The sequence below is a fragment of the Ferrovibrio sp. genome, from assembly GCF_041906005.1.
Classification (GTDB): Bacteria; Pseudomonadota; Alphaproteobacteria; order Ferrovibrionales; family Ferrovibrionaceae; genus Ferrovibrio.
Genome location: NZ_JAYRJY010000001.1, coordinates 2,342,842 through 3,232,226 on the forward strand (window position 1 = coordinate 2,342,842; position 889,385 = coordinate 3,232,226).

Consider the following 889,385-nt stretch of genomic DNA (forward strand, 5'->3'; position numbering starts at 1 on the left):
TGCGACGCCGGGCGCCGGGGAACAAACCCGGCGCCCGTTTCGTTTGGGGCAGACAAGGAAGAATCCGCCGCGACAGCGGGGAAAGGAGCTGCTCATGCCAGCCCAGTATGGCCCTAAGGAACGCGCCGAAAGCGAAAGCAAGGAACGGGTGCTGCCGACCAACCGCGCCCGCGCCGGCATCGAACTGCACCGCATGCGCTATGTGCTCGGCTTCGGCATCGCCGGGGTGGTGATCGTCTTCCTGCTCGCCTGGTATTTCCTGATCCGGGTCTAGGCAGGCAGGCGGAATTGCCAAAACGTATCGTATTTCTGTCGCCAGCGTCTCAAATGGTCGGGACGCAGCCCCCCCCGGCATGACAACCGGCTTATAAGCTGTCATCGTCGCCGTGTCATTTTAGAGCCGGGGGGCTTGAATGCGTGAGGCGGGTATTCGTGGGACTGTTGTCGGCTTGATCGTTGCGCTGGCGGGCGGAACGGTGGCGGGTGGAATGGGCGCCGCTGCCCTGGCTCAGCCGGCGCCCGCCGTCGACTGGTCGGGGTTCTATGTCAGCGGCTTCGCGGGCGCGACGAATGGCCATTCCAACGCCACGATGACCACCGGGGTCCTCCAGTATCTCGACGCGACCGATGCCAGGCAGATCGGCCGGCTCGGCAACAACGACATGGAGCAATGGCGGCCTTCGGGCGCGCTGGCGGGCGGCTATGCCAGGCAGTTTGGCAATATCCTCGTCGGGCTTGAGGCGAGCGCCAATACCCTTCTCCTGGATGAAGTCCATTCGGTGAACGATCGTGTCGAGTCGGTCAACAACGGCTCGCGGATGACCATTGAGCAATCGGTGAAGGCCAACTGGATGGCGACATTGCGGCCCCGGCTGGGCTGGGCGCAGGACAACTGGCTCGGCTATCTCACCGGCGGCGTCGCGGCCACGCGGCTGCAGCTGGATGCCTCGTATATCGACAACGCCTTCAACGGGTTATCCAAGACCTCGAAGGAGCATTTCGTGACCGGCTGGAGCCTCGGGTTCGGCGGCGAATATGCACTGAGCCGGGATTGGGCCTTCAGGGGCGAATATCTCTACACGCGGTTCGGAGAGGTCAAGTCAGTGTCTCCGGTCACGTCGACCAACAACTCGGGCGGCACGATGAACCACGTGGCCGATCTCGATGTCCAGAGCCTGTTCATCGGCTTCACCTATCGCTTCAACTAGGTCGGGCACATGCAAATCCGCAGCTTCACTGCCCTCGCCGTTGCAGTGTTGTTATCGGTGCTGGCGCTTGTGCCGGCCCACGCGCAATCGGAGAAGGTGAAATTCCAGGGTTGGATGTGGAACCAGAGCGGCGGCGTCCTCACCGTGCAAAGGGTGGCAACGCAATGCTGGGACCCGCAGCAGCTTGCCTATCAGCAGATCCAGCCTAACGCCCTGTGGAGCTTTGCCACCGAGAGCGACCGTTTCTTCAACTGCTACACCGCCTTCATTTCCGCGAATGTCTTCGACCAGAACAACACTCTACTGTTCTGGTTCCAGATCTTCGACGACTTCGTGTCGCAGACCTGCTACATCTACCTCTTCTCTCCCGGCGGAACGAACATATTTAACATGCTGCCGCCGACGGGGTGTGCGAATCACGACACGATCTCCTATACGATGTATGTTGGGGGCGGCAATCCGCCGGCCGCGATTGTCGCGGGCTTGAAACCTTTGCCCTGACGAGGTGATGCGGACAGCGTTGCCGGCCTTTGCGCGGAAGCTTTTCGCGCGGCAACCAGTTCACGCCTCTGACGCCGCACGCCCGCACGGGTCGTGCGGGATCGGCCAGTAATCCCCGGAGAAGTTCAGGGCAGGAATTCGGCCTTGTGGACGGCTGCGGCCGCTTCTACTGTCTGCCTGTTGGCGATGCGGCTTTAAGACTCCAGCGCCCCGGGGTAGGGTCAATGAGCGAAGACACGACAAGTCCGCCGATCCCGCGCGCCTCGCTCGCTCCCGGCCTCGTTCCCGAAGACCAGCTTGCCCTGTTGTGGCGCAACAGCATTGCGCCCTATTTCGATGCCCGGCCAGTGCCGGATGCCGAGCATTCGCCGCAGCTGCCGGAAATCCACCTGTATAATCTGGGCGAGATGCTGTGGGCCGAATCCAGATTTTCCGCCCAGATCTATGATCGCAACCCGCAATGGATGCGCCAGCACGACGATTCCGATCACCTGTTGCTGCAGCTTTTCGTGACGGGCGAGAACCGTGCCATCAACGGTACCGACGAATTCGTGCAGCAGCCGGGAAATGTCTGCGCCATCAACCTCGCCCGTGAAGCCCTGTCGGTATCCACCGATGCCCATGCGCTGACGTTGGTGCTGCCGCGCGACCTGCTGCGCGCCGAGCTGCCCCATTTGCTCGATGCCAAGGGTGTCATCTTGGCCCCAGGATCGGCCTCGGCGCGTATCTTTGCCGATCACTTCATGTCGCTGCAGGCCAATCTGGCCCACGCCACCGTGGCCGAAGCGCCGATATTGACGAGGGCAACTCTCGCGCTGCTCGAGGCGCTGACATTGCGGCACGACATCGCGTCTGCGGCGTCAGGGCAGGCCGCGTTCAAATCGGCCTGCCGCTATATCGACAGGCATCTCGGCAATCCGGATCTGGGCGTGGACGATATCTGCCGGCACCTGCGGTTTTCCCGCGCGACGCTGTATCGCCTGTTCAGCGCCCATGGCGGCGTGCATGAGCATATCCGGCGCCGCCGGTTGGTGGCCTGTTTCAATGCCGTCAGTTCGCCGGAATACCGGCACCGCGGCATTTTCGATATCGCGCTCGACTTCGGCTTCACGTCGCCCAGCCATTTCAGCAGCCTGTTCCGCAGGCATTTCGGCATGGCGCCGCGCGAGGTGCGCGATGCCGCGCTGGCCGGCGGCGGCCGTCTCGCGCCGCTGCCGTCGCCGGGCAGCGATGGCGAAGATGCGGTCAGGCAGATGTGGAACTGGGCGGCGACGCTGACCGGTCAGGCACGCCGGTGAGCAGGCGCGCCGCTGAACGAACGGCCGGCCGGCCGTCCGGGGGAAATTCAGTCCAGGGCTTATAGCCAAAGGCGGCGGCATCCAATCCGGCAGCGGTGGTTGGCGAATAGACCACGCGCTTCGGCTTCGGCATCGCCGGTGCGGTGATTACCTTCCTGCTCGCCTGGTATTTCCTGATCCGGGTCTAGCCTTTGCCTTTGCGGCGTGGCGCCATTTCCGGCAGGCCCGCCCGCTGTTCGGCGATCAACGCGCTCACAGTCTCCGCCTGCTGCAATCGCTGGACCAGCGCGGCTGCGGCCGGCCAGTTCGTATCGGTGGCCAGATTCGGTGCCGGCTTGGCGCTATCCGGCGCGGCGCCGCCAAGATTCTGCAGGATCACGTATTGCCGGTGCGCCACAATTTGCTGCAGCGCCTCCGGCGCGATATCGCGTCCGCGCATCCGCAGCAGCACGTGCAGGGCGGCCAGTTGCGTCATCATGCGATAGCTGGTGGCGAGGAAGGCGCGCAGGCGCGGCATCTCGCCGCTCTGCAGGCCCGGTTCGGCTCGCATGCGCTTCACCGCGCCGGCGAAATCGGCGATGGCGTCGAACAGCTCCTTGCGCGCCAGCCGGTAATTCTGTTCGGCCGGTGCCGGCCGGATGGCCTGCCGGGTGTATTTGCGCAAACCGCGCAACAGGGCCGTGGTCAGATCCGGCACATCCTGCCGTTCCCAGTAAGGCAGCACGAAACTGAACAGCCAGGCGATGCCGGCGCCCAGCAATGTGTCGAACAGGCGTTCGACCAGCAGGTTCTCCGCCGTCGGGCTGAGGAAATGCATCATCAGCAGGGCCATCACGCTGGCCGAGGTGGAGGTGATACGATAGCGCACCGGAGCATAGGCATGTGACAGGCCGATGGTGACGAAGGTGATCGCCAGCAGCGCGGCATCGGGCAGGACATGCAGCAGGCCCGCCGCCAGCACGCAGCCGATCAGGCTGCCGATCAGGCGGTCTTTCTGTCGCTGGCGCGTGGCGCTGTAGCTGGCGCGCATGATCACGGCCACGGTCAGCAGGATCCAGCTGCCGTGGGCGAAATAGCGCGACAGGATTTCCGACAGGATGAAGGCGCACAGCATCGCCAGGGACAACCGCAGGGCATACCGGAAAACCGGCGATCGATACCGCAAATGCCGTAGCAGCAGGCGCAAACGATAGGGCCGCGGCGGCAGGAAGTCGGCCAGATTCACGGTGACCAGCACGGCTTCGGCGGCCACGATCTGCCGCGTCACGGTTTGCAGCCGCGCGATGGCATCGATGGCCATGCCGATGCGCTCCAGCGTGGCGCGCAGTTCCAGTGCCGCCCGGCCGTGATCCGTCTCGTCCTGGCCATGCAGCGGCGCAATACTGTCGGCGCGTGCCGCAATGGCATGAAACTGCCGGCGCAGGGCTTCTGCATCCGGGTCGTCATGTCCATCCAGGCCGCTCCCGTCCAGGCCAGCGGCGATCTGTGTCACCATGGCGGCCAGTTGCCGCACGCCGTCGCGGATCTCGCGCAGCAGGGCGGGGCCTTCCGCGGTGGCGCCGAAATGCCGGCGCAGCAACCAGTAATCGGTCTGGCTGGAGAGGATCGTCTCAAAGGCATCCAGCATCGCCACCAGGGCTGCCGCATATTGCCGTTCGGAGGCGCGCTCCAGGTCGCGGAACAGCAGGTTGCGTGCGGCATCCACGCGCTCCATCAGCGTCACCTGCCGCTCGATCAGGGTGCCGTAGGCGGTCTCGATCTCCAGCGCCGTGTCATACAGGCCGGCCTTGCCTCGCACATAATCGGCAAAGGCATTCAATGCCTCGCGCAGCACGATCTGCTTGTGCCGTGCCGCCAGGATCTGCGCTGCCAGCGCGCCGAACACCGCATAGCCCGCGGCGCCGGCGGCAAACAGGGCGGCATGCTGCCAGGCCGGCGCGCCCGCGACGTCATGCAGGGTGGTCCCCAGCGCCAGCACCATCGCCAGGATCATCGACATGCACAGGGCCAGCGCGATGCGGCCATAGACCGTCACCATCGCCGCCACGAAGCTGGTGGCGATCACGATCAGGGCCAGCAGCACGGGCTGGTCGCGGCACAGGTCGACACCCAGCGTGATGAGGCTGTCGAACACGAAGGCGATCGCGAAACTGCGCCGCTTGAAATCGGGTGGCGTCGGGGTATCGACGATGCTGATGCAGGTGGCGCCCACGGCCGCGGCCGCGGCGGCGTGGAAGCCGCCGATGGCGGCGGCGGCCAGCGCCACGACCAGCACGCCGATGGCGGCCGTCAGTCCGCTCAGCAGATGCTGGGCGGGCAGCGAGAAATGGCTCAGGCTGGGCAGTTTCGGCATGGGCGGCCAAGTCTAGCCCAGGCCGGCATGGCTGCGCGACGGATTCGGGCCGGCGCCGCATTGCGGGAGCCAAGTGCAGAATGCGATAGGCTTGCCTAGGTGTCTCTTTTTTGTATCGCCAGTGTCTCAAGTGACCCGGCGCGCCGCATTTGAGAATGACAAGTCCTGAGACCTGCTATTATGTATACGGATAATCTTCAAGACCGGGGCGAGCATGCGTGGGTTGGGTATTCGTGGGGCTATTGTCGGTTATGTCGTCGCGCTGGCGGGTGGAATGGTGGCTGGCGGAATGGGCGGTGCCGCTCTGGCGCAACCGGCAGCCACGACGGACTGGTCCGGGTTCGAAGTGGGCGGCAGCATCGGGGCAACCGGGGGCTGGTCCCATGTCCAGAGCGAGGCCACGCGCAAGGCGAGCGGCAACTATTTCAGCGGCACGGACTTTGCCCAATTCCGGCGGGTGACCGACGACGATATCATGCAGTGGCGGCCGTCGGGCGGGCTGGAGTTCGGCTATACCCAGCAGTACGGCCATGTCCTGCTCGGCGTCGCGGCCAGTGCCAACACGCTTTTCCTTGATCAGAGCAGCCAGACCAGCGAGATTTTTCAGTCGGCCCCGGGGACGATACGTTTCTTCGTCGACCAGCGCGTCAAGACCGACTGGCAGGCGACCCTGGGTCCGAAGCTGGGCTGGGCGCAGGACAAATGGCAGGTCTTCGCCACCGGTGGCCTGGCGGTGACTCGCGCCACCCTGGACACGACCTTCCGCGACAACGCCAACTTCAACGGCTTTAACGGGAACGGGCATGGCTCGAACACCGAGACCATGCTCGGATGGGCCTTGGGTGTCGGCGGCGGCTATGCGCTCGACGCCAACTGGGCACTCAGCCTCAAATACCTGTATGCGGATTACGGCAGCCTGAGCACGTCGTATACGATCAGGAATGCCGATCAGCCCGGCAACTCAACCCCGGTGACCAGCACAGGCGATCTGAAGACCAACACCGTTCTGCTCGGTGTCACCTACCGCTTCAAGGGGTTGTGAGCCGCCACCCCAACGACGCCGTAACGGTCGCTGTCACACTGTCCTCGTCGCCGCGGCGTCCCCGGCCGGGCGGTGAGCAACTGGCTCGGTTATCTCACTGGCGGCCTTGCCGTGACCTGCCTGAAGCTGGACGCCACCTTCACCGATACGGCCCTCACCGCGCGTAGCCGCAGTTCGGGTTCCAAAACGATGGCCGGCTGGAGCCTCGGGGTGGGCGGCGAATATGCGCTGAACAGGGACGGGCCGCTCGGGGGGCGAGTATCTCTATACCCGATTTGACAAGATCACGTCGTCGTCCGGCGTGTCGTTGACCAGCGGTACCGATACCCTGAAACATTCGGCCGATCTCGATACCCATGGCCTGTTCAAACCGGCGCCAGTCCCTATCTTTCTTGTGCCTATGTTCTAAGGGGCATCGGATACCGGGACGGAGCCATCATGCGCAGCATCATTTTTGCCAGCATTCTCGGCGTCACGCTCGGGGCGGGTTTCGCCATGGCCCAGCCGGCTGCTGACCAGGATCGGCCGCCGGTCTTCCGCACTGAAGACGCGACGGTGAAGGTCGTCACCGTCGCGCGCGGGCTGGAGCATCCCTGGGCCATGGCCTTCCTGCCCGATGGCCGCCTGCTGGTGACCGAACGGCCGGGCCGCATGCGCGTGGTGGGGAAGGATGGCCGCGTCGCGCCGCCGCTGGAAAATCTGCCGCCGGTTTTCGCCAGCGGGCAGGGCGGCCTGCTGGATGTGACGCTCGATCCCGATTTCGCCGCCAACCGCATGCTCTATTTTACGTATGCGGAACCCGGGGACGGGCCAGAGCGAGGGGGCGCCGGCACGGCCTTGGCCAGCGCACGCTTCGCCGGCACCCGGTTGGAAGACGTGAAAGTGCTGTTCCGCCAGCAGCCCAAACTCTCCGGCGGCCTGCATTTCGGCAGCCGCGTGGTGGTCGGGCCGGACGACAAATTGTGGCTCGGCCTCGGTGAACGCTATCGCCGTGACGAGGCGCAGAATCTCAATGTCCATCTGGGCAAGGTGATCCGGCTCAACAAGGACGGCAGCGTGCCGGCCGACAACCCGTTTGTGGGCCGCAACGACGCGCGGCCGGAAATCTGGTCCTATGGCCACCGCAACATCCAGGGCATGGCGCGCCATCCGCAGACCGGCCCGCAATCTGGCAGGGTGTGGCTGCATGAACATGGCGCGCGTGGCGGCGACGAGATCAACATCCCTGAACGTGGCCGCAATTACGGCTGGCCGGTCATCACCCATGGGGTGGATTATTCGGGGGCGAAAATCGGCATCGGCTCGGAAGCGCCGGGCATGGAGCAGCCGCTGCTGCATTGGACGCCCTCGATCGCGCCCTCAGGCATGGCGTTTTACGGCGGCAGTCGCATTCCGGCCTGGCGCGGCAATCTTTTCGTGGGGTCGCTGAATTCGTTTCTGTTGATGCGCGTGGTGCTGGATGGTACGCGCGTGGTGAAGCAGGAGCGTCTGCTGGCCGGGCTGGACGAGCGTATCCGCGATGTGCGCGATGGGCCGGATGGCTATCTCTATATCGCCACCGACAATGCCGATGGCCGCATTCTGCGCATCGAGCCGGTGAATTGAGGGCGCCAGTTAATTAAAGCGCCTCAGCCCATCTCGCCGGTATGGGCGTTGTAGTTGTTGATGATCCGGTGCAGCACATCCAGCATGTTGCGCTGGATCGGATCCTGGCCGTTGAGGATCAGGGTCAGGGCCACCCGCGTGATGCCCAGTTTGCTCGCCACCTGGTCCAGCGTGATGCCGCGGGCGCGGCAGGCCATGGTCATCTGGTCGAAGGAACCGCGGTCGAGGAAGACGCGGCCCCACTCGTCGCGGCCGGTGAGCCGGATCGGCTTGATCTCGGCCCTGGCCGGCTGGGCTGCGCGCCGGGGTGCCGGGGCGCCGGCGGATGAGGGCTTGACCACCGGCGGCGGCGCCGTGCGCTGCGGCGGGCGCCAGTCGGGCTCGCGCTCGAAGACTTCCAGTTGCGGTGCCTGGTCGATCAGGTGTCGCAACATGCGGCGCATGTGATCCAGCAGGGTGTTGGCGGTGCCGTCGGCTTCCGGCCCGTCGATCAGCAGCGTGCTGAGCTCTTCCAGCCGCTTGAGACGCGAGTCGAAGAATTCCCGCGCGCCATAGGGCAGGGCGCTGCGCGCCTCGATCAGGTTTTCCAGGTAGCTCTGCTTGACATCGATCTCCATCTTCAGGATCTTCGCCCGCATCTGCGCCACATAGCGGCGCAACTCGTCGCGTCGCCCGGTGCGCAGCACCGAAAGCCGGCCCTCGGCCACTTCGGCCGCCTGGTGGAATTCATCGACCAGGGTGGAGAATTTGCGGAAGCCCGAGACGGTATTCCGCTTCTCGCCCGGATCCTCAGTGAACTTGAAGATCTGGATGGCGCGTTGCTCGATGCGGGAAACCAGCTCGTTGGCTTCCTGATTATGCGCGTGGTTGTCGGCGATCATCGGTCAATACTGTCCGGCCCGGGTTACGGTAACTTTAATTTTTTATCATAATCCGGCCGGCAGGCGAACCGAATGCTACCCCTTCAAAAGGATAGTACGGTTCAAATTATGCCGCGCTGCGCAAACCCTGCTGGGCCACCCAGGCTTCGGTGCGGGCCAGTGCCCGCTCGAAACGATCGAACAGGGCATCGATCTCGCTTTCGGTGATGATCATCGGCGGGCAGAAGCCGATCACGTCGCCGGCCATGGCGCGGATGATCAGGCCTTCCTCCTGGGCGAAGTTCATGCAGGCCGCGCCCACGCCGGCGGCCGGCGCAAAGCTGCGTTTCGTTGCCTTGTCGGCCACCAGCTCGGCGGCGCCGATCAGGCCGGTGCCGCGCGCCTCGCCCACCAGCGGATGATCGGCCAGCCGTTTGAGACGCGCAAGAAAGCGCGGCGAGATGCGGTTGACATGGCCGTAGACATCGCGCTCCTCGTAGATCTGCAGCGCGCGCAACGCCACCGCCGCCGCCACCGGATGGCCGCCATAGGTGAAGCCATGGCCAAACGTGCCGATCTTGCCGGAATTGTCGCGGATGGCGCTGTAGACATGTTCTGGCACCAGCACGGCCGAGATCGGCAGGTAGGCGCTCGACATCTGCTTGGCACAGGTGACGAAATCGGGCTTGTAGTTGAAACGCTCGGCGCCCCACAGCTTGCCTGTGCGGCCGAAGCCGCAGATCACCTCGTCGGCGGCGCTCAGGATATCATATTTCTTCAGCACGGCCTGGATGGCGGGGAAGTATCCTTCCGGCGGCAGCACCACGCCGCCGGCGCCCATGATCGGTTCGGCGATGAAGGCCGCCACCGTGTCGGGGCCTTCGCTCTGGATGAAGCTTTCCAGGTTGCGGGCCAGGCGGGCGACGAAATCGGCCTCGCTCTCGCCCGGTTCGGCGAAGCGGTAGTAATGCGGGCAGTCCACATGCTTGATGCCGGCAATCGGCAGGTCGAAATCGCGGTGATTGGCCGGCAGGCCGGTCAGGCTGGCCGTGGCGACCGTGACGCCGTGATAGCCCTTCACGCGGGAGAGGATGGTTTTCTTCTGCGGCCGGCCCAGCGCGTTATTGTAATACCAGACCAGCTTGATGAATGTGTCGTTGGCGCCCGAGCCGCCTTCGGCGAAGAACACCTTGCCCACCGGCACCGGACTCAGGCTTTTCAGCTTCTCGGCCAGCTCGACCACCGGCGCCGTCGTCTTGTGGCCGAAGCCGTGATAATAGGGCAGCTTGCGCATCTGCTCGATGGCGGCGTCCACCAGGGCCGCCTCGCTGAAGCCCAGCCCGGCGCACCACAGGCCGGCCATGCCCTCGATATATTCCTTGCCCTGGTCATCATAGACATAGATGCCCTTGCCGCGTTCGATCACCAGCGGGCCGGCCACTTCATGCTTCACCAGGTTGGTGTAGGGATGCATGACATGGGCGATGTCGCGGGCGGCCATCGAATTGGGCAGGTTCGGCGTATGGGCGGTCATGGGCGATGTCCTGATGGTGGACGGTCAGTAGACGGCGAAAAGCCGCGGCTGTCAAAACGCCACTGCTGTCAAAATGTTCGTAGCCAGTTAAAGTTGGGCCATGACAACACCGAATCTGACTCTGACTTCCCCCGCCGACGGCCTGGTGCTGCAAGGATACGAATGGCTGCCCGGCGATCCGGGGCACTGCCGGGCCGTGGTAGTGATCGCCCATGGCATGGCCGAACATGCCGCCCGATATGGCCGCTTTGCCGCCGCGCTGAACGCCGCCGGTTTTGCTGTCTACGCCTTCGACCATCGCGGCCACGGCCATTCCGCCCGTTCGGTAGGCGAACTGGGGCATATGGCCGATCGCGATGGCTGGAACCGCGCCGTAGCCGATCTGGCCGCGATCTGCGCCCTGGCACAGCAGCGCCATCCCGGCCGACCGCTGCTGCTGTTTGGCCATTCCATGGGATCCTTCATGGCGCAGCAGATGCTGTACGAGCATGGCAGGATGCTGGCCGGCTGCGTGCTGTGCGCCTCGAACGGCAAACCGCCGCCGATCGCGGCCCTGGGCCGGCTGGTGGCGCGGATCGAACGGCTGCGCCGTGGCGGGCGTGGCATCAGCCCGCTGATCCAGAGCCTGTCCTTCGATGCCTTCAACAAACGCTTCCAGCCGGCACGCACCGAATTCGACTGGCTGTCGCGCGATGCCGTGGAAGTAGACAAGTATGTCAACGATCCGTTTTGCGGCTTTCCGATCACGGTGCAGGCCTGGATCGATTTTCTCGACGGCCTGGGCGTCATGGCGCGGCCGGAAAACCAGAGCCGGATCCCCAAAAGTCTGCCGGTGTTCGTCATCGCCGGAAGCCACGACCCGGTCTCGGGCGGCGGCAAGGGATTGCGGCAGTTGCTGGATGCCTATGCTGCAGCGGGCCTGACGCGGGTGGACAGCAAATTCTATCCGCAGGCGCGGCACGAGCTGTTGAACGAGATCAATCGCGACGACGTAACCGCCGATGTCATCGGCTTTTTCAACCGCTGCCTGGAGGGTGGCGCGGGCTAGACCGGTTCAGCGCCGCCGCCGGCTTTCAGCGGGGACATTGCCGGTTTCTGCCGCTTGGTCCTGCGGCAAGGCCGTCAGATTGTCATACACTTTGTGCAGCAGGGCCTTGAGCTGATCGGCCTCGTTCGTGCTCAGGCCTGCCAGGGCTGCCTGTTCCAGGCTTTCGGCGGCCGGCGTCAGCGCTTCGGTCAATGCCGCGCCGGTGGAGGACAGACGGATGGCGATGGCGCGGGCATCCCCGGCATCGCGTCCGCGCGACACCAATCCCTGCGCCTCCAGGCTGCCGACTAGGCGCGACAGGGTGGAGACCTCGATGCTGGTATGCTCGGCCAGTTCGGTCAGGCGCTGCCCGTCGCGTTCGCGCAGGGCAGCCAGTACCCGCCAGTCCGGCAGGCTGATGCCGGCGCGGCGCAGCACACCGCCGAAGCGCATGGCCAGCGAAACACCGGCCCGATTGATCAGATAGGGAAGATAGCGATCAAGCTTCAGCGGCGCGGGATCTTGCGTGCCGGAAGCCGGTTTTGCGGGCGCGGCCATCGGTGGCGCGCGGCGCGTCAGGAGCCCAGCTTGCCCAGCACGGCCTCGATCTTCTGCTTCATCGTGGCGGCGTTGAACGGTTTGACCATGTAATTGTTGACGCCAGCCTGAATGGCGGTCTTGACCAGCTCGGTGTCGCGCTGGCCGGTCGCCATGATGAAAGGCATCCGCTTGGTCAGGGGATTGCTGCGAATGGTCTTGAGCAGGGTCAGACCATCCATGCCATCCATGTTCCAGTCCGAAATGATCAGGTCGAACTTGTTGGAATTCATCGCCACCAGAGCTTCAGTGCCGCTCTTGGCCTCGACAACATTCTTGATGCCGATCTCCTGGAGACAATAGCGGGCAATGCCGCGCATGCTCATCTGATCGTCAACGATCAAAACCCGAAGATTGCTCGCCGAAGGCATAGGGTCCCTCGCTTTTCCTCAACTCACAGGGCCGGCCCTTCCTGGACCGGCTGCACCCGCACTGTGGATAACATCATGGTATCTAGCGTAAAAAACAAGGTTTCTCAACGCTGTTTGCACCGGTTCAGAATCTCTTGGGCAATGTGGCCGATGCCGGCCTCAACCTGCACCGCACCGACCAGCTTGGCCGCCTTGGGCATGCCGTAGACCAGGCTGGTCGATTCGTCCTGGCCGATGGTCTGGGCGCCGGCTTCCAGCATTTTCTTGAGGCCGGTGGCGCCGTCCTTGCCCATGCCGGTCAGGATCACGCCGATGGCGTTATGGCCGGCATGTTCAGCGACCGAATTGAATAATACGTCAACCGACGGACGATGCCCGGAGACCGGCGGTTCATGGTTAAGCTTGGTGTAGTAGTGGCCGCCGGAGCGGTGCAACGTCAGGTGATAGTCGCCCGGGGCGATATAAACGTGACCGGGGAAGACGCGGACGTTGTCCTTGGCCTCGGTGACCGTGACCGCCGACAGGGAATCAAGGCGGGCGGCAAAACTGCCGGTGAAGCGCGGCGGCATGTGCTGGGTAATCAGGATCGGCGGGCTGTCGGGAGGCATCACGGTGATGACCTCCTTCAGGGCCTCCACGCCGCCGGTCGAAGAGCCGATGGCGACGATGATGTCGGTGGAGTTGAAGCCCGGACCCGGGGTCAGGCGCTTGGGCGCACCGCCTTCGACCGGCCGGTTGCGCGCCACCACCCGGGCGGTGGAGGCCATCTTCACCTTGGCGATCAGGTCGGTCTTGATCTCTTCCAGGGCGTGCTTGATGTCCAGCGTCGGCTTGGGCACGAAATCGACGGCACCCATTTCCAGCGCCTGCATGGTGATCGTGGCGCCCTTCTGGGTCAGGGTCGATACCATCACCACCGGCATCGGCCGCAGCCGCATGATCTTTTCCAGGAAGGAGATGCCGTCCATGTTGGGCATCTCGACATCCAGGGTCAGGACATCGGGGTTGAGTTCCTTGATCATCGTGCGGGCGATCAGCGGATCGGGTGCCGCGCCGACGACATCGATTTCGGGATCGCTCGACAGGGCGGCGGTCAGCAACTGACGGATCAGCGCGCTGTCGTCGACAATGAGAACCTTGATCCTTTTACCCGCCACGATATTGCTCCCCGCGCCTGCCGGCCTTAGGCGATCTTGCGATGGATGTTGCGGCCCAGCAGCTTGAAGCGCTCGGTGATGCCGAACAGGTTTTCCGAATGGCCGATATAGAGGAATCCGCCCGGCGCCAGCAGATTGGCGTAACGGTCGAACAGCACGCGCTGCGTGTCCTTGTCGAAATATATCACGACATTGCGGCAGAAGATGACGTCGAACGGGCCCTTCATCGGCCAGTTTCCGATCAGGTTCAGGTGCTTGAAGCTGATCAGGTTGCGCGCTTCTGCCACCACGCGCACCTTGTCGTCGCCGTAGGGCTCGAAATACTTGTTGGCGATATCGGGCGCCATGCCTTCCAGGGACGAAGCCGGATAGATGCCTTCCGAACCGCGTCGCACCATCTCGGTGTCGATATCGGTGGCGAGGATCTTGGCATCCCACTGCTTGATGTCGGGCATCGCGCGCAGCAGGGTGATCGCCGCCGAGTAGGGTTCCTCGCCCGACGAGCATCCGGCCGACCAGATGCGCAGGCGCCGGCCCTGGCTGACTGCGCGGGCGCGGATCTCCTGCAGGGCGGTGGTGGCGAGATGCTCGAAATGATGGTTCTCGCGGAAGAACTTGGTGAGGTTGGTGGTCAGCGCATTCAGCGTCGTGCCCAATTCGGCGGTGCCCTCGGGCGAACCGATGAATTCGATATACTGGCGGAATGACTTCATGCCCAGTTTGCGCAGGCGCTTGGCCAGGCGGGCATAGACCATGTTGTGTTTGGTGGGGCCGAGCTCGATGCCGGTCTTTTCCTTCAGCATCGAACGCAGGAAGTCGTAATCCCCTTTCGAGAAACTGAATTCCCGGTCTTCCGCGGTCGGGGCGTCGGCCGTCTTGCTGTCAACCGCCATGGGTGTCCCGCCGGCTCAGGCCGCGGCTCCCGTGCTTTCGGACGGGCCGGGCAACATCTTGCCGCCGGCGCTGTCGGCTGCTTCCAGCATGCGGCCGGAGAACATGCGCTCCAGCCCGATCAGGCCGACCATGCGTTCGCCCACCGTGATCAGCCCTTCCATGAAGCCCAGGCCGCTGACCTGTTCCATGTTCGGCATCGGCCGGATTTCATCCTCGTTGATGGTGATGATGTCCGACACCGCGTCGACCAGGATGCCGACGATGCGCGAGGCCACGGAAACGATGATCACCACGTTGTATTTGGTCGGTTCGGTGCGCGGCATGCCGAAACGGGCGCGCAGGTCGAAGATCGGCACGATGGCGCCGCGCATGTTGATCACGCCACGCACGACTTCCGGCGTGTTGGGCAGCGGCGTGGTTTCCGACCAGGCGCGGATTTCGCGCACGGCCATGATGTCGACGCCGTATTCCTCGTTGCCAACGGTGAACGAGACGAGTTGCACCGTGCGCAGCGAGCGACCGGCGTGGTCAGTGGAGCCAGTGCCGGAGCCGGTGGGGCGTTCTGCCGAAGCCATCTGCGTGCCTCCTGGTGTTTACGCGCTAGCCTGCAGGGCCGGCGCGGCGAGGCGGGCCTGCGGGGAGGGGCGCTGCTGGGTTTCGTTTTCGGCGATATGCTTGATGCCGGCGACGTCGAGAATGAGCGAGACGCGGCCGTTGCCCAGGATCGTGGCGGCACCGACGCCGCGGATCGGGTCGAAATTCTCTTCCAGGCTTTTGATAACCACCTGCTGCTGGCCGATGATTTCGTCCACAACCAGACCCATCTTCGAGCTGTCTTCCAGCTCGACGATGATGACCAGCGCCTTGGTCGGATCGTCGATGCCGCCCGGCACCTTGAAGATGCGGTGCAGATAGACCAGCGGCACGTATTCGCCGCGGATGCGCAGCAATTCGCTCTGGTTGGCCACCACGTTGATCTGGTCCGGCTCGGGACGCAGGCTTTCCACGATGTTGGCCAGCGGCAGGATGTAGGACTGGATACCGACCTTCAGCACCATGCCGTCCAGCACGGCCAGCGTGAGTGGCAGGGTCAGGATAAAGGACGAGCCCTGGCCCGGTCGCGACTGGATATGCACGCGGCCGCCGAGCGACTGGATGTTCTGGCGCACCACGTCCATGCCGACGCCGCGGCCGGAAATGTTGGATACGGTATCCGCCGTCGAGAAGCCTGGCAGGAAGATCAGGTTGTCGATTTCCTCGTTGCTCAGCACGGCATCGGGGGCGATCAGCTTCTTCTCGATCGCCTTCTTCATCACCTTGTCGCGGTTGATGCCGCGGCCATCGTCGGTGATTTCGATGACGATGCGGCCGCCGCGCTGGTCGGCCGAGACGTGGATCACGCCCTCCGGCGACTTGCCGACGGCGACGCGGTCATCGGGGCTCTCGATGCCATGATCGCAGGAATTGCGGATCATATGAGTGAGCGGATCGCCGAGCTGCTCGATCACCGTCTTGTCGATCTCGGTGTTCTCGCCGCTCATGTCGAGGCGGATCTTCTTGTTGGTCATCATCGCCAGCTCGCGCACCAGGCGCGGCAAGCGGGCAAACACGCTTTTCACCGGCTGGGCGCGCATCGCCATCACACTTTCCTGCAGGTCGCGGATGTGATGCGAAAGCTCGGCCAGGCCGTTGGCGAGTTCGGGATGCTGATCGGCATGCAGATGCTCGGTCTGCTGCGCGATCATGGCGTGGGTGATCACCAACTCGCCGACCATGTTGACCAGCTTGTCGACGCGGTCGAGATCGACGCGGATCGAGCGTACCGTCTTGGCCTCGCTGCCGGCGCCTTCCGGTTTGGCAGCGGCAGCGGCCGCCGGCTTGGCTGTGGCAGCCCCGTCGCCGGCAGGTTTCGCCTCGGCCTTGGCGGCGGGCGCGGCCGGCTTCGGCGGCGCGGCGGCAGCCGGCGTCTCGGCTTTGGTTTCGGCCGGTGCGGCCTCGGCCGCAGCAGGAGCCGCAGCCGGCGGATTCAGGCAGGCAACCTCAAGCTGGCAATCGTCGATCACGAATTCAAAGACGTCGCGGATCGCCTGCTCGCCCTTGTCGGTCTCGATCTCGAATTCCCACTTGATATAGGCCCCTTCCGGCTGGATCTGGTCCAGCGCCGGCACGGCCTCGGCATCGGCCTTGGCCAGGAAGCCGCCCAGTTCCTTCAGCTCGCGGATCAGGATCAGCGGCTCGTTGGCGCGCTGATACAGCGCGTCGCGCGGGGTGAATTTCACCAGGTATTTCAGCAGCGGCGCCTTCGCGGGCTCGGCCGCGGCAGTGGGGGCAGGCGCGGCAGGCTCCGACGCGGCAGCCGGTGCGGCCGCAGGTTCGGGTGCGGCCTCTGCCAGCGCATCCGGGCCGCCCGCCGCCAGTTGGGCATCCAGGGCAGCCAGTTCATCATCGGCGGCATGCGGATCGGCATTCACGCCCACGGTGGCGGCCAGGTCGATCAGCGATTTGCGGCCTTCGTTTTCATGTTCGGCCGGCAGTTCGGTGCCGTTTTGCGCGGCTTTCACCAGATCAGATAGGATATCGGCGCAGTGCAGCACCAGCAGCACGGAGTCCGGCGTCGGCTCCAGCCGGCCGTCGCGCATCAGATCCAGCACGGTCTCGAAAATATGGGCGAAATTCACCAGGCGGTCGAAGCCGAAGGCGCCGGCGCCGCCCTTGATCGAGTGGATGGCCCGGAACACGGCGTTCAGCGTATTGTTGTCGCCTTCGCCGGACTGGAGCGCCATCAGATGGCCTTCCAGATCGCCAAGCAGTTCCTCGCATTCGGCGAAGAAGGTCTGTTTGAATTGGGCTAAATCATCCATGGCGCGTCCCGCTTCTGCTCCGCGTCGCCGCAGGCCCCCTTACGGGCTGACCTTGCGGATCACTTCCAGCAGCTTGCCGGGATCGAAGGGCTTGACGATCCAGCCGGTGGCACCGGCGCTGCGGCCTTCTTCCTTTTTGGACTGGCTGCTTTCAGTGGTGAGAATAAGAACTGGGGTAGCCTTGTTCTTCGGCTTTTTGCGCAGTTCCTTGATGAAGGTGATGCCGTCCATCACCGGCATGTTGATGTCGGTGATGATCACGTCGACGTCGTTGGCTTCCAGCAGATCCAAGCCTTCCTGGCCGTTCTCGCCCTGAATGACCTCGAAGCCGCCCTGCTTCAGGGCGAACTGCAGCATCTGCAGCATGGTCTTCGAATCGTCGACGGTGAGTACTCTCTTGGTCATGTCTGTACCGGCCATTTCATGAGAAACGAGAACAGGCCCAAATCGTCGAAGGCGGAAACGAAAGCATCGCTCGGGGACTTCACGACGAAGGGGATGCTGTGCTGCTCCATATGCTGGGCGGCAGACAGCAGGATCTGGACGCAGGGTGTGGAGAGGCGCTCAACGGCCGAGGCATCGATTACAACCTTGCCCCCGGCCGCCATAATCTCGTGGAAACTGTGCAGCAGCGGTTCGGCGGTGCGCAGATCCATGCTGGCCACCAGGCCGAGCTGGGTTGCATCATCCGACTTCGTGATCGCGAACGGTTCCATCCACCATCCCCCTGGCTCCCGCGGCGCGGGAGCCCGCCGCAGCATACCAAACGCCAGCGGGCCTTGTATGGGCAAGCCTAACCGAGGGCTTGCGGCGACGGAAGGGGGATTGCCGGATAGGTTACCAAAAAACCATAATTTCGCCCGAGGGTTCGGACACGATAGGTTTTATTGGGTGCGGCTTGGATCAATCGTCATGTGCTGACGCGAACGCATCGCGAGGATGATCTCGTGATACCGCTGGCGCAACTCCTGACGGGTCCCGCCGGCCAGCTGGAACATCAGCATGATGGCGCTTTCCAGGTCGTCGGCGCAGCGGCCTACACTGTCCAGATCGCCATCGGCCATCTCGGTTTCGCCAAGTTGACGTAAATAATCGACGATCCAGAGCGAATGAACCGCAAGTTGTGCCAGCGACAGGCCGTGGAAGCGGGTTTCGGTATTGAAGCGGTCCGCCATCCGGGGCAGGGCCCGGCCGGGACGATCAGCCTCGATGTCGTCGATATCCTCGACATCGACGTCGATGATCGGGTCATCGTGGATCGAGGAATGGCTGAAACCGGCATCCTCGACACCGGAATCCGTTTCATTGAACAACCCTTGATCGAGATCCACGGGTGTTCCTGTCCAAATGGTTGCGTCGAAAGGCGTCGAATCGACCTTGGCCGATTCGGTTAAAATCTACCTGTGCCGATTCGGGGGGTCAAGAAAGAACCGCTAAATCGCGGGGTTATCTTGCAAATAACCACAATTTGTAGTGTCGGATCGCGGTTTTCCGCGTTTGCCGGACGGACGGCCGGGAATTGAGCGTCAGCTGCCGATCCGGGCGCCGGTCTTCAGCACGACCTTTTCCAGGCCGGCGACCAGTTCACGCCCGATCGCGCCGCCATCGCCGCTGATCTTCTGGCTCAGCACTACATACAGCGCGTCGATATGGGGCGAGACCACGGCACTGCTGACCCGCGCCTCGGGGTCGTTCAGGCAATGCTCAAGATAGTTGCTCAGGAAATGGGTGATGGTGGTGACCAGCGGATAGCCGAAGGTGCCGCCCAGGCCCTTCATGTCCCAGCAGATGCGCAGCATGCGCTTCACACCATCGGGATCATCCAGATTGGTTTGTTTCATTTCCTCAAATGAGGCGCGCATGCGGCCGAGATCGTCATCGGCCCATTTCGCATACATCTTGTGGCCGAGCACCTGGATGGCGATTTCGGCTTCCTTCAGGGCTTCCTTGTCGATGCCGCCGCTGCCCACCTTCATCTTGAGATAATTGGGCGGGGTAACGAACTGAGCCTCGCTTGCCGGTTTGGAGCCGGAAGTTTCCGCCGGTTTGTCCGGGGGCGGATTGGCGCTGTCCTGGTCAGCCATGCTTGCTATCGGCCATGCTTGCTATCGGCGCTCCTGATGCGGCGACATAACAGCCGCCACGGTAACGGCCGCAGGGTAAACATCCTGTTCCGCGGCCGCAACCAAATCGTTTGTAATCCGCATCGAAATTAGAAAAGCTCCACTTCGCTTTTCTTCTGCACCGCCGCATTGCGCGGCGCCTCGTCGTTGCCGCTGCCCAGCAGGTAATGCTGGAAATGGGCGCGCACCTGTTCCAGCGTCTGGCTGGCGATCAGGCCTTCGCCCCATCCGGCGGCGCGGTTGGTCAGTCGTGGTGCCCAGTTCCGGCCGGCCTGGTCGCGGATGATGTCCTCGACATAGCGGATGGCATTGATGACATGCTGCTGGCGCTGGCTGCGCAGGTCGTCGCTTTGCATCAGGCTGACGACTTCGCCCATCACCGGAGATCCCGGTAATTGCCGGCCGAGTTCCACAAGCTTGTCGGCAAAGCTCTGCGCGTTGGCGCTCTGGACCTTCTGCAGATCCTCGACCTCTTCCTTCAGGGCCAGCAGGACCAGCGCGATGAAATCGAGCAATTCGCGCGACGAGGCCGGCGGCACGGCACCATCCCCCGAATGCGAACCCTGCTTGTCTTGCGGCAATGCCGGAGCCTTCCCCATCAGATAATTCTTTCACAAGCGCCGTTAATTTGCATTAGTCGGCCGGCATTCCGTAAACATATCACTTGTCCGGCCCCTCATCCGTACGACTTCCAGTTGCCCAGAGGGCATTTTTTTTCGATAACCATCCAAAATTCTAGGGAGATTTGCCAGCCCCGCTGGCGTATGAGGGGGATGGCAATACGGGCCAAGCGTGGTAACAACCCGTCAGGGCAGGCGGCGGTACGGCTGGTTAATGGACCCCATCGATATCAAAGAGATATTGCATCACCATCACCTCTGGCTGAAGGGGATGCCCACCGGCAAGCCGGCCGACTTTTCCGGCCGCGATCTGGCCGGTGCCGATCTGTCCGGTGCCGATCTGCGGCGCGCCAGTTTCCGCGACGCCAATCTGCGCGGAGCCCACATGGCCAAGGCCCAATTGGTACAGTCGGATCTGTTCAAGGCCGATCTGAGCGGGGCCGATCTGCAAAATGCCGATCTGACGCGTGCCGACCTGCGCGGCGCGGTGCTCGAAAACGTCAACCTGGCCGGCGCCAATCTGACCGGGGCGAATTTTCGGCGTGGCCTGGAAATCGGGCAGAACCCGGCCGAGGCCGTGGGCCTGCTGCGCCAGAACGTCACCGGCAGCAATTTTTCCGGCGCCACGATGATCGGCGTCGATGCACTGGGCGCGGATTTCACCGGCAGCAACCTGGCCGGCGCCAATCTGCAGGATGCCGCCCTCACCGACTGCCAGCTGGTCAGCGCCGATCTCTCGGGCGCCGATCTGGGCGGGGCAACCCTGGCCGGGGCCAATCTGGTGGGCGCGGAACTGAGCGGGGCCAACCTGGCCGGCGCGACCCTGCAGGGTGCCAATCTCACCGACGCCCACCTGCATGGCGTTGACCTCAGCGATGTCGAAACCTTCGGCGCCAATGTGGTGATGGCCAACATGGCGGCCGAACCGGCGGCCACCGCGCCAAAACCGCTGACGGAAGCCGAGATCAAGGCCGCCCTGGCCGAGCACAAGCGCTGGGTCGAGGGGGGCGATGGCCGGCCGGCCAATCTGCGCGGCCAGGACCTGAGCGGGTTCGATCTGCGCGGGCTCGACCTGTCGGGCGTCAAGCTACGCGGCGCCGCCCTGCGCGACGCCCGGCTGGACCAGGCGGTGTTCAAGTTTGCCGACCTGTCGGGCTGCGACATGCGGGGCGCCGGCGCCATGGGGACCACCTTTGCCGGCTGTAACCTGACCGGTGCCGATCTGCGCAATGCCCGTCTCTCTGGCAGCCGGTTCGGCAGTGCCGAAATCCTCAGCGCCAAGGGCGAAAAGACCGGCCGGCGGATTTACACCGACCTGTCGAATGCCCGGCTGACCGGGGCGGTTTACGAAGGGGTGGACTGGGGCGATGCCATCCTGCACGACGCCAGCGGCCTTGAACCCTGACCGGCCCCCAGCCATGATGATCCGGCCATGAACACCACCTCGGGTATTCTGCGACGGCCGCCCAACGCTGATTCCGGCGCCGCCGGCTCTGCGGGGGAACGGCGCCGCTATTACGACCCGATCCTGAAGGTGAATGTCGTTCAGGTGTTCCAGGGTGACTTTTTCGTGTCAACGCGCGATGGCGAGATGCTGGCTACCGTGCTGGGCTCCTGCGTGGCGGCCTGTATCCGCGATCCGGTGGCCGCCGTGGGCGGGATGAATCACTTTCTGCTGCCCGACAAGGGCGGCGACAACAATCCGGATTTGCCGTTCTCTGCATCCCTGCGCTACGGTAGTTATTCCATGGAGCAGTTGATCAACGGAATCCTGGCGGCCGGCGGTCGCCGCGAGCGGCTGGAAGTGAAAATCTTCGGTGGCGCCAATGTGCTGGCCGGCCTGCGCGGCATCGGCCACCAGAATGCCGATTTCATCGAACGCTACCTGAAGGCCGAAGGCTTCAAAGTCACGGCGGCCGACCTGCGTGGCAACCTGCCGCGCAAGGTGCAGTATTTTCCGTCCAGCGGCGTGGCCCGCGTCAAGCAGATCGAGGATGCCAGCGCCAAGACGGTGTTCCAGCGCGAAACAGCCAAGAAGATTACTGCCGTGCAGACGCAGGCCGGCAGTATCGAGCTGTTCGACTGAGGTCGGCTGAAGGGCTTCCCGCGCAATGGCATATAAACTCAATAACGTCGCAGTGCTTGTGGTCGACAGCAACCACAACCACATGCAGCTTATTAAGGAAGTTTTGCGACCGCTCGGTGTTAACCGCATCGCGGAGTGCACCAACGCGAAGGATGCGATCACGTATCTCGAGACCAACGTCGTCGATATCATCTTCACCGAGTGGCACATGGACGGCGAGATGGACGGTCTTGGCTTCGTCGAATGGGTGCGCAAGAACCCGGCATCGAAAAACGTCTTCGTGCCGATCGTCATGGTGACGGCGCAGTCGGAGGAATGGAAGGTGATGAAGGCGCGCGATGTCGGCGTCACCGAATTCCTGGTCAAGCCGTTCTCGGCCAAGACCATGGCGCGGCGCATTACGGTGGTGGTCGAGTATCCGCGCCAGTTCGTGCGCACCGATGATTTCTTCGGCCCCGATCGGCGCCGGCATAAGATATCGAACTACACCGGCGAAGAACGGCGCAAGGACATGCTGGACAAGGGCGACCAGCAGATGGACGAAGATGCCGTGCAGAGCCTGTTGAGCGAGCTGTAGATCTGCGGTTTTCCCGGCCGTTCGCGGCCAGGCCCGTAATCACGACTTGACGGCCCGGTGGGGCGGGCTCAAGATTCAAGCGTTGGATTTGCGATCTGGGAGGTGGCCGTTCCGGCATGAGCGAGGTGATCACCTTGCAGCGATTTCGGCGTCCGGAGGCGGGGGAGGTCTTCTCCGCCGGTTCGGTCGCGAATGTCCCTGCCGATACCGTCATGGTCGTGCGGTCCACCGATCCCCGACCGTCCGATGCCCGCGCCGCCGAGAGCGCGGTTTTTTTTGATCGCCGCGAATTCAACCTCATTCTCAATCTCTATGCCCGCATGGTCGGACAGGGCGAATGGCGCGACTATGCCATCGGCCATGACCGCGAGAGCTGCAGCTTCGCGGTGTTCCGCCGCACCGCCGATGGCGCGCTGTATCGTATCGTCAAGACGCCGAAGCTGGCGCGCAAGCAGGGCGCGTTCAGCATCGTCGCCCAGGGCGGGCGTATCGTGCGGCGCGGCCGCGATCTTGCCGTGATGCTGCGCTTTTTTGAACCCAAGCGCGAAGCCACGCTGTAACGGGCAGGCAAAGAAAAAGCCTCCATCCCGCAGGATGGAGGCTCATCCGGAAATCCGTGGCAGTAGAGATCAGGCCTTCTTGGTCTTCTTGGCGGGCTTGGCCGCCGTCTTCTTCGCAGGAGCCTTCTTCTTCTCAGCCGTCTGCTTCTTGGCGGTCTGCTTCTTGGCCGTCTGTTTCTTTGTGGACTGCGAAGTCTGGGCTTCAGCAGCCGGGGCAAAAGCAGGGGCAACAGCGCCGGCCAGGAAGCCAGCCATCACGAAAGCGGCAGCGATCGTCTTCACGCGGGTCAACATCGGGGTCCATCCCATGGTCTGTGCTGCATGCGGGTGGCCCGGTCGAAAACCGAATCGGGCGGCCCGCTGCATCGTCTGCATTCTCACTCCGCTCGAATCCCGCCGCAACGAGTGAATTTTTCCTGCGACACTTTTGTCGTTTACGAGATTTTTATATCTGCGCGAGCTGTGCCAGTTCGCGGCGGTGTTTGGCGACGCCGGGCCGGTCGGCCATGCGCTGTTCAAGATGGGGTCTCACCGTCGCGATCTCGCCGGCATGGGCGCCGGCGCGCAGCCAGAGCTGCCAGAACAGGTCGCGCTGGGCGTGACTGCCGCCGATCTGCTGCAGGCCATCCAGCGCCGGTTTCAGGCGATTGAAGGCCGTGCGCCAGTCCCCTTTGCCATAGGCCGCCACGCCTTCGGCCAGCGGCAGGCCGACCGTGTGCCAGATCCGGCCCATCAGGCGGCGGTCATCCTGGTGCGCCACATGATCGCGCAGGCTGGCCAGCAGGGTCGCGGCGGCGGCTTCGCGGCCGGCACAGGTCAGGCCCAGCAGGTAATGCGCGTCGAGGAACGGCTCGACATGCTCGGGGCCGCGCGCCGCGATGTAATCGGCCACATCCTGCCAGCGGTTGCCGACATCCAGCCCGGCGAATTCCAGCCGCGCCAGCAGGGCCACGGCATTCACCTGGTCCTGGCTGTACTCCTTCCACACGCCCCAGACATGATCGTCGTAGAGTTTCAGCGCCACTTCGGGCCGGTCGCTGTCGATGGCAAACAACGCCATATGCCACCAATTGTGGCTCAGCATGAAGGAATTGCGGTCGGCCCAGGTGTCGACCAGTCCGGCCATGAAGTCGAAACCTTCGGCGCAGCGGCCCTGGGTCTCCATCACATGGGCGATGGCGTGATGCGCCCAGGGTTCGGCGCGTTTCATCTCGACGGCGCGCCGGCCGGCCGCTTCGGCCTCGCCCAGGCAGTTCATTTCTTCCAGCCCGAAGGCCAGCATGCCGTGCATTTCCGCGATATGCCGATGCACAGGCAGTGCGGCCTCGGCGATGTCCAGCATGCCGGCCAGGTCGCCGACATGGAACATGTGGAACTGCGTCATCTTCACGGCCGCCAGGTCCTGCGGCCAGCGCTGGGCGATGTCGCGGCATATGGCGATGGCGGTTTCGGCATCGCCGTCGACCCAGGCGGAAACCTGGGCATGCCACAACCGCTCGCGTTCGGTGGCCTTGCCCAGATGTGGCTCGGCCTGACGCAGCCAGGGCCTTGCCTTGGTGATCGACGTCCCCGTCTGCAGGAACATTTCCAGCGCCGCCGCCTTGGCCTGTGCCATCACGCAGGCCGGGTCGGCCTTTGCCGCGTCCCACACCGCGGCCGCCGTGGTGCCGTAGGTGATGAAACTGGTGTCGAATGTATCGAGGCCGGCGACGACCGCCGGATCGTCAGTGGCAACCTGAAGGGTCCAGCGGTCGGTGAGCATTATTTCGCCCCACTCATTTCGCGGCGTCCTGCCAGTCGTTGATCTTGTCCAGCGGATAGATCGGCCGCCGCACATTCTTGTAGGGGATGATGCGGTTGTCGGAGGTGGTGACGCCTTCGCCATCCAACGTGAAGGTGGCCTTGGCCAGGGGTGCGAAGCCCGCGCGGTAATGGATGCGCGACTTCAGCAGCAGGTAGCGCTTGTGCTCGGGTTCGATGCCGACCGAGCGGAACACGCCGGTATCCCAGGGTTCGTGGTGCCGTGAGACAACGACGATCTGCATCCGGCCATTCACCTCCAGCACCGCCGTTGGTCCCATCATCACCTTGTAGCCGTTATACATCGGCCCGCGCACGATCCATTCGCCGTCGGTGATGGTGCGCACGCGGCCGGTCAGCTTCAGCGGCTTGCCTTTCAGCTTCAGGGACGGCATCTCGCTCTTGCCGCCCAGCTCCAGCGTGACGGTGGCGCCGACGCCGGCCGCCTGCATGATCTGCACGGCCTCGGGGTCCCAGACGGCGCCGACGGCCACGTCTTCCAGGCCCTGCTTCAGCACTTCCTCGATCACCATCATCACGTCCTGCGTGCCGCCCGAGCCGCAATTGTCGGCATGATCGAGCAGGATCACCGGGCCCTGGGTGATCTTCTTGGCCTTCGCCACCGTCTCGGCCAGGTCGCGATGCTGATAGATATGCAGGTCGCGCTTGTCCCATACCTTGGCGGCAATGGCATCGGCGGCAGCATCGGCCTGCCGCTGGTCATTGCCGATGGTGATCACCGTGGTGCCGGCATCGCGGATATCGGCCATGGCAAAGCCGCCGAACACGCTGGCGGCCGGCAGGCCTTTCGCCTCCTCGTCGCGGCAGGCCTGGATCGCCGATTTCATCGGCTCGTCGTCGGTGCCCTGGCACAGGGTCTGCGACAGCAGCGGCAACTGGCGCAGGGCCATCGCCGGTTTCGGCCGCTTGCCGGTGATGAACTCCATCACTGTCCGGCCGACCTGTTCGGCCACCACGTCCATGTCGACATGCGGATAGGTCTTGTAGCCGATCAGGCCGGTGCAGTTTTGCACCATCTTGGCCGTCAGGTTGCAATGCAGGTCCAGCGTCACGGCGATGGGCAGGTCGGGCGCGATCTGGCGGATGCGTTCCAGCAGGGTGCCTTCGCCATCCTCGGTGCCCTCGGCCACCATGGCGCCATGCAGGTCGAGCAGGCAGCCGTCGCAACCGGCCTTCACGGCCTCCAGGATCGGATCGCACAGGCGTTTGTAGGCGTCGGCGGTGACCAGGCCGCCCGGCATGGCCTCGGCGGCCATCGGCAGCACCACCTCGGCGCCATATTCCCGCGCCAGCTTGAGATAGACCCCCAGCGGCATGTTGGTCTTGGCATAGGCGTCGATGGCGGCCTGCCCGGTATACATGCCCCAGGCCTCGAACCGCGCCCAGTCGGTGACGATCGGCGAGAAGGTGTTGGTCTCGTGCTTCATCATCGCGAGGACGAGCTTCATGGGGCGGGGGATCCTTTTTCTGGGTAATTCGTAGGCAGACGAATGAAAGCTTAAAACCGCGCCACCGGCTTTGTCACGGGCTTTGTCAGGGGAAAAGCCGGGCCGGACGGCCGCCTCCCAAAGCAAAAGGCCCCGGCGGTTTCCCGCCGGGGCCTTTCGACTGCTTCTCGGGTGTTGAGCCGATCAGTTGTTCCGCTGGCCGAACAGCTGCAGCAGGGCCATGAAGATGTTGAGGAAGTTCACGTAAAGCGAGGTGGCGCCGAAAATCGCCTGTTTGGTCTGGATATCGGCCGGGTCGCTCTCATAGAACTCCGACTTGATCCGCTGGGTGTCGTAAGCGGTCAGGCCGGTGAAGACCAGCACCGTGATCGCCGAGATGGCGAATTGCAGCATGCTGGAGCCGAGGAACATGTTCACCACGCTGGCGATGAGCAGGCCGATCACGCCCATGAACAGGAACGTGCCAAAGCCGGTCAGGTCGCGCTTGGTGGTGTAGCCATACAGGCTCATGGCACCAAACATCGCGGCGGTGATGAAGAAGATGCGCAGGATCGAGGTGCCGGTATAGACCATGAAGATGGTCGACAGCGACAGGCCCATCGTGGCGGTGAAAGCCCAGTACAGGCCCTGCACGGCGCCGGCCGACAGCTTGTTGGCGCCAAAGCTCATGACCAGCAGCAGGCCGAGCGGCGCGAGCATCACCACGAAAGCCAGACCGCTGCCGAACAGGGTCTGCATCAGGGCCGGCGACTGCGAAACCAGCAGGGCGACGATGGCGCTGAGCGCCAGGCCGGAGCCCATGTAGTTGTAAACCCGCAGCATATAGGCGCGCAGCGCCTCGTCGATCGCCGGACGGTCGATCGTGGTGGCGCCGTAGCCATAGCGCGGCTGGTTGAACGGCGTCGACATGTGTAGGCCTCCTCAAGGGTTATGGTTGTGAACGTTAATATCGTTGGCGCGCGGTGGGAATTCAAGGGCAAACGATCCGATTGGCTCACGATTAAGTCATTCATCTGTCATGCTTTTGGGTATCTCCGTACCACAGGGCGGAAAAGGCCCGGCAATGGCCGGATTTGTGATTTTGCGCACTCGTCAGCGCACCGATTATCCCGTAGAACCGCTGGGCCTCTTCCGGCGGAAAACCGCCTCAAACCATCATCCAGAGTCCCTGATGACCATTCCCGGCCAGGCGCATTCGTTGTGGCGTCTCACGCTCATTCTCGGTGCGCTCAGCGCCTTCACGCCGCTGGCGGTCGACATGTACCTGCCCGGCCTGCCGGCGCTGGAACGTGCCCTGGCCACCGATGCCGGCAAGGTGCAGCAGACGCTGTCGCTGTTTTTCCTGGGCCTTGCCATCGGGCAGCTTTTCTACGGCCCCCTGAGTGACCGTTTCGGCCGCCGCATGCCGCTGCTGGTCGGCAACCTGCTCTATGTTGCGGCCTCCACCGCCTGCGCGCTGGCGCCGAATATCGACAGCCTGATCGCCGCCCGTTTCCTGCAGGCCTTCGGGTCATGCGCCGGCCTGGTGATCTCGCGCGCCATGGTGCGCGACCTGTTTGAACCGCGCGAGGGCGCGCGGGTGATGTCGCTGCTGATGCTGGTGATGGGCGTGGCGCCAATCCTGGCGCCGCTCTTGGGCGGCTACGTGCTGGTCTGGTTCGGCTGGCCGGCGATTTTCTGGTTTCTCGCCGTCTTTGCGCTGCTGGCGCTGGTGGCGGCGCGACTGTGGCTGCCGGAAACCCGTAGCGCGACGCCGGAGCGCCGGCTCACGCTGGGCACGGCCCTGCGCGATTACGGCGCCCTGCTGATGCAGCGGCGTTTCATGGGCTACACGCTCAGCTCCAGCCTGGCGATGGCGGGCATGTTCGCCTACATCGCCGGTTCGCCCTTCGTGTTCATCGATCTCTATCATGTGCCGGCCGACACCTATGGCTGGATCTTCGGCATCAACGCTGTCGGCATCATCGGCTTCTCGCAGGTCAATCGCGCATTGCTGCGCCGCTTCACGCTGGACGAGGTGCTGATCGTCGGCATCGCCGCCACCGCGCTGGCCGGCCTGCTGCTGCTCGCCACGGCGGCATTGTCTTTCGGCGGGCTGATTGGCCTGTGGCTGCCGTTATTTGCCTATATCGCCAGTCTGGGCGCGGTGCTGCCCAATGCCGCGGCCAGCGCCATGGCGGGCGAGGCGCAGCGCGCCGGCACGGCCGCCGCCCTGATGGGCACGCTGCAATTCCTGTCGGGTGCGATCACCAGCGCGCTGGTCGGCCTGCTGCATGACGGCACGGCGCTGCCGATGGCGATCGTCGTGGCGGTCTGCGGCCTGGGTGGTTTTGCCGCGCGCTGGCTGTTGGTGCGTTAGCTCACACCGTGCGCAGCAGCGGCGCGGGTTTGGCCGCCAGAGCCTGCCACGCGCCGGCCAGGCCCAGCAACAGAGTCGCAGCCACGCCGCCCAGCACGGTGAGGGCGGCCACGCCCGGCGCGAAATAGAAGCTGGCATTCATCATCTGCGTCACCATCGCCCAGGCGGCCAGCCAGCCCAACCCGAAAGCCAGCGCCGCGCCGACCAGGCCAACGCTGCCATATTCGATCAGATGCGCGATGATGATGTCGCGCCGGGTGGCGCCCAGCGCCTTCAGGATGGCGCTTTCCTTCAGGCGGCGGCGATGTTCGGCTGCCAGCGCGCCGGCCAGCACGATCAGGCCGGCGATCAGCGTCACGCCGGCGGCACCGCGGATCGCGCCGCCCAGCTTGGCCACCATGTCGTTCAGCTCGGTCAGCACGTCCTTCATCCGCACCACCGAGATGTTGGGATATTGCTGCGTCACCGCGCGGAACAGCGTGGTCTCGGCATCCGGTGTCGCCTTCACTGTCGCCAGCATGGTGTGCGGTGCGCGCTCCAGCAGACCGGGTGAGAAGACCAGCACGAAGTTGATGCCAAACGACGTCCAGTCCAGCCGGCGAATGCTGGCAACCCGCGCCTCGATGTCGCGGCCCAGGATATTCACCGTCAGTTTGTCGCCCAGCCAGACGCCCAGCCCCTTGGCCGCGCGTTCCTCGATCGAGATCAGCGGCGGGCCGTCATAGTCGCGCGGCCACCATTCGCCGGCAATCAGCGAGGAGCCTTCCGGCAGGTCGCGGGCATAGGTCAGGCCGCGATCGCCCTGCAGCACCCAGCGCTGGTCCGGCGAGGCCTCGATCTGCTCGCTGGGCACGCCCTTGATGCTGGAGATGCGGCCCCGCAGGTTGGGCACGGTTTCCAGGTCGCGCGCACCGGGCACGGCGGCGACGGTGTCGCGGAACTGCTCAAGCTGCGCGGGCTGGATGTCGACGAAAAAGAAGGCCGGCGCTTCGTCGGGCAGGCGTTCCTCCACCTGGGCATGCAGGTTGCTTTCCACCAGCGCGATGGCGACCAGCAGGGTGAGCGACACCCCGAGCGACAGCAGCAAGGCGCTGGTGGCGGCGCCCGGCCGGTGCAGGCTGGCCATGGCCAGTTTCAGCCGCACGCCACGTGGTGGCCGAATGTGGCGTGTCAGCGTCGCGATGCCATAGGCGATCAGGCGGAACAGCAGGAAGGCGATCACCGCGGCGACCACGAAGGCCAGCGCGAAGCGGCGTTCCTCGGCACCGAACACGGCCAGCACGGCCAGCAATACGAACAAGGCCAGCGTGGCGATCACATAGACCGGGCGCGGCAGGCGGCGATTGGGCGCCACCAGGTCGCGATAGAGCGCGGCGGGGCGGATATCGGCGGCGCGCGCCAGCGGCCAGATGGTGAAGGCCAGGGCGACCAGCAGGCCATAGCAGGCGGCCAGCGCCAGGGGCTGCCAATACAGGCCCGGTACCAGCGGCAGCGGCAAAATGGTGGCCAGCGCGCCGGCGGCGAGATTGGGAATGGCGCTGCCGATGACCAGTCCAAGCAGGATGCCGAACCCGGCCAGCAGCAGGGTCTGCCACAGATAGACGCGGAAGATCAGCCCCGTGGTGGCGCCGAGCGATTTCAGTGTGGCGATGGTGGGTGTCTTGCCATCCAGATGGGCATGTACCGCATTGGCGACACCGACGCCGCCGATCAGCAAAGCGGTCAGGCCGACCAGCACGAGGAACAGGGCGGCGCGGTCGAGGAAACGGCGCACGCCGGGGCTGCCTTCCTTCCAGTCGCGGATGCGCCAGCCGGCATCGGCATGGGCCGCCTTGGCCGTCGCCTCCACGCCGGCGGCTTCCAGTCCGGGATTGAGGCGGATGCGGTAATGCCAATGCGCCAGCGTGCCGGGCTGCACCAGTTTCGTCGCCGCGAGGTCCTTCTCGGCGATCATCACGCGTGGGCCCAGCGTCAGGCCATCGGTGGCGCGGTCGGGCTCGCGCGCGATCACGCCGCGGATCACGAATTCGGTTTCGCCGATGCCGATGCGGTCGCCGATGGCGGCATCCAGCCGGATCAGGGTCTGCGGATCGACGACGGCGCCGGCCAGGCCGTCCTGCCCGGCGAAGGCGGCGGCAAGATCGCCGCCGTTTTCCAATGCCACGCTGCCATAAAGCGGATAGGCGTTGTCCACCGCCTTGAGTTCCACCAGCGCGCGCTGGTCGCTGCGCAGCGCGTGGGCCATGGCGCGCATCTGCACGCTTTCGGAAACCTCGCCCTGGCGCTGCAGGAGATCGCGCTCCTCGGGCGTGGCGCCGCGATGGGTGAGGCGGAATTCGATATCGCCGCCCAGCAGGCTGCGGCCATCGCGCTCCAGGCCGGTGACGATGGCGCTCGACAGCGTGCCGATACCGGCGATCACGGCAACGCCCAAAGCCAGGCAGGCGACGAACAGGCGGAAACCGCGCAGGCCGCCGCGCAACTCACGCAGGGAAAACCGCAGCGACAACATCAGACGGCCGCCGCGCGACGTTGCGGTTCGATGGTCTTGATGCGGCCATCCTCGATGCGCACCACGTGATCGCACAGCGCAGCCAGCGTTTCGTCATGGGTGATCAGGATCAGCGTCGAGTTCAACCGCGCGGCCTCGCCGAACATCAAATCGATGATGGCATGCCCGGTGGTGCCGTCCAGGTTGCCGGTCGGCTCGTCGGCCAGCAGCAGGGCGGGCTTCGGCGCCACGGCGCGGGCCAGCGCCACGCGCTGCTGCTCGCCGCCCGACAGTTGCATCGGATAATGGTCCTCGCGATGGGCCAGTCCCACGTCCGCCAGCGCGGCGCGCGCCTGTTCGATGGCATCGGTCGCACCGGCCAGTTCCAGCGGCACGGCCACATTCTCCAGCGCCGTCATGGTGGGGATCAGGTGAAAGCTCTGGAACACGATGCCGACGCGGTTGCGCCGCCATAGCGCCAGCTTGTCCTCGCTCATGTCGTTGAGATCGGCACCGGCCACATGCACGCGGCCGCCGCTCACACGCTCCAGCCCGGCCAGCACCGCCAGCAGGGTCGATTTGCCGGAACCCGACGGCCCGACGATGCCGATCCGCTCGCCGGGCTGCACGGTCAGGTCGATGCCGCGCAGGATATTGACCGGTCCGGCCGTGCTGGCGAGAGTGAGCCGGACATCCTGCAATTCGACAACCGGCGAATTTGCCTTAACTATGGCCATGAATGCTGTCGCCTTTTCGGGGAAATGATGCGGACCATGCTGTTGAACGCACAATATGGGGCTTTCCTGCGGTTGAGCAACGTCATGCTGGTGCTGGCGGTGATGCTGGTCACGGCCCTGTCATTCGTGCTGCCCGCGCAGGCCGCGCAGCCGATCCGCCTGCTGGCTTTCGGCGACAGCCTGACCGCGGGCTACAATCTGCCGCCCGACGCGGCTTTCCCGGTGCAACTGGAAAAGGCGCTGCGGGCGAAGGGGCTGAATGTCACGGTGATCAATGCCGGCGTATCGGGCGACACCACGGCGGCGGCCTTGTCGCGGCTGGACTGGGCATTGGCCGACAAACCCACCCATGCCTTGGTGGAACTGGGCGCCAACGACATGCTGCGCGGCCTGTCTCCCGAACAGGCGCGCGGCAATCTGGATGCCATCCTGGCAAGACTGAAACAGGCCGGGATCCCGGTACTGCTGACGGGCATGCAGGCCGCCCCCAACCTGGGCGCCGATTACGGCCGCCGGTTCAACACGATCTATCCCGATCTGGCCGCCAAGCACGGCCTGCCGCTCTATCCCTTTTTCCTCGATGGGGTGGCGGCCGATGCCAAGCTCAATCTGGGCGATGGCATGCATCCCAACCGTGAAGGGGTGGCGGTGATCGTTCAGCGCATCCTGCCCCAGATTTTGCGTTTCCTGGGCGCCTGACCCCAATTCGTTGTTGTAAAAGCCGAGTCGGGCCGACAATATGGATTCGCCGCCGGAACTGGCGGCCGCGTGTGTTTGCCGGGTCGAGTCGGGAGTTTTGTCATGGAGTTCCGTCGTTTAGGCCGTACCGACCTGCAGGTCAGCCTGATCTGTCTTGGCACCATGACCTGGGGCGAACAGAACACCGAGCCCGAGGCCCATGCCCAGCTCGATTATGCCCTGGAGCGCGGCATCAATTTCATCGATACCGCCGAGATGTATCCCGTGCCGCCAAGGGGTGAGACCCAGGGCAGCACGGAGCGTTACATCGGCACCTGGCTGAAGGCGCGCAAAAACCGCGACAAGGTCGTCATCGCCACCAAGGTCGCCGGCCGTGGCGGTGGACCGCGCGGCGATTTCGCCTGGCTGCGCGACGACAAGCAGCCGCCGGATTTGAGCCGCCGGCAGATTTTCGAGGCGGTCGACAAAAGCCTGAAGCGGCTGCAGACCGACTATATCGATCTGTATCAGACCCATTGGACCGACCGTCTGACCACCAATTTCGGCCGGGCGGAATACCCCTGGAACGACGAGGCTTCGGTCGCGATTGCCGAAACGCTGGATGCGATGGGCGAGCTGGTCAAGGCCGGCAAGATCCGGCATTTCGGCGTCTCCAACGAAACCGCCTGGGGCGTGATGCGCCACGTGGCCGATGCCGCGGCCGTTTCGTCGCGGCCGCGCATCGTCTCAATCCAGAATCCGTACAGCCTGCTGAACCGCTGGTACGAATCCTCGCTGTCGGAAGTGACCAAGCAGGAGGATGTCGGCCTGCTGGCCTATTCGCCGCTGGCCATGGGCGTGCTGGCCGGCAAGTATCTGGGTGGCGCCAAGCCGGCCGGCGCGCGGCTCACGCTGTTCACCCGCTTCACGCGCTATTCCAACCCGCAGGTCGAACGCGCCACCCAGCGGTATGTGGCGCTGGCGCAGCAACATGGCCTCGACCCGGCGCAGATGGCGCTGGCCTTTGTCAACAGCCGGCCCTTCGTGACCAGCAATATCATCGGCGCCACCACGATGGCGCAGCTCAAGACCGATATCGACAGCATCAACGTGAAACTGACGCAGGAGGTACTGGACGGCATCGAGGCGATCCATCGCGATCAACCGAACCCGAGCGCCTGAACAGGTTGCTCGTTCCGGGCCATAGCGCCCCTATTGCGGAGGGCCACAGCCATGATCCGCTTGTTCGTTGCCTTGAGTTTCCCTGACGAAGTGCGTCGTTCACTGGCCGCTTTGTGTGCCGGCGTGCCCGGCGCGCGCTGGGCCAATCTCGAGCAGTTCCATCTCACCCTGCGCTTCATCGGCGAAGTCGACGGCCGAATTGCCCACGCGATCAGCGAGGAGCTGTCCAGCATCACCATGCCGGATTTCGAACTGAACCTGTTCGGCGTCGGCACCTTCGGCGACAAGCGCAAGGCCAATACGCTGTGGGCCGGCGTGCGGCCCAATCCTGCGCTCAACCGTTTGCAGGAAAAGGTCGACAATGCCGTTTTGCGCGTCGGGTTGCCGCCGGACCGGCGCAAATTCGCCCCGCATGTGACGCTCGCTCGGCTCAACAACGCGCCGTTCGACCGGCTTGGCGCTTATCTCAGCCATCATGCGCTCTATAACGCGCCGCCCTTCACCTGCGACCGCTTCACGCTTTATTCCAGTTTCCTGTCCTCTTCGGGCGCGATCTATACGCCGGAGCATGTCTATCGCCTGGATGGCAGCGCCGTCGGCGACGAGGGCGACTGGATGGCCGACGAGGCCGAGGAGTGGGAACGAAGCGAGGCGGCCGCCTACGGCTACTGATCCCGATCCTGATTCTGGCGACGACTAGTTCTGGCGATTATTGACGATGGCGTTTGAGCGTTCGTTTCGGTCCATTGTGATCCTGACCGGTGCCGGCATTTCGGCGGAATCCGGCCTTGGCACTTTCCGTGACAAGGATGGATTGTGGACCAGATACGACCTCAGCGAAGTGGCGACGCCAGAAGGCTTCGCGCGCAATCCGGTGCTGGTGCACGACTTCTACAATGCGCGGCGGCGCAACCTGCTGGCGGCGCAGCCCAATGCCGCCCATGCCGCGCTGGCCGAGCTGGAGCGGCAGTGGGGCGGCGATTTCCTGCTGGTGACGCAGAATGTCGATAACCTTCATGAACGCGCCGGTTCGCAGCGCCTGCTCCACATGCATGGCGAACTGCTGAAGATCCGCTGCGGGCATTGCGGTTATGTGACCGAGTGGGAGCATGACCTGGACCTGGCCACCGCCTGTCCGGCCTGCGGCCAGTCCGGCAGCCTGCGGCCGCATGTGGTATGGTTTGGCGAAATGCCGCTCTATATGGAAGAAATCCAGGGCGCGTTGCAGGCCTGCGACCTGTTCGTGTCGATCGGTACGTCAGGTCAGGTTTATCCGGCGGCCGGATTTGTCGCGGAAGTCCGCCGCGCCGGCCGTGCGCATACGGTGGAACTCAATCTCGATCCGTCCGACGGCCATTCCCTGTTCGCCGAGCGGCTGTATGGGCCGGCCACCGAAATCGTGCCTGAGTTTGTCGCGCGGCTTTTCGCCAGCGCCTGACCGCTTGACGCAAATCAAGGCTATTCCGCGCCTGCGATGCTGTAATTGGAACGTTTCCTTTCAGGGAAGCGGGTGATGGCATTGGAGGCTGATATGGATTTCAAATCCCTGTTGCCCTTCGGGCAAAACAAGCTGTCGGCGGGCGGCAATGGCGATCCGTTCACCGCGTTGCAGCGCGAAATCAACCGCATGTTCGATGATGTCTGGCGTGGCCATTCCCTGCCGGCAACCTTCGGCGGCGAAAGCTATCTGGCGCTGCGCATTGATGTGAAAGAGACCGACCAGGGTCTGGAGGTCAGTGCCGAGCTGCCGGGCGTGGACGAGAAGGACATCGCCGTCGAACTGCATGACGATGTGCTGACGATCAAGGGCGAGAAGAAGCTGGAAAAGGACGAGAAGCAGAAGGATTTCCACGTCATGGAACGCGCCTACGGGATGTTCCAGCGCGTCGTTCCGCTGCCCTTTGCGCCGAACCCGGATCAGGTGAAGGCGCAATTCACAAAAGGCGTGCTGAAGGTTGCCCTGATCCGGCCGCCCGAGGCCGCCGTCAAAACGAAAAAGATCGCCGTCGAGTCCGCGTGATTCGCGGCCGGGCCGGTTCACGCTGGCGTTATCGTTACGATTCGCCGCCGGATTCGCGGGTGTTCCGGCGGCGGTTTTCCCACAATTCTGTTGCGGGAATCGGGCGGTCTGCCTAGCTTGGGCGACACGATTCCATGACAGCCGCTTCCTATCCTCTCGCCCGCTTTCCGCTTCGCTGGTACGACGCCACCTTCGCCGATCCGGCGCTGGAGCGGGAATTCCAGGCCGACGAGGCACGCAGCACCCTGCGCTACACGCGCGGCGCGATCCTGCTGGCGATCGTGCTGTTCCAGCTTTTCATGCTGCCGGATTATTTGTTCCTGCCGACGCAGGCTTTCCTGCATCTGCTGGCCCTGCGCTTGGCGGTCAACGGTTTGCAGGTTCTGCTGATCCTGGCCACCTTCCATCCGCATCTGCAAGGCCACCGCCTGCTGATCATGCAGTCGGCGGCTCTGCTGGTTGGGCTGGGAGCGCTGGTTGCGCTTGCCATCCTGCCGACGCCGCAGCGCGAGATCATGATCGAAGCCATGGTGCTGATCGTGGTCGGCATCTATGTCGTGCTGCGGCTCACGGTGATGCGGGCCACCCTGGTCGTCACGCTGCTGCTGGCGGCGTTCGATGCGATCTTCCTGCTGCAGGCTATCGGCAGCATGGCGCAATTCGTCGTCTCGCAGGTGATCATGGTCTGTGCCATTGCCATCGGCCTGTTCAGCAGCTATGCGATCGAGCGCCAGCGCCGGGTCGCCTATGTCGGCCGGCGCCAGGCAGAACTGCAGGCGCGCGCCTTGGAACAGACCGCGCATCGTGCCGCCGAGGCGCAGTTGCGCGCCGAGCAGGCGGCGCGGGTGAAAACCGACTTCGTCGCCCATGTCAGCCACGAGTTGCGCACGCCGCTGAATGCGGTGATCGGCTTTGGCGAGTTGCTGGAGCGGCAGATCTTCGGTCCGCTCGGCAATCCGAAATACATCGAATACGCCCATGACATCCGCGAAAGCGGCCAGCATCTGCTGTCATTGATCAACGACGTGCTCGATCTGTCCAAGATCGAGGCCGGCCGCATGGAACTGAACTGGGAAAGCCTGGTGCCGCAGGAAGTGGTGCGCGCCAGTCTGGTGCTGGTCTCGGCCCAGGCGAATGCGCGCCGCACGCCGATCCGCGTCGAGGTCAGCGACGATCTGCCGCTGCTGCGCGGCGATGCCCGCGCCATCAAGCAGATCCTGGTCAACCTGCTCTCCAACGCCCTGAAATTCACGCCCTCGGGCGGCGATGTGCGCGTTGCCGCCGAGGTCGAGGACGATGGCGTGCTGTTCACGGTCAGCGACGACGGGCCGGGCATGACGCCAGCCGAGATCGAGATCGCGCTGACGCCGTTCGGTCAGGTCAGCGGCATGGTGGCGCAGAGCGAACGCGGCACCGGCCTGGGACTGGCGCTGGCCAACCGCCTGGCCGAACTGCACGGCCATCCGCTGGAAATCCGCAGCGTGCCGGGCCGCGGGACGCGGGTTTCCTTCCGCATTCCGCGCAGCGAAGGGGCCCAGCCCCGCCTGCTCTAGTCGAACGGCCGCCCTAGTCGGTGGCGGCCTCGATCCGGTCCATGTCGTCGTCCGACAGACCCAGATGATGCCCGATCTCGTGGATCAGAACATGGCGCACCACGCGGCGCAGGTTCTCGCCGGTCTCGCACCAGTAATCCAGCAGCGGCCGGCGATAGAGGAAGATCATCGCCGGCAGGGTGCCGGTGTCGCCGCGCTGCTCGGCCAGGAAGCTGCCGCCACGATACAGGCCCAGCAGGTCGAACGGGCTTTCGCAGCCCATCTCGGCCAGCGTCTCGTCATCGGCGAATTCCGCCACCTGCACCGGCACGCCATCGATATAGGGCCCCAGGGCGGGACGCAGGCGCTGCAATTCCGCTTCGCCCAGGGCGGCGATCTCGTCCAGGCTGGGCGGCAGGCTGTCGGATGGCGTGGAAGTGATGCGGCTGGTCATGCGGCGGATCGTCCCAAGCAGGGTTCACGGGTTGAAGCGGCGGGGGCTGCGCGCTAGCTTCCCCGCCATGCAATCGCCGCGTCATGACGTGGCGCGAGGAGGATGGCATGGCAATCGTCAAACTGGAAGGCGCCGCCCGCGCGGCTGCCCTGCAGGCCCTGCCGGGCTGGCAGGCGGCGTCTGGCCGTGATGCCATCGTCAAGACCTTTGTCTTCGCCGATTTCAATGCCGCTTTCGGCTTCATGACCCGGGTGGCCCTGCAGGCCGAGAAGGCCGATCACCATCCGGAATGGTTCAATGTGTATAATCGCGTCGAGATCGTGCTGACCACGCACGATGCCGGCGGCGTGAGCGAGCGCGATGTCGCGCTGGCGACGTTTATTGAATCGGCTGCCGCGTCGTCCGGCGGCAAGGCGAAAACGGAGTAACGGATCATGAGCGCAGCGAAACGTGGCCTGCAGCGCGGCCTGCTGATCGTTGCCGCACTGGCGGCTCTGGGTGTTGCCGGTCTGGTGGCGATGCAGTGGCTGATGCCCCATGGCGGCGAACAGCCGGGCAGCGGCCAGGTCTCGATCGGCGGGCCGTTTACGCTGACCGACCAGGATGGCCGCACGGTCAGCGACAAAGATTTCGCCGGCAAGCTGATGCTGGTCTATTTCGGGTTCACCAACTGCCCCGACATCTGCCCCACCGGCCTGCAGACCATCGCCATCGCCATGGATAGCCTTGGGGGCGATGCCGCCAGGGTGCAGCCGATCCTGATCAGCGTCGATCCGGAGCGTGATACCCCGGCGGTGATGAAGGACTACGTGCAGGCTTTCCACGAACGGCTGATCGGCCTCACCGGCACGCCGGAGCAGATCGCCAAGGTGGCCCGCGAATACCGGGTCTATTACCAGAAGGTGCCGCTGAAGGAATCCAGCCTGGGCTATTCGGTGGACCATTCCGGCTTCATCTACCTGATGGACGGCCAGGGGCGATATCTGACGCATTTTCGTCATGACGTGGCGCCGGACGAGATGGCGAAACGCATCCGCGCCCGATTCTGATATTTATTTCAGTTGGTTATGGAAATGCACGCATATGTTGCAGTGCAAAATAAATCGTGCGGACACTGAGGAATCCCACTAGACTGTCCTGATATCCGCCGGACTGAAGCGATTCGCTAACGCCTTTGCTCTAGACTGTCCGGCCTGTCCCCTGGCAGAAGGGTGGGACCTGATGCTCTACCAGCTTTATGAATGGCAGCATGCCGCGCTCCAGCCGGTGCGCGCGATGGCCGAGGCGCAGACGCAGGCGCTGAAACTGCCCTATCTGCCGCTGAACTACAGCCCGGCCGCGCGCACGCTCGCCGCCGGCCTGGAAGTCTTCACCAACATCACCCGCCGCTACCCCAAGCCGGCCTTCGGTCTGGCGACGACGAAAGTGGATGGCGTCGAGCGCAAGGTCACCGAGCGCACCGTCGTCTCGATGCCCTTCTGCAACATCCTGCATTTCGAGCGCGAAGGCTGCGCCGAGCGCAAGGACCCCAAGCTGCTGATCGTGGCGCCGCTGTCGGGCCATTACGCCACGCTGCTGCGCGGCACCGTCGAGGCGATGCTGCCGAACCACGAGGTCTACATCACCGACTGGATCGATGCCCGCGACGTGCCGCTGCGCGAGGGCGCCTTCGAACTGGACGACTATATCGACTACGTGCGCGAATTCTTCATGGTGCTGGGGCCGAACTGCCACGTCATGGGCGTGTGCCAGCCCTCCGTGCCGGTGCTGGCCGCCGTGGCCCTGATGTCGGAGGCGAAAGACCCCAACACGCCGCGGTCCATGACCCTGATGGGCGGCCCGATCGACACCCGCATCAGCCCCACCGTGCCGAACAACCTGGCCAAGGAACGCTCCATCGAGTGGTTCGAGCACAGCGTGATCAACCGCGTGCCGCTGCCGCATGCCGGTTTCATGCGGCCGGTCTATCCGGGTTTCATCCAGCTCACCGGCTTCATGACCATGAACCTGGATCGCCATGTCGGTGCCCATGTCCGGCTGTTCCACCACCTGGTCAAGGGCGACGGCGACAGCGCCCGGGCGCACAAGGATTTCTACGATGAATACCTGGCGGTGATGGACCTGCCGGCGGAATACTATCTGCAGACCGTGCGCCGCGTGTTCCAGGAACACGAACTGCCGCGCGGCATCATGCAATGCCGCGGCGACAAGGTGGATACCGCCGCGATCACCAGAACCGCCCTGCTTACCGTGGAAGGCGAGAAGGACGATATCTCGGGCATCGGCCAGACGGCGGCGGCCCACGATATCTGCCCCAATATCCCCAATCGCATGCGCCAGCATCATTTGCAGGCCGGGGTGGGGCATTATGGCGTGTTCAACGGCCGGCGCTGGCGCGAGGAGATCGCGCCCAAGGTCACGGCCTTCATCCGCCAGCACCACAAGGCGTAAATCGGCTTTCCCGGCGGCTGGCGCTTTCGCCGCCGCCGCCTTATTTTTTCCGCCATGCCCCGCAAGCTTCCTTTCTGGCGCCGCAAGCGCCTGGACCAGATGACGCCGTCCGAATGGGAGTCGTTGTGCGACGGCTGCGGCAAATGCTGCCTGTATCGCCTGGAAGACGACGATACCGGCGCGCTGGAGCAGACCAACGTGGCCTGCAAGCTACTCAACTGCGCCACCGGGCAATGCAGCAACTATCCCAAACGCAAGAAGCTGGTGCCCGATTGCATCCAGCTCACGCCGGGCAAGGTGCAGAAGATGAACTGGCTGCCGGCCACCTGCGCCTATCGCCTGGTGGCGGCCGGCAAGGATCTGTACTGGTGGCATCATCTGAAAAGCGGCAGCCGCGACACCGTGCATCAGGCCGGGATTTCGGTGGCCGGCCGCTGCATCTCCGAGAAGGAGGCCGGCGAACTGGACGAGCACGTGGTCTACTGGCTCGACGATCCCGGTCCGCCCAAACCTAAAAAACGGGCATAATCTCGCCGCAATGGCAGGGCAGGGTTGAATCATGATCCGCTTCGCCCTTTGCATACTGCTGATCTCCGTCGCCCTGATCTCCGTCGCCCTGCCGGCCGCTGCGCAGCAACCGAGCGAATGGGATCGCTCCAATGCGGAAATCCGCCGCATGGAGCAGGAACGCGAAATGCGCCAGCTCGATTTCCAGCGCCGGCAGGATGACGAGGCCCGCCGCCAGGATGCCGAACGGCGCCGCGCCAATGAGGAAGAGCGCCAACGTGCCCGCGACATGGAGCAGCGGCGGCTGGACGATCAGCGTCGCCGCTGAACGGGCGGCCGCCAAACCGTGCAATTGACGTGGCGTCACGACTGGCGCGCGTCTTTGCACCCCGGTAATCTGCCGCCTCCCTGATCGGGCCCATGATCGGGGATGGCCTGCTGGGCCGGGGAGATTACCGCATGCTGGATGCCGATCTGATTGCCAGGTTCAAGGCGGTGAAGCTGCTGTCGCTGGATCTCGACGGCACGCTCACCGATGGCGGCCTGTATTACGCCGAGGACGGTTCCGAGCTGCGCAAATATTTCGTGCAGGACGGTTTCGGCATGCTGCTGGTGCGCGAAGCCGGCATCGAACTCTGTCTGATCACCATGAGCGACACGCCCTCGATCCAGAAGCGCATCGACCGGCTGAAGATCCGCCACGGCCATATGGGCGTGCGGCACAAGCTGCCCCGGCTGCAGCAGATCTGCGCCGAACTCGGCATCGGCCTGGATGCCGTCTGCCATGTCGCCGACGACCTCAACGACCTCGACGTGATGCAGGCGGTTGGCCTGCCGATCGCCGTGGCCAATGCGCGGCCGCAGGTGAAGGACGCCGCCGCCTATGTCACCAGCGCCAGCGGCGGCCATGGCGCCGTGCGCGAGGTCTGCGACCTGCTGCTCGAATACAAAGTCTGATCGAAAAAACGGAGGAATTGCCATGGCCATCGATTTCAAGGGCCGCGTTGCCATTGTCACCGGCGCGGGCGCCGGCCTGGGGCGCAGCCATGCGCTGCTGCTGGCCGAGCGCGGCGCGAAGGTTGTGGTGAACGATCTGGGCGGCGCGGTGGACGGCACCGGCGGTTCGTCCAAGGCGGCCGATGCCGTGGTGGCCGAGATCAAGGCCAGGGGCGGCGAGGCCGTGCCGAATTACGACAGCGTCTCCGATCCGGCCGCTGCCGCCAGTATCGTGAAGACCGCCACCGATGCCTGGGGCCGCGTCGATATCCTGGTCAACAACGCGGGCATCCTGCGCGACAAGACCTTCGCCAAGATGGAGATCGCCGATTTCGACACCGTGGTCGACGTGCATTTCCTCGGCTCGGCCTATGTCACCAAGGCGGCCTGGCCGGTGATGCAGCAGCAGCAATACGGCCGCATCGTCATGACCTCGTCGAATTCCGGCCTGTACGGCAATTTCGGCCAGTCGAATTATGCCGGCGCCAAGATGGCCGTCGTCGGCCTGATGAACTCGCTGAAGCAGGAAGGCGCCAAATACGGCATCCTGGTCAACACCATCGCGCCGGTGGCCGCCACACGCATGACCGAGGCTTTGCTGCCGCCGCAGCTTCTGCCGCATCTCAAGCCCGAATATGTGTCCCAGGCGGTGGCCTATCTGTGCTCGGAAACCTGCACGGCCACCGGCGATATCATCTCGGCCGGCGCCGGTTTCTACGCCAAGCTGCAGATCATGGAATCGCAGGGCATGTTCTTCGGCATCGACGCCAAGGTGACGGTGGAGGATTTCGCCGCCAGCTACGCCAAGATCACCGACATGTCGAAGCCGCAGCATTTCGGCTCGTCGATGGAAGAGGTGGGCCACATCGCCAAGCCTTTCGTGGCGAAGGCTTAAGGCGCGATCAATCCGGCAGTTGCTGCAGGACCGCGTCTCCCAGTATGTCGAGGATGCGGTTCTGCCCGCCGGCATAGGTGCGGGCCGCCGCCGCGATCCCGGCGGTTTTCGCCGGGTCGGCCAGCAGGATGCCCAGGGCTGCCGTGAGTTCGGCGGCATCCTGCACCTGCTGCGCCCCGCCGGCTTCCAGCAGGCCGGCCACGGCTTCGCTGAAATTGAACATCGACGGACCGAACAGCACGGCGCAGTCCAGCCGCGCCGGTTCCAGCGGATTCTGCCCGCCATGGGGGATCAGCGAACCACCCATCATCACCACCGGGCAGAGGCGATACCACAGGCCCAGTTCGCCCAACGTGTCGGCGACATAGATATCGGTTGCTTCCGTCACGGCTTCGCTGCGTGAACGCAGGGCAATGGCGCAGTCGGGCGTTGCCAGAGCGGCGGCGATTTCGGGGCCGCGCTGCGGGTGACGCGGCGCGATGATGGTCAGCAGGCCGGGGAAGCGGGATTTCAGCGCGCGGTGCACGCCGGCGATCTGCTGCTCCTCACCCGGATGCGTGCTGGCGGCCAGCCAGCGCGGCCGGTCGCCCAGCGTCATCTGCCATTGCATCACCGTCTCGGCATGGGCGGGCAACGGGGGCGCGGCCTGTTTCAGATTGCCGGCCTCGATGACGTTGGCGGCGCCCAGGCGGCGCAGACGTTCGGCATCCTGTGCTGTCTGCGCATAGATGGTCCGGAAGCTGCGCAACAGCCAGTGCGCGGTCTGTGGCGCCAGACTCCAGCGCCGGCAGGACCGCTCCGACATGCGCGCGTTGACCAGCAGGGAAGGGATGTCGCGATGCTGAATCTCGGCCAGGATGCCGGGCCAGAAGTCCGACTCGCTCCACAGAACCAGATCGGGCCGCCAATGGTCCAGGAAACGGTCGACCGCATTGGGCAGATCGACCGGCACAAATTGATGGATCACACCCTTCAGTGTTCCCTGAGCGGCACGCTGGCGCACCAGTTCGGCCGAGGTGACCGTGCCGGTGGTGAGCAGCAGCGTCAGGTCGGGACGCGCCGCATGCAGATGCTGCAACAGCGGCAGCAATGCCTGGGCCTCGCCCACGCTGGCGCCATGGCACCAGACCAGCCGGCCGGCCGGCCGCGCCATGGTCGCGTGGCCGAAACGCTCGGCCAGACGCGCGGCATCTTCTTTGCCGGCATCGGCGCGGCGCCGCAGCCACAGCATGACCGCCGGCGCAAGCAGATGCCCGGTGCCGCGCCACAGGAGTCGCCGCCAATCCATGCTCATGCCGGCGACATTGCCGCAACGCAAAGCCGGACGGAAGGGCTTGCCGGATGCCGCCGTGGCTGTCAGCCTGATTGGAGTCTTTATAGGGGAGGAACAGGATGGATAGCGTTCGCGTCGAAAAGCAGGGTGCCGTTACCACCGTGATCCTGGACCGCCCGCAAGCCCGCAACGCCGTCGACCGGCCCACCGCCGATGCCCTGCGCCAGGCCTTCAAGGATTTCGACGCCGATGAGACTGCCCGCGTCGCCGTGCTGTGGGGCGCCAATGGCACCTTCTGCGCCGGCGCCGATCTGAAGGCCGTGGCCGATGGAGCCAATCGCAACGATGTCTCGCCGGAAGGCGAAGGCCCGATGGGGCCGACAAGGCTGCTGCTGTCCAAGCCGGTGATCGCCGCCGTCTCAGGCTATGCCGTGGCCGGCGGTCTGGAGCTGGCTTTGTGGTGCGACCTGCGCGTGGCCGAAGAGGATGCGGTGTTCGGCGTGTTCTGTCGGCGCTGGGGCGTGCCGCTGATCGATGGCGGCACCGTGCGCCTGCCGCGCCTGATCGGCCATAGCCGCGCGCTCGACATGATTCTCACCGGCCGGCCGGTGCAGGCCAATGAGGCCTTGCAGATGGGGCTGGCCAACCGCGTGGTGGCGAAAGGCGGAGCGCGTGAAGCTGCCGAGGCGCTGGCTGCCGAGATCGCGCGTTTCCCGCAGGCCTGCATGAAGGCGGATCGCGCCTCCAGCTACCGACAATGGGATCTGTCGCTCGATGCCGCCTTGCATGACGAGGCGGAAAGCGGCCTGCCGATCATCGAGCGGGAGGCGATCGCCGGCGCGGCGCGCTTCAAGAGCGGGCTTGGCCGCGGCGGGGATTTTTCCTCGATCTGACGCTGCCACCTTCCGGCAGCAAACCAAGCATCTTTTTCATCACCGTGGGCAGGGCCGCGTCGCGCGGCTGCTGCCATTGCCCGTCGATTTTTGCAGCGATACGCGTGGCGACACGGCCATGCAGCGCAGTGATCTTCAGCGCGAAATGGGTGAAGACATGCTCGGCCGCGCCATCCACCGGCTGCCAGTCCAGTGGCAGCGGCGCATGCGCGACGGCCTCGCCGTTGTGCCACGGCGTATCGCGCCATGGCGCGCTGGGCACTTCCAGCATACCGCCCAGCAAGCCCTGCGGCGGCCGGCGGCGCAGCAGCACGGCGCCATCCTCGCGCTGCAGCAGGAAGGCGATGGTGTGGCGCACCGGCCGCGCCGCTTTTGCCACCTTGCGCGGCAGGTCTGCCGCGATGCCGCGCTCCTGTGCGGCGCAGAGCGTCTGCAACGGACAGCGCGGGCAGTCCGGGTTTTTGGGTGTGCAGACCGTGGCGCCCAGATCCATCATGCCCTGCGCGAAATCACCGGGACATTTCCGCGGCGTCACGTTTTCCGCCAGCGCGCGCAATGCCGGTTTGGCCTGCGGCAGCGGCGTCTCGACGGCGAAGACACGGGCCAGCACACGTTCGATATTGCCGTCCATCACGGCAGCCGGCTTGTCAAAGGCGATGGCGGCAATGGCCGCCGCCGTATAGGCGCCGATGCCGGGCAGCTCCAGCAGGCCCTCGACAGTATCGGGGAAGATGCCACCGAGTTTTTCGCTCACGGCCCTGGCGCATTTGTGCAGGTTGCGGGCGCGCGCGTAATAGCCCAGTCCCGCCCAGGCCTCCATCACATCCTCCACCGGCGCGGCGGCCAGGTCATGCACGCTGGGCCAGCGTGCAAGGAACTTGCCGAAATAGGGGATCACCGCCGGCACGGTGGTCTGCTGCAGCATGATCTCGCTGAGCCAGACGCGATACGGTTCCATCGGCGCGGCGCCGGGCGGGCTGCGCCAGGGCAGGCTGCGATGATGCCGGTCGTACCATTTCAGCAATGGTGCGGCGATGTTGGCGCGGCGCGGGGCGGACATGGCGGCGACCTTAGGCAGCGCGTGCCCCTGCGGCAAGCGTTCTCGCTTGCCATGAGAATGCTGCGGCAAGCGTTTCTCTGCTTGCCAGGCGACAGGCGCGGCGGCATCTTGCGCCACCCCAGCCAGACCGGATTTCCAGCCATGCGCCGATCCATAGCCATAGCCTTTGCGGCGATGCTTGCCTTTGCTTTCGATGGCCGCGCCGCCGCGCCGGGCGAAATCCGCCTCGGAACCATCACCGATCTCTCCGGCCCCGCCGCGCCTTACGGGCATGCGGTGGTGAACGCATTGCGGCTGCGCTTCGATGCGGTGAACGCGGCGGGCGGCATCCGTGGGCGCAAGATCCGCCTGATCGTCGAAGACCACCAGTTCCAGGTGCCGCGCGCCGTGCAGGCCGCTAGCAAGCTGATCCGGCGCGACCATGTGCAGGCGATGGTCGGCGCGCTCGGCACCGCCCAGGTGCAGGCGGTGCTGCCGCAATTGCGCGCGGCCGGCATCCCCAACCTGTTTCCCATGGCGGCCAGCCGCGAGCTGGTTCACGCGCCGGATGCCATCACCTGGATTTCCGGCTCGCTGTATTACGACCAGATTCGCGCCGGCGTGAAATGGATGGTCGAGCAGCGGGGCAAGCGGGCCGTCTGCGCGCTGGCGCAGAACACCGAATATGGCGAAGAAGTGCAGCAGGCCCTGCGCGACCAGCTCGGCATGCATGGCCAGAATCTTGTCGCCGTGGCGACCCATCGTCCGGCCGATACCGATTTCACGGCCGCCATCGCGCGGCTGCGGGCGGCCAATTGCGATCTCGTCGTGCTGGCGACACTGCTGCGCGATACGCTGCTGCCGATGGCGGCCGCCAGGGCCGCTGGCTGGAGCGTCGATTTCCTCGGGCCGTCGACCACGCATGATTATCTGCTGGCCGCCGCGCCCGGCGGGGCGACGCAGGGGCTCTACAGCGTGTCGTCGGTGGCATTGCCCGACCAGGCCGCGGCCGCGCCGGAGGTATTGGCCTGGATCGCGGCCTATACGGCGCGCTTCGGCACCGCCCCCAATGCCGGCGCGATCTATGGCGCCACCATCGCCGATCTCGCCGTGCTGGCGCTTGACCATGCCGGCGAGGGTGATGATCCGGCGCGTTTCGCACGGGCCATCCGCAGCATCAGCGGCTGGCGCGACCTGTTTGGCGGCACCGTGCAGGATTTCTCCGCGGGCAGCCGCCAGGGCACCAGGCAGGCCTATATCTGGCAGCTCGGCGGCATGCGTTATGAACGGCTGACCGAAGCGCTCGGCTATTAGTCGGCGCCCCGGCGGCGTAGACTACGCCGATGGCCAACGAGTCGAAATCTGGCGAGGCGAAGCCGAAAAACGCCAGGCCGGGGCATGACCCCGCGAAACGCACCAATGCGCCCAAGGCGCTGGGCGTGGCGCTCGGCCGCCTGACCAGGCCGGTCTTCAAGCAGCGCGGTGTGGCGCTGGCCGAGATCATCAACCGCTGGGCCGAAATCGCCGGGCCGCTGCTGTATGCCGAAACCCAGCCGGAAAAACTGATCTATGCCGCCGGGGCCGGCCATGCCGCCGCGCTGGAGATTTCCGTCAGCCCGGCCTTCGCGCTGGAACTGCAGCATCTCAGTCCGCTGATCATCGAAAAGATCAATGGCTATTTCGGTTACCGGGCGGTGGAGCGGCTGCGACTCCGGCAGATGCCGATCACGCGCTCCGTCGGTGGTTCCGAGTCGCAACCGGCCCGCCGGCCATCGAGCCGGCCGTTAACCAGCGAGCAGCAGGCCCGACTGGCCGCGTTGCTGGAGGGAGTCGAGGACAAGACCCTTCGACAAGCTCTTGAAAAGCTTGGCCGATCACTTTTCGGTGCGAGTCGCTGAGTCGCCTTGAGCGCGCCAGATTCTTGTGGATAACGGCAGAGTCCGGTTGCAGGCCGGACGGGCAACCATACAATGCCCCCTAGATGTAGGGGGTCGGAGCATCTCTATGAAATATATACAGCGTTTTATCCTGACCCTGGCGGTGATCCTGTTGGCCGGCCTGGGCGCCGAGGCCCGCGCTCAAGCTGCGTCCGCGGGGGCGGATCCCCGCCTGCAGGACATGGTGATCGGCAAGGCCGACGCGAAGATCACCATCATCGAATATGCCTCGCTGACCTGCCCGCATTGCGCCGCCTTCCATGCCGATATCCTGCCGGCCGTGAAGGCCGATTACATCGATACCGGCAAGGCGAAGCTGGTCTTCCGCGACTTCCCGCTCGACAACCTCGCCTTTGCCGGCGCCATCCTGGCCCGCTGCGGCGGGCCGGATCGTTATTTCACCTTCCTCAACGTGCTGTTCGCGCAGCAGCGCCAGTGGGCCACCGCTTCCGATCCGAAGGCGGCGTTGACCCAGATCGCGCGCCTGGGCGGCGTCTCGGCCGAGCAGTTCGACGCCTGCCTCGCCGACAAGGCGCTGGGCGACTACATCCTGAACTCGCGCCTGGAAGGCAATCAGAAATTCAACGTCAACTCGACGCCGACGCTTATCATCAACGGCAAGACCGAGGCCGGCGTGCCCTCGCTCGACGAGTTGCGCAAGAAGCTTGACGCGCTGGCGAAGTAATCGCCCGCGCAGTTTACGAAAGGGAGTCCCCGTGCAGTTCACCAAGTTGCGCCTGTCCGGTTTCAAGTCGTTCGTCGAGCCGACGGATTTCATCATCCATCCGGGGCTCACCGGCATCGTTGGCCCGAATGGCTGCGGCAAGTCGAATCTGGTGGAAGCCCTGCGCTGGGTGATGGGCGAAAACTCGGCCAAGCGCATGCGCGGTTCGGGCATGGACGACATGATCTTTGCGGGCACGGCCACCCGGCCGGCCCGCAATATCTGCGAGGTGACGCTCACTCTCGATAATGCCACGCGCACGGCGCCGTCGGCCTTCAACGAGCAGGAAGTGCTGGAGATCACCCGTCGTATCGAACGCGAGAAGGGTTCGGATTACAGCATCAACGGCAACGACGTGCGCATGCGCGACGTGCAGCTGCTGTTCGCCGACCTGGCCTCGGGCGCCAATTCGCCGGCCATGGTCAGCCAGGGGCGCGTCGGCGCCATCATCAACGCCAAACCGACCGACCGCCGCATGCTGCTGGAAGAGGCGGCCGGCATTTCCGGCCTGCATTCTCGCCGGCACGAGGCCGAGTTGCGCCTGAAGGCCGCCGAGCAGAATCTGGAACGCGTGGTCGACGTGATCGGCCAGCTCGACAACCAGCTGCAGAGCCTCAAGCGCCAGGCCCGCCAGGCCAGCCGCTACCGCAACATCGCCGGCCAGATCCGCAAGACCGAGGCGATCCTGTTCCATCTCAAGCACCAGGCGCTGAAGAATGCTCTGGCCGAGGCCGAACAGGCCATGCAGGCCGCCGAGCGCGAAGTGGCCGACCGCACCCTGCAGGTGTCGGAAGCCCATGAAGCCGAGCGCATCGCAGCCGAAGCGCTGCCGCCGTTGCGCCAGCACGAAGCCGAGGCCGGCGCCAAGCTGCACCGCCTGACGGTGGCGCGCGAAGGTCTGGATGCCGAGGCCGCCCGCGCCCAGGACGCCGCCGAGCAGGTGCGCGCACGACTGGTGCAGATCGCCTCCGATGCCGAGCGCGAAAGCGCCCTGTCGCTGGATGCCGAGGAAACCCTGACCCGCCTGAATGGCGAGACCGAACAGCTGGAAGCCCAGCGCGCCGGCGAGGGCGAGGCTCAGGCCGGTGCCGAAAGCGCCGTGGCCGAGGCCCAGGGCCGCGTCGATGAGCGGCAGGCCGAACTCGACCGGCTGACCGACCGCGCCGCCGAGGAGCAGGCCCAGCGCGCCCGCCTGCGTCAGGCCATCGAGGATGCCGAACGCCGGCTGGCCCGCCTGCGCAACCGCATCGAGGAAATCGCCGGCGAAGAAGCACGGCTGAACGAACAGACCGAGGCGCTGGCCGAAGCCGAAAGCGCCAATGCCGAGGTGGAAGCCAAGCAGGCCGCGGTGGAAGCCGCCCGCGCCGCCCTGGAAACGGTCGAGGCCGATCATGCCGGCAAGCTGGAAGCCGCGCGCCAGGCCTATGAAACCGTGGAGGCCGAACAGGCCCGCCTGATCGAGGCCGCCCGCGCCGCCCTCGAGGCCGTCGAGGCCGAACACGCGCAGAAGATCGAGGCCGCCCGCGCCGCCCTGGCCCAGGCCGGCAACGAGCATGAGCAGAAGATCGAGGCCGCCCGCGCCGCGCTGAACGCCGTGGAAGGCGAACACGCGCAGAAGATCGAAGCCGCGCGCGCCGGCCTGAACGCCGTCGAGGCCGAGCAGGCGCAGAAGATCGAGGCTGCCCGCGCCGGGCTCAATGCGGTCGAAGCCGAACATGCCGAGAAGATCGCCGCTGCGCGTCGCGGCGTCGAACAGGCCGAGGCCGAGCGGGCCGCCGTGGCCCAGGCCGAGCAGGCCGCGCGCGAGGCCTGGCAGGGCGTGCAGGGCGAACTCACCCGCCTGAAGGCGGAAGAGGCCGGCCTCACCAAGCTGCTCAAGCTGGACGAAAGCAATCTCTTCCCGCCGCTGATCGATCAGGTGACGGTGGAACCCGGTTTCGAGAAGGCGCTGGGTGCAGCCCTGGCCGACGAACTGAATGCCGCCACCGATCCCAATGCACCGATGCACTGGGATGCGCTGCCGCCCATGAGCGACGCGCCCGGCCTGCCCTTCGGTGCCGAACCCTTGTCGAAATACGTCACCGGCGCGGCTGCCCTGCAGCGTCGCCTCAGCCAGATCGGCGTGGTGGCCGACGATGCCGATGGTGCCCGCCTGCGCGCCGACCTGAAGCTGGGCCAGCGCCTGGTGACGAAGTCGGGCGCGTTGTGGCGCTGGGACGGCTTCACGGTGAAGGCCGGTGCGCCGACCTCGGCCTCGGTGAAACTGGAACAGCGCAACCGCCTGGCCGACCTGCGCGAGGAACTGCGCGGCCTGGAAGGCAAGCTCGGCGATGCCCAGCGCGCCTATGAAGCCGCGCGCCAGGCCACCGAGGCGGCGGCAACGGCCGAACGCGCCGCGCGTCAGGCCGTGCAGGCCGCGGAAGAAACCCGCAATGTCGCGCGCCAGCAGGCCGCCGGCGTGGTGCAGGCCGCCGAGCAGACCCGCAACGAAGCGCGCCAGCAGGCAACCTCTGTGGTGCAGGCGGCCGAACAGGCGCGCAACGAGGCCCGCGATCAGGCGGCGGCTCAGGTGCAGGTGGCCGAACGGGCCGCCGCCGAAGCGCGCGACCGCGCGGCCCAGGCCGTGGCGGCGGCCGAGCGCGAGCGCCAGGGCGCGCGCGACCATGCCAACCAGGGTATTGCCGCCGCCGAACGCGACCGCCAGAGCGCGCGCGAACAGGCGGCCCAGGCGATCACCATGGCCGAGCGCGAGCGTCAGGCTGCGCGCGACCGCGCCAACCAGGACATCGCCCGCGCCGACCGCGATCTCGATGCCGCCCGCGAATTGCAGGCAGAAGTCGTGCGCAAGGAGGCCGAACGCCAGTCGCGCCTCGCCGCGCTGGCCGAGCAGAAGCAGCAGACCGAGGCCGAGATCGCCGAGACCGAAGCGGCCCGCGCGGCTGAGGAAACCGCGCTGGCCGCCATGCCGCCGGAAGACGAGGTCCGCCAGCTGATCGCCATGGTGCGCGACGAGGTGAACGCGCTGCGCCAGGCGCTGGCCGAACGCCGCGCCGCGCTGGAGCAGCTGCGCCGCGATTCAGAGGCCCGGGCCCGCCGGCTGGAAGCCATCGTCATCGAGCGCCGTGCCGCCATGGCGCGCAACGAAAGCGCCGCGCAGCAGCTCGAACAGCTCGGCGCCCGCCAGGCCGAGGCGACGGCGGAACTGGAAAAGCTGGAACAGATTCCGCGCGAGCTGGAAAGCCGCCGCAACGCCCTGCTGGAACAGATTTCGCTGGCCGAGACCGAGCGCAACCAGGCCGCCGACCATCTGGCCAATGCCGAGGCCGCGCAGCAGCTCGCCGCGAAAACCGCGCGCGAAATCGAGCAGCTGCTGGGCAGCGGCCGCGAGGCGCGCGTGAAGGCGGAAGCCGATCTGGAGCACCAGCGCGTCAGCTTGGACGAGCTGGCGATCCGCGTGCGCGAGGTGCTCGACTGCACGCTCGAGCAGGTGCTGAAGGCCGGCGAGGTGGAAGACGACGAGGAATTCCCCGAGCTGCCGCAGGTGGAAAACCGGCTCGAGCGCCTGCGCAAGGAACGCGATAACATGGGCCCGGTGAACCTGCGTGCCGAGCTGGAAGCCAACGAGGTGGAGGAGAAGCTCACCGCGCTTTCCACCGAGCAGACCGATCTGGTCGCCGCCATCGACAAGCTGCGCCAGGGCATCTCGTCGCTGAACAAGGAGGGCCGCGAGCGCCTGCTGGAAGCCTTCGAGAAGGTGAACGGCCATTTCCAGAAGCTGTTTGTCGAAGTGTTCGGCGGCGGCAAGGCACACCTTCAGTTGGTAGAGAGTGATGACCCTCTGCAAGCTGGCCTGGAAATCTATGCCTCGCCGCCGGGCAAGCGGCTGCAGATCATGTCGCTGCTCTCGGGCGGCGAGCAGGCGCTCACGGCTTTGTCGCTGCTGTTCGCGGTGTTCCTCACCAACCCGGCGCCGATCTGCGTGCTGGACGAAGTGGACGCCCCGCTGGACGACGCCAACGTCGAGCGCCTGTGCAACCTGATGGAGGCGATGGCGCGCCAGACCGAGAATATCGGCGAGGGCACGCGCTTCGTGGTGGTGACCCACCATCCGATCACCATGGCGCGCATGGACCGCCTGTTCGGCGTCACCATGGCCGAACGCGGCGTCTCCACGCTGGTCTCGGTCGATCTCGCCGGCGCCGAGGCGATGCGCGCCACGGCGTAAGGCGGCTCAGTCACTCCAATGTGTCATGCCCGGACTTGATCCGGGCATCCACGTTTTTCGTTTTTTATGTGTGCAAAGACGTGGATGGCCGGGGCAGGCCCGGCCATGACGATCTTCATTGGATGAAACCTAAAGACTGCCCGCCGGATGGAAGCCGAAGGCACCGTCCAGCATGGCGCCGCGGAAATCGGCCTTGTCGATTTTCGCCCGGCCCAGATTGGCGCCCCGCAGATCGGTGCAGATCAGCTTCGCGCCGCTCAAATCCGCGCCGGCGAGGTTGGCTTCGGCCATATCCGCGCCGCTCAGGTCCGCATGGGCGAGATTGGCGCCCGAGAGGTTGAGGCCGCGCAGGCGGGCGCGACTGCCGCGATTGCCGTCGCTGGCGATCCAGGCGGCATGATCGGCCACCAGACCATCCAGCAGTTCGGCGGTGATCGGCCGCGCCACGGCGCCGCCGGCCGCCTCGATCGCGTCGGCCATGCCGGCGCCCAGGTCGCTCAAGGCAAAACTGGCGCCGCGCAGGTCGGCGCCGCGGAAACTCACATTCTCCAGCCGGGCGAAGGCAAAGCTGGTGTCCTGCAGGTTGGCCTTCTCGAAGCTGGCATCCTGCAGCGTGGCGCCGGCGAAGCTGGCCCCGGTGATGCGGGCCTGATGCAGCCGCGTGATCTGGCCCAGATCGGAATGGCCGTCGTGATAGGGGCCGAGCCGGGCGCCGTCGAAACGGGTGCCCGACAGCACGGCGCGGCTCAGGTCAGCGCCGCGCAGATCGGCCCTGGCGAAATCGGCCTCGGTGAGATCGGCGGCCGTGAGGTCGCAGCCATGCAGTTCGGCTTCAAGGAAACTGCTTTCGCGCAGGTCGGAGCAGGACAGCCGGCAGAAGGGCAGATAGGCCTGGCGCAGGTTGCGTTTGGTCAGCTTGACGGCATCGAAATCGACCCGTTCCAGATGCAGCCGGCGGCCGATCCGCACCGATCCGCTCAGCGACTGCACATACCGCCCATGGGATTCCAGCCGCTCGCCGAGATCGGCGGGGCAGGGGCTGTAGGGCGGGGGCACGACGTTCATGCGGCTCCGGGGTTGCGGCCCAGAGTATGACGCAGGTGCCCTCCCAAAGAGAATAGGGCTGATGCTAAATTTCTGGAGACGTACAGTCCGCCGCAGCGCGGTTTTGCCGCAGGCCCGGCGGGGCATCCGGCCCTAGAGCAGACCGGCAATCACCCGGTCGGGCGGGGCATGACCGTCGGCGAAGGTCTTGATGTTGATGATGACCTTCTCGCCCATGTCGATGCGGCCTTCCAGCGTGGCCGAACCCATATGCGGGATGAGCAGCACGTTGTTCAGTTCCAGCAGCTTCGGGTTCACGGCGGGTTCATGTTCGAACACGTCCAGGCCGGCGCCGGCGATCTCGCCCTTGCGCAGCTTGCGCACCAGCGCGTTCTCGTCGATCACCTCGCCGCGCGCGGTGTTGACGATATAGGAATGCGGCGGCAGGAGATCGAGCCGGCGCGCCGACAGCAGGTGGAAGGTGGCCGGCGTGTGCGGGCAGTTCACCGAGATGATGTCCATGCGGGCCAGCATCTGGTCAAGGCTTTCCCAGTAGGTCGCCTCCAGCTCCTGCTCGATGCTTTCATGCACGCGCTTGCGGTTATGGTAATGGATCGACAGGCCGAAGGCCTTGGCGCGGCGGGCGACGGCCTGGCCGATGCGGCCCATGCCGATGATGCCCAGCCGCTTGCCCCAGATGCGCTGACCCAGCATCCAGGTGGGCGACCAGCCCTCGAACTTGCCCTCGCGCAGGGCCTGCGCGCCTTCCACCAGGCGGCGCGGCACGGCCAGGATCAGTGCCATGGTCATGTCGGCGGTGTCTTCGGTCAGCACGCCGGGGGTGTTGGTGACGGTGATGCCGCGCCCGCGTGCGGCTGCCAGGTCGATATGGTCGACGCCGGTGCCGAAATTGGCGATCAGGCGGAAATTCGGGCCGGCATGGGCCAGGATGGCGCCATCGATGCGGTCGGTGATGGTCGGCACCAGCACGTCGGCGGTTTTCACCGCCTCGATCAGCTCGGCTTGTCCCATCGGCTTGTCGGCGATGTTCAGCCGGGTGTCGAACAGCTCCATCATCCGGGTTTCAATCGGATCCGGCAGCTTCCGGGTCACGATCACCAGGGGGCGCTTTTTCGGCGTTGGCATGACAGGCGTTTCCGGCTCCGCGGGAGGGGAGATTATGAGCCCTCTCTAGCAGATCGACCCGACCGAGACAAACCTCGGCCGGGTCGAAATCGGCTGCCGCAAGGGTAGCCCAAGCGTAGACCTTGGTCCGGGGGGCGAAATGCTCCGTTCGTATGCGAATGGAGCCCGGATCAAGGGCTTACTGCCCCAAATTACCGCACATACAGCGGCATATACTGGCGGATGTTGCGTTCCAGCTCGCGGTTCACGTCCATCATGGTCTCGCGCACCAGGCCGTGGATGATCAGGTCGCGGTCGTTCAGGGTCGCCTTCTCGCTCATCGAGCCGGAGCGGCGGGCCGCCGCCGAGGCTTCGCCGACCCGGAAGCCGCGGGAATCGCGGATCTCGACGGCCATTTCCACCTCGGTATCGAAACGGGCGATCTGGTCCTCGGTGAAGCTGCCGCGCAGGCCCGGGGTCTTCTTCAGGTCCACCTCGGTCACGGCGGCCTTCTTGATGATCACGGTGACGCGGTTCTGCTGGCTGTTGTCCAGCGCGACGCGGTCGCGGGTCCAGCGGGCCGCCACCACGGAGGGCGGCTGCGGGATGCTCAGCTCGATATGCGGCGGCTGGGCCGACGGCTGGTATTCCTGGATGGTCTCGACCGAGCTGGCGGCGAAGGTCAGCTTCGGCTGGTTCTCGAAGGTGATCTCGGGCAGCAGCAGTTTTTGTGGCGGTTCGCTGGCGCAGGCGGCGACGGCCAGGCCTAGGCCAAAAACGGCCAGCAGGCGGCGAAGGGAAGCGAGGCGCATGGAATCTCTCCCGTGTCGTGGGGGTGGCGTTTCAAATAGGCCGGCAAATGGGGCGAATTCAAGGCCCGGCAATGGCGGGATTCGGCCAAAACTCCGGAATTCCGTCAGGCCTTCACGGTATCGGCGGGGAAATCGTAGGCCGCGCTGCAGAACTGGCAGGTCACGGTGATCACGCCGTCGGCATCGGCCATGTCGGCCAGTTCCTCCGGGCTGAAGGTGGAGAGGATGCCGCGCACCTTGTCCGACGAGCAGGTGCAGGCATCGACCAGGGCGGATGGTTCGAAGACCCGCACGCCATCTTCATGGAACAGCCGGAACAGCAGATCGTTCTGGCTCAGGCCCGGATCGCACAGCTCGTCCATGCGCGTGGTCGAGAGCAGGGCGGTTGTCTTTTCCCAGGCCAGGTCGCGATCTTCGTCGTTCAGGCCGCCGGCCTGCGCCGGCAGCTGCTGCAGCAGGATGCCGCCGCCGCGCCAGTAGCGGCGGCCGTCCGCGCCCCTGCGATGGGCGGCGCCGAGCACAACCCGGGCATTGAGCTGTTCGGATTGCGCGAAATAGGCATGCGCCGCCTCGGCCAGCGTGCTGCCCGAGAGATCGACAATGCCCTGGTAACGCTCCATGTCCGGCCCCTGCGGGTCGATGGTGAAGGCCAGATAGCCCTTGCCCAGCAGCAGGGGCACCAGCGCGCGTTCGGCCCCCGGCCCAAGCTCCAGCCCTTCCAGCCGTTCGGCGTCGAAATTGGCGTAGCCGCGCAGATGGCCCGGCGTGCGGCAATCGGCCACCAGCGTCGAGACCGGGCCGTCGCCCTTGGCCTGCAGCGAGAAGATGCCGTCGAATTTCAACGCGGTCGCCATGGTGGCGGCCAGGATCATCGCCTCGGCCAGCAGTTGCGCCACCGGCTCGGGATAGGCGTGGCGGCTCAGGATGCGGTCGAGCGCCGGGCCCAGCCGCACCAGGCGGCCGCGCACGTCGCATTGCTCGATCTGGAACGGCAGCGAAAGATCGTCGTGAAGCGGAGGCATACGCACGCAACCAATATAAGGCGTTTCAGGCGCCGAAACACCAGGCCAGGATAGCCTTCTGGGCATGCAGGCGGTTTTCCGCCTCGTCGAACACCACCGATTGCGGGCCGTCGATCACATCCGGCGTCACTTCCTCGCCGCGATGGGCCGGCAGGCAATGCATGAAGATGGCATCCTTCGCCGCCTTCTGCATCAGCGCGGCATTCACCTGATAGGGCGCCAGAATCCTGTGGCGCCGTTCGGCATCCTTCATGCCCATCGACACCCAGGTATCGGTGATCAGGCAATCGGCGTCGGATGCGGCCTGGGCCGGATCGCTGGTCACGTTCACCTGGCCCTGGCGCTCGGCCGCCCATTTCAGCACGCGGGCATCGGGCTGCAATTCGGCCGGGCAGGCCAGATCGAGGCGGAAGCCGAACAGCACGGCGGCATGGATCAGCGACGTGGCCATGTTGTTGCCGTCGCCAACCCAGGCCAGCTTGCGGCCGCGGATCGGGCCGCGCTTTTCCTCGAACGTCATCACGTCGGCCATCACCTGGCAGGGATGGCTGTCGTCGGTCAGGCCGTTGATCACCGGCACGCTGGCATTGGCGGCCAGATCGGCCAGGTTCTGCGCCTTGCCGGTGCGCATCATGATGGCATCCACATTGGCCGACAGGATCTTGGCCGTGTCGGCGATGCTTTCGCCGCGATTGATCTGCAATTCGTCGGCACGCACCACGATGGTCTCGCCGCCCAGTTGGCGCATGGCGCTGTCGAAACTCAGGCGCGTGCGCGTCGAGGGCTTCTCGAAGATCATCGCGAGAATCCGGTCGGCCGCCGGCCGGTCGGGTTCGATCCAGCCTTTCGGCCGGCCCGTGCGGCCGGCCTTCATCCTGGCCGCGTGGCTCAAAATGCCGCGCAGCGTCTCGGCCGGAATCCGGTCGAGATCCAGGAAATGCCGAATGCCGTTCATGCAGCTTCCTTGGTCTTAGCCTGCAGTTTCTGGCACGCCGCCTCGATACGCTCGATGCCTTCCGCCAGATCCTTTTCTGGGATGGTCAGCGGCGGCAGCAGGCGCACGGTGTTGTCGCTGGCCGTCACGCCCAGCACATGCTCATCGCGCAGGGCGGCCTGGAAGTCGGTGTTCACGCATTTGCTCTTCACCGCGAGCAGGAAGCCCTGGCCGCGCACTTCCTCGATCACCTCGGGGTAGCGGTCGGCCAGCATGGCGAGCTGCTGGCGGAAATACGAGCTGCGCTTCTGCACGCCATCGAAGAAGCCGGGTTCCAGCATCACGTCCAGCACGGCGTTGCCCGCCGTCATGGCCATGACATTGCCGCCAAACGTGGTGCCATGGGTGCCGGGCTTGATGCCCGAGCAGGCTTCGTCGGTGGTCAGGATCGCGCCGACCGGAAAGCCGCCGCCCAAGCCCTTGGCCAGGGTCATGATATCCGGCGTGATGCCCGCCCATTCATAGGCGAACAGCTTGCCGGTGCGGCCCATGCCGGTCTGCACCTCGTCCAGGATCAGCAGCAGCTTGTGCTCGTCGCAGATCTGGCGGATGGCGCGCAGGGTCTCGGTCGGCACGGCGCGGATGCCGCCTTCGCCCTGGATCGGTTCCAGCAGGATCGCCGCCGTCTCCGGCGTGATCGCGGCCTTCAGCGCCTTCAGGTCGTTCAGCGGCACATGGTCGAAGCCCTCGACCACCGGGCCGAAGCCCTCCAGGTATTTCTTGTTGTTGGTCGCCGCCAGCATGGCGAGCGTGCGGCCGTGGAAGGCGCCGTCGAAGGTGATGACGCGGTATTTCTCCGGCTGGCCCTTCGACGACCAGTATTTGCGCGCGATCTTCACCGCGCCCTCGTTCGCCTCGGCGCCCGAGTTGCAGAAAAACGCCTTGTCGGCGAAAGAATTGGCGACCAGCCGCTGGGCCAGTTTTTCCTGCTCCGGGATCTGGAACAGGTTGGAGACATGCCAAAGCTTGGCGGCCTGTTCCTGGATGGCCTTCACCAGATGTGGGTGGCTGTGGCCCAGCGCGGTGACGGCGATGCCCGAGCCGAAGTCGAGATAACGTCGACCGTCGGCGGTGTAGAGGTAAGGACCCTCGCCCCGCTCGAACGCGAGGTTCGCCCTCGCGTAGGTCGACATCAATGCTTCGCTCACGACACGCTCCTGTGGTTGCGGCCCGTCCTGATGGCCAGGCCCTGAAACGATGACGCCAGCCCCGGCTTTTTGACGCAGCCGGGCTGGCGGGAAGGGCAGGACTCTAAGGGCCGGCAAGGGCTTAGTCAATTCAGCGAATGTAGCGGGACAATGCGGGGTTCCCGGCGCTTTTGGGGTCCATTCTGTTGTCGCGGGGGAAGGCTGGCCGATCCCGGCAAGCGGGTGCTAGTGTTTGGAAAACATGGCGAATTGCGGGAGGTCGGGATGAGCAGCCTGAGTTTCGAGACCACGCGGCGGGTCTATTGCGAGCCGGGCGCCTCGGCGAGGCTGGGCAGCCTGGCGGGCGAACTGGGCATCACCCGCGTCATGCTGGTCACCGATCCGGGCGTGATGAAGTTGGGCCTGCCCCAGGCCGGGCTGGACAGCCTGAAGGCCGCCGGCATCGCGGTGTCGATCTACGACAGGACGGAAGCAGACCCGCCGGAAAAACTGGTGCACGAGGCCGTCGCGGCCGCCAAAGACTTTAAGGCAGACGGCGTGATCGGCTTCGGCGGTGGTTCGTCGATGGACATCGCCAAGCTGGTCGCCTTCCTGCCCCGCACCAGCCAGCAATTGTCCGAGGTCTATGGCGTCGGCAATGCGAAGGGCAGCCGTATGCCGCTGATCCAGGTGCCCACCACCGCCGGCACCGGCTCGGAAGTCACCGGCATTGCCATCATCACCACGGGCGAAGCCGAGAAGAAGGGCGTGGTCTCGCCGCTCCTGCTGCCCGATATCGCCTTGCTGGATGCCGATCTCACGCTGGGCCTGCCAAGGGCGGTGACGGCCGCCACCGGCGTGGATGCCATGGTGCATGCCATCGAGGCCTATACGACCAAACACAAGAAGAATCCGATGTCGGATGCGCTGGCGCGTGAGGCCTTGCGCCTGCTTTCGGGCAATATCCGCCATGTCTGTTCTGAGGCTGGCGCGAAGGACCGCAAGGCGCGGTCCGACATGCTGCTGGGCGCCATGCTGGCCGGCATGGCCTTTGCCAATGCACCGGTGGCGGCGGTGCATGCCCTGGCCTATCCGGTGGGCGGGCATTTCCATGTTCCGCATGGTTTGTCGAATGCATTGATGCTGCCCCATGTGCTGCGCTTCAACCTCGCGGTCGACACGGCGGCGGCGCAATATGCCGAGCTGGCGCCGGTTCTGCTGCCGGGTAAAAGTTTCAACTCCGCCGCAGCCGGTGCCGGCGCCCTGCTCGCCGAGCTGGAATCGATCATCGACGACGTGAAACTGGAAAAACAGCTCCGTCAGGTCGGCATCAGCCACAATCACCTGCCGATGCTGGCGAAAGACGCGATGAACCAGCAGCGACTGCTGGTCAACAACCCGCGCGAGGTTGGTTACGACGACGCGCTGAAAATCTACGAGCAGGCGCTCTGAGGATGGCGGACGCTCTCGACCCCAAGCTGGAAGTGCGGGCGAATTACCGCCACAGCCTGCTGATCCCCACCCGGCTGTCGGATATCGACGTCTACCAGCATGTCAACAACGTGCAGTACTACGCCTATTTCGATACGCTGGTGAACGACTACATGATCCGCTTCGGCGGGCTCGACATGGTCAACGATCCGATCATCGGCCTGCTGGTAGAAAGCGGCTGCCGCTTCCACAAGTCGCTGAACTATCCCGAGACGATCGAGGGCTGCCTGCGCACGGTGAAGCTCGGCAATTCATCGGCGCGCCACGAGATCGCGCTGTTCCGCGACGGCGACCCGCATCCCGCCGCCACCGGCCATTTCGTGCATGTCTTCGTGGAGCGCGGCGTGCAGCGTCCGGTGCCGATTCCGGCGAAGATCCGTGCGGCGCTGGAAAAGATTCTGGTCTAGCGTTGGCGAGGCCTGAGCGGGACGGGCTCGGGTGGATGGCAGTCCGACGTCCACCGGTGCAGGCGCGGCAGGTGTCCGGTCGGCAACTGGATATAGGGCCCTTCCGTCACGATCTGCAGGCAGTCTTTCCCGCGGCTGTAGTAAAACAGGCAGTAGACCAGATTGCCGATGCAGTACTCGACCTCGATGAATCCGGCGCGATACATATTGCCGGTCTCGCCGATTTGATTGATCGGCGTACCATCCTTGTCCTGCTCCCGGGTGATCACCGGTTTCCAGCCGGCCTTCAGCAATTCGGGCCGCAGCTTGATGAATTCCATGCCCGGTTCCATCGCGGGCTCTTCCGGACTGGCAAACGCTGGCTGTGCCAGCAGGCTCAACAACGCAAACATTGCGACGGCAATGCAGCGCCGGAACATCGATGCATGTCTCATCATGCTAGTGGCGGAAGCATTCATTGGACCACTTGTCGAGCAGAGGATATTGTCGCCCGTTGAATTTTCCATATTCACCCTTGGTGAATAGCTGCAGGCACTCTTTACCCCGACGATAATTCAGAATGCAGTAGACGCTGCCTTGGCTGCATTCTTGGACTTCGACATACCCGGCCCGATACAGCAGACTGGCTGGAGGGAAGCGATTCCACGGCTCACCGTCTTCCATCAAATAGTCCGAGACGACAGGCTTCCAGCCCGCAGCGATCAGTTGTGGCCGGACTTTGACGAATTCCGCTCCCTTGACGAGAGCGACCTCACCTGGTTCTGCATCCGCCTGCTGCGACAGCAGGCCTGTCAGGGATGCCAGGAGCGCGATGACAGCAAAGTTAATCCACGACATGTGTGTTTTTTTGTTGTTTGGATGAGTCACCGCAGATCTCTCAGGCGCCTGTTGTACTGATCGATGATCGGCTGCAACGGGCGGAGGTGCCCAGTGCCACTTTTCTCGCTGGCATCCTGCGGGAAAGCATCCCACTGACTGCCGGCGGCGAATATAGCACCCTCAATGTCACCACGCTGCAACCGGGCGATGGCATTTGCATCTTTAACGCCACCCGGGTTGATCATTCTCAGCAGGTGCAAAGCCGCCATATCTTGTGAGTCAGGGGAGAAATCCCGCAGGTCGAGCTCTTTGGCCATTCTGGCCCAGCTATCGGGGATAAACTGGTATGCGCCCGCGGCCTTGCTGTCTTTGCCCTTGATGTTCGGGTGCCGCATATAGTCGTCGAACCGCTGGCCGCCGTTGATAACATTATACCGGCCGCTGCTTTCCCGGCCGGCGAGCGTGTCGAGGAAAGCTCGCACGCGAGGATCGTCCAACAGATCGGCTACCACAGCGCGGTTCTCGGCGGCCTTGGCTGAAATCTGTGGCTTCGCATCAACTATGGGTTTTGCGCCAACCGGGGCACCGGTGCGGGCCTGGTCGGCCAGCGTGACGATGGCATCCGGGCCTGCGGGAGATTCGTTGGCGCCCCGTCGGCTCTGCTGCGCGAAGTAGTGATCCACATCCTCGGGGGTTGCCGCGGCATAGCCATCGAATCTTGGTCCGATGGTGTCCTTCAGGCGCTGCAGCGTCTCGCCTTCGCCGTTTGGCCCTATGCCGTTGCGTGGCAGCGGCAGCAGGATGCCGTCGGCCTCCAGACCATTGTCCTTTTGCAGGCGGGTGATGCCGGAGAAAAGATCAGCGCTTGGCCAGCCGGTTGGCACACCTGGTGCAGGCAGATTCAGATAGCCGGTATTGGCCAGAAGGGTCTGGGCTTTGATCACATCGGATCGGTCATTGGCGCCGGTTAAACCGACCGAACCGCTCAGGAAGAAGGGGCCGGCATCATTTAGGCCAGAGGCATCCATTTGATTAACCTTAATAATTTTAGAAATATATATTATATGTACACTATTTGTTCTAGTATGTCAAGTTATTGTTGCTTAGGCGGCTGGAGGACTGGCCGGATATCGTTAGATAACTTCAGGGCCTTAGGCGGTAACCGCGCTTCAGCAGCCGGTGGCAGAGCACCCACAGGGCCAGCGCCACCCCGCCCAGCGCCACGGCGCCGACCAGCACGTCGCCATCGGTATGGCCGGTCAGGCCATAGCGGAAGCCGTCGATCATGAAGAAGAACGGGTTGGCATGGGCGGCGGCATACCAGAAGGGCGGCAGCTGCTGCACCGAGTAGAAGGTGCCCGACAGGAAGGCCAGCGGGGTCACCACGAAATTGGTCACGGCGGCCATGTGGTCGAATTTCTGGCTCCACAGGCCGGCGATGATGCCGATCAGGCTGAGGATCAGCGAGCCGGCGAAAACGAAATAGAGGGCCGCCAGCCAGTGATGCACGCGGATCTCGGCGAACGGCAGCATGGAAAGCCCGACCGCCAGCGCCACCATAAACCCGCGCGTCACGCCGGCCATGGCATAGGCCACCAGCAATTCCCCCGCGCTGATCGGCGGCATCAGCACGTCGACGATGTTGCCCTGCACCTTCGAGATCATGATCGACGACGAGGTGTTGGCGAAGGCGTTCTGCGTGGTGGCCATCATGATCAGGCCGGGCGCCAGGAATTCGATGAAGGGCATGCCGCCCACCTGCCGCACGGCGCCGCCCAGCGCCAGCGCGAAGACGGCGAAGAACAGCAAAGTGGTGACCACCGGCGCCAGCACGGTCTGGGTGATCACCTTGATGAAGCGCTGCACTTCCTTGAGATACAGCGTCCACAGGCCGATCCAGTTGACCAGACCATAGTCGCGGGGTTGGCGGATGGCGGAGGGCTGCATGGGCGAAACCGGGTGAGAAGGCGAGGGCGGATTATTGTCTGGCCGCCTACATAGCGCGTATGGTGCCCCTATGCAAAAACAAGCTGGGCAAAAAGCCGCTGCCGACCCAATTCCGCCGGACTGGCTGCCCGGACTGCTGGCTGGCGAGCGGGCGGCTCTGGCGCGGGCGATCACGGCGGTGGAAAACGAGACCGACGAGGCCGCCGCCGTGCTGCAGGGCATTCGCAGCCGGCTGGGCCATGCTCTGGTGGTCGGCTTCACCGGCGCGCCGGGTGCGGGCAAGTCCACTTTGGTCTCCGCCTATGTGGCCGAGCTGCGCCGGCGGGATCTGAGTGTCGGCGTGGTGGCGGTCGATCCCTCCAGCCCGCTCACTGGCGGCGCCATCCTGGGCGACCGCATCCGCATGGGCCAGCATGCTGGCGATCCCGGCGTGTTCATCCGCAGCCTCGCCAGCCGCGGCCATCTCGGCGGCCTGTCGCGCACGGCGGCGCGGGTGATCGATGTGTTCGATGCCTCGGGCCGTGACGTGGTGGTGGTGGAAACCGTCGGCACCGGCCAGTCGGAGGTCGAGATCGCCGAGATCGCCGATGTGCGCGTAGTGGTGAATGCGCCGGGCCTGGGCGACGACGTGCAGGCGATCAAGGCCGGCATCCTGGAAATCGCCGATATCCTGGTGGTGAACAAGTCGGACCTGCCCTTTGCCGAACGCTCGGCGCGCCAGCTTGCCGCCATGAGCGCGCAACGGGGGCACGGTCCGGTGCCTGTGCTGCAGACCAGTGCCACGGCCGGCAAGGGTGTGCCGGAACTGGCCGATGCCATCGCCGCCGTGGGCAAGCGCAAGCGGCCCGATCCGCGCGCCCGCACGCGCCGCCTGCTGCAGAACCTTGTGCTCGACCGCCTGCGCCGCGGCCTGAGCGAATTGCCCGAAACCGATATCGACGCGCTGGCCGATGCCGTGCTGGCCGGCCGCAGCGATATCGACACGGCCTTGCTCAAACTCACCGAACTGCTCGTTTCCCGCCTCCCGCAACAGAAGTGATCATGTCAGACGCCCGTATCTGCGAGTCCATTCTCGATCTGCACGGTTCCCGTATTCGTGTCGTCACCCGCGCCTCGGCCGACATCCCTGACATGATCAAGCTGTGGTTCGGCGAGGGCGATGAGGCCACTCCGGAATTCGTGCGCAGGGCCGCCGCCGCAGCCCTGGAGAAAGGCGAAACCTTCTACGCGCCCAATCGCGGCATCGCGCCGCTGCTGCAGGCGATCAGCGATTACCTGAAGCGCGCCTATGGCGCCGAGATCGGGTCTGATCGCATCGTGGTCACGGCTTCGGGCATGAACGCCATCATGATCACCATCCAGTGCCTGATCGAACCGGGTGACAGCGCCGTGGTGGTCGGTCCGATCTGGCCGAATGGTCGCGCCGCCATCAAGGCGATGGGCGGCGAGCCGCGCGACGTGTTCCTGCAGCCGCAGGATGACGGCCGCTGGAAACTCAACCTGCAGCAGCTGTTCGATGCCTGCGACGAAACCACCAGACTGATCATGATCAACAGCCCGGGGAATCCCACCGGCTGGGTGGCCTCCGAGGCCGAGCTGAAGGCGATCCTCGATTTCTGCCGCGAACGAGGCATCTGGATTCTCTCCGACGAGGTCTATGGCCGCATCATCTATGGCGCTGCGAAACACGCACCCAGCTATTACACGCTGGCACAGCCGGAAGATCCGGTGGTGATCGTCAATTCGTTTTCCAAGAGCTGGTCGATGACCGGCTGGCGCCTGGGCTGGATTGTGGCGCCGCCCCGGCTTTGTGCTGCCGTGGAAAAGATGACGGAATTCAACATCTCGCATCCCACCACCTTCGTGCAATGGGGCGGCGTGACGGCGCTGAACGAGGGTGACGCCTATATTGAGGGCCTGGTCGAACGCTATGGCCGCGCCGCCGACATGGTCTACCAGGCGCTGGCGCCGTTGCCGCGCGTGAAGCTGGCCAAACCCGAAGGCGCCTTCTATGCCTTCTTCGCGCTGGACGGCATGACCGACAGCCTGAATACCTGTATCGATCTGGCCCGCAAGGCCCGCGTCGGGCTGGCGCCCGGCATCGCTTTCGGGCCGGCGGGCGAAGGGCGCATCCGGCTTTGTTACGCGGCCTCGCTGCCCAAACTGTCCGAAGCGCTCGAACGGCTGGTGCCGCACCTCAAATAAAAAAGAAAAGGCGGGAGGAAACGAATGAGGCTGATCTACGAGACGGACGAGCATCTGCAACTGCGCGAGCAGGTGACGCGTTTCGTCGAACAGGAAGTTCGCCCGCATGGCGCCGCCTGGGAAGAGGCCGGCATGGTGCCGCGCGCCGTGCTGCGCCAGATGGGTCAACTCGGTTTCTTCGGCATCCGCTATCCGGAAGTCTATGGCGGTAGCGAGCAGGGCGCAGTGGCGTCGGCGATCCTGGCCGAGGAATGCGGCCGTTCCGGCTTCGGCGGTTTCTCCGCCACCGTGCTGGTGCATACCGACATGGCCTCGCCGCATCTGGCCCATGCCGGCAGCAGGCAGCAGCTTGACCGCTGGTTTGCCAAGGTCATCGCCGGCGACCTGATCACGGCGGTGGCGGTCACCGAACCCGATGCCGGCTCGGATGTGGCCGCCATCCGCACGCGGGCGAAACGCGATGGCGATGCCTATGTGCTGAACGGCAGCAAAATGTTCATCACCAACGGTGTGCATGCTGACCTGTATTTCGTGGCGGCCAAGACCGATCCGGAGGCGAAAGGCTCGCGCGCCATCTCGATCTTCGCCGTGGAAAAAGGCACGTCGGGTTTCAGCGTCGGGCGCAGTCTCAGGAAGCACGGCTGGCTCTGCTCGGATACCGCCGAACTGGTCTTCGACAATTGCCGTGTGCCGGTCGAGAACCGTCTGGGCGAGGAAAACCGCGGCTTCTATGCCATCATGAAGAATTTCCAGAACGAGCGCCTGGTGCTGGGCGCCATGGCCGTGGGCGAATGCCGCCGGGCCCTGGAGATCACCCGGCAGTATGTGACGACCCGCAAGGCTTTCGGCGGGGTGCTGGCCGACAAGCAGGCGATCCGCCAGCGTCTGGCCATGCTGGAGGCGCGCACCGAGGCGGCGCGGCAGTTGGTCTATCATGCCGCCTGGTCGGTGGATCAGGGCCGGGATGCCGTGCGCGAGGTGTCGATGGTCAAGGCGGTCTGTGGCGAGTTGGTGAATGCCGTGACCTATGACTGCCTGCAATTCCATGGTGGCGCCGGTTATCTGCGCGACAGCGAAATCGAGCGCATGGCCCGCGATGCCCGCATTCATCCCATCGGCGGCGGCGCCACCGAGGTCATGCTGGAAGAGATCGCCAAACGCTGGCCGGCTTGACGCGCACGTAAAGCTGCCGCTGCGGAATGTTTGCGCCGCAAAAAGATTGGCGCTAGCGTCTGCGCCATACCGGTATAACGGAGGAAACCAAAATGCGTGAAGCTGTCATCGTCTCCACCGCCCGCACGCCCATCGGCAAGGCCTATCGCGGCGCCTTCAACAACACCGACGCCGCCAGCCTGGGTGCCCATGCCATCCGCGAGGCGGTGAAGCGTGCCGGCATCGATCCGGGCGAAGTGGACGATGTGGTGATGGGCGCCGCCCTGCAGCAGGGTTCGACCGGCGGCAATATCGCCCGTCAGTGCGCCGTCGCCGCCGGGCTGCCGGTTTCCGTCGCCGGCATGAGCGTCGACCGCCAATGCGCCTCGGGCCTGATGGCGATCGCCACGGCCGCCAAGCAGGTGATCCACGACAATGTGCCGATCGCGGTGGGCGGCGGCCTTGAGTCGATCTCGCTGGTGCAGAACGAGCACATGAATACCTTCCGCGCCCGCGATGAATGGCTGATGAAAAACAAGCCTGACATCTATATGGCGATGATCGATACCGCGGAAGTGGTGGCTAAGCGTTACGGCGTCAGCCGCGAGGCGCAGGACGCCTATGCGCTGGAAAGCCAGAAGCGCACGGCGGCGGCCCAGGCGGCCGGCAAGTTCGACGCCGAGATCGTGCCGATGCCGACCAAGATGGCCGTGGTGAACAAGGAGACCAAGGAAGTCTCCTACAAGGAGGTCACGCTGACCAAGGATGAAGGCAACCGGCCCGAAACGACCCTGGAGAACCTGGCCGCCCTGCAACCGGTGCGCGGACCGGACAAGTTCATCACCGCCGGCAATGCCAGCCAGCTTTCCGATGGCGCCTCGGCCTGTGTGGTGATGGAGGCGAAGCTCGCCGAGAAGCGCGGCCTGCAGCCGCTGGGCATCTATCGCGGCATGGCGGTGGCCGGCTGCGAACCCGACGAAATGGGTATCGGCCCGATCTACGCGATCCCCAAGCTGCTGCAGCGTTTCGGCCTGAAGATGGACGATATCGGCCTGTGGGAGCTGAACGAGGCTTTCGCCGTGCAGGTGCTGTATTGCCGCGACAAGCTCGGCATCCCGAACGAGCGCCTGAACGTGAATGGAGGCGCGATTTCCATCGGCCATCCCTACGGCATGTCGGGCGCGCGCATGACCGGCCATGCCCTGATCGAGGGTAAGCGCCGCGGCGCAAAATACGTGGTGGTCACCATGTGCATCGGTGGCGGCCAGGGCGGCGCCGGCCTGTTCGAGGTAGCCTGACCTAACGCAGCGCGTGGCGGCTGAGGACCAGCTCCGCCGCCCCGCCATATCGATATTGCACGATGCCGAATTGGCCATAGCGCTCTGCCAGTGCTATGGCCTTTTCCGTTTCAAGATCCAGCACGGCGAAGCCTGGTTCCGGCCGCCAGCCATGGCGATCCGGCACGCCCAGATGCGGTAACGTGATCAGTCCGCGTGATGCCAGGTCGTGGCGCAGGCGCTGATGCGCGGCCATGTTGCGCGTCACTGGCAGATGCCGGCTGCGTGGATTCCAGGCATTCAGACAGGTGATGCTGTTTGCATTCATCCGGCGCAGAAACGCATCGGCCTGCGGGCTGGGTTCATCCAGCCGCAGGCCGAGCAGAGCCTGATCGGGCAGGGTTACCGCATAGGTGGTGGCGCGATAGCCCCGCAATGTCGCGGCATTGATCACCGGCTCTCGATCAGCGCCCCTCGGCCATGCTCAAGGCCTGGCGCAATGCGCTGGTGCCGGGATTGCTGACCGCCTGGTCGTAGAGGATGTTGCGCGGATGCGCCTGGCGGCCGTAATACGCGGTATTGCGGCTGTGGCGCGCGGTGATCACCGCGCCTTCCACGGCCACGCCGGCGGCCAGGCCCTTGCTGCGCGAATAGGACAGGATGTCGGCGCCCAGATGCGTGGTGGTGGCGGCTTCCACGCCCATGCCGATCGGGCCGGCCGCCACGGTGGCGTCGGCGCCCAGCTTGAACTCGTTGCGCAGGATGGCGTCCACCGCCTTGTCGTTCATCAGCAGCAGCATGACCTCCGATGCCTCGCCGCCGATCTGCAGACCGATGGAGCCGGCGCCCATGGTGTAGATGGCCGGTTCGCTCCAGCCGGTGCCGGTGCGGGCCAGCAGCAGGCCCGAGCCGCCTTCGCCGCCGATGATGAAACTGGCCTTCAGCAACTGCGGCACGACGAACACGCCCTTGGCCTTGGCGAGCTGGCGGCGCATGTCGGCGAATTGCCCGTCGGCGGCGAAGCGGTCGACGGTGATGCGGGCGGCGTCGATGAGGTTCTGGTCTTCCGAGGCCTGGGCCCGCGCTTGGGCCCGGGCCGGGCTCGACCAGGGCGAAACCAGCATCAGGCCGGCGCTGAAGCCGACGGTCGTCAACAAATGGCGGCGGGTCAACATGGGATGTCCCTTTCCGGGTTGGCAAAGCGATAATCGCAATATATTGCTTCGGCCACGGCATTGCACCTCCACTGCTGGGGCATGCCGTGGGTTGTTGGGAGCCTACCCCACCCCTAGACTGTGGCGGCATTGTGAAACGGAGGCGGCATGTCGAAGGCGAAGGACGCGGCGGAAAACGCCCCCGAGGCCATTCCCGCCGATATCGCGGCTTTGAGCTTCGAGGCGGCCCTGAAAGCCCTGGACGAGATCGTGACCAGGCTGGAAAGTGGCCGGGTCGACCTTGAGGAATCGATTGCCCTCTATGGTCGCGGCGCGCTGCTCAAGCGCCATTGCGAGGCCAAGCTGAAGGCCGCGGAAGAAAAGATCGAGAAGATCGTGGTCGGCGCCGACGGCCAGCCCGGCGCCCAGCCCTTCAAGGCCGACTGACATGAACGAGTCGCCGCCGGCGGCCCTCGCGGCGGCCATGCGGGATGTAGCGGCGGCCGTCGAGGCCGAACTCGATCGCCTGCTTCCCGCACCCCAAGGACCGACGACGCGGCTGGACCAAGCCATGCGCTACGCCACGCTGGGTGGCGGCAAGCGGCTGCGCGCCCTGCTGGCGGTGGCGGGCGGCGACCTGTTCGGGGCGCCGCGCCAGGGCAGCCTGCGCGTGGCGGCCGCCATCGAGATGCTGCATGCCTATTCGCTGATCCATGACGACCTGCCCTGCATGGACGACGACGATCTGCGCCGCGGCAAACCGACCGTGCACAAGGCTTTCGATGAGGCCGCCGCCGTGCTGGCGGGCGACGGGCTGCAGGCCCTGGCGTTTGAAATGCTAGCCGATCCCGCCACCCATGCCGAGGCTGCGGTGCGCGCGGAACTGACGCTCGGGCTGGCCCGGGCGGCCGGCCCGCGTGGCATGGTCGGCGGTCAGGCCATCGACCTGGCGGCCGAAACCCGTACGGCGGCCGGCCGGCCGCTGGATTACGCCGAGATCGCCCATCTGCAGGCGCTGAAGACCGGCGCCCTGATCGCGTTCGCCGCCGAATCCGGGGCGATCCTGGGGCGAGCGTCATTGGAAGATCGGGCGGTTCTGCGCGATTATGCCGTGGATCTGGGGCTCGCCTTCCAGATCGCGGACGATATCTTGGATCATGAAGGCTCGGCCGCCGAACTGGGCAAGGCGGTGGGCAAGGATGCCGGGGCCGGGAAGGCGACCTTTGTCGGCCTGCTGGGCCTGGAAGGAGCCAAAGCCAAGGCTCGCGCGTTAACCAGTTCGGCCCAGGGCCGCCTAGGCCGTTTCGGCCCGGCCGCCAAGGTTTTACAGGAGCTGGCGGAGTTTGTTATAACCCGCCGCTCGTGACACGATTGGATCAGTAATGATCAGCAACCGCACACCCCTGCTGGATACGGTGCGGACGCCGGCCGATATCCGGCAGTTCGACATCGACCAGCTCAAGCAGCTCGCCGACGAGGTGCGCCGCGAGATGATCGACGCCGTCTCGGTGACGGGCGGTCATCTCGGCGCGGGCCTTGGCGTGGTCGAACTGACCGTGGCTGTGCATCACGTGTTTGCCACGCCGGACGACAAGCTGATCTGGGATGTCGGCCATCAGGCCTATCCTCACAAGATTCTCACCGGCCGGCGCGACCGCATCCGCACGCTGAGGCAGGGCGGTGGCCTGTCGGGTTTCACCCGCCGTTCGGAAAGCGAATACGATCCCTTTGGCGCCGCGCATTCCTCCACCTCGATCTCCGCCGGCCTCGGCATGGCAGTGGGCCGTGATCTGAAGCATGGCAGCAACAACGTCATTGCCGTGATCGGCGATGGCGCGATGTCGGCCGGCATGGCCTATGAGGCCATGAACAACGCCGGTTCGATGGATTCACGCCTGATCGTGATCCTGAACGACAACGACATGTCGATCGCGCCGCCGGTCGGCGCGATGAGCGCCTATCTGTCGCGGCTGCTGTCCTCGCGCTCCTATATGGGCCTGCGCCAGCTCGCCAAGCAGCTCGGTCACAAGATCCTGCCCAAGGGGCTGGCGACGGCGGCCGAGAAGGCCGAGGAATATGCGCGCGGCATGGTCACCGGCGGCACGCTGTTCGAGGAACTGGGCTTCTATTACGTCGGTCCGGTCGACGGCCATAATCTCGAGCACCTCGTGCCGGTGCTGAAGAATATCCGCGACAATGACAAGACCGGCCCGGTCCTGATCCATGCCGTGACGCAGAAGGGCAAGGGCTACGGTCCGGCCGAAGCGGCAGACGACAAGTATCACGGCGTCTCGAAATTCGATGTCGTCACCGGCGCCCAGGCCAAGCCCAAGGCCGGGCCGCCCAGCTATACCAAGGTGTTCGCCCAGAGCCTGATCGCCGAGGCCGAGCGCGACGACAAGATCGTGGCGGTTACGGCCGCGATGCCGTCGGGCACCGGGCTCGATCTCTTCGCCCAGCGTTTCCCTGATCGCTGCTTCGATGTCGGCATCGCCGAGCAGCACGCCGTCACCTTTGCCGCCGGCATGGCCTGCGAGGGCTTCAAGCCCTTCTGCGCGATCTATTCCACCTTCCTGCAGCGCGCCTATGACCAGGTGGTGCACGACGTGGCGATCCAGAAGCTGCCGGTGCGCTTCGCCATCGACCGCGCCGGACTGGTCGGCGCCGATGGCGCGACCCATGCCGGCAGCTTCGATATCGCCTATCTGGGCTGCCTGCCCGACATGGTGCTGATGGCAGCATCTGACGAAGCCGAGCTGATGCACATGGTGGCCACGGCGGCCGCGCTGGATGATCGTCCCTCCGCGTTCCGCTATCCGCGCGGCGAGGGGCTGGGTCTCACGCTGCCCGGTCGCGGCTCGATCTTGCCGCTGGGCAAGGGCCGCGTGCTGCGCGAGGGCAGCTCGATCGCCATCCTCTCCTTCGGTGCGCGTCTGGCCGAGGCGATGAAAGCCGCCGATGATCTGGCCGCACGCGGCCTGACCGCCACGGTGGCCGATGCGCGGTTCTGCAAGCCGCTGGATACCGATCTGGTGCGCCAGCTCGCCCGCCATCACGAGGTGCTGATCACCATCGAGGAAGGCTCGGTCGGCGGTTTCGGCAGCCATGTGCTGCAGTTCCTGAGCCATGACGGCCTGCTCGATCACGGCCTGAAGATCCGGCCGATGGTGCTGCCGGATATCTTCATCGACCACGACACGCCGGCGAAGCAATACGATATCGCGGGGCTGAACGCGCCGCAGATCGTCGCCATGGCGCTTTCGGCTCTTGGCCGCTCCGACCTCTCCGTCCGCGCATAAAGCAGGTTGGTCATGATTTTAAGGGAAGCGCGGGCCACGCTCGGGCTGGCGCTGCCGATTGCCGGCACCCAGCTCGCCCAGATGGCGATCCACACTACCGATGTCTGGCTGCTGTCGCATTACAGCGAACAGGCGCTGGGCGCGGCCGCTTTGGGCGTGGCGATCTTCAGTTTCCTGTGGATCATCGGCCTGGGCATGGCGACCGCCACGCCGGCACTGGCGGCGCAGGCGCGCGGTTACGATCCGAACGATCGCGACGGCGTGCGCCATGCCGTGCATGACGGCCTGATCTCGACCGGCCTCTATGGCCTGCTCTGCACGCTGCTGATGATCGTGAGTGAGCCTTTCCTGGTGCTGATCGGCCAGCCGCCGGAGCTGGTCGCGCTGGCCGTGCCGTTCATGCAGGCCCTGAGCGGCATGTTCGTCACGTCGTTATGGTTCATGGTGCTGCGCGGCTTCGTCTCGGTCCTGGAACGGCCGCGCGTGGCTCTGGTGTTGACCGTCATCGCCCTGCTGCTGAACGCGGCGGTGAATTATGTGCTGATCTTCGGCTTCTGGATCGTGCCATCGCTGGGCGTGGTCGGCGCCGGCCTGGGCTCCAGCCTGGTCAACCTGGCCATCCTGCTCGGCATTCTCTGGTACATCGCGCGCGATCCGCAATTCGCGTCCTATCGGCTTTCAAGCGGCTGGTGGCGTACCACGTCCCGTCGCATGATCGCCTTCCTGCATGTGGCCTTGCCGATCTCGCTGGCGCTGGGTGCCGAGATCGGCCTGTTCTCGGCCGCTGCCCTGCTGATGGGCCGGCTGGGTGCGGCAGAGGTGGCCGCGCACCAGATCGCGCTGCAATGGGCGGCGATCGCCTTCATGGTGCCAATGGGGCTGGGGCAGGCTGCCACCGTGCGTGTCGGCCTGGCCGCCGGCGCGCGCGATGCCGCCGGCGTTGCCCATGCCGGCTGGATCGCGATTGTCATGGGCATGTCCTTCATGCTGTGCACCGCGCTGATCTTCGGTTTCGCCGCCGCGCCGCTAATCGGCGTCTTCGTGGCCGACCGCAATTCCGAGGTCTTCCTGCTCGCCACCACCTATCTGGGCATGGCGGCCCTGTTCCAGCTGGTCGATGGCGCCCAGGGCGTCGCGAACGGCGCGCTGCGCGGCCTAAAGGATACCGCCACGCCCATGGTGATGACATTGGTGGGCTACTGGCTGATCGGGTTTCCCATCGCCATCTGGTTCGGCTTCTACACGCCGCTGCGCGGCATCGGTGTCTGGATCGGCCTGGTGGTGGGGCTGGCCGTGGTGGCTGCCATGCTGCTCTGGCGTTTTGCCCGGCAGAGCCATAGGCTGCGCCACATGCAGGAGCGCGCGGCATGAAGGCCCCGAAGCTGCGCCTGGATCAGGCGCTGGTCGAGCGTGGCCTGGCGGAAAGCCGGACCAAGGCGCAGGCCGCCATCATGGCGGGCCTGGTGTTCTCGGGCGAGAAGCGGCTGGACAAGCCGGGCCTGTCGGTTGCCGCCGATGCGCCGCTGGAACTGCGCGGCAAGCCGCATCCCTGGGTCAGCCGCGGCGGCGTGAAGCTGGCGCATGCCATCCAGCATTTTGGACTCGATCCACGCGATCGCATCTGCATCGATGTCGGCGCGTCCACGGGCGGCTTCACCGATGTTCTGCTGCATCATGGTGCGGCGAAGGTCTATGCCGTGGATGTGGGCGAGGGCCAGCTGGACTGGAAGCTGCGCAACGATCCGCGCGTCGTGGTGCTGGAGAAAACCAACGCACGTCATCTGGATGCCGCGCTGATCCCCGATCCCATCGCCTGCGTGGTCTGCGACGCCAGCTTTATCGGGCTGCAGATCGTGCTGCCGGCGGCGTTAACGCTGGCGCGGCCGGGGGGCTGGGCGGTGGCGCTGATCAAGCCGCAATTCGAGGTCGGGCGCGAGCGCGTGGGCAAGGGCGGCGTGGTGCGAGATCCCGCGTTGCATGAGGAAGTCTGCGCCCGCATTCGCGACTGGTGGGATGCGCTGCCGGGCTGGCGCGTGATCGGCATCGAGCCGAGCCCCATCCTCGGCCCGGAAGGCAACCGCGAGTTCCTTATTGCAGCAGAGAAGCATGATGCGTGACGTGGATGGCGTGATCGAGCGGATGGGCGGGCAGGGCCATGGCGTGCTGACCCATGACGGCGTGCGCTATTACGTGCCTTTCACCGTGCCGGGCGACCGAGTGGCGGCGAAAGTCGGCGAAGAACGCGGCGACGGCTATGCCGCCCATGTCAGCGTGCTGGAGGCAGAAGGGCCGGATCGCGTCGAGCCGCCCTGCCGGCATTTCCAGGCCTGCGGTGGCTGCGCCCTGCAGCACTGGGCCGAGGCGCCCTATAACGCGTGGAAACGCGACAAGCTGGCCGCCGCGCTGGTGCGTCGCGACTTCGTCGATCCGCCTGTGGCCGATCTGGTCGCCGTGCCGGCGCAGTCGCGCCGCCGCGCCGAATTCATCGTGCGCCGCGTGAAAGACCGCGTGCTGCTGGGATTCCACGAGGCGGCCAGCCGCAAGATCGTCGATCTGGAAGACTGCACCGTGCTGCGGCCGGCTTTGCTGGTGCCGCTGCCGGCCTTGCGCGCGGCGCTGATCGAGGTGCTGGGTGATGGCTGGGCCATCGATCTGAAACTCACCGATACCGAAACCGGCCTGGATGCGCTGATCACCGGCAAGCTGAAAATGCGGGTGCAGGAGCGCATCGCCTTGAGCAAGGCGGCCAAGGCCATCGGCCTGGCGCGCCTGAGCTGGCGGTTCGACATGCGCGGCGATGCTGAACTGCTGTATCAGGGCGGCGCCGCGCCGCTGGTGCGTTTCGGCGCCCATGGCGTGATCCTGCCGCCGGGCGGTTTTCTGCAAGCGACAGTCGAGGCCGAACAGGCGATGGCGGATTTCGCGCTGGAGGCGCTGAAGGACACCAAGCGCGTCGCCGATCTTTTCTCGGGCTGCGGCGCCTTTGCCCTGCGCCTGGCCGCAGTCGGCAAGACGGTGCTGGCCGCCGATGCCGATCGCCCCGCCATCGCCGCCCTGCAGGCCGCGGTGAAGACGGCGGGCCTGGCCGGACGGCTGAACGCGCAGGCGCGCGACCTGGAGCGCCAGCCGCTGGCGCCGGCCGAGCTTAAGAAACTCGATGCCGTGCTGCTCGATCCGCCCCGCGCCGGCGCCAAGGCCCAGGTGCAGCAGCTTGCCCTGGCGGCGGCGGCCGGCGCGGCGCCCGGGATCGTGGTGATGGCGGCCTGCGATCCTTCCAGTTTCGCCCGTGACGCCCGCACACTCGCCGATGCCGGCTGGCGGCTGGAGCAGGCGGTGCCGATCGACCAGTTCCGCTGGTCGCCGCACCTGGAAATCGTCAGCCTTTTCAGGCGCTAAGCCCGCCCGAGGGCAGGGGTTGCAAAGCACCGGCGGACCGGCTATATCCCGCACCCGATCCCTGCTGGGGGATCGTCTAACGGTAGGACCCCAGACTCTGACTCTGGTTGTCTAGGTTCGAATCCTAGTCCCCCAGCCAATCTTCTCCCCGAAGAATCCATTCCAGATATTGCCGTGCCTCCTCGGCCTTTTTGAGGAAGCCGGGCATGCGGCCTCAACCTCTTTCCGATTGGTCGGTTCAATCCGCGAGTCGGGACTGAGAGTTCATCCGCGCTTCATGCATACGTAACCGCAGCGTCATTTGCGCCGCCTAGCGTCCCCTCCATCGCGCTGTCCACTGCATCGGAGGGGAATCATGCAGCTCCATCGTCGTAACTTCCTGATCGGCTCCGGCATTGCCGCCGGCAGCCTGGCGCTGCCGCGCTTCGCCATCGCGCAGGCGGACAATCGCCCCAGCATCACCATCGCGGTGCAGCAGATTTCCAACAGCGCCTCGCTCGAGCCGCTGCGCGAGCAGTCCAATGTCGGCGAGCGCACCTTCTCCTTCATCTATGAAGGCCTGATCATGCGCGACATGCTGAAGGGCATGGAGCCGATCCCGGGCCTGGCCGAAAGCTGGAGCCGCATCAACGAGCGCACCGTCGAACTGAAGCTGCGCCAGGGCGTGAAGTTCCACAACGGCGACGAGGTCACCGCCGACGACGTGGTCTTCACCTTCAGCCGCGAACGCATGTTCGGCCCCGATTACGACATCGGCAGCAGCAAGACCCTGTTCGCCAACGTGCTGATCCGCGACAGCGTCGAGGGCAAGGCCCTGCCGCCGGAGGTGATGGCGGTGGCCAAGCGCGCCTGGCCGGCGCTGGAGAAAGTGGAGGCGGTGGACAAATACACCGTGCGCTTCGTCAACCGCACGCCGGACGTCACCATGGAGGGCCGCATCGCCCGCTATGGCAGCGAGATCATCTCGCGCCGCGCCTTCGAGGAAGCCAAGACCTGGCTGGACTGGGCGCGCAAGCCGGTTTCCACCGGCCCCTACAAGGTGCGCGACTTCAAGCCTGACCAGGAACTGGTGCTGGATGCCCATGACGAATACTGGGGCGGCCGCCCGCCGCTGAAGACCGTGCGCCTGGTGGTGGTGCCGGAAGTCGCCACCCGCATCAACGGCCTGTTCTCGGGTCAGTTCGACTATATCTGCGACATGCCGCCCGACCAGATTCCCGGCATCGAGAAGAATGCCAAGTTCGAGGTGCAGGGCGGCCTGATCGCCAATCACCGCCTGATCGTGTTCGACAAGCATTACCCGGCCCTGAAGGACCCGCGCGTGCGTCAGGCGATGACCCATGCCATCGACCGCCAGGCCATCGTCGACAGCCTCTGGGCGGGCCGCACCCGCATCCCGGCCGGCCTGCAGTGGGAATTCTACGGTCCGATGTTCGTCGAGGGCTGGAGCGTGCCGGAATTCAATCCGCAGAAGGCCAAGGACCTGATCAAGGCCGCCGGCTACAAGGGCGAGGTGATCCCCTTCCGCGCGCTGAACAATTACTACACCAACCAGAATTCCACGGCCCAGGTCCTGCTGGAAATGTGGCGCCAGGTCGGTCTGAACGTGCAGATCGAGATGAAGGAAAACTGGCAGCAGATTTTCGAGAACAACGGCAAGCGCGCCGTGCGCGACTGGTCGAACAGCGCGCCGTTCACCGATCCGATCTCGTCCATCGTGAACCAGCATGGCCCGCAGGGCCAGCAGCAGCAGGCCCAGGAATGGGAAAACGACGAGATGAACCGCCTGTCCATCGCCATGGAAACCGAAAGCGACATGGTCAAGCGCAAGGCGATGTTCAAGCGCATGCTGGAAATCTGTGAACGCGAAGATCCGGCCTATACGGTGCTGCACCAGAACGCCACCTTCACGGCCAAGCGCAAGGACATCCAGTGGAAGTCGGCGCCGGCCTTTGCGATGGATTTCCGCAGTTATAACTTCAAGCTCTGATGCCCAGGCGGCGGGATCATTCCCGCCGCCTTTCATTTTTCCAGCACGGCAGAAGGCATCCGGCGATGGACAAGTTCGTGGAAATCCGCGGCCTGACGGTCGATTTTGCCCAGGGCGGCCGCAGCATCCGCGCCCTGCACGGCATCGATCTCGATGTCGGTGCCGGCGAGGCGGTTGGCCTGGTCGGCGAATCCGGTTCGGGCAAAAGCGTCACCTGGCTGGCGGCCCTGGGCCTGCTGCCCGGCACGGCCAGCATCAAGGGCAGCGTCATGCTGGACGGCCGCCAGATGGTGGGCGCCTCGCGTTCCATGCTGGAAACCCTGCGCGGCCGGCGTGTCGCCATGATCTTCCAGGACCCGTCCTCCAGTCTCAATCCGGTTCTGCGTATTGGCCGCCAGATCGGCGAGGCGCTGCGCCTGCATCGCGGCCTGAGAGGCGCGGCGGCCGAGGCCGAGGCCAAACGCCTGCTCGATCGCGTGGGCATCGCCAATGCGGCGCGGCGCTTGCGCGATTATCCGCATGAATTGTCCGGCGGCATGAACCAGCGCGTGATGATCGCCATGGCGCTGGCCGGCGAACCCGATCTGCTTATTGCCGATGAGCCGACCACGGCACTGGATGCAACTGTTCAGGCACAAATCCTTACTCTGCTCCAGGAAATCCGCCGCGACAGCGGCATGGCCATGGTGCTGATCAGCCACGATCTGGGCGTGGTGGCCGAGAATGTCGACCGCGTCTGCGTCATGTATGCCGGCCGTCTGGTCGAGGAAGCGGCCTCCGACACGCTGTTCGACCGACCGCGCCATCCCTATACGCGCGGCCTGCTCGCCGCCCTGCCGGCGCTGGACGGACCGCGGGTGCGGCTGGCCTCCATCCCGGGTAGCGTGCCCGAGCCGTGGAATCTTCCCAAAGGCTGCGCCTTCGCACCGCGCTGCGGCGAGGCGGACGAGGCCTGCCACGGCAGCCAGCCGCCGCTGGTGCCGGTGAATGCGGCCGAACGCGTGCTGTGTTTTCGCACCCGCTATTTCCCCGATGCGCCTGCCTCCCGGCCACAAGCGACCCCCGCGCGACAGGATGCCGCCATCCGCGAGGTCGTGCTGTGACAGCGCTCTCTGCATCCGAGCCCCTGCTCGAAGCCCGCGGGCTGACCCGGCATTTCACTGTGCGGCAGGGTTCCTGGCCGGCCAGCCACACGGCGCTGCTGCGTGCCGTCGACGGCATCAGCCTGAGCGTCGACAAGGGCAGGACGTTGGGCCTGGTCGGCGAGTCAGGCTGCGGCAAGTCCACCACCGGCCGGCTGCTGCTTGGCCTGCTCGATCCCACGGCGGGACAGGTGCTGTTCGAGGGCCAGCCACTGGCCAGGGCCGGCAGCGCGGACTGGCGCCGCCAGCGCCAGATGATGCAGATGGTCTATCAGGACCCGCTCGGCGCGCTCGATCGCCGGCTGAAGGTGGCCGACCAGATCGGCGAGGCGCTGGAAATCCATCATCCGGATTTCTCACGCGGTATCAGACAGGACCGCATCGCCGCCGCGATGGAAGCGGTTGGCCTGCAGGCGCATCACGGCGAACGGTATCCGCATGAACTGTCCGGCGGCCAGCGTCAGCGCGTGGTGCTGGCGCGTGCCCTGATCCTGCAGCCCAGGCTGCTGGTCTGCGACGAGCCGATCTCGGCGCTGGATGTCTCGATCCAGGCCCAGGTGGTGAACCTGCTGCTGGATCTGCAGCACAGTCTTGGCCTGACCTACGTCTTCATCAGCCACGATTTGAAAGTGGTGCGCCAGATCAGCCACGACGTGGCGGTGATGTATCTCGGCCGCATCGTCGAATACGGCGAGGCCGAAAGCCTGTTCCACGCGCCGCAGCATCCCTACACCCAGGCCCTGCTGGCCGCGATCCCCAGCGTGCAGCAGCGCGGCCTCGCGCGGCCAGTGCCGCTGCAGGGCGATCCGCCCGATCCGGCCGCGCCGCCCTCGGGTTGCGCCTTCCGCACCCGCTGTCCGCGCGCGGCGCAGATATGCGCCGAAGCCATGCCGGCTCTGCGCGAAACGGGTGGTGGTCGCAAGGTTGCCTGCCATTTCGTCGAGCCGGATGCGGCCGCCGGTTTGGCGGCCTGACGTGATGGGGGTTTGAGATGCTTGGCTTTGTTGCTTCCCGTGTCGCCCGGGCCGCGCTCACCATCTGTTTTGTCGTCACCTTCGCCTTCGTGGTGCTGCGGCTCTCGGGCGACCCGGCGATGCTGATCATGTCGATCGATGCACCGCCCGAGGCCATCGAGGCTTTCCGCAAGGCCTGGGGCCTCGATCGCCCGATCTGGGAGCAATACATCGCCTACGCGACAAAAGCCCTGAGTGGCGATTTCGGCAATTCCATGCGCGATGGCCGGCCGGCCATCGACCTGGTGCTGGAACGCGTGCCGATGACACTGGCCATCACCCTGCCGGCTTTCCTGATCAAGATCGGCCTGGGCATTCCGGCCGGCATCTTCGCCGCCCTGCATCGCAACTCTACGCTCGACCGCCTGACCATGACCGCCTCGGTGGCCGGCTTCACCGTGCCCAGCTTCGTGCTGGCTTTGCTGCTGGTGCTGGTCTTCTCGGTGCAGCTTGGCTGGCTGCCCTCCAGCGGCAGCGAAAGCTGGCGCCATGCCATCCTGCCCATCGTCACTCTGGGCGTGGCGGGTGCCGCCGTGCTGGCGCGCTTTACCCGTTCCGCCATGCTGGAAGTGCTGGGTCAGCCCTATATCCGCACCGCCTCGGCCAAGGGCGTGCCCTGGCGCCGCGTGGTGTCGGGCCATGCCCTGCCCAATGCGGCGATCCCCACCGTTACCATCGTCGGCTTCATGATCGGCAGCCTGATCGCCGGCGCCGTGGTGGTGGAAAGCGTGTTCGCCTGGCCCGGCGTCGGCCGCCTGCTGGTCGCCTCGGTTGCCAACCGCGACCTCGCCGTGGTGCAGGCCATCCTGCTGGCCATCGCTCTCTCGATGGTGGCGGCCAACCTGGCGGTCGACATCGCCTATGGCTGGCTCGATCCGCGCCTGCGGCGCGGCCGCGCCCATGCTTGAGGAGCGCGTCGCAGCATGACCGATCTTGCCACCGATCTTCCTGCCGCCGCCAAGCCGGCCCCGGCGCGGCCGGCGAAATTGCGGCGTTTCCTGGCCGCCTGGCCGCCGGCCATGCTGCTGGCCCTGGGCTGGGTTGTGCTGATGCTGGTGGTGGCGCTAGGCGCCGACCTGCTGGCGCCCTACAGCTTCACGGCGTTCGATCTCAAGGCACGATTGCAGACGCCGGTCGGCATGGGCGGGTCCTGGGCGCATGCGCTGGGCACCGACGAACTCGGCCGTGATGTGCTGTCGCGCCTGATCATGTCGATCCGCATGAGCCTGCTGATCGCCTTTTTCGGCACGCTGATCGCCGCCGGCATGGGCACCACTTTGGGCATTCTTGCCGCCCATCTGCGCGGCCGCTTCGAGGCGCTGGTGCTGGTGCTGATCGACTTCCAGGCCAGCATGCCCTTCATGATCATCGCGCTGGCCGTGCTGGCCTTCTTCGGCAACGACATCACGCTGTTCGTCGTGCTGATGGGTTTCCATAGCTGGGAGCGCTATGCCCGCATCGCCCGCGGCCTGACGCTGTCGGCCAACGAGCAGGGCTATGCCGCTGCCGTGCGCAATCTCGGCGCCGGCAGCTGGCGCATCTATGGCCGCCATGTGCTGCCCAACATCGCCTCGACGCTGATCGTGTCGATGACGCTGACCTTCCCCGAGATCATCCTGCTGGAAAGCGGGCTGTCCTTCCTGGGGCTGGGGGTGCAGCCGCCGCTCACCTCGCTGGGCAACATGGTGGGCTATGGCCGCGAATATATCACCCGCGCGCCCTGGATCATGCTGGCGCCCAGCGCCGTGATCGTGCTCACCACCCTGTCGATCAGCATGTTGGGCGACTGGCTGCGCGACCGCCTCGATCCAACCCTCCGTTAGTCAAGCAAGAGAAGATCAAGACATGTCCGACAAGGCCCGCAAGAACATCCTGCTTATCGTCGTCGACCAGTGGCGCGGCGACATGTTTTCCTACCTTGGCACGCCCGGTCTGAAGACGCCGAATATCGACATGCTATGCCGCGAGGGCGTCACCTTCCGCAACCATTTCACCACGGCGGTTCCCTGTGGTCCGGCGCGCGCCTCGCTACTGACCGGCCTGTACCAGATGACCCATCGCGCGGTGCAGAACACCATTCCGCTCGACTCGCGCTTCACCAATCTGGGGCATGAGCTGCGCAAGAACGGCTATGACCCGGCCCTGATCGGCTATACGACGACGACGCCGGATCCGCGCACCACGGGCCCGAACGATCCGCGTTTTTTCGTGCTGGGCGATATCATGGACGGGTTCCGTCCCGTCGGCGCCTTCGAGCCCTACAAGGAAGCCTATTTCGCCTGGATGGCCTCGAAGGGCTACAAGCTGCCGGAGAATCCCGAGGATGTCTGGCGTCCGCGGGCCGGCGAGCCGGGCGCGACGCGCGAACCGGGCCAGCTGCCGAAGGAATTGTCCGATACGGCCTGGTTCACCGAGCGCGCGCTCACCTACCTGAACGGCGCCAGCAACCGCAACTGGTTCCTGCATCTGGGCTATTACCGGCCGCATCCGCCCTATATCGCGCCCGAGCCTTACAACACCATGTACGATCCCGCCGACATGCCGGCGCCGGTGCGGCATGCATCGGTGGAAGAAGCGGCGGCGATGCATCCGCTGCACAAATTCTATATCGACACCGTGAACCAGCGTGGCTTCTTCCAGGGCGCCAATGACCTGGGCTCGGCGATGAGCGAGGAAGAGGTGCGCGTCATGCGCGCCACCTATTTCGGCCTGATGACCGAAATCGACGACCATCTCGGCCGCGTCTTCCAGTTCCTGAAAGACAGCGGCCAGTGGGATGACACGCTGATCATCTTCACCTGCGACCATGGCGAGCAGCTAGGCGACCATTACCTGCTCGGCAAACTGGCCTATTTCGACGGCAGCTTCCGCATCCCGATGGTGATCCGCAATCCCGACCGCGCCGCTGAATCCACGCGTGGCCAGATCGTCGACCGCTACACCGAAACGGTGGACACCATGCCCACCATCCTGGAATGGATCGGTGCCGAGATCCCGCGCCAGTGCGATGGCCGTTCGCTGCTGGATTTCACCTATGGTGCCGTGCCGGCCAACTGGCGTACGGAGGTGCATTACGAATTCGACTTCCGCGACATCTTCTACTCCAAGCCGGAAGGCATCCTGGGCACGGCGATGGACCAGAGTTCGCTCGCCGTGGTGCAGGATGACGACTACAAATACGTTCATTGTGCCGCCCTGCCGCCGCTGTTCTTCGATCTGAAGAAGGATCCGGGGCAGTTGAGAAATGTGGCGAATGATCCGGCCTATATGCCGAAGATGCTGGAATATGCGCAGAAGATGCTGAACTGGCGGCTGGCCCATGCCGACAAGACGCTGACCGGCTATCGCGCCAGCCCGCATGGGCTGGAAATCCGGCGCTGACGCAACTGGCGGGTTGGTCCGTAACCGGATTAGCGCTATAGGATTGGGCGTTTCGCCCAATCCTCCGCCGGCCCCGGGGCCGATGCGGTCTGTTGTCCGGTGTTCGCCCTGTCCGAGTCCAGCCCCCGTCGCCTGCCATCCATCGTGATCCTGGTCGCCATGTCGGCGATCGGCCCGATGGCGCTCAATATCTTCATGCCTTCGATGCCGGGCCTGGCCCGGCATTTCCAGGTCGATTACGGCCTGGTGCAGCTCACGCTCACCTTCTACCTGATCGGCCTCGGCCTGGCGCAGCTTGTCTATGGCCCCTTGAGCGACCGGTATGGTCGCCGCCCGGTGCTGCTCTGCGGATTGGCGATCTTCTGTGTCGGCAGCCTGCTCTGCGCACTGGCGCCCTCGATCGAGATGTTGATGATCGGCCGTGCCTTCCAGGCGATCGGCGGCTGTTCGGGCCTGGTGCTGGGCCGTGCCATCATCCGCGACCTCTATGACCGCGACCGTTCGGCGGCGATGATCGGTTACGTCACCATGGCGATGTCGCTGGCGCCGATGTTTTCGCCGGCGCTCGGCGGTTATCTGGACACGCTGTTCGGCTGGCGCGCCAGCTTCGCCTTCTGTGCCGTGGCCGGCATCATCGTGCTGGCCTGCGTGACCGTCACCCTGCGGGAAACCCTGGCCGAGCCCGGGTTGGGCGAGGGGATCGGCGCCATGCTGCGGGGGTATGGCTCTCTGCTGCGTTCGCCCACCTTCTGCGGTTATGCCCTGCAGACGGCCTTCACCTCGGGCATGTTTTTCGCCTTCATCGCCGGGGCCCCTTTCGTGGTGGTCACCGTCATGGGCCAGCCGCCATCCAGCTATGGCCTGTGGTTCATGGTTGTCTCGGTCGGTTATTTCGCCGGCAATTTCTGCACCGGACGCTTTGCGGTCAGGCTGGGGGTGGATCGCATGATCGGCATCGGGGCGATCATCGGCCTGTTCGGCATCCTGGCCCTGGCGGCCATCGGCTGGCTTGGCCTGCTCACCCTGCCGGGGCTGTTCCTGCCCATGGCGGTGGTGGCGTTGTCCAACGGCCTGACGCTGCCGAATGGCACCGCCGGGGCGGTTTCGGTGAATCCCCGGGCGGCGGGCGCCGCCGCCGGCCTGTCGGGCGCCCTGCAGATGCTGGTCGGCGCCGGCGCGGCCGTGCTGGTCGGCTACGGCCAGGACCTCGACCCCAGCCAGTATCCGATGATCTGGACCATGCTGGGCAGCGGCCTGCTGGCGGTGCTGGCCTTCGCCGTCGCCGCGAAAATCCGCACGGGACGCACCTGAAACCGCCCTGCGGTCCGGGTCGGGTGCGATAAACCCGCATGTTTTGCGGCTCCGATTCGACCCGGCTGCCAAAAAACCGCATGTCTAGCGGATTTTTGCGCTTTCCCCGATGGGCAAGAGGCCGGCGCGGTGCTATGGAGGATTCGGGAACCAACTCCCGATTCGTTCATAACAACATCTGACGCATCTTTTCTGAGGAGAGAGACCATGGCTAAAGCGGCCGCCACCAAGACGGTTACTGTGACCGCGAAGCAGATCGCCACCGCGCTGGCCGAGAAGCATGAGCTTCAGAAGAAGGCCACTGCCGGTCTGTTCGAGGAATTCTTCGCTGCCGTGACCAAGTCGCTGAAGAAGGGCGAGCGCGTTCGCCTGGGCGACCTCGGCATCCTGCAGGTCCGCAAGCGTGCTGCCCGCATGGGCCGCAACCCGCAGACCGGTGAGCCGATCAAGATCAAGGCTTCCAAGAAGGTTGCCTTCCGCGCCTCCAAGGTGCTGAAGGAAGCGATCTGATCCGTCCCGCAAGGACGTTGTCCGATCCAGGGCCTGCCTCGCGGCAGGCCCTTTTTCTTTGCCGCGTTTCCACCATTCGCCGCTGTCATCGTTCCGTCATCCGGGTCATGGAAAATTCACGGGACAACGGGCAGGCCCGGATTCATCTTCCCGGCCAAGAATTTGTCGCTGCGGTGATTCGCATCGCGTGCCGGCAACAGCAGGTGACCGATGAACGTGGCTTTCCGTCCCGCCCGCTACCGCACCATATGGATATCCGACATCCATCTGGGCACACGCGGCTGCAAAGCCGACCTGCTGCTGGAATTCCTCAAATATACCGAAGCCGACACGATTTATCTGGTTGGCGATATCGTCGATGGCTGGCGGCTGAAACGCTCCTGGTACTGGAACCAGAGCCAAAACGACGTGGTGCAGAAACTGCTGCGCAAGGCGCGCAAGGGCACCAATGTGATCTACGTGCCGGGCAACCATGATGAAGCCCTGCGCGACTTCATCGAGGACAACGGCCTGCAATTCGGCGGCATCACCGTGCAGATGGAAGCGGTGCACGAAACGGCCGACGGCCGCAAGTTCCTGGTCACCCATGGTGACCATTTCGATGGCATTGTCACCTGCGCCAAGTGGCTGGCCCTGCTGGGCGATGCCGCCTATGGCTTCGCGCTGAGCCTGAATACCGGCTTCAATCATCTGCGCCGCCGGATGGGCCTGCCCTATTGGTCGCTGTCGGCCTATCTGAAGCACAAGGTGAAGAACGCGGTCGAGTTCATCTCCGATTACGAGCGCGCCATTGCCGAAGAGGCGCGGCGGCGCCATGTCGATGGCGTCGTCTGCGGCCATATCCATCATGCCGAGATCCGCGAGATCGACGGCATCCTGTATTGCAACGACGGCGACTGGGTGGAGAGCTGCACGGCGCTGGTCGAGCATGCCGATGGCCGGCTGGAAATCCTGCGCTGGGCCGAACTGCGCGAAAATCTCGGCTCCTTCCTGCTGGCTGGCGAGGCCATGGCCGGGGATGAGGTGGCCGGCGAGTCGGCAGAGGATGGTCGCCCCCCCCTCCCGCAGCCCTTGCCCGAACCGGTGGGCTGAGGCCGGCTTCTGCCCGCCGCGCACCCGTTGGCCGGGTGACTAGCCCGATTCGGGTGCCGATTCGCCCGCCGGTCGGCCCTGGGGGCTGTTCGACAACTCTGGGCAGCGGCGCCTTTGCTTGGTATTCTCTGCCCATGGGAGTGTTGTCTTCGATACTCGGTGCCATCGGCATCGGCGGCAAACAGGAAGCTGTCAACCTGCGCCAGACCCCGTCTGGCATGCGGGCCGGCGATATCGTGGTCGGCACCGGCGACAAGGCCGAACCGGGCAAGATGGTCACGGTGCATTACGCCGGCTGGATCTGGGAAAACAACAAGCCGACCCGGATGTTCGACTCCTCCTACAAACGCGGCCAGCCATTCGAGTTCCTGCTCGGCCAGGGCAAGGTGATCAAGGGCTGGGACGAGGGCGTGGCCTACATGAAAGTGGGCGGCAAGCGGGCCCTGCTGATCCCGCCCTATCTGGGCTATGGCGCGCGCGGCAACGGCCGCATCATCCCGCCCAACGCCACCCTGTTTTTCGAAATCGAACTGGTCTCGGTTCGCTGAACCGGCCTGTCCCGGCCTTGCTGTCGCCGCATTCCGGCGGCAGGCTTCGCCGCGTCGTTCCATTCATTCGGAGTCTTTGCAATGCTGTTGTCCCGTCGCGCTCTTGCCGTTGCCTTGATCGCGGGCCTTTTGTTTTCCGCCCTGCCATTCGCCGCCCGAGCCCAGGAGCAGGTCACGGCGTCGGGCCTGCGCTATACCGAGGTCAAGCCCGGCAACGGCGAAACCGCCCGGCGCGGCCAGACCGCCGTGGTGCATTACACCGGCTGGCTGATGGAAGGCGGTCAGAAGGGCCGCAAATTCGATTCCTCGCGCGACCGCGGCCAGCCTTTCGCCTTTCCGCTTGGCGCCGGCCGGGTCATCAAGGGCTGGGACGAGGGCGTCGCCGGCATGAAGACCGGCGGCCAGCGTACGCTCGTCATCCCGCCGCAACTCGGCTATGGCGCGGCCGGTGCCGGTGGCGGCGTGATCCCGCCCAACGCCACGCTGATCTTCGATGTCGAACTGATCGAGCTCAGGTAAGCCCTTTCACCACCACTTTCGGCCAGCGTGACGGCCAGGACTTGGCCGTCACGCGCGCGCGATATTCCTCGATCTTGCGCCAGCCGCTGGGCGTCGGGTGAACCCGGCCGGCCAGCAGATCGGCCACGCCATGCGGCGCCAGCAGGCGCAACGTGCCGTCATCGTCCATGGTGACGGCCACGGCCGTCGGCGTTTCCAGCCAATGTCCGATGGCGTGGGCGGTGTCGCGGTAAGGGGCGTCGCGGTTTTTCAGATGCATGCGCGCCATGTTGCGCACCGACCAGGATTGGGTGATGCGGGCGGCCGCCAGTTCCGTCTCGGCCGCGCGCTCGATGGTGCGGCTGATATCGGCCGGGTCGGAATAGACGATATCGATATCGTTGAGCGGCGTGCGCTGGGCAAAGCCGCAGAGCCGGTCCCAGACCAGGCTGCGCACGAACCCGGCGCCGATGGCCCAGTCCGGCAGACTGAGGCTGCGGGCCAGCCACAGGATATCCATGGCCCAAGGATCGGCGGCGATGATGTCGATGACGGCTTTGTGATCGGACGACATGCAGCGATCCTAAAACAGAAACGGCCGGGTTGCCCCGGCCGTTTTCATGTCTGCGATCTGCAGTATTGCGCTTACGCGGCCTTGGCCAGGTTGCGCAGCACGTAATGCAGGATGCCGCCATTCTTGTAGTAGTCGATCTCGTCCAGCGTATCGATGCGGCACAGCACCTCCACGGTCTGGGTCGAGCCGTCGGCGCGGGTGATGGTCACCGGCGTCTTCATGCGCGGCTTCAGGCCGGTGGCGATGCCCGAGATGTCGAACTTCTCCGAGCCGTCCAGCTTCAGGTCGAAGCGGGTCATGCCGTTCAGGAACTGCAGCGGCAGGATACCCATGCCGACCAGGTTCGAACGATGGATACGCTCGTAGCTTTCGGCGATCACGGCCTTCACACCCAGCAGGATGGTGCCCTTGGCCGCCCAGTCACGCGACGAACCGTTGCCGTATTCCTTGCCGGCCACGATCACCAGCGGGGTGCTGCTGGCCTTGTACTTCATCGCGGCGTCATAGATCGACATCACCTCGCCATCGGGCATGTGCTTGGTGATGCCACCCTCGGTGCCCGGCACCATCTCGTTCTTGAGGCGGATATTGGCGAAAGTGCCGCGCATCATCACCTCGTGGTTGCCGCGACGGGCACCATAGGAGTTGAAATCGGCATAGCTGACGCCGTGGTCGGTCAGGTACTTGCCGGCCGGGCCGTCCTTCTTGATCGAGCCGGCGGGCGAGATGTGGTCGGTGGTGATCTTGTCGCCCAGGATCGCCAGCACGCGGGCGCCCTTCACATCGGTAATCGGCGCCGGCGTCGTGCTCATGCCCTCGAAATACGGGGGATGCTGCACGTAGGTCGACTTCTTGTCCCAGCCATAGGTCTGGCCGGTGCCGACCTTGATCTTGCGCCATAGCGGATCGCCCTTGAACACGTCGGCATAGCGCTTCTTGAACATCGCCGGCGTCACATACTTGCGCACCGTGGCCGCGATCTCCTTGTTGGAGGGCCAGATGTCCTTCAGGTAGACCGGCTTGCCCTTGGCGTCATGGCCCAGCGGCTGGGTCGCGACGTCGATGCCCAGGTTGCCGGCCAGCGCATAGGCCACCACCAGCATCGGCGAGGCGAGGTAATTCGCCTTGGTCAGCGGATGGACGCGGCCCTCGAAGTTGCGGTTGCCCGACAGCACCGCACCGACGACGAAGTCGTTGTCGGTGATCGCCTTCGAGATGTTGTCGGGCAGCGGGCCCGAGTTGCCGATGCAGGTGGTGCAGCCATAACCCACCACCTGGAAGCCCAGGGCATCCAGCGACTTCTGCAGGCCCGACTTGGCCAGATAGTCGCTCACCACCTGGCTGCCCGGCGCCAGCGAGGTCTTTACCCACGGCTTGGTCTTCAGGCCCTTCTTCAGGGCGTTGCGGGCCAGCAGGCCGGCGCCCAGCAGCACGCTCGGGTTCGAGGTGTTGGTGCACGAGGTGATCGCCGCGATCACCACGTCGCCATGGCCCAGATCGAAGCTTGACTTCTCCACCTTGGCGCGGAAGTCCAGCGCGGTCTTCTTGCCGTAGAAGTTGCCCATCGCATCCTTGAATTCGGTCGCGGCGCGGCTCAGCGGCACGCGGCCTTCCGGACGGGTCGGACCGGCCAGCGAGGGCTCGACGGTCGACAGGTCGAGTTCCAGCGTGTCGGTGAAGACCGGCTCCGGCGCCTTCGGCGTGCGCCACAGCCCCTGCGCCTTGGCATAGGCCTCCACCAGCTTGATGCGCTGCGGGTCGCGGCCGGAAGCCTTCAGATAGGCAATCGTCTCGGCGTCGACCGGGAAGAAGCCGCAGGTGGCGCCGTATTCGGGGGCCATGTTGGCGATGGTGCAGCGATCGGCCAGCGACAGCTCGTCCAGGCCGGGGCCATAGAATTCGACGAACTTGTTCACCACGCCCTTCTTGCGCAGCATCTGCGTCACTGTCAGCACCAGGTCGGTGGCGGTGGTGCCTTCCTTCGGCTTGCCCGACAGGCGGAAGCCGACCACCTCAGGCAGCAGCATGGAAATCGGCTGGCCCAGCATGGCGGCCTCGGCCTCGATGCCGCCCACGCCCCAGCCCAGAACGGCCAGGCCGTTGACCATGGTGGTGTGGCTGTCGGTGCCGACCAGGGTATCCGGGTAGGCCACCTCGGTCTTGCCGTCCATGCCGGTCCACACGGTCTGCGCCAGGTATTCGGTGTTCACCTGGTGGCAGATGCCGGTGCCCGGCGGCACGACGCGGAAATTGTCGAATGCGGTCTGGCCCCAGCGCAGGAAGGCATAGCGCTCGCCATTGCGCTCGTATTCCAGGTCGACGTTCTTCTGGAAGGCCGACTTGTTGGCCGAGTAGTCCACCATGACCGAGTGATCGATCACCAGATCGACCGGCGAGAGCGGATTGATCTTCTTGGTGTCGCCACCCAGCTTGGTCATGGCATCGCGCATCGCGGCCAGGTCGACCACGGCGGGCACGCCGGTGAAGTCCTGCATCAGAACGCGGGCCGGACGATAGGCGATCTCGCGGTCCGAACGCTTGTCCTTCAGCCACTGGGCCACGGCCTTCAGGTCGTCGACGGTGACGCTGCGGCCGTCTTCGTAACGCAGCAGGTTCTCCAGCAGCACCTTCAGCGAATAGGGCAGACGGGTCAGGTCGCCCAGGCCGGCCTTCTCGGCGGCCTTGATGCTGTAATAGGCATAGGTCTTGTTGCCGACCTTCAGGCTGCGGCGGGTCTTCAGGGTATCCTGGCCCACCACGATGGGAACCGCACGGGCGGCACCAGCGGCCTTGGCGACGGTCTTTTTGACGGCCGGTGCCGTCTTCTTCACCTTGGCGGCGGGCTTGCGGGCGGCAACCGCCTTCTTGCCAACCTTCTTCTTCACGGCCTTTTTCGCGGCCTTGCGGCCAACGGCCTTCTTGGCGGTCTTCGCGGCCCGACGTGCGGATTTCGCGGCTTTCACGGCCTTTTTGACAGCCTTTTTAGCCTTGGCTTTCGCGGGGCTCTTGCGCGCCTTGGCGGCCTTGCGCTGGGTCTTCTTCGCGGCTTTCACGGGGCGATCCTTTCGTGACGGAACGTAAAGATGGGAAAGGCTGGTCAGGCGGGCGGGAAAACCCGCGTCAGATTGCCGCAAATAGGTGCCGCAAAACCATGGGTTTGCCAAGCGCTTTCGGCTGGAGGAAAGTTCAACCGGGGTCGAAATTTAGGCAATGAGAAGCATGCTCAGGGGCGCATTGCGCCACCCCTTGACGGCCTACTGTCCGTACGCTTATCAACGAGACAATAACGACGGTATGGCCACAGGCCATGCTGCGTATCAGGAGGCGACATATGTCCGAGACGTCGGCAATGCCTGACGGGCGTGACCCGTTGGGACGCGATACTATCCCGAAATTCATCGCCTACAACGCGCAGCACCGTCGTGACCGCCCGGCCATGCGTGAAAAGGACCTGGGCATCTGGCAGAGCTGGACCTGGGGCGAGGTGGCCGACAAGGTGCGCCTGCTGGCCTGCGGCCTGGCCGCCATGGGTTTCAAGCGCGGCGACAAGCTGGCCATCATCGGCGACAACCGGCCGGAGCTGTACTGGACGCTGGCCGCCACCCAAGCGCTGGGCGCGATCCCGGTGCCGATCTACCAGGACAGCGTGGCGGACGAGGTGCAGTACGTCATCGACCACGCCGAGGCCCGTTTCGCCCTGGCCGAGAACCAGGAGCAGGTCGATAAACTGATCTCGATCAAGGATCGCCTGCCCAAACTGGAGATGATCATCTTCAGCGATCCGCGTGGCATGCGGCATTACGACCAGCCCTACCTGGGTGACCTGGAAAAGCTGATGGCCAACGGCGAGGCCTATAGCCGGGCCCACCCGAATTTCTTCGACGAGGAAATGGCCAAGGGCAAAGGCAGCGATATTTCGCTGATCTGCTACACCTCCGGCACCACCGGCCGGCCCAAGGGCGTCATGCTCAGCCACGACAACGTGGTGCGCTCGGCCCGGCTGGCGATCGATTTCGACAAGATCAACGAAACCGACGAGATCCTGGCCTATCTGCCGATCGCCTGGGTGGGCGACAATTTCATTTCCTATGCCGAGGCAGCCATCGCCGGCTTCTGCGTGAACTGCCCGGAATCGGCCGATACCGTGCTGCAGGACCTGCGCGAGGTGGGACCGACCTATTTCTTCGCGCCGCCGCGTATTTTCGAGAACCTGCTCACCACCGTGATGATCCGGATGGAGGATGCCAGCAGCCTCAAGCGCGGCATGTTCCATTACTTCATCGGCGTGGCGAAACGGGTGGGGCGCCGCATCCTGGAGCGCAAGCCCGTCTCGCTGACCGACCGGCTGCTTTATGCCCTAGGCGACCTGCTGGTCTATGGCCCGCTCAAGAACGTGCTGGGCATGTCGCGCCTGCGGCTGGCCTATACCGCCGGCGAGGCGATCGGACCGGATATCTTCGATTTCTTCCGTGCGCTCGGCATCAATCTGAAGCAGCTCTACGGCCAGACGGAATGCACGGTGTATCTGTGCATGCATACCGATACCGACGTGAATCCCGACACCGTTGGGCCGCCGGCGCCGGGCGTGGAACTGAAGATCGATCCCACCAGCGGCGAGGTGCTGTACCGCAGTCCGGGCGTATTCGTCGGCTATTACAAGAACGATGAAGCCACGGCCGAAACCAAGACGCCGGAAGGCTGGGTGCATACCGGCGATGCCGGCGTGTTCACCGATGCCGGCCATCTGCGCATCATCGACCGCGCCAAGGATGTCGGCCGGTTGACCGACGGTTCGCTGTTCGCGCCAAAATATGTCGAGAACAAGCTGAAATTCTTCCCGCATATCAAAGAGGCGGTGGCCTTCGGCGACAAGCGCGACTATGCCGCCGCCTTCATCAATATCGACCTGGCCGCGGTCGGTTCCTGGGCCGAGCGTAACGGCATCGCCTATACCTCGTATTCCGACCTGGCCGGCCGGCCCGAGGTCTACGATCTGGTCAAGGGCTGCATCGAGAAGGTGAACCGCGACCTGTCGTCCGACAGCAGCATGGCTGCCAGTCAGATCAAGCGCTTCCTGATCCTGCACAAGGAACTGGATGCCGATGACGGCGAGCTGACGCGCACCCGCAAGGTGCGCCGCCGCATCATCGCCGAGCGTTACGGAGAACTGATCGAGGCGCTGTATTCCGACCGCGATTCCATCGCGGTGGAGGCCAAGATCACCTTCGAGGACGGCCGCACCGGCACCTTCAAGGCCAACCTGAAGGTTGCCACTGCCGAAACCTACGCCACCATGCGCAAGGCGGGCTGAGACCATATGACTGTAGAGAAGAAAATCGGCCCGACCCTTCTGAAGGTCGACAATATCAGTCTGTCGTTTGGCGGCGTGAAGGCGCTGACCAATATCAGCTTCGAGATCCGCGAACACGAAATCCTGGCCATCATCGGCCCGAACGGCGCGGGCAAATCCTCGATGCTCAACTGCATCAACGGCTTTTACCATCCGCAGGAAGGCACCATCACGTTCCGTGGCCAGGCCCGCAAGCAGATGCGCCCGCACGAGGCGGCCAGCCAGGGCATCGCCCGCACCTTCCAGAACATCGCGCTGTTCAAGGGCATGTCGACGCTGGACAACATCATGACCGGTCGCCTGCTGAAGATGAAGGCCGGTCTGCTGTCATCGGCGATCTACAAGGGTCCGGCCGAACGCGAGCAGATCGAACATCGCGAATATTGCGAGCGCATCATCGACTTCCTCGAAATCCAGGCGATCCGCAAGGTGCCGGTCGGGCGGCTGCCCTACGGCCTGCAGAAGCGCGTCGAACTGGCGCGCGCGCTGGCGGCCGAGCCCACTCTGCTGCTGCTGGATGAGCCGATGGCCGGCATGAACCTGGAAGAAAAGCAGGACATGTGCCGCTTCATCCTGGACGTGAACGACGAGTTCGGCACCACGATCTGCCTGATCGAACACGACATGGGCGTGGTGATGGATATTTCCGACCGCGTGGTGGTGCTGGATTACGGCCGCAAGATCGGCGACGGCGCACCCGACGAGGTTAAGAACAATCAGGCGGTGATCGACGCCTATCTCGGCGTACAGCATTAAGGGGGCGGCGGGATGGCGTTTTTCTTCGAGGTTCTGATCGGCGGCCTGATGGCCGGCGTGATGTATTCCCTGGTCGCCCTGGGCTTCGTGCTGATCTTTAAGGCGTCCGGCGTGTTCAACTTCGCCCAGGGCGCCATGGTGCTGTTTGCCGGGCTGTTCTTTGTCGGCTTCATGGAACTGGGCGTGCCCATGCTGCTGGCGCTGCTGCTCACCATCGCCGTGATGGTGCTGCTGGCCGGCGTGATCGAGCGGCTGGTGCTGCGGCATCTGGTGAACCAGGAAGGGATCATCCTGTTCATGGCCACCATCGGCGTGTCGTTCTTCCTGGATGGCTTTGGTCAGACCATCTGGGGCAGCAACGTGCGCCAGCTCGATATCGGCATCCCGACCGATCCGATCTTCCTGATGGATGGCGACATCCTGATCCAGTCCTTCGATCTCTGGGCTGCCCTGGTGGCTGGCACGCTGCTGGCGACCCTCGTGGTATTCCAGAAAACCCGCATTGGCCGCGCGCTGCGTGCCGTGGCCGACGATCATCAGGCCGCCCAGTCGGTGGGCATTCCGCTGAACGTGATCTGGATCATCGTCTGGGCCATTGCCGGCCTAGTCGCGCTGGTGGCCGGCGTGATGTGGGGCTCCAAGCTGGGTGTGCAGCCGGCCATCGTGTCGCTGGCGCTGAAGGCGCTGCCGGTGCTGATCCTGGGCGGCTTCACGTCCATCCCGGGTGCCATCATCGGCGGCCTGATCATCGGCGCCGGCGAAAAGCTGGCCGAGGTCTATATCGGGCCGCTGTTCGGCGGCGGCATCGAGAACTGGTTCGCCTATGTGCTCGCCCTGGGCTTCCTACTGATCCGGCCGCAGGGCCTGTTCGGCGAAAAGATCATCGAGCGCGTGTAGCGGTTAGGGGAAACAGGTCATGTTCTATCGCGAATCCGGCCAGTACAAGACCAGCTACCGCGCCGACCAGGCCATCTTCACCATCCCGCAGGACCGGGTGTTTTTCGGCCTGCTGATGCTGGCGGCCTTTATCGGCATTCCGCTGGTTTCCACCAATTATATCTACACCGCGCTGCTGATCCCCTTCCTCTGCCTGTCTCTGGCGGCGCTCGGGCTCAACATCCTGACCGGCTATTGCGGCCAGCTTTCGCTCGGCACCAGCGCCTTCATGGGCGTCGGCGCCGTGGCCGCCTGGAATGTCGCCACCCGTATCCCGGACCTCAACATCCTGCTGGTCTTCGCGCTGGCCGGCCTGGTCACGGCGGTGGTCGGCATGTTTTTCGGCCTGCCCAGCCTGCGCATCAAGGGCTTCTATCTGGCCGTCGCCACGCTGGCGGCGCAGTTTTTCCTGCCCTGGCTGTTCGTCAAGATCGGCTGGTTCACCAACCACGCCGCCTCGGGCGTGATCACCGCGCCGCAGATCACGATCTTCGGCTGGTCGGTCGACACGCCGATGGAGAAATACCTGTTCGCGCTTGGTGTCGTCACGCTGCTGGCACTGGCGGCGAAGAATCTGGTGCGCAGCAATCCCGGCCGACAGTGGATGGCGATCCGCGACATGGATATCGCGGCCGAGATCATCGGCATCCGCCCGGTGGTGGCCAAGCTCACCGCCTTCGCCGTGTCGTCCTTCTATATCGGCGTCGCCGGCGCGCTGTATTTGTTCGTCTATCTCGGCTCGGCCGAGCCCGACGGCTTCACCATCACCATGTCGTTCCAGGTCCTGTTTATGATCATCATTGGTGGTTTGGGCTCGATACTGGGTAGCTTCCTGGGGGCCTTCTTCATCCTGCTGGTGCCGATCTTCCTGACGCGGGTGCCGCCGATGCTGGGCTTCGATCTCTCCACCGCGATGATCTCGCATATGGAATTCATGGTGTTCGGCGCCCTGATCGTGATCTTCCTGATCGTCGAGCCGCATGGCCTGGCCCGGCTGTGGCAGATCGCCAAGGAAAAGCTGCGAATCTGGCCGTTCCCCTACTGACCCATCCAATGGGGCAGGCATAAAAACCGAGTTTGTCCTGTGTTTTTGGCGTGCTAGGCTAACTGCAATTCCCGCCACATAAGGCGGGTGTAACCGGGAGGATAAAATGAAAGCATCCAAATGGATTGCGTCCCTTGTTCTGGGCGCGTCCCTGGCCGGCGGCGCCACGGTCGCCCTGGCGCAGGAACAGGTGATTCCGTCGATGGTCTATCGTACCGGCCCATACGCGCCGAGCGGTATTCCGGTCGCTGATGGTTTCGCCGACTACGTCAATCTGGTGAATGAGCGCGATGGCGGCCTCAACGGCGTCAAACTGCGCAACGAGGAATGCGAGACGCAGTACAACACCGAACGCGGCGTTGAATGCTACGAGCGCCTCAAGGCATTGGGCGGTACCATCTTCAGCCCGTATTCCACCGGCATCACCTATGCCCTGATCGATCGCGCGCCAACCGACAAGTCGGTGATCTTCTCGATGGGCTATGGCCGCGCCTCGGCCACCGTCGGCAACATCTTCCCGTGGGTGTTCACCGCGCCCGCCACCTATTGGGGTGGCGCCTCGGCCGGCATCCAGTACATTTCCAAGGAACTGGGCGGCAAGGATAAGATGAAGGGCAAGAAGATTGCCTACGTCTATATCGACATCGCCTACGGCAAGGAGCCGATCCCGGTCTTCCAGAACTACGCCCAGGAGCTCGGTTTCCAGCTCGAACTGGTGCCAGTGCCGGCGCCGGGCCTGGAGCAGAAGTCGATCTGGCTGCAGATCCGCCAGATGCGGCCCGATTATGTCTATCTGCAGGGCTGGGGTGCGATGAACGCCGTGTCGCTGAAGGAGGCCGCCGCAGTGGGCTTCCCGCGCGAGAAGATGGTCGGCATCTGGTGGTCGAGCCAGGATAGCGACGTGCAGGCGGCCGGTCCGGCGGCCAAGGGCTACAAGGGCCTGACCTTCCACGGCGCCTCCAAGGACCTGCAGGTCCTCAAGGACATCAAGAAGTTCCTGGTCGACAAGGGCAAGGCTTCCAACGGCGGCAAGCATTTTGGTGAAATCGGCTATCTGCGCGGCGCCATGAACGCCATGCTGACGGTCGAGGCCCTGCGCGCCGCCCAGGAAAAGCACGGCAAGGGCAAGGTGATGAACGGCGAGCAGTCGCGTGACGGCTTCGAGGCCATCAACCTGACCGATGCCGGCATCGAGAAGCTCGGCCTCAAGGGCTTCCTGCAGCCGCTGAAGCTGGCCTGCGACAACCACCTGGGCGACGGCAAGATCCTTGTCGTGCAGTGGCAGGGTGACCAGTGGAAGCCGGTCAGCGACTGGATTCTGCCGGAGAACCAGAAGCTGTGGCCGCTGTATCTGAAGGACGCAGAAACCTACGCCCGCGAGAAAAACGTCGCGTCGCGCGCCTGCGCCAAGTCGTAATCACGACGATATCCCCTGCCGGGTAACCGGCAGGGGATTTTCTTTACCGCTTCCGTTGAACGGATCTTTCCATGACCGCCCAGACCAATGTCCAGCCGCATGCCGACGCCCAGCCCCTGCTGTCCGTCAACAATATCGAGGTGATCTACAATCACGTCATCCTTGTGCTCAAGGGCGTGTCGCTGCAATTGCCCAAGGGTGGCATCGTGGCGCTGCTGGGTGCGAACGGCGCCGGCAAGACCACCACACTGAAGGCGATTTCCAATCTGCTGCGCGCGGAGCGCGGCGATATCACCAAGGGCCATATCGATTATCACGGTGAACGGGTCGATCAGCTCAATCCCTCCGCGCTGGTCAAGAAGGGCCTGATCCAGGTGATGGAGGGGCGGCACTGCTTCGCCCATCTCACCGTCGAGGAAAACCTGATGACCGGTGCCTTCACCCGCTCCGATGGCGGCAAGGCGATCGCCCAGGACCTTGAGAAGGTCTACACGTATTTTCCGCGTCTCAAGGTGCGCCGCAAATCGGTTGCGGGCTACACCTCAGGCGGCGAGCAGCAGATGACGGCGATCGGCCGCGCGCTGATGAGCCAGCCCGACACCATTCTGCTGGACGAACCCTCGATGGGTCTGGCGCCGCAGCTGGTCGAGGAAATCTTCGAGATCGTGCACAAGCTGAACAAGGAAACCGGCGTCAGCTTCCTGGTGGCCGAGCAGAACACCAACATGGCGCTGCGCTATGCCGATTATGGCTATATCCTGGAAAACGGCCGCATCGTGATGGACGGCGAGGCGCAGAAGCTGCGCGAGAATGCCGATGTGAAGGAATTCTACCTCGGCCTCGGCGCCGGCGGCCGGCGCAGCTTCCGCGATGTGAAGCATTATCGCCGGCGCAAACGCTGGCTGGCCTGATCGTATCGAAATCGCAGGAGAGTATTGTGGCGCGCGCGAGCAAACCGAAATCGGCAAAGCCGAAGACTGCTAAGGCACTGAAAACCAAGACAATGAAGGTGCGCGCCGATGAGTATTTCGACAAGCGCGAGACGCGCTCGCCGGCGTCGCGCCTGAAGAGCCAGATCGCGGCCCTGCAGGCGCTGATCGCCCATGCCAAGAAGGCCAGTCCCTATTACCGCGAGATCCTGAAAGACGTGAAGCCGGCGAAGATCACCTCGCTGGCGGCACTGGCCAAACTGCCGGTCACCCGCAAATCCGATCTGGCGCCGCGGCAGAAGGCAATGCCGCCGCTGGGCGGCCTGCTGGCCGGCAAGCCATCCGAGATCGCCAATGTCTTCCAGTCGCCCGGTCCGCTGTATGAAGCCTATGGCCGGGCCACGCCGAAGGTGAAGGATCCTTGGCGTTTTGCCCGCGCCATGTGGGCTGCCGGCTGCCGCCCGGGCGATCTGGTGCACAACACCTTCTCCTATCACCTCACGCCGGCCGGCCGCATGACGGAAGGCTCGGCTCATGCCATCGGCTGTCCGGTCTTTCCGGCCGGTATTGGCAACACCGAGCTGCAACTGGAGGCCATCGCGCAGCTGCAGCCGCGGGTTTACTGCGGCACGCCGTCTTTCCTGAAAATCCTGCTCGAGAAAGCGAAAGAAGCGGGCAAGCCGGCCACGTCGCTGAAAAAGGGTCTGGTCGGCGGCGAGGCCCTGCCGCCCAGCTTGCGTGCCGAATTGAAAAGCCTGGGTGCCGAGGTGCTGCAATCCTATGGCACGGCGGAACTCGGCCTGATCGCTTACGAGTCGAAGGCGATGGACGGCATGATCCTAGACGAGGACGTGATCGTCGAGATCGTGCGCCCGGGCACCGGCGATCCGGTGGCGCCGGGTGAGGTGGGCGAGGTGGTGGTCACCGTGCTGGCCAATCCGGTCTATCCCATGATCCGCTTCGCCACCGGCGATCTCTCGGCGATCCTGCCGGGCATCAGCCCCTGTGGCCGCACCAATACCCGCATCAAGGGCTGGATGGGTCGTGCCGACCAGACCACCAAGGTGAAGGGCATGTTCGTCACCCCGGGCCAGATCGGCCAGGTGGCGGCCCGTCACCCGGAAATCGCTCGCGCCCGGCTGGAAGTCAGCTCGGAAAACAACCTCGACGTCATGGTGCTCAAGATCGAGGTGAGGGGCCATGTCTCGACGGTCGACGCCGCTGCGCTGGCCAAGGCGGTGACTGAAAGCGTCCACGCCGTGTGCAAGCTGCGTGGCCATGTCGAGGTGGTGGCAGCCGGCAGCCTGCCCAATGACGGCAAGGTGATCGCCGACCTCCGCACCTATCAGTGAGACTCTGGTCAGTAAGCGCCTGAAAAGGCTAAACTCCGCCGCGTCATGGCGTTGGCGGTCGAAGGGCTCGTCTGCATTCGCGGCGAGCGTCAGCTCTTTTCCGATGTGAATTTCCGTCTCGCGACTGGCGAGGCGCTGCTGCTGCGCGGCCCGAATGGCAGCGGCAAATCTAGCCTGCTGCGTCTGCTGGCCGGTTTCCTGCCGGCAGCCAGCGGCCATGTGCTGCGGGACGAAGAGGCCCGGCTTTTCTATGTCGGCCATCAGGATGCCGTGAAGCCGCAACTCAGCACCGAAGACAATCTGGTCTTCTGGGCCCGTCTGCTCGGTCTCGATGATGCCGAAGCGCGCGGGCAGTCCATCGCCGCGCTGGAGGCCGCCGGCCTGTCGCGCCAGCGCCGCCTGCCGGGCCGTTATCTCTCGGCTGGGCAGAAGCGCCGCCTGGCGTTGTCGCGCCTGCTGATCGCGCCGGCCGATCTGTGGCTGCTGGATGAACCGACCAACGCGCTGGATACCGCTGCCGTCGCCTGGCTGGGCGGCGTGCTGGCCGCGCATCGCGCCCGCGGCGGCGTGGTGATCCTGGCCAGCCATGTGGATGTGCCGCTGCCCGATGCGCACCGGCTCGATCTGCCGGAAGGCCGGCTGTCATGATGAAGGCCTTTCTCGCCATTGTCGGCCGCGACCTGCGACTGGGCTTCGGTGCCCAGGGCGCCATGCTCACCACGCTGCTGTTCTTCGTGCTGGCGGTCAGCCTGTTTCCGCTTGGGGTCGGGCCGGAGCCGGAAATCCTGGCCCGCATCGCCGCCGGTGTGATCTGGGTGGCCGCCTTGCTGGCGGCCATGCTGTCGCTCGACCGGCTGTTCCAGACCGATCAGGAAGACGGCACCCTCGATCTGCTGGCCCAGGCGCCGCTACCGCTCGGGCTGGTGGCGCTGGCAAAAACCCTGGCGCATTGGCTCACCACCGGCCTGCCGCTCACCGTGATCGCGCCGCTGCTGGCGGTGATGATGCAGATGGATCTGGCGGCCATGCCGGTGCTGCTGCTCGCCCTGCTGCTCGGCACGCCGTCTTTGAGCCTGATCGGTGCGATCGGCGCGGCGCTGACGCTTGGCGCCCGGCGCGGCGCTGTGCTGGTGCCGCTGATCACATTGCCGTTAGTCATTCCCGTCCTGATCTTCGGTGTCGGGGCGGTGGAGGCTGCGACCTATGGCCTCACGCCCGCGCCGCACCTGCTGTTGCTGGGGGCTTTCCTCGCCGGCAGCTTGGCGCTTAGCCCCTTTGCCATCGCCGGCGCCATCAAGCTGGCCTTGGAATGAACCCGGCCCTATAAAGCGCCCATGCTCCATGCCCTCGCCAATCCCGCCCGTTTCCTGCGCCTGATGGGCGCCATCCGCCCTTATGCGGCGGCGGTGGCGGTGTTCGGCCTGGGTCTGGGTCTGGGCTGGGGCCTGTTCTGGTCGCCGCCGGATTACCAGCAGGGCGAGACCGTGCGGATCATGTATATCCACGTGCCGGCGGCCTGGATGGCGATGTTCATTTATGCCGCCATGGCGGTGGCTTCGGCGACGGCGCTGATCTGGCGCCATCCGGTGGCCGAACTGGCGGCCAAGGCCTCGGCGCCGGTGGGGGCGGCCTTCACCCTGATCTGCCTGATCACCGGCTCGCTCTGGGGCAAGCCGATGTGGGGCACCTGGTGGGTGTGGGATGCCCGGCTTACCTCGATGCTGATCCTGTTTTTCCTCTATCTCGGCTATATCGCGCTGTGGGAGGCGTTCGACGATCCCGGCCGCGCCGGCCGCGCCGCCGCCATCCTGGCCCTGGTCGGTGCCGTCAACCTGCCGATCATCAAGTTCTCGGTCGACTGGTGGAACACCCTGCACCAGCCGGCCAGCGTGCTGACCCTGGAAGGGCCGAAAATCCACCCTGATATTCTTTGGCCCCTGCTGATCACCGCCATCGGGGCCAAGGGCTATTACGTCTGGGTGCTCAGTTTGCGGGTCAGGGCCGAAATCCTGCACCGTCAGGCCCGGATCCTGCGCTTTTCCGCCGCGACCGATCGCCGCGCGGGCTAGCCTGGGCTAGCCGTTCGGCGGCGAAGACTATATTTTCACCCGACAATTGGCCGCAGGGGCCAAGGGAACCAAAGGGTTAACTGGTGTACTGGTCATCGCTCGGCGATCTCCTGGCCATGGGCGGCCATGCGGCCTTCATCTGGCCGTCTTTCGCCATTGCCATTGTTTTGCTGCTTGGGCTTGGCCTGCAAAGCCGGCTGGCCCTGAAGGCGGCCGAACGCGAGCATGCCGAAGCCAGGCAGGAAGCCGGCCGTGACGATGAAGGTCGGCGTGATGCGTAAGGGCATGTCGCGTAAGCGCAAGCGGTTGCTGGCCGTGCTGGGCCTGATGGCCGGCCTGGCCGTCGCCGTGACGCTGGTGCTGTCGGCCTTCAACGAGAATCTGGTCTTCTTTCACAGCCCGTCCGATGTGGTGGAAAAGCAGTTGCCGCCCGACCGGCGCTTCCGCATCGGCGGCCTGGTGGTGCAGGGCAGCGTGAAGAAAGACGGGCTCAACACCGAATTCACCATCACCGACATGCGTCACGAAGTGCGCGTCAGCTATACCGGCATGCTGCCGGATCTGTTCCGCGAGGGACAGGGCGTGGTGGCCAACGGCAAACTGGACCGCGAGGGCCGTTTTATCGCTGCCGAGGTGCTGGCCAAACATGACGAGAATTACATGCCGCCCGAGGTCGCCGACGCGCTCAAGAAATCCGGCCAGTGGCATGAGAATAATGGCGACCATCTCAAACTGGTGAAGCCGGGCTCATGATCGCCGAATACGGCCATATCGCACTCATTCTCGCGCTCTGTCTGGCGCTGGTGCAGGGTATCCTGCCGCTGATCGGCGCCGCCCGTGGCATCGATAGCTGGATCGCGCTGGCACCGCAGGCCGCCCTCGGCCAGGCCGTGCTGGTGGCCTTTGCCTTCGGCTGCCTCACCTATGCCTATGTGACCTCGGATTTCTCGGTGCTGAACGTGGCCGAGAATTCGCACACCCTGAAGCCCATGCTCTACAAGATCAGCGGCGTATGGGGAAACCACGAAGGCTCGCTGCTGCTGTGGATTCTGATCCTGGTGATCTTCGGCGCCGCCGTGGCCGTGTTTGGCGGCAACCTGCCGGCCACGCTGAAGGCGCGCGTGCTGGCCATCCAGGGCCTGATCGGCGTCGGCTTCCTTGCCTTCATCCTGTTCACGTCGAATCCCTTCGGCCGCCTGCTGCCGCCGCCGCTGGAAGGCCGGGGCCTCAATCCGCTGCTGCAGGATCCGGGGCTGGCCTTCCACCCGCCGTTTCTCTATCTGGGGTATGTCGGTTTCTCGGTGGCGTTTTCCTTCGCCGTCGCCGCCCTGATCGAGGGGCGCGTCGATCCGGCCTGGGCGCGCTGGGTGCGGCCCTGGACACTGGCGGCCTGGTGTTTCCTCACGCTTGGCATCGCATTGGGTTCCTGGTGGGCCTATTACGAACTGGGCTGGGGCGGCTGGTGGTTCTGGGATCCGGTCGAGAACGCCTCCTTCATGCCCTGGCTGGCGGGCACCGCGCTGCTGCATTCGGCCATCGTGGTGGAAAAACGCGACACGCTGAAAAGCTGGACCATTCTGCTGGCCATCCTCACCTTCTCGCTCAGCCTGCTCGGCACCTTCCTGGTACGCTCCGGTGTGATCAACTCGGTGCATGCCTTCGCCACCGATCCCACCCGCGGCGTATTCATTCTGGCCTTCCTCGGCGTCGTGGTCGGCGGCAGCCTGGCGCTCTATGCCCTGCGAGCACCGGCCTTGCAGGCGGTCGGCGTTTTCGCGCCGATCAGCCGCGAGGGTGCGCTGGTGCTCAACAACCTGCTGCTGGCGGTGGCCTCGGCTGCCGTTCTGCTCGGCACGCTGTATCCGGTGGCGCTGGACGCGATCAGCGGCGCCAAGGTTTCGGTCGGTCCGCAATATTTCAACGCCGTGTTCATGCCGCTGATGGCGCCACTGGTGGCGGCCATCGCCGTCGGGCCGATGCTGGCCTGGAAGCGTGGCGATCTGGCGACGGCGTTGCAGCGTCTTGTGCCGGCCGCCGTTGCCATGCTCATCGCGCTCGGCCTCGGTTTGTGGCTGATGGATGCCAAAAACTTCTACAGCCTGCTCGGCCTTGGCCTGGGTGCCTGGCTCGGCATTGGCGCGCTATGTGAGGTGGCTTTACGCGTGAAGCTGTTTGCCGCGCCGCTGTCCGAGACGCTGAACCGCGCCCGTTTCCTGCCGCGCGCCGCCTGGGGCATGACGGTGGCCCATCTGGGCGTCGCCATGCTGGTGCTGGGCATCACCGTTTCCGAGACCTGGCAGATCGAGGTACAGCAGGTGATGAAGCCGGGCGAGGTGGCCAAGGTCGGCCCGGTGGAATACCGCTTCCTCGGCGTGCAGCCGATCAAGGGCCCGAACTACACCGCGCAGCAGGGCCGTTTCGAGGTGCTGGAGAATGGCCGCGTGGTGCGCGAGATGCGCCCGGCCCAGCGGCGCTATCAGCAGCCGCCGATGGAAACCACCGAGGCCGCGATCCGGCCATCGCCGGTGGCCGATCTTTATGCCGTGGTAGGCGAAGGCAATGCCGAAACCGGCTGGGCCGTCCGGCTGTACTGGAAGCCCCTGGTCTCCTGGATCTGGCTCGGCGCGCTGGTGATGGCCTTTGGCGGCGTGCTGTCGCTGTCCGATCGTCGCCATCGCGTCGGCGCGCCGGTACGCCGGCGCCAGGCCGCGCCATCCGCGGCCGAATAGGAATCCAGTATGCGCCTCGCCTATCTGGTTCCGCTCGCCGTCTTCGTTCTGATCGGGCTTGGTCTCGCCATTGGCCTCACCCTCAATCCACGCGAAATCCCGTCCGCCCTGATCGGCAAGCCGGTGCCGGAGTTTTCGTTGCCCCCGGTGCAGGGGCGCACGCTAGGACTGGCGACGGCCGATCTGAAAACCGGCGAGCCCAGCGTGGTCAACGTATTCGCCTCCTGGTGTGTACCCTGCCGGGTTGAGCATCCGCTGCTGCTGGCGCTCAAGCGCGACAACCTCGCGCCGATCCACGGCCTGAACTACAAAGACGATCCGGCCGACGTGGCGAAGTGGCTGGACCAGCTCGGCGATCCCTTCACCCGCACAGGCGCCGACCGCAATGGCCGAGTCGGGATAGACTGGGGCGTCTACGGCGTGCCGGAGACCTTCGTCGTCGACGGCAAGGGCAATATCGTGTGCAAGCATGTCGGCCCGCTCACCGACTGGGACATGGACAACAAGATTCGCCCCCTCTTGCGCGACCTGAAAGCCGGTCAGCCGAGCAAGGTGAAATGCTGAAACGCTGCGTTCTCCTGCTTGTCCTGCTGCTTGCCGCCCCTGTCGCGGCCCAGCATCTGGACGATCGCCTGGCCGATCCCGCGCAGGAGTTGCGGGCGCGTGAATTGTCGCGCGAGCTGCGCTGCCTGGTTTGCCAGAACCAGTCGATCGAGGATTCCAACGCGCCGCTGGCACGCGATCTGCGCCGCATCGTGCGTGAACGGGTGGTGGCGGGCGACAGCGACCAGGCCATTCTCGATTATCTGGTGGCGCGGTATGGCGAATGGGTTCTGCTGAAGCCGCGTTTCAATCTGCAGAACCTGCTGCTGTGGCTTGGGCCGGCGCTGTTCCTCATGATCGGAGGTATGGTGGTGTTTTTCCTCTATCGCCGCCAGCGGATCGCCCCGGCCCCCGCCGCCGCACCGCTGGATGCCGAGGAACAGAAGCGACTGGCCGCGCTTCTTGACGACGGGGAGCGGCGCTGATGCTGTGGCTTGGTTTTGCCCTGCTGGCACTGGTGGCGCTTGCCTTCCTGCTCTGGCCTTTGCTGCGTCACCGTCAGGCCGAGGCTGGACGCAAGGCCCATGACCTGGCGGTTTACCGCGCCCAGCTTGATGAAGTGGCGCAGGACTTGGCGCGTGGCGCCCTGACCGAGGCCGAGGCTGCCGCCGCGAAGCTGGAAATCCAGCGCCGCCTGCTGCGCGCCGATGCCGCTGCCGATCCGGCCGCGCCCAGGCATGCTGGTCGCGGCATCCGGATTACCACCATGATCGCGCTGGCGCTGGTGCCGCTGCTGGGCGGCGGACTTTACCTGACGTTGGGCCGTCCCGATGCCGTCGAGTTCAATCTGGTTCAGGCGCGCGCCCGTGCCGAACGCGAGGCGCAACTGCGCCAGGATACCGAACGCATGATCGTGCAGTTGCGCGAGCGCCTGGCGGCGGCGCCCGACCGCGCCGATGGCTGGCTGCTGCTGGGACGTTCGCTGCTGCTGACCGAGCGTCCGGCCGAAGCCGTCGATGCTTTTGATCGCGCCATCGCGCTGCAGCCGGCCGAGGCCGAAGCCTATGCCCTGCGTGCCGAGGCATTGACGCTGGCCGCCGATGGTTCGGTGACCGAAGCCGCCCAGCGCGATTTCCGGGCCGTGCTGGAACGCGATCCCCAGCATCCCGGCGCACGCTATTATCTCGGCCTGGCCCGGTTGCAGCAGGGTGACACGCGCGGGGCGTATGACGATTGGTATGCATTGGCAGCCGACAGTCCGGCCGATGCGCCCTGGCTGGAAACCGTGCATGGCCGCCTGCGCGAACTGGCGCCGCGCTTAGGCGTCGCGCTTGCCCAAGCCATACCCCAGCCCAAACCGGCCGAGGCGCCGGGACCGGACCGTTCGCAGGTGGATGCCGCGCAACAGATGTCGGAATCCGACCGCGCCGAGATGATCCGCGGCATGGTCGATCGCCTGGCCGAACGGCTGAAGGAAAATCCGGATGACGCCGATGGCTGGCTGCGTCTGGCCCGGGCCCGCGAGGTGCTGGGCGAGACGGATGCCGCCCGTGAGGCCCTGCGCCGGGCCGTGGCGCTGCAGCCCGACCGGGTGGATAGCCGCGTGGCGCTCGCCTTCAATCTGGCCGGGGCCGCTGTCAAAAGCCGCGATCCGCTGCCGGCGGAAGCGGTGGCCGAATTCCGCGCCGTGCTGCAGCGGGCCCCCAGCCATGCCCAGGCACTCTGGTTCGTCGGTCGCGGCGCCTACGAGGCCGGGGACAAGGCCGGGGCAGCCGAGTATTGGAAGCGCCTGCTGGCCCTGCTGCCACCCGACTCGCCCGAGGCCCGGGAACTCTCTGAGCGGCTCAGCAGCCTGACCCGCTGAATCCCGCTTCCGCCCGACCCTGTTAACCTTCGTTTAAGGGAGTCCTGCGCGTAATCGGGCCGGGTTGAGGGGCCATTCCGGCCTCCGGGCTGGGTGAGTATGGCTATCGGACCAAGCAACAATCTTCTTTCCGCGCTGTCGCAGCTGCAGGGCTCGGCCCGTCCGGCTGCCGCTTCGCAGCCGCGTGCCCCCCAGCAGGCCCAGAACAGCTTTGCGGCCCAGCTCGGCGGCGTGAATGCCATCCGCGCCACCGCACCGGCCACGCAGGATGTCTCGCAGGTCGCAAGCCAGCCGCAGGCTGCGCAATCGCCGGCCCAGCAATCGCGGCCGATCCCGTCCCGTGGCGGCTATCTCGGCCAGCACGTCAATATCCTCGTTTGACCATCCGGCCCGGCGGTTCCGGGCCGTTTGATTGACGCCGCCGGACCCGGCGGCTAGCTTGGCGCCATTGTCGCAATACGAACGACTTGGGGAAACGCCATGCTTTCGCGCCGTCTGCTGCTCAGCCTGTGTGCCGCCCTTCTGCTGTCGCCCGCCGTGGCGGCTGCGCAGCCGAAGGACAAGGTCGCCATTTCGGCCCTGCCGTTCATTTCCACCGCGCCGATCTTCATCGCCAAGGAGCGCGGCTATTTCGACGCCGAGGGCATCGATCTCGACATCAAGATTTTCAATGCCGCCCAAGCCGTGGCTGTGGCGGTGGCCTCCAACGACACCCAGTTCGGCATCACGGCCTTCACCGGCGGCTTCTTCAACCTGGCGGGCAAGGGTGTACTGAAGGTGATCGCGGCCCAGAGCCGCGAGGAGTCAGGTTACAATTTCAATGCGTATGTGGCTTCCAAGAAAGCCTATGACGCCGGTTTCCGCTCGCCCAAGGATTTCGCTGGCAAGAGCGTGGCGATCACCACGGTCGGCTCCAGCTTCCATTACAACCTCGGCCTGCTGGCCGACAAATACGGCTTCAAGCTCGATAGCGTGCAGATGAAGCCGGTGCAGTCGATTCCCAACATGATGGCGGCGCTGTCGGGTGGGCAGGTCGACGCCACCATCATTCCGGCCAACAATGCGTTGAAGCTGGAGGCCGATGGCGTTGGCAAGATCATCGGCTGGGTGCATGAGCATACGCCCTGGCAGCTTGGCGCGCTGTTCGCCTCCAGCAAGATCGTGAAGGAGCAGCGCCCGCTGGTCGAACGTTTCGTCCGCGCCTACCAGAAGGGCCTGGCCGACTATGCCGCCGCCTTCCTGGCCAAGGATTCCCAGGGTAACCGCATGATCGGCGAGAAGGCGCTGGCCGTGATGCCGATCCTGGAGAAATGGGTTGAGCCGAAGCCGACCATCGATACCGTGAAGGTGGCCGCCAATTACATGGACCCGCAGGGCCGCCTGCTGGTGAAGAACATCTACGATCAGGTCGCTTGGTATCAGGCCCAGGGCCTGGTCGATAAATCGGTCAAGGCCGAGGACTTCCTCGATCTCAGCTTCGTCAAAGGTCATCTCGATCTGCCGAAGAAGTAAAACAGCCAGCGAGTAAAGTGCATGCAGGTGGTGCTGGATGGAGTCGGCTATGCCTATGGCGATCTGCCGGTCCTGCAGGATATCGGTTTTTCCGTGGCCGAAGGCGAGACGGCGGCCCTGATCGGGCCATCGGGATGCGGTAAGTCCACCCTGCTCAACCTCGTCGGCGGTCTGCTGCAACAGCAATCGGGCCGCATCACCACGCCGGGCGCGCCGCCGCCGGGCTGCCTCAATCCGCTGACCTTCGTGTTCCAGGATTTCGCCCTGCTGCCCTGGCGCAGCGTGGCCGGCAATGTCGCGCTGGCACTGGAGCATCACGGGCTGAGCCGCAAGCAGCGTGAGGCCCGTATTCATGAAGTCCTGATGCTCTGTGGCCTGGCCGATTTCGCCGATGCACTGCCCAAGCAGCTTTCCGGCGGCATGCGCCAGCGCGTGGGCATTGCCCGTGCCATTGCGGTGAAGCCTGCCGTGCTGCTGATGGACGAGCCGCTTTCGGCCCTGGACGCCCAGACGCGCGAATTGCTGATGGAGGATCTGGTGGCGATCTGGGCGCGCGAACGCACCACCACGCTCTATGTGACGCATAACCTGTCCGAAGCCGTGCGTCTGGCCGACAAGGTGGTGGTGCTTTCCCGCCGGCCGGGGCGCATCAAGCGCATCGTTGCCGTGTCGGTGCCGGTGGCGGAACGCCACAAGCCCGAACATGCGATGGCCTTGCAGGCCCTGCAGGACGAGCTGTGGAGCCTGATCAAAACCGAGGCGCAGGTGGCAGATCGCGAGGTGCAGGATGTCTGAACCCCACCCGACCGTGCTGTTCCGTGGGCGCGGCTTCGTGCCCGCCACCAGGCGCTGGGCCCCCTGGCTCGCGTTTGTCGTCATCATCGCCGCCTGGGAGGCGGCTTCCGATACCGGCTTGCTGCCGGCCCTGTTCATGCCGGCGCCGCACGAGGTGGTGTTGGCCCTGCATAGCCTGCTGGTCGATGGCAAGCTGTTCGTGCATATCGGCGCCTCGCTGCAGCGCATCGTTGGCGGCTGGCTGTTGGGCAGCTTCGCCGGTCTGTGTTTCGGTTTCGCCATGGGCATTTTCGTGCTGGCCCGCTCGGTCGGTCTGCCGGTGGTGGCGGCATTGTTCCCGATCCCGAAGATCGCCCTGCTGCCGCTGTTCATCCTGTGGTTCGGCATCGGCGAACCATCCAAGATCGCCACCATCGCGCTTGGTGTGTTCTTTCCTACCGTGGTCAGCACCTATTCGGCGGTCGACAATGTGCCGCGCAACCTGATCCGCATGGCGCAGAGCTTTGGCCTTTCGACGCCGGCCATCGTGTGGAAGGTGATCCTGCCCGGCGCCATGCCCGGCATCCTCTCCGGTTTCCGCATCTCGTCGTCGATTGCGCTGATCCTCGTGGTGGCGGCCGAAATGATCGGCACCCAGGTCGGCATTGGTGCTTTCGTGCTAGCGGCCGGCAACCTGATGCAGACCGACCAGCTGGTGGCCGGCGTGGTGCTGCTCTCGCTGCTCGGCCTCACCATCAGCTGGCTGCTCGGCATTGCCGAGAAAACCCTGCTGCGCTGGCGTTGAGCCAAAAGAGTTCGCGATGACCGATCATCCCATTCCCGCTACCCGTGTCGTGCGGCAGGATTCCCACGCTGCGCCGCGCATTCTGGAGGCCGATATCGTCGTGCTGGGCGCCGGCATTAGCGGCATCTCGGCGGCGCTGGAGGCGGCGCAACTCGGTCGTCGCGTTGCACTGGTCGATGCCGGCCAACAGCTAGGCGGGCAATCGACCGGCAGCCTGCTGGGCACTTTCTGTGGCTTCTATTCCAACGGTCCCGATCCCTATCGCGTGGTCTATGGCATTGTCGACCGGATGTTTGCGCATCTGAAGAAGACCGATGCCTTCCATCTGCGCCGCGGCCGCAACAGCTATATCCCGCTCTATCAGGAACAGGCGCTGGTGCGCTGGATCGAGCAGACGGTGCATGGCGCCGGGATCGACGTGCTGCTGGGCGCCATATTGCTGGATGTGAAACGCGACGGCGGGCGCATCGAGGCATTGTCGCTGGCCACCCGCTTTGGCCCGGTCGAATTGCGCGGCCAGGGCTTTGTCGATGCCTCGGGCGATGCGGCTTTGAGTTACGCCGCCGGCTTTGCCTGCCGCGAACCGGTCAGCCCGATCATGGGCACGCTCATGTTCACCCTGGAAGGTTTCGACGAGGCAGCGGCCCTGACGCTGGATCGCTGGGCCGTGCAGAAGCATCTGGCGGAGCAGGGCGGTCGCTATGGCCTGGTGCGGCGCGATGGCTTTGTGTTTGCCTTTCCCGGCAAGGGGCAGGCGACGGTGAACATGACCCATGTGGAAACGCCGCTGGAGCCGCTGGGGCTGGCCGCCGCGCAGGCCGAGGGCCGCGCCCAGGCTGACCGCGTGGTGGCTTTCCTGCGCGGCGAATATCCGCAGGTCTTCGGCTCCGCCCGGGTACGGCAATACGGCATGCTGGGCATCCGCCAGACGCGCTGGATCGTCGGCGGCCACAGCATCACGGTGGACGAGGTGCGGCGCGGCGTGAAGCCGGCCGATGCCATCCTGCGCTGCTCCTGGCCGGTGGAATTGCATGACCGCGCCGAGGACGTGCACTGGGAGGAATTCGGCGACGACCACCTGCATTACGTGCCGCTGCGCGCCATGCTGCCGGTCGGTGCCGACAACGTGGTGGCCGCCGGCCGCTGTATCGATGGCGATCCGGCCGCGCTCAGTTCGGTCCGTGTGATGGGCCCCTGCGTCGCCATGGGGGCCGCCGCCGCTCATGCGCTGGATCTGGCGGGTGCCGGCTCGGTGCAGCAGATCGACATCGCCGCCCTGCAGGGGCGGCTGGCCGACAATCTGACCCGTTGCGACCGCGACTGATCCGGTCAGATCAGCCGCGCTGCTCCAGATTTTCCACCAGTTGGCGCAGCAGGGCGATGAATTCCGCCCGTTTCGGCGCCGGCAAGGGGTCGAGGATGCGGTCCTGTGCCCGCATCACGCCGGGCTGGGCCGCACGCAACTGCTTTTCGCCTTCCGGCGTCACCGCCAGCGCATTGGTGCGCCGGTCGGTTTCTGTACGCTGGCGCACCAGCAGGCCGCGTTTGATCAGCCGCGCCACCATTTCTGCCACGGTGGAGCGGTCGATGCCGGTCTGGCGCACCAGGTCGACCTGGCTGATGCCGCTATTCTGGTATATGGCCAGCAGCAGCGCGAACTGACGTGGCGTCAGGCCGTTGCTGCCCACTTCCGCAGTATACAGATCTACGGCAAGCTGCTGGCAGCGCCGCAGCAGATGCCCCGGCGCATCCTGCAGGTTAAAGCCGCCAAGCACATCGCCGGCAGCCGGATGGGTGGTCTTGTCCCCCGACATGGGACCTCCCTATTTTATGGTTTTAGTTGTTACGCCTTCCTGTCACTGGGCGGTCTTTTAGTACCGCTTCTCAGTCCACTGATAAAACGCCATTCAGTGGCTGCTCGTCCAGTGGGAAGCGCAATAATTTCAGGATTGAGAACGACACGCGCTTACAGCGATACTTGATACTTCAAACATCGAAACGGCTATGCAGAATCCGAAGAATTATCGATTTTCCCAGCGCATGCCTGAGGGCGACAACCGCGACCGGATGGTCTGCGACGATTGCGGCTGGGTTCACTACGTCAACCCCAAGGTGGTGGTGGGCGCGGTGATCGGCCATGACGGCAAGATCCTGCTGTGCCGCCGCGCCATCGAGCCGCGCAAGGGCTTCTGGACCATCCCGGCCGGCTATATGGAAGAGCGCGAAACCTCCGAGGACGGCGCGGCGCGCGAAGCCAGGGAAGAAGCCTGCGCCGAGATCGCCATCGATGCCCTGCTGGCGGTCTACAACATCCCGCGCATCAGCCAGGTGCAACTGATCTACCGCGCCACGCTGGCCTCGCCCGATTTCTCCGCCGGACCGGAATCGCTGGAGGTGCAGTTGTTCGGCTGGGATGAAATCCCCTGGAACGACCTTGCCTTTCCCTCGGTGCGCTGGGCGCTGCACCATTACCGTGCCGTGCAGGACCGCGAGAGTTTTCCCACCCATACCAACCCGCCGGGCGAATTGGGCAATTACTGATTCCCCCGACTGCTGATCGACAGGTCTAGAGCGACTCCCGTCGTCGTCTAGCGATTCCATCATTCCGTCATCGAAGTGCCGTGAACCGGTCACGGTGCATTCATCGGTATGCAAAACGGCGCGCCTATGGCTTCCCCACGCAACGGGGAAGGGGCCCATGGCCGGAGTCGTTATCGAGAATATCCGCAAATCCTTTGGCGCCACGCAGGTTCTGAAAGGCGTCTCGCTCGATATTGCCGACCGGGAATTCATGACGCTGGTCGGCCCTTCGGGGTGTGGCAAAAGCACCCTGTTGCGCATCATCGCCGGCCTGGAACAACAGGACGACGGCGATATCCGCATCGGCGGTGCCAGTGCCGGCCGCAAGCGCGCTGCCGACCGCGACCTTGCCATGGTGTTCCAATCCTATGCGCTTTATCCGCATCTCACGGCCCGGGACAACATCGCATTGCCGCTGACCATGCGTCGCCTCACCGCCTGGCAGCGCCTGCCGTTGATCGGCCGCCTGCTGCCCGGTGCGTCTGCTGCCCGCAGTGTGATCGCAGACGAGGTGCGCCGTGTCGCCGAGATTCTGCGTATCGGTCATCTGCTGGAGCGCAAGCCGGCCCAGCTTTCAGGCGGTCAGCGCCAGCGCGTGGCGCTCGGCCGCGCCATGGTGCGCCATCCGGCCGCTTTCCTGATGGACGAACCGCTCAGCAACCTGGATGCCAAGCTGCGCGAGCATATGCGCACCGAGATCGCCCAGCTTCATCAGCAGCTTTCCACCACCTTCATCTACGTCACACACGACCAGGCCGAGGCGATGACCATGTCGGATCGCATCGCGGTGATGATGGACGGCGAAATCCTGCAGGTCGCCGCGCCTGATGTGATTTATGCCGATCCGGCCGATCTTCGGGTTGCCGAATTCATCGGCAGCCCGAAGATCAATGTCGTGCCGGCCGAAATCGACGGGGACGGCATCCTGCGGGTCGGTGCGGCGCGATTCGATATTGCCGCGGCCCTGCCGCCCGGCAGCCAGCTGAAACTGGCCTTCCGGCCGGAAGCAGCCGAGCTGGATGCCAGTTCACCCGCCACGCTGGGCGGAGTGGTGATCATCCGTGAAAACCTGGGCTCCGACCTGCTGGTGCATGTGCAACTGGATGCCGCTCCTGATCCGGTGATCGTGCGCCTGCCGGCCCGCCAGGCGGGCGTGCGCGAGAATGACCGTATCGGCCTGCATGTGCCGGCCGACCAGATCCTGCTGTTCGCCGCTGATGGCCGCCGATTGCGGGTGGTGCCGCGGCAGATCCAGGCGCGGGAGCTGGCCTATGGCTGAGGTCATTTTGCATCGGGCCGCACCGCGGCGCTGGCAGATCGGCGTTGCCGCGATGCCCTATCTGCTGGCCGGGCCGGCTTTTGCGCTCATGCTCCTGCTGCTGATCGGGCCGGTGCTGACCGTGCTGCTGCTGTCCTTCACCGATTACCAGCTCGGCGCGCCCGGGTTTGGATTCATCGGCCTGGAGAATTACACCGAGCTGGCCGGCGAGAAGGTGTTCTGGAAATCGCTGGGCAACACGCTGGCCTATGTCGGGGTGGTGGTGCCGGCTGCTGTCGGGCTGGGGCTGGGCGTGGCGATGCTGATCGAAAGTGGCCGTTCCTGGCGCGCTTTCTACCGCGCCGCCTTCTTTGTGCCGGTGATGGCCACGCTGATCGCCATGGCGATCACCTGGGAATTCATGCTGCATCCCCAATTCGGGTTGATCAACCTGATGCTGAAGCCGCTCGGCCTGGCGCCGCAGAACTGGCTGAACGATCCCAAGCTGGCGCTCTGGGTGCTGGCCGGGATCGGCATCTGGCAATCCTTCGGCTTCAACATGGTGCTGTTCCTTGCCGGCATCGTCTCGATCCCGAAGCATCTCTACGAGGCAGCCGAGATGGACGGTGCCCGCAGCGGCTGGGACCGTTTCCGCCTGGTCACCTGGCCGATGCTGGGGCCGGTGACGATGTTCGTGGTGGTGATTACCGCGATCCGCTCCTTCCAGGTCTTCGACACCGTACATGCGCTAACCAAGGGCGGCCCGGTCAAGGCGACGGAAGTGCTGCTCTACACCATGTATGCCGAGGGCTTTGAATTCCTGCGCTCCGGCTATGCCGCCGCCATCGCCGTCGTCTTCCTGGTCTTCGTGCTGATCCTGACCGTGATCAAGGCGCGGCTGCTCGATCGCAAGGTGCATTACGGATGAACACGCATTCCTCCTTTCTTCGCGCGACTCTGCGGCATGGCGTGCTGCTGGCGGGCGTCGCTGTCGTGCTGCTGCCTTTTGCCTGGATGATCGCCACCTCTCTGAAGCCGGACGCCGAAATCTTCATCAGCGAAATTCGCTGGTGGCCGCAGACCTTGCACGTCGTGGAAAACTACAGCCAGGCCTTCACCCGGGCGCCGCTGGCACGCTTCCTGCTGAACGGCGTGATCGTCACCGTTTCGATCTTCGCGCTGCAGGTGTTGGTCGCTCTGCCGGCGGCCTATGCGCTCGCCAAGTTGCGCTTCCGTGGACGCGAGGCGCTGTTTGCCTTGGTGCTGCTCTGCCTGCTGATCCCGCCGCATGCCATCGCGGTGCCACTGTTCCTGCTGTTCCATCACCTGGGCATCCTCGACAGCTACGCCGCATTGATCGTGCCCTGGGTCATATCGGTCTTCGGCATCTTCCTGATGCGCCAGTTCTTCATGACCGTGCCCGACGACCTGATCGATGCGGCCCGCATGGACGGCATGTCGGAATTCGCCATCGTCTGGCGCGTCATGCTGCCCACCGCCATTCCCGCGATCACCGCCTTTGGCATCTTCTCGGTGATCGCGCACTGGAACGACTATTTCTGGCCGCTGATCGCGCTGAACAGCGAGCAGTATTACACCCCGCCGCTCGGCGTCATCAGCTTCCGCAACCAGGAGGCCGGCACGTCCTATGGACCGCTGATGGCGGCGGCCACCGTGATCATCGCCCCCCTCGTGGTCGCCTTCCTGGTGGCCCAGCGCCGCTTCATCGAAGGCATTGCATTCACCGGCCTCAAATAGGCTGCAACAGAAGAGGAGAGACCCTATGCGTAAAATCTTCATGGCGGCGGCCGCTGCCCTGATGGCGGTATCCACCGCCCAGGCCACCGAGATCGTGATCCAGTATCCTTATGGCGAGCTGTTCAACGGCACGCATCAGCAGATCGCCGCTGAATTCGCCAAGAAGCACCCCGAGATCAAGGTCAGCTTCCGGGCGCCGTACGATTCCTATGAGGAAGCGACGCAGAAAATCCTGCGCGAGTCGATCACCAAGCAGATGCCCGATATCACCTTCCAGGGTCTGAACCGCATCCGCATCATGGTGGATCGCAACATCGCCGTGCCGCTGGATGATTTCATCAAGGCCGAGAAGAACTTCGAGACCGAAGGCTTTCACCAGGCGATGTTCGATATCGGCACGCAGCAGGGCAAGGTTTATGCACTGCCCTTCGCCATCTCCCTGCCCATCGCCTATTACAATCTCGATCTCGTGAAACAGGCTGGCGGCGACCCGAACAACCTGCCTAGGACCTGGGACGAGGTCTTTGCACTGGCGAAGAAGATCAAGGCGCTGGGCGGTGACGTCAACGGCGCCACCATCGCCTGGGACATCACCGGCAACTGGCTGTGGCAGGCTCCGGTCTTCAGCCAGGGCGGCGAGATGCTGAACAAGGATGAAAGCAAGGTGGCCTTCGACGGCCCCGAAGGCCAGTTCGCCATCAATGTCTTTTCGCGCTTCGTCAAGGAGGCCCAGATGCCGAACCTGACGCAGCCGGAAATGCGTGCCGCCTTCGCCGCCGGCAAGACCGGTATCCACATCACCTCCACCTCGGATCTGGCCAAGGTGACCGAGATGGTCGCCGGCAAGTTCCAGCTCAAGACCCACGCCTTCCCGGATGTGAAGCCGGGTGTCGGCCGCCTGCCTGCCGGCGGCAATCTGGGCGTGATCACCGCCACCGATCCGGCCAAGCGCAAGGCCGCCTGGGAGGTGATGAAGTTCTGGCACGGTGCCGAAGGCGCGGCGATCATGGCCAAGACCACGGGCTACATGCCGCCGAACAAGAAGGCCAACGACGTCTATCTCAAGGACTTCTACGAGAAGAACCCGAACAACTACACCGCGGTCAGCCAGCTTGGCCTGCTCACCAAGTGGTATGCCTTTCCGGGCGAGAACGGCCTGAAGATCACCGACGTGATCAAGGATCACCTGCAGTCGATCGTGAACGGCCAGCGCGCCGGTGAACCGCAGGCGGTGCTGAAGGACATGAGCCGCGACGTGCAAAAACTGCTGCCGAAGACGCGTTCGTGACCTGACCATATGGGCGGGGCGGCCGTAAAGCCGCTCCGCCCTTCTGCTTTGCGAAAGGCTGCTGTATGACCAAGCTGATCCATATCACCGACACCCATCTTGTCGAACCCGGCCGCCTGCTTTACGGCCTCGATCCGCAGGCGCGCCTGGCGGCGGCGGTGGACGATATCAACCGCAACCATGCCGATGCCGCCCTGGTGGTGATCACCGGCGACCTGACCCATTGGGGCGAAGGCATCGCCTACGAGGCTTTGCGCGATGTGTTGGACGACCTGATCCCGCCCTGCATCCCGCTGCTGGGCAATCACGACGACCGCCCGACTTTCCGCAAGGTGTTTCCCAACGCGCCGGTGGACGAGAATGGGTTCATCCAGGGTCGTCATGACCTGGCCGAGGGGCGCTTGCTGTTCCTCGATACCAACCAGCCGGGCACCCATGCCGGCTGGTATTGCGAGCAGCGGCAGGATTGGTTGCGCCGTCAGCTTGCCGCCGCTGGCGACAGGCCGCTCTTCGTGTTCATGCACCATCCGCCTTTCGAGGTCGGCATCGGCCCGATGGACAGCATCGGCCTGATCCAGCGCGAGCAGGTGGCGGCCCTGATGCGGCCGCATCGCCAGAATCTGCGGCATGTGTTCTTCGGCCATGTGCATCGGCCGATTGTCGGTAGCTGGATGGGGGTGCCGTTTTCCACCATGCGGGCCACCAACCATCAGGTCTGGCTGGATTTCCGGGCCGAACAGCTTGCCGCCGTTCCCGGCAGCCACGAACCGCCGGCCTATGCCGTGGTGTTCCTGCGCGACGAGGACGTGGTGATCCATTTCCACGATTATCTGGACGACAGCCGCAAGTTCCCGCTGGGCGGTCAGACCCAGAACGAGCGCGACTACGCTTACACTTTCGAACCGGCGGAATGATCCGTCCAGCTACTGGCCGGGCTGTTCCAGTCCGGCCAGTGCGCGGGCAAAACCCGTGGCCGAGAAGGGTTGCAGATCGGCGGCTTGTTCGCCGACGCCGATGTAATGCACCGGCAGGCCGAATTTATCGGCAATCGCCACCAGCACGCCGCCGCGCGCCGTGCCGTCCAGCTTGGTCACCACCAGGCCGGTTACCGCGCAGATTTCCTTGAAGGTTGCCACCTGGCTGATGGCGTTCTGCCCTGTGGTGGCATCCAGCACCAGCAGCACATGATGTGGTGCCTCGGGCACCTGCTTCTTCAGCACGCGCACGATCTTGGCCAGTTCGCCCATCAGGTCGGCCTTGTTCTGCAGGCGGCCGGCGGTGTCGATCAGCAGCACGTCGGTCTTCTGTTCGCGTGCCTGGGCCAGGGCATCGAACGCCAGGCCGGCGGCGTCGCTGCCGGTCTCGCGCGCCAGCACCGGCGCGCCAACGCGGTCACCCCACACCTTGAGCTGCTCGATGGCGGCGGCGCGGAAGGTATCGCCGGCGGCCAGCATCACGCTTTTGCCATCCTCGCGCAGGCGGGCGGCGATTTTGCCGATGGTCGTGGTCTTGCCCACGCCATTCACACCCACCACCAGCACCACCTGCGGCGTATCGCCCTCCAGGGCCAGGGGTCGTTCCACCGGCTGCAGCAGGCCGGCGACGGATTCGGCCAGCGCGGCGCGAACTTCCTCAGGCGAGATGTCTTTCTCGAAGCGGTCCTTGGCGATCTCCTTCACGATCCGGGCGGCCGTGGTCACGCCCAGATCGGCCTTGATCAGCGTTTCCTCCAGATCGTCCAGCGCCTCCTGGTCCAGCTTGCGCTTGGTGAAGAGCGCGCCAATCTGCTCACCCAGTTGGCCGGCCGACCGTGACAGGCCGGCTTTCAGGCGGCTGAACCAGCCCGGTTTTTTCTCGGTCGTATTGTTCCCGGCCTCGCTCATGCGGCCTCCAGCCATAACTTGCCGTCATGCGCCGCCGCGATGCGCGCGGTGACGATGCTGCCTTTTTCCATGCTGTTCGGCAGGATCACCGGCGCATAGGTTTCATCGCGGCCCAGGCCCTGTTGTTCCACCAGGATGCTGGCCGCGCTGCCGATGCGGCTGTTGAGAAAACGGTTCAGCGCATGGTCTGCGCGGTGGCGCAGGTCTGCGGCGCGCGCCCGGCGCAGTTCGACGGGCAGCTGCGGCATGCGCGCGGCCGGCGTGCCGGGGCGTGGCGAATAGGGGAAGACGTGCACGAAGGCAAGTCCGGCTTCGTCGATCAGCTCCGCGCTGCGTTGGAATGCGCCGTCGCTTTCGGTCGGAAAGCCGGCGATCAGGTCGGCGCCCAGCGCGATGCCGGGGCGCAGGGCCTGCAGCCTTGCCGCGGCGTCCAGTGCCTGCTGGCGGCTATGCCGCCGCTTCATGCGTTTCAGGATCAGGTCGTCGCCAGCCTGCAGACTCATATGCGCATGCGGCATCACGCGCGGTTCGTCGGCATAAAGCCGGAACAAATCCTCGTCGATCTCGGCCGGGTCGAGCGAGGAGAAACGCAGCCGTTCGATCTGCGGCACCAGATCCAGCAGCCGCCGCGTCGCCTGGCCCAGTGTCGGCCGGCCGGGCAGGTCATGGCCGTAGGAGGTAATGTCCACGCCGGTCAGCACGAATTCGCGATAGCCGCGCGCGGCCATGGCACGCGCCTGATCCACCACGGCGCCCAGCGGCAGCGAGCGGCTCGGGCCGCGACCATAGGGGATGATGCAGAAGGTGCAGCGATGGTCGCAGCCCTGCTGGATTTCCAGATAGGCGCGCGGCCGGCCGGGAAAATGGCTGACGGCGGGCAGGGCGGGCGGCGTATCGGTCTGGATGTCGCCAACGCTGATACGCGGCGCGGCGACGCCGATGTCGCGCCAGGCATCGACGCCCAGCTTCTCGCGGTTGCCGATCACATGATCCACTTCGCTCATGGCGGCGAAGCCGGCGGCATTCACCTGGGCGGCGCAGCCGGTGACGACGATGCGGGCATCGGGCCGTTCGCGGCGCAGGCGGCGGATCGCCTGGCGCGCCTGTTTCTCGGCTTCCGCCGTCACCGCGCAGGTATTGACGACCACCACGTCGTCGCGGCCCAGCTTGTCGAGCAGACTGCGGATCGCCTCGCCTTCATAGGCATTCAGGCGACAGCCGAAATTCAGTACGGAGGTTTTATCCGCCATGCCTCAGGCGGCGTCCACTGCGGTCCAGAAGCTGGGCGGGATTTCGCCGCGAAAGGCCTCGGCGGCCGGACCGGTCATGTAGATGTGGTTGTCGGCCGCCCATTCGATGGTCAGCGTGCCGCCATCGAGGATGATCGCGGCCTTGCGTTCGGCCAGATCGCGGCGTGCGGCGGCAACCAGCGTGGCGCAGGCGCCGGTGCCGCAGGCGCGCGTGATGCCGGCGCCGCGTTCCCAGACCCGCATGCGAATCTGCGTGCGGTCGATCATCTGGGCGAATTCCACGTTGATGCGTTGCGGGAATAAAGGATCGTGCTCGATCTTGGGTCCGATCTCGGCCAACGGCACGGTTTCGGCATCAGGCACGAAAAACACCACATGCGGATTGCCCACATTCACGGCGCCGGGATGGCTGAAGCCGCCAAAGCTGTAATCCATGCGCAGGGTGTTCATCTCGCGTGCCAGCGGGATGGCCTGCCAGTCGAAACGCGGCTCGCCCATATCCACCGTGATCTGTCCCTGGGCGCCGCCGCGTGCCTGCAGCCAGCCGCCCAGCGTATCGATGCTCACGGCTTCGCGGCCATTTTCCTGCATCAGCAGGCTGGCGACACAGCGCGCCGCATTGCCGCAGGATTCCACCTCGCCGCCATCGGCATTGTGGATGCGCATGAAGGCATCCGCCTTGTCTGACCGTTCGATGGTGATCATCTGGTCGAAACCCACGCCGCGCCGGCGGTCGCCCAGCAGCCGCACCGCCGCCAGATCCAGCGGCAGCGGATGGGCACGGGCGTCCAGCACGACGAAATCGTTGCCGAGGCCGTGCATCTTGACGAAAGGAAGGGCGGTGGTCGGGTGCATGGCGGGGTTATAGGGCGGGGGAACCGGGGTGTCCAGAACGGCCCGCCCCGGGACGGGGATCGGGGCCGGAAAAACGGGGTCAGCCCGCCCTGACGCCCGGCTTGGCCTTGTCGACGGCAGCTTTCAGAGAGGCGCGCAACTGGGCCTCGAGGGCGCCGCCCGAACCCTTGATGCGGTGGGAGATCACCACATAGAGGGTATCGACATGGATGCTGACGATTTCCTGCTGCAACTCGTCCAGGTCGTCCAGCTCTTTCAGGAAATCATGCAATGACTTCGCGAATTCGGTCAGCAGCGGATAGCCGAAAACGCCACCCATGCCCTTGATCTGGAATGCCTCCTCGCGGATATGCTCCAGCACCTCGCGCCGCGCCGAGGGGTCGGCGGCGGCACGGCCAAGGGCCTCGCGCAGGCCTTTCAGAGTCTCGACGGTCTCGTCCAGAAATTGGGTGCTGGTATTCTCGACCAGCGCCTCCATTTTCTTGATCATCTCGTCGTCGAGCCGGAGATCCATGCCGGTCTTGTAATTGACCGCCTTGCGCTTCAGCTCACCACGATTGGGGATGATTTTCCGACGCATGGGGCGTGGCTTATTCGGGTTTTGTCTGGCGCCGGTCAACGCCTTCGAAAGGCAGTTGCTGGCGGCGCCGGTCGGGCCCGAAATAGCCCGGCACGCTGACGAAATCGCGCGGACGCGCAATCACCGAGACCAGGCGACGATACATGCCATCTGCCGTGAAGGGTTTGGCGAGGAATTCGGTCACGCCCTTGTCGCGCGACTCCATCACGTATTCCATTTCCGAATTTGCGGTCAGCATGATCACGGGCATCATGCGATCAGGCGAGGTGCCATCGGTGCGCAGCCAGTCGAGCAGTTCAAGGCCCGAGCGCGGCTTCAGGTTCCATTCGGTGATCATCACGTCATAGCCGCCCGAGCGCAGTGCGGCGATGGCCTTTTCGCTGTCGCGCACGGTCGATACCTGATGGCAGCCCAGCATCATCAGGATGTCCTTCACGAGCTGGCACATCAGCTTGTTGGAATCCACGATGAGGAAGCGGACGTGGCTGAAGTCGATCTTTTCCGACATCCCTGAGCGAAAGCCCCCTTGCGGCCCTTGTATCCCCGGTTCCGGCACCGCCCCTCCACCCGGGCGATAGGTGCTAGAATCATAGAAATACTTTTGCGATCATATATATACTGATGGCCGGACGAAGCCAACCAACCCGCAACACTTTAAAGCGGGTAGTAGGTCTTCTCATTCTACCTTTGGCTCTGGCTGCCTCTCAAGCATGTCGAAACCGCCGCCCCCCGCGGGTCTCCTGCTTCTGCTTACTGTCCTGTTTGCCAATGGGATTCTGGCGGCAACCATGTATTTGCCGTCCCTGCCGGCGATCAGCGAGGCATTGGGGGAGCCGGTCGATGTGCTGCCGTTCACGCTGACCGTGTATTTCGCCACTTTTGCAGGGGCGCAGCTGGTTTACGGCCCGCTGAGCGACCGTTACGGCCGCCGCCCCCTGCTGCTGGGCGGGCTGGTCATCATGGTCGCTGGCTCGGTCGCCTGTGCCCTGGCGGAAAGCCTGTCGGCCCTGTTGTGGGCCCGGGCGGTCCAGGGCCTGGGGGCGGCCAGCGCCATGGCCACCGGTCGCGCTATTGTGAACGACGTCTACGAACGTCAACAGGCAGCCCGGGCGACCTCGGTGATTTCCGCCTCCCTCGCGCTGGCTCCGATCGTCGCCCCGCTGCTGGGCGGCCTGATCGAGCATTACCTCGGCTGGCGGCTCAATTTCTGGATCAACGGCGGCATCACCCTGGCGGTCGTGCTGGTCCTGGTCTGGCGCCTGCCGGAAACCCATATGCCGGCGCCCGCGAATGGACCGCTGCTGCGCGGCATTCTGTCCGCCTATGGCTTCCTGCTCACCAACCGTGCCTTCCTCACCTTCGGTCTGCTGAATCTGGGTGTCTTCGCCGGCCTGCACGGGTTCAGCGCCGGTGCGCCGGCCGTGCTGATCGGCGCTATGGGCCTGAGCGCGGTGGATTACGGCATCCTGATTGCCCTGGGCAGTGGCGGGTTTCTAATCGGCGCGCTGTTGTCGTCATGGCTTGGCGGGCGTTTCGGCCTGCTGCGCATGATCGATGCGGGCGTGCTGTTCACGCTGGTCGGCGGGGCAGGCATGGCGCTGTATGTCGGCTGGATCGAGCCTAGCGTCACCGCCATCGTCGTGCTGCGGCTGGTCTGGGCCATCGGCATGGGGCTGGCCATGCCCAATTCGGTGGTGGGCGCGGTAGGCGTCAATCCCGCCACATTGGGCGCGGGTGCGGCATTGTCGGGTTTTCTGCAGACGGCGGGCGGCGGGCTGGGCTCGGCGGTCAATGCCCTGGTGCCGGCCGGCGATCCGTTCAGTCTGAGCATGGCCTTCGCTGGCACGGCCGTGTTCGGCGCCCTGATCTGGGTGATCAGCCGCGACGCCGCCCGCGCGGTGCTGGCGCGTTAATCCAACTGCGCCGTTTCAGCGCTCGGGCTTCAGCACCGCCATCAATTCGCGCCATTCCCGCGCACTCAGGCCGGAGCTTGCCTGGTCGACGGTTTCGCCGGCCAGCATGCGGCGTACCGCCTTCAGCGCCGTGGCCGAAAGGCTGGCGCCGCCGACGCGGTATTCCATGAAAGCGTCGTAGCAGGCCGGCACCCAGCGCTTCACGGTTTCCAGCATGGCCTCGGCATAGACCCGGATTTCGTACTGCGCATGGCTGTCGGCGCGCAGGCTCAGGAAATGCAGCAGGTTCAGCAGGTCGGTCTTCCAGTACCACTGGGTGTAGAAGTTCAGCGTCAGGTTCATGCGCGCCAGCTCGCGCGCCAGACCCTCGCGGCTTTCGTCACGCTTGCTGCCGTCAGGCCGCTCGTTCAGCATTTCCTCATACGAGGCATAGGACTGCATCGCGTCGCGCTTCAGCAGGTCGAGGACCCGCGCGGCTTCCGCGCCGGTTAGCAGATCGCCGCGGCCCTGGCGGTTTGAGCTCGACTGCGCGGCAAGCTGGTCGGGGGCGGGGATATAGAATTCGTTGTCCAGGATCGAGTAGCGCGCGGAATACTCGTTCACGTTCGCCGTGCGGTGGCGGATCCACTGCCGCGCCACGAAGATCGGCAGCTTGACGTGATACTTGATCTCGCACATCTCGAACGGCGTGGTGTGCCGGTGACGCATCAGGTAGTTGATCAGGCCGCGATCCTCGCTGACCTTCTTGGTGCCGCGGCCGTAAGAGACGCGGGCAGCCTGAACCACGGCGGAATCGTCACCCATGTAGTCGATGACGCGGACAAAACCGTGGTCCAGCACGGTCATCGGTTCGTAGAGGATTTCCTCCAGGGCCGGCACGGTGGCGCGGCGGGTCGGCTGGGACTGGCTGCGCAGGGCGGCGATCTCGGCGGCCTGTTCCGGCGTCATGGTCATTGCGGGTCTCTCCGGCGGGCAAATTCCGGCGACTCGGGCCGCCGGACGAAAGGCAGGTGGTTATAGACCGGCCGGCCGAGTCCCAAAAAGCCCCGGGTCCCAAAAAGCCCGCCCTGACCGGCCCCCCGAAAATGCCCCGGCCGGGGACCCTTCAAAAACTCCTTCCGACCCCCTACATTGATCCTGTCGGGAAACCGACTATGGCGATAAACGCTGTGCAGAATAGGCGTAACGGACCCGGGGGCAGTACCCGGCGCCTCCACCATGAACCCGGTCTTAACCTTTGCGGTTAACCCATTGGCCGGGCTGATGCTGGGGGCGAATCAGGCTCGACGTGCGCAATAAAGGCCCAGTTTTTGCCCGGCATGATACCGCCGTTATCGGGTCACCTCAAAAGTGCCAACGACAATAGCGTTGCACTCGCTGCCTAATCGGTAAGCGCGGCTCGGGGGGCGCCGGGCAACAGAAGCCCCCCACTAATAAATCTTCCGATTTCGACCTTAATCCTGTGGAAGACCCGCCTTCCGCAGCCGGCTTGGAATTGAACCCCCGGATGGGGAAGGGTAAAATGCACGCATTGCGTCCCCGAGAAGATTAGTCATGGCCGGCAAGCTGCTCGACTACAACCAGTTGGTGGAAACTGCCCTGCGCGGCGCGGTGCGCGAGGCGCTCAAACGCGTCGCCGAATTCGGCCTGCCGGGCAACCACCATTTCTACATCACCTTCCGCACTGACCAGCCTGGCGTCGAATTGCCGGATTACCTGCATGAGCGGTATCCGGAAGAGATGACCATTGTGCTGCAGCACCAGTATTGGGGACTGGAGCCGGGCGAGGATGCCTTCCAGATCACCCTCAGCTTCAACAAGGTGCCCGAGCGGCTGGTGGTTCCCTATGCGGCGATCACCGCCTTTGCCGATCCCAGCGTGCAATTCGGCCTGCAGTTCCGCGTCGCACCCAATACCGATGCGCGGCCGGCGATCAGCAGCCCGGCCCCGGTGGGCGAGGCCGATACCACGACGCCCGCGGCGGCGGCCGAGGACCCGGCCGAACGCAAGACCGGCGACGTCGTCGCGCTGGATGCCTTCCGCAAGAAAAAGACCTGACCTGCGGCGCCCGCAGCGCCGGTCCAAAGCAGCCCAAGATCAGCAGCCCCGGAGAATAGAATGCCCGAGTTCCGCTACGAGGACCTGTTTCCGCTTGGTCCCGACACGACGCCCTACCGCAAGCTGTCTTCCGACGGCGTCGAGGTGATCAAGGCCGGCGGGCGCGAAGTGCTGCAGGTTTCTGACAAGGCGCTCAGCGATCTCACTTTCGCCGCCATGCGCGACATCGCGCATCTCTTCCGCCCGGGCCATCTGGCCCAGCTGCGTGCCATCCTCGACGACAAGGATGCCTCGCCGAACGACCATTTCGTGGCGCTGGAGCTGCTCAAGAACGCCAATATCTCGGCCGGCATGGTGCTGCCCTCCTGCCAGGATACCGGCACGGCCATCGTGATCGGCAAGAAGGGCCAGTATGTCTGGACCTCTGGTAAGGACGAAGAGGCGATCAGCCACGGCGTCTATCGCACCTATACCGAGACCAACCTGCGCTATTCCCAGCTCGCGCCGCTTTCCATGTTCGAGGAGAAGAACACCGGCACCAACCTGCCGGCGCAGATCGAGCTCTATGCCACCGATGGCGATGCCTACAAGTTCCTGTTCATGGCCAAGGGCGGCGGCTCGGCCAACAAGACCTATCTTTACCAGCAGACGCCGGCGGTGCTGCGCGGCGATACGCTGCTGAAATTCCTCGATGCCCAGATCAAGACGCTGGGCACGGCCGCGTGCCCGCCCTACCACCTGGCGATCGTGATCGGCGGCCTGTCGGCCGAGCTGAACCTCAAGACCGCCAAGCTGGCCTCGGCACGATATCTCGATCATCTGCCGACAAAGGGCAGCGAAACCGGTCATGCCTTCCGCGACGTGGAATTCGAGCAGAAAATCCTTGAGCTCACCCGTATCAACGGCATCGGCGCGCAGTTCGGCGGCAAGTATTTCTGCCACGACGTGCGCGTGATCCGCCTGCCGCGCCACGGCGCCAGCGTGCCGGTCGGCATCGCGGTATCCTGCTCGGCCGACCGCCAGGCTCTGGGCAAGATCACCCGCGACGGCATCTATCTCGAACAGCTCGAGACCAATCCGGCGCAGTATCTGCCCGAACACGAAGACAAGCTGTCGGCGGAAGTGGTCAAGATCGACCTCAACCAGCCGATGAGCGAAATCCGCAAAAAGCTCTCGCAGTATCCGGTCAAGACCCGCCTGTCGCTGACCGGCACGCTGATCGTCGCCCGCGACCTGGCGCATGCCAAATTCGCCGAGCGGATCGAGAAGGGTCAGGGCCTGCCCGATTACGTGAAGAACCACATGATCTATTACGCCGGCCCGGCCAAGACGCCGGACGGCATGGCTTCGGGTTCCTTCGGCCCCACCACGGCAGGCCGCATGGACTCTTACGTCGGCCTGCTGATGGAAAACGGCGGTGGCTTCATCAGCCTCGCCAAGGGCAACCGCTCCAAGCAGGTGACCGATGCCTGCAAGAAATATGGCGGCTTCTATCTCGGCTCGATCGGCGGCCCGGCCGCGATCCTGGCCAAGAACTGCATCAAGAAGGTCGAGCAGCACGAATACCCGGAACTCGGCATGGAAGCGGTGTGGAAGATCGAGGTCGAGGATTTCCCCGCCTTCATCATCGTCGACGACAAGGGCAACGACTTCTTCGCCAACCTGGCGTAAGCGGCGCTTTCGCGAAAATGGAAAAAGGCCACCGCAAGGTGGCCTTTTTCTTGTCGTCTGCCTGGTGGATCACAGCCCCATATAGGCTTGCCGCACGCGGTCGTCGTGCAGCAGGGCCTCGCCGGTACCTTCCATCACGATGCGGCCGTTTTCCAGCACATAGGCCTGGTTGGCCAGTTTCAGCGAGACGGCAACGTTCTGCTCCACCAGGATCACCGTCATGCCGCGCTGGTGCAGCAGCTTGATGATGCGGAACACCTCCTGCACCACGGCTGGCGCCAGGCCCAGCGAGGGCTCGTCGAACATGATCAGTTCCGGCTGCCCCATCAGGCAGCGGCCGATGGCCAGCATCTGCTGCTCGCCGCCCGACATGGTGCCCGACAGCTGGTTGCGCCGCTCGGCCAGACGCGGAAACAGGCCGAACACCTCGTCCAGCGTGGCTTTTTCCTTGGCCCGGGCACGCGACAGCATCGCGCCCATCTGCAAATTCTCCAGCACGGTCAGGCTGGGAAACACCTGCCGGCCCTCGGCCACCTGGCCGATTCCTAAATTGCATACCTTGTGGCTCGGCAGGCCGGCGATCTCGGTTTCGCCAAAGCGTATGCTGCCTTTGCGTGGCCGTTCGATGCCGGCGATGGTGCGGATCAGGGTGGATTTGCCGGCGCCGTTGGCGCCGATGATGGCGACGATGCTGCTCCGGGGCACGCGCAGCGAGACGCCGTCCAGTGCCTGCGCATCGCCGTAAAAAACGTCCAGATTTTCGATGGCGAGGCTCATGCCTCCACCTCCTCGCCCAGATAGCATTCCAGCACGGCCGGGTCGCGCACCACATCTTCCGGCGCGCCGCTGGCGATCACCTGGCCGTAATGCAGCACCACCACCTGCTGCGACAAAGCCATCACCGCCCGCATCACGTGCTCGATCAGCAGGATGGTCATGCCATGTTTTCTGTTGAGGTCGCGGAACACCGCCACCATCTGGTCGGTTTCGGTGGGGCGCAGCCCGGCCATAACCTCGTCCAGCAGCAGAAGCTTCGGCTCGGTGGCCAGGGCGCGCGCAACTTCCAGCCGTTTGCGCTCGGGCAGGGTAAGCTGTGCGGCCGGCTGGCTGCGCTTGTCGGCCATGCCCAGCTGGTCCAGCACGGCCTCGGCTTTTCTGCGCGCCTGCCGCACATCCTTCTCGGCCCGCAGGGCGCCGACGATCACGTTTTCCAGCGCGGTGAGTTCCTTGAACGGCTTCACGATCTGGAAGGTGCGGCCGATGCCGGCATGGCAGATCCGGTCCGGCCGCATGCCGTCGATGCGGTTCCCATTGAAGGTGATGCGGCCTTCATCGGGCCTGAACACGCCGGCGATCATGTTGAAACAGGTGGTCTTGCCGGCGCCGTTGGGGCCGATCAGGCTGACGATGCCGCCCTGTGGCACGCTCAGGCTTGCCTGGCTCACGGCGCGCAGGCCGCGGAAGCTTTTCGAAATGCCGTCTACGGTCAGAAGATCGGTCATGACCGGTCCTCCAGGCCGAGCCGCTTGCGCAGTGGCGGCCAGATGCCGTGCGGCAGATAGATGATCACCACCAGCAGGCAGATGCCGTAGAACACCTGCTTGATGCCGGGGATTTCATAACCCAGCGCATGCATGATCTCGGTCACAGCCTCAGCCAGCGCGGTCAGCACGACGGCGCCGAGGATTGGACCGAACAGCGAGCCGACGCCGCCGATGATCGGGCCCAGGATCAGTTCGATCGAGCGCGCCATGCTGAAAATCTGCTCGGGAAACAGGTTGTTGTAGTAGAAGGCGAAGAACACGCCGCTCAGGGCGGTCATGCCGGACGAGATCGCTACCGCGATCATTTTGTAGCGGAACACATTGATGCCCAGCGTCTGGGCGGCTTCCGGCTCTTCGCGGATCGCCAGCCAGTAATAGCCGATGCGCCCGGTCAGCAGCCAGCGGCAGAACAGGAATGCCAGCACGGTGATGGCCAGCAGGATATAATAGAACATCGTGGGTGAGCCGCGCAGGTTGAGCGGATCATTGGCGGCCTGCTGCGTCACCGGCAGGAAAAAGCCGCCAGAGCCGTTTACCCAGGCGAAATGGTCGAAGCCGACACGGGTGAATTCGGCGAAGGCGATGGTCAGCAGGGCGAAATACACGCCGCTGATGCCGAAGCGGAAGGCCAGGAAACCGATCACCAGGCCGGCGCCCATCGAGAGGGCAATGGCCGGCAGTACGCCGGCCCACGGCCCGATGCCGAAATGCACATACAGCGCGGCGGCGGTATAGGCGGCAATGCCGACATAGAGCGAATGGCCCAGGCTGAGCTGGCCGGCAAAGCCCATCATCACGTTCCAGGCCTGGCCGGTATAGGCGAAATACAGCACCAGGATCAGGATCGAGAGGATATAGGCATCCACCACCAGCGGCGCGATCAGCAGACCGGCCAGCATCAGGACAAGCAGAACCAGGGCGCGCCGCGGCACGCCGTCGATCATACGGGAAATCATGCTTTACGCCCCAGCAGGCCCTGCGGCCGGAACAGAAGAACCAGGATCAGGATGGCGACGCCGAACATCGTCTTGGCCGAGGGCGCGAAGAAAAGGCCCGACATCGCTTCCGACAGGCCGATCAGTACCCCGCCCAGCAGCGCGCCGGGCATCGAGCCAAGGCCGCCGATGATCACGATCACGAAAGCCTGCAGGGTGAAGACAGGCCCGATATTGGGCGTTGTGTCGATTAGCAGCGTCATCATAGCGCCAGCGGCACCGACACAGGCCGAGCCGATGCCGAAGGTCAGCGCATAAAGCTGCTTGACGTTCAGGCCCACCACCAGGGCGCCCAGATGGTTGTCGGCGCAGGCGCGGATCGCCTTGCCGGTATGGCTCAGTTTGAAGAAGGCAAAGAGGACAGCGGTGATGGCCAGCGCCATGGCGGCGGTGATCACGCGCACCTTGTCGACCAGCAGGGAGCCGATTTCGATGGAATCGAGCGAATAATCCACCAGCACGTTGCGGGCATCGGGCCCGAAGATCATCAGCAGGCCGTTCACCATGATGATTGCCACGGCGGCCAGCAGGATGAACTGGCTGTGCTCCGGCCGGTTGATGAAGGGATTGATCAGCAATGCCTGCATGGCATAGCCGATGGCGAACAGGATCACCGCGATCGGCACCATGGCCACCAGCGGATCGATGTGCCATGCGGCGAAGGCGACGATCGCCCCGTAAGAGGCGATCGTCATCATCTCGCCATGAGCGAAATTGACCACACGCACCACGCCGAAAATCACCGACAGGCCGAGCGCCATCAGGCCATAGACCAGGCCGGTCAGGATGCCCTGCAGCGCGACGGTTAATACAAGTTCTGTTGGCATGATGTCTTTGCGATGCGTGTGGTCGGGACTGGCTTAGCGCTTGCTCCAGCTCGGCAGCGGCAGAAGCAGGTTGTCTTCGGCGATGTCGAGCGGCAACACCACCTTCGGCCGCTGGTCCAGGTTCTGCAGCGTCACGGATTTGATGTTGACGTTCTGGCCCTTGGCGTCGAACTGCAGGCTGCCGCCGGCCATCACGTGGTTGTCGATCTTGGTCTGGCGGATCGCGTCGGCCAGTGCCTTGCCGTCCGTGCTCTTGGCGCGGTTGTAGGCATCGACCGCCACCATGACGGCCTCGAACGAGAAGCCGACATTCAGCTCGAACAGTTCGCCCTTGTAGGACTTGGTGAACTCGTCCAGCAGCTTCTGGGTGATCGACGAACGCGGGTTGTACCACGGAACGTTGGTGATCATGTAATTCGAGAACTTGCCCAGGGTCTTGTAGAACTGGCCCTCGTAGAAGCCCGGCGCGCCGGGGCTCATCACGATCTTCGGTTCCCAGCGCTGCTTGACCATCTCACGCACCATCAGGATGGCGTCGTTCAGGCGCGTCACCGGCATCAGCATCTCGGCGCCGGTGGCCTTGGCCTTGGCGATTTCCACCGACAGGTCCTTGGCCTGCGGGTCGTAGGCGATGGTCTCGACGATCTGGAACGGCAGGTTGAAGCGCGGCGCCATCGCCTTGATCGCCCCGGCCATCGACTGGCCGAAGGTGTCGTTCACATGCATGAACACGGCGGTCTTGGGTGTGATGCCGCTCTTCTCGAACACGCCCTTCATCAGGTTCAGGCCGTCGCCGACCAGCATGGGGGCAGTCGGGAAGTTGCGGAACACGAACTTGTAGCCCTGTTCGGTGATCTGCGGCGCTGCGGCCACGTTGATGATGTAGGGCACGCCCTTCTGTTCGGCGACCTGGGCGATGGCGGCGGACTGGCCGCTGTCGAAGGCACCGATCAACACGTTGGCGCCGTCGTTGATCAGCTTTTCCGCGCGGGCGCGGGCGACGTCGACATTCGACTCGGTGTCGGCGTTCATGATCTCGACCTCGGCGGCGATGCCGAGCTGCTTCAGCACGCGCGGTGCGATGTCGATGCCGCGCTGGCAGGCGATGCCGAGCTGGGCCTGGAAGCCCGAGCGCGGATGGATCGAGCCGATCTTCAGCGTCTTGGGTTGGGCGCGGATGATGTTGAAAGGCGCGGTGCCGGCCACGATGGCGGCGCCGGCTGCTGCCGAAGCGGCGAATTGGCGACGGGTAATCTTGCTGCTCATGGTCTGTCCTCCCTGGATGTGTTCTGCCGCCGCCCGGTTTGGCCGGCGCGCTTGGTACGCGACGCTACCGGATCGTTGTCCGGTGCGGAATGGGCCTCGCCGGTCAGTGCCGGCGCGGCGATGAATTTGCGCAGCAGGCGCATCAATGTCTCATGCTCCTGCTGGCTCAGAACCTGATTGATCAGCTTGTCGTGGCTTTTCACCCGCATGATCAGTTCCGCCATCTGGCGTTCGCCGCCAGCGGTGAGGAAAAGACCGTAGGCACGGCGGTCATGAGGGTCGGCGCGGCGTTCTACCAGGCCCAGCCGTTCCAGCCGGTCCACCATGGTCATGGCGCCCGAGCGGGCCACGCCCAGGGCCTCACCCAGGCGGCTTTGTTGCAGGCCGGGATTGTGCTCGATCAGCATCAGCGCCGAGAACAGCGCGGGGCTTACTCCCGTCGGGCCGAGGCGGGCGTAGAAATCCTCCCATACCCGCAACTGGGCCAGGCGCAGCAGATAACCGACATGGTTGGGCAGGGTACCGTAATTCACCGGCGCGGCGCGGCGGTCGGCCCGCGGCTCGGTCCGCACTTCGGCTTTGCGCGCGGCATCCTTGCGCAAATCGGCTTTGCGCATATCAGTCGCGGTTCCGTTGCGGACGGATGCCGGCACGGCTGCTGTTCCTCTCCCTGGCCATCGGCCTCTTGGGCCGGGCTTGTTATGACGCCGGATTGTAGCGAGGAACAATAGTAATGCAAGCATACAAAATGCCTGCGGCAGGGATCGGTGCCGATATTGCCTGTCGGCACCGTGCGGCGCCAGCCGCTTGCTGTCATCCGAAAGTCATGCGGCGCCGCTAGAGTTGCCGCATCTCGGCGCCGACTCGCGCCCGGGCCGGCCTCGGTGTCCCCGCTCCGACCGGCCTTCTTTTTTTCAGCCTACGCCTCAGGCCGGATTGGCCTTGCTGCGGCGGTCCTTGCCGGTGCGTCGGCCACCGCCCTTGCGGCGATCGCTATTGCCGGGAATATCCTCGGGCTCCAGTTCGATGAAACGGCGGTCACCGCGGCGGCGCTCGATCAGCCTGCGGCGGTCGGGGCCGATGAATCCCTTCACACGCACGAAGGGGCGCGGTTCCTTCAGCACCGACATCAGCCTGCGCACCAGGGCCTCGACGGCGGGTGGCTTGATCACGATCTCGTTCACGCCTGCATCGCGCGCGGCGATGACCAGCGCAGCCTCGGGCGCCTCGATCATCAGGATGATGGGGATGCGGCCGAGCTCGCCGGAATCGCGGCGCAGCCGCCGGACCAGCATCAGGCCGTCGCCACCGGGCAATTTGTGATCCAGCAGCAGCACGCTTGGCGGGTCCAGCATCAGCTGGCGCATCGTCTCGCCCGAATTGCCGGTCAGCATGATGCTGGGGAAGCCCATGCCCAGCAGCACGTTGCGCAGGGCCTGGCGCGTGGCGCGGTTGCTTTCCGCCACCAGGATTGTGGCGCTGCGGAAGGTCTTGGGATCGATGCGGCGGTCTTGGCTCATGACGGCACTCGGATTGACTCCGGCGAGTTTTTGCCGCTCTCCGTTAATGAAGCGTGAGGGCTGCTTCAGTCGCGCAGCAGCTCGTTGATGGAGGTTTTCGAGCGCGTCTGGGCATCCACGCGCTTGACGATCACCGCGCAGTACAGCGACGGGCCAGGCTGACCGTTGGGCAGCGGCTTGCCCGGCAGGCTGCCCGACACCACCACGGAATAGGCCGGTACGCGACCCTGGAATACCTCGCCGGTGGCGCGGTCGATGATCTTGGTCGAGGCACCGAGATACACGCCCATCGACAGCACCGAGCCTTCCTCGACGATCACGCCCTCGGCCACTTCGGCACGGGCGCCGATGAAGCAATTGTCCTCGATGATCACCGGGTTGGCCTGCAAGGGCTCCAGAACGCCGCCGATGCCGGCGCCGCCGGAAAGATGCACGTTCTTGCCGATCTGGGCGCAGGAACCCACGGTGGCCCAGGTGTCGACCATGGTGCCGCTGTCGACATAGGCGCCCAGATTCACGAAGCTGGGCATCAGCACCACGCCCGGCGCGATGTAGGCGGCGCGGCGCACCACGGCGCCCGGCACGGCGCGGAAGCCGGCGCCGCGGAAACGCTGCTCGCTCCAGCCGGCGAATTTCGATGGCACCTTGTCGAACCAGTGCGCGCCGCCCGGTGCATCCGAGATCAGCATGTTGTCGGTCAGGCGGAAGCTGAGCAGCACCGCCTTCTTGGCCCACTGGTTCACTTCCCACTTGCCGCCAGCCTTCTCGGCCACGCGCAGCTTGCCGTCATCCAGCGCGTTCAGCGTGGCTTCCACCGCATCGCGCACCTCGCCCTTGGTGCTGAAATTGACCTGGTCGCGGGTTTCCCAGGCGGCATCGATCACGGGCTGAAGCTGGGCCTTGAGCGTGGCGTCGGTCATGGGGAAATCCTCGTCATTTAAGGCGGAAAAGCGGAAAAGCCGCGAGACAATAGCCGGCATGCCTCTTGAGTCAACGCCCCTGCCGGCCGGGCCGGCTAATCCAGGGGGAGGGCGGCCAGGAAGGCCGCCAGATCGGGTGCCACATGGTGGATATGGTCGTCGCCCGGATCCGGCTGGGCCCAGGCCGAGGCGGTGGGCACCCATATGGTGGTCATGCCCAGGCCGGCGGCCGGCTTCAGGTTCCGGGCCATGTCCTCCACCATCACGCTACGCTGCGGCGCGATGCCGAAGCGTTCGACCAGCTGGCGGTAGGGCGGTTCCTGCGGCTTGGGCAGATAGGCCGAGGCCACGATGTCGAACACGCCCTCGAAGCGGTCGGCGATCCCTAAGCGCGCCAGCACCCGGTCGGCATGGGCCACGGTGCCGTTGGTGTAGATCAACTTGCGGCCGGGCAGGCGGTCCAGCGCCTCGGTCAGTTGCGGCAGCGGCGCCACCACCGACACGTCGATGTCATGCACGAAATCCAGGAAGGCCTGCGGATCGACTCCATGCTCCACCATCAGGCCGCGCAGCGTGGTGCCATGGGTCTGGAAAAACCCTTTCTGGCGCTGCTTGGCTTCCACGGCGTCCACGCCGAACAGCTCGGCAATGAAATGGCCCATGCGCTGGTCGATCTGGGCGAACAGGTTGCATTGGGCCGGATACAGCGTGTTGTCGAGGTCGAAAATCCAGGTCTCGGCGCGCGCCAGCGCGGCCTCGCGCAGGGGCGGGGCGGGGGTAGGGCCGGCATCGGCAAGCGGCTGGGAAGATGGGCTGATCACGGTTTCGCACCATAGGGGCTTCTGGCTAGAATGGCGAATATCCGGGGTCTTGGAAGCCCCATCGGTCCATGCCGGCAGGGAGGGGCGATTTGCCCGAAAGCGCGACAGCAACGCAAGGCGGCGGCCTGGCCGGCCCGGCGCCGGAAGCCCTGATCCCGTCCTTTCCGGGGCCCGCCGTGTTGTTCGACGGCGAGGGCGGCGTATTGCTGGCCAATGCGGCCGCCGACACCCTGCTGGCCGAGCTGGCTGCCGGACGGCTGCCGGCGCTGGCATCCTCCATCGATGCCGCCCTGCAGGATGGCAGGACGCGGCAGGACCGCGCCGATCTGCCCGGCCCGCGCGGCGGTGTGGCCTTGCAGATCACCCTGATCGTCTATGGCGGTGATGACGGCGCGCGGCGCCTGCTGTTGCTCGCTCGCGATGGCACGCTGGAACGCAACCTGACCCAGGCGCTGATGCAGTCGCGCCAGCTGTTCAAGGATCTGGTCACCTGCTCCACCGACTTCGCCTGGGAAACCAAGGCCGATGGCAGTTTCGGCTTTGTTTCGCCGCGCGGCGCCCTGGGCTTCAGCGCCCGCGAACTGGAAGGGACGCCGGCGCGCAACCTGCTGGCCGAGGATACGCCCGATACCCCGCGGCCAGCCGCATTGCCTTTCGAAGCGGAAACGCCGATGGAAGCGGCCGAGGTTTTCCTGCGCCGCAAGGATGGTTCGGTGGGCTGCTTTGAAGTGTCCTGCCTGCCGGTGCGCGATGCAAAGGGCCTCTGGCTCGGCGTGCGCGGCGTGGCGCGCGACGTGACCGAGGCGCGCGAACGTGTCGATGCCCTGCGTCGCGCCCACAAGCAGCTCAATCGCCTGGCCAATACCGACGGCCTGACCGGCCTGCTCAACCGCCGCGCCTTCCTGGCCGAGCTGGACAAGCGCCTGCCGCGCCATCTACGCAACAAGCTGCGCGGCACGCTGATTTATTTCGATCTCGACAATTTCAAGAAGGTGAACGACGTGCGCGGCCACCAGGCCGGCGACGAGGTGCTGAAGGCCGTGGCCGAGGCGGCAAAACGCATGCTGCGTGCGGTCGACCTGGCCTCGCGCATCGGCGGCGACGAATTCCTGCTCTGGCTGGAGGAAAGCGATCGCGATGCGGCGGAATCGATTGCCGCCCGCCTGCATGAGGCGGCACGCGAGATCAACAAGCAGTATGGCGTCGAGGGTTTTCCGCTCGGCTACTCGATCGGTATCGTGTTTTCCCGTCTCGATGAGCTGGAAGGCACCGAGTCGCTGATTGCGCGGGCCGACGAAGCCATGTACGCCGCCAAGAAGGGTGGCAAGGGGCGCAGCCATATCGCCGTGCCGCCCGATGGGGAAGGCGAGGTCGCGGCGTGACGGCTAAGGGCATGGATTACGAAAAAGCCAAGGCGCTGGCGGCATCGGAAGATCCAGCCGTGCGCCTGCAATTGGCGAAACGCGCCGATACCCAGCCGGAAATCCTCTATTACCTGGCGGTCGACGAGGCCGAGGAGGTGCGCCGCGCGATCGCCGAGAACGAGGCAACCCCGGCCCATGCCTATCTGCTGCTGGCCAACGACGCATCGGAGGAAGTGCGCCGCCGCTTGGCCGAGAAGGTGGCGCGCCTTTTGCCCGACATGCCGGCGGATGAAGCCAGCAAGGCGCGCGAAATGGCGATCCAGACGCTGGAGCTGCTGGCGCAGGATGAATTGACCCGCATCCGCGCGGCCTTGTCGGAAGCGCTGAAATCCGCCAGCAACGTGCCGCATCACCTGGTCAAGCAGCTGGCGCTGGACGTCGAGCTGATCGTGTCGGCTCCGGTGCTGCAATTCTCGCCGCTGCTGACCGATGATGACCTGCGCGAGATCGTCGCCAGTTCGGCCCAGTCGGGCGCGCTCACCGCGATTGCCCGCCGTATCGGCCTGTCGGCCGGCGTGTCGGATGCCATCGCCGCCACGCGCGATGTTTCGGCGGTGGCCTCCCTGCTGGCCAATGATTCAGCCCAGATCCGAGAGGAAACGCTCGACCTGATCCTCGATGCCGCGCCGAGCCATGAATCCTGGCACGAGCCGCTGGTGCATCGACCCAACCTGCCCGGCAAGGCGGCCAAGCGCATTGCCGGCTTCGTCGCCGCGTCGCTGCTGAAACTTTTGTCGGAGCGCAAGGACCTGCCGGCAGATGCGCTGGCCGAGGTGCGCCAGGTGATGGAACGCCGCCTTGATGTGAAGCTCGAGGCCGAAGAAGAGGCGGTGGAAAAGGACGAGCAGGAATCGCACACGCCGATGGCCGAAGCCGAGGCGAAGGTGAAAAAACTGATCAAGGATCGCAAACTCGACAACGATGCGGTGCAGGAAGCCGTCGAGCGCAATGATCGCAATTTCGTGCTGCAGGCCCTGGTGCAGAATGGGCGCATCCCGCTGTCGGTGATCCAGAAGGCGATGGAGGCGCGCAACGGCCGCCTGATCACCGCCCTGGTCTGGCGGGCGAAATTCTCCATGCGCACGGCGGTGATGATCCAGCGTGATATTGCCCGCGTGCCGCCGCGCATGATGCTGAACGCCCGCAACGGCACCGACTATCCGATGTCGAATCCCGAGCTGGAGGAGCAGCTCAAGATACTCGGGCTTTAAGCTCCAGTTTCTTTGGATCTGGCTCCTGATTTATCGTCATGGCCGGGCTTGTTCCAGCCATCCCTGTCCTGATGTTCTTTTTTGCGTGGATGCCGGGGCTGAACCCGGGCATGACGGAGGCTGTCTATTCGGCCGCGCTTTCGTCCACCACGCGCAAGGTCTGCTTCTGCGCCTCGCGCAGTTCCAGCAGCTGCGCCGCCGTGGCGATGGCGATCTCGCCCGGATGCTTGCCGGAAATGCCATCGATGCCGATCGGGCAGGTCAGGCGGGCGAGTTGCGCGTCGTCCAGGCCCAGCTCACGGAAGCGCTTCACGAAACGCGCCCGTTTGGTTTCCGAACCGATCAGGCCGACGAAGCTGAAACGGTTTTCCTGCAGCGCCTTGGCCGCGATCCCCAGGTCCAGTGCGTGGCTGTGGCTCATGATCAGCAGCCAGGCATTGTCGGGCAGGCCCGCCACGTCGCGTTCCGGTGCGTTGGTGATCTCGATCTCCACGCCGGGCGGCACATGATCGGGGAAAGCATCGGGTCGCGGATCGAACCAGCGGATTTTGCAGGGCAGGGCCGAGAGTACCTGCACCATGGCCTTGCCCACATGGCCGGCGCCGAACAGCGCGATGGTGAACAGGTCTGGCCGCTGCGGTTCGAACAGCAGGGTCACGGTGCCGCCGCAGCATTGCCCCATCGAGGGGCCAAGCGGGAATTTGCGTAAGCTCGGCCCCTGCTTGCCGGCCAGCATCTGACGCGCGATGTCGATGGCGCGGAATTCCAGTGTGCCGCCGCCGATGGTGCCGATGGCATCATCGGGCGTCACCACCATCTTGGTGCCGGCCTCGCGCGGCGCCGAGCCTTCGGTGGCCGCCACGGTGACCAGCACGGCGGGAACGCCGCGCGCTTCCAGGTCGGTCAGGGCATTCAGCCAATGCGAGGTCATTTCGCCGCCATTGCCATTGGGGCTTTCATCGGCCGTTTCGCGGCTTCAATCGCCAGCAGCACGCGTTCCGGCGTGGCTGGCGCATCTAGTCGTACCCGTTGCGTCCCGGCTGCGGCTACCACCGCATCCTTCAGCGCCAGCCAGCCCGAGATCGCCAGCATGAAGGGCGGCTCGCCCACGGCTTTCGAGCGATAGACCGTCTGGGCGGGATTGGCGCGGCCATGCACCAGCCTGACGCGGAAATCGGCCGGCAGGTCACGCGCCGTCGGAATCTTGTAGGTGCTGGGGGCATGGGTGCGCAGGCGGCCTGCATCGTCCCACCACAGTTCTTCCATGGTCAGCCAGCCCAGGCCCTGCACATAGCCGCCTTCCACCTGGCCCAGGTCGATGGCGGGATTGAGCGAGTTGCCGCAATCATGCAGCAGGTCGGCGCGGGTGAAACGGTATTCGCCGGTGAAGCAATCCACGACGGCTTCGGTCGCCGCCACGCCGTAGGCGAAATAATAGAAGGGATTCCCGCGGCCGCTGGCGCGGTCGAAATGGATGTCGGGCGTGGCATAGAAGCCCGATGCCGCCAGCGACACGCGCGCCAGCCAGGCCTTGTGCGCCACCTCGGCGAAGGCCAGCGATTTGCCGCCGCCGCTCACCATGTCGTTCCCGAAAACGATCTGCTCCGCCGGCACGCCCAGCAAAGGTGCTGCCACCTGCGCCAGCCGGCCGCGCAGCTCCAGCGCGGCGTTTTCTGCCGCCTTGCCGTTCAGATCGGCGCCTGACGAGGCGGCCGTGGCCGAGGTGTTTGGCACCTTGTCGGTGCGGGTTGCCGTGATGCGGATCTTGTCCAGCGACACGCCCAGCGTCTCGGCCACCACCTGGGCCACCTTCACATACAGGCCCTGGCCCATCTCGGTGCCGCCGTGGTTGATCTGGACCGAACCGTCTTCGTAGATCAGCACCAGCGCGCCGGCCTGGTTGAGGAACGTCGTGGTGAAGGAAATGCCGAATTTCACCGGCGTGATCGCCAGGCCCTTCTTGAGATGCGGGTTCTGCGCGTTGAAGGCATCGATCTCCTGCCGGCGGTTTTTGTAGTCGCTGCTGGCCAGGATTTCATCGAACAGTTCGGGCAGGATATTGTCGCGGATGGTCTGGAAATATGGCGTGACGTTGCGGTCGTCGCGGCCATACAGGTTGGCCAGCCGCACCTCCAGCGGATCACGGCTCAGGTGCCGCGCGATCTCGTCGACCACGTATTCCGTCGCCGCCATGCCCTGTGGTCCGCCAAAGCCGCGGAAGGCGGTGTTCGATACCGTATTGGTCTTGCAGCCATAGCCGGTGATGGTCACATCCGGCAGGTAGTAACTGGAATCGGCATGGAACACCGCGCGGTCGACAATGGCGCCGGTCAGGTCCGCCGCCCAGCCGCCGCGTGCCGCAAGCATCAGGTCGTAACCCAGGATGCGGCCCTGGTCGTCGAAACCCACGCTGTAGCGGGCCAGGAAATCATGCCGCTTGCCGGTGGCGATCATGTCCTCGTCGCGATCGAGCCGCAGCTTCACCGGCCGGCCGGTCCTGTGTGTCAGCAATGCGGCGACGCAGGCGAACTGTGCCGCCTGGGTCTCCTTGCCGCCGAAGCCGCCACCCATGCGCCGGCATTCCACCGTCACGGCATGCAGCGGCCGGCCTAGCACGCGAGCGACCAGCTTCTGCACTTCGGAGGGATGCTGGGTCGAGCAGCGCAGCATGATGTCGCCGTCTTCACGTGGTTCGGCGATGCTGACCTGGCCTTCCAGATAGAAATGATCCTGCCCGCCCAAGTGCAATTCGCCCGAGAGTTTATGCGGTGCCTTGGCGATGGCTGTGGTAGCATCGCCGCGTTGCAGGCCCAGAGGCGGCATCAGCAGGCTTTGTTGCTCCAGCGCTTCTTCGATGCCCAGGATCGTCGGCAGATCCTCATAGGTCACGCGCACCAGCCGCGCCGCACGGCGCGCGGTCGTCAGATCGGTGGCGGCGATGGCGGCCACGGGCTGGCCATGGAATTCCACAACACCTTTCGCCATCACCGGCTCGCCGGGAAAGACTGGCGCGATATCGGGGTCGCCGGGCACGTCGTGTACGGTGATCGCCGTGATCACGCCGGGCAATGCCAGCGCGGCGGAAAGATCAATGGTCAGGATTTTTGCGTGCGCCCGGTCGCCCAGAGCCAGCGCGGCGTGCAGCAGGCCCTCTGGTTCGGGCAGATCGTCGATATAGCGTGCCGTGCCGGCCACATGTCTGGTCGCGCTGTCGTGCCTGATTGGCTTGTGGACGGTCGACGTCATTCCGCCGCCTCCACGCCGATAGGTTTTCCGGTATTCACCTCGACGCAGAATTTGCGCAGCAGGTTCTGCGCCGCCAGCAGGCGGTAGGCGGCCGAGGCGCGCATGTCGCTCATCGGCGTGAAATCGGCCGCCATGGCTGCCGCGGCGGGTTCGATTGCCTCCGGTGTAAAAGCCTTGCCGACCAGTGCTGCCTCGGCCTGCCGCGCGCGGGCGGGGATTCCGGCCATGCCGCCATAGGCCAGGCGCGCCTCTTTCACCACATTGCCATCCAGCATCACATGGAAGGCGGCCAGCACGGCGGAAATATCCTGATCGAACCGTTTCGAGAGTTTGTAGATGCCCACTCGGCTTTGCGGGCCGGGCTTTTTCACCGTCACGCTGGCGACGAATTCGCCGGGTTTTAAAGCCGTTTTGCGATAACTGAGGAAAAAATCCTCCAGCGGCATCGTGCGCATGCCGGCCTTGCTTTGCAGTTTCAGCGTGGCACCCAGTGCGATCAGGGCCGGCATGCTGTCGCCAATCGGGCTGCCATTGGCGATATTGCCGCCCAGCGTGCCGGAATTGCGGATTTGCGTGGAGCCCAGCCGCCGCACCATGCGCGCAAAGGCTGGGTGCAGCCGCGCGATGGCATCAAAGGCATCCGTATAGGTGACGGTGGCGCCGATCTCGGTCTCGTCCGCGCGCTCCTCGATCCATTTCATATCCGGGATGCCCCCCAGATAGACGATGCTGCGTGGCACGCGGCCCTGTTTGGTTACCCACAGACCCACATCGGTGCCGCCGGCCAGCAGCCAGCTTTCGCCGGCGGGCAGGGTGCTGAGCGTCTCCGCCAGTTCGGCGCTGCTGCGCGGGGCGATGAAATTGCCCTCGGGCGTGGAATGCCACAGCATGCGATGGCGGCCATCGGCCAGGGCTTTCAGTTGAATTGCCAGAGCCGCTTCTTCACGGGCGAAGCGGTCATCGCGGCCGCTGTCGAACATGCGGTGGCCTGCTTCCAGGATGGGACGATAGCCGGTGCAGCGGCACAGGTTGCCGGCCAGGGCATCTTTCAGGCTTTCATCGTCGGCTTTGTCGTGACCGAGGAAATAGGCGAGCAGCGACATCACGAAGCCCGGCGTGCAGAAACCGCATTGCGAGGCATGGGCGTCCACCATGGCCTGCTGCACGGGATGCAGGCCGCCATCGGGTTCCGCAAGATCGTCCACCGTGAACAGCGCCTTGCCGTCCAGCTGATGCACGAACAGGATACAGGCATTCACCGCGCGGTAGCGCAGCCGTCCATCGCGGTCGAGTTCGCCGATCACCACGGTACAGGCGCCGCAATCGCCCTCGGCACAGCCTTCCTTGGAACCGGTGCGGCGCAGCCTGAGCCGCAGATACTCCAGCACCGTCATGGTGTGGGGCGCATCCGGCCCCACCACCATCACCTGGCCGCGCGAGACGAACCGGGTCGGTTCGGACATGCTGCCTCCCCAGGACTGGCGCCGGGCGAGCGGTCAGCTCATCAGGTCGCTGCCGCGGAACGCCCAGCCGGTCATGCGCCGCTCAAACCACACCGCCACGGCATACATCAGCACGCCCATCACGGCGACGACGATCAGCCCGGCGAAGACCAGCGGCACATTATAGCTCGAAGAGGCCGACAGCATCAGGTATCCGATGCCCTCGTTCGACGCCACCGTCTCGGCGATCACCGAGCCGACGAAGGCCAGCGTGATGGCGATCTTCAGCGAGGCGAAAAGATAGGGCATGGCGCGCGGAAGTCCAATCTTGGTCAGGATTTCCGTTTTTGTGGCGCCCAGAGAGCGCAGCACGTCACGCAGTTCCGGCTCGATGGTCGCCAGGCCGGTCGCCACGTTCACCACGATGGGGAAAAACGAGATGACGAAGGCGGTGATGATCGCCGGGATGGTGCCGATGCCGAACCAGATCACCAGCACCGGCACCAGAGCTACCTTCGGGATCGAGTTGAAGCCAACCAGCACCGGATACAGGCCCACATAGACCAGCCGCGAGGCGCCGATGAAAATGCCCAGCAGCGCGCCACCCACCACGCCCAAGGCAAAGCCGGCAGTGGTGGTGAACAGGGTTTGCAGCGAATGATGCAGGATCTGCGGCCCGAACTGCACCATGGAGGCGAAGACCACGGTGGGGCGGGGCAGGATGAAGGGCTCAACGCCGGTGATCACGCACAGTGCTTCCCAGATCACGAACAGGCCGATCGTGACCAGCCAGGGCATCGCGCGGATGAGGGCTTTCTCGTTCATCATGACACCCTCACTTCGTGGATGTGTTCGCGCAGCTCATGCACGATCTCGCCGAAATGCGGCTCGAAAGTGGTCTCCAGCGTGCGCGGCCGCGGAATATCCACCTCTTTGCTCATGATCACCTTGCCCGGCCGCTTGCTCATCACGAAGACGCGGTCGGCCAGATAAACCGCTTCGCGCAGGTCATGGGTGATCAGGATCGCCGTGAAGCGTTTTTCCATCCACAGGGCCTGCATCACACCCCACAGCTCTTCGCGGGTGAAGGCATCCAGCGCACCGAAAGGCTCGTCCAGCATCAACAGGCGCGGCTGGTGGATGATCGAGCGACAGACATTGGCGCGCTGCTGCATGCCGCCGGAAAGCTGCCAGGGGAACTTGTCGGCGAAATCCGCCAGGCCCACGGTCTTGAGCAGGGCCATGGCCTGCTCGACATAGGCTTTCTTTTCCTTGCGCAGGCGGCGCTTGTGCGGCTCCACGATCTCCAGCGGCAGCATCACGTTGTCCAGCGTGCTGCGCCAGGGCAGCAGGGTGGAATTCTGGAATGCCATGCCCACGCCCTGCACCGGGCCGTTCACCGGCTTGCCGCCGATGGTGATGCTGCCAGCCGTGGTGTCGAGCAGGCCGGTCACCAGCTTCATCAAGGTGGATTTGCCGCAGCCCGAAGGCCCGACCACAGCGACGAACTCGCCTTCCTGGATGTCGATGTTGAGGTCCTGGACTGCCAGGGTTTCCTCTTCGGCCTGCCGGTAGGTCAGGCTGACGCCGTCGATCTTGACGAATGCGGGGCCCTGCATCAGACGCTCGTCTCCCCGCTGCGCCGCTTAAACTTGCGGCCGCATCCCGTTACCATCGCCACCATGCGATCCAGTCCCCCTGCCGAGCCCGGCCCGGCCGGACAATATTGGATGATTCCCCCGGCGCCGCTTGCGCGCCGCATATAGAGAGATTGTAAACACTGTTGCCTTTAAATTGTAAACAATTTTCCCCTGCCTGTTTCCTGGGCATCCGGAGTTTTCCATGAGCGACGAGCGTCGCACCATCGCCTGGCGAGTCAGCCTCTATTTTGCCGCTCTTTTTCTCGTTCCCGGCGTGCATCTGCCCTTCTGGTCGGTCTGGCTGCAATCGCGTGGGCTGAGTGCGCCGGAGATTTCCGCCGTGCTGTCCAGCGCGATCCTGATCCGACTCGTGGCCGGCCCCACGGCGGCCCATCTGGTCGACCGCAGCGGCGCCCGGCGCCAGGCCATCATGATTTTGAGCTGGGCCAGTTTCGCCGTATTCGCGGCCTTCTGGTGGACCCATGGCTTCTGGCCGATCTTCCTGCTCGGCATCCTGCATGCCGCGATCTGGTCGCCGATCACGCCGTTCAGCGAAAATGTCGCCCTGCTGGCGGCCTCCCGCTACGGCCTGCAATACGGCCGCCTGCGCCTGTGGGGCAGTCTCAGCTTCCTGGTCGCCGCCTATCTGGCCGGCTGGTGGCTGAAGGGGCGTGACGACGACTGGATATTCGCCCTGCTGATGGCCGGCCTGCTGGTGCTGGCGCTGGCCAGCCACCTGCTGCCCGACCTGCGCCTGCCGCTGGACCGGCCGAAGCTGGGGGGTACGCCGGCGTTGCGGCTGCTGCGCAATCGGCTGTTCCTGGCTTTCATGGGTGCCAATGCCTGCCTGCAGGCCAGCCATGCCATGCTCTATACCTTCGGCACGCTGCAGTGGCGCGAGGCCGGCCTGAGCGACGCGCAGATCGGTTTCCTCTGGGCCGAAGGCGTGCTGGCGGAAGTGATCCTCTTTGCCGTCGGCCAGCGCGTGGTGCTGCGCACCGGGGGTGTCGGCCTGATGGCGCTGGCGGCCCTTGGCGGCCTGGTCCGCTGGAGCCTGACCGGGCCGGTCGGCAGCTTCGAGTGGCTGGTGCTGCTGAACCTGCTGCATGCGGCCACTTTCGGCTGCGCCCATCTGGGCGCCATGCGGTTGCTGGCCGAAGGCGTCGATCCCGATGCCTCGGCCACCGCGCAGACGCTGTATACCGGTGCCAACGCCACCGTGCTGGCCAGCGCGACGATGGCGATCGGTCCGCTGTTTCCGCTGGCCGGCGGGTTAACGTACCTGGCCATGCTGCCGCTGTCGCTCGCTGGCGGCCTTTGCGTGCTGCTGCTGTGGCGGCGGCGGCACGATCTGCGTTTCACCGCATAAAAAAAGCCGGCGGCATCGCTGCCGCCGGCCTGATTTCAACACTAATGCCTTACGCCGACTTCACCGCCTCGGGCAGGGGCAGGGCGCGGAACACCTGTTTCGTGCCGGCCATCAGCGCGTTGGCCACCGCTGGCGCCACCGGCGGCGTGCCGGGCTCGCCGATGCCGGTCGGCTTCTCCTTCGAGGGCACGATATGCACCTCGACCTTCGGCATCTCGTGGATGCGCAGCACCTCGTAATCATGGAAATTCGACTGCTCGATGCGGCCGTCCTTCATGCTGAGGCCCGGCTTGATCGTGGCCGACAAGCCGAAGCCGATGCCGCTTTCCACCTGGGCGCGGATGATGTTGGGGTTGATCGGCGTGCCGCAATCCACTGCCGCCACCACGCGGTCTACCTTCCAGCCACCATCGGGCTGCAGCACCACTTCGGCGACCTCCGCCACGAAGGAGTTGAAGGATTCATGCACCGCCACGCCGCGCAGGCGACCTTTCGCCAGCGGCTTGCCCCAGCCGGCCTTCTCGGCCGCCAGGTTCAGCACGCCAAGATGGCGCGGATGCCGGGTCAGCAGCTTGCGGCGCAGGGCCACAGGGTCCTGCTTCGTCTCGGCGGCGATCTCGTCGAGGAAGACCTCGGTGGCAAAGGCGGTATGCGTGCTGCCCACCGAACGCCACCACAGCACGGGCACGCCGGTTTTGGTGGTGTGCAGTTCCACGCTCATGTTGGGGATGGCATAGGGCAGGTTGGCGGCGCCCTCCACCGAGGTATGGTCGATGCCATCCTTCACCATCACCGGCTCGAACGGTGTGCCGGCGATGATCGACTGGCCGACGATGCGGTGCTGCCAGGCGACGATGTTGCCCTGCGCATCGATGCCGGCCTTCAGCGCGTGGTGATACATCGGGCGATAGCGGCCGCCCTGGATATCGTCCTCGCGCGTCCAGATCAGTTTGACCGGCGCGCGACCCTCGATCGCCTTGGCGATCTCGGCGCCTTCCACGATGTAGTCCGACACCGTGTTGGCACGGCGGCCGAAACTGCCGCCGGCGAACAGGGTGTTGATCTTCACCTGCTCGGGTTTCAGCCCCAGCACGCGGGCCGCGTTCATCTGGTCGATGGTCTGGAACTGGTCGCCGGCCCAGATCTCGGCGCCGTTCGCGTCATATGTCACCACGCAGTCCAGCGGCTCCATCGGCGCATGGGCCAGATACGGGAAGTCGTAGGTCGCCTCGATCACCTTGGCGGCCTTGGCAAAGGCTTCCTCGATATTGCCCTCCTTGCGCGCCGGCAGGCCGGGCTTTTTCGCCAGTTCCTTATACTCGGCCAGGATCTGCTCGGTGCCGCGTTTCTCGGCGTTGGTCTCATCCCATTCGATCGCCAACGCTTCGCGGCCAAGCTTCGCGGCCCAGAAGTTTTTCGCCAGCACGGCCACGCCGTTGGAGATCTGCACCACATCCACCACGCCGGGAACGGCTTTTGCCTTCGTCGCGTCAAAGCTTTTCACCGTGGCGCCGAACAAAGGCGCGCGCTGCAGCAGCGCGGTCAGCATGCCGGGCAGTTTCACGTCGATGGTGAACTGCGCCGTGCCGGTGCTTTTGGCGCGGCTGTCCAACCGGGCCACCGACTTGCCGATATACTGGAACTTGGCCGGGTCTTTCAGTTGCACCTCGGCCGGGGGCGTCATGGTCGCGGCATTGGCCGCCAACTGGCCGAAGCTGGCCTTCTTGCCGGACTTGTGGCTCACCACGCCCTTGTTCACCGTGATCTCGGCGGCCGGCACTTTCCATTGCTCGGCCGCGGCTGCCACCAGCAGGGCGCGCGCCGTGGCGCCGGCCTTGCGCAGCTGGTCCCAGGAATTGGCGATCGCCGTGCTGCCGCCGGTGCCCTGCACCGGGCCGAACGCCAGGTTGTTGTAGAGTTTCGCATCGGCCGGTGCGCCCTCGGCGCGGATCTGCGCCCAGTCGGCATCCAGTTCCTCGGCCACGATGGTCGCAAGTCCGGTATAGACGCCCTGGCCCATCTCCAGATGCTTGGACAGCACGGTGACGGTATTGTCGGGCGCAATGCGGATGAAAGCGTTCATCATCGTGGGCGCGGCGGCGGCCTGCGCCATCGCATTGCGTGGCGCCCAGTGGAAACCGACGACGAGGCCCAGCGAGGTGGCGCCAGCCCCCTGCAGGAAACGGCGACGCGAAGTTGCGGGAAGAGCGATCTTTGTCTGGTCGGTCATGATCAGGCCCTCACAGTCTTGGCGGCATCGTGGATGGCGGCACGGATGCGCACATAAGTGGCGCAGCGGCAGATGTTGCCCTGCATGGCGGCGTCGATATCGGCATCGCTCGGCTTTTGGTTCTCAGTCAGCAGGGCGACGGCCGACATCACCTGACCCGACTGGCAATAGCCGCATTGCGCGACCTCATGTTTCACCCAGGCATCCTGCACGGCCTTGGCGACCTTGCCCGCCAGGCCCTCGATGGTGGTGACCTTCTGGCCGGCGATGGCCGACAGCGGGGTGGAGCAGGCTCGTACCGGCTGGCCCTCCACATGCATGGTGCAGGCGCCGCATTGCGCCATGCCGCAACCGAACTTGCTGCCAGTCAGGCCGATCTCGTCGCGCACGGCCCAGAGCAGCGGCATGTCGGGATCGACATCCAGCGTGACCGGGCGTCCGTTCAGGGTAAATGAAATAGCCATGGTGATCCTCCACTGGGGCGGTGTGGAAAGCGATGCATAAGCCGGCCTTTCAACGGATTGTGCCGGCGGCGAATTTTCAATGCTGTGAATATGGGCCGAACATGCGGCCCCCCTGCTGGTGAAACGAACTATAGCCTATCGGGCTGAAGGCAAGACCTCGTGATTTGGCCGATCCTGTGACGGCGGACAAAATATCGCTGGTCGCATCCGCGTTATGGAACGCGTATCCTGTCCGCATCAGCAAACCTATATCGGGCCCCGCAGACCATGAGCAATAAGGCACTTTTGACGACCGATAGGCACCTGCCGGAAACCATACCGCCAGCCCTGCGTCCCGATGCGCCGGCGGCCTGTAGCGAAGGCGCCTGCATCATTCCGCCGGAAGCCGAGGAACTGGTGCGCGAGCTGATGGTGCGCTTCGGCGACAAATGGAGCCTGCGCGCCATGGACGAACTCTATGAACGCGGTGCCATGCGTTTCTCGCGGCTGCGTGAAAGGCTGGAGGGCATCAGCCAGAAAATGCTGACCCAGACCCTGCGCCAACTCGAGCGCGACGGCGTGGTCGTGCGACAGGTGTATGCAGAAGTGCCGCCGCGCGTGGATTACGCGCTGACGCCCCTGGGCGTGGAACTGACCGAGGCTTTATGTGGCGTATGGGAGTGGGCGATCCGCCATGGCGCCGCGGTGACGGCGGCACGCAAGGCTTTCGACGCCAAATCCTGAACCGCCGCATTCCATGGCCAACAAAAAACCCGCCGGAGTGTTCCGGCGGGTTTTTTTGTCTCTGACCTGAAGCTGTCGATCAGTCCTTGGCGCGTTCCAGGTAGACGCCGCCTTCGGCGATGTTGATCACGATGCGCACGCCGGCGGAAACATGCGGCGGCACCATCACACGCTGGCCGTTTTCCACGATGGCCGGCTTGTAGGACGACGACGCGGTCTGGCCCTTCACGGTCGGCTCGGTCTCGGTGATCTCCATGATCACGGTCTGCGGCAGGCTCACCGACACCGGCTTGCCTTCATACAGCGCGATTTCCACCTTCATGCCTTCCTGCAGCCACACGGCCTGTTCGCCCACCACGTCGGCCGGCACGGAGATCTGTTCGTAATTCTCCGAGTCCATGAAGGTGTACATGTCGCCTTCGGCATACAGGTAGCTGAACTCGCGGGTGTCGATGAACACGCGCTCGACCGACTCGGTGGTGCGGTAGCGTTCGGTGGTCTTGATGCCGGTCGACAGGTCGCGCAGGTCGAGCTGGGTCACCGGTGTACCCTTGCCGGGCTGGATGTTCTGCGCGGTGATCACGGCAAGCAGCTTGCCGTTGATCTCGACCACGTTGCCCTTGCGGAGCTGGTTGGCGTTCACCTTGGCCATAAAAGGATATCTCCGGAAACGAATGAGCGGGCCCGCTGCGGACCCGCTTGCTAAAAAACCGCGCGGAAACTATCAGGTCAGAACCCCCCGCTCAACCCGAGTCGCGGCGAAAATGCAGTTTTCCGGCCCTTCCGGTGCCACCCCCTGGTGGCACCCCGAACTCTACGCCCGGCGGCGGCCCAACCTGCTGCTGCGTCAGGGGGTGCTGCAGGCGATTCGGGCCAGTTTCAGCCGTCAGGGCTTCGTCGAGGTGGAAACCCCGGCCCTGCAGGTCTCGCCCGGGCTGGAACCGCATCTCAAGGCTTTTGAAACCCGCCTGGAACACCCTGATGGTTCCACCCGGCCGCTTTACCTGCACACCTCGCCCGAATTCGCCATGAAGAAGCTGCTGGTGGCCGGCGAGGAACGCCTGTTCCAGCTCGCCCCGGTCTTCCGCAACGGCGAACGGGCAGCCACCCATCACCCGGCCTTCCTGATGCTGGAATGGTACCGGGCGGGCGTGGATTACCGCGCCATCATGGCCGATTGCGAAACTCTGCTGCGCGCCATCGCCGCCGCTTGCGGCAGGACGACCCTGCGCTGGCAGGGACAGCAGGCCGACATCGCCACGCCCTGGCAGTATCTCACGGTGCAGCAGGCGTTCGAGATGCATGCCGGCCTCGATCTCGATGCCTGCATCGGCACCGATCCGCTTTATCCCGATCTGGCGGTGATGCGCGCCGCCTGCGCCGGCATCGGCATCCGCGTGGATGACGGCGACAGCTGGGATGATCTTTATTTCCGTGTCGCACTGGATCGCATTGAACCGAAACTCGGTCTCGGCGCTCCCACGGTTCTTTACGATTATCCGATCCATATGGCCGCGCTCAGCCGGCCCAGGCCGGATAATGCGAGGCTGGCCGAGCGTTTCGAGCTGTATGCCTGCGGCATGGAACTGGCGAATGCCTTTTCCGAGCTCACCGATGCGGCCGAACAACTGCGCCGTTTCGAGGCCGATATGGCACTGAAGAAACGCCTTTACGGCTACGATTATCCCATCGACGCCGATTTCATCGCCGCATTGCGCCATGGCCTGCCCGACTGCGCCGGCATCGCGCTGGGCGTGGACCGGCTGGTGATGCTGCTGGCCGGTGCCAGCCGGATCGAGGAGGTGCTGTGGCTGCCCGTCTCGGAATAGTCGCCGCGCTCGGCCTTGTGCTGCTGGCTGCCGCCTGCGCGCCGCGCCAGCAGCAGCCGGTGCCGCAGGCGCCCCCGCCTGCCCATGGCGGAGCATTGATGATGTGGCCCAACCGCGATGCCATCCAGTCGGCCTGCCTTAACGACCTGCAGGCCACCGGCGCGCAGTTCGAGCTGATCGCCCAGGCCGAACCGGGCAAGGATGGCTGCACGTTGCAGAATGGCGTGAAGTTGCTCCGCAGCAATCTCAATCTCAACCGCCCGGTCGAGCTGACCTGCCCGATGGCTTTGCGTCTGGTGCAGTTCGAGCGCGAGGTGTTGCTGCCCGAGGCGCAGAAGCTGTTCGGCCAGTCGCTGGCCCAGCTCAACCATGCCGGCGGCTTCACCTGCAAGGCCATGACCGGCAACGGCAGCCGCATCAGCGAGCATGGCCATGGCCGCGCCATCGACATCTGGGGCTTTACGCTCGGCGATGGCGGCCGCATCTCGGTGGCCGAGCAGTTCCGGGCGCGCGGCCGGGAAGGGCAGTATCTGCGCGAAATGAACCGCGCTGCCTGCCGCTATTTCTCGGTGGTGCTGGGGCCGAATTCCGATGCGGCCCACGGCAAGCATTTCCACTGGGATATCGGCCAGTGGAAACGCTGCGGCGCCTAGCCGCCGCAGCAGGAAGGCAGGCGCCATTCGGCACCGGGGAAACGCTGCGGCTTGTAGCGCCGTAGCGGATAATGTTCCCATTTCGTTTCCATTGGTGATCCGCTAAAATCCGCGTCATGACCACGCTCGCCACCCCCGAATCCACAGCCGTCCGGCATGCGGCCCAGCGCGCGGCGTGGGAAGCCTCCACGCTCAACTGGCTCTATCTCGACCTCAACAGCTATTTCGCCTCGGTCGAGCAGCAGGAGAATCCGCGCCTGCGCGGCCGGCCGGTGATCGTCGTGCCGGTGATGAGCGAGACCACCTCGGCGATCGCGGCGTCTTATGAAGCGAAAGCCTTCGGCATCAAGACCGGCACGCCGGTCTGGGAGGCGAAGCGCCTCTGCCCCGGCATCGCCCTGGTCGATGCCCGTCACGATGTCTATGTGAAATACCATCACCGCATCCTCGAAGAGGTCGACCGCCATATCCCGGTCTACAAGTCGTGGTCGATCGACGAGGCCTCCTGCGAGTTGATGGGGCCGCAGAAACTGGAGCCCGAGGCGCGCGCGCTGGCCAATCGCATCAAGGCCGGCCTGCGGCAGAACCTGGGCGAATGCATCCGCTGTTCCATCGGCATCGCGCCCAACCAGTTCCTCGCCAAGCTGGCCAGCGACATGCAGAAGCCCGACGGCCTGACGGTGATCCACCGCCACGAACTGCCCGAGCGCATCCTGCCGCTGCCCCTGCGCGATTTGCCCGGCATCGGCCCGAACATGGAGCGCCGGCTGAACGAAGCCGGCATTCACAGCATCGAACAGCTCTGGGCGCTCGATCCGCGCGGCGCGCGCGCCATCTGGGGCAGCAAGGAAGGCCCGGCCTTCTGCGCGCGGCTGCGCGGTTATGGCGATTATCACCAGTCGTCGGAACATCGCAGCGTTAGCCACGAGCATGTGCTGCCGCCGCAATTCCGCGATGCCGAATCCGCTTTCCTGGTCGTGCGCCGTCTTTGCACCAAGGCGGGCAGCCGCCTGCGGCGCATGGGCTATCTCGCCTCGGGTTTTTACCTGAAGGCGCGGTTCGAGAATGGCGAGCGCTGGGCCGCAGATTTCCGTATCACCCAGACGCAGGACAATTTCATCCTGCTCGATGCGGCCGAGCGATTGTGGCAGGCGATGCTGAAGGAAACCGGCCCGCGCCGTGGCCGGTTCCGCAAGGTCGGCATCGCACTGCATGGCCTGGTGCCGGAACAGCAGGTCACGCTCGATCTTTTCTCGGGCGGTTCGGGGCACGAGCGCAGCCCGGAACAGGCTGCGGCGCGCGCGAAGCTTTCTGCAGTGATGGACAGGCTGAACGGCAAGTTCGGCAAGGACACCGTGCATATCGGCGCCCTGCCGGGCCATCGCGCCGATTTCATGGGCGCCAAGATCGCCTTCAACCGCATCCCCGATGCGAAGGAATTCATCGAATAGCCGGCCTCAGGCCGGCCGTTCCAGCACCAACAGATCCCAATGCACATCGCCGCGGTCGAACATGTCGCTGCGATGGCTCCGATGCAGCAGGGCAAGGCCGTAGTGGGCTGCGGTCGCGACCACCTCGTCGGCCGGCACGTCGAACATGCGGCGGCCCTCCGGCACCGGACCGTGGCGCAGCGACAGCGCCAGTCTTCCGCCTTTCGCCACCAAAGGTGCCACGGCGGCCATGGCGCGGGTGCGTTCGGCAGCGTCCAGATGCATCCACACCGCCGTCAGCATCACGAGGTTGAAGGTTTCGCCAGTCGCCGTCAGGCGCGGCAGATCGGGCAGGGCATCATCCAGCCAGCGGATATCCAGGCCGGCATGCAGCCGTTGCCCGTGATCGCGCAATTCGGCCGTGGGCTCGGCAGCGGTGACGGCAAAGCCGCGCCGCGCCAGGGCGGCGGCATCGCGGCCGGTGCCGGCGCCGATATCCAGCGCGGAACCGGGCCTGCCGTCTCTGTGCGGCTCGGGGATCAGGTGCAGGATGCCGTCATGCACATCCTCGAAACGGATGCTTTCATAGGTTCTGACGAGAGTATCAGCGGCCTCGGCATAGCCGGCCGTGCTGGCTGGGTTGCTCATGCGGGGATCAGGCGATGATGTCGGGAATCAGCAGATTCTCGATCTTGGTGATCTGGTCTTTCAGCGCCAGCTTGCGTTTTTTCATGCGCTGGATCTGGATCAGGTTCAGATGCGGCTGCTCGGCCAGAGCGGCGATGGCGTCGTCCAGGTCACGATGCTCGGCGCGCAGGTCGGCCAGCTTGCGCTGCAATTCCTCGGTATTGATCGGCCCCGGAAAATTCATGCCGCCACTCAGGTTGCGCCACTCGGACTTGCGATCGCCGGGCTTTCGCCGGGACCGGAAAGCCCGTTACCATAGCACGGATGAGCGCCGCCGACACAGATGCAAAGCCCGGCTTCTGGGCATTTTCCCTCACGCTGTATGACCGCCCGGGGGTGGCAGAAGCCTGCCTGGCCCTGCAGGACGGCTTTGGCGCCGACGTGAACCTTTTGTTGCTGGGGTTCTGGCGGGCGCGTCAGGGCTATGCCGGCTGGGCGCCGGGCGAGATCGATCGCGTGCTGGCCGCGGCCGCCCCGGTGACTGCGGCGCTGCTGCCCCTGCGCGCGGCGCGCCGGGCGCTGAAAGTCCTGCAGGCCGACGAGCCGGCAGCCGCGGCGCTGTATGCCGAGGCCAAGGCGCTGGAACTGAAGCTGGAGCAGGTGGCCCAGGTCTGGCTGGCGGGCGCCAGTCGGATCAGTCCGGCCTTGCGGCAGAAACCGCCGGTGCCGCGCGAGGTCGAGATGCTGGCCGCCGCCGAACATCTGGCGGCCTATCTGGAGCATCTGGCCCCGGGCAGGCCGGATATCCTGCCGCCGGGCGCGGCGCTGCTGGACGCGGCTTTTACTTAAACGTCCCTGTTCTTGTCTAAACGTCCTTGCGCGGCTTGCCGTTCCAGCGTTTCACCAGCCCGCTGTCGATGCCGAAAAGATCCAGCACGCGGCCGACGGTGTGGTTGATCAGGTCGTCCAGCGTCTGCGGCTGGGCATAAAAGCCCGGCATCGGCGGCGCCACGATGGCGCCCATCTCGGTCACGCTCGCCATGTTGCGGATATGACCCAGGTGCAACGGCGTTTCGCGCGGCACCAGCACCAGGCGACGGCGTTCCTTCAGGGTGACGTCGGCGGCGCGCGACAGCAGGTTGCCGGTGACGCCGGTGGCGATCTCGGCCAGCGTTTTCATCGAGCAGGGCATCACGGCCATGCCCAGGGTGTGGAACGAGCCCGACGCAATCGCCGCGCCGATATCGGTAATCGGGTATGTCTTGTCCGCCAGGGCCTTCACCTGCTGCGGCGCATACGATGTTTCATAGGCGATCGTCATCTCGGCGGCGCGCGTCATCACCAGATGCGACTCGATACCGCTGCCTTTGAGCGATTCCAGAAGACGGATGCCGTAGATCACGCCCGAAGCGCCGGTGATGCCGACCACGAGGCGTCGTTGCGCGGGTGCACGGACCACCGGCTTGGCCGGTGCCGGCACCGCTTTGGCGAGCAATGCCGCGGATTTCCGCCGCGCCGTGGTCAGGCCCGGTTTGGGTCCGGGCTTGGCGGTTGCCACCATCGGTGGGTTTTTCTTCTGTGTGGCTTTGGTTTTTGTGCGGCGCGCCATGCGCTGATCTCACGAGTTGAGGAAATTTTGCAAAGGGGGCTGACAATCAGGGAATGCGATGCTTAACTCCTGTTGTGCGCGTATCGAGATGGACGCGCCGCCCAAGCGACGGCATCGTCCGCTCGACTGACGCGCTCCGAACCGGAAGGAGGAGCCCGCGATGAACACTTCGGCGCATCTCGACACTCTCATCGAAAAACATCACAGCCTGCAAGCGGCGATCGATGACGAGATCCACCGCCCCCTGCCTGATCAGGTTCGCCTCACCCAGCTCAAGCGCGAAAAGCTGAAGCTGAAAGAGGAAATCTCCCGCCACGCCCAATAAAAACCGCCAGTCCTGACGTCATAGCCGGCGTCATGGGTGCGGGTCGCGCGCTCAGGCCAGTTTCTTGGCCTGTTCGCGCAGCTCGAACTTCTGGATTTTGCCGGTCGAGGTCTTCGGCAGCGCGCTGAACACCACGGTCCTCGGCACCTTGAACTTTGCCAGCCGCTCGCGGCAGAAGGCGATGATCTCGTCCGCGCCCTTGCTGTTGGCCGGGGTCTTGGCGCCATCCTTCAGCGTGACGAAGGCGCAGGGCGTCTCGCCCCAATGCGGATCGGGCCGCGCCACCACGGCGGCTTCCAGGATGTCGGGATGCATGTACAGCACGCCCTCGACTTCCAGTGTCGAAATATTCTCGCCGCCCGAGATGATGATGTCCTTCGAGCGGTCCTTGATCTGCATGTAGCCGCCGGGATGCAGCACGCCCAGATCGCCGGAATGGAACCAGCCGCCGACGAAGGCCTCCTGCGTGGCTTTCGGATTCTTCAGATAACCCTTCATCACCACGTTGCCGCGGAACATGATCTCGCCCATGGTCTCGCCGTCTTCCGGCACGCGCTGCATGGTCTGCGGGTCGAGCACGGTGACGTCTTCTTCCACGTGATAACGTACGCCCTGGCGCGCCTTCATCGCCGCCTTGTCGGGCAGCGGCAGCCTATTCCATTCCTCATGCCAGTCGCAGACCACGGCGGGGCCATACACTTCCGTCAGGCCGTAAACATGGGTGACGTCGAAGCCCATGTCCTCCATCGCCGCCAGCACGGCGGCCGGCGGCGCGGCGCCGGCGGTCATGCATTTCACGTCAGGCTTGAGTTTGGCCTTCACATCAGCGGGTGCGTTGATCAGCATGTTCAGCACAGTGGGCGCGCCACAGAAATGCGTCACGCCCTGATTCACGAAGCTGTCGAAAATCAGCGCCGGATCCACCTTGCGCAGGCAGACATGCACGCCGGCCAGCATGGTGATGGTCCAGGGGAAGCACCAGCCGTCGCAATGGAACATCGGCAGGGTCCACAGATAGACCGGATGCTTGGGCAGGCTCCAGGTCACGGCATTGCCCATGGAATTCAGGTAGGCGCCACGGTGATGCGTCACCACGCCCTTCGGATTGCCCGTCGTGCCCGAGGTGTAGCCCAGCGCGATGGCATCCCATTCGTCCAGCGGGCCCTGCCAGGGATATTCGAAATCGCCCAGCTTGATGAAATCCTCGTATTCGATCGAACCGATGCGCTCGCCTGTGGTGATCGCCGGATCGTCGATGTCGATCACATAGGGCTTGGTCTTGCACAGCTTCAGGGCCTGCTCGGTGACGGCCGAGAATTCGCGGTCGACGAACAGGATCTTCGCCTCGCCATGCTCAAGGATGAAGGCGATGGCGGCGGGGTCCAGTCGCGTGTTGATCGGGTTCAGTACGGCGCCCGTGGCCGGCACGCCGAAATGTGCCTCCAGATGGGCCGGGATGTTGGCGGCGATGATTGCCACCGTATCGCCGCGCCGGATGCCGCGCCGCGCCAGCGCCGAAGCCAGCCGGCGGCAGCGTACGAACAGCGTGGCGTAATCGTAATGCCGGCTGCCATGCACAACGGCGGCGTGGTGGGGAAACACCTCGGCGGTGCGGCGCAGGAAGCTCAACGGCGACAGCGGCTCGTAGTTGGCCGGAGTCTTGTCGAGATCGCGGTCATAGATCGTGGTCATGCGCTTCCCCCCCTGCGAAACCTGCAGTCCTGCGGACGCGGCCAAGCTAGACCAGATTATACGCCGCCGGCAACGTCTCGGGTCCAATATCCATTTGCATTACGGGGATTTAACGCAGATGGGATACAGGCACCGGTCAGGCGCTGCGCGGCCCGAACAGGATGATCGCGGCGCCGCCCAGACAAACCGCCGTGCCGGTCAGGTCCCAGCGGTCCGGCATCTGCTTTTCCACCGCCCACAGCCAGAGCAGCGACGCGGCGATGTAGACACCGCCATAGGCGGCATAGGCGCGGCCGGCGAAATCGGCCTCGATGCGAGTGAGCAGCCAGGCGAAGGCGGCAAGACTGCACAGGCCGGGCAGCAGCCAGAGCGGCGAGCGGTCTAGTTTGAGCCAGGCCCAAAAGGCGAAGCAGCCGGCGATCTCGGCCACGGCGGCGGCATAGAGGGCGAAAGTGGCCATGGCCTCACCATAGCTGCAGGCCGAAACCATCGGCCAGCAGCTTCAGGCCGCACAGGAAGATGATGGCGTTGACCGACTGGTAGAAAAAGCGGTCGCTCAGCTTGTGATGCAGCCACATGCCCAGATAGACCCCGGCGATGGCGATCGGGATCAGCAGCAGCGAGGTGCCCAGATTGTCGGGCGTGAACTGGCCCAGCCACCAATAGGGCAGCAGCTTCACGTAGTTGATCACGGCGAAGAAGATGACCGTGGTGCCCATGAAGATGGTTTTGTCCAGCCGCAGCGGCACCATGTAGATCATCAGCGGCGGATTGCCGGCATGGGCGATGAAGCTGGTGAAACCCGAGCAGGCACTCCAGAACAGGCCTTTGGGCAGGCTGTGCGGCGCCGGCGTGTCGTTGATGCGGCCGAACCAGCGCTGCAGCGGGAACAGCACGGCCACCGCACCCACGATCAGCTGGATCGCCTGGTTGTCCACCCAGCGCGCCGTCAGCGTGCCGATGCCCACACCCAGCAGGCCGCCGGCCAGGATGGTGGGCAGGCAGCGCCGGTCCCATTTGCCACGAAATCCCCATAATCCTGCGAGATCCATGGCGCACAGCACGGGCAGCATCACGGCCGCCGCCTGCAGCGGCGGCAGCAGCAGACTGATCAGCGGCAGGGCAATCAGCGCCGAGCCGGGCCCGAATCCGCCCTTGCTCAGGCCCACGATCAGCACGGCCGGCAGGGCGGCGGCATAGAACCAGGGATCGGTGATCATCGGCAAGGAAGACAACATGGGGCGGCCGGAACAAAGAGGGGCTGAAACCGTTGGTTATCCGGGCACTTTCCCGGGGGTTTTTCCCGGCGCTTTCCCAGAAGCATTCCTTGGCGGTTCGGTTGACGCTGCAACAGCACGAAGTTTATCTTCCATATCAAGTTTGTCGTACAACACCAATCAGCAGAAAGACCCGATGCATACTGGCGTCTCCGCAGCGGTTGCCGCGATGGAGCAGGCGGTGCGGCGTCTCGATGCCGCCCTGGCGCAGCGCGCCAGCGCCTTCCGTGCCCTCGCCGAGCAACATGGACTGGCCGCCGCAGAGCTGAAAACCCTGCGCGAGGAGCTGCAGGCCGCCCGCGCCGAGGCCGAAAGCTTCCGTGAACGGGCCGCCCTGGTCGATGCCCTGCGCGAGGAGCTGGCGCAGATCCAGCGCGAGGAAGAGACCGTGTCCCTCGCGGCACCCACTGCCGACGCCGGAATTCTGGCGTCGCGCGATGCCGAAATTGCGGCGCTGAAGGCCGAACGCGATGGTTTGCTGGCCCGACTGGCGGCTGTGCAGGCCGTGCCTGCACCCGGGCCTGCACCCGGGCCTGCACCGTCGCCCGTGCAGGTTGGCGGCGATGCCGACCTCACCGCGCTGAAAGCCGAACTGGCCGCGGCGCGCGCGGCGCAGGATGAGATGCAGGCCTTCCAGTCGGGCATCGCCGCCCGGCTGGAAGCGACGATGGCGCGGCTGCGCCAGGCGCTCGACAGCCAGGCCCCAGGCCGAGAGTTGGGCTGAGAACGGAGGCTGCAATGGCTATGGTGAAGGTCACGGTCAACAGCCGCCTTTATGAAATCGGCTGTGACGATGGCGAAGAGGATCAGGTCCGCCGCCTGTCGCAGGTTCTGGACGCCCGCGTGCGTGAACTGGCGGCCCTGGTCGGCCAGGTCGGCGAACCGCGGCTGATGCTGATGACCGCGCTCACCCTCGCTGACGACCTGGAGCAGGCCCAGCGCGACGTGGCGGCCATGCGGCAGGAGATCGCAGCCTTCCGGGCGGAGCAGAAAACCGCCACGGAAGGGGCCGATGCCCTGGTTGGCCTGGCAAAACGGCTGGAAGACATTGCCGCCAAGCTGGAGAGCACCTAAGTTAAGGGCAGGACGGTGTGCTGCCCGGTGCGTCAGGCTTACATAACCCTGGGGCCAATGCTCATCTCTGAGGGAGCTGTCCCTGCCGAAACCGTGGTTTCGATCATACGGCGCCCACCTGGTACGCCAGGCCACAGAGGTTAGTTCACGCCAACGGCCAGGGTGGGCCCGTCCGCATTTTTTCCCGCCAACCGGATGCCCCCGATCTCCGATCCCGACCTTGACCGCCGCAAGGCCAACCTGCGCGCAAAGCTGCAGCAGCGCCGGCACGAGGCCAGGGCGGCCAATGGCGATGCCATCGCGGCCTTGGCGGCGCAGCGTTTTCTTGCCGCCATTCCGGTGCGGGCCGGGCGGGCGGTGGCCGGCTACTGGCCGATGGATGACGAACTTGATCCGCGTCCGCTGATGCAGGCGCTACAACAGCGCGGCGCCATCCTCCTGCTGCCCGGCGTGGCGGCGCGGAAGGCGCAGCCGCTGGTCTTCCGCCGATGGGATGCCATATCCACCGCGCCGCCGGCCGGCCGTTTCGGCATTCCCGCGCCGCCCGAGGATGCGCCGGTGCTGATACCCGATATCCTGATCGTGCCGCTGGTCGGCTTCGATGCGGCCGGCCACCGGCTGGGCATGGGCGGCGGCTTCTACGATGCCACCCTGGCTGCCCTGCGCTCCGCCGGATCCATTCTGGCGGTCGGCTATGCCTTCGCCGTGCAGCAGGTGGCGGAATTGCCATCCGGGCCGCTGGATGAAAGACTGGACTGGGCGGTGACCGAGCGCGGTGCGCTGGCCTTTGAACGATGAGGGTTTTGCAGTGAAGCTTCTTTATTGCGGCGATGTGGTGGGGCGGTCGGGCCGCGATGCGGTGCTGGCGCGGATTCCCGAACTGCGCCAGTCGCTTGGCCTGGATTTCGTGCTGGTCAATGGCGAGAACGCGGCCGCCGGTTTCGGCATCACGGGCAAGATCTGCGAGGAATTCTATGCCGCTGGCGTCGACGCCATCGTGCTGGGCAACCATGCCTGGGACCAGCGCGAGACGCTGGCCTATATCAACGGCGACCCAAAGCTGTTGCGGCCGCTGAATTATCCCAAGGGCACGCCGGGCAAGGGCGCCACGGTCTTCACGCTGCAGAACGGCCGCAAGGTGCTGGTGGTGCAGGTGATGGGCCGGGTGTTCATGGACCCGCTGGACGATCCCTTCGCCGCCGTGGATGCCGAATTGCAGAAATACCGCATGGGGGCGGGCATCGATGCCGCGATCGTCGACATCCATGGCGAGGCGACCTCGGAGAAAATGGCGATGGGCCATTTCTGCGACGGCCGTGTCTCGCTGGTCTGCGGCACACACAGCCATGTGCCCACGGCCGATGCGCAGATCCTGCCCAAGGGCACGGCCTATCAGACCGATGCCGGCATGTGTGGCGATTACAATTCGGTGATCGGCATGGACAAGGCCGAGCCGCTGAACCGCTTCACCCGCAAGGTGCCGGGCGGCCGGTTTGAACCCGCCAACGGCGATGCCACGCTCTGCGCCGTCTATGTCGAGACCGACGACCGCACCGGACTTGCCACGCGCATCGCGCCGCTGCGTCTCGGTGGCCGGCTGTTGCAGGCCACGTTGTAGAAGGCCACCGCATGGCGTCTCGTCGCTTTGATGCCATGCTGGACGAGGTGCGCGCTTGCCGCCATTGCGCCGCACATCTGCCGCTCGGGCCGCGCCCCGTGGTGCGCATGAAGCCCGGCGCGCGTCTGCTGATCATCGGTCAGGCACCGGGGACCAAGGTGCATGAAACGGGTCTGCCGTGGAACGACCGCAGCGGCGACGTGCTGCGCGGCTGGCTCGGCATGGATCGCGACACGTTTTACGATGCCACGTGCATCGCCATCATGCCGATGGGTTTCTGCTATCCCGGCCGCGACCCGAAAGGTGGCGACAACCCGCCGCGTCCGGAATGCGCGCCGCTATGGCATCACCGGCTGCGCGCCCTGCTGCCCGATATCCGCCTCACCCTGCTGGTTGGGCAATATGCCCAGATGCATTACCTGAATGGTCTGCGGCAGAAGACCATGACCGAGACGGTGCGGCATTTCCGCAACTATCTGCCGGGCGGCTTCTTTCCGCTGCCGCATCCAAGCTGGCGCAACATCGCCTGGCAGAAACGGAACCCCTGGTTCACGACCGACGTGCTGCCCGCCCTGCGCAGCGCGGTGCGGGGCGCGCTTCACGACTGACGCGGCACGAACTCGATCAGGCAGAACAGCATGTCGATGGTCTGACCGTCGATGCCCAGCGGCATCACCATGTCGACCACCGACAGGTAATCCTTGTGCGGGCCGATATAAGGCACGCGATTGACGGTCGGTTGGCCGCTTTCGCTCACCCTTTGCAGGCTGGACCAGATTTTCGCCGGCGGTCGTTGATGCGGCAGGCTGCTCATGCGCAGGCCGGTATAGCGGCCATTCATCATCGCATCCACCTGTGTCCCGATCAGGCGGTAGCGGAAATCCAGCGGCCAGTCGGGATCGGCGTCGTGCAGCACGTCCATCAGCACCACATGCGGCAGCAATGGCTTGATCGCAGCCGGTTCGATATCGGCGCGCGCCGGCATCGCGCGACCATTGCGCAATGCGTCCCAGTAGTCGAAGCCGCGCAGCAGCATGGGTGTCGCCCCATCGCGCTCAATCCTGTCGCGTAACGGGGTCACGGCAATTGCGGCTCCTCGGCTGGCGGCGGGCCGAACCCCTGGCGCGAAATGAAATCGACGAAATTGAGCAGCATGTCGACGTTCTTGCCATCGTGCGACAGCGGCGTGATCAGGTCCTGGGCGGCGAGGAAATCCTTGTGCGGGCCGATATAGGGAACCTGGGTGATCAGCGGCTTGCCGCTCTGCACCACCATGCTGAAATTCTCCCACATGCGGCTCGGCGGCTTCTGGTGCGGAATCTGGCTCATGCGCAGGCCGCCATACCGCATGGTCAGATGCGCCTCCACCGCGCTGCCCATCAGGCGATAGCGGAAATCCAGCGGCCAGTCGGGCTCGACGTCGCGCAGCACCTCCAGCAGCACCACATGCGGCAGCAGGGCAGGCATCTCGATCGGATCGATATCGGCTCGGCTCGGCATGCGCTTGCCGGCCCGTTTCGCATCCCAGTAGCGGTAGCCTTGTTGCAGCAGGAAGGTGGCGCGGTTGAGGTCGAGCATGCCGGAGGATGCTAGGCCGGCCTTACCGGGCTGTCGCGGTCTTTCGGGTTGAATACCGCGTGATCGGGTGTCAGCCCAGTTGCGTGAAGGGCGGCGTGCCGTCCTGCAGGCGGATCGGCGGCGCGAGGTCGACGCAGACCAGCACGCGGTCCACCGTCACGCCGTCATCGGAAAGCGGCAGCACGATGTGGAAGATGCCGCCGACATCGCGGCTGCGGCCCACATAGGGCACCACGCCCTTGATCGGCGCACGCGCATCCACGGCAGCCGCGAGATGGTCCCAGACCAGGCTGGGCGGACGCTGGTGCGGCACCTGGCTCAGCGTCATGCCGGTATAGTCAGTGTTGAGAATCGCCTGGATGCGACTGCCGATCAGCTCGTAGCGGAAATCCAGCGGTTCCTGCTGCACGCTCAGCAGCAGGGTCTGGGGATGCAGCAGGTCCGGGTGGCGTTCGGTCACGTCGGGCCAGGCCGGCATTTCCCGTGTGCCGCATGCCGTCAGCCACAAGGCATAGGCCTGGTTCAGCAGCGCCGATTGCGGATAGCCCGGCAACCCGGAACCGGGCAGGGCCGTGGTGTCGCGCAGGGCGGCCAGATGCAGAAGATCGGACATGCTGGATTTGTGTATACGATTGATAACGCAGCGTAAATTTGAATCTGCCGGGATCGGCTGCCCGACCGGGCGATTCTTTGGATAGTATGAATTTCGTCTTCTGCTCGCAATGGTTTATCGGCTTTGGCCGGTCCGCCGCTTGCATTTGCGTGGGCGCGGCTTTATCCGGGCCGCCGGGCCGGCTGCCGGTGGCGGCCGAAATATGGTAAACATGCCCGATTCGTTTGCTTTTTCACGATCATCCACAGGTTCAGGTCATGGCCGGCCATTCCCAGTTCAAGAATATTATGCACCGCAAGGGCGCCCAGGATGCCAAGCGCGCCAAGGTGTTCACCAAGCTGATCCGCGAACTCACCACGGCGGCCCGCATGGGCCAGCCCGACCCCAACACCAACCCGCGCCTGCGCGCCGCCATCCAGGCCGCCCGGGCCGCCAACATGCCGAAAGACACGGTCGACCGTGCCATCAAACGCGGTTCGGGGGCCGATGGTGCCGACAATTACGAAGAGGTGCGCTACGAGGGCTATGGTCCCGGCGGCGTCGCCGTGATCGTCGAGGCGCTGACCGACAACCGCAACCGCACCGCCGGCGAGGTGCGCGCCGCTTTCTCCAAGAATGGCGGCGCCCTGGGCGAGACCAATTCGGTCGCTTTCATGTTCGACCGGGTGGGCGAGATCGTCTTCCCGGCCGCCGCTGCCTCGGCCGAGGCGTTGTTCGAAGGCGCGCTGGAAGCCGGCGCCGACGACGTGCAGTCGGATGAGGACGGCCACACCGTCACCTGCAGCCAGGACGATTTCGCCGCCGTGCGCGAGGCGCTGGAAAAGGCCTTCGGCGAGCCGAAATCGGCCAAGCTGGTCTGGCGGCCCAAGACGACCACGCCGATCGATGGCGAGAAGGCCGAGACGCTGCTGAAGATGATCGAGGTTTTGGAAGATTCCGACGACGTGCAGACCGTCTACGCCAATTTCGAAATTTCCGAAGACGAACTGCGCAAGCTGGCAAGCTGACGCGGCATCAGCACAAGGAGCGGATTGGGCCATTACATGCGCATCATCGGACTCGATCCGGGCCTGCGTGCCACCGGCTGGGGCGTGATCCTCGCCGAGGGCAACCGGTTGAGCCATGTGGCGCACGGCACCATCCGCACCAACCCCGACGACGAACTGGCCGCCCGCCTGCGCACCGTGCACGACGCGCTGACCGAGATCATCGCCGAATGGCGGCCGCAGGCGGCGGCCGTGGAAGAAACCTTCGTCAACAAGAACCCGTCCTCCACGCTGAAGCTCGGCCAGGTGCGTGGCGTCGTGCTGCTGGCGCCGGCCCAGGCCGGATTGCCGGTGGCGGAATACGCGCCGACCGTGGTGAAAAAGGCGGTGGTGGGCACAGGGGCGGCCGACAAGGACCAGGTGCATGCCATGGTCAAACGCCTGCTGCCCGGCGTGAGCGTCACCGGCGCCGATGCCTCGGATGCCCTGGCGGTGGCGATCTGCCATGCCCATCATGCCGCCACCAGCCGCCGCGTCATGGCGGCGGATCTCAGGATCGGCCGATGATCGCCAAGCTCAGCGGCCTGCTCGATTCCGTGGGTGACACGGCCTGCATCCTCGATGTCGGCGGCGTCGGCTACCAGGTCTTCTGTTCGGCCCGCACCTTGCGCGCCCTGCCCAGGCCGGGCGAGGCGACGCGGCTGTATATCGAGACCCATGTGCGGGAAGACCACATCCATCTCTACGGCTTCCTCTCCGAGGCCGAGCGCGGCTGGTTCAACCTGCTGCAGACCGTGCAGGGCGTCGGCGCCAAGGTGGCGCTGGGCATCCTGTCGGCGCTGTCGCCCGACGAATTGTTCCGCGCCATCGCCAGCGCCGACAAGACCACGCTCAACCGCTGCGACGGCGTGGGACCGAAGCTGGCCGTGCGGCTGATCACCGAACTGAAGGACAAGGTGGGCGGCATCGCGCTCGGGCCGGTGGCCCAGGCCGGGGCAGGCGAGGCGGCGGCCGCGCCGGGTTCCGAAAGCGGCCCGGTGGCCGATGCGCTCTCGGCCCTGGTCAATCTGGGTTACAAGCGCGCCGATGCCTTCGGCGCCGTCACCGCCGCCGCGCGCAATCTCGGCGACAAGACCCCCAATAAAGAATTGAACGTGCAGGATCTGATCCGCGCGGGCCTGAAGGAGCTGGCCCAATGAGTCGGGAGGCTGTGAGCGAGGCGCGTCTGGTGTCCGGCGGCAAGGCCGAGGGCGACGAGTTCGAGCGCCACCTGCGACCCCAGCAGCTGGGCGATTTTATCGGCCAGGCCAGGGCGCGGGAAAATCTCGATATCTTCATCCAGGCCGCCAAAAGCCGCGGCGAGGCGCTGGATCACGTTCTGCTGCACGGTCCGCCGGGCCTGGGCAAAACCACGCTGGCGCAGATCGTCTCGCGCGAACTGGGCGTCAACTTCAAGGCCACCTCGGGGCCGGTGATCGCCAAGGCCGGCGATCTCGCCGCGCTGCTGACCAACCTCGAAGCGCGCGACGTGCTGTTCATCGACGAGATCCATCGCCTCAATCCGGCGGTGGAGGAAATCCTCTATCCGGCCATGGAGGATTTCCAGCTCGACCTGATCATCGGCGAAGGGCCGTCGGCGCGCAGCGTGCGTATCGACCTGCCGCCGTTTACCCTGGTGGGCGCCACCACGCGATCTGGGCTTCTCACCACGCCGTTGCGCGAACGCTTCGGCATTCCGCTGCGGCTGAATTTCTATGAGGTCGAGGAACTCGAACTCATCGTGCGACGCGGCGCCCGCATCCTCAACCTGGAACTCGATGCTTCCGGCGCCCGCGAAATCGCCCGCCGCGCCCGCGGCACGCCGCGCGTGGCCGGCCGGCTGCTGCGCCGGGTGCGCGATTTCGCCGCCCATGCCGGGGCGAAGGTGGTGGATGCCAAGACGGCCGATGCGGCACTTTTGCGCCTGGAAGTCGATGTCCGCGGCCTGGACGCCATGGACCGGCGGTATCTGAATGTGATCGCCCGCGATTTCTCGGGCGGCCCGGTGGGCGTGGAAACCATCGCCGCCGCCCTGTCCGAACCGCGCGACGCGCTGGAAGACATCATCGAACCCTATCTGATCCAGCAGGGTTTCCTGCAGCGCACGCCGCGCGGCCGCCTGCTCACCCCGGCGGCCTTCGGCCATATCGGCCTCAATCCGCCGGCCGGGCTCGGCGCCAGCCAGCTCGATCTTCTGGGAGACGATGATGCCTGAAACGCTTCATCGCTATCCCCTGCGGGTGCAATGGGAAGACACCGATGCCGCCGGCATCGTCTATTACGCCAATTACCTGCGGTTCATCGAGCGCGGCCGGTCCGACCTGCTGCTGCAGAACGGCATCGACCAGCACAGCCTGATGAACGAGCCGGGCGGTGTGGCCTTTGCCGTGCGGTCCTGCAATGTGGATTACCTGAAGCCTGCCCGCCTGCACGAGGAACTGGTGGTCGCCACCGCCATCACCGAATTGCGTGGCGCCAGCCTGACCGCCCGCCAGGATGTCTGGCGTGGCGAGGATCTGCTGGTCCGGGCCCAGGTCAAACTGGCCTGTATCGACCGGGACGGACGGGCCAGACGGGTGCCGCCACGCATTGCCACGGTTTTCGCCACACTTTCACCAAATTTATCGCATTGATCTGCTAACACCTCATGGAAGGACTCGAATCGTATGGACAGGACCGTTAGCGCCATGCCGCTCGGTGGCTCGGCCGCCGCCTCCGACCTCTCGCTCTGGGCGCTCTTTTTGCAGGCCGACTGGATCGTCAAGGCCGTCATGCTCATGCTGGTCCTGGCCTCGTTCTGGTCATGGGCCATCATCTTCGACAAGCTGATCAAGATCCGGAAGGTGATCGCCGATACCGACAAGTTCGAGAACGACTTCTGGTCGGGTGGCTCGCTGGATGCCCTTTACGACCGGCTCTCGATCGCCGGCCCGCAGCATCCGATGGCGGTGCTGTTCGTGGCCGCCATGCGCGAATGGCGCCGCTCCACCGAGCGCGGCCTGGTGCGCGGCAAGCACGGGCTGGGCTCGCTGCAGGTCCGTATTGGCCAGGTGATGCGCGTCTCCATCGACCGCGAGATGGAGCGCCTGGAGCGCTATCTCGGCTTCCTCGCCTCGGTCGGTTCGGTGTCGCCCTTCGTCGGCCTGTTCGGCACGGTCTGGGGCATCATGAACTCGTTCCACGCCATCGCCTCGTCCAAGAACACATCCCTGGCCGTGGTGGCGCCGGGCATCGCCGAGGCGCTGTTTGCCACGGCGCTTGGCCTGCTGGCCGCCATTCCGGCGGTGATGGCCTACAACAAGTTCTCCAACGATCTCGGCCGGCTGAATGTGCGGCTGGAAGGGTTTGCCGGCGAGTTCTCGGCGCTGATGTCGCGCCAGCTCGACGAAGAAGAGGCAGCCTGACATGGGCATGCAGATGGGCGGCGGGTCCACCCGCGGCGGCCGGATGAAACGCCGGCCGATGTCCGACATCAACGTGACGCCGCTGGTCGACGTCATGCTGGTGCTGCTGATCGTGTTCATGGTGGCCGCGCCGTTGCTCACCGTCGGCGTGCAGGTCGATCTGCCCAAGACCCAGGCGGCGGCGATCCAGGGCCAGGACGAGCCCTTGAGCGTCACCATCGATTCCAAGGGCGTCATTTACCTTCAGGAAACGGCTGTCGAGCTAGACCAGCTTGTGCCGCGCCTGCAGGCCGTGGCCGGCAATGCGCCCGACCGACGTATCTTTGTGCGCGGCGACCAGGCGATCAATTACGGCAAGGTGCTGGAAGTGATGGGCCTGATCAATTCCGGCGGTTTCACCAAGGTGGCGCTGGTCGGCAATCCGCCCGCCGCTGCGGCGCCGCGGCGTTAACAGATGACTGGCAGGCGGCGGCAAGGGCCGCTGACGTTTTCAAAGGTGTGAGTTAGACGCGTGCAACGCTCCTCGTACATATTCTCGGCCAGCCTGCATGCCGGCATCGTCGCGATTGCCGTGTTCGGCCTGCCGTACTGGGAGCCCAAGCGCGACGCCGAGCCGCCGGTGATCCTGGCCGAATTTGCGCCGATCGCCGACAAGACCAACGTGCCCAAGCCGCAGCCCAAGGTGGTCGAAAGCAAGGCCGAGCCGAAGGAAGAGCCGGCCCCCGAGCAGAAGCCGACGCCCGAGCCGCCCAAGCCGCAGCCGCAGGCCGTGGCGCCGCCTCCGCCGCCTCCGCCCCCCACGCCCGAACCGCCCAAGCAGGCCGAGGCACCCAAGCCCGCGCCGATGCCCGAACCGGTGCCGTCGCCCAAGCCGCTGCCCAAGCCCAAGGAAGTGGTCGAGACACCCGAGCCGCCGAAGGTGGCCGAGAAGCCGAAGCCTGAAGCCAAGCCGGTGCCGCCGAAAACCACCCAGCGGCCGGAAGAAAAGAGCAAGACGCCCAGCTTCACGGATGTCGCCGCCCTGGTGAACAAGATGAAGGCGCCGCCGGCCGCCCAGCCGCAGCAGGCGCCGCAGACCGCCTCGCGCACGCCGCCGGCCGCCGCGCCGCGCGCCGAGGGGCCGTCGAATCCCAATCTGCCGATCTCGATGAGCGAGAAGGATTTCATCCGCAAGCAGGTGGAAGACCGCTGGCAGTTCGATATCGGCGCCAAGGATGCCTCGAACCTGATCGTGCGCATCCGCTTCAGCCTCAACCCCGACGGTTCGCTGCGCACGCAGCCGGAAATCGTCGATCAGGCACGCATGTATCTGCCGGGCCAGGAAAGCTATCGCTCGGCCGCTGAATCGGCGCGCCGCGCCGTGCTCAAGGCGGTGCCCTTTCAACTGCCGCCGGGCGACAAGGAAAAGTGGAGTCAGGACATCATCCTGAATTTCGATCCACGACAGATGCTGGGTGGCTAACACATGACGGGAGCAGTGATGACCGGGACGACGATGAAGGAGAAGACGATGCGGCCCCAAGTCCATCTCTTGGCCGGGCTGGCGGCGCTGGTCTCCACGCTGTTCCTCGCCGTGGCGGCACAGGCCGCCGTCGAGATCGATATCACGCGCGGCAACTTCAAGCCGGTGCCGATCGCGATTTCCGATTTCGACGCCGACAATCCTCAGGGAACCAAGATCGGTGCCGATGTCGCCCGCGTGATCCGCGCCGATCTCGAACGCTCCGGTCTGTTCAAGCCCGCCGATCCGCGCGCCCATCTGCAAAGCCCGGCGGCCATGCGCGTGCTGCCGCGGTTTCAGGATTGGCGTGTGATCAATGTCGATGCGTTGGTCACGGGCCGCATCGAAATCCAGCCCGACGGCCAGTTGCGCAGCGAATTCCGCCTTTGGGATGTTGCCGCCGAGCAGCAGATGACCGGTCTGGCGCAGTGGACCACGCCCGACAACTGGCGTCGCCTGGCGCACCGCATCGCCGATGCGATCTACAAGCGCGTCACCGGCGAGGATGGCTATTTCGATACCCGCGTCGTCTATGTGGCCGAAAGCGGCCCGGCCGACCGCCGCGTGAAACGCCTCGCGATCATGGATCAGGATGGCGAGAATCATCGCTTCCTTACCGATGGCCGCTTCCTGGTGCTGACGCCGCGCTTCAGTCCCAGTCAGCAGGAAATCACCTACCTGTCGTATTTCAACGACAAGCCGCGCGTGTATCTGTTCAACATCGACACCGGGCAGCAGGAACTGGTCGGCGATTTCCCGGGCATGACCTTCGCGCCGCGTTTCTCGCCCGATGGCAACCGCGTGATCATGTCGCTGGCCGTCGACGGCAATTCCGATGTCTACATGATGAACCTGCGCACGCGTCAGCGCACGCGGCTCACCGCCGATCCGGCCATCGACACCTCGCCGTCGTTTTCGCCTGATGGTCGTCGTATCACCTTCAACTCCGACCGCGGCGGCACCAAGCAGATCTACACGATGAATGCCGACGGCACCGACCAGCGCCGCATCAGCTTCAACCAGGGCCGCTATTCCACGCCGGTCTGGTCGCCGCGCGGCGACCTGATCGCCTTCACCAAGGAATACCAGGGCCAGTTCTCGATCGGCGTGATGCGCCCCGATGGCTCTGGCGAACGCATCCTTTCGTCGTCCGGCCTGGTGCAGGAAGCGCCGACCTGGGCACCCAATGGCCGCGTGCTGATGTTCTATCGTGAGAATCCGCCGGATGCGCGTGGCCGCGGCCAGCGGGTCCGTTTGGTCTCCATCGACCTGACGGGCTACAACGAACGCGAAATCCCCACCCCGATCGATGCTTCCGACCCGGCCTGGTCGCCGTTGTCGCCCTGATCCGGGGACGGACCTTTCATCATTTGGTCCCCAGATCCTTGGCAGCCTGGGGATAAATCCTGCTTTTCCGGCCTCTGTTGCAGAAATGCCTCAGGGGCCGGATTAGTCTTTACAAGCCTTTACGCCTATTGATTCAGGAAAAATCGGCCGATATAGTCGATTGTGACGCAATGGCTTGAACCATTGGTTCCGGCAACGTTTGCGCTGACAGGCTCTCTAGGATTGCGTACCAGAGATTGTCTGCGGCGCCGGCGTACCGGGGAGAAGCCAGTGGTTTGTCAGACGCTTCGTTTCGGGTGTTGAACTCGACAACCGGGATGAAACGCAAGTTTTCTGTGCTCGTTCAGGTATCTGATCTCACTCTCGAAACCCTTGGAGGGATAAAAAAAATGCGCCTCAACACCTTCGGCTCCAAGTTTGTGGCCGTCGCCGCTGTGGGCCTGCTCCTCGCCGCCTGCGAATCGGCTCCGCAACAGGCTGCTTCGACCGGCGGTACTGGCGCCAGCGCCGCTACCGGCCAGACCAGCATCGCGCCGGGCACCGTGCAGGACTTCCAGGTCAACGTCGGCGACCGCGTGTTCTTCGACTATGACAAGTTCGAAGTGAAGCCGGCCGGCAAGGCCACTCTGGACAAGCAGGCCGCCTGGCTGAAGCGCTATGGCCAGTGGAAGATCGTGGTCGAGGGTCACTGCGACGAACGCGGCACCCGCGAGTACAACCTTGCTCTGGGTGAGCGCCGCGCCAACGCCGTCAAGACCTACCTGATCAACCAGGGCATCCCGGCGAACCGCGTCACCACGATCTCCTACGGTAAGGAGCGTCCGGTGGCTCTGGGTTCGAACGAGGCCGCCTGGGCTCAGAACCGTCGCGGCGTGACGGTCCTGTCGAACTAATTGAAGCCGGGCGGTTCGCCGCCTGACGGAAATTCCGGAACGCCCGTCTGTCTTTCGGCAGGCGGGCGTTCTGCGTTTTCAAAGATGGTTTTTGGCAGTCCGCGCGACTGCCGTTTTTCTGCCGCAAAAGATTCGCTGTTTCGCCGCATTATGCGCGTTTAACTGCGACGGGCGGGCAGACCGCGTGAACTGAAGGGGAGTGCACCAAGATGGTGTTGCGTGATGGGGTGATGCGGATGGCGCTGGTCGCTGCCGTGATTGGGGGGCTGGCTGCTTGCGAAAGTGCGCCGCAGCCGGCGCCAGGTACGAGCTATGGCTCGGGCAGCGGTGGCCAGATGGGCGCCGGCGGGCGCGGCGTCGGCACCGAAAACCTGGGCGGCATGGCCGGCAGCGCCACTGAGGCGCAGCGCCAGTTCGCCGTCGAGGTGGGCGACCGGGTGCTGTTTGAAACCGATTCCCACTCGCTCACGGCGGCGGCGACCGCCACGCTGGACAAGCAATCCGCGTGGCTGAAGCGTTATCCGCAATGGCGCATCACCATCGAAGGTCATGCCGATGCACGCGGCACCCGCGAATATAACCTTGCACTGGGCGACCGGCGCGCGACCGCGGTGCGCAATTATCTGGTGAACCAGGGCATCCCGGCGCAGCGCATCACCACCCTGTCCTACGGCAAGGAACGCCCGGTGGCGCTTGGCTCCAACGAGGCGGCCTGGGCGGAGAATCGCCGCGCCGTCACCGTCTTGGGGGATGCCCGCGCCGGCAGCTGACCGCGCGGGCGTGACCGGGCCGCTGCCTCGGCGTTGCGAGACGCCATGCTTTTGACGTAAACCCCGGTAAACTCGGCGTCTCGCCCGATTCGGCTCCATGGGGTCTGCCATGCCTGCGCTACCTGCCGCCCGCACCCTTGTTCCCGGGATTTTGATTCTGGGCACGCTCCTGTTGTCGCTGCCGGCGGCTGCCCAGGATGCCCAGACGCTCGACCGGCTGAACCGGCTGGAAAACGACCTGCGTACATTGCAGCGCCAGGTCTATCGTGGCGGCCCGGCGCCTTCGGGTTCGGGCGCGGTCAGTTCCGCGCCGCTCTCCGATGGCGGCGACAGTTCCTCCATCGCCAACCGGCTGAACAGCCGCATCGACGAGCTGGAAAACCAGATCCGCGAGCTGACCGGCCGTTTCGAACAGGTCGAGTTCAACTCCAGCCAGGCCAACCGCCGCATCGACAAGCTGGTGGAAGATGTCGATTTCCGCCTCACGCAGATCGAGCGCGGTGGCGCCGGGCAGCCGGGTGCTGCCGCCGGCAGCATCGAACAGGTCAGGCCGCCGGCCGCCACGCCGGCCGCCGGCCCGCAGCCCGGCCAGCAGCCGCCCGGTCAGCAGCCAGTCGCGCGCGGTTCCACTTCGGCCACGCCGGGCCAGGCGCCGACCAAGGAAGGCGTGCTCGGCTCCATGCCGGTGGACGCCCAGGGCCGGCCGCTGCAAGGCGCCGCCGCCGCGCCGCAGCAGACCGCCCGTGCCCCGGCGGCGCCTGCCGGGCCCTCGGCCCGCGGCAAGCTGCCCGCCGGCACGCCGCAGGAGCGCTACAATTACGCCTACAAGCTGCTGGTGCAGAGCGACTATGTCGATGCCGAAGCTGCTTTCCGCGAATTCCTCGGCGCCCATCCGCAGGATCCGCTGGCCGGCAATGCGCAATACTGGCTGGGCGAGACCTATTACGTGCGCCAGCAATATGAACAGGCCGCCCAGGCTTTCCTGCAGGGCTATCAGGGCTACGGCAAAAGCACCAAGGCGCCCGACAGCCTGCTGAAACTCGGCATGTCGCTGGCGGCGATGAAGAAGAACCCGGAAGCCTGCGCGGCGCTCGGCCAGCTTACCAAGGATTTTCCGCAGGCGCCGCAGCATGTGAAGGACGCGGCCACGCGCGAACGCGGCAAGATCAACTGCCGCTGATCCGGCCCTTACTGTCATGCCGGGGCTGACGCCTGCCGCCTTCGGGCGCCTGCTCAGGCCCCTGCTGCCGCGTGGCGTGGATGCCATCGCGGTTGCCGTCTCGGGCGGGGCCGACAGCATGGCGCTGGCCCTGCTGTGCCGCGGCTGGGCGGCGAAACACAAGATCCGCCTGCAAGCCTACACCGTCGATCACGGCCTGCGGCCCGAATCCGCCGCCGAAGCCAGACAGGTGGCGCGCTGGCTGAAAAAGGCCGGCATGGATTGCCGCATTCTCACCTGGCGCGGCGCGAAGCCATCAGCCAACCGGCAGGAAGCCGCCCGCGAGGCGCGCTACGGTCTGCTGCGTGACGCCTGCGCGAAGGCCGGCATCGTCCATCTGCTGCTGGCGCATCACCGCGAGGACCAGGCCGAGACGCTGCTGCTGCGCGCCCTGCGCGGTTCGGGCGTCGATGGCCTCTCGGCGATGCAGCCCGCGCGCATGCTGGAGCGGGATTTCATCCTGCTGCGGCCGCTGCTGGATGTGCCCAAGGCCGATCTCGTCGCCACCTTGCGCAAACGCGGCCAGGCCTGGATCGAGGATCCGAGCAACGCCAATCCCGCCTTCGCCCGCGTGCGGGTGCGCCGCGCGCTGGACGATCTGGCCGGCGGGGATGCCGTGGCGCGCGCCGAGCTGGTGGCGCATCTGGCGCTCACCGCGCGCAACCTTGCCCGCGCCCGCGCCGCCCTGGATGCCGCCGCCCGCGCGCTGCTGCGGACCATGGCGCGGGTCGAGCCGGGCGGCATCGCCTGGCTGGATATTGCGCCGCTGCAATCCGCCGATGACGAGATCGCCCTGCGTGCGCTCGGGCTGCTGCTGAAAACCGTTGGCGGCGATCCGCTGCCGCCGCGACTGGAGCGGCTGGAGCGGCTGCTGCACGGCCTGCGCGGCAAGACGCCAACGCCGGCGACGCTGCACCGCTGCATGTTGCGACCGGAAAAGAACGGAACACAAATTCTGGTCTGCCGCGAGGCCCGCCACCTGCCCGAGCCGATCAGGCTCGTCCCCGGCAGCCGCCTGCCCTGGGATGGCCGCTTCGAGATCGCCGTGCCGAAAACCGCGCGCGGCCTGACGCTGGCGCCGCTGGGCCGCCACCGTCCCGAGGACGTTTCATCGGCCATTCCCGCCGCCGCCTGGCCGACCCTGCCGGCGATCTGGCGCGGCCCGGCGGGAGAAGGCGCGAAATTGCTGGCCGTGCCCGCTCTGGGCTGGGGCGACCTGCCGCCAGGCCTGTCTGTAACATTCGGAAAGCATTGGTGAGGCGGAATCGCCCCCGGTAACCGCTTGTTTAGCGGCGCGGGGGTCATATCTATGGTTTGGTAACGGGGAAATCGGTTAAAGTTTTTCCCGAGGGGTTTTCAGGGTCCGGCAGCAACAGCTTGCGCCGGCCCGGACAGGTAAAAGGATCAGGCAACCGTGAACATGTTCGGTCGTAATCTGGCGTTGTGGGTGATCATCGGCCTTCTGGTCGTGGCGCTCTTCAACCTGTTCCAGGGTCCCAGCGTTCGCACCGGCAGCCAGTCGATCGCCTATTCCGATTTCCTCAACGACGTGAATAACGGCCAGATCACCGACGTCTCGATCCAGACCGGCAGCAACACCGTGACGGGTCATTTCCGCGACGGCCGTTCCTTCACCACCTATATCCCGAACGATCCCACGATGGTCACCAAGCTGACCGAGCGTGGCGTGCGCGTCACCGCCACGCCGCCCGAGGAAGGCAACCCGCTGTTCAGCATCTTCATCTCCTGGTTCCCCATGCTGCTGCTGATCGGCGTGTGGATCTTCTTCATGCGCCAGATGCAGGGCGGCGGCGGCAAGGCGATGGGCTTCGGCAAGTCCAAGGCCCGGCTGCTGACCGAGAAGCATGGCCGCGTCACCTTCGAGGACGTCGCCGGCATCGAGGAAGCCAAGACCGAACTGGAAGAGATCGTCGAATTCCTGCGCGACCCGCAGAAGTTCCAGCGCCTCGGCGGCAAGATCCCCAAGGGCTGCCTGCTCGTCGGCCCGCCCGGCACCGGCAAGACGCTGCTCGCCCGCGCCATCGCCGGCGAGGCCAACGTGCCCTTCTTCACCATCTCGGGCTCTGATTTCGTGGAAATGTTCGTCGGCGTCGGCGCCAGCCGCGTGCGCGACATGTTCGAACAGGCCAAGAAGAACGCGCCCTGCATCATCTTCATCGACGAGATCGACGCGGTCGGCCGCCATCGCGGCGCCGGCCTGGGCGGCGGCAACGACGAGCGCGAGCAGACGCTGAACCAGCTGCTGGTCGAGATGGACGGCTTCGAGGCCACCGAGGGCGTGATCCTGATCGCCGCCACCAACCGCCCCGACGTGCTCGATCCGGCCCTGCTGCGCCCCGGCCGTTTCGACCGCCAGATCGTGGTGCCCAATCCCGACATCATCGGCCGCGAGCAGATCCTGCGCGTGCACATGCGCAAGGTGCCGCTGGCGCCCGACGTGGACCCCAAGATCATCGCCCGCGGCACGCCCGGCTTCTCGGGTGCCGATCTGGCGAACCTCGTCAACGAGGCTGCCCTGCTGGCCGCGCGCCGTAACCGCCGCGTCGTCACCATGGCCGATTTCGAATCCGCCAAGGACAAGGTGATGATGGGCGCCGAGCGCCGCTCGATGGTGATGGGCGAAGAGGAAAAGCGCCTCACTGCCTATCACGAGGCGGGCCATGCCCTGGTCGGCCTGTTCATGCCCAAGCATGACCCGCTGCACAAGGTCACCATCATCCCGCGCGGCCGCGCCCTGGGCGTCACCATGTCGCTGCCCGAGAAGGACCGGCTGTCCATGTCGACGCTGGAGCTGGAATCGCGCCTGGCGATGATGTTCGGCGGCCGCATGGCGGAAGAACTGGTGTTCGGCAAGGAAAACATCACCACCGGCGCCTCCAACGACATCCAGCAGGCCACCGGCCTCGCGCGTCGCATGGTCACGGAATGGGGCATGTCCGACAAGCTCGGCCGCCTGCGCTATTCCGATAACGAGGAAGAGGTGTTCCTCGGCCACAGCGTCACCCAGCGCAAGAACGTCTCGGATGCCACGGCCAAGCTGATCGACGAGGAAATCCGCCGCATCATCGACGAGGCGGAAACCGCCGCCCGCCGGATCCTCACCGAACACCGCGACGACCTCGACAAGGTGGCGCAGGCGCTGCTGGAATACGAGACGCTCTCGGGCGACGAGGTGAAGGCGCTGCTGCGCGGCGAGGCGATCATCCGCCCCGACGACAAGCCGACCTCGTCCTCGGGCGATACCGGCCCGCGCTCGGCCGTGCCGACCAGCTCGCGCGGCAAGCCCGGCCCCTCGGGTCTGGAGCCCGTGCCCGGCGCGTAAGCGCCAAAAAGAGGGGCCCGGCGCGTAAACATAGATCGTCACCCCGGCCTTGAGCCGGGGTCCCGTTCAAAAGCCCGGCCTCGTGCCGGGCTTTTCTGTTGCGGCAGTCGGCCCATCTCAAGAACGTCATGCCCGGCCTTGTGCCGGGCATCCACGACTTTTTATCAGGCCGAAAAAGGTAACATGTGGATGGCCGGGCCAAGCCCGGCCATGACGGTTTGAGTGATACCTGTTTCCCGGTGCAGCCCGTCACCCCGGGCTTTTTTCATGCTACCCTCCCGCGCCATACACGCAGGGAGGCCACATGCTCACCGTTCATCATCTCGGCAGGTCGCAGTCCGAACGCATCGTCTGGCTCTGCGAGGAGCTTGGCATCCCCTACGAGTTGAAGCGTTACGACCGCGCGCCCGTGATGGCGCCGCCCGAATACAAGGCGCTGCATCCCATCGGTTCCGCGCCGGTCATCACCGATGACGGCATGGTGCTGGCGGAATCCGGCGCGGTGATGGACTACATCATCGCCAAATATGGTACCAAGGAAAACGGAGGGGCCCGTCTGGCGCTGACGAAAGACCACCCGAGTTTCGCCCAGTATCTCTACTGGTTCCATTTCGCCAACGGCACGCTGCAGCCCGCCCTGATGCGCGTGCTGATCTCGGGCCGGCTCAATCGGCCGGCCGATCACCCGGCGGTACTCACCGGGCAGCAGCGCATGGAACTCTGCCTCGCGTTGCTCGAAACCCGCCTGGGCGAGGTGCCGTGGCTGGCCGGGCAGGATTTCACGGCGGCCGACATCATGAATGTCTTCTGCCTCACCACCATGCGCCGCTACCTGCCTTACGACCTCTCGCCCTATCCGCATATCCGCGCGTATCTGGCGCGCATCGGCGCCCGCCCGGCCTATCGCCGCGCGATGGCAAAAGGCGACCCGGACATGGAACCGCTGCTCGACTGAAGGAAGGCGGCGCCCACGCCCCATCGTCATGGCCGGGCTTGGCCCGGCCATCCACGATTTATTTTTTGGACAGACAGAAAAGACGTGGATCCCCGGGCCAAGCCCGGGGATGACGATTTGATTGAATGAGCGCGTGGCTTTACCGCCCCGCCAGAAACTCGGCGATCCAGCGCATGCCGCTATCATCCGTCTCGGCCTGCGGCGGCAGGCCCGGCTCGGCATCGTGTTTCGATAGGCAGTCGATCAGGTCAGAGAGATAGGCCCGGCTGAATTCCGGATGGAACTGCACGGATAAAATCGGCGCATCGCTATAGCGCAGGGCCGCGTAAGGACAGGTATCGCTCTGCGCAACAATCTCGCTGCCCGGCGGCTGCACAATCACCTGGTCCTGATGAAAGGCCGGCATCGCCACGCTGTGCGCCGCACCATCGAGGCGGGTTTCATACGTCTCCAGGCCCACGCGCCAGCCGATCTCGGCCTTCTGCACGCGGCCGCCCATCGCCTCGGCGATGATCTGGTGGCCGAAACACACGCCCACCATGGGGCGCTTCGCCCCGGCGGCCGCGCGGATGAAATCCTTCAAGGGCGCGATCCAGGGCAGGTCGTCATAGACGCCATGGCGCGACCCGGTCAGCAGCCAGGCATCGCGCGCCTCCGGCCCGGGCAAGGCCGCACCATTCACCACCGAAACGGTTTCGAACGTGGCAGAGGGCAGCAGGGGCTTAAGCTGCGCGCTGAACATCGCGGGATAGCTGATATAGGTGTTCCGCAATGCCTCGGGCACCGGACCACATTCAATAATGCCGATTTTCATAGTTTTTCTATTGAATCTAATTCACGGTTCAGTACGCAAGCGTAAAGTATTTTTCTTTGCAATATCTGTATTTGGTCATGGCATAAATATCTATGAATAGAAGTTGGAATATATATGAGTGTAAATAGGAGGGGGGAGTGGGGGTTTTTACATACAAATCTTCTATTGATTCCTGCTGGTTATGTCACTCTTCGATGAAGCCAAGCAGAGAGCACAAATTTAAGGCGACTGATATTCGCCGGCATTTTGGTTCTGATTCAATGTATGTTGCTACGTTTAGCGGCGACAAACGTGCAAGGCTTGCCCAAGGGCCAAATTCTAAAAATCTCAAGTATCGAAGCGTTATCTGTGAAAATTGCAATTCATCGGTAACCCAAGAGTCTGATTTTGCTTATGACAGTTTTATCAGAGCTATCGAAAAAAATGATGCAACAGGATTTGGTGCGCATCTCGTTTGGCAACAAGAAGAATTTAAGGAAGGTGGCTCTCTTTATATTCCTTTATTCCGTTATTTTGCCAAGTTATTGGGCTGCCACCTTGCAGATATTGAAGCGCCAATTCCGCGCCATTTAATAAGATTTGTAAAAAAAGAAACTGAAAGGAACTGTATTTTTCTGGATATCCGGAGTGATCCAACATATGCAACGCTTGACGCGCGGTTGCAGAATGAGCGCTTAAAATTTGCCGCTCATGGCGGGTTAGTTGTGATAACTGGGGGTCCGAAGGCCTTGCCTAGGAGGCTGCATTCGACTCTCTCTATCGGAAAATTTCAATTTATCTATGAATACAATTATACAAAATTTGAGATATGGGAAATGCAGGTCATTCAGCGTGAATTCATAAAATTATGCGTCACTGCATCGCAAAAGGCGGTCAGCAATCCTTTAGCGGAGGCCGACTTAGACCGTCTCGGACTCTGAGTGATTTCACCGCTCCGCCACCGCCAGCTTCGCACCGAGCGCCACGAAGGCCGCAGCAAAACTGCGGCGCAGCCACATCAGCACGCGCGGCCGGCTCAGCACATGGTCGCGGACGTAAGCCGCGAACAGGCCGTAGAGCGCGAACACGCCGAGCGTCATCGCCATGAATACGCCGCTCATGGCCAGCATCTGCGCCAGCGCGTCGGGCGCGTCGGCGGCCACGAATTGCGGCAGGAAGGCGAAGAAGAAGATCGAGAGTTTCGGGTTCAGCAGGTTGATGATGATCGCTTCAGTCGTTACCTGAAGGGCGGTACCCCGGTGCGGGCCCTTGCCGGTGAGCGACAGGCTGCCGCGATCCTGCCAGGTGGCCCAGGCCATCCACAGCAGATAGGCCACGCCGGCATATTTCACCGCGTCGAACAGCAGCGCGGAGGTGTGCAGCAGGGCGGCCAGCCCGGTGATCGCCGCGATCATGTGCGGCACGATCCCGAGCGTGCAGCCAAAGGCGGCGACGAGGCTGGCCTTCGCCCCGCGCGTCAGGCCGGCCGCCACGGTGTAGATCATGCCGGTACCCGGCGTGGCCACCACGATCAGGGCGATGATCAGGAAATCGAGGGTCATGACAGAGGCCATTGGGGCGGGCTCCTTGCGGATGATCTTTCGGCGCAGACTATTCGGCGGCTTCGGTTCCGGCCCCGGCGAAATTGGAGATTTCGACGCGGCCTTCGGGGAATTCTGCCACGATATGCAGGCGTCCGCCCATGGCCTCGATCACCCGCCGCAGGGTGCTGACATACATATCCGTGCGTTTTTCCAGCTTGGCGATGGCGGGCTGTTCCACCTGCAGCATCTCGCCCAGTTGCGCCTGGGATAGCCGCAGGGCCGCGCGCAGTTCCTGCAGCGGCATCTCGGCGCGCAGCTCGGCGGCCCGGGCCTCGGCACGGGCACGCGAGGCCGGGGTCATGCCGGCGCGCAGTTTATCGAAACTCTTGCGTCCGCTCATGGGATCAGTCCTTCGCGTTTCAGCTCCAGCAGATGCTCGTCATACAGCCGGTCGGCAACCGGCACATACATCTCGTAGAAGCGGTCGTTGCCGGTCTTGTCGCCGCCGATCAGCAGGATCGCCGCCCGCCGGGGATCGAAGGCGTAGAAGATGCGGATCGGCCGCCCGCCTGACTGCACCCGCAATTCCCGCATATGGCCATGCCGCGATCCGACCACCCCCGACGAGTACGGGAAGGGCAGGTGTGGCCCACGTTCCTCCAGCAGGGTCACCATCGCGGCGACATCCTCCTGCTGGGCTTCGCTCAGGCTCGCCCATACTTCTCCGAACTCGTCGGTATATTCGACAATATATGCCATGGAAGGAATATTCCATAGATGGAATTACATCAAGCGCCCTTGCTTTTTTGATGAGAACATGATAGGAACACATTATCAAGCAAAAATCGGAAATATATACTCAAGGTAGAAAAATTGGTTAACAGGAACACAAACGAAGCGTAACGAAGCAAAACGAAGCGTAACGAACCCGAACGATGCCCCAACGAATTGAAACGAAGCAAAACGAAGCGTAACGAACCCGAACGACGCGAAACGACGCCCGAGGCGACTTTAGCCGTGACCGCCGCTTTTCCGCAGTTTTCCCCGCCCGCGCCGTTGCCCGGTTTCGACTGGTCGCGGCCGCTCGTCATGGGCATCGTGAATGTCACCGACGACAGTTTCTCGGGCGATGGCCTGAAAGGCGATATTCCGGCGGCCATCGCGCGGGCCCGGGCCATGGCGACACAGGGCGCCGATATCATCGACCTGGGCGCCGAATCCACCCGGCCCGGCGCCGCGCCGGTCAGCCCTGAGCAGGAAATCGCCCGCCTGCTGCCGGTGATCGAGGGCCTGCGCGATCTGCGCATTCCGATCTCGGTGGATACGCGCCATGCCGCCACCATGCGGGCCTGCAGCAAAGCCGGCGCCGCGCTGATCAACGACATTTCCGCGCTGGACGGCGCGGGCAGCCTGCAGGCTGCCGCCGAAAGCGGCCTGCCCGTGGTGCTGATGCACATGCAGGGCGAACCGGGCAGCATGCAGCAGGCGCCGCATTACGCCGATGTGGTGGCCGAGGTGTATGATTACCTGCGGCACCGGATCGAAGCCTGCGAGGCCGCCGGCATTCCACGCGCGAAAATCATCCTCGATCCCGGCATCGGCTTCGGCAAGACGGCGGCGCATAACCTGTCGCTGCTGCGCGCCACGGCGAAATTCCGCGATCTCGGCTGCGCCCTGCTGGTCGGCGTGTCGCGCAAGAGCTTCATCGGCGCGGTCAGCAACGAGGCCGATCCCGCCCGCCGCCTGCCGGGTTCGCTGGCCGCCGGGCTGTGGGCCCTGTCGCAGGGGGCGAATATCCTGCGCGTGCATGATGTTCCCGAGACGGTGCAGGCGGTCAGAATCTGGCGCGGCATCGGGGAAGCGCCTGTTACGGATCGTAACGTCTGGTGATGGGCAAAACCCGCATCCGGACTGACTTTTTCGCATGTCCTGTGGCATAGTCCGCCGCCAGTACACGTATCCGGGACCCGATTCGCATGACCCGCAAATTCTTCGGCACCGACGGCATCCGCGGCCTCGCCAATACCGAACCGATGACGCCCGCCACGGCGTTGCGCGTCGGCATGGCGGCCGGGGCCTATTTCACCAACGGCGACCATCGCCATCGCGTGGTGATCGGCAAGGATACGCGGCTGTCGGGCTACATGCTCGAACCGGCGCTGGTGGCGGGCTTCACCGCCGTGGGCATGGATGTGTTCCTGGTCGGCCCGATGCCCACGCCGGCGGTGGCGATGCTGACCCGCGCCCTGCGCTGCGATCTGGGCGTGATGATCTCGGCCTCGCATAATCCCTTCCACGATAACGGCATCAAGCTGTTCGGCCCCGATGGCTACAAGCTGTCGGATGCCGCCGAGCGCGAGATCGAGGCGATGATCCTGGGCGAGGCCGAGCCGAAACTGGCCGAGGCGACGAAGCTCGGCCGCGCCAAGCGCCTCGACGATGCCGATGGCCGCTATATCGAATTCGCCAAGTCCACCCTGCCCAAGGGGCAGAAGCTCTCCGGCCTCAAGGTCGTGGTCGATTGCGCCAATGGCGCGGGCTACAAGGTGGCGCCCGCCGTGCTGTGGGAACTGGAGGCCGAGGTGATCTCCATCGGCGTCAAACCCGATGGCTTCAACATCAACAAGGATTGCGGCTCGACGCATCCCAAGGCCCTGCAGGACGCCGTGCTGGCCCATGGCGCCGATGTGGGCATCGCGCTGGATGGCGATGCCGATCGCCTGGTGATGGTGGATGAACGCGGCAGCGTGATCGATGGCGACCAGCTCATGGCGGTGATCGCCGAAAGCTGGCTGGCCCAGGGCCGGCTGAGCGGCAAGGCGCTGGTCGCCACCGTGATGTCGAATCTGGGGCTGGAACGCTTCGTCAGCGGCCTGGGGATCGAGTTGCTGCGCACCAAGGTGGGCGACCGCTACGTGCTGGAAGCCATGCGCGAGAAAGGCATCAACCTGGGCGGCGAACAATCGGGCCATATCATCCTCTCCGATTTCGCCACCACGGGCGATGGCCTGGTGGCCGGGTTGCAGGTGCTCGCCGCGTTGCGCGAGTCGGGCAGGAAGGCCAGCGATTTCTGCCGGCGCTTCACGCCCTATCCGCAATTGCTGCGCAACGTGCGCCACAGTGGCGGCAAGCCGCTGGAACTGCCGGCGGTGCAGCAGGCCATCGATGCGGCGGAAAAACGCCTGGGCAAGGCGGGCCGCGTGGTGATCCGGCCCAGCGGCACCGAACCGCTGATCCGCGTGATGGCGGAAGGCGAGGATCAGACGCTCGTGGAAACCGTGGTGGCCGATATCGTCACGGCACTGGAGCGGGCGGCGGCATGAGTTCCGGCGTCAAGCGTGGCCGCGTTCTGATTGTTGCGGGTTCGGATTCCGGCGGCGGCGCCGGCATCCAGGCCGATATCAAGGCGGTCACGGCATTGGGCGGTTATGCCGCCACCGCGATCACCGCGCTCACCGCGCAGGATACCGTCACGGTGCATGCGATCTTTGATGTGCCGGCCTCGTTTATTGCGCAACAGATGCGCGTGGTGCTGCAGGATATCGGCGCCGATGCGGTCAAGACCGGCATGCTGCATCGCGCCGACATCATCGAGGCCGTCGCCGATGCGCTGCAGCGTTACGCGCCCGATGTGCCGCTGGTGGTCGATCCGGTGATGGTCGCCAAGGGCGGCGCGCGGCTGCTGCAGCCACAGGCCGAGGCGGCCCTGCGCGAGATCCTGATCCCGCGCGCCACGCTGATCACGCCGAATTTGCCCGAGGCCGAAGCGCTGTGCGGCCTGCCGATTCCCGATGCCGCCGCCATGCCGGCAGCGGCGCAGGCCATGCTGAAACTCGGGCCGCGCGCGGTGCTGCTGAAAGGCGGCCATCTGCCGGGCGAGCAGCTTGTCGATCTGCTCTGCGATGCGCAGGGCAGCGAAAGCTTCACGTCATCCAGGCTGCATACCAGATCGACGCACGGCACCGGCTGCACGCTGGCCTCCGCGATCGCCACCGGGCTGGCCTTCGGCCTGCCGCTGCATGAGGTGGTGGTGCAGGCGCGTGCCTATGTGCGCAAGGCGATCGAGACCGCGCCGGGCTTCGGCCACGGCCACGGTCCGCTCAACCACGCGCATACTGTGCGGCGGAGTTAGACGACGGCACTCTAAACGACAGCGCGCCGCGCTTCCGGCCCGCGTTCCAGCAGCACGCGCAGGCGGCGCAAACCTTCCGCCACTTCGGCCCGGTCGGGCGAAGGCGCCAGCGACACGCGCACCCAGGGCGGCGGGTTGGGCCGGTTGTCGGGCACGAAGGACGTGCAGCTCGCGATGCGCACACCCTGGCCCAGGGCCTGGTTGGTGAATTCGTTCGGCCGCCAGGGGCTCGGCAGCTCCAGATAGCAATGCAGGCTGGCCGGATGCGATTTCAGCGTCAGGCCCTCGAATGTTTCGGTGGCAATCGCGTTGCGGATCGCCGATTCCTCACGCAGCCGCTCGACCAGGCTGGCCGCCGTGCCATCCTCGATCCATTGCCGCACGATCTCCTGGTTCAGCCTCGGATTGTTCACCGCCATGGCATGCAGCGCGTCGGCGAAGCGCTCGATCAGCGCCAGCGGCGCGGCGATCCAGCCCACGCGCAGACCCGGCGCCATGCATTTCGACGCGCTGGTGATGTTGATGGTGCGCTCCGGCGCCAGCACGGCCAGCGGCGTGGGCCGCTCGCGCACCAGGAAGCCGTAGACATCGTCCTCGATGATGGTGAGGTCATGCTTGCGCGCCACCGCCACGATCTCGGCGCGGCGCTCCTCGCTCATCATCACCGTGGTGGGGTTGTGAATCGTGGGCTGGATCAGCACCAGCCGGCTGCCGGTGCGGCGGGCGGCTTCGGCCAGGGCATCGGGCCGCATGCCTTCGTCGTCCATCGCCACGGCTTCCAGCCTCACCGGTCGCTGCTGTGCATTCTCGTGCACGCCGCCATAGGTGAGCGATTCCACCAGCATGGTTTCATTCGGCATGGTCATTGCGGTGATCACCACGGCCAGTGCCTGCTGCGCGCCGGCGGTGGCGATGATCTGCTCGGGCGCCACCTCCAGGCCGGTGCGCGCGATCCATTGTGCCGCCGCCGCGCGATGGGCCGGATCGCCCAAAGTCTGGCTGTAGCCGAGCAGGTTCTGCAATCCGCGCCGCTGCGACAGCTTCTGCAGCGAGCGGCGCAGGATATCGTCGTAATCGGGCAGGGTGGGTTCGTTGCGCGACAATTCGATCACGCCCGGCGTCGCCAGCCGCGGAATCTCGGCCTCATCGAGGCTGATCGCGTGGCTGCTGTCGTTCGAGAAGCTGCCATTCGCGCCCGTCTTCACAAAGGTGCCGCGGCCGACTTCGCCCGACAGCAACCCCTTCTGCTCGGCCAGCATGTAGCCGCGACTGACCGTGCCGACGGTGACGCCAAGCTTCCAGGCGAGATTGCGCTGCGGCGGCAATTTCGCGCCAGGCGGCAATTCGCCGGCCTGCACGGCGGCTTCGATGGCGGCGGCCAGCGCCTGGTAGCGCGGGCCGGGGAAAAGGTCGAGTTTGGGGATCCACATTGTCATGGTGACAATATTGGCATTGACGCGATCAAAGAGTCAATATTGTATCTGAATTGCCCGAATTGATCGGGTTCAATCTACACAAACCGCCCGGAAATGGAGGGGCAAGATGACAAATTGTATCGATACAATCGACCGGCCCTACGGTAGCGGCCCGGTCGAACGCGCGGGCAGCACGATCGGCCGGGTAATCGACCGTGCGGTCGCTGTCAGCGCCCAGGGCGCGATGGCCGCCGTGCTGATGCTGCTCGACTGGCAGCGCCGGGCCCGGGAACGGGCGCATCTGGCCGCTTTGCCCGACGATATTCTCAAAGATGTTGGCCTCAGCCGCGCCGATGTCGAAGCGGTCACCCACAAGTCAAGCTGGCTGCGCTAGGACCGAACCGTTAAGCCCCCCGGCTGCCGGCGTCGCGCGATGCGTTTCGCATCCGCCAGCGACGCCGGCCAAGTCGGCGAGATGCCAGATGACCCCGGATGACCACTGATCCCAACCGCGCTTTCCGTTTCATCGCCGCCGAGATGCGGGCCCGCCTGCCAGCCAGCGGCGGCCGGCGTTTCGCCATCGCGCTGGAACGTGGCGAGTTGCTGGTCGAATTCTATGCCCCCCAGCAGATCGATCATCAAAAGCCGCATGACCGGGACGAATGCTATGTCGTGGTGCGGGGCGAGGGGCGTTTTGTAATGGGCGACGAAACCGTGCCGTTCCAGCCCGGCGATTTCCTGTTCGTGCCGGCCGGCATGCCGCATCGCTTCGAGGATTTCGGCGACGACATGGCGGCGTGGGTGATGTTCTACGGGCCGAAAGACGGCTTGGCTGGTAACCGGCTCTAAACGGAGAAGTACAGATGCGACTGCCGATCTATCAGGTCGATGCCTTTGCCGAGCAGGTGTTCAAGGGTAATCCCGCCGCCATCGTGCCGCTGGAAAAATGGCTGCCGGAAGCAACGATGCAGGCCATCGCGTCGGAAAATAACCTGGCTGAAACGGCTTTCTTCGTGCCGGAAGGCGACGGCTTCGGCCTGCGCTGGTTTACGCCTGAGGTGGAGGTGGATCTGTGCGGCCATGCCACGCTGGCCAGCGCCTGGGTCATTTTCAACAAGCTGGATGGTGGCCGCAAGCGCATCGACTTCTCGACCAAGAGCGGCATCCTGACCGTGACACCGGATGGCGAAAGCGGCCGGCTCGCGCTGGATTTTCCCAGTCGCATGCCGCAAGCGGCGCAACCCTGCGCGGGCCTGATCGAGGCGATCGGGACGCCGCCGCGCGAAGTGATGGCCGGCCGCGATTATTTTCTTGTCTATGACGATGCCGCCATCGTGCGGAACCTGAAGCCCGACATGAACGGCCTGATGCAGATCGACAAATTCGCCGTGATCGTCACCGCGCCAGGCGACAAGCCGGGCATCGACTGCGTCTCGCGCTTCTTTGCGCCGGCCAAGGGCATTCCGGAGGATCCGGTCACTGGCTCGGCGCATTGTTCGATCGTGCCCTACTGGTCGAAGCGCCTGGGCAAGGCGGAAATTACCGCCTACCAGGCCTCGGCGCGCGGTGGCGTGCTGTATTGCCGCGACCAGGGCGAGCGCGTGCGCATGGCCGGTAGCTGCGTGCCGTATCTGGAGGGCAGCATCACGGTGTGATGCGCAGGGATTCAAATCTTGGCAGCCGCCCCGATGGCTGCCAGTGGCCGGTGCCCAAACCCGGCCGGGCGCGGTGCCTTCCCCTGTTAGGCATCGCGCCCTTTTCTTTTTCGGGGTAGAGGCCGCATGATGCATGTCATGACCGACTCGAAACCGACCATCACCATCGAACCCGTCAGCACGTCTGACGATCTTGCCGCCGCCAAGGCGCTGTTCCTGGCCTATGCCCAGTCGCTGGATTTCAGCCTGTGCTTCCAGGGCTTCGACGAAGAGCTGGCCGGCATGCCGGGCAAATACGATCCGACGCAGAACGGCGCGCTGCTGCTGGGCAAGGTGGATGGGGTGGCGCGCGGGGTGGTTGGCCTGCGCGATCTGGGGGACGGCGTCGCCGAGATGAAGCGGCTCTATGTCGATCCGGAAGGGCGGGGCCACAATCTGGGGCGCCTGCTGGCCGATGCGGTGATCGCCGAGGCCCGCCGGCTGGGCTACCGGCTCATGCGGCTGGATACCCTGCGTCGCATGGTGGCCGCCAACCGGATTTATGATGCCCTGGAATTCCGCGATATTCCGCCCTATTACGACAACCCCATGGATGACGTTCGGTATCGCGAGCTGAAATTATGAACATTGTTCATTTTTATGAACGGTGATACGGTTTTCTCATAAACGGAGGAAACCATGACCGCAGAGCCCATTGTTTTGTACGAGCGGGACGGCCGCATTGCCCGCATCACCCTGAACCGGCCGGAGCATCTGAACGCCATCCACGAAGACACGCCCGACCTGCTGCGGGCCGCCGTGGAGCGCGCCAACCGTGATGACGATGTGCATGTGATCGCGCTGACCGGCGCGGGGCGGGCTTTCTGCTCGGGCTACGACCTCAAGGCCTATGCCGAGACGCCGCGCCCGGTGAAGGGCAGCCAGGACATGCCCTGGGACCCGCTGGTGGACTATCAGTGGATGCGGCATGCCACCGACTGCTATTTCAGCCTCTGGCGCTCGCTGAAACCTGTCGTCGCCAAGGTGCGTGGCTTCGCCGTGGCCGGCGGCAGCGACATCGCCCTGTGCTGCGACCTGGTTGTGATGGCGGAAGACGCGAAGATCGGCTATCCGCCGGCACGCATCTGGGGGTGCCCCACCACGGCGATGTGGGTCTATCGATTGGGTGCCGAGAAGGCCAAGCGCATGCTGCTGACCGGCGACCTGATCGACGGCAAGACGGCCAAGGACTACGGTCTGGTGATCGACGCCGTGCCGGAAGATCAGCTCGACGAGCATGTCGAGGCCCTGCTGGCGCGTATTGCCTCTGTGCCGAAAAACCAGCTGATGATGCAGAAAATGATGGTCAACCAGGCCTATGACAATATGGGCCTGAACTCGACGCAGACACTGGCTACCCTGTTCGATGGCATCACGCGGCATTCTCCCGAGGGCGTGGCCTTCAAGCAGCGTTGCGAACAGATCGGTTTCAAGGCCGCTGTGAAGGAGCGCGACGGCGGCGATCCGCTGGCCTGGAAGAATGCCCGCTGAGACCACAGCAAATACCGGTACCGCCGCCGCGAAGCAGAAGCGCCGCGGCGCGGTGAAGGCATTCAAGCGCGAGGCCATCCTGCAGGCCGCGCGCGCCATCTTCGCCCGCGACGGCCTGGATGGTGCCACCTTGCGCGCCATCGCCGCCGAGGCCGGTGTGGCGGTGGGCACGGTGTATCTGCATTATCCGGGCAAGGAAGCCCTGTATGCCGACATGCTGGCCGGCTCGCTGGCCGACCTGCTGAAACACCTGCGTGAAGCGGTGGCGAAGACTTCGGCCGAGGATCACCTGCTGGCCGCCGCGCTGGCGTTTTATGGCTTCTACCGCGACCGGCCGGACGACCTCTATCTCGGCCTTTATCTTGGTCAGGGTCTCAAGCCGGTGAGCCTCAATCCCGAACTGGACCGCTTGCTGAACGGCCGCCTGATCCAGTGCTACACCGTGATGGGCGACGGTATCCGCCGGCTGGCGCCGCTGGAACCCGAGGCGCTGAAGGTCGAAACTGTGTCCCTGGCCGCCACCATCACCGGCGCGCTTATGCTGGAGGTAACCGGGCGCCTGAAAGTGCTGGGGGATGGCGGCGAGGCTGTGGTACGCCGGGCCGTACAGGGCCTTGTGGAACGCCTGACCAAGTAGTTGCGCTGCCCTTCCTGTCGGGCGAACATGGGCAGAATTAGAAAACAAGCCCGACCCGAGAGAGTTTCCGTGAGCAATTTCATCGAAAGCTACCGCGGCTCAGTCGCCGCCTGGGAATGCGACCAGTATGGCCACATGAACGTGCAGTTCTATACCGCGCGCTTCAGCGATGCCGCGGCCAGCGTGCTGCTGGCGGCCGGCTTCGGCCGCAAGGCTTTCGTCGAGCAGCGGCTTGGTATCGCCGCCGTGCAGTCGGACCTGAAATACCTGGCCGAGTTGCATGCCGGCGACCTGATCCGTATGGAAAGCGGCGTCACGATGGCCGAAGGCAGGAAGCTGCGCTTCCATCACCGGCTCTACAACACCGAAAGCGGGCAGCTCTGCATGACCGCCGATGTGTTCGGGCTCTGCCTCGATCTGGAGTCGCGCAAATCCGTCACCCTCCCGGCCGATATCGAGGCCGGCTTCCAGCGCGTGCTGGTGCGGGCCGACGAACCGCCCGTTGCCATGGCGCTGCCGCCGGTTGAACACGGCTTCCTGCCCAGCGGCCGTACCTTGGTCGCATCCTGGGAATGCGATCGCATGGGGCACATGAATGTGCAGTTTTATCTCGCGCGCTTTGCCGAGGCCGAGAAGCAGGTGCTGCTGGCGCTGGGCTATGGTCCGACGCGCCGCCGCGCCGACAGGGTGGCCGTGCGGCCGTTGCGGCATCGCATCCAGTTCAAGCGCGAGAATCACGAGGGCGCCGTGCTGCGCCTGCGCAGCGGCATCCGTGCCGTGGAAGCCGACCGCTTGCATCTCTATCACGAACTCTATGAGGACGAGACCGGCGTGCTGTCGGCCACCTGCGAGGGCACGGTGATCCTCGATGCGCTGGATGGCAGCGGCGCGCTGCCCCTGCCAGCCGACATGCGGCAGGCGGCGGAGACACTCGCCGCACAGCTCGTGGCGCCATCGCCGCCCGGCCCGGCCGGCAGCCTGCCCGTTCCATCGACGCCGGTGGATGGCATGTTCGAAACCTGCCGCGGCGCGGTCGACCGCTGGGAGGCGGAAGAAACCGGTCGGATGGCCACGCGTTTCTATATGGCGCGGTTCTCGGAAGCGGCCGGCAATATGCTGGCCGGCGGCGATCTGACCGCCGACCAGATGCGGCAGCAGGGCCTGGGGTCGGCGGCGCTGGATTATGCGATCGACTATATGCGGCCGCTGAATGTGGGCGATGCTTATTACACCCGAACCGGTATCCTGGAACTGCGTGAGAAGACCTGGCGCTTTTGCCATTTCCTGCTCGACAGCAACACCCATAAGCCGCTGGCCCGGGCCGAGATCATCGCCGTGCTGTTTGATCTGAAGGCGCGCAAGTCCATCGTGATGCCCGATCATGTACGGCGATCGTTTTCCAAGCGGCTGGTGATGCCGCAGCCGGCGGAATAGGGCGACGAGGGGAAGCGGCAGCATGGAAACCCTGCTCAATGTCTCGCTGCCATTCTTCGGCCTGATCTTCACCGGCTATGCCGCCGGCTACACGCGACTGATCACCGCCCAGGCCTATCTGGGCCTGAATGCCTTTGTGATCTGGTTCGCCCTGCCGGCCATGCTGTTCCTCAAGATGTCGGAAGCGCCGGTCTTCGAGGCATTCGATCCGAAATTCGTTGCCGCCTATACCGGCGGCGGGCTGCTGGCTTATGGCCTGGTGGTGGGTCTCAGCCGCCTGCTGTTTCCGATGAAATGGGGCGAACGCGCCGTGCAGGGCATGGGCGCCAGCTTCGGCAATGTCGGCTTCATGGGGCTGCCGATCCTGGTGACGCTGTTCGGCGATGCCGCCGTGCTGCCGGCCGTGCTGGTAATCGTGTTCGACCATATCCTGCTGATCCCGCTCACCACCGCGATCATCGAGGGCAGCGGCGGCGGCCATGCCTCGCTGGGGGCGATCTTCCGCAAGGTCGCCATCGGCATGAGCCGTAATCCGCTGATCCTCTCCACCTTCGCGGGCCTGATCTGGGGCCTGACCGGCTGGCACTTGCCGGTGCCACTGCATGCCCTGTTCAAGCTGCTGTCGGATGCCTCGGCGCCCTGCGCGCTGTTCGCGCTGGGGCTGACGCTGGTGGGCCGGCCGATCTCGGAAGGGCTGGAACAGGTGACGCTCACCGCCATCGGCAAGCTAGCGATCCATCCGCTGCTGGTCTGGATTCTGGCGGCCTATGTGCTGAAGCTGGATGCGTTCCTCACGGCGGTTGCGGTGATCCAGGCTTCGATGCCTACGGCGGCGAATGTCTATATCCTTGCCACCGCCACCAATACCTATGTGCAGCGCACTTCCAGCACCATCCTGGTGACGACGATGATCGCCACCGTCACCGTCTCGGCCTTCATGGTACTGTTCACGGCTTATTAGACGGTTTCGCGGATTTTCTCGCGGTCGCCGTTGCGCTTCAGACCCGGCAGGATCTTCGGCGCCGCCAGCATCAGCAGCACCAGCGCGCCGGTGGCGAATTTCAGGTCGGTGGGCGCCAGTCCCAGCGCCAGGCAGACCGAGATGATCTGGAAATAGACCACCGCGCCAATGATGGGTGCCAGCAACTGCCGCCACACGCTGTCGCGGCCCGTGATCAGTTCGCCGATGATCACGGCGGCCAGGCCGTTGATCAGCACGCCGAAGCCGATATTCACATCGGAAAAGCCCTGCGACTGCACGATCAGTGCGCCGGCAAAGGCGCAGAGCGCGCCGGCCGCGCCGAAACCCAGCACGATATGCCACCAGCTGTGGATGCCCTGGGCCTCGGCCATGTCGAGATTGGCGCCCACGGCGCGGAAGGCGATGCCTTTTTCCGTGCGCAGGAAGGCATAGGCCAGGCCCAGCAGCAAGGAGACGCCAATGCCGAGGAAGACGATCTTCTGCCACAGCGTGTTGTTCATGCCGGGCCAGATCATGTCGAACAGGTTGTCGAACTGAAACAGCGCGATGTTGGAGCGCCCCATGATGCGCAGGTTGATGCTGTAGATCATGGTGACGATGATGATCCCGGCCAGCAGCGATGAGATGCGGAATTTCAGCGACACCATCGCGGTGGCCGAGCCGGCCAGGAAGCCGCCAAAAGTGCCGGCCAGGATGGCCAGCGGCGGGCTGAAGCCGGCCGCGATCATGGCGCCGGCCACGCAGCCGCCAATGGGAAAGCTGCCTTCGCTGGTGAGGTCGGGAAAACTGAGCAGCCGGAAAGGCAGCATCACCCCGAAAGCGACGAAGGCATAGATCAGGCTTTGCGCCAGTGTCACCGGCACCAGCTCGTAGAACCGCAGCAGGATATCCATGATGCCTTAGCCAGCCAGAAGGATGCGGTCTTCCTTGTGGCGGAAGCGCGCAATCAGATCGTTGATGCCGAGGCCGGCCTTTTCCTCGCCCTTCGCCAGCAATAGAACCCTGCCGGCATCCAGCATCAGCAGCGTATCGCCGCAATCGATGGCGTGTTGCATGTTATGCGTCACCATCAGCGTGGTGAGCTTGCGTTCCTGCACCACACGCATGGTGGCCGCCAGAACGCGCTCGGCGGTCACCGGATCAAGCGCTGCCGTGTGCTCATCCAGCAGCAGCAGCTTGGGTTCGCCCAGCACCGCCATGATCAGCGACACGGCCTGGCGCTGGCCGCCCGACAGCGCGTCGATGTTGTCGCCCAGGCGGTTCTCCAGTCCCAGCCCCAGCAGGCTGAGTTCAGTGCGGTAGCGGGCACGGCGTTCCGCCGTCAGGCCCCAGCGCAAGCGGTGGGGTTCGGAGCGCAATTCGGCCAACAGCAGGTTTTCCTCCACCGTCATGCCGGCGGCAGTACCGATCATCGGGTCCTGGAATACCCGTGCGACGAGGCGGGCGCGTTTCCAGGCCGGTTCTCGGGTTACATCCTCGCCATCGATGGCGATGCTGCCGCCGTCCAGGGGAAACTTGCCGGCGATGGCATTCAGCAGCGTGCTTTTGCCGGCGCCGTTTGAGCCGATCACCACGCAGAAGGCGCCTTTGGCCAGGTCGAACCCGATGCCGTCCAGCGCAATCCGTTCGTTCGGCGTGCCGGGAAAAAAGCGTTTGCGCAGGTCAGTGACGGCCAACATCGTGTCGGATCACTCGGTCACGCATTTGCAGTCGGCCAGCTCGGCCGGCAGCTTGAGGTTCAGCTTTGCCAGCTGCTTGCCGCTGATTGCCGCCTCATGGTCGGCGGCCGAGGCGCGCACCGGCGGCAGGTCCTTCATCTTCGCGCCCTGTTTCAGGATTTTGTAGGCGACATTGGCGGCATTGGCGCCGACCTTGCCGTAATCAACGGCATAGCCGGCCAGCACGATGCCCTGCTTGGCGGCCTCGATACCGGCATTCAGCACGGGGATGCCGATCTGGCCGGCCGAGGCGGCGATCGCGGGCAGGCCGGGCTGGATCAGGCCGCCGGTGGGCGTATAGACCAGATCGGCCTGGCCTTTCAGGGCGGCGATGCGGATCGGGATATCGGCGGGATTGTCGATACCGGCGCCCACAACGCTGAAGCCGTATTTGCCGGCCGTGGCCTTCACCTGCTCAAAGACGGCGAGGTTGTTGTCCTCACCCGGATTATAGGCCACGGCGATGCGCTTGGCATTGGGCAGCAGCTTGCGTGCGAAGGCCTGCACGGCATCCATATCCTGCTGATCGGAAGCGCCGGCCATGTCCTCGGCGCCTTCGGTCCAGCTTGGCACCAGGCTGGCCTTCACCGGATTGTTCACGGCGGCGTAGACAATGGGGATGCCGCTGCCTTTCAGGGCCTGCTTGGCCGCCTGGGTCACCGGGGTGGCGATGGTGTAGATCATCGCCGGCTTGGTTGCCTTCAGCTTGTTGAGCAGCTGCGGCAGGAGAGCCACGTCGAAATTCGCCTGATCGATCTCGTAGACGACATCCTTGCCTTCGACGAGGCCAAGACGGGTCAGCTCGGCCTTGAAGGAGGAAACGGCTTTCTCAAGTTGCGGATGCGGGCCCCATTGCGCGATGCCGATCTTGATCGGCTGGGCCTGCGCCGAGGCGACGGAGACGCCGAGAAGAAGGGCCATGCCGGAAAGCATGCGGGCGAGATGCGAGAAAGCGTTCATGGAGGGGCCTCGCGGTTTTATGATGTGGTGCTGGATGTTTTAGGCATGAAAGAAATCGCTGTCCATGCGGATTTTCTCGTGCCACAGACATGCCGCGTCGTCCAGCGTCGCGGGGCTGTTTCGTTAGGCAGATTGCCGCTTTCCTGACATGCGGCGGCGCAAAGCGCGGGCAGGCTGCTAGAGTTTCGTGCGCACCGACCACAGCTCGGGGAAAAAGCTGCGCTCCAATGCCTGGCGCAGATAGGCCACGCCGGCGCTGCCGCCGGTGCCCTGCCGCATGCCGATGATGCGTTCCACCGTCTTCATGTGGCGGAAGCGCCATTGCTGGAAGCTGTCTTCCACGTCCACCAGTTCCTCTGCCATCTCGTAGAGGTCGAAATGGGTCTCCGACTCGCGGTAGACGATCTGCCACAGGGCTTCGATGCGCGGATCGGCCTCATGCGGCTTGGTCACGTCGCGGTTCAGCACATCCTCGGGCACGGCCAGGCCACGGCGGGCCATCAGGCGCAGGGCTTCGTCATAGATGCTGGGTGACTCAAAAGCGGCCTGCAGGCGGGCGAAGATGTCGGCGCGATGCCGGTGAGGCTTCAGCATCAGCGCGTTCTTGGCGCCCAGCTTGAATTCGATCAGGCGGTATTGCCAGGACTGGAAACCGGAAGACGAACCCAGCACCGGGCGGAAGCGCAGGTAATCCGCCGGTGTCATGGTGGACAGCACATCCCATGCCTGTATCAGCTGCATCTGCACGCGCGAGACGCGCGAGAGGCATTTGAAGGACGGACCCAGTTCGTCGGCGCGGATATGCCGCATCGCCGTGTCGAGTTCGCGGTTCAGCAGCGTCATCCACAATTCCTGCACCTGATGGATGACAATGAACAGCAACTCGTCATGTTCGGCGGAAAGCGGTTGCTGGGCCGACAGCAGGGTATCGAGCTTCAGGTAGTCGCCATAGCTCATCCGGTCGGAGAAATCGGTCTGGATGCCGTCGGTGGTCATGGGCTTGCTCCGTAAATAATTTTAAGCTTAAAATATCACGCCCGGCACGGAAAGGGCGAAAAGCGGGATACCTGCCTTGCTCGACCTGAAATCCCATTTCAGCCGCTTCTTAAGCAGCGACCCGCTGCGGCTGCATTTCGCCGCCCACAGCCATCATCCCTGGCCCGATGTCAGCCGCGACGCCCACCAGCAGGCCTGGGATGATGCGGCCCGCCTGATCGATGGTAAATGGGAGCTGATCCTGGGCGAAGTGCTGCCCGTGGCGCAGCGGCATATCGGGCGGCGACTGGGCTTAAGCGACCCGACAAGTATCGTATTCGCGCCGAACACCCACGAGTTGCTGATGCGGCTGCTCTCCTGCTGCCCGGCGGACCGGCCGCTGCGGGTGCTGACCAGCGACAGCGAATTCCATTCCTTCAGCCGCCAGATCGCGCGGCTGGAGGAAGATGGTCTGGTGCAGGTGCAGCGCGTGGCGACCGAGCCGTTCGACAGCTTCGCAACGCGGTTCGCCGCCGTAGCCGGTTCCGGCTTCGACCTGATCTATCTCAGCCAGGTGTTCTTCAATTCCGGTTTCGCGGTCCTGGATCTGGACCGCATTGTTGCGGCAGCGGGCGATGCATTGCTGGCCGTGGACGGTTATCACGCCTTCATGGCGCGACCGGTGGACTGGTCGGCCTATCAGGGCCGCGCCTTCTATCTGGCTGGTGGCTACAAATACGCCATGGCGGGCGAGGGGGTCTGCTTCATGCATTGCCCGCCGGGCTGGGGCGCACGGCCGCGCGATACCGGCTGGTATGCTGCCTTTGGCGCATTAAGCAGCGCTGGCGATACGCGCGTGGCCTATGCGGAAAACGGCTGGCGCTTCATGGGCGCCACCTTCGATGCTTCCGGGCTGTATCGCTTCAATGCCGTGCAAGGCTGGCTGCAGGCGCAGGGCATCACGGTGGCCATGATCCATGATCATGCCTTGGCCTTGCAGCGGCATTTCATCGCCGGTCTGCCCAGGTTTCTGCCGCCCGAACGGCTGGTGGTGCCGCCAGCCAACCCGGCGCGCGGCAACTTCCTCACCTTCGATCTCGACGATGCCGAAGCGATGCATCGCCGGCTGACCGATGCCCATATCGTCACCGACCTGCGTGGCCGGCGCCTGCGCTTTGGCTTCGGCCTGCACCAGACCCTGGCCGACGTGGACGAACTGCTGCGGCGGCTTCAGAGTTTGTAGCCGGGATCCTTCGCATCCAGCATCCGCAGCAGGCCGGCCCAGGCCAGCCCGCTGACATCGATCTTCATGCCGCGCACCTGCGCTTTCACCACTTCCTGCACCGTTCCCGGTGGCAGATGCAGCGGCCGCCCGCCGGCCAGGGCACGCACCTGCGCCTGGCAGGCACGTTCCAGCAGATGGATGTTGAGAAAAGCCTGTGCCACGGTTTTGCCGCAGGCCAGCGTGCCATGGTTGCGCAGGATCATCAGGTTGTTCATGCCCAGATCCGCCACCAGCCGTTCGCGCTCGTCGAGATTCAGCGCGATGCCCTCGAAATCGTGGTAGCTGAGGTTGCTTAGCGCCACCATGGCGGTCTGGCTCAGAGGCAGCAGGCCCTCGGCCATGGCCGACACGGCGATGCCGTCGCCGGTATGCAGGTGCAGCACGCAGCCCACATCATGGCGCGCCGCATGCACGGCGGAATGAATGGTGAAGCCGGCCGGATTGATGATGCTGTCGGTGGGCGAGACGATGTTGCCGTCCAGATCCACCTTCACCAGCGAGGATGCCGTGATCTCATGGAACATCCAGCCATAGGGATTGATCAGGAAATGCTCCTCCGGGCCCGGCACGCGGGCTGAAATATGCGTGAAGATCAGATCGTCCCATCCGTAATGCGCCACCAGCCGGTAGGCGGCGGCCAGATCGACGCGGACCTGCCACTCCTCCTGACTCACTTGTGTACGAATAGTCTCGACGGATTTCAGGTTAGCGGCGGCTGGCGGCGTCATGTGGTCCTCCCGAAATTGTTATTTTGAATTTTAGTCTGGGGCAGGCGCGGTTTGGCGTCAAACACCTGTTTGTGCAGTGCGAACGAGGCGGCTGTGCGAAAAACATGCTTGCCGGCCGCCGTGTATACAGCCAATGATGCGGGTCCCAACGAAGTGATCCATATCATAAAAAGGCCGGTCCCGGCCGAAACACACCTTGGGAGGAAACGATGAACGAGCAGAACGATACCCGAATTGCGTCCAAGGCCGGCAAGATCGATTCCGGCAAGACTGGGCGCCGACAGTTCCTGCGCGGCGCCGGCCTGGCGGCTGGTGCGGCAGCGGCGACCGTGGCGATGCCGAATGTGTCGCGCGCCCAGACCGTGACGATGAAATACCAGTCCACCTGGCCGACGAAGGATATCTTCCACGAGATGGCCGCCGACTATGCCACCCGGGTCAACGAGATGTCGGGGGGCCGCCTGAAGCTGGAAGTTCTGGCTGCCGGTTCGGTGGTTCCGGCCTTCGGCATGCAGGATGCCGTGCATAGCGGCGTGCTGGATGCCGGCCACGGCGTCACCGCCTACTGGTATGGCAAGCACAAGGCCTTTTCGCTATTCGGCACCGTGCCGCCCTTCGGCTGGGATGCCAATGGCGTTCTGGCCTGGATGAACTACGGCGGCGGTTATCAGCTCTATAACGAACTGGTCCGCGACATCCTCAAGCTGAACATCGTGGGTTTCGTCTCCGGCCCGATGCCCTGCCAGCCGCTCGGCTGGTTCAAGCAGCAGGTCAAGACGGCGGACGACCTCAAGAACCTGAAATACCGCACGGTCGGCCTCTCGGCGGACGTGTTCAAGGAAATGGGTGCAGCGGTCACCATCGTTGCCGGCGGCGAAATCGTGCCGGCGATGGATCGTGGCCTGCTGGATGCGGCCGAATTCAACAATCCGTCATCCGACCGGGTGCTGGGCTTCCCGGATGTCTCCAAGGTCTACATGCTGCAGAGCTGGCACCAGTCGGCCGAGGCTTTCGAGATCATCTTCAACAAGGCGAAGTTCGACGCCCTGGCTGCCGAGCAGAAGGCAATCCTGAAATATGCCGCCGAGGCCGCCTCGTCGGACATGTCGTGGAAGGCGCTGGATCGCTATTCGAAGGATCTCGCCGAACTGCAGACCAAGGACAAGGTGAAGGTGTTCACCACGCCGCGTGCGGTGATGGACGCCCAGCTCAAAGCCTGGGATACGGTGTTGAAGGCGCAGAATCAGGAAGCTTTCTTCGCCAAGGTGATCAAGTCGCAGCTCGACTGGGTGCGTCGCACCGTGCGCTACGAACTGCTCAACACCCCGAACCGCCAGCTGGCCTATAACCACTTCTTCGGCCAGAAGAAGGGCTGATCGGGGGCAAGGCGTATAGCGGGAACCGTCGGGCAGCCGGCGGTTCCCGTTGTTTAAAAGGGTGGCGCAAAAAATCCGCATAAACATCGCGGCGGGGGCATATGGACAATCGATTGGTTTTCTGGATCGAGACGATCAATACCTGGGTCGGCAAGCTATTCGGCTGGTGCATCGTGCTGCTGACAATCGCCACCAGTTACGAAGTATTCGCCCGTTATGTTTTGAAGGCGCCGACGGAATGGGCTTTTGATGCGGCCTATATCCTGTACGGCACACTGTTCATGATGGCTGGTGCCTATACGCTGGCGCGCAACGGTCATGTGCGCGGCGACTGGATTTATCGCAACTGGCAGCCGCGCAGTCAGGCGAAGTCAGACTTGATCCTGTATTTCGTGTTCTTCTTCCCCGGAATCATCACGCTGCTATACACCGGCTGGGAATACGCGGCTTATTCATGGTCGGTGAAGGAACGCAGCCTGTTCACGCCGGCCGGCCCGATCATCTATCCCTTCAAGACGGTGATCCCGATTGCCGGTGCGCTGCTGATCCTTCAGGGTATTGCCGAGGTGATGCGCTGTATCTACTGCATAAAACACGGCAAATGGCCGCCCCGTCTGGGCGATGTGGAGGAGCTTGAGCAGGTTCTGCAGAAGCAGTACGGCACCGAAGCCGGGGAAGGCGGCAAATGACCGATCCCCAGGTTGGCATTCTGATGCTGGTGGTGTTTCTGTTCGCCATCGGCCTCGGCTTCCCCATCGCGTTCACCCTCATGGCCATCGGCGTCGGCTTCGGCTATTACGCCATGGGCAACCACATCTTTGAACTGTTCGTGCAGCGTACCTTCAGTGTCATGGCCAATGACGTGCTGATCTCGGTGCCGCTGTTCCTGTTCATGGGCTATATCGTCGAGCGCGCCAATATCCTCGACCGATTATTCCTGAGTATAGAACTGGCGGCGAAAAACCTGCCCGGCTCGCTGGCGGTCGCCACTCTGATCACCTGCGCCTTGTTTGCCACCGCCACCGGCATCGTCGGTGCGGTGGTGACGCTGATGAGCCTGCTGGCCCTGCCGGCCATGCTGCGCGCGGGTTACGATCCCAAGCTGGCGGCCGGCGTGGTCTGCGCCGGCGGCTGCCTGGGCATCCTCATTCCGCCCAGCGTGCTGCTGATCCTCTATGGCGCCACGGCCGGCGTGTCGGTGGTCAAGCTCTATGCCGGCGCTTTCCTGCCCGGCCTGCTGCTGGCCGGGCTGTACCTGGCCTATGTGGTCGGCCGCGCCGTCATTAACCCCTCGGTGGCGCCCAAACCGCCGAAGGAAATCCTGGATGTGCCATTCTCCAAGGTCATCTGGGCACTGGCCACCTCGTTCCTGCCATTGGCGGCCCTGATCGTCACCGTGCTGGGCGCCATCCTGTTCGGCCTGGCCACGCCGACCGAGGCGGCGGCCGTGGGTGCGGCGGGTTCGGTGGTGCTGGCAATCGCCTATCGCAGCTTCAGTCTCGCCAAGCTGACCGAGTCCGTCTACCTGACGGCGCGCTCCTCGGCGATGGTCTGCTGGCTGTTCGTCGGCTCGGCCACCTTTTCGGCAGTGTTTGCCTATCTGAATGGTCATGAAGTGGTGAAGGACCTGATCGACTATCTCGATCTGTCCGGAACGCAGTTCATGATCCTCGCCCAGTTCATTATCTTCCTGCTGGGCTGGCCGCTGGAATGGACCGAGATCATCGTGATCTTCGTGCCGATCTTCCTGCCGCTGCTGCAGCATTACGGCGTGGATCCGCTGTTCTTCGGCATCCTGGTGGCGCTGAACCTGCAGACCTCGTTCCTGACCCCACCGGTGGCGATGGCGGCCTTCTATTGCAAGGGCGTGGCGCCGAAGAGCCTGTCGATCGAGCAGATCTTCAAGGGCATCTATCCCTTCGTGGGCATGGTGCTGATCGCCATGGTGCTGCTCTACATGTTCCCTGATATCGCCCTGTGGCTGCCGGACGCATTGTATGGCGGCGGCGCGGAAAGTGGTGCTGGCGCCATTCCGGCCGATGGGTTGCCGCCCCTCGACGAGGGTGGCAGTGCCTCCACCCTGTTTGATGCGCCGGGCGAAGGTGCTGAATCCGATGCCGTGCCCGAGCCAGCCGAGGATGAGGAAGAAGTACCGCTGCCCGACGAAGACTGAGCCGGCAGGCAACAAAAAAGGGCCGGGAATTCCCGGCCCTTTTATTTTGAAGTGACGTACAGATCAGGCGGCGTAGAAAGCCTTGCCCTGGTCGGCCATGTCGCGCAGCAGCTTCGGCGGCGTGAAGCGGGCGCCGTATTTCTGCGCCAGCGTATCGCATTCGGCAACGAAAGGCTTCACGCCCACGCTGTCGATATTGCTGACCGTGCCGCCGCGAGACGGCGGGAAGCCCCAGCCCATGATCGAGCCCACATCGGCGTCACGCACGTCGATCACGACCTTCTCTTCCAGGCAGCGGGCGGTCTCGACCGACTGGATGTAGACCAGCCGCTTGATCACGTCCTGCACGTCGGGCTGTTCGGCCTTGACCGGAAAATGCTTGGCCAAGTCGGCCCACAGCCGCTTCTTGCCGTCGGCCGGATAATCGTAGAAGCCCTTGCCGGCCTTCTTGCCGATACGGCCGAGCTTCTCGACCATGGTCTGCAACACCGGTTCCGAACCGTCCGACTTGTAGGCGTCGCCCAGGTCTTTCTTGGTCTGGGCGCGAACCCGGTGCATCAGCTCCAGCGAGACCTCGTCGGCCAGCGCCAGCGGACCGACCGGCATGCCGGCCATCTTGCCGGCATTCTCGATGATCGCCGGTGCCACACCCTCGGCCAGCATGGTCAGGCCCTCGGTGACATAGGTGGCGAAGACGCGGCTGGTGTAGAAGCCGCGGCTGTCGTTCACCACGATCGGCGTTTTGCGGATCTTCTTCACGAAGTCCATGGCCCGCGCCAGCGTTTCGTCCGAGGTCTGCTTGCCGCGGATGATCTCCACCAGCGGCATCTTGTCGACGGGCGAGAAGAAATGCAGACCGATGAAATTAGCCGGGCGGGCGCTGGCCTCGGCCAGACCGGTGATCGGCAGGGTCGAAGTGTTGGAGGCAAAGATCGCCGTCGGTTCCAACTGGGCCTCGGCCTTCTTGGTCACGTCGGCCTTGATCGTGCGATCCTCGAACACGGCTTCGATCACCAGCTCGCAGCCCTTGAGGTCGTCGTAGGACGTCGTGGCCTTGATCAGGCCAAGCTGCTTCTCCTTATCGGCTTCGCTGGCTTTCTTTGCTTTCACGCGCTTGTCGAGCAGGCCGGCGGAATAGGCTTTGCCCTTCTCGGCGGCTTCCTGGGTGCTGTCCAGCAGCACCACCTGCAGGCCGGCCGAAGAGGCGGCCCAGGCGATACCCGCGCCCATCATGCCGGCGCCCAGGATGCCCACCTTGGTATAGGTCTGGGTGGGCACGCCCTTGGGCCGGTTGGCCAGCTTGTTGGCCTCGCCGATCGAGAAGAACAGCGAGCGGATCATGTTGCGCGCTTCCTTCGACTGGGTGCAGGCGACGAAATAGCGGCTTTCGATCTTCAGACCGGTGTCGATATCCACCAGCATGCCCTCGTAGACGCAGGACATGATGTACTGCGCGTTGGGGTAATTCCCCATGGTCTTGGCGCGCAGCATGGCATTGCCGGCGGTGAAGACCTGGGCACCCTTCGGCGTATTGGCGGCTTCCGGCACGCGGAAGCCCTTCTGGTCCCAGGGCTTCACATGGCCGGTCTGGCCCTCGCCCAGAATCCAGGCCTTGGCGCGGATCAGCAGCTCGCCCGGCGCCACCACCTCGTCGACCATGCCCAGGGCCAGCGCGGCCTTGGGATCGACCTTTTTGCTCTCCAGGATCATCGGCAGGGCCTTGGACACGCCGATCATGCGCGGCAGGCGCTGGGTGCCGCCGGCGCCGGGCAGCAGCCCGATGCTGGCTTCCGGCAGGCCGATCAGGGCCTTGGGATTGTCGGCGGCGATGCGGCGGTGGCAGGCGAGGCAGATTTCATAACCGCCGCCCAGAGCCGTGCCATTGATGGCGGCCACGAAGGGTTTGCCGGCCTTCTCGATGTCGCGGAACAGCTTCTGCAGGGCGAAGCTGTTCTGCAGTGCCTTGGCGGCGTCCTTCGACTCCTTAAGCAGGTTCACCAGGTCGGCGCCGGCGACGAAGTCGTTCTTCGCCGAGGTGACGATCACGCCTTTCACGGCCTTGTCCTGGATGGCCTTGTAGACGGCCTCGCGGAAGGCGCCGAGGCTTTCGTTGTTCATCACGTTCATCGGCCGGTCGGCGATGTTCCAGACGATAGCGGCAACGCCATCGCCGTCGATGCTGTAGTCGATCATTGTTTCGTCCCTGAATTAACGTGTTGGCGCTCAGACGCGCTCGATGATGGTGGCGATGCCCATGCCGGCGCCGACGCAGAGCGTGACCAGGGCGGTATTCTTGTCGCTGCGTTCCAGCTCGTCGACCATGGTGCCCAGGATCATCGCGCCGGTGGCGCCGAGCGGGTGGCCCAGCGCGATGGCGCCGCCATTCACGTTGATCTTGTCATGCGGAATGTTCAGTACCTGCATGAAGCGCAGCACCACCGAGGCGAAAGCCTCGTTCAGTTCCCACAGGTCGATATCCGACGGCTTCATGCCGGCGATCTTCAGCGCCTTCTCGGCGGCAAAGGACGGACCAGTCAGCATGATGGTGGGTTCGGAGCCGACCGAGGTGAAGGCGCGGATGCGGGCGCGCGGCTTCAGGCCGGCCTTGCGGCCGCCTTCGGCATTGCCGATCAGCACGGCGGCGGCGCCGTCCACGATACCCGAGGAATTGCCGGCATGGTGCACATGCTCGATGCGCTCCACGTCGGGGTAACGCTGCATCGCCACCGAGTCGAAGCCAAACTGCTCGCCCATCATCGTGAACGAGGGCTCCAGCGAAGCCAGCGACTGCATGGTGGTTTCCGGACGCAGGTGTTCGTCGCGGTCCAGCACGGTCAGGCCATTGATGTCCTTCACCGGGATGATCGATTTCTTGAAGCGGCCTTCATCCCAGGAACGCTTGGCCCGCTTCTGGCTTTCCACCGCATAGGAATCCACGTCGGCGCGGCTCATGCCGTATTTCGTGGCGATCAGGTCGGCCGAGATGCCCTGGGGCACGAAATAGGTCGGCATCGCTACCGCCGGGTCTGTGGCCCAGGCGCCGCCGTCGGAGCCCATCGGAATGCGGCTCATGCTCTCCACGCCGCCGCCGATCGCCATGTCGGCCTGGCCCGACAGAACCTTGGCCGCGGCCATGTTGCAGGCTTCCAGGCCCGAGGCGCAGAAGCGGTTGATCTGCACGCCGGCGACGGTCTCGGCATAATTCGCCTGGATCACGGCGACGCGGGCGATATCGGCGCCCTGTTCGCCCACCGGCGCCACGCAGCCCAGCACCACGTCGTCGACCAGGCTGGTATCCAGTTCATTGCGGTCGCGCACCGATTCCAGCACCGTGGTCGCCAGGCGCATCGGAGTGACTTCATGCAGGGCGCCGCTGGCGCGGCCCTTGCCGCGCGGCGTGCGCACGGCGTCATAAACGAAGGCTTCGGTCATTTTTCTCTCCCTAGTGATTATGCGGTTGCGCCGGGTTCCCGGATTTCAGAGCGTGCGGCTGATCAGTTCCTTCATGATTTCGTTGGTGCCGCCATAGATGCGCTGCACGCGGGCATCGGCATAGGCGCGGGTGATCGGGTATTCCCACATGAAGCCATAGCCGCCGAACAGCTGCAGGCAGCGGTCGAGGATCTTGCACTGCAGGTCGCTGCACCAGTATTTCGCCATCGCGGCGGTGGCGACGTCGAGCTTGTGCTCGGCCACCATCTCGATGCATTTGTCGACGAAGACACGGGCGATCTGCGTCTCGGTCTTCATCTCGGCCAGCTCGAACTTGGTGTTCTGGAAATCCAGCACCGACTTGCCGAAAGCCTTGCGCTCGCGGGTGTAATCCACCGTCCATTTCAGCGCGGCCTCGCAGCCGGCCACGGCCATGATCGCAATCTGCAGGCGTTCCCAGGCCAGTTCCTGCATCAGGTAGAAGAAACCCTGGCCCTCACCGCCCAGCATGTTCTCCGGCGGCACACGCACATCGGCGAAGAACAGCTCGGAAGTGTCCTGCGCCTTCATGCCCAGCTTGTCGAGGTTGCGGCCCTTGGTGAAGCCCTCGCGGCCGGCTTCCACCAGGAACAGCGTGGTGCCCTTGGCGCCCTGCTTGGGATCGGTCTTGGTCACCACGATCACCAGGTCGGCATTCTGGCCGTTGGTGATGAAGGTTTTCTGGCCGTTGATGACGTATTCGTTGCCGTCCTTGATCGCCGTGGTTTTCACCGCCTGCAGGTCAGAGCCGCCGCTCGGCTCGGTCATGGCGATGGCGCCGATCACCTCGCCCGAGGCCATCTTGGGCAGCCACTTCTTCTTCTGCTCTTCCGAGCCATAGGCGAGGATGTAGGGCGCGACGATGTCGGAATGCAGCGAGAAGCCCGGGCCGGTGCAGCCGGTATAGGCCTGCTCTTCCATCAGGATGGCCGAATACAGGCGGTCGACGCCCGAGCCGCCATATTGTTCCGGCATGGTGGCGCAAAGGAAACCATTCTCGCCGGCCTTGCGCCACACGTCCTTCGGCACCACGCCGTCTTCTTCCCATTTGGCGTGATGCGGGACGACTTCGCGCTCGAAGAACTTGCGCGCTGCCTCGCGGAACATCTGGTGGTCTTCAGTGTAGATGCTGCGCGGGATGCCGTATTCGGTCATTCTCTTTGTTTCCTCTCTAGACGTGCCATGCCCTGCATGGCCTTGATGATCAGAAATTGGCGGCTTTCAGCATCATGGTGCTTTCCGCGCCGGCCTGGATCTTGGCGAGCTGGGCCGCTGTGTCGGGCAGCATGCGCTCCATGAAGAAGCGTGCCGTGACCAGCTTGGTCTCGTAGAAGTCCTTGTCCGCGGCGCCTTCGGCCAGCTTCTGCTTGGCGACCTCGGCCATTTTCGCCCACATGAAGCCCAGCGCGACCAGGGCGAACATGTTGAGGTAATCCCACGAGGCGGCGCCGGCTTCGTCCGGGTTCTTCAGGCCGCGTTCGCTGATGACGGCGGTGGCGGTCTGCAGACGGGCGAAGGCTTTCGCCAGCGGCATCACGTAATCCTTGCCGATCGCCGGGCTCATCATCTTTTCCTCGATGAAGGCCGAGACCGGGTGGAAGAAGCGGCGCGCCAGCCGGCCGATGCCGGTCGGCAGCTTGCGGCCGACCAGGTCCAGTGCCTGGATGCCGTTGGCGCCCTCGTAGATCATGGCGATACGGGCATCACGCACGAACTGCTCCATGCCCCATTCGGCGATATAGCCATGGCCGCCATAGACCTGCTGGGCCATGGTGCAGCACTGGTAGCCGAAGTCGGTCATGTAGGCCTTCACCATCGGCGTGAGGAAGGCGACCAGATCGTCAGCTTCCTGGCGGCGTTCGGCGTCGGGATGCTTGGCGGCGACGTCCAGTTCAAGACCGGTCCACAGTGCCAGCGCGCGGCTGCCCTCGACGAAAGCCTTGATGGTCAGCAGCATGCGCCGGATATCGGGATGCACGATGATCGGATCGGCCGGCTTTTCAGGCGCCTTGGTGCCGGTGATCGAGCGGCCCTGCAGGCGGTCATTGGCATAGGTGAGCGCGTTCTGGTAGGCGACTTCGGCCTGCGACAGACCCTGCACACCGACGCCCAGGCGGGCGGCGTTCATCATCACGAACATCGCCTGCATGCCCTTGTGCTTCTGGCCGACCAGCCAGCCCCTGGCATTGTCGTAGTTCAGCACGCAGGTCGAATTGCCGTGGATGCCCATCTTGTGCTCGATCGAGCCGCAGGACACGCCATTGCGCGCGCCCAGCGAGCCATCCGGATTGACCAGGAATTTCGGCACCAGGAACAGGCTGACGCCCTTGATGCCCTCCGGACCGCCGGGAATCTTGGCCAGCACCAGATGGATGATGTTCTCGGCCATGTCATGCTCGCCGGCCGAGATGAATATCTTGGTGCCGGTGATCAGGTAGCTGCCGTCATCCTGCGGTTCGGCCTTGGTGCGCATCAGGCCGAGATCCGTGCCGCAATGCGGCTCGGTCAGGTTCATGGTGCCGGTCCATTTGCCCGACGCCATGTTCGGCAGATACGTGTTCTTCTGTTCTTCCGAACCGTGCCGCAGCAGAGCCTCGTAGGCGCCATGGGTCAGGCCGGGATACATAGCGAATGCCATGTTGGCCGAGGACTGGATTTCCGCCATGGCGATGCCCAGCACATGGGGCAGGCCCTGGCCGCCATACTTCTCCTCGGCGGTCAGCGCGCCCCAGCCGGCCTCGCAATACTGCTGGTAGGCTTCCTTGAAGCCGGTCGGCGTGGTGACCACGCCGTTATCCCACTTGCAGCCTTCTAGGTCGCCGACGCGGTTCAGCGGCGCGGTGACCTCGCTCATGAACTTGCCGCCTTCTTCCAGCACGGCGTCGACGACGTCGCGGCTGGCATCGGTGAAGCCCAGCAGGTTGCTCATCTTTTCCATCTGCAGCACATCGTGCAGCACGAACTGGAAGTCCTTGATCGGGGCGGTATAGCTCGGCATGGCCTGTCTCCCTCAATTCTCTGCTTTGGGGCGCTGCTTAATTGCGCAGCGGCTTGCCCTTGGTGAGCATGTGTTCGATGCGGTCCAGCGTGGCACTGGTCTTGATCAGTGTCATGAAGTTCTCGCGTTCAAGCTCGAGCAGTTTTTTCTCGGTGATCACCTCGGTGATGTCGGTCTTGCCGCCAGAGACCACGTTGGCCAGAGCACCCGACACGACCACGTCGTGCTTGGTGGCCTTGCCCTGCTGGAAGAAACCTTCCACGGCCAGGCTCATCGCCGCCTTGGCGCTGGGGCCCGGCAGGCTGATTTCCACCGGCACCGGCGGCTTGTAGTCCTTGGCCAGTTCCAGTGCCTTCGCCTTGGCATCGGCCAGCAGGCGGCGGCGGTTCATGGTGATGCCGTCGCTGTCGCGCAGGATCAGCATGTCGCGCGCTTCCATGGCCGAGGTCGCCACCTTGGCGGTTGAGATCGCCTCAAACACCTGGGCCAGCGCCGGCATCGGGCCGCCGGGGCGCCGCTTGTTGGTGATCGCGCGGGTGACCAGCTCTTTGCAGCCGCCCCAGCCCGGAATCACGCCGACGCCCACTTCCACCAGACCCATGTAGCTTTCGGCATGGGCCTGGATGGCCGAGGAATGCATCGCCAGCTCGCAGCCGCCGCCCAGCGCCATGCCGCCCACGGCGGCGACGATGGGGAAGGGCGCGTATTTCAGCTTCATATAGGCATCCTGGCCTTCCTGGATGCCCTGCTCGATGGCCGGCCACATCGCGATATTGGCCTGGAACAGCGCGATGCCCACATTGGCACCGACCGAGAAGTTGTCGGAATCGCTGCCGATGATCAGGGCCTTGAAGCCTTTCTTGTCGATCTTGCCGGCTTCCTTGACCATCGCGATGATGTCGGCATCCACCGAATTCATCTTGGTGTGCAGTTCCAGGCAGGCGACGCCATCGCCCACGTCCCAGATGCTGGCGCCCTTGTTCGACAGGATCGGTTGCTTGCCGCGCTTCATGTCGGCCAGCGTCCAGGCATCAGGCGCCACCACGATCTCGGCGTAATCGCCCTTCGGCGTCAGGCGATAGGCCTTGCCGTTCTCTTCCTTGTAGAAGGGGCGGCCGGCGGCGACCTCCACCATCTTCGGCACCGGCATGCCGGATGCCTTCAGCTTCTCGGCGAACCATTGCGTGCCAAGCTGGTCGATCTGCTGGTAGGGGCCGTATTTCCAGGCATAGCCGGTCTTCATCGCGGTATCGACCGCGGCGATGTCGTCGACGATCTCGGGCACCAGATCGGCGGCATAGCTCAGCACGCGGCTGAGCACGCCCCAGGCATACTGGCCGCCCTTGTCGTCATGCTCGACCAGGGCGCGCAGGCCCTTCTTCGCACCTTTGGCGGAAGCGAGATTGGCGCGTTGCAGCGGGCGGTATTCGCCGGTCTTCAGATCCAGCACTTCCTTGCCGCGGGCACGGTAGAAACCGCCCTTGCCCTTGCGACCGGTATAGCCGTCCTTGATCATCTTCTGCATCAGCGCGTTCAGCGGGTGATCCGCCTTGTAGAACTGGTGCAGGGCATCGGTCTTGGGCAGGGTCTTGAGCATCGAGCCGACCACATAGGGGCCAAGATCGATGCCGGTCAGGTCGGCCAGGCCGAAGATGCCGGTCTTGGGCACGCCCATCGGCCTGCCGACGATGCTGTCGGCCTCTTCCACGGTCAGGCCCAGGTCATAGGCCAGCGCGGTGGCCACGGTGGACCAGTAGATGCCGATGCGGTTGGCGATGAAGCCCGGACGGTCCTTGCAGTCCACCACTTCCTTGCCCAGCTTCACGTCGCCGAAGCGGCGCAGCGCCTCGATGGCGTCGGGCCGGGTCTTGGGGCCCTTCACCAGCTCGAACAGGCGCATGTAGCGCGGCGGGTTGAAGAAGTGGGTGACGGCGAAATCCTGGGCAAAGCTCTCGGGCAGGCCCTCGGTCAGCAGATCGAGCGGGATCGTCGAGGTATTCGAGGTGACGATCGAGCCTTTCTTGCGCTTCTGCTCCAGCGTGGCATAGAGCTTCCGCTTCAGCTCGACATTCTCGATGATCGCCTCGCAGATCCAGTCCACGTCGGCTAGCTTGTCGAGGTCGTCTTCCAGGTTGCCCGGCGTGACCAGCTTGGCGACACGCGGATGCATGAACGGCGCCGGTTTGGTCTTCAGCATCTTCTCAATGGCGCCCTTGGCCAGCGCGCTGCGGTCATTGGCGCCAGCCGGCACGATATCCAGCAGCACCACGGGGATGCCGGCATTGGCGACATGGGCTGCGATGCCGGAACCCATCACGCCGGCGCCGATCACGGCGACTTTCTTGATCTCGCTCATGGTCAGGTGACTCCGGCGCTTACACGGCTTCCAGAACGGTGGCGATGCCCTGGCCGCCGCCGATGCACTGGGTGGCCAGTGCGAACTGCTTGCCTTCGCGCTTCAGCAGCGATGCAGCCTTGCCGGTGATGCGGGCGCCGGTGGCGCCCATCGGATGGCCCAGGGCAATGGCGCCGCCATCCAGGTTCACCTTGCTCATGTCGTAATTGGCCTGTTTCACGCAGGCCAGCGCCTGAGCGGCGAAAGCCTCGTTCAGTTCAACGATATCGATGTCCTTCAGCGACAGGCCGGCGCGCTTCAGCGCCTTCTCGGTCGCCGGCACCGGGCCGATGCCCATCAGTTCCGGCGCGCAGCCGGCCACGGCGATCGACTTGATGCGGGCCAGCGGCTTCAGGCCATGGGCCTTGGCGAAATCTTCCGAGCAGACCAGCGTAGCCGAGGCGCCGTCGGTCAGCGGCGATGACGTGCCGGCGGTGACGGTGCCAGCGGCGTCGAAGGCCGGGTTCAGGCCGGCAAGGCCTTCGGCCGAGGTATCCGGGCGGATGCAGCCATCCAGCTCGACGCGGTTGTTGCCGTCCACGATGGCGACGATCTCATCCTTCAGCTTGCCGGCCTTCTGGGCCGCGGCGGCCTTGGCATGGCTTTCAACGGCCATCTGTTCCTGCGCCCTGCGATCAATGCCGTATTTCTTGGCCAGGTTCTCGGCGGTGACGCCCATCGAGACATAGGCCTGCGGATAATCCTGCAGCAGCTTGGGATTCGGCAGCGTGTTGAAGCCGCCCATCGGCACGCGGGTCATGCTTTCCACGCCAGCGCAGATAAATGCCTCGCCGGCATTCATCTGGATGGCGCCGGCGGCCTGGTGGATACCCTGCATGGACGAGCCGCAGAAGCGGTTCACTGTGGTGGCGGCGGCATCCTGCGGAATGCCGGCCAGGAAGCTGATCAGGCGGGCGACGTTCAGGCCCTGCTCGCCTTCGGGGAAGGCGCAGCCGACGATCACGTCCTCGATGGCCTTCGGATCGATGCCGGTGCGCTCGACCAGCGCCTTGACCACCTGGGCGGTCAGATCGTCAGGGCGAACCTTGGTGAGGGCACCCTTGCGGGCCAGCGTGAAGGGCGAGCGGGCGTAGCCGGCAATCACCACGTTGCGCATGACGATGTCTCCTTGAAGTGCGGACGGACTTTATCTGGTTGTCGAAAGATCCCGGGGAGTCTTCTGGGAAGGCCTCCGGGGAAACGGTATTACGATGGTTATTCCGCGACGCTGGCCAGTTCGCCGTGGGTCTGCACGAATTCCTTCAGCGTCACCGGCTGGCGGTCGCGCTCGCGGGCCTTGAGGAATTCTTCCATGGTGCGGATGTCGTGCTTGAGTTCCAGCACCGCGGCCTCGATGTCGCGACGCTGCTGCTCCAGGGCGCCCAGGCGGTCGCGCGAACGCTTGAGCGTCAGGCGGAGCTGTTCCAGCTGGCCGTCGCCCAGGTCGTAGAGGTCGATCATTTCTCGGATTTCGGCCAGGCTGAAGCCCAGTCGCTTGCCGCGCAGGATCAGCTGCAGGCGGGCGCGGTCGCGCTTGGTATAGACCCGCATCATGCCCTGGCGGGACGGATGCAGCAGGCCCTTGTCCTCATAAAAACGAATCGCGCGGGCCGTCACTTTGAATTCGTGGGCCAGATCGGTGATCGTGAAGGTCTTCTCCGACACGGAATGCCTCCCATTGGGCTTGTTTTTGTGAGTCGGCAGGGAGTCTTAGTTTACGTTTACGTAAACGTCAAATGGAATCGTGCATCCCAGCCGGGTTGATGAAATTTTACTGGTAAACCGGTATTTTTAGTATATTCTAACGGCAACCCAACCGGGAGGAAACAGCAATGTCCGACAATCGGATTCAGCCGGGTGAACGACTCCGGACTTACGCGGAATTCTGGCCCTTTTACCTGCGCGAGCATGCCAAGCCGGTCACCCGGGCCTGGCATTATCTGGGCACCAGCATCGGCCTGGCCTGCCTGATCACGGCGATTGTCACCGGCAACCTGTACTGGCTGCTGGCCGGCCTGGTCTCGGGCTATGGTCCGGCCTGGATCGGCCATTTCTTCTTTGAGAAGAACAAGCCGGCCAGCTTCCGCTACCCGCTCTGGTCCTTCATCTCCGATTTCCGCATGTATTTCGCCTTCCTCGGCGGCTCGCTGGGGCGCGAACTGGCCAAGGCTGGGGTTGTGGCGCCTCCCGCGGCTGCCGCGCCAGCTCAACAGTAGCGGGGCAGGGCCAGACGGCTCCGGGCGGAAACGCACTGGTCACGAAATCGCAACGGTTGACGTGCCAATTTAACAATCGATGATGGCCGCATGGCCTGCCTGCCGTGGTGGGGTGCCCCGGCAGAACAGTCGCGTTTCGGGATTCACCAGCAATTATGCAGATCTATCTCCCCATTGCCGAGCTGTCCGTCAGCGTATGGCTGCTGCTCGGATTGGGTGGGGCGGTGGGCTATCTCTCGGGCCTGTTCGGCGTCGGCGGCGGATTCCTGCTTACACCTCTGCTGATCTTCATCGGCGTGCCGCCGCCGGTGGCGGTGGCCACCTCGGCCAACCAGGTGGTGGCGGCCAGCGTCTCGGCCGTCTATGCCCATTGGCGCAAGAACAATGTCGATTTCAAGATGGGCACGGTGCTGCTGGTCGGCGGCCTGATCGGTTCCAGCTTCGGCGCCTACCTGTTCAGCCTGCTCAAGCGCATCGGCCAGCTCGACGCGGTGATCGCCCTGTCCTACGTGCTGATCCTCGGCCTGATCGGCAGCCTGATGCTGACCGAAAGCATCCGTGCCCTGCGCAACAAACCCGCCAATGGTCAGCCTTTGCGCCGTCGCAAGCGGCTGCATGACCATCCGGTGATCCGCGCGCTGCCGTTCAAGATGCGGTTCCGCAAGTCGCAGCTTTACATTAGCGCGCTGATGCCGCTCAGCCTTGGCGTGCTGGTCGGCATCCTGGCTGCGATCATGGGTGTGGGTGCGGGCTTTCTGCTAGTGCCGGCGATGATCTATCTGCTGGGCATGCCGACGGCTGTGGTGGTTGGCACGTCGCTGTTCCAGATCATCTTCGTCACCGCCAATGTCACCATGCTGCATGCCATCACCACCCAGACAGTGGATGTGACGCTGGCGCTGCTGTTGCTGGTCGGCTCGGTGATCGGCGCGCAATACGGCGTGCGTCATGGCGCGCATCTGCGCGGCGAGCAGGTGCGTGGCCTGCTGGCGGCATTGGTGCTGATCGTGGCGATTGCGCTGGCTTTCGAACTGGTGCTGACGCCCGACGATCTCTATTTCCTGGAAAGCGGCCCGCGATGATGCGTCTGGCCGCGATATGTCTGCTGTTTCCGGCCCTGCTTGCGGTTTTCGGCGGCGAAGCCCAGGCTCAGGCTGCCCGCAACGCGCCGCGCGGACCGGTGCCTGCCGATGCGCCGCTGATCACCGACCTGTCCTCGCATCTGATCGCCATCACCTCCAGCTTCACCGGCACGGAACTGCTGCTGTTCGGCGCCATCGACGAGCCGGGCGAGGTGATCGTGGTGGTGCGTGGCCCGACCTCGACCTCGGTGGTGCGGCGCAAACGCCAGACGCTCGGCCTGTGGCTGACGCGCCGGTCGGAAAGCTTCGATGGCGTGCCGGCTTATTACGCCGTCGCCAGCACCCGGCCGCTGGCCGAAATCGCGCCGCCCAGCCTGCTGCAACGCCTGCAGATCGGCGCGAATGCCCTGCGGTTCCGCTATATCGGCAAACGCAATCCCGACGATGTGAATGAGTTCCGCGCCGCCATCGTGCGGCAGAAAACCCGCGAGGGGTTGTATCAGGACAATACCGGTGCCGTGGATTTCCTGGGCCCCAAGCTGTTCCGCACCGCGATCAGTTTTCCCGCCACCGTGCCGGTCGGCACGTACCAGACCGAAATCTATCTGGTGCGCGACGACCGCATCGTCGCGGCGCAATCCACGCCTCTGTTCATCGACAAGCAGGGCATCGAACAGGAAGTCTATGATTTCTCGCGCCATGAGCCAGCGGTCTATGGTCTGGTTGCCGTGCTGCTGGCGGTGTTTGCCGGCTGGTTGGCCGCCGTCGCCTTCCGACGCGGCTAGGGAATATCTGAGCCGCTTCCGACCTGCCGCGACTTGTGTCAATCTGTAGGCAGACCATTTTGGAAGAGTGACGCGTCATGGACAAGGATACGCTTGAGCAGACCCGGCTCACGCTGCGCCGCTTCGTTCGCGAACGGCTGGTTCCCCTGGAAAAACAGGTTGCCGACGATGACAAGGTACCCGACGAGATCCGTCGCGGCTTTGCAGAGATGGGCCTGTTCGGCATCTCGATCCCCGAGGAATACGGCGGTCTCGGCCTCGATCTGGCCGAGGAAGTCGAACTCATCTTCGAGATGGGCTGGACCTCGCCTGCCTTCCGCAGCATGTTCGGCAGCAATGTCGGCATCGGCAGCCAGGGCATCCTGATCGACGGCACGCCCGAGCAGAAGGAAACATGGCTGCCCAGGCTCGCCAGCGGTGAGGTGATCGCCTCATTCGCGCTCACCGAACCCGATGCCGGTTCGGATGCTGCCAGCCTGCGCACCCGTGCCGAACGCCAGGGCGATCATTACGTGATCAACGGCGTCAAGCGCTATATCACCAACGCGCCCCATGCCGGCATCTTCACCCTGATGGCGCGCACCGATCCGAATAACAAAGGCGCCGGCGGCATCACGGCCTTCATCGTCGAGGCCAATTCGCCGGGCCTGAGTATCGGCAAGCCCGACAAGAAGATGGGCCAGCGCGGCGCCCATACCGCCGATGTGGTTTTTGACAATGTGAAAGTGCCGGTCGCCAACGTGATCGGCGGCAAGGAAGGGCAGGGCTTCAAGACCGCGATGAAGGTGCTGGATCGCGGCCGCCTGCACATCGCGGCCCTTTGCGTTGGTGCCGCCGAACGCCTGATCCATGAATCCGTGGCCTATGCGCGTGAACGCAAGCAGTTCGGCCAGCCGATCGCCGAATTCCAGCTTGTGCAGGCGATGCTGGCCGACAGCCGGACCGAGGCGTATGCGGCCCGTTGCATGATCCGCGAGGCCGCCGGCCGTTATGCCGCAGGCGAGAATGTCTCAATGGAGGCGTCCTGCTGCAAATATTACGCGTCCGAGATGGTGGGGCGCGTGGCCGACCGCGCGGTGCAGATCCATGGCGGTGCCGGCTATATGCAGGAATACGCGGTCGAACGCTTTTATCGCGATGTGCGACTGTTCCGCCTCTATGAAGGCACCAGCCAGATCCAGCAGATCGTCATCGCCCGGCAGATGCTGCGCCAGGCCGAAGCCGGGATCGAGGGCTGAGCCGTGCCGGAAGACGGACCCAGTCGCAGCGCGACCAAGACTGCGATCATCCTGGTTGGCATCTGCTTTTTCCTCAATGCGCTGTCGCGCGGCGCGGGCGAGACCTTCACCACTTTCCTGCTGGCGCTGACCGAGGAATTCCAGGCCAACCGCGCCGATGTGGCGGCGATCTATTCGCTGCAGATGCTGCTGGCTGGCTGCAGTGCGCCGTTGGCCGGTTACTGTTTCGACCGTTTCGGGCCGTTGCGGCTGTACATCGCCGGCCTTGCCATGCTGGTGCTGGGTCTTGTGCTGGCCTCCTTCGCCAGCCAGCTCTGGCAGCTCTATCTCTTCATCGGCATGGGCGTCGGCGGCGCGGCGGCCTCGTTGGGCAACGCACCGCATTCGGCCCTGCTGGCGCGCTGGTTCGAAGGCGTCAAGCTGTCGCGTGCCATGAGCGTGGTCTATGCCGCCCTTGGCATAGGCTCGCTGATGCTGGTGCCGCTGGCGCAGTTTGTGATCGAAACCTGGGGCTGGCGCGTTGCCTATCTCACGCTGGCGGCCATCGCCCTGCTGACCCTGCCGGTTTTGCTGCTGCTGCATTGGCCGACGGTGCAGGCCGGGCGGATCCGGTTGCCCGTGCCGTCCGCCGGCGCGGCGCCCGCGGATGACAGGATCCCCACGGAATGGACCCTGCTGAAGGCCCTGCGCACCACCGCCTTCTGGGGCCTGGCCTCGGTGTTCTTCTTCACCTCTGCGGGCATGTTCTCGGTGATGGTGCAGGCGGTGGCCTATCTGGTCGAACTGGGCTACGCGCCGCTGCAGGCAGCCTCGATCTACGGCCTGGTCGGCGTGCTCACGCCCATCGGCATCGTTGGTTTCGCCTGGCTCGATGGCCGCATCGGCCGCCATGCCTCGGCGGCGCTTTCCTATGCCTTCAGCCTGGCCGGCCTGGCCGCACTCTGGGCGCTGGAGGGCTGGCGCTCGCAGGTATTGCTGTGGCTGTTCGTTCTGCTCGTTGGCCTGTCGTTCGGGGCCCGCGGCCCGATGGTGGGGGCAACCGCGGCGCGCATCTTCCAGGGCCGGCGGTTTGGCATGATCTTCGGCACCATCATGGTCGGTTCCGGCATGGGTGTTTCCAGCGGCACCCTGATCGGCGCGAAACTGCACGACCTGACCGGCGGCTATACCGCGGTTTTCCTGTTTGCCGCCGTCTGCGTCATTGCCGGTGCCCTGCCATTCTGGACCTATCGGTCGCTACGCCGCTACGGGCCCTGATCGGGGGTCTGCCGGGTATTGCATCCCGGCAATGATGCGTAACCGGACGGGTTGAAAGGCGGTCGGGAATCCCTATCATTTCGCCCAAAGTTTCCCGGCCTTACCCTTTACTTTTTACTTTCCGCCCCGAAAGGACGTTCCGATGAGCAAGTTCGGCCAGAGCCAGCCGGTTCGCCGCGTCGAAGACCAGCGTTTCATTACTGGCAAGGGGCGTTACACCGACGATATCAACCTGCCCGGCCAGGTTTATGGCGTGATGCTGCGTTCGCCGCATGCCCATGCCAAGATTCTCAAGATCGATACCGCCGCAGCCCAGGCTGCGCCTGGCGTGCTGGCCGTCTACACCCATGCCGACCTGAAGGCCGCCAATGTCGGTGACCTGCCCTGTACCATCCCGCTGAAGAACCGCGACGGCTCCATGCGTGCCGATCCGCCGCGCCCGGCGCTGGCCGACGGCATAGTGCGCCATGTCGGCGATCCGGTCGCCTTCGTGGTGGCGGAAACCGCCGCCCAGGCCCGCGACGCGGCCGAGATGATCGAGGTGGATTACGATGCCCTGCCGGCCGCCGCCGACATGGCCACCGCGATGGAGCCGGGCCAGCCGCAGATCTGGCCGCAGGCGCCGAACAATCGCGCCTTCGACTGGGAGATCGGCGACAAGGCCAAGATCGACGCGCTGTTCGCCTCGGCCGCCAAGACGGTGAAGCTGACGCTGGAAAACAATCGCATCGTTGTTGCCTCGATGGAGGCGCGTGTGGCGCTGGCCGCCTTCGACAAGGAGAGCGGCCGTTTCACCCTGTACACGCCCACCCAGGGCGTGTGGGTGCAGAAGAAGCTGCTGGCCAAGATCCTCGGCCTGCCGGAAGAGAAATTCCACGTCGTCACCGGCGATGTCGGCGGCGGCTTCGGCATGAAGATTTTCATCTATCCCGAGCAGGTGATGACGCTGTTCGCGTCGCGCGCGCTCGGCCGGCCGGTGAAATGGACCTCGGATCGTGGCGAGGCTTTCCTCACCGACACTCATGGCCGCGCCAACCTGACCCATGCCGAGATGGCGCTGGACAAGGATCACAACTTCCTGGCCCTGCGCATCCACAACATCGCCGACATGGGCGCGTATCTGTCCACCTACGCGCCGATGATCCCCACCATGGCCGGCACCAAGGTGCTGTCCTCGGTCTATCGCTTCCAGGGCGTGTATTCGCGCGTCGAGGGCGTGTTCACCAACACCGTGCCGGTGGATGCCTATCGCGGCGCCGGCCGTCCGGAATCGAACTACATCATGGAACGCCTGATCGACGTGGCAGCCCGCGAGTTGGGCATCGACCGCGCCGAGTTGCGCCGCAAGAACTACATCCCGCCCACCGCCTTCCCGTGGACCAGCGCCATGGGTCTGACCTATGACTCAGGCGAATTCGAAAACACCTCGAATACCGCCCTGAAGGCGATTGACTGGGCCGGTTTTGAGACCCGCCGCGCGGAAGCGAAAAAACGCGGCAAGCGCCGGGGCATTGGCATGGCCTATTATCTGGAGGCCACCGGCGGCGCGCCGACCGAACGTGCCGAGATCCGTTTCGCCGAGGATGGTTTCGTCGAGGTCTATGTCGGCACGCAGTCGACCGGCCAGGGCCATGAGACCGCCTATACCCAGATCGTGGCGGAACAGCTCGGCGTCGATTTCGACAGGATCCGCATCCTGCAGGGCGATTCCGATGCCATCCCCACTGGCGGCGGCACCGGTGGCGCGCGTTCGCTCTATTCCGAGGGTGGCGCCATTCTCAAGGCCAAGGATGGTGTGATCGAAAAGGGCAAGGTGGTGGCCGCCGACATGCTGGAAACGGCGGCCAGCGACATCGAATTCGCCGCCGGCCGTTTCCGCGTCGCCGGCACTGACCGCGATGTCGGCATCATCGAGGTGGCACAGGAAGCCCGCAAGCGCAGCAATGCCAAGGCCGGCGAGGCGGCCGGTATCGATACCGCCGCTGACTGGCAGGTGCAGGCGATCACCTTCCCCAACGGCTGCCATGCCTGCGAGGTCGAGATCGATGAGGCCACCGGCGTCGCCGAGGTGGTGCGTTACGTGGTGGCCGATGACATGGGCAAGGTGATCAATCCCACCATCGTCAAGGGCCAGATCCATGGCGGCGTGGTGCAGGGCGTGGGACAGGCGCTGTATGAAAACGTCGTCTACGATGCCGATGGCCAGCTGCTCACCGGCAGCTTCACCGATTACTGCCTGCCGCGCGCCGACAACTTCCCGGAGATCGAGGTGATCCTCTGCGAAGTGCCGTGCAAGACCAATCCGCTGGGCGTCAAAGGCGCCGGTGAGGCGGGCGCGGTCGGTTCGGCGCCAGCCACGATCAATGCCATCGTCGATGCGCTGGCCGATCTGGGCGTCAAGCATGTCGACATGCCGGCCACACCGCAGAAACTGTGGCGCATCCTCGGCGGCGATCTGGCTCAGGCCGCCGAATAGGCGACCGGCAGGCGGTTCAGGCCACGCACCACGATTGAATCGCTCCAGTCCGGCGGGGCGGCCAGGGCGATGTCGCCCAGCCGCTCCAGCAGGATCGGGAAGGCGACCTGGCCTTCCAGCCGGGCCAGCGGTGCCCCGATGCAGAAGTGGATCCCGAAACCGAAGGTGACATGCCGGCTGCTGTCGGCGCGTGCGATGTCGAAACAGTCGGGCTCGGCGAAAATTTCGGGATCGCGGTTGGCGGCGGCCAGCATCTGGAAGACGCGGTCACCCTTGCGCATCACCTTGCCGCGCAATTCGTAATCGTCGGCCACCACGCGCACCTGCGCCAGCGACGGTCCGTCCCAGCGCAGCATCTCCTCCACCGCATTGGCCACCAGTGCCGGATTGCCGCGGCCATCGCGCAGCTTGCGCATCTGGTCGGGATGCCGCAGCAGAGCCAGCAGGCCGTTGCCCAGCAGATGCGTGGTGGTCTCGTGGCCGGCAAACAGCAGCAGCACGCAGGCCGCCACCAGTTCGTCGCGGTTCAGGAAGTCGCCGCGTTCGGCGGCCATCACCAGTCCGGTGGTAACGTCTTCGCGCGGTTGTTTGCGGCGCTCCTCCACCAGGGCGCCGAAATACTCATTCATTTCCACGACCGCGTCATTGGCGCGGGCGTATTTGTCTGGCGAGAGCCGCGAGGTCAGCACGAAACTGCCCAGGTCGTCCGACCAGTGTTTCAGCAGATCCACATCCGCCTGCGGTACACCCAGCAGCGCGGCGATCACCGTGGCCGGCAGGGGATAGGCGAAGCTGCGGATGAAATCCACTTCGCGTTTCTGCAGCAGCTCATCCACCAGGCCATGCACGATCGTCTCGATCCGCGGGCGCAGCGCGGCAACGGCAGACGAGGTGAAGGCCCGGTTCATCAGGCCGCGCAGCCGGGTATGGACGGGTGGATCATTGAATACGGCCCACAACGCCATATGGGCTTCGAGGTCGGTCAGGCCGGCGCGGGTATCCCCAGGCAGATGGGCGAAGAACGGCCGCATGCGATCCGACGACAGGCGGGGATCGCGCAGGGACGTACGAATGTCGTCATGCCGGGTCAGCATCCAGCCGCCCAGGCGCTTGCTCCAGTGCACCGGGTCGTCCTGCCGCAGGCGGGCCAGCGCCGGATAGGGATCGGCGATCACGGCGGCATTATGTGCGTCGAACTGAACCGTCACGGCGTATCCTCCGGTGTTTTTTGTTATCCTGCCGCGGCATTCGGCTCCCGCCGGCCAGTATGAAGAGGAAAAGATGGTCCGTGAATACCCTTCGCAACCGCTGGTCGGTCTGGGCGCCATCGTGTGGAAGGATGGCAAGGTGCTGATGGTGCAACGCGGCAAGCCGCCGCGCGCTGGTATCTGGAGCCTGCCCGGTGGCGCGCAGCATCTGGGCGAAACCGTGGCCCAGGGCATCCGGCGGGAAATCGCCGAGGAAACCGGTGTGGAGATCGAATTGCTGGGGCTCGTCGATGTGATCGATTCCGTCCAGACCGCGCCGGATGGCCGTATTTTGTATCATTACACGATCATCGATTATGCGGCCCGCTGGGTTGCTGGCGAGGTGGTGGCCGGTGATGATGCCGCCGCTGCGGCCTGGTTCGACCCGGCCGAGCTGCACAAGCTTGATCTGTGGGAAGAAACCCACCGCGTGATCGAAAAATCGCGCCTTTGGCTGGACTAGGCCGGTCTGGTTCTTTGCGCCTGCTCCGCCTTGTGGTTAAGTAGCTCCGGGGTTTCCGCTATTCTACCGTCGGGCGTGGGGGATGAATTTTCCAAAAGGCGCTGGCTCGCAATTCCAGCCCACGAAATTCGAGGAACGCGGTACCGCCGTGGCCTTCACCACGCCGGCGCTCAGCCAGGCGCGCGTGCGCATGGACAGCCGCGACAACCTCGAACTGACCGTTTCCGCCTTTTCCGGCGTGAAGGGCAATTACATCATCCGCTGGAAGGATGTGCCCGAGATCTTTTCGCTCACCATGCATGACCGCGCGCTGCAGGAGGCGATCCTGGCGCGTAATTCCTGCCTGCCGCATGATATCCGGACCGCCACGCTGGAAACCGCCAAGACCGGCCTGGCCGGGCCGGAGGCGCAGCGAGCGGCGGAAGAAAGCCTCGTCGAGGAAGAGAACGAGGTTCTGCTGACCCGTTATTACCTGTTCAAATCGGCGCTGGAGAAGCTGTCCGGCGGCGAGATGAAGCTGAACGTCTCGGATTTCACCACGGCGTCTGGCCGCGAAGGAATCAAGAGCGGCCTGGCCGGTATCGCCAAGGGCCTGGGGATGACCGCCAATGAGCTGTATGAACGGCTGGAACGCTGGGGAGGCTATCTGGCCCCGCTGGGTATGCCGGGCATGCAGAAGCAATGCCGGGTACGCCGCCTGATCGGCGGCATCGCCGATCTGGCCGATAACCTGAACCAGTGGGCCGACAGCGACAAGTCGGAAGCCGCCTATCTCGCCCGCGGTGTCGCCCGGGTGGCTCAGTTCACTGACGACTTCGCCCGCGATCTGGCTTCGGCGGCGGTGCGTCCGGTGGAATACGCCGATCGCGTGTTGGCCAACTGGGACAAGGCGATTGCCAATTTCCAGCGCGACATCGAACGTTTGTGGTGGACGGTCGATGGCTGGGAATTCATTATTCTTCTGTGGAAGGATGTTGAAGACCGCGACCGCGACAGCCAGCGCGCAGCGGTAACGGAAATTTATCGAGTTCTGCCGATTATTCCTGAGAAAGAAGCCATGGACCGACCCAACATGAAAGCGATGCAGGAAAGCACGCGCATGCAGGTTCGGGCGCTTGAGGGGTGGAATTCCGGAGTGCTCGATATCGAAATGATACGCCGTGTTGAATCCACGAAACGGAGGCGGGTATGACCGATCTTGCTTCCGAGCTGCGCGATATCGAACGCAAGCTGTTCGAGATTCCGGATGAAAAGGTTGCCCAGCTCACCCTGCTCATCGAACGCTCGCGGGCCATTGTGCTATCGGCCGCCTTGGCCGATGCGGCGCTGGGTACCCTGCGTCCGCGTCTGGCCAAGACCCGTCCGCCGCGCCACCTGACACTGCAGCGCATTTTTTGCCATCCCTTCGAAGACCTGTTGATCCTGCCCGAGGATGGCGACAAGCAATTCGGCCGCATTTCGCGGGCGTCCTTGGCGCCCTGCTGGGATTTCATGCTGCAATGCCTGGATCAGGCGGCAGTGAAGGAACTGGAGGCCAGCCTGCGCGCCTCGCCGGCACCGGCAATCGGCGCCACCGCGGATCCGCGCATCGCCAAGCTGGGCGCCACGATGTGGGGCATCGCCGCCCGTCGCCTGCGCGAGGAAGTCAGCCGCGCCGAGAGCGAGCCGGTCTACCGCGCCGAACTGGTGACCAGGCTGGGCGGCGAGACGGCTTTCCTCGATCTGGTCGACATGATGGGCATGCTCGAGATCGCGCAGCCGCTGGAGGAATTGCGCGAGGAATTGTCGCCCAAACCGGTCGGCAAGCTGCTGGATGAGCAGGTCGAGGCGATCAAGGACCATTACAACACCCTGGCGGCCAGCGGCGCCGGCCTGCCGGGTTACATGATTGCTTTCGTGCTGGCGCGTATGAGCAATCCGTTCCAGGCCTTGCCGATCTTCGATGGCATGGGCGAAGCGCCCACCGGCATCGAGGGATTGAAGCCCGGGAAATATGCCCGCCGCATGATTGCCGGCGACAGCAAGCGTTTTTTCAAGTCCATCGGCCGCGCCGATGCCGGGAAGCTGGAAGCCGGCAACATCGCGGGCATGGTCGACGATTTTGTCAGCATGATCGGCCGCCTCAAGGCCGATGGCATGGCCGATGGTCCGCAGCCCGAGATGGAAGCCGCCGGCGCGAAATTGCGTGACATGGTGAAAGTTGGCGTTCTGGATGGCGCCGATGGTGCGATTCTTTCCGCGCTGGAGGCGCCGGGTGCGATTGAGCCCGGCCAGGAAACCGCCATCAAGCAGGCGATCTTCGATGCCAAGGTGGCGGCCGAGAACCGTGTCTATGCGATCCAGAAGGTCGCGCGTGTCGCGGGTGAAATCGGCGCCGACAAGGATGTCGGCAATACCCTCAAAACGCTAGGCGGGCAAATCGAGCAGGGTGGCAGCGCCCTGATCGCCGATATCAAGGCTGGCAAGTTGAATGGGCTGGGCAAGGAGGCGGCGCGCCAGCAATTGTTCGGTGCCGTGCGCATGCTCGAACTGGTCAGTGGCGCGGCGGCCGCATCCAAACTGATGAAAGACGGCCTCGCCGCCATCGACAAAATGTCGGGTTAGGCTTTCGTCCTGGCCGTGGCTTTTGCCTCATAGGGCATGGCCTCGGCCGCGAAGCCGCCCAGTTGATCCGCCGTCAATCCCAGCAGCAGGCTGTCGCTGCCGTCGCGCTCTATGGCGGCGCGGATATTGAAGGCGTGATGCAGATAGCCGTGCTTGTCACCGATGCGATACAGCAGGCTGCCATTCTGGCGTGGCCCAGACGGCCCGGTCGGCGCGGCGCGCATGGCCAGCAGCGGCAGACGGCCGACCTCGATGTCATTGAGTTTCTCGGCCATCGCCGAGGCGCGGGCCAGGAAGGCCGGCGTGTCCAGCGCGCTTTCCCTGGCATTGGCGGGTAGTTCGCGGCTGAAGGAACCGGCCAGCACCTGGCCGGGCAGGGCCTTGGCGATGATACGCGCCAGCGTGATCGTGACGTCGCCGACGATATATTCGAAGCCGCGCGGCTGGGTGCCTTCCACCTGGTGATACGAGAAATGGCTGCCGATGGAGAAGGCGGCCCGCAGCGTCGGCACCAGCCGGGCATCGCCTTTCTGCCGTGCCAGGGCGTTGTCGGCCAGGATCAGCAGCAGCGCCAGCCAACAGCGCAGATCGGCCTCAATGCCTTTGGCGCGGTTCCATACATAAAAGCCGTCACCCACGGTGGACCGCGCCAGCTCGGTGCGCAAGCCGGCGGTATTCATGCGCTTCACCGCGCTGTTGATCGAATATTCCAGCGAGGAAAGCTGCGCCACTTGTTCCAGCGGCGTGTGCTTCGAGAAACCGACGATGTCAAACAGCACCACGGCGCGGCTGGCGGTTTCCATCACCGCATAGCGCTTGACCAGATTCTCGATCAGCAGCGGGTTGATCTCGCCCTTGGCGCTGCCGATGGAAAACGGCAGGTCCATCTGCACCGCGCGGGCGCGCAGGGCCTTGCAGGTTTCGGCGAAGGTGCGCGGGCCCATCATCCGCTTGCCGCGGATCAGACGTGGCAGGTCAGCCGCGCGGCCCAGCACATTATAGGGTTCTGAAAAGCAAAAACTGATCCGGCTGCCCTGATAGGCCCAGCCGGCCACGATGGTTTTCCCCAGGCGCCATGACGAATGCAGGACGAAGTCGATTTCCCGCAAGCCCTGGCGCACGGCATCGGACTCGCTCATGCCGGCCGCTCCGCGTTTCCCGAAGCGGCACTCCCCACCGGCGCCGCGTTCGGCGCGACGATCTTACGGGGCCGGCAGGCCGCGCGCCAGACCAATCAATGCGCTGGTCGCAGCGTCATGGGGATGCTGGGCGGTGTCGATGAGTTCCTCCAGGATCGGCTTGGCCAGTTGCTTGCCAAGTTCGACGCCCCACTGGTCGAAGGAATTCACAGCCCAGAGGATACCCTGAACGAAGATTTTGTGCTCGTAGAGGGCGATCAGCATGCCGAAATGATAGGGATCCAGTTTCGGCAATACGATGGTGGTGCTCGGCCGGTTGCCAGGGAACACTTTATGCGGCGCCAGTTTGGCCACCTGTTCCGGCGTCATGCCGGCTGCCTGAAGCTCGGCCTCGGCCTCGGCGCGGGTGCGGCCGCGCATCAGTGCCTGGGCCTGGGCGAAGGCGTTCGCCAGCAGGATCTCGTGGTGGCGGCCCAACGGATAACGCGACTTCAGCGGCACGATGAAATCGGCCGCCACCGGCAGCGGTCCCTGATGCAGCAATTGATAGAAAGCATGCTGGCCATTGGTGCCCGGTTCGCCGAACACGATGGGGCCCGTGGCATAGCCGAGCGACCGGCCCCAGCGGTCGACGCTCTTGCCGTTGCTCTCCATGTCGGCCTGCTGCAGGTAGGGGGCGAGTTTGCACAGGCTCTGGTCGTAAGGCAGCACGGCCAGCGAGGTGAGGCCGAGGAAGTTGATGTTCCACACGCCGGCCAGCGCCATCAGCACCGGCAGATTCTCACGCAGGGGCGCGCTGGCGAAATGTGTGTCCATGGCATGGGCGCCGGCCAGCATGGCGCGGAAATTATGCATGCCGATTCCCAGGGCGATGGGAAAGCCGATCGCCGACCACAGGGAATAACGGCCGCCGACCCAGTCCCAGAATTGCAGCACCTGGTTCGGCGGAATGCCGAATTTGCCGGGCACGGCGGTGTTCGCCGAAATGCCCATGAAATGCCGCGGCCAGTCGATGATGCCGGGGCCAAGTTTCTCCTGCAGCCAGGCTCGCGCCGTCTCGGCATTGGCCATGGTTTCCTGCGTCGTGAAGGTTTTTGAAGCCACCACGAATAAAGTGGTCTCGGCTTCGCATTTCTCCAGCGTGCGGACAATATCGGTGCTGTCCACATTGCTGACGCAGTGGATCGCGATATCGCTGTCGCGGTCGGCGTTCAGGGCTTCCAGCGCCATGCGTGGACCAAGATCCGAGCCGCCAATGCCGAGGCAGACTACATGGCGGAAGGGCTTTTCCGTGATGCCGCGCCAGGTGCCGTTGCGGATCGCATCGATGATTTCGGCCATGCGGTCCAGTTCGCGCTGCACCAGGGCGACGATGTCGGTGCCATCCACCGTGAGGGACGCATCGGCCGGCAGGCGCAGGGCGGTATGCAGCACCGCGCGATCCTCGGTGATGTTGATATGCTCGCCGCGCAGCATGCGGTCGCGCCAGACCTCCACCTGCGCCTCGCGGGCGAGGTCCAGCAGCAGCTCCAGCGTTTCGGTCTCAATGCGCTGGCGCGACAGATCGAGCAGCAGGTCGCCGCAACGGAACGAGAATTTGGCAAACCGTTCCGGATCTGCGGCGAATGCATCACGCAGATGGCGGTTGCGGGTCGCCGTGGCATGCGCCGCAAGGGCGCGCCAGGCGGCGGTCTGGTCGATCGGCGGCGGCAGTGTCATGGCTCCTCCGTCGTCTCGCGGAACTAGGTTATCACATCCGGACCGCTGCGACCGCTGGCCTTGCGCAGGCCGGTGATCCGTTCGGCAAAGTCCACCAGCGGCGCGATCCGCGCCTGCACGTCGTCATGCTGGCGCGCCGGGTCGGATTCGAACACTTCGAAATACACCCGCACCGTGGCGCCTTCGGTGCCGGTGCCCGACAGGCGGGCGATCACGCGGGCCTGCTCGCCGCAAACCACGCGCAGACCCTGGCCCTTGCTGACGGAATTGTCGATGGGATCGGTATAGGCGAAATCATCGGCGGTGGTAACGACGTGCTCGCCGATCCGGTTCCCCGGCAGGCTGGGCAGCGCATCACGCAGGCGCTGCAGGGCTGCCGTTGCGATGCCGTTGTCGACCGCCTCGTAATCGTGGCGGCTGTAATAATGCCGGCCGAAGCGGCGCCAATGCGCCGATAGCAGCGAAGCGACGGTCTCGCCGGGTTTTGCCGCCAGCAGGTTGAGCCAGAACAGTACGGCCCACAGGCCGTCCTTCTCGCGCACATGGGCCGATGACGTGCCGTAACTTTCCTCGCCGCACAGCGTGATGCGGCCGGCATCCAGCAGGTTGCCGAAGAATTTCCAGCCGGTCGGCGTCTCGAAACAGGCCAGCCCCAGATCGGCGGCCACCGCATCGGCCGCGCGGCTGGTCGGCATCGAGCGCGCCACGCCGGCGATGCCCTTGGCATAACCGGGCACCAGGGTCGCATTGGCGGCCAGCACGGCCAGGCTGTCGCTGGGCGAGACGGCGATGCCCTTCCCCAGGATCATGTTGCGGTCGCCATCGCCATCGGAGGCCGCGGCGAAATCCAGCCGGCCTTCCAGTACCGTCTCGCGATACAACTCTTCCGCATGGGCCGGGTTGGGGTCGGGATGGCCGCCGCCGAAATCCTCCTTCGGCTCGGCATTGATCACGGCATCGGCCGGCGCGCCCAGCATCTCGACCAGCAGGCGTTTCGCATACGGCCCGGTCACGGCATGCATGGCATCGAAGCAGAAGCGGAAATCCGGTCGCCGGATCAGCGCGCGGATGGCGTCGAAATCGAACAGGGTTTCCAGCAGGGCGGCATAATCGTCCACCGGGTCGATCACCTCGACGGCCATGTCGTTGATATGCTGCAGGCTGACGTGATCGAGATCGATGTCGTGGTGGTCGAACACGCGATAGCGGTCGATCTGCGTGGTGCGCCGGTAGATCGCCTCGGTCACGCTCTCGGGTGCCGGGCCGCCATTGCCGATATTGAACTTGATGCCGAAATCGCCGTCCGGTCCGCCCGGATTGTGGCTGGCCGACAGGATCAGGCCACCCTGGGCGCCATGGCGGCGGATCACGGCGCTGGCCGCCGGTGTGGAGAGGATGCCGGCGCGGCCGACCAGCATGCGGGCGATGCCGTTGGCCGCCGCCATGCGCAGGATCACCTGGATGGCCTGGCGATTGAAAAAACGCCCGTCGCCGCCCAGGACCAGCGTGCCGCCGCGCAGGTCGGCCTGGCTGTCGAACACGGATTGCACGAAGGCTTCCAGGTAACCTGGCTGGCGAAAGACATTCACCTTCTTGCGCAGGCCCGACGTGCCGGGCTTCTGCCCGTCGAACGGCGTGATGGCAACCTCGCGCGCACTCATCGGCAATGACTCGCTTTTCTTACCGCGGCAGGCGGCTGACCAGATCGTAACGCGCGCCCGTCTTGGCCATCAGGATCACGGTATGCAGGCGGGCAAAGCCCTTCTCGATGGTCACGCCACGGCACAGCGGTCCGGAATTGATGCCTGAAGCCACGAAGATCGCATCGTCGCTTTTCACCAGTTCGTCACCGCTCAGCCACTTGCCGCTGTCGAGGCCGAATGCCTTCACCTTGGCGGCTTCTTCCTCGCCCTGCGGGTCGACGCGGCCGAAGAACTCTCCGCCCAGCGCCTTGGTGAAGATCGCTGTGATCACGCCCTCGGGCGAGCCGCCGGTGCCGAACAGGGCGTCCACGTTATGGCCTTTCTGCAGCGCCATGAAGGCGCCGGCCACGTCGCCGTTTTCCTGCAGCATGGTACGGGCGCCGGCATCGTGGATTTCCTTGATCATCGCGTGGTGCCGCTTGCGGTTCAGCACGAAGATGCGCAGTTCGGAAATCGGCTTGCCCAGCGCGGCCGACAGGGCTTCCAGCTTCTTCTTCACCGGCCAGGTCGGATCCACCTTGCCCTTGGCGGCGGCCGGCAGAACCAGTTTGTCCATGTAGAAGCTGGGGCCGAGGTCGAACATCGCGCCGCGCGGCGCGAGCGCGAACACCGCCATCGAATTGTCGACGCCGTTGGCCATGTTGGTCGTGCCCTCGATCGGATCGACGGCGATCTCGATTTCGGGTTCACCCGAGCCGATGCGTTCGCCGCGATACAGCAGCGGGGCGTGATCCTTTTCGCCCTCGCCGATCATCACCACGGCATTGATGTTGATCTGACCCAGCGCCTTGCGCATGGCATCCACGGCGGCGCCATCGCCTTCTTCCTTCTTGCTGCGGCCGACCCAGTCATAGGAGGCCAGCGCGGCAGCCTCTGTCACCAGGCGCAGGGCGAACGGGAAATCGGCGCGGTCGAAGGGACCGGGGCGGGTGGTCATGGGCGGAAACTCCGAGGCAGAGATAGGCGGCAGACAGGGCCGGTTGGTCCAGCCAGTTTATTCCTTGGAAATACGGCAAAAACCGGGCGAGGCCAAGGCGGAGCCGGGCTTTTTCGCGCTATTGTTCGGCCAGCTATTGGTCAAACCGCCGGCGCCAGAAATCCTGGCTCTGCCGTTCGCCGACATCGCAGCCCTTGGGATAGCGGTATCCCGACTGTGCCTTTTGCAGCAGAACCGGGGGCGTTTTGGCTTTCGGGCTGGGACGCTGGGCGATTTCCAGGATCAGTTTGCGCCGCACGGCTTCGCCGAAGGTATCGAATCCTTCCGCCACCACCACGAAGGCGCCCGGGCCGCCGATCACGCAGCCTTCGTAATACCGGTCCAGGTCCTCCAGCATGGGGAAGCCCCAGGTATTCTGTTTGCCGTTCATGATCGGCAGGCCGTTGATCACGATGCCGGCGGCCAGTGCCTTGTCGCGGGCCAGGTCGACCGGGCCGCCATCGTTGTTCGGCCCGTCGCCCGAGATATCCAGCACCTGGCGCACACCCTTGTAGGGCCCGCTGCCAAAGCGGGGAATGGCATAAAGAATGGCGCCGGCAATGCTGGTGCGTCGGGCAGTGCGGATCGGATGGTCCATCAGCCGCCGCGCCACGGCCTCGGCGCCGGCCTGATCGGAAATCAGGGTCCAGTCCAGCACGTCGCCCTGGGTGTAGCTGTCGGCCCATTCGAAATAGGCCAGCGCGATCTTGCCGTGGATGCCGCCGCGGATCGCCTTCACCACGGCGGGATGCATGAGCGCCTTGGCATAACCGTCGCGTTGCAGCCGGGCTTCGTCAGGGTCAATGCTGCCGGAAATGTCGACGGCCAGCAGCAATTCCAGATCGACCGGGATTTTGTCCGCCGCCCGCGCATCCCCTGCCGGAAGGACCGGACCCAAACCCGCAAGCCACGCCAGCACCAGAAGGACCGGTAGCCTGAGCTGCATGGCTTGAGGCTAGTACGGCTGCGACATTGCGTCCATCGCAGACTTGAATCCGGCCGCCGGCCGGCACTGGACAAGCCGGCCCGGCCTGCCGATGTTACAGCCATGAGCAGCGCATCCCGTCTTTACGATGTGGCCGTGATCGGTGGTGGCCTGGCGGGCCTGACCCAGGCTATCGCCTTGGCCCGGCATGGTCTTTCGGTGGCCGTGATCGACCGGGAAGATCCGGCCCGGGCGCTTGCCGCCGGTTTTGACGGCCGGGTTTCCGCCATTGCGCTGGCGTCCCAGCGCATGCTGGCCGGCATTGGCCTCTGGGCGCATGTTTCCGAAGCCCAGCCGATGTGGGACATCCGCGTCTCGGACGGCGACACGCTGCTGTTCGTGCATTACGATCATCGCGATCTGGGCGATCAGCCATTCGGCTACATGGTCGAGAACCGGGTGATGCGGCAGGCCCAGCAGGGTGCCATCGCGGAGCTACCCGGCCTCGACCTGATGGCGCCGATGACGGCGGCGCGAATTGATTATGGTGCGGCCGGCTCCGGCGCGCCGGCGCGGCTTGTTCTGGCCGATGGCCGGCAGATCGAGGCAAGGCTGGTGATCGGCGCCGATGGCCGGCAATCCGCGATCCGGCAGCAGGCCGGGATCCGCACGCTGAACTGGTCCTACAACCAGACCGGCATCGTCTGCACTGTGGGGCACGAACTGCCGCATGACGGCGTGGCGCAGGAGCGTTTCCTGCCGGCCGGGCCGTTTGCCATCTTGCCGATGACCGACGCCGTAGATGGCACGCATCGGTCCTCGCTGGTCTGGACCGAGCCGACGCAGCGCGCCGCCGCCATCATGGCGCTGAACGACGCCGATTTTGCCGCCGAGATGCGTCAGCGTTTCGGCGATGGTTATGGCGAAACGCGCATCCTCGGCCCGCGCTGGTCCTATCCGCTCACCTTCCTGCTGGCCCAGCGGTATACCGATCACCGGCTGGCGCTGATCGGCGACGCCGCCCATGGCATTCACCCCATTGCCGGTCAGGGCCTCAATCTCGGTCTGCGCGATATCGCCGCCCTGACCGAAGCCCTGGTCGATGCGAAACGGCTCGGCCTCGATATCGGCCGTGTCGATGTTCTGGAGCGCTACGAGCGCTGGCGCCGGTTCGACAATGTGGCGCTTTCCGCCGTGACCGATGGTCTGACCCGGCTGTTTTCCAACGATATCGCGCCGATCCGCATCGCCCGTGACCTGGGTCTGGGGGTGGTGGAACGCATCCCGCCCCTGAAAAAACTGTTCATGCGCCACGCGATGGGCGATGTGGGGCAGCTACCGCGCCTGCTGCGCGGCGAAAAACTCGGCTGAAGGCAAAAAAAGCGCAAATTCCAGTATGGTTTCCGGCCCCTGAAACGTCCTTAAAGGGGGGAAGTCATGTCTGTTGCCATTCGGAGCCGCCCATGAGCGTGAAAACCTTCAAGATCTGGTATCTGACCCATAAATGGACCAGCCTGATCTGCACGGCTTTCATGCTGCTGCTCTGCATCACCGGCCTGCCGCTGATCTTCCATCACGAGATCGAGCATCTGCTGGGCGATGCCATCGAGGCACCCGTCCTGCCGGCCGGTACGCCGTTTGCGTCACTGGATGCCGTCATCGCGACGGCGCAGCAGACCCAACCCGACGAGAAGCCGCTCTTCATTTCGTGGGATCCGGATGAAGCGGAGCTGGTTTTCGTCACTACCGCCAAGACGCCGACCGAAACCTCGGATCTTCATTTCCTCGCCCTGGATGCGCGCACCGCCCAGATCCTGAAGGCCAATTCCTCCGATCAGCTCGATTTCATGCGGGTGATGTTCCGCCTGCATGTCGACCTGTTCGCCGGCCTGCCGGGCATGCTGTTTCTCGGCTTCATGGGGCTGCTGTTCGTGGTCGCCATCGTCACCGGCGTTGCCGTCTACGGCCCGCTGATGCGCAAACTGGATTTCGGCACCGTACGCAAGCAGCGCTCCACCCGCATCAAATGGCTCGACCTGCACAACATGCTGGGCATTGTCACGCTGGTCTGGGCCCTCGTGGTGGGCGGTACCGGCGTGATCAACACCTGGGCCGACCTGATCTTCAAATACTGGCAGCATGACCAGCTCGCCATCATGGTGGCGCCCTATGCCGGCCAGCCGGTGCCGCAAAGCCTGGGGTCGCTGCAGGCCGCGGTCGAGACCGCGCATCGCGCCGTGCCGGGCTCCACGCCCCGTTTCGTCGCTTTCCCCGGCACAAATTTCTCCAGTCCGCATCATTATGCGGTGTTCATGCGTGGCGATACGCCGCTGACCAGCCGGCTTTTGCAGCCTGTGCTGGTCGATGCTGTCACCGCTGAACTCACCGACACGCGCAAGCTGCCCTGGTATGCCACCACGCTGCTGGTGTCGCAGCCGTTGCATTTCGGCGATTACGGCGGTTTCCCGCTGCAGGTAATCTGGGCCTTGCTTGATGTCGTCACCATTATCGTGCTGGGCAGCGGGCTGTATCTGTGGCTGGCGCGCCGGCGCAGCAATCCGGTCGAGCGGCGCATTGCCGAGCTGGAGCGCGAGGCGGCAGGTGTGCCGGTGCTGGGGAGCGCGGAATGAAAAGCGCTTTTCTGCGTCTGTGGGGCATGCCGATACTGCTCGGCATCCTCAGTGGCATTGGCCTGATATCGGCGCTGGTCGCCGATGGCGTTGGCGACGTGCTGTCGTGGCTGATCCTGGGGCTGCTGGTGGTGCTGATGGCCTGGTACTGGATCAGGCCGGTGCGGCGTTAAGAACGCCGTGGTTCGCGGCTCAGGCCCCGGTCTTCCAGCCGTTTCAAATAATCGGCCCACAGCGCGTCCTGGTCATGGCCGCGGTCGTAGAACCATTCCCAGCTGTACAGACCGGTATCGTGCAGGTCGTCGAATTTCAGACGCACGGCATAGGTGCCCACCGGCTCGATGCCGATGATTCCAACGTGGCGGCGCCCAGGCACCAGGGTTTTCTGGCCGGCGCCATGGCCCTGCACTTCGGCCGAGGGGCTTTCAATGCGCAGGAATTCCGCCGTGAAGGAGAATGTCTTGCCGTCGGCAAAAGCCACCTCCAGCCGCTTCTCTGCCGAGATGTAGCGCAGGTCGGTGCAGGCCGGTCTGCCTGCCTGCTGGTAAAGCGAGGTGGGGTTCATTACCGGACGTGCGCCGTTATTGGGCGTGGCTGGGGCGGTCGTCGATCTGGCGTGCCTCGTCCACCAGCATGATCGGGATGCCGTCGCGGATCGGGAAGGCGAGCCCGGCCTTTTCGCTCACCAGTTCGTTGCGGGCGCGATCATAGGTCAGTGGCCCCTTGGTGACGGGGCAGACCAGCAGTTCGAGCAGCTTGGGATCGACCGGCGCGGCAGACTGGGCGTCGCTCATCGTCATCTCCTTCAGTTCAGGACCGGGCTCAATTCAGGACTGGCTCAATTCAGGACTGGGCCGCGGCGTGGCCCGACGGGGTCGAGCAGGGCCATTTCCAGCAGGGTGGTCAGCATGGTGGCGCGGGCGGGGAAGTCGGGGGCCTCCAGCAGGGCCTGTTTCTCGCCCGGCGTGAACGGGCAGACCATGGCCAGCGAATGTACCAGCAGATCATCGGGCGCGGCGTCGATTGAATCCCAGTCGGCCGGCAGGTTATGGCGTTCGCAATAACCGCGCAGTGCGTTCAGCAGCCGCACGCGATCATATTGTCCGGGCGTCACGGCGGCCAGATCGGCGGCGAAAGCATCGTAATCGGCCTGCACCTGGCGATACAGCGTGCCGGCATCCTCCAGTTCGCGCGCGATGCCGAAACGACACAGGCCGCGCAGGGTGATCAGAATGCGGCCGTCGTCGGTCTCTGCCGCCGAGACGATCTGCCCGACGCAGCCGATGCGATAGACATCCTGGCGTTTGTGGCACGCCTCGGGCTCGGTCGGCTGGATCATGCCGATCAGTTTCGCGCCCTTGATCGCATCGCGCGTCATCGCCAGATAGCGCGGCTCGAAGATGTTGAGCGGCAGCAGGCCGCGCGGCAGCAACAGCACGCCGGTCAGCGGAAAGATCGGAATGACGCCGCTCAGCTCCGCGACGGAGCCAGGTGCGGATTCGCCGCCGTCGCTCATGCGAACAGGATGGAAGACAGCCGCCGGCGCGCATCCACGGTGATCGGGTCCATCGGCCCCAGCGCCTCGAACACTTTCACCAATTGCTTGCGCGCTGCCTCGTCGTTCCATTTGCGGTCGCGCTTGACGATGTCGAGCAACTGGTCGACGGCTTCCTGCGCGCGGTTGGCGCCATGCAGTGCCAGCGCGTAGTCGAAGCGCGCCTGGTGGTCGTTCGGATTGGCGGCGACGGCGGCTTCCAGCGGCTTGAGCTGGTGCGCGGCATGCGAGCCTTCCTCATGCAGTTGCAGGGCTGAACGCGCGGCCTGCACCTCGGCATGCTGCTGCTGCGCCTCGGGCACCTGGGCCAGAACTTCCTTGGCTTCCTCGATCTCGCCCATGCCGATCAGGGCGCGGGCCAGGCCGCCGAAGGCAGCCGGGTTCTCGGGCTCCACGCCCAGAGCCGTCGAGAAGGCCTGTGCGGCCTCAGGGTAATCCTGCGCCGCCAGTGCGGCCTTGCCGGCCTCGATCGCCTGGGTCGCGGTGTCGTCTTCCAGGGCGCCGCCGGCCAGGCCCTCGACGAATTTCTTCAGCTGGCTTTCCGGCAGCGCGCCGACGAAGCCGTCCACCGGCTGGCCTTTCGAGAAGGCATAGACGGCCGGGATCGACTGGATGCGCAGCTGCTGGGCCAGCGGCTGGTTCTTCGGATCGTCGACATTCACCTTCACCAGGCGCAGCTTGCCATTCGCGGCCTTGACGATCTTTTCCAGCATCGGCCCCAGCGTCTTGCAGGGGCCGCACCAGGGCGCCCAGAAATCCACCAGCACGGGCACGCTCATCGAGGCCTGCACCACATCCTGCATGAAGGTGGTGATATCGGCATCCTTGATCACGTCGGCGGCGGCAGAAGCGGCGGAACCGGGGGCGGGGTTGGGCGAGAGGTCCATGGCGGCGGTCATCGCAGTCTAAAAAAGGGCTAGATGGCTCAGAGATAATGGCGCGGCGGTCAAAAGCCAACAGCCCGGCCGCCGCAAATGCCGACAGGCATGCCGAAAATATAGGCAGGGATGCTGGGGCTTCAAGCGCGGGAATCGGCGATTCGCCATGGTATGGCTCTTGCTTTGATTTTACCGCGCATGACCCCGGACCGGATCGACATCGCCTGGATGCTGGTCGCGACTTGTATGATTTTCGTCATGCAGGCCGGCTTTTGCTGCCTCGAAAGCGGCTATGTCAGGGCTAAAAACAGTATCAACGTAGCGTTGAAGAACCTGGCGGATTTCTGCATCGCTGCCTTGCTGTTCTGGGCTTTCGGCTTTGCGCTCGCCTTCGGCAATGGCGAGTCCGGACTGCTCGGCCTGACGCACTGGTTCTTCGATGGCCGCGGCGAAAATCCCGCGGACCTGTTCTCGGGCAGCTTCTTCCTTTTCCAGCTCATGTTCTGCGGCACGGCCGCCACCATCGTCTCGGGCGCCATTGCCGAGCGCGTTGGTTTCGGCAGCTATATCGGCATCACCATCGTTATCTCCGGCCTGATCTATCCCGTCTATGCCCACTGGGCCTGGAATACCGGCCAGTATGGCGGCGCGCCGGGCTGGCTGGCGGCGCTCGGCTTCATCGATTTCGCCGGCTCCAGCGTGGTGCATTCCATCGGCGGCTGGGTCTCGCTGGCCGCCGTGCTGATCGTCGGGCCGCGCGCCGGCCGCTTCATCCCCGGTTTGCCCAGCATCCGCGGCCACGACCTGGTGATGTCCACGCTCGGCACCATGCTGCTGTGGTTCGGCTGGTTCGGCTTCAATGGCGGCAGCACGCTGGCCCTGAACGGCAGCGTACCCGGCATCCTGATCAACACCACATTGGGCGGCTGCGCCGGCGGCGTGGCCGGCCTGCTGGCCTCGCAGGTGGTCTACAACCGCATCCGCGTGGAGGATTTTCTCAACGGCACATTGGCCGGTCTGGTCGCCATCACCGCCAATTGCCACAACGTCTCGGGCCTGAGTGCGGTGCTGATCGGCGCCATCGGCGGCCTGGTGGCGATGGCGGCGGCTGAAGTCATGGAGCGGCTGAAGCTCGACGATGCCGTCGGCGCCGTGCCGGTGCATCTGGCCGCCGGCATCTGGGGCACGCTGGCCGTCGCCCTGTTCGGCGACCCGACCGGCTGGCCTCTCCAGCACGACCGCATGACCCAGCTCGGTATCCAGGCGCTGGGCTGCCTGGCCGCCGGTGTCTACGGCTTCGGCGTCACCTTCATCCTGCTGCGCGCCATCAACCGCGTCTTCCCGCTGCGCGTTTCAGCCGAAGCGGAAATGGTCGGCCTCAACCAGGCCGAACACGGCGCCGGCTCGGCCATGCTCGATCTGGTCAACGACATGGAACGCCATCGCGGCGAAGGCCGTTTCGATCAGCCGGTGCGGGTCGCCATCGGATCCGAGGTCGAACCCATCGCGCTGCAATACAACCGCGTGATCGCCCGCGTCACCCGCGACGCCGAAGCTTTGCGTCGCGCGGTGGAAGACCTCAAGCGCGCCAAGGCGGCGGCCGAGGCCGCCAGCAACGCCAAGACCGCCTTCCTCGGCAACATGAGTCACGAGCTGCGCACGCCGCTGAATGCCGTGATCGGTTTTTCCGAAATCCTCACCGGCGAATTGTTTGGCCCGCTGGGCGACCAGCGTTATCGCGATTATGCCAACGACATCCTGGCCAGCGGCCGCCACCTGCTCAGTCTGGTCAACGACCTGCTCGACCACACCCGCATCGAGGCCGGCCAGGTGATCCTCAACGAGGCCGAGGTGGATGTGACGGCGCAATGCGAGGCGGCCCTGCGCATGATGCGCGAACGCGCCGCAGCTGGCGATATCCGCCTGTTCTCCGATTATGCCGACGATCTGCCCGATCTGCTGGCCGACGAGCGCGCCCTGCGCCAGATTCTGCTCAACCTGCTGGGCAATGCCGTGAAGTTCACGCCGCCGGGTGGCATTGTCACGCTCAGCGTGCGGCTGGAGGAGGATGGCCGGCTGGCGCTGGCGGTTTCCGATACCGGCATCGGCATGAAACGCGAGGACGTGCCGCGCGCGCTCGAGCCCTTCGTGCAACTGCACGATCACCTGAACAAATCCTATGGCGGCACCGGGCTGGGCCTGCCGATGGTGCAGGCGCTGATCCGTCTGCATGGCGGCACCATCACCATCGACAGCCGCGAGGGCGATGGCACGATTGTCACGGTGCGTTTCCCGCGCCGTCGCGTGGTCAGGATCGGCGCCGCCGCCGACTAGAGAAGCCGACTGACGGCGTTCAGGCGGCGCGCTTTTTCGGCCGGTCCAGGCCGCGGCCCACGGCCAGCATGTGACGACGCAGCCAGGCCGAGCCCGGATCATTCTGGTTCCGCGTCGGCCAGAACAGGTATTCTTCGTCGCCGTCGGGCTGGATCGGCGGACTTACGGCAGCCAGCCCCAGTTGCGCGCTGAGGCTGCCGATCAGCCGGCCGGGCACGAAGGCCACCAGATCGCTGCGCGCCACCGCATGCAGGGCCTGCAGATAGCTGGGTACACTCAGGGCAATGGCACGGTGTATGCCGCGCGCCAGCAGCCAGGTGTCGATCGGGTCTTCAGTCAGGCCCCGGCCGATCACCGCCACATGCCGCGCCTTGAGGAACACGTCCATGCGTTTCAGCCGCGCCGCCTGCGGATGGCCGCGCCGCACCGCCAGGCCATCGCTGTCGCCGAACAGGCGCTGGCGATGAAAGCCGGGAAAGGCATCCGGATGGCAGTTGATCACCAGGTCGACATGGCGGGCAAACTCGGGCGTGATCACCGGCAGCCCGCGCCAGGGCGTGACGTCCAGCCGCACGCCCGGCGCTTCGGCCGCGATCCGCGCCAGCAGGGGCGCCAGCACCAGGTTCACCACATGGTCGGGGATCATCAGCGCGAACCGGCGCTGGCTGGTGGCGGGATCGAAGCCATCGGCCACAAACAGGCCGCGCACCTGTTCCAGCGTGTCCTTGAGCGGCGCGCGCAGGGCCTGGGCGCGCGGCGTCAGCTCCATGCGCGGACCCACCCGCACCAGCAGCGGATCGTCCAGGATCTCGCGCAGGCGGCGCAGGGCATGGCTCATCGCCGGCTGCGACAGGCCCACGCGGCCGGCGGCGCGGCTGACGCTGGCATCGTTCAGCAGGGCGTCCAGCGCCACCAGCAGGTTGAGGTCGAGCGCGGCCAAATTCATGGCATGAATATACATCATACAAAGCATCGATTGGAAGAATGATCCCGCCGGCGCCACGATGCGGTGCAAGGAGGACGCTTTCCATGACCATATCAGCCAATGAATCCACACCTGATCCGTCGCGCATCCCGCCGGTGCAGCCACCCTATGCGGCCGAGGCGCAGGCGGCGCTGGCGCGGCTGCCGGCGGACTGGACGCCGCCATTCCGCCTCTTCACGGTGCTGGCGCGCGATCCCGATCTGCTGCTGCGGTTCCTGCGCGGCGCGCCGGCCTATCGGCCGCAGGCGAAGCTCAGCCTGCGCCAGCGCGAGGTGCTGCTGCATCGCGTCACCGCCAACTGCCGCTGCCGCTATGAATGGGGCATGCGGGCGCATTTCTTCAGCCGCCAGGCCGGCCTGAGCGACGATCAGCTCTTTTCCACCGTCTATGGCAATGCCGAGGATTCCTGCTGGCAGGCCGAGGATGAGCGATTGCTGATCCGCCTGGCCGACGAACTGCATGCGCGCTGCGACATCGCCGACGGATTGTGGCGCGCGCTGCAGACGACCTTCGCCGAAGAGGCCATCCTCGAGGCCCTGATGCTGGCCGGCTATTACCGCACGGTGGCCTATCTGGCCAACGGCCTGCGCCTGCCGCTCGAGCCCGATATCTGCCGTCCTTTTCCCATGACCAAAAACGACACGGGAGCCGCAGCATGAGCGCCGCATCCGACAATACCCGCATCCTGCGCGACGCCTTTGCCCGCACGGCCGCCGGCGAGGGGCGTGCCTTCGTCGATATCCTGGCCGAGGATGCCGTCTGGATCACGCTGGGCAGCACGGCCTGGTCGAAACGCTTCGAGGGCAAGGCGGCGATCCTGCGCGACCTGCTCGGGCCACTGCGCGCGCAGTTCAGCCAGCCCAACCACGTGCGCGCCGAACGCTTCATCGCCGAGGGCGACATGGTGGCGGTGGAAGCACAGGGCGATGCCGTCACCAGGGACGGCCGACCCTATCGCAACCGCTATTGCCTGATCTGCCGCCTGCGCGACGGCCTGATCGTCGAACTCACCGAATATGCCGATACGGCGCTGATCGACCGCGTGCTGGGCCCGCCCGTGCCGGCCGTAAAGGCATAGCGACCAGGCTTGGTCCGGTCAGGCCAGCGCTTTCTGCCGTTCCAGATTGCTGGCCGTCAGGCGCCGCACGGCCTCGCGGTCGATCTGCGTGGCATGGCCCTGTGCATCGAAGGGCGTCTTCCAGTCGAAGGCCCACGCGGAGGCGCCGTGGTCATGCAGGTGTTCATGGCGCGTAACGGCCTCGCGCCAGTCGGGCACATGATCGCCGGCCACCCACCACAGCACATAGGGCGGCCAGGCCGGCTTCTCGGGCGGCAGTTTGGGCTTCAGAAACCAGTCGCGGCCATGCGACAGCGCCTCGGCGTGGATGCCCGCATACGTGAAGGCCAGCGGCGATTCCAGATCGGCCCAGAGCGACAGCGTCGAGGGCGAATGCGCATCCGTGCCGGTATAAAAGCGCGGATAAACGGCCTCGCCCCAGCTCGCCGGGCCCGGATCGCCATCATAGCCTGAGCGCGCGATGAACCCGGCGCTGATCTCCACGGCGGCGAGGTTGATGGCGTTGCGGGCATGGAAAGCGTCATTCACCGGATCGGCCGAGGGCCGCCGGAAAACGCCGAAGGTATACAGGGCAACGCGCAAGCGTCAGGCGCTGTGCGGCAGCGGCCGGCGCAGCACCGCCGCGATCCCCACCAGCAGGAAGAAAGCCAGCGCGATGCCCTGCGCGATGGCGAAGGGCGGCTCGGACAGGCTGGGCGCCAGTTCGTTCAGCAGGCCCACCTTCAGGAAGGCCTGCGCGATCAGCACGAAGACCAGAAAATACAAAACCGCCACGGCGTTGATCGCATAGACGCGGCGCCAGATGCCGGCCAGGCGGAAGCGATAGCGCGCCGCGCCCGCCGCCGCCACGGCGATCAGCGACAGCACGCCCACCACATGCGCGGGCGTGATCTGGGCTGCGGGGAAGCCGAAACCGGTGGCGCTGGTCACCAGCGCGCTGGCGAGGAACAGCGCGGTCCACACCGGCTGCCGCTCGCGCCCGAACAGGCCCGCCACCACCACGATGCCGGCCACAATGGCGATCAGGCTCAGGGCGGTGTGGAAGGCGGTGTAGGCGGGCAGGTCAAGGATCATGCGCCCTGTGTAGCCCGGCGCAGTGGAATCGTCATCAACTTCCGACGCCTAACCGATCCACATGGTCATGGCGTGCCGCAGGGCCTGCGCATCGGGCGGCACATCCTCGACCGGCGGCAGGCCAAGATCGGCATGCAGGCTGGCCGGCGCGGCCGTGTCGCCGGCATCGGCACCCGGCTCGCACTCCGGCCGGGGCGGGACGGTCGGTACGAACAGGCGGGCCAGAAAGGCGAAGGCCGGAAAAGAGAAAGCCAGAAAAGAGAAGGGGCGTGTCAGGTCCATGGAATGATCCGGAAAAGCTGCCCGCAGACTGCACCTCGTCGATTTACGTGAAAATATGCCACTGATTTGATATATTATCCCATATATCGGGAGAATATATGCCAGAGGACCATGTCTGAGATCGAGGATTACCGGGCCTTTGTGGCCATCGTCGAGCGTGGCAGCCTCACCGCCGCCGCCGCCCAGCTTGGCCGCTCGCTGCAGGCGGTCAGCCGTTCGCTGCAGATGCTGGAGGAACAGCTCGGCGTGGAACTGGTGGCGCGCACCACGCGGCGCTGCCGCCCCACCCAGGCGGGCGAGGATTTCCATCGCCGCCTGAAAGGCATCCTCGCCGATCTCGATTCCGCCCGCGCAGCCGTAGCCGAGGAAGGCGCGTTGATCTCGGGCCGCATCCGCGTGGCGGCCTCCTCGCGTTTCGGCGTGGCCTATGTGCTGCCCATCATGGCCGCCTTCATGGAGCGCCATCCGGGCGTCGAGATCGATCTCTCGCTTGACGATCGCTACGTCGACCTGCTGGCCGAGAATTTCGATCTCTCGGTGCAGTTCGGGCAGCTCAGCGATTCATCGCTGAAGGCGAAACGGCTGGGCCTGATCCGCCGCGTGGTATTCGCATCGCCGCGCTATCTCGCCGCCCATGGCCGTCCTTCCACGCCGGCCGATCTTAAATCGCACGACTGCGTGGCGCGGCTGACGCATCACAGCACCGATACCTGGCGGTTTGGCGAGGGCGCGGCCGAGGTCGAGATTCCGGTGAAGGGCCGCTTCCGCTCGGATTCCGCGCCGGCGCGCATCGCCGCCGTGGTGGAAGGGCTCGGCATCGGCCTCGCGCCGCTCTACCAGATCCGCCCTTTGCTCGATGCCGGCCAGGTGGAACTACTGCTGCCGGGCTTTGAGCCGACATTGACGCCCGTGCATCTGGTCTGGCTGCCCGGCACGATGCCTTTGCGCCTGCGCCGCCTGATCGACTTCATCGCGACGCGCCTGTCGCTGGCGGGGGTGTGAAATGATAACAACATGAAGCAGTTACAAACCAATAAGGGTACAACAACTAGTAGAGAGCGCTAGCTAAGCTGCTAAATATTGATTCTTGATCAATTATGTTCTACATATGTATCAAGGATGGATGCATGGCTCACAGAAAACCAAATAGCGCATTTGCGCTTCCGAGATGTCGCCATTGCGGAAGACGATGGAGGCCAATGGAAAACGTCAGCGCTTCCCATGGGTATTGTTCAAAGTGCACTAAAGAGCGTTTGGAAATTGCTCAAAAGCGGTTGGGCTTAAGACAGCTAACGCCGCATGACCTGGATGGAAAATATCTGCGTCGGTATTGGAGCTGAAGAAGTGTTCATTTTTTAAAGAACGCTTCCAACTGCTTCATCGCTTCATTGCGGCCAATGATACCCTTCGATTCTCCAAGGGTGTGCTTCTTGCCGGCTCCGAGGGGCTGGCTCCATGCCTTCCACTCATGCTTTCGCGCACTGTGGATTTTCCAAATAACATTAATGCTCCGATTCGGAGTCTTTCGTGTCCATGTTATTTCTGAAGACTTTACAGTGCAGGTCCAATTCTTCTCTGTTGGCAGAGAGGCGATAGCCTTTAGCACTTGTTGGCCTGTCTGGTAACGTTCGGTGGGATTATCTTTGAGCATTTTCCGAATAGTGGTGCGCCACTTCTTCGGAATGTGGGGTAGCCAATCCAATGTGTCGGCATAGCCCCCGTTGGCAACTATATTTCTGGGCCGGGTTTGTGAGGAATACCAAGCTTCTCCATGAAGCAGCCGATAAAGTGTTATTCCTAACGCCCATATGTCAGTCTTAACGCTGGTGCCTTTGCCAGCCCAGATTTCAGGCGCGAGATGATCGACATATCCCTGTGCTGAAGCATATCCCATAATAAGATTGTCAGTAACTAGGCCGAAGTCTCCTAATTTTATAGTGCCGTTGCCGGTAACTAAAATATTGCTCGGTTTAATATCCCTATGAATCATCTTTTTTGCGTGCAGGGAGGTTAACCCCATTGTTACGCCAGTAGCGATCTTCCGTGTATTTTCTAGCGTCAACGGACCATTTTTATAACTCTTGAGTAAGCAGCCTTTTTCGCAATACTGCATCACATAAAGAACGGCATCGTCAGTTTCCGCGCGAACAAGATGGTAAACCTCAACAACATTAACATGCCGCGCGCGCTTTAGATTTTGCGCTTCTTTTAAAAGGGCTGCTTTACGAGCATCCCATTCTGTCTGGAGTTCGTTACCCTTGCGTCGCAACACCTTAATTGCGACTTTTCCATGAACATCATCTGTCCCCAAAAAAACTTCACCAAAATAACCTCTACCAATTCGCCTACCTTTTTTTATATTCGAGACAAGGTTTTTCATGACTCATCCTTTGCTGCGAGCAAAAGCATTGCAGCTTCACGGCTGCCGTTTCGTAGCGCACCGTTGATTTTTGAGCTCCAGAATGAATCGTCTTTTAAATACTCATCAACTTTGCGATTCCCAAACGTACGGCTAATGAGGGCCTTAGCTAACGTAATCACCGTACAATGGGAGGCGGCTGCAGCAATAACCACTCCTCGCAATTCCGCTGCATGTAAATGGGCTAATTTTGTTGAGCCTCCAGTTACCAGTGCGCTCGCTTTGACAATGACTTTTTTAATTCCGTTGTTTTGCACATAGTCCATAACTTGCTGATGCATAACTGCGTATGCCGCATTGCGGTCGCCGCTCTGTAGTTTCCAAGATTGATCAGATTGAATAATAACTGAGCCAGAAGAATTAATTTTGGCATCTACTGCGATAACTTTGTCTCCAGACACAGAAATGCCTAGCCAGCGTTTCGTGCTCATTTTGCTTCCCCCTATGCAATAGCTATGTTTAATGGCTTTGGTAAAAAGTATTCATTGCTAATTCATATTGTCAATTAAGGTCAATCGCAGCAGTGATGCTTAGTAAATCGATTGCTTCACAGCTGGTCAGTTAACAATGATCGCAATCTTCCCGAACGCCGCGCCCTTGCCCATATGGCGATAGGCGTCGCGCACGCCGGTTTCCGAAAACTCGAAATGGCTGTCGATCACCGGTTTGGTTTTCGCCACGGCCATGGCGCGCAGCATGGCGTCCAGCCCCTCCTTGCTGCCCACGGTCACGCCCTGCAATCTGATCTGCTGCATCACCACCAGCGGGATATGCAGGTCGTTGCTGGGGCCCGACAGCACCCCGATCATGCTGATCACGCCGCCCGGCCGGATGGCGCGGATCGATTGCATCAGCGTGCCGGCGCCGCCCAGTTCCACGATATGGTCCAGGCCGGCGCCACCGGTCATGGCGCGCGCCGCCTTGCCCCAGTCCGGATTGGCCTTGTAGTTAATGCCGTGATCGGCGCCGAGCGTCTTCGCCCGCGCCAGCTTGGCGTCGCTGGACGACGTGACGATCACTTCCGCGCCACAGAGTTTGGCGAATTGCAGCGCGAACAAAGCCACGCCGCCGGTGCCCTGGATCAGCACGCGTTCGCCCGGCTGCACGCGGCCCAAAGTGACGATGGCGCTCCAGGCCGTGAGCGCGGCGCAGGGCAGCGCGGCCGCCTCGGCATAGCTCAGATGATCGGGGATTTTCGCCAGCGCGCTGGCGGGGAAGATGCGCTGCTCGCACAGCCAGCCATCCAGCGGCCCGCCCATCGAGATGCCGAATTTCTCCACGCTGGGTTCACCCGCCAGCCAGGCGGGGAAGAAATGCCCCAGCACGCGGTCGCCGGGTTTGAATTGTGTGACGCCGGGGCCGACCGCCACCACCTCGCCGGCGCCGTCGGACACCGGGATCAGCGGCAGCTTCTGGCGCGGATTATAGGTGCCCTGCGCCATCAGCCAGTCGCGGAAATTCAGCGAACAGGCTTTCACCGCCACCAGCACGTCGCCCGGATTCAGATCCGTGCCCGGCTCCGGCCAGGGGCGTTCCGTCAGGGCAAGCTGGTCGACGCTGAACCCGCGCAGTTCGATGACGCGCATGCAATCCTCCCGCTGTCTGTTGAGATGATTGTGCGGCAGGCATTCCGCTCCGTCCAGTCCGTGTTAGGATCGGCCCCGGATCGATACTCTGGCCGCTACAGGGAGGCCACGCCCCATGCCGACGCTTTCGGTCAATGGTCTTAGTCTGGACGTGCAGGCGGAAGACGACATGCCGCTGCTCTGGGTTCTGCGTGACGTGCTGAACCTCACCGGCACCAAATACGGCTGCGGCATTGCCGCCTGCGGCGCCTGCACTGTGCTGATCGACGGCCAGCCGGTGCGCTCGTGTTCCCATCCGCTCTCGGCGGTGGGCGAAGGGAAGATCGTCACCATCGAGGGCCTGTCGCCCGACACCACACATGTCGTGCAGCGCGCCTGGGCCGAACTCGATGTGCCGCAATGCGGCTATTGCCAGTCGGGGCAGATCCTGGCGGCCGTGGCCCTGCTGGCCGAGACGCCCGAGCCGACGGATGCCGATATCGATGCGGCGATGACCAATATCTGCCGCTGCGGCACATACCCGGCCATCCGCGCCGCCATCCATCGCGCCGCTGAACTGGCGAAGGGCTGAAAACGGGATGCGCGGATCACGTCCGCGCATGACGGTTCCAAAAAACATCCGTCATGCCCGGGCTCGACCCGGGCATCCACGTCTTTGTGGTCTGATGGCGATAAAGCGGGCGGGTGTAGGCTGCCTTAAACCCCGAAGCTCACCTCGCAGCGGCCGAGCCCCTCGGCCACGATCTCCACATGGTCGCCGGGTTTGGCCGGCAGCATGGCGAAGAAGGTGCCGGTCATGATCACGTCGCCGGCTTCCAGCGGCATTTCCTCGGCTGCCAGCCTGCCCGCCAGCCAGGCCAGGGCATGCAGCGGGTTGCCATAGACCATGTCGCCCTTGCCCTGCGTCACCGGCGCGCCGTTCACGCTCATGCTCATGTTTAAGCGCCGCAGGTCGAGGCCGTCGAGTCTGCGCGCCGGGCTGCCCAGCACGAAGGCGCCGCCGCCGGCATTGTCGGCCAGCAGGTCGAAGGGTTTGGTATCCAGGTTGCTGATCCGGCAGCCCACCACCTCGATGGCCGGCACGGCATAACCCACGGCGCGCAGCACATCCACCAGCGTCGGCTTTTCCATGGTCAGGTCATGCTCCAGCACGATCGCCACTTCGCCTTCCAGCCGCGGCTGCATGATTTTGCCAGCGGCGATCTCGTCGCCGTCGCCCAGCAGCATGTCGGCATAGAGCGTGCCCCAGGCGGGTTCGGTCAGGCCCATGGCCTTCTGGGCGGCGCGCGCGCTCAGCGCCACCTTGCGGCCGACGATGCGGCGGCCGGCCTTTACCCAGAAGTCGCGGTTGCAGGCCTGGATGGCATAGGCGGTGGCGAGATCAGGATTGGCAAACAGCTCGCGCACGGGGGCGCAGGGCTTGGAAGTTTCCTCGGCCACGCGCAGGCGGATGGCGGCGGCTTCGATCTCAGGCATGCTGCTGCTCATTTCAGGCGGCTCCGGCAACGCTGCTGGTTTCCGCGGCGCTGACACCGACGGATTCGCCGGCCGCCACGATCTCGCCCCAGGTGGTGGCATCCACCGGAATGCCCTCGGCCAGGCGCTTGGCGCGGGCGCGGCGCTCCGGCTCGCCGGCCACCAGCACACCGTCAGAGTTCGGGGCTTTCGGCGAAGCCTTGACGAAATCGACGAAGGCCGCCACCTCGCGGCGCCAGCTTTCCGCGCCGCCGAGTTTCGCCGGGTCGATGATCACCGAGAACATGTTGTTGGTGATGGTGCCGCTGGCCCAGCTGCCCTCATGCATGGTCACGCCGCCGGTCATCGCGCCGGCCAGCAATTCGGCGATCACCGCCAGGCCATAGCCCTTGTGCTCGCCGAAGGCGAGGATGGCGCCGATCGGCGGATCGAACATGGTGCGCGGATCGTTGGTCGGCGCGCCTTTCGCGTCGATCAGCGTGCCGGGCGCCACCTGCTCGCCCTTGTTCATCGCCACGCGCACCTTGCCCATGGCGATTTTGCTGGTCGCCATGTCCAGCACGATGGGCTCGCCGCCCGGCTCGGTGGCCGGAATGGCACAGCAATAGGGATTGGTGGCAAAGCGCGCATCGGCGCCGCCATAGGGCGCCACCAGCGGCGGCCGGCCGACCACATTCACGTAATGCGTCGAGACCAGGCCGGCGGCGGCGCATTGTTCGCCCCAATGGCCGATGCGGCCGATATGGTGGCTGTTGCGCAAGCTCACGATGCAGGCGCCGAGGTCTTTCGCGCGGCGGATGCCCAGCTCCATCGCCTCGTGCCCGATCACCTGGCCGTAGCCCATGTTGCCGTCGAGATTGAGGATGGCGCCGGCATCGGCGAGGATGCGCACGGATGCATTCACCTTCAGCCGCTTCTCCACCACGGCGAGGATGTATTGCGGCAGCATCCCGACGCCGTGGCTGTCATGGCCGCTCAGATTGGCCAGCACCAGATTCTCGGCCACCAGGCTCGCCTCGCGCTCGTTGCTGCCGCCGGCCAGGCAGATATGGCGCACGGCGGCGCGCAGCTTGTCGGCGGCAATGGTGACGGTGGCGGCCATGATGGTCCTCGGATGTGGTCTCGGGAGGCTTCCGGTTTATCGGAAAGCTTGCGGGCGAACAACGGGGCGGGCAAACTGCGACCCATGATGCACCGCACCCTTTTCCTGATGCCCCTCATGCTGCTGGCGGCTTGTGCCTCGCCACTGGAAGACACCGCCGAGCGTGCCCGCACCGCCCTGGTCGGGCTCGACGAGGCCGGGCTGAAACGCTGCCTGGGCGAGCCGGTGGCGATGCACAGGGAAGGCGGCAACGATCTGTGGCTTTATTTCCGCGAGACCAGCCGCTCGGCCACGGCGATCTCCGATACCGGCTATACGCCCACCAATCGCGGCAGCAGCACCTATGACTACTACCGCTATTGCGAAGCCGCCTTCACCCTGCAGGGCGGCCGGGTGCGCGCGGTGGATTTCACCGGCCGCACCTCGACCGGCCGCCAGACGCTGGAACCCTGCGGCGCGCTGGTCGAACGCTGCATGAAACCCTGAATGTCATGCCCGGATTTGGTCCGGGCATCCACGCGTTATTTGCACGAAAAATAAGACGTGGATCCTCGGGGCGTGAAGTACGTCGCCGGGCTGACCTTCGGTCAGGCCCGGCGGCCCGAGGATGACGGTTTACGGGGTGGCGATGGCCGTGCGCCTAGTGCGCCGCGTCCCAGTTGGCGCCGCGGCCGGCTTCCACCACCAGCGGCACATCCAGGCTGGCGGCTGCCTGCATCACGTCCTTGGCCACGCGGATCGCGTCGTCGACTTCCTTCTCGGGCGCCTCGAACACCAGTTCGTCATGCACCTGCAGCAGCATGCGGGTCTGCAGTCCGGCGCGCGCCAGCGTCGCCGGCAGCTTCACCATGGCATGCTTGATGATGTCGGCGGCCGAGCCCTGGATCGGCGCATTGATCGAGGCGCGTTCCAGGAAGGCGCGTTCGGCCGGGTTCTTGGTGTTGATATTGGGGAAATGCACGCGCCGGCCAAACAGGGTTGAAACGTAACCCTGTTCCTTCACCTGCTTCCGGGTGCGGTCCATGTAGTCGCGGATGCCGGGATAGCGCTTGAAATAGGCCTCGATGTAGCTCTGCGCCTCGCGCTGCGGGATGCCGAGCTGGGCGGCCAGGCCAAAGGCGCTCATGCCGTAGATGATGCCGAAATTGATCGCCTTGGCGGCGCGGCGCACCATCGGGTCCATGCCTTCCACCGGCGTGTTGAACACCTGGCTGGCGGTCAGCGCGTGGATGTCGACGCCATCGCGGAAGGCCTGCTTCAGCGCGCCGATATCGGCGATATGGGCCAGGATGCGCAGCTCAATCTGCGAATAGTCGGCCGAGATCAGCACATGGCCGGCTTCGGCCACGAAGGCGCGGCGGATCTTGCGGCCTTCCTCGCTGCGGATCGGGATGTTCTGCAAATTTGGATCGTTGGAGGCGAAGCGCCCGGTATTGGTGGACGAGATCGAGTAGGAGGTATGCACCCGCCCGGTGCGCGGATTGATCGAGGCCACCAGCGCGTCGGTATAGGTGCTCTTCAGCTTCTGCAACTGTCGCCAGTCCAGCACCACGCGTGGCAGCTCGTGGCCCTGCGCGGCCAGATCCTCCAGCACGTCGGCGCCGGTCGAGTAGGCCCCGGTCTTGCCCTTCTTGCCGCCGGGCAGCGCCATCTTGTCGAACAGGATTTCGCCCAGCTGCTTGGGCGAGCCGATATTGAAGCTTTCCTCGGCCAGCTCATGCGCCTTTTTCTCGAAGGCATCCATGCGCTGGGCGAAATCGGCCGACAGGCGATTGAGTTCGGCGGGATCGACCCTGATGCCGGCGCATTCCATCGCCGCCACCACGGCGGGCAGGCCGCGCTCCACGGTTTCGTACAGCGTCACCTGTTTCTCGGCCAGCAGGCGCGGCTTGAGCAGGTTGTACAGCCGCAGGGTGATGTCGGCATCCTCGGCGGCATAGTCGCGCGCCTTGTCGAGCGCCACTTCGGCGAAGGATATGCGGCTGCGCCCGGTGCCGGTCACCTCGTCGTAGGAGATCGGCTTGTGGCCCAGATGCCGCTCGGAAAGCTCGTCCATGCCATGGCCGTGCCTGCCGGCATCCAGCACATAGGAGATCAGCATCGTGTCGTCGTAGGACACGATCTCCAGGCCGTAGCGATGCAGCACCGCCATGTCGTATTTGATGTTCTGGCCGACTTTCAGCACGGCAGGATCGGCCAGCAGGGGTTTCAGCGCGGCCAGCGCCTCATCCAGCGCTATCTGCTTCGGCGCGCCTTCGCCGCTCAGGTCCAGCCCGCCGCCGCCGGACAGCGTGCCCGCCCGTACATGTCCCACCGGCACATAGCAGGCCTCGAACGGCTCGATGCTGAGGCTGAAGCCCACCAGTTCGGCATGGGTGGGCGAGAGATTGGTGGTTTCGGTATCAAACGCGACGATGCCGGCATCAGTGGCGCGGTCGATCCATTGCCGCAGCGTGGCGATATCCTGCACCAGCGTATAGGTCGCCGGCTTGTCCGTCCCAGAGGATGTTTCCGGTGGCGTTTCCGGCCCGCCTTCGCCTTCGAAAGCGATATCCGGCGCGGCTGGCGCGGGCGCCTTGCGCGCGCCATTGCCGTCCATGTCTGCCGTGCCGCGCAGTTTCAGCCGGCTTTCGATGCGGCTGGTCAGGCTGCGGAATTCCATCTCGTCTAGGAAGGCTTTCAGCTTCGGCCATTCCACGGGGCCGAGCGTGAGGGCATCGAGACCCAGATCCAGCGGCACGTCGTCTTTCAGCCGCACCAGCTCGCGCGAGATGCGCGCCTTGTCGGCATTGGTCAGCAGGGTTTCGCGCCGCTTGGGCTGCTTGATCTCGGCGGCGCGCGCCAGCAGCGTGTCGAGGTCGCCGAAGGTGTTGATCAGCTCGGCCGCCGTCTTGATGCCGATACCGGGCACGCCGGGCACGTTGTCGGTGCTGTCGCCGGCCAAAGACTGCACGTCCACCACCTTGTCGGGCGTGACGCCGAATTTCTCCATCACCTCGTTGGGGCCGATGCTGCGGTCCTTCATCGGATCGAGCATGCCGACGCCGTCGCGCACCAGCTGCATCAGGTCCTTGTCGGAGGAAACCACGCAGACCTCCATGCCGGCCTCGCGCGCCAGTTTGGCATAGGTGGCGATCAGGTCGTCGGCCTCGAAGCCGTCCTTCTCGATGGCGGCCAGGCCAAAGGCGCGGGTGGCGCGGCGGATCGGCTCGAATTGCGGAATCAGGTCTTCCGGCGTCTCGGCGCGGTTGGCCTTGTACTCGGGATAGATCTCGTTGCGGAAATTGGCCCGCGCTGCATCAAAGATCACCGCCATGTGGCTGACGGCCTCGTCATGCTCGGCCTTGTCGCGCAGGCTTGAGAGCATGTTGCAGAAACCCGACACGGCGCCCACCGGCATGCCGTCGGACTTGCGCGTCAGCGGCGGCAACGCGTGATAGGCCCGGAAGATGTAGCCCGAACCGTCGACCAGATAGAGGCGGTGTTTGCCGGCCATGCCCTGAAACGCGGGCCCGGTCAGTGGCCGTGGGCGTGCGCGCCCTCTTTCAGCAGATAGAGCCGGCCGCAATAGGGGCAGTCGATCTCGTGCTTCTCGCCCATGTTCAGGTAGACGCGCGGATGGCCGAGCGCACCACCACCGCCGTCGCAGGCCACCACGGGGCTATCCACTTCGATGGTTTCAACAGGGGCACGTGCCGGGGATTGCATCGTTACACTCCGCAGAAAAGGGGTGAAATCCGGTCTGCAGGGCAGGGGGCGGTTTGACCCGCTCCTTGCCCGATGATACCTACCGCGATACCTACCGCAGCAGGCCCCGTTCCGCCAGTCTTTCAGGACCCATAAGGCTCCCGACCATGTCCGAATCCGCCGCCACAACCCCGGCCATTTCCGTCCGCGACCTGGTGAAGGTTTACGGGGAAGGTCCGCGCGCCAAGCGCGCACTGAACGGCATCGCGCTGGATATCCCGCGCGGCAGCTTCTTCGGCCTGCTCGGGCCGAACGGCGCCGGCAAGTCCACGCTGATCAACATCCTGGCCGGCCTGGTGCGCAAGACCTCAGGGTCCGCCGCGATCTGGGGCTGTGATATCGACAGCGATCCGCGCCGGGCCCGCGCCGCCATCGGCGTGGTGCCGCAGGAACTCAACCTCGATCCCTTCTTCACGCCGCGCGAGGCGATGGAATTCCAGGCCGGCCTCTATGGCGTGCCGAAATCCGAACGCCGCACCGACGAGATCCTCGCCGCCGTGGGCCTCTCCGACAAGGCCAATGCCTATGCCCGCACGCTGTCGGGCGGCATGCGCCGCCGCCTGCTGGTGGCCAAGGCGCTGGTGCATAATCCGCCCGTGCTGGTGCTGGATGAACCCACCGCCGGCGTGGATATCGAACTGCGCCAGCAGCTCTGGGCCTATGTGCGCGAACTCAACCGCGCCGGCACCACGGTGGTGCTCACCACCCATTACCTGGAAGAGGCCGAGGCGCTGTGCGACCATATCGCCATCATCAACCACGGCAGCGTGGTGGCCCATGACGCGACGCCGAAGCTGCTCGCGCGGCTCGACCGCAAGGATGTGATCGTCACGCTGGATGCCGATCTGGCCGCCGTGCCGCCTTCACTCGCGGAGCTGAACGCCGAACTGCTCGGCCCGCGCCGCCTGCGCCTGCATTACCGTCCCAGCCAGCAGCCGTTTTCCACGGTGCTGGCCCGCATCCAGCAGGCCGGCCTTGCCATCCACGACCTCTCCACCCAGGAAGCCGACCTGGAAGACCTGTTCCTGGAGCTGACGCGCAGCCGGGCCGCGTAAAGCGCGCCATCCCGGCCGCCATCCGGCGTCCATTTTCCTGTGTCTTGAGCGGATCGGCACAATAATCGAGCGGCGCGGCACAACGGCCTGGCCGGAAGTGTCTATCTGTGGACGGGCTTCTTCAATGGAAAGGCCCGCCCCATGCTCACCGTCCATCACCTCGGCATCTCGCAATCCGACCGCATTGTCTGGCTCTGCGAGGAACTGGGCATTCCCTATCAGCTCAAACGCTACGACCGCGACCCGCAGACCCGGCTGGCGCCAGCGGACTACCGCGCGCTGACACCGTTCGGCACCGCGCCGGTGATCGACGATGGCGATCTCGTGCTGGGCGAATCCGGCGCCATTGTCGAATACATCGCGCAGACCTACGGCAACGGCCGCCTCATCCTGCGGCATGGCGCACCCGGCTATGCCGATTTCCTGTTCTGGTTCCACTTCGCCAACGGCTCGTTCATGCCGGCCGCGCTGATCGACTCGATGCTCAGCCGCATGGATGCCAGCAACAATGGCAGCGCAGACGGCGTGACGACAGCTCTGCGCGCGCGCTTTGATCGCGCCTGGGATCTGATCGAGGACCGGCTCGGCCACGTGCCCTATCTGGCTGGCGATGACTTCACTGCCGCCGACATCATGATCCTGTTTCCGCTCACCACCATGCGATTGTTCTCGCGCCGCGATATCGGCCCCTATCCCCATATCCGCGCCTATCTCCAGCGCATCGGGGCGCGTCCCGCTTTGCAGCGCGCCATGCAGAAGGCCGAACCGGGCCTGGATCTGCAGCGCGTGCTGGCCTGACGGTCTTGAACGCTTACCGGGCATGAATACTTCCCGGGGCCTGCGTCTGGAGTATGCTCGTGGCATGACGGAGACACGCGATACCTCGAGCGTACGGCCGGATGACCATGATCAACACGGGCAGGGCATTCTGGCCCGACCCGGCGTTGGCGTTACCGCGCGCGTCGTGCAGCGCAGCGACCTGCGCTTCAGCCGCATCGTCAACGACCGTCCGGCGCTGATCCTGCTGCGTCACGGCAGCAAGATGCTGCAGTCTGCCGGCGGGTTATGGTCGATCCGGGGCGGGGCGGCCATCGCCATTGCCGGCGGCCAGACCTTTGATGTCACCAACCGCCTGTCCGACCGCGGCCTTTACGAGGCGCGCTGGCTGATCTGGGATCCGGCGGTGATAGAAGGTTTTGAACGGGGTGCAGCGGCGTTGACCCCGCCACTGGCCGGCGCGGCCGTCCTCGACAGGCTCGATGCGGATTTCATCTCTGCCTTCGACCGGGCCATCGCGGCCATAACCGATGCACGGCATATCCCCGCCGATGTGGCCGCGCATCGGATGGCCGAGATGCTGCTCTGGCTCGCCCATCGCGGCATCCGTTTTTCAGCCGGCGAGGATCTTACCCTGGCGATGAAGCTGCGCCGGCTGTTCGAAACCGATCTTGCCGCGTCCTGGACGGCCGCCATCGTGGCAAAACGCCTGGCGATGAGCGAGGCGACGTTGCGCCGCCGTCTGGCCGCCGAAGGCACCACGCTGGGCGACCTGCTCACCGATGCGCGCATGTCATCGGCCATGGTGCTGCTGCAATCGACGGATTATGCCGTCAACCGCATCGCGCTTGAGGTAGGTTATGAATCGGCCTCGCGCTTCGCCATCCGCTTCCGCGAGCGCTTCGGTTTTCCGCCCACGGCAATCCGCGGGCATGCACGGCATGAGGCTGCTCCGGTGCAAGGCCAGCACGGATTGCCGGTGGATTCCACCACCCGCTCTTAACCTCCTCTTAACCCCAACCGATTCTGATCGGCGTGATGTTCCACCGGTCGCCGCGATTCGCGGCGGCGCAACGAGGAGGACAGCGTCATGGATGGCACTGTTGTTCAATCGCTTCCCAGCCGCCAGTCGGGCCAATACTGGGATGCCGCGGCCACCAACTGGGAAGAGGAAATCTTCTCCTCCTTCCATAACGACCGCAAAGGCGTGATCCTGTCCGCGCTGAAGGCCGCCGCCGACCCGAACGCGGCCATGGCCGATTTCGGCTGCGGCGTGGGCATCTACCTGCCCGTGCTGGGCCGGCTGTTCGGCGCGGTGCATGGCTTCGAGCAATCGGCCGCCTGTGTCGACGTCGCCCGCCAGAAGACGCGCGGGCAGAACAATATCAGCGTGCATGTGGCCAGTACCGCGCTGAAAAGCTGGCGCGGCCGTTTCGATGCCGTGCTCTGCGCCAATGCCGCCATCCATCCGCGTCGCGCCATCTGGCAGGGCGTGCTGGATTCCGCCCGCGCGCTGCTGCGTGAGAATGGCGGCAAGCTGATTCTCGTGGTGCCGGCTCTGGGCTCGGCGAAACTGCTGGCCAGGGCCGAGCGCAACGCCGCCGAGCCGCGCATCATCGTCAAACCCGATCAGCCGAATGGCGACAGCGGCGTGAGCATCGACGGCGTTTCGACCAAACATTTCACCGGCGCCGAACTCAAACGCGAACTGGCCGCGCGCGGCTTCTGCGCCATCCGGGTTCAGAAAGTGGAATATTCCTGGGCCTGCCACAGCATCCGGCCACCGAAAGATCTCAGCGCCGCCAAACCCTGGGCCAAACCTTGGGACTGGCTGGTGACGGCCCGGATCTGACCTCGCGGCCGGGTTTTCGCATATAGTTGTATGTTTATAAGGGGTTGGTCGTTTTGGCTTGACTATTTGTTCCCTTTATGTACTTTTAATCCCGAGCGCCCGCACAGAATCATTCGGGCCCTGATTTCAATCGGGACAACCCGGCCGGCACCCATGTGCCTGATTGCCGGCGGATAACGCTCCTGCGTAACACCGGATTTTTCATCATCGTCATGGCCCGTCATTCCGGCCATCGGCGAGGGGTGATCTGCGACCGATACTCTGCGACTGGCGATCTGCGTTCCCAGGAGGGCGGATCGCCGCCAGGGAGACCGCGATGTGCAATGGAGCCTGCTGCATGAAACAGACTGCAAACCCGGCGCGCTATCTTGCGCTGCAATCGCCGCTTGGGCGCGATCATGTCGCCGAACCGGCCGATATTCTTGATGCCAAGCGCGCCCTGATGGCGCTCGGTTATTACCAATCTCTGGGTGGCGATCCGCCTGGTGCATGGGTCGATAATGAGCTGTTCACCGGAATTCGCAAATTCCAGCGGGATCAGGGTCTGAAGATCGATGGATTGATGCGGCCCGGGGGCGAAACGGAAGCGGCTATGAATGCGGCTTTGGATCAGCAGCCGGAACCGCCAGCCAATGACGACCAGCCACCGGCGAATGATGATCAGCCTGATACTGCGCTTCTGGATTGTGACATGTTGCTTATGCGAGATCGCCTTATCTGTGACAGACTAAAAACGTCCCAGCTTTCGGCGATATGTCATGGTTCGGCCATGAGCCGATATGGAAATTGCCTCAGCAACAGGCCCTTAGGCCCTTTAACAACGAGAGTATAAAGGCAAAGGTAATTTCATGCTGACCGCTCCGTTCCTCAGGCGCATCGCGCTCGATCCTGATCGTGTCGAACGCGATGCGTTTCCTTTCACCACGCTGCCCTTCCTCGATGACGGCTTCGCGCTGGATTTCGATGCCGCCGTCACCATCATCGTGGGCGAGAACGGTTCCGGCAAATCCACGCTGGTCGAGGCCATTGCTCAGGCCGCCGGCTTTTCCGCTCAGGGTGGCAGCCACGATCATCGCACCGGCATGGCGGAAACTGACAACGCGCTGGTGCGGGCGCTGCGCTTGTCCTGGCTGCCGAAAGTCAATCGCGGCTTCTTTTTTCGCGCCGAAAGCTTCTTCAATTACCAGAGCTATATTGATGCGGCGCATGTCGAGTCCGGCCTGGCGCCGCCGCGCATGCACCATCGCAGCCATGGCGAAGCCTATATGCAGGCATTCGAGGAGCGGATGCAGGGGAAGCAGCGCGAGATCTATATTCTCGACGAGCCGGAAGTGGCGCTGTCGCCGCAGCGCCAGCTTGCCTTCCTGCGGATTCTGCACCTGTGGCAGACCGGCGGCCAGGTGCAGGCCATCATCGCCACCCATTCGCCGATTCTGATGAGCCTGCCCGGCGCCGCGCTTCTGTCGCTCGATGGCGGGGCGCTTCATCCGGTGCGGCTGGAAGACACCGAGCATTACCGCGTCACCCGGAGTTTCCTTGCCGATCCGGCCCGCTACATGGCCGGCCTGTTCGCCGATCTCGACTAACCGCGGCAACGCCCCGGGTCGTTGCTGTCGTGCATGCCTGATTCAAATAAATCAATGAGTTAACATAGCAAAACCATCGCAAAACGACGCAAAACAGCGGCAGTCCGGCGCCAAGCCCAGGCTGCAGGCGTCCAGATCGCCGGGTGGCGCGGCGATCCGGCGCCGTGACGCGGAATCTGCCAGTCTTTCCCGGCCTCTGGCGCCGCTGCGGCCCGGCGGCCCGCCTTGCGTTCCGGCGCGGCGCTGGGCTATGGTCCGGCCGCCGGCTTCGCCGGCCCGATATCCAGGCACCCGTAGCTCAGCTGGATAGAGCGCTGCCCTCCGAAGGCAGAGGTCACAAGTTCGAATCTTGTCGGGTGCGCCATTCCTCAGATCATTGATTTCTTTTGCTTTTTCCGGGTTCCAGTTAACCCGGCATTAAACCGTGCCATGGCGTGATGGCGGGTGCGATAGTAAGGCCGGTCCGGCTGGGCCGGCGGCAGATGGGGTAGGAGCATGAAGGGCATCATCCTGGCAGGCGGGGCGGGCACGCGGCTGCATCCGGCAACGGCGGTGACCAGCAAGCAGCTCATCCCGGTCTACGACAAGCCGATGATCTATCATCCGCTCACCACCCTGATGCTGGCCGGTATCCGCGAGATCCTCGTCATCACCACGCCGCGCGACCAGGCCGCCTTCAGCGCCCTGTTGAAAGACGGCAGCCAGTGGGGCCTCGATATCCGCTATGCCGTGCAGCCCGAGCCCAACGGCATTGCCCAGGCTTTCCTGATCGGCCGCGATTTCGTCGGCGGCGCGCCCTGCGCGCTGGTGCTGGGCGACAACATCTTCTACGGCGAGGGTTTCAGCGCGGTGCTGCGCCAGGCCGCCAAGCAGCAGCAGGGCGCCACGGTGTTCGGCTACTGGGTGGCCGATCCCGAGCGTTACGGCGTGCTGGATCTCAACCCTGACAAGTCGGTGCGCGCGATCATCGAAAAGCCCAATCCGGCGCCCAGCAACTGGGCCGTCACGGGCCTGTATTTCTACGATAGTGCGGTCAGCGATATCGCCGCCGCCCTGAAGCCCTCGGCGCGCGGCGAGCTGGAAATCACCGACCTCAACAACGTCTATCTCCAGCGCGGCCAGCTCAAGGTCGAGCTGTTCGGCCGCGGCTTTGCCTGGCTGGATACCGGCACGCCCGACAGCCTGCTCGATGCCTCCAACTTCATCGCCACGGTGGAAAAGCGCCAGGGCCTGAAGATCGCGGTGCCCGAGGAAGTGGCCTGGCGCCAGGGCTATATCGATGCCGCGCAGGTGGAGGCCATCGCCGCCGCCTATGGCAAGAATGCCTACGGCCAGTATCTGCGCCGGATCCTGAACGAAGACCGGCGCTAGACCGGGGGCTGCCCATGCGGATCTTCGCCACCGACCTCAGCGACGTCTTCATCATCGAAATGAAGGCGTTCTCCGACGAGCGCGGCTTCATCAAGGAATTGTGGAACGCGCCGCGCTATCTGAATTACGGCCTCGGCGTGCCGTCGGTGCAGACCAATTTCTCGCGCTCGCGCAAGGGCGTGCTGCGCGGCCTGCATTACCAGGAGCCCCATGGCCAGGGCAAACTCGTCACCGTGCTGGCCGGCGAGGTATTCGATGTGGCCGTCGATATCCGCCAGGGTTCGCCCAGTTTCGGCAAATGGACCGGCACGGTGCTCTCGGGCGACAATCACCGCCAGCTCTGGATCCCGCCGGGTTTCGCCCATGGCTTCGCGGTGCTGAGCGACAGCGCCGATGTGCTGTACCAATGCACCGCGCCCTACGATCCGCGCAGTGAACATGCCATCCGCTGGAACGACCCGGCCATCGGCATCGACTGGCGGCTGCGCGATCCGATCCTGGCGCCCAAGGACCAGGCCGCGCCGCTGCTCGGCGAGGCCAGGGTGCTGCCGCCCTATTATCCGCTGCCGCCGCTGATCGTCTCGGGTTCAGGCACGGTGGATTCAGGCCGGGGCTGATGCTGCGCATTGCCGTCATCGGCCGGCAGGGACAGCTGGCGCGATCGCTGGCCGAACTGGCGGATGACGATGTGCGTGTTACCTGCCTGGGGCGACCCGATCTCGATCTGGCCGATCCGCCCACCATCGCTGCCGCTTTATGGAAAGCGCCGGCCGATCTCGTGGTGAATGCCGCGGCCTATACCGCCGTCGATCGCGCCGAGCCAGAGCCTGAACATGCCTTCGCCATCAATCGCGATGGCGCCGAAGCCGTCGCCATCGCCTGCGCGCAGCTTGGCCTGCCGCTGATCCATGTCTCCACCGATTATGTCTTCGACGGACGCAAGGCCGACCCCTATGTCGAGGGCGATGCCTGCAATCCGCAGACGGTCTATGGCCGTTCCAAACTGGCCGGCGAACAGGCCGTGCTGGCATCGTCGGGTGGCCGGGCCGCAATCGTGCGCACGGCCTGGCTGCATTCGCCTTTCGGCAGCAACTTCGTGCGCACCATGCTGCGGCTGGCCAACGAGCGTGACCGCCTGCGCGTGGTGAGCGACCAGCAGGGGTCGCCTACCTATGCGCCACATCTGGCCCGCGCCATCCTCATGATGGCGCAGCGCATGGCGATGGAGCCCGACAATGCCGCGCTGTTCCGTATCTTCCATCTCGCCGGCACCGGCCACACCAGCTGGTGGGGTCTGGCGCAGGAAGTGATGACGGTCGCGGCATCGCTGGGACATAAAAGCGTGCCGGTCGATCCGATCACGACGGCGGACTATCCCACCCCGGCGCAACGCCCGGCCAATTCCGTACTCGATTGCGGCCATGTTCAGGCTGTCTGCGGCATCCGCCTGCCGCCCTGGCAGGAGGGGGTCCGCGCCTGCCTCCAGCGTTTGCTGGTGTGACGTGGGCAAATCCTAATCCGCAGCATCTCCTGCTTGCGGATGGCGGCACGGGGTATTAAACTTAATATAATCCGTACACAGATTATAAAAGCGATGCCGCACGAACGGCACGCAGGGAGGACTACACATGGCGGCAATACAGGATCGTCCGGTCATCATCGTGGGCGGCGGCATCGGCGGCCTGGCGGCGGCTTTGGCGCTGGCGCTGAAAGGCATCCGCTCCATCCTGCTCGAGCAGTCGTCCGAATTCCGCGAGGTCGGCGCCGGTATCCAGATCGGGCCCAATGCTTTCCGCCGGTTTGATCTCCTCGGCATCCGCAAGGCGGTGGATGCCATCGCCGTGTTCCCCGACAACCTGATCATGCGCGACGCGCTGACCGGCGAGGAAGTGACGCGTATCCCCATGGGCGAGCGCGCGCTGAAGCATTACGGCCAGCCTTATGGCGTGATCCATCGTGCCGACCTGCATGACGCCTTGCTGCAGGCCTGTCGGACGCAGCCGCTGATAAGCCTGCATACCAATGCCAAAGTCACCGGCCATGTCGATCACGGCGACAGCGTTTCCGTAACGCTGGCCGATGGCACGGTGATCGAAGGCAGTTGCATCATCGGCTGCGATGGCCTGTGGTCGGCCCTGCGCGAGCATGTGGTGGGCGACGGCAAGCCGCGCATCTCGGGACATATCGCCTATCGCGCCGTTTTGCCGCTGGCCGAAGTGCCCGAGGCCCAGCGCGAGAACAATGTGGTGCTGTGGGCCGGCCCGAAGACGCATCTGGTGCATTATCCGCTGCGCCGTGGCGAACTCTACAACCTGGTCGCGGTGTTCCATTCCAACCGCTACGAGGAAGGCTGGAACAGCTATGGCGACGTGGCCGAACTGAACGAGCGGTTCCAGAACCAGCAGCCGCAGGTGCATGCCCTGCTGAACAAGATCGAATCCTGGCGGATGTGGGTGCTGTGCGACCGCGAGCCCGTGGGTAACTGGACCAAAGGCCGCATCACGCTGCTGGGCGATGCGGCCCATCCGATGCTGCAATACCTGGCGCAGGGGGCCTGCATGGCGATGGAAGATGCCGTCTGCCTGGCCGACAAGCTGGCGGCGCGACGCGACGATCCCAATTCAGCCTTCCTGGCCTATCAGCAGGAACGCTACCTGCGCACGGCGCGGGTGCAGTTGATGGCTCGCGTCTATGGCGATTTCTACCACGCCACCGGTCCGGTGCGCGAATTGCGCAATGCCTTCCTGAGCGGCCGGACCGCCGAGCAGGCCTATGCCGGAAACCAGTGGCTGTATGGCGGTTAGCTCGGCGCCGGACCGGGAACGCGGTAAAGCTGGGAAACGCCACGGCGGCCAGACCGGCTGTCGCTGCAATTTCGTGGGGTGTGTTTGGCGTGACGACCCTCACGACGCCGGATTGTGATGTTCACTCTTCCGGCTTGAACAAATGGCCGCCGATTGCGGCCTTGATGGTGCGCAAGGCGACCAGCGCGACAATGACGCTGGCAGCGGAAAGCGCGATCCAGCCTGTCACAGCATGTGCTTCGGCGGGTCGTGCGGCGCTGATCTGGATTAACATCAGCGCAAAGGCCGCACTGGGGAATGTGTAGGCCCACCAGGATGGCGCGAAGGGCAGGCGGGCGAAACGCGGCAGCAGCGACAACAGCACCAGAGCGATGAATCCGGCGATACCGGCCATGATCCATGCCGGTGTTTCGAACCGGCCGCCCTGCAGAGAGGCAAAGGCCATGGCCCCCACGGAAGGCGGGGCCAGCAGGATAGCCAGCGCCGGCATCAGTTTCGGCGGCAGGGCCTCACCGTAGAACAGGCGATGCAGCAACAGCGGCTGGATCGTGATCCACAGGCCGAGGCCGACCGAGAAACTGAACCACGAGAGAGCCGGATAGCCCAGCTTCACGCCGGCCAGCGGAGCCAGGATGTTGCCCACCAGCGGGATGAAGATGGCCGGCGTGAGCGTAGCCAGCGGCATGGGTTGCAACAGCAGGCGACGGACCAGCCAACCGGCCAGCAACAGGTGCGCGATGGTGGCAAAAAGCCACAGCCCGCCGGCCGGATCGGGCCGATGCGGCAGCAGGGCATTGGAAAGCAGGGTCAGGCTCACCGTGATGGCAAAGATGAAGCTGCTGCGCACCGGATGCCGGAACTCAGCCGCGACGGCGGCGGGATAGCGTTGCCATTTCAGCAGATAGGCGATGGCGATCAGGCCAAAGACGATGGCGGCAATCAGCAGCAGCAATTCACCGACCAACGCCGGCGCGCCAAGCACCCGACCGGCCTCGCGCCAGGCCAGTCCCAGCCCGGCGATGCCAAGCACGGCGGCAAACAGCGGGAGCGGGAAATGCTTGAGGCTGGCAACGGTGGCCGGTTGTTCAGTCATGAAGGCATCTCTGTGATGGTGCGCCAGACAATGTAGCCGGCGACAAGAAATATCAGCGCGGCGAAGATGCGGTTGAGCAGGCCCTTGTGGCGGGCCGCCTTCAGTGCCAGGCGGGTACCGCCCAGGCCACCGAGAATGCCGCCGGCGATGAACCAGCCGGCAATCGTCCAGTCGATCAGGCCCGACCAGGCATAATTCGCCGCGGTGGTCAGGCCAAAGCTGCCGACCGAAAACAGCGAAGAGGCAATGGCATTGATCATCGGCATGCCGCTGCCCAGCATGAGCCCGGGCACGATCAGGAAACCACCGCCGATGCCGAAGAAACCACTGACCGCGCCGGTGACAAGGCCGATCAGGACGAGTTTCAGGCCAATGGCTGGCGTGATGTGCACTTCGGGATTTCCTTCCGCCGCCTTGGGCCGCAGCATGGCGATGCCTACGGCTACCATCACGGCAGCGAATAGCAGCAGCAGATGGCCGCTATCCACAAGCTTGCCAAGGCTGGAACCCGCCGCGGCCCCAATGATGCCGGATACGGCAAACACTGTTGCGCAAGGCCATTTCACGGTCTGTTTGCGTGCGTGTTGAAGCAGGTTGGCAAAGGCATTCACGGCCACGGCCAGCGCGCTGGTGCCGATGGCCAGATGCGTATTGCCGATGCCGACCAGATACAGCAGCGCCGGCACGGCCAGGATCGAGCCGCCGCCACCCACCAAAGCCAGGGAAAAGCCCACAGCACTGCCTGAGGCGGCAGCGATGACGGCCTGGCTGATGGTGACGGCGGTCATAACGATTACAACGCGTCGACCGGCAGTTTCAGGTAGCGCACGCCATTGGCTTCGGGCGGCGGCATGTGGCCAGCCCGCATGTTGACCTGCACCGAAGGCAGGATCAGGCGTGGCATGTCCAGCGTGGCGTCGCGTTTGGTGCGCATGGCCACGAATTCATCCTCGCTGATTCCATCCCGCACATGGATGTTTGTTGCGCGCTCCTCCGCCACCGTAGTTTCCCAGCGGTATTCGTCGCGGCCCGGCGCCTTGTAGTCATGACACATGAACAGGCGGGTTTCAGGCGGCAGGGCGAAGAGCTTGTGAATCGAGCGGTAGAGCTGACAGGCATCACCGCCAGGAAAGTCACAGCGCGCGGTGCCGTAATCGGGCATGAACAGCGTATCGCCCACAAAAGCCGCGTCGCCGATCACATAGGCCATGCAAGCCGGCGTATGACCTGGCGTATGGATGGCGCGGGCCTTGATGTTGCCGATGCTGAAAGTTTCATTGTCGGTGAACAGGTGGTCAAACTGGCTGCCGTCGCGGGCGAAGTCCGTGCCAGCGTTGAAAACCTTGCCGAAGGTGTTCTGAACCACCGTGATGTTGAATCCGATGCCCAGCTTGCCGCCCAGTTTCTGTTTCAGATAGGGCGCGGCAGACAGATGATCGGCATGGACGTGGGTTTCCAGGATCCATTCGACCTTAAGGTTCTCGTGTTCGATATAGGCGATTACCGCATCCGCCGCGTCCTTGTGGGTGCGGCCGGAAGCCGGATCGAAATCCAGCACCGAATCAATGACAGCGCAGGTCTTGCCGGGCGGGTCGACGACGACATAGCTGACGGTGAAGGTGGCTTCGTCGAAAAAAGCTTTCACAAACGGCCGCATGACGTAACTCTCCACTAGGCAGAGGCCGATTGACGGTTCCACGGCATGAGGGCCAGCAGGCGGGCCATGCCGCAAAATCCGGTCAGGCCGTCGAGCAGCAGTCCGGCACCAACGAAACCGCTGAGCAGGATGAATTCCGGTGCAACGCGCCAGGCCAGAATGGCGCCGGCCAATGCGAGGCTGCCAGCGATCAGGTGCACCTGGCGCTGCAGGGGCAGGGGTTCGGCTGGCGCGCTCTGTACCGGCAGGCCGGCGCGTTTCCAAGCGTTCAGGCCGCCCTCCAGCACATAGGCACTGCGGAAACCCTTAGCCAGCAGGCGGCTCGCTGCCATCGTGGTGCGGGCGCCGCTGCGGCAGGTGAACACCGCCGTCTGGCGGCGGCTGTCGGGGAAATCGTGACGGTCGAGGGAGCCCAGCGGCACAAGCTGCGCGCCTTCGATATGCTCGCGGGCGAATTCACGGGGGCTGCGGATATCGATCAGAATAACCTCACCGGCCTGCATTTTTTGCTGCAGCTTGCGGGGGTCGATCTTGCGCAGGGTTGTCATGTTCTGCCTCGCGTCATCAGCAGGTCGGTTTGCAGAATTGCTCATAGAGCAGCCGGATCAGCGGTTCGATGCGTGGATCGGCCAGGCGGTAATAGATGGTCTGGCCTTCCCGGCGGGTTTCCACCAGACCGTCCTGCCGCAGGCGATTGAGGTGTTGTGAAAGGGCCGACTGGCTCAGGCCCACCACATCGGCAAGGTTGCCGACCGAGCGTTCGCCTTCCATCAACTGGCACAGGGTGAGCAGGCGCTTCTCGTTGGCGATATTGCGCAGGAAATGGCTGGCCTGGGCAGCGCTGGCGGTGAGGCGGTCGAGATCGACGGGGGCAGACATCGCGATGGGCTCCTTATGACTGCTGCGATTCGCCACGCAGCCACAGATAAATAGCGGGGATGACCAGCACGGTCAGCAGCGAGCTGGAGGCCAGGCCGAACAGCATGCTGACCGCCAGGCCCTGGAAGATCGGGTCGGCCAGGATGAAGGCGGCGCCGATCATGGCGGCGGCCGCGGTCAGGAAGATCGGCTTGAAGCGGGTGGCACCGGCATCCAGCAGCACCTGCCGCAGCGGAAGGCCGGATTGCCGGCGTTCTCGGATGAAGTCGATCAGCAGGATCGAGTTGCGCACCACGATGCCGGCGAGTGCAATGAAGCCGATCATCGAGGTGGCGGTGAAGGCCGCGCCCGTCAGCCAATGTCCCAGCATGACGCCGATCATGGTCAGCGGCACCGGAACCAGGACGAGCAGGGGCAGCTTGAAGCTGCGGAACTGCGCCACCACCAGCAGGTAGATGCCCAACAGGGCGACGATGAAGGCGCCGCCCATGTCACGGAAGGTGACATAGGTGACTTCCCATTCGCCGTCCCACAAAAGGCTGGTTTTGGATTCGTCCTTGGGCTGGCCGGCATAGCGGATCGACGGTTTCGGCAGGCTGCTCCAGTCATGGGCGTCAATGGCATCGGCCACGGCCAGCATGCCATAGATCGGCGCCTCGTACGCACCGGCCAGATCGGCCGTCACCATTTCGGCGTAATGGCCATCACGGCGATAGATGGGGAAAGAGGCCGGTTCGCGCTGGATGCGCACCACGTCGCCCAGTTCGACCAGCCGGCCGTCGCGGGTCGGCACCGGCGTGGCTAGCAGTTTCTCGCTCAGGTAACGGTCGCTGCGTGGCAGGCTGAGGCTGATCTCGATCGGGCTGATGCCGTGGCCGCGATGGGAATAGCCGATGCGGCGGCCATTCAGCAGCGAAGACAGCGTTTCATAAAGCTCGACTTCCTCGACGCGATGGAATTCCAGGTTTTCCTGGTCGACCAGGAAACGCACGCGTTCGCTTTGGATGCCGAAGCTGTCGTCATCGTCGACGATGAAATCGATCTTGCGGAACAGTTTGCGCAGTTCCGCCGCCACGGCGCGGCGTGTTTCGGCGTCGGGGCCGTAAATCTCGGCCAGCAGGGTGGCCATCACCGGCGGGCCCGGCGGCACTTCCACCACTTTCAGCGAACCGCCCGGCGGCAGTTGCAGGCCGGTGAGGCGCTTGCGGATGTCGAGGGCGATTTCGTGGCTGTTGCGGTCACGCTCGGCCTTGGGCACCAGATTGACCTGCAGGTCGCCCTGCCAGGGCTGGCTGCGGAAGAAGTAATGCCGCACCAGGCCGTTGAAGTTGAATGGCGCCGCCGTGCCAGCCTGACTCTGAATGTCCTTCAGTTCAGGCAGGTCGGCCAGCCGTGCCACCGCCTCGGCCAACAGGGCGTCGGTCTGCTCCAGGCTGGTCGATCGCGGCAGATCAAGCATGATCTGCATCTCCGACTTGTTGTCGAAGGGCAGCAGCTTCACGGTCACCGACTTTGTGTAGAACAGCACCAGCGACAGCATGGTGAGTCCCCCGACGATCAGCACGAATTTGCGCGCCTGCTTGGGCGTGGTGAGAATGCGTTCGGCGACGCGCAGATACAGGCGGGCGAGGATGCCGCCATGCTCGTCATGGGACGTTGCATGACCATTGGTGGCCTTGTGGCCACCCAGCTTCAGCATCAGCCAGGGCGTGACGGTGAAGGCGACGGCCAGCGAGAACAGCATCGCCGCCGAGGCATTGGCCGGGATCGGCGCCATGTAGGGGCCCATCATGCCCGAGACGAACATCATCGGTAGCAGAGCCACGATGATGGTAAACGTGGCGACGATGGTGGGGTTGCCCACTTCGGCCACGGCCTCGATGGCGGTGGTCAGGCGGTCGCGCAGCTTTTCCTTGTGCCAGTGGCGCACGATATTCTCGATTACCACTATGGCATCGTCGACCAGGATGCCGATGGAGAAAATCAGTGCGAACATGCTGACACGGTTGATCGTGTAGCCCATCAGCCAGGCGGCGAAGAAGGTCAGCAGGATGGTGGCGGGGATCACCACCAGCACGACCAGGCCTTCGCGCCAGCCAAGGAACACCGCCAGCAGGCCGACAATGGAAACCGAAGCCAGGACCAGATGGAACAGCAGTTCGTCGGCCTTCTCGGCGGCGGTTTCGCCGTAATTTCGCGTGATGCTGAGGTCGACGCCCTTGGGCAGGATGGTGGTTTTCAGAATCTCGATCTGCCGGATGATGTCGTCGGCGATCACCACGGCATTGCTGCCGGCCTTCTTGGCGATGGCGACGCTCACCGCCGGCACGCGCTCCATCTTCCCGTCCGCGCCGCGTTTCCATGTCCAGGTATAGTGGGTGACCGGCGCACCGTCGGCGGAGATCCGCGCGACGTCTTCCAGATAGACCGGCCTGCCATCAAGCGTGGTGACCAGCAGCAGATTGATATCCGGTCCGCCCTGCAGGGTCTGGCCGATAATGGCGGGCAGGGTGCCGCCCAGGTTCAGCAGGGGCTCGGCGCGGAAAGAACGGTTGGCCCCGGTCAGTTTCTCGACGAGTTGATTGAGTGAAACGCCATACAGCGAGAGCTTTTCCGGATCGGGTTCGATGCGGATCTGGTCGGCGCGGCCGCCAACGATGAAGGTCTTGCCGACATTGTCGATCTTCATCGCCTCGCGCGAGAGGTTGGCGGCAATGTTGTACAGGCCGTTGTCGTTCAGCCGCCCCGGGTTGCCCGGCGTCGGCGTCAGCGTCACGACCACGATGGGCACGTCGTTGATGCCATGACCGATGATCAGCGGCTCGGGGATGCCGACCGGAATGCGGTTGAGATTGGCGCGCACCTCGCTGTGGACCCGCAAGAGGGCGCTGTCCTGCTGGAAACCCGTCTTGAACCGCGCGGTGACCATCACGCGGTCATCCTCGCTGTTCGAATAGATATGGTCGACGCCGTCGATGGCCTTGATGATTTCTTCCAGCGGTCGGGTGACCAGTTCGACGGCGTCCTCGGCCTTCAGGCCATCAGCGCTGACAACTATGTCGACCATCGGCACGCTGATCTGCGGTTCTTCCTCGCGCGGCAGCACGGCCAGAGCCAGGCCGCCGATGGCCAACGAAAAGATCAGGAATAGCGGGGTGAGCGGCGATGCAATGAAGCTGCGCGCAATCGCGCCGGACAGGCCGAGCTTCATGGCGTGACCAGGATGTCGCCGGCCTTGAGGCCCGAGAGCACTTCAACGCCTTCCGGCATGGTCTGGCCGAGTTGAACCACCACTTCGCCGCCGTGCTTCAGGCGCACCAGCGACACGCCGAAGCGGTAGATCACGTATTCGGCAGGCACCAGAATGGCCTGGCGTTTGCCGGCGGCGACCCAGACACGGGTGCGTTCGCCGACGAAGAAATCGCCCAGGCCCTGTGCGCTGACATCGGCGATCACACGGCCATGATCGAGCTGCGGATAGACCAGAACGACCTCGCCTTCACCGAGGCCCTGTTCGCCGGCGCCAAGACCGCGAGGCCCGATGAGTACTTTTTCACCTGCCTTGAGGAAGCGGGCATGGCGCTCGGGCAGCATCATGCGCAGCACATAACGACCGACGGCGATCTCGGCGATCGGCTCACCGGGCTGCACGACGGTGCCCGTGGTAACCAGGGTTTTCAGGATGCGACCGCTTTCCGGTGCCAGCACGGCACCTTCGACGCCCTGCTGCTCCACCACGGCGCGCTCGGCCCGCAACGCGGCCGCCTCGTTATTGGCGGCTTCATAGGCAGCCCTGGTCTGGTCGGCGCGGGCCTTGGTGCCAACACCTTTCTGCAGCAGGTCTTCGGCCCGCTTCAGTTCGATCTCGGCCAGTTGGCGCTGGGCCATCGCCGCCTTGATGCGGGCATCGATGGCATTGAGGCGCGGTGTCAGTTTGGGGTCGACCACCAGGGCCAGGCGCTGGCCGGTGGTGACGGCGTCGCCGTCATGCACCTCCAGCTTGGCGATGGTGCCGCCGATGCGGCTGCGGGCCTGGGTATCGTCGACGCTTTCGACGGTGGCGAACACCATCTTGCGGTCGACCACCTCGCGCGACTCGACCGTGAAGTCGGCCGCCCGTGCCGAGAGGGCCGCCAGCATACAGCCGGCGGTCAGCGCGGCGGTCAGCACGATCTTGCGCCGATAGGTAATCCCAAGCACTGACACGTGTCTGCTCCGCTTGCTTGTTACTTGAAGGCGCAGCCGGGCTGGCGGCCGGTCAGTTTCAGGATGATCGCCAGCGGACAGAAACCGGTGAAGGCTGCCTGCAGCATGTTGGCGCCGACGAAGGCGGTCAGCCACAGCCAGTTCATATTGTGATACTGCGACAGCGCCAGGCTGGCGAGGATGACAATGCCGGCGAAGGCGAAAACCATGCGGTCGATATTCATGACGGGCTCCGGGGTTAATTAATTTAGTAATTACTAATTTAGATAATTCGAATATATATGTCAATGTGACACCTCGACATTCCCAGTGGCTAATTTATCTATATGAAATAAAAAGGAACTTTACCTATGGCGCAGGATTTCTGGGATAACCGCTTTTCCAGTCCGGATTACCTGTTCGGCACCGAACCTAATGCGTTCCTGCGGAGTCAGGGCTTCCGCCTGCCCGCCGCTGGGCGGGCATTGGCGGTTGCAGACGGGGAAGGCCGGAATGGAGTCTGGCTGGCCCGGCAGGGGCTGCAGGTGCATGCCGTCGATTTTTCGGGCGTTGCCCTGGAAAAGGCGCGCCGGTTGGCTGCCGGGCAAGGGGTGGTGCTGGAAACCGAGCAGGCCGACTTGTCGCAATGGGTATGGCCGGCGGCGGCTTACGATGTGGTGGTGGCAATCTTCATCCAGTTTGCCAATCCGGACCTTCGGACACACATCTTCGCCGGGATTCGCCGCGTCCTGAAGCCGGGGGGCCTGTTACTGCTGCAGGGTTATCGACCCGAACAGCTGAATTATCGCACCGGTGGCCCGTCGCAGGTGGAAAATTTATACACCCGCGAGCTGCTGGAACACGCCTTCAGCGACTGGGAGGTCTTGCATCTGGTGTCGCATGACAGTGTTATCCATGAAGGCCGTGGTCATGACGGCATGTCGGCGCTGATCGATCTGGCGGCGCGCAAGCCGGCCACATGATGCATGTGGAACTGTAATTTCATCCGATCCATCCAGCAGGAAAATCTGACATGAGCGCATCGGGAAAGACACGCGAGGTTTCGGTCGGCGAAAGCGGCCTTGGCCCTTACGGCCAGATCATCGTGGCTGGCCGGCATGTGCTGGCTGCGGATGAAGCGGAAAGTCTCGGCGGCCGCGATACCGGTCCGGATCCCTACGAGCTGGTGATGTCGGGCCTGGGCGCCTGCACCGCGATGACGATGCGCATGTATGCCGAGCGCAAGAAATGGCCGCTGACACGCAGTTCGGTACAGGTGCGGCACAGCAAGATCACCGGCGCCGACGGCAAACCGCTGGACCGGTTCGAACGGATCATCACGCTGGAAGGCAATCTGAGCGAGGAGCAGCGGCAGCGCCTGCTGGAAATCGCCAATAAATGCCCGGTGCATGAAACGCTGACCCGCGGCTCGGAAATACAGACGTCGTTGGCCTGATCAGTCGATGGCGGGCTTCTGCCGCGCCGTTGCGGCCAGCAGCATGGCGATGAACAATCCGGCCGCGCCCAGGGCGAAGAGCAGGTTGTAGGAACCGGTGCGGTCGAACAGGTAAGAAAAGGCATAACCGACGGCCGCGGACGAGAGCGCGAAGCCACCGGTCAGCCAGCCCCAGACCTGGCGATGCGCGGCGAAGCCAACCAGTTCAGCGACGCGGCCCGAGGCCAGCGCCGAGATGCCCGGCGTGAAGGCGCCCACCGTGATGGCCGAAATCGCCAACGCAACGGGATGCGTGCTCAGCAGTGGAATGGCCACGGCGGCCGATTTGACCAGCAGCACGCCCACGATGCTGCGATAGAAACCGAAACGCTCGGCGATCAATCCGGCCAGCAACGGACCACATAACGCGCCGATCCCGAAGAATACCCAGAACAGGCCGCCAACGGCGACGCCACGGCCCAGGCCGCGCGCGATATAGTCGGCCCAGAATACGGTATGCGGCACGAAGCCGGCGGAATCGATGGTGTAGGCCGCCAGCAGCAGCGCGACGGGCAGGGTGAAATTGCGTGGCGCAGCGGCGGCCTGGGCTGGTGGCGTGACGGGTTCGATGGCCCATTGGCGCCAGGTCAGCATGGCCAGCAGCAGGGTGAGCAGGCCGAGGCCGAGCCAGACAGGCATCGGCCCATAGCCGGCCACGGCCGGAACCAGTGTGCCGGCGGTGATGATGCCGATGCCGACTCCGGTGAAAACGATGCCGTTGCTGCGCGCCCGATGCGTGGCCGGTGCGCGGGCCAGCATCAGCGGCACGGCGGCAACCATCAGGATGCCGCCGGTGAATCCAGCCAGGAAACGCCAGGGCGCGAACCAGATGAAACCCCAGGGCATGGCGCAGGCCAGCAGGCTCAGGCCCGTCAGAACCATTGCACTGCGGGTGAGGGTCGCCACCGGCAGTAGCCGCGCCAGACTGGCGGCCAGCAGGCTGCCGCCGACATAGCCAGCCAGATTGGTGGCGCCCAGATAGGCGGCGTCGGCGGCGCTGAGCCAGTCGCGTTCGATCAACACGGGAATCAGCGGGGTGTAGCCGAAACGCGCGAAACCGATACCGACCAGAAGCGCACAGAGTCCGGCCAGGGCGCCGTGCCAGACAGGATTGATCATGGAAACTGCAGGTAAGAAGAACGGGCCGACATGCTAACCCGCTGCCGGCCCGCCGACGACCATCGTCGCCATATTATTTGGCGATGGCTCGTATGCGTTTTTGTCTTGGCTATTTGCCCAGTAGGCCCTTCAGCTTGTCGCCCGCGCCACCGGCTGCACCACCTGCGGCACCACCAATGGCTCCGGCCGGATCCTTCAGCAGATTGCCGAGCTGTTTCTGCAGCTCGCCGGTTGCGACACGCGACGCCTGGGCGCTGATGGTGCCGAGCACCTTTTCGGCCACCTCGGCCGGAGTCGCCCCATTGCTGCCCTTGCCGATATCCTTCAATTGGATGGTCGGCAGGCCGGTCGAGATGGTGCGGCCCTGCAAGGCCGCATGGCTGGCGGCGATTTTGCCGTCGCGGATCACGAGGTTTTCGATGATCACCTTGCGCTCGGGCTGCTTGCTGGCTTCACCGCCCGCCGACGCTGTGCCGGTTTTTGGTTCGGTCTGGCCACCGCCGAATTTCGCCGCATAGGCCTGCACATTTTTCTGGATGGTTTCCAGGTTGCCACCACTGCTGGCATATTCGTAATTGATCGACGGCTGGATGATCTGCACGTCCTTGATGATGATCGGATTGGATTGCAGGCTGGCAATATCCAGCGTCACGCGGATGTCGCCCAGGGAAATCGCTTCGGCGCCGCTGAACCCCTTGGGGTTGCCAATCACCAGGCCGCTCAGGCTGCCGCTGCCCGAGGTGGGCTTGAGTTCGACCGATTTGAGCGTCACGCGCGCCTGGGTCGCTTCCGAGCCATAGCGCTCGATCACCGCCTTCACCAGGCTGTCGAGATTGGAGGCGAAGTAGTAAGCCGCGCCGGCAATGGCGAGCACGACGATGGCGAGGGCCAGGGCGATTTTCTTGATCATGGCTGTTCCTTCCCGTTCTCCCAATCTAGCGGCTTCATTATCCGCCCCTTGGCTGCACGTCTTCAACCGCCTTGTGCCGGCGACTAGCCAGGCCGGGGGAATCTGGCTAAAGTCCGCCTCAACTGATATATCAGATGGGAGAGACAATGTCCGCCAGCAGGCAAAACGTAGGCCCAGCCAATCTGCCGGCCGATCCGCTGGCCGACCGCCTGGGCCGCTGTTATGCCTCGGCCGTTCACGACGTGCTGCGGGCCCAGGGTCATGATAACTGCGTGCTGCCGCCGGAAATTCGCCCGCTCAACCCGGCTCAGACCCTGGCCGGCCGGGTCTGGACCGTCAGCGGCCATATCGACCGGACCAAATCCGCCCACGAAACCCTGCTGGAATGGACGGGTGTCTTGTCCAAGGCGCCGCCGGGGCAGGTGGTGATCTGCCAGCCGCATAATCACGAGGTGGCGCTGATGGGCGAGCTTTCGGCTTCCGCGCTGCAGCTCAAAGGCGTGCGTGGTTATATCGTCGATGGCGGCTGCCGCGACGCGGCAATGGTGGAGCAGATCGGGTTTCCCGTCTGGTGCAGCTTTTTCACGCCATCGGATATCGTTGCCCGCTGGGTGCCCGATGCTTTCGGCACCCCGGTTTCCATCGGCAGCGTGACGATCTCAAGCGGCGATTATGTGATTGCTGACCGTGATGGTGTGGTGGTGATCCCCGCCGCCATGGCCGAGGTGGTGATCGTCCGCACCGAGGAAGTGATGGGCACCGAAGGCGAAGTGCGCCGCAACATCATGGCAGGCATGGATCCGCAGGAGGCGTATCTGAAATATGGCAAGTTCTGATCACACAACAGATCCGCGCCTGTTGATCCTGGCGCCGGGCGACAATATCGCGGTGGCGCGGCTGGAAGTCCCGGCCGACACTGCATTGCAGGTGGCTGGCAAGACCATACGGCTGCAGCGTGCCCTGGGCTTTGGCCACAAGATCGCGGTGCGCGATATCGCCGCCGGCGAAAAGATCGTGAAATATGGCGCGCCGATCGGGCGTGCGACGATGGATATCGCGCTGGGCGACTACGTGCACAACCATAATGTCGCCAGCGATTACATGCCCAATACGGTAGCAGTGGAGGCGGCGCCATGAGCGAGGTAATGATGCGCGGCTGGCGACGGGCCGATGGCCGCAAGGGCATCCGCAATTACGTAGCGGTGGCCTATCTGGTGGAATGCGCCCATCACGTGGTGAAGGAAATCGCCTGGCCCTACCGCGAGCAGGGCGCTCATGTGATCGGTTTTCCCGGCTGTTATCCCAATGCCTATGCGCTCAAGATGATGCAGCGCCTGTGCACGCATCCCAATGTGGGTGCCGTGTTGCTGGTCTCTCTGGGCTGTGAAGGTTTTAATAAGAAGCTTCTGGAGCGCACGATCAAAGAGAGTGGCCGGCCAGTGGAATTGCTGGCAATCCAGGAGAATGGCGGCACGCGTGCGACCATTGATAAGGGCCGTGCCTGGGTCGAGGCGAGGCTGAAGGAGCTCAGCCAGCAGCCAACCGAGCCGATGGATGTTTCCGAACTTGTGGTTGGCACCATCTGCGGCGGCTCGGATGCCACGTCTGGCCTCACCGCGAACCCGGCCATGGGACGCGCCTTCGATTTCCTGGTGCAGGAAAAGGCCGCGGCGATCTTTGAGGAAACCGGCGAACTGATCGGCATGGAAGACTGGATGGCCGAACGCGCCGTCACGCCGGAATTGGGCCGCGAACTGAAAGCCTGTGTCGCCAAGGCGGCGCGCTATTACGAAACGCTGGGTTATCCGAGTTTCGCCCCGGGCAATGCCGATGGCGGGCTGACCACCATCGAGGAAAAATCGTTGGGCGCCTATGCCAAAAGCGGCGCCTCGCCGATCAGTGGCATCATCAAGCCGGGCGACATTCCGCCGCGTGGCGGGCTTTATCTTCTCGACGTCGTGCCTGATGGCGAAGTACGCTTCGGCTTCCCCAATATCAGCGACAATGCCGAGATTGCTGAACTGATCGCCTGCGGTTCGCATGTGATCCTGTTTTCCACCGGCCGGGGCTCGGTGGTGGGCTCGGCGCTGGCACCGGTGATCAAGGTCTGCGCCAATCCGCGCACCTATGCGCGCATGGCTGACGACATGGACGTGAATGCCGGCCGAATCCTGGAGGGGCAGGCAGATCTGGATACTGTGGGCCGCGAGATTTTCGACCTGATCAAGCGCGTCGGCACCGGCGAGATAACCCGGTCGGAAGGCCTGGGGCACCAGGAATTCATCCTCACCTACAAGAGTTTCGAACCGATCGGTCCGGCCTGCCTGCCGGCAGTCGCGTAAAAGCAGCAAGGAGACACGCATGCGTCTGGAAGGCAAGACGGCGGTGGTGACAGCGGCAGCACAGGGCATTGGCCGTGCCTCGGCCATCGCATTCGCGCGCGAAGGGGCGAAAGTAATCGCCACCGATTTGAACGAAGCCAGACTGAAGGAACTCGGCAGCCTGCCAAATATCCGCACGCGCAGGCTGGATGTGCTGGATCCGGCTGCCATTGCGGCGTTCGCCGCCGAGGTGGGCGCGGTGGATGTGCTGTTCAACTGCGCCGGTTTCGTGCATCACGGCACAATCCTGGAGACGGAAGAGAAGGATTGGGATTTCTCCTTCGATCTTAATGTGCGTTCGATGTATCGCCTGACCAAGGCGCTGCTGCCGGCCATGCTGGCGGCGGGGCGTGGCGGCTCGGTGATCAACATGTCTTCGGCGGCATCCTCGGTGAAGGGTGCGCCGAACCGCTTCGTCTATGGCACCACCAAGGCAGCGGTGATCGGCCTGACCAAGGCGATTGCCGCCGACTTCATCAAGCAGGGTATCCGCTGCAACGCGATCTGCCCCGGCACGATCCAGACGCCGTCGCTGGATGATCGTATCGCCGCGCAGGCATCGGCCGTCGGCAGCGTCGAGCAGGCGCGCGCCGGCTTCGTGGCTCGTCAGCCGCTCGGCCGGCTCGGGACGGCTGAAGAAATCGCCGCGCTGGCGGTCTATCTGGCCGGCGACGAATCCGCCTTTACCACCGGCACCATCCACGTCATCGACGGCGGCTGGTCGCTGTAATTCCTCCAAGAAAGAGACACGTCATGAAACTGCTGCGTTACGGCCCGGTGGGCCAGGAAAAACCGGGCCTGCTGGATGCAACGGGTGCGATCCGCGATCTGTCGGGCATCGTGCCGGACATCAATGGCGCGGTGCTGAACCCGGCCGGACAGGCGAAACTGAAAGCCCTCGACCCCGCCAAACTGCCGGTGGTGGCGGGTAATCCACGGCTGGGCCCCTGCGTGGCCGGCGTTGGCAAGTTCATCTGCATCGGGTTGAATTATTCTGACCATGCCGCCGAGACCGGTGCCGCGGTGCCGCCCGAGCCGATCATTTTCATGAAGGCCACCTCGGCGATCACGGGGCCGAATGACGACGTGATCATCCCGAAGAATTCGCAGAAGACTGACTGGGAAGTCGAGCTCGGTGTCGTGATTGGCACGGAGGCCCGCTATGTCAGCGAGGCCGATGCCATGGCGCATGTTGCCGGCTATTGCCTGATCAACGACGTTTCGGAGCGCGCTTTCCAGACCGAACGCCACGGCCAGTGGACCAAAGGCAAAAGCGCCGACAGCTTTGGTCCCATCGGCCCCTGGCTGGTGACGGCCGACGAAGTGCCCGATCCGCAGAACCTGCCGATGTTCTGCGACGTCAATGGCAAGCGGTTCCAGAATGGCTCGACCAAGACGATGGTCTATGGCGTGCGTTATCTGGTGAGCTACCTGAGCCAGTTCATGTCATTGCAGCCGGGTGACATCATCTCCACGGGTACCCCGCCTGGCGTGGGTATGGGACAGAAGCCGCCAATCTATCTGAAGGACGGCGACACCATCCATCTTGGTATCGCGGGACTCGGCGAGCAACGCCAGACGGCGCGCAACTACCGCGCCTGATCAATTTCAGAAGGGTTCGGGCGCGGTGCGGCCGGTCGAGCGTAGGAAAGCGTCCACTGCTGTCCGATGCGGGATCGGCGCCACCGCACCGTAACCGATGGTGGTGAGCGCGGCGGCCGCATTGGCATAGCATGCGGCATCCAGCGGGGCGGCACCGCGCACCAGTTCAGCCAGAAAAGCACCGTCGAAGCAGTCGCCGGCACCAGTGGCATCAACCGTCAGCACGCGATGGCCGGGAAGCCGCCAGCGGCCATCCGCATTGGCGACCAGTACGCCCTCGGCGCCGCATTTCAGCAGCACCAGCGGGATCCCCATGGCGCGATAATAGTCGAGGATCGCCGCCGGTTCGCTCAGGCCGCTCAGCGCCGTGGCGTCCTCCAGGCTGGGCAGGGCGATATCCGATAGCTTCAATGCGGCGTGGATGGCATTCCGCGCGGTTTCTAATGGCCAGAGCTTGAGGCGCAGGTTGGTGTCGAACGACACCTGCCGACCGGCCTTCCGCATGCGGGCAATCGCAGTCATGGCCGTGTCGCGCATGCTGGGGCTGACGGCGAGGGTAATCCCTGAAACATGCAGCAGGCTGGTGGCTTCCAGTACCTCACCAGGCAGGTCGGCGGGAGTCATGCGGCTGGCGGCCGAGTCCTTGCGATAATAGGTGAAGGTATGACCGTGCTCACCATGGGTAACGAAGTAGATTGCCGTTGCGGCATCCTCGCGACGGCCGATCGTGCTGGTATCCACACCCTCGCGCCGCCACAACTCCAGCAGCAAGTCGCCGAACGGGTCGCGGCCCAGCAGCGTGCAATAGGCTGTCCTGGCGCCCTGGCGCGCAGCGGCGATGGCGCAATTCGAGGTATCTCCGCCAAAGCCGCGCAAATACTGGTCGCTGTCGGCGCCGCGGGTCTGATTGAACTCCACCATGGCTTCGCCCAGGCAGAGAATGTCGAATCCCATAATGGCAACCGCCTCCTGTCCCATCTTTCCTAGCCGAGTCCGGCGGTTCGGGCAAGCCAACTGACATATCAGATATTATCTTGAGGCGGCCTTGGCCCGCTGCTACGGTGCGGGAAAGGCAGGAAAAAGGTCAGGCCGTCATGGCAAAGAATAGTGCGGTCCGCTCCACCCGGCTGGAGCGTCCCAAATCCCTCACCGAGCTGGTGAAGGACCATGTCCGTAACCGGATCATCAATGGCGAGCTGATGCTGGGCGAGGCGCTGTCAGAAAATGTGCTGGCCGCCCAGCTCGGTATTTCCAAGACGCCGGTGCGTGAGGCCCTGCTCCAGCTGAAACTGGAAGGTCTGGTCGATATTCAGCCGCAGCGTGGCAGTTTCGTCTTCTCGCTGGCACCGGAGGAAGCCGCCGAGATGTGCCAGTATCGCGTCATTCTGGAAAGCGCCGCCCTGCGCGATGCGCTGGCCAACGACGAGGCCGGGCTGCTCGATGCGCTGGAGCAGAATGTGAAACGCATGGCCAAGGCAGTGGCCGACGGCGACATCCCTGCTTATCGCCGGCTGGATACCGAATATCATCGCCACATTCTGGCGCGCGCCAACAACCGTTTCCTCACCCAGGCACATCAGCAGCTTGAAATGAAGATTCAGGCCCTGCGCTCCAGCGTCACCTCGAAAGAGCGTACGGTGGGCGATTCCCTGGCCGAGCACCAGAATATCGTGAAGTTGCTCAAAACCCACGAGCGCACCAAGGCGCTGAACCTGCTGGGCGTGCATATCCGTGCTGCGTCACGCGACTACCAGATCATCCTGCAGGAACAGGCACGCGGCCGGGAGCGCAAGAGTGGCTGAACGCAGTCTGGCCGGGGCCACGTCTGCGCTGGATGCCGGCCATTGGCGGGGCATCCTGTTTATGCTGCTTGGTACGGCTTTGTTCACCTTCAACGACGCGCTGGGCAAGTGGATGGTGGCCAGCGTGGCCGTCGGCCAGTTGCTGTTCATCCGTTCGACGGCGGCATTGGCTGTTCTATTGCCCATGGTGCATCGCGCCGGCTGGCGCCAGGTTTTTGTGCTGGAACAACCCGGCCGGCATGCCGTTCGCCTGGCATTGATCGTGGCGGAAGTGGCCTGCTTCTATCTCGCCGTGCGCCACCTGCCGCTGGCCGATGTGATGGCGGTGTATCAGGCCACGCCGCTGATCGTCACCGTGCTGGCCATCCCTTTGCTGGGCGAGACCGTCGGCTGGCGCCGCGGTATTGCCGTGGCGGTCGGATTTGGTGGGGTGCTTCTGGTGCTGCAGCCGCAAGCCGGTGTCTTTACCGCGCCAGCGCTGATCGCCCTGGCCGGCAGTTTCGCCTATGCGCTGATGATGATCGCCACGCGCAAGCTGCGTTCAACCGGCGCGCTGTCGCTGATTGTCTATCACACGCTGGCAGTCGGCGCAGCGGGGCTGCTGACCCTGCCCTGGGGGTGGTCCCCGGTGGGTGCGCTGGACATCGCCTATCTGGCATTGATCGGCGTGGTTGCCACGCTGGCGCATATGAGCATGAACCAGGCGCTGCGGCTGGCGCCGGCGGCCGTGGTGGTACCCTACACTTATACCTCGCTGCTGTGGGCGATCCTGCTCGGCTGGCTGTTCTTTGCCGACCTGCCGACCGTTCCGATGCTGGCCGGCGCCGGGATCATCGTCGCCAGCGGCCTGTTCGTTCTGCATCGCGAGCGGCTGGCCAAGCCGACATAAGCCGATATTGATTAGGGAGTGAAACGATGACCGAGAAAAAGAAAAAGCCGCTGCGCAGCCGGGAGTGGTTCGACAATCCGCATGATCCGGGCATGACGGCGTTGTATCTGGAACGCTATCTGAATTTTGGCCTGACGCTGGCCGAGTTGCGCGGTGGCAAACCGATCATCGGCATCGCCCAGTCGGGCAGCGATCTGTCGCCCTGCAATCGCCATCACCTGGAACTTGCCAATCGCGTGCGCGACGGCATTCGTGATGCCGGCGGCATTCCTTTCGAGTTTCCTACTCATCCGATCCAGGAAACCGGCAAGCGGCCGACGGCGGCACTGGACCGGAACCTGCTTTATCTCGGTCTGGCTGAATTGCTCTATTCCTACCCGCTGGATGGCGTGGTGCTGACGACGGGCTGCGACAAAACCACGCCGGGCATGCTGATGGCCGCCGCCACGGTGGACATCCCCGCCATCGTACTGTCGGGCGGGCCGATGCTGGATGGCTGGTACAAAGGGCAATTGGCCGGTTCGGGTACGGTGATCTGGTATGCGCGTCAGGAACTGGCGGCCGGCCGCATCAATTACGATGAATTCCTGGCCATGGTGGCGTCATCGGCGCCCAGCCCGGGCCATTGCAACACGATGGGCACCGCGCTCTCCATGAACAGCATGGCCGAGGCGCTGGGCATGTCGCTGCCGGGCTGTGCCTCGATCCCGGCCCCCTACCGCGAACGGGCCCAGATGGCCTACGAAACCGGCCGCCGCGCGGTGGAGATCGTGCACGAGGACCTACGGCCCTCCAAGATCATGACGCGCAAGGCTTTCGAGAATGCCATCGTGGCGGCCAGCGCATTGGGTGCCTCCACCAACTGTCCGCCGCATCTGAACGCGATCGCCCGCCACATGGGCGTGGAACTGCATGTGAAGGACTGGGACAAGGTCGGCTACAACATTCCGCTGTTGGTCAACTGCATGCCGGCTGGCGCCCATCTGGGCGAAGGGTTCCACCGTGCCGGCGGCGTGCCGGTAGTGATGCGCGAATTGCTGGAGGCCGGCAAGCTGCATGCCGATGCCCTCACGGTCAATGGCCGCACCATGGGAGAGAATGTGAAGGACGCCGTGTGCGAGGATCGCGATGTGATCCGGCCTTACGCCCAGCCGCTGCTGCCCGAGGCCGGCTTCGCCGTGCTGTCTGGCACATTGTTCGAGTCGGCGGTGATGAAAACCTCGGTGATCTCGGCCGAGTTCCGGCGCCAGTATCTGGAGCGCCCGGGTGACCCGAATGCCTTCGAAGGTACGGCCATCGTGTTCGAGGGGCCGGAGGATTACCACGCCCGCATCAACGATCCGGCCCTGCCGATCGACGAAAACAGCATTCTGGTGATTCGCAATACCGGGCCGGTGGGTTATCCGGGAGCGGCAGAAGTCGTGAACATGCTGCCGCCAGACCGTTTGGTGAAGCAGGGCATCAATCTCTTGCCCTGTATCGGAGATGGCCGCCAGAGCGGCACCTCGGCAAGCCCATCGATCCTCAATGCTTCGCCCGAGGCTGCTGTGGGTGGCGGGCTTGCCCTGCTGAAAACGGGCGACCGGATTCGCATCGACCTGACCAAGCGGAGCGCCGACATCCTAATTACCAGCGAAGAACTGGAGAAACGGCGCAAGGCCTGGACACCGCCGCAACTGGTGAACCAGACGCCGTGGCAGGAATTGCAGCGTCGGTATGTCGGGCAGTTGTCCACCGGGGGCTGTCTGGATTTTGCCACGGGATATCAGCGTATTGCCGAGACTTTCGGTGTACCCCGGCACAACCACTGAGCGGCTGCGCGCAAGCAGTACACGTATCATCGATTAGCCAGTACGCGTCAGCTCTAAGTCTAAGCATTCAGGGCTTGGCAGGTGATTTTGTGCTGGCTAAACTGATATATGAGATGCTACGAAGGCACGCCACGTCGCATTGAAAACCGACAGAAAAACCCACAACGGGTCAGACTCATAACGGGTCAGGTCAGGGAGGAATAAAAAATGCGTAAGTCAGCCATGCGTAAAACCGCGGGGTGGGTTGTCGCCGCCGCTGTACTGGCCGGTGCCACGCCTGCACTGGCGCAGGAAAAGCTCACCGTCTGGTTCAACAAGGGCTTTTATCCAGCCGAGGATGTCGCGCTGAACGCGGTGATCGACCGCTTCAAGCAGAAAACCGGCGTCACGGTCGAACTCAGCCTCTTCGGTGTGGAAGATATCATCACCAAGTCGGTGTCCGCCGTCGAAGCCAAAACGCCGCCCGATGTCGGCTTCGGCTGGACCTACGATTTCCGCACCGCCGGCAAATGGGCCTATGAAGGCAAGCTGGAAGACATGTCGGATATCATCAATCCGATGAAGGACAAGTTCCTGCCCGGCGTGTTGGACACGGCTTTCCTGCAGGGCCCCGGAGGCAAGCGCGCCTACTACGGCATGCCGATCTACCAGCAGACCATGCATGCCAATTACTGGAAGGACATGGTCGAGGAGGCCGGTTTCAAGGAGACCGATATTCCCAAGGACTGGAAGGGATATTGGTCCTTCTGGTGCGACAAGGTGCAGCCGGCGCTGCGTGCCAAGGGCAAGCGCGTCTATGGCATCGGCCATCCGGCCTCGGTGGAAGCCTCCGACACCTTCTTCAGCTTCCTCTCCTACGTGAATGCCTATGATGCTTCGCCGGTCGACAAGGACGGCAAGCTGCGGATCAACGATCCGAAGGTGAAGGCAGGCATGGTTGCCGCGCTGAAGGACTATACCGACATCGTGGTGAAGGGCTGCACGCCACCCGGCTCGCTGTCCTGGAAGGATGTCGACAACAACGTGGCTTTCCACAACAAGACCACGCCGATGACGCATAACGCGACCATTTCTCTGCCTGGCAAGCACATGGATGACATGATGAATGCCAAGGAAGAGAAGGATCGTGCCCAGGCCAAGATCAACTACTACGATCTGATCCGCACCACCAACTGGCCGGCCAAGCCCGATGGGCAGCCGCTGCCGAACCTGGTATCGATCAAGCTGGCCGTGGTGTTCGCCGATGCGCCAAACAAGAAGCGGGGCAAGGAATTTCTCGCCTTCCTGGCCCAGCCCGAGAACCTGACGCCCTATACCGAAGGTTCGCTCGGCCGCTGGTTCCCGGTCACCAAGGAAGGTGCCGAACGCCCCTTCTGGCAGGAAGACCAGCATCGCAAGAATGTCTATCAGCAGTTCGTCAAACAACCCACCGTGCCGTTCCAGTTCGTTTATAACTACAAGTTCACCACGGTGAATGCGGAGAACGTCTGGGGCCGCGCCATGTCGCGCGTGGTACAGGACAAGGTTTCGCCCGAGCAGGCGGTCGACGAGATGTTCGCCCGCATCAAACAGCTCGTCGAAGGCTGAGCGTAAGTAGCGGCTGATCGTCGTGGTTGCAGTGCTCGACGTGCAAGCCGGGGAAAAGGCCCCAGGACGCCTCTCGCAGGAGGCAACCTGGGGCCTGATTTTCCTGGTCCCCTATATCGTTCTGTTCATCGCCCTGGTGATCTATCCGGTCGGTTATGGCCTGATCCTGGGTTCCAACCCGAAAAGCTATGTGCGGCTTTGGACCGATCCGGTCTTTACGCGCACGATCGCCAACACGGCGATCTTCCTCGGGGTGGCGGTGAACCTGAAGCTGTTCCTTGCCTTGCTGCTTTCGGGCTTCTTCGTGCACGAACAGCGCTGGATCCGCTGGCTCAGCGTGATCTTCATCCTGCCCTGGGCGATTCCATCGATCCCCACCATCCTATCCTTCCGCTGGATGCTGAATGCGGAATGGGGAATGCTCAATTCGCTGATTTTCCGCTTCACGCTGGAAGACGGCCCGAACTGGCTGCTCGATCGCTGGAGCGGGCTGGCCATGATCTGCGTCGTGCATATCTGGAAATATTTGCCCTTCTGGACCTTGATCATGCTGGCTGGCCGGCTGGCGATTCCGAAGGATTTATATGAATCCGCTGATGTGGACGGCGCCAGCACCCTGCAGAAATTCCGGTATGTCACCTTCCCGAGCATGCGGAACCTCTACATCACCTGCACCCTGCTCTCGACCATCATGAGCCTGGGCGACTTCAACTCGATTTACTTGCTTACGGGCGGCGGCCCGGCCGATGCGACCCAGACCTTGGCAACCCTCGGCATCCGCTATGCCTTCGGCATGTCGGAGGTTGAGGTCGGCGTCTCCACCGTTGTCGTTGCCTTGCCGGTGATGTTGCCGCTGCTGATCCTGATGCTGCGGCGCATGAGGAAAGGCGAGCAGCCATGAGGAAGATTTTCACCGAGGCGCGTCTCGCCCTGGTCGGAATCCTGATCCTGGTGTGGACGCTGATTCCGATCTACCACCTGTTTGTCATGTCGATCACGCCGCGCGTGGAAACCTTTGCCGGTGCGGTCTGGCCGTCGCGGCCGACGCTGGAGAATTATGAAACGGTGGTGAACCAGGGGCATTACTATCTGGAGCATTTCTGGCAGCAATTGTGGAACAGCGCTTTCGTCGCGGTGATGGTCTGCCTGATCACCCTGGGGATTTCGGCCACGGCCACTTTCGCCATCAGCCGTTTGAAGGTGCGGGGTGGGCGCCTGGTCTCCAACATGGCGTTGGCAACCTACCTCATTCCACCGGCTTTCCTTGCCATCCCGATGTACAAGGTAATGGGCATTTATGGTCTGCTGAACACGCAATGGTCGCTGATCCTGACCATGGTCACCTTCGCCTCGCCTTATGCGATCTGGGTGCTGAAGCAATATGCCGACAAGCTGCCTTATGAGCTGGACGAGGCGGCGCGCATAGATGGCGCCAGCCCGCTGCAGATCTTCCGCCTGATCTACTTGCCACTGATGGCGCCGTCTCTGGTTGCAATCGGCACCTATGCTTTGTTGCTGGCCTGGAATGAGTATCTATATGCCTTTCTGCTGCTGTCGGCCGACAAAGAGATCACCCTGGCCGTGGCTTTGGGGCACTTTCTCACCACCGACGACGCACCATTCAACGTGCTGATGGCAACCGGTGCGGTTTACGCCCTGCCGCCGGCGGCAATCTACTATGCGTTCCGGCGTTATATGGTTTCCGGACTCACCGCGGGGGCGGTGAAGTCGTAATCGATCAAAGACAAAAAGAGTGACAGGGAGTTCGAGATGGCGAGTGTGAGTGTGGAGGGGGTGCGCAAACGCTATGGCGCACTGGAAGTGATCCACGGCATCGATATCGCAATTCCGGATGGCGAGTTCGTCGTTCTGGTCGGCCCATCGGGCTGCGGCAAATCCACGCTGCTGCGCATGATTGCCGGACTGGAGGAAATCTCGGGCGGGGTGGTGCGGATCGGTGAACGCGCGGTGAATCACGTGCCGTCGAAGGACCGCGACATTGCCATGGTGTTCCAGAATTATGCGCTTTATCCCCATATGACCGTGCGCGAGAATATGGGCTTCTCGCTGAAACTCCGGAAAGCCGAGCAGGGCGTGATCGCCGAGCGGGTGCAGCGCGCCGCACAGATTCTCAGCCTGACCGAACTGCTCGATCGCTACCCCAAGCAATTATCCGGCGGCCAGCGCCAGCGCGTGGCCATGGGGCGCGCCATCGTGCGTAATCCCCAGGTTTTCCTGTTCGACGAGCCCCTGAGCAACCTGGATGCCAAGCTGCGCGTGCAGATGCGCACCGAGATCAAGGCGCTCCATCAACAGCTCAAAACCACATCGATCTATGTGACGCACGACCAGATCGAGGCCATGACAATGGCTGACCGCATCGTGGTGATGCATGACGGTATCGTCGAACAGATCGGCACGCCGCTGGAGCTTTACGACACGCCTGCCAATCTGTTCGTGGCCGGATTCATCGGGTCCCCGGCAATCAATCTGATCCGCGGCATGCTGCGTCGAGATGGCGGCCGCAACTGGGTGGCGACCGAGGCGGGTATCGACCTGCCGCTGGGCAGCAATGTCGGCGGCCATGATGGCCAGTCCGTCGTCTATGGATTCCGGCCCGAGCATCTCACGCCGGTCGATGGCAGCGGCTTGCCGGTGCGGGTTGAGGTGGTGGAACCCACCGGCGCCAGCACCTTCGTCTATGCCGAACTGAGCGGCGCGCAGATCTGTGGCGTGTTCAGCGAACGGCGTGGCTTCACGGCGGGCGAGACACTGAATCTGATGCCCCAGCTTGATCGCGTGCATCTGTTCGATGCGGCCAGCGGTCGCCGCCTGGCGGCGTGATTCGGCGCTGCCCGGCATCGACCGATGATCGGGATAGATTGGGGTGGCAGCGGGTTCCGTGCCTATCGGATTGGGCCTGATGGAAGTGTGCTGGAGCGGCGGGCGGCCGCCTCCGGTATCGCCGGCCTTGAAGAAGGCACAGATTATCCGGCGGTCCTGCAACAGCGGATCGGCGACTGGCTGGCAGCCGATACGGGGCCAGTGCTGTTGTCGGGCATGGTGGGCAGCCGGCAGGGCTGGCGCGAGGCAGCCTATGTAACCTGCCCGGCTGGCTTGACCGATTTGGCTGCAGCGTGCTGTCCGGTCGAGATCGGTAACGGACGTATAGGCCATATCGTTCCGGGCCTGTCCTGCCGCGATGCCAACGGGGTGCCCGATGTAATGCGCGGCGAGGAGATGCAGCTCTTTGGCCTCGATCTGCCGGTTGGTGCCGCGATGGCCGTTCTGCCTGGTACCCATTCCAAGCACGCACATCTGCTGGATGGCCGGGTGACCGGATTTTCCACCATGATGACGGGAGAGATTTTCGCGCTGCTGTCGAGCCACGGGCTGATCGCGGCCATGCTGCCTCAGAAGGAAACGGATTTCGATGAAGCAGGTTTTCATGCCGGTGTACTGGCATCGGGGCAGCCGGGCGGGCTGCTGCATCATCTGTTCGGGGTGCGCAGCCGGCGCCTGTTCGGGGAACTGGCCATGGCGGCAGCGCCCGATTTTCTCTCCGGACTGCTTATCGGACACGAGCTGCGCGACACGATCTGGCGGGGGCAAGCCCAAATCATTGCTGGTCAGAACCTGGCAAAGCGGTATCTTAAAGCCTGCGGCTGGCTTGGAATCGCAGCTGCCATTGCTCCGGAAGATGCCGCGGCTCGCGGCTTGTACCGTCTGAGCCGCTTTCTGCCCGGATAAACCAGAGCGCTGGACAAACAGCCTTGGGAGGGCGCCATGAAAAGCTTTTCGGCCTGGCTACAGGATTGCCCGCTGATCGCCATTCTGCGCGGCATTCGCCCTGACGAAGCCGTTGAGGTCGGCGATGCTCTGTTTGACGCCGGTTTCCGCATCATCGAGGTGCCACTCAATTCACCCGACCCGATGGACAGTATCGCCGCATTGTCCAAGCATTTCGGCGACCGTGCCCTGATTGGTGCCGGTACGGTGATCGATCCCGGCTGCATCAAGCGGGTGGCGATGTCGGGCGGGCATCTGATCGTGGCACCGAACGCCAATCCCGATGTCGTTCACAAGGCAAAGATCCTGGATATGGCCGCGGTGCCTGGCGTGTTCACGCCCACCGAGGCATTCGCGATGATCGCGGAGGGTGCCGATGCCCTGAAACTGTTTCCTGCCGAGGCGGCCAGCCCGGTGGTGCTCAAGAGCCTGCGTGCCGTGTTGCCGCCGCGTTTGCCGGTATTGCCAGTCGGCGGTATTCATCCTGAGGATTTCGCCAGCTGGCAGGCGGCCGGTGCGGCTGGTTTTGGCCTGGGTTCGGCGCTGTACAAGCCAGGCTTCACCGCCCGCAAGGTAGCCAAGCGGGCCAAGCGGATTATGGCAGCGCTGGGCGGTGCTCAGAGGAATTTGGCGGCAATGTCGGTAGAAGAGGCACGGCCGACGCTGTCGTAATGCTGGCGCAGGAACCGTCCGGCCTGCCTGCGGCCCAGTTTGAACAGGCCCTGCAGGAAATCCCAGTCGACATTGTATTTGCTGGCGGCGCCCAGTTTCGCCAATTGCGTTTCGGCGTCGATGGTGTGGATGAACATCCGTTTCAGTCGACCGCCATCGTCGAAACCCGCTTCGATCATGCGGGTCACAAAGGTGATGGCGCGCATCTCGCGCACCAGGCTGGAATTGAAACTTAGCGTGTTGACGCGGTCGAGGATGGCCTGCGGCGATTTGGGTAGCGACGGGATATTCATCGGGTTGATCTGCACAATCAGAACATCGCGGCTGTCGCAATTGTAGATTAATGGATAGATCGGCGGATTGCCCATGAAGCCGCCATCCCAGTAATGCCGCCCGCCGATTTTCACCGCTTGGAACAGATGCGGCAGGCAGGCCGAGGCAAGCAGGGCGTCGATCGATACTTCGGTGTTGTCGAATATCTTGATCTTGCCACTCAGAACATCAGTGGCGCAGACAAACAGCTTGACCGCCGTGCAGTCATGCAGGGCCTCGCAATCCAGGCTCTGTTGCAAAATCTTGCGCAGCGGATTGTGATCCTTTGGCCCGGTCTGATAGGGCGAGGCGATCCTGCTGCTCAGTTCCATCAGGTGGTAGCTGGGTGAATAATCAATGCCGCCCAGCTTGAACCAATGGTCCAGCAGGCTGGGGCGGAAGGGCGAAAAGCTGGCGGCATCGGCGACGCGCCGCCAGAAGTCGTGCAGGGCCTGACGGGCTTCGCTTGCGCCACCCTTGGCTAGGCCGTTTGCCAATACAGCGGCATTCATCGCGCCCGCCGATGTGCCAGAGATACCTTCGATTGCGAAACAGTCCTCTTCCAGCAGCCGGTCGAGCACGCCCCAGGTGAAGGCACCATGGGTACCGCCACCCTGAAGCGCCAGGTTGATCGGTTTGCGTCTGCGGGTGCTCCGCGCTGGTTTAACCGCGGTGGCGCGGGTTATGCGGGATTTTGGCGAGGGCGGCATTGGCGGGATGGTTACGCCCATGTCAGAATGAAGCTATGAGTGACACTATGCAGATTTTTGACCGCGCCGTGAAGCGGCGCCATCGTCAGCGTACGGCTTCGCAGGCGGTCGAATATGACTTCCTGCGAGCAGCAGTGGCCGACCGGCTGCTCGACCGGCTGGAGGATATCCGCCGTACTTTCCCGCTGGCGCTGGTGCAGGGCTGTGATGCCGCCTGGCTGCAGCCGCGTCTGCAGGGCCGGGGTGGAATCGAAACGCTGGTCTCGATGGACGCGGTTTCCGCCGATTCACCCCTGCATGTGGTGGGCGACGAAGAATTCCTGCCCTTTGCCGAGCGGCGGTTTGATCTGGTCATTGCGCTGCTCAACCTGCATTGGGTCAACGACCTGCCGGGTGCCCTGATTCAAATCCGGCGGGCGCTGAAACCCGATGGCTTGTTTCTGGGCGCGCTGCTGGGCGGTGCCACTTTAAGTGAACTGCGGCAATCCTGGCTGGCGGCAGAAGCCGAACTGGAGGGTGGCGTCAGTCCGAGGGTATCGCCAATGGCCGAGACGCTGGACGGCGCGGCCTTGCTGCAACGTGCCGGCTTTGCCCTGCCGGTGGCCGACAGCGAGGTGATCCGCGTCACCTATGCCGATGCCTTCCGCCTGATGCGCGACCTGCGCGGCATGGGCGAAACCAATGCGACACTGGGCCGCCGCAAGTCCTTCACGCGCCGGGCCACGCTGTTGCGCATGGCAGAGATCTATAAGCAGAGATTTCCTGCCGAGAATGGTCGCATCGCTGCCGGATTCGAGGTGATCACCCTCACGGGCTGGTCGCCGCATGACAGCCAGCAGAAACCGTTGCGCCCGGGCATGGCGGCCAATCGGCTGGCCGCGGCGCTGGACACCGTGGAATACCCTCTCGGCGACCGACCGGTGCCGAAGGGCTGATCAGCGGACTGGTTCGAACAACAGCGTCAGTATCCGGTTCAGCGCCGTATCGGCAGCGTCGCGTGCGGCCATTTCATTCTCGGCCTCGGCCAGCCACAGTACGGCTTCGTTCATGGCACCAGTCAGCAGGAAGGTCAGCGCTTCGGCGGATATCTGCCGATCCTTGGGTAATTCGGCCAAGGCTGCCTCGACCCCCTGGCGCAGGGAACCACGGCCATAGCGCCCGTCGATTTCGCGCCAGCGCTGCCAGCCGATCACCGATGGTGCATCCACCAGAAAAATCTGTCGCGCATCCGGCTGCAGGCAGGCATCCAGGAAGGCCGCACTGCCTCTGATCAGCGCATCCAGCGGAGAAGTGGCTTGGGCCGCAGCGGCCTCGATGGCGGCCAGAACCTCGGCCGCAATGCTTTCAACCAAAGCTTCGAACAGGGCCCGCTTGTCGGCGAAGTGGTAATACAGCGCGCCGCGCGTGACACCGGCTTCCCGTACCACATCTTCCGTTCCGGTTTCGGCATAGCCCCGGGCCGCAAACAGCCGTCGTGCCGTGGCGAGCAGGGCGGCCCGCGTCGCGGCATGTTTTTCAGCCTTGGTCTGCTTCTTCTCTTGCATACATACAGCCTGTATGTTTATGTCTGCCTCAGCCGCCGCTGTCCAGTCCTACTCGGCGGCGAATCATCCAGCCCGACCGTCCAGTCCGGGATCATGCAGGAAAGGAGCCCCGACGTGAAACCGACCAGTTATTACCCGGTGATCTGTACTGCCAAGGTGGCGGAAACCGCAGCCTTCTATTGCCGCCATTTCGGCTTTGCTCCAGCCTTCGAGAGCGACTGGTACGTGCATCTGACCAGTCAGGCCGACGACCGCGTCAACCTCGCCATTCTGGATCATGCCCATGCCACCATTCCGGCAGGATTCCGCAAGTCCGTGCAGGGCCTGTTGATCAATTTCGAGGTCGAGGATGTGGACGGCGAATATGAGAAGGCGAGGGCCGCCGGCCTGGATATCCGGCTGGATCTGCGCGACGAGGACTTCGGCCAGCGCCATTTCATCCTGGCCGATCCCAGCGGCGTGCTGGTCGACGTGATCAAACCGATCCCGCCTTCAGCCGCGTTCGCCGCGCAGTATGATGCGTCAGTGCTGGAAAAGATCGGCGGCTAGCCGAGCAGGTCGCGCAGCATCGCCACCAGCGGGACATCGGCCGGCGGCATGGGCAGTTCACCCATCTTGACCGGCCGCACCCATTTCATCGCCTGGCCTTCGCGCGGCTGGGGCTGGCCCACCCAGCGCCGACAGACATACAACGGCATCAGCAGGTGGAAATCCTCGTAGGCGTGGCTGGCGAAGGCAAACGGCGCCAGGCAGGCAGCAGAGATATCGAGATGCAGTTCTTCATGCAGCTCGCGGATCAGGGCTGCTTCCGGTGTTTCGTTGGGCTCGACCTTGCCGCCGGGAAATTCCCACATGCCGGCCAGCTTCTTGCCCTCGGGTCGCTGGGTCAGCAGAACGCGACCATCGGTGTCGACCAGTGCCACCGCCACCACCAGCACCACAGGTTTGGGCGCCAGCAGGGCCGCGGAATCGCCGGGGCAGAGTGCGTCAGCTTCGGTAGTCGGCATTGATATCGATATAGCCGTGCGTCAGGTCGCAGGTCCACACCCGTGCCGTGCCTTTGCCGACACCGACATCGACGGCGATGCGCACGTCGCTGCCCTTGAAATGCTTGGTGGCATAGGCGTCGTCATGGTCGGCGCGCACCATGCCGTTTTTCGTCACCGGCTTGTCGCCGATCTTGATCACCAGCTTGTCGCGGTCGGCCGGTTCGGCCGACTTGCCCACAGCCATCACGATGCGGCCCCAATTGGCATCGGCACCGGCAATCGCGGTCTTCACCAGCGGCGAATTGGCGATGGCGCGGGCAATGATGCGCGCGGACGTGTCGGTCTTGGCGCCAGTGACATCCACAGTCACCAGTTTCTGGGCGCCTTCACCGTCGCGCGCCACCAATTGCGCCAGTTCGGCCATCACTTCGGTCAGCGCGCGGCGGAAATCGGCCAGCCGCTTGTCGCTCGCCTTGGCTACCGGTGCATTGCCGGCTGCGCCCGTGGCGAACAGCAATACGGTGTCCGAGGTGGAGGTGTCGCCATCAACCGTCAGGCAGTTGAAGCTTTGGTTATTGGCATCCTTCAACAGCGCTTGCAGCGTGGTGGCTGCAAGTTTCGCGTCGGTCACGAAAAAGGCCAGCATGGTTGCCATATCCGGCGCGATCATGCCCGAGCCCTTGCAGAATCCGTTGATCGTCACGGTCTTGCCGTCGATCTTGCAGCGTGCCGTGGCCAGCTTGGGGAAGGTATCAGTGGTCATGATCGCCTTGGCGGCGCCGGTCCAGGCGTCGGCTGACAAAGCCTTCTTCATCTTGGGCAACTGTGCCACGATCTTTTCCGCCGGCAGAATCTGCCCGATCACGCCGGTCGAGGCCAGATAGACGTCATTGGCCTTGCAGCCTATGGCTTTTGCGGCGCCATCGGCAGTGGTCTTCACGGCCTTGGCGCCGGCCTTGCCGGTAAACACGTTGGCAATACCTGCATTCACCACCAGGGCACGGGCGGCGCCCTTGGGCAGGATCTTGCGGCACCATTCCACCGGCGCACCGGGCATGGACGAGCGTGTGAAGACGCCGGCCACCGTAGTACCGGCGGCAAATTCGATCAGCAGCAGGTCGTCACGGCCCTTGTAGCGCATGCCGGAATGGCCGGTTGTCAGGCGGGCGCCGGCCACCGGCGGCAGGGTCGGGTATTTTTTCGGCGCCAGCGGCGAAACCGGATGCGCGGCCATGCAGTCTGTCTCCAGTCGTCTTTCGGCTTTTTTACTGTTTCTTGGGGGCGGGTGCGATGGCGGGCAGCTTACCGGCTGGCGGCTGCCAGTCATACTGCTCGATCTTGGCATCCTTGCGCAGGTCGGCAACGGTCTTTTCCACCACTTCGTTGCCCATAATCTCGTAGACTTGGCTGCGCACATCCTCGAATTTCGGCGCTTCGGCCTTGCGGCGGGCCTCAACCTTGATGATGTGCCAGCCGAACTGGGTTTGCACCGGCGTTTCGGTTACCTGCCCGGGCTGCAGCTTGAAGGCGGCCTCGGCAAATTCCGGCACCATCTTGTCCTTGGTGAAGAAGCCCAGATCGCCACCGGTCGCTGCCGTGGGGCCGGTCGAACGCTTCTTGGAGACATCAGAGAAGTTCGCGCCCTTCTTCACTTCATCCAGGGCAGCCTTCGCATCGGCCTCACTGGCGGTCAGGATGTGGCGGGCATGCACCTCTTCCTGCGGCGGCTGCGCCTTGATCAGCTCCTCATAGCGCGCCTTTAGCTTGGCCTCGGTCAGTTCTGTCTTCAGTTTCCGGTCGAGATAGGCCTGCTGCAGCACCTGCTCACGCGCGTTCTGCAGTTGTGCCTTCACGGCCGGATCGTCGGCCAGCTTGGCTTTCTCTGCGGCCATGCCGAGCAGCTTGCGCGCGGCCAGTTCATTGACCAGGCCGGGTAGCAGCTGTTCGATCGGGATCTGGTTCATCGGGGCCGGCAGTTGGCTATAGAATTCCAGCACGGCGGAACGGGTGATCGGCTGGCCGTTCACACGGGCGACCACCGGATCGTCACCGGCCGTCTTGGCCGGTTGAGCCTGAGCGAAGGTGCTGCCGACGGCAACCAGGGCGACGGCAAGCAGGGAAGCGCGGAAAGAACGGATCACGGAAGGCTCGCTGAAAACGTGGATCGGGGCGCCGAGCATACGCTTTTTGCCGTGGCGGACAAGGTGCCGGAGTGTCGATAAAGGCCCGGATTATGCGCCTTCGGCGGCAATCGTGGCCAGTTCCTGGCGAAGGTCGGCAATCAGGGCCTTGCTCACCGCCAGATTGGCGGCTTCGCGGTCCAGCACCAGGGTAAAGGCTTTCAGCTTAAGCGCCTTGCGGTCGACCAGATCATCCCGGTCGCGGCCAAGGGCCGAATCGCAGACGATGTCAATCAGCCGATCGATGGCGTGCAGCCGGCCCCAGAGATAGTCGTTCTCGCGGTGGGCGCGGCTGAAGAAGCCGCCGAAGCGGCCAAGATTCACACCTTTCAGTGTATTGCCGCGGCGGATCGCCACGGCATCCTCGGGGCTGATGCGGTCGATCTTGATCTCGTTGAATTCGCCCAGGTCGCGCCAGTTGGTGATGGTGAAGGTGAGTACGTCCCAGAACGGAAAGCCGATGTAGCTGACCAGCAGGTCGCGCCGCGCCGCCGAGCTCCAGTCTTCGGGCAATACCTGTGCGAACAGCGCGTCCAGTCCATCGGTGGTGCGATCCAGGTCGATATCGCGGCCCAGCGCATCTATGGCGGCGTCGATGGCAGTCAGATTGGTGTCTGCGAATGCAACGGCATCCTGCTCGATATGCTCGGCCTGCTTCAGGTCTATGCGACGGAAGAACAATGCCTTGATGGCATCTTTCGTGGCGGTGGCCATGCCGTTGCCATCGTCGAAACGACGGAGCGTCTCCTGAGCCTCATAAAGTGCGCGCTTCATGCCATCCAGCCGTTCGGCCTGCAGGCCCCGATGCTCGGGTTCGCCCAGCTTGCCGTATAGCTGGTTCAGGCGCTGTACCAGAAACCGCACGCGGCGCTGCCGGAACGAGACATCGAAGCGCAGCAGGAACCGCACCCAGGCCGGCAGGGCATGTGGTGCCGTCCCCGGTGCGGCCCGCTCGAAACGGGCCGCCGTGTGGCAGACCTGCCGGTCCTGCGCCCAGTGGAGCAGGGCGTGACGGGTCCATTGCGCCTCGGCCGACCGTTCGCCGTGGCCGCAGGCATTGCAGACCAGCTTGCCGACAAAATCGAGCACGGCGCCCAGTTTCAGCCGTACATAACCCTCATAGGCAAAACCCGCTTCGCGTACGGCGCGTTCGCTGGCCTGCAAGCGCCAGAGACGGATTTCGCTTTCGCTTAAAGCGGCATCCAGGTTCTGCGGCGCACTTTCGGCCACCAGTTGTGCGATCTGCGGCTGGGTAGCATCGATCACGCCGCGCAGATGGCGCACCCGTTCGTTGAAACGGCTCACCCAGATCAGTTCATCGGCGATCGGTTCGTTGCGCGGAATGTCGCTGAGCGAGCCTTTCAGGACGCGGAAAAAACCGGGCACCCGGCCGGTTGGCGGCGGCGGTGGTCGCATCGGCTGCGGATCGATATAGACCAGACGGCGATCGACCTCGCGGTAGGCAGGGCGGCCGCGGATCGCTTTCATGGCGGCGGCAAAGGGCTTGTTGGCCAGCACGCCGCCATCGACAAAGGAGGTCAGTTCCGGGTCCAGGCCGGCTTTAAGGTAATCGTTGAAGTTGCGCTGTACGAAGTCGGCTTTCGTATCCCAGTGGCGGCTCTGCTCGGCCAGCAGCCGGTCGACGTCGCCCAACTGCGCCGGCGGGAAGGCGCCGGGGAAAGCCGAAGTGGCGCGACCGGCGAAAGCCAGGCCGGGTGCTTCGCTGCGAGCGAAGTCGGAATGTTCTTCCCCGCTCGACCAGCGCCGGTAGGCGAAACGCAACACGTGGCGATGCTCGCGGTCGCGCACGAAGGGCGGATCGTGAATCGGGATATGCTGCTGGAATCCGTAGAAATCGGTGAGCGTGACAAAAAGGTCGAGGGCCAGATTGGTCGGCATCAGCGAGGCGCCGGCATGATCGGGCTCGCCCATCGCTTCCAATCCGGCCAGCAACTGGCGCAGCAGATGCTGGCCATCAAAAGGCGGCTGGAACCAGCGCGAACGGGTGAACAGCGACAGCTTGTCGAGGATTTCCGTATCGCCGAGCATCAGGCGGCCGAAGCGCGAGCGCGAAGCCAGCCACAGAACGGGCCGCATATAGGCCTTGCTCCAGGGATTGGCACGTTTCTCGGGATCGAGCAGGCGCGAGACATCGGCTTCGTTGAGCCAGAGATTGCGGAAATGGTCGATGCGCAGGTCATGCGCCAGTGCGCGACCGAGGATGATGCCGTTGATGCCGCCGGCCGAGGCGCCGGCAATCACATCCACCACGACGCGCAAATCGACATGTTTGCCGAGTTCCTGCAGTAATTCGAAATAGGCGTGTTCGCTGTCGTATTCGGTGTCGCCCGGGCGGATGTTGTCGGCAAAGCGGGCCGTGGCGCGAGCCTGACCCTTGGGCAGTTCGTGATAGGCGCGCGAGGCGCGCACCAGCTTCAGGATTTCCTTCACTACGCCATGCATGTAGATGGCGAGCGAAACGCCACCGAAGCAAACCAGGGCGAGGCGTAATTCCTTTTCCTGCACGAAATGTTTCCCCCCGGCAGCCGTCACATCGAATCGGCCTGCCCAAGTGTGCCTTGGGCAGGCGGACGGCTCAAGCGGCAGTTGTATGCAGTAGGGCTTCGGCCGCTTCACCCAGGCAGGCGTCGCCCTCAGGCATCAGGCCGGCGAAATTCGGCCAGGCATGGGGCAGGCCATGCCACAGGCGCAGGTTGACCGTTACACCTGCTTCCCGGGCCCGCTCGGCCAGCCGCAATGTGTCGTCGCGCAGCAACTCACTGTCGCTGACATGCAGGACTAACGGCGGCAGGCCGGCGAGGCTGCCGTAGAGCGGCGAGACGAGCGGATCGGTCCTGGATGCCTTCCCGGCATAGAGATCGGCCGCGAAATGAATCTGGGCCGGCATGAACCAGGCGCAGCGTTCGATATTCTCCTGCATCGCCGTGCCGCTGCCGGCCAGATCGGTCCAGGGCGAGAAGAGGGCCGCCGCCGCCGGCAGGGACAGGCCCTGCTGCTTGCAGGCCAGCATCAGCGAGAGTGCCAGTCCGCCACCGGCGGAATCGCCGGCCAGCCAGATACGGTCGGGCCGGTAGCCCTGCGCCAGTAGCCAGCGCCAGGTGCGCAGGGCATCCTCCAGCGCGGCCGGGAAGGGATGTTCGGGCGCCAGCCGGTAATCCAGCGCGAAGACCGCAACGCCCAGCCGTTTGGCCAGTCGCGCGGTGATGGCGCGATGGGTGCGCGGTGCACCGCAGATAAAGCCGCCACCATGCAGGTACAGCATGGCGCGCCCCCGCCGCGGCTGTTCCGGTCGCAGCCATTCGCCGCGCAACCAGTCGCCATCCTGCATGTGCTTGACGCGTTCGGCCTTCACGCCAGCCGGCAGGCGCGCACGGGTGAAGGCGAACATCAGCCCGCGCAGCAGCGGGATATCCGCGCGGTTGACCTTGCGCGGTTTGATCAATTGTCGCAGGCCGCGGGCGATCAGCCGCGCCTGCAGGCTGGGCGTGTCGTGCAGATGGGGCGGGGGGCGAGCGTGAATGGTGCGGCGGCGCAGCATGCGGGCGACCTTAACCAGCCGTGAGGACCATCACAACCTTGCGTAAAGCGGTTCGGCGCCTTGCCGGGGCCGGCCGGGCGTCGTAAACCGGACCGGTCATGACAGAGCTTTCCCACGCCGCCGCCGCTATCGCGGTCGACCGTGCCGGGCACGAATTGCGCCGCGGCCGGCCGGTGCTGCTGACCATGGAGGCTGGCGACAGCGTGCTGGTTCTGGCGGCGGAAACCCTGACCGAGGCCATGCTGGCGCAGGCCATGCGCCTAGCCGGCGGCGCACTGGTGCTGACGGCATCGCGCGCTGCCGTATTGCATATCGGCCCCACCGGCGACGACACGATTTTGCTGCCGCTGGCCGACCTGCCGGCACCGGATACCGAAAAGGCGACACTGATCCGCGACCTGGCCGATGCCAGCCGCGATCTTGCGGCGCCTTTGCGCGGGCCGTTCACGCGCATCAAGGCTGCCGCGCCGGACAGTGCGAGGCTGGCGGTGAAGCTGGCCAAGACCGCCTATCTGCTGCCGGCCGCCATCCATGTGCCGCTGGCACGTGGTGCCGCGATGCCCGACAATCTGCTGACGGTCACGGCCGAGGCGGTCGCGGCCTATGATCTGGCGGAGGCGGAAACCCTGGTGCCGGTCAGCCAAGCGCGTCTGCCGGTGGCCGATGCCGAGAATGCCCGGCTTTACGCGTTCCGGCCGGCTGATGGCCGGCAGGAGCATTTTGCGCTGGTGATTGGCGATCCCGATCCGACCAAACCTGTGTTGGTGCGTCTGCATTCGGAATGCTTCACCGGCGATCTGCTGGGGTCGCTGCGGTGCGATTGCGGCGAGCAGCTTCGCGGCGCCATCCGTACCATCAACGAGGCCGGCGGCGGCATATTGCTCTACCTGGCGCAGGAAGGCCGTGGCATCGGTCTGGTCAACAAGCTGCGCGCCTATCAGTTGCAGGACCAGGGTTTCGATACCGTGGATGCCAACCAGCGGATCGGTTTCGATGCCGACGAACGCTGGTTCCTGCCAGCCGCCCGCATGCTGCAAGGATTGGGGTTCGGAACCGTGCGGCTGCTGACCAACAACCCTGAAAAGGTGAAAGGCCTGGAGGCTTGCGGCATTACCGTGGCCGAGCGGGTGCCCCATAAATTCCCCTCCAACGCCCATAACGAGGCCTATCTGGCCGCCAAGCGCAAACGCTCGGGCCATTACCTCTGAAACATTGTTTCACCCGGCAGGAATTGCCGGGGAAAAGGCCGGGCTCTTGTAATTCATTGATTTGGCAGGGCCAAATTCTGGCACACGGTTTGCGAAGTCCTGATCGAGAGGACCCGCATGTCTGAAGATTTTGCCATTGCTTCGCTCCCGTCCGCCGGGATGCAGCCCAAACCGCCGGCCAAACAGGCCGAGGCGGCGGCCAATGGCGAGGCTCGCGAGCATCGTGGCCTGTTCGGGCCGGGCGGGTTCAAATTTTCCGACTTCCTCGACATCATCAATCCGCTGCAGCACATCCCAATCGTCTCAACCGTTTACCGTGCCTTGACGGGAGACCAGATCGAGGCAGGGTCGCGGATGGCCGGGGGCGCCCTGTTTGGCGGCCCGATTGGTCTGGCCGCCTCGGTGGTCAGTGCCATGATCAACGAAAGTACCGGCAAGGACCCGGGTGAACATGCCATGGCGATGCTGGGCATTGATCTTGGCGGCGAGAAACAGTCAGCTACGGCGGTTGCGGCAAACGATGCCCGTCAATCCGATCAGGCCACCCAGCAGCAAGCGGCTCAGCAGCAGGCCGCACTGGTGCAGGCTCAGACGCAGGCCGCGCGTCCCGACCTGCGTCTGGCAGCGCGCATGGCTGAACGCCGTAACGAGCGTGAGCCCGCCGAACAGGACAAATCCGGGGATACCAAAGCCGCTATCGAACTACCCAGCGATTTGTTCCAGGCCCTGAAGCAGCAGGCCGCGGCGCAGGCTGCGCCGGCTGGCCCAGCGGCCGAGGCGATCATGGCGGCACAGGCCCGCAATCCGCAGACAGCCTCGCGCGGCCGCGCGCAAACGGCAGCGGCACCCGCGCCTGGAATGACCGATGGCCGCGCCTGGTTCCCCGCTTTTCCGTCCAATGCGCCGGCGCCCGGTCACGGCGTCGGCACTTCGCCGATCACGCAGCAGAATGTCGCTGCCAAGTATGGTGCCAAGGTCTCGCCACAGCAGATCCACGCGCCATCGTCATCGTCGAATGACTGGGCCAATCGCGCGGCTGAGGCCTATCAGAAATACTTCGACATGCAGCAACAGCGTGACCGTCCGCGTGGCATGCAGCCGGCGTTGGATGCGACATACTGAGCCTTGCATAAATCGCCGCTTTGCCGCCTGATCACGGCATGAGCGATATCATCGTCACCTCCGACGGCTTCATTAAGTATGGCGGCTTGCGATTTCGCTGCGCCCTGGGCAAGGGTGGCGTGAAGCCTGAGGCAGACAAGCGCGAGGGCGATGGCGCCACGCCGTTGGGTCGGTATGCTTTGCGTCAGGTCTGGTATCGCCCGGATCGAGTAACCGCCCCGCAGACTCGCCTGCCGGTACAGGCCCTGACGCCGCAGGATGGCTGGTGCGACGATCCCGCCGATCCTGCCTATAACCGCCATGTATTGTTGCCACATACCGCCAGCCACGAAAAACTCTGGCGCGAAGACCATGTCTACGACGTGATCGTGGTGCTTGGGCATAATGACGATCCGCCTGTGCCCGGCATGGGTAGCGCTATTTTCCTGCATCTGGCGCGACCGGATTACAGCGGCACCGAAGGCTGCGTCGCACTGGCGCTGCCCGACCTGTTGGCGCTGCTGGCGGTATTGCCGCCACAGTCGGCGATGCTGATCGTAAAGGCGGAATAAAGCAGCCCGAAAGGGTGGTTACCCAAGAGATCCTGTATTTCTGGCAAACCGGCATCCCGGCGATCCTGCGGCGGCCGATTGCCCTTGCGTAAACATGCCGCGATTGCACGCCGGCCAGTGGCTGCCTAATCTGCCGGGGCAAATTCTGGAGGAAACCATGGCGCTCCCTGCCGTTGTCAAAGGTCGTCTCAGTCTGCCGGTGATCGGTTCCCCGATGTTCATCGTCTCGGGTCCCGAACTGGTGATCGCCCAGTGCAAGGCCGGCATCGTCGGTTCTTTCCCGGCCCTTAACGCACGCCCGGCTGAGATGCTGGAACAATGGCTGCAGCGCATCACCACCGAGCTGGATGACTATCGTGCCAAGAACCCGGACAAGCCGGTGGCGCCCTTTGCCGTCAACCAGATCGTACATCACTCGAATGACCGTCTGAAGCACGACGTCGAGATGTGCGTGAAGTACAAGGTTCCGATCATCATCACCAGCCTGCGCGCGCCGAACGAAGTTGTGGAAGCCGTGCATTCCTATGGCGGTATCGTACTGCATGATGTGATCAACATTCGCCACGCCAAGAAGGCGCTGGAAGCTGGCGTGGACGGCTTGATTCTGGTCTGCGCCGGTGCCGGCGGGCATGCCGGCACGCTCAGCCCCTTCGCGCTGGTCTCCGAAGTGCGCCAGTTTTTCGACGGGCCCATCGCCCTGTCGGGCTCGATTGCACATGGCCGACATATCCTGGCCGCCCAGGCACTGGGGGCCGATTTCGCCTATATCGGCACGCGCTTCATCGCCACCCAGGAAGCCAACGCGATGCCCGATTACAAGCAGATGCTGGTGGATGCCGCGGCCAGCGACATCGTCTATTCCTCGCTGTTTACCGGCGTACATGGCAATTACCTTAAGCCCAGCATCGCCAAGGCCGGCCTTGACCCCGACAATCTGCCTGAAGCTGACAAGAGCACCATGAGTTTCGGCTCGGGTGGCAGTTCGAAGTCCAAGGCCTGGCGCGACATCTGGGGCGCGGGACAAGGTGTCGGCTCGATCAAGGACGTGCCGAGCGTGGCCGACCTTGTTGCCCGACTGAAACGGGAATACGACTCGGCCAGGATCGAACTCCTCGGTGACGCCAAGGCCCAGGCCGCGGAATAACGATTTCGCGGAATAAGCGACCGTACTGCCTCGGTTCTTAGACGAGAGTCTTATTCAGCCCCCGTCCGGTCTGGTATAGATCGACGGCCAGAATAAGACAGTCGGGAGGAACAAATGGCGAGTCGCTATGAACAGGTCTTTGCTGCGGCCAAAGCCGATCCGCAGGCTTTCTGGGCCGATGCGGCCGCGCCGCTGCACTGGTTCAGGACATGGGACCGGGTGCTGGATGCCTCCAACCCGCCCTTCTATCAGTGGTTTGCCGGCGCGGAGACCAATACCTGTTTTAATGCGCTTGATCGCCATATCGAGGCGGGTCACGGTGACCGTATCGCCCTGATCTATGACTCGCCGGTTACTGGTACGGTCCGCCGTTTCAGCACCCGGGAATTGCGGGATCGTGTTGCCCAGGTGGCCGGCGCGCTGACCGCTTTGGGCGTAGTCAAGGGTGACCGCGTTATCATCTATATGTCGATGACGCCCGAGGCCGTGATGGCTATGCTGGCCTGTGCCCGCATCGGCGCGATCCATTCCGTTGTGTTCGGCGGTTTCGCACCGCGCGAACTTGCCACCCGCATCGATGATGCCAAGCCCAAAATGATCATTGCCTCATCCTGCGGCCTGGAGCCGGGGCGGGTGGTGGAATACAAGCCGCTGCTGGACCAGGCCATCGAGATGGCGACGCACAAACCGCGGCATTGCCTGGTGCATCAGCGCCCGATGTATCAGGGCGCGATGACGGCCGGCCGCGATCTGGATTTCGATATCGAAGCCGATAAGGCCGCGCCCGCCGACTGCGTCCCGGTGAAGGCGACCGACCCGCTATACGTGCTCTACACCTCGGGCACCACCGGTGTCCCGAAAGGTGTGGTGCGCCAGAATGGCGGCCATATGGTGGCGTTGCATTGGTCGATGCAGAATGTCTATGGCATGAAGCCGGGTGAGGTGTTCTGGGCGGCATCCGATGTGGGTTGGGTGGTGGGACATTCCTACATCGTCTATGCGCCGCTGTTGTTCGGTTGCACCAGCGTTTTATATGAAGGTAAGCCGGTCGGCACGCCTGATGCCGGTGCTTATTGGCGCGTGATCGAGCAGCATAAGGTATCGGTACTGTTCACCGCACCCACGGCTTTCCGCGCCATCAAGAAAGAAGATCCGAAAGCCGAACTGATCGGCAAATACGATCTGAGCAATTTCCGCACCCTGTTCCTGGCCGGCGAGCGCGCCGATCCCGATACGGTGAAATGGGCGGAAGACAACCTCAATCGGCCGGTGATCGATCACTGGTGGCAGACGGAGACCGGCTGGCCTGTAGCTTCCAACTGCATGGGCATTGAACATCTGCCGGTCAAGCATGGTTCGCCGACGCGCATTGTGCCGGGTTACGACGTGCAGGTGGTGGACGATGAGGGCCAGCCGGTGAAGGCCGGAGATATCGGCAATATCGTGATCAAGCTGCCGCTGCCGCCGGGCTGCCTGCCCACGCTGTGGAACAACGACGAGGGTTTCAAGAAAAGCTATCTCGCGCGTTTCCCCGGCTATTACAACACCGGCGATGCCGGCTTCATCGACGAGGATGGCTACATCTTCATCATGAGTCGCACCGACGACATCATCAATGTCGCCGGCCATCGTCTGTCGACCGGCGGCATGGAGGAAGTGCTGGCCTCGCATCCCGATGTGGCGGAATGCGCCGTGGTCGGCGTGGCCGACCAACTGAAAGGCCAGGTGCCGCTCGGCTTCGTCGTGCTCAAAGCCGGTGTCACCCGTGCGGAAGACCAGATCGTGCGAGAGTTGGTGCAGCTGGTGCGTGAAAAGATCGGCCCAGTGGCCGCTTTCAAGCAGGCTGTGGTGGTGAAACGGTTGCCGAAAACCCGTTCGGGCAAGATACTGCGCGGCACGATGCAGAAGATTGCCGACGCGCAGGATTATCGCATGCCCGCCACGATCGACGATTCCGCCATCCTTGGCGAAATCACGGCGGCGCTGCAACCGCTCGGCTACGCCAAGCCGCACTAGGCCGTGACGGCCCAGCGCCTGCGTGACTGGCTGACGGCCTTCGCGGTTTATCGCGACCGGCGGGTGCTGGCGATTGCCGTGCTCGGCTTCGCCTCCGGTTTGCCGTTGGCGCTCACCGGCCAGACCCTGCAGGCATGGCTGACCGAATCGGGGGCCTCGCTCAAGGACATCGGCCTGTTCGCCTTGGTCGGCGTGCCCTACACGCTGAAATTCATCTGGGCGCCATTGGTTGATCGCCTGCCGCTGCCCCTGTTGACCCGTTGGCTTGGTCGGCGGCGCGGCTGGCTGGTTTTCGCGCAGGCCTTGCTGATGGCGGCGATCGCGGCGCTTGCTTTCAGCAATCCTGGCCAGGCGCTGGCCTTCACCGCGCTCTGCGCCGTGGCGGTGGCTTTTGCTTCCGCCACGCAAGATATCGTCATCGATGCCTGGCGTGTGGAAATCCTGGAGGAACGCCAGCTCGCCGCCGGCGCCGCCGCCATCGTTTTCGGCTACCGCATCGGCATGCTGGTTTCCTCGGCCGGTGCCTTGTATCTCGCTACCGTTTTCGCCTGGCCGCTGGTTTATCTCGCCATGGCGGCAGTCCTCGTGATCGGTGCGATCACCGTGCTGCTGGTCGGCGAGCCGGAATCAAAGCCGCGTGGCGATGCCGAACGGCGTTTTGCGGAGGCACAATCCTGGCTGGCGGCGCGGCCGCATCTCTCAGGGGCGGTGGCTGCCGTGATGGCCTGGCTCTATGCCAGCGTTGCCGGCCCTTTCCTGCAATTCATGAGCCGTAAGGGTTGGATCGGCATCCTGCTGTTCGTGATGCTGTTCAAGCTGGGCGACAGCCTGGCCGGCGTGTTGGCTACCAGCTTTTACCTCAATCTTGGTTTCACCAAGGCCGAGATCGCCGAGGTCAGCAAGCTCTATGGCTTCGCCGCCACCATGCTGGGCTTGTTTCTGGGCGGCTGGCTGATGCAGGCCGTTGGCCTGTACCGCGCGTTGTGGGTCTGCGGCATTCTGCAGATGGGATCCAATCTGCTGTTTGCCGTGCTGGCCATGCGCGGCCATGATCTGTGGTTCCTGGCGCTCACCGTGGGCGTGGAGAATCTGGCCAGTGGCATGGGCACGGCGGCCCTGGTTGCTTACCTTTCCGCGCTTTGCGACATTGCCTACACCGCCACGCAATATGCGTTGCTGTCTTCGCTGACCGCGGTGGCGCGCACGGTATTGTCGTCCTATGCCGGTTTCATGGCCGAATCGCTTGGCTGGCCGCTCTTCTTCCTCGCCACCACGGTCGCGGCATTGCCGGGACTTGCCCTGCTGGCCTGGTTGACGCGACGCGGTGCAGCCACGAGAATCGTCGAAAAACGGCCGGGAATCCTGCTTGCCGAGGATTGATAATTATTTGGCAGAGCTCGGGATGCCCAGATATGGGGCAGGCGACTTGATCCGACCCACAACATATTTTATTGCGGACGCGTTTTAGTATATGTGTCATATATTTGACACCATTGCGTCACGTAATACCGCCATAGTCGGATGTATGAACATGCAACTGCCGCTTTCCGTCCCCACGGTCGTACCTGCCGCGCGCAATCCGCGTAGCGGTTGGCAATGCGTGTCCGCTGATGGCCGTTTCGAGGTGCGCCTGACCCGCAGCCCGGAAGACATCGCTGCGGCACAACGTCTGCGCTATCAGGTCTTTTACGAAGAGATGGCTGCCGAGCCCTCGCCGGAAATGGCCAGGCTGGGTCTGGATTTCGACCAGTTCGACCGCCTCTGCGACCATCTGATGGTGTTTGACCGCAGTCGTCCGGAGGGCGAGCAGGCCGTGGGCACCTATCGCCTGCTGCGCCGCAGTGTCGCCGAAATGCATGGCGGCTTTTATTCGGCCTCGGAATACGATCTGAAGCCGATGCTGGATTATGTCGGCGCCAGCGGCGGCCTGCTTGAGCTGGGCCGTTCCTGCGTGCATCGCGATTATCGCACCAATGCTACGATCCAGCTGCTCTGGCGTGGCATCTCGACCTATGTGTCGGACCACAACATCAGTTTCATGTTTGGCTGCGCCTCCTTCCCGGGCACCAATCCACAGGATCACGCACTGGCACTGAGCTACCTGCACGCCAATCACCTGCCGCCGCAGGAATGGCGCGTGCGTGCGCTGCCCGAGCGTTATGTATCGATGGACCTGATGCCGGCCGATCAGATCAATCCGCGCGCGGCGCTGCATGCGTTGCCCCCGCTGATCAAGGCCTATCTGCGGTTGGGCGCCTATATCGGCGATGGTGCCGTGGTTGATCGGCAGTTTGGCACGACGGATGTGTTTATCCTGCTGCCGGTCGAGCGGATCGCGCCGAAATACCAGAACCGCTTTTCGCCCGACGAGGGCTTGGTCCAGACCGAATACCACGCCTGAGTAGCGGACAATCCGGATTTGATGAGGCGGCGCCGGTTGTCGGCGCCGCTTTTGTTTGCGTAACATCGTGCCCTGAGGAAACGACCGGCAAAGAACGGCGGGACGGGCATGAATATCGCGCATCTGCTGCATCGGGCGGCAAGGGTCTGGGGTGAGCGGCCGGCATTGTCGGTCGGCCATGAGACAAGATTGAGTTATGCCGAGATGGGCCGGCGCGTGCCGCGCCTGGCAGGCGGCCTGATGGCGGCGGGTAATCTAAAACCGGGTGATCGAGTCGCCGTCGTGATGAAGAACAGTCCCGATTACTGGGAGGTGCTGTTCGCACTCTGGCATGCCGGTCTTGCCGCTGTGCCGATCAATGCCAAGCTGCATGCCCGCGAGGCGGCCTGGATCATCGACAACGCCCAGGCGAAGCTGGCCGTCGTCTCGGCTGTCTTCGCCGAGGATCTCTCGGTCCTGAAAACCGAAATGCCGGAATTGCAGCGGATCATCGTGGCGGAGGAGGCGGAGTTCGCGCGTCTTTACACGGCCGAACCACTGCCGCTGGTCACTGAAATCCGGCCCGACCACCTTGCTTGGCTGTTTTACACCTCGGGCACCACCGGGCGGCCAAAAGGGGCGATGCTCACCCATCGCAACCTGATGGTGGCCACGATGAACTATTTTGCCGATGTGGATCGCATTGATCCCACCGACAGCATCATCCACTGTGCACCGATCAGCCATGGCTCCGGCATGTATGGCCTGCCGCATCTGGCGCGCGGCGCCAACCAAGTGGTCCCGGCATCGGGGGGCTTCGATCCGGCCGAAACCCTGGATTTGATTGCGCGCTGGCACGGCTGCAGCTTCTTCTTCGCGCCAACCATGGTGCACCGCCTGATTCATGCTCCGCAGATCGCCGTAGCCGATACCTCAAACCTGAAAACCATCGTTTATGGCGGTGGGCCGATGTATGTCGCCGATCTGCAGCAGGCCATGGCGGTTCTGGGGCCCAAGCTGGCGCAGATCTACGGCCAGGGTGAGGCGCCGATGACCATCACGGGCATGGACAAGCAAATGCATGTCGATACCGGGCACCCACGTCATCTGGCCCGGTTGGGGTCGGCTGGTGTGGCGCGGACCGATGTGGAGGTGCGCGTGGTGGATGCCGATGATAATCCACTGCCGGTGGGCGAGGTCGGCGAGGTGATTTGCCGCGGCGAGATCGTGATGGCCGGCTACTGGCGCAATCCCGATGCCTCGGCGCAGACCCTGCGCAATGGCTGGCTGCATACCGGCGATATGGGCAGCTTCGATGAGGATGGCTTCCTCACCCTCAAGGACCGTTCCAAGGACATGATCATTTCCGGCGGCAGCAACATCTATCCGCGCGAGGTGGAGGAAGTGTTGTTGCAGTATCCGGATGTCAGCGAGGTTTCGGTGGTGGGCAAGCCGCATCCCGACTGGGGCGAGGAGGTGATTGCCTTCGTAGTGGCGCGACCCGGTGCCGACGTGACCGCGGAAATTCTGGATCGTCTCTGTCTTGATCATATCGCCCGCTTCAAGCGGCCCAAGCAATATCGCTTTGTCGCGGCCCTGCCGAAAAACAATTACGGCAAGGTATTGAAGACCGAGCTGCGTTCGCTGTTGCAGAAGGAAGGGTGACGTGTCAGATCTGGTCTATATCACCGAACACGCGCGCGAAACGCCCGACAAGCCGGCGGTGATCATGGCGGGCTCCGGCCGGGTGACCACGTTCCGCGAGCTTGAGGAGAATTCCAACCGCGCCGCGCATCTGTTCCGCAGCCTCGGGCTGGACTCCCGCTGTCATGTGGCGATGGTGATCGAGAATCGGCCGGAATTCTTCGATGCCTGTTTTGGTGCCGACCGCGCCGGCCTGTATTACACGACTGTCAGCACCAAACTGACGGCGGAAGAGCTGGCATACATCGTCACGGATTCTGGCTCCACCGTGCTGGTCGTCAGCGATGCCTTCGCTTCCATGGCAGCCGAGTTGCGCCGGCTCTGCCCGCAGGTGCGGCATTTCCTGATGATCGGTGGCGTAGCCGAGGGATACGAGAACTGGGAAGCAGCCTTGGCGGCCATGCCGGCGACGCCGATCCCCGACGGAATGCAGGGACGGGACATGCTGTATTCCTCCGGCACCACGGGCAAGCCCAAGGGCGTGAAGCGGCTGATCGCCGGCGACCCGGTCGGCACGCGCAGCTATTTCGTCGACAACGGCTTCAGCCTGTATGGCTACGGCGTGGACATGGTCTATCTGTCGCCGGCACCGCTCTATCATGCGGCACCTCTGCGTTATTCCATGCTGGTATCGAAAGTGGGCGGTACGCTGGTGATCATGGAGCATTTCGATGCGGAAGAATCGCTCCGGTTGATCGCGCGTTATCGCGTCACCCATTCCAACTGGGTGCCGACCATGTTCGTGCGCATGCTCAAGCTGCCGGCCGAGCTGCGCAATCGTTATGATCTTTCGTCGCACCGCGTCGCCATCCATGGCGCCGGGCCGATCTCGCATGCCACTAAGCAGCAGATGATCGACTGGTGGGGGCCGATCCTGCACGAGTACTATGCCGCCTCGGAAGGCAATGGCATGACCTATATCACCAGTCAGGAATGGCTGGCGCATAAAGGTTCTGTCGGCAGGGCCATCATCGGCAAACTGCATATCGTGGATGACGAGAGCGGCGAGGAATTGCCTCCCGGGCAGCCGGGCTTGGTTTATTTCGCCGATGGCCAGCCCTTCACCTATCATAATGACGAAACCAAGACGCAGCAGGCATTCAACGACAGGGGCTGGAGTACGCTGGGGGATGTCGGCTATGTCGACGCGGAGGGCTATCTCTATCTGACCGACCGCAAGGCTTTCATGATCATCTCCGGTGGCGTTAACATTTATCCGCAGGAAGCCGAGCATGTGCTGATCGACCATCCCAAGGTGGCCGACGTGGCGGTGATCGGCGTGCCGAACGAGGATTTCGGCGAAGAGGTGAAGGCCGTGGTGCAGCCGGTCGACATGGCCGAGGCTGGTCCGGCGCTGGCCGAGGAATTGCTGGCCTATTGCCGGCAGCACTTGGCCAGCATCAAGTGCCCACGCTCGATCGACTTCGAGGAAGCCTTGCCCCGACATGCCACCGGCAAGTTGTACAAACGGCTGATCAAGGACCGCTACTGGGGTAATCGCACCAGCCGGATTGTTTAAGCCCCGGGCCTGCCTTTCGAGGTGGAATATTCGAAATGCAGCGGCTGGCCACCATGCAACAGCGGATAGAGCGCATGTGCCGCTGAGGCCGCCTCGGCGAAACCGGTGAGGATCAGTTTCAGCTTGCCGGGGTAGGTGGCGATATCGCCGATGGCAAAAATGCCGGGCTGCGATGTCTGGCAGGTAGCGGGGTCGACCGGCACGTGATGGTGTTCGACGTTCAGGCCCCATTGCGCGATAGGGCCAAGCTCGCTGCGCAAGCCAAAGAAAGCCAGCAGCGCATCGGCCGGCAGGCGACGGCTTTCGCCGTCCAGAGATTTCACCAGTACGGCCTGCAGACGGCCGCCGTTGCCCTCCAGTGCGTCGAGCTGGAACGGCACCACGATGTCGAGGCCCTGGCCGTTCAGCGCACGTAGCCTGGCCACGCTCTCGGGCGCGGCGCGGAACTGGTCGCGCCGGTGCACGAAGTCGATATGGGCGGCGATGCCATGCAGCATCAGCGCCCAGTCGACAGCCGAATCGCCGCCGCCGGCGATCACGATGTGCTTGCCGCGATAATCCTCGGCACGGCGCACGAGATACTGCACCCCGCTGCCTCCCGGTTGGCCCTCATAGGCCTCGATGCCGGGCAGGGGCGGGCGGTTGGGGCCGAAGGCGCCGGCACCAGCGGCGATAATGACCGCGCGCGCCTCGATCACGATGTCCTTCGAGGTGACGAGCCGGAACCCGGCATCGCCCGGCAGGCGTTCCAGTTTCTCGACCCGCTGGCTTAAATGATAGACCGGCGCAAAGGGGGCGGCTTGGGTTTCCAGATTCTCCACCAGTCCAGCGCCGGAAATCTTGGGAAAGCCCGGAATGTCGTAGATCGGCTTTTCAGGATACAACGCGCTGCATTGTCCGCCAATGGCATCCAGCGCATCGATCACCTGGCATTTCAGGCCGACCATGCCGCATTCAAACACGGCGAACAGGCCGACCGGGCCAGCGCCGATCACGGCGATATCGGTTTTGTGGATCATCACGGGCGACTCGAAGAGACCTGGACAGGGCGTGGTTTTGTAGCGTCTCGGGCGTGGGGATGCCAGTCATGCCGGATAAGCGCCTGATTCGTCGTGGCACTGGGGCCGGGCAATATGGGATGGCCCAGCCAGGGCGGGCGCTACCACATGGTCTGGCGGGCCCGGTCGGCCCAGGTCCGGTCATATTCCTCGCCGCCGATCCGCTGCTGACTGAGTGCGGCCAGAATCTGGCCGGCGCTGGGCAGGCTGTCTTTCGCCAGATACCGGGCCGGGTTCCACAATTCGGCACGGATCACGGCACGGGCGCATTGGAAATAGACGGCATCGACGGTGATCACCGCCACCGAACGGGGCGCTTTCTCCTCCACCGCAAACGAGGCCAGCAGATCGGGATCGATGCTGAGCCGGGCACGGCCGTTGACCCGCAACGTGTTCCCCAGACCGGGCAGCAGGAACAACAGGCCGACACGCGGATCACGCACGATATTGCGCAGGGAATCGATACGGTTGTTCCCGCGGCGATCGGGCAGCAGCAGGGTCTTTTCATCGGCCACCCGCACGAAGCCCGGCTTGTCGCCACGCGGCGAGCAATCCAGCCCCTCCGGTCCACTTGTGGCCAGGGTGACGAAGGGCGACGCCTCGATATAGGCCCGGTATTCCGGGGAAATGTGATCGATTTCCTTGGCCGTGGAGGTCTCCAGCGGAACGCCATAGAGGGCTTCCAGCTCGGCGACGGAATGGATGAATGTCATCGGATATCCTTACGAATCTTGGGCAAAGGGCGCCGGCACTATGGCTTGCCAGCCATGCACCGGCTACGGATCATAGGAAAAGAGGTTGGCGGAACCCGTTCACAAGACATTACGGAATCTTTCGCTTTTGGCGCCCAGATTACTGAATCGTAATTCAGCCGGCCAACCGCCCAGGCGGTACAAAGGGGCTGGCCGAGGGAACGGGATTGTCCTGCAACCGTTACGGCGCCCACATGGTGTATCGAGACGTGATCCAGTTCGGGCAGGTTTTTGGCAGCGGCGACAAGGCGGGCGCGATCGCGATCGGTCATCCCGCCCTGCGTGCCCTGTATGACCTGTGGCGGAAAAAGCGCGGCGGCCGCCCGGCGCCGTCGCGCGGTGATTTCACCGTCGAGGAACTGCGGCCCTGGCTGGGACATCTGATGATCATCGATTGCGATGGCGAAGATGGCCGCTATCGTTTGTATGGCACCGAACTGACGCGGATTTTCGGCTTCGATCTGACCGGCCGCCGCGTTGCTGATTGCGCCCCCCTGATCGGCGACAAGCCAATGCTGGAATACCGCGAGGTCATCCGCAGCGCGAAACCGGTTTATATTTCACGCGGCAGCCCATCGGCGCGTGATTATCTGTTGATGGACAAGCTGGCCTTGCCGCTGATGGAAGGTGGCAGGGTGAACAAGATACTTGCCGCGATCTACCTGTCCGACCCCGAATGATGCTGGCCGCTATCGCCCTGGCGTGATCAGGATTTTGCCTCTGCGGCCTTCGCGCGCGGCATGGGCCAGCGCATCCCGGATGCGTTCCAGCGGATAGGTCGCTTCCACCGCCACATGGATGGTGCCGTCGGCAATCAGCCGTGTGAGTTCGCCATAGACATTGCGCATCTCATCCGGGCCGGCGGTGGCGAACCAGCGTGCCAGCCAGAAGCCGCGCAGGCTGATATCACGGAATACCACATCGCCCGGCGGCATCGCGCAGGGCTGACCCGACAGCATGCCGTAATTCACTACCACGCCACCTTCGGCCAGCGACTGCGCCAGCCGGCCGGTGGCATCGCCGGCCACCGCATCGATGGCCAGCTTTGGCAGGGCGTCGTTACCGGTCAGAGCCTTCACGCGTGCAGGCAGATCTGGGCCATCCACCAGAACGCTGTCAGCGCCCAACGCCTGTAACTCGGCGGCCAACTCTGTGCGACGGACCACATTGATACTGCGCAGGCCTCGCCGCTTGGCCAATGCGATCACGCTGTGGCCGACACCGGAATTGGCGGCGTTCTGGATCACCCAGTCGCCGGCTTTCAGCGCGGTAAAATTCTGTAGCATCAGCATCGCCGTGGGCGGATTGACGGTCAGCATCGCGAGTTGCAACGGATCGACGCCGGCCGGCAACGCAAACAGTCTGGCCGTCTTGGCGATCAGGCTGCTGCGCCAGTTGCCGCGACCGGCAAACAGTAACAGCACGCGGTCGCCTGATTTCAGATGACTCACACCCGCGCCGACTGCGCGCACGATGCCAATGCCTTCGCCGCCGGCCATCACCGGCAGGGGCGGTGGCACCGCGCCATATTTGCCCTCGAATTGCAGCAGATCGGCCGGATTGATTGGCGAGGCTTCCACATCGATCAAGGCTTCGCCCTCACCGGGAATGCCCGGATCGGGCAACTCGATCAGTTCGGCCACCTCATGAGCCTTCCCGAATTGCGAATAACGGATGGCCTTGATCATTGCGAGTACATCTCCCCCCGAACGACAGCACGTACCACGCTGCGCGTGCCAAGATATTAGAGAAGCCGGAGACATGTGCCAGTCGGCCCACCGTTGGAGTCAAATACTCATTAAAGTAGTGTCGAAGCGGGGGCCCCCGATTGAGACGGCTAAGAACCTCCCGAGTTTCTCCCAGTAAACGAGGAAAAAATTAACGCTTCAGAAAGTGATCTAAGTCAATTTTGAATACGTATGTAACTAGAACAACAAATCAGTGCTTTCGCGCAACCACAACAAGAAGCTGGCGTGAAAGAAGCGTTTTTGTTCAGCCGATCAGGGGAGAAGTTCGGTGGAGCAGCATTACAGTCTCGTAATCCATTGAAATTACTAAGTTTCTATCTGCCGGATCTTCCCCGATTGAAATATATCGACCCACTACTACCGGCGCCCCGCCGGAAGGACACAAAACGGAGAGATCAAAATGTTCCAGTTTTCGGGTGCGTCGGCGACCAGCGATCTGCGGGCCCAGTTCGACGCCATCAACAAATCCCAGGCCGTGATCGAATTCACCCTGGACGGCAAGATTCTGCACGCCAACGCCAACTTCCTGAACGCGCTGGGCTATACGCTGGATGAGATCAAGGGCCAGCATCACAGTCTGTTTGTCGAGCCAGCCTATCGGGCCAGTGCTGAGTATCGCGAGTTCTGGGCCAAGCTGGGCCGTGGCGAGTTCGATGCCGGCCAGTACAAGCGCATTGCCAAGGGCGGCAAGGAAGTGTGGATCGAGGCCAGTTACAACCCGATCTTCGACAAACGCGGCAAGCCTTACAAGGTCGTCAAGTTCGCGACCGATATCACCGAGCAGAAGATGACGATGGCCAATTACGAGGGCCAGTTGGCCGCCATCAGCAAGGCGCAGGCCGTGATCGAGTTCACGCTGGATGGCACGATCCTGCATGCCAACGAGAACTTCCTGAAGACACTGGGCTATACGCTGGACGAAGTGAAGGGCAAGCATCACAGCCTGTTCGTCGAGCCTGCCTATCGCGACAGCGCCGAATATAGGGCTTTCTGGGAAAAGCTGGCGCGCGGCGAGTATGACGCCAATCAGTACAAGCGCATCGGCAAGGGTGGCAAGGAAGTATGGATCCAGGCCAGCTACAACCCGATCATGGATGCCAATGGCCGACCTTACAAGGTGGTGAAATACGCCACTGATATCACCGCGCAGACCAAAGCCGCGCAGATGATGCAACTGGCCGTGCAGCAGGTACGGACGGTGGTGGAAGCCACCAAGGCCAATGACCTGACACATCGCATCGATCTGGATGGCAAGGCCGGTGAAATCCGTTCGCTCTGCGAGGGCGTCAACGACATTGTCGAGGCGATGAGCGATATCATCGGTGGGCTCCGCGAGGCATCCGAGACGATTGCCGCGGCTTCGGCCGAAATCTCCACCGGCAGCCAGGACCTGGCGAGCCGTACGGAATCGCAGGCCGCGTCGATCGAAGAGACGGCGGCCTCGATGCACGAGGTCACGACAACGGTGAAGCAGAATGCCGACAATGCCCAGGCTGCCAGCCAGCTGGCCACCGCGGCGCGCGACACCGCCGAAAAGGGCGGCAATGTCGTGCGCGATGCCGTCTCGGCAGTGAATGAAATCGAGGCCAGCGCGCAGAAGATTTCCGATATCATCGGCCTGATCGACGAGATCGCCTTCCAGACCAATCTGCTGGCCCTGAACGCGTCTGTCGAAGCGGCCCGCGCCGGCGAAGCTGGCAAGGGGTTTGCCGTGGTGGCGCAGGAAGTGCGTGCGCTGGCCCAGCGCTCGGCCAATGCGTCTAAGGACATCAAGGCGCTGATCCAGACGTCGAACGGCCAGGTGAAGACCGGCGCGGCGCTGGTGAACCAGGCCGGTTCGTCGCTGACCGAGATCGTTTCGGCGATCAAGAAAGTCTCTGACATCGTGGCCGAGATTGCCGCCGCGTCGCGTGAACAGGCTTCGGGTCTGGAACAGATCAACACGGCGGTCGGCCAGATGGACGAGATGACCCAGCGCAACGGCGCCCTGGTGGAAGAGACTTCGGCGTCGGCCCAGTCTTTGTCAAACCAGGCCGAAGAGTTGGCCGCGCTGGTGCAACGTTACAAGGTCAGCGGTCAGGCTACCTCGTCTCGTCCGGCGCCGACTCCAGTTCGGGCTGCGCTGAAGGTGGTGGCGGAAAAACGCCCGACGACAAAGACGGCTCCTGCTCTGAAGGTAACGGCCGCGCAGGGCAATGCCGCGCCGAAGGCCGATGCCGCCGAATGGGAGCAGTTCTGATGGATATGCCGAACGCAACAGAGAATACGATCGCCGGTAATGCCGTGCGCGAGTATCTCACCTTCACGGCGGCCGGGCAGGAATATGGCATTGATATTCTCAGCGTGCGGGAAATCCGCGGCTGGACCATCGAGACGCCGCTGCCCAACAGTCCGGCGGCGGTGCGCGGCATCATCAATTTGCGGGGGCAGGTCGTACCGATCTACGACCTGCGCATCCGCCTGGGTGCCGAACGCAGTGTGCCCAGTGCCATCCATGTGGTAATCGTGGTGGAGGCCGTCAGCGGTTTCTATGGTCTGCTGGTGGATGCGGTATCCGACATCCTGTCCGTAGCGGACCGCGAATTGCAGCCGGTGCCGCGGACCGGGATGGATGGAGATCATGCCTTCCTCACCGCCTTGCTGGCGCGCGACACGCGCATGGTGTCTTTGCTTGATCTCGACCTTCTGGTTGGTGGACGCGAAAGCGTGGCGGCGGACATACCTCTGCTGGCCGCATAGGCGGGCCGAGAAATTCAGAAAAGAAAGGGCGCCTTGCGGCGCTCTTTTTTCATTTTATGCGTTTGTATCTGGATGCCGTGATCGGGCCAGGCGAAGCCTTGCGACTGCCAGCTTGATGGAATGATAAGTTCCATATCCGAAAAATGGCGGCCCCAGCCATAGTGCGAAACGATCGTTCTCAGATGGTATTGCCAAAAGCCATATGGATGCGAAAAAGCCCAACGAACAGAATATCAGCAATGGGTATACCCAAGATGCCGGCATTGTGCGGGCTTGATTTTCAATGCTTTCACGGAGCGACAAGCGCGTGGCGGCAGGCGTACGCTTGGTCGACCAGCGGCGCATCCGGACGTAATAGATGGAAATCAAAATGGCGAGGCTGATCAGGCTAAAGATCAGACTAAACTGCCATTCCATTAAATTATTCAGAGCAATCTGCAGTCCGACTAGAGCTGCAGCCCAATATGACCATCGGCGAATATATGCTTCCAGTGCAGGCCGCTCATCGGGCGCGATAACGTATCCACGGGCGAGTGTGCCGTAGGGATAAAAGACCAGGCCTTCATCGCGCTGTTTGAAACTGATTGTTTCGTGGCCTTTGTAGAACATGGATTCTTTCTAACTATCTGACGAATGCCAGCCGGCGATAACTCAGTGCTTCCGCCACATGCGGGCGGCGCACGGCATCTACGCCTTCCAGATCGGCCAGTGTGCGGGCCACACGCAACACGCGGTGATAGCCACGTGCGGTGAGGTGCATGGCGCTGGCGGCCTGGGTCAGCAGGTCGCGGCCGGAGGCATCCAGTAGGGCGATGCGCTCCAGCAATTCGCCATCGGCCTCGGCATTGGTGCGCACCACGCGCCGGCCATCACGCGACAGACCACCGCTGCCGGTGCGGGCATAACGATCGCGCTGGACATCGCGGGCCATCGCCACGCGCGCCGCCACGGCGGCGGAATCTTCCGCCGCCGGCGGCGCGCTCAGATCTGCCGGACTGACGGCAGGCACTTCCAAGGTCAGATCGATGCGGTCAAGCAGCGGACCGGAGAGCCGGGCCTGGTATTCGCCGGCGCATTTCGGTGCGCGGCTGCAGGCCAGCGCCGGATCATCGAGATGGCCGCAGCGGCAGGGATTCATGGCCGCCACCAACTGAAAGCGGGCGGGATAACTGACATGGGCATTGGCGCGCGCCACCACGGCCTGCCCGGTTTCCAGAGGCTGGCGCAGGGCATCCAGGGTCTGGCGGTTGAATTCGGGCAGCTCGTCGAGGAACAGCACGCCCAGATGCGCCAGGCTCACCTCGCCGGGTTTCGCGCGGAGGCCGCCCCCGATCAGGGCTGCCATCGAAGCGGAATGATGTGGGTTGCGAAAGGGCCGCTGTCGGGTGAGCCGTCCCTCGCTGATCTGGCCGGCCAGCGAGGCGATCATGCTCACTTCCAGGATTTCGCCGGCATCCAGCGGCGGCAGGATGCCGGGCAGGCGTTGGGCGAGCATCGACTTGCCGGCCCCGGGCGGACCGATGAACAACAGGTTGTGCGCCCCCGCGGCAGCAATCTCCAGGGCACGCTTGGCGCTTTCCTGCCCCTTGATGTCGCGCAAGTCCGGAATGTTTTGATTCGCCGTCTCGGCGCTATGCGCAGTCGGTTGCGGCAGCACCTGGCTGCCGCGGAAATGATTGATCAATGCAAGCAAGCTCGGAGCCGCCACCACGCGTTCAGCATCGCCTGCCCAGGCCGCCTCGCTGCCCTGACTCGCCGGGCAGATCAGGCCGCGATCCTCGCCATGGGCCGCGATTGCCGCCGGCAGAACGCCGCTTACCGCGCCAAGTGCCCCATCGAGGCCGAGTTCGCCGAGTGCAACGAAACTATCCAGCGCATCGGGCGGCAATACATTCATGGCACTGAGCAGGGCCAAGGCTATGGGCAAATCGTAATGGCTGCCTTCCTTGGGCAGATCAGCCGGTGCCAGATTGACGGTGATGCGCTTGGGGGGCAGCGCCAGGCCCAGGGCTGCCAGCGCACCGCGCACACGTTCACGGCTTTCGCCCACGGCCTTGTCGGCCAGGCCGACGACGGCAAAAGCCGGCAGCCCGTTCGATAACTGGACCTGAACATCCACGGGCATGACGTCGATGCCCTGAAACGCCACGGTTCTGCAGCGCGCGACCATGCCCGGTTTTTCCCGATGCGGTTTAATCCGACCTCAGGAATCGGTACGATCATTTACCGGAGATTGCAAATTCTATTTATGTTCCGCTGGGTAAAGGGCGCTGAACGCCCGGCCAGGGCCATCAGGGCAGGATGCGCCGGAAAATGCCATCGCGCCGGATCAGGGCATGCCAGAGCGCCGCAACGACATGCAGGGCCAGCAATAGCAGGAATAACTTGGCCGCGCCTTCGTGGATTTCTTCCATCGCCTCGTGCAGCCAGGGCAGAGAAGCCAGGCTCGGCAGGTCGAACAGCCCCAATACCGAAACCGTTCGCTTGCCGGCCAGAATCGAGACCAGTCCCGTAGCGGGCAGTACCAGCATCACGGCATAAAGCCCCAGATGCGTCAGCCGTGCCAGCCACAATTCCAGCGCGGAGGTTGCCGCTGGCAACGGCGGCACGCCGCGCAGACGGATGACAAGACGTGGCACCAGCAGGGCCGCCATGCTCAGGCCGGCAAGGATATGCCATCCCATCACGCTCATCCGGCCATCGCCACGCGGCAGGTCCTCCATCACTTCGCCGAGGATGAACGCCCCCACCATCAGGGGAAGGATCAGCCAGTGCAGCAGGATAAGAGGAAGGGGATAGCGGTTCGGCATGGCGGGCACTCCCGGGCTATGGCTTTGAATATACACGCGAGGCCGGTGGCTTCCCTGCGCTGGATCAATTCTGGCGGCATTTCCTGACAGCACACTTGCAGTGCCGGTGCGGGCGGGCTAGACAAATGCCGCACCCTTTGGGGAGTAGCCGCCCGCCGGGCCGCAATCGCGGCCGCCTGAGCGGGGGCAGCGTCAACAGACTAGCCGGCGGGAGACCAGCCCCGACGGCTTGGCGCTGACCGGCCGGTTCGGACATCTGCTCCGGACCAACCTGGCGAGACCTTAGGCTTGCTTTTCCGAAGCCCGGACCGGGCGGCGGGAAATGCAGCCTATGGCCCTGTTCGCCGCCCGGTCCGTTGCGAGATATCCGTGTCCAGCCCCGAATTTCTGCCCGCCCTCCTCACGACCACCGGTCTCGTTGCCATTGCCGAAATCGGCGACAAGACCCAGCTTTTGAGCCTGCTGCTGATCGCGCGGTTCCGCCGGCCAGTGCCGATTCTTGCCGCGATCTTCTGCGCCACTGTCGCCAATCACCTGCTGGCGGCGGCTTTGGGGGTATGGATCGAGGGCCTGGTCGAACCCAAGGTATTGCGCTGGGCGCTGGCGGCCTCGTTCCTCGCCATGGCGGCCTGGACCCTGATCCCCGACAAACTCGACGAGGACGATGCGCCGAAGACGCGCAATGGCGTGTTCGTCACCACACTGGTCGCCTTCTTCCTGGCCGAGATCGGCGACAAGACCCAGCTTGCCACTACGGCGCTGGCCGCGCGTTTCGACTCCGTATTTCTCGTGACGACGGCCAGCACGCTTGGCCTGTTGCTCGCCAATGCGCCGGTGGTGATGTTGGGCCAGAAAGTGGTGGCGCGTTTGCCGTTGAAACCGATCCGCTTTGTGGCCGCTGCCGCTTTCGCCGCGCTGGGGCTGGCCGTGCTTCTGGCCGGCTAAGGGCATAGCCGGCACTGTCGTTCTACCAATTTACGACAGTGCCGGCGGTTTTTTTGCTGCAAGGACCGGGTAATATGCGGGCAATACCGGATCCGAGTGACCGCGATGACCAAAATTGCCGGCAAGCGCTACAAGGCGGCCGAGATCGAAACCCTGCTGGATGCGCTCAAGCGCCAGACTAGGCGTGCCCGCAAGATGGCGGAGGAGGCCATCGCGCGAATCAGCCATGCCACCTATGAACCCTATTACGAATACCGCGACGCGTTGACCGAGATCGAAGGCGTGCTGGTGCTGATCGAGGATCGCATGGAGCATGCGGAAGCCGATGCTCTGGCTAAACTGCGGGATTACCATAGCCAGCTGATTGTCGATCTGCTGCGCATGAAGATCGATGTCGTGCTGCGGGTTTTTCCGGCCCTGGAAGAAACCGAAGTGCTGCCGATCGGCACCCAGAAGGTATTCCTCGCCACGATCTGGGAATTGCGCGAAACGGTCGATCGCATCGACCGCGAGCATATCGAGGGCGTGCTGGACGAGGATGCGCGCAAGCGTCTCGTGGTGGCGGAAACCATCCTGCGCGAAGTATCGGAACGGGCACCGAAACTGATGGAACTGGCCGAGCAGGAAGGCAAACTGGCCTGAAGCCGCGGCGGCCGGTCAGGGCCGCGACAATTCGTGATATTGCCGGGCGTAGAACATGCGATGTGCCGTCTGGGTCAGCGCCGCTGCCTGTCGGCGACTCAGATCGGGGACATTCTCTTCGGGCAAATCTTCGAGTTGGAACGGCCCTGGCTGCATGCCATAGCCCAGCATGTCGCCTTTCGGCGTCAGGATCACGGCATGTCGTCCGTCGCCCACGGCAACATCGAAATTGTGCGCCATGGCGATGCGGCCGCCACCTTCCGGCACATGGCGCAGGTCGACGCCGAAGAACGGGCTGTCATAAGACAGACCGAGCAGGCCGAGCAGTGTTGGCCCGACATCCATGCTGGAACCCAGAGTGGCGCGCCGCTCGGCCGCGATATGTTTCGGCGCCAGGAATAGCAAGGGCACGCGAAAAGCCTGCACCGGAATCTGCGCCGCACCCCATACTTTCGGGCCATGGTCGCCGATCATCACGAAGATCGTGTCGTCGAACCAGGGTTTCTGGCGGGCGGCATCGATGAACTGTCCCAATGCCCAGTCTGCATAGGCAGCGGCGTGGTCGCGTTTGTTCGGCGCCGGTTTGAATGGCACACGGCCTTCCGGATAGAGGAAGGGCCGGTGGTTGGTGACAGTCAGCGCCGAGAAGAAGAACGGGCCAGGCTGCGCCGCCAGCGTGTCGATACGGTTGAGGGCTTCCTTGAACAGGTATTCGTCGGCCACGCCCCAGATCGTCTTGAAACTGCGGTCGGCGATATCCTTTTCGCCCCACACGTCGTCGAAGCCGACGGTTTCCCAGAAGTGCCCCATATTGTCGAAGGCTGTGGGGCCGCCGTAGAGAAAGGCAGTGCGGTAACCGAACTTCTTGAGCAGGAAGGGCAGCGAATTCATGCCTTCCGAGCCGCTGCGGCGTGCCGTTGAGATGCCGGGGATGGGCGGGAAGGAGGTGAAGATCGCCTCCAATGCGCGCACGGTACGGTCGCCGGTGGCATAGATATTGGTGAACAGCAGGCCGTCCTGTGCCAGGCGATGCCAGTTGGGCGACATCGTCTGCCAGTAATCTTTCTGTTTCTCGTTGAAAACATCCTCGAAATAGACCGAACCGTAGGATTCCTCGAGGATCAGGACGACATTCAGCTTTTTGGCGGGCGGCGGTCCATTGTCGACATGCCGGCGCAGGCTGCGCTCGCCGGGTGCTGCCAGATCGGTGGTGTTGTCTTGTTGCACCATGGCGCGCACCAGCGGAATGGCCTGGTCTTCCGGGATGCCGGCATAAACGCCATCGTATTTGCTGTCATTGGTGAAATAGGCGTTGAACAGGCTGTGCAGGCCATTCACGGCCAGTTCATTGATCGTGCGATGCAGGACGGGTTCGTAGGGCCCGCGCAGGACGAAGGGCAGGGCGAGCGCGATGGCCAACAGCCCGGTCGCCAACGCCCGACGCCACTCGCCTGCCTGCAGCGGAGACTTGAGCGCGGATTGCAGCGGCCGCCGCAGCGGCCAGTAGATCAACAGCACCAATATCCCAATCGGTGGCAAGTAAAGCCGGAGATCGAAGGACTCGCGGATATTGCCGATCACTTCTTTAGGGAAGATCAGGTAGTAGACCGCGATGCCGTTGAAGCGGCTGTTGAATTCCTGCCAGAAAAACAGCTCGGCGACCGCGCTGAACACCGCCACGCCCAGCAGCAGGATCAGCAAGGCATGGGCGGCAGCCTGTCCGGCCCGCCAGCCGAAAGGGCGACGCAGCAGATAAAGGCCGGCCAGGAATGGCAGGCCAAGCAAGATCGCTGTCGCGATATCGTCGATGAGGCCGATCAGCCAGGCAGCAATGAATGGAGAGATGGCGGCCGGCGTGTCGAGTGCGATCCAAACCGTGAGGATGAGGCGCACGATAGCGGCCAGCCCCACAAAAATCGCCAGACAGGTCAGCCAGAAGCGCAGGCGCAACGGCCATCGGCCAGTCGACCGACCATCGGCCCGACGTCCGAAAAACATAACAATGGATTGCATCATGATCCTGCGACGTAGGGCGGGCGGTGCGTTGTCCGTAGGTGGGCGAGCTTACAGTAAACTTACGTGCTTAGGGATTAATCCGGGAATTTCGTCATTGGCAGTATATGCTGCTGAAACTGCAACACAAATTCGGCGCCGCCACCGGGGGCATCGCCGGCCGAAACATGGCCGCCATGGCTGCGCATGGTTTCCAGCACGATGGCCAGGCCGAGGCCGGCGCCAGGGTGTTGCCGGTTACGGCCGCGCCAGAAACGTTCGAAAATCTGGGCCCGTTGTTCTACTGGCACGCCAGGGCCATGATCGCGTACGGCGATGCTGGCGTCGGGAGATACGATCACCATCACTTCTGTGCCGGGTGCGGTATGGGCGATGGCATTCTCGATCAGATTGCGCAGGGCGTTTTCGATAGCGTCGGCCGAGGCTTCCACCAAGACCGGTTTCGAGCTGGCGGTCAGCGCCACCGATTTGCCATCGCCGATGGCCAGCGGCGCCAAGAAAGCGACCACATTTTCGGCGATCTGGTTGAGATCGACTGGCTCGGCTTTCAGCATGGCACCTTCCAGCCGAGAAACCTGCAAGAGTTGGGCAACCAGCCGGTTCATGCGGCTGACATCCTGCGTCAGCTGGCGGGTCGTCGGTTCGTCGGGCAGTTCTGCCAGGCGCGCGGTCAGCACGGCCAGCGGCGTGCGCAATTCATGGGCGGCATTGGCCGTGAAACGACGTTGCATTTCGAAGCCCTGTTCCAAGCGATCGAGTGCACTGTTGATCGCCAATGGCAGCGGCAGGATTTCTTCGGGCACGCCCTGTACGGGCAAGCGAAGGTTGCGGGTTTCCGGGCCGATCTGCTGCGCCCGCAGCGACAATTCCCGAATCGGCCGCAGGCTGGTTCGGATGGTCCAGATGGCGATGAACAACGCCGCTGCCAGCACCACCGGAAGTGTCCAGCCGATGCGTGCGGCAAATTCGCTCAGCAGCGTATCGATGAAGGCATCAGGATGGATAACGCCCTGGGCGACAAAAATCATGTAACCCCGCGGCAGACCCGTGCCATCGAACATGGCGTAGTAGGGAGATTCATGGCCGTCGGCATCCAATAGATGGAAAACAACGCCAGTGGTTGCCTGCATGGTTGACGGCAGTTCGCCAACGCTGCGCCGTGCCTTGTCGCTGGAGGCCGCAATGACGGCACCCTGCGGGTCGAGCACGGCGTACATATAGCCATCGCCTGACTGGCGATAAGCCTGCGTCAGGGCCTGTGGCAGATCGACGACAAGCCGGCCGTCACGCATCTGCGCATGGCGGGTGATCTGGCTGGCTTGAACCTGCAGCCCGACATCATCGAGGTTGTCGAGGGCGAACCATGCATACTGGCTGATGACCAGGGCCACCAGTAGCATTGAGCCAAGCAACACGACACCCAACCGCCAAGCCAGGCGGGCTTGCAACGACCAAGCGATATTGCGCCGGATGTCGGTCATGCCGCGTTGTCGGCCAGCATATAGCCAACGCCGCGCACGGTATGAATTTCGCCCGAGAAACCGCCTCCAGCCAGCTTGCGGCGCAGGCGATGCAGCAGGACTTCAAGCGAATTTGGCGTCACGTCGTCATCAAAGCCATAAACGCGTTCCTCGAGGTGGCGCTTTGGTATCACGCGGCCGCTACGGCGCAGCAGATTCTCCAGCAATGTCATTTCGCGTGCCGTCAATGCCAATGGCTTGCCGTCCACCGTTACTTCGCGCCCGGCGGTATCGAAGCGGATGTTGCCGGCTTCCAGCACTACGCCCAGAGCGCCGCTCGGCCGGCGCAGCAATGCTTTCAGGCGTGCGACCAGTTCGGGTATGGCAAACGGCTTGAGCAGATAATCATCCGCGCCGCTGTTCAGGCCGGTGACACGATCCTCCACGTCATCGCGTGCGGTGAGGATCAATACCGGCGTGGTGTCGCGCCGGCTACGCATCTCGCGCAGGACAACCAGGCCGTCTTCATCAGGCAGCCCAAGATCCAGGATGACAGCGTCATAGCGCGAGGTGGACAGGGCCGAGCGGGCCAGGTCGGCCGTGTCGACGGCATCCACAGTGAAGCCGGCCCGGGCCAGATTGCGCTGGATCAGGTCGAGCAGGCTGGTTTCGTCTTCGATCAGCAACAGGCGCATGCGGAGGGCGGGATAACAGCAGATCGGGCGGGTCGGTCAGCATCGGGAAGCCGGCTTACCGGCAGCTTACGGTGTATCGACCCCGCCCAACATGGGCCCGATCTGCCACGAATTGAAGATGACAATCCGGTAATTTAACGGCCTCTCCAATGCCGAAGTGGGCGTTTCAGGGCCGAAAAAACCGGCCTGCGGCGAATTGACCATTGCGTCGGCCGGTCGACTCCGAGTAGAAGGGCCGCGGGACACGCCCCCCCAACGGGGCGCTTACTATCTGGAAGGATAGACAATGACCAAGCCTGCCACGCGACACCCCGAAACCAAACCGGCGTCCGCGCATTTCTCTTCCGGCCCCTGCGCCAAGCGCCCCGGCTGGACCCCCGAAATCCTGAAAAATGCCCTGGTGGGCCGTTCGCATCGTTCGAAAGAGGGCAAGGCCCGTCTGGTCGAGGCGATTGAGCTGCATCGCAAGATTCTCGGCATCCCGGCCGATTACCGGATCGGCATCGTGCCGGCTTCCGATACCGGCGCCGTCGAGATGGCGCTGTGGTCGCTGCTCGGCCCCCGCGGCGTCGATGTGCTGGCCTGGGAAAGCTTTGGCTCCGGCTGGGGTGGCGACATCACCAAGGAGCTCAAGCTCAAGGATGTCCGCACGCTGAAGGCTGGTTATGGCGATATCCCCGACCTGAAACAGGTGGACTGGACCCGCGATGTGGTCTTTACCTGGAATGGCACCACCTCGGGCGTGAAGGTTCCCAACGGCGACTGGATTGCCGATAACCGCGAAGGTCTGTCGATCTGTGACGCCACTTCGGCGGTGTTTGCGATGGACCTGCCCTGGTCCAAGCTGGATGTCACCACCTGGTCGTGGCAGAAGGCGACCGGCGGCGAGGCCGCGCATGGCATGATCGTGCTGAGCCCGCGCGCGGTGCAGCGCCTGGAGACCTATACCCCGGCCTGGCCGTTGCCCAAGATCTTCCGCATGGCCAAGGACGGCAAGCTGATCGAGGGCATCTTCAAGGGCGAGACGATCAACACGCCTTCCATGCTGTGCGTCGAGGACATCATCGACGCCCTGAAATGGGGCGAGAGCGTCGGCGGCCTGAAGGGCATGATCGCCCGCTCGGAAGCCAACCTGAAGGCGATTGCCGACTGGGCTGCCAAGACCGACTGGGTCGATTTCCTTGCCGGCGATGCGGCCGTGCGGTCCAATACCTCGATCTGCCTCAAGGTGGTCGATCCCTGGTTCACTGCTCTGGGTCCGAAGGATCAGGAAGCGGCGGCCAAGCAGATCGCCAGCCTGCTGGAGAAAGAGGGCGTGGCGCTGGATATCGGTGCCTATCGCGACGCGCCTCCGGGCTTGCGCATCTGGGGCGGTGCCACGGTGGAAACTGCCGATGTGGCCGCCCTTTGCCCCTGGCTGGACTGGGCCTTCGCGGAAGTGAAGGCCACCTACAAGCCGGCCGCGGCCGCCTGATCACGCTTTGAACGGGCGTCGCGTCAGCGGCGCCCGTTTTTCTTCCATCCAAAAATTCGAGGACGATTCCATGGTCAAGGTTCTGATTTCCGACGAACTGAGCCCCGCCGCCGTCGACATCTTCAAGTCGCGCGGCGTGCAGGTCGATATCAAGACGGGCCTGAAGCCCGAGGAACTGCTCGCCATCATCGGCGAGTATGACGGCCTGGCGATCCGCTCGGCCACCAAGGTCACCGCCAAGGTGCTGGAAGCCGCCACCAAGCTGAAGGTCGTCGGTCGTGCCGGCATCGGCGTCGACAATGTCGACATTCCGGCCGCCACCGCGCGTGGCGTCTGCGTGATGAACACGCCGTTCGGCAATTCGATCACCACTGCCGAACATGCCGTGGCCATGATGATGGCGCTGGCCCGTGAAATCCCGCAGGCCGACCGTTCCACCCAGGCCGGCAAGTGGGAAAAGAACCGCTTCATGGGCGTCGAGCTGTACGGCAAGACGCTGGGTCTGATCGGCTGTGGCAATATCGGCTCCATCGTGGCCGACCGGGCCCAGGGCCTGAAGATGCGCGTGGTGGGCTACGATCCGTTCCTGACCCCCGAGCGCGCCACCGCGCTGGGCATCGAGAAGGTCGAACTGGATGAACTGCTGGCCCGCGCCGATTTCATCAGCCTGCACACCCCGCTGACCGAGCAGACCAAGAACATCCTGGATGCCAAGACGCTGGCCAAGTGCAAGAAGGGCGTGCGCATCGTCAACTGTGCCCGTGGCGGCCTCGTCAACGAAGCCGACCTGAAAGCGGCTCTGGATAGCGGCCACGTCGCAGGCGCGGCCTTCGACGTGTTTGTCACCGAGCCGGCCAAGGAGAACGTGCTGTTCGGCCACGAGCGCTTCATCGCCACGCCGCATCTGGGCGCGTCGACCAACGAAGCGCAGGAGAATGTCGCCTTGCAGGTGGCCGAGCAGATCTCGGATTACCTGATCTCGGGTGCCGTCACCAACGCGCTGAACATGCCGTCGGTCTCGGCGGAGGACGCGCCTAAGCTGAAACCTTATATGAAGCTGGCCGAACAACTCGGTAGCTTCGTCGGCCAGTTGGCGGAAGCCAACCTGACCAAGGTGATCATCGAGTATGAAGGCCATGTCGCCAAGCTGAACACCCGGCCGCTGACCGCCATCGTGCTGGAAGGCCTGCTGCGCCGGCAGCTCGACAGCGTCAATATGGTCAATGCCCCGCTGGTGGCCAAGGAGCGCAATATCGAGGTCTCCGAGGTCAAGCATGACCGCGAGGGTGACTACCAGACCCTGATGCGTGTCACGATCCATGCAGACAAGGTGCGGCATCTCTCGGGCACGCTGTTCGCCGACAAGAAGCCGCGCGTGGTGGAAATCAAGGGTATCGATATCGACGCCGAGCTCGGCCCGAACATGCTCTATGTCACCAACGAGGACAAACCGGGTTTCATCGGCGGCCTTGGCACTGTGCTGGGCAATGCCGGCATCAATATCGCCACCTTCCACCTCGGCCGCGCCGCGCGTGGCCAGGAAGCGATCTGCCTGGTTGAGGTCGATAGTCCGATCCCGGCCGAGGTTGCGGCCAAGGTGAAGGCGATTCCCGGCGTGCGCCAGGTGACCCCGCTGAAGTTCTGAGTTCGTCAAGCGCGATTCGCCGCTTTACGCGGGTCGGGCCGGCCGCTTTACTGGTGGTGCCTCTGTTCAGCAGGGAGCCTGCCATGGCCCGCCCGACCCGTTTTGTTTTTGCCATGATGCTGCCGTTGGCCCTGATTGCCTGCGGCCCACCATCAACCGACGAGGCCCTGCGCAAGGCCGAGAAGGCCGGGACCAAGGCCGAACTGGAAAAGGCACTGGGCCGACCGACGGAAATCCAGAAGCTCGGTCCGCTGGAGCAGTGGAGTTACAAGACCAGCGATGGCTCGGTGACGTTCGTCATCGCGGGCGACAAGGTCACGCTCGCCTCGGGCGGCACGACCAAGAAGAACTGAAATCTCTCAGGCTGCCGGCGCATAGCTGCGGCCGCCGAAGATGGCGCTGCCCACGCGGACATGGGTTGCGCCCAGCATCACCGCCGTATCGAAATCGCCGCTCATGCCCATGCTGAGCTGGGTCAGCCCGTTGCGTTTCGCGATCTTGTTCAGCAGTGCAAAATGCGGCGCGGGTTCTTCGTCGGCCGGAGGGATGCACATCAGCCCGACAATGGGCAGATCCAGCGCGCGACAGGTGGCGATGAAGGCATCGGCATCTCGCGGCGCGCAGCCGGCCTTCTGCGGCTCCTCGCCGGTATTCACCTGCACGAAGCAGGGCAGGCGGCGGCCGCTTTTGCCGAACTCCTTGGCCAGTTCTTGTGCCAGGCTTTCGCGATCGACGGTATGGATCACATCGAAATGGGCAACGGCCTGTTTCACCTTGTTGGTCTGGAGCGGGCCAATCAGATGCAGCACGAGGTCGGGATGGCGTTCGCGCAAGGCCGGGTATTTCGCCATGCCTTCCTGTACACGGTTCTCGCCAAAATGGCGCTGGCCGGCGGCCAGGGCCTCGGCTACCGCTTCGGCCGGGAAGGTCTTGGCCACGGCGATCAATGTCACGCCGGCCGGATCGCGTCCGGCTTCGGCGGCAGCTTCGGCAATCTGGTGATGCACGGCGGCAAGGCGCTGGGCGAGAGGGGCTTCCGGCGAGGATGCGGTCATGGCAGGTTGCGGCAATGAAGAAACATCGGCGCACGCTAGCAATCCGGTCGGCCGGGCGAAAGCCCTGCGGCTGGCCGGCATCGCACCCGGAGCTGATCCTGCTTACCGACGCCCTGCGGCTGCCCGACCCATTGCCGGCGATGCGCCGCTTGCCGCCGGGCAGTGCGGTGATCCTGCGGCATTATGAATGGTCTTATGCGCGGCGGCTGGCGCTGGGGCACGCCATGAATGCCCTGTGCCGGCAGCGCGGTTTGCTGCTGCTGGTGGCCGGGGATGCGCGACTGGCCCGCGCCGTGGGCGCGGATGGCGTGCATCTGCCGCAGGGATTGTTGCCGCAAGCGGCAGGGCTGCGGCGGCGGTTCCGGATGATGACGGCAGCAGCCCATGATGCCGGTGCGGTGGCGCGGGCGGCGCGCGCCGGGATCGATGCGGTGCTGGTTTCGCCGGTTTTCGCCACGGCCAGCCATCCCGGCGTAACCGGGCTTGGGGTGCTGCGCTTTGCCGCGCTGGCGCGGCAGGCCCAGTGCGGGGGCCTGGGCGTTTATGCCCTGGGGGGGATGGATGCGGCGAGTATGCGGCGCCTGCGGGGTCTGCCCATGACCGGCATTGCCGGTATTGGCGGGCTGGCGGCATAAAAAAAACCGCCGCCATCCGAGGATGGCGGCGGCTGTGTCAGACCGTCCGATGGGATCGGATCAGAACGTGTAGGCGTAGCTGAGCGAGAGAACCGCAGCCGGGCCGCAATTCGCACCACCGGCGCAATGGCTCTTCTTCAGGTCGCTGTCGACATACTGCAGGCCGGCGGTGAAGCCCCAGTAGGAGGCGAACAGGCCGATATTCCAGTCCAGATACTTGTCGTCGGTATTGCCGGCGCCGAAGAAGTTCTGCGGCTTGTCGATCGTCTGCTGGCCAATATTGGCGACGATCTTCGGTTCGAACTGGGTGACCGGAACCGGCACGGTCAGGCCGGCGGTCAGGTAGGTGGCATTACCCGAGTCGAGCTGGAAGTTCGGGCTGTAGTAGATGCCGGCGCTCGGGATGGCGAAGCCGAAGTCATAAGCCGCAGTCAGCTTGGCTTCGGTGAAATCATAGGTCTGCGAGCCGGTCGGCTGGTCCAGGTACATGTAGCGGATCAGGCCGAGATCCAGGGTCAGCTTGTCAAAGGTCGAACGGAAGCCGCCGGTGAAATCCACTTCGGCGCTGACGCTGTTGTTGAAGTCGACGTTGCTGGCGAAGGCGCCGAGGTAGCCGGTGAAGGTGTCATTGATCTTGAACGCGCCTTCGCCGCTGAGCTGGGCCGCCGGATGACCGTCAGTCTGGCTGATGCCGCGGAAATAGTATTCCGACACCACGGCCGGGGTCAGGGTCAGGCTCAGGCGGTCCTCGGCCATGGCCGGGGCTGTGGCCGTCAGGGCCAGGGCCGCGAACGCGGCACGCATTACAAATTTCTTCATGGGGGCTTACCTCCAGATGTCCCAAAATGTCGAAACCCGCGGCGACAATAAGCAGACAAGTTCCTGTGCAACAAATGCTTCTGGGGTAATATGACTATCGTCAATTTCAACTGTGGCTCTTTGGTTACAGTCCTGCTTGTAACTAGCCATGCTGACTAAAATCTGGGCACGGATTGGCGCGAAATTTTATTTCGCATGTATAAAATAACGGCAGAAAATGCGTTTTTATGCGGCCTTTCCGTTATTGAGGAGCGGATATGACGACGAATACCCCCTTAGTTCTGAGCGAAACCCCAACTGATTCGCAGGGGGCAATCCGCATCATCCGTTTGAATTATCCAGCCAAGCGTAACGCCCTGTCGCTGCCTCTGCGGGCCGAGTTGCTGGCCGCAGTGGAAAGCGCCATGGCCGGGGAGGCGGTGCGTGCCATCGTCCTGACCGGCAGCGGCGGGGCTTTCTGCGCTGGCGGCGACATTTCGTCGATGCAGGATACCGCAGGCGTGGCGGGCCGGCAGCGACTGGCCAATCTGCATCGACTGGTGCGGCTGCTGGCGGCGGGCCCGAAACCGGTGATTGCGGCGGTGGAGGGGTATGCCTATGGCGCCGGAATGTCGCTGGCGCTGCTCTGCGACCAGGTGGTGGCGGCGAGCGATGCGAAATTCTGCTGCTCATTCGGCAAGGTCGGCCTGATGCCCGATATGGCCGCGCTGTGGACAGTGCCCCAGCGGGTCGACACCGGCTGGGTTAAACGTCTGCTGATGCTGGCCGAGGAGATCGATGGCGAGACGGCGGGACGGATCGGCCTGGCCGATCAGGTAGTGCCGCCGGGGCAGGCATTGAATGCGGCGCTGGCGCTGGCCGCGCGGTTTGCCGCCCAGGCCCCGCTGCCGATCGCCTTCACCAAGGCGGCACTGGCTCGCGGTCCGCAGCCGCTGGAAAGCTTGCTGGCGCTGGAGGCCGATAACCAGGCCCTGTTGTTCAACAGCGAGGATTTCGCTGAGGGGCGCGATGCCTTCCTGGCCAAGCGCAAACCGGTGTTCAAGGGGCGCTGAGGTCTTACCGCAGGTTGCTGCTGCGGGGTGTCGCAAGGGAAGTGTGCGCACCATCATGCCGCGCCGGCTTGCGGCCAGCAGGCACCGATCCTAGACTGCGCCCACCTTAAATAATCGCGCCGCTTTTGTGAATGGGAGGAAGCGCATGCTGGGCCTTATCCAGGACCGTCCGTTGCTGATTTCGTCGTTGATCGAGTTTGCCGCACTGTATCACGGCAATACCGAGATCGTGACGCGCACCGTTGAAGGCCCGATCCATCGTTATACGTATCGCGACCTGAACCATCGTTCCAAGCAGTTGGCCAATGCGCTGACCCGGCTCGGCGTCAAGATGGGCGACCGCATCGGCACGCTGGCGTGGAATACCTATCGCCATTTTGAACTCTATTACGGCGTTTCCGGTATGGGCGCGGTGCTGCATACCGTCAACCCGCGCCTGTTCCCCGAGCAGATCGACTACATCGTCAATCATGCCGAGGACCAGTATCTGTTCTTCGACCTGACTTTTGTGCCGATCGTCGAGAAGCTGGCGTCGCAGTTGAAGAGTGTGAAGGGCTTCGTGCTGATGACCGATGCGGCGCATATGCCGAAGGACAGCAAGATCCCCAATCTGCTCTGCTACGAGGATCTGATTGGTAAGGAAAGCGGCACGTTCGATTGGCCGGTCTTCGATGAGAAGACGGCCTCCTCGCTATGCTACACCTCGGGCACCACGGGCAATCCGAAGGGCGTGCTCTATTCGCATCGCTCCACCGTGCTGCATTCATATGCGGTGTGCCAGCGCGATGGGCTCAATCTCGGGTCGGCCGACAGCGCGCTGGTGATCGTGCCGCTGTTCCATGCCAATGCCTGGGGCGTGCCCTATGGCGCCTGCATGAGCGGCGCCAAGCTGGTATTTCCCGGCCCGGCGCTGGACGGCAAGAGCGTCTACGAGCTGCTGCGCGACGAAAAATGCAACTTCTCGCTTGGCGTGCCGACGGTCTGGCTGGCTTTCTTCCAGCATATCGACGCCAATCCGAGCCTCGATGCCAAGACGGACATCAAGCTGGAGCGTTGCGTGATCGGCGGTTCGGCTGCGCCGCGCGCGATGATCGAGCGCTTCGCCAAGCAGTTTAACTGCTTCGTCATCCACGCCTGGGGCATGACCGAGATGTCGCCGCTTGGCACCACCGGCAATCTGCTCAAGAAGCATGCCGACCTGCCGCTGGAAAAGCGCCTCGACGTGCAGGCCAAGCAGGGCCGTACCGTCTATGGTGTCGAGATCAAGATCACCGACGATGCCGGCAACGAATTGCCGCGCGACGGCAAGGCTTTTGGCGATGTGCGGGTACGCGGCCCGTGGATCACGGCCGGTTATTTCAAGGGCGAGGGCGGCAACGTGCTCGACAAGGATGGCTGGTTCACCACCGGTGATGTCGCCACGCTTGATCCCGACGGCTACATGCAGATCACGGACCGCTCGAAGGACGTGATCAAGTCGGGCGGCGAATGGATCTCCTCTATTGATCTGGAAAATGCCGCCGTCGGTCATCCGGCCGTGCAGGAAGCCGCGGTGATCGGCGTGGCTCATGCCAAGTGGCAGGAGCGCCCGCTGCTGCTGGTGATCAAGAAGGCCGGCCAGGAAACCACCAAGGACGAACTGATGGCTTTCCTGGAAGGCAAGGTGGCCAAGTGGTGGTTGCCCGACGACATCGTCTTCGTGACCGAACTGCCGCATACCGCAACCGGCAAGCTGCTCAAGACCAAACTGCGCGAGCAGTTCAAAGACCACAAACTGCCGACACCCGGCGCGTAAGCGCCAAGTCGGGGCCCGGCGTGTAAGCGTCGCGGAAAGTGCTGCATGAAGGGCGCCCCGGGACAACCGGGGCGCTTTTTTACGTTCTATTTAACAAGTTTAGCAGATCGCGCTGTCGGTTTGGGTAATTAACCTTGATCTGCCGCAAGGCCGCGTGTCGCGGCGCTGCTATGCTTTGGTGCAACCCGGTCGATATCGTGCCTGCGCCGACCGGAAGTATTCCCAGCCCTGGGAGTTTGCCATGTCCGTCGTCGCCAGACTCAAGCTTGTCTTTATTGCGATCCTTGTCGCGCTGACGGTGGTTTGGTTGCTCAGCATCCCGATGGAAGCGCTGACCTCCGGTTTCTGGCGCCTGCGTAACAGCCTGATCTATTACAGCGGTATCCTTGCCATCGGCTGCCTGTCGGTCGCTGTTATCCTGGCCGCCCGGCCGGTGCAGGTCGAAGGGTTGCTTGGTGGCCTCGACAAATTCTACCGCCTACATAAATGGCTCGGCATAGCGGGAGCGCTGCTTTCGGTTTTTCACTGGCTTTGTGAAAACGCGCCGCGCTGGGCGGTGCAGCAAGGCTGGCTTGCGCCCCGCCCGCGCCCACCGGTTGGCGCAGTGGCAGACGTGCCCGTAGGCTTCGATCCATTCCGCGACTGGCGCGGCATAGCCGGCGATCTGGGCGAATGGGGTTTCTATCTGTTGCTGGTCCTGGTGACGCTGGCGCTGTGGAAGAAATTTCCCTATCGCTTTTTCTTGCCCGCGCACCGGCTGCTGTCCGCCGTTTATCTGGTGCTGGTCTTTCACTCCATCATTCTGATGGATCGCAGCTACTGGGCACAGCCCGCTGGCCCGTTGTTGATCTTGCTGATGATGGCCGGCTCGGTGGCCGCCATCATATCGCTGTTGCGTCGCATCGGCACCGCGCGCAAGGCCGTCGGCGTGATCGAAACACTGCGTTTCCATGAGGATAATGCGGTGCTGGATGTCGGTATCCGGCTCACCACCGCCTGGCCTGGACATCAGGCCGGGCAATTCGCCTTTGTCGATTTTGGTGGAGGCGAAGGGGCGCATCCTTTCACCATGACGTCGGCCTGGCAGCGCGACGGACGACTGGCCTTCAGCATCAAGGGCCTTGGCGACTATACCCGCGGCCTGCCGCACCAGCTGTTTGCCGGTCAAAGCGTGGTCGTGGAGGGGCCATATGGGCGGTTCGATTTCGGTGGCGTGCGGCGCCGGCAAATCTGGATCGGCGGAGGCATGGGGATTTCTCCATTCATTGCCGGGTTGCAGGCCATGGGGCAGCGGCATATCGAAGGCAAGGTGGATCTGATCTACACGACGCGGGCGCCGGCCGCCGCCTTCATCGATGCCATCCGGAATCTGGCCGAGAAGGCGGGCGTGCGGTTTCATCTGATGATCGAACAACAGGATGGCCGGCTGGACATCAACCGGCTGGAGCAGATGGTCCCCGACTGGGCAGAGGCCGGCATTTGGTTTGCCGGTCCGCCGGCCTTCGGCAATGCGTTACGGAGTGCGATGGAAGCGCGCGGCTTCCCGCCCAGCCAATTCCATCAGGAACTGTTCGACCTGCGCTGAATAATTTAACCGAGGCGATAAAGTGCGCGTTCGTCGGCAGTTTCTCCGCCTTCGATGCGCACGCGGCCATCACCAACCATGTGGATCAGGTGTGCCAGCACGGAACGCGCCGCGGCGAAATGGAGATAGGGCGGAACGTCGGCATACATCGCCCGCACCATCTGCGGGATGGTTTGCGGCTCGGCCTTCAGGCATTCCATGATCTGATGTTCGCGATGCTCGCGATGATGGATCAGTGCGCGCACGAAATCCTGCGGGCTGTGCCCAATTGTTTCGCGGTCGATCGGCGCGCCATGCGTGGGATAGTAGCGCCGCTCGTCGCGCTGCAGCAGCTTGTGCAAGGAGGCGTAGTAATCTGTCATGTTGCCATCGGGCGGCGAGATCACCGTGGTCGACCAGCCCATCACATGGTCACCGGTGAACAGCGCTTGCTCTTCCTCCAGAGCGAAGCACAGATGGTTCGAGATATGCCCTGGTGTGTGCAGGGCCTTGAGCGTCCAGCCATCGCCTTGCACTATGTCGGCATCGCGCAGCAGATGGTCGGGCCGGAAGTCATGATCACCGCCTTCTTCCACTGCCGGTCCACCTTGGGGCAGAGGATGTGGTCCGAAGGCAAGGCTGGGCGCTCCGGTGCGCCGCTGCAGTTCGGCTGTGCCGGGTGAATGGTCGCGGTGGGTATGGGTGATCAGGATATGGGTGACGGTTTCGTGGCGCAGGGCCTCGGTCAGGGCGTCGATATGCGCCGCATCCGCAGGGCCGGGATCGATCACCGCCACCTTGCCGCGGCCGACGATATACGTGCCGGTGCCATGGAAGGTGAAGGCAGAGGGGTTGCGGGCCACTACACGGCGCACGAGCGGACTGAGTTCGGCGATCGCGCCGTAACTGAAATCCAGTGTCTTGACGAAGGGGACTGACATATCAGCAGCCTCGCAAAAATTGACGTTACGTCAAGTGATTAGCATTCAGCCGAGCGTGAATCCGATTGACCGTACCCGCATTGCTTCCTTAATGTGCCACCTCGCCAGGGCGACACCAAGAATCGCCGGCAATAAAATTCTGGGAGGACGGCAAACTGTCTGAGATAGTCCAGTTGCTGCTGAACGGGTTAGCGGCAGGCTGTATTTACGGCCTTATCGCACTCGGTTTCGTGCTGATCTACAAAGCCACCGAAATGGTGAATTTCGCCCAAGGCGACCTGATGATGCTGGGTGCCTTCGTGGCATTCACGCTGATCGAGGGCATGGGCTTTAATTACTGGCTCGCCTTCATCGGCGCGATCCTGGTCATGGCGGTATTCGGCTACGCGCTGGATACCCTTGTGCTGCGTCAGGTTATCGGCCAGCCGCAATTCTCTGTGGTCATGCTCACCATCGGGCTGGGCTTCATTTTCCGCGCCGCCGCTTCGATGATCTGGGGCACGGAGACGCGGGCGTTTGCCACGCCTTTCACCGATGGCGTGACCAAGGTGGGCGGCTTCGTCATCGCCGACGTCAACGTTTCCATCGTGGCCGGCACGGCCATCCTTTGTGGCGCGCTCTATGCCTTCTTCCGCTACACCCGTATTGGTGTGGCGATGCAGGCCGCCTCGCAGAACCAGCTTGCGGCCTATTACATGGGCATCCCCGTGAAGATGGTGTTCTCGCTGATCTGGGCAATCTCGGCTGGCGTTGCTGCGGTGGCCGGCATCCTTCTGGCGCCGGTGGCTCTGATCGATGTCACGATTGGCCTGCTCGGTCTGAAGGCTTTCGCGGCTGCGGTGCTGGGCGGCTTTGGCTCGATCCCGGGCGCGGTGATCGGCGGTCTGGTGATCGGCGTGATCGAACAATTCTCCGGTGTTTACCTGCCTGAGGGCTTCAAGGATGTGGCTGCCTATGTGGTGATCTTGGCCGTGCTGTTCCTGCGTCCGCAGGGCCTGTTCGGCAATATCGGCCGCAAGCGGGTGTAGGGGTCTTACCAGATGCGCTTCTTCTTCAAGACCAACTACAACCAGGACATCAACCTGTTCCGCGACAACGTGGACCGCTTCTGGTATGGCCTGCTGCTGCTGGCGCTGCTGGCGGCGCCGTTCGTGCTGGAGGATTTCTGGCTCGGCGAGATTTCCTATGTTTTCATCCTCTCCATCGTCGGCATCGGCTTGATGATCCTGACCGGCTATACCGGTCAGGTGTCGCTGGGTCATGCCGCTTTCCTCGGGATAGGCGCCTATACCCATGCCGTGCTGCTGGGGCTGGGCGTTCCGTTCGTGATTTCGGTGACAGTGGCGACGTTGCTGTCGGCCTTCATCGGCGCGGTGATCGGTTTCCCGGCCTTGCGGCTCACTGGCATCTATCTCTCGATTGCCACGCTGGCCTTTGCCTTCATCATCGAGCAGATCCTGATCCGTTGGGAGCATGTCACCGGCGGCTTCAAGGGTTTCCCGGTGGATCGACCGGAAATCTTCGGCACCAGCATCGCCGACGACCGCTTCTTCTACTACCTGACCATGGGCGCGGTGATCTTGGCCGTGCTGGTGGCCCTCAACCTGTTGCGTTCGCCAACCGGCCGCGCCTTCATCGCCATCCGTGATTCGGAAATTGCCGCACAGTCAATGGGCGTCAACCTTGCCGCCTACAAGACCCTGGCCTTTGCCGTGTCGGCTGGCTTTACCGGCTTTGGTGGCACGCTGTTCGCCCACAAGATCGGCTACCTGGCGCCGGATGCCTTCAACATCCTGCTTTCCATCCAACTGCTGCTGATGGTCGTGGTGGGGGGGCTTGGCTCGATCCATGGCGCCATTTTCGGGGCGATCTTCGTTGGATCGTTGCCGCAGCTGATCGCCATCTTGCGCGACTATCTGCCCGAGAGCATTTCCCGCCAACCGGGCCTCGAACCGGGCCTGTTCGGCGTCATCCTGGTCTTCTTCATCCTGTTCGAACCACTTGGCATCTACGGGCGCTGGCTGAAGATCAAACTCTATTTCTCGCTGTTCCCGCTTTACAAGAAAGCGACGTTCAAACGGCAGAAGACCTACACCAAGTCGGAGCGCTTCCGGTGACGCTGTTCCAGGCAGAAAACATCGCCATCAACTTCGGTGGCATCAAGGCGGTCGACGGCGTCAGCTTCGCCATCGAAAAGGGCCAGGTATTCACCATCATCGGGCCGAACGGCGCCGGCAAGACCACGGTGTTCAACCTGATTAGCCGCATTTACAACCCGACCGAAGGCCGGTTGCGTTTCGAAGGGCAGGACATCACCGAAGTTCCGCCGCACGAGATCGCGGCGCTCGGCATCGCGCGAACCTTCCAGAATATCGAATTATTCGAACACGCCTCGGTGCTGCACAATTTGCTGCTGGGGCGGCATGCCCATCGCGGCGGCAACCCGATCGCTGACCTGTTTTTCCTGCCCGGCGTGCGGCAGCGCGAACTGGCGCATCGCGAAAAGGTCGAGCATGTCATCGACTTCCTTGACTTGCAGCATTACCGCGACACCATGATCGTGAACCTGCCTTATGGCGCGCGCAAGGTGGTGGAACTGGCCCGCGCCCTGTGCAGCGAACCCAAACTGCTGCTGCTGGACGAGCCTTCCTCCGGTCTCAACACCGAAGAGACCGAGGACATGGCTTGGTGGATCCAGGATATCAAGAACGATCTCGGCATCACCGTGCTCATGGTCGAACATGACATGGGGCTGGTGAACGAAGTGTCGGATCGCGTGCTGGCACTCAACTATGGCCGCGTGCTGGCGCTCGGCACGCCGCAGGAAGTGCAGAGCCATCCCGAAGTCGTCAAAGCCTATCTGGGAGGCTGAGCCCGTGACCGAGCAGACCCAGGGCGATGTCATTCTTCGCTTGAGCAATATCGAGACCTTCTATGGCCCGATCATGGCGATTCGCGGCGTCAGCCTGGAAGTGCCGCGCGGCGCCATCGTCACCGTGCTGGGCGCCAACGGCGCCGGCAAGACGACGATCCTGAAGACGATTTCGGGCGTGATGGACCCGCAGAAGGGCGCCGTCGTCTTCGAAGGCAGGGAAATCCAGAAGATGGATCCCGACAAGGTGATGCGGCTTGGCATCGGCCATGTGCCCGAGGGCCGCGAAACCTTCCCGTTCCTGACGGTGAAGGAAAATCTGATGATGGGTGCCTATACCCGCAGCGATGCGGACGGCATCGCCAAAGACATGGACATGGTCTATGGCTATTTCCCGCGCCTGAAGGAACGCGAGAACCAGCCGGCGGGCTCGATGTCAGGCGGTGAGCAGCAGATGCTGGCCATCGGCCGTGCCCTGATGGGGCGCCCCAAGCTGCTGCTGCTGGACGAACCCTCGCTCGGCCTGTCGCCCAAGCTGGTGAAGGAAATCTTCGAGATCATCGTGCGCATCAACGCCGAGCAGAAAACCACCATTCTGCTGGTCGAACAGAATGCCAATGTGGCGCTGCATGCCGCGCATTATGGCTATGTGCTGGAGGTCGGTCGCATCGTTATGGCCGATACCTGTGCCAAACTGCTCGAGAAGGAAGACATCAAGGAATTCTATCTTGGCATGAAGGAAGAGGGCGTGCGCGGCAAGCGTCGCTGGAAAAAACGCAAGACCTGGCGCTAGGCCGGCAGTACGGGCAGGCGCCGGTTCGGGAGGACGGCCATGGCACAGACGCAGACAAATAAAGCGCAGATCAAGAAGGCCATCGACAGCAAGACCGGCGTCGAGGTCGACTCCGATATCCTGGAGATCATGGAGCGAGACACGCTGCCGCGCTATTTCTGGCGCAAGGTCGGCGAGCGCGGCGACAAGGTGGCGATGCGTGAAAAGAACCTCGGCATCTGGGGTTCGATCACCTGGCGACAATACGGCGAGAACGTGAAGCATGCCGGCCTCGGCCTGGCGGCCCTTGGCGTGAAGCGCGGCGAGGTGGTTTCGATCATCTCCGAAGGCAATCCGCAGTGGCTGTATGCCGACCTGGGCACCCAGGGCATCGGTGGTGTCACCAATGGCATCTACACCACCGATTCCGCCAAGCAGGTGGAATACATCGTCAACGACAGCCGCACGGTGGTCTATATCGCCGAGAACGAGGAGCAGCTCGACAAGATCCTTGAAGTGCGTGACCGCTGCCCGACCCTGAAGAAGATCGTCGTGATCGACATGGAAGGCCTGTCGGACTTTCAGGATCCGATGGTGCTCTCCTTCGATGACCTGCTGGCCCAGGGCAGCAATTTTGAGAAGGCCAATCCCGGTTTCTGGGACGAGCAGCTCAAGCTCGGCAAGTCGGAAGACCTGGCCATCCTGATCTATACCTCTGGCACCACAGGCGCGCCGAAGGGCGCCATGATCAGCCACCGCAATCTGCTGTTCCAGATGGAGAATGCCGGCCGCCTGCTGGAGCAGATGGAGGAAGACGAACAGCTCAGCTTCCTGCCCCTCTGTCATATCGCCGAGCGTGGCTTTACCCTGCTGTGGCCGATCCGTTCGGGCTCGACGGTGAATTTCGCCGAAAGCCCGGAAACCGTGCCGCAGAACCTGCAGGAAGTGCAGCCGACGGTGTTCTTCGCCGTGCCGCGCCTGTGGGAGAAATTCTATTCCGGCGTTGCCATCCGCATGAAGGATGCCACCGGTCTGGGCAAGCTGGCCTACAAGATCGCCATTGGCATCGGCTATCGCGTCGCCGAAGCCAGGCTGGAAGGGCAGGAACCCTCGCTGGGTATCAAGATCGCCTTCTGGTTCGCGGATCAACTGGTGCTGCGCAATATCAAACGCATCATCGGCATCGACCGCTGCAAATGGCTGGTCACCGGTGCCGCCCCGATCTCCCCCGACCTGATCAAATGGTATCTGGCGCTGGGGAAGGATATGCGCGAGGTCTACGGCCAGACCGAGAATGTCGGCTTGGCCACCTCGCCACCGCAATACCGCGTCAAGCTGGGCAGCATCGGCCAGGCCGTGCCCAATACCCAGGTCAAACTCAGCCCGGAAGGCGAAATCCTGCTCAAGGGCCCGCATGTCTTCATGGGTTATCTGAACAATCCCACCAAGACAGCCGAGACCATCGTGGATGGCTGGCTGCATACCGGCGATGTCGGCACCGTCGACAACGAAGGCTGGTATCGCATCACCGACCGCATGAAAGACATCATCATCACCGCGGGTGGCAAGAATATCACGCCGTCGGAAATCGAGAACCAGCTGAAATTCAGCCCCTATATCTCGGACGCGGTGGTGATTGGAGACCGGCGTAAATACCTCACCTGCCTGATCATGATCGATCACGACAATGTGGTGAAATACGCCCAGGACCTGAACGTGCCCTTCACCAACTTCGCGTCGCTATGCCGCGCCAAGGAGGTGCAGGACCTGATCTGGCAGGAGATCGAGCGGGTCAACAAGAACTTCGCCCGGGTGGAAACCATCAAGAAATTCCGCCTGATCGACCAGCAGCTGACCGCCGAAGACGACGAGCTGACGCCGACCATGAAACTGAAGCGCAAGTTCGTGAACGAAAAATACAAGGCAATGATCGACGAGATGTATGCCGGCGGCGAGTGATCCGCCGCGGCCAAGAAATTATCTGGAGGAGGAAAGACAGAAATGCGTATCAAGTCGGTAGCGGTGACCGCGGCCCTGTTGTCTGCCGTGGCTTTTGCGGGTGTGGCTCAGGCGCAGTCTGTGCGCGGTGTGAGCAAGTCGGAAATCCTGATCGGCATGCATACCGATCTCAGCGGCGTGGCGGCCTCCTATGGCGTCAGCTCGTCCAATGCCATGCGCCTGGAATTCGACAAGGCGAATGCCGCCGGTGGCATCCACGGCCGCAAGATCCGGCTGATCGTCGAGGATCACCAATACCAGGTGCCGCGCGCGGTGCAGGCCGCCAACAAGCTGATCAACCGTGACAAGATATTCATCATGGCTGCCGCGCTGGGCACGCCGATGAACAACGCGGTGTTCGCCGACCAGTTCAAGGCCGGCATCCCGAACATCAATCCGGTGACGGCGGCGCGTTCGATGGTTGAGCCGCATCACCCGCTGAAGTTCCAGACCATTTCCAGCTACTACGATCACACCCGCGCCAGCATCAAGTATGTGATGGAGAAGAACGGCCGCAAAAAGCTGTGCACGCTCTATCAGGATACCGATTTCGGCATGGAAATCTTCGAGGCGGTGAAAGACCAGGCCAAGGCGATGAATATCCCCGTGGTCGAGACCGCCACCAACAAGCCGGCCGATTCCGATTTCTCGGCGCAGATCACAAAGCTGCGCGCGGCGGGCTGCGATATCGTCATGCTGGGTGCCATCGTGCGCGACGCCATCCTGTCATACGGCACGGCCCGCAAGATGGGTTGGACCGATGTCGATTTCGTCTCGCAGTCGGCCAGCTTCGACCAGATCGTGGCTTCCGCGCCAGGCGGCGCCACGGAAGGGCTGTATGTCGGCGCCGGCACCGTGATGCCCTATCGCGATACCGCCGATGCCACCGTGGCGGCCTGGTGGGATGCTTATAAGGCCAAATATGGCAACGACCCGAATATTGGTGCCGTCTATGGCACCAATACGGCGCAGTTGATCATCGCCGCGCTGGACAAGGCCGGTAAGGATCTGACCACCGAGGGCTTCCTCAAGGCGTTGGAAGGCATCACGGGCTATCGTGACATCTTCGGCGGCCCGGTGATCAATTTCGGCCCGCAGAAGCATCTGGGAACCAACGAGGTGTTGCTGTACCAGATTCAGAAAGGGCGGTTCGTTCAGATCGCCGGCCCGCTCAAATACTGAGCAGGCCAAAGAATCAAGCAATCGGAGAATCAAGCAATCGGAAACGCCCGCGGCGCCGGCCGCGGGCGTTTCTTTTTTGCGCCACCGATGCCCCGTGAAGGCTAATGGGGATGCAATAAAATCCCTATGCCGCAGCCTGGCATCCGGCTAGTCTTGTCGGGCAAATAATAAACTTTTTAGGGAGAGTGGAATGCGTGGGGTAAAAGGGTTCGGCGTCGCTGCGGCGACCGCCATTGCGGTTATGTCCACCGGTGCAGTCTCCAGCGCGGCGAATGCGCAGAGCGTGCGCGGTGTCACCAAGTCCGAGATCGTCATCGGCATGCATACCGATCTCAGCGGTCCGGCTGCGTCCTATGGCGTCAGTTCGTCGAATGCCATGCGGCTGAAATTCGAGGAACTCAACGCCCAGGGTGGCGTGCATGGTCGCAAGATCCGCCTGATCGTTGAGGATCACCAGTACCAGGTGCCGCGCGCGGTGCAAGCCGCCAACAAGCTGATCAACCGCGACAAGATATTCCTGATGGCCGGTGCGCTGGGTACGCCGCACAACAACGCCGTATTCCCTGACCAGTTCAAGGCCGGCGTGCCCAATCTGGCACCGCTCACCGCCGCGCGCTCGATGAGCGAACCGTTCCATGAGCTGAAGTTCCAGACCTTCTCCAGCTATTACGACCATATCCGGGCCGGCATCAAATATCTGGTCGAAAAGAACGGTCGTAAAAAGATCTGCACGCTCTATCAGGATACCGACTTCGGCAAGGAAATCCTGGAAGCGACCCAGGACCAGGCCAAGGCAATGAACATGCAGGTGGTGGAGACCGCCACCAATACGCCGATCGCCACCGACTTCACCGCGCAGATCACCAAGCTGCGCACGGCCGGCTGCGATCTGGTTGCCATGGGCTCCATCGTGCGTGATGCGATCGTGCCCTATGCTACCGCGCGCAAGATGGGCTGGAATGATGTCGATTTCGTCGCCCAGTCGGCCAGCTTCGATCAGATCGTGGCTTCCGCGCCGGGCGGTTCCACCGAGGGTCTGTATGTCGGCGCCGGCACCGTGATGCCCTATCGCGACACGGCCACCGGCGCGGTTGCCGCCTGGTGGGATGCCTACAAGGCCAAGTTTGGCACCGATCCGAATATCGGCGCCGTCTATGGCCACAACATCGCCGACCTGATCATCACGGCGCTGGACCGTGCGGGCAAGGACGTAACCACCGAGAAGTTCCTCAAGGGGCTGGAGAGCATCTCCGGCTATCGCGATATCTTCGGCGGCCCGGTGATCAGCTTTGGTCCGCAGAAGCATCAGGGCACCACTGAAGTCCTGTTCTTCCAGATCCAGAAGGGCCGCTTCACCCAGATTGCCGGCCCGCTGAAATACTAACTCGGAAACACAGGAACCGGCTTCGGCTCCAGACGCCCGCGGCTTCGGCCGCGGGCGTTTTTATTGCGCCGCAAAAGATAGGTCAGTGGCATTGACGTAACGTAACTTTGCGCTGCGACCGGTTTTGTTTCCCGGCTAGACTTTAGCCGCAAAACAATAACACCCATGGGGAGGTCCGCATGCGTAGGGTATCAGTACTCGCGGTCGCTGCGGCGGCCATTGCCATTAGCTTTGCCACTGGCGCACTGGCGCAATCAGCCAAGGTGCGCGGCGTCAGCAAATCCGAAATCGTGATCGGCATGCACACCGATCTCAGCGGCGTGGCGGCGTCTTATGGCGTCAATTCCGCCAACGCGATGCGGCTGCGTATCGACGAGATCAACGAGCAGGGCGGCATCCATGGCCGCAAGATCCGACTGATCGTGGAGGATAACCAGTACCAGGTGCCGCGTGCCGTGCAGGCGGCCAACAAGCTGATCAACCGCGACAACATTTTCCTCATGGCCGGCGCGCTCGGTACGCCGATGAACAACGCGGTGCTGCCTGATCAGCTCAAGGCCGGGGTGCCGAACCTGTTTCCCATCACCGCGGCACGGCAGATGCACGAGCCGTTTCATAAGCTGAAATTCGCGCTCGGCGCCACGTATTACGATCAGATCCGGGCCGGCATCAAATGGATGGTTGCCAACAAGGGCAAACAGAAAATATGCACGCTTTATCAGGACACCGATTTCGGCAAGGAAATCCTTGAGGCCGCACAGGATCAGACCAAGGCGATGAACCTGCCACTGGTGGAAACCGCCACCAACAAGCCGGCCGATACGGATTTTACCGCGCAGATCGCCAAGCTGCGTGCGGCGAATTGCGATCTGGTCGTGCTGGGCACGATCATCCGCGATGCGATCGTGCCCTACGGCACGGCGCGCAAGATGGGCTGGAATGTCGATTTCCTCGGCCAGTCGGCGAATTACGACCAGATCGTTGCCGGTGCACCCGGCGGCGCCACCGAGGGTCTGTACACCATGGCCGGCACGGTACTGCCCTATCGTGATACGGCCAATCCGACCGTGGTGGCCTGGATGGATCGCTACAAGGCGAAATTCGGCAATGACCCCAACATCGGCGCTGTTTACGGCTACGCGCTGATGGATCTCGTTGCCATCGCGTTGGACAAGGCTGGCAAGGATCCGAATGTGGACCGGTTCGTTGCCGCCCTGGAGGGCATCAATGGCTATCGCGACATCTTCGGCGGGCCGGTAGCCAGTTTTGGGCCGAACAAGCATTTCGGCTCGAATTCCAGCTTCCTGTTCCAGGTGCAGAAAGGCCGCTTCGTGCTGATCGAGGGTCCGGTCAGTTACGGCAGCTGAACCCCGCCTGAAACCGACCGCCGCAGCCGGTCTGTACCGGCTGCGGCTTTTTTTATGCCCGTCGCCTGAAGGTGGCAGGTGCATTAATCCGATAGGCATGGCAAAACGGGCCATTGCTGTCTCCGTTCTGCGGTTTCCATGCCCGTATTGCCAACTTTCGCCGCCCTGCCGCAAACCTCGCGCGGCATAGGTTTCATGATCCTGGCCGTATCGTTGTTTGGCTGCATGGATGCACTGGTGAAATGGCTCACCGCCAGCTACCCGGTGCTGCAGATCATGTTCTTCCGCAGCCTTTGCGCCTTGATTCCGATTTTATGGATGGTGGCGCGTGGCCCGGCGGGTTTCTCGGTGCTGCGCACGCATCGCCTGGGCGCCCATACCGTGCGGTCGGGCTTCGGCCTGGCCGCGATGTTCGGTTTCTTCTCGGCCTATCAGTTCATGCCGTTGGCTGACGTGACGGCGATTGCTTTTTCCGGCCCGATCTTCATTGCCGGTTTGTCGGTCTGGTTGCTGGGCGAGCGCGTAGGCCTGCATCGCTGGTCGGCTATCGTGGTTGGCTTTGTCGGCATGCTGGTGATCGTGCGTCCCGGCATCGGCATGGTGCAGAATGGGGCGCTGATCGTGGTGGCGGCCACCCTGCTTTATGCACTGGCGATGATCCAGATCCGCAAACTCAGCAGCACCGAACCCTCCACGGCGATTGCCTTCTATTTCACGGCGTTCTGCACCATTGTCACCGCGCTGGCCCTGCCGTTCGTCTGGGTTATGCCGGTCTGGCGCGATGTGCCATTGCTGCTGGGCGTCGGCCTGTTCGGCGGTGCTGCACAGTTGTTCATGACGCGGGCTTACAGTCTCGCCCCGGCCGCCGTGGTGGCGCCCTTCGACTATACCCACCTGCTGTGGTCGGTAATGTTTGGCTGGTATGTGTGGAGCGATTTCCCCGACGCACAGACCTGGATCGGCTGCATCATCGTGGTGGCCAGTGGGCTCTACATTCTGTGGCGCGAGACCATGAAACGCACGGCGGTGCCGCCACTGATCACGGAATAGGGTGCGACAGGGAGTGTCGGGGGGATGTCGGGAGATACGCGCGCTGGTCGGAGTGAGAGGATTCGAACCTCCGGCCCCTAGCTCCCGAAGCTAGTGCTCTACCAGGCTGAGCTACACTCCGACACCGGCGCGGGCGCCTGTATAGCGCCTGGGCGACCGCCCCGCAAGCGGCCCGGCCGCTGAATCCCGGATCAATCCCCAGAAATCGGCCAGACGCCGATTGCCTGTCCGATCAGGGGCTTAGAGGGCCCGTTCAATGGCGAAATCAACCGCCTCGGCCAGCGCGTCGCGCATGGCGCTAGGGGCGAACAGCTCCAGGGCCTGATGGGCCTTCTGGCCGTAATGGCGGGCACGGGCCAAGGTTTCCTCGATGGTGCCGTGGCGCTGGATATAGCGCAGGGCCTGGGGCCAGTCTTCCGCCGTCTGCTGTTCCGGCTGCTCGATGGTGCGGCGCCAGAATTCCCGTTCCGCCACGCTGCCCTTGTTGAAGGCAAGCACGATCGGCAGGGTGACCTTGCCTTCCTTGAAGTCGTCGCCGGTATTCTTGCCCAGCGTTGCGCCGTCGGAGGCGTAATCCAGGGCGTCGTCGACCAGCTGGAAGGCGATGCCAAGATAACGGCCGTAATCGTCCAGCGTCTGCGCCTCGGCCTGCGGTCGGTCGGCGATCACCGCACCGACCCGGCAGGCGGCGGCAAACAGCGCGGCGGTCTTGGATTCGATCACCTTGAGGTAATCGGCCTCTGAGGAATCCATGTCGTTTGCCGTCATCAGCTGCAGCACCTCACCCTCGGCGATCACTGCCGAGGCATTGGCCAGGATGCGCAGCACTTCCAGCGAGCCGGTTTCGACCATCAGCTGGAAGGCACGGCTGAACAGGAAATCGCCGACCAGCACCGAAGGCTGATTGCCCCACAGCACGTTGGCGGTGGCGCTGCCGCGGCGGCGGTCGCTTTCGTCCACCACATCGTCATGCAGCAGGGTGGCGGTATGGATGAACTCGACGCAGGTGGCCAGCAGCACGTGCTTGTCGCTGCCATAGCCGCACAGCCTGGCCGCACCCAGTGTCAGCAATGGGCGGATGCGTTTGCCGCCGGACGCAATCAGATGGCTGGCCAGTTCGGGGATCAGGCTGACATCGCTGGCCATGCGGGCGATGATCTCGCGGTTAACCGCGGCCATGTCGTCGGCCACCAAGGCGCGCAGGGGCTCGATGCTGGGTGCCGTTTTGGCTGCCGGCCGGCTGTCGAACTGGGATTTGGATGCCGTTTGCATCGCGCGGATGATGCCCGTGATTGTGTTAAGCTGTTCCGCTGGAGCATAGTGGGATGGCGAAACCGGTCAAGCGCCGCCCTTTGTTAAGCCGTTGTTCCAGATCACATGATTGAAACCGATCACACCCGCGATGCCCTGCTGGGCGGCCTGGTCCACCTGGAACAGCCGCGCAAGGGCCAGCGCGCCAGTGCCGATGCCGTGATGTTGGCCGCCGCCGTGCCGGCCCGGACCGGCCAGCAGGTGCTCGAGCTGGGCAGCGGCAGTGGGGTAGGCATGCTCTGCCTGGCCGCGCGCGTGCCGAAGGCCAAAATTGACGGCATCGAACTGCAGTCCGATCTGGTCGCGCTCTGTGCCAGAAACATCGCCGCCAACGGACTGGAGGGACGCCTGCGCGTGGTGGCTGGGGATATCCGCCGGCGCGTGAGCGGGATTCAGCCCAACAGTTACGATCATGTCTTCGCCAATCCGCCGTATTTCGACAGTCAGCGTCATCGCGCCTCGCCTCATGCCGGCCGTGCTACCGCCCGGTCGGAAGCGGATGAGGCCGATCTGGCGCATTGGATCGCCGCCATGCTGCGCCATGCCAGGCCGGGCGGGGGGCTGACCCTGATCCATAAAGCCGACCGCCTGCCCGATCTGCTGGCGGCCCTGACGCCCAAGGCCGGTGCGATTCGGGTGATTCCGCTCTGGTCCAAGGCCGGCCAGCCGGCCAAGCGGGTCATCCTGCGGGCCATCAAGGGCAGCAAGGCCCCACTGACATTGGATCCCGGCCTGCTGTTGCATCAGCCCGATGGCAGCTATTTCCCGGCGGTGGATGCCGTGTTGCGTCAGGGAGCGGCCTTTCCGGCCTGACTCGTCGGTCTTGCGGCTTTGGCCGGCAGACCCCACTATAATTAACCACTCGTTCCATTTCGCCTTGGGCGGCGCCTGCCGTCCGGCCAGCCCGGTACCCAGCCCCCGATGCTTAAATTTCTCCTGCTGATTCTGGTGATTGCCGCCGTTTGGTATGGCTTTCGCTACGTCAACAAACCCAAACCGCCGGTCGCCCCGCCGGCCCCGCCGCCACAGGTGAAGTCACCGCCCGGCCAGGCCGAGGACCTGGCTCCCTGTCCGGTTTGTGGTGCCTATGTCGCTCCCGGAACGGCGAAATCCTGCGGCCGTGCCGACTGCCCTTATCCGCCTGCCCAGAACTAGGGATTTGCCGCGACATTTTTGGCCTTAAGTCCGGGCTCTCAATGGCTTGACCCCATGGCGGACGGTGGTTAAGGTCCGCGCGTTTTTCGACCACCCCAACGCATAAGGCGAGAGCGCAAAGGATCCTGCGATGGCGCCCACCGGAATCGCCGCGGCTTCGTCGTTCCAGGACCTGATTCTCACCCTGCAGAGCTACTGGGCGCGTCAGGGCTGCCTTCTGCTGCAACCCTATGACATGGAAGTTGGGGCGGGCACTTTCCATCCAGCCACCACCCTGCGTGCACTTGGCCCCGAGCCCTGGAATGCCGCCTATGTGCAGCCGTCGCGCCGGCCCAAGGATGGCCGCTATGGCGACAACCCCAACCGGCTGCAGCATTACTATCAGTTTCAGGTGATCCTGAAGCCGAGCCCGGCCAATGTGCTGGAGCTTTACCTCGGTTCGCTGAAGGCGCTGGGCATCGATCCCGGCCACCACGACATCCGCTTCGTCGAGGACGACTGGGAAAGCCCGACGCTGGGGGCCTGGGGCCTCGGCTGGGAAGTCTGGTGCGATGGCATGGAAGTGACGCAGTTCACCTATTTCCAGCAGGTCGGCGGTTTCGACTGCGACCCCGTCGCGGCCGAGATCACCTATGGCCTGGAACGCCTGGCTATGTATGTGCAGGGCAAGGACAACGTCTACGATCTGGATTTCAATGGCCGCGGCGTGAAATACGGCGAGGTGTTCCACCAGGCCGAACGCGAATTCTCGGCGTATAATTTCGAGCACGCCGATACCGAACAATTGTTTCGTCGCTTTGTCGATGTCGAGAAGGAATGCCACGCCCTGATCGCGCAAGGTCTGGCCCTGCCGGCTTATGACCAGTGCATGAAGGCCAGCCACACCTTCAATCTGCTGGATGCGCGCGGCGTGATCAGCGTTACCGAACGCGCCGCCTATATCGGCCGTGTGCGCGCGCTGGCCAAAGCCTGCTGCGCCCAATGGCTGAGGTCGCGTGGTCACAATGTGGTCGAGGGCGCCTGAGATGCTGGGCGAACTACTGCTCGAACTGCATTCGGAAGAAATTCCCGCGCGCATGCAGCAGCGCGCCGCCGAGGATCTGGCGCGCCTGGTGGGTGATGGCCTGAAGAAAGCCGCGCTGAATGTTGAAAGCATCGCGTCCTATGTCACGCCGCGCCGCTTGGCGCTGGTGGTAAAGGGGTTGCCGCGCATGCAGGCGGACGTGCGCGAGGAAAAGAAGGGGCCGCGCGTCGGTTCTCCCGATGCTGCCGTGCAGGGCTTCCTGCGCGGCGCCGGCCTCGCCTCGCTGGATCAGTGCGAAAAGCGCGACACCGGCAAAGGCGAATTCTGGTTCGCTGTGATCGAGAAGCCGGGCGAGGCCACCACGGAAGCGTTGCTCCGCATCCTGCCTGACGCCCTGGCGCAGTTGCCCTGGCCGAAATCGATGCGCTGGGGTGATCACAGCCTGCGTTGGGTGCGGCCGCTGCATTCGATCATCTGCCTGTTCGAAGGTGAAGTGGTGCCGTTCAAGTTCGGGCATCTTACCGCCGGCGACAGCACGGCAGGCCATCGCTTCCAGGCGCCGGAACGTTTTGCTGTCCGTGATGCCGCCGATTATCTGCGCCGCCTGCGCGCCGCCTATGTCGAACCTGATTTCGCCGCCCGCCGTGCCGCCGTGTTGAAGGATGCGGGCTTTGCCGCCGCCAATGAGGGGCTGGTTCTGGTCGAGGATGCCGGGCTGGCCGATGAGGTGACCGGGCTGGTCGAGCAGCCGGTGGTGCTGCTGGGCCGTATTCCGCAGCAGTTCATGGATGTGCCGCGCGAGGTGCTGACCACCACCATGCGCGCGCACCAGAAGTATTTCGCGCTGAATACCAGAGACGGCCAGTTGGCGCCACGTTTCGTTATTGTCGCCAATACGTTGACCGATGATGGTGGCAAACAGGTGATCGCCGGCAATGAACGCGTGCTGGCCGCGCGTCTGTCGGATGCCAAGTTCTTCTGGGATCAGGATCGCAAGCAGACATTGGAAAGCCGCCTGCCTGCACTGAAGGACATCGTGTTCCACGCCAGGCTGGGCACCGTGGCGCAGAAGGTCGAACGCGTGGAGCGCCTGGCTTACGAGATCGCTGCCGCCCTGCATGCCGATGCCAAGCAGGCGCGCCGCGCCGCCAAACTGGCCAAGGCCGATCTGGTCACCGGTTTGGTCGGCGAATTCCCCGAGCTGCAGGGCATCATGGGCCGTTATTACGCCCTGCATGATGGCGAAGATCCTGTGGTGACCGAGGCGATTGCCCAGCATTATTCGCCGCAGGGTCCGAATGACCGCTGCCCGACCGATCTGGTCGCCGCTTCCGTCGCGCTGGCCGACAAGATCGACATTCTGGCTGGTTTCTTTGCCATCGACGAAAAGCCGACCGGCTCGAAGGATCCTTTCGCACTGCGTCGTGCCGCGCTGGGCGTGATCCGGCTGATACTGGAAAACAGGTTGATCCTGCCGTTGCGGCCGCTGTTCCGCTCGGCGCTGTCGCTGCAGATCGTACAGGCAGACGGGTCGCGCAATGTGGTCGAGGAACTGATGCAGTTCTTCGTCGATCGCCTGAAGGTGCATCTGCGCGAGCAGGGTGTGCGCCATGATCTGATTGCGGCCGTGTTTGCCAAGGGCGGTGACGACGATCTGGTGCGCGTGCTGGCCAAGGTGGATGCGCTGCGCGGTTTCCTGAGCGAGGCCGATGGCGGCAACCTGCTCACGGCCTATCGCCGCGCCAACAACATTGTGCGGGCCGAATTGAAGAAAACGCCCGAGCTGAAACTTGGTGCCGTGGAAAGCAGGCTGATCGCCCAGGACGAAGAGCTGGCGCTGGTTGCCGCTCTGGCCGAGCTGGATCGCGCCGCAGGGAAAACCGAGGACGAAGCGGAATTCCGCCATTATCTCGCCACACTGGCGCGGTTGCGTCAGCCGGTGGACGTGTTCTTCGACAAGGTAACCGTGAATAGCGATGATGCCGCGGTGCGGCGCAATCGCCTGAGTTTGCTTTCGGCCGCGGTCGGAAGCATGGATCGTATCGCCGACTTTTCCCAGATCGAGGGGTGACAGAGCTATGGCCAAGCCGAAGCAGAAGAAAGCCAAGACCAAGCTCAAGGCCAAACCAAAGGCCGCAGCTGCACGCAAGGCCGTGAAGGCCAAGAGCGCCGCGAAAAAGCCGGTCGCGAAGAAAGCTGCCAAAAAACCGGCAGCGAAGAGGAATGCCCCGGTCCGCAAGACTGCGCCGAAGGCGCCGGCTGCCGTAAAGGGCAAGTGGGTCTACAGCTTCGGCGACGGCAAGGCCGAAGGCCGCGCCAACATGCGCGAATTGCTGGGCGGCAAGGGTGCTAACCTGGCCGAGATGTCCAATCTCGGTCTGCCGGTGCCGCCGGGCTTCACCATCACCACCGAAGTCTGCACCGCTTATTACAAGGGCGGCCACAAGTATCCCAAGGAACTGACTGGCCAGGTTGATGCTGCGCTCAGCCGGGTTGAGAAACTGGTCGGCGCCAAGTTCGGCGATGCCAAGATGCCGCTGCTGGTCTCTGTGCGTTCGGGCGCACGCGCCTCGATGCCGGGTATGATGGATACCGTGTTGAATCTCGGCCTCAACGACATCACGGTCGAGGCGCTGGCCAAGCAGTCGGGCAACGAACGTTTTGCCTGGGACAGCTATCGCCGCTTCATCCAGATGTATTCCGATGTGGTGCTCGGCGTCGGCCATGAGCATTTCGAGGAAATCCTCGAAACGCATAAGGAGGAATACGGTCTGGTGCTCGATACCGAGCTGAAGGCCGCCGACTGGAAGCAGCTCGTCGCCGCCTACAAGAAGAAGGTGGAGCAGGAACTGGGCCGGCCCTTTCCGCAGGATGTGCGTGACCAGTTGTGGGGTGCCATCGGCGCCGTGTTTTCCAGCTGGATGAACCAGCGCGCCATCACCTATCGCAACCTGCACCACATCCCGGAATCCTGGGGTACGGCCGTGAACGTGCAGGCCATGGTGTTCGGCAATATGGGCGAAACCTCCTGCACCGGCGTTGCCTTCACCCGCGACCCTTCGACGGGCGAGAAAACCTATTACGGTGAATATCTGATCAATGCCCAGGGCGAGGATGTCGTCGCCGGTATCCGTACGCCGCAGCAGCTCACCAAGTCGGCTCGCCTGGCTGTCGGCAATGACCTGCCGTCAATGGAAGAATCGATGCCGGCCACGTTCAAGCAGCTGGTCGCGGTGTTCCAGAAGCTGGAAAAACATTACCGCGACATGCAGGACATCGAGTTCACCGTCCAGCAGGGCAAGCTGTGGATGTTGCAGACCCGTTCGGGTAAGCGCACCGCCAAGGCCGCGATCAAGATCGCCGTCGACATGGTGAAGGAAAAGCTGATCGGCCAGGCTGAGGCGGTTGACCGTATCGATCCCGCCTCGCTGGACCAGTTGCTGCATCCGACGCCGGACCCGAAGGCCGAACGCAAGGTGATTGCCAAGGGTCTGGCCGCTTCGCCGGGCGCCGCTTCGGGCAAAGTGGTCTTCCTGGCTGACGAAGCCGAGGCCATGGCCCATAAGGGCGAAGCCGTCATTCTCTGCCGCGTCGAAACCTCGCCCGAAGACATTCACGGCATGCATGCCGCCAAGGGCATTCTCACCGCGCGTGGCGGCACCACCAGCCACGCTGCCGTGGTGGCGCGTGGCATGGGCCGGCCCTGCGTCTCGGGCGCGGGCAGCCTGCGCATCGATTACAATGCGGGCCGCATGACCATCGGCGATCTGGTCGTCAACAAGGGTGACGTGATCACCATCGACGGCTCCACCGGTGAGGTGATCCTGGGCCTGATGCCGATGATCGAACCGCAATTGTCGGGTGATTTTGGCCAGCTGATGGCCTGGGCCGACAAGCTGCGCAAGCTTAAAGTCCGCACCAATGCCGAGACGCCAGCCGACGCCGAGACGGCGGTGCGCTTCGGCTGCGAAGGCATCGGCCTGTGCCGCACCGAGCACATGTTCTTCGATGCCGACCGCATCACGGCCGTGCGCGAGATGATCCTCTCGGACAATGTCGAGGGCCGGAAGAAGGCGCTTGCCAAGATCCTGCCGATGCAGCGCGAGGATTTCGTGCAGCTCTTCAAGATCATGGCCGGCCGGCCGGTCACGATCCGCCTGCTCGATCCGCCGCTGCATGAATTCCTGCCCAAGACCGAGGCTGATTTCGACGCCGTCGCCAAGGGTACGGGGTTGAGCGTGGCTGCGCTGAAGGAGCGCAAGAAGGCGCTGGAGGAGACCAACCCGATGCTCGGCCATCGCGGCTGCCGCCTCGGTATCAGCTATCCGGAAATCTACGAGATGCAGGCCCGTGCCATTTTCGAGGCGGCGGTGCAGGTCTCCAAGGCTGGCGGCAAGCCGGTCGAGCCGGAAGTGATGATCCCGCTGGTTGCCACCAAGGCCGAGATCGACATCCTGAAAGGCCGTGTCGATGCCGTTGCCGCCGCCGTGTTCAAGGAGCAGGGCAAGAAGGTGAAGTATCTGGTCGGTACCATGATCGAGCTGCCGCGTGCCGCCCTGCGTGCTGCCGAGATCGCCGAAACCGCCGAGTTCTTCTCCTTCGGCACCAACGACCTGACCCAGACCACGCTCGGCATCAGCCGCGATGACTCGGCGCTGTTCATGGAAGACTACCTGAAGGCCGGCATCTTCGAACGCGATCCGTTTGTCAGCATCGACCAGTCAGGCGTTGGCGAACTGGTGCAGATCGCGGCTCAGCGCGGTCGCGGCACCCGCAAGGATATCAAGCTTGGCATCTGTGGCGAGCATGGCGGCGACCCGTCGTCGGTGCGCTTCTGCCACAAGGCCGGCCTGGATTATGTGTCCTGCTCGCCTTATCGCGTGCCGATCGCCCGCCTGGCCGCTGCCCAGGCCGCGATCAGCGAGGAAAAGGCCAGCGAAGCCTGATCCCAGCGATCCGAGAAAACAAAAAAGGCCGGGCATTATGCCCGGCCTTTTTTATTGTTTGTGGGTGCCGAGCCTTACTCGATCGTGATCTTCGGCATGCGGCTGGCGCCGGCCTCGCGATCCAGCTTTTCGGCCACCTTTGCGGCAATAGCGCGGTAGGCTTTGGCCTCCTCGCTGTCGGGCTGGGAGGCCACGATCGGCGCGCCGCCATCTGAGGTTTCGCGGATCGCGATGTTGAGCGGCAATTCGCCCAGGAAGTCGCAGCCCAGTTCCTCGGCCGTCCTGCGCGCGCCGCCATGGGCGAAGATTTCACTGCGGTGGCCGCAATTGGGGCAGCAGAAATAGCTCATGTTTTCGACGATGCCGAGGACCGGCACGTCGACGCGGCGGAACATGTTCAGGCCCTTGCGCGCATCCAGCAGAGCGATGTCCTGTGGAGTGGAGACGATCACCGCCCCGGCCAGGGGCACGCGCTGGGCCATCGTGAGCTGTGCGTCGCCGGTGCCGGGTGGCATGTCGACCACCAGCACATCGAGTTCGCCCCAGGCCACGTCGCGCAGCATCTGTTCCAGCGCGCTCATCACCATCGGGCCGCGCCAGATCATCGGCGTGTCTTCCGGTACCAGGAAGCCCATCGACATGCAGGGAATACCCCAACCCTGCAGGGGGTGCAGCCGTTTGCCGTCCGGGGAATGCGGCTTGCCGGTAATGCCCATCATGCGCGGCAGCGACGGGCCGTAGATATCGGCATCCAGCAGGCCAACTTTCTTGCCGCCCTGTGCCAGCGCCAGGGCCAGATTGACGGCGGTGGTGGATTTGCCGACACCACCCTTGCCCGAGGCGACAGCGATGATCGACCTGATGCCGGGAATGGCCGGTCGGGGGCCGACTTCGGGGGCAGCGCCGGGTTTCCGGGCGGGGGCATGGCTGTGGCCATGATCGTGCGCATGCGCATGACTGTGGGGGGCGGTCGCCGGCTGGTTCTTGGCACCCTGGCGTTCGGCGGTGAGGACCACGGTGGCCGACGTCACGCCGGGCAGCTTCGCCACCGCCTGCTCACAGGCCTTGCGCAAAGGCTCCTTCGCCGCACCGATGCGGGGATCCACCTCCAGCACGAAGCCGATATTGCCACCCTTGATGACAAGTCCGGCAACCATGCCGAGTTCGACCACATTCTTGCCATGATCGGTGTCTACCACACCGCGCAGCGCGTCCATGATCTGCGCTTCCGTCACCCCGGTCATGCTTGAAATCCCTGTAAACGTTCCAATATTGTCGGCTGTTGGCAGGCGAAAGGGCTATTGTGCCGTGCGGGTGATATATCGCGATGGCGCGGCAACGGCAATTCGCCGGCCAAAAGGTAAACAGGTTTGAGGCACAAGGCCGGGTGGCACAGCCATTCCGGCAGGGCAGGGGGATGGCGGATCACGGGTGATCCAGCACCAACCAGCCCGGCACAGAAGGACAACAGGATGCCCTGGAGCAATCAAGGTGGCGGATGGCAAGGCGGCGGCGGTGGTCGCGGGCCCTGGGGGCAGGGACCACGTGGCAACGGCCCGTCAGGCCCCGGTGGTGGCGGCTTCGGTGGCCCCAATCCGCCCAACCTGGAAGACATCCTCCGCAAGGGGCAGGACAAGTTCCGTAATCTTATGCCCGGCGGCGACGTTTCCGGTCGTGGCATCCTGCTGTTGATTCTGGTCGCCCTGGCGATCTGGCTGGGCACCGGCTTCTACCGCGTCGATACCGACGAGCAGGGCGTGGTGCTGCGCTTCGGCAAGGTGCATTCCGTCACCGAACCTGGCCTGCGTTACCGCCTGCCCTGGCCGGTCGACAGCGTGCTGACGCCCAAGGTCACCACCGTCAACCGCGAGGAAATCGGTTTCCGCAGCCTGGGCGATTCTCCCACCCGCGGCGCGCAGCAGCGCGACGTGCCGGAAGAAAGCCTGATGCTGACCGGCGACGAGAATATCGTCGACATCGATTTTACCGTGCTGTGGCAGGTGAAGGATGCCGGCCAGTATCTGTTCAACGTGGTGGATCCTTCCCGCACCATCAAGCAGGTGGCCGAAAGCGCCATCCGCGAAGTGGTCGGCAAGAACAACATCCAGTTCATCCTGACCGAGGGCCGCACCAAGATCGCCGACGACACCCGTCGCGTTATGCAGGCGGTGCTTGACGGCTACAATGCCGGCGTGGTGATCACCCAGGTCGCCCTGCAGCGCACCGAGCCCCCGGCTTCGGTTATCGATGCCTTCCGTGACGTGCAGGCGGCCCAGGCCGACCGCGAGCGCGCCCAGAACGAGGCGGAAGCCTACCGCAACGACATCATCCCGCGTGCCCGCGGCGAGGCGCAGCGTCTGTTGCAACAGGCTGAAGCCTACAAGCAGGAAGTGATCGCCAATGCCCAGGGTGATGCCAGCCGCTTCACCCAAGTCTACAACGAATACCGCCTGGCCAAGGATGTGACCACCAAGCGCATGTACCTAGAGACCATGGAACAGCTGCTGCGTGGCACCAATAAGGTGATCATCGACGGGCATAGTGGCCAGGGCGTGCTGCCGTATCTGCCTTTGCCCGAGCTGCAGAAAAAGCAGCCGCAGCAGTCACAGCAGCGCTGAGGAGGATGCCATCATGAACCGCACGCTCCTCACCGTTGCCGCCATCGTCGTGGTCGCCGCCGGTTTCCTGCTCAAGGCGTCGCTTTTCACCGTGCATCAGGCCCAGCAGGCTCTGGTGGTGCAGTTCGGCGATCCGCGCCGGGTCATCACCGAGCCGGGCCTGAATGTGAAGATTCCGCTGATCCAGGACGTGGTCTATTTCGACAAGCGCATCCTCGGCCTTGATGCCCAGCCGGAAGAAATCCTCACCACCGACCAGCGTCGTCTGGTGGTGGACAGCTTCGTGCGCTATCGCATCACCAATCCGTTGCTGTTCTATCAGACCGTTCGCAACGAGCTTGGATTGCGCGGCCGCCTGGCGCCCAGCGTGGCCAATGCCTTCCGTGGCGCCTTCGGCAAGCTGGATGCCACTACGATCATCTCTGGTGACCGTCCGTCGGCGATGCAGCAGGTGACCACGACACTACAGGAAGACTCCCGTCGCCTGGGTATCGAGCTGGTCGACGTGCGCATCAAGCGGGCTGATTTCCCCGATACGATCGGCCAGGCGATTTTCCGCCGCATGCAGACCGAGCGTCAGCGCGAGGCTAACGAACAGCGTGCCACCGGTTTTGAGCTGGCGGAAAAGATCCGGGCCGAGGCCGAACGCCAGCGTACCGTCTTGCTGGCCGATGCGCGTCGGCGTTCGGAAATCCTGCGTGGCGAAGGCGACGCCGAGCGGACCAAGATTTTTGCCGAGGCGGCGAACAAGGATCCGGAGTTCTATGGTTTCTACCGTTCGCTGCAGGCCTATACCAAGGCCCTGCAGCAAGGCGATACCACCATGGTGCTGTCGCCGGATTCCGAGTTCTTCCGCTATTTCGAAAGCCCGACCGGCGCGCCGCGCCGGCCCCAGCGCTAGAGCCTGTTGCGATCGCCGCCAGTGTGCGGCGTGGAGGTAAGTCATGAATGCCATGTTGCATACCCGCCTGGTCCGTGCCGGCCTGATCCGTACCGGCACGGCGCTGGCGGCAGCGTTGTTCGTCGTCATCGGCCTGGCCGCTGCCGCGCAGGCACGGCCGCCGGAGGGCGATTTCGCTGATCTGGCTGAGCGGCTGCTGCCGTCGGTGGTGAATATCTCAACCACCCAGACGGTGCAGAATCGCGGTGGCCTGCCCGAAGGCATGCCGCAATTCCCGCCGGGCTCGCCGTTTGAGGATTTCTTCAAGGAATTCTTCGACCGCCAGCAGCGTGGCGAGGGCAATCGTCCGCCGCGCCAGGTCTCGTCGCTGGGCTCGGGCTTCATCGTCGATGCGCGCGGCTACGTGGTGACCAACAATCACGTGATCGCCGAGGCCGACCAGGTTCGCGTCATCCTGCACGACAACACCGAGCTGGAAGCCAAGGTGGTGGGCCGCGATCCCGAGGTCGACATCGCCGTATTGAAGATCGAGATGAAGAACGGCCGCCAGCTCAGCGCGGTGCAATGGGGCGATTCCGATAAGATCCGCGTCGGCGAATGGACGCTGGCGATCGGCAACCCCTTCGGCCTGGGCGGCACCGTCACCGCCGGCATCGTCTCGGCGCGCGGCCGCGACATCAATGCCGGCCGCTACGACGACTTCCTGCAGACCGATGCCTCGATCAACAAGGGCAATTCCGGCGGTCCGCTGTTCGACAAGAACGGCAATGTGATCGGCATCAACACCGCGATTTTCTCGCAGACCGGCGGCTCGATCGGCATCGGTTTCGCCGTGCCGGCCAATCTGGCCAAACCGGTCGTGCAGCAGCTGATCGAGTTTGGCCGCACCAAGCGCGGCTGGCTCGGCGTGCAGATCCAGTCGGTGACCGACGAGATGGTCGAGGCGCTGGGCCTGCAGCAGGCGCGCGGCGCGCTGGTGGCCAAGGTTGTGCCCGGCGGCCCGGCGCAGAAGGCCGGCATCGATTCCGGCGACGTGATCGTCAGCTTCGACGGCAAGGCGATTGGCACCACCAACGCGCTGACCCGCAGCGTGGCGGAAACACCGGTCGGCAAGACGGTCAATGTCGACATCATGCGCAAGGGCAAGAAGCAGACCGTGAAGGCCACGCTGGGCGAACTGGAAGCCGCCATGGCTTCGGCCAAGGCCGAAAACAGCCAGAAGGCCGATGCCAACCGCGCCAAGCCCGGCCGCAACGAAACCGAACTGGCCGATCTGGGCGTGCGCGTCGCGCCGCTGACCAAGGAACTGCGCCAGAAGCACGACATCAAGGACGATGTGAAGGGCGTGGTGGTCACCGACGTCGACCCGGAAGGTCCGGCCGCCAAGCGCGATGTGCGCGTGGGCGATGTGATCATCGAGATGGCGCAGTCGGAAGTGCGCAATCCTGACGATGCCGTCGAAATGCTCAAGGCCCTGAAGGATGCCAAGCGCAAGGTGGCCTTGCTGCAGATCCAGCGCGGCGGCGAGCCGCGCTTCGTGCCGGTGCCCTTGAAGTCGTAAAAGGGTATCGCAGCCAAAAGAAAAGGCCGGCTTCTCAGCCGGCCTTTTTCATTTCAGTCTATGAGGCGTTCAGCCGATCTCGGCCGCGTTCTGCACGATCTTGCCAACCAGGCCGTATTCCACGGCCTGCTCCGCGCTCATCCAGTAATCGCGGTCGGTATCCTTCTCGATCCGCTCGATCGGCTGGCCGGTCTCGCGGGAAAAGATCTCGTTCAGCCGCTTGCGCATGCGGATGATTTCCTTGGCCTGGATCGCCACGTCCGATGCCGTGCCGCCGGCGCCGCCCGACGGCTGGTGCAGCAGGAAGCGGGTATTGGGCAGCGAGAAGCGGTTTTCCTTCTTGGCCGCGGCATAGATTAGCGCGCCGGCCGAGGCGACCCAGCCCGTGCCTACCACGCGCACCTCGGGCTTCACGAACTTGATCATGTCATAGATCGTGTCGCCGGATTCGACGTGGCCGCCCTGGCTGTTGATGAAGATGGTGATCGGCTCGTCGCCGGCGGCCTGCAGGGCCAGCAGGCGGGCCGAGACTTCCTTGGCGATTTTCTGGTCGATGCCGCCATAGATCAGGATGGTGCGGGCCTTGAACAGCCGCTCCTCGATGCCGGGCGACTTGTCCTTCGCCTTGGCCTCGGCGTCGCCGTTCTTTTCCGGCTGGTCGGGCTCGTCGTCCAGGTGGGTGATGCGATTCAGCATGCCAGAAGGTTCCTTACAGGCTTTCGACTCGTGATCTCATTTTTCCCACGGGGTGGGAGGGGGTGCAAGGCTCAGGGGCCGGCGGTGGCGCGAGATGCTCGCCGGGCGCTAGGCAGGACCCGGCCTTTTCCGCTACGCTCCGGCCGGTTTTCCGCCTCCCTTAAAGAAAGGTCGCGTCATGCTGAAAGGCAAGTCCGCCGTCGTCACCGGTTCCACCAGCGGCATCGGCCTCGGGATCGCCCGGGCGCTGGCCGGGCAGGGCGTCAACGTGATGCTGAACGGCTTTGGCGACGCGGCCGCCATCGAGAAGATCCGCGCCGGTCTGGCCGCGGAAACCGGCGTGAAGGTGCTCTATGACGGCGCCGACATGTCCGACGGCGCCGCCGTCGCCGCCCATGTGAAAAAGGCCGAGGATGCCTTTGGCGGCGTCGACATCCTGGTCAACAATGCCGGCATCCAGTTCGTCTCGGCGGTGGACGAATTCCCCGAGGCCAAGTGGCATGCGATCCAGAACATCATCCTGAATTCCACCTTTCACGCGACCAAGGCGGCCCTGCCGGGCATGAAGCAGAAGAACTGGGGCCGGGTGATCAACCTGGTCTCGGCCCATGGCCTGGTCGCCTCGCCGTTCAAGTCGGCCTATGTGTCGGCCAAACACGGCCAGATCGGCTTCACCAAGTCGGTCGCGCTGGAAGTGGCCGAGACCAACATCACGGTGAACGCGATCTGCCCGGGCTATGTGCGCACGCCGCTGGTGGAAGGCCAGATCGAGGATCAGGCCAAGGTGCACAACATGCCGCGCGACCGCGTGGTGCGCGAGGTGATCCTGGCCTCGCAGCCGAACAAGCGCTTCATCGAGATCGAGGAAGTGGCGGCGCTGGCCCTGTTCCTGTGCGGCGAGATGGCGAAATCCATCACCGGCACGGCGATTGCCATCGATGGCGGCTGGACGGCGCGGTAAGCGAAAAATGAGCTCGTGGATGCTCGGGCCAAGCCCGAGCATGACGGTTTTTATCTAAAAGCTCGTTCCTAATAAATCGTCATGGCCGGGCTTGTCCCGGCCATCCACGTCTTGCGTCACCGCCCGAAAATCTCGTCGCGGCGGTAGCCCTGCGCATAGAGCAGCGCGGTGAGATCGCCGTGGCGGATGTTGAAGCGGGCTGCTTCCTGCACCTTCGGCTTGGCATGGAAGGCAATGCCCAGGCCCGCCGCGCCCAGCATCGCGAGGTCGTTGGCGCCGTCGCCCACCGCAATGCAGTCTTCCGTGCCGATGCCTTTCTCGCGCGCCACGCGCTGCAGGGCCTCCAGCTTGGCCTCGCGGCCGAGGATCGGCTCACGGATGCCGGCGATGGCGTCGTTTTCCAGGATCAGGTGGTTGGCCTGCTGTTCGTCGAAGCCGAGCTGCTGCGCAATCGGCTGCGTGTAGTAGTCGAAGCCGCCCGAGACCAGCGCGCAATGCACGCCATTCTGCTTCAGCGTGGCGACCAGCGCGGCGGCGCCGGGCATCAGCTTGATGCGCTCGGCGGCCTTGTCGAGCAGGCTGGCCGGCTGGCCGCGCAAAAGGCCCACGCGCTCACGGATCGCTTCGTAGAAATCGAGTTCGCCATTCATGGCGCGGCGGGTGATCTCGGCCACGCGATCGCCGATATCGGCGAGGAAGGCGATCTCGTCCAGCATCTCGTTGCGGATGATGGTCGACTCCATATCGGCCACCAGCGCCTTTTTGCGCCGATTCTCCGGGCGCATCACCAGCACGTCCACCGGCGTGGCGCGCAGCGCGGTGCGGGCGGCCCTGGCGGCCTCGTCGGGCGCCACGTTGTCGAAGGGGATGTCGCAGGCGATGCCGGGTTCCAGCCAGTCGGCGGGACCGACCTTGCCGCGGGCCAGGGCGAGGGCGTCGCGCACGGCATTCGCCACCCGGGGCGTCAGCACGGCATTGTGGGGCGCGGTGATCAGGGTGAGAATGTTTTGCATCCGCCTGTTCTAGGGCTGTAGAAGGGGCGGCGCAACCCGCCCTTCATGTCATCCGCCCGCCATCCCGCCCGTCATGGATACCCGTCACCCCCCCGTCATCCTGCTCGCCGGCCCCACCGCCAGCGGCAAGTCGGCGCTTGGCCTCAGCCTGGCCGAGAAAATCGGCGGCACGGTGATCAATGCCGACAGCATGCAGGTCTACCGCGACCTGCGCATCCTCACCGCCCGGCCGACCGACGAGGAAATGGCCCGGGTGCCGCACCGGCTCTATGGCGTGCTGGATGGTGCGGTGCACGGCACGGCGGCCCTGTGGCGTGAGATGGCGCTGGATGCCATTGGAGAAGCGATCAGCGCTGGCCGGCTGCCCATCCTGCTGGGTGGCACGGGATTGTATCTGAAGGCGCTGACCGAAGGGCTGGTCGACCTGCCGCCGATCCCGGAGGAAGCGCGCAACGAAGCGCGGCAGCGGCTTGAGCGGGATGGCCCCGCCGGCCTGCATGCCGCGCTGGCCGCCATCGATCCGGCCATGGCCGGCCGGCTGAAGCCCGGCGACAGTCAGCGGCTGGTGCGGGCCTACGAGGTGAGGATCGGCACCGGACGCTCCCTTGCCGAATGGCAGGCCGGTTCGGCGGCGCCGCCTTTGCCCAATCCGGTCTATCGCCTGCTGCTGCGGCCACCCCGGGCGGCGCTCTATGCCCGGATCGACCGGCGCTTTGAGGCGATGATCAAGGCCGGCGCACTGGACGAGGCGCAGGCCTTCCGGGGCCGCAGTGACGTGCCGGCCGATGCCCCGATCCGCAAGGCCCATGGATTACCTGAGTTGATTCAATATCTTGAGGGAAAAATCAGTCTCGACGAGGCGATCCGGATCGGCCAGCTCAACACCCGCCATTACGCCAAGCGGCAGACCACCTGGTTCCGGCATCAGTTCCCAGCCGACCGGGTTGTGGAAAATGATGTTTCCGGGCAAGAAAATTTCAACCCAGAGGCAGAAATCTTTCCAAACATTGTGGAATACCTATTGACCGTGCGCGGAGGGGCCGTTTAGGTTGGCGCGCTTTTAAACGGCCGGAGCGCCTATGTTCCGGCCGATTTTCGTCTCCCGCAGCAGGTTTTCAGGGGAAGAGTGATGCAGTCCGGAGCGCAGGCCGCGCCGACCCAGCAAATGAGCGGCGCCGAAATCGTGATCAAGGCCCTGATCGATCAGGGCGTCGAGGTCGTATTCGGCTATCCGGGCGGCGCCGTCCTTCCCATCTATGACGCGCTGTTCAAGCAGAACGCCATCCGTCACATCCTGGTGCGGCACGAGCAGGGTGCGGTTCACGCGGCGGAAGGTTATGCCCGCTCCACCGGCAAACCCGGCGTGGTGCTGGTCACCTCGGGGCCCGGCGCCACCAACGCCGTGACCGGTCTGACCGATGCGCTGCTGGATTCGATTCCGCTGATCTGCCTGACCGGTCAGGTCGCCACCCATCTGGTCGGCACCGATGCTTTCCAGGAATGCGACACCACCGGCATCACCCGGCCATGCACCAAGCATAATTACCTGGTGAAGAACGTCGACGATCTTGCCCGTGTGGTGCACGAGGCTTTCTATGTCGCCACCAACGGCCGGCCCGGCCCGGTGGTGATCGACCTGCCCAAGGACGTGCAGGTCGCGCCGGGGCGTTACACCGCCAAGGACAATATCCGCCACAAGACCTATCGCCCGCGCGTGGATGGCGACGAGGCCAAGATCAAGGAAACCGTCGCGCTGATGGCCGCGGCCGAACGCCCGATCTTCTATACCGGGGGCGGCATCATCAATGCCGGTCCGCGCGCGTCCGAGCTGCTGCGTGAATTCGTCAAGCTGACCGGTTTCCCGATCACCAACACGCTGATGGGGCTGGGCGGCTATCCCGCCACCGACAAGCAGTTCCTCGGCATGCTGGGCATGCATGGCACCTGGGAAGCCAACCACGCCATGCACGATTGCGACGTGATGATCGCCATCGGCGCCCGTTTCGATGACCGTATCACCGGCCGTCTGAACGCCTTCTCGCCGGGATCGAAGAAGATTCATGTCGATATAGACCCGTCTTCGCATAACAAGACCGTGAATTGCGATATCGCCATCGTCGGCGATGCCTGCCGCGTGCTGGAACAGATGATCGCGGCCTGGAAGCAGGGTGGTTACAAGCCGAAGCAGAAGGCGCTCGACAAATGGTGGGCGCAGATCGACCAGTGGCGCGCCCGCGACTGCCTGAAGTTCAAGCAGGACGACAAGATCATCAAGCCGCAATATGCCATCCAGCGGCTTTATGAATTGACCAAGGATCGCGATACCTTCATCACCACCGAAGTCGGCCAGCACCAGATGTGGGCCGCCCAGTTCTACAAGTTCGACAAGCCGAACCGCTGGATGACCTCGGGTGGTCTGGGCACCATGGGCTATGGCCTGCCTGCCGCCATCGGCGTGCAGCTCGGCCATCCTGGCAAGCTGGTGGTGGATATTGCCGGCGAGGCTTCGATCCTGATGAACATTCAGGAGCTGGGTACGGCGGCGCAGTTCCGCCTGCCGGTTAAGGTGTTCATCCTCAACAACGAATACATGGGCATGGTGCGCCAGTGGCAGCAACTGCTGCATGGTGGCCGCTACTCGCAGAGCTATTCGGAATCGCTGCCTGATTTCGTCAAGCTGGCCGAGGCTTTCCATTGCACCGGCCTGCGCTGCACCAGCCCGGCCGACCTCGACGGCGTGATCAAGGAGATGATTGCCATTGATGGCCCGGTGGTGGTGGATGTCGCCGTCGACAAGGCGGAGAACTGCTTCCCGATGGTGCCCTCGGGCGCCGCGCATAACGAGATGATCCTGGCTGACGACAAGCCGGCTGACCCCAACAATGCCACCGTCAGCGAAGACGGCATGGCCCTGGTCTGATCGCCGGATAACGAAAAGAGAGTTCCGTCCCATGCCTGCGCCGCAGCAGCCGATCCAGTCCCATATCCTCTCCGTGCTGGTGGATAACGAACCCGGCATTCTCGCCCGCGTGGTCGGCCTGTTCTCGGGCCGTGGCTACAATATCGAGAGTCTCACCGTGGCCGAGGTCTCGGATGCAGCACACTTGTCGCGCATCACGGTGGTCACCTCCGGCCCTGCCCAGGTGATCGACCAGATCAAGGCCCAGCTCGGCCGTCTCGTGCCGGTGCACAGCGTGCACGACCTGACCGTGGAAGGCCCGCATGTGGCGCGCGAACTGGCGCTGATCAAGGTGGCCGGCACTGGCGAGAAGCGCGTGGAATCCCTGCGCATCGCTGATATTTTCCGCGCCCGCGCGGTCGATTCCACCATCGAGTCCTTCATCTTCGAGTTGACCGGCGCGCCCGAGAAGATCACGGCCTTCATCGAACTGATGAAACCGCTGGGTCTGATCGACGTGTCGCGTACCGGCGTGGTGGCGATCAGCCGCGGGCCGAAACCTCTCTGAACGATTCCATAAACAACGACGCAGTCCCGAGGAGAAATATCATGCGCGTTTACTACGACCGCGATGCGGACCTGAACCTGATCAAGGGCAAGAAGGTTGTCATCGTCGGCTATGGCAGCCAGGGCCATGCCCATGCGATGAACCTGAAGGACAGCGGCGTGAAGAATATCGCCGTCGCCCTGCGCAAGGGCTCGGCCGGCGTGAAGAAGGCTGAAGAGGCCGGCTTCAAGGTTATGACACCCACCGAGGCCGCCAAGTGGGCCGACGTCGTCATGGTGCTGACCCCCGATGAGGGCCAGGCCGACCTGTGGAACAACGACCTCAAGGACAACATGAAGGAAGGCGCCGCGCTTGCCTTCGCTCATGGCCTGAACATCCACTTCAACCTGATTGAGCCGCGCAAGGACCTCGACGTGTTCATGATCGCGCCGAAGGGCCCGGGTCACACGGTGCGTTCGGAATACCTGAAGGGTGGCGGTGTGCCGTCGCTGGTCGCCGTGCACCAGAACGCCTCGGGCAACGCGCTCGAAATCGCGCTGTCCTACGCCTCGGCCAATGGCGGCGGCAAGGCCGGCATCATCGAGACCACTTTCCGCGAGGAATGCGAGACCGATCTGTTCGGCGAGCAGGCCGTGCTGTGCGGCGGTCTGGTCGAGCTGATCAAGGCCGGTTACGAGACGCTGGTGGAAGCCGGCTACGCGCCCGAGATGGCCTATTTCGAGTGCCTGCATGAAGTGAAGCTGATCGTCGACCTGATCTACGAAGGCGGCATCGCCAACATGAACTACTCGATCTCGAACACGGCCGAGTATGGCGAGTACGTCACCGGCCCGCGCATTATCACCCCGGAAACCAAGGCCGAGATGAAGCGCGTTCTGGACGATATCCAGTCGGGCCGTTTCACCCGCAACTGGATGCTGGAAAACAAGGTGAACCAGACCTCGTTCAAGGCTACCCGCGCTAAGATGGCCGCGCATCCGATCGAGGAAGTGGGCGCCAAGCTGCGCGCCATGATGCCGTGGATTTCGAAGAACAAGCTGGTCGACAAGGCCCGCAGCAACTAAAGGATCGCAAACTAAGTCTGCGACAACGTTGCGTCAGCGGCCGCCGGAGCGATCCGGCGGCCGTTTTTCTTTGTGACCGCGCCGGCGCTTTGCCTATGATCGCCGCATAAGCAGGAGGAAACGATATGGCAAAGGTACTGGTCGCCGGCGTGGGCATGATCCCGTTCGCCAAGCCGGGCAGCAGCAAATCCTATGGCGAGATGGGCGCCGAGGCCGGCCAACTCGCGCTCAAGGATGCCGGCATCGGCTATGATGCCGTGCAGCAGGCCTATGCGGGCTATGTCTATGGCGACAGCACCTGCGGCCAGAAGGCGCTCTACCGCATTGGCATGACCGGCATCCCGGTCGTCAACGTCAACAACAATTGCTCGACCGGTTCCACGGTGCTGTTCCTGGCGCGGCAGGCGATCCAGAGCGGCGCGGCCGATTGCGTGCTGGCGCTGGGGTTCGAGCAGATGAAGCCCGGCGCTCTGGGCTCGGTCTATGTCGATCGCCCCAGCCCGTTTGAGGATTTCGACACGGTCTGCGACGAGATCGTCGGCATGCCCGATGTGCCGCTGGCCCTGCGCTATTTCGGCGGCGCGGGTCTCAGCCACATGCAGAAATACGGCACCAAACTGGAAACCTTTGCCCGCATCCGTGCCAAGGCCAGCCGCCATGCCAGGAACAACCCGCTCGCCCTGTTCCGCCAGGAGGTCAGCGTCGAGGACGTGATGCAGGCACAGGCGATCTGGCCGGGTGTGATGACACGCCTGATGGCCTGCCCGCCCACCTGTGGCGCGGCGGCGGCCCTGCTGGTCTCGGATTCATTCGCGGCCAGGCACGGCCTGCGTCGTGACGTTGAAATCGCCGCACAGGCGATGACGACCGATTATCCCTCCACCTTCGAGGCGCGTGACATGATGCAGCTGGTCGGCGCCGATATGAGCCGGGCAGCGGCCGACAAGGTCTATGAACAGGCCGGTATTGGTGCAGAGGATTTGGATGTCGTGGAGTTGCATGACTGCTTCGCCCATAACGAACTGATCACCTATGAGGCGCTTGGCCTGTGCGGCCAGGGCGGCGCCGAGGGTTTCGTGCAGGATGGCGATAACACCTATGGTGGCCGGGTCGTCACCAATCCTTCCGGTGGGCTGCTCTCCAAGGGCCATCCGCTTGGCGCCACTGGCCTGGCGCAATGCTACGAGCTGACGCATCAATTGCGCGGCACGGCCGAAGCACGGCAGGTGGAAGGGGCCCGTGTGGCCCTGCAACATAATCTGGGGCTCGGCGGTGCCTGCGTGGTGACGCTGTATCGGCAGGCGTGATGGGGTGTCGCGGCACAAGCCGCTGGCAAGCAGTGGGTGCTTGGCGTAGGCTGGGCTAACAACCCTGGTTGCGCTACCCATGACCGATACCGCCATTCCGCCAGCCGATGGCACGATGTTGAGTCTTGCCCGGGACATGACCCGTGAAGCCTTCTGGCGTGGGACATTCCCCGAGCTCAGCATCCGCGAGCGCCTGAAGGGCACGTTCAGGATCCAGTCGCTGCGCAACGAGCCGGCCATGCTGGCGGCGGAAAGAATGAAGCTGGAGGGCTACTTCCAGGAACGCGACGAGGAACTGGTCGACCTCACCGGCCGCCTCTCGCGTGCCGTCGAACGCTGCGTCGCGCTGAACATCCCGCCGGTGTTCATGTTCCTCTTCGACGAGGCCTGGGCCGCGTTTTACCGCCAGCATCAGTTGATCGCGATGTTTCTGGGGTCCGATTACCAGGTCATGCCGGATTTCTGGGTCTGGCATGTCGATCCCCGTGCCGGCCAGGCCGGCTGGCGGCCACATCGCGACAAGGGCCGCAGAGCCCTGGCGGCCGATGGTTCGCCGCTGTCGCTGACGATGTGGGTACCGCTGAGCGAGGCGTCGCCGCTCAATGGCTGCATGTATATCCTGCCGGCGAACCGCGATCCGGTTTACGGCACGGCCGATGAAGGTGCCCTGCAGGTCGATTACCAGTCGATCCGTGCCCTGCCGGGTCAGCCGGGCGACTTCTTCATCTGGAACCAGGCCGTGCTGCATTGGGGTGCGCAATCTAGCCCCTTCGCCGAGAAGCCGCGCATGAGCATGGCGCTGGAATTCCAGCGCGGCGACATCGCCCCGTTCAATACCCCGTTGCTGGGGACCATGCCGCTGCTGAGCTTCGAAAACCGGCTGAGGCTGGTCGCCAAGCAAATCCTTCAATATGCGCACATGTATCCGCTGCCGCGGGAGATGCAGGCCCTGGCCGAGCAGGTCCTGGCCTAGCCAGGTGGGGCGGGTCCGCCCAAATAATGCCGTTTTTTCAACCTATTGGAGAAATTTCCCGGTAATTCGGGGAATTCACCGACTATTAAGCATGCTGGCCCAGAGTGTAGGCGTTAAGTCCATGTCCCGGCGAAACTTTTCGCCCTTTGATCGAATTGGGCCGAAGCGTGTACACTATGGTTAAAGCACGGAAACTGCGGCAGAATCGGACCACCCGGCGGAAGCTTCTGCCGGATTGCCCGATGAGGGACATGTGACATGAGCGCCACCGGCCAGACGACGCGCGAGCGCGTCATCATTTTCGACACGACTCTGCGCGACGGCGAGCAGTCGCCCGGCGCGTCGATGAACCTGGAAGAGAAACTCAAAATCGCATCCGTGCTGGAAGGCATGGGCGTCGATGTTATCGAAGCGGGTTTCCCGATCGCCTCGAACGGCGACTTCGAGGCCGTCAACGAGATCGCCAAGCGCGTGACGGAATCCACCGTCTGCGGTCTAAGCCGCGCCGGTCGCAAGGATATCGACCGCGCCTGGGAAGCGCTCAAGCCGGCAAAGCGCGCCCGCATCCATACCTTCATCTCCACCTCGCCGCTGCACATGAAATACAAGCTGCAGATGGAGCCCGATGCGGTGCATCAGGCAGTGATCGACAGCGTGAGCTATGCGCGCAATCTGTGTGACGATATCGAGTGGAGCTGTGAAGACGGCACACGCTCGGATCCCGAATTCCTGTGCCGCCTGATCGAGAGTGCGATCAAGGCCGGCGCCACCACGATCAACGTGCCGGATACCGTGGGCTATACCGTGCCGGAGGAATATACCCGGCTGATGCGCTACCTGATCGAGAACATCCCGAACAGCGATAAAGCCAGGTTTTCCGCGCATTGCCATAACGATCTGGGCTTGGCCGTGGCCAACTCGCTGGCTGCCGTGATCGGTGGTGCGCGCCAGGTGGAATGCACCATCAATGGCCTGGGCGAACGCGCCGGCAATGCCGCGCTGGAAGAGATCGTCATGGCCCTGCGCACGCGCGGCGATGCCATGCCGTTCGAAACCGGGATCAAGACCACCGACATCATGAAGGCCTCGCGACTGGTTTCGGCCGTCACCGGTTTCGTCGTGCAACCGAACAAGGCCATCGTCGGCGCAAATGCCTTCGCCCATGAAAGCGGCATCCACCAGGACGGCATGCTGAAACATGCCGGCACATACGAGATCATGATGCCGGAATCGGTCGGCCTGAATCGCTCGACGCTGGTGATGGGCAAGCATTCCGGCCGCCATGCCTTCCGCAAGAAACTGGAAGAACTCGGTTTCACTCTGGCCGACAACCAGCTCAACGATGCTTTCACCCGCTTCAAGGATCTGGCCGATCGCAAGAAGGAGGTCTTCGATGAAGACCTCGTCGCTCTGGTCGACGACACCATGGCGCGCGGCAACGAGCGCATCCGCTTCGTCAGCCTGCAGGTGATCGCCGGATCCAAGGGGCCGCAAAGCGCCGAACTGGAGCTGGAAATCGACGGGGTGGCCAAATCGGTCAAAGCCGCAGGCAACGGCCCGGTGGATGCCACCTTCAATGCCATCAAGGCCCTGTTCCCGCATACGGCGAACCTGCAGCTCTATCAGGTGCATGCCGTGACCCAGGGCACCGACGCCCAGGCCGAGGTGACCGTACGGCTGGAAGAGGGTGGCAAAACCGTGAACGGGCAGGCCGCCGACGCCGATACCCTGGTGGCGAGTTGCCGGGCCTATATCCACGCACTCAACAAGCTGCTGGTGAAGCGGGAAAAGACCGCGCCGGCAGCCCTCAGCGCGTGATGGGATGCTGAATCCGTACCATCCGGCGCGGGGTTGAAAATATGGGGGACTGGGGGTTGCGCTGCACCGGTGCCCGAGGCGATAACGGCGCAACATTTCGTTGGTGAGGATCTTTCTGGATGTTCTCGCGTTTGATGGGTTTTATGTCGGCCGATATGGCCATCGACCTCGGCACGGCCAATACCCTGGTTTACGTCAAGGGCCGCGGCATTGTGCTGAACGAGCCCTCGGTGGTGGCGATCACCAATAATCGCGGCAAGAAGCAGGTTTTGGCAGTCGGCGACGAAGCCAAGCAGATGCTGGGCCGTACGCCGGGCAACATCGAGGCCATTCGCCCGCTGCGCGACGGCGTGATCGCCGATTTCGAGGTGGCGGAGGAAATGATCAAGCATTTCATCCGCAAGGTGCACAATCGCCGCAGCTTCGCCTCGCCGCAGATCATCATCTGCGTGCCGTCGGGCTCCACCGCAGTCGAGCGTCGCGCCATCATGGACTCGGCAGAGTCCGCCGGCGCGCGCCGCGTGTTCCTGATCGAGGAGCCGATGGCTGCCGCGATTGGCGCCGGCCTGCCGGTCACCGAGCCAACCGGCTCGATGGTGGTGGATATCGGCGGCGGCACCACGGAAGTCGCCGTGCTCTCGCTCGGCGGCATTGTCTATTCGCGCAGCGTGCGTGTCGGCGGCGACAAGATGGACGAGGCGATCATCGCCTATATCCGCCGCAATCATAACCTGCTGGTGGGCGAGGCCTCGGCCGAGCGCATCAAGAAGCAGATCGGCTCGGCTGCGCCGCCGGAAGACGGCAACGGCCTTTCGATGGAGATCAAGGGCCGCGACCTGATGAACGGCGTGCCGAAGGAGCTGGTGATCAACCAGCGCCAGATCGCCGAAAGCCTGGCTGAACCGGTTGGCGCCATCGTCGAGGCGGTGAAGGTCGCGCTGGAACATACCGCGCCGGAACTGGCCGCCGATATCGTCGACAAGGGCATCGTGATGACCGGCGGCGGCGCGCTGCTGGGCAATCTGGACCTGGTGCTGCGGCACGCGACCGGCCTGCCGGTTTCGATCGCTGACGAGCCGCTGTCCTGCGTGGCGCTGGGCACGGGCCGCGCGCTGGAAGAAATGAAGACGCTGAAGCACGTTCTGTATAACCCGCCGTACTGATCGGGTACGGCTGCGCGAAGGGTATTGACGGGGGCGTATGGCAAGACGGTCGGGACGCAGCATGTGGATCGCAGCGCCGTTTCGCGCGCTGCTGCAGCGTTTCGCGTTCCTGCTGCTGCTCGCCACTGCCGTTGGCCTCGTGTTGGTCAGCCGTATCGACCGTCCGTTGGTGGAACGCGCCCGCGCCCTGGTCGCCGATATCGTCGAACCTGTGCTGAGCGCGGTGGCACAGCCGGTGGCGGCGGTGAATGCCGTGGTCGGCTGGGTCGATGACATCCTCTTCGTGCATGACGAGAATTTCCGCCTGCGCACCGAGAATGCCCGTCTGCTGCAATGGCAGGAAGTGGCGCGCCGGCTGGAGCAGGATAACGCCGCCTTGCGGCGGCTGCTGGCCGCCGGCCCGGATCTCAGTCAGACCTTCGTGACCGGCCGCGTGATTGCCGATGGCGGTGGTTCTTTCGTGCGCACCGCCCTGCTGAATGTGGGCGCCAAGGATGGCATCAAGAAAGGCCAGGCCGTGATCGGCGAGGGTGGATATGTCGGCCGTGTCGCCGAGGTGGGGTATCGCGCCGCGCGTATCCTGCTACTGACCGATTTGAATTCGCGTCTGCCGGTGATGCTGCAGGAAGGCGGCCATCGCGCCGTGCTGGCCGGCGACAATTCTCCGCTGCCGCGGCTGGAATATCTCTCTGGCGCCGCCAAGCCGGCCATCGGCATGCAGGTGGTCACCTCAGGCGATGGCGGGCAGTTTCCCGCGGGTATTCCGGTCGGGGAAATCGCCGAGATGGATGGTGCCGTGCGCGTGCGTCCGCTGGTCGATCTGGGGCGGCTTGGTTTCCTCCGTGTGATGCAATTCGACGAAACGCGGATCGATGCCGAGGATCCGGCGGCTCAGGTCCTGCCCCTGGCGCCATCGCCGCCTCTGCCACCCAAGGCTCAATAGGAGCGCGCGGGATGTCTGCGCTGCTCCGCCAGGCCAGCCGCCGCATCCGCGCCCTGCTCCCGATCCTGAGCAGTCTGGCGTTGGTTCTGTTCAGCCTCATCCCGGTTGGTCTGCCGCATTTTGACAGTGTCGGCCCCGCCTTTGCGTTGATGGCGGTATTTTACTGGAGCATCTTCCGCTCCGATCTGATGACCATGCTGGGGGCTTTTGCCATCGGCTTGCTGCTCGATCTGCTGAGCGGCGGCCCGCTCGGGCTCAATGCGCTGGTCCTGCTGCTGGCCCACGAGTTGGGCGTATCGCAGCGCCGCGTTTTCCTCGGCTCGTCCTTCCTGGTCAACTGGGCGGCTTTCGCTTTGGTGATCGGTGCGGTGTTGCCGATTTGCTGGGTGCTGGTGTCGCTGCTGCACTGGCAGATGCTGCCGGTCACTCCGCTGGTGACGCAGTTGTTCCTGTCGCTGGCCTGCTATCCGGGAATCTACTGGTTGCTGAGCCGCCTGGAACGGCGCTGGCTGCGCGCTTCCGTCGCGGTGTGACCCGAGATGGCGATCAACCGGCGCGACAACGACCTGCAGCGGGTTTTCACTCGGCGGGCCCTGCTGCTGGGCACCGCCCAGCTTGGCCTGTTCGGTGCGCTGGCGGCACGGCTGTATTACCTGCAGGTGATGGAATCCGACAAATACATGCTGCTGGCGGAGGAGAACCGCATCAGTATGCGCCTGCTGCCGCCGCGCCGCGGCCGCGTGCTTGATCGGTTTGGTCATGAACTGGCCTCCAACCGCCGCAATTACCGGGTGCTGATCGTCGCCGAGCAGGCCCGCAATGTAGACGCCACGCTCGAGGCATTGTCCAAACTGATCCAGGTCGACGACAGCCAGAAGGCGAGGGTGAAGCGCGAGATCGAGCGTCGGCGCAAATTCGTCCCCGTGGTGGTGGCCGAGAATCTGTCATGGGACGATTTCGCCAAGATCAACCTGCACAGCCCCGATCTGCCGGGCGTGCAGCTCGATGTCGGCGAGACGCGCGATTACCCCTATGGCCCGATGTTCAGCCATGTGGTGGGTTATGTCGGCGCCGTGTCGGAAAGCGAGCTGGGTGACGATCCGCTGCTGGAACTGCCGGGTTTCCGTATCGGCAAGAGCGGTGTGGAAAAAGTCTATGACGAACGTTTGCGCGGCCGCGCCGGCCACAGCGAGATCGAGGTGAATGCCTATGGCCGGGCGATCCGTGAATTGCGGCGCAACAACGGCCAGCCGGGCGACGATATCGTGCTCACCATTGATGCCGATCTGCAGCGCTTTGCCGTCGAACGCTTCGGCGAGGAAAGCGGCGCGGCAGCGGTGCTGGATATCCATACCGGCGAAATCCTCGCCCTGGTTTCCAATCCGGGTTACGACCCGAACTGGTTCAATGTCGGCATTACCCAGGCGCAATGGCGCCAGCTCAACGGCGACAAATACAAACCGCTGATCAACAAGGCCATCCAGGGCCAGTATCCGCCCGGCTCCACCTTCAAGATGCTGGTCGGCCTTGCGGCGCTGGAAGCCGGTGCGGTCACACCCGATACCCGTGTCTTCTGTCCCGGCCATATGGAATTCGGCAACAACACCTTCCATTGCTGGAAAAAGGGCGGCCACGGCACGATGAATCTGGTGTCGGCGCTGGAGGAAAGCTGCGACGTCTATTTCTACGAAGCGGCGCGACGAACCGGTGTCGACAAGATCGCCGAGATGGCCAAGCGCCTCGGCCTGGGCGACCTGACCGGCGTGGATCTGACGGGAGAGCGCAAGGGTCTGATCCCCACGCGGGCCTGGAAACAGGCCACCTTGGGGCAACCCTGGGCGCAGGGCGAGAATCTGGTGATTGGCATCGGCCAGGGCTATGTCACCACCACACCGCTGCAACTGGCTTTGATGGCGGCGCGCCTGGCCAATGGCGGCTATGCCGTTTCGCCGCGCATCGTGCGCGAGGATGGTGCGCTGGGGCCGGCCACCGACCCGCGCCTGGCGGCCCAGCGCTGGCCGCATGTGGGTCTCAAGCGCGAGCATCTCGATTACGCGCTGGAGGGCATGATCCGCGTCACCTCGCCGCCGCGCGGCACCGCCCAGGGTGCGCGCATCACGCTGGCGCAGTATGCCATGGCCGGCAAAACCGGCTCCAGCCAGGTGCGGCGCATCAGCCGCCAGGAACGCGAAACCCGGGTGCGCAAGAACGAGGAGAAGCCGTGGGAGGAGCGCGACCATGCGCTGTTCGTCGCCTACGCGCCGATCCAGGCGCCGCGTTATGCCTGCGCGGTGATCGTCGAACATGGCGGTTCCGGCGCCAAGATGGCGGCGCCGATCGCCCGCGACATCATGCTGGAAACCCAGCGGCTTGATCCTTCGCGCAAACCGCGCTCGGCCCCGGGCCCCACCACGGCTTCGGTCGCGCCGGTCAAGGGAGGGGGCTGAGATGCCGCATTGGTCCAGCCGGGGTAACGACCTTTCGTTCGGCCGCAAGCTGCGCGATATCAACTGGGGCCTGGTGCTGCTGATCACCCTGATTGCCTGCACCGGGTTTGCCACGCTGTATTCCGCCGCCGGCGGCGATATCGATCCCTGGGCCGACCGGCAGATGGCGCGCTTTGCCATCGGCCTGGTGATCATGATCGCCATTGCGGTCACCGATATCCGCGTCTGGATGCGGCTGTCCTATTTCGTCTACGCCATCGGCGTGGTGCTGCTGGTGGCGGTGGAACTGTTTGGCCGGATCGGCATGGGGGCGCAGCGCTGGCTCGATGTCGGCATTTTCCATATCCAGCCCTCCGAGATCATGAAGATCGCCCTGATGCTCACGCTGGCGCGCTATTTCCATGGCCTGTCCTATGACGAAGTCGGCCGCATCCGCTGGCTGTTCATCCCATTGGCCATCGTTCTGGTGCCGGTGGGCTTGGTGATGAAACAGCCCGATCTGGGCACGGCCATGCTGCTGCTGGCTTCCTCCGGTGCCGTGTTCTTTTTCGCCGGCGTGCGGGCCTGGAAATTCATCGCCGTGATCGTGGCCGGGGGCGCCTGCCTGCCCGTCGCCTGGAATTTCCTGCACGATTATCAGAAGAAGCGCGTGCTCACGTTCATGAACCCCGAGGAAGATCCGCTCGGCTCGGGTTATCACATCCTGCAATCCAAGATCGCGCTCGGCTCGGGCGGTTTCACCGGCAAGGGCTACATGCAGGGCACCCAGAGCCATCTCAGTTTCCTGCCGGAAAAGCAGACCGATTTCATCTTCACCATGCTGGCCGAGGAACATGGCCTGATCGGCGCGCTGGTGCTGATCGCGCTCTATATCCTGATGATCGCCTATGGCTATGCCATCAGCCTGCGCTCGCGCAGCCAGTATGGCCGCCTGCTGGCCGGCGGTCTCACCACCATGCTGTTCCTCTATGTGTTCATCAATATCGCGATGGTGTCGGGCATGGTGCCGGTGGTGGGCGTGCCGCTGCCGCTGGTCTCCTATGGCGGCACGGCGATGATGACCCTGATGGTGGGCCTGGGCCTGCTGATCAACGTCTATGTCCACCGCGATGTGGAGATTCCCCGCCATATGAGCGGGCTGTAGCCGCCGCCTGTGCCGGCGCCCGGATAGGTTGGGCTAAACCCCTGACGGGAAAAATCTTTTTCCCAGCCCCGAAGTGCTTGCAATTCCGACGAATCCGGATATTTTCACGCGGCTTTCGACGGCCCCGCGCCGCCAAAGGAAAAATGGGCGCATAGCTCAGTTGGTAGAGCAGCTGACTCTTAATCAGCGGGTCCCAGGTTCGAGCCCTGGTGCGCCCACCATTTTTCCAGAGCCGCTAAGGCAATCCTGAAAATCGACCGATCACGCCGCGCTGCGGCCGCGCGTCATTATTCGCGCGGGCGGCCCGTGGCGGGGTCGATGCTGATCACCGGCAGGTTGGCGGCCTTCCAGGCCATCATGCCGCCGGCGAGGTGGCGATGATGCTCCAGCCCGGCCTGCTGGCACATGGCGATGGCGGTCTGCGAGCGTTTGCCCGAGCCGCAATGGAACACCAGCATGCGCTCGCCGTCATTGGGCAGGGCCTTCGGGTCGAAGGTGGAAAGCGGATAGAGGAAGGCGCCGTGGATACGCTCGGCGGCGAATTCCGCCGGTTCGCGCACATCCACCAGGAAGATGCGGCGGTTTTTCAGGCCGGCCTGAATCTCGGCGGGTGTCATGTCGAGGACGGGCTTCATGGCAATCTCCTGATCGGGCAGAATATATTCGCTATTGCTAATATTCGAAAATGCTAATATATTCCGGGCATCGCAGTCAAGCCCATACCAGACGCAAAGCTGGGGGGCTGACCGGGTCAAAGGCGGTAACCAAGCACCGCCACATGGAGGAAACAACGATGCCGCAATCAGGCAACAAGCCGAAAATCGTCATTCTGGGTGCCGGACTGGGCGGCGTGATCGCCGCCTTTGAAATCCGCGAAGCCGTCGGCCACAAGGCCGATGTGAGCGTGGTCAACCGCGGCGAGATATTCCATTTCGTCCCGTCCAATCCCTGGGTCGCCGTCCGCTGGCGCGAGCGCGAGGCCATCGAGGTCAGCCTGCCGCCGGTGATGAAAAAGCGCGGCATCGAGTTCATCCCGGTCGGCGCCGCCAAGCTCGACCCGGCGCAGAACCGTCTGGAACTCGAAGACGGTCGCGCGGTGGCCTACGACTATCTGGTGATCGCCACAGGACCGGAACTGGCCTTCGACGAAATTCCCGGCCTGGGCCCCCATGGCGGACATACCCAGTCGGTCTGTCATGTCGATCATGCCGAAAACGCTGCCGATGCCTTCGATCGTCTGGCGGCCAATCCCGGTCCGGTGATCGTTGGTGCCGTGCAGGGCGCATCCTGTTTCGGCCCGGCCTACGAATTTGCCATGATCCTCGATACCGAGCTGAAGAAGCGCAAGCTGCGCGACCGCGTACCGATGACATTTGTCACCTCCGAGCCCTATGTGGGGCATCTCGGACTGGATGGCGTGGGCGACACCAAGGGCCTGCTGGAAAGCGAGTTCCGCGAGCGCCACATCAAATGGATCGTCAACGCCAAGGTGGCCAGCGTCGAGCCCGGCATGATGCATGTGGAGGAAATGACGGAGGACGGCGCGGCGGTGAAGGCCAAGCATGATCTGCCGTTCAGCTATTCGATGCTGCTGCCGGCCTTCCGTGGCGTGGCCCCGCTACGTGGCATTGACGGTCTGGTCAATCCGCGCGGCTTCGTGGTCGTCGACAAGCACCAGCGCAACCCGAAATATCCCAACATTTTCGCACTCGGTGTCTGCGTGGCAATCCCGCCGGTGGGCAAGACCGCCGTGCCGGTCGGCGTGCCCAAGACCGGCTTCATGATCGAGACCATGGTCACCGCCATCGCTGCCAACCTGAAGGCGCTGGTCGAGGGCGGCCAGCCTGCCACCGAAGGCAGCTGGAATGCCATCTGCCTGGCCGATTTCGGCGATGGCGGGGTTGCCTTCGTGGCCAAACCACAGATTCCGCCGCGCAACGTCAACTGGTCGTCGAGCGGCAAATGGGTCCACATGGCCAAGATCGGCTTCGAGAAATATTTCCTGCACAAGGTGAGGGCGGGCGAGAGCGTGCCCTTCTACGAGAAGCTGGCGCTCGATATCCTGGGCATCAACAAGCTGCGCCAGACCTCCTGAGGCCCGACGGCAGGCGGGGCGGCTGGCTTACAGCCAGCCGCTCTTCTTGAAGCGCCAGTAGAGCAGGCCGCAGATGCCACCCATCACCAGCAGGGCGGCGGGATAGCCGTATTGCCATTTCAGTTCCGGCATGAATTCGAAATTCATGCCCCAGATGCCGGCGAAGGCGGTCGCCACGGCAAAGATGCCGGCCCAGGCCGCAAGCCGTTTGTTCACTTCGCTTTCCTCGATGGTCACCATGGCGAGGTTCACCTGGATCGCGGTGCCGATGGTGTCGCGGATGCTGTCGATCGAGGCGTTGATGCGCACGAGGTGATCCGAAACATCGCGGAAATATTCCTGCATGCTGGCGCAGACCCGCGGCACCCGCCCGCCATGCAGCTTGGAGACCGCCTCCATCAGCGGCGCCACAGCGTGCTTGAGCTGCATCACCTTGCGTTTCAGGTCGTACAGCCGCTCGATATTCTGCCGCGCCGCGCCCTTGGTGAAGATCTGGTCCTCGATCTCCTCCAGCTCGGTCTCGAAGGCATCGATCACCGGGAAGTAGCGGTCCACTACCGCATCCATCAGGGCATAGAGGATGAAACCCGAGCCCAGCTTCAGCAGTTCCGGCTCGCGCTCACAGCGGTCACGCACGCCCAGGAAGGTCTGGCTGCTGCGGTTGCGTACCGACAGCACGAAGTCGCGGCCGATGAAAACATCCACCTCGCCCACTTCCAGCTCGCCATTCACGATGGTCAGAAGCTGCATCACCACGAACAGGCAGTCGCCGTATTCCTCGATCTTGGGTCGCTGGTGGCCGTGCTGGGCATCCTCGACGGCCAGGTCGTGCAGGCCGAATTCGGTCTGCATCTCGGCCAGTTCGTCATGCGTGGCATCCTTGAGCGCGACCCAGACCACGGTGTCGGGCTGGCCGAGATAATCGCTGATCTGCTGGATCGGCAGGTCGGCCAGTTTCTCGCCCTGGCGATAGGCGACGCAATTGATCAGCATCGATTCGACTCCCCCCTGTCCGCTGCATGGCTAGCAGGTTCGGCGCCATCATGACCAGACCCTAGATTCGTTCGTCTCCCGTTCCGGCCGGATCGGCCTCGTCGCGGCGGCGCCTGCAGGCTAGTATTACAAAAGGGGGACAAGCAGGCCGCCTTGACCGCCGCAGAACGAGGAATGCCATGGCAGCCCAGGACAACGACGTTTCATCGCCGCGCCATCGCTGGCGTTTCTTCCGCGCCGGCGGCTTCGACCAGGTCCGTATCGAGACGGCGGAAGACCTGCGCCACCTGTCGCAGCTCGACCAGAAACTCTGGCTGGCCCTGAGCTGTCCTACCGCCAGCGTGGAATTCGACCGTCGCACGCTGGACCTGATCGACAGCGACCATGATGGCCGCATCCGGGTGCCCGAATTGCTGGCGGCAGTGCGCTGGGCCTGCGGATTGCTGCGCGATGCCGATGCCCTGTTTGCCGGACATGGCGAATTGCCGCTGGCGCTGATCGACGACAGCCACGCCGACGGCGCCCGCATCCTGGCTTCGGCGAAACGTATCCTCACCAACATCGGCCGGCCCGATGCCCCGGCGATCACCCCCGAGGATGCCGCCGATGTGCAGCGCATTCTGGCCGGCACCACGCTGAACGGCGATGGCATCGTGCCGCCCTCGGCCGCGAAGGAGCCCGAGACGGCGGCGGTGATCAGGGACATCATGGCGCTGGTTGCGGCCAAGCCTGACCGTGGCGGCGAGGCCGGCATCGGCAAGGACGAAGCCGAAATCTTCTTTGCCGCCATCGATGCCTATCTGGCCTGGTGGAGCGAAGCCCAGAATCAGCCGGGGATTCTGCCGCTTGGCGAGGCGACGCTGCCGGCGGTGGAAGCCCTGCAGGCTGTTTCGGCCAAGGTGGATGATTACTTCTTCCGCTGCCGCCTGGCTGCCTATGATCCGCAGGCTGGCGCCGCGCTGAATGCCGATGCGGAGGATTTCGCGGCAATCGCCGACGGCAACCTCTCGGCCGGTGCGGCGACCGTCGCGGCCTTTCCGCTGGCGCGCGTGGCGGCCGAACGGCCGCTGCCGCTGCGCGAGGGCGTCAACCCGGCCTGGGCGGACGCCGTGGCGATGCTGCGCGAGGCGGCGGTGTTGCCGCTGCTGGGGCCTCGCGAGATGCTGAACGAGGCTGAATGGCGCGATCTGCAGGCGCGTCTCGGCCCGGCCATCGGCTGGCTGGCGCGCAAGCAGGGTGGGCTGGTCGAGAAACTCGGCATCACCCGGGTACGCGACATCGCCGCTTCGGGTGCGAAGGACAAGATCGCGGCCCTGATCGCCGCCGACGCGGCCCTGGCCCCGGAATTCGAGGCGATTGCCGCCGTCGAGACGCTGGCGCGCTACCTGCGCGACCTGGTGCCGCTGCTGAACAATTTCGTCTCCTTCCGCGATTTCTATACGCGGCGCGGCAAGGCGATCTTCCAGGTCGGCACCCTGTTCATCGATGGCCGCTCCTGCGACCTGTGTATTGCTGTGGAAGATCCTGCCAAGCATGCCACGCTGGCCACCCTCAGCCGCATCTATCTGCTCTATTGCGAGTGTGTGCGGCGCGGCAGCAACGAGAAGATGACGATTGCCGCTGCCGTCACCGGCGGTGACGCGGATCAGTTGATGGTCGGCCGCAATGGCGTGTTCTACGACCGTCAGGGCCGCGACTGGGATGCCGTGGTGGTCAAGATCGTCAGTCATCCGATCAGCATCCGCGAGGCGTTCTGGCTGCCGTTCAAGAAGGTGGGCAAGTTCATTGGCGAGCAGATCGAGAAATTCGCTGCCGCGCGCAGCAAGGCCAATGAAACCCAGATGACCCAGAAGCTGCTGGAAACCGGCAGTCAGGTGATCGGCGGCGCGCAAGCCACGCCGGCCGCAGCCGCGCCACCGCCGCCGGCTTTCGATGCCGCCAAATTCGCCGGCATCTTTGCCGCCATCGGCCTGGCTATCGGTGCGATCGGCACGGCCCTGGCCTCGGTGGTCACCGGTTTCCTGAATCTGACCTGGTGGCAGATTCCTCTCGCCATCGTCGGCGTGGTGCTGCTGATCTCGGGACCGTCGATGATCATCGCGGCGATGAAGTTGCGGCAACGCAATCTCGGCCCGCTGCTGGATGCCAATGGCTGGGCGGTGAATGCCCGCGCCCTGATCAACATCCCCTTCGGCGGCAGCCTGACGCAACTGGCCAAGCTGCCACCCGGCTCCGAACGGGCCATGACCGATCCGTTTGCCGAGCGGCGCCAGCCCTGGGGCTGGTATCTGCTGCTCGCTCTGGTGGTTGCCCTGGGTGTTGCCGGTTGGTGGTATGGCTGGTTCGCCCGCCTGTTTGGCGGTTAACCAAAGACGCGGGCCGGGGAAGCGGCTAGGATATTCGCCATGACGCTGCAACCGCGCTTCTTCAGCCCTATCGGCACGCTGCCGCATGCCGACCGCCTCGGCTTCCTGACCCAGGATGTGCGGGCGGCTGGAACTGTGCTGGGTTTTTTCAGTGCGGCGGCGGCGCTGGGAGCGCGGCCCGACGAATTGGCTCTGCTGGTTTGCCGGCGTCACAGTCCGCAGGATGTCCATCGCCAGATCGTGGTGGTCTTCCACAAGGATGGTGCTTTCACCGATGCGATGCAGCGGCTGTATCGCGCCCATGGCCGGCCGCTGGGTTTCGAAGCGCAAAAGCGCTGGTGCGCTGTTCCCGAGCCAAGCTTCCTCGCCGATGAAACCTATGCCTTGCTGGCGGCGCGCTTTCCCAACCTGCTGCTGATCGAGGAGATGCCGGACGGCAAACTGCAAATCGCGGTCTATGCCTCGGCCGGTTTCAAGCAGCATCCCAAACTCAAGCTCGCGCCACTGCCGGACTCCACGTCCAAGACAGCGGCCGGGCCGGCCGCGCGTCCGGCCGCCAAGGTCATGCCGTTGCCCCCGCGTCCGCGTCCGCTGCCCGAGACGCCGGTGCTGCGCCCGGCGGCGTATGCCGCCGCCGCGCAGGTCGTGCCCCTGCGGCCGCGCAAGCTGCGCAGTGCGGTGGCATTGAACAAAACCGTCGAACGTCAGGTGGTGGACGAATTCCGCCGCCTGTTGCGCACGGTCGCACTTTACTCCTAGGCGCTTTTTATTCCTGCGGCGTCGCCAGCGGACCGGTCAGCGGTCCGGTGCACATATAGGCGCCGTCCTGATAGACCAGCGGCGCCACATCAGGCCGGCACATCACCCGCACCACCCGTCCGATGCAGATCGAATGCGTGCCATAGGCATGCAGCGCCTCGACCTCGCAGAAGATATTGGCCTGCGCGTCGGCCAGATAGGGCACGCCATCGGCATCACTCAGCCATTCGCCCTCGGCGAAGCGCGCCTCGCCTTCCACGGCGCCGCTGAACACTTCCGACAGGCGCTGCTGGCTGCAATGCAGCAGGTTGATGCAGATGCGCCGGCCGAGGCCAAGCTGGGCATGCAGGGCTGCCGAGCGGTTCACGCAGGTCAGAACGGCAGGCGGATCGGCCGAAACGGAGGTGACCGCGGTGGCCGTCATGCCATGGCGCAGGCCGCTTTCGGAGCGGGTGGAGATCACCGTCACGGTGGCGGCCAGCCGGCGCATGGCGGCGCGGAAGGCAGCCTCCAGGGGGATGGCGGGTTCGGCGGCGGGCTGAAGCGTGGTGTCCATGGCCGCTAAGATGTAGCGGAGGGCAGGGTCCGCTTCAATTCCGCCGCCACGGATTCTGCCAAACCGTGCCAGTCATTGGCGGCAGGCTGCCGCCACAGTCGCGCGGTCGGATACCAGGGCGTCTGCTCGCCTGCCAACCCCCAATACCAGTGTGGCGAAATGCCTTTATGCAGCAATACCCAGGTCGGTTTGCCCAAGGCGGCGGCCATATGGGCGGTGGTGTTGCTGGTGGTGATCACCAGGTCCATCGTCGCCACCTGGGCGGCAAAGCCATCCAGGTCCTTGAGCTGGTCGATTTCCGGATCGATCAGCAATTCGGCGCCGCAGGCGGCCTTCAGCGCATCGCGGTCGGCTGTTCGGTTGCCGTATTGCAGATCGACGAACCGATAGCCGGGCAGGGACAGGAATGGCGCGAAATCCACCAGCCGTGCCGATTTCGGTGCGCCGAGTTTCGGGTTCGCGCTATGCCAGGCGATACCCACCAGCGGGGTATCGCCGCCATTGCGGTAGCGTACCCGCAGTGCCTCGGCACGGTCGATATCGGCACGCAGCGGCAGGGCGCCGGTGCAATCGGCCGGCGATTGCCGGAAAACCTGGGCCAGGTCAAACAATGTCGCCTGAACGACCAGATCCGGTTCGCGCAGACGGGCATGCGGCGGATTGGTGCGGGCATAGGCTTCGATGCCGGGGAAGCTGCGCTGCAGGATCGGAACCATGCGCGGATCGCATTCCACCACCGGCAGGATGCCGCGCTGCTGCAATTCCGGCATCAGACTCCACAGCACCAGCGACTCGCCCACACCCTGCTCGGTGAACAGCAGCATCTTGCCGCCGGCCGGCAGGGGTTCGCCGCGCCAGAACGGCTGGGTGAAGGGGCGTTTGTCGACTTCGGTATCGGCCAGGCTCCAGCGCGCGGCAAAATGCGGCCAGGCTTCGCGATACTCGCCCTTTACCATCAGCGCCACGGCATACCGCATATGCGCCTCGCCATCGCCGGGCCGGGTCTGCCAGGCGCGGTGGTACCAGCCCAGCGCGGCCTCGATATCGCCTTTGAAGCGTTGCACGTCGCCAAGGGCCATCATCAATTCGACATTGTCGCCCGGCAGTTTGACGGGCGCCTCGAAGGTGGCCTTGAAGGCGGCTTCGGCTCCCTCCACATCGCCCAGCGCGGTGAGGGCGAGGGCCAGATTCTTGTGGAACATGCCGATGCCTGGATTCAGTGCAATCGCTCGCCGCAGGATGGCCGCGGCGCCAGTATGGTCGCGCCGGTTGATCAGCACGGTGCCCAGGTTGTTCATCGCCTCGGCATAATCGGGTTTCAGTCCGATCGCGGTTTCGTAAGCTTTGATGGCGGCGTCCAGATCGCCGACCTGGCCCATCAGGTTGCCGTAGTTGTTGTGCGCTTCGGGGTAATTCGGCGCCAGCGCGATGGCCTGGCTCAGGCTGGTGCGGGCCCCGTCGGTATCGCCGCTGAGGCGCAGCAATTCGCCCAGGTTGTTGTGGTACAGCGGCTGGCGGCCGTTCAGGGCAATGGCCTGACGCAGCAGGGGGATCGCCTCGGCCGTCCGGCCCGCGGCATGCAGCCGCAGGGCCTGATCGTTCAGGCGGTTGGCTTCCATCTGCACGGCGGCCGGTGGGGCCGCAGCCGAGAGAGGGACCGAGAGGGGGGTGATGGCCGTTTTTGCCTGTGCCCGCCGCTGTTTACGATTCACTGCCTGCCTCCAATGGCCCGGGAATATTAACCTTTGCCCCAGCAGCCCTTAAAACGGGTTTAAAGCGCCGCCAGATCGGCTTGACTTCAGGTTTCCGGAAATCATCTTGCAAAGCAGACCGGATTGGTCTTATTTGCGCCGGTGAATCCGACCGATCCGGTCAGGTTTCGTAATTGCGAAGGATTTGCAATATGTTGCGTCTGAGCCGTCTGGCCGATTATGGCGTGATGGTGATGGCCCATGTGGCGGCCGAGCCAGACGGCGTGCATAACGCCGGCGATGCGGCGGCGGCCACCGGCCTGCCGGGGCCGACGGTTGCCAAGATCATGGCCAAGCTGTCGCGTGCCGGCCTGCTCAGTTCCCAGCGCGGCGCCCATGGCGGCTATCGCCTGGCCGGCAAGCCCGAGGCCATTTCCGTGGCGGCCATCGTCACCGCCCTGGATGGCCCGATCGCCCTGACGCAATGCTCCAGCAACCACCAGCCCAGCGCCTGCGACCGCGAGAATCTGTGCGTGTCGCGGCGCGGCATCAACCGGATCAACACGGCCATCCGCACCGCGCTGGAAAGCGTGACCCTGGCCGAACTGGCCCGGCCCTACGATTTCTTCGGCCCCTATCCGCCACGCGCGGATGCGGCCGTGACCGACAACGCCGAGTAACGAAGGACAGCTGCCCCATGGCTGCCAATGCGCAAACCATCGAAACGGTCGAGACGCTGGCTGGCGAATACAAGTACGGCTTCGTCACTGACATCGAATCCGAAATCCTGCCCAAGGGCCTGAATGAAGACACCGTGCGCTTCATCTCGGCCAAAAAAGGCGAACCGCAATGGATGCTCGACTGGCGCCTGAAGGCCTATCGCGCCTGGCTGCGCATGGCGGAAGAAAAGGGCGAGCCAAGCTGGGCCAAGGTCAGTTATCCCGAAATCGATTTCCAGGACATTCACTATTACGCCGCGCCGAAGAAGAAGGCGCTGAAGAGTATCGACGAGGTCGATCCCGAGCTGCTCGCCACCTACGAGAAGCTCGGCATTCCGCTGAAGGAACGCGAGATCCTGGCCGGCGTGGCGGTGGACGCCGTGTTCGACAGCGTCTCGGTCGCCACCACTTTCAAGGAAAAGCTCAAGGACCTCGGCATCATCTTCTGCTCGATGTCGGAAGCCGTGCGCGAGCATCCCGAGCTGGTGCAGAAGTATCTTGGCTCGGTGGTGCCGATCACTGACAATTTCTATGCCACGCTCAATTCGGCGGTGTTCTCCGACGGCTCGTTCGTCTACGTGCCGCCGGGCGTGCGCTGCCCGATGGAACTCTCCACCTATTTCCGCATCAACGAGGCCAAGACCGGCCAGTTTGAGCGCACCCTGATCATCTGTGACAAGGGCGCCTATGTCTCGTATCTGGAAGGCTGCACCGCGCCGATGCGCGATGAGAACCAGCTGCATGCCGCTGTCGTCGAACTGGTCTGCATGGAGGATGCGGAAATCCGCTATGCCACGGTGCAGAACTGGTATCCCGGTGACAAGGACGGCCGCGGTGGCATCTACAATTTCGTCACCAAGCGCGGCGCCTGCCGGGGCGCGCGGTCGAAGATTTCCTGGACCCAGGTGGAAACCGGCTCGGCCATCACTTGGAAGTATCCCAGCGTGATCCTGCAGGGTGATGACAGCGTGGGCGAGTTCTATTCCGTCGCGGTCGCCAACAATGCCCAGCAGGCCGATACCGGCACCAAGATGATCCATCTGGGCAAGAACACCAAATCGACGATCATTTCCAAGGGCATCTCGGCCGGCAAGGCGCAGAATACCTATCGTGGCCTGGTGCGGGTGATGCCGGGTGCCGCCGGCGCACGCAACTACTCGCAGTGCGACAGCCTGCTGATCGGCGACCGCTGTGGCGGCCATACCGTGCCCTATATCGAGGTGAAGAACCGCTCGGCCAAGGTCGAGCATGAAGCGACCACCTCGCGGATTTCCGACGACCAGCTGTTCTACTGCCGTCAGCGCGGCCTGTCCGAGGAGGATGCCGTCTCCACCATCGTCAACGGCTTCTGCAAGGAAGTGCTGCAGAAGCTGCCGATGGAATTCGCCGTCGAGGCGCAGAAGCTGCTCGGCGTCAGCCTCGAAGGCTCGGTCGGCTGAGCGGAAAAAAGAATATACAAGGACCTGCCCATGCTTGAGATCAAGAACCTGCACGCCACCGTCGACGGCAAGGAAATCCTGCACGGCATCGACCTGGTCATCAAACCGGGCGAGATCCATGCCGTGATGGGCCCGAACGGCTCTGGCAAATCCACATTGTCTTATGTTCTGGCCGGTCGCGACGGCTACGAGGTTACCGAGGGCGACATCCTGCTGAACGGCCGGAGCCTGCTCAGCATGGAGCCCGAAGATCGTGCCCGCGAAGGCATCTTCCTGGCTTTCCAGTATCCGGTCGAAATCCCCGGCGTCGCCAATGCCACCTTCCTGCGGTCGGCCGTGAATGCCGTGCGCAAGCACAAGGGCCTGGCCGACATGGACGCCATGACCTTCCTCAAGACCGCCAAGGCCAAGATGAAGCAGTTGCAGATGGATGAGAAATTCCTGCAGCGCGCGGTGAATGTCGGTTTCTCGGGTGGCGAGAAGAAACGCAACGAAGTGTTCCAGATGCTGATGCTGGAGCCCAGCCTGATGATCCTGGACGAGACGGATTCCGGCCTCGACATCGACGCGCTGAAGATCGTGGCCGAGGGCGTGAATGCCTTGCGCAGCCCGGAACGGTCCGCCTTGGTGATCACGCATTACCAGCGCCTGCTGGATTATATCGTGCCCGATGTCGTGCATGTGCTGGCCAAGGGCAGGATCATCAAGACCGGCGGCAAGGACCTGGCGCTCGAGCTTGAGGCCAAGGGCTATGCCGATATCGTGGCGGATGCGGCCTGAGGGATCGCCGATGTCTGCCCCGTCTTTCATCGACCGCCTCAGCGATGCCCACCGGGCCGCGGCCGCAACCCTGCCCGGCGCATCGCTGCCTGAGGTGAGCGCGCGCCGTCAGGCCGCACTTGAAACCTTTCGCCGCCATGGCCTGCCGACCGCACGGCTGGAGAATTGGAAATTCACCAGCCTGACCGGGCTGGAACGCCAGGTGCCGCCGCAGCCGGCCAACGAAGGCAGCATCGATGCGGCGCGTCTGAATGCCGCCGCGATGAAGGCTGACGCTTTCCGCCTGGTTTTCGTCAATGGCCGTTTCGACGCGGCGGCTTCGAAACTGGCGGGTCTGCCCAGGGGCGTGCGGCTGTTGCCGCTCAGCCAGTCCGGACCGGAACTGCCGGCGGCGCTGGCTTCGGCGGGTGATGATCGCGCGGCCGCTTTGGCCGAACTGAATGCCGCCTTCGCCAGCGACGGCCTGTTGCTGCAGGTCGATGACGGCGTGGTGCTGGATCGGCCGGTGGAACTGCTTGCCTTCGGGGCGCCGGCTTTGGTCAACCTGCGGCATCTGGTGCGGCTGGGCCGCAAGGCGGAAGCCGTGCTGGTGGAAAATTATCGCGATGCCGGTTTGGCGGAGGCCGGCTGGAGCAACATCGTGGCCGGTGTCGAACTGGCCGAAGGCGCGAAACTCACGCATATCCGCCTGCAGGGCGAATCTGCTGTCACCTATCACGCCGCGCTCGGCCGTGTGTCGGTGGGCGCGAATGCCCGCTATGCCCATGTCTCGGTGCAGTCCGGCGGCAAAATCGCGCGCCATGAATTGCAGGTCGAATTCGCCGGCCGCAACGCCGAAGTGGATATACAGGGTCTGGTGCTGGCGCGCGGCACAGCGCATATCGACCATACCCTGCATCTGCATCACGCCCTGCCGGATTGCCGCAGCAACCAGTTGTTCAAGCATGTGGTGGACGATCAGGGCCATGCGGTGTTCCAGGGCGGCATACGCGTCGCGCCGCATGCGCAAAAGACCGATGCCCAGCAGCTCAGTCGCACGCTGCTGCTGGCTGATCGGGCACAGATCGACACCAAGCCGGAACTCGAAATCCTGGCCGATGACGTGAAATGCAGCCACGGCGCCTCGATCGGCGATGTCGATGCGCAACAGCTGTTCTACATGCAGGCGCGCGGCATTCCCGCCGCCGAGGCTCGTCGCCTGCTGCTCAGCGGCTTTGCCTACGAGATCGTCTCGGCCGTGCCGGAAGGTGCGCTGCGCGACCATGTCGAAGCCTTCGTCGAGGCCTGGCTGGCCCAGGAGAAGGATGGGCAGGCATGACCGCGCTGGCCGCCATGAAACCCGCGGTCGGATTCGACATCGAGCGTATCCGTGCCGATTTCCCCATCCTGGCCGAGAAGGTATACGGCAAGCCGCTGGTCTTCCTCGACAGTGGCGCCAGCGCGCAGAAGCCGCGCGTGGTGATCGATGCCATGACCCGCATGCTGGAGCATTCCTATGCCAACGTGCATCGCGGCATCTATCACCTGAGCCAGGCCGCGACCGACCAGTTCGAGAAGGCGCGCGATACCGTGGCGCGCTTCATCGGCACGCCCGACAGCCGCGAAATCGTCTTCACCCGCAATGCCACCGAAGCGATCAACCTGGTGGCCTATAGCTGGGGCCAGGCCTTCCTGAAGGCCGGTGACGAGGTGCTGATCTCGCATATGGAGCATCACGCCAATATCGTGCCGTGGCAGCTGCTGCGGGATCGCATCGGCATCGTTTTGAAGGTGGCGCCGGTGAACGATGCCGGTGAGCTGATCTGGGACGAGTTCGTGAAACTGATCGGCCCGAAGACCAGGCTGGTGGCGATCACCCATGTTTCCAACACCCTGGGTACCATTGTGCCGGTGGCCGACGTGGTGCAGGTTGCGCACGAGAAGGGCGTCAAGGTGCTGATCGACGGCAGTCAGGCCGTGCAGCATATGCGCGTCGATGTGAAGGCGCTGGACGTCGATTTCTATGCCTTCACCGGCCACAAGCTCTATGGCCCCACCGGCATCGGTGTTTTGTATGCCAAGGCTGCCTTGCTGGAGGCCATGCCGCCCTGGCAGGGTGGCGGCGACATGATCCTGTCGGTGACGTTTGAGACGACCGAATACAACGACATCCCGCACAAGTTCGAGGCCGGCACGCCGGCTTTTGTCGAGGCGGTCGGCCTGGGCGCCGCCATCGACTATGTGCAGTCGATCGGCCTCGAGGCGATTGCCGCCCATGAGCATGACCTTCTGGCCTATGCCACCGAGAAGCTGCAGGCGATCAACAGCCTGCGCATCATCGGCAATGCGAAGGACAAGGCCGGGGTGATCTCCTTCGTGCTGGAGGGCATCCATCCCCACGATATCGGCACCATTCTCGACCGCGAGGGCATTGCGGTGCGCGTCGGCCAGCATTGCGCCCATCCGCTGATGGAGCGCTTCGGCGTGCCGGCCACGGTGCGGGCCTCGTTCGGTCTGTATAATACCCGGGCGGAGGTGGATGCCCTCTGCGCCGGTCTGCAGCGCGTCAGGGAGATTTTCGGGTGATGAGCGCGGAAGCCAAGAAACAGGATGCCCTTCCCAGCCCGGAAGACCTGCGGGAGCAGGTGGTCGAGGCGGTGAAAACCGTCTACGACCCGGAAATTCCGGTTAACATTTATGAGCTCGGCCTTATATACAAGGTCGAGGTCAACGAGGCCCGCGACGTCCAGATCGAGATGACGCTGACCTCGCCGAATTGTCCGGCCGCCCAGTCGATGCCCAGCGAGGTGGAGCAGAAGGCCCGCTCCATCGATGGTGTCGGCGAGGTGACCGTGGATGTGGTTTGGGATCCGCCGTGGTCGCCGGAGCATATGTCCGAAGCCGCCCGTCTGGAACTCGGGATTATGTAAGGAGCAGCCCGCAATGGCGAGCACAGACATGGCAACGCCGCCGGCCCGTCCGGCCTTCAAGCCCGTCACCCTGACGGATGCCGCGGCCGAGCGCGTGCGCAGCCTGATCGCGCAATCCGACAAGCCAGTGATCGGCCTGCGGATCGCGATCAAGACCAAGGGCTGTTCGGGGTTCTCCTACGATATCCAGTACGCCACCGAGAAGGAGAAATTCGACGAGGTGGTGGAAGACAAGGGCGTCACGATCCTGATCGAGCCCAAGGCGCAGATGTATATCTTCGGCACCGAGATCGACTGGGCGGAAGACAAGTTGCAATCTGGCTTCGTGTTCCGCAATCCCAACGAAAAAGGCCGCTGCGGTTGCGGCGAAAGCTTCCACGTCTGATTACTTGAGGCCTTCGCGGCGGCGGTAGATCGTGAAACGACCCAGCTCAAGCGCGCGTTCGTAATCCTCGAAGCGCTTGGCGAATAGCGGATTGCGCGAGAAATAGTCCAGATAGTCGAAGGTTTCGCCCTGGCAGCGCGGAATGCCGGCCACATTGTCGACGACCAGCAGCGACGGCTTCTTCTTGTAGAAATCCTCGGCCACGCTGCGGAAGACGAAAGATTCGGCGGCGCTCATCGCATCCGGCGGATTATACAGCGGCGCCAGTTCCTGGCAGCCGGCATAGGCGCCCTGCACCATCCACATGCTCTCGAAGCGCATGGTCATGCGCATGTTCAGATAGTTCAGCAGCGGGAAGTGCGGGTAAATGCCAGGCGACAGCACCAGGATGTAGTCGTTGCGGCGCTCCTGCTTCACCACATGCATCAGGCGCTTCAGTTCCGATCCGGGGTATTCGATCTGCTTGAAGAAGGGCCGGCTGTGCAGGCCTTCCTGGTAGAAGATCAGCAGCATCAGGGCGGCGGCAAACAGCTTGGCCGGGCGATTGTCGCCACGTTTCGGCCACACCACATGATCCATCACATGGGCGATGATCACGCCGGCCAGCAGCAGGGTGAATGCCTGGGCGGGCAGGGCATGGTAGGACCAGCCCTTGCCCTGGGCATAGCCCGACAGCAGCCCGCCAATGCCCGCCAGGCAGATGACGCGGGCCAGGTTGGAACGCATGGCCAGGAAGGCGGCAATGGCCAGCAGGGGCAGAATGGCGGTCGGCGGGCCCAGATTGGCGCTGAGCACCAGATCGAGGATGCTGTTCTGGCTTACTTCGCTATAGAAGCTTTTTGCCAGCGGCAGGGCGACGGTGAAATATTCCGGCGTGACGATGATGGCGAATAATGCGTGGGCCACGCAGACGCCAAACACCGACCAGGGCGCAGGGTCGGCCAGGCTGCGGCGCAGCGTCAGCTGGCTGGCGATGTAAAGCTCGACGAATAGCGGGATGCCGAGAAAATACGGCTTCATCGCAAAGCCGAGGCCGGCCAGTATGCCGGTGGTGATCTTCAACCGCTTCGAGAGCGCCTCGCCATCGGCTCGGCCGCTGGCCACCAGCAGGTATGGCATGGTCAGCACCAGCATGATGTGTTCGCGCTGACTGAACATGTCATTCGGATAGACGATCAGCAGGAACAGCAGCAGCAGGGGCAGCAGGGCGTCGGCCGTGGCGTGGGCGGGATCCAGGCTGGCGGCCAGTACCCAGCGGCAGGTGAGGAAGGACGCGCCGATGCCCAGGCCCAGCAGGGCGATCAGAACCGTGGTGCCCGGAATGCCGGTGATGCTGGCGATGGCCTCGGGCAGCAGATGCAGCACGAATACCAGCGGCGTGTTCATGTCGATGGCATCGACATAGAGCTTGCCGCCACCGAGCCAGACCTTGGCGATGTAGAGCAGGACGGCCGTATCGTGATTGATCGGCGGGAAGAAATAACCGGCGATCCAGACCGTGCAGACCGCCAGCACGAGCAGGTGCAGCAGGCGCGGCCAGTCCAGGCCGCGGCGCTGAATCGCCTGTGTTGTGGGGTAGGGCTGGTTCATGATCGGTGTACGGGTGTATTTCCGGGCTGGCGGATGCTAAGGCCGACTTGGTAAATCATTCGCTTAACTATAAAGCAATTGGAAAACCGGCAGGAGCGAATGGAGCGGGCTGAATACCACCGGATGGCGACCCTGGAGGATACCATGTGGTGGTATCGCGCCCTCCATGCCGGTTTGATCGGCCGCCTTGGCCCCGCCGGGGCCACCGGGGGGCTTGCGGCCGGCAGCCGGCTGCTGGATGCCGGCTGCGGGACGGGCGGCTTTCTGGCCCGCCTGAAAGCCGCCCGGCCAGACCTTGTGCTTGCCGGGCTGGAATTCGACCCCGAGGCGGCCGCCATCGCCGCCGCCAAGACCGGCCTGCCGGTCCAGGCCGGGTCGGTCAATGCACTGCCCTATGCCAATGGTGCCTTCGATGCGGTGGTTAGCGCCGATGTGCTGTGCCATGCCGGGGTGGATCCCGGGGCGGCACTGGCCGAGTTCCGGCGCTGCCTGAAGCCGGGCGGGCTGCTGCTGCTCAACCTGCCGGCCTATCAGTGGATGGCGTCGGCCCATGATCGCCATGTTCACAACGTGCGGCGCTACACCGCCGGCCAGGCATGCCGCCTGCTGATCGGTGCGGGGTTCGGCCGGGTGGCCTGCGGCTATTGGAACGGCCTGCTGTTTCCGTTAATGCTGCTGCACCGGCTGGTGGCCGGGCGGGACGAGGCCGGCAGCGATGTGCGGCCGTTTCCCGCCTGGCAGGAAAGCCTGTTCACTGCTGTCACCGATGCCGAACGCCGGCTGGCCCGTCTGGGGCTGGCGCTGCCTTTCGGCGGATCGGTCTGGGTCGAGGCCCGCAAGTCATGAACCAATCCTCTGCCACCGCCCCCGAAGCCGTTTTGCCGGCCTTTGCCCTGTCCATCGTCGTGCCGGTCTATAACGGCGCCGACAGCGTGCCGGTTTTGGTCGAGGCGCTGGCCAAACTTGACGTGCCGGGCGGCCATGAGATCGTGCTGGTCAACGATTGCAGCCCCGACAATTCGCTGGAAGTCTGTCATGAGCTCTGCCGGCGTAACGACGTGGCGCTGACGGTGGTGAATCTGGCCCGCAATTTTGGCGAACATAACGCCGTGATGGCCGGCCTCAGTCACGCGCGCGGCGCCTATATCATCAATATGGACGACGATCTGCAGAATCCGCCCGAGGAAGTGGTGCGGCTGTGGCAGTACGCCAAGGACAACGATTACGACGTTGTCTACACTTACTATGCCGAAAAGCAGCATGCCGCCTGGCGCAATCTGGGCAGCCGGTTCACCAACTGGTGCGCCGATTTCCTGCTCGACAAGCCCAAGGGACTGTATCTCTCCAGTTTCCGCTGCATGAGCGCCTTCACGGCGCGCAATATCCTGGCTCATACCGGACCGTTTCCCTATGTGGACGGCCTGATCATGCAGGTGACGCAGAATATCGGCCGCCTGCAGGTGCAGCATCTGCCGCGCGCCGGTGGCCGCAGCAACTACACGATCCGCCGCCTGGTGCGGCTGTTCATGTCGATGTTCCTCAATTTCTCGGTCATGCCTCTGCGCATCGGCACGCTGACCGGCTTTGTGATGGCTGGTCTCGGTGTGCTGGTCTTCCTGGTCATTCTGGTCGAGGCGCTGTTCGGCCGTACCCCACAGGGCTACGCATCGGTCATGGCCGCCATTCTGCTGCTGGCCGGTGTGCAGCTCATCATGCTGGGCCTGGTCGGCGAATATCTCGGCCGCCTGTTCCTGACCGTGAACGGAAAACCGCAATTCATTGTCCGCGACGTCGAGCGCAACGCGCGGGCCAGCAACGGGAAGGCCGCGTCATGATCTGGTTCTACGTTGCCCTGGCTGCGGGTATTCTGCTGGGCGTGGCCGGCCAGATCCTGCTCAAGGCCGGCGCCGGCGGCGAGACGCTGCTGCAGCAGTTCCTCTCGCCGCAATCGATCATCGGGCTGGCGCTCTATTTCGCCGCAGCCGTCTGCTACATGCTGGCCCTGCGCAAGATCCCGGTTTCCATCGCCTTCCCGAGCGTCTCGCTGTCCTATGTGCTGGTCGCCTTCCTGGGCTTCTGGCTTTATGGCGAGGCCCTGACGCCGGCCAAACTGGGGGGCATCGCGCTGGTCTGTGCCGGAGTTTTCCTGATCACCCGTTCGGCTTGATATTGGCAGCCTGGTCCCGGCGCCCCTGCGCGCTCCATTCGCCGTGGGGTGGACTTGTCGTAAGGGCGGTTGCAGTGCAGATTACAGTCATGACCCGTTCATCGCTCTTGGCCGTCCTGGCAGGTTTCGTCCTGGCCGTCCCGCTGTCTGGCTGTTCCGGACCGGCGTCCGAGCCTTATTACATCGGGCGCTGGAAAATCGAGGATTATGGCAAATATGAGGCCCCGCTGGTGACCCAGCCCAACGACCCCGTGACCGGCCGGCCGTATTTCTCGGTCTGCTACAACAGCACGCTGCACACAGCGGAACAGGTGCGGGCCCTGGTGCGCAAACATTGCAGCGACCCGCAGTTGCAGCGAAACATAACGGATCTGTATTCCTGCTCGCTGCTGTCCCCGGTGCGGGTCACCTACAGCTGCAGCGCGCTGAGCCGCACGGCGGAAGAGGCCCGGCCCAACCTGCTGCGCTCGGAAAGCTACACCGGCACCATCGATCTTTATTGACCGGCCGGCCTCAGGCCGGTGTGGCGATCCGTAGGCCGCTCTCGCGGTCGAACAGGTGCAGCCGCGCGATATCCACCAGCAGGCCGGGATGGGAATGGTCGTGGAAGCCGGCATGGCTGGGTACACGTACCACCATCTCCTCGCCGGCGATCTTGCCGTGCAGCAAGGTGTCGGCGCCCAGTTCCTCGGCCACATCGACATCCAGCATCAGGTGCGGGGTTTCGCCAGCCCGGGCGATGCGCAAATTCTCCGGCCGGATGCCCAGCGTGTAATCACCGGTTGGCACCGACCAGCCAGCCGGCAACGGCAGGACCACATCATCGGCCAGCTTGGCCTGGCTGCCGTCGATGCGGCATTTGATGAAGTTCATCGCCGGCGAACCGATGAAGCCGCCGACATAGGTGGTGGCGGGCTGGTTGTAGACCTCCTGCGGCGAACCGATCTGGTCGGCGCGGCCCTGGTTCATCACCACCAGCCGGTCGGCCAGCGTCATGGCCTCGACCTGGTCATGCGTCACATAGATCGAGGTGACGCCGAGCTGCTGGTGCAGGCGCTTGATCTCGAGGCGCATCTGCACGCGCAGCTTGGCATCCAGGTTCGATAATGGCTCGTCGAACAGGAACACGCTGGGTTCGCGCACGATGGCGCGGCCCATGGCGACGCGCTGGCGCTGGCCGCCCGACAATTCGCGTGGCTTGCGCTGCAGATAGGGCTGCAGTTGCAGAATCTCGGCGGCGCGCTGCACGCGCTTCTCGATATTGGCCTTGTCCATGCCGCGGATGCGCAGGCCGTAGGACATGTTTTCGTACACGCTCATATGCGGGTACAGCGCGTAATTCTGGAACACCATCGCGATATCGCGTTCGGCGGGTTCGATATTGTTGACCACGCGGTCGCCGATATGGATCTCGCCTTCGGTGATCGCCTCCAGGCCGGCGATCATGCGCAGCAGGGTCGACTTGCCGCAGCCCGACGGACCGACGATGACGATGAATTCGCCATCCTTGATCTCCATGTCGACGCCATGGATGGCCTTCACCGGGCCGTAGTTCTTTTTCACGCTTTTCAGCGTCACCTTCGCCATGACGGGCGCTCACTTTTCCGTTTCAACAAGACCTTTGACGAACCAGCGCTGCATCAGCACAACCACGGCAACCGGGGGCAGCAGGGCCAATACGGCCATGCCCATGATCACCGGCCATTCGTAGAAGGCATCCGGCGCCCGGATCAGGCGGCCGATTGCCAGCACGATGGTCTGGTATTTGTAGTCGGATGCGATCAGCAGCGGCCAGAGATACTGATTCCAGCCATAGATGAACTGGATCACGAACATGGCGGCGATGCTGGTGCGGCTCAGGGGTACCAGCACATCCTTGAAAAAGCGCATCGGGCCGGCGCCGTCGATGCGGGCGGCCTCCACCAGTTCGTCCGGCACGGTCAGGAAGAACTGGCGGAACAGGAAGGTGGCGGTGGCTGAGGCGATCAGCGGCAGGATCAGGCCGGTATAGGTATCCAGCAGGCCGAGATCGGCGACGATCTTGTAGGTCGGGATGATGCGCACCTCGACCGGCAGCATCAGGGTGATGAAGATCATCCAGAAGAAGAAATTCTTCAACGGGAAGCGGAAATAGACGATGGCAAAGGCCGACAGCAGCGAGATGATGATTTTGCCGACCGCAATCGAGATCGCCATGATGAAGCTGTTCATCAGCAGCACGATGGCCGGTGTCGCGCCGCTGACGCCCACCAGCTGCGGTCCATCGAACAGGGCACGAGCCGTATTGGCCAGCAACTCGGCGCCGGGCAGCAGCGGCATCGGCGTCTGCGACACGTCCTGGATGGTGTGCGAAGCCGCGATCACCGCGAGATAGATCGGGAAGGCGACGATGAAGATCGCCGCCAGCATGATCAGGTGGCCGACGGCATCGGCTATGGGGCGACGCTCGATCATCAGTAATGCACTTTGCGTTCGATATAGCGGAACTGGATCACGGTCAGGCCGATCACGATCGCCATCAGGATCACCGACTGGGCGGCCGAGCCACCCAGATCCTGCGCCTCGAAGCCGTCATACCAGACCTTGTAGACCAGGATCTCGGTCGATTTCGCCGGGCCGCCGCGGGTCAGCGAGTGGATCACGCCAAAGGTCTCGAAGAAGGCGTAGACCACGTTGACGACGATCAGGAAGAACAGCGTTGGCGACAGCATCGGCAGGATGATCGTCCAGAAGCGGCGGAACGGCCGGGCGCCATCGATGGCGGCGGCCTCGATGAGCGATTTCGGAATCGCCTGCAGGCCGGCCAGGAAAAACAGGAAATTATAGGAAATCTGCTTCCAGGTGGCGGCGACCACCACGACGAACATGGCCTGCCCGCCATTGAGGTGGAAGTTCCAGTCGACGCCCATCTCGGAGAGCAGCCAGGCAAACACGCCGGGGCCGGGCAGGAAGACGAAGCCCCACAACGCGCCGGCCACGGCAGGCGCCACGGCATAGGGCCAGATCAGCAGGGTCTTGTAGACCGTCGCGCCGCGGATCAGCCGATCGGCCGTGACCGCCAGCAGCAGCGATATGCCGAGGCCCAGCACGGTGACCAGCGTGCTGAACAGCGCGGTGATCTTGAAGGAATTCAGGTAATAGTCGTCTTCGAACAGGGCGGCGAAATTCTCCAGCCCGACGAAATAGCTGCTGGTGCCGAAGGCATCCTCGCGCAGCACCGACTGCACGACAGCCTGGCTGGCGGGCCAGAAGAAGAAGATCACGGTGATGGCGATCTGCGGGGCAACCAGCAGATACGGCAGGAACCGGTTATGAAAGACGACTCGTTTTTCCATGGGGCGCCATAAAAGAAGCCCGCGCCTTCCAGAGTCAAGGCGCGGGCTTCCGCTTGAGGGACAGTTAAGCCATTACGAGCGCTTGGCGTCGCGCTCGAACTGGCGAAGCAGGCGGTTGCCACGCTCCACGGCGGCGTCCAGCGCTTCCTTGGGTGACTTCTTGCCCGACCAGACGGCTTCCAGCTCTTCGTCCATCACGTCGCGGATCTGGACGAAGTTGCCAAGGCGCAGGCCCTTCGAGTTGGCGGTCGGCTGCTTCAGCATCATCTGCTGCACCGAGGTATCGGTGCCCGGATTGGCCGCATAGAAGCCCTGCGTCTTGGTGGTTTCGTAGGCCATCGGCGTGATCGGCAGGTAGCCGGTCTTGGTGTGCCACCAGACCTGGTTCTCGGTCGCCGACAGGTAGTCGAAGAACTGGGCAACGCCCTTGTAGTCCTCGGCCTTGTGCTTGGCCAGCACCCACAGCGAGGCGCCGCCGATGATCGAGTTCTGCGGCGCACCCTGCACGTCGCTGTAATAGGGCAGCATCGAGATGCCCCACTTGAACTTGGCGCCGCGGGCGAAGGTGGCGTAGCCGGCCGAGCTTTCCATGTGGATGGCGCATTCGCCCGACACGAACTTGGCATTCGCCTCGTTCTTGCGGCCGCCATACACCATCAGGCCTTCCTTCATCCAGCCGGCCAGGTTGGTGATGTGGCGCACATGCAGCGGGCTGTTGAACTGCAGCTCGGTGTCGAAGCCGTCAAAGCCGTTCGCCTTGCTGGCAAACGGCACGTTGTGCAGGGCGGAGAAATTCTCCAGCTGCACCCAGGTCTGCCAGTTGGTCTGGAACGGGCAGGTGCTGCCCGAAGCCTTCAGCTTCTTCAGCATCGGCTCCATTTCCTGCCAAGTCTTCGGCGGCTTGTTCGGGTCAAGGCCGGCCTTCTCGAAGGCGTCCTTGTTGTAATACATCACCGGGGTGGAGGAGTTGAACGGATAGGACAGCATCTTGCCGTCCGAGGTGCTGTAATAGCCGGTCACGGCCGAGATGTAGGAACCCGGGTCGAACTTGTAGCCGTTTTCGGCCATCAGCTGGTACACCGGCTTGATCGCGGCGCGCGAGGCCATCATGGTGCCGGTGCCGACCTCGAAGACCTGCACGATATGCGGGCCCTTGCCGGCGCGGAAGGCGGCCATGGCGGCGGTCAGGGTTTCCGGATAGCTGCCCTTGTTGACGGGCACGATCTTGTATTTGGTCTGGCCCTTGTTGAAGCCTTCGGCGATTTCATTCACCCGCTCGTTCAGGGCGCCGGTCATCGCGTGCCACCACTGCAGCTCGATGCGGTTGTCCTGTGCCTGCGCGGTGAGGCCGGTGACCGTTACGGCCGTGCCGGCAAGCAGCGCGAGCGCAAGGCGCGCGAGTTTCCCTGTCGATTTCATTGTGTTGTCTCCAGTGCTAAAGAAATCCACCCCTAGAGTCGGGAGGCCGACTTTTTTATGGGTCTTACGATGACGTTCACGCGTAAGATTTGTTACGGTTATATGACAAGGACCGGGCGTTGACCAAGCCTTATTCTTCCGCAATCGAAATCGGTGCCGACCGGCTGACGGTCGGGAGTAACAGTTTCCCCTTTCTGGTCAAACGCGACTCGCGGGCCCGCCGCATGCTGCTGCGCGTCATGCCGCGGGACGGGGCAGTGGTTTTGGTGCTGCCGACCCGCGCGAGCCTGAAATCCGGGCAGAAATTCGTCACCGAGCAGGTCGACTGGATCCTGGCACGGCAGGAGGAACGGCCGGAAGTCCAGCCCTGGCAGGATGGCGCCAGCCTGCCGCTTTATGGTGCGCCGCACATCATCCGGCACCGGCCGGGCGCCCGCGGCGGGGTCTGGGTCGAGGGCAATGAAATTCACGTGACCGGCCGGGCCGAGCACCTGCCGCGTCGTCTGCGCGACTGGCTGAAACGGCGGGCGCGGGACGAATTCGGGGTTGCCGCAAGGGAAATGGCCGAGCGAATCGGGCTCAGCGTCCGGCGCATCACCGTGCGCGACACGCAGAGTCGCTGGGGCAGCTGCTCCGCTCATGGCAACCTGTCTTTCTCCTGGCGATTGTTGCTGGCGCCGCCCCCGATTGCCCGCTACCTGGTCGCCCATGAAGTCGCCCATCTCAAGCATATGGATCACAGCGTCGCCTTCTGGCATCTCTGCGCCCAGTTGCTGGGCGGCGAGGGCGAGCTGCGCGCGGCGCGCGGCTGGCTGCGCCGCCACGGCGCCGCCCTGCATCTGCACGGCTGATCAACATGCGCCCGCTGCCGCGTGACTCGACGGCGCTGGTGATCCTGCTGGGCTGCGCCACGGCGCTCGGCCCGCTCAGCACCGATATGTATCTGCCGTCGTTGCCTGCCCTGGCGACGATCTACGGCACCGATGCGGCGGCCGTGCAGCTTACCCTCAGCGCCTTTCTGGCCGGTTTCGCGGTCACGCAACTGATCTATGGCCCGGTGTCGGATCGTTTTGGCCGCCGGCCGGCCCTGCTGTTCGGCATCGCCCTGTTCACCCTCGCCTCGATCGGCTGCGCCTTCGCCGCCAGCGTGGAATGGCTGATCGGCTGGCGTTTCGTGCAGGCGCTGGGCGCCTGTTCGGGCGTGGTGCTGGGCCGTGCGATCGCCCGCGACCTGTTCGAGGGCGCCCATGCGGCCAGGGCCCTGTCGATGATGGCGATGGTGCTGGGGCTGACGCCGGCAGTGGCGCCGATCCTGGGCGGCTATCTGCATGCCTGGTTCGGCTGGCAGGCGAATTTCCTCGCCATGGCCCTGATCGGCGGTGTGCTGGGTTTGTGCGTGCTGGTTTTCCTGGCCGAGAGCAACCAGCGCCGCAATCCCACGGCCACGCATCTGCGGCCGATGCTGCGCAACTTTGCCAGTCTGATCCGCCATCCACGCTATCGCGGTTATGTGCTGTGCGTGGCGTTTTCCTATGGCGGGATGTTTTCCTTCATCTCCGGCTCGTCGTTCACCCTCAGCCGCGTCTTCGGCGTGGGCGAAACGGTGTTCGGCTACTGCTTTTCGCTGATCGTGCTCGGGTATCTGTGCGGCGGCTTTCTCGGTGCGCGTCTCACGCTGCGGCTGGGGGTGGATCGCATGCTGGGCGTCGGCGCGGCCTGCTGCGCGCTAGGCGGTGGCGGCATGGCGCTGTTGCAAAGCTGGGCCTGGGCGAACGGGCTGGACTGGCACTGGTTCAGTCTGATCGGCCCGATGATGGTCTTCACCATGGGCCTGGGCCTGACCATGCCGCAGGGCCAGGCCGGCGCGCTGCAGCCCTTTCCGCATATGGCGGGCAGCGCGGCGTCGCTGATGGGCTTCGTGCAGATGAGCGTCGGCGCCGTTGCCGGCATTTTCGTCGGCCATGCCTTGAACGAAACCGCCCTGCCGCTGAGCTGGACCGTGGCCGGCATGGGTACGGCCACGTTTCTGTCGTGGCTGCTGATCGTGCGGCGACGCGGCGCTTAAGGGCCCAGCCGGGCCAACAGCCAGGTGCTGATGCGGCTGATCACGCCGGGATCGACCTCGCCCTCGAGGCCGGGATCCTTGTCACTTTGCAGCGGCTTCAGGTTGTGGCTGGTGCGCGGCAGGATGACCAGCGCGTGGTCGTCGGGCTCGCGCTTCTGCAACGCGCCGTCCAGCACCAGCGCATCGCGCTCGGCCGAAACCTGGATGTCGGCATCGCCTTGCAGCAGCATCACCGGGCCGCGATAGCGCTGCGCCAGCGCGACCGGATCGATCTGCATCAGGGCTTGCCAGTAACGGCCGCTATAGGACGGATACACCCCGCCGAGTGCCGCCGGCAGCTTGGCCGGCACTTGGCCGGTCGCCCTGATGTTTTTCGCCGCGCGTTCGTTTTCCGCCAGGAACAGACGCCGCTCGCTGGGTTTGACCTGCTTGCTCAACTGGAATGACAGCTGTTCGCGTATGATGACGTCCATGGGGCGTCCCGGTGTCGCGGCCAGGATCAAGACCTGCGGTTTTTCGCCGTCGACCAGGCGACTGGCCAGATCCAGGGCGATCAGCCCGCCCTCGGAATGGCCGAACAGTCCGGCCTTGCCCGGATCGACGGCAGGCTGGGCGCGCAGGAAGGCATAGGCGGCATACGCATCGTCAACGAAGCGATGCCAATCGAAATACTCGGGATATTGCGCCGGATCGCCCGGCACGCTGGCGGCATTGGCCGGCAGTCCGCGCTTGTCGTAACGCAGCGTGGCGACACCTTTCTCGGCCAATCCCTCGGCGACCTGCCGCAGAAGGTCGGTGCGCATGGCTGGCGGCTGGTTGCCGTCGCGGTCGGTCGGGCCGCTGCCTTGCAACAGCACCAGCGCGGGCAGTTTCTCCTTGGCCCCGGCAGGCAAGGTCAATGTGCCGGCCAGCGAGGTGCCGTCGCGCGATGTGATGCGAACCTGCTGGTTGATGATGCTCTCTGCCCCCCAACCGCCCGATGGCAATAGCAGCAATCCTGTCAGCAGGCTGATGAATAGGCGTCTCATTGCTGCACCGGTTGCGGGCCGACCTGCCAGATCATCTGCGGTTCGCCCTGCGATGTCGAGGGCGGTGGCGCGGCCGGTTCGATCACCGTGCGCGGCGGTGGCGGAACCGGCGCGGGCGCGGGCGTTGCAGGCGTCCCGCTGAACTGGCGCATGATACGGTCCCACAGCGAGGGCAGGCTGAAGCTCTGGCTCGGGGCCTGCGGCAACTCACTGACCGGCAGGCCCTTCAAGGCATCGTTCATGAAGCTGCGCCATATCTGCGATGGCAAACCGCTGCCGCTCACCTTCTTGGTCGGCGAATTGTCGTCGTTGCCCACCCACACCGCGGCCACCAGATCGGGCGTGTAGCCGACGAACCAGGCATCGCGGTAATCCGAGGTCGTGCCGGTCTTGCCGGCGGCCGGTCGGCCGATGGCGGCCGCGCGACCGGTGCCGCTGGTGATCACGCCGCGCAACAGCTCGTTCAGTTCGCCCAGCGGCTCGGCGGCAATCATATGGGCAGTGGCGCCGCCGGTGTCGCGACGAAACAGCACGGCGTTGTTGCGGTCGCGGATTTCGATCACGCCATAGGGCTGCACGGCATAACCGCCATTGGCAAAGGCGGCATAGGCGGCGGTGAGTTCCAGCACGCCCACCTCGAACGACCCCAGCGCCAGCGAGGGATGCGGCTTCAGGTCGCTGGTGATGCCCAGCCGGCGCGCCGTTTCGATCACCTTCTCGCGGCCGACACGTTCGGAAACCTGCACGGCGATGGTGTTGATCGAACGCGCCGCCGCCTCGCGCAGCGTCATGCTGCCGTGATACTGGCCGTCGTAATTGCGCGGTTTCCAGTTGCCGATCTCGATCGGGCCGTCAACATATTGATCGTTTGGCGTGATGCCCTGTTCCAGCGCGGTTAGGAACACCAGCGGCTTGAAGGCCGAGCCCGGCTGGCGGCGTGCCTGCGTTGCACGGTTGAACGGACTGTCGAGATAGTCGCGGCCGCCGATCATGGCCCGCACGGCGCCATCGGGCGCCAGCGCCACCAGCGCGGCCTGGTCCACATCCTGCTTCTGCGCCTCGCGATCCATCAGGCTGTCGACGGCGCGTTCGGCGCTGCCCTGCAGGCGGCTGTCCATGGTGGTGTAGACGGTCAGGTCGGCGTGATCGCGGCCCACCAGTTGATAGACTTCGTCGATCACCCAGTCGGCGAAATAACGCGCATTGGGCAGCGGCAGGCGCGAGCGCGCCAGTTGCGTCGGCTTTGCGATGGCCGCCTCGGCGGCCTCGGTGGTGATGAAACCGGCATCGGCCATGTTGCGCAGCACCTGGGCGGCGCGCGCCTGGGCGGATTTGATATTGCCGGTCGGCGCCAGTTTCGACGGCGCCTTCAGCAGGCCGACCAGCATGGCGGATTCACCCAGCGAGAGCTTCGCCGCCGGCTTGTCGAAATAGCGTTGCGCCGCCGCCTCCACGCCATACGCGCCGGCGCCGAAATACACACGGTTGAGATACATCTCCAGGATCTGGTCTTTGCTGAAACGCTGCTCCAGCCGGAAAGCCAGCATCAGCTCCTGCACCTTGCGCTTCAGCGTGCGGTCGCGATCCAGGAATACGTTCTTGGCAAGCTGTTGCGTCAGGGTCGAACCGCCCTGCACCACGCGGCCGGCGCGCAGGTTGGCGAAGCTGGCGCGCGCCAGGCCGATGGGATCGATGCCGACATGCTTGTAGAACCGGCGATCTTCGGTGGCGATCAGGGCCTGGGGCAGATGGGCGGGCAGGGCCTTCAGGGCCTGATGCTCGCCATAGAGATCGCCATAGGTGGCCAGCACCATGCCATCGGCGGCCTTGAGCGTGACCGAGCTGCGGCGCTCGACGATGTAAAGGTCGTCGAAATCCGGCAGGTCATAGGCATACCAGGCAAACAGGGCGCCGCCGGCGACCAGCCCCCAGATGCCCACGAGCAGGGCGAAGCGGGACAGGCGGCCCAGATAGCCCGCGGTCTTGCTGCCGCGTGCCGCGGAGCGTTTGCGGCTGCTGGAGGCGGCGGGCTTGTTACGGGCCGGGTTTTCATTACTGCGGCGGGACTGGCGGGCCATGCGCGAACGATACTGCTTTTCTTTTAAGGATATCCTAGCCCGGCGGGTCGGCCGGCGCGGCCGGTGTGCCAGCTGAATGTGACGGGTTTAGGGCATGAGGGTTGACGGCCGGTGAACGGGCTGTATGTTATATAATAACGTTCATTCGGAAGTCTCATGCACCGCCGCGCCTCCCATTTCGATCTGCCGATCGCAGTCCTCACCGCTGCGTGGTGGATGCGCATGGCTGCTTTGCTGCCGCTGATCGCCGTCCTGTGGGCCGCGATCTGGTGGGCCATGGCGATGGATTGACCTGATGACTGCCGCTGCATCCGCACCGATCGGTGAAATCCGCCTCGACAACGTCACCGTTGCCTACGACCGCCATCCGGCCGTGCATCATGTCAGCGGCCGCTTCACCACCGGATCGCTCACCGCCATCGTCGGTCCCAACGGCGCCGGCAAGTCCACCCTGCTCAAGGCCATCGTCGGCCAGTTGCCGGTCGCCGATGGCAGCATCGAACGCGGCCCGCTGAAGCCACGCGACATCGCCTTCCTGCCGCAGCAGGCCAGCCTCGACCGCGCCTATCCGATCTCGGTGCTGGAAGTGGTGCTGCTCGGTCACTGGCAGCGCGTCGGCGCTTTCGGCCATATCGGGCGCGACGGCATCCGTGCGGCGCGCGAGGCGTTGAGCGCCGTGGGGCTGGAAGGCTTCGAACAGCGCCCGCTTGGCACGCTGTCCATCGGCCAGGCCCAGCGCGCGCTGTTCGCCCGCGTGCTGGTGCAGGATGCGCGCGTCATCCTGCTGGACGAGCCGTTCAACGCGCTGGACGCCCGTACGGTGGCCGATCTGCTGGCGCTGCTGCAACGCTGGCACGGCGAGAAACGCACGGTGATCGCGGTGCTGCATGATTTCGATCTGGTGCGCCAGCATTTCCCCGAGGCGCTGTATCTGGCGCGGCGGCTGATCGCCTGGGGCCGTATCGACGAGGTGCTGACCCCCGAGAACCAGCTGGCTGCCCGCCGCATGGCCGAATCCTGGGACGACACGGCGCCGTTCTGCGATACCGGTCATGATCATCACGATCACCACGGCCATACCGGTCCTCACGGCCACGCGGCCTGATCCTTTTCCGTCTGTTCACCGGAGCTGCGCATGAGCGCCGCGATTGTTGATTTCCTGTTCGCCCCCTTCGCCGAGTTCGCCTTCATGCGACGCGCGCTGGTGGCATGTTTCGCGCTGTCCTTGAGCGGCGGGCCGATTGGCGTGGTGCTGATGCTGCGACGCATGAGCCTGTTCGGCGAGGCGATGAGCCATGCCATCCTGCCCGGCGCCGCCGTGGGTTTCCTGGTGGCCGGCTTTTCGCTGCCCGCGATCAGCGTTGGCGGCATCGTCGCCGGCCTGATCGTCGCCCTGGCTGCCGGTGCGGCCACGCGCGCCACCGACCAGCGCGAGGATGCCAGCTTCGCCGCCTTCTACCTGATCGCGCTGGCGCTCGGCGTCACGCTGATCTCCACCCGCGGCTCGGCGGTGGACGTGATGCATATCCTGTTCGGTTCCGTGCTCGCGGTCGACGAGGCGGCCCTGCTGCTGCTCGGCGTGGTGGCCAGCCTGACCATGCTGATCTTCGCCGCGATCTACCGCCCGCTGCTGGCCGATGGCTTCGATCCGGAATTCCTGCGCAGCGTCGGCGGCGGCGGCACGCTGTACCATTTCGTCTTCCTCGGCCTGGTGGTGGTCAATCTGGTGGCCGCCTTCCAGGCATTGGGCAGCCTGATGGCCGTGGGTCTGATGATGCTGCCCGCGCTGGCCGCGCGGTACTGGAGCCGCTCGCTGGTCGCGGGCATGACGGTCGCGGTGCTGATCGCCGCGCTGTCGGGCTATTGCGGTCTGCTGCTGTCTTTCCATGCCGATCTGCCGTCTGGTCCGTCCATCGTGCTGTTCGCCGGCGGCGGCTATCTGCTGTCGCTCGCCCTGGGGCCGCAGGGCCTGATGTTGCACTGGCGCCAGCGGCGCCATCTGGAGGCCTGACATGATCCGCATTCTTGCCGCGCTGTTTGCCGCGCTGCTGCTTGCCGGTCCGGTGCAGGCCCAGGCCCAGGCCCAGGCCCAGGGCACGCCGAAGCTGAAAGCCATCGCCAGTTTCTCGATCCTGGCCGACATCGTCGCCCAGATCGGCGGCGACAAGGTGGCCGTCGCCACGCTGGTTCCGGCGATGGGCGATGCCCATGTCTATCAGCCCAGCCCGGCCGATGCCCGCGCCGTGGCCAGTGCCGATCTGCTGGTGGCCAACGGCCTCAATTTCGAAACCTGGCTCGACCGGCTGGTGGCGGCTTCGGGCTTCAAGGGGCGCCGCATTGTGGCGGCGGAAGGCATCAGGCCGCGCCGGCTGGATGGCGGACATGATCACGATCACGGGCATGATCACGGCGGTGCCAAGGACGATCCTCATGTCTGGCACGACCTGCAGCGCATGCAGGCCTACGTGACCAATATCGCCAATGGTCTCGCCGCCGCCGATCCGGCCAATGCGGATTACTATCGTGCCCGCGGCACGGCCTATGCCGCGCAGTTGAAAGAGGTCGACCAATGGGCCGCCGCCGAATTCGCCCGCCTGCCCAAGGCCTATCGCAAGGCGATCAGCCAGCATGACGCCTTCGGTTACCTGGCCGACCGCTACCAGATCGAATTCCTGGCTCCCCAGGGCATGAGCACGGAATCGGAAGCCTCGGCCGAGGCGGTGGCCCGGCTGATCCGCCAGATCAAGCGCCAGCGCGTGCAGGCGGTGTTCTTCGAGAACGTGGTCAATCCCCGCCTGATCGAGCAGATCGCCAGGGAGGCCAGGGTGAAGGTCGGCGGCCGGTTGTATTCCGACGCCCTCTCACCTCCGGGGGGCGAGGCCGACAGCTTCATGAAGATGTACCGCCTCAATGTCGGTCGCCTGGTCGAGGCCATGCAGCGCGATAGCTAGCGATCCCGTAATTCTACCCTGCCACGCCGCGCCAACTTGATCTGCATCAATTGGTAGTGGGCGGCCTGCCCGTAATTTGCAATAATTGAATGATTGCAATTCTGCAGGGCCCGCATGACCAAGTACGACAGGGTGCCGACCAACAAGGAGATCTTCTTCGGCGAGGAGGAGATCATTGTCAGCAAAACCGATCCACGCGGGCGCATCACCTATGCGAACGATGTTTTTGTGCGTGTCTCGGGCTATTCCGAGCATGAACTGATCGATGCGCCGCACAGCATCCTGCGTCACCCCGACATGCCGCGCTGCGTGTTCTGGCTGCTGTGGGAAACCATCGGGAAGGGTAACGAGATCTTCGCCTATGTGAAGAACATGGCGAAAAGCGGCGACTTCTATTGGGTGTTCGCCCATGTCACGCCCAGCTTCGATCCGCAGGGCCAGATCATCGGCTACCATTCCAGCCGCCGCACGCCCGATCGCAAGGCGGTGGAATCCGCAGCCGGCCTCTATAGCCAGCTTTTGGCCATCGAGAACAAATACGAAGATCGCAAGCAGGGCATGCAGGCCGGCATCGACACCGTGCTCAAGCTGCTCGGCGACAAGGGCATCAGCTACGACGAGCTGGTCTTCTCGCTCTGACCTGTCGATAAAAGACCGACCCGGCCGCAGAAACCGCAGCCGGGTCGATCGTTAAGGGAACCGGATGCCCGAAGGCGCTGTACTGGCGCGCCTTACAGCGCGTCGTCGTCGGTCTCGCCGGTGCGGATGCGCAGGGCCTTTTCCAGGTCGACCACGAAGATCTTGCCGTCGCCGATCTGGCCGGTCTTGGCGGCATTCTGGATCGCCTCGATCACGCGATCGGCCAGCGCGGATTTCACCGCCACTTCGATCTTGACCTTCGGCAGGAAGCTAACGGCGTATTCCGCCCCGCGGTAAATCTCGGTATGGCCCTTCTGCCGGCCGAACCCCTTTACCTCGGTGACGGTCAGGCCCTCGACGCCAAGGCTGGTAAGGGCCTCGCGGACTTCGTCGAGCTTGAATGGCTTGATGACTGCCATGACCAGTTTCATGTGTGTCACTCCTCAGCATTGTTGGCCGCAAACCGGTCGTTGCCCGCGCGGCGCGTCGTCGCCCGACTATCCCTTCAAGAAGCGTGCCGGTTGCATCCTGCGAGTCGCCAGCCACTTTAGCCCGCCCGCGGCGGGGCCGGGAAGCCAGGGATGGGGATTGCTGCCCAAATCGCGGCTGGTCTGCAAAAATAATAGGCAGCGTTCAGGCCGCCTCCGGGGCGCCGAGCCGGGCGGCGACCAGCATGCGGCCCTCGCGGCCATGGATAAAGCCGTTGGAAAACCGCAAATCCCCGGCCTGCTCGGCCACCAGGGTCGCCAGTTGCGGGGTTGCTGCTGCCGGCTCCAGCCGTTGCTCGGCGACGGCCCGGAAGATTCGGGCCACGGCCACCATGTCCAGGCTTTGCGGCGAGAGGCGGAAATGCCCGATCCCGGTTGCCCGCAGGTCGGGGATTTCGCCGATCAGGTTCAGGCAGGTCTGCGACAGGGTCTGGGTGCCGTTGATGGCCAGGAAGGCCTCGCCGTCCAGCGTGTTCACCGTGCGGCCGTCCGGGTCCGCCCCGCAGGCATAACGGCAGGAATCCTTGTGCAGGCCATGGGCGCGGGCGTGGAAGCAGCGCGCCGAGATCGCCAGCGGCATCCGCCCGAAGACCAGCACTTCCAGCGGCACATCCGATGCCTTGGCCAGGGCGGAGATCGCCGTGCCGGGCAATTCAGGCGGCAGGCAAATCCGCACGGCGCCCTGGCGGGCCAGATAGGCCAGGGTGCCCTCGTTATAGACATTCACGAACGGCCCGATCACATGCGGGCGCCCGGCCAGCCGGCGCACCGCGCCCAGATCGTTGGCCTCGACCATGAAACCCGATTCCTCGGCGCCGTCGATCTGCGCCGCCGTCATCTTTGTCTCGCGTTCGCTCATCACCAGCGCGCGCGAGGCCAGCACCACCTGCTTGCCGCCGCGCTGCAGCCGTTCGATCAGGTCGGGCAGCAAAGGGTCGAAGAAAGGCGCGCGTTTCGAGCAGACGATCTCGCCCAGATGCACGATGTCGATCTCGGCCTCGTCGGCGATGCGGGCGTAGAAATCGGTCATCTGTTCGGCCGGCCAGTGGAACAGCACCGGGCCGAGCACGAGTTTCGGGGTGATCTCCGTGTTCATCGCCAGCCTTTCCGATAAGCACCCGAGGTATCCTGCTGGCCCTCGGCCAGATGGCGCAAAGCCGCCACGGCGGCGCCCGGGGTTTCATCGCGCGCCAGCCCATCCACCAGCGTACGGAACTGCCGCACCACTTCGGCCACATAGGCGCGGCCGCGCTGCCGCCCCTCGATCTTCAGGGCCTTCACGCCGGCCGCCTGCAGGTCACGCAGGATTTCGCCGGTGCTCAGCGAGGTGGGTTCCTCGAACAGATAATTGGCATAGCTGCCCACACTGAAGCGGCCCTTGCACAAAGTCGGGTAGCCGGCCTTCTCGCCCTTGTCGAATACGTTGATGGTCGAACCGCCCAGGCTGGAGACCAGCGCCCCGCCACGCTGCTCATAGCGCACATGGCTGGCCGGTGAACACACGCCCTGACGGTTGGGCGACTGGCCGGTCACGTAGGACGACAGCGAGCAGCGACCTTCCGCCATCGGGCACATGCCGCCGAAGGCGAAGACTTCCGTCTCGACCGGAATCTGGCGTGTCAGCTGTGCGATCTCGGTCACCGTGAGGACGCGCGGCAGCACCACGCGGCGCACGCCAAACGCCTCGTGATAAAACCGGATCGCGTCGGCATGCGAGGCGGCGGCCTGCACGGAAAGGTGCAGCCGCAGATCGGGGTGTTTCTGCGCCGCATAATCCAGCAGGCCGATATCGGCGATGATCACCGCATCGGCGCCCAAAGTCGCCGCGTCATCGATGGCGGCATGCCAGGCGGCCTGGTTGCCGGCGGCGGCATAGGTGTTGATGGCGACGAAGACTTCGCGCTTGCGCTGATGGGCGTAACCGATGCCGTCGCGCAGTTCCGGCCGGTTGAAATTCAGGCCGGGGAAATTGCGCGCGTTGGTCTCGTCGCGAAAGCCGCAATAAACTACATCGGCACCGGCATCGACGGCGTCGCGCAGCGCGGCCGGCGTACCGGCGGGGCAGACCAGTTCCATGGGTGCCATGCTCATGCCGTATGGCTCCGGGCAGGATTGAACCGTCTGTGCAGGCGGGCGGCAAAGCCCGTCACGCTGCGCCCCAGCCGTTCGGCCGGCGCGGCGAAGGGGCCGAGCGCGGATGTCGCATCGGCGATCAGGTCGATGCCGGCATCGTCAACGGCATTGCGCAGGGCCACCACCACTTCCATGTCGCCTTCCACGATCAGGTCGCGCGAGAAGAACAGGGCATCGCCGTCGATGCGGCCTTCCAGCAGTTCAACCAGCGTGGCGATATCGGCGCGGATGATGGCGCGCGGTTCTTTCGCCTTTGCCGGATCGACCAGTTGCAGGCGTGGCGCCTGCGGCGGTGACCGCAGTGTGATGAGGAAGGCGGCTGGCAGGTCATGCGGCACCACCAGGCAGGTGGCACCGGCGAAATCGGCCAGGCGATCCAGCATCGCGCCATGGCGGCGCACCAGCACGGCGCTGAGGGCGTTCAGCAGGTTTTCGGTCAGGTGGCGGTTGCCGGGCAGCAGCAGGAGGCGGCGCAGCGGCGTCTGGACGGAAATCACGGCAATCGCTCCCGCATTGGACAAAAAAACATTGTCCGCGTGGTAGGAGTCTGGGGGCGATCCGTCTTTGACGTGAGTCAAAGAGGGGAGCCCGTCAGGCTCCCCTCCTTGATCAGATTTGACCTGGGGCAAATTGCGGTGGCGAGTCGCGATCAGGCCGCCAGCATGCGGTTGGCCGCCGAAGTCACGGCCTTCAGCGAGGCGGCGACGATGTTGCGGTCGCGACCGACGCCGAACAGCGTGCTGCCATCGGCCCGCTTCACCTCCACATAGGCCACGGCTTCCGATGAGGCGCCGCCCCCCTTGCCATCAACAGACTGGCTGGCGCTGGGCGCGATGGCATGCTCGCGGTAATCCACCAGATTGATGCTCACCCCGGCATGGCGGCCCAGCGCGTCGATATAGGCATCGATCGGCCCGGTGCCCTGGCCCTGCAGTTCAACGGTTTTGCCGCCGTCGCTGATGCTGGCGGTCAGGCTGCGCTGCTCGCTCTTGTGCGGATCAGGCAGGGTGCGATGGCCGGTGAACTGGAAGCGGCCGGTCGGCTGCTTGAGGTATTCGCTCTCGAACGTCTCCCAGATCAGCTGCGGGCCGATCTCCTTGCCGGTGGCATCGGCGATCTTCTGGATCACCTGGCTGAATTCGATCTGCAGGCGGCGCGGCAATTCGAGGCCGTAGTCGTTTTCCAGCACATAGGAAATGCCGCCCTTGCCCGACTGGCTGTTGATGCGGATCACCGGCTCGTAGGCGCGACCCACATCGGCCGGGTCGATCGGCAGGTAGGGCACTTCCCAGATGCCGTCATTGCGCTGGGCCTGCGCCGCCATGCCCTTTTTGATCGCGTCCTGGTGCGAGCCGGAAAAGGCCGTGAAGGCCAGTTCGCCCACGTAAGGATGGCGCGGATGCACCGGCAACTGGTTGCAGTATTCCGCCGTGCGGGCGACCGAGGTGATATCGGTGAAATCCAGCTCTGGGTCCACGCCCTGGCTGAACAGGTTCATCGCCAGCGTCACGACATCGACATTGCCGGTGCGCTCGCCGTTGCCGAACAGCGTGCCTTCCACACGGTCGGCGCCGGCCATCACGCCCAGCTCGGCCGCCGCCACGCCGGTGCCCCGGTCGTTATGCGGATGCAGGCTCAGGGTGATGCAGTCGCGATTCTTCACCTTGCGCAGGAAATACTCGATCTGGTCGGCATAGATGTTGGGCGTGCTCATCTCCACCGTGGCCGGCAGATTGAAGATGATTTTCTTCTGCGGCGTGGGCTTGATCACATCCATCACCGCCTCGCAGATCTGGACGGCGTAATCCACTTCGGTGCCGGTAAAGCTTTCCGGCGAATACTGGAACACCCAGTCGGTCTCGGGCGCGGCATCGGCCAGCTGCTTCACCAGCGCCGCGCCGTCGGTGGCGATCTTGGTGATGCCGGCCTGGTCCAGGCCAAACACCACGCGGCGCTGCAGCGTGGAGGTGGAGTTATAGAAATGCACGATGGCGCGGTGCACGCCCTTCAGGGCCTCGAAGGTGCGGGTGATCAATTCCGGCCGGCACTGCGTCAGCACCTGGATGGTGACGTCCCGCGGGATCAATTTTTCCTCGATGATCTGGCGCACGAAGGCGAAATCGGTGTCGGAGGCCGCCGGAAAGCCGACCTCGATCTCCTTGAAGCCCAGCTTCACCAGCGTCTCGAACATGCGGCGCTTGCGCTCGGGCCCCATCGGCTCGATCAGGGCCTGGTTGCCGTCACGCAGGTCGACGCTGCACCAGACCGGTGCCTTGGTGATGGTCTTGTTCGGCCAGGTCCGGTCGGGCAAGGGCACCGGCTGGAAGGGTCGGTATTTGTGGAAATTCATCTTGTTCATGGTTTCGCTCCTGAGGCGAAGGGAATTGCGTTCGACGATGGGTGGGGCCGTCAAACGGCCGCTGACAGAGGCCCGCTGTTCAGCGGCCGCTGGTAAGTCGCAGTCGAAGGCTCAGGAGCGCGGCCGAAAACGCATTGCGGCGCTGGAAACCAATGATTTTCGAGGTGAACTGGATGGACATGACAACCGACCGGCTGGTTCGACAACACACACGCTTAGCGACGTCCCGACCCTGCTTACAGGATCGGGCAGCTAAGAAGGAGGGTGTGTAGCCGGCGGGTTTTGTTCATATCCCCAACAAATTGCCAGTGAGGCGCCCCGACGTCAAGTCGGCCGTTGCCGGGGGGCGGACACGCGGTTAATGTCCCCGCGTTTCAGGGACTTGGAGCCCTGACCCAAGGTCTAGGAAGAGGGGCATGAACAAGGTTTATCCGAATGCCAAGGCGGCGCTGGAAGGCATCGTCCGCGACAATATGATGGTGATGTGCGGCGGCTTCGGCCTCTGCGGCCTGCCGGAACGGCTGATCGACGCGCTGATGGACAGCGGCGTGAAGGGCCTGACCTGCGTGTCCAACAATGCTGGTGTCGATGGCGCCGGCCTGGGCAAGCTGCTCGCCACCCGCCAGGTGAAGAAGATGATCTCGTCCTATGTCGGCGAGAACAAGATCTTCGCCCAGCAGTATCTGGCCGGCGAACTGGAACTCGAATTCAACCCGCAGGGCACCATGGCCGAGCGCATCCGCGCCGGCGGCGCCGGCATTCCCGCCTTCTTCACCAAGACCGGCGTGGGCACCCTGATCGCCGAGGGCAAGGAAGAGCGCATCTTCAACGGCGAGCGTTACATCATGGAAACCGGCCTGGTCGCCGACCTTTCGCTGGTCAAGGCGTGGAAGGGCGACACCGCCGGCAACCTCGTCTACCGCAAGACGGCGCGCAACTTTAACCCCGCGATGGCCACCGCCGGCAAGATCACCGTGGCGGAAGTCGAGGAACTGGTCGAACCCGGCCAGCTCGATCCCGACCATATCCATACGCCGGGCATCTACGTGCAGCGGATCATCTGCGGCGCGCCGTATAACAAAGTCATCGAAAACCGCACCGTGCGTAAGCGCGGCTGAGCCAGAAGGAGAAAACAGTCATGGCTTGGACCCGCGATGAAATGGCCGCCCGCGCAGCGAAGGAGCTGAAGGACGGCTTCTACGTCAATCTCGGCATCGGTATCCCCACCCTGGTGTCTAACTTCATCCCCGAGGGCGTCGATGTCGTGCTGCAGTCGGAAAACGGCATGCTCGGCATGGGCCCGTTCCCTTATGAGGACGAGGTCGATCCCGATCTGATCAATGCCGGCAAGCAGACCATCACCCAGCTGCCGCATTCCAGCTTCTTCGGTTCCGACCAGTCGTTCGCGATGATCCGCGGCGGCCATATCGATCTGTCCATCCTCGGTGCCATGCAGGTGGCCGAGAATGGCGATCTGGCCAACTGGATGATCCCGGGCAAGATGGTCAAGGGCATGGGCGGCGCCATGGATCTCGTCGCCGGCGTGAAGCGCGTCGTCGTCGTCATGGAGCACACCTCTAAGGACGGCGAGAAGAAGCTGCTCAAGCGCTGCACCCTGCCGCTCACCGGCGCGGGCGTGGTCGATATGGTGATCACCGACATGGCCGTGTTTTCGATCGACAAGAAGAAGGGCGGCATGGTTCTGCTCGAGCGCGCCCCGGGCGTGTCGCTGGCCGATATCGAACGCACCACGGAAGCGGTCTACACCGTGGCCGATTCCGCCAAGTAAGGCATTTTGCCAAAAGAGGGCCCCGGCGGGCGACTGCCGGGGCCTTTTTTATGCCCGGCGCCGACCTAGATCGTCGGCATGCTGCTGTGAGGGAGGATGTCGCATGCTGCATCGCCGCCATCTGATCGCCGCCGGAATCGCCATCACGGGTCTCGCCCTGTCCGGCGCCGCTCCATTCAATCCGGCCTGGGCCCATCATGGCTGGGGATCCTACGATGCCACGAAAACGCTGACGCTGGATGGCGTGGTCGAAAAGGTCGACCCCGACAACCCCCATGGCGAACTGATGCTGAAGGCCGATGGCAAGGTCTGGCAGGTCATTCTCTCGCCGCCCGCGCGCATGGCAAATCGCGGCAAGGCCATCAATGAGATCAAGGTTGGCGACCGGGTGATCGCGGTGGGCTATGCCAGCAAGGTGCATGCAAACGAGATGCGGGCCGAGCGCATCACCCATAACGGCGTCACCGTCGAACTGCGGTAATTCCTCGTATGGAACACACTGGACCTGACGCGCATCCCTGGCTGGTCGCGCTGGAACAGTCGGGTCTGGGCGTGGCGATGCGGCAATCGCTGCTGCTCTATCCCGCCGTCGAGATCCTGCATATCTTCGGCTTCGTGCTGCTGGTCGGCAGCATCGTCGGCTTCGACCTGCGCATGCTGGGGCTGGCCGCGCGGCTGCCCGTCGCGCCTTTCGCGCGCCACGCCGTGCCGCTCGCCATGCTGGGTTTCTGCCTCGCCGCGCCGATGGGCCTGCTGCTGTTCGCCACCGAGGCCACCAGCATCGCCGCCAACACCGCCTTCCGGTTCAAGCTGACCTGCATCGCCATCGGCCTGTTGAACGCGGCCGCCTTCCATCTCGGGCCCTGGCGCAGCCTGCTGCAGCGGGGCGAGGTGACCATGGCCGCCAAGCTGGGCGCGGTGGTCTCGCTGCTGGCCTGGAGCGGCGCGATTATCGGCGGCCGCCTGATCGCTTATCTCTAGGGCCGGAACTGCGCGGCATTCCGCGCGTTTCTATCTCCGACCGGATTGCAGACAGCGGAGTATCACAGCGCGGCATCCTGCGATGGCGCGCGGGCTGCTGCTGCGTCCGGCAGCCCCTGGCTTGCAAGGAGAAGAAACATGCTCGCGCGTCGTTCATTCATCGGCATTGCCGCCGCCGCCATCGCGGTTTCCGCGGTCGCGGCCTGCGCGTCCCGCAGTTATGCCGTCTCGGGCACGGTATCCTATCGTGAAAGGCTGATCCTGCCGGCGGATTCCCAGGTCGTGGTGCGTCTGGAGGATGTCAGCAAGGGTGCATCCTATCCGCAGGTGATCGCCGAGCAGCGCATCATGCCCAACAGTGCCGGCACCACGCAGTTCTCGCTGCCGTATAACTACAGCGAGATCAATCCGAACGCGACCTACGTGGTGAATGCCTGGGTCGAGCAGGGCGGCCGCGTGCTGTTCCGCAATGCCAAGGTCTACCAGGTGCTGACCAAGACGGCGCCCAGCAGCAACATCAATATCGAGCTGGAGCAGGTGGCCGCCATGGTGGTGCCGGCTCCGGCCGGCGCGACGACGACGGTGGTGCCCGGCAGCAGCGGCACGGTGATCGTGCAGCCGGCCCCGCAAGGCAGTGTCCCGGGCAGCACCTATGTTGTGCAGCCCGCACCGGCCACCGCGCCGCCGGGCAGCGTGATCCTCAATCCGGCGCGTTGAAGTTTGTTGCGATGACGCAGCGGCCTGTCCCGGAAGGGACAGGCCGCTTTTACGTTGCCGCCGCGATGTGTTGGGCGATGTGGTAAGCCTGCAACCGCGCGTAATCGGCCGGTATCACATCGCCGTAGGCGAAATGCGGGGCCAGTGTCGTGCCGGTACGAACCGCCGTCTCGAACGCCGCGATGGCGCCGCGGATGCCGGCGAAGGCGGCTGCCATGTCGCCATCGGACGGGATGGCCGGCGCGCCGGGGATCGGGTCGGCCAGGTCGTGATACATGCGGCCCTGCCACAGGAACACCTGGGCCGCCATCGGACCAAGGGTTGCGCGGAACCAGCCGGGTTTCAGTTCCGGAAAACCGCTCAGGCCATAAGCCAGGCTCTGCGTGCAATGCACCAGCATCTGGTAGACGGTGATCGGACCGGCCTGGCGCGCGCCGCCAGCCTGCAGCCGGTCCAGGGCGGCCTGTGCCTCCGCCAGCGAGGCGAAGCGCGTATCCCGGCCATCGCAGGCGGACAGCGTCAGCAGCGGGGCGGCGCAGGCAACGGATAGAATCTGGCGGCGGGTGATCATGGGCACGCGGGGCATCTCACGGACAGGCGGTTTCGCGAAAAGCATATACCCGGTCGTCGGCCGGCTGGAAATCGGCGCGTCCGGCCGGTCTTTCCATGCCGCGCACCGCCCATTCCGGCGAGATCGTCGTCTGGTAGATCAGGCAGACCATGCGGCCGCGCTTTTCGCTGCGATGGATTTCCGCCTTTGCCACCCAGCGGCCATTCTCGGCCAGCAACTGCGTCTCGCCATTGTCCACCGCCACCTGCCAGCGCAGCGGCGCGCCGTCGCGCACGGGCAGCGTCACCGGGCCGGCCACGGGTGGCAGCGTCACGTCCCCGGCCAGCTCGTGGCCGCCGGCCAGCATTGTGCCGGCCGCGAAGAACAGCGGTGGGGCGGGATCGCTTGTCTGCGCCTGCGCGACAGAAACGATTGGCAGAAGCGGGGCGATCAGCAGAAGCGGTGCAAGCAGCCGGATCATGCCGCAGCCTACACCGCTCACGCCTGTTTGCGCAGGCTCTCCAGCCGCTCCCGCGCCTTGTCGCGATGGCGCTCGGTGATGCTGGTTTCCACCGCGCGGATCGCCGCCAGCACCACGGCCAGGTCGTCGCCATAGCCCATGGCGCCGAAGACATCGGGAATCACGTCCAGCGGCACGATGAAATAACCGAGGCTGCCCAGCAGGATCGCCTTGGCGCCGAGCGGCGTTTTCGGGTCGATGGCGGCGTAATAGGCGGCCAGGAAGGTCTCGGCGAAGGGCAGGTGGCCCAGCACGCGTTTCAGCTTGCGCCAGAAGCGTTTGGCCAGGCGCGGCTGTTCCACGCGCAGCCGCGCCGGATCGGCCGGCAGCTGGTAGGCGGGCGGATTGGGGTCGATGATGGGATCGGTCAGCACGCCCCAGATATGGGAGGGCGGCGGCCCTGCCGCAAGGGCAGGGGCCAGGCCCCTAAGTCTCGTCAGGGGGCGGCCGATCTGCTAGAACCCGGCGACTTCGTTATGGATACAAACGATCAGGAGGAAGGTTCCATGCAGTTGCAGGGCGTAGGCGCGATTGTCACGGGCGGCGCATCCGGTCTGGGCGCGGCCACCGCGCGCGAGCTGGCCAAGGCCGGCGCGAAGGTTGCCATCTTCGACATGAATGCCGAAATCGGCGAGCAGACCGCCAAGGAGATCGGCGGCGTGTTCGTGAAATGCGACGTGGCCGATGGCCCGGGCGGCGAGGCCGCCGTGAAGGACGCCATCGCCAAGGTCGGCCCGGTGCGCGTGCTGGTCAACTGCGCCGGCGTCGGCACGCCGATGAAGGCGGTGGGCAAGGACGGACCGGTCGCGCTGGAGAAGTTCATCAAGGTGGTGCAGATCAACCTGGTCGGCACCTTCAACATGATCCGCCTGGTGGCCCATCACATGCAGCAGCAGCCGGAAATGGCCGACAAGGAACGCGGCTGCATCATCAACACCGCCTCGGTGGCGGCCTTCGACGGCCAGATCGGCCAGCCGGCCTATGGCGCCTCCAAGGCCGGCGTGCATGGCATGACCCTGCCGCTGGCCCGTGAATTCGCCCAGCACGGCATCCGCGTCTGCACCATCGCGCCGGGCCTGTTCGGCACGCCGATGATGTTCGCCCTGCCGCCCGAGGCGCAGGAGAGCCTGGGCAAGTCGGTGCCGTATCCGTCCCGCCTGGGCCGCCCGGAGGAATATGCCGCGCTCGCCCGCCACATCTGCGAGAACGTGATGCTGAACGGCGAGACCATCCGCCTCGACGGCGCCCTCCGGATGGCCCCGCGCTAAGCGCGGGGATCACGCGCTGACGCGCTGGGGCATGGCGCCCCGCTGATAACCGCCCCGTAATCGGGTCGTAAAACAGGGCCGCCGGTCAACCGGCGGCCTTTTCTTTACCCTTCGGAGGGGGCCGGGAGCCTTGCCGGCCTGCGCGATTCCCGCTACCCCTTGGGCCGCCCTTTTCCCACCCCAAGACACGGACATTTCCGGAGGATTTCCCTATGGCGCGCAAGAAAATCGCCCTCATCGGCGGCGGCAATATCGGCGGCACGCTGGCCCTGCTGGCCGGCATGAAGGAACTCGGCGATATCACCATCTTCGACGTGGTCGAGGGCCTGCCGCAGGGCAAGGCGCTCGACATGGCCCAGGCCGGCGCGGTGGAAGGCTTCGACGCCAAGCTGCGCGGCACCCAGGACTACAAGGACATCGCCGGTTCGGATGTCATCATCGTCACCGCCGGCGTGGCGCGTAAGCCGGGCATGAGCCGCGACGACCTGCTCGGCATCAACATCAAGGTCATGCAGGCGGTCGGCGCCGGCATCAAGGCCCATGCGCCCAACGCCTTCGTCATCTGCATCACCAACCCGCTGGACGCCATGGTGTGGGTGCTGCGCGAGGTCTGCGGCCTGCCGCATAACAAGGTGATCGGCATGGCCGGCGTGCTCGATTCTGCGCGGTTCCGCCACTTCCTGGCCGAGGAATTCAACGTCTCGGTCAACGACGTCAACGCCTTCGTGCTGGGCGGCCACGGCGACACCATGGTGCCGCTGATCCGCTATTCCACCGTGGCCGGCATCCCGGTGCCCGACCTGATCAAGATGGGCTGGTCGACCCAGGAGAAGATCGACAAGATCGTGCAGCGCACCCGCGACGGTGGCGCCGAGATCGTCGCCCTGCTCAAGACCGGTTCGGCCTTCTACGCCCCGGCCTCGTCGGCCATCGAGATGGCCGAGAGCTACCTGAAGGACAAGCGCCGCGTGCTGCCCTGCGCCGCCTGGCTGGATGGCGGCAAGTATGGCCAGAGCGGCATGTATGTCGGCGTGCCGGTGGTGATCGGCGCCAATGGCGTGGAGAAGATCGTCGAGATCGAGCTGAACGCCGAAGAGAAGAAGATGTTCGAGCATTCGGCCAATGCCGTGAAAGGCCTGGTCGATGCCTGCAAGCAGATCGATCCGAGCCTCGGCAAGTAAGGCCGGCGGCAAGTAACCGGCCGGACGGAGACATCCGATGACCGACGCGGCGCGCCAGACAGCCTCTGGCGCGCCGTTTCTGTTTCGCGCGGCCTTCATCGCCGCGCTGGCCCTTGCCACGCTGTATCTCTTCGCCGGTCCGCTGCTGCCCGACATCCTCTGGCTCAAGACGGCGGTGAAGGGCGCGGTCTGCCCGCTGCTGGCGCTGGCCCTGTGGTCGGCGCGCGGCGGCGATGCCGATGCCAAGCGCTTAAGCCTCGCCCTGCTGTTTTCGGCGGCGGGCGACGTGTTCCTGGCGGTGGACCGCGTCGGCCTGTTCGTGCCCGGGCTGGCCAGCTTCCTGGTCGCCCATCTGGTTTATCTGTGGCAGTTCGTGGCGCGCCGCCCGCGCCCGTTCCATTTGCCGCCGGCGCGCAAACGGGTGGCGCTGGGCATCGTGGCCGGCATTGCCCTGATGCTGGTGCTGCTCACGCCCGGCCTGGGCAAACTGCTGGCGCCGGTCTATGCCTATATCGCCGCCATCGCCGCCATGGCGCTGGCCGCCACGGCTCTGCCCGGCCGGCCGCTGGTGCTGCTCGGTGCGCTCAGCTTCATGGTGTCGGACTCGCTCATCGCGCTCGACAAGTTCGTGGCGCCGATCCCCTTCGTCGGCCCGGCGATCTGGATCACCTATGTGGCCGCCCAGGCGATGATCGTGCTGGGCTGGAAAGACCGCGCCTGACTGCCTACATTGGCAGGGAAGGAGATCCCCGCCATGCGCCTGCTGCTCGCCATTTTCCTGCCCTTCATGGTGTTCTTCACCATCGGGCGGCCGATTGCCGGCATCATCTGCCTGATCCTGCAGATCACGCTCCTGGGCTGGATCCCGGCGGCTTTATGGGCGGTCTATTCGCTCAGCCAGTACAACACCGCCAAACAGATCGAACAGGCGACCGGCCGGCGCACGCTGTAGCTTCGCACATAACGGTTCAGCTGACGGGGTCGGGAGCGGGGGAGTTCAGCGCAAGCTCCGTCGACCAGTCCGGATCGTAGGGTCGAAAGCCATGCCACTGCTGGAACAACAGCATGCGCCGGGGATGTTCGCGTGCCCAGCGGATCGCATCGTGGCCGAGCCAGGCATAGCTGCCTTTTTCCCGGACTCTTGCCTGATAGCTGGGATAGCTGACCGCGAGCTGGTTCCGGTTGGTGGCAAAGCGCGACAACAGGCGAAAGACGCGGCGGGCGAAGGCCAGATGCGCCTTGTTACCCTTCTCGCAGTTGACGGAGATCTGCCCGCCGTGCAGCCGTTGCGGCCAATCCTTGTCTTCCTCCAGCACTCCGCAGCCGGGCATGATGGCGACGCTGGGGAGGTGCCTGGATGTCAGCAGGGCGGAATCGCCGCATCCGCCAACCCCCTTTTTTATGAAATATTCGGGCTGCCAGGTGGGATCGAGAATGGAGCGTATGCGATACGGGAAAGAGCCGCGCGGTAGGGGCGGTTCGTTTGTCACCATGACGGCGCAGAGATGGTCGACCAGCACATGGCTCTTTTCAAGGAATGCCCAGGGCGCGGAACGCAGGTCGATCAGCCAGCGTCCGGCCGGATACAGCTCCTGCCATGCATCGCCGAATGCCTGCCAGTCGGCATAGGATAATCCCACTTCGCGGCCACGTATTGTCTCCGGGTAATGGTAAGTAAACCGTATCTCAATGTGGACCAGATCGCGCGTATCGAAGAACGGCTCCCCTTTTTTCATGCTTTACTCCCATTTGCGTCTACAACTCGCCTTCTTTTGCCAGCCTGTCCTGCAGGGCCGACCACATCTGGCGGCAGCGCAGGCGCACATAGCTGGAATAGGCTTCCTCGGTTTCCCCGGGTTTCATCTTGCGTGCCCAGACGGCGACGCCTTTTTTGATGTTGTTCTGCAGGTTCGCGAAACGGCGCGCCTGATCGGGCGTCTGGCTTTCCGTCTCGATGCTGTCGCTGCCGGTTTTGCGGATCGTGTCGGTGTTCAGATAGGCGACGGTACGTGTTGTCTGATCGCCGAAGCTGATATCGGGACGGCTGCTGCCGCGCAGGTCGGAACTATTCTCATTGCGCTTGATGACCTGCTCCTGCAACTCGCCGTCCTCTTCATGCGTGCCGCCATGCGTGTGGGGAATCTTTCCCAGCCTGGGAAATTCGCCCAGCGTTTCCACGCAGACCTTGGCGGCAATCCTGTTGCTTTCCACGGTTTCCGGTTTTCCCCGCCCGCCATGGATGTTCCGGTCGAGAATCATGCCGGCCACGATCTCTGCCAGCGGTCGCTGCTGCGATGGCAGAAGGCGGATCGAATCCTTGACCTCCGGCGGGATCAGGCCTTCGCTGGCTTGCGCCTGCGGCTCAGCCGGCCGGCCTTTCAAATCGGCGTCGACCTTCACCGGCTCCAGCGGCGGCGTGCGGCCGGCCTCACGGTCCTTGTCGTCCGGTGGCTCGGAAGGCGGAGTGCCGGAAGCTTGCGTGTGCGCGATGCGACCGGCAGCTTGCGCCGGCAGGGTCAGCAGGTTGAGCGGGCCGACCGCCTTCAGTAGCTGGTCGACGGTGGATATCGTGCCACCGACCCTGCCGGCCGCATCGTCGAGCGTTTTATCCAGCCATGCGCCGGCCGCCTTCACATCTGGCCGTTCATGCGGCAAGGGCGCATCGGTGGTGACAGGCGTGATCAACTGCGGCAACGCAACCTGGGCATATTGTTGCCCTGGTTGTCGGGCCAGTCGCTTTCCAAGCCGGATCATGCCGGCCGGTTCGCTCCCGCGCTGTGCGTCACTGGTCAGCACGATGTCCCTGGCTGACGCCACATCTTCTGCGTCATAGGGCAGAGCATAAAACCGGTCGACATCCTCGGGCCGCGGCACGCCATAGCCATCCAGCCGGTCGCCGAAATCGTCTTGCAGCGCGGCGATGGTTTCGCCTTTGCCGTCCGCATCCACGCCGCCCGGAGGCACAGGCAGCAGCACGCCGTCCGGCGTCACTCCCCGGTCTTTCTGATAGGCGGAAATGGCACGCTCCAGGCCGGCACTGGGCCAGCCGGTCGGCACGCCGGGCATGGGCAGGTCGTAATAGCCGGCGTTGCCCAGCAGGATCTGGGCGCGGATGACATCGGCGCGGTCATTGTCGCCAAAGCGGCCGACGGAACCGGAAAAGGCGAAGGGGTTATCGGTATCGCCGGTGAAGGGCGGAAAAGAGGAGGGAGTGTCTTCCCGAGGCAGCAATGTCATGGCGGCTCCTGAGAGGGCGGAATATATCTTGATAATATTCCTATATTATATACACTCTATGTTCTTAAATCAAGGGAAAATGTATACATATAGTAGTATTCACGTTGATCAGGTAAAACATATTCCCGTCATTGTTGAAGATACTGAAACAAAATGGCGCCTCTACAGAGAATCAATAACTTACCTATGCAAAACCATCGCAAAACGATTCAAAACGCATCACTCACGGCGGCAAATCCCGGCGCCGCAGCGCAACCCGCGCCGGTCCACGCCACACCGCCCGTAACAGGCCCGGATTTGTACGGTGCCAATTTAAGACTTGCCGCTTTGGCCCTGCTTGCCTAAGTGCAGGGCTTGGAAACGAACGAGCGTTCAGGAGACGATTCCCCATGACGACCCAGACCCAGGCCCCCCGCTCCGGGGTCCCGACCTCCTGGCGCACCCCGCTGCTGGTCATTCTGGCCGGCTGCACCATCGCGCTGCTGAATTTCGGTGTGCGCTCGGGCTTCGGCCTGTTCCTCGAGCCGATCAGCGCGGCCAATGGCTGGGGCCGCGAGGTCTTTGCCTTCGGCATCGCCATCCAGACCGTGCTGTGGGGCTTCGGCCAGCCCTTCGCCGGCGCCCTGGCCGACCGCTACGGCTCCGCCCGCGTGCTGGTCGGCGGCGCGCTGTTCTATGCCGCCGGCGTGGCGCTCACCGCCTATGCCACCACGCCGCTGATGCTCAACGTCACGCTCGGCATGCTGATCGGCATCGGCCTGGCCGGCTCGTCCTTCACCGTGGCGCTCTCGGCCATCGCCCGCATGGTGCCGCCCGAGAAGCGTTCCTGGGCCTTGGGCATCGGCACGGCGGCGGGCTCGATGGGCCAGTTTTTGATGGTGCCGCTAGGCCAGGCCTTCATCGCCGCCTTCGGCACGGCCATCGCCCTGATCCTGCTCAGCCTGTTCGCGCTGGCCATCGCGCCGCTGGCGCTGGTGCTGGCCGGCAAAGCGCCCGAAGGCAGCGGGCCGCAGCAGTCGATGGGCGAGGCCCTGCGCGAGGCCGGCGTGCAGAAAAGCTACTGGCTGCTGATCTTCGGCTTTTTCGTCTGCGGCTTCCACGTCTCCTTCATCCAGACCCACCTGCCGGCCTATATCGTCGACCGCGGCCTCGATCCCGCCACCGGCGCCTGGGCACTGGCGCTGGTTGGCCTGGCCAATGTGGTCGGCTCGTATACGGCCGGCGTGCTGGGCGGCAAACGCAGCAAGAAATACCTGCTCAGTTTCATCTACGGCGCCCGCGCCGTGGTGATCGCCGTCTTCGTCATGCTGCCGATGACGCAGACCAGCGTGCTGGTCTTCGCCTTCGCCATGGGTCTGCTCTGGCTCTCCACCGTGCCGCTCACCTCAGGCCTGGTGGCGCAGATTTTCGGTCCGCGCTACATGGCAACCCTGTTCGGCATCGTGTTCTTCAGCCATCAGGTTGGCGGTTTCCTCGGCGTGTGGCTGGGTGGCCGCCTGTTCGACATGACGGGCTCATATGATCTGGTCTGGTGGATCTCGATGGGTCTTGGCGTATTCGCCGCCATCGTGCACTGGCCCATCGACGAACGCCCGCTGGCACGCCTCGATCCAGCCCGGGCGCCAGCGGCCGCAGAGTAATCCATGGCCGGCATGCACCGCATCGCGCCCCATGGGATTGCTCTGGCTTTTGCGGTGGCGGTGCTGCTGGTCTGGGGCCTGCTGTTTGCCGTCACGGTGCAGCGCGCCGCCCTGCCGCCGGAGGCCAGCGGCCGGGTGATCGCGGTCTATCCCTTCGGCTGGGATGCGTCGGCCGTGACAGTGGCGGCGACGCGGACGGAAGCGCGGCTGGTGCGGCAGACCTGGCTGCCCAACGCGGTCGAGCTGGCCTCCGACGATCCCGGTTTCGCCGGCCGCCTGCGCGACACCGGCGCCATCGGCGTCTACCGCGCCCAGCCCTTCACGCTGTTCACGCTGGCCGGCTGCACCGGCATGCCGCCTTCGCTGCCCTCACTCCGCCGCTTCGGCTGAACCCACTTCAACAGTGGTGTGCGGCATCGCGGTGATGCCCAGTTTGGCCATCAGGGTCGCGTCGCGGTCCTGGCCCGGGTTCTTCGTGGTCAGCAGCTTGTCGCCCAGGAAGATCGAGTTGGCGCCGGCCAGGAAACACAGCGCCTGCAATTCCTCGCTCATCTGCTCGCGCCCGGCCGACAGCCGCACCATCGAGGCCGGCATCACGATGCGCGCCACCGCGATGGTGCGCACGAAGTCGATGCCGTCCAGCGGCGCCTGGCCGTCGAGCGGCGTGCCCTCCACCTGCACCAGCATGTTGATCGGCACGCTGTCGGGATGGGCGGGCAGGGTGGCCAGGCTGTGCAGCAGGCCGGTGCGGTCCTCGGCCTTTTCGCCCAGGCCCACGATGCCGCCGCAGCACACTTTCAGCCCGGCGGCGCGCACGTTGCCCAGGGTGTCGAGCCGGTCCTGGTAGGTGCGCGTGGTGATGATCGCGCCGTAATGCTCGGGCGAGGTATCGAGGTTGTGGTTGTAGTAATCCAGCCCGGCCTCGCCCAGCCGCCGCGCCTGCTCGGGCGACAGCATGCCCAGCGTGGCGCAGGTCTCCAGGCCCAGCGCCTTCACTTCCGCGATCATGGCGCAGACCTTGTCGAGGTCGCGCTCCTTGGGGCTGCGCCAGGCGGCACCCATGCAGAAGCGGCTGGCGCCGGCCGCCTTGGCCTCGCGCGCGGCGACCAGGGTTTCCTCCAGGCCCATCAGTTTCTCGGCCTTCACGCCGGTCTCGAAGCTCGCGCTCTGCGGGCAATAGGCGCAGTCCTCGGGGCAGCCGCCGGTCTTGATGCTCAGCAGGGTGCTCATCTGCACCTCGTTGGCGGCGAAGTGGCGGCGGTGCACCTGCTGGGCCAGGAAGATCAGGTCGTTGAACGGCAGGGCGAACAGCGCGTCGATTTCCGCGCGCGACCAGTCGTGGCGTGGTTCGGCGGATGCGCAACGTGCGGTGAGGGACGAGATATCCACAATGCCGGCGGCGGTCATGACGGGCTCCCTGAAACCGATGCTGCGCCTGCACTAGCCCGGCCTTTCGCCCATGTCCAGTATCGCCTTCGCCTTGCTGTGGACGGGGCGGTGGTTTACCCTCGCTATCATGACGGGGACAGGGAAGGCCGGCACAGAACCGGCGCTCACAATCATCATCGCCGACGACCATCCCTTGGTGCGCGAGGCTTTGGGCCAGGCGCTGCGTCAGGCCATGGCTGGCGTCGAGGTGATCGGCTGCTCCGACCTCAAGGAGGCCATCGCCGCGCTGGAGGCGCGCGAGGCCGTCGATCTGCTGATCCTCGATCTCGACATGCCCGGCATGGACGGCTTTTCCGGCCTCGCCACCGTGCGTGCCAGCCATCCGGCGGTGCCGGTCGCCATCGTGTCCTCCACGCGTGAACCGGCCGTGATGCGGCGGGCCATCGAATTCGGCGCCGCCGCCTTCGTGCCGAAATCCGCCGCGCTGGAGACCATCGCCAGCGCGCTGCAGTCGGTGCTGGACGGCGAGGTCTGGCTGCCGCCCGAGATGGAAGAGGGTGGCGCGCCCGACATGCCCGACGATTTCGCCCGCCGCGTCGCCGAATTGACGCCGCAGCAATTGCGGGTGCTGACCCTGCTCAGCAAGGGCAAGCTGAACAAGCAGATCGCCCACGAGCTTTCGGTCGGCGAGGCTACCGTGAAAGCCCATGTCACCGCGATCCTCAAGAAGCTTGGCGTGCGCAGCCGCACCCAGGCGGTGATCGCCGCCCGGCATTTCTCAATCTGATTCAGTCGGTCTGATCGGGATCAGTCGTCCCCGGCGGCAGCGAGCGAACCGGCTGGCCGGCGGCGCTGGCTGATCAAGGCGCGCAGCGCGGCCGGCTTAACCGGTTTGTGCAGCACGTCCACATGAATGGCGGCGGCGCGCTGGCGCATCTCCTGGCCGCGGTCGGCGGTGATGAGGATTGCCGGCAACTGCTGGCCCCAGTCGCGGCGCAGCAGCGCGATTGCCTCCAACCCGTCGGGCGAGTCTTCATCCAGATGCAGGTCGGCCAGGATCACATCGGGGCTGCGGCCGGCTGCTGCCACGGCGCGGCGGGCTTCCTCGATATTGTCCACGGCCGCCACGGTGCAGGACCAGCCTTCCAGCAATGTGGTCATCGCCTCGCGCACGGCGATTTCGTTGTCGATGCACAACACGAAGCTGCCCGACAGCGAGCCGGCGGCAATCGGCGGCGTGGCCAGCGGCTGGGCCGGCAATGCCGGCTCGACGGCGGCGCGCGGCACGGTGATGCTGAAAGCCGAACCGTGACCGACGCGGGAACGCAGGCCAATCGGGCTGTTCAGCATCTTGGCGATGCGTTCCACGATGGCCAGGCCAAGGCCAAGGCCGCGTTCGGCCGCATCGCCGGTACGATCCAGGCGGGCGAATTCCTGGAAGATCACCTGGCGCTTGTCTTCCGGGATGCCGGGGCCGTTATCGCAGACTTCGATCCGAACGGTACTGCCCTGGCGGCGGGCGCCGATCAGCACCCGGCGGTCCTGCCGCTCGTTGCTGGCATAGCGGATCGCGTTGGCGACGAAATTCTGCAGCACGCGGCGCAGCAGGGCGGGGTCGCTGCTGATCGTGGCCAAGGTCGGCACCAGTTTCAGCGTCACATGCCGGCGCGCGGCCAGTGGGGCGAAAGCCGACACGATCGAGTCGAGCAGCGGGCCCAGGGCCACCGGCCGCACTTCCACCGGCACCGCGCCGGCATCCAGCTTGGAGATATCGAGCAGGGCGTCCAGCAAAGCCTCCACCGCGCCGAGGCCGTGGTCGATCTTGGAGACCAGCAGGTTGTCGGGTTCGCGCTCGGCCAGGGCGGCGGTGAAAAGCCGCGCGGCATGCAAAGGCTGCAGCAGGTCGTGGCTGGCGGCGGCCAGGAAGCGGGTCTTGCCCAGGTTGGCGGCTTCGGCCTGGGCGCGCGAGGCTTCCAGTTCCTGCACGGCAAGCTGCAATTCGGCGGTGCGTTCGGCCACGCGACGTTCCAGCCCCTCATAGGCGGCACGCAGGGCAGCATCGGCGCGGCGGCGCTCGGTGATATCCTGATACAGCAGGAAGAATCCCAGCACGCTGCCCTGTTCGTCGATATGCGGGATATAGGTGCCGTGCGCCACCTCGATCTTGGCATCGTTGGTGGGAAATTCAGCTTCGAAACTCTGGCGCTGACCGGCCAGGGCGGCTTCGATATGCGGCCTCAGGCGTGCATAGCGGTCGGACGGAATCATTTCGCTGACGCGGCGACCGTCGATCTGGTCCTGCGGCAGGTGCAGGGCGCGGCGGAAGGGCATGTTGGTGAAGCGGTAACGTTCGTCGCGGTCGACATAGGCAATCAGCACCGGCACGTTATCGGTGTAGATGCGGATGGCGCGCTCGGAATCGCGCAGCGCCTCGGCTGCGCGCACGCGATCGCTGATATCGGTGCAGGTGGCGACGAAGCCGCCATCGGGCATCGGGTCGACGCGAATTTCGATGACACGGCCGCTGGGCTGGCGCTGCTCGTGGATGCGCGAACCGCTGGCACCGGATGCCAGCATGCCGGCCAGCTCGGTGGAATCGCCCACCAGCGTTGCCAGCGGCACGCCGTTCTCGGCCAGATTGGCCGGCAGGCCAAGCAGGTCGAAAAAGCGGTCGTTCCAGGCAGCCAGGCGCTGGCGGTTGTCGAACACGCCGATGCCCTGGCTGATATGGTCGAGCGTCGTGCGCAGCAGGTCGAGATTGTGGCGGATCGCTTCCGAAGCCTCGCCCAGCATGGCGCGCGCGGCCCGCGGACTGAGCAGGTTCTTGCCTTGCGCCGACGCCATGACGATCCGCGCCGATGCCGCGCCGATGGCACCGCCCAGCAGATGCTCGGTGAAGGCCATCGCCTCGGCGGCGCTCATGCGGCGACCGGCGAAGGCGCGTTCGGCGCGTTCCTCACCGATGAAACGCGCCGCCAGTGCATGCAGCTCATCGATACGTGGATCGTGGCTGGTTTCGGCGAAGGTGGCGGCCGGCAGGCCCTCGCCGCCGGAAACGAAAATTTCCGCCTGTTCCAGATCGCGGCTGCGCGGTCGCGCCAGCACCGACACGATCATCAGCAGCACCACATTGGCCACGATGCTGGAAACGAATCCCTGCAGGATCGCGTCGAAATGGCTGAACGGCGCCGGCAGCCATTCGGTCAGCGGCGCCACCATCGGCTGGCCGGTGGCGGAGCCTTTGATCGAGGGCAGCAGCAGTGTGTAGATCCACATCGCAAAGCCCGCGGCCAGACCCGCGATCACGCCATGGCGATGCGCGCGGCGCCAGTACAGGCCGATCAGCAGGGGGGGTGCGAAATTGGCCACGGCACAGAACGAGATCATGCCGATCGAGGCCAGCGGCAGGTAGCCGGCGATCCACGTGTGGTAGATGTAGGCCGCGATCAGGATCAGGATCACGGCCGCGCGTCGCACGTTCAGCACGATCTGGCCGACCTCGCCCGAACCGCCGGCGCGCGAACGCAGCAGGAAAGGCGTGACCAGTTCGTTGGAGACCATGATCGAGAGCGCCATGCAGGCGACGATCACCATCGAGGTGGCCGCCGACAGGCCGCCGATGAAAGCAAAGACCGACAGCGCAAGCTGATCGGCCATCATCGGCAGGGTCAGCACGAAGAAATCGGGATTGGCGCCCTTGTCGGCCAGCAGCAGGCCGGCGGCGGCAATCGGCACGACGAACAGGTTGATGGCAACCAGGTAGAGCGGGAACAGCCAGCGCGCGGCTTTCAGGCTGTTGGGATCGCTGCCTTCCACCACGGCGACATGGAACTGGCGCGGCAGGCAAAGAAAGGCGAAGGCCGACAGGATCGTCATGGCGATCCAGTTGCTGCCCAGGCCCTGGCTCAGCTGCGCGGTGAGGCGGGGATCGGCCTGTACGCGGGCCAGCAGGTCGCTGCCGGAATCGAACAGGCCGTAGAACACGAAAATGCCAACCGCCAGGAAAGCCGCCAGCTTGACCAGCGATTCGAAGGCAATCGCCAGCATCATGCCGCGATGCTGTTCGGTCGCCTGCACGTGGCGTACGCCGAACAGGATGGTGAACAGACCCATGATGCCGGCCACGAACATCGCGGTATCGCGCCAGGGCGGGGGCAGGCTGGCATTGAGCAGATGTGCCATGTCGGATCCCACCATCACCTCGAAGGTGACGCTGACGGCCTGCATCTGCAGCGAGATATAGGGCAGCACGCCGATCACCGCGATCAGGGTAACCAGCACGGCCACGGCGCGGCTCTTGCCATAACGCGAGCCGATGAAGTCGGCGATGGAGGTAACGTTCTGCCGCTTGGCGATCTTGATCATCTTGGCCATCACCGGATAACCGAGCGTGATGGCCAGCACCGGGCCGACGTAGATCAGGATGAAATCGGGACCGGAAACGGAAGCGCGGCCGACCGAGCCGTAGAAGGTCCATGACGTGCAGTAGATGGCCAGGGACAACGCATAGATGGTGGCGCCGATCCGACCGGTATACCAGCGTGAACCAAGCCGATCGCCGAGATGGGCTATCGCGAACAGCAGTCCGAGATAGCCGATCGACAGAAGCAGAATGGCGCTGCCTTGCAGCATGAAATGTTTTCTCCCCGTAGGGTCAGTAAATCCTCCCCGCCGGCCCCTGTCCACCGGCTTGGAACGGTGGACAGGCCGGATCGGACGGGTTTTCCTGAGCCCATGGCGATTATTCTCCGATTGCTGAAAATCTGTGCTGCCTTGCTGCTGGTATTCTGGGGCGGCGGGCTGCTGCTGTTCCGGTTTATCGATCCGCCCGCCACGCCGCTGATGGTGATTCGCAGCGTTGAACGCGGCGCGTGGATCGCCTATCGGCCGGTTCGGCTGGAAGAGATCGCGGCCGGCCTGCCCCGGGCCGTGATCGCCTCGGAAGACGGCCGGTTCTGCCTGCATCGTGGCATCGATCTGGGGGCGGTGCAGGAGGCTCTGGAAGATTACGAGGAAACCGGCCGGCTGCGCGGCGCCAGCACGATCACCATGCAGGTGGCCCGCAACCTGTTCCTCTGGCCGGGTGGCGGCTTTGCGCGCAAGGCCATCGAGGTGCCATTGGCGCTGGCGCTGGACGCCCTGTGGCCGAAACGGCGGATCATGGAAGTGTATCTGAACATTGCCGAGATGGGGGCGGGGCTGTTTGGCGCGGCGACGACAGCGCAGGCCTATTTCAACCGTGTGCCAGGGCGACTGACGGAGAGCCAGGCTGCCCGTCTGGCGGCCATCTTGCCGGCACCGACCCGCTGGAACGCGGCGACCCCGACGGCCTATGTCGAACGCCGCACGGGAACGATCATGGCCCGGATGGCGCAGCTCGGGCCGGCCCAGGTCGGTTGTCTGCAATAGTCAGCCCATGTCCGGGGCTGTCGCCGCCCTGGCGATATGCGATAATTAAACATGGTTTTCCGCAATACCCATCCTCATCTTGGCGAACCGGTGGAAATGCCGCCGGTGCGGGTCTTTCTGCAGAGCGTGGCGGCACTTGGGCTTGTGGTGCTGACCGGCGTGGTGGTGTTCGTTCTCAGTCACAGCATCCGCTTCACTTCGGCATCGGTATTCTTCGTGCCGGTTGTGCTGGGCGCAGCGATCTTTGGCGGCATGATTCCATCGCTGGTATCGGCGCTGTCGGCCGTGGCGGTCTGCTCGTTCTTTTTCTATGAACCGATCCTTAGCCTGCATGTCTCGGATCCGCAGGAACTGGCCGACCTGATTGTCTTTGCGGTTGTCGCAGTGGTGACCAGCCAGGTTGCCGATTTTGCCCGGCGCGCCATGGCGGCCTCGCGCCGCCGCGAGGCGATGATGCAGTATCTGCTCGATTTCAGTCGCCGGATCGGCGCCGTGCCGGATCCCGCCGCAATACCGATGGCTCTGGCTGTCGAACTGGGCAAGGGGCTGGGCTGCGGCGTTGCCCTGTATGTGGATGAAGACGGCGGCCTGAACCATGTTGCGCAGGCTGGCGATTTCAATGCCGGTGATCCCGATCGTCAAGCCCAGCTTGCCTGGCACGATGGGGCGGCAAACGAAGCGGGCAGCCTGCCGACCTATCCCCTGCGCAGCGGCGGCCGGCCGATTGGTCTGGCCGTGCTGGCCTCGGCGCCTATGTCGAAGATCGACAGCCTGACCGTGTCGGCGCTGATGGAACAGGTGGCCGCCATGCTGGAGCGGACCCGGCTAACGATCACGCTGGAAGAAGCCCGCATTGCCGCCAAGGCGGAAGACCTGCGTGAGGCCGTGCTGAGTTCGATCTCGCACGACCTGCACACGCCGCTGGCGTCTATCCTGGGATCGGTCACCACGCTGGAGAGTTTTGGTCCGCGCTGCGACGAGGCGGTGCGACGGGATCTGCAAGCCACGATCCGGGAGGCGGCGGAACGGCTGGAGCGCTATATCCGTAAAATGCTCGACCTGACGCGGATCCGCTCGGGTCGATTGCAGCCGCATCCCGAGCCCGTCGACGTTGCCGATATCGTCGATGTCGCCCTGCGCCAGACCGCCAGGGCTTTGGCCGATCGTCCGGTTTCGACAGCGGGATTGTTCGATCTGCCCATGGTGCAGGCCGATCCGGTCCTGATCGAACAGGCCTTGATCAATATTCTGGAAAACGCGGGCAAGTATTCGCCGCCCGGCACGCCCATCGCCATAGCCGGCCGTGTCGATGGCCAGCGGCTTGTGCTCAGCGTGCGCGACGAGGGCATCGGCCTCGATAAAAGCGATCTGGGCCGGATTTTCGCCCTCTACTATCGTGCCGGCCCGCCGGACGGTCAGGTCGCTGGCAGTGGTCTCGGGCTGATGGTCAGCAAGGCCTTTGTCGAGGCCACCGGTTGCGACATCTGGGCCGAAAGTGCCGGGCCGGGCCGGGGTGCGACATTCTGCATCGGGCTGCCGCTGGCCAGCGTGCTACAAGTGGCCGACGAGGGAGAAGCGATATGAGCGAAATGCGCAGAATCCTGATAGTGGACGATGAAGCGCAGATCCGGCGTTTCCTGCGTACAGCACTGACGATGAATCAGTTCGAGGTTATCGAGGCTGCCAGCGGCGCAGAGGCGATGGAACAGTTGGCGCGCAGCGATGTCAGCCTGATCGTGCTGGACATGCAGTTGGGTGACATGGATGGCCTGGATGTGCTGCGACGCCTGCGGGAATGGAGCTGGGCGCCGGTGATCGTGCTGACGGTGCGCAACCGTGAGATGGACAAGATCCAGGCGTTTGAACTGGGCGCCGACGACTATCTGACCAAGCCATTCAGCATCGCCGAATTTCTGGCGCGGATTCAGGCCGTGCTGCGCCGGGCGGCGCCGGCCGCCAGCGAACCGGTCTTCACGGTGGAGGGATTGTCAGTCGACCTGGCCCGACGGCGCGTGACGCTGAACGGGGCGGAAGTCAAGCTGACGCCGAAACAATACGGCCTGCTGCAGTATCTGGCCCGCCATGCCGGCAAGGTCGTGACGCACGAGCAACTCCTGCGCGAGGTGTGGGGGGCCGAGCATGCCGAGGATGTTCATTATCTGCGCATCTTCATGCGCAAACTGCGGCAGCGGGTCGAACGAGATCCCGCCCGGCCGCGGTATATCCAGACCGAGCTGGGGGTGGGTTACCGCCTGCTGGCGCCCGATCAACTGGCCGCAGCCGGCGAATAGGGCTGAAAAAAATGGCCGCCGGAATCCGGCGGCCAGAGAGTTTGGGCAGAAACGACAACTGCCAGCCTAAAAACAGATAGCCAGAGCAGATGCCGGGGGTTCGCGGGTGGGCGTCACTCCACCCGCGAATTCGGTTCAGTGATAGGCTTCGTCATCCTTGAAGATGTCGCGATCTTTCGTCTCTGGGATGAAGATAAGGCCGATCACTGCGGTCGCTGCCGCAACGATGATCGGATACCAGAGGCCGTAGAAGATATCGCCGCTCTGCGCGACCATGGCGAATGAGGTTGCCGGCAGCAGGCCGCCGAACCACCCGTTGCCGATATGGTAGGGCAGCGACATGCTGGTATAGCGGATGCGGGTCGGAAACAACTCGACCAGCGCCGCGGCGATCGGGCCGTAGACCATGGTGACGAAGATCACCAGCACGGTCAGCAGCAGGATCAGCGTGAAGGTCTGGCCCTTGAAGATGTCAAACGGGTTGGACATCTTCACCACCGTCGGGTTCGAGCCCGCCGGATAGTTGGCTGCAGTCAGCGCTTCACCCAGTGCCTTGACGAACTCGGCATTCTTGGCCGCGCCGTCCTTGCCGGCCTTCAGCATGTCGAAGGACTGCACGGTCTTGTCGCCGATCTTGATCTGCGCCACGGTACCGGCCGGAGCGTGTTCGGTCTTGTAGCTGACCGAGCGCGCCGCCAGTGCGGCCTTGGCGATATCGCAGGAATTGTGGAACTTCGACAGGCCCGTCGGGTTGAACTGGAACGAGCAGTCATTCGGATCGGCATAAACCACCACTTCCGTCTTCAGGATGGCATCCGACAGCGCCGGGTTGGCGATGGCGGTAATCATCTTGAAGAGCGGGAAGTAGGTGAGGGCGGCGATGATGCAGCCGGCGAGGATAATCGGCTTGCGACCGATCTTATCCGACAGCCAGCCGAACAGGATGAAACCGCCAGTGCCGATCAGCAACGACCAGGCAATCAGCAGGTTGGCGGTGTAACCGTCCACTTTCAGGATCGATTGCAGGAAAAACAGAGCATAGAACTGGCCCGTATACCAGACCACGGCCTGACCGGCGACGAGGCCGAGCAGGGCGAGAATGGCAAATTTGGCATTCTTCCACTGGCCGAAGGCTTCGGTGAGCGGCGCCTTCGAGTGTTTGCCTTCTTCCTTCATCTTCTTGAAGGCCGGCGATTCCTGCAACTGCAGGCGGATCCAGACCGAGATGCCGAGCAGGGCGATCGACACCAGGAACGGCACGCGCCAGCCCCAGTCGGAGAAGGCCGCCTCGCCAATCCAGGTGCGGGTGAACAGGATCACCAGCAGCGACATGAACAGGCCCAGCGTGGCAGTGGTCTGGATCCAGCTGGTGTAGAAGCCGCGGCGGCCATGCGGGGCGTGTTCAGCCACATAGGTTGCCGCGCCGCCGTATTCGCCGCCGAGTGCCAGACCCTGCAGCAGGCGCAACGCGATCAGGACGATCGGCGCCCAGATGCCGATCTGTGCCGAGGTGGGCAGCACACCGACAATGAAGGTGGACATGCCCATGATCAGGATGGTGATGAGGAAGGTGTATTTGCGGCCTACCAGGTCGCCCAGACGGCCGAAGAACAGCGCGCCGAAGGGGCGAACCAGGAAGCCGGCGGCAAAGGCCAGCAGCGCGAAGATGTTGCGCGTGGTCTCATCGAACTGGCCGAAGAATTTCGCGCCGATGATGACGGCCAGCGAGCCGTAGAGGTAAAAGTCGTACCATTCAAACACGGTGCCGAGCGACGAGGCAAAAATGACCTTGCGCTCGTCGGCTGTCATCGGTCGGACTTCGTAGTCCGACTTCGGTTGTGCATATGCATTTGCCATTGCGGCGTTGCTCCCTGGATGTGCAGGCGTCTCAGATAGATACGGAGCGCCAGTTGTATTGCGAGGCCGACTCCTGTGCGGAGGGACGGCATTTGCAGCCCGTCTACTTAGTGAAAAGCGGCAGCCGGACTGAATAGTCCTTAGGTCACAGCGGGGCTGTGGGCGTGGTTATGAGAAATTTATGCGGCCGGCCCGCGCCGTTTACGCGGGCGGTTCCGTTCCCCGCGGCACGGCCTGCCGGCAAGACCGTTTGATTTCGGAATCTGCTGGATTTGTCCGGCGGAAACCGGGGGTGGTGGCGGTCTGGGGCTTGCGTCGACAGGCGGGTGGGCGATTATAACCGACGAATAAAAACACCGACCGGAAGCAGCCTTTCACCATGTCAGACAACCTCTATTCACTGATCCGCGCCCGCATCACCGATCCGGCCAAGACCTTCATCGAGACCGGAGATGGTCGCCGTTTCAGCTATGGCGACACCTTCGAACTGGCGGGCCGTTTCGCCAATACGCTGGTGGCGCTGGGCGTGCAGCCGGGCGATCGCGTCGCCGTGCAGGTCGACAAATCGGCCGAGGCGCTGATCCTTTACCTGGGCGTGGTGGCGGCCGGGGCGGTCTATCTGCCGCTCAACATCGGTTATACCCTGACCGAACTGGAATATTTCATCGGCGATGCAGAGCCGCGCGTGGTGGTCTGCCGCCCGTCGGTCGCTGCCGAACTGGCGCCGCTGGCCGCCCGCTTGGGTGTGGCCCATTGCGAGACGCTGGGGGTGAAAGGCGATGGCAGTCTGATGGACAAGGCCAAAGCGGCGCCGGCCGCCTTCACGCCGGTACCGCGCGGGCCGAACGACCTGGCCGCCATCCTCTATACCTCGGGCACCACTGGCCGCTCGAAAGGCGCGATGCTGAGCCACCGCAACCTGTATTCCAACGCGGCCACACTGGTCGATTACTGGCGCTTCACGGCCAGCGACGTGCTGCTGCATGCCCTGCCGATCTTTCATACGCACGGCCTGTTCGTCGCCAGCAATGTGATCCTGCTGGCCGGCGCGTCGATGATCTTCCTGCCGAAACTCGACCCCGACGAAATGATCCGGCACCTGCCGCGTGCCACCAGCATGATGGGCGTGCCCACCTTCTATGTCCGTTTGCTGCAGCATCCCGCGTTGACGAAGGACCTGGTCAAGCATGTGCGCCTGTTCGTCTCGGGTTCGGCCCCGCTGCTGGCCGATACGCACAAGGAATGGGAGGCCCGCACCGGCCACCGCATCCTGGAGCGCTACGGCATGACCGAAACCAACATGAACACCTCGAACCCCTATGACGGCGACCGCGTGGCCGGCACGGTGGGCTTTCCGCTGCCCGGCGTGGAGCTGCGCATCGCCGACCCGGAAACCGGCAAGCCTTTGGCCCAGGGCGAGATCGGCATGATCGAGGTGAAGGGCCCGAACGTGTTCCAGGGCTACTGGCGCATGCCGGAGAAGACGGCGGCCGAATTCCGCCCGGACGGCTTCTTCATCACCGGCGACCTCGGCAAGATCGATTCGCTTGGCTACGTGCATATCGTTGGCCGCGGCAAGGATCTGGTGATTTCGGGTGGGTATAATGTCTATCCGAAGGAAGTCGAGACCGAGATCGACGGACTGCCGGGCGTGATCGAATCCGCCGTGATCGGCGTCAACCATCCCGATTTCGGCGAAGGCGTCACGGCCGTCGTGGTGGCCGGCAAGGACTGCACGCTGGATGAAGCAGCGGTGCTGAAGGCGCTAGACGGCCGGCTGGCCAAGTTCAAGCTGCCCAAACGCGTGTTCTTCGTCGACGACCTGCCGCGCAATACGATGGGCAAGGTGCAAAAGAACCTGCTGCGCGAGCAGTATAAGGACATCTATACCCGCTAAACTTCCGCCCGAGGTCCGCGCGGGAAAAGGGATTGTCATAACAGGTTATTCGCCGCCAAGATGATCTGGCGCGGAGAATCGGCTGCTGCCGCCTTTGCGCGACGATGCGAGATAGCCTGATGCGCCAACCCGCTTTCTTCAACACCATATCCCTGCGGACGCAGGTTGCCATAGCCACCGGCACGCTCTGCGCCATGCTGGTTCTGTGCGCGTCACTGGGTGCTGCCTGGGTCGGCCGCCAGCAGGCCACCGATTTGATCGGGGCGGAACTGGCCGAGCGTTCGGTCGAACTAGCCGATGCGCTGGATCGTGGCATGTTCGAGCGGTATCGCGAAATCGGCATCCTTGCCGACCTTGAGCCGTTGCGCGGCAGCTGGGAGGGCGATACCGGCCAGTTGCGCAGAACCTTAGAGCGGCTGCAGCACAGCTATGCTGAATATGCGTGGATCGGTTTCGCTGATACCAGCGGCCGGGTGCATGCCGCGACGCGCGGCATGCTGGAGGGGCAGTCGGTGGTGCAGCGGCCGTGGTTTATCGAGGGTATGCGTAAGCCATTCATCGGTGACGTCCACGAGGCGGTGCTGCTGGGCAACCTGCTGGAGCCGCGGAAGGATCGCGAGCCTTTCCGCTTCGTCGACGTTTCTCATCCGGTATACGACGGAGCCGGACGCCTGCTGGGGGTCGTCGGCGCCCATCTGAGCTGGGACTGGGCCGCCGATGTGCGGCGCTCGGTGCTCAAGGCCGATGACAAAACTCAGATCAGCATCCTTGACGGCAACGGCCATGTGCTGCTCGGCAAGAATTTCGGCGAGCGGATGCTGACCGTGACGATGGCGCGGGCCCTTACGGAGAAGGGGCAGGGTTATAGTGCGGAGTTCAGCGGTCAGGGCGGGCGCTGGTTGACCGGCTTTGCCGTCAGCAAGGGGCATCGCGAATATCCGGGGCTGGGCTGGATCGTCATCGCGCAACAGCCTGCCGAGATCGCCTTCCGGCCGGTGCAGGGGCTGGTGGCGTCGATCCTGACTGTTGGTTTGCTGCTCGGGCTGCTGGGAACGTTGCTGGCCTGGTGGCTGGCCGGATTCCTGACTGGCCCGATCAGCGCCATCACGGCGGAAGCGGAGCGTATTGGTCGTGATGCCCAGGTGCAGACCCTGCCGCGCGTCGGCGGCGCACGCGAAGTGCTGCAACTGTCGCAAGCGCTGCGTTCGCTGCTGCGTCGCGTTGGGTTGGCCGAACAGCGGCTGGAAGCGGCCGAGCGCGATATGGAAAGCCACGCCGCCCGGAGCCGTAAGACATCCGAGGATATCGAGCGCTTGCGTCGGTTGGCCAACACCGATCCGCTTACCGGCCTGCTCAACCGCCGTGCCTTTCTGGAAGCGGCAGAGCGCGAACTTGCCGTCGCCCGGCGCTATGGTCGCAAGCTGGCCCTGGTGGTTGCTGATATCGACCATTTCAAGACGGTGAATGACCGATACGGCCATGCGGCCGGTGATATCGCCATTCGCGAGGTTGCGAACATGCTGGTGCAGGGTGCGCGCGATACGGATCTGGTCGCTCGCTTTGGCGGCGAGGAATTCGTGGTCCTGCTGATGGAAAGCGATATCGCCGCCGGCACCGCCTACGCGGAACGCGTGCGGAGCATGATCATGGCGGCGCGCATCCCGATCGACAGTACCCGGGATATCCGTCTGACCATCAGCCTCGGCTGCACGGTTCTGGATGCCGCCGATCGCGACGTGCAGGATGCCATCGACCGGGCCGACGGCGCATTGTACAAGGCTAAATCGGCCGGACGGAATCGCGTGCGCGTCTCGCTGGCCGGGCAATCCCCCGTCGTGGGCTGATCCGCTCAGGAGGCCGGCTTGCGCAGCAGCGCAACATCGGGCCCGGCAAATTCGAGGTCCAGGCCATGCCGCTCCGCGATGAAGCGGAAGGTTGCATCGGCGAAGAAGCAGACATGGGTGGGGTCGCGGATGTAATGCCATTGCGCGAAAGCGTCGTGGCCGCGCACGCGCTTGGTCATCACGCCGATCCAGCCACCGGGGCGCAGCAGGCCCAGCAGCCGCGCGATTTCGGTGCCGGGTGCGGCCAGATGCTCGAACACCTCGCTGCTGGTGATGAAGTCGTAGGTCTGTTCCAGCGCGGCCGTATCCGGTGCGAAAAGCGGATCATAGATACGCATGGCAAAGCCGGCTTCCGCGAACATGGCGGCCAGCGCGGGCGCCGGGCCGCAGCCGAAATCCAGGCCGCTGGCGCCCGGCGTCAGGCGCTGCGTCATCGGTTCGAACAATCGCGCCAGGAACCGGCGATAGCCGGGATCGTCCAGCACGTTCTCGTGCGTGTCGTAGAAGGCCCGGGCCGCCGCCACGTCCAGATGCTGGTATGGCGGTACGAAGACCAGATCGCAGCTTTCGCATTGCAGATAGTCGCGCCGCGCGTCGCGGTGATAGGGCCGCGCTGAGCCTGAGCAGAGCGGGCAGGAGGACTGGGCTGCGGTCATCGCCGCAGCATAGGCGGCAGATCGGGCAAAGGCGATGGCCGGCGGCGGCATGCGTCGCCGGCCAGGCTTGGTCAGACGTCGAAAAACACGGTCTCGTTGTCGCCCTGCAGGACGATGTCGAAATGATAGACAGTCTTGCCGTCCTTCTTTTCGCCGCGTTGGGCGATCAGGGTCTTTCGCCGTACTTTCAACTCAATCAGGTTGAGCACCGGATCGGCGGCATTGGCGGCGTCCTCGTCGGAGAAATACATCCGTGTGCTGAGGCCGATATTGATGCCGCGCGCCACGATCCAGAAGTTGATGTGCGGTGCCATCATCTTGCCGTGACGGCCAACCACCGGGCCGGGCTTGATCGTTTCGAACCGGTAGATGCCGGTATCGAAATCGGCGCCGGTGCGGCCCCAGCCGCGGAAATCGGCATCCAGCGGCTTGTTCTGCGTGTCGGCCGGATGGTTGTAACGGCCGGCGGCGTTGGCCTGCCAGATCTCCAGCAGCGCGTCGTTCAGCGACGAGCCGGTGCCATCCAGCACGCGGCCTTCGATCACGATGTGCTCGCCCTTGGTCTGCGGGCCGGCCAGCAGGTTGCTGAAATTATGCTGGAAGATATCGAAGCCGGCCTGGTGCGGCGCCAGGCCGATATGCACATAGGGGCCGGCGGTCTGCGAGGCGGTTTCCTGCAGGTAGGTGAGGGATTGCGGCATGGTCTCAATTCCCATCCAGCTTGTTTTCGAACATGGTGGAGCGGCGGCCGCGCAGCACGAAGTCGAAGCGATAGGCCAGGCTGTCGAGCGGGATCGCCGCGTTCAGGTCGAGCGGCGCGATCAGGCGCTCCAGCGCGCCTTTGTCGGGCACGGTCTGCAGGATCGGGCAGATCGGGATCAACGGATCGCCCTCGAAATACATCTGGGTGATCAGGCGCTGGGCAAAGCCCGAGCCGAACAGCGAGCAATGGATATGCGCCGGCCGCCATGAGTTGACGTAGTTGCGCCACGGATAGGGGCCGGGCTTGACGGTACGGAAGAAATAATTGCCGTTCTCGTCGGTCAGCGTGCGGCCGCAGCCACCGAAATTCGGATCGATCGGCGCCAGGTAGGTGTCCTTCTTGTGGCGGTAGCGGCCGCCGGCATTGGCCTGCCAGATCTCGACCAGCGTGTTGGGTACCGGCCGGCCGTTTTCGTCCAGCACGCGGCCATGCACCACGATGCGCTCGCCCACCGGGTCGCCGGTCTTGGCGTAGTTGCGGATCAGGTCGTTATCCAGCGGTCCGATCTCGTTGTGGCCGAAAACCGGTCCGGTCACTTCCGACAGCGAGTTCTGCAGCGACAGCAGGGCGTGCTTCGGTGAACGGGTGACGCTGGTCTTGTAGGTGGGAGTATAGGCGGGCGGATGCAGGCGCCGGTCACGCTGAAAGAATTCCCCTTTGATATCCATGGCTTGCTCCCTAGATGCACGCCGGTCAGCCGGGGCGGCCGCTCATGCGCGATTCAGGCAGTGTCGACTCTTCCATTCAAAGAATAAATTGATTAATTATAATAGAACACATGAGAAAATTCGATTATTTGGCGCTCGACGGCCACAGCCTGCAGCTTTTCCTCGCCGTGCTGGAGGAAGGATCAGTCACCGCTGCCGCCGCCCGGTTAGGCCTGACCCAATCGGCGGTCAGCCACAGTCTGCAAAAGCTGCGCGAGATTGCCCGCGATCCGCTTTTCGTCAAATCCGGACGCGGCATCATCGCCACCGGCCATGCCCAGGCGCTGGCCGAGCCGGCGCGCCGGCTGCTCGACCAGATGCAGGCCTTCGCGGCGGGGGCGGAATTCGAGCCGGCCAAAGCCGATCTCGACCTCACCATCGCCGCCAACGATTTCCAGCGCGACCTGCTGCTGCCCACGCTGCTGCGCCAGTTGCAGGCGGCAACACGTAGCGTGCGGCTGCGCGCCATTCCCTCGCAACTGCCCAGCGCCGAGATGCTGCGCGAGAACCGTTGTGACCTGCTGATCTCGCCGGTGCCGCCGACGGGCACCGACGTGCTGCAGAAGCGGCTGTTGAGCGACCACTACGTCTGCTATTTCGATGCGACCATGCGCGAGGCCCCGCGCAGCATGGAAGATTATTTGCAGGCGCAGCACATCACCGTGGTCTACAGCGACAACGAACGCCTGCAATTCGACAAACGGCTGGAAGCCGCGGGCCACCGGCGCGAGGTGGCCGTGTCCGTGCCGAATTTCTCCGGTGTGCCGGCTTTCCTGCGCGGCACGACAATGCTGGCCAGCATGCCCAGCCTGCTGCGCGACAGCCTGATGCGGGATTTCGCGCAGGTATCGATCCCGCTGCCCGATGTGGCGCAGCAGGGCATCGGCGACCTACCCATGTACATGGCCTGGCATCGCCGCGTGCAAGATGACCCGGCCCATGTGTGGCTGCGGGCGCAGGTGGAAATCGCCGCAATCACGGCGCTGCGCGACGATACAGCGCCGCTGCAATAAACGATCCGCAATAGTATTGCCTAATGTTGCGGCGGTCTGATCTGCCGCCGCGCGGTTGTTGCTTTGTAACGCGACATTGCGCGGTGCGGGCTATGATTGTCGTGCATCGCCCGTGTTCCTAGCGTGGCATCGACCGGCGAGAACCGGCTCCCGTTTCCACGATCCCAGAACAGGAGATTGCGATGTCCAATTCCGTGAATACCAATGTGGGCGCGCTGGTGGCCCTGTCGTCTCTGCGCGGCATCAACAGCGAGCTCGACAAGACCTCCAAGCGCGTGCAGACCGGCTACAAGGTGGCCGATGCATCCGATGACGCCGCCGTTTTCGCAGTGGCCCAGGGCATCCGGGGCAACATCAAGGCCTATGCCTCGGTGCAGTCCTCGCTGGCGGCCGGCGAAGGCCTCGGCCAGGTGACCGCCGCCGCGCTGACCGGCATCTCGAACCTGATCGGCGATATCAAGGCGAAATTCGCCAACCTGGCCGACGGCTCGCTGACTTCCGAACAGCGTGAAGTCTACACCAACGATGCCGAACAGTTGCTGAGTCAGATCAACAACTACATCAGCCAGGCCACCTATAACGGCAAGAACCTGCTGGATACCAACGACGGCACGCTGGTGACCTTCGTGGCCGACGTGTCGGGCACCACGCTTACCCTGTCGACCGGCAGCGGCCTGTCTTCGGCGGCGGCCACCGATTTCGCCTCGGTGATCGCGGCTTACACCAGTGCGGACGGGTATTCGGCCGCCATGGTGGGACTCAGCACGCTGGAATCCCTGGTCAACTCGATGTCGGCCGAAGTCGCGGCGCAGGCGCGCTCGATCACCCTGCAGAAAGGCTTCGTCGACGACCTGGTCGACGCCACCAAGACGGGCCTCGGCGCCCTGGTGGATGCCGACGTGGCCTCGGAAAGCGCGACGCTGCAATCCCTGCAGGTGCGCCAGCAGCTCAACATCCAGGCGCTTTCCATCGCCAACCAGCAGCCCAACATGCTGCTCAGCCTGTTCCAGTAAAACCGGCAGACTGCGCCCGAACGCGAAAGGGAGCCGCAAGGCTCCCTTTTTTCATGGGATGAACAAAGTCGGGAGGCGAATGGCGGAGAGGGTGGGCCCTTCCGCCATACTCGTGCGTAAGCCTACGTAAGCTGGCGTAAGTAAATTCCTTTTAAAACAGATAGTTAGGTAATCTTATCGCTTTACCCAATCTTTCCAACAAGGTACAAAGCAGCCACGGATTTGTGGGTAGGCTTGTGGGTACGCACAACAGATCGCTCGCGCGATTGAAGGCATTGGACGTTGCGAGACGTGCCGCACCGGGCATGTATCACGACGGCGGTGGCTTATATCTGCAGGTCACCAAGAATGGCGGTCGCTCTTGGGTATTTCGATACTCGGTAGTCGATGAGCGAGGGCGCCGCAGAGGCCGAGAAATGGGCCTGGGCCGAGTTGATTTGGTATCTCTGGCCGAAGCCCGTGAGTCTGCACGGCAACTTCGGAAAGACCGCCTGGCGGGTATAGATCCTATTGAGGCGAGGAAGCAGCGACGCAGAGACGAACAGCTTGCGAAGGCAAGGGCTATATCCTTCAAGGACTGCTCGGTGGCGTACGTCGCGGCGCATCAATCCGGTTGGCGAAATGCAAAGCATGCCGATCAGTGGCTTAACACCCTAAACGCTCACATTTGGCCGGTCTTCGGTGACATGTCGGTTGGCGCAGTTGACACTGCTGCTGTCATCAAAGCTCTTGAGCCGATTTGGTCGGAGATTCCGGAGACCGCTTCTCGTGTGCGTGGTCGTGTCGAAGCCATATTAGATTGGGCAAAGGCTAGAGAGTTCCGTACAGGAGAGAATCCTGCGCGTTGGCGTGGACACTTAGACAATTTGCTACCCGCGCCGACAAAGGTCCGGAAGGTCAAGCATCATCCAGCCTTGCCGTATCAGGAAGTTGCGAATTTCCTATCTCGGCTGCGGGAACAATCCGGACCAACCGCACTTGCGCTGGAATTTTTGATCTTAACGGCAGCCAGGACTGGTGAAACGATTGGTGCGGCATGGGAAGAAATATCATTTGTCGAAAAAATGTGGGTAATTCCTGCAGACCGCATTAAGAGCCACCGCGAACATCGCGTGCCCTTGTCGGAGCGCGCTCTGGAGATTCTTAATCTCCTTAAGGGAGAAGTCACTCTGGAAGAATTGCGGGGCTACATTTTTAAAGGGCAGCGCCAGTCAGAACACCTTTCAAGTATGGCCATGCTAAAGTTGCTGGCGAGAATGAACCGCAGTGACATCACTGTTCACGGTTTCAGATCGACGTTCCGTGATTGGGTGTCCGAATGCACCGACTATTCCCGAGAGGCTGCCGAGATGGCCTTGGCCCATACAGTTGGCGATAAGGTAGAGGCAGCCTATCGACGCGGAGATTTGCTACAAAAGCGTCGCGACATGATGAATGATTGGGCGCAATACTGTGCGGGTAATCGCTCTGCAATAGAGGCTAAGAATGCGGCGTAGTAAGTATGAGGATCTTGCGGGTGATTTTGTTAACCGCCTCTCTCCACGAGCGAAAGAATGGGCGGTAGAGGAATTCGCGAGTCTCGGTCGTCAGATCGAACCGGCAGATGTTGTGGGATTATTTCGAGAGGTCGGTAATCTGACGACAAAGGCACGTAAAATTCTCTCACACCTTGAGCACGATATCGTTGAGGGGCTGCAGATTGGCGAATGGGATGCCAAGGGCGTGCCGTTCGACGGCAAAACCCAGACTTTAATTCCACGGGGTAATTGGTTCCTTCAGGTCGAAATTGACTTCCGAAAAAACGCGGTATCGTTCGATAGTGGCCGCTTGAAATATTTTGAAGTCTCGATCTTGCCAGGCGAAAGAAAGTTGGATGGCATTGATCCGCGAACGGGATCAAAAGTACCTCGGCCAAGGGGGCGTCCAATCTCCAAAACTGGGCCGTATGTAGAGCGATACTTTGCCATTTGCAGAGACGGCGGGGAGCGAATTACGGTGAATTACGCTACTGCTGGAGAATTGCTTAAGTGGGGACGCGACATGAAACTCGTCACAAACGGCGAAATAGCTGGGGAGCCTACAAAGGAAGCCATTATTAAGGCGATTGAGGCGCGATTGGGTAAAGATTCACCAACTAAATAATAGTTCAATTATTCGCTGTTTTAGTTTGTACGTGCCCTTACTACGAAATGGGCATGTCATCCGACACATCTATCCACCTTGAGGCCGTCATCGCCGCCCTTCCCAAGGGACGGCTTGCCTATACTGTGGATGAGATTCTGGAAGTCGTTCCGCTCAGTCGCGCGTACATTTATCAAGCCCTTAATGATAACTCGCTGGCGGCCAGCAAAGCCGGAGGCAAGACAATTGTCCTCGCCTGGCGTCTGATTGCCTGGCTTAATAACCTTCCCGCTTACAGCACGGCACCCGGCAAAGAAGCCCGCAAGGGCCACGCAGTTCGTTTGCGCGCGCGTCGCACCGCTAAGTCTGCCACTTTCGATCCGAGCTGGCCGCGGAATGGCTGACGCTGCGGATTTGTGTTGCGATGATGCGTGCGGCCTCGCCTCCTGCCCGTCCTGCCTGGAAGCCTGGCGTAAGCCCTTCCTGAAGCAGCTCCGCGCGCTGCTCGCCACGAAGCTGGTGGTCACCTACGCCACCGTGATCATGACCGATCCGAAGGTGCGCCAGAAGAAGCTGGCGCGTGTGATCGAGTCTGCGGTGATGCAGCGTTTCCGTATGCTGTTACGGCGGCATGGCCTGAGCCATCTGGTGATCGTCGGCATCCTGGAGGCTGATTGGAGCGAGCGCACCCGTTGCTGGGAGCCTCACTTCCATATCTTCATCCTTGGCTCCCGTCCCGACTTTACGTCTCTGGCGAAGGCTCTGCACAAGAAGGATCGCTTCAAGGGTCAGCGTGGGCTGCAAGTTTTCCGCCCCGTAGATAGCGCCGAGCTTTTCGACGCCATCGACGTCGTTAACACCACGGGCTACAGCGCCAAGTTCCGGATGATGCGGAAGTGGCCGTACTACCTGTCGAACGGCAACATCAAGAACATCAAGTCCAACCTGCGCGGCAAGCAGGCCAAGGCGGCCCACAAGTGGCTGGGCAAGCCGCCCCGCGACTTCGTCTTCCTGCAGAACGTGCGCCTCGACGCGAACGGCTTCCGGTTGATCGCCAAGCCGACTGTCGAACTGCCGTTATCGGGCGAAACCTCCAAAACCCGCAAGAAAGCGTCAAAGCGGGTGAAAGGAGGTGCTGCCGACTGATTCTAGCCAAATAGGCTGCCTTTACTACAAACCTTCATGCCGCACCAATCAGTGTTCGGCATGGCTATCGAAAAATCATGGGCATCTTGGGCGCAGTGGGCATGCACTTCTGCGAACGGGAACCCTTTGCCATGAGGAGATAATCAATGGCGAAAGAGTTTAAAGTTACCTATCTGGGCACCGGCACCAACTCCGCAGGAGTGCGGTGCGCCGTTCTGAGCATTGCCACTAAGGATCGCAAACCGATCAAAGCAGTGCTGCCCCTGGTGCCGGTCAACGGCATCGAGCCGGAGACCATCCTAATGGACGCAGTCGCGGCCCTCGACGTTCCCTTGCTGACCCGAAAGAGCCGGTCCCAGCTTCTCGGATTATGTGAAGTCGCCATCAAGGCTGCAAAGGAGGTGCAGCCCGCCATCATCGCAGATGCGCCTGGCTGGCTGCCGAACGGTCAGTTTCTCGATCCCCGCGGCAAGTTGATCGGTGAGTCGGAGATCCCTGTTGGCATCTGCCTGCATGGCGTCGCCAGGCCCAATCGCTGGAAGCCAAAAGGAACCCTGAAAGCCTTCAAGGAGCAGGCGAGTATCTTTGGTGAAGGTAATTCTACCGTGATTTTCTGCACGGCCTCAGCGCTCGCAGGGCCTCTCCTTAAAGTCCTCGGCTTGGAGGGTGTGATTTTCTGCTTCCAGGGCCCCTCATCCACTGGAAAGACCAGCACCCTCGACTTCGCCTGCTCGGTTGTGGGGGGTGATCCTGATCATAAGCAGGGCTTCCGTAGCAGTTGGAATACGACGGATAATGCTGTCGAAGCACTTGCGTATGAGGGTTCGGATAGCCTTGCCGCGATGGACGACACCCTGTTGCTGAGTGGTCGTGGTTCCGAGAAGGGCCAAGCTCTTAGCAATGGCATTTTCAGTCTGACTTCGGGCGGTGAGAAACGTCGCCTGAATGCACGATCCTCCGCCGTTGCGCCGCGCATCATCGGCTGGAGCTGCTCCAACTATCCCCTCAAGGACATGCTCGTGAAAGCGGGCATTCCCTTCGGAGAAATGTTCAGCGTCCGCTATATCGAAATCCCGGTGTCCTGGCGCCATGGGATGTTCGAGACGACAGGGGACATGGCGCCGGCGGAGTTCAGCAGCGCTTTGTCGCAGGCGTCGCGGCAAAACTATGGCTGGGCCTTCCGGCGCTTTGTCCGCAAGCTATCGGAGTCCGCCAATCTGGACCCGGCCGGCCTGGAGGAATACCTTTCCAACGCCCGCCAGGTTGTTCTTCACGATATGAACCTTCGTGAGGATGAAAAGAGCGGCAATCGGGCCGCCAATTATTTCGCCTTGGTTTACCAGGCCGGTTGCCTTGCCTATCGCTTCCGAGCCCTTCCTTGGCATCCGAAGATAGTGCGAGCTGCAGTGTTGGATTGCTGGAAACGGCACCGTGAGCACCTGGTGCAGGCGGCAGCAAGCAGTCCTATGGCTCTGTTGCGTGATCACATTCGCAAGAATGTCCGCACTTTTGCTACAGCTGGTGAAGACGCAAATCTGCTCGAAGAGGAGGAGCGCCACACGCAACCGGGTTTTTTGAAGGCCGGGACCGGTGGCCAACCAATAGAGTTTATGTTTACCGAAGACGCGCTTCGCCGCATCCTTGGCAGTCAGGACCGCATTGATCTGCTCGTTTCCGAGCTTCGACAGGCGGGCTTCTTGATCACCAGCGGAGGGAACAGCCGCCCTAAGCGGCAAATTGCCGATGACTGGCGTCCCCGTGTACTTTGTGTCAGTCCTCGATTGCTGGGCTAAGCTGAAAGGGGGCTTCACCGCCCCCTTTTTCTTTACATGAACGATTTTCTCAATTTAATGCTGGCCGCAAATTTTGACCGAACCGGAAGCCGATCAGCAGCCAAGAAGTGGGTAGTAGAGGCAACGGGAAGGCAAAGAAATCGGCCACCTGCCTAAACAGCATAGTCAGGTCGAGGCCGGGCTTGCGGAAGGCAGATCGCTAACCGGAGGCCCAACAATGGTGGAAACCTGGCGCTGGAACGCGGAGGCGATAGCAGGCTCGCGGAAGGCCCAAACAGCGATATCCCGACCGTCCCTCCAACGCCCCCAACGGCCGAAATCCTTCCGCTCGATCCGGATCGCCAACCACGCCTCCAGCTTATCCAGTCGCCTTCCCAAGCCGCCCGGCGGGATCGGCACTTCAACGATGTAGGGGAATTCTCTTTCGAGCTGCGCGATGGTACGCAGTTCACGATAGCGGACCATGGATCACCGGAAGTTTCGGCCATCAGGGAAGGTTGCTTCGACCTCCTTCACCGGCATGATCTGCTTGCCATGGGATTGGCGCATTTCATCAGCCCGGCTCTGGACACCATCGAATGCCCCGTCGATGTCTATCTCGCCCAGCCCGCGCAGGAGGTCGGTACGGTCTATGATCCGGTCGGCAACCACATGGATGACCAGCCCTTCCCGCTGGAGCTTGCCCTCCACGACCATCAGGCGGGAGCCGAGCACGTCTTTGCGGAATGTGTCGAAGACCTTGGGCCAGATGATGATGTTGGCCACACCAGTCTCATCTTCGATGGTGGCGAAAATGACGCCGCTGGCGGTGCCTGGGCGCTGCCGGACGAGAACTAGGCCGCCAACCCGGACTTTTCGGTTTTCTGGCAGGGTGGCTAGGTCTTTTGACTGCACGACGCCGAGTTCCCCGAGCTTGGGGCGGAGCAGGCTCAGCGGATGCGGCCGCAGGGTCAGATTGTAGGATTTGTAGTCGTGGACGATGTTCTCGCCCGTGGTCAGGCGGGGGAGCTGCGGGTCTTCGCCGTCCTCTTCAATGGAGGCGCTATTGCCGGCGGCCGCCTGGTCTTCTGCGAATTCAAACAGGGGTAACGACGTGTCTCGGAGGCCGCGGATTTCCCACAGGGCGGCGCGCCGATCCAGGCCAAGGCTGCCGAAGGCATCCGCCCGCCCCAGTAGTTCGAGCGTCGCCTTGGGAAGCTTGGTACGCCGCCAGAGCTCTTTTATGGAGGCAAACGGGCGGTCCCGCAGAAGGACAGCCGCGCGTAGGAGTTCTTCGTTGGCGCCACGGATCTGACGGAAGCCAAGTCGGACGGCCAGAGATGAACCGTTTGCAGGACGCTCTAGCGTGCAGTCCCAGTCGGAATAATTGATGTCGATGGGGAGGACGACGACGCCGTGTTCCTTGGCGTCCCGGACGAGCTGGGCGGGGGCATAAAACCCCATCGGCTGGCTGTTGAGGATGGCGGCGCAGAAGACAGCCGGATAATGCCGCTTGAGCCAGGCGCTGATGTAGACGAGGTGGGCGAAGGCGGCGGCGTGGCTTTCCGGGAAGCCATACGATCCGAAGCCTTCCAGTTGCTTGTAAATATTCTCGGCGAATTCCGGCTTGTAGCCGTTTGCGGTCATGCCGGAGATCAACTTTTCCTTCAGCTTGTGGATCGTGCCAGGGTTCTTGAAGGTTGCCATCGCGCGGCGGAGCTGATCGGCCTCACCGGGAGTGAAGCCGGCACACTCAATGGCGACCCGCATGCACTGCTCTTGGAAGAGGGCAACACCGAGGGTCTTGCCGAGCACCTTTTCCAGCGCTGGAGATGGATATGTGACTTTCTCTTCTCCGGTGCGGCGGCGGAGGTAAGGATGCACCATGTCACCCTGGATAGGGCCAGGGCGGACGATGGCTACCTCGATGACCAGGTCATAGAAGGTCCGCGGCTTCAGACGCGGGAGCATGGTCATCTGGGCGCGGCTTTCCACCTGGAAGACGCCAACGCTATCGGCCCGGCAAAGCATCTCATAGGTCTCTTCGTCGCCCTGGGGTATCGAGGCCAGGTCGTGGCGCTTGCCGTAATGCTGCTCCAACAAGTCGAAGCATTTCCGGATGCAGGTCAGCATGCCGAGGCTCAGGACATCGACCTTCAGGAGCCCAAGGGCATCTAGATCGTCCTTATCCCACTGGATGCAGGTCCGGTCTTGCATGCTGGCATTCTCGATGGGAACCAGCTCATGGAGCGGGCCGCGGCTGATGACGAAACCGCCGACATGCTGCGACAGATGCCGGGGGAAGCCCTGCAGTTCTGTTGCCAGTTGGACGATGAGCCGGATGAGACGGGAATTCGGATCAATGCCCATCTCCCGGATACGGTCGGCGTCAAAAGTATCGCGGCTCCACCAATAGATGCTGCGCGCTAGCCTATTGACGGCGTCCATCGACAGACCCAGCGCCCGGCCGACATCGCGGATCGCGCTTTTCGGTCGGTAGGAAATGACAGTAGCGGCGATGCCGGCTCGGTCGCGGCCGTATTTGCGGTAAATGTACTGCATCACCTCTTCACGGCGGACATGCTCGAAATCTACGTCGATATCGGGCGGCTCGTTTCGCTCGGCCGAGATGAAGCGTTCAAACAGAAGGTCTTGCTCGACTGGATTTACCGAGGTGACGCCCAGGCAATAGCAGACGACAGAGTTTGCGGCCGACCCGCGACCTTGGCAGAGAATGCCGATTTCCCGCGCATAGCGGACGATGTCGTAAACGGTGAGGAAGTAGCTGGCGTAGTTCAGGTTATCTATCAGCCTGAGTTCATGGAGGATTTGTCGGCTGATCTGCTCAGGTATGCCGTCCGGATAGCGCTTCCGCGCACCCTCCCAAGCAAGCCGGATCAGCTCTTCTTGCGGTGTGGCACTGTCGCCGCGGCTTTCCTCTGGATATTCATACCGCAGCTCATCGAGGCGGAAGGTGCAGCGCGAGGCTATCTCTATGGTGCGGGCAATGGCGTCCGGATGGTCGCGGAACAACCGCGCCATTTGGCGAGGTGATTTGATATGGCGTTCCGCATTGCTTTCGGCCCGATAGCCCAAATCCTGCACGGTGCAGCGGTGGCGTGTGGCTGTCAGTACATCGTGGAGGGGGCGACGGCTTGGATGGTGATAGAGCACGTCATTAACGGCCACCATCGGAACGCCAACGTCCTTCAGGGCGGTGGCCCATCGGGCTAGGCGTTGGCGGTCTCGTCCGCGTATGAGGTTGCTAATACCGGCCGACAGGTTGTCGCCGATGCTCTGTCGCAACTCCCGTAAGCGATCTAGGAAGGCACTATCGGGAGCCTTGGGAACCAACGCTATTACCTGCTGCCCGTCGATATGGTCCAAAATATCTGCCCAATGAAGCTCGCACGCGCCCTTGGGAGCCCGCCGGCGGCCGATCGTCAGTAGGGTACTGAGCCTGCCATAAGCGGCGCGGTTGGTGGGAAGCCAGACAAGTGAAGGGCCGTCCTGAAAGTCTAATCGGGCACCAACAATGAATTGGATATTGGCGTTTTTAGCGGCCGAGTAAGCGCGAACAATGCCGCTCAAGCTGTTCCGATCCGTAATGGCAATGGCGGACAGACCACGCAGAGCGGCCTGTTGAATAAGCTCCTCGGCATGGCTGGCACCCTCCAAGAAGCTGAAGTTGGAGAAGCAATGTAATTCGGCGTAGCCGGTCATCCTATGATCCCGTGCATGTGCCACACGCCTTGATCACGGAAGATCCAATAACGATGTCCAGCCTCGTCTTCGATCTGGAAGTAATCACGGACGGAGATATCCATTCCCCCGTTACACCATTCGCCATCCAGCCTTTCTGGACCTGCGGTCATAGCGATGGGGCGGCGGAGGCGTCGCCAAGTAAAAGCCCTGCCATCGGCCTCCATTTCTATGACTTCCGGCTGGATCAATCGGGTTGGCCTGAGTTCAGTTTCCGGCATGTCGCGATTGGAGCGGGCCATCGGTGGCAGCCGGGCAAAGGAATTCTCCGGTGCGTGGCGATCAAGCGGCTCAAAGCGGAAGACGTTTCGGTTGCCCAGACGGCCTTGCAGTCGGTCGATGAGCTGAGAGAAGTGGCCGCCGTCTTGCTGTGTCGATTCCAGGCTTGCTTGTTCGGCGGAGAACGGATCAGCGGCGACGGCCTCCAACGTAAAAGTCTCGATTCCGAAGCCGGGCATGATGGCGTCGAGGGGATCGCGGAACAGGCGCGCAAGATGCTTCGGGCTACGGCTGGGATATGATGTGCCGACGCGGACGGTTTGAACGTCGCCATCTACCCGGTACGCGGTCAGCACAAGTTGGCGGGCACCTAAATGCTCGTCAGTGAGGAGCTTACATAAGGCGTCCAGCAGATGCTCCAGCACAGTGTCGATAGCTTCGCGGGTTGAGACGGGTTCGACCAAATGCGCTCTGCTGCGCCATGGTGCCTCAGGTTGGCGTGGGGAGATCGGCTCCGGCTCGCGGGCCATCAGCATGTCGAGCCGAGTCAGCAAGCTTAGACCGAAGCGTTTCGCCAGCGGTGCACGCGGTAAGTTGGCGATAGCGCCGATAGTTTTCAGACCGAGCGAATCCAATGTCTCCGCGATGCTTGGTTCAATCCTCAAACTTGCAACGGGTAAGTCTTTCAGGCGCTCAAATGCCGCCGTCCGGTCCGGCAATGAGCCGCCGGCGCCATAACGCGCCCAGGCCCAGGCTGCAGCCGGAGAATCAGCCATGGCGATACGGGCGGTCACCTGCATGCGTCGGAAGGCGGTCAGCATCTGACCTTGCATGCCGTCTTCGCCGCCAAACAGATGGGGCACGCCGGTAATGTCCATGATGATGCCGTCCAGGCCATCGACGGCGACAGTTGGCGACCACCGGCAGCACCAGTCCGCCAAGCGTTCAAGAGCGGCTTGATCGCCTTGAGGGTCAGCCGGAGAAGTCACCAAGGCGGGAACGAGCGCCATGGCATCAGCGAGCGTCATGCCGCCCCGCAATCCCATTTTGAAGGCCATAAGATTGAGGGCGGATAATTTGAACGCGCTGCCTACGCTTTCGATCAAAGCGAAAGGGCCGGTGGCCGGGCTATTCCGCCGCTTCAGCCTGTCCGTGGCCCAGCGCGGCAACCATATGGAAGCATAGCGACGCATGATCGAACTCCAGCACCCAAGATCCTCCGGCTTCAGCACCCCGAATGCGCTCCAGGGTCAGGCGCCAGGTTTGTCGGATGTCTCGACTTCGGGCGGGTTCAACTCGCCACCGGGTTAGGGCCGCAGATGGCTGACGGTTACGGCGGACCAGAAAGCCGATTGATCCGCAGGACTCGGCGGCGAGCTGCAGGCGTCTGGTCTCGGTTAGGTCAGCGCTTTCCACTTCAGCGATGACCGCACCGTTCGGCAGGTCCTTCAGGCTCTCCTCCATCGCCCAAAGCCTGTTGTCGGTCTGCCGGGTCCAGGCGACCGTCAGACGACGATGGGAGAGCCCCAGTTGAGCGAGGCCGCCTGGGTACAGGTCAGGTTGGGGGGTGATCCAGAGGACATGCTGGATGATCTTCTGGCGGCCGAGCAGAGCGGCTAGGAAGCTGGTGACAGCGCCTTGGTCACCAACGACCTCATGGATACCTCCGCGCGCCAATGCAGTTCCTGGCAACACGCTGTCGATCTGGGAAACCCCGATAGGGATGCCTTGCACGCTGGAACGGCGCGTTATGCCGGTGAGGCGGGCCAACTCGCTGCGCAGGTCGGTGAGGGGGGTGATCTGGTTCATGGGGCCTCCGGGTATTAGGAGGCTTCATGTTCTACTATTATCCCCGTATGTTCTCAATATGTACTTTTTCCTAGGGATAAACCCCATATAGCCTGCAACAGGAATTGCCCACACAAAATGTGGTGAGCGCATGAACTAAGAACGAGCCTTGACGTTAATCCGGGCGGTGTAGAATCGCGCTCCAAGAACACTTGGGCTGATCCAATGAACCACTCAGCAGCAATTCAACTGAAGCCGGTGGCGACCACAGTGTTAGTCGTCGATGATGAAGTTCTAATCCGCTGTCTCATTGCTGAGCACCTTCGCGAAGAAGGCTTCAACGTCATCGAGGCTCGGAACGCAGCCGAGGCTATCGACGTGCTGAACTCAGGCGTCGATATCAGCTTAGTGTTTTCCGATATCAATATGCCAGGGGATCGGGACGGATTTGCCTTGGCTGAATGGATTACCGCCCGCAAACCCGGGGTCGAAATTCTGCTGACGTCCGGAGTGTTCAGAAATTTGCCGCTTTCCTTAGTCGGCCGAGGAATTACCTTAGTGCCGAAACCTTATCTTCTTAGCGAAGTGTCAGCGCAGATCAATTCGCGACTGATTTGCTCTCGCGCACATAGCAGTTAGCCGCTCGCAAGTAGGCGTCTTTATCGCTCTTGCTAATTTGGAACTCCCGTTGGGACATCGATCATGGAGGCGGCTGCCTTCATGATCTGAATCCACTGCTTCTGACCGGCTACGTCACCCATTTCGCCGAGCTCATTTGCTCGTTGCTGAGCGACCATTGCGGCTCGTTCACCGTGCTCTTGGATGAGCATGCCGGCGGCATCCCAAATATCTTTCTGCACCGCACCGCCATTCCTGAGGGCTGCATTCCAGCCCCTCGCATGCCAGCTTAGCGTCGAAGGTTGTCTAAGCCAGCTTGATCAAGCTGCATTTGGGCCTGCCAGCAGTGGCAGGCCCTGCCATGTTCAGGCCGCGCGGCCAGTCAGTCTGCTCCACCAACCACGAGCTTCACTCTTACCATTAGTATTAGCCGCGGGCAGCTGTTTACGATCAGTCCATTTTGGCAGCATCGAGGTCTGGATCGGAATCTGACGGGGCTTCAGATGCTCGGGCACTTCGCGCACCAGGCCGATGCGAAGCATGCCGTCACTCAGGCTGGCATCCGTCACCCTGATATGATCGGCCAGTTCAAAGCGCTGCTCGAAAGTCCGGTCGCCCAGACCGCGATACAGGAACTCTCCGGCAGGCTGCGCGGTATCCTTGCGACCACGGATGACAAGATGGCCGCCCTCATGGGTCACAGACAGGTCTGCCGCGGTGAAACCAGGGATGGCCAGAGCCACCTGGTAGGTATCTGGGCCGGTCTTGATGACGTCATGGGGCGGCCAGCTATTGGAAAAATCCAGCCGGCTCGCCGATTCCAGTAGATCAAACACCCGGTCGAAACCGACGCTTGATCGGAAATACGGGGAAAAATCAAACATCCTCATAGCCACATCCTCCAATGAGCAACATGGACACGCGGGGCGTCAGGTAACGCCCTGGCCGACCCCGAATGGGCATTGGCGCCGGTGATTTTGGAAGCTGCTCGCCAGCTTTCAAGAGGGGCGGATTTCCTCGGGGCCTCTCGGGGCGGGCGGCCGCCTGGACCGGCCTTGCGCCACCGCATCCAGGGACCGAAGCGCTTCCATGACCTCCTCGAAACTGACCGGTTCGGCGAGGTCGGCCGGATGCCTTACGGTCGGGTCTGACTCCACCGAACAGGCATCGGAGGCCCACGAGGCTAGGATGGAGCGCTTCTCTGGCAGGGACAGACCGGGGTCGTTCAGCACGGCCGCTGGCCGCCCGTATTTCCGGGCGGGCTGCAGCAAGGCGTTGAGCTCGGCAGCCTGGGCCAGGCCGCACCGGGTCAAGGGGATAAACCGTTTCCGACGGCGCATTTTGTCCTCCTGACTGGCCCTTAAGTTGGGCCTTTGTCGACGGATTTATGTGGCGCCGCCGTCTTCACAAGGGGGCGGGATGGGTCGTTAAAAATTTTTCAGCAGACGGTCTTGAACCGAAAAAATCCTGCACATACCTCGCCAGCGCTCCGGTCCGTTGGACCGGCAAGCATGACATTCCAAGTCCTGCATATGGAGGAAGGCTATGAAGCTTCTGCCCCTGCACGACCGCGTCGTCGTGCGCCGTATCGATGCCGAAGAGAAGACCGCGGGCGGCATCATCATCCCCGACACCGCCAAGGAAAAGCCGCAGCAGGGCGAGGTCGTGGCCGTCGGGCCCGGCGCCCGAAACGAGCGTGGCGAAATTGTCCCGCTGGACGTCAAGGCCGGGGACAAAGTCCTGTTCGGCAAGTGGTCCGGCACGGAAATCAAGGTGGACGGCGAAGAGCTGCTGATCATGAAGGAGTCCGACATCATGGGCATTATCGAAGGCGCCCAGTCGGCCCGGAAGGCGGCGTAATAGCTGAAGTCTGAGGAGCGACTGCAATGGCTGCAAAGGAAGTCAAATTCTCATCCGAAGCCCGCGAGAAGATGCTGCGCGGCGTGGATATTCTGGCGAATGCCGTCAAGGTGACGCTCGGTCCGAAGGGCCGCAATGTCGTGCTAGAGAAAAGCTTCGGTGCGCCCCGCATCACCAAGGATGGCGTTTCGGTCGCCAAGGAAATCGAACTGGAAGACAAGTTCGAGAATATGGGCGCCCAGATGGTGCGCGAAGTCGCCAGCAAGACCAACGATCTTGCCGGTGACGGCACCACGACGGCGACCGTGCTGGCCCAGGCCATCGTCAAGGAAGGCGCCCGCGCCGTGGCCGCAGGCATGAATCCGATGGACCTCAAGCGCGGCATCGACCTGGCCGTGGACGCCGTGGTGACCGAGCTGAAGAGTAAGGCGCGCAAGGTCACCCGCAACGATGAGATCGCCCAGGTCGGCACCATCTCGGCCAATGGCGATGCCGAAATCGGTCGCTACCTGGCCCAGGCTATGGAGAAGGTCGGTAATGACGGCGTCATCACCGTCGAAGAGGCCAAGAGCCTGGAAACCGAGCTGCAGGTCGTCGAAGGCATGCAGTTCGACCGCGGCTATTCCTCGCCGTATTTCGTCACCAATCCGGAAAAGATGCTCGTGGAGCTGGAGGACCCCTACATCCTCATCCATGAGAAGAAGCTCTCGGGCCTGCAGAGCATGCTGCCGGTGCTGGAAGGCGTCGTCAAAACCGGCAAGCCGCTGCTGATCATCGCCGAGGAAGTCGAAGGCGAGGCGCTGGCGACGCTGGTGGTCAACAAGCTGCGCGGCGGCCTGAAGGTCGCGGCCGTCAAGGCGCCGGGCTTCGGCGACCGCCGCAAGGCGATGCTGGAAGACATCGCCATCCTGACCGGCGGCACGATGATCTCGGAAGACCTCGGCGTGAAGCTGGAGAATGTGACCCTGCAGATGCTCGGCCGTGCCAAGAAGGTCAGCATCGACAAGGAGAACACCACGATCGTTCAGGGCGCCGGCAGCAAGACCGATATCCAGGCTCGCGTGCAGCAGATCAAGGCGCAGATCGAGGAAACCACCTCGGACTACGATCGCGAGAAGCTGCAGGAGCGGCTTGCCAAGCTGTCGGGCGGCGTGGCTGTGATCAAGGTTGGCGGTGCCACCGAGGTCGAGGTCAAGGAGCGCAAGGACCGCGTGGACGACGCTCTGCACGCCACCCGTGCGGCCGTCGAGGAAGGCATCCTGCCCGGCGGCGGCGTGGCTCTGCTCCGCGCCTTGAAAGCACTGGACAAGGTGAAGCCTGCCAATGATGACCAGAAGCATGGCGTGGATGTGATCCGCCGTGCCCTGCAGGTGCCGGCCAAGCAGATTGCCATCAATGCCGGTGAGGACGGCTCCCTCATCGTCGGCAAGCTGCTAGAGAAGGACGATTACAACTGGGGCTTCAACGCCGCGACCGGCGAGTACCAGGATATGGTCGCGGCCGGCGTGATTGATCCTGCCAAGGTCGTCCGCACGGCGCTCCAGGATGCGGCCTCCGTTGCCTCGCTGCTCATCACCACCGAGGCTCTGGTGGCTGAAAAGCCGAAAAAGGATAACGCCCAGTCCGTACCTGCTGGGGGTATGGACTACTAACTTGAAGGCCCGGTCATGCGACCGGGCCTTTTTCTTTGAGGCGAGAGGCTTCCTGTGCGGCCGAAGGCAGGTGTAACTAGGCTCGTTCGAGAACGCGCCGAACCTGGATGGCCTGCCACTCGCCTCCACGCGCGGCCGGTATGCCACGGGCATTGAGAGCTTCGGCAATTCCCTTGAGCGTGGTCACGCCGCTCGCCCGGATATCGGCGATCACCACTGCATAATCCCTCGCCCTGGCATCCGCTTGCTCAATCAGTGCGCGGGTGCCGAGCTTGGTGTCCACGGCTACACCTTTGAAGCCGCCGAGCTTCACGCCGCGCTGCTTCGCGGCCTCCAGCGCCGCCTTGGTGCGCTCCGAAATCAACCCCGCTTCCAACTGAGCGACAGCCGCGAGCTGTTGCAGAATGAACCGGCCCATTGGACCGGCGACCTGGGGCAGATCGGCAAACACTACTTCCACGTCGCCGCCCAAAATCGTCTCTAAGAAGTGGACGTTGCGGGCCAGGCGATCCACCTTGGCGACGACCAAGGCGGCCTTGTTAACCTTTGCCTGATGCAGCGCCTGGGCCAGTTGCGGCCGATCTCGGCGCTTGCCGCTTTCGACCTCGGTAAATTCGGCTATCAGCCGGTCGGCGGGCTTTAGAACCGCCTGTACGGCCGTTTTCTGAGCTTCTAGGCCCAATCCAGACCGACCCTGCCGGTCAGTGGAAACTCGATAGTAGGCGACAGCCCGCATTTCACACCATTTGGCCGTATATATTAACGTTCCAGTCGTTCACCGTGGTCTGGAATGTAAATAGTACAAATAGCTCTGATTTACGACCCTAGCCGATGATATTTCTGCGTGATGTCGCGTGCGGTAACGAAGTGGCTGCCGAGCTTGCCGATCTCAGCGTCAAACTGCATAGGCACGGGCTGGCTGGAGACAACAATTCCAATCATGGTCGGAGAGTCAAAACCGACAAACTTTGAAACAGTAGGCAATTCGGCTTTCAAAGTTTCAAGTCTATCTAGGTGACGGCGAAGTTCGTCACGGCGGCCATTCGCCTGAACTTCGCCACGGTACTTAGATAGGCGCCAAGCGATTTCGCTGAACGTCTTGTCAAACCCTAAATCTTTACACTCGATAACAAGAACCTCTTTTGTGTCGCTGCACCAAGCGAGTACATCAATTTCTCCAAATCGTCGGTCCACTCTACGCTGCAATACCTCCCCACCGGAAAGGTTCTTCCGTACTTTCCAACCTATCGCTTCAAGTGTAGAGGCTATTTGATCGTTGAATTCGGCTGCGGATTGAGCCCTCGTATTCTCGATGTACGTCTGCATTTCCGCGCTCGTAAATGCATCGGCCTCAATGAATCCGTTCGACACATCTGCGCAGAATTTTCCGATATGCATGGCTACCATTGCTGGAGCAATATGAAGTATTGGATTTTGGGATGCATCAAGTTGAACAATAGGTCGAGCAATTAGCGAAAGCTGCCGGCGAAAACGCCACGGGTACCAGCACCAATTCTGAAAACCGTCGGGTGCCATATCCCATTGTGAGCGAGGCGCTAAACTAAACTGTTTTAGCATCTTCTCGGCGTTCTCTAGGCTGACGCCATATTTTCCGATACGCGTTAAAAAATCTGAGCGGCCAACTTTAACTAACGCCTTTCCCTCAATAGCGAGGTCGGCCAGTGCGCGACCAAACTGCTGTGTATCTTTGAGGCTGAAGCCAAATTCAGCAGTCCACGGCTCCTGCAGACGCTCCAGTTTTGGCGGCAATTGATCTGTGGATTCTTCCGCATCTGCCATGACTTCATAATATTCCTCGTACTTGTCAGCAGCGGCGGCTAACGAAGCAGACTGATTACTCTCGCCATAGGATCGCATCAGTCTTTCGATCGGATCGTGATTCATAAGCACGTCGCCGCCAGGGGAAATTCGTATCTTTGCCTCCATCACACCTGCTCGAACGCAATCGGAGTATCCCCCCATATGGAACAGGATAGAGGCATCCGCGAGCCATGCCCCAATATCCAACGCATTTGGACGTAGGCCAGCACCGACCTGACAAACGCAGACCGCAATTTCGATCAAGATGCGGCTTGAGAGGCTGCCCGCATTAAATTTGGCTATCTGTTCGATTGCTTGCCTTCTCGCAGCATCTGCGTCGTCGGCAAGTGCTCGAATGGCTCGGAAAGTTCGCTGCCATTGCGTAGTTTCGCATGCAATACTTTCGTGGTTTAGGAGCATAAGTTCAATTACAGCGTCGCGGTCAAACTGTGCGAGTGAATCAGTTAGACGCCCCATCACAGACTTAACCAACGAATTCAGATAAACGCAGCACTCGTCCCGTCCAGAAATCTCATCACCTTGCGATCTCTTGCGGATGGACCAGCCCAAGCCAATTCTGGAGTATGCATCGTCGATTCTGGATATCGTGAACGACTTTTCCGGCAGCGATTCCTTTATGTAGTCTCTAAGCTCCGGAACCGCGAATGCGTGAAAGTGACGCGCTGCATTGTCTCTAACGATGCTTTGAACAATATCGTCTGCTCTGGCGGCTGCTTCTGGTAGCAAGGCGACAACGAGCGCCCTTACGAGTGAACGCTCTGCGATATTGTCAGGCCGCCGGCTTCCAGAAACGAACTCCGTGCCAACAATTATTCTTAACTCGTCATGAGCCTCCTCAATCGAAATATTACTGGCTATCTCCGCTTCTGTCGGAATAGGCGTATCGGTGGGTGGAATCGAAAACTTCTTGAAGTGGATCGAAACTGATCGGTTAGTAGGATCACCGATTACATGCTGATCTAGAAATCGCGCGGTGAACTCGACCCAGTGTTGTGCCATAAGGAAAAGATGATGGGCGAAATCCGGATTTGGCACTTCACTGACGTTGATAAGAGTCCAAAGCCGTAGGTGTTCGCCCTCGTAGACGCACCTGCGGGTGCCTTCCATCAATGCATCTAGATCAAAATACAGCGGAGATAGTGAAATCTGTCCGAAGCCAGGCTCAGAATTGATTCTTCGTACAGTGCAGCGACTGCTATCTGGGCGTATTGCCAAATGAACGTCCGCCGATACTGCCGCTTGCACTCTAAGGTCTAACAGCACGTTCGTCGGAATCATCAGTGGATAGGGACCGTCTGGATTCTCCGGATCAAGTCGTAAGCGTTCGTGCGGGACGATATGGCCCCGGAGGCTGTCGATCCAAGCGCAAAGGTTCAGCAGACCATTGGCATTGAAGAGCTCAAAGCCTTGCTGTCCAATGCGCCGGTGCGAATCCATAACTTTGCATAATTCGACACTAGTAAATCCGGGGCGCCGACTTAACGAGGCTAGGTCATTTGCCCCAATATATTCCATCTCCCAGCCGCTCTTTGGTGCTTTAAGACCAAGCACCATTGGACGTCCCCACCCGCAAGCGACAACGAGAGAGTAACCTTTCCGGAACCGTGGGTGATTCGAGAATTGGCTTTGCCCACTTTGAATCGCCGCATTTACGACAGACGAAAGCGAATGCTGTTCTGTAATTTGCGCGAACCTCGTTTTGCTAAAATCACTGAGACTGTCGCAAGCGAAGATGAATTGAAGGAACACGCCTTCTGTTAGCTCTAGTCCGAACGTACTGGTGTGACCAGCGGAGGAACGCTGGAATGCAATTGGGCTTCTACGTAGATCACCTAGAATAAGATCGCGGTGGAAGAATGTTGCATGTGCCGCTGCAAGAGCTTCCTCTAGGTTTTCGACGAGACCGGCTGATAAGCATGTCCTGATTATGAGCGACCGGATGGCAAGGCCGATACAGTTGGGCAGGTAAACGGCAACTAAATCTCCGAACTGGAGAAGTGGCATGTCTTCGGCCGCGCTATAGCCAAATCTATGGTTACCTAATTGGTCACGTAGTCGCGTATCGAAGATGAATGGAGCCAGGTCATTACTGCCTATTCCTAAGTCTGACAATTCAGCGTTCGAGAAAGTCACGCGTCGTCGCAGATTATCTGCTTCTTGTCGTTCTGCAGAAGGGAGAGTGCTAAGGGGCACAGAGTTCCCGACGGAATACTTTGGAAGTCCAGATCGAGCAGCAATTTCTTCCGATAAGATCAACAAAGATCGGATAGCTCGCTTAGCCACCAGAAACTTGCCTTCATCCGGCATTGTTTCTAAAACATCGAGGAAAATCTGCGTTATGAATCCGTTCCCTTCGACGTTTCCTTCAAATAAGCGGTAGTTTTGCGTGCCGTCAAAAATGCTGGTTACAAAAACTTCTTCCGCGCGATCTTCCAGACGTCCGCATGAACCGCGATCCAGTTCATCGAACCACTTAGCAAGCTGATTAATTTTCGGGCGACGCGGTCCGGCGCACTTCCATAGTGCTAGATGTGCCAACGCGGTTAACCGAAGATTGTTGCCCTGAAGAAAAGGAACAGTCAGGAGTCCACCGACCAGTGAACAGGTGGATGCGAACTCGCGGTCTGACAGCTCGCGCAAAAGCTTGGGATGTTCTTCCGCTAATTCAGCGAAAGAAAAATCTGAAATTGTTCGGTTAAAATCTGGGAGTTCAAAGTTCTCCAGGGATCTGGAGAGACTACCAGGAGAGTCAGTCTTTCCTTTGATGTAGTCGGAGAGCTTACGGAATGGGTCTCTTTGTCGGCGCATTATGTGACTCGGGTAGCAGGCTGGGTTGCGCCGATTTTTGATGCTGGCGTTAGGCACAACTGAACGCAGTAATTTGACCTAAAAAATCGGCTTATTTCGCTGAAATCTAACTGATTGACGCGTATTTTTGTTTCATATATACTACTTAAACGAGTGATTCGGCTTTCTTTATGTCTTGCCGAAGTCGTTAGCCTGCTGGTCTGGCAGGCCACCCAAACGGCCGAACCACCTAACTCCAATTTTGAGGATTTCAATGACGCGAGCGACACCGTCGCTGCGGGCCGTGAGCGTTTGCGTTCACGGTAAGCCCGCGGCTGACCTGAAGGAGAACCGTACCCGTTTGGACCTGCTGGGTCAGGTCATTGCCACAATGCGCGCCAACCGTACTTGGTTGAAGGCGGATGCCATCGTCCTACCCGGCGGCTTCCTCCGCCTGCGCCGACCTATCGGGCACCTGCCGGCGCCGGAGCGCGCTCTGTCCATTGCCGTAGATCCGACGATCAAGGCTGCGCAGGCATTGCTGGCAACCCTCCAGGAGACCTCGCCGGGCTGCCTGCTGATCACTGGTGTACTCGCCGATCCCTCGGATGCACGACAGCGGGTCGAGCAGGTCTGTGTAGCGCTGTCGGCATCAAAGGTGGTCGGCATGGCCCGCAAGATATTCCCGACGCGCGGTGAGAGCAGAGGCCGGAAGTGTACCACCCCGAATGTTGAGGACTACCGTAGCCGAGAACGACTGGTGACTCTGCCGAGCGGCCACAAGGTGCTGCTATCGGCTTGCTATGACTTGTTCGGCCTCAGCGAAACGACAGATGACCCGTCGATGCGCTACCACGCCATCCGCCGCTTGCGGTCGGGAAGTCAGATCCTCGGCATGGGAGAACCAGGCTTCCGAAACCTGCGGCGTCAATGCCTTCAGAATTGGGCGGACATGCTGAAGGCTGAGGCTCCGCCAGTAGCGATAGCCACGATCCACGGATTTGAGCGGCCTGGCCTGGACGGCTTCTGGCAGCGGCATGGTATTGCGGCAGCGTCGGCCTCACTGAATGGCGGACTAGCTGTTGGTGCAGCGCATTTCGAGGACTGGCTGCCCGAGCCCGGGCAATCGACGCTCGCATCGAATGGCGTTCCTAAGCGACACCTCACTGCTGGAACCGGCCGCAAGGCGCACCGTCTGGCACCCAAGGACAGCTTCAGCATCGAACAGAAAGGCGAACAACTGGCGCTCGTCCGGCTGTTCGAGGCGGTGCCCGCTATCAATCAACCAGTCAAGAGAAGGAAACGGTGAATGGCATTCTCGGAGAACTTACTCATGGTACTCAACAACTCAGCCAGTCGCGTCACCCGCATTCGGAATCTGAATGATCATTTTCGTCGCACGATGCTCGGCGGAAAGTATGTGCTTACCTTGGGCATCCGGATGCTCGGAAGCGACGCTGTAGCTGAAGTGCTGCGCAAGGTGCGGACCTTTGACGAATTCAATGTCGCCAACGATCCCCATCACGAGCACGACTTCGGAAGTTTCATGCACGATGGCCAGAAAATCTTCTGGAAGATCGACACCTACGACAAGAACCTAGAGTTCCACTCATCCGATCCGTCAGATCCGTACAAAACGATGCGGATACTGACGATCATGCTGGCGGAGGAATATTGAGGTGAGCCATGATTGAAGAAACGCCAACCAAGAAGCGCCTTCTTACGCTGGCTGAATTTACTGCAATCTATGGCCCTTGCCGTGCGTCAATCTACCGAATGTTCCATAGCGGTGATCTGCAAGGCACCAAATGGTTTGGACGCACATTAATTAGAATGGAAGAGGCTGAGCGTTGGGCAGCCAGTCTGCCCGCCTTCGTGCCGATGAATCAGCGCAGCTCCAAAGGCAAGTAAGGTGCAGTGGAAATTTAGCGGCCTTTGCGCGGCTTTGCTTTCACTAATGCGGCATTAATTTCGGCAAGATCCTCGGCTGACGCGACCTGTTCGCCTCGAAGAATTTTACGAACACGGCCAATCAGTTCCTCCTGCCGCACTTCTTCAGCCGTCAGCTTTCGCGGAGCGACCCAGTCAAATAGGTCAAGGAAGCTCGTCCCCAGAGCGTCTGCAATTTCAAACGCAGTAGAGATGCGGGTGGACGTGGTGCCGGTCTCGATCTTAGAGACCGTATCGTCTGCCTTGCCGATCTTTTCCGCCAACTCGCTTTGGCTAATGCCGCGCTCGATGCGGAGTGCCTTTAGACGCTGTCCGAACAGACGATTCCGGGTGCTCTGATTCATGCCCGGAATTTCCCGCCGGGCTCGGGGTAATACCACAAGGTTAAATGGCGGAAATCTCATTGACCATCTAGAAATCCGCCGTAAGAATAAGGATGCGTAGGTAGACAGCCTGCTCAGCCGGATTCTAATGCCGAATCACTCAGGGGACATCGGCGCCCCAAAACTGCAAAACCCAGTCATTGAGGAACCCATATGTGGGACACACGCTCAGAACCGCCCCGCCGGGCGGCAGTACGCTTGCGCCTTCAGTCCAAGCTGATCTGCCTCGTAGCGATGCCGGTTTGCCTCGCAGTGCCGGCATGGTCGCAGCCTATCGGCACTGATCCAGCCGACGAACTGTGCGCCAAGCCGGGTGTACTTCAGACCGCGCAGGAGATTGCGCAGAAGTTCTACCGAACCGAAACGCTAGACGGCGACGATGTAGCCGAGGCCCTCACTCAAGCCTTCAATGCCTTCTTTAAGCAGCGTGGGGCTACCAAGAGTTGGATGTTGGCCCACGATACGGACATGCGGCTCTTCCTGGGGGATAACCCGGGCCTTCGCAGCGAGGTCATCCAGGCTGCGCAAAAGCCGGCAGCCACCATTGGTTGGATCAGGGGTTACGGCCGGGCCAAGACCGGCGACGACTTTCGGTGCCGTGCCGAACTGATCCTCGATCTGGAATTGCCGGCCGGGGACCGCACGGTCCAAGGGCCTGGTGGCGCCAAGCTCACCATTCCGGCCCACACGGTCGAGGCCGAGATACGTCGGCCTATCATCATCACCGAGACCTTCGACCGCTTTGGCAAGGGTGTGATGAACATCGATGGCCTGGATGGCCGGCGCTAACACCGCAGAAGGGGGAAATATCATGAAGCGCAACATCCTGATTGTGGCGGCACTTGCTGGCCTCCTGACCGCCTGTCAGACCACAACACCACAGCAGAAAGTGACCTATCCGACCGCTTCCATGCCGGGCATGAGCGAACCAGTCGATATCGCGGGCGAGCTATTCAAACCTGACGGCGATGGGCCGTTTCCGGCCGTGATCGTCCTGCATGGCAGCGGCGGTATCTCGGAGCACTATCGGGGCTGGGCCCGCAAGCTGGTGTCCTGGGGCTATGTCGCCCTGATGACCGACAGCTTCGGTCCCCGCGGCTATGGCAGCATCATGACCAGCACACCATCCGTGATGCCGCAGAAGCGGGTATCGGACGTGATCGGGGCGGCCGAGTGGCTGTCCAAGCAGCCTTATGTGGCCAAGGGTCGGATCGGCACCATCGGCTTCTCGCATGGTGGGTGGACGACCATGAAGCTGGTCCAGGCCGACATGCATGCCAAGGAATACGGCATCAAGGCTTCGGTGGCCTATTACCCGCTCTGCGATGTCCGCACCGAGGGCAGGGTCGATATTCCGGTCTTGATCTTGATTGGCGAAAAGGACGACTGGACGCCGGCCTTCCGCTGTCAGGAGTTGGTCGCCAGTCCGAACCTCCGTCGCAAGGATCTGGTGGACCTCGTCGTCTACCCGAACGTCTACCATTCCTTCGACGAATACATCCCCAAGCCTGTGACAGTTATGGGGACCAGTGTCGGCGGTAAGACCGAGCCCAAGCATCTGGAGATGAACCCAGCGGCTGCAGCGGATGCCGAGAAACGTACCAAAGCGTTCTTCGACCGCCTTCTGAAGAATTGAGGCCGGCTATGCGAACCTGGCTTCAAGCATTGGTGGCTCCGGCAATCCTGGTCTGCCTATCGGCGGCGGTCTTGGCTGCAGAACCCGTCAGTGATCTATTGGGCGGGGAGACCGGCAAACTTCTGTTCACGGCCAAGACCCCGACCAGTTATTCCGGTCTGGCCAAGGGGCAGCTCCAAGCACAGACCATCTCCGGAGACCTGCTGCTTCCATCCAACATCACCGGTCGCGTTCCGGCTGTCGTGATCGCGCATGGCAGCGGCGGGGTATCGGACAAGGATTACGAATGGGCCAAACTGTTCCTCGCGCAGGGCTGGGCCGCCTTTGTGGTCGATAGCTTTACGCAGCGGAATATCGGCAAGACCCGCGACAACCAGGGGCAGTTGAGCTACGCCGTGGGTATCGCGGACAGCTTGTCGGCCCTGCAACTCCTGGCAACTCATCCGAGGGTCGATTCTAAGCGGATCGCCGTGACTGGATTTTCAAGGGGTGGCTCGGCGGCGCTCTACGCCGTGCATGACATCTTCCGCAAGGCTGTCATCCTCAGCGACCTGAAGTTTGCCGCTCACGTAGCCCTCTATCCCGGCTGCTTGGTCTGGTCGGAGAAACAGACCGGCGCGCCAGTCCGTATCTACATGGGTGATCAGGACGACTACCAAACGCCGGAAACCTGCGGCCGGTATGTTGAACTGATGCGCTCACGCGGTACAGACGCTCTCCTAACGGTCTATCCCGGCGCTAAGCACGGTTTCGACAACAGTTCGACCTCGGTATCCGTGGCGCCTCGGGCGGAGCAGTGGCGGGACTGCGGGCACCGCTACAATATCGACAACCAGACCTTCTGGCGGCCGGACACGAGCGAAACTCGCCCTGCATCCGAGATCGCGGCTTACGAAGCAAGCTGCAAGCGGTTAGGTGCATCCTTTGGTGGCAATCGCAAGGCGAGGGAGGGTGCCATGAGTGCGTCAGTGGCCTTTTTGATCGAGGTCTTTCGCTAATGGTGCGCCAATCGGATTGTGAATGGCGAATGTCCACAGGAATGCATGAATGTCTGCGAGTGGTTTTGCAGTGCGGTTTTAAAGAAACCGTGTCGTCCGATAAATTTATTGGTTGATTTATAACGGGAGACGGGAAGCGAACCTTGGAAGTATCTAGGTTTGATATGTAGAGGAGCGACTTCGGCTGCCTCATTGGTGGCGCTGCGGGCCTCTCCCAGCCGGCCCTGGGCACAAACCGTTCCACCGATCATTGAATCAGTAAGATCGCCTTCATCGGGGTTGCTCCGGCCAAACGAGCTATAGAGCGGCGGGCTGAAGCAACAATGCTGTGTGGATCCGCCTAGTGCCGACCTGCATCAAAGTGTCTGGGCAACTCGATAGCAACCCGAATCGTAGCGAATCGGCGGGCCGAGAATCCCGGTCGGGTTTGGATCGACGAAGCAACTCACATTCTGACAAAGAAATGAGCGCCCGCGCGATTCAGCGAAAAAAGCTCAGTAAGTCTATGTTTTACCGTTTAGTGGGGAGATATGCCGTCAATTTTCATCGCCCGGAGGAGGCGTCAAACGTTCCTCACCGATCTGGAAGCAGGACCTGCATTAGGCTATGTTCGCCGACAGAAAGTGATTCATAAGCTAGTGCAGTTGAGGGTCATGCGGGCAAATCTCAAAGCAGAAGCCGACCAAAAGGCAATTTTCCAGGAAATTAGAAACTTCCTGGCCGGGCGGATGCTTGGGGCCACACGGGATAGGGCGTTGCTAGAAGAGGTTATGAAGTGCCTCTTCACTAAGAAACAGTTGCTTCTTAAGCAGGTCAAGTTGCGCCATGAAAGCGATGAAATTGCTTTGGCAAAAGCTTACCGCGACCATTTCAAACCGATTCCTGGAATTTTTGACGACCATGAACAGATCCTTTTGGATCCAGCGGCTATACGATTCATAGATGCGAAGCTTTCTGCAATTGACTTGTTTGCGTCAGATCGCGATCCAGTGGGGGATCTATACGAAACGTTCGTTGGTGCCTCCATCCGCGGTTCAGAGGGGCAATTCTTCACCCCGCAAAATGCAGGCCGTTGGCTAGTAGACGCGGTCGATCCCTCTTCAGGAGAGCTGATCATTGATCCCGCGTGCGGGGCTGGCGGCTTCCTAGTTTGGGCCGCTCAGAATGTGCCGAAAGCACTAAAGCTGTACGGCATCGAAAAAGACAGTTATCTGGCGTCTTTAGCCCGAGCCAGAACCGCGATACTCGGCGAATCGGCTAAAATATTCTGTGCGAACTCACTTTCTTTTGAGTCGGAAAGTCGCGGCTTAAAGCCGAAAGATTTACTAGAGGCATTCGACGTCGTCCTTGCCAATCCGCCCTTTGGCAAGAATATCCAAAGCATTAGTGAGACAATGCAACTCGGTTTTGCGCTGGGCCATAAATGGAAACACCATAAGGCCGAAGGATATATGAAGACTCCGGAGCCGGCTTCAAAAGTCCCTCCGCAGGTTCTTTTCGTCGAACGTATCTTATCCCTCCTGAAGAAGGGGGGGCGTGCGGGAGTTGTCCTGCCAGAAAGTTTGCTGAGTAGTAGGTCGTATGGCCACGTAGTGCAGTATATACGCAGCCAATCGGCAGTTCGTGCGGTTGTGGGGATGCCGGAGGCATTATTTAAGTCGTCCGGGAAAGGTGGAACTCACACCAAGACGTGTTTGCTTGTAATCGAGAAGGGCAAGAAACAATCACACTTCTTTATGGCAGAGGCGAAGTGGTGCGGCCATGACTCGCGAGGCCGTCCGATCCCTAAAGACGATCTTCCGCTAATTGCTGACGATTATATTGCCTTCCTAAAGGGGAGGGCTGGTAAACTCGGATACAAAGCGCCGGCGGAGGCTCTGCACGAAAACATCTTATCGCCGCGCTACCATGAACCAACCGCGGCAAGAGTAACTCACCATCTTACAAAAACGCATGAACTTGTGTCGGTGGGAGAGCTTTTAAAAGAAGGTGTTCTCGCGATCACCACCGGAAATGAGGTGGGAAAACTAGCTTACGGCACTGGCCCCATACCATTCGTGCGGACATCCGATATTTCTGGCTGGGAAATTAAGATTGATCCCAAACACTGTGTTTCAGAAGAGCTATACGAAAGCCTTCGGCAGGCGCAGGACGTGCGTCGGAATGATGTTCTTATGGTGCGCGACGGCACATACCTCATTGGGAGTTGCGCAATCGTCAGTGAGTATGATGAGCGTATCGTATATCAAAGCCACATCTACAAAATACGATGCGTGAAGCCAGAGGTTCTGTCCCCGTATCTTCTGCTAGCGACGCTTTCTTCGGAGCCGGTGCAGAAACAAATTAAAGCTAAAACCTTCACTCAAGACATCATTGACTCGCTCGGAAACAGGGTGACGGAGCTGGTGCTGCCTCTGCCTAAGAATCCGGAGGCGAGGAAAGCAATTGAGAAGCTCGTAAAGAAGGTCGTAGCGGACCGCGTAGAAGCTCGAGAGCTTGCTCGACAGGCGAAGATGCTGGTTGTGGATTCGCAATTTGAGGGAAACATCACGCCTCTTCAGCGTTTAGAATCCCCTCATTCTCAGGCTCAACAGTCGGTTCACCGGCAATATGGATCTCCTCGAGCTCGAAGTAGCGCCCGATGAGTTTGAGGAAATAAATACGCGCTTCTCGAAGCGTCATATCCCCCTGGATCAGATTGCTTCTAAATGTGCGCCATCCGATGTTGTCGGGTACGTGCCTCGGATGAATCCGCGGATTCTCATGGCCGATATGAAAGCCCGAGTGGCCGTGGGTCGGATTCAACCCCTCATTCACTAGATCTAGAAAGTTGAACTTCTCGAGCAGTAGCTTGTCCCGATAACTTCCAGGAATGATGGGATGACCAAGGTAATGGGTCTCCATGATTGCTCGAAACTCGTCTGGAAGGGCAGGCGCATTGTCAAAGCAGAATATCTGGGCTCCCAGTTTGACGAAGATGATTTTGCAGTGGTGCTCTGTGGCGAACTGTGGATGATCTTCAGTTCGGCTCCATCGGGTATCGCGGTTTGTGGCATAAATTCCCGTCAATTTGCGTCCAGTTCTCAAAGCCCTGGTCGCCATCGCGTCAACGGTTTTGCTGGGTATACCAGCATTCCGTAATAGCCGACGCATTTGCTTGAAATGCTCGTTCACATCGTCAATGGATGGATAGATTGGCACCGAATTCCCCTTAACCCAGCCTGTCCTGAAGGAACTTACAACGCTGGCTTTGTCTCTTCCAACGAGCCCGCGCATTTCCGTGCGCTGGTGCCGTCCTTTTGGCTTTTCAAATTCCCGCGTCGCCGCTGCATCAATCAATCGCGGGAGATTTGTGGGTACATTCGTGGGTAGAGTGCTCCGCGTGAAACACAGCGGAATGATTTCAACTACTTGGAGCTGGAAGTGGCGGAGAGGGTGGGATTCGGCCTCTGTACCGCTACCGCATTGAGATATTTAGGCTTTTGTCTCAATAGGCAAGGACAATGTAGCCCAAATACGTAGCCCAAAACAAGCCCCACCGCTGGCCCGCACCACCTCACTGGCGGTCTCTGCGGAGTCAGCCCATAGGCGGCATGCTAAAATCCAACGCATGATAGCGGCTTCCGAGTCGCGGCGATGGAGAGACAGCATGACGACGCAGTTCCTTTTAACGCCCCGTGCCGAATTGTTCGACCACCCGAGCCGGAAGCGGACCACCTATATTGGCCCTTGCCGAGTTATTGCGTCCGACGAGCGGGCTGCCCGGTTGTACGCAACGCTGGCTTTCGGGATCGCTAGCGACCGCCCCGGCGTGCCCTCACCGTGGATGGATCGGACCTTTGTGGAATGCTCAGTGATAACTTGGGAACCGGACGCGCAGCGAGAGGGACTTGTCATACCCTCTGAGGATTCTGGCCGCCCTCACTACATGGCTATAGGGCCACAGCAGGGCGAAGTTTGGCCGCACTGAGGGAGAAACAAATATGCCTTTCTTACACGGCAAAACAATTAAAGGCTGGGGGGTCTTCAAAGATGCCCCATGGCACTTTGTAGGAAAATACGCGGACAGGGCTCAAGCTGAGGCGAAGGCTCACGAGATGGGTTCTGAGTATCAGGTACGGCTTGGTGAAAACCAGGAAGGTACCGATAACTTCATTTTTTCTGAGTCGTAGTAGTCGCGCACTTAGGCCAATGAGCATACTTAACGAGATTCAAGCCGCCGTCATGGACCCAGCGGCTAATTTAAGCTCCGCCCTGCTCAAGCTCCGCTTTCTGGCTTCACGGCTTGGAAGCGAGCCACTGGCTGACTGGGTGAAGCATGAAACAGAGGGTTATCCAGAGGGCGTAAGCGTTCCTGATTATCGAATTATCGGCGTGACCTACAGAGCCACATTTTCTGGCCCGCTTGGGTCGGGTATCAAGAATGCTCCGATCCCGTCATATTTGATCGCAAAGTATGCTGGCGAAAATTGGCTTCGTCATGAGGTAAGGGGAAGCGTCGCCGCTGTCGAACAGCTTGTCTCCAATACTAGCGGAAGCCTTGGGATCGACGCATCAAACCTAATATTGCTTTTGCAGGGCAATGTTTATGAAGAGTTAGCGTGCAACTCTGTCACAGGAAATATATCACGTACCGATATGTCCGAGATTCTTCAATCTGTGCGAAGTCGCGTACTGGAGCTAACCCTAGAGCTAGAAAAAGCCGTTCCTCAGGCTGTAGAAGTGGCGGTGGCAAGTCCCGCGCTCAAAAATGTGGATACCAAACAAGTGTCGAAAATTATCAATCAGACCGTTTACGGCAATCTCATGCATGTCAACGCTTCTGATAACGCGACAGTCAATTTCAACATCAATCAAGGCGATGCCTCTGCCTTAATTAAAGAGCTTGTGAATGTCGGGATACCGCAGAATGCCGCTGAAGAATTCGCAGAGATTGTAGCTAGCGAGAAGCCTCAAAACGAAGGGCAGCCCCTCGGCACGAAAGCTGTTGAATGGATCGGCAAGAACCTTAGCAAGGCGGCAAACGGGACTTGGAAGATCGGCCTATCTGTTTTTGCCAAAGTGCTGGAAGAAGCGGCTATGCGATACTATGGGTTCAAGTAAGGCCAATATAGCGCTTTGGTCTTCTTCATAGTGGATGGGCGCTATAGCTTGGTCTGACTTATCATACGGAATTGCATGCAGAGGCGGAATACCAGCCACCATACATAGAATGCTTGTGTCCCGTTAAATTCGTTATCGTCCATCAAGCCGTGGCATAACCGGTTTCGCCCGTTCCACGATGCCTTCTCTAGCAGAAGAGACTGCATCTCTACAGCCATGTCATTGCCAAGGATTTCAATCACGTCATTTGATTGAAGAAGCGTACCTAGAAACAGGTATTGCTCGGTGCCGTCAACAGGATCAACTGCTGTCACGGGCTTACCTTGTACGCCAAGAAGCGTGCGGATCGAGTTTTCAATCTGCGGAATTAGCAAATGGCACGCAACGAGCAAGTTGCCGTTTAAGCCAGCAAGTAAGCCCTCCTTGAATATCTGTTCCCGGTCATAGGGGACGAATTTGGTATTTCTTACCAAGTCGTCTATGTCGTCAGGGGCGATGCTATGTTCCTCAAGAATCTTGCTCAGCATTGGCCCAATGACCCCCATAACGCGTATGTTTCTGTCGTTGATAGAGTCTCTGAAGACGCGATGCCTAATCGCTATCGAGTTGTCGTCTTCATCAGAAGAATAGCCGGGCGCAACGGCGGAAGTTCGGCCATGTTTATCAAGATACGTAGCGGAAAATAAGCGAGAAAGAATGCTCTTATTATCTGCGCTTACTGCTGCCTCTAGAAGTGTCTCATAGTTCGTTACAGAGGCCGACAATAGCAACCTAATCGCCTCGCGCTTTGTCTTTCCTTGCACAATGGACAGAGAGCTATTAACCAGCTTCTCAAGGTCCATGGGAATTTTAATCTTTTGCATGGACTTCAAGATTTCAGGACCGAGGCTATCGGCCTTGACTTGCAACACGGCAATTTTCTCTCGCTGGCCACCGGCTTTGTGAAGTTCCTTGATGGCCTCTTTTAGCCAATTTTGCTTCTGAAGAGGGTGTGGCTGCGTATCAACGTGTGCCGCGTAGCTGTCAGCCCATCGAACGCGAGCATATTGCTCCTTGGCTACGTCGTTATCTAATTGAGCAATGCGGACTAGATTTCGGATATGCGCCCACTCCTGCTCATATCTCCCCGCTGCGTGTGCAGTTTGTCTTGCCGCCTCGGTAATATTCCAGAGGCGGTTACGCTCCCCCATTTTTAGGTCAAGCATTAGACCAACAATGCTTGTGCTAAGAAATAGTGGGTCCGTGTCGGCCAGCTTATCGAGCAGGCCAAATAAATGGCTTTCTACTGCCTGGATGTGGCTATTTTTCCTGCCAAGCAGAACCGAGATTTGAGCGGCCCTTGCGTAGCTGTCAAAGCATTCGGGCCATTCCTCGGGATTGTAAGCAGCATCTCCTGCCTGCAAGTAGCTTTCGACAGCTTTTGCCCCGGCTTTCCCTTTTAATCGGCCATCGCCAGCAATCCACACGGCATCTGCGGCCCGTGCGCTCAGCCATGGTATTGACGAGATTTCGGAGAGGTTAACTAAGAAGTCAATATCGGCATTTGTAAGCCAGCCTTCTACAATACCAAGCTTGATGCTTTTCTCTGCCTCTTCCCTAGTGCGCTCTCTCCCAAGTCGCGCAGTACAGATGCGATGAAGCATCCCCCATGCGGCGGCAACCGAAGTTCCGACACTAGCATTTTCCTGTTTATGGAATTGCCATTCGTACGCCAACAGGGAGGCGTCTGTTATCCCCGCGAGAAACACAGCATCGACTTCTGGAATATTTGGATAGGCAACGCTCAAGCTACCGTTCCCTGAATTCAGTGCTTACAAAGCGATACATAAGATCGGGCAAGCAAGAATTACAAAGTGGGTTTTCCCAAAATCCTACGGGTTGTCGGCGCGTGCCCGGCTTTAGGACGCGAACAGATTAATCTACGCAGGAGCAATGCGGTCAACAACTGTCTTCGGTATTCAGCCAATTACTATTAATATGCAGACTACGATAATAGGAGAATCGCATTGTCTACCGAAGACGCTTTGCGAGACTTGAAGGACATTAACAGCGGTAAGCGCCCGTTGATCGTGACCAAGGGCGTTAGCGACATTATCAACAACCCGTCTCACTACACACAAGGCGGGATTGAAGTCCGCGAGTTTCTGGAAGCAAACGGAATCGCGGAAGACTTTTATGTGGGTAATATAATCAAGTACCTCATTCGCTATCGCTATAAAGCGGGCCTTGTCGATCTGCGGAAGGCGCTGCGCTACTGCGAAATGCTGGTTGAAATGAAGCTACGCATTGATAAGGAAAATGCGGAACGTGCAGGGACAGCAACAACAAGCTGAACACGATGGCTACGATCAAGCAGGGTGGCGGAAGACACCTTACTTCTTTCCTATCGTTTTCTATGAGCCTCACTGCTCACCAAAGTCCCAACAACAATAACAACAAGGGTCTTTAACCCTTTTTTGAAACCGCCTTTTCCGAGACCTACCGGGGGTCTGAAAACTGCGCCGGGACTCCTAGACCCTCTTCAGCCGCTTCATAAGTTCCGCGCCGTCCAGCGCCAGCCGCAGCAACACTCTCGACTTGCCGTCAGGGCCTACATACAGGTCTGCAACCATGTCATTGCGTGGCAACTGTTCATTTAGATAGGCCGTGAACGCCTGTAGGAAGCGCTGGCGCATCCCCGCATCTTCAGGGTTGCTGACGAAGCGCTTTGCCCATTCGTCGGGTGCTATTCCTTCTTCCTGAATTACGCAATCCCAGCCTAAGGCCACGACAGCGCTAGCTAAATGTGCCTTGCGGGGGTCATAGACCAGCTTCCCATCTTTCTCGGTCATTGCGCTAAGCGCGTCGCTTGGGCGCTTTATGGCCTTCCTGCGGCGGGGTCTAGCTTCAACACTAATCTTGCCGCTTGCTCTCTTGATGGTTGGCATTGCCGAACGTCTCCAATCTGGCTGTTGGGGTGGGCTTCAATTTCCCTATTGCGCTTCTGGGTGGCATGTTCCATAAATTGCAACCAACATAGCAATATATGGAACGAGCGGGCGAAAGATGGCTACAGGGCGTTTCGTGGCTTATTACCGGGTCTCAACCGAGAGACAGGGCCGCTCCGGCCTCGGGCTGGAAGCCCAACAGAAAGCTGTTGCCGATTATCTGAACGGGGGCCGGTGGAAGCTGGTAGCCGAGTTTACCGAGGTAGAGAGCGGCAAACGCAAAGACCGTCCCAAACTGGCTGAAGCCTTGGCTGCCTGCCGCGCATACGGGGCTACTCTCGTGATCGCCAAGCTAGACCGCCTCGCCCGCAACGTGGCCTTCGTCTCCAATCTCATGGAGAGCGGCGTTGATTTCGTAGCCGTAGACTTTCCTCAGGCTAACAAGCTTACCGTTCATATTCTGGCTGCCGTGGCGGAGCATGAACGCGAGATGATTTCCCAGCGCACCCGCGACGCTCTAGCCGCAGCGAAAGCCCGGAAGGTGAAGCTCGGGGGTAAGCGGCATAACTCCGCAACCATTCATAAGGCAGGCGTTCCAAAGAGCGTGGCGGTTCGCGCCGAAAAAGCGGCGGCGTTTGCGGCCAACATCGCCCCTATCATCGCCACGATCAGAGCGGAAGGCGCGGATACGGTCAGGGCCATTGCTGACGCGCTGAACCAACGCGGCGTGCCTACTCGCAGGGGCGGGCTTTGGGGGCCATCACAAGTTCAGAGGCTGCTCACGCGAAACACCTAGTGAGACAAACGCCTACCTGATTGCAGAGGCGCAGCCCTGCTTAATCAAACTTAAAGTAAATCAAAGAATTCACTGTGCAATTTAAAGAATGCAGTAATTTTATTACTCCACAATTGTCAACTATTTTCTTGAATAAGCCATTGTATTCTTTGATTTTTATTTGCTTCAAAAGTAAATCGAATCTGCTGTAGCGTCCTTCGCGTTTATCGCAGGAGGACCGCAAAATGGCGAAGACACACAGACAGGCGAAGCGGAAGCCCGGTAATCGAGGGATGCAGAAGCTCAATGAGCTAGCGCGCTTCTTCGATGCAATCCGATACGAGAGCTTCGTACCGATGGTAGATGCAGCAGACCCATCTAAAGCCATGTGGGTTTTCAGCTATCAGCCGACCAATGAAAGCGGGCTTATCGGTCTGTCGGACGCCCGTATGCGCTCTCTAACATTGATGACCAAGGCCGAAGCACAGGCCGTTTGCTCCCGTCTACAAGCCGCTATCCGAGCGTCTTCATCTGCGGTGGCTGCGCCCCAGAGCGGTGGTTGATTGAGTCAACCCAGACACAACAATTGGTATGTCGCGGTCTGAAATAACAACAAGATATAGCGTAGTTGGTTCTGCCTATGAACAAGGCTTTTAAGAGCAGTTTGGATGCTGAGACAGCGAACGCCCTGCTAACCACAGGTCTGAAGTCTGCAATGCATATGACCCTGTTAGGCCATCCCGTCTCTGCCGCTAGCATGGCGTTTGTAGAGGCTGTTGCCGATCTACTGCTGACGCAGGAGCAAGGGCAAAGACGCGACAGAGGCAAGCAGCTACCAAAATTCAAAGCAACTATCAGCGCCATAGTCATTGATCTTCTCAACGCGGCTGCCCGCCGTGTGATAGTTCCGCAAATTTCAGGCGTTGTCGTCCCTGAAGCACTGACATACGGCTGGGCTTATCACGGCCGACACACCGAATATTTCAGAAATGCAGACCACGACGTTTCAAAGCGCTTGTTCGCGGACTGTATAGACGACTTTGAACGGGCGGGCCTTCTGGAACGTGAGAAGGGCATATCGTTTCAGAGCAAATTAACGGGCAGCGATGGCAAGAAATACGAGACGCACAAAGCGACCCGTTATCGCGCCACCGACGCTCTAGCCAAGCTTGCCGAGGCTCATGGAATTAGCTCGGGCGGCTACAGGACGCACTTCAAATACGATCTGCCTAGAACGGTGATCGAGTTAAGGGAGCCGTCTGAATGGAAAGATCAACCTAACGGCAGCCGGAAGAAGGAGAAAGGCAAGCGGATACGTCTCGCGCCGACGCCTGAAGTCGAGGCATTGAGCCAACCTATCAAAGAACTGAACGCCTTCCTGTCGGCCGTGAAGATTGAGGGTGGGCTTCACTGGGCCTTTAGGCGCATATTTAATGATGGCGACAAAAGCAAACCAGCTTTCAATAAAGGCGGTCGCCTCTATTCCTCTGGCCCCGACAGCTACCAGCAAGACAGCAAGGAAACGCGGCGTAGCATCACGTTTGACGGGCAGCCAACATGCGAAATTGACATTCGGTCAAGTTTTCTCACGCTCATTTATGGGCTCTGTAGGCATCATTGCTTGGATGAAGAGGGGTATTCGCTGGGCAATCCCCATGAAGAAGACCTCTACAGCCTACCCGATACCGAAAGCCGAAGCGTTGGAAAGGCATGGTTCACTATTGCTATCGGACTGCATAGCATGCCTGTGAAATGGAGCGCTGCCCGCGTCAAAGACTATCGGGAAGAGACTGGCGGCAACCTTAAGAAATACCGAGTGGCCGAAGTAGCCGAAAAGATGCTGAGCAAGCATCCCGTCATCGGGTATTGGCTAAGCCAGACGGACAGAAACTCGAAAGACCTTCAATTCATAGAAAGCAATATCATCTTGAACACCATGCTTCGCTTGAAGCGGAGTTACGGCATTCCGGCATTACCTGTTCACGACAGCCTGATTGTGAAGACACAGGATGCCGAGGTTGCGGCAGGGGTGCTGAAAGCCGAGTTTGAATGTATGGCTGATATCATTCCCTGCCTCAGCCTTTCCAAGGGGACTTCGGTCGGGTTTGAAATTGACCGGGTAAGGCCGCTACGAACCCAAGAACAGGAAGCCCTGCTAGACGCAGCAAACTTCTGAAAGCATGGCCCCTGCCCCCCAGACCCCCCAATTTTATGGGCATTACGCGGGGGTTTGGTTCCTTGGTCATTACCCCTTGCTCATTTACGGGTATAGCAGGAGCATAGAAGCATAACACTCCCCAGATATGCAGTCGGTCTAGACAGCCCCTGTATCTGAGCACAATTAGCGCCCCGACGCCCAATCGCCCCTAAGCCCGTTTTCTGACTCCCTGAGTCCATCTATGGCCTTTCCGCTACCCACCCAGCCGACAGTGCGCTATAGGCGCTGTAGGGCGAAATAAACGCCCCTCAGGGGCATTCCGATAACGGGTTGTCCGAGGGGCTGTCTCGATGCTGGGGGGCATCCGAATGGCTGATCCGGTCACGACTGCCGTAACCATCCTGCAAATGCTTCAGCAGGTGATGGCTTACCTGCCAGCCCAGCCAACGCCAGAGCAGGCCGACAGGGCTAGGGCCTCACTGTCTCAAGCTCGTAGCATTGCAGACGTTGGGGCCTCGATTCTAGGCTGTTACCACCGGACAGGCCGTTTCCGGTCGGTAGACGTGCTTGAGGTTCCTTGGCAGCGGGGCCAGCAATACAACGCCAAGACCTCCGCCCTGCTGCGCATAGACTGGAACGGGGCGCTGACCCAAGCCCCATATGTCATGATTGTTGGAATAGCCGAACGGGATGGCATGGTAATAACCGCCATCCAGACCGATAACGCGATGGTTCCCCCGAGCGCGAAATGCCCCTTGGCGCAATGGACCAAGGCCAACTAGACCTAGCCCCGTTCCTTCATAGCGAGGGGTAAACTATAAGCCCCTATATCTGGTATGTTTAGTGGGCTGGCTAGCACAGGCTGACTGGTAGCTTGAGGGGCAAACTGGCGCTGTCATGGCTCAGCCTGTCGGTTTCTTGGTCTCGGCCGCATACAGGTGAGATAAATCCAAACCGTCATAGCGTATCTTGGCTATTTCCGCCGCAAGGACTGCCAAGGGATACCCTTCAGAGCCGTAGTTTTTGCCTTCACCACTGCCGCTGCTTCGATGACCTTGCAGGGCGTCAAGGATAGGTTCAGCTAAAAGGGCGGCTCTGCCAGCATCCTTGAAGGTGTGGCGAAAAGAATGGAACACCAACCGTTTGTCGGCAATGCCGTGCTTTCGTGCGTACCGACCCCACCACTGCGACCATGCCGCTGTCAGATGAGAACGCTCAGACTTCAGGTCTGGGAATAGCCGCTTGTCACCGGCCTTGCGCCTCTCTGCCACATAAGTCAGGAAGCCAAGGCGGATCAGTTCGGGGTGGACCGGAATCCTCCGGCGGGAGCTATTGCGTTTTAGCTTCTTGCCTTCTTCTACGACACGCAGGTCGAGAAATGAAATGCCAGCTTCTTCCTTGCAATCTGCAACAGAACACTGGCCTAGTTCTTCAAGGCGGGCACCCATGAACAGCGCGAGTAGGGGAAGCCACTTTGCGGCTTCACCGCCGCCGCCTTTCGGTCGTTCACCGCTAACGAACACGGGGAAACTGAAAATCGCCTTTAAATGGCTAATGCCATAAGACAGGCGAGTGTCTTTCTGTACTTCGCCTATCGCGACCTTCACCCCCGAGGCAGGGTTACTGTCGATGATAGCATTTCTAACGGCATAGCCCAGGATTGCGCTAATAGCCCCTAGTGCCTTGTCGTTTATAGTCGAGTGCGCCAGTTTACGAATCGAGGGATTGTCTGCGGTGGCTTCCAGAATTTGCGGCACGGTCATTTTAGCCAGACTGCCGGAAAGGCGCGCCGGGAATCGTATCATCGCTTCTTTAAATGCGACCACATGCCGCTTCGTGATCTTGGTCACGGGCATGTCTCCATGCAACTCGATAAAGCGGCGCACAGAGGCATAGAAGTCCTTGGCAGTCTTATCGGGCGGTTTACGTTCCAGTTTCCACCTCTCGTAGACGACAGAGAGACGGTCGCTATCTTCGTCCGGCGCGGTGGTCAGCGCTGTGAAGCGGCTAGGCGCAGGCGGGGTATCTACAGCTTCGCCCTTGTGGCGCTTCACCATCATTTCGGCGGCGCGAACACCCGCCTTAAGCACGGCGAATGAAAGGCGACGATAGGCGTCGGACTGCTTGTTCAGCTTTACGCCTTCGCGAAGCAATAGTTCTTCGACTTCATCGTCTATAACCGCCGTCTTACCCCTAGCGAGCGCCGCTTTCCACACCTCGCCAATGAAGGTGTTCGCTTCCATTTTTTCAAATTCACGGTCAGTCAGGCCGGGCTCTTCGCGGTCCATGCTGTCATCAAGCCCTTCACGGCGGGCTTCTTCATCTTCCGCCATTACATCGTGCAGCCATATAGCCGTCAGCCGCTCAATCTCGTTATCCGAAAGCGTTGCGAGAGGTTTGGAATCGCGTAGGAGGCGCTTTTCGGCAAACTCTTGCTCTAGCCGCGTTAACTCTACGGGCAGCTTGCGTTTTGCTTCGGCAAGATCAGCAGACAGATAGCGCTTGATAACGGGCTTTGGGTACTCGTTCACCAAGTCTTTGGGAACGCGTTTCTGCAAGTAATGGCCATTCCCATTGGACGCCATATAGGAGATAGGCATCGGCTTCATGCCTCAATTGTAGCCCAATCATGTAGCCCAATCGAGACTTCAGAAGCCCTTGTATCTCTTACTTTACTTGGAAAACTGGCATTTTATGGAGCGGTGGCGGAGAGGGTGGGATTCGAACCCACGGTACGCTTGCACGCACAACGGTTTTCGAGACCGCCCCGATCGACCACTCTGGCACCTCTCCGCATAGGTTCCGGTCGGGCGCGCGGCCTGGCCGGGGGTCGAAAGCGGCGCGGACCTTAACCGAAGCCGCTCGCCCCCGCAAGGCTTCGCCCGGCCGCCATAAAGCCGGAAAAGCCGAAGGCCACTCAAGCAGTTACCCAGCCCTGCAGGCTGGTCTTGTCATTGCCCCGGGCTTGGCGGAGACTGCTGCCGTGGCGCCGGTGGAAACCACCCGTGGAGTCCGTCCGGCCCCGGCATCGGGAGAGCGCATGGGTACCGGCCGTAACAGCCTCGCCGCCCGCAGCGATTTCGCCAGCCCCGCCAGTCGCGCATGGCCATGCGGACTGGCCCTTCCGGCCAGATTCGGCCTTTCCGCTTTCAGTGCTCATCGACCGCCCCGCCTGTGGTTTTGCCTGCCCGGGAACCGGAGGCCAGGGCAGGAGGTTGCGTAACGCGCGGGTTATCCAACACAAAAAACGGAGGAAACCACCATGATCGTTGCGACAATACTAAAGGACAAGACGGGCGGCGTGATCAGCGCCCGGCCTGAAGACAGCATTGAAAGCGTCTGCCAGTTGCTGGCCGACAAGGGCATCGGCGCCGTGCTGGTGCAGCGGCCCGATGGCGGCATCGCCGGTATTTTGTCGGAACGCGATATCGTGCGTGGCCTGGCCATGATCGGCACCGATCTGTTGCAGCAGAGCGCCGACACCATCATGACCCGGAACGTGATGGTCTGCTCCAGCCGCGACACCCTGGACGACATCATGCATCTGATGACCAAGCGGCGGATCCGCCACCTGCCGGTGGTGGATAACGGCCGCCTGATCGGCATGATCTCCATCGGCGACGTGGTCAAGCGCCGCATCGCCGAGACCGAAATGGAGGCCGAGGCCCTGCGGCAATACATCGCCACGGGCTGAGACCTGTCCTATATAGAGGGCATGACCACCCCGCCCGACTTCCTCGTCCGCCCGGACCCGGCCAATCCCGCCCTCACCGAAACGGTGCAGGGCATCGATCATGACGGCAAACCCGTCGAGACCAAGGTGCCGGTCGAACGGCCGCTCACCCTGTTCCTGAACGGGCAGGAAATCGTCACTATGATGACGATCGGGGATTATCCCGATTACCTGGCCCTGGGCTATCTGATCAACCAGCGCATGCTGCTGCCCGACGACGAGGTGACCGGCATCGATTTCGACTCCGAGATCGAGACCATCGTGGTGCGCACCGCGCGCCAGACCGATTACGAAGAACGCCTCAGGAAAAAGACCCAGACCTCGGGCTGCGCCCAGGGCACGGTATTCGGCAACATGATGGATGCGGTGGAAAGCGTGCGGCTCGATCCGGATGCCGTACTGCACACCTCGTGGATCTATGCGCTTTCCAAGAAGATCAATCTGGCGCCGTCGCTGTATCTGGAGGCCGGCGCCATCCACGGCTGCGTGCTGTGTGAATCGGATCGTCCGCTGATCTACATGGAGGATGTCGGCCGTCACAACGCCATCGACAAGATCGCCGGCTATATGCGGGTCAACGGCATCTCGCCGGCGGGCAAGACGATGTATACCACCGGGCGGCTGACGTCTGAGATGGTGATCAAGACCGCGCAGATGGGCATCCCGATCCTGATCAGCCGCTCGGGCTTCACCGCCTGGGGCGTGCAGCTCGCGCGCCAGATCGGCATGACCCTGATCGGCCGTGCCAAGGGCAAGCGTTTCGTGGCGCTGTCGGGCGCCGAGCGGCTGCGTTTCGATGCCGATCCGGCCGTCGTGGGTGACGAGGACGCGAAGCTGCAGCGCAAGGGCAGTCGCGACGACGAGGCGGCGTAATGGCGGTTATCCTTGGCGTTGTGCTGGCGGGCGGCCTGGCCCGCCGGATGGGCGGCGGCGACAAGAGCCTGCAGATGCTGGCGGGCCGGCCGATCCTTGATCGCATACTCGAACGTTTCAGGCCGCAGGTGGATGGCGTGATCCTGAATGCCAATGGCGACGCGGCGCGGTTTGCCCGATGGAATCTGCCGGTGGCGGGCGATGCCATCCCCGATTATGCCGGGCCGCTGGCTGGCGTGCTGGCGGGCCTGGCCTGGGCGAAGCAGAACCGCCCGGATGTCAGCGATATTGTCACCGTGCCGGGCGACGGTCCGTTTTTGCCGCGCGATCTGGTGGCGCGCATGGTGGCGGCACGCGACAAGGCGGGTGCCGATCTCGCCTGTGCCGTCTCGGCCGGCCAGGCCTATCCCGTGGTTGGCCTGTGGCCGGTTCGCCTGCATGACGACCTGCGCCGCGCGATGGTGGACGAGGATATCCGCAAGGTGGATCGCTGGACCGCGCGGCACAAACTGGTGCAGGTGGAATTCGCTGCCCAGCCGGTCGATCCCTTTTTTAACGCCAACACGCCGGACGACATCGCCGAAGCTGAACGCCTGCTGGCGCAATTGGGAGATGCGGCATGAATCCCGCCGACTGGCCCGTGCTGCCGCCGGGCTACACGCTGAAACTCTGTGTCTCGGATGCCTTCGACACGGCCTGCAGAGCAGCGGCCGAGGGCGCCGCCGATGGCCTGATGCTGATGGTCGACCGACAGGATCGCTGCGAGGCGGCTTTGGTGCTGCGGCCACTCGATCCGATCCAGCCCGCGCTGACGCTCGCCTATGTCGGCATGCTGGGCCTGCACGATGGGCTGGCGGCCCTGGCGCCGGCGGAAACGCCGGCCAGTATCGGTTGGCCGGACCGCCTGCTGGTGAACGAGGCCTGCGTCGGTGGCCTGCAGGCGGCGCATGGGCCGCTGGTCGAGAAGGAGGGCATGGCAGACGTGCCTGACTGGCTGGTGCTGGGTATCACCGTGCAGATGTTTGGCGACCGCGAGGACGACACGCCGGGCGTGGAGCTGGAATACACCAACCTGCATGAGGAAGGCTGCGGCGAGATCACCGTGCCGCAGCTTATCGAGGCTTTCGCGCGCCACCTGCTGCTCTGGCTCGACCGCTGGCAGGAAGACGGCTTCGAGCCGATCCGTCGCGCGCTGCTGAACGAACTCTCCGACAAGGCGCTGAAGGTCGAGGCCAATGGTGATGCCTGGTTCGAGGATGGCGCGACCAAAACCTGGCGCAGCCTGCGCGATGCCCTGCGGCATCGCAGCTGGGTCTTGCCCGAACCGGTGGGGCAGCCGTCATGAAACTGCTGCGGTGCATCCGCTTCGATGAGTCCGACACGCGGGTCTTCCCGCAGGCAGCCATGCCCGGCGAATGGGCGGTGCCGGGCACCTTCGTCTTTGCCGATGCCGATCCGGAGCAATTAAGCCGGCAGGAACGCCAGGCCTTCGCCAACGGCTTCCTGGGCCTGGGCAGTTTCGGCTGGTCGACCCTGGTAACGGTAGCCGAGATCGGGACGAAGGAATATGAAGATGCCGTCGCGGCATTGACACAGCACCTTATCGGATCCTATGGCGCGCCGGATGCACGGGTTGCCGAGGCGGCGGCGCGTGAGGAAATCGATTACGCCATCTCGCTCTGCGAGCATCCAATCAACACACTGTTGTCCTTGAGCCGCTTCATCGAAGGCGAGGGGATCCGCGAACAGTTCCGCGTCGTGCCGGCGCCGGGCGAGACACTGCATACCAAAATCTGGGAGATCACCCCCGATGGCTGACGCGCCCGGCAGCTTCTGGATGTCCAGCGGCTACGACCTGCTCGACCGCGCGGATGACGGCCGCCTGCTGGCCGGCGCCGATTTCATCCGCGCCTACCTAAGCCGACCGGAAATGCTGCCACCAGACGAGGCCTGCGCAGCCGAACGCCGCCTGTATGCCGATCTGCTGCAGCAGCCGTTACGCGCCGTGCCGGCGGATGAACTGGCCGGGTTGGCCGATGCCGATGCGCGCGAGAATTACGACATCTTCCTGCGCTTCCGCGATCATCTGCTGCGTGCCGGCAGTGTGGAGGCGGCTTATGTCGGTTTGTTCCGCCCTGACGCGCCGCCCGTGCCGGCCCTGTTCATCGATCACCTGGCCGCGACCATCCTGCGCGACCTGCTGGATGGCAGCCGCGATGCCTTCCGCCTGCGCGCCGCCGAACTGTATTTCCGGGTGCAAAAAGCCACCACGCAGGAGGGTCGCATCCTGCTGGCCGATGAGGAAACGGTGGAGATGCTGGCGGCCGGAGGCTTCGGCTCGCTCGGCGCCCTGGTGGCGCAGGCCGGCACGGCCCTGCGCAGCGTCGACATGGATATCCTGACCAAGGAGAATGCGGCCGAATACTGGGGCCGCAGCGACCGGCATGATTTCGTGCTGGATTTCGGCTTTACCCGGCCGGGCCAGGATGCCTTCGCCCGCGTGATCGAGTTATGGGTTGAGCGGCTTGCCGGTGCCGCCGTGCAGGTGCATCCGGTACAGACCATCCGCGATGAGCGCTGGGTCTGGCATATCGGTCTGGACGCCACGGCCAGCGGCATCATGAACGCGCTGTATGAAGGCCAAAGCGTGGAGGAGGATCGTTTGCGGCAGATCCTGGCGCTGTTCCGCCTGGAATTCCGCGATCCCTCACTGATGCTGCCGCGTGTGGCCGGGCGGCCGGTCTATCTGGGCCTGGCGATGGATGCGCAGGGCCGAGTGCGGATGAAACCGCAGAATCTTGTGATAAACTTGCCGCTCAATTCGGGAAGCTGAAGATGGGCAGCGACGTCAGACCGCCGGAAACCGAGGCACGCCTGGTTGGCGTGATCCTGGAGCGCCGCAAGCTGGATAATCCCTGGGTGGATTACAGCTGGCGCCCGGTGCAGGTTTTGCCCGGCGTGCCGGATTCTCCACCCTGGACCAAACTGGCGGAAGGCGAAGGCTGGACGCAGTTCTATGCCGGGGCGGCCGAACTGGTGCTCTATCGTCACGAGAGCGAAACCTACGCCTACAATATCGAAAGCGCGCAGCCAGCCGTGTGGGTGTTTTTGCGCAACAGCGGGGAAACGCCGGGTATCGAACTGCATGGCGCCTCGGTGGATCCTGGCGAAGCCCACGCCCATAACGACACCGGCGACGACATCGTCGATTTCGTGCCGATGCCCGAGGCGATCCTGGCCTGGGTAACCGATTATGTGCGTCGTCATCCGCCCACGAAGCAGCATTACAAGCGCAAGCGTGACCGTGCCGATCCCGAGGCGCTCGCCCGTCGCACGCGGCTATATGAGTCCGATCCGCTGCGCCAGATGCCCGAGGATGAATAGGGTCCTCGCATGACGCGCGACAGCGACAAGCCGGAAGACGACGGGCAGGGTGGTTTCCTGACCCGCTGGTCGCGCCGCAAAGCCGAAGCCCGCGAGGAAAAGCCGGCCGAAATGCCGGCTGAGACGGATGCTGTCGCCGAGGAAGAGTCCGAAATCGATCCGGCCAGCCTGCCGCCGATCGAAAGCCTGACCGAAGCCAGCGACTTCAGTGTGTTTCTCAAAAAGGGCGTGCCGCCGGCCTTGCGTGCCGCCGCCCTGCGCAAACTGTGGCTGGTCGAGCCCAGCGTGGTGAACTACCAGCCGCTGGTCGAATACAACTGGGATTTCACCGCGCCGGGCTACGGCGAGTTGCTGCCAACCGACGACATCGCCAAATACGTGAAAAATGTTTTCGAGGGCGGCCTGCCGAAAACGGCAGATCATGAAACAAAGCCCGAGGTAACGCCTGCCGAACCGGCGCAGCAGATTGCGGCCGAAGCGCCGGCGGAGCCGGTGACCGTGGAGCCGGTTGAGCCGGCAGATGAGGCGGTGCCAGACCTAGCGCCAGAGCCAGCACCGGTCTATGTGCCGCCGCGCCGCCGCCATGGCAGCGCATTGCCTGGCTAAATCCCGGCCGGATTAAATTTCGCCCTCTCCTTTGGCGCCCAGCCGGCGCAGCAGATCGGGGCGGGCGCGCAACCAGGCCTCTGCCGGTTCCAGTGCGCGGAACAGCAGAGGATTCAGCGCGATCGACAGCAGCGCCCCGGCCATCAACAAATCGCGTCCTTCCTCGGGCAGCAATCCGAGCGACACGCCCAGCCCGGCCAGAATGAAGGAGAATTCGCCGATCTGGGCGAGACTGACCGAAACCGTCAATGCCGTTGACAGTGGATGGCGAAAGGCCAGCACGATGATGAAGGCCGCCACTGATTTGCCGACCAGGATGATGAACAGCACACCCAGCAGAGGCAGTGGCGCTTCGTAAATGATGCGTGGGTCGAACAGCATGCCGACCGAGACGAAGAACATCACCGCAAAGGCGTCCTGAAACGGCAGCGAACGCTGCGCGGCGTCATGGCTGAGATCGGATTCGTTCATGATCACGCCGGCGAAGAAGGCCCCCAGCGCAAACGACACGTCGAACAGCAAGGCGGCGCCGAAGGCGATGCCCAGCGCGCAGGCCAGCACGGCCAGCGTGAACAATTCGCGTGAACCGGTCTCGGCCACATGCTGCAGCAGCCAGGGGATGACACGCTTGCCGACGATCAGGGCCAGGGCCGCGAAGGCGGCCACTTTTACAGCAGTGAGCAGCAGGGCGGCGAAGATGTTTTCGTTGCCTTCGCCGCGCCCGCCCAAAATATCGGCCAGAGGCGGCAACAGCAGCAGGGCGGCGATCATGAAGATATCTTCCACCAGCAGCCAGCCGACGGCGATATGGCCCGGGCCGGTTTCCACCTCGCCGCGGCTTTCCAGTGCCCGCAGCAATACAACGGTGCTGGCGACCGACAGGGCCAGCCCGAAGACCAGTCCGCCCCCCAGGCCCCAGCCGAACAATTGCGCCAGACCAAAACCCAGCAGGCTGGCCACCGTGATTTGCACCAGCGCGCCGGGAATGGCGATCCATCGCACGCGCATCAGATCTGAAGGGGTGAAATGCAGGCCGACGCCAAACATCAGCAGGATCACCCCGATCTCGGCGAGTTGCTGGGCCAGCACCGAATCGGCGACGTAACCAGGTGTGTGCGGGCCGACCAAGACGCCGGCCAGCAGGTAGCCGACCAGCGGCGAGAGGCGAAACTTCTGCGCGATCATGCCGAAGGCAAACGCGATCACGAAGGCCAGGGCCAGCATGGTGATCAGCGGCGTGTCATGAGGCATTGACCGGATATCCGTTCAGAAGGGCGGAAAGACAGTAAAGATAATATCTACAGTGACTTGCCCCATCGTTAACACAATCGGGCCGGAAATTTGAAGATGCAATTATTTTGAGACTGAGAAGCGCTCTCAAAATTTCGCAATCGCAGCAAAACAGGAATGTTATCAGTGTCTTAGGCTGATTTTTATTGTTCTCCAACAAAAGTATTTGTAGGTTGACGTCACGGGAAGAGGATCGCGTGACCGAAGCACTGACGAAAGCCATCGCCATCGTCGGCGGCCAGACGCAGCTGGCTCGCCTGCTGGGCGTGAAACAGGCCAATGTCTGGCACTGGCTGAACAAGGCCGGCCGGGTGCCCGGGGAATATGTGCTGGCCATCGAGAAAGCGTGCGGCGGCCAGATCACCCGCCACGATCTGCGGCCCGATCTCTACCCCGACACCCAGTCCGCCGATGCCCTGCCGGTCATCCCCGAGGAAGACCGCTGGCGCAGCCAGATTTATGCCCTGCTGGGCCGCAGCCTGGCGCGACGGCCCGATACCGCGTTGCTGACCGCGCTGGGCCAGTTGAAGGGCGACGCCACGCCAATGGGCCAGGCCCTGGCGCGTCTGGCCGAGCTGGCGCATGCCACCTCGGTGGAGCGGGCACAGGACGAATACGACGCGCTGTTCATCGGACTGCCGCGCGGCGAACTGGTGCCCTATGCCTCGTTCTACCGCACCGGTTTCCTGTACGAGCGGCCGCTGGCCAAGCTGCGCGGCGACATGACCCAGCTTGGTTTTGCCCGTGCCGAAGGCATCCACGAGCCGGAAGACCATATGGGCGCGCTCTGCGAGCTGATGTCGCTGCTGATCAGTGGTGGCGAAGGGCGCGGCCCGGCCGAACTCGCCACCCAGGAACGGCTGTTCCGGCAGCATATCGCGCCCTGGGGCGAACGGTTTTTCACCGATCTGGAGCAGGCGCCCAGCGCCCGGCTCTATCAGCCGCTCGGCAGCGTCGGCCGGCTGTTCATGACCATCGAAACTCAGGCATTCGCCCTTGCCGCCTGATGGCCGGGCCGATTTTTACGGAGGACCAGCAATGACCGCCACCGACAAGAAAGACCAAATGGATCGCCGCAATTTCCTGCGCACGGCCGGCGTTGGTGCGGCTGCTGCCGCCGTGGCGACCGCCGCCATTGGCCCGACCAAGGTGGAGGCGGCCGAAAATGCCGAGACCCGCAAGAAGCAGCGCTACAAGGAAACCGACCACGTGAAGCGCTATTACGAGACCAACCGGCTCTGATCGCCGCGCCGCAGACGACATACGGAGACGTCCCATGCTGATCAAGAAGAGCTCCACCGCCGGTGCTGCCCCCAAGGGCAAGCTGTCCGGCATTCTGGCCGGCGCCACGCTGCAGACGATGGATCGCCGCGGTTTCCTGAAGGCTTCGGGCCTGGCGGCTGGTGGCCTTGCTGCCGTTTCCGCACTGAGTCCGGCGATGGTCAAGCCGGCCAAGGCCGCGCCCTCCACCGCTGCCAACATCGTCAAGAAAAAGAATATCTGCACGCATTGCTCGGTGGGCTGCACCGTGACGGCGGAAGTCGAAAACGGCGTCTGGGTCGGCCAGGAGCCGAGCTGGGACAGCCCGATCAATCTGGGCACGCATTGCGCCAAGGGTGCCTCGATCCGCGAACTCACGCATGGCGACCGGCGTCTGAAATATCCAATGAAGCTGGTGGACGGCAAATGGACCCGCATCAGCTGGGATACGGCGATCGAGGAGATCGGCAGCAAGCTGCTTGAGATCCGCGAGAAGTCGGGCCCTGAATCGGTCTACTGGCTCGGCTCGGCCAAGTTCTCCAATGAAGGCGGCTATCTGTTCCGCAAGTTCGCGGCCTTCTGGGGCACCAACAATATCGATCACCAGGCGCGTATCTGCCACTCGACCACGGTCGCCGGCGTAGCCAATACCTGGGGCTACGGCGCGATGACCAACTCGTATAACGACATCCACAATTCGAAGTGCATCGTGATCATGGGCGGCAACCCCGCCGAGGCGCATCCGGTCTCGCTGCAGCATGTGCTGCGCGGCAAGGAGAAGAACAAGGCGCCGATGATCGTGATCGATCCGCGCTTCACCCGCACCGCGGCGCATGCCACCGAATATGTGCGCATCCGTCCGGGCACCGACATCCCGACCATCTACGGCCTGCTGTGGCACATCTTCCAGAATGGCTGGGAAGACAAGGAGTATATCCGCCAGCGCGTCTATGGCATGGATGACATCCGCGCCGAAGTCGCCAAGTGGACGCCGGAAGAAGTCGAGAAGGTCACCGGCGTACCCGGCGAGCAGATGAAGCGCGTCGCCGAGCTGATGGCCAAGAACAAGCCCGGCACCTTGATCTGGTGCATGGGTGTGACCCAGCACACTGTAGGCACCGCCAACGTGCGTGCGCTCTCCATCCTGCAGCTCGCCTTGGGCAATATCGGCGTGGAAGGTGGCGGCGCCAATATCTTCCGCGGCCATTGCAACGTGCAGGGCTGCACCGATCTCGGGCTGGATGTCACCACCCTGCCGGCCTATTACGGTCTGGTCGAGGGCGCGTGGAAGCACTGGTGCCGCGTCTGGGACGTCGATTACGACTGGATGCAGAGCCGGTTTGAGTCGAAGAAGATGATGGAGACCAAGGGTATCCCGTCGACCCGCTGGTTCGACGCCGTCCTGGTCGACAAGAAGGACCTGGAGCAGAAGGACAACGTGAAGGCGATGTTCTTCTGGGGCCATGGCGGCAATACCGTGCCGCGCATGCCGGAGATGAAAACCGGCATGGAGAAGGTCGAGCTGATGGTCGTGGTCGATCCGCATCCGACCACCGCCGCGGCGCTGCCCGACCGCAAGAACGGCACGTATCTGCTGCCGGCCTGCACCCAGCTTGAAACCCGCGGCTCGCGCACGGCATCGAACCGGTCGCTGCAATGGGGCGAGCAGATCGTGCCGCCGGTATTCGAGTCCAAGCCCGATCACTGGATCCTGTACAAGTTCGCCAAGAAGCTCGGCTTCGATAAGGAGCTGTTCAAGAACATCAAGATCGATGAGGGCGATGAGCCGAACGTCGAGGACATCCTGCGCGAACTGAACAAGGGCAGCGTCTCGATCGGTTACTCCGGTCAGTCGCCGGAGCGCCTGAAGGAGCATATGGCGAACCAGGCCGATTTCGATGTGGTCAGCCTGCGCGCCACCAAGGGTCCGCTGAAGGGTGAATTCTATGGCCTGCCGTGGCCATGCTGGGGCACGCCCGAGATGAAACATCCGGGTACCCATGTGCTCTACAACACCAATCTGCCGGTGAAGGATGGCGGCGGCGCATTCCGTGCCCGTTTCGGTGTGGAGCGCAACGGCGTGTCGCTGCTGGCCGAGGGTTCCTATCCGGTCGGCTCCGAAATTCAGGACGGCCATCCTGAATTTACCTACGGCCTGCTCAAGAAGATGGGCTGGGACAAGGAACTCACCGATGCCGAGCGCGCCACGATCGAGAAGATCGGCGGCAATAATCCGGACGCGGTAGGCTGGGCCATCGATTATAGCTGCGGCATCATCCGCGTCTGCATGGCACATGGCGTGCAGGCGATGGGCAATGCCAAGGCCCGTGCCAATGCCTTTGGTCTGCCGGACCCGATCCCGGTGCATCGCGAGCCGATCTATACCTCGCGTCGCGACCTGGTCGAGAAATATCCGGCCATGGCCGATCGCCGCGACTACCGCCTGCCGCATCTGGGCAAGAGCATCCAGGACAAGGATTTCTCGAAGGATTTCCCGCTGATCCTGACCTCGGGTCGCCTGGTGGAATACGAGGGCGGCGGCGAGGAAACCCGCTCGAACAAGTGGCTGGCCGAGTTGCAGCAGAACATGTTCGTCGAGATCAACCCGGAAGATGCGGCCCGCCTTGGCATCAAGGAAGGCCAGAATGTCTGGGTCTATGGTCCGGAGAACAAGGCCAAGGCCAAGGTCAAGGCGCTGGTCACGCCACGCGTCGGCAAGGGCGTTGCCTTCATGCCCTTCCACTTCTCCGGCTTCTGGCAGGGCGTGGACCAGCGCAAGAACTATCCGCCTGGCGCCGATCCGATTGTGTTGGGCGAGTCCGTCAACGGTGTGACCACCTATGGCTACGACCCGGTCACCCATATGCACGAGAACAAGGCCACGCTGTGCCGCATCGAGGCGGCCTGAGCGGCGGTTAGGGAGATATCATCATGGCCCGTATGAAATTCCTCTGCGACTCCGAGCGCTGCATCGAATGCAACGCCTGCGTCACCGCCTGCAAGAACGAGAATGAAGTGCCCTGGGGCATCAATCGCCGCCGCGTCGTCACGCTCAATGATGGCGCCAAGGGTGAACGTTCGATCTCGATGGCCTGCATGCATTGCGAAGATGCGCCCTGCATGGCGGTCTGCCCGGTCGACTGTTTCTACAAGACCGAGGAGGGCGTGGTCCTGCATTCCAAGGACCTCTGCATCGGCTGCGGCTACTGCTTCTATGCCTGCCCGTTTGGCGCGCCACAGTATCCGCAGGTCGGCAATTTCGGCAGCCGCGGCAAGATGGACAAGTGCACCTTCTGCGCCGGCGGCCCCGAGGCCGACAACACCAAGGAAGAATACGCCAAGTACGGTGCCAACCGCCTGGCGGAAGGCAAGCTGCCGTTATGCGCCGAGATGTGCTCGACCAAGGCGCTGCTGGCCGGCGATGGCGAGGTGATCGCGCAGATTTACAAGGAACGCGTCACCCGCCGTGGTTACGGTTCCGGCGCCTGGGGTTGGGCGACCGCCTACAAATCCGGCACTGCGGCCTGATCGCGGTTCAGCAAAGGAGACACAAGATGCGCCTTTTCAATTTCAAGCGCACGGCCTTGAACGCGCGTATGGCTTGGGCCGCCCTGGCTCTTGGTCTGATGCTCAGCTTCGGCGGCATTGTGCCCGCCTCGGCGCAGCAGGCGGCACCGGCGGATGAATCCGCCCTGCTTCAGCAGCTGAAGGGTGCGCCGGTTGCCGGCCGCGTCTCGATCCCCGATGCGAAGTCGGGCGTGCTGATCCAGCCGCAGGGCCGCGAATGGCGTCAGACGCTGGAAGGCCCGGTCAAACAGGCCGGCGGATGGCTGCTGGTGATCACCGTGGTGGCGCTGGCTGCCTTTTTGGCGATCCGTGGTCGTATCAAGATCGATGCCGGTCCGGCAGGACGCACCATCGAGCGCTTCTCGGGTGCCGAGCGCTTCGCCCATTGGCTGACCGCGATCTGCTTCATCATCCTGGGACTCAGCGGCCTCAATCTGTCGTTCGGTCGAGCCCTGTTGTTGCCGGTGATCGGACCGGAGGCCTTCACCGGCCTCACCTCGTTTGGCAAGCTGGCGCATAACTTCCTCAGCTTTCCCTTCGTGCTTGGCGTGCTGCTGATGGCCGTGTTGTGGATCCGCCACAACATTTTCAATGCCATCGACATGGAATGGTTCCGCCAGGGCGGTGGCCTGCTGCAGAAGGGTGTGCATCCGCCGGCCGGCAAGTTCAACGGCGGCCAGAAGATCATTTTCTGGTCGGTGGTAATCGGCGCCGCCGTGCTGGCGGTCAGCGGTTATATGCTGATGTTCCCCTTCTACGTCACCGATATCGCCGGCATGCAGCTTGCTCAGATCGTGCACGCCGTGGCCGGTATCGTGATGGTGGCGATCATCCTGGCCCATATCTATATCGGTTCGATCGGCATGGAAGGTGCCTTCGATGCCATGGGCAGCGGCCAGGTCGACATGAACTGGGCCAAGGAGCATCACAGCCTGTGGGTCAAGGAAACCCAGGCTCGTGTGGGCGGCGACGACTGAGCCGCAGAGATACGCAGACATGGAAAGGGCGGTGGATTTCCACCGCCCTTTTTCGTTTGGCCTGTGCGGAACGATCAGCCGAGATTCTTTTCGGCGAATTCCCAGTTCAGCAGCTTGTCGATCGCCGCATTCAGGTGATCGGGGCGACGGTTCTGCCAGTCGAGGTAATAGGCATGCTCCCACACATCGAGGGTCAGCAGCGGTTTAACGCCTGCCATGTGCAGGGGGTTCTCGGCATTGCCAGTCTTCTTGAACACCAGCTTGCCGTTTTCCAGGCACAGCCAGGCCCAGCCCGAACCGAACTGCGTCACGCCGGTATTGGCGAATTCGCTTTTGAACTTCTCATAATCACCGAAGCTGTCTTTGATCATGTCGGCGATACGGCCGGTCGGCTTGCCGCCGCCCTTGGGCGACAGGCTGTCCCAGTAGAAATCATGGTTCCAGACCTGAGCGGCATTGTTGAAGATCGCAGTCTTGTCGGCCTTGCCATGGGTCGCCTTGATGATCTCGACCAGGCTCTTGTCCTTCAGCGGATCGTTGGCGATCAGGTTGTTCAGGTTGTTGAGATAGGCAGTGTGATGCTTGCCGTAATGGAAACCGATGGTTTCCGCCTTGATGACCGGGCTAAGGGCATCGTCGGCATAGGGAAGGGGTTTCATCGTGAACGGGGCACCCATAATCGTCTGCTCCTTGTCTAAAAAGATTTGCCAGTCCGGAGGCAATTTCTAAATAGGACAGCTGCGGGCGAGAGGAAACCGGCTCGACAGGTAAAAGGGGAATTTTTTGCGGTTTCCGGCCATGGCCGGCCGGACTTGCAAAGTGGTGTGGCCAAGCCAAGATGAAACGACAACCAGGCGAGGAAGTTGCATATGACGATGCGGGCATGCGCGGCGGTCGGTATGGTGACGGCGATCCTTGCCCTTCTGGCCCCTTCCGGGGCGCGGGCAGATATGGTTGGTCACGGTGCCATGGTGAACGGCATTGCTGTTTCGCCCGATGGCCTGCAACTGCTTTCGGCCAGCTGGGATTACACCCTGCGCCTGTGGGATCTGCCTCGGCAGCGTGAATTGAAGGTCCTTGATGGCCACACCGCCAGCGTGAATGCCGTGGTGTTCCTGCCCGATGGGAAAAGTGCATTCTCTGCCAGCTGGGACCACAGCATCATCCGCTGGAACCTCGCCAGCGGCAAACCGAGCGGGCACCTGAAGGGGCATCTCAACAACGTGGCCGGCATCGCACTCAGCCGCGACGGCCGTTGGTTGGCCAGCGCAAGCTGGGATCGCACCGTGAAGCTGTGGAATGTGGCGGCCAGCCGCATGGAGCACAGCTTCGAAGGTCACGAGGCAAATGTGATGCAGGTGGCATTCGCCATGGACGACCGGCAGCTGGTTTCTGTCGGCTATGATCGTAGCGTGCGGATATGGGAAATCGCCAGCGGCAAGGAGCTGGCGGTACTGAACGGGCATGAGACCAGCGTGAATGCCGTGGCGGTTACGCCCGATGGCAAAAGCGCGCTGACCGGCAGCACCGATGGTGCGATCAAGCGTTGGGATCTGGTGGCGCGCCGCGAAACCGGCAGCCTGCCGGGCCATAGCGGCTTCATTACGTCATTGGCGATTTCACGAGATGGTCGCTATGCGCTATCCGGGGGAGGTGACCGGTTGATGCGCTTGTGGGACCTGCGCGAAGGACGACAACTCAAGCAGTTTGCCGGCCACGAAAAGCCGGTCTGGTCGGTCGCATTCACACCGGATGGCAAACATGCCGTTTCCGGTGGCTACGATGCCGTGATCAAGGTGTGGTCGCTGGAAACCGGCGCTTTGGTCAAACCGAGGAACTGAACCGGGAAACGGCCAAGGACGGATCAGTTGTGATGCGTTTCGTGGGTGACCCGCGCGCCTTCGGTGGTGAAGGCCACATCGACCGGCTTGTTCACGGTCTGCAGGATCACGGCCGCACCGGCCGCGATGATGAGGGCGGCGATCACACCGGAAATGAAGGCTTTCATGGGACATCCTCCAGGGCACTGGTTGCGTTGAATTATAGGCTATTTTATTGTCTGATTTAAAGGGGTTAGCGGCTTGTTTGCTGCTGCAGCCAGGCGATCAGGTCGATGCGGTCCTGGGCAATCGCAAGCCCGCCATACATTTTATTTCCAGGAATATAATCCTGAGTGGCGGCCAGGTATTTGTCCATGGTCTCGGCCGTCCAGATCACGCCGGATTTCTTCATCGCTTCCGAATAGCGGTAATCAGGCAGGCTGCCAGCCCTGCGTCCGAACACGGCATGCAGCCGGGGTCCAACAATGTTGCGGCCGTTGGCTTCCAGCGTGTGGCAGGCGCGGCATTTACCCCATAATTCGGCGCCGCGTTCCAGGCTCGGCGGTTCAAGCGTCTGCGCCGAGGCTGCGCCGCTTGCCGCCAGACAGAAGCTGAGCAAGGTCAAAAGACGCCGCGACAAAGCCGACCTCCGGCTGGTTTTCCTGATACCTCAACACTATAGTCGATACAGTTGGTTTACCAAGCATTCGGGTGGGATTGTGATGCGTCTGGATGGCAAGCGCGTCCTTGTGTGCAACTGCGAGGGCACCATGCCGCTCGACGGTGTTGCCTTGGCCCGTGCCTGCGGTGCCACCGCCGACAAGCACGGTCTTGCCACCCAGCTTTGCCGCGCCGAACTGTCGCGTTTCCATGACGCACTGAAATCGGGCGAGCCCGTTACCGTCGCCTGCACCCAGGAACAGCCGCTATTCGAGGAGCAACGCGAGGAAAGCGGCAGTGACATAGCTGTGTCCTATGTCAACATTCGCGAAACTGCGGGCTGGTCGCGTGAGGCGGCCGCCGCGACACCGAAGATCGCCGCCCTGCTGGCTGCGGCCGCCGTGCCGGTTCCGCCTCTGCCGGCAGTGACCATGACTTCGCAGGGTATCGTGCTGGTCTATGGCCGTGACGAACGCGCCATCGCCGCCGCGCGGCAACTGGCCGATCGGCTGGATGTCACCATCATGCTGGATCGGCCGCAGGATGTGCCGGGCCAGCCGCTGATGGACCTGCCGATCGTGCAGGGCCGCATCGTGGGTGCGCGCGGCCATCTTGGCGCTTTCGAACTGATGGTCGATGATTATGCCCTGCCGGCGCCATCTTCGCGTCGCCAACTGTCATTCGGTCCGGCCCGCAATGGCGCCAGTTCGCGTTGCGACATCATTCTCGATCTCACCGGCGGCACGCCGCTTTTTCCCGCCCATGAGAAACGCGATGGCTATTTGCGTCCCGATCCGAACGATCCGGCGGCGGTGCAGCGCGCGTTATTCGAAGCCAGCGACCTGACCGGCAGTTTCGAGAAGCCGCTTTATGTCGATTTTCATCCCGAGCTTTGTACTCATTCGCGCTCGAGGAAAACCGGCTGCACGCGCTGCCTTGACGTATGCCCCACTGGCGCAATCACGCCGGCGGGCGACCATGTCGTCATCGATCCCTATATCTGCGGCGGCTGCGGGAATTGTGGTGCGGTCTGCCCGACCGGCGCGGCCGATTACCGGATGCCGCCAGCCGCCAGCCTGGTCGAACAGGTGCGCGCCCTGCTGCTGGCCTATCGCGAGGCTGGCGGGCGCCAGGCGGTGCTGCTGCTGCACGATGCCAAACAGGGTGCGCCGCTGATCGACGCTCTGGCTCGATTTGGCGATGGTTTGCCAGCCCGTGTGTTGCCGTTAGCGGTGCATGCCGTCACCGAATGCGGGGCGGCGGTATTCGCTTCGGCTTTTGCCTATGGCGCGGCCGATCTGCGCGTGCTGGCCCCTGGCAAGCGACGGGATGATCTGGGCGGCCTGGCCCAGCAGCTCGCCCTGACCGAAACCATTCTGGTCGGCTTGGGTTTCGAGGCCGGTCGCGTCGGCCTGATCGAGACCGACGATCCGGATCAGCTCAGCGCCGCCCTGGCAGCCCTGACGCCGCGCGAGGCGCCGGCCGGTGCCAGCTATCTTCCCATGGGCCGCAGCCGCGACCTGGCGCGCCTGGCTTTCCGCCATCTGCATAAGGTGGCGCCGCAGCCGGTGGACGCCCTGGCTCTGCCGCCTGGTGCATCCTTCGGCAACGTGAGAATCGATGCCGAGGGCTGCACGCTCTGCCTGGCCTGCGTATCGGCTTGTCCAACCGGCGCGCTCAGCGATGACCCTGAGCGGCCGCGGCTCAGCTTTATCGAGGATGCCTGCGTACAATGCGGCCTGTGCCGAAACACCTGCCCGGAAAAGGTGATTACGCTGGAACCGCGGGTGAATTTCACCGAGGCGGCCGCCAGCGCGCGCCTGATCAAGGAAGAAGAGCCCTTCCACTGCGTCCGCTGCGGCAAGGCTTTCGGCACGAAATCGACCATCGAGCGCATTGTCGCCCAGCTTGAGGGCAAACACTGGATGTACCAGTCGGGCGCCATCGAGCGCGTGCGGATGTGCGGTGACTGCCGCGTGATCGTGCAGAGCGAGAGCAAGATCGATCCTTATGCCGGCGCGCCACGGCCCGAGATCCGTACCACCGACGATTATCTGGCGGAACGCGCAGCGGCCGAGTTGAAGGCATCGGGGAAAAAGCCGTCATGAGAGTTCTGGGCATTGCCGGCTGGAGCGGGTCGGGCAAAACCACCCTGCTGGCCGATCTGATCCCACTGCTGGTGGCTCGTGGCTTGCGGATATCGACGATCAAGCATGCGCATCACGAATTCGATGTCGACAAACCGGGCAAGGATTCTTATCGCCATCGTGAGGCCGGCGCCACCGAGGTATTGATCAGTTCGGCCAAACGCTTCGCCCTGATGCACGAGCATCGCGGCGCGATTGAGCCGACGCTGGACGAGCTGGTGGCGCGCCTGAGTACCGTTGATCTTGTGCTGGTGGAAGGTTTTAAACATGAAAACCACGCCAAGATCGAGGTCTGGCGCAGCGAAGTGGGTAAACCGATGCTGCAGCCAAATGACTCCAACGTGATCGCTGTGGCCAGCGACCAGCCTATGCCAGGCCTGGCCGTGCCGGTGCTGGACGCCAACAATCATGTGCAGATCGCCGATTTCATCATGGGCTGGATGGCGCAACCCGTCGTGAGTGGGGCTCGCCGTGGCGCAGCTGAGTGATGATTGTTTCGCCCATGGCGGCGCCTTGATACGGCTGGACGATGCGCTGGCCGATTTAGGCCAGCGGCTGAAGCCCGTCACCACTGTTGAGACGCTGCCGTTGCAGGGGTGCCGTGGCCGGGCACTGGCACGGCCGGTTGAGGCACAGGTTGCGGTGCCGCCGCGCGACAATTCCGCGGTCGATGGCTATGCGGTGTATTTCGACGATCTTTCATCCGATGCGGAAACGGTGTTGCCAGTCATTGGTCGCGCCGCCGCCGGACATCCTTTCCCAGGCCCGCAGCCGCGCGGGACCGCCGTGCGGGTGCTGACCGGCGCCGTCATGCCCGAAGGACAGAATGGTGCACCCGACACGGTGATGATGCAGGAAGATTGCCGGCTGGAAGGCGAGCGCGTCGTCATTCGCCCAGGCATCAAGCGTGGCGCCAACCGTCGCCTGGCCGGCGAGGATGTGCGCAGTGGCGAAATAGTGCTGCCGGCCGAACGCCTTCTCGGCGCGGCGGAACTGGCGCTGGCCGCCGCGGCCGGCCACGCGACGCTGGAAGTCTATCGGCCGCTTAAGGTGGCGTTGCTGTCCACTGGCGACGAGGTGCATCCGGCCGGTGGTTCATTGCCGCCCGGTGGTATCTACGATGCCAATCGTCCGCTGCTGTCGGCCTTGCTGGCGGCAGCAGGCTGTGTGGTGAGCGATCTCGGCATCCAGCCTGATCGTCGCGACCATCTGGTTCGGGTTTTCGGCGAGGCTGCTGCGACGCATGACGCCGTGATCAGTTCTGGTGGCGTATCCACTGGCGATGAGGACCATGTGAAAGCGGCCATCGAGGCGAATGGCAGCCTGCATTTCTGGCGATTGGCGATCAAACCGGGCAGGCCGGTGGCGTTGGGGCAGATCGGCCGCGTACCGTTCTTCGGTCTGCCCGGCAATCCGGTGGCTGCGATGCTCACCTTCTGCTTTTTTGCCCGACCGCTGCTGCAGCGCCTCGGCGGCGCCGTGCCTGTGCCGCCGCGGGGATATCCGGTGGTATCGGGTTTCGGCTACAAGAAAAAATCCGACCGCCGCGAATGGGTGCGGGTGTCCCTTGAGTCTGACGGGCAGGGCGGCTGGCGTGCCGAAAAATATCCGGTGGACGGCGCCGGTGTGATCACATCCTTGACGCGCACCGATGGATTGATCGAACTGGCAGAAGATGTCACGCGCCTGGAACCCGGAATGCGAGTGCCGTTCTATCCTTATGCCGAACTGGGCAGTGGCGCAGTTTAACTGAAGCCCGCATGTCGCAGGATATGCGTGGCGGTCAGACCTTCCACCACGCCGGGCGTATCGATCATCGGCGCGACGGCCTTGCCGGTTACATAGGTGCTGCCCACGGCGATTGCGGTTGAAACGTCGTCGCTGGTTTCCAGGTCAGTAATGATGCATTCCTGCCGGTGCAGGGCGGCGCGTTTCGCAAAAGTCGACATTATCTGGAATATCTTTGCCGGGTCCGGTTCATCCGGCGGCAGCCAGGTGGCAAAACCATGGCCACCGCTATTGGCATAAAGATCGATCAGTTTGAAATCGGGCGGTATGCGCAGGATGCGCGTGCCGCAAAAGGGCTGGATATATGCCATCACTTCGGCCACACGGCTGGCCGGCGTGCCGACGGGAATATTGCGCACGATGATGCCGATGAATTTGGTGAGGCCACCGGGCACTTCTTTCAGTCGCGCAAAATAGATGTCGCGCAGTTTCGAGACCGCCAGAGTATCGAAGGATGCCGAAATCATCACCACGCCGCGATGGCCGCCAGTCAGCATGCGGTGCAGGCCGAGCAGGCCGCTGGTCAGGATGTAGCGGTCCAGATAGAAAGGCAGCTCTTCCGGCTTGTCGAGAAATGGATCGTTGACCATGTCGGCCGGCTTGTCGCTCGGGGTATGGATTGCCACCGCGTCGAAAGCGGTAAAGCCGCGCCGCCGCAGGCTGTAGGCCGGGTAGAATCCCACCCGACATTCCTTGAGGAAGGTTGCCGTCGTCTTTTTCTGAAACAGACCGGCCAGGGATTGGTCCAGATCCGCCAGGTCGGGGCCGGCGCCGACGGCTGCCTGCGGAGCCTGTTCGTCGCCCTGGATGCCGCCGGCTTCATCGAAGAATGTAACCCCGGTCTTGGAGACTGGTGCCGTCTGACTGCGCACATAGTCGACCAGGTCTTTCAGGGAATCGATTTTCTCAATCACCAGATTGCGGTCGACATCGGCGACGTTGGAGGTGACGATCAGATCCTGCTGTTCGGGCATGTCGCCCGCAACCAGTCTCTGGATTTCATCGGCAATTACCTTGGCCTTGAACGCTGCTTCCTGTCGGCCGAGATGCGTGAACAGGATCAGGTAATTCTCCTCATCGACCTTGTACTGCACATCTGTCGGATCGAGTTTCCGGCGGAAGATGCTCTCGATCAGGCCGTGAATATGTTCGCTCCGCTGAGGCCAGCGGGGGCCCAGCATTTCACGCACGTTCTGCAGGCCGATGAGCTGCAGTGTGCCAGCCGGAATCTTGCCCCCGGGCAGGGCCGATTTCAGGTTTGCCGCAGCCGGTTTGGCGACAGCAGCCGGCGCGCGCGCGGCTTCACTTTCACCGAAGAAGAAATCTCCCAGAGAGTCGAGCAGGGATTTGTTGGGTGGCGCCATTTCGAACCTGCATTCGATCATTCCGAATGCGGGCATTTTAGCGCATTCTGGAATTTTAGGGCGTTATGAGTTGATAATATGGAGCAACGGCAAGTTGTTGACGGATATCAAAAAAAGCCGATGGCGGGGCCATCGGCTTTCTGAACCGGAGACATTGTGAAAATTCAGAGGATCGTCGGGTTCGGGGCGTCGCCGTAAACGGCCTTCGGATCGAAGGTTTTTTCTGTCTCTTCGTAGGTCAGTTCCACCGGTTTGCCGGTTTCCGGCTGGCCGGTCGGCACCGAGCGGTAGAAACAGGAGCGGTAGCCGACATGGCAGGACGCGTCGCCCACCACCCGCACGCGCAGCCAGACGGCGTCCTGGTCGTCGTCGATCCGCATCTCGACTACCTTTTGCACTAGGCCCGAGCTGGCGCCCTTGTGCCACAGCACCTTCCGGCTGCGGCTGTAGTAATGCGCCTCGCCGGTTTCGATGGTGCGTTTCAGGGCTTCGGCGTTCATGTAGCCCAGCATCAGCACCTCGCCGGTATCGGCCTGGGTGGTGACGCAGGGCAGCAGGCCTTCGGCATCGAATTTCGGTGCCAGTTCGTTGCCTTCCTCGACCTGTTCCACACTGATGCGATTGGCGAACACGGGCTTAACTCCTGTGGCGGCCGGGGCTGGGCGCCGCGCCGGCCGGATTGCTCTTGCGAGAATGGCCGTTATATATCGTTGGGGGCGGGCTCCATCAAGCCGAGCCGCCCGGAAAGCCCATGCTGAACGCCCTGTATAACGAGAAAATCCTTAATTTTGCGGCACATATCGGCCAGACCGAGCCCCTGGCCGCGCCTGATGCCACGGTCACGCACCACAGCCCGCTCTGCGGCAGCCGGATTACGGTCGAACTGGCCCTGGGACCGGATGGCCGGGTGACCGACTATGGCCAGCAGGTGCGGGCCTGCGCCCTCGGGCAGGCCTCCGCCTCGATCTTTGGCCGGCATGTGGTGGGGCAGGATGCCGCCACCCTGCGCCAGTTGAATGGCATCATGCGGGCCATGCTGAAGGAAAATGGTCCGCCGCCCGGCCCGGATTTCGCCGGCGGGGCGTTCGCGGATCTGGAAGTGCTGGTGCCGGTGCGCGAACACAAGGCGCGGCACAATGCCGTGTTGCTGCCCTTCGAGGCCGTGGTGAAAGCGCTGGACCAGATCGAGGCGGCGCGCCTGAAAACCTGACGCCTAGGCGGCTTTCAGTTCGGCCTCGGCCACTCCCCGGATCAGGGCGATCATGCCGTTCAGGCCGTTGATCCGGTTTGAGGTGATGTTCTCCCATACGCCGATGCGCTGCAGGAAATCCGGCGGATTGTCCACGATCTCGCGCGGCGTGCGGCCGGAATAGACTTTCAGCAGCAGGGCGATCAGGCCCGCCACGATCTCGGACTCGCTGCTGGCCTGGTAATAGACGCGGCCGTCGCGTGCCTCGCCATGCAGCCAGGCGCGGTTGATGCATCCCTTCACGCGCCATTCGTCGGTGCGGAGATGATCGGGATAGGGCGGCAGGGCGCGGCCGAGATCGATCAGGAAACGGTAGCGGTCCATCCAGTCGTCGAAGACGCTGAAATCGGCAACGATCTCTTCCTGGATGTCCTTGATGCTTTCGCTCATGACGCCACCCGCCAGCTCGTCTGGCCGGCTTTATCTTCCAGCAGAATGCCGCGCGCGGCCAGTTGATCGCGGATGCGATCCGATTCCGCCCAGTCCTTGCGGGCGCGGGCGGCCTTGCGGGCCTCGATCAGGGCCTCGATCTCGGCCACATCGATATCGGCCGTCACCTCGCCCTTCAGCCACGTGGCCGCATCCTGCTGCAGCAGGCCCAGCAGCCAGCCGGCAGCCAGCAATTCACCCTTCAGGCGAGCCTGTTCGGCCGGCTCGGTCGCCTTGTTGGCGGCATTGGCGATCTGGTGCAACTCGGCCAGTGCCTTGGGCGTGTTCAGATCGTCGGCCAGGGCGGCGATGAAGGCTTCCGGTGCTCGATTGGCGGATGCCTTCACATCCTTGAGGGCATCCAGCGCGCGGTACAGCCGGTCGAGCTGCGCCTTGGCTTCGCGCAGGCCGGCTTCGGTCCAGTCCAGCGGCTGGCGGTAATGCGCCGACAGCAAGGCGAGCCGGATCGCCTCGCCCGGCGCCTGCTTCAGCAGCTCATGCACCAGCAGCACGTTGCCGAGCGATTTCGACATCTTCTCGGATTCGATATTCACAAAGCCGTTATGCATCCAGTAGCGGCTGAACAGCTTTCCGCCATGGGCGCAGGTGCTCTGGGCGATCTCGTTTTCATGGTGCGGGAAGATCAGATCATGTCCGCCGCCATGGATGTCGATGGTGCCTGCGCCGAGATTCTGCTCGATCATCGCCGAGCATTCGATATGCCAGCCCGGCCGGCCGCGACCCCACGGGCTGTCCCAGCCCGGCAGATCTGACGGCGAGGGTTTCCACAGCACGAAATCGGCCGGATCGCGCTTGTAGGGCGCCACGTCGACGCGGGCGCCGGCAATCATGTCGTCGCGGTCGCGGCCTGACAGGCGGCCATATTCGGCAAACGACGGCACGTTGAAGAGGACATGGCCTTCGGCTTCATAGGCATGGCCATTGGCGATCAGGCGCTCGACCATGCCGATGATGGCGCCGATATGCTGGGTCACCTTCGGTTCGATCCGCGGTGGCAGGGCGCCCAATGCCGCCATGTCCTGGCTGTAGACCTGATGATAGCGTTCGGTGATGGTGCCGATCGGCACATTCTCGGCCTTGGCGGCGGCGTTGATCTTGTCGTCCACGTCGGTGACGTTGCGTACATAGATCACGTTCGGATAGGCCTGCTGCAACAGACGGTACAGCGTGTCGAACACCACCACGGGGCGCGCGTTGCCGATATGGGCGTAATTGTAAACGGTAGGGCCGCAGACATACATCGTCACCCGCTGCGGATCCTGCGGGACGAAAGGCTCTTTCTGTCGGGTGAGGGTATTGTAAATCTGTATCTGCATGGCCGGACCTGTCCAGAGGCCGGACTATAGGCAAAGCTGCCTGAATCGCAACCGGCCGGCGGGTGATTCTGCCCGCCGGCCGGTTGGAAATCCGCCAAATACGCCCGCGTTACCGCAGGTAGTTGACCAGAGACAGGCTCAGGCTGTCGCGCGTGATCACGTAGCTGGCCTCCAGCGAGGTCTGCAGGTTCTTGATGTTCACCGATACCTCGGCGATGTCCACATTCTCGATCCTGCCGATGCGGGTCCGCACCACGTCGAGCGAGCGGTTATGCCGGTCCATCACCTCGTTCAACTGCTGCTGCTTGTAGCCGTTGCGCGACGCAATAGTCTTCAATTCCGTGATGGCGGTGGCAAGCTGGGTGCGGGCGTCGTCGACACGGGCCTGATAGTTCGCCGGAGCAGTGGTGACGTCGGCGGTTGCGTCGCGGAAACGGATCAGCGAGTCGACCAGCCGCTGAAACCCTGTTTCCGCCGCGGCGACACCATAGGTGACCTGCTCGTTGTCATCGGAATACAGGGTCACGCCGTTGGCGTTGTATTTGTTCGCCATGGTGCCGCCGGTAGACAGCAGGAAGGTGCCCGCCGCATAAGGCGCCGGCGGATAAGCGCCGGCCGCGGCGGCCGGCACGAAGGGCACCGGGTAGCCACCACCACCGGGAACCGCGCCTGCAGCATAGGCCGTCGCCACGGCCGATAGCTGGCCGTTGATCGGGTTGATGGTGTAATCCGTGCCGCCAAACAGGAAACGGTCACCATCCTTGGTCTGCAACAGCGAGCCGACGCGATCGAGCAGCACGTTAGCCTGGGTGCGCGGCGAGGATGTGGTGGCGAAGAACGCATCGCGGTTCTTCAGCATCGTGTCCTGCGCCTCGGTGGCGATATCGATGATTTCCTCGATGGTCACGGCATACAGGTTGACGCGGTTCTGCGCCGTCTGCACACCAGACATGTAATTGGTGACGGTGCCCAGCTCAGACTTGAGCTGCCCCAGTTCAAGGGCGCGCTGTGACACGCCGATCAGACCGTCGGCATAACGGCCAGAGCCCAGCTGCTGGTTCTGCTTTGCCAGCTGCTGATTCAGCAGGCGGATGCTGCGGGTCACTTCAAGTTGGGTGGCGAACTGAGTGTTACCGGTTACGGCGACCATGGTTACCTCCCGATATTCACGAGTTCATCGAACATTGCCGTGACCGTGTTCATCACATTGGCCAGAGCGGCGTAATTGTTCTGCAGGACCTGCAATTGAGCCAGTTCGTCGTCGATATTCACGCCGGTCAGGTTGCGCAGCTTCTGATCGAGGGTGTGCTGCTGGCGTTCGGCGGTATCGCGCCCGGATTCGTTATCCGACGCCATCCGCGCGTGATAGGCCAGAACGCCGTTGATCAGACCGAAGATGTTCACGCTGGTGATGGTGAGGCCGTTGGGGTCGGTCGCGGAACGATTGATCTGGGCGGCCGTGAGCGTGGTATTGCGCATGGCCTGCTGAACGGTGCCGGCCACTGCGGGGTTGACGTTGGCCGGAGTGGCGACCAGGGCCGGATCGACGACAATCTTTCCGGCTTCATCTGGCGGCGCGGCCAGCGCGGCACTGTAGTTGAAGAAATTCGCGCCATAGGCTGTGTTCACCACGGTCACGAGATTGGCGGCGAAGCTATCGAGCTGGTTGAAGTATTTCGACAGCACGGCAACATTCGGATCGGCCGATGCCAGACCAGCCGCGGTATTGTCCAGATAGTTCAGCGAAGCGCGGATCGAGCCGTTCAGGAAGCCCTGGTTCAGGTTGTCGGTGCCGCCCTGCAGGAAGATGCCGGGCGGGATGCCTGTGGCCTGGTATTCGAATTGCTGCGCGACTGTACCAACGACCTGCACGCCGCCATCGGTATAAACGAACAGTTCGCCGCGATCGTTGACCACAGTGCGGATGCCGATTTTGTCGGCCAGTTTGGCCACTTCCTGATCGCGCAGATCCTCCAGGTCGCCAATCGGGTTGTTACCGGCGAGTTGCGATGTGATCTGGACATTCAGCTTGGCGATCTGCAGAGCCGCTTCATTGACGATCTGGACATCGGTGGTGAGATGTTCCTGGGCGCGGGTCTGCAATTCCGATTGCAGGCTGTTCAGGCGGCGGATTTCCGCGGCCAGTTCCATGCCACGCTGCACCACCAGGCTGCGGGTCGCGGTGTCTTCCGGCGTGGCTTCCAGGGTTTTCCAGGCATCCTCGAAACGCGTCATCATCGCCAGCAGGGTCGGCTGTTCGCCGGTGGTGTTGGTGGCGTCGAGCGTTTCCGCCAGTTCCTTGGTGTAGTTGAGCTGGCGGTCCAGCTGGCCGTAATCGGCGGTGATACGGTACAGGTCCTGCTGGATTTCCGGCGCGGCGACGCGGGTGATCTGGGAAATCAGCGCCGCTTGCGGCAGGCCCTCGGCCACGGGTGAGGTAAGGGTGGTGACCTTGCGGCTGTAATTCGGATTCTGGGCGTTCGCGACGTTGCCCGAAACGATACGGGTCTGCTGCTGCAGCGTCTGCAGGCCGATGACTGCGGTATTGAGAGCGGCGCTGAGCGACATGGGTTACATCCTTTCCGGTAGTGACCGCCGGACCGGGTGGTCCAGCGGTCAGACCGGTTAGCGGCGGATATTAATGGTTTCCTGCAGCAGTTCGTCGGCGGCGGTGATCAGCCGGGCATTGGCCGAGTAGGTGCGCTGGGCGACGATCAGCTTGGAGAATTCCTCCGCGATATCGACGTTGGAGCCTTCGATGGCGGCCGACACATAGTCGCCGGCACCGCTGGCGCCCGACTGCGACAGCACGGCGGAGCCTGAGCTGGGCGTTTCCACGAAGGCATTGCCGGCCACGCGGTCAAGCTCGGTCGGATCGCGGAAGCGCGCCACCGGGATCTGGTAGAACTGCTTCACGTTGCCGTTGTCGAAGGTGACCGAGACGAAGCCGTCCTGGTCGATGCTCAGGTTCTTGAAGTTGCCCTGCGGCACGCCGTTCTGGCTGAAATTGTTCAGCGTCAGGGTATCGCCGGCATATTGCGTGGTGCCGATCGAGTTGCCGAAGGACCCCAGATCGAGGCGCAGGTTCTGGGCGCCCGAGCCGAAGTTGACGCTGAAGGAAAACGAGGCGTCATCATCGACGGCAGCGGCGGTGCTGCCGGTGAAACCTACGACGCTGCCGAGGGAGGAAATCGTACCCGGGCTGACGGTGGTGCCGCCAACCGTGCCGCCAAAGGCGACGGTCGCCGGACCGAAGATCGAGGTACCTGTGGCGCCCGGCGAGGTCACCTGCAATTCCCAGGTATTGGCGCCGATGCGGGTCCATTCCAGGTTCAGCGTACGGGCATTGCCCAGGGAGTCGAAGATCTGGATCGAAGAGAGCGGCAGGGTGGCCGGAATGGTGCCCGTCGAGGTCACTGCGTTGGAAGGCAGATTGGCCGCATAGTCCACCGTGCTGGTCGCCACCGGGGCATCCAGCAGGTTGGACACGCGCACTTCCTCGGTGGCCGAACTGTCGACCACGCCGGTGACCGGATCGATCGGCCAGCCGCGCAGGAAGTAGCCCGACGAGTTCACCAGGTAACCGTCATTGTTCTGGTTGAAGTCGCCGACGCGGGTGTAATACGAGGTCGTCTCGAAAGTCGGCAGGCCGGTGGCCTGATCGTTGCCGTTTTTCTTCGAGACCGGAATGAAGCCGCCGCCGACAAGGGCAACCGAGGTGGTTGAGTTCACCTGCTGGATCGCGCCCTGGGCATTGTTGGCGAAGAAGGGCTGGTTCAGTGCGCCGCCGGGCGAGTGGGTGTTGGCTTGGGCGCTGGACTGGGTGACCAGCGTCTGGAAGCGTGATTCCACCTTCTTGTAGCCGATGGTGCCCGCATTCGCGACGTTGTCGGAAATGTAGCTGATCGCCGTCGACTGGCCGTTCAGGCCGGTAATCGAGGTCTGCAAAGAACCACTGATCGTCATAACACTGCCTCCTGGCTCGAAACCGATTTGCCAGGGTAGGAGCAAGCCGCGTGCCAGTTCGAAATATTGTGGCTAACGTATTATTATTTCAGGGCTTTTCATAATATTTCGGGAAACGGTAAACGCGGCAGCTTCTGCCGGGGGGCGTCAAAGGGGCGGTAAGTCCCGGCAGAAATTGCCGGGCAGGAACAGGGAAAGGATCAGCCCCGGTTCAGGCCGGGAACCCATAATACGTCAGCCTCGCCGTCGTTATTGGCGTGGCGGCTGGCGACGAACAGATGGTCTGACAGGCGGTTGATATAGCTGAGCGCCGCCGGATTGATCCGCTCGGCATCCTGCAGGGCGGTGATCAGCCGTTCGGCCCGACGCACGATGGTCCGGGCCAGATGCAGATAGGCTGCCGCCGGGTTGCCGCCGGGCAGTACAAAAGACGTGAGCGGGCTGAGCCGGGCATTCATGGCGTCGATTTCCGCCTCCAGCCGGTCGACCTGAACCTGGGCCACCCGCAGGGGTGGCCTGCGGCGAGGGTCTTGTTCATCTTCTTCCGGGGTACAGAGGTCGGCGCCCAGATCGAACAGGTCGTTCTGGACCCGTGACAGCATGCCGTCCAGATCGGTGCCGGCGGTATGCAGGCGGGCCAGGCCGATGGCGGCATTGGCTTCGTCGACCGCGCCATAGGCTTCCACCCGCAGGTCATGCTTGGGCACCCGCTCGCCATTGCCCAGCGAGGTCATGCCCTTGTCGCCGCCGCGGGTATAGATCTTGTCCAGCTTGACCATGACCGGATCTCAGTTCCGGAAGGCGAAGCTCGCCACCGCGATCAGGATGATGGCGATGAACTGCAGCAGGATGCGCCAGCGCATCAGCAGGTTGGAATAGGATCGGTTGAATTGCCCGCCGCGGAACAGGGCATAGATGCCCACGCACAGCACCAGGAAGGTGGCGACGGCAAAAACCGGGATCAGGGCGTTGATGAATCCTTGCATGGGGCAAGGATATAGCGCCCGGCAGGGCAGGTCCAACCGTCAGGCCGCCGGCCGGCGCGGCAATGCGTCGCGGCGATATCTGGGCATGGCACCGCTGGGATGCTGCCGGGGACATTGTCTGGGGGCCTGGAACAGGGCCGAGGCAGAGGAGGCAAATACCCCTGGCCGGCGGCGATCGCCAATCCTATCCTTCAAAGATCATGGCACGAACCGATCCCCGTAATACCGCCCATTTCTGGCTATCCCGGACCGTACCGGGCCTGAGCCTGCTTCAGGCCGACTTCACGGCCCATGATTATGCCCCCCACAGCCACGACGCTCTGGTCATCGCGGTGACCGAGGCGGGCGGGGCGGAATTTACCAGCCGCGGCCGCACCGAGGAGGCGCGGGATAATGTCCTTCTGGTCTTCAATCCAGACGAGCCCCATTCCGGCCGCATGGCCCACAGCCGGCGCTGGCGCTATCGCTCCCTGTATCTGGAACGGGAGGCGCTGACGGAGGTCGGCCGCCTGGTGGGGGCTGACGGTATGCCCTACTTCGCCGACAACCTGTATGGCGATGCCGACCTGATCGCCGCCTTCAGCAGGCTGCATGCCGAGCTGGAGCAGGAGGGGGATGACCTGCGGCGGCAGGGCATGCTGGCTGAGTGTTTCGGTACGCTGCTCGGTCGCCACAGCGGCATCCGGCATGGCATTGCCGGCGGGCCGCGCGACCACATCCTGTTTCGCCGGCTGCGTCCGGTTCTGCTGGATCGTTTCGCCGAGCCTCTCACCCTGGAAGATCTGGCCGGCCCTCTGGGTCTGACGCCGTTCCAATTGATCCGGTTGTTCCGGCGCGTAACCGGATTGACGCCTCACGCCTATCTGACGCAGATCCGGTTGCGGGCTGCCCTTCGACTTCTGAAAAACCAAACCCCCATTGCCGATGTGGCCCTGACCGTGGGCTTTTTTGACCAGAGCGCGCTGACCAAGCATTTCAAACGGGCTTTCGGGATTACGCCGCGGCAGTATCTTGCAGCCCATTTGGGCTGAAGAGCGCCGCGCGCAATTTTAGCCAATAAGGCCACCACCTGGCTTTGGCATCCTCCGGTCCGTAGGCGGACTCCAGGAGAGGCGATGTCCAGGTATTTCTGTCATGACCATCCCGAAACCCTGCAGCTTGCCACACGGGTGCTGGAGGCCCGGCCCGGTGCGGTCTTGCTGGCGGAGAATCCGTTTTATCCCGGCGGCGGCGGCCAGTTGCCCGATCACGGTCTGCTGCGCTGGTCGGATGGCGAGGTAGAGGTCGATACTTTCGAGAGTATCGATGGCCGCCTCTGGACCAGGTTGAAACAACCGCTGGAAATTGCGGGCGAGGTGGAGGCGGCAGTCGATCCTGATTTTCGCCAGATGATGCGGGAACTGCATACCGACCTACACATTCTGAACGCTCTCGTATTTCAGGCTTTCGACGGGGCTCTGGTGACCGGGGTGCAGATGAATGCCGATGGGACCGCGCGGATCGATTTCGATCTGCCGGATGCCGATAATGACCGGCTGCGCGCTCTGGAGCCGGCGATCAACGATGCCATCCGGCAGAATTTGCCCGTGACGGAGAGTTATATCGAGCTGGATCAGGCCTATGATGAAAAAGGCCTGTTACGCTCGCGTTCGGTGGCACCGCCGCCGACAGGCGATGGATTGATCCGGGTGATCGAGATCGCTGGACTCGACCGTCAGGCCTGCGGCGGCACGCATCTGACGGCCACGGGCGCTTCGCGACCGGTCCGTATCCTCAAGATCGAAAACAAGGGACGCCACAATCGCCGGATCCGGATCGGCCTGGATATGGGCTAGGCCATGGGCTTGCTTGGCGCGATATGGAACCGGCCTGTTCTGCTGCTCTGGCTGCCGCCGGCTTTCTGGGCTGGCAATCTGGTGATCGGCCGCGCCATCAGCCAGACCATGCCACCGGTTTCCCTGGCAGTCGGCCGCTGGCTGGTCGCGATCCTGGTGCTGGCGCCGTTTGTGGCCGGTGCTGCCTGGCGACAGCGCGTCTTGTTATGGCGGCATCGTTGGCTTGTTCTGTTGTGTGGTGGTTTCGGAGTGGCGGGTTACAACGCCCTGGCCTATGTCGCGCTGAAGAGCAGTCCGGCGGCGAATGTGGCTTTCCTCAATTCGACGCTCCCGCTGATGATCCCGCTCGCCGCGGCCCTGATCAGCCGGGAAGCGGTTGCTCCACGCATCATCAGCGCCATTGCGATTTCTTTCGCCGGCGTCGCCTGGATCGTCTCGGCCGGTGATTGGTCGGTATTGCAAGAACTGCGGCTGGCCTCCAGCGATCTGCTGGTTTTGCTGGCGGTGCTGAATTATGCCCTCTATTCGGTTCTGCTGCGCCGCCGGCCCGCCGGGCTGCAGCCACTGGTCTTCCTTGCGGCAACCATCATCGCCGGTTTGCTGGTGCTGTTGCCATTCTGGGTATGGGAAATGGCCTCCGGCGCCAAGCTGCCAAGCGACCCGGCCGCGATTGGCGCCGTTCTTTATATCGGCGTGTTCGCATCTCTGCTGGCTTTCATTCTGTGGAATCATTGTGTGGCGCGTCTCGGCGCCACGGTTACGGGAATCTCGTTCCACCTGGTGGCGATCTTTACCGCAATGTTGGCCTGGCTGCTGCTGGGCGAGCCGATCCAGGCCTATCATGTCGCCGGCATGATTCTGATTCTGACTGGCTTCGCCTTGGCGACGTGGTCTGGCTCGGGCATATGGCCGCTACGCTGGCGACAAAAGGCCTGACCGTGGCGAGGGTGGGGCCGGTGGACAGCAACCGGGTTGCCGCTGTACGCCAATTTAGCCGCTTCTATACCCGGCAGCTTGGTTTGCTGGACCAGACCCTGCTCGGCAGCGCCTATTCGTTGACCGAAATCCGCATCCTGTTCGAGATCGCCCATGCTGGCGAGATCACAGCCGGCGGCCTGATCCGTCAACTTGATATCGACGCCGGCTATCTCAGTCGTCTGCTGCGCGGCTTTGCTCGCCGCGGATTGGTGATCCGGCAGCGCAATCCACGCGATGCGCGTCAGACCATCATCACTCTTTCGGCATTCGGCCACAGGGTTTTCCGTCGCCTTGACCGGGCGGCAGATCATCAGGTCATGGTGCTGCTTGAGAATCTGACGGATGTGGACCAGCGCCGTCTGCTGACGGCGATGGAAACGGTGATGGCTGTCTGGCCCGCGTTTTAAAGCTCGCGCAGCAATGCCACTTTGAAGGCGGCGAGGGCCGTCTCGTCGCGTTTATAGAAGGTCCATTGTTTGATCCGCTTGGTGCGCAGCAGGCCGGCCTGGGTCAGGATTTTCAGATGTTCGCTGGCGGTCGGCTGGCTGACACCCAGCTTCACGGCGATCAGCAGGCCGCAGACGCCATCTTTCATCAGGTCGCCATCCACCTGCGGCGGGAAATGGGCCACGGGATCGCGCAGCCAGCCGAGGATGGCAAGGCGCTTGTCGTTGGCCAGGGCGCGCAAGGTATTTAACTCAGGCATATTGCTAATTAGCTATATATCTAATTATAGTCAAGCAAACAGCAGGATCCCTTCATGTCAGACAGTCTCTCCTCCGGCGTCGACCGTGCCGGCATCGCCGATACATATATGTCCATCGCCCGGCATGTGCGGCGTACGCCGGTTATCGATATCCAGCCCGAGGATTTTGGGCTGGCCGGCCAGCCTGTGACCCTGAAGCTGGAACTGCTGCAGCATTCCGGCTCGTTCAAGGCACGCGGCGCCTTCGCCAACCTGCTAGGCCGTGCCGTGCCCTCGGCCGGTGTGGTGGCCGCTTCGGGCGGCAACCACGGCGCGGCGGTGGCCTATGCAGCCAGGACGCTGGGGCTGCCGGCGCGGATTTATGTCCCGAGCATCGCCGCGCCGATGAAGATCGCCCGTATCCGCGATTATGGCGCCGATCTGGTGGTGGGCGGCGAACGCTATGCCGATGCCCTGGCGGCTTCCGAGGCATGGCAGGCGCAAAGCGGCGCCCTGCCGGTGCATGCCTACGATCAGGCTGAAACCCTGCTCGGTCAGGGCAGCGTGGGGCTGGAACTGGAAGAACAGGCGCCGCAACTCGATACCCTGCTGGTAGCCGTGGGCGGCGGTGGGCTGATCGGCGGCATTGCCGCCTGGTATGCCGGAAAGGTGAAAGTTGTGGCCGTCGAGCCCGAGACCGCGCCGACGTTATATATGGCACTTCAAGCCGGGCGGCCGGTGGATGCCCCGGCCGGCGGCATCGCGGCCGACTCGCTCGCGCCGCGCCAGGTGGGCGGTCTGATGTTTCCGATCGCGCAAAAGCATGTGGCGATTTCGGTGCTGGTGCGTGACGAAGCGATCCGCGCGGCGCAGGTTGCCCTGTGGGACAAACTGCGCCTGGTGGCCGAACCGGGCGGCGCGGCCGCCTTCGCCGCCCTGCTCGGTGGCGCCTACAGGCCGGCGGCCGATGAACGCGTCGGCATACTGGTCTGCGGCGGCAACCCCACCGATACCGATTTCGTGCGCTAGGCGCGATCAGCCGTTGCGGGTTTCCAGCAGGCGACGGGCAATCACCTGCGCCTGGATCTCGGCCGCTCCCTCGAAGATGTTGAGGATGCGTGCGTCACACAGCACGCGGCTGATCGGATATTCCTCGGCATAACCGTTGCCGCCATGCACCTGCAGGGCGTTGTCGGCATTGGCCCAGGCGATGCGGGCGGCCAGCAGCTTGGCCATGCCGGCTTCCAGGTCACAGCGGCGGCCCTGGTCTTTTTCGCGCGCGGCGAAGTAACAAAGCTGGCGCGCCAGCATGGTTTCCACCGCCATCCAGGCGATCTTGCCGTGCACGCGCGGGAAGCTGTAGATCGGCTTGCCGAACTGGATACGTTCGTTGGCATATTTCAGGCCCAGCTCCAGCGCGCATTGCGCCACGCCTAGCGCGCGGGCGCCGGTCTGGATACGGGCGGATTCGAATGTTTCCATAAGCTGCTTGAAGCCCTGGCCTTCGCGCTGGCCCAGCAGGTTCTCGGCCTTCACTTCGAAACCGTCGAAGCCGATCTCGTATTCCTTCATGCCGCGATAGCCCAGTACCTTGATCTCGCCACCGGTCATGCCTTTGGCGGGGAAGGGATTGGCATCGTCGCCGCGCGGCTTCTCGGCCAGGAACATCGACAGGCCCTTGTAGCCTTTCTCGTTCGGATCGGTGCGCACCAGCAGGGTCATCAGATCAGTGCGGGCGGCATGGGTGATCCAGGTCTTGTTGCCGGTCACCTTGTAGACGTCGCCGTCCTTCACCGCGCGGGTGCGCAAGCTGCCGAGATCGGATCCGGTATTGGGTTCGGTGAACACGGCGGTCGGCAGGATTTCACCCGAGGCCAGTCTGGGCAGCCACTGCTTGCGCTGTTCCTCCGTACCGCCGCGCAGGATCAGTTCGGCGGCGATCTCGGCGCGGGTGCCGAGTGAACCGACGCCGATATAGGCGCGGCTCAATTCTTCCGAGACGACACACATCGCCATCTTGCCCAGGCCATGCCCGCCATATTCCTCCGGGATGGTCAGGCCGAAGACGCCAAGCTCGGCCATCTCGGAAACGATCTCCATCGGAATGAATTCGTCGTTGCGGTGCCAGTCATGGGCAAACGGCGCGACCTTGTCCTCGCCAAAGCGGCGGAACTGCTCGCGCACCATGCCCATGGTTTCGTCCAGGCCAAGCTCGCCGAAATCACCGGTCGAGAGGCCATCCTGGATCAATTCGCCGATGCGGCTGCGCACGGCCGCCGTATTGCCCCGGCCGATCAGGCGCTGCACTGGAGCGGTCAGGAATGCCTGCATGGCATCTGCCGCGATGCCCAGATCGTCGGGGCGACATACTTCCACCTGGCTCATCGGGATGCCGCCCTGCATCTGGGCCAGGTATTCGCCGAAGCCGGCCTGCAGGATCAGGGTTTCCAATTCGCGCAGTTTGCCATCACCCTGCAGGCGCTCGGCCCAATGCAGGCTTTCCTTCAGCGTTGCCACATAGGTCGCCAGCCAGGCCAGGCCGTGGGCGGCGAACTGCTCTTCCTCCAACCGTGCACCATCGATATGGCCATCCGCGCCTCGCACCAGTTGCGCCACCGCCGCCGTGGCATGGGCCGCCAGCTGCTCCGCCGCCTTCAGGGCCGCAGCGCAAGTGGGCAGCAGATCGTCGATCAGCAGGAATTCAGGGGCGGAGGCAGGCTTGGCGGCAGCAGACATCGTTGCGCTCATCGTAAAGGGAACTGTTCGAAAAGGTGCAGCCGGCAGGGTTACCCCTGCCGGCTGGTCAGCGTCGAGAAGGGTTAGGAATTCCCCGCTTCGATCGCATCTTCAACGGTGCGCAGGCCGGGCACCTTGGCGCTCACCAGCACGGCCATGTTGCCGGGCTTGTGCTGGTTCTTCCACATCTTGGTGTGGGCGCGCGGAATGTCGGCCCAGGAGAAGACTTCCGACATGCAGGGGTCGAGGCGGCGTTCGATCACCAGCTGGTTGGCCTGGCTGGCCTGCAGCAGGTTGGCGAAGTGACTGCCCTGGATGCGCTTCTGCCGCATCCACACAAAACGCGCGTCGAAGGTGAGGTTGAAGCCGGTCGTGCCGGCGCAGAACACCACCATGCCGCCGCGCTTCACCACGAAGCACGAAACCGGGAAGGTCTGCTCGCCGGGATGCTCGAACACGAAATCGACATCGTTGCCCTTGCCGGTGATATCCCAGATCGCCTTGCCGAATTCACGGCACTTCTTCATGTAAGCCGCGTATTTCTCGGCATCCAGCACGGGCGGCAACTGGCCCCAGCAGTCGAAATCATTGCGGTTGATCACGCCTTTGGCGCCCAAGCTCATGACGAAATCGCGCTTGGACTCATCCGAGATCACGCCGATGGCATTGGCGCCCGAGATCGCGATCAGCTGAATCGCCATCGAACCCAGGCCGCCGGCGGCACCCCAGACCAGCACATTCTGGCCCGGCCGCAGGATATGCGGGCGATGGCCGAACAGCATGCGGTAGGCGGTGGCCAGCGTCAGCGTGTAGCAGGCGCTTTCTTCCCAGGTCAGGTGTTTGGGCCGCGGCATCAGCTGGCGCGACTGCACGCGGGCAAACTGCGCGAAACTGCCATCGGGAGTTTCATAACCCCAGATGCGCTGGCTGGGCGAGTTCATCGGGTCGCCGCCGTTGCATTCCTCGTCGTCACCATCATCCTGGTTGCAGTGGACGATCACCTCGTCGCCCACCTTCCAGCGCTTCACGCGGCGGCCGACGGCATAGACGATGCCCGAGGCATCCGAGCCGGCAATGTGATATGGCGCCTTGTGCACGTCGAAGGGCGAGATCGGCACGCCCAGGCCGGCCCAGACGCCGTTGTAATTCACGCCGGCGGCCATCACGAGGATCAGGACCTCGTCGGCATCGATCTCCGGCGTGGGCAGGACTTCCAGCTGCATCGACTGCTCGGGTGGGCCATGGCGCTCGCGGCGGATCGCCCAGCCATACATCTGCTTCGGCACATGGCCGAGCGGGGGGATTTCGCCCACCTCGTAAAGATCCTTGTAACTGCCAGATTGCGCCTTCTGGGTCTGCCCCGCATTTGCGGTTTGCAGCGTCACCACAGATCCACCCGCATTCGACATGGCGAAACTCCTTTGCCCTTCGCTGTCCCTAATAAACGCTCTTGCCGAGCTTTGATTTCTTCTCTTGTTGGGCCCTGCCGGCCGGGATTAGCCTTGCAGCGCGCCTCGAGACGGTGCTGTTACAAAACGGTTGCTATCTTTTTGCGGCGGCGAAAAAATGGCAAGATCATTTTGCAATGCAGCAGAGGTTATGATATTTCCCCTGCGGGACGCAATAGGCAACTAAATAACCTTACGTCAACTTGACACGGAATAAAATTATGTCCGCGACTCGCTCCAATGACGGTACCACGCCCAATTCTCTTCGCAAGCGCGAAAAGGCGGGTCCGGAGAAGCCTTGGCTGTTCCGCACCTATTCGGGCCACAGCTCGGCCAAGGCGTCCAATGCGCTGTATCGGACCAATTTGGGCCGCGGCCAGACCGGCCTGTCAGTCGCCTTCGACCTGCCGACCCAGACCGGTTACGACAGCGACCATGTGCTGGCGCGCGGCGAGGTGGGCAAGGTGGGCGTGCCGATCTGCCATCTGGGCGACATGCGGGTCCTGTTCGACCAGATTCCCCTGGCGCAGATGAACACCTCGATGACGATCAATGCCCCGGCAGCCTGGCTGCTGGCGCTCTATATCGCCGTGGCCGAGGAGCAGGGCGCGAAACGGTCCGACCTGAACGGCACCGTGCAGAACGACATCATCAAGGAATACCTCTCGCGCGGCACCTATATCTTCCCACCGGCAGCTTCGATGCGGCTGATCACCGACGTGATTGCCTTCACCTACCGCGAGCTGCCGAAGTGGAACCCCACCAACGTTTGCAGTTATCACCTGCAGGAAGCGGGCGCCACGCCGGTGCAGGAACTGGCCTATGCGCTGGCAACGGCGATTGCCGTGCTGGACGCGGTACGCGATTCCGGCCAGGTGCCGGAAGCCGATTTCGCCCAGGCCTTCGGTCGTATCAGTTTCTTCGTGAACGCCGGCATCCGTTTCGTCACCGAAATTTGCAAGATGCGCGCCTTTGTCGATCTGTGGGAAGAGATCGGCCGCGAGCGCTATGGCGTCACCGACCCCAAGGCTCTGCTGTTCCGCTACGGCGTGCAGGTCAATTCGCTGGGGCTGACCGAGCCGCAACCGGAAAACAATGTTTACCGCATTCTGCTCGAAATGCTGGCGGTGGTGCTGTCCAAGAAGGCCCGCGCCCGCGCCGTGCAGCTTCCGGCCTGGAACGAGGCGCTGGGCCTGCCAAGGCCATGGGACCAGCAATGGTCGCTGCGCCTGCAGCAGATCGTGGCCTATGAGACCGATCTGCTGGAATATGGCGATCTCTTCGACGGCAACCCGGCGGTGAATGCCAAGGTCGAGGAACTGAAAGCCGCCGCGCGTGCCGAGCTGAAACGCATCGAGGATATGGGCGGCGCGATCCAGGCTGTGGAGACCGGTTACCTCAAGCAGGCTCTTGTCGAAAGCAACACCGCCCGCGTACGTGGCATCGAGACCGGCGAGATCACGGTGGTCGGTGTCAACAAGTTCACCGATAGCGCGCCATCGCCGCTGGTGGCGAGCGAAGGCGGTGCGATCATGACGGTCGACCCGGCGGCCGAATCCGAGCAGATCGAGCGCCTGAAAGCCTGGCGTGCCAGCCGCGATGCCAAGGCGGTCGACGCCGCCATTGCCGAACTGGAATCGGCAGCGCGCGACGGCCGCAACATCATGGAACCCAGCATCAAGGCCGCCAAGGCCGGTGTCACCACCGGCGAATGGGCGGCGGCCCTGCGCAAGGTATTCGGCGAATATCGCGCGCCTACCGGCGTGGCGGCGGCCAGTGGCGCCCTGGCCAATGACGGCATGGACGAACTGCGCGCGGAAGTGAAGGCCGTGGCCAAGCGGCTCGGCCGGCCGCTCAAGCTGCTGGTCGGCAAGCCGGGCCTGGACGGCCATTCCAATGGTGCCGAGCAGATCGCTGTGAAGGCGCGCGACTGCGGCATGGAAGTGGTCTACGAGGGCATCCGTCTCACGCCGGAACAGATCGTGTCGGCCGCCCTCGAAGAAGGCGTGCATCTGGTCGGCCTGTCCATCCTCTCTGGCAGTCATGTCGAGTTGGCCACCGATGTCATGCAGCGCATGCGCGCCGAGGGCATCGGCGATGTGCCGGTGGTGGTGGGCGGCATTATCCCGCCGGAAGACGAGGCCAGGCTGAAGGCGGCCGGCATCGCCGGGGTGTTCACGCCCAAGGATTACGACCTGACCGCCATCATGCGCGCCATCGTCGCCCTGGTCGATCGCACCTATTCCAAGGCTGCTTAAAGCGCGGCGCCGATTGCGCTCGGTCAAACATCCGTCGTCCCCGCCGGGATAGGTTGATGGCATGACCGAGCCCAATCCTGCCGATATTGCCAGCCTGTTTGTCCCGACCCCGGACGACGTGATCGAGACCCATATCTCGCGCGTTTTTCTCACCGGGGATCGCGCCTGGAAACTGAAGAAGGCCGTCGCTCTGCCCTATGTCGATTTCTCCACCCTGGAGAAGCGGCGTATCGCCTGTGAACGCGAAGTGGCGTTGAACCGCCGCACCGCGCCACAGCTTTACCTCGGCTGTCGTGCGGTCTATCGCGATGCCATGGGCGGGCTGTCGTTCGATCCGCAAGGCGCGGCCATCGAATGGCTGGTCGAGATGCGGCGCTTCGATGCGCGCAAGACGCTGGACCGGCTACTGGCCGATGGTGCCGCGACGCCCGCGATGATTACGGCGCTGGCCGCCGATATCGCCGCCTTTCATGCCCGCGCCGAAATCGTGGAACGTGAGGCCGAAGACATGGTGTCCCAGACCATCGCCTTGAACGATGCTGCTTTTGCCAATCTGCCGCCCGGCGCGCTACCATCGGAGGCATTCGCCGAGTTCCATGCGGCACAGCAGGCGGAAATGGAGCGACGTCGATCTTTGCTGGCGCGGCGGCGTGCCGACGGCCGTATGCGTTACGGCCATGGCGATCTGCATCTGCGCAACATCGCGGTGATCGACGGACATCCGGTCTTGTTCGATTGCCTGGAATTCGACGACGATCTCGCTGCCGTCGACATCATGTATGACCTGGCTTTCCTGCTGATGGATCTTGTGCAGCAGCAGCGCGGCGATCTGGCCAATCTGGCGCTGAACACATGGCTGGAGGCGATGCCTGACGATGCCGGCGTCGCCCTGCTGCCGCTTTATGTGGCGCTGCGCGCCGCAATCCGCTGTCACATCGCAGCACTCACCGACGTTGGCCGCGGGGATGCTGCACGGTATCTGGCGTTGGCGCGGCAGGCGTTGAATCAGCCGGCGCCGCGGCTGATCCTGGTTGGCGGCCTGTCGGGTACTGGCAAGACCACACTGGCCCGCGCGCTGGCGCCCGAATTTGGCGGCCCTTGCGGCGCGGTGATCCTGCGCAGCGACACGATCCGCAAAGCCTTGCACAACGTGCCGGCCTTGCAACGCCTGCCGCAAGACAGCTACACGCCAGAAAGCAGCCGGCATGTCTATGCCGTTTTGCTGGAGCGGGCGCGGATACTGCTGCAGGCCGGCGCCAGCGTGATCCTGGATGCGGTCTATGGAAAGCCGGAAGAACGCGAAGCCGCCGCCGCTCTGGCGCGCGAGATGAATTGCCGCTGCGACGGGCTGTGGCTGACGGCGGATCCCGAGGTCCTGACCGCACGGGTGGCGGCGCGGCGCGGCGATGCTTCTGACGCGACCGAAGAAGTCGTGCGCTGGCAGCTGCAGCATCTGTCGCCGCCGGCCGACTGGAAAACCGTGGATGCGGGCGCCGGGCCCAGGGAAACCCTGCGACGGGCCAAGGCGGCGCTGGTCTGAGCGGGCTGCTCAGGCTGGCATCGGCTTGATCTTGCTGCTATCGAAGAGACGTTAGCCAACGAGGGGTGCCCCGTGTTTCGGTTTTCGCGCTGGATCAGGCCGCAGACGGTCTTCGGCCGCATTGTCTCCAGTCTGGTTTTTGGCCTGTCGCTGCCGGTGGTGCTGTTTGGCATCCTGCTGCTGCGCACGCATGGCTATGAGCCCATGGGTCTGTGCCATCCGGTGCCCGCCGTCGAGGGGCATATCCCGATCGACATGAGCCGTGGCAGTGGCGTTCCCACCACCTGCGGTATCGATGGGTCCTTTGTGTTGACCAACATGCTGTTGCCCGGCCTGGGCTTCGCATTACTGGCCTATCTGCTGATGGCCTTGCTCAAGCGCGCCGAGGATAAGGCCAACCCCGCCCGCTGAGGGCGGGGCGGCCATTCGTTCAGGCTGAAACCGAGAGCGATCCGCTCGTGGTGCCGGTCTGTGTCAGGTAGTCCTGACTGCGGGCGTATTTTTCCAGCTGGGCCAGAAAGCTCTGCACCAGGCTGTCGGTCGAGGTTTCGTCGCTTGACGCGCTGGCTTCCTTGCTTTCGCTGGTGCTGCTGTATTGCTCCAGCAGGTCGAGCAGGGTCGAAACCGTGGTGTCGTCCTCCCCGTCTTCCTCCGACGCAGCCCCGAGCGAGCCCCGGGACGGCTCCCCGGGCGGCGGTCCCGGCGGGGGTGGCGGCATCTGGCTGCCTTCCTGGGCCGCGATCAGGCCGGCCTGCATGTTTTCGGCCATCTTCTGAAAGCCGGAATCGAATTCGGTGCTGGTGACATTGCCGTCGCCATCGCTGTCGAAGGCGGCGATCACGTCATCGGCTGCCAGGCCGCTGCTGGCATCCGATGTGCCCTGCAGGGTTTCCAGTAGCGACGAGATTTCGCTGCTGTCGAGTTTGCCATCCGCGTTGCTGTCGTTTTTCACGAACAGTTGCTGCATGACCTGCTGCAGCGGATTGCTGCCGCTGCCGATACTGCTAACCATGGGACCTCCTTTTAGACGTCTTGCGTTATCGAAGCCCGCGGCGGGGTGCATTACCGCCGTGTCTCCACAGACCGGCCTCTCAAGTCGCATGCCAGCGGTCATAGCGCGTAAACGCATGGGAAGCCGATGTTATGTTGTGACGATGTGTGTCATGGCCGGCATGTGCCGGCTACCCGGCAGAAACCCACCGGCAGGATTTGCCGCAATCATGTCACGCTGCGACGCGAGACAGACGGCAACGACATTTCAATTCGTTGCAGACGTCAGGCCAATTGGTGGACCAGGCTGCGATAGCGGCTGATCACCACCTTGGAATCCTGCCACCAGTACAGCAATTCCTCCCAAGGCGGAGTCAGATCACGATAGGCCGCGATCACGGCGACCAACGCGCCGACGCTGACTTTGCCGTCCAGCACGAACCAGCCTCCGGCGGCATAGAACATGAACGGCGTGAGCTGGCCGGCGAAATTGAGGAAAAAATAGGTGAAGAACTTGTTGATATAGATCGAGGCGCGGTTCCGGCGAATATCGTCGATCTCGTGTTCCAGCGGGGGCGTTGGCAAAGGCGGCAGGCCGGCATCGGCGCCGCTGGTGCCGGCTCGACGGCTGATTTCGTATTCGATTTCCTGCGACAACACACGGATATGCTCGATGCGCTCGATCTCCAACTGGGTGCGGCGGGCTACCAGCCTGGGGAAAATCCAGGCTTGCAATGGAAACAGAACCAATGCAGCCAACCCCAGCCAGGGATCCTGGGCAAAGATGAAGATCAGGGCCGTGGTCAACAGGCCGCCCTGGATGGCGGGCAGCGAAATGATGTCGCCGCAGAAGCCCCCGATCGGTTCGGGCTCCATCACCACCATGGGCATCAGCCGGCCATGCAACTCGGCAATGCGTGGATGTTCGGGATTGTTGGCCATGGCCAGCAGTGTGCGACGCAGATGGGCCACCACGCGTTCGGTCAGGATGCCCTTGTAGATATTCACCACCATTTTCAGAAGCTGGTACACCAGCACGCAGCCAAGGAAGGCAAAGCTCAGTTCCAGCAGCATTTCCCGAGCCGGCGCCGTGTAAAGACCGAAGCCAAAAAGCTCCAGCATCACCGGTGCGTCATGCGTGTCAGCGAGCAGGACGCGATTGATCAGGGTTTTCGCCACTTCCAGCGACAGATAATAAAAAGGCAGGCTGGCTAGCGTGACGCCGACAAGTATCGCCTGATTGCGCCAGGTCGCCCGCAATACAAAGCCAAACAATGTCCGGTTCAGGCCACCGGGCAACATTTCCGGAGGATGAGAGGGGATAGAACCGGGCACCGTGGTCACGGCAGGTCTCGCAGGATGATCTGGCAGGCCTGGGGTCAGGAAGCGTGCGTCTCGCCCGTAATCATGTCACACCGCAACCGCTGGGATCAGCCCCGTCGTCAAAAAAACCGCCCGGCCAGGGGGAGATGGCCGGGCGAGTTATGCTTCGGCTGGGACCGAAGTGGGAGGAAAGGCGCGGCAGCGGGCGCTGGGCCTGGGCCGCGCGACGTTTGCTGGTCGGCCGCCGGTTGGGACAGGGCTCGGCGGTAGGCAACCGCAAGCATAATATACACTTAAAGATGCATTGTAACTAAAAAACACCAATTAAAATGCGATATTTCATATTATAGAGGTTGTGTCCGCTGGCCGGCTCAAGGCAATTGGCCCAACTGCCGCAACAGGCCGAGATCGTCGGTACGGCGCCAATGTTCGATGATCTTGCCGGCTTCGATCCGCTCGATCTGCATCTGCTCGACTTCAATGCGCCGGCCCGTGGGCGCCATGCCGAACAGCTCGCCTTTATGGGTGGCGCGCAGGATGACGCGCACGGCCACCTTGTCAGGTGCGATCACCATGTCCTCGATGGTGTAATGCATGTCCGGCAGGCCGATGCGCATGGCGGCCACGATAGGCTTCAGTCCGGCCGGACCGGGTTGCGGATCTGGCAGACCGGGGCTGTGGTTGCGATAGGCTGGATGCATCAGGTCGTCCAGTACCTCCAGCCGGCCCTGGTTCCACACCTCTTCGAAATAGCGCTCGATCAGACGGCGGTTTTGGGCGATGCGGTCATCGACGAAATCCCCGGCCTGCGCGGGGCTGACGCTGAGCAGGGCGGCGGCCAACGCTGCGGCGGTGGTTTGTTTTACGGTCATGGCGGGGTCTCCAGTGTTATGCCTGCCCTGGATACGCCATCGCTTTGTCATGCGTCTAATGCATGGTATTGATAGTCGCCATGCATGAAACGGATTTGCGTAACGTTGATTTCCAGTTGCTGGTGGCCCTCCGTGCCCTGATTGAGGAACGCAGTGTGTCCCGCGCCGCGCGGCGCCTCAATCTCAGCCAGCCGGCCATGAGCCGCGTATTGGCGCGGCTGCGGCTGCTGTTCAGCGATCCGCTGCTGGTCCGTGGTCGCCAGGGGCTGCTTCCCACGCCGCGTGCACTGGGGTTGCTGCCCGCGCTCGGCCGCCTGCTGGAGGATGCCGCCCGCTTGGTGGCGCCGCAGCACTTCGATCCAGGCGTCGCCACCGGGGCCTTCCATATCGCCGCCAATGATTATGCGGCTCAGGTGGTGCTGCCCGGCCTGCTCGCGCGCCTGCGTGCCGCTGCGCCAAAGATGGATATCAACATCCGGCCCAACGATACCCGCGCGCTGGAGGATCTGGAATCCGGCCGGCTCGACCTGGCTTTGGGGGTGTTCCGTGAGGCACCGGCCGGCTTCTACCGGCAGGAATTGGTGCGCGACCATTTCGTGACTTTACTGCGCCGCAGGCATCCGGCTCTGAAAGCGAAATTCACCATGGCCGCTTATCTGAAACTGCCACATCTCTTTGTCACGCTCAGCGGCCAGGGTGTGGGGACGGTGGATGTCGCGCTGAAGCAGCAGGGGTATGAACGCCGCATTGCCGCGCGTGTCTCCACATTCATGGCCGTGCCCGGCATTCTGCAGAATTCCGATCTCGCGCTCACCCTGCCGGCGCTGCTGGCGGATTATCTCTGCCAGGACAGGTCGCTGAAACAGGTTGCACTGCCTTTCCGCATCGCTCCCTTCGCCATCGCCCAGCTCTGGCACGAACGCCGCCAGGCCGATGCCGCTCATGTCTGGCTCCGGCGGCAGGTGAAGGCAAGCCTGGTCAAAGCGAAACCGCTTGGCTAGCCCCGTCGGGCGTCTCTTGAAATTGGCTCAGCCGCTCCCATCTCTGTGACACTGGGTCCGGGCCCCTCTGGCAGCCTTTTCGCTGCGATGTCGGACTCTTCCACCTGATGAGCGCCACTTCATTGACCCGGTGCTCTGATTTTGGGAGGTCTTGGATGTCTGAGGCATTCGCTCAGTTCCACCAAAATGCATATGGCTATGTTTCCGAGCGTAATATCGAAGCGCGACGGCGCCTCGAGGCGTTGGCGCGACTGCTCGATAACGCGGTCCGCATTCCCGGTACCGACATTCGTGTCGGTCTGGATGCGGCACTGAATGTCATACCAGGCATCGGTACGCTGATGGCCAAAGCAATGGCAGGCTATCTCGTCTGGGAAGCCCGCCGGCTGGGTGTTCCCGTCGGCATGATCCTGCGCATGGTTGGCAATGTGGCGGTCGATCTACTAATCAGCTCAATTCCGGTGGTCGGTTGGTTCGGTGACATCTTCTATCGGGCCAATGTCAGGAATATTGAGCTGCTGCACAGGCATATCGACCACTCTGAGGGCATGGTCGACGCAGCCCGTGGCACGGAGGGCAACTGATTATGCAGCGCGCCATCTGGATCATCGCCTTGATTGCATTCTTCGTATGGTCGGCGCTGGCCTGGCTGGGCAACATTATGCTCGGCTGGCTGACCGAATTCACGGCGGCCAATGCCGGCCAGCTCACTGTCGGCGGTGAGTTGAGCGGCTGGCTATCCTGGGCCGCCGCATTGGCCGATGCAGCTGGTGGCGCGTTGATCGCCATTATCTGGTTGTTCGGCGGCGTGGCGATTGCAGTCGCTGCCTTTGTCATTTCACGGCTGGCGCAATGGCATAACGGGGCGCAGCGGTCCCGTCCCTATAAAACACTGCCGCCCGGCTGGCGCCGGTGAGGCGCCGCTGACCGGGCGGCTTGGTCGTCCGAAATAGGGCGCGGCTTACTCCGCCGCCGCCTTGTCGATCGGCGCGCCATTGGTGCCGGGTTTCCAGCGCAGCACCGGGGCGCGGGCGGCGCGGGTTTCATCCAGGCGGCGACGCGGCGTCATGTAGGGCGCGCCATGGAACCATTCGGCCTGGTCACCCTGCTTCGCCTTCTCGGCCAGGCCACGCAGGGTGCCGACGAAGGTATCCACGCTGTCCTTGCTCTCGCTTTCGGTCGGCTCGATCAGCATGGCGCCATGCACCACGAGGGGGAAATACACCGTCATCGGGTGATAGCCCTCGTCGATCATCGCCTTGGCGAAATCCAGCGTGGTGACGCCGGTATCCTTCAGGAAGCGGTCGTCGAACAAAGCCTCGTGCATGCACGGGCCCTCGAAGCTCGGGCTCATCACATCCTTCAGCGAAGCCATCACGTAATTGGCCGACAGCACGCTGTCTTCCGCCACCCGCTTCAGGCCATCGGCGCCATGGCTCATCATGTAGGCCAGTGCGCGGATGAACATGCCCATCTGGCCGTGGAAGGCCTTCATGCGGCCGAAGCTTTTGGCGTCGCCGCTTTCGACGAGTTTAAAGCCAGCGCTGCCATGCACCACGTAAGGCACCGGCACGAAATCCTTCAGGGCCTCGGAGAGCACCACAGGGCCCGAGCCCGGGCCACCGCCGCCATGGGGCGTGGAGAAGGTCTTGTGCAGGTTGATATGCATGGCGTCCACGCCCAGATCGCCCGGCCGCACCTTGCCGACGATGGCGTTGAAGTTGGCGCCGTCGCAATAGAAGAAGGCGCCGGCAGCGTGCACCATGTCGGCCACCTTGCGGATGTCTCGCTCAAACAGGCCGCAGGTATTCGGATTGGTCAGCATGATCGCCGCCACATCCGGGCCCAGCTTGGCCTGCAGGGCATCGAGGTCGACGCGGCCGTCGGCCGTGGCCGGGATCGGATCGACCGTGTAGCCGCAGAGCGCCGCCGTGGCCGGATTGGTGCCATGGGCGGATTCCGGCGCCAGGATGCGCTTGCGCACATCGCCGCGGGCTTTCAGCGCCGCGCGGATCGCCATCAGGCCGCAGAGTTCGCCATGGGCGCCGGCGGCGGGCGACATTGCCACGGCCGGCATGCCTGTCAGTTTCTTCAGCCAGCCGGCCAACTGGTCGATCAGTTCCAGCGCGCCCTGCACGGTGGAAACGGGCTGCAGCGGATGCAGATCGCCCAAACCCGGCAGGCGGGCCATCTTCTCGTTCAGGCGCGGATTGTGCTTCATCGTGCAGGAGCCCAGCGGATACAGCCCGGCATCGATGGAATAGTTCTTCTGGCTCAGCCGCACGAAATGGCGGATCACCTGCGGCTCACTCAGGCCCGGCAGGCCGATCTTGCCGGTGCGGCGCAGGCCGCCGAGGCGGTCGGCCACTTTCGGCGGCGCAGGCAGGTCCACACCGCTGCGGCCCTCGACGCCCTGCTCAAAGATCAGGGCCTCTTCCATCTGCAGGCCGCGGTTGCCGGTGATGGTGCCCACAGCCGCACTGTCGGCGGCCTGGTTCGGCGTGGTGGGGCGTCCCTGACGGTTCAGCATCACAGCACCTCCTTCAGGGCGGCGACAAGCTTGTCCATGTCGCCTTCGCTATTGGTTTCGGTGGTCGCGATCAGCAGCACGTTGTCCAGGGCCTTTTCGCCCGGGAAAAGCCGCACGGCCGGCACGCCGCCGAGGATGTTCTTCGCCACCAGTTTTTCCACCACATCCGTCGCAGGCTTGGGCAGGGTGATGGCGAATTCGTTGTAGAAGGCCTGCGGCACGATGCTCACGCCTTTCAGGCCGTTCAGCTTTTCGGCCAGTTGCGCCGCCTTGCCATGATTGATCTCGGCCAGTCGGGTGAAGCCGGCTTCGCCCAGCAGGCTGAGATGGATGGTGAAGGCCAGCGCACAGAGGCCGGAATTGGTGCAGATGTTGGACGTGGCCTTCTCGCGGCGGATATGCTGCTCGCGGGCCGACAGCGTCAGCACGAAACCGCGCCGGCCGTCCTGGTCCACCGTCTCGCCGCACAGCCGGCCCGGCATCTGCCGCACATATTTCTCCCGCGTGGCGAACAGGCCCACATACGGCCCGCCAAAGCTGAGCGGCACACCCAGAGCCTGGCCTTCCGCCACCACGATATCCGCGCCCATGGCGCCCGGCGGCGTGACGAGGCCCAGTGAGGTCACTTCGGTCACCACCACCACCAGCAGAGCGCCCCTGGCCTGGCATGCCTTGGCAAGACCCGACAGGTCGCGCAGATGGCCGAACACAGTCGGGTTCTGTACCACCACGCAGGCGGTCTGGTCGTCGATCAGGCCGCTCAGGTCCTCGTTGCCGGCCAGATCGGTGGGGGCGGCCACATGGGGCTGGTCGGTCTGATCCATCAGGGTGCCGACCACATCGCGGTAATGCGGATGCAGGCCACCCGACAGCACGGCCTTGGCTTTCTTGGTGATGCGCTGGGCCATCAGCACGGCCTCGCCGGCAGCAGTGGCGCCGTCATACATCGACGCATTCGCCACATCCATGCCGGTGATCATGCTCACCTGGGTCTGGAACTCGAACAGGTATTGCAGCGTGCCCTGACTGATCTCGGGCTGATACGGCGTATAGGACGTGAGGAATTCCGAACGCTGGATCAGGTGATCGACAGCGGCTGGTACATGGTGGCGATAGGCCCCGGCGCCGAGGAAGAACGGCACATCCATCGGCGAGACGTTCTTCTTCGCCAGGGCCGCGAAGGCACGCTCGACCTCCAGTTCGCCCTGGTGCGGCGGCAGGTCGAGCGCGGGATTCAGCGCGCCGGCCGGCACATCCTTGAATAACGCATCGATATTGGGCGCGCCGATCACGCCCAGCATCTCGCTGCGATCGGCTTCGGTCAGACCGAGATAGCGCATCTCGCGCTCCTTGCGTCAGAGGGTTTTCAGATAGGCGTCGTAGGCGGCCTGGTCCATCAGGGCATCCAGTTCGGCCTTGTTGGACAGTTTCAGCTTCACAAACCAGCCATCGGTCTGCGCGGCGCGGTTCACCAGCGCCGGGTCGTCGGCAATCGCCTGGTTGCTTTCCACAACCTCGCCGCCGGCCGGCGCATAGACTTCCGAGGCGGCCTTCACGGATTCCACCACCGCCACTTCGGCGCCGGCCTCCACCTTCTTGCCCGGCGCGGGCAGGTCGACGAATACCACGTCGCCGAGCTGGCTCTGGGCGTAATCGGAAATGCCCACGGTGGCGACATCGCCATCGAGACGGATCCATTCATGGTCCTTGGTGTAACGGGTGGTCATGGATCGTCTCCTTACTTGGCGTAGCGTTTGGTGATGAAGGGAAGGGTGCAGGTCTTGGCGGGCAGCGGCTTGCCGCGCACCATCAGGCTCAGCGGCGTGCCGGCCTTGGCGTAATCGGTGGCGACATAACCCATGGCGACCGGCGCATCGACGCTGGGGCCGAAACCGCCCGAGGTGATCACGCCGATCTTCTCGCCCTTGTCGTTCAGGATTTCGGTGCCCTCGCGGGCCGGCGCCCGGCCCTCGGGCTGGATGCCGACGCGCTTGCGCGAGACGCCATCCTTCAGTTGCTGCTGCACGATGGCGGCGCCGGGATAGCCGCCCTCCTCGCGCCGCCGCTTGGAGATCGTCCAGGCCAGGCCGGCCTCGATGGGCGTCGTGGTGGTGTCGATGTCATGGCCGTAGAGGCAGAGGCCGGCTTCCAGGCGCAGGCTGTCGCGTGCGCCCAGGCCGATGGGCTTCACTTCCGGCTGCGACAGCAGCCAGCGCGCGAAGTCTTCGGCCTGGTCGGCGGCCAGAGAAATCTCGAAGCCATCCTCGCCGGTATAGCCCGAGCGGGTGACAAAAGCCTCGTATTTGCCAAGCGCCAGCGTGGCGCCCATGCCAAAGCTCATCGCCGGCATCACGGAGTTCAGGCGCGACAGTACGTCGACGGCCGCCGGGCCCTGCAGGGCCAGCAGGGCGCGGTCTTCCAGATATTCGATCTCGACGCCCTTCAGGTTCGCCCGCATATGGGCGATGTCCTGCTCCTTGCAGGCGGCGTTGACGATCACGAACAGGTCGCGGTCGCGCTTGTTCACCATCAGGTCGTCCAGGATGCCGGCGGCATCGTTGGTGAAGACCGTGTAGCGCATCTTGCCGACATCCAGCGCGACGATGTCGCCGGGCACGAGCGCTTCCAGCGCCTTGGCCGGATCGGCGCCGGTGATCTTCACCTGGCCCATATGCGAGACGTCGAACAGGCCGGCCGCTGCGCGGGTATGCTTGTGTTCAGTCAGGATGCCGGTCGGGTACTGCACCGGCATCTCGTAGCCGGCGAAGGGAACCATGCGGGCGCCAAGCTCCTTATGGAGCGCGTTCAATGGCGTGGTTTTGAGAATTTCGGCCGTATCGCCCAAGCAGGTCACCTTGTGAACAGAGTCAGAGTCGAAGCGGCGGGTGGTTTCGCCGTTCGCCCCCTCTGTCCCGGGACCTGAGAGATTCGCCGTTGATCTGAAACGGCTTACTCCTTCGGTGGGATCGGGATTGGACCCCCGATCCGCTTTCCAGAGTGTCGCCAGTCCGGTCGGTCCTTCGGCCTGAGAGTTTCCGGGGCGGTTGCTCCTTCGGCGCGCGGGCCCCCGTTAAAGCTCGGGTTTCGCGTCTCTCCCGCCGGACTGAATGCGACGCCGCGAGAATAGGCTGCGGTGCAACAGAGTCAAACCCTTTCCCGCTGACGTAACGGCAGCGCGAAAACTCCACAATTGACAATGCCTTAGGGGGGCTTAGGCTTATCCACAAGATGCCCGCGGGCGGCGACTCGGCCGCGACTCGCAGGGACAATAAAAATCCGGAGGAAACCGCCATGAACCCGTTCTTCGTCGAGCAGATGGCGATGTATTCGGCCTATCACCGCGATCCGCGCAACCGGGCCACCCATTTCATCGGCATCCCGTCCATCGTGTTTGCCATCTTCATCCCGCTGCACTGGGTGGTGCTGACCCAGCTTTGGGGTGGCCAGGCCACGATCACGCTGGCCACTGTGCTGTGGTTCGCCACTGGCATCTTCTATCTCTGGCTCGACCGCACGGTCGGCGGCCTGATGGTGCTGGTCGGCTTCGTGCTGATGCTGCTGGCCGAGCAGGTGGCGGCGATGGGCAGCACGGTCGGCTGGATCACCTTTGCGGTTTTCTTCGTCGGCGGTTGGGTGTTCCAGCTGGTCGGCCATGCTTTCGAGGGCCGCCGCCCCGCCCTGGCCGACAATCTGCTGCAGGCCCTGATCGGCCCGACTTTCCTGGTGGCGGAAACCGTCTTTGCCGCCGGCCTGCGCAAGGAACTGCATGACGCGGTCGAGATGCGCTGGAAGCATTATTCTTATGCTGCGATGCAGGAACGCGCGGCGTAAACCCAAGACAGAGGACCAATGGCACGCTGGAAGAACCGGCCCGAAGGGTCGAACTGGGGCGATTTCGGGCCGGACGACCGGATTGGCCGGGTCAACTGGATAACGCCTGAGAAGGTGAAGCAGGGCATCGCCGAGGTGCGTGAAGGCAGGACGTTCTGTCTGTCGCTGCCGCTGGAATATCCCGGCGGCAACCTGCTCAATCCGCGCCGTTTCCCGCCGCAGCTCTTCGCCGTCGTGCGCGAGGGCCGGCCGAACATGGCGCTACCGCTTTCGATGTACGATCCGCGCGTCACGGATGTGTCCAGCGATGATGCGGCCCTGCTGTACCTGCAGTATTCCACGCAATGGGACAGCTTCGCCCATATTGGCTCGATGTTCGATGCCGATGGCGACGGCGTGCCTGAACGGGTCTTCTATAATGGCTGGCGCGGTGGCAGCGATGTGCCCGATGTCGAGGATCGCAACGTGGGCGAGCCGCGACTGGAGCGTTTCCCTTCCAAAGGCACCGAGGCGCTCGGCATCCACAATTTCGCCCGGCACGGCCTGCAGGGCCGTGGCGTGCTGGTGAATTTGCACGAGGAATGCGGCGAGCGCCGCGAATGGATCGGCTATGACCGCCTGATGCGGGCGATGCAGGCGCAGAAGGTGGAAGTGGAGAAGGGCGACATGCTCTGTTTCTACACCGGCTTCGGCGACGTTGTCTTAAGCATGGGGCGCAAGCCCGACCTGCACCGCCTGGAGAATTCCTGTGCTGTGCTGGATGGTCGCGACAGGGCGTTGCTGAACTGGATCACCGACAGCGGCGTGAGTAGCCTGATTGCTGACAACTATGCCGTCGAGGGCCTGCCGGCGAAACCCGTGGATGGCAGCCATGCCATGCTGCCGCTGCACGAGCATTGCCTGTTCAAGCAGGGCATCCCATTAGGGGAACTGTGGTATCTTTCCGAGCTGGCGGCCTATCTGAAACAGCACAAGCGCAGCCGCTTCCTGCTTACCGCGCCACCGCTTAGACTGACGGGCGCTGTCGGTTCGCCATCTTCGCCGATCGCCACGGTCTGAATAACAAAACCTCCCCCGGAGATTGCCATGAACGGCGCCGAAAGCCTTGTTCGTACCCTTGTTGCATCCGGCGTCGATACCTGCTTCGCCAATCCCGGCACGTCCGAGATGCATTTCGTCGCGGCACTCGACCGCGTGCCCGGTGTGCGTTGCGTGCTCGGTCTGTTCGAGGGCGTGATCACCGGCGCGGCTGACGGCTACTGGCGCATGGCCGACAAACCGGCCGCCACCTTGCTGCATCTGGGGCCGGGGCTCGCCAACGGCGTGGCCAACCTGCACAACGCACGCAAGGCCAGTTCGGGTATCGTCAACGTGATCGGTGAACACGCGACCTATCACCTGCAATATGATGCGCCGCTCACCGCAGATATCGAAGGTATCGCGCGACCGGTGTCGCATTGGATCGGCCGGGCCAATTCTGCCGCCGATGTCGCCGTCCTGGGCGCCGAGGCGGTTGCGGCGGCGATGAGCAACGGCGGCCAGATTGCCAGCCTGATCCTGCCGGCCGATACCGCTTGGAACGAAGCCATCGATGTGGCCGTCCCGGTGAGCGTCCCCCCTCGCGCCAAGGCTGATGAAGCGGATCTGCGTGCTGCTGCCGTCGCACTGAAGAAGGCCGGCCCGCATGGCATGCTGATCCTGGGCGGCATCGCCCTGCGCCGGCGCGGACTGGAACTGGCGGCGCGCATTGCCGCCGCAACCGACTGCAAGCTTTCCAATTCCGGCTACAGCGCGCGTATGGAACGCGGCGGCGGCCTGCCGCATGTCGGCCGCATTCCCTTCGTGGTCGATCAGGCGGTGGCCTACCTGAAGGATGTGCGTGAACTGGTGCTGATCGGTGCGCGCCGGCCGGTGGCCTTCTTTGCCTATCCGGGTAAGCCCAGCATCCTGACGCAGGATAACTGCAACATCACCGCCGTCTGCGACGTGGAGGCGGATCTGATCGACGCCCTGGAACGGCTCGCCGATCTGGTCGGTGCGCCCAAAAACGTACCGGCCGCCATCGTGCCGCCGAAACCGGCTCTGCCCGACGGCGTGCCGACGCCCGACAAGATTGCCGCCGCCATGGCGGTGCTGATCCCCGACAATGCCGTGGTGGTGGATGAATCAGTCACCTCGGGCCGTGGCATCTTCGCGGCATCGCAGGCATCCGCACCGCATGACTGGCTGAACAACATGGGCGGCTCGATCGGCTACAGCCTGCCGGTTGCCATTGGCGCGGCAATTGCCGCACCCGATCGCAAGATCGTCGCGCTCACCGGCGACGGCAGCGCCTTCTATACCCTGCAGGCGCTGTGGACCATGGCGCGCGAGCAGCTCGACGTAACCATGGTGGTGTTCGCCAATCGCTCCTATGCCATCCTGCGCAACGAGCTGGCCAATGTAGGTGCTGCCAATCCGGGGCCGCGTGCCATTGACATGCTGACCCTTGATCGGCCCGACCCCGACTGGGTGGCCCTGGCTAAAGGCCATGGCGTAGCGGCCGTGCGGGTGGACGACATGAACGATTTTGCCCGGGCCTTCCTGGCCGCCCTTGAGGTACAGGGGCCACAACTCATAGAGCTGGTTTTCTGAATTGACCCTACTGGTTGTGGAGCAGCGGGATTTCACGCTGTTAATTCTCGATAACCCCCTGATTTTCCCTCTTGGGATTCTGTTTGCAGATCAATTAGAACTTTGCCAATGATTGTAGCGCGGTACCCCTGAAGCAGCGCGGTATGTCACACCAGCTGCCGGACCGACCACCGAAGGGGCCTCTGCCAAAACTCGAAACCCCACCCCCACCGGGTCCGCGCCGTCCTCGTTACCCAGGACGGCGGTCAGGGGGGAAACGGAGCCGCAAGGTTTCGTTTACCGCGTTGTTCCAGATTAGAGATCATCCGACCGTCCACAGCAGAAAGTGTGAGCGCCATGTCCACGCCCGCCACCGTTCCCGCCGCTAGCCCCGCTGCCGGCATGCCCGCCATTGCCGATCAGAACGGCTCGCTGCTGCGTGGCAACCAGGAAGTGTTGACCTTTACCATCGGCGAACAGAATTACGGTCTCGATCTCCTGAGCGTGCGCGAAATCCGGGCCTGGACGGAAGTGACCCCGCTACCCAATACTCCGCCTTTCGTGCGCGGCGTGATCAACCTGCGCGGCGCCGTGGTGCCGATTTTCGATCTGCGTGTCCGCCTCGGTGGCGGTATCACCAATCCGACCAGCGCCAATGTGGTGATCGTCGTCGAGATCGGCTCGGAATCCTGCGGCCTGCTGGTCGATACTGTCTCCGACATCCTGGCGCTGGATGCCAGCGCGCTGCAGCCGGTGCCGGCCACGGCTGCTGACGAGGAGCATGGCTTCCTCAGCGCCCTTGCCACCCATGAAGACCGCATGGTGGCGCTCATCGATGTCAACCGCCTCTTCAGTAAGGGTGTTCCCGCGCTGCCTGCCGCTGCCTGATTGGTCCGGTGACTTGGCCGCCTAGGGAGGAGGTCAGCCCGAGACACAATCAAGGTTAGAGGAAGCAATGATCAAGAACTTGCGTCTGCAGGGGCGCCTGATTGCTTGTGCCGCTATTGTGGCTGTCCTGGCCATCTTGGCGACGATCACACCTTCTCTTCTGGTTATGGATGGTCTCGTCGACCGCGCCGAGCAGCGCGAGTTGCAGAGTTATTACGAGAACATCACGGCCGCCGTGGCGGCCGATGCCGCCAAGGCAACCGCGCTCAGCGCATTGGTTGCCAATATCCCTGATGCCCAATCGGCGATGGCGGAAGGCGAACGTGAGCGTCTGGCCAAGATGTTCGTGCCGGCCTTCCAGGCTTTGCGCAAAGATCATGGTGCGGTGCAGATGCAGTTTCACACGCCACCCGCCACATCGTTCTTGCGTGTGCATCGTCCGGACCGCTTCGGCGATGATCTGTCGTCTTTCCGTCATACCGTGGTGGCTACCAACAATACACAGAAGCCAACCCAGGGCCTGGAATTCGGTGTCGAGGGTCTGGGCGTGCGCGGCATGGTGCCCGTGTTCCATGAGGGGAAGCATATCGGCTCGTTTGAGCTCGGCATGTCGTTCGGCCAGTTCTTTTTCGACAGCTTCAAGCAGCGTTATGACGTCGACGTCGCCCTGTTCGTGCAGGACAAGGACGGCATGAAGCGCTTTGCGGGTACCTTCGAGAACGAGGCATTAACCCGACCGGAACATCTGGCTGCGGCCCTGAAGGGCGAGACGGTAGTGCAGCGGGTGAAAACGGCGGCCGGGCCACGCACCGTGCTGATCGGCGCGGTGCGGGACTATTCCGACAAGCCGTTCGGTTCCGTGGTTATCGCCATGGACAGCAGCGATTACACCAGCGCGATCAACCGAGCGCAGTTCATCGCCGGTATTGCCGGTCTGGCGGCATTGGCTATCGGCATCCTCATGGCGTGGCTGATTGGCCGCAATATTTCCCGGCCAATTGATGCCATCACGCAAACCATGAATCGCCTGTCGAGCGGCGATCTTGCCGTCGCTTTGCCATACCAGGAACGCCATGACGAAGTGGGCGAAATGGCCCGCGCTGTGGCGGTGTTCAAGCGTAACGCCGAAGACAAGCTCGGGCTGGAACGTCAACAGGAAGAAGAACGAAAGCGCTTTGCCGACGAACGCGAGGCGCAGGAACACCGGTTTGAGCAGTCGATCGGGCAGGTTGTGGTGGCCGCCGCCAATGGCGATTTGTCGCGTCGCGTTGAGCTTGGGGGGTTGAGTGGCGTGATGCAGCGCGTCGGCCAATCGGTGAACGACATGATCCAACGCACCCATGCCGTGACCGGCGAATTGGCCGATGTCACCGGCGCGCTGGCCGAAGGCGATCTGACCAAGCGGGTGCAGGGCGATTACCATGGCGTGTTCGGCCAGTTGAAGAATGGTGCGAACCAGATGGCGGAACGGCTGCGCGATTTCGCCCGTCGCCTGGCCGAGAATGCCGAGGCCGTGAAAACCGCTTCGGCCGAAATCTCGTCTGGCAGTCAGGATCTGGCGCAGCGCACGGAAAGCCAGGCAGCCAGCATCGAGGAAACCGCCGCCTCGATGCACGAGATCACCACGACGGTGAAGCAGAATGCCGACAATGCCCAGGCGGCCAACCAGCTGGCCACGGCGGCGCGCGACACCGCCGAGAAGGGCGGCAGCGTGGTGAGCGATGCGGTCTCCGCGGTGAGCCGCATCGAGGAAAGCGCGCAGAAGATCAGCGACATTGTCGGCCTGATCGACGAGATCGCCTTCCAGACCAACCTGCTGGCCCTGAATGCCAGCGTGGAGGCGGCGCGTGCCGGCGAGGCCGGCAAGGGCTTTGCGGTCGTTGCGCAGGAAGTGCGTGCCCTGGCGCAGCGTTCGGCCAATGCCAGCAAGGACATCAAGGCGCTGATCCAGGAATCGAATACCCAGGTGAAGACCGGCGCCGATCTGGTGGGCCGCACCGGCCAGTCGCTGACCGAGATCGTGTCGTCGATCAAGAAGGTGAGCGACATCGTGGCCGAGATTGCCGCCGCCAGCCGCGAGCAGGCCACCGGCCTGGAGCAGATCAACACCGCCGTCGGCCAGATGGACGAGATGACCCAGCGCAACGGTGCGCTGGTCGAGGAAACCTCGGCCTCGGCCCAGGCTTTGGCACAACAGGCAGCCGAATTGGCTGCATTGGTGGGTTTTTTCCGCACAGGCGATCAAGGCGTTGCAGGGCTTGCCGGTTCACGGCCAGCGGTGAATCCGCCTGCGGCAAAACTCGCCTCTGCACCAAAACCCGCCGAGGCGAAGTCCGTTGCAGCGAAGCCGGTTCAAGCTGCGGTTCCGCCGGCCAGCAAGCCGCCGGCCGCGCCTGCGGATGAGGATGATTGGGAAGAGTTCTGATTACGATAATCTGACAGATTGTAGAATGAGTTTAGATTTCAATTAGAACTTTCGCGGGTACAGATCCGGTTGTATCCGGTGGTAGTGTTTCCGCCTTTGCCGAACACCCCCAAGATGTGAGAAACTTGTTGCCGTCCCTAGGGTTAGCCAGCCGGCCGGCCTTGTAGACCCAACAAGAATCATGGTGGGGGAAGAAATGTCCGTCGCATCCACGATCAAAATTGGCCCGCGCGTCCTCGCTGTGGTGGCGCTGCTGGCAATCGCCGCCGCCGCCATCGGCACGATGGGGATTATCTCTCTCGACCGTTACGAGCGACAGAGCAACGAAATGGCCTCGCTGGCCAAGCAGACCCAGTATGGCGAACGGCTCAACGCCCTGATTTACGCCGTGGTGATGGATTCGCGCGGCGTCTACATGTCGGACACCACGGCTGCGGCTAAGCCTTTCGCCAACGGCATCCAGCGTTTCACCACCCAGATGGAAGGCATTATCCGCGACTGGAGTGCCCTGATCGGCCCGCAGGCCGCGGCTGGCGAAGAGGCCAAGCAGTTTATTGCTCTGGTGAACCAATTCATTCAGTTCCGCCGCGAGTTGGCCCGACTGGGCACCGAAGTCGATACCAAACAGGCCCGTGAATATGGCGACAACGACGCCAACCGCTCCAACCGTCAGGCGTTGAACAAGGCCGTGGAGGCGATCAACAACCGCAATGCCGAACGTGTGGCAGCCGTCAGCGAGGGCCTGACAGATTATTACAACACCCAGCGTCCGCTGCTGCTCACCATTACGATTGCCGCGATCGCGGTTTCGGTGCTGTTGGCGCTCTATGTGGTGATTGTGACGCTGACCCGTCCGATCACGCGCATCACGTCGGTGATGAATACCCTGGCCAAGGGCGATACATCCGTCGATGTTTCCGGCAAGGACCGCGGCGACGAGATCGGTGAGATGGCCCAGGCCGTGCAGGTGTTCAAGGACAACATGATTGCCCGCGAGCAAGCCGAAAGTCAGATCGCGCAGCAGCGCGAGGAGTCGGAAAAACGCCGCCAGGAACGCGAGGTACGCGAAAAGGCCGCCGGCGAGGAAATCGCCGCGCTGGTCAACAAGGTGGCGCAGGGCGATCTGTCGGGCCGCATCAATGAGGGTGGCAAGGAAGGCTTTTTCCTCACCACCAGCCAGGAACTCAATCGCCTGGCCGCGACGCTGCAGACGATGGCCGGCGAAATGGCCGACACCATGGGCGCGATGGCCGGTGGCGACCTGACCAAATCGGTGCGCGGCAACTATCATGGCGTGTTCGGCCAGTTGAAAGACAGCGCCAACGGCATGGCCAATCGCCTGCGTGATTTTGCCGGCCGTCTGACCAGCACCGCGCAATCGGTGAAGGTGGCTTCCGACGAAATCTCCACCGGCAGTCAGGATCTGGCACAGCGCACGGAAAGCCAGGCAGCCAGCATCGAGGAAACCGCCGCCTCGATGCACGAGATCACCACGACGGTGAAGCAGAATGCCGACAACGCCCAGGCGGCCAACCAGCTGGCGGTCGCCGCGCGCGACACCGCCGAGAAGGGCGGCAGCGTGGTGGCCGATGCGGTTTCGGCGGTGACGCAGATCGAGGAAAGCGCCCGCAAGATTTCCGACATTGTCGGCCTGATCGACGAGATCGCCTTCCAGACCAACCTGCTGGCCCTGAATGCCTCGGTCGAGGCCGCCCGCGCGGGTGAAGCCGGCAAGGGCTTTGCGGTCGTTGCGCAGGAAGTGCGTGCCCTGGCGCAGCGTTCGGCCAATGCCAGCAAGGACATCAAGGCGCTGATCCAGGAGTCGAATGCCCAGGTGAAAACCGGTGCGACGCTTGTGAATCAGACCGGGTCTTCGCTGACCGACATCGTCACGTCGATCAAGAAGGTGAGCGACATCGTGGCCGAGATCGCCGCGGCCAGCCGCGAGCAGGCCACCGGCCTGGACCAGATCAACACGGCAGTCGGCAGCATGGACGAGATGACCCAGCGCAACGCCGCCCTGGTGGAAGAGACCACGGCTGCCGCCCAGTCGCTCAACCAGCAGGCCCAGCAGCTTGCTGACCTGGTGGGCTTCTTCAAGCTGGGCGGCGAGGGCAGCGCCATACGCGTTGCGAGCAGCAGCCCGGCAGTGACGGCCAAGGCACCTGCTGCAGCGAAACCGGCGCTCAAGACGGTGGAGAGCAAGCCGGCAGCCGCCAAGGCCCCGGTCAAGCCGGCGCCGGCGTCAAAACCAGCCCCGGCAGCCACGTCTGCGGCGAGGGGCGGGGATGACGAGGATTGGCAGGAATTCTGACCGCTAAAGCCCGGCTTTTCGGCGGGTTTTCCGGTTGACTCCGGCCGGGGTGGCCGGTATGGTCCGCCCACTTTTCGCCGGGCGGGCGACGCTGCGCCCGGTTTTTGTTTGCACCGCTAGACGGTTTCTGAGGTCAGGTATCATGAAGGTCGTGAATTCGCTCAAGTCGGCCAAGACCCGCCATCGGGATTGCCGCGTGGTTCGCCGCAAGGGCCGGGTCTATGTGATCAACAAGACCAACCCGCGCTTCAAGGCGCGCCAGGGTTAAGGATACGGGGCTGGGATTGTCGCGGGCTTTGGCCCGGATCATCCAGTCTTTTAAAAGGTTTAACGGCTCGGCCGCGCAAGCGCCCGGGCCGTTTCCTTTTTCGGGCTTGACTCTTCCCGCTGCTCCGGCAATTTGTCAGACAACCTGACAAATTTTTCCCATGCCTGATCCTGCCCTTTTCAGCCACGACCCATCGACCCTGCCGCGCGCCACGGGCCTGAGCGACATGCTCGCCGGTCGGCTGGCCGCCGCGATTCAGTCCGGTGAGTTCGGTCCGGGCGACCGCCTGCCGACCGAGAAACGCCTGGTCGAGCAATACGGCGTCAGCCGCGCGGTGGTGCGCGAGGCCATCGCCCGACTGAAAGCGGACGGTTTCGTCGATACCCGCCAGGGAGCAGGCGCCTTCGTGGCCGCGAAGCCGGGGCTGGCCAATTTCCGCATCGCCCAACCGGAAGGCGGCGGCCGTATCGCCTCGGCCGATCTGGCCCATATCTTCGAGCTGCGCGGCATCATTGAGGCCGGCATGGCCGAGCTGGCGGCAAAGCGGCGCGACACCGCCGACCTTGCCGCGCTGAAAACCGCTTTCGCCCGGATGCAGCAGGCATTGCTGGCCGGTGAAGACGGCGCCGCGGCGGACGACAGCTTTCACGCCGCCATCGCCACGGCCGCGCATAATCCCTACCTGGCGCAATTCGCCGCCTTTCTGGCGCAGCATTTCTCGGCCACCCGCGCACTGACCTGGGCCACATCGGCGCATGATGACGGCAGCGCCAGTGCCGCGCAGATCGAACATGCCCGGTTGCTCTCTGCCATCGAGGCCGGTGATGCGGCGGAAGCCGCCCGGGCTGCGCGCGATCACATCCTTGCCGCCGCCGAACGGCGCGGCAGCGCAATGAAGGACTAAGTCATGCTGATGCCCGCACCTGAACCCGAGATCATCGCCCAGCGCCTGGAGCTGATCACAGATCTGCGCCGCATCGTGCCGGGCGAGGGTGTAATCGCCGACGAAACCAGCCTGCGTGCCTTCGAATGCGACGGCCTCACGGCCTATCGCCAGCTTCCGCTGGTGGCGGTGCTACCCGGCGACACACGGCAGGTTTCCGAGGTTCTGAAGCTGTGCAACGCGCGCAACGTGAAGGTGGTGCCGCGCGGTGCCGGCACGTCGCTGTCGGGCGGTGCACTGCCGCTGGCCGATGGCGTGCTGCTTGGTCTTGGAAAGTTCAACAAGGTCCTGGAGATCGACTGGGACAACCGCTGCGCCGTGGTGCAGCCCGGTGTCACCAACCTCGGGATCACCCGCGCGGTCGAGCATCGCGGTTTCTACTACGCGCCCGATCCTTCCAGCCAGATCGCCTGCACCATCGGCGGCAACGTGGCCGAGAATTCCGGGGGCGTGCATTGCCTGAAATACGGGCTGACCACCAATAACATCCTCGGCGTCGAGATGGTGCTGATGAATGGCGACATCGTGCGCCTGGGCGGCAAGCATCTGGATGCGGAAGGCTATGACCTGATGGGCCTGATCTGCGGCTCGGAAGGGTTGCTCGGCGTGATCACAGAGGTCACTGTGCGCATCCTGCCCAAACCCGCCACCCAGCGCGCGCTGCTGGCCGGTTTCCCGTCTTCCGAGGCCGCCGGCGACTGCGTGGCGAAAGTGATCGCCAGCGGCATCATCCCGGGTGGCATGGAAATGATGGATCGTCCCGCCATCCACGCGGCCGAGGATTTTGTGCATGCCGGCTATCCGCGCGACGTGGAAGCCCTGCTGATCATCGAGCTCGACGGCCCGCCGGCGGAAGTCGACGACCTGCTGGCCCGCGTGAAGGCCATCGCGGAAAGCTGCGGCTCTGTCTATCTCCGGGTGTCGCAGAATGAAGATGAGCGGCTGAATTTCTGGGCCGGGCGGAAGGCGGCTTTCCCGGCCGTCGGCCGCATCTCACCCGATTACCTCTGCATGGACGGCACGATTCCGCGCAAGAAGCTGCCCGAGGTGCTCACCCGCATGCAGGGGCTGTCGGAAAAGCACAGGCTGCGCGTCGCCAACGTGTTTCATGCGGGCGACGGCAACCTGCATCCGCTGATCCTCTACGATGCCAACAATCCGGGTGAGCTGGAGCGCGCCGAGGAATTCGGTGCCGATATCTTAAGGCTTTGTGTCGAGGTCGGGGGCGTTCTCACCGGCGAGCATGGCGTGGGCATCGAGAAGCGCGACCTGATGCCGGCGATGTTCTCCGAGGACGACCTTGCCCAGCAGATGCGGGTGAAATGCGCCTTCGATCCCAATCATCGCCTCAATCCGGGCAAGGTGTTCCCCATGCTGCATCGCTGCGCCGAACTGGGCCGCATGCATGTGCACAAGGGCCAGCTCGCTTTTCCCGATCTGCCTCGGTTCTGAGCCATGCCCGAAACATTCATCCCCTCCGGCATCACCGATGTGGCCGATGCCATCCGCTGGGCGGCGGCGGAAGGCAAGCCGCTCATCCTGCATGGTCATCGCAGCAAGGCCGGTCTCGGTCGTCCCGCCCATCTTGATAACAGGCAGGCGGATTACGCGCTGGACCTGAGCCGCCTGAACGGCGTGCTGGAATACGAGCCGGCCGAACTGGTGCTCACCCTGCGGCCCGGCACGCTGGTCGCCGATGTCGAGAAACTGCTGGCAGCAAGCAACCAGATGCTGGCGTTCGAGCCGCCCGATTACGGCCCGCTTTGGGGTCATGCCGCCGGACGCGGCACCATCGGCGGCGCTATCGGCTGCAATCTTGCCGGACCGCGCCGTTTCAAGGCCGGCGCGATCCGCGACCACCTGCTCGGCTTCACGGCCGTATCGGGCCGCGGCGATATTTTCAAAGCCGGCGCGAAGGTCGTGAAGAACGTCACCGGCTACGACCTGCCGAAACTGGTCTGCGGCGCCTATGGCACGCTGGCGGCACTGACCGAAGTCACGGTGAAAGTTCTGCCCGCGCCGGAGAAAACCCGTACCGTGCTCATCTTTGGCCTCGAGGATGCCAAAGCCGCACAGGCCATGGCCGCCGCCGCCTGTTCGCCGCACGAGGTGGCTGGCCTGGCCCATCTGCCAGAGGCCATCGCGGCATTGTCCGGCGTTGCCTATGTGGCGAAAGCCGGCATGGCGGTGACGGCGATCCGTGTCGAAGGCACGGACATCTCGGTGAAGGCGCGCTGCGCGGCGTTGCGCGATCTGCTGAAATCCTTCGGCCCGCTGGAGGAATTGCATTCGATGAATTCGGCCTGGCTGTGGCGCGAGATCCGCGATGCCACGGCTTTCATCCTGCCGCAGGAGCGCGTGCTGTGGCGCCTGTCGGTGGCGCCGATGAGCGGTCCTGCCGTGACGGCGGCGATCCGCGCGGCCCAGCCCGATGCCACCTTCTTCTACGACTGGGCCGGTGGCCTTGTCTGGCTCAGCCTGCCGCCGGCGCCGGATGCCCATGCGGGGCTGGTGCGCGGCGCCATTGCGGCCTATGACGGCGGCCATGCCACGCTGATCCGCGCCGACCAGGCCGTGCGCGCGTCCGTCGACGTGTTCCAGCCACAGCCAGCGGCGCTCGCTACGCTCAGCCGTCGCGTGAAGGAAAGCTTCGATCCGATGAACATCCTCAATCCGGGCCGCATGGCGGCGGGACTCTGATGCAAACCTCCTTCACCCTCGCGCAACTGGCCGATCCGGGCATTGCCACCGCCAACGAGATCCTGCGCAAATGCGTGCATTGCGGCTTCTGCACGGCCACCTGTCCGACCTATGTGCTGCTGGGCGACGAACGCGACTCTCCACGCGGCCGCATCTATCTGATCAAGCAGATGCTGGAAGGCGATCAGGCCGCCACGGAAGAAACCGTGCGTCATGTCGACCGCTGCCTGTCATGCCTGTCGTGCATGACCACCTGTCCGAGCAGCGTGCATTACATGCATCTGGTCGACCATGCCCGCGCCCATATCGAAAAAACCTATCAGCGCCCGCTGGCCGACCGTCTGCTGCGCGGCCTGCTGGCCTGGCTGCTGCCCAGCCCGAAACTGTTCCGGCTCAGCCTGATGGGAGCAAAGCTGGCGCGGCCGTTCCGCTTCCTGCTACCCGGGCGGCTGAAGGCCATGGTGACGATGGCGCCGAAATCCCTGCCGGCCATGGACGCCGCCATCGAGCGGGCGCAGGTGTTTCCGGCGCAGGGCGAACGCCGCATGCGCGTGGCGCTGATGACCGGTTGCGCCCAGAAGGTGCTGGACCCTGAGATCAATGCTGCCACCATCCGGCTGCTCACCCGGCATGGCTGCGACGTGGTGATCGCCGAAGGCGCAGGCTGCTGTGGCGCGCTGACCCATCATATGGGGCAGGAGCATGATTCCCATGCCAAGGCGAAGGCCAATATCGCGGCTTGGCATCGCGAATATGAAGGCGAGGGGCTGGACGCGGTGGTGATCAACGCATCGGGCTGCGGCACCACGGTGAAGGATTACGGCTTCATGCTGCGCAGCGATCCCGCCTGGGCCGATAAGGCCGCCACCATCGCGGCCCTGGCAAAGGACGTGACCGAAGTGCTGGCGAAGCTAGACCTTACACCGCAGGGCGAAGCACAGGGCCTGAGCGTGGCCTATCATTCCGCCTGTTCGCTGCAGCATGGGCAGAAGATCACGGCCCTGCCCAAGCAATTGCTGGTGAAAGCCGGCTTCGAGGTGCGCGACGTGCCGGAGGCGCATCTATGCTGCGGTTCGGCCGGCACCTACAACCTGCTGCAGCCCGAACTGGCCATGCAGCTGCGCGCGCGCAAGGCACGGAACATCGCCGGCACCGGCGCGCAGATGGTGGCGGCGGGCAATATCGGCTGCCTGGTGCAAATCGCCGGCGGGCTGCATGCGGAAGGCGGCCATGCCATGCCGGTGCTGCACACCGTGCAACTGCTCGACTGGGCCACCGGCGGACCAAAACCTTCGGGCCTTTAGGGTCAGCTGTTCTTCTGCACGGTTTCGCTTTCGGCGCGGGCGCGGCACTGCGCCTCCGCCGTCATGCGCTGCTGCGGCGTCATCCTGCGGCCGGCGGTATGGCCGCGCTCCAGTTGCTGCATGCAGGCTTCGATCAGCTCGCCAACGGTTTTCGGTTTTTTCGCGGCATCGCTAGCCAAGGCCGGCCCGGCAAGGGCAGACAGCAACAAGACGACACCGACGGCGGCAGAAGGATTCATAACGTCGATCCTTAAATCTCGCGCATCAGGGACGCGGGACTATAGGCGAGACGCCATCCGCCTGCAGCAAACGTTTTCAAAGAAGTCCGGGGTGGTTTCTCTAGCGCGGGTAGCAGGTCGAGTCCTGCTGATCCGCAGGCTGAGCATGCTCAGGGCCGGGTCGCGCCGCGGCTGTGTTCTTCGGCCTCGGCGCGGGCGCGGCATTGTTCTTCCGCCGTGCGGCGCTGCATTGGCGTCATGGTGTTTTTCTGTCCGGCCTTGGTGGAGGCCTGGGCTTCCTTCATGCAGGCCTCGATCACTTCGGCCCGGCTGGGCTGGCCTTTGGACTGGGCAGATGTCTGCGCGTCAGCCATGGAGGCGGTCAGGGCGAACACCAGGGCCGGAATGATGAAAAAGAGACGCATCGTGGTCTGGTCCATGTCGTGACAATGACCACTCAGCGATACGCTGCGCCGGCGGGGAGTAAAAGTTACTATTCAGAAACGTACGGGCTCAAGGAATATTCCCGCAATAGCTGTTAATGGGAAGTGCTAATTGCTCCGGCTACGGCGGAACTGGCTGGGGCTATAGCCAAAATTGGCGCGGAACCGGTGATTGAACGTCGACAGGTCGCCAAAGCCTGCGGCATAGGCCACATCTGCCACAGGCGTCGTCGTCACCGCCAGGTTGACGGCGGCGCGGCGCAGCCGCAGGCCGAGGAGATACTGATAGGGCGTGCTGCCCACCACGCGGCGGAAGCTGCGCAGGAAATGATATTTGCTCATGCAGGCAATGCCGGCCAGTGTGGCCAGGTCCAGCGGCTGGTCGGCGTGGGTTTCGATGTGGCGCAGGGCATTGCCGATCCGCCGCCGTTCGGACGTGGTCGGCGCGGTATCGCGGCCACGACCATCGGAGGTCTTCTCGAGCACGGTTTCGGCCAGCCGCAGACAGAAATCCTCGGCCGCCATCCGGCTGTCATCGGCCGCCAGGGTTTCAATCTCCACCAGCAGGGCCGTCAGGTCGGCCCGTGCCGGCAGCATCGGAGCGGCAAAACGGTAGCGGTGCGATCCCGCCGCGCTGGCGGCGATTTCCTCAAACAGTTCGCCCGAGAAATGAAAGGCGATGCAGCGGTCGCCGCTGCCATGGTCATGACCGCATTCGAAACAGGTGCCGGCATTGCCCAGCAGGAAGGAGCCCGGGTGCAGCAAGGCCCGGCCCGACTCGCAACGGTAATGGAACGAGCCTGCTATCACGGCCGAAATCGCCACGTCACCATGCTGTTCCTCGAAAGTCGGGTCCTGCGGACCGAAACGGCAGATGAAGTCGCTCACGCTCCAGCCCTCGCCGCGGGCGATCTGGCGCGCGGACAACCGTTCAGCGGGCGAACTTTCAGGGGGCGGGGCATCGATAACCGGCATGCCGGTAGAATAGCAATTTTCCCCAAGCGGCGGAATGGCGGATCGCGGCAGGATCGGCTTGTCCGTCTGCCATGTCAGACATTGGCGGCGGCGAGAACGGGAGAAGAGCGATGATCAACCATGTTTCGATTGGTGTGCGTAACCTGGCGAAAACCAAAGCGTTTTACGATGCGGCCCTGAAGCCCCTGGGCTATGCCTGCCTCAGCGAAGGCGAAACCTCGCTCGGGTATGGCAAGGACGGCGTGGCCCTGTGGATCAGCCCGAGCGACAGTCCGGTGCCGGCCGACATGAAGTCGGGCCTGCATTTCTGCTTTGACGCTCCCAGCCGCAAGAGCGTCGATGCCTTCCATGCCGCCGCGCTGGCCCATGGCGGCCGCGACAACGGCAAACCCGGCCTGCGTGCCGATTACGATCCGAACTACTACGCCGCCTTCGTGATCGATCCCGATGGCTACCGGATCGAGGCCTATTGCGGCAAGGCGGGCTAAGGAGCAGGGGAAGCGATCATGTCTGCCATACGCAAGGAATTTTCCGTTCCCTCTGATATCGCCCATGTCTGGGCCGCCTTCCGCGACGTGGGCGAGGTTCATCGCGTGCTTGCGCCGGGCTTTGTCACCGATTGCCGCCTGGAAGAGGGCGGCAGCGCGCGCATCGTGACTTTCAGCAATGGTGCGGTGGCGCGTGAGGTGATCGTCGATATCGACGATGCATCCCGCCGACTGGCTTATGCGGCAGTCGGCGGTCGGTTGACGCATCACAATGCCTCGTTTCAGCTTGTCGATGAGGGACCGGGCCGCTGTCGCGTTATATGGCAGGCTGACCTGCTGCCGACCGAGCTGAAGCCGGCAATCGAAGGCATGATGGATCAGGGGGTGGCGGCGATGCAGCGCCGGCTGGAGGGCGGCCTGTGAACTGCTAGGCCAGCCGGTCGCGGATTTCGGCCAGCAGGGCGGCGCTGACCGCATCGCACATGCGCCACACGGTTTCGAATCCGTCCTCCCCGCCGTAATAGGGGTCTGGCACGTCGCGGCCGAAATCCGGCGCATACTCCAGGTACAGCCGCAGCTTGTCGCGATGCTGCGGCGGGCAAAGTTGCAGCAGGATGTCGTAATGGCCCTGGTCCATGGCCAGGATCAGGTCGAAACGCTGGAAATCCGCCGCTTCCACCTGTCGCGCCCGCAGCATGCCGATATCCACGCCGTAGGACCGCGCCTTGGCGGCGCTGCGGCGGTCCGGCGGATGGCCAATGTGATAGCCATGGGTGCCGGCGGAATCGACCACCACGCGGTCATGCAGGCCGGCCTCGCGCAGGCGGTGGCGCAGCAGGCCGTCGGCAGTGGGCGAACGGCAGATATTGCCGGTGCAGACCATCAGGACGGAGAAGGCGGGGGCGGCAGTTGGTGCGGGGGGCATGGCGCAGGTAAAGCATTCCGCTGCGGTATCTGCAAGAGGCTACACAGAATGCCCGCCCCGCCCTAGAGTGGCGGCATGCCAAGCCTGCCGCCCGACGACGAAACCGCCCTGCTGGATGCCAATGCCGCCTTCTATCGCGCCTTTGCCAGCCGCGATATCGATGCCATGGCCGCGCTCTGGGCCAAGTCGGCGCCGGTCTGCTGCATCCATCCCGGCTGGCCACCGCTGATGGGGCGCGACGCGGTGCTGGAAGGCTGGCGCCGCATCATGGCCAACCCGTCCCAGCCGGCCCTGCAGATGACCGGCCCGCGAGTCACGCTGTGGGGAGATGTGGCGCTGGTGATGTGCTTTGAGCGCGTGGAAGACCAGTATCTGATTGCCTCCAACATCTTCGTGCGCGAAGGAAAGGGCTGGAAACTCAGTCATCACCAGGCCGGCCCCGTCGCCACGCCGCCCCAGGGGCTGGCCAGCAACGACGATCCGGAACCGGAAGACGATTTCGAGGATGACGACGATCTCGAAGACGATGACGACGATCTGCCGCCCTCGGGCACGATCCACTGAACGGCCTTAGCCGGCTTTCACCAGCGTTTGAATCCGCACGCCGCCGCCGGCTTCGCGCACCAGGCGGCTTTTCATGAAATCCAGCATGGGCCGCAGCGTCTGATCGATCTGCCAGGGCGGATTGATCAGCAACAGGCCGCTGCCATTCATCTGCCGCGCTTCTTTGGCGGCGCGGATGGTCAGTTCCACGGCGATGGTCTCGGCCTGAACCTGCTTCGCCAGGTCGACCTTCCAGGCATCCACCGTCTTCTGTTCCTTGATCGGATACCAGATGGCGAATTGCCCGACCGGCCAGCGCTGCAGTCCGGCCAGCACGGCTTTCGTCAGGACCGTGAATTCGTCCTTCGCCTCATAGGCCGGATCGATCAGCGCGAGACCCCGACGCGGCGACGGCGGCAGCAGGGCTTTCAGGGCGGCAAAGCCGTCGCGATGATGCACGGCCACACGCGGATCGCGGCCGATATTCTTCTTGAGCGTTTCGGCATCCTGGGGATGCAGTTCGCACAGCGTCAGCCGGTCACCCTCGCGCAAACTCTGTTTCAGCAGCCAGGGCGAACCGGGATAGCGCTGTAAACCCGCGCCCCCCGGCGCCAGTTCGGGATTGAGCGCCTGCAGCGCGGCCAGATAACGCGGCAGCATGCGGCCGGCCGCCGGATCGGCCAGCACGGCGCCCACGCCCAGCCGATATTCGCCGCCGCGCTGGGCTTCGTCCGAAGCCAGGTCATAAATGCCGAGGCCGGCATGGGTATCCAGCAGGTGCACCGGATTGGGCTTGCGGTGCAGGGCATGCAGCAGTTCCAGCAGCACGACGTGCTTGAGCACGTCGCCGACATTGCCGGCATGGAAGGCGTGGCGATAATTCAAGGCGGCAGGCTCAGAGGGTGACGACGATTGGCCCGCGCTTGGTCACCACCAGCGTATGCTCGTACTGCGCCGTCATGATGCCGGGCTCGGTGATCAGGGTCCAGCCGTCGTCATGGTCATCGGCATGCTCGGCACCGGTGGACAGGAACGGCTCGATGGTGAAGACCATGCCTTCCTGCATCACGCGCTTGTCGCGTGGATCATAGAAGCCGGGAATGAAACCCGGCTCCTCGTGCAGGGAATGGCCGACGCCATGGCTGCCCAGGTTGCGGATCACGGTATAGCCGTGATGGTTCGCCGTCTGCTCGATGGCGCGGCCGATGGCATTCAGCTTCTGCCCGGTGCGCACCGCCTGCACGGCGCGGTTCAGCGCCTTGCGCGTGGTCTGGCACAGATGCTCCTGCTCGGGCCGCACCGGCGGCACGATGAAGCTGGCGCCGGTATCGGCGAACACGCCCTCGCGCTCGGCGGAGACATCGATATTCACCATGTCGCCCGGTTGAATCTTCGTGTCGTCGGGAATGCCATGGGCCACGGCATGGTTGATGCTGATGCAGGTGGCGCCGGGGAAATCGTACATCAGCTGCGGTGCAGAGCGGCAGCCTTCCAACTCCAATGCGGCGCGGCCGATCTCGTCCAGTTCCCGGGTGGTCATGCCCGGCTCCAGCTTGCTGCCCATCAGGCGGCAGACCGCGGCCACTACGCCGCCCACGCGGATCAGGCGCTCGAGCTGTTCCTGGCTGTCAATCGTCATGGTCGACTCCTTGTATCGCGCCGGACTATATCATGGGCCATGCTCGATCCCTACCTCCGGCCGCTGATCGATCCGCCGCTGCAAAGGCTGGCGCGCCGTCTGCGCTGGCCCGCCGATGCCGTCACGCTGGGCGGCTGCGTTCTCGGCCTGGCCGCAGCATGGGCGCTGGCGCTTGGCCATGATCATGTGGCGCTTGTGCTGTTCCTGTTCAACCGGCTGGCCGATGGTCTGGATGGCGCGCTGGCACGGATCAGCGGCCCGACGGATCGCGGCGGCTTGCTGGATATCGTGCTGGATTTTTCCGTCTATGCCCTGTTGGCCTTCGCCTTCGCCTGGCGTGATCCGTCTGCCGCCGCGCTGCCCGCCGCCTTCCTGCTGGCCGCGTTCATGACCACGGCCTCCAGCTTCCTCGCCTATGCCGTCATCGCGGCCAAGCGCGGACAGGCCACGGAGAAGCGCGGTCGCAAAAGCTTCTATCACCTCGGCGGGCTCACCGAGGGCACCGAAACCATCCTGTTCTTTGTGCTTTGCCTGGTGCTGCCAGGCTGGTTCCCGGTTCTGGCCTGGATATTCGGCGCATTGTGCTGGCTGACGGCGGCGGGCCGCGTGCTCAGCGGCTGGCGCGATTTCGCTTAGGCTCGCCCGCTACGCCCGAGGGGCCTTCAGCGCCGTCTCGATGGCGGTTACCACCTCGGGCGCCGTCGGGCGCACGCGGGTCGGGAAGATGGCGACGATTCTGCCGTCCGGCCCGATCAGCACCTTGTGGAAATTCCATTGCGGCAGCGCGTCCTCGCCCTTCTGCGCGGCGATCCAGCGATACAGCGGATGGGCATCCGCGCCGGTCACCTTGGCCTTGTCGGCCAGCGGGAAATCGACCTCGAAATTCACCTCGCAGAATTCCTTGATTTCCTTGGCCGAGCCGCGTTCCTGGTTGAAGTCGTTGGACGGCACGCCCAGCACCACCAGCCCGCGCTCCCGATAGCCGGCCCACAGCTTTTGCAGGTCGGCATATTGCGGGGTGTAGCCGCATTGCGAGGCGGTGTTCACCACCAGCACCGCCTTGCCCTTGAACTGGCTCATCGGCAATGGCTGGCCGTCGATGGCGGTGAAGCTGAAATCATGGGCGGTCATGGCGGTTTTTCCAGTCTGTCCGAAGGCGAGGCGGGGCAGCAGGGCCGACACGGCGCCGCCGGCCAGCAGGGCCAGCAGGCTGCGGCGAGCCACAGGGCCTTGATCGGGCAGGGCTTTTATACGGGCAGCCATGGATTCACCCTCCGTTAAGGTGGCGTTTGCTTAACTATAGCGTTGCCATGCGTCCCGACCAGAGCCTTGTGCTGCGGGATTGCCGACGGAGGCTGCCATGCCCACCCTGCCCGGATTGCTCACCTTCGCCGCCCTGTCGCTGGTTGCGCTGGTCGCCGGCGTCAGCCTGACCCGCCTTGTGCCCGCCCTGGCCGGCCAGAATGCCGGCCTCGTCGCCCTGGTGCTGCTCATGCTGTTCTGGGCCCTGCGCGAACGCTGGATGCGTCGCCGCCTGCAGGCGCGGCTGATCGCCGAGATCGATGGCCTGACCGATGAACTGACCCGCATGCGCGGCGAGATTCCGCCGCCGGCCTTTACCGCGATGGCGGTGCCCGAAGCAGCCAACGAAGTCCGGCAGGAGCCGCGCCTGATCCTGCGCGACACGCCCGAGCCGGCCGATGACGGCAGCCTGCTGGATGCCGTGCGCGACGCGCTGAACAACAACCGCGTCGAACTGCATATCCAGCCCATCGTCAGCCTGCCGCAGCGCCGCATCCGCTTCTTCGAATTGCTGGCCCGTCCGCGCGACGCCGAAGGCCAGACCTACCGCGCCGCCGAATGCCTCGATGCGCTGGACTCGGCCGGTCTGCGCGCCGAATTCGACGCGCTGATGCTGCTGCGCAGCGTGCAACTGGTGCGCAAGCTGGAGCAGCGCGCCAAGGATGTCGGCTTTTTCCTCAATCTCTCGCCGGCCATGCTGGCGCAGATCGAGACCTTCAATCCGCTCTACGATTTCCTGCAGCGTGAACGCGAGCATGCCGCCAATATCGTGCTGGAATTCAGCCATGCCGGCATCGCCAGGCTGGATCGCGCGGGCATGTACCGCCTCAGCCGGCTGGCCGCGCTGGGCTTCGCCATTTCGGTGGATGGCATCGACCGTTTCGACGTCGATTTCGCCCTGCTGGCCAAGAATGGCGTGCGCTTCGTGAAATTCGATGCCGCCGTCTTCTCCGATGCCGCCGCGATTGCCAAATCGCCCGTCGATCTGGCCGATCTGCCTGAGATCTGCAAACGGCACAATCTGGTGCCGGTGCTGGGCAAGGTCGAAAGCGAGCAGGAACTGCTCAAGCTGTCCGATCTCGACTTCCCGCTCGGCCAGGGCATGCTGTTCGGCGTGCCCAAGCTTGCCAAGGCGGCTTAAGCGCGCACGGCGATCAGCGCATCCGCCAGTTCGACGAAACCGCGTCCGCCCTCGCTTGGCGTAACATACGCCGGCGGCGAGGCGATACGGTCGAGGAAGGGCGTCACATTGGCGACGCCGACACTGTGCGGGAAATAGCCGAACATCGGCGCATCGTTCGGGCTGTCACCGGCAAATACCACACTGTCGCGGATCGTCTCTAAATCCTCGCCGAAGATGTCGCGGAAGAACACCCGCGTCATGCTCAGCTTGTCCCATTCGCCGAACCAGCCATTCACATGAATCGAGCTGACCTTCGCCGTCGCGCCGGCTTGCTCGAACAATGCGACGATTTTGTCCACGGCTTCGCGTGGCAGGGGCGGCACATCCTCGCAGAAGTCCACGGCCAGGTCGCATTCGCGGTATTGCTGGTCGGAGGCCAGCGCGCAGCCTGGCACTTCGCGCAGGATCGTCTCGGAAAGCGCGGCCAGCTTCGTCCGCGCCGCTTGGCGTTCGGCATCGCTCTGGAAGAAGCGCCGGCGCATCACTTTCGCATCGCGGTCGTAACGCATATAAAGCGCACCGTTCTCGCCCACGATGCCGTCCACCGGCCAGAAGCGCGCGATCAGGTCGCACCAGCCTGCGGGGCGCCCGGTGATCGGAATCACCTGAAAGCCGGCCACCTGCAGGCGCTCCAGCGCGGCATAGGCGTCTGCCGTCAGCCGGCCATGGCTGGTCAGGGTGTCGTCAATATCGGTCAGCACGTAGCGGATGGCGCGGCGTTGACCTTCGGTAAAGGCGGATAAAGGCTGGATGGCGGGCATAACGTCCGGACGGAAGTCGAAAGGGCGGGGTGTTGCCCGGCAATGGCTGGGCCGCGTATAGTCGCCGCGCCCGCAAACCCCGTCAACCGCTCGCCAAATCAAGGGACCCGATCAGCATGACCTATCAGGCTTTGCACGGCTATTACCTGGAAGACCTGTCGGTCGGCATGTCGGAAACCTACACCAAGACGGTGAGCGAGGCCGATATCGTGGCCTTCGCCGATCTCTCGGGTGATACCAATCCGGTGCATCTGAACGAGGAATTCGCCGCCGCCACGCCGTTCAAGGGCCGCATCGCCCATGGCATGCTGGGCGCGGCTTTGCTCAGCACCGTGTTTGGCACCAAGCTGCCCGGCCCGGGCTGCATCTATATCTCGCAGGATCTGCGCTTCAAGGCGCCGGTGCGCATCGGCGATACCGTGGTGGCGAAAGTCACCATCACCGAGATCGTGCCGGAAAAGCGCCGGGTGAAATTCGCCTGCGAGTGCCGCGTCGGCGATATGGTCGTGATCGAGGGTGAGGCCGCCCTGATGGTCAGCCGTCGCCCGAAGTAATCCGGATACGCCAATCATGCGGCTGCTGCGGTCCAGCGCCAGTTTCCCGCCCGCCCTTCGCGGCGCCGTTGCCGCCATCGGCAATTTCGACGGCGTGCATCTGGGCCATCGCGCCCTGATCGCGGCGGCACGCGCGCAGGCGGAAAAAAACGGCGGCAAGCCCGTGGCAGTGATGACCTTCGAGCCGCATCCGCGCCGCTTCTTCGTGCCATCATCGCCGCCCTTCCGGCTGGATGCGCTGGAAACCAAGGCGCGCATCCTGGAGGGACTGGGCGTCAATGCCACACTGGCCCTGCCATTCGATGCGCAGCTCGCTTCCCAGTCGCCGCAGGATTTCGTCGATCACATCCTGGCCCGCGATATAGGTGTAAGCCATGTGGTGGTGGGTTACGATTTCACTTTCGGCAAGGCGCGGTCGGGTAATACCGATCTGCTGCGCGAGCTGGGTGCGGGGCACGGCATCGGTGTTACCGTGGTGGCGGCGCAGGGTGACGCAGAGGCCTATTCCTCCTCGCGCGTGCGCAAACTGCTGGAAGCCGGCGACCTGGCCGAAGCCAACCGCCTGCTAGCAAGGCCCTGGGAGATTGTGGGCCTCGTCGAGCACGGCGATAAGCGCGGCCGCGAACTGGGTTATCCCACCGCCAATGTGGCGCTGACCGATTTCCAGGTGCCGAAATTCGGTATCTATGCCGTGCGCTGCGAGGTCGATGGCCGGCGGCATGACGGCGTCGCCAGCCTCGGCATCCGGCCCACCTTCGATCAGACCGACGTGAAGCTGGAAGTCTACCTGTTCGACTTCTCGGGCGATCTCTATGGCCGTTCCATGCGGGTCGAATTCCACGCCTTCCTGCGGCCGGAGCTGAAATACGAAGGCCCCGAGGCATTGAAACGCCAGATCGCCATGGATGTGACTGAGGCGAAGCGCGTTTTGGCGCAGGCCTGAGCCACCCCATGCTCGATCATGTTTCCATCACTGTGCCCGACATAGCCGCCGTGCGCAGCTTTTACGATGCCGTGATGCAGGCGCTGGGTTATCCCTGCGTCTATGTCAAAGACGGTGCCGTGGGCTATGGCCTGCGTGCACGGCCGGATGCACCCGGGCGCAGCTATATCTCGATCCTGCAATCGCCTGCCATGCAGCCCGACCCGCGTCGGCACTGGTGCTTCAAGGCTGCCAGTCATGAGCAGGTGCGTGCCTTTTATGCCGCTGCCCTGCAGGCGGGCGGGCGCGACGATGGGCCGCCTGGCCCGCGGCCGCATTACCATGATCGTTATTACGCCGCCTTCGTGATCGATCCGGCCGGCAACCGCATCGAGGCGGCTTGCCACGTCTGATGGCGCGGCCCGCCTCGACAGTTTTTGGCCCAGATGCTAAATCATCACCATGCTTGGGCACTTCGCCATATTCCGGGGCACCCCGACGGCCCGAATTAGCGGCCCGGTCCTTTTCTAAGGCCCGGGATTTCCTCGACTTTTCCTGACATGTCGCGCCGCCCGCCCTGCCAGAGCAGGTCCGGCCGCATTCCCCGAGTAGACCGATGACCAAAGACTATCGCCCGACCGTCTTCCTGCCCACCACCGATTTTCCGATGAAGGCCGGCCTGCCGGCCAAGGAGCCGGAGATCCTGGCCCGCTGGGAAAAGATCGGCCTGTATGAAAAGCTGCGCGCCGATTCAAAGGGCCGCGAGAAATTCGTGCTGCATGACGGCCCGCCCTATGCCAACGGCAACCTGCATCTGGGCCATGCGCTGAACAAGATCCTGAAGGACACCATCAACCGCTCGCGGCAGATGATGGGTTATGACGCCAATTACGTGCCGGGCTGGGACTGCCATGGCCTGCCGATCGAGTGGAAGATCGAGGAGAAATACCGCGCCGCCGGCAAGAACAAGGACGACGTGCCGATCGACGAGTTCCGCAAGGAATGCCGCGATTTCGCCGACCACTGGATCGCCATCCAGCGTGAGGAATTCAAGCGGCTGGGCGTGATCGGCGACTGGAAGAATCCCTACACCACGATGAGTTTCGGCGCCGAAGCCCAGATCGTGCGCGAGATCCACAAGTTCCTGATGAATGGTGGCCTGTTCAAGGGCTCCAAGCCGGTGATGTGGTCCATCGTCGAACGCACCGCCCTGGCCGAAGCCGAGGTCGAGTATCACGAGCACACCTCGCATACCGTCTTCGTCAAATTCCCGGTGGTGAAAGCGCCGGTGAAGGCCCTGGACGGTGCCAGCATCGTGATCTGGACCACCACGCCCTGGACCCTGCCGGGCAACCGCGCCATCGCGCTGTCCAAGGACGCCGAGTATGTGCGCCTACGCGTGGACGCGGTGGGCGAGAAGTCGCTGGCGAAGGTGGGCGACGAGATCGTGGTGGCGAAGGAACTGGCCGAAACCGTGGCCAAGGCCTGCACGCTTGAGGCCATCTCCACCATCGCGACGCTGAAAGGCGCTGATATCGTCGGCACCATCTGCGCCCATCCCTTGCGCACGCAGGGTTTCGCCTTCGACGTGCCGGTTCTGCATGGCGATTTCGTCACCTTGGATGCGGGCACCGGTTTTGTGCATATCGCGCCGGGCCATGGCGCCGACGATTACAATCTCGGCATGGCCAACGGCATCGAGGTGCCGCATACGGTGGATGCCGATGGCCGCTATTTCCGTCATGTGCCGGTTTTCGGCGGCGACAGTCCGGCTCGCGTGCTCGACGATGCCGGCAAGGAAGGCGATGCCAATGCCCGCGTGATCGCGGTGATGACTGAGGCCGGTGCGCTGCTCGGCCGCGGCCGCCTGCGCCACCAGTATCCGCATTCCTGGCGCTCGAAAGCTCCGCTGATCTTCCGCAACACGCCGCAATGGTTCATCTCGATGACCACCAACGACCTGCGCAGGAAGGCTCTGGCGGCCATCGACGCCACCGCTTTCTATCCGCCGCAGGGCCGCAACCGGCTGTATTCCATGATCGAGCAGCGGCCCGACTGGGTGATCAGCCGCCAGCGTGCCTGGGGCGTGCCGATCGCCGTGTTCGAGAACAGGGAAACCGGCGATCTGCTGCGCGATCCGGAAGTGAACGAGCGCATCGTGCATGCCTGCCTGAAGGGCGGCGCGGATGCCTGGTTCACGGCCAAGCCCGAGGATTTCCTGGGCGGCAAATACAAGGCCGAAGACTGGAAGATGGTGACCGACATCCTGGATGTCTGGTTCGATTCCGGCTCGACCCATGCCTTCGTGCTGGAGCAGCGGCCCGATCTGAAATGGCCGGCCTCGCTGTATCTGGAGGGCTCCGACCAGCATCGCGGCTGGTTCCATTCGTCGCTGCTCGAAAGCTGCGGCACGCGTGGCCGCGCGCCCTATGATGCCGTGCTGACCCATGGCTTCCTGCTCGACGAGAAGGGCCGGAAGATGTCTAAGTCGCTCGGCAACTCGGTCGAGCCGCAGGACGTGATCAAGCAGTCGGGCGCCGATATCCTGCGCCTGTGGGTGGCCTCGGCCAATTACAACGACGATCTCAGCGTGGGGCCCAAGATCATCCAGGCCCAGGTGGATGCCTATCGACGCCTGCGCAACACGCTGCGTTATCTGCTCGGCAACCTGGCCGGTTTCGAGGAATCCGAACGCCTGCCGCATGCCGAGATGCCGGAACTGGAGCGCTGGGTGCTGCATCGCCTGGCCGAACTGGGCCAGGTGGTGCGCGAAAGCTGCGAGGAATACGATTTCCATCGCATGTATGTGGCGCTGTATAATTTCTGCGCCGTCGACCTGTCAGGCTTCTATTTCGATATCCGCAAGGACGCGCTGTATTGCGACGCACCGACGAGTGTTCGCCGCCGTGCTGCCCGCACCGTGCTGGATCACCTGTTCAACTGCCTGGTGAAATGGCTGGCGCCGATCATCTGCTACACGGCGGAAGAAGCCTGGCTGACGCGCTATCCCTCCGAGGATGGCAGCGTGCACCGCGAGGTCTGGCCGGCGTTGCCCGAGGCATGGCTCGATCCGGCGCTGGGCGCCAAGTGGGAGCGCGTGCGCCGCGTGCGCCGCGCCGTCACTGGCGCGCTGGAAATCGAGCGTGCCGAAAAACGCATCGGCGCCAGCCTGCAGGCGCATCCGGTGGTCTATGTGGGTGGCGAAGACCTGGCCGCGCTGGCCGATCTGGATTTCGCCGAAATCTGCATTACCTCGGGCATCACTCTGCGTGAGGGCGAGGGGCCGGCGGAAGCCTATCGCAGCGACGATGCCAAGGGCGTCGCCGTGGTGCCGCAACTGGCCGAGGGCCGCAAATGCGAACGCTGTTGGCAGGTATTGCCCGATGTTGGGCATGTGCATGGTCATGACGACCTGTGCCGCCGCTGCGCCACCGCTGTTGATGCCGTGGCTGGCAACGGGGGTGGGGTCGCCGCATGACGCTGCGCTTGGGCCTTGCCGTTGCCTTGCTGATCCTGGTCGCCGATCAGGTCAGCAAGTTTTTCCTGCTCGACCTGATGCAGCAGAATCCACAGGGCATCGTGATCGCGCCGTTCTTCAATCTGGTGCTGGTCTGGAATACCGGCGTCAGCTTCGGCCTGTTCCAGGAAGACACGCCGCTGCGCAATTGGACCCTGATCGGAGTGGCGGCGGCCGTGCTGGTCTGGCTGCTGGTCTGGCTGTGGCGGGCGCAGGGCCGATTGATCGGTGCGGCACTGGGTCTGATTGTCGGCGGTGCCATTGGCAACATCATCGACCGTTATCGTTTCGGCGCGGTGTTTGATTTCCTCGATTTCCATGCCTTCGGCTGGCATTGGCCCGCCTTCAATGTGGCCGACAGCGCCATCGTGATCGGCGTCGGCCTGCTGCTGCTCGACGGTTTCCGCACGCGCCCTCCCAGCACTTGATGGCTCGCGATTGATTGGCGCCGTCAATCGGTTGACGCCAATTGATTGACTGGAGGCAAAAAGTGCTACTTGGGGTCGCATAGAGCTTCGCTCATTCGTTGCATCGCCCGGGGAATGATGGCAGCATTCCAAAAGAGGGGTGGGCGAGAGGCAGGATGCTTCCATCGTGCAAAGGCCCCGGCCGGCTCGACCGGCAGGGGGACACCGAACGGGAAATGCTGCGCAAATGGATTGCGGTGGGCAGCGTCCTGAAGGCCTGCGCATGATGCAGACCCCGGCCCGTCGTAAATTTTCCCGGCACCAGCTTTCGGCCAAACAGGTCAAGGTGACCGTGATCGCCGCCTTGTTGCTTGGCTTCATCTCCAGCCTGTTCCAGCTTGGCTTCGACATCCGCAACGAATTGAACCAGCGCCAGGCCACCGTGGTTCAGGTGATGGACATGCTGAACGATGCGGCCTCGCAGGCGGCTTATGCACTGGACGAGCAATTGGCGGCTCGTGTGGTCAGCGGCCTGCTGCTCTATCAGCCGATCTGGCGCGCCGAGATTTATGACAATTACGGCCGTCGCATGGCCCTGCAGGAGCGCGAACGGCAACAGGCGCGACCTGAAGGTCTGCTGCATCTGCTGCCAACTGGCGATGAGATGTTGAGCCGGCCGCTTTATGGTCCGCGCGACCGCGACCTGGTCGGCGAGATGCGTGTCGCTGTTGATGGCACTCTACTGGCGCAAAGTATTGTCAAGCGCACCTGGCTGGTGATCGGCACCGGTTTCGTGCGCAATTTCGTGCTCGCTCTGATTCTCGCCGTGCTGTTCTACTACACGCTGACGCGACCGCTGCTGTCGCTGGTGGCGCAGATCGAGCGCGCCGATCCGCGCCGGCCCGAGGAATCGCGCATCAGCGTGCCGGCACGGCATAATGCCGACGAATTTGGCCTGCTGGCCGAACGGGTCAACGCCATCCTCGGTGCCAGCGGCGAGCATCTGGCGGAAGTCGAGCGCAGCCGAGAGATGCTGCGCAGCGTGCTGGACGCGATTCCCGCGCTGATCAGCCTGAAGGACGTGGCCGGACGCTATCTGCTGGTGAACAGCCGTGTGGTCGAAGTATTCGGCCAGTCATCGGAGGAAATCGTCGGTCGCCGCCTCGATGAACTGGCTTTGCCCGGCTTGGCGCCGGAGCATCGCGACGAGTTCATCCGTTTCAATGCCGAGAACGAAGCGGCGATGACGGCGCGAGGACAACCGGTGCTGAATCTGGAATGCACCTATTACCTGGCCGATGCGCCGCAATTCACCATGCTGGAGAACAAGGTGCCGCTGCTGGATACCGGTGGCGAGGTCAATGGCATCATCTCGATCGCCCTCGACATCAGCGAACGCAAACTGGCCGAACGCGCGCTGGATGAGGCCAATGCGCGGCTGCGCGGCCAGGCCGAGGATCTGGAGCGGCTGGCCTCTTCCTACGCCCGCGAACGCGAGCATGCCATTGCCGCCAACCGTGCCAAATCGGAATTCCTCGCCAACATGAGCCACGAACTGCGCACGCCGCTCAATGCCATCATCGGTTTCGCCGAGGTGATCACGCTGCGCATGTGGGGCGCCAATTCGGAACGGTATTTCGATTATGCCGGGGATATCGTGATGAGCGCGCGGCACCTGCTGCATGTCATCAACGACATCCTCGACATGTCGAAGATCGAAGCCGGGCGGTATGAGCTGACGCTGGAGGAACAGGCGCTGTCCACCGTGATCAACGATTGCCTGACCATCGTGCGCGGTCGTGCCCAGGAAGCCGATCTCGGTCTGAACAACCTTTTTTCCGCCGACTGCCCGCCGATGCGCATCGATGCCCGTGCCATCAAGCAAGTCCTGCTCAATCTGCTGTCCAACGCGATCAAGTTCACGCCGGCCGGCGGCGAGGTGACGGTCGCCGGCGGGCGCGAGGCGAATGGCGACATCGTGATCACGGTGAGCGACACCGGCAGCGGTATCCGGCCTGAAAACCTGGAGCGGATCTTCGAACCCTTCTGGCAGGGCGACCCCAATATCCGCCGCCGCAGCGAGGGCACCGGGCTGGGCCTGGCGATCAGCCGGAAATTCGTCGAGCTGCATGGCGGAAGCCTGAATCTGGCCAATGGCGTACAGCGCGGCGCCGTAGCCACGATTCGTCTGCCGGGGCGTCTGGTCGTCTCGGGCTGAAATCGCGGTTCTCCGCCAGAATGACGGTTTCCGCCGCCCTTGTGCCCGAGGGGCGGGCAAGGGTAAAATCCCGCCGCCTTAAGCAACAGGGGAAAGTCTCGCCATGAGTCGACCGAATATTGCCGGCCGACGCCTGTGGGTGGCCTGCGCCATCCTGACGCTGCCCGTCGCCCTCGCCGGGTGCGATACCACGCGCGATGCGCTCGGGCTGAACAAGAAGGCGCCTGACGAATTCGCCGTTGTCACCAAGGCACCGTTGGTGCTGCCACCGGAATTCGGCCTGCGTCCGCCCGAGCCGGGTGCGCCGCGTCCGCAGGAAGTGCCCGCACGCGACCGCGCCGCCGCCGCCCTGTCGGGCCGGACCGATGCCGCCGCCGGTCAGCTGACGCCGCTCAGCCGCGATCCCAATGCCACCGCAGCCCAGCGTTCGGCCGGTGAAAGCGCCCTGCTGCAGCAGGCCAAGGCCACCAACGCCGATCCCGACATTCGCCGCAAGGTGAATGACGAATTCACCCAGTTGGCTGAACGCGACCGTCGTTTGGTCGACCGTCTGATCTTCTGGCAGAAACCCGACGACGCGGGCCTGGCCGTGGATGCGTCCAAGGAAGCCCAGCGCCTGCGCGAGAATGCCGCCACCGGCAAACCGCCGACGGCGGGCGATGTGCCAACCGTCAAGCGCCGCGAACGCGGCCCGCTGGAAGGCATCTTCTAACGGAGGCAAGCCCGTGCTGCGTCTGAGCGTCGCCGTCCTGCTCGCCATTGCGACATGTCTGGCAGGACCGGCGGGCGACAGCCTTGCCCAGGTCTTCCGTCCGAGCCAGTTCCTGCTGGATAACGGCATGCAGGTGGTGCTGATCGAGGATCATCGTGCCCCGGTCGTGCATCACATGGTCTGGTACAAGGTCGGCGCCGCTGACGAACAGCCCGGCACCACCGGCGTTGCGCATTATCTCGAACACCTGATGTTCAAGGGCACGCCCAATGTGCCGGCCGGCGAATTCTCGCGCATCGTCGCGCGCGAAGGTGGACGAGACAACGCCTTCACCTCATCGGATTACACCGGTTATTTCCAGACCATCGCGCGTGACCGGCTCGAGCTGGTGATGCGCATGGAATCCGAGCGTATGACCCAGCTCCAGCCGCGGCGCGAGGATGCCGTGCCCGAACTGCAGGTGGTGCTGCAGGAACGCCTCAGCCGCGTGGAAAACAGCCCCGCCGCCCTGTTCGGCGAGCAGTTCGACGCCGCGCAATACCTCTCGCATCCCTATGGTCGCCCGGTGATCGGCTGGCCGCAGGAAGTGGCGAAGCTCACCCTCGACGATGCGATGAGCTTCTATCGCAGCTATTACGCCCCCAACAATGCCGTGCTGGTGGTCGCCGGCGACGTGACCCCTGCCGAACTGAAGCGGCTGGCCGAAAAGCATTATGGCATGATCCCGATGCGCCCGGTGCCGCCGCGCCTGCGGCCGCAGGAACCGCCGCAACTGGCTGCGCGTCGCCTCAGCATGACCGATCCGCGTGTTGCCCAGCCCAGCCTGCGCCGCAGCTATCTGGCACCCAGCAGCACGGCCGGCGAAAAGCAGCATGCCGTGCCGTTGTCGGTGCTGGCCGAAATCCTCAATTCCCCGACGGGCCGGCTCTACGCGGCACTGGTTGTGGGCGATGGGCCGGCCGTCTCGGCCGGGGCCTGGTATTCCGCCACCTCGCTCGACCTGACCACGTTCAGCTTTGGTGCCTCGCCCAAACCCGGCCGCAAGCTGGACGAGGTGGAGGCCGGCCTTGACCGCGTGATCGCCGATATCCTGCGTGAAGGCGTGACAGCGGATGAATTGCAGCAGGCCAAGACGGTGATGCAGGCCGAAACCGTCTATGCGCGCGACAGCCTGTCCAACGCCGCCCGCATCTTCGGCTCGGCGCTCACCACCGGACAGACGGTGGAGGATGTCGAGTCCTGGCCGCGTCAGGTCGATACAGTCACGGCCGAGCAGGTGAAGGCTGCTGCCCAGCATGTTTTCGACCTGCGTCGCTCGGTGACCGGGCTCTTGCTGCCCAAGGAGCAAAGCTGATGCGCCGCCGCGGCATTCTGATCGGCATCATGGCTCTGCTATGCGGCTTTGCGCTGGCATTGCCGGCCTTCGCCGGGCCCAGGATCGAACGCATCACCACGCCGCTGGGTATCGAGGTCTGGCTGGTGCGCGAACCGTCCATTCCCATGCTGGCGCTGCAGGCGTCCTGGCGCGGTGGTGCTTCCAGCGATCCGGCCGGGCTGGAAGGCCGCGCCGGCCTGGCCATGGACCTGCTGACTGAGGGCGCAGGCGATCTCGGGCCTGAGGCTTTCCAGAATGCCCTGCGCGAAAAGGCGATCTCGCTCGATTTCTCGGCCGACCGCGATTACAGCTCGGTCAGCCTGCGCACGCTCACCCGGCATCGTGCTCGTGCGTTTGAACTGCTGAAGCTGGCGATGACCGCGCCGCGTTTCGACGACGAACCGATGGCGCGTGCCAAGGCGCAGGCCCGCGTCGCTTACGAACGCAGCCGCGCCAATCCCAATGCGCTGGCTGGCGAACGTTTCGCCGCTCTGGCCTACGGCGAGCACCCCTATGGCCGGCGCGCTTCGCCCAGTATCGAAAGCCTGGAACGCATCGGTCGTGCCGAACTGGCCGCATTCCCGCGCGCCGTGCTGGCGCGGCGCAATCTGGCGCTGGGCGTGGTGGGCGATATCGCGCCCGATGACCTGGCGCGCCTGGTGGATCAGAGTTTTGGCGCGCTGCCGGTGGAGCCGGCCGTGGATCTGCCGCCACCGGTGCAGATGCAGACGGCCAAGCAGCCGATAGTGATCCCGTTCCCCAATCCGCAAAGCATGGTGCTGTTCGGCGCGCCGGGCATCGCGCGCGAGGACCCCGACTGGTATGCCGCCACGGTGCTGAACCAGATTGTCGGCGGGGGCGGCATGTCGTCGCGCCTGTTCGAGGAAGTGCGCGAGAAGCGTGGCCTGGTCTATTCGGTCGGCACCCAGCTTACGCCATACAAGGCTGCCTCGCTGTTCTCCGGCTCGCTGGCTACCTCGAATGGCCAGGTGGCCGAGGCGCTGAATCTGGTGCGTACCGAACTGGCACGCGTGGCGCAGGAGGGCGTCGAGGACGACGAACTGGCGGCGGCGAAATCCTACATGACCGGCTCTTTCCCGCTGCGGCTCAGTTCCAATGCCGCCATTGCCGGTATGCTGGTCGCGATGCGTAATACGGGCCTGGCTCCCGATTACATCGAAGCCTATCCCGGCCTGATCAACGCCGTCAGCCAGGAGGATCTGCGCCGCGTGGCGCAACGCCTGTTCGCCAGTGGCGATTATCTCGTCGTGGTGGTCGGACAGCCCACCGGATTAGGCGGTTAAGGTCATGCCCATCCGTCGCTTGCCGGAAACCCTGGTCAACCGCATCGCCGCCGGCGAGGTGGTGGAACGCCCGGCCTCGGCCGTGAAGGAACTGGTCGAGAATGCCATCGATGCCGGTGCCCGCCGTATCGATGTGGCGATTGCCAATGGCGGCCGCAGCCTGATCAGCGTCAGCGACGACGGCAAGGGCATGGCGCGCGACGAACTGCCGGTTGCCGTCGAACGCCATGCCACGTCCAAACTGCCCAGCGATGATCTTCTGGATATCCGCTGGCTCGGTTTCCGTGGCGAGGCCCTGCCGTCCATCGGCGCGGTGAGCCGCCTCCATATCGTCAGCCGGCAGGAGGGCGACGAGTCCGCCTGGGCCATCGAGGTTGAAGGCGGCAAGGTTGGTGTGGTGAAGCCGGCCGCGGCCGGCAAGGGCACGCGCATTGAAGTGCGCGATTTGTTTTATGCCGTGCCGGCGCGCCTGAAATTCCTCAAATCCGACCGCGCCGAGGACCTCGCCGTGCAGGAGATCATGCGCCGCCTGGCCATGGCGCATCCCGGCATCGCCTTCACGCTGCAGCAGGATGGGCGCACCAGTTTCCGTGCCGATGCCGTGCCCGCCAGCCTGATGGATGACGGCAGCGACCTGCAGCAGCTCGGCCGGCTGGAACAGATACTGGGCCGTGATTTCGCCGATAATGCCGTGCCGATCAAGGCCGAGCGCGAGGGCATCAAACTCGCCGGGCATGCCGGCCTGCCGACGTACAACCGTGGCAACGCGCAGCACCAGTTTCTCTTCGTCAATGGCCGTCCGGTGCGCGACAAGCTGTTTGTCGGCGCGGTACGCGGTGCCTATGCCGATTTTCTCAGTCATGATCGCCATCCGGTGGTGGCTTTGTTTCTCGAGCTGCCGTCCGAACAGGTCGACGTCAACGTGCATCCGGCCAAGGCGGAGGTGCGCTTCCGCGATCCGGGCCTGGTGCGCGGCCTGATCGTCGGAGCGTTGCGCCATGCTCTGGCCGAGGCCGGCCACCGCGCCTCTACGACGGTGGCGCAATCGGCACTTGGCGCGCTGAAGCCCCAATCGGCGCCGACCATGCCGTTGCCCTTCCAGTCCACCTTCGGCGGACCGTCGCGCTGGCGCGGCTACGATAACCTGCGACCCAGTTCGGTGCCCGGCCTGGCCGAGGCGGCGGCGCTTTACAACGCGCCCCAGGGTGATTTCTCGGGCGATGTCTTCGGCGATGCCACGGGCGAGCTGCCGGTGGGTGGCGCCGCATCCGGCGGCGGCCTGGCCCCGGCGGCGCGCAACGAGGATGCCGGTGCGGCGCCCCAGTTCGCACCGGTCCCGCTGCAGAGTTATCCGCTGGGCGCGGCGCGCGGGCAGCTGCATGAAACCTACATCGTGGCCCAGACGGCCGACGGCATCGTGATCGTCGACCAGCATGCTGCCCATGAACGCCTGATCTACGAACGCATGAAGGTGAATCTGGAAGCAGGCCGCGTGCCGCGCCAGGTGCTGCTGCTGCCCGAGGTGGTGGAACTCAGCGAGGCCGAGGCCACAAGGCTCAGCACACGCGCCGATGAACTGGCCGAACTGGGCCTGGTGCTGGAAGGCTTCGGCGTCGGTGCCGTGGTGGTGCGCGAGGTGCCGGCCCTGCTGGGCGACGTGGCGGTGCAGGCCCTGGTGCGCGACCTGGCCGATGCCCTCGCCGAATACGATTCCGTGCTACCCCTGAAGGCAAAGCTGGAAGAGGTCTGCGGCACCATGGCCTGCCATGGCAGCGTGCGTGCCGGCCGCCGCCTGACGCTGGACGAGATGAATGCATTGCTGCGCCAGATGGAGGCCACACCCCATTCCGGCCAGTGCAACCACGGCCGCCCGACTTACGTGGAACTCAAGCTGGCCGATATCGAGAAGCTGTTCGGCCGGCGGTGATATCCAAGCCCGGCCATGACACGCTGGGCCGATCCCTCTCACACCTGCGGCGGAAAGATCACCGTCACCGTGGTCCCGACGCCGGGCTTGCTGTTGATGCGCAGCTTGGCGCCATGCAGCTCGGCGATCCGCCGGGCGATGAACAGGCCAAGGCCGGTACCGCCTTTCTGGGCCACGTAGGGATCGATCTGCACATAGGGTTTGCCCAGGCGCTTGAGCTGGCTGGCTGGAATGCCGGGGCCGGTATCGCTCACTTGCAGTATCGCGGCGCCGTCGGAGCGCTTTGACCATGCAATGGAAATCTTGCCGTTGTCGGGCGTGAATTTCACGGCATTGGATACCAGGTTGTTCAACAACTGCACCATGGCGCGTTCATCGGCCGATAGCTGTCGCACCTCCGCATCGCAGGCCACGTTCACATCCATGTCCTTGGCTGCGATGGCCGGGGCAAAGCTGCGCACCACTTCCTCGGCGAGCGCACGGGGATTCAGGTCCTGCCGGTTCAGCTCATACTGGCCGCTTTCCAGTTTGGAGAGATCGAGGATGTCGTTCACCAGGCCCAGCAGATGCGTGCCGCTGGCATGGATATTGCCGATGTAGTCTTCGTATTTGGCATGCCCGAGCGGACCGAACATCTGGCTGCGCATCATGTCGGAAAAGCCAAGGATCGAGTTCAGCGGCGTGCGCAGGTCGTGGCTCATCGAGGCGAGGAAATCGTCCTTGGCCCGGTTGCTGGCATCCAGCGCCTGATAGGGGCGGATCAGGCTGGCCACGGCCACGGCCTGGAAGATCGCCCAGAAGGAAAACAGCTTGAGGATATGGCCCACCAGATTGGAAAAGCCGTAGACGTCGATATACAGCGTGAAGGCCAGTTCGGTGCCGATGGCAAACACGATGGCGACCAGCAGGAAGGGCAGGGCATCGGCCGCGACGGCGGCGCGGCGTTTCCATATCAGCGTCAGCGCGCCGGCGAGGATCGCCATGATGACGTATTCGCTCCAGATCTTCAGGGCCGTCAGGCCCTGGCTCTCCACGAAGGCATCGGGGAAATGGCCGCTGGCCACCCACAGCATGGTCAGCGCGGCGATCAGGCCGAAGACCAGGAACAGCATCATCTTGTCGGTGTTGCGGCTGGCCATCAGCGGCGCGGTCAGCAGCAGCAGCGCCTGCAGATAGCGCGTCACCAGCCAGATCTGCGTGGCCGTGTTGGCCTCGTTCACCGGCAGCAGGCCCATGCCCTTGTAACTGAGCGTGTGGGCCAGATCGAGCGCGCCGATCCAGAACATGCCGCAGGCCAGATACAGCAGGAAATGGTCGCGCGAAAAGCGGTGCGTGTACCAGGCCAGCGCAAACAGGATAAAGCACACGATGATGGCAAAGAGTTCGGCCAGCGTGTGGAAGACCAGGAAGTTGAATTGCGCCACCGCGACCAGGAACACCGACAGGGCCGCCGGGAAATACCAGGTCTGCAAGGCCGTGACGCGCAGGCTGGCCGGAATGCTTCGCAGGGTAGGCGAGGCAGGGACGGTGGAATCGGTCATGCTTGGCCCGCGCTGGTGGTCAGGAAAAGCGGCGTGACGGTCACTGGGCTGTCCTTCCTGCGGGCAACTCTGACTGGTGTCAAAGAGTGTATGGCACTGGCTTATTTCGACAAGCTTGTATCGTGATTCTGGAGATCGGACGTTTATTGATTGTACAAATATAGCGAGTCGCTAAGAATATCTGGCCTTGTCAGCCGCAAAACCGTTCCTATATTGTTCGATACAACCGCTGGGTTGTATTTTTGGTTAACGCGAACACAAACGAAGCGGAACGAACAGCAGCGAAGCGTAACAAGCCGGAACGACGCGAAACGAATGCGGCGCAAGCTGTACGAAGCGAAATGAGGCCGTACGAGCCGAAATCGCGGCTTTCAGCCCTGATGCAGCAGAAAGGTCAGCCGGGCCGGGCCCTGCTGGCGCTCTTCCAGCAGGATGAAGCCGGGCGGGATGGCGAAACTGCCCTTGGCATCGGTCTCGACCATCACCAGGGCGTCGGGTTTCAGCCAGCCCTCGCGGTCCAGGGCGGCCAGTGCCTGGGTGCCTAGGCCGGAGCGGTAGGGCGGATCCATCAGCACCAGGTCTGCCGGGGCAGGCGCAGGGCCGGGCTTGGTGCAATCGGCCCCGCGCAGGGTGATGCGTTCGGCCATGTCGAGGTCGCGGGCATTCTGCAGGATCACCCGGCGCGCGGCCGGATCCAGTTCGAACAGGTAGGCGTGATGGGCGCCGCGTGACAGCGCCTCGAAGCTCAAGGCGCCGCTGCCGGCAAAGGGATCGAGCACCACGCCGCCTTCCAGCCGGTTCTTGCCCGCGTCGGTCATCAGGCTGGGCGAATGCAGCAGCATGTTGAACAGGGATTCGCGCACCCGGTCGATGGTCGGCCGGGTGTTGCGGTCGGGCGGCGCGATGATCGGCCGGCCGCGATGGCTGCCGCCGACGATGCGCATTACGACGTCTTCGGCCGCAGCACCGGCCGCTTTTTCGGGGGCTTGGCCGGCGCCGGTTTCGGGCTGCGCTCGCCCAGCTCCTTGGTCTTCACGCCCAGCTGTTCGGCCAGCACCTTGCCCGGCACTTCCTTCACCTTGCCGGGTTCCAGGCTGCCGAGCTGGAAGGGGCCATAGGCGACGCGGATCAGGCGGCTGACCTGATGGCCCAGATGCTCCATCACGCGGCGCACCTCGCGGTTCTTGCCCTCGCGCAGGCTCACCACCAGCCAGGTATTGTCGCCCTGGCTGCGCTCGATGCTGGCGCTGATCGGGCCATAGGCCACGTCATCGATGGTGACGCCCTGTTCCAGTTCGGCCAGATGCTGCTTGTGCGGCAGGCCGTTCACGCGCACGCGATAACGCCGCAGCCAGCCGGTGGCCGGCAGTTCCAGCTTGCGCGCCAGCTCGCCGTCATTGGTCAGCAGCAGCAGGCCCTCGGAATTGTAATCCAGCCGGCCGACCGAGATCACGCGCGGCAGGTCTTTCGGCAGGTTTTCGAACACGGTCGGGCGGCCCTGCGGGTCCTTGTGCGTGGTCATCACGCCGCGTGGCTTGTGATACAGCCACAATCTCGTCTTTTCCGGTCCGGCGATCGGCTTGCCGTCCACCACAATGCGGTCGTCCGGCCCAACCAGGAAGGCCGGGGTATCCAGCCGCTTGCCGTTCACCACGACACGGCCCTCGGTGATCCAGCGTTCGGCATCACGGCGCGAACAGATGCCGGCGCGCGCCAGCCGCTTGGCGATACGCTCGCCTTTGTCTTCTGCGTCACTCATTTCTTGCACGCCGCGATGAAGGCGGAAAACAGCTTGCGATCGCCTTCGCTGATGAAGAATTCCGGATGCCACTGCACGCCGATGCAGAAGCGGTAGCCCGGATGTTCGATGCCCTCGATCACGCCATCGGGTGCCACCGCGTCGCAGACCGCGCCGGGGGCCACTGCATCGACGGCCTGGTGATGCGCCGAATTGACCGGTAATTCCGTTGTGCCGACAATCCGGTGCAGCAGGCTGCCGCCAGTGATCTGCACTGGATGGCCGGGCTCGTTGCGCGGATTGGGCTGCTCATGCGCCAGCGCATCCTGCACGGCATCGGGGATATGCTGGATCAGCGTGCCGCCCAGCACCACGTTCAGCAGCTGCTGCCCGCCGCAGATGCCCAGCACCGGCTTGTTCCGCTCCAGCATGCCGCGCGTGATCGCCCATTCGAATTCGGTGCGGGCGGCCTTCACCTTCACCGTGTCGTGCTTTTCGTTGGCGCCGAACAGGGCGGGGTCGACGTCGAAATTGCCCCCCGTCACCACCAGGCCATCCAGCAGGTCGAGATAGGCCGGCACGGCGGAAGGCTCATGTGGCAGCACCACCGGTATGCCGCCGCTGGCCGTCACCGCGCTGCAGTAATTCTGCCGCAGGGCATACCAGGGGAATTTGGAATACCCGCCTGGGTCTTCCGAATCGAGGGTGATGCCGATGAGAGGGCTGGGGCAGGGTATCATGGCCGTCTTATAGGCTTTCATGGCCGGCTTGACGAGAGGGGGAGGCTGCCGCAGGCTCCGCGCATGGCCGCCATCAGTCCCATGGAGATCGCCCTTGAGGAAGCCCGCGCCGCCGAAGTGCGTGGCGAGGTGCCCATTGGCGCTGTGGTCGTGGATGGTTCCAATGGTTCGGTGGTGGCGCGGGCCGGTAACGAGACCCGGGCGCAGAACGATCCCACCGCCCATGCCGAAATCCTGGCGATCCGCCGGGCCGCCGAGGCGCTCGGGGCGGAGCGGCTAAGCGGCTGCGATCTCTACGTCACCCTGGAACCCTGCACGATGTGCGCCGCAGCGATCAGCTTCGCCCGCCTGCGGCGGTTGTATTACGGTGCCGATGACCCCAAGGGCGGCGGCGTGGCCCACGGCGCGCGGTTTTTCGCCCAGCCGACCTGTCATCACCGGCCCGAGGTCTACGGCGGCATTCACGAGGCTGCGGCCGCCGCGTTGCTGCGCGATTTCTTCGCCGCCAAACGCTGATTCCCAATCGATCCGTATTCGGCCCTAGCCGTGCGCAGCGGGCAGTTCTACACTGCCGCCCGTACCGCTATCGGTTAACTTGCAATAAGGGACGGAAACCATGGATTTCGAATTTTCTGATCGGGTCAAGGACCTGCAGGAAAAGCTCAGCCGCTTCATGGATGAGCATGTCTATCCGAATGAGCAGCGCTTCGACGACGAGGTGGAGACCGGCGACCGCTGGCAGCCCACCACGGTCATCGAGGAATTGAAGCTGAAGGCCAAGGCGCAGGGGCTGTGGAACCTGTTCCTGCCGGAAAGCCATCGCGGCGCCGGCCTGAAGAACCACGAATATGCCACGCTCTGCGAGATCATGGGGCGCGTGTGGTGGGCGCCAGAAGTGTTCAACTGCTCGGCCCCCGATACCGGCAACATGGAAGTGCTGGAGCGTTACGGCACCGACGAGCACAAGAAGCAGTGGCTGGAGCCGCTGCTGGAAGGCAAGATTCGCTCCGCCTTCGCCATGACCGAGCCTGCAGTGGCCTCCTCTGACGCCACCAACATCGAGGCCGAGATCAAGCGCGATGGCGATTCCTATGTCATCAACGGTCGCAAGTGGTGGACCTCGGGCATCGGCGATCCGCGCTGCAAGATCATGATCTTCATGGGCAAGACCGACCCGAAGAATCCCGACAAGTACAAGCAGCAGTCGATGATCCTGGTGCCGCGCGATGCGCCGGGCGTGAAGGTGCTGCGCATGCTGCCGGTCTTTGGCTATGACGACGCGCCGCATGGCCATGGCGAGGTGCTGTTCGAGAATGTGCGCGTCCCGGCCTCCAACATGCTGCTGGGCGAAGGGCGTGGTTTCGAGATCGCGCAGGGTCGTCTCGGCCCGGGCCGCATCCATCACTGCATGCGCCTGATCGGCCAGGCCGAGCGCGCGCTGGAAAAGATGTGCAAGCGGGCCAAGAGCCGCGTCGCCTTCGGCAAGCCGGTTTCGGAACAGACCGTCACGCTGGAGCGTATCGCCGAAGCGCGATGCATGATCGATCAGGCCCGTCTGCTGACCCTGCATGCGGCCTGGAAGATGGACACCGTGGGCAACAAGGCCGCGCGCAAGGAAATCGCCATGATCAAGGTGGTGGCGCCGAGCATGGCCTGCCAGGTGATCGATTGGGCCATGCAGGTGCATGGCGGCGGCGGCGTGACCGAGGATTTTGGTCTGGCCGCTGCCTATGCCCAGGCACGCACGCTGCGTTTCGCCGATGGCCCGGATGAGGTGCATCGTAACCAGATCGGCCGGCTTGAGCTGGGCCGCTGGAACTAGAGTTCATAAACCAAGAAAAGAGCAGAGCCTCCCCATGACTGTTGAATCTTACTTCTCGGCAACCTATTCGGAAGCCCGCCAGAAATTCGTGGCGGCGGCGGAGGCGGCGAAGGCCGCCTTCACCGTCTATGAGAATCCCAATGCCAAGGGTCCGAACGGCGAAGTGCTGACCACCGATGTCGCCTGCATCGGTCCCGACAATGCCGAACGGGTCTATCTGACCATTTCGGGCACCCATGGCGCCGAGGGTTTTTGCGGCTCAGGCTCGCAGATCGGCCATTTCCGGGATCGTCTGTTCGACGCGATGCCGCCGAATACCAAGGCGATCATGATCCACGCGATCAACCCCTATGGTTTCGCCTGGCTGCGCCGCGTGACTGAAGACAATGTCGATCTCAACCGCAACTTCCAGGATTTCTCCAAACCGCTGCCCCGGAACAAGGCGTATGAGGAAGTGCATGACTGGCTGATCCCGAGCCACTGGGAAGGCCAGGGCCGTGCTTCCGCCGATCAGGCGATTCTGGAGTACCAGCAGAAATACGGCGTCTTCGCGTTCCAGGCCGCCATGTCGGGCGGTCAGTATTCGCGTCCCGATGGCCTGTTTTTCGGCGGGCAGAAGCCGACCTGGTCGAACGATACCTTCCGCCGCATCCTGCGCGAACACGTGCCCAGCACGGCGCGCAAGCTGGTCAGCATCGACTTCCACACCGGCCTGGGGCCGATGGGCTATGGCGAGCCGATTTATGTCGGCCCGGAGGATAAAGGCTATTACGATCGCGCCAAGGCCATCTTCGGAACCGAAGTGACCAACCCCAATGATGGCAGCTCCAGTTCGGCGCGTGTCACCGGCACCGTCCCTGAGGCGTTCCTCGCCTTGCCCAAATCCATCGAGGTTACGGCAATCGCGCTGGAATACGGCACCCAGCCCTGGCAACAGGTGACCGAAGCCTTGCGTGGCGATCACTGGCTGCATGCCAGGGGCGACGTAAATTCGCCCCTGGGCAAGCAGCTCAAGCAGAAAATCCGCGATGCCTTCTACACTGACACGCCGGCCTGGAAGGCGGCTGTCTATGGCCGTGCGGCGGATTTTGCCCTGCGGGCATTCCGCGGCCTCGCCGACTGATCAGTGACGCAATTCGGCCAGCCGCTCGGACCGCGAGGCCGGGCGCTGGCCGGTTGTGGCTTCGCCCAGCATCATCCGCTCCAATTCCTGGCGCGCCCGGGCCAGACGGCTGCGGATGGTGCCGATCGGGCAACTGCAGACTTTAGCCGCCTCTTCGTAAGACAACCCGTTGCCCACCACCAGGACCAGCACCTCGCGCTGGGCCTGATTCAGGCGCGTGATCGCCTGCAGCAACTCATCCAGCACCAGCTTGTCTTCCTGCGGCGCTTTCACCGCCATCAGGTTCTCGATCGCCTCTGAATCGCCAAAGGTTGTCGCTTCACGACGACGACGGCGCGCCTGGTCGATATGCTGGTTGCGCATGATCGTGAAGACCCAAGCCTTGAAATTGGTGCCGGGCTGGAACTGCTCCGCCTTGGCCAGTACGCGCAAAACGGTTTCCTGCGTCAGATCCTCTGCCCAATGGCGGTCGCGGGTGAGCATGACGGAGAAGGCTTTCAGCGAGGGCAGCGTCTCCATCAGAAGGCCGTGAATGCTATCGGTCATAGGGATGGCGGTCATGGGAATGGTCCTCTTCATCAATGGAACGGGAATGGATGGGGGAAAAGATTTGGAGCAACGTCTCGTCGTCTGTGGGCCAAGCATGGTCACGGTGAGACATGCGGGCCAGCGACAAAGCCGGGGCGGGCTGTGATAAACCTGGGACCTGAAGGTGCCGCGGCGTGTTGAATTGTATAATTAAATCAGTTCTTTATTTTATCGATCGGCGCTGTGACATCGATATTTACGACATCGGCCAAGTGCTCCTGCAAACGTGGCAGGGCGCGGTCAAGCCAGGCGGAAAACGAATCCTGCTTCTGCTTTGTCGCGGCTTTCCGGCTCCCGGTGGCTTGTTTGCCGGACGGTGGATTTCGCAAAACAGCCGGCGTGGCGGCATCGATGGTGCCGTCGCCAATGACCGCTGAAGCGCTTAGATTTGTATCCTTGCTGCGCTGTTTCTTCGCCATCGAAACCCCGGTTTGGCGATTTCGCCTGCTTGTAATGGCGCCATGTCACTCGACCATGGCTGGGTACCAGAATACCGGCGCCGTGTGGCATGATCCAGATCCAATCACACAGACGCCATCCGAAAAGAATAGCGGCGGCCGGCAATGGTTCCGGTGGCGTTGTGTGCAGTGACTCGCCAAAGCGTCGCAGGCTGCAGCAGACCCGAATTCCACTGACGGGAACCAAGCATCTGACAGGACGTTGATATTTGCATGCGATGCCTGTGGCGCGTGGAGCTGGATTCTATGACCCGGCATCGTCGTTCTGATCGATATCATGGAGGACAGAATGCAAAGCAGAGATCGCCTGATTTCCGCCGACAAGGTGGAAGGGACCACCGTTTACAACGCGACCGGCGACAAACTGGGGTCCATCAACAACGTCATGATCGATAAGCTCAGTGGCAGGGTCGCCTATGCTGATATGTCGTTCGGCGGCTTTCTCGGTATCGGCGATCGGCATCACCCGCTCCCGCGGGGGATGCTGAAATACGACGAGAAGCAGGGCGGTTATGTCGTCAACCTGGACAAGAAAACCCTGGAATCGGCGCCAAGCTACGCTGCCAATGAAAGGCTGGACTGGGAAGACGAGGCCTGGGGCCGCAAGGTGCACGACTATTACGGCGTGCCGCCTTTCTGGGTCTGAGGCATCTTCACATCATGCCGTGCCGGTTGAACGAAAAAGGGCGCCATGTGGCGCCCTTTTTCACGGCTAAGATACCTGTCGCTCAGTCGTCGCCGCCGTCCACCAGATTCCATGCCTGATTGGCCACTGACCGCATGACCGCGCTATAGGCTTTCAGAGTGGCCGAGGCATTGCCGCTGAGCAACCCGCGCTTGACGATACCCTGGGCCATCACGGCAACACGGAATAACGCGAAGGCCAGGTAGAAGTTCCAATGTGCGATGCCGTTGTCGCGGATCGCAGGCCAGGCGCAGTGGCGACAATAGCTGGCAATGTAATCCGGCTCGCCCGGAATACCGGTCTCGATGAAATCCGTGCCCTGCAGACTGCCCATGCCGGGAATGGTGACGCGGTAGGGCATGCAGTTGATGGCAAGATCGGCGAGCGGATGGCCGATCATGGCCAGGTCCCAGTCCAGGATGGCCACGATGCGCGGTTCGCTCGGATGGAAAACCAGATTTTCCAGACGCAGGTTGCCATGCATCAGGGATGTCAGGTTGTCATTTGGTACATGCGCCGGCAGCCAGTCGAGCAGCCGTTCCATCGCGCCGATCTCCTCGGTGCGGTTGGCGCGGTATTGTTCGCATAACGTGGCGATCTGGCGGTTCAGGTAATCCAGCCCGCCGCCATTCACCGGCAGACCGATGCTATCAGCCGACACTGCGTGGATAGCGGCCATGGCCGCAGCCATGGCATCGTAATGCGCCTGGCGCTGCTTGGAATCCATGCCGGGCAGGTTGGGATCCCGGAACTGCCGGCCGGGCACGAAGTCGAGCAGATAGAATGGCGTGCCGATCACCGCCTCATCGGTGCAGGCCAGTTGCGGCACACCGACCGGCAGGTTGGCGGCATGCAGGGCGCGCAGCAGGCTGAAATCGCGGTCGATGGATTCCGCCATGGTACAGCCCTTCTTCGGCTGGCTGCGCTTGCGCAACACCATATTGCGACCCGGCATGTGCAACAGAAAAGCGGGGCTGGCGGCCGGTCCCTTGAATTGCTGGATGGTCAGTGGTGTCTTGAAATCGGGCAGGTGGCGTTGCAGATACGCCGTCAACTTCGCCTCGTCGAACCGGTGCTGCGGCTGTACGGGGGTTAGATCGACGGCTGCCATGCCTGGTTAACCCCCCGTCATCCTCTCGACGACCGCCCAGGCCTGTTCGGCGATCGGTCGGGCGCGTTTCCCCGACTCAATCGCATGCTGGCTCGCGGCCGTACCATCCTTCACTCGCCCCATGATCCCTTGCAGGATACCAGCAATGCGGAACATGTTATAGGCCATGTAGAACTCAAGATGCGGAATGCCGTCGCGGCCGGTGCGCTTGCAATAGGCGGCGATGTAGTCCTGCTCGTTCGGGATGCCGAGGGCGGCGAAATCGACCCCGGCCAGGCCGCGGAAAGTTTCCGGGGCCAACCGCCACGACATCAGATGGTAGGTGAAATCGCCCAGTGGATGGCCGAGCGTCGATAGTTCCCAATCCAGCACGGCGATCACGCGCGGCTCGGTTGGATGGAAGATCATGTTGTCCATCCGGTAGTCGCCATGCACGATGCTGGTCTCGTCGCCGGGCGGGATATTGGCCGGCAGCCACTCGATCAGCTTGTCCATGGCCGGAATCTCTTCCGTCTCAGACGCCTTGTACTGCTTGCTCCAGCGGCTGATCTGCCGGGCGAAATAATCGCCGGGTTTGCCGTAATCGCCCAAGCCGATGGCATTGTAATCCACCTGATGCAGGGCCGCGATGGTGCGGTTCATGGCATCGAAGATGCCGGCGCGTTCCTCGCGGGTCATGCCCGGCAGGCGCTGGTCCCAGAAGATGCGGCCTTCCACGCAATCCATCACATAGAAGGCGGTGCCGATCACGCTGTCGTCCTCGCACAGGCCATAGGTGCGGGCAACCGGCACATCGGTCTGCGCCAGGGCGGTGATCACGCGGTATTCGCGGTCGACGGCATGGGCCGAGGGCAGCAATTTGCCAGGCGGCTTGCGGCGCAATACGTATTTCTTCGCAGGCGTCACCAGCATGAAGGTGGGATTCGACTGCCCGCCCTTGAATTGCTGCACGGTCAGCGGACCGCGATAGTCGGGCACGTTCTCTTTCAGCCAGCGCTCCAGCGCGGCCTCGTCGAACCTGTGGCGCTCCTGCACCGGCATGGTGCCCGCGAAGCGGTCCTGATCGCTCATGCTGTCGTTTCCTCGTCTCTTGGAGCGCCGGAGACGGCAGCGCTCCCGGATACGATAGCCAAGCGACGCAGGGCGGCGCAACCGCTCCCGGCCGGCGGATCTGGCCGATGGATTGCCTGTGTGCGGTTGTTATTTTTGTTCGCGCGCCATGGCCCGCCAGCCCCGGGTTACTGCTGTTCGCGCGCCACGGCGCGCCAGCCCCGGGTTACTGCTGTTCGCGCGCCACGGCGCGCCAGCCCCGGGTTACTGCTGTTCGCGCGCCACGGCGCGCCAGCCAATGTCGCGGCGGCAGAAACCCTCGGGCCAGCGAATCTTATCCACAGCGGCATAAGCGCGTTGCTTGGCGGCTTTTACGCTGGGGCCATAGGCGCAGATGCCCAGCACGCGGCCACCGTTGGCCACGATGGCACCGTCGGCGCGCTGCGCCGTGCCGGCATGGAAAACCTGAACATCGGATTCCGCCGCAGCGGCATCAAGGCCTTCGATCACGGTACCCTTGCGCGGCTCGCCAGGATACCCCTCGGCGGCCATCACCACGCAGAGCGCGGTATCGTCGCGCCAGCGCAGGTCAAAATCCTTCAATACGCCATCGCGCGCGGCGATCAGGGCCGGCAGCAGGTCGGATTTCAGGCGCAGCATCAGCGTCTGGCATTCCGGATCGCCGAAACGGGTATTGTATTCGAGCAGCTTGGTGCCGTCTTTGGTCAGCATCAGGCCGGCGAACAGCACGCCCTTGAAGGGAGCGCCCTCGGCCGCCATCGCCGCCACGGTGGGATTGATGATTTTTTCCATCACCTCGGACTGCAGCGCCGGGGTCAGTGCTGGGGCGGGTGAATAGGCGCCCATGCCGCCCGTATTCGGCCCGGTATCGCCATCGCCGACGCGCTTGTGGTCCTGCGCCGAGGCCAGGGCTAGGGCATGCCGGCCATCGACCAGGGCAAAGAAGCTGACTTCTTCCCCGTCGAGGAATTCCTCGATCACCACTTCCGCGCCGGGTTCGGCGAATAAGGCATTATTGGCGGCCAACGCCTCGTCCAGGGTCATGGCGACGGTCACGCCCTTGCCGGCGGCCAGGCCGTCGGCCTTCACCACGATGGGTGCGCCCTGCTTGCGGATGAAGGCTTCCGCCGAGGCGGCATCCTTGAAGCGGCCATAGGCGGCGGTCGGGATGCCGTATTTGGCGCAGAGATCCTTCATGAAGCCCTTCGAGCCTTCCAGCCGGGCGGCGGATTTGGTCGGACCGAAACAGGCGAAACCGGCGGCTTCCAGATGGTCGACCAGGCCGGCCACCAGCGGTGCCTCGGGGCCAACCACCACAAAATCGATATGCTCGTCGCGGCAGAGCTGCAGCACGGCATCGAGATCGGTCGGGTTGACCGGCGCCAGCCTGGCCACCTGTCCGATGCCGGGATTGCCCGGGGCGCAGACCAGCTTGGTCACCAGCGGCGAGGCAGACAATGCCCAGCACAGGGCATGTTCGCGGCCGCCCGATCCGATAACGAGAAGGTTCATGTCTTTACCCGGGAATTGGCAGGAAACGGCTATTCCGCGTCCTGGGCCGGCCGGAGGGGCGGCTGGAGCGGCGGCGGCAATCTTTGTATCATGCCGGCCATGGATTCAAGGTTCCCGGAATGAGCGATTCGAGCCCGATTCCCGCTGGCCCCCCGATTTCCGCTGGAACCCCGGCGGCCAGCAACGTGCCGGAATACAGCGTCACCGAACTCTCGCTGCGCCTGAAGCGCAGCATCGAGGAGACGTTTGGCTGGGTGCGTGTGCGTGGCGAGATTTCCGGTTTCAAGCGGGCCGCCTCGGGGCACCTGTATTTCTCGCTGAAAGATGCCGACTCGGTGCTGGATGCCGTCTGCTGGAAAGGCAGCGCGGCCCGGCTGGGGGTGAAGCCGGAAGACGGCATGGAGGTGGTTTGCTCCGGCAAGCTGACCAGCTATCCCGGCCGCTCGAAATACCAGATGGTCGTCGAGCGCATGGAACTGGCTGGCCTCGGCGCGCTGATGGCCCTGCTGGAGCAGCGCAAGCAGAAGCTGGCCGCCGAAGGCCTGTTCGCGGCCGAGCGCAAACGCCCGCTGCCCTATCTGCCGCGCGTGATCGGCGTGGTGACCTCGCCCACGGGCGCTGTGATCCGCGACATCCTGCATCGCCTGGCCGACCGGTTTCCCACTCATGTCCTGGTCTGGCCGGTGCTGGTGCAGGGGGAGGGCGCCGCCGAGCAGGTGGCCAGGGCGATCCGCGGCTTCAACGCACTTCCCGAGGGCGGCCCCGTGCCGCGACCCGATCTGCTGATCGTGGCGCGCGGCGGTGGCAGCCTGGAAGACCTGATGGCCTTCAACGAGGAAGTGGTGGTGCGCGCCGCTGCCGGCTCCGACATTCCGCTGATCTCGGCAGTGGGCCATGAAACCGACACGACGCTGATCGATTTTGCCTCCGATCGCCGAGCGCCGACGCCCACGGCCGCCGCCGAAATGGCCGTGCCGGTGCGCATGGAACTGGTGGCCAGCGTTGCCAGCTTTGACGAACGCCTGCGCCGTGGCATCACGCGGCTGGCGCGCGAGAAGCGCCAGCATCTGGATGGCCTGGGGCGAGGCCTGCGTGGCCCGCGCGAGCAACTGGAAATGGCGCGGCAGCGTTTCGACGACCTGTCCGACCGGCTGAAGCATGCCCTGCGCGTCGGCGTCGCCGCCCAGCGTGCGCAGATGGAAACCAAATTCGCCAAGCTGCGGCCGGCTCTGCTGCGGCGGGAAGTCGCGGATTATCGTCGTCGGCTGCTGGATGCCGATGCGCGGTTGCTGCGTGCCCTGCGCCAGCGCCAGGCCGATGCCATCCAGCGTCTGGCCCAGCCAGCCAAGCTGCTGGAAAGCCTGTCCTACAAGAATGTGCTTTCGCGCGGTTTCGCCGTGGTCTATGGCGCCGATGGTCATGCGCTGAAATCGGCAGCCGGCATGACGCCCGGTGCGGCCGTCACCATCGAGATGCAGGATGGTCGCCGGCAGGCCCGCATCGAAGGTGGCGGCGCTGTGCCCGCGCGTCGTGGCGGCGCTATGGCCAAGCCGCCCGGTCAGGAGGAACTGTTCTGATGCAGACGCCGCCGCTGCCGCGCGAGACCGAGGCCAAGCTGTATTACCGGCATGGCGCCTTCGATATCGTGTTTCCCGGTTCCTATGTGCTTTGCGCGGTGACGCAGGTACGCATTCCGCTGAACAATCTGCGCTACTGGAGTGTCGATCGCCAGGAAGCCTATGCCGATGCGGTCGTTGCCCTGCAGGGGCTGCTGCGCGATCCGGTGCGGCGCGGATGAAACGTTGGCTGGCGGCTGGCCTGCTGGTCCTGCTGGCGGGGGCTGCCCAGGCCGCCGAACCCAACCGCGCACCCGCCGGCCTGACCTGGCAGGGCGATTTCAGCCAGGGCGGCCTGGTGACCGGGGAAGCCGAACCCGGCATCCTGATCAAACTGAACGAGCGTATTGTGCCGGTGAGAAACGGCCGTTTCGTCTTCGGCTTCGGCCGCGACGAACCGCCCAGTGTGACCTTGACCGTGACGCGCGACGGGGCAAAAGGCGAGTTGGTCATGCTGCGGATCGCGCCGCAGAAATACGATATCCAGCGCATCGATGGTCTGCCGCCCGCGCAGGTGACGCCGCCGCCTGCGGTGCTGGAGCGCATCAAGCGCGAAAATGAGATGATCGCGGCGGCCCGCCAGCGCAGTTCGGCGATGCAGGATTTCCTGCAGGGCTGGATCTGGCCTGCCAAAGGCCCTGTCTCCGGCGTCTACGGCAGCCAGCGCATCCTCAATGGCGAGCCGCGCACGCCGCATTATGGCCTCGACATTGCCGCCCCTGTCGGCAGTCCGGTGGTGGCGCCCGCTGCCGGCGAGGTGGTGCTGGCCGAGAAGGATATCTATTTCACCGGGGGCACGATCCTCATCGACCACGGCATGGGCATCAATTCGGCCTATTCACACCTGCAGACCCTGACCGTGAAAGTCGGCCAGCGCGTGAAACAGGGCGAGCAGATCGGCACGGTCGGCGCCACCGGCCGGGCGACGGGGCCGCATCTCGACTGGCGGGTGAACTGGTTCGACGTGCGGCTCGATCCGCAACGGCTGCTGCCGAAAGAGTGATCAGCCCTTCGGCCAGCGCTTGTGCACCCAGAACCAGTGGTCGGGGCGCTCGCGAATCCAGGCTTCGATGCGCCGGTTGATGCGCAGCATGCCTTCATGGACGTCGCGGTCGTGGTCGCCGGTATCCTCCAGCATGAAGGGCGGTTCGACGGTCAGGCGGAAATGCGTGCCGTGCAGGCGTTCGACGCGAGCGCCCACCACGGGGCATTTCAGGCGCAGGGCGAATTCGGCAATGGCCGGCGCGGTCATGGCATCGCGGCCGAAGAAGGGCACGGCAATGCCGGTATTGAGTTTCTGGTCGACCAGCATGGCGACGAATTCGTTGTTTTTCAGCGTACGCAGGATTTCGCGTGCCGCTTGCACGCCTTTGGGCACATGGCGGCCGCCCAGCGGCGCACGCAGACCTTGCAGCAATTCCTCGGTCAATGGGTTATTGGCGGCGCGATAGACCTGCAGCATCGGCAGGCCGTAATGCGCCGATACCAGGCTGGTCAGTTCCCAGTTGCCGTAATGGGCAGAGAAGAACAGGGCCGGCCGGCCGCTGTCCCGGATCGCCTGTATGTGTTCGATGCCCATCACCTCGACATGGCCAGGCTGTTCCGGCGTGCCGATCTTGAGTTCACGCAGATGGGCGTATTCGGCCAGCACGCGGCCAAGGTTGTCCCACATGCCGCCCAGCACGGTGTCGCGCTGATCTTCCGTCAACTCGGGCATGGCCCGGGCCAGGTTGCGCACGGCATGTTTGGTCACCGCGAAATGCGGCCCGAGCTTGCGCGCCAGCCAGCCGCCGAAAGCGGAAGCCGTGTCCAACGGCAGCAGGCCAAACAGCCACAGGGCAAAACGCGCCCCCCAGGCGGCGACATATTCATGCGGTTCAGCGCGCTTAAACACGGGTCAGCCTGCTTTTCAGGAATTGCTCCACCGCGGCGGGATCGGCGAAAACGAGACTGACGCGCAACACATCCACCATGGCGCGCGCGGCTTTTGGCAGGCGCATCTGATCCTTTGCGGTGGTCACCGGAATGGCATGCAAGGCGTGCGCCTGCTCAACCAGCCGCATAACCGTGTCTTCGCTATAGGGCGCATGATCGGGGAAAGTCTTTGTACTGGCGATCTCGACGCCGATCTGTTGCAGGGAGGCGAAAAATTTCTCGGGTCGGCCGATGCCGGCGAAAGCCAGAACGCGCCTGCCGCGCAGACGTACGGCATCGGCGGGGTTGGCCTCCAGTTCGGCACGGAAAACCGGTTTCGAGCCGAAAGGGAGCAGCGGCACGGTCGGTTTGCCGATCAGCACCACCGCATCACAGCGCGCCAGTCCGTCCTGCACCGGCTCGCGCAACGGGCCTGCCGGCAGCAATCGCCCATTGCCAAAACCGTAGCCGCCATCCACCACCAGCAGGCTGAGCCGGCGTGCCAGCGCATAGGTCTGGTGCGCGTCGTCGGCGATAATGCAGCCGGCGCCGGCCGCAACGGCGGCGCGGGCTACGGCCGGGCGGTCGCGGCCGATCCAGGTGGGCGCGGCGGCATTCAGCAGCAGGGCCTCGTCGCCGACATCGGCGGCGCTATGGCGCGCGGGATCGACACGCACAGGGCCCGCGAGCCGTCCACCGTAGCCGCGACTGACGATCTGCGGATGCAGGCCGAGGCGATGCAGGATGTCGGCCAGTGCGATGGCGGTCGGGGTTTTGCCGGCGCCACCCGCGACCAGATTGCCGACCGAAATCACCGGGCGGCCGATATCCTGCGGGGTTGTGGTTTGCCGGTTGAGCCGGTTGCCCAGTTCATAAAGCTTGGCCAGCGGTTGCAATATCGTCGGCCATGGCGAGACGGCATCGCTACGCCAGAAATCCGGTGTCCGGCTAGGCATCCTGGTCGTCCTCTGCCGGCCTTGCATCGGCCGGAGGAACCGGCGTCTGTCCGCAATGGCGGTCCGCTGCATCGCATAGGGCATTGAGCGCGGCTTCCACCCGCAGGGTGGCCTGCTGCAGACTTTCTGCCGTGTCGCTGTGCACGTCGATCGGCTCGCCCCAGATATAGATGCCGCGGTTGAACGGCCAAGGGATCAGGAAGCGGTCCCAGGATGCGGCCAGCTGGCGGCGTGCAACGGCGTAACTTGCCGGCAGGATCGGCACTTTGGCCAGTCTTGCCGCAGCCACGATCCCCGTGCTGGCGCGCATGCGCGGACCTCGCGGGCCATCGGGCGTGAAGGTGACGTATTCACCGCGTTTGAGGACCTGCACGATGCTGCGCAGCGCGGCAACGCCTCCTTTATCGGCCCTGCCTTGCTTGGCGGTTGAACCGCGTACGGTGCCGATACCGAATGGATCCATGGCGCGAGCGATCAGTTCGCCGTCGCGATGCTGCGAAATCAGCACATGCATGCGGTGCTTCGTGGTCCAGGCCAGGGGCATCATCAGCAGGCGGCCATGCCAGAAAGCGCCGATAAAAGGCTTGCCTTCGCGCCAGAAGGCTTGCGGATATTCGATGCCACGGGTTTCCCAGCGCGAGGTGGCGCGCACCAGGCGCACATACAGGGCAATGGCATCGGCCGCGAGCCGAACGACCGGTGCGCTACGCAGGAAGCGCTTGATCGGCCCGGCCATCGGTTTAAGCCGTGGCCTCGATGGCGAATTGGGTAGCATACAGCCGGGCATAGGCCCCGTTGCGCGCCAGCAGTTCGGTATGAGTGCCCTGTTCGACCAGACGGCCATGATCCAGAACGAAGATCACGTCGGCATCGATCACGGTGGACAGCCGATGAGCGATCACCAGCGTCGTGCGGCCGCGCATCAATTCGCCCAGCGCGGTCTGGATCAGTCGCTCGGACTCGGTGTCCAGCGCGCTGGTGGCTTCGTCCAGCAGCAGGATCGGCGCGTCGCGCAGCATGGCGCGGGCAATCGCAATGCGCTGGCGCTGGCCACCGGAAAGCCGCACGCCGTTTTCGCCGACCAGGGTGTCATAACCCTGCGGCAAGGCCATGATGAAGTCATGCGCCGCTGCATGACGGGCGGCAGCCTCAATCTCACTCTGGCCGGCTTCCGGACGGCCATAGGCGATGTTGGCGCGGATGGTATCGTCGAACAGCGTCAATTCCTGGCTTACCAGCGCCACGTTCCGGCGCAGCGAGGCGAGCGTGACCGCACGCACGTCCTGTCCGTCGATCAGCACGCGGCCTTCCGAAACGTCATAGAAACGCGGCACGAGGTTGAGCAGCGTGGATTTTCCGGCACCCGAGGCGCCGACCAGAGCGGCTTTCCTGCCGCGCGGCACCACCAGCGAAATACCGTGCAGAGCAGTCTTGTCCGCGTTGTAGCGGAAGCTGACCTGTTCCAGACGGATTTCGCCGCCAGCGACGGCAAGCGGCTTGGCATCCGTCGCCTCGGTGATTTTCGGCTGGATATCGAGCAGGCTGAAAATGCGTTCAGCGGCGGCCAGGCCCTCCTGCAGGGCGGTGTTCAGGTTGGCCAGTGCCTTGAGCGGCTGATAGGCCGAAAGCGCGGCGTAGATGAAGGCGGTGAGCGTGCCGAGCGTGAGCGTTTCGGTGGTGCCGCCGATATAGATCACCACGGCGACCGCGATGCCCCCCAATGCCTCGGTGGCCGGGCTGGCGGCGGCACGGGCGCGCACCACTTTCATGATGTGGCCCAGGCGCGTTTCCACCGACTGGCGCGCGCGTTCGATCTCGCGCTGTTCCATGCCATAGGCTTTCACCATGCGTGCGCCGTCGAAGGTCTCGCTCAGGATCGTGGTCAGCTTGCCGGTTTCCTGCTGCGTGCGGGCCGACCCCTTGCGCGCCTTCTTGCCCAGCCGCCGTGTGGTCAGGCCGACGATCGGGAAAATCACGCAGACGATCAGTGCGAATTGCCAGTTCATGGCAAACATCACGCCGGTCAGGAACACCAGGCTCAGCGAGTCCTTGACGATGCCGGTCAGGGCCTTGGATACCGCCTCGCGCAGCAGGCTGGCGTCATACAGGAAGCTGGCGATCAGCTTGCCGGAATGCATCTCGTGCAGCCAGGCAAGGTCGGCGCGGATCATGTGGGCATACATGCGCACCTGGGTATCGGCGATGATCCGTTCGCCGAACTGGGTCATCAGGGTGCCTTCGAAGTAAGCCGCGAACGCCTTCACCACCACTACTGCAACCACCATCAGCGGCACCATCATGGTCCAGTACGGATCGCGTTCGGTGAAAACCTGGTCGATGGCCGGTTTGAGCAGCCAGGCGGTGGCCGCCGTCATCGCTGCCACCACCATCATGCTGAGCAGGGCGAAAAACAGCGAGCCGATATGAGGCCGGACCTGTTCGGCCAGCAGGCGTCGGATCAGCGCCATGCTGCTGGCCGGTGCGCTGTTTACCGGGTCACCGGGGGGTGTGGGGGAAGTCACCAGAAATCCGTCCCGATCAAAGAGTCAATCTCGGCAAAGAGTTAATGCCGGCTGCTATAGCATGTGCCGTCCGGCGGGGCCAGCATGGCTCCGGCCAGGCAAGCCCGGCCGCCAGCCTATGATCTGGCCGGTGCAGGCAAATAAAAGCTTATGCGGCAGGTGGTTACCTGCCGCCCCGGCTCACAGCCGCTGTTTGGCGGCCTGGGCGACGGCTTCCGGCGTGATGCCGAAATGCTTGTACAGCAGCTCGTAGGGGCCGGAAGCGCCGAAGCCACTCATACCGACAAAGCCGCCCTTGATGCCGAGATACTTGTCCCAGCCCTGGCGAACGCCGGCCTCGATGGCCACGCGCACGGTGCCCGGGCCGAGCGTCTTTTCCTGATAGGCGACATCCTGGGCGTCGAACAGCTCGAAGCTCGGCATCGAGACCACGCGGGTCGGGATGCCGTCCTTCTGCAGCAGCTCGCGGGCTGTCATGGCAATGGCGATCTCCGAACCGCTGGCCAGCAGGGTCACCTTGGCGGCGCCGTCGGCGGCGATCAGTTCATAGCCGCCCTTGGCCACCAGGTTCTCTTTGTTGTGGGTAGTGCGCACGGCCGGCAGGTCCTGGCGGGTCAGGGCCAGCACGCTCGGGCGATGCTTCTGTTCCAGCGCCACCTGCCAGGCTTCGGCCGTTTCCACGGCGTCGGCCGGGCGCAGAACCAGCAGATTGGGTATCGCGCGCAGTGCAGCCAGATGTTCGACCGGCTGGTGCGTCGGGCCATCTTCGCCCAAGCCAATGGAGTCATGCGTCATCACATAGATGACGCGCTGTTCCATCAGGGCCGAGAGGCGGATCGAAGGCCGGCAGTAATCGGTGAAGACCAGGAAGGTGCCACCATAGGGAATCAGCCCGCCATGCAGGGCGATGCCGTTCATCGCGGCCGCCATGCCATGCTCGCGCACGCCGTAATAGACATACCGGCCGCTGAAGTCGCCGGGCTTGATCGGATTGAGGCCCGCGGTCTTGGTGTTGTTCGAACCGGTCAGGTCAGCCGAACCGCCGATCGTCTCGGGCACGGCCGGATTGATGACTTCCAGCACCATCTGCGACGACTTGCGCGTCGCCCATTTCGGCTTGTCGGCGGCCAGCTTGGCTTTGTAGTCGTCGATCACCTTGGCGAAATCGGCCGGCAGGTCGCCCTTGATGCGGCGATCCCACTCGGCGCGCTGCGGCGCGGGCAGGGCGGCCAGCGCCTTGTCCCAAGCCTGTTTTTTTCCGGCATTGGCGCTGCCGACCGCGCGCCAGGCCTTCAGGATGGCGTCGGGGATCTCGAATGGCGCATGCGGCCAGCCCAGTTTCTCGCGCGCACCCTTGATCTCGTCGGGGCCCAGCGGCGAGCCGTGGGTGGCAGCCGTGCCGGCCTTGGTCGGCGCGCCATAACCGATCACGGTGCGGCAGGCGATCAGGCTCGGCTTGTCGCTCTTCTGCGCAGCGGCGATGGCGGCTGCCACGGCTTCCGGGTCATGGCCATCGACGCGGATGGTGGCCCAGCCGCTGGCTTGGAAGCGGGTGATCTGGTCATCGGAGACGGACAGGCTGGTGGGGCCGTCGATGGAAATCTGGTTGTCGTCCCACAGGACGATCAGTTTGTTGAGCTTGAGATGGCCGGCCATCGAGATGGCTTCGTGGCTGATGCCTTCCATGAGGCAGCCGTCGCCGGCGATCACGTATGTATAGTGATCCACCATATCCTTGCCGAACTGGGCGGCCAGCAGGCGCTCGGCCAGCGCCATGCCGACCGACGTGGCAATGCCCTGGCCCAGCGGGCCGGTGGTGGTTTCTACGCCGCCGGCATGACCGAATTCCGGATGACCCGCTGTGCGCGAACCGATCTGGCGGAAGTTCTTCAGCTCCTCCAGCGTCATGTCGGGATAGCCGGTCAGGTAGAGCAGGGCGTAGAGCAGCATCGAGCCATGACCGGCCGACAGCACGAAGCGGTCGCGATCAGGCCAGGTGGCGTTCTGTGGGTCGAATTTCAGGAACCGGCTGAACAGCACCGTGGCCACGTCGGCCATGCCCATCGGCATACCGGGATGACCCGAATTGGCCTTTTGCACGGCGTCCATCGCCAGGGCGCGGATGGCATTGGCCATGTCGGCATGGCTGACCGGGGCGGCGTGACGGGGGAAGGCTGTGGCGGCCTGCAGCATATCGGTGGAATCCCGCTTCTGGAGTCGAAAGCGGGCGGACCATGCCGGTCTCAGCGGCCCCCGTCAACCCATGCCCGCGGGCATGGGAAACCCTTTGAAAGACGGTCAGAATTCCTGCCAGTCGTCCTCATCCGCCGCCGCCGGCCTTGGCGCTGCCGCAGCCGGTTTGGGGGCCGGCGCAGGAGTCGCCGCCGGGCTAGCCTTGGCGGGTGCCGGCTTTGCCGTGGCCGCCTTGGCAGCCAAAGCCGGTTTTGGCGCGGGAGCCGGCGCCGGCACGGAGACGGGTTTGGATGCGACGACGGCCGGCCCGCGGTTGCTGTCCAGCTTGAAGAAGCCGACCAGATCAGCCAGTTCGCTGGCCTGACCGGCCAGGCTCTGGGCGGCGGCTGTCGTCTCTTCCACCAGGGCGGCGTTGCGCTGGGTCATCTCGTCCATCTGGCCGACGGCGGTGTTGATCTGCTCCAGGCCGGTGGCCTGCTCGCGGCTGGCGGCGGCGATCTCGGCCACGATGTCGCTCACCTTCTTGATCGACGACACGATCTCGGTCAGCGACTGGCCGGTGCGGCCCACCAGATCGGCGCCGGTCTTCACCTGGGTATTCGATTCCTGGATCAGCGCCTTGATGTCCTTGCTGGCATTGGCCGAACGCTGGGCCAGGGCGCGCACTTCCTGCGCAACGACCGCAAAGCCCTTGCCGGCTTCACCCGCGCGGGCGGCCTCGACCGAGGCATTCAGGGCCAGCAGGTTGGTCTGGAAGGCGATCTCGTCGATCAGGCCGACAATGTCGCTGATCTTCTGCGCGCTTTCCTCGATGCGGCTCACCGCGGAGACCGCATCGCCCACCACGCTGCCGCCCTTCTCGGCGGTGTCGCGCGCCGCCGTGGCCAGCTGGTTGGCCGCCTGGGCGTTGTCGGCATTCTGCTTCACCGTCGTGGTGATCTCGTGCATCGAGGCGGCGGTTTCCTCGATGCTGGCTGCCTGACTTTCCGTGCGCTGCGCCAGGTCCTGGCTGCCAGACGAGATTTCATCCGAGGCAGTTTTCACCGACTGGGCCGTATTGGTAAGGCGGCCGGCGAAATCGCGCATACGCTCGGCCATGCCGTTGGCGCTGTCTTTCAGCTGGCCGAACACGCCATGATAGTTGCCGCGCACCGATTTGGTCAGGTCGCCGCCGGCCATCGCGCCCATGGTGTCGGCCATTTCGCCGGCCATCGTCTGCAGCGTCGCGGCCAGGCGATTGAGTTCCTGGCTGGTGGTGAGGAAGAAGCCATCCTTGCCACTTTCATTGATGCGGCCCGACAGGTCGCCCTGCGCCACCTTGTTGACCAGCGCGGCGATTTCCTCGCCGGCGGCCTTTTCGCGCACCTCGCGGCTGGCCCGCTGCTCCTCGGCGACGCGGCGTTGCTCGGCGATATCGGCCTCGGCCTGCTCGCGGGCGATCATATTGTCCTTGAATACCTGCACGGCCTTGGCCATCTGGCCGATCTCGGCGCCGCGATCGACAAAGGGAATATCGACAGCCAGATCGCGGTCGGCCAGACGCTGCATAGCGCTGGTCATGCGCTGGATCGGGCCGCTGACGCGCCACTGCACGATCAGGAAACCGAAAACGGTGAAGGCGATGGCCGCCACCAGGACGGCGCCGCTGAGGATCAGGCTCTGCCGCGTTTCCGTCATCTGGGCTTCGGCGCGCTTGATCAACTCGTCCAGGGCCGTATTGGCGATGGCGTTCAGCATATTGAGGTCGTCGGTCACGTGGCCCTGGTATTTCGCCTGTTCAACAGGCGATGGTTGGCCGCTGCTGAAGGCTTTCACGATCAGTTGGCGTTCTTCGGCGATGGGGCCGGAGAAGAATGCCTTCGCGGTATTCACCGCGTCGCGTACCGGCGCTGCTGTATCACTGCGGTTGGCAATCGTGGTGACGATACCCCAGGCAGTGGCAACACGGCCGGCATCATCGGTGTGGGCTATGACTTCGGGCATTCCCCAGCTCTGCCCCGCCGACATCGTCGTCAGAATGCGCAGCACAAGCGACCCGGCATAGTTGCGGATGGTCCATGCATTCTGCTTGACGCTAAGCAACTGGTCGACGGTGGGGTCAACCAACTGGAGCGAAGATTCCAGGAAATCGGACGCCTCCTGCACGGCGTCGAGGTAAGCCTGCGTCACCCGCGGCCAGTCCTGCGCGGCCTGCGCCTCGCGCTGGGCCTTAGGCTGCCCGATCATGGTCATCATTTTCGGACGCAGCGCATCGACCGCATCATGGGTGGATTTCAGCTTGGTCAGGATCGGCCCTGCACCCGGCATGTCCCGCAGCGACGACAGAAGACTAAAGCCGGTGTTGTAGCCATCCTTGGTGCTGTCGCGCTGGGCGCTGATATTGTCGATCGTGTCCTTGGAGGCCGGTGCGTCTGCGCGCAGCGAGATCAGAATGTTGCCGCGCTCCAGCCGATGCTGCTGCAGGCTGCGGAAGAAGGCCTGGCTGATCGGGGCCAGCGTCGCCACCTTCTGGGCGGCGTTGTAGCGCTGGATGGCCTCGTTCAGCGAAACGGCACTGATGGCGACAAGCATGATGCCCAGGACGCCGATGACGAGGCCCAGGGTGGTGCGGATGGAAAAAGTCGGCATGGGTATTCCCCTTTATCCCCGTTCTCGGGGGTGTCAGTGGGACTAACTTAGCCGGTCCTGTGTGCGATGCACCCGGTTAAAGTGCATAGGTTACCAAGTTTTAATCCTTACACGACGGAAGCTTACACCGCGTAACCTTCCTCCAAGTAAGGCGGCTGGTTAGTGTTAATCGCCGCGAGCCGAAACCAAATTGCCGCGAAACCCGGGCATGATATCCGCCGGGCCACTTCACGCCTGGGCAATCCCGGACCCTTGCTGCGCCGCGATCTGTTCCATCTGGGCTGCCGTATCCTGGTTGACCAGGTGATCCAGATCGATGATCGAAACCATGCGGTCGCCGCGGGCGACGATCGCGCTGAGGAAACGGTAATCGGCCTCCATGCCGGTTTCCGGCACGCCCTGCAGATCGCGTTCGGCAATCGACAGGATATCCGACACGGAATCGACCAGCAGGCCGAATGTGCCGTTGGACGCCACCACAACGATCACGACATGCATGCTGGTCGGCGTGGTGCGGCCGCCGCCGAAGCGGACCCGCAGATCGTAGATCGGCACGATCGTACCGCGCAGGTTGATGATGCCGCGCACGAAATCCGGCGTGTTGGGCAGGTTGGTCACTTCGGTCCAGGCGCGGATCTCGCGTACGCTCAGGATGTCGATGCCATAATCCTGACTGTCGATGGAAAAGGTGAGATACTCGTTGCTGCCCGAGATGTCACCGACCTGCACGTCCCTGCGGCCATGCGCCGGGATCATGTTCCCCGCCCCGGTGCTGTTGCCGTTATCGCTCGAAGCTGTGGAGAGTTGGGTCATGTTGCCTCCTCTGAGCGGTTTGCCGACGGCAGATCATCCTGCATCATTTCTACCAAATCGGCACATGTGGCGGCAGTCAAATTCCGCTTGCATCGCCACAATTTATTGGCTGATGTATAGCCGTCCGTTCAAGGACATTCCATACGCCAACGTCTCGTCTCGATCTGCTGGCGCGCTGTTCTTTGTCGTGCTGCGCCGGCGCCAGCCGAATACCCCGAAAGGTCAAATTGCCATGCAACTGCCCGTCAATGCCTTCAAGCATGCATTGAAGGAAGGCCGCCCGCAGGTCGGGTTGTGGTGTTCCCTGTGCAGCAATATCGTGGCTGAAATCGTGGCGACGGCCGGCTTCGACTGGGTGGTGCTGGATACCGAGCATTCGCCGAATGAACTGCCCATGATCCTGCAGCAGTTGCAGGCCATGCAGATCGATGCCAATACGGCCAGCCCTGTGGTCCGCCCGGCCTGGAACGATGCTGTGCTGATCAAACGGTTCCTTGATATCGGCTCACCCAACCTGATTCTACCCTTCGTGCAGGATGCGGAAGAGGCGCGCCGCGCAGTGGCGGCCACACGCTATCCGCCCCATGGCATTCGCGGTGTTTCGGGATCGCAGCGCGCCAATCGTTACGGCCTGGTGCAGGATTATCATGCCCGTGCCGACAGTGAGATCGGCGTGATCGTGCAGGTCGAGACGGCCGCCGCGCTGAACCGCATCCCCGAGATCGCCAAGGTTGACGGCGTGGATGGCATTTTCATCGGCCCGGCCGACCTGTCGGCCGATCTGGGCCATCTGGGCAACAGTGCGCATCCCGATGTGCAGGCGGCCATCATGCGGGGATTGCAGCTTTGCCAGGCGGCTGGCAAGCCTTGCGGCATTCTCGCGCCGAACGAGGATGATGCGCGCCGTTATCTGGATGCCGGCTTCATGTTCGTTGCCGTCGGCGTCGATCAGGGGCTGCTGGCCAAGGCCACGCGCGACCTGGCGCGTCGCTTTCGCGGTCACTTGGGCCGGAACTGATCAGGGGCTTTTGCGTCGCACCCAGAAGCGGTAGCAGTTGGCAAATAGTTCGGGATTGTCGCGTTCCACCTCGGCCCAGTGGTCGAGATTGGTCGCCATCGCATCGTCGGGGAAGCGCGATCGATAGCCGGACAAAGCCTTGGGCACGGAAAACTCGAAACCCAGGAATTCCAGGCCGGCTCCGTCGATCAGCTGCTGCAACTGCGGCGGCGTATAGCGATGTTCCTGACGGTGAAACACCAGATCGCGCAGGTCGCTCAGCGCATAATAGGCACTGGATTTGCTCAGGTTCGCGGCCAGTTCCGGATCATGCTTGGGCAGGATGCGGCGGAACTCGCGCACCTCTTCCGGGCTGTCGCCCAGCCCAAGCCGCGCGATCAGTTCACGGGCCCTCACCACGTCGCGCCGGCCCAATTCGCTATAGAGGCCCAGCATCATGTAACCGCCGGGTTTCAGCAGGCCGACCAGCTGGGCGAGGCCGGCCGCCGGATCGCGCAGGTGGTGCAGCACGCCAAAGCTTTCGATCACGTCGAAGCGTCGGGCGATGCTGCCGATCTTGAGGATATCGGCCTGCGCGAATTCCACATTCTTGATGCCGATCTCGGTCGCTTTGCGGATCGCATAGGACAGGCTGGTTCGGCTCAGGTCGATGGCCAGCACCTTCGCGAAGGCATAGCTGGTCGCGGCGAGAATGGCGTGCAGGCCCGTGCCGCAGCCGGCAACCAGAATCTCGGGATTGAGGCGCTCTTCCACCGGAATCTGCTGCAGCGGCAAGGCCGTGCGCAGCCGGCCGCTCACCGTCTGGGGCGTGCCCAGGATGGGCTGATGCCAGCGCGGGAAAGGACTTTCCTCATACATTTCCTGCACGGTCTGGCTGGTCTGATCCTCGATCGGTGTCAGTGCCGTGATGGTCGTGGCGATGCGGCGCTCGGCCAGCGGCTCGTCGATCTGGATGCGTTTCAGATCGGCATAGGCCACCGGCCATGATGCAGCGGCCAGACGCTCGACATCGTGGCGCCGGTAAAGCGGCTGATAGCAGGCATAGACCGCGAACAGGGCCGCATTATCGGCAGGGGAAAGCGTATCCAGCATGGCGGCCAGCCTGGCCAGCATGGCAGCTTCGTCCTTCACGACCTGATCGATATATTCGGCTTGAAAGCCGCGGATCGCCATCAGGTTGAGCAGTGCCTCGTAGCGCGGCAAGGCATCGGGGAATTGAAAGGCCATGGCCAGCAGGCCGCGACGCAAGGCCGTGAGGCGGCGTTCCAGCACGGGATGGCTGACCAGCCCGTATTGCAGCCAGGCGGGCAGGGCCGCGATCCGCAGGATATCCGGGCAGGATGGCTGGGCCAGCGCGGTGGCGATCGCCTCGCCCGGCAGATTGTCGATCGGCTTCAGTGCGACAAATACCGGGTCCAGGCAGATCGCACTTTCAATCAGGGGAGCCAGATCGCGCGGTTCGATGCCGGGTTCGCCCAGCAATGGCAGTACGCTGGACACCAGTTCGGGATTGGGCTGCTTCAGCCGCACATCCCGCAGCGACCGGGCCAGGCCGGCCTTGTAGCGGATGACATCGGGCGCCAGCTTGTGGGCCAGGCCGAAAAACTGGATGGCCTGTTTGGCGTCGCCCTTGATCATCAGGGCGTAGCCCAGCATGTAGTTGGTTTCAGGATGCTTGGCGTAAACATTCCTGGCGGTCAGCAATGCGCCGATGGCGGCGTCCACGTCGTCATGCGCCAGGAAGATGTGCGCCAGTCCGATATAAGCCTCGCTGTATTTCGGGTTGAGGGCTATGGCGGCGCCGAAACTCTGTTTGGCGGCGTCAAGTTCGCCGGCCGCCAGCAGGATATGGCCCAGCGTGGCATGATAATTCTCGAAGTGGAAATCGGCGGCAATGGCCTGTTCAACCAGCCGGCGTGCCGTATCCAGCGCGCCGCGCTGGAAGGCGACATATCCCTTCAGATGCAGGGCATCGGCAAATCCCGGCTCCTGCTTCAGGATGCTGTCGAGGAAGGCTTCGGCCTGATCGAATTTTTCCGTCTCGATCGCGCGTATCGCGGCGCGCAGCAGGGGCAGCAGATGTGCCTTGGCTGCTATTTCATCGGAATTCGGGAGTGACATTTCGCTTTGCAGCAGGGCTTGGGAACGGATTACTCTGCCACATTAAGAGGAACGCCCCGCTGGAGCAAACATAATGAAAACAACGCCCGTAACCGCTGCCGACCTGTCTGCCTCCGTTCTGGCGGTGCCGCCTTTGGCGCGATATGCCGACCTGACCCTGAACGAGGAAGCGAATCGGCAGCTGATCGGGTATCTCGAGGCCGGCGGGGTGCGCAGCCTGATGTATGGCGGCAACGCCAATTTCTACAATCTTTCAGTCGGCGAATATGCCGAAGTGCTCGATTTCCTGATCGAGGCGGTGGGGCCGGATACCTGGCTGATCCCGTCCTTCGGCCCCGATTACGGCAAGCTGATCGACCAGGCCAAAATCCTGCGCGGCTCGAAAGTGCCCACGGCAATGGCACTGCCGATGACGTTTCCGGCCACGTCCGAGGGGATTGAAACCGGCCTGCGCCGCGCAGCCGTTACCATGGGCAAGCCGCTCATCCTCTATATCAAGGCCGAGAACTACATCGCGCCGGAAGCGGCCGGCCGGCTGATGCGCGAGGGGCTGGTCTGTGCCGTGAAATATGGCGCCGTGCGTGCCGATCCTGCCCAGGACGAATACCTGAAGCGTCTGCTCGATCATGTCGACCCCAAGCTGGTGATCAGCGGCATCGGCGAACGGCCGGCCATTGTGCATCTGCGCCAGTTCGGCCTGGGCGGTTTCACCTCGGGTGCCGTCTGCGTGGCGCCGCGTGGATCGATGGCGATGCTGGCGGCGATCAAGACCGGGAACTGGGCCGAAGCTGAGCGGTTGCGCGAAGCCTATCTGCCGCTGGAAGACCTGCGCGACGCGATCAGCCCGATCCGCACCCTGCATGACGCGGTGACCCTGGCCGGGATCGCCGATATGGGGCCGATGCTGCCGCTGATGAGCGTGCTGGGGCCGGAGCTGCGCGCGAAGGTGAAACCCGCGGCGCAGACCCTGAAAGCCTGGGATGCCGGTCTGGCCAAGGCCCAGGCCGCCGAATAACCTGTGGAAGAGCCTTCCGGACAGGCATGAAAAAAGCCCCGGTTTGCACCGGGGCTTTTTTGCGTCGCGCCGGCAGCGTTATTCCGCCGAGCCGGATTTTTTCTTCTCTTCCTCGACCAGTTCCTTCTTGGACAGCTTGCCGATCAGGGTCTTGGGCAGGGCGTCGCGGATGTCCATCGCCACCGGCATCTCATGCTTGCCCAGTTTGTCCTTCAGAAACTCGCGCAGTTCTTCGAAAGTGAACGGCTTGGCGCCGGCTTTCAGCTTGATGAACGCCTTGGCGGACTGGCCGCGATACTGGTCGGGGACGCCGATCACGGTGCATTCCTCGACGGCGGGATGCTCGTAGATCGCTTCCTCGATATTGCGCGGATAGACGTTGAAGCCACCCGAGAGGATCATGTCCTTCTTGCGGTCGACGATGAAGATATAGCCGTCCTCGTCGATATAGCCTACGTCGCCGGTATGGAAGCGGCCGCCGGCAAAAGCCTCTGCCGTTGCCTCGGGCTTGTTCCAGTAACCCTTCATCACGTTCGGGCCGGTGATGCAGATTTCGCCGGTCTGGTTCACGCCCATCAGCTTCAGCGGATCGTCGACATCGACGATCTCCATGGTCACGCCCGGCAGCGGCAGGCCGCAGGACCCACGCTTGCGCACGCCGCCATACACCGTCTGGGTGCCGGCCGGCGAGGTCTCGGTCATGCCCCAGCCCTCGATCATCTTGCAGCCGGTCACGTTTTCGAACTTGTCCTGCACCTCAGCCGGCAGCGGAGCGCCACCTGAGGCGCAGAATTTCAGCGCCGAGAGGTCGTAATCCTTCAGGTTGGGCAGGTTCACGATCGCGGCATACATGGTGGGCACGCCCGGGAAGATCGAGATTTTCTTCTTGTGCAGATCCTCGATCACGGCCTTCAGCTCAAAGCGCGGATGCATGATGAATTCCGCGCCGATGATCAGCATGCGCAGCAGCACCGCGCTCAGGCCATAGATATGGAACATCGGCAGGACCATCATCACACGTTCCTTGCCGTCTTCCAGCAGGTTCATGTTGCCGGTCCAGCAGGCATACATATGCACGGTCGCCGTGATGTTGCCATGGGTCAGCATGGCGCCCTTGGGCTGGCCGGTGGTGCCGCCGGTATATTGCAGGATCGCCACTTCCTCGGCCGGATCCTTCACCGGATGTGGCGTGTAGCGGCCGTCATTGGCGATCAGGTCGGCGAAGCGGATATGCTTGTCGTCCTTGGGAACGGCGGCGATTTCCTTGCCCTTGGCCAGCGGGAACAGCAGGTTCTTGGGGAAGGGCAGCACGTCGGGCAGGCGGCAGACCACCACCTTCTTCAGCCGCGTGGTGCCGATCATCTTGGCGATATTCGGATACAGCGCCTTGAGGTCCAGCGTCACGATGATGTCGGTCTGGCTGTCCTCGATCTTGTAGCGCAGCTCGCGCTCGGCATCGAGCGGACTGTAATTCACCACCCGGCCGCCGGCCTTCAGGATGGCGAAGAAGCAGATCACGTAATGCGGCGTGTTGGGCAGGAACAGGCCGACATGCACGCCCGGACCGACGCCCAGCTGCTGGAAGCCCTTGGCGGCGCGGTCGACCAGGTCGGAAACCGCCGCATAGGTATAGGTCTTGCCCATGAAGTTCAGGCAGGGCCGCGGCGCGAAGCGCGCGACGGCATCGTCCAGCAGGGTCCAGATCGGCCTGGCCTGGAAATTCTGTGCCCAGGTTACCCCGGCCGGATAGGATTTTTCCCAGAACGGTGCGCTCATTATACTCCCCCTAGACTTCGGGCCAGCCATTGCGGGCCGTAGACGGGCCTATTCTAGGAACCGGCAGGCCTCGGCGCAACGTGGCGCTGCGTCAAGCGAATTGGGTTCATCCGGATCGGATCGGCCGCTGCGGCCGGGTTGCGCCCGGCCGCTGCGGCTGGCACACTTGATAATAAAGTTTCCAATCCCCGATGAGGCCAGAATGGGCGGCGCCAAGGATATGCGGGCGGAGCGCGACCGGTTCGTTGCGTTCGCCTTCTCCGCTGCCGACCTGATGCTTGAGGTGGCCGCCGACGGCCAGATCACCTTCGCCACGGGTGCGGCGCGGCTGATCGCCGGCTGCGACAGTGCCGCCCTGGTGGGGCGGAATTTCTCCGCGCTGATCGAGGAGGCAGACCGCCATTTTGTGCTCAACCTGCTGGCCGGGCTGACCATCGGCGCCCGTATCGAACCGGTCACGATCCGTCTGCTGACCCTGGACGGCCAACCTGGCGCGGTATGCGTTCTGGGCGGCTGCTGCCTGCCACGGCAGGAAGGGCGGTATTACCTGACCCTGTCGAATGCCCGGCTGCCCCAGGCCGAAACGGCATTGCAGAACAAGCGCGATTACCAGACCGGTCTGCTGACCACCGAGGATTTCGAGAACCGCGCCGGCGACCGCCTGAAGCTGGCCCGCGACCTGGGCTCCGAGGTCAAACTCACGCTGGTCGAAATCGTCGGCCTGAAAGAGCTGGTCGAGAACCTGCCGCCGGAAGACAGCCAGATACTGATGGGCGATGTCGGTGCGTTGATCCGTGCCAAGTCGATCGGCGGCGATACGGCGGGGCATATCGATCCGGAAAAATACGGCATTCTGCATACCGCGCCGCTGGATCAGGAAGCGGTGGCCGAGCAGGTGCGCAACCTGATCAAGCAGAGCAACACCCAGGCCGCCAAGGCTGCCGACAAGCTGGGAATCCGTGGCGCAACGCTGGATTTGCAGGCCAAGGGCATGAGCGACGAGGATGCGGCCAGCGCCATGGCCTATGCCGTCGAGCGTTTCGCGAATGAAGGCGCGGCCAGTTTCGCCACGCTGCATTCCACCGAAGACAGCCTGAAGGCCCTGTTGCAGAAAACGGTGTCGCGGGTGCGTGCCCTGCGCTCGGCGGTGTCCAGCCGGCAGTTCCAGCTTGTCTTCCAGCCCATCGTGCGGCTCGATACCCGCACCCTGCATCATTACGAGGCGCTATCGCGGTTCGAGGATGGCGGCTCGCCCTTTGAGACGATCCGCCTGGCCGAAGGCGTACACATGATCGGCGAGTTCGATCTTGCCGTGGTGCAGCGTGTGGTCGACATGCTGGCCGAACGCCGCCGCCAGGGCGAAACCATCGACGTGGCGGTGAATCTCTCGGGTCACAGCCTGGAAAGCTCGGTTTTCATGGCCGCCCTGCGCGAAATCCTGGCCGTGGATCCCAGTTTGCGTCGCCAACTGATCTTCGAGATCACGGAATCGACCCAGATCACCAACATGGTCCATGCCGCCAATGCCGTGCGGCAATTGCGCGAGGACGGCCATTTCGTGTGTCTCGACGATTTCGGCGCCGGCGCCGCCTCATTCCCCTATCTGCAGGCCCTGGAAATCGATTACGTGAAGATCGACGGCGCCTATGTGAAGGCGCTGCAGACCCAGGGGCAGGACCGCGATCGCGCTATCCTCAAGGGCATGGTCTGGCTGTGCAAGGAGCTTGGCATCGGCACGGTGGCCGAGATGGTCGAAACCGAGGACCAGGCGCGCCTGCTGCTCGATTTCGGCATCGATTATGGCCAGGGCTATCTGTTCGGCCGGCCGGAACCCGATCCAAGGCTCGAGCCGCTGCGGCTCGACGATGATCCGGGCCCGCATCGTGACCCGGCCGAAGTCAGGCTCAAACGCGGCTGATGTCAGCCGCGCAGTTCCACCTTGCCGTGATCCAGCACCACCACGTCGCGCTCCAGCAGGCGGGCGCGGAACGACACGATGTTGCCGTCGCGCCAGATTTCCGTGTGGATCGTCTCGCCCGGGAATACCGGCGCGGTGAAGCGCGCCTCGATATGCGCGATCCAGGCCGGATCGTGGTCGCAGACCGCTTTCACCACGGCGCGCACGGCATGCCCATAGGTGCACAGGCCATGCAGGATCGGGCGCGGAAAGCCGGCCGCCTTGGCGAAGGCCGGATCGGCATGCAGCGGGTTGCGGTCGCCGCATAAACGGTAGAACAGCGCCTGGTTCGGCTGGGTTTTCGCCGTCACGCCGGCATCGGGCTGGCGGTCGGGAATGACATGCGGCGCCGGCGGGCCGTCGCCCGGCGCGCGGGTCGGGCCGCCGAAGCCGCCATCGCCACGTGCGAACACGGTGGAGAGCAGGGTGACCAGCTTCTCGCCGCTCGCCGCATCGCTCAGGGTATTCTCGGTCAGCATGATGGCGCCCTTGCCGGCACCTTTGTCGAACACGTCCTTGATGCGCACCTTGGCCTTGATGCGGCCGCTGGGCGGCAGCGGCTTATGCACGGTCACGCGCTGCTCGCCATGCACCACCATCACATAGTTGATGCCGGTTTTCGGCGTCCAGCTGTCGTCCCAGGCGATCACGGTGGCCAGGCTGGGCAGGGCGCGCAGGCCCTTCTCGAACACGAAGGGCAGTTCGTCGGCATCCATCGGGTCATGCCCCATGCCGACGCTGAGCGCGTAGAGCATGGTGTCGCGGTCGCTGTAGGCGAATTCACGCTCGGGAATGTCGAGGCGCAGCAGTTCGTCATAGACAATCGGCATGGTTCCTCCGTAAATCTTTGCCCGACTCTAGCCGCGCCGCAGAGCGCAGACCAGCCCTGCCGTTACGGCAGGACGATTGGGAGGAAAAATGGCCTACGCAACCTTCGATTTCACGGTCGAGAACCATATCGCCCGCATCACCTTCAACCGGCCCGACAAGGCGAATGCCATGGTATTGCCTTTCTGGCAGGAAATGGTGGATGTGTTCGCCGAAATCGAGGATCGTCCGGAAATCCACGCCGTCGTGATTTCGTCAACGGGCAAGCATTTCACCGGCGGGCTGGATCTTTCCGCCTTCGCCAATATCGCCGGCGAAATGATGCAAGGCGACCGTGGCCGGGTGGGCGAGCAGATGCGTCGCACCGTGGCAGAGATGCAGGAAACCTTTGCCGTGATCGATCGCTGCCGCGTGCCGGTGCTGGCGGCGATCCAGGGCGGCTGCATCGGCGGCGGCGTCGACCTGATCTCGGCCTGCGACATGCGCTACTGCACGAACGACGCCTGGTTCTGCATCCAGGAGATCAATATCGGCATGACCGCCGATGTCGGCACGCTGCAGCGCCTGCCGCATCTGATGCCGTCGGGGCTGGTGCGCGAGCTGGCCTATACCGGTCGCCGTATGCCGGCCGAGGAAGCCTTCCGCTGTGGCCTGGTGAATGCCACCTATGCCACGCAGGACGAAATGCTGGCGGCCGTACTGGAGGTCGCCAGAACGATTGCGTCGAAATCGCCGCTGGCGGTGCACGGCAGCAAGGAGATGCTGAACTACACCCGTGATCACGATACGGCCGATGCGCTCAATTATATGCAGGTCTGGCAGGCCGGCATGTTCCTCAGCATCGACCTGATGGAGCAGATGCAGGCCAACCAGCAGAAGCGCGAGGCGAAATTCGCCGATCTGCTGCCGGCCAAGAAAATCGTGCGCCGCCGTCGTTGAGACCAGGCGCCGCCAGGCTTCAGTCGACGCCCAGCACCTTCCAGATGCCTTCCGAGGCGAGCACGACGCGCTCGCCCACTTTGGCCTCGCCCTGCACGAAGATGATGCTGCGGGTCTGGCGCACGATGCGGCCGCGCATTTCCATCCAGTCGCCGGGCTTCACCGCGCCGATGAACTGGTTGTTCAGCGATATGGTGGCGCAGGGCCGCCGCTCGACGGCATCCCAGACCAGCCAGCCCAGCATATGGTCGGCGAAGGTCATCAGCATGCCGCCATGCACCACGCCGCGCGAATTGGTATGGCGCTCCTCGGCCAGCAGGCCATAGGTGGAACTGCCGTCGTCCTCGCGGCGGACCCAGACGGGCCCGACGATCTGGGTGAAGGGGCCCTGGCCGTGGCGTTGTTTCCAGCCGGCGGCGGCGGGATCGAAAGTCATCGCGAATCTGTCCGTTTTGTATGCATGCGCTGCGATTGAGCAGGAGAGGCTGAGTCCATGCAAGCCTTCCTGCGGGGTTTACCCTGCGTCACAGCTTGCGCGGCGCCGGGGCCGGTCCTAACCTCTTGGCCGATTTAAGGGAGAGGAACGCCATGGATCTCGAATTCACGGCCGAGGAACGCGCATTCCGGGAAGAGGTGCGCGGCTTCATCCGCGACAGCCTGCCGCCGGCGCTGGCCGAGAAAACCCGCCGCATGACCCATCTCGGCCGCGAGGATTTCGTCACCTGGCACCGCATCCTCAACCAGCGCGGCTGGGGCGCGCCGGGCTGGCCCAAGGAATATGGCGGCCCGGGCTGGACACCGATCCAGCGCTACATCTTCGACGAGGAATGCGCCGCCGCTGATGCGCCGCCTTTGCTGCCCTTCGGCATCGCCATGGTCGGCCCGGTGATCTACACCTTCGGCACCGACGAGCAGAAGAAGCGCTACCTGCCGCGTATCCTCAACATGGACGACTGGTGGTGCCAGGGTTATTCCGAGCCGGGCTCGGGCTCCGATCTCGCCAGCCTGCGCACCAAGGCCGAGAGCGACGGCGATCATTACGTGGTGAACGGCCACAAGATCTGGACCACCCAGGCGCATTACGCGAATATGATGTTCTGCCTGGTGCGCACCGATCCGAACGCCAAGCCGCAGGAGGGCATTTCCTTCCTGCTGATCGACATGAACACACCCGGCATCACCGTGCGGCCGATCATTTCCATCGATGAAGGCCATGGCGTGAACGAGGTTTTCCTCGACAATGTACGCGTGCCCAAGGCCAACCTGATCGGCAAGGAAGGCAAGGGCTGGACCTATGCCAAGTTCCTGCTGGGCAACGAGCGTACCACGATTGCCGAAGTCTCGACCTCCAAGCAGCGCCTGCGCCGCCTGAAGGAAATCGCCCGCGCCGAGCAGGCATTTGGCGCCCCGCTGATCGAGGAAGCCAGCTTCCGCGCCAAGCTGGCCGCCGTCGAGATCGAGCTGATGGCGCTGGAATATACCAATCTGCGCGTGCTGGCGGCCGAGACAGCGGGCAAGGGCGTGGGGCCGGAAGCCAGCATGCTGAAGATCCGCGGCTCGGAGATCCAGCAGACCATTACGGAACTCGCCTGCGAGGCGCTGGGTTATTACGCCAATCCCTACGAACACCGACCCGATGGGTCCAACCAGCCGCCAGTCGGCCCCGATTACGCGCAAGGGCGCATGGAGGCATTCCTCTATAACCGCGCCACCACGATCTACGGCGGCTCGAACGAGATTCAGCGCAACATCATCGCCAAGATGGTGCTGGGCCTGTAACGCAAACAGAAGTCTGAAGCAGGGAAGAACAAGACAATGGATTTCAATCTGTCCGAAGAACAGAAGCTGCTGGCCGACAGCGTGGAAAGCTGGCTGCAGGACAAATACGACTTCGACCGCTGGCGCAAGCTGGTGAAGACCGATCTGGGCTATTCGGAAGAGAACTGGCAGACCATGGCCGAACTGGGCTGGCTGTGCATTCCGCTGCCCGAGGATCATGGTGGCCTGGGCGGAGGCAGCGTCGATACCATGCTGCTGGCCGAGCGTTTCGGCCGCCATCTGGTGGCCGAGCCGTATTTCTCCACCGTGATCCTGGGCGCCGGCCTGATCATGGCGGCCGGCGATGCCAAGCAGCAGGCCGAATACCTGCCGCAGATCGCCGAAGGCAAGGCGAAATGGGCCTTCGCCTTCGCCGAACATGGCGGCCGCTTCGCGCTGAACGAAGTGCGCACCAAGGCCGTGAAGGATGCCGGCGGCTGGTTCATCAGTGGCAAGAAGATCGTGGTGCGCGATGCCCCCAGCGCCAGCAAGCTGATCGTGCTGGCGCGCACGGCGGGCGGCGATGCCGACGAGACGGGCCTGGGCCTGTTCGTGGTGGATGCCAACGGCGCTGGCGTGTCGCGGCAGGATTACCGCACCGTCGATAACGGCCGCGCCGCCGACATCGCCTTCGAGAAGGCGCCGGCTCTGGCCGTGCTGGGCGATCCGGCCGGTGCCCTGCCTGCGGTGGAAAAAGTGGTTGATCAGGCGATCGGCTATCTGGCCGCCGAGGCGGTCGGCGCCATGGCCGCCCTGCACGAGACCACGCTGGCCTATGCCAAGACGCGCAAGCAGTTCGGCCGCGCCATCGGCGAGTTCCAGGTGATCCAGCATCGCCTGGTCGATATGATGATGCAGCTGGAAAGCGCCCGGTCGCTGTCGCTGCTGGCCAATCTGAAGATGGATGCGCCGGCGAAGGAACGCGCCAAGGCCGCGGCAGCCGCCAAGGTACAGACCGGCCGCTCGGGTCGTTTCGTGGGGCAACAGGCCGTGCAGCTGCACGGCGGCATGGGCATGACCGATGAACTGAATGTCGGCCATTACATGAAGCGGCTGATGACCATCGACACCCTGTTCGGCCATGCCGACCATCACCAGCGCCGCTTTGCCGCCCTGAGTGACTGATAGCGGCAATACGCCGATTTATTTCTGCAATGGCCGGGGCGGGTACTTCACCGCTCCGGCCATTCGCATTTCAGGAGCAGGCCCTGATTTGATTTGCGCCAATGGCGCAAGGCGCGCATCGTAAGCGGCGGGAGGAAACCGCCATGACCGACACGGTAACCGTCGTCCGCGACATGCAGGAGTATTTCCGCGCCGAACTGGCGCGTACATACAAGTCCACCGCCGGCAGCCAGGCGCAGGCCGATCCCGCCCTGGCCGATGCCCTGTTCGCCACCCTGCAGCGCGATGGTTATGTGATCCTGGAGCGGCTGTTTTCCGAAGACGATGTCGAGGCGATCAGGGCCGACCTGATGCCGCTGTTCGGCAAACATCTGGGTCGCAACAATTTCGAAGGCTTCGACACCCAGCGGCTCTATGCCGTGATCGAAAAGACCTTCATCTGCAATCCGCTGGTCGAGCATCCGCTGGTGCTGGCATTGCTGGATCGCGTGCTGGAGCCGAACTATCTGCTGTCGCAGCTGCAGGCGATCAACATCCTGCCGGGCGAGGCGGCCCAGCCACTGCATCACGACGATGCCTTCTATCCCTGGCCACGCCCGCGTCCGCCACTGGGCGCGGCCACCATCATGGCCATTGACGATTTCACGGCCGAGAACGGGGCCACGGTGGTTTTGCCCGGCAGCCACCTGTGGTCCGATCGCGTGCCGGACGAGGCCGATCTGGCGCGCGCCATCCCGGCGGTGATGCCGAAAGGCTCGGTGCTGCTGTTCCTCGGCACGTTGTGGCATGGCGGCGGTGCCAACCGCTCGGCAGCCGGCCGGCTCTGCGTCACGGCCCAATACTGTGCGCCCTGGTGCCGGCAGCAGGAGAATTTCAGCCTGTCGGTTTCCCGCGAACGCGTGAAGCAATGCAGCGAGCATATCCGCCGCATGCTGGGCTACAGCATCCATCCGCCCTTCATGGGCTTCGTCAACGGCCTGCATCCCAAGCGACTGCTGGAAGACTGAGGCGCATAGAAAAAGCCCGGCGGAATGATATCCGCCGGGCTTTTTGAAATCCGGAACGTCTTGGTCGTATCAGGCGGCGTTCACTGCCTTCACGGCCTCGACGGCGCTCTCCGGATTCCAGTTCGTGTAGGCCATGGCGCAATGCTGGGCGCAGTAAGGCTTGCCCGGCAGCGCGACGTGACTGCAGAAATCGAATTCGGCGCTTTTCGGATCGCCGATCGGCCATTTGCAGCGTGGACCGGTGCTGGGCGTCAGCGCCGCCAGCATCGCAGCAGTCAATTGCTGGCCGGAACCAGAACTGTTGCCGGCAGCCGGGCCGCCTTCGGAGCCTTCGGCCGCCGGAGCCCGTTCAGCCTTTGGCTGGGCCGGGGCGCGCGGTGCCGCCGTGGCATGTCCCCCTGGTGGGCCGGCATGACTGGCCGCCGGTCGCGGCTGCGCCGGCTTTTCGCTCCGCATGATCGGCGAGGCGCGTTTGGCCAAGCCGATGCGGTGGGCCTTGCCGACCACGGCGTTGCGGGTCATGCCCAGCGCTTTGCCGATCTGGGTGATCGACTGGCCGGATTCCCACAATTGAACCAGAAGTTTAACCTTCTCGTCCGTCCATACCATATGTAGCCCCCGTAATTGGACTGAGACGCTACATGCAGTAAGGCGAGAATCTGGTTTCCGGTCAACCAGACTCTGGCCTTATCCACAAGAATCTGGTCCGCTGGGTTAAAATAACCCTTCGGCAATAGGGGGCGAATCGGAGTTATCCCCAGATGAACGGCTTTCCCGACCCAACTTATCCCTGGCAGGCCCGTCTGCCCGATCCGGTCGAACTGCGCAAAGCTTATGCCCGCGATGGCTTTATCGTGGTGCGCGGGCTGTTCGGACCGGCTGAGGTGGCGGCCATCGCGGACCGTTTCGACGCTCTCTACCAGGAGGGTCTTCGACTGGGTCGCAGCTTCCGCCATGGCAATCTGCTGTTCCGTCTGGGCGACGACCCGCAGCTCGGCAGGATCCTGCGCATGGTGCAATGGCCGTCCTGGCGCGATCCGCTGCTGGATGCCGTGCGGCTCGATCCGCGGTTCGTCGCGCTGCTGGCCCCCCTGATCGGGTCCGACCTGAAGCAGATCATCAACCAGATGCACTGGAAGCCGCCGGGTGCGACCCGCGTGGAATTCGCCTATCACCAGGACAGCCGCTTCCGCCGGCCGGCCACCGCCTTTCGCGACCTGGCCCATTCCTATGTGCAGACCGGCATCGCCCTCGATGCACATACCAAAGCCAGCGGCGCGATGAAGGTGATCCCCGGCAGCCATCTGCGCGGCGACCTGGGCCTGGGCGGCGATGGGCCGATCCTGTTGCAGAACATGCAGGACGACGCCCTGCATGTCGCCGGCCTGGAGCCGGCCGATGCCGTCGACCTGCTGCTCGAGCCCGGCGACGTGGCGCTGTGGTCGCCCTACCTGGTGCATGGCTCAGGCGCGAATGTCTCGGGCCAGGATCGCCGGCTTTATATCAATGGCTACGTCACGGCGCAGAATTGCGACCGTGGCGAATGGGCATTCCGCGCCGGACGGCCCGTGCCGCTGGGGCCACATCCCTCGCTGGTGCATTACGAGGCTTTGCACGAGAAGCCCGAACCGCATTTCCTGGAGGATTGATGCAGCCCCGTCATCATGTCAGGCTGCGGGCATGACTCATCCGAGCGGCAGTTTCTCCTTCGACCTCGTTGTTTTCGGTGCCACCGGAGACCTGTCGCTGCGCAAGCTGATGCCCGCGCTGTATCACCGCGATGTCGCCGGTCAGCTCAATGCCGATGTGCGGCTGTTCGCGGTGGCGCGCGGGGCGATGCGCGACGAGGAATTCCGCAATCTGGCGCGCGGCGCGCTGAACCGGCATCTCGACTCCGCCGATTACGACGAAGCGGCAGTGGAACGTTTCATCGCGCGGTTCCGGTACCTGAGCCTCGATGCCGATGCGCCCGAGGACTATGCCGCGCTGGCCCAGGCCATCGACGGCGCCTCCGATCGCGTGGTGGTGTATTATCTGGCCATGGCGCCGCGCTTCTTCGGCAGCATCTGCGGCCATCTGGCGGCAACCGGTTTGAACCGGCCGCAGGCCCGCGTGGTGCTGGAAAAGCCCATCGGCCACGATCTGGCCTCGGCGCGGACGATCAACGCCGCCGTCGCCGCCGCCTTCCCGGAAGAGCGCGTCTTCCGCATCGATCATTACCTGGGCAAGGAAACGGTGCAGAACCTGATGGCGCTGCGCTTCGCCAATGCCCTGTTCGAGCCGGTCTGGCATCGCGGCGTGGTCGATCATGTGCAGGTGACGGTGGCCGAGAAGATCGGCGTTGAGGGCCGCGCCGGTTATTATGATCATGCCGGCGCGCTGCGCGACATGGTGCAGAACCACCTGCTGCAACTGCTTTGCCTGGTGGCGATGGAAGCGCCGAATGCCTTCGCCGCCGATGCGGTGCGCGACGAGAAGCTGAAGGTGTTGCAGGCCCTGCGGCCGATCAACGAACGCTCGATCATGGAGAAGACCGTGCGCGGCCAGTATGGCCCGGGTGCGGTGGATGGCGTGGCCGTGCCGGCCTATGTGGATGAAGTGGAGCAGGCGGCCAGCAATACCGAAACCTTCGTCGTGGTGAAGGCCGAGGTGGATAACTGGCGCTGGGCCGGCGTGCCGTTTTATCTGCGCACCGGCAAGCGCCTGCCGGCGCGGCGCTCGGAAATCGTGGTGCAGTTCCGCCCGGTGCCGCATCTGATCTTCGACGGTGCCAGCCGCGACGTGGTGGCCAACCGCCTGGTGATCCGCCTGCAGCCCGACGAGGGCATCGCCCTGCATATGATGACCAAGGTGCCGGGGCCGGGCGGCATGCGGCTGCGTCAGGCGCCGCTGAACTTAAGCTTCGCCGATACCTTCCATGGCCGTCAGCCCGACGCCTATGAACGCCTGCTGATGGACGTGGTGCGCGGCAATCCGATGCTGTTCATGCGCAGCGACGAGGTGGAAGCCGCCTGGCGCTGGATTGAACCCATCCTGGCCGGCTGGTCGGCCGGCAGCGAGACGCCGAAGCCCTACACCGCCGGCAGCTGGGGCCCATCGTCGGCCATCGGCCTGATCGAGCGCGACGGCCGCACCTGGCACGAGGATATGCGCTGATGCGGGCGGCCTTGCTGGAAACCCTGCGCGACCGCCTCGGCGCGCTGCAGGCAAACGACGATGCCGGCATGGACCAGATGAGTGGCCGCGTGCGCCTGCAAACGCTGGTGCTGCTGCGCTGGATCGCCATCGTCGGCCAGTTGCTGGCCATCCTGTTCGTGCATTTCGGGTTGAACTTCCGCCTGCCGCTGCTGCCGGCCTTGGGTATCGTCGGCGTTTCGGCCCTGCTCAACATCGTGCTGTTCGTGGTCTATCCGACCGCCAAGCGGCTGAGCGAAATCGGCGCTGCAGGCTATCTGGCCTTCGATCTGCTGCAACTCGGCCTGCTACTGTTTCTCACCGGCGGCATCGACAATCCTTTCGCGCTGCTGATCCTGGTGCCGGTCACCGTGTCGGCCACCATCCTCACTCTGCGGTCCACCGTGTTGCTTGGCCTGGTGGCCTTCACGCTGGCGGTGCTGCTCACGCTCTATCACCTGCCGCTGCCCTGGAGCGACCCCGAAGCCGTGGCGATGCCGCCGCTCTATCGCTGGGGCAACCTGATGGCCCTGGTGCTCGGCACATTGTTCATTGCGGCCTATGCCTGGCAGGTGGCCGAGGAAGCACGCCGCATGTCGGACGCGCTGGCCGCCACGCAGCTTGCGTTGGCGCAGGAGCAGCAGGTTTCGGCCCTGGGCAGTCTGGCGGCCGCGGCGGCGCATGAACTGGGCTCGCCGCTGGGCACGATTGCCGTCGTGGTGAAGGAACTGGGCCGCGACACCCCGGCCGACAATCCGATCGCCGAAGACCTGGCGCTGTTGCAAAGCCAGGTGGAGCGCTGTCGCGAAATCCTGGCGCGGCTGTCGCGCCGGCCTTCGGCCAATGCCGATGCCGAAGCTTTTTCCGACCTGGGTATTGCCAACCTGATCGAGGTGGCGGCCCAGCCCTGGCGCCGCGCCAATATCGATTTCGCGGTGACGCTGAAAGGCGAAGGCGCCGCACCCAACCTGCCGCGCCGGCCCGAGATCATCCACGGCCTCAGCAACCTGTTGCAGAATGCCATGGAATTCGCCCGCAGTCGGGTGACCGTGGAGGTGGGCTGGGACGACAAACATATCCGCCTGCTGATCCTCGATGATGGGCCCGGCCTCAATGTCGATATCCTCTCGGCTCTGGGCGAACCCTATGTGACCAGTCGGCCCGACAGCGGCGGCATGGGGCTGGGTGTATTCATCGCCATGAACCTGCTTCGGCGCAGCGGGGCAGGCGTCACCTTCGCCAATCGTCCCGGTGGTGGCACCCAGGTGGCGGTGATCTGGTCGCGCGAGACGCTGGTCCGCCGCCCAGCATAAAGCGTCCAGCCCTCCCAATCATGCATGGCTGCCCTGCATCCGGGACTCCGGGACTACTCCAGGGGTTGCGCCGGAGCGGGGCTCGGGTACATTCTGGCCGCGATGACCGACATGACCCTCCTCATCGTCGATGACGACGAACCGCTGCGGATGCGGCTGGCCCGCGCGATGGAAAAGCGCGGCTATCAAGTGCAGACCGCCGAGTCGGTTGCTGCCGGTATCCAGCTTGCCCGCGCCAAACCGCCGGCCTATGCCGTGGTCGACCTCAAACTCGGCGACGGCAACGGCCTCGATGTGGTGAGTGCGATCCGCAGCGCCCGCCAGGACGCCCGCGTGGTGATGCTGACCGGTTATGGCAACATCGCCACTGCCGTCGCCGCCGTGAAGGCAGGTGCCGTCGATTACCTGCCCAAGCCGGCCGATGCCGACGATGTTGACCGCGCCTTGCGGGCCGGCAATGCCGCACATCCTGCGCCGCCGGATGAACCGATGTCGGCCGAGCGCGTGCGGTGGGAGCATATCCAGCGCGTCTTCGAGCTTTGCGACCGCAATGTGTCGGAGACGGCGCGCCGGCTGAAGATGCATCGCCGCACCCTGCAGCGCATCCTCGCCAAGCGTTCGCCGCAATAGACCCATGCTGCTGCAGGAGGCCAGGCTGCCGCCGGGGCTCCGCGTCTATGCCATCGGCGACATTCATGGTCGCGCCGACCTGCTCGACAGGCTGCATGGCCTGATCGAGGCCGACCTGCAATCGACGGCACCAGAGCGCTGCGTGGTGGTCTATCTCGGCGATTATGTCGACCGTGGCCCGGATTCCCATGGCGTGATCGAACGGCTGGCCCGTCATAAACTGGCTGGGGTCGAGACCATCACCCTACTGGGCAACCACGAAGCCATGATGCTGGAATTCCTTGATGCGCCCTATGGTGCCTCGCTGTGGTTGGCCAATGGCGGCGATGCCACGCTGGCCAGCTACAAGGTGCGTATCCCGGCGGCCTATGATGAATTGCTGCTCACCCAGCGCAGCCTGCGCGGCGCGCTGCCGCGCCATCACTGGCATTTCCTGGAAAAACTGGTGATGCAGGCGCAGTTCGGCGATTACCTGTTCGTCCATGCCGGCATCAAGCCGGGCCTGCCGCTCGACCGGCAGAGCCGCGAGCAGATGATCTGGATCCGCGACGCCTTCCTCGATTCGGAGGTCGATCACGGCCTGGTGGTGGTGCATGGCCATACCATCGTGCACGAAGTGGAATGGCGGCCGAACCGCATCGGGGTCGATACCGGGGCCTATACCACCGGCCGGCTGACCGCCCTGGTGCTGGAAGGGGCCGGGCAGCGCCTGTTGCAGACCTGATCCGGCCCCTTGCGGGCTGTCCGGGCCGAGGCCTGAAACGGGCGAGGGCTGGAATTCGGCCCGCCGCCGGTGTATCGAAGGCCATGTCCGATTTTCCCGCTGATCCGGCCGATTTCACCGGCGCCCGCGTCCTCGTCGTCGGCGACGTGATGCTCGACCGCTTCGTCTATGGCGGGGTCGAACGCATCTCGCCCGAGGCGCCGATCCCGGTGATGCAGGCCGACCGCGAGATCGTCATGCCCGGCGGCGCCGGCAACGTGGCGCGCAATATCGCGGCCCTGGGCGCCGAGGTGGTGCTGATCGGCCTGGTCGGCGATGACGGTGCGGCCGATGAGTTGAACGATGTGCTGACGCTGGAGCGTGGCATCGATGCCCGCCTGGTGGTCGACGAGGCCCGCCGCACCATCGAGAAAATCCGTTTCATCGGCAGCCGCCAGCAGCTGCTGCGCGTCGACCGCGAAAATCGCGCCGCTAGCACGCCGGCCGCCATAGACACGCTGATCGATGCTGCCAAGGGAGCGCTGGCCGATTGTGCCGTGCTGGTGCTTTCCGATTATGCCAAGGGTGCCTTGCCTGATCGTGTCATCACGGCGCTGATCGTTGCCGCCAAGTCGTCCGGCAAGCCGGTATTGGTCGATCCCAAGGGCAGCGACTATGCCCGCTATCGCGGTGCCTATCTGGTGACGCCCAACCGCGCCGAGGCTGCGTTGGCCACCGGCGAAAGCTGTGCCGATGATGCCAGCGCGGTGAAGGCCGGCCGCAAGCTGGTGGAAACCACCGGTATCGCCAATGTGCTGGTCACGCGCGGAGCCGCCGGCATGACGCTGGTGCAGGGCGGTGACGCCCCGCTGCATCTGGCGGCCGAGGCGCGCGAGGTTTTCGACGTCTCCGGCGCCGGCGATACGGTGGTGGCCGTGATCGCCGCGGCATTGGCGATGAAACGCCCGCTGCCGCTGGCCGCCCGCCTCGCCAATATCGCCGCCGGCATCGTGGTCGCCAAGGTTGGCACCGCCGTCGTGCACCCGGATGAATTGCGCCTGGCCCTGCACATGCCTGATCCCCATGGCATCGATGCCAAGGTGGTGTCGCGCCAGCAGGCCAAGGAACGCGTCGATGCCTGGCGCCTGCGCGGCGAACGCATCGGCTTCACCAATGGCTGCTTCGATCTGCTGCATGCCGGTCATCTGGCTCTGCTGTCGGAAGCCCGCGCCGGCTGTGACCGCCTGATCGTGGCGATCAATGCCGATTCTTCCGTGAAGAAGCTGAAGGGCGAGACGCGCCCGGTGCAGGATGAAAAACATCGTGCCCGTCTGCTCGCGGCCCTTGGCCTGGTCGATCTGGTGATCGTCTTTCCGGAAGACACGCCGATCCCGCTGCTGGAAATGCTCAAGCCAGACCTGCTGATCAAGGGCGGCGATTACGGTATCGATCAGGTGGTGGGCGCCGATATCGTGCAGGGCTATGGCGGCGAAGTGCGCGTCTCGCGACTGGTTGCCGGTCACAGCACCACGGCGACCATCCAGAAACTGCGGTCCTGAGCCAGGTTATGGCGACGCGGGATGTCGACGTCGCGATCCTCGGCGGCGGCATTGCCGGCCTCTGGCTGCTGGCGCGCCTGCAGGCCGCCGGATACAGCGCGCTGCTGCTGGAAAACCGGGCGCTTGGCGCCGGCCAGACGCTGGCCTCGCAAGGCATCATCCACGGCGGCTTGAAATACGCCCTCGACCTCAAGCTCAATACCGCCAGCGACGCGTTGGCCGATATGCCCGCGCGCTGGCGCGCTTGCCTGGCCGGCACGGGGGAGGTGGACCTGCGCGGCGTGCCGCTGGCGGCCGAGCGGCATCTGTTCTGGGCGCGCAAGACGCTGGCCAGTCGCATCGCCGGCTTCTTCGGCAGCAAGCTGGTGCGTGGCCGCGTCGATGCGCTGGCGCCCGAGCAATGGCCCGTCGTGCTGCGCGACCCTGACCATGTCGCCGCCGTCTATGCCCTGGATGAATGTGTGCTGGATGTGCCGGCGCTGATGCAGGCGCTGGTGCAGCCACGGCAGGCATCGATCAAACGCGTTCGGGGCGATGTGCGGGTTTCGCCCGATGATGATGGCGTGACGATCGAGGGCCATGATGGCTTTGCCCAGCCGCGCCGGCTGCGCGCAGGCGCGTTGATCTCCACCGCGGGCGCGGGCAACGAAAGCCTGCTGGCGCAATTTGGCCTGTCGGCGGCTGCCGCCCAGCGCCGGCCTCTGCAAATGCTGCTGCTCGACAATGCTCCCGGCCCGCTCTGGGCCCATTGTTTCGATGCCAGTGATAAGCCGCGCGTTACCGTCACCACGCATACACGCTCGGATGGCAGCCTGGTCTGGTATGTCGGCGGACAACTCGCCGAGACTGGCGCGACGCAAAGCCCCGAGGCGCTGATCGCGGCGGCGAAGGATGAATTCGCCGCCTTGCTGCCCCGGCAGGATTTTTCTGGCTGCCGTTATGCCACGCTGTATGTGGAGCGCGCCGAGGGCGCCACCGCAGATGGCCGCAAACCCGATGGCCCGGTGCTGCGCCGTGTAGCGCCGCTTTGCTGGCTGGCCTGGCCGACCAAACTGGCTTTGGCGCCGCAACTGGCCGATCAGGTGCTGGCCGAATTGCCACCACCGTCGGGTCAGATTTCTGATCTCTCGCATTGGGCGACGGCCCTTATGGCACCCGCACCGTGGGAGGTCGCGGCATGGACATGAGGCCGCTGGGATCCACCGGCATCACGGTCAGTCTGCTGGGGCTGGGCACGGTGAAGATCGGGCGTAACGAAGGCGTGAAATATCCGCAGGGTTTCGACCTGCCCGATGACGCCGGCGTGATCGCCCTGCTGGAACAGGCCCATGCGCTGGGCATCACCCTGATCGACACCGCGCCGGCTTATGGCCGCAGCGAGGAGCGGCTGGGGCAACTGCTGCCGAAGGTCGGAGCCGGCCGCGCCGGGTGGGTGATTGCCACCAAGGCCGGGGAATGGTTTGAGGATGGCCAGTCCCGGTTCGATTTTTCCGTGCCTGCAATAATCGCCTCGGTTGAAACCAGTCTGCGCCGCCTGCGCACGGATTATATCGATGTCGTGCTGTTGCATTCCGACGGCATAGACGAGGCCGGGGACCGCTTCCTGCCGGCGGCCGAGGCGCTGGACCGGTTGAAGCGACGCGGCCTGATCCGCGCCAGCGGCTTTTCCGGCAAGACGCCGGCGGGCAGCCACCATATGCTCGATTGCGTCGATGTGATGATGCTGACCTATAATCCCGGCTATACTGACGACCTGCCGGTGATCGCCGAGGCCGCCGCCGCAGGGAAGGGTGTGCTGATCAAGAAGGCGTTGGCCAGTGGCCATGCCGCCGATCCGGCAAGCGCCCTGCGGGCGGCGGCGGCGATTGCCGGCGTGTCGTCCATCGTTGTCGGCACCGTATCGCCGGCCAATCTGCGCGCCAATGCCACGGCATTGCAGGCGGGAAAAGAGGGAGTGGCATGATGGAACAGCAGGACGCAGCGGCTGTTGAACGCGCCCAGGCCAACGAACAGGAATTTCTTGCGTTCGGCTGGGAGGTCGCCATGCTCGACCTGCCCGGGCAGGAAGAGGGCAGCGCCTCGCGCGCCGGGTTCCGCAAGGGCGATTTCGCCGCCCTGTCGCAGGAAGATGGCGCCTGGCTGGTGCTGGCCGTGCCGGCAAGGCTGGTATTGGGGCGTTTGCCCAGCGCGTCTGCCGTGCGCCGTTTCGTCACCAAATGCGTCAGTTTCCCGGTGCAACCCAACGGCGCCATCATCGGCGCGGCGCGGCAGGCCATGCTGCAGGCGGTGGAGGAAGAACTGGGGCTCGCACGCCAGGCTGCCGATCTGCTGGAAGCCAAGATCGAAGACCTGATGGGCAGCATCGACGATATTCGCGCCAAGGCGATCCTGTTCAGCCCTGACGAAGACAAGGACTGAAGGCATGAGCGAGGCTCATGACCAGGAGTTTCATTTCGGCCGCGGCGCCACGTTGATGGAGCAGGGCGCCTACGGCGATTTCTGTTATCTGATCCTGTCCGGCCGCGTCGAAGTCTTCCGCATGGAAGACGATGCCAAGCTGCGGCTGGCCGAGATGGGCGAGGGCGGCGTGGTGGGCGAGATGGCGTTGATCGATCCGGCGCCGCGCGCGGCCAGCGTGGTGGCAATCGAACCCACGGTCTGCCGCCGCATCAACGCAGTAGCCCTGGATCGGGCGCTGGATGCCGCGCCGCCGCTGGCGCGCTATCTGCTGCAAACCTTCATTCGCAACATCCGTCATGCCGAAGGAATTGCGCCGCCGGCGCCGGCCATGAAGTTCGCCATCGGCGACATGATGGCGGCCACCATACAATCCGAACAGTCGGGCATGCGAATCCTGGATCGCAAGGTGTATGCCGCTGGCGAAACGATCTTTCGCACCGGCCAGCCCGGCTACAATGTCTATCTGGTGCAGAGCGGCCGCGTCGACCTGGTGCGCGAGATGCCCGATGGCAGCCAGATGCGGCTGCGCTGTGTCGAGCCGGGCGAGGTGTTTGGCGAACTGGCGCTGCTGACCGGCGAGCCGCGTCGGGCCACGGCTATCGCATCCGAGGCGACGGTGTGCGAACACATCGCGGCCAGTCATTTCAACGCCATCCTGAATGGATGCCCAACCATCGTGAAGGCCCTGATGCGGATCTATGCCGGGCGGATGATGCGGATCGCGCTGCCGGCGCGCGATGTGGCGGCAGGGCAGCGGACCGATTAACGGCTGGGCGGCTTGCGCAAAGGCACTTCCTGCAGCGAGCGGATATAGACACCCACCACTTGTGGCCCCTGCAGCGAACGGTTGATCTGGAAGACCAGCCGGCGCTTCAGTCCTTCCAGGTCGTTGTCATGCACGCGGCCGTCCTTGCCCAGGGGCTCGCGGTTCAGTTCCATGATCACCGCGTTATAGACACGCGGCATCAGTGCATCGATCTTGCGGGCGTTTTCCACGTCGCCGCAATCGATGCTCAGGGTCATGATCACCTGTGATCCCGGCGGGCCGGCCACCGGCGCGGTGACGGCGTCGACCATCAGCAGCGGTGTGTTCACCAGCGGCTTTTCGATTGGCGAGTCGGATTTCTTCTTTTTTTCTTTTTCCTGTGCCCAGCCCGCCGGCGATGCGATCAGGCACAGGCCGGCCAGCGCGGCCAGCAGGGCGCGGCGGCCAAAAGGTCTGGCGATGGGGGGCTTAGTGGCGTTCCCGCGTGGCATGGAAACGGATTTTATCCCATTTCTTCTCGATATAGGAAAGTTCCCAGGCGTTGCGGGCCATGAAAACCGGCGCGCCCTCGCGGTCGTCGGCGATGGTGCCGCGATTCTGCTCCAGGAATTCGTCCAGATCCTTGGGATTCTCGGCCGAAATCCAGCGCGCCGTCTCATAGGGCGCGTTCTCGAAGCCGACCTCCAGGCTGTATTCCTCGGCCAGGCGGGCCGCCAGCACGTCGAGCTGCAGCGGGCCGACCAGGCCCACGATCCAGTCGGCGCCGATGCGCGGGCGGAATACCTGGGTCACGCCTTCCTCGGCCAGGTCCTCCAGCGCGCGCTGCAAATGCTTGGCCTTCATCGGGTCGGACAGCCGCACGCGGCGCAGGATTTCCGGCGCAAAGTTGGGGATGCCGGTGAAGCGCAGGTCTTCCGTCTCGGTCAGCGTGTCGCCCACCCGCAACGTGCCGTGGTTGGGAATGCCGATGATGTCACCCGGCCAGGCTTCATCGGCCAGCGAACGGTCGCGGGCAAAGAACAGCGTCGGGTTGCTCACCGTGATCGGCTTGCCGCTGCGCACCTGCTTCAGCTTCATGCCGCGCTTGAAATGACCCGAGCAGAGCCGCAGGAAGGCGACGCGGTCGCGGTGGTTCTTGTCCATGTTGGCCTGGACCTTGAACACGAAGCCGGTGACGGCCTTCTCGGTCGGCTCGATCATGCGCTTGTCGGCCGGCTGCGGCCGCGGCGGCGGGGCAAAGCGGCCCAGGCCCTTCAGCAGCTCGTCGACGCCGAAATTCTTCAGCGCCGTGCCGAAATAGACCGGGGTCATGTGGCCCTGGCGATAGGCTTCCAGGTCGAAAGCGGGGCAGGCAGCCTCGATCAGGCCGATATCCTCTTCCAGCTTGGCGATCTGCGCCTCGCTCAGCAATTCGCGGGCGCGCGGATCGTCCAGCCCCTTGTCCAGGATGATCACCTCCGGCTCCAGGTTCTTGTTTTCCTTGCCGGTCAGCAGCAGCCGCTTGTTGAACAGGTCGTAGCAGCCCCGGAAATCCATGCCCATGCCGATGGGCCAATTCGCCGGCACGCAATCCAGCGCCAGCGTGGAGGCCACTTCATCAAGCAGGGCGAAGGGATCCTGGCTTTCCCGGTCCATCTTGTTGACGAAGGTGATGATCGGCATGTCGCGCAGGCGGCAGACCTCGAACAGCTTGCGTGTCTGCGTCTCGATGCCCTTGGCGGCGTCCAGCACCATCACGGCGGAATCCACGGCGGTCAGCGTGCGGTAGGTGTCCTCGCTGAAATCCTCATGGCCCGGGGTGTCGAGCAGGTTGAAGGTCCAGCCCTCGTATTCGAAATTCATCACCGAGGTGGAGACCGAGATCCCGCGCTGCTGTTCAATCTTCAGCCAGTCCGAGCGCGCGCGCCGGTTCTCGCCGCGCGCCTTCACCGCGCCGGCCAGATGGATCGCGCCGCCGAACAGCAGCAGCTTTTCGGTCAGCGTGGTCTTGCCGGCGTCGGGATGCGCGATGATGGCGAATGTGCGCCGGGCGCCGATGGGATCGGCGCCCGGAATGGCGATGGCGGCTTCGGACATGGTACTCTTGAACTACCTCTGGATCGGGCCCGTGTCCTTATATGGGCTTTCTCAGCGGTCGTTCCACCCCTTGCCGGCCTCGGCCCGCTGCACCAGCAAAGGTGCAGGTTCCCAGAACTTGCCGTGGATCTTGTGGAAGCCGCGGATCGTGGCGAGCACCTTGTCGAGGCCGATCTGTTCGGCCCAGAACATCGGCCCGCCGCGATAGACGGGGAAGCCATAGCCGAAAAGGTAGGTGATGTCGATATCGCCCGGCCGGATGGCGATGCCTTCCTCCAGGATCCGGGCGCCCTCGTTGACCAGCGGATACATGCAGCGCTGCACGATCTCCTCGTCGGAAATCGTCCGCCGTTCAATGCCTTGTTCCCTGGCCGATTGCAGGATCACCTCCTCGACCACCGGATCGGGCAGGGCGTTGCGGCCCTCGTATCTGTAAAAGCCCGCGCCGGTCTTCTGGCCGAAGCGGCCCATCTCGCACAGCCGGTCGGCGACGGGGGAATAGCGCTCGTCCTTGGGGCGCAGATGCGCCTTGCCCTTGCGGATGCGCCAGCCCACATCCAGGCCGGCGAGATCGCTCATCCGGAACGGGCCCATGGCAAGGCCGAATTCCTCCAGGGCGTTGTCCACCTGCTGCGGCGTGGCGCCCTCCTCCAGCAGGAAATTCGCCTCGCGCAGGTAACCGTGCAGCATGCGGTTGCCGATGAAGCCGTCGCAATTGCCGGCCAGCACCGCCACTTTCTTCAGCGTCTTGCCCAGAGCCATCACGGTGGCGATGGTCTCGGGGGAGGATTTCGCGCCGCGCACGTTCTCCAGCAGCTTCATCACGTTGGCCGGACTGAAGAAATGCGTGCCGATCACGTCCTGCGGGCGGCTGGTGCTGGCGGCGATCTCGTCGATATCCAGCGTCGAGGTGTTGGTGGCTAGCACGGCGCCGGGCTTCATCACCTTGTCGAGCCTGGCGAAGACCTCTTTCTTGACGCCCATCTCCTCGAACACGGCTTCCACCACGATGTCGGCATCGCCGATATCCTCAAACCGCTGGGTGCCGGAGATCAGCTTCATCGCCCGGTCCATGGCCTCCTGCTTCATGCTGCCGCGGGCAACCGAGGTGGCGTAGTTCTTCTCGATCACGCCCAGACCGCGCGCCAGAGCCTCCTGCGAGACTTCGAGGATTTTCACCGGAATGCCGGCATTGGCGAAGTTCATCGCGATGCCGCCGCCCATGGTGCCGGCGCCCACCACCACGGCCGACCTGATCGGCTTGGGTTTCACGTCCTCGGGCAGGCCGGGGATTTTCGCCGCCTCGCGTTCGGCGAAGAAGGCATGGATCTGCGCGGCGCGCTGCGGGCTGCCCATGCATTCGAAAAAGAATTCGCGCTCCTTCAGCAATCCCTCGTCGATGGGCAGTTTCGTGGCGATTTCCACGGCATCGATGCAGCGCCACGGCGCCAGGAAGCCCTTGGCCTTGCGCGCATTGGCCTTGCGGATCTCCTCGAACACCACCGGATCGACATTGCTGACCTTGTCGTTCATGTCGCGCACCAGGCGCAGCGGGCGTTTCTCCGCCACCACCTTCTTCGCGAAGGCCAGCGCGCCCTCCAGCAGGTCGCCGGCCACGATCTCGTCCAGGGCGCCCAGCTCGGCCGCCTTCTTCGCCGGCATAGGGTTGCCCGACAGGATCACATCCAGCGCGACTTTCGGCCCCACCAGACGCGGCAGGCGCTGGGTGCCGCCCGAACCCGGGATCAGGCCCAGCTTCACTTCCGGCAGGCCGACCTGGCCGCTGTCCAGCGCCACGCGCCAGTGGCAGGCCAGCGCCACCTCGAAGCCGCCGCCCAGAGCCGTGCCATGCAGGGCGGCAACGACGGGTTTCTTCATCGCCTCGATCCGCTTCAGCACATCGGGCAGGTAGGGCTGCAGCGGCGGCTTGCCGAATTCCTTGATATCCGCGCCGGCGATGAAGGTGCGGCCGCCGCCGATGATCACTGCCGCCTGCACATTCGCGTCAGCATCCGCTTTCTCAAGCCCGGCGATCAGCCCGGCGCGCACACCCTGGCTCAGGGCATTTACCGGCGGGTTTTCGATGGTCAGGATGGCAATACCGTCGCGGACGGCGTAAGCAACGGGGTAGGCGGTGGGATCGGTCACGTTTCTCTCCGGTGTCTTCTTAATTGTCGGACAATCGGTTATAGCCGAGGCGATCAAGCCGGGCAAAAGCCTTGGCCTGCCGTTACGTCAGCGCTAAGTGTCTGTCATGGCCTCGTTTTTGGAATACCGCGCGCAGGAATGGGACAATCGCCGCCTCTGGCTGGCGGTGGCCCTGTCGTTGCTGCTGCACGGCCTGATCGTGCTGCTGCTGCTGGTCGAGCCCTGGACCTGGCGTCTGCAACCCGAGCCGCCGCCGATTCTGGCCGAGTTTGTACTGCCCCAGCCGCCCAAGGCCGAGGCCCCCAAGGCCGAGCCGTCCAAGCCGCAGGCCGAGGCGCCGAAACCCGAGCCTGCCCCGCAAACCCCGCTGCCCCCGGTGCCGCCGCCCAGTGTGCCGCAATTGCAGCGTGCTCCGATTGCCGAGGAGTCGAAGGCTCCGCCCAGCAGTGGCGAACGGGCCCGCAGCCGGCCGCAGACGAACGAAGCCGCCAAACCGGCCCCGCCGCAGGTGCAGCGTCCCGGCCCGGGCGTGGCGACCGCGCCGCAGCAGCGTCCGGCGCAGGCCCAGAATCAGGCCGGCAATCGCCAGCCTGGTCCGGGCCGCGCGGCCGGACAGCCGGCCGAGGCGATGACGCAGTCGGAAAGCGATTTCTTCCTCAGCCAGATCGTGCAGGTCTGGGTGATCGATTTCGATGCACCGCAATTCAAGAATATCCAGATCTACGGCCGATACATGGTGCTGCCGAACGGCATGCTGGCGCCGCCTTTTGGCAAGAATGATCCCTGGGACATGAATCGGATGGTCGAGGGCTGGGATCAGATCGTGCATGATCCGCGCCCCCAGGTGGCGGCATTCCGCACGGCGCTGGAGACTTTCCTGCGCGCCATGCGGCTGGCGCAGCCGATGGCCATGCCGCCGGATGCCCAGGGCTATCCGAAGGTGCTCAGCCTGAGCTTCAAGATCGGCGACCTCTAGCGGATCAGCGTTCGGCGATGGCCTTCAGGCTGGTCAGGCCGGCCTCGAAGTCACGGCCCACCATCTTGTCCATGTCGAAAAACACCTGCATCACCTTGGCGATGAAAGGCGCGGGACCCTGCATGGCCCAGGTCACGAGGGTGGCATCGCCCTGCGGCACCAGCGTGTATTCCACGATGTTGTGGCATTCGAACGGCCGGGTCATGTCGAGTGCCATGGTCACCCTGCTGGGCGCCACGGATTCGGTGATGGTGAGGCGGCCGCTGCCCACCTCCTTGTTGCCGTCCCATTCATAGAAGGCGCCCTTGCCGCTCTGCGCGCCGCCATGGGCGCGCTTCATCGCCGGGTCCTTCTTCTCGTAGGGCGACCAGTCCAGGTTGGCATGCAGGTCGTTGATCAGCGGAAAAATCTTTTCCGGCGCCGCCTTGATGCTGGCCGAGCGCTGCACGCGGAAAACATCCGGCTTGGTTGCGGCCATGATCAGGATGATGACGACGGCAACCACGAGCAATCCCGCGCCACCGATGGCGATGGTCTTCAGCATGAAACGATCCTTTTTTGAACGGAGCTTACTGACAATTCTCGCCGTTCGGGTCCGGCCGGAAGCAGTTCACCATCCACGGCACGCCGAAGCGGTCGGTGGCCATGCCGAAGCGTTCGGCCCAGAAAGTTTCCGCCATCGGCATCTGCACGGTGCCGTCCTGGCTCAGGGCGGCAAAGACACGCTCGGCCTCGGTGGCTGTCGGCATCACCACATTCACAGAAAAGCCGGTCATCGGTTGATACATCTGCGGCGGCACGTCGCCACCCATGATCACCGTGCCGTTCAGCGACAGGCAGGCATGGATGATCTTGTCCTGCCATTCGGGCGGTGTATCTGCGCTGGCCGGGGTTTCGCCATGCGTCAGCATGGCCTCGATCTTGCCGCCGAGGGCCTTTTCATAAAAGCCGAAGGCTTCGGCGCAATTACCATCAAAGCTGAGATAGGGATTGAAGCTCACGGCCTACTCCAGGGTTTGTTGTCAGTGGAAATTATGAAAGGGCCCGCAGGTCGGCGCGCAGATGCTCCGGGTCGCTCACCAGCCGGTCGAGTTCGGCATGGGTGCGTTTCCACACCGGCAGGGCTTTGACCAGCAGCTTGCGGCCCTCCGGCGTCAGGGTCAGGCGGCGGGTGCGCTTATCATCCGGATCGGCGGAAACATTCACCAGGCCCCGGCGTTCCAGTGGCTTGAGGCAGGCGGTCAGCGTCGTGCGGTCCATCGCCAGTACGCTTGCCACCTGGCTCATGTTGGCCGGCTGAGGCCGGTTCAGCGACATCAGCAGGGAGAATTGCCCATTGGTGAGGCCCAGGGGACGAAGCACGTCGTCGAAGCGCCGCGCCAGGGCGCGCGCTGCGCGCTGTGCATGCAGGCACAGGCAGGTATCGCGCACCATGATGGTGGTCTCGAAGGGCAGGATATCGATCTTTGACATGCGGGGCTTATTATGTTGATATCAACGTATATGTCAAGCCGGCACTTCAGCCGGCCCAGAGGAGGACCGCCATGAATGTGATGAAGCCGCATCCCCAGGATGAAATCCTTGCCGCCAAGCCGCCGGTCGTTTCGCGCCAAGACTGGCTGAAGGCCCGCACGGCACTGCTGGCGAAGGAAAAAGCCTTCACCCGACAGCGCGATGCCCTGAATGCCGAACGCCGCCGCCTGCCGATGGTGGAGATCGATAAAGACTATATGTTCGAAACGCCTGAGGGTCGCCGCAGCCTGCGCGACCTGTTCGAAGGCCGCCGCCAGCTCGTGATCTACCATTTCATGTTCAGTCCCGACGATCCGCCGCCGGGCCAGACCCATCCCTGGTCGGAAGGCTGCCCTGGCTGCTCGCATCTGGCCGACAACCTGCCGCACCTGTCGCATCTGCATGCGCGCGACACCAGTTTTACCATGGTTTCGCGTGCGCCACTGTCCAAGATCATGCCGTTCAAGCGACGCATGGGTTGGACCATGCCCTGGGCGTCCAGCTTCGGCAGCGACTTTAATGCCGACTTTCATGTGAGCATCGATCCGGCCATGGCCTCGCCGGAATACAATTTCCGGCCCGTGCCGCAGTCGCCCGGCGGTGAACTCTCTTTCTCCGGCGAGCAACCGGGCCTGAGCTGCTTCCTGCAGGACGACGGCCGCGTCTACCACACATACTCCACCTACAGCCGTGGTCTCGACATGCTGCTGAATACCTATCACCTGCTCGATATGACGGCGCTGGGCCGACAGGAAGGTTGGGAAGATTCGCCTGCCGGCTGGCCGCAGACCAGGGATTTCTGGCTGCGCCATCACGACAAATACGATGTCGCGCCGCAGCCTGCAGCAAGCTGCTGCCACGATTAAGCAGAGGAGGAACGTGTCAGATGAGTTATGTGGATGGTTTCCTGCTGCCGGTGCCGAAGAAGAACCTGGCGGCTTACAAAAAGATGGCGGCCAAGGCCGGCAAGATCTGGCGCGAGCACGGCGCGCTCGATTTCCGTGAAAGCGTCAGCGACGATGAGAACGTGAAATTCGGTTTGCCGTTCAGCAAGATCGCCAAGCTGAAGAAAGGCGAAGTCGTCCTGTTTTCCTATATCGTCTTCAAGTCGCGCGCCCACCGCGACAAGGTGAATGCCAGGGTGATGAAGGATCCGCGCCTTCAGGCCATGTGCCCCGATCCGAAGAAGATGCCCTTCGACGTGAAACGCATGGGCTATGGCGGGTTCAGGACCATCGTTTCGGCCTGAGCTGAAATGTGCGCCGGGGCCGGTTTAAGTGCGCAGGCCCCGGCGCGCGATCACCATGCACAACGCCCCCAGCAGGGTGACGAAGGCCATCAGCAGATAACCGCCGGAATAGGACAGTCCGGCATGGTCATGCAGCCAGGCGAAAGCCGAGGGGCCGACCACCACACCGGCGAAGGTGATACTGAGTGTGGCGCCGGTTGCCAGGCCGATGCTGCCGGCCGGCGCCTGGCGCGCGATCACCGCCATGAACACGCCATTCCAGCCAATGGCGCAGAAGCCGAACACCGCAACAACGGCGGCGATCAGGCCGATATGCCATTGCGCGCTGATCAGCGCCGTGAAGATGGCGGCCACGATGGCAATGGCGCCGTTGATGATCAGCACTTTCGAACCTGATTTCAGCCGGTCGGCCAGCCAGCCCCAACCCAGTCGGCCGGCCGCGCCCGCCGTCTGCGCCACCGCCATCAGGCTGCCGGCCAGCACAAGGTCGAGGCCAACTTCAGTAACGAGATATGTGACGAGCAGGCCGGTCAGGCTCAGCTGTACGGCGGAATAGGCAAAGGAACACAGCGCCAGCCAGCCCAGGATCGGATGCGTCCAGATCAGCGACAGACCGGCCAGGGGCGAAACAAACAATGCGGCGTCGTTCTGGCGGTCTGCATCCCAATGCGTCCGCGCTTTCTGCAGTGCGATGCTCAATCCCAGTGCCAGCAGGGCACAGAGCGCAAGCCCGGCTTGCCAGTGCAGCAGCAATGTGACTGGCGGGATCAGCAGGCCGGCAAGGATGCCGCCGATCGGCACGCCGCATTGCTTGATCGAGAAGATCAGATTCATATGCGCGCCGCTACGCGTGCGCGAGAGCAGATGCGAGGCGCCGGGATTGGTGCAGCCATAGCCCAGCCCGATCACCAGCGCCCCGAGCGCCAGCGCCGGCAGCGTGCCCCAGGCCGAGAGCAGGCATCCGGCCATGGCCAGCCACAACGCAATCTGGCTGGTCCGCGTGGCGCCCAGCCGCCGCACGAAACCGCCGCCGATCAGCGAGGTGATCACTGCGCCGGCATAGACCAGGCTGACCTGATAACCGACCAAAGCCGGGCCGATGCCCAGATCGGCGGCCGCCTTCGGCGCCACGGCCGAGAGGGCGAGGGCCGACAATGTGGTGAGGGATTGCGTCGATGTCGTCGCGGCCAGCACCGGCCAGACTGGCAATGGTGCAGAGCTAACCGGGCCGGCTTCGGCCATTACTGCGCCGCCTGCAGCTTGCTCTGGTATTTCTTCACGGCTTGGCGCATTTCCTCAAGAACGGCCTGCACCGCCGGCTGCTGCTGAATGGACTGCCAATAGGCAAGCAGCCGCGGCCGTTTGGCCAGCAGGTCGTCGCCGGCAACAGCTGACAGCATGCCGGCGGCATAGAACAGCATCGGCGGCAGGGCGCAATCGGCATGGGTGAAACGCCCGGCAGCGGCGAAACCATCCGCGCCCACATGCAGGTCCAGGTATTTCAGGCCGCGAGCAATGTCAGGGATGATCGCCTGCATGGCGGCATGGTCGCCAGGCGCGGTGAATAACTGAGTGAAGAAATCGCTTAAGGGCACGGCCAGGTACAGATCGGCCAGCCGCGTGATCAGCGCGCTGGCGGCGCGGGCATCGGTCTCGATGGGATACAGCTTCGGGCCGGCCAGGATGTCGTCCAGATACTGGCAGATCACTTCCGATTCCGGCAGCACGCTGCCGTCGTCGCGCACCAGTGCCGGCACCTTGCCCAGGGGTGCGATCTGGCGGAACTCGGCTGGCGCCGGTGGCGACAGCATCTCCATGGTCTGCCCCTTGGCGCGCAGCAGGATGCGCACGCGGGCGGCGAAGGGTGAGGCGTCGATATTGTAAAGCTTCACAGGATCAATGCCGCGCGATGTAGGTCGTCCCAGTCGGCCAGTTTGGCGCGTGGACTGCCGGGTTTGGCGCCGGCCGCCTCGGCTGCCTCGATGCGTTTCCAGCCGTTCCAGTCGATGACGCCAACGCCTCGTGTGGCGATGCGCTTGTCCAGTTCCAGGCTGCCGGGTTTGGCGGGCGCGGTGTCGTTGGCGAAATCCGCCAGCACCAGGTCTGCCACGGCTTTCGCCTCGGCGCGGTTGGTCGGGATGGTGCCGCTCGGGCCGCGCTTGGCCCAGCCCACCACATACAGGCCCGGCGCGATGCGGCCCGACTCATTGGCCAGAACGCCGCGTGCATCCGCCTGCGGCAGGTCGCCCTCGGTGGCGGTGCGATAGCCGATGGCGCTGATCGCGGCGCCGACGTCCAACGCCTTTTCGATGCCCTTGATCTTCAGCTTTTCCACGCGGCCGCTGCCCAGCAAAGCCTCGGGCGCGGCATGAAACAGGAAATGCAGCTTGATCGGCTTGTCATCCGTGCGGGCGGCGAATTCATGCAGCAGGCTCAGGTTCTTTTCCTTCACCTTTACCTCGTTGGGATCGATCCCGGCCGGAAGCATTTCAGGCAGGTCCGCCTTGTTCACCACCGGACGCACGCGTTCCAACCGGCCCAGTTCGGCCAGCTCGGCGCTGGTGAAGCTGGCTTCCACCGGGCCGCGGCGGCCCAGGATGTAAAGGTCGGTCAGCGGCGCCTTGGCGATGGCCGCGGCGGCATGGGTGGTCAGGTCGCTGCTCGCCATCTCGGCCGGGGTCTTGCCCAGCACGCGCACGATGTCGATCGCCACGTTGCCCATGCCGATCACCGCCGCGCCGGGGCGATCGAGCAGGGGGTTGAGATTGCGGAAATCGGGGTGGCCGTTATACCAGCCGACAAAGGCCATCGAGCCATAACGGCCCGGCAGGTCCTCGCCGGGGATGCCCAGCGGCCGGTCGGCATGGGCGCCGAGCGCCAGGATCACCGCGTCGTAATGAGCGGTCAGCTCGGCCAGCGGCAGGTCGCGGCCGACCGCGATATTGCCCAGGAAGCGCAGATTGGGGCTGCCGAACAGCCGGTCGAACTGCCGGGTCACCGCCTTGGTGCCCTGGTGGTCGGGGGCGACGCCGAAGCGCACCAGGCCATAGGGGGTGGCGAGCCGGTCGAAGACGTCGATTTTCAGCTCGGGTTTCTGGCGGAGCAGGGCGTCGGCACAGAACAGGCCGGAGGGACCGCTTCCAACGATGGCGATATGATGCAGCACGGTTCGATTTCAGCTATGGTTGCCCAAATGTCGCCGCAACCTTAGTGCAGCCTGACCACGTTATGCAAATCCGGCCGCTATACTCCCGGTCCAGTCCTCCCGCTCCAGTCCCTCCGGCCGCGCCTGATCCCTGTCATGCCTGATTCCGAGCCCGCCGAACCCCCGAGTCACCGCATCGTCAATCCGCAGGGCCGCGCGCCGCTGGTGCTGATCTGCGACCATGCCAGCTGCATCGTGCCGCCGGACCTGCGCAACCTTGGCCTGCCCGATGACGAGCGCACCCGTCATATCGGCTGGGATCCCGGCACGGCGATCATCACCGAATGCCTGGCGCGCAGCCTGGATGCGCCGGCCGTGCTGGCCGGCGTGTCGCGGCTGGTGATCGACTGCAACCGCCGGCCCGACGACCCTACCCTGATCTGCGAGGTGAGCGACGGCACGGTGGTGCCGGGCAACCGCGACCTGGACGATGCCGAACGCGAACGCCGCATGAGCGCCTATTTCCGGCCCTATCATGCGGCGATTGCCGGCCAGATTGAGGCGGCGGGCGGGCGCGGGCCGTTGCCGGCCTTGCTGTCCATCCACAGTTTCACGCCGCGCCTGCGCGCAAAAGATGAGGACCGGCCCTGGCATATCGGCGTGGTGTGGGACCGCGACGGCCGCCTGGCCCAGCCGTTGCTGCAGGCCCTGCGTGCCGAGGGCGACCTTGTGGTGGGCGACAACGAGCCCTATAGCGGACGGCGCCATGCCGGCTATTCGATTTTCGAGCATGGCCAGAATCGCGGCCTGCATCACGTGATGATCGAGGTGCGGCAGGATCTGGTAAGCGACGAGGCGGGCGCGAAAGCCTGGGCGGCGCGGCTGGAGCGCTGTTTCCGCCGCATGCTGGTTGAGGCGGGATTGATGGCGGCGGCCAGCAGCGCGGCTTGAGTTTCGGGTAACGGGGGATTTCATGTTCAGCGCCGGCGATTTCACCATCGGCATCGAGGAAGAGCATCTGCTGGTGGAGCGTACCACTGGTGCTTTGGCGGTCGAGCCGCCGGCCGCCGTGCTGGCCGAATGCGAGGCCATCGCCGGCGGCCAGGTGCATCCCGAATTCCTGCAATGCCAGATCGAGATTTCCACCAAGGTCTGCCGCAACCTGGGCGAGGCGCGGGCCGATCTGGTGCGCCTGCGCGGCAGCGTCGCCGAGGTGGCCGCGCGCCACGGCCTGGCGCCGATTGCCGCCTCCACGCATCCCTTCGCCAAGTGGAGCGACCAGCGTCATACCGACAAGGAGCGTTACGACCGGCTGGCGAAAGACCTGGCCGGCGTGGCGCGGCGCCTGATCATCTGCGGCCTGCATGTGCATGTGGGCATCGCGGACGAGGACCTGCGCATCGACCTGATGAACCAGGTCAGCTATTTCCTGCCGCATCTGCTGGCGCTGTCCACTTCGTCGCCGTTCTGGCAGGGCGAGGAAAGCGGCCTGCAATCCTATCGCCTGTCGGTATTCGACAGCCTGCCGCGCACCGGCCTGCCCGAGCGCCTGGAAACCTGGGGTGAGTATCAGCGGCTGGTGAACCGCCTGAAACAGGCCGGCCTGATCGAGGACGCCAGCAAGCTATGGTGGGACATCCGCCCGTCGGCGCGCTATCCCACGCTGGAACTGCGCATCACCGATGTCTGCACCCGGCTGGATGACGGCTTGAGCGTGGCGGCGCTGTATCTGTGCCTGCTGGCCGCCCTGCTGCGGCTGCGCCAGAAGAACCAGCGCTGGCGCATCTATGCCAACACCCTGATCGACGAAAACCGCTGGCTGGCCCAGCGCTACGGCATCGCGGGCAGCCTGGTCGATTTCGGCAAGGGCGAAGCCGTGCCCTATGCGGCCCTGCTGGAGGAACTGATCGAACTGACCCGCGAGGAGGCCATCCAGCTCGGCTGCCTGGCCGAGGTGGAGCGGGCCCGCGGCATTCTCAGGCGCGGCACCTCGGCGCAGCGGCAGTTGCAAGTCTACCGCGATGCGCTACATGCTGGCATGGACAAGCCCGCGGCGCTGAAGGCCGTGGTGGACTGGCTGATGGCGGAGACGGTGAATTTCGCCATTCCCGAATAGCCGGGCCTGAACAGGAGAATGCGATGACCGACAAGATCGATCCCAAGACGCAGACCGAACTGGAAGCCGCTGCCTTTCGCCGCCTGCTGGACCATCTGCGCAGCCGCACCGACGTGCAGAATATCGATCTGATGAACCTGGCCGGCTTCTGCCGCAACTGCCTGAGCAACTGGTATCAGGATGCAGCCAAGGCCAAGGGAATCGAGATCGACAAAATGGCGGCCCGCGAGATCGTCTACGGCATGCCCTATCCGGACTGGCAGGCGAAATACCAGACCGAGGCCTCGCCCGAAAAGCAGAAGGCCTTCGCCGAGTCGATCAAGGCCCACAAGCACGAGGGATAATTCCAAGTTATCCACGGATGGCGCATTCCTGTGGATAACTTTGGGGCGGCGGTAGGCGGCCGGACGCTGGCGGCTATAATCCGCGCCCAACCCAACACCGCTTTCCATTGAGGTCACCCATGGCCACCAAACTGATCTCCGGCAATTTCTCGGCCGACCAGCTCAACCAACTCGTCGCCCGCATCGAGCGGCTGGAGGAAGAGAAGAAGGCGCTGGCCGACGATATCCGCGAGGTCTACGCCGAGGCCAAGGCCCATGGCTTCGACACCAAGATCCTTCGCCAGGTGATCAAGCTGCGCAAGCTGGACCGCGCCGAGCTCGCCGAGCAGGAAAGCCTGCTCGAGATTTACATGGAAGCTCTCGGCATGGACACCGCGACGCAGGAAGCCGCGGAGTAAACCGCATGCGCGGCCACACCGGCATTGTTGCAGGTCTGGCCGCGCTGATTGTCTGTGGCGATCTCGCCGCGCAGCCGCAGCGGCCGGTCACCGACGATGCCCAGGCCTGTGTCACCATCGCCAACCTCACGCAATACAACTGGCCGATCAACATCCGCCGCGAAGGCCGGGTGAATTCCACCGTGGTCGCCAAGCCGCGCGAGGTGAACCGCTATTGCGCGCCGGATCGCCTGGGCGCGAACGAATTCATCATCGTGCAGGTGAAATCCACCTGGTTCCCGGTCGGCGAATGCCGCCTGAAGAATCGCGGCACCATGGAAATCTACCGCGAAAAAAGCGACGAAACCGACAGCGGCGAAGTCACACGGGTAAAGTGCTACGAGGGGCGTTGACCCAAATCGTGGATGGCCGGGCCTAGCCCGGCCATCCACGTCTTACTGCACTGTTTCAGCCGTGCCGCGCCCTCAGCCATTCGGTCACCTTCGGCATCACGATCTCGGGTTTCCGCACCCAGCGGAAATGATCGATGCCCTGGAAGCCCATCGCCTTGGGGTCGAGGTGATGGCGCGTCAGCTGCGCCTTGGGAAACTTGCCCAGGAGCCCGTCCATCGCGTGTTTCGGCGCGAAGAAATCGCCCTGCAATGAAATGCCCAGCACCGGCAGGCTCAGCTCCGCCAGATGCCGGTCGTGGTCCACGCGGGGCCGGCCGAAGAGGAAACGCCCGGTGCGCGCCTGCCGGGCCCAGTCGGCCATCAGCGTGCGCGCCTCGCGCCCGGCGAAGCGGAAACGGTGACCGGGGAAATGCCCCACCACGCGCGCCACCAGCGGCACCATCTGGCTATAGGCCAGGAAGGCTTTCGGCCACAGCTTCCAGTGCACGGAGCTGCAGGCGATCAGGATCAGGCCATCGATCTGCTGCGGGTGATGCGCGGCATAGATGCTGCTGACCTGCGCGCCCAGGCTGTGACCCAGCAGGTAGAAGGGCGTGCCGTGAAACCGCGTTTTCACCGCCTTGATCGCCAGGGGCCAGTCCTCGGTCAGCAGGTCGTGATAGCCGAAATCGTAGCCCCAGCCCGGCTTGCGCCCGCCGCTTTCCTCATGGCCGCGCAACTCGGCGATGGCGGCGTTGTATCCGGCCTGCTGCAGGGCGGCGAGCAGCGGGGCGTAATAGCCGATCTGCATGCCCATGGCAGGTTCGATCAGGATGGCCGGCGCCTTGGCATCGGCGGCTGGATGAATCTGCACGGCAAAGCTGGTGCCGTCGTGCCGCTGTAGGCGGATGGTTTCGGGTGTCGTCATGGCGCGATCAAGCCATGATGCGCGGCCCTCCGCAATTACCTTTCTGGTCGTAACGCGACGTCATGCCGTAAGGGAATCAAGACGTGGATGGCCGGCACAAGGCCGGCCATGACGTGTGAACGAGTGACTATTGAATAAGTTCGTCATGCCCGGACTTGATCCGGGCATCCACGATTTACTCGGCCGCGGTCGCCATGGGCGCGGTGGGGGCGCGGAAGGTGGCCAGCAGCTTGGCTTCCTTTTCCTTCGCCGCCGCCAGGTGCTTCACCTTCACATGGCCATAGCCGCGGATTTCTTCCGGGATCTTCGCCAGCTGCACGGCCAGTGCGTGATTCTGCGGGTTCAGCTTCTCGCACAGTTCCTCGACCAGCGCGAAGTAATCGGCGATGAGCTGGCGCTCGGTGCGGCGTTCCTCGGTGCGGCCGAAAATGTCAAAGGCCGTGCCGCGCAGGAATTTGAATTTCGCCAGCAGGCCGAAGGCGCGGAACATCCACGGGCCGAATTCCTTCTTCTGCGCGATGCCGGTCTCCGGATCGGGCGGATTGAGCAGTGGGGGGGCCAGATGGAAGCTGAGGCGGAAATCGCCGTCGAACTGCGCGTTCAGCTTCTTGAGGAACTCGCCGTCGGAATAAAGCCGCGCCACCTCATACTCATCCTTATAGGCCATCAGTTTGAAGGCATAGCGCGCCACGGCCTCGGCAAAGCCGGTCATGCCCTTGGCCCTGTTCGCCTCGGCATGGCGGGCTTTTTCCACCAGCGCCTTGTAGCGTTCGGCATAGGCGGCATTCTGCCAGGCGGTCAGCCGCGGCAGACGGTCGGCCAGCAATTCGTCCACCGTCTTGGCAAAAGCCTTCGGTTCGATGGCGCTCAGCGTCGGCCGGGCGATATCGTCCACCACCTTGGGATCCTGGGCATAGAGCCGGCCCCAGTTCAGGGCCCTGATATTGGCATCGATGGCGGTGCCGTTCAGCTCGATGGCTTTCAGCAGGGCATCCAGCGATACCGGAATCAGGCCGCGCTGCACGGCATAGCCCAGCATGAACATGTTGGTGGCAATCGCATCGCCCATCAGCACGGTGGCGATGCGGGTGGCTTCCACGAATTCCGACAGGTTCTCGCCGGCGGCATTGCGGATCGCCTGCACCATCTGGTTGTCGTCCAGCTGCAGGTTCGGATTGAGCTGGAAGGCGGCGGTGGGCGTGAGATGGGTGTTGATCAGCGCGCGGGTGGCGCCTTTCTGCATTTTCTCCAGCGCGGCATCGCCGGCCGCCACCACCATGTCGCAGCCCAGCACCAGATTGGCGCCGCCTGCTGCCACGCGCACGGCGTGGATGTCATCCGGGTTTTGCGCGATACGCACATGGCTCAGGACCGCGCCGTTCTTCTGCGCCAGGCCCGTGAAATCCAGCACGCTGGTGCCATAGCCCTGGATATGCGCGGCCATCCCCAGGATCTGGCCGATGGTCACCACGCCGGTGCCGCCGATGCCGGTGATTAGGATGTTGTAGGGCTGGTCCAGCGGCGCAACTTCCGGTGCCTTCAGGCCAGCGAACAGGCCGTCCACGTCGCTGTCGCTCGGGCCCTGCTGCAGCTTCACCTTGGCGCGCTTCACCTTGCCGCCATGCACGGTGACAAAGCTGGGGCAGAAGCCCTTCACGCAGGAGAAGTCCTTGTTGCAGGACGACTGGTTGATCTTGCGCTTGCGGCCCAGCTCGGTTTCCAGCGGCTCGACCGAGACGCAGTTGGATTTCACCGAACAGTCGCCGCAACCCTCGCAGACCGCCTCGTTGATGAACACGCGCTTGTCGGGATCGGGAAAGGTGCCGCGCTTGCGGCGGCGGCGCTTTTCGGCGGCGCAGGTCTGGTCGTAGATCAGAACGGTGCAGCCTTCGATCTCGCGCAGCTCGCGCTGCACGGCATCCAGTTCGTCGCGGTGGCGGATGGTCACGCCGGGCGCCCATTCGGTGCCGACCGGATATTTGTCGGGCTCGTCGGTGACGACCACGATCTTGCGCACGCCCTCGCCATAGACCTGCATGCTGATCTGCGGCGGCGTCAGCGGGCCGTCATGCGGCTGGCCGCCGGTCATGGCGACGGCGTCGTTGTAGAGGATCTTGTAGGTGATGTTGACCTTGGCCGCGACCGAGGCGCGCAGGGCCAGCAGGCCGGAGTGATAATAGGTACCGTCGCCCAGGTTGGCGAAGATATGCTTGTCGTCGCTGAACGGCGCCTGGCCGATCCAGGGCGTGCCTTCGCCGCCCATCTGGGTGAATGTGGCCGTCGAGCGGTCCATCCACAGCGACATGAAATGGCAGCCGATACCGGCCACCGCACGGCTGCCTTCCGGCACGCGGGTCGAGGTGTTGTGCGGGCAGCCCGAGCAGAAATAGGGCGTGCGCTGTGTCTTGCCGATGCTGCTGGCGGTGCGCTCCTTTTCCTTCTGCTCGATGAAGGCGATGCGCTCCTCGATGCGCGCATTGGTGCCATAGCGCTTGAGCCAGGTATACAGCGCCTTGGCGACGATGGCCGGAGAAATCTCCCCGGCCGAAGGCAGCAGCCAGTTGCCCTGGGCATCGAACTTGCCCACCACGCGCGGACGTACGTCCTCGCGCCAGTTGTAAAGCTGCTCTTTCAGCTGGTTTTCGATGATCGCGCGCTTTTCCTCGACGACGATCACTTCTTCCAGCCCTTCGGCGAAATGCCGCGCGCCTTCGCGCTCCAGCGGCCAGACCATGCCCACCTTATAAAGGCGGATGCCCATATCGGCCGCCATCTCCTCGGTGATGCCCAGGTCGTCCAGCGCCTGGCGGACGTCCAGATAGGATTTGCCGGTGGTGATGATGCCAAGGCGCGGACGCGGACTGTCGATCACCACGCGGTCGATCTTGTTGGCGCGGGCGAAGGCGAGGGCCGCATAGGCCTTGTGACGCTGCAGCCGGTCTTCCTGTTCCAGGATGGCGTCGGGCCAGCGGATGTTCAGTCCACCCGCCGGCATCTGGAAATCGGTCGGATAGGCGATCTGCAGGCGCTCGGGGTCGATGGAGACACTGGCCGAACTCTCCACCGTCTCGGTCTGGCACTTGAAGCCGACCCAGACGCCGGCATAACGCGACATCGCCCAGCCCAGCAGGCCGTAATCGAGGAATTCCTGCACATTGGCCGGATGCAGCATGGGCATCATCGCGGCCATCATCATGTGTTCGGACTGATGCGCCACGGTGGAGGAGGCGGCGCCATGGTCGTCGCCGCACAAGGCCAGTACACCGCCATGCTTCGACGTGCCGGCCGAATTGGCATGCTTGAACACGTCCATCGAACGGTCCACGCCCGGACCCTTGCCGTACCAGATGCCGAAGACGCCGTCGTATTTCGCCTTGGGGAACAGGTTGAGCTGCTGGCTGCCCCAGACCGCGGTGGCGGCCAGGTCCTCGTTCACGCCGGGCTGGAACTGGATGTGGTTGTCCTTGAGGAATTTGCGGGCGCGCCAGAGCTGCTGGTCGAACAGACCGAGCGGCGAACCGCGATAGCCGGAGATGAAACAGGCGGTGTTCAGCCCGGCCGCCAGATCGCGTTTCCGCTGCAGCATCGGCAGGCGGACCAGCGCCTGGGTGCCGGTCAGGAAGACGCGGCCACGCTCAAGGGTGTATTTGTCGTCCAGCGTGACATTCGCCAGCATCCGGTTTCTCCTCCCACCGACCGAATTAGGTCAGCATTACTTACCTAATTATAGGGCGGACGCTGCGCCCGGTCGAGTGAAAACCGGCAGCATCACGGAAATGGTGCGCCGGTTGCTCTTTCAAGTGATTCTGGTAGATACCCCCAGGTAGTCAATCCGCCTTCCGCTCATTGTGCCAGGATCGTCATGGCCATTCTGCTCACCGGTGCCGCCGGCTTTATCGGATTTCATGTTGCGCAAGCGTTGCTGGCGCGCGGCGATGAGGTGATCGGTCTGGATAATCTGAACGATTATTACGATCCGGCGCTGAAGCGCGCACGACTTGAACAATTGCAGGGTCGAAAAGGCTTCAAATTTTTCCAGGTCGATATCGCCGACGTTGATGCAGTGCAGCAGGCAACGGCCGGAGCCGATATCCGTCGGGTCGTGCATCTGGCTGCCCAGGCCGGCGTGCGCTACTCGCTGGTGAATCCGTATGCCTATATTCGCGCCAATCTGCTGGGCCATACGGTGATGCTGGAACTCTGCCGGCATCTGCCGAAATGCGAGCATATGGTCTATGCCTCGTCATCCTCGGTTTATGGCGGCAACACCAAGTTGCCCTTTGCGGTCGAGGATCGGGTCGATTCGCCGATCTCGCTCTATGCCGCCACCAAGAAGGCCGACGAGCTGATCAGCCACGCCTATGCGCATCTGTTCGGCTTCCCGCAGACCGGCCTGCGCTTCTTCACCGTCTATGGGCCCTGGGGCCGGCCCGACATGGCGATGTACATCTTCACCAAGGCGATTTTCGAAGGCCGGCCGATCCAGGTCTTCAACAACGGCGACATGCAGCGCGACTTCACCTATATCGACGACATTGTCGATGGCATCGTGAAGACGCTGGACAATCCGCCGCCGCCCAACGAGCAGGGGCGGCCCTATCGCATCTACAATATCGGCAACAACAAGCCGGAACCGCTGCTGCGCATGATCGAGCTGATCGAGCAGGCGGTTGGCCGCAAGGCGGAAAAGCAGTTCCTGCCAATGCAGGACGGCGATGTGAAGGCCACCTACGCCGATATTTCGGCTATCCAGCGCGATACCGGCTTTGCGCCCACCACGCCGATCGATGTGGGCATTCCGCGCTTCGTCGACTGGTATCGCCGTTACCACAACATGCTGCCATGAGCGAGCAACCCGATATCGCGACCCCGCGGATCGATCCGGAAGGGGTCGATCCCAAAATCGTGGAAGCGATGATCGTCGCCGGCATTCCGCATTGCGCGGCTTTGGGCGTGAAGGTGATTGCCGTCTCGCGCAAGGCCGTCACGCTGGCCCTGCCGTATAATCCCGATCTGGTCGGCGATCCGGTGCACGGCGTTCTGCATGGCGGCGTGGTCACGTCGCTGGTCGATACCGTCTGCGGCATGGCGGTGTTTTCGGCCTTGGCCAAATTGCAGGCGATTGCCACGCTGGATCTGCGCATCGACTATCTCAAGCCGGCGGTGGCGCAGAAGGAACTATACGCCACGGCGGAATGCTACAAGCTGACCCGTTCGATCGCTTTCGTGCGCGCCCGTGCCTATCATCCGGAAGCGCCGGACGATCTGGTGGCGAATTGCGTCGGGGCTTTCATGATCGGTTCTTCCGACAAGCCGCCGCTGCCCAAGGGAACGAAAATACCGGGCGGTGCGGCATGACCATCGATCTTGAAAACCTGATCCGCAGCGCCCGCGAACACCGCGACATCTCCGGTTTCCTGCAGGCCATTCCGTATTTCCGCTTCCTTGGCCTCAGCGTGCGCGAGGATGCCGAGGGCAACCCGCTCTGCGTGCTGCCGGCCGACCCCAAGCTGATCGGCAATGCGCGGCTGCCGGCTTTGCATGGCGGCGTGGTCGGCGCGCTGCTGGAATCGGCTGCCATCGTGCAACTGATCTGGTCGGCCGAGACCGACGCGATTCCGAAGATCATCGACCTGCAGGTGGATTACCTGCGGTCGGCCCGGCCGGTGGAAACCTTCGCCCGCGCCATCATCACCAAACATGGCCGCCGCATCGCCAATGTGCGCGCCGAGGCATGGCAGGAAGATCCGGCCAAGCCGGTGGCCGCCGCCCACGCGCATTTTCTGCTGGGTTGACGGGATTTAGCTGCGGCCCTGCCGCCGGGCTGGTCAAACCGGCCGGTGCTTCCCATATATTATAGCGATTACAAGAAACGAGGATTCCCATGGCTTCCCCCGCCACCGCCGCATCTGCCGCCAATGATCTCGGCCATCTGCCGACCTGGGATCTGAGCGATCTGTATCCCGGCCTCGAATCCGCCGAGCTCACGCGTGACCTCGCTGCCGTGGCCGAACGCGCGGCCAGGCTGGAACAGCAGGGCAAGGGCAAGATCGCAGGCATGTCCGGCGATGCCTTGGCTGCCGTGATCGCCGAATACGAAGCCCTGCAGGACCTGATCGGCCGCATGTATTCCTTCGCTTCGCTGGCCTATGCCGGCGACATGGCCGATCCGAAGGTTGCCGGCTTCTACCAGGACATGCAGGAGAAGCTGAACGACGTCACCACCAGGCTGCTGTTCCTCACGCTGGAACTGAATCGCCTCGAAGATGCCACGCTGGAGCAGAAATACGCCCAGTCGGCCAAGCTTGCGCATTACCGGCCCTGGCTGCGCGACCTGCGGCTGTTCCGCGATCATCAGCTCGACGACGAGCTGGAGCGCCTGCTGCATGAAAAGGCCGTGGCCGGCCGCGCCGCCTGGAACCGCCTGTTCGACGAAACCATGGCCGGGCTGCGTTTCCCGTGGGGCAAGGACCAGCTCACCGCCGAGCAGGTGCTGCACAAGCTCTCTGACAAGGATGCGGCCACACGCCGGAAGGCCGCCAGGATTCTGGCCAAGGTGTTCAAGCAGAATGTGCGGCTGTTCGCGCTGATCACCAACACGCTGGCCAAGGACAAGGAAGTCGAGGACCGCTGGCGCAAATACCCGACGCCCGAAGCCTATCGGCATCTCTCCAACTGCGTCGAGCCCGAGGTGGTGAACGCGCTGACCGATGCCGTCACCGCCGCCTATCCGAAGCTGTCGCACCGCTATTACAAACTGAAGGCGCGATGGATGGGCGTGAAGAAGCTGCCCTGGTGGGACCGCAACGCGCCGCTGCCCGAGGATCATGACCGTGCCATCGGCTGGGACGAGGCGCGCGACATCGTGCTGAAAGCCTATGGCCGCTTCTCGCCGCAGCTGGCCGATCTGGGCCGGAAATTCTTCGACAATGCCTGGATCGACGCGCCGGCGCGGCCGGGCAAGGCATCGGGTGCCTTCGCCCATCCCACGGTGCCGAGCGCGCATCCCTATCTGCTGCTGAACTACCAGGGCCGCACGCGCGACGTGATGACGCTGGCGCATGAACTGGGCCATGGCGTGCACCAGCTGCTGGCGGCCGAGCAGGGACCGCTGATGGCCGACACGCCGCTGACGCTGGCCGAGACGGCCTCGGTGTTCGGCGAGCAGCTGACCTTCCGCGCGCTGCTCGATGCCGCCGGCCCCGAGCGCCGCAAGATCATGCTGGCCTCCAAGGTGGAGGACATGCTGAACACCGTGGTGCGCCAGATCGCCTTCTTCAAGTTCGAGCGCCAGGTGCATGCCGCGCGCCGCCAGGGCGAACTGACGCCCGACAGGCTGGGCGAGATCTGGATGGGCGTGCAGAAGGAAAGCCTGGGCCCGGCGCTGAAATTCGATGCCGATTACAGCACCTTCTGGTGTTACATCCCGCATTTCATCCATTCGCCTTTCTACGTTTATGCCTATGCCTTCGGCGACTGCCTGGTGAATGCGCTTTACGCGCGCTACCAGGATGCCGAACAGGGTTTCCAGGAGAAGTACTTCGCCATGCTCAAGGCCGGCGGCACGCTGCGGCACAAGGAGCTGCTGGCGCCTTTCGGTCTGGATGCCGCCGATCCGGCCTTCTGGTCGAAGGGCCTGGGCGTGATCGAAGGTTTCATCGACGAGCTGGAAAAGCTGGGCTGAGGCACATGGCCGAGGAAGACAGCACGCTCGGCCGCGTCCGCCGCTACGCGAAGGTGGGCGCCTCGGTCGGCGGCCTGGCGGCCAGGCTGGGCGCCGAACGCATGCTGGGCGTGAAGCTCGACCGCGGCAGGCATGCGGCAGATCTGCGCGCGGCTCTGGGCGGACTGAAAGGTCCGCTGATGAAGGTGGCGCAGATCATGTCCACCATCCCTGACGCGCTGCCGAAGGAATACGTGCAGGAGCTGACCCAGCTGCAGGCCAATGCGCCGGCCATGGGGCCGGCCTTCGTGAAGCGCCGCATGGTGGCCGAACTGGGGCCGCAATGGCAGGCGAAATACAAAAGCTTCGACCTCGCCGCCGCTGCCGCCGCCAGTCTGGGCCAGGTGCACCGCGCCACCGCCAAGGATGGCCGCCAGCTTGCCGTGAAGCTGCAATATCCCGACATGGCCTCGGCCGTGGAGGCCGACCTGCGCCAGCTGAAGCTGATCTTCGCCATCTATCGCCGCATGGATGCCGCCATCGACACCACGCATATCCATGCCGAGATCGCCGCCCGCCTGCGCGAGGAGCTGGATTACGAGCGCGAGGCCCTGCATATGCGGCTGTACGCCGAGATGCTGAAGGGCGAGGCCAACGTGCATGTGCCCGAGGTGCTGCCCGGACTCAGCACCAAGCGGCTGCTGTCCATGACCTGGCTGGAGGGCCGCCGGCTGCTCGATTACGCCGATGCGCCACAGGAAACCCGCAACAGCATCGCGATGAACCTGTTCCGCGCCTGGTATGTGCCGTTCTATCAGTGCGGCGTGATCCATGGCGATCCGCATCTGGGCAATTACACGGTGCGCGACGATCTGGGCATCAACCTGCTGGATTTCGGCTGCGTGCGCATCTTCCCCTCGCGTTTCGTCGGCGGGGTGATCGACCTCTACCGCGCCATCTCGGGCAATGATCGCGCGCTGGCCGTGCATGCCTACGAGACCTGGGGCTTCACCGGCCTGTCCAACGAGGTGATCGACACGCTCAACCTGTGGGCCGAGTTCGTCTACGCGCCGCTGCTGGAGGATCGCCCGCGCCGCATCCAGGAAATGGAATCCTCCGGCCTCTACGGCCGCGAGGTGGCCGAGCAGGTGCATCGCAAGCTCAAGGAGCTGGGCGGTGTGACGCCGCCGCGCGAATTCGTGTTCATGGACCGCGCCGCCATCGGCCTGGGCGGGGTGTTCCTGCACCTGAAGGCCGAGATCAACTGGCACCGCCTGTTTCATGACCTGATCGCGGATTTCGATGTGCGGGCCATGGAAAAACGCCAGCAGGCCGCGCTCAAGATCGCGGGATTGCCCGCAGAAATCGCTTGAGGCCCGGCCGCTTCGGGCCGAAAATGCTCCTGAAATAATGTTTCGCGGCCCCGGGCCGCCCAGCAGACATCAAGGCGCATGATCGGCGGTTTGTCGTCCTTCTCGCCGGGCTCGATATCCAGTTACGGAGGTGCCGGCAGTTACGGTGCGGCCACGGCGCAAAGCCTGGCCAGCGACGGCAGCGCCGTGTGCCAGTCGCTGGACTGCAGCGTGCATGGCGCCGCGCTGAAGGCGCAGATGCAGGCGCAGTTCCCCGGCCTGAAGATTCTGGGCGGCGGCGAGCCGCAGCCGGTTGAAAATCGCCGGCAGAAGGAACCGCCGCGTCCGGTGCCGGGCAGTGGCGGCGCGCAGGGCGGCAATGTCATCAACCTGCGGCCGGGCGGCGGTTCGGCCCTGGCCAGCGGCGCCACCCTGCTCACCGCGCAGGAAGCGGACATCGCGACCGAGCCCTCCGGCGGCGCGAAGACAGCGGGCGAACTGAGCGAGGAGGAAAAGCAGCAGGTCGCCAAGCTCAAGCAGATCGACGCCAAGGTGCGCGCCCATGAACGCGCCCATGCGGCGGTGGGCGGGCAATATGCCGGGGCGCCGTCTTACAGCTATACCCGTGGCCCTGACGGCCAGTTATATGCGGTGGCTGGCGAAGTGCCGATCGATATCGGCGCGGAAAGCGATCCGGAAGTCACCTTGCAGAAGGCGGCCCAGGTTGCCGCCGCCGCCCTGGCGCCGGCCGATCCCTCGGGTGCCGACCGGGCCGTGGCCGCCGCGGCCCAGCAATTGCGCATGGAAGCGCTGGCACAGATTCGCGAGGAGAAGCGCGCCGAGCAGGAAGCCGCCGCCGCCGAGAAGGAAGAGGCCGCGGCCGCGCCGGCCCTGCCGGGTGCACCGCAGGGCGAGGGGCAGGGCGAGGGGCAGGTCGAGGGGCAGGCCAAGGGGGGCGAGACGCCGGGTTCCGAGCAGGCCGGTCCAGTCTCGTCTGGTTCCGGCTTGTCTGGTGCTTCCGGCGTGTCCGGGCGCGATGGCCCTGCCGCAAGGGCGGCGCAGGCTTATGCGCCGGCCGCGGATGCTACCCGCGCCAACCGTGAAATCGGCCGGTTGGTCGGCCTGGTGGCCTGACGTCGCGCAAGGCGGTCCGGCAAGGGGCCAGGGCTGGACTAGGGCCGGAGCAGGGGTTGTGCGGGCTTCTGCCGCCAGCGTAATATCCCCGGCGATTCAATCCCTAAACCATGCAGAGGGTATCATGGCGGAACAGCATCAGATCGGCACCATGGACATCAGCCAGCACAAGGCGGCCTGGGGTGCCTTCATGAAAATGACCACCTGGGGCACGGCTGCTCTGGTGGTCCTGCTCATCCTCATGGCCATCTTCCTGCTCTGAACCGGCCTGGCGGCGCCTGCGGGCGCCGCTGTTGTATTGAAGCCGTCAGTACGGGGGGAGTTCCATCATGAAAATAGCCATTCCCAAGGAGCGCCGGCCCGGCGAGAAGCGCGTCGCCGCTTCGCCGGAGACCGTCAAGAAATTCGTGGGCCTGGGCTGCAGCGTCGTGATCGAGAGCGGCGCCGGCCTGGCGGCCGATATCCTCGACGAGCATTACACCGCCATGGGGGCACAGATCGCGCCGGATGCCAAATCCGCGCTGGCCGATGCCGACATGGTGCTGAAGGTGCAGCGGCCGATGACCGCCGCCGAAGGCAATGACGAACTGGCGCTGCTGAAGAAAGGCGCCATCCTGGTTGCCGGCCTGGCTGCCTTGCAGCAGCGCGAGCAGGTGAAGGCCTATGCCGCTGCCGGCGTCACCGCCTTTGCCATGGAACTGATGCCGCGCATCACCCGCGCGCAGTCGATGGACATCCTCTCCTCGCAATCCAACCTAGCCGGCTACAAGTCGGTGCTGGATGCGGCCAGCCATTTCGGCCGCGCCTTCCCGATGATGATGACCTCGGCCGGCACCATCGCGCCGGCCCGCGTGTTCATCATGGGTGTCGGCGTCGCCGGCCTGCAGGCGATTGCCACCGCCAAGCGCCTCGGTGCCGTGGTGTCGGCCACAGACGTGCGCCCGGCCACCAAGGAACAGGTGGAAAGCCTGGGGGGCAAGTTCGTCTGGGTCGATGATGAAGAGGCGCGCGCCTCGCAGACCGCCGGCGGCTACGCCAAGGAAATGTCAGCGGAATACAAGGCCAAGCAGGCCGCCCTGATCGCCGAGACGGTGAAGAAGCAGGATATCATCATCACCACCGCCCTGATCCCCGGCCGTCCCGCGCCGGTACTGGTGACGGAAGAGATGGTGAAGAGCATGCGGCCCGGATCGGTGATCGTCGACCTGGCGGTCGAGGCCGGCGGCAACTGCCCGCTCTCGAAACCCGATCAGGTGGTGGAGGTGAACGGCGTGAAGCTGGTGGGCTACACCAACTATCCCAGCCGCGTGCCGGTCGATGCCTCCAACCTGTTCGCCAAGAACCTGTGGAACTTCCTGTCCCCGCACTGGGACAAGGACGGCAAGACCTTCAAGTTCAACCCCGAGGACGAGACGGTCTCCGGCACCTGCCTCACCCGCGACGGCGCCGTGATCCATCCCATGCTGAAAGAGGGGGCCTGAGCCATGGCCGAAGTCTATTCCTTCTTCTCGCTGCTCTCGATCTTCGTGCTGGCCTGCTTCGTCGGCTATTACGTGGTCTGGAGCGTGACGCCGGCCCTGCATACCCCGCTGATGAGCGTCACCAACGCGATCTCGTCGGTGATCATTGTCGGCGCGCTGATCGCCGCCGGCGCCTCGGCCACCTTCGATGCCTCGAAGATTTTCGGCCTGCTCGCCATCGCGCTGGCGGCCGTCAACATCTTCGGCGGCTTCCTGGTCACCCAGCGCATGCTGGCGATGTACAAGAAAAAAGAAAAGAAGTGAGAGGGGCCGCGCCATGCCGATCCAACTGACCGCGCTGCTCTATCTCGTCAGCTCCGTTCTTTTCATCCTCGCGCTGCGTGGCCTGTCGTCACCTGAGACCAGCCGCAAGGGTAACATCTATGGCATGACCGGCATGGCGATCGCCGTGCTGACCACCATTGCCAATCTGGGCGATCTGTCCGGCACCATCGTCTGGGTGCTGGTCGCGCTCGTCATCGGCGGCGGCGTTGGCACCGTGCTGGCCCGCCGCATCCAGATGACGGCGATGCCGCAGCTTGTCGCGGCCATGCACTCGCTGGTCGGTCTCGCCGCCGTGCTGGTGGCGGCGGCTGCCTTCTACAATCCGGCGCCCTACGGCATTCTCAATGCTGCCGGCCAGATCACCGTGGCCGCGCGCATCGAGATGAGCCTCGGCGTGGTGATCGGCATCATCACCTTCTCCGGTTCGCTGGTGGCTTTCGCCAAGCTGCAGGGCCTGGTGTCGGGCAGCCCGGTGATCTTCAAGGGCCAGCATATGCTGAACGCCCTGATCGGCCTGGTGATCGTCGGCCTGATCGTGGCTTTCTGCATGAATCCCAGCCGCGAGCTGTTCTGGGCGGTCACGGTGCTGGCGCTGATCGTCGGCTTCACCATCATCATCCCCATCGGCGGCGCCGACATGCCCGTCGTGGTCTCGATGCTGAACAGCTATTCGGGCTGGGCGGCGGCTGGCATCGGCTTCACGCTGCAGAACCCGGCGCTGATCGTCACCGGCGCGCTGGTCGGCTCCTCGGGCGCGATCCTGTCCTATATCATGTGCAAGGGCATGAACCGCTCGCTGTTCAACGTGATCCTCGGCGGCTTCGGCGGCGATACCACGGCTGCTGCCGGCGGTCAGAAGGTTGACCGCGCCTACAAGAAGGGCTCGGCTGACGATGCCGCCTTCATCATGAAGAATGCCGGCAAGGTGATTATCGTGCCGGGTTACGGCATGGCGGTCAGCCAGGCCCAGCATGCCCTGCGCGAGATGGGCGACAAGCTGAAGGAAGAGGGCGTGGAAGTGAAATACGCCATCCATCCGGTGGCGGGCCGCATGCCGGGCCACATGAACGTGCTGCTGGCCGAGGCCAACGTGCCCTATGACGAGGTGTTCGAGCTGGAGGAGATCAACTCCGAATTCCAGACCGCCGACGTCGCTTTCGTGATCGGCGCCAACGACGTGACCAACCCGGCCGCGCGCGACGATCCGAAAAGCCCGATCTTCGGCATGCCGATCCTCGACGTCGACAAGGCCAAGACCGTGCTGTTCGTGAAGCGCTCGATGGCATCCGGCTATGCCGGCATCGACAACGAGCTGTTCTACAAGGACAACACAATGATGTTACTCGCCGACGCCAAGAAGATGGTCGAGGACATCGTGAAGGGCCTCTAAGGCCGCGCCGATCCACGGCTATTTTGTACGCATACAATACCAGCGGCCCGGATCGGCGGATTCGGGCCGTTTCTTTTTGGAATTCCTATAAAACAGCGCGAACGGAAATCTCTTTGCACCCGGCAAAGATGTGGTAAACAGGCGCCCGCTCCAATCCCCGCCGCATCATGCCAACCGCCCACCATCGCAGCCCGCTCGCGCCTCATGATCCCGTGGGATCACGGGACGGGGCCATTGCGTCCGAAATCCTCGACCTGTCGCATCGCGACCTGGAAGATGCCGATTTCGCCGGTCGCGCGATGCAGCGGGCCAAGCTGGCCGGCACCAACCTGCGCCGCGCGCGGCTATCGCGCGCCGATCTGGCCGAGGCCGATCTGTTCGGTGCCGACCTGGCCCGCGCCGACCTGCAGAATGCCAACCTGACCCGCGCCATCCTGCGCGGCACCAGCCTGGCCGGGGCCAATTTCAACAACGCCATCCTGATCGAGGCCGATTTCCGCGGCGGCGTGATGATGCGCCCCGGCGCGCATCTGCAGGGTGCGCAGGCCCGCGTCGGCATCGACGTGTCAGACCTCAGCAACTGCCTGCTGGATTACGCCACGGCGTCGCGCGCGCAGTTCTCGGGTGTGGACCTGAGCGGCGCCTCGCTGGTCGGTGCCGATCTGTCGGGGGCGAATTTCTTTGGCAGCAACCTGCGCGATGCCGATCTGTCCTATGCGAATCTCAGCGGCGCCAATTTGAGCGACGCGCGGCTGGTCGGCACGCGGCTGGTCGGCGCCAATCTGAGTCAGGCGCAGATCGTCAATGCCACGGTGGAGAAGGCGGTGGCGGTGGGCGCCGATTTCACCGGCGCGGTGCTGCGCGGCATTGCCGCCGATGGTTTTGAGGTCAACAGCGCGCGGCTGATCACGCCCGAAGGTTTCGAGCCTGACCTGGCCGGCGCCATTGCAGGGCATCGTGTCTGGATGCAGAGCGAAGGCTCCGCCGGGCAGCAGCTCAATCTCGCCGGCCGGCGTTTTCCTTACCATGACTTCACCGGCCTGGAGCTGGATGGCGCGGATTTCAGCGATTGCGATTTGCGCGGCTGCCGCTTCGATCGCGCCAGCCTGCTGCTCGCCAGTTTCAGCCGGGCCAATCTGGTCGGCGCCGGTTTTGCCGAGGCCCGCGTCGCCGGCTGCCGTTTTGCCGGTGCCAACCTGCGCTGGGCCGAATTCGCCCGGGCCATACCCGGCCGGCTGCGCATCTATTCCAGCGAAGGCCATTTCAGCGGCCGCTGGCAGTTCACCGATTTCACCGGCGCCATGCTGGATGCCGTGCGATTCGAGGATTTCGATCTGAACGCCTGCCTGCGCTAGCGTCAGGCCAGGTCGGCATGCTGCAGGCCGCAGTAATACGGCTCGCCCTGTTCGGCGAAGGCGTTCAGCTTGGCGTTATAGCAGCGATGCTCGAAGCCATGTTTGTCGGTGATGGTGATCAGGCTCGGCACATGGCGGCCATCATCCTCGCGCGGACCGGTCAGGTAAAAGCTGACGCGGTCGATGCGATACCCCAGAACGCGCAGATCCTTTATGCCCGCCAGCCGCTCGCTCACCGCACGCAGGAAGGTTTCGCTGTCGCATTGCCCGTGGCCCAGACCCAGCGGGCGGCGGAAATCGCCCACCATGATCTGTTCCGGCAGGGCGGTGCCGATCAGGCGCGCCACCTGGATGGTGACATCGCCGACGATGAAGGCGCCGCCGTCGCTGCCGTCCTTGCGTGGCTGGTGATAGAGGAAATGGCTGCCGATGCTCAGGCACAGCCGCAGGCCGGGCACGGCCGAAGCGTCGGTGGTGGTGCGGCGCAGGGCCGAGAACAGGATCTGGAAAATCGCCACCGCGCAGAAGAAGTCGATATCGGCGCGCAGGCCTGAGCGTTCGTTCCACACATAGAAACCGTCGCCCGTGGTGGTGCGGCGGAATCCGACGGCCAGGCCATGGGCGCGCGCCATCTCCTCGGCCAGATTGAGCGAGAATTCCAGGGTGGTGAGCTGGGCGGCCTGCTGCTCGGGCGCGGCCTTGGAAAAGCCGACGATGTCCATCAGCAGCACGGCACGGTGCAGCGTCTTGGTCACGGTGAACAGCTGGAACACCTGCTCGACCAGCGTATAGGGAATCTCGCCCGGGCCGGGGCCGATCGGGCGTTCCAGCCGCAGCTCCACCGGCTGCACCTCCAGCAGGCGGGCCGCTTCGTCCAGCGCGCCGCCGGCCATCAGGCCGCTTTCGCTGAACACGGCCAGATGCCGGCCATGATCGGCGAACAGCCGCACCTTGGGCACGGTGATGATCTCGATGCCCAGCCGGCTGGGACGCCAGCCGACCAGGGCATGGCTGCCGAAGCGCCACAGGTCGAAGAAGATGCCGTGCAGCTGCTGCTGCAGGCCATCTTCGGCGGAGGCGTGGCTGGATTCGGCGGTCATTGTTATACGTATGGTTTCCCGGTGCCGGTTGCATAGCGCCGCGCGCATGCGGAATCAACGCCAATTCTGCGCGGATTTCTGCGGGCAATCGGCCGATGCCTGCGCATTTATGCAACCGCGCCAGAGTGTTGCTCGCCCACCCTTGCACAATCTGGAGGAATACCTATCTTAAGGGGGTCATACTACTACGGACTGCCAGACTGCTCTGCCTGTCGATCTCAACAATCGCAGGTGTCCAGTTCCCTGCCACGCCTGGACATAGTTTGATGCGTCGTCGACGGGTTCCTTTCTCTTCGGCGGCGTTGCTACACTGAAAACTACGGAGATACAGCTATGGCTGTCGGTACTGTGAAATGGTTCAATGCCACCAAGGGCTACGGTTTCATCCAGCCGGAAGGCGGCGGGCCGGACGTGTTCGTTCATATCTCGGCCGTTGAGCGCGCCGGCATGAGCGGCCTGAACGAAGGCCAGCGGATTTCCTTCGAGGAACAGCGCGATCCGAAGCGCGGCAAGACCTCGGCCGTGAATCTGAAGGCTGCCTGATCTAACCCGTCAGGACGTTTTGCCGAGGGGGTGCCCGGAAACGGGTGCCCCCTTTGGTTTTTTCAGCATGCTCCAGCTTCAGCATGCTCCAGCATCGAGCTTTGCCCGGAGGGCGCCATGGCGTTCAAACCGAACTACAACCAGCAGCGCGCCGAGCGCACCCGCGCCAAGGAACAGAAGAAGCAGGAAAAGCTGCAGAAGCGCCAGGAAGAATCCGAACGCCGCAAATCGGAACAGCAGGGCGAGACTCCGGTCGCGGACGGCGCGAGGGAAGAGTAAGTCAGGGACAGCGTGTCATGGCCAAGGACAAGACCAAGAAACCCAAGATCAATCCCAACGCCGCCTTCATCCTGTTCGACGTGATCTACCAGGACGGCAGCCAGACCTCGAACCGCCGCGTGCCGACCACGCAATTCGCCGGCTTCGACGACGAGGAGGATGTCGCCCGCGCCTTCATCGAGGCGCAGGACCGCGACATCGCCGAGAAATCCGGCCGCCCGCGCGGCCCGATCAAGACCATCAGCCGCTCGGCCAACCAGCTTTAGGCAACCAGCTTTAGGCAACCAGCTTTAATCAGCTCTGGCCGCGTTTCAGTTTCATCACCGCCTCATGCAGGGCCTGCAGGAAGGCGGAACGGTCCTTCGCGCTGAAGGGCCGGGGGCCCGAGCCGACGCGTTCGGTCGGGCTGGCCGCGCGCAGGTCGGTCATCAGGTTGCGCAGGGCGAGATCCAGCCCGATGCTGCCGTTGAAGCTCTTGCCGTTCGGCGCCAGCACGGTGGCGCCCGCCTTCACGCAGCGCGCCGCCAGCGGCACATCGGCCGTCACCACGATATCGCCCGCACCGGCGCGCTCCGCGATCCAGTCATCGGCCTCATCCAGCCGCGCGCCCACCACGGTGAGCGTGATCCAGGGCAGGCGCGGCAGATTCAGCCAGGCATTCGCCACCACCTGCACGGCCACATTGCCATGAACGGCGCCGTGCCGCTCGGCCACGCGGAACACCTCGTCCTTGACCGGGCAGGCATCGGCGTCCACATAGATGGTGATGGCGGCAGGCATGGCCGCTTTATGCCATGGCATGCTAGGGTAAATCCATGAGCAAGGCCTTCACGAAAGAGACGGATCACGAGGTCGAGGACGATCTCGACGAGGCCCCGGCGATTCCGCAAGGCGCGAAGAACTACATCACGCCGGCGGGGCTGCAGCGCCTGCGCGACGAGCTGAAACAGCTGAAAACCGTCGAGCGGCCCAAGGTGGTCGAGATCGTCTCCTGGGCCGCAGGCAACGGCGACCGCAGCGAGAACGGCGATTATCTCTATGGCAAGAAGCGCCTGCGCGAGATCGACCGCCGCATCCGCTTCCTGCTCAAACGGCTGGAGATCGCCGAGCCGGTCGATCCGGCCCTGCAGAAAAACCGCGATCAGGTGTTTTTCGGCGCCACGGTGACGTACCTGGACGACAGCGACCGCGAACGCACCATCCGCATCGTCGGCATCGACGAGGCGCGCATCGAACAGGGCGAGGTGAGCTGGATCGCGCCCATTGCCCGCGCCCTGATCAAGGCGCGCGTGGGCGACGTGGTGGAGCTGCGCACGCCGCAGGGTCTGCAGTCCATCGAGGTGCTGAAGATCGTCTACGAAGAGGCCGCCTCATGAAAGGATTTGGCCAATGATGAAAGCCGTGCCGGTGAAAATCGCCGAGATCTACGTGCCGGCCAAGTTCAAGGGCACGCTGGATGCCGCGAAGGTCTCGGCGCTGGCCGACGAGATCGTCGGCGACGGCGGCCTGAAAGTGCCGATCCAGGTGCGGCGCGACGAGGCGCAGAAACGCTATGTGCTGGTGGCCGGGCTGCACCGGCTGGAAGCCATGCGCAGCCTGGGCGAGGCCACCATCGCCGCCTATATCGTGGCGGCGCGCAAATTCTGAAGCCCCGGTTCTGAAGCCCCGGTTCTGAGGCCCCGGTTCTGGCGCCTTACTTCTGCGCCACCTTTTTCACCGGCCCCAGCCGCGCTTGCAGCTCGCGCGGCTCCAGCGGCGTGGCGGCCTTGCGGTCGATTCCGCGCAGGCCGGCGCCGATCGCCTCCAGGCTGGCGGCCACCTGCGGCTGGCGCGAATCCTGGCCGCGCTGCTCCTTGGCCCAGAGCAGCACGCGATAGGCCGACAGCCGGTCCTGCGCCGTGCCGCGCCCGGTCGCCAGCATGGCGGCCAGGTTGGCCACCGCGCCCAGATGGCCCTGGCTGGCGGCGCTCAGATACCAGTGCAGGGCGGCGGCTTCGTCCTTGGTGATGCCGCTGCCGTTTTCCAGGAATTGCGCATAGGCATATTGCGACTGGCGGCGGCCGGCCTGGGCGGCGCGGCCATACCAGTAGGCGGCCTCGGCCTCGCTGCGGCGCACGCCCGAGCCGGTCTCATACATCACGCCCAGATGCTCGGCGGCTTCCGCGTCGCCGGCCCGCGCGGCGGCCAGCAGATGCGAGTCCGCCCGGGCCGGTGTCGCGCCCAGCAGCGCCGCGACCAGCAGGGCGGCGCCCAGCAGCAGGATGCCGGCCAGTTGCCACAGCAGGATCTGGCGCAAGGGCGGGCGCGTGACGGAAAACGGATGGGAATCGGTATACCGGACTGGGAGGGCCATGGCGGCTTTCTGCTGCTTGGCGCGCCGGCACGATGACAGGCCGGCGCCGCGATTTTGCGGGATCTCAGGGGTAACGGGTCGATACAACCAGTCCGGGTTCCCAATGTCCAGTTGAATCTTGGTTAGCAGAACTTTCGCCCTGCCTGCGCCCCCAAGCCTCCGCCGCCTGCCGCAGCGGCAGCAGGGACTTGGGGGGGATGAGCCGGGATAAGAAAACGTGGATGACCGGCCAGCAAGCGCTTCGTGGGTCCGGGCATGACGATAAAAAGAGAACCAAAAAACAGAAATGTCATGGCCGGCCAGGAAGCGATTCCCGGGCCCGGGCATCCACGCGTTGTTTTTCCCAGATCGTGGATGCCGCGCCTGAAGCATGGCATGACGGTCAGCCATGTCCGCACCCCTTCCATCCTACGACGTGATCATCCTGGGCGCCGGCGGCGCCGGGCTGTTCTGCGCCGGCGTGGCCGCCCAACGCGGCAAGCGCGTGCTGCTGCTCGACCACGCCGCCAGGCCGGGCGAAAAGATCCGCATCTCCGGCGGCGGCCGCTGCAACTTCACCAATCTGCACACTACGGCGGCCGATTTCCTCTCCGCCAATCCGCATTTCGCCAAATCGGCGCTGAAACGCTTCACGCCGCAGGACTTCATCGCGCTGGTGAACAGGCACGGCATCGCGTGGCACGAGAAAACACTTGGGCAGTTGTTCTGCGACGGCTCGGCGCAGCAGATCATCGACATGCTGCTGGCCGAATGCCAGCGCGGGCCGGGCGAGGTCACGCTGCGGCTCAACTCAGCCATCGCCAGCGTGGAGAAAACGCCCGCAGGCTTCCGCGTCCATACCGCCAGTGCGGATGTGTTCGACGCGCCCGCTCTGGTGCTCGCCACCGGCGGGGCATCCATTCCGAAAATGGGCGCCACCGGCCTGGCCTACGAGATCGCAAAACAGTTCGGGCTCAACGTCATCCCGCCCAAACCCGCTTTGGTGCCGCTGCTGTTTGGGCCGGAAGACGCGCGCCGCTTCGATGGCCTGGCCGGCGTGGCCGTGCCCGATGCGGAAACATCCATCGGCAAACGCCGCTTCCGCGAGGCCCTGCTGTTCACCCACAAGGGCCTCAGCGGGCCGGCCATTTTGCAGATTTCCAGCTACTGGGAATTTTTTGAACGCCGCCAGCCGATCACCATCAACCTGCTGCCCGGCCTCGATCTCTTCGCATTGCTGAAAGCCGCGCGGGTCCAGCACCCGAAACAGGAGATCGGAACGCAGATGGCATCGCACCTGCCGGGCAGATTAGCCAAACGGCTCTGCGACCTGGCCGGCCTCGACGGCCGCCTGGCGGATTTAGGCGACGCGAAATTCAAAACCCTCACGGCGCTGGCGCAACACTGGCAACTCACCCCCGCCGGCACCGAAGGTTTTGCCAAGGCGGAAGTCACACTCGGCGGCGTGGATACCGCCGCGCTCTCCTCGCAAAGCATGGAAGCGCGTGCCGTGCCCGGCCTCTATTTCATCGGCGAGGCCGTGGACGTGACCGGCCATCTCGGCGGCTTCAATTTCCAGTGGGCGTGGAGTTCGGGTTATGCGGCGGGGGTGGCAGCGTAAACTTTTTCTTTAAGCTATCATCTCTCGTTGATATTCTTAATCAAACGGGGGCGAAATGCTATTTTCTGATGCATTTGGAATCAGCCGGGATGCAACGGATGATTGGTTCGATCCGTTGCTGAATATCGACACTCGCTTGTTCCTCGACCCATTTTTGCTTTACGACGGAGAAAGCGGCGTCTTTACCGATAGTCACGCTGAGATCATTCAGTTCTTTAATTTTGTCCTTGGTCTTATCGCAAAAAGTGATGGCAATGACCAATCGGCTAGCTGGCGATTGGCGGAGTCTCTTTTGCGCTTTCCGGAAGTGGGCGAGCTGTGTCTTGGTTATACTAAACTAGGGACGCGCGGCTCAGGTTCAGGCGGCAAGTTAGCTGTTCAATTAGCGCGCGGCTTTTACAAAGCCGTCCGTGCAGGCGTAAAAGAACTCTCGCACTTTGAAGAAATCCAGATTTTTGAGGAAGGGATTGGAGCGGATAGAATTAGCGATGCGACGGCAAATATTATCCGGCATAGATTAGCAGAGTATACCCGAGCGATTTGTCGGAAGCATAAAATTCCCACTGTTGAAGTTCGAACGGATCGAGGTTTCTTCGACATAACTCAACAGCGGTGGGTGAATCGGACTTTCGAATTGCCGATAAATCCTCTCACTAAGGTCCCGATACTATTGGTGCCGAGGCAATACCTGAGAAAGCTGCCTGCCATCAACGCTGATGCATTCTGGGATTATTGCTATGATAACCAGAATGATCTTCTTCGTCAGCGCTATGGAGACGACATAAAGCGTAATGTTGATAAAGCTACGATAGTTGATTTGGCTCGGGCAGCGCAGACACTACGGTCTCAATTCATCAAAACTTTAGAGGCAAGACCTCCGGCTGCTTATGATATCGAGCGCGATCCCAATGGCCTATATCAGCCCGGAGTGGATGCTTTTAGGAGAGCAAAAGCGCATCCTCATGTAGTTTCGCCTAAAAGTGATAAAGAAATGGCTGAGGCAGTCTTCGAGTTTATCGAAGATTTTAGAATTTATGTTGAAGACAATAAGGGATGGAAGCTTTTATGGAACGACAACGGTACGCCCAAAGCTGAGGATGCTTTTCAAGCCTTATTCATGCAAACTGTAGCGACTCATTGTCGTTTAAATAATATTGACGTTTCCGCTGAAGCGAATATTGGCCGAGGCCCTGTCGATTTTAAAATGTCGTACGGATATTCCGCGCGGGTCTTAATCGAGGCGAAGCTGGCCAAGAATTCAAAATTCTGGAATGGCCTTCGTCGTCAGTTGCCAAAATATTTGGAAGCCGAGCGTATTTCCGAAGGTATATTCGTTGTGTGTGCTTACAAGGATGAGGATATAAAGAAAATATCCGATATTCAGAAAATTGTTGATGATATGAACAAGTCTTTACCTTACAAGATCAGAGTTATTACGGTTGACGCTCGACGTTCGCCACCGTCCGCTTCGCTGCTTTAGTGTAGTTATTGCTGTTGATGCGCGAAGGTCTGAGGTTAAGAAACAAGGAAACGCTCGGCCATGTCGGCCCAACAACAAGATCATAAACCCGGCGGCGAATTCGATTACATCATCGTGGGCGGCGGCACGGCCGGTTCGCTGCTGGCCAACCGGCTGTCGGCCGATCCGCGCAACCGCGTGCTGGTGCTCGAGGCCGGCGGCAAGGATGACTGGATCTGGTTCCACATCCCCATCGGCTATCTGTTCGCCATCGGCAATCCGCGCGCCGACTGGTGTTATCAGACGCAGCCGGTGCCGGGCCTCAACAACCGCTCCATCGGCTATGCGCGCGGCAAGGTGATCGGCGGCTGCACGGCGATCAACGCCATGGTCTACATGCGCGGCCAGGTGCAGGATTACGACACCTGGGCCCAGATGGGCCTGTCCGGCTGGGGCTGGAATGATGTGCTGCCGTATTTCCTCAAACACGAGGATCACGAGCTGGGCGCATCGAAACTCCATAATGCGGGCGGCGAATGGCGCGTGGAAAAAGCCCGCGTGCGCTGGGACCTGATCGACAGCGTGGCCGAGGCCGGCGCGCAGATCGGCATTCCGCAGGTGGATGATTTCAACCTCGGCAACAACGAAGGCTCGGGCTATTTCCAGGTCAACCAGAAGCGTGGCGTGCGCTGGTCGGCCGCCACCGGTTTCCTCAAGCCCGTGCTGTCGCGGCCCAATCTGGAACTGCGCACCTATGTTCATGTCTGCAACGTGGCGCTGGACAGCGCGCAGGGCAGCGGCCAGGGCAGCGGCCAGCCGCGCGCAACCGGCGTGGTCTACCGCCATCACGGCCAGAGCTTTTTCGCCACGGCGAAACGCGAGGTGATCCTGGCCGCCGGCGCCATCAACTCGCCGCAGCTTCTGCAATTGAGCGGCATCGGTCCGGCCGATCTGCTGAAATCCCATGGCATCGACGTCAAACATCACCTGCCCGGCGTGGGCGAGAATTTGCAGGATCACCTGCAGCTCCGCCTGATCTACAAGGTGCGGGGCGTGAAGACGATCAACGAAGCCGGGCTGTTTGGCCGCGCCATGATGGGTGCGCAATATGCCCTGCTGCGGCGCGGCGCGCTCACCATGGCGCCCAGCACCTTTGGCATGTTCACGCGTTCCTCGCCCGAACACGCCACGCCGAACGTGGAATTCCATATCCAGCCGCTGTCGCTCGACAAGTTCGGCGATCCGCTGCATCCGTTCCCGGCCTTCACGGCCTCGATCTGCAACCTGCGGCCCACCTCGCGCGGCCATGTGCGGATCACCTCAAACGATCCGGCCGATGCCCCGGCGATCCAGCCGAATTACCTCTCCACCGAAGCCGACATGCGGGTGGCGATTGATTCCCTGAAACTCACGCGCAAGCTGGCCGCCGCACCCGCTTTGGCGAAATACGCGCCTGAGGAATTCCTGCCCGGCGACGACGTGCAGACCGAAGACGACATGCGCGTGGCGGCGGGCAATATCGGCGCCACCATTTTCCATCCGGTGAGTACTGCGAAGATGGGCGTGGACAGCGATCCGATGGCTGTGCTGGATGCGCGCCTGCGCGTGCGCGGCGTGGCGGGCCTGCGCGTGATCGACGCTTCCGTGATGCCGCTGATCACCTCGGGCAATACCGCATCGCCCACGCTGATGATCGCGGAAAAAGGCGCCGAGATGGTGCTGCAGGATAACCGCTAGTCACAGACACCCTCACCCTCCCGTCGCCTTATGGCGCCGGGTCCCTCCCTCTCCCGCCTGCGGGAGAGGGCCGGGGGGTAGGGGGCACCCTGTTGAGAGGTCGTGTCCCTCCCTCTCCCGCTTGCGGGAGAGGGCTGGGGTGAGGGCGTGGTTAAGCCCGCCTCACTCCGGCACGAAGCTGATCACGTTCATCAGCAGGCCGACGCGGGCCGGATTCTCTTCCCGCTGGCCGTCCAGGCGCAAAGCGGCGGCGCGGTGGGTGAAGGGCAGCAGCACGCGGCGGTATTTGTAGAAATCCTTCTTCGCCCAGGTCATGCGGTGTTCGGCATGGAAGGGGCGGGCATGGATCGCCGCCACGTCCAGCCCGGCCTGCATCTGGGCGGTGTCGTCGCCAAACATCTCGTGCAGCATCAGCCCGCGCCCGTCGCGGCCATAGACCTCGCACAGGATCGTGCCGGCCAGACGGCAGCGATATAGCCGCGTGTCGTTCGGGCCGTGCAGCACGTCCCACAGGATGCAATAGGGCAGCAGGTCGGTGATCGCGGCCGGGTCGATCTGCGCGCGGTCGGGCAAAGGCAGGGCCGAGACGGTCGCCAGCCCGCGCCACCAGTCCAGCGCGCGCAGCAGGCGCGGATCGCTCACGCCGCTCATGTCGGCGCCGGCGCGCAACGCCTGCGGCAGGTGGCCCAGATCGGCGGCATCCGCCGTCAGGCCAGGGGGCGTCAGACCGGGGGCCGTCAGACCAGGGGCTGTTGAAACACCGGGAGAAGAACCGGCAGCAGTGCCGGGAAGGGAGACAGGCGGTTCGGCGGTCATGACATGTCCGTCGTTGGGGGGGTAACGGGCCTATATCTACTCCGCCCGCGTTAGAAGGGAAGTTAATTTCAAGTAATTCTAGTGTGGAACCCGGGGGCGGGGTCGGTATTGAATTCCCGGCCGAAAGTTCCATATATGTTCCGATGGTGGGTTTTGGCGTTATGGAAAATCGATTTACGGGGAATCAAGGACTTAGCATAGCAAAACCATCGCAAAACGACGCAAAACCACTGCGGCACGCTGCGAAAGCGGGGGCATAGAAACGGCGCAAAAAAAACGGCGGCCGTAACATGGCCGCCGCCGAGATGCCGGCCACCGCGAGGGGGGATGCGATGGCCGGCGGGGGGAGGAAACTTCAGGGGCTGCAGGGCGGGCAGCCGCCCAGCAGGTCGTCGGCCTTGGCTTTCTGTTCCGGGGTCAGGGCGGCATAGAGCGGCTTGGCCGTGTCGCGCAGGGTTTTCAGCGCGGCGAGATGGCCTTCCATCCAGCCCACCCGGGTCTCCAGGCTGTCGGGCAGGGACTGGTTGGCCGGCGGCTGGGTGGCCGGCTGCTGGGCCGGTGTCTGGCGGCCGTGGCGCGGCCCATGCATGCTGGCGCCGAAGCTGCGCAGGGCCGTGGCGAAGGGAGTCCACACCGCCTCCTGCTGCGTGGTGATGCCCAGCTCGGCTTTCAGGAAGGCGATGCTGCCTTCGGTATAGCCGCCGCCCATCATGCCCATCATCATGCCATGGCCATACCCCATGCCATAACCGCCCATGCCGTAGCCCTGCATCATGCCGTAGCCGGGGCCATAGCCCTGCATCATGCCCTGACCCTGCATCATGCCCTGGCCCTGCTGCATCATCGGGCCGCGTCCCTGCTGGCCCTGCATCATCGGCTGGGCCAGGGCCGTACCGGCCACCGTGGCAGCGATGGCAAGGGCGGTGGCAAGGGCGGTGAATGTGGTGCGGATCAGTCCCGTGGTCATGGCGTCTCTCCATGCTGAGGATGCCGCAACCCTAATGCGGCCGGCTTACGGCCACCTTGCGCTATGTCAACCTCGCAAACGAAAAGCGCCGGCCGGGAGGAGGGCCTCCGGGCCGGCGCCTGATCGTCGAAAATGAGCGCGCGTTACTTGATACCAGCCGCGCGCACGATGCCGTCGGTGATCATCTTGGCGGCCTCGTCCGGGCCGACCCAGCCGGCCGACTTCACGAACTTGCCCTTTTCCAGGTCCTTGTAATGGACGAAGAAATGCTCGATCTGCTCCAGCAGGCTGGCCGGCAGATCGGCATAGGTCGCCACGTTGGTGTAGAAGGGGTGCAGCTTGTCGACCGGCACGGCGATGATCTTCTCGTCGCCGCCGGCCTCGTCTTCCATCTTCAGCGCGCCGATCGGGCGCGAGCGGATCACCGCGCCGGCCACCACCGGCACATGGCTCACCACCAGGATGTCGCAGGGGTCGCCGTCGCCACCCAGGGTATGCGGCACGAAGCCGTAATTGGCCGGGTAGAACATGGCGGTGTGCAGGAAGCGGTCGACGAACAGCGCGCCGGAATCCTTGTCCAGCTCGTATTTCACCGGGACGCCGCCGGCCGGGATCTCGATCACGGCATTGATGTCGTAAGGCGGGTTCTTACCCACGCTGATGCGGGCGATATCCATGTCTGGTCCTTTGGACTCGATGGGGTAGGGAGGTGGGCGCCTTTTTCGCAAATGCAGCAGAAAACGCAACCGCTTGATCCCTAATATTTTCGTCGCAGATGCCCCGCCCGCCCGGCTAGGATGGCGTTCAAGCCTGTGGGGGGAGTATGCATCGGGAACGCAACGTCAAGATCGTCGCCACGCTCGGCCCCGCCACCGCTTCCGCCGACCGCATCCGCGCCCTGTTCGAGGCCGGCGCCGATGTGTTCCGCCTCAATTTCAGCCATGGCAGCCATGACGATCACCTGGCCCGCATCCACATCGTGCGCGCCCTGGAACACGAGGCGGGCCGGCCGATCGGCCTGCTCGCCGATCTGCAGGGGCCCAAGCTGCGCATCGGCAGCTTCCGCGACGGTGCCGTCGACCTGATCGCCGGCCAGAGTTTCCGCCTCGACATGGAAGGCACGCTGGGCGATGCCACCGGCGTGGCTTTGCCGCATCCGGAAGTGCTGGCCAGCCTGCAACCCGATACCGACCTGCTGCTGGATGACGGCAAGATCCGCCTGCGCGTGAAGGACATGCATTCCAGCTGGGCGATGACCGAAGTGGTGGTGGGCGGGCCGCTCTCCGACCGCAAGGGGCTGAACCTGCCCGATACCGTGGTGCCGCTGTCGGCGCTGACGCCCAAGGATCGCGGCGACCTTGCTTTTGCGCTCGCCCATGGCGTGGACTGGATCGGCTTGAGTTTCGTGCAGCGGCCTGACGACCTGCGCGAGGCCCGTGGCCTGATCCAGGGCCGCGCGGCCTTGCTGGCCAAGATCGAAAAGCCGTCTGCCGTGGACGAGCTGGACGAGATCGTCGCGCTGTCGGACGCGATCATGGTGGCGCGCGGCGATCTGGGCGTGGAAATGCCGCTGCAGGCGGTGCCCGGCGTGCAGAAACGCATCGTGCGTGCCGCCCGCCGCGCCGGAAAACCCGTCGTGGTCGCCACGCAGATGCTGGATTCCATGGTGAAAGCGCCGGTGCCGACGCGCGCCGAGGTGTCCGATGTCGCCACGGCGGTCTATGACGGCGCCGATGCCGTGATGCTGTCGGCCGAAACCGCGTCCGGCGAGTATCCGGTGGAAGCCGTGCGCACCATGAATGCCATCGCCGAGCAGATCGAACGCGATCCGCTCTATCGCGGCATCATGGATGCCGAACACAACAGCCCGGAAAACACGGTGTCGGACGCGATCACCGCGGCGGCCCGTCAGGTGGCCGAAACCATCCGTGCCGCCGCCATCGTCACCTACACCATGTCGGGCTCCACGGCCCTGCGGGCGGCGCGCGAACGGCCGAAAGCGCCGATCCTTTGCCTCACGCCGCTGGTGGAAACCGCGCGCCGCCTCAGCATCGCCTGGGGCGTCAATCCCGTGGTGGCGCCGGATGCGGTGAATTTCTCCGATATGGTGGCCAAAGCGGTGGTTCTGGCGCGCGATGCCGAACTGGCCAGGCCGGGCGACATGCTGGTGGTCACCGCCGGCGTTCCGTTCGGAACACCCGGCAATACCAACGTGCTGCGCATTGCCCGCGTCGATTCCGTGCCGTAAAGCAGGGACTCCCCGATCTTCCCAGCCCGCCAGAGGCGCCATGACCACCATCCTGCTGCTCTGTGCATCCAACGTGATGATGACCTTCGCCTGGTACTGGCACCTGAAATTCCCGGGGCAGGCCCTGTGGAAGGTGATTCTGATCTCTTGGGGCATCGCCTTCTTCGAATACTGCCTGGCGGTGCCGGCGAACCGGATCGGCTATGCCAGCGGCACCTTCAATGCCGCCCAGCTCAAGATCGTGCAGGAAGTGATCACGCTCAGCGTCTTTGCGCTGTTCGCGGTGTTTTATTTAGGGGAAGGGCTGCGCTGGAATTACCTGGCCGCTTTCGGCTGCCTGATCGGTGCCGTCTATTTCATCTTCCAGAAATAGCTAGAGCGTCTTGGCGTCGATGCGCCGGCGCAGTTCTTTCAGTTTCTCCGGTCCGTCGGCCAGATGCGGATTGGCGGCCAGGGCGCGGCGATAGGCACGCAAAGCCTCGGGCAGGTTGTCCAGCCGCTCCATGATCATCGCCAGGCCGGCCAGGGCGCCGAAATGGCGTGGTTCGAGTTGCAGCGTGCGCTCGATATCGGCGACCGAACCGGCATAGTCGCCAGCCAGGAACCGCACCGTGGCACGCTTGTTATAGCCTTCCGCGAAATCGGGCTTCAGCTCGATCACGGTGGAGAAGATATCCACGGCGCGTTTGTAATCGCCCTTTTCCATCACCGTGACGCCGCCCTGCATCAGGGCTTCCAGGGTGTCGGAATCCGATTTGCCCCAGGCTTCCCAGATTTTGCGCTCGAGCTGTTTGGCTTCGATCGGGTTCTGGGTTTCCTGCAGTTTGTCGAACAGTTCGTCGAGGGTGACCGGCGCTTTCGCCGCAGCCGCAGTTCCAGTCTGCGCGAGGCCGGGCTGGGCCAGCATCAGAAGAAGAGGCAGGGCAAGGAATGCCGGAAACCGCATGGTGGAAATGGTAGGTCCGCCATCCCGGCCGGGCAAGGGCAGAATTTTTTGCTGGACGACGGAATAAAACCGCCGGCGGCCAGTCTTACCCCCTGGGCGGCCGGAAGGCGGCTGTCCCGTATTTCCGCAAAGGGGAAGCCTGATGACCATTCGCAACCTGATGCTGGCCGGCCTGCTGACGGCCGGCCTTGCCGCCTGCGCCAGTGCCGATATGGCCCCTGCCAAGACCGGCAACACCGCGCTCGGCCCCGTGCTGGTCGATGCCAAGGGCATGACGCTCTATACCTTCGATAAGGACGCCACGCCCGGCAAATCCGCCTGCAACGGTCCCTGCGCCCAGAACTGGCCGCCGCTGATGGCCGCTGGCGACGCCAAGGCCAGCGGCGACTGGAGCGTGATCACCCGCGACGACGGCTCGAAGCAGTGGGCCTACAAGGGCAAGCCGCTTTACGCCTGGGTCAAGGATACCAAGCCGGGCGATACCACCGGCGACGGCTTCCTCAACGGCGCCTGGCACATCGCCAAGCCGTAAGGGGAAGGGTAAGCTGGGCGGTACGATCGTCCGTCACGCCGCCCGGCTTACCCGCTCGACTGCTTGCCATGCTGTTCCGTCGGCACCAGCCGCATCCTATCGAGGCCGAGATTCCGCGGCTGCGGCGCTTTGCCCTGGCACTGGCGCGCGACGGCACGCTGGCCGACGACATCGTGCAGGACTGTCTGGAGCGCGCCCTGGCTGCCTGGGCCACGCGGCGCAACGATGCCAGCCTGCGACCGTGGCTGTTTGCCATTCTGCACAATGTATGGCGCAGCCGCCGGACGCGCGAGGGCAACCGCCCCGACAGTCGGCCGCTGGATGACAGCATCGAGGAACCGGGTTTGAGCGGCGGCCAGTGGGAACGGTTGGAATTGCGCGATCTCGATATGGCGCTGGATCTGCTGCCCGAGGAGCAGCGCAGCCTGCTGTTGCTGGTGGTGGTGGAAGGCCTGAGTTACGAAGAGGCGGCCCGCGTGCAGGATGTGCCGCTGGGAACCGTGATGTCGCGCCTTTTGCGGGCGCGCGAGAAACTGCGGCGGCTGACCGATGGCGAGCCTCCGCATGTGGGCGATGATGCAAGGCCGCATCTGAGGAGGGTGAAATGACCGGCGCTGTGGACCAGCCAGTCACCGATGCCGAATTGCAGGCTTATGCCGATGACCGCCTGCCGGCGGCGGACCGCCTGCGCGTCGAGGCCTGGCTGATCAAGAATCCCGAGGCGGCGGCAAAGGTTGCGGCCTGGCAGGACCAGGCCGAGGCCTTGCAGCAGCATTTTGCGCCGGCGCTGGCCGAACCCGTGCCGGTGGCGATGGCGGCTTTGTTCGCCCGGCCGAAGCGCGGCGAGATTCTGCTGCGCCAGGGCCTGCGGATCGCGGCCGTGCTGTGCATCGCCGTGCTGGGTGCCGGTGCCGGCTGGTGGGGGCGCGGCTACATGATGCCGCCCGTGCAGGTGGCGGCCTTGCCGCAGGAAGCCACGCGCGCGCATATGGTATACAGCCGCGAGGTGCTGCATCCGGTGGAGGTGACCGCGAAGGAAGAGCAGCATCTGGTGGCCTGGCTCTCCAAGCGGCTGGGCACGACGTTGCGCGTACCCTCGCTCACCGCGCAGGGATACGGGCTGGTAGGCGGACGGCTGCTGCCGGCCTCCAGCGGCAACCATGCCGCCGCACAGTTCATGTATGAAAACCGCCAGGGCCAGCGCCTGACGCTGTATGTGCGCAGCGGCGAGACGGGCGATGACACGGCTTTTCGTTTTTCCGGCGACGGCGCGGCAGCGGCCTTCTACTGGATCGACGGCGGCTTCGGCTATGCGCTGGCCGGCGAGGCGGGCCGCGAGGCTTTGCTGCCGGTGGCGCGCAGCGTCTATGAGAGCCTGACGCGCTAGTTGGTTATCGCAGGCCACATTGCCGCAGCAGCGCGATGCCGAGCGGCCCGGTCGGATCGGCCTGGGCGAACTTGATGGTGAAGTGATTGGCGCCGTTCAGGCGCAGCAGATGCGCGGGCGTGCCGGCATCGCGACAGGCCTGATGAAAATCCACGCTCTGCGCCTGCCAGCCCGGCGGTTCGGCGTCGCCGACCGCGATCAGCACAGGGCAGGATAGCTTCGGCGCGAAGCGCATCACGCTGTTGCGCCGGGCCATGGCGTCGTCCAGCCGGATTTCGGCATTCACGCTGACATGCAGCACGGGTTCCAGCTCATAAACGCCGCTCACCAGGCCCAGCGACGCGATGGCCGGCTTGGGCGGCAGGTCGGCCGGCCAGGGGGCCGCGGCCAGCATGGCGGCCAGATGCGCGCCGGCGGAATGGCCGATCACATGGATCTTCGTCGCATCGGCGCCCCAGCCGGCGGCCTGCTGCGCCACATGAACCAGCGCCTCCTGCATCTGGCGCACGATGGCATCCAGCGACACCTTGGGGCAGAGGTCGTAATTCAGGTTCACCACCACCGCGCCGGCTTCCACGAAGGGCACGGCGGCGAAGGTCATGGTGTTTTTGTCCAACCCGCGCCAATAGCCGCCATGAATCAGCATCACCAGTGGCACGCCGGCCAGCGGCACGCCGGTTGCGTTGCCTTTCGGCCTGTGCAGGTCGTAGGTCTGCAGCGGGCCGGAGCCGTAGCGCAGGTCATACTCGCCGCCAAGGCTTTCGCGGGCCGCGGCCGAGCGTTCGACATAGGCGTTGAAATGCCGTTCGAAATCCGGCACCGAACAACGCGGATTGTAATGCGCCTCGATCTCGTCCCCGCCCAGGCGCCGCCAGTCGAAACTGCCCATCACATATCTCCATAGGTGCCGGCCACGCGGGCGCGCACCTTCAGCAGGGCCAGCACGGTATCGATGGTCGGCGTATCGATGCGCAGCTTCTGCGCCAGTTCGGCGATCACGCCGATCAGGGCGCCGATCTCCATCGGCCGGCCGGCCTCCAGATCCTGCAGCATCGAGGTCTTGTGCGGGCCGACCTTCTCGGCGGCGCCCATGCGCTGTTCGATGGTGAGCGGGAAGTCGATACCCAGCGCCTGGCCGACCTGCCGCGATTCTTCCATCATCTTGCCCAGCACCAGCCGGGCATCGGGATCCCGCGACAGTCCTTCCAGCGTGCCATGGGTCAGCACGCTGACCGGATTGTAGGACAGGTTGCCCCACAGCTTGGTCCAGATTTCCTGTCGGATATTGGGATGCACCGGTGCTTCGACGCCGGCTTCGGTCAGGATTCCGCTCAGGCGCTGCACGCGGTCTGACCTGCTGCCGTCGGGTTCGCCGATCGGCAGGCCGTTGCCGCTGGTGTGATGGATCACGCCGGGCGCCGCCACCGTGCCGGCCAGCCAGACCACGCTGCCAATGGCGCGCTGTGGCCCGATCAGGGTCCATTGCTTCGCGCCGGGATCGACGGATTCAAGCTGCGTGCCGTCCAGCGGGCCGCCCTGTTTGTGGAAATACCAGTAGGGTACCCCGTTCATCGCCGTCAGCAGGGCCGTGTCGGGGCCGAACAGCGGCAGCATGCGTTCTGCCATGGCGGGCACGGCTGGTGCCTTCAGACTCAGGATGACGAAATCCTGCGGTCCGGCTTCGGCCGGATTGTCCGTGCAGGCCGGATGCACGGTGAAGCTTGCGCCTTTGCTGTCGACGCGCAGGCCATGGTTGCGGATCGCGTCGCGATGGGCACCGCGGGCAATCAGCGTCACATCATGGCCGGCACGCGCCAGCAGGCCGCCCAGATAGCCACCGATGGCGCCGGCGCCGACGACAGCGATTTTCATTGCGCCTCCACATTCGGCTTGTTTTGCGCCATCCACTGGGCCAGCCGTTCGCGTTCTGCAGCCGTGGCCCAGAGGCCGCATTTGGTGCGGCGCCACAGCACATCGTCGGCCTCGCGCGCCCATTCATGGCGCATCAGGTAATCCACCTCGCGGGCATAGAGTCCGCCGCCGAAGGATTCGCCCAGATCGGCCATGCTTTTCGCGTCGCCCAGAATGACGCGCAGCGCGCTGCCATGGCGGTGCGCGATGCGGGTGAGCCAGGTGGGATCCAGTGCCGGATACTCGCGCCGCAGGCCGGCGATGAAATCGTCGAACGAGGCGGCATTGATCTCGCCGCCCGGCAGCGGTTTGCCGCCCGACCACGAGGGGCCGAGTTGCGGATAGAAGGGCGCGATCTTCTGCATCGCCTGTTCCGACAGCCGCCGATAGGTGGTGAGCTTGCCGCCATAAATGGACAGCAGCATCGGCTTGCCCGGATCGAGGTCCAGCACATAGTCGCGGGTGATCGCGGATGGATCGCTGTCGCCGTCGTCATAGAGCGGCCGGACACCGGCATAGGCCCACACGATCTGGTCGCGCGTCACCGGCTGCTGGAAATACTCGCTGGCCGCATTCAGCAGATAGTCGGTTTCCTCCGCGCTGATCTGCGGCGGACCGTCCAGCTTATCGAGCTGCACATCGGTGGTGCCGATCAGGGTGAAATCGCGCTCGTAGGGGATCGCGAAGATGATGCGGTTGTCGGCATTCTGGAAGATGTAGCAATGATCGCCGTCGAACAGCTTCTTCGTGACGATATGGCTGCCCTTGATCAGGCGCACGCCGTTTTTCGGCGTCTGGCTGAAGGCGCCGGTCAGCGTCTCGCGCACCCATGGCCCACCGGCATTGACGATGCCGCGCGCCGTAACGTCACGGCTGGCACCGGTATATTGATCGGTGAGCGTGACATGCCACAGATCGGCCTCGCGCTTCGCCGCCGTCACGGCCGTGCGCGTGAAGATCTGCGCGCCCATGCGGCGCGCATCCATGGCGTTCAGGACCACCAGGCGGGAATCGTCCACCCAGCAGTCGGAATATTCGAAGCCGCGCTTGAATTCGTCTTTCAGCGGCTTGCCGCGCGGATCGGATTTGTCGAGCGAGACGCCGATCGAGCCGGGCAGGGTCTGGCGGCCAGCCAGATGGTCGTAGAGGAACAGGCCGATGCGGATCATCCAGGCCGGACGCAGGCCGGGATGATGCGGCAGCACGAAGCGCAGCGGCCAGATGATATGCGGCGCCATTTTCATCAGCACTTCGCGCTCGCCCAGGGCCTCGCGCACCAGGCGGAACTCGTAATGCTCCAGATAGCGCAGGCCGCCATGGATCAGTTTGGTGGCGGCCGAGGAGGTGGCGCCGGCGAGGTCGCCGCGTTCGGCCAGCAGCACGGACAGGCCGCGGCCGGCCGCATCGCGCGCGATGCCCGTACCGTTCACGCCGCCGCCGATGACCAGAAGATCAACGGGTTCAGACTTCATGGGAGAAACGACCAACTAAGAGCGGAAAGGGCCGTTTATACGGTCACGCTCACCAGCTGCGCAAGGTCGAGGTCCAGCCGGCCGCGGCGCCCCAGACTCCGATAGGTCTGCAGGGCGCTGCCACGCGCGTCGCGCCCCGGCCCGGCTTCCGCATCCGTACCGGTCTGGGCCAGTTGCTGGGCGTGATAGGCGTTCAGTCCAAAAGCCGCGCGCCAGGCGCGGCGACGTTCCAGATGGGGCGGGATTTCGATGCTCTGGTCGGCCGGCTCGCCGCGGTCGGTGCGGCGGCGCAAGAGCTGCATGACGGCCGGCGCGTTGCCCGCGCGGGTTTTCTGCAGCGCGACACTGCCGATCTCGGCCTGGTTTTCGGTAGAAAATCCCGGATTTCCGGCATTCCGTTGCCGGCGCAAAGGCGAATCGGCCAGGGAATCGACCGTTCCAGCCGAAGGCTGGAGGATCGCGCCGATGCCGATGGTTGTAACCATGTTGCCCCGTGTTGCAGAGGCCGGACTCAAGCAGGGATTCGGTAAATGCCGGGTTAATCCCGAGGGGCAATCTGATCCGCAATGCGGCCCGGTGCCGGATTCAGGCCGACCGGTCCAGCCGGTAAATCTCGATGGGCGCCTGGCGGCCCTTCACCGCCAGGCGGCCGACCAGCGGCGGGGCCGGATCGAGCCCGGCCGATTCCACGGTCTCGGCGCTGGCCAATGCGATGAACTGCTCGGTCTCGCTCATATGGTCGCGGCCCAGCTGCTCCAGCCGTTGGGCCGAATTCACCGTGTCGCCGACCACGGTGTAGTTGATGCGGCCTGGCGCGCCGATATTGCCGATCACCACCGGGCCGGAATGCAGGCCGATGCGCAGGCGCAGCACCGGCTTGCCCAGCATCTGGCGACGGGCATTGTCAGCCGCCATCGCCTTGCAGATCGCCATGGCGGCACGGCAGGCGCGGGCGGCGTGATCGTCGTCGCGCTTGATCGCGCCCCAAACGGCCATCACCGCATCGCCGATGAATTTGTCGACCACGCCGCCCTCGTGCTCGATGCAGGCGGTGACGAGTTCGAAATGCTCGTTCAGGATGGCCGCGATCTCTTCCGCCTGCATCTGCTCCGACATGGCGGTGAAGCCGACCAGATCGGTGAACATCACGGTCACGTCGCGCTGTTTGCTGGCGCTGATCGCTTCCTCGCCCTCGCGCACCAGACGATTGACCAGTTTGCGCGGCACATAATTGCCGAACCAGTGCAGGGCGGCATTGGCGGCGTTGATGGCCTGGGCTGCGTCGTCCAGCTCGCGCAGGCGCGTGCGGTCCAGCGGCGGTGCGTCGAAATCCAGGTTGCGCAGGCGGTTGGCGGCTTCGCTGATCGCCAGCAGGGGACGGCGGATCAGGTGGGCGATGCGCCATGCCACCAGCAAAGAGAGGATCAGGCTCAGGATGCCCACGGCGGAAGCGACCTGCAGACGCCAGATTTCGGTCTCGACCTGGTCGAAGGCGAAATAGCGTCCGACGATCCAGGGCTTGTCGCCGTAATTGTCCAGGCGGCGATAGACGAAGATCCATTGCCGGCCCTCGGCGCTGACGATATGCGCGCCCTCGCTGCCCAGCATGGCGGCGGCCAGGCGGCGTTCGATCTTGCCGTCCCATATCTTGCGCAGCACCGGATCGTGGATGTCGTTCAGCATCGGCAGCGGCTTGTCGGCCGACACCGTGTATTGATGATTGAGCAGCGTGGGATGGGCCAGCACATGCTCGTCGTCATAGAGGATGAAATTCACCGCTTCGCCATCGATGCTGTCGGTCTCGATCAGGCGCGACAGCGAACCGAGCGAGAGCACGGCCAGCGCCTCGCCGACGAAGACGCCATCGATATTCACCGGCACATGGGCATTGATCATGGCCTGGCGGATTTCCGGGTTCCAGATCAGGTCGCCCCACTTGGCCTCGCGATTGCCGGTCTGATGCGCCATCAGGAACAGCCGGCGCACCGCCTCGCTGCGCGCGGCCGTGTCGGGGTATTCAATGATGTTGCTGTGGTAGGTGACCGTCGAGCCGCCGGGCAGGCGCACCGCGCGGGTGGCGATCAGATCGGTGCGCAGCAGGCCGATGGCATCCACCTGCGGCAGTCCATCCAGGGCCGCCACCATATAGTCGCTCAGGCGGCCGACGTCATTGAGACCGATCTGCTTGTTCTCCAGCCGTTTGGCCAGGGCATCGACATGATCGATGGCCGGATCGAGCCGCAGGCGGGTGCGCTCCACCAGGCGCGCCACGATGGTCTCGTTGCGCTCGCGCAGCAGGTCCACGGTGTTGAGGCGGCCGTTGAGCATGGCGATGCCGAAGGCAACCGCGGCCAGGAACATCAGCAGGCCGACGCCGAGCGTCAGGACAAGGGAGATCGACGGCCTTACGCGCAGCCGTTTTTCAGGCGTCATGGGAACAGGCAGTCCGGCCGTGGCCGTGTCACCCCTTGTTGCGGGCAAGAGCCTCGACCTGCTTGCGCAGCTCTTCCATCTGCTTCTTCAGCGTGTCGACTTCCGGCTTTTCGCCCGGAGCCGCCTTGTCGCCTGCCGCCTTGTCGGCGCCGCCTTCGGTCATGCCGGCGACGAAAGGGTTGAACATGGTCATGGCGCGCTGGAACATCGCCATGTTCTGGCGGCCCATTTCCTCGATGCTGCGGAAGGGGAACATCTCGCCGAAGGCTTCCGCCATATACTGGCGCATCTGTTCCTGGTTGCGCTGGAAGGAAGCCATCGAGACTTCCAGGTAGCTCGGCACCAGGGTCTGCAGGCTGTCGCCGTAGAAAGAAATCAGTCGACGGAGGAACCCGATGGGCAGCAATTGCTGCCCGCCCTTGGATTCCTCCTCGAAGATGATCTGGGTCAGCACCCCGCGGGTGATGTCCTCGCCGGTCTTGGCATCCTCGACGACGAAATCCTGGCCGTCCTTCACCATCTGGCACAGGTTTTCCAGGGTGACGTAGGAAGATGTCGCCGTGTTGTACAGCCGACGGTTCGCGTATTTCTTGATTTTCACGACTGGCGCTGCTGTCGTCTGGTCTGTTTCGGCCACGGTTACGCGCTCCCTAGCATCAGTTGCCGGGCATTTCACTCGGTATTGTATGCATGCGCAAGTCTCTTGTTGCGCTGCGAAAGGGTGGCTGGAATCCGCTGCTTCGGCTAGTCTGTCGCCATGGACGATCCCAAGGCGCCTCCCGGTTCGAACGATGCCCAGATCCTGGCGCAGAAGTTCCTCGACCTGTGGCAGGAGCAGGCCGGTTTGCTGGCCACCGATCCGAAACTGGCTGAACTGTCGGCAACCTGGTTGACCCTGTGGCAACAGGGCACCCAGGCGGCGAACGTGGCCGCCAGTCAGGCCGCGGCCGGGATGCCTGGGCAAGGAGGCGGAAATGCCGGAAAACCAGCCGCGTCAGTTTCACCGTCTGGGGCCGCGTCCGCTGCCGCTGCATCTGGCGACGGCCAACCTGATCTTGCTGAGCTCGCTCGCCGTCTGGCCGAGTGCGAGGCACGCCTCGCTGCCCTGGAATCCGCTGGTGCAGCCGCGCCTCGACGCGCTGCTGCCCGAGCTCGCAAACGTCGATCCGACTGATTTCGCCAATGCGCTGATGCGCGCCGGCATCGCGCGGCTCACCGCGATGACCGGGGCGATGCTGCGCTATCGCAGTCATGCCTGGCGGCGCGACCTGCCCGATCCGCCGGTGGCGTGGCGTGAGGGCGGCAGCCGACTGCTGGCCTATGCCGAAGCTGGCATTCCGGTTCTCATGGTGCCGTCGCTGGTCAATCGCGCCTATGTGCTGGACCTGGCCGAGGGGCAGAGTCTGGCGCGCTGGATGCCCAGTCATGGATTGCGGCCCTTCCTGATGGATTGGGGCGATCCGGGCGATGCCGAACAGCGTTTCGATCTGGCCGATTATATCGCCCGTATCGTGCGGGCCCTGCGCCATGTGCGGCAGCTCTGCGGCCAACCGCCGCTTCTGCTGGGCTATTGCATGGGCGGCAACCTGGCCCTGGCGGCGGCATTGCAATCGCCCGACGATGTGGCGGCCTTGGCGCTGCTGGCGACGCCGTGGGATTTCCATGCCGGCGGCGCCCATCACGCAGCCCTGGTGCAGGCCCTGGCGCCTGCCATCGTGCCGCCGCCCGCAAGCGATCCCGCCGCGCCGCCGCCGATGCTGGATGTGGATGTGCTGCAGGGGTTCTTCTGGGCGCTCGATCCGCTCACCGCGCTGAAGAAGTTCACGCTGTTCGGTGCCATGCCCGAGGGTGGCGAGAACGAGCGGCGCTTCATCGCCATGGAAGACTGGCTGAACGATGGCGTGCCGCTGGCCGGACGGGTGGCGCGCGAATGCCTGCTGGGCTGGTATGGCGAGAACACACCGCCGCGCGGCGCCTGGCAGGTCGGCGGCCGTGCCGTGCTGCCGCAGGACTGGCGCAAGCCGGCTCTGGTGGTGCTGCCCGAGCGCGACAAGCTGGTGCCCAAGGAAGGGGCTGCCGCTTTATTGGCGCAACTGCCGCAGGCCGACCGCCATGATGCCCCCAGCGGCCATATCGGCATGGTGGTGGGGCCGCGCGCCGAGGCGGGGCTGTGGCAGCCGCTGGCCGACTGGCTGACCGCCACGGGCCGGTGCATTCAGGACACGGAACAAACCGCCCTGCCGCAGCGTCGCCGCCGCCAGCCCGGTAAATCTGCGACCAAAGTGCAGGCCTGAAGCGCGTTTTGCATCGCGGCAAGCCTTGCCGCACCTGCGAAAAGCCCGCTATCGTCACCCATCCCGCGCGGCGGCGCCCTACAATGATCGCCGTGCAGTCTCGCCCGCAGTGATGTCCCAAGCTGGACGTGGAGGAACACCAATGACCGATATCGTCATCGCCGCCGCCGCCCGTACCCCGGTCGGTTCGTTCAACGGTTCGCTCAGCACGGTGCCGGCGCATTATCTCGGCCAGGTCGCCATCGATGGCGCGCTCAAGCGCGCGGGCGTCGCGCCGAAGGATGTCAGCGAAGTGATCATGGGCCAGATCCTGACGGCGGCGCAGGGCCAGAACCCGGCGCGCCAGGCCGCGATCAATGCCGGTCTGCCGGTGGAAGTGCCGGCCTGGGGCGTCAACATGCTGTGCGGCTCCGGCCTGCGCGCGGTGGCGCTGGGCTTTCAGGCGATCAAGAACGGCGACAGCAGCATCGTGGTTGCCGGCGGCCAGGAAAGCATGAGCCAGGCGCCGCATGCCGCCTATCTGCGCGCCGGCCACAAGATGGGTGACCTTGGTTTCATCGACACCATGATCCGCGACGGCCTGTGGGATGCCTTCAACGGCTATCACATGGGCAACACGGCGGAGAACGTCGCCAAGCAGTTCCAGATCACCCGTGATGCGCAGGACGAATTCGCGGTGAAGAGCCAGAACAAGGCCGAGGCGGCGCAGAAGGCCGGCAAGTTCAAGGATGAGATCGTTCCGGTCACCATCAAGGGCCGCAAGGGCGACACCATCGTCGATCAGGACGAATATATCCGCGCCGGTGCCACGCTGGACGCCATGAAGGGTCTGCGTCCCGCCTTTGCCAAGGATGGCTCGGTTACCGCCGGCAATGCTTCCGGCATCAACGACGGTGCCGCCGCCGTGGTGCTGATGAGCGCCGAGGAAGCCAAGAAGCGCGGCGTGAAGCCGCTGGCCCGCATCGTGTCGTGGGCGCAGTCGGGCGTCGATCCTTCGATCATGGGTACCGGCCCGATCCCGGCCTCGCGCGCGGCACTCGCCAAGGCGGGCTGGAAGCCGGGCGATCTCGATCTGGTGGAGGCCAACGAGGCTTTCGCCGCCCAGGCCTGCGCCGTGAACAAGGACATGGGCTGGGACACCGACAAGGTGAACGTGAATGGCGGCGCCATCGCGATCGGCCATCCGATCGGCGCTTCGGGCGCCCGCGTGCTGGTGACGCTGCTGTATGAAATGCAGCGCCGCGATGCCAAGAAGGGCCTTGCCACGTTGTGCATCGGCGGCGGCATGGGCATCGCGATGTGCGTGCAGCGCGACTGAACGACGCATTCGACCAAAGGCCGGGAGGGGGTATCCCGGCCTTTGCTGTATATCAATGCGGCGCGGCGCACATCTGACACCATAAAAGCCGTCCGCAGCGGTGGATCAAAAAAGTTCAACAGGAGGAATGTATCCATGTCCCGCGTAGCGATTGTCACCGGCGGCACCCGAGGGATCGGGGCTGCGATTTCCAAGCTGCTGCATCAGAACGGCTACAAGGTTGCCGCCAACTATGCCGGCAATTCCGAGCGCGCCAAGGCATTCGAGGCCGAGACCGGCATCAAGACCTATAAGTGGGATGTTGCCAGCTATGAGGATTGTGTCGCTGGCGTGAAGCAGGTCGAAAGCGATCTCGGTCCGATCGATATTGTGGTGAACAATGCCGGGATCACGCGCGATGGCACCCTGCAGAGGATGAGCCATGAGCAGTGGCAGGCGGTGATCGACACCAACCTGGGCGGCTGCTTCAATATGTGCCGCGCGGTGATCGACGGCATGCGCGAACGCGGTTTCGGCCGCATCGTCAATATCGGCTCGATCAACGGCCAGGCCGGCCAGTATGGCCAGGTGAATTATGCCGCCGCGAAATCGGGCATCCATGGCTTCACCAAGGCGCTGGCGCAGGAAGGCGCTGCCCGCGGCATCACCGTGAACGCCATCGCGCCCGGTTACATCGATACCGACATGGTCGCCGCCGTGCCGGCCAATGTGCTGGAAAAGATCGTCGCCAAGATTCCGGTCGGTCGCCTCGGCCGCGCCGAGGAGATCGCCCGCGGCGTGCAGTTCCTGGTCGCCGACGAAGCCGGCTTCATCACCGGCTCGACCTTAAGCATCAATGGCGGCCAGCATATGTATTGAGGCGGATTTCTGCCATTCTCCACAGACCCATCGCCGCCGGCCGGGCCATCCCGCCGGCGGCGAAATTTTTTGTGGCGCGAATCTGCCGTCCACAAATCCGCCATGATCGGCGCCCAGCGTGATGGCACAGCAGTCCAAGGAGGCTGTGCCATGATCCGTCCGCTCTTGCTTGCCGTTGCCGCTGTTGCCGGTTTTACCGTTGCCGTGCCGGCGGCCAAAGCCGACAGCTTTTCCTTCAGTTATTCGACCGGCGGCTGGCATGGGCGCCCGTGGTACGGTCCACCGCCGCGCCATCATCATCACCATGACTATTACCGCGGCTCTTACTGGGGGCCGCCGGCCTATCGCCCGCGCGTCGTTGTGGTGACGCCGCCGCCCGTGGCCTATTACGCGCCGCCGCCGCCGGTGATCTACGCGCCGGCTCCGTATGGCGGGCAGATTTCCGCCGTGCCGGCCTCGCCGGTCTACCAGACGACCAGCGGGCAGTATTGCCGTGAATACCAGGCCGGCGTCACCGTCGGCGGCGCACCGCAGCGAAGCTATGGCACCGCCTGCCTGATGCCCGACGGTTCCTGGCGGGTGGTGGACTAGGGATTAGCCGATATCCAGCACGATGCGGCCGTCCACCTTGCCGGCCTTCAGGTCGGCGAAGATGGCGTTGATGTCTTCCAGCCGTTTGTGATGGATATGCGCCTTCACCTTGCCTTCGGCGGCGAAGGCCAGCGCCTCGGCCAGGTCCTTGCGGCCACCGACGATGGAGCCGCGCAGGGTGATGCGTTTCAGCACCACGTCGAAGATCGGCGTCGGGAAATCGCCCGGCGGCAGGCCGACCAGGCTGATCGTGCCCTTGCGCCGCACCAGATTGAGCGATTGCGCGAAGGCCACCGGCGACACGGCCGTCACCAGCACGCCATGGGCGCCGCCGCCGGTGATCTTCGCCACCTGCTCGACCGCGTTGGCGGTGCGTGCATTCACCGTGGCATCGGCGCCGAGCGAACGCGCCAGCGCCAGTTTCTCGTCTGTCACGTCCAGCGCCACCACATGCAGGCCCATCGCCTTGGCATATTGCACGGCGACATGCCCCAGGCCGCCCAGGCCGGAAATGGCGATCCATTCGCCTGGCCGCGTCTCGGTTTCCTTGATGCCTTTATAGGTGGTGACACCGGCGCACAGGATCGGTGCCAGCGCGGCGAAATCGGGATTGTCCGGCAGGCGGCCGACATAATCGGCATGGCCGACGGCGTATTCGGCGAAGCTGCCATCCACGCCATAACCACTGTTATGCTGGGATTCGCACAGCGTCTCCCAGCCGGTGATGCAATGTTCGCAATGGCCGCAGGCATCATGCAGCCAGGCCACGCCCACCGCATCGCCTTCCTTCAGGCCGGTCACGCCCGGGCCCAGTGCCGCGACGATGCCTGCGCCTTCGTGGCCGGGGATGAACGGCAGTTTCGGTTTCACCGGCCAGTCGCCGTCGGCGGCATGCAGGTCGGTATGGCAGACGCCGCTGGCCTTGATCCTGACCAGCACTTCGCCTGGCCCGGGTTTGGGCACCGGCACCTGCTCGATGCTCAGCGGTTTGCCGAATTCCCGCACCACTGCGGCTTTCATCGTCTGCGCCATGATCGTGTCTCCTTGTCCGGAATGCAGGCAGGATAGACGATGCGGCGGGAAGCACCTTGAGACAGATCAATCGCGCGGCATGCGCCACAGATCGTCGAGCCAGTCCAGCACCACGGCGGCCGACAGCGCGAGATTGCCGAACTGGCAGTGATCGCCCGCGCCCTCGTCGTCATGGAACTGTCGCAGCGTGACGGGCCCGCCCACCTGCGCGGCGAATGCTTTCGCCTGCCGTTCCACTTCCGCGCCTTCGCCTTCGCCATAGAGCGCGAGCGAAGGCTGCATGATGGCCGCTGGCTGCATGACTTTGAAGTCACCCAGGCGCTGCAGGAAGCCGGCGAAGGTGTCGGTGCCAAACCGCAGGCAGGATGTGCGCAGGCCGTGCTTGAGCAGCGGCGGCAGCGCCGTATCCGGCACCTCGTCGATCTCATCCACTTTGATATCAGGTGGATCGGCGCACAGCGCGGGGCCGATGAAGGCGGTCATGTAGGCCTGCAGATCGAGGATCGGGCTGTTGGCGATCAGGGCATGGCAGGGAGCGCCTGCCGCCATTGCCTGGCTGGCGAAGTAGCCGCCGAAACTGATGCCGTACAGTGCGCTGCGCCGCAGGTCGATGCTGCGGCGGCCTTTCACCGCGTCGATGAAGGCATGCACGACCGGCGCGTAATCGGGGATGAAAACCGAATGCGGGTTTTCCCGCCGCGTGCCGGCCTGGCCCGGTCCCTCGATCAGCAGGCAGGCATAGCCGCGCAGGCGCGCCGCCGCCGCGATTTCGAAGTATAGCTCCTCCGTGCTGCCGTCGAAGCCGCTCAGCGCCACGATCAGCGGGGCGGGTTGACCGTTTGCCTGCGCGGGCGGCAACAGGTAGCCGGTCAGGCTTTCGCCGTTCAGTCTCACGATTATGGTCTCGCAGGCGATGCCCAGCAGTTCCATGGCGGCCTGGAACACGATGCGCGATTTGCGGCCCAAAGCTGCGGCCTGTTCCGGCCTTGCGTAATATTCCGCCGCCCGCCAGTACATGCTGGCGCGTAAGGCGGCTTCGCCACGCAAGGCATCGCTGCCGGCTTTCGGGGCTTCCACCTGCGCGGCCAGGGCGTTGAAGGCCGCCACCCAGCTGGCCGGATCGCCATCGGCGATCGCGGCGCGGGCGCGGGCGATTTCGCCCACCGATCCGCCGCCGAAGGCCACCGCACCCAGCGAACGCATCAGTTGGAAATCCATCTCGGCATTGTCGAAGGCGGCGAGCCTTATGGCGCCCCGCGAAAGCTGCGGCTCGGTCATGGTGTTTTTTTCTGCGAGAATCCCCTGCGGCTACTCTTCCAGAAAAGATTGACCCGCGTCAATCCACACCCGGCTGTGTTCCGATAGGATGCCGCCATTGGCAGAATGAAGATAAGGACCGGGTTTTCGATGGACATGATCGCACAGCCGACACGGCATCTGTTCTTTACCGGCAAGGGCGGCGTGGGAAAGACCAGCCTGGCCTGTGCGGTTGCGCTTGCGCTGGCTGATCAGGGCCGGTCTGTGCTGCTGGTCAGCACAGACCCGGCCTCCAATCTGGATGAAATGCTGGGCACGCCGCTGGGCAACCAGCCGCGCCCCGTTGCCGGTGCGCCGGGCCTGTCGGCAATGAATATCGATCCCGGGGCGGCGGCCGAAGCCTATCGCGGCCGGGTACTGCAACAGATGGATGCCCAGGCCAGCGAGGCCGAGCGGGCCACGGTCCGCGAGCAGCTCTCGGGCGCCTGCACCACCGAAATTGCCGCGTTCGACGAATTCGTGAGTCTGCTGGCCGACAGCGACGGCCGTTTCGATCATATCCTGTTCGACACCGCCCCCACGGGCCACACCCTGCGCCTGCTCAGCCTGCCCAAGGCCTGGACCGGCTTCCTGAAGGACAATGACCGTGGTGCCTCCTGCCTCGGTCCGCATTCGGGGCTTAAAATGCAGGAGGCGCGTTTCCAGGCTGCACTCGCGGCGCTGGGCGATCCGTCCCGCACCACCATTGTGCTTGTCACCCGACCCGACCGCAGCGCCATCCGCGAGGCGGCGCGTACCAGCGCGGAGCTGCATGCGCTTGGCCTCGACAACCAGCGCCTCGCCATCAATGGCGTGCTCACTGCCGCCGATCCCCGCGATGCCGTGGCCCGCTCGTTTGAATCCCTTGCCCGGGCGGCGCTGGCCGATCTGCCGGATGCACTGAAGACGCTGCCGCAGGATCGAATCCCGCTACGCGCGTTCGACATGGTTGGCCTGACGGCCTTGCGCGCGCTGCTGCACCCTGGTCCTGAGAAAATCCCGCCAGCCGCGACGGTTGCGCCGGCAGCAATGCCGGATCTGCCTGGGCTGGGGAAACTGGTTGACGATCTGGCGGCTGCCGGTCGCGGCCTGATCATGGTGATGGGCAAAGGCGGCGTGGGCAAAACGACGATCGCCGCAGCCCTGGCCGTCGGCCTGGTCCAGCGCGGTCACAGCGTGCATCTCAGCACCACGGACCCCGCCGCGCATGTCGCAGCCACACTTGGCGCCGCGCTGGATAATCTTCGCGTCGACCGGATCGATCCAAAGGAAGAAACGCGCCGATACATCGAGAAGATCATGGCGGCGCGCGGCGCCGACCTGGACGCGGAAGGTCGCGCGCTGCTGCGCGAAGATCTCGAATCGCCCTGCACTGAGGAGGTGGCAGTGTTCCACGCCTTCTCGCGCATCGTTGCCGAGGCCCGCAGCGCGTTCGTGGTGCTGGATACCGCGCCGACCGGGCATACTCTGCTGCTGATGGATGCGACCGGCGCCTATCATCGCCAGATGACCCGCGACATGCCAACGGCCCAGGGCCGCATTCTCACGCCGCTGATGCGACTGCAGGATGCCGATTATTCGAGGATCATTCTGGTGACGCTGCCCGAAACCACGCCGGTTTCCGAGGCCGCGGCCTTGCAGGAGGATCTGCGCCGCGCGGGGATCGAGCCGTATGGCTGGGTGATCAATCGCAGCCTGCTTGGCAGTGGCACGCAGGATCCGCTGCTGAGGGCGAGACTGAAGGGGGAACTGGTGCAGATCGCCCGCGTCAGGGACGGCCTCGCCCGCCGGGCCTACCTGCTGCCCTGGCAACCCGAACCGCCGGTCGGCATTGCCGCCCTGGGCCGGATCGCAGAGCGTTAGCGGTGGCCGCACCGAGACGTGGCTGTGCCCCGGGTCACGAACCGGCCGAATGGGCTTTATGACCCGGCAGGCTGCGTATAGGCTGGCAGGGTTTCAGAGATGCAGCCATGACCAACCAGACCGCAGATATCCGTCGCAAGCTCACCACGATCTTCTGTGCCGACGTACAGGGCTACAGCGCGCTGGTCGAGCGCGACGAAGTCGGCACCGTCACGCGCCTGAAGCAGTATCGCGAGATCATGACCGATCTGATCAACCGCCATCATGGCCGGCTGATCAATACCTGGGGCGACGGGCTGGTGGCGGAATTCGGCTCTCCGGTCGAAGCCGTTTTCTGTGCCGTTGAAACGCAGCGTCGCCTGGCCACCCGCAACGCGGAAGAGCCGACCATGCCGCCGATGCAGTTCCGCATCGGCATCAATCTGGGCGATGTGATGCTGGACGGCAACGACATCTATGGCGAAGGCGTGAATGTCGCGGCCCGGCTGGAATCGCTGGCCGAACCCGGTGGTATCTGTATTTCCGGTGCCGTGTTCGAGCAGGTGCGCAAGAAGCTGGATATCGGTTTCGACTTTCTCGGCGACCGCGAGATCAAGAATATCGCCGAACCGGTTTCGGCCTATCGCGTGCTGCTGGGCGGCATTGCCGGTGCGACGACGCCTCATCACACTCACGATGCGGCCGAGCGGCCGATGCCGGCCAAACATGAGGCCGAGGCCGCGTTTGCCAAATGGCGGCAGCATGCCTGGCGCCTGGGTGTTCTGACGGTTTTCCTGCTGGTCATCAACCTGCTGACCAGCCCGACGCACCTATGGTTCTACTGGCCGATGCTGGGCTTCGCGATGTTTTTGCTGATGCGCTTTCCGACCGGCATAGACCCGCGCCGGCTGTGGCCGAAGCGGCACGATCCGTAACCGGCTTTTCGGAAAGTTGGCTGGGGCGGGAGGATTCGAACCTCCGCATGGCGGTACCAAAAACCGCTGCCTTACCGCTTGGCGACGCCCCAGCAGGCTCCACTGCCGCAGCAGCGGGCGGGCCGGACAATAGTCGGAGCGCGCCGGCATTTCCAGTCTCAGGCCGGGGCCATAGAGGGCGGTTTTCAGGGCATCTGGCTGACGATTTTCCAGGCTCCGTCGGGTTGGCGACAGGCCGTGCCATAGCTGGGCTGCGGCTGACCATTCACCAGCATTGTGGTCTGGAATTCACGGCAATAGGCCGTGCTGGTTGTCGCAGCCGCGGCTGGCGCCTGCTGCGGCACCACGACGACAGGGGCCGGAGCCGGCGGCGTCGGCTCGACAACCACGACGGCGGAGTGCCGTGGTGGCGGCCGGTGATGAGGAGGATGAGGGTGCGGCGGCGGGCCGTCGAACACGCCCAGCAGATAGGTTTCCGCCCGCGCCCCATGCGGCAGGATCAGCAGGGTGACGGCCAGGGCGGCCAGCAGCAGGGCGAGCAGGATCGGACGCAGGATTGTCATGGCAGGCGGCACGGCAAGGGATGGGCGGGACATGCCGTTTTATACGGCGCGACTGCTTATACGGCACGACTGGGCCGCATCCTGCGCAGATTTATGTAACGGTCTGTGTCAGGCGCTTAGATCAGCCCGCCGCCGTGGCGGCCACCCACCATTTCGGATAGGCCCGGGCCAGATTGCGCGCGGCGAAGGTCGCTTCGCGTTCGGCCGCGAACAGGCCAAAGCAGGTGGCGCCCGAACCCGACAGCCGCGCCAGCAGGCAGCCGCTCTGGGCTTTCAGCGCGGCCAGCACGGGGTCGATCTCCGGCGCCAGGAACCGCGCGGGCGCTTCCAGGTCGTTGCGCCGCGCGCGTAGCAGGATGGCAAGATCGGCGGCGCTGTCGGGCCGGCGCTCGAAGGGCTGCGGCGGGGTGAACTGGCCGTTCAGCGCGGCGAACACGTCCTTGGTCGCCAGTGCCACGCCGGGATTGGCCAGCACCAGCCAGAAGGCGGGCAGGGGCGGCAGGGGGTGCAATGTCTCGCCGATGCCGCTCATCATCGTGGCGCGGCCGAACAGGCAGACCGGCACATCGGCGCCCAATTTCAGTGCGGCACGGCTTAAGGTCTCATCGTCGATCTCAATGCCCCACAACGCGCGCAGGCAATGCAAGGCCGCGGCGGCATCGGCCGAACCGCCGCCGATGCCCGATGCCACCGGCAGGGTTTTGGTCAGGGTCAGCGTGGCGCCGCGTTCAGGGCCGGTCTTCAGGTTCATCGGTTGCAGCAGATGCGCCGCCTGGAGCACCAGATTGTCTTCGCCAGCGCTCAAGTCGCCGCCCTGCGGGCCGCCGATATGCAGGCTTAAGGCTTCGGCCGGGGCAACGGAAACGCGGTCGCTGGCTTCCGGCGCCTGGGCAAACACCACCAGGCTTTCGAGTTCATGATAGCCGCCATGTTCAGCGCCGGCTGGCCGACGGCCCGTGACATGCAGGAACAGGTTGATCTTGGCCGGTGCCAGCCGGCTGAGGCCATCGGCCATGACGTTATTTGGCGGCGACCGGATCGAGGCCCTGCTCGATCTTGCGCTGCACCTGCAGGGCCAGCTCCTGCTCGGGCTTGAGGCCAAGGGCGCGGCGCCACTGGAAGCGCGCCTCCTCCTGCCGGCCGACGCGCCAATAGGCGTCGCCCAGATGGTCAGTGATCACCGGATCGCCGCCTTTCAGTTCGACGGCGCGTTCCAGTTGCACCACGGCTTCCTCGAAACGGCCCTGGCGATACAGCGCCCAGCCCAGGCTGTCGACGATGGCGCCATCATTGGGCCGCAAGGCCACGGCACGCTCGATCATCTTGGTCGCGCGTTCGAGGTTGCGGTTCATGTCGACCCAGGAATAGCCCAGGTAGTTCAGCACCAGTGGATTGTCGGGCTGCAGTTCCAGGGCCTTCAGCATATCGGCTTCGGCCTTGTCCCATTGCCGCGCCCGTTCGTACGACACGCCGCGGCCGAAGAAGATCGCCCAATGGCGCGGTTCGATCTGTTTGATGCGCTCCAGGCCTTCGCTGTATTCCTGCGCCGCCTCGGGCCAGCGCTCCATCTGCCGGTGCAGATCGGCCAGCATGAGCACGGCGCGCGAACTGTCCTGTGCCGCATTGGCCAGGCGTCGCAGCATGCGAACGGCTTCCTCGCCGCGCCCCAGCTCGTTGATGCACCAGGCCTGCCGCATCTGCGCGTTTTCGGCATAGGCAGAGGCCGGCGAGATCTTGCCATACATGGCCAGCGCCTGTTCCCAGCGCTCACGGATTTCATAGATGTCGGCCAGCAGCATGCGGGCGTCGTCCAGATCGGGCCGCAGGAACAGCGCAAGCTGCAGATGCAGTTCGGCCAGCTCGCCACCATCGGAGCGACCGAAAGCCGAAGCCGAAGCGAACAATGCCTCGGCCAGGCCCTCGACGGCATTGCCGACCAGCGGCGCGACCGGCGCGCTGCGTTTGGCATCCAGCCGGCGCAGGCCGTGCAGCAGCACGGGGTTTTCGGGATTGAGCGCCAACTGCTCATCCAGCAGGCGGCGTGCCTCGGCCATGCGGCCGTTGCGTTCCAGGAAACGGGCATAGCCATCCACAAGCCGCGTGCCCGGCCGTTCGCGGCCTTCGATCACATCGCGATAGGCGGCCTCGGTCGGTTCGGCCTGGTTCAGCAGATCGAGCAGCAGGGGGCGCAGATGCGCATGCACGCCGCCCAGCAGCGGATGGCGCTCCAGTTTCTGCAGGCTGGCCACGGCCTGATCGGCTTCGCCCTTGCCGGCATGGGCAAAGGCCGCCAGCAGCGGATTGAAGGCCGCATGAATGCCGTTATTGGGGCCGTCGTTCACCAGACGCAGCACGCCGTCGTAATCGCGGGCCAGCATCATCGCCGAGGCATGCACCATGCGTGGCAGGTATTCGCCGGGATTGAGCTGGCGCAGGGCCGGCACCAGGGGCACGGATTCGGCGACGCGGCCATCGGCGATCAGCGCTACGAAGGTGCCCTGGTTGAGCAAGGCGCTGCTGGGATCCTCGCGCAGGGCCCGCAGGTAGTAATCCGCCGCCGCGGTGGTGTCGTTGGTCTCGCGCGCGTGGCGCGCGGCCAGGAAGTTGCCATAGGGGCTGTCGAGGCGATAGGTGCCGCGCGGACTGCCGCTTGCCATGCGGCCGTCGCCGCCGCAGGCGGCCAGCGGCAGGGCCAGCAGGGCGGCTGCGGCCAGCAGGCCGGCGCGCAGCCGCAGATGCGGACGGGAGGAGAGGGTGGTGTGACGCTTGCGGGAGGCTGTGTCTGTCATCGTCTCACATGTTGGGATAATTCGGACCGCCGCCCCCCTCCGGGACGGTCCAGTTGATGTTCTGCGCCGGATCCTTGATGTCGCAGGTTTTGCAGTGGACGCAGTTCTGCGCGTTGATCTGGAAACGTGGATTCTTGCCGTCGTCGTCGCGCAGGACTTCATAGACGCCGGCCGGACAGTAACGCTGTGCCGGCTCGTCGTAGATCGGCAGGTTCCTGGCAATCGGGATCGACGGGTCCTTGAGACGCAGATGGATCGGCTGATCCTCCTCGTGGTTGGTGTTCGACAGGAACACCGACGACAGCTTGTCGAAGCTGATCTTGCCATCGGGCTTGGGGTATGCAATCGGCTTGCACTGGGCAGCCGGCTTCAAACTCTCGTGATCGGCCTTGGTGTGGCGCGAGGTCCAGGGTGCCAGGAAACCCAGGCCCAGGTCGTTCAACCACATATGGATGCCACCGACCAGCGTGCCGAGCCACATGCCATAGCCCAAAGCCGGCTTCACGTTGCGAACCTTCCACAGGTCCTTGAACGACCACGACGCCTTGAAGGCTTCGGGATAGGCGGCCAGTTCGTCGCCACCGGTCGCGCCGTTCTTCAGCGCCTCGAACGCGGCTTCGGCGGCCAGCATGCCGGTCTTCATGGCGTTGTGGCTGCCCTTGATGCGCGGCAGGTTGACGAAACCGGCCGAGCAGCCGATCAGCGCGCCGCCCGGGAAGGTCAGCTTCGGGATCGATTGCAGGCCGCCTTCGTTGATGGCGCGTGCGCCGTAGGAGATGCGCTTGCCGCCCTCGAAATACTCGCGCACGCTGGGATGGGTCTTGAAGCGCTGGAATTCGTCGAACGGCGACAGATGCGGATTCTGGTAATTCAGGTGGATCACGAAGCCCACGGCCACCTGGTTGTCTTCCAGGTGATACATGAAGCTACCGCCGCCGGTGGCGCTGTCCAGCGGCCAGCCCTGGGTGTGCACCACCAGGCCCGGCTTGTGCTTGGCGGGGTCGATCTGCCACAGCTCCTTGATGCCGATGCCGAACTTCTGCGGGTCGACGCCGTCGCGCAGCTTGAATTTGGCCTGCAGCTCCTTGGCCAGCGAACCGCGCACGCCCTCGGCGATCAGGGTGTATTTGCCGCGCAGTTCGACGCCCGGCGTGTAGCTCGACTTCTTCTCGCCGTCGCGGCCGATGCCCATGTCGCCGGTGGCGACACCGACCACTTCGCCCTTTTCGCCATACAGCACCTCGGCGGCGGCAAAGCCCGGGAAGATCTCGACGCCCAGCTCCTCGGCCTGACTCGCCAGCCAGCGGCAGACATTGCCGAGCGAGACGATGTAGTTGCCGTGATTGTTCATCAGCGGCGGCAGGGCGATGTTCGGGATCGGGATGTGGTTTGCCTCGGTCAGGATCATGAAGCGATCGTCGGTGACCGGCGTGTTGAGCGGCGCGCCCTTTTCCTTCCAGTCGGGGATCAGCTCGTTCAGCGCGATGGGATCGATCACCGCGCCCGACAGGATATGGGCGCCGACTTCCGAGCCTTTTTCGATCACGCAAACCGATACGTCATGGTCCTGTTCGGCAGCGAGCTGCTTCAGGCGGATCGCGGCAGACAGCCCGGCCGGGCCGGCGCCCACGATCACCACGTCGTATTCCATCGCTTCGCGTTCCATCGCGGGGCACCCCTTAACTTTTTGGCCGGTCGGCTGGTCGGCCGGCGGCGGCTGGTCGTAATAGCTGGAATTTTAATTCGGACGCCTTGGGTTGACGTCCCCTGTTTGCTTACCAGACTATGGGGGGCAAGCCAACGGCGCGAGCCCCACCTGTCCGGCCATGAACGTAACGGAAGCTACTGATTTTCCGCCTTCTCTGCTTGAGATCGCCCTGTTCTACGCCGAAGCCGGCGTGGACGAGGTGATTGGGGAGCAGCCGGTCGACCGCACCCAGGCGCCCCCGGCACGTGAGCCGGCCAGGGAACCAACTCGTGCCGCCGCGAGTCCCGCCGCCGGAAGTCCCGCTCAGGCCCTCGCAGGCGCGACACCGAATCCGCCCCGCACTCCGCTCCCGCATCCGGCTACCGCTTCCGCCAACCCGGCCCTGCTGTCGGCCTCCGAGGTGGAGGGTGCCGCCCGCCGCGCGGCCAGGGCCTGCCAGACCATCCCGGAACTGGAAGCGGCGATCAAAGCCTTCGAGGGTTGCGGCCTGAAGGCCACCGCCACCAACACCGTGATCGCACGCGGCAACCCGCAGGCGCCGCTGATGATCATAGGCGAGGCGCCCGGTCGCGACGAGGATGCGCAAGGTTTGCCCTTCGTGGGCGAGAGCGGCCAGTTGCTCGACCGCATGCTGAAGGCGATCGGTCGCGACGAACAGAACACCTATATCTCGAACATCCTGTTCTGGCGGCCGCCGGGCAACCGCGATCCCTCCACCGAGGAAATCCTGGCCTGCAAGCCGTTCATCGAACGCCTGATCGAACTGGCCCGGCCGAAGGTGATCGCCTGCGCCGGCAAGCATGCCGCCGCCACCCTGCTGGGCACCACGCAGGGTATCACGCGCACGCGCGGCCGCTGGCATGAATACCAGCGCGATGAGATCGCCATTCCGGCCATGCCGCTGCTGCATCCGGCCTATCTGCTGCGCCAGCCCGGCGTGAAGCGCGAGGCCTGGCACGACATGCTGGAACTTGCGGCCAAGCTGGAACAGCTCGGCGTGTGATGCGCTCTGTCTTCTATGGATGGATCGTCGTTGCCGCCGCCTTCCTGGTGATGTTCACCGGCTTTGGCGCCGCCTACACATTTCCGGCTTTTTTCGAACCCTTGAGTCGTGAATTCGGTGCCTCGCGCGGCACCGTCTCGCTGGTATTCTCCGCCGCCGGTTTCCTCTATTTCGCGCTCGGCGCGCTCAGTGGCCGGCTGGCCGACCGCATCGGGCCGCGCCCGGTGGTGGGTTTCGGCATGGCCTGCATCGGGCTGGGGCTGATCGCGGCCAGCTTCGCCGACAGCCTCGCCGCCATCGTGGTTTTCTATGGCTTAGGGATCGGCGTCGGCGTCGGCTTTTCCTATGTGCCCGCCATCGGCACGGTGCAGCGCTGGTTCCAGGCCAAGCGCGGCCAGGCCTCGGGCTGGGCGGTGGCCGGCATCGGCATCGGAACCATGGCCGCGCCGCCTGCCGCCGCCTTCGCCATCGGGTATCTGGGCTGGCGCGGCACCTATGTGCTGTTTGGGATTGTCGTGCTGGTGCTGGGTGCGCTGGCGACGGTGTTGCTGCGTGGGTCGCCGGCCGCGATGGGCCTGCAGCCCGATGGCGCCAAAGGGCAGGTTGCAGCGATGTCCGGTCCGCCCGCCGGGATGGACCTGCGCGCGGTATTGCGGCATCGCGCCTTCTGGCTGCTCTATGCCGCCGGCGCGCTGAACTGCATCGGCACCTTCGTTCCCTTTGTGCATCTGGCGCCGTTTGCCATGGACCAGGGCCTCAGCCGCACCGAAGGCGTCTGGCTGGTCGGCATGATCGGCGTGGGCAGCACGCTGGGCCGTTTCGTGCTGGGCGGCCTGGCCGACCGCATCGGGCGCGGCCGCAGTTTAAGCCTGGTGATGCTGCTCAGCGGCGTGGCGCTGTTCTACTGGATCGTGGCGCAGGGATTTTTCGCGCTTGCTGTCTTCGCGCTGGCCTTCGGGTTGTTCTATGGCGGCTTCGTCGCATTGATCCCGGCTTTCACGGCGGATCTGTTCGGCCTGCGTGCCATGTCGGCGGTGCTGGGTGTGCTGTATACCTCGGTGGCGGCCGGCACCCTGCTGGGGCCGACTTTGGCCGGCTGGGTCTTCGATATCGCCGGCAGCTATACCTGGCCGATTGCGATTTGTGCCCTGGGCTGCGTCGCGGCGGCCGGTATCATATTGAAACTGCCGCAACATTTGGCGGAATAGCGGGATTTCCACTTTCGGCGATGCCAAGTTTACTTGTCCCTTGACCCATCTTGGGCTATCCGGGGCAGCGATGAAAAACGGGGCAGGGGTCAAACGCCTGGGATGGGCTGCCGGATTGGCGCTGGTCCTGGCTATCGGGGGGCAGGTGCCAGCCAGTGCGCAGACTGGGGCGCCGGCGCCCTCATCTGCATCCTCCGAACAGGTCGCGTCGCTCTCCACGGCGGATGGCATCGATACCAGCCTGCCGGCCGTGCTGGATGCGGCCGATGTCGAACGCTACCAGCGCATCTTCGAATTCCAGGCCGACACCGAATGGGCCAAGGCCGACCGCGAGATCGCCCGCCTGAAAGACAAGCTGCTGCTTGGCCATGTGCTGCACCAGCGCTTCACGCATCCCACCGCCTATAACGCCTCCTATGCCGAATTGCGCGACTGGATGGTGAAATACCGCGACCATCCCGGCGCCGAGGAAATCTACAAGCAGGCGCTGAAGAAGAAGCCGCGCAAGGACAAGGCGCCACCCGGCCCGTTGGGCACCGATCTGGGCGAGTTCAATGGCGAGCAGCCGGGCGAAGTCGCCACCGCGCGCCGTCGTCCCGTGCCGAAGGAGCGCGACCCTGCCCATCGTCAGGCGATCCAGCAGGCCGAGGCACAGTTCAACGCCATGCTGAAACGCGACCGTTTCCGCGACGCCGAAGCCTTTCTGGCGAAGCCCGATATCCGCGCGAAACTCAGTGCCTCGGAATACGACGACTGGCGCCGCCGCCTGGCCTGGCTCTATGTACTGGAGGGCGAGAACGACAAGGCCCTGCAGCATGCCGCCCCGGCGGCGCAGCGGTCGCGCGCCCGCGTGCCGGAAGCCGACTGGGTTGCCGGCCTGGCGGCCTGGCGGCTCGGCAAATACGACAATGCCGCGCATCATTTCGAGAACCTGGCCTTCTCAAAGACCGCCGCCGGTTGGGATCGCGCCGCCGCTGCCTGGTGGGGCGCACGCGTGATGCTGCGCCTGCGTCAGCCCTCGGAAGCGATCCGTCTGCTGGAAATCGGCGCAAGCCAGGAACGCACCTTCTACGGCCAGCTCTCGTTGGCCCAGCTCGGCAATGACCAGCCGCTGCGCTGGTCGCCGCCGCCGCTGAGCGCCGATGAAGTGCGCAAACTCTCCGACATGCCGGCCCTGCGTCGCGCCATGGCCTTGAGCGAAGCCGGCGAAGCCGTGCGCGCCGACCGCGAGATCACCCGGCTGTTCTCGCAGGCGCCGGATCAACTGGCCGGTGCGCTGCTCGGTTTCGCCAGTCGCCTGCAGGCCCCGGCTTCCTCCATGCGCATCGGCATCGCCTGGTACACGGTGAAGGGCGAGGGTTTCGACCACGCGCTGTATCCCCTGCCGCCCTGGGAGCCGGAAAGCGGCTTTAGTGTCGACCGCGCGCTGGTCTTTGCCTTCATGCGCCAGGAAAGCGCCTTCAATGCCCGCGCCATGAGCCCGGCCGGCGCCACCGGCCTGATGCAGCTGATGCCGAAAACCGCCGGCGCCGTGGCCGGTGACCGCAGCCTGCATCACAAGAGCGGCCGGCATCGGCTGTTCGCGCCGGAATACAATATCGAGCTGGGTCAGCGTTATCTGCAGCACCTGCTGGAAATGCCGATGATCCGCGGCAACCTGTTCTATCTGGCCGCGGCCTATAACGGCGGGCCCGGCAACCTGCAGAAATGGCTGCGCGCCAATCCCGATGCCGCCGCCGACCCGCTGCTTTTCATCGAGACCATTCCCCTGGCCGAGACGCGCAACTTCGTGCAGCGCGTGCTGACCAATTACTGGATCTATCGCTCGCGCATCGGCCAACCCGATCCCAGCCTGCCCGATGCCATGGCCGGCGGCTGGCCGCTCTACAAGGCTTTCGACAAGGCGCAGCAGACCGCCAACCGCTGACGGAGTCGCCATGCTGTTCATGGTCATCGAACGTTTCAAGGATCGCGATGCCGTGCCGGTCTACCAACGGGTGCGCGACCAGGGCCGCGCCTTTCCGGATGGCCTGAAATACCATGGCAGCTGGATCGAGCCGAATTTCGACCGCTGCTTCCAGCTTATGGAATGCGACGACCTGCGCCTCTTGCAGGAATGGGTCCTGAATTGCCGCGGCACCGGCATGACCTTCGAAATCGTGCCGGTGGTGCCCAGCCAGGATACCCGCGAGGTGGTCGCGCCCTATCTGGACAAGGCCTGACCGCACACATATCGCCGGGTGACGCCATGACCGAACTCCAGCCGCAATCTTATGTCGATGCCGATGGCAAGCGCCTGTTCGTGCCGGTGCGCATCGCCGTGCTCACCGTGTCGGATACCCGCAGCTTCGACGACGACAAGTCCGGCAACACGCTGGTCGAACGGCTGACCGAAGCCGGGCATATGCTGGCCGCCCGCGCCATCGTGAAGGACGAGATCGATGCCATCCGCGCCCAGGTGAAGGCCTGGATCGACGATCCGGCCATCGACGTTGTGCTCTCCACCGGCGGCACCGGCGTCACCGGCCGCGATGTCACGCCCGAGGCATTCGAGGGCATTTTCGAGAAAAGCATCCCGGGCTTCGGCGAGCTGTTCCGCATGCTCAGCTACCAGAAGATCGGCACCTCCACGATCCAGTCGCGCTGCACCGCCGGCGTGACGCGCGGCACGTATCTCTTCGCGTTGCCCGGCTCGCCCGGTGCCTGCCGTGATGCCTGGGACATGATCCTGAAGGACCAGCTCGACTATCGCCACAAGCCCTGCAATTTCGTCGAGCTGTTTCCGCGCCTGCGCGAGCATGAGCGGCGCGGCGGGGGCAAGTAAGAGGGGCGGGGCCGCAACTGGCTCCCCATTCCGTACTGGTCCTATGTCTTTTGCATAAACTGGCGCTTATGCCGGCATTGCGGCTGCGCTAATCGGAGCGGGTCTCGCTTAAAGGAACCCGATTCCCCATGTCCAATGATTCCATGTCCGATATCGCCATCCGTCCGGTGGCCCCGAACGAACGCGCGCAGTGGGAGCCGCTGTGGCGCGGCTATCTGGCTTTCTACGAAAAATCCGTGCCGGAGGCCGTCACTGATTTCACCTGGGAACGGCTGCTCGATCCCACGAATGCCATCGAGGGTCTGATGGCCTGGGAGGGTGATGCCGCGCTGGGCCTGGTGCAATACCTGCTGCATCCATCCACCTGGAACCGGGGCGGCAATGTCTATCTGCAGGATCTGTTCGTGGTGCCGGCGGCGCGCGGCAAACGCATCGGCCGCCGGCTGATCGCAGCCGTCACCGAGATTTCCCGCGCCAAAGGGGCGGGTGTGCTGTACTGGCAGACCGAGGAATTCAACGGCACGGCGCGGCGGCTGTATGAGCGCGTGGCCAAACGCGCGCCCTTCGTGCGGTATAATATCGAGCTGTGAAGGTTCAACCGGCTAAGGGAAATCGTCATGCCCGGCCGTGTGCCGGGCATCCACGTCTCGACACGTGAAAGAACACATGGATGGCGGGCCAAGTCCGGCCATGACGGCCTTTCTGGTTCGACTTATGCCTTCTCTGATTTCAGCGTGATGATGCGGCCATCCACGGCGAAGCGGCCCCAGCCCTGATGATGGATGGTCTTCGGGTTTTTCTGTGCCGGATCGCGCCAGGCCCGCACCACTTCCAGCACGAACATGTTGTAACGCGCCACCATGCGCGTATCGACCACGCGGCATTCCAGGTTGGCGAAGGCTTCCGCCACAAGCGGCGCATGCACGTCTTTGGCCGGCAGGGGCGTGAATCCCACTGCCCTGAACTTGTCGGCACCAGATTTGTCGGGGAAGTCGCGGCCCGAGCAGTTGCCCACCTTCACGACCTTGGCGGCCAGCCTTCGCGCCGGGATGGCGATCACGCATTCCTTTGTCGCGCGCAGGGCCTTGAAGCTGAAATTGCCTTCGCTGACCACGCAGCCCACCAGCGGCGGCGTGAATTCCATCATCATATGCCACGACATGGTCATCACATTGGCGCGGCCAGTCTTGTCCGCCGTGGTCAGCAGCACCACGGGGCCGGGTTCCAGCAGGGCGTAGACATCGGAGAGCGGCAGGGATTTCAGCGCCATGGCCAAAGCCTACGCCCGCAGAGCCAAACCGGCAAGACGAAATTCCTATAATCTCGTTATTTCTTGAAATGTTCTCATATCCAGGGTAATCTCCCGGCATGTCCAAGATCGTCCAGCGCGCCGTTTCCACGCCTGCCGACCACGCCCATCCCGACGCGCGGCGCGGCCGGGGTGCGCTGAGCACCGTGCGCAGCCGCTATGACTCGGAAACCCGTCAGCGCGAGGACGACGGCTGGGACAATCTGGAAGAGGCCGAGCCGCTGAAAACCGTGCTGCATGAAGACAGCACGCGTCACATCATCGCCTGGAACAAATCGCCCGACATTCCCTTCGACCGCTCGATCAATCCCTATCGCGGCTGCGAGCATGGCTGCATCTACTGCTTCGCGCGGCCCAGCCATGCCTATCTCGGCTTCTCGCCCGGTCTCGATTTCGAAACCCAGATCGTGTTCAAGCCCAATGCCGCCGCCTTGCTGCGGCAGGAACTGGCGGCGAAAGGCTATCGCCCGGCCACGCTCTCCATGGGCTCCAACACCGATCCCTACCAGCCGGTGGAACGTGAGCTCAGGATCACGCGCTCGATTCTCGAAGTGCTGCTGGAAACGCGGCATCCGCTCGGGATCGTCACCAAGAACCATCTGGTGACGCGCGATATCGACATTCTCTCCGAGATGGCAAAGCTCGGTCTGGTGAAGGTGTTCGTCTCGCTGACCACGCTGGACCGCAGACTGGCCCGTGCCATGGAACCGCGCGCTTCCACGCCGCCCAAACGGCTGGAAGCCATCAGAATGCTCAACGAGGCCGGCATCCCGGCCGGCGTGATGACGGCGCCGATGATCCCCGCCGTCAATGACATGGAGCTGGAGCGATTGCTGGAAGCGGCCTGGGAGGCTGGCGCCCGCGAGGCCGGCTGGGTACTGCTGCGCCTGCCGTTTGAGTTGAAGGAGCTGTGGCGCGAATGGCTGACCGAGCATTTCCCCGATCGCGCATCGAAGGTGATGAAGCTGGTGCAGGAATCGCGCGGCGGTAAGGATTACGTGGCCGATTTTGGCGGCCGCATGCGCGGCGAGGGAGCCTATGCCGACCTGATCGCGCAGAGGTTTGCCCTGGCGATCAAGCGCATCGGCTTCAACGAGCGTCGGCTGGGGCTGCGCAAGGACCTGTTCGTGCCGCCCGAGAAGGACGCAAGGCAGGGGCGGCTCTTTTAGGGAAGATTGTTTTAGCGCGGGCTGTTCGGATGGCGAAATATCAGGTGCCGAAGAAAAACGACGTGCGTCGCATGGCGCCCAGACGGACCCCGGACAATCAGATCGGCGACCGGCTGCGGAAACTGTGCCTGGCCCTGCCCGAGGCCGAGGAGCGCGAGACCTGGGATATCCCCACCTATCGCATCCGGAGCAAGATCTTCGCGCTGGAAAGCGCCATCGACGGGCGCGCTGCGGTCTGGTGCAAGGCGCAGCCGGGCAGCCAGGAGGTTCTGGTCGGCGCCGATCCGCAGCGGTTTTTCGTGCCGCCCTATCTGGGCCACAAGGGCTGGGTGGGCATGTGGCTGGACCGCGCTGTGAATTGGGCCGAGGTGGCCGAACTGGTGCGGCGCAGCTATTGCCTGATCGCGCCGAAGAAACTGGTCGCGAAACTCGATGGCTGAAACCCTGCGACATCATCGCATGCGGCGCGATGGTGTTTGCGCGCTATAATTTTGATTGTGACCACCCGCCGCAGATACGGCTTGCGCCGCCTGATCGCCTGGATGCCGCCGCATGTGCGCTTCCTTGGGCTGCATGCGCTGGTCGGTTTTGGCCTGGCCTCGGTCTTCGTGGCGGCGGTGATCTGGAGCAATGCCTTCGGGCTCGGTCGCCTGCTGCTGGACACCGCCCTGCATCCCATGCCGGTGCTGCTGTTGTGGTTCTTCACCGGGCTCACCTTCGGCAGCGTGCAGATGGGCGCCGCCGTGATGTTCCAGAACGACGTGCTGTTCCGCGATCCCGACGAGGACGAGCCGTTTTATTGAGATTGCAGTCTAGGGTCTCATAAATTCGTAATCGCGGTCTTCCAGATTCTCGATCACGAACATCAGTTCGGATTTGATATCGGCGATGCTGCGCCGGGTTTTCAGCACGCGCACGGCATCGGCGATCAGGTCGCTCGCCACCGTTTCGGGCGGGATGGCATGCTGCGCCGCCTCGGCCAGTGCGGCTTCCACATGGCGGTGCACGAGTTCGTAAACGCTGGTCATCTGGTTTCCTCCGAAATCAGTGCGCGGGCGCGGCCAGGGCCGCCGGCCGGTCGAGCAGGGCGTCGGTCAGAACAGCACCCACCCACATGCCGGTCAGCGCGATCCAGGCCGTGAGCGCGAAGGCCGAACTGCCGGTGACGCCGGCACCAATGGCGCAGCCGCCGGCCAGCATGCCGCCCATGCCCATCAGCGCCGCGCCAAACAGGTAACGCCGCATCGAGGCGCCGCCCTCGAAGCCCTGCAGCTCCAGCTCGCCGGTCAAGGCCGCCGCCAGGAAGGCGCCGAGGAAGGCGCCCGGCACCAGGCCGATGGCGAAATTGGCTTCATGCGGCTGCAGGAAAAACATCAGCGTGGCCGCCGAGGGCCCGCTGAAGGTGATGCCCTCGATGGGCATCGGCGTGAAGCTCTGCTGCGCCAGCGTATAGGTGAACAGCCAGGCCAGCGGAATGGCGAAGCCCACGCCTGAGGCCATCACCAGCACACGCAGGCCCACGGCATTGCGCCAGGCGAAATACAGCGCCGCGGCGGCGGCCAGAATGCCCAGCATTAGCCCGCCCCGATGGCCGATGCCCAGCCAGGCGGTGAGGTCGATGTTGCTGCCGCCCGTGGTCCACCAGCCGGCGATCTCGGCGCGCAGCGGGCTCAAAATCCCGCGCTGGCTCATCTGCGCGGCAACAGCGAAAACCAGGCCCGAGAGCAGGGCGCGCAGGTTGCCGGTAGCGGCCAGCACCAGCATGCGCCCCGAACAGCCGCGCGCCAGCACCATGCCGGCGCCAAACATCAGCCCGCCGACGATGGCGCCCGAGATCGAGCCGGGCACGGCCAGCATGCGCGCCTCGCGCAGGTCCATGATGCCGAAGGCCTGCAATGCCTGGGTCCAGACCATCGCCGTGCCGAAGGTGAGCAGCCACACCGAAATGCGCGGGCCGATGATGGCGGGCGAGAAGGGCTGCGGCCCCAGGATGCCGCGGCCGAATTCCACCGTGGCCGCCCGCAGGCAGAAACGGCTTTGCTGCGCCGCCACGCCGAACACCAGCCCCACGGCCAGCCCGCCCGCGGCAGCCGCGCCGGGTTCGCCCAGCAGCTCGATCAGGAAGGACAAATCCATTCTGTGATTATGGCCGCCCTATGCTGCGTGGCCTTGATCCGGATCAAGTTTCCTCGGCGATTGCCCGCGAAACCGAGGGTCGCGCCTTCATCCGGTTGCGATGATCCAGCAGTTTGGGAAACCGCGCGGGATCGACCCCGTCGGCTTCCATCCACTGCGCAAGCGTGAAGAGATAGGGGTCGCAGATCGTATAGCTGTCGCCCATCACCCAGGGGCCGGCGAACATGTCGTTTTCGATCAGGGCGAAGCCTTCGCCCACGCTCTGCGGCACCTTGCGCTGCATCGCGGCAATCGCCGCCTCGTCGTCGGCCCAGCGATAGCCGCGCATCCGGTGGGCATGCGCCACATGCAGCGTGGCGCAGAGATAGCTGTTGAATTCCTGTACGCGGGCGAAGGCGAAGGCATCGTCCAGCGGGGCGAGGCCGGCAGCCGGAAAACTCTGCGCGATGAAGGCCAGCAGGGCCGGTGTTTCCGTCAGCACGCCCTGCGGCGTCACCAGCGCCGGCACGCGGCCCTTGGGATTGAGGGCCAGGTAATCCGGGCTGCGCTGCTGCGCGGCGGCGAAATCGATGCGCCGAAGCTCGTAGGTGGCATCGGCCTCGATCAGCGCGATATGCGAGGCAAGCGCGCAGGTGTTCGGTGCGTAATAAAGCGTGAGCATGGCGGCATTCCGGGGCAAGAGCGGCCCGGCATTATGCCTCGTCTCCGCTGTAAAGGGCAGTGCTGATGTATTTGATGCCGGTATCGCACAGTACGGTCACCACCGTCGCCTCCGGCCCCAGCTCGCGCGCCACGGCCAGGGCGGCCACCAGATTGGCGCCTGTCGATGTACCGGCAAACAAGGCTTCCATCCGTGCCAGCCGTCGCGCCATTGCCATGGCCTCATTGGTGGAAACCGGCATGATCGTGTCGGCGATGCCGTCACGCCACAGCGGCACGATGAAACCCGCGCCGGCCCCCTCGATTTTATGCACGCCGCTGGGGCCGCCCGACAGCACGGCGGATTCCGCCGGTTCCACTGCCACGATACGGATATCCGTTTTATGTTGCCGCAGGCGCTCGGCCACGCCCCGGATGCAGGCCGCCGTGCCGGTGCTCTGCACGAAGGCATCCACGCCGCCGCCCGTCTGCGCCCAGATCTCGTCGGCCATGGCGTGATAGGCGGAAATCTGGTCGGTGTTGTTGAGCTGGTCGGTCCAGAAGGCGCCGGTCTGCTCCATGATCTGCCGCGCCGCCGCGATCATGGCGCGCGTCAGCGCCGCATCCATGCCGCCACCCTGGCTCGGCACGATGGTCAGTTCCGCGCCCAACGCCTGCATGTGGCGGCGTTTCTCGGCGCTGAAGGCATCCGAGGTGACGATGCTCAACGGATAGCCCAGCGCGGCGCAGACCAGCGACAGCGAAACCCCGGTGCTGCCGCCGGTATATTCCACCACGCGCTGCCCCGGCTGCAGCTTTCCGCTCCGGATGCCGGCCTCGACCATGGCGAGCGCCATGCGGTCCTTCATGCTGCCGGTGGGATTGACGCTTTCGATCTTGAGCAGGATGCGTGCGTGATCCTCCGGCACAATGCGGCGCAGCTCCAGCAGCGGCGTGTTGCCGATGCGCTGCAGCACCGAGCGGTCGGTCCCGAAATCCTGCGCCGGGTTGTGTGCCGAACTGGCCATGTGCTGCCTTTCCAATTGCATGTATCTGCAAAATATGTATATACATATAATATGAAGCCACGGAAACGCGGGACAGGCAAGGCCCGGCCAGGAAAGATCCCCGCCGGCAAAACGCCGGCTGGTAAAACGCCGACCGGCAAGACACTCGTGCGCGACGCCCGCGCCGTGGTGGAGACCTGCCCGGGCCTGACCCTGCGCATGGCGGCGCGGCTGGTGTCGCGGTTTTTCGATCTTCACCTGCTGGAATCGGGGCTCAACCTGGCCCAGTTCGGCCTGATGGCATTAATCGCCGCCAGCACCGACGACACCGTCGGCGCCCTGGCGGAACGGGCCGGGCTGGAACAGTCGACGCTGTCGCGCAACCTGCGCCAGCTCGAACGTGACGGCCAGATCGAGATCGCCATGGTGGAAACCGATCTGCGCCGCCGCGCCGTCTGGCTCACCGAAAAGGGCGCGCGGCAGCTCGAGGCCGCCATGCCGCTGTGGCGCGAGGCGCACCGCCTGCTGGGGCGCGTGCTCGTGCTGGACGACGTGGCCCGGCTGGGGGCGGCGATGCCGGGGCTGGCGAAGCGGCTGGTGGCGGATTAGCTGCCCGGGAAGACCTGGGCGCGGTAAAGCCGCAGGCCCACGCGTGCATCCAGCGCCAGCGGTTCTTCGGCCTGTTCCTCGCGGGTGCGGGTCAGTTCCACGATGCGTCCGTCGGGCAGTTCCGCCTCGATCCGCACAAAGGCGCCCACCGCGGAAACGAATCGCACACGAGCCTCGCCGTCGGGATCGGCGCTGATGGCGATATCGTGCGGCCGCACATAAAGCTTCGCCTTGCCGTTGGGCAGGTCGACCCGCTCAAGTGCCGCCGTGTCGATACCGGGCACCAGCACCGATCCGGCCGCCACGTGGCAGTCCAGTGCGTTGTTGTCGCCCAGGAAACTGGAGACGAAGGGGGTGGCGGGGTTGTCGTAGAGGCGCGCAGGGGTGTCGATCTGCTCGATGCGGCCCTTGTTCATCACCACCACGCGGTCGGCCAGTTCCAGCGCCTCCTCCTGGTCATGGGTGACGAAGACCGAGGTCATGCCGAGCTGCTCGTGCAGTCGCCGCAGCCAGCGCCTCAGCTCCTTGCGCACCTTGGCATCCAGCGCGCCGAACGGCTCGTCCAGCAATAGCACATTCGGTTCGATGGCCAGCGCACGGGCCAGCGCCACGCGCTGGCGCTGGCCACCGGACAGTTGTGCCGGCATCCGGTCGGCCAGCCAGTCGATCTGCACCAGCCGCAGCAGCTCGTCGACACGGCGGCGGATTTCGGCTTCGCTCGGCCGCTCCTTCCTGGGCCGCACGCGCAGGCCGAAGGCCACGTTCTCGAACACCGTCATATGGCGGAACAGCGCGTAATGCTGAAACACGAAGCCGACCTGCCGCTCGCCCGCCGGGCGTCCGCCGGTGCTGGCGCCGTCGAAACGGATATCGCCGGCATCCGGCCAGTCCAGACCGGCGATCACGCGCAGCAGTGTGGTCTTGCCCGAGCCAGAGGGGCCGAGCAGGGCGACCAGTTCACCCGACTGCACGGTAAGGTCGACGCTGCGCAGGGCCTGGAACTCCCCGAACTGGCGCGACACGCTGACGACATCGATACGCATGCTGGTGGTTCCGTCCGGTTCGGGTTCAGGAATGGTCCTGCGCGGGCACGCGGTCGTATGCGAGCTTCCATTCCAGCAGGGCCTTGAGGATCAGGGTGACGATCGCCAGCATCGCCAGCAGCGAGGCAACGGCGAAAGCGGCGACGAAATTGTATTCGTTGTAGAGGATCTCGACATGCAGCGGCATCGTGTTGGTCAGGCCGCGCACATGGCCCGACACCACCGACACCGCGCCGAATTCGCCCATGGCGCGGGCGTTACACAGCAGCACGCCATAGAGCAGGGCCCATTTCACGTTCGGCAGGGTAACGCGCCAGAAGGTCTGCCAGCCCGAGGCATTCAGCGTGAAGGCGGCTTCCTCTTCCAGATTGCCCTGTTCCTGCATGATCGGGATCAGCTCGCGCGCCACGAAGGGAAAGGTGACGAACATGGTGGCCAGCACGATGCCGGGCACCGCGAAGATGATCTGCAGGTCATTGGCTTTCAGCCATGGTCCCAGCCAGCCCTGCAGACCGAACATCAGCACGAAGACCAGGCCAGAGATTACCGGCGACACCGAAAACGGCAGGTCGATGAGCGTGATGAGGAAGCTCTTGCCCCGAAATTCGAACTTGGTGATGGCCCAGGACGCGACCAGGCCGAATGCGGTGTTCAGCGGCACGGCGATGGCAGCGGTGATCAGCGTAAGCTTGATCGCGGCCACCGCATCGGGTTCGGTCAGCGCCGCGATATAGGCCTGCCAGCCCGAGGCAAAGGCCTGCAGGAATACCAGCACCAGCGGCAGCGCGATGAACAGGCCGAGGAAAGCCAGTGCGGTGAGGATCAGCGCGATGCGGCCGAGCCTGCGCAGCGGGCGGACGGCGTCGCGGCGGGTTGCACCCGTGGCGGTGATTGCGGTCGCCATGTCAGCGCCTCCGCTCGCGTCGCTCGGCCCAACGCTGCAGCGCGTTGATCGCCAGCAGCAGGAGGAAGGATGCAACCAGCATGGCGACGGCGATGGCCGTCGCCTGGGCATAGGCGAATTCCTCCAGCTTGATCACGATCAGCAGCGGGGCAATCTCGGATTTCAGCGGCAGATTGCCGGCTATGAAGATCACCGAGCCGTATTCGCCCAGCGCGCGGGCAAATGCCAGCGCGAAGCCGGTCAGGGTGGCGGGCAGGATGCTGGGCCAGATGACTTTCGTGAAAACTTGCCAGGGGCCGGCGCCGAGGCTTTCGGCGGCATCCTCCACCTCGCGGTCGAAATCCTGCAGCACCGGTTGCACCGTGCGCACCACGAAGGGCAGGCCGATGAAGATCAGCGCGACCACGATGCCCAGCGGCGTGAAGGCGACCTTGATGCCAAGAGGGGCGAGCAGGCTGCCAAGCCAGCCATTCTCGGCCCACAGCGTGGTCAGCGCGATGCCGGCGATGGCGGTGGGCAGGGCGAAGGGAATGTCCACCAGCGCGTCGACAATGCGGCGGCCGGGGAAGTCGTAGCGCACCAGCACCCAGGCCACGATCAGGCCAAGCACGGCGTTGACCGCGGCGGCGACCAGAGCCGTGCCGAAGCTCAGCTTCAGCGCGGCCACCACGCGCGGCGAGCTGATGCCGGTCCAGAAGGCCTCCCAGCCCAGCGTGGCCGATTTCAGGAACAGGCCAGAGAGCGGGATCAGCACGATCAGGCTGAGCCACAGAACCGTTATGCCCAGCGTGATCCCGAAACCGGGGATCACGCTGGGCTGCGGCTTGAAGGGTATACGCGAAATGGTTTCGGGCACGATGCCTCGTCAGTTGCTCGGCTTGTAGATCTGGTCGAACACGCCGCCATCGCCGAAATGCGCCTTCTGCGCCTTGGCCCAGCCGCCGAACTGCTGGTCGATGGTGAACAGCGTCAGCTTGGGAAAGGTCTCGGCGTATTTGGCGACCACCTGCGGGTCGCGCGGGCGGTAGTAGTTCTTTGCCGCCAGCTCCTGGCCTTCCCTGCTGTAGAGATGCTTCAGATAGGCTTCGGCGATCTGGCGTGTGCCGCGCTTGTCCACAACTTTGTCGACCACGGCGACCGGCGGCTCGGCCAGTATCGATTCGCTCGGCACCACGATGTCGAACTTGTCCTTGCCCAGCTCATTGATTGCCAGGAAAGCCTCGTTCTCCCAGGCCAGCAGCACGTCGCCCAGGCCGCGCTGAACGAAGGTAATGGTCGAGCCGCGCGCGCCGGTATCCAGCACGGGTACGTTCTTGAACAACTGCTCGACGAACTTGCGGCCATCCTCGGCCTTGCCGGTCTTGCGTTCGGCATAGCCCCAGGCCGCCAGGTAATTCCAGCGCGCGCCGCCCGAGGTCTTCGGGTTCGGGGTGATCACCTGCACGCCTGGCTTGATCAGGTCGTTCCAGTCCTTGATGCCCTTGGGATTGCCCTTACGCACCAGGAACACGATGGTCGAGGTATAGGGCGCGGCATTGTCGGGCAGGCGTTTCTGCCAGTCGGAACCGATCAGCCCGCGTTCGGCGATTTCGTCGATGTCATAGGCCAGCGCCAGTGTCACCACATCGGCATCCAGCCCGTCGATCACCGAACGAGCCTGTTTGCCCGAACCGCCATGGCTGGCACGGATCTGCAGCTTCTGGCCGGGATTGGTGACCTCCCAGTTCTTTGCGAAGGCGGCATTGAACTGCTGGTACAGCTCGCGGGTCGGATCATAGGAAACATTGAGCAGGGTCACGCTCTGCGCGGCGGCTGGCGTTGCCGCGAAGCCACCGGCCAGCGGCAGTAAGGTGGCCGCCGCGAGCAGCAGGCGACGGGAAAATTTCGGAGCGGTTGTGAACATGGCATCCTCGCTGAGTGATGGATCGGCAGGACCCAATCTGGAAGCAGCCCCTGACAGCGACAATTGAAAGCAATTGAGCCATTCCGCAAATTGCATTTGCGTCGATCCTTTAGTTCGGTTCGCCATTCATGGCAGCTTCCGCGCGCAGCCATTCGACGAAAGCGGCCACCTTCGGCAAAGCCAGTTTGCGCTGCGGTCCGACGATGTAATAGGCGAAGTCCAGCGGTGTCTCGTCATCGAACAGCCGAATCAGCCGCCCCTTGTGCAGATCGGCTTCGGCCAGCGTTGCCTTGGCCAGTGCCACGCCGCGGCCATGCAAAGCGGCTTCCAGCACCAGGCTGGATTGCGTGAAGCGCGGGCCACGATTGCCATCCACGTCATGCGCGCCGGCGGCGCGCAGCCACATCTGCCAGGTGGGACAGGACTGGTCCTCGTCCGGGCTGTCGTCATGCAGCAGCGTTGTGGCGGCCAGGTCATGCGGCGTCTTCAGCTTCAGCTGCTGCGCCAGCTCGGGACTGCAGACCGGGAAGATCGCTTCCTGCAGCAGGCGTTCGACCCTTAGTTCGGGATAACGCCCGCTGCCATAGCGGATGGCAAGATCGACGTTATCGCTGGCGAAATTGGCCAATTGGTTCGACGCCGCCACGCGTACGTCGATGGCGGGATGCTGCTGCTGGAAACGGTCCAGCCGCGGCACCAGCCATTTCACGGCGAACGAGGGCGCGACACTCACGGTCAGCACGCCGCCTTCGCCCAGCGTCTCCAGTTGCGCGATGGCATCGCTCAGGCGCTCGAAGCCGTCGCGAATACCGGGCAGGCAGGCCTGGCCCGCCTCGCTCAGCACGATGTTGCGGCCCGAACGGCGGAAGAGGGCCATGCCCAGATGGGCCTCCAGGGTGCGGATCTGGTGGCTGACCGCGGCCGGCGTGACGCAAAGCTCGTCTGCGGCGCGGATCAGGCTCAAATGCCGCGCCACCACCTCGAAGGTGCGCAGGGCGACCAGCGGCGGCAGGCGGCGCTTCGATCCCGGCCGCCCGGTGGGCGGCCCGTTCGGCGCAAACGTGATGGCAACCGGCTGGCGCATGGCGCTCCATCCATCGATCGGATGTGTTCACAGTATAGAACATGCGTAAATTTGTGTATTTAGTTTTATTTTACATATAATAAAGTATAAATGGACTTTGCGTATTGTTTATGATACGTTCTTATTCACATGCCAATTTGTGTCATTTCAATAAGTTAACTACGCAAAACCGACTCAAAACGACGAAAAATGGCATCCTCGCGATGCAAGGCCACCCGCTTCTGGCGCCGTATGGCCGGGATCGTCAGTCCGGGATCGTCAGGCCGGGATAATCAGGCCGGCGTCTGAACCGGCGTCAGGCTGGCCTGGCTGGTCAGCACGCCCTGAATCATGTCGGGCAACAGGTCGAGGTGTTTCAGGGCCGCCTTCAGGCGGTCGCGGTCGCGGCGGTTCAGGGCATCGGGGTCGATGCGGGTGCCGGGGTCGCGACCGGCCGCCAGGTCGGCGATCTGCTGTTCCAGGATCAGGCGCAGCAGCAGGGCCTGGGCGTCGATCAGGCCGTTGAGGTCTTCTTGGCCGATCAGGCCCACCTGGCCCACGGCGCGCAGGCGGTCGTCGGTGGCAGTGGCGTTGCTGCCGAGCTTCAGCGCCATCAGGCGCGCCGCGCTCACCAGCGGCAGCAGGCCGCCGATCTTGAGGTCGACGCGGCCGCCTTCGCCGGCGCGCAGCCGGCCGAAGAAGCCGATGGCGGGATGCAACTGCGCCGACTGTTCGGCCAGCAGGCGCAGGAACAGCGGCGAGGAGCGTGCCGCCGCCAGCGCCTCGTTGCGCAGGCCCTCGCCCAGGCGAAGCGCGCCGTAGACGGGCTTGAGGTCGTAGAAGATGTCGACGTTCAGCAGCGCCTCGGGCGAGTGGCGCTTGATCCAGTCGGTGACGCGGCTGCGCCACTGGCCCTGCGCGCCGCGCCAGCCCGGGTTCTTGGCCATTACGCCGCCCTTGCAATAAGGGATGCCGGCGGCATCCAGCAGGTCGGCCACGCGTTCGCCGGCGCGGGCATACCAGCCATCGTCCTCGCTGCTGCCCGCATGCACGATGGCATTGTCCTGGTCGGGCTTCAGCAAACTTTCGCCGCGCCCGCCGGAGCCCAGCACCAGCATGCACCAGGGCGCCGGTGCCGGCTGACCCTCGGCCTGCATCTGCGCCTCGACGATGGCGCTGGCACGGGCAGTGATGTCGCAATAGATCCCCGAGATCACGGCCGCCACCTCGCGCGCGCCGCTGCCATCCTGCAGCAGATGCGTCGCCAGTTGCGGCAGGGCGGCGCGGGCATGGCCCAGTTCCTCGGCGGTCTGCGCCACGTCCAATTCGTCGGCGATCACCTGGCCGTCCAGCGCACGCAACGCCAGCAGGGCGCGGGCCGAGACCATGCCGGTATAACGCCCGGCATCGTCGGTCACCGGCAGGTAGCGCAGGTTCATGCGGCGCATGCGGCCGATGGCGCGAAACATGAAGGCGCTTTCGTTGATCGCCACCACCTCGCGGGTCATGATGTCGGCCGCGCGCAAACCCAGCGCCGCCTCGGCCTGTTTGCCCAGCGCGCGGGTGATGTCACGCTCGGTCAGGATGCCCACCACCTGGTCGAAGCGGTTGGTCACCAGCAGGGCGCCGCGTGCATCCTCGGCCATGCGTTTGGCGATGGCGGGCAGCATCGCATCCTCGGCAATCGTCTGTGCCGGCCGGCGCATGATCTCGGCCACGCGCCGGCGATAGGGTTCCAGGTCCGGGATATGGGCCGGGACGTCAGCCATGCGGCGACCTCGTGGCATGGGCATGGCCATGCGGCAGCAGCAATTCGATCGCCCAGCCGGCATTGCCCTGACCATGCAGGATGTCGCGCTGCCTCTGCATCAGGGCCTGCGCGCCGCCCAATGTGGCGACGCCGATGCGGGTCAGCGCCGGCAGCATGCGGGCCCATATCCCCAGGCAGGCCTCGGCATCGCCCAGCGCCGTGTGGCGGCCGTTCACGCCGATGCCGAATTCGGTGGCGATATGCTCCAGCGTGATGCTGCTCACGCGCGGTTTCAGCCCGGCATAGAGCAGGCCCAGATCCAGCGCCGCGGCCGGCGGGTGAAAGGGCAGGCGGTGGCGTTCGGCCTCATGCCGCAGCAGCGCCAGATCATAGGCGATGTTGTGACCGATCATCACGCGGCCTTGCCAGGCCAGTTGCAGGCTGGACCAGATCAGCGGCAGCGACGGCGCGGTCGCCACCATGGCATCGCTGATGCCGTGGATCGCCGTGGAGGCCGGTGGAATCTTGATCCCCGGATGCACCAGGAAATCCAGCGGCGGCATGTCCTGCAGCTCAACGCCCCGGCAGGGCAGGCCGCCCAGCGAGACCAGCCGGTCGCGGCGCACATTCAGTCCCGTGGTCTCGGTGTCGAACAGCAGGGCGGGCAGGGTGGACAGCGGTTCGTCGGCCGGCAGGGTGAAACGGGCGGCGACCGGTGCCGAACGGACCGCACCGAGCAGGCGCTGCATGCCGCTGATCAGCCGCCGCCGCATGGTCTATGCCGTCAGCGCCGCGATCAGCGCATCGCGACGGAAGCGCTTGAGCATCGAGGCATGGGCGGCCAGGATATGCAGACGCAGATCGCCGACGATTACCTCGCGGTCGTTGCGCTTCAGTCGGTCGGCGATCGGCACCAGCTCGTGGATCAGTTTCGCCGAGGCGGTCACCAGTTGCTCAGGCGCTGCCGGCTCCGCCAGACGTGACTCGTCGAAGCGCGCCTGGAAGGCCGCGATGGCATCGGCCCAGTCCTTGCGGTGCGCGGGTACCGCTTCGTTGAGGATCTCCGGATAGAGGGCCGCCAGCGAATCGGCCAGCTTCCGCCGGGCGGACGCATCGCTGGGCCGCAGCCAGCCCTCGATCAGCACCAGGATGTCGCCGAGCGTGCTGGCAAAACCCTCCCAGCGGCAGATCTCCTGCGCATCCCGGAACAGAGGTTCTTTGAGCAACTTCTCGTAGTCGTACAGCGTCTTGACCCGGCAATAACCGATGACCGTCTTCTGCGCCAGATAGGCGGCTTCACCAGCGGCGAAGGCCTTCAGCTCGTCGGGCGTCGAAACCGTCGGTGGAAAAAAGAACTCGAGTGTGCGGCGCAGCAAAATGCGTTTCTCCCCTGTGGTACGCTTGCATAAATGCCTGTCTCGCCTCGCTTAAACTTTGGTCTAATGGGCTGCGGCAATTCGCGACTCCTATACTGCCCGAAGCTGGCGGCCGGGTCGAATCCGGCGTCAGACGTATAACCGAACCATAAACAACAAGGGGCAGGAGCGCTTCAATGTCAGACCTATCTCCGGAAAAGGCCAAGGCCTACTGGGCCAGAACGTCCGGCCTCATGTGGACGATGCTGGCGATCTGGTTCTTCTTTGGCTTCGTCATCCATCTTTTCGCGCCGCAGCTGAACGGCATCCGTATCCTCGGTTTCCCGCTCGGCTTCTACATGGCTGCGCAGGGCTCGCTGATCGTCTTCGTCGTCTCGCTGTTCTGGTTCGCCTCGAAACAGAACTCGATCGACGAGGAATTCGGCGTCGCTGAAGAAGAATAATTCAGGGGGAACGCCACCATGGCAAACAATGCAAAGAGCAGCGGAGGTTTCATTGAAAACCTCGGCAAGATTTACGGGATGTACACGGGCGGCTTCGCCGCTTTCGTGATCGTCCTCGCCATCCTCGAACAGATGGGCGTGTCGAATAAAGTCATCGGCTACCTGTTCGTGTTCATGACGGTCGGCGTCTACGCGCTGATCGGCGTCCTGTCGCGCACCGCGGAGATGGGCGAATACTATGTCGCCGGTCGCAAGGTGCCGGCCTTCTACAACGGCATGGCGACGGGATCGGACTGGATGTCCGCGGCCTCGTTCATCGGCATGGCCGGTTCGCTCTACCTGCTCGGCTATGACGGCCTCGCCTTCGTGCTGGGCTGGACCGGCGGCTACCTGCTGGTGTCGATCCTGCTGGCGCCGTATCTGCGCAAGTTCGGCCAGTACACGGTGCCCGACTTCCTCGGTGCCCGGTATGGCGGCAATGTCGCGCGCTTCATCGGCGTGATCGTGCTGATCTCGGCTTCCTTCGCTTATGTGACGGCGCAGATTTTCGGCGTGGGCATCATCGCCTCCCGCTTCCTCGGCATCTCGTTCGAGCTGGCGGTGTTCGTTGGTCTAGCCGGCATTCTGGTCTGCTCGATGCTGGGTGGCATGCGCGCGGTCACCTGGACCCAGGTGGCGCAATACATCATCCTGATCATCGCCTACCTGATCCCGGTGATCATCATGTCGGCCAAGGTGACCGGCGTGCCGATCCCGCAGCTGATGTATGGCCAGGCGATCGAGAAGATCCAGGCTCTGGAGCCGGCGCTGGGCGTCGTGAAGGGTCACACCGCGGCATTCTCGGATGCCAAGGGCGTGATGAATTTCACCGACGGCCTGAACTTCTTCGCGCTGATCTTCTGTCTCATGGTGGGTACGGCTGCTCTGCCGCACATCCTGATGCGCTACTTCACCACGCCCAGCGTGCGTGACGCCCGCAAGTCGGTGGCGTGGAGTCTGCTGTTCATCTTCCTGCTGTACTTTACCGCGCCGTCCTATGCTGCCTTCGCGAAGCTGGAAGTCTACCAGAACGTGATCGGCCAGCAGATCTCGGCCTTGCCGGGCTGGGTGCAGTCGTGGGGTTCGATCGGTCTGGTCGGCGCCTGCGACGCGGCTGATGCTGCGCAGAAGTTCGCGCTCTGCGCCGGCGTCAAGGGCAACGGCGACGGCATCCTGCAGCTCTCCGAGTTCCGTATCCATACGGACGCCATCGTGCTGGCGACGCCGGAGATCGCGGGTCTGCCCTACGTCATCGCGGGCCTGGTCGCGGCCGGCGGTCTGGCGGCGGCGCTCAGCACGGCCGACGGCCTGCTGCTCGCCATTGCCAACGCGCTCAGCCACGACGTCTACTACCGCATGATCGATCCGCATGCTCCGACCAAGCGCCGCCTGATCATCAGCCGCGTCCTGCTGATCGTGGTGGCGATTATCTCGGCCTATGTGGCATCGCTGAAGCCCTCGACCATCCTCGCGATGGTGGCCTGGGCTTTCTCGATCGCTGCGTCGGGCCTGTTCCCGGCACTGGTGATGGGCATCTGGTGGAAGCGTACAAGCAACATGGGTGCCATTCTCGGCATGATCGCCGGCTATGGCGTGTGCGTGTACTACCTGGTCATGACGCAGTTCTATGGCATGCCGCTGTGGTTCGGCGTCAAGAACATCTCCTGCGGCCTGTTCGGCATCCCGGTGGCGTTCATCGTCACCTATGTCGTCAGCCTGGTGACGGCGGCGCCGTCGAAGGAGATGCAGGACTTCATCGACAGCATCCGCGTCCCGAAGGGCGACGTGAAGCTGGCACGAGCCGAAGACGCCATCGCCCATTAATACCGGGCATCGTCCTAAAGGCGGCGGGGGCCATTGGCCCCCGCCGTTTTCTTTTGTAGGGTATGCCTATTGCTTCTCAGCGCGGATTATCCATGAGTTCCCAGCCTGATTTCTTCTGGAGCTACCTGCCTTACTGGGCGGTCAGCTACAGTCTTGCCCTGATCGCCTGGACCTGTGTCGGGCGTTTCCTGATGACAGCCTTCTTGCCGCCGGATCATCCGAACTACATTTTCCGCTGGTTCAAACTGCTGACCAACTGGGCGGTATGGCTCACGGACTTCATCACACCGCGCTTCGTCAACCTGCGCTTCCTGCCGCTGGTGACGGCCTTCTGGGCCTTCGCCCTGCGCTACGTGGCGCATTTCATTTTTGCTGCCAATGGCATGGCGCCCAGCCTGGCGCAGGCTGCGTCATGAACCCGCAAACCATCTTCATCGCCCTGCTCGGCGTGACCCTGCTGAACGGGTTCATTTCGCCGGCAGTGCCGCTGGTCTTTGTCATGGCACCGGTCTGGCTGCCCGAATTCGTGCCGCCGACCCGAATCGCATTGCTCTATGGCACGTCGCTGATCGTCTCGGTCTCCACCTTGATGGTTTCCGCCGTGCCGGCCGGAATTTTCGAACGCCTGACCGGGCGACAGGAAACCGACGCCACGTCGATGTTCGTCTGGCTCGGCGCCGCCATATTGCTGACCTTGCCCGGGTTGCTCTGAGCCCAGCCGCCATGGCCGAACCCATTGAACAACGGGTGCGGACCTTGGCGATACATTCGGTGGGGCGGGGCTGCTTCTTTGCTGCCCTGGCGATCTGGTGCGTGATGATCGGCCTGATCGCCGAACCGCTGCAGGCCCTGAAATCCGGCGCGATCCTCACCATGCTGGTGGCCTGCGTGCTGCTGCTCAAGGCCGGCCACGTGACGCGGGCATCTTACAAGAAGACGGAAGTTTGGATCCTGCTGGGTCGCCAGATCGATCTGACGCCGGAAGTGGCGCAACGCATCATCACGGGCACCCTGCGCGAGCTGTATCTGCGCTGTGCGCTCTATGCCACCGTGGCGGCGGTTGTTTTCTGGCTGCTGGCCTTGCTGATCTGGCTGGGCGGAACGAAGCTCGGAATCAGGTGAGCGGGCCGGCGGTACCGGGCAGGGTGAGCGTGGCGCATAATCCGCCCAGTTCCGAGCGGTCGAGGGCCAATGCGCCGCCATTGACGGTGACGAGATCGGTGACGATCCCCAGGCCCAACCCCCAGCCGGGCGTCGCTTCGTCAAGCCGTGCCCCGCGCCGCGCCACCATGGCGGCCTGATCCGGCGACAGGCCCGGGCCATCATCTTCCACGCGTATCACCAACGGCCCCGCCGCCGCCGCCGTGATGCGCACACGGCTTTTTGCCCATTTGCAGGCATTTTCCATCAGGTTGCCGAGCATCTCTTCCAGGTCTTCGCGACCGCCGCGAAACTGGACATCAGAGGGAACCTGAATATCGATCTTGATCTGCCGGTCGGCATGGATGCGCCCAAGCATGGCAGCGATCTTTTCGACGGTGGGCCTGATCGGAATCTCGGCTCCCAGCGCACGGCCGGAGCCCGCCGTTGCCGAGGCGCGTGCCAGATGGTGTTCGATCAGGCGGGTCATGATGCGGACCTGCTCGTCCATGATCGCCCTGTCGGATGCGGTATGCAGTTCGCTGCGCAACACGGACAGCGGCGTTTTCAGGCTATGGGCAAGGTTGCCGACATGGGTGCGGGCACGCTCGATCAGGGCTGCATCATGATCCAGAACGGCATTCATCGCCTCGGACACCGGGGCAATCTCTTGCGGATATTTTCCGGTCAGGCGCAGAGTGTCGCCGCGTCGGATTGCCCCGAGATCGGCGATCATGGCGCGCAGCGGGCTGAGACCGTAACGGACCTGCAGGACGACGGCAAAAGCCATGCCGACGGCAAACAGGCCCAATGCCGTCAGCAAGAGCAGGTCGAAGCTGCGGATCCGCTCATCCAGTTCACGCCGGTCGCTGGCGACCAGAATGTGAACCGGGCCGGCGATACCGGGAAATTGCAGATCGCGCTCGGCCACCAGCAGCATTTCGCCGCGTGGGCCGGCGATCTCGTGCCGGCGCATCTCCGTGCCGTCGTCATGAACGGGGAGGGTGCTGTCCCATAACGAGCGCGAACGGATCAGACGACCAGAAGGTTCGGCCACCTGCCAGTACCAGCCCGAGAAAATCTGTTCAAAACGCGGATCGCCCAACGGCCGCGTGATGACGAGGTTGCCATCGGGGCCGATATCCGTCACTGCGATCATGCCGCGCAGCATGGCATCGAGGCGATGACCGAATTCCTGCAATACAGATTCGCGGAACGCGGTGGTCAATACGGCGCCACCCGCCGAGAGCAGGGCAAGCATCCAGATCAGCCCGGCGCCGACCAGCCGCAGCGTGAGCGATGGTCCGCGTCTGGCTGCCTGCCCGCTGCCTGTCATGGCGTCGCATCCCCGGTCATGCGATAGCCCTGTCCGCGCACAGTATGAATCAGATCGGCACCCAGCTTGCGCCGGATGCGGCCGATCAGCACTTCCAGCACATTCGAGTCGTTATCGAAATGGCGATCATAGACATGCTCGATCAGTTCGCTGCGACTGACCAGCTTGCCGGCGTGATGGATCAGGTATGACAGGATGCGGAATTCCTGCGCCGTCAATTGCAGCGGCACGCCATCGAAGCTGAAGCGGCCAGCCAGCGTATCGAGCCGCAGTTTGCCGCAGGACAGTTCCGGCTGGGCATGGCCGGCGGCGCGGCGGATCAGGGCATGCAGACGGTAGACCACTTCATCCATCTCGAACGGCTTGGTCATATAGTCGTCGGCGCCGGCCTGGAAGCCGGCCATCTTTTCGCTCCAGCGACTGCGTGCCGTGAGGATCAGTACGGGAAGGGCCCGGCCGCTTTCGCGCCAGCGTCGCAGGATGGTCACGCCATCAATCTTGGGCAGACCGAGATCAAGCACGGCGGCATCGTAGGATTCCGTGTCGCCGAGATGCCAGCCTTCCTCGCCGTCATAGGCGACATCAACAACAAAGCCGGCACTCTCAAGCGTCTGCTGCAGGCGCAAGGCCAGGGCGGGCTCATCCTCGATGACAAGAATTCTCATTTGCGACGGTCGTGGTCACCCGGCTGCAACGGCATGCCGCTCCGCGCATCATAATAAAGCTTCACGACCCGACCTTCGACGGTCAGCAGCTTGAGTTCATACACCATGCGGCCGTGCTCATGCTCCAGTTCGGCCTCGATCAATTGCCCGCCATGGGTCTTTTCCGCTTCCGCCAGGATATCGCGCAAAGGCTTGATTTCACCGGATTCCACGGCGCGACGGGCACGATCGTGGTCGGTTTCTCCGGCTGAAGCCGGATGGATGACGGGCAGCAGGGTCAGCCCGATGAGCAGCAGGAAAGCCGGGATTTTCATGGCGGCACTGTAACCGGATGAAGCTGAACGGCGGGTGAATGAGCCGGTCAGGCCGGGTTCAGTGACGCCGAGCCATAATCCGGGCCGGTTGAACAACGGAGCGAATCCCATGTTACGCAAGATGCTTTTCCAGGGGCTGGTTGCAGCAGGCATTATTGCCGGTGCGGCCGCGGTTTATGCCGGCACGGCCGGTGATCCGCCGATGCCGGAATCCGGCACGAGCCAGGCGACTCCCCAGGCGACTCCCCAGGCGACTCTGGCAACGACCCGACCCGATACCGGCTATCTGCAGCCCCAGACGCGCCAGGCCGGCAAACATGGCGCGGATCATGACCGGGACGCCAGAGACGGCCGCAAGAAAGACCGCGAGCGGTATTCCGAACGCCGCCACCGCGATCATGACGACGATTGAGGACCAGATCATGGCAAAGCTCAATATCGCAAAACTTTCGCTGCCCCTGCTGCGTCTGTGGCATGCCGTATTGGCCGGCGGCTTTCTGGTCGCGTATCTGACGGCGGATGAAGATACCTACGCCATGCATCTTTTCGCCGGTTATATCGTGCTGGCGGCCATCGCCATTCGCCTGCTGGCCGGCATCTTCGCGCCGCAGGGCAATCTGTGGCGCCTGCCGCGTCCCAGCATTGGCGGCACACTGGCCTGGTTCGGCCGCCGGCGCGGGCGCAATCCGTTTTTCGCGTGGTTCGCCGTAGCGCTGCTCGGGTTTGTCGGGCTGGCCGCAGCCACCGGCGCCATCGCCGATTTCGTCACCTGGATGGAAGACCTGCATGAAGGCGTAGCGGAGACCGCGCTGTGGGTGATCTTCGGCCATATCGCGTTCGTGATCGTCATCTACAACGGCCGCCGCATCGCGGCCTGGATTTCGCAGCGCCTGTCCGGTGGCGGCCTGTCGCGCAATGGCAGGGAGGTCGTGCGATGAAACGACGATACAGGCTGGCATTGGCCGGCGCGGTCATCATCCTGCCTCTGGCCGCGCTGGCGGCCGGCAACACGGAACGCGCCGCGATCCTGGCCGATTATGCGGCCAAGGCGCGCGTTGCCGATCCGGGCTTTGCCGGTTTCTCCGCGCCGCGCGGCGAAGCGCTATTCCGTGGCAGTTTCACCGGCGGTGATGCACGCACGCCATCCTGCATGTCGTGCCATACCGCCGATCCGCGTCAGCCCGGCCGCAACGCCAAGACCGGGCGACCGATCGATCCGGTCGCGGTTTCCGCCGACCCGCGGCGCTACACCGACGCGGCCCAGGTGGACAAGCATTTCACCCGCGACTGCAAAAGCGTGCTGGGACGCGACTGCACGCCGCTGGAGCGCGGCGACTACATCACCTTCATGATGGGACAATAGGGATGCTCCGGCTTCGGGTTCTGATCATCGCAGCATGCCTGTTGGCGGCCATGCCGGCGATCTCCCATGCAGGTGGCAAATATGTCGCGCCCGTCGATGATCCGCTCACCAAGAAAGTCTGCGGCGAATGCCACATGGCATTCCCGCCGGGCTTTCTGCCGGGTCGTTCATGGTCAGCGCTGATGCGGGATCTGTCCGATCATTTCGGCGAGGAGGTCATCCTGCCGGCGGAACAGGCGATGCGGATCGAAGCCTATCTGGTCAGCCGCGCCGGCGATGCCGGCACCGGCAGGGGCTTACGCGAATTCATGCGCTGGGTGGCTCCAGACGGCGTGCCACGCAGGATCACCGAGAACCCGGCTTTCCTGCGCGAGCATGATTTCCCCGACCGCGTCTGGCGCGATCCGAAAGTAGTCACGAAATCGAACTGCCAAGCCTGCCACACGGGAGCCGACCGGGGGTGGTTTGACGATTAACCGCTTTTACTGGTCCGACCATTTGCCCGGCATGGGCGCAGGCGTCATCTGGCCTGGCATGCGATGGGGCAGGGCCTCAAACCGGTCGGCATTGGGACAGAAGCGGCGATAGCCGTCATCGCCGGCACCGGCCTCAAACCAGCGCTGGCATTCGTCGGCATTGCGGCAGAAGAAGCAGGCGCGCGCCGCACCGCCGAGCTTGGTACCCAGCGCGACCAGGGCCGAAGCCTCCAGATCCACGTTCAGGCGATCCATCATCTTCTGCATCAGGCCGGCGCGGCGGTCGATGGCATTGCACAGGGTGTCCATGGCCGGGGTCTCCTCGTGAAATCGTTGGAGATCAGCCTATTCCTTCCCGGCGGGATGACTTTGCGCTGGATCAACAAAGGGCGTCATGGGAGAGGACGCCGTGGAAAGGCGTCATGAAGGGCAAGGCGGGAAATGGTGGGCCCGGCAGGACTTGAACCTGCAACCAGACCGTTATGAGCGGCCGGCTCTAACCAGTTGAGCTACAGGCCCCACCGTTCCGGGCAATGGCTGCCCGAAAAACATTCCGGAAAACAAACGCCCCGGGGTTCCGGGGCGCTGGTCTTACGTATCCAGGAACGAGCGCAATTTACGCGAGCGGCTCGGATGCTTCAACTTCCGCAGGGCCTTGGCCTCGATCTGGCGGATACGCTCGCGCGTCACCGAGAACTGCTGGCCCACTTCTTCCAGCGTGTGGTCGGTGTTCATGCCGATGCCAAAGCGCATGCGCAGCACGCGTTCCTCGCGCGGGGTCAGCGTGGCCAGAACCCGCGTGGTGGTTTCGCGCAGGTTGGAGTTGATGGCGGCATCCACCGGCAGGACGGCGTTCTTGTCCTCGATGAAATCGCCCAGATGGGAATCCTCCTCGTCGCCGATCGGCGTCTCAAGGCTGATCGGCTCCTTGGCGATCTTGAGCACCTTGCGCACCTTCTCCAGCGGCATGCCCAGCTTGGCGGCCAACTCTTCCGGGGTCGGCTCGCGGCCGATCTCGTGCAGCATCTGGCGGCTGGTGCGCACCAGCTTGTTGATCGTTTCGATCATGTGCACCGGGATGCGGATGGTGCGGGCCTGGTCGGCGATCGAACGGGTGATCGCCTGCCGGATCCACCAGGTGGCGTAGGTGGAGAACTTGTAGCCACGGCGGTATTCAAACTTATCGACCGCCTTCATCAGGCCGATATTGCCTTCCTGGATCAGGTCGAGGAACTGCAGGCCGCGGTTGGTGTATTTCTTGGCAATGGAGATGACGAGGCGCAGGTTGGCCTCCACCATTTCCTTCTTCGCCACGCTGGCCTCGCGTTCGCCCTCGCGCACCAGCTTGTAGATACGCTTGAATTCCGAGATCGGCAGACCGAATTCGGTGGCAATCGCCGCGATCTGCTCGCGGATCGGGTTGACTTCCTTCGGGCCGGCCTCGCCGAAACGGGCCCAGCCCTTGTGGGTCTTCAGCTTGCCTACCTTGGTCAGCCAGTTCGGATCGAGTTCCTGGCCTTCATACTGCTTGAGGAACTCGTCGCGCGGGATCTTGAAGCTCTCGGCGCTGCGCAGCAGGCGGCCCTCCAGCATCATCAGGCGCTTGTTCAGGCCGTACATGTTCTCCACCAGCATCTCGATGCGGGTGTTGTTCAGATGCACCGATTCCATCAGGCGCACCATCTCATGCTTCAGCTTGAGATAGGACTTGTCCTTCTTGGCATCGATATCAGCATGCACAAGGGCGGCCTGCAGGCGCTCTTCATGCGTCTTTTGCAGCTTCTTGTAATGCTTGGCGATGGCGTCGAAGGCTTCCAGCACCTGCGGCTTGAGCTGGGCTTCCATCGCGGCCAGCGACAGGTTGGCCTCGTCTTCCTCGTCCATCTCCTCCGGCGCGGGGGCGGCTTCGGCCTCCGGCTCGGCGGCATCCTTGGCTTTCTTCTTTTCGGCCTTCACCGGGGCAGGGGCCTCGACCTTGGCCGGTTTGGCCTCGACCTTCGGCGGCGGCGGAGCGGCGGCTGCCGCTTCTTCTTCCTCGACGCCTTCCAGCGCGGCGTTATCCGGGCCGCCACCGCCACCCAGCGTGGCTTCCAGGTCAACCACATCGCGCAGCAGGATCTTGCCGTCCACCAGATCGTCGCGCCATTTCACGATCGCCTGGATGGTCAGCGGGCTTTCGCAGATCGCGCCGATCATCTTCTCGCGGCCGGCCTCGATACGCTTGGCGATCGCGATCTCGCCTTCGCGCGAGAGCAGTTCCACCGAACCCATCTCGCGCAGATACATGCGAACCGGGTCGTCGGTGCGATCCACCTCGGCCTTGGCCGGCGCGGTCTCACCCTCGGGGGCCTCGCCGTCCAGCTCGGCCTCTTCCTTCTCGGCGGGCGCTTCTTCCTGTTCCTCGGATTCCACGATGGTGATGCCCATCTCGGACAGGATCGCCATCGTGTCTTCGATCTGCTCGGAGGAAACCTGCTCCGGCGGCAGCACGGCATTGATCTCGTCATACGTGACGTAGCCGCGCTCCTTGGCCTTGGCCAGCATGCGCTTGATGGCTGCCATCGAGGCGTCGATCAACGGGGTGTCGACGGTCTCTTCCTTTTCAGGCGCTTCCGAGGCGTCAGGGGCCGCTGCTTGTTTCGCCATGCCGGTTCCTAACTCTTCCTATCTCGTAAAAAACACAAAGCCGCCCCGTGTAAGGAACGGCTCATTCCGTATCCGATGCCGAAACCTGGCTGCGCGCCGAACCGACCTCTGCCTTCAGGGCCACGAAACGCTGCCATGCCTCGGGATTGGTATTGTTCGCCAGCTCGGCTTCCGCCACCGCCAGCTCCTGTTCCAGTTCTGCCAACCGGTAACGCTGCACGGCTTGCCACCACCCTCGCTCAACTTTGTCCGGTGGGGTCTCGCTGCGCGCAAACGGCTCCAGAATCCGCCCGGCCTCGCCAGTCACAAGGTCGAGCTGAGCGCCGAGTCCTCGCTGCCTGAGATGGGTTGCGAAGGCCTCGCCGTCAAGACCCGGATGGCGGGAGGCTTCTTCTAGAATCCGGCTCTTGAGGCTGTCAAGCGGCCCCGGCGGGAAGGCCAGGGCCGCAAAAGCCTCGCCATGCTCCTCCAGCAGCCAGGGATGGGCCAGTACGGCAGCCAGCAGGGCCTTTTCGGTCCGTTCCTGGCTGGGGGGCATGGGGCCGCGGAAACCCTCGGGTTGTTGCGGCCTTCCGTTAGGGAAGCCCGGGCGGGCCCGTGGGGTCCAGGTCCGGGGCGGCGGGGCGAACAGGGTGCGCAGACGGCTGCGGAAATGGTCCCGGTAATGGTTCTGGACCGCCGGGTTCTTGATCTGGCCGGCCAGGCCGAAAAGAGCAGCCTCGAGGGCGGCCCGGCGTTCCGGCGTATCCAGAGGACGCCCCTCGGTTTCCTTGCGCCAGAGGATATCGGCCATGGGCAGGGCGGCAGCCAGCACCTCTTCCATCGCCTGCCGGCCCTGGTTGCGCACCAGATCATCGGGGTCCTGGCCGCCCGGCAGGATGGCGAAGCGGAAGGAATGCCCAGGCTCCAGCAGGGGCAGGGCGCGGTCGGCCGCCCGCATGGCAGCGCGGATGCCGGCGTTATCGCCGTCGAAACACAGGATCGGCTCGGCCGAGAGCCGCCAGAGCAGGGCGATCTGTTCCTCGGTCAGCGCGGTGCCCAGCGGGGCGACGGCGTGTTCGATGCCGGCCTGGGCCAGCGCGATCACGTCCATGTAGCCTTCCACAACAACGACGGTGCCGCTTTCGCGTGCTGCTTCGCGGGCCAGCGCGTGGTTGTATAGATTGCGGCCCTTGTGAAACAGCGGGGTTTCCGGCGAGTTCAGGTATTTTGCCGGCGCATCGGGATCCAGCGCGCGCCCGCCGAAGGCGATCACGCGGCCACGGCGGTCGCCGATCGGGAACATCACGCGATGGCGGAAACGATCATAACTCGGGCCGCCATCCTCGGGCTTGATCAGCAGGCCGGCCTCGACCAGCAGCGGCTCGGGCAGGCCGCGCGCCAGCAAGGCTTCTTTCATCGCCGTGCGGCTCTGCGGCGCGTAGCCCAGACGGAACCGCTCGATGGTTTCCGGCTTCAGGCCACGTTTCTGGATATAGGCACGGGCCTCGGCGCCCACACTGGCTTGCAATTGGGCCTGAAACCACTTGGCGGCCTCTTCCATCGCCTTGCCCAGGGTGGCGACCTGATCGGCCTTCTGGCGGTCTTCGGGCCGCACCTGCGGCACGGCCAGGCCGGCTTCCTGGGCCAGTTGTTCGACGGCCTCGGGGAAGGCGAGGCCGCTGTTGCGCATGACGAAGCCAATCACGTCGCCATGGGCGCCGCAGCCGAAGCAGTGGAAAAAGCCCTTGTCGTCGTTGACCGTGAAGGAGGGCGATTTTTCGTTGTGGAAGGGGCAGAGGCCGGTGAATTCCCGGCCGCGCTTGATCAGCCGCACCGAACGGCCGACCACACCCGACAGCGGCAGCCGGTTGCGCAGTTCCTCAAGAAAGGAATCGGGGAACGCCATGCTTCTCCCTGCGCCGATTCTGCCTGTTTCCGTCTGCCCGGATGACCCGACTCGGGCGACTCGGCAGCCCTCAGCTCAGCTGGCTTTTAAGAATAGCCGCCGCCTTGGCGAAGTCCATCTGGCCGGCATATTTCGCCTTCAGAACGCCCATGGCCTTGCCCATGTCCTTGATGCCCTGGGCGCCCACTTCGGCGATGGCGGCCCGGGCGGCGGCCTCGACCTCGGATTCCGACAGCTGCTTGGGCAGGAAGCTCTCGATCACGGCGATTTCGGACTTCTCCTTGTCGGCCAGGTCCTGGCGGCCACCCTGCTCGTACATCGTGATCGACTCGCGGCGCTGCTTCACCATGGTCTGCAGCAGGGACAGGATGGCGTCGTCGGGAATGCCGGTACGGTCGTCGCCTGAGGTGCGGGCGGCGATGTCGCGGTCCTTCAGGGCCGCCAGGATCAGGCGCAGGGTGGCGGTGCGCTGGGCATCCTTCGCCTTCATGGCGTCCTTGAGCGCCTGGTTGAGCGTCTCGCGCAGCATCGTGTGTCCCCCAGCGGTAACGGAATCGGAGCGGTTTTTGAAAGGCGCGCAGCATAGCCCAAGCGGGCACGACTCGCAAAAGGAATAAATATATGATTTTTCTATACTTTTAGGCGCAAGCCCGGCCTTGACGCTGGCAGGGGTTTTGGTATGGTCCGGCCTCGGTTGACGCGGCGCCCGCCGCCGCCGAAATCACCGTAGAATAGCTTGTGCCGTACCGCCGGAGCCGGGTTCCCCGTATCGCCCTCCGGTGGTTTTTTGCGGCCTGTAGCCTGCCCGATTGAGTAAATGGAGCCCCCAATGGCCGAGACACCGAAATACGCCGCACCCCCAGGCCCGGGTTATACCGGCGTTGTGGTGTTGGCGGATGGCAGCGTGTTCTGGGGCTGGGGCCTGGGCGCCGAGGGCGACGCGGTTGGCGAGGTCTGTTTCAACACCTCGATGACCGGCTACCAGGAGATTCTCACCGATCCCTCCTATGCCGGCCAGATCATCACCTTCACCTTCCCGCATATCGGCAATACCGGGACCAACCCTGAGGACATCGAAACCCAGGGCATTGCCGCGCGCGGCCTGATCCTGCGCGCGCCGATCACCGGGCCTTCCAATTTCCGCGCCGACAGCCACCTGAACGACTGGCTGAAGCTGCGCAATCTGGTTGGTGTGTCGGGCATCGACACCCGCGCCATGACGCGGCGCATCCGCGATCTGGGCGCGCCGAACGGCGTGGTTGCGCATGCCAAAGACGGCAAGTTCGATCTTGCCGCGCTGCATGCGAAAGCCAAGGGCTGGCCGGGTCTGGAAGGCATGGATCTCGCCGCCGAAGTGAGCTGCCGCCAGACCTATAGCTGGGACGAGACGCGTTGGGTGCTTGGCCAGGGTTACGGCAAGCTGACCGCGCCGAAATACCATGTCGTCGCGCTCGATTACGGCATCAAGCGCAACATCCTGCGCAGCCTCGCCACTGCCGGCTGCAAGGTCACCGTCCTGCCGGCCAACAGCACGGCGGAAGACGTGCTGCGGCATAAGCCCGATGGCGTGTTCCTCTCCAATGGCCCGGGCGATCCGGCCGCCACCGGCGTCTATGCCGTGCCCACCATCAAGGCGCTGGTCGACAGCGGCAAGCCGGTCTTCGGCATCTGCCTAGGTCACCAGATGCTGGCGCTGGCGCTGGGCGGCAAGACGGCGAAAATGGAGCGCGGCCATCGCGGCGCCAACCATCCGGTGAAGGACCTGGAAACCGGCAAGGTGGAAATCACCAGCCAGAACCATGGTTTCTGCGTGGTGGAAGAAAGCCTGCCGAAGAATGTGGTGCGCAGCCATGTGTCGCTGTTCGACGGCTCCAACGAGGGTTTGAAGCTGACCGACAAGCCGGTCTTCTCGGTGCAGTACCATCCCGAAGCCTCGCCCGGCCCGCAGGACAGCCATTATCTGTTCGATCGTTTCGTCAAGTTGATGGAGCGGCAGCGCGGCTAAGCAGCCGGCGTCGCTTCCAGGTGGATCATGCCCAAACGTACTGACATCAAAAGCATCCTGATCATCGGCGCCGGTCCCATCGTGATCGGCCAGGCCTGCGAATTCGATTACTCCGGCACGCAGGCCTGCAAGGCGCTGAGGGAAGAGGGCTATCGCGTCATCCTGATCAATTCCAACCCGGCCACGATCATGACCGATCCGGGCCTGGCGGATGCCACCTATATCGAACCGATCACGCCAGAGATCGTCGCCAAGGTGATCGAGAAGGAGCGTCCGGATGCGCTGCTGCCCACCATGGGCGGCCAGACCGCGCTGAACACCGCGATGAAGCTGGCCGAGAATGGCACGCTGGAAAAGCTGGGTGTGAAGCTGATCGGCGCCAGCCGCGACGCCATCGCCATGGCCGAGGACCGCGAGCTGTTCCGCCAGGCGATGAACCGCCTGAAGCTCGACATGCCACGTTCGGGCACGGCGCATACGCTGGACGAAGCACGCGCGCTGCTCGCCACTGTGGGACTGCCGGCGGTGATCCGGCCGTCCTTCACACTGGCCGGCACCGGCGGCGGCATCGCCTATACGCGCGAGGAATTCGACGAGATCGTGATGCGCGGTCTCGATGCCTCGCCCACGACCGAAGTGCTGATCGATGAATCGGTGCTGGGCTGGAAAGAATACGAGATGGAGGTTGTCCGCGATAAGAAGGACAACTGCATCATCGTCTGTTCGATTGAAAACATCGATCCGATGGGCGTGCATACCGGCGACAGCGTCACCGTCGCGCCGGCACTGACGCTGACCGACAAGGAATATCAGATCATGCGCGACGCCTCGATGGCGGTGCTGCGCGAGATCGGCGTTGAGACCGGCGGCTCGAACGTGCAGTTCGCGGTCAATCCCGCCGACGGCCGCATGGTCGTGATCGAGATGAATCCGCGCGTATCGCGCTCGTCCGCTCTAGCCTCCAAGGCGACCGGTTTCCCGATCGCCAAGGTGGCGGCCAAGCTGGCGGTGGGCTACACGCTGGATGAGTTGATGAACGATATCACCGGGGTGACGCCGGCGTCGTTCGAGCCGACCATCGACTACATCGTCACCAAGATGCCGCGTTTCACCTTCGAGAAGTTCCCCGGCACCGACCGGCTGCTGAACACCTCGATGAAGTCGGTCGGCGAGGCGATGTCGATGGGGCGCAGTTTCCAGGAAAGCCTGCAGAAAGCCCTGCGCTCGATGGAAACGGGTCTTACCGGCCTGAACGAAGTCGTGATCCCCGATGCCGAGGAGACAGACGGCAAGGAAGCCATCGTGGCGGCGCTGGCGCGGCCGACGCCGGACCGCCTGCTGGTGATCGCCCAGGCCTTCCGCCATGGCCTCAGCGTCGCCGAGGTGCATGCCGCCTGCAAATACGATCCGTGGTTCCTCGAACAGATCGCCGAGATCGTGCGCACCGAGCAGCGTATCCGCAAGGAGGGCCTGCCGAAGGATGCCGACAGCCTGCTGGCGCTCAAGCGCATGGGCTTCTCCGATCCGCGCCTGGCCGAGCTGGCCGGCCTGAAAGAGGCCGAGGTGGCGGCGCTGCGCCGCAAGCTGGGCGTGACGCCGGTTTTCAAGCGGGTGGACACCTGCGCGGCCGAATTCGAAAGCCGTACGCCTTATATGTACTCGACGTACGAATTTGGCGCGCAGGCGGAATGCGAGGCGCAGCCGCAGGATCGCACCAAGGTGATGATCCTGGGTGGTGGGCCGAACCGTATCGGCCAGGGCATCGAGTTCGACTATTGCTGCGTGCACGCCGCCTATGCGCTGAAGGAAGCCGGGTACGAGACCATCATGGTCAACTGCAACCCGGAAACCGTTTCCACCGATTACGACACCTCGGATCGCCTGTATTTCGAGCCTCTGACCGTGGAAGATGTGCTTGAGATCGTGCGTGTCGAGCAGTCGACGGGCAAACTGCTGGGCGTGATCGTGCAGTTCGGCGGCCAGACACCGCTGAAACTCGCCGCCGGGCTGGAGGCTGCGAATGTGCCGATCCTCGGCACCTCGCCGGATGCCATCGACCTGGCTGAGGATCGCGAGCGTTTCCAGCAATTGCTGCAGAAACTTGATCTCAAGCAGCCGGCCAACGGCATCGCCCGCTCGGAAGACGAGGCGCGCGCCGTGGTGGCCAAGATCGGTTATCCGGTGGTGATCCGGCCGTCCTATGTGCTGGGCGGCCGCGCCATGGAGATTGTGCGCAACAGCGCGCAGCTCGAACGCTACATGACCGAGGCGGTGAGGGTTTCGGGTTCCTCGCCGGTACTGATCGACAGTTACCTGTCGGATGCCATCGAGGTGGATGTCGATTGCCTGGCCGATGACGAAACGCAGTTCGTCGCTGGCGTGATGGAGCATATCGAGGAAGCCGGTATCCATTCCGGCGACAGCGCCTGTACCCTGCCGCCGTACAGCCTGGCGCCGGCGATCATTGACGAGATCAAGCTGCAGACCGAGGCCCTGGCCCGTGCATTGAAGGTCGTGGGCCTGATGAATGTGCAGTATGCGGTGAAAGACGGGGTGGTTTATATCCTGGAGGTCAATCCGCGTGCTTCACGCACCGTGCCCTTCGTCGCCAAGGCCATCGGTCAGCCACTGGCCAAGATCGCCTCGCGCGTGATGGCGGGCGAGAAGCTGGCCAGCTTCAACCTGCATGAAACCCGGAATGATCATATCGCGGTGAAGGAAGCCGTGTTCCCCTTCGCGCGGTTCCCCGGGGTCGACATCATTCTCGGCCCCGAGATGAAATCGACCGGCGAGGTGATGGGCATAGATCGCGATTTCGGCACGGCTTTCGCCAAGGCGCAGATCGCTGCCGGCACGGTGTTGCCATTGACCGGCAGCGTATTCATATCGGTACGGGACGGCGACAAGCCGGCCCTGGTGGATGCCGCCCGCCGCCTGGTCGGCATGGGTTTCGAGGTGGTGGCCACGGCCGGCACCGCCCGTTTCTTTGAGGAGCACGGCATCACTGTGCGCCGCGTCAACAAGGTGATGGAAGGCCGCCCCCATGTGGTGGATTCCATGAAGAATGGCGAGATCCAGTTGGTGTTCAACACCTCGGAAGGGTCGGCTTCGATCCGCGACAGTTTCGACCTTCGTCGCACCGCGCTGATGAACAAGATTCCGTATTTCACCACCGTTGCCGGCGCCAAGGCGGCTGTGCGCGCCATTGAGGCGCTGCGGTCAGGAAGCCTTGCCGTGGTGCCCCTGCAGGCTTATTTTTGATTTTTTTGACGGTCAGACAGGAAGGGGAATTATGCAGAAGATTCCGATGACCGCGACCGGCTACCAGCGTCTGGAAGCCGAGCTGAAGAATCTGAAGACGGTGGAGCGCCCGGCCGTGATCCGCGCCATTTCGGAAGCGCGCGAACATGGCGACCTGTCGGAAAACGCCGAATACCATGCCGCGAAAGAACGCCAAGGCTGGATCGAGACGCGCATCCTCGAGTTGGAGGACAAGCTGCGCCGCGCCGAGGTGATCGACGTCTCCAAGCTGTCGGGCGACAAGGTGAAGTTCGGTGCCACGGTAGTTCTGGCCGATGAAGACAGCGGCGAGGAAAGCACCTATCAGATCGTGGGGGCCGATGAGGCCGACATCAAGTCGGGCCTGCTCTCGATCACGGCGCCGCTGGCGCGGGCCCTGGTGGGCAAGGCCGAGGGCGATACCGTCGAGGTGACGACGCCGGGTGGTGCCAAGGCCTACGAGATCGTCTCGGTCGAGTATAAGTAAGATACGAGGCGCGGCGATGGGAGTCCCGATGGATCGCGAGGCTCTCGACCGGCTCTACAACAACCGCGCCGCGGTGCCGACGCACCAGCAGGATATGGATCGCTGGGCAGCCGAGAGCGCAGTGACGCGGCAGGCGCTATCTTGCCGGCTCGACCTGGCCTATGGCGCGCATCCGCGCGAGACGCTGGATCTGTTCACGGTACCCGAACCGGGCAGGCCGCTGCTGGTTTTCATCCATGGCGGCTACTGGCAGGCGCTCGACAAGTCGTCGTTCAGCTTCATCGCCAACAGTTTCGTAGGCCCAGGAGGCTCTCCTTTGGCGAATGTGGCGATCCTGAACTATCCGCTGGCGCCCGAAGCCGACATGGATCGCATCGTCGCCTCGATCCGCCGTGCCTTGCTGTGGCTGTGGCGCGAGGCAGCGCCGCTGGACTTCGATCACAACCGCATTTTCGTCAGCGGGCATTCCGCCGGTGGGCATCTCACCGCGATGGCAGCGCTGACCGAATGGGAGAAGCTGGATGGCGCGGCCCCGGCCGATCTGGTCAAGGGCGGGTTGAGCATTTCCGGTCTTTACGACCTGCTGCCGATCCGTCATTGCTATCTAAACGACCGGCTGGGCATGGATGATGTCGTGGCTTTGCGCAATTCGCCCTTGCCTTTGGTGGCCGGCTGGGCGCGGCCATTGCCGTCGCTGATCTGCGCGGTGGGTGGCGCCGAGACGCCGGCCTTCCTTGAACAGCAACACGATTTCGTGACCGCCTATAAGTTGCGTGGTGGCAAGGTGACCGCGATCACAGCACCGGACCGGCATCATTTCGATATCGTATACGGCATGGCGCAGCCCGGCGGCGACCTTCAGACGGTCATGGCCGGCCTGCTGCGCTGAAGAGGAGGGGGGAATGAGCGGACAGAAGCGTGTGCTGCTGGTCGATGATGACCGCACCCTGCAATCCCTGCTGGCCGAACAGCTGGAAACAACCAAGGAATTCTCGGCAGTCTGCGTCAACGATGCCGCCGCAGCCCTGGCCTTGGTGCCGGACGAGCATTTCGATCTGCTGCTGCTCGATGTCGGCCTGCCCGACATGGACGGCAGGGATTTATGCCGCAAGCTGCGCGAACAGGGCGTGCGCGCACCGATCATCATGCTCACCGCGGCCGATGGCGAGGCCGACACGATCATGGGCCTGGAATCCGGCGCAAACGATTACGTCACCAAACCCTTCAAGCTGGGTGTGCTGCTGGCGCGCATCCGCGCGCAACTGCGCCAGTTCGAGCAAAGCGAGGATGCCGTGTTCGGCATCGGCCCCTATACTTTCCGACCAGCCAGCAAGGTGCTGCTGGATAACGAAAAGGCGGGCAAGAAGGTGCGGCTGACCGAGAAGGAAACCGCGATTCTGAAATACCTGCTGCGTGCCGGCCTGAAGCCGGTGCCGCGCGAAACCCTGCTGGCGGAAGTTTGGGGTTATAATGCCGGCGTTTCCACCCACACGTTGGAAACCCACATCTATCGCCTGCGCCAGAAGATCGAACGGGATCCCGGCGCGGCACAACTGCTGATCACCGATCCGGGCGGCTATCGCCTGCAGCCCTGAGGGCGTTCATCGGCCGGTGAAAACGGGCGGGCGTTTTTCCGCCATCGCGCGGCGGCCTTCCTGGAAATCCTCGGTGCGGAAACTGGCGGCGGCGCGTTCGCGGGCCGCACGCTCATCGAACAGGCCGTTGGCGATCTCGTTCAGGCTCTGCTTCATGCCGCGCACGGCCTGGGGTGCCAGGCCGCACAGGGTCTTTGCCAGAACCTCGCCTCGTGCGTGCAGATCTTCCGGCTCCACCAACCAGTCAACGAAATTGCACCGCAGCATTTCGGCGTCATCAAAGGTTTCGGTCGCCAGGAACAGCCGTTTGGCCGCATTCAGCCCCAAGCGCGTCGCTGCGCGTTTCAGGCCGTGCGGATGGTACTGGATGCCTAGTTTCGCCGGCGGAATGAAGCACTTGATGCCGCGTGCACCAAGGCGGAAATCGCAAGCCAGCGCCAGGTCGGTGCCGCCGCCATAAACGCCACCTTGCAGGAGGCAAAGCGTGGGGAAGGGCATGTTTTCCAGGCGATCCGTCACGCGCTCGAGCGGGTTATCGCGCCAGTCATGACCGGCGACAGAGCCAAAATCGACGCCGGCGCAAAAGCTCTTGCCTTCGGCGCGCAGGACCAGAGCGCGGATATCGGCTCGTGCCGCCATCTCGATTAACGTAGCGTCAAGTTCCCCAAGGTCGCTGATTTCAAGGGCATTGTGCTTTTCCGGGCGGCAGAATGTGACGGTCGCCAGCAAATCTTGGATTTCTGCAATAAAAGCTTGAGACATCGCGCTATCCGCCCTTAATCTTTGTCATGTCGCATTTCCGCACAGACCCCGCCGACCGGCAAGGGTCGGTTGTAGTAGCCGGCACTCCATCCCACGACGCTGACGGGATAAAAAAGGAGGCCACAGTGGGGGTTGAAGAGTTTTACGTTCGCTTCTGGGGCGTCCGTGGCAGCATTGCCGTAGGCTCGCCGGAGGTGATGCGCTATGGCGGTAACACGTCGGCGCTCGAGATTCGGTGTGGCTCGCATCTTTTATTGTTTGATGCGGGCACGGGTATTCGCGCGCTTGGTGTTGCCTTGCAGCAGGCGACGGCGCCCGTCGATGCGGATCTCTTTTTCACCCATACCCATTACGACCATGTCTGCGGCCTGCCGCATTTCTGTCCGGCTTTTGATCCGCGCAATACCTTCCGCATCCATGCGGGACATGTCACCGAAGCCGACGGTATCAAAAGCGTGCTGAAACAGATGATGTGTTCGCCGCTTTTCCCTGTGCCGCTGGAAATCTTTCAGGCCAATCTGAGTTTTCACGATTTCCGTCAGGGCGAAGTGCTGCATCCCAAACCCGGCATCACTGTCCGCACCGGCCCCTTAAGCCATCCCGATCTCGCCACCGGCTATCGCGTCGAATATGGCGGCAAGTCGATCTGCTATCTCACCGATACGGAGCATCCGGCCGAAGGGCTGGATCAGAACATCCTCGAATTGATCCGTGGCGCCGATATCGTGATCTACGATTCCATGTATACGGACGAGGAATATGCCTGCCGCAAGGGCTGGGGCCATTCCACCTGGCAGGCCGGCGCCAAGCTGTGCGATGCGGCCGGTGTGAAAACCTTCGTGGTGTTCCATCATGATCCTGAACATGACGATGCCTTCATGGATCGCGTGGCTGCCGAGCTTGAAGCCGCGCGGCCTGGCTCGGTTGTGGCCCGTGAGGGCCTGATCCTGCGACCGTGACGCGCCTGGGTCATCGATGAGCAAATCCTGGCGCAGGTTCCGCATGGGACTGCAGACTTTGGCCGCTCCCCTGCTCGGGTTGCGGCGGCAGGGTTTTTTCATTCCCTATCGCTATGCCGATACGGTGGCCAATCGTCAGGCGGTCTATGAGCCGGCGGCAGAGCTGTTCGCCGCCTGTACGTCTGTTTTCCAGAATCTGCTGGATGAAGCCGGCAGTCATGCCGAGGCATTCGGCCGCATCGTGGCTGAACGCAAGGCGGGCGGGATAGGCCCCCGGTTTGACCAGAGTTGGTTCCCGACGCTGGATGCCGTTGCAGCCTATACGCTGGTGCGACGCCTGAAACCCGCGCGCATTGTGGAAGTCGGTTCAGGCCATTCCACACGGTTTATGTCGCGCGCGGTGGCTGATGCCGGACTGGATACCGCGATCACGGCGATCGATCCCCAGCCTCGCGCCACACTGGCCGGCCTGCCGATCCGGTTCATGCCGGAAGTGGCGCAGACGGCTGACCCGGCTGTTTTTGCGGTCCTGCAGCCGGGCGACATCCTGTTCATCGATTCAAGCCATATCCTGATGCCGGGCACAGATGTGGACTGGTTGTTCAGCCGCGTGCTGCCGCAGCTGGCCGCTGGCGTGATCGTGCATATCCACGATATCTTCCTGCCCGACGATTACCCGCAAAGCTGGGCCTGGCGCGGGTATAACGAACAGCAGGCCGTGGTTCCGCTGCTGATCGGTGGCTTTCGTCCGCTTTTTGCCAGCCATTACGTGGCCACCCGCATGGCTGAGCGCGTGGACAGGAGCATTATCGGCCGTCTGCCGCAGGCAGAAGAGGCAATGCCAGCGAGTCTGTGGCTGGAAAAGTCGGTTTAAGGTCTAACGGTACGGGTCGGCCGCGTCGCGCAGGCCGTCGCCGAAGAAGTTGAAAGCCAACACCACCACGATAACGGGTATGGCCGGCGTCATCAGCCAGGGATACAGCGCCACCACGTTGATGTTCTGCGCCTCGTTGAGCAGCACGCCCCAAGAGGTGATCGGCGGTCGCAGGCCCAGGCCCAGGAAGGATAGCGCCGTCTCACCCAGAATCATTGACGGGATCGACAGTGTGGCCGAGGCGATCAGGTGGCTCATGAAGCTGGGCAGCAGATGGCGACCGATGATGCGTCCGGGCGAGGCTCCCATCAGGCGTGCTGCGGTCGCAAAATCCTCTTCGCGCAGGGCCAGAAGCTTGGATCGCACTGCACGTGCGAGACCCGGCCAGTCGAGCAGGCCCAGTATGATGGTGATGCCAAAGTAAACCAGGATCGGCGACCATGTGACCGGCAGGGCGGCCGACAGCGCCATCCAGAGCGGCAGTTCGGGCAGGCTGCGGATCAACTCGATCAGGCGCTGGATTGTACTGTCGATCCAGCCGCCGTAATACCCCGAGATGCCGCCCAGCACGATGCCGATCAGGAAACTGATGGCGATGCCGATCAGGCCGACGGTGAGCGATATGCGAGTGCCATAGACGATGCGCGAGAAGATGTCGCGGCCGAGCCGGTCGGTGCCGAAGAGATAGAATTGTCCATCCTCGCTGGGGCAGACGAAATGGAAGCGCATGGGGATCATGCCCCAGAATTCATAGGCGTCGCCCTGGCAGAAGAAGCGTAGCGGCTGTACCCGGCTGGTGTCGGGGAAATATTCGCGCTTCAGCGTTTCGGTATTCATCTTGAACCGGAGACCGTAGACGAACGGTCCAACAAATTCGCCTTCGTGGAACAGGTGAATTTCGTGCGGTGGTGCATAGATCGCCCGCGGATTGCGCGTCTGCAGATTGTAGGGCGCGATGAATTCCGAGAACAGGGTGGAGGCATAGATCAGCAGCAGGATCACGCCGCTCCACAGCCCCAGCCGGTGGCGACGGAATTTCCACCACATCATCTGCCATTGCGAAGCGCGGTAATACCGCTCTTGCTCCGGTGTCATGCTTTCGATCGAATAAGGATCGAAAGGCGCGGGATTGACCCAATGTTCCGGCTTGCTGGATGTGTCGCGCATGGCCGGCCTATTTCGCCATGCCGCCGGTGAGGCGGATACGTGGGTCGAGCAGGGCCAGCAGAATGTCTGAAATCAGCATACCGACCACGGTGAGCAGGGCGAGGAACATCAGGAAGGAACCGGCCAGATATTGATCCAGGGACTGCAGGGCGCCCAGCAGCATCGGTCCAGCCGTTGGCAGGCTCATCACCACGGACACGATTACCGAGCCCGAAACGATGGAGGGGAGCAGGTTGCCGATATCGGAGATGAAGGGGTTCAGCGCCATGCGGATCGGATATTTTACCAGCAGGCGCAGGGGCGGCAGCCCCTTGGCGCGGGCTGTGGTGACATACTGCTTCTGCAACTCATCCAGCAGATTGGCACGCAGGCGGCGGATCATCGCCGCCGTGCCCGAGGTGCCGATCACAACCACCGGCACCACCATGTGCGCCATCAGCGAGGCGATCTTTTCCGCATTCCAGGGCTTGTCGATCAGTTCAGGGTCGACCAGACCGCCCATCGAAACACCGAACCAGCGGTTCGAATAATACAACAGCACCAACGCCAGAAGGAAGTTCGGCGTGGCGAGGCCGATATAGCCCAGCAGGGTGAAGCCGTAATCGCCCCATGAATACTGCCTGGTGGCCGAATAGACGCCAATGGGGAAGGCGACGATATAGATGAACAGGATGGTGAAGAAATTGATCACCGCCGTCATCACCAGCCGATCGCCGATTAGTTCGCCAACCGGACGGTTATATTCAAACGACCAGCCCCAGTCTCCCTGCAGCAGGCCTGAAAAGCCGTTTGGACCTGGCCAGAACCCCATCCAGATCGCGTATTGCTCAAGCAGTGGCCGGTCCAATGCATACTGGCTGCGCAGGAACTCGGCGCGTTCCAGCGCGCTGGTTTCGCCCTGGGCGCGCAACTCGGCGATCTGGTTGGTCAGATAATCGCCCGGGGGCAGCTTGATGATGATGAAAATGAACAGGCTGATCACCAGCAGGGTGGGGATCATCAGCAGAAGGCGACGGGCAAGATACAGCAGCATCGGTCTGGCCGTCGCTCAGGGCCGCAACCAGAAGGTTTCGGTGCGGTACAGGCCGACGAAAGCGCCGGGATCCCAGTTGAAAACACCTTCCTTCGGAATATTGGCAAGTTTCTTATTCGCGACGATGGGCTGAAAAATACCGCTGATCACACCGATACTGAAGGTCTGTTCGGCATGAATGGTCAGCATGCGATGCCAGATGCGTGTGCGTTGGTCCTCGTCGCCGGTGGCCATCCACGCCTCGTAGAGATCGTAAAGTTCACGGGCGGCCGGCATATCGATTGGTTCGCCGGACTGGCCGCTGGTTTCATACCACTGGCCCCATTTCGGCCATTGCAAGCCATATTGTGAAGTGGGGGCGAGTTCGTGCGGATTGGTGTTCGCCGTGGGCAGACCATTTTCCAGTCCGCTCCAGACCGACATGATCGCTTCGCCCGAGAAGATGCGGTTACGCACCACATCGCGCTGGCTGGGTTTGGCAAATAGTTTGATGCCGATCTTGGCCCAGTTTTCGCCGATCAGCTCCAGTACGTCGGTCTGCTCGGTATCCTCACCGGCGGTTTCCACCACGATCTCCAGCGGACGCCCGTTGGCCATCAGGCGGACGCCATTTCCGTCACGCTTGCTCAGGCCCAGTTCATCCAGCAGGCGGTTGGCCGTGGCCACATCCAATGTGGCATTGGTCGACTGGTATTCCGGCTTGAACAGCGGGCTGTCGGGCAGGACCGTGTTGTTGGATTCGATGGCCAGACCGAAATACAGCGACTCGTTGATGGCCTGGCGATCGATCGCCAGAGACAGGGCGTGGCGGAAGCGCGCATCGCGCATCAGGGCGCGCCAGCTTGGGTCGGTGGCATTCAGGTTGGGATACAGCGTGAAATGCGAGCCTTTGGCCGTGCGCCACAGAAGCGTTTTGTAGCCCGCCCGTTTCTCGTTCTCTTTCAGGAAGGTGAAGTTGTTGAACGTGATGTTGCGGAATTGCAGGTCGGCTTCGCCGGCGCCGGCCTTGGCCGGGATCAGCTTGGCATCGGCCTGACTGAAGATAATGCGATCGATATAGGGCAGTTGCCGGCCATTGGCATCAACGCGATGGAAATAGGGATTGCGCGTCGCCACGAAGCGGATTGCGGGTGGCCGCGTGGTCATCATCCAGGCATCCAGGCCGGGCAGGTCGGGATTGTCCCCTTCCACCATGTTGTCCATGCGATTGTGCAATGCGGCCCAGCTGGCGCGCTTTTCAGCGGCGACCAATGCGGCCAGCTTCTGGGGATCGGCATATTTGGCGTGGAACTGCTTCAGGTAATGCGCCGGGCGATAGAGATAGAACGCTGAGGTGCCGGCAATGCGCGGCAGGAAACCCGGGTTGCGTTTTGACCAGCTGTAACGGATCGTGGCCTCATCCAGGAATTCCACCTTCGGCCTTTCGCCATCGACCATCAGGCTGGCCGGTGGGCCGGCCGGGTTCAATTCCTTGTTGTTGGCGACATCTTCCCAGTAATAGCGGAAATCCTCCGCCGTGAAAGGCTGGCCGTCCGACCAGCGATGGCCCTTGCGCAGGTGGAAGGTGAAGATACGTTCGTCTTCGACTTCAAGCTTTTCGGCCAGGTCGGGCACGAACCGGAATTTCTCATCGTATACGACCAATCGCGTGTAGCCGATCACGTTCAGCAGACGCACGTCGCGGGCGCGGCCGATCAGGGTGCGTAGATCGCCGCCCGGTTGGCCGGCTTCCCGCGGCGATTGGAAATTGACGACCAGTGGAACGGTCGGGATTCGAGCGGTTACCGGTGGCAATTTCCCGGCCGCGACATCGGCGGCAAATGCCGGCGTTTCCTGCAGGTCGGGTGTCTGCGCGCGGACCGGCCCCAGTGATACGACAAAAGCGGCAGCCAGAATGGTCAGTCGGAAAGCGGTCTTCATGCGACTAGATCCCGGGAATCGGCAGTGGCGGCCGCACGCACAAGGTGACCTCGTCCGACCTCGATCATGTGCGGCCTGGTCCGGCCGTCAATGGTGAAGGGATGCGGCCAATCCTGTGGATTGGAGGCTTTGCCTTCCATCAGCAGATGCAGATCCAGGCGGCTTGCCGGATCGGGCTTGGGCACCGCGGCCAGCAGGGCCTTGGTATATGGATGCACGGGGTTGGAAAAAAGCTGCTCGCGTGGCGCGATCTCGACCAGTCGGCCGGCGCACATCACGGCGATGCGGTCGGCGATGTAATCCACCACGGCCAGATTGTGCGAGATGAACAGGTAGGTGAGGCCGAGTTCGGATTTCAGATCTTTCAGCAGATTCAATATCTGCGCCTGGATCGAAACGTCGAGCGCCGAAACCGGCTCGTCGCAGATCAGCAGATCGGGTTGCAGGGCCAGGGCGCGGGCAATGCCGATGCGCTGGCGCTGGCCGCCCGAGAAGGAATGGGGGTAGCGGCGCAGGAAGCGCGGATCGAGGCCAACCAAGGTCATCAATTCCTTGACCCGTTCGAAGCGCTCGTCCTCATCGCCGATGCCATGGATCACCAGCGGTTCGGAGACGATATCGAACACCGTCATGCGCGGATTGAGCGACGAGAAGGGGTCCTGGAAAATGAATTGTACCTTGCGGCGGTATTTGAACAGGGCATCGTCTGCCAGGCTGTGCACGTCCACCAGCTTGTCGCCGTCGTGGAAGCGGATGCTGCCACTGTCGGGCGTCATCGCCCGCATGATCAGCTTGCTGGCCGTGGTCTTGCCGCAGCCGGACTCGCCCACCAGGCCCAGGCATTCCCCGCGTAGCACATCGAAGCTGACGTCATCCACCGCCAGAACGCTGCTGACCTTGCCGCCGCCAAACAGTCCGCCCTTGCGCAGGGTAAAGGATTTGCTCACATGCTTGACTTCCAGCAGTGGCGTGCCGGCGCGGGCACCGGTTTCACGGTTGCGACCGCTGCGCAGCAGGGCTCCGATCTCGCCCTTGATCTCGCGGATTGGCACCAGCCGTTCGCCGGGTTCCATGTCGAAACGCGGCACGGCTTTCAGCAGGGCCTTCAGGTAAGGATGCTGCGGCGCGCCGAAAATGTCGTGCAGGCCGCCGCGTTCCATTACCTTGCCGTGATACATCACCACGATCTCGTCGGCCATGTTGGCCACCACGCCAAGATCATGGGTAATCATCAGGATTGCCATACCCAGTTCGGATTGCAGATCCTTCAGCAGCTTGAGTATCTGGGCCTGGATGGTGACATCCAGCGCCGTGGTCGGTTCGTCGGCAATCAGCAAAGCCGGGCGGCAGACCAGGGCCATGGCGATCATGGCGCGCTGCCGCAGCCCGCCTGACAATTCGAAGGCATAGGTACGCATGGCGCGTTGCGGATCAGGGAACCCCACCAGGCGCAGCATCTCGGTGGCCAGTTCGTTGCCCTCGGTTTCACTGACCTTGCGGTGCAGATGCAGGGATTCAGTAATCTGGTTGCCGATGGTGTGGAGCGGACTAAGCGATGTCATCGGCTCCTGGAAAATGATCGAGATGCGACCGCCCTGCAACTGGCGTATCTGCGGCGAACCTTGTGGCAGGGCGGCGATGTCGATGGCGGGCTGCTCAGGCTTCTGCGGATCGCGGAACAGGATCTGGCCGTTGGGAATGCGGGCCAGGCGAGGCAGGATGCCCATGATGGCCTGACTGACCACCGATTTGCCCGAGCCTGACTCGCCCACCAGCGCAACCGTGCTGCCTTGCGGGATCTGGAAACTGATCCCGTCCACGGCCTTCACCACTCCCTCGGGCAGGTCGAATTGAACCTGCAGGTCGCGTACTTCAAGCACGTTGCCGGTCATGGTATTGGTCATCGCCGCGCATCCTTCGGGGCGATGGCCGGCAGGCGTGCGGCATTCAGGCGCGTCGCCTCGCTCAGGGCGACGCCACGCGCAGTGGCGGCGGCGATGGCCTGCTCGACCAGGACCGGAAATCCGATCAGATCGCTGTCAGCGCGCAAGATTCCTTGTTCCCCTTCGATCGTCAGCTGCAGCCAGCCTTCGCTGCGATCCCGGCGGGTCGAATAATACCGCAGGGTCACGTTGCGAAGGCCAGACCACGGCATGACCAGCTGCCGCCCCAAACCCCATCGGCCGGATCGTGCTGCCCCAGACGCGTCGAGCGTGATCTCGATCTGTTGGCGCCACACCGTGATGGCGCCAAGCCAGGCCAGCAGCAAACTCAATCCGACCAACAGCGTAAAAATGACAGATTGAGGCGAGGCAAACAACAGCAGTCCCAGGCAGATGGCGAGCCCGATCCCAGCCCGCAGGTAGTCCGGCCAGAGCCGGGAGAGGGGGTAATACAGCCGGGTCATGACGTCCGCGTTACAGGGGGGGCGGATTCCGCCGGGCGGCCAATGGTCAGGGCTGTGGCGGTATCCAGCCACTGGCCGGCCGGATGGGTCGCAACAGCAGCGATGAACGTTCCCACGAAGTCCCACAGAAAGGCGTCATGGCGCAGATGGTGGGTCAGAAAACCCACAGGTTGCAACGGATTTACGCCCCCGCGCATGCCGTGCAGCAGGGCCACCGCCGCCTTCAAGCTGGCCTCTGCGGTCTCAGGGTGATTGTTACCGTGCCAATCGATGGGATCGAGCTGGGTATTCAGCCAGGCCAGGCCCGGCGCAGCCCAATAGGCCTCTCGCGGTTTGAAAGCCGAAACCGCGCTGAAGCCCATTTCGGCCAGATCGGGCAGCATATCGGGCGCCATGCGGTTCCAGGGGGGTACAAAAACCGGTTGGCGGAACTGGGGAGGCAATTTCGCGGCGAGAAGCTGCTGTCCCTGCTGGATATCGCTTAACCGCGCCTGCAATGGCCGGTTGGCAGGAAATTCGGATTTCTTCTCGCCAGCCATCGCGTGATTGTGATGGGCATAGCCATGCTGCAGTGCAACAATGCCGGACTGTAGGGTAAGACGTTCTGCCAGACGAATTTCGGCCAGCGCAGGAATAACAGCCAGGGCCAGCGGCGCCCCAGTGCCGGTTTGCAGCTCCAGCAAGCGATCAAGGGCCGGGCTTGCTTTTGCCGCGTCGTCGTCTCGCCACCAGAAATACGCCTGCCGTCCCTCTGCCGCCCAGAGATCGAGTTCGGCCGTCAGTTCGGCCCAGGCTGCGGGGCGGCCGGTCACGTCCGTCGGTCCACGAAGCTGCGGACCAGCCGTACTGTTTCATCCGTCCCATCCAGACGGATACCGGGACCGTCAGGGCGTGGCGCGGTCAGGGCCAGATCGATGGCATGCGCCAGCTTGGCCGGATTCAGGTCACTTTCGCGCAATACCTGCAGCAGGCCGCGATCGGCCAGCAGGTTGGCGCGTAAAGCCTGTTCGGTCTCCTCGCCGCCGGCAAAAGGCACCACCACAGCTCGCGCGCCGCTGGCCAGGGTTTCCATGACGGTATTGTAGCCAGCCTTGCTGATCGACAGCAGACAATGGCGCAGCATGCCGGAAAAGTCGGGTCGCACGGTCTCGATGATAACCCCATCGCCAGCCATGCGCCGCAGATCTTCTACGGCTTCAGGTTTTTCATGCGGGCTGACCAGGATGCGCCAGGGCTTGTCATGCGCCGCCGAGAGCGGCCGGGCTGCCAGCGCGGCATGGAACAACGGCAATCCCACCGCACCGCCGCCGGCGGAAACCAGCACCTCGCCCTTGCCGGCAGTCGTTTGCGGAATGCTGTGACGTTCGACGATATAGCCGGTGTAATGCAGCCGGTCGGCAATACGTTCAGCCAGCGGGAAGGTCTTCTCGAATGGCACGAAAGCGGGATCGCCGTGGATCAGTGCGGCATCGTAGTAATCCTGCAGCCAGGCGATGCTGTCTAGATCGCGTTCGGGTTTGGTGCGGTCGACCAGGATGTCGCGGACCGAGCAAAACACGGCAGGCCGCTTCACCAAGGCTTTGGCATGGGCCAGAAGCGGCAGCAATTCGAACCGCATCGGCCGGCGGCCGAACGGGAACAATTCGGTCAGCAGCGCATCGGGGGCGAAGCGGTCGAAGATATCCTGAAGTTTTTGAATGCGCATGGCGCGCCATTCGTCGGTGATCTGCGTGCCGGTTTCATCCAATAGAATGCGGAAACTGGCATCCTTGGCGCGTGCAGGCGGCAGTTGTTCAAAACGCACGCCGTCCAGGCCATGGAGAGTTGGGTCGGGCATGCCGCCGGAAACGAGCAGGGTTTCCCAGCCGTGGCGTGCGAAGGCACGCGCAATCGCGGCCACACGATGAAGGTGTCCGACGCCCAGCAAATGCTGCACATAGATCATCACGCGCGGCGCGGTCATGCCTTTGGCTCCAGCGATATATTGGCCGCCAGCAATTCGGGCCGACCGGCATCAGTGATACGAAATTCCTGCAGGCAGCGCCAATCCAGTTTCACCGGCGGCTTGCCCAGCATCGGCCAATCGAAGGCCAGCGCGAGGATGGCGCGGATGACGCCTTTATGGGTCACCGCACCGGCATCCTCCCCCATGGCGGTCAGGCTTTTTAGCCAGGGCAGCAACCGGGCCTGTACCTGGCGCGGGCTTTCGCCGCCGGGTGGTTGCAGATCGAGGCCGCGGTCTTCATTCGCAGTGAAAGTCGGGCCATACCTGGCCTGCAATTCGGCTATGGTGTGGCCCTCATAATCGCCCCAATTCATCTCGATCAGGGCCGGTTCGATAACGGGCCGCAGTCCCAGCGCCGTCGCTGTCTGGCAGGCGCGTTGCAGCGGACTGCAATACCAGACCCGCGCCCCATAAGTCTGGGGCAGGCGGTTGCGAGCAACCTGTTCATGACCAACTGCGGATAGGGGAATATCCGTGTGGCCTTGCAGGCGGCCAACTGCGTTCCATTCCGTCGCACCGTGGCGCAGCAGGGCAAGGCGGATCATGCCGGCAATCCCGATCTGGCAAAGATGTCTTGCAACCGCCGCTGTGCCGCGACCATCGATAGATGTGCCTCGACATGTTCGATCGCAGCACGGGCCATGTTTTGGCGTCGCGTGGTGTCTTTCAGCAAGTCGCGCAGGGCAGTAGCCAGACTCTCAGGCTGGGCGTCGGTGGTTAGCCAGCCGGTTTCGCCATGGTGCACGATGTCGGGTACGCCGCGCGTATTGACCGATAGCACCGGCAAACCGGCGGCCTGTGCTTCCAGCAAAGCCATGCCGTAGGCTTCGTTGATGGCCGGCCAGACGTAGAGATCGCAGGCCGCGTAAATCCCCGGCAGGTCAGCGGCTTCAAGCTGGCCGCTGAACCGAACCCGATCACTGGCGAATGCGAATGCCTGTGCGACTGCGCGACGTTCCGGTCCATCGCCCACCAGCAGAAGCTGCCAGTCTGTATCCATTGCCAGTGCCAGCATCTCGGCCAGGCGCAGGAACGAGGCCATCTTGTCTCCGGCCCGCATCATCCCCACGGCGAGCAGCCATGGTTGCCCCGGTGCCAGGCCGAAGCGTTGCGCAACGACGCGGCGATGCCGGTCGTGCTGGGCCGCGGCGGCGGCAAAAGCCTGATGGTCGAGAAAAGGCGGGAAGGGATGCACTTTGTCGGCCCCGGCAAACGCAGACAGGCAGATCCTGTCCAGGGCCGTGATCGGCAACAGGATATCGGCGGAACGGATGGCGCGGGCGGCCTGGGCATAGCCGGCAGCCCAGGGGCTGTGTTCGCGTTTGGGCGCCACTGAGGGCTCGGCGATCACATACGGCAGTCCGTAGCGCTGTTTCAGCGCGGGCCCCAGATAATCGGCGGCCTTGTGATAGACATGATAAGTGAACAACAGGTCTGGCCGTGTTGCCGGATTGGCCTGCCACGCCGCGGCCAGGCGTTCGATCTCGCGTGTCGCTGCCATGGCAGTGCCGGCTTCCTGTGCCGGGTCACCATCACGGTTATAGCTGCGTAGAGTAGACAGGGTTTCGACCTGATGACCCAAATTCCGCAACAATTGCATGAATAGTCTCGCCATGCGGCGGTCGCCCGATGGGGCCGCGTGGTCCGGCGGCTTGAGAGGGGCGTAAAATCCGATGCGCATGAGTGTCGCCTTGGCTCAGGGCGCCAGGCCAAAGCGGCGAGCCAGCGCGGCGATGCCGGCCGTCATGTCAAAATCCCGACGCACTCGCAATGCGGCGGCCTGCCCAAGCCTGACGCGCAGGGCCGGATCGACGATCAGGTGGTTTAGGGCCACGGTCAGCGCCCCCGCATCCTCGGGCGGCACCAGCAGGCCTGTTCCTCCATCGATGATCAATTCCGGAATGGCCGAGATGGCGCTGGCGACACAGGGCAGGGCTTGGCTTTGCGCTTCCATCAGCACATTCGGCAGGCCATCCATGTCGCCGTCGCGGTCGCGGCGGCTGGCCAATGCGAAGATATCGGCCTCGCGATAGGCGGCGATCACATCGTCCTGCGCCTGCGCGCCATGCCAGGTGATCCGTTCGGCAATGCCCAGTCTTTCCGCCTGTGTTTTTAGGGCCGGCAGTAACGGCCCACCACCGATATGGGCGAAACGCCAGTACAAGTCGCTCGGCAAATGGGCCAAGGCTGTCAAAAGGATGTCGAAGCCTTTTTTTTCCACCGCGCGGCCGACTGAAATCAGGCGTACGGGATCGCTCGGATCGCGGCCGTCGCGCGGCGGCCGCCACGCCGGAGGGGCGGGAAAACGGGAAAAGTCGATGCCGTGATAGACGAGCGATACCTTGGCCGGATCGCTGAGCGCGGAAAGATGAGTGACATTATGGGCCGTGCAGGTGACAGCCCAGCAACAGTCACGCAGCTTTTCGCGCTTTTCCCATTCCGGGGTGATCCATATGTCGCGGGCATGGGCCGAAGCCGACCACGGCAGTCCCAGCATCATGGCTGCATAACGCGTAACCGAACCGGGCGTGTGGATAAAATGCGCATGCAGGTGACGGTAATGGGCGGGCAGTTCGGCTGCCAGCACCATCGCCTGGCCAAAACGGCGGATCCGGTTCGGTGTGTGGTCGCGTTTCAGGTCGCGCCACCATTGCGCCAGCGCGGCGCGATAGCCGGGCTGACGACGAATTTTCCACCAGCCTCGAAGCACGCGCATCGGTTCCTGATACAGGTATTCCGGCAGATAGAGCAGCGGCGCCCTGATCAGGCCGTGCAATGCATGCCGCTTGGTATCGGTAGGGTGGCGCAGGGAAACGATCATGATGTCCAGTCCGCGCGCTTCAAGCGCGGCGATTTCCTGGGCGATGAAGGTTTCAGACAGGCGCGGATAGCCTTTCAGGATGAAGGCAACCGAAGGGGACTGCGACTCGGACATGGACTATGAAGACTGATATTGCGCGGATCAGCCGCGCAGGCCGACCACGTTGGAGGCGGGCGTTGCCGCCGGCCGCAGCCAGGGTTGTACCAGGCGATCCACGTTATCCAGACCCTCAAGCAGGCCAGGAATGACGATTTCGGACGGTTGCGGCTGGCGCGGCAGATTGCGCAAAGCATTTGCCATTACGGCGGGATCATATATGCCGTCATCTTCCAGCATGCGCACCAGACCAAGCTGCTGGGCGCGATGGGCGCGGATATATTGCTCCATGCGGGGACGTTTGCGCGGCACGATGATGGCGCGCTTGTCCAGGGTCAGAATCTCGCAGAAGGTATTGTAGCCGCCCATGGCCAGAACGCCGACGGCATTCTGCACCAGATGCTCCATATGGGCGTCGAAGGTGATGGCTTCCACGCGCGGCAACTTGGCGACACAGCTGAGAAAATCGGCGCGGCGTTCGCGCTGCATGAAGGGGCCCAGCACGATCAGCGCCGGATAAGGCAGCATCTCGTTGCTTTCATAGGCGCGCAATACCCATTCGATCAGGCCTTCGCCGTCGCCGCCGCCGCCCGGAGTGACCAGCAGGAATGGCCGCTGGGTGATTTCCGGCAACTGATGTTCGGGCAGGGCCTCCGGCGAGAAACGCGGCAGATAGCCGGTATAAACCACCTTGCGGCGCACCCGGTCGGGCAGGGCGATGCCTTCCAGCGGGTCGCAGAATTGCGGCAGGCCATAAACCCATATCTGGTCGAACAGGGATTTCAGAGCCGGCATGACATTCTTGCGTTCCCATTCGGGCGCCAGGGCGCTGGGCTCGTCCATCACGTCGCGCAGGCCCAGCACCAGGCGGGTGCCGCCAGCCTTGAGCATCTTCATGGTTTCGAGGGCCTCGCCACGCAGGCCCAGCGGTTCCTTGTCGACAATGAAGATGTCGGGATCGAAAATCTTGGCCGTATGCTGGATGATCTCGGCCCTGATTTTCAGGGTCTCCTCGATATCCATCGGCAGGTTTAGCGAGGTGTATTGTCCGTCGCGCAGTTTGATCACGCCCGGGATGCGGACAAAATCGACCCGGCTGCGAAAATCGAAACTGCCGATGATGGGCGACCCCGACAGGATCAGGACCGACATGTCCTTATGACGTTCCACCAAGGCATGAGCAATGGTTCGGCACCGGCGCAGATGGCCAAGGCCGAAGGTGTCGTGGCTGTAGATCAGCACACGGGTGCCGTCGCTGCGCGAAACCATGCCGGTATCCCCCTCCCCCGGTGGGAGCTGTGATGCGGGGGACTATGGCATAGCCCCACGGGGCAGGCCAAGGCCCTGAGCTGATAGTGATTCTTAAGCTGTTCCCGTTCCGTCTCGGCGATTGGCGGCCCGCCACCGATCGGCTAAGGTCTGGCCGGGCTCGGAGAAAGTTCCGTGGACAAGAACCTCTACAATTTCATCCTTAAATACAGTCTCAAACAGCAGGTCATCATCACCGTCCTGTCGGTGATTTCGTTCTTCCCATACTATTACTACCTCAGCATGCCCAAGACGATCGTCAACCAGGGCATCGAGGGGAAGGGCGTCAGTTTCCCGATCGATGTTTGGGGTCTGGGCCTGCTGCGGCTGGATCACACGCATTATCTATTTCTGCTGTGTGCCGGCTTTCTGGCGCTGGTGATCATCCAGCAATGCTTCAAATACGCCATCAATTATTTCCAGGGCGTGGCGGGCGAACGCATGTTGCGACGCCTGCGTTACGAACTGTATGCCCGCATCCTGCGGTTCCCGTTGCCGACCTTCCGGCGTACCAGCCAGGGCGAGATCATACCGATGGTGATCGCCGAGGTGGAACCGATCGGCGGCTTCATCGGCGAGAGCTTTGCCTTGCCGATCTTTCAGGGCGGCATGCTGCTGGTGATTTTCACCTTCCTGGTGATCCAGAATCCGTTGATGGCCGTTGCGGCCGTATCGCTGTATCCAATCCAGTTCTACTTCGTGCCCAGGATGCAGGCCAAGGTGCGCGCCCTGGGTCGCGAGCGCATCAAGAACCAGCGCCGGCTATCGGATCGCATCGGGGAAACGATCAGCGGCATACCAGAACTGCATACCCACGATGCTTCCCATCCCATGCTGGCGGAATTCACCCGCCGCCTGAGCATCAGCTACTGGATCCGCGTGGAGATATTCCAGCGCAAGTTCATGATCAAGTTCTTGAACAATTTCATTCAGCAGCTAGGCCCTTTCTTTTTCTATGCCATTGGCGGCTACCTCACCATCCAGGGGCATATGGATGTTGGTACGGTGGTGGCGGCGGTGAACGCCCATAAGGAAATGGGTGCGCCGTGGAAGGAACTGCTTAACCACTATCAGACCCGCGAAGACGTGAAGCAGAAATACGAACAGGTGGTCAGCCAGTTCGAGCCCGATGGTCTGCGGGGCGAGGAAGATCAGAATGCCGAGCCTGCTGAACCAGTCTCGCTGGCCGGTCCGGTCGCCGTTTCGGGTGTGGTGCTGAACGACGATCAGGATCAGCCGATTCTGGAAAACCTGACGCTGAGCCTGCCCTGGCCCTCGCGGGTGGCCGTGGTCGGCGATCATGGGCGTGATGAACTGCTGCAGTTGCTGGCACGGATGATTCCGCCCGGCCGTGGCAAGATTCTGATCAATGATCGCAATCTGGCTGACCTGACGGAGACCGTGGCAGGTCGCCGGCTCGCCTATGTTGGCGCGTCCAGCTATATCTTCAACACCACCCTGGGCAATAACCTGTTTCTCGGCCTGCGCCACCGGCCAATGGTCCCACGCCAACTGGATGGTGTCGAACGCGCGCGCTTCGAACGTGATATGAGCGAAGCGCGGGCCTCAGGCAATTCCCCTTACGATCCTGACGCGGATTGGACCGATTATCCTGCTGCCGGCGCCAGGGGAGCGGAAGACATTACCACGGTTGCAATCACGGCCTTGCGCACGGCAGCTTTCGACGAGGATGTATACCAGATCGGCATGCGGGGCACGCTCGACCCGCAGAAAAAGCCGGATGTGGCCGAGCGCGTATTGGCTGCCCGCGTGGCCTTCCGCGAGAAACTCAATAGCGGCGCGCTAGCCGACTTGGTCGAGAACTGGGATCCGACCCGCTACAACAGCAATGCCACTGTCGCCGAGAACCTGATGTTCGGCACGGCGCGGGACGCCACCTATCAAGAAGACAATCTGGCGCGCGATCCGCATGTGCTCGGCGTGCTCGATTCTGTTGGCCTGCGTCAGCGTTTTCTGCAGATCGGCTACGAAGTGGCCGGCACCATGGTCGAATTGTTCGCCGACCTGCCGCCTGATCATGAGTTCTTCCAGCAATTCAGCTTCATCTCGTCCGACGACCTGCCTGATTATAAAGACCTGTTGCTGCGCACCAAGCCCGATGCGTTGGATCAACTGGCGGAGCCGGATCGCGTGCGCCTGATGTCGCTGCCTTTCAGGCTGGTGCTTGCCCGTCACCGTCTCGGTCATTTCAACGAAGCCGAGCGCGATGCGATTCTCAAGGCGCGCAGGATTTTTGCCGAAACCCTGCCGGCCGAGCGGCGTGACGCCATCGCATTCTTCGATCCGGATCAGTTCACCGTCTCGTCCAGCATCGTCGACAATATCCTGTTCGGCCGGGTCGCCTATGGTCAGGCCCAGGCACAGGAGAAGATCGGCCGTGTGATCGCCGATGTGGTGGAGCAGATGCAGTTGCGCGAACCGATCATCGAAGTGGGCCTGCAATTCGAGGTTGGCATTGCCGGCGCCCGCCTGACGGCAGCGCAGCGTCAAAAGCTGGCCATCGCCCGCGCATTGGTGAAGCGTCCGGACTGGCTGATGCTATCGGAGGCCACCGCAACGCTCGATCCGCGTAGCCACGCCCAGGTCGTAAGGGCGGTGGTCGAGGCACGCAAGGATGCCGGATTGGTGTGGTCCTTGCAGCGCGCCGCTGATTGTGAATTGTTCGATACAGTGGTCGTGATTGAGCATGGCCGGGTGACGCAATGCGGGCCCTATGCCGAACTATGCGAGAAGCATGGCCGTTTCAAACAGATGCTGGCGCCAGCCTGATCCCGGCCCGAACGGCACTCAGCCGATGGAGATTGTGTCATGAGCCTGAATGAGGAAGTCGAATTGCTGCGACGGATCCCGCTGTTTGCCAAGATCGAGGCATCCAAGCTTAAGCTTCTGGCCTTCACAAGCCAGCGCCTGACCTATAAGCCGGGCGATGTGCTGTTCCATCAAGGCGATCCGGGCGATGCGGCCTTTGTCATCATCGGTGGCGAAGCGGATGTCATGGTCGACGCGCCGGGCGGGCAGTTGAAGGTGGCGCATCTCAAACAGAACGATTTCGTCGGCGAGATCGCGATTCTCTGTGATGTGCCGCGAACCGCTACTGTGATCGCAGCTAGCGAAGTAACCACCCTGCGCATCGAGAAAGATTTGTTTTTCCGCCTGATCGCAGATTTTCCGCAGATAGCCATCGAGATCATGCGTGTATTGGCGCAGAGGCTGGAACGCACCACCGCCGACCTGCGCAGCTTGTCGGCCAAGTTGAAGGGTTGAAGCAACGTTATGAGTCGGCTTGACAGTTTTATCCGGCGCCTACAGGCGCAGCGCGATGTCTTGAATTGGGCCATGGGCGTCATTGGTGACAAGACCGGACTGGTGCTGGAGATCGGCCTTGGCAACGGTCGGACCTATGATCATTTGCGCAGCGGTCTGGGGGCGGAGCGGATTTATGCCTTTGACCGGGCGAATAATGCCAATCCGCGGTCCTATCCACCGGCGGATCGCCTGATCCTGGGCGAATTCGCCCAAACCCTGCCGGCCTTTGCCGCCGCCCATCCCGGGGGCGCGGTCCTGGCCCATAGCGATGCGGGTTTGGGCGACCCGGAGGCAAACGCCCGCCAGATGATCATGTTGGCGGATGTCTTGCCATTGCTGCTTGCTCCGGGAGGCATCTTGTTCAGTGACCAGAAGATGAGCCATCCGGCCCTGCTGCCGCAACCTATGCCGGTGCCAATTCCGCCTGAGCGCTACTTCATGTATATAAGAGCCTGAGGGGGCATCGAATCCCCCAGCCAATCAACAAGGCAAGTGGGGGATCATGTCGGACGGCAAGAAGCGTAAAATCGCTATCCTCGGCGGCGGGGTATCCGCATTGACCAGCGCCTTCTATCTGGCCAGCCAGCCAGGTGCGCAGGACAAATACGACATTACAATCTACTGCATCGGCTGGCGCCTGGGCGGCAAATGCGCCACCGGACGCAACCCCGAATTCGGCAATCGCATCGAGGAGCATGGTATCCATGGCTTCCTCGGTTCGTATTACAACACATTGTCAATGATGACCGAAGCCTACCGGTTGCTGGACCGGCCGGCCGGCATGCCGCTGGCCACCTTCGAGGAGGCTTTCTATCCCATCGACTCCATCCTGTGCTGGGAATTCCGTGATTACCGCTGGGTGAACTGGAAGATCACGGTCCCGCGCAACGATCTGAAGCCATGGGAGCCGGACTCGCTGCCCACGCTGCGGCACTGGATCAAGGCGCTGGTCGAATTTCTGGCCAAGATGTTTGACGCTCACGCGGCGCATATTCCTTCGGCAGCGCTGGAATTCAGCGTTGCGCGCGGCCTCATGAACCGTCTGTCGGAAGAAGCCGAGGCGATCGCCCAGGGGCAGGGCGGCACGCTGCTGAAGGCAGTGGACGATTTCTGGCTCTGGTTCAAACGCCAGGTGGAAAAGCTGGTCGAGGGCAATGATGCCTTGCGCCACCTTTACATCACATTGGATTATTTCCTCACCATGATCCGCGGCATCATCAAGGATGACGTGCTGAACAAGGGGTTCGACCAACTCGACGACGAAAACTTTTCGGAATGGTTTGCGCGTCATGGCGGCTCGATGCTCACCATTTCCTCGCCGCTGGCGATGAACACGCCGAACCTGTCGTACCAATATCCAGACGGCGACACCACGCGACCGCCGGCCATGGCGGCCGGAGCTTACCTGCACTGGACATTGCGTGAATTCGCCTATCTCGGCTCTTTCGGCTGGCTGTTCGCTGCCGGCACCGGCGATACCGTGGTGGCGCCGCTATATCTCCTGCTCAAACGGTTGGGCGTGAAAGTCGAGCTGTTTCACAAGGTGCGCGAAATCACCACCGGACCGAACGGCGTGGGCGAAGTGGTGTTCGATGTGCAGGCTACACCGAAAGATAAGGTGCGAGGCTATGATCCATTGATCGAGCTGCCGCTGGCGCAGTTCGGCGGCAAGACGCTTCCGGTTTGGCCTGATCGCCCGCTCTACGACCAACTGGTCGAAGGCGAGGCGATGAAGGCGGCAAATGTGGATATCGAATCCTATTGGACGCCGTGGAAACCGGTGGCGGAAAAGCGGATCAAGGCTGGAGAGGATTTCGACACCGTGGTTGCGGCAATGTCGATCGGTACATTGCCGATCTTGGCACCGCAGCTGATGCAGGCCAATCCGAAATGGCCTCAGATGGTGGATGCGGTGAAGACAGTGCAGACCCAGACCCTGCAAGTGTGGATGAAGCCCACGCTGAAGCAGATGGGCCTACCGTTCGATTTCAAGAATTACGACCGGCTGATCGGCGCCACCTTCGTCAATCCGATCGACGGCGTGGCCGATTTCTCCGACCTGATCCCGATGGAGACGTGGCCGGCCGACAATGCACCACAGTCGCTGCTGTATTTCTCGGGCGCCACACCGCAATACGGTGCCCAGCCAGCCTTTAGCGATCATGACTATCCGAAACGCGAATACGCCCGGGTGAAATATCAGGCCCAGCAATATTTGCAGGCCTGCATGGGCGCTTTATTGCCGAAATCAGTCACCAACGCCGTCAATCCGCCGGGCGATCAGATCGGTTTCGATTTCAGCCAGCTGGTTTGCCTGAAAAGCGATTCCACCACGGTCGGCGTGGCGCGTCTGGACCAGCAATTCTGGAAGCCCAACATCGATCCGAGCGAACGTTATGTCACCTCGCCGCCGGGCAGTACCAAATATCGTCTCAAAGCATGGGATTCCGGTTTCGCCAACCTCGTTCTGGCAGGCGACTGGATATACACCGGCCTCAATGTCGGCAGTTTCGAAGGAGCCTGCATGGGCGGCAAACTGGCGGTACATGCCATCGACCCGACGGCAATGCCGCTGGATAAGGTTTATGGTTATCCGCCTAAGCAGGGGCCCAAAGCGGACAACCTCTAGCGCCGCTCCGGCACTGGCACCGCCCATCCGCCTTGGCTAGCATTGGCAATATAGTGCCAATGGAGAGGGCAGGATGGGCGCACCGGGGCCGTTGAACCTGATCACCGACGTCGCGGGACTGCTGGTGGGCCATGCCGCCGATCCACGCCTGCGCAGCGGCGTTACAGTAGTTCTGCCCAATGCGCGTGCCGCCTGTTCGGTCGATGTGCGCGGTGGAGGATCTGGCACGCGCGAAACCGATCTGCTGCGTCCCGAAGCCGCCATGTCTGGTGTGGATGCGGTGTGTCTTTCCGGTGGTTCTGCCTTCGGTCTGGATGCCGCCTCCGGCGTCATGCAATGGCTGGCCGAACGCGGCCGCGGGTTTCCGGTGCGTGGCAATGTGGTGCCCATCGTGCCGGCCGCAATCCTGTTCGACCTGGCCAATGGCGGCGACAAGGACTGGGGTGCCGAGCCGCCCTATCGCCGGCTGGGCCATGCCGCCTGCGACGCGGCCACGGGCGGTGCCTTTCCACTCGGCAATACCGGCGCCGGTTTTGGTGCGATGGCCGGCAAGCTGAAAGGCGGATTGGGCAGTGCGTCCTGGCAGGAAGCCGATGGTTTGATGGTTGCGGCACTGGTGGCCGTCAACCCGGTGGGGAGCGTGCTCACGCCTGGAAACCGTGGCTTCTGGGCGCAACCCTGGGAACAGGGTGATGAGTTCGGTGGCCTGAATAGTGCCTTTGCCCGTGATATTGACCTTGGCCTCGCTGCCGAATCCCGCATCGCCCGGCCGGTGCCAGGAGGGGATGTTGGCGGTCATACCTGCATCGGCGTGGTGGCCACCAATTCCGTGCTCGACAAGACTGGCCTGCGCCAGGTGGCGGCCATGGCCCATGATGGCCTGGCCCGCGCCGTGCGCCCGGTTCATACGCCGATGGATGGCGATACCATCTTTGCGCTGGCCACCGCCGCGTGGCAGGATCAAGGTGCTGCAGTGAGCCGTGACTGGCTGATTGCCCGGGTCGGCAGCATTGCTGCCGATTGTATGGCCCGCGCTGTGGCGCGGGGCGTGTGGTCTGCCACGCCGCTGGAAGGCGAAGACTGCGCCGCAGCCCTGCTACGGCGCCAGGAGGAGGGAAAAAAATGACGCGACGCTGGATTTATCTATCTGCCACACTGGGGCTGGCGGCAGCCCTTGCAGCCATGCCGACGGTCGTCCAGGCACAGGCGAAGAAGGATTCACTGGTGCTGGCCATGACCTTGGAGCCGCCTGGTCTCGACCCCACCATCGCGCCGGCCGCCGCCATTGGCGAGGTGGTGCATTACAATATTTTTGAAGGCCTGACCAAAATTCTGGAAAACGGCGAGGTGGGCCCGCTGCTGGCCGACAGCTGGAGTGTTTCGCCTGACATGAAGGTGTTTACCTTCAAGCTGAAATCCGGCGTGAAGTTCAGCGACGGTACCACTTTTGATGCGGCTGATGTGAAATTCTCGTTTGAAACCTATGGCGGTGAGAAAAGCACCAACAAGCGCAAGGCGGTATTTGCCAACATCGAGTCCATTGTCACGCCCGATCCGCTTACTGTGGCGATCACGCTGAAAAAGGCCGACCCGACCTTCCTGTTCAGCCTGGGCGAAAATACAGCCGTCATCACCGCGCCAGAAAGTGCAGCCACCAACGCCACCAAGCCGGTTGGGACGGGGCCTTACAAACTGGCGGAATGGGTGAAAGGCGACTCCGTAACTCTGGCGGCTAACGAGGCTTATCGTAATCCCGCCGCGATCAAGCTGAAGAGTGTGAAGATGCGCTTCATCGGTGACCAGGGCGCCCTGGTGGCAGCCATGCGCGCTGGCGACATCGATGCCGTGCCGATCGGCATCCTGGGCGAGAATGTGCGTGAATTCGAAAAAGACAAACGTTTCAAGGTCACCGCCGGCTCGACCGAGGGCGAGACCATGGTGATCATCAACAACAAGCGCAAACCGTTCGACGATGTGCGCGTGCGTCGGGCCTTGGCCTATGCCATTGATCGCGCCGCGGTGATCGAGGCGGCCTCCGCCGGCTATGGAAAGCCGATCGGCAGCCATTTCGCGCCGCATGATCCGGCCTATGTCGATCTGACCAAGATGTATCCGTACGATCCGGCCAAGGCGAAGGCGCTATTGAAGGAGGCGGGCGTCAGCAATCTGGAAGTTACCCTGCGCCTGCCGCCGCCGCCCTATGCCAAGCCGATTGGCGAAGTGGTCCAGGCCATGCTGAGTCAGGTTGGCATCAATGCCAAGATCGAGAATGTCGAATGGGCGCAGTGGCTCGACGGCACGTTCAAGAACAAGAACTACGATCTGACGGTCATCAGCCATGTCGAGCCGAACGACATCGTCAAATACGCCGAGCCCGACTACTACTTCCAGTACGACAGCCAGAAGGCCCGCGATCTGGTCGCCAAGGCCAACTCGACCCTGGACAAGGCCGAGCGCACCAGAGCCCTGCAGGATCTGCAGCAACTGTTGGCCGAGGACGCGGTCAATGTCTATCTCTACAACCTGCCGCGACTGGGTGTGTACAAGCAGGGCCTGACCGGCTTCTGGGTCAACGCGCCGATCTTCGTCAACGACCTGACTGCCGTGGCCTGGCAATAGCCCCCTCGCCACGAGGCAACAAAAAAGCCCGCCGAAAGGCGGGCTTTTTCTTTGTTCGGATTAAACCGCGTCAGCGCACGAAGACATGCACTTCATTGGTGGCAGCCTGGATATTGCTGCCGGCCGAGACGTTCACGCGGCTGGCCGGCAGGCCCATATCGGCCAGCGAGCGGATCACGCGGTCGGCATTGCGGCGCGCTTGGTTCTGGTTGCTGGCCGTCTGAGCCTGGGTGCCACCGGCGGCCACGGCCACCACGTCGAACACGGCATTGGGCTTGCGCGCGATGGCCTGCGACACGGCGTTATACAAGGCCTGCTGATAGGGCACGTCAGCCCGGTCAAAGCGGATCACCACCAGCGGGGTGCGGCCGGCGGTGTTTGCCGGCGCAGCGCCCTGGTCGATGGCGGCAAACTGCTGGGCGCCGGCATAGAAATTGGCACGGTTGCCCAGGCCCGGGCCAAGCAACTCGCCCTGCTTGATCGCAGCCGACAGGGTGGTGAGGTTGGTGCGTTCGGCGCCGATGTAGTTGGTCTGGCGCGCCACATCCTGGCTCAGTTCGCCCAGCAGGCGGTCGATCAGAACCACCGTCTTGGCGGTTTCGTCTTCCAGCACGGCAAGCTGACGATGGTCCTCGTCGATGGCGCCCGACAGGCTGTAGGTCGATTTGATCGACTGCAGCAGGTAGGTCGACATTGCCGAATCGGCCGCCACCTGATTCGCCAGGTTGCTCATGTTGCCCACATCGGCGGCCATGCGGTCCAGGTCAGTCTGGGCCTGGGTCCACTGGCTGACCAGGATCGGGTTGCCCGGCGTGGTGCCCATTTGCAGACGGGTCGAAACCGCGGCCACGATACCGTGATAGCGCTGGGAATTCTGGGTGGCGCTGGCGCGCACCCCCTGCAACTGCTGGTTCCGCTGGGTCACCTGCTGCTGCAGCTGGGCCAGTTCGCCGCGCATCTGCTGCACCTTCTGGCCAACATAGGTGCCGGTGGCCTGGCCGGGGGTGACGCCCGGGACGATGAAATTGGTGGTGCCCAGGACCGGGCCCGACTGGCCCAGCACCGGATTCGGGTTGGCCTCGGCGGCGGAGGGCGGGATCTGCTGGGTCAGGACCGGGGCAGGATTGCCGGCCGGGTCTTCGCCGGTGAGCGAAGGCCAGAGTTCGTCGCTCACATAGGAGCAGCCGGAAAGCAGCAAGGCCAAGGAAGCCGTGCTCGCCAGCAGCATACGGCGACCGAACACCAAATTACGAACAGGATTTGCCATGCCGCGCCATCTCGCGTTGATGTTTCTCGTCACTGGTCTGCTGGCCTGGTGGGCCCCCCGTCGCATCCGGCGACGGCGCTGGACCAGCATGCCGCGCAAGCCTTCTGCGAACCCCGGCATTGTAGGAGGGGTCAGAACCGCCCGCAAGCATCTTCTGCCAGTAGAATCCGAGGGTTGCGCCGGATCAAAGCAATCCGGGATAGACCCTTGCGCTGCCCCGGCGAATTGAGTAGGTTCCGCCCCCGTTGCGGTACCCACCGCCTGCGCGCTCGTAGCTCAGCTGGATAGAGCACCAGACTACGAATCTGGGGGTCAGGAGTTCGAATCTCTTCGAGCGCGCCATTTTCTCCAATCACTTAGCTCTCTAAAATATCCGCAGCGCGGCTAGCCAGCTTGCCGGGTCAATGCGCCCTTCGTGGGTCTGAAGGGCGGGTCCTGCCCGACCTGATCCCGCCTTTTCAGTTCGGCCACCTGCCGGCTAGCCGATTCGGGGATCACTTGCTGGCAAGTACCGGGTTGGCGAACAGCGTGGCAAACACCTGCCCGGCCTTGCCGGGGTGTTTCACGGCTTTCGCCTGATCCTGGTTGATGGGCGCTCCAACCACCACCATGCCGACCATGCCCATGCCGTAATGCGGCTTGCATTTGAAGCCATAGATGCCGGGTTTGTCGAATTTCACCGTGATGGCTTCGTTGACTTTGCCTGTGAAAGGCGCCGCTCCGTCGGGCAGCATGCCGGCAATGGTCTCGACATTGTGGCCCTTGTTGACCGGTACGAACTTCACCGTATCACCGGGCGCGACCTTGACCAGGGCCGGCTCGAAGACCATTACGCCCACGGCACCCTTGTCGAGCATTTTCACTTCGATCTCAGCAGCTGTCGCGGCACCGGAAATCGTGAACGCCGCGAGAGCGGCACCAAAAAACAAACCTGTACGCATCGCCATTCTCCATGTCACGGCGACGTCGGATGTGGCGCCGCCTTTCGCTCAGGTAGATAGCGGCGAGTGCATCCAGATTATTTGTGCGATCGCAAACAGAATTGAGAATCCGTCGAGGCCGGCCTGACTGGAAAGCCGGCGGCCTGCTTGATATCCTGCCGCGATCTGTTCTTCGGAAGGGCAGGCCGAATGACCGCCATTGATCCATCGATAGTTGCCGAGATGCCCCTGTTCCGGGATCTGTCCCGCGATCAGATTAGGGGTATCCTGGACGGCGCCGTGTCGCGCCGTTACCCAAAAGGCAGCAATGTTTTCGAACAGGACGGCAAGGCGGAACATTTTTTCTTGCTTCTGAACGGCCATCTGCGTGTCGGGCGGCTGACGCCCGACGGACAGCAGGTGGTAGTCCGCTATATCGTTCCCGGCGATATCTTCGGCATCGCCATGGCGATCGGACGCGACACCTATCCGGCCACTGCCACCGCCATCGTCGAGAGCTTGGCGCTGGCTTGGTCGTCCTCCGCCTGGCCAGCTTTGGTGGCGAAATATCCGGTTCTTGCCGCCGGCACGATGCAGGCGCTGGGCAACAGACTGCAGGATGTGCAGGCCCGCGTGGTAGAGATGTCGACCGAGGAGGTTGAGCGACGCGTCGCCCATGCCCTGCTGCGCCTGGCCCGCCAGTCCGGCCGCAAGATCGAGCAGGGCATCGAGATCGATTTCCCGATTACCCGTCAGGACGTCGCAGAGATGACTGGCACCACCCTGCATACCGTCAGTCGAATTCTGAGCGCCTGGGAAGATCGTGGCCTGGTGCAGGGCGGCCGACAGCGGATCATTCTGACGGACGCACATCGGCTGTTCCTGCTGGCGGAGGGTCAGTCCGAATCCTGACCGCCCGCCGCCTGCCGCAAAGCGGATAGGAAAGGATCGGGTGGGATGCCATGGGCCCGACAGGCATCCTCAATGCTGTGAAAGCAGGCGATCGGGCAACCGACGCAGCGCATCCTGTGATCGAGAAAGACGCGGATCACCGCAGGTCTGCGGTGCAGGACATCGTCCACGATATCGTCAGGTCCGATTGCCATGCCGCCATGATAGGGAAAACGGACCGCGCGTCTTTGTCGCAGCGCAAGTTGGGCATCTGGTGCCGTCGCAGTACCGGAATTTGCGGCAGCACAAAGAAGAATCTCGTCCCGCACCGCATATGGGGCCTGTCCATGCGAGGTTACCCATGACGACTCCAGCTATTCCGGCCGCACTCGATACCGATGTCCTCAACACACTGCAGGCCGTGATCGATCCGGAAGTGGGATTAAGCATTGTCGATCTCGGGCTGGTCTATCACGCGATGCGGACGGCGGATGCCATCGACGTTGCGATCACCCTCACCACGCGGGCCTGCCCGCTCGGGGCGATGATCGTGCGCGAGGCGGAAGATCGGCTGCGGCAGCGGTTTCCCGAAGCCGGCATGGTGGACGTCAAATTGGTCTGGGAGCCGCCATGGAAGCCGGACCGCATCACCGAACAGGGCCGGGCAATGCTCGGCCGCCACTGAGGAGGCCGCGATGAGCGCCGATACCGTCACCACCACCATCGATGTCCGTGAGATTGCGCCACGCATGCGCCATCCGCTGATTTTCCAGACTTTCCTCGACCTCACACCGGGACAGGCATTCCTGCTGGTGAACGATCATGATCCCAAACCGCTTTACTACCAGTTCAACGCCGAATTCCCCGGCCTGTTCGACTGGACCTACCAGGAGCAGGGACCCGATGTTTGGCAGGTGCGGATCGGCCGTGCCGCGGCTTGAGCACATACTGCCGGCGGCGATGCGGAACCCCCTGCGGTTCCGCATCCTGCTGCTGCTGCTCGGCGGCATGAGTCTGTTCGTCGGGCTGTGTAGTGGCCTGTGGCGGCTGGGCTGGGTTTTGCCGCATGGCGCATCTTTCGCGCAGTTGCACGGCCCTTTGATGATTTCGGGTCTGTTTGGCTCGCTGATCAGCCTGGAACGGGCCGTCGCACTGGCGCGCCCTTGGGCTTATCTGGGGCCGATCGCGACGGGGCTGGGCAGCCTGATGCTGCTTGTCGGCCTGCCGCCGGTTTTCGGCGCATCGGCCTATCTGCTGGCTAGCGGTGTGCTGGCATTCGCATCCCTGCTGATCCTGCGCCAGCAGCCGGCCCTGTTCACCGGCGCCTTGCTGTTCGGTGCGCTCGCGTGGCTGGCTGGCAACCTGCTCTGGCTGCTAGGCGGCGCGGTCCCGGATTTGGTTGGCTGGTGGCTGGTTTTTCTTATCCTCACCATCGCAGGTGAACGTCTGGAAATGAGTCGCCTGCTGCCGCGCAAATCCGGCAGCGAAGCGTTGTTCGTCATGGTCATTGGCCTGCTCGCCGTCGGCGCCCGCAATGGCCCGATGGACGACAATGGGGCTGTGCTGTTCGGCTTCGGTCTACTGGCGGCGACAATATGGCTGTTCCGCCATGATATTGCCCGGCGCACTGTGCAGCAAAAAGGCCAGACCAGGTTCTTCGCCATCTGCATGCTGCTGGGATATGCCTGGTTGGGTCTGGCCGGCGCTGCCTTGCTGTTATGGCCGCCAGGAGTTACGGCTTTCGGCTATGATGTCGCACTGCATGCCGTCCTGATTGGTTTCGTGATCTCTATGGTGTTCGGTCATGCGTTGATCATCCTGCCGGCCGTGACGCAATGGCGCGTCGTTTACACGCCGTGGCTCTATCTGCCTTTGGCGCTGCTGCACCTTTCGGTGCTGCTGCGCGTGGTAGGCGGCCTTGCGGAAGGGGCCGGACTACGGCAGGGCAGCGGCATCGTCACGGTACTGGCGATTGTGGCATTTATGCTGACCATGGCTGCCGCCACGTGGCGCTTCCGCCGAGACGCCAGGAATACCCATGCAACGCTTCAACCGCCCGGCAGCGCCTTGCCCAAAGCGCGAAGTTGAGCCAACCGCAGCACCGCGCGTTCAGCCAAAGCCTGCGCCTGCCCGATCTCGGTTTCACTGGAGGAATGATCACTAATGTCGAGGTAATCTTCGGCCAGGCGCTCGGCTATAGTCAGGATATCGCTCATTCCCTTAGCCGTGTCTTCGACGGGCTGAACGCCGGTCAACTGTCCTGCCGATTGGCGCGATTCCTGTGCCAGCCGCCGCAACTCCTGCGCCACTTCGCCTTGTGCGCCCGCCGCCGCCCGCTCAAGGTCCTGCGCCAGTCGAAGCTCGAGCTGCCTCAGGCCTGCCAGCGTTTTGGCACCTGCAGGCGAGGTCTTGCCGAGCCCCTCGGCGTGATAGGCTTGCCGGCGAGCGCGCCGCAGATCCCAGGCATGCTGCAATTCCTGGCGCGCCATCGTCTCGGCCGCCTCGCGAATGGCGCCGGCCTCGGCATGGGCTGCGATATAGCTCCACAGCGCAAAAGCGCGATCCTCATTCTGCACCGCGACCGCTAGGATGCGATAAGCGGTGGCTAGGCGCGATGATGCCAGTTCTCTGCCGCCGGCCAGATCGAAGGTCTCAGGCAGATCCCAGCGGATCGCGGCAGGGTCCGGGGTCTTGCCCGAATGCTGCTTTGACCACGCCTGCACATAATGTTCGTGATGTCGTTCTTCAGCAGCCAACGTCTCGAACAGGTCCGCAAGCTTCGGCAAACCTTCCTGGCGCGTTTTTTCAGCGAACGCTGCGTAATTTTCGGCGGCCTCGTGCTCCAGCGCATATGCAATGGCTAGAAGCTCGTCGAGTGACCGGACGGGGGAGGGCGGTTCCGATGTCAAATAAGTCATCCGGATCTCCTCGCTGTCGTGATGCAGCGGGAGTCTCCTCGCTTCTGCGCCATGGGTCAAATTTTGACATCCGTCAATAATAGCGTAGGCTTTCTCTGAAGACGGAGAAATATTTGACATAGCACAACGAATACTGGGGCTCCGATTTCTATAGCTTTGATGCAAAGGCCGTTTTTGCTCCTTCCTCCTCAATCGGCCGTCGAAAGGGAACATGCGTCTTTCCTCCGCGTTTGTGCTTTGGGAACGATTTGTATTCTTCGCCCGCCTGCGGGGGAGGAAAGCACTGCGTCATCGGCATGTTCATCTTCCGGGGCAGTTCGCCGCCGCCCTGGTGCTTTTTCTGCTGAGCACTATGCCAGTCATGGCGGACTCGCGGCTGGCAGAATTCCTGCCCAAGGTGCAGCCATCCGAACTGGTTCCCGGCGCGGATCATTTCGGTTCCGCACAGGGCACCCCGCCCGTCGTACCGGCCTACCAGGGAAATACACTGCTCGGTTATGTCTATCTGAATGCCGACTTCACCAATGCGGTAGGATATTCCGGTAAGCCGATCCACATGCTGGCCGGTATTGATCCGAAGGGAACCATAACGGGTATCCGCCTAGTGGATCATAAGGAACCGATCGTGTTGATCGGCATCCCCGAGGCCAAGGTCGTGGCAACAATGAACAGCCTGATCGGCCGTAATATTGGAGCCATTGCCAGCGGTGCCGAGCGGCCCCCACAGGTTGATATCGTCAGCGGTGCCACAGTCACCGTTCTTGTGATGGCCGACAGCGTGATCCGGTCTGCAGTTCGCTTGGTCCGCAGCGGCCGTCTGGGGGGAGTGGCGCAAGACGCCATCGTGGCTGCCCCAATCCAGGCCAGGGAAATTGATTCAGAGCGCAGCGAAATCCGCGGCTGGGATGAATTGGTGGGTGATGGCTCAGTGCGGCGTTTAAGCCTGAGCATTGGCGATGTGAACCAGGCATTTACCCGTGCGGGTAATGCCGAAGCGGCCCGAAATGCGGAAGGTCGGTCCGAAGACAGTTTCATCGAAATGTTCATTGCGCCCGTTTCGGTGCCGACCATCGGCCGCAGTCTGCTGGGCGATGAGGGCTATGCTCGTCTGCGCGAGCAACTGAAACCATCTCAGCAGGCCATCGTGGTGGCCGGCGATGGTACCTATTCCTTCAAGGGCTCGGGTTATGTACGGGGCGGCATCTTCGACCGTATCGAGCTGCTACAAGATGGTAGTAGCACGCGCTTCCGTGATCGCAATCATACGCGGCTGGGTGCGCTAGAGGCGGTCGGTTCGCCCGAGTTGCGCGAAATCGCTCTGTTCGTCATGCCCGATGATTTCCGCCTCGACCTGACCCAACCTTGGCAGCTGCAGCTTCTGGTCCAGCGTAATATCGGGGCGCGCGATAAAGCCTTTATTACCTTCGATTTGGATTACAGCCTGCCGGAAAAATATCTGCGGGCTGTTCCGATTGCTTCGCCGCGGGCTGCCGCCCCTGTTGCTGCCACGCAGCAAGTCACTGCGACCGACACGCTTGAGCAGCCGCTGTGGCAGCGTATCTGGTGGGCCAATGCCTTCGAGATCGGCGTCACTGTTGCGGGCCTGTTAGTGCTTACCGCGATCTTTTTCTTTCAGGATACCCTGGTGCGGCGCCCACGGATGTATGCCTGGATCCGGCGTGGCTTCCTCTTGTTTACACTGATCTGGCTCGGCTGGTACACCAATGCCCAGCTTTCGGTGGTGAACGTTGTCACTTTCACCAATGCATTGATCACGGGTTTCAACTGGGAATTTTTCCTGGCTGCGCCGCTGATTTTCATCCTGTGGGCCGCAATTGCCGCTGCTCTACTGTTCTGGGGGCGTGGACCATTCTGTGGCTGGCTCTGTCCGTTCGGCGCGTTGCAGGAGTTGCTGAATAATCTGGCGCAGTGGCTGAAGGTGCCGCAGATCAAGGTGCCATGGGCCTTGCATGAGCGGCTCTGGCCGATCAAGTACATCATCTTCCTCGGCCTGTTCGGACTGTCCTTCTATTCAGTGGCGCTGGCCGAGGTGTTCTCCGAGGTCGAGCCGTTCAAGACCTCGATCATCCTGAAATTCAGTCGTGACTGGCCGTTCGTCATCTATGCGCTGACGCTGCTTTCAACTGGCCTGTTCATCGAGCGCTTTTTCTGCCGCTACCTCTGCCCGCTGGGTGCGGCTCTGGCCATCCCCGGCCGCATCCGGATGTTCGAATGGCTGAAACGCTGGCCGGAATGCGGCTCGCCTTGCCAACGCTGCGCCAAAGAATGCCCGGTGCAGTCGATCCATCCCGAGGGACATATCAACGTCAATGAGTGCATCTACTGCATGCATTGCCAGGAACTGTACCACGATGATCATCGCTGCCCCCACATGATCCAGATCCGGCTGAAACGCGAGCGTTATGACGCGCTGGCTGCGCCTCTGACCAAGGCGGGTGGGCCGAAAGCGGCTTATGCCGATCGGAATCGAAAGCCGACGGAGCCGGCGGTTCCCGCAGATTGAGTTCAACACGAAGGAGACCATCATGACTAAGGAAGACGATAACAACAGGAAGGGGCTGAGCAGGCGCCACGTACTTGGCACGACGGCTGCGGTGGCCGCGGCCGGTGCGACAGGGCTGGCTGGCGGCCTGGTGACGGGCCGTGACGGGACTGTCAGTTCCGCCGAAGCGCAGCCACGCCAGGCTGGCCGGCCCGCGGCCGGTGGAAAATACGAGGTCAAGCCCGGCGAGCTGGATGAATATTATGTCTTCTTTTCCAGTGGTCAAACCGGAGAGGTCCGCATCGTTGGCTTGCCATCGATGCGCGAACTGATGCGCGTGCCGGTTTTCAACCGCGACAGCGCCACCGGTTGGGGGCAGACGAATGAAAGCCTCAAGGTCCTGACCGAAGGTCTGACTCCGGAAAGCAAGGAATTCCTCAAGACGCGCGGCGGCACCTACATGAACGGTGACCTGCACCATCCGCATCCGTCTTTCACGAACGGCACCTATGACGGGCGTTACCTCTACGCCAACGACAAGTCGAATACGCGGGTCTGCCGCATCCGGCTCGACATCATGAAATGCGACAAGATCGTGCAGATTCCGAACCAGGCCACGGTGCATGGCTTACGCGTGCAGAAATACCCCAAGACAGGCTATGTCTTCTGCAACGGTGAAGACCGCGTACCTGTTCCCAACGACGGCAAGGTGCTGGACGATCCAACGAAATATGTCTCGTCGTTCACCGCCATCGATGGCGAGACCATGAAGATCGCCTGGCAAATTCAGGTCAGCGGCAATCTCGATAACGTCGATGCCGATTACCAGGGCAAATATGCCTGGTCGACCTGCTATAACTCGGAAGAGGGCGTCACACTCGCCGAGACCATGGCCAACGAGCAGGACTGGGTTGTCGTCTTCGACATCAAACGCATCGAAGATGCGGTGAAGCAGGGCAAGGCCAAGATGATTGGCGGTGTGCCGGTGCTGGATGGTCGCAAAGGTTCGCCTTATACGCGCTATATCCCGGTTGGCAACAGCCCGCACGGCATCAACACGGCGCCCGATGGTATCCATTTTGTCGCCAACGGCAAGCTCTCGCCGACCGTCACGGTGTTCGATGCGCGCAAGCTGCCTGACCTGTTCGACGACAAGATCAAACCGCGCGATGTGGTGGTGGCCGAACCGGAACTGGGCCTTGGCCCGCTCCATACTGCCTATGACGGCAAGGGCAACGCCTATACCACGCTGTTCCTCGACAGTCAGATCGTGAAATGGAACATCGACGCGGCGAAGCGGGCCTTCAAGGGCGAGAAGGTCAATCCGGTGATTCAGAAGCTGGATGTGCATTACCAGCCCGGTCATAACCACACCTCCATGGGTCAAACCAAGGAGGCGGACGGTAAATGGCTGATTTCTTTAAACAAGTTCTCGAAGGACCGCTATCTCAACGTTGGCCCACTGAAACCAGAGAACGATCAGCTGATTGACATTTCCGGCGACAAGATGGTGCTGGTGCATGACAGCCCGAGCTTTGCCGAACCGCATGATGCAACCATCGTGCACCGGTCGAAGATCAATCCGCTGCATGTGTGGAAGCGCGATGACCCGTTCTTCGCCGATGCCGTGAAGCAGGCCAAGGCCGATGGCGTCGACCTGGAGACCGATTCCAAGGTAATCCGGGCGGGCAACAAGGTGCGCGTTTACATGACCTCCGCGGCGCCGGCTTTCGGCTTGGAGAAGTTCACGGTCAAGCAGGGCGATGAGGTCACCGTCTACGTCACCAATATCGATGACGTGGAAGACCTCACCCATGGCTTCTGCCTGAACAACTACGGCATCAACATGGAAATTGGCCCACAGCAGACTTCTTCGGTCACCTTCACGGCCGACCGAGCGGGCGTCTACTGGTATTACTGCAGCTGGTTCTGCCATGCCATGCACATGGAAATGCAGGGCCGCATGCTGGTGGAACCGCGGAACGCCTGAGGTCGTGATGCGGATCTTTTCCGCCATAGGCACTGCGCTGGCAGCGATCTTCGCTGCCAGTGCCAGCCTGCCCGTCCGGGCAGCCGAACTGCGCGTGTCGCCAGGTGCGGCCCTGCAGTCGGTGCTTGAGCGGGCGGCGGAAGGCGATGTGGTGATCCTGCCGGCCGGCGATTATCGCGGGCCGGTACGGATCGACCGCCGCCTGATTCTGCAGGGCGAACCGGGAGCCATCCTGACGGGATCCGGCAACGGCAGTGTGGTGACCGTGCTGGCGTCCGGTTCCGTGGTGCGAGGCCTGACCGTACGCGGTTCCGGCGTCGATCTGCCTTCACTTGATTCGGGGATTTTTGTCGCCAAGACCGCTGTGGGTGCGGTCGTGGAGGGCAACCGGATCGAGGGCAATCTGTACGGTATCTATCTGCATGGTGCGCAGGAGTCTGTGGCGCGCGACAATGTCATCATCGGGATCAAGGAGGGCCGGCGAAACGAGGCGGGCAACGGTATCTCGGTGTGGAATGCGCCCGACGCACAGGTATTGAATAATGACATCAGTTTCGGACGCGACGGTATCTTCGTTGCGGCCAGCAAGCGCAACAGGTTCAGCGGCAACCGCTTCCGTGATTTGCGCTTCGCCATCCATTACATGTACACCAATGACAGCGAGATCAGTGGTAACGTGTCGACCGGCAATGCGGTTGGCTTTGCCGTGATGTATTCGCATCGCCTGGTTGTCGAGAACAACATATCCGATGGTGACCGCGACCACGGTTTCTTATTCAATTATGCCAATGGCTCGCGCATCAGCAGCAACGCCGTATATGGCCGCCTGCAGCCGGCCGATCGCTGGCTGGGCGCCGGCAGCCGTAGTCAGGCCGGCGAGCATGGTGTGCCGGTCAGCGAGCCGGCTTCCGGCAGTGTGGCGGGCATGCGGCTGGGGCCGGAGAAATGCGTGTTCATCTACAACGCCAACCAGAACCGCTTCCGTGACAACCGCTTCGAAGGCTGTGAGATCGGCATCCATTTCACGGCCGGGTCGGAAGGCAATGAGATGAGCGGCAATGCCTTCATCCGCAATCGCAACCAGGTGAAGTATGTCGGCACGCGATATCTCGACTGGTCGAAGGGCGGGCGCGGCAATTACTGGAGCGACAATCCGGCCTTTGATCTGAATGGCGACGGCATCGGTGATACTGCCTACCGACCCAACGATCTGATCGACAAGGTGCTGTGGACGGCGCCGCAGGCCAAACTTTTGGTCAACAGTCCGGCCGTGCAGGTAATCCGCTGGGCGCAAGCGCAATTTCCCGCCCTGCTGCCGGGCGGTGTAATCGACAGTGCGCCGCTGATGACACCGCCGGCACTGGCCACAGGTGCAGATCGCGAGTTGAAATGAGCAATACCGTCGAAATTGACAATGTCAGCAAGCGTTATGGCCGGATCGAGGCTGTGCGCGGCGTTTCCTTCGCCCTGCCGCCCGGTGAAACCGTGGCACTGGTCGGCCATAACGGCGCTGGCAAGACCACATTGATCAAACTGATGCTGGGTCTGGTCCATCCCACTGAAGGCAGCGTGAAAATTCTGGGTGAACACCCGGCCGCCGGTGAATTCGCCGCCCGTCGCCGCTTGGGCTACCTGCCTGAGAACGTGTCGTTCAACGCGGCCCTCACCGGGCGCGAATTGCTATCCTTCTACGCACGCCTGAAAGGCGAATCTCCGACCCAGGCCATGGCCTTGCTGGATCGCGTCGGGCTGGCTGCTGCTGCCAGCCGGCGGGTCGGCACCTATTCCAAAGGCATGCGCCAGCGTCTTGGCCTCGCTCAGGCCTTGATCGGCGAACCGGCGTTGCTGCTGCTCGACGAACCCACTACGGGCCTTGATCCGGCACTGCGCCAGAGTTTTTACGAAATCGTGCAGGAGTTGCGTGATCGCGGTGCCACCGTGGTCCTCTCCTCTCATGCGCTGACCGAACTGGAAGAACGCACTGACCGGGTCGTCATCATAAACCGGGGACTGATGGTGGCTAACGGCTCGCTCGATGCCTTGCGCCGTATCGCCCGGCTGCCGACACGGATTCGACTCCACCTGACCGGCGGCCGCCCACCGCACTTGCCCGGCTGGCTCGAAGCCGCCGGCGCCTGGCGGCCGGTCAACGGCCATGTTGTCGAACTCGATGCCCTGCCTGAGCAAAAGATGGATCTGCTGCGGCAGGCGATCCACGCCGATCACGCGCTTGAGGATATCGAGGTGGTGCCGCCCACGCTGGATGAGCTTTATGCCCATTTCCTGCGCAGCCAGGAGGATGCCCGATGAAAAGCCTGTGCATCATCGCGATCAAGGAGATCCAGGAAGGCCTGCGCAACCGCTGGGTCCTGGCCACCACCCTGTTGTTGCTGGCTCTGTCGCTGACTCTGAGCTTTCTCGGCAGTGCGCCGACCGGCAATGTCGGTGTGCGCGCGCTGGATGTGGTGATCGTCAGCCTGTCCAGTCTGTCGATCTTCCTGCTGCCACTGATCGCGCTGCTGATCTCATACGACGCCATCGTCGGAGAGGTGGATCGCGGTACCATGCTATTGCTCCTCAGCTATCCTGTAGCGCGCTGGCAGGTGCTGTTGGGCAAGTTCTGTGGCCATCTGGCCATCCTGGCATTTGCCACCATCCTCGGCTATGGCGCGACCGCGGCTGCGCTGGCGCTGACCGGGACGCCGATCGAGGCCGATAGCTGGATGGCCTTTGCCCGGCTGATCGGATCTTCGACCCTGCTGGGGGCCGTGTTCGTTGCCATTGGTTACCTGATCAGCGCCCAGGTGCAGGATCGCGGCACGGCTGGCGGGATCGCCATCGGCATCTGGCTGGTGCTGGTGCTGCTCTACGACATGGCGATTCTCGGCTTCCTGGTGGTCGACCAGGGTCGTACGCTGTCGGCCGGCATGCTCAACATCCTGCTGCTGCTCAATCCCACTGATACCTACCGGATGTTCAATCTGGCCGGTTCGGCCGGAGTCAGCAGCCTGTCCGGCATGGCTGGCATCGCCGAGGTCCAAACCCTGCAGCCGCCTACGTTGCTGGCGATGCTGGCGGTGTGGATTCTTCTGCCGCTTGCCGCTGCCACCACCATCTTTTCGCGGAGGGAATTATGAACCGCGTCGCATGCGCTCTTCTGATCATGGCCGGCGCATTGCTGGCAGGCTGCAAGGATGACGCCAAGACCTCGAACCTGCCACCACCGCACAGCCTGACCGCCGAAGCCATCGGGAATTACTGCGGCATGAATGTTCTGGAGCATCCTGGTCCGAAAGGGCAGATTCTGCTGGCAGGCTGGCCGGAACCGGTCTGGTTCTCGTCGGCGCGCGATACCTTCGCCTATACCATGTTGCCGGAAGAGGCCAAGACGATTGCCGCCATCTATGTTTCCGACATGGCGCGGGCAGAGAGCTGGGACAACCCGGGTATCGCGAACTGGATCGAGGCGCGCCAGGCCAGTTTCGTGATCGGCAGCCGGATGCGCAGCGGCATGGGTGCCGACGAGGCCGTTCCCTTTGGCGACCGCACAGCCGCCGAGCGTTTCGTGGCTGAACATGGCGGCCGTATCGTCGGCTTTGCCGACGTGCCGCGCGACTATATTCTCGGCGGCAACAGTGACGGCAGCCATATCGATGGCATCGATACCCCGCAGCGGGTTGCCGAGGGGCAGGCCGGCCATGCTCACTGATCACGATCTTTCGCGCCGGCGTTTCCTCGGCATATCGGCTGCTGCAGCGGGTCTGGGCCTGCTGCCGCTGACCGGGCCTGCCAGGGCGGAAGCCCGGCTGGTCGAATGGCAGGGGGTAGCGCTTGGCGCCAATGCGAGCATCCGGATTCATCATCATGATATCGCGACTGCCGAGCAGGCCTTACGGCTGGTATTGCAGGATGTGCGCCGGCTGGAATCAGTGCTTAGCCTCTACAGGCCGGATTCCGCACTCAGCCTGTTGAACCGTCAGGGAAGCTTGGCTGCACCCGCGCCTGAACTGGTCGATCTGCTGCAGGCCAGCCAGCAATATGCTGCACTGACGAATGGCGCTTTCGATCCGACCATCCAGCCACTCTGGGCATTATACAGCCGCCACTTCGCCCAGCGGCAAGCCACACAAAACGGGCCGACGGCTGCCGATATTGCCGCCACACTGCAGGCTGTTGGCCTGGACCGTGTGCTGGTCAGCCGGGATCGCATCGTCTTCCGGCGGCCTGGCATGGCAATCAGCCTGAACGGCATCGCGCAGGGTTATGTCACCGACCGGGTGGTGGAGCGGCTGCGCCAGCACGGTATCGCGCATACTTTGGTCGATATGGGTGAAAGCCGCGCACTGGGGCATCACCCCGATGGTCGGCCCTGGCGGGCCATGATCGCCGATCCGGTGGAGCCAGGCCAGGACGGCCTGATCGTTCCGCTGGTGGATGCGGCGCTCGCCACATCTGGCAGCTATGGCTTCCGCTTCGATGCGGCTGGCCGTTTTCATCATATCTTCGATCCGCACAATGGTCATTCGCCGCAGCGCTACCGTAGCGTCTCAGTGATGATGCCGACTGCAATGGCGGCCGATGCACTCTCCACCGCTTTCACCCTCATGGCTCCCGAAGCGATTGACGGAGTCCTGCGCCGCCTGGGCACCGGTCGTGCTCATCTGATCACCGCCAAAGGGCAAGCGGTGACGCTTTCAACTTGAGCCCCGCAACCAGCCGAGAGAATCTCGCCATGACGATCACAGAACGTATCGACGCTATCACGCATATCGAACCAGCCCGAGCCGCGTCCCGTGCGCCAGTTCCCCGTTCGGTCAAGATCGAATTGACGGCCCGCTGCAATTTCAACTGCGCCTTTTGTGCTCGCGGCATGCGCCTGCGCGACCAGCGTGATATGGAGCGCGGCACCTTCGAGCGGCTGTTGCGCGAAATGCGCGTCGCTGGAGTGGAAGAAATTGGCCTGTTTTATCTGGGCGAATCCTTCATGATTCCGTGGCTGCCCGAGGCGATTGCCTTCGCCAAACAGGAATGCGGTTATCCTTATGTATTCCTCACCACGAATGGTTCGCTGGCAACGCCGGCGCGTGTTGAGGCCTGCATGAAGGCCGGACTTGATTCGCTGAAATTCTCATACAACTATGCTGATATCGAGCAATTCGTAAGCGTCACCCGCGTCAAGGGCAGCTATTTTGACAAGATGAAGGAGCATATTATCGCTGCGCATCGGGTGCGCGAGGCAGGCAGTTATAGCTGCGGCCTATACGCCTCATACATCGAATACGATGGTGAGCAGCGCAGCCGCATGCATGCTGCGCTTGACGAAATCCGGCCTTATGTCGACGAGGTTTATGCCCTGCCGCTCTATAGCCAGGCCGATCTGGTCAGTAGCGAGGAAACCGAACGCGGCTGGTCATCGGTGGCCGGCAATCGCGGCCGTGCGGCTGCATTGCGCGATCCACTGCCCTGCTGGTCTATCTTCACCGAGGGGCATGTCACCTGGGATGGCAAGCTCTCGGCTTGCTGCTTTGATCATGATGGCCGTTTCCATATGGGTGATCTGATGGAGGAGAGCTTTGAGGCTGCGTGGAATTCACCGAAATTCCAAGCCCTGCGACGTGCTCACCTAGCCCGCGATGTGCGCGGAACGGTGTGTGAAAGCTGCACGGCCTATGGCTGAGGCATATCCGGAGATTCATTCGGACGTTCTATGGCGCGGTAAAGGCGGCTGATCTGGTCGACGTCATCGATCTGGATCAGGCTGCCGCGGGCGCGCACGCCATGCTGCCGCAGTTGCTGCAGGCCGCGTGATACGAATTCCGGACTGATGCCAAGCATCGCAGCAATGGTCTTGCGGTCGTGTTCCAGTTTGAAGACTGCATTCCCGCGGTTGACTGGGCTGCTTTGCACCAGAAAGCGCGCCAGTCGCTCCAGTCCCCTATGCAGCTTCAGGCCGCGCACATGATCGACCAGCAGGCGCCAATGCTGTGCCTGGATATCGAGCATGGCCAGGGCTAGGGCGTGTTCCGTCTGCAGGGCCTGCCGAAATCGTCCGGCGGGGATGGCCAGAATGCGGGAGGGCATTACAGCCTTGGCTGTGACCAGGTATGGCACCTGCAATATTGCGGCCGCAGCTACAAGAACATCCCCGGCCTCGAATGCGGCGATCACTGTTCTATCGGCATCTTCGCACTCGGCCGTCAGCAGCACGCGGCCGGTCAAGACAAGATGAATACACTCCGCATCACTATCCTGATGGGCCAGGATGGCGCCTTTCTGGCAAGTCCGCACGATGCAATCGCGGGTCAGCCTAGCCGCGGCTTCCGGGCTGAGGCCTTTGAAAAGAGGGAAATTTTGCAAGTCTATCCCGGTGAGAGGCATGCGAAGGCTTTCGCTCGTATGACGCCAAGGGTTTGCGCTTGCAAGTTAACAGCAATGTCCCGGAAATGGGAACATAAGAATCAAACCGGTTTGTGCTGGCGCAAAGATGGAATAGCTGTCCTGCATATTCTCTCGGCATCAACAGGATGACAGGCCGCAGATGGCCGCAAACTGCTCAGCGAGGGCGGTCATGCAGGATTGCTTACCTAACCCGGGGTATTTTTCATCAAGGACGTTGGCGGAAATTGTACGTTTGCTACCACCTGCGGCGGCGATTCTGCGATCGCATCGGATTGATTTCTGTTGCAAAGGCGATCTGACCCTATGGGAGGCGGTACAGAATTCAAACCTGATGTTGCCGCAAATCGAGGCGGAGCTTGCCGCAATAAGACAATCCGATATGTGGCTGATGCCGGCTATGACACGCGACCTCATCGATCACATTGTTGACCGATACCATGAACCGCATCGGCGCGAATTACCAGAGCTGATCAATTTGTCGCAAAGGATTGAAGCATTCCATGCCGGTCATCCGGCGTTACCGGAGAACCTTTCGCGGTTACTGCAAACGATGTGGCTAGAGCTGGAGATGCATATGTGCAAAGAGGAGCACATCGTTTTTGCCCTGATCAAAGAAGGCGAGGGCCCGTTGATCGGAGGCGCGATTGAGATGATGATGCTTGATCACGAAAATCATGGCGCGATGTTGCGGCAACTGGAATCCCTCACGGAGGGGTGTGTGCCGCCTGCCGATGCGTCTCAAAGCTGGCATGAATTATATGCCGGCTTACGCAAACTGATCGATGATCTGGTAGAGCACATTCATCTGGAGAACAATGTTCTGTTCCCCAGATTTCTGAACAAAGGACGCTGAATGGCATCCGACTGGACAGCCGATGCCCCGCCAGCTCAAGCTGTGACCGCTGACGGCAGGGTCTCGACCATGCCGAACCTCAAAGTTCCTGGTCGTTCGCGGCAGAGTTACTCGGCCGCGCTGCGTAGCACCGGTTGGGGCTGTTCCAGTTCGGCCTTGCGGTTCAAGGCGGCATAATAGGGGGCGAAGGCCGGGCGGTTGATGTAGCGGCCGGCGCCTTTCACGCTGCGCACATCGCCATCCTTGTAGACGATTCGGCCCTGCGAGATAGTCACGGTGTTGATGCCCTCCACCTCCATGCCCTCGAAGATATTGAAATCCACTTTCTGGTGATGGGTCTTGGCCGAAATCCGTCGGCTTTTCTTGGGATCCCAAACCACCAGATCGGCATCGGCCCCGGCCTGGATCACGCCTTTGCGCGGATAGAGGTTGAAGATCTTGGCCGCGTTGGCCGAGGTAACGGCGACGAATTCGTTTGGCGTCAGGCGTCCTTTGTTCACGCCGTGATGCCACAGCACATGCATGCGATCTTCCACGCCGCCGGTGCCGTTCGGAATCTTGGTGAAGTCATTGCGGCCGGCTGCCTTCTGATCGGCGCAGAAGCAGCAATGGTCGGTTGCCGTAGTCTGTAAATGACCGGCCTGCAATGCACGCCATAGAGCGGCCTGGTGTTCCTTCGGCCGGAAAGGCGGGCTCATCACATAGGCCGCCGCCGTCGTGAAATCAGGGTTGCGATAGACGCTATCGTCAATCAGCAGGTGGCCAGCGAGAGCCTCGCCAAATACACGCTGCCCTTCGTTGCGGGCGCGAATGATCGCTTCCACCGATTCCTTGCAGGAATTGTGCACGATATATAGCGGCACATTGAGAACCTGGGCAATGCGGATGGCCCGATTGGCCGCTTCCCCCTCCACCTCGGGCGGCCGGGATAGCGGATGGCCTTCCGGACCGGTGATGCCCATCTTCAGAATTTCTTTCTGCAGATGGAACACCAGTTCACCATTCTCGGCATGCACAGTACACAGCGCGCCAAGTTCGCGGGCACGCAGGAAGCTGTTCACCAGGACTTCATCTTCGCACATGATGGCATTCTTGTAGGCCATGAAGTGCTTGAAGCTGTTCACGCCGTGCTCTTGCACCAGCGTGCCCATGTCGCGCTGCACGCTTTCATCCCACCAGGTGACCGCAACATGAAAGCTGTAATCTGATGCCGATTTCTCCGACCAGCCGCGCCATTTGCGGAAGGCGGACAGCAGGTTTTCCTGCGGGTCCGGAATCACGAAATCGATGATCATCGTGGTTCCGCCTGCCATGGCCGCGGAGGTGCCAGAGAAAAAATCCTCCGATGCGGTCGTGCCCATGAAAGGCAGTTCCATATGAGTATGCGGATCGATACCGCCGGGCATCACATAAGCGCCGCCGGCATCCACGATTTCGGTGCCGGCCGGTGCATCCAGATCGGGGCCGATGGCCTTGATCGTGCCGCCATCGATCAGCACATCCGCCCGCTGGCTGCAATCCGCATTCACCACCGTTCCGCCGCGCACGAGAATCGCCATGTCAGCCCCCTGTTTTCATGCTAGTGGCGATATTCACTCACGACCTGACCAAACGGTCAAGAAAATCGTGCGTCGCGTTGCCATTCGTGCCGGTGCGGGTGAAGCATCGGCAGGCTGCATGGTTTTGCGGCAATGTCAGCGGCGGATTTTGGTCTTGGTGCCCAGCCCGTTAAGAATCAAGCTACGAATCGTTTCTCTGCCCACCGCGAATACCTTGTCATCCAGGCTGTTCTTGCCCAGTACCGCCGCGATCTGTGCGGCGAAGTCGGCATAGGTCTGGGTCATCGCCCAGATCATGAACAGTAGATGGGCGGGGTCGACCGGCTTAATCTTGCCTGCGGTAATCCAGCCTTCAATTACCGTGCTTTTCTCTTTTACCAAGCGGCGCAAGCGGTTGCGCAGGAAAGGCTGCACATGGCGGGCACCACCGATCACCTCGATCGCCCAGAGCCGCGATGGCTCCGGCGAATGCTGCGATGCGGCCATTTTTCGGGTGATGTAGTTGCCAAGTGCTGTGGCGGGATCGGCATCGGGCTGGATTTCCTGCAATGCATCGAGCCAGACTTCCAGGATGGCATCCAGCACGCTGGCATACAGATCCTGCTTGGTCCGGAAATAATAGTGCAAATTGGCCTTGGGTACGCCGGCCTTCCTGGCGATTTCGGCCGTGCTGGCGCCGGCGAAGCCTTTCTTTGCAAAGACGGATTCGGCGGCTTTCAGGATCTTGTCGACGTTGCGCTGGCGGATCGTGCCCGCCTGGCCATTGGCATCGCCGCCGCTGCCATTCGCGGCCAGATTGCCTTTTGCTGGGCCACGGATTGCTTTACCCGCCATTCATGCTCCCATGTCGTTTCTGCCCAACAGGCAGGCAAGTGCATACAGTCGATGCAGATTCTTTATGCGGACGACATTGCTGCTGTCAAAGTCGCAATGCAGTCGCTTCCGCATCATCAACTCCAGACTTGACCATTTGGTCAAGAAAATCCTAGCCTCATAACAAAGGCAAGACAGGGAAAGCGGCGATCAGGGCGTCGCGGCATCTTTCTTGCGAGGCATTCTGTCGATGAGGGATCGGCAGGATGCCGTGATCGGCGCGGACCTACGGGGGAGCAGGTCATGGCGAGTGATACAAACTTGAAATCGGCCAGCGCGACGTTCGCTGAGCCGGATATTCGTTCCGGTCGTCTGGCGGCAACGGACTACGCCGCCGGATTCTCGGCAGCGGTGCCATCGCTGGACCAGCAGGCGGCGCTGATCGAATCCAATCGTTGTTACTATTGCTACGATGCGCCATGCATCGAGGCTTGTCCGACTGGGATCGACATTCCTGGTTTCATCCGCAAGATCGCTACCGGCAATACGGCGGGTGCGGCCTTGCGCATCTATGAGCAGAATATTTTCGGCGGCTCCTGCGCCCGGGTCTGCCCCACGGAAATCCTGTGCGAGCACTCCTGCGTGCGCATGGCGGAAGAAGGCAAGCCGATCCCGATCGGCCTGTTGCAGCGCTATGCCACCGATCACGGTACGCCGGCCAATCAGCATCCTTTTGCGCGCGCAGCTTCGACCGGCAAGCGCATTGCCGTGGTCGGCGGCGGTCCGGCCGGGCTGGCCTGCGCCCATCGCCTGGCCATGCAGGGGCATGATGTAACGGTATTCGAAGCTAGGGAGAAGCTAGGCGGCCTGAACAGTTACGGCGTGGCTGAATACAAGGTGCCGCACGGTTATGCCAGCCATGAAATCGAATTCATTCTAGGCATTGGCGGTATCACTGTGCGGACCGGGATGTCTCTGGGGCGGGATATCACCTTGAGCGGACTGCGCCGCGATTTCGAGGCGGTTTTCCTGGGGCTTGGACTGTCAGGCGTGAAGGCCCTCGATTGTGCGGGTGAGCAGCTGAGCGGCGTGATGAATGCTGTCGACTACATTGCCGAGCTGCGTCAGGCGAAAGACCTTGCCAAGCTGCCGGTTGGTCGCCGGGTGGTGGTCATCGGCGGCGGCAACACGGCCATCGACATGGCCGTGCAGATCAAGCGTCTGGGTGCCGAGGAGGTCACGCTGGTTTATCGGCGTGGTGCTGAGTCCATGAGCGCGACCGAGCACGAGCAGGCTTTCGCCAAGGAGAATGGTGTCGTGATCCGGCATTGGGCCCAGCCGTTGCGGCTGGAAGGCGAGGCGGGCCATGTGCGACGTGCGGTGTTCGAGCATACCATGCTGGACCAGGACGGTAGGCTGGTTGGCAGCGGCGAGCAATTCGCATTGGAGGCGGACATGGTCTTCAAGGCGATCGGCCAGGTCTTCGTCGCCGATCCGCTGCGCGATGATGGACGTGACCTTCTGGTGCTGAAGCAGGGGCGTATCGCGGCCGATGCCGAGGGCCGTACGTCGCTGGATAAAGTCTGGGCTGGCGGTGACTGCGTGACAGGCGGCCAGGACCTCACCGTTGCTGCTGTGCAGGCGGGCAAGCTTGCGGCAGATGCGATCCATCGCACACTGGTCCAGCGTGCGGCAGCCTGAGGGAGACGAGGATGGCCAGCCTGATCACCCATTTCGCCGGCATCAAGTCGCCCAATCCATTCTGGCTCGCTTCTGCGCCACCCACCGACAAAGCTTATAACGTTGTGCGGGCTTTCCAGGCCGGCTGGGGTGGCGTGGTGTGGAAGACACTCGGCGAGGATGGCCCTCCCATCGTCAATGTGTCATCGCGGTATGGTGCCTATTCCTATAAGGGCAACAGGGTTGCCGGGCTCAACAATATCGAGTTGATCACCGACCGCCCGCTGGAGATCAATCTGCAGGAAATCAAGCAGGTCAAACGCGACTGGCCGGATCGTGCCCTGATCGTATCGCTGATGGTCCCTTGCGAGGAAGACGCCTGGAAGGCCATTCTCCGGCGCGTCGAGGAAACCGGCGCCGATGGCGTCGAACTGAATTTCGGCTGTCCGCATGGCATGCCAGAACGTGGCATGGGGGCCGCGGTGGGACAGGTACCGGATTACGTGGAAATGGTGACGCGGTGGTGCAAGCAGCACAGCCGCATGCCGGTGATTGTCAAGCTCACACCGAATATCACCAATATCCTGGGGCCTGCGCGCGCGGCGGTGCGCGGCGGTGCCGATGCCGTCAGCCTGATCAACACCATCAATTCCATCGTCAGTGTCGATCTCGATCAGATGGCGCCGACACCGACAGTGGACGGCAAAGGCACCTCGGGCGGCTATTGCGGCCCGGCCGTGAAACCCATAGCGCTGAACATGGTGGCGCAGATCGCGCGCGACCCGGAATGCAAGAACATCCCGATTTCCGGAATTGGCGGGATCGAGACATGGCGCGATGCCGCCGAGTTCATGGCGCTGGGGGCCGGCAGCGTGCAGGTCTGCACAGCTGCCATGCATTACGGCTTCCGCATAGTCGACGACATGGCCGATGGGCTGGCACGCTGGATGGATGGCAAGGGGTATGTCGCTATCGATGATTTCCGCGGCCTGGCCACCGCCAATGTCACCGACTGGAAGAACCTCAATCTGTCCTACCAGATCGTCGCCCAGATTGATCAGGATAAGTGCATCAAATGCGGCCTGTGCCATATTGCCTGCGAGGACACCTCGCACCAGGCCATTGCGGCTGAACGGGTCGATGGCGGCCGGCGTTATGCAGTGATTGACGATGAATGCGTTGGCTGCAATCTGTGCATGCACGTATGCCCAGTTGAGGGCTGCATTACGATGAAGCGGATCGATGATGGCAGCGTCTATCAGAACTGGACGCAACACCCCAACAATCCCATGCGCGCGGCGGCCGAATAGGCCGCGCCGCCAGAATGCAGGAGCGAGCAATGGCAATTGAGCACAACATCAAGGTTAACCAGGATCGCCTGTGGGAAAGCCTGATGGAGATGGCCAAGATTGGCGGTACGCCTAAGGGCGGCTGTGCGCGTCTGGCATTGAGCGATCTGGACAAGCAGGGGCGAGACCTCTTTGTCCGCTGGTGCAAGGAAGCGGGTTGCAGCATCAGTGTCGACCGCATGGGGAATATCTTCGCGCGGCGTCCGGGCAAGAATAACGACCTGCCGCCAGTGGTGACCGGCAGCCATCTCGATACCCAACCGACCGGCGGCAAGTTCGATGGCGTCTATGGCGTGCTGGCCGGCTTAGAGGTAATTCGCACTCTGAACGATCATAAGTTCGAGACTGAGGCGCCGGTTGAGGTGTCTGTCTGGACCAATGAGGAAGGCTCGCGTTTCGCCCCGGCGATGATCGCCTCTGGCGTGTTTGCTGGTGTTTTCACCGAAGAATACGGCCATAGCCGGGCCGATCTGGACGGCAAGACCATCGGCGATGAACTCAAGCGGATCGGCTATTTCGGCGACCTGCCGGTCGGCGGCCGCAAGTTCAAGGCCTTTTTCGAGGCGCATATCGAGCAGGGCCCGATCCTGGAAGCTGAGAAAAAAACCATTGGCGTTGTGCAGGGCATTCAGGGCATGCGCTGGTTCGAGGTGACGGTCACGGGCGCCGAGAGCCATGCTGGAACAACGCCGATGCCGCGCCGCAAAGATGCAATGCTTGGCTGTGCCCGCATCGTTGATCGGGTGCATCAGATCGCACTTGACCATAAGCCGGGCGTTTCCACGGTTGGCCTGGTCAAAGTCAGTCCCAATTCGCGCAACACCATCCCGGGCTCGGTCTTTTTCACGGTTGATCTGCGACACCCCCAGGAAGAGGATCTCGCTAAGATGACCAAGGCTCTGCACGATGCCTGTGATGAAATCTGCAGCGGGTTGGGGTTGGTGTATGAATGTAAGGAAATCTGGAATTCACCGGCGATTCACTACGACAAGGATTGCGTTGCTGCCGTACGGCAGGCGGCCGAGGAATCCGGTTATGCGCACCGCGACATCGTTTCGGGTGCCGGCCACGATGCCGGGTATATCAGCCGCGTGGCGCCTACCGGGATGGTTTTTGTGCCTTGTGCCGACGGTATCAGTCACAACGAGGTCGAATCTGCACTGCCCGAAGATCTTGCTGCCGGCTGCAATGTCTTGCTGCGCGCCATGCTGAAACACGCGGCCTGAAGGTGGGTATGTGTAACGATGGTTGCGGTTTTGGAAGAGCGTGATGTGATGACGTCGGTCGAGACGACGAAAGGTAATGCCATGCCGGCGGTGGATATCTCCGGCGTCAATCTGGTGTTCCAGACGGCCGATACGCCGGTCTATGCGCTGGCGGATGTCAACCTCACCATTCCGCGCGGCGAGTTCGTTTCCTTCATCGGTCCATCGGGCTGCGGCAAGACCACGCTGCTGCGTGTCATTGCCGATTTGCAGCAGGTCACCGGCGGAGAAGTTCGGGTCAATGGCGTCAGTCCGCAGACCGCACGCCTGGATCGCGCTTATGGCTATGTATTCCAGGCGCCAGCCTTGTATCCATGGCGCAGCATCCTGCGCAATATCACCCTGCCGCTGGAAATCATCGGCCTGCCGAAGGCTGAGCGCCTGGCTCGCGCCAAGCGTGTGCTCGATCTGGTCAACCTCACCGGATTCGAAAAGAAATTTCCCTGGCAGCTTTCCGGCGGCATGCAGCAACGTGTCTCGATCGCCCGTGCTTTGTCGGTCGATCCGGAGCTCCTGCTGATGGATGAACCCTTTGGTGCGCTGGACGAGATCATTCGCGACCACCTGAATGAACAGTTGCTCGACCTGTGGCGCCGCACCGGCAAGACATTGCTGTTCGTCACCCATTCAATCCCTGAAGCCGTATTTCTCTCCACCAAGATCGTGGTGATGAGCCCGCGGCCCGGCCGGATCATCGACGTGATCGACAGCAACCTGCCGCGGGACCGCAAGCTGGATATCCGGGAAACGCCCGAATTCGTCGCCATCGCCCATCGCGTGCGCGAGGGACTGCGTGCCGGGCACAGCTATGACGACCAGCATGTCTGAGCGGCACTCCGTCCGGACCATGCTCACGCGCCTTGCCAAGGGCGCGACGCTGCCGGTTGCCACGGTGCTGCTGTTCATTCTGGCGCTCTGGTATGCCGGAGCCGTGAAACTGAACGCGCCGCTGGTGCAAGACCAGTATGAGCGGGCAGGGCGAAGCAGTTGGGCCTGGAGTGAATTGGTCAGCGACACCATGACCATGGAGCGTCCGATTCTGCCGGCGCCGCATCAAGTGCTGCTGGAACTGGATCGCAGCGTATTGCAAACCGCGATCACCTCGCGACGCAGTCTGGTTTATCACGCCTGGGTGACGCTGGAATCCGCCCTGTTCGGATTTGCGCTCGGTACGCTGCTGGGCATCGGGTTGGCGATCATGATCGTCCATGTCGCCAGTCTGCAACGGGCATTGATGCCCTGGATCATCGCGTCGCAGACCGTGCCGATTCTTGCGATCGCGCCGATGATCGTCGTGGTACTGGGATCGTTGGGGCTGGTCGGATTGCTGCCAAAGGCGATCATCTCGGCATATCTTTGCTTCTTCCCGGTCACCATAAGCATGGTGAAAGGGTTGACCTCGCCTGAACCGATCCAGCTCGACCTGATGCGCACCTATTCCGCCTCCACTACCCAGACTCTACGATACCTGCGGCTGCCGGCTTCTCTGCCCTTCCTATTCGCGGGCCTTAAGGTAGCGATTTCACTGGCCGTGGTTGGTGCCATCGTCGGCGAACTCCCGACCGGAGCGCAGGCCGGTTTGGGGGCGCGATTGCTGGCCGGCTCATATTATGGCCAGACGGTGCAAATATGGTCGGCCCTCATCATGGCATCGATTCTGGCCGGCGGATGTGTCGGTTTGATTGGCGGCATCCAGCGCGGACTTAATCGCCGCTTTGGCGGTGCCGCATGACACGGCGCGATGGTGTATTGGCGATTGCACTGCTGTGCAACATGACTGCACTATTCTTGCCTCTGGGGATTACCGGCTGGCTGGCCCAACCCGTGGCGCTGACAGCCTGGCTGTTGGCTCTGGCTGGTGGCGGTGTGATTTTCTTGCGTCCATTGGGCGCTGCTACTGCGGCGACAATCCTGGTCGTGGCCAGCTTCCTTGGCGCAATGGCATTGCATGTCGTGATGACGGCCGGTGCCGTGGGGTTTGAGGCTGGTGGCCTGTGGCTCGGACTGCTCGGCCTTGGCCTGCTGGTCTGGCGCATGTTGGATCGCGTCAGTGTCGTGGTGGCGACCCGTCCGGGTCTGCTAGGCGTCATATCGGCGCCGCTGCTGCTCGGGCTTTGGCTGTTGTATCTGTGGGAAATGATCGTGGTCGGCTTTGCTGTGCCGGCCGTGCTGTTGCCGCCGCCCAGCGCCATCGGCCATGCCATCATGGTCAATCTGCCTATCTTGGGCATTGATTTCGTACAGACCTTTATCCGTGCCGTGGTTCCGGGGTTTGTCATTGGCTCGGCAGCCGGTTTTTGGGTCGGAGTATTGGTTGATCGTGTGCCGTTTTTGCAGCGTGGCCTGCTGCCGGTCGGCAATCTGGTGAGTGCTCTGCCGATCATCGGTGTGGCGCCGATCATGGTTATGTGGTTCGGCTTTGACTGGCAATCCAAGGCGGCCGTGGTCGTTATCATGACCTTCTTCCCGATGCTGGTGAATACCATCGCCGGGCTGAATGCGCTTGGCCGCATCGAGCGCGACCTGATGACGACCTATGCAGCCAGCTACTTGCAGACCCTTGTGGCTGCCCGCCTGCCAGCTGCCCTGCCTTTCGTATTCAACGCGCTGAAAGTGAATGCCACGCTGGCGCTGATCGGCGCCATCGTCGCCGAGTTCTTTGGCACGCCAATCATGGGCATGGGCTTTCGTATCTCTACCGAGGTGGGGCGCATGAACATTCCCACCGTCTGGGCCACCATCGCTGTTGCGGCTCTGGCTGGGTCGCTCAGTTATGGCCTGATCGCCCTGATCGAGCGCTGGCTCACCTTCTGGCATCCCTCGTTCCGTAAGCCGTCGTAAGCGTAAAACCACCGTGTTTCCAACAGGAGAGGAGAATAAAATGAAACAGCGTGCAATTCTGGGGCTCGCCCTTGGCGCGGCCTTCCTGGCCGCCGCCGGTTCGGCGCAGGCCGCCGACAAGTTCACCATTCAACTGAAATGGGTGACGCAGGCACAGTTCGCCGGCTATTACGTCGCCAAGGACAGAGGCTTTTACAAAGACGTGAATCTCGACGTCACCGTCAAGCCGGGCGGACCCGATATCGCTCCGCCGCAGGTGATGGCGGCCGGCGGTGCCGACGCGATTATCGACTGGATGCCGTCGGCCCTGGCCAGTCGTGAGAAGGGTGTGCCGCTGGTGAACGTATCGCAGACCTTCCAGAAGTCGGGCATGATGCTGACCTGTTCAAAGGCCAGCGGCGTGACCTCGCCGGATAAATTCCCCGGCCAAACCCTGGGGGTCTGGTTCTACGGCAACGAATATCCGTTCCTGACCTGGATGGCCAAACTTGGCGTACCCACCGATGGCAGCCCGAAGGGTGTGAAGGTGCTGAAGCAGGGCTTCAACGTGGACCCGATCATCCAGAAGCAGGCGGCCTGCATCTCGACCATGACCTACAACGAGTACTGGCAAGTCATTGATGCTGGCTTCAAGCCTGAAGATCTCGTGGTCTTCAAATACAGCGAGCAAGGCGTTGGTACGATGGAAGACGGCATCTATGCCAATGGCTCCAAGCTGGGAGATGCGGCCTACGCCGACCGCCTGGCTCGCTTCGTAGCCGCCTCGAACCGGGGCTGGGACTGGGCGGTAAAGAACACGGATGCTGCGGCCAAGATCGTGCTGGACAATGACACCACGGGCGCGCAGACCGAAAAACATCAGAAGCGCATGATGGGTGAAATCGCCAAGCTGGTCGAAGGCTCGAAGGTGGGCACCGGCTATCTGGATCCGGCCGATTTCGACCGCACCGTCAACATCCTGCTGTCGGTGAAGTCCGATCCGGTCATCACCAAGAAGCCGGAAGGTGCCTGGACACATGCGATCTACGAGGCGTCGAAGAAATACGCCAAGTAAACTGCAACTTTGAAACGCGGCGAGGCGAAATTCTGCCTCGCCGCTTTTTTCATGCTTGATACTTGCCAATGCCCGGACATTTGACTGAGATGGGAGGCAACTCCACCAGAGAGCCTGCATGGGCGAAAGTCGCCTTATTTCCCCCCGCCGTCTGACAACCGAGGCTTTTGCTCCGTTTGGTCATGTATTGACCACGCCATTGCAATCCGGGCGCTGGTATCACGGTGACTTGATCGAGAATCGCCGGCCTGAGGCACAGCTGGATCTTTCTTTCACGAGCGTCGAGCCTGCCGCTCTGCCATTTCCCCTTCGCCTGTTCGAGCGGCATGCCTATTCCGCGCAGGCTTTCGTGCCGCTGAACGTTTCCCGCTATCTGGTCACTGTTTGTCCCGATGCCGGTACGGATCGGCCCGATCCGTTGCGCGCCGTCAGTTTCATTGCCGAGAGCGACCAGACGGTCGTGTATGCCCCGGGCACCTGGCACCACCCGATGGTCGCACTGGACCGGCCGGGCCGGTTCGCCATCGTCATGTGGACCGCGGGAGATGCAGGTGACGAGGAACTGGTGCCGCTGGATGCTCCAGATGCGTTGGTTGTTACCGATCACGATCTGCCCAGCGATTGAGCAGCGTTGCAACAGGTATGCTGCGATACCAGGATTTTTCTGGCAAGAATCTTGCTTGGGCTGGAAGTCCTTCTGTTGAGAGCTTCATGTCGATTCAACTGACCCTGAACCGTTTTGCCAGTCACGCCGCTGACTATTCCGACGATCTGCGGGTGATCCAGTCGCTTGCGGCGCAACGACAGGCGGCAGCCGAAATCAAGACTTGGCCGGGTTTCGCCGTCACGCCGTTGCGGGGCTTGCCTGCGCTGGCTGCCGCTCACGGTCTGGCGGGCATCCAGTATAAGGATGAGGGTGGCCGCTTTGGCCTAGGCAGCTTCAAGGCATTGGGTGGAGCCTATGCCGTTTTTCGGCTGCTGCAGAAGCAGATCGCCATGAAAACCGGCCAAACCCCGGAGCAGGTCACCAGCAGTGATGTCCTGTCCGGGCGTTATGCTGATCTGGTGTGCGGTATCACGGTCACCTGCGCTACCGATGGCAATCACGGTCGCTCGGTAGCGTGGGGCGCGTCGCTGTTTGGCTGTGGCTGCGTCATCTACATCCACACCCTGGTTTCCGAAGGTCGCCGGGCCGCCATCGCCGCTTATGGTGCCGAGGTGGTGCGGGCGTCGGGCAATTACGACGATTCCGTGCGACGGGCTCAGGCTGATGCCGAACGGCTCGGTCGTTTCGTGGTCTCTGATACATCCTATTCCGGATATCGCGATGTGCCGCGCGATGTGATGCAGGGATATTCGATCATGGTGGCCGAGGCGCTGGCCCAGATGCCGCAGCCGCCGACTCATGTCTTCGTGCAAGGCGGAGTTGGCGGCCTGGCTGCGTCGGTGCTTGCCTATCTATGGGAAAGTTTTGGCGAGGATCGCCCGACCTTCGTGGTGGTGGAGCCTGATCGGGCCGATTGCCTGCGGCGCAGCGCCGAAGCGGGGTACCGCGTTGCAGTCGAGGGCGATCTTGATACCATGATGGCAGGCTTGGCCTGCGGCGAGGTTTCAGAAATCGCCTGGCCGATCTTACAGAGCGGCGCGGATGCTTTCATGGCGATCGACGATGATCTGGCCGTGGCAACGATGCGACAACTCGCACTCCCAAGGCCTGGCGATCCGCCGATAGTGGCGGGCGAATCCGCCGTGGCCGGCCTGGCCGGCGCATTGGCGGCGCTGGCCGATCCGGCAATGGCGCAACGGCTTGGGCTTGGGCGGCAGTCCCGGTTGCTGGTTTTTGGCACCGAAGGGGCCACCGACCCCGAACTCTATGAGCGTATTGTCGGCCGCCCGCCATCGGCCGTGGCGCCAGCCGGCTGAGGAGCATGCGATGGCCCGCCTTGTCACAATCGCCGCTGCTCAGCTCGGCCCTATTGCCCGCAACGATAGCCGTTCTCATGTTGTAGAGCGATTGATCGCGCATTTGCGCGAGGCCCGGCGCATGGGCTGCGATCTGGTGGTGTTTCCAGAACTCGCGCTCACCACTTTCTTTCCACGCTGGTACATGACCAACCAGATCGAGATCGACAGTTTTTTCGAGCGCAGTATGCCGGGCCCGGAGACGCAGCCGTTATTCAATGAAGCAAAACGGCTCAGTCTGGGCTTTTATATCGGTTACGCCGAACTGACACCCGAGGGTCAGCATTTCAACACATCCATCCTGGTTGGCAAAGACGGGCAGTTGATCGGCAAATATCGCAAGGTGCATCTGCCCGGTCATCGAGAACACGATCCCGCGCGCCGTTTCCAGCATCTGGAAAAGCGGTATTTCGATCTCAGCGATACCGGCTTCAAGGTGTGGCGGGGGTTTGGCGGCGTCCTTGGCATGGCAATTTGTAATGACCGCCGTTGGCCAGAAACCTATCGCGTCATGGGCCTGCAGGGCGCCGAGATGATTCTGCTCGGGTACAATACGCCAGTGCATAACCCGCCCGCGCCGGATCATGACGACCTGTCGCTGTTCCATAACCAGCTTGTGATGCAGGCAGGCGCCTACCAGAATGGCTGCTGGGTGATTGGCGTGGCCAAGGCCGGCAACGAAGAGGGCGTACCGATGATCGGCGGCAGCCAGATCATAGCGCCATCGGGCGTCACTGTGGCGGCGACACGCGGAGATGGCGACGAAATGGCCGTGGCCTGTTGTGATCTTGATGCCTGCGCTAGCTACAAAAGCACCACTTTCAACTTTGCAGTGCACCGTATGCCGCAGCATTATGGCCTGATCGTCGAGCGCAAGGGAGCCGAGCCACCGCCATGAAGACAGACAAGACTGCCCTGCCGCCCCCGCTGGTCGCGGCCATGTTTGCCGAAGCTGACGTTGCGCTGCGGTCAGGTCGGCCGGAAACCATCAGTGCCACGCTCGGGCCAGGCGTGGCGGTATTCCGCCAGATTGCGCGCAAATTGGCATTCGAGCGTGAGCCGGGCCTGTTTTCTGTCGCAACAGGCAAGAAGGAGGCGGGGCGATGAGCAAGACCGTGAATCCTGCCACACTGGGCTTGATCGAAGCTGCACGGGCCGTGGCACAAGGCCGGATATCGGCCCAGGCGCTTACCGAGGCCTGTCTGGCACGCATCGCCGACTGGCAACCGCGCGTGAACGCTTTCATCAAGCTGGAAGCGGACGCAGCGCTGAAAGCAGCCAAGGCCGTGGACCGTGCGCGTAAGCGCGGTGCGAAACTGGGTAAGCTGGCCGGCGTTCCGCTGGCGCACAAGGATATGTATTACCGCGCCGGCCGCGAGACGAGTTGCGGCTCGGCGATCCGCCGGCACTGGAAGGCGGAAGATACGGCGACCGCCCTTCAGCGGCTGGATGCGGTTGGCGCGCTCGATCTGGGCCGGCTTAATATGGCCGAATTCGCTTTCGGCCCGACCGGCCACAATTACCACTACGGTCATGCCCGCAATCCCTGGAATACCGACCGTATCACGGGTGGCTCCTCCAGTGGGTCGGCGGCGGCGGTTGCGGCACGCATGGTGTTCGGCGCGTTGGGTTCCGATACTGGCGGCTCGATCCGCCAGCCGTCGCATTACTGCGGCCTGGTGGGCATGAAGCCGACCTGGGGTCGCGTCAGTCGCGCCGCGGCCATGCCCTTAAGTTACTCGCTCGACACGGTGGGGCCGATGACCACGCGGGTTGACGATAATGCATTGTTGCTCGAGTTACTGGCCGGCGCCGATCCGCGCGACCCCACCGCCAGCGACCGTCCGGTTGGCCGTTATGTCGCCGCCGTGCGTTCGGGTGCGGTGCGTGGCCTGAAGCTGGCAGTGCCCCGCCGTTATTTCTGGGACAAGCTGAATAAGCCCAGCGCCGAATGCCTGGAGCAGGCACTGAAGGTCTTTGCCAAGCTCGGTGTGAAGATCGTCGAGATGGCGCCACCCGACATGGCGCCGATCACGGCGGCGGCCAATATTCTTGTTTCGGCCGAAGCCACAGCTTTGCATGGCAACTGGCTGCGCACACGGCCGAATCTATACAGCGACCAGGTGCGCGCCCGGTTGGAGAACGGTCTGGCACTCAGCGCGGTGGATTACATCGATGCGCAACGCTGGCGCAGCGAAGCCGTGGCCGCTTTCCTGGCAGCAATGAACGGAGCCGATGCGATTTTCGCCCCCGTGGCTGACCGCCCCGCGCCAACCATTGCCGAAACCGACGTGGCCGGAAAACCAGAGGCAGGCAAGGTTATCGCCACGCTCACGCGCCTGACTCGGCCGATCAATTATCTCGGCCTGCCTGGTCTGACGGTGCCAGCCGGCTTTGTACGGGGTGGCCTGCCGGTTGGGTTCCAATTGATCGGTCAGCCCTTTGACGAGGAAATGCTATATCGCCTGGCCGGCGCCTACGAGGCGATGACCCGCCACTACGAACGCGTACCAGCCTAACTTTCGCGCGCCAGGAGTTTCGTCAGGGCAGGCGATAGGCCGTGGGTGGTCATTGCCACCGGCTGTGCCGATGTGTTGTGTCGTTCTTGATATGCTGTCTCGGCGAACTGGATTGCCGGCGTCAGGCCGTCAATGACCGGTACGGGGAGGCGGCCGGCAACGCGTTCGACCATACCGACCATGCCGGCGCCACCGAGGATCACCAGTTCAGCGCCATCCTCCTCGATCGCGGCCTTGCAGGCGATGAGGATGCCGGACTCTGCGGCGGCGGGGTCCGCTGCAATCTGGCCGCCATTGCTGGCAAGCGTGCGCACGCTGGCAAGCTGCTGCCCAAGGCCGATGAGGTTGACATATTCAGTCAGCATCGGCCCCCAGGCTGCACCGCCGGTAATGATGGAGAAGCGCCGCGCCATCTGCGCCGCGCGGCGGCAACCCGCCTCGGCCATCCCGAATACCGGAACACCCGCTACTTCCTGCAGGGCTTGCAAACCCGGATCGCCGAAGCATGCCAGCACGATGGCGTCTGCTGTGCCGCCATATTCAGCATAGGCATCCAGGGCGGCATGGCCGGCAATGGCATAGGCGCTGCGGCTGGCGATCACGTCAGCGCCGAATCGACCGGTAACGCCGGTGATCTGCGTATCCGGCCGGGCGACCTGCCGTGCGGCGGCAACGACCCGCTGGGTCATCTCGGTGCTGGTGTTGGCATTGAGCAGCAGCAGGCGCATAGGCATCCGTACCCTTTATACCTTACTGATCGATTCTGTTGCAGGACGCAATCGGGCTCATCGCCAGATACGGGATTGTGTGCATCTCAAGCGCTATTTGCATAAAACGCGGGCAATCCTGCCTTTCAACAGGCAAATAGCCGGGATGTTTTGTTTGCCCACATGGAATCCATCCACTTAGCGGCTGGCACAGACCTTGCGTTGTCTGAGGCAACGTCAAAAACAGGGTGAAGACATGGCTTTCGAGACGACCTCCCCCAAATTGCTTTCGCTGCTGACCGCCGCTGCCTTGAGCCTGAGCGCTGGCGCCGCGTTGGCCCAGGGCACTTTGCGCATCGGCATGACGGCTTCCGACATCCCGTTGACCACCGGCCAGACCGACAATGGCGGCGAGGGCATGCGCTTCATGGGCTACACGATCTATGATTCGCTGATCAACTGGGACCTCAGCAAAGCCGACAGGCCGTCTGATCTGACCCCCGGTCTGGCAAAAAATTGGAGCGTCGATTCCTCCGACAAGACCAAGTGGATATTCAATCTGCGTGAAGGGGTGAAGTTTCACGATGGCAGTGAATGGACGGCTGAAGTCGCGGTTTGGAATTTTGAGAAGCTCCTGAACAAGGACGCGCCGCAATTCGATCCACGCCAGTCGGCTCAGGGCCGTTCGCGCATTCCAGCCGTTGCCAGCTACAAGGCGGTGGACAAATACACACTGGAGATTATCACCAAATCTCCAGATGCCACGCTACCCTACCAGCTGGCCTGGATTATGTTTTCCTCCAAGGCACAGTGGGAAAAGCTGAAGAGTTGGGATGAATTCGCCAAGACACCGTCTGGCACCGGCCCGTGGAAGCTAGCTGCCTTCGTGCCGCGCGAGCGGGCTGAGCTGGTGCCGAACCCTGACTATTGGGACAAGGCACGCGTGCCGAAACTGGACAAGATGGTACTGCTGCCCCTGCCAGAGCCGAATGCACGTGTTGCCGCACTGCGCTCGGGGCAGGTCGACTGGATCGAGGCTCCGGCGCCCGACACAATTGCTTCCCTCAAGAACAGTGGTTTCACCATTGTCACCAATGCCTACCCGCATAACTGGACCTGGCATCTTTCACGTGCCGAAGGTTCTCCGTGGAATGATATCCGCGTACGCAAGGCCGCTAATCTGGCGGTCGATCGCGAAGGCATGAAGGAACTGCTGAGCGGGATGATGATTCCGGCAACCGGCTTTTTCCCGCCAGGCCATCAATGGTTCGGCAATCCCGGCTTCAAGGTGAAATACGATCCGGCCGAAGCGAAAAAGCTGATGAAGGAAGCCGGCTACGGCCCCGACAAACCCCTGAAAACCAAGGTGCTGATCTCGCCCTCGGGTTCGGGCCAGATGCTGCCGCTGCCGATGAACGAGTTCGTCCAGCAGAATCTGGCCGAGATCGGCCTGCAGGTCGATTTCGAAGTTGTCGAGTGGAATACCCTGATCAACATCTGGCGTGCCGGCTCGAAGCATGAAAGCTCGCGTGGCGGTACCGCGATGAATTACAGCTATTTCATCCAGGATCCCTTCACCGGGGTGATCCGTCACCTGCAGTGCAATCTGGCGCCGCCGGCGGGCACCAACTGGGGCCATTACTGCGACCCTGAGATGGATAAGCTGTTCGACGAGGTGCGCACCACCTTCGATGCATCAGCGCAGACCAAGGTGATGCAGAAGATCCACGAGAAGTATGTAGACGATGCTCTGTTCCTGATGATCACGCATGACGTCAATCCGCGAGCCATGACTGCCAAGGTGAAGGGGTTTGTCCAGGCACAGAACTGGTTCCAGGATTTCTCGCCGATCACGATGACCAAGTAAGCGTATATCCGGCTGGCCCCGGTTTTCGGGGCCGGCCATTCCTCCGGTCAGGCCAGTCATGCTGATTTACGCCCTCAAGCGCCTGCTCTATGTGCTGCCCGTCGCCTTCGGCGTCAGCATCGTATGCTTCCTGCTGGTGCATCTTACGCCAGGCGATCCACTTACGGCGGTGCTGCCGGTGGACGCTTCGGCCGAGTTGCAGGCCCAGATGCGGGCGATCTATGGCTTCGACAAGCCGTTGCCTGTCCAGTATGTGATCTGGCTGGGCAAGATCGTGACCGGTGACCTTGGCACTTCGATCGCCAGTGGTCGCGCCGTGCTGACCGAAGTCTCCCGTGCGGTAGGCAATACCCTGATGCTGGCCGCACTGGCCACGATGATCGGTTTTTTCTTCGGCTGTCTTTTTGGTTTCGTCGCCGGCTATTACCGCGGTTCGGCCATGGACCGCATTGCCTCCGCACTCTCGGTTCTGGGCGTCAGCGTGCCGCATTACTGGCTCGGAATGGTGCTGGTCATCATATTCTCCGTGCAACTCAACTGGCTGCCATCCACGGGTGCCGGTCCTGGCGGTTCGGCCGAATGGACTTGGGACTGGGTTCATATTCGCCACCTGATCCTGCCTGCCATCACCATGTCGGTGATTCCGATGGGGGTAATTGCCCGCACGATCCGCGCTCTGGTGGCCGAGATACTTTCGCAGGATTTTGTGCAGGCACTGGCAGCCAAGGGACTGACTACGCGCGGCATTTTTACCCATGTGGTGAAGAACACCGCGCCTACTGCCCTGGCTGTGATGGGTCTGCAACTCGGCTATCTGCTTGGCGGTTCGATACTGATCGAGACCGTTTTCGCCTGGCCGGGAACCGGCTTCCTGCTCAACCTGGCGATCTTCCAGCGCGACTTGCCCCTGCTGCAGGGCACAATCCTGGTGCTGGCGATGTTCTTCGTGTTGCTCAACCTGTTGGTCGATGTGTTGCAGACAACACTCGATCCGCGTATCCAGCGGAACTGACATGGCGCTGGGTGCAATGGAGAGCAGGGCGACTATCCCCGCGCCGATCCGGGTTTCGGAGGGGTACTGGCGCAGTGTGGTGCGTCGACTGAGCCGCGATCCAGTCGCCATGGTGGCGCTGGCGATCATTATTGCGCTTCTGCTGATGGCTGTTTTTGCGCCTTATCTGGCGCCGGCCGATCCGATCAAGGGGTCCATGCTGCGCCGGCTGCGCCCGATCGGCACCCCAGGCTTTCCGCTCGGGGCTGACGAACTGGGGCGGGATATGCTCTCACGGCTGATCTATGGCGCAAGGCTGTCGCTATTCATGGGCGTCACGCCGGTATTGATGGCGTTTGCCTTCGGCTCGGCGCTCGGGGTTTTTGCCGGCTATGTTGGCGGCGCGGTCAATACCGCCATCATGCGCACCATCGATGTTTTCTACGCTTTCCCTTCGGTATTGCTGGCCGTGGCCTTGTCTGGTGCATTGGGAGCCGGGCTGACCAATGCGCTGGTTTCGCTTACCATTGTGTTTATTCCGCCGATTACCCGTGTGGCCGAGAGTGTCACCACCCAGGTACGGAATCGCGATTACGTCGAAGCGGCGCGAGCGAGTGGCGCCGGCGGCTTCACCATCGTACGGGTACATGTTTTGGGCAACGTGCTCAGTCCGATCTTCGTCTACGCTACCAGTCTGATTTCAGTGTCGATGATCCTGGCCTCTGGTCTCAGTTTCCTTGGCTTGGGCGTGCGGCCGCCCGAGCCGGAATGGGGCCTGATGCTCAATACCCTGCGCACGGCGATCTACGTCAACCCCCTCGTCGCGGCCCTGCCTGGTGTGATGATTTTCATCACCTCGATTTCCTTCAACCTGTTCTCCGATGGCCTGCGGACGGCCATGGACGTGCGGACTTGAGGAGGGCGGGATGACCGAGGCATCGCATGATGCGTTTCACGACCCGCGTGACCGCGGAGGCCCGCGCCAACCACTTTTGTCGGTGAGTGGCCTGATCAAGCATTTTCCGGTCAACAAGGGCCTGTTGGGCCGGGGTAAAACCGTAGTCCGCGCAGTGGACGGAGTGAATTTCGATCTATTGAAAGGTGAGACGCTTGGTATCGTCGGCGAATCCGGTTGCGGCAAGTCCACCACGGCACGGCTTCTGATGCACCTGATCCCGCCAGATCACGGCGAGATCGTTTTTGACGGCGAAAGCGTTGGTCGCGACTTGCCGCTGCCGGATTATCGCCGGCAGACGCAGATGGTGTTCCAAGATAGCTATGCCTCGCTTAATCCGCGCCTAACCATTGAAGAATCGATTGCTTTTGCGCCACGCGTGCATGGCGTGCCGCGTCGAGAAGCGCTTGGCAGGGCTCACGATCTTTTGGCCCGGGTCGGGTTGGAGCCGCATCGTTTCGCCGGCCGCTATCCGCATGAACTATCGGGTGGCCAGCGCCAGCGTATCAATATCGCCCGGGCGCTGGCGCTGGAGCCCCGGCTGGTAATCCTGGATGAGGCGGTATCCGCGCTCGACAAGTCGGTCGAGGCTCAGGTGCTGAATCTGCTGCTCGATCTGAAAGACGCTTTCGGCCTCACTTATATCTTCATCTCGCATGACCTCAATGTGGTTCGGTTCATGGCCGACCGCGTAATGGTGATGTATCTGGGCAAAGTGGCCGAGATCGGTTCGGCACAACAGGTGTTCGAGCAGCCGAGCCACCCCTATACCGCCGCCTTGTTGAACTCCATGCCGGCGATGGATCCTGATGCACGTACTGAAACGGCACCTTTGTATGGCGATCCGCCCAATCCGATCAATCCGCCGCCGGGCTGCCGTTTCCATACCCGTTGCGCCTTAACCGCGCCGATTTGCAGCGAGATCGAACCGACCTTGGCCGATGTCGATACCGGACAAAAGGTTGCCTGCCTGATGCGTCAGGCGGGTTCCGGTCATCCATCCGCAGTACCCGCATTGGAGATGGTCTGATGCAGGAGGCGGCGTCGATGATCGACATTCGTGACCTGACCGTCACCTTCACCGGCGGGCGAAGGCCCGTGCATGCCGTGAATGGTGTTTCGCTGTCGGTGCAGCGCGGCGAGGTTCTGGCGCTATTGGGCGAATCCGGTTCGGGCAAAAGCGTAACGCTGCGTTCGCTGCTGCGTCTGCACCCGGAAAAGCGCACCAAAATCGATGGCCGAATCGTGGCAGTCGGGCAGGATGTGATGGCGCTGTCAGGGCGAGCGCTGGCTGACTTTCGCGGCAAGGCAGTATCGATGATCTTCCAGGAGCCACTGCTGGCGCTCGATCCGGTCTATACCGTGGGCGAGCAGATTGTCGAAACGATCCGTCGTCATGAGAAAGTGACCACCGCCGCGGCGCAAGCTCGCGCCTTGGCCTTGTTGCAGAAAGTGCGCATCCCGTCGCCTGAACGCCGGCTGCAGGCTTTTCCGCATGAAATGTCAGGCGGCATGCGCCAGCGCGCCATGATTGCTCTTGCCCTGGCCTGCAATCCAACCATCCTGCTGGCCGATGAGCCGACCACGGCGCTGGATGCCACGGTGCAGATTCAGATACTGCTGCTGCTGCGTGAATTGCAGCGCGAGTTGGGACTTACCGTGATTCTGGTCACGCATGATATTGGCGTGGCTGTCGAGGTGGCCGACCGCGTGGCCGTGATGTATGCCGGTCGAATCGTTGAGGCCGGACCGGTACGCGATATTATCCGCAACCCGCGCCATCCCTATACCCAGGGATTGCTGGCCTCGCGCGCCCATGGCGCCATGAACAATGCGCGCCTGGACGCCATTCCAGGTGCGCCACCCGACCTCTCCGATCTGCCGCCGGGCTGTGCCTTTGCCCCGCGTTGCCGTCACACGGTGCCGGCCTGCAATGCAGCGCAGCCCGATATGCAGCAGATTTCCGCGAGTCACTGGATGCGGTGCCTGCTGGCAGAGAGCATGGACGCGTAAAGACAGACAGCATTTCCGCCGGGAAACCCGAATCCATTCGCCGAGTTGATAAAATAGGCCGGCGGGCTATGGCTTGCCGCCCGGTCAGCAGGCTAGGCTTGGCCGCATAAACAGAAACAAACTGGCGCTGGGGAGCGGATGGGCAATGAGTGGTCATAAGGACAAGGTCGCGTTGGTGACTGGAGCGGCCCGTGGCCTGGGCCTGGCAACGGCAACAAAGTTCCTTGAGCAGGGCTGGCGTGTCGCCATGCTGGATATTCTGGGCGACACCCTGCACGCGGCAACGGCCACGCTCGATCAGCCCGAACGCGCTCTGGCCGTGGTGGCCGATGTCTCCGATCCGGCCAGGGTTGCCGCCGCCGTGCGCCAGACACAGGCGCGGTTTGGCCGCGTCGACGCGCTGGTCAACAATGCCGGCATCGCCATTTTCAAGCCGATCCTGGAGGTGACGCTGGAAGATTGGAGCAGAGTGATAGCGACCAACCTTACTGGGCCGTTCCTGATGACCCAGGCCGTTGCGCCATTGATGCGGGACCAGGGCGGCGGGGCCATTGTCAATGTCACCTCGATTTCCGGCCTGCGCGCTTCAACATTGCGGGTTGCCTATGGCACCAGCAAGGCAGGCTTGGCGCATCTGACCAAGCAGCAGGCGGCCGAACTGGGCGAATACGGTATCCGCGTGAATGCGGTGGCGCCCGGTCCGGTCGACACTGCCATGGCCAAGGCGGTGCACACGCCTGAGATTCGTGCCGACTATCACGATCACATCCCCCTTAACCGGTACGGGCTTGAAACCGAACTGGCAAACGCGATCTGTTTCCTGTGCGGGGACCAGTCCGGCTATATCACTGGCCAGGTGATCGCGGTCGACGGTGGATTCGATTCCACCGGTATCGGCCTGCCGACGCTGCGTGGGCAGCGGAAAAATAGCTAGGCGGATTACAGGAGCTGGCAGGCGCGCTCGAAAGGGTGGCGCGGCTGGCGGCCGAACAGTTTCGACGGATCGCCGTAACCCAGGTTGCACAGGAAATCGACCTGACAGCGGCCGTCGGGGAAGAATTCAGCATTCACCTTGGTCGCGTCGAATCCACTCATCGGGCCACAATCCAGCCCCAGCGCCCGGGCGGCAATGATCAAATAGGCGCCCTGCAGCGTGGCATTGCGTTGGGCGGTGGCCTGGGCCAGCGGCGCATTATTGGCAAAAGTCTCGCGCGCTTCAGGTTTGTGCCAGATTTCCGGCATGTATTCGTAGAATTTGATGTCGCGCGCCACGATGGCGGTCACCGGGGCTGCCATGGTCTTGTCGAGATTAGTGGGGGAGAGGGCAGGCGCCAGGCGTTGTTTCGCTTCTTTTGTCCGCAAGAACACCAGTCGCATCGGCTGGGTGTTCATCGAGGTCGGCCCCATCTTCAGGATGTCGTATATCTCGCGCAGAAGGTCGTCGGAGACAGGTTTGTCCTGCCAGCCATTCTGGGTGCGGGCATCGAAGAAAATCTGTTTCAGCGCGTCGGCTGCGATCCGGGTCATGGCGTTGCTTCTGATGTTAGAGGGCTACGGAAGTGCGAACGATACTGGCGGTCTTGCGCAAATGATTCTCCAGCGCGTTCACCGCGCGTGGGATATCGCGGTCCATCACAGCGTCGAATATCGCCTTGTGTTCCGCGGGCACATCCCGTTCCTCGGTTTGTAAGGGGACCGACATGCGGCGGTAGCGTTCGCTCTGCTCATACAGCATCGCACGCATACGCAGCAGCCAGTCATTACCGCAGGCGCCGACCAGCTCGGCGTGAAAGTCGGCATGAGCCCGCGACCACACCTCGCTTAAATGCTGTTCCTTGCCGGCGTCAGACTGGCTCAGGCGTGAAAGGCGGTGCCAGGCAGCGACCAGCCTGCTTTCCCACGCAAGGTCGCCCCGTTCGATCGACGTGCGCAGGCAAAGCGTTTCGATGGCGATGCGCGCCTCGGTGATATCAGCCAGTTCCTTGGGAGAAACTGGGCTGACCGTGTAGCCGCGCTGCGGCTCGGAAACCACCAATGCCTCGGATTGCAGCATCGAAAGCGCCTCGCGGACCGCGCCAAGGCTGACATCCAATTCGCTAGCCAGGGCGGCGATGCTCAGCTTTGTTCCGGGCATCAATCTGCAGGTCAGGATATCGGCACGGATCTGCGCATAGGCACGATGGGATTTGGTACCGGCATTCGCTTCCGGCGGCACGGTGTCGGGAGTGGTGGTGTCTGGGCTGTGGATTATTTTCATGCGAAAAATATATTGCTAGAGGTTTAATCTATGTGTAAGAGGAAAATACAAAAAAGATCAGACCCTGACAAGGCCGTGCCGGCTCGGGGCAAAGCGGAGGAAACAAGAGATGACCGACCCGAAGCGGTCCGGCGTGACCGCGATCCATTCTCTCGATCGATTCGTGTTCAGCGTGCCAGATCTCGGCGTGGCCAAGACCTATTTCACCGATTTTGGCCTTGATGTGCGCCAGATCGGCAACCGCCTCGATCTCTATACCTTCGGCCACCCCCATCGCTGGGGATCGATCTACGAAAGCGGCAAGCCCAAGCAGCTCGAATATCTTGCGCTTGGCGTTTATGCCGAGGATTACGAACCGTTGCGCCGGCATCTGGAAAAGATGGGGGTGAAGGCGGTTGATCCGCATCCGCTTGTGGATGAACAGGGCTTCTGGCTGCGCGATCCCGATGGCATCACACTGCAGATCGTCGTGGCCGAGAAATCCTCGCCCAATGAGAAGGGCGAGGCTTTTGGCCCGCTCAACATGAAAAACCCCATTGGCATCGACATCGGCATCAATCGCCGCGCGATGCAGCCGGTGAAGCCGGTTCGCCTCACCCATGCCTTGCTGTTCTGCTCGGATGTGCCGCGTTCGCTGAAATTCTACAAAGAAGCCCTCGGGATGCGGCTGTCGGATCAGTCCGGGGAGGGTATCGCCTTCATGCACGGCGTGCATTCCAGTGATCATCACCTGCTGGCTTTCGCCAAATCAGATGGGCCGGGCCTGCATCACACCAGTTGGGTGGTGCGTGGCATCGACGAGGTTGGCCTCGGCATGGAGCAGATGCTGAACAAGGGTTACAGATACGGCTGGGGTGTCGGCCGCCATGTGCTGGGTTCGAATTACTTCTACTACCAGCGCGATCCGTGGGGCAGCTTCACCGAATATTCCTACGATATCGATTTTGTCGGAGTTGATACTGACTGGCCGGCCCAGGACCATCCTCCGGAGGATTCGTTCTATCTCTGGGGGCCGACTGCACCGGAAGACTTCGTTACCAATCATGAAACCGCAACCCGCAAGGCGGGCTGATATCCGCGATAACCGTAAGAGGACCCTCTCCCAATGCGATTGCTGAATTATATGAAGGCGGGCAAGCGTGCCCTGGGTGCCCGCAATGGCGATGTGATCATTGACCTTACTTCGGCCGGATTGCCCGACAGCGTCGATGCCTTGCTGGCGATGGGGTCTGATGGCCTGCGCAAGGCACAGACCGCGGCGACAAAAGGGGGCGAGACCACGCCCTTTGCACAGGCTACGCTGTTGCCGCCGGTGCTCAATCCTTCAAAGGCCATCGCGGTTGGCCTGAACTACATCGACCATGCGGCTGAGAGCCCCTACAAGGATGCGCCGAAATATCCGGTTCTGTTCCACCGCTTCCCCTCATCCTGGGTTGCGCATAACCAGCCGCTGATCAAGCCCAGGGTCTCGGATCAGTTTGACTACGAAGCGGAGCTGGCCGTCATCATCGGCAAGGCCGGCCGTTATATTTCGAAGGACAAGGCGCTTGAGCATGTCGTCGGGTATTCGCTGTTCAACGACGGATCGATCCGCGATTATCAGTTCAAGTCGCATCAGTGGATGATCGGCAAGAATTTCGATGCCACCGCGTCTTTCGGCCCTGAGCTGGTAACGGCTGATGAACTGCCGGCCGGAGCGGTTGGCCTGCAGATCAAGGCCAAGCTGAATGGTCAGATTATGCAGTATGCCAATACCAAAGACATGATCTTTGATGTGCCTACCCTGGTTAGCACCTGTTCGGAAATTTTCGCGCTTCAGCCCGGAGATGTGATTATCTCGGGCACGCCTGCCGGCGTGGGTTTTGCCCGCAAGCCGCAAGTATTCATGAAGCAGGGCGATATCATCGAAGTGGAGGTCGAAAAGGTGGGCGTTCTGCGCAACACCATCAAGAACGAGTGACGCGTTCACAAGAACACAGCTGAGGGAGGAAACATATGAAAAGCTTGAAGCGCTTCGCCGCAATCGCGGCGATGGCGGTTGCCAGCCTTGGTCTGATAACAGGGTCGGCTCAATCGCAGCAGTCCAATCCCATCCGCATCGGCAGCACGCTGGCCCTGACCGGTCCGCTTTCGGCCACCGCGCTGGTGCATAAGCTGGTCGGCGACATCTATGTCGAGGATATCAACAATCGCGGCGGTCTTCTGGGCCGCAAGGTGGAGTGGATCGTCAAGGACGATCAGTCCAAGCCAGACGTGGCCCGCACGCTCTATGAGCAGCTTGTCACCTCCGACAAGGTCGATCTGCTGATGGGGCCGTATGCCACTGGAGCGATTCTTTCGGCCATGGGGGTGGCTCAGCGTTACAACAAGATGCTGATCCACCATACGTTTGGCATTCCATCGCTGGCGAAATACGACATGCATTTCCCGGCCTGGTCGCTCGGTCCGGATCCAGGCACCACGGTATCCAACACTCTGTTCGATGCTCTGGCTGCATCGCCCAAGCCGCCCAAGACAATCGCGGTCGTCACCTCGAAATTCCCCTCGGTGCATTTCATGTCGCTTGGGGCCCGTGAAGTGGCGAAGAAGCGCGGTCTGCAGGAAGTCCTGTTCCTGGAGTGGGAATTCGGCAATCGCGACTTTGGTCCGATCGCCGCGCGCGTGAAAGATGCCAAGCCTGACCTCGTTTTCGTCGGCGACATCGGCCTGGAGGGCAACATGCTGCTGGAGGCGATGAAGAAGCTCGATTATGAGCCGCCGCTTCATTTCCATCTCTATCCGGCACCAGGTCCGATGGCGACGGCTCCGGAAGGCAAGAACGCCCTCTCGGTTACCATTTTTGAGGAGCATGCGCCCTATACCAACAACCCGGTCGCGGCGAAATTCGTCGCCACCTACAACGAACGCGCCAAGGCGGCTGGCTTCCCCTACACCAAGGTTGAAGTGCAGGCGGCGGCTTCCTTCACGGCCTGGCAGCTGCTGGAGGCCGCGGTCACCGCGACCAAAAGCCTGGACGATCGCAAATTGGCCGATTGGCTGAAGGCCAATCAGGTACCGACCATCCAGGGCGTTTTACGCTTCGATCGCGGCAATAACTTTGGCGATGATCTGATGCGTATCAAACAGGTGCAGGGTGGCAACTGGGTGACCGTGTGGCCGAAGGATTGGGCCGCGCCCGGCGCCACGCTGAAAATGCAGTAAGAGTGCGGATATGACGCTCCCAAGCCTGAACCTTCTCTCGCAATCCATCCTTTCCGGCTTCTTCATTGGCGGGATGTACGGCCTGATTGGTTTGGGCTTGGGGTTGTCGTGGGGCCTGTTGCGGCAGATTAACCTGGCCCATTTCGGCTTTGTCTTCCTGTCGGCTTATATCAGTTACCATCTGGCTACGGTCTGGGGTGTCGATCCGCTGTTGATGCTACTGGTTCTGCCGCCAATCTTCTTTGGCATCGGCATGACGATGCAGTGGGTGTTGTCGCGGTTTCACATCTCGCCGTTCAACTCCCTGCTGGTTACATTTGGCATCACGGTGATGATCGAAAGCCTGATCCAGTACATCTGGACGGCCGATTTCCGAAAACTGCAATCCAGTTACGGAGAAGAAAAGTTCAAGGTGGTAGGCCTGTTCGTTCCGGTTCCGGAATTGCTGACCCTGCTGCTGGCAATCTTCTTTGCGTTTGCCTTCTGGGCAGCCATGCGCTTCACCGACCTGGGGAAGGCAATGCGGGCCATGGCCGAAGATGGACCGATTGCGGCCGCCTTCGGCATCAATCAGCGTCTGCTGTCTCTGCTGTTGTCGGGCGCTTGCGTGGCACTGGCCTCGGTGGCCGGCGTGTGCTTTGCGCTTACCTTCACATTGACCCCGACGCAGATCTTCTCATGGGTTGGGGTGGTGTTCGCTGCGGTCATGCTGGGCGGGCTGGGCAGTGCGATCGGCCCGTTGGTTGCCGGCATCATCATCGGTGTCAGCGAGGCGATCGCGATGGTGCTGTTTTCGCCATCATGGGCGCCCATTGTTTCCTTCTCGCTGCTGATACTCATGCTGCTGTTCCGCCCGGGGAAGGCCTAAGACCGTGAATCCTAAAATCGCTTTTGGTATCCTGGGAACGGGTGTTGTTCTCGCTTTCCTGCCCTGGCTGGGCGCGCCGACTTTCTATGAGTCCTTCCTTTATCTCCTGTTCCATTGGGTGATCCTGGCTGTCTCGTGGAATATTCTCTCTGGTTATACCGGCTACTTCTCTTTCGGGCATGGCGCCTTCTTTGGCGCCGGCATCTACGCCACCGCCTATCTGGCCGGCAGCATCGGTTGGCCGTTTCTGGCCACCATTCCGGCGGCGATTTTAGTGGCGGCCGTACTAGGCTTGGCGCTTGGCGCCGTGGTGTTCCGGGTTGCCAGTGTGCGTGGAGAACTCTTCGCATTGCTGACCCTCGCGGTGACCTTCGTGCTCGCCACGATTATCCTCAACACGCCAATTGATGGCGGGCCGGGCATTTATCTGATTGGCGTCGATATTCCCAGGCTGGGGCCGTCGCAATCCTCGTCGATCTACATGCTGGGGCTGATCGCCTGCACGTCGGCCATCTTTGTCTCCTACTGGATTTATGCTTCCAAGTTTGGCACTGGCCTGTTTGCCATTCATGACGATGAGGATGTCGCGGAGGTGATGGGGGTCCCGACCTATCGCTTCAAACTCTATGCTTTGGCGATCTCCTGCGGTCTGGCCGGTCTGGCTGGCGGCATCCATGCCGTCTTTATTTCCTATGTCACGGTATCCGAGACATTTTCGATCACTGTCCCGCTCAGCGTGGTGTTGATGAGCATCCTGGGCGGCAGCCGGCACTGGATCGGCCCGGCCGTTGGTGCCGTGTTGATCACCTGCCTGCTGTATTTCTTTACCTCGGGCGATACTGCCGTCCTTGGTCGCGCCGCCGTGGGTTTCGTCCTGGTGGTTGTGATCCTGTTTATGCCGGCAGGTGTTCTTGGCCTGGTATCGGGCTGGCGGCATAACCAGCGCATTCGTGCTGCCGCCGAGAAGATCGCGGATACTTCATCGAGCCATGCCGCAGAATCTGCGCCGGTCGTGCATTTGCCGGCCAGGCGTCAGGCGGCGCGCGAACCTCTGCTGCAGGTACGGGGGCTGTCGAAGGCATTCAGCGGCGTGAAGGCGCTGAACGATGTGACGCTCGATGTCTACAAGGGAGAGATCCTGGGGCTGATCGGCCCTAACGGATCGGGCAAATCGACTTTTATCAACGTGGTGAGCGGCCATTACAAACCCACCGCTGGTGAGATTTTGTTCGAGGGCCAGAGCCTGGCCGGGCAGGATGCGCATCGTTTCGCCCGGGCCGGCATCGCCCGCACCTATCAGATTCCGCGGCCCTTCAGTCATATGACGGTGCTGGAGAATGTTGCCATGGTGGGAATGTTTGGCGGACAGGGGATGGGGCGCGCCGAGGCGTTGCGCGAATCCCAGACCTTTATTGAATTTGCCGGGCTGGCCCATCGCGCTCATGCACTGCCCGACGACCTGAACCTGCATCAACGCAAGTTCCTCGAACTGGCGCGCGCATTGGCCGCGCGGCCCAAGCTGCTGTTGTTGGATGAGGTGCTGTCAGGCCTTACGCCCAGTGAGATCAACGAAGCCATCGAAATGATTCAGCGGATTCGTGATCGCGGGACGACCATCGTATTCGTCGAGCATGTGATGCGTGCGGTGATGGCGCTGACTGATCGGATTGTTGTGCTGAATCATGGCGCGTTGATCGCCCAAGGCGATGCGGTCGCCGTGATGAATGAAGAGGCCGTGAAGGCCGCTTATCTCGGAAAAGCCCATGCTTGAGATACGCAATCTTAAGGTTGCCTATGGTGCCGCACCGGCCTTGTGGGATGTCAGCATCCATGTAGATGCCGGCGAACTCATTTGCGTTGTAGGTCCCAATGGGGCCGGCAAGACCACGCTGATCAATACGATTGCCGGGCTCAACCGCGCTGCGGGCGGCAGTATTGACTTCTGTGGAGTGGATGTGACGCGTTTGGCGCCGCATAAATTCTGCGAAGCCGGCATTGCCATCGTGCCAGAAAGCCGGCGTCTTTTCACCGAAATGACGGTGTTGGAGAATCTCGAACTGGGTAGTTTTCTGCCGGCGGCGAAGATGCATCGCCGTGAGACACTGGAGCAGGTTTGCGAGCTGTTTCCCGCCGTGCGGCAGAAACTGCCTATGCCTGCTGGCTCGCTTTCAGGTGGGCAGCAACAGATGGTGGCTATCGGCCGCGCGTTGATGGCCCGCCCAAAGCTGCTGCTGCTTGATGAGCCCTCGCTTGGCCTCGCGCCGTCCATCGTAATGGACATGTTCGATGCCATTCGCCGCATCAATGCTGATGGCCTGTCGGTGCTGCTGGTCGAACAGAATGTCAGCATGGCCATGGATATCGCGACTCGCGCCTATGTGCTGGAAGAGGGGCGTATCGTTATGGATGGCCCGGCGCATGACTTGATGCGACGCCCGGAAATCCGCAAGGCCTATCTCGGTCTGGACTGACACGAACAGCGCGGTTTCCCTAACGTCCTGCATGTATTGGCAGCAATTGCTGCCCAAATTTGTGGCGGCGGAATCTTCACGATTCCCGTGGATTCAGCGATTGACGTCTCTTCAAATGTCTTATTAGTATAACAATAGGAAGGAGCGGCGGGAAACATGCGCGGCGATGCCACGATGCTGAACGAGCGGATGCCAATGCCGCTCTATCACCAGATTTTCCTGATCCTGCGCAGCCAGATCGCAGAGGGCAAATTGTTGCCGGGCGCGTTGGTGCCGGGAGAGGAGGAACTGAGCCGGCAGTTCAATGTCTCCCGTATCACGGCGCGGCGCGCCCTGGCCGAACTGGCCGCAGAAGGACTGGTCACCCGTGGCCGTGGTCGAGGTACCCATGTCGCAGCCCGCAGCGAGCCGCCGCCCATCCGTGCCGGCGTGGAGGGTCTGCTGGAAAACCTGCTGGCCATGGGGCTGAAAACGCAGGTGAATCTGTTGGAATTCGGCTATGAGCCGGCGCCGCCGGATGTGGCGGCGGCCCTGCAGATCAAGGCGGGCGAGGAAGTGCAGCGCGCCGTGCGTGTGCGTTCGCTCGATATCGGGCCATTTTCGTATCTTACGACCTATGTGCCGGCTGATATTGGCCGCAAATTCTCGCGTAAGGAGTTGGCGCATCAGCCGCTACTCGCTTTGCTCGAGCAGTCAGGCGTTACCATCGGCGGCGCTGAACAGACCATTTCATCCACACTGGCCGATGCGCGCGTGGCACCGCTGCTGAAAACGGTCGTTGGTGCGCCCCTGCTGCGGATCAGTCGCGTGGTCCAGGACGGTGCCGGCCGCCCGGTGGAATACATCGTCGGCCTGTATCGGCCGGATCGTTACCAGTTCCGTATGAGCCTCGATCGCGTGCGCGGCGAGGAACAAAACACCTGGTCGGCCCGCGTGGCGCCGGCGGCAGGGGGAAAGAGGTCGCCACGTTCCATCCGCAGGGAGAAAAGAAAATGACGAATGGTAAGACTGGATTCCGCGTATCCCGCCGCCGCTTCCTGGCGGGCACGGCTGTTACCGCCGCTGCTGGCATCGGTGGTTTCCCCGCTATTCTCAAAGCCCAGCCCAAAACCATCAAGGTTGGCATTCTGCATCCGGTGACCGGTCCGCTGGCGCCGTCGGGGCAGCAATGCCGCCTGGGCGCCAAGCTGGCGATCGACACCATCAATGCCAATGGCGGCATCGCCTCGATGGGCGGAGCCAAGCTGGAGCCGATCTATGCCGATGCGCAGTCCAAGCCCGATGTTGGCGCGGCCGAGGTCGAGAAGCTGAACGAAGCCGGCGCCACGGCCATCGTCGGTCCCTTTGCCTCGGGCATTGCGCTTGCCACTACCCAGGCGGCGGCCAAGCATGGCATCCCGCATATCGTCGATGTCGGCGTGGTTGACCAGGTCGTCACCCGCGGCCTGACCAACACCTTCCGCTTCGGCCCGGGCCTCGGCAAGATCGTCGACAGTGCCATCGAGAACCTCGTCGCGTTGAATAACCAGGCCGGCAAGCCGGCCAAGACCGTGATGATCGTGCACGAGGAATCGGCTTTCGGCGCCGGTATGGCCAAGACGCTGAACGAGAAACTGCCGGGCATGGGCTTCGAGGTGCTGGAGACCATCCCGCATGCTAACCCGACACGCGATTTCAATAACATCGCGCTCAAGATCAAGGGGCGCAACCCAGACCTGTTGATTCCGTCCAACTACTACAATGAATTCGTGCTGCTCGCGCGCACCCTGCGGCAGCAGAAGATCCGCCCGAAGGCCATCTATGCCGTGTTGGGCGGTGCGGCTTCGCAGTATCGCTTTGTGCAGGAATTCCCCGATGCGGCCGAATTTATCATGGATTGCAACCATTGGTTCGATCCGCGCAATCCGGTGGCGCTGGAGCTGAAGAAGAAGGTTGAAGCCGAGAAGGCCTTCTTCTCCTACGAGGTCTTCCTCAACCACGAATGCGTGCGCTTGCTGGCCGATGCCTTGGAGCGTGCGGCTTCGGCTGATCGCGGCGCGGTTACTCAGGCGCTGGCGGCCTCGGGCTGGGGCAACCACTTCATGCCCTATGGACCGACCAAATTCGTCAACGGTCAGAATGTCGGTGCCGCCCCTGTCAATACGCAGGTTCTCGGCAAGGACATCAAGGTGATCTTCCCGAAGGAATTCGCCAACGCCAAACCGGTATTCCCGGCACCGAAGGCCTGATCCCCAGGCGGCGGGACGGATCATCTGTCCCGCCGCCATTTCCAGTGTGACGGTATGCTTGAATTTTCCATCCTTCTGCCAGCGATTCTGAATGGCCTGACCACCGGGGCGATCTATGCCCTGATCGCATTGGGCCTCACGCTGATCTATGGCGTGCTGCATATCATCAATTTTGCCCATGGCAGCTTGTTGATGATCGCGCTCTATGGCGTTTTCTTCCTGCACAGCCTGTTTGGTGTCGATCCCTATCTGGCTTTGCCGGTGGCGGCTCTTGCTTTGTTCGGGATCGGTTATGGGTTGCAGCGGTTTGTGATCGGTCATGCCAGCCATGGCAAGGACGAGAACATCCTGCTGGTCACGCTGGGGCTTTCGGTGGTGATCGAGAATCTGGCGCTCTATTTCTGGCGTTCGGATACCAGGACCATTGAAACCTCATACTCTTTCGACGTGGTGGACTTCGGTGTTGCGTTTATTCCGGTTCCCAAGGTCATTGCTTTTGGTGGCGCGCTGCTGGTAGCAGCGCTGCTCTGGTTGCTGATGGCGCGCACCGACCTGGGGCGCGCCATCCGCGCGCTGGCCAAGGAGCGCCAGGGCGCCAAGTTGGTTGGTATCAATGTCGAGCATATCTTCGCCATGTCCTTTGGCATCGGCACGGCCTGTCTCGGCGTTGCCGCCTGCCTGCTGCTGCCCAGTTTCTATGTCAGTCCGCAAGTCGGCCATGCCTTCGTGCTGGTCGCCTTCACCGTGGTCGTGCTGGGCGGTATGGGCAGCTTTGTTGGCGCGCTGCTGGGTGGCCTGATCATCGGCGTGACCGAAAGCCTGGGCGGCCTCTTCCTGGGTGAAAGCCTGGGACAGCTCGGCATTTTCCTGATCTTCATTATCGTTCTGCTGTTCCGGCCGACCGGATTGCTGGGGCAGAAGGCATAAACGCATGCGCAACCTTACGGCTATTTTCGTTTTCCTCGCGGTCCTGCTGCCGTTGCCATTCGTGATCCAGTCGGATTTCTGGCTCACCTGGCTGACGCTCGCATTGTTTTATGCCTATCTCGGCCAGGCGTGGAATCTGCTGGGCGGCTATGGTGGGCAGTTTTCCTTCGGTCATGCGCTGTTCTTCGGCACCGGCGCCTATTGCACGGCGATCATGCAGATTCAGTTCGGCGTCAATGCCTGGGCCGGTTTCGTGCTGGCTGCCATTGCTGCCGGCATCGTCGGCGCCGGCACCGGATGGCTGGTCTTCCGCTACGGTCTGCGCGGATCGTATTTCGCGCTGGTGACGCTGGCCTTTGCCGAGGTCTTCCGCATCCTGGCCAACACTTTTGCCTTCACCGGCGCTGGCGTGGGGCTTCTGGTGCCGCTGCAGCCGGGCATCGCGCAGATGCAGTTTGAATCGAAGGCCGGTTTCTTTTGGCTGCTGCTGCTGCTCGTGGTTGCCGGGTTGCTGTTTACCTGGTGGCTGCAGAATGCTCGCTTCGGCGCTCGTCTGATGGCGGTCCGTGAAAACGAGGATGCCGCCCGCGCGCTCGGTGTCGACCCGTTCAATACCAAACTGCTGGCGATTACGGCATCGGGAGCCATCGCCGGTTCGGCCGGCGCGGTCTATGTGCAGCTTTTCCTCTATATTGACCCCAACATTGCCTATGGCCCTGCCATGTCGGTGGAGGCCCTGCTGGTGCCGATCATCGGTGGGCTGGGCACCATTTTTGGCCCGGTTCTTGGGGCCTTTGCCCTGCATGCCATCGCCGAGGTCGGGCGGCTGGTTTTCGGCGAAGCGCCCGGCCTCAATCTCGTATTGTACGGCCTGCTGCTTGTACTGATGGTGTTGTTCCTGCCCAACGGGCTGTTCGGCCTGGGCAAGGTCAGTTTTGGTGCTGGCGCTCTGCGCCGTCTGTTCAAGCGGGGCGTCCATGCTTGAGATCGCCAATCTTGCCAAGCGGTTTGGCGGCCTGGTCGCCACGAATGATGTCAGCTTTACGGTTCAGGCCGGCAGTATATCGGCCCTGATTGGCCCTAACGGTGCCGGCAAGACCACGATCTTCGCGCAGATTTCGGGCTTCCATAAACCCGATGCCGGCGACATCCGCTTCGAGGGTCGCTCGCTGGTCGGTATGACGCCAGAGAAAATCTGTCTGCTGGGCGTGACACGCACTTTCCAGATCGTGCAACCTTTCGCCGGATTGAATGTGCGCGAGAATATTGCCGTCGGCGCGCATCTGCATCGGCCCGGCCGTCGTGCCGCGTTGGAGCATGCCGAGGCGATTGCTCATCGCGTCGGCCTGGGATCGCAACTGGATAAGCCTGCCGCCGCGCTCACCGTGGCCGGGCGCAAACGGCTGGAATTAGCCAAGGCACTGGCAACCGACCCCAAGCTGATCCTGCTGGACGAGGTGATGGCTGGTCTCAACCCGGCCGAGATCGACGAGATCATCCCGGTGATCCGCGGCATCCGCCAGTCGGGGGTCACCATCCTGCTGATCGAACATGTCATGCGCGCCGTGATGAACCTGTCGGACCACGCCTGGGTTCTGAACAATGGCGGCCTGATCGCCAGCGGCACGCCGGCGCAGATCGCGGCTGATCCCCAGGTGATCGAAGCCTACCTCGGCCATGGCGCGGCGGCCCGTATGCAGGCTCAGCCGGTGGAGGTGCGCCATGCTTGAGGTAAGAGGCCTGCAGGCCGGCTACGGTGAAGTCGCGGTGCTGCGCGGCATTGATCTCGATCTGGCAAAAGGCGAAATCGTGGCGTTGCTGGGTGCCAATGGCGTTGGCAAGTCGACGCTGAACAATAACCTGTCTGGTCTTTACCGCCCGATGGCCGGTGAGATTCGTTTCATGGGCACCAACATAACCGGTGCCAGCGCGGACAGCATCGTCAGCGCAGGCCTGATCCAGGTACCTGAAGGTCGGCGCGTCTTTCCGAATCTGAGCGTGCAGGAAAATCTGGAGCTTGGCAGTTATCGTCGCGGTCGTGCCAACCGGAGTCTCAATCTGGAGCGTGTATATGGCGTGTTCCCGCGCCTGAAGGAGCGCATGACCCAGCTGGCCGGCACGTTGTCGGGCGGCGAGCAGCAGATGCTGGCCATCGGCCGGGGCCTGATGGCCGAACCGGAACTACTGATCCTCGATGAACCATCGCTTGGGCTGTCGCCGCTGCTGGTGGAAGAGATGTTTTCCCTGATACAGCAACTCAACCGCGATGGCCTCTCCATTCTACTGGTTGAGCAGAATGTGGTTCAGTCGCTGGCCATCGCGCATCGTGCTTTTGTGCTGGAGCATGGGGTGATCGCGCTGTCGGGGCCAGCTGCGGTGTTGCTGAATGATCCGGGGTTGAAAGCCTCGTATCTGGGGATGTGATTATGATCCAGGCTGCCCCCATGACCCTGGCCGAGAAACTGGTCGCCCGTGCGGCCGGCCTGCAGAGCGTGCGGCCGGGAGAGGTGGTTACTGCCAAAGTCGACCTGGCAATGATGCATGATTCCGGCGGCCCGCGCCGCGTGGCACCGATGCTGGAGCGTTTGCAGGCAAAACTGTGGAACCCTGACCGGGTGGTCGTCATTTCCGATCATTACGTGCCTGCCGTGGACGCCGAAAGCGCTGGCATTCTCGATCTGACGCGCAAATGGGTGAAGGCGGCAGGCGTGACCAAGTTCCACGACATGCAGGGCATCTGCCATGTGGTGCTGCCCGAACACGGCCATCTGCGGCCGGGCATGTTCGTGGTGGGCGGCGACAGCCATTCGCCCACCGGCGGCGCCTTCGGGGTCTATATGTTCGGCGTCGGTGCGACCGAGATGTGCGGCGTGCTGGTCACAGGCGAAATCTGGCTGCGCGTGCCCGAAACCATCCTGCTGCACTGGGCCGGCAAGCTCGCGCCCGGTGTCGCGGCGAAGGACATGATTTTGGCCATGTGCGCCAGGCTCGGCATGGATGGCGGCCGCTATCAGGCGATCCAGTATGCCGGCGATACCATAGCCGACCTGCCGATGCAGGAACGCATGACGCTGTCCAACATGGCAGCCGAACTGGGTGCCCAGGCCGGCCTGATCGCACCTGACGAGGTGACAAGGAAGTATTTGTTGAGTGTCGGGACGCCAGAGTCAGAAATCGATGTCACCACATGGCAGACGGATATGGCCGCGTCCGTGACCGAACGTCACGATTTCGACGCCACAAGCTTGTCGCCCATGGTGGCGGCGCCGCACAGTCCGGCCAACAGTACGGCTGTTGCCGAGCATAAGGGCGTGACCGTCGACCAAGCTTATATCGGGGCCTGCACGGGCGCCAAAATCAACGATCTGCGCATGGCGGCCAGCGTGCTGAAGGGCCGTAAGGTGGCGAGTGGCACGCGGCTGTTGATTGCGCCGGCCTCGGCGCGCACGACGGCGGAAGCTGCCGCCGATGGCACGCTGGCGGCGCTGACCGAGGCTGGCGCCATCCTGTTGTCGTCAGGCTGTGGCGCCTGTGCCGGCTATGGTGCCGGTGTGCTGGCCGAGAACGAAACCTGCATTGCCTCCACGGCACGTAATTTCAAGGGCCGCATGGGAGCTGGGTCCTCGAAGGTTTATCTCGGTTCGCCCTATACCGTCGCGGCCTCGGCCGTGGCCGGCCGCATCGCCGATCCTCGGGAATTCCTGTCATGACGGCGGCAAACAATACCGGCCGGGTCTGGAAATTCGGCGACAATATCGACACCGATGTACTGGCGCCGGGCCTGTACATGAAAAGCCCGCTGGCCGATCTGGCGAAACACTGCCTGGAAGCGGTGGAGCCGCGCTTCGCCAAAGAGGTGAAGCCTGGCGACATCGTGGTGGGTGGCCGTAATTTTGGCATGGGTTCGTCGCGCGAACAGGCGGTGATGGCCTTGCGCGAATTGGGTGTCGGGGCGGTGGTGGCACCGAGTTTTGCCGGTATCTTCTATCGCAATGCGCTGAATCTCGGTCTGTTGGCATTGGTTTGCCCAGAAGCAGGGAAAATCCGTGCCGACAGCGTGCTGGTGGTGGACGCCACCAGCGCGGAGCTGCGCGATATCGAAACCGGCAAGGTTTATGCCTGCGAACCGCTGCCGGGCCATCTGCTGCAGATGATCGCCGATGGCGGTCTGCTGGCCCATCTGGAAAAGAAACTGAAAGTTCAACGGTCAAAGGAGGCGCAGGCATGAGTAAGCTGCGCGAACGTTTGCGGAGTGGCGATATCGTCGTCGCGCCGGGTGTCTATGATGGTCTGAGTGCGCTGGTCGCCGCTCGGGCCGGTTTCGAGGCGCTATACCTGTCTGGCGCCAGCATCGCCTATACCCGTTTCGGCCGCTCGGACATCGGTCTGGTGTCGATGACGGAAGTGGCTGACACGCTGGGGGCCATCCGCGAACGGGTCGAAACCGACATCATCGTCGATGCAGATACTGGATTTGGCAACGCGCTGAACGTGCAGCGCACGGTGCGGCTGTTTGAGCGCAATGGCGCTGCGGGTATCCAGCTTGAGGACCAGGCCAGTCCAAAACGTTGCGGTCATCTCGACGGCAAGACGCTGGTATCGCCGGCCGAAATGGTCGGCAAGATCAAGGCCGCGCTGGATGCGCGTCAATCCGAAGATACCCTGATCGTTGCCCGCACCGACGCCATCGCCGTGGAAGGCTTCGACGCCGCTATGGAGCGGGCCGCGCGCTACATGGAAGCGGGTTGCGATGTGCTGTTCGTCGAGGCGCCGCAGAGCACGGCCGAGATGCGCACCATCACCAGCCGTTTCGGTAATCGCGTGCCGCTGCTGGCGAATATGGTGGAAGGCGGCAAGACGCCGCTGCTCTCGGCTGCCGAACTGGCCGAAATCGGTTATCGCCTGGTGATCTTCCCGGGCGGCCTGACCCGCGCGCTGGCCCATTGCATGACCGCCTATTTTGCATCGTTGAAACAGAATGGCACCACCGCGCCGTTCCGCGACCAGATGCTGGATTTCGCCGCTCTCAACGCCCTGATCGGCACCCCCGAACTGCTGGCTCAGGGCCGCCAGTATGATCCTTCCCGTTACGAGGACCGGCCATGATCGATCCCATCACCCTTGCCGTGCTGAAGGGCCGGCTGGAACAGGTTGCCGACGAGATGGACGCCACCCTGTTCCGCTCGGCATTCAACCCGATCATCGCCGAGGCGCATGACGCCAGCCATGGCCTGTATCACGCAACCACCGGCGAAACCCTGGTGCAGGGCAAGTCCGGCCTGCCGATCTTCGTCGGCGCCATGGCCTTCGCCGTGAAAGCCGTGATCGACAAGGCGGCCAAAGACGGCAACCTGCAGGATGGCGACGTCTATATCTTCAACGATCCTTACGACGGCGGCACTCATCTGAGCGATTTCAAGCTGGTGCGGCCGTTTTTCCGCGATGGCAAGGTCTTCTGCTATCTGGCCTCCGTCGGGCACTGGCATGATGTCGGTGGCAACGTGCCGGGCAACTACAATCCGGTCGCCACCGAAGCCTTCCAGGAAGGCATGGTGATTCCGCCGGTGAAGCTCTACGCCGCCGGTCAGTTGCGGCAGGATGTGGTGGATATCCTGCGCGCCAATACCCGCCTGCCGGACAGCCTCTATGGCGACATGAACGGCCAGGTGAATGCACTCGATCTTGGCGCCAAGCGTCTGCATGCCCTGCTGGACGAATATGGCGATGGCGCGGTGGCCGAGGCGCTGGCCGAACTGAAGAAGCGCGCCGCCATCCAGTTCCGCAGCCTGCTGCGTGAACTGCCCGATGGCCGCTACGCCGCGGAGGATTTCCTCGACAATGACGGCATCCGTGACGAAGCCCTTCGTATCGGTCTGGAAGTGGTGATCGAAGGCGAGACGCTGACGCTGGATTTCTCGCGTACCTCTCCGGCCTGTGCCGGGCCGCTCAATATCGCGCGCTCCACCGCCATTGCCGCCTGTTACGTGGCGATCAAGCACATCTTCCCGGACGTGCCGGCCAATTCCGGCGTGCTCGAGCCGGTGAAATTCGTCATCCCCGAAACCAGCCTGATCAGCGTGAAGGCGCCCAAACCGGTCGGTGGCTATACCGAGACGATCCTGCGTGTCATCGACGTGATCTTCCAGGCATTTGCCCAGATCGCCCCCGAGCGGGTCAATGGCTGCGCCTACGGCACCATCAATGCGCTGTCGCTGGCCGGGCATCGCAAGGATGGTCGCCGCTGGGTGATGTTCAGCTTCTTTGGTGGCGGCCATGGCGGCCATCCGCAGGGCGACGGCTTGAATCATGGCAATGCGCCGATTTCGATGGCGACGATTCCGCCACTGGAAATCCTGGAGGCTGCCTATCCGGTGATGTTCACCGAATGGAGCCTGCGGGCCGATAGCGGCGGCGCCGGCCGCAATCGCGGTGGCCTGGGCGCGGTCTACGAGATCGAGCTGCTGGAAGAGGAAGCCGATCTGTTCCTGTTTGGCGAACGCGGCAAATACGCCCCGGCTGGCGTGCTGGGCGGCCATGCCGCGCAGCGCAACCGCTTCTTTTACCCCAAGGATGGCAAGGCTGCTGAGCCGGCCATGGTATCCAAGCTGCACGATGCCAAGCTGAAGAAGGGCGAGCGCATCCGCCTCGAAACGCCAGGTGGCGGCGGCTATGGTCCGCCATCGGAGCGCAAGCCTGAGCGCATCGCAGAAGATCTGCGGCTCGGTTATGTCACCGAAGAGGGCATTGCCCGTGATTACGGCCGCAGCAAGGAAGCCGCAGAATGACCGATCAGACCGCTATTCCCCGTTTTGCTGTTGGCGTTGATGTCGGCGGCACATTCACGGATGTCTTTTTCCTCGACGAGGCTAGGGGCCGTATCGACATTGCCAAGGTGCCTTCCACCCGCGGCGACCAGGCCACCGGCTTCATCGAAGGCCTGCGATCCAGGGCCGAGCCGAAGCAGATAGCCACGGTCGTGCACGGCACGACTGTGGGCACCAATGCGCTGCTCGAGCGCAAGGGCGCGCGCACGGGCATCATCACCACGCGTGGCTTCCGCGACGTTCTGGAGATGCGGCGCCGCGATCGTCCCAGCACCTGGGGCCTGTGGGGGCAGTTCATGCCGGTGGTGCCGCGCGACCTGCGCCTTGAGGTGGGCGAGCGCGTGCTGGCCGATGGCAGCATTCGGCAGGCCGTCGATCCGGCCGAGGTGAAGCGTGTGGCGCAGGACCTGCTGGCCCGTGGCGCCGAGGCTGTCGCCATCGTCTTCGTGAATGCCTATGCCAACCCGGAGAATGAACGGATTGCACTGGCGGCGCTGAAAGAGGTCTGGCCGAATGCCTATGTCACGGCGTCTTCCGACATCCTGCCCGAGATCCGCGAATTCGAACGCACCTCGACGGCGGCGCTGAATGCCTATCTACAGCCGCCGGTGGGCAGCTATCTGCGCAAGCTGGAAAGCCGCCTGCAAGGCGACGGCTTCGGCGGGCAATTGCTGATCGTGCAATCGAATGGCGGGGTGATGAGCGTCGACAGCGCCGCCAGCCGTCCGGTGCGCACGGCCCTGTCCGGTCCGGCTGCCGGCGTGATCGCCTGCCAGCATATTGCCGTGGCGGCCGGTTTCCCCAATGTCGTTACCTGCGACATGGGTGGCACCAGTTTCGACGTTTCGCTGATTGCCGGTGGCGAACCCGCCATGAGTGCGCAGACAGCCATTGATTTCGGCATGGTGGTGCGCGCGCCGATGATCGAGATCACCACCATCGGCGCTGGCGGCGGCTCGATCGCCTGGATCGACCGCGGCGGCATCCTGCAGATCGGCCCGGAAAGTGCCGGTTCCGATCCGGGCCCGGTGGCCTACGGTCTGGGCAACGACCGCCCGACCGTCACCGATGCCAATGTCGTCATGGGGCGGATCGACGCTGAACGCCCGATTGGCGGTAAGCTCAAGCGGCTGGATGTCGAAGCGGCCAGGGAGGCGATCCGCAAGCATATCGCCGAACCGCTGGGACTCGACGTCATGGCTGCGGCCGAGGCCATCATCAAGGTGGCGAACTCGCGCATGGCTGGCGCCATCCGCCTGGTTTCCATCGAGCGTGGTCACAACCCACGTGACTTCGCCGCCATGCCGTTTGGCGGCGGCGGATCGCTGCATGTCGGCGCGCTGATCAAGGAAGTTGGCTTGGCTTCGGCATTGGTGCCGCGCTTCCCGGGCGTTACATCGGCTTTGGGTTGCGTGATCGCCGACATGCGCCATGATTTTGTGCGCACGGTGAACAAGACCCTGGACGATACCGATCCCGCCATCCTGGATGCGGCCATCGGTGAAGCGGCAGTAGAAGGCACGCGGCTGCTCGATCAGGCTGGCATTGCTTTCGAGGGCCGCAGCATCACGGTCGAGCTCGACATGTCGTATCTGGGGCAGACCCATACGGTGGCGGTGCCGTTACCGGGTGATTTTACCCAGCCTGTGAAACTGACTCGCGAGATCATTAAGGCGGCTTTTGAATCGGCTTATGCCGCGGCTTTCGGGCGCGTGCTGGAAAAGATCGGGATCCGCGTGCTGAACCTGCGCGTGGCGGCCATTGGCCGCCGCAAGAAGTTCGACCTCGGCCTGCTGGCCCCGCCGAAGGAAGGCTCGGTCGAGGCAGCGAAACGCACCACGCGTCAGGTCTGGCTCGATGGCGCCTGGCACGAGGCCGGCATCTATCGGCGGCTGGAACTGCCGCTCGGTGCCGTCATTCCCGGTCCGGCCATCCTCGAGCAGCCTGACACCACGATCCTGATCGAGCCCGACCTGGTGGGCGAGGTGGACGGGTTCGGCAACCTGGTCGTGAAACGGAAGTCCGCATGAGCGCCAAGCTGGATGTGAAGCGCACCGCTTTGCTAATCGTCGATCTGCAGAACGATTTCCTGCATGCCGATGGCGCCTATGCCCGTGGTAGGGCCAGCCTGCCCGGCGCGGCGGCGCTGATCGCCAACATGAAATCCGTGGCCGATGCGATGCGGGTGGCGGGTGGCTGGATCGTCTCGACCCAGTTCACCCTGGTGCCGGGCCGGGGTGGCGAACCGCTGATCAGCCCACATCTGAAACAACTGCGCCCTTTCTTGCGGAAAGGCGATTTCCAGCCTGGCGCCTGGGGGCACAACCTGATCGACGAACTCGCACCGGCCGATTTCACGATAGAGAAGGTGGCCTATTCGGCTTTCTACATGACGCGGCTTGAATTCGTGTTGCGCAAGGTCGGGATCGACACGTTGCTGGTCGGCGGCATTGTTACCAACGGTGGCGTCGCCAGTACTCTGCGCGATGCCCATGTGCGCGATTTCCACGCCATGCTGCTGACCGATGGCTGCGCCGCTTTCTCGAAAGAGGCGCATGAGGCCAGCATTGCCTCACTGGGCACCATCGCGCCCAAACTCACCTGCGCCGAAGCCGCGGCGATGATCAACGCGGCATGAGCAGAGTCCTGCCAGCTGCGGGTATCGATTTCCCGCTCAGCGTCCCGGTATTGGTGATCGGCGGTGGTGCCTGCGGCTTGACGGCGGCACTGGCTGCCCATGATGCCGGAGCGGAAGTCCTGGTGCTGGAGCGCGATCCGTCGCCCAGTGGTTCCACCGCGATGTCATCCGGCATGATTCCGGCGGCGGGCACGACGCTGCAGGCCGTGCGCGGTGTCGATGATACACCCGAGATCATGGCGGCCGACATCCAGGCCAAGGCCCACGGCGAAAATGACCCAGTCATGGTTGCTGCGATCTGCGCCGCGTCCGGCCCTACGGTAGACTGGCTGGTTCAGACTCACCATGTGCCGCTCACGCTGGTGGAAGGCTTTCTGTATCCCGGCCATAGCAAGCCCCGCATGCACGCGCCGGCTTCGCGCAGCGGTGCGGATCTGATCGGCGGCCTGCTATCGGCAGCCAATGCGGCCGGCATAGATATCGTCTGTGATGCAACCGTGACAACACTGTTCGCCGATGCCTCTGGCCGGGTGCATGGCGTTGAACTTGAGCGACCCGATGGCAGCAGCGAGCGTATCGGTTGCGATGCGCTGGTTCTTGCCTGTTCTGGGTTTGGCGGCAATGCCGATCTGCTCGCGCGCCATATCCCGGAACTGCAGGGAGCGCAGTATTACGGTCACACCGGGAACCGGGGCGATGCGCTGCTGTGGGGCGAGCAGCTGGGTGCTGCCGTGAAGAATCTTGGCGCCTACCAGGGTCATGGCTCGCTGGCGATGCCCCATGCCATCCTGATCACCTGGGCGCTGATGATGGAGGGCGGCTTCCAGGTCAACGCCAGTGGCGAGCGCTTCTCTTGCGAACATGACGGCTATTCCGAGCAGGCCATGCGTGTGATCGCCCAGCCCGGCGGCATCGCCTGGAATATTTTTGATGAGCGCCTGCACAGTCTTGGTCTTGATTTCGAGGATTATCGCGACGCCCTGAAGGGCGGCGCGGTGAAAACCGCAGACAGTATTGCGGCGCTGGCCGAGCTTTGTGGCCTGCCGCCAGAGAAGCTGTCTGCAACCCTGGCTGAAACGCAGGCGCTGGCGGCGGGACGGGGCAGCGACCGCTTCGGCCGCGACTTCACGACCAAGCCAGCGCTGGTCGCGCCTTTCTATGCCGTAAAGGTCACCGGCGCGTTGTTTCACACCCAGGGAGGGCTGGGCATCGACACCGATGCCCGCGTGCTACGCGCGGATGGCCAGGTTTTGCCGAACCTGTTGGCCGGCGGCGGGGCCGCCTGCGGTATCTCGGGCCGTGGCCGCGATGGCTATCTGTCGGGAAATGGGCTGCTGGCGGCGACGGTGCTTGGCGCCAAGGCCGGCCGGACGGCAGCAGCGCTCGTCAAACAGGGAGCCTAACCATGCCGGTGATCCGCGTAACCCTGATCGAAGGCTATGACGAAGCGGTGCGCGACCGCCTGCTGGAAGGCTACAGCGCGGTGACGCGCACGGTGCTGGAAGCCGTGCCCGATGGCATCACGGCCGTTATCGAAGAAGTGAAGGCCAGCAACTATCGGCGTGGCAACCAGCGCAAATCGCCGAAAGCCCCGCCACCACCGCCTGAGCAGATTGTGCGCGATTACCTTGCTGCCATGGAGTGTCGTGACCTTGCCGCTGCAAAAGCCTTCCTGGCGCCGAACTTTGCAATGGTGTTCCCGGGCGGCGCACGATTTACCAAACTGGAAGACCTGATTGAATGGGCGAAGCCGCGGTACCAGCGGGTCGGCAAAGTCTATGAGCGCTTCGATACGGTGCCGGGCATGAATGATGCCGTGGTTTATTGTTACGGCGTGCTGGAAGGAATATGGCCCGGTGGCACCGCCTTTGCGGGTGTGCGATTCATCGACCGTTTCACGATACGCGGTGGTCTGCTGGTGGGCCAGATGGTGTGGAACGACCTTGATGCCGCGAAAGCGGCGCTCTGAGGTCTAGCTGCTGGGCGAAGCCAGTTCGGCCAGCTTTTCCGGCAGATTGATGCAGACGCGATCGGCGCTAAGCAGGCTGATGATGTTGGCCTTGCGCAGCTTGGTGAAGCACCGGCTGACCGTTTCAATCGTCAAGCCGAGGTAATCACCCACTTCAGCGCGGGTCATCGGCAAGAGCAGGGGGGTGGTGGTCATGCCGCGATTCTCCGCCCGCTCCATCTGCTGCAGCAGGAAAGAGGCGATGCGCTCCATCGCGGTCTTGCGGCCCAGCAGCAGGATCTGGTCCTGCGCTGTTTCCAGCTCGTTTTCCGCCAGCGACAGCAGGCGGTGTTCCAGAGTCGGGATGCGTTCCAGCAGTTGCTGGAAATTACGCTTGGTGAAACGGCAGGCATGCACCTCGGTCAGCGTTTCGGCGCTCAAGGAATATTCCGAGCCGGCGCCGAAACCGAGAAAATCGCCCGCACCGAGGAACCCGGTGATCTGGCGGCGGCCATCGGCCATGGATTTCGACAGCGCGACGCTGCCGCTGGTGATGTTGAAGACGTGGGTTGCCTCATCGCCTTCATGGAACACGACCTGACGCGGCTTCAGAGTCATACCGGTAGAAAGCGACGCCACCTCGCATTGCTCCTGCAGGGTCAGCGGTGCGCAGATGGTCAGGCTGCGCGCCGTGCAGTTCACGCAGGGATCGCTGGTTTTCGCGCTCGGAACCTGCCGGTTGGACGGCAGCGGCAGACTATGGACATTGCCCATGGAAGCACCCTCAGAATGGCATCGATTGTAAGATGCCGCGCATATCCGCCGGTATACGGATAATCACTTAGTTGTGGCGGTGCATGGCCCTATGCCACCGGGCCAGATCATCCGCCGTCAGACGGACCTGCGCCAGAGGTAAAATTGTCGCATCCTCCCAGGCCAGATGGCGCCGCTGATGCTCGGCAAACGAGCGCAATGCCGCGCAGAGAGTAAAAAGATCGTCGTCATCGACGCCGCTTGCGATCTCTTCGCAGCGGCCAGCCAGACTGACGGCCTGCAGGCGATCTCGTTGATGTTCATCGATCAATTGGTCGATCACCTGGTCGAGGTCATCACCGAGCAGCAGCCGGCGGCGCAGGGCGGGCAGGAGGCCGTTTTCTTCTTCAGCCAGCATGGCCGGATAATCCTGCCGCAAAAAGGCGGCGATTCCCGGCGCCAAGGCCCGGACCATCGCCGGGGCCACATTCGGCAGGGCATTGAGGACGGCGCAGAAAGCGGTCAGGTTCAGTCGCTGCCCGGCCAGCATTTCAAGAGGCGATATCGCCTCGCTATCGTTTTGCAGGGCGATTAATATCTGCAGCATCGCAGGCGACGGTGCCGGCCGGAGTTGCTGGATATTGCGGTTTGCGTCCATGCCGTCACGCTAGAAAGGCAAGGCACGAGTTGCATTGATCCGGATCAACCCCAACCGGCCTTCCGAGGCTATAGTTCGCGCATGTTTGATTGGTCGGCATTTCTCTCTGCTTGCAGCGCCATTGTGCATGGCGATGCCGCTCCGGGCGTTTTCTCCTACGGCCTGCCGTTCGGGCTGCTGATGCTTGGGCTCATCGGCGGCTTCACGCATTGCGTCGGCATGTGCGGCCCCTTCGTGCTGGCCCAGGTCGGCAGCCGGTTGGCCGCCACTGATCTGGCCGTCACAACCCGTCTGACCCGATTGCAGGGTGTGGCGCTGCTGCCTTATCACCTGGGGCGGGGCAGCACCTATGCATTGCTGGGCGGCCTTGCCGGCGGACTGAGCGGCGGTCTGCAGGGGGTATCCAGCTTCAGCCGGCTGCCTGGTTTTGCGCTGTCGTTGATGGCGTTGCTGTTCCTGGCGATGGCGGTTTTTCAATGGACGCCGCGGCTGGCCTTTGCCGGGGGTGGCGGGTTGTCCGCCGGGTGGCAGAGGCTGTTCTCCCCCCTGTTCAGCCGGCCGGTTGGCCTGACCGGCTACGTTCTTGGGCTGGGCCTGGGGTTCCTGCCCTGCGGCCTGATCTACACCGCCCTGCTGATGGCTGGAGCCAGTGGCGACTGGCGGCTGGGTGCGGCCGGGATGGCGGCCTTTGCGGTCGGTACCGTGCCGGCACTGCTTGTGGTTGGCATGCTCGGTGCCGCAGCCGGCCAGAAGCTGCGCCGGCACCTGCGGCTGTGGCTGGTGCCGGTGCTGCTGTTCAATGCATTGCTGGCCGGACTGATGGCCTGGCGCTGGTTCGCCGGCTAGACCACCAGATCCCGGTAGGCGTGCCAGGTGGCATGCGCCACGAGCGGGAACAACAGCCCGAGTCCGACGAAGAAAGTAGCCAGGCCAACCGCAGTGAATAACACGATCAAGCCAGCCCACAGGGCCATGGCCTTGGGGTTGCGCAGCACTGCACGGACGCTAACCGCCATCGCGCTGATGACGTCGATGTCGCGATCCAACAGCATCGGCAGTGAAACCACAGATACAGAAAACACGATGGTAGCGAAGACGCCGCCAATCAGCGTGCCGATTACCAGAAACGGCAGATTTTCTGCCTCGATCAGGTAGAACGGCACGGCATCGAGCGGCGGCGTTCCGCTATGGAAATACATCGCAAACCAGAGCAGCGCGACGCGAGTCCAGGCGAAATGCAGCAACAGCAGAACGATGCTGAAACTGGCGATCTGCAGCGGCCGGCGCCAGCTCAATAACGCCGTCATCAGGCTGGCCGGTTCGCCCTGCTGCAGGCGACGGCTGGTATCGTAAAGTCCGATGGCAATCAGCGGAGCGATCAGGAAAAAGCCGCCGGTCATTGGCAGGACCAGATAGCCCAGATCGGCCTCCCACAGACCGAACACCAACAGGTAGCTGATGACGACCAGGCCGGCGCCGTAGGCTAGGCTGACCTGAGGCGAGCGGGTCATGTCGCGCCAGCCCAGGATCAGCCAATACCAGGGGCGGTCGTGCGGCACCTGTCGGACCAGGCCGGGAGGGTTTACGGGCATCGGTTCGCTAGCACTGATCATCGGCTTCCTCCTGGAGGCTTATTGTTTGTTTGCCTCCTGCGTCACTGCGTCGCAGTATAGCCTTGATTTTGCTCGGAGGGGAGGGGGTCTGATTGACATGAGTCAATGCTGGTTTAATCAGCCTGCCCGAGTATCCCGACACTGGCGGGGGGACCCCGAATCGCCAGCCGTGAATGTGAGGAATCCATGACAGCTATAGCTGCAGCCCAGCCGGGCGCCACCTTCGCCGCAGGAGCGCGCTCCGAGGCCTATGTTGAAGATGCCGTCCGGGCCTTTGTGATCGCGACGGTCTTCTGGGGCGTCGCGGCCTTTGCCGCCGGCGTCTTCATCGCTCTTCAGTTGGCCTATCCAGTGCTCAACCTGGGGCTGGAATGGACCACTTTCGGCCGGCTGCGGCCGCTACACACCTCGGCGGCAATCTTCGCCTTCGGCGGCAACGCGCTGCTGGGCACCTCGCTGTATATCGTCCAGCGCACCTGCCGCGCCCGCCTGTTCGGCGGCCCCGCCGTGGCCTGGTTCCTGTTTTTCGGCTACCAGCTTTTCATCGTGCTGGCGGCGCTGGGTTACATTTTCGGAATTACCCAGAGTAAGGAATACGCCGAGCCGGAATGGTTCGTCGATCTCTGGCTCACCCTGGTCTGGGTGGTTTATCTCGTGGCCTTCGTTGGCACGCTGATGAAGCGCGAGGAGCCGCATATCTATGTGGCGAACTGGTTCTTCGTCGCCTTCATCGTCACCATCGCGATGCTGCATATCGTCAACAACCTGGCGATCCCGGTGTCGTTCTTTGGCGCCAAGAGCTATGCGCTGTTCTCGGGCGTGCAGGATGCGCTGACCCAGTGGTGGTACGGTCATAACGCGGTGGGTTTCTTCCTGACGGCCGGCTTCCTGGCGATGATGTACTATTTCATCCCCAAGCAGGCGAATCGCCCGGTTTATTCCTACCGCCTGTCGATCGTTCACTTCTGGTCGCTGATCTTCCTCTACATCTGGGCCGGTCCGCACCATCTGCATTATACCGCGCTGCCTGACTGGGCCTCGACGCTCGGCATGGTCTTCTCGGTGATGCTGTGGATGCCGTCGTGGGGCGGCATGATCAACGGCCTGATGACCCTGTCGGGGGCCTGGGACAAGCTGCGCACCGATCCGGCGCTCCGCTTCTCGGTGACGGCTGTGGCCTTCTACGGCATGTCGACCTTCGAAGGTCCGGTCATGTCGATCCGGCAGGTGAACGGCCTGAGCCACTACACCGACTGGACCATCGGCCACGTGCATTCGGGCGCTTTGGGCTGGAATGCCTTCATCACCTTCGGCGCGCTGTACTACCTCGTGCCGGTGCTGTGGAAACGGGCTGGCCTGTATTCGATCCGCCTGGTGTCCTACCACTTCTGGATCGCCACCATCGGTATCCTGCTCTACATCAGCGCGATGTGGGTTTCGGGCATCATGCAGGGCCTGATGTGGCGCGCCTACGACAATCTCGGCTTCCTGCAGTATTCCTTCGTCGAGACCGTCCAGGCGATGCACCCCTTCTATGTGATCCGCGCTACCGGCGGTCTGCTGTTCCTGACCGGCGCCCTGATCATGGTCTACAACCTGTGGCGCACGGCGCGCGGCGATGTCCGCAACGAAACGCCGATCGTCCGCGCCCCCGCCCAGTCGGCGGCGGCAGAGTAAGGAGAGCCGGACATGGCCTATCGTCACGAAGTTGTCGAGAAAAACTCGATCCTGCTGCTCGTGCTCACCTTGATCACGGTCGCCATTGGTGGCCTGGTCGAGATCGTGCCGCTCTTCACCATCGAAACCACCATCGAGCGGGTTCAGGGCATGCGTCCCTATTCGCCGCTCGAGCTGGCGGGTCGTAACATCTATATCCGCGAAGGCTGCTATGTCTGTCATAGCCAGCAGATCCGCCCGCTGCGCGATGAGGTCGAGCGTTACGGCCATTACAGCCTGGCGGCGGAAAGCATGTACGACCATCCGTTCCAGTGGGGCTCCAAGCGTACCGGCCCGGACCTGGCTCGCGTGGGTGGCAAGTACTCCAACGAATGGCATGTCGAGCATCTGAAGGATCCGCGCGCCGTCGTCTCGGAATCGATCATGCCTCCATACGCCTTCCTGGCAGAACGCCCGCTGCAATATGCCGACATCGCCGATCACCTGAAGGCACTTCGTGTCACTGGCGTGCCATACAGCGACGAGATGATTCAGAACGCCAAGGCGGATCTCGAGGCGCAGACCACGCCCGATGCCGATACCGACGCGGTAGTCGGCCGGTATCCCAAGGCGCGGTTGGGTGATTTTGACGGCAATGCCGGCAAGATCACCGAGATGGATGCCCTGATTGCCTATCTGCAGATGCTCGGCACCCTTGTCGAATTCGACAAGGTGCAGCCCGGCAGCCTCCGCCAGTAAGGAGGTTGCCATGTTGCAGGCTATCTATCCGCATCTGAAATCGTTGTGGACGCTTTGGTTCTTCCTGCTGTTCGCCTCCATCATCGTCTGGGTGATGTGGCCGTCCAAACGCAAGGACTGGGAAACGCGCGGACAGATTCCGCTGCGCGACGGCGCTCCGCATAACGGCATCGAGAAGGAGTGATCTGATGCCCACCAAGATCGAAAAAGACTCTGTCACCGGCACCGAAACCACGGGCCATGAGTGGGACGGCATCAAGGAGCTGAATTCTCCTCTGCCGAAATGGTGGCTGTATGTGTTCTACGCCACCGTCCTGTTCTCGGTGGTGTGGATGGTGCTCTATCCCTCGGTGCCTTACATGCGCAGCCATTTCGGCGGCATCCTTGGCTATACCCAGCGCGAGGATGTTTCCAAGCGGCTGCAGGAAGCCAGCACGGCGCAGGCTCAGTATCGCGACCAGATCGCCAAGCTGGACATCTCGGCCGTGAAGGCCGATGCCGATCTGAACCGCTTTGCCCTGGCCGGTGGCCGCGTGCTGTTTGCCGAGAATTGCGCGCCCTGCCACCAGTCTGGCGGTACCGGCGCCAAGGGCTATCCCAGCCTGGCCGACGACGACTGGCTGTGGGGTGGTAAGCTGGAAGATATCCAGCAGACCCTGCAGCATGGTATCCGCTCGACCAATGACGATGAGACCCGCGTGTCGCAGATGCCGCGCTTCCTGGCCGATGGTCTGTTGACCATGCCGCAGATCCAGGCGGTGGCCCAGCATGTGCTTTCGCTGTCGGATCTCGACAAGCCGAATGCCGAAGGTGCCAAACTGTTTGCCGAGCAGTGCGCTTCCTGCCATGGCGAGCGGGGTAAGGGCATGCGCGAAGTCGGCGCCCCCAACCTGACCGACAAGATCTGGCTGTATGGCGGCGACAAGACGGCTGTGGTGCAGTCGATTGCCTATGCTCGCGCCGGTGTAATGCCGGCTTGGGCCGGGCGTCTGGACGAAGCCACGATCAAGATGCTGGCGCTCTATGTCCATGCCCTGGGCGGCGGTGAGTAAGACATAAATCGGGATATAAGATGGCGGGCGCAGCGGCAGATTGCCGCTGCGCCCAAACGCCACAGACCAAGTCAGTACACAGCGCATTAAATTCCGGGAAAAGAGGATCGGGGAGGGTCCGGGATTTTAAGACCAGCAGCGCATGAGGGTGCGAGTGACCGATATGAACCAGATGGCCCCTGAGACTAAGAATCGCGCCGATGCGATGCTGGGGCTGCTTGCCCCCTCGCTTTATTCCGACCACGTCAAGGTCTACCCCCGAGCCGTTACCGGTTATTTCCGCAATATCAAATGGGCGATCCTAGTCGCCTGTCTCGCGGTTTACTACATCGCGCCCTGGATCCGCTGGGATCGCGGCCCCAATGCCCCGAACCAGGCGTTGCTGCTCGATATGGAAGGCCGCCGCGGCTATTTCTTCTGGATCGAAATCTGGCCGCAGGAAGTCTACTACCTGACGGGCCTGCTGATCCTGGGCGCCGTTGCCCTGTTCCTGGCCACGGCTTTGTTTGGTCGCGTATGGTGCGGTTATACCTGTCCCCAGACGGTGTGGACAGACCTGTTCATGCTGGTCGAGCGCTGGATCGAAGGCGATCGCAATGCCCGCATGAAGTTGGACCAGCAGCCGTTCAGCTTCAACAAGGCTTGGCGCAAGACCGCCAAACATGCGGTATGGCTGCTGATTGCGGCGGCCACCGGCGGCGCCTGGATCATGTATTTCCAGGATGCCCCGACGGTGACGCGCGAGATATTCACTGGCGAAGCCGGCAGCGGCACATATTTCTTCTTCGGCCTGTTCACCGGCACCACCTATCTGCTGGCTGGCTGGGCTCGCGAGCAGGTCTGCACTTATATGTGCCCCTGGCCGCGTTTCCAGGCCGCGATGCAGGATGAACACACCCTGGCGGTGACCTATCAGGGCTGGCGCGGCGAAACACGCGGCAAGCACAAGGCCGGTGAAAGCTGGGAAGGGCGCGGCGATTGTGTCGACTGCCGCGCCTGTGTGAATGTTTGCCCAACTGGCATCGATATCCGTGATGGCATGCAGCTGGAATGCATCGGCTGTGGGCTGTGCATCGATGCCTGCGACGAGATCATGGCAAAAGTCGATCGTCCGCAGCGGCTGATCGATTTCGTGTCGATCGCCAATCTCGAACGCCGTGCCAACAAACAGCCCGCCATACTCAAGCTGTTGCGCACTCGGACCGCGATCTATGCCGCTATGCTGGTGCTGGTGGCTGCTATCATGGCCGGCACGCTGCTCACGCGTTCGAGCTGGGAAATGAACGTGTTGCACGATCGCGCGCCGCTCTATGTCACCCTGTCGGATGGCTCGCTGCGTAACGGCTATACCATCAAGCTGCTCAACAAGACGCGCGACGAGCGCAAGCTTTACCTGACCATTGAGGGCATTCCGCAGGCTGCCATGTTCCTGGCTGGTGAAGGCGACGAGCCGACGACCCGGCTGCCCTTGGTGGTGCCGCCCGACAACGTGGGGGATTATCGTGTTTTCGTGAAGGCACCCCGCCCGATGATCAAGGAAAGTTCGACTACCCTGCGTTTCAATGTCGTCGACGAGCAGGGCCGGCGGCTGACCGGCTACAAATCCACCTTTAACGCGCCGAATTGATGCTTTCAGGCGGTACGGAGTCGCTATAATGGCTATCGCCATGGCACAGAAACCATCTTCACCGCGCGGGCGTTGGATCCCCTGGCTGTTTGTCGGCGGCTTTGCCGTCGTCATTGCCGTGAACACCACGCTGATCGTTTATGCCACCGATACGTTCAGCGGTCTGGTGGTGGAGCATCCCTACAAGAAGGGGCTCGCTTATAACCAGACCAAGGCCCAGATCGATGCCCAGGCCCGGCTGGGTTGGCAATATGATGTTTCGACCCTGCCATCGGGCGATGCGGTGACGATCGAGGTCCGCTGGATGGATGCCGGTAAGGCGCCGCTGGATGGTCTTGCGCTCGAAGGCGAATTGCAGCGCCCGGTGGAGAACCTGCCGCCGCTGCGCGTCGATTTCGAGGCTGTCGGCGCAGGCCGCTACCGCAGCCAGGTGCGACTACCCAAGCAGGGTGCCTGGGATCTGCATTTCTCAGCCCGACGCGGCAGCCAGGAATTCTCGGGCGCCGAGCGGCTGATGATCCGCTGAACCGGCCATGGCGCTGGTGGCATTGTCTTCCGATACGACCCGGCCGCAGGCAGATGTTGCCGCGGCGTGCGCCCATTGCGGTGCGCCGGTTGTGGGCAAGGTCGATGATGGCAAGCCGGCTTTCTGTTGCAGCGGCTGCGCCGGTGCCAATGCCCTGATCAAGGGGCTGGGACTGGAACGCTATTACAGCCTGCGCGATGCATCCGCGCCGACACCGGCCGATACCGATACCGCAGATTGGCGCGAATTCGTTCAACCCGGAAAGGATGGCGCCTGCCAGGTGGAATTTCTGGTCGAGGGCATGCATTGCGCCGCCTGTTTGTGGCTGATCGAGCAGGCTCTGCGGGCCCAGCCGGGGGTACAGCAGGCAAGGCTTTCAGCCTCTACCCGCCGCCTGACCCTGAGCTGGAAAGGTGCTGCGGGCCGGGTCAATGATCTGGCTGGTATTGTTTCCCGCCTGGGCTATCGCTGTCTGGCGCTCACCGCCGATGCGGCCGAGAAGATCGGCAATGCGGAGGAGCGCGATCTGCTGCGGGCCATGGCTGTGGCCGGGTTTGCCGCCGCCAATATCATGCTTCTGTCGGTGTCGGTCTGGTCGGGCCATGTCGGTGAAATGGGTTTTGCCACACGAGACCTCTTCCATGCTATTTCGGCGCTGATCGCCATCCCCGCCATTGCCTATGCCGGCCGGCCCTTCTATCGCTCGGCCTTCGCCGTTTTGCGCCAGGGCCGCACCAATATGGATGTGCCGATCACCATCGGCGTCACTTTGGCGGTGGCGGTCAGCCTGGCCGAGATGTTGCGCTCGGGCCCGCATGCTTATTTCGATGCTGCCGTCACGCTGCTCTTCTTCCTGCTGGTTGGCCGCTATCTCGATTTGCGGGCGCGTGGTTTTGCCCGGCGCACGGCACAAAGACTGGTGGCTTGGACCGCCAAGCCGGTCTCGGTTCTGACCGAAACCGGCATCATGCAGCGCCCGGCCCATCTGGTGGCAGTGGGTGATTGCGTGCTGGTCGCCGCCGGTGAGCGTGTGCCGGTGGATGGCACGGTGATCGAGGGCCATTCGGCGCTGGATGCCAGCCTGATCAACGGCGAGACGCTGCCGCAGCCGGTCGAATCCGGCGCCAACGTCTTCGCCGGTGCGATCAACCTGGAAGCACCGTTGACCCTGCGCGTGACGGCTGTTGGCAGCGCGACATTGCTGGGCGAGATCGCCCGTCTGATGGAAGCGGCCGAACAGGGGCGGGATCGCTACGTGCGTCTGGCCGAGCGTGTCGCCCGCTGGTATGCACCAGTGGTGCATGTCACGGCCCTGCTCAGTTTCGTGGGATGGATTTTCATCGGCGATGCCGATTGGCGTAGTGCCATGCTGATCGCGGCCGCCGTGCTGATCATCACCTGCCCATGCGCGCTCGCCCTGGCCGTGCCGGTGGTGCAGGTGGTGGCCAGCAGCCGGTTGATGCGCCGCGGGATCCTGCTCAAATCCGCGACGGCGCTGGAACGGGCTGCTCCCATTGACACCATCGTGTTCGACAAAACCGGCACGTTGACGCTCGGTCAGCCGCGCTTGCTGGCAGACGATGCCGGGGATGCCGGCAGCCTTCGTCTGGCTGCCGCGCTGGCAGCCCGCAGCCGACATCCGCTATGCAAATCGCTGCTGGCGGCTTGCGACGATGTTGCGCCGGCTGATGGTGTCGAGGAACTGCCGGGCCAGGGTTTGCGGCTGGCAGTGCCGGATGGAGAAATTCGTCTTGGTCATGCCCGCTTTGCCGGCGTTGATACCCAACCGGCCGATGGCTATTCGGAATTGTGGCTGACCCGGCCCGGCCATGCGGCGCGCCGTTTCCGTTTCGCGGACACGCTGCGCAGCGATGCGGCTGCGGTGGTTGACGGGCTTCGCCGCGCCGGCTTCCGTCTGGCGATACTGTCTGGCGATCATGCCATGGCGGTATCTGCTGTCGCGGCTCGGCTCGGCATAACTGACTGGCAGGCCGGCATCGATCCGCGCGGCAAGGCGTCGGCCATCGCGGCCCTCAAGCAACAGGGCCGTCATGTGCTGATGGTGGGCGATGGATTGAACGATGCGGTGGCGCTGGCCCAGGCCGATGCTTCGCTGTCGCCATCATCTGGTCTCGATATCGCGCAGAATGCCGCCGACGCCGTCTTTCAGGGCGAGAAACTCGCGGCGGTGCCGGAATTTCTGGCGGTTGCCCGGCGCAGCCGCAGCCTGGCGCAGCAGAATCTGGCGCTGGCGCTGGTCTACAACCTGTTTGCCGTGCCGCTGGCGATCGCCGGCATGGTCACGCCATTGATCGCCGCCATTGCCATGTCGAGTTCGTCGATCCTGGTGGTGGGCAATGCGTTGCGGCTCGACCTCGGCCGGCGCAAGGAGGCTTCATGACGATCCTGCTGTTTCTGATTCCAGCGGCGCTGGGGCTAGGTCTGCTTGGTATGTTCGGGTTTCTCTGGGCATTGAAAGCCGGCCAGATGGATGATCTTGAAGGCGCCGGTCGGCGTGTGTTGTTCGATGATGCTGACGCTGAATTGCGTGAAAGGAGCAAGTGATGAATGCGAATGTGATGACCGTTATGGGCTATTGGGTGATCGCCGCGCTGGTGACGGTGCTGGGCCTGCTTGGCATTGTGCTGGCTGCCGGCGCGCGGGATGGCGGCATGCAGGCTTTTGGCCTGGCGCTGGCCGCGTTCGCCGTATTCTATGACTTCTGGGCGATCAATCGCAGCCACGACGAAGACGAAGCCTAAGTCCGATCCTTGGGCGCGCTGCCGCGCTTTTGACCATTCCATGGCGCCGTCTGAAGATAGCGCCATGGATTTCCGGCCTGATCCGGCTGGCATCATTGCTGCATATCCTGAACCGATCCGCTGTTGCGACGGCTATCCTGCTCAGGACTATGCGTCATGCTTCTCTATACCCCTCCCTCCGCTGCCAAGTCGTTGCCCGTCATCGACATCTCCGGGATTAACAGCGGCGATGCCGTGGCGGTTGATGCCATTGCCTGGGATATTCACAAAGCTTGCCGGGACATCGGCTTCTTCTATGTTTCGGGGCACGGTATTCCCAGGGAGATGGTCGATGTCCAGTTTGACTGGGCGCGCCGCTTCTTCGCGTTGCCGGCAGAGGCCAAGGCCGACTTGAGCATGAAGCGCTCACGCAGTCTGGTCGGTTATGAGCCGCTGGCCGGGCAGGTGCTGGATGCCGGTTCCCCGCCGGACCTGAAGGAAGGCTATTACTATACGGCCGATCTGCCGGACGATGATCCCTATGTGGTTGCCGGCATCCGCGGCTATGGCGGCAATCTCTGGCCTGGCGAATTCCCCGGCTTCTCAGGCGCGGCTTTCAGGCGGCAGATGCTGGCCTATTTTGATGCCATGCAGGCATTGGGCGACCGTTTGCTTATGTTGCTGGCGCGCTCGCTGGATTTACCGGCGACATATTTCGTCCCCATGTTTCGGCGGCCCAATGCCGTGATGCGGCTGCTGCATTATCCGCCGCATCCGGAGCAGGCGCGATTCAATCAGCTTGGCGCCGGTGCTCACACGGATTGGGGCGGCATTACTCTGTTGCTGCAGGATGATGCCGGCGGCCTGGAGGTGCAGAATGCCGACGGAGAATGGATCGCCGCGCCGCCACTGCCGGGAACGTTCATTATCAATCTGGGCGACATGATTCAGCGCTGGACCAACGATCTGTATCGTTCGAACATGCATCGCGTGCTGAATCGGCATAAGGAGAGCAGGGACCGCTATTCCATCCCGTTCTTCTATACGCCCGATCATTACGCCCGGATCGAATGCCTGCCGGGATGCAGCGGACCGGAACGGCCGGCGCGCCATCCGCCCTGCCAGGCGGGTGAACACATGATGGAAATGTTCAATCGTACCTATGGCCGCAAGGCCGGGTGATCGTCATGGCGAAAGCGCGGCTTGCTTATGTGAACCTGTTTGCCCGGGATATTGCCGCGCAGTCGGCTTTCTATTCCAGGCTATTTGGCTTTGCCGAGATCGAAGCGCACCGATCACCGATTTATCGATGCCTTGATGCCAATGGCGCGGAGCTGGGTTTCAATGCCCCGGAAGCCTATGGCCTGCTGGCGCTGGATGCGCGACGACCGCAGGGAGAGGGTCCCGTTCCGCTGGGCGCGTATTTCACCATCGAGGTAGACAGCGCCGATGCCGTGGATCGCATTGCCGCGGAATGCCGGCAATTGGGCGGTGCCGTTCTGAAGGAGCCTTACCTCACGTATTACAATGCCCGGCAGGCTGTGCTCGCCGATCCGGAAGGCAATGTCTTCCGGGTCAATCATCGTATCAGTCATCGTACTGCGTATGACGACCTGCCACCGGAGAGCCGGCCGGTTTAGGTTGAGCCAAAGAAAAGCCCCGCAACGGCATGGCCGGCGGGGCGAGGGGCGCTGGTGGGGGAAGACAGGGATTCTCAGCAGACCTCATTGCTGAACAACGATACGGCCTGGCGTGCACCATAATTGGTGGTCAAAGCGGTCATCGCGCCGGTGCGGCCATAGCCGGTGCCAAGCTGGCTCTGCTTGGTGGCGCCACGGATCACGGCATCCAGCAGCATCTTGTTGGCATCGCGAGCCGTGCGCACGACAATTTCATTGCGCTTGCCGACATCCTGCATCTCACCGAGCAGGCGCTTGAGCTTCTCGCGTTCGGCTTCCGGGGCGTCATGCAGGGCGTCGGGATGCTGTTTCAGCACTTTCTGCTTGTCGCGCAACAGGCCGGCGATAATGCGCTTCTGTTCTGTGGTCCGGGGCAGGTTGTCGTAATCATGGCGCTCCAGCATCGCAGTTTCCTGCTGCATGATGTCTTTGAGCTGGATCACGAGGTCGCTGAGTTCAGGCAGGGTAGGGGGCACGGCGCCCGTGCCGCAATTGTCGGCCGGGCGTGGTTCGGCGTCGACGGCCCTGCGCTGGGCTGCGCGCGGGTTCAATGCCTGAGTGCGGTTGCCGGAATTCGGCTGGCGGTTGTTCATGATTGCGCCTCCTGCATTTTCAGCATCTGGTCATAAACCATGTCGGCGATGCCGATGCCGCGGCCTTTCGCCATTTCGCGGCCGTACTGATCATTCAGAAACGAGCGCCAGGTTGCCTCGGCCTGGCCGCCGCCCATCGGACCGTCGGTCTTGAGGTCCTTCGACATGAACTCGAAGAACTGGGTCAGGAAAAAAGCCTCGAAATCCTCGGCTGCCTTGCGGGCGTTGCCGTTCTTGCGCGGGCCAGCCTCGGAAGACAGGCGCTCGCTGCGCGCCTGGTCGATGGCGTAGGAGTGGATGGCAGGTGATGCAACGAGGGTCGACATCACATCACCTGGATTTCGGCCTGCAGGGCGCCGGCTGCCTTGATCGCCTGCAGGATCGTGATCATGTCGCGCGGACCGACACCAAGGGCATTGAGACCATCGACCAGTTCCTGCAGCGACACGCCACGCTTGAGGATCCCGAGGCGGCGATCGGCCTGTTCGTCGATCTGGATATCGGTGCGCGGCACCACCACAGTCTGCGCGCCGCCGCCAATCTGGCCGGCCACGGTCGGCGTACCGGTGCCGGGCACTGCCTGGGTGATGGTGTCGAAGACGAAGTTGCCAGAGGCGTCCTTCACAGGCTGGCCATCCGGGCCAATACGCGGAACCTGCACGGTGCCGGTTGTTGCCGAGGTGCCGGCGATACCGGCCACGCCCACAGGGCCCGGCGCGAAGGGGTTCGGCTGCGAGACCTGCGGGGTCTCGGTGATACGGACGGTGAGAGAGCCCTGCGCGATGGCTACAGTATCGATGCGCACGTTCGGGCCCATCACAATAGTTCCCGAGCGTTCATCGATGATCACGCGCGCCATCTGGTCGGTTTCAACCTGCAACTGCTCGACCTCGGTCATGAAGCCGATGATGTCGCGGCGGAAACGCTCGGGGATATCGATATGCACTGTGCTGGGATCCAGCGCGCGTGCGGTCGGCACGCCGGCCAGGGTGGAAACGGCCTGACTGATGCGACGCGCAGTGGTGAGATCCGGATTCTTCAGGGCCAGCCGCAGCACGGGCAGCGAAGCCAGTTCAAAACCGACCTCGCGTTCGACAATGGCGCCATTGGCGATACGGCCGGATGTCGGCACACCGCGGGTGACCTGGGCCGCCGCGCCCTGAGCCTTGAAACCGCTGATCGCAATCGCGCCTTGGGCCACACCATAAACTTCGCCATCCGCACCGAGCAGCGGGGTCACCAGCAGCGTGCCGCCCTGCAGGCTTTTGGCATCGCCCATGGTGGAAACATTCACATCGATGCGGCTGCCATGGCGGGCGAAGGGCGGCAGCGAGGCCGTGACCATCACGGCGGCAAGATTCTGGGTGCGGAAGGTACCGGCATCGCGGATGTTGACGCCGAAGCGTTCCAGCATCGCCTGCAGGCTCTGGCGGGTGAAGGGGGCGTTGGTCAGGCTGTCGCCGGTACCGTCAAGACCGACCACCAAGCCATAACCGACCAGCATGTTGTCGCGGATGCCTTCGAAGTCGGCGATATCCTTGATGCGGGAACCGGCCTGGGCCGAGCCGCCGGCCAGGGCAGCCAGCAGGAGGCCGCAGGTCAGGGCCGTCTGGGCCAGGCGGCGCAGCAGGGTCTGGGACCAATGACGGGCGAAGCTGGACATTTCGCATCTTCCTTCACACTCGCGGCCATCAAAGCCGCTTCTCGCCATGAAGTATGCGAAGCTCGTGCCAATGGTTAATGTGTTGAAAATAAAGGAGTTTGACTCGTTTTGCCGGGTTGACGCGGCAAAAAATGCCGGCTTTACCCGGTCAGTCTTATCGGGCACCATGCAGCGCGTAACGGATCACAAATTCCATGAGCATCGATAAAGTTAAAGGTCCAGGCGGCATTGCCCCGGGGGCCCCGAAACGCACGGCTGGCAGCGGTAGCGCCGGCGGTGCCAATTTCGCCAGTCTTTTGAAGGGCGCCGAAAAGCCGGCAGGCCAGGTCTCCCAGGCTGCCCCCATGGCCGCGCTGGATGCCATGCTGACGATTCAGGCCGTCGACGAACAGGGCGGCGGCAGGCAAAACCGGCAGCGGGCGTTCCGCCGGGGCTCCACATTGCTGGAAAAGCTGGACGAGATCCGTCACGGCCTGCTGGAAGGGCGGATGCCGGCAGCCCAGTTGCAGGCCCTGGCCCTGGCCCTGCGGAACGAGAAAATGGCCATCGAGGATCCGCGTCTGGCCGATGTGGTGGCCGAGATTGAGCTCCGCTGCGAGGTCGAATTGGCCAAGCTGGGGCTGTGAACCGGCCGGCCGGGTAATCGACTTTTCACGATTTTTTCAAAAAATTAAAGGCTTCCAATAGGTTATCTGGCCTTGCTCCAGACGGGGGCGATTCATATACTCCCGCGCGCCGCGGCCGGGGGTCCCGGAGTCGCCGCGGCGCCTGGAGGGTCTCTTACATGGGTATCCAATTGAAGGCGAATTATCGGCCGACCGAGAGTGAGTCCTTCATGAATCCGCGCATGAAGGAATACTTCCGCCGCAAACTGCTGGCATGGAAGGAAGAAATTCTGCGGGAATCAAATCAAACCCTGCAGCATCTGCAGGAAGACACGACCCAGGAACCGGATATTGCCGATCGGGCCTCGACCGAGACGGACCGTGCCCTGGAACTGCGTACCCGCGACCGTCAACGCAAGTTGATCTCCAAGATCGATGCGGCGCTGAAGCGGATCGAGGATGGGTCATACGGCTATTGCGAGGAAACCGGGGAGCCGATCTCGCTCAAGCGCCTCGAAGCCCGCCCGATCGCCACGCTGTCGATCGAAGCCCAGGAACGCCACGAGCGCCGGGAGCGTACCCATCGCGACGACATGTAGATGATCGTTGCCTCTTGAATGACGAAAAGGCCGGTCTTCTGACCGGCCTTTTGCGTTTTCACACCCCTGGCGTTTTGCCGCGGACCACTTCCTGCGATCCTGACGCACGTTCTGGCGCGCCCGCGTTGCGGGCGGGGTGGGGTACCTCCGTTTAGAACGGGGCGATAATGTCGAAGATCTGCTGACCCCAGCGACCCTGCTGTACGTCGGTCAGCTGGCCGCGGCCACCGTAGGAGATGCGGGCTTCGGCCATCTGGGTATGAACGATGGTATTCGTCGCCGTGATGTCTTCGGGCCGCACGATGCCCTTGATCAGCAGTTCGCGGATTTCGTTGTTCACGCGGATTTCCTGACGGCCCTGCACGACCATGTTGCCATTCGGCAGGATCTGGGTGACCAGTGCCGCGACGCTGAGCGTGATCTGCTCCTGGCGGTTGATCTGGCCCTGGCCCTGAACACCGGATGCCGAGTTCATGCCGACCAGGTTGCTCGCATCGGCGCCATTGAAGATACGTCCCAGTGCGCCGCCGGCGGCTTCGATGCCCAGGAAATTCGGCAGTCCGGCCGTTTCGCTGTTGTCACGCGACGTGGTGGTGTTGTTCTGCAGCTGGGCACGTTCCTGGATGTTGATGTTGACGGTCAGGATGTCGCCCACCTTTGTCGCGCGCGGATCCTTGAAGAACTGGCGCGCACCGGGTCGCCACAGCGAGTTGGCATGGCGCGGCGTCACTTCCGGAGCGGGCATCGGCAGGCTGACGGCACGGTAATCGCGCTGTTCGGCCGGATTGTCGATCTTGCTCAGCGGCGGTGCAGAGCCGACATCGGCCAGCCGGCTGATATTGCCGCATGCACCCAGGGAGATGGCAAGGCCGGCCACGGCAGCGGCGCGCAGCATGCCGGTGAGCGGGGCGGGAGTGAGGCGGAGCATGGCGATATTCCTTTTTGCTCGGCGTTCGTCAGTTGGTCACGAGGATGCTGGGAGCGGTGATGACCTGAACCTGATTCAGGCCGATCACGGTCGCCTGCACTGTTTTTTTGCTCTGGATATTCATCACCTGGATCACATCGCCCATGCTGCCGGCCTCCATGGCACGGCCGGTGGTGGTGATGGTCAGGCCCGGGCCCTGCGCCACCATGGTGACCATGCCGTTCTTGGTGATCACTTCCGGCTTGCCGATATCGGTGGTGCGCAGCGGGCGCCCGGCGGCCAGCGGGCGGCGCGGAGCCTGGCCGATCATGTCTTCGATCCGGTCGATGTAGCCGCCACCATAACGGCCGGCCGGCACCCTGATCCATTCAATGTCGGATTTGGTGATGGTCTCGCCGGCAGCGACGCGGTTTTTCAGCACGGGCAAGGATTCGACAGCCTGGGCGCGGCCGCTGAACCGCACCGCCTCGGTGCGACCAGGGGTGGTCAGCGACGCCATGAAGCGGCCGCTGCGCGAGTCGAAGGAAAAACTCTCGACCTGCAGCACGGCCTGGCCAGCCGCCGGCACCTCGATGATGTTGTCCATGCCATGGAAGTGGATATCCACCGGCTGGCCGCCGTTGCGCTGCTGCACCAGTTCGGCAATCCGGCGGGCCACTTCGCGCTCGCCGATGATCCGCCCGGCACCGCCACCCATCGAAGCGACCTGGGTTTGTGCCGCAACCGGCTGCATTCCAGCCATCGGCAGAGCGAGAGCGGCGGTGGCGAGACCGGCGAGAAGAAGAGTGCGAAGCGAGGCCATGGCGGATCTCCGTTGGGCGTATCAGTGCATCAGCGCAGGCGGGTCGCGGCCTGCAGCATTTCGTCCGATGCCGTGATGGTTTTGGAATTCATTTCGTAGGCGCGCTGCGCGGTGATCAGGTTGGTGATTTCCTGCACCGGATTCACGTTCGAGGTTTCGACATAACCCTGACGCAAGGTGCCGAAGCCAACGGCATTCGGATTGCCAACGGTTGGCTGGCCGGACGCCGCGGTCTCCAGGAACAGGTTGTCGCCTGTCGCTTCCAGGCCGGCCTCGTTAATGAAGGTGGCAAGCTGGATCTGGCCGAGCTGCTGCGCGTTGGTCTGACCGGCAATGCGCGCCTCGACGATACCGGTGGCATCGATGCTCACCGACAACGCACCCTGCGGCACGGTGATGGCCGGATTGAGCAGGTAGCCGTCGACCGTCACCATCTGGCCCTGCGCGTTGATCTGGAACGAGCCGGCGCGGGTATAGGCGGTTTCACCCGATGGCAGCGTCACCTGGAAATAGCCCTTGCCGCTGATGGCCAGATCGTAGGTGTTGCCCGTCGTGGTCAGGTTGCCTTGTTCGTGGATGCGATAGACGCCGGCCGTGCGCACGCCGACACCGATCTGGATGCCTGAGGGCACAATGGTATTGGCATCGGAGGACGAAGAGCCTGGGCGACGCATGTTCTGGTACAGCAGGTCCTGGAATTCCGCACGCTGGCGTTTGAACGCCGTCGTGCTCATGTTGGCGATGTTGTTCGAGATCACCTCGACATTAAGCTGCTGGGCCATCATGCCAGTGGCGCCGGTGCTGAGCGAACGCATGGTTGGTTCTCCTGCTCTCTAGATCTTACGCGGTGCGCCCAAGCCGCTGGATCGCGGTGCGCATACGCTCGTGCTCGGCATCCATCAGGCTTTGTGTGCCCTGATACTGCCGCAGCAATTCCATCATCGCCGTCATCTCGACGATCGGTTCAACGTTGGATGCCTCCAGCATGCCCTGCACCAGTGTGCTGCCGGCCGATGCGACCTGCGGTTCCTGGTCGGTGGCGTAAAGGCCCTGGGAGGTCTTGCGCAGTTCCTGTTCGTTTTCGAAGGAGACCAGATCGATCTTCGCGACCTGCTGCTGGCCCACGGAAACGGTACCGTCGGTCGCAATCACCGGGATATCCTGGGCATCCTGCGGGATGATGATGTCGCGGCCCCGGCTATCCAGCAGCGGATGGCCGCCCGAGGTGACCAGGCGTCGGTCGGCATCCAGGCGCAGATGGCCGTCGCGGGTATAACGGCGGCCCTGCGGGGTATCCACGGTCAGGTAGCCATTGCCGGTAATCGCCACGTCGTAGGTATTGCCGGTCTGCTCCAGTTTCCCGACGCGGGTATCGCGCAGAACGGCGAAATCATTGACAAAGCTGACCTTTTTCGCGTCGGTCGGGCCCTTGAGGTATTCCTCGAACAGTACGCGCTCGCCCTTGTAGGCGTTGGAATTCATGTTCGCCAGATTGTTGGCCAGCACGTCCATCTCGCGTCGCATGCTCGAGAGACGGGACAGGCCGATATAGGTTGCGTTTTCCATGACACCAAACTCGCGTTTAGCTGTTGCTGGGCCATCATTTGCAGGGCTTGTGCCAACTCAATTTTTGCCGATAAACCGGCAAATATTTTGGTTAATTCAGTCCGAAGGGGCATTTTGGCCGAGGCGCGGCCGGGCCGACCCGGCAAATTCTGCCGGGCGGTGACAAAGTGTTAACTGTGGGGCCTTACCAATGGCAGCCTAGACTGAATAGGCAGAGGCCAGGGATTCGCCGGCATGAGTGACGAGACCGAAGGCCAAGAGGGCGACGAGCTCGAAGGCAAGAAGAAGAAGGGCAAGCGCGCGATCGTGATTATCGTTGCCGCTGTTGTGCTGCTGCTCGTGCTGGGCGGCGGTGGCGCGGCCTATTTCTTCCTGTTCGCCGGCAAGCATGAGGAAGCCGAGGTCAAGCCCGAGTTGCCGAAAGTGACGGTTTTTTACGATCTGCCGGATATCCTGGTGAACCTGAATTCCACTGGCCGCCAGGCATCCTATCTGAAGCTGAAGGTGGCGCTGGAACATAACGATCCACTGGCGACGCCGAAGCTGAACGAGTTGTTGCCGCGTGTCACCGACAACTTCCAGATCTATCTGCGCGAATTGCGGCCGGATGATCTGGTAGGATCGGCTGGCTTGTATCGACTGAAGGAAGAATTGCTGATCCGCGTCAATCAGGCGGTGGCTCCGATCAAGATCAATGATGTCCTGTTCAAGGAGATGTTGATCCAGTGACCAAGCGAGACAGTCATGGCGGATAATACGGAAGAGGGCGCAGCCTGGGCTGGCGGCGGAGATGACGCCGGCGGTTCTACCCGCATCCTGAATCAGGACGAAATCGACAGCCTGCTTGGCTTTGATGCCAGCGTCGAGGAGGATGCGGATAAAGCCGGCATACGCGCGATCATCAATAGCGCGCTGGTCTCCTATGAGCGTCTGCCGATGCTGGAGGTGGTGTTTGACCGCCTCGTGCGTCTGATGACCACGTCCTTGCGCAATTTTACGTCCGACAACGTTGAAGTTTCGCTCGATAACATCACGTCCATCCGGTTCGGCGATTATCTGAATTCAATCCCGCTGCCAGCGATCCTGAGCGTCTTTCGCGCCGTGGAGTGGGATAACTACGGCCTGCTGACGGTCGACAGTTCACTGATCTACTCGATCGTCGACGTGCTGCTGGGCGGACGTCGCGGTACGGCGGCGATGCGTATCGAAGGCCGCCCCTATACCACGATCGAACGCAACCTCGTCGAGCGTATGGTGAATGTCGTGCTCGACGACATGCGCGCCGCCTTCGAGCCGCTGGCGCCGGTTAATTTCTCTTACGACCGTATCGAGACCAACCCGCGCTTCGCCACCATTGCCCGCCCTGCCAATGCGGCAATTCTTGCCCGCCTGCGCGTCGACATGGAGGATCGTGGCGGCCGCCTCGAGCTGATGCTGCCCTATGCGACACTGGAGCCGGTTCGCGAGTTGCTGCTCCAGATGTTCATGGGCGAAAAGTTCGGCCGTGACTCGATCTGGGAAAACCACCTTGCCACCGAATTGTGGTCCACCGATGTAGAAATCGAGGCGGTGCTGGACGAGCAGGTGATGACGCTCGGCCAGGTCATGAATCTCGAGGTCGGCAAAACCATCATGTTCAACGCCACGCCTGAATCGGTGATCATGATGCGCTGCGGCGGCATTCCCATGGTGGAGGGCCGCATGGGCCGCATGGGGAACAATATCGCAGTCAAGATCGACCGGACGTTGAAGAACCTGGGAGGTGTATGATGACGGTGACTCTGGTCGTCGAAATCGTCGTTGCCGTCCTGCTGGTGATCACCTTCACGATATCGTTGGTGCTCAACCGCAGGCTCGGAAACCTGCGCGCCAACCAGGATGAGATGCGCCGTCTGATCGGCGAGTTCGACAAGGCATTGGCCAAGGCGCGTCAGGGCGTGACGGAATTGAAGGCGGCTTCTGCCGGGGCTGATGCGGCGCATGACGAACGCATGAAGCAGGCCAAGATTTTGCGCGACGAACTTGGTTTCATGATCGAGACGGCTGACCGGCTGGCGGATCGTCTGGCCGGCGAGGCAAGTGGCAACCGTGCCGTTCGGCAAGAGGCTGCCAGCCAGCGCGGCCCTGAGAAGGCTCAGGAGCGACCTCAGCCCGTGACGCCATTCCCGACCAAGCGGCCGGCCGCCATGCCGGCAGGCAATCGGGATTTCAAGATTGAGCCACGTTCGGAAGCCGAGCGAGAACTGCTCATGGCCCTGAGGCAGGCGCGATGACTGCGATACGGCAGCAGGCAGCAGACGGGCGATCCGGGAAATCCCGGCTTGCGCCGCGCGTGCGTATTCTGCCGTTGACGATCCTGGCCGTGGCGCTGTTGCTGGGGCTGAAGATCGGTTCGCTTTGGCAGGGCAGGGCGGAGTTGTTCGTCACGCCGGCCGGCGCGCAGCAGCAAGGCGCAGCAGGACAGCCCACCCAGTTGACCCCGCCGCCTGCCACGCAGCCGGCATCCCAGGCCCTGGCCCAGGCCCCGGCACAGCCCCAGCCCCCGGCGCAATCCCAGCCGCAATCGGCCGCGCCTTCACCGACTCAGGCCGCGCGCCCGGCCGGGGGCGGCGCCGCGCCATCATCAACGGTGCAGTCGCTGGCCGACCGCGACCCAACGACCTTTACCCGCGCCGAAATCGAACTGCTGGCCAATCTGGCCCAACGCCGTGATCAGCTTGAGCAGCGTGCCCGCGAGATCGACTTGCGTGAAAGCCTGCTGGCGGCCGCGGAGAAGCGTATTGATGAACGCATTGCCGAACTCAAAAAGCTTGAAGGCAGCATCAAGCAGATCGTCCAGCAATACGACAAGCAGGAAGAACAGAACCTGCAGGGGCTGGTGAAGGTCTACGAGAACATGAAGCCCAAGGATGCCGCCCGCATCTTTGAGAAGCTGGATGCCAACGTTCTGCTCGGCGTGGTCGAACGTATGAAAGAGGCCAAGCTGGCCGCCGTGCTGGCCGACATGAGCCCCGCCACGGCCCAGGACCTCACGGTGCGGCTTGCCACGCGCAAGCAGATTCCGCCCAGCCTGCGCGCCGGTGCGGAATCCCAGATCCAGCCCCCGGCCGGTGCGGCCCCGGCACCGGCTCGCCCTGCCGCGCCCGCTTCAACCGGCGCGGCACCTGCCACCCCGCCGCGCCCGGCGGGAGCGGGGGGCTGAAAACACGGTTAATTATGGGTTAATGCGCTGTAAGTACAGGGAAAACTCTGTCTTGCCGTATTGCCCGCCACGGGAGTATTATTTCAACAGATTTCAAGCGCAGCCGCAGAAGGGGCCGCGCCGGTCATCACTGCCGCAGGAGGCGCGCAAGGATGTCGATTGATCTGAGCATTTTGTACAGCGGCGCGAGCGCATCGTCGGGGACGATGTCGCCGACGGCGATGTATCGCAAGCTGCAGAAGCTTGCCGCCGAGAATGAAGCGAACAGCCAGCCGGATGCCGCCGTGGAGCAGGCCAAGACGGCTGCGCGCGAATTCACCAATGCTGCGATCAGACTGCAGAATGCCCAGGCCAAGGAAAACAACGCGCGCGTCCAGAACGACGTGATTTACTACAACAACCGTGCCGCGACAGCCACAACCGTCAGCGAGTTGATTAATGACGATCGTTTCATGCGCGTACTGGCCTATGGCAACGGTTATGAGGATCTGTTCAAGACAAATCCCCAGAAACTGCGCGACATCCTGACTAGCGATCTGAATGATCCTAATTCGGTGGCGCGGAAGGGGACATTGAAGGATCTGGAGCTGGCCAAGAAATATGGCTTTGGCTCGACCGGTGCGTTGCTGGACACGAATGGCAATGCGGTCGGTCTGGACAGCAACGGTAAAGTCGTCAACGACGGCACCATGGTTACGCCGCTTGATCCCGGATTGGCTCGTCTGCGCAAATTGCAGATCGATGCCAATGGCAAGGCGATGGTGACCAGCGGTTCGAAGAATCCGGCAGACGACGGAAAGCTGATCTTCGGTCCTGATATCGCGGCGCGGGATGCAAGCACATACTCGGCCAAGCAGAGCCTGGGTCTTCAGCAGGAACAGGCGGCGGCGCCAAATACGAAATCGGTGAACTATTACGAATTTGATGGGCCGGAATTCCAGAATTTCCGTGACCGCAGAGACGTGCAGTCGGAAATCCAGTATTTCAAGGAAAACATCGCTGGGATTCAATCGCTGGATGATTTCTTCAATAATCATCGCCTGCTGAAATTCGTGCTCTCGGCCTACGACCTCGAAAGCGAAGCCCAGTATCCCGGCAAGATCCGCAAAATCCTGGAAAGCGATCTGACCGACGTCGACTCGCTGGCGAACCGCTTCCAGGACCCTCGTTACAAGAAAATGACTGAGGATTTGGGTTTTTCCATCTTCAAGGAAATGAAGCTCAAACTCGGCTCGACGGCGCTGGATTTGGCGCAGAAATACGAGCGTGTGAAATACGAGCAGCATCTCGACGAGCAGGCGCCCGGTGTGCGCGCCGCGATCGAGTTCTCCCGCCGCATCAAGGATGTGGACCTGACGGTGCAATTGCTGGGCGACAGCGTCCTGCGTGAGGTGATCACCGTCGCCAACAACATCCCGAAGGAACTGGCCTACCAGGAAGTGGAAAGCCAGATAACGGCACTTGAGAAACGGGTTGACGTCAAATCGCTCAAGAGCGATCCCAACGAGATCGAGAAAATGGTCACCCGTTATCTGACCTTCAAGGGCGCCGAAAGCAGCGGCGGGCAGAGTTATCTGCTGAATCTGCTCGGCTAGGCTTCGCGCCGTTTTTCGGTTATGGCTGCCGGATGGCGGCTGGTTCATCCCTTCCGATCCTGGTGGTCGACGATCATCGCACCATGCTGGCGATCATCGCCAAGCAGTTGCGTGACATCGGTTTTCCGGAGGTCGACACGGTCGGCGATCCGATCACGGCATTGACGATGCTGCGCCGCCGGCGCTACCGCCTGATCCTGTCGGACTGGAACATGACGCCGATGGACGGCCTGGCCTTCCTGAGGGCCGTGCGGAGTGATCCGGATTATGCCGCGATCCCGTTCGTGCTGATCACTGCGGAAAGCCGGCCCGAGGCGGTGGCCGAGGCGGGGCGGCTCGGGGTCGACGGGTTCATTCTCAAGCCGTTTGATTCCGCCAGCCTTAAAGCCCGCCTGACCGGCCTTCTTGGCCGGGTTTAACTGCCGATCTGGTCGAAAGAACAATCTGTTAACAGTATCGCCTTATCCTGCCACGCTTCTATAATTGCGAAGCGCGGGGTGCGATTCTCCGCTGAGACCGGATCGACGCAGACAGGGAGCATGGCAAGAAGGCACGACAGGCAACCTCTCGCGAGCCGGCATCGTTCGGTGCGCAGTGGTGTCGCTGGCCTAGCAATGGCCGGCGCCCTTGGCCTTTTATCGCCAGCGATCCTGGCCCAGACCGAACCGCAAACGAATACCCCTCCGGTTGGCCGACCGCTTGCCGCGCCGCCGCAGCCGGCCGGAACGCCTGCAACGACCCCGCCGCAGGCCGCTCCTCCTGCCCGTTCTTCTCCTGTGCCGGCTGCCCCTGCGCCGGCGGCCGGCTCGGCTGTCCGTTTGCGCGCCGGCGAGCATCCCACCTACACACGGCTGGTTTTCGATTGGCCTCAGCGGGTCGATTTCGATGTCGCGACCGAAGGCGGCCAGACCTCGATCCGTTTCGCCAGTCCGCAGCCCGTGGATCTGGGGCGCTTGCCGCAGTTCCCGCCGCGCAATGTCAAGAACCTGGCCTGGCGCGCCCAGGGTGACGGCGGGATCGTCAGTTTCGCCGTTCCGGAAGGGGCCAGTGTCAAATCCTGGCGCGATGGCGCGAAGGTCGTGGTGGATATCACACCGTCGGCAGAGTCCAAGCCGGCACAGGCCGAAGCGAAGCCGGCGCCGAAGCCTGCGGAAGCAAAGGCGCCTGAAACCAAGACCCCTGAAACCAAGGTTGCGGAACCCAAGGCCCCCGAGCCCAAGGCCCCCGAGCCCAAGGCCCCTGAGCCCAAGGTGGCGGAGGCGAAGCCGGCCGCGCCGGCTGCCGCGCCTAAGGCACCGCCTGCACCAGCCTCGGCTCCGGTACAGCCCCCGGCGGCTTCACAGGTGGCACCCGCGGCCGCAGGCGTTCCGGCTGCCGCGCCGCTTGCGACCGTACAAAGCGCGCCGTTGGGCACCTTTATGCCCGCGCCGCCGACCGGGCCGATCACCGGCGAACCGCTGGTGCCCGGGGTGGATTCCAGCCGCACCGGCCCGCTGTTGAATTTCCCGTGGACGCGCCCGGTCGCAGCAGCGGCCTTCCTGCGCAACGGTAATCTGTGGCTGGTTTTCGATCGCTCCGCCAATGTCGATTTGCGTCCGATCACGACACGCGACTGGAGCGGCGCCATCAATGGTGTAGAGCAACTCCCCATCCCGGGTGTCACCGTGCTGCGTCTGGCCGTGCCCAGCGGCACCACGGCGAATTTCACGCGCCGCAATACTGGTTGGCAGATCGGTATCAACACGATCCAGCCCGAGCAGTTGGTTCCCAAGGAAACGGCGTCTGGTGCCATGGTCGACGATGCGGAATCGCCGCGCAATCGACCGCAGGAAATCGACGTGCGGCGCCAGCTTGATGCCGATGGCGGCGCGCGGCTGTTCTTTGCGGCAAACGATCCGTCGCCGCAACTGGTCATCCCCGATCCAGAGACAGGCGATATGCTGACGGTGGTGCCCTATGCCGGTGCCAATGGCGGCGTATCCAGCCGCCGCGATTTCATAGAACTCAGCGTGTTGCCCAGTTTCCAGGGCTTCGCGCTTGAGATGCATGCCGACAATCTGGATATCCGGCGTTATCCGCGCGGTATCGAGATCGCTTCGCCCAATGGCCTGTCGCTATCGGCGCCGCGCGGCGCCGACCCGAAGAGTGGCACGCTCGACATCCTGCAGTTCAGCGAATGGCGAAAAGTCGAGGGCAAGACCTATGCCGAGCAGGAAGAAAATCTGCTGCGTCGTATCGGTCTCAGTCCGACCGGCCAGCGCCAGCAGAATCGCATGGCCTTGGCCCAGTTCTATGCCGCTAACGATATGCAACCCGAGGCGCTTGGCGTATTGGCCAAGGCCCGGGCCGAACAGCCGGACCTGGAACGCGACAAACTCTATCGCGCGCTGCGTGGCATCGCCTATTTGCGGCTCGGTCGCTTGGCCGATGCGGCCAACGATCTCGATTCCAAGGTTTTCGACGACGATCCGGATGTGCTGGCCTATCGCGGCATGCTGGCCGCCGAGCGGGACGACTGGCCGGCGGCCCGGCGGGCCTTCTCGCTCTCGGGCGCCGCGGTCGCAAAATTTCCTCCCGACCTGCGCGCCAATCTGCGCCTCACCATGGCCCGCGCCTGGCTAGCCGGTGGCGATATCGCGGCGGCCACCGCCGAATTGCAGGCGCTGGATTGGGATTTGCTGACCCGCGGCCAGGCTGCTGAAGGCAATTATGTGCGCGGCCTGCTGGCCGATGCCACCAACAAGCCGGAAGACGCGATCCGCTATTTCGATCTCGCGGCGGGCAGTGGCGACCGCAGGGCGCGGGCATTGGCCGAATTCGCCAAGACCGACATGATGCTGACTCGCAAGCTGATCGACGTGCCGCAGGCGATCGAACGCATGGATCAGCTGCGCTTTGCCTGGCGCGGTGGTCCCTATGAATTCAATCTGCTGCGCAGGTTGGGCGAGTTGCAGTTTTCCACCGGTGATCTGCGCGGCGGCATCACGACCTTCCGCCAGGTCGTGAAGTATTTCCCGAAGTCGCCGGAAGTGCCTCTGCTCAGCAAGCAGATGAGTGACGAATTCGCCAAGCTGTTCCTCGATGGCGGTGCTCAGGCCCTGCCGCCGCTGACCGCGCTGGCTTTGTATTACGATTATCGCGAACTCACGCCGGTTGGACCGGAAGGCGATGAGATCATCGGCAAGCTGGCCGACCGCCTCGTTTCGGTCGATCTGCTCAATCGCGCCGCCGAGCTGCTTGAGCACCAGATCACCTATCGCCTGCGTGGCGAGGACCGTTCCAAGGCCGGTGCGCGTCTGGCCGTGGTGTATCTGCTCGACCGCAATCCCGATGCCGCGCTGAAGTCGCTGCAGAATACCCAGATGCCGAATTTGTCCCCTGCGGTGGTGCAGGAGCGCCGCCTGCTGGAGGCGCGGGCTCTGGGCGACCTCGACCGTTTCCCCGAGGCCCTCAATCTGCTGGGGCAGGACCAGAGCCCCGAAGCCCGCAGCCTGCGTGCCGACCTGCACTGGCGTGCCAAGGACTGGATTGCCTTTGCCCGCGTGGTCAGCCTGACGCTCGGCAATCGCCATGCCGACCCGGCGCCTTTGAGCCCCGACGAGCGCAAGCAGGTGCTGCAGCTTGGCGTGGCCTATTCGTTGACCAACGACATTGCCGCGCTGACCGATCTGCGCAGCAGATACGAAGCGAAATTCCGCGATACACCGGATGCGCCGGCTTTTGCCGCCGTTGCCAGCACGGTCACCCGGGCGGCTGGGGATCCGCGTGAACTGGCCGCCACGATCGCACAGATCGGCCAGTACGAAGCCTTCATGAGTCGTTACCGTGATCGCGTGGCCAAGGGCGGCCTCAGCGCGATCAACTGAGCGTGTTTGGCCTCAGCGGCCGAGGAAGCTTTCCACCAGCGCGGCGCAGACCAGGTTCCAGCCGTCGACCAGCACGAAAAAGATCAGCTTGAAGGGCAGGGAGATCATCACCGGCGGCAGCATCATCATGCCCATCGACATCAGCACCGATGCCACCACCAGATCGACCACGATGAAGGGTATGAACAGCAGGAAGCCAATCTCGAAGGCGCGCTTCAACTCGCTGATCATGAATGCAGGCACCAGCACGCGCAGCGAAATCGCTTCGGGACTGGCGGGTGGCGGCAGGCGGGCAAAGCCGCTGAACAGCGCGAGGTCTTTTTCGCGGACCTGACCGCGCATGAATTCATGGAATGGCGCAATGGCGCGGTCGAAGGCGACGCGCTCGTCGATCTGCTCTTCCATCAGGGGCTGGATGCCGTCGGCATAGGCACGCTCCAGTGCCGGCTGCATGATGAAGAAGGTCAGGAACAGCGCCAGGCTGATCATCACGGTGTTCGGCGGCGTGGCCTGGGTACCCAGCGCGCTGCGCAGCAGCGACAGCACGACGACGATACGAACGAAACTGGTGATGACCACCAGGATAGACGGCGCCAGCGCCAGGACGGTGGTCAGGGCGACCAGCTGGATGACCCGCCCGGTCAGGCTTCCGCCCTGGCCCAGGTCGATGGAAACCGATTGCGCCATCAGCGAAGACGGCATCAGCAGGAAAAACCCGGCCATGGCCATGGCCAGGCCCAGGGTGGCGCTCTTGACGATCCAGCGGTTACGCATTGCGGTCGTGTCCCTGTCGGCCTGGCACACGCAGAGTCGGCCAGCCGCTGCTGGCGTCTTCGGCACCGCCGGCGTTGTCCTCCGGCCTGAGGGCCGGGATACCGGTTTCAATCACCACATCACCATGGCTGCCAAGCAGCAGCAGGTGTTCGGTGTCGTCGCGGCGCACGAGAACCAACCGGCGCGCGCCGTCCAGCGGCATGCTGTCGACCACGCCGATGCGCTGGCCCGGCCGCCATTTGCCAAAACGGGCGCTGCCCGAAAGGGCGCGGGCGCCATAATAGAACAGGGCCAGCAGAATCAGCAGACCACCGAAGGCGATCGCCACTTGGGTAAGATTGATGCTGTCCATGCCGGTTCCCTGATTGCGCGTTACTTTGGTGGCGCCCCCCGAGTCGGGTCAAGCCGATACGATCTCATGCTCCGGACCATGCTCTGAACCAGGAACCCGGCTCGTTATTCAGGCAGGGCCTTGCCCTGGCTGCGATAGATGTAGCTGAGGATCTCGGCCACGGCGGCGAAGGCTTCGACCGGGATCAGGGCGTCGATATCCAGCTTGGACAGGATTTCGACCAGATCGGAATCCTGCCGCACGGTGATGCCGTGATCCAGGGCGATGCGCACGATCTGGTCGGCGATATGCCCCTGTCCGGAGGCCACCACCCGGGGGGCGTCGTCGCGCTTGGCGTCATACCCCAGGGCGACGGCTTTGCTGCGTGGGGCCGGCTTGCCGGGCGGGGAGGAGAACGGGGGCTGGGCCATGGGTCGGATCGGGCCATATCGTGAGGCAGGGGGCTTGCGACATCCTATCACGGCTCCCGGTTAACCGAATCTTTACGGCTGGGGGCCAGTCTGCCAGCCAGTGGCAAAGGCCAGCCCGGCTCAGCTAGGCCGGCCCCGCCCTCGATAAAGGATATGGCATGGATCTCGACCGCATCAGCCTGCTGAAGGCGATCACCCGGCGCATGGACTGGCTGGGCGAGCGTCAGCGCGTGCTGGCCGAGAACATCGCCAATGCCGACACGCCGGGCTATAAGCCCAAGGATCTCAAGCAGGTAGGCTTCAGCGAACTGGTCCGTAACAGCCAGCTCGGCATGGCCGCCAGCGCTACCCAGCCGGGTCATTTCCGCGGCCTGGGCACGCGCGGCAGCGATACCTGGAAGACCGAACGCGGCAAGGGGACTTACGAGGCCTCGCCGAACGGCAACGAGGTCAACCTCGAACAGCAGATGATGAATGTCGCCGAAACCCAGGCCGACCATTCCCTGATAACCAACCTTTACCGCAAGCAGGTCACCATGCTCCGCAAGGCGATCGGCACCGGCGGCCAGCGTTAATCTCCGCAGCGGATACCGGAGGCGATCCATGGAACTGAAAAATGCCATGAAAATCTCGGCTTCGGGCATGCGTGCCCAGGGCGAGCGTCTCAAGACCCTGGCGGAAAACATTGCCAATGCCGACTCCCTGGCGAAGACGCCCGGCGGCGATCCCTACCGTCGCAAGGTTGTCAGTTTCAAAAGCGAGCTCGACCGCGCCACCGGCGCCAATATGGTCAAGGCCCAGCCGCCGAAAACCGACAAGTCGGATTTCGAACTGAAATACGATCCCGGTCATCCATCGGCCAACGCCGATGGCTATGTGAAAATGCCCAACGTCAAGACCGTGATCGAGATGGCCGACATGCGCGAAGCTCAGCGCACCTATGAGGCCAACCTCAACGTGGTCGATTCGGCCAAGCAGATGATCACCCGTACGGTTGATCTGCTGCGGAACTGATGCCGGCGAGAGGAGACTGAACCATGGCCGATCTTCGCGTAGGCAATCCCCTTTCCGGGCTGGCGGCCTCTCTGGCCACCGGCGATGCCAGCAAGGTTAAAGCCGGTGGCGGTTTCGGCGACATGCTGGGCGAGGCCCTGCAGCAGGCCGTGGATGCCTCGAAGCAGTCCGAGGTCACCTCGGCCAGGGCCGTGGCCGGCAAGGCCGATGTTACCGACGTGGTGACGGCCGTGACCAATGCCGAAGTCGCCCTCGATACGGTGGTGGCGGTGCGCGACCGCGTCATCAACGCCTACCAGGAAATCATGCGTATGCCGATCTGACCCGCATACCCCTCTGGGGTTGCGGCAGACAATGCGGTATGGTCGGCGGCAGAGGGCGAATCGATGACGGCCGTCGAAGTTGTAGATGTTATGCGCGATGGGATCTGGGTTCTGATCAAGGTGGCTGGGCCCGCCATGATCGTCAGCCTGGTGATCGGTATTGCCATCTCGCTGTTCCAGGCCCTGACCCAGCTCCAGGAACCGACCCTGACGTTCGTGCCGAAAATCCTGGCGATCTTTGGCACCCTGATCCTCACCATGCCATTCATGATCGGCACCATGATCACCTTCATGGAGCAGATCGCCATCCGCATCGCTGGCCTGCAATAGCGGGGCGGGTCGTGCTGCAGGATTTCGTCGCCGGCAATATCTACGCTTTCATCCTGATATTCTGCCGGCTCGGCGCGGCCATGATGGCGCTGCCGGCGGTTGGCGAGACATCGGTGCCTGCGCGCGTGCGCCTGACCATAGCCCTGCTGATTGCTGGCCTGTCGACCCCCATTCTGGGGCCAAGCCTGCCGCCGCTGCCGGCCCAGCCGTTCCAGCTTGCCTTCCTGATCGTCACCGAAGTTGGCTTTGGCCTGGCGTTGGGGCTGATTTCGCGCCTGATCATGTCGGGCCTGCATGTCGCCGGCAGCATCATCGCCATGCAGGCCGGCCTCTCGGCCGCCCTGTTCTTCGACCCTAACCAGGGATCGCAGAGCGCGCTGCTCAGCAGCATGATGGTTTTTCTGGGCATCGCCCTGATCTTCGCCACCGACCTGCATCTGCTCGCCCTGCAGGCGGCTTACGACAGTTATGTGCTGTTCCCGCCACTGCGGGTGCCGGCCTTCGGCGATTTCGCCAACGTGGCGACGGATCTGGTCGCCTCCAGCTTTGCGGTGGGCACCAAGATGGCGGCGCCGTTCATCGTCTATGGCATCATATTCAACGTCGCCCTTGGCCTGCTCAATCGCCTGATGCCCACGCTGCAGATTTTCTTCATCATGCAGGCGCCCCAGATTGCCAGCTCGCTGTTCGTACTGGGCTTCTCGCTGGCGGCAATCGGCCTGATGTTCACGACGCGCTACGAGGAACTGATGGCGCAGTTCCTCGCGCCGCGTTAGGAGGCGGAGATGGCCGAAGACGCCGATCCAGACTCCAAAACCGAAGACCCTTCCGGCAAACGGCTCGAAGACGCGGCGAAAAAGGGCAATATCGCCAAGTCGCAGGAAATCGGCCATCTGTTCATCTTCCTGGCCGCCGCACTGCTGCTGTGGCTGATGGGCGATGTGATGTCGCGGCGTGTGATCGGCTCCACGCTGGTCTTTTTCGAGCAGCCGCATCGCATCCCGATCGATCCCAGCCACCTGACCCGTTTGGCATTGGACCTGATGCTCGACGTCAGCATGGTGATCGGCCCGGTGCTGGGGGTCTTCGCCGTATTCAGCCTGGCGGCCAGCATCATGCAGAACCCGCCCCAGTTCACGCCCGAGAAGATCAAGCCCGACATCAGCAAGCTTTCGCCGATGGCCGGCCTGAAGCGCATCTTCTCGGTGCCGACCGCAATCGAATTCGTCAAGAACCTGGCGAAGGTCTGCATCATTGGCGCCATTCTGTTTGCGATTCTGATGCCAGAACTCGACCGGCTGGAGACCCTGATCGATCTTGATCTCGCCGTCGTGTTGTCCTTCTGCGCCACCATCGTGCTCAAGTTGCTGGGTTCGCTGATCGCCATCATGGCGGTCGTGTCGGTCGCCGATTACCTGTACCAGCGCTACAATTTCATGAAACAACTCCGCATGACCCGCCAGGAGGTCAAGGACGAGCATAAGGAAACCGAAGGCGATCCGATCATCAAGGCGCGCTTGCGCCAGTTGCGCATGCAGCGCGTGCGCAAGCGCATGATGGCGGCGGTGCCCGAGGCCAGTGTCGTGATCACCAACCCGACGCATTATGCCGTGGCCCTGAAATACGAGGCGGGACAATCGGAGGCCCCGATGGTGGTGGCCAAGGGTGTCGACGTGCTGGCGCGGCGCATCCGCGAGATCGCCACCGAGCACGACGTTCCCATCGTGGAGAATCCGCCGCTCGCCCGTGCGCTCTATAAGGTGGAACTCGACCACCCGATCCCGATCGACCATTACCGCGCCGTGGCCGAGGTGATCAGCTATATCATGCGGCTGAAGGACGGCCTGCAGGCCCGTTACGAGCCCAAGGTCGAGACGATCGAGTAGCGGATGTCATTATCCTTCCTCTCCCTGATCGGAACGTCGCGTCGCCGCGCCGCCTGGTTGCTGGCCGAAGCCAGTCCGTTTGCCCGCGCCGTCACGCGCGGCACCACGTTGCTGGCCGCCAATACAGCCTATCGTGTGCTGGCCGGGCGATTGGGCCGGGAGGGCGGGATTCCGCCCGAGCAGTTGCTGGCCGGCGAGATCGGCAATGTCGAGACCCTGTCGCGCTTGCGCGCGCTGCTGCCGCTGGGGCGGGCCGTGCAGGAGGATTTCCCGCTTGAGCTGGGCGATGATTTCATGCCGCTCCGTGTCACCGGCATGCTGGTGCCGGGCCGGCGCGACTGGGTGATCTGGGATATCCAGGAGATGCCTGACAATGCCGCCGCGCTGATTGCAGTGCGGCAGCAGCGCGATGAATTGGCGGCCTTCATCGACAACGCACCCGTCGGGCTGTATTCCGTCGCGCCCGATGGCCGTTTCCTGTTCGCCAATCGCACTTTTGCCGCCTGGCTGGGGCTGCAGCCGGAACAACTGGTCGGCGGCAGTCTCGGCCTGTCGGATGTGTTGCAGCATGGCGAAGGCCGCGAAGGCGAGGCGATGACGCCGGACTGGGAAGGCGGCGAGGCCAAGCTGAAACCTGTCAAAGACGAGAAGGGTGATGTGGGCAAGGCCGGGCTTCGCCTGGTCAGTGTCAGTCAGACGGCCATTCCCGACCCCGAAGGCCATCCGCTGCGCTACAGCGCCGTGGTGCATGATCTGGGTCTTGAGTTGCGCCAACGCGGCACGCTGCGTCCGGTGGAGGCCGAGTTCCGCCGCTTCTTCGACCAGGCTCCTGTCGGCATCCTGGTGCTGGATGCTGCCGGCACCATCCGCGAAGCCAATGCCGCCTTCGCCGGTCTGTGCGGTCGCGACGACTGGCTGGGCCAGCGGCTGGCCGCCTTGGTGCGCGAGGAAGATGCGCTGGCTCTGACCCGGCATCTGGTGGCCCTGCGACGCGGCGAGATTTTCGGCCGCCCCCTGGAAGTCCGCCTGGCCGGTCCGCACGAACGCGTGGTGGAGGTGTTTGCGGCATCGTCGGCGGAACGCGATGACGGCCAGTCGGCGCAGCTTGTCTATCTGGTCGACACCACCGAGCAGCGCAGTCTGCAGACGCAGTTTCACCAGAGCCAGAAAATGCAGGCGGTGGGTCAGTTGGCCGGCGGCATCGCGCACGACTTCAATAACCTGCTCACCGCCATGATCGGCTTCTGCGACCTGCTGCTGCAGCGGCACCAGCCCGGCGACCAGTCTTTCGCCGATGTCATGCAGATCAAGCAGAATGCCAGCCGGGCCGCCAATCTGGTGCGGCAGCTGCTCGCCTTTTCACGCCAGCAGACCCTGGTGCCCAAGGTGCTGGACGTCACCGACGTACTGGCCGATCTGCGCAACCTCATCGGCCGCCTGATTGGCGAGACCATCACGCTGACCATGACCCATGGCCGCGATCTTGGCCTGGTGAAGGTGGACCAGGGTCAGCTCGAGCAGGTGATCATCAACCTGGCCGTCAATGCTCGCGATGCCATGAGCGAGGGCGGCGAGTTGAAGATCCGCACGCTCAACTATCATGTCGACCGCGCCACCGAGTTGGGCGCCGAGACCGTTCCGCCCGGCGATTACGTGCTGATCGAGGTAAGCGATACCGGTCACGGCATCGCGCCCGAGCATATGGCGAAGATCTTCGATCCCTTCTTCACCACCAAGGCGGTGGGCGCCGGCACCGGCCTGGGCCTGTCCACCGTCTATGGCATCATCAAGCAGACCGGCGGCTTCATTCATGTCGAAAGCGCGCCGGGGCAGGGAGCCAGCTTCCGCATCTATCTGCCGCGCTATCGGCCCAAGCCCGAGGAAATCGCGGCCAGCCGCAACGAGGCGCGTCCCGATACCCGCGATCTCACCGGTCGCGGCCTGGTGTTGCTGGTGGAGGACGAGGATGCCGTGCGTGCCTTTGCCGCCCGGGCGCTGCGCAACAAGGGTTACACCGTAATCGAGGCGGCCTCGGGCGAACAGGCGCTGGCCCTGCCGACCGACCAGCTCAACCGGGTGGAACTGCTGATCTCCGACGTGGTGATGCCCAATCTGGACGGCCCCAGCCTGGCGGCGGCCCTGCGGCAGAGCCGTCCCGACCTGAAAATTCTGTTTATCTCTGGTTATGCTGAAGACAGTTTACGCTCGAGTATGGCGAAATCGCCCCATGTGAACTTCCTGCCCAAGCCATTTTCCCTCAGCCAGCTGGCCGGAAAAGTGAAGGAAGTGATGGATGCCGAGCCCCCCGGCGGGAATCGCCCTGCGGCCTGAACGGCCGCGAACCTGGCTGAAATAGACCGGGAACATCCTGCGAATGAAGTGAAAAAACCCTGTCAGGGCAGGGACTTGTTGATTTCGCTGGACAATGGCAACTTTATGAGAACATATAGGGTCATTAGCGCGTATCGTTGCAAATCCACCGGCCCCATGAAAGGATGCCCCCGCATGTCGTCCCCCAATCTTCGCGTCGTGGAAAAAGAGAACATGGACAAGGGTAAGGCGCTGGAAGCCGCGCTCTCGCAGATCGAGCGCACCTTCGGCAAAGGCTCCGTGATGAAGCTGGGGGCGCGTCAGAGTATCGAGATCGAATCGGTCTCGACCGGCTCGCTCGGCCTCGACATCGCCCTTGGCATCGGCGGCCTGCCGCGCGGCCGCATCGTGGAGGTCTACGGCCCGGAAAGCTCGGGCAAGACCACCATCGCCCTGCATGTGGTGGCCGAGGCCCAGAAGAAGGGCGGCACCTGCGCCTTCATCGATGCCGAGCATGCCTTGGACCCGTCCTATGCCCGCAAGCTGGGCGTCAATATCGGTGAATTGCTGATCTCGCAGCCCGATACCGGCGAACAGGCGCTGGAAATCGCCGATACGCTGGTGCGGTCGGGTGCCGTGGACGTGCTGGTGGTCGACTCCGTCGCCGCCCTGGTGCCGCAGGCCGAACTGGAAGGCGAGATGGGCGACACCCATGTCGGCCTGCAGGCCCGCCTGATGAGCCAGGCCCTGCGCAAGCTCACCGCCTCGATCTCCAAGTCCAATACCATGGTGATCTTCATCAACCAGATCCGCATGAAGATCGGCGTGATGTTCGGCAACCCGGAAACCACCACCGGCGGCAACGCGCTGAAATTCTATGCTTCGGTCCGCCTCGACGTGCGCCGTATCGGCTCGATCAAGGTGCGCGACGAGGTGGTCGGCAACCAGACCCGCGTCAAGGTGGTCAAGAACAAGGTGGCCCCCCCGTTCAAGGTGGTCGATTTCGACATCATGTATGGCGAAGGCATCTCCAAGACCGGCGAGCTGATCGACCTGGGCGTGAAGGCCAATGTGGTCGACAAGTCGGGCGCCTGGTTCTCCTTCGACAGCCAGCGGATCGGCCAGGGCCGCGAGCAGGCCAAGGTATTTCTGAAGGAAAATCCGGAGGTTGCCGAAAAGATTGAAGCTGCGATCAAGGCCAATTCGGGCATTGTCGCCGCCGCCATCGATGCCGGCGCGGATGCCTCGGAGACCGAGGACGCAGATTGATTTTTCCCCTCGCGCCGCTATCTCGCGGCGTATGAGTTCTCTCCTCCATGGGAACCCCGGTACCGGAGCTCGGTACCGGGGTCTTTTTTTGCCCTAAAGCTGGGCAGTTAACCGCTTCCAGGCCGCCTTTCCGCTGGCTGGACAGGGGTTTCCCGGGGCGTTAATTAAGTCCTCTTGCCGGGTGGCCCGGGGGTGAAAATCCTTAACGGCCGGCCCGGCCCAGACAGCAGAAATTCCGCCGGCCGGCCCATTCGCCGCCGGCCTTGATCAGGGGTGTGAAGTCCATGTCCTCCGCCAGCGATATCCGGCAGGCTTTCCTCGACTATTTCGCCAAGGCCGGGCACCAGGTGGTGGATTCATCGCCGCTGGTGCCGCGCAACGATCCCACCCTGATGTTCACCAATGCCGGCATGGTGCAGTTCAAGAATGTATTCACCGGCCAGGAAAAGCGCCCCTATACCCGCGCCGCCACCTCGCAGAAATGCGTGCGGGCCGGCGGCAAGCATAACGACCTGGATAACGTCGGTTATACTGCCCGGCATCACACCTTCTTCGAGATGCTCGGCAACTTCTCCTTCGGCGATTACTTCAAGGAAGAGGCGATCCCGTTTGCCTGGAACCTGATCACCAGGGAATACGGCCTGCCCAAGGACAAGCTCTGGGTCACCGTCTATCACGACGACGACCAGGCCTTTAACATCTGGAAGAAGGTGGCGGGCCTGCCCGACGAGCGCATCGTGCGCATCGCCACGTCTGACAATTTCTGGGCCATGGGCGATACCGGCCCCTGCGGCCCCTGCTCGGAAATCTTCTACGATCACGGCGACAAGGTGGCCGGCGGCCCGCCGGGCAGCCCGGATGCCGATGGCGACCGCTATATCGAGATCTGGAATCTCGTGTTCATGCAGTTCGAGCAGGTGACGAAGGAGCAGCGCATCAGCCTGCCCAAGCCCTCGATCGATACCGGCATGGGCCTGGAGCGCATCACCGCGGTGATGCAGGGCAAGCACGACAATTACGATATCGACATCATGCGCACGCTGATCGAAGCGTCGGCCGATTTCGCGCATACCGATGCCGATGGCGAACACAAGATGAGCCACCGCGTGATCGCCGATCACCTGCGCTCGTCCTGCTTCCTGATCGCCGATGGCGTGCTGCCGTCAAACGAGGGTCGCGGCTACGTGCTGCGCCGCATTATGCGCCGCGCCATGCGCCATGCCCAGTTGATGGGCTGCAAGGAGCCGCTGATGCACCGCCTGGTGCCCGCGCTGGTTTCGGTTATGGGGCGCGCCTATCCCGAACTCGGCCGCGCCGAAAGCCTGATCAGCGAGACGCTGAAGCTGGAGGAAACCCGCTTCAAGCAGACGCTGGATCGTGGCCTCAAGCTGCTGGACGAAGCCACCACCGGCATGTCGAAGGGCGACATGCTGCCGGGCGAAGTGGCTTTCAAGCTGTATGATACCTATGGCTTCCCCCTCGACCTGACCCAGGATGCCCTGCGTCTGCGTGGCATCAACGTCAATCTCGATGGTTTTCAGGAGGCCATGGCCGCCCAGCGCGCCGAGGCCCGCAAGGCCTGGGCCGGTTCGGGCGAGGCGGCCACCGAGAAGGTGTGGTTCGACATCAAGGAAGAGCAGGGCGCCAGCGAATTCCTCGGCTACGACACCGAAGCCGCCGAAGGTCGCATCGATGCCATCGTGGTGAACGGACAGCCGGTGCAGGAGGCCAAGGCCGGTGCCGAGGTCGCCGTCGTGCTGAACCAGACGCCGTTCTATGCCGAATCCGGCGGCCAGGTCGGCGATACCGGCGTGATTGCCACCGCCGGCGGCGCGAAGGTGCAGATCTCTGACACGCAGAAGAAACTCGGCCTGCTGCATGTGCATGTCGGCAAGGTGGTGGAAGGCAATCTGAAAGTCGGCGACATGGCGACGCTCACCGTCGATCATGCCCGTCGCAGCGCGATCCGTGCCAACCACTCGGCCACCCATCTGCTGCATGCCGCCCTGCGGCGCAAGCTGGGCGACCATGTCACGCAGAAGGGCTCGCTGGTCTCGCCGGATCGCTTCCGCTTCGATATCAGCCATCCCAAGCCGCTCAGCGCCGACGAGACCCTGGCCGTCGAGGCCGAGGTGAACGAGATCGTGCGCCAGAACAGCGACGTCACCACCCGCCTGATGACGCCCGACGAAGCCATTGCCGCCGGCGCCATGGCCCTGTTCGGAGAAAAATACGGCGACGAGGTGCGTGTGCTGGCCATGGGCAAGCTGGATGGCGGCAAGGATTATTCGGTTGAACTCTGCGGCGGCACCCATGTGCGCCGCACTGGCGATATCGGTCTGTTCAAGATCGTCAATGAAGGCGCCGTGGCCGCCGGTGTGCGTCGTATCGAGGCGCTGACCGGCGAGGCGGCGCGCGCCTATTTCGCCGAACAGGAAGAGACCCTGAAAGCCGCCGCCGATGCGCTGAAGGCCCAGCCGCGCGAGGTGCCGCAGCGCCTGACCGCCCTGCTGGAGGAAAAGCGCAAGCTGGAGCGCGAGCTTTCCGAACTGCGCAAGCAGCTCGCCACCGGTGGCGGTGCGGGCGGTCCGCAGGTGAAGGACCTCAACGGCGTGAAATATGCCGCCCGCCGGCTGGATGGCGTGCCGGCCAAGGACCTGCGCGGCATGGTCGACGCGCTGAAGAAGGAGCTTGGCTCCGGCGTCGTCGCGCTCACCTCCGTTGCCGACGGCAAGGTGGCCGTGGTGGTCGGCGTCAGCGCTGATCTCACCGCGAAGCTGAATGCCGCCGATCTGGTCAAGATCGCCACCCCGCTGATTGGCGGCCAGGGTGGCGGCGGCCGGCCCGATTTCGCCCAGGGCGGCGGTGCCGATCCGACGGGCGCCGAGAAAGCGCTGGATGCCATCGCAGCCGAGATCGGCAAGGCAGCGTGACCTCGGGGCGCTACAAGCGCCACGCCGCCGCCACAGCCGATGGAGGCTGGCGGCGGTTCTGCTTTGAGCTGCTGGCCGATGATCTGGCAGATGCCGGCTTTGGCCATCGGCTGGTCTCGAGCCTGATCCTGCTCGGCATCGCGACCTGCGCGCTCGCCATCGTGCTGGTCACCGTTCCCGGACTGGATGCGCGCAGCGGCTTCTGGCTCGACCGTGTGCGCGAAGCCACCGATATCCTGTTCACGGTCGAATACCTGCTGCGCATCTGGATCGCGCCGGATTACATCCATGCCGGCCGTACCGGCGCCGCGGCAATGCGCCGACGTTATATGATGTCGTTTCCGGGCGTCATCGATCTGCTGGTGATCCTGCCCTTCTGGATCAACCTGATTGTGCCGTTTCCGCGTGACCTGTTTCTGACGCTGGAAATGTTCACCCTGTTCAAGCTGGCGCGCTACCTGCCGGGCTTAAGCATGGTCGCCGGCGTGCTGCGGCGGGAAATGTCGGCCCTGGGTGCCGCGCTGATGACGGTCGGCGTACTGCTGGTGATCGCGTCCTGCATCATGTACGTGCTGGAGAACGAGACCCAGCCCGAGGTTTTCGGCTCGATCCCGCAAGCCTTGTGGTGGGGGATCGTCACGGTGGGCTCTGTCGGGTACGGCGACATGATTCCGGTCACGCCGTTGGGCAAGCTGTTCAACGGCTTTGTCATCGTGCTGGGTGTGGCCACCTTTGCCATCCCGGCCGGTCTGCTCGCCTCGGGTTTCGCCGAGGAATTCAAGCGCCGCGAATTCATGGTGACCTGGCGCGCGGTGGCATCGTTGCCAATCTTCAGCCAGCTCGATGCCAGTTCGATCGCCGAGATCGCCAGTCTGCTCAAGCCGCAGGTGGTGCCGGCCGGCGCGGTAATCGTGCGCAGGGGCGACCGCGCGGAAGCGATGTTCTTCATCATGGCCGGCGAGGTGGAGGTGGAAATCCTGCCCGAGCCCGTGGTGCTGGGGCCGGGCCAGCATTTCGGCGAGATCGCGCTGCTCAATCGCACCGATCGCACCGCCACCGTCAGCGCCGTATCCGCCTGCCGCCTGCTTACACTGGATGTGGCGGATTTCCAGCGCCTGTTGCAGGTGCATCCGGCCATCCGCGAGCATATTTCCAACCTGGCCGAACAGCGTGCCGCACAAAGGAAAACAGCGGAGGGCGATACGCCCCCCGCCGTCTAGGCAGCGGCTTTCATCAGGCTCGACAGATACGAGCCGCGGTTACGCAGGAAGATATCCAGCAGCTTCGGATAGTCGGGCGACACGGCCTCTCTTATGCTTGTCCGCGCCGCAAGCACGCGTCGCCAGGCCTGCAGGTTCGGTTTTCCGTCGAAGAAACCGGGATCGATATATTGCTCGAACACGTCGAAATACCGGAAGACCGGGCCGAATGCGGCATCGACCAGGGAAAAATCCGCGCCTGAGAAATACGGCCCTTCCCGGTTCGCCAGCTCATCCTCCAGACGCTGGAATTTGGTGGCGATATCCGCCGTCTTCCGCTCAAGGCCGGCGGCATCGGAGGCGATATAGAATCCCCAGATGTCATTCAGCAGCGAAGACGCGAATTCGATCCAGGCGCGGTGCTGGGCGCGCCGGATCGGATCGGCGGGATGCAGGCGGGGCGCGATCGTCTCGTCCAGGTAATCGCAGATCGCGGCGGACTCAAAGAGCACGGCATCGTCCACCACCAGCAGCGGAACCTTGCCCAGTGGTGAAAGGGCCCTGAACCACTCGGGCTTGTTGCCCAGGTCAACCACAATGCGCTCGAATGAGACCTGCTTTTCCGTTAGGGTGATGGCCGCGCGCTGCACGTAAGGGCAGAGCGCATGGCTGACCAGTTTCAGTTGCGTCATGATCGGCTCCTTATCCGGCGCGGACGGCGCGGAACCGGAGAGCGCCACCGCCGACAAGGGCCTGCGCCACACAGAGCACCAGCAGATATGCCGGATATTCCCAGCCGCCATTCGATGCCGAAAAGACCCAGCCGTTTCCGGCATGTACATACCAGGCACCGATCAGGATGGGAGAAAGGGCGAGCGCCACAATGCGCGTCTGGATGCCGGCGATCAGCATCAGGCCGCCGACCGTTTCCGCCAGGGCCGTGACATAGGCGAGCCAGCCGGGCAGGCCGATGCCTTCGAAGAAGGCTGCCGTGCCGGCCAGGCCAAACACGAAGACTTTCAGCAGCAGGCCATGGGCCAGAAACATGACGCCAAGGCTGACGCGCAGCAGGGCAATGCCGTAGTCGCGGCTGGCGGGCGAGGTGAGGTCGATCATCGGGCGGTCTCCGCAGGTTGGTTCCGCTGCCGAAGTACCGCCTTCCATTTTGCAAATCCATATGCACTTTTGGAAATTCAATTTGCATGACTGCAAACGGGCAAATGGTTATGCTGATGCCATGCAGGACTGGAACGACCTTCGGCTGGTGCTGGCCATCGGCCGCGCAACGACCCTGGCCGGCGCAGCAGCCGCGCTCGGCATCAATCACTCGACCGCCTTCCGCCGGCTTGGCGCGCTTGAAACGGCCATGGGCGTGCGGCTGTTCGAACGCCTGCCCGGCGGGATGTATGCGCCCACTGCGGCCGGGGAACACATGGTCGCGGCGGCAGAGCGGATCGAAACCGAGGCCGCGGCGCTGGACCGGGAGATCGCTGGCCGCGATCACAGCCTGACGGGCCGTTTGCGCGTGACGGCTTCCGAAACGCTGGCCTATCGGGTGCTGACCGGTCAGATCGCCCGCTTCCACGCCATCCATCCCGGCATCAGCATCGAACTGCTGATCGATAATCGCATCCTGAGTTTGTCGCGCCGCGAAGCCGATATTGCCCTGCGCGTGATGCGGCCGAAGGAGGGCGATCTCTACGGCCGCAAGCTGGCCGATATTGCCTGGTCGGTTTACGCCTCGAAAGGTCTGGCCGAAACCCTGCCGGTCATCCGCGACCTGCGGTTCGAGCATCTGCCCATGATCGGCTGGGAAAGCGGTGTCACCGGCATCAATACGGCCGACTGGCTGGCGCGGCGCGGCGCCGACGCCAGCACGATCTACCGGACGAACAGCGTGGTGAATCAGCTTGTCGCCACCAGAGCCGGCATCGGCGTGGCGGTGCTGCCCTGCTATCTGGGCGATCCGGAGCCGGATCTGGTCAGGCTGGTGCCGCAGCCGATCCCGGCCCTGGACCGCGAATTATGGATCGTCACCCACGAGGATCTGCGCGGCACCGCGCGTGTGCGGGCATTTTTCGATGTGGTCGGAGGAGGCATCATCGCCTCCCGCAACCTGCTGGCAGGTGTTGTCGGACGGCAGGAAAAGAAAAACGGCGGGGAGCGATCTGCTCCCCGCCGCAAACGGGTGACAGGCAAAGCGCGGACTTAGGCCAGCGCTTTCTTCAGGTTCTCGTCGATCTTGTCGAGGAACTTCTGGGTGGTCAGCCAGGGCTGGTCCTTCGAGATCAGGATGGCCAGGTCCTTGGTCATGAAGCCGGCTTCCACCGTCTCGATGCAGACCTTCTCCAGCGTCTTGGCGAACTTGTCCAGATCGGCGTTGTTGTCCAGCTTGGCGCGATGCATCAGGCCGCGCGTCCAGGCGAAGATCGAGGCGATCGGATTGGTCGAGGTCTCGCGGCCGGCCTGGTGTTCGCGATAGTGGCGCGTCACAGTGCCGTGGGCGGCCTCGGCTTCCACCGTCTTGCCGTCCGGCGTCATCAGCACGCTGGTCATCAGGCCCAGCGAACCGAACCCCTGCGCCACAACGTCCGACTGCACGTCGCCATCGTAGTTCTTGCAGGCCCAGACGAACTTGCCCGACCACTTGATGGCGCAGGCCACCATGTCGTCGATCAGGCGGTGTTCGTAGGTGATGCCGGCGGCCTTGAACTTGTCGGCGAACTCGGCGTTGAACACCTCTTCGAACAGGTCCTTGAAACGGCCGTCATAGGCTTTCAGGATCGTGTTCTTGGTCGACATATAAAGCGGCCAGCCGCGGGCCAGCGAATAATTCATGCTGGCGCGGGCGAAGTCGCGGATCGAGTCATCCAGGTTGTACATCGCCATGGCGACGCCGCTGCTGGGGGCCTTGAAGACCTCCTTCTCGATCACCTTGCCGTCCTCGCCGACGAACTTGATGGTCAGCGTGCCCTTGCCGGGGAAGCGGAAGTCGGTGGCGCGATACTGGTCGCCGAAGGCATGGCGGCCGACCACAATCGGGTCGTTCCAGTGCGGCACCAGGCGTGGCACGTTCTTGCAGATGATCGGCTCGCGGAAGATCGTGCCGCCCAGGATGTTGCGGATGGTGCCGTTCGGCGACTTCCACATTTCCTTCAGATTGAATTCCTTCACGCGGGCTTCGTCCGGCGTGATGGTGGCGCATTTCACGCCGACGCCATGCTTCAGGATGGCATGGGCGGAATCGATGGTGACCTGGTCGTTGGTCTTGTCGCGGTATTCGACGCCGAGATCGAAATAGAGCAGATCCACGTCGAGATAGGGAAGGATCAGCTTCTCCTTGATGAACTTCCAGATGATCCGGGTCATCTCGTCGCCGTCGAGTTCGACGACCGGATTCTTCACCTTGATTTTCGCCATAAGACAGATCCCTCCACGGTCTCGGTTACGTTTCGTCAGGTGGCCGGACCCTAGCAAAGCGGGCCGGCCGGGCAAAGGCCTTCGCCCCGGCAAGGCGGGTGGATTTAAACTCTAGGCCGGGCGAGAAAAGATCAAAGTCCCGCCATTGCCCATGGTTCCGTGGCGAAAGGCGGGCGACCGGCTCAGATCCGGCTGGGGGTGGCCGGGCGCTCGGGTGCCGGCTCGGCCAGCAGGGCGGCTACCACGGCTTCGGCATCGTCCACCACGGTAAACAGGTTGCTGGTGGTGCGGCGGGCAAAGCCGCGTTCGATCACGGCCTCCACCAGAGCCAGCAGGGGGTGCCAGTAGTCTTCCGTGTTCAGCACGATGATCGGCTTGTCATGCAGCTTGAGCTGCCGCCAGGTCACCACTTCGAAGAATTCGTCCAATGTGCCCACGCCACCCGGCATGGCGATGAAGGCATCCGACATGTCGACCATCATGCGTTTGCGGGTATGCATGCTGTCGACGACATGCAGTTCGGTCAGGCCGGTATGGCCCACTTCCCAGTCATGTAGGTGATTGGGGATGATGCCGACCACTTCGCCGCCGGCCTTCATCGCGGCATCGGCGATTACGCCCATCAGGCCGATGCGGCCGCCGCCATAGATCAGGCGGATGCCGTTCTCGGCGAGGCGACGCCCCAGGATCTGGGCCTGGGCTGTGTAGATCTGGCTCTCGCCGAGGCTCGAGCCGCAATAGACGCAGACAGAGCGGATGGCGGTCATCGCGGGTCCAAACGAACTGGGAGGTGGCTTGTTCAGGGTGGGGATGGGTAGCCGATTCTGCCCGCCGGCGCCAGCGCCAGTATCTCGGCTACTGTTACCTGTGGGTAACACGTGTTGAATTCTTCGTGAGGATTGAATGACTTGTCGTCGATCCGCCGCAGACCGGGTATACAGGATTCCGGCCCGGTACAGCAGACGGGTCTCTAACGCAGGGAAAAATCACATGGCAACATGGCATAAGGCGGTTCTGGCGGCGGTTCTGGGCGTCGCGGTGACTGCGGGGGCTGGTCTGGCGGTGGCGCAGGCCGACGTCATCAAGGCCCGTCAGGACGGCATGAAGGCGCAGGGCGCCGCCATGGCGGCGATCAAGAAGGTGGTGGACGAAAACGGCCCGGCGGCCAATGCCGTTGCCCCGGCCGAGACGATTGCCGCCACGGCCGCGAAGATCCCGGGCCTGTTCCCCCAGGGCTCGGACAAAGGCGCCGAGACCTGGGCCAAGCCGGAAATCTGGGCGAACTGGGCCGATTTCGAGAAGCAGGCGGCAGCCAGCAAGGCGGCAGCCGAGAAACTGGCCGCTTCGGCCAAGGCCGGCAACATGGATGCGGTGAAGGCTGACTTTGCCGCGCTGGGCGGTACCTGCGGCTCCTGCCACCGCCCGTATCGTACGCCCAAGAGCTGATCTGTCGTTTTAGGCAGTGCAGTATCGACGGGCCGGCTTTTGCCGGCCCGTTTTTTATTGCGGTCGGATTTTATTGGGGCTTGCGCGGCCGGTGGTCGATCGGCGGCAGGGATTTCAGATACGTCGCCATGGCCAGCCGGTCCTCGGCGGTCAGGTATTTGGTGCTCTGCTCGATCACGTCGCCCATCAGGCCGCCGGTGAAATCGCCCTCCGGCGTCATGCCACTGCCCAGGAAATCGGCGATGTCCTTCTCGCTCCACCGGCCGATCCCGGTGGCTGGATGCGGCGTGATGTTGGGCACTGATTTGCCTTCGGCGCCATCGGTCGAGCCGGCGAACATCATGTCGGATTTCAGGCCGCCCAGCGGATTGCGCTGGGTGTGGCATTCGCTGCAATGGCCCAGCGCGTTGACCAGATAGGCACCGCGGTTCCAGGCCGCGGATTTCGCCGCATCGGCGATCATGGGCTTGCCGTCGAAATACAGGAACTTCCAGCCCCAGACCGCCATGCGCAGGTTGAACGGGAATGGTACGTCATGCGGCTTGTTCTGCTGTTTCACCGGCGGCTGCGCCCGCAAATAGGCCCACAATGCCCGCATGTCGGCGTCGCTGATCTTGGCGAATGCGGTGTATGGGAAGGAAGGGAAATAGTTTTCACCGGCCGGCGACAGGCCCTGACGCATTGCCCGCACGAAATCGGCCTCGCTCCAGCGGCCGATGCCGGTTTCCGGGTCCGGGGTGATGTTGGGCGAATAGAAGGTGCCGAATGGTGTCGGCAGGCCCCGTCCACCGGCCAGGGGCTGGCCCTTGCCCTTGGTGTCGGTATGACACTCGAAGCAGCCGCCCGCACGGAAAACATAGGCGCCGTATTGCACCGGATCGTCGCGATTTGGGGTGCCAGACGGCGTCTGGGCCACGCCGACGCTGGCATGGATCAGGGTCAAAGCCATCGCTGCGAGCAGGAACCGTAAGCAGGGGCGGGGCAGGGAGCGGTCGTGGCGCATGGCGGGTGGGAAAACGGCTGTTGGTAAGGATTTGCAAACTCTGAACAAGTTAGAGGTGTTGCGGGTCCTCTGGCGAGGACTTAATCTCGTTCGTCGTTCACAATTTGGCTAGCCGGGATAATACGGTGCGGGGCAGTCGTTTCTTCTTCATCCTTCTCGGCGTTGCTGTCCTGGGCATCCTGGCAGTGATCTTCTTCGGCGCCGATCCCAACAAACGCGGCATGACTCCGCAGGCCAACATTCCGGCGCCGCCGCCGGTGCCGGCCGCGCCCACGCCGCCGCCGGCGGACAGCGTCGCCAAGATGCCGCCCAGCTTCGACGTGGTGCGGATCAGCCGGAACTGCACCTCCGTTTTCGCCGGCCGTGCCATGGCGGGCTCGGTGGTGGTGGTCAAGACCGGCCAGCGCGAACTGGGCCGCGTGACGGCCGACAGTCGCGGCGAATGGGTGCTGGTCCCCGACCTGCCGCTGGAAAAGGGCAACCAGGAATTCGTGCTGGAATCCCAGATGCAGGGTCAGGAACCGATCAAGGCCGAGGCCAGCGTGGTTGCCGTGGTGCCCGAATGCCAGCCAGGCGAGGGCGGCGAACAGGCGATTGCCGTGCTCACGCCGCTGAAAGGCGCCAGCCGCCTGCTGCAGCGTCCCGATGGTCCGCTTGACCCGGCCCGCAAGGGCCTGGCGCTGGATGCCATCGAATATGACCAGACCGGCAATCTGATCCTGTCCGGCCGTGCCCAGCCCGGCGCCACCGTGCAGATCTATCTCAATAACGAGCCGATCGGGGTTGCCACCGCCGACAAGAACGGCCGCTGGACCATGCGGCCGGAAAAGCCGGTTGATCCGGGCATCTACTCCCTGCGTGTCGATCAGGTCGAGCAGGCCGGCGGCAAGGTCGCCTCCCGCCTGGAATTGCCCTTCAGCCGGGCCCGGCCGGAAGACATCAAGTTCAACGATGACGGTTCCAGCGTCGTGGTCCAGCCCGGCAACAGCCTGTGGCGCATCGCCCGCCGGCTGTATGGCGAAGGCCCGCTCTATACCGAGATTTACCGCGCCAATCAGTCCCAGATCCAGGATCCCGACCTGATCTATCCGGGCCAGATCTTCACGCTGCCCCGCAATGGCAGCACGGCGCCGGCGGCCCCGAAAGCCCAGAACTGATCCGGCCTGCGGGCCGGATCCCCCGGTCAGATCACTGGCCGGATCGGCGGGATTGGCCATTTGGCAGCCTTAACCGCGGGCGCGCGGCAGGCTACACTGGCGCCATGAACTCAATTTCCACGATCTGCCGGGCTGCATCGCCCCGGATCGGGTGCGTCGAAGGATGGTTGCGTGACAATTGATGCGCCTGACGCGAAGCCGGGCATGGCTGCCGGGGTGCCGCCGCAGGGCATCGCGCCGATCTTTGCCGCGCTCGACCTGGGCACCAACAACTGCCGTCTGCTGATTGCCCGGCCGCATCGCGACGGTTTCCGGGTGATCGAGGCATTCTCGCGCATCGTTCGTCTGGGCGAGGGTCTGTCGGTTTCCGGCCAGTTGTCGGATGCCGCGATGGCGCGCACCATCGATGCGTTGAAGATCTGTTCGGAGAAGATGGCGCGTCGCGGCGTGGCCGTTGCCCGTGCGGTCGCCACCGAAGCCTGCCGCCGTGCCGGCAACGGGGCTGAATTCCTGCACGAGGTGAAGATCGCCACCGGCATCCAGCTCGATATCATCTCGACGGCGGAAGAAGCGCGGCTGGCACTCACCGGCTGTGCCCCCCTGCTGGAACCGCCCCATCGCGAGGCCATCGTGTTCGATATCGGCGGTGGCTCCACCGAGATTCTCTGGGCGAAACTGCCCGGCGGTGGCCGTACCGAGGTGATCGACTGGATTTCGCTGCCCTATGGCGTGGTGAACCTGACCGAGCGTTTCGGCCCCGGCGACCATGACAGCGGCAGTTACGAACGCATGATCGAGGAAGTCTCGGCCGTGCTGCGTCCCTTCGAGGAAAAGCATCGCTTGAGCGAGAAGCTGAAAAGCGGCGCCGTGCAGGTGCTGGGCACGTCCGGCACCGTCACCACCCTGGCCGGCGTTCTGCTGGGCCTGCCACGCTATGAACGCCGCCATGTGGATGGCTGCTGGCTCGATTTTCCCACCGTGATCGAACAGTCGCACAAACTGGCGGCGCAGAGTGTGCCCGAACGCGCCCTGCATCCCTGCATCGGCGAGGAGCGGGCAGACCTGGTGGTGGCCGGCTGTGCCATCCTGGAATCGCTCTATCGCTTCTGGCCGGCCCAGCGCCTGCGCGTGGCCGATCGCGGTGTGCGCGAAGGCGTGCTGGTGGAACTGATGCGGCAGTCGCGCCAGAACGGGAACCGCAACAGGGGGCGGCGATGACCGCGCCACCGCGCAAGTCCGGGCTGAAGGTGCGGGTGAAAACCGCGCGCGGGCGCACCGTGGGCCAGGCGCGCTGGCTGCAGCGTCAGCTCAACGACCCTTACGTGCAGGCGGCCAAGAGCGAAGGCTGGCGCAGCCGCGCCGCCTACAAGCTGATCGAGCTGGACGAGAAATACAAATTGCTCAAGCCGGGCATGCGCGTGGTCGATCTGGGCGCGGCGCCCGGCGGCTGGACCCAGGTGGCGGTGAAGCGCGTGAAGGCGGGCGACGCGGCCGGCGGCTTCGTGCTGGGTGTCGACATCAACCCGGTCGACCCCATCGTGGGCGCCACGCTGATGCAGCAGGATTTCCTGGCCGAGGACGCCGACCACAAGGTGATCGAGGCGTTGGGCGGCAAGGCCGATCTGGTGCTCTCCGACATGGCGGCGCCGGCCACCGGCCATCGCCAGACCGACCATATCCGCATCATGATGCTGTGCGAGGCGGCGCTGGATTTCGCCCTGCGGGTGCTCAATCCGGGCGGCGCCTTCGTCGCCAAGGTGCTGCGCGGCGGCACCGAGAACGAGCTGCTCAACACCATGAAACGGGATTTCCGCACCGTGCGGCATGTCAAACCGCCGGCCAGCCGGGCGGATTCGGCCGAATCCTACGTCATCGCCACCGGCTTCCGCGGCTAACCCCCCTAAAAGCCGGCAGCTTTTGGTGCTGGACCCGGCGGCGAAGAGGGGCTATATCCTCCGCGGCAAGGACACACTTCACTCCCTTCAGGAGCCGCCTTGCCAATGGCCGCGTCGGACCTTTCCGAGCCCGCGGTGGACCCGGCATACCTTGCCGCCACCCCTTTCATCGATAGCGATCATGCGGCCGTGCGCGCGCTGGCCCGCGAAGCAGTGGGTGACGAGACCGATCCCAAGGCCAAGGCGATCCGGCTTTATTACACGGTGCGCGACCGCTTCCTCTACGATCCCTACAGCGTCGAAGTCAGCCATGACGGCATGCGCGCCTCGGGTGTGATCGAGCGCGGCAAGGGCTTTTGCGTCAACAAGGCGATCCTGCTGGCCGCCGTGGCGCGCGCCGAGGGCATTCCGTCGCGGCTCGGCCTGGCGGATGTGAAGAACCATCTGGCTACTGAACGTCTGCGCGCCCAGATGGGCACCGATATCTTTTACTATCACGGCTACACGGAACTCTTCATCGACGGCAAATGGGTGAAGGCCACGCCGGCCTTCAATCTGGCGCTCTGCGAAAAATTCCGCGTGCTGCCGCTGGACTTCGATGGCGAGACGGACTCGGTGTTCCACCCCTTCGATGCCGACAACCGCCGCCACATGGAATACGTGGCCGACCGTGGCAGCTTCGCCGACCTGCCGTTCGCCGAATGGCGCGACGCCATGCTGACGCATTATCCCGACCTGATGAAGGAAGAGCGCAGTGGTGGCGACTTCGCCGCCGAGGCGGCTGCCGAGAATAACAATAAGCCCCAGACCAAATCCGCGTGATCCAAGGAGTATCCCATGCAGTTCCGTGAAGCCTATACCTTCGATGACGTGTTGCTGGAGCCGGCGGCGTCCAGCGTGCTGCCGACCGAAGTGGATACCCGTACGCGGCTCACGCGGACCATCGAGCTTGGCATCCCGCTGATCTCGGCGGCGATGGATACCGTGACCGAGGCGCGCATGGCGATTGCCATGGCCCAGGCTGGCGGCATCGGCGTGATCCACAAGAATCTGACCATCGAGGAACAGGCCCGCGAAGTCGCCGCCGTGAAGAAGTTCGAATCCGGCATGGTGGTGAATCCGCTCACCATCCGGCCCGATGCCACGCTGGCCGACGCGCTGGCGCTGATGGAGCGCCATGGCATCCATGGCATCCCGGTGACCGAGACGCAGGGCGGCAAGCTGGTCGGTGTGCTGACCAACCGTGACGTGCGCTTTGCCACCGACATGAGCCAGCCGGTGCACGAATTGATGACCAAGCATCCGCTGATCACCGTGCGCGAGGGCGTCACCATCGGCGAGGCCAAGCGGCTGCTGCATCAGCACCGCATCGAAAAGCTGCTGGTGGTGGACGAGGCCTATCGCTGCGTTGGCCTGATCACGGTGAAGGATATCGAAAAGGCCCGCCTGCATCCCAATGCCTGCAAGGACGAGCAGGGCCGGCTGCGCTGCGCCGCCGCCGTCTCCACCGGCGCCGATGGCCTGGAGCGCGCGCAGGAGCTGATGAATAACGGCGTCGACGTGCTGATCGTCGATACCGCGCACGGCCATTCCAGCCGCGTGCTGGAAACGATCATGGCGATCAAGAAGGTGTCCAACCGGACCCAGGTGATCGGCGGCAATGTCGCCACCAGCGAAGGCACCAGGGCCCTGATCGATGCCGGTGTGGATGCCGTGAAGGTCGGCATCGGCCCGGGTTCGATCTGCACCACGCGCATCGTGGCCGGTGTCGGCGTGCCGCAGCTTACCGCCGTGGCCGATGCGGTGGCCATCGCCGAGAAGGCCGGCATCCCGATCATCGCCGATGGCGGCATCAAGTTTTCGGGCGACCTCGCCAAGGCGATCGCCGCCGGCGCCAGCGCCTGCATGATCGGTTCGCTGCTGGCCGGCACCGACGAGGCGCCGGGCGAGGTGTTCCTGTATCAGGGCCGCTCGTACAAATCCTATCGCGGCATGGGCTCGATCGGCGCCATGGGTCGCGGTTCGGCAGATCGCTATTTCCAGCAGGAAGTGGGCGACAAGCTGAAGTTGGTGCCCGAAGGCATCGAGGGCCGCGTCGCCTACAAGGGCCCGGCCGGCACCATCCTGCACCAGCTGGTCGGCGGCCTGCGTGCCGCCATGGGCTATACCGGCAATGCCACGCTGGATGCGATGCGCAAGAACTGCAGGTTCATCCGCATCACCTCGGCCGGCCTGCGCGAAAGCCATGTGCATGACGTGGCGATCACCCGCGAGGCACCCAATTACCGGCAGGAGAATTAAGTCTCGATGACGCCGGCCGCGCGCCTGGCCGCCAGCATCGAAATCATCGCCGAGATACTGGACCGCGCGGCCGCGGCTGACCGCGTGGTGGCCGAGTGGCAGCGGCGCAGCCGCTATGCCGGCGCGAAAGACCGCCGCGCCGTCGCCGAGCAGGTCTATGCCGTTCTGCGCGAGCAGGGCATGCGGCGCTGGCGCGTGCAGCAGGCCGGCGCCGAACTCACGCCGCGTCTGCTGGTCTTCGCCGATGCCGCCACACCGCTGCATGTCTGGCGCCAGCTCTGCGACGGCAGCCGCTACGCCCCGCCGCCGATCAGCGAGGATGAAGCCGCTGCCCTCTCGCGCCTGCCATCGGACGAAGACGCACCGCTCTGGGCACGCGGCAACCTGCCGCCATCGGTGGCCGAGATGGTGCAGCGGGCTTTCGGCGCCGATACCGAAATGGAACTGGCCGCGCTGAACGGTCGCGCACCGCTGGACCTGCGTGTCAACACGCTGAAGACCAACCGCACCATCGTGCTGGAGCAGTTGCAGGCCGATGGCATCACGGCGGCCATCACCCCGTTTTCGCCGTTGGGCATCCGCATCCCGGAACGCGTCCGGCTGGAGATGAACGATCTTTATCGCGACGGCCTGATCGAACCGCAGGACGAAGCGGCCCAGCTGGCCGGCCTGCTGGTGGATGCCCGGCCGGGCGAGGTGGTGGTGGATCTCTGCGCCGGGGCTGGCGGCAAGACCTTGCTGCTGGCCGCCTGCATGCGCAACCAGGGCGAACTCCATGCCGCCGACAACGACCAGCGTCGCATCGACCGTCTGATCCCGCGCCTGGAGCGCGCCGGCGTGCGGAACGTGACGGTGCATCCGGCCGATGCCATGCCGGATCTGCTGCGCAAGCTGGAAGGCCAGGTCGACCGCGTGCTGCTGGATGTGCCCTGCTCGGGCAGCGGCACCTGGCGGCGCAACCCCGAGGCGCGCTGGCGCTACGATCCCGCCAGTCTGGACGAAGTGCTGCGGCGCCAGCGCGGCCTGCTGACCGATGGCGCGCGGCTGGTGCGGCCCGGCGGCCGCCTGGTCTATGCCACCTGCTCGATCCTGCCTGCCGAAAATGGCGAGCAGGCCGACTGGTTCCTCAACCATCACGGGGAATTTACGGCCCTGCCGCTGGCCGAGGCCTGGGGGGCGGCTATAACGGACTCCCGTATGCGTTCCGGGACCCGGCTGTCCCTGACCCCCTACCGCCATGGCACCGACGGATTTTTCGCCGCCGCCTTCCGGCGGACGGGTGCAGGGGTGGCCGCATGAAGCCCGGGACGGATATAGTGCCATCCGCATCGAGGAGCTTCACGATGTCTGCGCCCCGTATCCTGCCAGTTGCCCTGCCAGCCGCCCTGCTGGCCGCCGTTTTCAGCTTTTCCCCGGTTCCCTTGCCGGGTCTTTCCGTGGCGCCGGCCCATGCCGCCGGCAGCAGCGATCCGGCCCCCGCCGCCAAGCCGGCCGATCCGAACTTCACCGAAGGCCGCAAGGCCATCGACGCCAAGAATTTCAGCGCGGCGATCCCGCTGTTCCAGGCGGTGGTGGCCAGGGATGCCCAGAATGCCGATGCCTATAACTGGCTGGGCTATGCCTATCGCAACCTGGGCAATTACGAGCAGTCCTTCGCCAGCTACACCAAGGCGCTGCAGATCGATCCGCGCCATCGCGGCGCCCATGAATATATCGGCGAGGCGTATCTCAAGACCAACCAGCTTGAGAAAGCCGAGGAACATCTCAAGCGCCTCGACAGCCTGTGCGTGTTCGGCTGCGCCGAATATACCGAGCTGAAAAACAAGATCGCGGCCTACAAGGCCGGCAAGCCGAGCTGAGGGAGGGCAAGCCATGTCGATCCTGCGCCATCTGCTTCTCGCCATTCTGCTGGCCCTGTCGCCCGCTGCTGCCTTCGCCATGGGCAGCAACGATCCGGCGCCAGCCGCGAACCGGCCGGTGGATCCGAATTTCACCGAAGGCCGCAAGGCCATCGATGCCAAGGACTTCGCCGCCGCCATCCCGCTGTTCCAGGCGGTGGTGGCCAAGGACGACAGGAATGCCGACGCCTTCAACTGGCTGGGCTATGCCCTGCGCAACCAGGGCGACTACGAGAAAGCCTTCATCGCCTATAACAAGGCGCTGGAGATCGACCCCAAGCATCGCGGCGCCCATGAATATATCGGCGAGGCGTATCTCAAGACCAACCAGCCGGACAAGGCCGAGGAGCATCTGAAACGGCTGAGCAGCCTATGCACCTTCGGCTGCGCCGAGTATACGGAACTGAAAAACAAGATCGCCGCCTACAGGGCGGCCAAGCCAAGCTGAAGCAAGCAGGCTGAAGCAGGGGCCCCCGACCGGGGGCCTCTTCGCTTCGGCCCCAACCACAGGAGCGGAAGTACCCCGATGGCGGAGCGTATTCTCATTGTCGATTTCGGATCGCAGGTCACCCAGCTGATTGCCCGCCGCGTGCGCGAGGCCGGTGTGTATTGCGAGATCGTTCCGTTCCAGAAGGCGGCCGAAGCCCTGACGGCCGAAAGCCCCCATGGCGAACTGAAAGGCATCATCCTCTCCGGCGGCCCGGCCTCCACCACCGAGGAATTCTCGCCCCGCGCGCCGCAGGCCGTGTTCGAACGCAACCTGCCGGTTTTCGGCATCTGCTACGGCGAGCAGACCATCTGCACCCAGCTCGGCGGCCAGGTCGAGACCGGCCATCACCGCGAATTCGGCCGCGCCTTCCTTGAGATCAAGGACGATTGCGGCCTGTTCGACGGCGTCTGGGGCAAGGGCGAAAAGCACCAGGTGTGGATGAGCCACGGCGACAAGATCACCAAGATCCCCGATGGTTTCCGCGTGGTGGGTGTCAGCGACGGTTCGCCCTATGCCGCCATCGCCGACGACAAGCGCAAGATCTACGCCGTGCAGTTCCACCCCGAGGTGATGCACACCCTGGACGGCGCCAAGCTGCTGCGCAACTTCGTGCGCAAGGTGGCGGGTTGCTCGGGCGAATGGAGCATGAAGGGTTACCGCGCCGAGGCGATTGCCAAGATCCGCGCCCAGGTCGGCAAGGGCCGGGTGATCTGCGGCCTGTCGGGCGGTGTCGATTCCTCGGTGGCGGCGGTGCTGATCCACGAGGCCATCGGCGAGCAACTCACCTGCGTCTTCGTCGACCACGGCCTGCTGCGCAAGGGCGAGGGCGAGCAGGTGGTGCAGCTCTTCCGCGAGCATTACAACATCCCACTGATCCACAAGGATGCCTCGCAGCTTTTCCTGAGCAAGCTGGCCGGCGTCTCCGACCCCGAGACCAAGCGCAAGACCATCGGCGCGCTGTTCATCGACGTGTTCGAGGAAGAGGCCAAGAAGATCGGCGGCGCCGAATTCCTGGCGCAGGGCACGCTTTATCCCGACGTGATCGAAAGCATCAGCTTCCATGGCGGTCCCAGCGTCACCATCAAGTCGCACCACAATGTGGGCGGCCTGCCCGAGCGCATGAACATGAAGCTGGTCGAGCCCCTGCGCGAGCTGTTCAAGGACGAGGTGCGCGACCTGGGCCGCGAACTCGGCCTGCCCGAAAGCCTGGTCGGCCGGCATCCCTTCCCGGGCCCGGGCCTCGCCATCCGCATTCCCGGCGACATCACGAAGGAAAAGCTCGACCTGCTGCGCGAGATCGACGCGGTCTATCTCGATGAAATCCGCAAGTCAGGACTGTATGACGATATCTGGCAGGCTTTCGCCGTGCTGCTGCCGGTGCGCACCGTGGGTGTGATGGGCGATGGCCGCACCTACGACCAGGCCTGCGCTTTGCGCGCCGTCACCTCCACCGACGGCATGACGGCGGATTACTATCCGTTCCCGCACGACTTCCTCGGCCGCGTCGCCACCCGCATCATCAACGAGGTGAAGGGCGTGAACCGCGTGACCTACGACATCACCTCCAAGCCGCCGGGCACGATCGAGTGGGAGTGACGTCCGCCAGTCATCTCTGCCCCCGCTGCAAGGCGGGCGGTTAGCCTTCCGAGCCGGCCTGTCCGTACAGCATGCCGGCACGGAAGGCCGCGACAAGGCTGCGGACCACATTCCTTGCCATCGCCTCGGTCGGCAGGCCGGCCTTTACGGCGGCCTCGACATGAGCCGGGTGCACGAACACGGTCAGGGCGTCCCGCACCACAACGGCCGCGATCGTCACATCGTCGATCTTGAATTCCCGTCGCTTGATGCCGTCGGCCAGGATCTGGGCTATGAGCGCCGTCATCGCGCGGGCATAAGCCGCGATGATGTCTGGCCGCTCCTCCATGACGCGCCGGTAAAGTTGATAGACCTCCGGGTCGCCCGCGAAACGCTCGCGCTTGCGGGCATGCAGGGCGAGCACCATGGCCTCCAGCCGTTCGGCCGCCGGGCCATCCACATCCACGAAGCGCCGCGCCATTTCCTCTTCGTCGCGCATGGCTTCCGCCACCACGGCATCGAAGATTTCCGCCTTGGAGCGGAAGTGGCGATAGATCGTGGTATGCGACGTCCCGAGGGCGCGGGCGATATCGACGACATTCGTCTTCGCCTCGCCAAAGCGCCTCAACTGGGTGCGGGCAGCGTCGAGAATCTGTTCCCGGAAGGAGGGGTCATCACTGGGGGGACGAGGGGCCTGCATGACCGGAAGTTTTAAGGGACCGGGACGCTGGATGCAACGACGAACAAATTATATAAAATGTTCGTTGAATATTGTCCGAATCCTCCTATAGTCAGGTGCATCACCGCCCAACCCGGAGGCTTTCATGCAGAATCCCAGTTCACAGACCGCGCCACCGACCGCGCCACCGACCGCGGCAGCACCGCGCGCCGCTTTCGTCACCGGCGGCTCGGGCTTCGTCGGCTCCCGCCTGATCGCGCTCCTCGTCAGCTGTGGCTGGCAGGTGAAAGGGCTGGCGCGCAGCCCGGAGGCGATGGAAGCGGTGCACCGGGCAGGCGCCATCCCGGTGCAGGGCGATCTCACGGACGCGTCCGCCCTGCGCTCCGGAATGGAGGGCTGCGAGGCTGTTTTCCACGTCGCCGCGCATTTCAAACTCTGGGGGCCGCGCGCCGTCTTCGACCGCGTGAATGTCGAGGGGACCCGTGCAGTTGTGGATGCTGCGATTGCGACGAGTGGCTTGCGTCGCGTGGTTGCCGTCAGCGCCGCGGCCGTCGTGATGGGCGATCCGGAACCGATGGCCGAGGCGGATGAGAGGCTTCCGCTCCAGACCCGCGGCTTCGCGCCCTATTCATCCTCGAAGGCCGAAGGCGAGCGCCTGCTGCTGGCCGCCAATAACCGCCGGCCAGGCTTCGAGACCATCGCCATCCGTCCGCCCTTTATCTGGGGTCCGGATATGCCAACCCTCGATCACATGGTCGAAACCGTGCAGGCCGGGCGTTTCCAGTGGGTCGGCGGCGGCGGGCAGGCCATGTCCACCTGCCATGTCGACAATCTCTGCCAGGCGCTGCTGCTGGCCGTCGACAATGGTCGGGGCGGCGAGGCCTACTTTGTATCCGACGGAGAGAACGGCACGCTGAAGGGCGTCATCTCGGCGTTGCTGGCCACGCGTGGCGTGGTGCCGAAAGACCGGGCCGTGCCGTTCCGCCTGGCCTGGATGATGGCGGGCATCATGGGTGCGGCATGGCGTTTGCTGGGGCGTGGCGGCGAGCCACCCATTACGCGCCAGATGCTGCGTCTGATCGGCAAGCCGTTCACCATCAGTATCGCCAAGGCGCGCGCAGACCTTGGCTACGTGCCGCGCGTGAGCTTTGCCGAAGGAATTGCCGCCATGGGACGCGGCACGCCTGCCGTGCAAGCAGTGCCCGGCTTGGGGCAACCGGCGCCGGCACCGGCACTCACACCGGCCGCGCCCTGACCCGGGCGGCCGCCTGCTGGGCATCGGGCCTGCAACTGGATATTTGTCACCGGTCCTGATAGGGCATCCCCGGGCCGCCTGCGCGGCCCGGGCTCTTGGAGATGTCCATCCGCCTGTATTTTCCAGCTTGTACGGACCCATGATTCGTCTCGATAACGTCAGTAAGCAGCACGGCCACCAGATTCTGTTCATCGATGCCTCGATGGGCCTCCAGAAGGGGGAGAAGGCTGGGCTGGTCGGGCCGAACGGCGCCGGCAAGTCCACGCTGTTCCGCATGATCGTCGGCGACGAGAAGCCCGACGATGGCCAGGTGTCGATCGATACCGGCATGACCATCGGCTATTTCAACCAGGATGTCGGTGAGATGTCGGGCCAGAGCGCCGTCGCCGCCGTGATGGATGGCGTCGGGCCGGTCAGCGCGCTGGCCGCCGAGATGGCGCAGCTTGAGGCCGCCATGGTCGACCCGGATCAGGCCGACCAGATGGAAGCCCTGATCGAGCGTTATGGCGAGGTGCAGGCGCGGTTCCAGGAGCTGGACGGCTATGCGCTGGAGGCGAAGGCGCGCGAGGTGCTGGCGGGCTTGAGTTTCAGCCAGGAGCGCATGGACGGCGATGTGGGGCTGCTCTCGGGTGGCTGGAAGATGCGCGTGGCGCTGGCGCGTATTCTGCTGATGCGCCCGGACGGCATGCTGCTCGACGAGCCGAGCAACCATCTTGATCTCGAAAGCCTGATCTGGCTGGAAAGTTTTTTGAAGAACTACGACGGCGCGCTGCTGATGACCTCGCATGACCGCGAGTTCATGAACCGCATCGTCGGCAAGATCGTGGAGATCGACGGCGGCACGCTCACCACCTATTCCGGCAATTACGATTTCTACGACCAGCAGCGCGCGCTGAACGAGAAGCAGCGCCAGGCGCAGTTCGAGCGCCAGCAGGCGATGCTGGCCAAGGAGATCAAGTTCATCGAACGCTTCAAGGCGCGCGCCTCGCATGCCGCCCAGGTGCAGAGCCGGGTGAAGAAGCTGGACAAGATCGAAAAGATCGAGCCGCCGCGCCGGCGCCAGGCCGTGCAGTTCGAATTCCGCAGCCCACCGCGCTCGGGCGAAGATGTCGCGCTGTTCAAAAACGTGCACAAGGGCTATGGCAATCATGCGATCTATAGCGGGCTCGATTTCCAGGTGCGCCGCATGGAGCGCTGGTGCGTGCTGGGCGCCAATGGCGCGGGCAAATCCACGTTGCTGAAACTGGTGGCCGGCGATACCAAACCGGACCAGGGCACGGTCGCTTTGGGAAGCAGCGTGAAGATGGGTTATTTCGCCCAGCATTCGATGGACCTGCTGGACGGCGACGACACGATTTTCGAAACGCTGGACAAGGCGTTTCCGCAGGCCGGCCAAGGCACGCTGCGGACTCTCGCCGGCTGTTTCGGCTTCTCCGGCGACGATATCGAAAAGACCTGCCGCGTGCTGTCGGGCGGCGAGAAGGCGCGGCTGGTGATGGCGATGATGCTGTTCGACCCGCCGAACTTCCTGGTGCTCGACGAGCCGACCAACCATCTCGACATGGCGACCAAGGAGATGCTGGTGACCGCGCTCTCGAATTTCGAGGGCACCATGCTGTTCGTCTCGCATGACCGCCACTTCCTGGCCGCGCTCTCCAACCGCGTGCTGGAACTGACCCCCGAGGGCGTGCACCAGTTCACCGGCGGCTACACCGAATATGTGGCGCGCACCGGCCAGGAAGCGCCGGGGCTGCATCCGGGTGGTTGAGACGATCGGCGCTAGCTGGCCTTCGCCGGCACCCGCGCGATCACCTTGATCTAGAAATCTAAACTAGCCAGATTGAATCTGAGAGGATGTGATCTGGAAGATTCTTTCGGGATCTGTTATTTTTAAACAGCGAGGCCTCCCTTCGCATACGCGCTGTTGTAACTGCGGCGTAAGAGCTAAAGTCTGCACAAATCGGTGCGCGCCGGACTCTATGGATGCCTGGCGTGATTGGAAGGGAGGCCTCGTGCCGTATTGGGGGAATTTTTTCGGCCGGCCTATTCGCATGGCTATCCCAGCCGAACTTGAGGATGAGGCGGCGATTCTTGCCTATCTCGGGCTTAGTGCCGGCGAGCTCAAGAAAATTTGGTACTATCGCGGACGCATGTATCAGCATTTCTCGATCGCTAAGGGGCCCGATAAGATTCGGATGATTAGCGCCCCTGATGATCGGCTTAAGTTCCTCCAGCGCCAGCTCTCCACCAAGCTTAGTGAACTCTACCGGCCGCGCAATCCAGTCCATGGTTTCGTCGCTGACCGCTCGGTCAAGACTAACGCTATTGCCCATCTTCATCGGCGTTTTGTCATCAATATTGATCTCAAGGATTTTTTTCCCTCCATCACTCAGAACCGCGTAGAAGGAATGCTGACGTCGCTCGGCATTAATGCACGGGTAGCTGAGATCATCGCGCGCATCTGCTGTAATAACGGCCATTTGCCCCAAGGTGCGCCAAGCAGTCCAGTGCTATCAAATATGATTTGTTTCCGGCTCGACAAGAAGCTCCTAGACGTCGCCAAGAAAGCCCGCTGCATATACACTCGCTACGCCGATGACATCACCTTTTCGAGCTACCAGCCGCCGACTGCATTGTTCGAAGTAGGGTTGCCTCCAGCAGGGCACTTCGCACCGGAACTTCTTGCGGTGCAACTCCGTAGCCTCTTTCAGCAGAATGGGTTCATCATAAACCCGGATAAGACACATTATGCGGATCGCCATTCGCGACGCGTAGTCACTGGGGTCAAGATTAATGAGATGCTAAATGTGGACCGCCGTTACGTTCGGAATATTCGCGCGGCACTGCGCTCTATTGAGGTTCTTGGTATCGATGGTGCGGAGAAAAAATTCCGAGAACAACATGGTGGCCGCTCAGACCTAGCGTCATTCCTGCGCGGTAAGATTTCATACCTGACGCATATCAAAGGCTCAACCGATCCCGTGGTGCGTCATATTGCGCTACGTTTCAACAATTGTTTCCCCGCTCGACCGATCAAGGTATCTCCTACCGTGACCGAGATGCGTGATCGGTCAGTCTGGGTTGTGGATAATAATCACACGATTGAACAAGGCACCGCTTTCTTTCTGAAGGATGTTGGCTTGGTCACCGCAGAACATTGTCTAGGAGGCGCTGAGGAAGTCGAAGTCTTTCACCCATCAAAGCCGGCCAATAAATTCAGGGCACGCGTCTTGAGGGTTGACAAGCACCGCGATCTCGCGCTGCTTGAGCACAGTATTCCGATTACTGAATTTTTTGAACTTGAACGCTCGGCCCAAGTTGTTGCCCTAGGCGATCATTTAACTGCTATTGGCTATCCCGCATATTCACCCGGGGACAGCATCAACGTACGTGGTGGAACTGTTGCTTCCTTCAAAGTCCAGAGTTTGGTCGATTATATTGAGGTAACTCAAATTTTGGCGCAGGGCATGTCCGGCGGTCCGCTCATTGATACCAATAACAATGTTGTAGGTATCATCCACAAGGGCGGTCCGGGAGAGGGGCGTAACTTAGCCGTTGCCATAAAAATGTTGAATGATTGGCTCCTTGAATAGACTTTGAACGTCCAAGGTGCCCTTTTGGTGTGATGTTTTAATAATAAAAGATAGGCTGATGGCTCTCTTTTATTAGTCACACTTTTGCTATTTCTGCTTCAAGCTTAATTAGTTTTTGCCGGCAGCCTTGCAATGACCTTGATCTCGAAATCGAAGCCGGCGAGCCAGGTCACGCCGATTGCCGTCCAAGTCGGCCAGGGCGCTTCGCCGATTTCCTGCGCGCGCACGGCCATCACTGTCTCAAGCTGCTTTTCCGGATCGGTGTGGAAGCTGGTGACGTCCACCACGTCATCGAAACTGCAGCCGGCCGCCTGCAGCACGTCGCGCAGATTGGCGAAGGCTAGCTTCACCTGCCTGGCGAAATCCGGCTCGGGCGAGCCGTCGTCGCGGCTGCCCACCTGGCCCGAGACGAAGAGCAGGTCGCCGGAGCGGATCGCCGGCGAATACTGGTGCAGGTCGTAAAGCGCGTGGCGGTTGGCGGGGAAGACGGCGTCGCGTTTGGTCATATCCGGGTCCTTTCGATTGCTCTGGTCGGTTGCTCTGGCCCCGATATAGGCGATCCGGATTGTTCGGATTAGCCGTTGAATTCCGTATGGGTTGCTGCAAAATCGCCAGCAATGACCCGCCCCTCCCAGCGCCCCCCGCCGTCGCTCAACGACCTCGCCGCCTTCGTGGCGGTCGCCACCCATCGCAGCTTCCGCCGCGCGGCCGATCAGCTCGGCACCGCGCCCTCCACGCTCAGCCATGCCATGCGCGCGCTGGAGGAGCGGCTGGGCGTGCGGCTCTTGAACCGCACCACACGCAGCGTCGCGCCCACCGAGGCCGGCGCCGCGCTGCTCGGCCGCCTGCAATCGGCGCTCGGCGCGCTGGACGATGCGCTGGACAGCGTCGCCGCCTTTCGCGGCAGCGGCGCTATAGCTGGCACAGTGCGCATCAACACGCCGCGCCTGCCGGCGGCCCTGCTGGTGCGCGATGTACTGCCCGTGATGGCGCAGCGTTTCCCCGATGTCACCGTGGATATCGTGGTGGAGGGCCGGCTGGTGGATATCGTCTCCGGCGGCTTCGATGCCGGCGTGCGGCTCATGGGTTCGATTCCGCGCGACATGATCGCGGTGCCGTTCGGCCAGCCGGTGCGCTTCGTCTGCGTGGCGTCGCCGGCCTATCTCAAACGCGCCGGCACGCCGAAAACGCCCGACGAATTGCTACGGCATCGCTGCATCGGCCATCGCCTGCCGGGCGGCAAGCTCTATCGCTGGGAATTCGAGCGCGCCGGGCAGGGGATGACGGTGGATGCCCCCGCGTCCCTGATCCTCGACGACGAGGAACTGATGGTGGATGCCGCCCTGCGGGGGCTGGGCATCGCCTATGTGGTGGACATCGCCGCCGCAGCGGCGCTCAAGGCCGGGCGGCTGCGTCCGGTGCTGTCGGCCTGGATGGCGCCGGCGGAAGGCGTGGCGGTCTATTATCCCGGCCACCGCGCCGTGCCGCCGGCCCTGCGCGCCTTCCTCGATGTGGTGCGGGAGGTGGGGAAGGGCTGATCCTCCCGCTTCCAGTCAGCCCTTCGCCAGTCAGCCTTTCGCCGCCGCCTCCAGCGCGGCGATATCGAATTTCACCATCTTCAGCATCGCCTCGGTCACGCGCCTGGCCTTGGCCGGGTCCGGGTCGTTCATCAGCTCGCCCAGCCGTTTCGGCGCGATCTGCCAGCTCAGGCCCCAGCGGTCGCGCAGCCAGCCGCATTGCTCGGTCGCGCCGCCGTCTTTCAGGGCATCCCACAGGCGGTCGATCTCGGCCTGCGTGTCGCATTCCACCATGATCGAGAAGCTGTGGTTGAACGGATCGAGCGGCCCCGCCTCGATCGCCATGTAGCGCTGGTCGCCCAGGCTGAAGCTGGCGATCTTCACGCTGCCGGCCGGGCCGCTGGGTGTATCAGCCGGAACGGCCGAGATCCAGCCGACCGCCGAGCCGGGGATCAGCGAGGTATAGGCGCGGATCGCGCTTTCCATGTCCTTTTCGAACCAGAGATGCTGGGTGATCTTCATGAATGGCTCCCTGTATGGCGGCTGGCCCCCAAAGCCTGAAATCCGGGGCCGTGTCCCAAGGACGGGGCAGGGGCGGCCCTGCCGACAGGGCCCGCGAAAAAAATCGACCGGGGCCGACGCTGGCCGGGCAAGTTTCGGCCATTGTATGATGGCCGGAACACGCAACTGAGACTTCAGGACCATGGCTGCAACCAAGAAAATCCTCCTGCTCGGCTCGGGCGAGCTGGGCCGCGAATTCGTCATTTCCGCCAAGCGGCTCGGCGCCCATGTGGTGGCCTGCGATGCTTACGCCGGCGCACCGGCCATGCAGGTGGCCGACGAGCATGAGGTGTTTTCCATGCTGGATGGCGCGGCCCTGGGCGCCGCCATCGACAAGCACAAACCCGATTTCATCGTGCCCGAGGTTGAGGCCATCCGAACCGAGGTGCTGAAGGATTTCGAGGATCGCGGCTTCAACGTGGTGCCGTCGGCGCGCGCCACGCAGATGACCATGAACCGCGACCGCATCCGCGATGTGGCGGCCAACGAGCTGGGCCTGCCCACCTCGACATTCCTCTATGCCGAAAGCCTGGAGGAGATGCGCGACGCGGTGGCGAAGGTGGGCATCCCCTGCGTGGTGAAGCCGGTGATGTCATCCTCGGGCAAGGGCCAGAGCACGGTGAAGGCGCCGGGCGAGATCGACAAGGCCTGGGACTATGCCGTGGCCGGCATGCGCGGCGACCGCAAGCGCGTGATCGTCGAGGCGTTCATCGATTTCGATTACGAAATCACCCTGCTCACCATCCGCACGCGCCAGGGCGTGATCTTCTGCCCGCCCATCGGGCACCGGCAGGAACGCGGCGATTACCAGGAAAGCTGGCAGCCGACGCCGATGTCGCAGCGCGCGGTGGCCGAGGCCCAGCGCCAGGCCAAGGCCGTGGTCGACAACCTGGGCGGCTATGGCCTGTTCGGCGTGGAATTCTTCGTCAAGAACGACGAAGTGATCTTCTCCGAGCTGTCGCCACGCCCGCACGATACCGGCATGGTGACGCTGATCTCGCAGAACCTCACCGAATTCGACCTGCATGCCCGCGCCATCCTCGGCCTGCCGATCCCCAGCATCACCCAGCATGGCCCCAGCGCCTCGGCGGTGATCCTGGCCGACCGCGACGCCACCGATTTCAGCGTGGAGGGCCTGGCCGAGGCGCTGGTGCCATCCGCCACAGGCATCGACCTCGACCTGCGCATTTTCAACAAGCCCACCACGCGACCCTATCGCCGCATGGGCGTGGCGCTGGCGCTGGCGAGGCACGGCGATGTCGAGCAGGCCCGCGCGGCAGCAAAGGCGGCGGCGGCGAAAGTGAAGATCAGCTACAAGGCATGAGGCACGACCAATGACCATCGACCGCAGCAATCCACCGGGCCTGTCAAAGCCCACCGGCTACTCGCACATCGCCATCGTGCCGGCGGGGCGGCAGCTGCACATCTCCGGTCAGGTGGCGCTGGATGCGGCGGGCAACGTGGTGGGCAAGGGCGATATCGGCGCGCAGGCCGAACAGGTTTTCGCCAACCTGAAAATCGCCCTCGCCGCGGGCGGCGCGGATTTTTCCAAGGTGTTCAAGCTGGTCACCTATGTGGTGAACCTGACGCCCGACAAGCTGCCGCCGGTGCGCGCGGCGCGGGCGAAATATTTCGGCGACGGCCCCTATCCGGCCAGCACGCTGGTCGGCGTCACCGCCCTGGTGAATCCCGACCTGCTGCTGGAAGTGGAAGTCATCGCTGCGCTGGACTAAGACTGCGCTGGACTGACCGCCATGCCCATCACCATTTACGGCATCAAGAATTGCGACACGATGAAAAAGGCCTTCATCTGGCTGAAGGACCATGGCGTGGCGCATGAATTCCACGACTACAAGGCCAGCGGCATCGAAAAGACGAAGCTGGAAGCCTGGTGCAAGGTCGTGGGCTGGGAACTGCTGCTCAACCGCGCCGGCACAACGTTTCGCAAGCTGCCCGAGTCCGAGCGGGACGGCATCACCGAGAAGAAGGCCATCGCGCTGATGCAGGCGCAGCCCTCGATGATCAAGCGTCCGGTGCTGGAGCTGGGCGGCGGCAAATTGCTGGTCGGCTTCAAGCCCGAGCAATACGCGGCAGCGTTCAGGAAATAGGGCTTACTTGCCGTCCAGCCGGCGGCTGAAGATCACGCGCGGTTCTTCCACATAGCCCAGCGCGTCATAGAAGGCGCGCACACGCTCGTTTTCCGGCCGCACCATCAGCATCACCTTCGGCACGCCGCGTGCCCGCAGCCAATCCTCGGCCGCCGTCACCATCGCGCGGCCAAAACCGGATTTCTGGATCGATGGCTCGACGGCGAGGTAATACAGCCAGCCGCGATGGCCGTCATGGCCGGTCATCACACTGGCGACGATCTTGCCACCGCTCTCGCCCACCAGGATGGTGGATTCCGGCTTCGACATGCAGAAATCGATGTCGCTGTCCGGGTCGTTCCATGGCCGCGTCAGGTTGCAGGCCTGCCACAATGCGATCAGGGCCGCGCGGTCAGCGGCGGCAAACGGCCTAATGTTCAGCTTCGGCGGCACGGATCGACTCCACGCGGATTTCCTCGGTCAGCCGCGCCTTGTAGGCGGCGAATTCCGGCGTGGTCTTCACCGTGTAATGGCGCGGATGCGGCAGGTCGATGGCGATGTCGCATTTCACCCGGCCGGGGCGCGCGGTCATCACCAGCACGCGGTTGGCCATGAAGATCGCCTCGTCGATATCATGCGTGACGAACAGCACGGTCTTCCGCGCCTTTTCCCAGATGCCCAGCAGCAGCTCCTGCATCAGGGCGCGGGTCTGGTTGTCGAGCGCGCCGAACGGCTCGTCCAGCAGCAGGATCTTCGGATCGTTGGCCAGCGCGCGGGCCAAAGCCGTGCGCTGCTGCATGCCGCCCGAAAGTTGCTTGGGGTAATGGTTCTCGAAACCCTTCAATCCGACCTGGTCGATGAAGCGGGCGGCGATCTCGGCCTGTTCGGCTGAGGATACCTTCTTCTCGCGCAGGCCAAAGCAGATGTTTTCCCGCACGGTCAGCCAGGGAAACAGCGTGTAGGATTGAAACACCATGCCGCGGTCCGGCCCCGGATCGCGCACCGGCTGGCCATCCAGCAGGACCTGGCCCGTGGTGGGCTGGTCCAGCCCGGCAACGATGCGCAGCAGCGTGCTCTTGCCGCAGCCTGACGGTCCCAGGATGGTGATGAAGTCATTGTCCTCGACCGCGATGCTGGTTGGTTCCAGCGCCCGGGTCGGTTCGCCGCCGCGCACGCCGGGGAAGACGCGGCTGACGGTATCGATCTTGAGCTTGCTCACTTGAGGAAATACCAGGGATAGAGGCGGGCGTTGGCCTGCTTGAACAGGAAGTCGGAAACCAGGCCGATCAGGCCGATCACCACGATGCCGAAGATCATCTGCCCGGTATCGAGCAGGCGCTGGCTATCCATGATCATGTGGCCGATGCCGCTCTGGGCGCCGATCAGTTCCGCCACGATCACATAAGTCCAGGCCCAGCCCAGCACCAGGCGCAACGTCTCGGCGATCTGCGGCGCGGCGCCGGGCAGCAGCACGCGCAGCACGATGCCGGCGCGTTTGGCGCCCAGCGTCTTGGAGGCTTCCACCAGATCGATGCGGCTGCCGCCCACGATCACGGCCACCATCAGCACGATCTGGAAGAAGGAACCGATCACGATCACGGCCAGCTTCTGCGCCTCGCCCACGCCGGCCCACAGGATCAGCAGGGGGATGAAGGCGGAAGCCGGCAGGTAGCGCGCGAAAGAGATGAAGGGTTCGAAGAAGGCCTCGATCCCCTTGAAGGCGCCCATCAGGATACCCAGCGGCACGGCGAAGATGGCCGCGATCATGAAGCCGCCCACCACGCGCCAGATGGTCACGCCCACATCGCCGGCAAAGCCGTATTCGGTGAACAGCGATACGCCGGCCTTCGCCGCTTTCAGCGGATCGGCCAGGAACAGCGGCGGCACGATGCCGCCATAGGTCACCGCGGCCCAGAGGCCGAGGAAGACCACGAAAAAGAGAATCCCCAGGGCGGTGCGGCGCCCTGGGGAAACGGGTTTAAGCGGTTCGAACACTGAACGTCCTTGAAAGCTGGCTTACTTGATGAAGCTGTCGTCGACCATCGGCTTGAGGTCGGGGATCGACTTGATCACACCGGATTCGAGCTGGATGTCGGCGGCTTCCTTCATGAAGGCCTGCAGGTCGCCCTTGAAATAGGCCTGGTTGGCGGCCTTGTCCTGCCAGGCGATGAAGGCGGCCGACTTGGCGAAATCCGGGCCGGTCTGCTTCACCTTGGCGCCCATGATCTCGTAGGACTTGTCGGGTTCCTTCTTGATCATGTCCAGCGCGTCGAAGAAGCCATTCACCACGGCCTGCACGGTCTTGGGGTTCTTCTTGATGTAGTCGGGCTGGAAGGCCAGCATGTCGACCACCACCGGATATTCGATCGTGGTGTGCAGGATCTTGCCCTTGTCCGGCGCATTGCGGATCGACGACAGATACGGCTCGTAGGTCGAGGCGGCATCATACTGGCCGGCGACGAAAGCCTGGGCGGCCGGGTTCGGTGCCAGGGTGGCGTACTGCACGTCCTTCGGGCCCATGCCGTTCCGGTGCAGCATCACCATCAGCACGAAATACGGCGTGGTGCCGGCGCCATCGACGGCGATGGTCTTGCCCTTCAGGTCCTTCACCGAGTTGATGTTGTTGCGCACGGCCAGACCATCGCCGCCCTTCGACTTGTCGAGCAGCAGTACCTGCGTCAGCGGCACGCCGGCCGAGGTCCAGGCCACATAGGTATCGACCGTGGTGGCCACCGCCTGGGTGGCGCCGGCAGCGACGGTCAGGTGGCGTTCTTTCTGCGGGATGAACTTGATCTCGACATCGACGCCACGCTTCTTGAACAGGCCGGCATCGGCGGCCAGGGTCAGCGGCGCAAAGCCGGTCCAGCCGCTCATGCCCAGCACCACTTTCGGCATGTCCTGCGCCATGGCGGGCGCGCCGGCGAGCAGGGCCAGGGCGGCGGCAGCGCCCAAAATCGACATCTTTTTCATGTGTTTAGTCCCCCGGAAGGCTACGGCCGCGGCCGCCATTGGCCCCGGCGCGAATGCCTAATTAAAGACCGTGGCGCGAAAGACGGCAAGTCAAATAATCATGTATAGACAACCTGACCGGCCCAGCCTTAGCCTATACTCAATTCATCCATCAAAACGGGGATGCGCGTGGTCTATCGACTGACGCCCGGAACGCTCACACTCGCCGACCTGGCCCGGCTCTATCGCGGCGGCGCCTTCAGGCTGGAGATCGACGTCTCGGCGCGGGCGTCTGTCGAGGCATCCGCCGATACCGTGGCGCGCGCGGCTGCCGGCGATGCAGCGGTCTACGGCGTCAACACCGGTTTCGGCAAGCTCGCCCGCGTGCGCATCGCGCCCGATCAGGTGGCCGAGCTGCAGCGTCGCCTGGTGCTCAGCCATGCGGTCGGCACCGGGCCTTTGCTGCCCGATGCGATCGTGCGGCTGATCCTGCTGCTCAAGATCAACAGCCTCGCACAGGGCCTGTCGGGTGTGCACTGGAACACCATCGAGGCCCTGCGGGCATTGCTGAATGCCGATATGCTGCCCTGCGTGCCGGCGCAGGGCTCGGTCGGCGCTTCGGGCGACCTCGCGCCGCTGGCGCATCTGGTGCTGCCTTTGCTGGGCGAGGGCAGCGTGCGCATCGCCGGCCGCGAATGCCCGGCCGCCGAAGGTTTGGCGAAGGCGGGCCTGCAACCCCTGAAGCTCGGCGCGAAGGAAGGCCTCGCGCTGCTCAATGGCACGCAGGTTTCGACGGCACTGGCGCTCGCCGGGCTGTTCGCCGCCGAAGACGTGACGGCGGCTGCGCTGGTCACGGGCGCGCTGTCCGTCGATGCCGCCGCCGGTTCCGACACGCCATTCGATCCGCGCATCCATGCCGCGCGGCGCCAGCCTGGCCAGATCGCGGTGGCGGCTTTGCTGCTGGAACTGCTGGACGGCTCCGACATCCGCGCCTCGCACCGCACCGGCGACGAACGCGTGCAGGACCCGTATTGCCTGCGCTGCCAGCCGCAGGTGATGGGCGCGGCGCTCGATCTGCTGCGCCAGGCCGCCGGCACGCTGGAGCGCGAAGCCAACGGCGTCTCCGACAATCCGCTGGTCTTCGGTGAAGGGGAAATCCTCTCCGGCGGCAACTTCCATGCCGAACCGGTGGCCTTTGCCGCCGACATCATCGCCATCGCACTGGCCGAGATCGGCAATCTTTCCGAACGCCGCATCTCGCTGCTAGTCGATCCGGTGCTGAGCGGCCTGCCGGCTTTCCTGGCGCCCAAACCCGGGATCAATTCGGGCTTCATGATCGCGCAGGTGACGGCCGCCGCGCTGGCGTCCGAGAACAAGCAGCGCGCCCATCCCGCCAGCATCGACACGATCCCCACCTCGGCCAACCAGGAAGACCATGTCTCCATGGCGGCCCATGCCGGCTATCGCCTGCTGGCCATGGCCGAGAACGCCGCCGGCATCGTGGCGGTGGAATGGCTCTGTGCCGCGCAGGGTGTCGATCTGCGCGCGCCGCTGCGCACCAGCGCGCATCTGCAGCAGGCGCAAAGGCTGCTGCGCGATGCCGTGCCGATGATGGCCGAGGATCGTTATCTGGCGCCCGACCTGGCGGCGGCCAAGCGCATGGTGCAGGACGGCGCCTTGCGCGCCCTCCTGCACAGGTCTCTGCTGGGCTGACTTACTTCGGCAGATCGGCCGAGGTCACGCGGCAGAAGGCCAGCGCCAGCGCGAAGACCGCGAAAGCGGCGCAGGCGCCGATGAGGTAAAGCTGTTCGCCGAACGGCATGATGTGTCTCCCCCGGATTCGGTTGCGGATGTTTCTTGCGGGCCGGAGGCTAGCCAGCGGCGTTCCGTCGCGGCTTTGATCTCGATCAAATCGGGTCGCTGCGACGTTGGATAGCGACTCGCTGCGTCACCCATGCGTCGAATCGCGATTGGCGCAAATGCCGCGAATGACAAGGGTTTGGCGGGCCCTTGTTGGCCTTGTCTGGGGCGGTGAATGTGGTAACTGCTTTCACCCGCTGCGGATCGTCCGATTCTGTATGGCGGGCTGATCCGCAGAATTCTGGAGGGTGTGATGAACAAGGCTGATCTGATCGAAATCGTGCGCGAGACCGCGGGCACCACCAAGGCTGCCGCCGGCGACGCCGTCGATGCCGTCTTCGAGGCGATGGCGAAGTCGCTGAAGAAGGAAGGCGGTTTCACCATCGTCGGCTTCGGCACCTTCAAGGTGTCCAAGCGCGGCGCCCGCAAGGGCCGCAACCCGCAGACGGGCGAGACGATCAAGATCGCCGCCTCGAAGTCGGTGCGCTTCAAGGCGTCGAAGCAGCTCAAGGATACGCTCTGACGCGTCGGGCGGACCTGTTCCGTCCGGGCTTCGACAGGGCCCGCTCCGCCGGAGCGGGCTTTTTCATTTGCGATTGCCGCCGCCGGTCTGCCCCCGCCATACTGGGCCATCGGGGGAAACGGGGGCGGCGTGGAATTTCTGCATCCGCAGCTGGAACGGCTTCTGGCCTACTGGGAGGCAAAGCGGGGCGCACGGCGCTTTCCGCTGCGGCGGGATATCGATCCGCTCGATCTGGCGTTTGCGCTTGGCCATGTGCTGCTGGTGGATGTGGAGCGCGAACCCGCGATCCGGTTCCGCTATCGCCTCTGGGGCGTCGATCTGACCCGCGATTACGGCCAGGAGATGACCGGCCGCTATGTCGACCAGCTCAATCCGCCGGCCTTTGCCGCGCGGGTGCAGCAACAGTATCTGCAGGCGCTGGAAGCCGCCGCGCCGCAACTGCATAAATTCGACGATGTGATCGATGGGCGCTGGTTCACACACGAGCGCCTGCTGCTGCCGCTGGGCCGCGAGGATGCGCCGGAGGCGATCGGAATGATCATGGGCGCGATCTACCGCCGGCCGCTCGATGGGCAGAATTAAGCGGGCCGCCCCCTGAAGGGCGGCCCGCAGTCGTGTTAACCCAGATGCACCTTGAAGAAGCCGACCGCCTTCTGCCAGGCATCCTCGGCTTCGGCCTTGCGATAGCTCGGCCGGTAATCGGCGTGGAAGGCATGCGGCGTGTCGGGGTAGACGTAGAAGGTGTTGAACTTCTTCGCCGCTTCCAACGCGGCCTTCATCTGCTCCACGCTGGCGACCGGGATGCCCTGGTCGGCGGCGCCGTAGAGGCCCAGCACCGGCGCCTTCAGGTCCTTGACGATGTCGATTGGATGCTTCGGCGTCAGTTCGCTGGCCTGGCCGACCAGGCGGCCATACCAGGCCACGCCGGCCTTCACCTTCGGGTTATGCGCCGCATACAGCCAGGTGATGCGGCCGCCCCAGCAGAAGCCGGTGATGCCCAGCCTGTTCGGGTTGCCGCCATTCTTGGCCGCCCAGGCGGCGGTGGCATCCAGATCGGCCATCACCTGCGCGTCCGGTACCTTGCCGGCCACCGCGATGGCGCCCTGCATGTCGGTCACCTTGCTCATGTCGCCCTGGCGGGCATAGAGGTCGGAGGCGATCGCCTGATAGCCCAGCTTGGCGAAACGGCGGCAGGTGTCCTTGATGTATTCATGCACGCCGAAGATTTCCTGCACCACCAGGATGGTGGGGAAGGGGCCGGCGCCGGCTGGCTGGGCGCGATAGGCTTTCATCATGCCGCCCTTCACCGGAATATCGACCTCGCCGTCTTTCAGGCCGGTGGCATCGGTCTTGATCGCGGTCTGGCCCATGACGGGGCCGGCGGCCACCGTGAAACCGGTGATCAGGCTGGTGGCCATGAAACCACGGCGGCTGAAATCGACTTTGGGAACGAGGCTGAGCAAATCGGCGTTCATGTTTTTCCTCCGGTTAAGACGAAACGATCCCGCGGCGGGCGGACAAGGCGGCAGATCAGGCGGCAGATTGTGGGCCGGCGCGATGCCGCCCGGTGATAAAATCCGCGTGAAACCGTTTTTCTTATCTGGAGCGCGCGGCGCGCACGGCCAGCCTCAGCCGGCGAAAAAGCTGTAGGCCAGGCCGACCAGCAGGAAGATACCGAGCCAGGCCGCGATGAACAGCAGCAGGCGCCGGCCGCCGATGGCGCCGGGCAGCCGCAGGATGCCAGGCAGGATCAGCAGCAGGGCCAGCGCCAGTCCGGCCAGTCGTAGCCAGTCAGACTGCGTCATACCGCCACGAAAAGGGGATCAGTCGGCCTGCGAAACCTTGGTGCCGCCAGATGCCGCGGCCGAGCGCTGGCACTGCCGGTACAGCCGCTCTGCCTCGGGTTCCTTGAACGACAGGAACCGCATTTCCAGCGCGCTGACCACCTTGTAGGACGGATTGTCCGAGGCGGTGGGGCCCTGGAACTTGGCCGGGCTCACATGCACCAGCGACAGCACGCGTTCGGGGCTGATGCGCATTTCGATCCGCTGGCCGTCGCCCAGTTTCTCGCTGGCGCAGACCTTGCCGAGCTGGTGATCGAAATGCTTCACCCGGTCATACCGCGGATCGGGGCTGACATCGGGGATCGGCGTCACGGCGGCGCTGGCCACGAGGGCGGGGCGGTATTTGTGGAATTCGGCGGTGGCGAGCACGATGCTGCCGAAGGGGAAGAAGATCTCGACATCGTCGAGGCGGGCATGGTCGCCCATGCGGCCGTCCACCACGGGCAGTTCCACCACGCGGGCAGACGACATGCGGGTGATGTCGTCGTTCAGGCGGATCAGGTTGCGGTCGCCGCGCTCCTTGGCGCGTTCGGCCTCGAAGGGAATCAGGGCAGTGGGCTTGGCGCCTTTTTTGGACTGGGCCTGGGCGGCGCCGGCTGCGGCGAGGCTGGCCGCGGCGGCAAGGATCGCCAAGGCGACGGTCGCTTTCCGGAATCCGAACATGAGGCTTTCCCCCTTCGAAGGGTCGGCCGGCAAAGCACCGGCGTCGTCTTCCCTGACTTTATAGACGGCCGGCAGGTTAGTCGATTTTCCGAGTCCTGCCAAGACTCGATGTGTTATCAAATGGTTACCCCAAAATTTGGGAGTCTTCCGGGCTTTGCCATCGTGCCGCGATGCAGGTAAGGTACGCGCCGTTTTGAACCGGTCGCCAGACCGGCTGTTCGTTCAGGGAGTCGCCTGTGGCCAATTTCATCGAGGAAGTCGACGAGGAAGTGCGCCGCGACCGGCTGGAAAAAGCCTGGAAGCGCTGGAGCCCCTACGCCATCGGCCTCGTCATCCTGTTGCTGGCCGGCGTGGCCGGTCATCAGGTCTGGAAGACCTGGCAGAGCGAAAAAGCCGCCGCCGCCGGCGCGGCTTTCACCGCCGCGCTCAACCAGGCCCAGGCCGGCAAACCCGCCGATGCCGCGAAGGCTTTCGCCGACATGGCGGCCAGCGGCAAGGATGGCTATGCCCTGCTGGCCCGTTTCCAGCAGGCCGCCGTGCTGATCGAGGCCAAGGACATGCCCGGCGCCATCGCCGCCTATGACGCCATCGCAGCCGACAGCGGCATCAACCAGCGCTTCCGCGATCTCGCCAATTACCTCGCCGCCTTCCATGGCTTCGATACCCTGGGCGCCGAGGGTGTGCGCAAGCATGTCGCCGCGATCCCGGGCGACAGCCCGTGGTATGCCAATGGCCGCGAATTGCAGGCGCTGGCCGAACTCAAGGCCGGCAACCGCGATGCCGCCCGGCAGCAGCTTACCGCGCTGGCCGATGATCCCCTGGTGCCGGCTGGCCTGCGTGGCCGCGCCGCCGAATTGCTGGCCGCCCTTGGCGGTCCGGTCCAGTAACCGGGCAGACCGTTATGCAGATGCATCGTCCGATGTTCCGCTTCGCCGCCATCGCTGTGGCCGCCGTTGCGCTTGCCGGTTGCGACACGGTTTCCGACTGGTTTGCCGAGGATCCCAAGCCGGTGGTCACCGGCGAGCGCATTTCCGTGCTCGCCTTCGACAGCCAGCTCGACCCCGATCCGCAATTGGCCGAAACGCCCGTTTCACTGTCCAAGCCGTGGCGCAATCCGGAATGGCCCCAGGGCGGCGGCTATCCCGGCCATGCCATGTATCACCTCGCGCTGGGCGACAAGCTCGGCCGCGCCTGGACGGCCGATCTCGGCAGCTCGGCTGACGAGGAACAGAAAATCCTGGCCCAGCCCGTTGTGGCCGAGGGCCGCGTCTTCGCCATGGACTCCGAAGCCCGCGTCAGCGCGTACGATGCCAGCACCGGCCGGCGCCTGTGGCGCGTCGAACTCACCCCGCGCAAGGAAGAGGGCGGCGCCATCGGCGGCGGCCTGGCCTGGCATGCCGGCAAGGTGATCGTCACCACGGGCTATGGCGATGTCGTCGCGTTGCAATCTTCCACCGGCCTCGCGCATTGGGTCGCTTCGCTCAAGCAGCCGATCCGCGGCGCACCGGCGGCGGATGGCAATCGCGTCTTCGTCGTCACCTACGACAACCAGGTTCACGCGCTTGACCTGGATCGCGGCAATGAATTGTGGACCTATGCCGGTGTGGCCGAAACCGCGGGCTTTCTCGGCGCGGCCAATCCCGCCGTCGATGGCAACATCGTCGTGGTGCCGTTCTCGTCGGGTGAATTGCTGGCCCTGCGCGCCGATACCGGCGTGGTGGTCTGGAGCGAGCAGCTGATCCGCGCCTCGGGCCGCATCAGCCAGGCCGGTGCGCTGAACGACATCAACGGCCGGCCGGTGATCGATCGCGACCGTGTTTATGCCGTCAGCCAGTCAGGCCGTTTCGTCGCGCTCGACATGCGCAGCGGCGAACGCATCTGGGAGCGCGTGATCCCCAGCATTCAAACGCCCTGGGTTGCCGGCGATTTCATCTATGCCGTCACCATCGACGCCGAACTGCTGTGCATGTCGCGCCGTGACGGCAAGGTGAAATGGATCCGCCAGCTGCGCCGTTACGAGGATCCCAAGGCCAAGACGCGCAAGGGGATCATCACCTGGTATGGTCCGGTGCTGGCGGGCGATCGCCTGCTGCTGGCCTCCACCGACGAACGCCTGTTTGCCGTGTCGCCCTATACCGGCGATCTGATCGGCCAGGTATCGCTGCCCGACAAGGCATCGGTGGCGCCGGTCGTCGCCGATGGCACGCTCTACGTCGTTACTGACAACGCGCAGTTGATCGCGTATCGCTAAGGCAGGTCATGCCCGCAAAAGTCGCTATTGTCGGCCGGCCGAATGTCGGCAAGTCGACGCTGTTCAATCGCCTGGTCGGCCGCCGGCTTGCCATCGTCGACGATACGCCGGGCGTGACGCGCGACCGGCGTGAAGGCGCGGCGCGGCTGGGCGACCTGGAATTCACCGCCGTCGACACGGCAGGCCTGGAAGAATCCGACGACGACAGCATGGCTGGCCGCATGCGGCTGCAAACCGAGGCCGCGGTGCGCGAGGCGGCCGTGGTGCTGTTCGTGATCGATGGCCGCGCCGGCGTCACGCCGCTGGACCGGCATTTCGCCAACTGGCTGCGCAAGCAGAAACGGCCGGTGCTGCTGCTGGCCAATAAATGTGAAGGCGGTGCCGGTGGTTTCGGCGTGGCCGAGGCGCATGGCCTGGGCTTTGGCGATCCGCTGCCGGTTTCGGCCGAGCATGGCGAGGGCCTGTACGATCTCTCGCTGGCGCTGATGGAGCATATCGCCGGCAATACCGATGCGGTGCCGGGCGACGATGCCGATGAACTCGACATGGTGCAGGCCGACATCGACATCGATCCCGATGCCGAGGTGCCGGCGGAAGACCTCAATCGTCCGATCCAGCTTGCCGTGGTGGGCCGTCCGAATGCGGGCAAGTCCACCCTGATCAACAAGCTGATCGGCAGCGACCGCCTGCTGACCGGCCCCGAGCCCGGCCTGACCCGCGATGCGATCGCCATCGAATGGGAATATCAGGGCCGCCGGGTCAAGCTGGTCGATACCGCCGGCATGCGGCGCAAGGCGCGTGTCGAGCACAAGCTGGAAAAGCTGTCGGTCGCCGATACCCTGCGCACCGTGCGCATGGCGCAGGTTGTGGTGCTGGTGCTCGACGCCGTGCTGGGCATGGACAAGCAGGACCTCACCATCGCCGACCATGTGCTGCAGGAAGGCCGCGCGCTGGTGATCGCGGTGAACAAGTGGGATGCGGTGGAAGATCGCGCGCTCGCCCTGAAGGAGATCGAGGACCGGCTGCAGACCTCGCTGCCGCAGGCACGCGGCATTCCCGTCGTCACCTTCTCGGCGCTCACCGGCCGGCATCTGGATCGTCTGCTGCCTGCCGTGATGGCGCAGTATGAACGCTGGAACCGGCGCATCCCCACCGCGCAGCTCAATCGCTGGCTGGAAGAAGCCACCACGCGCAACCCGCCGCCATTGGCGGGCGGGCGCAGCGTGCGCATCCGCTATGCCACCCAGGTCAAGGCGCGGCCGCCGACCATCGCGCTGTTTGCGCCGCGCGCCGACTTCATCCCCGAATCCTATCTGCGCTACCTGATCAACGGGCTGCGCGAGGTGTTCGACCTGCAGGGCGTGCCGATCCGCATGCATCTGCGCAAGGGCAAGAACCCTTACGCCTCCGACGATAACTGACGGCTAGATCAGCAGCAGCCCGGCCCAGGCTGCGGCCGCCACCGCGATCAGGCCGGGGATCACGCGCAGGGCATAGTCGCTGCCGCCGCCGGTCCAGGCAAATACCATTTTGCTGACCGTGTTGGTCGTGAAGGCGACGAGCACCGGTGCCGCCGCTGTATGCGGTTCCATCTGAAGCGATGCCACCGAAATCGCTGCCGCGTGAGTATCGGCAAAGCCGGCCAGCGCGGCCACCACCAGCACGCCGGCTTCGCCGAAATAATGCTGCAACGCTGCCGCGGCGAACAGCACCGTCGCCAGCACGGCGGCGAACACCAGCGCGCCGGTCAGGCTGAACGCGCGGCCCGGCTCTTTCTCTTCTTCATTGGTCTGGCGCAGGGCGTAAACCGTGAAGATCGCGCCATAGGCGATGGCGGCGGCGCCGGCCAGCGCCAGCGGCAGCGCCAGGTGGCGCAATACCGGCAGGCTGGTCGCCGCCAGCACCAATGTCATCTGCGCCACGGTGGCAACGGTGGACAGCACGGCACCGGCGACGGCGGCATTGCGCGCCTGTGTGTTGCGGGCGCGTTGCCCCATTGCGCCGATGGTGGCGGTGCTGGAAATGAACCCTCCGGCAAAGCCGGCCAGCGGCAATCCGTAGCGCGCGCCCAGCGCCCGCACGGCAATGTGGCCGATACCGCCGATCGCCATCACCAGGATCACCACGATCCAGATCTTCGCCGGGTTGAAGGCGGCAAAGGGTCCCATCGCCCGGTCGGGCAGCAGCGGCAGGATGACCAGAGTGGCACCGGCGAAGATCAGCGCGTCGCGCACTTCCGTCGCGGTCAGCACCTGGCGCACGAAGATATGCATCGGCGTGCGCGCTGCCAGCAATATGGCGGCGGTGACGCCGATTCCGGCCGCCAGCACCGGCTGCAGCATGCACAAGCCGCCCAGCAGCACGGTCAGCATCAGCGCGATCTCGGAGGTGAGGCCGTAATTGTCGTCGCCATCGGCGGCTTCGGCGGGGGCGGCCTGGCGCATATAGGCCACGGCGCAGAGCAGGGCGGTGCCGGCCACCGCGACCGTCAGCAGCAGGGCATCGCCGATGCTTTGCGCTGCGGCACCGGCCAAGGCGGCGAGCGTGAAGGTGCGGATGCCGGCCGCCGAGCGTGCGCCCTTGCGCCGCTCGCGTTCGGCGCCGATCAGCAGGCCGATGCCCAGTGCGGCGGCGAAATTGATGATCTGGGACTCCAGCATGCGCGGCCCTCCGAAGCCTGCCGCGCAGCCTAGCAGTCCTGGCCCTGCCTGTCAGTCGGGCCTGTCTGCCAGTTGGGCCTGTCAGTCGGGTGGCAGGTCGGGCAGGTCGGCCAGCGGATAGATGTTCAGCATCTCGTTGAGACGCGGCTGGATCGCTTTGGTCCAGTCCGGGTCGCGCTGGAACAGGCTGTAGCCGATCACGCCGAAGGGCGAGCCGTCGTCGTTCATCAGCGGCAGCATCAGCCGTTCGATCCGCAGGCCATAGGCTTTGGGAGCGTGATTCTGCGGCCGGCCATGGATGATCGCCGGGGTGGCGGCGCAGCGCACAAGCTGGTCGAGGCCAAGCCTTGCCGCCTGTTTGTCATTCCAGAGCTGATTCACGTCGTGGCCGATGATGCCGCGGCCCCAGTAGAACAGGATTTCCTCGCCGGCCAGGGTCAGCCGCGCATTCCGCAGGTCGGGGTCGACGCGGAAAATCCACAGATGCGGCAGGCAATGGCGCAGGGCGATGGGGTCGATGTCGCGCCGGCGTGGCGGCAGCAGGCCGGTCGGCGCATCGACCGGACCGAAACGCGGTGCCGGCTGGCGCCACTGCGCCCAGCAGCGCAGGAAGGTATGCATGTTCGGATCGCGGATCTGCGGCCAGACATTTCCACTGGTAACACCGATGGGAGACAGGGTCTGGACGGGCAGGGCGGACATGAATCGGCTCAATGGCTGCTGGGGCAGGACGCGACGCTAGCGATGTCGTCGTGTGCCGGGCAGTAGAAATCCGGTTACGCCACGCCAGGCGGGTATTACAAGCGCGATTGACGCCCTGCGGCATATGCGGAAGACTGATGCGCGTTACGGGATTGTAACGAGGCGTCATGGGCGATCGTTTTTTCCATCTCCGGCATCCCAATGTCGAAACCCTGCTGCGGCGGCCACCGGCTGTATCCGGTCTGGTGCCGCCGCGCCTGGCCGGCATCGGCCATAATGGCGGGCCGCCGCTCGACATGTCGGGGATCGGCGTGGCCTGGCGCCGCGCCCATGCCAAAGCCTGGAAGACCCCGCCGCGCGAGATCGTGCAGATGCGCCTGCGCCGCGCCGCCCGGCTGGGCCTGGGCTATCGCGATGTCACGCTCGCCCTGCTCGATCACGGTTGCCATCTCTCCGTATTGCTGTTGCCGCTGCATCATGCCTTCGAGGTGGCGCGCGACCGTGATGGCGGGCTGCATCTGGCTGCCGCGCCGGAGATCGCCGACAAGATCGCGCGGCTCGATGGCCGGCTGTTCCTGCTGCTCGACGAGGCGATGACCGGCCCGCTGGATGCCGCCAGCCGGCGCCGCCTGCTGCAGCAGATCAACGCGCTGCATGATGGCAAGGTCGAGGCGCTGCTGACGCTGCCCTTCCGGCCGATGGACACCGAGGCGCAGCGGGCGCAGCGCCTGCGCCGCCTGCTGAAACAGCAGAATGCCCCGCGCCAGGAATGCGTGCTGCTTGGGCTCACCTGGGCCGAGATCCGTCTGGCGGAAACCGCCGGGCTGGGCCTGTTCAAATCCGTCGCGGAGTGGTTTTCCGCATGACCCTGATTGCCGATATCCTGGTCGCCCTGATCGCGCTGTTGCATGTGTATATCATGGTGCTGGAGATGGTGCTGTGGACCAGGCCGGCCGGCTTGCGCGCCTTCAGCAATACGCCGGAGAAGGCACAGGCCACGGCGGTTCTGGCCGCCAACCAGGGGCTCTATAACGGGTTCCTCGCCGCCGGCCTGGCCTTTGGTTTGTTCTATGTGCCGCTCTTCGGCGATGCGGCTGCGGCATTGCATATCAAAAGCTTTTTCCTTGCCTGCATCGCCATTGCCGGCCTGTATGGCGCGGCCACGGCGGCGCGCAAGATCCTCTACATACAGACCCTGCCGGCCGTGCTGGCGCTCTTGCTGCTCTGGCTCTGACAATAATTCGGCCAGAACCGAAACATCCCGCTCCCCTGATGCGGCATGATGTCCGGCGTTGTCATCTCCGGAGTCGTGCATGTCTTTTGATCCCGTAACCCTGGCCTGGATAACCGTCGTCTTCCTGCTCGCCGGCATGGTGAAGGGGGTGATCGGGCTGGGCCTGCCCAGCATTTCGCTCGGCCTGCTCGCCGCCACGCTCGACCTCAAGCTGGCGATGATCCTGCTGCTGGCGCCCAACCTCGTGACCAATCTGTGGCAGGCGTTCAGCGGCGGGCATTTCCGCCTGCTGCTGCGGCGGCTGTGGCTCTTCCTGCTCTGTGCCGGCATCGCCATCTGGCCGGGCAGCGCCGCACTCGATGCCGTGGATGGCAGGACGCTGGCCGCCCTGCTCGGGCTGCTGCTCGTGGTCTATGCGCTGCTCGGCCTGCTGCGGCCGCCGCTGCATATCGCGGCCCGGCATGAAATCTGGGCCGGGCCGCTCGCCGGCATCGTCAACGGGCTGTTCACC

The 889,385-nt window shown here is 63.5% G+C and carries 879 protein-coding genes, 8 tRNA genes, 1 other RNA gene, 1 pseudogene and 1 riboswitch (1 of these 890 running past the window's edge); of the genes and pseudogenes, 548 read left to right on the forward strand and 341 right to left on the reverse strand.

All coding sequences use genetic code 11. The annotated features are described in order from the left end of the window. Positions 1-94 precede the first annotated feature (94 nt). The 4 genes from ACE3OO_RS11445 (at position 95) to ACE3OO_RS11460 (ending at position 3,007) form a co-directional block, all read left to right on the forward strand. Positions 95-274, forward strand: a complete 180-nt coding sequence (locus ACE3OO_RS11445) for a hypothetical protein (RefSeq protein ID WP_374302923.1) — start codon at positions 95-97, stop codon at positions 272-274. A gap of 139 nt (positions 275-413) precedes the next feature. Next, positions 414-1,208: an outer membrane protein gene (locus ACE3OO_RS11450; protein ID WP_374302925.1), complete on the forward strand. Its 795-nt coding sequence runs from the start codon at positions 414-416 to the stop codon at positions 1,206-1,208. A 9-nt stretch (positions 1,209-1,217) separates the two neighbouring features. Then, entirely contained in the window at positions 1,218-1,709 is a 492-nt protein-coding gene (locus tag ACE3OO_RS11455; protein WP_374302928.1) for a hypothetical protein, read from the forward strand. 224 nt (positions 1,710-1,933) lie between these two features. Continuing rightward, positions 1,934-3,007, forward strand: a complete 1,074-nt coding sequence (locus tag ACE3OO_RS11460; protein ID WP_374302930.1) for a helix-turn-helix transcriptional regulator — start codon at positions 1,934-1,936, stop codon at positions 3,005-3,007. A gap of 184 nt (positions 3,008-3,191) precedes the next feature. Here ACE3OO_RS11460 and ACE3OO_RS11465 read toward each other — a convergent pair whose 3' ends face one another. Further along, the gene (locus ACE3OO_RS11465) at positions 3,192-5,360 is read right to left on the reverse strand and encodes an FUSC family membrane protein (protein WP_374302933.1); all 2,169 of its coding nucleotides are present in this window, start codon (positions 5,358-5,360) and stop codon (positions 3,192-3,194) included. 214 nt (positions 5,361-5,574) lie between these two features. Between ACE3OO_RS11465 and ACE3OO_RS11470 the strand changes: the two genes are divergently transcribed. Together ACE3OO_RS11470 and ACE3OO_RS11475 are read left to right on the forward strand one after the other, a co-directional pair. Next, complete coding sequence (locus ACE3OO_RS11470) at positions 5,575-6,402, forward strand: outer membrane protein (RefSeq protein ID WP_374302935.1); 828 nt, start codon at positions 5,575-5,577, stop codon at positions 6,400-6,402. Between the two features lie 438 nt (positions 6,403-6,840). Then, entirely contained in the window at positions 6,841-8,007 is a 1,167-nt protein-coding gene (locus tag ACE3OO_RS11475; protein ID WP_374302938.1) for a PQQ-dependent sugar dehydrogenase, read from the forward strand. Positions 8,008-8,030: 23 nt separating this feature from the next. Here the strand turns inward: ACE3OO_RS11475 and ACE3OO_RS11480 are convergent, their stop codons facing one another. Both ACE3OO_RS11480 and ACE3OO_RS11485 read right to left on the reverse strand, forming a co-directional pair. Beyond that, on the reverse strand, positions 8,031-8,888 hold the full coding sequence (locus ACE3OO_RS11480; RefSeq protein WP_374302940.1) for a hypothetical protein: 858 nt from the start codon (positions 8,886-8,888) through the stop codon (positions 8,031-8,033). Positions 8,889-8,994: 106 nt separating this feature from the next. Next, the gene (locus tag ACE3OO_RS11485; RefSeq protein WP_374302942.1) at positions 8,995-10,401 is read right to left on the reverse strand and encodes an aspartate aminotransferase family protein; all 1,407 of its coding nucleotides are present in this window, start codon (positions 10,399-10,401) and stop codon (positions 8,995-8,997) included. A gap of 100 nt (positions 10,402-10,501) precedes the next feature. Here ACE3OO_RS11485 and ACE3OO_RS11490 point away from each other — a divergent pair, with 100 nt between their 5' ends. Next, the gene (locus ACE3OO_RS11490) at positions 10,502-11,449 is read left to right on the forward strand and encodes an alpha/beta fold hydrolase (protein WP_374302945.1); all 948 of its coding nucleotides are present in this window, start codon (positions 10,502-10,504) and stop codon (positions 11,447-11,449) included. 6 nt (positions 11,450-11,455) lie between these two features. Here the strand turns inward: ACE3OO_RS11490 and ACE3OO_RS11495 are convergent, their stop codons facing one another. From ACE3OO_RS11495 to ACE3OO_RS11545, 11 genes are all read right to left on the reverse strand, one after another. Then, positions 11,456-11,986 (reverse strand): MarR family winged helix-turn-helix transcriptional regulator, encoded by a 531-nt coding sequence (locus tag ACE3OO_RS11495; protein ID WP_374302948.1) that lies wholly within the window; start codon positions 11,984-11,986, stop codon positions 11,456-11,458. Positions 11,987-12,003: 17 nt separating this feature from the next. Beyond that, on the reverse strand, positions 12,004-12,396 hold the full coding sequence (locus ACE3OO_RS11500; protein ID WP_374302951.1) for a response regulator: 393 nt from the start codon (positions 12,394-12,396) through the stop codon (positions 12,004-12,006). Positions 12,397-12,500: 104 nt separating this feature from the next. Beyond that, positions 12,501-13,553, reverse strand: a complete 1,053-nt coding sequence (locus ACE3OO_RS11505; RefSeq protein WP_374302953.1) for a chemotaxis response regulator protein-glutamate methylesterase — start codon at positions 13,551-13,553, stop codon at positions 12,501-12,503. A gap of 26 nt (positions 13,554-13,579) precedes the next feature. Beyond that, entirely contained in the window at positions 13,580-14,446 is an 867-nt protein-coding gene (locus ACE3OO_RS11510; RefSeq protein ID WP_374302955.1) for a protein-glutamate O-methyltransferase CheR, read from the reverse strand. Between the two features lie 15 nt (positions 14,447-14,461). Continuing rightward, a complete protein-coding gene (locus ACE3OO_RS11515) occupies positions 14,462-15,022 on the reverse strand; it encodes a chemotaxis protein CheW (RefSeq protein ID WP_374302957.1) in 561 nt (186 codons plus the stop codon). Between the two features lie 18 nt (positions 15,023-15,040). Then, complete coding sequence (locus ACE3OO_RS11520) at positions 15,041-17,308, reverse strand: chemotaxis protein CheA (protein WP_374302960.1); 2,268 nt, start codon at positions 17,306-17,308, stop codon at positions 15,041-15,043. Between the two features lie 39 nt (positions 17,309-17,347). After that, positions 17,348-17,713, reverse strand: a complete 366-nt coding sequence (locus ACE3OO_RS11525) for a response regulator (RefSeq protein ID WP_374302963.1) — start codon at positions 17,711-17,713, stop codon at positions 17,348-17,350. Continuing rightward, positions 17,710-18,024, reverse strand: a complete 315-nt coding sequence (locus tag ACE3OO_RS11530) for an STAS domain-containing protein (RefSeq protein WP_374302965.1) — start codon at positions 18,022-18,024, stop codon at positions 17,710-17,712. The genes ACE3OO_RS11525 and ACE3OO_RS11530 overlap by 4 nt, the downstream gene beginning before the upstream one ends. A gap of 168 nt (positions 18,025-18,192) precedes the next feature. Continuing rightward, a complete protein-coding gene (locus tag ACE3OO_RS11535; RefSeq protein ID WP_374302969.1) occupies positions 18,193-18,639 on the reverse strand; it encodes a hypothetical protein in 447 nt (148 codons plus the stop codon). Between the two features lie 195 nt (positions 18,640-18,834). Then, positions 18,835-19,392 (reverse strand): hypothetical protein, encoded by a 558-nt coding sequence (locus tag ACE3OO_RS11540; RefSeq protein ID WP_374302972.1) that lies wholly within the window; start codon positions 19,390-19,392, stop codon positions 18,835-18,837. A gap of 128 nt (positions 19,393-19,520) precedes the next feature. Next, entirely contained in the window at positions 19,521-20,030 is a 510-nt protein-coding gene (locus ACE3OO_RS11545; RefSeq protein ID WP_374302974.1) for a hypothetical protein, read from the reverse strand. 235 nt (positions 20,031-20,265) lie between these two features. Between ACE3OO_RS11545 and ACE3OO_RS11550 the strand changes: the two genes are divergently transcribed. From ACE3OO_RS11550 to ACE3OO_RS11565, 4 genes are all read left to right on the forward strand, one after another. Further along, on the forward strand, positions 20,266-21,456 hold the full coding sequence (locus tag ACE3OO_RS11550; RefSeq protein WP_374302976.1) for a pentapeptide repeat-containing protein: 1,191 nt from the start codon (positions 20,266-20,268) through the stop codon (positions 21,454-21,456). Between the two features lie 27 nt (positions 21,457-21,483). After that, a complete protein-coding gene (locus tag ACE3OO_RS11555; protein ID WP_374302978.1) occupies positions 21,484-22,137 on the forward strand; it encodes a chemoreceptor glutamine deamidase CheD in 654 nt (217 codons plus the stop codon). Positions 22,138-22,162: 25 nt separating this feature from the next. Then, a complete protein-coding gene (locus ACE3OO_RS11560) occupies positions 22,163-22,714 on the forward strand; it encodes a PleD family two-component system response regulator (protein WP_374302981.1) in 552 nt (183 codons plus the stop codon). A gap of 116 nt (positions 22,715-22,830) precedes the next feature. Further along, positions 22,831-23,274, forward strand: coding sequence for a DUF2794 domain-containing protein (locus ACE3OO_RS11565; protein WP_374302984.1), 444 nt, complete (start codon positions 22,831-22,833; stop codon positions 23,272-23,274). Positions 23,275-23,343: 69 nt separating this feature from the next. On the opposite strand, the gene ACE3OO_RS11570 is transcribed toward ACE3OO_RS11565, so the two are convergent. The 4 genes from ACE3OO_RS11570 to ACE3OO_RS11585 form a co-directional block, all read right to left on the reverse strand. Further along, the gene (locus ACE3OO_RS11570; RefSeq protein ID WP_374302987.1) at positions 23,344-23,568 is read right to left on the reverse strand and encodes a hypothetical protein; all 225 of its coding nucleotides are present in this window, start codon (positions 23,566-23,568) and stop codon (positions 23,344-23,346) included. 151 nt (positions 23,569-23,719) lie between these two features. Further along, a complete protein-coding gene (locus ACE3OO_RS11575) occupies positions 23,720-25,036 on the reverse strand; it encodes a tetratricopeptide repeat protein (protein WP_374302989.1) in 1,317 nt (438 codons plus the stop codon). Positions 25,037-25,049: 13 nt separating this feature from the next. Continuing rightward, positions 25,050-26,543: a M81 family metallopeptidase gene (locus tag ACE3OO_RS11580; RefSeq protein WP_374302991.1), complete on the reverse strand. Its 1,494-nt coding sequence runs from the start codon at positions 26,541-26,543 to the stop codon at positions 25,050-25,052. A 183-nt stretch (positions 26,544-26,726) separates the two neighbouring features. After that, positions 26,727-27,452, reverse strand: coding sequence for a Bax inhibitor-1 family protein (locus ACE3OO_RS11585; protein WP_374302993.1), 726 nt, complete (start codon positions 27,450-27,452; stop codon positions 26,727-26,729). A 262-nt stretch (positions 27,453-27,714) separates the two neighbouring features. Here ACE3OO_RS11585 and ACE3OO_RS11590 point away from each other — a divergent pair, with 262 nt between their 5' ends. Then, positions 27,715-28,902: a Bcr/CflA family multidrug efflux MFS transporter gene (locus tag ACE3OO_RS11590; protein WP_374302995.1), complete on the forward strand. Its 1,188-nt coding sequence runs from the start codon at positions 27,715-27,717 to the stop codon at positions 28,900-28,902. Position 28,903: 1 nt separating this feature from the next. Here the strand turns inward: ACE3OO_RS11590 and ACE3OO_RS11595 are convergent, their stop codons facing one another. Together ACE3OO_RS11595 and ACE3OO_RS11600 are read right to left on the reverse strand one after the other, a co-directional pair. After that, positions 28,904-31,414: an ABC transporter permease gene (locus ACE3OO_RS11595; RefSeq protein ID WP_374302997.1), complete on the reverse strand. Its 2,511-nt coding sequence runs from the start codon at positions 31,412-31,414 to the stop codon at positions 28,904-28,906. Further along, entirely contained in the window at positions 31,414-32,130 is a 717-nt protein-coding gene (locus tag ACE3OO_RS11600) for an ABC transporter ATP-binding protein (RefSeq protein WP_374302998.1), read from the reverse strand. The genes ACE3OO_RS11595 and ACE3OO_RS11600 overlap by 1 nt, the downstream gene beginning before the upstream one ends. A 36-nt stretch (positions 32,131-32,166) precedes the next feature. On the opposite strand from ACE3OO_RS11600, the gene ACE3OO_RS11605 reads away from it, so the two are divergent. From ACE3OO_RS11605 to ACE3OO_RS11630, 6 genes are all read left to right on the forward strand, one after another. Further along, the gene (locus ACE3OO_RS11605; RefSeq protein WP_374303000.1) at positions 32,167-32,829 is read left to right on the forward strand and encodes an arylesterase; all 663 of its coding nucleotides are present in this window, start codon (positions 32,167-32,169) and stop codon (positions 32,827-32,829) included. Between the two features lie 102 nt (positions 32,830-32,931). Then, positions 32,932-33,990: an NADP(H)-dependent aldo-keto reductase gene (locus ACE3OO_RS11610; protein ID WP_374303002.1), complete on the forward strand. Its 1,059-nt coding sequence runs from the start codon at positions 32,932-32,934 to the stop codon at positions 33,988-33,990. Between the two features lie 51 nt (positions 33,991-34,041). Next, positions 34,042-34,662 carry an RNA 2',3'-cyclic phosphodiesterase gene (gene thpR, locus ACE3OO_RS11615; RefSeq protein WP_374303004.1) on the forward strand — a complete coding sequence of 207 codons (621 nt, stop codon included), beginning with the start codon at positions 34,042-34,044 and terminating at the stop codon, positions 34,660-34,662. A 46-nt stretch (positions 34,663-34,708) separates the two neighbouring features. Beyond that, positions 34,709-35,428, forward strand: coding sequence for a Sir2 family NAD+-dependent deacetylase (gene cobB / locus ACE3OO_RS11620; RefSeq protein ID WP_374303006.1), 720 nt, complete (start codon positions 34,709-34,711; stop codon positions 35,426-35,428). A gap of 93 nt (positions 35,429-35,521) precedes the next feature. Next, the gene (locus ACE3OO_RS11625) at positions 35,522-36,010 is read left to right on the forward strand and encodes an Hsp20/alpha crystallin family protein (protein WP_374303008.1); all 489 of its coding nucleotides are present in this window, start codon (positions 35,522-35,524) and stop codon (positions 36,008-36,010) included. A gap of 134 nt (positions 36,011-36,144) precedes the next feature. Beyond that, positions 36,145-37,563, forward strand: a complete 1,419-nt coding sequence (locus ACE3OO_RS11630) for a sensor histidine kinase (RefSeq protein WP_374303011.1) — start codon at positions 36,145-36,147, stop codon at positions 37,561-37,563. A gap of 13 nt (positions 37,564-37,576) precedes the next feature. On the opposite strand, the gene ACE3OO_RS11635 is transcribed toward ACE3OO_RS11630, so the two are convergent. Beyond that, complete coding sequence (locus ACE3OO_RS11635; RefSeq protein WP_374303014.1) at positions 37,577-37,996, reverse strand: metallopeptidase family protein; 420 nt, start codon at positions 37,994-37,996, stop codon at positions 37,577-37,579. Positions 37,997-38,079: 83 nt separating this feature from the next. Between ACE3OO_RS11635 and ACE3OO_RS11640 the strand changes: the two genes are divergently transcribed. The 7 genes from ACE3OO_RS11640 to ACE3OO_RS11670 all read left to right on the forward strand — a co-directional run bounded on the left by ACE3OO_RS11640 (position 38,080) and on the right by ACE3OO_RS11670 (position 42,845). Continuing rightward, positions 38,080-38,424 (forward strand): 4a-hydroxytetrahydrobiopterin dehydratase, encoded by a 345-nt coding sequence (locus tag ACE3OO_RS11640; protein ID WP_374303016.1) that lies wholly within the window; start codon positions 38,080-38,082, stop codon positions 38,422-38,424. A 6-nt stretch (positions 38,425-38,430) separates the two neighbouring features. Beyond that, positions 38,431-39,045, forward strand: a complete 615-nt coding sequence (locus ACE3OO_RS11645; protein WP_374303019.1) for an SCO family protein — start codon at positions 38,431-38,433, stop codon at positions 39,043-39,045. 172 nt (positions 39,046-39,217) lie between these two features. Continuing rightward, on the forward strand, positions 39,218-40,447 hold the full coding sequence (locus ACE3OO_RS11650; RefSeq protein ID WP_374303021.1) for a polyhydroxyalkanoate depolymerase: 1,230 nt from the start codon (positions 39,218-39,220) through the stop codon (positions 40,445-40,447). A gap of 54 nt (positions 40,448-40,501) precedes the next feature. Continuing rightward, positions 40,502-40,975: a YcgN family cysteine cluster protein gene (locus ACE3OO_RS11655; protein WP_374303023.1), complete on the forward strand. Its 474-nt coding sequence runs from the start codon at positions 40,502-40,504 to the stop codon at positions 40,973-40,975. Positions 40,976-41,006: 31 nt separating this feature from the next. Beyond that, positions 41,007-41,282 (forward strand): hypothetical protein, encoded by a 276-nt coding sequence (locus ACE3OO_RS11660; protein WP_374303026.1) that lies wholly within the window; start codon positions 41,007-41,009, stop codon positions 41,280-41,282. A gap of 92 nt (positions 41,283-41,374) precedes the next feature. Continuing rightward, a complete protein-coding gene (locus tag ACE3OO_RS11665) occupies positions 41,375-41,911 on the forward strand; it encodes a KdsC family phosphatase (RefSeq protein WP_374303028.1) in 537 nt (178 codons plus the stop codon). Between the two features lie 22 nt (positions 41,912-41,933). After that, positions 41,934-42,845 carry an SDR family oxidoreductase gene (locus ACE3OO_RS11670; RefSeq protein ID WP_374303031.1) on the forward strand — a complete coding sequence of 304 codons (912 nt, stop codon included), beginning with the start codon at positions 41,934-41,936 and terminating at the stop codon, positions 42,843-42,845. Positions 42,846-42,852: 7 nt separating this feature from the next. On the opposite strand, the gene ACE3OO_RS11675 is transcribed toward ACE3OO_RS11670, so the two are convergent. Then, positions 42,853-44,139: a 3-deoxy-D-manno-octulosonic acid transferase gene (locus ACE3OO_RS11675; protein WP_374303033.1), complete on the reverse strand. Its 1,287-nt coding sequence runs from the start codon at positions 44,137-44,139 to the stop codon at positions 42,853-42,855. 98 nt (positions 44,140-44,237) lie between these two features. Here ACE3OO_RS11675 and ACE3OO_RS11680 point away from each other — a divergent pair, with 98 nt between their 5' ends. After that, positions 44,238-45,011, forward strand: coding sequence for a crotonase/enoyl-CoA hydratase family protein (locus ACE3OO_RS11680; protein ID WP_374303034.1), 774 nt, complete (start codon positions 44,238-44,240; stop codon positions 45,009-45,011). Here ACE3OO_RS11680 and mutY read toward each other — a convergent pair. Further along, positions 44,968-46,071, reverse strand: coding sequence for an A/G-specific adenine glycosylase (gene mutY, locus ACE3OO_RS11685; protein WP_374303035.1), 1,104 nt, complete (start codon positions 46,069-46,071; stop codon positions 44,968-44,970). The genes ACE3OO_RS11680 and mutY overlap by 44 nt on opposite strands. Before the next feature lie 141 nt (positions 46,072-46,212). On the opposite strand from mutY, the gene ACE3OO_RS11690 reads away from it, so the two are divergent. The 4 genes from ACE3OO_RS11690 to ACE3OO_RS11705 all read left to right on the forward strand — a co-directional run bounded on the left by ACE3OO_RS11690 (position 46,213) and on the right by ACE3OO_RS11705 (position 52,936). Further along, positions 46,213-47,364 carry an ABC transporter substrate-binding protein gene (locus tag ACE3OO_RS11690; protein WP_374303036.1) on the forward strand — a complete coding sequence of 384 codons (1,152 nt, stop codon included), beginning with the start codon at positions 46,213-46,215 and terminating at the stop codon, positions 47,362-47,364. Between the two features lie 29 nt (positions 47,365-47,393). Beyond that, positions 47,394-47,948, forward strand: a complete 555-nt coding sequence (locus ACE3OO_RS11695) for a DUF721 domain-containing protein (protein WP_374303039.1) — start codon at positions 47,394-47,396, stop codon at positions 47,946-47,948. A gap of 106 nt (positions 47,949-48,054) precedes the next feature. Continuing rightward, complete coding sequence (locus ACE3OO_RS11700; protein ID WP_374303041.1) at positions 48,055-48,672, forward strand: DsbA family protein; 618 nt, start codon at positions 48,055-48,057, stop codon at positions 48,670-48,672. Positions 48,673-48,703: 31 nt separating this feature from the next. Beyond that, complete coding sequence (locus ACE3OO_RS11705; RefSeq protein WP_374303042.1) at positions 48,704-52,936, forward strand: AAA family ATPase; 4,233 nt, start codon at positions 48,704-48,706, stop codon at positions 52,934-52,936. Between the two features lie 129 nt (positions 52,937-53,065). On the opposite strand, the gene ACE3OO_RS11710 is transcribed toward ACE3OO_RS11705, so the two are convergent. From ACE3OO_RS11710 to ACE3OO_RS11735, 6 genes are all read right to left on the reverse strand, one after another. Continuing rightward, positions 53,066-54,001 carry a pentapeptide repeat-containing protein gene (locus ACE3OO_RS11710; protein ID WP_374303043.1) on the reverse strand — a complete coding sequence of 312 codons (936 nt, stop codon included), beginning with the start codon at positions 53,999-54,001 and terminating at the stop codon, positions 53,066-53,068. Positions 54,002-54,133: 132 nt separating this feature from the next. After that, positions 54,134-55,126 (reverse strand): 2-hydroxyacid dehydrogenase, encoded by a 993-nt coding sequence (locus ACE3OO_RS11715; protein WP_374303045.1) that lies wholly within the window; start codon positions 55,124-55,126, stop codon positions 54,134-54,136. A 191-nt stretch (positions 55,127-55,317) separates the two neighbouring features. Beyond that, positions 55,318-55,917 (reverse strand): hypothetical protein, encoded by a 600-nt coding sequence (locus tag ACE3OO_RS11720; RefSeq protein ID WP_374303047.1) that lies wholly within the window; start codon positions 55,915-55,917, stop codon positions 55,318-55,320. A 104-nt stretch (positions 55,918-56,021) separates the two neighbouring features. Then, the gene (locus ACE3OO_RS11725) at positions 56,022-56,939 is read right to left on the reverse strand and encodes an Hsp33 family molecular chaperone (protein WP_374303049.1); all 918 of its coding nucleotides are present in this window, start codon (positions 56,937-56,939) and stop codon (positions 56,022-56,024) included. Positions 56,940-56,964: 25 nt separating this feature from the next. Then, positions 56,965-57,894 carry an ornithine carbamoyltransferase gene (gene argF, locus ACE3OO_RS11730; RefSeq protein ID WP_374303051.1) on the reverse strand — a complete coding sequence of 310 codons (930 nt, stop codon included), beginning with the start codon at positions 57,892-57,894 and terminating at the stop codon, positions 56,965-56,967. After that, positions 57,891-59,081 (reverse strand): aspartate aminotransferase family protein, encoded by a 1,191-nt coding sequence (locus tag ACE3OO_RS11735; protein WP_374303052.1) that lies wholly within the window; start codon positions 59,079-59,081, stop codon positions 57,891-57,893. Before ACE3OO_RS11735 ends, argF begins: the two co-directional genes overlap by 4 nt. Before the next feature lie 264 nt (positions 59,082-59,345). On the opposite strand from ACE3OO_RS11735, the gene ACE3OO_RS11740 reads away from it, so the two are divergent. Both ACE3OO_RS11740 and ACE3OO_RS11745 read left to right on the forward strand, forming a co-directional pair. Beyond that, complete coding sequence (locus ACE3OO_RS11740; RefSeq protein ID WP_374303054.1) at positions 59,346-60,512, forward strand: iron-containing alcohol dehydrogenase; 1,167 nt, start codon at positions 59,346-59,348, stop codon at positions 60,510-60,512. A 2-nt stretch (positions 60,513-60,514) separates the two neighbouring features. Continuing rightward, positions 60,515-60,958 (forward strand): acyl-CoA thioesterase, encoded by a 444-nt coding sequence (locus tag ACE3OO_RS11745; protein ID WP_374303057.1) that lies wholly within the window; start codon positions 60,515-60,517, stop codon positions 60,956-60,958. Here the strand turns inward: ACE3OO_RS11745 and ACE3OO_RS11750 are convergent. The 4 genes from ACE3OO_RS11750 to ACE3OO_RS11765 all read right to left on the reverse strand — a co-directional run bounded on the left by ACE3OO_RS11750 (position 60,955) and on the right by ACE3OO_RS11765 (position 63,724). Next, positions 60,955-61,416: a hypothetical protein gene (locus ACE3OO_RS11750; protein WP_374303059.1), complete on the reverse strand. Its 462-nt coding sequence runs from the start codon at positions 61,414-61,416 to the stop codon at positions 60,955-60,957. The two genes, ACE3OO_RS11745 and ACE3OO_RS11750, sit on opposite strands and share 4 nt — an antisense overlap. Then, on the reverse strand, positions 61,397-61,795 hold the full coding sequence (locus ACE3OO_RS11755; RefSeq protein WP_374303061.1) for a hypothetical protein: 399 nt from the start codon (positions 61,793-61,795) through the stop codon (positions 61,397-61,399). The genes ACE3OO_RS11750 and ACE3OO_RS11755 overlap by 20 nt, the downstream gene beginning before the upstream one ends. 26 nt (positions 61,796-61,821) lie before the next feature. Further along, positions 61,822-62,805, reverse strand: a complete 984-nt coding sequence (locus ACE3OO_RS11760) for a peptidoglycan-binding protein (protein WP_374303063.1) — start codon at positions 62,803-62,805, stop codon at positions 61,822-61,824. Between the two features lie 115 nt (positions 62,806-62,920). Beyond that, positions 62,921-63,724 (reverse strand): ABC transporter permease, encoded by an 804-nt coding sequence (locus ACE3OO_RS11765; protein WP_374303065.1) that lies wholly within the window; start codon positions 63,722-63,724, stop codon positions 62,921-62,923. Positions 63,725-63,794: 70 nt separating this feature from the next. On the opposite strand from ACE3OO_RS11765, the gene meaB reads away from it, so the two are divergent. The 4 genes from meaB (at position 63,795) to ACE3OO_RS11785 (ending at position 68,379) form a co-directional block, all read left to right on the forward strand. After that, positions 63,795-64,763 carry a methylmalonyl Co-A mutase-associated GTPase MeaB gene (gene meaB / locus ACE3OO_RS11770; RefSeq protein WP_374303068.1) on the forward strand — a complete coding sequence of 323 codons (969 nt, stop codon included), beginning with the start codon at positions 63,795-63,797 and terminating at the stop codon, positions 64,761-64,763. Positions 64,764-64,765: 2 nt separating this feature from the next. Next, positions 64,766-65,929: a pyridoxal phosphate-dependent aminotransferase gene (locus ACE3OO_RS11775; RefSeq protein ID WP_374303070.1), complete on the forward strand. Its 1,164-nt coding sequence runs from the start codon at positions 64,766-64,768 to the stop codon at positions 65,927-65,929. 24 nt (positions 65,930-65,953) lie between these two features. Then, on the forward strand, positions 65,954-67,102 hold the full coding sequence (locus ACE3OO_RS11780) for an acyl-CoA dehydrogenase family protein (protein ID WP_374303074.1): 1,149 nt from the start codon (positions 65,954-65,956) through the stop codon (positions 67,100-67,102). A gap of 92 nt (positions 67,103-67,194) precedes the next feature. Beyond that, the gene (locus ACE3OO_RS11785) at positions 67,195-68,379 is read left to right on the forward strand and encodes an acetyl-CoA C-acyltransferase (RefSeq protein ID WP_374303076.1); all 1,185 of its coding nucleotides are present in this window, start codon (positions 67,195-67,197) and stop codon (positions 68,377-68,379) included. 1 nt (position 68,380) lies between these two features. Here the strand turns inward: ACE3OO_RS11785 and ACE3OO_RS11790 are convergent, their stop codons facing one another. After that, the gene (locus ACE3OO_RS11790; RefSeq protein ID WP_374303078.1) at positions 68,381-68,812 is read right to left on the reverse strand and encodes a DUF3293 domain-containing protein; all 432 of its coding nucleotides are present in this window, start codon (positions 68,810-68,812) and stop codon (positions 68,381-68,383) included. 10 nt (positions 68,813-68,822) lie between these two features. Then, on the reverse strand, positions 68,823-69,533 hold the full coding sequence (locus ACE3OO_RS11795; protein WP_374303081.1) for a lipid-binding SYLF domain-containing protein: 711 nt from the start codon (positions 69,531-69,533) through the stop codon (positions 68,823-68,825). 147 nt (positions 69,534-69,680) lie between these two features. On the opposite strand from ACE3OO_RS11795, the gene ACE3OO_RS11800 reads away from it, so the two are divergent. From ACE3OO_RS11800 to ACE3OO_RS11885, 18 genes are all read left to right on the forward strand, one after another. Then, positions 69,681-69,959, forward strand: coding sequence for an exodeoxyribonuclease VII small subunit (locus ACE3OO_RS11800; protein ID WP_374303083.1), 279 nt, complete (start codon positions 69,681-69,683; stop codon positions 69,957-69,959). A 1-nt stretch (position 69,960) separates the two neighbouring features. Next, positions 69,961-70,878, forward strand: coding sequence for a polyprenyl synthetase family protein (locus ACE3OO_RS11805; protein ID WP_374303085.1), 918 nt, complete (start codon positions 69,961-69,963; stop codon positions 70,876-70,878). 16 nt (positions 70,879-70,894) lie between these two features. Further along, a complete protein-coding gene (gene dxs / locus ACE3OO_RS11810) occupies positions 70,895-72,811 on the forward strand; it encodes a 1-deoxy-D-xylulose-5-phosphate synthase (RefSeq protein ID WP_374303087.1) in 1,917 nt (638 codons plus the stop codon). 12 nt (positions 72,812-72,823) lie between these two features. Beyond that, on the forward strand, positions 72,824-74,182 hold the full coding sequence (locus tag ACE3OO_RS11815; RefSeq protein ID WP_374303089.1) for an MATE family efflux transporter: 1,359 nt from the start codon (positions 72,824-72,826) through the stop codon (positions 74,180-74,182). After that, on the forward strand, positions 74,179-74,928 hold the full coding sequence (locus ACE3OO_RS11820; RefSeq protein ID WP_374303091.1) for a TlyA family RNA methyltransferase: 750 nt from the start codon (positions 74,179-74,181) through the stop codon (positions 74,926-74,928). The genes ACE3OO_RS11815 and ACE3OO_RS11820 overlap by 4 nt, the downstream gene beginning before the upstream one ends. Then, positions 74,918-76,207: a class I SAM-dependent RNA methyltransferase gene (locus ACE3OO_RS11825; RefSeq protein WP_374303093.1), complete on the forward strand. Its 1,290-nt coding sequence runs from the start codon at positions 74,918-74,920 to the stop codon at positions 76,205-76,207. The genes ACE3OO_RS11820 and ACE3OO_RS11825 overlap by 11 nt, the downstream gene beginning before the upstream one ends. 65 nt (positions 76,208-76,272) lie before the next feature. Then, a tRNA-Gln gene (locus tag ACE3OO_RS11830) sits at positions 76,273-76,346 on the forward strand. Positions 76,347-76,562: 216 nt separating this feature from the next. After that, positions 76,563-78,197, forward strand: a complete 1,635-nt coding sequence (locus tag ACE3OO_RS11835) for an ABC transporter substrate-binding protein (protein ID WP_374303095.1) — start codon at positions 76,563-76,565, stop codon at positions 78,195-78,197. A gap of 65 nt (positions 78,198-78,262) precedes the next feature. Further along, on the forward strand, positions 78,263-79,300 hold the full coding sequence (locus ACE3OO_RS11840) for an ABC transporter ATP-binding protein (protein WP_374303097.1): 1,038 nt from the start codon (positions 78,263-78,265) through the stop codon (positions 79,298-79,300). Next, positions 79,297-80,313, forward strand: coding sequence for an ABC transporter ATP-binding protein (locus tag ACE3OO_RS11845; protein ID WP_374303099.1), 1,017 nt, complete (start codon positions 79,297-79,299; stop codon positions 80,311-80,313). Before ACE3OO_RS11840 ends, ACE3OO_RS11845 begins: the two co-directional genes overlap by 4 nt. Before the next feature lie 17 nt (positions 80,314-80,330). Continuing rightward, positions 80,331-81,260: an ABC transporter permease gene (locus tag ACE3OO_RS11850; protein ID WP_374303101.1), complete on the forward strand. Its 930-nt coding sequence runs from the start codon at positions 80,331-80,333 to the stop codon at positions 81,258-81,260. 15 nt (positions 81,261-81,275) lie between these two features. Further along, on the forward strand, positions 81,276-82,175 hold the full coding sequence (locus ACE3OO_RS11855) for an ABC transporter permease (RefSeq protein ID WP_374303103.1): 900 nt from the start codon (positions 81,276-81,278) through the stop codon (positions 82,173-82,175). Between the two features lie 22 nt (positions 82,176-82,197). Further along, on the forward strand, positions 82,198-83,733 hold the full coding sequence (locus ACE3OO_RS11860; RefSeq protein ID WP_374303105.1) for an alkaline phosphatase family protein: 1,536 nt from the start codon (positions 82,198-82,200) through the stop codon (positions 83,731-83,733). A gap of 99 nt (positions 83,734-83,832) precedes the next feature. Continuing rightward, complete coding sequence (locus ACE3OO_RS11865) at positions 83,833-85,044, forward strand: multidrug effflux MFS transporter (protein ID WP_374303107.1); 1,212 nt, start codon at positions 83,833-83,835, stop codon at positions 85,042-85,044. Positions 85,045-85,251: 207 nt separating this feature from the next. Then, positions 85,252-85,554 carry an HU family DNA-binding protein gene (locus ACE3OO_RS11870; protein WP_374303109.1) on the forward strand — a complete coding sequence of 101 codons (303 nt, stop codon included), beginning with the start codon at positions 85,252-85,254 and terminating at the stop codon, positions 85,552-85,554. A gap of 210 nt (positions 85,555-85,764) precedes the next feature. Further along, positions 85,765-86,646 carry a UDP-2,3-diacylglucosamine diphosphatase gene (locus ACE3OO_RS11875; RefSeq protein WP_374303111.1) on the forward strand — a complete coding sequence of 294 codons (882 nt, stop codon included), beginning with the start codon at positions 85,765-85,767 and terminating at the stop codon, positions 86,644-86,646. 134 nt (positions 86,647-86,780) lie between these two features. After that, positions 86,781-87,194: an FKBP-type peptidyl-prolyl cis-trans isomerase gene (locus ACE3OO_RS11880; RefSeq protein WP_374303113.1), complete on the forward strand. Its 414-nt coding sequence runs from the start codon at positions 86,781-86,783 to the stop codon at positions 87,192-87,194. A gap of 81 nt (positions 87,195-87,275) precedes the next feature. Beyond that, positions 87,276-87,713 (forward strand): FKBP-type peptidyl-prolyl cis-trans isomerase, encoded by a 438-nt coding sequence (locus ACE3OO_RS11885; RefSeq protein ID WP_374303115.1) that lies wholly within the window; start codon positions 87,276-87,278, stop codon positions 87,711-87,713. Here the strand turns inward: ACE3OO_RS11885 and ACE3OO_RS11890 are convergent. Continuing rightward, positions 87,706-88,266 (reverse strand): nucleotidyltransferase family protein, encoded by a 561-nt coding sequence (locus tag ACE3OO_RS11890; protein WP_374303117.1) that lies wholly within the window; start codon positions 88,264-88,266, stop codon positions 87,706-87,708. The two genes, ACE3OO_RS11885 and ACE3OO_RS11890, sit on opposite strands and share 8 nt — an antisense overlap. 71 nt (positions 88,267-88,337) lie before the next feature. Continuing rightward, positions 88,338-91,025 carry an aconitate hydratase AcnA gene (acnA, locus tag ACE3OO_RS11895; RefSeq protein WP_374304687.1) on the reverse strand — a complete coding sequence of 896 codons (2,688 nt, stop codon included), beginning with the start codon at positions 91,023-91,025 and terminating at the stop codon, positions 88,338-88,340. Positions 91,026-91,597: 572 nt separating this feature from the next. Here acnA and ACE3OO_RS11900 point away from each other — a divergent pair. The 21 genes from ACE3OO_RS11900 (at position 91,598) to ACE3OO_RS12000 (ending at position 111,671) form a co-directional block, all read left to right on the forward strand. Next, entirely contained in the window at positions 91,598-93,577 is a 1,980-nt protein-coding gene (locus tag ACE3OO_RS11900) for an AMP-binding protein (protein WP_374303120.1), read from the forward strand. 6 nt (positions 93,578-93,583) lie between these two features. Beyond that, a complete protein-coding gene (locus ACE3OO_RS11905; protein WP_374303122.1) occupies positions 93,584-94,372 on the forward strand; it encodes an ABC transporter ATP-binding protein in 789 nt (262 codons plus the stop codon). Positions 94,373-94,384: 12 nt separating this feature from the next. Then, on the forward strand, positions 94,385-95,269 hold the full coding sequence (locus ACE3OO_RS11910; protein WP_374303124.1) for a branched-chain amino acid ABC transporter permease: 885 nt from the start codon (positions 94,385-94,387) through the stop codon (positions 95,267-95,269). Between the two features lie 19 nt (positions 95,270-95,288). Further along, a complete protein-coding gene (locus ACE3OO_RS11915; RefSeq protein WP_374303126.1) occupies positions 95,289-96,353 on the forward strand; it encodes a branched-chain amino acid ABC transporter permease in 1,065 nt (354 codons plus the stop codon). 106 nt (positions 96,354-96,459) lie between these two features. Further along, entirely contained in the window at positions 96,460-97,770 is a 1,311-nt protein-coding gene (locus ACE3OO_RS11920; RefSeq protein ID WP_374303128.1) for an ABC transporter substrate-binding protein, read from the forward strand. A gap of 71 nt (positions 97,771-97,841) precedes the next feature. Next, positions 97,842-98,681, forward strand: a complete 840-nt coding sequence (locus tag ACE3OO_RS11925; RefSeq protein WP_374303130.1) for an ABC transporter ATP-binding protein — start codon at positions 97,842-97,844, stop codon at positions 98,679-98,681. A gap of 92 nt (positions 98,682-98,773) precedes the next feature. After that, entirely contained in the window at positions 98,774-100,051 is a 1,278-nt protein-coding gene (locus ACE3OO_RS11930) for a phenylacetate--CoA ligase family protein (RefSeq protein WP_374304688.1), read from the forward strand. A gap of 45 nt (positions 100,052-100,096) precedes the next feature. Beyond that, positions 100,097-100,699, forward strand: coding sequence for a heme ABC exporter ATP-binding protein CcmA (ccmA, locus tag ACE3OO_RS11935; protein ID WP_374303132.1), 603 nt, complete (start codon positions 100,097-100,099; stop codon positions 100,697-100,699). Next, a complete protein-coding gene (ccmB, locus tag ACE3OO_RS11940; protein WP_374304689.1) occupies positions 100,699-101,364 on the forward strand; it encodes a heme exporter protein CcmB in 666 nt (221 codons plus the stop codon). The genes ccmA and ccmB overlap by 1 nt, the downstream gene beginning before the upstream one ends. Positions 101,365-101,385: 21 nt before the next feature. After that, entirely contained in the window at positions 101,386-102,120 is a 735-nt protein-coding gene (locus tag ACE3OO_RS11945; protein ID WP_374303134.1) for a heme ABC transporter permease, read from the forward strand. 83 nt (positions 102,121-102,203) lie between these two features. Next, positions 102,204-102,401 carry a heme exporter protein CcmD gene (ccmD, locus tag ACE3OO_RS11950; RefSeq protein ID WP_374303136.1) on the forward strand — a complete coding sequence of 66 codons (198 nt, stop codon included), beginning with the start codon at positions 102,204-102,206 and terminating at the stop codon, positions 102,399-102,401. Between the two features lie 4 nt (positions 102,402-102,405). After that, positions 102,406-102,873, forward strand: a complete 468-nt coding sequence (ccmE, locus tag ACE3OO_RS11955) for a cytochrome c maturation protein CcmE (RefSeq protein WP_374304690.1) — start codon at positions 102,406-102,408, stop codon at positions 102,871-102,873. After that, positions 102,870-104,849, forward strand: a complete 1,980-nt coding sequence (locus ACE3OO_RS11960; RefSeq protein ID WP_374303138.1) for a heme lyase CcmF/NrfE family subunit — start codon at positions 102,870-102,872, stop codon at positions 104,847-104,849. The genes ccmE and ACE3OO_RS11960 overlap by 4 nt, the downstream gene beginning before the upstream one ends. Positions 104,850-104,858: 9 nt before the next feature. After that, positions 104,859-105,413 (forward strand): DsbE family thiol:disulfide interchange protein, encoded by a 555-nt coding sequence (locus ACE3OO_RS11965; protein ID WP_374303140.1) that lies wholly within the window; start codon positions 104,859-104,861, stop codon positions 105,411-105,413. Continuing rightward, positions 105,407-105,877, forward strand: a complete 471-nt coding sequence (locus ACE3OO_RS11970) for a cytochrome c-type biogenesis protein (RefSeq protein WP_374303142.1) — start codon at positions 105,407-105,409, stop codon at positions 105,875-105,877. Before ACE3OO_RS11965 ends, ACE3OO_RS11970 begins: the two co-directional genes overlap by 7 nt. Continuing rightward, complete coding sequence (gene ccmI / locus ACE3OO_RS11975; protein ID WP_374303144.1) at positions 105,877-107,256, forward strand: c-type cytochrome biogenesis protein CcmI; 1,380 nt, start codon at positions 105,877-105,879, stop codon at positions 107,254-107,256. The genes ACE3OO_RS11970 and ccmI overlap by 1 nt, the downstream gene beginning before the upstream one ends. Before the next feature lie 99 nt (positions 107,257-107,355). Then, positions 107,356-107,637, forward strand: coding sequence for a hypothetical protein (locus tag ACE3OO_RS11980; protein WP_374303146.1), 282 nt, complete (start codon positions 107,356-107,358; stop codon positions 107,635-107,637). A 99-nt stretch (positions 107,638-107,736) separates the two neighbouring features. Further along, complete coding sequence (locus ACE3OO_RS11985; protein WP_374303148.1) at positions 107,737-108,768, forward strand: ABC transporter substrate-binding protein; 1,032 nt, start codon at positions 107,737-107,739, stop codon at positions 108,766-108,768. Between the two features lie 21 nt (positions 108,769-108,789). After that, positions 108,790-109,563 carry an ABC transporter ATP-binding protein gene (locus tag ACE3OO_RS11990; RefSeq protein ID WP_374303149.1) on the forward strand — a complete coding sequence of 258 codons (774 nt, stop codon included), beginning with the start codon at positions 108,790-108,792 and terminating at the stop codon, positions 109,561-109,563. Next, entirely contained in the window at positions 109,556-110,347 is a 792-nt protein-coding gene (locus tag ACE3OO_RS11995; RefSeq protein WP_374303151.1) for an ABC transporter permease, read from the forward strand. Before ACE3OO_RS11990 ends, ACE3OO_RS11995 begins: the two co-directional genes overlap by 8 nt. Positions 110,348-110,363: 16 nt before the next feature. Continuing rightward, on the forward strand, positions 110,364-111,671 hold the full coding sequence (locus tag ACE3OO_RS12000) for an FAD-dependent oxidoreductase (protein ID WP_374303153.1): 1,308 nt from the start codon (positions 110,364-110,366) through the stop codon (positions 111,669-111,671). 10 nt (positions 111,672-111,681) lie between these two features. Here ACE3OO_RS12000 and ACE3OO_RS12005 read toward each other — a convergent pair whose 3' ends face one another. Continuing rightward, positions 111,682-112,161 (reverse strand): MarR family winged helix-turn-helix transcriptional regulator, encoded by a 480-nt coding sequence (locus ACE3OO_RS12005; protein ID WP_374303155.1) that lies wholly within the window; start codon positions 112,159-112,161, stop codon positions 111,682-111,684. Positions 112,162-112,351: 190 nt separating this feature from the next. Here ACE3OO_RS12005 and ACE3OO_RS12010 point away from each other — a divergent pair, with 190 nt between their 5' ends. The 6 genes from ACE3OO_RS12010 (at position 112,352) to ACE3OO_RS12035 (ending at position 118,145) form a co-directional block, all read left to right on the forward strand. Next, complete coding sequence (locus ACE3OO_RS12010; protein WP_374303157.1) at positions 112,352-112,888, forward strand: NUDIX domain-containing protein; 537 nt, start codon at positions 112,352-112,354, stop codon at positions 112,886-112,888. A gap of 157 nt (positions 112,889-113,045) precedes the next feature. Further along, on the forward strand, positions 113,046-114,206 hold the full coding sequence (locus ACE3OO_RS12015; RefSeq protein ID WP_374303159.1) for an ABC transporter ATP-binding protein: 1,161 nt from the start codon (positions 113,046-113,048) through the stop codon (positions 114,204-114,206). Further along, on the forward strand, positions 114,199-115,113 hold the full coding sequence (locus ACE3OO_RS12020; RefSeq protein ID WP_374303161.1) for a carbohydrate ABC transporter permease: 915 nt from the start codon (positions 114,199-114,201) through the stop codon (positions 115,111-115,113). The genes ACE3OO_RS12015 and ACE3OO_RS12020 overlap by 8 nt, the downstream gene beginning before the upstream one ends. Then, a complete protein-coding gene (locus ACE3OO_RS12025; RefSeq protein WP_374303163.1) occupies positions 115,110-115,943 on the forward strand; it encodes a carbohydrate ABC transporter permease in 834 nt (277 codons plus the stop codon). Before ACE3OO_RS12020 ends, ACE3OO_RS12025 begins: the two co-directional genes overlap by 4 nt. A 25-nt stretch (positions 115,944-115,968) precedes the next feature. Then, positions 115,969-117,231 (forward strand): ABC transporter substrate-binding protein, encoded by a 1,263-nt coding sequence (locus tag ACE3OO_RS12030; protein ID WP_374303165.1) that lies wholly within the window; start codon positions 115,969-115,971, stop codon positions 117,229-117,231. Between the two features lie 65 nt (positions 117,232-117,296). Continuing rightward, the gene (locus ACE3OO_RS12035) at positions 117,297-118,145 is read left to right on the forward strand and encodes a phosphodiesterase (RefSeq protein ID WP_374303168.1); all 849 of its coding nucleotides are present in this window, start codon (positions 117,297-117,299) and stop codon (positions 118,143-118,145) included. A gap of 9 nt (positions 118,146-118,154) precedes the next feature. Here the strand turns inward: ACE3OO_RS12035 and ftsY are convergent, their stop codons facing one another. The 5 genes from ftsY to ACE3OO_RS12060 form a co-directional block, all read right to left on the reverse strand. Beyond that, the gene (gene ftsY, locus ACE3OO_RS12040) at positions 118,155-119,114 is read right to left on the reverse strand and encodes a signal recognition particle-docking protein FtsY (RefSeq protein ID WP_374303170.1); all 960 of its coding nucleotides are present in this window, start codon (positions 119,112-119,114) and stop codon (positions 118,155-118,157) included. Beyond that, positions 119,111-120,364, reverse strand: a complete 1,254-nt coding sequence (gene mtaB, locus ACE3OO_RS12045; protein WP_374303172.1) for a tRNA (N(6)-L-threonylcarbamoyladenosine(37)-C(2))-methylthiotransferase MtaB — start codon at positions 120,362-120,364, stop codon at positions 119,111-119,113. The genes ftsY and mtaB overlap by 4 nt, the downstream gene beginning before the upstream one ends. Before the next feature lie 3 nt (positions 120,365-120,367). Next, a complete protein-coding gene (dapF, locus tag ACE3OO_RS12050) occupies positions 120,368-121,219 on the reverse strand; it encodes a diaminopimelate epimerase (RefSeq protein ID WP_374303174.1) in 852 nt (283 codons plus the stop codon). Between the two features lie 79 nt (positions 121,220-121,298). After that, positions 121,299-121,799 (reverse strand): Hpt domain-containing protein, encoded by a 501-nt coding sequence (locus ACE3OO_RS12055; RefSeq protein WP_374303176.1) that lies wholly within the window; start codon positions 121,797-121,799, stop codon positions 121,299-121,301. 10 nt (positions 121,800-121,809) lie between these two features. Continuing rightward, positions 121,810-122,307, reverse strand: coding sequence for a response regulator (locus tag ACE3OO_RS12060; RefSeq protein WP_374303178.1), 498 nt, complete (start codon positions 122,305-122,307; stop codon positions 121,810-121,812). A gap of 202 nt (positions 122,308-122,509) precedes the next feature. Between ACE3OO_RS12060 and ACE3OO_RS12065 the strand changes: the two genes are divergently transcribed. Then, on the forward strand, positions 122,510-123,712 hold the full coding sequence (locus ACE3OO_RS12065) for a multidrug effflux MFS transporter (RefSeq protein ID WP_374303180.1): 1,203 nt from the start codon (positions 122,510-122,512) through the stop codon (positions 123,710-123,712). Between the two features lie 15 nt (positions 123,713-123,727). On the opposite strand, the gene thyX is transcribed toward ACE3OO_RS12065, so the two are convergent. Next, entirely contained in the window at positions 123,728-124,666 is a 939-nt protein-coding gene (thyX, locus tag ACE3OO_RS12070; protein WP_374303182.1) for an FAD-dependent thymidylate synthase, read from the reverse strand. Between the two features lie 146 nt (positions 124,667-124,812). Between thyX and ssrA the strand changes: the two genes are divergently transcribed. The 3 genes from ssrA (at position 124,813) to ACE3OO_RS12085 (ending at position 127,441) form a co-directional block, all read left to right on the forward strand. Continuing rightward, positions 124,813-125,144: a transfer-messenger RNA gene (gene ssrA / locus ACE3OO_RS12075) on the forward strand. 122 nt (positions 125,145-125,266) lie between these two features. Next, the gene (locus ACE3OO_RS12080; RefSeq protein WP_374303184.1) at positions 125,267-125,770 is read left to right on the forward strand and encodes an SspB family protein; all 504 of its coding nucleotides are present in this window, start codon (positions 125,267-125,269) and stop codon (positions 125,768-125,770) included. A gap of 60 nt (positions 125,771-125,830) precedes the next feature. Continuing rightward, positions 125,831-127,441: a fumarate hydratase gene (locus ACE3OO_RS12085; protein ID WP_374303186.1), complete on the forward strand. Its 1,611-nt coding sequence runs from the start codon at positions 125,831-125,833 to the stop codon at positions 127,439-127,441. 69 nt (positions 127,442-127,510) lie between these two features. On the opposite strand, the gene ACE3OO_RS12090 is transcribed toward ACE3OO_RS12085, so the two are convergent. The 9 genes from ACE3OO_RS12090 to ACE3OO_RS12130 form a co-directional block, all read right to left on the reverse strand. Next, complete coding sequence (locus ACE3OO_RS12090; protein ID WP_374303188.1) at positions 127,511-128,218, reverse strand: ABC transporter ATP-binding protein; 708 nt, start codon at positions 128,216-128,218, stop codon at positions 127,511-127,513. Beyond that, positions 128,215-128,943 (reverse strand): ABC transporter ATP-binding protein, encoded by a 729-nt coding sequence (locus tag ACE3OO_RS12095; protein ID WP_374303190.1) that lies wholly within the window; start codon positions 128,941-128,943, stop codon positions 128,215-128,217. The genes ACE3OO_RS12090 and ACE3OO_RS12095 overlap by 4 nt, the downstream gene beginning before the upstream one ends. Next, positions 128,940-129,941, reverse strand: coding sequence for a branched-chain amino acid ABC transporter permease (locus ACE3OO_RS12100; RefSeq protein ID WP_374303192.1), 1,002 nt, complete (start codon positions 129,939-129,941; stop codon positions 128,940-128,942). The genes ACE3OO_RS12095 and ACE3OO_RS12100 overlap by 4 nt, the downstream gene beginning before the upstream one ends. Continuing rightward, positions 129,938-130,807, reverse strand: a complete 870-nt coding sequence (locus tag ACE3OO_RS12105; protein WP_374303194.1) for a branched-chain amino acid ABC transporter permease — start codon at positions 130,805-130,807, stop codon at positions 129,938-129,940. The genes ACE3OO_RS12100 and ACE3OO_RS12105 overlap by 4 nt, the downstream gene beginning before the upstream one ends. A 33-nt stretch (positions 130,808-130,840) precedes the next feature. Continuing rightward, positions 130,841-132,073, reverse strand: coding sequence for an ABC transporter substrate-binding protein (locus ACE3OO_RS12110; RefSeq protein ID WP_374303196.1), 1,233 nt, complete (start codon positions 132,071-132,073; stop codon positions 130,841-130,843). Further along, positions 132,070-132,690, reverse strand: a complete 621-nt coding sequence (locus ACE3OO_RS12115; RefSeq protein WP_374303198.1) for a MarR family winged helix-turn-helix transcriptional regulator — start codon at positions 132,688-132,690, stop codon at positions 132,070-132,072. Before ACE3OO_RS12115 ends, ACE3OO_RS12110 begins: the two co-directional genes overlap by 4 nt. Positions 132,691-132,999: 309 nt before the next feature. After that, positions 133,000-133,593, reverse strand: a complete 594-nt coding sequence (locus ACE3OO_RS12120) for a response regulator (protein WP_374303199.1) — start codon at positions 133,591-133,593, stop codon at positions 133,000-133,002. Positions 133,594-133,658: 65 nt separating this feature from the next. Beyond that, positions 133,659-134,513 carry a 2,3,4,5-tetrahydropyridine-2,6-dicarboxylate N-succinyltransferase gene (dapD, locus tag ACE3OO_RS12125; protein WP_374303200.1) on the reverse strand — a complete coding sequence of 285 codons (855 nt, stop codon included), beginning with the start codon at positions 134,511-134,513 and terminating at the stop codon, positions 133,659-133,661. Between the two features lie 95 nt (positions 134,514-134,608). Next, positions 134,609-135,334 carry a pyrimidine 5'-nucleotidase gene (locus tag ACE3OO_RS12130; RefSeq protein WP_374303201.1) on the reverse strand — a complete coding sequence of 242 codons (726 nt, stop codon included), beginning with the start codon at positions 135,332-135,334 and terminating at the stop codon, positions 134,609-134,611. An 89-nt stretch (positions 135,335-135,423) separates the two neighbouring features. Here ACE3OO_RS12130 and ACE3OO_RS12135 point away from each other — a divergent pair, with 89 nt between their 5' ends. Beyond that, positions 135,424-136,716, forward strand: a complete 1,293-nt coding sequence (locus ACE3OO_RS12135; RefSeq protein ID WP_374303204.1) for a diguanylate cyclase domain-containing protein — start codon at positions 135,424-135,426, stop codon at positions 136,714-136,716. Positions 136,717-136,727: 11 nt separating this feature from the next. Further along, positions 136,728-137,969, forward strand: coding sequence for a DUF2336 domain-containing protein (locus ACE3OO_RS12140; RefSeq protein WP_374303206.1), 1,242 nt, complete (start codon positions 136,728-136,730; stop codon positions 137,967-137,969). A gap of 124 nt (positions 137,970-138,093) precedes the next feature. On the opposite strand, the gene xdhC is transcribed toward ACE3OO_RS12140, so the two are convergent. The 5 genes from xdhC to ACE3OO_RS12165 are packed head-to-tail and all read right to left on the reverse strand — an operon-like array spanning position 138,094 to position 144,276. Further along, entirely contained in the window at positions 138,094-138,900 is an 807-nt protein-coding gene (xdhC, locus tag ACE3OO_RS12145) for a xanthine dehydrogenase accessory protein XdhC (RefSeq protein WP_374303208.1), read from the reverse strand. Next, positions 138,897-141,215: a xanthine dehydrogenase molybdopterin binding subunit gene (gene xdhB / locus ACE3OO_RS12150; RefSeq protein ID WP_374303210.1), complete on the reverse strand. Its 2,319-nt coding sequence runs from the start codon at positions 141,213-141,215 to the stop codon at positions 138,897-138,899. Before xdhB ends, xdhC begins: the two co-directional genes overlap by 4 nt. Then, a complete protein-coding gene (gene xdhA, locus ACE3OO_RS12155) occupies positions 141,212-142,678 on the reverse strand; it encodes a xanthine dehydrogenase small subunit (RefSeq protein WP_374303212.1) in 1,467 nt (488 codons plus the stop codon). The genes xdhB and xdhA overlap by 4 nt, the downstream gene beginning before the upstream one ends. Positions 142,679-142,711: 33 nt before the next feature. Then, positions 142,712-143,485 carry an ABC transporter permease gene (locus ACE3OO_RS12160; protein ID WP_374303214.1) on the reverse strand — a complete coding sequence of 258 codons (774 nt, stop codon included), beginning with the start codon at positions 143,483-143,485 and terminating at the stop codon, positions 142,712-142,714. Then, entirely contained in the window at positions 143,482-144,276 is a 795-nt protein-coding gene (locus ACE3OO_RS12165) for an ABC transporter ATP-binding protein (RefSeq protein ID WP_374303216.1), read from the reverse strand. The genes ACE3OO_RS12160 and ACE3OO_RS12165 overlap by 4 nt, the downstream gene beginning before the upstream one ends. A 223-nt stretch (positions 144,277-144,499) precedes the next feature. On the opposite strand from ACE3OO_RS12165, the gene ACE3OO_RS12170 reads away from it, so the two are divergent. Further along, complete coding sequence (locus ACE3OO_RS12170; RefSeq protein ID WP_374303218.1) at positions 144,500-145,666, forward strand: MFS transporter; 1,167 nt, start codon at positions 144,500-144,502, stop codon at positions 145,664-145,666. 49 nt (positions 145,667-145,715) lie between these two features. Here the strand turns inward: ACE3OO_RS12170 and ACE3OO_RS12175 are convergent, their stop codons facing one another. Together ACE3OO_RS12175 and ACE3OO_RS12180 are read right to left on the reverse strand one after the other, a co-directional pair. Further along, positions 145,716-147,896, reverse strand: coding sequence for a molybdopterin cofactor-binding domain-containing protein (locus tag ACE3OO_RS12175; protein WP_374303220.1), 2,181 nt, complete (start codon positions 147,894-147,896; stop codon positions 145,716-145,718). A 2-nt stretch (positions 147,897-147,898) separates the two neighbouring features. Then, positions 147,899-148,360, reverse strand: a complete 462-nt coding sequence (locus tag ACE3OO_RS12180) for a (2Fe-2S)-binding protein (RefSeq protein WP_374303222.1) — start codon at positions 148,358-148,360, stop codon at positions 147,899-147,901. A gap of 285 nt (positions 148,361-148,645) precedes the next feature. Between ACE3OO_RS12180 and ACE3OO_RS12185 the strand changes: the two genes are divergently transcribed. After that, a complete protein-coding gene (locus ACE3OO_RS12185) occupies positions 148,646-149,083 on the forward strand; it encodes a winged helix-turn-helix transcriptional regulator (RefSeq protein ID WP_374303224.1) in 438 nt (145 codons plus the stop codon). Positions 149,084-149,162: 79 nt separating this feature from the next. Here the strand turns inward: ACE3OO_RS12185 and efp are convergent, their stop codons facing one another. Next, entirely contained in the window at positions 149,163-149,735 is a 573-nt protein-coding gene (gene efp, locus ACE3OO_RS12190; RefSeq protein ID WP_374303226.1) for an elongation factor P, read from the reverse strand. A gap of 112 nt (positions 149,736-149,847) precedes the next feature. On the opposite strand from efp, the gene epmA reads away from it, so the two are divergent. The 3 genes from epmA (at position 149,848) to ACE3OO_RS12205 (ending at position 153,016) form a co-directional block, all read left to right on the forward strand. After that, entirely contained in the window at positions 149,848-150,912 is a 1,065-nt protein-coding gene (epmA, locus tag ACE3OO_RS12195) for an EF-P lysine aminoacylase EpmA (protein ID WP_374303228.1), read from the forward strand. Next, positions 150,891-151,565: an extensin family protein gene (locus ACE3OO_RS12200; protein ID WP_374303229.1), complete on the forward strand. Its 675-nt coding sequence runs from the start codon at positions 150,891-150,893 to the stop codon at positions 151,563-151,565. The genes epmA and ACE3OO_RS12200 overlap by 22 nt, the downstream gene beginning before the upstream one ends. A gap of 116 nt (positions 151,566-151,681) precedes the next feature. Continuing rightward, a complete protein-coding gene (locus tag ACE3OO_RS12205; protein ID WP_374303231.1) occupies positions 151,682-153,016 on the forward strand; it encodes a hypothetical protein in 1,335 nt (444 codons plus the stop codon). Positions 153,017-153,022: 6 nt separating this feature from the next. On the opposite strand, the gene ACE3OO_RS12210 is transcribed toward ACE3OO_RS12205, so the two are convergent. Then, positions 153,023-153,643 carry a class I SAM-dependent methyltransferase gene (locus ACE3OO_RS12210; protein ID WP_374303233.1) on the reverse strand — a complete coding sequence of 207 codons (621 nt, stop codon included), beginning with the start codon at positions 153,641-153,643 and terminating at the stop codon, positions 153,023-153,025. 7 nt (positions 153,644-153,650) lie between these two features. Beyond that, positions 153,651-153,866: a YdcH family protein gene (locus tag ACE3OO_RS12215; RefSeq protein ID WP_300296409.1), complete on the reverse strand. Its 216-nt coding sequence runs from the start codon at positions 153,864-153,866 to the stop codon at positions 153,651-153,653. A gap of 80 nt (positions 153,867-153,946) precedes the next feature. Between ACE3OO_RS12215 and ACE3OO_RS12220 the strand changes: the two genes are divergently transcribed. Then, the gene (locus ACE3OO_RS12220; RefSeq protein WP_374303236.1) at positions 153,947-154,471 is read left to right on the forward strand and encodes a TIGR02444 family protein; all 525 of its coding nucleotides are present in this window, start codon (positions 153,947-153,949) and stop codon (positions 154,469-154,471) included. A gap of 16 nt (positions 154,472-154,487) precedes the next feature. On the opposite strand, the gene ACE3OO_RS12225 is transcribed toward ACE3OO_RS12220, so the two are convergent. Continuing rightward, the gene (locus ACE3OO_RS12225; protein ID WP_374303238.1) at positions 154,488-155,231 is read right to left on the reverse strand and encodes a UbiX family flavin prenyltransferase; all 744 of its coding nucleotides are present in this window, start codon (positions 155,229-155,231) and stop codon (positions 154,488-154,490) included. A 160-nt stretch (positions 155,232-155,391) separates the two neighbouring features. Between ACE3OO_RS12225 and ACE3OO_RS12230 the strand changes: the two genes are divergently transcribed. Beyond that, a complete protein-coding gene (locus tag ACE3OO_RS12230; protein ID WP_374303240.1) occupies positions 155,392-155,556 on the forward strand; it encodes a YdcH family protein in 165 nt (54 codons plus the stop codon). Between the two features lie 51 nt (positions 155,557-155,607). Here ACE3OO_RS12230 and ACE3OO_RS12235 read toward each other — a convergent pair whose 3' ends face one another. The 3 genes from ACE3OO_RS12235 to ACE3OO_RS12245 all read right to left on the reverse strand — a co-directional run bounded on the left by ACE3OO_RS12235 (position 155,608) and on the right by ACE3OO_RS12245 (position 158,486). Next, a complete protein-coding gene (locus ACE3OO_RS12235; protein ID WP_374303242.1) occupies positions 155,608-157,248 on the reverse strand; it encodes an acyl-CoA synthetase in 1,641 nt (546 codons plus the stop codon). A gap of 136 nt (positions 157,249-157,384) precedes the next feature. After that, the gene (locus tag ACE3OO_RS12240; protein ID WP_374303244.1) at positions 157,385-157,708 is read right to left on the reverse strand and encodes a YnfA family protein; all 324 of its coding nucleotides are present in this window, start codon (positions 157,706-157,708) and stop codon (positions 157,385-157,387) included. Between the two features lie 4 nt (positions 157,709-157,712). Further along, the gene (locus ACE3OO_RS12245) at positions 157,713-158,486 is read right to left on the reverse strand and encodes a sulfite exporter TauE/SafE family protein (protein ID WP_374303246.1); all 774 of its coding nucleotides are present in this window, start codon (positions 158,484-158,486) and stop codon (positions 157,713-157,715) included. Between the two features lie 175 nt (positions 158,487-158,661). Here ACE3OO_RS12245 and ACE3OO_RS12250 point away from each other — a divergent pair, with 175 nt between their 5' ends. The 5 genes from ACE3OO_RS12250 (at position 158,662) to ACE3OO_RS12270 (ending at position 161,825) form a co-directional block, all read left to right on the forward strand. After that, complete coding sequence (locus ACE3OO_RS12250) at positions 158,662-159,249, forward strand: hypothetical protein (RefSeq protein ID WP_374303248.1); 588 nt, start codon at positions 158,662-158,664, stop codon at positions 159,247-159,249. A gap of 14 nt (positions 159,250-159,263) precedes the next feature. After that, positions 159,264-159,599, forward strand: a complete 336-nt coding sequence (locus ACE3OO_RS12255) for a cell division protein ZapA (protein ID WP_374303250.1) — start codon at positions 159,264-159,266, stop codon at positions 159,597-159,599. Positions 159,600-159,794: 195 nt separating this feature from the next. Then, the gene (locus ACE3OO_RS12260; protein WP_374303252.1) at positions 159,795-160,397 is read left to right on the forward strand and encodes a 5-formyltetrahydrofolate cyclo-ligase; all 603 of its coding nucleotides are present in this window, start codon (positions 159,795-159,797) and stop codon (positions 160,395-160,397) included. A 10-nt stretch (positions 160,398-160,407) separates the two neighbouring features. After that, the gene (locus ACE3OO_RS12265; protein ID WP_374303254.1) at positions 160,408-161,217 is read left to right on the forward strand and encodes a YmdB family metallophosphoesterase; all 810 of its coding nucleotides are present in this window, start codon (positions 160,408-160,410) and stop codon (positions 161,215-161,217) included. Between the two features lie 11 nt (positions 161,218-161,228). Then, positions 161,229-161,825: a uracil-DNA glycosylase family protein gene (locus tag ACE3OO_RS12270; RefSeq protein ID WP_374303256.1), complete on the forward strand. Its 597-nt coding sequence runs from the start codon at positions 161,229-161,231 to the stop codon at positions 161,823-161,825. Here the strand turns inward: ACE3OO_RS12270 and ACE3OO_RS12275 are convergent. The 3 genes from ACE3OO_RS12275 to ACE3OO_RS12285 all read right to left on the reverse strand — a co-directional run bounded on the left by ACE3OO_RS12275 (position 161,816) and on the right by ACE3OO_RS12285 (position 163,408). Beyond that, on the reverse strand, positions 161,816-162,298 hold the full coding sequence (locus ACE3OO_RS12275; RefSeq protein ID WP_374303257.1) for a PAS domain-containing protein: 483 nt from the start codon (positions 162,296-162,298) through the stop codon (positions 161,816-161,818). The genes ACE3OO_RS12270 and ACE3OO_RS12275 overlap by 10 nt on opposite strands. Continuing rightward, a complete protein-coding gene (locus ACE3OO_RS12280) occupies positions 162,295-162,795 on the reverse strand; it encodes a PAS domain-containing protein (protein WP_374303259.1) in 501 nt (166 codons plus the stop codon). The genes ACE3OO_RS12275 and ACE3OO_RS12280 overlap by 4 nt, the downstream gene beginning before the upstream one ends. Positions 162,796-162,865: 70 nt before the next feature. Beyond that, complete coding sequence (locus ACE3OO_RS12285) at positions 162,866-163,408, reverse strand: hypothetical protein (protein ID WP_374303261.1); 543 nt, start codon at positions 163,406-163,408, stop codon at positions 162,866-162,868. Between the two features lie 257 nt (positions 163,409-163,665). Here ACE3OO_RS12285 and ACE3OO_RS12290 point away from each other — a divergent pair, with 257 nt between their 5' ends. From ACE3OO_RS12290 to ACE3OO_RS12360, 15 genes are all read left to right on the forward strand, one after another. Further along, positions 163,666-164,415 carry a YebC/PmpR family DNA-binding transcriptional regulator gene (locus ACE3OO_RS12290; RefSeq protein ID WP_374303263.1) on the forward strand — a complete coding sequence of 250 codons (750 nt, stop codon included), beginning with the start codon at positions 163,666-163,668 and terminating at the stop codon, positions 164,413-164,415. A gap of 36 nt (positions 164,416-164,451) precedes the next feature. Beyond that, positions 164,452-164,961, forward strand: coding sequence for a crossover junction endodeoxyribonuclease RuvC (ruvC, locus tag ACE3OO_RS12295; RefSeq protein WP_374303265.1), 510 nt, complete (start codon positions 164,452-164,454; stop codon positions 164,959-164,961). Then, positions 164,958-165,593 (forward strand): Holliday junction branch migration protein RuvA, encoded by a 636-nt coding sequence (ruvA, locus tag ACE3OO_RS12300; RefSeq protein WP_374303267.1) that lies wholly within the window; start codon positions 164,958-164,960, stop codon positions 165,591-165,593. The genes ruvC and ruvA overlap by 4 nt, the downstream gene beginning before the upstream one ends. After that, positions 165,590-166,648 carry a Holliday junction branch migration DNA helicase RuvB gene (gene ruvB / locus ACE3OO_RS12305; protein ID WP_374303269.1) on the forward strand — a complete coding sequence of 353 codons (1,059 nt, stop codon included), beginning with the start codon at positions 165,590-165,592 and terminating at the stop codon, positions 166,646-166,648. The genes ruvA and ruvB overlap by 4 nt, the downstream gene beginning before the upstream one ends. Further along, on the forward strand, positions 166,641-167,066 hold the full coding sequence (ybgC, locus tag ACE3OO_RS12310) for a tol-pal system-associated acyl-CoA thioesterase (protein ID WP_374303271.1): 426 nt from the start codon (positions 166,641-166,643) through the stop codon (positions 167,064-167,066). Before ruvB ends, ybgC begins: the two co-directional genes overlap by 8 nt. Before the next feature lie 33 nt (positions 167,067-167,099). Then, positions 167,100-167,837, forward strand: a complete 738-nt coding sequence (tolQ, locus tag ACE3OO_RS12315) for a protein TolQ (RefSeq protein ID WP_374303274.1) — start codon at positions 167,100-167,102, stop codon at positions 167,835-167,837. A gap of 1 nt (position 167,838) precedes the next feature. Continuing rightward, positions 167,839-168,288 (forward strand): protein TolR, encoded by a 450-nt coding sequence (gene tolR / locus ACE3OO_RS12320; RefSeq protein ID WP_374303276.1) that lies wholly within the window; start codon positions 167,839-167,841, stop codon positions 168,286-168,288. Positions 168,289-168,348: 60 nt separating this feature from the next. Further along, complete coding sequence (locus ACE3OO_RS12325) at positions 168,349-169,299, forward strand: hypothetical protein (protein ID WP_374303278.1); 951 nt, start codon at positions 168,349-168,351, stop codon at positions 169,297-169,299. Between the two features lie 48 nt (positions 169,300-169,347). Further along, positions 169,348-170,685: a Tol-Pal system beta propeller repeat protein TolB gene (gene tolB, locus ACE3OO_RS12330; RefSeq protein WP_374303280.1), complete on the forward strand. Its 1,338-nt coding sequence runs from the start codon at positions 169,348-169,350 to the stop codon at positions 170,683-170,685. 389 nt (positions 170,686-171,074) lie between these two features. Further along, a complete protein-coding gene (gene pal / locus ACE3OO_RS12335) occupies positions 171,075-171,578 on the forward strand; it encodes a peptidoglycan-associated lipoprotein Pal (RefSeq protein WP_374303282.1) in 504 nt (167 codons plus the stop codon). A 209-nt stretch (positions 171,579-171,787) separates the two neighbouring features. After that, positions 171,788-172,348 (forward strand): peptidoglycan-associated lipoprotein Pal, encoded by a 561-nt coding sequence (pal, locus tag ACE3OO_RS12340; protein WP_374303284.1) that lies wholly within the window; start codon positions 171,788-171,790, stop codon positions 172,346-172,348. 109 nt (positions 172,349-172,457) lie between these two features. Then, a complete protein-coding gene (gene ybgF / locus ACE3OO_RS12345) occupies positions 172,458-173,528 on the forward strand; it encodes a tol-pal system protein YbgF (protein WP_374303286.1) in 1,071 nt (356 codons plus the stop codon). 16 nt (positions 173,529-173,544) lie between these two features. Further along, entirely contained in the window at positions 173,545-174,825 is a 1,281-nt protein-coding gene (gene tilS, locus ACE3OO_RS12350) for a tRNA lysidine(34) synthetase TilS (RefSeq protein WP_374303288.1), read from the forward strand. Positions 174,826-174,981: 156 nt separating this feature from the next. After that, the gene (gene ftsH / locus ACE3OO_RS12355) at positions 174,982-176,910 is read left to right on the forward strand and encodes an ATP-dependent zinc metalloprotease FtsH (RefSeq protein ID WP_374303290.1); all 1,929 of its coding nucleotides are present in this window, start codon (positions 174,982-174,984) and stop codon (positions 176,908-176,910) included. A gap of 304 nt (positions 176,911-177,214) precedes the next feature. Then, entirely contained in the window at positions 177,215-177,865 is a 651-nt protein-coding gene (locus ACE3OO_RS12360; protein ID WP_374303291.1) for a glutathione S-transferase family protein, read from the forward strand. Between the two features lie 139 nt (positions 177,866-178,004). Here the strand turns inward: ACE3OO_RS12360 and ACE3OO_RS12365 are convergent, their stop codons facing one another. Beyond that, positions 178,005-178,679, reverse strand: coding sequence for a type 1 glutamine amidotransferase (locus ACE3OO_RS12365; protein ID WP_374303293.1), 675 nt, complete (start codon positions 178,677-178,679; stop codon positions 178,005-178,007). A 137-nt stretch (positions 178,680-178,816) separates the two neighbouring features. Here ACE3OO_RS12365 and ACE3OO_RS12370 point away from each other — a divergent pair, with 137 nt between their 5' ends. Further along, the gene (locus ACE3OO_RS12370) at positions 178,817-179,599 is read left to right on the forward strand and encodes a hypothetical protein (protein WP_374303295.1); all 783 of its coding nucleotides are present in this window, start codon (positions 178,817-178,819) and stop codon (positions 179,597-179,599) included. Between the two features lie 6 nt (positions 179,600-179,605). Here ACE3OO_RS12370 and ACE3OO_RS12375 read toward each other — a convergent pair whose 3' ends face one another. The 3 genes from ACE3OO_RS12375 to ACE3OO_RS12385 are packed head-to-tail and all read right to left on the reverse strand — an operon-like array spanning position 179,606 to position 180,961. Next, positions 179,606-180,232, reverse strand: a complete 627-nt coding sequence (locus ACE3OO_RS12375) for a LysE family translocator (protein ID WP_374303297.1) — start codon at positions 180,230-180,232, stop codon at positions 179,606-179,608. Between the two features lie 37 nt (positions 180,233-180,269). After that, on the reverse strand, positions 180,270-180,602 hold the full coding sequence (locus ACE3OO_RS12380) for an XRE family transcriptional regulator (RefSeq protein WP_374303299.1): 333 nt from the start codon (positions 180,600-180,602) through the stop codon (positions 180,270-180,272). Next, positions 180,599-180,961 (reverse strand): type II toxin-antitoxin system RelE/ParE family toxin, encoded by a 363-nt coding sequence (locus ACE3OO_RS12385; RefSeq protein ID WP_374303301.1) that lies wholly within the window; start codon positions 180,959-180,961, stop codon positions 180,599-180,601. Before ACE3OO_RS12385 ends, ACE3OO_RS12380 begins: the two co-directional genes overlap by 4 nt. Before the next feature lie 258 nt (positions 180,962-181,219). Here ACE3OO_RS12385 and folP point away from each other — a divergent pair, with 258 nt between their 5' ends. From folP to thiD, 3 genes are all read left to right on the forward strand, one after another. After that, complete coding sequence (gene folP, locus ACE3OO_RS12390; protein ID WP_374303303.1) at positions 181,220-182,092, forward strand: dihydropteroate synthase; 873 nt, start codon at positions 181,220-181,222, stop codon at positions 182,090-182,092. A gap of 80 nt (positions 182,093-182,172) precedes the next feature. Next, on the forward strand, positions 182,173-183,525 hold the full coding sequence (glmM, locus tag ACE3OO_RS12395; protein WP_374304691.1) for a phosphoglucosamine mutase: 1,353 nt from the start codon (positions 182,173-182,175) through the stop codon (positions 183,523-183,525). After that, complete coding sequence (gene thiD / locus ACE3OO_RS12400) at positions 183,522-184,334, forward strand: bifunctional hydroxymethylpyrimidine kinase/phosphomethylpyrimidine kinase (protein WP_374303305.1); 813 nt, start codon at positions 183,522-183,524, stop codon at positions 184,332-184,334. Before glmM ends, thiD begins: the two co-directional genes overlap by 4 nt. A gap of 11 nt (positions 184,335-184,345) precedes the next feature. Here the strand turns inward: thiD and ACE3OO_RS12405 are convergent, their stop codons facing one another. Continuing rightward, on the reverse strand, positions 184,346-185,770 hold the full coding sequence (locus tag ACE3OO_RS12405; protein WP_374303307.1) for a PLP-dependent aminotransferase family protein: 1,425 nt from the start codon (positions 185,768-185,770) through the stop codon (positions 184,346-184,348). 106 nt (positions 185,771-185,876) lie between these two features. Between ACE3OO_RS12405 and ACE3OO_RS12410 the strand changes: the two genes are divergently transcribed. From ACE3OO_RS12410 to ACE3OO_RS12445, 8 genes are all read left to right on the forward strand, one after another. Next, positions 185,877-186,143, forward strand: a complete 267-nt coding sequence (locus tag ACE3OO_RS12410; protein ID WP_374303309.1) for a DUF1127 domain-containing protein — start codon at positions 185,877-185,879, stop codon at positions 186,141-186,143. Positions 186,144-186,241: 98 nt separating this feature from the next. Beyond that, the gene (locus tag ACE3OO_RS12415; protein WP_374303311.1) at positions 186,242-186,598 is read left to right on the forward strand and encodes a cupin domain-containing protein; all 357 of its coding nucleotides are present in this window, start codon (positions 186,242-186,244) and stop codon (positions 186,596-186,598) included. Positions 186,599-186,612: 14 nt separating this feature from the next. After that, positions 186,613-187,404 carry a PhzF family phenazine biosynthesis protein gene (locus ACE3OO_RS12420; protein WP_374303313.1) on the forward strand — a complete coding sequence of 264 codons (792 nt, stop codon included), beginning with the start codon at positions 186,613-186,615 and terminating at the stop codon, positions 187,402-187,404. Between the two features lie 138 nt (positions 187,405-187,542). After that, on the forward strand, positions 187,543-188,028 hold the full coding sequence (locus tag ACE3OO_RS12425) for a GNAT family N-acetyltransferase (protein ID WP_374303315.1): 486 nt from the start codon (positions 187,543-187,545) through the stop codon (positions 188,026-188,028). A 54-nt stretch (positions 188,029-188,082) separates the two neighbouring features. Next, positions 188,083-188,934, forward strand: coding sequence for a crotonase/enoyl-CoA hydratase family protein (locus tag ACE3OO_RS12430; RefSeq protein WP_374303317.1), 852 nt, complete (start codon positions 188,083-188,085; stop codon positions 188,932-188,934). After that, on the forward strand, positions 188,924-189,571 hold the full coding sequence (locus ACE3OO_RS12435) for a TetR/AcrR family transcriptional regulator (RefSeq protein WP_374303319.1): 648 nt from the start codon (positions 188,924-188,926) through the stop codon (positions 189,569-189,571). Before ACE3OO_RS12430 ends, ACE3OO_RS12435 begins: the two co-directional genes overlap by 11 nt. Before the next feature lie 69 nt (positions 189,572-189,640). Next, positions 189,641-191,005 carry a thioesterase family protein gene (locus ACE3OO_RS12440; RefSeq protein ID WP_374303321.1) on the forward strand — a complete coding sequence of 455 codons (1,365 nt, stop codon included), beginning with the start codon at positions 189,641-189,643 and terminating at the stop codon, positions 191,003-191,005. 22 nt (positions 191,006-191,027) lie between these two features. Then, positions 191,028-191,966: an AEC family transporter gene (locus ACE3OO_RS12445; RefSeq protein WP_374303322.1), complete on the forward strand. Its 939-nt coding sequence runs from the start codon at positions 191,028-191,030 to the stop codon at positions 191,964-191,966. Here ACE3OO_RS12445 and ACE3OO_RS12450 read toward each other — a convergent pair. The 4 genes from ACE3OO_RS12450 to kynA all read right to left on the reverse strand — a co-directional run bounded on the left by ACE3OO_RS12450 (position 191,963) and on the right by kynA (position 195,661). Continuing rightward, positions 191,963-192,880: an ABC transporter permease gene (locus ACE3OO_RS12450; RefSeq protein WP_374303324.1), complete on the reverse strand. Its 918-nt coding sequence runs from the start codon at positions 192,878-192,880 to the stop codon at positions 191,963-191,965. The genes ACE3OO_RS12445 and ACE3OO_RS12450 overlap by 4 nt on opposite strands. A gap of 6 nt (positions 192,881-192,886) precedes the next feature. Then, positions 192,887-193,666, reverse strand: coding sequence for an ABC transporter ATP-binding protein (locus ACE3OO_RS12455; RefSeq protein WP_374303326.1), 780 nt, complete (start codon positions 193,664-193,666; stop codon positions 192,887-192,889). 9 nt (positions 193,667-193,675) lie between these two features. Beyond that, positions 193,676-194,665 (reverse strand): ABC transporter substrate-binding protein, encoded by a 990-nt coding sequence (locus ACE3OO_RS12460; RefSeq protein WP_374303328.1) that lies wholly within the window; start codon positions 194,663-194,665, stop codon positions 193,676-193,678. Positions 194,666-194,842: 177 nt separating this feature from the next. Further along, positions 194,843-195,661, reverse strand: a complete 819-nt coding sequence (gene kynA / locus ACE3OO_RS12465; protein WP_374303330.1) for a tryptophan 2,3-dioxygenase — start codon at positions 195,659-195,661, stop codon at positions 194,843-194,845. Positions 195,662-195,737: 76 nt separating this feature from the next. Here kynA and ACE3OO_RS12470 point away from each other — a divergent pair, with 76 nt between their 5' ends. Beyond that, on the forward strand, positions 195,738-196,883 hold the full coding sequence (locus tag ACE3OO_RS12470) for an aminotransferase class V-fold PLP-dependent enzyme (RefSeq protein ID WP_374303332.1): 1,146 nt from the start codon (positions 195,738-195,740) through the stop codon (positions 196,881-196,883). Here ACE3OO_RS12470 and ACE3OO_RS12475 read toward each other — a convergent pair. Further along, the gene (locus ACE3OO_RS12475; protein ID WP_374303334.1) at positions 196,871-197,653 is read right to left on the reverse strand and encodes a class II aldolase/adducin family protein; all 783 of its coding nucleotides are present in this window, start codon (positions 197,651-197,653) and stop codon (positions 196,871-196,873) included. The genes ACE3OO_RS12470 and ACE3OO_RS12475 overlap by 13 nt on opposite strands. A gap of 209 nt (positions 197,654-197,862) precedes the next feature. Here ACE3OO_RS12475 and ACE3OO_RS12480 point away from each other — a divergent pair, with 209 nt between their 5' ends. The 3 genes from ACE3OO_RS12480 to ACE3OO_RS12490 all read left to right on the forward strand — a co-directional run bounded on the left by ACE3OO_RS12480 (position 197,863) and on the right by ACE3OO_RS12490 (position 201,202). Further along, a complete protein-coding gene (locus ACE3OO_RS12480) occupies positions 197,863-199,029 on the forward strand; it encodes a TRAP transporter substrate-binding protein (RefSeq protein WP_374303336.1) in 1,167 nt (388 codons plus the stop codon). A gap of 101 nt (positions 199,030-199,130) precedes the next feature. Beyond that, positions 199,131-199,718 (forward strand): TRAP transporter small permease subunit, encoded by a 588-nt coding sequence (locus tag ACE3OO_RS12485; protein ID WP_374303338.1) that lies wholly within the window; start codon positions 199,131-199,133, stop codon positions 199,716-199,718. Beyond that, positions 199,715-201,202, forward strand: a complete 1,488-nt coding sequence (locus ACE3OO_RS12490; protein ID WP_374303340.1) for a TRAP transporter large permease subunit — start codon at positions 199,715-199,717, stop codon at positions 201,200-201,202. Before ACE3OO_RS12485 ends, ACE3OO_RS12490 begins: the two co-directional genes overlap by 4 nt. Positions 201,203-201,265: 63 nt before the next feature. Here ACE3OO_RS12490 and ACE3OO_RS12495 read toward each other — a convergent pair whose 3' ends face one another. The 7 genes from ACE3OO_RS12495 to ACE3OO_RS12525 all read right to left on the reverse strand — a co-directional run bounded on the left by ACE3OO_RS12495 (position 201,266) and on the right by ACE3OO_RS12525 (position 211,731). Next, the gene (locus ACE3OO_RS12495; RefSeq protein ID WP_374303342.1) at positions 201,266-203,395 is read right to left on the reverse strand and encodes a 3-hydroxyacyl-CoA dehydrogenase NAD-binding domain-containing protein; all 2,130 of its coding nucleotides are present in this window, start codon (positions 203,393-203,395) and stop codon (positions 201,266-201,268) included. Positions 203,396-203,425: 30 nt separating this feature from the next. After that, positions 203,426-204,634: an acetyl-CoA C-acetyltransferase gene (locus tag ACE3OO_RS12500; protein WP_374303344.1), complete on the reverse strand. Its 1,209-nt coding sequence runs from the start codon at positions 204,632-204,634 to the stop codon at positions 203,426-203,428. 45 nt (positions 204,635-204,679) lie between these two features. Further along, the gene (locus tag ACE3OO_RS12505) at positions 204,680-205,828 is read right to left on the reverse strand and encodes an acyl-CoA dehydrogenase family protein (RefSeq protein ID WP_374303346.1); all 1,149 of its coding nucleotides are present in this window, start codon (positions 205,826-205,828) and stop codon (positions 204,680-204,682) included. Positions 205,829-205,877: 49 nt separating this feature from the next. Then, complete coding sequence (locus ACE3OO_RS12510) at positions 205,878-207,671, reverse strand: acyl-CoA dehydrogenase C-terminal domain-containing protein (protein WP_374303348.1); 1,794 nt, start codon at positions 207,669-207,671, stop codon at positions 205,878-205,880. A gap of 37 nt (positions 207,672-207,708) precedes the next feature. Beyond that, positions 207,709-210,027 (reverse strand): 3-hydroxyacyl-CoA dehydrogenase/enoyl-CoA hydratase family protein, encoded by a 2,319-nt coding sequence (locus tag ACE3OO_RS12515; RefSeq protein WP_374303350.1) that lies wholly within the window; start codon positions 210,025-210,027, stop codon positions 207,709-207,711. Between the two features lie 19 nt (positions 210,028-210,046). Further along, complete coding sequence (locus tag ACE3OO_RS12520) at positions 210,047-211,183, reverse strand: acetyl-CoA C-acyltransferase (protein WP_374303352.1); 1,137 nt, start codon at positions 211,181-211,183, stop codon at positions 210,047-210,049. A 98-nt stretch (positions 211,184-211,281) separates the two neighbouring features. Beyond that, the gene (locus ACE3OO_RS12525) at positions 211,282-211,731 is read right to left on the reverse strand and encodes a MerR family DNA-binding transcriptional regulator (RefSeq protein ID WP_374303354.1); all 450 of its coding nucleotides are present in this window, start codon (positions 211,729-211,731) and stop codon (positions 211,282-211,284) included. Between the two features lie 167 nt (positions 211,732-211,898). Between ACE3OO_RS12525 and ACE3OO_RS12530 the strand changes: the two genes are divergently transcribed. The 6 genes from ACE3OO_RS12530 to ACE3OO_RS12555 all read left to right on the forward strand — a co-directional run bounded on the left by ACE3OO_RS12530 (position 211,899) and on the right by ACE3OO_RS12555 (position 219,120). Next, on the forward strand, positions 211,899-212,282 hold the full coding sequence (locus tag ACE3OO_RS12530) for an Mpo1-like protein (RefSeq protein ID WP_374303356.1): 384 nt from the start codon (positions 211,899-211,901) through the stop codon (positions 212,280-212,282). A 155-nt stretch (positions 212,283-212,437) separates the two neighbouring features. Next, positions 212,438-213,364 carry a sulfite exporter TauE/SafE family protein gene (locus ACE3OO_RS12535; protein ID WP_374303358.1) on the forward strand — a complete coding sequence of 309 codons (927 nt, stop codon included), beginning with the start codon at positions 212,438-212,440 and terminating at the stop codon, positions 213,362-213,364. Then, positions 213,361-214,149: a TIGR02186 family protein gene (locus ACE3OO_RS12540; RefSeq protein WP_374303360.1), complete on the forward strand. Its 789-nt coding sequence runs from the start codon at positions 213,361-213,363 to the stop codon at positions 214,147-214,149. The genes ACE3OO_RS12535 and ACE3OO_RS12540 overlap by 4 nt, the downstream gene beginning before the upstream one ends. A 77-nt stretch (positions 214,150-214,226) precedes the next feature. Beyond that, positions 214,227-215,387: an acyl-CoA dehydrogenase family protein gene (locus ACE3OO_RS12545; protein WP_374303362.1), complete on the forward strand. Its 1,161-nt coding sequence runs from the start codon at positions 214,227-214,229 to the stop codon at positions 215,385-215,387. A gap of 3 nt (positions 215,388-215,390) precedes the next feature. Continuing rightward, positions 215,391-216,644: an MFS transporter gene (locus tag ACE3OO_RS12550; protein ID WP_374303364.1), complete on the forward strand. Its 1,254-nt coding sequence runs from the start codon at positions 215,391-215,393 to the stop codon at positions 216,642-216,644. Positions 216,645-216,786: 142 nt separating this feature from the next. Further along, the gene (locus tag ACE3OO_RS12555; RefSeq protein ID WP_374303366.1) at positions 216,787-219,120 is read left to right on the forward strand and encodes a xanthine dehydrogenase family protein molybdopterin-binding subunit; all 2,334 of its coding nucleotides are present in this window, start codon (positions 216,787-216,789) and stop codon (positions 219,118-219,120) included. Here ACE3OO_RS12555 and ACE3OO_RS12560 read toward each other — a convergent pair. Then, positions 219,105-220,328, reverse strand: a complete 1,224-nt coding sequence (locus ACE3OO_RS12560; RefSeq protein ID WP_374303368.1) for a cytochrome P450 — start codon at positions 220,326-220,328, stop codon at positions 219,105-219,107. The two genes, ACE3OO_RS12555 and ACE3OO_RS12560, sit on opposite strands and share 16 nt — an antisense overlap. Before the next feature lie 73 nt (positions 220,329-220,401). Here ACE3OO_RS12560 and ACE3OO_RS12565 point away from each other — a divergent pair, with 73 nt between their 5' ends. From ACE3OO_RS12565 to ACE3OO_RS12575, 3 genes are all read left to right on the forward strand, one after another. After that, positions 220,402-220,830, forward strand: a complete 429-nt coding sequence (locus ACE3OO_RS12565) for an NUDIX hydrolase (protein ID WP_374303370.1) — start codon at positions 220,402-220,404, stop codon at positions 220,828-220,830. A gap of 82 nt (positions 220,831-220,912) precedes the next feature. Beyond that, positions 220,913-222,022: a hypothetical protein gene (locus tag ACE3OO_RS12570; RefSeq protein ID WP_374303372.1), complete on the forward strand. Its 1,110-nt coding sequence runs from the start codon at positions 220,913-220,915 to the stop codon at positions 222,020-222,022. After that, entirely contained in the window at positions 222,019-223,434 is a 1,416-nt protein-coding gene (locus ACE3OO_RS12575; RefSeq protein WP_374303374.1) for a hypothetical protein, read from the forward strand. Before ACE3OO_RS12570 ends, ACE3OO_RS12575 begins: the two co-directional genes overlap by 4 nt. On the opposite strand, the gene ACE3OO_RS12580 is transcribed toward ACE3OO_RS12575, so the two are convergent. The 5 genes from ACE3OO_RS12580 to ACE3OO_RS12600 form a co-directional block, all read right to left on the reverse strand. Continuing rightward, positions 223,431-224,573 (reverse strand): hypothetical protein, encoded by a 1,143-nt coding sequence (locus ACE3OO_RS12580; RefSeq protein WP_374303376.1) that lies wholly within the window; start codon positions 224,571-224,573, stop codon positions 223,431-223,433. The genes ACE3OO_RS12575 and ACE3OO_RS12580 overlap by 4 nt on opposite strands. 63 nt (positions 224,574-224,636) lie before the next feature. Next, positions 224,637-226,286: a glucose-6-phosphate isomerase gene (gene pgi / locus ACE3OO_RS12585; protein ID WP_374304692.1), complete on the reverse strand. Its 1,650-nt coding sequence runs from the start codon at positions 226,284-226,286 to the stop codon at positions 224,637-224,639. A 29-nt stretch (positions 226,287-226,315) separates the two neighbouring features. Then, positions 226,316-227,953 (reverse strand): alpha-D-glucose phosphate-specific phosphoglucomutase, encoded by a 1,638-nt coding sequence (locus tag ACE3OO_RS12590; protein ID WP_374303378.1) that lies wholly within the window; start codon positions 227,951-227,953, stop codon positions 226,316-226,318. Between the two features lie 19 nt (positions 227,954-227,972). Further along, entirely contained in the window at positions 227,973-228,932 is a 960-nt protein-coding gene (glpX, locus tag ACE3OO_RS12595) for a class II fructose-bisphosphatase (RefSeq protein ID WP_374303380.1), read from the reverse strand. Between the two features lie 133 nt (positions 228,933-229,065). Continuing rightward, complete coding sequence (locus tag ACE3OO_RS12600) at positions 229,066-229,917, reverse strand: DUF1194 domain-containing protein (RefSeq protein ID WP_374303382.1); 852 nt, start codon at positions 229,915-229,917, stop codon at positions 229,066-229,068. Positions 229,918-230,019: 102 nt separating this feature from the next. On the opposite strand from ACE3OO_RS12600, the gene ACE3OO_RS12605 reads away from it, so the two are divergent. From ACE3OO_RS12605 to ACE3OO_RS12615, 3 genes are all read left to right on the forward strand, one after another. Then, positions 230,020-231,267, forward strand: a complete 1,248-nt coding sequence (locus ACE3OO_RS12605; RefSeq protein WP_374303384.1) for a UbiH/UbiF/VisC/COQ6 family ubiquinone biosynthesis hydroxylase — start codon at positions 230,020-230,022, stop codon at positions 231,265-231,267. A 92-nt stretch (positions 231,268-231,359) separates the two neighbouring features. After that, positions 231,360-232,526 (forward strand): PepSY-associated TM helix domain-containing protein, encoded by a 1,167-nt coding sequence (locus ACE3OO_RS12610; RefSeq protein WP_374303386.1) that lies wholly within the window; start codon positions 231,360-231,362, stop codon positions 232,524-232,526. Continuing rightward, a complete protein-coding gene (locus ACE3OO_RS12615) occupies positions 232,523-232,699 on the forward strand; it encodes a hypothetical protein (protein WP_374303388.1) in 177 nt (58 codons plus the stop codon). Before ACE3OO_RS12610 ends, ACE3OO_RS12615 begins: the two co-directional genes overlap by 4 nt. Here the strand turns inward: ACE3OO_RS12615 and ACE3OO_RS12620 are convergent. Genes ACE3OO_RS12620 through ACE3OO_RS12635 form a run of 4 tightly spaced genes read right to left on the reverse strand, consistent with a single transcriptional unit; the run spans position 232,696 to position 234,980 of the window. Further along, positions 232,696-233,091: a gamma-butyrobetaine hydroxylase-like domain-containing protein gene (locus ACE3OO_RS12620; RefSeq protein WP_374303391.1), complete on the reverse strand. Its 396-nt coding sequence runs from the start codon at positions 233,089-233,091 to the stop codon at positions 232,696-232,698. The two genes, ACE3OO_RS12615 and ACE3OO_RS12620, sit on opposite strands and share 4 nt — an antisense overlap. 16 nt (positions 233,092-233,107) lie before the next feature. Continuing rightward, positions 233,108-233,320 carry a Trm112 family protein gene (locus ACE3OO_RS12625; protein ID WP_374303393.1) on the reverse strand — a complete coding sequence of 71 codons (213 nt, stop codon included), beginning with the start codon at positions 233,318-233,320 and terminating at the stop codon, positions 233,108-233,110. Positions 233,321-233,364: 44 nt separating this feature from the next. Then, complete coding sequence (locus ACE3OO_RS12630; protein WP_374303395.1) at positions 233,365-234,042, reverse strand: LON peptidase substrate-binding domain-containing protein; 678 nt, start codon at positions 234,040-234,042, stop codon at positions 233,365-233,367. Next, positions 234,039-234,980, reverse strand: coding sequence for a tetratricopeptide repeat protein (locus ACE3OO_RS12635; RefSeq protein ID WP_374303397.1), 942 nt, complete (start codon positions 234,978-234,980; stop codon positions 234,039-234,041). The genes ACE3OO_RS12630 and ACE3OO_RS12635 overlap by 4 nt, the downstream gene beginning before the upstream one ends. Before the next feature lie 177 nt (positions 234,981-235,157). Here ACE3OO_RS12635 and amt point away from each other — a divergent pair, with 177 nt between their 5' ends. Beyond that, positions 235,158-237,293, forward strand: a complete 2,136-nt coding sequence (amt, locus tag ACE3OO_RS12640) for an ammonium transporter (RefSeq protein WP_374303399.1) — start codon at positions 235,158-235,160, stop codon at positions 237,291-237,293. Between the two features lie 19 nt (positions 237,294-237,312). Here amt and ACE3OO_RS12645 read toward each other — a convergent pair whose 3' ends face one another. Then, a complete protein-coding gene (locus ACE3OO_RS12645) occupies positions 237,313-238,257 on the reverse strand; it encodes a LysR family transcriptional regulator (protein ID WP_374303401.1) in 945 nt (314 codons plus the stop codon). A gap of 65 nt (positions 238,258-238,322) precedes the next feature. Between ACE3OO_RS12645 and ACE3OO_RS12650 the strand changes: the two genes are divergently transcribed. Both ACE3OO_RS12650 and ACE3OO_RS12655 read left to right on the forward strand, forming a co-directional pair. After that, a complete protein-coding gene (locus tag ACE3OO_RS12650; RefSeq protein WP_374303403.1) occupies positions 238,323-238,937 on the forward strand; it encodes a carboxymuconolactone decarboxylase family protein in 615 nt (204 codons plus the stop codon). Further along, entirely contained in the window at positions 238,934-239,356 is a 423-nt protein-coding gene (locus ACE3OO_RS12655; RefSeq protein WP_374303405.1) for a nuclear transport factor 2 family protein, read from the forward strand. The genes ACE3OO_RS12650 and ACE3OO_RS12655 overlap by 4 nt, the downstream gene beginning before the upstream one ends. An 18-nt stretch (positions 239,357-239,374) precedes the next feature. On the opposite strand, the gene ACE3OO_RS12660 is transcribed toward ACE3OO_RS12655, so the two are convergent. Genes ACE3OO_RS12660 through ACE3OO_RS12670 form a run of 3 tightly spaced genes read right to left on the reverse strand, consistent with a single transcriptional unit; the run spans position 239,375 to position 240,712 of the window. Then, positions 239,375-239,938, reverse strand: coding sequence for a DUF3291 domain-containing protein (locus tag ACE3OO_RS12660; RefSeq protein WP_374303407.1), 564 nt, complete (start codon positions 239,936-239,938; stop codon positions 239,375-239,377). Positions 239,939-239,941: 3 nt separating this feature from the next. Further along, complete coding sequence (locus ACE3OO_RS12665; protein ID WP_374303409.1) at positions 239,942-240,430, reverse strand: hypothetical protein; 489 nt, start codon at positions 240,428-240,430, stop codon at positions 239,942-239,944. A 48-nt stretch (positions 240,431-240,478) separates the two neighbouring features. Beyond that, positions 240,479-240,712, reverse strand: a complete 234-nt coding sequence (locus ACE3OO_RS12670) for a hypothetical protein (RefSeq protein WP_374303411.1) — start codon at positions 240,710-240,712, stop codon at positions 240,479-240,481. 111 nt (positions 240,713-240,823) lie between these two features. Here ACE3OO_RS12670 and ACE3OO_RS12675 point away from each other — a divergent pair, with 111 nt between their 5' ends. Beyond that, positions 240,824-241,714: a LysR family transcriptional regulator gene (locus tag ACE3OO_RS12675; protein ID WP_374303413.1), complete on the forward strand. Its 891-nt coding sequence runs from the start codon at positions 240,824-240,826 to the stop codon at positions 241,712-241,714. A 346-nt stretch (positions 241,715-242,060) separates the two neighbouring features. On the opposite strand, the gene ACE3OO_RS12680 is transcribed toward ACE3OO_RS12675, so the two are convergent. From ACE3OO_RS12680 to ACE3OO_RS12690, 3 genes are all read right to left on the reverse strand, one after another. Beyond that, complete coding sequence (locus ACE3OO_RS12680) at positions 242,061-243,092, reverse strand: serine/threonine-protein kinase (RefSeq protein WP_374303415.1); 1,032 nt, start codon at positions 243,090-243,092, stop codon at positions 242,061-242,063. Next, entirely contained in the window at positions 243,089-243,562 is a 474-nt protein-coding gene (locus ACE3OO_RS12685; RefSeq protein ID WP_374303417.1) for a hypothetical protein, read from the reverse strand. Before ACE3OO_RS12685 ends, ACE3OO_RS12680 begins: the two co-directional genes overlap by 4 nt. A 126-nt stretch (positions 243,563-243,688) precedes the next feature. Next, positions 243,689-244,717 (reverse strand): NAD(P)-dependent alcohol dehydrogenase, encoded by a 1,029-nt coding sequence (locus tag ACE3OO_RS12690; RefSeq protein ID WP_374303419.1) that lies wholly within the window; start codon positions 244,715-244,717, stop codon positions 243,689-243,691. A 115-nt stretch (positions 244,718-244,832) separates the two neighbouring features. Between ACE3OO_RS12690 and ACE3OO_RS12695 the strand changes: the two genes are divergently transcribed. Further along, on the forward strand, positions 244,833-245,288 hold the full coding sequence (locus ACE3OO_RS12695; RefSeq protein ID WP_374303421.1) for a (2Fe-2S)-binding protein: 456 nt from the start codon (positions 244,833-244,835) through the stop codon (positions 245,286-245,288). Positions 245,289-245,413: 125 nt separating this feature from the next. On the opposite strand, the gene ACE3OO_RS12700 is transcribed toward ACE3OO_RS12695, so the two are convergent. After that, positions 245,414-246,193 (reverse strand): 2-keto-4-pentenoate hydratase, encoded by a 780-nt coding sequence (locus ACE3OO_RS12700; RefSeq protein ID WP_374303423.1) that lies wholly within the window; start codon positions 246,191-246,193, stop codon positions 245,414-245,416. Between the two features lie 13 nt (positions 246,194-246,206). Continuing rightward, positions 246,207-247,295: a malate/lactate/ureidoglycolate dehydrogenase gene (locus tag ACE3OO_RS12705; protein WP_374303425.1), complete on the reverse strand. Its 1,089-nt coding sequence runs from the start codon at positions 247,293-247,295 to the stop codon at positions 246,207-246,209. Positions 247,296-247,379: 84 nt separating this feature from the next. Between ACE3OO_RS12705 and ACE3OO_RS12710 the strand changes: the two genes are divergently transcribed. Beyond that, complete coding sequence (locus ACE3OO_RS12710; RefSeq protein ID WP_374303427.1) at positions 247,380-247,781, forward strand: hypothetical protein; 402 nt, start codon at positions 247,380-247,382, stop codon at positions 247,779-247,781. Positions 247,782-247,935: 154 nt separating this feature from the next. On the opposite strand, the gene polA is transcribed toward ACE3OO_RS12710, so the two are convergent. Next, positions 247,936-250,791, reverse strand: coding sequence for a DNA polymerase I (gene polA / locus ACE3OO_RS12715; protein ID WP_374303428.1), 2,856 nt, complete (start codon positions 250,789-250,791; stop codon positions 247,936-247,938). 20 nt (positions 250,792-250,811) lie between these two features. Continuing rightward, the gene (locus ACE3OO_RS12720) at positions 250,812-251,003 is read right to left on the reverse strand and encodes a zinc-finger domain-containing protein (RefSeq protein ID WP_374303430.1); all 192 of its coding nucleotides are present in this window, start codon (positions 251,001-251,003) and stop codon (positions 250,812-250,814) included. A gap of 146 nt (positions 251,004-251,149) precedes the next feature. Between ACE3OO_RS12720 and ACE3OO_RS12725 the strand changes: the two genes are divergently transcribed. The 11 genes from ACE3OO_RS12725 (at position 251,150) to ACE3OO_RS12775 (ending at position 260,487) form a co-directional block, all read left to right on the forward strand. After that, positions 251,150-252,097: an ABC transporter ATP-binding protein gene (locus tag ACE3OO_RS12725; protein WP_374303432.1), complete on the forward strand. Its 948-nt coding sequence runs from the start codon at positions 251,150-251,152 to the stop codon at positions 252,095-252,097. A 141-nt stretch (positions 252,098-252,238) separates the two neighbouring features. Then, positions 252,239-252,895 (forward strand): glutathione S-transferase family protein, encoded by a 657-nt coding sequence (locus ACE3OO_RS12730; RefSeq protein WP_374303434.1) that lies wholly within the window; start codon positions 252,239-252,241, stop codon positions 252,893-252,895. Positions 252,896-252,959: 64 nt separating this feature from the next. Continuing rightward, entirely contained in the window at positions 252,960-253,877 is a 918-nt protein-coding gene (locus ACE3OO_RS12735) for a helix-turn-helix transcriptional regulator (RefSeq protein ID WP_374303436.1), read from the forward strand. Between the two features lie 87 nt (positions 253,878-253,964). Next, positions 253,965-254,726, forward strand: coding sequence for a class I SAM-dependent methyltransferase (locus ACE3OO_RS12740; protein WP_374303438.1), 762 nt, complete (start codon positions 253,965-253,967; stop codon positions 254,724-254,726). Between the two features lie 337 nt (positions 254,727-255,063). After that, positions 255,064-255,558: a peptidoglycan-binding domain-containing protein gene (locus ACE3OO_RS12745; RefSeq protein ID WP_374303440.1), complete on the forward strand. Its 495-nt coding sequence runs from the start codon at positions 255,064-255,066 to the stop codon at positions 255,556-255,558. Between the two features lie 16 nt (positions 255,559-255,574). After that, positions 255,575-256,312, forward strand: a complete 738-nt coding sequence (locus tag ACE3OO_RS12750; RefSeq protein ID WP_374303442.1) for an AAA family ATPase — start codon at positions 255,575-255,577, stop codon at positions 256,310-256,312. 287 nt (positions 256,313-256,599) lie between these two features. After that, positions 256,600-256,676 (forward strand) — tRNA-Arg (locus ACE3OO_RS12755). A gap of 131 nt (positions 256,677-256,807) precedes the next feature. Continuing rightward, the gene (gene rfbA, locus ACE3OO_RS12760) at positions 256,808-257,683 is read left to right on the forward strand and encodes a glucose-1-phosphate thymidylyltransferase RfbA (protein ID WP_374303444.1); all 876 of its coding nucleotides are present in this window, start codon (positions 256,808-256,810) and stop codon (positions 257,681-257,683) included. A 14-nt stretch (positions 257,684-257,697) separates the two neighbouring features. Further along, entirely contained in the window at positions 257,698-258,300 is a 603-nt protein-coding gene (gene rfbC / locus ACE3OO_RS12765) for a dTDP-4-dehydrorhamnose 3,5-epimerase (RefSeq protein WP_374303445.1), read from the forward strand. Next, positions 258,300-259,184 carry a dTDP-4-dehydrorhamnose reductase gene (gene rfbD / locus ACE3OO_RS12770; RefSeq protein WP_374303447.1) on the forward strand — a complete coding sequence of 295 codons (885 nt, stop codon included), beginning with the start codon at positions 258,300-258,302 and terminating at the stop codon, positions 259,182-259,184. Before rfbC ends, rfbD begins: the two co-directional genes overlap by 1 nt. Before the next feature lie 127 nt (positions 259,185-259,311). Next, on the forward strand, positions 259,312-260,487 hold the full coding sequence (locus ACE3OO_RS12775) for a 3-hydroxybenzoate 6-monooxygenase (RefSeq protein ID WP_374303449.1): 1,176 nt from the start codon (positions 259,312-259,314) through the stop codon (positions 260,485-260,487). 121 nt (positions 260,488-260,608) lie between these two features. On the opposite strand, the gene ACE3OO_RS12780 is transcribed toward ACE3OO_RS12775, so the two are convergent. The 8 genes from ACE3OO_RS12780 to ACE3OO_RS12815 are packed head-to-tail and all read right to left on the reverse strand — an operon-like array spanning position 260,609 to position 268,546. Continuing rightward, the gene (locus ACE3OO_RS12780; protein ID WP_374303451.1) at positions 260,609-261,580 is read right to left on the reverse strand and encodes an SLAC1 anion channel family protein; all 972 of its coding nucleotides are present in this window, start codon (positions 261,578-261,580) and stop codon (positions 260,609-260,611) included. Continuing rightward, positions 261,577-262,368 (reverse strand): sulfite exporter TauE/SafE family protein, encoded by a 792-nt coding sequence (locus ACE3OO_RS12785; RefSeq protein WP_374303453.1) that lies wholly within the window; start codon positions 262,366-262,368, stop codon positions 261,577-261,579. The genes ACE3OO_RS12780 and ACE3OO_RS12785 overlap by 4 nt, the downstream gene beginning before the upstream one ends. A 5-nt stretch (positions 262,369-262,373) precedes the next feature. Beyond that, a complete protein-coding gene (locus ACE3OO_RS12790) occupies positions 262,374-263,237 on the reverse strand; it encodes an MBL fold metallo-hydrolase (protein WP_374303455.1) in 864 nt (287 codons plus the stop codon). Positions 263,238-263,251: 14 nt separating this feature from the next. Beyond that, positions 263,252-263,785: a rhodanese-like domain-containing protein gene (locus tag ACE3OO_RS12795; protein ID WP_374303457.1), complete on the reverse strand. Its 534-nt coding sequence runs from the start codon at positions 263,783-263,785 to the stop codon at positions 263,252-263,254. A gap of 16 nt (positions 263,786-263,801) precedes the next feature. Then, positions 263,802-264,116 (reverse strand): ArsR/SmtB family transcription factor, encoded by a 315-nt coding sequence (locus ACE3OO_RS12800; protein WP_374303459.1) that lies wholly within the window; start codon positions 264,114-264,116, stop codon positions 263,802-263,804. A gap of 13 nt (positions 264,117-264,129) precedes the next feature. Continuing rightward, positions 264,130-267,327, reverse strand: a complete 3,198-nt coding sequence (locus ACE3OO_RS12805; protein WP_374303461.1) for an efflux RND transporter permease subunit — start codon at positions 267,325-267,327, stop codon at positions 264,130-264,132. Further along, the gene (locus ACE3OO_RS12810; protein ID WP_374303463.1) at positions 267,324-268,322 is read right to left on the reverse strand and encodes an efflux RND transporter periplasmic adaptor subunit; all 999 of its coding nucleotides are present in this window, start codon (positions 268,320-268,322) and stop codon (positions 267,324-267,326) included. The genes ACE3OO_RS12805 and ACE3OO_RS12810 overlap by 4 nt, the downstream gene beginning before the upstream one ends. Before the next feature lie 20 nt (positions 268,323-268,342). Beyond that, positions 268,343-268,546 carry a DUF2892 domain-containing protein gene (locus ACE3OO_RS12815; RefSeq protein ID WP_374303465.1) on the reverse strand — a complete coding sequence of 68 codons (204 nt, stop codon included), beginning with the start codon at positions 268,544-268,546 and terminating at the stop codon, positions 268,343-268,345. 126 nt (positions 268,547-268,672) lie between these two features. On the opposite strand from ACE3OO_RS12815, the gene ACE3OO_RS12820 reads away from it, so the two are divergent. Further along, positions 268,673-269,284: a class I SAM-dependent methyltransferase gene (locus ACE3OO_RS12820; protein ID WP_374303467.1), complete on the forward strand. Its 612-nt coding sequence runs from the start codon at positions 268,673-268,675 to the stop codon at positions 269,282-269,284. A gap of 50 nt (positions 269,285-269,334) precedes the next feature. Beyond that, on the forward strand, positions 269,335-269,757 hold the full coding sequence (locus tag ACE3OO_RS12825) for an OsmC family protein (RefSeq protein WP_374303469.1): 423 nt from the start codon (positions 269,335-269,337) through the stop codon (positions 269,755-269,757). On the opposite strand, the gene ACE3OO_RS12830 is transcribed toward ACE3OO_RS12825, so the two are convergent. Further along, positions 269,758-270,915: a YbfB/YjiJ family MFS transporter gene (locus ACE3OO_RS12830; RefSeq protein WP_374303472.1), complete on the reverse strand. Its 1,158-nt coding sequence runs from the start codon at positions 270,913-270,915 to the stop codon at positions 269,758-269,760. Between the two features lie 109 nt (positions 270,916-271,024). After that, complete coding sequence (locus ACE3OO_RS12835; protein WP_374303474.1) at positions 271,025-271,825, reverse strand: hypothetical protein; 801 nt, start codon at positions 271,823-271,825, stop codon at positions 271,025-271,027. Between the two features lie 146 nt (positions 271,826-271,971). Here ACE3OO_RS12835 and ACE3OO_RS12840 point away from each other — a divergent pair, with 146 nt between their 5' ends. From ACE3OO_RS12840 to ACE3OO_RS12860, 5 genes are read left to right on the forward strand one after another with little or no spacing between them, the layout of a single operon-like run. Continuing rightward, positions 271,972-272,661 carry an RraA family protein gene (locus tag ACE3OO_RS12840; RefSeq protein ID WP_374303476.1) on the forward strand — a complete coding sequence of 230 codons (690 nt, stop codon included), beginning with the start codon at positions 271,972-271,974 and terminating at the stop codon, positions 272,659-272,661. Beyond that, positions 272,648-272,962, forward strand: coding sequence for a UxaA family hydrolase (locus tag ACE3OO_RS12845; RefSeq protein ID WP_374303478.1), 315 nt, complete (start codon positions 272,648-272,650; stop codon positions 272,960-272,962). The genes ACE3OO_RS12840 and ACE3OO_RS12845 overlap by 14 nt, the downstream gene beginning before the upstream one ends. Then, positions 272,959-274,167, forward strand: a complete 1,209-nt coding sequence (locus tag ACE3OO_RS12850; RefSeq protein WP_374303480.1) for a UxaA family hydrolase — start codon at positions 272,959-272,961, stop codon at positions 274,165-274,167. Before ACE3OO_RS12845 ends, ACE3OO_RS12850 begins: the two co-directional genes overlap by 4 nt. A 19-nt stretch (positions 274,168-274,186) precedes the next feature. Next, positions 274,187-274,936, forward strand: a complete 750-nt coding sequence (locus ACE3OO_RS12855; protein WP_374303482.1) for an SDR family oxidoreductase — start codon at positions 274,187-274,189, stop codon at positions 274,934-274,936. A gap of 23 nt (positions 274,937-274,959) precedes the next feature. Then, positions 274,960-275,808: a fumarylacetoacetate hydrolase family protein gene (locus ACE3OO_RS12860; RefSeq protein ID WP_374303483.1), complete on the forward strand. Its 849-nt coding sequence runs from the start codon at positions 274,960-274,962 to the stop codon at positions 275,806-275,808. A gap of 6 nt (positions 275,809-275,814) precedes the next feature. Here the strand turns inward: ACE3OO_RS12860 and ACE3OO_RS12865 are convergent, their stop codons facing one another. Further along, a complete protein-coding gene (locus ACE3OO_RS12865) occupies positions 275,815-276,762 on the reverse strand; it encodes a sugar kinase (protein ID WP_374303485.1) in 948 nt (315 codons plus the stop codon). 140 nt (positions 276,763-276,902) lie between these two features. On the opposite strand from ACE3OO_RS12865, the gene ACE3OO_RS12870 reads away from it, so the two are divergent. From ACE3OO_RS12870 to ACE3OO_RS12910, 9 genes are all read left to right on the forward strand, one after another. Beyond that, on the forward strand, positions 276,903-277,610 hold the full coding sequence (locus ACE3OO_RS12870) for a GntR family transcriptional regulator (protein ID WP_374303487.1): 708 nt from the start codon (positions 276,903-276,905) through the stop codon (positions 277,608-277,610). Beyond that, positions 277,603-278,499 carry a DMT family transporter gene (locus ACE3OO_RS12875; protein WP_374303489.1) on the forward strand — a complete coding sequence of 299 codons (897 nt, stop codon included), beginning with the start codon at positions 277,603-277,605 and terminating at the stop codon, positions 278,497-278,499. The genes ACE3OO_RS12870 and ACE3OO_RS12875 overlap by 8 nt, the downstream gene beginning before the upstream one ends. Positions 278,500-278,525: 26 nt before the next feature. Continuing rightward, complete coding sequence (locus tag ACE3OO_RS12880; protein WP_374303491.1) at positions 278,526-280,310, forward strand: IlvD/Edd family dehydratase; 1,785 nt, start codon at positions 278,526-278,528, stop codon at positions 280,308-280,310. 207 nt (positions 280,311-280,517) lie between these two features. Further along, a complete protein-coding gene (locus ACE3OO_RS12885; RefSeq protein WP_374303494.1) occupies positions 280,518-281,897 on the forward strand; it encodes an ABC transporter substrate-binding protein in 1,380 nt (459 codons plus the stop codon). Between the two features lie 22 nt (positions 281,898-281,919). Then, positions 281,920-282,798 (forward strand): carbohydrate ABC transporter permease, encoded by an 879-nt coding sequence (locus ACE3OO_RS12890; RefSeq protein ID WP_374303496.1) that lies wholly within the window; start codon positions 281,920-281,922, stop codon positions 282,796-282,798. Beyond that, entirely contained in the window at positions 282,795-283,631 is an 837-nt protein-coding gene (locus tag ACE3OO_RS12895; RefSeq protein ID WP_374303498.1) for a carbohydrate ABC transporter permease, read from the forward strand. The genes ACE3OO_RS12890 and ACE3OO_RS12895 overlap by 4 nt, the downstream gene beginning before the upstream one ends. A gap of 36 nt (positions 283,632-283,667) precedes the next feature. Further along, positions 283,668-284,741: an ABC transporter ATP-binding protein gene (locus ACE3OO_RS12900; RefSeq protein WP_374303500.1), complete on the forward strand. Its 1,074-nt coding sequence runs from the start codon at positions 283,668-283,670 to the stop codon at positions 284,739-284,741. A 24-nt stretch (positions 284,742-284,765) separates the two neighbouring features. Then, positions 284,766-285,647 carry a 2-dehydro-3-deoxygalactonokinase gene (locus tag ACE3OO_RS12905; RefSeq protein ID WP_374303503.1) on the forward strand — a complete coding sequence of 294 codons (882 nt, stop codon included), beginning with the start codon at positions 284,766-284,768 and terminating at the stop codon, positions 285,645-285,647. 36 nt (positions 285,648-285,683) lie between these two features. After that, entirely contained in the window at positions 285,684-286,358 is a 675-nt protein-coding gene (locus ACE3OO_RS12910) for a 2-dehydro-3-deoxy-6-phosphogalactonate aldolase (RefSeq protein ID WP_374303505.1), read from the forward strand. Here ACE3OO_RS12910 and ACE3OO_RS12915 read toward each other — a convergent pair. Next, a complete protein-coding gene (locus tag ACE3OO_RS12915; protein WP_374303507.1) occupies positions 286,304-287,401 on the reverse strand; it encodes a patatin-like phospholipase family protein in 1,098 nt (365 codons plus the stop codon). The two genes, ACE3OO_RS12910 and ACE3OO_RS12915, sit on opposite strands and share 55 nt — an antisense overlap. 14 nt (positions 287,402-287,415) lie before the next feature. Between ACE3OO_RS12915 and ACE3OO_RS12920 the strand changes: the two genes are divergently transcribed. Further along, positions 287,416-288,315 carry a methyltransferase domain-containing protein gene (locus ACE3OO_RS12920; RefSeq protein ID WP_374303509.1) on the forward strand — a complete coding sequence of 300 codons (900 nt, stop codon included), beginning with the start codon at positions 287,416-287,418 and terminating at the stop codon, positions 288,313-288,315. Here ACE3OO_RS12920 and ACE3OO_RS12925 read toward each other — a convergent pair whose 3' ends face one another. Beyond that, complete coding sequence (locus ACE3OO_RS12925) at positions 288,316-288,924, reverse strand: helix-turn-helix domain-containing protein (RefSeq protein ID WP_374303511.1); 609 nt, start codon at positions 288,922-288,924, stop codon at positions 288,316-288,318. It abuts the gene before it with no gap. A gap of 114 nt (positions 288,925-289,038) precedes the next feature. On the opposite strand from ACE3OO_RS12925, the gene ACE3OO_RS12930 reads away from it, so the two are divergent. After that, positions 289,039-289,473 (forward strand): VOC family protein, encoded by a 435-nt coding sequence (locus ACE3OO_RS12930; RefSeq protein ID WP_374303513.1) that lies wholly within the window; start codon positions 289,039-289,041, stop codon positions 289,471-289,473. On the opposite strand, the gene ACE3OO_RS12935 is transcribed toward ACE3OO_RS12930, so the two are convergent. From ACE3OO_RS12935 to ACE3OO_RS12955, 5 genes are all read right to left on the reverse strand, one after another. After that, positions 289,470-289,931, reverse strand: a complete 462-nt coding sequence (locus tag ACE3OO_RS12935; RefSeq protein WP_374303515.1) for a (deoxy)nucleoside triphosphate pyrophosphohydrolase — start codon at positions 289,929-289,931, stop codon at positions 289,470-289,472. The two genes, ACE3OO_RS12930 and ACE3OO_RS12935, sit on opposite strands and share 4 nt — an antisense overlap. Beyond that, positions 289,912-291,147 (reverse strand): bifunctional glutamate N-acetyltransferase/amino-acid acetyltransferase ArgJ, encoded by a 1,236-nt coding sequence (gene argJ, locus ACE3OO_RS12940; RefSeq protein WP_374303517.1) that lies wholly within the window; start codon positions 291,145-291,147, stop codon positions 289,912-289,914. The genes ACE3OO_RS12935 and argJ overlap by 20 nt, the downstream gene beginning before the upstream one ends. A gap of 31 nt (positions 291,148-291,178) precedes the next feature. Continuing rightward, complete coding sequence (locus ACE3OO_RS12945) at positions 291,179-292,054, reverse strand: peptidylprolyl isomerase (protein ID WP_374303519.1); 876 nt, start codon at positions 292,052-292,054, stop codon at positions 291,179-291,181. A 90-nt stretch (positions 292,055-292,144) separates the two neighbouring features. Continuing rightward, positions 292,145-294,619 carry a patatin-like protein gene (locus tag ACE3OO_RS12950; RefSeq protein WP_374303521.1) on the reverse strand — a complete coding sequence of 825 codons (2,475 nt, stop codon included), beginning with the start codon at positions 294,617-294,619 and terminating at the stop codon, positions 292,145-292,147. A 70-nt stretch (positions 294,620-294,689) separates the two neighbouring features. After that, positions 294,690-295,652, reverse strand: a complete 963-nt coding sequence (locus ACE3OO_RS12955; protein ID WP_374303523.1) for an alpha/beta hydrolase — start codon at positions 295,650-295,652, stop codon at positions 294,690-294,692. 98 nt (positions 295,653-295,750) lie between these two features. On the opposite strand from ACE3OO_RS12955, the gene ribA reads away from it, so the two are divergent. The 9 genes from ribA (at position 295,751) to ACE3OO_RS13000 (ending at position 307,296) form a co-directional block, all read left to right on the forward strand. After that, entirely contained in the window at positions 295,751-296,860 is a 1,110-nt protein-coding gene (gene ribA, locus ACE3OO_RS12960; protein WP_374303525.1) for a GTP cyclohydrolase II, read from the forward strand. Between the two features lie 117 nt (positions 296,861-296,977). Beyond that, positions 296,978-297,982 (forward strand): hypothetical protein, encoded by a 1,005-nt coding sequence (locus ACE3OO_RS12965; protein WP_374303527.1) that lies wholly within the window; start codon positions 296,978-296,980, stop codon positions 297,980-297,982. A gap of 38 nt (positions 297,983-298,020) precedes the next feature. After that, entirely contained in the window at positions 298,021-298,533 is a 513-nt protein-coding gene (locus ACE3OO_RS12970; protein WP_374303529.1) for a L,D-transpeptidase, read from the forward strand. A 157-nt stretch (positions 298,534-298,690) separates the two neighbouring features. Further along, complete coding sequence (locus ACE3OO_RS12975) at positions 298,691-299,677, forward strand: NAD(P)H-dependent flavin oxidoreductase (RefSeq protein ID WP_374303531.1); 987 nt, start codon at positions 298,691-298,693, stop codon at positions 299,675-299,677. Between the two features lie 114 nt (positions 299,678-299,791). Beyond that, the gene (locus ACE3OO_RS12980) at positions 299,792-301,693 is read left to right on the forward strand and encodes a propionyl-CoA synthetase (protein WP_374303533.1); all 1,902 of its coding nucleotides are present in this window, start codon (positions 299,792-299,794) and stop codon (positions 301,691-301,693) included. 3 nt (positions 301,694-301,696) lie between these two features. Further along, entirely contained in the window at positions 301,697-303,073 is a 1,377-nt protein-coding gene (locus ACE3OO_RS12985) for an AmpG family muropeptide MFS transporter (protein WP_374303535.1), read from the forward strand. 151 nt (positions 303,074-303,224) lie between these two features. Next, entirely contained in the window at positions 303,225-304,094 is an 870-nt protein-coding gene (locus tag ACE3OO_RS12990; RefSeq protein ID WP_374303537.1) for a GNAT family N-acetyltransferase, read from the forward strand. Between the two features lie 108 nt (positions 304,095-304,202). Then, the gene (locus ACE3OO_RS12995) at positions 304,203-305,738 is read left to right on the forward strand and encodes a long-chain fatty acid--CoA ligase (protein WP_374303539.1); all 1,536 of its coding nucleotides are present in this window, start codon (positions 304,203-304,205) and stop codon (positions 305,736-305,738) included. Position 305,739: 1 nt separating this feature from the next. Further along, on the forward strand, positions 305,740-307,296 hold the full coding sequence (locus ACE3OO_RS13000; RefSeq protein WP_374303541.1) for an acyl-CoA synthetase: 1,557 nt from the start codon (positions 305,740-305,742) through the stop codon (positions 307,294-307,296). Here ACE3OO_RS13000 and ACE3OO_RS13005 read toward each other — a convergent pair. Both ACE3OO_RS13005 and ACE3OO_RS13010 read right to left on the reverse strand, forming a co-directional pair. After that, on the reverse strand, positions 307,293-308,315 hold the full coding sequence (locus ACE3OO_RS13005) for an NAD(P)/FAD-dependent oxidoreductase (RefSeq protein WP_374303543.1): 1,023 nt from the start codon (positions 308,313-308,315) through the stop codon (positions 307,293-307,295). The two genes, ACE3OO_RS13000 and ACE3OO_RS13005, sit on opposite strands and share 4 nt — an antisense overlap. Before the next feature lie 140 nt (positions 308,316-308,455). Continuing rightward, on the reverse strand, positions 308,456-309,067 hold the full coding sequence (locus tag ACE3OO_RS13010) for a pyridoxamine 5'-phosphate oxidase family protein (protein ID WP_374303545.1): 612 nt from the start codon (positions 309,065-309,067) through the stop codon (positions 308,456-308,458). 233 nt (positions 309,068-309,300) lie between these two features. Between ACE3OO_RS13010 and ACE3OO_RS13015 the strand changes: the two genes are divergently transcribed. Continuing rightward, positions 309,301-309,786 carry a PAS domain-containing protein gene (locus ACE3OO_RS13015; protein ID WP_374303547.1) on the forward strand — a complete coding sequence of 162 codons (486 nt, stop codon included), beginning with the start codon at positions 309,301-309,303 and terminating at the stop codon, positions 309,784-309,786. A 9-nt stretch (positions 309,787-309,795) separates the two neighbouring features. On the opposite strand, the gene ACE3OO_RS13020 is transcribed toward ACE3OO_RS13015, so the two are convergent. Then, a complete protein-coding gene (locus ACE3OO_RS13020; RefSeq protein WP_374303549.1) occupies positions 309,796-310,794 on the reverse strand; it encodes a zinc-dependent alcohol dehydrogenase family protein in 999 nt (332 codons plus the stop codon). A 460-nt stretch (positions 310,795-311,254) separates the two neighbouring features. Between ACE3OO_RS13020 and ACE3OO_RS13025 the strand changes: the two genes are divergently transcribed. Next, positions 311,255-313,093: a methyl-accepting chemotaxis protein gene (locus ACE3OO_RS13025; RefSeq protein ID WP_374303551.1), complete on the forward strand. Its 1,839-nt coding sequence runs from the start codon at positions 311,255-311,257 to the stop codon at positions 313,091-313,093. Next, the gene (locus tag ACE3OO_RS13030) at positions 313,093-313,593 is read left to right on the forward strand and encodes a chemotaxis protein CheW (protein WP_374303553.1); all 501 of its coding nucleotides are present in this window, start codon (positions 313,093-313,095) and stop codon (positions 313,591-313,593) included. Before ACE3OO_RS13025 ends, ACE3OO_RS13030 begins: the two co-directional genes overlap by 1 nt. 54 nt (positions 313,594-313,647) lie before the next feature. Here the strand turns inward: ACE3OO_RS13030 and ACE3OO_RS13035 are convergent, their stop codons facing one another. From ACE3OO_RS13035 to ACE3OO_RS13045, 3 genes are all read right to left on the reverse strand, one after another. Beyond that, positions 313,648-314,202 carry a hypothetical protein gene (locus tag ACE3OO_RS13035; RefSeq protein WP_374303555.1) on the reverse strand — a complete coding sequence of 185 codons (555 nt, stop codon included), beginning with the start codon at positions 314,200-314,202 and terminating at the stop codon, positions 313,648-313,650. Positions 314,203-314,215: 13 nt separating this feature from the next. Beyond that, positions 314,216-315,763, reverse strand: a complete 1,548-nt coding sequence (locus ACE3OO_RS13040; RefSeq protein ID WP_374303557.1) for a YifB family Mg chelatase-like AAA ATPase — start codon at positions 315,761-315,763, stop codon at positions 314,216-314,218. Positions 315,764-315,884: 121 nt separating this feature from the next. Further along, the gene (locus tag ACE3OO_RS13045) at positions 315,885-316,403 is read right to left on the reverse strand and encodes a cytochrome b (protein ID WP_374303559.1); all 519 of its coding nucleotides are present in this window, start codon (positions 316,401-316,403) and stop codon (positions 315,885-315,887) included. 369 nt (positions 316,404-316,772) lie between these two features. Between ACE3OO_RS13045 and ACE3OO_RS13050 the strand changes: the two genes are divergently transcribed. Then, positions 316,773-317,348 (forward strand): TMEM165/GDT1 family protein, encoded by a 576-nt coding sequence (locus tag ACE3OO_RS13050; RefSeq protein WP_374303560.1) that lies wholly within the window; start codon positions 316,773-316,775, stop codon positions 317,346-317,348. Between the two features lie 105 nt (positions 317,349-317,453). Beyond that, on the forward strand, positions 317,454-317,990 hold the full coding sequence (locus ACE3OO_RS13055; protein WP_374303562.1) for a hypothetical protein: 537 nt from the start codon (positions 317,454-317,456) through the stop codon (positions 317,988-317,990). A 15-nt stretch (positions 317,991-318,005) separates the two neighbouring features. Here the strand turns inward: ACE3OO_RS13055 and ACE3OO_RS13060 are convergent, their stop codons facing one another. The 3 genes from ACE3OO_RS13060 to ACE3OO_RS13070 form a co-directional block, all read right to left on the reverse strand. Then, positions 318,006-319,940, reverse strand: a complete 1,935-nt coding sequence (locus ACE3OO_RS13060; RefSeq protein WP_374303564.1) for an LTA synthase family protein — start codon at positions 319,938-319,940, stop codon at positions 318,006-318,008. 140 nt (positions 319,941-320,080) lie between these two features. Then, entirely contained in the window at positions 320,081-321,484 is a 1,404-nt protein-coding gene (locus ACE3OO_RS13065; protein WP_374303566.1) for an ATP-binding protein, read from the reverse strand. Then, positions 321,481-322,158 carry a response regulator gene (locus ACE3OO_RS13070; RefSeq protein WP_374303568.1) on the reverse strand — a complete coding sequence of 226 codons (678 nt, stop codon included), beginning with the start codon at positions 322,156-322,158 and terminating at the stop codon, positions 321,481-321,483. Before ACE3OO_RS13070 ends, ACE3OO_RS13065 begins: the two co-directional genes overlap by 4 nt. 286 nt (positions 322,159-322,444) lie before the next feature. Between ACE3OO_RS13070 and ACE3OO_RS13075 the strand changes: the two genes are divergently transcribed. The 3 genes from ACE3OO_RS13075 (at position 322,445) to ACE3OO_RS13085 (ending at position 325,630) form a co-directional block, all read left to right on the forward strand. Continuing rightward, complete coding sequence (locus ACE3OO_RS13075) at positions 322,445-323,632, forward strand: phosphoserine transaminase (protein ID WP_374303570.1); 1,188 nt, start codon at positions 322,445-322,447, stop codon at positions 323,630-323,632. A 70-nt stretch (positions 323,633-323,702) separates the two neighbouring features. Then, positions 323,703-325,277, forward strand: coding sequence for a phosphoglycerate dehydrogenase (gene serA / locus ACE3OO_RS13080; RefSeq protein WP_374303572.1), 1,575 nt, complete (start codon positions 323,703-323,705; stop codon positions 325,275-325,277). Positions 325,278-325,360: 83 nt separating this feature from the next. Beyond that, a complete protein-coding gene (locus ACE3OO_RS13085) occupies positions 325,361-325,630 on the forward strand; it encodes a hypothetical protein (protein ID WP_374303574.1) in 270 nt (89 codons plus the stop codon). Between the two features lie 6 nt (positions 325,631-325,636). Here the strand turns inward: ACE3OO_RS13085 and ACE3OO_RS13090 are convergent, their stop codons facing one another. Beyond that, positions 325,637-326,332, reverse strand: a complete 696-nt coding sequence (locus ACE3OO_RS13090) for a YggS family pyridoxal phosphate-dependent enzyme (RefSeq protein ID WP_374303576.1) — start codon at positions 326,330-326,332, stop codon at positions 325,637-325,639. 14 nt (positions 326,333-326,346) lie between these two features. On the opposite strand from ACE3OO_RS13090, the gene ACE3OO_RS13095 reads away from it, so the two are divergent. Further along, a complete protein-coding gene (locus tag ACE3OO_RS13095) occupies positions 326,347-326,967 on the forward strand; it encodes a thiamine phosphate synthase (protein ID WP_374303578.1) in 621 nt (206 codons plus the stop codon). A gap of 60 nt (positions 326,968-327,027) precedes the next feature. On the opposite strand, the gene ACE3OO_RS13100 is transcribed toward ACE3OO_RS13095, so the two are convergent. Next, the gene (locus tag ACE3OO_RS13100) at positions 327,028-327,771 is read right to left on the reverse strand and encodes a TorF family putative porin (RefSeq protein ID WP_374303580.1); all 744 of its coding nucleotides are present in this window, start codon (positions 327,769-327,771) and stop codon (positions 327,028-327,030) included. 272 nt (positions 327,772-328,043) lie between these two features. On the opposite strand from ACE3OO_RS13100, the gene ACE3OO_RS13105 reads away from it, so the two are divergent. From ACE3OO_RS13105 to ACE3OO_RS13115, 3 genes are all read left to right on the forward strand, one after another. Continuing rightward, positions 328,044-328,838 carry an enoyl-CoA hydratase/isomerase family protein gene (locus ACE3OO_RS13105; protein WP_374303582.1) on the forward strand — a complete coding sequence of 265 codons (795 nt, stop codon included), beginning with the start codon at positions 328,044-328,046 and terminating at the stop codon, positions 328,836-328,838. A gap of 145 nt (positions 328,839-328,983) precedes the next feature. Beyond that, positions 328,984-330,633, forward strand: a complete 1,650-nt coding sequence (locus tag ACE3OO_RS13110) for a 3-(methylthio)propionyl-CoA ligase (RefSeq protein ID WP_374303584.1) — start codon at positions 328,984-328,986, stop codon at positions 330,631-330,633. Positions 330,634-330,874: 241 nt separating this feature from the next. Beyond that, positions 330,875-332,218, forward strand: a complete 1,344-nt coding sequence (locus ACE3OO_RS13115) for a ferric reductase-like transmembrane domain-containing protein (RefSeq protein WP_374303586.1) — start codon at positions 330,875-330,877, stop codon at positions 332,216-332,218. 5 nt (positions 332,219-332,223) lie between these two features. On the opposite strand, the gene ACE3OO_RS13120 is transcribed toward ACE3OO_RS13115, so the two are convergent. After that, complete coding sequence (locus ACE3OO_RS13120; protein ID WP_374303588.1) at positions 332,224-333,138, reverse strand: MBL fold metallo-hydrolase; 915 nt, start codon at positions 333,136-333,138, stop codon at positions 332,224-332,226. Positions 333,139-333,311: 173 nt separating this feature from the next. On the opposite strand from ACE3OO_RS13120, the gene ACE3OO_RS13125 reads away from it, so the two are divergent. From ACE3OO_RS13125 to ACE3OO_RS13165, 9 genes are all read left to right on the forward strand, one after another. Next, entirely contained in the window at positions 333,312-334,166 is an 855-nt protein-coding gene (locus ACE3OO_RS13125; RefSeq protein ID WP_374303590.1) for a branched-chain amino acid ABC transporter permease, read from the forward strand. A gap of 12 nt (positions 334,167-334,178) precedes the next feature. Next, positions 334,179-335,255: a branched-chain amino acid ABC transporter permease gene (locus tag ACE3OO_RS13130; protein WP_374303592.1), complete on the forward strand. Its 1,077-nt coding sequence runs from the start codon at positions 334,179-334,181 to the stop codon at positions 335,253-335,255. Next, positions 335,252-336,010 carry an ABC transporter ATP-binding protein gene (locus tag ACE3OO_RS13135; protein ID WP_374303594.1) on the forward strand — a complete coding sequence of 253 codons (759 nt, stop codon included), beginning with the start codon at positions 335,252-335,254 and terminating at the stop codon, positions 336,008-336,010. The genes ACE3OO_RS13130 and ACE3OO_RS13135 overlap by 4 nt, the downstream gene beginning before the upstream one ends. A gap of 4 nt (positions 336,011-336,014) precedes the next feature. Next, positions 336,015-336,803 (forward strand): ABC transporter ATP-binding protein, encoded by a 789-nt coding sequence (locus tag ACE3OO_RS13140; protein WP_374303596.1) that lies wholly within the window; start codon positions 336,015-336,017, stop codon positions 336,801-336,803. A gap of 39 nt (positions 336,804-336,842) precedes the next feature. Continuing rightward, on the forward strand, positions 336,843-338,741 hold the full coding sequence (locus ACE3OO_RS13145; protein WP_374303598.1) for a long-chain fatty acid--CoA ligase: 1,899 nt from the start codon (positions 336,843-336,845) through the stop codon (positions 338,739-338,741). A gap of 42 nt (positions 338,742-338,783) precedes the next feature. Beyond that, entirely contained in the window at positions 338,784-339,962 is a 1,179-nt protein-coding gene (locus ACE3OO_RS13150) for an ABC transporter substrate-binding protein (protein ID WP_374303600.1), read from the forward strand. Between the two features lie 190 nt (positions 339,963-340,152). After that, positions 340,153-341,346 (forward strand): ABC transporter substrate-binding protein, encoded by a 1,194-nt coding sequence (locus tag ACE3OO_RS13155; RefSeq protein ID WP_374303602.1) that lies wholly within the window; start codon positions 340,153-340,155, stop codon positions 341,344-341,346. A gap of 179 nt (positions 341,347-341,525) precedes the next feature. Continuing rightward, positions 341,526-342,713, forward strand: a complete 1,188-nt coding sequence (locus tag ACE3OO_RS13160; protein ID WP_374303604.1) for an ABC transporter substrate-binding protein — start codon at positions 341,526-341,528, stop codon at positions 342,711-342,713. A 138-nt stretch (positions 342,714-342,851) separates the two neighbouring features. Then, a complete protein-coding gene (locus ACE3OO_RS13165) occupies positions 342,852-343,763 on the forward strand; it encodes a DMT family transporter (protein ID WP_374303606.1) in 912 nt (303 codons plus the stop codon). A 44-nt stretch (positions 343,764-343,807) separates the two neighbouring features. Here the strand turns inward: ACE3OO_RS13165 and ACE3OO_RS13170 are convergent. Both ACE3OO_RS13170 and ACE3OO_RS13175 read right to left on the reverse strand, forming a co-directional pair. Then, positions 343,808-343,884 (reverse strand) — tRNA-Pro (locus ACE3OO_RS13170). A gap of 119 nt (positions 343,885-344,003) precedes the next feature. Continuing rightward, complete coding sequence (locus tag ACE3OO_RS13175; protein WP_374303608.1) at positions 344,004-345,035, reverse strand: polyprenyl synthetase family protein; 1,032 nt, start codon at positions 345,033-345,035, stop codon at positions 344,004-344,006. A gap of 105 nt (positions 345,036-345,140) precedes the next feature. On the opposite strand from ACE3OO_RS13175, the gene ACE3OO_RS13180 reads away from it, so the two are divergent. The 4 genes from ACE3OO_RS13180 to ppdK all read left to right on the forward strand — a co-directional run bounded on the left by ACE3OO_RS13180 (position 345,141) and on the right by ppdK (position 352,199). Further along, positions 345,141-345,887 carry a tRNA1(Val) (adenine(37)-N6)-methyltransferase gene (locus tag ACE3OO_RS13180; protein WP_374303610.1) on the forward strand — a complete coding sequence of 249 codons (747 nt, stop codon included), beginning with the start codon at positions 345,141-345,143 and terminating at the stop codon, positions 345,885-345,887. Between the two features lie 487 nt (positions 345,888-346,374). After that, entirely contained in the window at positions 346,375-347,253 is an 879-nt protein-coding gene (locus ACE3OO_RS13185; RefSeq protein ID WP_374304693.1) for a glycine--tRNA ligase subunit alpha, read from the forward strand. A gap of 4 nt (positions 347,254-347,257) precedes the next feature. Continuing rightward, positions 347,258-349,324 carry a glycine--tRNA ligase subunit beta gene (gene glyS, locus ACE3OO_RS13190; protein ID WP_374304694.1) on the forward strand — a complete coding sequence of 689 codons (2,067 nt, stop codon included), beginning with the start codon at positions 347,258-347,260 and terminating at the stop codon, positions 349,322-349,324. A 250-nt stretch (positions 349,325-349,574) separates the two neighbouring features. Continuing rightward, entirely contained in the window at positions 349,575-352,199 is a 2,625-nt protein-coding gene (gene ppdK, locus ACE3OO_RS13195) for a pyruvate, phosphate dikinase (protein ID WP_374304695.1), read from the forward strand. 74 nt (positions 352,200-352,273) lie between these two features. Here the strand turns inward: ppdK and apbC are convergent, their stop codons facing one another. After that, positions 352,274-353,443, reverse strand: coding sequence for an iron-sulfur cluster carrier protein ApbC (gene apbC, locus ACE3OO_RS13200; RefSeq protein WP_374303612.1), 1,170 nt, complete (start codon positions 353,441-353,443; stop codon positions 352,274-352,276). Between the two features lie 228 nt (positions 353,444-353,671). On the opposite strand from apbC, the gene hflK reads away from it, so the two are divergent. The 3 genes from hflK to ACE3OO_RS13215 are packed head-to-tail and all read left to right on the forward strand — an operon-like array spanning position 353,672 to position 357,279. Further along, positions 353,672-354,817, forward strand: coding sequence for an FtsH protease activity modulator HflK (gene hflK / locus ACE3OO_RS13205; protein ID WP_374303614.1), 1,146 nt, complete (start codon positions 353,672-353,674; stop codon positions 354,815-354,817). 13 nt (positions 354,818-354,830) lie between these two features. After that, positions 354,831-355,718, forward strand: coding sequence for a protease modulator HflC (gene hflC / locus ACE3OO_RS13210; protein ID WP_374303616.1), 888 nt, complete (start codon positions 354,831-354,833; stop codon positions 355,716-355,718). Between the two features lie 43 nt (positions 355,719-355,761). Continuing rightward, entirely contained in the window at positions 355,762-357,279 is a 1,518-nt protein-coding gene (locus ACE3OO_RS13215; RefSeq protein WP_374303618.1) for a DegQ family serine endoprotease, read from the forward strand. A gap of 69 nt (positions 357,280-357,348) precedes the next feature. Here ACE3OO_RS13215 and ACE3OO_RS13220 read toward each other — a convergent pair whose 3' ends face one another. Then, positions 357,349-357,975, reverse strand: a complete 627-nt coding sequence (locus ACE3OO_RS13220; protein WP_374303620.1) for an ATP-dependent Clp protease proteolytic subunit — start codon at positions 357,973-357,975, stop codon at positions 357,349-357,351. Positions 357,976-358,153: 178 nt separating this feature from the next. Between ACE3OO_RS13220 and ACE3OO_RS13225 the strand changes: the two genes are divergently transcribed. Further along, positions 358,154-358,936, forward strand: coding sequence for a 3-hydroxybutyrate dehydrogenase (locus ACE3OO_RS13225; RefSeq protein ID WP_374303622.1), 783 nt, complete (start codon positions 358,154-358,156; stop codon positions 358,934-358,936). Positions 358,937-359,052: 116 nt separating this feature from the next. On the opposite strand, the gene serB is transcribed toward ACE3OO_RS13225, so the two are convergent. After that, positions 359,053-359,949 (reverse strand): phosphoserine phosphatase SerB, encoded by an 897-nt coding sequence (gene serB, locus ACE3OO_RS13230; RefSeq protein ID WP_374303624.1) that lies wholly within the window; start codon positions 359,947-359,949, stop codon positions 359,053-359,055. 73 nt (positions 359,950-360,022) lie between these two features. Between serB and miaA the strand changes: the two genes are divergently transcribed. The 13 genes from miaA to ACE3OO_RS13295 all read left to right on the forward strand — a co-directional run bounded on the left by miaA (position 360,023) and on the right by ACE3OO_RS13295 (position 374,496). After that, entirely contained in the window at positions 360,023-360,997 is a 975-nt protein-coding gene (miaA, locus tag ACE3OO_RS13235) for a tRNA (adenosine(37)-N6)-dimethylallyltransferase MiaA (RefSeq protein ID WP_374303626.1), read from the forward strand. A gap of 81 nt (positions 360,998-361,078) precedes the next feature. Next, a complete protein-coding gene (locus ACE3OO_RS13240; protein WP_374303628.1) occupies positions 361,079-362,869 on the forward strand; it encodes an acetolactate synthase 3 large subunit in 1,791 nt (596 codons plus the stop codon). A gap of 31 nt (positions 362,870-362,900) precedes the next feature. Next, positions 362,901-363,416 carry an acetolactate synthase small subunit gene (gene ilvN, locus ACE3OO_RS13245; protein WP_374303631.1) on the forward strand — a complete coding sequence of 172 codons (516 nt, stop codon included), beginning with the start codon at positions 362,901-362,903 and terminating at the stop codon, positions 363,414-363,416. A gap of 41 nt (positions 363,417-363,457) precedes the next feature. Then, complete coding sequence (gene ilvC, locus ACE3OO_RS13250; protein WP_374303633.1) at positions 363,458-364,480, forward strand: ketol-acid reductoisomerase; 1,023 nt, start codon at positions 363,458-363,460, stop codon at positions 364,478-364,480. A 125-nt stretch (positions 364,481-364,605) separates the two neighbouring features. After that, positions 364,606-365,787 (forward strand): lipid-transfer protein, encoded by a 1,182-nt coding sequence (locus ACE3OO_RS13255; RefSeq protein WP_374303636.1) that lies wholly within the window; start codon positions 364,606-364,608, stop codon positions 365,785-365,787. A gap of 79 nt (positions 365,788-365,866) precedes the next feature. Continuing rightward, positions 365,867-366,760: a phytanoyl-CoA dioxygenase family protein gene (locus tag ACE3OO_RS13260; protein WP_374303638.1), complete on the forward strand. Its 894-nt coding sequence runs from the start codon at positions 365,867-365,869 to the stop codon at positions 366,758-366,760. A 258-nt stretch (positions 366,761-367,018) separates the two neighbouring features. After that, entirely contained in the window at positions 367,019-368,578 is a 1,560-nt protein-coding gene (locus ACE3OO_RS13265; protein ID WP_374303640.1) for a 2-isopropylmalate synthase, read from the forward strand. Positions 368,579-368,697: 119 nt separating this feature from the next. Next, the gene (locus ACE3OO_RS13270; RefSeq protein WP_300297710.1) at positions 368,698-369,741 is read left to right on the forward strand and encodes a rod shape-determining protein; all 1,044 of its coding nucleotides are present in this window, start codon (positions 368,698-368,700) and stop codon (positions 369,739-369,741) included. Between the two features lie 61 nt (positions 369,742-369,802). Beyond that, positions 369,803-370,684, forward strand: a complete 882-nt coding sequence (gene mreC / locus ACE3OO_RS13275) for a rod shape-determining protein MreC (RefSeq protein WP_374303643.1) — start codon at positions 369,803-369,805, stop codon at positions 370,682-370,684. 11 nt (positions 370,685-370,695) lie between these two features. Further along, complete coding sequence (gene mreD / locus ACE3OO_RS13280; RefSeq protein WP_374303645.1) at positions 370,696-371,217, forward strand: rod shape-determining protein MreD; 522 nt, start codon at positions 370,696-370,698, stop codon at positions 371,215-371,217. Positions 371,218-371,223: 6 nt separating this feature from the next. Further along, positions 371,224-373,131, forward strand: coding sequence for a penicillin-binding protein 2 (gene mrdA, locus ACE3OO_RS13285; RefSeq protein ID WP_374303647.1), 1,908 nt, complete (start codon positions 371,224-371,226; stop codon positions 373,129-373,131). Position 373,132: 1 nt separating this feature from the next. Continuing rightward, positions 373,133-374,275, forward strand: a complete 1,143-nt coding sequence (rodA, locus tag ACE3OO_RS13290; protein WP_374303649.1) for a rod shape-determining protein RodA — start codon at positions 373,133-373,135, stop codon at positions 374,273-374,275. Positions 374,276-374,420: 145 nt separating this feature from the next. Further along, a tRNA-Lys gene (locus ACE3OO_RS13295) sits at positions 374,421-374,496 on the forward strand. Positions 374,497-374,562: 66 nt separating this feature from the next. Here the strand turns inward: ACE3OO_RS13295 and ACE3OO_RS13300 are convergent. Next, positions 374,563-374,910 carry a rhodanese-like domain-containing protein gene (locus ACE3OO_RS13300; RefSeq protein ID WP_374303651.1) on the reverse strand — a complete coding sequence of 116 codons (348 nt, stop codon included), beginning with the start codon at positions 374,908-374,910 and terminating at the stop codon, positions 374,563-374,565. 158 nt (positions 374,911-375,068) lie between these two features. Here ACE3OO_RS13300 and ACE3OO_RS13305 point away from each other — a divergent pair, with 158 nt between their 5' ends. Beyond that, on the forward strand, positions 375,069-376,370 hold the full coding sequence (locus ACE3OO_RS13305) for an NAD(P)/FAD-dependent oxidoreductase (protein ID WP_374303653.1): 1,302 nt from the start codon (positions 375,069-375,071) through the stop codon (positions 376,368-376,370). 27 nt (positions 376,371-376,397) lie between these two features. Here the strand turns inward: ACE3OO_RS13305 and corA are convergent, their stop codons facing one another. Further along, positions 376,398-377,363: a magnesium/cobalt transporter CorA gene (gene corA, locus ACE3OO_RS13310; protein WP_374303655.1), complete on the reverse strand. Its 966-nt coding sequence runs from the start codon at positions 377,361-377,363 to the stop codon at positions 376,398-376,400. A gap of 179 nt (positions 377,364-377,542) precedes the next feature. On the opposite strand from corA, the gene ACE3OO_RS13315 reads away from it, so the two are divergent. Both ACE3OO_RS13315 and ACE3OO_RS13320 read left to right on the forward strand, forming a co-directional pair. After that, on the forward strand, positions 377,543-379,729 hold the full coding sequence (locus tag ACE3OO_RS13315; protein WP_374303657.1) for a hypothetical protein: 2,187 nt from the start codon (positions 377,543-377,545) through the stop codon (positions 379,727-379,729). A gap of 39 nt (positions 379,730-379,768) precedes the next feature. Next, entirely contained in the window at positions 379,769-380,488 is a 720-nt protein-coding gene (locus ACE3OO_RS13320; RefSeq protein ID WP_374303659.1) for a hypothetical protein, read from the forward strand. 7 nt (positions 380,489-380,495) lie between these two features. Here ACE3OO_RS13320 and ACE3OO_RS13325 read toward each other — a convergent pair whose 3' ends face one another. Both ACE3OO_RS13325 and ACE3OO_RS13330 read right to left on the reverse strand, forming a co-directional pair. Next, a complete protein-coding gene (locus tag ACE3OO_RS13325; RefSeq protein WP_374303661.1) occupies positions 380,496-381,044 on the reverse strand; it encodes a flavin reductase family protein in 549 nt (182 codons plus the stop codon). A 5-nt stretch (positions 381,045-381,049) separates the two neighbouring features. Then, on the reverse strand, positions 381,050-382,756 hold the full coding sequence (locus ACE3OO_RS13330; protein WP_374303662.1) for a tetratricopeptide repeat protein: 1,707 nt from the start codon (positions 382,754-382,756) through the stop codon (positions 381,050-381,052). 191 nt (positions 382,757-382,947) lie between these two features. Between ACE3OO_RS13330 and ACE3OO_RS13335 the strand changes: the two genes are divergently transcribed. The 7 genes from ACE3OO_RS13335 to ACE3OO_RS13365 are packed head-to-tail and all read left to right on the forward strand — an operon-like array spanning position 382,948 to position 388,967. Beyond that, the gene (locus ACE3OO_RS13335) at positions 382,948-383,415 is read left to right on the forward strand and encodes an SUF system Fe-S cluster assembly regulator (RefSeq protein ID WP_374303663.1); all 468 of its coding nucleotides are present in this window, start codon (positions 382,948-382,950) and stop codon (positions 383,413-383,415) included. Positions 383,416-383,432: 17 nt separating this feature from the next. Next, positions 383,433-384,893: a Fe-S cluster assembly protein SufB gene (gene sufB / locus ACE3OO_RS13340; RefSeq protein WP_374303665.1), complete on the forward strand. Its 1,461-nt coding sequence runs from the start codon at positions 383,433-383,435 to the stop codon at positions 384,891-384,893. A 30-nt stretch (positions 384,894-384,923) separates the two neighbouring features. Next, the gene (gene sufC / locus ACE3OO_RS13345; protein ID WP_374303668.1) at positions 384,924-385,673 is read left to right on the forward strand and encodes a Fe-S cluster assembly ATPase SufC; all 750 of its coding nucleotides are present in this window, start codon (positions 384,924-384,926) and stop codon (positions 385,671-385,673) included. Between the two features lie 10 nt (positions 385,674-385,683). Further along, positions 385,684-386,991, forward strand: a complete 1,308-nt coding sequence (gene sufD / locus ACE3OO_RS13350; RefSeq protein ID WP_374303670.1) for a Fe-S cluster assembly protein SufD — start codon at positions 385,684-385,686, stop codon at positions 386,989-386,991. Beyond that, on the forward strand, positions 386,988-388,238 hold the full coding sequence (locus ACE3OO_RS13355; protein WP_374303672.1) for a SufS family cysteine desulfurase: 1,251 nt from the start codon (positions 386,988-386,990) through the stop codon (positions 388,236-388,238). Before sufD ends, ACE3OO_RS13355 begins: the two co-directional genes overlap by 4 nt. Beyond that, the gene (locus ACE3OO_RS13360; RefSeq protein ID WP_374303674.1) at positions 388,238-388,582 is read left to right on the forward strand and encodes an SUF system Fe-S cluster assembly protein; all 345 of its coding nucleotides are present in this window, start codon (positions 388,238-388,240) and stop codon (positions 388,580-388,582) included. The genes ACE3OO_RS13355 and ACE3OO_RS13360 overlap by 1 nt, the downstream gene beginning before the upstream one ends. 13 nt (positions 388,583-388,595) lie before the next feature. Beyond that, the gene (locus ACE3OO_RS13365) at positions 388,596-388,967 is read left to right on the forward strand and encodes a HesB/IscA family protein (RefSeq protein WP_374303676.1); all 372 of its coding nucleotides are present in this window, start codon (positions 388,596-388,598) and stop codon (positions 388,965-388,967) included. On the opposite strand, the gene ACE3OO_RS13370 is transcribed toward ACE3OO_RS13365, so the two are convergent. Next, entirely contained in the window at positions 388,968-390,557 is a 1,590-nt protein-coding gene (locus ACE3OO_RS13370; RefSeq protein WP_374303678.1) for a hypothetical protein, read from the reverse strand. Positions 390,558-390,680: 123 nt separating this feature from the next. On the opposite strand from ACE3OO_RS13370, the gene ACE3OO_RS13375 reads away from it, so the two are divergent. The 4 genes from ACE3OO_RS13375 to ACE3OO_RS13390 all read left to right on the forward strand — a co-directional run bounded on the left by ACE3OO_RS13375 (position 390,681) and on the right by ACE3OO_RS13390 (position 393,227). Continuing rightward, positions 390,681-391,403, forward strand: a complete 723-nt coding sequence (locus ACE3OO_RS13375) for a class I SAM-dependent methyltransferase (protein WP_374303679.1) — start codon at positions 390,681-390,683, stop codon at positions 391,401-391,403. After that, positions 391,400-392,392 (forward strand): glycosyltransferase family 2 protein, encoded by a 993-nt coding sequence (locus tag ACE3OO_RS13380; RefSeq protein ID WP_374303680.1) that lies wholly within the window; start codon positions 391,400-391,402, stop codon positions 392,390-392,392. The genes ACE3OO_RS13375 and ACE3OO_RS13380 overlap by 4 nt, the downstream gene beginning before the upstream one ends. Continuing rightward, a complete protein-coding gene (locus ACE3OO_RS13385) occupies positions 392,389-392,724 on the forward strand; it encodes a multidrug efflux SMR transporter (protein ID WP_374303682.1) in 336 nt (111 codons plus the stop codon). Before ACE3OO_RS13380 ends, ACE3OO_RS13385 begins: the two co-directional genes overlap by 4 nt. A gap of 89 nt (positions 392,725-392,813) precedes the next feature. Next, positions 392,814-393,227 carry a hypothetical protein gene (locus tag ACE3OO_RS13390; RefSeq protein ID WP_374303684.1) on the forward strand — a complete coding sequence of 138 codons (414 nt, stop codon included), beginning with the start codon at positions 392,814-392,816 and terminating at the stop codon, positions 393,225-393,227. A 10-nt stretch (positions 393,228-393,237) separates the two neighbouring features. Here ACE3OO_RS13390 and ACE3OO_RS13395 read toward each other — a convergent pair whose 3' ends face one another. The 4 genes from ACE3OO_RS13395 to ugpB all read right to left on the reverse strand — a co-directional run bounded on the left by ACE3OO_RS13395 (position 393,238) and on the right by ugpB (position 397,478). Next, on the reverse strand, positions 393,238-394,311 hold the full coding sequence (locus ACE3OO_RS13395) for a sn-glycerol-3-phosphate import ATP-binding protein UgpC (RefSeq protein WP_374303686.1): 1,074 nt from the start codon (positions 394,309-394,311) through the stop codon (positions 393,238-393,240). Positions 394,312-394,320: 9 nt separating this feature from the next. Continuing rightward, positions 394,321-395,178: a sn-glycerol-3-phosphate ABC transporter permease UgpE gene (gene ugpE, locus ACE3OO_RS13400; RefSeq protein WP_374303688.1), complete on the reverse strand. Its 858-nt coding sequence runs from the start codon at positions 395,176-395,178 to the stop codon at positions 394,321-394,323. Further along, entirely contained in the window at positions 395,178-396,059 is an 882-nt protein-coding gene (ugpA, locus tag ACE3OO_RS13405) for a sn-glycerol-3-phosphate ABC transporter permease UgpA (RefSeq protein ID WP_374303690.1), read from the reverse strand. Before ugpA ends, ugpE begins: the two co-directional genes overlap by 1 nt. Positions 396,060-396,131: 72 nt before the next feature. After that, positions 396,132-397,478 (reverse strand): sn-glycerol-3-phosphate ABC transporter substrate-binding protein UgpB, encoded by a 1,347-nt coding sequence (gene ugpB / locus ACE3OO_RS13410; RefSeq protein WP_374303692.1) that lies wholly within the window; start codon positions 397,476-397,478, stop codon positions 396,132-396,134. 119 nt (positions 397,479-397,597) lie between these two features. Between ugpB and ACE3OO_RS13415 the strand changes: the two genes are divergently transcribed. Both ACE3OO_RS13415 and ACE3OO_RS13420 read left to right on the forward strand, forming a co-directional pair. Further along, positions 397,598-398,329, forward strand: coding sequence for a M48 family metallopeptidase (locus ACE3OO_RS13415; protein WP_374303694.1), 732 nt, complete (start codon positions 397,598-397,600; stop codon positions 398,327-398,329). Between the two features lie 5 nt (positions 398,330-398,334). Further along, the gene (locus tag ACE3OO_RS13420) at positions 398,335-399,543 is read left to right on the forward strand and encodes a multidrug effflux MFS transporter (protein ID WP_374303696.1); all 1,209 of its coding nucleotides are present in this window, start codon (positions 398,335-398,337) and stop codon (positions 399,541-399,543) included. Here ACE3OO_RS13420 and ACE3OO_RS13425 read toward each other — a convergent pair. Together ACE3OO_RS13425 and ACE3OO_RS13430 are read right to left on the reverse strand one after the other, a co-directional pair. Beyond that, the gene (locus ACE3OO_RS13425; RefSeq protein ID WP_374303698.1) at positions 399,540-400,571 is read right to left on the reverse strand and encodes an alpha/beta hydrolase family protein; all 1,032 of its coding nucleotides are present in this window, start codon (positions 400,569-400,571) and stop codon (positions 399,540-399,542) included. The two genes, ACE3OO_RS13420 and ACE3OO_RS13425, sit on opposite strands and share 4 nt — an antisense overlap. Beyond that, a complete protein-coding gene (locus tag ACE3OO_RS13430) occupies positions 400,568-402,649 on the reverse strand; it encodes a transglycosylase domain-containing protein (protein WP_374303700.1) in 2,082 nt (693 codons plus the stop codon). The genes ACE3OO_RS13425 and ACE3OO_RS13430 overlap by 4 nt, the downstream gene beginning before the upstream one ends. 156 nt (positions 402,650-402,805) lie before the next feature. Between ACE3OO_RS13430 and ACE3OO_RS13435 the strand changes: the two genes are divergently transcribed. From ACE3OO_RS13435 to ACE3OO_RS13455, 5 genes are all read left to right on the forward strand, one after another. Then, entirely contained in the window at positions 402,806-402,940 is a 135-nt protein-coding gene (locus tag ACE3OO_RS13435; protein ID WP_374303702.1) for a hypothetical protein, read from the forward strand. Between the two features lie 4 nt (positions 402,941-402,944). After that, on the forward strand, positions 402,945-403,754 hold the full coding sequence (locus ACE3OO_RS13440) for a metal ABC transporter ATP-binding protein (protein ID WP_374303704.1): 810 nt from the start codon (positions 402,945-402,947) through the stop codon (positions 403,752-403,754). Positions 403,755-403,784: 30 nt separating this feature from the next. Continuing rightward, positions 403,785-404,660 carry a metal ABC transporter permease gene (locus ACE3OO_RS13445; protein ID WP_374303706.1) on the forward strand — a complete coding sequence of 292 codons (876 nt, stop codon included), beginning with the start codon at positions 403,785-403,787 and terminating at the stop codon, positions 404,658-404,660. Position 404,661: 1 nt separating this feature from the next. Then, positions 404,662-405,600 carry a metal ABC transporter solute-binding protein, Zn/Mn family gene (locus tag ACE3OO_RS13450; protein ID WP_374303708.1) on the forward strand — a complete coding sequence of 313 codons (939 nt, stop codon included), beginning with the start codon at positions 404,662-404,664 and terminating at the stop codon, positions 405,598-405,600. A gap of 114 nt (positions 405,601-405,714) precedes the next feature. Continuing rightward, positions 405,715-406,239: a PAS domain-containing protein gene (locus ACE3OO_RS13455; RefSeq protein WP_374303709.1), complete on the forward strand. Its 525-nt coding sequence runs from the start codon at positions 405,715-405,717 to the stop codon at positions 406,237-406,239. Between the two features lie 92 nt (positions 406,240-406,331). Here ACE3OO_RS13455 and ACE3OO_RS13460 read toward each other — a convergent pair whose 3' ends face one another. From ACE3OO_RS13460 to leuA, 5 genes are all read right to left on the reverse strand, one after another. Further along, the gene (locus tag ACE3OO_RS13460; protein WP_290811128.1) at positions 406,332-406,670 is read right to left on the reverse strand and encodes a P-II family nitrogen regulator; all 339 of its coding nucleotides are present in this window, start codon (positions 406,668-406,670) and stop codon (positions 406,332-406,334) included. Positions 406,671-406,872: 202 nt separating this feature from the next. Next, positions 406,873-407,823: a U32 family peptidase gene (locus tag ACE3OO_RS13465; RefSeq protein WP_374303712.1), complete on the reverse strand. Its 951-nt coding sequence runs from the start codon at positions 407,821-407,823 to the stop codon at positions 406,873-406,875. Further along, positions 407,820-408,812, reverse strand: a complete 993-nt coding sequence (locus ACE3OO_RS13470) for a peptidase U32 family protein (protein WP_374304696.1) — start codon at positions 408,810-408,812, stop codon at positions 407,820-407,822. Before ACE3OO_RS13470 ends, ACE3OO_RS13465 begins: the two co-directional genes overlap by 4 nt. Positions 408,813-408,814: 2 nt before the next feature. After that, the gene (locus ACE3OO_RS13475) at positions 408,815-409,357 is read right to left on the reverse strand and encodes an SCP2 domain-containing protein (RefSeq protein WP_374303714.1); all 543 of its coding nucleotides are present in this window, start codon (positions 409,355-409,357) and stop codon (positions 408,815-408,817) included. Between the two features lie 152 nt (positions 409,358-409,509). Further along, entirely contained in the window at positions 409,510-411,219 is a 1,710-nt protein-coding gene (gene leuA, locus ACE3OO_RS13480) for a 2-isopropylmalate synthase (RefSeq protein WP_374303716.1), read from the reverse strand. A gap of 416 nt (positions 411,220-411,635) precedes the next feature. Here leuA and ACE3OO_RS13485 point away from each other — a divergent pair, with 416 nt between their 5' ends. The 5 genes from ACE3OO_RS13485 to ACE3OO_RS13505 all read left to right on the forward strand — a co-directional run bounded on the left by ACE3OO_RS13485 (position 411,636) and on the right by ACE3OO_RS13505 (position 414,706). Beyond that, positions 411,636-412,337: a CoA transferase subunit A gene (locus tag ACE3OO_RS13485; RefSeq protein WP_374303718.1), complete on the forward strand. Its 702-nt coding sequence runs from the start codon at positions 411,636-411,638 to the stop codon at positions 412,335-412,337. Between the two features lie 20 nt (positions 412,338-412,357). Further along, positions 412,358-413,008, forward strand: a complete 651-nt coding sequence (locus tag ACE3OO_RS13490; protein ID WP_374303720.1) for a 3-oxoacid CoA-transferase subunit B — start codon at positions 412,358-412,360, stop codon at positions 413,006-413,008. Between the two features lie 103 nt (positions 413,009-413,111). Then, a complete protein-coding gene (locus ACE3OO_RS13495) occupies positions 413,112-413,489 on the forward strand; it encodes a DUF6152 family protein (RefSeq protein WP_374303722.1) in 378 nt (125 codons plus the stop codon). A gap of 8 nt (positions 413,490-413,497) precedes the next feature. Then, positions 413,498-413,989 carry a hypothetical protein gene (locus ACE3OO_RS13500; RefSeq protein ID WP_374303724.1) on the forward strand — a complete coding sequence of 164 codons (492 nt, stop codon included), beginning with the start codon at positions 413,498-413,500 and terminating at the stop codon, positions 413,987-413,989. Between the two features lie 138 nt (positions 413,990-414,127). Next, positions 414,128-414,706 (forward strand): YbaY family lipoprotein, encoded by a 579-nt coding sequence (locus ACE3OO_RS13505; protein ID WP_374303726.1) that lies wholly within the window; start codon positions 414,128-414,130, stop codon positions 414,704-414,706. Between the two features lie 49 nt (positions 414,707-414,755). Here the strand turns inward: ACE3OO_RS13505 and ACE3OO_RS13510 are convergent, their stop codons facing one another. Genes ACE3OO_RS13510 through ACE3OO_RS13520 form a run of 3 tightly spaced genes read right to left on the reverse strand, consistent with a single transcriptional unit; the run spans position 414,756 to position 416,150 of the window. Then, complete coding sequence (locus ACE3OO_RS13510) at positions 414,756-415,277, reverse strand: DUF1569 domain-containing protein (RefSeq protein ID WP_374304697.1); 522 nt, start codon at positions 415,275-415,277, stop codon at positions 414,756-414,758. Positions 415,278-415,293: 16 nt separating this feature from the next. Next, positions 415,294-415,737: a hypothetical protein gene (locus ACE3OO_RS13515; RefSeq protein ID WP_374303728.1), complete on the reverse strand. Its 444-nt coding sequence runs from the start codon at positions 415,735-415,737 to the stop codon at positions 415,294-415,296. A 17-nt stretch (positions 415,738-415,754) separates the two neighbouring features. Further along, positions 415,755-416,150, reverse strand: coding sequence for a YkvA family protein (locus ACE3OO_RS13520; RefSeq protein ID WP_374303730.1), 396 nt, complete (start codon positions 416,148-416,150; stop codon positions 415,755-415,757). A gap of 132 nt (positions 416,151-416,282) precedes the next feature. Here ACE3OO_RS13520 and ACE3OO_RS13525 point away from each other — a divergent pair, with 132 nt between their 5' ends. The 4 genes from ACE3OO_RS13525 (at position 416,283) to ACE3OO_RS13540 (ending at position 419,177) form a co-directional block, all read left to right on the forward strand. Then, the gene (locus tag ACE3OO_RS13525) at positions 416,283-417,044 is read left to right on the forward strand and encodes a 3-hydroxyacyl-CoA dehydrogenase (protein ID WP_374303732.1); all 762 of its coding nucleotides are present in this window, start codon (positions 416,283-416,285) and stop codon (positions 417,042-417,044) included. Between the two features lie 212 nt (positions 417,045-417,256). Then, the gene (gene mdh, locus ACE3OO_RS13530) at positions 417,257-418,225 is read left to right on the forward strand and encodes a malate dehydrogenase (protein ID WP_374303735.1); all 969 of its coding nucleotides are present in this window, start codon (positions 417,257-417,259) and stop codon (positions 418,223-418,225) included. A gap of 37 nt (positions 418,226-418,262) precedes the next feature. Then, positions 418,263-418,946: a lysoplasmalogenase gene (locus tag ACE3OO_RS13535; protein ID WP_374303737.1), complete on the forward strand. Its 684-nt coding sequence runs from the start codon at positions 418,263-418,265 to the stop codon at positions 418,944-418,946. A 33-nt stretch (positions 418,947-418,979) separates the two neighbouring features. Then, positions 418,980-419,177: a YqaE/Pmp3 family membrane protein gene (locus ACE3OO_RS13540; RefSeq protein ID WP_374303739.1), complete on the forward strand. Its 198-nt coding sequence runs from the start codon at positions 418,980-418,982 to the stop codon at positions 419,175-419,177. Positions 419,178-419,193: 16 nt separating this feature from the next. Here ACE3OO_RS13540 and ACE3OO_RS13545 read toward each other — a convergent pair whose 3' ends face one another. Together ACE3OO_RS13545 and ACE3OO_RS13550 are read right to left on the reverse strand one after the other, a co-directional pair. Then, positions 419,194-419,961 carry a hypothetical protein gene (locus ACE3OO_RS13545; RefSeq protein ID WP_374303741.1) on the reverse strand — a complete coding sequence of 256 codons (768 nt, stop codon included), beginning with the start codon at positions 419,959-419,961 and terminating at the stop codon, positions 419,194-419,196. A gap of 19 nt (positions 419,962-419,980) precedes the next feature. Beyond that, positions 419,981-421,462: a peptidoglycan-binding protein gene (locus tag ACE3OO_RS13550; protein ID WP_374303743.1), complete on the reverse strand. Its 1,482-nt coding sequence runs from the start codon at positions 421,460-421,462 to the stop codon at positions 419,981-419,983. 389 nt (positions 421,463-421,851) lie between these two features. On the opposite strand from ACE3OO_RS13550, the gene ACE3OO_RS13555 reads away from it, so the two are divergent. Both ACE3OO_RS13555 and ACE3OO_RS13560 read left to right on the forward strand, forming a co-directional pair. Further along, positions 421,852-423,102 carry an MFS transporter gene (locus ACE3OO_RS13555; protein WP_374303745.1) on the forward strand — a complete coding sequence of 417 codons (1,251 nt, stop codon included), beginning with the start codon at positions 421,852-421,854 and terminating at the stop codon, positions 423,100-423,102. 3 nt (positions 423,103-423,105) lie between these two features. Then, entirely contained in the window at positions 423,106-423,492 is a 387-nt protein-coding gene (locus ACE3OO_RS13560) for a hypothetical protein (protein ID WP_374303747.1), read from the forward strand. Here the strand turns inward: ACE3OO_RS13560 and bioB are convergent. Continuing rightward, entirely contained in the window at positions 423,472-424,509 is a 1,038-nt protein-coding gene (bioB, locus tag ACE3OO_RS13565; protein WP_374303748.1) for a biotin synthase BioB, read from the reverse strand. The two genes, ACE3OO_RS13560 and bioB, sit on opposite strands and share 21 nt — an antisense overlap. Positions 424,510-424,561: 52 nt before the next feature. On the opposite strand from bioB, the gene ACE3OO_RS13570 reads away from it, so the two are divergent. Continuing rightward, positions 424,562-425,278, forward strand: coding sequence for a response regulator (locus ACE3OO_RS13570; protein ID WP_374303750.1), 717 nt, complete (start codon positions 424,562-424,564; stop codon positions 425,276-425,278). Between the two features lie 20 nt (positions 425,279-425,298). On the opposite strand, the gene ACE3OO_RS13575 is transcribed toward ACE3OO_RS13570, so the two are convergent. Next, a complete protein-coding gene (locus ACE3OO_RS13575) occupies positions 425,299-429,123 on the reverse strand; it encodes a NahK/ErcS family hybrid sensor histidine kinase/response regulator (protein WP_374303752.1) in 3,825 nt (1,274 codons plus the stop codon). 102 nt (positions 429,124-429,225) lie between these two features. Here ACE3OO_RS13575 and mtgA point away from each other — a divergent pair, with 102 nt between their 5' ends. From mtgA to ACE3OO_RS13590, 3 genes are read left to right on the forward strand one after another with little or no spacing between them, the layout of a single operon-like run. Continuing rightward, entirely contained in the window at positions 429,226-429,900 is a 675-nt protein-coding gene (mtgA, locus tag ACE3OO_RS13580) for a monofunctional biosynthetic peptidoglycan transglycosylase (RefSeq protein ID WP_374303754.1), read from the forward strand. A gap of 51 nt (positions 429,901-429,951) precedes the next feature. Next, positions 429,952-431,484: a DUF4118 domain-containing protein gene (locus ACE3OO_RS13585; protein WP_374303756.1), complete on the forward strand. Its 1,533-nt coding sequence runs from the start codon at positions 429,952-429,954 to the stop codon at positions 431,482-431,484. Beyond that, positions 431,481-432,191: a response regulator gene (locus ACE3OO_RS13590; protein ID WP_374303758.1), complete on the forward strand. Its 711-nt coding sequence runs from the start codon at positions 431,481-431,483 to the stop codon at positions 432,189-432,191. The genes ACE3OO_RS13585 and ACE3OO_RS13590 overlap by 4 nt, the downstream gene beginning before the upstream one ends. Before the next feature lie 135 nt (positions 432,192-432,326). On the opposite strand, the gene ACE3OO_RS13595 is transcribed toward ACE3OO_RS13590, so the two are convergent. After that, entirely contained in the window at positions 432,327-434,000 is a 1,674-nt protein-coding gene (locus ACE3OO_RS13595) for an MFS transporter (protein ID WP_374303760.1), read from the reverse strand. 427 nt (positions 434,001-434,427) lie between these two features. Between ACE3OO_RS13595 and ACE3OO_RS13600 the strand changes: the two genes are divergently transcribed. Both ACE3OO_RS13600 and ACE3OO_RS13605 read left to right on the forward strand, forming a co-directional pair. Next, on the forward strand, positions 434,428-435,945 hold the full coding sequence (locus ACE3OO_RS13600; protein WP_374303762.1) for a malonyl-CoA synthase: 1,518 nt from the start codon (positions 434,428-434,430) through the stop codon (positions 435,943-435,945). 119 nt (positions 435,946-436,064) lie between these two features. Beyond that, a complete protein-coding gene (locus ACE3OO_RS13605; RefSeq protein ID WP_374303764.1) occupies positions 436,065-437,789 on the forward strand; it encodes a diguanylate cyclase in 1,725 nt (574 codons plus the stop codon). 5 nt (positions 437,790-437,794) lie between these two features. Here ACE3OO_RS13605 and ACE3OO_RS13610 read toward each other — a convergent pair whose 3' ends face one another. The 3 genes from ACE3OO_RS13610 to pcaH are packed head-to-tail and all read right to left on the reverse strand — an operon-like array spanning position 437,795 to position 439,876. Beyond that, on the reverse strand, positions 437,795-438,496 hold the full coding sequence (locus ACE3OO_RS13610; RefSeq protein ID WP_374303766.1) for a class I SAM-dependent methyltransferase: 702 nt from the start codon (positions 438,494-438,496) through the stop codon (positions 437,795-437,797). A gap of 20 nt (positions 438,497-438,516) precedes the next feature. Further along, complete coding sequence (gene pcaG, locus ACE3OO_RS13615; RefSeq protein ID WP_374303768.1) at positions 438,517-439,146, reverse strand: protocatechuate 3,4-dioxygenase subunit alpha; 630 nt, start codon at positions 439,144-439,146, stop codon at positions 438,517-438,519. Positions 439,147-439,150: 4 nt separating this feature from the next. After that, positions 439,151-439,876: a protocatechuate 3,4-dioxygenase subunit beta gene (gene pcaH, locus ACE3OO_RS13620; RefSeq protein WP_374303770.1), complete on the reverse strand. Its 726-nt coding sequence runs from the start codon at positions 439,874-439,876 to the stop codon at positions 439,151-439,153. Positions 439,877-439,986: 110 nt separating this feature from the next. Between pcaH and ACE3OO_RS13625 the strand changes: the two genes are divergently transcribed. From ACE3OO_RS13625 to ACE3OO_RS13655, 7 genes are all read left to right on the forward strand, one after another. Continuing rightward, complete coding sequence (locus ACE3OO_RS13625) at positions 439,987-440,928, forward strand: LysR family transcriptional regulator (protein WP_374303772.1); 942 nt, start codon at positions 439,987-439,989, stop codon at positions 440,926-440,928. 182 nt (positions 440,929-441,110) lie between these two features. Further along, positions 441,111-441,941, forward strand: a complete 831-nt coding sequence (locus ACE3OO_RS13630; protein ID WP_374303774.1) for a flagellin — start codon at positions 441,111-441,113, stop codon at positions 441,939-441,941. A 305-nt stretch (positions 441,942-442,246) separates the two neighbouring features. Next, a complete protein-coding gene (locus tag ACE3OO_RS13635) occupies positions 442,247-443,437 on the forward strand; it encodes a tyrosine-type recombinase/integrase (protein WP_374303776.1) in 1,191 nt (396 codons plus the stop codon). Next, positions 443,427-444,083: a hypothetical protein gene (locus ACE3OO_RS13640; protein WP_374303778.1), complete on the forward strand. Its 657-nt coding sequence runs from the start codon at positions 443,427-443,429 to the stop codon at positions 444,081-444,083. Before ACE3OO_RS13635 ends, ACE3OO_RS13640 begins: the two co-directional genes overlap by 11 nt. A 53-nt stretch (positions 444,084-444,136) precedes the next feature. Next, on the forward strand, positions 444,137-444,466 hold the full coding sequence (locus tag ACE3OO_RS13645) for a hypothetical protein (RefSeq protein ID WP_374303780.1): 330 nt from the start codon (positions 444,137-444,139) through the stop codon (positions 444,464-444,466). Then, on the forward strand, positions 444,459-445,208 hold the full coding sequence (locus tag ACE3OO_RS13650; RefSeq protein WP_374303782.1) for a hypothetical protein: 750 nt from the start codon (positions 444,459-444,461) through the stop codon (positions 445,206-445,208). Before ACE3OO_RS13645 ends, ACE3OO_RS13650 begins: the two co-directional genes overlap by 8 nt. A gap of 146 nt (positions 445,209-445,354) precedes the next feature. Beyond that, positions 445,355-447,001, forward strand: a complete 1,647-nt coding sequence (locus tag ACE3OO_RS13655; RefSeq protein WP_374303784.1) for a DUF927 domain-containing protein — start codon at positions 445,355-445,357, stop codon at positions 446,999-447,001. 165 nt (positions 447,002-447,166) lie between these two features. Here ACE3OO_RS13655 and ACE3OO_RS13660 read toward each other — a convergent pair whose 3' ends face one another. The 4 genes from ACE3OO_RS13660 to ACE3OO_RS13675 are packed head-to-tail and all read right to left on the reverse strand — an operon-like array spanning position 447,167 to position 452,770. Further along, positions 447,167-447,466: a hypothetical protein gene (locus tag ACE3OO_RS13660; RefSeq protein ID WP_374303785.1), complete on the reverse strand. Its 300-nt coding sequence runs from the start codon at positions 447,464-447,466 to the stop codon at positions 447,167-447,169. A 3-nt stretch (positions 447,467-447,469) separates the two neighbouring features. Then, positions 447,470-450,703 (reverse strand): error-prone DNA polymerase, encoded by a 3,234-nt coding sequence (locus tag ACE3OO_RS13665; protein WP_374303786.1) that lies wholly within the window; start codon positions 450,701-450,703, stop codon positions 447,470-447,472. Then, positions 450,700-452,154: a DNA polymerase Y family protein gene (locus ACE3OO_RS13670; RefSeq protein ID WP_374303788.1), complete on the reverse strand. Its 1,455-nt coding sequence runs from the start codon at positions 452,152-452,154 to the stop codon at positions 450,700-450,702. The genes ACE3OO_RS13665 and ACE3OO_RS13670 overlap by 4 nt, the downstream gene beginning before the upstream one ends. Continuing rightward, on the reverse strand, positions 452,090-452,770 hold the full coding sequence (locus tag ACE3OO_RS13675; RefSeq protein WP_374303790.1) for an ImuA family protein: 681 nt from the start codon (positions 452,768-452,770) through the stop codon (positions 452,090-452,092). The genes ACE3OO_RS13670 and ACE3OO_RS13675 overlap by 65 nt, the downstream gene beginning before the upstream one ends. A gap of 204 nt (positions 452,771-452,974) precedes the next feature. Here ACE3OO_RS13675 and ACE3OO_RS13680 point away from each other — a divergent pair, with 204 nt between their 5' ends. Then, positions 452,975-453,388 (forward strand): response regulator, encoded by a 414-nt coding sequence (locus ACE3OO_RS13680; protein WP_374303791.1) that lies wholly within the window; start codon positions 452,975-452,977, stop codon positions 453,386-453,388. 32 nt (positions 453,389-453,420) lie between these two features. Here ACE3OO_RS13680 and ACE3OO_RS13685 read toward each other — a convergent pair whose 3' ends face one another. Both ACE3OO_RS13685 and ACE3OO_RS13690 read right to left on the reverse strand, forming a co-directional pair. Further along, positions 453,421-453,609: a hypothetical protein gene (locus ACE3OO_RS13685; protein WP_374303793.1), complete on the reverse strand. Its 189-nt coding sequence runs from the start codon at positions 453,607-453,609 to the stop codon at positions 453,421-453,423. A 123-nt stretch (positions 453,610-453,732) separates the two neighbouring features. After that, positions 453,733-454,257, reverse strand: coding sequence for an Hsp20 family protein (locus ACE3OO_RS13690; protein WP_374303795.1), 525 nt, complete (start codon positions 454,255-454,257; stop codon positions 453,733-453,735). 655 nt (positions 454,258-454,912) lie between these two features. Here ACE3OO_RS13690 and groES point away from each other — a divergent pair. Both groES and groL read left to right on the forward strand, forming a co-directional pair. Continuing rightward, positions 454,913-455,227, forward strand: a complete 315-nt coding sequence (gene groES / locus ACE3OO_RS13695; protein ID WP_374303797.1) for a co-chaperone GroES — start codon at positions 454,913-454,915, stop codon at positions 455,225-455,227. Between the two features lie 26 nt (positions 455,228-455,253). Continuing rightward, positions 455,254-456,879 carry a chaperonin GroEL gene (groL, locus tag ACE3OO_RS13700; protein WP_374303800.1) on the forward strand — a complete coding sequence of 542 codons (1,626 nt, stop codon included), beginning with the start codon at positions 455,254-455,256 and terminating at the stop codon, positions 456,877-456,879. 76 nt (positions 456,880-456,955) lie between these two features. Here groL and ACE3OO_RS13705 read toward each other — a convergent pair whose 3' ends face one another. Both ACE3OO_RS13705 and ACE3OO_RS13710 read right to left on the reverse strand, forming a co-directional pair. Continuing rightward, positions 456,956-457,615, reverse strand: a complete 660-nt coding sequence (locus tag ACE3OO_RS13705) for a recombinase family protein (RefSeq protein ID WP_374303802.1) — start codon at positions 457,613-457,615, stop codon at positions 456,956-456,958. Between the two features lie 80 nt (positions 457,616-457,695). Then, the gene (locus tag ACE3OO_RS13710) at positions 457,696-461,529 is read right to left on the reverse strand and encodes a hypothetical protein (RefSeq protein ID WP_374303804.1); all 3,834 of its coding nucleotides are present in this window, start codon (positions 461,527-461,529) and stop codon (positions 457,696-457,698) included. 340 nt (positions 461,530-461,869) lie between these two features. On the opposite strand from ACE3OO_RS13710, the gene ACE3OO_RS13715 reads away from it, so the two are divergent. Genes ACE3OO_RS13715 through ACE3OO_RS13725 form a run of 3 tightly spaced genes read left to right on the forward strand, consistent with a single transcriptional unit; the run spans position 461,870 to position 463,419 of the window. Continuing rightward, positions 461,870-462,817, forward strand: coding sequence for a hypothetical protein (locus tag ACE3OO_RS13715; protein WP_374303806.1), 948 nt, complete (start codon positions 461,870-461,872; stop codon positions 462,815-462,817). A 24-nt stretch (positions 462,818-462,841) separates the two neighbouring features. After that, the gene (locus ACE3OO_RS13720; protein ID WP_374303808.1) at positions 462,842-463,186 is read left to right on the forward strand and encodes a DUF3768 domain-containing protein; all 345 of its coding nucleotides are present in this window, start codon (positions 462,842-462,844) and stop codon (positions 463,184-463,186) included. An 8-nt stretch (positions 463,187-463,194) separates the two neighbouring features. Beyond that, positions 463,195-463,419 (forward strand): DNA-binding protein, encoded by a 225-nt coding sequence (locus ACE3OO_RS13725; RefSeq protein ID WP_374303809.1) that lies wholly within the window; start codon positions 463,195-463,197, stop codon positions 463,417-463,419. A 14-nt stretch (positions 463,420-463,433) separates the two neighbouring features. Here ACE3OO_RS13725 and ACE3OO_RS13730 read toward each other — a convergent pair whose 3' ends face one another. Next, positions 463,434-463,802, reverse strand: a complete 369-nt coding sequence (locus ACE3OO_RS13730) for a helix-turn-helix transcriptional regulator (protein WP_374303811.1) — start codon at positions 463,800-463,802, stop codon at positions 463,434-463,436. Between the two features lie 237 nt (positions 463,803-464,039). Here ACE3OO_RS13730 and ACE3OO_RS13735 point away from each other — a divergent pair, with 237 nt between their 5' ends. The 4 genes from ACE3OO_RS13735 to ACE3OO_RS13750 all read left to right on the forward strand — a co-directional run bounded on the left by ACE3OO_RS13735 (position 464,040) and on the right by ACE3OO_RS13750 (position 469,120). After that, on the forward strand, positions 464,040-464,630 hold the full coding sequence (locus ACE3OO_RS13735) for a hypothetical protein (protein ID WP_374303813.1): 591 nt from the start codon (positions 464,040-464,042) through the stop codon (positions 464,628-464,630). A gap of 22 nt (positions 464,631-464,652) precedes the next feature. Beyond that, the gene (locus ACE3OO_RS13740; RefSeq protein ID WP_374303815.1) at positions 464,653-465,477 is read left to right on the forward strand and encodes a dienelactone hydrolase family protein; all 825 of its coding nucleotides are present in this window, start codon (positions 464,653-464,655) and stop codon (positions 465,475-465,477) included. Between the two features lie 71 nt (positions 465,478-465,548). Further along, on the forward strand, positions 465,549-466,475 hold the full coding sequence (locus tag ACE3OO_RS13745) for a dienelactone hydrolase family protein (RefSeq protein WP_374303817.1): 927 nt from the start codon (positions 465,549-465,551) through the stop codon (positions 466,473-466,475). Positions 466,476-467,005: 530 nt separating this feature from the next. Further along, positions 467,006-469,120 carry an N-6 DNA methylase gene (locus ACE3OO_RS13750; protein WP_374303819.1) on the forward strand — a complete coding sequence of 705 codons (2,115 nt, stop codon included), beginning with the start codon at positions 467,006-467,008 and terminating at the stop codon, positions 469,118-469,120. On the opposite strand, the gene ACE3OO_RS13755 is transcribed toward ACE3OO_RS13750, so the two are convergent. After that, positions 469,023-469,814, reverse strand: coding sequence for a hypothetical protein (locus ACE3OO_RS13755; protein ID WP_374303821.1), 792 nt, complete (start codon positions 469,812-469,814; stop codon positions 469,023-469,025). The genes ACE3OO_RS13750 and ACE3OO_RS13755 overlap by 98 nt on opposite strands. A gap of 852 nt (positions 469,815-470,666) precedes the next feature. On the opposite strand from ACE3OO_RS13755, the gene ACE3OO_RS13760 reads away from it, so the two are divergent. Next, complete coding sequence (locus tag ACE3OO_RS13760; protein ID WP_374303823.1) at positions 470,667-471,578, forward strand: hypothetical protein; 912 nt, start codon at positions 470,667-470,669, stop codon at positions 471,576-471,578. Positions 471,579-471,619: 41 nt separating this feature from the next. Here ACE3OO_RS13760 and ACE3OO_RS13765 read toward each other — a convergent pair whose 3' ends face one another. Beyond that, a complete protein-coding gene (locus ACE3OO_RS13765; protein WP_374303825.1) occupies positions 471,620-473,365 on the reverse strand; it encodes a DUF4209 domain-containing protein in 1,746 nt (581 codons plus the stop codon). A gap of 219 nt (positions 473,366-473,584) precedes the next feature. Here ACE3OO_RS13765 and ACE3OO_RS13770 point away from each other — a divergent pair, with 219 nt between their 5' ends. Further along, positions 473,585-473,911 (forward strand): DUF3310 domain-containing protein, encoded by a 327-nt coding sequence (locus tag ACE3OO_RS13770; protein ID WP_374303827.1) that lies wholly within the window; start codon positions 473,585-473,587, stop codon positions 473,909-473,911. Between the two features lie 177 nt (positions 473,912-474,088). On the opposite strand, the gene ACE3OO_RS13775 is transcribed toward ACE3OO_RS13770, so the two are convergent. Beyond that, positions 474,089-474,409 carry a hypothetical protein gene (locus ACE3OO_RS13775; protein WP_374303829.1) on the reverse strand — a complete coding sequence of 107 codons (321 nt, stop codon included), beginning with the start codon at positions 474,407-474,409 and terminating at the stop codon, positions 474,089-474,091. 214 nt (positions 474,410-474,623) lie between these two features. On the opposite strand from ACE3OO_RS13775, the gene ACE3OO_RS13780 reads away from it, so the two are divergent. The 4 genes from ACE3OO_RS13780 (at position 474,624) to ACE3OO_RS13795 (ending at position 478,220) form a co-directional block, all read left to right on the forward strand. Beyond that, positions 474,624-475,301 carry a recombinase family protein gene (locus ACE3OO_RS13780; RefSeq protein WP_374303831.1) on the forward strand — a complete coding sequence of 226 codons (678 nt, stop codon included), beginning with the start codon at positions 474,624-474,626 and terminating at the stop codon, positions 475,299-475,301. Positions 475,302-475,525: 224 nt separating this feature from the next. Then, the gene (locus ACE3OO_RS13785) at positions 475,526-475,843 is read left to right on the forward strand and encodes a hypothetical protein (RefSeq protein ID WP_374303834.1); all 318 of its coding nucleotides are present in this window, start codon (positions 475,526-475,528) and stop codon (positions 475,841-475,843) included. A 77-nt stretch (positions 475,844-475,920) separates the two neighbouring features. After that, the gene (locus ACE3OO_RS13790) at positions 475,921-477,456 is read left to right on the forward strand and encodes a hypothetical protein (protein WP_374303836.1); all 1,536 of its coding nucleotides are present in this window, start codon (positions 475,921-475,923) and stop codon (positions 477,454-477,456) included. A gap of 350 nt (positions 477,457-477,806) precedes the next feature. Further along, positions 477,807-478,220 (forward strand): hypothetical protein, encoded by a 414-nt coding sequence (locus ACE3OO_RS13795; protein ID WP_374303839.1) that lies wholly within the window; start codon positions 477,807-477,809, stop codon positions 478,218-478,220. A gap of 120 nt (positions 478,221-478,340) precedes the next feature. On the opposite strand, the gene ACE3OO_RS13800 is transcribed toward ACE3OO_RS13795, so the two are convergent. Both ACE3OO_RS13800 and ACE3OO_RS13805 read right to left on the reverse strand, forming a co-directional pair. Beyond that, entirely contained in the window at positions 478,341-480,047 is a 1,707-nt protein-coding gene (locus tag ACE3OO_RS13800; RefSeq protein WP_374303842.1) for a DUF6538 domain-containing protein, read from the reverse strand. A gap of 94 nt (positions 480,048-480,141) precedes the next feature. Continuing rightward, positions 480,142-480,231: transfer RNA gene (locus tag ACE3OO_RS13805), tRNA-Ser, on the reverse strand. A 469-nt stretch (positions 480,232-480,700) separates the two neighbouring features. Here ACE3OO_RS13805 and ACE3OO_RS13810 point away from each other — a divergent pair. Genes ACE3OO_RS13810 through ACE3OO_RS13845 form a run of 8 tightly spaced genes read left to right on the forward strand, consistent with a single transcriptional unit; the run spans position 480,701 to position 486,034 of the window. Then, positions 480,701-481,132, forward strand: coding sequence for a CBS domain-containing protein (locus ACE3OO_RS13810; protein ID WP_374303844.1), 432 nt, complete (start codon positions 480,701-480,703; stop codon positions 481,130-481,132). Positions 481,133-481,153: 21 nt separating this feature from the next. Continuing rightward, positions 481,154-482,044 (forward strand): formate dehydrogenase accessory sulfurtransferase FdhD, encoded by an 891-nt coding sequence (locus ACE3OO_RS13815; protein ID WP_374303846.1) that lies wholly within the window; start codon positions 481,154-481,156, stop codon positions 482,042-482,044. After that, positions 482,044-482,667: a molybdenum cofactor guanylyltransferase MobA gene (gene mobA, locus ACE3OO_RS13820; protein ID WP_374303849.1), complete on the forward strand. Its 624-nt coding sequence runs from the start codon at positions 482,044-482,046 to the stop codon at positions 482,665-482,667. The genes ACE3OO_RS13815 and mobA overlap by 1 nt, the downstream gene beginning before the upstream one ends. Beyond that, positions 482,664-483,389 carry a biotin/lipoate--protein ligase family protein gene (locus tag ACE3OO_RS13825; RefSeq protein WP_374303852.1) on the forward strand — a complete coding sequence of 242 codons (726 nt, stop codon included), beginning with the start codon at positions 482,664-482,666 and terminating at the stop codon, positions 483,387-483,389. Before mobA ends, ACE3OO_RS13825 begins: the two co-directional genes overlap by 4 nt. Beyond that, a complete protein-coding gene (locus ACE3OO_RS13830; RefSeq protein ID WP_374303854.1) occupies positions 483,386-483,862 on the forward strand; it encodes a DUF6505 family protein in 477 nt (158 codons plus the stop codon). The genes ACE3OO_RS13825 and ACE3OO_RS13830 overlap by 4 nt, the downstream gene beginning before the upstream one ends. After that, positions 483,855-484,877 (forward strand): DUF6352 family protein, encoded by a 1,023-nt coding sequence (locus tag ACE3OO_RS13835; RefSeq protein WP_374303856.1) that lies wholly within the window; start codon positions 483,855-483,857, stop codon positions 484,875-484,877. The genes ACE3OO_RS13830 and ACE3OO_RS13835 overlap by 8 nt, the downstream gene beginning before the upstream one ends. A gap of 2 nt (positions 484,878-484,879) precedes the next feature. Continuing rightward, positions 484,880-485,428, forward strand: coding sequence for a DUF3305 domain-containing protein (locus ACE3OO_RS13840; RefSeq protein WP_374303859.1), 549 nt, complete (start codon positions 484,880-484,882; stop codon positions 485,426-485,428). Positions 485,429-485,437: 9 nt separating this feature from the next. Beyond that, the gene (locus tag ACE3OO_RS13845) at positions 485,438-486,034 is read left to right on the forward strand and encodes a DUF3306 domain-containing protein (protein ID WP_374303862.1); all 597 of its coding nucleotides are present in this window, start codon (positions 485,438-485,440) and stop codon (positions 486,032-486,034) included. Between the two features lie 12 nt (positions 486,035-486,046). On the opposite strand, the gene ACE3OO_RS13850 is transcribed toward ACE3OO_RS13845, so the two are convergent. Further along, positions 486,047-487,285: a cation:proton antiporter gene (locus ACE3OO_RS13850; protein WP_374303865.1), complete on the reverse strand. Its 1,239-nt coding sequence runs from the start codon at positions 487,283-487,285 to the stop codon at positions 486,047-486,049. Between the two features lie 236 nt (positions 487,286-487,521). On the opposite strand from ACE3OO_RS13850, the gene ACE3OO_RS13855 reads away from it, so the two are divergent. From ACE3OO_RS13855 to ACE3OO_RS13875, 5 genes are read left to right on the forward strand one after another with little or no spacing between them, the layout of a single operon-like run. Beyond that, positions 487,522-488,331 carry a molecular chaperone TorD family protein gene (locus ACE3OO_RS13855; RefSeq protein ID WP_374303867.1) on the forward strand — a complete coding sequence of 270 codons (810 nt, stop codon included), beginning with the start codon at positions 487,522-487,524 and terminating at the stop codon, positions 488,329-488,331. Positions 488,332-488,362: 31 nt separating this feature from the next. Next, positions 488,363-488,566: a twin-arginine translocation signal domain-containing protein gene (locus ACE3OO_RS13860; protein ID WP_374303870.1), complete on the forward strand. Its 204-nt coding sequence runs from the start codon at positions 488,363-488,365 to the stop codon at positions 488,564-488,566. A 34-nt stretch (positions 488,567-488,600) separates the two neighbouring features. Continuing rightward, positions 488,601-491,492, forward strand: a complete 2,892-nt coding sequence (locus ACE3OO_RS13865; protein ID WP_374303873.1) for a molybdopterin-dependent oxidoreductase — start codon at positions 488,601-488,603, stop codon at positions 491,490-491,492. 23 nt (positions 491,493-491,515) lie between these two features. After that, positions 491,516-492,112, forward strand: a complete 597-nt coding sequence (gene fdh3B / locus ACE3OO_RS13870) for a formate dehydrogenase FDH3 subunit beta (protein ID WP_374303875.1) — start codon at positions 491,516-491,518, stop codon at positions 492,110-492,112. Between the two features lie 26 nt (positions 492,113-492,138). After that, entirely contained in the window at positions 492,139-493,128 is a 990-nt protein-coding gene (locus tag ACE3OO_RS13875) for a formate dehydrogenase subunit gamma (protein ID WP_374303877.1), read from the forward strand. 74 nt (positions 493,129-493,202) lie between these two features. Here ACE3OO_RS13875 and ACE3OO_RS13880 read toward each other — a convergent pair whose 3' ends face one another. Further along, the gene (locus tag ACE3OO_RS13880) at positions 493,203-493,805 is read right to left on the reverse strand and encodes a superoxide dismutase (RefSeq protein ID WP_374303880.1); all 603 of its coding nucleotides are present in this window, start codon (positions 493,803-493,805) and stop codon (positions 493,203-493,205) included. A gap of 192 nt (positions 493,806-493,997) precedes the next feature. Here ACE3OO_RS13880 and ACE3OO_RS13885 point away from each other — a divergent pair, with 192 nt between their 5' ends. Next, a complete protein-coding gene (locus tag ACE3OO_RS13885) occupies positions 493,998-494,969 on the forward strand; it encodes a WD40 repeat domain-containing protein (protein ID WP_374303882.1) in 972 nt (323 codons plus the stop codon). A gap of 23 nt (positions 494,970-494,992) precedes the next feature. Here the strand turns inward: ACE3OO_RS13885 and ACE3OO_RS13890 are convergent, their stop codons facing one another. Next, positions 494,993-495,136, reverse strand: coding sequence for a hypothetical protein (locus tag ACE3OO_RS13890; RefSeq protein ID WP_374303885.1), 144 nt, complete (start codon positions 495,134-495,136; stop codon positions 494,993-494,995). A 65-nt stretch (positions 495,137-495,201) separates the two neighbouring features. Further along, positions 495,202-495,588 carry a cytochrome c family protein gene (locus tag ACE3OO_RS13895; protein ID WP_374303887.1) on the reverse strand — a complete coding sequence of 129 codons (387 nt, stop codon included), beginning with the start codon at positions 495,586-495,588 and terminating at the stop codon, positions 495,202-495,204. An 82-nt stretch (positions 495,589-495,670) separates the two neighbouring features. Between ACE3OO_RS13895 and ACE3OO_RS13900 the strand changes: the two genes are divergently transcribed. Genes ACE3OO_RS13900 through glp form a run of 3 tightly spaced genes read left to right on the forward strand, consistent with a single transcriptional unit; the run spans position 495,671 to position 499,504 of the window. Beyond that, positions 495,671-497,716, forward strand: coding sequence for a 4Fe-4S binding protein (locus tag ACE3OO_RS13900; RefSeq protein ID WP_374304698.1), 2,046 nt, complete (start codon positions 495,671-495,673; stop codon positions 497,714-497,716). Then, complete coding sequence (mobB, locus tag ACE3OO_RS13905; RefSeq protein ID WP_374303889.1) at positions 497,713-498,243, forward strand: molybdopterin-guanine dinucleotide biosynthesis protein B; 531 nt, start codon at positions 497,713-497,715, stop codon at positions 498,241-498,243. Before ACE3OO_RS13900 ends, mobB begins: the two co-directional genes overlap by 4 nt. Next, a complete protein-coding gene (gene glp / locus ACE3OO_RS13910; protein ID WP_374303892.1) occupies positions 498,227-499,504 on the forward strand; it encodes a gephyrin-like molybdotransferase Glp in 1,278 nt (425 codons plus the stop codon). Before mobB ends, glp begins: the two co-directional genes overlap by 17 nt. On the opposite strand, the gene ACE3OO_RS13915 is transcribed toward glp, so the two are convergent. Both ACE3OO_RS13915 and hisI read right to left on the reverse strand, forming a co-directional pair. Continuing rightward, a complete protein-coding gene (locus ACE3OO_RS13915) occupies positions 499,501-500,907 on the reverse strand; it encodes a hypothetical protein (protein WP_374303896.1) in 1,407 nt (468 codons plus the stop codon). The two genes, glp and ACE3OO_RS13915, sit on opposite strands and share 4 nt — an antisense overlap. Positions 500,908-501,071: 164 nt before the next feature. Beyond that, complete coding sequence (hisI, locus tag ACE3OO_RS13920) at positions 501,072-501,539, reverse strand: phosphoribosyl-AMP cyclohydrolase (protein ID WP_374303899.1); 468 nt, start codon at positions 501,537-501,539, stop codon at positions 501,072-501,074. Between the two features lie 119 nt (positions 501,540-501,658). Between hisI and ACE3OO_RS13925 the strand changes: the two genes are divergently transcribed. Continuing rightward, positions 501,659-502,117 carry an iron-sulfur cluster assembly scaffold protein gene (locus ACE3OO_RS13925; RefSeq protein WP_374303902.1) on the forward strand — a complete coding sequence of 153 codons (459 nt, stop codon included), beginning with the start codon at positions 501,659-501,661 and terminating at the stop codon, positions 502,115-502,117. A gap of 3 nt (positions 502,118-502,120) precedes the next feature. On the opposite strand, the gene ACE3OO_RS13930 is transcribed toward ACE3OO_RS13925, so the two are convergent. The 7 genes from ACE3OO_RS13930 to ACE3OO_RS13960 form a co-directional block, all read right to left on the reverse strand. After that, positions 502,121-502,546 carry a SufE family protein gene (locus ACE3OO_RS13930; RefSeq protein ID WP_374303904.1) on the reverse strand — a complete coding sequence of 142 codons (426 nt, stop codon included), beginning with the start codon at positions 502,544-502,546 and terminating at the stop codon, positions 502,121-502,123. Beyond that, on the reverse strand, positions 502,543-503,922 hold the full coding sequence (gene cysS, locus ACE3OO_RS13935; RefSeq protein WP_374303907.1) for a cysteine--tRNA ligase: 1,380 nt from the start codon (positions 503,920-503,922) through the stop codon (positions 502,543-502,545). Before cysS ends, ACE3OO_RS13930 begins: the two co-directional genes overlap by 4 nt. Positions 503,923-504,031: 109 nt before the next feature. Beyond that, the gene (locus ACE3OO_RS13940; RefSeq protein ID WP_374303910.1) at positions 504,032-505,072 is read right to left on the reverse strand and encodes a flagellin; all 1,041 of its coding nucleotides are present in this window, start codon (positions 505,070-505,072) and stop codon (positions 504,032-504,034) included. 2 nt (positions 505,073-505,074) lie between these two features. After that, entirely contained in the window at positions 505,075-506,490 is a 1,416-nt protein-coding gene (flgK, locus tag ACE3OO_RS13945) for a flagellar hook-associated protein FlgK (protein WP_374303913.1), read from the reverse strand. Between the two features lie 57 nt (positions 506,491-506,547). Then, positions 506,548-507,888, reverse strand: a complete 1,341-nt coding sequence (locus tag ACE3OO_RS13950) for a flagellar hook protein FlgE (RefSeq protein WP_374303915.1) — start codon at positions 507,886-507,888, stop codon at positions 506,548-506,550. A 200-nt stretch (positions 507,889-508,088) separates the two neighbouring features. After that, positions 508,089-508,667: a cob(I)yrinic acid a,c-diamide adenosyltransferase gene (locus ACE3OO_RS13955; protein ID WP_374303917.1), complete on the reverse strand. Its 579-nt coding sequence runs from the start codon at positions 508,665-508,667 to the stop codon at positions 508,089-508,091. Positions 508,668-508,676: 9 nt separating this feature from the next. Further along, entirely contained in the window at positions 508,677-508,874 is a 198-nt protein-coding gene (locus ACE3OO_RS13960) for a twin transmembrane helix small protein (protein ID WP_374303920.1), read from the reverse strand. A 62-nt stretch (positions 508,875-508,936) separates the two neighbouring features. Between ACE3OO_RS13960 and ACE3OO_RS13965 the strand changes: the two genes are divergently transcribed. The 4 genes from ACE3OO_RS13965 (at position 508,937) to ACE3OO_RS13980 (ending at position 512,094) form a co-directional block, all read left to right on the forward strand. Then, a complete protein-coding gene (locus ACE3OO_RS13965; protein ID WP_374303921.1) occupies positions 508,937-509,905 on the forward strand; it encodes an AraC family transcriptional regulator in 969 nt (322 codons plus the stop codon). Positions 509,906-509,989: 84 nt separating this feature from the next. Next, on the forward strand, positions 509,990-510,709 hold the full coding sequence (locus tag ACE3OO_RS13970) for an alanyl-tRNA editing protein (protein ID WP_374303923.1): 720 nt from the start codon (positions 509,990-509,992) through the stop codon (positions 510,707-510,709). 3 nt (positions 510,710-510,712) lie between these two features. Then, positions 510,713-511,645 (forward strand): DMT family transporter, encoded by a 933-nt coding sequence (locus tag ACE3OO_RS13975; protein WP_374303925.1) that lies wholly within the window; start codon positions 510,713-510,715, stop codon positions 511,643-511,645. Further along, the gene (locus tag ACE3OO_RS13980) at positions 511,615-512,094 is read left to right on the forward strand and encodes a MarR family winged helix-turn-helix transcriptional regulator (RefSeq protein WP_374303928.1); all 480 of its coding nucleotides are present in this window, start codon (positions 511,615-511,617) and stop codon (positions 512,092-512,094) included. Before ACE3OO_RS13975 ends, ACE3OO_RS13980 begins: the two co-directional genes overlap by 31 nt. Here the strand turns inward: ACE3OO_RS13980 and ACE3OO_RS13985 are convergent. Continuing rightward, the gene (locus tag ACE3OO_RS13985; protein WP_374303930.1) at positions 512,091-512,393 is read right to left on the reverse strand and encodes an ArsR/SmtB family transcription factor; all 303 of its coding nucleotides are present in this window, start codon (positions 512,391-512,393) and stop codon (positions 512,091-512,093) included. The genes ACE3OO_RS13980 and ACE3OO_RS13985 overlap by 4 nt on opposite strands. A gap of 54 nt (positions 512,394-512,447) precedes the next feature. On the opposite strand from ACE3OO_RS13985, the gene ACE3OO_RS13990 reads away from it, so the two are divergent. Next, positions 512,448-513,401 (forward strand): threonine/serine dehydratase, encoded by a 954-nt coding sequence (locus ACE3OO_RS13990; protein ID WP_374303932.1) that lies wholly within the window; start codon positions 512,448-512,450, stop codon positions 513,399-513,401. 6 nt (positions 513,402-513,407) lie between these two features. On the opposite strand, the gene ACE3OO_RS13995 is transcribed toward ACE3OO_RS13990, so the two are convergent. Both ACE3OO_RS13995 and ccrA read right to left on the reverse strand, forming a co-directional pair. Then, positions 513,408-515,108, reverse strand: a complete 1,701-nt coding sequence (locus ACE3OO_RS13995) for an acyl-CoA dehydrogenase family protein (RefSeq protein ID WP_374303934.1) — start codon at positions 515,106-515,108, stop codon at positions 513,408-513,410. An 83-nt stretch (positions 515,109-515,191) separates the two neighbouring features. Then, positions 515,192-516,517, reverse strand: coding sequence for a crotonyl-CoA carboxylase/reductase (gene ccrA, locus ACE3OO_RS14000; RefSeq protein WP_374303938.1), 1,326 nt, complete (start codon positions 516,515-516,517; stop codon positions 515,192-515,194). 260 nt (positions 516,518-516,777) lie between these two features. On the opposite strand from ccrA, the gene ACE3OO_RS14005 reads away from it, so the two are divergent. The 3 genes from ACE3OO_RS14005 to ACE3OO_RS14015 all read left to right on the forward strand — a co-directional run bounded on the left by ACE3OO_RS14005 (position 516,778) and on the right by ACE3OO_RS14015 (position 520,765). After that, on the forward strand, positions 516,778-518,814 hold the full coding sequence (locus ACE3OO_RS14005; RefSeq protein ID WP_374303941.1) for a methylmalonyl-CoA mutase family protein: 2,037 nt from the start codon (positions 516,778-516,780) through the stop codon (positions 518,812-518,814). A gap of 61 nt (positions 518,815-518,875) precedes the next feature. Beyond that, positions 518,876-520,354: an AAA family ATPase gene (locus ACE3OO_RS14010; RefSeq protein WP_374303943.1), complete on the forward strand. Its 1,479-nt coding sequence runs from the start codon at positions 518,876-518,878 to the stop codon at positions 520,352-520,354. 72 nt (positions 520,355-520,426) lie between these two features. Next, positions 520,427-520,765 carry a hypothetical protein gene (locus ACE3OO_RS14015; protein WP_374303945.1) on the forward strand — a complete coding sequence of 113 codons (339 nt, stop codon included), beginning with the start codon at positions 520,427-520,429 and terminating at the stop codon, positions 520,763-520,765. 19 nt (positions 520,766-520,784) lie between these two features. Here ACE3OO_RS14015 and ACE3OO_RS14020 read toward each other — a convergent pair whose 3' ends face one another. From ACE3OO_RS14020 to ACE3OO_RS14030, 3 genes are all read right to left on the reverse strand, one after another. Then, a complete protein-coding gene (locus ACE3OO_RS14020; RefSeq protein ID WP_374303948.1) occupies positions 520,785-521,366 on the reverse strand; it encodes an EF-hand domain-containing protein in 582 nt (193 codons plus the stop codon). 263 nt (positions 521,367-521,629) lie between these two features. Continuing rightward, positions 521,630-522,688, reverse strand: coding sequence for a hypothetical protein (locus ACE3OO_RS14025; RefSeq protein ID WP_374303951.1), 1,059 nt, complete (start codon positions 522,686-522,688; stop codon positions 521,630-521,632). A 350-nt stretch (positions 522,689-523,038) separates the two neighbouring features. Continuing rightward, positions 523,039-523,539, reverse strand: a complete 501-nt coding sequence (locus tag ACE3OO_RS14030; RefSeq protein WP_374303954.1) for an ester cyclase — start codon at positions 523,537-523,539, stop codon at positions 523,039-523,041. Between the two features lie 80 nt (positions 523,540-523,619). Here ACE3OO_RS14030 and ACE3OO_RS14035 point away from each other — a divergent pair, with 80 nt between their 5' ends. The 3 genes from ACE3OO_RS14035 to ACE3OO_RS14045 all read left to right on the forward strand — a co-directional run bounded on the left by ACE3OO_RS14035 (position 523,620) and on the right by ACE3OO_RS14045 (position 525,456). Beyond that, entirely contained in the window at positions 523,620-524,540 is a 921-nt protein-coding gene (locus ACE3OO_RS14035) for a LysR family transcriptional regulator (RefSeq protein WP_374303956.1), read from the forward strand. A 155-nt stretch (positions 524,541-524,695) separates the two neighbouring features. Continuing rightward, positions 524,696-525,124, forward strand: coding sequence for a DUF4112 domain-containing protein (locus tag ACE3OO_RS14040; protein WP_374303958.1), 429 nt, complete (start codon positions 524,696-524,698; stop codon positions 525,122-525,124). A 2-nt stretch (positions 525,125-525,126) separates the two neighbouring features. Next, positions 525,127-525,456, forward strand: a complete 330-nt coding sequence (locus tag ACE3OO_RS14045; RefSeq protein WP_374303961.1) for a hypothetical protein — start codon at positions 525,127-525,129, stop codon at positions 525,454-525,456. Positions 525,457-525,501: 45 nt separating this feature from the next. Here ACE3OO_RS14045 and gcvPB read toward each other — a convergent pair whose 3' ends face one another. From gcvPB to gcvT, 4 genes are read right to left on the reverse strand one after another with little or no spacing between them, the layout of a single operon-like run. Further along, positions 525,502-527,070, reverse strand: a complete 1,569-nt coding sequence (gcvPB, locus tag ACE3OO_RS14050; protein WP_374303964.1) for an aminomethyl-transferring glycine dehydrogenase subunit GcvPB — start codon at positions 527,068-527,070, stop codon at positions 525,502-525,504. Beyond that, positions 527,070-528,410 (reverse strand): aminomethyl-transferring glycine dehydrogenase subunit GcvPA, encoded by a 1,341-nt coding sequence (gcvPA, locus tag ACE3OO_RS14055; protein ID WP_374303967.1) that lies wholly within the window; start codon positions 528,408-528,410, stop codon positions 527,070-527,072. The genes gcvPB and gcvPA overlap by 1 nt, the downstream gene beginning before the upstream one ends. Before the next feature lie 15 nt (positions 528,411-528,425). After that, on the reverse strand, positions 528,426-528,797 hold the full coding sequence (gene gcvH, locus ACE3OO_RS14060) for a glycine cleavage system protein GcvH (RefSeq protein WP_374303969.1): 372 nt from the start codon (positions 528,795-528,797) through the stop codon (positions 528,426-528,428). Positions 528,798-528,808: 11 nt separating this feature from the next. Then, positions 528,809-529,915, reverse strand: coding sequence for a glycine cleavage system aminomethyltransferase GcvT (gene gcvT, locus ACE3OO_RS14065; protein WP_374303971.1), 1,107 nt, complete (start codon positions 529,913-529,915; stop codon positions 528,809-528,811). A 52-nt stretch (positions 529,916-529,967) separates the two neighbouring features. Further along, positions 529,968-530,076, reverse strand: a riboswitch (glycine riboswitch). 285 nt (positions 530,077-530,361) lie between these two features. Between gcvT and ACE3OO_RS14070 the strand changes: the two genes are divergently transcribed. The 11 genes from ACE3OO_RS14070 to glcF all read left to right on the forward strand — a co-directional run bounded on the left by ACE3OO_RS14070 (position 530,362) and on the right by glcF (position 544,356). Continuing rightward, positions 530,362-530,901, forward strand: coding sequence for a DUF962 domain-containing protein (locus ACE3OO_RS14070; RefSeq protein WP_374303974.1), 540 nt, complete (start codon positions 530,362-530,364; stop codon positions 530,899-530,901). A gap of 18 nt (positions 530,902-530,919) precedes the next feature. Next, complete coding sequence (locus tag ACE3OO_RS14075; RefSeq protein WP_374303977.1) at positions 530,920-531,960, forward strand: cyclase family protein; 1,041 nt, start codon at positions 530,920-530,922, stop codon at positions 531,958-531,960. Positions 531,961-531,987: 27 nt separating this feature from the next. Next, positions 531,988-533,535 (forward strand): acetolactate synthase large subunit, encoded by a 1,548-nt coding sequence (locus ACE3OO_RS14080; protein ID WP_374303979.1) that lies wholly within the window; start codon positions 531,988-531,990, stop codon positions 533,533-533,535. Positions 533,536-533,871: 336 nt separating this feature from the next. Beyond that, positions 533,872-534,402, forward strand: a complete 531-nt coding sequence (locus ACE3OO_RS14085) for a chemotaxis protein CheW (RefSeq protein WP_374304699.1) — start codon at positions 533,872-533,874, stop codon at positions 534,400-534,402. A gap of 67 nt (positions 534,403-534,469) precedes the next feature. Further along, positions 534,470-536,827, forward strand: a complete 2,358-nt coding sequence (locus tag ACE3OO_RS14090) for a methyl-accepting chemotaxis protein (protein WP_374303980.1) — start codon at positions 534,470-534,472, stop codon at positions 536,825-536,827. A 196-nt stretch (positions 536,828-537,023) separates the two neighbouring features. Next, complete coding sequence (locus ACE3OO_RS14095) at positions 537,024-539,141, forward strand: methyl-accepting chemotaxis protein (RefSeq protein WP_374303982.1); 2,118 nt, start codon at positions 537,024-537,026, stop codon at positions 539,139-539,141. Between the two features lie 142 nt (positions 539,142-539,283). Beyond that, a complete protein-coding gene (ykgO, locus tag ACE3OO_RS14100; RefSeq protein WP_300301874.1) occupies positions 539,284-539,409 on the forward strand; it encodes a type B 50S ribosomal protein L36 in 126 nt (41 codons plus the stop codon). Between the two features lie 160 nt (positions 539,410-539,569). Next, positions 539,570-540,313 carry a FadR/GntR family transcriptional regulator gene (locus tag ACE3OO_RS14105; protein WP_374303984.1) on the forward strand — a complete coding sequence of 248 codons (744 nt, stop codon included), beginning with the start codon at positions 539,570-539,572 and terminating at the stop codon, positions 540,311-540,313. 3 nt (positions 540,314-540,316) lie between these two features. After that, on the forward strand, positions 540,317-541,804 hold the full coding sequence (locus ACE3OO_RS14110; protein WP_374303986.1) for an FAD-linked oxidase C-terminal domain-containing protein: 1,488 nt from the start codon (positions 540,317-540,319) through the stop codon (positions 541,802-541,804). Positions 541,805-541,807: 3 nt separating this feature from the next. Beyond that, complete coding sequence (glcE, locus tag ACE3OO_RS14115) at positions 541,808-543,052, forward strand: glycolate oxidase subunit GlcE (protein WP_374303987.1); 1,245 nt, start codon at positions 541,808-541,810, stop codon at positions 543,050-543,052. After that, positions 543,052-544,356 (forward strand): glycolate oxidase subunit GlcF, encoded by a 1,305-nt coding sequence (gene glcF / locus ACE3OO_RS14120; protein ID WP_374303989.1) that lies wholly within the window; start codon positions 543,052-543,054, stop codon positions 544,354-544,356. The genes glcE and glcF overlap by 1 nt, the downstream gene beginning before the upstream one ends. Positions 544,357-544,358: 2 nt before the next feature. Here glcF and ACE3OO_RS14125 read toward each other — a convergent pair whose 3' ends face one another. The 3 genes from ACE3OO_RS14125 to ACE3OO_RS14135 form a co-directional block, all read right to left on the reverse strand. After that, entirely contained in the window at positions 544,359-544,595 is a 237-nt protein-coding gene (locus ACE3OO_RS14125) for a hypothetical protein (protein WP_374303991.1), read from the reverse strand. Between the two features lie 149 nt (positions 544,596-544,744). Then, complete coding sequence (locus tag ACE3OO_RS14130; protein WP_374303992.1) at positions 544,745-544,999, reverse strand: hypothetical protein; 255 nt, start codon at positions 544,997-544,999, stop codon at positions 544,745-544,747. Positions 545,000-545,125: 126 nt separating this feature from the next. Then, entirely contained in the window at positions 545,126-545,905 is a 780-nt protein-coding gene (locus tag ACE3OO_RS14135) for a helix-turn-helix domain-containing protein (RefSeq protein WP_374303993.1), read from the reverse strand. A 197-nt stretch (positions 545,906-546,102) separates the two neighbouring features. On the opposite strand from ACE3OO_RS14135, the gene ACE3OO_RS14140 reads away from it, so the two are divergent. Further along, positions 546,103-546,480, forward strand: a complete 378-nt coding sequence (locus ACE3OO_RS14140) for a VOC family protein (protein ID WP_374303995.1) — start codon at positions 546,103-546,105, stop codon at positions 546,478-546,480. Between the two features lie 18 nt (positions 546,481-546,498). Then, entirely contained in the window at positions 546,499-546,903 is a 405-nt protein-coding gene (locus ACE3OO_RS14145; protein WP_374303997.1) for an SRPBCC family protein, read from the forward strand. A gap of 4 nt (positions 546,904-546,907) precedes the next feature. On the opposite strand, the gene ACE3OO_RS14150 is transcribed toward ACE3OO_RS14145, so the two are convergent. Continuing rightward, entirely contained in the window at positions 546,908-547,405 is a 498-nt protein-coding gene (locus tag ACE3OO_RS14150) for a low molecular weight protein-tyrosine-phosphatase (RefSeq protein WP_374303999.1), read from the reverse strand. Between the two features lie 75 nt (positions 547,406-547,480). On the opposite strand from ACE3OO_RS14150, the gene ACE3OO_RS14155 reads away from it, so the two are divergent. Beyond that, entirely contained in the window at positions 547,481-547,969 is a 489-nt protein-coding gene (locus ACE3OO_RS14155; protein WP_374304001.1) for a nuclear transport factor 2 family protein, read from the forward strand. Positions 547,970-547,975: 6 nt separating this feature from the next. Here ACE3OO_RS14155 and ACE3OO_RS14160 read toward each other — a convergent pair whose 3' ends face one another. Then, positions 547,976-548,833 carry a 23S rRNA (adenine(2030)-N(6))-methyltransferase RlmJ gene (locus ACE3OO_RS14160; protein WP_374304002.1) on the reverse strand — a complete coding sequence of 286 codons (858 nt, stop codon included), beginning with the start codon at positions 548,831-548,833 and terminating at the stop codon, positions 547,976-547,978. 10 nt (positions 548,834-548,843) lie between these two features. Next, positions 548,844-549,587 carry a type I methionyl aminopeptidase gene (map, locus tag ACE3OO_RS14165; RefSeq protein ID WP_374304003.1) on the reverse strand — a complete coding sequence of 248 codons (744 nt, stop codon included), beginning with the start codon at positions 549,585-549,587 and terminating at the stop codon, positions 548,844-548,846. 39 nt (positions 549,588-549,626) lie between these two features. On the opposite strand from map, the gene ACE3OO_RS14170 reads away from it, so the two are divergent. After that, positions 549,627-550,223 carry a CDP-alcohol phosphatidyltransferase family protein gene (locus ACE3OO_RS14170; protein WP_374304005.1) on the forward strand — a complete coding sequence of 199 codons (597 nt, stop codon included), beginning with the start codon at positions 549,627-549,629 and terminating at the stop codon, positions 550,221-550,223. Between the two features lie 9 nt (positions 550,224-550,232). Here the strand turns inward: ACE3OO_RS14170 and ACE3OO_RS14175 are convergent, their stop codons facing one another. Further along, a complete protein-coding gene (locus ACE3OO_RS14175) occupies positions 550,233-550,850 on the reverse strand; it encodes a glutathione peroxidase (protein ID WP_374304006.1) in 618 nt (205 codons plus the stop codon). Positions 550,851-550,947: 97 nt separating this feature from the next. Between ACE3OO_RS14175 and ACE3OO_RS14180 the strand changes: the two genes are divergently transcribed. Continuing rightward, positions 550,948-552,030: an EAL domain-containing protein gene (locus ACE3OO_RS14180; RefSeq protein WP_374304008.1), complete on the forward strand. Its 1,083-nt coding sequence runs from the start codon at positions 550,948-550,950 to the stop codon at positions 552,028-552,030. Here the strand turns inward: ACE3OO_RS14180 and ACE3OO_RS14185 are convergent. After that, entirely contained in the window at positions 552,027-552,833 is an 807-nt protein-coding gene (locus tag ACE3OO_RS14185; RefSeq protein WP_374304009.1) for an HAD-IIB family hydrolase, read from the reverse strand. The two genes, ACE3OO_RS14180 and ACE3OO_RS14185, sit on opposite strands and share 4 nt — an antisense overlap. A 116-nt stretch (positions 552,834-552,949) precedes the next feature. Here ACE3OO_RS14185 and ACE3OO_RS14190 point away from each other — a divergent pair, with 116 nt between their 5' ends. From ACE3OO_RS14190 to mutL, 10 genes are all read left to right on the forward strand, one after another. Continuing rightward, a complete protein-coding gene (locus ACE3OO_RS14190) occupies positions 552,950-553,387 on the forward strand; it encodes a MaoC family dehydratase (RefSeq protein ID WP_374304011.1) in 438 nt (145 codons plus the stop codon). Positions 553,388-553,403: 16 nt separating this feature from the next. Next, positions 553,404-554,330 (forward strand): bifunctional riboflavin kinase/FAD synthetase, encoded by a 927-nt coding sequence (locus tag ACE3OO_RS14195; RefSeq protein ID WP_374304012.1) that lies wholly within the window; start codon positions 553,404-553,406, stop codon positions 554,328-554,330. A gap of 8 nt (positions 554,331-554,338) precedes the next feature. Continuing rightward, the gene (locus ACE3OO_RS14200) at positions 554,339-554,722 is read left to right on the forward strand and encodes a VOC family protein (RefSeq protein WP_374304014.1); all 384 of its coding nucleotides are present in this window, start codon (positions 554,339-554,341) and stop codon (positions 554,720-554,722) included. A 203-nt stretch (positions 554,723-554,925) separates the two neighbouring features. After that, positions 554,926-557,787 (forward strand): isoleucine--tRNA ligase, encoded by a 2,862-nt coding sequence (gene ileS, locus ACE3OO_RS14205; RefSeq protein WP_374304016.1) that lies wholly within the window; start codon positions 554,926-554,928, stop codon positions 557,785-557,787. Further along, positions 557,784-558,254: a signal peptidase II gene (gene lspA, locus ACE3OO_RS14210; protein WP_374304017.1), complete on the forward strand. Its 471-nt coding sequence runs from the start codon at positions 557,784-557,786 to the stop codon at positions 558,252-558,254. Before ileS ends, lspA begins: the two co-directional genes overlap by 4 nt. Positions 558,255-558,516: 262 nt before the next feature. Next, positions 558,517-560,451 carry a PAS domain-containing sensor histidine kinase gene (locus ACE3OO_RS14215; protein WP_374304018.1) on the forward strand — a complete coding sequence of 645 codons (1,935 nt, stop codon included), beginning with the start codon at positions 558,517-558,519 and terminating at the stop codon, positions 560,449-560,451. A 103-nt stretch (positions 560,452-560,554) separates the two neighbouring features. Further along, complete coding sequence (locus ACE3OO_RS14220; protein ID WP_374304020.1) at positions 560,555-561,163, forward strand: DUF3035 domain-containing protein; 609 nt, start codon at positions 560,555-560,557, stop codon at positions 561,161-561,163. Positions 561,164-561,176: 13 nt separating this feature from the next. Continuing rightward, positions 561,177-562,517 carry a M16 family metallopeptidase gene (locus ACE3OO_RS14225; protein WP_374304021.1) on the forward strand — a complete coding sequence of 447 codons (1,341 nt, stop codon included), beginning with the start codon at positions 561,177-561,179 and terminating at the stop codon, positions 562,515-562,517. After that, on the forward strand, positions 562,517-563,842 hold the full coding sequence (locus ACE3OO_RS14230; protein ID WP_374304022.1) for a M16 family metallopeptidase: 1,326 nt from the start codon (positions 562,517-562,519) through the stop codon (positions 563,840-563,842). Before ACE3OO_RS14225 ends, ACE3OO_RS14230 begins: the two co-directional genes overlap by 1 nt. 4 nt (positions 563,843-563,846) lie before the next feature. Then, positions 563,847-565,769, forward strand: coding sequence for a DNA mismatch repair endonuclease MutL (gene mutL, locus ACE3OO_RS14235; protein ID WP_374304024.1), 1,923 nt, complete (start codon positions 563,847-563,849; stop codon positions 565,767-565,769). Between the two features lie 38 nt (positions 565,770-565,807). Here mutL and ACE3OO_RS14240 read toward each other — a convergent pair whose 3' ends face one another. The 4 genes from ACE3OO_RS14240 to ACE3OO_RS14255 form a co-directional block, all read right to left on the reverse strand. Next, positions 565,808-567,310 carry an MASE3 domain-containing protein gene (locus ACE3OO_RS14240; RefSeq protein ID WP_374304025.1) on the reverse strand — a complete coding sequence of 501 codons (1,503 nt, stop codon included), beginning with the start codon at positions 567,308-567,310 and terminating at the stop codon, positions 565,808-565,810. 371 nt (positions 567,311-567,681) lie between these two features. Then, on the reverse strand, positions 567,682-568,254 hold the full coding sequence (gene rsmD, locus ACE3OO_RS14245) for a 16S rRNA (guanine(966)-N(2))-methyltransferase RsmD (RefSeq protein ID WP_374304027.1): 573 nt from the start codon (positions 568,252-568,254) through the stop codon (positions 567,682-567,684). Beyond that, a complete protein-coding gene (locus ACE3OO_RS14250; protein ID WP_374304029.1) occupies positions 568,254-569,069 on the reverse strand; it encodes a pseudouridine synthase in 816 nt (271 codons plus the stop codon). The genes rsmD and ACE3OO_RS14250 overlap by 1 nt, the downstream gene beginning before the upstream one ends. Then, positions 569,066-569,809 carry a gamma-glutamyl-gamma-aminobutyrate hydrolase family protein gene (locus tag ACE3OO_RS14255; RefSeq protein ID WP_374304030.1) on the reverse strand — a complete coding sequence of 248 codons (744 nt, stop codon included), beginning with the start codon at positions 569,807-569,809 and terminating at the stop codon, positions 569,066-569,068. Before ACE3OO_RS14255 ends, ACE3OO_RS14250 begins: the two co-directional genes overlap by 4 nt. A 42-nt stretch (positions 569,810-569,851) precedes the next feature. Here ACE3OO_RS14255 and ACE3OO_RS14260 point away from each other — a divergent pair, with 42 nt between their 5' ends. The 3 genes from ACE3OO_RS14260 (at position 569,852) to ACE3OO_RS14270 (ending at position 572,733) form a co-directional block, all read left to right on the forward strand. Then, positions 569,852-570,304 carry a nucleoside deaminase gene (locus ACE3OO_RS14260; protein WP_374304031.1) on the forward strand — a complete coding sequence of 151 codons (453 nt, stop codon included), beginning with the start codon at positions 569,852-569,854 and terminating at the stop codon, positions 570,302-570,304. Between the two features lie 100 nt (positions 570,305-570,404). Further along, positions 570,405-571,610 carry an acyl-CoA dehydrogenase family protein gene (locus tag ACE3OO_RS14265; RefSeq protein ID WP_374304032.1) on the forward strand — a complete coding sequence of 402 codons (1,206 nt, stop codon included), beginning with the start codon at positions 570,405-570,407 and terminating at the stop codon, positions 571,608-571,610. A gap of 34 nt (positions 571,611-571,644) precedes the next feature. Next, positions 571,645-572,733 carry a M14 family metallopeptidase gene (locus ACE3OO_RS14270; protein ID WP_374304034.1) on the forward strand — a complete coding sequence of 363 codons (1,089 nt, stop codon included), beginning with the start codon at positions 571,645-571,647 and terminating at the stop codon, positions 572,731-572,733. Here ACE3OO_RS14270 and ACE3OO_RS14275 read toward each other — a convergent pair whose 3' ends face one another. Both ACE3OO_RS14275 and ACE3OO_RS14280 read right to left on the reverse strand, forming a co-directional pair. Next, a complete protein-coding gene (locus tag ACE3OO_RS14275; protein ID WP_374304036.1) occupies positions 572,734-573,294 on the reverse strand; it encodes a sigma-70 family RNA polymerase sigma factor in 561 nt (186 codons plus the stop codon). It abuts the gene before it with no gap. A gap of 182 nt (positions 573,295-573,476) precedes the next feature. After that, positions 573,477-573,740: a hypothetical protein gene (locus ACE3OO_RS14280; protein WP_374304037.1), complete on the reverse strand. Its 264-nt coding sequence runs from the start codon at positions 573,738-573,740 to the stop codon at positions 573,477-573,479. Between the two features lie 328 nt (positions 573,741-574,068). Between ACE3OO_RS14280 and ACE3OO_RS14285 the strand changes: the two genes are divergently transcribed. Then, positions 574,069-574,425: a PRC-barrel domain-containing protein gene (locus tag ACE3OO_RS14285; RefSeq protein WP_374304039.1), complete on the forward strand. Its 357-nt coding sequence runs from the start codon at positions 574,069-574,071 to the stop codon at positions 574,423-574,425. An 82-nt stretch (positions 574,426-574,507) separates the two neighbouring features. Here the strand turns inward: ACE3OO_RS14285 and ACE3OO_RS14290 are convergent, their stop codons facing one another. From ACE3OO_RS14290 to purD, 3 genes are all read right to left on the reverse strand, one after another. Further along, positions 574,508-575,575, reverse strand: coding sequence for a phosphotransferase (locus ACE3OO_RS14290; protein WP_374304041.1), 1,068 nt, complete (start codon positions 575,573-575,575; stop codon positions 574,508-574,510). 6 nt (positions 575,576-575,581) lie between these two features. Further along, entirely contained in the window at positions 575,582-576,646 is a 1,065-nt protein-coding gene (locus ACE3OO_RS14295; protein WP_374304043.1) for a phosphotransferase, read from the reverse strand. Between the two features lie 243 nt (positions 576,647-576,889). Next, the gene (gene purD / locus ACE3OO_RS14300; protein WP_374304045.1) at positions 576,890-578,158 is read right to left on the reverse strand and encodes a phosphoribosylamine--glycine ligase; all 1,269 of its coding nucleotides are present in this window, start codon (positions 578,156-578,158) and stop codon (positions 576,890-576,892) included. A gap of 119 nt (positions 578,159-578,277) precedes the next feature. Between purD and xseA the strand changes: the two genes are divergently transcribed. Genes xseA through ACE3OO_RS14315 form a run of 3 tightly spaced genes read left to right on the forward strand, consistent with a single transcriptional unit; the run spans position 578,278 to position 580,777 of the window. Further along, a complete protein-coding gene (gene xseA / locus ACE3OO_RS14305) occupies positions 578,278-579,735 on the forward strand; it encodes an exodeoxyribonuclease VII large subunit (protein WP_374304046.1) in 1,458 nt (485 codons plus the stop codon). Beyond that, positions 579,735-579,956 (forward strand): DUF2093 domain-containing protein, encoded by a 222-nt coding sequence (locus ACE3OO_RS14310; protein ID WP_374304047.1) that lies wholly within the window; start codon positions 579,735-579,737, stop codon positions 579,954-579,956. Before xseA ends, ACE3OO_RS14310 begins: the two co-directional genes overlap by 1 nt. Next, the gene (locus ACE3OO_RS14315) at positions 579,953-580,777 is read left to right on the forward strand and encodes a M23 family metallopeptidase (protein ID WP_374304048.1); all 825 of its coding nucleotides are present in this window, start codon (positions 579,953-579,955) and stop codon (positions 580,775-580,777) included. The genes ACE3OO_RS14310 and ACE3OO_RS14315 overlap by 4 nt, the downstream gene beginning before the upstream one ends. On the opposite strand, the gene ACE3OO_RS14320 is transcribed toward ACE3OO_RS14315, so the two are convergent. The 7 genes from ACE3OO_RS14320 to ACE3OO_RS14350 all read right to left on the reverse strand — a co-directional run bounded on the left by ACE3OO_RS14320 (position 580,778) and on the right by ACE3OO_RS14350 (position 590,800). Continuing rightward, positions 580,778-581,668 (reverse strand): lysophospholipid acyltransferase family protein, encoded by an 891-nt coding sequence (locus ACE3OO_RS14320; protein WP_374304050.1) that lies wholly within the window; start codon positions 581,666-581,668, stop codon positions 580,778-580,780. Then, on the reverse strand, positions 581,661-582,644 hold the full coding sequence (gene lpxK, locus ACE3OO_RS14325; protein WP_374304051.1) for a tetraacyldisaccharide 4'-kinase: 984 nt from the start codon (positions 582,642-582,644) through the stop codon (positions 581,661-581,663). The genes ACE3OO_RS14320 and lpxK overlap by 8 nt, the downstream gene beginning before the upstream one ends. Then, entirely contained in the window at positions 582,637-583,380 is a 744-nt protein-coding gene (locus ACE3OO_RS14330) for a lysophospholipid acyltransferase family protein (protein WP_374304053.1), read from the reverse strand. Before ACE3OO_RS14330 ends, lpxK begins: the two co-directional genes overlap by 8 nt. A 4-nt stretch (positions 583,381-583,384) precedes the next feature. Then, positions 583,385-585,112, reverse strand: coding sequence for an ABC transporter ATP-binding protein (locus tag ACE3OO_RS14335; RefSeq protein WP_374304054.1), 1,728 nt, complete (start codon positions 585,110-585,112; stop codon positions 583,385-583,387). A 234-nt stretch (positions 585,113-585,346) separates the two neighbouring features. Then, positions 585,347-587,359, reverse strand: coding sequence for a transketolase (gene tkt, locus ACE3OO_RS14340; protein WP_374304056.1), 2,013 nt, complete (start codon positions 587,357-587,359; stop codon positions 585,347-585,349). A gap of 105 nt (positions 587,360-587,464) precedes the next feature. Beyond that, positions 587,465-589,987: a methyl-accepting chemotaxis protein gene (locus ACE3OO_RS14345; RefSeq protein ID WP_374304058.1), complete on the reverse strand. Its 2,523-nt coding sequence runs from the start codon at positions 589,985-589,987 to the stop codon at positions 587,465-587,467. 228 nt (positions 589,988-590,215) lie between these two features. Continuing rightward, a complete protein-coding gene (locus tag ACE3OO_RS14350) occupies positions 590,216-590,800 on the reverse strand; it encodes a chemotaxis protein CheW (RefSeq protein ID WP_374304059.1) in 585 nt (194 codons plus the stop codon). Between the two features lie 112 nt (positions 590,801-590,912). On the opposite strand from ACE3OO_RS14350, the gene ACE3OO_RS14355 reads away from it, so the two are divergent. Further along, positions 590,913-591,818, forward strand: coding sequence for an HpcH/HpaI aldolase/citrate lyase family protein (locus ACE3OO_RS14355; RefSeq protein ID WP_374304061.1), 906 nt, complete (start codon positions 590,913-590,915; stop codon positions 591,816-591,818). On the opposite strand, the gene ACE3OO_RS14360 is transcribed toward ACE3OO_RS14355, so the two are convergent. After that, positions 591,819-593,939 carry a methyltransferase domain-containing protein gene (locus ACE3OO_RS14360; protein WP_374304062.1) on the reverse strand — a complete coding sequence of 707 codons (2,121 nt, stop codon included), beginning with the start codon at positions 593,937-593,939 and terminating at the stop codon, positions 591,819-591,821. Positions 593,940-594,012: 73 nt separating this feature from the next. Between ACE3OO_RS14360 and ACE3OO_RS14365 the strand changes: the two genes are divergently transcribed. Then, entirely contained in the window at positions 594,013-594,954 is a 942-nt protein-coding gene (locus ACE3OO_RS14365; RefSeq protein ID WP_374304063.1) for a dihydrodipicolinate synthase family protein, read from the forward strand. Between the two features lie 78 nt (positions 594,955-595,032). Here ACE3OO_RS14365 and ACE3OO_RS14370 read toward each other — a convergent pair whose 3' ends face one another. Next, positions 595,033-596,730 (reverse strand): long-chain fatty acid--CoA ligase, encoded by a 1,698-nt coding sequence (locus ACE3OO_RS14370; RefSeq protein WP_374304064.1) that lies wholly within the window; start codon positions 596,728-596,730, stop codon positions 595,033-595,035. A 202-nt stretch (positions 596,731-596,932) separates the two neighbouring features. On the opposite strand from ACE3OO_RS14370, the gene ACE3OO_RS14375 reads away from it, so the two are divergent. Next, on the forward strand, positions 596,933-598,648 hold the full coding sequence (locus ACE3OO_RS14375; RefSeq protein ID WP_374304065.1) for an EAL domain-containing protein: 1,716 nt from the start codon (positions 596,933-596,935) through the stop codon (positions 598,646-598,648). Positions 598,649-598,650: 2 nt separating this feature from the next. Here the strand turns inward: ACE3OO_RS14375 and ACE3OO_RS14380 are convergent, their stop codons facing one another. Next, the gene (locus ACE3OO_RS14380; RefSeq protein WP_374304066.1) at positions 598,651-599,517 is read right to left on the reverse strand and encodes a MaoC/PaaZ C-terminal domain-containing protein; all 867 of its coding nucleotides are present in this window, start codon (positions 599,515-599,517) and stop codon (positions 598,651-598,653) included. Positions 599,518-599,605: 88 nt separating this feature from the next. Here ACE3OO_RS14380 and ACE3OO_RS14385 point away from each other — a divergent pair, with 88 nt between their 5' ends. After that, positions 599,606-600,454 (forward strand): crotonase/enoyl-CoA hydratase family protein, encoded by an 849-nt coding sequence (locus tag ACE3OO_RS14385; protein ID WP_374304068.1) that lies wholly within the window; start codon positions 599,606-599,608, stop codon positions 600,452-600,454. 19 nt (positions 600,455-600,473) lie between these two features. Here the strand turns inward: ACE3OO_RS14385 and ACE3OO_RS14390 are convergent, their stop codons facing one another. Continuing rightward, positions 600,474-600,890 (reverse strand): PaaI family thioesterase, encoded by a 417-nt coding sequence (locus tag ACE3OO_RS14390; protein ID WP_374304069.1) that lies wholly within the window; start codon positions 600,888-600,890, stop codon positions 600,474-600,476. A gap of 152 nt (positions 600,891-601,042) precedes the next feature. Between ACE3OO_RS14390 and ACE3OO_RS14395 the strand changes: the two genes are divergently transcribed. The 3 genes from ACE3OO_RS14395 (at position 601,043) to ACE3OO_RS14405 (ending at position 604,404) form a co-directional block, all read left to right on the forward strand. Continuing rightward, entirely contained in the window at positions 601,043-602,233 is a 1,191-nt protein-coding gene (locus ACE3OO_RS14395) for an acyl-CoA dehydrogenase family protein (RefSeq protein WP_374304071.1), read from the forward strand. Between the two features lie 36 nt (positions 602,234-602,269). Continuing rightward, positions 602,270-603,397, forward strand: a complete 1,128-nt coding sequence (locus ACE3OO_RS14400; RefSeq protein ID WP_374304073.1) for an acyl-CoA dehydrogenase family protein — start codon at positions 602,270-602,272, stop codon at positions 603,395-603,397. Positions 603,398-603,540: 143 nt separating this feature from the next. Continuing rightward, positions 603,541-604,404 carry a phytanoyl-CoA dioxygenase family protein gene (locus tag ACE3OO_RS14405; RefSeq protein ID WP_374304075.1) on the forward strand — a complete coding sequence of 288 codons (864 nt, stop codon included), beginning with the start codon at positions 603,541-603,543 and terminating at the stop codon, positions 604,402-604,404. Between the two features lie 69 nt (positions 604,405-604,473). On the opposite strand, the gene ACE3OO_RS14410 is transcribed toward ACE3OO_RS14405, so the two are convergent. Further along, positions 604,474-605,013: a GcrA family cell cycle regulator gene (locus ACE3OO_RS14410; protein ID WP_374304076.1), complete on the reverse strand. Its 540-nt coding sequence runs from the start codon at positions 605,011-605,013 to the stop codon at positions 604,474-604,476. A gap of 152 nt (positions 605,014-605,165) precedes the next feature. Here ACE3OO_RS14410 and ACE3OO_RS14415 point away from each other — a divergent pair, with 152 nt between their 5' ends. The 10 genes from ACE3OO_RS14415 to ACE3OO_RS14460 all read left to right on the forward strand — a co-directional run bounded on the left by ACE3OO_RS14415 (position 605,166) and on the right by ACE3OO_RS14460 (position 615,009). After that, entirely contained in the window at positions 605,166-606,053 is an 888-nt protein-coding gene (locus tag ACE3OO_RS14415) for a phytanoyl-CoA dioxygenase family protein (RefSeq protein WP_374304077.1), read from the forward strand. A 31-nt stretch (positions 606,054-606,084) separates the two neighbouring features. Then, positions 606,085-607,560, forward strand: a complete 1,476-nt coding sequence (gene zwf / locus ACE3OO_RS14420) for a glucose-6-phosphate dehydrogenase (RefSeq protein ID WP_374304079.1) — start codon at positions 606,085-606,087, stop codon at positions 607,558-607,560. After that, entirely contained in the window at positions 607,560-608,891 is a 1,332-nt protein-coding gene (locus ACE3OO_RS14425) for an ActS/PrrB/RegB family redox-sensitive histidine kinase (protein WP_374304081.1), read from the forward strand. Before zwf ends, ACE3OO_RS14425 begins: the two co-directional genes overlap by 1 nt. Positions 608,892-608,993: 102 nt before the next feature. After that, positions 608,994-609,521 (forward strand): ActR/PrrA/RegA family redox response regulator transcription factor, encoded by a 528-nt coding sequence (locus tag ACE3OO_RS14430; protein ID WP_374304083.1) that lies wholly within the window; start codon positions 608,994-608,996, stop codon positions 609,519-609,521. Between the two features lie 4 nt (positions 609,522-609,525). Beyond that, positions 609,526-610,245 carry a metallophosphoesterase family protein gene (locus ACE3OO_RS14435; RefSeq protein WP_374304085.1) on the forward strand — a complete coding sequence of 240 codons (720 nt, stop codon included), beginning with the start codon at positions 609,526-609,528 and terminating at the stop codon, positions 610,243-610,245. Positions 610,246-610,328: 83 nt separating this feature from the next. Next, on the forward strand, positions 610,329-611,783 hold the full coding sequence (gene hldE, locus ACE3OO_RS14440; protein ID WP_374304086.1) for a bifunctional D-glycero-beta-D-manno-heptose-7-phosphate kinase/D-glycero-beta-D-manno-heptose 1-phosphate adenylyltransferase HldE: 1,455 nt from the start codon (positions 610,329-610,331) through the stop codon (positions 611,781-611,783). An 8-nt stretch (positions 611,784-611,791) separates the two neighbouring features. Continuing rightward, the gene (locus ACE3OO_RS14445; RefSeq protein ID WP_374304088.1) at positions 611,792-612,970 is read left to right on the forward strand and encodes an FAD-dependent oxidoreductase; all 1,179 of its coding nucleotides are present in this window, start codon (positions 611,792-611,794) and stop codon (positions 612,968-612,970) included. Further along, on the forward strand, positions 612,961-613,746 hold the full coding sequence (locus tag ACE3OO_RS14450; protein ID WP_374304090.1) for an aldo/keto reductase: 786 nt from the start codon (positions 612,961-612,963) through the stop codon (positions 613,744-613,746). The genes ACE3OO_RS14445 and ACE3OO_RS14450 overlap by 10 nt, the downstream gene beginning before the upstream one ends. Beyond that, a complete protein-coding gene (locus tag ACE3OO_RS14455) occupies positions 613,743-614,201 on the forward strand; it encodes a hypothetical protein (protein ID WP_374304091.1) in 459 nt (152 codons plus the stop codon). The genes ACE3OO_RS14450 and ACE3OO_RS14455 overlap by 4 nt, the downstream gene beginning before the upstream one ends. A gap of 4 nt (positions 614,202-614,205) precedes the next feature. After that, a complete protein-coding gene (locus ACE3OO_RS14460; RefSeq protein WP_374304093.1) occupies positions 614,206-615,009 on the forward strand; it encodes a cyclic nucleotide-binding domain-containing protein in 804 nt (267 codons plus the stop codon). On the opposite strand, the gene ACE3OO_RS14465 is transcribed toward ACE3OO_RS14460, so the two are convergent. Genes ACE3OO_RS14465 through ACE3OO_RS14475 form a run of 3 tightly spaced genes read right to left on the reverse strand, consistent with a single transcriptional unit; the run spans position 615,006 to position 619,233 of the window. Continuing rightward, positions 615,006-615,500 (reverse strand): hypothetical protein, encoded by a 495-nt coding sequence (locus ACE3OO_RS14465; RefSeq protein ID WP_374304094.1) that lies wholly within the window; start codon positions 615,498-615,500, stop codon positions 615,006-615,008. The two genes, ACE3OO_RS14460 and ACE3OO_RS14465, sit on opposite strands and share 4 nt — an antisense overlap. Further along, on the reverse strand, positions 615,478-617,085 hold the full coding sequence (locus tag ACE3OO_RS14470; protein WP_374304096.1) for a peptide chain release factor 3: 1,608 nt from the start codon (positions 617,083-617,085) through the stop codon (positions 615,478-615,480). Before ACE3OO_RS14470 ends, ACE3OO_RS14465 begins: the two co-directional genes overlap by 23 nt. A 51-nt stretch (positions 617,086-617,136) precedes the next feature. Beyond that, positions 617,137-619,233: a 3-hydroxyacyl-CoA dehydrogenase NAD-binding domain-containing protein gene (locus tag ACE3OO_RS14475; protein WP_374304097.1), complete on the reverse strand. Its 2,097-nt coding sequence runs from the start codon at positions 619,231-619,233 to the stop codon at positions 617,137-617,139. Between the two features lie 106 nt (positions 619,234-619,339). On the opposite strand from ACE3OO_RS14475, the gene ACE3OO_RS14480 reads away from it, so the two are divergent. Further along, on the forward strand, positions 619,340-620,209 hold the full coding sequence (locus ACE3OO_RS14480; protein WP_374304098.1) for a hypothetical protein: 870 nt from the start codon (positions 619,340-619,342) through the stop codon (positions 620,207-620,209). Positions 620,210-620,213: 4 nt separating this feature from the next. On the opposite strand, the gene ACE3OO_RS14485 is transcribed toward ACE3OO_RS14480, so the two are convergent. The 3 genes from ACE3OO_RS14485 to ACE3OO_RS14495 are packed head-to-tail and all read right to left on the reverse strand — an operon-like array spanning position 620,214 to position 621,682. Next, positions 620,214-620,753, reverse strand: a complete 540-nt coding sequence (locus ACE3OO_RS14485) for an SRPBCC family protein (RefSeq protein WP_374304100.1) — start codon at positions 620,751-620,753, stop codon at positions 620,214-620,216. A 25-nt stretch (positions 620,754-620,778) separates the two neighbouring features. Further along, positions 620,779-621,210, reverse strand: coding sequence for a VOC family protein (locus ACE3OO_RS14490; RefSeq protein WP_374304101.1), 432 nt, complete (start codon positions 621,208-621,210; stop codon positions 620,779-620,781). A gap of 31 nt (positions 621,211-621,241) precedes the next feature. Then, positions 621,242-621,682 (reverse strand): MarR family transcriptional regulator, encoded by a 441-nt coding sequence (locus ACE3OO_RS14495; RefSeq protein ID WP_374304103.1) that lies wholly within the window; start codon positions 621,680-621,682, stop codon positions 621,242-621,244. A gap of 71 nt (positions 621,683-621,753) precedes the next feature. Here ACE3OO_RS14495 and ACE3OO_RS14500 point away from each other — a divergent pair, with 71 nt between their 5' ends. Beyond that, positions 621,754-622,587, forward strand: a complete 834-nt coding sequence (locus ACE3OO_RS14500; RefSeq protein WP_374304104.1) for a DUF899 domain-containing protein — start codon at positions 621,754-621,756, stop codon at positions 622,585-622,587. Between the two features lie 20 nt (positions 622,588-622,607). Then, positions 622,608-622,970 (forward strand): DUF1428 domain-containing protein, encoded by a 363-nt coding sequence (locus ACE3OO_RS14505; protein ID WP_374304105.1) that lies wholly within the window; start codon positions 622,608-622,610, stop codon positions 622,968-622,970. Positions 622,971-622,994: 24 nt separating this feature from the next. On the opposite strand, the gene ACE3OO_RS14510 is transcribed toward ACE3OO_RS14505, so the two are convergent. From ACE3OO_RS14510 to ACE3OO_RS14520, 3 genes are read right to left on the reverse strand one after another with little or no spacing between them, the layout of a single operon-like run. Beyond that, positions 622,995-624,212: an MFS transporter gene (locus ACE3OO_RS14510; RefSeq protein WP_374304107.1), complete on the reverse strand. Its 1,218-nt coding sequence runs from the start codon at positions 624,210-624,212 to the stop codon at positions 622,995-622,997. Beyond that, positions 624,212-624,862, reverse strand: coding sequence for a glutathione S-transferase family protein (locus ACE3OO_RS14515; RefSeq protein WP_374304108.1), 651 nt, complete (start codon positions 624,860-624,862; stop codon positions 624,212-624,214). The genes ACE3OO_RS14510 and ACE3OO_RS14515 overlap by 1 nt, the downstream gene beginning before the upstream one ends. Beyond that, the gene (locus ACE3OO_RS14520; protein ID WP_374304110.1) at positions 624,859-626,136 is read right to left on the reverse strand and encodes a ferredoxin-NADP reductase; all 1,278 of its coding nucleotides are present in this window, start codon (positions 626,134-626,136) and stop codon (positions 624,859-624,861) included. Before ACE3OO_RS14520 ends, ACE3OO_RS14515 begins: the two co-directional genes overlap by 4 nt. A 135-nt stretch (positions 626,137-626,271) precedes the next feature. Here ACE3OO_RS14520 and ACE3OO_RS14525 point away from each other — a divergent pair, with 135 nt between their 5' ends. The 5 genes from ACE3OO_RS14525 (at position 626,272) to ACE3OO_RS14545 (ending at position 629,365) form a co-directional block, all read left to right on the forward strand. Beyond that, the gene (locus ACE3OO_RS14525; protein WP_374304111.1) at positions 626,272-627,066 is read left to right on the forward strand and encodes an N-formylglutamate amidohydrolase; all 795 of its coding nucleotides are present in this window, start codon (positions 626,272-626,274) and stop codon (positions 627,064-627,066) included. A 22-nt stretch (positions 627,067-627,088) separates the two neighbouring features. Further along, on the forward strand, positions 627,089-628,231 hold the full coding sequence (locus ACE3OO_RS14530; protein ID WP_374304112.1) for a carboxylate-amine ligase: 1,143 nt from the start codon (positions 627,089-627,091) through the stop codon (positions 628,229-628,231). A 23-nt stretch (positions 628,232-628,254) separates the two neighbouring features. Next, complete coding sequence (locus tag ACE3OO_RS14535; RefSeq protein WP_374304113.1) at positions 628,255-628,575, forward strand: DUF1244 domain-containing protein; 321 nt, start codon at positions 628,255-628,257, stop codon at positions 628,573-628,575. A 119-nt stretch (positions 628,576-628,694) separates the two neighbouring features. After that, a complete protein-coding gene (locus tag ACE3OO_RS14540) occupies positions 628,695-628,973 on the forward strand; it encodes a DUF2312 domain-containing protein (protein WP_374304115.1) in 279 nt (92 codons plus the stop codon). A gap of 5 nt (positions 628,974-628,978) precedes the next feature. Then, positions 628,979-629,365, forward strand: coding sequence for a hypothetical protein (locus ACE3OO_RS14545; RefSeq protein WP_374304117.1), 387 nt, complete (start codon positions 628,979-628,981; stop codon positions 629,363-629,365). A 55-nt stretch (positions 629,366-629,420) separates the two neighbouring features. On the opposite strand, the gene ACE3OO_RS14550 is transcribed toward ACE3OO_RS14545, so the two are convergent. Then, positions 629,421-630,272 carry an alpha/beta fold hydrolase gene (locus tag ACE3OO_RS14550; RefSeq protein ID WP_374304118.1) on the reverse strand — a complete coding sequence of 284 codons (852 nt, stop codon included), beginning with the start codon at positions 630,270-630,272 and terminating at the stop codon, positions 629,421-629,423. 175 nt (positions 630,273-630,447) lie between these two features. Next, positions 630,448-633,948 (reverse strand): indolepyruvate ferredoxin oxidoreductase family protein, encoded by a 3,501-nt coding sequence (locus ACE3OO_RS14555; RefSeq protein WP_374304119.1) that lies wholly within the window; start codon positions 633,946-633,948, stop codon positions 630,448-630,450. A 186-nt stretch (positions 633,949-634,134) separates the two neighbouring features. Between ACE3OO_RS14555 and ACE3OO_RS14560 the strand changes: the two genes are divergently transcribed. The 11 genes and pseudogenes from ACE3OO_RS14560 to ACE3OO_RS14610 all read left to right on the forward strand — a co-directional run bounded on the left by ACE3OO_RS14560 (position 634,135) and on the right by ACE3OO_RS14610 (position 644,971). Further along, complete coding sequence (locus tag ACE3OO_RS14560) at positions 634,135-635,118, forward strand: NAD-dependent epimerase (protein ID WP_374304120.1); 984 nt, start codon at positions 634,135-634,137, stop codon at positions 635,116-635,118. Next, on the forward strand, positions 635,115-635,630 hold the full coding sequence (locus ACE3OO_RS14565) for a PaaI family thioesterase (RefSeq protein WP_374304122.1): 516 nt from the start codon (positions 635,115-635,117) through the stop codon (positions 635,628-635,630). Before ACE3OO_RS14560 ends, ACE3OO_RS14565 begins: the two co-directional genes overlap by 4 nt. Then, entirely contained in the window at positions 635,627-636,067 is a 441-nt protein-coding gene (locus tag ACE3OO_RS14570; protein WP_374304123.1) for a PaaI family thioesterase, read from the forward strand. The genes ACE3OO_RS14565 and ACE3OO_RS14570 overlap by 4 nt, the downstream gene beginning before the upstream one ends. Positions 636,068-636,156: 89 nt before the next feature. Further along, positions 636,157-637,956, forward strand: coding sequence for a M3 family oligoendopeptidase (locus ACE3OO_RS14575; RefSeq protein WP_374304125.1), 1,800 nt, complete (start codon positions 636,157-636,159; stop codon positions 637,954-637,956). A gap of 5 nt (positions 637,957-637,961) precedes the next feature. Then, positions 637,962-639,308, forward strand: a complete 1,347-nt coding sequence (locus ACE3OO_RS14580) for an ABC1 kinase family protein (protein WP_374304126.1) — start codon at positions 637,962-637,964, stop codon at positions 639,306-639,308. Positions 639,309-639,386: 78 nt separating this feature from the next. Continuing rightward, positions 639,387-640,421, forward strand: coding sequence for a putative metalloprotease CJM1_0395 family protein (locus tag ACE3OO_RS14585; RefSeq protein WP_374304128.1), 1,035 nt, complete (start codon positions 639,387-639,389; stop codon positions 640,419-640,421). Between the two features lie 124 nt (positions 640,422-640,545). Next, the gene (locus ACE3OO_RS14590) at positions 640,546-640,683 is read left to right on the forward strand and encodes an aa3-type cytochrome c oxidase subunit IV (protein ID WP_374304129.1); all 138 of its coding nucleotides are present in this window, start codon (positions 640,546-640,548) and stop codon (positions 640,681-640,683) included. 67 nt (positions 640,684-640,750) lie between these two features. Beyond that, positions 640,751-641,902 carry a Re/Si-specific NAD(P)(+) transhydrogenase subunit alpha gene (locus ACE3OO_RS14595; protein WP_374304130.1) on the forward strand — a complete coding sequence of 384 codons (1,152 nt, stop codon included), beginning with the start codon at positions 640,751-640,753 and terminating at the stop codon, positions 641,900-641,902. Positions 641,903-641,938: 36 nt separating this feature from the next. Further along, positions 641,939-642,205, forward strand: a pseudogene (locus tag ACE3OO_RS14600) (NAD(P) transhydrogenase subunit alpha); the annotation flags it as partial. A 13-nt stretch (positions 642,206-642,218) separates the two neighbouring features. After that, the gene (locus ACE3OO_RS14605; protein WP_374304132.1) at positions 642,219-643,616 is read left to right on the forward strand and encodes an NAD(P)(+) transhydrogenase (Re/Si-specific) subunit beta; all 1,398 of its coding nucleotides are present in this window, start codon (positions 642,219-642,221) and stop codon (positions 643,614-643,616) included. 212 nt (positions 643,617-643,828) lie between these two features. Continuing rightward, positions 643,829-644,971: a pentapeptide repeat-containing protein gene (locus ACE3OO_RS14610; protein ID WP_374304134.1), complete on the forward strand. Its 1,143-nt coding sequence runs from the start codon at positions 643,829-643,831 to the stop codon at positions 644,969-644,971. Between the two features lie 2 nt (positions 644,972-644,973). Here the strand turns inward: ACE3OO_RS14610 and ACE3OO_RS14615 are convergent, their stop codons facing one another. Then, positions 644,974-646,071: a hypothetical protein gene (locus ACE3OO_RS14615; RefSeq protein ID WP_374304136.1), complete on the reverse strand. Its 1,098-nt coding sequence runs from the start codon at positions 646,069-646,071 to the stop codon at positions 644,974-644,976. Positions 646,072-646,404: 333 nt separating this feature from the next. Between ACE3OO_RS14615 and ACE3OO_RS14620 the strand changes: the two genes are divergently transcribed. From ACE3OO_RS14620 to ACE3OO_RS14630, 3 genes are all read left to right on the forward strand, one after another. Next, positions 646,405-646,614, forward strand: coding sequence for a cold-shock protein (locus ACE3OO_RS14620; protein WP_374304137.1), 210 nt, complete (start codon positions 646,405-646,407; stop codon positions 646,612-646,614). Between the two features lie 117 nt (positions 646,615-646,731). Next, positions 646,732-646,893, forward strand: a complete 162-nt coding sequence (locus ACE3OO_RS14625) for a hypothetical protein (RefSeq protein WP_374304139.1) — start codon at positions 646,732-646,734, stop codon at positions 646,891-646,893. Between the two features lie 17 nt (positions 646,894-646,910). Beyond that, positions 646,911-647,159: a hypothetical protein gene (locus tag ACE3OO_RS14630; protein ID WP_374304140.1), complete on the forward strand. Its 249-nt coding sequence runs from the start codon at positions 646,911-646,913 to the stop codon at positions 647,157-647,159. A gap of 28 nt (positions 647,160-647,187) precedes the next feature. Here the strand turns inward: ACE3OO_RS14630 and ACE3OO_RS14635 are convergent, their stop codons facing one another. After that, positions 647,188-647,673, reverse strand: coding sequence for a YaiI/YqxD family protein (locus ACE3OO_RS14635; RefSeq protein ID WP_374304142.1), 486 nt, complete (start codon positions 647,671-647,673; stop codon positions 647,188-647,190). A gap of 35 nt (positions 647,674-647,708) precedes the next feature. On the opposite strand from ACE3OO_RS14635, the gene greB reads away from it, so the two are divergent. Both greB and ACE3OO_RS14645 read left to right on the forward strand, forming a co-directional pair. Continuing rightward, complete coding sequence (greB, locus tag ACE3OO_RS14640) at positions 647,709-648,269, forward strand: transcription elongation factor GreB (protein ID WP_374304143.1); 561 nt, start codon at positions 647,709-647,711, stop codon at positions 648,267-648,269. Between the two features lie 13 nt (positions 648,270-648,282). Next, entirely contained in the window at positions 648,283-648,540 is a 258-nt protein-coding gene (locus ACE3OO_RS14645) for a ParB N-terminal domain-containing protein (protein WP_374304145.1), read from the forward strand. Between the two features lie 46 nt (positions 648,541-648,586). On the opposite strand, the gene ACE3OO_RS14650 is transcribed toward ACE3OO_RS14645, so the two are convergent. Then, on the reverse strand, positions 648,587-649,246 hold the full coding sequence (locus ACE3OO_RS14650; RefSeq protein ID WP_374304146.1) for a tetratricopeptide repeat protein: 660 nt from the start codon (positions 649,244-649,246) through the stop codon (positions 648,587-648,589). A 388-nt stretch (positions 649,247-649,634) separates the two neighbouring features. Between ACE3OO_RS14650 and ACE3OO_RS14655 the strand changes: the two genes are divergently transcribed. Genes ACE3OO_RS14655 through ACE3OO_RS14665 form a run of 3 tightly spaced genes read left to right on the forward strand, consistent with a single transcriptional unit; the run spans position 649,635 to position 654,042 of the window. After that, positions 649,635-650,846, forward strand: coding sequence for an NAD(P)/FAD-dependent oxidoreductase (locus ACE3OO_RS14655; RefSeq protein WP_374304147.1), 1,212 nt, complete (start codon positions 649,635-649,637; stop codon positions 650,844-650,846). Positions 650,847-650,901: 55 nt separating this feature from the next. Next, positions 650,902-652,326, forward strand: coding sequence for a hypothetical protein (locus ACE3OO_RS14660; RefSeq protein ID WP_374304148.1), 1,425 nt, complete (start codon positions 650,902-650,904; stop codon positions 652,324-652,326). Positions 652,327-652,386: 60 nt separating this feature from the next. Further along, positions 652,387-654,042 (forward strand): GMC family oxidoreductase, encoded by a 1,656-nt coding sequence (locus ACE3OO_RS14665; protein WP_374304149.1) that lies wholly within the window; start codon positions 652,387-652,389, stop codon positions 654,040-654,042. 162 nt (positions 654,043-654,204) lie between these two features. On the opposite strand, the gene ACE3OO_RS14670 is transcribed toward ACE3OO_RS14665, so the two are convergent. From ACE3OO_RS14670 to ppa, 3 genes are all read right to left on the reverse strand, one after another. Next, positions 654,205-654,858: a PAS domain-containing protein gene (locus tag ACE3OO_RS14670; protein ID WP_374304150.1), complete on the reverse strand. Its 654-nt coding sequence runs from the start codon at positions 654,856-654,858 to the stop codon at positions 654,205-654,207. 355 nt (positions 654,859-655,213) lie between these two features. Further along, positions 655,214-655,825 carry a Spy/CpxP family protein refolding chaperone gene (locus ACE3OO_RS14675; protein WP_374304151.1) on the reverse strand — a complete coding sequence of 204 codons (612 nt, stop codon included), beginning with the start codon at positions 655,823-655,825 and terminating at the stop codon, positions 655,214-655,216. Positions 655,826-655,968: 143 nt separating this feature from the next. Beyond that, positions 655,969-656,502, reverse strand: coding sequence for an inorganic diphosphatase (gene ppa / locus ACE3OO_RS14680; protein WP_374304152.1), 534 nt, complete (start codon positions 656,500-656,502; stop codon positions 655,969-655,971). A gap of 146 nt (positions 656,503-656,648) precedes the next feature. Here ppa and pyk point away from each other — a divergent pair, with 146 nt between their 5' ends. Continuing rightward, positions 656,649-658,073 (forward strand): pyruvate kinase, encoded by a 1,425-nt coding sequence (gene pyk, locus ACE3OO_RS14685; protein WP_374304153.1) that lies wholly within the window; start codon positions 656,649-656,651, stop codon positions 658,071-658,073. Positions 658,074-658,113: 40 nt separating this feature from the next. After that, positions 658,114-658,446 (forward strand): DMT family protein, encoded by a 333-nt coding sequence (locus ACE3OO_RS14690; protein WP_374304154.1) that lies wholly within the window; start codon positions 658,114-658,116, stop codon positions 658,444-658,446. Here ACE3OO_RS14690 and ACE3OO_RS14695 read toward each other — a convergent pair whose 3' ends face one another. Further along, the gene (locus ACE3OO_RS14695; RefSeq protein WP_374304155.1) at positions 658,447-659,019 is read right to left on the reverse strand and encodes a tetratricopeptide repeat protein; all 573 of its coding nucleotides are present in this window, start codon (positions 659,017-659,019) and stop codon (positions 658,447-658,449) included. 142 nt (positions 659,020-659,161) lie between these two features. Between ACE3OO_RS14695 and ACE3OO_RS14700 the strand changes: the two genes are divergently transcribed. The 3 genes from ACE3OO_RS14700 to ACE3OO_RS14710 all read left to right on the forward strand — a co-directional run bounded on the left by ACE3OO_RS14700 (position 659,162) and on the right by ACE3OO_RS14710 (position 660,938). After that, positions 659,162-659,551, forward strand: coding sequence for a hypothetical protein (locus ACE3OO_RS14700; RefSeq protein WP_374304156.1), 390 nt, complete (start codon positions 659,162-659,164; stop codon positions 659,549-659,551). Between the two features lie 68 nt (positions 659,552-659,619). Beyond that, complete coding sequence (locus ACE3OO_RS14705; protein WP_374304157.1) at positions 659,620-660,159, forward strand: sigma-70 family RNA polymerase sigma factor; 540 nt, start codon at positions 659,620-659,622, stop codon at positions 660,157-660,159. Next, the gene (locus ACE3OO_RS14710; RefSeq protein ID WP_374304158.1) at positions 660,156-660,938 is read left to right on the forward strand and encodes an anti-sigma factor; all 783 of its coding nucleotides are present in this window, start codon (positions 660,156-660,158) and stop codon (positions 660,936-660,938) included. Before ACE3OO_RS14705 ends, ACE3OO_RS14710 begins: the two co-directional genes overlap by 4 nt. A 4-nt stretch (positions 660,939-660,942) precedes the next feature. On the opposite strand, the gene ACE3OO_RS14715 is transcribed toward ACE3OO_RS14710, so the two are convergent. The 6 genes from ACE3OO_RS14715 to phaR all read right to left on the reverse strand — a co-directional run bounded on the left by ACE3OO_RS14715 (position 660,943) and on the right by phaR (position 667,391). Next, positions 660,943-661,827 (reverse strand): alpha/beta hydrolase, encoded by an 885-nt coding sequence (locus ACE3OO_RS14715; protein ID WP_374304159.1) that lies wholly within the window; start codon positions 661,825-661,827, stop codon positions 660,943-660,945. Continuing rightward, positions 661,827-662,810, reverse strand: a complete 984-nt coding sequence (locus tag ACE3OO_RS14720) for a 2-dehydropantoate 2-reductase (RefSeq protein ID WP_374304160.1) — start codon at positions 662,808-662,810, stop codon at positions 661,827-661,829. The genes ACE3OO_RS14715 and ACE3OO_RS14720 overlap by 1 nt, the downstream gene beginning before the upstream one ends. Then, a complete protein-coding gene (gene glpD / locus ACE3OO_RS14725) occupies positions 662,807-664,321 on the reverse strand; it encodes a glycerol-3-phosphate dehydrogenase (RefSeq protein WP_374304162.1) in 1,515 nt (504 codons plus the stop codon). The genes ACE3OO_RS14720 and glpD overlap by 4 nt, the downstream gene beginning before the upstream one ends. Before the next feature lie 35 nt (positions 664,322-664,356). Further along, positions 664,357-664,806, reverse strand: a complete 450-nt coding sequence (locus ACE3OO_RS14730) for a hypothetical protein (RefSeq protein WP_374304163.1) — start codon at positions 664,804-664,806, stop codon at positions 664,357-664,359. Positions 664,807-664,906: 100 nt separating this feature from the next. Further along, on the reverse strand, positions 664,907-666,754 hold the full coding sequence (locus ACE3OO_RS14735) for an adenylate/guanylate cyclase domain-containing protein (protein WP_374304164.1): 1,848 nt from the start codon (positions 666,752-666,754) through the stop codon (positions 664,907-664,909). 28 nt (positions 666,755-666,782) lie between these two features. Then, a complete protein-coding gene (phaR, locus tag ACE3OO_RS14740) occupies positions 666,783-667,391 on the reverse strand; it encodes a polyhydroxyalkanoate synthesis repressor PhaR (protein ID WP_374304165.1) in 609 nt (202 codons plus the stop codon). 337 nt (positions 667,392-667,728) lie between these two features. Here phaR and ACE3OO_RS14745 point away from each other — a divergent pair, with 337 nt between their 5' ends. The 4 genes from ACE3OO_RS14745 (at position 667,729) to ACE3OO_RS14760 (ending at position 671,815) form a co-directional block, all read left to right on the forward strand. Further along, on the forward strand, positions 667,729-669,048 hold the full coding sequence (locus tag ACE3OO_RS14745; RefSeq protein WP_374304166.1) for an alpha/beta fold hydrolase: 1,320 nt from the start codon (positions 667,729-667,731) through the stop codon (positions 669,046-669,048). 142 nt (positions 669,049-669,190) lie between these two features. Continuing rightward, entirely contained in the window at positions 669,191-670,366 is a 1,176-nt protein-coding gene (locus tag ACE3OO_RS14750) for an acetyl-CoA C-acetyltransferase (protein ID WP_374304168.1), read from the forward strand. A gap of 135 nt (positions 670,367-670,501) precedes the next feature. Beyond that, on the forward strand, positions 670,502-671,224 hold the full coding sequence (gene phbB / locus ACE3OO_RS14755) for an acetoacetyl-CoA reductase (protein WP_374304169.1): 723 nt from the start codon (positions 670,502-670,504) through the stop codon (positions 671,222-671,224). A gap of 150 nt (positions 671,225-671,374) precedes the next feature. Beyond that, positions 671,375-671,815: a hypothetical protein gene (locus tag ACE3OO_RS14760; RefSeq protein WP_374304171.1), complete on the forward strand. Its 441-nt coding sequence runs from the start codon at positions 671,375-671,377 to the stop codon at positions 671,813-671,815. A gap of 3 nt (positions 671,816-671,818) precedes the next feature. On the opposite strand, the gene adhP is transcribed toward ACE3OO_RS14760, so the two are convergent. Both adhP and ACE3OO_RS14770 read right to left on the reverse strand, forming a co-directional pair. Further along, entirely contained in the window at positions 671,819-672,847 is a 1,029-nt protein-coding gene (adhP, locus tag ACE3OO_RS14765; protein WP_374304172.1) for an alcohol dehydrogenase AdhP, read from the reverse strand. A 66-nt stretch (positions 672,848-672,913) separates the two neighbouring features. Continuing rightward, entirely contained in the window at positions 672,914-674,125 is a 1,212-nt protein-coding gene (locus ACE3OO_RS14770) for an alpha/beta hydrolase family protein (RefSeq protein ID WP_374304173.1), read from the reverse strand. A gap of 129 nt (positions 674,126-674,254) precedes the next feature. Here ACE3OO_RS14770 and arsA point away from each other — a divergent pair, with 129 nt between their 5' ends. Continuing rightward, the gene (gene arsA / locus ACE3OO_RS14775; protein WP_374304174.1) at positions 674,255-676,006 is read left to right on the forward strand and encodes an arsenical pump-driving ATPase; all 1,752 of its coding nucleotides are present in this window, start codon (positions 674,255-674,257) and stop codon (positions 676,004-676,006) included. A 107-nt stretch (positions 676,007-676,113) separates the two neighbouring features. Beyond that, positions 676,114-676,920, forward strand: coding sequence for an adenylate/guanylate cyclase domain-containing protein (locus ACE3OO_RS14780; RefSeq protein ID WP_374304175.1), 807 nt, complete (start codon positions 676,114-676,116; stop codon positions 676,918-676,920). 17 nt (positions 676,921-676,937) lie between these two features. On the opposite strand, the gene ACE3OO_RS14785 is transcribed toward ACE3OO_RS14780, so the two are convergent. The 5 genes from ACE3OO_RS14785 to ACE3OO_RS14805 all read right to left on the reverse strand — a co-directional run bounded on the left by ACE3OO_RS14785 (position 676,938) and on the right by ACE3OO_RS14805 (position 681,938). Then, positions 676,938-677,012: transfer RNA gene (locus ACE3OO_RS14785), tRNA-Gln, on the reverse strand. A 93-nt stretch (positions 677,013-677,105) separates the two neighbouring features. After that, positions 677,106-677,516, reverse strand: coding sequence for a hypothetical protein (locus tag ACE3OO_RS14790; protein ID WP_374304176.1), 411 nt, complete (start codon positions 677,514-677,516; stop codon positions 677,106-677,108). Between the two features lie 88 nt (positions 677,517-677,604). Next, complete coding sequence (locus ACE3OO_RS14795; RefSeq protein WP_374304178.1) at positions 677,605-678,498, reverse strand: 4-(cytidine 5'-diphospho)-2-C-methyl-D-erythritol kinase; 894 nt, start codon at positions 678,496-678,498, stop codon at positions 677,605-677,607. A 4-nt stretch (positions 678,499-678,502) separates the two neighbouring features. Continuing rightward, positions 678,503-680,272 carry a tetratricopeptide repeat protein gene (locus tag ACE3OO_RS14800; protein ID WP_374304180.1) on the reverse strand — a complete coding sequence of 590 codons (1,770 nt, stop codon included), beginning with the start codon at positions 680,270-680,272 and terminating at the stop codon, positions 678,503-678,505. Between the two features lie 4 nt (positions 680,273-680,276). After that, positions 680,277-681,938: an electron transfer flavoprotein-ubiquinone oxidoreductase gene (locus tag ACE3OO_RS14805; protein WP_374304182.1), complete on the reverse strand. Its 1,662-nt coding sequence runs from the start codon at positions 681,936-681,938 to the stop codon at positions 680,277-680,279. 160 nt (positions 681,939-682,098) lie between these two features. On the opposite strand from ACE3OO_RS14805, the gene ACE3OO_RS14810 reads away from it, so the two are divergent. The 6 genes from ACE3OO_RS14810 (at position 682,099) to ACE3OO_RS14835 (ending at position 687,605) form a co-directional block, all read left to right on the forward strand. Further along, the gene (locus ACE3OO_RS14810; protein WP_374304183.1) at positions 682,099-682,983 is read left to right on the forward strand and encodes a uracil-DNA glycosylase; all 885 of its coding nucleotides are present in this window, start codon (positions 682,099-682,101) and stop codon (positions 682,981-682,983) included. Next, the gene (locus ACE3OO_RS14815) at positions 682,983-684,191 is read left to right on the forward strand and encodes an MFS transporter (protein WP_374304700.1); all 1,209 of its coding nucleotides are present in this window, start codon (positions 682,983-682,985) and stop codon (positions 684,189-684,191) included. The genes ACE3OO_RS14810 and ACE3OO_RS14815 overlap by 1 nt, the downstream gene beginning before the upstream one ends. A 115-nt stretch (positions 684,192-684,306) precedes the next feature. Continuing rightward, entirely contained in the window at positions 684,307-686,118 is a 1,812-nt protein-coding gene (locus ACE3OO_RS14820) for a lytic transglycosylase domain-containing protein (protein ID WP_374304185.1), read from the forward strand. Between the two features lie 10 nt (positions 686,119-686,128). Next, the gene (locus ACE3OO_RS14825; RefSeq protein ID WP_374304186.1) at positions 686,129-686,413 is read left to right on the forward strand and encodes a DUF3303 domain-containing protein; all 285 of its coding nucleotides are present in this window, start codon (positions 686,129-686,131) and stop codon (positions 686,411-686,413) included. 26 nt (positions 686,414-686,439) lie between these two features. After that, the gene (gene moaB / locus ACE3OO_RS14830) at positions 686,440-687,015 is read left to right on the forward strand and encodes a molybdenum cofactor biosynthesis protein B (protein ID WP_374304188.1); all 576 of its coding nucleotides are present in this window, start codon (positions 686,440-686,442) and stop codon (positions 687,013-687,015) included. A gap of 128 nt (positions 687,016-687,143) precedes the next feature. Next, complete coding sequence (locus ACE3OO_RS14835) at positions 687,144-687,605, forward strand: GNAT family N-acetyltransferase (protein ID WP_374304189.1); 462 nt, start codon at positions 687,144-687,146, stop codon at positions 687,603-687,605. A 122-nt stretch (positions 687,606-687,727) separates the two neighbouring features. On the opposite strand, the gene ACE3OO_RS14840 is transcribed toward ACE3OO_RS14835, so the two are convergent. Beyond that, positions 687,728-688,285, reverse strand: coding sequence for a flavin reductase family protein (locus ACE3OO_RS14840; RefSeq protein ID WP_374304190.1), 558 nt, complete (start codon positions 688,283-688,285; stop codon positions 687,728-687,730). A 98-nt stretch (positions 688,286-688,383) separates the two neighbouring features. On the opposite strand from ACE3OO_RS14840, the gene ACE3OO_RS14845 reads away from it, so the two are divergent. Genes ACE3OO_RS14845 through ACE3OO_RS14855 form a run of 3 tightly spaced genes read left to right on the forward strand, consistent with a single transcriptional unit; the run spans position 688,384 to position 690,296 of the window. After that, a complete protein-coding gene (locus ACE3OO_RS14845; RefSeq protein ID WP_374304191.1) occupies positions 688,384-689,493 on the forward strand; it encodes a PA0069 family radical SAM protein in 1,110 nt (369 codons plus the stop codon). A gap of 29 nt (positions 689,494-689,522) precedes the next feature. Continuing rightward, positions 689,523-689,933: an MmcQ/YjbR family DNA-binding protein gene (locus ACE3OO_RS14850; protein ID WP_374304193.1), complete on the forward strand. Its 411-nt coding sequence runs from the start codon at positions 689,523-689,525 to the stop codon at positions 689,931-689,933. 57 nt (positions 689,934-689,990) lie between these two features. Then, a complete protein-coding gene (locus ACE3OO_RS14855) occupies positions 689,991-690,296 on the forward strand; it encodes a hypothetical protein (protein WP_374304195.1) in 306 nt (101 codons plus the stop codon). 9 nt (positions 690,297-690,305) lie between these two features. On the opposite strand, the gene ACE3OO_RS14860 is transcribed toward ACE3OO_RS14855, so the two are convergent. Genes ACE3OO_RS14860 through ACE3OO_RS14875 form a run of 4 tightly spaced genes read right to left on the reverse strand, consistent with a single transcriptional unit; the run spans position 690,306 to position 693,296 of the window. Then, positions 690,306-690,521, reverse strand: coding sequence for a hypothetical protein (locus tag ACE3OO_RS14860; RefSeq protein WP_374304197.1), 216 nt, complete (start codon positions 690,519-690,521; stop codon positions 690,306-690,308). Positions 690,522-690,537: 16 nt separating this feature from the next. Further along, positions 690,538-691,629, reverse strand: coding sequence for a YeeE/YedE thiosulfate transporter family protein (locus ACE3OO_RS14865; RefSeq protein ID WP_374304198.1), 1,092 nt, complete (start codon positions 691,627-691,629; stop codon positions 690,538-690,540). Positions 691,630-691,672: 43 nt separating this feature from the next. Continuing rightward, positions 691,673-692,290 (reverse strand): glutathione S-transferase family protein, encoded by a 618-nt coding sequence (locus ACE3OO_RS14870; protein ID WP_374304200.1) that lies wholly within the window; start codon positions 692,288-692,290, stop codon positions 691,673-691,675. A 31-nt stretch (positions 692,291-692,321) separates the two neighbouring features. Then, on the reverse strand, positions 692,322-693,296 hold the full coding sequence (locus ACE3OO_RS14875) for a PLP-dependent cysteine synthase family protein (protein WP_374304202.1): 975 nt from the start codon (positions 693,294-693,296) through the stop codon (positions 692,322-692,324). 147 nt (positions 693,297-693,443) lie between these two features. Between ACE3OO_RS14875 and ACE3OO_RS14880 the strand changes: the two genes are divergently transcribed. Continuing rightward, complete coding sequence (locus ACE3OO_RS14880) at positions 693,444-693,884, forward strand: MarR family winged helix-turn-helix transcriptional regulator (protein ID WP_374304203.1); 441 nt, start codon at positions 693,444-693,446, stop codon at positions 693,882-693,884. Here the strand turns inward: ACE3OO_RS14880 and ACE3OO_RS14885 are convergent. The 8 genes from ACE3OO_RS14885 to ACE3OO_RS14920 all read right to left on the reverse strand — a co-directional run bounded on the left by ACE3OO_RS14885 (position 693,881) and on the right by ACE3OO_RS14920 (position 701,923). Further along, the gene (locus tag ACE3OO_RS14885; protein ID WP_374304204.1) at positions 693,881-694,927 is read right to left on the reverse strand and encodes a sulfate/molybdate ABC transporter ATP-binding protein; all 1,047 of its coding nucleotides are present in this window, start codon (positions 694,925-694,927) and stop codon (positions 693,881-693,883) included. The genes ACE3OO_RS14880 and ACE3OO_RS14885 overlap by 4 nt on opposite strands. Positions 694,928-694,952: 25 nt before the next feature. Further along, the gene (cysW, locus tag ACE3OO_RS14890; protein ID WP_374304205.1) at positions 694,953-695,831 is read right to left on the reverse strand and encodes a sulfate ABC transporter permease subunit CysW; all 879 of its coding nucleotides are present in this window, start codon (positions 695,829-695,831) and stop codon (positions 694,953-694,955) included. A gap of 1 nt (position 695,832) precedes the next feature. After that, entirely contained in the window at positions 695,833-696,687 is an 855-nt protein-coding gene (cysT, locus tag ACE3OO_RS14895) for a sulfate ABC transporter permease subunit CysT (RefSeq protein ID WP_374304207.1), read from the reverse strand. Between the two features lie 9 nt (positions 696,688-696,696). Continuing rightward, positions 696,697-697,734, reverse strand: coding sequence for a sulfate ABC transporter substrate-binding protein (locus tag ACE3OO_RS14900; RefSeq protein WP_374304209.1), 1,038 nt, complete (start codon positions 697,732-697,734; stop codon positions 696,697-696,699). A 109-nt stretch (positions 697,735-697,843) separates the two neighbouring features. Next, complete coding sequence (locus ACE3OO_RS14905) at positions 697,844-698,818, reverse strand: transcriptional regulator GcvA (protein WP_374304211.1); 975 nt, start codon at positions 698,816-698,818, stop codon at positions 697,844-697,846. A 272-nt stretch (positions 698,819-699,090) separates the two neighbouring features. Further along, positions 699,091-700,566, reverse strand: coding sequence for a DUF294 nucleotidyltransferase-like domain-containing protein (locus ACE3OO_RS14910; protein ID WP_374304213.1), 1,476 nt, complete (start codon positions 700,564-700,566; stop codon positions 699,091-699,093). Beyond that, a complete protein-coding gene (locus ACE3OO_RS14915; RefSeq protein WP_374304215.1) occupies positions 700,559-701,320 on the reverse strand; it encodes a PolC-type DNA polymerase III in 762 nt (253 codons plus the stop codon). Before ACE3OO_RS14915 ends, ACE3OO_RS14910 begins: the two co-directional genes overlap by 8 nt. Before the next feature lie 3 nt (positions 701,321-701,323). Next, positions 701,324-701,923 carry a hypothetical protein gene (locus ACE3OO_RS14920; RefSeq protein WP_374304217.1) on the reverse strand — a complete coding sequence of 200 codons (600 nt, stop codon included), beginning with the start codon at positions 701,921-701,923 and terminating at the stop codon, positions 701,324-701,326. Between the two features lie 176 nt (positions 701,924-702,099). On the opposite strand from ACE3OO_RS14920, the gene ACE3OO_RS14925 reads away from it, so the two are divergent. The 5 genes from ACE3OO_RS14925 to ACE3OO_RS14945 all read left to right on the forward strand — a co-directional run bounded on the left by ACE3OO_RS14925 (position 702,100) and on the right by ACE3OO_RS14945 (position 705,351). Continuing rightward, positions 702,100-702,366 (forward strand): DUF4212 domain-containing protein, encoded by a 267-nt coding sequence (locus tag ACE3OO_RS14925; RefSeq protein WP_374304219.1) that lies wholly within the window; start codon positions 702,100-702,102, stop codon positions 702,364-702,366. An 18-nt stretch (positions 702,367-702,384) separates the two neighbouring features. Further along, positions 702,385-704,229: a sodium:solute symporter family protein gene (locus ACE3OO_RS14930; RefSeq protein WP_374304220.1), complete on the forward strand. Its 1,845-nt coding sequence runs from the start codon at positions 702,385-702,387 to the stop codon at positions 704,227-704,229. Positions 704,230-704,321: 92 nt separating this feature from the next. After that, the gene (locus tag ACE3OO_RS14935) at positions 704,322-704,645 is read left to right on the forward strand and encodes a hypothetical protein (protein WP_374304222.1); all 324 of its coding nucleotides are present in this window, start codon (positions 704,322-704,324) and stop codon (positions 704,643-704,645) included. Further along, positions 704,642-704,941 (forward strand): hypothetical protein, encoded by a 300-nt coding sequence (locus tag ACE3OO_RS14940; protein ID WP_374304223.1) that lies wholly within the window; start codon positions 704,642-704,644, stop codon positions 704,939-704,941. Before ACE3OO_RS14935 ends, ACE3OO_RS14940 begins: the two co-directional genes overlap by 4 nt. Before the next feature lie 11 nt (positions 704,942-704,952). Beyond that, on the forward strand, positions 704,953-705,351 hold the full coding sequence (locus tag ACE3OO_RS14945) for a hypothetical protein (RefSeq protein WP_374304224.1): 399 nt from the start codon (positions 704,953-704,955) through the stop codon (positions 705,349-705,351). Here ACE3OO_RS14945 and ACE3OO_RS14950 read toward each other — a convergent pair. From ACE3OO_RS14950 to ACE3OO_RS14960, 3 genes are read right to left on the reverse strand one after another with little or no spacing between them, the layout of a single operon-like run. Beyond that, positions 705,344-706,705, reverse strand: a complete 1,362-nt coding sequence (locus tag ACE3OO_RS14950; protein WP_374304226.1) for a sensor histidine kinase — start codon at positions 706,703-706,705, stop codon at positions 705,344-705,346. The two genes, ACE3OO_RS14945 and ACE3OO_RS14950, sit on opposite strands and share 8 nt — an antisense overlap. After that, positions 706,702-707,370 (reverse strand): response regulator transcription factor, encoded by a 669-nt coding sequence (locus ACE3OO_RS14955; protein ID WP_374304228.1) that lies wholly within the window; start codon positions 707,368-707,370, stop codon positions 706,702-706,704. The genes ACE3OO_RS14950 and ACE3OO_RS14955 overlap by 4 nt, the downstream gene beginning before the upstream one ends. Beyond that, positions 707,367-707,795 carry a PepSY domain-containing protein gene (locus tag ACE3OO_RS14960; protein ID WP_374304230.1) on the reverse strand — a complete coding sequence of 143 codons (429 nt, stop codon included), beginning with the start codon at positions 707,793-707,795 and terminating at the stop codon, positions 707,367-707,369. Before ACE3OO_RS14960 ends, ACE3OO_RS14955 begins: the two co-directional genes overlap by 4 nt. Here ACE3OO_RS14960 and ACE3OO_RS14965 point away from each other — a divergent pair. From ACE3OO_RS14965 to ACE3OO_RS14980, 4 genes are read left to right on the forward strand one after another with little or no spacing between them, the layout of a single operon-like run. Continuing rightward, positions 707,794-708,096: a hypothetical protein gene (locus ACE3OO_RS14965; protein WP_374304231.1), complete on the forward strand. Its 303-nt coding sequence runs from the start codon at positions 707,794-707,796 to the stop codon at positions 708,094-708,096. The two genes, ACE3OO_RS14960 and ACE3OO_RS14965, sit on opposite strands and share 2 nt — an antisense overlap. Further along, positions 708,083-708,622 carry a hypothetical protein gene (locus ACE3OO_RS14970; RefSeq protein ID WP_374304233.1) on the forward strand — a complete coding sequence of 180 codons (540 nt, stop codon included), beginning with the start codon at positions 708,083-708,085 and terminating at the stop codon, positions 708,620-708,622. Before ACE3OO_RS14965 ends, ACE3OO_RS14970 begins: the two co-directional genes overlap by 14 nt. After that, on the forward strand, positions 708,619-709,047 hold the full coding sequence (locus ACE3OO_RS14975) for a DUF1924 domain-containing protein (protein ID WP_374304234.1): 429 nt from the start codon (positions 708,619-708,621) through the stop codon (positions 709,045-709,047). The genes ACE3OO_RS14970 and ACE3OO_RS14975 overlap by 4 nt, the downstream gene beginning before the upstream one ends. A 2-nt stretch (positions 709,048-709,049) precedes the next feature. Next, positions 709,050-709,523: a cytochrome C gene (locus tag ACE3OO_RS14980; RefSeq protein ID WP_374304236.1), complete on the forward strand. Its 474-nt coding sequence runs from the start codon at positions 709,050-709,052 to the stop codon at positions 709,521-709,523. Between the two features lie 6 nt (positions 709,524-709,529). Here ACE3OO_RS14980 and ACE3OO_RS14985 read toward each other — a convergent pair whose 3' ends face one another. From ACE3OO_RS14985 to ACE3OO_RS15005, 5 genes are all read right to left on the reverse strand, one after another. After that, a complete protein-coding gene (locus ACE3OO_RS14985) occupies positions 709,530-709,832 on the reverse strand; it encodes a DUF6455 family protein (protein ID WP_374304237.1) in 303 nt (100 codons plus the stop codon). 133 nt (positions 709,833-709,965) lie between these two features. Then, positions 709,966-710,042, reverse strand: a tRNA-Ile gene (locus tag ACE3OO_RS14990). Positions 710,043-710,114: 72 nt separating this feature from the next. Beyond that, positions 710,115-712,169, reverse strand: coding sequence for an RNA polymerase sigma factor RpoD (rpoD, locus tag ACE3OO_RS14995; RefSeq protein WP_374304239.1), 2,055 nt, complete (start codon positions 712,167-712,169; stop codon positions 710,115-710,117). A gap of 61 nt (positions 712,170-712,230) precedes the next feature. Further along, positions 712,231-714,057: a DNA primase gene (gene dnaG, locus ACE3OO_RS15000; protein WP_374304240.1), complete on the reverse strand. Its 1,827-nt coding sequence runs from the start codon at positions 714,055-714,057 to the stop codon at positions 712,231-712,233. 70 nt (positions 714,058-714,127) lie between these two features. After that, positions 714,128-714,586 carry a GatB/YqeY domain-containing protein gene (locus tag ACE3OO_RS15005; RefSeq protein ID WP_374304241.1) on the reverse strand — a complete coding sequence of 153 codons (459 nt, stop codon included), beginning with the start codon at positions 714,584-714,586 and terminating at the stop codon, positions 714,128-714,130. 300 nt (positions 714,587-714,886) lie between these two features. Between ACE3OO_RS15005 and carA the strand changes: the two genes are divergently transcribed. The 5 genes from carA to ACE3OO_RS15030 are packed head-to-tail and all read left to right on the forward strand — an operon-like array spanning position 714,887 to position 721,423. Further along, a complete protein-coding gene (carA, locus tag ACE3OO_RS15010; RefSeq protein ID WP_374304242.1) occupies positions 714,887-716,062 on the forward strand; it encodes a glutamine-hydrolyzing carbamoyl-phosphate synthase small subunit in 1,176 nt (391 codons plus the stop codon). A gap of 27 nt (positions 716,063-716,089) precedes the next feature. Continuing rightward, complete coding sequence (gene carB, locus ACE3OO_RS15015) at positions 716,090-719,323, forward strand: carbamoyl-phosphate synthase large subunit (protein WP_374304243.1); 3,234 nt, start codon at positions 716,090-716,092, stop codon at positions 719,321-719,323. A gap of 31 nt (positions 719,324-719,354) precedes the next feature. Continuing rightward, positions 719,355-719,828, forward strand: coding sequence for a transcription elongation factor GreA (gene greA, locus ACE3OO_RS15020; RefSeq protein ID WP_374304244.1), 474 nt, complete (start codon positions 719,355-719,357; stop codon positions 719,826-719,828). A gap of 28 nt (positions 719,829-719,856) precedes the next feature. Beyond that, positions 719,857-720,717 carry an alpha/beta hydrolase gene (locus ACE3OO_RS15025; RefSeq protein WP_374304245.1) on the forward strand — a complete coding sequence of 287 codons (861 nt, stop codon included), beginning with the start codon at positions 719,857-719,859 and terminating at the stop codon, positions 720,715-720,717. A gap of 13 nt (positions 720,718-720,730) precedes the next feature. Further along, complete coding sequence (locus ACE3OO_RS15030; protein WP_374304246.1) at positions 720,731-721,423, forward strand: response regulator transcription factor; 693 nt, start codon at positions 720,731-720,733, stop codon at positions 721,421-721,423. 6 nt (positions 721,424-721,429) lie between these two features. Here the strand turns inward: ACE3OO_RS15030 and ACE3OO_RS15035 are convergent, their stop codons facing one another. Beyond that, complete coding sequence (locus ACE3OO_RS15035) at positions 721,430-722,185, reverse strand: enoyl-CoA hydratase/isomerase family protein (RefSeq protein ID WP_374304247.1); 756 nt, start codon at positions 722,183-722,185, stop codon at positions 721,430-721,432. Between the two features lie 125 nt (positions 722,186-722,310). Here ACE3OO_RS15035 and ACE3OO_RS15040 point away from each other — a divergent pair, with 125 nt between their 5' ends. After that, positions 722,311-723,144, forward strand: a complete 834-nt coding sequence (locus tag ACE3OO_RS15040; RefSeq protein ID WP_374304248.1) for an MBL fold metallo-hydrolase — start codon at positions 722,311-722,313, stop codon at positions 723,142-723,144. A gap of 43 nt (positions 723,145-723,187) precedes the next feature. Then, on the forward strand, positions 723,188-724,018 hold the full coding sequence (locus ACE3OO_RS15045; protein WP_374304249.1) for a class I SAM-dependent methyltransferase: 831 nt from the start codon (positions 723,188-723,190) through the stop codon (positions 724,016-724,018). A 3-nt stretch (positions 724,019-724,021) separates the two neighbouring features. On the opposite strand, the gene ACE3OO_RS15050 is transcribed toward ACE3OO_RS15045, so the two are convergent. From ACE3OO_RS15050 to ACE3OO_RS15100, 11 genes are all read right to left on the reverse strand, one after another. Further along, positions 724,022-725,185 carry an ABC transporter permease gene (locus ACE3OO_RS15050; RefSeq protein WP_374304250.1) on the reverse strand — a complete coding sequence of 388 codons (1,164 nt, stop codon included), beginning with the start codon at positions 725,183-725,185 and terminating at the stop codon, positions 724,022-724,024. A 7-nt stretch (positions 725,186-725,192) separates the two neighbouring features. Further along, positions 725,193-726,218: an ABC transporter permease gene (locus ACE3OO_RS15055; protein ID WP_374304251.1), complete on the reverse strand. Its 1,026-nt coding sequence runs from the start codon at positions 726,216-726,218 to the stop codon at positions 725,193-725,195. A gap of 15 nt (positions 726,219-726,233) precedes the next feature. After that, positions 726,234-728,138 (reverse strand): ABC transporter substrate-binding protein, encoded by a 1,905-nt coding sequence (locus ACE3OO_RS15060; protein WP_374304252.1) that lies wholly within the window; start codon positions 728,136-728,138, stop codon positions 726,234-726,236. Beyond that, positions 728,135-730,042: a dipeptide ABC transporter ATP-binding protein gene (locus tag ACE3OO_RS15065; protein ID WP_374304253.1), complete on the reverse strand. Its 1,908-nt coding sequence runs from the start codon at positions 730,040-730,042 to the stop codon at positions 728,135-728,137. The genes ACE3OO_RS15060 and ACE3OO_RS15065 overlap by 4 nt, the downstream gene beginning before the upstream one ends. Further along, positions 730,039-730,545 (reverse strand): hypothetical protein, encoded by a 507-nt coding sequence (locus ACE3OO_RS15070; RefSeq protein WP_374304254.1) that lies wholly within the window; start codon positions 730,543-730,545, stop codon positions 730,039-730,041. Before ACE3OO_RS15070 ends, ACE3OO_RS15065 begins: the two co-directional genes overlap by 4 nt. Then, positions 730,542-731,357 carry a polysaccharide deacetylase family protein gene (locus ACE3OO_RS15075; protein ID WP_374304255.1) on the reverse strand — a complete coding sequence of 272 codons (816 nt, stop codon included), beginning with the start codon at positions 731,355-731,357 and terminating at the stop codon, positions 730,542-730,544. Before ACE3OO_RS15075 ends, ACE3OO_RS15070 begins: the two co-directional genes overlap by 4 nt. Then, positions 731,354-732,508 (reverse strand): glycosyltransferase family protein, encoded by a 1,155-nt coding sequence (locus tag ACE3OO_RS15080; RefSeq protein WP_374304256.1) that lies wholly within the window; start codon positions 732,506-732,508, stop codon positions 731,354-731,356. Before ACE3OO_RS15080 ends, ACE3OO_RS15075 begins: the two co-directional genes overlap by 4 nt. Beyond that, positions 732,505-733,095 carry a histidine phosphatase family protein gene (locus tag ACE3OO_RS15085; protein WP_374304257.1) on the reverse strand — a complete coding sequence of 197 codons (591 nt, stop codon included), beginning with the start codon at positions 733,093-733,095 and terminating at the stop codon, positions 732,505-732,507. Before ACE3OO_RS15085 ends, ACE3OO_RS15080 begins: the two co-directional genes overlap by 4 nt. Then, positions 733,092-734,150 (reverse strand): glycosyltransferase family 4 protein, encoded by a 1,059-nt coding sequence (locus ACE3OO_RS15090; protein ID WP_374304258.1) that lies wholly within the window; start codon positions 734,148-734,150, stop codon positions 733,092-733,094. The genes ACE3OO_RS15085 and ACE3OO_RS15090 overlap by 4 nt, the downstream gene beginning before the upstream one ends. 96 nt (positions 734,151-734,246) lie before the next feature. Further along, positions 734,247-735,485, reverse strand: coding sequence for a glycosyltransferase family 4 protein (locus tag ACE3OO_RS15095; RefSeq protein WP_374304259.1), 1,239 nt, complete (start codon positions 735,483-735,485; stop codon positions 734,247-734,249). A 27-nt stretch (positions 735,486-735,512) separates the two neighbouring features. Next, the gene (locus ACE3OO_RS15100; protein ID WP_374304260.1) at positions 735,513-736,736 is read right to left on the reverse strand and encodes a glycosyltransferase family protein; all 1,224 of its coding nucleotides are present in this window, start codon (positions 736,734-736,736) and stop codon (positions 735,513-735,515) included. Positions 736,737-736,910: 174 nt separating this feature from the next. On the opposite strand from ACE3OO_RS15100, the gene ACE3OO_RS15105 reads away from it, so the two are divergent. From ACE3OO_RS15105 to ACE3OO_RS15130, 6 genes are all read left to right on the forward strand, one after another. Next, a complete protein-coding gene (locus ACE3OO_RS15105) occupies positions 736,911-739,565 on the forward strand; it encodes an ABC transporter transmembrane domain-containing protein (RefSeq protein ID WP_374304261.1) in 2,655 nt (884 codons plus the stop codon). 39 nt (positions 739,566-739,604) lie between these two features. Then, a complete protein-coding gene (locus ACE3OO_RS15110) occupies positions 739,605-740,060 on the forward strand; it encodes a cyclic nucleotide-binding domain-containing protein (protein ID WP_374304262.1) in 456 nt (151 codons plus the stop codon). A 9-nt stretch (positions 740,061-740,069) separates the two neighbouring features. Next, the gene (locus ACE3OO_RS15115; protein WP_374304263.1) at positions 740,070-740,558 is read left to right on the forward strand and encodes a class I SAM-dependent methyltransferase; all 489 of its coding nucleotides are present in this window, start codon (positions 740,070-740,072) and stop codon (positions 740,556-740,558) included. A 46-nt stretch (positions 740,559-740,604) separates the two neighbouring features. After that, positions 740,605-742,731: an NAD(P)-binding protein gene (locus ACE3OO_RS15120; protein WP_374304264.1), complete on the forward strand. Its 2,127-nt coding sequence runs from the start codon at positions 740,605-740,607 to the stop codon at positions 742,729-742,731. A gap of 73 nt (positions 742,732-742,804) precedes the next feature. Then, positions 742,805-743,857, forward strand: coding sequence for a P1 family peptidase (locus tag ACE3OO_RS15125; RefSeq protein WP_374304265.1), 1,053 nt, complete (start codon positions 742,805-742,807; stop codon positions 743,855-743,857). Then, positions 743,854-745,350 carry an ABC transporter substrate-binding protein gene (locus tag ACE3OO_RS15130; protein WP_374304266.1) on the forward strand — a complete coding sequence of 499 codons (1,497 nt, stop codon included), beginning with the start codon at positions 743,854-743,856 and terminating at the stop codon, positions 745,348-745,350. Before ACE3OO_RS15125 ends, ACE3OO_RS15130 begins: the two co-directional genes overlap by 4 nt. Before the next feature lie 70 nt (positions 745,351-745,420). On the opposite strand, the gene ACE3OO_RS15135 is transcribed toward ACE3OO_RS15130, so the two are convergent. Next, positions 745,421-746,617 carry a hypothetical protein gene (locus ACE3OO_RS15135; RefSeq protein ID WP_374304267.1) on the reverse strand — a complete coding sequence of 399 codons (1,197 nt, stop codon included), beginning with the start codon at positions 746,615-746,617 and terminating at the stop codon, positions 745,421-745,423. Positions 746,618-746,882: 265 nt separating this feature from the next. Between ACE3OO_RS15135 and ACE3OO_RS15140 the strand changes: the two genes are divergently transcribed. Next, a tRNA-Arg gene (locus tag ACE3OO_RS15140) sits at positions 746,883-746,959 on the forward strand. Between the two features lie 152 nt (positions 746,960-747,111). Here ACE3OO_RS15140 and ACE3OO_RS15145 read toward each other — a convergent pair. Beyond that, positions 747,112-747,558 (reverse strand): pseudoazurin, encoded by a 447-nt coding sequence (locus ACE3OO_RS15145; RefSeq protein WP_374304268.1) that lies wholly within the window; start codon positions 747,556-747,558, stop codon positions 747,112-747,114. 48 nt (positions 747,559-747,606) lie between these two features. Beyond that, positions 747,607-747,921, reverse strand: coding sequence for a hypothetical protein (locus ACE3OO_RS15150; protein ID WP_374304269.1), 315 nt, complete (start codon positions 747,919-747,921; stop codon positions 747,607-747,609). On the opposite strand from ACE3OO_RS15150, the gene ACE3OO_RS15155 reads away from it, so the two are divergent. Next, positions 747,904-748,449, forward strand: a complete 546-nt coding sequence (locus ACE3OO_RS15155) for a Crp/Fnr family transcriptional regulator (RefSeq protein WP_374304270.1) — start codon at positions 747,904-747,906, stop codon at positions 748,447-748,449. The two genes, ACE3OO_RS15150 and ACE3OO_RS15155, sit on opposite strands and share 18 nt — an antisense overlap. On the opposite strand, the gene ACE3OO_RS15160 is transcribed toward ACE3OO_RS15155, so the two are convergent. Beyond that, entirely contained in the window at positions 748,434-748,643 is a 210-nt protein-coding gene (locus tag ACE3OO_RS15160) for a DUF1858 domain-containing protein (RefSeq protein WP_374304271.1), read from the reverse strand. The genes ACE3OO_RS15155 and ACE3OO_RS15160 overlap by 16 nt on opposite strands. Positions 748,644-748,789: 146 nt before the next feature. On the opposite strand from ACE3OO_RS15160, the gene ACE3OO_RS15165 reads away from it, so the two are divergent. Genes ACE3OO_RS15165 through ACE3OO_RS15175 form a run of 3 tightly spaced genes read left to right on the forward strand, consistent with a single transcriptional unit; the run spans position 748,790 to position 750,516 of the window. Continuing rightward, positions 748,790-749,113 (forward strand): metal-sulfur cluster assembly factor, encoded by a 324-nt coding sequence (locus ACE3OO_RS15165; RefSeq protein ID WP_374304272.1) that lies wholly within the window; start codon positions 748,790-748,792, stop codon positions 749,111-749,113. Between the two features lie 10 nt (positions 749,114-749,123). Continuing rightward, a complete protein-coding gene (locus tag ACE3OO_RS15170; RefSeq protein ID WP_374304273.1) occupies positions 749,124-749,369 on the forward strand; it encodes a DUF2249 domain-containing protein in 246 nt (81 codons plus the stop codon). A 19-nt stretch (positions 749,370-749,388) separates the two neighbouring features. Then, the gene (locus tag ACE3OO_RS15175; protein ID WP_374304274.1) at positions 749,389-750,516 is read left to right on the forward strand and encodes a hypothetical protein; all 1,128 of its coding nucleotides are present in this window, start codon (positions 749,389-749,391) and stop codon (positions 750,514-750,516) included. Here the strand turns inward: ACE3OO_RS15175 and ACE3OO_RS15180 are convergent. Further along, the gene (locus ACE3OO_RS15180) at positions 750,477-751,346 is read right to left on the reverse strand and encodes a ferritin family protein (protein WP_374304275.1); all 870 of its coding nucleotides are present in this window, start codon (positions 751,344-751,346) and stop codon (positions 750,477-750,479) included. The two genes, ACE3OO_RS15175 and ACE3OO_RS15180, sit on opposite strands and share 40 nt — an antisense overlap. Positions 751,347-751,557: 211 nt before the next feature. Here ACE3OO_RS15180 and ACE3OO_RS15185 point away from each other — a divergent pair, with 211 nt between their 5' ends. From ACE3OO_RS15185 to ACE3OO_RS15220, 8 genes are read left to right on the forward strand one after another with little or no spacing between them, the layout of a single operon-like run. Then, a complete protein-coding gene (locus ACE3OO_RS15185) occupies positions 751,558-753,870 on the forward strand; it encodes a 4Fe-4S binding protein (RefSeq protein ID WP_374304276.1) in 2,313 nt (770 codons plus the stop codon). Between the two features lie 22 nt (positions 753,871-753,892). Beyond that, entirely contained in the window at positions 753,893-755,839 is a 1,947-nt protein-coding gene (gene nosZ, locus ACE3OO_RS15190) for a TAT-dependent nitrous-oxide reductase (RefSeq protein WP_374304277.1), read from the forward strand. Between the two features lie 7 nt (positions 755,840-755,846). Continuing rightward, positions 755,847-757,232 (forward strand): nitrous oxide reductase family maturation protein NosD, encoded by a 1,386-nt coding sequence (locus ACE3OO_RS15195; RefSeq protein WP_374304278.1) that lies wholly within the window; start codon positions 755,847-755,849, stop codon positions 757,230-757,232. Further along, positions 757,229-758,149, forward strand: coding sequence for an ABC transporter ATP-binding protein (locus ACE3OO_RS15200; RefSeq protein ID WP_374304279.1), 921 nt, complete (start codon positions 757,229-757,231; stop codon positions 758,147-758,149). The genes ACE3OO_RS15195 and ACE3OO_RS15200 overlap by 4 nt, the downstream gene beginning before the upstream one ends. Next, positions 758,146-758,976 carry an ABC transporter permease subunit gene (locus tag ACE3OO_RS15205; protein ID WP_374304280.1) on the forward strand — a complete coding sequence of 277 codons (831 nt, stop codon included), beginning with the start codon at positions 758,146-758,148 and terminating at the stop codon, positions 758,974-758,976. Before ACE3OO_RS15200 ends, ACE3OO_RS15205 begins: the two co-directional genes overlap by 4 nt. Next, on the forward strand, positions 758,973-759,548 hold the full coding sequence (locus tag ACE3OO_RS15210; RefSeq protein WP_374304281.1) for a nitrous oxide reductase accessory protein NosL: 576 nt from the start codon (positions 758,973-758,975) through the stop codon (positions 759,546-759,548). The genes ACE3OO_RS15205 and ACE3OO_RS15210 overlap by 4 nt, the downstream gene beginning before the upstream one ends. Continuing rightward, the gene (locus ACE3OO_RS15215) at positions 759,538-760,542 is read left to right on the forward strand and encodes an FAD:protein FMN transferase (RefSeq protein WP_374304282.1); all 1,005 of its coding nucleotides are present in this window, start codon (positions 759,538-759,540) and stop codon (positions 760,540-760,542) included. The genes ACE3OO_RS15210 and ACE3OO_RS15215 overlap by 11 nt, the downstream gene beginning before the upstream one ends. Positions 760,543-760,571: 29 nt before the next feature. Then, positions 760,572-761,516, forward strand: a complete 945-nt coding sequence (locus ACE3OO_RS15220; RefSeq protein ID WP_374304283.1) for a radical SAM/SPASM domain-containing protein — start codon at positions 760,572-760,574, stop codon at positions 761,514-761,516. Here the strand turns inward: ACE3OO_RS15220 and ACE3OO_RS15225 are convergent. After that, on the reverse strand, positions 761,507-762,217 hold the full coding sequence (locus ACE3OO_RS15225; RefSeq protein ID WP_374304284.1) for a cyclic nucleotide-binding domain-containing protein: 711 nt from the start codon (positions 762,215-762,217) through the stop codon (positions 761,507-761,509). The two genes, ACE3OO_RS15220 and ACE3OO_RS15225, sit on opposite strands and share 10 nt — an antisense overlap. Positions 762,218-762,407: 190 nt before the next feature. On the opposite strand from ACE3OO_RS15225, the gene ACE3OO_RS15230 reads away from it, so the two are divergent. After that, the gene (locus ACE3OO_RS15230) at positions 762,408-763,091 is read left to right on the forward strand and encodes a DUF542 domain-containing protein (protein WP_374304285.1); all 684 of its coding nucleotides are present in this window, start codon (positions 762,408-762,410) and stop codon (positions 763,089-763,091) included. Between the two features lie 107 nt (positions 763,092-763,198). Here the strand turns inward: ACE3OO_RS15230 and hydA are convergent, their stop codons facing one another. Together hydA and ACE3OO_RS15240 are read right to left on the reverse strand one after the other, a co-directional pair. Beyond that, a complete protein-coding gene (gene hydA / locus ACE3OO_RS15235; protein ID WP_374304286.1) occupies positions 763,199-764,650 on the reverse strand; it encodes a dihydropyrimidinase in 1,452 nt (483 codons plus the stop codon). Positions 764,651-764,785: 135 nt separating this feature from the next. Beyond that, on the reverse strand, positions 764,786-765,484 hold the full coding sequence (locus ACE3OO_RS15240; protein WP_374304287.1) for a TetR/AcrR family transcriptional regulator: 699 nt from the start codon (positions 765,482-765,484) through the stop codon (positions 764,786-764,788). 282 nt (positions 765,485-765,766) lie between these two features. Here ACE3OO_RS15240 and ACE3OO_RS15245 point away from each other — a divergent pair, with 282 nt between their 5' ends. From ACE3OO_RS15245 to ACE3OO_RS15300, 12 genes are all read left to right on the forward strand, one after another. Then, entirely contained in the window at positions 765,767-767,164 is a 1,398-nt protein-coding gene (locus ACE3OO_RS15245) for an NAD(P)-dependent oxidoreductase (protein ID WP_374304288.1), read from the forward strand. An 11-nt stretch (positions 767,165-767,175) separates the two neighbouring features. Continuing rightward, positions 767,176-768,453, forward strand: coding sequence for an NAD-dependent dihydropyrimidine dehydrogenase subunit PreA (gene preA, locus ACE3OO_RS15250; RefSeq protein ID WP_374304289.1), 1,278 nt, complete (start codon positions 767,176-767,178; stop codon positions 768,451-768,453). A 29-nt stretch (positions 768,454-768,482) separates the two neighbouring features. Further along, a complete protein-coding gene (locus tag ACE3OO_RS15255) occupies positions 768,483-769,718 on the forward strand; it encodes a Zn-dependent hydrolase (protein ID WP_374304290.1) in 1,236 nt (411 codons plus the stop codon). An 81-nt stretch (positions 769,719-769,799) separates the two neighbouring features. After that, on the forward strand, positions 769,800-770,585 hold the full coding sequence (locus ACE3OO_RS15260; protein ID WP_374304701.1) for an ABC transporter ATP-binding protein: 786 nt from the start codon (positions 769,800-769,802) through the stop codon (positions 770,583-770,585). A gap of 19 nt (positions 770,586-770,604) precedes the next feature. Then, on the forward strand, positions 770,605-771,489 hold the full coding sequence (locus tag ACE3OO_RS15265; protein WP_374304291.1) for an ABC transporter permease: 885 nt from the start codon (positions 770,605-770,607) through the stop codon (positions 771,487-771,489). Positions 771,490-771,530: 41 nt separating this feature from the next. Beyond that, positions 771,531-772,598, forward strand: coding sequence for an ABC transporter permease (locus ACE3OO_RS15270; protein ID WP_374304292.1), 1,068 nt, complete (start codon positions 771,531-771,533; stop codon positions 772,596-772,598). 40 nt (positions 772,599-772,638) lie between these two features. Further along, positions 772,639-773,652 (forward strand): ABC transporter substrate-binding protein, encoded by a 1,014-nt coding sequence (locus ACE3OO_RS15275; RefSeq protein WP_374304293.1) that lies wholly within the window; start codon positions 772,639-772,641, stop codon positions 773,650-773,652. A 118-nt stretch (positions 773,653-773,770) separates the two neighbouring features. Beyond that, positions 773,771-774,277, forward strand: coding sequence for an ureidoglycolate lyase (locus tag ACE3OO_RS15280; RefSeq protein ID WP_374304294.1), 507 nt, complete (start codon positions 773,771-773,773; stop codon positions 774,275-774,277). Positions 774,278-774,363: 86 nt separating this feature from the next. Continuing rightward, positions 774,364-775,575 carry a diaminopropionate ammonia-lyase gene (locus ACE3OO_RS15285; RefSeq protein ID WP_374304295.1) on the forward strand — a complete coding sequence of 404 codons (1,212 nt, stop codon included), beginning with the start codon at positions 774,364-774,366 and terminating at the stop codon, positions 775,573-775,575. Then, complete coding sequence (locus ACE3OO_RS15290; RefSeq protein ID WP_374304296.1) at positions 775,535-776,512, forward strand: N-carbamoyl-D-amino-acid hydrolase; 978 nt, start codon at positions 775,535-775,537, stop codon at positions 776,510-776,512. The genes ACE3OO_RS15285 and ACE3OO_RS15290 overlap by 41 nt, the downstream gene beginning before the upstream one ends. After that, the gene (locus tag ACE3OO_RS15295) at positions 776,509-776,721 is read left to right on the forward strand and encodes a hypothetical protein (protein WP_374304297.1); all 213 of its coding nucleotides are present in this window, start codon (positions 776,509-776,511) and stop codon (positions 776,719-776,721) included. Before ACE3OO_RS15290 ends, ACE3OO_RS15295 begins: the two co-directional genes overlap by 4 nt. After that, positions 776,718-778,133 (forward strand): amidase, encoded by a 1,416-nt coding sequence (locus ACE3OO_RS15300; RefSeq protein ID WP_374304298.1) that lies wholly within the window; start codon positions 776,718-776,720, stop codon positions 778,131-778,133. The genes ACE3OO_RS15295 and ACE3OO_RS15300 overlap by 4 nt, the downstream gene beginning before the upstream one ends. Here ACE3OO_RS15300 and ACE3OO_RS15305 read toward each other — a convergent pair. Beyond that, a complete protein-coding gene (locus tag ACE3OO_RS15305) occupies positions 778,130-778,867 on the reverse strand; it encodes an aspartate/glutamate racemase family protein (protein ID WP_374304299.1) in 738 nt (245 codons plus the stop codon). The two genes, ACE3OO_RS15300 and ACE3OO_RS15305, sit on opposite strands and share 4 nt — an antisense overlap. A 229-nt stretch (positions 778,868-779,096) precedes the next feature. Between ACE3OO_RS15305 and ACE3OO_RS15310 the strand changes: the two genes are divergently transcribed. The 6 genes from ACE3OO_RS15310 to ACE3OO_RS15335 all read left to right on the forward strand — a co-directional run bounded on the left by ACE3OO_RS15310 (position 779,097) and on the right by ACE3OO_RS15335 (position 785,600). After that, positions 779,097-780,707: an ABC transporter substrate-binding protein gene (locus ACE3OO_RS15310; RefSeq protein ID WP_374304300.1), complete on the forward strand. Its 1,611-nt coding sequence runs from the start codon at positions 779,097-779,099 to the stop codon at positions 780,705-780,707. Between the two features lie 58 nt (positions 780,708-780,765). After that, positions 780,766-781,719 carry an ABC transporter permease gene (locus ACE3OO_RS15315; protein WP_374304301.1) on the forward strand — a complete coding sequence of 318 codons (954 nt, stop codon included), beginning with the start codon at positions 780,766-780,768 and terminating at the stop codon, positions 781,717-781,719. 1 nt (position 781,720) lies between these two features. After that, positions 781,721-782,614 carry an ABC transporter permease gene (locus ACE3OO_RS15320; protein ID WP_374304302.1) on the forward strand — a complete coding sequence of 298 codons (894 nt, stop codon included), beginning with the start codon at positions 781,721-781,723 and terminating at the stop codon, positions 782,612-782,614. Positions 782,615-782,624: 10 nt separating this feature from the next. Then, positions 782,625-783,683: an ABC transporter ATP-binding protein gene (locus ACE3OO_RS15325; protein WP_374304303.1), complete on the forward strand. Its 1,059-nt coding sequence runs from the start codon at positions 782,625-782,627 to the stop codon at positions 783,681-783,683. Positions 783,684-783,700: 17 nt separating this feature from the next. After that, positions 783,701-784,666, forward strand: a complete 966-nt coding sequence (locus ACE3OO_RS15330; protein ID WP_374304304.1) for an ABC transporter ATP-binding protein — start codon at positions 783,701-783,703, stop codon at positions 784,664-784,666. A 145-nt stretch (positions 784,667-784,811) separates the two neighbouring features. Beyond that, on the forward strand, positions 784,812-785,600 hold the full coding sequence (locus ACE3OO_RS15335) for an SDR family NAD(P)-dependent oxidoreductase (protein ID WP_374304305.1): 789 nt from the start codon (positions 784,812-784,814) through the stop codon (positions 785,598-785,600). Between the two features lie 5 nt (positions 785,601-785,605). Here the strand turns inward: ACE3OO_RS15335 and ACE3OO_RS15340 are convergent, their stop codons facing one another. Both ACE3OO_RS15340 and ACE3OO_RS15345 read right to left on the reverse strand, forming a co-directional pair. Beyond that, positions 785,606-786,193: a malonic semialdehyde reductase gene (locus tag ACE3OO_RS15340; RefSeq protein ID WP_374304306.1), complete on the reverse strand. Its 588-nt coding sequence runs from the start codon at positions 786,191-786,193 to the stop codon at positions 785,606-785,608. A gap of 16 nt (positions 786,194-786,209) precedes the next feature. Beyond that, positions 786,210-786,923 carry a GntR family transcriptional regulator gene (locus ACE3OO_RS15345; protein WP_374304307.1) on the reverse strand — a complete coding sequence of 238 codons (714 nt, stop codon included), beginning with the start codon at positions 786,921-786,923 and terminating at the stop codon, positions 786,210-786,212. Between the two features lie 109 nt (positions 786,924-787,032). On the opposite strand from ACE3OO_RS15345, the gene ACE3OO_RS15350 reads away from it, so the two are divergent. The 20 genes from ACE3OO_RS15350 (at position 787,033) to ACE3OO_RS15445 (ending at position 808,049) form a co-directional block, all read left to right on the forward strand. Then, positions 787,033-787,995 carry a VOC family protein gene (locus ACE3OO_RS15350; protein WP_374304308.1) on the forward strand — a complete coding sequence of 321 codons (963 nt, stop codon included), beginning with the start codon at positions 787,033-787,035 and terminating at the stop codon, positions 787,993-787,995. Positions 787,996-788,028: 33 nt separating this feature from the next. Continuing rightward, positions 788,029-788,883, forward strand: coding sequence for a fumarylacetoacetate hydrolase family protein (locus ACE3OO_RS15355; protein ID WP_374304309.1), 855 nt, complete (start codon positions 788,029-788,031; stop codon positions 788,881-788,883). A 35-nt stretch (positions 788,884-788,918) separates the two neighbouring features. Next, positions 788,919-790,124: an amino acid ABC transporter substrate-binding protein gene (locus tag ACE3OO_RS15360; protein WP_374304310.1), complete on the forward strand. Its 1,206-nt coding sequence runs from the start codon at positions 788,919-788,921 to the stop codon at positions 790,122-790,124. A 10-nt stretch (positions 790,125-790,134) separates the two neighbouring features. Then, the gene (locus ACE3OO_RS15365) at positions 790,135-790,992 is read left to right on the forward strand and encodes a branched-chain amino acid ABC transporter permease (RefSeq protein WP_374304311.1); all 858 of its coding nucleotides are present in this window, start codon (positions 790,135-790,137) and stop codon (positions 790,990-790,992) included. A 4-nt stretch (positions 790,993-790,996) separates the two neighbouring features. Continuing rightward, positions 790,997-792,763, forward strand: coding sequence for an ATP-binding cassette domain-containing protein (locus ACE3OO_RS15370; RefSeq protein WP_374304312.1), 1,767 nt, complete (start codon positions 790,997-790,999; stop codon positions 792,761-792,763). A 40-nt stretch (positions 792,764-792,803) separates the two neighbouring features. After that, positions 792,804-793,463 carry an ABC transporter ATP-binding protein gene (locus tag ACE3OO_RS15375; RefSeq protein ID WP_374304313.1) on the forward strand — a complete coding sequence of 220 codons (660 nt, stop codon included), beginning with the start codon at positions 792,804-792,806 and terminating at the stop codon, positions 793,461-793,463. Between the two features lie 156 nt (positions 793,464-793,619). Continuing rightward, positions 793,620-794,459 (forward strand): GntR family transcriptional regulator, encoded by an 840-nt coding sequence (locus ACE3OO_RS15380; RefSeq protein WP_374304314.1) that lies wholly within the window; start codon positions 793,620-793,622, stop codon positions 794,457-794,459. After that, a complete protein-coding gene (locus ACE3OO_RS15385) occupies positions 794,456-795,691 on the forward strand; it encodes an ABC transporter substrate-binding protein (RefSeq protein ID WP_374304315.1) in 1,236 nt (411 codons plus the stop codon). The genes ACE3OO_RS15380 and ACE3OO_RS15385 overlap by 4 nt, the downstream gene beginning before the upstream one ends. Before the next feature lie 54 nt (positions 795,692-795,745). Continuing rightward, positions 795,746-796,618, forward strand: a complete 873-nt coding sequence (locus tag ACE3OO_RS15390) for a branched-chain amino acid ABC transporter permease (protein ID WP_374304316.1) — start codon at positions 795,746-795,748, stop codon at positions 796,616-796,618. Positions 796,619-796,622: 4 nt separating this feature from the next. Continuing rightward, positions 796,623-797,603 carry a branched-chain amino acid ABC transporter permease gene (locus tag ACE3OO_RS15395; protein ID WP_374304317.1) on the forward strand — a complete coding sequence of 327 codons (981 nt, stop codon included), beginning with the start codon at positions 796,623-796,625 and terminating at the stop codon, positions 797,601-797,603. Next, positions 797,596-798,348, forward strand: coding sequence for an ABC transporter ATP-binding protein (locus ACE3OO_RS15400; RefSeq protein WP_374304318.1), 753 nt, complete (start codon positions 797,596-797,598; stop codon positions 798,346-798,348). The genes ACE3OO_RS15395 and ACE3OO_RS15400 overlap by 8 nt, the downstream gene beginning before the upstream one ends. Then, the gene (locus tag ACE3OO_RS15405) at positions 798,341-799,042 is read left to right on the forward strand and encodes an ABC transporter ATP-binding protein (RefSeq protein ID WP_374304319.1); all 702 of its coding nucleotides are present in this window, start codon (positions 798,341-798,343) and stop codon (positions 799,040-799,042) included. Before ACE3OO_RS15400 ends, ACE3OO_RS15405 begins: the two co-directional genes overlap by 8 nt. 2 nt (positions 799,043-799,044) lie before the next feature. Then, positions 799,045-800,328 carry a 3-isopropylmalate dehydratase large subunit gene (locus tag ACE3OO_RS15410; RefSeq protein ID WP_374304320.1) on the forward strand — a complete coding sequence of 428 codons (1,284 nt, stop codon included), beginning with the start codon at positions 799,045-799,047 and terminating at the stop codon, positions 800,326-800,328. Then, positions 800,325-800,846 carry a 3-isopropylmalate dehydratase gene (locus ACE3OO_RS15415; RefSeq protein WP_374304321.1) on the forward strand — a complete coding sequence of 174 codons (522 nt, stop codon included), beginning with the start codon at positions 800,325-800,327 and terminating at the stop codon, positions 800,844-800,846. The genes ACE3OO_RS15410 and ACE3OO_RS15415 overlap by 4 nt, the downstream gene beginning before the upstream one ends. After that, entirely contained in the window at positions 800,843-801,724 is an 882-nt protein-coding gene (locus ACE3OO_RS15420; protein ID WP_374304322.1) for an oxaloacetate decarboxylase, read from the forward strand. Before ACE3OO_RS15415 ends, ACE3OO_RS15420 begins: the two co-directional genes overlap by 4 nt. Continuing rightward, entirely contained in the window at positions 801,721-803,403 is a 1,683-nt protein-coding gene (locus ACE3OO_RS15425) for a hydantoinase B/oxoprolinase family protein (RefSeq protein WP_374304323.1), read from the forward strand. Before ACE3OO_RS15420 ends, ACE3OO_RS15425 begins: the two co-directional genes overlap by 4 nt. After that, entirely contained in the window at positions 803,400-805,472 is a 2,073-nt protein-coding gene (locus tag ACE3OO_RS15430; RefSeq protein WP_374304324.1) for a hydantoinase/oxoprolinase family protein, read from the forward strand. Before ACE3OO_RS15425 ends, ACE3OO_RS15430 begins: the two co-directional genes overlap by 4 nt. Then, positions 805,469-806,080, forward strand: coding sequence for a cysteine hydrolase family protein (locus tag ACE3OO_RS15435; protein ID WP_374304325.1), 612 nt, complete (start codon positions 805,469-805,471; stop codon positions 806,078-806,080). Before ACE3OO_RS15430 ends, ACE3OO_RS15435 begins: the two co-directional genes overlap by 4 nt. Continuing rightward, positions 806,077-807,483, forward strand: a complete 1,407-nt coding sequence (locus ACE3OO_RS15440; RefSeq protein ID WP_374304326.1) for an FAD-dependent oxidoreductase — start codon at positions 806,077-806,079, stop codon at positions 807,481-807,483. Before ACE3OO_RS15435 ends, ACE3OO_RS15440 begins: the two co-directional genes overlap by 4 nt. 2 nt (positions 807,484-807,485) lie before the next feature. Next, positions 807,486-808,049 carry a DUF4440 domain-containing protein gene (locus ACE3OO_RS15445; protein ID WP_374304327.1) on the forward strand — a complete coding sequence of 188 codons (564 nt, stop codon included), beginning with the start codon at positions 807,486-807,488 and terminating at the stop codon, positions 808,047-808,049. 3 nt (positions 808,050-808,052) lie between these two features. Here ACE3OO_RS15445 and ACE3OO_RS15450 read toward each other — a convergent pair whose 3' ends face one another. Both ACE3OO_RS15450 and ACE3OO_RS15455 read right to left on the reverse strand, forming a co-directional pair. Then, on the reverse strand, positions 808,053-808,802 hold the full coding sequence (locus tag ACE3OO_RS15450) for a Crp/Fnr family transcriptional regulator (protein ID WP_374304328.1): 750 nt from the start codon (positions 808,800-808,802) through the stop codon (positions 808,053-808,055). A gap of 67 nt (positions 808,803-808,869) precedes the next feature. Next, positions 808,870-809,439, reverse strand: a complete 570-nt coding sequence (locus tag ACE3OO_RS15455) for a hemerythrin domain-containing protein (RefSeq protein ID WP_374304329.1) — start codon at positions 809,437-809,439, stop codon at positions 808,870-808,872. A gap of 81 nt (positions 809,440-809,520) precedes the next feature. Here ACE3OO_RS15455 and ACE3OO_RS15460 point away from each other — a divergent pair, with 81 nt between their 5' ends. Further along, a complete protein-coding gene (locus ACE3OO_RS15460; protein ID WP_374304330.1) occupies positions 809,521-810,285 on the forward strand; it encodes a sulfite exporter TauE/SafE family protein in 765 nt (254 codons plus the stop codon). Here ACE3OO_RS15460 and ACE3OO_RS15465 read toward each other — a convergent pair. After that, entirely contained in the window at positions 810,282-811,052 is a 771-nt protein-coding gene (locus tag ACE3OO_RS15465; RefSeq protein ID WP_374304331.1) for a DUF2189 domain-containing protein, read from the reverse strand. The genes ACE3OO_RS15460 and ACE3OO_RS15465 overlap by 4 nt on opposite strands. A 186-nt stretch (positions 811,053-811,238) precedes the next feature. On the opposite strand from ACE3OO_RS15465, the gene ccoN reads away from it, so the two are divergent. The 11 genes from ccoN to ACE3OO_RS15520 all read left to right on the forward strand — a co-directional run bounded on the left by ccoN (position 811,239) and on the right by ACE3OO_RS15520 (position 821,053). Beyond that, positions 811,239-812,729, forward strand: a complete 1,491-nt coding sequence (ccoN, locus tag ACE3OO_RS15470; protein WP_374304332.1) for a cytochrome-c oxidase, cbb3-type subunit I — start codon at positions 811,239-811,241, stop codon at positions 812,727-812,729. Positions 812,730-812,741: 12 nt separating this feature from the next. Continuing rightward, positions 812,742-813,467 (forward strand): cytochrome-c oxidase, cbb3-type subunit II, encoded by a 726-nt coding sequence (gene ccoO, locus ACE3OO_RS15475; protein ID WP_374304333.1) that lies wholly within the window; start codon positions 812,742-812,744, stop codon positions 813,465-813,467. A gap of 10 nt (positions 813,468-813,477) precedes the next feature. Then, positions 813,478-813,651 carry a cbb3-type cytochrome oxidase subunit 3 gene (locus ACE3OO_RS15480; RefSeq protein WP_374304334.1) on the forward strand — a complete coding sequence of 58 codons (174 nt, stop codon included), beginning with the start codon at positions 813,478-813,480 and terminating at the stop codon, positions 813,649-813,651. A gap of 4 nt (positions 813,652-813,655) precedes the next feature. Further along, positions 813,656-814,519: a cytochrome-c oxidase, cbb3-type subunit III gene (ccoP, locus tag ACE3OO_RS15485; RefSeq protein WP_374304335.1), complete on the forward strand. Its 864-nt coding sequence runs from the start codon at positions 813,656-813,658 to the stop codon at positions 814,517-814,519. Between the two features lie 163 nt (positions 814,520-814,682). Beyond that, a complete protein-coding gene (gene ccoG / locus ACE3OO_RS15490) occupies positions 814,683-816,146 on the forward strand; it encodes a cytochrome c oxidase accessory protein CcoG (RefSeq protein ID WP_374304702.1) in 1,464 nt (487 codons plus the stop codon). Positions 816,147-816,186: 40 nt separating this feature from the next. Then, a complete protein-coding gene (locus ACE3OO_RS15495; RefSeq protein WP_374304336.1) occupies positions 816,187-816,672 on the forward strand; it encodes a FixH family protein in 486 nt (161 codons plus the stop codon). A 7-nt stretch (positions 816,673-816,679) separates the two neighbouring features. Next, the gene (locus ACE3OO_RS15500; RefSeq protein ID WP_374304337.1) at positions 816,680-819,073 is read left to right on the forward strand and encodes a heavy metal translocating P-type ATPase metal-binding domain-containing protein; all 2,394 of its coding nucleotides are present in this window, start codon (positions 816,680-816,682) and stop codon (positions 819,071-819,073) included. Continuing rightward, a complete protein-coding gene (ccoS, locus tag ACE3OO_RS15505; protein WP_300298678.1) occupies positions 819,070-819,237 on the forward strand; it encodes a cbb3-type cytochrome oxidase assembly protein CcoS in 168 nt (55 codons plus the stop codon). The genes ACE3OO_RS15500 and ccoS overlap by 4 nt, the downstream gene beginning before the upstream one ends. After that, positions 819,237-819,434 carry a hypothetical protein gene (locus ACE3OO_RS15510; RefSeq protein ID WP_374304338.1) on the forward strand — a complete coding sequence of 66 codons (198 nt, stop codon included), beginning with the start codon at positions 819,237-819,239 and terminating at the stop codon, positions 819,432-819,434. The genes ccoS and ACE3OO_RS15510 overlap by 1 nt, the downstream gene beginning before the upstream one ends. A gap of 156 nt (positions 819,435-819,590) precedes the next feature. After that, positions 819,591-820,595, forward strand: coding sequence for an isopenicillin N synthase family dioxygenase (locus tag ACE3OO_RS15515; RefSeq protein ID WP_374304339.1), 1,005 nt, complete (start codon positions 819,591-819,593; stop codon positions 820,593-820,595). A gap of 5 nt (positions 820,596-820,600) precedes the next feature. Further along, on the forward strand, positions 820,601-821,053 hold the full coding sequence (locus tag ACE3OO_RS15520; RefSeq protein WP_374304340.1) for a VOC family protein: 453 nt from the start codon (positions 820,601-820,603) through the stop codon (positions 821,051-821,053). A gap of 74 nt (positions 821,054-821,127) precedes the next feature. Here ACE3OO_RS15520 and ACE3OO_RS15525 read toward each other — a convergent pair whose 3' ends face one another. Genes ACE3OO_RS15525 through ACE3OO_RS15535 form a run of 3 tightly spaced genes read right to left on the reverse strand, consistent with a single transcriptional unit; the run spans position 821,128 to position 823,348 of the window. Next, positions 821,128-821,685, reverse strand: coding sequence for a hypothetical protein (locus tag ACE3OO_RS15525; RefSeq protein ID WP_374304341.1), 558 nt, complete (start codon positions 821,683-821,685; stop codon positions 821,128-821,130). After that, on the reverse strand, positions 821,682-822,011 hold the full coding sequence (locus ACE3OO_RS15530) for a rod-binding protein (protein ID WP_374304342.1): 330 nt from the start codon (positions 822,009-822,011) through the stop codon (positions 821,682-821,684). Before ACE3OO_RS15530 ends, ACE3OO_RS15525 begins: the two co-directional genes overlap by 4 nt. Further along, entirely contained in the window at positions 822,011-823,348 is a 1,338-nt protein-coding gene (locus tag ACE3OO_RS15535) for a flagellar basal body P-ring protein FlgI (RefSeq protein WP_374304343.1), read from the reverse strand. The genes ACE3OO_RS15530 and ACE3OO_RS15535 overlap by 1 nt, the downstream gene beginning before the upstream one ends. A 194-nt stretch (positions 823,349-823,542) precedes the next feature. Between ACE3OO_RS15535 and ACE3OO_RS15540 the strand changes: the two genes are divergently transcribed. Both ACE3OO_RS15540 and dksA read left to right on the forward strand, forming a co-directional pair. Further along, on the forward strand, positions 823,543-823,974 hold the full coding sequence (locus ACE3OO_RS15540) for a flagellar assembly protein FliX (RefSeq protein WP_374304344.1): 432 nt from the start codon (positions 823,543-823,545) through the stop codon (positions 823,972-823,974). A gap of 158 nt (positions 823,975-824,132) precedes the next feature. Continuing rightward, complete coding sequence (gene dksA, locus ACE3OO_RS15545) at positions 824,133-824,552, forward strand: RNA polymerase-binding protein DksA (RefSeq protein ID WP_300298701.1); 420 nt, start codon at positions 824,133-824,135, stop codon at positions 824,550-824,552. A 151-nt stretch (positions 824,553-824,703) separates the two neighbouring features. Here the strand turns inward: dksA and flgH are convergent, their stop codons facing one another. From flgH to flgF, 4 genes are read right to left on the reverse strand one after another with little or no spacing between them, the layout of a single operon-like run. Next, a complete protein-coding gene (flgH, locus tag ACE3OO_RS15550; protein WP_374304345.1) occupies positions 824,704-825,480 on the reverse strand; it encodes a flagellar basal body L-ring protein FlgH in 777 nt (258 codons plus the stop codon). 28 nt (positions 825,481-825,508) lie between these two features. Further along, positions 825,509-826,282, reverse strand: coding sequence for a flagellar basal body P-ring formation chaperone FlgA (flgA, locus tag ACE3OO_RS15555; RefSeq protein ID WP_374304346.1), 774 nt, complete (start codon positions 826,280-826,282; stop codon positions 825,509-825,511). Positions 826,283-826,311: 29 nt separating this feature from the next. Further along, entirely contained in the window at positions 826,312-827,097 is a 786-nt protein-coding gene (flgG, locus tag ACE3OO_RS15560) for a flagellar basal-body rod protein FlgG (protein ID WP_374304347.1), read from the reverse strand. 25 nt (positions 827,098-827,122) lie between these two features. After that, positions 827,123-827,848, reverse strand: a complete 726-nt coding sequence (flgF, locus tag ACE3OO_RS15565; protein ID WP_374304348.1) for a flagellar basal-body rod protein FlgF — start codon at positions 827,846-827,848, stop codon at positions 827,123-827,125. A gap of 234 nt (positions 827,849-828,082) precedes the next feature. Here flgF and ACE3OO_RS15570 point away from each other — a divergent pair, with 234 nt between their 5' ends. From ACE3OO_RS15570 to ACE3OO_RS15600, 7 genes are all read left to right on the forward strand, one after another. Beyond that, on the forward strand, positions 828,083-828,577 hold the full coding sequence (locus ACE3OO_RS15570; protein ID WP_374304349.1) for a flagellar basal body-associated FliL family protein: 495 nt from the start codon (positions 828,083-828,085) through the stop codon (positions 828,575-828,577). 15 nt (positions 828,578-828,592) lie between these two features. Next, positions 828,593-829,618 (forward strand): flagellar motor switch protein FliM, encoded by a 1,026-nt coding sequence (gene fliM / locus ACE3OO_RS15575; protein ID WP_374304350.1) that lies wholly within the window; start codon positions 828,593-828,595, stop codon positions 829,616-829,618. Next, positions 829,615-830,121, forward strand: coding sequence for a DUF6468 domain-containing protein (locus tag ACE3OO_RS15580; protein ID WP_374304351.1), 507 nt, complete (start codon positions 829,615-829,617; stop codon positions 830,119-830,121). The genes fliM and ACE3OO_RS15580 overlap by 4 nt, the downstream gene beginning before the upstream one ends. 59 nt (positions 830,122-830,180) lie before the next feature. Next, a complete protein-coding gene (locus ACE3OO_RS15585; protein WP_374304352.1) occupies positions 830,181-831,050 on the forward strand; it encodes a MotE family protein in 870 nt (289 codons plus the stop codon). Between the two features lie 152 nt (positions 831,051-831,202). After that, the gene (locus ACE3OO_RS15590) at positions 831,203-832,645 is read left to right on the forward strand and encodes a DUF1217 domain-containing protein (protein ID WP_374304353.1); all 1,443 of its coding nucleotides are present in this window, start codon (positions 831,203-831,205) and stop codon (positions 832,643-832,645) included. 32 nt (positions 832,646-832,677) lie between these two features. Continuing rightward, positions 832,678-833,064, forward strand: a complete 387-nt coding sequence (locus ACE3OO_RS15595) for a response regulator (RefSeq protein WP_374304354.1) — start codon at positions 832,678-832,680, stop codon at positions 833,062-833,064. A gap of 399 nt (positions 833,065-833,463) precedes the next feature. Then, positions 833,464-836,511, forward strand: a complete 3,048-nt coding sequence (locus ACE3OO_RS15600; RefSeq protein WP_374304355.1) for a hypothetical protein — start codon at positions 833,464-833,466, stop codon at positions 836,509-836,511. A gap of 12 nt (positions 836,512-836,523) precedes the next feature. Here ACE3OO_RS15600 and fliP read toward each other — a convergent pair whose 3' ends face one another. The 3 genes from fliP to ACE3OO_RS15615 form a co-directional block, all read right to left on the reverse strand. Then, positions 836,524-837,285: a flagellar type III secretion system pore protein FliP gene (fliP, locus tag ACE3OO_RS15605; protein ID WP_374304356.1), complete on the reverse strand. Its 762-nt coding sequence runs from the start codon at positions 837,283-837,285 to the stop codon at positions 836,524-836,526. Further along, entirely contained in the window at positions 837,278-837,637 is a 360-nt protein-coding gene (locus ACE3OO_RS15610; RefSeq protein ID WP_374304357.1) for a flagellar biosynthetic protein FliO, read from the reverse strand. The genes fliP and ACE3OO_RS15610 overlap by 8 nt, the downstream gene beginning before the upstream one ends. A 104-nt stretch (positions 837,638-837,741) precedes the next feature. Further along, positions 837,742-838,047: an EscU/YscU/HrcU family type III secretion system export apparatus switch protein gene (locus tag ACE3OO_RS15615; RefSeq protein ID WP_374304358.1), complete on the reverse strand. Its 306-nt coding sequence runs from the start codon at positions 838,045-838,047 to the stop codon at positions 837,742-837,744. A 158-nt stretch (positions 838,048-838,205) separates the two neighbouring features. Between ACE3OO_RS15615 and flgB the strand changes: the two genes are divergently transcribed. From flgB to ACE3OO_RS15665, 10 genes are all read left to right on the forward strand, one after another. Further along, positions 838,206-838,622 carry a flagellar basal body rod protein FlgB gene (flgB, locus tag ACE3OO_RS15620; protein WP_374304359.1) on the forward strand — a complete coding sequence of 139 codons (417 nt, stop codon included), beginning with the start codon at positions 838,206-838,208 and terminating at the stop codon, positions 838,620-838,622. A gap of 28 nt (positions 838,623-838,650) precedes the next feature. After that, positions 838,651-839,061, forward strand: a complete 411-nt coding sequence (gene flgC / locus ACE3OO_RS15625; RefSeq protein WP_374304360.1) for a flagellar basal body rod protein FlgC — start codon at positions 838,651-838,653, stop codon at positions 839,059-839,061. Positions 839,062-839,084: 23 nt separating this feature from the next. Beyond that, positions 839,085-839,384, forward strand: a complete 300-nt coding sequence (gene fliE / locus ACE3OO_RS15630) for a flagellar hook-basal body complex protein FliE (RefSeq protein ID WP_374304361.1) — start codon at positions 839,085-839,087, stop codon at positions 839,382-839,384. 63 nt (positions 839,385-839,447) lie between these two features. Next, positions 839,448-839,714, forward strand: coding sequence for a flagellar biosynthesis protein FliQ (gene fliQ / locus ACE3OO_RS15635; RefSeq protein ID WP_374304362.1), 267 nt, complete (start codon positions 839,448-839,450; stop codon positions 839,712-839,714). Between the two features lie 11 nt (positions 839,715-839,725). Then, positions 839,726-840,490 (forward strand): flagellar biosynthetic protein FliR, encoded by a 765-nt coding sequence (locus ACE3OO_RS15640; RefSeq protein ID WP_374304363.1) that lies wholly within the window; start codon positions 839,726-839,728, stop codon positions 840,488-840,490. Positions 840,491-840,499: 9 nt separating this feature from the next. Further along, entirely contained in the window at positions 840,500-841,600 is a 1,101-nt protein-coding gene (gene flhB, locus ACE3OO_RS15645) for a flagellar biosynthesis protein FlhB (RefSeq protein ID WP_374304364.1), read from the forward strand. Between the two features lie 3 nt (positions 841,601-841,603). Next, positions 841,604-843,931 carry an ATP-binding protein gene (locus tag ACE3OO_RS15650; RefSeq protein WP_374304365.1) on the forward strand — a complete coding sequence of 776 codons (2,328 nt, stop codon included), beginning with the start codon at positions 841,604-841,606 and terminating at the stop codon, positions 843,929-843,931. Positions 843,932-844,105: 174 nt separating this feature from the next. Beyond that, positions 844,106-845,179: a recombinase RecA gene (gene recA, locus ACE3OO_RS15655; protein WP_374304366.1), complete on the forward strand. Its 1,074-nt coding sequence runs from the start codon at positions 844,106-844,108 to the stop codon at positions 845,177-845,179. A gap of 284 nt (positions 845,180-845,463) precedes the next feature. Then, the gene (gene alaS / locus ACE3OO_RS15660; protein WP_374304367.1) at positions 845,464-848,112 is read left to right on the forward strand and encodes an alanine--tRNA ligase; all 2,649 of its coding nucleotides are present in this window, start codon (positions 845,464-845,466) and stop codon (positions 848,110-848,112) included. Then, positions 848,109-849,332 carry a cyclic nucleotide-gated ion channel gene (locus tag ACE3OO_RS15665; RefSeq protein WP_374304368.1) on the forward strand — a complete coding sequence of 408 codons (1,224 nt, stop codon included), beginning with the start codon at positions 848,109-848,111 and terminating at the stop codon, positions 849,330-849,332. Before alaS ends, ACE3OO_RS15665 begins: the two co-directional genes overlap by 4 nt. Here ACE3OO_RS15665 and ACE3OO_RS15670 read toward each other — a convergent pair. Both ACE3OO_RS15670 and ACE3OO_RS15675 read right to left on the reverse strand, forming a co-directional pair. Continuing rightward, on the reverse strand, positions 849,329-850,003 hold the full coding sequence (locus ACE3OO_RS15670; protein ID WP_374304369.1) for a glutathione S-transferase family protein: 675 nt from the start codon (positions 850,001-850,003) through the stop codon (positions 849,329-849,331). The two genes, ACE3OO_RS15665 and ACE3OO_RS15670, sit on opposite strands and share 4 nt — an antisense overlap. Before the next feature lie 10 nt (positions 850,004-850,013). Beyond that, on the reverse strand, positions 850,014-850,427 hold the full coding sequence (locus ACE3OO_RS15675; protein ID WP_374304370.1) for a DoxX family protein: 414 nt from the start codon (positions 850,425-850,427) through the stop codon (positions 850,014-850,016). 121 nt (positions 850,428-850,548) lie between these two features. On the opposite strand from ACE3OO_RS15675, the gene ACE3OO_RS15680 reads away from it, so the two are divergent. Next, entirely contained in the window at positions 850,549-851,523 is a 975-nt protein-coding gene (locus ACE3OO_RS15680; protein ID WP_374304371.1) for a LysR family transcriptional regulator, read from the forward strand. Here ACE3OO_RS15680 and ACE3OO_RS15685 read toward each other — a convergent pair. After that, positions 851,520-852,731 (reverse strand): NADP-dependent isocitrate dehydrogenase, encoded by a 1,212-nt coding sequence (locus ACE3OO_RS15685; protein ID WP_374304372.1) that lies wholly within the window; start codon positions 852,729-852,731, stop codon positions 851,520-851,522. The two genes, ACE3OO_RS15680 and ACE3OO_RS15685, sit on opposite strands and share 4 nt — an antisense overlap. Positions 852,732-852,913: 182 nt before the next feature. Next, positions 852,914-853,498 (reverse strand): TIGR00730 family Rossman fold protein, encoded by a 585-nt coding sequence (locus ACE3OO_RS15690; protein ID WP_374304373.1) that lies wholly within the window; start codon positions 853,496-853,498, stop codon positions 852,914-852,916. Between the two features lie 223 nt (positions 853,499-853,721). Here ACE3OO_RS15690 and ACE3OO_RS15695 point away from each other — a divergent pair, with 223 nt between their 5' ends. Then, entirely contained in the window at positions 853,722-854,177 is a 456-nt protein-coding gene (locus ACE3OO_RS15695) for a cytochrome c (protein WP_374304374.1), read from the forward strand. A 70-nt stretch (positions 854,178-854,247) separates the two neighbouring features. On the opposite strand, the gene ACE3OO_RS15700 is transcribed toward ACE3OO_RS15695, so the two are convergent. Next, complete coding sequence (locus ACE3OO_RS15700) at positions 854,248-855,126, reverse strand: cytochrome c (protein ID WP_374304375.1); 879 nt, start codon at positions 855,124-855,126, stop codon at positions 854,248-854,250. Between the two features lie 179 nt (positions 855,127-855,305). On the opposite strand from ACE3OO_RS15700, the gene ACE3OO_RS15705 reads away from it, so the two are divergent. From ACE3OO_RS15705 to guaA, 9 genes are all read left to right on the forward strand, one after another. Further along, positions 855,306-856,337 (forward strand): LysM peptidoglycan-binding domain-containing protein, encoded by a 1,032-nt coding sequence (locus ACE3OO_RS15705; protein WP_374304376.1) that lies wholly within the window; start codon positions 855,306-855,308, stop codon positions 856,335-856,337. Positions 856,338-856,508: 171 nt separating this feature from the next. Then, positions 856,509-857,555 carry a Ppx/GppA phosphatase family protein gene (locus tag ACE3OO_RS15710; RefSeq protein WP_374304377.1) on the forward strand — a complete coding sequence of 349 codons (1,047 nt, stop codon included), beginning with the start codon at positions 856,509-856,511 and terminating at the stop codon, positions 857,553-857,555. Beyond that, entirely contained in the window at positions 857,552-858,232 is a 681-nt protein-coding gene (locus ACE3OO_RS15715) for an RlmE family RNA methyltransferase (RefSeq protein WP_374304378.1), read from the forward strand. The genes ACE3OO_RS15710 and ACE3OO_RS15715 overlap by 4 nt, the downstream gene beginning before the upstream one ends. Positions 858,233-858,337: 105 nt before the next feature. Continuing rightward, positions 858,338-859,054 (forward strand): transglutaminase family protein, encoded by a 717-nt coding sequence (locus ACE3OO_RS15720; RefSeq protein WP_374304379.1) that lies wholly within the window; start codon positions 858,338-858,340, stop codon positions 859,052-859,054. Positions 859,055-859,069: 15 nt separating this feature from the next. Continuing rightward, positions 859,070-860,533, forward strand: coding sequence for an IMP dehydrogenase (guaB, locus tag ACE3OO_RS15725; protein ID WP_374304380.1), 1,464 nt, complete (start codon positions 859,070-859,072; stop codon positions 860,531-860,533). A gap of 6 nt (positions 860,534-860,539) precedes the next feature. Next, a complete protein-coding gene (locus tag ACE3OO_RS15730; RefSeq protein ID WP_374304381.1) occupies positions 860,540-861,832 on the forward strand; it encodes an RsmB/NOP family class I SAM-dependent RNA methyltransferase in 1,293 nt (430 codons plus the stop codon). Between the two features lie 44 nt (positions 861,833-861,876). Beyond that, positions 861,877-862,392: a tetratricopeptide repeat protein gene (locus ACE3OO_RS15735; protein WP_374304382.1), complete on the forward strand. Its 516-nt coding sequence runs from the start codon at positions 861,877-861,879 to the stop codon at positions 862,390-862,392. A gap of 13 nt (positions 862,393-862,405) precedes the next feature. Then, on the forward strand, positions 862,406-862,879 hold the full coding sequence (locus tag ACE3OO_RS15740; protein ID WP_374304383.1) for a tetratricopeptide repeat protein: 474 nt from the start codon (positions 862,406-862,408) through the stop codon (positions 862,877-862,879). A gap of 78 nt (positions 862,880-862,957) precedes the next feature. Further along, positions 862,958-864,517 carry a glutamine-hydrolyzing GMP synthase gene (gene guaA, locus ACE3OO_RS15745; protein WP_374304384.1) on the forward strand — a complete coding sequence of 520 codons (1,560 nt, stop codon included), beginning with the start codon at positions 862,958-862,960 and terminating at the stop codon, positions 864,515-864,517. 40 nt (positions 864,518-864,557) lie between these two features. On the opposite strand, the gene ACE3OO_RS15750 is transcribed toward guaA, so the two are convergent. Then, on the reverse strand, positions 864,558-865,196 hold the full coding sequence (locus ACE3OO_RS15750) for a TetR/AcrR family transcriptional regulator (RefSeq protein WP_374304385.1): 639 nt from the start codon (positions 865,194-865,196) through the stop codon (positions 864,558-864,560). 124 nt (positions 865,197-865,320) lie between these two features. Between ACE3OO_RS15750 and ACE3OO_RS15755 the strand changes: the two genes are divergently transcribed. From ACE3OO_RS15755 to ACE3OO_RS15765, 3 genes are all read left to right on the forward strand, one after another. Continuing rightward, positions 865,321-866,430, forward strand: coding sequence for an NAD-dependent epimerase/dehydratase family protein (locus ACE3OO_RS15755; protein WP_374304386.1), 1,110 nt, complete (start codon positions 865,321-865,323; stop codon positions 866,428-866,430). 139 nt (positions 866,431-866,569) lie between these two features. After that, positions 866,570-868,198 (forward strand): ABC-F family ATP-binding cassette domain-containing protein, encoded by a 1,629-nt coding sequence (locus ACE3OO_RS15760; protein ID WP_374304387.1) that lies wholly within the window; start codon positions 866,570-866,572, stop codon positions 868,196-868,198. A gap of 283 nt (positions 868,199-868,481) precedes the next feature. Next, on the forward strand, positions 868,482-870,023 hold the full coding sequence (locus ACE3OO_RS15765; RefSeq protein WP_374304388.1) for a reverse transcriptase domain-containing protein: 1,542 nt from the start codon (positions 868,482-868,484) through the stop codon (positions 870,021-870,023). A gap of 104 nt (positions 870,024-870,127) precedes the next feature. Here the strand turns inward: ACE3OO_RS15765 and ACE3OO_RS15770 are convergent, their stop codons facing one another. Continuing rightward, positions 870,128-870,529: a RidA family protein gene (locus ACE3OO_RS15770; protein ID WP_374304389.1), complete on the reverse strand. Its 402-nt coding sequence runs from the start codon at positions 870,527-870,529 to the stop codon at positions 870,128-870,130. Positions 870,530-870,640: 111 nt separating this feature from the next. Here ACE3OO_RS15770 and ACE3OO_RS15775 point away from each other — a divergent pair, with 111 nt between their 5' ends. Next, a complete protein-coding gene (locus ACE3OO_RS15775; RefSeq protein ID WP_374304390.1) occupies positions 870,641-871,561 on the forward strand; it encodes a LysR family transcriptional regulator in 921 nt (306 codons plus the stop codon). Between the two features lie 30 nt (positions 871,562-871,591). Here ACE3OO_RS15775 and ACE3OO_RS15780 read toward each other — a convergent pair whose 3' ends face one another. Beyond that, on the reverse strand, positions 871,592-872,062 hold the full coding sequence (locus tag ACE3OO_RS15780) for a VOC family protein (protein ID WP_374304391.1): 471 nt from the start codon (positions 872,060-872,062) through the stop codon (positions 871,592-871,594). A gap of 181 nt (positions 872,063-872,243) precedes the next feature. Between ACE3OO_RS15780 and purT the strand changes: the two genes are divergently transcribed. From purT to ACE3OO_RS15795, 3 genes are read left to right on the forward strand one after another with little or no spacing between them, the layout of a single operon-like run. Continuing rightward, on the forward strand, positions 872,244-873,425 hold the full coding sequence (gene purT, locus ACE3OO_RS15785) for a formate-dependent phosphoribosylglycinamide formyltransferase (RefSeq protein WP_374304392.1): 1,182 nt from the start codon (positions 872,244-872,246) through the stop codon (positions 873,423-873,425). Between the two features lie 10 nt (positions 873,426-873,435). Next, complete coding sequence (locus tag ACE3OO_RS15790; RefSeq protein ID WP_374304393.1) at positions 873,436-873,834, forward strand: RidA family protein; 399 nt, start codon at positions 873,436-873,438, stop codon at positions 873,832-873,834. A gap of 21 nt (positions 873,835-873,855) precedes the next feature. Then, positions 873,856-874,209 carry an ArsC family reductase gene (locus tag ACE3OO_RS15795; RefSeq protein WP_374304394.1) on the forward strand — a complete coding sequence of 118 codons (354 nt, stop codon included), beginning with the start codon at positions 873,856-873,858 and terminating at the stop codon, positions 874,207-874,209. Between the two features lie 3 nt (positions 874,210-874,212). Here the strand turns inward: ACE3OO_RS15795 and ACE3OO_RS15800 are convergent, their stop codons facing one another. Genes ACE3OO_RS15800 through ACE3OO_RS15815 form a run of 4 tightly spaced genes read right to left on the reverse strand, consistent with a single transcriptional unit; the run spans position 874,213 to position 877,158 of the window. Beyond that, complete coding sequence (locus ACE3OO_RS15800) at positions 874,213-874,641, reverse strand: GNAT family acetyltransferase (RefSeq protein ID WP_374304395.1); 429 nt, start codon at positions 874,639-874,641, stop codon at positions 874,213-874,215. After that, positions 874,619-875,407, reverse strand: coding sequence for an ABC transporter ATP-binding protein (locus tag ACE3OO_RS15805; RefSeq protein WP_374304396.1), 789 nt, complete (start codon positions 875,405-875,407; stop codon positions 874,619-874,621). Before ACE3OO_RS15805 ends, ACE3OO_RS15800 begins: the two co-directional genes overlap by 23 nt. After that, entirely contained in the window at positions 875,404-876,183 is a 780-nt protein-coding gene (locus ACE3OO_RS15810) for an ABC transporter permease (RefSeq protein ID WP_374304397.1), read from the reverse strand. Before ACE3OO_RS15810 ends, ACE3OO_RS15805 begins: the two co-directional genes overlap by 4 nt. A 21-nt stretch (positions 876,184-876,204) precedes the next feature. Next, a complete protein-coding gene (locus ACE3OO_RS15815) occupies positions 876,205-877,158 on the reverse strand; it encodes an ABC transporter substrate-binding protein (RefSeq protein WP_374304398.1) in 954 nt (317 codons plus the stop codon). A gap of 162 nt (positions 877,159-877,320) precedes the next feature. Between ACE3OO_RS15815 and hutH the strand changes: the two genes are divergently transcribed. The 3 genes from hutH (at position 877,321) to ACE3OO_RS15830 (ending at position 880,102) form a co-directional block, all read left to right on the forward strand. Beyond that, positions 877,321-878,850: a histidine ammonia-lyase gene (hutH, locus tag ACE3OO_RS15820; RefSeq protein ID WP_374304399.1), complete on the forward strand. Its 1,530-nt coding sequence runs from the start codon at positions 877,321-877,323 to the stop codon at positions 878,848-878,850. A 400-nt stretch (positions 878,851-879,250) separates the two neighbouring features. Beyond that, the gene (locus ACE3OO_RS15825; protein WP_374304400.1) at positions 879,251-879,520 is read left to right on the forward strand and encodes an HU family DNA-binding protein; all 270 of its coding nucleotides are present in this window, start codon (positions 879,251-879,253) and stop codon (positions 879,518-879,520) included. A 129-nt stretch (positions 879,521-879,649) separates the two neighbouring features. Further along, positions 879,650-880,102 carry a PAS domain-containing protein gene (locus tag ACE3OO_RS15830; protein WP_374304401.1) on the forward strand — a complete coding sequence of 151 codons (453 nt, stop codon included), beginning with the start codon at positions 879,650-879,652 and terminating at the stop codon, positions 880,100-880,102. 35 nt (positions 880,103-880,137) lie between these two features. Here ACE3OO_RS15830 and ACE3OO_RS15835 read toward each other — a convergent pair whose 3' ends face one another. The 3 genes from ACE3OO_RS15835 to ACE3OO_RS15845 all read right to left on the reverse strand — a co-directional run bounded on the left by ACE3OO_RS15835 (position 880,138) and on the right by ACE3OO_RS15845 (position 882,027). Further along, positions 880,138-880,995 (reverse strand): dienelactone hydrolase family protein, encoded by an 858-nt coding sequence (locus tag ACE3OO_RS15835; RefSeq protein ID WP_374304402.1) that lies wholly within the window; start codon positions 880,993-880,995, stop codon positions 880,138-880,140. Positions 880,996-881,148: 153 nt separating this feature from the next. Continuing rightward, entirely contained in the window at positions 881,149-881,325 is a 177-nt protein-coding gene (locus ACE3OO_RS15840) for a hypothetical protein (protein ID WP_374304403.1), read from the reverse strand. Between the two features lie 18 nt (positions 881,326-881,343). Beyond that, entirely contained in the window at positions 881,344-882,027 is a 684-nt protein-coding gene (locus ACE3OO_RS15845; RefSeq protein WP_374304404.1) for a hypothetical protein, read from the reverse strand. A gap of 236 nt (positions 882,028-882,263) precedes the next feature. Here ACE3OO_RS15845 and ACE3OO_RS15850 point away from each other — a divergent pair, with 236 nt between their 5' ends. The 3 genes from ACE3OO_RS15850 to der are packed head-to-tail and all read left to right on the forward strand — an operon-like array spanning position 882,264 to position 885,699. After that, positions 882,264-882,914 carry a tetratricopeptide repeat protein gene (locus ACE3OO_RS15850; RefSeq protein ID WP_374304405.1) on the forward strand — a complete coding sequence of 217 codons (651 nt, stop codon included), beginning with the start codon at positions 882,264-882,266 and terminating at the stop codon, positions 882,912-882,914. Positions 882,915-882,928: 14 nt separating this feature from the next. Next, entirely contained in the window at positions 882,929-884,278 is a 1,350-nt protein-coding gene (locus tag ACE3OO_RS15855) for a PQQ-binding-like beta-propeller repeat protein (RefSeq protein WP_374304406.1), read from the forward strand. 8 nt (positions 884,279-884,286) lie between these two features. After that, positions 884,287-885,699, forward strand: coding sequence for a ribosome biogenesis GTPase Der (der, locus tag ACE3OO_RS15860; protein WP_374304407.1), 1,413 nt, complete (start codon positions 884,287-884,289; stop codon positions 885,697-885,699). A gap of 3 nt (positions 885,700-885,702) precedes the next feature. Here der and ACE3OO_RS15865 read toward each other — a convergent pair whose 3' ends face one another. Next, positions 885,703-886,938 carry an MgtC/SapB family protein gene (locus ACE3OO_RS15865; RefSeq protein ID WP_374304408.1) on the reverse strand — a complete coding sequence of 412 codons (1,236 nt, stop codon included), beginning with the start codon at positions 886,936-886,938 and terminating at the stop codon, positions 885,703-885,705. A gap of 81 nt (positions 886,939-887,019) precedes the next feature. Next, positions 887,020-887,640: a PAS domain-containing protein gene (locus ACE3OO_RS15870; RefSeq protein ID WP_374304409.1), complete on the reverse strand. Its 621-nt coding sequence runs from the start codon at positions 887,638-887,640 to the stop codon at positions 887,020-887,022. A 167-nt stretch (positions 887,641-887,807) separates the two neighbouring features. On the opposite strand from ACE3OO_RS15870, the gene ACE3OO_RS15875 reads away from it, so the two are divergent. From ACE3OO_RS15875 to ACE3OO_RS15885, 3 genes are all read left to right on the forward strand, one after another. Further along, the gene (locus ACE3OO_RS15875) at positions 887,808-888,506 is read left to right on the forward strand and encodes a hypothetical protein (protein WP_374304410.1); all 699 of its coding nucleotides are present in this window, start codon (positions 887,808-887,810) and stop codon (positions 888,504-888,506) included. Continuing rightward, the gene (locus tag ACE3OO_RS15880; RefSeq protein WP_374304411.1) at positions 888,503-888,874 is read left to right on the forward strand and encodes a DUF1304 domain-containing protein; all 372 of its coding nucleotides are present in this window, start codon (positions 888,503-888,505) and stop codon (positions 888,872-888,874) included. Before ACE3OO_RS15875 ends, ACE3OO_RS15880 begins: the two co-directional genes overlap by 4 nt. A gap of 79 nt (positions 888,875-888,953) precedes the next feature. Then, positions 888,954-889,385: the 5' portion of a sulfite exporter TauE/SafE family protein gene (locus tag ACE3OO_RS15885; RefSeq protein WP_374304412.1), read on the forward strand. The gene runs 315 nt beyond the window's last position; 432 of the gene's 747 nt are visible here — the first part of the coding sequence; it begins with the start codon at positions 888,954-888,956; its stop codon lies off the right edge, out of view.

Bases quoted from the DNA above. Each gene is read 5' to 3' on its own strand.
- ACE3OO_RS11445 (WP_374302923.1), top strand. From the start codon at position 95: ATGCCAGCCCAGTATGGCCCTAAGGAACGCGCCGAAAGCGAAAGCAAG.
- ACE3OO_RS11450 (WP_374302925.1), top strand. From the start codon at position 414: ATGCGTGAGGCGGGTATTCGTGGGACTGTTGTCGGCTTGATCGTTGCG.
- ACE3OO_RS11455 (WP_374302928.1), top strand. From the start codon at position 1,218: ATGCAAATCCGCAGCTTCACTGCCCTCGCCGTTGCAGTGTTGTTATCG.
- ACE3OO_RS11460 (WP_374302930.1), top strand. From the start codon at position 1,934: ATGAGCGAAGACACGACAAGTCCGCCGATCCCGCGCGCCTCGCTCGCT.
- ACE3OO_RS11465 (WP_374302933.1), bottom strand. From the start codon at position 5,360: ATGCCGAAACTGCCCAGCCTGAGCCATTTCTCGCTGCCCGCCCAGCAT.
- ACE3OO_RS11470 (WP_374302935.1), top strand. From the start codon at position 5,575: ATGCGTGGGTTGGGTATTCGTGGGGCTATTGTCGGTTATGTCGTCGCG.
- ACE3OO_RS11475 (WP_374302938.1), top strand. From the start codon at position 6,841: ATGCGCAGCATCATTTTTGCCAGCATTCTCGGCGTCACGCTCGGGGCG.
- ACE3OO_RS11480 (WP_374302940.1), bottom strand. From the start codon at position 8,888: ATGATCGCCGACAACCACGCGCATAATCAGGAAGCCAACGAGCTGGTT.
- ACE3OO_RS11485 (WP_374302942.1), bottom strand. From the start codon at position 10,401: ATGACCGCCCATACGCCGAACCTGCCCAATTCGATGGCCGCCCGCGAC.
- ACE3OO_RS11490 (WP_374302945.1), top strand. From the start codon at position 10,502: ATGACAACACCGAATCTGACTCTGACTTCCCCCGCCGACGGCCTGGTG.
- ACE3OO_RS11495 (WP_374302948.1), bottom strand. From the start codon at position 11,986: ATGGCCGCGCCCGCAAAACCGGCTTCCGGCACGCAAGATCCCGCGCCG.
- ACE3OO_RS11500 (WP_374302951.1), bottom strand. From the start codon at position 12,396: ATGCCTTCGGCGAGCAATCTTCGGGTTTTGATCGTTGACGATCAGATG.
- ACE3OO_RS11510 (WP_374302955.1), bottom strand. From the start codon at position 14,446: ATGGCGGTTGACAGCAAGACGGCCGACGCCCCGACCGCGGAAGACCGG.
- ACE3OO_RS11515 (WP_374302957.1), bottom strand. From the start codon at position 15,022: ATGGCTTCGGCAGAACGCCCCACCGGCTCCGGCACTGGCTCCACTGAC.
- ACE3OO_RS11520 (WP_374302960.1), bottom strand. From the start codon at position 17,308: ATGGATGATTTAGCCCAATTCAAACAGACCTTCTTCGCCGAATGCGAG.
- ACE3OO_RS11525 (WP_374302963.1), bottom strand. From the start codon at position 17,713: ATGACCAAGAGAGTACTCACCGTCGACGATTCGAAGACCATGCTGCAG.
- ACE3OO_RS11530 (WP_374302965.1), bottom strand. From the start codon at position 18,024: ATGGAACCGTTCGCGATCACGAAGTCGGATGATGCAACCCAGCTCGGC.
- ACE3OO_RS11540 (WP_374302972.1), bottom strand. From the start codon at position 19,392: ATGGCTGACCAGGACAGCGCCAATCCGCCCCCGGACAAACCGGCGGAA.
- ACE3OO_RS11545 (WP_374302974.1), bottom strand. From the start codon at position 20,030: ATGGGGAAGGCTCCGGCATTGCCGCAAGACAAGCAGGGTTCGCATTCG.
- ACE3OO_RS11550 (WP_374302976.1), top strand. From the start codon at position 20,266: ATGGACCCCATCGATATCAAAGAGATATTGCATCACCATCACCTCTGG.
- ACE3OO_RS11555 (WP_374302978.1), top strand. From the start codon at position 21,484: ATGAACACCACCTCGGGTATTCTGCGACGGCCGCCCAACGCTGATTCC.
- ACE3OO_RS11560 (WP_374302981.1), top strand. From the start codon at position 22,163: ATGGCATATAAACTCAATAACGTCGCAGTGCTTGTGGTCGACAGCAAC.
- ACE3OO_RS11565 (WP_374302984.1), top strand. From the start codon at position 22,831: ATGAGCGAGGTGATCACCTTGCAGCGATTTCGGCGTCCGGAGGCGGGG.
- ACE3OO_RS11570 (WP_374302987.1), bottom strand. From the start codon at position 23,568: ATGTTGACCCGCGTGAAGACGATCGCTGCCGCTTTCGTGATGGCTGGC.
- ACE3OO_RS11575 (WP_374302989.1), bottom strand. From the start codon at position 25,036: ATGCTCACCGACCGCTGGACCCTTCAGGTTGCCACTGACGATCCGGCG.
- ACE3OO_RS11580 (WP_374302991.1), bottom strand. From the start codon at position 26,543: ATGAAGCTCGTCCTCGCGATGATGAAGCACGAGACCAACACCTTCTCG.
- ACE3OO_RS11585 (WP_374302993.1), bottom strand. From the start codon at position 27,452: ATGTCGACGCCGTTCAACCAGCCGCGCTATGGCTACGGCGCCACCACG.
- ACE3OO_RS11590 (WP_374302995.1), top strand. From the start codon at position 27,715: ATGACCATTCCCGGCCAGGCGCATTCGTTGTGGCGTCTCACGCTCATT.
- ACE3OO_RS11595 (WP_374302997.1), bottom strand. From the start codon at position 31,414: ATGTTGTCGCTGCGGTTTTCCCTGCGTGAGTTGCGCGGCGGCCTGCGC.
- ACE3OO_RS11600 (WP_374302998.1), bottom strand. From the start codon at position 32,130: ATGGCCATAGTTAAGGCAAATTCGCCGGTTGTCGAATTGCAGGATGTC.
- ACE3OO_RS11605 (WP_374303000.1), top strand. From the start codon at position 32,167: ATGCTGTTGAACGCACAATATGGGGCTTTCCTGCGGTTGAGCAACGTC.
- ACE3OO_RS11610 (WP_374303002.1), top strand. From the start codon at position 32,932: ATGGAGTTCCGTCGTTTAGGCCGTACCGACCTGCAGGTCAGCCTGATC.
- thpR (WP_374303004.1), top strand. From the start codon at position 34,042: ATGATCCGCTTGTTCGTTGCCTTGAGTTTCCCTGACGAAGTGCGTCGT.
- cobB (WP_374303006.1), top strand. From the start codon at position 34,709: ATGGCGTTTGAGCGTTCGTTTCGGTCCATTGTGATCCTGACCGGTGCC.
- ACE3OO_RS11625 (WP_374303008.1), top strand. From the start codon at position 35,522: ATGGATTTCAAATCCCTGTTGCCCTTCGGGCAAAACAAGCTGTCGGCG.
- ACE3OO_RS11630 (WP_374303011.1), top strand. From the start codon at position 36,145: ATGACAGCCGCTTCCTATCCTCTCGCCCGCTTTCCGCTTCGCTGGTAC.
- ACE3OO_RS11635 (WP_374303014.1), bottom strand. From the start codon at position 37,996: ATGACCAGCCGCATCACTTCCACGCCATCCGACAGCCTGCCGCCCAGC.
- ACE3OO_RS11640 (WP_374303016.1), top strand. From the start codon at position 38,080: ATGACGTGGCGCGAGGAGGATGGCATGGCAATCGTCAAACTGGAAGGC.
- ACE3OO_RS11645 (WP_374303019.1), top strand. From the start codon at position 38,431: ATGAGCGCAGCGAAACGTGGCCTGCAGCGCGGCCTGCTGATCGTTGCC.
- ACE3OO_RS11650 (WP_374303021.1), top strand. From the start codon at position 39,218: ATGCTCTACCAGCTTTATGAATGGCAGCATGCCGCGCTCCAGCCGGTG.
- ACE3OO_RS11655 (WP_374303023.1), top strand. From the start codon at position 40,502: ATGCCCCGCAAGCTTCCTTTCTGGCGCCGCAAGCGCCTGGACCAGATG.
- ACE3OO_RS11660 (WP_374303026.1), top strand. From the start codon at position 41,007: ATGATCCGCTTCGCCCTTTGCATACTGCTGATCTCCGTCGCCCTGATC.
- ACE3OO_RS11665 (WP_374303028.1), top strand. From the start codon at position 41,375: ATGATCGGGGATGGCCTGCTGGGCCGGGGAGATTACCGCATGCTGGAT.
- ACE3OO_RS11670 (WP_374303031.1), top strand. From the start codon at position 41,934: ATGGCCATCGATTTCAAGGGCCGCGTTGCCATTGTCACCGGCGCGGGC.
- ACE3OO_RS11675 (WP_374303033.1), bottom strand. From the start codon at position 44,139: ATGAGCATGGATTGGCGGCGACTCCTGTGGCGCGGCACCGGGCATCTG.
- ACE3OO_RS11680 (WP_374303034.1), top strand. From the start codon at position 44,238: ATGGATAGCGTTCGCGTCGAAAAGCAGGGTGCCGTTACCACCGTGATC.
- mutY (WP_374303035.1), bottom strand. From the start codon at position 46,071: ATGTCCGCCCCGCGCCGCGCCAACATCGCCGCACCATTGCTGAAATGG.
- ACE3OO_RS11690 (WP_374303036.1), top strand. From the start codon at position 46,213: ATGCGCCGATCCATAGCCATAGCCTTTGCGGCGATGCTTGCCTTTGCT.
- ACE3OO_RS11695 (WP_374303039.1), top strand. From the start codon at position 47,394: ATGGCCAACGAGTCGAAATCTGGCGAGGCGAAGCCGAAAAACGCCAGG.
- ACE3OO_RS11700 (WP_374303041.1), top strand. From the start codon at position 48,055: ATGAAATATATACAGCGTTTTATCCTGACCCTGGCGGTGATCCTGTTG.
- ACE3OO_RS11710 (WP_374303043.1), bottom strand. From the start codon at position 54,001: ATGAACGTCGTGCCCCCGCCCTACAGCCCCTGCCCCGCCGATCTCGGC.
- ACE3OO_RS11715 (WP_374303045.1), bottom strand. From the start codon at position 55,126: ATGCCAACGCCGAAAAAGCGCCCCCTGGTGATCGTGACCCGGAAGCTG.
- ACE3OO_RS11720 (WP_374303047.1), bottom strand. From the start codon at position 55,917: ATGCGCCTCGCTTCCCTTCGCCGCCTGCTGGCCGTTTTTGGCCTAGGC.
- ACE3OO_RS11725 (WP_374303049.1), bottom strand. From the start codon at position 56,939: ATGCCTCCGCTTCACGACGATCTTTCGCTGCCGTTCCAGATCGAGCAA.
- argF (WP_374303051.1), bottom strand. From the start codon at position 57,894: ATGAACGGCATTCGGCATTTCCTGGATCTCGACCGGATTCCGGCCGAG.
- ACE3OO_RS11740 (WP_374303054.1), top strand. From the start codon at position 59,346: ATGAGCAGCCTGAGTTTCGAGACCACGCGGCGGGTCTATTGCGAGCCG.
- ACE3OO_RS11745 (WP_374303057.1), top strand. From the start codon at position 60,515: ATGGCGGACGCTCTCGACCCCAAGCTGGAAGTGCGGGCGAATTACCGC.
- ACE3OO_RS11750 (WP_374303059.1), bottom strand. From the start codon at position 61,416: ATGAATGCTTCCGCCACTAGCATGATGAGACATGCATCGATGTTCCGG.
- ACE3OO_RS11755 (WP_374303061.1), bottom strand. From the start codon at position 61,795: ATGTCGTGGATTAACTTTGCTGTCATCGCGCTCCTGGCATCCCTGACA.
- ACE3OO_RS11760 (WP_374303063.1), bottom strand. From the start codon at position 62,805: ATGGATGCCTCTGGCCTAAATGATGCCGGCCCCTTCTTCCTGAGCGGT.
- ACE3OO_RS11765 (WP_374303065.1), bottom strand. From the start codon at position 63,724: ATGCAGCCCTCCGCCATCCGCCAACCCCGCGACTATGGTCTGGTCAAC.
- meaB (WP_374303068.1), top strand. From the start codon at position 63,795: ATGCAAAAACAAGCTGGGCAAAAAGCCGCTGCCGACCCAATTCCGCCG.
- ACE3OO_RS11775 (WP_374303070.1), top strand. From the start codon at position 64,766: ATGTCAGACGCCCGTATCTGCGAGTCCATTCTCGATCTGCACGGTTCC.
- ACE3OO_RS11780 (WP_374303074.1), top strand. From the start codon at position 65,954: ATGAGGCTGATCTACGAGACGGACGAGCATCTGCAACTGCGCGAGCAG.
- ACE3OO_RS11785 (WP_374303076.1), top strand. From the start codon at position 67,195: ATGCGTGAAGCTGTCATCGTCTCCACCGCCCGCACGCCCATCGGCAAG.
- ACE3OO_RS11795 (WP_374303081.1), bottom strand. From the start codon at position 69,533: ATGTTGACCCGCCGCCATTTGTTGACGACCGTCGGCTTCAGCGCCGGC.
- ACE3OO_RS11800 (WP_374303083.1), top strand. From the start codon at position 69,681: ATGTCGAAGGCGAAGGACGCGGCGGAAAACGCCCCCGAGGCCATTCCC.
- ACE3OO_RS11805 (WP_374303085.1), top strand. From the start codon at position 69,961: ATGAACGAGTCGCCGCCGGCGGCCCTCGCGGCGGCCATGCGGGATGTA.
- dxs (WP_374303087.1), top strand. From the start codon at position 70,895: ATGATCAGCAACCGCACACCCCTGCTGGATACGGTGCGGACGCCGGCC.
- ACE3OO_RS11815 (WP_374303089.1), top strand. From the start codon at position 72,824: ATGATTTTAAGGGAAGCGCGGGCCACGCTCGGGCTGGCGCTGCCGATT.
- ACE3OO_RS11820 (WP_374303091.1), top strand. From the start codon at position 74,179: ATGAAGGCCCCGAAGCTGCGCCTGGATCAGGCGCTGGTCGAGCGTGGC.
- ACE3OO_RS11825 (WP_374303093.1), top strand. From the start codon at position 74,918: ATGATGCGTGACGTGGATGGCGTGATCGAGCGGATGGGCGGGCAGGGC.
- ACE3OO_RS11835 (WP_374303095.1), top strand. From the start codon at position 76,563: ATGCAGCTCCATCGTCGTAACTTCCTGATCGGCTCCGGCATTGCCGCC.
- ACE3OO_RS11840 (WP_374303097.1), top strand. From the start codon at position 78,263: ATGGACAAGTTCGTGGAAATCCGCGGCCTGACGGTCGATTTTGCCCAG.
- ACE3OO_RS11850 (WP_374303101.1), top strand. From the start codon at position 80,331: ATGCTTGGCTTTGTTGCTTCCCGTGTCGCCCGGGCCGCGCTCACCATC.
- ACE3OO_RS11855 (WP_374303103.1), top strand. From the start codon at position 81,276: ATGACCGATCTTGCCACCGATCTTCCTGCCGCCGCCAAGCCGGCCCCG.
- ACE3OO_RS11860 (WP_374303105.1), top strand. From the start codon at position 82,198: ATGTCCGACAAGGCCCGCAAGAACATCCTGCTTATCGTCGTCGACCAG.
- ACE3OO_RS11870 (WP_374303109.1), top strand. From the start codon at position 85,252: ATGGCTAAAGCGGCCGCCACCAAGACGGTTACTGTGACCGCGAAGCAG.
- ACE3OO_RS11875 (WP_374303111.1), top strand. From the start codon at position 85,765: ATGAACGTGGCTTTCCGTCCCGCCCGCTACCGCACCATATGGATATCC.
- ACE3OO_RS11880 (WP_374303113.1), top strand. From the start codon at position 86,781: ATGGGAGTGTTGTCTTCGATACTCGGTGCCATCGGCATCGGCGGCAAA.
- ACE3OO_RS11885 (WP_374303115.1), top strand. From the start codon at position 87,276: ATGCTGTTGTCCCGTCGCGCTCTTGCCGTTGCCTTGATCGCGGGCCTT.
- ACE3OO_RS11890 (WP_374303117.1), bottom strand. From the start codon at position 88,266: ATGTCGTCCGATCACAAAGCCGTCATCGACATCATCGCCGCCGATCCT.
- ACE3OO_RS11900 (WP_374303120.1), top strand. From the start codon at position 91,598: ATGTCCGAGACGTCGGCAATGCCTGACGGGCGTGACCCGTTGGGACGC.
- ACE3OO_RS11905 (WP_374303122.1), top strand. From the start codon at position 93,584: ATGACTGTAGAGAAGAAAATCGGCCCGACCCTTCTGAAGGTCGACAAT.
- ACE3OO_RS11910 (WP_374303124.1), top strand. From the start codon at position 94,385: ATGGCGTTTTTCTTCGAGGTTCTGATCGGCGGCCTGATGGCCGGCGTG.
- ACE3OO_RS11915 (WP_374303126.1), top strand. From the start codon at position 95,289: ATGTTCTATCGCGAATCCGGCCAGTACAAGACCAGCTACCGCGCCGAC.
- ACE3OO_RS11920 (WP_374303128.1), top strand. From the start codon at position 96,460: ATGAAAGCATCCAAATGGATTGCGTCCCTTGTTCTGGGCGCGTCCCTG.
- ACE3OO_RS11925 (WP_374303130.1), top strand. From the start codon at position 97,842: ATGACCGCCCAGACCAATGTCCAGCCGCATGCCGACGCCCAGCCCCTG.
- ACE3OO_RS11930 (WP_374304688.1), top strand. From the start codon at position 98,774: ATGAAGGTGCGCGCCGATGAGTATTTCGACAAGCGCGAGACGCGCTCG.
- ccmA (WP_374303132.1), top strand. From the start codon at position 100,097: ATGGCGTTGGCGGTCGAAGGGCTCGTCTGCATTCGCGGCGAGCGTCAG.
- ccmB (WP_374304689.1), top strand. From the start codon at position 100,699: ATGAAGGCCTTTCTCGCCATTGTCGGCCGCGACCTGCGACTGGGCTTC.
- ACE3OO_RS11945 (WP_374303134.1), top strand. From the start codon at position 101,386: ATGCTCCATGCCCTCGCCAATCCCGCCCGTTTCCTGCGCCTGATGGGC.
- ccmE (WP_374304690.1), top strand. From the start codon at position 102,406: ATGTCGCGTAAGCGCAAGCGGTTGCTGGCCGTGCTGGGCCTGATGGCC.
- ACE3OO_RS11960 (WP_374303138.1), top strand. From the start codon at position 102,870: ATGATCGCCGAATACGGCCATATCGCACTCATTCTCGCGCTCTGTCTG.
- ACE3OO_RS11965 (WP_374303140.1), top strand. From the start codon at position 104,859: ATGCGCCTCGCCTATCTGGTTCCGCTCGCCGTCTTCGTTCTGATCGGG.
- ACE3OO_RS11970 (WP_374303142.1), top strand. From the start codon at position 105,407: ATGCTGAAACGCTGCGTTCTCCTGCTTGTCCTGCTGCTTGCCGCCCCT.
- ccmI (WP_374303144.1), top strand. From the start codon at position 105,877: ATGCTGTGGCTTGGTTTTGCCCTGCTGGCACTGGTGGCGCTTGCCTTC.
- ACE3OO_RS11980 (WP_374303146.1), top strand. From the start codon at position 107,356: ATGGCTATCGGACCAAGCAACAATCTTCTTTCCGCGCTGTCGCAGCTG.
- ACE3OO_RS11985 (WP_374303148.1), top strand. From the start codon at position 107,737: ATGCTTTCGCGCCGTCTGCTGCTCAGCCTGTGTGCCGCCCTTCTGCTG.
- ACE3OO_RS11990 (WP_374303149.1), top strand. From the start codon at position 108,790: ATGCAGGTGGTGCTGGATGGAGTCGGCTATGCCTATGGCGATCTGCCG.
- ACE3OO_RS11995 (WP_374303151.1), top strand. From the start codon at position 109,556: ATGTCTGAACCCCACCCGACCGTGCTGTTCCGTGGGCGCGGCTTCGTG.
- ACE3OO_RS12000 (WP_374303153.1), top strand. From the start codon at position 110,364: ATGACCGATCATCCCATTCCCGCTACCCGTGTCGTGCGGCAGGATTCC.
- ACE3OO_RS12005 (WP_374303155.1), bottom strand. From the start codon at position 112,161: ATGTCGGGGGACAAGACCACCCATCCGGCTGCCGGCGATGTGCTTGGC.
- ACE3OO_RS12010 (WP_374303157.1), top strand. From the start codon at position 112,352: ATGCAGAATCCGAAGAATTATCGATTTTCCCAGCGCATGCCTGAGGGC.
- ACE3OO_RS12015 (WP_374303159.1), top strand. From the start codon at position 113,046: ATGGCCGGAGTCGTTATCGAGAATATCCGCAAATCCTTTGGCGCCACG.
- ACE3OO_RS12020 (WP_374303161.1), top strand. From the start codon at position 114,199: ATGGCTGAGGTCATTTTGCATCGGGCCGCACCGCGGCGCTGGCAGATC.
- ACE3OO_RS12025 (WP_374303163.1), top strand. From the start codon at position 115,110: ATGAACACGCATTCCTCCTTTCTTCGCGCGACTCTGCGGCATGGCGTG.
- ACE3OO_RS12030 (WP_374303165.1), top strand. From the start codon at position 115,969: ATGCGTAAAATCTTCATGGCGGCGGCCGCTGCCCTGATGGCGGTATCC.
- ACE3OO_RS12035 (WP_374303168.1), top strand. From the start codon at position 117,297: ATGACCAAGCTGATCCATATCACCGACACCCATCTTGTCGAACCCGGC.
- ftsY (WP_374303170.1), bottom strand. From the start codon at position 119,114: ATGAGCGAGGCCGGGAACAATACGACCGAGAAAAAACCGGGCTGGTTC.
- mtaB (WP_374303172.1), bottom strand. From the start codon at position 120,364: ATGGCGGATAAAACCTCCGTACTGAATTTCGGCTGTCGCCTGAATGCC.
- dapF (WP_374303174.1), bottom strand. From the start codon at position 121,219: ATGCACCCGACCACCGCCCTTCCTTTCGTCAAGATGCACGGCCTCGGC.
- ACE3OO_RS12055 (WP_374303176.1), bottom strand. From the start codon at position 121,799: ATGCGTCGGAAAATCATCCCCAATCGTGGTGAGCTGAAGCGCAAGGCG.
- ACE3OO_RS12060 (WP_374303178.1), bottom strand. From the start codon at position 122,307: ATGTCGGAAAAGATCGACTTCAGCCACGTCCGCTTCCTCATCGTGGAT.
- ACE3OO_RS12065 (WP_374303180.1), top strand. From the start codon at position 122,510: ATGTCGAAACCGCCGCCCCCCGCGGGTCTCCTGCTTCTGCTTACTGTC.
- thyX (WP_374303182.1), bottom strand. From the start codon at position 124,666: ATGACCATGACGCCGGAACAGGCCGCCGAGATCGCCGCCCTGCGCAGC.
- ACE3OO_RS12080 (WP_374303184.1), top strand. From the start codon at position 125,267: ATGGCCGGCAAGCTGCTCGACTACAACCAGTTGGTGGAAACTGCCCTG.
- ACE3OO_RS12085 (WP_374303186.1), top strand. From the start codon at position 125,831: ATGCCCGAGTTCCGCTACGAGGACCTGTTTCCGCTTGGTCCCGACACG.
- ACE3OO_RS12090 (WP_374303188.1), bottom strand. From the start codon at position 128,218: ATGAGCCTCGCCATCGAAAATCTGGACGTTTTTTACGGCGATGCGCAG.
- ACE3OO_RS12095 (WP_374303190.1), bottom strand. From the start codon at position 128,943: ATGACCGATCTTCTGACCGTAGACGGCATTTCGAAAAGCTTCCGCGGC.
- ACE3OO_RS12100 (WP_374303192.1), bottom strand. From the start codon at position 129,941: ATGATTTCCCGTATGATCGACGGCGTGCCGCGGCGCGCCCTGGTTCTG.
- ACE3OO_RS12105 (WP_374303194.1), bottom strand. From the start codon at position 130,807: ATGCCAACAGAACTTGTATTAACCGTCGCGCTGCAGGGCATCCTGACC.
- ACE3OO_RS12110 (WP_374303196.1), bottom strand. From the start codon at position 132,073: ATGAGCAGCAAGATTACCCGTCGCCAATTCGCCGCTTCGGCAGCAGCC.
- ACE3OO_RS12115 (WP_374303198.1), bottom strand. From the start codon at position 132,690: ATGCGCAAAGCCGATTTGCGCAAGGATGCCGCGCGCAAAGCCGAAGTG.
- ACE3OO_RS12120 (WP_374303199.1), bottom strand. From the start codon at position 133,593: ATGAGCCAAGACCGCCGCATCGATCCCAAGACCTTCCGCAGCGCCACA.
- dapD (WP_374303200.1), bottom strand. From the start codon at position 134,513: ATGACCGACGCCACGCTCAAGGCCCAGCTTCAGCCCGTGATCGATGCC.
- ACE3OO_RS12140 (WP_374303206.1), top strand. From the start codon at position 136,728: ATGGATTACGAAAAAGCCAAGGCGCTGGCGGCATCGGAAGATCCAGCC.
- xdhC (WP_374303208.1), bottom strand. From the start codon at position 138,900: ATGACCTCGCATTGGCTGAATGCCCTGACCGACCTGGAAGCGCGCGGC.
- xdhB (WP_374303210.1), bottom strand. From the start codon at position 141,215: ATGACGTCGACCGTCCACAAGCCAATCAGGCACGACAGCGCGACCAGA.
- xdhA (WP_374303212.1), bottom strand. From the start codon at position 142,678: ATGTCCGAACCGACCCGGTTCGTCTCGCGCGGCCAGGTGATGGTGGTG.
- ACE3OO_RS12160 (WP_374303214.1), bottom strand. From the start codon at position 143,485: ATGATGAACGAGAAAGCCCTCATCCGCGCGATGCCCTGGCTGGTCACG.
- ACE3OO_RS12165 (WP_374303216.1), bottom strand. From the start codon at position 144,276: ATGCAGGGCCCCGCATTCGTCAAGATCGACGGCGTCAGCCTGACCTAC.
- ACE3OO_RS12170 (WP_374303218.1), top strand. From the start codon at position 144,500: ATGAGCGACGAGCGTCGCACCATCGCCTGGCGAGTCAGCCTCTATTTT.
- ACE3OO_RS12175 (WP_374303220.1), bottom strand. From the start codon at position 147,896: ATGACCGACCAGACAAAGATCGCTCTTCCCGCAACTTCGCGTCGCCGT.
- ACE3OO_RS12180 (WP_374303222.1), bottom strand. From the start codon at position 148,360: ATGGCTATTTCATTTACCCTGAACGGACGCCCGGTCACGCTGGATGTC.
- efp (WP_374303226.1), bottom strand. From the start codon at position 149,735: ATGGCCAAGGTGAACGCCAACCAGCTCCGCAAGGGCAACGTGGTCGAG.
- epmA (WP_374303228.1), top strand. From the start codon at position 149,848: ATGCAGTTTTCCGGCCCTTCCGGTGCCACCCCCTGGTGGCACCCCGAA.
- ACE3OO_RS12205 (WP_374303231.1), top strand. From the start codon at position 151,682: ATGACCACGCTCGCCACCCCCGAATCCACAGCCGTCCGGCATGCGGCC.
- ACE3OO_RS12210 (WP_374303233.1), bottom strand. From the start codon at position 153,643: ATGAGCAACCCAGCCAGCACGGCCGGCTATGCCGAGGCCGCTGATACT.
- ACE3OO_RS12215 (WP_300296409.1), bottom strand. From the start codon at position 153,866: ATGAATTTTCCGGGGCCGATCAATACCGAGGAATTGCAGCGCAAGCTG.
- ACE3OO_RS12220 (WP_374303236.1), top strand. From the start codon at position 153,947: ATGAGCGCCGCCGACACAGATGCAAAGCCCGGCTTCTGGGCATTTTCC.
- ACE3OO_RS12225 (WP_374303238.1), bottom strand. From the start codon at position 155,231: ATGGCGCGCCGCACAAAAACCAAAGCCACACAGAAGAAAAACCCACCG.
- ACE3OO_RS12230 (WP_374303240.1), top strand. From the start codon at position 155,392: ATGAACACTTCGGCGCATCTCGACACTCTCATCGAAAAACATCACAGC.
- ACE3OO_RS12235 (WP_374303242.1), bottom strand. From the start codon at position 157,248: ATGACCACGATCTATGACCGCGATCTCGACAAGACTCCGGCCAACTAC.
- ACE3OO_RS12240 (WP_374303244.1), bottom strand. From the start codon at position 157,708: ATGGCCACTTTCGCCCTCTATGCCGCCGCCGTGGCCGAGATCGCCGGC.
- ACE3OO_RS12245 (WP_374303246.1), bottom strand. From the start codon at position 158,486: ATGTTGTCTTCCTTGCCGATGATCACCGATCCCTGGTTCTATGCCGCC.
- ACE3OO_RS12250 (WP_374303248.1), top strand. From the start codon at position 158,662: ATGCATACTGGCGTCTCCGCAGCGGTTGCCGCGATGGAGCAGGCGGTG.
- ACE3OO_RS12255 (WP_374303250.1), top strand. From the start codon at position 159,264: ATGGCTATGGTGAAGGTCACGGTCAACAGCCGCCTTTATGAAATCGGC.
- ACE3OO_RS12260 (WP_374303252.1), top strand. From the start codon at position 159,795: ATGCCCCCGATCTCCGATCCCGACCTTGACCGCCGCAAGGCCAACCTG.
- ACE3OO_RS12270 (WP_374303256.1), top strand. From the start codon at position 161,229: ATGGCGTCTCGTCGCTTTGATGCCATGCTGGACGAGGTGCGCGCTTGC.
- ACE3OO_RS12280 (WP_374303259.1), bottom strand. From the start codon at position 162,795: ATGCTCGACCTCAACCGCGCCACCTTCCTGCTGCAACAAGGCTACCGC.
- ACE3OO_RS12285 (WP_374303261.1), bottom strand. From the start codon at position 163,408: ATGTCCGATCTTCTGCATCTGGCCGCCCTGCGCGACACCACGGCCCTG.
- ACE3OO_RS12290 (WP_374303263.1), top strand. From the start codon at position 163,666: ATGGCCGGCCATTCCCAGTTCAAGAATATTATGCACCGCAAGGGCGCC.
- ruvC (WP_374303265.1), top strand. From the start codon at position 164,452: ATGCGCATCATCGGACTCGATCCGGGCCTGCGTGCCACCGGCTGGGGC.
- ruvA (WP_374303267.1), top strand. From the start codon at position 164,958: ATGATCGCCAAGCTCAGCGGCCTGCTCGATTCCGTGGGTGACACGGCC.
- ruvB (WP_374303269.1), top strand. From the start codon at position 165,590: ATGAGTCGGGAGGCTGTGAGCGAGGCGCGTCTGGTGTCCGGCGGCAAG.
- ybgC (WP_374303271.1), top strand. From the start codon at position 166,641: ATGCCTGAAACGCTTCATCGCTATCCCCTGCGGGTGCAATGGGAAGAC.
- tolQ (WP_374303274.1), top strand. From the start codon at position 167,100: ATGGACAGGACCGTTAGCGCCATGCCGCTCGGTGGCTCGGCCGCCGCC.
- tolR (WP_374303276.1), top strand. From the start codon at position 167,839: ATGGGCATGCAGATGGGCGGCGGGTCCACCCGCGGCGGCCGGATGAAA.
- tolB (WP_374303280.1), top strand. From the start codon at position 169,348: ATGCGGCCCCAAGTCCATCTCTTGGCCGGGCTGGCGGCGCTGGTCTCC.
- pal (WP_374303282.1), top strand. From the start codon at position 171,075: ATGCGCCTCAACACCTTCGGCTCCAAGTTTGTGGCCGTCGCCGCTGTG.
- pal (WP_374303284.1), top strand. From the start codon at position 171,788: ATGGTGTTGCGTGATGGGGTGATGCGGATGGCGCTGGTCGCTGCCGTG.
- ybgF (WP_374303286.1), top strand. From the start codon at position 172,458: ATGCCTGCGCTACCTGCCGCCCGCACCCTTGTTCCCGGGATTTTGATT.
- tilS (WP_374303288.1), top strand. From the start codon at position 173,545: ATGCCGGGGCTGACGCCTGCCGCCTTCGGGCGCCTGCTCAGGCCCCTG.
- ACE3OO_RS12360 (WP_374303291.1), top strand. From the start codon at position 177,215: ATGCTCACCGTTCATCATCTCGGCAGGTCGCAGTCCGAACGCATCGTC.
- ACE3OO_RS12365 (WP_374303293.1), bottom strand. From the start codon at position 178,679: ATGAAAATCGGCATTATTGAATGTGGTCCGGTGCCCGAGGCATTGCGG.
- ACE3OO_RS12375 (WP_374303297.1), bottom strand. From the start codon at position 180,232: ATGGCCTCTGTCATGACCCTCGATTTCCTGATCATCGCCCTGATCGTG.
- ACE3OO_RS12380 (WP_374303299.1), bottom strand. From the start codon at position 180,602: ATGAGCGGACGCAAGAGTTTCGATAAACTGCGCGCCGGCATGACCCCG.
- ACE3OO_RS12385 (WP_374303301.1), bottom strand. From the start codon at position 180,961: ATGGCATATATTGTCGAATATACCGACGAGTTCGGAGAAGTATGGGCG.
- thiD (WP_374303305.1), top strand. From the start codon at position 183,522: ATGAGTTCCGGCGTCAAGCGTGGCCGCGTTCTGATTGTTGCGGGTTCG.
- ACE3OO_RS12405 (WP_374303307.1), bottom strand. From the start codon at position 185,770: ATGACAATGTGGATCCCCAAACTCGACCTTTTCCCCGGCCCGCGCTAC.
- ACE3OO_RS12410 (WP_374303309.1), top strand. From the start codon at position 185,877: ATGACAAATTGTATCGATACAATCGACCGGCCCTACGGTAGCGGCCCG.
- ACE3OO_RS12415 (WP_374303311.1), top strand. From the start codon at position 186,242: ATGACCACTGATCCCAACCGCGCTTTCCGTTTCATCGCCGCCGAGATG.
- ACE3OO_RS12420 (WP_374303313.1), top strand. From the start codon at position 186,613: ATGCGACTGCCGATCTATCAGGTCGATGCCTTTGCCGAGCAGGTGTTC.
- ACE3OO_RS12425 (WP_374303315.1), top strand. From the start codon at position 187,543: ATGACCGACTCGAAACCGACCATCACCATCGAACCCGTCAGCACGTCT.
- ACE3OO_RS12430 (WP_374303317.1), top strand. From the start codon at position 188,083: ATGACCGCAGAGCCCATTGTTTTGTACGAGCGGGACGGCCGCATTGCC.
- ACE3OO_RS12435 (WP_374303319.1), top strand. From the start codon at position 188,924: ATGCCCGCTGAGACCACAGCAAATACCGGTACCGCCGCCGCGAAGCAG.
- ACE3OO_RS12445 (WP_374303322.1), top strand. From the start codon at position 191,028: ATGGAAACCCTGCTCAATGTCTCGCTGCCATTCTTCGGCCTGATCTTC.
- ACE3OO_RS12450 (WP_374303324.1), bottom strand. From the start codon at position 192,880: ATGGATATCCTGCTGCGGTTCTACGAGCTGGTGCCGGTGACACTGGCG.
- ACE3OO_RS12455 (WP_374303326.1), bottom strand. From the start codon at position 193,666: ATGTTGGCCGTCACTGACCTGCGCAAACGCTTTTTTCCCGGCACGCCG.
- ACE3OO_RS12460 (WP_374303328.1), bottom strand. From the start codon at position 194,665: ATGAACGCTTTCTCGCATCTCGCCCGCATGCTTTCCGGCATGGCCCTT.
- kynA (WP_374303330.1), bottom strand. From the start codon at position 195,661: ATGACCACCGACGGCATCCAGACCGATTTCTCCGACCGGATGAGCTAT.
- ACE3OO_RS12475 (WP_374303334.1), bottom strand. From the start codon at position 197,653: ATGACGCCGCCAGCCGCCGCTAACCTGAAATCCGTCGAGACTATTCGT.
- ACE3OO_RS12480 (WP_374303336.1), top strand. From the start codon at position 197,863: ATGAACGAGCAGAACGATACCCGAATTGCGTCCAAGGCCGGCAAGATC.
- ACE3OO_RS12485 (WP_374303338.1), top strand. From the start codon at position 199,131: ATGGACAATCGATTGGTTTTCTGGATCGAGACGATCAATACCTGGGTC.
- ACE3OO_RS12490 (WP_374303340.1), top strand. From the start codon at position 199,715: ATGACCGATCCCCAGGTTGGCATTCTGATGCTGGTGGTGTTTCTGTTC.
- ACE3OO_RS12495 (WP_374303342.1), bottom strand. From the start codon at position 203,395: ATGATCGACTACAGCATCGACGGCGATGGCGTTGCCGCTATCGTCTGG.
- ACE3OO_RS12500 (WP_374303344.1), bottom strand. From the start codon at position 204,634: ATGACCGAAGCCTTCGTTTATGACGCCGTGCGCACGCCGCGCGGCAAG.
- ACE3OO_RS12505 (WP_374303346.1), bottom strand. From the start codon at position 205,828: ATGACCGAATACGGCATCCCGCGCAGCATCTACACTGAAGACCACCAG.
- ACE3OO_RS12510 (WP_374303348.1), bottom strand. From the start codon at position 207,671: ATGCCGAGCTATACCGCCCCGATCAAGGACTTCCAGTTCGTGCTGCAC.
- ACE3OO_RS12515 (WP_374303350.1), bottom strand. From the start codon at position 210,027: ATGAGCGAGATCAAGAAAGTCGCCGTGATCGGCGCCGGCGTGATGGGT.
- ACE3OO_RS12520 (WP_374303352.1), bottom strand. From the start codon at position 211,183: ATGCGCAACGTGGTGATTGCCGGCTACGCCCGCTCGCCCTTCACGCTG.
- ACE3OO_RS12530 (WP_374303356.1), top strand. From the start codon at position 211,899: ATGTCCGACAATCGGATTCAGCCGGGTGAACGACTCCGGACTTACGCG.
- ACE3OO_RS12535 (WP_374303358.1), top strand. From the start codon at position 212,438: ATGCAGATCTATCTCCCCATTGCCGAGCTGTCCGTCAGCGTATGGCTG.
- ACE3OO_RS12540 (WP_374303360.1), top strand. From the start codon at position 213,361: ATGATGCGTCTGGCCGCGATATGTCTGCTGTTTCCGGCCCTGCTTGCG.
- ACE3OO_RS12545 (WP_374303362.1), top strand. From the start codon at position 214,227: ATGGACAAGGATACGCTTGAGCAGACCCGGCTCACGCTGCGCCGCTTC.
- ACE3OO_RS12555 (WP_374303366.1), top strand. From the start codon at position 216,787: ATGAGCAAGTTCGGCCAGAGCCAGCCGGTTCGCCGCGTCGAAGACCAG.
- ACE3OO_RS12565 (WP_374303370.1), top strand. From the start codon at position 220,402: ATGGTCCGTGAATACCCTTCGCAACCGCTGGTCGGTCTGGGCGCCATC.
- ACE3OO_RS12570 (WP_374303372.1), top strand. From the start codon at position 220,913: ATGAATTTTCCAAAAGGCGCTGGCTCGCAATTCCAGCCCACGAAATTC.
- ACE3OO_RS12575 (WP_374303374.1), top strand. From the start codon at position 222,019: ATGACCGATCTTGCTTCCGAGCTGCGCGATATCGAACGCAAGCTGTTC.
- ACE3OO_RS12580 (WP_374303376.1), bottom strand. From the start codon at position 224,573: ATGAGCGAGTCCGATGCCGTGCGCCAGGGCTTGCGGGAAATCGACTTC.
- ACE3OO_RS12590 (WP_374303378.1), bottom strand. From the start codon at position 227,953: ATGAGTGCGCGCGAGGTTGCCATCACGCCGTTCGACGGGCAGAAGCCC.
- glpX (WP_374303380.1), bottom strand. From the start codon at position 228,932: ATGACCACCCGCCCCGGTCCCTTCGACCGCGCCGATTTCCCGTTCGCC.
- ACE3OO_RS12600 (WP_374303382.1), bottom strand. From the start codon at position 229,917: ATGCAGCTCAGGCTACCGGTCCTTCTGGTGCTGGCGTGGCTTGCGGGT.
- ACE3OO_RS12605 (WP_374303384.1), top strand. From the start codon at position 230,020: ATGAGCAGCGCATCCCGTCTTTACGATGTGGCCGTGATCGGTGGTGGC.
- ACE3OO_RS12610 (WP_374303386.1), top strand. From the start codon at position 231,360: ATGAGCGTGAAAACCTTCAAGATCTGGTATCTGACCCATAAATGGACC.
- ACE3OO_RS12615 (WP_374303388.1), top strand. From the start codon at position 232,523: ATGAAAAGCGCTTTTCTGCGTCTGTGGGGCATGCCGATACTGCTCGGC.
- ACE3OO_RS12620 (WP_374303391.1), bottom strand. From the start codon at position 233,091: ATGAACCCCACCTCGCTTTACCAGCAGGCAGGCAGACCGGCCTGCACC.
- ACE3OO_RS12625 (WP_374303393.1), bottom strand. From the start codon at position 233,320: ATGAGCGACGCCCAGTCTGCCGCGCCGGTCGATCCCAAGCTGCTCGAA.
- ACE3OO_RS12630 (WP_374303395.1), bottom strand. From the start codon at position 234,042: ATGAGCGACGGCGGCGAATCCGCACCTGGCTCCGTCGCGGAGCTGAGC.
- ACE3OO_RS12635 (WP_374303397.1), bottom strand. From the start codon at position 234,980: ATGACCGCCGCCATGGACCTCTCGCCCAACCCCGCCCCCGGTTCCGCC.
- amt (WP_374303399.1), top strand. From the start codon at position 235,158: ATGACCCCGGACCGGATCGACATCGCCTGGATGCTGGTCGCGACTTGT.
- ACE3OO_RS12645 (WP_374303401.1), bottom strand. From the start codon at position 238,257: ATGATGTATATTCATGCCATGAATTTGGCCGCGCTCGACCTCAACCTG.
- ACE3OO_RS12650 (WP_374303403.1), top strand. From the start codon at position 238,323: ATGACCATATCAGCCAATGAATCCACACCTGATCCGTCGCGCATCCCG.
- ACE3OO_RS12655 (WP_374303405.1), top strand. From the start codon at position 238,934: ATGAGCGCCGCATCCGACAATACCCGCATCCTGCGCGACGCCTTTGCC.
- ACE3OO_RS12665 (WP_374303409.1), bottom strand. From the start codon at position 240,430: ATGATCCTTGACCTGCCCGCCTACACCGCCTTCCACACCGCCCTGAGC.
- ACE3OO_RS12670 (WP_374303411.1), bottom strand. From the start codon at position 240,712: ATGGACCTGACACGCCCCTTCTCTTTTCTGGCTTTCTCTTTTCCGGCC.
- ACE3OO_RS12675 (WP_374303413.1), top strand. From the start codon at position 240,824: ATGTCTGAGATCGAGGATTACCGGGCCTTTGTGGCCATCGTCGAGCGT.
- ACE3OO_RS12680 (WP_374303415.1), bottom strand. From the start codon at position 243,092: ATGAAAAACCTTGTCTCGAATATAAAAAAAGGTAGGCGAATTGGTAGA.
- ACE3OO_RS12685 (WP_374303417.1), bottom strand. From the start codon at position 243,562: ATGAGCACGAAACGCTGGCTAGGCATTTCTGTGTCTGGAGACAAAGTT.
- ACE3OO_RS12690 (WP_374303419.1), bottom strand. From the start codon at position 244,717: ATGCGCGTCATCGAACTGCGCGGGTTCAGCGTCGACCAGCTTGCCCTG.
- ACE3OO_RS12695 (WP_374303421.1), top strand. From the start codon at position 244,833: ATGCCGACGCTTTCGGTCAATGGTCTTAGTCTGGACGTGCAGGCGGAA.
- ACE3OO_RS12700 (WP_374303423.1), bottom strand. From the start codon at position 246,193: ATGCCTGAGATCGAAGCCGCCGCCATCCGCCTGCGCGTGGCCGAGGAA.
- ACE3OO_RS12705 (WP_374303425.1), bottom strand. From the start codon at position 247,295: ATGGCCGCCACCGTCACCATTGCCGCCGACAAGCTGCGCGCCGCCGTG.
- ACE3OO_RS12710 (WP_374303427.1), top strand. From the start codon at position 247,380: ATGATGCACCGCACCCTTTTCCTGATGCCCCTCATGCTGCTGGCGGCT.
- polA (WP_374303428.1), bottom strand. From the start codon at position 250,791: ATGGCCGGCAAACACCGCCTCTATCTGGTCGACGGTTCGGGCTACATC.
- ACE3OO_RS12720 (WP_374303430.1), bottom strand. From the start codon at position 251,003: ATGCAATCCCCGGCACGTGCCCCTGTTGAAACCATCGAAGTGGATAGC.
- ACE3OO_RS12725 (WP_374303432.1), top strand. From the start codon at position 251,150: ATGTCCGAATCCGCCGCCACAACCCCGGCCATTTCCGTCCGCGACCTG.
- ACE3OO_RS12730 (WP_374303434.1), top strand. From the start codon at position 252,239: ATGCTCACCGTCCATCACCTCGGCATCTCGCAATCCGACCGCATTGTC.
- ACE3OO_RS12735 (WP_374303436.1), top strand. From the start codon at position 252,960: ATGACGGAGACACGCGATACCTCGAGCGTACGGCCGGATGACCATGAT.
- ACE3OO_RS12740 (WP_374303438.1), top strand. From the start codon at position 253,965: ATGGATGGCACTGTTGTTCAATCGCTTCCCAGCCGCCAGTCGGGCCAA.
- ACE3OO_RS12745 (WP_374303440.1), top strand. From the start codon at position 255,064: ATGAAACAGACTGCAAACCCGGCGCGCTATCTTGCGCTGCAATCGCCG.
- ACE3OO_RS12750 (WP_374303442.1), top strand. From the start codon at position 255,575: ATGCTGACCGCTCCGTTCCTCAGGCGCATCGCGCTCGATCCTGATCGT.
- rfbA (WP_374303444.1), top strand. From the start codon at position 256,808: ATGAAGGGCATCATCCTGGCAGGCGGGGCGGGCACGCGGCTGCATCCG.
- rfbC (WP_374303445.1), top strand. From the start codon at position 257,698: ATGCGGATCTTCGCCACCGACCTCAGCGACGTCTTCATCATCGAAATG.
- rfbD (WP_374303447.1), top strand. From the start codon at position 258,300: ATGCTGCGCATTGCCGTCATCGGCCGGCAGGGACAGCTGGCGCGATCG.
- ACE3OO_RS12775 (WP_374303449.1), top strand. From the start codon at position 259,312: ATGGCGGCAATACAGGATCGTCCGGTCATCATCGTGGGCGGCGGCATC.
- ACE3OO_RS12780 (WP_374303451.1), bottom strand. From the start codon at position 261,580: ATGACTGAACAACCGGCCACCGTTGCCAGCCTCAAGCATTTCCCGCTC.
- ACE3OO_RS12785 (WP_374303453.1), bottom strand. From the start codon at position 262,368: ATGACCGCCGTCACCATCAGCCAGGCCGTCATCGCTGCCGCCTCAGGC.
- ACE3OO_RS12790 (WP_374303455.1), bottom strand. From the start codon at position 263,237: ATGCGGCCGTTTGTGAAAGCTTTTTTCGACGAAGCCACCTTCACCGTC.
- ACE3OO_RS12795 (WP_374303457.1), bottom strand. From the start codon at position 263,785: ATGACAACCCTGCGCAAGATCGACCCCCGCAAGCTGCAGCAAAAAATG.
- ACE3OO_RS12800 (WP_374303459.1), bottom strand. From the start codon at position 264,116: ATGTCTGCCCCCGTCGATCTCGACCGCCTCACCGCCAGCGCTGCCCAG.
- ACE3OO_RS12805 (WP_374303461.1), bottom strand. From the start codon at position 267,327: ATGAAGCTCGGCCTGTCCGGCGCGATTGCGCGCAGCTTCATTGCATCG.
- ACE3OO_RS12815 (WP_374303465.1), bottom strand. From the start codon at position 268,546: ATGAATATCGACCGCATGGTTTTCGCCTTCGCCGGCATTGTCATCCTC.
- ACE3OO_RS12820 (WP_374303467.1), top strand. From the start codon at position 268,673: ATGGCGCAGGATTTCTGGGATAACCGCTTTTCCAGTCCGGATTACCTG.
- ACE3OO_RS12825 (WP_374303469.1), top strand. From the start codon at position 269,335: ATGAGCGCATCGGGAAAGACACGCGAGGTTTCGGTCGGCGAAAGCGGC.
- ACE3OO_RS12830 (WP_374303472.1), bottom strand. From the start codon at position 270,915: ATGATCAATCCTGTCTGGCACGGCGCCCTGGCCGGACTCTGTGCGCTT.
- ACE3OO_RS12835 (WP_374303474.1), bottom strand. From the start codon at position 271,825: ATGATCAAGAAAATCGCCCTGGCCCTCGCCATCGTCGTGCTCGCCATT.
- ACE3OO_RS12840 (WP_374303476.1), top strand. From the start codon at position 271,972: ATGTCCGCCAGCAGGCAAAACGTAGGCCCAGCCAATCTGCCGGCCGAT.
- ACE3OO_RS12845 (WP_374303478.1), top strand. From the start codon at position 272,648: ATGGCAAGTTCTGATCACACAACAGATCCGCGCCTGTTGATCCTGGCG.
- ACE3OO_RS12850 (WP_374303480.1), top strand. From the start codon at position 272,959: ATGAGCGAGGTAATGATGCGCGGCTGGCGACGGGCCGATGGCCGCAAG.
- ACE3OO_RS12855 (WP_374303482.1), top strand. From the start codon at position 274,187: ATGCGTCTGGAAGGCAAGACGGCGGTGGTGACAGCGGCAGCACAGGGC.
- ACE3OO_RS12860 (WP_374303483.1), top strand. From the start codon at position 274,960: ATGAAACTGCTGCGTTACGGCCCGGTGGGCCAGGAAAAACCGGGCCTG.
- ACE3OO_RS12865 (WP_374303485.1), bottom strand. From the start codon at position 276,762: ATGGGATTCGACATTCTCTGCCTGGGCGAAGCCATGGTGGAGTTCAAT.
- ACE3OO_RS12870 (WP_374303487.1), top strand. From the start codon at position 276,903: ATGGCAAAGAATAGTGCGGTCCGCTCCACCCGGCTGGAGCGTCCCAAA.
- ACE3OO_RS12880 (WP_374303491.1), top strand. From the start codon at position 278,526: ATGACCGAGAAAAAGAAAAAGCCGCTGCGCAGCCGGGAGTGGTTCGAC.
- ACE3OO_RS12885 (WP_374303494.1), top strand. From the start codon at position 280,518: ATGCGTAAGTCAGCCATGCGTAAAACCGCGGGGTGGGTTGTCGCCGCC.
- ACE3OO_RS12895 (WP_374303498.1), top strand. From the start codon at position 282,795: ATGAGGAAGATTTTCACCGAGGCGCGTCTCGCCCTGGTCGGAATCCTG.
- ACE3OO_RS12900 (WP_374303500.1), top strand. From the start codon at position 283,668: ATGGCGAGTGTGAGTGTGGAGGGGGTGCGCAAACGCTATGGCGCACTG.
- ACE3OO_RS12905 (WP_374303503.1), top strand. From the start codon at position 284,766: ATGATCGGGATAGATTGGGGTGGCAGCGGGTTCCGTGCCTATCGGATT.
- ACE3OO_RS12910 (WP_374303505.1), top strand. From the start codon at position 285,684: ATGAAAAGCTTTTCGGCCTGGCTACAGGATTGCCCGCTGATCGCCATT.
- ACE3OO_RS12915 (WP_374303507.1), bottom strand. From the start codon at position 287,401: ATGGGCGTAACCATCCCGCCAATGCCGCCCTCGCCAAAATCCCGCATA.
- ACE3OO_RS12920 (WP_374303509.1), top strand. From the start codon at position 287,416: ATGAGTGACACTATGCAGATTTTTGACCGCGCCGTGAAGCGGCGCCAT.
- ACE3OO_RS12925 (WP_374303511.1), bottom strand. From the start codon at position 288,924: ATGCAAGAGAAGAAGCAGACCAAGGCTGAAAAACATGCCGCGACGCGG.
- ACE3OO_RS12935 (WP_374303515.1), bottom strand. From the start codon at position 289,931: ATGCCGACTACCGAAGCTGACGCACTCTGCCCCGGCGATTCCGCGGCC.
- argJ (WP_374303517.1), bottom strand. From the start codon at position 291,147: ATGGCCGCGCATCCGGTTTCGCCGCTGGCGCCGAAAAAATACCCGACC.
- ACE3OO_RS12955 (WP_374303523.1), bottom strand. From the start codon at position 295,652: ATGCTGCGCCGCCGCACCATTCACGCTCGCCCCCCGCCCCATCTGCAC.
- ribA (WP_374303525.1), top strand. From the start codon at position 295,751: ATGACAGAGCTTTCCCACGCCGCCGCCGCTATCGCGGTCGACCGTGCC.
- ACE3OO_RS12965 (WP_374303527.1), top strand. From the start codon at position 296,978: ATGTCTGAAGATTTTGCCATTGCTTCGCTCCCGTCCGCCGGGATGCAG.
- ACE3OO_RS12970 (WP_374303529.1), top strand. From the start codon at position 298,021: ATGAGCGATATCATCGTCACCTCCGACGGCTTCATTAAGTATGGCGGC.
- ACE3OO_RS12975 (WP_374303531.1), top strand. From the start codon at position 298,691: ATGGCGCTCCCTGCCGTTGTCAAAGGTCGTCTCAGTCTGCCGGTGATC.
- ACE3OO_RS12980 (WP_374303533.1), top strand. From the start codon at position 299,792: ATGGCGAGTCGCTATGAACAGGTCTTTGCTGCGGCCAAAGCCGATCCG.
- ACE3OO_RS12990 (WP_374303537.1), top strand. From the start codon at position 303,225: ATGCAACTGCCGCTTTCCGTCCCCACGGTCGTACCTGCCGCGCGCAAT.
- ACE3OO_RS12995 (WP_374303539.1), top strand. From the start codon at position 304,203: ATGAATATCGCGCATCTGCTGCATCGGGCGGCAAGGGTCTGGGGTGAG.
- ACE3OO_RS13005 (WP_374303543.1), bottom strand. From the start codon at position 308,315: ATGATCCACAAAACCGATATCGCCGTGATCGGCGCTGGCCCGGTCGGC.
- ACE3OO_RS13010 (WP_374303545.1), bottom strand. From the start codon at position 309,067: ATGACATTCATCCATTCCGTCGCCGAGCTGGAAGCCCTCTATGGCGTT.
- ACE3OO_RS13015 (WP_374303547.1), top strand. From the start codon at position 309,301: ATGGTGTATCGAGACGTGATCCAGTTCGGGCAGGTTTTTGGCAGCGGC.
- ACE3OO_RS13020 (WP_374303549.1), bottom strand. From the start codon at position 310,794: ATGATCAAGGCCATCCGTTATTCGCAATTCGGGAAGGCTCATGAGGTG.
- ACE3OO_RS13025 (WP_374303551.1), top strand. From the start codon at position 311,255: ATGTTCCAGTTTTCGGGTGCGTCGGCGACCAGCGATCTGCGGGCCCAG.
- ACE3OO_RS13030 (WP_374303553.1), top strand. From the start codon at position 313,093: ATGGATATGCCGAACGCAACAGAGAATACGATCGCCGGTAATGCCGTG.
- ACE3OO_RS13035 (WP_374303555.1), bottom strand. From the start codon at position 314,202: ATGTTCTACAAAGGCCACGAAACAATCAGTTTCAAACAGCGCGATGAA.
- ACE3OO_RS13040 (WP_374303557.1), bottom strand. From the start codon at position 315,763: ATGGTCGCGCGCTGCAGAACCGTGGCGTTTCAGGGCATCGACGTCATG.
- ACE3OO_RS13045 (WP_374303559.1), bottom strand. From the start codon at position 316,403: ATGCCGAACCGCTATCCCCTTCCTCTTATCCTGCTGCACTGGCTGATC.
- ACE3OO_RS13055 (WP_374303562.1), top strand. From the start codon at position 317,454: ATGACCAAAATTGCCGGCAAGCGCTACAAGGCGGCCGAGATCGAAACC.
- ACE3OO_RS13065 (WP_374303566.1), bottom strand. From the start codon at position 321,484: ATGACCGACATCCGGCGCAATATCGCTTGGTCGTTGCAAGCCCGCCTG.
- ACE3OO_RS13070 (WP_374303568.1), bottom strand. From the start codon at position 322,158: ATGCGCCTGTTGCTGATCGAAGACGAAACCAGCCTGCTCGACCTGATC.
- ACE3OO_RS13075 (WP_374303570.1), top strand. From the start codon at position 322,445: ATGACCAAGCCTGCCACGCGACACCCCGAAACCAAACCGGCGTCCGCG.
- serA (WP_374303572.1), top strand. From the start codon at position 323,703: ATGGTCAAGGTTCTGATTTCCGACGAACTGAGCCCCGCCGCCGTCGAC.
- ACE3OO_RS13085 (WP_374303574.1), top strand. From the start codon at position 325,361: ATGGCCCGCCCGACCCGTTTTGTTTTTGCCATGATGCTGCCGTTGGCC.
- ACE3OO_RS13090 (WP_374303576.1), bottom strand. From the start codon at position 326,332: ATGACCGCATCCTCGCCGGAAGCCCCTCTCGCCCAGCGCCTTGCCGCC.
- ACE3OO_RS13095 (WP_374303578.1), top strand. From the start codon at position 326,347: ATGAAGAAACATCGGCGCACGCTAGCAATCCGGTCGGCCGGGCGAAAG.
- ACE3OO_RS13100 (WP_374303580.1), bottom strand. From the start codon at position 327,771: ATGCGTGCCGCGTTCGCGGCCCTGGCCCTGACGGCCACAGCCCCGGCC.
- ACE3OO_RS13105 (WP_374303582.1), top strand. From the start codon at position 328,044: ATGACGACGAATACCCCCTTAGTTCTGAGCGAAACCCCAACTGATTCG.
- ACE3OO_RS13110 (WP_374303584.1), top strand. From the start codon at position 328,984: ATGCTGGGCCTTATCCAGGACCGTCCGTTGCTGATTTCGTCGTTGATC.
- ACE3OO_RS13115 (WP_374303586.1), top strand. From the start codon at position 330,875: ATGTCCGTCGTCGCCAGACTCAAGCTTGTCTTTATTGCGATCCTTGTC.
- ACE3OO_RS13120 (WP_374303588.1), bottom strand. From the start codon at position 333,138: ATGTCAGTCCCCTTCGTCAAGACACTGGATTTCAGTTACGGCGCGATC.
- ACE3OO_RS13130 (WP_374303592.1), top strand. From the start codon at position 334,179: ATGCGCTTCTTCTTCAAGACCAACTACAACCAGGACATCAACCTGTTC.
- ACE3OO_RS13145 (WP_374303598.1), top strand. From the start codon at position 336,843: ATGGCACAGACGCAGACAAATAAAGCGCAGATCAAGAAGGCCATCGAC.
- ACE3OO_RS13150 (WP_374303600.1), top strand. From the start codon at position 338,784: ATGCGTATCAAGTCGGTAGCGGTGACCGCGGCCCTGTTGTCTGCCGTG.
- ACE3OO_RS13155 (WP_374303602.1), top strand. From the start codon at position 340,153: ATGCGTGGGGTAAAAGGGTTCGGCGTCGCTGCGGCGACCGCCATTGCG.
- ACE3OO_RS13160 (WP_374303604.1), top strand. From the start codon at position 341,526: ATGCGTAGGGTATCAGTACTCGCGGTCGCTGCGGCGGCCATTGCCATT.
- ACE3OO_RS13165 (WP_374303606.1), top strand. From the start codon at position 342,852: ATGCCCGTATTGCCAACTTTCGCCGCCCTGCCGCAAACCTCGCGCGGC.
- ACE3OO_RS13175 (WP_374303608.1), bottom strand. From the start codon at position 345,035: ATGCAAACGGCATCCAAATCCCAGTTCGACAGCCGGCCGGCAGCCAAA.
- ACE3OO_RS13180 (WP_374303610.1), top strand. From the start codon at position 345,141: ATGATTGAAACCGATCACACCCGCGATGCCCTGCTGGGCGGCCTGGTC.
- ppdK (WP_374304695.1), top strand. From the start codon at position 349,575: ATGCGCGAATTGCTGGGCGGCAAGGGTGCTAACCTGGCCGAGATGTCC.
- apbC (WP_374303612.1), bottom strand. From the start codon at position 353,443: ATGACCGGGGTGACGGAAGCGCAGATCATGGACGCGCTGCGCGGTGTG.
- hflK (WP_374303614.1), top strand. From the start codon at position 353,672: ATGCCCTGGAGCAATCAAGGTGGCGGATGGCAAGGCGGCGGCGGTGGT.
- hflC (WP_374303616.1), top strand. From the start codon at position 354,831: ATGAACCGCACGCTCCTCACCGTTGCCGCCATCGTCGTGGTCGCCGCC.
- ACE3OO_RS13215 (WP_374303618.1), top strand. From the start codon at position 355,762: ATGAATGCCATGTTGCATACCCGCCTGGTCCGTGCCGGCCTGATCCGT.
- ACE3OO_RS13220 (WP_374303620.1), bottom strand. From the start codon at position 357,975: ATGCTGAATCGCATCACCCACCTGGACGACGAGCCCGACCAGCCGGAA.
- ACE3OO_RS13225 (WP_374303622.1), top strand. From the start codon at position 358,154: ATGCTGAAAGGCAAGTCCGCCGTCGTCACCGGTTCCACCAGCGGCATC.
- serB (WP_374303624.1), bottom strand. From the start codon at position 359,949: ATGCAAAACATTCTCACCCTGATCACCGCGCCCCACAATGCCGTGCTG.
- miaA (WP_374303626.1), top strand. From the start codon at position 360,023: ATGGATACCCGTCACCCCCCCGTCATCCTGCTCGCCGGCCCCACCGCC.
- ACE3OO_RS13240 (WP_374303628.1), top strand. From the start codon at position 361,079: ATGCAGTCCGGAGCGCAGGCCGCGCCGACCCAGCAAATGAGCGGCGCC.
- ilvN (WP_374303631.1), top strand. From the start codon at position 362,901: ATGCCTGCGCCGCAGCAGCCGATCCAGTCCCATATCCTCTCCGTGCTG.
- ilvC (WP_374303633.1), top strand. From the start codon at position 363,458: ATGCGCGTTTACTACGACCGCGATGCGGACCTGAACCTGATCAAGGGC.
- ACE3OO_RS13255 (WP_374303636.1), top strand. From the start codon at position 364,606: ATGGCAAAGGTACTGGTCGCCGGCGTGGGCATGATCCCGTTCGCCAAG.
- ACE3OO_RS13260 (WP_374303638.1), top strand. From the start codon at position 365,867: ATGACCGATACCGCCATTCCGCCAGCCGATGGCACGATGTTGAGTCTT.
- ACE3OO_RS13265 (WP_374303640.1), top strand. From the start codon at position 367,019: ATGAGCGCCACCGGCCAGACGACGCGCGAGCGCGTCATCATTTTCGAC.
- ACE3OO_RS13270 (WP_300297710.1), top strand. From the start codon at position 368,698: ATGTTCTCGCGTTTGATGGGTTTTATGTCGGCCGATATGGCCATCGAC.
- mreC (WP_374303643.1), top strand. From the start codon at position 369,803: ATGTGGATCGCAGCGCCGTTTCGCGCGCTGCTGCAGCGTTTCGCGTTC.
- mreD (WP_374303645.1), top strand. From the start codon at position 370,696: ATGTCTGCGCTGCTCCGCCAGGCCAGCCGCCGCATCCGCGCCCTGCTC.
- mrdA (WP_374303647.1), top strand. From the start codon at position 371,224: ATGGCGATCAACCGGCGCGACAACGACCTGCAGCGGGTTTTCACTCGG.
- rodA (WP_374303649.1), top strand. From the start codon at position 373,133: ATGCCGCATTGGTCCAGCCGGGGTAACGACCTTTCGTTCGGCCGCAAG.
- ACE3OO_RS13300 (WP_374303651.1), bottom strand. From the start codon at position 374,910: ATGAAGCCCGTCCTCGACATGACACCCGCCGAGATTCAGGCCGGCCTG.
- ACE3OO_RS13305 (WP_374303653.1), top strand. From the start codon at position 375,069: ATGCCGCAATCAGGCAACAAGCCGAAAATCGTCATTCTGGGTGCCGGA.
- corA (WP_374303655.1), bottom strand. From the start codon at position 377,363: ATGCTGATCAATTGCGTCGCCTATCGCCAGGGCGAGAAACTGGCCGAC.
- ACE3OO_RS13315 (WP_374303657.1), top strand. From the start codon at position 377,543: ATGGCAGCCCAGGACAACGACGTTTCATCGCCGCGCCATCGCTGGCGT.
- ACE3OO_RS13320 (WP_374303659.1), top strand. From the start codon at position 379,769: ATGACGCTGCAACCGCGCTTCTTCAGCCCTATCGGCACGCTGCCGCAT.
- ACE3OO_RS13325 (WP_374303661.1), bottom strand. From the start codon at position 381,044: ATGGACACCACGCTTCAGCCCGCCGCCGAACCCGCCATCCCCCTGGAG.
- ACE3OO_RS13335 (WP_374303663.1), top strand. From the start codon at position 382,948: ATGTTGCGTCTGAGCCGTCTGGCCGATTATGGCGTGATGGTGATGGCC.
- sufB (WP_374303665.1), top strand. From the start codon at position 383,433: ATGGCTGCCAATGCGCAAACCATCGAAACGGTCGAGACGCTGGCTGGC.
- sufC (WP_374303668.1), top strand. From the start codon at position 384,924: ATGCTTGAGATCAAGAACCTGCACGCCACCGTCGACGGCAAGGAAATC.
- sufD (WP_374303670.1), top strand. From the start codon at position 385,684: ATGTCTGCCCCGTCTTTCATCGACCGCCTCAGCGATGCCCACCGGGCC.
- ACE3OO_RS13355 (WP_374303672.1), top strand. From the start codon at position 386,988: ATGACCGCGCTGGCCGCCATGAAACCCGCGGTCGGATTCGACATCGAG.
- ACE3OO_RS13360 (WP_374303674.1), top strand. From the start codon at position 388,238: ATGAGCGCGGAAGCCAAGAAACAGGATGCCCTTCCCAGCCCGGAAGAC.
- ACE3OO_RS13365 (WP_374303676.1), top strand. From the start codon at position 388,596: ATGGCGAGCACAGACATGGCAACGCCGCCGGCCCGTCCGGCCTTCAAG.
- ACE3OO_RS13370 (WP_374303678.1), bottom strand. From the start codon at position 390,557: ATGAACCAGCCCTACCCCACAACACAGGCGATTCAGCGCCGCGGCCTG.
- ACE3OO_RS13375 (WP_374303679.1), top strand. From the start codon at position 390,681: ATGGCGACCCTGGAGGATACCATGTGGTGGTATCGCGCCCTCCATGCC.
- ACE3OO_RS13380 (WP_374303680.1), top strand. From the start codon at position 391,400: ATGAACCAATCCTCTGCCACCGCCCCCGAAGCCGTTTTGCCGGCCTTT.
- ACE3OO_RS13385 (WP_374303682.1), top strand. From the start codon at position 392,389: ATGATCTGGTTCTACGTTGCCCTGGCTGCGGGTATTCTGCTGGGCGTG.
- ACE3OO_RS13390 (WP_374303684.1), top strand. From the start codon at position 392,814: ATGACCCGTTCATCGCTCTTGGCCGTCCTGGCAGGTTTCGTCCTGGCC.
- ACE3OO_RS13395 (WP_374303686.1), bottom strand. From the start codon at position 394,311: ATGGCGAAGGTGACGCTGAAAAGCGTGAAAAAGAACTACGGCCCGGTG.
- ugpE (WP_374303688.1), bottom strand. From the start codon at position 395,178: ATGATCGAGCGTCGCCCCATAGCCGATGCCGTCGGCCACCTGATCATG.
- ugpA (WP_374303690.1), bottom strand. From the start codon at position 396,059: ATGGAAAAACGAGTCGTCTTTCATAACCGGTTCCTGCCGTATCTGCTG.
- ugpB (WP_374303692.1), bottom strand. From the start codon at position 397,478: ATGAAATCGACAGGGAAACTCGCGCGCCTTGCGCTCGCGCTGCTTGCC.
- ACE3OO_RS13420 (WP_374303696.1), top strand. From the start codon at position 398,335: ATGCGCCCGCTGCCGCGTGACTCGACGGCGCTGGTGATCCTGCTGGGC.
- ACE3OO_RS13425 (WP_374303698.1), bottom strand. From the start codon at position 400,571: ATGAGACGCCTATTCATCAGCCTGCTGACAGGATTGCTGCTATTGCCA.
- ACE3OO_RS13430 (WP_374303700.1), bottom strand. From the start codon at position 402,649: ATGGCCCGCCAGTCCCGCCGCAGTAATGAAAACCCGGCCCGTAACAAG.
- ACE3OO_RS13435 (WP_374303702.1), top strand. From the start codon at position 402,806: ATGCACCGCCGCGCCTCCCATTTCGATCTGCCGATCGCAGTCCTCACC.
- ACE3OO_RS13440 (WP_374303704.1), top strand. From the start codon at position 402,945: ATGACTGCCGCTGCATCCGCACCGATCGGTGAAATCCGCCTCGACAAC.
- ACE3OO_RS13445 (WP_374303706.1), top strand. From the start codon at position 403,785: ATGAGCGCCGCGATTGTTGATTTCCTGTTCGCCCCCTTCGCCGAGTTC.
- ACE3OO_RS13450 (WP_374303708.1), top strand. From the start codon at position 404,662: ATGATCCGCATTCTTGCCGCGCTGTTTGCCGCGCTGCTGCTTGCCGGT.
- ACE3OO_RS13455 (WP_374303709.1), top strand. From the start codon at position 405,715: ATGACCAAGTACGACAGGGTGCCGACCAACAAGGAGATCTTCTTCGGC.
- ACE3OO_RS13460 (WP_290811128.1), bottom strand. From the start codon at position 406,670: ATGAAACTGGTCATGGCAGTCATCAAGCCATTCAAGCTCGACGAAGTC.
- ACE3OO_RS13465 (WP_374303712.1), bottom strand. From the start codon at position 407,823: ATGAACACGGAGATCACCCCGAAACTCGTGCTCGGCCCGGTGCTGTTC.
- ACE3OO_RS13470 (WP_374304696.1), bottom strand. From the start codon at position 408,812: ATGGCACCCATGGAACTGGTCTGCCCCGCCGGTACGCCGGCCGCGCTG.
- leuA (WP_374303716.1), bottom strand. From the start codon at position 411,219: ATGAACAAGATGAATTTCCACAAATACCGACCCTTCCAGCCGGTGCCC.
- ACE3OO_RS13485 (WP_374303718.1), top strand. From the start codon at position 411,636: ATGAACAAGGTTTATCCGAATGCCAAGGCGGCGCTGGAAGGCATCGTC.
- ACE3OO_RS13490 (WP_374303720.1), top strand. From the start codon at position 412,358: ATGGCTTGGACCCGCGATGAAATGGCCGCCCGCGCAGCGAAGGAGCTG.
- ACE3OO_RS13495 (WP_374303722.1), top strand. From the start codon at position 413,112: ATGCTGCATCGCCGCCATCTGATCGCCGCCGGAATCGCCATCACGGGT.
- ACE3OO_RS13500 (WP_374303724.1), top strand. From the start codon at position 413,498: ATGGAACACACTGGACCTGACGCGCATCCCTGGCTGGTCGCGCTGGAA.
- ACE3OO_RS13505 (WP_374303726.1), top strand. From the start codon at position 414,128: ATGCTCGCGCGTCGTTCATTCATCGGCATTGCCGCCGCCGCCATCGCG.
- ACE3OO_RS13510 (WP_374304697.1), bottom strand. From the start codon at position 415,277: ATGATCACCCGCCGCCAGATTCTATCCGTTGCCTGCGCCGCCCCGCTG.
- ACE3OO_RS13515 (WP_374303728.1), bottom strand. From the start codon at position 415,737: ATGATCCGGCTGCTTGCACCGCTTCTGCTGATCGCCCCGCTTCTGCCA.
- ACE3OO_RS13525 (WP_374303732.1), top strand. From the start codon at position 416,283: ATGCAGTTGCAGGGCGTAGGCGCGATTGTCACGGGCGGCGCATCCGGT.
- mdh (WP_374303735.1), top strand. From the start codon at position 417,257: ATGGCGCGCAAGAAAATCGCCCTCATCGGCGGCGGCAATATCGGCGGC.
- ACE3OO_RS13535 (WP_374303737.1), top strand. From the start codon at position 418,263: ATGACCGACGCGGCGCGCCAGACAGCCTCTGGCGCGCCGTTTCTGTTT.
- ACE3OO_RS13540 (WP_374303739.1), top strand. From the start codon at position 418,980: ATGCGCCTGCTGCTCGCCATTTTCCTGCCCTTCATGGTGTTCTTCACC.
- ACE3OO_RS13545 (WP_374303741.1), bottom strand. From the start codon at position 419,961: ATGAAAAAAGGGGAGCCGTTCTTCGATACGCGCGATCTGGTCCACATT.
- ACE3OO_RS13550 (WP_374303743.1), bottom strand. From the start codon at position 421,462: ATGACATTGCTGCCTCGGGAAGACACTCCCTCCTCTTTTCCGCCCTTC.
- ACE3OO_RS13555 (WP_374303745.1), top strand. From the start codon at position 421,852: ATGACGACCCAGACCCAGGCCCCCCGCTCCGGGGTCCCGACCTCCTGG.
- ACE3OO_RS13560 (WP_374303747.1), top strand. From the start codon at position 423,106: ATGGCCGGCATGCACCGCATCGCGCCCCATGGGATTGCTCTGGCTTTT.
- bioB (WP_374303748.1), bottom strand. From the start codon at position 424,509: ATGACCGCCGCCGGCATTGTGGATATCTCGTCCCTCACCGCACGTTGC.
- ACE3OO_RS13570 (WP_374303750.1), top strand. From the start codon at position 424,562: ATGTCCAGTATCGCCTTCGCCTTGCTGTGGACGGGGCGGTGGTTTACC.
- ACE3OO_RS13575 (WP_374303752.1), bottom strand. From the start codon at position 429,123: ATGCTGCAAGGCAGCGCCATTCTGCTTCTGTCGATCGGCTATCTCGGA.
- mtgA (WP_374303754.1), top strand. From the start codon at position 429,226: ATGGCGATTATTCTCCGATTGCTGAAAATCTGTGCTGCCTTGCTGCTG.
- ACE3OO_RS13585 (WP_374303756.1), top strand. From the start codon at position 429,952: ATGGTTTTCCGCAATACCCATCCTCATCTTGGCGAACCGGTGGAAATG.
- ACE3OO_RS13590 (WP_374303758.1), top strand. From the start codon at position 431,481: ATGAGCGAAATGCGCAGAATCCTGATAGTGGACGATGAAGCGCAGATC.
- ACE3OO_RS13595 (WP_374303760.1), bottom strand. From the start codon at position 434,000: ATGACAGCCGACGAGCGCAAGGTCATTTTTGCCTCGTCGCTCGGCACC.
- ACE3OO_RS13600 (WP_374303762.1), top strand. From the start codon at position 434,428: ATGTCAGACAACCTCTATTCACTGATCCGCGCCCGCATCACCGATCCG.
- ACE3OO_RS13605 (WP_374303764.1), top strand. From the start codon at position 436,065: ATGCGCCAACCCGCTTTCTTCAACACCATATCCCTGCGGACGCAGGTT.
- ACE3OO_RS13610 (WP_374303766.1), bottom strand. From the start codon at position 438,496: ATGCCGCCGCCGGCCATCGCCTTTGCCCGATCTGCCGCCTATGCTGCG.
- pcaG (WP_374303768.1), bottom strand. From the start codon at position 439,146: ATGCCGCAATCCCTCACCTACCTGCAGGAAACCGCCTCGCAGACCGCC.
- pcaH (WP_374303770.1), bottom strand. From the start codon at position 439,876: ATGGATATCAAAGGGGAATTCTTTCAGCGTGACCGGCGCCTGCATCCG.
- ACE3OO_RS13625 (WP_374303772.1), top strand. From the start codon at position 439,987: ATGAGAAAATTCGATTATTTGGCGCTCGACGGCCACAGCCTGCAGCTT.
- ACE3OO_RS13630 (WP_374303774.1), top strand. From the start codon at position 441,111: ATGTCCAATTCCGTGAATACCAATGTGGGCGCGCTGGTGGCCCTGTCG.
- ACE3OO_RS13635 (WP_374303776.1), top strand. From the start codon at position 442,247: ATGTATCACGACGGCGGTGGCTTATATCTGCAGGTCACCAAGAATGGC.
- ACE3OO_RS13640 (WP_374303778.1), top strand. From the start codon at position 443,427: ATGCGGCGTAGTAAGTATGAGGATCTTGCGGGTGATTTTGTTAACCGC.
- ACE3OO_RS13645 (WP_374303780.1), top strand. From the start codon at position 444,137: ATGTCATCCGACACATCTATCCACCTTGAGGCCGTCATCGCCGCCCTT.
- ACE3OO_RS13650 (WP_374303782.1), top strand. From the start codon at position 444,459: ATGGCTGACGCTGCGGATTTGTGTTGCGATGATGCGTGCGGCCTCGCC.
- ACE3OO_RS13655 (WP_374303784.1), top strand. From the start codon at position 445,355: ATGGCGAAAGAGTTTAAAGTTACCTATCTGGGCACCGGCACCAACTCC.
- ACE3OO_RS13660 (WP_374303785.1), bottom strand. From the start codon at position 447,466: ATGGTCCGCTATCGTGAACTGCGTACCATCGCGCAGCTCGAAAGAGAA.
- ACE3OO_RS13665 (WP_374303786.1), bottom strand. From the start codon at position 450,703: ATGACCGGCTACGCCGAATTACATTGCTTCTCCAACTTCAGCTTCTTG.
- ACE3OO_RS13670 (WP_374303788.1), bottom strand. From the start codon at position 452,154: ATGCGTCGCTATGCTTCCATATGGTTGCCGCGCTGGGCCACGGACAGG.
- ACE3OO_RS13675 (WP_374303790.1), bottom strand. From the start codon at position 452,770: ATGAACCAGATCACCCCCCTCACCGACCTGCGCAGCGAGTTGGCCCGC.
- ACE3OO_RS13680 (WP_374303791.1), top strand. From the start codon at position 452,975: ATGAACCACTCAGCAGCAATTCAACTGAAGCCGGTGGCGACCACAGTG.
- ACE3OO_RS13690 (WP_374303795.1), bottom strand. From the start codon at position 454,257: ATGAGGATGTTTGATTTTTCCCCGTATTTCCGATCAAGCGTCGGTTTC.
- groES (WP_374303797.1), top strand. From the start codon at position 454,913: ATGAAGCTTCTGCCCCTGCACGACCGCGTCGTCGTGCGCCGTATCGAT.
- groL (WP_374303800.1), top strand. From the start codon at position 455,254: ATGGCTGCAAAGGAAGTCAAATTCTCATCCGAAGCCCGCGAGAAGATG.
- ACE3OO_RS13705 (WP_374303802.1), bottom strand. From the start codon at position 457,615: ATGCGGGCTGTCGCCTACTATCGAGTTTCCACTGACCGGCAGGGTCGG.
- ACE3OO_RS13710 (WP_374303804.1), bottom strand. From the start codon at position 461,529: ATGCGCCGACAAAGAGACCCATTCCGTAAGCTCTCCGACTACATCAAA.
- ACE3OO_RS13720 (WP_374303808.1), top strand. From the start codon at position 462,842: ATGGTACTCAACAACTCAGCCAGTCGCGTCACCCGCATTCGGAATCTG.
- ACE3OO_RS13725 (WP_374303809.1), top strand. From the start codon at position 463,195: ATGATTGAAGAAACGCCAACCAAGAAGCGCCTTCTTACGCTGGCTGAA.
- ACE3OO_RS13730 (WP_374303811.1), bottom strand. From the start codon at position 463,802: ATGAATCAGAGCACCCGGAATCGTCTGTTCGGACAGCGTCTAAAGGCA.
- ACE3OO_RS13740 (WP_374303815.1), top strand. From the start codon at position 464,653: ATGAAGCGCAACATCCTGATTGTGGCGGCACTTGCTGGCCTCCTGACC.
- ACE3OO_RS13750 (WP_374303819.1), top strand. From the start codon at position 467,006: ATGCCGTCAATTTTCATCGCCCGGAGGAGGCGTCAAACGTTCCTCACC.
- ACE3OO_RS13760 (WP_374303823.1), top strand. From the start codon at position 470,667: ATGAGCATACTTAACGAGATTCAAGCCGCCGTCATGGACCCAGCGGCT.
- ACE3OO_RS13775 (WP_374303829.1), bottom strand. From the start codon at position 474,409: ATGACCGAGAAAGATGGGAAGCTGGTCTATGACCCCCGCAAGGCACAT.
- ACE3OO_RS13780 (WP_374303831.1), top strand. From the start codon at position 474,624: ATGGCTACAGGGCGTTTCGTGGCTTATTACCGGGTCTCAACCGAGAGA.
- ACE3OO_RS13785 (WP_374303834.1), top strand. From the start codon at position 475,526: ATGGCGAAGACACACAGACAGGCGAAGCGGAAGCCCGGTAATCGAGGG.
- ACE3OO_RS13790 (WP_374303836.1), top strand. From the start codon at position 475,921: ATGAACAAGGCTTTTAAGAGCAGTTTGGATGCTGAGACAGCGAACGCC.
- ACE3OO_RS13795 (WP_374303839.1), top strand. From the start codon at position 477,807: ATGGCTGATCCGGTCACGACTGCCGTAACCATCCTGCAAATGCTTCAG.
- ACE3OO_RS13800 (WP_374303842.1), bottom strand. From the start codon at position 480,047: ATGAAGCCGATGCCTATCTCCTATATGGCGTCCAATGGGAATGGCCAT.
- ACE3OO_RS13810 (WP_374303844.1), top strand. From the start codon at position 480,701: ATGATCGTTGCGACAATACTAAAGGACAAGACGGGCGGCGTGATCAGC.
- ACE3OO_RS13815 (WP_374303846.1), top strand. From the start codon at position 481,154: ATGACCACCCCGCCCGACTTCCTCGTCCGCCCGGACCCGGCCAATCCC.
- mobA (WP_374303849.1), top strand. From the start codon at position 482,044: ATGGCGGTTATCCTTGGCGTTGTGCTGGCGGGCGGCCTGGCCCGCCGG.
- ACE3OO_RS13825 (WP_374303852.1), top strand. From the start codon at position 482,664: ATGAATCCCGCCGACTGGCCCGTGCTGCCGCCGGGCTACACGCTGAAA.
- ACE3OO_RS13830 (WP_374303854.1), top strand. From the start codon at position 483,386: ATGAAACTGCTGCGGTGCATCCGCTTCGATGAGTCCGACACGCGGGTC.
- ACE3OO_RS13835 (WP_374303856.1), top strand. From the start codon at position 483,855: ATGGCTGACGCGCCCGGCAGCTTCTGGATGTCCAGCGGCTACGACCTG.
- ACE3OO_RS13840 (WP_374303859.1), top strand. From the start codon at position 484,880: ATGGGCAGCGACGTCAGACCGCCGGAAACCGAGGCACGCCTGGTTGGC.
- ACE3OO_RS13845 (WP_374303862.1), top strand. From the start codon at position 485,438: ATGACGCGCGACAGCGACAAGCCGGAAGACGACGGGCAGGGTGGTTTC.
- ACE3OO_RS13850 (WP_374303865.1), bottom strand. From the start codon at position 487,285: ATGCCTCATGACACGCCGCTGATCACCATGCTGGCCCTGGCCTTCGTG.
- ACE3OO_RS13860 (WP_374303870.1), top strand. From the start codon at position 488,363: ATGACCGCCACCGACAAGAAAGACCAAATGGATCGCCGCAATTTCCTG.
- ACE3OO_RS13865 (WP_374303873.1), top strand. From the start codon at position 488,601: ATGCTGATCAAGAAGAGCTCCACCGCCGGTGCTGCCCCCAAGGGCAAG.
- fdh3B (WP_374303875.1), top strand. From the start codon at position 491,516: ATGGCCCGTATGAAATTCCTCTGCGACTCCGAGCGCTGCATCGAATGC.
- ACE3OO_RS13875 (WP_374303877.1), top strand. From the start codon at position 492,139: ATGCGCCTTTTCAATTTCAAGCGCACGGCCTTGAACGCGCGTATGGCT.
- ACE3OO_RS13880 (WP_374303880.1), bottom strand. From the start codon at position 493,805: ATGGGTGCCCCGTTCACGATGAAACCCCTTCCCTATGCCGACGATGCC.
- ACE3OO_RS13885 (WP_374303882.1), top strand. From the start codon at position 493,998: ATGACGATGCGGGCATGCGCGGCGGTCGGTATGGTGACGGCGATCCTT.
- ACE3OO_RS13890 (WP_374303885.1), bottom strand. From the start codon at position 495,136: ATGAAAGCCTTCATTTCCGGTGTGATCGCCGCCCTCATCATCGCGGCC.
- ACE3OO_RS13900 (WP_374304698.1), top strand. From the start codon at position 495,671: ATGCGTCTGGATGGCAAGCGCGTCCTTGTGTGCAACTGCGAGGGCACC.
- mobB (WP_374303889.1), top strand. From the start codon at position 497,713: ATGAGAGTTCTGGGCATTGCCGGCTGGAGCGGGTCGGGCAAAACCACC.
- ACE3OO_RS13915 (WP_374303896.1), bottom strand. From the start codon at position 500,907: ATGGCGCCACCCAACAAATCCCTGCTCGACTCTCTGGGAGATTTCTTC.
- ACE3OO_RS13925 (WP_374303902.1), top strand. From the start codon at position 501,659: ATGCTGAACGCCCTGTATAACGAGAAAATCCTTAATTTTGCGGCACAT.
- ACE3OO_RS13930 (WP_374303904.1), bottom strand. From the start codon at position 502,546: ATGAGCGAAAGCATCAAGGACATCCAGGAAGAGATCGTTGCCGATTTC.
- cysS (WP_374303907.1), bottom strand. From the start codon at position 503,922: ATGCAGATACAGATTTACAATACCCTCACCCGACAGAAAGAGCCTTTC.
- ACE3OO_RS13940 (WP_374303910.1), bottom strand. From the start codon at position 505,072: ATGGTCGCCGTAACCGGTAACACTCAGTTCGCCACCCAACTTGAAGTG.
- flgK (WP_374303913.1), bottom strand. From the start codon at position 506,490: ATGTCGCTCAGCGCCGCTCTCAATACCGCAGTCATCGGCCTGCAGACG.
- ACE3OO_RS13950 (WP_374303915.1), bottom strand. From the start codon at position 507,888: ATGACGATCAGTGGTTCTTTGCAGACCTCGATTACCGGCCTGAACGGC.
- ACE3OO_RS13955 (WP_374303917.1), bottom strand. From the start codon at position 508,667: ATGGTCAAGCTGGACAAGATCTATACCCGCGGCGGCGACAAGGGCATG.
- ACE3OO_RS13960 (WP_374303920.1), bottom strand. From the start codon at position 508,874: ATGCAAGGATTCATCAACGCCCTGATCCCGGTTTTTGCCGTCGCCACC.
- ACE3OO_RS13965 (WP_374303921.1), top strand. From the start codon at position 508,937: ATGCGTCGCGGCGATATCTGGGCATGGCACCGCTGGGATGCTGCCGGG.
- ACE3OO_RS13970 (WP_374303923.1), top strand. From the start codon at position 509,990: ATGTCCAGGTATTTCTGTCATGACCATCCCGAAACCCTGCAGCTTGCC.
- ACE3OO_RS13975 (WP_374303925.1), top strand. From the start codon at position 510,713: ATGGGCTTGCTTGGCGCGATATGGAACCGGCCTGTTCTGCTGCTCTGG.
- ACE3OO_RS13980 (WP_374303928.1), top strand. From the start codon at position 511,615: ATGGCCGCTACGCTGGCGACAAAAGGCCTGACCGTGGCGAGGGTGGGG.
- ACE3OO_RS13985 (WP_374303930.1), bottom strand. From the start codon at position 512,393: ATGCCTGAGTTAAATACCTTGCGCGCCCTGGCCAACGACAAGCGCCTT.
- ACE3OO_RS13990 (WP_374303932.1), top strand. From the start codon at position 512,448: ATGTCAGACAGTCTCTCCTCCGGCGTCGACCGTGCCGGCATCGCCGAT.
- ACE3OO_RS13995 (WP_374303934.1), bottom strand. From the start codon at position 515,108: ATGTCTGCTGCCGCCAAGCCTGCCTCCGCCCCTGAATTCCTGCTGATC.
- ccrA (WP_374303938.1), bottom strand. From the start codon at position 516,517: ATGTCGAATGCGGGTGGATCTGTGGTGACGCTGCAAACCGCAAATGCG.
- ACE3OO_RS14005 (WP_374303941.1), top strand. From the start codon at position 516,778: ATGTCCGCGACTCGCTCCAATGACGGTACCACGCCCAATTCTCTTCGC.
- ACE3OO_RS14010 (WP_374303943.1), top strand. From the start codon at position 518,876: ATGACCGAGCCCAATCCTGCCGATATTGCCAGCCTGTTTGTCCCGACC.
- ACE3OO_RS14020 (WP_374303948.1), bottom strand. From the start codon at position 521,366: ATGGTTAGCAGTATCGGCAGCGGCAGCAATCCGCTGCAGCAGGTCATG.
- ACE3OO_RS14030 (WP_374303954.1), bottom strand. From the start codon at position 523,539: ATGACCGTAAAACAAACCACCGCCGCAGCGTTGGCCGCCGCCCTGCTC.
- ACE3OO_RS14035 (WP_374303956.1), top strand. From the start codon at position 523,620: ATGCATGAAACGGATTTGCGTAACGTTGATTTCCAGTTGCTGGTGGCC.
- ACE3OO_RS14040 (WP_374303958.1), top strand. From the start codon at position 524,696: ATGTCTGAGGCATTCGCTCAGTTCCACCAAAATGCATATGGCTATGTT.
- ACE3OO_RS14045 (WP_374303961.1), top strand. From the start codon at position 525,127: ATGCAGCGCGCCATCTGGATCATCGCCTTGATTGCATTCTTCGTATGG.
- gcvPB (WP_374303964.1), bottom strand. From the start codon at position 527,070: ATGCTGAACCGTCAGGGACGCCCCACCACGCCGAACCAGGCCGCCGAC.
- gcvPA (WP_374303967.1), bottom strand. From the start codon at position 528,410: ATGCGCTATCTCGGTCTGACCGAAGCCGATCGCAGCGAGATGCTGGGC.
- gcvH (WP_374303969.1), bottom strand. From the start codon at position 528,797: ATGACCACCCGTTACACCAAGGACCATGAATGGATCCGTCTCGATGGC.
- ACE3OO_RS14070 (WP_374303974.1), top strand. From the start codon at position 530,362: ATGAACCCGTTCTTCGTCGAGCAGATGGCGATGTATTCGGCCTATCAC.
- ACE3OO_RS14075 (WP_374303977.1), top strand. From the start codon at position 530,920: ATGGCACGCTGGAAGAACCGGCCCGAAGGGTCGAACTGGGGCGATTTC.
- ACE3OO_RS14080 (WP_374303979.1), top strand. From the start codon at position 531,988: ATGAACGGCGCCGAAAGCCTTGTTCGTACCCTTGTTGCATCCGGCGTC.
- ACE3OO_RS14085 (WP_374304699.1), top strand. From the start codon at position 533,872: ATGTCCACGCCCGCCACCGTTCCCGCCGCTAGCCCCGCTGCCGGCATG.
- ACE3OO_RS14090 (WP_374303980.1), top strand. From the start codon at position 534,470: ATGATCAAGAACTTGCGTCTGCAGGGGCGCCTGATTGCTTGTGCCGCT.
- ACE3OO_RS14095 (WP_374303982.1), top strand. From the start codon at position 537,024: ATGTCCGTCGCATCCACGATCAAAATTGGCCCGCGCGTCCTCGCTGTG.
- ykgO (WP_300301874.1), top strand. From the start codon at position 539,284: ATGAAGGTCGTGAATTCGCTCAAGTCGGCCAAGACCCGCCATCGGGAT.
- ACE3OO_RS14105 (WP_374303984.1), top strand. From the start codon at position 539,570: ATGCCTGATCCTGCCCTTTTCAGCCACGACCCATCGACCCTGCCGCGC.
- ACE3OO_RS14110 (WP_374303986.1), top strand. From the start codon at position 540,317: ATGCTGATGCCCGCACCTGAACCCGAGATCATCGCCCAGCGCCTGGAG.
- glcE (WP_374303987.1), top strand. From the start codon at position 541,808: ATGCCCGAAACATTCATCCCCTCCGGCATCACCGATGTGGCCGATGCC.
- glcF (WP_374303989.1), top strand. From the start codon at position 543,052: ATGCAAACCTCCTTCACCCTCGCGCAACTGGCCGATCCGGGCATTGCC.
- ACE3OO_RS14125 (WP_374303991.1), bottom strand. From the start codon at position 544,595: ATGAATCCTTCTGCCGCCGTCGGTGTCGTCTTGTTGCTGTCTGCCCTT.
- ACE3OO_RS14130 (WP_374303992.1), bottom strand. From the start codon at position 544,999: ATGCGTCTCTTTTTCATCATTCCGGCCCTGGTGTTCGCCCTGACCGCC.
- ACE3OO_RS14140 (WP_374303995.1), top strand. From the start codon at position 546,103: ATGATCAACCATGTTTCGATTGGTGTGCGTAACCTGGCGAAAACCAAA.
- ACE3OO_RS14145 (WP_374303997.1), top strand. From the start codon at position 546,499: ATGTCTGCCATACGCAAGGAATTTTCCGTTCCCTCTGATATCGCCCAT.
- ACE3OO_RS14150 (WP_374303999.1), bottom strand. From the start codon at position 547,405: ATGCCCCCCGCACCAACTGCCGCCCCCGCCTTCTCCGTCCTGATGGTC.
- ACE3OO_RS14155 (WP_374304001.1), top strand. From the start codon at position 547,481: ATGCCAAGCCTGCCGCCCGACGACGAAACCGCCCTGCTGGATGCCAAT.
- map (WP_374304003.1), bottom strand. From the start codon at position 549,587: ATGACGATTGACAGCCAGGAACAGCTCGAGCGCCTGATCCGCGTGGGC.
- ACE3OO_RS14170 (WP_374304005.1), top strand. From the start codon at position 549,627: ATGCTCGATCCCTACCTCCGGCCGCTGATCGATCCGCCGCTGCAAAGG.
- ACE3OO_RS14175 (WP_374304006.1), bottom strand. From the start codon at position 550,850: ATGGCTGCCCGTATAAAAGCCCTGCCCGATCAAGGCCCTGTGGCTCGC.
- ACE3OO_RS14180 (WP_374304008.1), top strand. From the start codon at position 550,948: ATGCCCACCCTGCCCGGATTGCTCACCTTCGCCGCCCTGTCGCTGGTT.
- ACE3OO_RS14185 (WP_374304009.1), bottom strand. From the start codon at position 552,833: ATGCCCGCCATCCAGCCTTTATCCGCCTTTACCGAAGGTCAACGCCGC.
- ACE3OO_RS14190 (WP_374304011.1), top strand. From the start codon at position 552,950: ATGACCTATCAGGCTTTGCACGGCTATTACCTGGAAGACCTGTCGGTC.
- ACE3OO_RS14195 (WP_374304012.1), top strand. From the start codon at position 553,404: ATGCGGCTGCTGCGGTCCAGCGCCAGTTTCCCGCCCGCCCTTCGCGGC.
- ACE3OO_RS14200 (WP_374304014.1), top strand. From the start codon at position 554,339: ATGCTCGATCATGTTTCCATCACTGTGCCCGACATAGCCGCCGTGCGC.
- ileS (WP_374304016.1), top strand. From the start codon at position 554,926: ATGACCAAAGACTATCGCCCGACCGTCTTCCTGCCCACCACCGATTTT.
- lspA (WP_374304017.1), top strand. From the start codon at position 557,784: ATGACGCTGCGCTTGGGCCTTGCCGTTGCCTTGCTGATCCTGGTCGCC.
- ACE3OO_RS14215 (WP_374304018.1), top strand. From the start codon at position 558,517: ATGATGCAGACCCCGGCCCGTCGTAAATTTTCCCGGCACCAGCTTTCG.
- ACE3OO_RS14220 (WP_374304020.1), top strand. From the start codon at position 560,555: ATGAGTCGACCGAATATTGCCGGCCGACGCCTGTGGGTGGCCTGCGCC.
- ACE3OO_RS14230 (WP_374304022.1), top strand. From the start codon at position 562,517: ATGCGCCGCCGCGGCATTCTGATCGGCATCATGGCTCTGCTATGCGGC.
- mutL (WP_374304024.1), top strand. From the start codon at position 563,847: ATGCCCATCCGTCGCTTGCCGGAAACCCTGGTCAACCGCATCGCCGCC.
- ACE3OO_RS14240 (WP_374304025.1), bottom strand. From the start codon at position 567,310: ATGACCGATTCCACCGTCCCTGCCTCGCCTACCCTGCGAAGCATTCCG.
- rsmD (WP_374304027.1), bottom strand. From the start codon at position 568,254: ATGCGCATCGTCGGCGGCAGCCATCGCGGCCGGCCGATCATCGCGCCG.
- ACE3OO_RS14250 (WP_374304029.1), bottom strand. From the start codon at position 569,069: ATGAGTGACGCAGAAGACAAAGGCGAGCGTATCGCCAAGCGGCTGGCG.
- ACE3OO_RS14255 (WP_374304030.1), bottom strand. From the start codon at position 569,809: ATGAAAGCCTATAAGACGGCCATGATACCCTGCCCCAGCCCTCTCATC.
- ACE3OO_RS14260 (WP_374304031.1), top strand. From the start codon at position 569,852: ATGGCCGCCATCAGTCCCATGGAGATCGCCCTTGAGGAAGCCCGCGCC.
- ACE3OO_RS14265 (WP_374304032.1), top strand. From the start codon at position 570,405: ATGGATTTCGAATTTTCTGATCGGGTCAAGGACCTGCAGGAAAAGCTC.
- ACE3OO_RS14270 (WP_374304034.1), top strand. From the start codon at position 571,645: ATGACTGTTGAATCTTACTTCTCGGCAACCTATTCGGAAGCCCGCCAG.
- ACE3OO_RS14275 (WP_374304036.1), bottom strand. From the start codon at position 573,294: ATGACCGCCATCCCTATGACCGATAGCATTCACGGCCTTCTGATGGAG.
- ACE3OO_RS14280 (WP_374304037.1), bottom strand. From the start codon at position 573,740: ATGGCGAAGAAACAGCGCAGCAAGGATACAAATCTAAGCGCTTCAGCG.
- ACE3OO_RS14285 (WP_374304039.1), top strand. From the start codon at position 574,069: ATGCAAAGCAGAGATCGCCTGATTTCCGCCGACAAGGTGGAAGGGACC.
- ACE3OO_RS14290 (WP_374304041.1), bottom strand. From the start codon at position 575,575: ATGGCAGCCGTCGATCTAACCCCCGTACAGCCGCAGCACCGGTTCGAC.
- ACE3OO_RS14295 (WP_374304043.1), bottom strand. From the start codon at position 576,646: ATGAGCGATCAGGACCGCTTCGCGGGCACCATGCCGGTGCAGGAGCGC.
- purD (WP_374304045.1), bottom strand. From the start codon at position 578,158: ATGAACCTTCTCGTTATCGGATCGGGCGGCCGCGAACATGCCCTGTGC.
- xseA (WP_374304046.1), top strand. From the start codon at position 578,278: ATGAGCGATTCGAGCCCGATTCCCGCTGGCCCCCCGATTTCCGCTGGA.
- ACE3OO_RS14310 (WP_374304047.1), top strand. From the start codon at position 579,735: ATGCAGACGCCGCCGCTGCCGCGCGAGACCGAGGCCAAGCTGTATTAC.
- ACE3OO_RS14315 (WP_374304048.1), top strand. From the start codon at position 579,953: ATGAAACGTTGGCTGGCGGCTGGCCTGCTGGTCCTGCTGGCGGGGGCT.
- lpxK (WP_374304051.1), bottom strand. From the start codon at position 582,644: ATGCCTAGCCGGACACCGGATTTCTGGCGTAGCGATGCCGTCTCGCCA.
- ACE3OO_RS14330 (WP_374304053.1), bottom strand. From the start codon at position 583,380: ATGGCCGGGCCGATCAAGCGCTTCCTGCGTAGCGCACCGGTCGTTCGG.
- ACE3OO_RS14335 (WP_374304054.1), bottom strand. From the start codon at position 585,112: ATGGCGCTGATCCGACGCCTGCTGGCCGAACAGGTCCGGCCTCATATC.
- tkt (WP_374304056.1), bottom strand. From the start codon at position 587,359: ATGCTGCAGGCCGCCACAGCCTTCCCCCGTCACGCCGCCCCGGTCAGC.
- ACE3OO_RS14345 (WP_374304058.1), bottom strand. From the start codon at position 589,987: ATGCCGACTTTTTCCATCCGCACCACCCTGGGCCTCGTCATCGGCGTC.
- ACE3OO_RS14350 (WP_374304059.1), bottom strand. From the start codon at position 590,800: ATGACCCAACTCTCCACAGCTTCGAGCGATAACGGCAACAGCACCGGG.
- ACE3OO_RS14355 (WP_374304061.1), top strand. From the start codon at position 590,913: ATGTATAGCCGTCCGTTCAAGGACATTCCATACGCCAACGTCTCGTCT.
- ACE3OO_RS14360 (WP_374304062.1), bottom strand. From the start codon at position 593,939: ATGTCACTCCCGAATTCCGATGAAATAGCAGCCAAGGCACATCTGCTG.
- ACE3OO_RS14365 (WP_374304063.1), top strand. From the start codon at position 594,013: ATGAAAACAACGCCCGTAACCGCTGCCGACCTGTCTGCCTCCGTTCTG.
- ACE3OO_RS14370 (WP_374304064.1), bottom strand. From the start codon at position 596,730: ATGAGCGCACCGTTCTGGGAAAAATCCTATCCGGCCGGGGTAACCTGG.
- ACE3OO_RS14375 (WP_374304065.1), top strand. From the start codon at position 596,933: ATGGGCGGCGCCAAGGATATGCGGGCGGAGCGCGACCGGTTCGTTGCG.
- ACE3OO_RS14380 (WP_374304066.1), bottom strand. From the start codon at position 599,517: ATGCCGATTGTCTATGACGAACTGCTGCGCCTCGACATTCCCGAGCGT.
- ACE3OO_RS14385 (WP_374304068.1), top strand. From the start codon at position 599,606: ATGGCCTACGCAACCTTCGATTTCACGGTCGAGAACCATATCGCCCGC.
- ACE3OO_RS14390 (WP_374304069.1), bottom strand. From the start codon at position 600,890: ATGACTTTCGATCCCGCCGCCGCCGGCTGGAAACAACGCCACGGCCAG.
- ACE3OO_RS14395 (WP_374304071.1), top strand. From the start codon at position 601,043: ATGGATCTCGAATTCACGGCCGAGGAACGCGCATTCCGGGAAGAGGTG.
- ACE3OO_RS14400 (WP_374304073.1), top strand. From the start codon at position 602,270: ATGGATTTCAATCTGTCCGAAGAACAGAAGCTGCTGGCCGACAGCGTG.
- ACE3OO_RS14405 (WP_374304075.1), top strand. From the start codon at position 603,541: ATGACCGACACGGTAACCGTCGTCCGCGACATGCAGGAGTATTTCCGC.
- ACE3OO_RS14410 (WP_374304076.1), bottom strand. From the start codon at position 605,013: ATGGTATGGACGGACGAGAAGGTTAAACTTCTGGTTCAATTGTGGGAA.
- ACE3OO_RS14415 (WP_374304077.1), top strand. From the start codon at position 605,166: ATGAACGGCTTTCCCGACCCAACTTATCCCTGGCAGGCCCGTCTGCCC.
- zwf (WP_374304079.1), top strand. From the start codon at position 606,085: ATGACTCATCCGAGCGGCAGTTTCTCCTTCGACCTCGTTGTTTTCGGT.
- ACE3OO_RS14425 (WP_374304081.1), top strand. From the start codon at position 607,560: ATGCGGGCGGCCTTGCTGGAAACCCTGCGCGACCGCCTCGGCGCGCTG.
- ACE3OO_RS14430 (WP_374304083.1), top strand. From the start codon at position 608,994: ATGACCGACATGACCCTCCTCATCGTCGATGACGACGAACCGCTGCGG.
- ACE3OO_RS14435 (WP_374304085.1), top strand. From the start codon at position 609,526: ATGCTGCTGCAGGAGGCCAGGCTGCCGCCGGGGCTCCGCGTCTATGCC.
- hldE (WP_374304086.1), top strand. From the start codon at position 610,329: ATGTCCGATTTTCCCGCTGATCCGGCCGATTTCACCGGCGCCCGCGTC.
- ACE3OO_RS14445 (WP_374304088.1), top strand. From the start codon at position 611,792: ATGGCGACGCGGGATGTCGACGTCGCGATCCTCGGCGGCGGCATTGCC.
- ACE3OO_RS14450 (WP_374304090.1), top strand. From the start codon at position 612,961: ATGGACATGAGGCCGCTGGGATCCACCGGCATCACGGTCAGTCTGCTG.
- ACE3OO_RS14455 (WP_374304091.1), top strand. From the start codon at position 613,743: ATGATGGAACAGCAGGACGCAGCGGCTGTTGAACGCGCCCAGGCCAAC.
- ACE3OO_RS14460 (WP_374304093.1), top strand. From the start codon at position 614,206: ATGAGCGAGGCTCATGACCAGGAGTTTCATTTCGGCCGCGGCGCCACG.
- ACE3OO_RS14465 (WP_374304094.1), bottom strand. From the start codon at position 615,500: ATGCCACGCGGGAACGCCACTAAGCCCCCCATCGCCAGACCTTTTGGC.
- ACE3OO_RS14470 (WP_374304096.1), bottom strand. From the start codon at position 617,085: ATGTCCGAAGCCGCCATCGCCATTCCGGGCGCCGATCCCATCGGCGCC.
- ACE3OO_RS14480 (WP_374304098.1), top strand. From the start codon at position 619,340: ATGGCCTCGTTTTTGGAATACCGCGCGCAGGAATGGGACAATCGCCGC.
- ACE3OO_RS14485 (WP_374304100.1), bottom strand. From the start codon at position 620,753: ATGCTGAAGACCATCGCCATCGGTGGCGCGGGATTGCTCGTGGTTGCC.
- ACE3OO_RS14495 (WP_374304103.1), bottom strand. From the start codon at position 621,682: ATGTCAAAGATCGATATCCTGCCCTTCGAGACCACCATCATGGTGCGC.
- ACE3OO_RS14500 (WP_374304104.1), top strand. From the start codon at position 621,754: ATGAATGTGATGAAGCCGCATCCCCAGGATGAAATCCTTGCCGCCAAG.
- ACE3OO_RS14505 (WP_374304105.1), top strand. From the start codon at position 622,608: ATGAGTTATGTGGATGGTTTCCTGCTGCCGGTGCCGAAGAAGAACCTG.
- ACE3OO_RS14510 (WP_374304107.1), bottom strand. From the start codon at position 624,212: ATGGCCGAAGCCGGCCCGGTTAGCTCTGCACCATTGCCAGTCTGGCCG.
- ACE3OO_RS14525 (WP_374304111.1), top strand. From the start codon at position 626,272: ATGCCTGATTCCGAGCCCGCCGAACCCCCGAGTCACCGCATCGTCAAT.
- ACE3OO_RS14530 (WP_374304112.1), top strand. From the start codon at position 627,089: ATGTTCAGCGCCGGCGATTTCACCATCGGCATCGAGGAAGAGCATCTG.
- ACE3OO_RS14535 (WP_374304113.1), top strand. From the start codon at position 628,255: ATGACCGACAAGATCGATCCCAAGACGCAGACCGAACTGGAAGCCGCT.
- ACE3OO_RS14540 (WP_374304115.1), top strand. From the start codon at position 628,695: ATGGCCACCAAACTGATCTCCGGCAATTTCTCGGCCGACCAGCTCAAC.
- ACE3OO_RS14545 (WP_374304117.1), top strand. From the start codon at position 628,979: ATGCGCGGCCACACCGGCATTGTTGCAGGTCTGGCCGCGCTGATTGTC.
- ACE3OO_RS14550 (WP_374304118.1), bottom strand. From the start codon at position 630,272: ATGACGACACCCGAAACCATCCGCCTACAGCGGCACGACGGCACCAGC.
- ACE3OO_RS14555 (WP_374304119.1), bottom strand. From the start codon at position 633,948: ATGCTGGCGAATGTCACGCTGGACGACAAATACACCCTTGAGCGTGGC.
- ACE3OO_RS14560 (WP_374304120.1), top strand. From the start codon at position 634,135: ATGGCCATTCTGCTCACCGGTGCCGCCGGCTTTATCGGATTTCATGTT.
- ACE3OO_RS14565 (WP_374304122.1), top strand. From the start codon at position 635,115: ATGAGCGAGCAACCCGATATCGCGACCCCGCGGATCGATCCGGAAGGG.
- ACE3OO_RS14570 (WP_374304123.1), top strand. From the start codon at position 635,627: ATGACCATCGATCTTGAAAACCTGATCCGCAGCGCCCGCGAACACCGC.
- ACE3OO_RS14575 (WP_374304125.1), top strand. From the start codon at position 636,157: ATGGCTTCCCCCGCCACCGCCGCATCTGCCGCCAATGATCTCGGCCAT.
- ACE3OO_RS14580 (WP_374304126.1), top strand. From the start codon at position 637,962: ATGGCCGAGGAAGACAGCACGCTCGGCCGCGTCCGCCGCTACGCGAAG.
- ACE3OO_RS14585 (WP_374304128.1), top strand. From the start codon at position 639,387: ATGATCGGCGGTTTGTCGTCCTTCTCGCCGGGCTCGATATCCAGTTAC.
- ACE3OO_RS14590 (WP_374304129.1), top strand. From the start codon at position 640,546: ATGGCGGAACAGCATCAGATCGGCACCATGGACATCAGCCAGCACAAG.
- ACE3OO_RS14595 (WP_374304130.1), top strand. From the start codon at position 640,751: ATGAAAATAGCCATTCCCAAGGAGCGCCGGCCCGGCGAGAAGCGCGTC.
- ACE3OO_RS14605 (WP_374304132.1), top strand. From the start codon at position 642,219: ATGCCGATCCAACTGACCGCGCTGCTCTATCTCGTCAGCTCCGTTCTT.
- ACE3OO_RS14615 (WP_374304136.1), bottom strand. From the start codon at position 646,071: ATGACCGCCGAATCCAGCCACGCCTCCGCCGAAGATGGCCTGCAGCAG.
- ACE3OO_RS14620 (WP_374304137.1), top strand. From the start codon at position 646,405: ATGGCTGTCGGTACTGTGAAATGGTTCAATGCCACCAAGGGCTACGGT.
- ACE3OO_RS14625 (WP_374304139.1), top strand. From the start codon at position 646,732: ATGGCGTTCAAACCGAACTACAACCAGCAGCGCGCCGAGCGCACCCGC.
- ACE3OO_RS14630 (WP_374304140.1), top strand. From the start codon at position 646,911: ATGGCCAAGGACAAGACCAAGAAACCCAAGATCAATCCCAACGCCGCC.
- ACE3OO_RS14635 (WP_374304142.1), bottom strand. From the start codon at position 647,673: ATGCCTGCCGCCATCACCATCTATGTGGACGCCGATGCCTGCCCGGTC.
- greB (WP_374304143.1), top strand. From the start codon at position 647,709: ATGAGCAAGGCCTTCACGAAAGAGACGGATCACGAGGTCGAGGACGAT.
- ACE3OO_RS14645 (WP_374304145.1), top strand. From the start codon at position 648,283: ATGATGAAAGCCGTGCCGGTGAAAATCGCCGAGATCTACGTGCCGGCC.
- ACE3OO_RS14650 (WP_374304146.1), bottom strand. From the start codon at position 649,246: ATGGCCCTCCCAGTCCGGTATACCGATTCCCATCCGTTTTCCGTCACG.
- ACE3OO_RS14655 (WP_374304147.1), top strand. From the start codon at position 649,635: ATGTCCGCACCCCTTCCATCCTACGACGTGATCATCCTGGGCGCCGGC.
- ACE3OO_RS14660 (WP_374304148.1), top strand. From the start codon at position 650,902: ATGCTATTTTCTGATGCATTTGGAATCAGCCGGGATGCAACGGATGAT.
- ACE3OO_RS14665 (WP_374304149.1), top strand. From the start codon at position 652,387: ATGTCGGCCCAACAACAAGATCATAAACCCGGCGGCGAATTCGATTAC.
- ACE3OO_RS14670 (WP_374304150.1), bottom strand. From the start codon at position 654,858: ATGACCGCCGAACCGCCTGTCTCCCTTCCCGGCACTGCTGCCGGTTCT.
- ACE3OO_RS14675 (WP_374304151.1), bottom strand. From the start codon at position 655,825: ATGACCACGGGACTGATCCGCACCACATTCACCGCCCTTGCCACCGCC.
- ppa (WP_374304152.1), bottom strand. From the start codon at position 656,502: ATGGATATCGCCCGCATCAGCGTGGGTAAGAACCCGCCTTACGACATC.
- pyk (WP_374304153.1), top strand. From the start codon at position 656,649: ATGCATCGGGAACGCAACGTCAAGATCGTCGCCACGCTCGGCCCCGCC.
- ACE3OO_RS14690 (WP_374304154.1), top strand. From the start codon at position 658,114: ATGACCACCATCCTGCTGCTCTGTGCATCCAACGTGATGATGACCTTC.
- ACE3OO_RS14695 (WP_374304155.1), bottom strand. From the start codon at position 659,019: ATGCGGTTTCCGGCATTCCTTGCCCTGCCTCTTCTTCTGATGCTGGCC.
- ACE3OO_RS14700 (WP_374304156.1), top strand. From the start codon at position 659,162: ATGACCATTCGCAACCTGATGCTGGCCGGCCTGCTGACGGCCGGCCTT.
- ACE3OO_RS14705 (WP_374304157.1), top strand. From the start codon at position 659,620: ATGCTGTTCCGTCGGCACCAGCCGCATCCTATCGAGGCCGAGATTCCG.
- ACE3OO_RS14710 (WP_374304158.1), top strand. From the start codon at position 660,156: ATGACCGGCGCTGTGGACCAGCCAGTCACCGATGCCGAATTGCAGGCT.
- ACE3OO_RS14715 (WP_374304159.1), bottom strand. From the start codon at position 661,827: ATGGGCAGTTTCGACTGGCGGCGCCTGGGCGGGGACGAGATCGAGGCG.
- ACE3OO_RS14720 (WP_374304160.1), bottom strand. From the start codon at position 662,810: ATGAAAATCGCTGTCGTCGGCGCCGGCGCCATCGGTGGCTATCTGGGC.
- glpD (WP_374304162.1), bottom strand. From the start codon at position 664,321: ATGAAGTCTGAACCCGTTGATCTTCTGGTCATCGGCGGCGGCGTGAAC.
- ACE3OO_RS14730 (WP_374304163.1), bottom strand. From the start codon at position 664,806: ATGGTTACAACCATCGGCATCGGCGCGATCCTCCAGCCTTCGGCTGGA.
- ACE3OO_RS14735 (WP_374304164.1), bottom strand. From the start codon at position 666,754: ATGACGCCTGAAAAACGGCTGCGCGTAAGGCCGTCGATCTCCCTTGTC.
- ACE3OO_RS14745 (WP_374304166.1), top strand. From the start codon at position 667,729: ATGCCGGAAAACCAGCCGCGTCAGTTTCACCGTCTGGGGCCGCGTCCG.
- ACE3OO_RS14750 (WP_374304168.1), top strand. From the start codon at position 669,191: ATGACCGATATCGTCATCGCCGCCGCCGCCCGTACCCCGGTCGGTTCG.
- phbB (WP_374304169.1), top strand. From the start codon at position 670,502: ATGTCCCGCGTAGCGATTGTCACCGGCGGCACCCGAGGGATCGGGGCT.
- ACE3OO_RS14760 (WP_374304171.1), top strand. From the start codon at position 671,375: ATGATCCGTCCGCTCTTGCTTGCCGTTGCCGCTGTTGCCGGTTTTACC.
- adhP (WP_374304172.1), bottom strand. From the start codon at position 672,847: ATGGCGCAGACGATGAAAGCCGCAGTGGTGCGGGAATTCGGCAAACCG.
- ACE3OO_RS14770 (WP_374304173.1), bottom strand. From the start codon at position 674,125: ATGACCGAGCCGCAGCTTTCGCGGGGCGCCATAAGGCTCGCCGCCTTC.
- arsA (WP_374304174.1), top strand. From the start codon at position 674,255: ATGGACATGATCGCACAGCCGACACGGCATCTGTTCTTTACCGGCAAG.
- ACE3OO_RS14780 (WP_374304175.1), top strand. From the start codon at position 676,114: ATGACCAACCAGACCGCAGATATCCGTCGCAAGCTCACCACGATCTTC.
- ACE3OO_RS14790 (WP_374304176.1), bottom strand. From the start codon at position 677,516: ATGTCCCGCCCATCCCTTGCCGTGCCGCCTGCCATGACAATCCTGCGT.
- ACE3OO_RS14795 (WP_374304178.1), bottom strand. From the start codon at position 678,498: ATGGCCGATGGCCTCAGCCGGCTGGCACCGGCCAAGATCAACCTGTTC.
- ACE3OO_RS14800 (WP_374304180.1), bottom strand. From the start codon at position 680,272: ATGACAGACACAGCCTCCCGCAAGCGTCACACCACCCTCTCCTCCCGT.
- ACE3OO_RS14805 (WP_374304182.1), bottom strand. From the start codon at position 681,938: ATGGAACGCGAAGCGATGGAATACGACGTGGTGATCGTGGGCGCCGGC.
- ACE3OO_RS14810 (WP_374304183.1), top strand. From the start codon at position 682,099: ATGAACGTAACGGAAGCTACTGATTTTCCGCCTTCTCTGCTTGAGATC.
- ACE3OO_RS14815 (WP_374304700.1), top strand. From the start codon at position 682,983: ATGCGCTCTGTCTTCTATGGATGGATCGTCGTTGCCGCCGCCTTCCTG.
- ACE3OO_RS14825 (WP_374304186.1), top strand. From the start codon at position 686,129: ATGCTGTTCATGGTCATCGAACGTTTCAAGGATCGCGATGCCGTGCCG.
- moaB (WP_374304188.1), top strand. From the start codon at position 686,440: ATGACCGAACTCCAGCCGCAATCTTATGTCGATGCCGATGGCAAGCGC.
- ACE3OO_RS14835 (WP_374304189.1), top strand. From the start codon at position 687,144: ATGTCCAATGATTCCATGTCCGATATCGCCATCCGTCCGGTGGCCCCG.
- ACE3OO_RS14840 (WP_374304190.1), bottom strand. From the start codon at position 688,285: ATGGCGCTGAAATCCCTGCCGCTCTCCGATGTCTACGCCCTGCTGGAA.
- ACE3OO_RS14845 (WP_374304191.1), top strand. From the start codon at position 688,384: ATGTCCAAGATCGTCCAGCGCGCCGTTTCCACGCCTGCCGACCACGCC.
- ACE3OO_RS14850 (WP_374304193.1), top strand. From the start codon at position 689,523: ATGGCGAAATATCAGGTGCCGAAGAAAAACGACGTGCGTCGCATGGCG.
- ACE3OO_RS14860 (WP_374304197.1), bottom strand. From the start codon at position 690,521: ATGACCAGCGTTTACGAACTCGTGCACCGCCATGTGGAAGCCGCACTG.
- ACE3OO_RS14865 (WP_374304198.1), bottom strand. From the start codon at position 691,629: ATGGATTTGTCCTTCCTGATCGAGCTGCTGGGCGAACCCGGCGCGGCT.
- ACE3OO_RS14870 (WP_374304200.1), bottom strand. From the start codon at position 692,290: ATGCTCACGCTTTATTACGCACCGAACACCTGCGCGCTTGCCTCGCAT.
- ACE3OO_RS14875 (WP_374304202.1), bottom strand. From the start codon at position 693,296: ATGGCCAGTTCGGCACACAACCCGGCGCAGGATTTCGGGACCGACCGC.
- ACE3OO_RS14885 (WP_374304204.1), bottom strand. From the start codon at position 694,927: ATGCGTATCGATGTCGTCAGCGTGTCGCGCCAGTTCGGGGAGTTCCAG.
- cysW (WP_374304205.1), bottom strand. From the start codon at position 695,831: ATGGCGACCGCAATCACCGCCACGGGTGCAACCCGCCGCGACGCCGTC.
- ACE3OO_RS14900 (WP_374304209.1), bottom strand. From the start codon at position 697,734: ATGTTCACAACCGCTCCGAAATTTTCCCGTCGCCTGCTGCTCGCGGCG.
- ACE3OO_RS14905 (WP_374304211.1), bottom strand. From the start codon at position 698,818: ATGCGCCAGCCGGTTGCCATCACGTTTGCGCCGAACGGGCCGCCCACC.
- ACE3OO_RS14910 (WP_374304213.1), bottom strand. From the start codon at position 700,566: ATGGCTGACGTCCCGGCCCATATCCCGGACCTGGAACCCTATCGCCGG.
- ACE3OO_RS14915 (WP_374304215.1), bottom strand. From the start codon at position 701,320: ATGCGGCGGCGGCTGATCAGCGGCATGCAGCGCCTGCTCGGTGCGGTC.
- ACE3OO_RS14925 (WP_374304219.1), top strand. From the start codon at position 702,100: ATGTCAGACCTATCTCCGGAAAAGGCCAAGGCCTACTGGGCCAGAACG.
- ACE3OO_RS14930 (WP_374304220.1), top strand. From the start codon at position 702,385: ATGGCAAACAATGCAAAGAGCAGCGGAGGTTTCATTGAAAACCTCGGC.
- ACE3OO_RS14935 (WP_374304222.1), top strand. From the start codon at position 704,322: ATGAGTTCCCAGCCTGATTTCTTCTGGAGCTACCTGCCTTACTGGGCG.
- ACE3OO_RS14940 (WP_374304223.1), top strand. From the start codon at position 704,642: ATGAACCCGCAAACCATCTTCATCGCCCTGCTCGGCGTGACCCTGCTG.
- ACE3OO_RS14945 (WP_374304224.1), top strand. From the start codon at position 704,953: ATGGCCGAACCCATTGAACAACGGGTGCGGACCTTGGCGATACATTCG.
- ACE3OO_RS14950 (WP_374304226.1), bottom strand. From the start codon at position 706,705: ATGACAGGCAGCGGGCAGGCAGCCAGACGCGGACCATCGCTCACGCTG.
- ACE3OO_RS14955 (WP_374304228.1), bottom strand. From the start codon at position 707,370: ATGAGAATTCTTGTCATCGAGGATGAGCCCGCCCTGGCCTTGCGCCTG.
- ACE3OO_RS14965 (WP_374304231.1), top strand. From the start codon at position 707,794: ATGTTACGCAAGATGCTTTTCCAGGGGCTGGTTGCAGCAGGCATTATT.
- ACE3OO_RS14960 (WP_374304230.1), bottom strand. From the start codon at position 707,795: ATGGGATTCGCTCCGTTGTTCAACCGGCCCGGATTATGGCTCGGCGTC.
- ACE3OO_RS14970 (WP_374304233.1), top strand. From the start codon at position 708,083: ATGACGACGATTGAGGACCAGATCATGGCAAAGCTCAATATCGCAAAA.
- ACE3OO_RS14975 (WP_374304234.1), top strand. From the start codon at position 708,619: ATGAAACGACGATACAGGCTGGCATTGGCCGGCGCGGTCATCATCCTG.
- ACE3OO_RS14980 (WP_374304236.1), top strand. From the start codon at position 709,050: ATGCTCCGGCTTCGGGTTCTGATCATCGCAGCATGCCTGTTGGCGGCC.
- ACE3OO_RS14985 (WP_374304237.1), bottom strand. From the start codon at position 709,832: ATGGACACCCTGTGCAATGCCATCGACCGCCGCGCCGGCCTGATGCAG.
- rpoD (WP_374304239.1), bottom strand. From the start codon at position 712,169: ATGGCGAAACAAGCAGCGGCCCCTGACGCCTCGGAAGCGCCTGAAAAG.
- dnaG (WP_374304240.1), bottom strand. From the start codon at position 714,057: ATGGCGTTCCCCGATTCCTTTCTTGAGGAACTGCGCAACCGGCTGCCG.
- ACE3OO_RS15005 (WP_374304241.1), bottom strand. From the start codon at position 714,586: ATGCTGCGCGAGACGCTCAACCAGGCGCTCAAGGACGCCATGAAGGCG.
- carA (WP_374304242.1), top strand. From the start codon at position 714,887: ATGGCCGAGACACCGAAATACGCCGCACCCCCAGGCCCGGGTTATACC.
- carB (WP_374304243.1), top strand. From the start codon at position 716,090: ATGCCCAAACGTACTGACATCAAAAGCATCCTGATCATCGGCGCCGGT.
- greA (WP_374304244.1), top strand. From the start codon at position 719,355: ATGCAGAAGATTCCGATGACCGCGACCGGCTACCAGCGTCTGGAAGCC.
- ACE3OO_RS15025 (WP_374304245.1), top strand. From the start codon at position 719,857: ATGGATCGCGAGGCTCTCGACCGGCTCTACAACAACCGCGCCGCGGTG.
- ACE3OO_RS15030 (WP_374304246.1), top strand. From the start codon at position 720,731: ATGAGCGGACAGAAGCGTGTGCTGCTGGTCGATGATGACCGCACCCTG.
- ACE3OO_RS15035 (WP_374304247.1), bottom strand. From the start codon at position 722,185: ATGTCTCAAGCTTTTATTGCAGAAATCCAAGATTTGCTGGCGACCGTC.
- ACE3OO_RS15045 (WP_374304249.1), top strand. From the start codon at position 723,188: ATGGGACTGCAGACTTTGGCCGCTCCCCTGCTCGGGTTGCGGCGGCAG.
- ACE3OO_RS15050 (WP_374304250.1), bottom strand. From the start codon at position 725,185: ATGCGCGACACATCCAGCAAGCCGGAACATTGGGTCAATCCCGCGCCT.
- ACE3OO_RS15055 (WP_374304251.1), bottom strand. From the start codon at position 726,218: ATGCTGCTGTATCTTGCCCGTCGCCTTCTGCTGATGATCCCCACCCTG.
- ACE3OO_RS15060 (WP_374304252.1), bottom strand. From the start codon at position 728,138: ATGAAGACCGCTTTCCGACTGACCATTCTGGCTGCCGCTTTTGTCGTA.
- ACE3OO_RS15065 (WP_374304253.1), bottom strand. From the start codon at position 730,042: ATGACCAATACCATGACCGGCAACGTGCTTGAAGTACGCGACCTGCAG.
- ACE3OO_RS15070 (WP_374304254.1), bottom strand. From the start codon at position 730,545: ATGACCCGGCTGTATTACCCCCTCTCCCGGCTCTGGCCGGACTACCTG.
- ACE3OO_RS15080 (WP_374304256.1), bottom strand. From the start codon at position 732,508: ATGACCGCGCCGCGCGTGATGATCTATGTGCAGCATTTGCTGGGCGTC.
- ACE3OO_RS15085 (WP_374304257.1), bottom strand. From the start codon at position 733,095: ATGATCCGCCTTGCCCTGCTGCGCCACGGTGCGACGGAATGGAACGCA.
- ACE3OO_RS15090 (WP_374304258.1), bottom strand. From the start codon at position 734,150: ATGCAATTGTTGCGGAATTTGGGTCATCAGGTCGAAACCCTGTCTACT.
- ACE3OO_RS15095 (WP_374304259.1), bottom strand. From the start codon at position 735,485: ATGTCCGAGTCGCAGTCCCCTTCGGTTGCCTTCATCCTGAAAGGCTAT.
- ACE3OO_RS15100 (WP_374304260.1), bottom strand. From the start codon at position 736,736: ATGGTTTCGCGCAGCGACGGCACCCGTGTGCTGATCTACAGCCACGAC.
- ACE3OO_RS15110 (WP_374304262.1), top strand. From the start codon at position 739,605: ATGAGCCTGAATGAGGAAGTCGAATTGCTGCGACGGATCCCGCTGTTT.
- ACE3OO_RS15115 (WP_374304263.1), top strand. From the start codon at position 740,070: ATGAGTCGGCTTGACAGTTTTATCCGGCGCCTACAGGCGCAGCGCGAT.
- ACE3OO_RS15120 (WP_374304264.1), top strand. From the start codon at position 740,605: ATGTCGGACGGCAAGAAGCGTAAAATCGCTATCCTCGGCGGCGGGGTA.
- ACE3OO_RS15125 (WP_374304265.1), top strand. From the start codon at position 742,805: ATGGGCGCACCGGGGCCGTTGAACCTGATCACCGACGTCGCGGGACTG.
- ACE3OO_RS15130 (WP_374304266.1), top strand. From the start codon at position 743,854: ATGACGCGACGCTGGATTTATCTATCTGCCACACTGGGGCTGGCGGCA.
- ACE3OO_RS15135 (WP_374304267.1), bottom strand. From the start codon at position 746,617: ATGGCAAATCCTGTTCGTAATTTGGTGTTCGGTCGCCGTATGCTGCTG.
- ACE3OO_RS15145 (WP_374304268.1), bottom strand. From the start codon at position 747,558: ATGCGTACAGGTTTGTTTTTTGGTGCCGCTCTCGCGGCGTTCACGATT.
- ACE3OO_RS15150 (WP_374304269.1), bottom strand. From the start codon at position 747,921: ATGGCCGTTCAGAAGCAAGAAAAAATGTTCCGCCTTGCCGTCCTGTTC.
- ACE3OO_RS15160 (WP_374304271.1), bottom strand. From the start codon at position 748,643: ATGGCAATCGGACCTGACGATATCGTGGACGATGTCCTGCACCGCAGA.
- ACE3OO_RS15165 (WP_374304272.1), top strand. From the start codon at position 748,790: ATGACGACTCCAGCTATTCCGGCCGCACTCGATACCGATGTCCTCAAC.
- ACE3OO_RS15170 (WP_374304273.1), top strand. From the start codon at position 749,124: ATGAGCGCCGATACCGTCACCACCACCATCGATGTCCGTGAGATTGCG.
- ACE3OO_RS15175 (WP_374304274.1), top strand. From the start codon at position 749,389: ATGCGGAACCCCCTGCGGTTCCGCATCCTGCTGCTGCTGCTCGGCGGC.
- ACE3OO_RS15180 (WP_374304275.1), bottom strand. From the start codon at position 751,346: ATGACTTATTTGACATCGGAACCGCCCTCCCCCGTCCGGTCACTCGAC.
- ACE3OO_RS15185 (WP_374304276.1), top strand. From the start codon at position 751,558: ATGCGTCTTTCCTCCGCGTTTGTGCTTTGGGAACGATTTGTATTCTTC.
- nosZ (WP_374304277.1), top strand. From the start codon at position 753,893: ATGACTAAGGAAGACGATAACAACAGGAAGGGGCTGAGCAGGCGCCAC.
- ACE3OO_RS15195 (WP_374304278.1), top strand. From the start codon at position 755,847: ATGCGGATCTTTTCCGCCATAGGCACTGCGCTGGCAGCGATCTTCGCT.
- ACE3OO_RS15200 (WP_374304279.1), top strand. From the start codon at position 757,229: ATGAGCAATACCGTCGAAATTGACAATGTCAGCAAGCGTTATGGCCGG.
- ACE3OO_RS15205 (WP_374304280.1), top strand. From the start codon at position 758,146: ATGAAAAGCCTGTGCATCATCGCGATCAAGGAGATCCAGGAAGGCCTG.
- ACE3OO_RS15210 (WP_374304281.1), top strand. From the start codon at position 758,973: ATGAACCGCGTCGCATGCGCTCTTCTGATCATGGCCGGCGCATTGCTG.
- ACE3OO_RS15215 (WP_374304282.1), top strand. From the start codon at position 759,538: ATGCTCACTGATCACGATCTTTCGCGCCGGCGTTTCCTCGGCATATCG.
- ACE3OO_RS15220 (WP_374304283.1), top strand. From the start codon at position 760,572: ATGACGATCACAGAACGTATCGACGCTATCACGCATATCGAACCAGCC.
- ACE3OO_RS15225 (WP_374304284.1), bottom strand. From the start codon at position 762,217: ATGCCTCTCACCGGGATAGACTTGCAAAATTTCCCTCTTTTCAAAGGC.
- ACE3OO_RS15230 (WP_374304285.1), top strand. From the start codon at position 762,408: ATGCAGGATTGCTTACCTAACCCGGGGTATTTTTCATCAAGGACGTTG.
- hydA (WP_374304286.1), bottom strand. From the start codon at position 764,650: ATGGCGATTCTCGTGCGCGGCGGAACGGTGGTGAATGCGGATTGCAGC.
- ACE3OO_RS15240 (WP_374304287.1), bottom strand. From the start codon at position 765,484: ATGGCGGGTAAAGCAATCCGTGGCCCAGCAAAAGGCAATCTGGCCGCG.
- ACE3OO_RS15245 (WP_374304288.1), top strand. From the start codon at position 765,767: ATGGCGAGTGATACAAACTTGAAATCGGCCAGCGCGACGTTCGCTGAG.
- preA (WP_374304289.1), top strand. From the start codon at position 767,176: ATGGCCAGCCTGATCACCCATTTCGCCGGCATCAAGTCGCCCAATCCA.
- ACE3OO_RS15255 (WP_374304290.1), top strand. From the start codon at position 768,483: ATGGCAATTGAGCACAACATCAAGGTTAACCAGGATCGCCTGTGGGAA.
- ACE3OO_RS15260 (WP_374304701.1), top strand. From the start codon at position 769,800: ATGCCGGCGGTGGATATCTCCGGCGTCAATCTGGTGTTCCAGACGGCC.
- ACE3OO_RS15265 (WP_374304291.1), top strand. From the start codon at position 770,605: ATGCTCACGCGCCTTGCCAAGGGCGCGACGCTGCCGGTTGCCACGGTG.
- ACE3OO_RS15270 (WP_374304292.1), top strand. From the start codon at position 771,531: ATGACTGCACTATTCTTGCCTCTGGGGATTACCGGCTGGCTGGCCCAA.
- ACE3OO_RS15275 (WP_374304293.1), top strand. From the start codon at position 772,639: ATGAAACAGCGTGCAATTCTGGGGCTCGCCCTTGGCGCGGCCTTCCTG.
- ACE3OO_RS15280 (WP_374304294.1), top strand. From the start codon at position 773,771: ATGGGCGAAAGTCGCCTTATTTCCCCCCGCCGTCTGACAACCGAGGCT.
- ACE3OO_RS15285 (WP_374304295.1), top strand. From the start codon at position 774,364: ATGTCGATTCAACTGACCCTGAACCGTTTTGCCAGTCACGCCGCTGAC.
- ACE3OO_RS15295 (WP_374304297.1), top strand. From the start codon at position 776,509: ATGAAGACAGACAAGACTGCCCTGCCGCCCCCGCTGGTCGCGGCCATG.
- ACE3OO_RS15300 (WP_374304298.1), top strand. From the start codon at position 776,718: ATGAGCAAGACCGTGAATCCTGCCACACTGGGCTTGATCGAAGCTGCA.
- ACE3OO_RS15305 (WP_374304299.1), bottom strand. From the start codon at position 778,867: ATGCCTATGCGCCTGCTGCTGCTCAATGCCAACACCAGCACCGAGATG.
- ACE3OO_RS15310 (WP_374304300.1), top strand. From the start codon at position 779,097: ATGGCTTTCGAGACGACCTCCCCCAAATTGCTTTCGCTGCTGACCGCC.
- ACE3OO_RS15315 (WP_374304301.1), top strand. From the start codon at position 780,766: ATGCTGATTTACGCCCTCAAGCGCCTGCTCTATGTGCTGCCCGTCGCC.
- ACE3OO_RS15320 (WP_374304302.1), top strand. From the start codon at position 781,721: ATGGCGCTGGGTGCAATGGAGAGCAGGGCGACTATCCCCGCGCCGATC.
- ACE3OO_RS15325 (WP_374304303.1), top strand. From the start codon at position 782,625: ATGACCGAGGCATCGCATGATGCGTTTCACGACCCGCGTGACCGCGGA.
- ACE3OO_RS15330 (WP_374304304.1), top strand. From the start codon at position 783,701: ATGATCGACATTCGTGACCTGACCGTCACCTTCACCGGCGGGCGAAGG.
- ACE3OO_RS15335 (WP_374304305.1), top strand. From the start codon at position 784,812: ATGAGTGGTCATAAGGACAAGGTCGCGTTGGTGACTGGAGCGGCCCGT.
- ACE3OO_RS15340 (WP_374304306.1), bottom strand. From the start codon at position 786,193: ATGACCCGGATCGCAGCCGACGCGCTGAAACAGATTTTCTTCGATGCC.
- ACE3OO_RS15345 (WP_374304307.1), bottom strand. From the start codon at position 786,923: ATGAAAATAATCCACAGCCCAGACACCACCACTCCCGACACCGTGCCG.
- ACE3OO_RS15350 (WP_374304308.1), top strand. From the start codon at position 787,033: ATGACCGACCCGAAGCGGTCCGGCGTGACCGCGATCCATTCTCTCGAT.
- ACE3OO_RS15355 (WP_374304309.1), top strand. From the start codon at position 788,029: ATGCGATTGCTGAATTATATGAAGGCGGGCAAGCGTGCCCTGGGTGCC.
- ACE3OO_RS15360 (WP_374304310.1), top strand. From the start codon at position 788,919: ATGAAAAGCTTGAAGCGCTTCGCCGCAATCGCGGCGATGGCGGTTGCC.
- ACE3OO_RS15365 (WP_374304311.1), top strand. From the start codon at position 790,135: ATGACGCTCCCAAGCCTGAACCTTCTCTCGCAATCCATCCTTTCCGGC.
- ACE3OO_RS15380 (WP_374304314.1), top strand. From the start codon at position 793,620: ATGCGCGGCGATGCCACGATGCTGAACGAGCGGATGCCAATGCCGCTC.
- ACE3OO_RS15385 (WP_374304315.1), top strand. From the start codon at position 794,456: ATGACGAATGGTAAGACTGGATTCCGCGTATCCCGCCGCCGCTTCCTG.
- ACE3OO_RS15390 (WP_374304316.1), top strand. From the start codon at position 795,746: ATGCTTGAATTTTCCATCCTTCTGCCAGCGATTCTGAATGGCCTGACC.
- ACE3OO_RS15395 (WP_374304317.1), top strand. From the start codon at position 796,623: ATGCGCAACCTTACGGCTATTTTCGTTTTCCTCGCGGTCCTGCTGCCG.
- ACE3OO_RS15400 (WP_374304318.1), top strand. From the start codon at position 797,596: ATGCTTGAGATCGCCAATCTTGCCAAGCGGTTTGGCGGCCTGGTCGCC.
- ACE3OO_RS15405 (WP_374304319.1), top strand. From the start codon at position 798,341: ATGCTTGAGGTAAGAGGCCTGCAGGCCGGCTACGGTGAAGTCGCGGTG.
- ACE3OO_RS15410 (WP_374304320.1), top strand. From the start codon at position 799,045: ATGATCCAGGCTGCCCCCATGACCCTGGCCGAGAAACTGGTCGCCCGT.
- ACE3OO_RS15415 (WP_374304321.1), top strand. From the start codon at position 800,325: ATGACGGCGGCAAACAATACCGGCCGGGTCTGGAAATTCGGCGACAAT.
- ACE3OO_RS15420 (WP_374304322.1), top strand. From the start codon at position 800,843: ATGAGTAAGCTGCGCGAACGTTTGCGGAGTGGCGATATCGTCGTCGCG.
- ACE3OO_RS15425 (WP_374304323.1), top strand. From the start codon at position 801,721: ATGATCGATCCCATCACCCTTGCCGTGCTGAAGGGCCGGCTGGAACAG.
- ACE3OO_RS15430 (WP_374304324.1), top strand. From the start codon at position 803,400: ATGACCGATCAGACCGCTATTCCCCGTTTTGCTGTTGGCGTTGATGTC.
- ACE3OO_RS15435 (WP_374304325.1), top strand. From the start codon at position 805,469: ATGAGCGCCAAGCTGGATGTGAAGCGCACCGCTTTGCTAATCGTCGAT.
- ACE3OO_RS15440 (WP_374304326.1), top strand. From the start codon at position 806,077: ATGAGCAGAGTCCTGCCAGCTGCGGGTATCGATTTCCCGCTCAGCGTC.
- ACE3OO_RS15445 (WP_374304327.1), top strand. From the start codon at position 807,486: ATGCCGGTGATCCGCGTAACCCTGATCGAAGGCTATGACGAAGCGGTG.
- ACE3OO_RS15450 (WP_374304328.1), bottom strand. From the start codon at position 808,802: ATGGGCAATGTCCATAGTCTGCCGCTGCCGTCCAACCGGCAGGTTCCG.
- ACE3OO_RS15455 (WP_374304329.1), bottom strand. From the start codon at position 809,439: ATGGACGCAAACCGCAATATCCAGCAACTCCGGCCGGCACCGTCGCCT.
- ACE3OO_RS15460 (WP_374304330.1), top strand. From the start codon at position 809,521: ATGTTTGATTGGTCGGCATTTCTCTCTGCTTGCAGCGCCATTGTGCAT.
- ACE3OO_RS15465 (WP_374304331.1), bottom strand. From the start codon at position 811,052: ATGATCAGTGCTAGCGAACCGATGCCCGTAAACCCTCCCGGCCTGGTC.
- ccoN (WP_374304332.1), top strand. From the start codon at position 811,239: ATGACAGCTATAGCTGCAGCCCAGCCGGGCGCCACCTTCGCCGCAGGA.
- ccoO (WP_374304333.1), top strand. From the start codon at position 812,742: ATGGCCTATCGTCACGAAGTTGTCGAGAAAAACTCGATCCTGCTGCTC.
- ACE3OO_RS15480 (WP_374304334.1), top strand. From the start codon at position 813,478: ATGTTGCAGGCTATCTATCCGCATCTGAAATCGTTGTGGACGCTTTGG.
- ccoP (WP_374304335.1), top strand. From the start codon at position 813,656: ATGCCCACCAAGATCGAAAAAGACTCTGTCACCGGCACCGAAACCACG.
- ccoG (WP_374304702.1), top strand. From the start codon at position 814,683: ATGAACCAGATGGCCCCTGAGACTAAGAATCGCGCCGATGCGATGCTG.
- ACE3OO_RS15495 (WP_374304336.1), top strand. From the start codon at position 816,187: ATGGCACAGAAACCATCTTCACCGCGCGGGCGTTGGATCCCCTGGCTG.
- ACE3OO_RS15500 (WP_374304337.1), top strand. From the start codon at position 816,680: ATGGCGCTGGTGGCATTGTCTTCCGATACGACCCGGCCGCAGGCAGAT.
- ccoS (WP_300298678.1), top strand. From the start codon at position 819,070: ATGACGATCCTGCTGTTTCTGATTCCAGCGGCGCTGGGGCTAGGTCTG.
- ACE3OO_RS15510 (WP_374304338.1), top strand. From the start codon at position 819,237: ATGAATGCGAATGTGATGACCGTTATGGGCTATTGGGTGATCGCCGCG.
- ACE3OO_RS15515 (WP_374304339.1), top strand. From the start codon at position 819,591: ATGCTTCTCTATACCCCTCCCTCCGCTGCCAAGTCGTTGCCCGTCATC.
- ACE3OO_RS15520 (WP_374304340.1), top strand. From the start codon at position 820,601: ATGGCGAAAGCGCGGCTTGCTTATGTGAACCTGTTTGCCCGGGATATT.
- ACE3OO_RS15525 (WP_374304341.1), bottom strand. From the start codon at position 821,685: ATGAACAACCGCCAGCCGAATTCCGGCAACCGCACTCAGGCATTGAAC.
- ACE3OO_RS15530 (WP_374304342.1), bottom strand. From the start codon at position 822,011: ATGTCGACCCTCGTTGCATCACCTGCCATCCACTCCTACGCCATCGAC.
- ACE3OO_RS15535 (WP_374304343.1), bottom strand. From the start codon at position 823,348: ATGTCCAGCTTCGCCCGTCATTGGTCCCAGACCCTGCTGCGCCGCCTG.
- ACE3OO_RS15540 (WP_374304344.1), top strand. From the start codon at position 823,543: ATGAGCATCGATAAAGTTAAAGGTCCAGGCGGCATTGCCCCGGGGGCC.
- dksA (WP_300298701.1), top strand. From the start codon at position 824,133: ATGGGTATCCAATTGAAGGCGAATTATCGGCCGACCGAGAGTGAGTCC.
- flgH (WP_374304345.1), bottom strand. From the start codon at position 825,480: ATGCTCCGCCTCACTCCCGCCCCGCTCACCGGCATGCTGCGCGCCGCT.
- flgA (WP_374304346.1), bottom strand. From the start codon at position 826,282: ATGGCCTCGCTTCGCACTCTTCTTCTCGCCGGTCTCGCCACCGCCGCT.
- flgG (WP_374304347.1), bottom strand. From the start codon at position 827,097: ATGCGTTCGCTCAGCACCGGCGCCACTGGCATGATGGCCCAGCAGCTT.
- flgF (WP_374304348.1), bottom strand. From the start codon at position 827,848: ATGGAAAACGCAACCTATATCGGCCTGTCCCGTCTCTCGAGCATGCGA.
- ACE3OO_RS15570 (WP_374304349.1), top strand. From the start codon at position 828,083: ATGAGTGACGAGACCGAAGGCCAAGAGGGCGACGAGCTCGAAGGCAAG.
- fliM (WP_374304350.1), top strand. From the start codon at position 828,593: ATGGCGGATAATACGGAAGAGGGCGCAGCCTGGGCTGGCGGCGGAGAT.
- ACE3OO_RS15580 (WP_374304351.1), top strand. From the start codon at position 829,615: ATGATGACGGTGACTCTGGTCGTCGAAATCGTCGTTGCCGTCCTGCTG.
- ACE3OO_RS15590 (WP_374304353.1), top strand. From the start codon at position 831,203: ATGTCGATTGATCTGAGCATTTTGTACAGCGGCGCGAGCGCATCGTCG.
- ACE3OO_RS15595 (WP_374304354.1), top strand. From the start codon at position 832,678: ATGGCGGCTGGTTCATCCCTTCCGATCCTGGTGGTCGACGATCATCGC.
- fliP (WP_374304356.1), bottom strand. From the start codon at position 837,285: ATGCGTAACCGCTGGATCGTCAAGAGCGCCACCCTGGGCCTGGCCATG.
- ACE3OO_RS15610 (WP_374304357.1), bottom strand. From the start codon at position 837,637: ATGGACAGCATCAATCTTACCCAAGTGGCGATCGCCTTCGGTGGTCTG.
- ACE3OO_RS15615 (WP_374304358.1), bottom strand. From the start codon at position 838,047: ATGGCCCAGCCCCCGTTCTCCTCCCCGCCCGGCAAGCCGGCCCCACGC.
- flgB (WP_374304359.1), top strand. From the start codon at position 838,206: ATGGATCTCGACCGCATCAGCCTGCTGAAGGCGATCACCCGGCGCATG.
- flgC (WP_374304360.1), top strand. From the start codon at position 838,651: ATGGAACTGAAAAATGCCATGAAAATCTCGGCTTCGGGCATGCGTGCC.
- fliE (WP_374304361.1), top strand. From the start codon at position 839,085: ATGGCCGATCTTCGCGTAGGCAATCCCCTTTCCGGGCTGGCGGCCTCT.
- fliQ (WP_374304362.1), top strand. From the start codon at position 839,448: ATGACGGCCGTCGAAGTTGTAGATGTTATGCGCGATGGGATCTGGGTT.
- flhB (WP_374304364.1), top strand. From the start codon at position 840,500: ATGGCCGAAGACGCCGATCCAGACTCCAAAACCGAAGACCCTTCCGGC.
- ACE3OO_RS15650 (WP_374304365.1), top strand. From the start codon at position 841,604: ATGTCATTATCCTTCCTCTCCCTGATCGGAACGTCGCGTCGCCGCGCC.
- recA (WP_374304366.1), top strand. From the start codon at position 844,106: ATGTCGTCCCCCAATCTTCGCGTCGTGGAAAAAGAGAACATGGACAAG.
- alaS (WP_374304367.1), top strand. From the start codon at position 845,464: ATGTCCTCCGCCAGCGATATCCGGCAGGCTTTCCTCGACTATTTCGCC.
- ACE3OO_RS15670 (WP_374304369.1), bottom strand. From the start codon at position 850,003: ATGACGCAACTGAAACTGGTCAGCCATGCGCTCTGCCCTTACGTGCAG.
- ACE3OO_RS15675 (WP_374304370.1), bottom strand. From the start codon at position 850,427: ATGATCGACCTCACCTCGCCCGCCAGCCGCGACTACGGCATTGCCCTG.
- ACE3OO_RS15680 (WP_374304371.1), top strand. From the start codon at position 850,549: ATGCAGGACTGGAACGACCTTCGGCTGGTGCTGGCCATCGGCCGCGCA.
- ACE3OO_RS15685 (WP_374304372.1), bottom strand. From the start codon at position 852,731: ATGGCGAAAATCAAGGTGAAGAATCCGGTCGTCGAACTCGACGGCGAC.
- ACE3OO_RS15690 (WP_374304373.1), bottom strand. From the start codon at position 853,498: ATGACCGCCATCCGCTCTGTCTGCGTCTATTGCGGCTCGAGCCTCGGC.
- ACE3OO_RS15695 (WP_374304374.1), top strand. From the start codon at position 853,722: ATGGCAACATGGCATAAGGCGGTTCTGGCGGCGGTTCTGGGCGTCGCG.
- ACE3OO_RS15700 (WP_374304375.1), bottom strand. From the start codon at position 855,126: ATGGCTTTGACCCTGATCCATGCCAGCGTCGGCGTGGCCCAGACGCCG.
- ACE3OO_RS15715 (WP_374304378.1), top strand. From the start codon at position 857,552: ATGACCGCGCCACCGCGCAAGTCCGGGCTGAAGGTGCGGGTGAAAACC.
- ACE3OO_RS15720 (WP_374304379.1), top strand. From the start codon at position 858,338: ATGGCCGCGTCGGACCTTTCCGAGCCCGCGGTGGACCCGGCATACCTT.
- guaB (WP_374304380.1), top strand. From the start codon at position 859,070: ATGCAGTTCCGTGAAGCCTATACCTTCGATGACGTGTTGCTGGAGCCG.
- ACE3OO_RS15730 (WP_374304381.1), top strand. From the start codon at position 860,540: ATGACGCCGGCCGCGCGCCTGGCCGCCAGCATCGAAATCATCGCCGAG.
- ACE3OO_RS15735 (WP_374304382.1), top strand. From the start codon at position 861,877: ATGTCTGCGCCCCGTATCCTGCCAGTTGCCCTGCCAGCCGCCCTGCTG.
- ACE3OO_RS15740 (WP_374304383.1), top strand. From the start codon at position 862,406: ATGTCGATCCTGCGCCATCTGCTTCTCGCCATTCTGCTGGCCCTGTCG.
- guaA (WP_374304384.1), top strand. From the start codon at position 862,958: ATGGCGGAGCGTATTCTCATTGTCGATTTCGGATCGCAGGTCACCCAG.
- ACE3OO_RS15750 (WP_374304385.1), bottom strand. From the start codon at position 865,196: ATGCAGGCCCCTCGTCCCCCCAGTGATGACCCCTCCTTCCGGGAACAG.
- ACE3OO_RS15755 (WP_374304386.1), top strand. From the start codon at position 865,321: ATGCAGAATCCCAGTTCACAGACCGCGCCACCGACCGCGCCACCGACC.
- ACE3OO_RS15760 (WP_374304387.1), top strand. From the start codon at position 866,570: ATGATTCGTCTCGATAACGTCAGTAAGCAGCACGGCCACCAGATTCTG.
- ACE3OO_RS15765 (WP_374304388.1), top strand. From the start codon at position 868,482: ATGGCTATCCCAGCCGAACTTGAGGATGAGGCGGCGATTCTTGCCTAT.
- ACE3OO_RS15770 (WP_374304389.1), bottom strand. From the start codon at position 870,529: ATGACCAAACGCGACGCCGTCTTCCCCGCCAACCGCCACGCGCTTTAC.
- ACE3OO_RS15775 (WP_374304390.1), top strand. From the start codon at position 870,641: ATGACCCGCCCCTCCCAGCGCCCCCCGCCGTCGCTCAACGACCTCGCC.
- ACE3OO_RS15780 (WP_374304391.1), bottom strand. From the start codon at position 872,062: ATGAAGATCACCCAGCATCTCTGGTTCGAAAAGGACATGGAAAGCGCG.
- purT (WP_374304392.1), top strand. From the start codon at position 872,244: ATGGCTGCAACCAAGAAAATCCTCCTGCTCGGCTCGGGCGAGCTGGGC.
- ACE3OO_RS15790 (WP_374304393.1), top strand. From the start codon at position 873,436: ATGACCATCGACCGCAGCAATCCACCGGGCCTGTCAAAGCCCACCGGC.
- ACE3OO_RS15795 (WP_374304394.1), top strand. From the start codon at position 873,856: ATGCCCATCACCATTTACGGCATCAAGAATTGCGACACGATGAAAAAG.
- ACE3OO_RS15815 (WP_374304398.1), bottom strand. From the start codon at position 877,158: ATGAAAAAGATGTCGATTTTGGGCGCTGCCGCCGCCCTGGCCCTGCTC.
- hutH (WP_374304399.1), top strand. From the start codon at position 877,321: ATGCGCGTGGTCTATCGACTGACGCCCGGAACGCTCACACTCGCCGAC.
- ACE3OO_RS15825 (WP_374304400.1), top strand. From the start codon at position 879,251: ATGAACAAGGCTGATCTGATCGAAATCGTGCGCGAGACCGCGGGCACC.
- ACE3OO_RS15835 (WP_374304402.1), bottom strand. From the start codon at position 880,995: ATGAACGCCGATTTGCTCAGCCTCGTTCCCAAAGTCGATTTCAGCCGC.
- ACE3OO_RS15840 (WP_374304403.1), bottom strand. From the start codon at position 881,325: ATGACGCAGTCTGACTGGCTACGACTGGCCGGACTGGCGCTGGCCCTG.
- ACE3OO_RS15845 (WP_374304404.1), bottom strand. From the start codon at position 882,027: ATGTTCGGATTCCGGAAAGCGACCGTCGCCTTGGCGATCCTTGCCGCC.
- ACE3OO_RS15855 (WP_374304406.1), top strand. From the start codon at position 882,929: ATGCAGATGCATCGTCCGATGTTCCGCTTCGCCGCCATCGCTGTGGCC.
- der (WP_374304407.1), top strand. From the start codon at position 884,287: ATGCCCGCAAAAGTCGCTATTGTCGGCCGGCCGAATGTCGGCAAGTCG.
- ACE3OO_RS15865 (WP_374304408.1), bottom strand. From the start codon at position 886,938: ATGCTGGAGTCCCAGATCATCAATTTCGCCGCCGCACTGGGCATCGGC.
- ACE3OO_RS15870 (WP_374304409.1), bottom strand. From the start codon at position 887,640: ATGTCCGCCCTGCCCGTCCAGACCCTGTCTCCCATCGGTGTTACCAGT.
- ACE3OO_RS15875 (WP_374304410.1), top strand. From the start codon at position 887,808: ATGGGCGATCGTTTTTTCCATCTCCGGCATCCCAATGTCGAAACCCTG.
- ACE3OO_RS15880 (WP_374304411.1), top strand. From the start codon at position 888,503: ATGACCCTGATTGCCGATATCCTGGTCGCCCTGATCGCGCTGTTGCAT.